At 66.9% G+C, this 703800-nt stretch carries 628 protein-coding genes, 20 tRNA genes, 1 other RNA gene, 4 pseudogenes and 2 riboswitches (1 of these 655 running past the window's edge); of the genes and pseudogenes, 296 read left to right on the plus strand and 357 right to left on the minus strand.

The genetic code is table 11. The annotated features are described in order from the left end of the window. The 4 genes from AC5RV3_RS00740 to AC5RV3_RS00755 all read left to right on the plus strand — a co-directional run. On the plus strand, positions 1 to 56 hold the 3' portion of the coding sequence (locus tag AC5RV3_RS00740) for a riboflavin kinase (RefSeq protein ID WP_494120545.1). Its footprint begins 382 nt before the window's first position; only the last 56 of its 438 coding nucleotides appear in the window; the start codon falls outside the window, past its left edge; the stop codon is at positions 54 to 56. A gap of 131 nt (positions 57 to 187) precedes the next feature. Beyond that, complete coding sequence (locus AC5RV3_RS00745; RefSeq protein ID WP_494109064.1) at positions 188 to 478, plus strand: hypothetical protein; 291 nt, start codon at positions 188 to 190, stop codon at positions 476 to 478. Between the two features lie 205 nt (positions 479 to 683). After that, positions 684 to 3092, plus strand: a complete 2409-nt coding sequence (gene ppsA, locus AC5RV3_RS00750; RefSeq protein WP_494120546.1) for a phosphoenolpyruvate synthase — start codon at positions 684 to 686, stop codon at positions 3090 to 3092. Between the two features lie 9 nt (positions 3093 to 3101). Continuing rightward, positions 3102 to 3938, plus strand: coding sequence for a pyruvate, water dikinase regulatory protein (locus AC5RV3_RS00755; protein ID WP_494120547.1), 837 nt, complete (start codon positions 3102 to 3104; stop codon positions 3936 to 3938). A 625-nt stretch (positions 3939 to 4563) separates the two neighbouring features. Here AC5RV3_RS00755 and AC5RV3_RS00760 read toward each other — a convergent pair. Further along, entirely contained in the window at positions 4564 to 4896 is a 333-nt protein-coding gene (locus tag AC5RV3_RS00760; RefSeq protein WP_494120548.1) for a cupin domain-containing protein, read from the minus strand. Between the two features lie 636 nt (positions 4897 to 5532). Next, complete coding sequence (locus AC5RV3_RS00765) at positions 5533 to 6522, minus strand: LLM class flavin-dependent oxidoreductase (RefSeq protein ID WP_494120549.1); 990 nt, start codon at positions 6520 to 6522, stop codon at positions 5533 to 5535. 256 nt (positions 6523 to 6778) lie between these two features. Here AC5RV3_RS00765 and AC5RV3_RS00770 point away from each other — a divergent pair. Continuing rightward, a pseudogene (locus AC5RV3_RS00770) lies at positions 6779 to 6835 on the plus strand (TetR family transcriptional regulator); the annotation flags it as partial. 54 nt (positions 6836 to 6889) lie between these two features. After that, positions 6890 to 7294: an SbtR family transcriptional regulator gene (locus AC5RV3_RS00775; RefSeq protein WP_494120995.1), complete on the plus strand. Its 405-nt coding sequence runs from the start codon at positions 6890 to 6892 to the stop codon at positions 7292 to 7294. Between the two features lie 298 nt (positions 7295 to 7592). On the opposite strand, the gene AC5RV3_RS00780 is transcribed toward AC5RV3_RS00775, so the two are convergent. Beyond that, on the minus strand, positions 7593 to 8171 hold the full coding sequence (locus tag AC5RV3_RS00780) for a TetR/AcrR family transcriptional regulator (protein WP_494120550.1): 579 nt from the start codon (positions 8169 to 8171) through the stop codon (positions 7593 to 7595). Positions 8172 to 8380: 209 nt separating this feature from the next. Here AC5RV3_RS00780 and AC5RV3_RS00785 point away from each other — a divergent pair, with 209 nt between their 5' ends. From AC5RV3_RS00785 to AC5RV3_RS00800, 4 genes are all read left to right on the plus strand, one after another. Continuing rightward, positions 8381 to 9613: a saccharopine dehydrogenase family protein gene (locus AC5RV3_RS00785; RefSeq protein WP_494120551.1), complete on the plus strand. Its 1233-nt coding sequence runs from the start codon at positions 8381 to 8383 to the stop codon at positions 9611 to 9613. Positions 9614 to 10112: 499 nt separating this feature from the next. Further along, a complete protein-coding gene (locus AC5RV3_RS00790; protein WP_494120996.1) occupies positions 10113 to 10577 on the plus strand; it encodes an ASCH domain-containing protein in 465 nt (154 codons plus the stop codon). A gap of 296 nt (positions 10578 to 10873) precedes the next feature. Further along, the gene (locus AC5RV3_RS00795; protein ID WP_494120552.1) at positions 10874 to 11344 is read left to right on the plus strand and encodes an NUDIX domain-containing protein; all 471 of its coding nucleotides are present in this window, start codon (positions 10874 to 10876) and stop codon (positions 11342 to 11344) included. An 899-nt stretch (positions 11345 to 12243) separates the two neighbouring features. Next, positions 12244 to 12735 carry a DUF2975 domain-containing protein gene (locus AC5RV3_RS00800; RefSeq protein ID WP_494120553.1) on the plus strand — a complete coding sequence of 164 codons (492 nt, stop codon included), beginning with the start codon at positions 12244 to 12246 and terminating at the stop codon, positions 12733 to 12735. On the opposite strand, the gene AC5RV3_RS00805 is transcribed toward AC5RV3_RS00800, so the two are convergent. Both AC5RV3_RS00805 and AC5RV3_RS00810 read right to left on the minus strand, forming a co-directional pair. Beyond that, positions 12704 to 14827: a 3-hydroxyacyl-CoA dehydrogenase NAD-binding domain-containing protein gene (locus AC5RV3_RS00805; protein ID WP_494120554.1), complete on the minus strand. Its 2124-nt coding sequence runs from the start codon at positions 14825 to 14827 to the stop codon at positions 12704 to 12706. The genes AC5RV3_RS00800 and AC5RV3_RS00805 overlap by 32 nt on opposite strands. Further along, positions 14824 to 16110: a thiolase family protein gene (locus AC5RV3_RS00810; protein ID WP_494120997.1), complete on the minus strand. Its 1287-nt coding sequence runs from the start codon at positions 16108 to 16110 to the stop codon at positions 14824 to 14826. The genes AC5RV3_RS00805 and AC5RV3_RS00810 overlap by 4 nt, the downstream gene beginning before the upstream one ends. A 159-nt stretch (positions 16111 to 16269) precedes the next feature. Here AC5RV3_RS00810 and AC5RV3_RS00815 point away from each other — a divergent pair, with 159 nt between their 5' ends. Next, positions 16270 to 17301, plus strand: coding sequence for a DMT family transporter (locus tag AC5RV3_RS00815; RefSeq protein ID WP_494120555.1), 1032 nt, complete (start codon positions 16270 to 16272; stop codon positions 17299 to 17301). Here the strand turns inward: AC5RV3_RS00815 and AC5RV3_RS00820 are convergent. From AC5RV3_RS00820 to AC5RV3_RS00850, 7 genes are all read right to left on the minus strand, one after another. Continuing rightward, the gene (locus AC5RV3_RS00820) at positions 17239 to 18690 is read right to left on the minus strand and encodes an HRDC domain-containing protein (protein WP_494120556.1); all 1452 of its coding nucleotides are present in this window, start codon (positions 18688 to 18690) and stop codon (positions 17239 to 17241) included. The two genes, AC5RV3_RS00815 and AC5RV3_RS00820, sit on opposite strands and share 63 nt — an antisense overlap. 90 nt (positions 18691 to 18780) lie before the next feature. Then, positions 18781 to 19371 (minus strand): DUF3000 domain-containing protein, encoded by a 591-nt coding sequence (locus AC5RV3_RS00825; protein WP_494120998.1) that lies wholly within the window; start codon positions 19369 to 19371, stop codon positions 18781 to 18783. A gap of 114 nt (positions 19372 to 19485) precedes the next feature. Beyond that, positions 19486 to 20553, minus strand: coding sequence for a threonine aldolase family protein (locus AC5RV3_RS00830; RefSeq protein WP_494120557.1), 1068 nt, complete (start codon positions 20551 to 20553; stop codon positions 19486 to 19488). Between the two features lie 49 nt (positions 20554 to 20602). Then, positions 20603 to 21406: an SDR family NAD(P)-dependent oxidoreductase gene (locus AC5RV3_RS00835; RefSeq protein WP_494120558.1), complete on the minus strand. Its 804-nt coding sequence runs from the start codon at positions 21404 to 21406 to the stop codon at positions 20603 to 20605. 1 nt (position 21407) lies between these two features. Next, complete coding sequence (locus AC5RV3_RS00840; protein ID WP_494120559.1) at positions 21408 to 22787, minus strand: DUF6421 family protein; 1380 nt, start codon at positions 22785 to 22787, stop codon at positions 21408 to 21410. A gap of 230 nt (positions 22788 to 23017) precedes the next feature. Next, positions 23018 to 23440, minus strand: a complete 423-nt coding sequence (msrB, locus tag AC5RV3_RS00845) for a peptide-methionine (R)-S-oxide reductase MsrB (RefSeq protein ID WP_494013865.1) — start codon at positions 23438 to 23440, stop codon at positions 23018 to 23020. A gap of 14 nt (positions 23441 to 23454) precedes the next feature. Then, positions 23455 to 23958, minus strand: a complete 504-nt coding sequence (locus tag AC5RV3_RS00850) for a hypothetical protein (protein ID WP_494112571.1) — start codon at positions 23956 to 23958, stop codon at positions 23455 to 23457. A gap of 100 nt (positions 23959 to 24058) precedes the next feature. Between AC5RV3_RS00850 and AC5RV3_RS00855 the strand changes: the two genes are divergently transcribed. Continuing rightward, entirely contained in the window at positions 24059 to 25297 is a 1239-nt protein-coding gene (locus AC5RV3_RS00855; RefSeq protein ID WP_494120560.1) for an alpha/beta hydrolase family protein, read from the plus strand. A gap of 3 nt (positions 25298 to 25300) precedes the next feature. Here the strand turns inward: AC5RV3_RS00855 and ybaK are convergent, their stop codons facing one another. The 3 genes from ybaK to AC5RV3_RS00870 form a co-directional block, all read right to left on the minus strand. Continuing rightward, positions 25301 to 25792: a Cys-tRNA(Pro) deacylase gene (ybaK, locus tag AC5RV3_RS00860; protein WP_494120561.1), complete on the minus strand. Its 492-nt coding sequence runs from the start codon at positions 25790 to 25792 to the stop codon at positions 25301 to 25303. Between the two features lie 2 nt (positions 25793 to 25794). Continuing rightward, the gene (locus AC5RV3_RS00865; protein ID WP_494120562.1) at positions 25795 to 26262 is read right to left on the minus strand and encodes a SufE family protein; all 468 of its coding nucleotides are present in this window, start codon (positions 26260 to 26262) and stop codon (positions 25795 to 25797) included. Between the two features lie 65 nt (positions 26263 to 26327). Continuing rightward, positions 26328 to 27233: a sulfurtransferase gene (locus AC5RV3_RS00870; RefSeq protein WP_494112567.1), complete on the minus strand. Its 906-nt coding sequence runs from the start codon at positions 27231 to 27233 to the stop codon at positions 26328 to 26330. A 281-nt stretch (positions 27234 to 27514) separates the two neighbouring features. On the opposite strand from AC5RV3_RS00870, the gene zapE reads away from it, so the two are divergent. After that, positions 27515 to 28552: a cell division protein ZapE gene (gene zapE, locus AC5RV3_RS00875; protein ID WP_494112566.1), complete on the plus strand. Its 1038-nt coding sequence runs from the start codon at positions 27515 to 27517 to the stop codon at positions 28550 to 28552. 246 nt (positions 28553 to 28798) lie between these two features. Here zapE and AC5RV3_RS00880 read toward each other — a convergent pair whose 3' ends face one another. Both AC5RV3_RS00880 and AC5RV3_RS00885 read right to left on the minus strand, forming a co-directional pair. After that, positions 28799 to 29284 (minus strand): hypothetical protein, encoded by a 486-nt coding sequence (locus AC5RV3_RS00880; RefSeq protein WP_494120563.1) that lies wholly within the window; start codon positions 29282 to 29284, stop codon positions 28799 to 28801. A 145-nt stretch (positions 29285 to 29429) separates the two neighbouring features. Then, entirely contained in the window at positions 29430 to 29744 is a 315-nt protein-coding gene (locus tag AC5RV3_RS00885) for a hypothetical protein (protein WP_494120564.1), read from the minus strand. Positions 29745 to 30406: 662 nt separating this feature from the next. On the opposite strand from AC5RV3_RS00885, the gene AC5RV3_RS00890 reads away from it, so the two are divergent. Both AC5RV3_RS00890 and AC5RV3_RS00895 read left to right on the plus strand, forming a co-directional pair. After that, positions 30407 to 30886 carry a DUF2975 domain-containing protein gene (locus AC5RV3_RS00890; RefSeq protein WP_494120565.1) on the plus strand — a complete coding sequence of 160 codons (480 nt, stop codon included), beginning with the start codon at positions 30407 to 30409 and terminating at the stop codon, positions 30884 to 30886. Positions 30887 to 31068: 182 nt separating this feature from the next. Beyond that, the gene (locus AC5RV3_RS00895) at positions 31069 to 31686 is read left to right on the plus strand and encodes a hypothetical protein (protein WP_494120566.1); all 618 of its coding nucleotides are present in this window, start codon (positions 31069 to 31071) and stop codon (positions 31684 to 31686) included. A 72-nt stretch (positions 31687 to 31758) separates the two neighbouring features. Here AC5RV3_RS00895 and AC5RV3_RS00900 read toward each other — a convergent pair whose 3' ends face one another. From AC5RV3_RS00900 to AC5RV3_RS00930, 7 genes are all read right to left on the minus strand, one after another. Beyond that, entirely contained in the window at positions 31759 to 31956 is a 198-nt protein-coding gene (locus AC5RV3_RS00900; protein ID WP_494120567.1) for a hypothetical protein, read from the minus strand. A gap of 283 nt (positions 31957 to 32239) precedes the next feature. Continuing rightward, positions 32240 to 32488 (minus strand): antitoxin, encoded by a 249-nt coding sequence (locus tag AC5RV3_RS00905; RefSeq protein WP_494120568.1) that lies wholly within the window; start codon positions 32486 to 32488, stop codon positions 32240 to 32242. Positions 32489 to 32611: 123 nt separating this feature from the next. Next, positions 32612 to 32686, minus strand: a tRNA-Val gene (locus tag AC5RV3_RS00910). Between the two features lie 43 nt (positions 32687 to 32729). Next, positions 32730 to 32803, minus strand: a tRNA-Gly gene (locus AC5RV3_RS00915). Between the two features lie 37 nt (positions 32804 to 32840). Continuing rightward, positions 32841 to 32912, minus strand: a tRNA-Val gene (locus AC5RV3_RS00920). 35 nt (positions 32913 to 32947) lie between these two features. Then, positions 32948 to 33018, minus strand: a tRNA-Cys gene (locus AC5RV3_RS00925). Between the two features lie 61 nt (positions 33019 to 33079). Continuing rightward, a tRNA-Gly gene (locus AC5RV3_RS00930) sits at positions 33080 to 33153 on the minus strand. A 234-nt stretch (positions 33154 to 33387) separates the two neighbouring features. Between AC5RV3_RS00930 and AC5RV3_RS00935 the strand changes: the two genes are divergently transcribed. The 15 genes from AC5RV3_RS00935 to hisF all read left to right on the plus strand — a co-directional run bounded on the left by AC5RV3_RS00935 (position 33388) and on the right by hisF (position 45117). Beyond that, a tRNA-Val gene (locus AC5RV3_RS00935) sits at positions 33388 to 33462 on the plus strand. A gap of 132 nt (positions 33463 to 33594) precedes the next feature. Next, positions 33595 to 34467 (plus strand): cytochrome, encoded by an 873-nt coding sequence (locus AC5RV3_RS00940; RefSeq protein ID WP_494120569.1) that lies wholly within the window; start codon positions 33595 to 33597, stop codon positions 34465 to 34467. Positions 34468 to 34525: 58 nt separating this feature from the next. After that, a complete protein-coding gene (gene def, locus AC5RV3_RS00945; RefSeq protein WP_494120570.1) occupies positions 34526 to 35122 on the plus strand; it encodes a peptide deformylase in 597 nt (198 codons plus the stop codon). A gap of 17 nt (positions 35123 to 35139) precedes the next feature. Beyond that, the gene (gene fmt / locus AC5RV3_RS00950) at positions 35140 to 36069 is read left to right on the plus strand and encodes a methionyl-tRNA formyltransferase (RefSeq protein ID WP_494120571.1); all 930 of its coding nucleotides are present in this window, start codon (positions 35140 to 35142) and stop codon (positions 36067 to 36069) included. Then, positions 36066 to 37616 carry an RsmB/NOP family class I SAM-dependent RNA methyltransferase gene (locus tag AC5RV3_RS00955; protein ID WP_494120572.1) on the plus strand — a complete coding sequence of 517 codons (1551 nt, stop codon included), beginning with the start codon at positions 36066 to 36068 and terminating at the stop codon, positions 37614 to 37616. Before fmt ends, AC5RV3_RS00955 begins: the two co-directional genes overlap by 4 nt. Before the next feature lie 59 nt (positions 37617 to 37675). After that, positions 37676 to 38344, plus strand: a complete 669-nt coding sequence (gene rpe, locus AC5RV3_RS00960) for a ribulose-phosphate 3-epimerase (protein ID WP_494112561.1) — start codon at positions 37676 to 37678, stop codon at positions 38342 to 38344. Positions 38345 to 38426: 82 nt separating this feature from the next. Beyond that, positions 38427 to 38571, plus strand: a riboswitch (FMN riboswitch). Between the two features lie 110 nt (positions 38572 to 38681). After that, positions 38682 to 39392: a nicotinamide riboside transporter PnuC gene (gene pnuC / locus AC5RV3_RS00965; RefSeq protein ID WP_494120573.1), complete on the plus strand. Its 711-nt coding sequence runs from the start codon at positions 38682 to 38684 to the stop codon at positions 39390 to 39392. Next, positions 39389 to 40480: a bifunctional diaminohydroxyphosphoribosylaminopyrimidine deaminase/5-amino-6-(5-phosphoribosylamino)uracil reductase RibD gene (gene ribD / locus AC5RV3_RS00970; protein ID WP_494120574.1), complete on the plus strand. Its 1092-nt coding sequence runs from the start codon at positions 39389 to 39391 to the stop codon at positions 40478 to 40480. The genes pnuC and ribD overlap by 4 nt, the downstream gene beginning before the upstream one ends. Then, positions 40481 to 41107, plus strand: coding sequence for a riboflavin synthase (locus tag AC5RV3_RS00975; RefSeq protein WP_494120575.1), 627 nt, complete (start codon positions 40481 to 40483; stop codon positions 41105 to 41107). It abuts the gene before it with no gap. After that, a complete protein-coding gene (ribB, locus tag AC5RV3_RS00980) occupies positions 41104 to 41778 on the plus strand; it encodes a 3,4-dihydroxy-2-butanone-4-phosphate synthase (protein WP_494112557.1) in 675 nt (224 codons plus the stop codon). Before AC5RV3_RS00975 ends, ribB begins: the two co-directional genes overlap by 4 nt. After that, positions 41768 to 42418, plus strand: coding sequence for a GTP cyclohydrolase II (gene ribA, locus AC5RV3_RS00985; protein WP_494112556.1), 651 nt, complete (start codon positions 41768 to 41770; stop codon positions 42416 to 42418). Before ribB ends, ribA begins: the two co-directional genes overlap by 11 nt. Positions 42419 to 42489: 71 nt before the next feature. Beyond that, positions 42490 to 42975: a 6,7-dimethyl-8-ribityllumazine synthase gene (gene ribH, locus AC5RV3_RS00990; protein WP_494108758.1), complete on the plus strand. Its 486-nt coding sequence runs from the start codon at positions 42490 to 42492 to the stop codon at positions 42973 to 42975. 148 nt (positions 42976 to 43123) lie between these two features. Continuing rightward, positions 43124 to 43387 carry a phosphoribosyl-ATP diphosphatase gene (locus tag AC5RV3_RS00995; RefSeq protein WP_493987366.1) on the plus strand — a complete coding sequence of 88 codons (264 nt, stop codon included), beginning with the start codon at positions 43124 to 43126 and terminating at the stop codon, positions 43385 to 43387. A 96-nt stretch (positions 43388 to 43483) separates the two neighbouring features. Then, positions 43484 to 44329, plus strand: coding sequence for an ATP phosphoribosyltransferase (gene hisG / locus AC5RV3_RS01000; protein WP_494112554.1), 846 nt, complete (start codon positions 43484 to 43486; stop codon positions 44327 to 44329). Positions 44330 to 44346: 17 nt separating this feature from the next. After that, complete coding sequence (gene hisF, locus AC5RV3_RS01005) at positions 44347 to 45117, plus strand: imidazole glycerol phosphate synthase subunit HisF (protein WP_494112553.1); 771 nt, start codon at positions 44347 to 44349, stop codon at positions 45115 to 45117. Between the two features lie 24 nt (positions 45118 to 45141). Here the strand turns inward: hisF and AC5RV3_RS01010 are convergent, their stop codons facing one another. Next, on the minus strand, positions 45142 to 45786 hold the full coding sequence (locus AC5RV3_RS01010; RefSeq protein ID WP_494120576.1) for a TIGR03085 family metal-binding protein: 645 nt from the start codon (positions 45784 to 45786) through the stop codon (positions 45142 to 45144). 138 nt (positions 45787 to 45924) lie between these two features. On the opposite strand from AC5RV3_RS01010, the gene hisI reads away from it, so the two are divergent. From hisI to pyk, 11 genes are all read left to right on the plus strand, one after another. Further along, positions 45925 to 46335 carry a phosphoribosyl-AMP cyclohydrolase gene (gene hisI, locus AC5RV3_RS01015; protein ID WP_494120999.1) on the plus strand — a complete coding sequence of 137 codons (411 nt, stop codon included), beginning with the start codon at positions 45925 to 45927 and terminating at the stop codon, positions 46333 to 46335. Positions 46336 to 46389: 54 nt separating this feature from the next. Then, positions 46390 to 47961 carry an anthranilate synthase component I gene (locus tag AC5RV3_RS01020; protein ID WP_494120577.1) on the plus strand — a complete coding sequence of 524 codons (1572 nt, stop codon included), beginning with the start codon at positions 46390 to 46392 and terminating at the stop codon, positions 47959 to 47961. Continuing rightward, positions 47958 to 48602, plus strand: a complete 645-nt coding sequence (locus AC5RV3_RS01025; RefSeq protein WP_494120578.1) for a Trp biosynthesis-associated membrane protein — start codon at positions 47958 to 47960, stop codon at positions 48600 to 48602. Before AC5RV3_RS01020 ends, AC5RV3_RS01025 begins: the two co-directional genes overlap by 4 nt. 121 nt (positions 48603 to 48723) lie before the next feature. Next, positions 48724 to 49005 (plus strand): HGxxPAAW family protein, encoded by a 282-nt coding sequence (locus tag AC5RV3_RS01030; protein WP_494120579.1) that lies wholly within the window; start codon positions 48724 to 48726, stop codon positions 49003 to 49005. A 2-nt stretch (positions 49006 to 49007) separates the two neighbouring features. Then, positions 49008 to 49826: an indole-3-glycerol phosphate synthase TrpC gene (gene trpC / locus AC5RV3_RS01035; RefSeq protein WP_494120580.1), complete on the plus strand. Its 819-nt coding sequence runs from the start codon at positions 49008 to 49010 to the stop codon at positions 49824 to 49826. Positions 49827 to 49919: 93 nt separating this feature from the next. Then, positions 49920 to 51245, plus strand: coding sequence for a tryptophan synthase subunit beta (gene trpB, locus AC5RV3_RS01040; RefSeq protein WP_494120581.1), 1326 nt, complete (start codon positions 49920 to 49922; stop codon positions 51243 to 51245). After that, positions 51242 to 52045: a tryptophan synthase subunit alpha gene (gene trpA / locus AC5RV3_RS01045; RefSeq protein WP_494120582.1), complete on the plus strand. Its 804-nt coding sequence runs from the start codon at positions 51242 to 51244 to the stop codon at positions 52043 to 52045. Before trpB ends, trpA begins: the two co-directional genes overlap by 4 nt. A 73-nt stretch (positions 52046 to 52118) precedes the next feature. Next, positions 52119 to 53333, plus strand: a complete 1215-nt coding sequence (lgt, locus tag AC5RV3_RS01050; RefSeq protein ID WP_494120583.1) for a prolipoprotein diacylglyceryl transferase — start codon at positions 52119 to 52121, stop codon at positions 53331 to 53333. Between the two features lie 498 nt (positions 53334 to 53831). Next, entirely contained in the window at positions 53832 to 58463 is a 4632-nt protein-coding gene (gltB, locus tag AC5RV3_RS01055) for a glutamate synthase large subunit (protein ID WP_494120584.1), read from the plus strand. Continuing rightward, complete coding sequence (locus AC5RV3_RS01060) at positions 58456 to 59916, plus strand: glutamate synthase subunit beta (protein ID WP_494120585.1); 1461 nt, start codon at positions 58456 to 58458, stop codon at positions 59914 to 59916. Before gltB ends, AC5RV3_RS01060 begins: the two co-directional genes overlap by 8 nt. A gap of 46 nt (positions 59917 to 59962) precedes the next feature. Further along, positions 59963 to 61447 (plus strand): pyruvate kinase, encoded by a 1485-nt coding sequence (pyk, locus tag AC5RV3_RS01065; protein ID WP_494120586.1) that lies wholly within the window; start codon positions 59963 to 59965, stop codon positions 61445 to 61447. A 71-nt stretch (positions 61448 to 61518) separates the two neighbouring features. Here pyk and AC5RV3_RS01070 read toward each other — a convergent pair whose 3' ends face one another. Beyond that, on the minus strand, positions 61519 to 62112 hold the full coding sequence (locus tag AC5RV3_RS01070) for an ANTAR domain-containing response regulator (protein ID WP_494120587.1): 594 nt from the start codon (positions 62110 to 62112) through the stop codon (positions 61519 to 61521). A gap of 138 nt (positions 62113 to 62250) precedes the next feature. On the opposite strand from AC5RV3_RS01070, the gene AC5RV3_RS01075 reads away from it, so the two are divergent. Together AC5RV3_RS01075 and AC5RV3_RS01080 are read left to right on the plus strand one after the other, a co-directional pair. Beyond that, positions 62251 to 62331 (plus strand) — tRNA-Leu (locus tag AC5RV3_RS01075). Positions 62332 to 62514: 183 nt separating this feature from the next. Next, the gene (locus AC5RV3_RS01080; protein WP_494120588.1) at positions 62515 to 64692 is read left to right on the plus strand and encodes an elongation factor G-like protein EF-G2; all 2178 of its coding nucleotides are present in this window, start codon (positions 62515 to 62517) and stop codon (positions 64690 to 64692) included. 78 nt (positions 64693 to 64770) lie between these two features. Here AC5RV3_RS01080 and AC5RV3_RS01085 read toward each other — a convergent pair whose 3' ends face one another. Continuing rightward, positions 64771 to 65223 (minus strand): SRPBCC family protein, encoded by a 453-nt coding sequence (locus AC5RV3_RS01085; protein ID WP_494120589.1) that lies wholly within the window; start codon positions 65221 to 65223, stop codon positions 64771 to 64773. Positions 65224 to 65434: 211 nt separating this feature from the next. On the opposite strand from AC5RV3_RS01085, the gene AC5RV3_RS01090 reads away from it, so the two are divergent. Further along, entirely contained in the window at positions 65435 to 65866 is a 432-nt protein-coding gene (locus tag AC5RV3_RS01090) for a YybH family protein (protein WP_494120590.1), read from the plus strand. 18 nt (positions 65867 to 65884) lie between these two features. Here AC5RV3_RS01090 and AC5RV3_RS01095 read toward each other — a convergent pair whose 3' ends face one another. Further along, positions 65885 to 66559 carry an alpha/beta hydrolase family protein gene (locus AC5RV3_RS01095; protein ID WP_494112517.1) on the minus strand — a complete coding sequence of 225 codons (675 nt, stop codon included), beginning with the start codon at positions 66557 to 66559 and terminating at the stop codon, positions 65885 to 65887. Between the two features lie 51 nt (positions 66560 to 66610). Here AC5RV3_RS01095 and ligD point away from each other — a divergent pair, with 51 nt between their 5' ends. Next, positions 66611 to 67633 (plus strand): non-homologous end-joining DNA ligase, encoded by a 1023-nt coding sequence (ligD, locus tag AC5RV3_RS01100; RefSeq protein WP_494120591.1) that lies wholly within the window; start codon positions 66611 to 66613, stop codon positions 67631 to 67633. A 120-nt stretch (positions 67634 to 67753) separates the two neighbouring features. Here ligD and AC5RV3_RS01105 read toward each other — a convergent pair whose 3' ends face one another. Together AC5RV3_RS01105 and AC5RV3_RS01110 are read right to left on the minus strand one after the other, a co-directional pair. Beyond that, positions 67754 to 68374 carry an L-threonylcarbamoyladenylate synthase gene (locus AC5RV3_RS01105; RefSeq protein WP_493987341.1) on the minus strand — a complete coding sequence of 207 codons (621 nt, stop codon included), beginning with the start codon at positions 68372 to 68374 and terminating at the stop codon, positions 67754 to 67756. 65 nt (positions 68375 to 68439) lie between these two features. After that, the gene (locus tag AC5RV3_RS01110) at positions 68440 to 68799 is read right to left on the minus strand and encodes a nuclear transport factor 2 family protein (protein ID WP_494120592.1); all 360 of its coding nucleotides are present in this window, start codon (positions 68797 to 68799) and stop codon (positions 68440 to 68442) included. A gap of 173 nt (positions 68800 to 68972) precedes the next feature. On the opposite strand from AC5RV3_RS01110, the gene AC5RV3_RS01115 reads away from it, so the two are divergent. Together AC5RV3_RS01115 and AC5RV3_RS01120 are read left to right on the plus strand one after the other, a co-directional pair. Continuing rightward, entirely contained in the window at positions 68973 to 69521 is a 549-nt protein-coding gene (locus AC5RV3_RS01115; RefSeq protein ID WP_494120593.1) for a dihydrofolate reductase family protein, read from the plus strand. Positions 69522 to 69896: 375 nt separating this feature from the next. Next, entirely contained in the window at positions 69897 to 71594 is a 1698-nt protein-coding gene (locus AC5RV3_RS01120; RefSeq protein ID WP_494121000.1) for an HNH endonuclease, read from the plus strand. A gap of 58 nt (positions 71595 to 71652) precedes the next feature. Here the strand turns inward: AC5RV3_RS01120 and AC5RV3_RS01125 are convergent, their stop codons facing one another. Further along, positions 71653 to 72162: a hotdog fold thioesterase gene (locus AC5RV3_RS01125; RefSeq protein WP_494120594.1), complete on the minus strand. Its 510-nt coding sequence runs from the start codon at positions 72160 to 72162 to the stop codon at positions 71653 to 71655. On the opposite strand from AC5RV3_RS01125, the gene polA reads away from it, so the two are divergent. The 4 genes from polA to AC5RV3_RS01145 all read left to right on the plus strand — a co-directional run bounded on the left by polA (position 72161) and on the right by AC5RV3_RS01145 (position 78658). Beyond that, entirely contained in the window at positions 72161 to 74935 is a 2775-nt protein-coding gene (gene polA / locus AC5RV3_RS01130) for a DNA polymerase I (protein ID WP_494120595.1), read from the plus strand. The two genes, AC5RV3_RS01125 and polA, sit on opposite strands and share 2 nt — an antisense overlap. A 110-nt stretch (positions 74936 to 75045) precedes the next feature. Next, on the plus strand, positions 75046 to 76356 hold the full coding sequence (locus AC5RV3_RS01135) for a GNAT family N-acetyltransferase (RefSeq protein ID WP_494120596.1): 1311 nt from the start codon (positions 75046 to 75048) through the stop codon (positions 76354 to 76356). A 288-nt stretch (positions 76357 to 76644) separates the two neighbouring features. Next, positions 76645 to 78117, plus strand: a complete 1473-nt coding sequence (rpsA, locus tag AC5RV3_RS01140; protein WP_494112509.1) for a 30S ribosomal protein S1 — start codon at positions 76645 to 76647, stop codon at positions 78115 to 78117. 232 nt (positions 78118 to 78349) lie between these two features. After that, positions 78350 to 78658, plus strand: a complete 309-nt coding sequence (locus AC5RV3_RS01145; protein ID WP_493987326.1) for a PRC-barrel domain-containing protein — start codon at positions 78350 to 78352, stop codon at positions 78656 to 78658. A 54-nt stretch (positions 78659 to 78712) separates the two neighbouring features. On the opposite strand, the gene AC5RV3_RS01150 is transcribed toward AC5RV3_RS01145, so the two are convergent. Together AC5RV3_RS01150 and AC5RV3_RS01155 are read right to left on the minus strand one after the other, a co-directional pair. Next, complete coding sequence (locus AC5RV3_RS01150; RefSeq protein ID WP_494121001.1) at positions 78713 to 79843, minus strand: class I SAM-dependent methyltransferase; 1131 nt, start codon at positions 79841 to 79843, stop codon at positions 78713 to 78715. A gap of 67 nt (positions 79844 to 79910) precedes the next feature. Then, a complete protein-coding gene (locus tag AC5RV3_RS01155; RefSeq protein ID WP_494120597.1) occupies positions 79911 to 80585 on the minus strand; it encodes an IMPACT family protein in 675 nt (224 codons plus the stop codon). 185 nt (positions 80586 to 80770) lie between these two features. Between AC5RV3_RS01155 and AC5RV3_RS01160 the strand changes: the two genes are divergently transcribed. Beyond that, a complete protein-coding gene (locus tag AC5RV3_RS01160) occupies positions 80771 to 81004 on the plus strand; it encodes a DUF6480 family protein (protein ID WP_494112506.1) in 234 nt (77 codons plus the stop codon). A 169-nt stretch (positions 81005 to 81173) separates the two neighbouring features. Continuing rightward, positions 81174 to 82385: a dephospho-CoA kinase gene (gene coaE, locus AC5RV3_RS01165; RefSeq protein WP_494120598.1), complete on the plus strand. Its 1212-nt coding sequence runs from the start codon at positions 81174 to 81176 to the stop codon at positions 82383 to 82385. A 12-nt stretch (positions 82386 to 82397) separates the two neighbouring features. Here the strand turns inward: coaE and AC5RV3_RS01170 are convergent, their stop codons facing one another. Both AC5RV3_RS01170 and AC5RV3_RS01175 read right to left on the minus strand, forming a co-directional pair. After that, a complete protein-coding gene (locus AC5RV3_RS01170) occupies positions 82398 to 82715 on the minus strand; it encodes a VOC family protein (RefSeq protein ID WP_494120599.1) in 318 nt (105 codons plus the stop codon). A 176-nt stretch (positions 82716 to 82891) separates the two neighbouring features. Beyond that, positions 82892 to 83233: a VOC family protein gene (locus AC5RV3_RS01175; protein ID WP_494120600.1), complete on the minus strand. Its 342-nt coding sequence runs from the start codon at positions 83231 to 83233 to the stop codon at positions 82892 to 82894. 163 nt (positions 83234 to 83396) lie between these two features. Here AC5RV3_RS01175 and uvrB point away from each other — a divergent pair, with 163 nt between their 5' ends. The 3 genes from uvrB to AC5RV3_RS01190 all read left to right on the plus strand — a co-directional run bounded on the left by uvrB (position 83397) and on the right by AC5RV3_RS01190 (position 88257). Then, entirely contained in the window at positions 83397 to 85493 is a 2097-nt protein-coding gene (gene uvrB / locus AC5RV3_RS01180; protein ID WP_494120601.1) for an excinuclease ABC subunit UvrB, read from the plus strand. 259 nt (positions 85494 to 85752) lie between these two features. After that, positions 85753 to 86886: a TerC family protein gene (locus tag AC5RV3_RS01185; protein WP_494120602.1), complete on the plus strand. Its 1134-nt coding sequence runs from the start codon at positions 85753 to 85755 to the stop codon at positions 86884 to 86886. A 39-nt stretch (positions 86887 to 86925) separates the two neighbouring features. Beyond that, positions 86926 to 88257 carry an MFS transporter gene (locus AC5RV3_RS01190; RefSeq protein ID WP_494120603.1) on the plus strand — a complete coding sequence of 444 codons (1332 nt, stop codon included), beginning with the start codon at positions 86926 to 86928 and terminating at the stop codon, positions 88255 to 88257. A gap of 296 nt (positions 88258 to 88553) precedes the next feature. Here AC5RV3_RS01190 and AC5RV3_RS01195 read toward each other — a convergent pair whose 3' ends face one another. From AC5RV3_RS01195 to AC5RV3_RS01210, 4 genes are all read right to left on the minus strand, one after another. Beyond that, positions 88554 to 89810, minus strand: coding sequence for an alpha/beta fold hydrolase (locus AC5RV3_RS01195; protein WP_494121002.1), 1257 nt, complete (start codon positions 89808 to 89810; stop codon positions 88554 to 88556). Positions 89811 to 89848: 38 nt separating this feature from the next. After that, a complete protein-coding gene (locus AC5RV3_RS01200; RefSeq protein WP_494120604.1) occupies positions 89849 to 90343 on the minus strand; it encodes a GNAT family N-acetyltransferase in 495 nt (164 codons plus the stop codon). A gap of 29 nt (positions 90344 to 90372) precedes the next feature. Further along, a complete protein-coding gene (locus AC5RV3_RS01205) occupies positions 90373 to 91551 on the minus strand; it encodes a zinc-dependent alcohol dehydrogenase (RefSeq protein WP_494120605.1) in 1179 nt (392 codons plus the stop codon). A gap of 123 nt (positions 91552 to 91674) precedes the next feature. Then, complete coding sequence (locus AC5RV3_RS01210) at positions 91675 to 94230, minus strand: DEAD/DEAH box helicase (protein WP_494120606.1); 2556 nt, start codon at positions 94228 to 94230, stop codon at positions 91675 to 91677. 90 nt (positions 94231 to 94320) lie between these two features. Here AC5RV3_RS01210 and AC5RV3_RS01215 point away from each other — a divergent pair, with 90 nt between their 5' ends. Then, on the plus strand, positions 94321 to 95097 hold the full coding sequence (locus AC5RV3_RS01215) for a trans-aconitate 2-methyltransferase (protein ID WP_494120607.1): 777 nt from the start codon (positions 94321 to 94323) through the stop codon (positions 95095 to 95097). Positions 95098 to 95135: 38 nt separating this feature from the next. Here AC5RV3_RS01215 and AC5RV3_RS01220 read toward each other — a convergent pair whose 3' ends face one another. Continuing rightward, positions 95136 to 96032, minus strand: coding sequence for a glucose 1-dehydrogenase (locus AC5RV3_RS01220; RefSeq protein WP_494120608.1), 897 nt, complete (start codon positions 96030 to 96032; stop codon positions 95136 to 95138). Positions 96033 to 96337: 305 nt separating this feature from the next. On the opposite strand from AC5RV3_RS01220, the gene AC5RV3_RS01225 reads away from it, so the two are divergent. The 6 genes from AC5RV3_RS01225 to AC5RV3_RS01250 all read left to right on the plus strand — a co-directional run bounded on the left by AC5RV3_RS01225 (position 96338) and on the right by AC5RV3_RS01250 (position 99631). Further along, positions 96338 to 96550 (plus strand): CsbD family protein, encoded by a 213-nt coding sequence (locus AC5RV3_RS01225; RefSeq protein ID WP_494120609.1) that lies wholly within the window; start codon positions 96338 to 96340, stop codon positions 96548 to 96550. A 326-nt stretch (positions 96551 to 96876) separates the two neighbouring features. After that, positions 96877 to 97290 (plus strand): CBS domain-containing protein, encoded by a 414-nt coding sequence (locus tag AC5RV3_RS01230; protein ID WP_494112760.1) that lies wholly within the window; start codon positions 96877 to 96879, stop codon positions 97288 to 97290. A 6-nt stretch (positions 97291 to 97296) separates the two neighbouring features. Next, positions 97297 to 97512 carry a hypothetical protein gene (locus AC5RV3_RS01235; protein WP_493987309.1) on the plus strand — a complete coding sequence of 72 codons (216 nt, stop codon included), beginning with the start codon at positions 97297 to 97299 and terminating at the stop codon, positions 97510 to 97512. A gap of 249 nt (positions 97513 to 97761) precedes the next feature. Further along, positions 97762 to 98052, plus strand: coding sequence for a hypothetical protein (locus AC5RV3_RS01240; RefSeq protein WP_494112759.1), 291 nt, complete (start codon positions 97762 to 97764; stop codon positions 98050 to 98052). Between the two features lie 176 nt (positions 98053 to 98228). Then, positions 98229 to 98672, plus strand: a complete 444-nt coding sequence (locus AC5RV3_RS01245; RefSeq protein ID WP_494120610.1) for a hypothetical protein — start codon at positions 98229 to 98231, stop codon at positions 98670 to 98672. 32 nt (positions 98673 to 98704) lie between these two features. Beyond that, positions 98705 to 99631, plus strand: coding sequence for a DNA topoisomerase IB (locus AC5RV3_RS01250; protein WP_494121003.1), 927 nt, complete (start codon positions 98705 to 98707; stop codon positions 99629 to 99631). Between the two features lie 96 nt (positions 99632 to 99727). Here AC5RV3_RS01250 and AC5RV3_RS01255 read toward each other — a convergent pair whose 3' ends face one another. Continuing rightward, entirely contained in the window at positions 99728 to 100372 is a 645-nt protein-coding gene (locus tag AC5RV3_RS01255; protein ID WP_494120611.1) for an MBL fold metallo-hydrolase, read from the minus strand. A gap of 109 nt (positions 100373 to 100481) precedes the next feature. Between AC5RV3_RS01255 and AC5RV3_RS01260 the strand changes: the two genes are divergently transcribed. From AC5RV3_RS01260 to AC5RV3_RS01325, 14 genes are all read left to right on the plus strand, one after another. Further along, a complete protein-coding gene (locus AC5RV3_RS01260) occupies positions 100482 to 100865 on the plus strand; it encodes a GntR family transcriptional regulator (RefSeq protein ID WP_493978542.1) in 384 nt (127 codons plus the stop codon). A gap of 253 nt (positions 100866 to 101118) precedes the next feature. Continuing rightward, complete coding sequence (gene uvrA, locus AC5RV3_RS01265) at positions 101119 to 103965, plus strand: excinuclease ABC subunit UvrA (RefSeq protein ID WP_494112774.1); 2847 nt, start codon at positions 101119 to 101121, stop codon at positions 103963 to 103965. A gap of 77 nt (positions 103966 to 104042) precedes the next feature. Further along, the gene (locus AC5RV3_RS01270; RefSeq protein ID WP_494120612.1) at positions 104043 to 104765 is read left to right on the plus strand and encodes an HAD hydrolase-like protein; all 723 of its coding nucleotides are present in this window, start codon (positions 104043 to 104045) and stop codon (positions 104763 to 104765) included. Continuing rightward, complete coding sequence (locus tag AC5RV3_RS01275) at positions 104762 to 105427, plus strand: lysophospholipid acyltransferase family protein (RefSeq protein ID WP_494120613.1); 666 nt, start codon at positions 104762 to 104764, stop codon at positions 105425 to 105427. Before AC5RV3_RS01270 ends, AC5RV3_RS01275 begins: the two co-directional genes overlap by 4 nt. Positions 105428 to 105474: 47 nt before the next feature. Beyond that, a complete protein-coding gene (gene uvrC / locus AC5RV3_RS01280; RefSeq protein WP_494120614.1) occupies positions 105475 to 107601 on the plus strand; it encodes an excinuclease ABC subunit UvrC in 2127 nt (708 codons plus the stop codon). A gap of 36 nt (positions 107602 to 107637) precedes the next feature. Further along, positions 107638 to 108552: an RNase adapter RapZ gene (gene rapZ, locus AC5RV3_RS01285; RefSeq protein ID WP_493978538.1), complete on the plus strand. Its 915-nt coding sequence runs from the start codon at positions 107638 to 107640 to the stop codon at positions 108550 to 108552. Continuing rightward, positions 108552 to 109592, plus strand: a complete 1041-nt coding sequence (locus AC5RV3_RS01290; protein ID WP_494120615.1) for a gluconeogenesis factor YvcK family protein — start codon at positions 108552 to 108554, stop codon at positions 109590 to 109592. The genes rapZ and AC5RV3_RS01290 overlap by 1 nt, the downstream gene beginning before the upstream one ends. Positions 109593 to 109607: 15 nt before the next feature. Further along, positions 109608 to 110588 carry a DNA-binding protein WhiA gene (gene whiA / locus AC5RV3_RS01295; RefSeq protein WP_493987300.1) on the plus strand — a complete coding sequence of 327 codons (981 nt, stop codon included), beginning with the start codon at positions 109608 to 109610 and terminating at the stop codon, positions 110586 to 110588. 134 nt (positions 110589 to 110722) lie between these two features. Continuing rightward, entirely contained in the window at positions 110723 to 110920 is a 198-nt protein-coding gene (locus AC5RV3_RS01300; RefSeq protein WP_494120616.1) for a hypothetical protein, read from the plus strand. Positions 110921 to 111009: 89 nt separating this feature from the next. Continuing rightward, entirely contained in the window at positions 111010 to 112020 is a 1011-nt protein-coding gene (gene gap, locus AC5RV3_RS01305) for a type I glyceraldehyde-3-phosphate dehydrogenase (protein WP_494112750.1), read from the plus strand. Between the two features lie 35 nt (positions 112021 to 112055). Continuing rightward, a complete protein-coding gene (locus AC5RV3_RS01310; protein WP_494120617.1) occupies positions 112056 to 113294 on the plus strand; it encodes a phosphoglycerate kinase in 1239 nt (412 codons plus the stop codon). A gap of 119 nt (positions 113295 to 113413) precedes the next feature. Continuing rightward, a complete protein-coding gene (gene tpiA / locus AC5RV3_RS01315) occupies positions 113414 to 114229 on the plus strand; it encodes a triose-phosphate isomerase (RefSeq protein ID WP_494120618.1) in 816 nt (271 codons plus the stop codon). Between the two features lie 46 nt (positions 114230 to 114275). After that, positions 114276 to 114527 carry a preprotein translocase subunit SecG gene (gene secG, locus AC5RV3_RS01320; RefSeq protein WP_493938941.1) on the plus strand — a complete coding sequence of 84 codons (252 nt, stop codon included), beginning with the start codon at positions 114276 to 114278 and terminating at the stop codon, positions 114525 to 114527. Positions 114528 to 114678: 151 nt separating this feature from the next. Further along, a complete protein-coding gene (locus tag AC5RV3_RS01325; protein ID WP_493987294.1) occupies positions 114679 to 115065 on the plus strand; it encodes an RNA polymerase-binding protein RbpA in 387 nt (128 codons plus the stop codon). A 44-nt stretch (positions 115066 to 115109) separates the two neighbouring features. On the opposite strand, the gene pgl is transcribed toward AC5RV3_RS01325, so the two are convergent. The 6 genes from pgl to tkt are packed head-to-tail and all read right to left on the minus strand — an operon-like array spanning position 115110 to position 123238. Continuing rightward, a complete protein-coding gene (gene pgl, locus AC5RV3_RS01330) occupies positions 115110 to 115901 on the minus strand; it encodes a 6-phosphogluconolactonase (RefSeq protein ID WP_494120619.1) in 792 nt (263 codons plus the stop codon). Beyond that, entirely contained in the window at positions 115891 to 116775 is an 885-nt protein-coding gene (locus AC5RV3_RS01335) for a glucose-6-phosphate dehydrogenase assembly protein OpcA (protein ID WP_494121004.1), read from the minus strand. Before AC5RV3_RS01335 ends, pgl begins: the two co-directional genes overlap by 11 nt. Before the next feature lie 53 nt (positions 116776 to 116828). Further along, positions 116829 to 118388 (minus strand): glucose-6-phosphate dehydrogenase, encoded by a 1560-nt coding sequence (gene zwf / locus AC5RV3_RS01340; protein WP_494120620.1) that lies wholly within the window; start codon positions 118386 to 118388, stop codon positions 116829 to 116831. Beyond that, positions 118388 to 120001 carry a phosphoglucose isomerase-related protein gene (locus AC5RV3_RS01345; RefSeq protein ID WP_494120621.1) on the minus strand — a complete coding sequence of 538 codons (1614 nt, stop codon included), beginning with the start codon at positions 119999 to 120001 and terminating at the stop codon, positions 118388 to 118390. Before AC5RV3_RS01345 ends, zwf begins: the two co-directional genes overlap by 1 nt. Next, the gene (tal, locus tag AC5RV3_RS01350) at positions 119998 to 121122 is read right to left on the minus strand and encodes a transaldolase (RefSeq protein ID WP_494120622.1); all 1125 of its coding nucleotides are present in this window, start codon (positions 121120 to 121122) and stop codon (positions 119998 to 120000) included. Before tal ends, AC5RV3_RS01345 begins: the two co-directional genes overlap by 4 nt. Positions 121123 to 121132: 10 nt before the next feature. After that, the gene (tkt, locus tag AC5RV3_RS01355) at positions 121133 to 123238 is read right to left on the minus strand and encodes a transketolase (protein WP_494120623.1); all 2106 of its coding nucleotides are present in this window, start codon (positions 123236 to 123238) and stop codon (positions 121133 to 121135) included. A gap of 406 nt (positions 123239 to 123644) precedes the next feature. Here tkt and AC5RV3_RS01360 point away from each other — a divergent pair, with 406 nt between their 5' ends. Both AC5RV3_RS01360 and AC5RV3_RS01365 read left to right on the plus strand, forming a co-directional pair. Then, positions 123645 to 124604 (plus strand): heme o synthase, encoded by a 960-nt coding sequence (locus AC5RV3_RS01360; RefSeq protein WP_493987289.1) that lies wholly within the window; start codon positions 123645 to 123647, stop codon positions 124602 to 124604. An 84-nt stretch (positions 124605 to 124688) separates the two neighbouring features. Beyond that, a complete protein-coding gene (locus AC5RV3_RS01365) occupies positions 124689 to 125627 on the plus strand; it encodes a dihydrodipicolinate synthase family protein (RefSeq protein WP_494120624.1) in 939 nt (312 codons plus the stop codon). Positions 125628 to 125650: 23 nt separating this feature from the next. On the opposite strand, the gene AC5RV3_RS01370 is transcribed toward AC5RV3_RS01365, so the two are convergent. The 3 genes from AC5RV3_RS01370 to AC5RV3_RS01380 are packed head-to-tail and all read right to left on the minus strand — an operon-like array spanning position 125651 to position 128227. Next, on the minus strand, positions 125651 to 126586 hold the full coding sequence (locus AC5RV3_RS01370) for a COX15/CtaA family protein (RefSeq protein WP_493987287.1): 936 nt from the start codon (positions 126584 to 126586) through the stop codon (positions 125651 to 125653). A gap of 4 nt (positions 126587 to 126590) precedes the next feature. Continuing rightward, a complete protein-coding gene (locus AC5RV3_RS01375; protein WP_493987286.1) occupies positions 126591 to 127337 on the minus strand; it encodes an ABC transporter permease in 747 nt (248 codons plus the stop codon). Then, a complete protein-coding gene (locus AC5RV3_RS01380; RefSeq protein WP_494112772.1) occupies positions 127334 to 128227 on the minus strand; it encodes an ABC transporter ATP-binding protein in 894 nt (297 codons plus the stop codon). Before AC5RV3_RS01380 ends, AC5RV3_RS01375 begins: the two co-directional genes overlap by 4 nt. Before the next feature lie 163 nt (positions 128228 to 128390). On the opposite strand from AC5RV3_RS01380, the gene AC5RV3_RS01385 reads away from it, so the two are divergent. The 7 genes from AC5RV3_RS01385 (at position 128391) to AC5RV3_RS01415 (ending at position 134328) form a co-directional block, all read left to right on the plus strand. Next, positions 128391 to 129161, plus strand: coding sequence for a helix-turn-helix transcriptional regulator (locus AC5RV3_RS01385; protein WP_494112739.1), 771 nt, complete (start codon positions 128391 to 128393; stop codon positions 129159 to 129161). Then, entirely contained in the window at positions 129161 to 130645 is a 1485-nt protein-coding gene (gene sufB / locus AC5RV3_RS01390) for a Fe-S cluster assembly protein SufB (protein ID WP_494112738.1), read from the plus strand. The genes AC5RV3_RS01385 and sufB overlap by 1 nt, the downstream gene beginning before the upstream one ends. Beyond that, positions 130645 to 131928 carry a Fe-S cluster assembly protein SufD gene (gene sufD / locus AC5RV3_RS01395; protein ID WP_494112737.1) on the plus strand — a complete coding sequence of 428 codons (1284 nt, stop codon included), beginning with the start codon at positions 130645 to 130647 and terminating at the stop codon, positions 131926 to 131928. The genes sufB and sufD overlap by 1 nt, the downstream gene beginning before the upstream one ends. Continuing rightward, positions 131928 to 132287, plus strand: coding sequence for a non-heme iron oxygenase ferredoxin subunit (locus AC5RV3_RS01400; RefSeq protein ID WP_493987283.1), 360 nt, complete (start codon positions 131928 to 131930; stop codon positions 132285 to 132287). The genes sufD and AC5RV3_RS01400 overlap by 1 nt, the downstream gene beginning before the upstream one ends. Positions 132288 to 132346: 59 nt before the next feature. Beyond that, positions 132347 to 133108 carry a Fe-S cluster assembly ATPase SufC gene (gene sufC / locus AC5RV3_RS01405; protein WP_494120625.1) on the plus strand — a complete coding sequence of 254 codons (762 nt, stop codon included), beginning with the start codon at positions 132347 to 132349 and terminating at the stop codon, positions 133106 to 133108. Between the two features lie 2 nt (positions 133109 to 133110). Next, a complete protein-coding gene (locus AC5RV3_RS01410; RefSeq protein WP_493978517.1) occupies positions 133111 to 133440 on the plus strand; it encodes a metal-sulfur cluster assembly factor in 330 nt (109 codons plus the stop codon). A 90-nt stretch (positions 133441 to 133530) separates the two neighbouring features. Next, the gene (locus tag AC5RV3_RS01415; protein ID WP_494120626.1) at positions 133531 to 134328 is read left to right on the plus strand and encodes a Pr6Pr family membrane protein; all 798 of its coding nucleotides are present in this window, start codon (positions 133531 to 133533) and stop codon (positions 134326 to 134328) included. 15 nt (positions 134329 to 134343) lie between these two features. Here AC5RV3_RS01415 and ypfJ read toward each other — a convergent pair whose 3' ends face one another. Beyond that, a complete protein-coding gene (ypfJ, locus tag AC5RV3_RS01420) occupies positions 134344 to 135243 on the minus strand; it encodes a KPN_02809 family neutral zinc metallopeptidase (protein ID WP_494120627.1) in 900 nt (299 codons plus the stop codon). A gap of 144 nt (positions 135244 to 135387) precedes the next feature. On the opposite strand from ypfJ, the gene AC5RV3_RS01425 reads away from it, so the two are divergent. Further along, positions 135388 to 136986 (plus strand): ABC-F family ATP-binding cassette domain-containing protein, encoded by a 1599-nt coding sequence (locus AC5RV3_RS01425; RefSeq protein WP_494120628.1) that lies wholly within the window; start codon positions 135388 to 135390, stop codon positions 136984 to 136986. A 100-nt stretch (positions 136987 to 137086) separates the two neighbouring features. Here AC5RV3_RS01425 and AC5RV3_RS01430 read toward each other — a convergent pair whose 3' ends face one another. Genes AC5RV3_RS01430 through AC5RV3_RS01440 form a run of 3 tightly spaced genes read right to left on the minus strand, consistent with a single transcriptional unit; the run spans position 137087 to position 138798 of the window. Beyond that, positions 137087 to 137986: an SURF1 family cytochrome oxidase biogenesis protein gene (locus AC5RV3_RS01430; RefSeq protein ID WP_494120629.1), complete on the minus strand. Its 900-nt coding sequence runs from the start codon at positions 137984 to 137986 to the stop codon at positions 137087 to 137089. Next, positions 137987 to 138217 carry a hypothetical protein gene (locus tag AC5RV3_RS01435; protein WP_494112731.1) on the minus strand — a complete coding sequence of 77 codons (231 nt, stop codon included), beginning with the start codon at positions 138215 to 138217 and terminating at the stop codon, positions 137987 to 137989. Beyond that, entirely contained in the window at positions 138214 to 138798 is a 585-nt protein-coding gene (locus AC5RV3_RS01440; RefSeq protein WP_494120630.1) for a DUF3099 domain-containing protein, read from the minus strand. The genes AC5RV3_RS01435 and AC5RV3_RS01440 overlap by 4 nt, the downstream gene beginning before the upstream one ends. Before the next feature lie 117 nt (positions 138799 to 138915). Here AC5RV3_RS01440 and AC5RV3_RS01445 point away from each other — a divergent pair, with 117 nt between their 5' ends. Both AC5RV3_RS01445 and AC5RV3_RS01450 read left to right on the plus strand, forming a co-directional pair. Beyond that, entirely contained in the window at positions 138916 to 139650 is a 735-nt protein-coding gene (locus tag AC5RV3_RS01445) for a beta-ketoacyl-ACP reductase (RefSeq protein ID WP_494108816.1), read from the plus strand. 154 nt (positions 139651 to 139804) lie between these two features. Further along, positions 139805 to 140557 (plus strand): SDR family oxidoreductase, encoded by a 753-nt coding sequence (locus AC5RV3_RS01450; protein ID WP_493987274.1) that lies wholly within the window; start codon positions 139805 to 139807, stop codon positions 140555 to 140557. An 18-nt stretch (positions 140558 to 140575) separates the two neighbouring features. Here AC5RV3_RS01450 and AC5RV3_RS01455 read toward each other — a convergent pair whose 3' ends face one another. Both AC5RV3_RS01455 and serB read right to left on the minus strand, forming a co-directional pair. Next, positions 140576 to 142465, minus strand: coding sequence for a transketolase (locus AC5RV3_RS01455; RefSeq protein WP_494120631.1), 1890 nt, complete (start codon positions 142463 to 142465; stop codon positions 140576 to 140578). Positions 142466 to 142636: 171 nt separating this feature from the next. After that, positions 142637 to 143530, minus strand: a complete 894-nt coding sequence (gene serB / locus AC5RV3_RS01460) for a phosphoserine phosphatase SerB (RefSeq protein ID WP_494120632.1) — start codon at positions 143528 to 143530, stop codon at positions 142637 to 142639. A 106-nt stretch (positions 143531 to 143636) separates the two neighbouring features. On the opposite strand from serB, the gene AC5RV3_RS01465 reads away from it, so the two are divergent. The 7 genes from AC5RV3_RS01465 to AC5RV3_RS01495 all read left to right on the plus strand — a co-directional run bounded on the left by AC5RV3_RS01465 (position 143637) and on the right by AC5RV3_RS01495 (position 147957). Beyond that, entirely contained in the window at positions 143637 to 144425 is a 789-nt protein-coding gene (locus AC5RV3_RS01465; RefSeq protein ID WP_494112726.1) for an ABC transporter ATP-binding protein, read from the plus strand. 14 nt (positions 144426 to 144439) lie between these two features. Continuing rightward, on the plus strand, positions 144440 to 145216 hold the full coding sequence (locus AC5RV3_RS01470) for a sulfite exporter TauE/SafE family protein (RefSeq protein ID WP_494120633.1): 777 nt from the start codon (positions 144440 to 144442) through the stop codon (positions 145214 to 145216). Continuing rightward, positions 145213 to 146025 carry a TrmH family RNA methyltransferase gene (locus AC5RV3_RS01475; RefSeq protein ID WP_494120634.1) on the plus strand — a complete coding sequence of 271 codons (813 nt, stop codon included), beginning with the start codon at positions 145213 to 145215 and terminating at the stop codon, positions 146023 to 146025. Before AC5RV3_RS01470 ends, AC5RV3_RS01475 begins: the two co-directional genes overlap by 4 nt. Before the next feature lie 105 nt (positions 146026 to 146130). After that, complete coding sequence (locus tag AC5RV3_RS01480) at positions 146131 to 146388, plus strand: type B 50S ribosomal protein L31 (protein WP_493978504.1); 258 nt, start codon at positions 146131 to 146133, stop codon at positions 146386 to 146388. 155 nt (positions 146389 to 146543) lie between these two features. After that, the gene (locus AC5RV3_RS01485; RefSeq protein WP_494120635.1) at positions 146544 to 147041 is read left to right on the plus strand and encodes a hypothetical protein; all 498 of its coding nucleotides are present in this window, start codon (positions 146544 to 146546) and stop codon (positions 147039 to 147041) included. A gap of 77 nt (positions 147042 to 147118) precedes the next feature. Next, the gene (locus tag AC5RV3_RS01490; RefSeq protein WP_494120636.1) at positions 147119 to 147376 is read left to right on the plus strand and encodes a hypothetical protein; all 258 of its coding nucleotides are present in this window, start codon (positions 147119 to 147121) and stop codon (positions 147374 to 147376) included. 134 nt (positions 147377 to 147510) lie between these two features. Beyond that, positions 147511 to 147957 (plus strand): hypothetical protein, encoded by a 447-nt coding sequence (locus AC5RV3_RS01495; protein ID WP_494120637.1) that lies wholly within the window; start codon positions 147511 to 147513, stop codon positions 147955 to 147957. 98 nt (positions 147958 to 148055) lie between these two features. Here AC5RV3_RS01495 and AC5RV3_RS01500 read toward each other — a convergent pair whose 3' ends face one another. From AC5RV3_RS01500 to AC5RV3_RS01530, 7 genes are all read right to left on the minus strand, one after another. Next, positions 148056 to 148517, minus strand: coding sequence for a hypothetical protein (locus AC5RV3_RS01500; RefSeq protein WP_494120638.1), 462 nt, complete (start codon positions 148515 to 148517; stop codon positions 148056 to 148058). Positions 148518 to 148607: 90 nt separating this feature from the next. Next, on the minus strand, positions 148608 to 149033 hold the full coding sequence (locus tag AC5RV3_RS01505) for a hypothetical protein (RefSeq protein WP_494120639.1): 426 nt from the start codon (positions 149031 to 149033) through the stop codon (positions 148608 to 148610). Between the two features lie 761 nt (positions 149034 to 149794). After that, complete coding sequence (locus tag AC5RV3_RS01510) at positions 149795 to 150133, minus strand: hypothetical protein (protein ID WP_494120640.1); 339 nt, start codon at positions 150131 to 150133, stop codon at positions 149795 to 149797. A 372-nt stretch (positions 150134 to 150505) separates the two neighbouring features. Further along, a complete protein-coding gene (locus tag AC5RV3_RS01515) occupies positions 150506 to 150871 on the minus strand; it encodes a hypothetical protein (RefSeq protein ID WP_494120641.1) in 366 nt (121 codons plus the stop codon). Next, on the minus strand, positions 150868 to 151296 hold the full coding sequence (locus AC5RV3_RS01520) for an AAA family ATPase (protein ID WP_494120642.1): 429 nt from the start codon (positions 151294 to 151296) through the stop codon (positions 150868 to 150870). Before AC5RV3_RS01520 ends, AC5RV3_RS01515 begins: the two co-directional genes overlap by 4 nt. A gap of 125 nt (positions 151297 to 151421) precedes the next feature. After that, positions 151422 to 151724: a hypothetical protein gene (locus AC5RV3_RS01525; protein WP_494120643.1), complete on the minus strand. Its 303-nt coding sequence runs from the start codon at positions 151722 to 151724 to the stop codon at positions 151422 to 151424. A gap of 113 nt (positions 151725 to 151837) precedes the next feature. Next, positions 151838 to 152092, minus strand: coding sequence for an FDXHR family putative zinc-binding protein (locus AC5RV3_RS01530; protein ID WP_494120644.1), 255 nt, complete (start codon positions 152090 to 152092; stop codon positions 151838 to 151840). Between the two features lie 376 nt (positions 152093 to 152468). Here AC5RV3_RS01530 and AC5RV3_RS01535 point away from each other — a divergent pair, with 376 nt between their 5' ends. Beyond that, complete coding sequence (locus tag AC5RV3_RS01535; RefSeq protein WP_494120645.1) at positions 152469 to 153317, plus strand: HNH endonuclease; 849 nt, start codon at positions 152469 to 152471, stop codon at positions 153315 to 153317. A 700-nt stretch (positions 153318 to 154017) separates the two neighbouring features. Then, a complete protein-coding gene (locus AC5RV3_RS01540; RefSeq protein ID WP_494120646.1) occupies positions 154018 to 154416 on the plus strand; it encodes a hypothetical protein in 399 nt (132 codons plus the stop codon). Positions 154417 to 154512: 96 nt separating this feature from the next. Here the strand turns inward: AC5RV3_RS01540 and AC5RV3_RS01545 are convergent, their stop codons facing one another. Then, positions 154513 to 154797, minus strand: a complete 285-nt coding sequence (locus AC5RV3_RS01545) for a hypothetical protein (RefSeq protein WP_494120647.1) — start codon at positions 154795 to 154797, stop codon at positions 154513 to 154515. Positions 154798 to 155602: 805 nt separating this feature from the next. On the opposite strand from AC5RV3_RS01545, the gene AC5RV3_RS01550 reads away from it, so the two are divergent. Next, positions 155603 to 156100, plus strand: a complete 498-nt coding sequence (locus AC5RV3_RS01550) for a DapH/DapD/GlmU-related protein (protein WP_494120648.1) — start codon at positions 155603 to 155605, stop codon at positions 156098 to 156100. Positions 156101 to 156108: 8 nt separating this feature from the next. Here AC5RV3_RS01550 and AC5RV3_RS01555 read toward each other — a convergent pair whose 3' ends face one another. The 3 genes from AC5RV3_RS01555 to AC5RV3_RS01565 all read right to left on the minus strand — a co-directional run bounded on the left by AC5RV3_RS01555 (position 156109) and on the right by AC5RV3_RS01565 (position 158645). Then, positions 156109 to 156951, minus strand: coding sequence for an HNH endonuclease family protein (locus AC5RV3_RS01555; protein WP_494120649.1), 843 nt, complete (start codon positions 156949 to 156951; stop codon positions 156109 to 156111). A 308-nt stretch (positions 156952 to 157259) separates the two neighbouring features. Continuing rightward, a complete protein-coding gene (locus tag AC5RV3_RS01560; RefSeq protein ID WP_494120650.1) occupies positions 157260 to 157628 on the minus strand; it encodes a hypothetical protein in 369 nt (122 codons plus the stop codon). Positions 157629 to 158090: 462 nt separating this feature from the next. Then, entirely contained in the window at positions 158091 to 158645 is a 555-nt protein-coding gene (locus AC5RV3_RS01565; protein WP_494120651.1) for a mycothiol transferase, read from the minus strand. A gap of 274 nt (positions 158646 to 158919) precedes the next feature. Continuing rightward, positions 158920 to 158985, plus strand: a riboswitch (guanidine-III (ykkC-III) riboswitch). A 10-nt stretch (positions 158986 to 158995) separates the two neighbouring features. Between AC5RV3_RS01565 and AC5RV3_RS01570 the strand changes: the two genes are divergently transcribed. From AC5RV3_RS01570 to lplAB, 3 genes are all read left to right on the plus strand, one after another. Further along, the gene (locus AC5RV3_RS01570) at positions 158996 to 159310 is read left to right on the plus strand and encodes a DMT family transporter (RefSeq protein ID WP_494120652.1); all 315 of its coding nucleotides are present in this window, start codon (positions 158996 to 158998) and stop codon (positions 159308 to 159310) included. Between the two features lie 10 nt (positions 159311 to 159320). Beyond that, positions 159321 to 159656 carry a DMT family transporter gene (locus tag AC5RV3_RS01575; RefSeq protein ID WP_494112716.1) on the plus strand — a complete coding sequence of 112 codons (336 nt, stop codon included), beginning with the start codon at positions 159321 to 159323 and terminating at the stop codon, positions 159654 to 159656. 270 nt (positions 159657 to 159926) lie between these two features. Then, positions 159927 to 160988 carry a lipoate-protein ligase LplAB gene (gene lplAB / locus AC5RV3_RS01580; protein WP_494120653.1) on the plus strand — a complete coding sequence of 354 codons (1062 nt, stop codon included), beginning with the start codon at positions 159927 to 159929 and terminating at the stop codon, positions 160986 to 160988. 26 nt (positions 160989 to 161014) lie between these two features. On the opposite strand, the gene AC5RV3_RS01585 is transcribed toward lplAB, so the two are convergent. The 4 genes and pseudogenes from AC5RV3_RS01585 to glgC all read right to left on the minus strand — a co-directional run bounded on the left by AC5RV3_RS01585 (position 161015) and on the right by glgC (position 166995). Continuing rightward, the gene (locus AC5RV3_RS01585) at positions 161015 to 161668 is read right to left on the minus strand and encodes a dihydrofolate reductase family protein (RefSeq protein ID WP_494120654.1); all 654 of its coding nucleotides are present in this window, start codon (positions 161666 to 161668) and stop codon (positions 161015 to 161017) included. Positions 161669 to 161843: 175 nt separating this feature from the next. Next, positions 161844 to 164458: pseudogene (pepN, locus tag AC5RV3_RS01590) on the minus strand (aminopeptidase N). Between the two features lie 40 nt (positions 164459 to 164498). Then, entirely contained in the window at positions 164499 to 165518 is a 1020-nt protein-coding gene (locus AC5RV3_RS01595) for a YeiH family protein (RefSeq protein WP_494121005.1), read from the minus strand. A gap of 196 nt (positions 165519 to 165714) precedes the next feature. Continuing rightward, the gene (gene glgC / locus AC5RV3_RS01600; protein ID WP_494120655.1) at positions 165715 to 166995 is read right to left on the minus strand and encodes a glucose-1-phosphate adenylyltransferase; all 1281 of its coding nucleotides are present in this window, start codon (positions 166993 to 166995) and stop codon (positions 165715 to 165717) included. Positions 166996 to 167099: 104 nt separating this feature from the next. Between glgC and glgA the strand changes: the two genes are divergently transcribed. Further along, the gene (gene glgA, locus AC5RV3_RS01605; RefSeq protein WP_494120656.1) at positions 167100 to 168296 is read left to right on the plus strand and encodes a glycogen synthase; all 1197 of its coding nucleotides are present in this window, start codon (positions 167100 to 167102) and stop codon (positions 168294 to 168296) included. A 24-nt stretch (positions 168297 to 168320) separates the two neighbouring features. Here glgA and AC5RV3_RS01610 read toward each other — a convergent pair whose 3' ends face one another. Continuing rightward, a complete protein-coding gene (locus AC5RV3_RS01610; RefSeq protein ID WP_494120657.1) occupies positions 168321 to 168758 on the minus strand; it encodes a protein-tyrosine phosphatase family protein in 438 nt (145 codons plus the stop codon). 65 nt (positions 168759 to 168823) lie between these two features. On the opposite strand from AC5RV3_RS01610, the gene AC5RV3_RS01615 reads away from it, so the two are divergent. Further along, a complete protein-coding gene (locus AC5RV3_RS01615) occupies positions 168824 to 169093 on the plus strand; it encodes a DNA gyrase subunit A (protein ID WP_494120658.1) in 270 nt (89 codons plus the stop codon). A gap of 154 nt (positions 169094 to 169247) precedes the next feature. Here AC5RV3_RS01615 and AC5RV3_RS01620 read toward each other — a convergent pair whose 3' ends face one another. The 6 genes from AC5RV3_RS01620 to AC5RV3_RS01645 form a co-directional block, all read right to left on the minus strand. Beyond that, the gene (locus tag AC5RV3_RS01620; RefSeq protein WP_494120659.1) at positions 169248 to 170270 is read right to left on the minus strand and encodes a DUF808 domain-containing protein; all 1023 of its coding nucleotides are present in this window, start codon (positions 170268 to 170270) and stop codon (positions 169248 to 169250) included. 147 nt (positions 170271 to 170417) lie between these two features. Continuing rightward, the gene (locus AC5RV3_RS01625) at positions 170418 to 173744 is read right to left on the minus strand and encodes an ATP-binding protein (protein ID WP_494120660.1); all 3327 of its coding nucleotides are present in this window, start codon (positions 173742 to 173744) and stop codon (positions 170418 to 170420) included. Position 173745: 1 nt separating this feature from the next. Next, positions 173746 to 174546 (minus strand): DUF4194 domain-containing protein, encoded by an 801-nt coding sequence (locus tag AC5RV3_RS01630; protein ID WP_494120661.1) that lies wholly within the window; start codon positions 174544 to 174546, stop codon positions 173746 to 173748. Continuing rightward, a complete protein-coding gene (locus AC5RV3_RS01635) occupies positions 174543 to 176006 on the minus strand; it encodes a DUF3375 domain-containing protein (protein ID WP_494112705.1) in 1464 nt (487 codons plus the stop codon). Before AC5RV3_RS01635 ends, AC5RV3_RS01630 begins: the two co-directional genes overlap by 4 nt. Before the next feature lie 293 nt (positions 176007 to 176299). Next, positions 176300 to 178411 carry an acyl-CoA dehydrogenase family protein gene (locus tag AC5RV3_RS01640; RefSeq protein ID WP_494120662.1) on the minus strand — a complete coding sequence of 704 codons (2112 nt, stop codon included), beginning with the start codon at positions 178409 to 178411 and terminating at the stop codon, positions 176300 to 176302. Beyond that, positions 178368 to 179258 (minus strand): TetR/AcrR family transcriptional regulator, encoded by an 891-nt coding sequence (locus AC5RV3_RS01645; RefSeq protein ID WP_494120663.1) that lies wholly within the window; start codon positions 179256 to 179258, stop codon positions 178368 to 178370. Before AC5RV3_RS01645 ends, AC5RV3_RS01640 begins: the two co-directional genes overlap by 44 nt. Positions 179259 to 179338: 80 nt before the next feature. On the opposite strand from AC5RV3_RS01645, the gene AC5RV3_RS01650 reads away from it, so the two are divergent. Genes AC5RV3_RS01650 through AC5RV3_RS01660 form a run of 3 tightly spaced genes read left to right on the plus strand, consistent with a single transcriptional unit; the run spans position 179339 to position 182909 of the window. Next, positions 179339 to 180676 (plus strand): acetyl-CoA C-acetyltransferase, encoded by a 1338-nt coding sequence (locus AC5RV3_RS01650; RefSeq protein WP_494120664.1) that lies wholly within the window; start codon positions 179339 to 179341, stop codon positions 180674 to 180676. Beyond that, positions 180676 to 182016, plus strand: a complete 1341-nt coding sequence (locus AC5RV3_RS01655; protein ID WP_494120665.1) for a 3-oxoacyl-ACP reductase — start codon at positions 180676 to 180678, stop codon at positions 182014 to 182016. Before AC5RV3_RS01650 ends, AC5RV3_RS01655 begins: the two co-directional genes overlap by 1 nt. Continuing rightward, positions 182013 to 182909, plus strand: a complete 897-nt coding sequence (locus AC5RV3_RS01660; RefSeq protein WP_494112700.1) for a MaoC family dehydratase — start codon at positions 182013 to 182015, stop codon at positions 182907 to 182909. The genes AC5RV3_RS01655 and AC5RV3_RS01660 overlap by 4 nt, the downstream gene beginning before the upstream one ends. 21 nt (positions 182910 to 182930) lie before the next feature. Here the strand turns inward: AC5RV3_RS01660 and AC5RV3_RS01665 are convergent, their stop codons facing one another. Together AC5RV3_RS01665 and AC5RV3_RS01670 are read right to left on the minus strand one after the other, a co-directional pair. Further along, the gene (locus AC5RV3_RS01665) at positions 182931 to 184148 is read right to left on the minus strand and encodes an RNA polymerase sigma factor (RefSeq protein ID WP_494121006.1); all 1218 of its coding nucleotides are present in this window, start codon (positions 184146 to 184148) and stop codon (positions 182931 to 182933) included. 50 nt (positions 184149 to 184198) lie between these two features. Then, positions 184199 to 184642: a YciI family protein gene (locus tag AC5RV3_RS01670; protein WP_494112699.1), complete on the minus strand. Its 444-nt coding sequence runs from the start codon at positions 184640 to 184642 to the stop codon at positions 184199 to 184201. A 154-nt stretch (positions 184643 to 184796) separates the two neighbouring features. Between AC5RV3_RS01670 and AC5RV3_RS01675 the strand changes: the two genes are divergently transcribed. Beyond that, on the plus strand, positions 184797 to 186026 hold the full coding sequence (locus tag AC5RV3_RS01675) for a kynureninase (RefSeq protein WP_494120666.1): 1230 nt from the start codon (positions 184797 to 184799) through the stop codon (positions 186024 to 186026). On the opposite strand, the gene AC5RV3_RS01680 is transcribed toward AC5RV3_RS01675, so the two are convergent. The 5 genes from AC5RV3_RS01680 to AC5RV3_RS01700 all read right to left on the minus strand — a co-directional run bounded on the left by AC5RV3_RS01680 (position 186023) and on the right by AC5RV3_RS01700 (position 191110). Further along, entirely contained in the window at positions 186023 to 186535 is a 513-nt protein-coding gene (locus AC5RV3_RS01680) for a GNAT family N-acetyltransferase (RefSeq protein WP_494120667.1), read from the minus strand. The genes AC5RV3_RS01675 and AC5RV3_RS01680 overlap by 4 nt on opposite strands. A 54-nt stretch (positions 186536 to 186589) precedes the next feature. Then, positions 186590 to 187822, minus strand: coding sequence for a D-inositol-3-phosphate glycosyltransferase (mshA, locus tag AC5RV3_RS01685; protein ID WP_494120668.1), 1233 nt, complete (start codon positions 187820 to 187822; stop codon positions 186590 to 186592). 117 nt (positions 187823 to 187939) lie between these two features. Beyond that, complete coding sequence (locus tag AC5RV3_RS01690; protein ID WP_494120669.1) at positions 187940 to 189199, minus strand: FAD-dependent oxidoreductase; 1260 nt, start codon at positions 189197 to 189199, stop codon at positions 187940 to 187942. Further along, entirely contained in the window at positions 189192 to 189917 is a 726-nt protein-coding gene (locus AC5RV3_RS01695) for a class I SAM-dependent methyltransferase (protein ID WP_494120670.1), read from the minus strand. Before AC5RV3_RS01695 ends, AC5RV3_RS01690 begins: the two co-directional genes overlap by 8 nt. A gap of 17 nt (positions 189918 to 189934) precedes the next feature. Next, positions 189935 to 191110: a type III polyketide synthase gene (locus AC5RV3_RS01700; protein ID WP_494120671.1), complete on the minus strand. Its 1176-nt coding sequence runs from the start codon at positions 191108 to 191110 to the stop codon at positions 189935 to 189937. A 131-nt stretch (positions 191111 to 191241) separates the two neighbouring features. Here AC5RV3_RS01700 and AC5RV3_RS01705 point away from each other — a divergent pair, with 131 nt between their 5' ends. Further along, positions 191242 to 191748, plus strand: a complete 507-nt coding sequence (locus AC5RV3_RS01705; protein WP_494120672.1) for a hypothetical protein — start codon at positions 191242 to 191244, stop codon at positions 191746 to 191748. Positions 191749 to 191813: 65 nt separating this feature from the next. Here AC5RV3_RS01705 and AC5RV3_RS01710 read toward each other — a convergent pair whose 3' ends face one another. Continuing rightward, a complete protein-coding gene (locus AC5RV3_RS01710; RefSeq protein WP_494120673.1) occupies positions 191814 to 192365 on the minus strand; it encodes a flavin reductase family protein in 552 nt (183 codons plus the stop codon). A gap of 122 nt (positions 192366 to 192487) precedes the next feature. Here AC5RV3_RS01710 and AC5RV3_RS01715 point away from each other — a divergent pair, with 122 nt between their 5' ends. Together AC5RV3_RS01715 and AC5RV3_RS01720 are read left to right on the plus strand one after the other, a co-directional pair. Further along, positions 192488 to 194311, plus strand: a complete 1824-nt coding sequence (locus tag AC5RV3_RS01715) for a thiamine pyrophosphate-requiring protein (RefSeq protein WP_494120674.1) — start codon at positions 192488 to 192490, stop codon at positions 194309 to 194311. A gap of 16 nt (positions 194312 to 194327) precedes the next feature. Then, complete coding sequence (locus AC5RV3_RS01720) at positions 194328 to 194954, plus strand: DNA alkylation repair protein (RefSeq protein ID WP_494120675.1); 627 nt, start codon at positions 194328 to 194330, stop codon at positions 194952 to 194954. A 78-nt stretch (positions 194955 to 195032) separates the two neighbouring features. Here AC5RV3_RS01720 and AC5RV3_RS01725 read toward each other — a convergent pair. Continuing rightward, positions 195033 to 195116 (minus strand) — tRNA-Leu (locus AC5RV3_RS01725). Positions 195117 to 195359: 243 nt separating this feature from the next. On the opposite strand from AC5RV3_RS01725, the gene AC5RV3_RS01730 reads away from it, so the two are divergent. Together AC5RV3_RS01730 and AC5RV3_RS01735 are read left to right on the plus strand one after the other, a co-directional pair. Further along, positions 195360 to 196664: a M20/M25/M40 family metallo-hydrolase gene (locus AC5RV3_RS01730; RefSeq protein ID WP_494120676.1), complete on the plus strand. Its 1305-nt coding sequence runs from the start codon at positions 195360 to 195362 to the stop codon at positions 196662 to 196664. A gap of 32 nt (positions 196665 to 196696) precedes the next feature. Further along, positions 196697 to 197854 (plus strand): acyl-CoA dehydrogenase family protein, encoded by a 1158-nt coding sequence (locus tag AC5RV3_RS01735; protein ID WP_494120677.1) that lies wholly within the window; start codon positions 196697 to 196699, stop codon positions 197852 to 197854. 28 nt (positions 197855 to 197882) lie between these two features. On the opposite strand, the gene AC5RV3_RS01740 is transcribed toward AC5RV3_RS01735, so the two are convergent. Next, a complete protein-coding gene (locus tag AC5RV3_RS01740) occupies positions 197883 to 198116 on the minus strand; it encodes a DUF5703 family protein (RefSeq protein ID WP_493978464.1) in 234 nt (77 codons plus the stop codon). Between the two features lie 52 nt (positions 198117 to 198168). Between AC5RV3_RS01740 and AC5RV3_RS01745 the strand changes: the two genes are divergently transcribed. Further along, complete coding sequence (locus tag AC5RV3_RS01745; RefSeq protein WP_493978463.1) at positions 198169 to 198447, plus strand: hypothetical protein; 279 nt, start codon at positions 198169 to 198171, stop codon at positions 198445 to 198447. Between the two features lie 128 nt (positions 198448 to 198575). Here AC5RV3_RS01745 and AC5RV3_RS01750 read toward each other — a convergent pair whose 3' ends face one another. Further along, positions 198576 to 199511, minus strand: coding sequence for an aldo/keto reductase (locus tag AC5RV3_RS01750; protein ID WP_493987222.1), 936 nt, complete (start codon positions 199509 to 199511; stop codon positions 198576 to 198578). 131 nt (positions 199512 to 199642) lie between these two features. On the opposite strand from AC5RV3_RS01750, the gene AC5RV3_RS01755 reads away from it, so the two are divergent. Together AC5RV3_RS01755 and mshC are read left to right on the plus strand one after the other, a co-directional pair. Next, positions 199643 to 200467, plus strand: coding sequence for an undecaprenyl-diphosphate phosphatase (locus AC5RV3_RS01755; RefSeq protein ID WP_494120678.1), 825 nt, complete (start codon positions 199643 to 199645; stop codon positions 200465 to 200467). Between the two features lie 110 nt (positions 200468 to 200577). Then, entirely contained in the window at positions 200578 to 201840 is a 1263-nt protein-coding gene (gene mshC, locus AC5RV3_RS01760) for a cysteine--1-D-myo-inosityl 2-amino-2-deoxy-alpha-D-glucopyranoside ligase (RefSeq protein ID WP_494120679.1), read from the plus strand. 120 nt (positions 201841 to 201960) lie between these two features. On the opposite strand, the gene AC5RV3_RS01765 is transcribed toward mshC, so the two are convergent. Then, complete coding sequence (locus tag AC5RV3_RS01765; RefSeq protein WP_494111344.1) at positions 201961 to 202821, minus strand: PAC2 family protein; 861 nt, start codon at positions 202819 to 202821, stop codon at positions 201961 to 201963. Between the two features lie 211 nt (positions 202822 to 203032). On the opposite strand from AC5RV3_RS01765, the gene AC5RV3_RS01770 reads away from it, so the two are divergent. From AC5RV3_RS01770 to AC5RV3_RS01855, 18 genes are all read left to right on the plus strand, one after another. Continuing rightward, positions 203033 to 203761 (plus strand): HAD family hydrolase, encoded by a 729-nt coding sequence (locus AC5RV3_RS01770; protein WP_494120680.1) that lies wholly within the window; start codon positions 203033 to 203035, stop codon positions 203759 to 203761. Further along, positions 203758 to 204915 carry a site-2 protease family protein gene (locus AC5RV3_RS01775; RefSeq protein ID WP_494120681.1) on the plus strand — a complete coding sequence of 386 codons (1158 nt, stop codon included), beginning with the start codon at positions 203758 to 203760 and terminating at the stop codon, positions 204913 to 204915. Before AC5RV3_RS01770 ends, AC5RV3_RS01775 begins: the two co-directional genes overlap by 4 nt. Before the next feature lie 112 nt (positions 204916 to 205027). After that, positions 205028 to 206068, plus strand: a complete 1041-nt coding sequence (locus AC5RV3_RS01780) for a tRNA (adenine-N1)-methyltransferase (RefSeq protein WP_494111154.1) — start codon at positions 205028 to 205030, stop codon at positions 206066 to 206068. A gap of 208 nt (positions 206069 to 206276) precedes the next feature. Next, on the plus strand, positions 206277 to 207965 hold the full coding sequence (arc, locus tag AC5RV3_RS01785; RefSeq protein ID WP_493987534.1) for a proteasome ATPase: 1689 nt from the start codon (positions 206277 to 206279) through the stop codon (positions 207963 to 207965). Between the two features lie 14 nt (positions 207966 to 207979). Beyond that, positions 207980 to 209578, plus strand: a complete 1599-nt coding sequence (gene dop, locus AC5RV3_RS01790; protein ID WP_494121007.1) for a depupylase/deamidase Dop — start codon at positions 207980 to 207982, stop codon at positions 209576 to 209578. 42 nt (positions 209579 to 209620) lie between these two features. Beyond that, on the plus strand, positions 209621 to 209824 hold the full coding sequence (locus tag AC5RV3_RS01795) for a ubiquitin-like protein Pup (protein WP_493978456.1): 204 nt from the start codon (positions 209621 to 209623) through the stop codon (positions 209822 to 209824). 3 nt (positions 209825 to 209827) lie between these two features. Then, positions 209828 to 210664, plus strand: coding sequence for a proteasome subunit beta (gene prcB / locus AC5RV3_RS01800; protein WP_494121008.1), 837 nt, complete (start codon positions 209828 to 209830; stop codon positions 210662 to 210664). A gap of 2 nt (positions 210665 to 210666) precedes the next feature. Beyond that, positions 210667 to 211398, plus strand: coding sequence for a proteasome subunit alpha (gene prcA, locus AC5RV3_RS01805; protein WP_494111156.1), 732 nt, complete (start codon positions 210667 to 210669; stop codon positions 211396 to 211398). 2 nt (positions 211399 to 211400) lie between these two features. Continuing rightward, positions 211401 to 212762, plus strand: a complete 1362-nt coding sequence (gene pafA, locus AC5RV3_RS01810; RefSeq protein ID WP_494120682.1) for a Pup--protein ligase — start codon at positions 211401 to 211403, stop codon at positions 212760 to 212762. 85 nt (positions 212763 to 212847) lie between these two features. Then, entirely contained in the window at positions 212848 to 213756 is a 909-nt protein-coding gene (locus tag AC5RV3_RS01815; RefSeq protein ID WP_494111158.1) for an FKBP-type peptidyl-prolyl cis-trans isomerase, read from the plus strand. Between the two features lie 73 nt (positions 213757 to 213829). Continuing rightward, on the plus strand, positions 213830 to 214225 hold the full coding sequence (locus AC5RV3_RS01820; RefSeq protein WP_493978452.1) for an FKBP-type peptidyl-prolyl cis-trans isomerase: 396 nt from the start codon (positions 213830 to 213832) through the stop codon (positions 214223 to 214225). Positions 214226 to 214338: 113 nt separating this feature from the next. Further along, positions 214339 to 216336, plus strand: a complete 1998-nt coding sequence (locus tag AC5RV3_RS01825) for a helix-turn-helix transcriptional regulator (protein WP_494120683.1) — start codon at positions 214339 to 214341, stop codon at positions 216334 to 216336. Positions 216337 to 216346: 10 nt separating this feature from the next. Next, positions 216347 to 216682, plus strand: a complete 336-nt coding sequence (locus AC5RV3_RS01830; protein WP_494111160.1) for a hypothetical protein — start codon at positions 216347 to 216349, stop codon at positions 216680 to 216682. A 42-nt stretch (positions 216683 to 216724) separates the two neighbouring features. Further along, positions 216725 to 217009, plus strand: coding sequence for a Sec-independent protein translocase subunit TatA (tatA, locus tag AC5RV3_RS01835; RefSeq protein WP_494111161.1), 285 nt, complete (start codon positions 216725 to 216727; stop codon positions 217007 to 217009). Between the two features lie 47 nt (positions 217010 to 217056). Further along, positions 217057 to 217875, plus strand: a complete 819-nt coding sequence (gene tatC, locus AC5RV3_RS01840; RefSeq protein ID WP_494121009.1) for a twin-arginine translocase subunit TatC — start codon at positions 217057 to 217059, stop codon at positions 217873 to 217875. 65 nt (positions 217876 to 217940) lie between these two features. Further along, a complete protein-coding gene (locus tag AC5RV3_RS01845) occupies positions 217941 to 220760 on the plus strand; it encodes a DEAD/DEAH box helicase (RefSeq protein ID WP_494120684.1) in 2820 nt (939 codons plus the stop codon). Positions 220761 to 220796: 36 nt separating this feature from the next. Beyond that, entirely contained in the window at positions 220797 to 222431 is a 1635-nt protein-coding gene (locus AC5RV3_RS01850) for an amidohydrolase (protein ID WP_494120685.1), read from the plus strand. 507 nt (positions 222432 to 222938) lie between these two features. After that, entirely contained in the window at positions 222939 to 223670 is a 732-nt protein-coding gene (locus AC5RV3_RS01855; RefSeq protein WP_494111164.1) for a polyprenol monophosphomannose synthase, read from the plus strand. Between the two features lie 90 nt (positions 223671 to 223760). Here AC5RV3_RS01855 and AC5RV3_RS01860 read toward each other — a convergent pair whose 3' ends face one another. From AC5RV3_RS01860 to AC5RV3_RS01870, 3 genes are all read right to left on the minus strand, one after another. Continuing rightward, positions 223761 to 224108, minus strand: a complete 348-nt coding sequence (locus tag AC5RV3_RS01860) for an RNA polymerase-binding protein RbpA (protein WP_493987205.1) — start codon at positions 224106 to 224108, stop codon at positions 223761 to 223763. 272 nt (positions 224109 to 224380) lie between these two features. Continuing rightward, entirely contained in the window at positions 224381 to 225313 is a 933-nt protein-coding gene (locus tag AC5RV3_RS01865) for an SPFH domain-containing protein (RefSeq protein ID WP_494111165.1), read from the minus strand. Between the two features lie 61 nt (positions 225314 to 225374). Continuing rightward, positions 225375 to 225848 (minus strand): NfeD family protein, encoded by a 474-nt coding sequence (locus AC5RV3_RS01870; protein WP_494120686.1) that lies wholly within the window; start codon positions 225846 to 225848, stop codon positions 225375 to 225377. A gap of 267 nt (positions 225849 to 226115) precedes the next feature. Here AC5RV3_RS01870 and yczE point away from each other — a divergent pair, with 267 nt between their 5' ends. Beyond that, on the plus strand, positions 226116 to 226760 hold the full coding sequence (gene yczE, locus AC5RV3_RS01875; protein ID WP_494120687.1) for a membrane protein YczE: 645 nt from the start codon (positions 226116 to 226118) through the stop codon (positions 226758 to 226760). On the opposite strand, the gene AC5RV3_RS01880 is transcribed toward yczE, so the two are convergent. Next, positions 226757 to 227668: a putative RNA methyltransferase gene (locus AC5RV3_RS01880; protein ID WP_494120688.1), complete on the minus strand. Its 912-nt coding sequence runs from the start codon at positions 227666 to 227668 to the stop codon at positions 226757 to 226759. The two genes, yczE and AC5RV3_RS01880, sit on opposite strands and share 4 nt — an antisense overlap. A gap of 609 nt (positions 227669 to 228277) precedes the next feature. On the opposite strand from AC5RV3_RS01880, the gene AC5RV3_RS01885 reads away from it, so the two are divergent. After that, a complete protein-coding gene (locus AC5RV3_RS01885) occupies positions 228278 to 229603 on the plus strand; it encodes an alpha/beta hydrolase family protein (protein WP_494120689.1) in 1326 nt (441 codons plus the stop codon). 24 nt (positions 229604 to 229627) lie between these two features. Here AC5RV3_RS01885 and AC5RV3_RS01890 read toward each other — a convergent pair whose 3' ends face one another. Together AC5RV3_RS01890 and AC5RV3_RS01895 are read right to left on the minus strand one after the other, a co-directional pair. Beyond that, positions 229628 to 230260: a peptide deformylase gene (locus tag AC5RV3_RS01890; RefSeq protein WP_494120690.1), complete on the minus strand. Its 633-nt coding sequence runs from the start codon at positions 230258 to 230260 to the stop codon at positions 229628 to 229630. Between the two features lie 38 nt (positions 230261 to 230298). Continuing rightward, positions 230299 to 231201, minus strand: a complete 903-nt coding sequence (locus AC5RV3_RS01895; protein WP_494120691.1) for a fimbrial biogenesis chaperone — start codon at positions 231199 to 231201, stop codon at positions 230299 to 230301. Positions 231202 to 231262: 61 nt separating this feature from the next. On the opposite strand from AC5RV3_RS01895, the gene AC5RV3_RS01900 reads away from it, so the two are divergent. Further along, a complete protein-coding gene (locus tag AC5RV3_RS01900) occupies positions 231263 to 232204 on the plus strand; it encodes a 5'-3' exonuclease (protein ID WP_494120692.1) in 942 nt (313 codons plus the stop codon). Between the two features lie 172 nt (positions 232205 to 232376). Beyond that, positions 232377 to 234764, plus strand: a complete 2388-nt coding sequence (locus tag AC5RV3_RS01905; RefSeq protein WP_494120693.1) for an ATP-binding cassette domain-containing protein — start codon at positions 232377 to 232379, stop codon at positions 234762 to 234764. A gap of 518 nt (positions 234765 to 235282) precedes the next feature. Here the strand turns inward: AC5RV3_RS01905 and AC5RV3_RS01910 are convergent. The 3 genes from AC5RV3_RS01910 to AC5RV3_RS01920 form a co-directional block, all read right to left on the minus strand. Next, the gene (locus AC5RV3_RS01910; protein ID WP_494120694.1) at positions 235283 to 235708 is read right to left on the minus strand and encodes a GNAT family N-acetyltransferase; all 426 of its coding nucleotides are present in this window, start codon (positions 235706 to 235708) and stop codon (positions 235283 to 235285) included. 148 nt (positions 235709 to 235856) lie between these two features. Further along, the gene (locus AC5RV3_RS01915) at positions 235857 to 237041 is read right to left on the minus strand and encodes a cation:proton antiporter (protein ID WP_494120695.1); all 1185 of its coding nucleotides are present in this window, start codon (positions 237039 to 237041) and stop codon (positions 235857 to 235859) included. Between the two features lie 2 nt (positions 237042 to 237043). Next, a complete protein-coding gene (locus tag AC5RV3_RS01920) occupies positions 237044 to 237535 on the minus strand; it encodes a cation:proton antiporter regulatory subunit (protein ID WP_494120696.1) in 492 nt (163 codons plus the stop codon). 309 nt (positions 237536 to 237844) lie between these two features. Here AC5RV3_RS01920 and AC5RV3_RS01925 point away from each other — a divergent pair, with 309 nt between their 5' ends. Further along, entirely contained in the window at positions 237845 to 238984 is a 1140-nt protein-coding gene (locus tag AC5RV3_RS01925; RefSeq protein ID WP_494120697.1) for a glutamate--cysteine ligase, read from the plus strand. Positions 238985 to 239031: 47 nt separating this feature from the next. Here the strand turns inward: AC5RV3_RS01925 and AC5RV3_RS01930 are convergent, their stop codons facing one another. The 5 genes from AC5RV3_RS01930 to AC5RV3_RS01950 form a co-directional block, all read right to left on the minus strand. Then, on the minus strand, positions 239032 to 239508 hold the full coding sequence (locus tag AC5RV3_RS01930; protein ID WP_494120698.1) for a VOC family protein: 477 nt from the start codon (positions 239506 to 239508) through the stop codon (positions 239032 to 239034). Between the two features lie 96 nt (positions 239509 to 239604). Next, positions 239605 to 239931, minus strand: a complete 327-nt coding sequence (locus tag AC5RV3_RS01935) for a hypothetical protein (RefSeq protein WP_494120699.1) — start codon at positions 239929 to 239931, stop codon at positions 239605 to 239607. A gap of 227 nt (positions 239932 to 240158) precedes the next feature. Continuing rightward, on the minus strand, positions 240159 to 240683 hold the full coding sequence (locus AC5RV3_RS01940; RefSeq protein ID WP_494120700.1) for a hypothetical protein: 525 nt from the start codon (positions 240681 to 240683) through the stop codon (positions 240159 to 240161). Further along, on the minus strand, positions 240680 to 241267 hold the full coding sequence (locus AC5RV3_RS01945; RefSeq protein WP_494111179.1) for a sigma factor-like helix-turn-helix DNA-binding protein: 588 nt from the start codon (positions 241265 to 241267) through the stop codon (positions 240680 to 240682). Before AC5RV3_RS01945 ends, AC5RV3_RS01940 begins: the two co-directional genes overlap by 4 nt. A 65-nt stretch (positions 241268 to 241332) precedes the next feature. Beyond that, on the minus strand, positions 241333 to 241704 hold the full coding sequence (locus AC5RV3_RS01950; RefSeq protein WP_494120701.1) for a VOC family protein: 372 nt from the start codon (positions 241702 to 241704) through the stop codon (positions 241333 to 241335). A gap of 120 nt (positions 241705 to 241824) precedes the next feature. On the opposite strand from AC5RV3_RS01950, the gene AC5RV3_RS01955 reads away from it, so the two are divergent. Together AC5RV3_RS01955 and AC5RV3_RS01960 are read left to right on the plus strand one after the other, a co-directional pair. Beyond that, positions 241825 to 242226, plus strand: a complete 402-nt coding sequence (locus tag AC5RV3_RS01955) for a DUF3054 domain-containing protein (protein WP_494120702.1) — start codon at positions 241825 to 241827, stop codon at positions 242224 to 242226. Positions 242227 to 242273: 47 nt separating this feature from the next. Then, complete coding sequence (locus AC5RV3_RS01960; RefSeq protein WP_493978425.1) at positions 242274 to 242555, plus strand: Lrp/AsnC family transcriptional regulator; 282 nt, start codon at positions 242274 to 242276, stop codon at positions 242553 to 242555. 85 nt (positions 242556 to 242640) lie between these two features. Here the strand turns inward: AC5RV3_RS01960 and trpD are convergent, their stop codons facing one another. Then, the gene (trpD, locus tag AC5RV3_RS01965; RefSeq protein WP_494120703.1) at positions 242641 to 243693 is read right to left on the minus strand and encodes an anthranilate phosphoribosyltransferase; all 1053 of its coding nucleotides are present in this window, start codon (positions 243691 to 243693) and stop codon (positions 242641 to 242643) included. A 148-nt stretch (positions 243694 to 243841) separates the two neighbouring features. Between trpD and ctaE the strand changes: the two genes are divergently transcribed. The 4 genes from ctaE to qcrB all read left to right on the plus strand — a co-directional run bounded on the left by ctaE (position 243842) and on the right by qcrB (position 248143). Beyond that, complete coding sequence (gene ctaE / locus AC5RV3_RS01970) at positions 243842 to 244480, plus strand: aa3-type cytochrome oxidase subunit III (protein ID WP_494111183.1); 639 nt, start codon at positions 243842 to 243844, stop codon at positions 244478 to 244480. 82 nt (positions 244481 to 244562) lie between these two features. Further along, on the plus strand, positions 244563 to 245375 hold the full coding sequence (gene qcrC / locus AC5RV3_RS01975) for a cytochrome bc1 complex diheme cytochrome c subunit (protein WP_494111184.1): 813 nt from the start codon (positions 244563 to 244565) through the stop codon (positions 245373 to 245375). Positions 245376 to 245465: 90 nt separating this feature from the next. Continuing rightward, a complete protein-coding gene (gene qcrA / locus AC5RV3_RS01980) occupies positions 245466 to 246494 on the plus strand; it encodes a cytochrome bc1 complex Rieske iron-sulfur subunit (protein WP_494111185.1) in 1029 nt (342 codons plus the stop codon). A 2-nt stretch (positions 246495 to 246496) separates the two neighbouring features. After that, positions 246497 to 248143: a cytochrome bc1 complex cytochrome b subunit gene (gene qcrB / locus AC5RV3_RS01985; RefSeq protein ID WP_494111186.1), complete on the plus strand. Its 1647-nt coding sequence runs from the start codon at positions 246497 to 246499 to the stop codon at positions 248141 to 248143. 313 nt (positions 248144 to 248456) lie between these two features. Here the strand turns inward: qcrB and AC5RV3_RS01990 are convergent, their stop codons facing one another. The 6 genes from AC5RV3_RS01990 to AC5RV3_RS02015 all read right to left on the minus strand — a co-directional run bounded on the left by AC5RV3_RS01990 (position 248457) and on the right by AC5RV3_RS02015 (position 254458). Beyond that, complete coding sequence (locus AC5RV3_RS01990; RefSeq protein ID WP_493987179.1) at positions 248457 to 249242, minus strand: GntR family transcriptional regulator; 786 nt, start codon at positions 249240 to 249242, stop codon at positions 248457 to 248459. 141 nt (positions 249243 to 249383) lie between these two features. Then, a complete protein-coding gene (locus tag AC5RV3_RS01995; protein WP_494111187.1) occupies positions 249384 to 249785 on the minus strand; it encodes a cytochrome c oxidase subunit 4 in 402 nt (133 codons plus the stop codon). Between the two features lie 2 nt (positions 249786 to 249787). Next, the gene (gene ctaD / locus AC5RV3_RS02000) at positions 249788 to 251515 is read right to left on the minus strand and encodes an aa3-type cytochrome oxidase subunit I (protein WP_494120704.1); all 1728 of its coding nucleotides are present in this window, start codon (positions 251513 to 251515) and stop codon (positions 249788 to 249790) included. 17 nt (positions 251516 to 251532) lie between these two features. Next, complete coding sequence (ctaC, locus tag AC5RV3_RS02005; protein ID WP_494120705.1) at positions 251533 to 252378, minus strand: aa3-type cytochrome oxidase subunit II; 846 nt, start codon at positions 252376 to 252378, stop codon at positions 251533 to 251535. A gap of 173 nt (positions 252379 to 252551) precedes the next feature. Then, on the minus strand, positions 252552 to 252938 hold the full coding sequence (locus AC5RV3_RS02010) for a HesB/IscA family protein (protein ID WP_493978415.1): 387 nt from the start codon (positions 252936 to 252938) through the stop codon (positions 252552 to 252554). 140 nt (positions 252939 to 253078) lie between these two features. Then, entirely contained in the window at positions 253079 to 254458 is a 1380-nt protein-coding gene (locus AC5RV3_RS02015; RefSeq protein ID WP_494111189.1) for a M20/M25/M40 family metallo-hydrolase, read from the minus strand. Positions 254459 to 254568: 110 nt separating this feature from the next. On the opposite strand from AC5RV3_RS02015, the gene AC5RV3_RS02020 reads away from it, so the two are divergent. Continuing rightward, positions 254569 to 255153: a DUF3043 domain-containing protein gene (locus AC5RV3_RS02020; RefSeq protein ID WP_494120706.1), complete on the plus strand. Its 585-nt coding sequence runs from the start codon at positions 254569 to 254571 to the stop codon at positions 255151 to 255153. A 108-nt stretch (positions 255154 to 255261) separates the two neighbouring features. Here the strand turns inward: AC5RV3_RS02020 and AC5RV3_RS02025 are convergent, their stop codons facing one another. Next, on the minus strand, positions 255262 to 256329 hold the full coding sequence (locus AC5RV3_RS02025) for a quinone-dependent dihydroorotate dehydrogenase (RefSeq protein WP_494120707.1): 1068 nt from the start codon (positions 256327 to 256329) through the stop codon (positions 255262 to 255264). 99 nt (positions 256330 to 256428) lie between these two features. On the opposite strand from AC5RV3_RS02025, the gene AC5RV3_RS02030 reads away from it, so the two are divergent. After that, the gene (locus tag AC5RV3_RS02030) at positions 256429 to 257439 is read left to right on the plus strand and encodes an alpha/beta hydrolase (RefSeq protein ID WP_494121010.1); all 1011 of its coding nucleotides are present in this window, start codon (positions 256429 to 256431) and stop codon (positions 257437 to 257439) included. A gap of 2 nt (positions 257440 to 257441) precedes the next feature. Here the strand turns inward: AC5RV3_RS02030 and AC5RV3_RS02035 are convergent, their stop codons facing one another. The 3 genes from AC5RV3_RS02035 to leuA form a co-directional block, all read right to left on the minus strand. Next, the gene (locus tag AC5RV3_RS02035; RefSeq protein WP_494111192.1) at positions 257442 to 258242 is read right to left on the minus strand and encodes an isoprenyl transferase; all 801 of its coding nucleotides are present in this window, start codon (positions 258240 to 258242) and stop codon (positions 257442 to 257444) included. Next, positions 258239 to 258991, minus strand: coding sequence for a DNA repair protein RecO (gene recO, locus AC5RV3_RS02040; protein WP_494111193.1), 753 nt, complete (start codon positions 258989 to 258991; stop codon positions 258239 to 258241). The genes AC5RV3_RS02035 and recO overlap by 4 nt, the downstream gene beginning before the upstream one ends. Positions 258992 to 259058: 67 nt before the next feature. Next, on the minus strand, positions 259059 to 260810 hold the full coding sequence (leuA, locus tag AC5RV3_RS02045; protein ID WP_494111194.1) for a 2-isopropylmalate synthase: 1752 nt from the start codon (positions 260808 to 260810) through the stop codon (positions 259059 to 259061). Positions 260811 to 261021: 211 nt separating this feature from the next. Here leuA and AC5RV3_RS02050 point away from each other — a divergent pair. Further along, positions 261022 to 262966: pseudogene (locus tag AC5RV3_RS02050) on the plus strand (M13 family metallopeptidase). A 6-nt stretch (positions 262967 to 262972) separates the two neighbouring features. Here AC5RV3_RS02050 and AC5RV3_RS02055 read toward each other — a convergent pair. The 5 genes from AC5RV3_RS02055 to AC5RV3_RS02075 all read right to left on the minus strand — a co-directional run bounded on the left by AC5RV3_RS02055 (position 262973) and on the right by AC5RV3_RS02075 (position 268658). Next, the gene (locus tag AC5RV3_RS02055) at positions 262973 to 264472 is read right to left on the minus strand and encodes an LCP family protein (RefSeq protein ID WP_494120708.1); all 1500 of its coding nucleotides are present in this window, start codon (positions 264470 to 264472) and stop codon (positions 262973 to 262975) included. A gap of 276 nt (positions 264473 to 264748) precedes the next feature. Beyond that, on the minus strand, positions 264749 to 265696 hold the full coding sequence (gene era, locus AC5RV3_RS02060) for a GTPase Era (protein ID WP_494121011.1): 948 nt from the start codon (positions 265694 to 265696) through the stop codon (positions 264749 to 264751). Between the two features lie 38 nt (positions 265697 to 265734). Further along, positions 265735 to 267072, minus strand: a complete 1338-nt coding sequence (locus AC5RV3_RS02065; RefSeq protein ID WP_494120709.1) for a hemolysin family protein — start codon at positions 267070 to 267072, stop codon at positions 265735 to 265737. A 9-nt stretch (positions 267073 to 267081) separates the two neighbouring features. After that, a complete protein-coding gene (gene ybeY / locus AC5RV3_RS02070; protein ID WP_494120710.1) occupies positions 267082 to 267555 on the minus strand; it encodes an rRNA maturation RNase YbeY in 474 nt (157 codons plus the stop codon). Next, positions 267552 to 268658, minus strand: coding sequence for a PhoH family protein (locus AC5RV3_RS02075; RefSeq protein ID WP_494121012.1), 1107 nt, complete (start codon positions 268656 to 268658; stop codon positions 267552 to 267554). The genes ybeY and AC5RV3_RS02075 overlap by 4 nt, the downstream gene beginning before the upstream one ends. Before the next feature lie 370 nt (positions 268659 to 269028). Between AC5RV3_RS02075 and AC5RV3_RS02080 the strand changes: the two genes are divergently transcribed. Beyond that, positions 269029 to 269940 (plus strand): GerMN domain-containing protein, encoded by a 912-nt coding sequence (locus tag AC5RV3_RS02080; RefSeq protein WP_494120711.1) that lies wholly within the window; start codon positions 269029 to 269031, stop codon positions 269938 to 269940. Positions 269941 to 269959: 19 nt separating this feature from the next. Here AC5RV3_RS02080 and AC5RV3_RS02085 read toward each other — a convergent pair whose 3' ends face one another. The 3 genes from AC5RV3_RS02085 to hrcA all read right to left on the minus strand — a co-directional run bounded on the left by AC5RV3_RS02085 (position 269960) and on the right by hrcA (position 273008). Then, positions 269960 to 270787: a 16S rRNA (uracil(1498)-N(3))-methyltransferase gene (locus AC5RV3_RS02085; protein WP_494120712.1), complete on the minus strand. Its 828-nt coding sequence runs from the start codon at positions 270785 to 270787 to the stop codon at positions 269960 to 269962. A gap of 2 nt (positions 270788 to 270789) precedes the next feature. After that, entirely contained in the window at positions 270790 to 271920 is a 1131-nt protein-coding gene (gene dnaJ / locus AC5RV3_RS02090) for a molecular chaperone DnaJ (protein ID WP_494111201.1), read from the minus strand. A 74-nt stretch (positions 271921 to 271994) separates the two neighbouring features. After that, the gene (hrcA, locus tag AC5RV3_RS02095; RefSeq protein ID WP_494111202.1) at positions 271995 to 273008 is read right to left on the minus strand and encodes a heat-inducible transcriptional repressor HrcA; all 1014 of its coding nucleotides are present in this window, start codon (positions 273006 to 273008) and stop codon (positions 271995 to 271997) included. 146 nt (positions 273009 to 273154) lie between these two features. Here hrcA and AC5RV3_RS02100 point away from each other — a divergent pair, with 146 nt between their 5' ends. Both AC5RV3_RS02100 and AC5RV3_RS02105 read left to right on the plus strand, forming a co-directional pair. Next, positions 273155 to 273997, plus strand: a complete 843-nt coding sequence (locus AC5RV3_RS02100) for a DUF3097 family protein (RefSeq protein WP_494108935.1) — start codon at positions 273155 to 273157, stop codon at positions 273995 to 273997. Positions 273998 to 274107: 110 nt separating this feature from the next. Next, a complete protein-coding gene (locus AC5RV3_RS02105) occupies positions 274108 to 274530 on the plus strand; it encodes a DUF4870 domain-containing protein (RefSeq protein WP_494120713.1) in 423 nt (140 codons plus the stop codon). Between the two features lie 13 nt (positions 274531 to 274543). On the opposite strand, the gene AC5RV3_RS02110 is transcribed toward AC5RV3_RS02105, so the two are convergent. Beyond that, a complete protein-coding gene (locus AC5RV3_RS02110; RefSeq protein WP_494120714.1) occupies positions 274544 to 275029 on the minus strand; it encodes a DUF4188 domain-containing protein in 486 nt (161 codons plus the stop codon). A 55-nt stretch (positions 275030 to 275084) separates the two neighbouring features. Here AC5RV3_RS02110 and AC5RV3_RS02115 point away from each other — a divergent pair, with 55 nt between their 5' ends. After that, entirely contained in the window at positions 275085 to 275711 is a 627-nt protein-coding gene (locus AC5RV3_RS02115; protein WP_494120715.1) for a TetR-like C-terminal domain-containing protein, read from the plus strand. Here the strand turns inward: AC5RV3_RS02115 and hemW are convergent. Further along, positions 275659 to 276888 carry a radical SAM family heme chaperone HemW gene (gene hemW / locus AC5RV3_RS02120; RefSeq protein WP_494120716.1) on the minus strand — a complete coding sequence of 410 codons (1230 nt, stop codon included), beginning with the start codon at positions 276886 to 276888 and terminating at the stop codon, positions 275659 to 275661. The genes AC5RV3_RS02115 and hemW overlap by 53 nt on opposite strands. A 44-nt stretch (positions 276889 to 276932) precedes the next feature. Beyond that, positions 276933 to 278786 (minus strand): translation elongation factor 4, encoded by a 1854-nt coding sequence (lepA, locus tag AC5RV3_RS02125; RefSeq protein ID WP_494111208.1) that lies wholly within the window; start codon positions 278784 to 278786, stop codon positions 276933 to 276935. A 238-nt stretch (positions 278787 to 279024) separates the two neighbouring features. On the opposite strand from lepA, the gene AC5RV3_RS02130 reads away from it, so the two are divergent. From AC5RV3_RS02130 to AC5RV3_RS02140, 3 genes are all read left to right on the plus strand, one after another. Beyond that, positions 279025 to 279603 (plus strand): type II toxin-antitoxin system PemK/MazF family toxin, encoded by a 579-nt coding sequence (locus AC5RV3_RS02130; RefSeq protein ID WP_494120717.1) that lies wholly within the window; start codon positions 279025 to 279027, stop codon positions 279601 to 279603. Positions 279604 to 279832: 229 nt separating this feature from the next. Further along, positions 279833 to 280093 carry a 30S ribosomal protein S20 gene (gene rpsT, locus AC5RV3_RS02135; protein ID WP_493978395.1) on the plus strand — a complete coding sequence of 87 codons (261 nt, stop codon included), beginning with the start codon at positions 279833 to 279835 and terminating at the stop codon, positions 280091 to 280093. Positions 280094 to 280359: 266 nt separating this feature from the next. Next, on the plus strand, positions 280360 to 280863 hold the full coding sequence (locus AC5RV3_RS02140) for a DUF2231 domain-containing protein (RefSeq protein ID WP_494120718.1): 504 nt from the start codon (positions 280360 to 280362) through the stop codon (positions 280861 to 280863). 70 nt (positions 280864 to 280933) lie between these two features. On the opposite strand, the gene holA is transcribed toward AC5RV3_RS02140, so the two are convergent. The 3 genes from holA to AC5RV3_RS02155 form a co-directional block, all read right to left on the minus strand. Continuing rightward, the gene (gene holA / locus AC5RV3_RS02145) at positions 280934 to 281941 is read right to left on the minus strand and encodes a DNA polymerase III subunit delta (RefSeq protein WP_494120719.1); all 1008 of its coding nucleotides are present in this window, start codon (positions 281939 to 281941) and stop codon (positions 280934 to 280936) included. A gap of 171 nt (positions 281942 to 282112) precedes the next feature. Next, entirely contained in the window at positions 282113 to 284812 is a 2700-nt protein-coding gene (locus AC5RV3_RS02150) for a ComEC/Rec2 family competence protein (RefSeq protein ID WP_494120720.1), read from the minus strand. Next, positions 284809 to 285621: a ComEA family DNA-binding protein gene (locus AC5RV3_RS02155; RefSeq protein WP_494120721.1), complete on the minus strand. Its 813-nt coding sequence runs from the start codon at positions 285619 to 285621 to the stop codon at positions 284809 to 284811. The genes AC5RV3_RS02150 and AC5RV3_RS02155 overlap by 4 nt, the downstream gene beginning before the upstream one ends. A gap of 287 nt (positions 285622 to 285908) precedes the next feature. On the opposite strand from AC5RV3_RS02155, the gene AC5RV3_RS02160 reads away from it, so the two are divergent. The 3 genes from AC5RV3_RS02160 to AC5RV3_RS02170 all read left to right on the plus strand — a co-directional run bounded on the left by AC5RV3_RS02160 (position 285909) and on the right by AC5RV3_RS02170 (position 288037). After that, complete coding sequence (locus AC5RV3_RS02160; RefSeq protein ID WP_494120722.1) at positions 285909 to 286466, plus strand: hypothetical protein; 558 nt, start codon at positions 285909 to 285911, stop codon at positions 286464 to 286466. 164 nt (positions 286467 to 286630) lie between these two features. Then, the gene (locus AC5RV3_RS02165; protein ID WP_494120723.1) at positions 286631 to 287197 is read left to right on the plus strand and encodes a phosphoribosyltransferase family protein; all 567 of its coding nucleotides are present in this window, start codon (positions 286631 to 286633) and stop codon (positions 287195 to 287197) included. 129 nt (positions 287198 to 287326) lie between these two features. Continuing rightward, complete coding sequence (locus AC5RV3_RS02170; protein ID WP_494120724.1) at positions 287327 to 288037, plus strand: hypothetical protein; 711 nt, start codon at positions 287327 to 287329, stop codon at positions 288035 to 288037. A 273-nt stretch (positions 288038 to 288310) separates the two neighbouring features. Here AC5RV3_RS02170 and AC5RV3_RS02175 read toward each other — a convergent pair whose 3' ends face one another. The 3 genes from AC5RV3_RS02175 to glpK form a co-directional block, all read right to left on the minus strand. Further along, a complete protein-coding gene (locus AC5RV3_RS02175) occupies positions 288311 to 289264 on the minus strand; it encodes a DegV family protein (RefSeq protein ID WP_494120725.1) in 954 nt (317 codons plus the stop codon). Positions 289265 to 289281: 17 nt separating this feature from the next. Further along, the gene (gene leuS / locus AC5RV3_RS02180; RefSeq protein WP_494120726.1) at positions 289282 to 291771 is read right to left on the minus strand and encodes a leucine--tRNA ligase; all 2490 of its coding nucleotides are present in this window, start codon (positions 291769 to 291771) and stop codon (positions 289282 to 289284) included. A 164-nt stretch (positions 291772 to 291935) separates the two neighbouring features. Further along, complete coding sequence (glpK, locus tag AC5RV3_RS02185; protein WP_494120727.1) at positions 291936 to 293450, minus strand: glycerol kinase GlpK; 1515 nt, start codon at positions 293448 to 293450, stop codon at positions 291936 to 291938. A 432-nt stretch (positions 293451 to 293882) separates the two neighbouring features. Here glpK and AC5RV3_RS02190 point away from each other — a divergent pair, with 432 nt between their 5' ends. The 3 genes from AC5RV3_RS02190 (at position 293883) to AC5RV3_RS02200 (ending at position 298153) form a co-directional block, all read left to right on the plus strand. After that, positions 293883 to 294761: an alpha/beta fold hydrolase gene (locus tag AC5RV3_RS02190; protein ID WP_494120728.1), complete on the plus strand. Its 879-nt coding sequence runs from the start codon at positions 293883 to 293885 to the stop codon at positions 294759 to 294761. Then, positions 294758 to 295843 (plus strand): glycosyltransferase family 4 protein, encoded by a 1086-nt coding sequence (locus AC5RV3_RS02195; protein ID WP_494120729.1) that lies wholly within the window; start codon positions 294758 to 294760, stop codon positions 295841 to 295843. Before AC5RV3_RS02190 ends, AC5RV3_RS02195 begins: the two co-directional genes overlap by 4 nt. Before the next feature lie 780 nt (positions 295844 to 296623). Next, positions 296624 to 298153: an HNH endonuclease gene (locus AC5RV3_RS02200; protein WP_494120730.1), complete on the plus strand. Its 1530-nt coding sequence runs from the start codon at positions 296624 to 296626 to the stop codon at positions 298151 to 298153. Here the strand turns inward: AC5RV3_RS02200 and AC5RV3_RS02205 are convergent. The 26 genes from AC5RV3_RS02205 to AC5RV3_RS02330 form a co-directional block, all read right to left on the minus strand. Next, on the minus strand, positions 298075 to 300219 hold the full coding sequence (locus AC5RV3_RS02205; RefSeq protein WP_494120731.1) for a primosomal protein N': 2145 nt from the start codon (positions 300217 to 300219) through the stop codon (positions 298075 to 298077). The genes AC5RV3_RS02200 and AC5RV3_RS02205 overlap by 79 nt on opposite strands. A 5-nt stretch (positions 300220 to 300224) precedes the next feature. Further along, on the minus strand, positions 300225 to 301430 hold the full coding sequence (gene metK, locus AC5RV3_RS02210) for a methionine adenosyltransferase (RefSeq protein ID WP_494120732.1): 1206 nt from the start codon (positions 301428 to 301430) through the stop codon (positions 300225 to 300227). Between the two features lie 267 nt (positions 301431 to 301697). Beyond that, the gene (locus AC5RV3_RS02215) at positions 301698 to 302981 is read right to left on the minus strand and encodes a bifunctional phosphopantothenoylcysteine decarboxylase/phosphopantothenate synthase (protein WP_494120733.1); all 1284 of its coding nucleotides are present in this window, start codon (positions 302979 to 302981) and stop codon (positions 301698 to 301700) included. A 24-nt stretch (positions 302982 to 303005) separates the two neighbouring features. Then, the gene (rpoZ, locus tag AC5RV3_RS02220; RefSeq protein ID WP_493977538.1) at positions 303006 to 303269 is read right to left on the minus strand and encodes a DNA-directed RNA polymerase subunit omega; all 264 of its coding nucleotides are present in this window, start codon (positions 303267 to 303269) and stop codon (positions 303006 to 303008) included. 41 nt (positions 303270 to 303310) lie between these two features. Beyond that, positions 303311 to 303883, minus strand: coding sequence for a guanylate kinase (gene gmk / locus AC5RV3_RS02225; protein ID WP_494120734.1), 573 nt, complete (start codon positions 303881 to 303883; stop codon positions 303311 to 303313). Between the two features lie 12 nt (positions 303884 to 303895). Next, positions 303896 to 304213 (minus strand): integration host factor, actinobacterial type, encoded by a 318-nt coding sequence (gene mihF / locus AC5RV3_RS02230; protein ID WP_494120735.1) that lies wholly within the window; start codon positions 304211 to 304213, stop codon positions 303896 to 303898. Between the two features lie 136 nt (positions 304214 to 304349). Next, on the minus strand, positions 304350 to 305225 hold the full coding sequence (gene pyrF, locus AC5RV3_RS02235) for an orotidine-5'-phosphate decarboxylase (RefSeq protein WP_494120736.1): 876 nt from the start codon (positions 305223 to 305225) through the stop codon (positions 304350 to 304352). Then, positions 305218 to 308517, minus strand: coding sequence for a carbamoyl-phosphate synthase large subunit (carB, locus tag AC5RV3_RS02240; protein ID WP_494120737.1), 3300 nt, complete (start codon positions 308515 to 308517; stop codon positions 305218 to 305220). Before carB ends, pyrF begins: the two co-directional genes overlap by 8 nt. After that, positions 308517 to 309722: a glutamine-hydrolyzing carbamoyl-phosphate synthase small subunit gene (carA, locus tag AC5RV3_RS02245; protein ID WP_494120738.1), complete on the minus strand. Its 1206-nt coding sequence runs from the start codon at positions 309720 to 309722 to the stop codon at positions 308517 to 308519. Before carA ends, carB begins: the two co-directional genes overlap by 1 nt. Before the next feature lie 8 nt (positions 309723 to 309730). Further along, on the minus strand, positions 309731 to 310231 hold the full coding sequence (locus tag AC5RV3_RS02250) for a PH-like domain-containing protein (RefSeq protein ID WP_494120739.1): 501 nt from the start codon (positions 310229 to 310231) through the stop codon (positions 309731 to 309733). Between the two features lies 1 nt (position 310232). Further along, on the minus strand, positions 310233 to 311561 hold the full coding sequence (locus AC5RV3_RS02255) for a dihydroorotase (RefSeq protein WP_494113502.1): 1329 nt from the start codon (positions 311559 to 311561) through the stop codon (positions 310233 to 310235). Then, positions 311558 to 312562, minus strand: coding sequence for an aspartate carbamoyltransferase catalytic subunit (locus AC5RV3_RS02260; protein ID WP_494120740.1), 1005 nt, complete (start codon positions 312560 to 312562; stop codon positions 311558 to 311560). The genes AC5RV3_RS02255 and AC5RV3_RS02260 overlap by 4 nt, the downstream gene beginning before the upstream one ends. Next, positions 312559 to 313155, minus strand: a complete 597-nt coding sequence (gene pyrR, locus AC5RV3_RS02265; RefSeq protein WP_494120741.1) for a bifunctional pyr operon transcriptional regulator/uracil phosphoribosyltransferase PyrR — start codon at positions 313153 to 313155, stop codon at positions 312559 to 312561. The genes AC5RV3_RS02260 and pyrR overlap by 4 nt, the downstream gene beginning before the upstream one ends. 234 nt (positions 313156 to 313389) lie before the next feature. Further along, entirely contained in the window at positions 313390 to 313809 is a 420-nt protein-coding gene (gene nusB, locus AC5RV3_RS02270; RefSeq protein WP_493987130.1) for a transcription antitermination factor NusB, read from the minus strand. Then, on the minus strand, positions 313809 to 314372 hold the full coding sequence (gene efp / locus AC5RV3_RS02275) for an elongation factor P (protein WP_493987129.1): 564 nt from the start codon (positions 314370 to 314372) through the stop codon (positions 313809 to 313811). The genes nusB and efp overlap by 1 nt, the downstream gene beginning before the upstream one ends. A gap of 122 nt (positions 314373 to 314494) precedes the next feature. Then, the gene (gene aroB, locus AC5RV3_RS02280; protein WP_494120742.1) at positions 314495 to 315592 is read right to left on the minus strand and encodes a 3-dehydroquinate synthase; all 1098 of its coding nucleotides are present in this window, start codon (positions 315590 to 315592) and stop codon (positions 314495 to 314497) included. Next, positions 315589 to 316131 (minus strand): shikimate kinase, encoded by a 543-nt coding sequence (locus AC5RV3_RS02285; protein ID WP_494113499.1) that lies wholly within the window; start codon positions 316129 to 316131, stop codon positions 315589 to 315591. The genes aroB and AC5RV3_RS02285 overlap by 4 nt, the downstream gene beginning before the upstream one ends. Next, a complete protein-coding gene (gene aroC / locus AC5RV3_RS02290) occupies positions 316131 to 317330 on the minus strand; it encodes a chorismate synthase (protein ID WP_494120743.1) in 1200 nt (399 codons plus the stop codon). The genes AC5RV3_RS02285 and aroC overlap by 1 nt, the downstream gene beginning before the upstream one ends. A gap of 32 nt (positions 317331 to 317362) precedes the next feature. Next, positions 317363 to 318277 (minus strand): shikimate dehydrogenase family protein, encoded by a 915-nt coding sequence (locus tag AC5RV3_RS02295; protein ID WP_494121013.1) that lies wholly within the window; start codon positions 318275 to 318277, stop codon positions 317363 to 317365. Continuing rightward, entirely contained in the window at positions 318274 to 319812 is a 1539-nt protein-coding gene (gene mltG / locus AC5RV3_RS02300; RefSeq protein WP_494120744.1) for an endolytic transglycosylase MltG, read from the minus strand. Before mltG ends, AC5RV3_RS02295 begins: the two co-directional genes overlap by 4 nt. Further along, the gene (gene ruvX / locus AC5RV3_RS02305) at positions 319809 to 320381 is read right to left on the minus strand and encodes a Holliday junction resolvase RuvX (RefSeq protein ID WP_494120745.1); all 573 of its coding nucleotides are present in this window, start codon (positions 320379 to 320381) and stop codon (positions 319809 to 319811) included. Before ruvX ends, mltG begins: the two co-directional genes overlap by 4 nt. 8 nt (positions 320382 to 320389) lie before the next feature. Continuing rightward, complete coding sequence (gene alaS, locus AC5RV3_RS02310) at positions 320390 to 323068, minus strand: alanine--tRNA ligase (RefSeq protein WP_494113495.1); 2679 nt, start codon at positions 323066 to 323068, stop codon at positions 320390 to 320392. Positions 323069 to 323144: 76 nt separating this feature from the next. Then, positions 323145 to 323378 carry a DUF6167 family protein gene (locus AC5RV3_RS02315; RefSeq protein WP_493987122.1) on the minus strand — a complete coding sequence of 78 codons (234 nt, stop codon included), beginning with the start codon at positions 323376 to 323378 and terminating at the stop codon, positions 323145 to 323147. A gap of 19 nt (positions 323379 to 323397) precedes the next feature. Beyond that, positions 323398 to 323781 (minus strand): DUF948 domain-containing protein, encoded by a 384-nt coding sequence (locus AC5RV3_RS02320; RefSeq protein WP_494113494.1) that lies wholly within the window; start codon positions 323779 to 323781, stop codon positions 323398 to 323400. 253 nt (positions 323782 to 324034) lie between these two features. Next, positions 324035 to 324661, minus strand: coding sequence for a 30S ribosomal protein S4 (gene rpsD / locus AC5RV3_RS02325; RefSeq protein WP_493967703.1), 627 nt, complete (start codon positions 324659 to 324661; stop codon positions 324035 to 324037). Positions 324662 to 324957: 296 nt separating this feature from the next. Next, positions 324958 to 325383 (minus strand): hypothetical protein, encoded by a 426-nt coding sequence (locus AC5RV3_RS02330; RefSeq protein WP_494120746.1) that lies wholly within the window; start codon positions 325381 to 325383, stop codon positions 324958 to 324960. 278 nt (positions 325384 to 325661) lie between these two features. Here AC5RV3_RS02330 and dtd point away from each other — a divergent pair, with 278 nt between their 5' ends. Continuing rightward, positions 325662 to 326114: a D-aminoacyl-tRNA deacylase gene (gene dtd, locus AC5RV3_RS02335; protein WP_494120747.1), complete on the plus strand. Its 453-nt coding sequence runs from the start codon at positions 325662 to 325664 to the stop codon at positions 326112 to 326114. Between the two features lie 49 nt (positions 326115 to 326163). Here the strand turns inward: dtd and AC5RV3_RS02340 are convergent, their stop codons facing one another. The 3 genes from AC5RV3_RS02340 to aspS all read right to left on the minus strand — a co-directional run bounded on the left by AC5RV3_RS02340 (position 326164) and on the right by aspS (position 330127). Beyond that, positions 326164 to 327582, minus strand: coding sequence for a replication-associated recombination protein A (locus AC5RV3_RS02340; protein ID WP_494120748.1), 1419 nt, complete (start codon positions 327580 to 327582; stop codon positions 326164 to 326166). 48 nt (positions 327583 to 327630) lie between these two features. Next, the gene (locus AC5RV3_RS02345; protein WP_494120749.1) at positions 327631 to 328248 is read right to left on the minus strand and encodes a GNAT family N-acetyltransferase; all 618 of its coding nucleotides are present in this window, start codon (positions 328246 to 328248) and stop codon (positions 327631 to 327633) included. A gap of 82 nt (positions 328249 to 328330) precedes the next feature. After that, on the minus strand, positions 328331 to 330127 hold the full coding sequence (gene aspS / locus AC5RV3_RS02350; protein ID WP_494120750.1) for an aspartate--tRNA ligase: 1797 nt from the start codon (positions 330125 to 330127) through the stop codon (positions 328331 to 328333). A 212-nt stretch (positions 330128 to 330339) separates the two neighbouring features. On the opposite strand from aspS, the gene AC5RV3_RS02355 reads away from it, so the two are divergent. Beyond that, on the plus strand, positions 330340 to 331590 hold the full coding sequence (locus AC5RV3_RS02355) for an APC family permease (protein ID WP_494113488.1): 1251 nt from the start codon (positions 330340 to 330342) through the stop codon (positions 331588 to 331590). A 24-nt stretch (positions 331591 to 331614) separates the two neighbouring features. On the opposite strand, the gene hisS is transcribed toward AC5RV3_RS02355, so the two are convergent. Then, on the minus strand, positions 331615 to 332964 hold the full coding sequence (gene hisS / locus AC5RV3_RS02360) for a histidine--tRNA ligase (RefSeq protein WP_494120751.1): 1350 nt from the start codon (positions 332962 to 332964) through the stop codon (positions 331615 to 331617). A 194-nt stretch (positions 332965 to 333158) separates the two neighbouring features. On the opposite strand from hisS, the gene AC5RV3_RS02365 reads away from it, so the two are divergent. The 3 genes from AC5RV3_RS02365 to AC5RV3_RS02375 all read left to right on the plus strand — a co-directional run bounded on the left by AC5RV3_RS02365 (position 333159) and on the right by AC5RV3_RS02375 (position 336463). Further along, the gene (locus AC5RV3_RS02365; protein WP_494120752.1) at positions 333159 to 333950 is read left to right on the plus strand and encodes a peptidylprolyl isomerase; all 792 of its coding nucleotides are present in this window, start codon (positions 333159 to 333161) and stop codon (positions 333948 to 333950) included. 63 nt (positions 333951 to 334013) lie between these two features. Beyond that, positions 334014 to 335753: a DUF349 domain-containing protein gene (locus AC5RV3_RS02370; protein ID WP_494120753.1), complete on the plus strand. Its 1740-nt coding sequence runs from the start codon at positions 334014 to 334016 to the stop codon at positions 335751 to 335753. 98 nt (positions 335754 to 335851) lie between these two features. After that, positions 335852 to 336463: a type IV toxin-antitoxin system AbiEi family antitoxin gene (locus AC5RV3_RS02375; protein WP_494120754.1), complete on the plus strand. Its 612-nt coding sequence runs from the start codon at positions 335852 to 335854 to the stop codon at positions 336461 to 336463. Positions 336464 to 336517: 54 nt separating this feature from the next. Here AC5RV3_RS02375 and AC5RV3_RS02380 read toward each other — a convergent pair whose 3' ends face one another. The 9 genes from AC5RV3_RS02380 to pdxT all read right to left on the minus strand — a co-directional run bounded on the left by AC5RV3_RS02380 (position 336518) and on the right by pdxT (position 346316). Next, the gene (locus tag AC5RV3_RS02380; protein ID WP_494121014.1) at positions 336518 to 338728 is read right to left on the minus strand and encodes a RelA/SpoT family protein; all 2211 of its coding nucleotides are present in this window, start codon (positions 338726 to 338728) and stop codon (positions 336518 to 336520) included. Between the two features lie 278 nt (positions 338729 to 339006). Then, positions 339007 to 340002 carry a protein translocase subunit SecF gene (gene secF / locus AC5RV3_RS02385; protein WP_494113782.1) on the minus strand — a complete coding sequence of 332 codons (996 nt, stop codon included), beginning with the start codon at positions 340000 to 340002 and terminating at the stop codon, positions 339007 to 339009. Further along, on the minus strand, positions 340003 to 341730 hold the full coding sequence (secD, locus tag AC5RV3_RS02390; RefSeq protein ID WP_494120755.1) for a protein translocase subunit SecD: 1728 nt from the start codon (positions 341728 to 341730) through the stop codon (positions 340003 to 340005). It abuts the gene before it with no gap. 111 nt (positions 341731 to 341841) lie between these two features. Next, entirely contained in the window at positions 341842 to 342285 is a 444-nt protein-coding gene (locus AC5RV3_RS02395) for a preprotein translocase subunit YajC (RefSeq protein WP_494120756.1), read from the minus strand. A gap of 142 nt (positions 342286 to 342427) precedes the next feature. Next, positions 342428 to 343513, minus strand: coding sequence for a Holliday junction branch migration DNA helicase RuvB (gene ruvB / locus AC5RV3_RS02400; protein WP_494120757.1), 1086 nt, complete (start codon positions 343511 to 343513; stop codon positions 342428 to 342430). Between the two features lies 1 nt (position 343514). Further along, positions 343515 to 344150 (minus strand): Holliday junction branch migration protein RuvA, encoded by a 636-nt coding sequence (ruvA, locus tag AC5RV3_RS02405; RefSeq protein ID WP_494113778.1) that lies wholly within the window; start codon positions 344148 to 344150, stop codon positions 343515 to 343517. A gap of 161 nt (positions 344151 to 344311) precedes the next feature. Then, on the minus strand, positions 344312 to 344872 hold the full coding sequence (ruvC, locus tag AC5RV3_RS02410) for a crossover junction endodeoxyribonuclease RuvC (protein ID WP_494113777.1): 561 nt from the start codon (positions 344870 to 344872) through the stop codon (positions 344312 to 344314). Positions 344873 to 344898: 26 nt separating this feature from the next. After that, complete coding sequence (locus AC5RV3_RS02415) at positions 344899 to 345654, minus strand: YebC/PmpR family DNA-binding transcriptional regulator (protein ID WP_494113776.1); 756 nt, start codon at positions 345652 to 345654, stop codon at positions 344899 to 344901. 2 nt (positions 345655 to 345656) lie between these two features. After that, on the minus strand, positions 345657 to 346316 hold the full coding sequence (gene pdxT / locus AC5RV3_RS02420; RefSeq protein WP_494121015.1) for a pyridoxal 5'-phosphate synthase glutaminase subunit PdxT: 660 nt from the start codon (positions 346314 to 346316) through the stop codon (positions 345657 to 345659). Positions 346317 to 346499: 183 nt separating this feature from the next. Between pdxT and AC5RV3_RS02425 the strand changes: the two genes are divergently transcribed. Both AC5RV3_RS02425 and AC5RV3_RS02430 read left to right on the plus strand, forming a co-directional pair. After that, on the plus strand, positions 346500 to 347792 hold the full coding sequence (locus AC5RV3_RS02425; protein WP_494120758.1) for a Mur ligase family protein: 1293 nt from the start codon (positions 346500 to 346502) through the stop codon (positions 347790 to 347792). Beyond that, positions 347792 to 348514, plus strand: a complete 723-nt coding sequence (locus AC5RV3_RS02430; RefSeq protein ID WP_494113774.1) for a type 1 glutamine amidotransferase — start codon at positions 347792 to 347794, stop codon at positions 348512 to 348514. Before AC5RV3_RS02425 ends, AC5RV3_RS02430 begins: the two co-directional genes overlap by 1 nt. Before the next feature lie 45 nt (positions 348515 to 348559). Here the strand turns inward: AC5RV3_RS02430 and AC5RV3_RS02435 are convergent, their stop codons facing one another. Together AC5RV3_RS02435 and AC5RV3_RS02440 are read right to left on the minus strand one after the other, a co-directional pair. After that, on the minus strand, positions 348560 to 349810 hold the full coding sequence (locus AC5RV3_RS02435; RefSeq protein WP_494120759.1) for a CapA family protein: 1251 nt from the start codon (positions 349808 to 349810) through the stop codon (positions 348560 to 348562). 112 nt (positions 349811 to 349922) lie between these two features. Beyond that, the gene (locus AC5RV3_RS02440; protein WP_494120760.1) at positions 349923 to 351233 is read right to left on the minus strand and encodes a CapA family protein; all 1311 of its coding nucleotides are present in this window, start codon (positions 351231 to 351233) and stop codon (positions 349923 to 349925) included. Positions 351234 to 351335: 102 nt separating this feature from the next. On the opposite strand from AC5RV3_RS02440, the gene AC5RV3_RS02445 reads away from it, so the two are divergent. Then, positions 351336 to 353384 (plus strand): M3 family metallopeptidase, encoded by a 2049-nt coding sequence (locus AC5RV3_RS02445; RefSeq protein ID WP_494120761.1) that lies wholly within the window; start codon positions 351336 to 351338, stop codon positions 353382 to 353384. A gap of 77 nt (positions 353385 to 353461) precedes the next feature. On the opposite strand, the gene pdxS is transcribed toward AC5RV3_RS02445, so the two are convergent. The 8 genes from pdxS to AC5RV3_RS02485 all read right to left on the minus strand — a co-directional run bounded on the left by pdxS (position 353462) and on the right by AC5RV3_RS02485 (position 363507). After that, the gene (gene pdxS / locus AC5RV3_RS02450; protein WP_494120762.1) at positions 353462 to 354376 is read right to left on the minus strand and encodes a pyridoxal 5'-phosphate synthase lyase subunit PdxS; all 915 of its coding nucleotides are present in this window, start codon (positions 354374 to 354376) and stop codon (positions 353462 to 353464) included. A gap of 155 nt (positions 354377 to 354531) precedes the next feature. Further along, a complete protein-coding gene (gene pgsA, locus AC5RV3_RS02455; protein WP_493987096.1) occupies positions 354532 to 355143 on the minus strand; it encodes a phosphatidylinositol phosphate synthase in 612 nt (203 codons plus the stop codon). Between the two features lie 7 nt (positions 355144 to 355150). Further along, on the minus strand, positions 355151 to 355729 hold the full coding sequence (locus tag AC5RV3_RS02460) for an HIT family protein (protein WP_494108882.1): 579 nt from the start codon (positions 355727 to 355729) through the stop codon (positions 355151 to 355153). Positions 355730 to 355731: 2 nt separating this feature from the next. Then, on the minus strand, positions 355732 to 357744 hold the full coding sequence (gene thrS / locus AC5RV3_RS02465; protein WP_494120763.1) for a threonine--tRNA ligase: 2013 nt from the start codon (positions 357742 to 357744) through the stop codon (positions 355732 to 355734). 269 nt (positions 357745 to 358013) lie between these two features. After that, entirely contained in the window at positions 358014 to 361607 is a 3594-nt protein-coding gene (locus AC5RV3_RS02470) for a DNA polymerase III subunit alpha (protein WP_494120764.1), read from the minus strand. Positions 361608 to 361705: 98 nt separating this feature from the next. After that, positions 361706 to 362020 (minus strand): DUF6504 family protein, encoded by a 315-nt coding sequence (locus AC5RV3_RS02475; RefSeq protein WP_493977563.1) that lies wholly within the window; start codon positions 362018 to 362020, stop codon positions 361706 to 361708. A gap of 205 nt (positions 362021 to 362225) precedes the next feature. Beyond that, positions 362226 to 362660, minus strand: a complete 435-nt coding sequence (locus tag AC5RV3_RS02480) for an SRPBCC domain-containing protein (RefSeq protein ID WP_494120765.1) — start codon at positions 362658 to 362660, stop codon at positions 362226 to 362228. A gap of 139 nt (positions 362661 to 362799) precedes the next feature. Continuing rightward, positions 362800 to 363507 carry an SOS response-associated peptidase gene (locus tag AC5RV3_RS02485; RefSeq protein ID WP_494120766.1) on the minus strand — a complete coding sequence of 236 codons (708 nt, stop codon included), beginning with the start codon at positions 363505 to 363507 and terminating at the stop codon, positions 362800 to 362802. Between the two features lie 171 nt (positions 363508 to 363678). On the opposite strand from AC5RV3_RS02485, the gene AC5RV3_RS02490 reads away from it, so the two are divergent. The 3 genes from AC5RV3_RS02490 (at position 363679) to AC5RV3_RS02500 (ending at position 365812) form a co-directional block, all read left to right on the plus strand. Then, complete coding sequence (locus AC5RV3_RS02490) at positions 363679 to 363936, plus strand: mycoredoxin (protein ID WP_494120767.1); 258 nt, start codon at positions 363679 to 363681, stop codon at positions 363934 to 363936. A 161-nt stretch (positions 363937 to 364097) separates the two neighbouring features. Further along, complete coding sequence (locus AC5RV3_RS02495) at positions 364098 to 365186, plus strand: S-(hydroxymethyl)mycothiol dehydrogenase (RefSeq protein ID WP_494120768.1); 1089 nt, start codon at positions 364098 to 364100, stop codon at positions 365184 to 365186. After that, positions 365183 to 365812, plus strand: a complete 630-nt coding sequence (locus AC5RV3_RS02500; protein WP_494120769.1) for an MBL fold metallo-hydrolase — start codon at positions 365183 to 365185, stop codon at positions 365810 to 365812. Before AC5RV3_RS02495 ends, AC5RV3_RS02500 begins: the two co-directional genes overlap by 4 nt. 140 nt (positions 365813 to 365952) lie before the next feature. Here the strand turns inward: AC5RV3_RS02500 and moaA are convergent, their stop codons facing one another. Next, positions 365953 to 367062 (minus strand): GTP 3',8-cyclase MoaA, encoded by a 1110-nt coding sequence (moaA, locus tag AC5RV3_RS02505; RefSeq protein WP_494120770.1) that lies wholly within the window; start codon positions 367060 to 367062, stop codon positions 365953 to 365955. 59 nt (positions 367063 to 367121) lie between these two features. Then, positions 367122 to 367901, minus strand: a complete 780-nt coding sequence (locus tag AC5RV3_RS02510) for a lipoate--protein ligase family protein (RefSeq protein WP_494121016.1) — start codon at positions 367899 to 367901, stop codon at positions 367122 to 367124. Positions 367902 to 368053: 152 nt separating this feature from the next. Here AC5RV3_RS02510 and AC5RV3_RS02515 point away from each other — a divergent pair, with 152 nt between their 5' ends. Beyond that, positions 368054 to 368677, plus strand: coding sequence for a uridine kinase family protein (locus AC5RV3_RS02515; RefSeq protein ID WP_494120771.1), 624 nt, complete (start codon positions 368054 to 368056; stop codon positions 368675 to 368677). A gap of 29 nt (positions 368678 to 368706) precedes the next feature. Here AC5RV3_RS02515 and AC5RV3_RS02520 read toward each other — a convergent pair whose 3' ends face one another. Further along, positions 368707 to 369276 (minus strand): DnaJ family domain-containing protein, encoded by a 570-nt coding sequence (locus tag AC5RV3_RS02520; protein WP_494113105.1) that lies wholly within the window; start codon positions 369274 to 369276, stop codon positions 368707 to 368709. Between the two features lie 359 nt (positions 369277 to 369635). On the opposite strand from AC5RV3_RS02520, the gene AC5RV3_RS02525 reads away from it, so the two are divergent. Then, complete coding sequence (locus AC5RV3_RS02525; RefSeq protein WP_494120772.1) at positions 369636 to 370535, plus strand: ribonuclease Z; 900 nt, start codon at positions 369636 to 369638, stop codon at positions 370533 to 370535. 109 nt (positions 370536 to 370644) lie between these two features. Next, the gene (locus AC5RV3_RS02530) at positions 370645 to 370899 is read left to right on the plus strand and encodes a hypothetical protein (RefSeq protein WP_494120773.1); all 255 of its coding nucleotides are present in this window, start codon (positions 370645 to 370647) and stop codon (positions 370897 to 370899) included. Between the two features lie 58 nt (positions 370900 to 370957). Here the strand turns inward: AC5RV3_RS02530 and AC5RV3_RS02535 are convergent, their stop codons facing one another. Then, positions 370958 to 371143, minus strand: a complete 186-nt coding sequence (locus AC5RV3_RS02535) for a hypothetical protein (protein ID WP_494120774.1) — start codon at positions 371141 to 371143, stop codon at positions 370958 to 370960. Between the two features lie 149 nt (positions 371144 to 371292). On the opposite strand from AC5RV3_RS02535, the gene AC5RV3_RS02540 reads away from it, so the two are divergent. Further along, the gene (locus AC5RV3_RS02540) at positions 371293 to 372129 is read left to right on the plus strand and encodes an aldo/keto reductase (RefSeq protein ID WP_494120775.1); all 837 of its coding nucleotides are present in this window, start codon (positions 371293 to 371295) and stop codon (positions 372127 to 372129) included. A gap of 114 nt (positions 372130 to 372243) precedes the next feature. Here the strand turns inward: AC5RV3_RS02540 and pdxR are convergent, their stop codons facing one another. Further along, positions 372244 to 373638, minus strand: coding sequence for a MocR-like pyridoxine biosynthesis transcription factor PdxR (gene pdxR, locus AC5RV3_RS02545; protein WP_494120776.1), 1395 nt, complete (start codon positions 373636 to 373638; stop codon positions 372244 to 372246). Positions 373639 to 373770: 132 nt separating this feature from the next. Between pdxR and AC5RV3_RS02550 the strand changes: the two genes are divergently transcribed. The 4 genes from AC5RV3_RS02550 to AC5RV3_RS02565 all read left to right on the plus strand — a co-directional run bounded on the left by AC5RV3_RS02550 (position 373771) and on the right by AC5RV3_RS02565 (position 377718). Continuing rightward, on the plus strand, positions 373771 to 374658 hold the full coding sequence (locus AC5RV3_RS02550; RefSeq protein ID WP_494120777.1) for a dihydrodipicolinate synthase family protein: 888 nt from the start codon (positions 373771 to 373773) through the stop codon (positions 374656 to 374658). 38 nt (positions 374659 to 374696) lie between these two features. Further along, positions 374697 to 375917, plus strand: coding sequence for an MFS transporter (locus AC5RV3_RS02555; protein WP_494120778.1), 1221 nt, complete (start codon positions 374697 to 374699; stop codon positions 375915 to 375917). 155 nt (positions 375918 to 376072) lie between these two features. Next, positions 376073 to 377146, plus strand: coding sequence for a DNA polymerase IV (locus tag AC5RV3_RS02560; RefSeq protein WP_494120779.1), 1074 nt, complete (start codon positions 376073 to 376075; stop codon positions 377144 to 377146). A 203-nt stretch (positions 377147 to 377349) separates the two neighbouring features. Further along, on the plus strand, positions 377350 to 377718 hold the full coding sequence (locus tag AC5RV3_RS02565) for a cupin domain-containing protein (protein ID WP_493987076.1): 369 nt from the start codon (positions 377350 to 377352) through the stop codon (positions 377716 to 377718). A gap of 182 nt (positions 377719 to 377900) precedes the next feature. On the opposite strand, the gene AC5RV3_RS02570 is transcribed toward AC5RV3_RS02565, so the two are convergent. From AC5RV3_RS02570 to AC5RV3_RS02610, 9 genes are all read right to left on the minus strand, one after another. Further along, positions 377901 to 378521 (minus strand): hypothetical protein, encoded by a 621-nt coding sequence (locus tag AC5RV3_RS02570; RefSeq protein WP_494120780.1) that lies wholly within the window; start codon positions 378519 to 378521, stop codon positions 377901 to 377903. 656 nt (positions 378522 to 379177) lie between these two features. Beyond that, positions 379178 to 379759, minus strand: a complete 582-nt coding sequence (locus AC5RV3_RS02575; RefSeq protein WP_494120781.1) for a dihydrofolate reductase family protein — start codon at positions 379757 to 379759, stop codon at positions 379178 to 379180. A 57-nt stretch (positions 379760 to 379816) separates the two neighbouring features. Beyond that, positions 379817 to 380386: a hypothetical protein gene (locus AC5RV3_RS02580; RefSeq protein WP_494120782.1), complete on the minus strand. Its 570-nt coding sequence runs from the start codon at positions 380384 to 380386 to the stop codon at positions 379817 to 379819. Positions 380387 to 380521: 135 nt separating this feature from the next. Next, positions 380522 to 380881, minus strand: a complete 360-nt coding sequence (locus AC5RV3_RS02585) for an iron chaperone (RefSeq protein ID WP_494120783.1) — start codon at positions 380879 to 380881, stop codon at positions 380522 to 380524. A gap of 334 nt (positions 380882 to 381215) precedes the next feature. Further along, on the minus strand, positions 381216 to 381920 hold the full coding sequence (locus AC5RV3_RS02590) for a sucrase ferredoxin (RefSeq protein ID WP_494120784.1): 705 nt from the start codon (positions 381918 to 381920) through the stop codon (positions 381216 to 381218). Between the two features lie 211 nt (positions 381921 to 382131). Further along, a complete protein-coding gene (locus AC5RV3_RS02595; protein ID WP_494120785.1) occupies positions 382132 to 383337 on the minus strand; it encodes a cupin domain-containing protein in 1206 nt (401 codons plus the stop codon). Then, entirely contained in the window at positions 383318 to 383596 is a 279-nt protein-coding gene (locus tag AC5RV3_RS02600) for a hypothetical protein (protein ID WP_494120786.1), read from the minus strand. The genes AC5RV3_RS02595 and AC5RV3_RS02600 overlap by 20 nt, the downstream gene beginning before the upstream one ends. A gap of 379 nt (positions 383597 to 383975) precedes the next feature. Then, positions 383976 to 384596 (minus strand): hypothetical protein, encoded by a 621-nt coding sequence (locus AC5RV3_RS02605; protein WP_494120787.1) that lies wholly within the window; start codon positions 384594 to 384596, stop codon positions 383976 to 383978. 3388 nt (positions 384597 to 387984) lie between these two features. Next, on the minus strand, positions 387985 to 388431 hold the full coding sequence (locus tag AC5RV3_RS02610; RefSeq protein WP_494120788.1) for a hypothetical protein: 447 nt from the start codon (positions 388429 to 388431) through the stop codon (positions 387985 to 387987). On the opposite strand from AC5RV3_RS02610, the gene AC5RV3_RS02615 reads away from it, so the two are divergent. Both AC5RV3_RS02615 and AC5RV3_RS02620 read left to right on the plus strand, forming a co-directional pair. Next, complete coding sequence (locus AC5RV3_RS02615; protein ID WP_494120789.1) at positions 388409 to 389272, plus strand: hypothetical protein; 864 nt, start codon at positions 388409 to 388411, stop codon at positions 389270 to 389272. The two genes, AC5RV3_RS02610 and AC5RV3_RS02615, sit on opposite strands and share 23 nt — an antisense overlap. Beyond that, positions 389269 to 390063: a hypothetical protein gene (locus tag AC5RV3_RS02620; RefSeq protein WP_494120790.1), complete on the plus strand. Its 795-nt coding sequence runs from the start codon at positions 389269 to 389271 to the stop codon at positions 390061 to 390063. Before AC5RV3_RS02615 ends, AC5RV3_RS02620 begins: the two co-directional genes overlap by 4 nt. A gap of 961 nt (positions 390064 to 391024) precedes the next feature. Here the strand turns inward: AC5RV3_RS02620 and AC5RV3_RS02625 are convergent. The 5 genes from AC5RV3_RS02625 to AC5RV3_RS02645 all read right to left on the minus strand — a co-directional run bounded on the left by AC5RV3_RS02625 (position 391025) and on the right by AC5RV3_RS02645 (position 397355). Next, positions 391025 to 391414 (minus strand): RHS repeat-associated core domain-containing protein, encoded by a 390-nt coding sequence (locus AC5RV3_RS02625; protein WP_494121017.1) that lies wholly within the window; start codon positions 391412 to 391414, stop codon positions 391025 to 391027. A 678-nt stretch (positions 391415 to 392092) separates the two neighbouring features. Beyond that, entirely contained in the window at positions 392093 to 392572 is a 480-nt protein-coding gene (locus AC5RV3_RS02630) for an NUDIX hydrolase (RefSeq protein ID WP_494120791.1), read from the minus strand. A gap of 452 nt (positions 392573 to 393024) precedes the next feature. Further along, positions 393025 to 394458, minus strand: a complete 1434-nt coding sequence (locus tag AC5RV3_RS02635; RefSeq protein ID WP_494120792.1) for an aldehyde dehydrogenase family protein — start codon at positions 394456 to 394458, stop codon at positions 393025 to 393027. A gap of 179 nt (positions 394459 to 394637) precedes the next feature. Continuing rightward, positions 394638 to 396179: a GMC family oxidoreductase gene (locus AC5RV3_RS02640; protein ID WP_494120793.1), complete on the minus strand. Its 1542-nt coding sequence runs from the start codon at positions 396177 to 396179 to the stop codon at positions 394638 to 394640. A 237-nt stretch (positions 396180 to 396416) separates the two neighbouring features. Continuing rightward, positions 396417 to 397355 (minus strand): helix-turn-helix domain-containing protein, encoded by a 939-nt coding sequence (locus AC5RV3_RS02645; protein WP_494120794.1) that lies wholly within the window; start codon positions 397353 to 397355, stop codon positions 396417 to 396419. A gap of 526 nt (positions 397356 to 397881) precedes the next feature. Between AC5RV3_RS02645 and AC5RV3_RS02650 the strand changes: the two genes are divergently transcribed. The 5 genes from AC5RV3_RS02650 to AC5RV3_RS02670 all read left to right on the plus strand — a co-directional run bounded on the left by AC5RV3_RS02650 (position 397882) and on the right by AC5RV3_RS02670 (position 405162). Continuing rightward, positions 397882 to 400239: an alpha/beta fold hydrolase gene (locus tag AC5RV3_RS02650; RefSeq protein WP_494120795.1), complete on the plus strand. Its 2358-nt coding sequence runs from the start codon at positions 397882 to 397884 to the stop codon at positions 400237 to 400239. 88 nt (positions 400240 to 400327) lie between these two features. Further along, a complete protein-coding gene (locus tag AC5RV3_RS02655) occupies positions 400328 to 401860 on the plus strand; it encodes an acyl-CoA synthetase (protein ID WP_494120796.1) in 1533 nt (510 codons plus the stop codon). After that, positions 401857 to 403044 (plus strand): acyl-CoA dehydrogenase family protein, encoded by a 1188-nt coding sequence (locus AC5RV3_RS02660; RefSeq protein WP_494120797.1) that lies wholly within the window; start codon positions 401857 to 401859, stop codon positions 403042 to 403044. The genes AC5RV3_RS02655 and AC5RV3_RS02660 overlap by 4 nt, the downstream gene beginning before the upstream one ends. A 33-nt stretch (positions 403045 to 403077) precedes the next feature. Next, the gene (locus AC5RV3_RS02665) at positions 403078 to 404274 is read left to right on the plus strand and encodes a thiolase family protein (RefSeq protein WP_494120798.1); all 1197 of its coding nucleotides are present in this window, start codon (positions 403078 to 403080) and stop codon (positions 404272 to 404274) included. Positions 404275 to 404313: 39 nt separating this feature from the next. Beyond that, positions 404314 to 405162 carry a 3-hydroxyacyl-CoA dehydrogenase gene (locus tag AC5RV3_RS02670; protein WP_494120799.1) on the plus strand — a complete coding sequence of 283 codons (849 nt, stop codon included), beginning with the start codon at positions 404314 to 404316 and terminating at the stop codon, positions 405160 to 405162. A gap of 202 nt (positions 405163 to 405364) precedes the next feature. On the opposite strand, the gene AC5RV3_RS02675 is transcribed toward AC5RV3_RS02670, so the two are convergent. The 5 genes from AC5RV3_RS02675 to nrdH all read right to left on the minus strand — a co-directional run bounded on the left by AC5RV3_RS02675 (position 405365) and on the right by nrdH (position 410627). Further along, on the minus strand, positions 405365 to 405622 hold the full coding sequence (locus AC5RV3_RS02675; protein ID WP_494120800.1) for a putative endonuclease domain-containing protein: 258 nt from the start codon (positions 405620 to 405622) through the stop codon (positions 405365 to 405367). Between the two features lie 968 nt (positions 405623 to 406590). Further along, complete coding sequence (nrdF, locus tag AC5RV3_RS02680) at positions 406591 to 407568, minus strand: class 1b ribonucleoside-diphosphate reductase subunit beta (RefSeq protein ID WP_494113098.1); 978 nt, start codon at positions 407566 to 407568, stop codon at positions 406591 to 406593. Between the two features lie 164 nt (positions 407569 to 407732). Next, positions 407733 to 409853 (minus strand): class 1b ribonucleoside-diphosphate reductase subunit alpha, encoded by a 2121-nt coding sequence (nrdE, locus tag AC5RV3_RS02685; RefSeq protein WP_494121018.1) that lies wholly within the window; start codon positions 409851 to 409853, stop codon positions 407733 to 407735. Between the two features lie 17 nt (positions 409854 to 409870). Next, positions 409871 to 410338: a class Ib ribonucleoside-diphosphate reductase assembly flavoprotein NrdI gene (gene nrdI, locus AC5RV3_RS02690; protein WP_494113107.1), complete on the minus strand. Its 468-nt coding sequence runs from the start codon at positions 410336 to 410338 to the stop codon at positions 409871 to 409873. A gap of 46 nt (positions 410339 to 410384) precedes the next feature. Further along, the gene (gene nrdH, locus AC5RV3_RS02695; protein WP_127513743.1) at positions 410385 to 410627 is read right to left on the minus strand and encodes a glutaredoxin-like protein NrdH; all 243 of its coding nucleotides are present in this window, start codon (positions 410625 to 410627) and stop codon (positions 410385 to 410387) included. Between the two features lie 741 nt (positions 410628 to 411368). Here nrdH and AC5RV3_RS02700 point away from each other — a divergent pair. Next, complete coding sequence (locus tag AC5RV3_RS02700) at positions 411369 to 412292, plus strand: LysR family transcriptional regulator (protein ID WP_494120801.1); 924 nt, start codon at positions 411369 to 411371, stop codon at positions 412290 to 412292. Positions 412293 to 412385: 93 nt separating this feature from the next. On the opposite strand, the gene AC5RV3_RS02705 is transcribed toward AC5RV3_RS02700, so the two are convergent. The 3 genes from AC5RV3_RS02705 to AC5RV3_RS02715 are packed head-to-tail and all read right to left on the minus strand — an operon-like array spanning position 412386 to position 415532. Then, on the minus strand, positions 412386 to 413300 hold the full coding sequence (locus AC5RV3_RS02705; protein WP_494120802.1) for a glycine betaine ABC transporter substrate-binding protein: 915 nt from the start codon (positions 413298 to 413300) through the stop codon (positions 412386 to 412388). A gap of 55 nt (positions 413301 to 413355) precedes the next feature. Continuing rightward, positions 413356 to 414246: an ABC transporter permease gene (locus AC5RV3_RS02710; RefSeq protein WP_494120803.1), complete on the minus strand. Its 891-nt coding sequence runs from the start codon at positions 414244 to 414246 to the stop codon at positions 413356 to 413358. Beyond that, positions 414243 to 415532 carry a quaternary amine ABC transporter ATP-binding protein gene (locus tag AC5RV3_RS02715; RefSeq protein ID WP_494120804.1) on the minus strand — a complete coding sequence of 430 codons (1290 nt, stop codon included), beginning with the start codon at positions 415530 to 415532 and terminating at the stop codon, positions 414243 to 414245. Before AC5RV3_RS02715 ends, AC5RV3_RS02710 begins: the two co-directional genes overlap by 4 nt. Positions 415533 to 416160: 628 nt before the next feature. Between AC5RV3_RS02715 and AC5RV3_RS02720 the strand changes: the two genes are divergently transcribed. Beyond that, the gene (locus tag AC5RV3_RS02720; RefSeq protein ID WP_494120805.1) at positions 416161 to 416520 is read left to right on the plus strand and encodes a hypothetical protein; all 360 of its coding nucleotides are present in this window, start codon (positions 416161 to 416163) and stop codon (positions 416518 to 416520) included. A 69-nt stretch (positions 416521 to 416589) separates the two neighbouring features. On the opposite strand, the gene AC5RV3_RS02725 is transcribed toward AC5RV3_RS02720, so the two are convergent. The 12 genes and pseudogenes from AC5RV3_RS02725 to AC5RV3_RS02780 all read right to left on the minus strand — a co-directional run bounded on the left by AC5RV3_RS02725 (position 416590) and on the right by AC5RV3_RS02780 (position 428976). Then, a tRNA-Ala gene (locus AC5RV3_RS02725) sits at positions 416590 to 416662 on the minus strand. Between the two features lie 73 nt (positions 416663 to 416735). Continuing rightward, positions 416736 to 416808, minus strand: a tRNA-Ala gene (locus AC5RV3_RS02730). A gap of 151 nt (positions 416809 to 416959) precedes the next feature. Beyond that, positions 416960 to 417346: a ribosome silencing factor gene (rsfS, locus tag AC5RV3_RS02735; RefSeq protein ID WP_494120806.1), complete on the minus strand. Its 387-nt coding sequence runs from the start codon at positions 417344 to 417346 to the stop codon at positions 416960 to 416962. 40 nt (positions 417347 to 417386) lie between these two features. Continuing rightward, a complete protein-coding gene (locus AC5RV3_RS02740; protein WP_494120807.1) occupies positions 417387 to 418850 on the minus strand; it encodes a hypothetical protein in 1464 nt (487 codons plus the stop codon). 34 nt (positions 418851 to 418884) lie between these two features. Continuing rightward, positions 418885 to 419529, minus strand: a complete 645-nt coding sequence (gene nadD / locus AC5RV3_RS02745; RefSeq protein WP_494121019.1) for a nicotinate-nucleotide adenylyltransferase — start codon at positions 419527 to 419529, stop codon at positions 418885 to 418887. 45 nt (positions 419530 to 419574) lie between these two features. Beyond that, positions 419575 to 419808: a hypothetical protein gene (locus tag AC5RV3_RS02750; RefSeq protein WP_494113102.1), complete on the minus strand. Its 234-nt coding sequence runs from the start codon at positions 419806 to 419808 to the stop codon at positions 419575 to 419577. 124 nt (positions 419809 to 419932) lie between these two features. Further along, entirely contained in the window at positions 419933 to 421249 is a 1317-nt protein-coding gene (locus AC5RV3_RS02755; protein WP_494120808.1) for a glutamate-5-semialdehyde dehydrogenase, read from the minus strand. 83 nt (positions 421250 to 421332) lie between these two features. After that, positions 421333 to 422466, minus strand: a complete 1134-nt coding sequence (gene proB / locus AC5RV3_RS02760; protein WP_494121020.1) for a glutamate 5-kinase — start codon at positions 422464 to 422466, stop codon at positions 421333 to 421335. A 25-nt stretch (positions 422467 to 422491) separates the two neighbouring features. Continuing rightward, positions 422492 to 424006, minus strand: a pseudogene (gene obgE, locus AC5RV3_RS02765) (GTPase ObgE); the annotation flags it as partial. 125 nt (positions 424007 to 424131) lie between these two features. Next, complete coding sequence (gene rpmA, locus AC5RV3_RS02770; protein ID WP_136785451.1) at positions 424132 to 424392, minus strand: 50S ribosomal protein L27; 261 nt, start codon at positions 424390 to 424392, stop codon at positions 424132 to 424134. Between the two features lie 54 nt (positions 424393 to 424446). Beyond that, on the minus strand, positions 424447 to 424755 hold the full coding sequence (gene rplU / locus AC5RV3_RS02775; RefSeq protein WP_493977453.1) for a 50S ribosomal protein L21: 309 nt from the start codon (positions 424753 to 424755) through the stop codon (positions 424447 to 424449). A gap of 432 nt (positions 424756 to 425187) precedes the next feature. Next, complete coding sequence (locus tag AC5RV3_RS02780; protein ID WP_494120809.1) at positions 425188 to 428976, minus strand: Rne/Rng family ribonuclease; 3789 nt, start codon at positions 428974 to 428976, stop codon at positions 425188 to 425190. A gap of 394 nt (positions 428977 to 429370) precedes the next feature. On the opposite strand from AC5RV3_RS02780, the gene AC5RV3_RS02785 reads away from it, so the two are divergent. Then, a complete protein-coding gene (locus AC5RV3_RS02785; protein WP_494120810.1) occupies positions 429371 to 430045 on the plus strand; it encodes a vitamin K epoxide reductase family protein in 675 nt (224 codons plus the stop codon). Positions 430046 to 430171: 126 nt separating this feature from the next. Here the strand turns inward: AC5RV3_RS02785 and ndk are convergent, their stop codons facing one another. From ndk to AC5RV3_RS02825, 8 genes are all read right to left on the minus strand, one after another. Next, positions 430172 to 430588: a nucleoside-diphosphate kinase gene (ndk, locus tag AC5RV3_RS02790; RefSeq protein WP_493977451.1), complete on the minus strand. Its 417-nt coding sequence runs from the start codon at positions 430586 to 430588 to the stop codon at positions 430172 to 430174. Between the two features lie 141 nt (positions 430589 to 430729). Next, positions 430730 to 431209 (minus strand): DUF4233 domain-containing protein, encoded by a 480-nt coding sequence (locus AC5RV3_RS02795; protein WP_494120811.1) that lies wholly within the window; start codon positions 431207 to 431209, stop codon positions 430730 to 430732. An 8-nt stretch (positions 431210 to 431217) separates the two neighbouring features. Beyond that, positions 431218 to 432570, minus strand: a complete 1353-nt coding sequence (locus tag AC5RV3_RS02800; protein WP_494120812.1) for a bifunctional folylpolyglutamate synthase/dihydrofolate synthase — start codon at positions 432568 to 432570, stop codon at positions 431218 to 431220. A 14-nt stretch (positions 432571 to 432584) separates the two neighbouring features. After that, a complete protein-coding gene (gene ileS / locus AC5RV3_RS02805; RefSeq protein ID WP_494120813.1) occupies positions 432585 to 435875 on the minus strand; it encodes an isoleucine--tRNA ligase in 3291 nt (1096 codons plus the stop codon). Positions 435876 to 436349: 474 nt separating this feature from the next. Continuing rightward, positions 436350 to 438059 carry an HNH endonuclease gene (locus tag AC5RV3_RS02810; RefSeq protein WP_494120814.1) on the minus strand — a complete coding sequence of 570 codons (1710 nt, stop codon included), beginning with the start codon at positions 438057 to 438059 and terminating at the stop codon, positions 436350 to 436352. Positions 438060 to 438216: 157 nt separating this feature from the next. Next, positions 438217 to 438960 carry an SDR family oxidoreductase gene (locus tag AC5RV3_RS02815; RefSeq protein ID WP_494120815.1) on the minus strand — a complete coding sequence of 248 codons (744 nt, stop codon included), beginning with the start codon at positions 438958 to 438960 and terminating at the stop codon, positions 438217 to 438219. A gap of 95 nt (positions 438961 to 439055) precedes the next feature. Then, positions 439056 to 439367: a hypothetical protein gene (locus AC5RV3_RS02820; protein WP_494120816.1), complete on the minus strand. Its 312-nt coding sequence runs from the start codon at positions 439365 to 439367 to the stop codon at positions 439056 to 439058. Positions 439368 to 439598: 231 nt separating this feature from the next. Further along, positions 439599 to 439967, minus strand: coding sequence for a DUF488 domain-containing protein (locus AC5RV3_RS02825; RefSeq protein ID WP_494120817.1), 369 nt, complete (start codon positions 439965 to 439967; stop codon positions 439599 to 439601). A 137-nt stretch (positions 439968 to 440104) separates the two neighbouring features. Here AC5RV3_RS02825 and valS point away from each other — a divergent pair, with 137 nt between their 5' ends. Continuing rightward, positions 440105 to 442729 (plus strand): valine--tRNA ligase, encoded by a 2625-nt coding sequence (gene valS / locus AC5RV3_RS02830; RefSeq protein WP_494120818.1) that lies wholly within the window; start codon positions 440105 to 440107, stop codon positions 442727 to 442729. A 422-nt stretch (positions 442730 to 443151) separates the two neighbouring features. Here the strand turns inward: valS and AC5RV3_RS02835 are convergent, their stop codons facing one another. The 10 genes from AC5RV3_RS02835 to AC5RV3_RS02880 form a co-directional block, all read right to left on the minus strand. Beyond that, on the minus strand, positions 443152 to 443772 hold the full coding sequence (locus AC5RV3_RS02835; RefSeq protein ID WP_494120819.1) for a mycothiol-dependent nitroreductase Rv2466c family protein: 621 nt from the start codon (positions 443770 to 443772) through the stop codon (positions 443152 to 443154). Positions 443773 to 443907: 135 nt separating this feature from the next. Further along, the gene (gene clpX / locus AC5RV3_RS02840; protein WP_494113658.1) at positions 443908 to 445200 is read right to left on the minus strand and encodes an ATP-dependent Clp protease ATP-binding subunit ClpX; all 1293 of its coding nucleotides are present in this window, start codon (positions 445198 to 445200) and stop codon (positions 443908 to 443910) included. Positions 445201 to 445258: 58 nt separating this feature from the next. After that, the gene (gene clpX / locus AC5RV3_RS02845) at positions 445259 to 446551 is read right to left on the minus strand and encodes an ATP-dependent Clp protease ATP-binding subunit ClpX (RefSeq protein ID WP_493977441.1); all 1293 of its coding nucleotides are present in this window, start codon (positions 446549 to 446551) and stop codon (positions 445259 to 445261) included. 200 nt (positions 446552 to 446751) lie between these two features. After that, positions 446752 to 447423, minus strand: coding sequence for an ATP-dependent Clp protease proteolytic subunit (locus tag AC5RV3_RS02850; protein ID WP_493977440.1), 672 nt, complete (start codon positions 447421 to 447423; stop codon positions 446752 to 446754). 40 nt (positions 447424 to 447463) lie between these two features. Then, on the minus strand, positions 447464 to 448078 hold the full coding sequence (locus tag AC5RV3_RS02855; protein WP_493987525.1) for an ATP-dependent Clp protease proteolytic subunit: 615 nt from the start codon (positions 448076 to 448078) through the stop codon (positions 447464 to 447466). Positions 448079 to 448582: 504 nt separating this feature from the next. Further along, the gene (tig, locus tag AC5RV3_RS02860) at positions 448583 to 450040 is read right to left on the minus strand and encodes a trigger factor (RefSeq protein ID WP_494120820.1); all 1458 of its coding nucleotides are present in this window, start codon (positions 450038 to 450040) and stop codon (positions 448583 to 448585) included. Between the two features lie 54 nt (positions 450041 to 450094). Further along, positions 450095 to 450167 (minus strand) — tRNA-Pro (locus AC5RV3_RS02865). A 138-nt stretch (positions 450168 to 450305) separates the two neighbouring features. Next, a tRNA-Gly gene (locus tag AC5RV3_RS02870) sits at positions 450306 to 450376 on the minus strand. Positions 450377 to 450641: 265 nt separating this feature from the next. Then, positions 450642 to 451541: an Fpg/Nei family DNA glycosylase gene (locus tag AC5RV3_RS02875; RefSeq protein WP_494120821.1), complete on the minus strand. Its 900-nt coding sequence runs from the start codon at positions 451539 to 451541 to the stop codon at positions 450642 to 450644. A gap of 14 nt (positions 451542 to 451555) precedes the next feature. Further along, positions 451556 to 452029, minus strand: a complete 474-nt coding sequence (locus AC5RV3_RS02880; protein ID WP_494120822.1) for a ribose-5-phosphate isomerase — start codon at positions 452027 to 452029, stop codon at positions 451556 to 451558. 151 nt (positions 452030 to 452180) lie between these two features. Between AC5RV3_RS02880 and glsA the strand changes: the two genes are divergently transcribed. The 6 genes from glsA (at position 452181) to AC5RV3_RS02910 (ending at position 462063) form a co-directional block, all read left to right on the plus strand. Continuing rightward, entirely contained in the window at positions 452181 to 453965 is a 1785-nt protein-coding gene (gene glsA, locus AC5RV3_RS02885; RefSeq protein ID WP_494120823.1) for a glutaminase A, read from the plus strand. 188 nt (positions 453966 to 454153) lie between these two features. Then, positions 454154 to 455776 (plus strand): glycosyltransferase, encoded by a 1623-nt coding sequence (locus tag AC5RV3_RS02890; RefSeq protein WP_494120824.1) that lies wholly within the window; start codon positions 454154 to 454156, stop codon positions 455774 to 455776. A 261-nt stretch (positions 455777 to 456037) separates the two neighbouring features. Continuing rightward, complete coding sequence (pepN, locus tag AC5RV3_RS02895; RefSeq protein WP_494121021.1) at positions 456038 to 458590, plus strand: aminopeptidase N; 2553 nt, start codon at positions 456038 to 456040, stop codon at positions 458588 to 458590. Positions 458591 to 458814: 224 nt separating this feature from the next. After that, positions 458815 to 460929, plus strand: a complete 2115-nt coding sequence (locus AC5RV3_RS02900; RefSeq protein WP_494120825.1) for a DUF6541 family protein — start codon at positions 458815 to 458817, stop codon at positions 460927 to 460929. 92 nt (positions 460930 to 461021) lie between these two features. Continuing rightward, positions 461022 to 461495 (plus strand): OsmC family protein, encoded by a 474-nt coding sequence (locus tag AC5RV3_RS02905; RefSeq protein WP_494120826.1) that lies wholly within the window; start codon positions 461022 to 461024, stop codon positions 461493 to 461495. Between the two features lie 40 nt (positions 461496 to 461535). Further along, on the plus strand, positions 461536 to 462063 hold the full coding sequence (locus AC5RV3_RS02910; RefSeq protein WP_494120827.1) for a globin: 528 nt from the start codon (positions 461536 to 461538) through the stop codon (positions 462061 to 462063). Between the two features lie 27 nt (positions 462064 to 462090). Here AC5RV3_RS02910 and AC5RV3_RS02915 read toward each other — a convergent pair whose 3' ends face one another. Together AC5RV3_RS02915 and AC5RV3_RS02920 are read right to left on the minus strand one after the other, a co-directional pair. Continuing rightward, positions 462091 to 462765 (minus strand): DUF8185 domain-containing protein, encoded by a 675-nt coding sequence (locus tag AC5RV3_RS02915; RefSeq protein WP_494120828.1) that lies wholly within the window; start codon positions 462763 to 462765, stop codon positions 462091 to 462093. Next, a complete protein-coding gene (locus AC5RV3_RS02920) occupies positions 462765 to 463295 on the minus strand; it encodes an acyl-CoA thioesterase (protein WP_494120829.1) in 531 nt (176 codons plus the stop codon). Before AC5RV3_RS02920 ends, AC5RV3_RS02915 begins: the two co-directional genes overlap by 1 nt. Positions 463296 to 463449: 154 nt before the next feature. Between AC5RV3_RS02920 and AC5RV3_RS02925 the strand changes: the two genes are divergently transcribed. Then, a complete protein-coding gene (locus AC5RV3_RS02925; protein ID WP_494112067.1) occupies positions 463450 to 464334 on the plus strand; it encodes an acyl-CoA thioesterase in 885 nt (294 codons plus the stop codon). 89 nt (positions 464335 to 464423) lie between these two features. On the opposite strand, the gene ettA is transcribed toward AC5RV3_RS02925, so the two are convergent. Both ettA and AC5RV3_RS02935 read right to left on the minus strand, forming a co-directional pair. Further along, positions 464424 to 466106: an energy-dependent translational throttle protein EttA gene (ettA, locus tag AC5RV3_RS02930; RefSeq protein ID WP_493999891.1), complete on the minus strand. Its 1683-nt coding sequence runs from the start codon at positions 466104 to 466106 to the stop codon at positions 464424 to 464426. Positions 466107 to 466197: 91 nt separating this feature from the next. Then, positions 466198 to 466752 (minus strand): single-stranded DNA-binding protein, encoded by a 555-nt coding sequence (locus AC5RV3_RS02935; protein WP_494120830.1) that lies wholly within the window; start codon positions 466750 to 466752, stop codon positions 466198 to 466200. A 305-nt stretch (positions 466753 to 467057) separates the two neighbouring features. Between AC5RV3_RS02935 and AC5RV3_RS02940 the strand changes: the two genes are divergently transcribed. The 3 genes from AC5RV3_RS02940 (at position 467058) to AC5RV3_RS02950 (ending at position 469113) form a co-directional block, all read left to right on the plus strand. Beyond that, complete coding sequence (locus AC5RV3_RS02940; RefSeq protein WP_494120831.1) at positions 467058 to 467909, plus strand: hypothetical protein; 852 nt, start codon at positions 467058 to 467060, stop codon at positions 467907 to 467909. Between the two features lie 310 nt (positions 467910 to 468219). Continuing rightward, positions 468220 to 468292: transfer RNA gene (locus AC5RV3_RS02945), tRNA-Arg, on the plus strand. Positions 468293 to 468954: 662 nt separating this feature from the next. Next, positions 468955 to 469113 (plus strand): hypothetical protein, encoded by a 159-nt coding sequence (locus AC5RV3_RS02950; protein WP_494120832.1) that lies wholly within the window; start codon positions 468955 to 468957, stop codon positions 469111 to 469113. Between the two features lie 935 nt (positions 469114 to 470048). On the opposite strand, the gene AC5RV3_RS02955 is transcribed toward AC5RV3_RS02950, so the two are convergent. Then, the gene (locus AC5RV3_RS02955; protein WP_494120833.1) at positions 470049 to 471566 is read right to left on the minus strand and encodes a hypothetical protein; all 1518 of its coding nucleotides are present in this window, start codon (positions 471564 to 471566) and stop codon (positions 470049 to 470051) included. A gap of 1271 nt (positions 471567 to 472837) precedes the next feature. Here AC5RV3_RS02955 and AC5RV3_RS02960 point away from each other — a divergent pair. The 4 genes from AC5RV3_RS02960 to AC5RV3_RS02975 all read left to right on the plus strand — a co-directional run bounded on the left by AC5RV3_RS02960 (position 472838) and on the right by AC5RV3_RS02975 (position 480981). Next, the gene (locus AC5RV3_RS02960; RefSeq protein ID WP_494120834.1) at positions 472838 to 474373 is read left to right on the plus strand and encodes an endonuclease/exonuclease/phosphatase family protein; all 1536 of its coding nucleotides are present in this window, start codon (positions 472838 to 472840) and stop codon (positions 474371 to 474373) included. A gap of 336 nt (positions 474374 to 474709) precedes the next feature. Then, the gene (locus AC5RV3_RS02965) at positions 474710 to 476611 is read left to right on the plus strand and encodes a glycosyltransferase (protein WP_494120835.1); all 1902 of its coding nucleotides are present in this window, start codon (positions 474710 to 474712) and stop codon (positions 476609 to 476611) included. Positions 476612 to 476946: 335 nt separating this feature from the next. Then, positions 476947 to 479733, plus strand: coding sequence for a GH25 family lysozyme (locus AC5RV3_RS02970; protein WP_494120836.1), 2787 nt, complete (start codon positions 476947 to 476949; stop codon positions 479731 to 479733). A gap of 42 nt (positions 479734 to 479775) precedes the next feature. Beyond that, complete coding sequence (locus AC5RV3_RS02975) at positions 479776 to 480981, plus strand: CDP-glycerol glycerophosphotransferase family protein (protein WP_494120837.1); 1206 nt, start codon at positions 479776 to 479778, stop codon at positions 480979 to 480981. Here the strand turns inward: AC5RV3_RS02975 and AC5RV3_RS02980 are convergent. Both AC5RV3_RS02980 and AC5RV3_RS02985 read right to left on the minus strand, forming a co-directional pair. Continuing rightward, the gene (locus tag AC5RV3_RS02980) at positions 480978 to 484415 is read right to left on the minus strand and encodes a CDP-glycerol glycerophosphotransferase family protein (protein ID WP_494120838.1); all 3438 of its coding nucleotides are present in this window, start codon (positions 484413 to 484415) and stop codon (positions 480978 to 480980) included. The genes AC5RV3_RS02975 and AC5RV3_RS02980 overlap by 4 nt on opposite strands. Further along, on the minus strand, positions 484412 to 485512 hold the full coding sequence (locus AC5RV3_RS02985) for a stealth family protein (RefSeq protein WP_494120839.1): 1101 nt from the start codon (positions 485510 to 485512) through the stop codon (positions 484412 to 484414). Before AC5RV3_RS02985 ends, AC5RV3_RS02980 begins: the two co-directional genes overlap by 4 nt. A 262-nt stretch (positions 485513 to 485774) precedes the next feature. Here AC5RV3_RS02985 and AC5RV3_RS02990 point away from each other — a divergent pair, with 262 nt between their 5' ends. Then, positions 485775 to 487802, plus strand: coding sequence for an acyltransferase family protein (locus tag AC5RV3_RS02990; RefSeq protein ID WP_494120840.1), 2028 nt, complete (start codon positions 485775 to 485777; stop codon positions 487800 to 487802). An 11-nt stretch (positions 487803 to 487813) separates the two neighbouring features. Here AC5RV3_RS02990 and AC5RV3_RS02995 read toward each other — a convergent pair whose 3' ends face one another. After that, positions 487814 to 489139, minus strand: coding sequence for a glycosyltransferase family 2 protein (locus tag AC5RV3_RS02995; protein WP_494120841.1), 1326 nt, complete (start codon positions 489137 to 489139; stop codon positions 487814 to 487816). A 238-nt stretch (positions 489140 to 489377) separates the two neighbouring features. Between AC5RV3_RS02995 and AC5RV3_RS03000 the strand changes: the two genes are divergently transcribed. Beyond that, a complete protein-coding gene (locus AC5RV3_RS03000) occupies positions 489378 to 490430 on the plus strand; it encodes an acyltransferase family protein (RefSeq protein ID WP_494120842.1) in 1053 nt (350 codons plus the stop codon). On the opposite strand, the gene AC5RV3_RS03005 is transcribed toward AC5RV3_RS03000, so the two are convergent. The 9 genes from AC5RV3_RS03005 to mptB form a co-directional block, all read right to left on the minus strand. Continuing rightward, complete coding sequence (locus AC5RV3_RS03005; RefSeq protein WP_494120843.1) at positions 490427 to 491707, minus strand: polysaccharide pyruvyl transferase family protein; 1281 nt, start codon at positions 491705 to 491707, stop codon at positions 490427 to 490429. The two genes, AC5RV3_RS03000 and AC5RV3_RS03005, sit on opposite strands and share 4 nt — an antisense overlap. A 110-nt stretch (positions 491708 to 491817) precedes the next feature. Beyond that, on the minus strand, positions 491818 to 492279 hold the full coding sequence (locus tag AC5RV3_RS03010; protein ID WP_494120844.1) for an FAD synthase family protein: 462 nt from the start codon (positions 492277 to 492279) through the stop codon (positions 491818 to 491820). A 78-nt stretch (positions 492280 to 492357) separates the two neighbouring features. Beyond that, entirely contained in the window at positions 492358 to 493293 is a 936-nt protein-coding gene (locus AC5RV3_RS03015; protein ID WP_494120845.1) for a glycosyltransferase family 2 protein, read from the minus strand. After that, positions 493290 to 494114 (minus strand): CDP-alcohol phosphatidyltransferase family protein, encoded by an 825-nt coding sequence (locus AC5RV3_RS03020; RefSeq protein ID WP_494120846.1) that lies wholly within the window; start codon positions 494112 to 494114, stop codon positions 493290 to 493292. Before AC5RV3_RS03020 ends, AC5RV3_RS03015 begins: the two co-directional genes overlap by 4 nt. Further along, entirely contained in the window at positions 494111 to 495184 is a 1074-nt protein-coding gene (locus AC5RV3_RS03025; RefSeq protein WP_494120847.1) for a glycosyltransferase family 2 protein, read from the minus strand. The genes AC5RV3_RS03020 and AC5RV3_RS03025 overlap by 4 nt, the downstream gene beginning before the upstream one ends. Next, complete coding sequence (locus AC5RV3_RS03030) at positions 495184 to 495975, minus strand: ABC transporter ATP-binding protein (protein WP_494120848.1); 792 nt, start codon at positions 495973 to 495975, stop codon at positions 495184 to 495186. Before AC5RV3_RS03030 ends, AC5RV3_RS03025 begins: the two co-directional genes overlap by 1 nt. Further along, on the minus strand, positions 495959 to 496807 hold the full coding sequence (locus AC5RV3_RS03035) for an ABC transporter permease (protein WP_494112049.1): 849 nt from the start codon (positions 496805 to 496807) through the stop codon (positions 495959 to 495961). The genes AC5RV3_RS03030 and AC5RV3_RS03035 overlap by 17 nt, the downstream gene beginning before the upstream one ends. An 85-nt stretch (positions 496808 to 496892) precedes the next feature. Further along, positions 496893 to 497321, minus strand: a complete 429-nt coding sequence (locus AC5RV3_RS03040; RefSeq protein ID WP_494112048.1) for a DUF3224 domain-containing protein — start codon at positions 497319 to 497321, stop codon at positions 496893 to 496895. 36 nt (positions 497322 to 497357) lie between these two features. Beyond that, positions 497358 to 498890, minus strand: coding sequence for a polyprenol phosphomannose-dependent alpha 1,6 mannosyltransferase MptB (gene mptB, locus AC5RV3_RS03045; protein ID WP_494120849.1), 1533 nt, complete (start codon positions 498888 to 498890; stop codon positions 497358 to 497360). A 210-nt stretch (positions 498891 to 499100) separates the two neighbouring features. On the opposite strand from mptB, the gene orn reads away from it, so the two are divergent. From orn to def (AC5RV3_RS03060), 3 genes are all read left to right on the plus strand, one after another. Then, positions 499101 to 499715 (plus strand): oligoribonuclease, encoded by a 615-nt coding sequence (orn, locus tag AC5RV3_RS03050; protein WP_494112046.1) that lies wholly within the window; start codon positions 499101 to 499103, stop codon positions 499713 to 499715. Between the two features lie 151 nt (positions 499716 to 499866). Beyond that, a tRNA-His gene (locus AC5RV3_RS03055) sits at positions 499867 to 499939 on the plus strand. A gap of 141 nt (positions 499940 to 500080) precedes the next feature. Continuing rightward, a complete protein-coding gene (gene def, locus AC5RV3_RS03060; RefSeq protein WP_494108443.1) occupies positions 500081 to 500653 on the plus strand; it encodes a peptide deformylase in 573 nt (190 codons plus the stop codon). A gap of 54 nt (positions 500654 to 500707) precedes the next feature. Here def (AC5RV3_RS03060) and AC5RV3_RS03065 read toward each other — a convergent pair whose 3' ends face one another. From AC5RV3_RS03065 to AC5RV3_RS03075, 3 genes are all read right to left on the minus strand, one after another. Next, a complete protein-coding gene (locus AC5RV3_RS03065; protein ID WP_494108444.1) occupies positions 500708 to 500908 on the minus strand; it encodes a hypothetical protein in 201 nt (66 codons plus the stop codon). Positions 500909 to 501097: 189 nt separating this feature from the next. Next, on the minus strand, positions 501098 to 502558 hold the full coding sequence (locus tag AC5RV3_RS03070; RefSeq protein WP_494121022.1) for a glyceraldehyde-3-phosphate dehydrogenase: 1461 nt from the start codon (positions 502556 to 502558) through the stop codon (positions 501098 to 501100). Between the two features lie 356 nt (positions 502559 to 502914). Then, the gene (locus AC5RV3_RS03075) at positions 502915 to 504405 is read right to left on the minus strand and encodes a L,D-transpeptidase family protein (protein ID WP_494120850.1); all 1491 of its coding nucleotides are present in this window, start codon (positions 504403 to 504405) and stop codon (positions 502915 to 502917) included. Between the two features lie 680 nt (positions 504406 to 505085). Between AC5RV3_RS03075 and AC5RV3_RS03080 the strand changes: the two genes are divergently transcribed. Together AC5RV3_RS03080 and AC5RV3_RS03085 are read left to right on the plus strand one after the other, a co-directional pair. Next, a complete protein-coding gene (locus AC5RV3_RS03080; protein ID WP_494121023.1) occupies positions 505086 to 505355 on the plus strand; it encodes a glycerophosphodiester phosphodiesterase family protein in 270 nt (89 codons plus the stop codon). Then, positions 505315 to 505767 carry a glycerophosphodiester phosphodiesterase gene (locus AC5RV3_RS03085; RefSeq protein ID WP_494120851.1) on the plus strand — a complete coding sequence of 151 codons (453 nt, stop codon included), beginning with the start codon at positions 505315 to 505317 and terminating at the stop codon, positions 505765 to 505767. The genes AC5RV3_RS03080 and AC5RV3_RS03085 overlap by 41 nt, the downstream gene beginning before the upstream one ends. A 26-nt stretch (positions 505768 to 505793) precedes the next feature. Here AC5RV3_RS03085 and rnpB read toward each other — a convergent pair. After that, an RNA gene (rnpB, locus tag AC5RV3_RS03090) (RNase P RNA component class A) lies at positions 505794 to 506185 on the minus strand. 130 nt (positions 506186 to 506315) lie between these two features. On the opposite strand from rnpB, the gene AC5RV3_RS03095 reads away from it, so the two are divergent. The 3 genes from AC5RV3_RS03095 (at position 506316) to AC5RV3_RS03105 (ending at position 510815) form a co-directional block, all read left to right on the plus strand. Next, positions 506316 to 507080 carry a YaaA family protein gene (locus AC5RV3_RS03095; RefSeq protein ID WP_494120852.1) on the plus strand — a complete coding sequence of 255 codons (765 nt, stop codon included), beginning with the start codon at positions 506316 to 506318 and terminating at the stop codon, positions 507078 to 507080. Positions 507081 to 507227: 147 nt separating this feature from the next. Further along, positions 507228 to 508985 (plus strand): hypothetical protein, encoded by a 1758-nt coding sequence (locus AC5RV3_RS03100; protein ID WP_494120853.1) that lies wholly within the window; start codon positions 507228 to 507230, stop codon positions 508983 to 508985. 66 nt (positions 508986 to 509051) lie between these two features. Beyond that, positions 509052 to 510815 (plus strand): accessory Sec system protein Asp2, encoded by a 1764-nt coding sequence (locus AC5RV3_RS03105; RefSeq protein ID WP_494120854.1) that lies wholly within the window; start codon positions 509052 to 509054, stop codon positions 510813 to 510815. A gap of 337 nt (positions 510816 to 511152) precedes the next feature. Here AC5RV3_RS03105 and AC5RV3_RS03110 read toward each other — a convergent pair whose 3' ends face one another. Together AC5RV3_RS03110 and AC5RV3_RS03115 are read right to left on the minus strand one after the other, a co-directional pair. Continuing rightward, positions 511153 to 511893, minus strand: coding sequence for a zinc ribbon domain-containing protein (locus AC5RV3_RS03110; RefSeq protein WP_494120855.1), 741 nt, complete (start codon positions 511891 to 511893; stop codon positions 511153 to 511155). A gap of 74 nt (positions 511894 to 511967) precedes the next feature. Further along, entirely contained in the window at positions 511968 to 512996 is a 1029-nt protein-coding gene (locus AC5RV3_RS03115) for a Nif3-like dinuclear metal center hexameric protein (protein ID WP_494120856.1), read from the minus strand. Between the two features lie 97 nt (positions 512997 to 513093). On the opposite strand from AC5RV3_RS03115, the gene msrA reads away from it, so the two are divergent. The 7 genes from msrA to AC5RV3_RS03150 all read left to right on the plus strand — a co-directional run bounded on the left by msrA (position 513094) and on the right by AC5RV3_RS03150 (position 520031). Next, positions 513094 to 513618 (plus strand): peptide-methionine (S)-S-oxide reductase MsrA, encoded by a 525-nt coding sequence (gene msrA, locus AC5RV3_RS03120; RefSeq protein ID WP_494120857.1) that lies wholly within the window; start codon positions 513094 to 513096, stop codon positions 513616 to 513618. Positions 513619 to 513702: 84 nt separating this feature from the next. Further along, entirely contained in the window at positions 513703 to 514638 is a 936-nt protein-coding gene (cysK, locus tag AC5RV3_RS03125; RefSeq protein ID WP_494120858.1) for a cysteine synthase A, read from the plus strand. A gap of 46 nt (positions 514639 to 514684) precedes the next feature. Next, positions 514685 to 515272: a serine O-acetyltransferase EpsC gene (gene epsC, locus AC5RV3_RS03130; protein WP_494112037.1), complete on the plus strand. Its 588-nt coding sequence runs from the start codon at positions 514685 to 514687 to the stop codon at positions 515270 to 515272. A 48-nt stretch (positions 515273 to 515320) separates the two neighbouring features. Then, a complete protein-coding gene (locus AC5RV3_RS03135) occupies positions 515321 to 516307 on the plus strand; it encodes a diaminopimelate dehydrogenase (protein ID WP_494120859.1) in 987 nt (328 codons plus the stop codon). Between the two features lie 397 nt (positions 516308 to 516704). Then, positions 516705 to 517886 (plus strand): hypothetical protein, encoded by a 1182-nt coding sequence (locus AC5RV3_RS03140; RefSeq protein ID WP_494120860.1) that lies wholly within the window; start codon positions 516705 to 516707, stop codon positions 517884 to 517886. A gap of 447 nt (positions 517887 to 518333) precedes the next feature. Next, on the plus strand, positions 518334 to 519074 hold the full coding sequence (locus AC5RV3_RS03145) for a sunset domain-containing protein (RefSeq protein ID WP_494120861.1): 741 nt from the start codon (positions 518334 to 518336) through the stop codon (positions 519072 to 519074). A gap of 345 nt (positions 519075 to 519419) precedes the next feature. After that, a complete protein-coding gene (locus AC5RV3_RS03150; protein WP_494120862.1) occupies positions 519420 to 520031 on the plus strand; it encodes a DUF6308 family protein in 612 nt (203 codons plus the stop codon). Positions 520032 to 520127: 96 nt separating this feature from the next. Here AC5RV3_RS03150 and gnd read toward each other — a convergent pair whose 3' ends face one another. The 6 genes from gnd to AC5RV3_RS03180 form a co-directional block, all read right to left on the minus strand. Beyond that, positions 520128 to 521564 (minus strand): NADP-dependent phosphogluconate dehydrogenase, encoded by a 1437-nt coding sequence (gnd, locus tag AC5RV3_RS03155; protein WP_494120863.1) that lies wholly within the window; start codon positions 521562 to 521564, stop codon positions 520128 to 520130. A gap of 126 nt (positions 521565 to 521690) precedes the next feature. Next, complete coding sequence (locus AC5RV3_RS03160) at positions 521691 to 521876, minus strand: hypothetical protein (protein ID WP_494120864.1); 186 nt, start codon at positions 521874 to 521876, stop codon at positions 521691 to 521693. 1014 nt (positions 521877 to 522890) lie between these two features. Next, a tRNA-Val gene (locus tag AC5RV3_RS03165) sits at positions 522891 to 522963 on the minus strand. Between the two features lie 194 nt (positions 522964 to 523157). Continuing rightward, complete coding sequence (locus AC5RV3_RS03170) at positions 523158 to 523991, minus strand: NAD-dependent protein deacetylase (protein WP_494120865.1); 834 nt, start codon at positions 523989 to 523991, stop codon at positions 523158 to 523160. Between the two features lie 6 nt (positions 523992 to 523997). Further along, on the minus strand, positions 523998 to 524462 hold the full coding sequence (locus AC5RV3_RS03175) for a peroxiredoxin (RefSeq protein WP_494120866.1): 465 nt from the start codon (positions 524460 to 524462) through the stop codon (positions 523998 to 524000). Further along, entirely contained in the window at positions 524459 to 524881 is a 423-nt protein-coding gene (locus AC5RV3_RS03180; RefSeq protein ID WP_493986977.1) for a DUF3052 domain-containing protein, read from the minus strand. The genes AC5RV3_RS03175 and AC5RV3_RS03180 overlap by 4 nt, the downstream gene beginning before the upstream one ends. 385 nt (positions 524882 to 525266) lie before the next feature. Here AC5RV3_RS03180 and aceE point away from each other — a divergent pair, with 385 nt between their 5' ends. The 6 genes from aceE to fabF all read left to right on the plus strand — a co-directional run bounded on the left by aceE (position 525267) and on the right by fabF (position 533289). Further along, complete coding sequence (gene aceE / locus AC5RV3_RS03185; RefSeq protein WP_494120867.1) at positions 525267 to 528008, plus strand: pyruvate dehydrogenase (acetyl-transferring), homodimeric type; 2742 nt, start codon at positions 525267 to 525269, stop codon at positions 528006 to 528008. Between the two features lie 128 nt (positions 528009 to 528136). After that, complete coding sequence (locus AC5RV3_RS03190; RefSeq protein ID WP_494112028.1) at positions 528137 to 529468, plus strand: PucR family transcriptional regulator; 1332 nt, start codon at positions 528137 to 528139, stop codon at positions 529466 to 529468. 95 nt (positions 529469 to 529563) lie between these two features. Beyond that, positions 529564 to 530529: an ACP S-malonyltransferase gene (locus AC5RV3_RS03195; RefSeq protein ID WP_494120868.1), complete on the plus strand. Its 966-nt coding sequence runs from the start codon at positions 529564 to 529566 to the stop codon at positions 530527 to 530529. Then, positions 530526 to 531593, plus strand: coding sequence for a beta-ketoacyl-ACP synthase III (locus tag AC5RV3_RS03200; protein ID WP_494120869.1), 1068 nt, complete (start codon positions 530526 to 530528; stop codon positions 531591 to 531593). Before AC5RV3_RS03195 ends, AC5RV3_RS03200 begins: the two co-directional genes overlap by 4 nt. A gap of 111 nt (positions 531594 to 531704) precedes the next feature. Then, complete coding sequence (locus AC5RV3_RS03205) at positions 531705 to 531950, plus strand: acyl carrier protein (RefSeq protein ID WP_136786952.1); 246 nt, start codon at positions 531705 to 531707, stop codon at positions 531948 to 531950. A 103-nt stretch (positions 531951 to 532053) separates the two neighbouring features. Beyond that, complete coding sequence (fabF, locus tag AC5RV3_RS03210) at positions 532054 to 533289, plus strand: beta-ketoacyl-ACP synthase II (protein ID WP_494120870.1); 1236 nt, start codon at positions 532054 to 532056, stop codon at positions 533287 to 533289. A gap of 123 nt (positions 533290 to 533412) precedes the next feature. Here the strand turns inward: fabF and AC5RV3_RS03215 are convergent, their stop codons facing one another. The 5 genes from AC5RV3_RS03215 to AC5RV3_RS03235 form a co-directional block, all read right to left on the minus strand. After that, positions 533413 to 533916: a DUF3145 domain-containing protein gene (locus AC5RV3_RS03215; RefSeq protein ID WP_493977382.1), complete on the minus strand. Its 504-nt coding sequence runs from the start codon at positions 533914 to 533916 to the stop codon at positions 533413 to 533415. Positions 533917 to 534165: 249 nt separating this feature from the next. Further along, entirely contained in the window at positions 534166 to 535119 is a 954-nt protein-coding gene (locus tag AC5RV3_RS03220; RefSeq protein WP_494120871.1) for a tyrosine recombinase XerC, read from the minus strand. A gap of 89 nt (positions 535120 to 535208) precedes the next feature. After that, positions 535209 to 536414: a DNA-processing protein DprA gene (gene dprA / locus AC5RV3_RS03225; protein WP_494121024.1), complete on the minus strand. Its 1206-nt coding sequence runs from the start codon at positions 536412 to 536414 to the stop codon at positions 535209 to 535211. 38 nt (positions 536415 to 536452) lie between these two features. Beyond that, on the minus strand, positions 536453 to 537991 hold the full coding sequence (locus AC5RV3_RS03230) for a YifB family Mg chelatase-like AAA ATPase (protein WP_494120872.1): 1539 nt from the start codon (positions 537989 to 537991) through the stop codon (positions 536453 to 536455). Next, a complete protein-coding gene (locus AC5RV3_RS03235) occupies positions 537991 to 538347 on the minus strand; it encodes a YraN family protein (RefSeq protein ID WP_494120873.1) in 357 nt (118 codons plus the stop codon). The genes AC5RV3_RS03230 and AC5RV3_RS03235 overlap by 1 nt, the downstream gene beginning before the upstream one ends. A 251-nt stretch (positions 538348 to 538598) precedes the next feature. Here AC5RV3_RS03235 and AC5RV3_RS03240 point away from each other — a divergent pair, with 251 nt between their 5' ends. Continuing rightward, positions 538599 to 539747, plus strand: coding sequence for an NAD(P)/FAD-dependent oxidoreductase (locus AC5RV3_RS03240; RefSeq protein ID WP_494120874.1), 1149 nt, complete (start codon positions 538599 to 538601; stop codon positions 539745 to 539747). 66 nt (positions 539748 to 539813) lie between these two features. Here AC5RV3_RS03240 and AC5RV3_RS03245 read toward each other — a convergent pair whose 3' ends face one another. Then, complete coding sequence (locus AC5RV3_RS03245) at positions 539814 to 542288, minus strand: GcvT family protein (RefSeq protein ID WP_494120875.1); 2475 nt, start codon at positions 542286 to 542288, stop codon at positions 539814 to 539816. Between the two features lie 143 nt (positions 542289 to 542431). Between AC5RV3_RS03245 and AC5RV3_RS03250 the strand changes: the two genes are divergently transcribed. The 8 genes from AC5RV3_RS03250 to AC5RV3_RS03285 all read left to right on the plus strand — a co-directional run bounded on the left by AC5RV3_RS03250 (position 542432) and on the right by AC5RV3_RS03285 (position 549648). Next, positions 542432 to 543052: a TetR/AcrR family transcriptional regulator gene (locus AC5RV3_RS03250; protein WP_494120876.1), complete on the plus strand. Its 621-nt coding sequence runs from the start codon at positions 542432 to 542434 to the stop codon at positions 543050 to 543052. Between the two features lie 166 nt (positions 543053 to 543218). Further along, the gene (locus AC5RV3_RS03255; RefSeq protein WP_494120877.1) at positions 543219 to 543782 is read left to right on the plus strand and encodes a helix-turn-helix domain-containing protein; all 564 of its coding nucleotides are present in this window, start codon (positions 543219 to 543221) and stop codon (positions 543780 to 543782) included. Between the two features lie 68 nt (positions 543783 to 543850). Continuing rightward, entirely contained in the window at positions 543851 to 544972 is a 1122-nt protein-coding gene (locus tag AC5RV3_RS03260) for an ABC transporter substrate-binding protein (protein ID WP_494120878.1), read from the plus strand. Beyond that, entirely contained in the window at positions 544972 to 545898 is a 927-nt protein-coding gene (locus AC5RV3_RS03265; protein ID WP_494120879.1) for an ABC transporter permease, read from the plus strand. Before AC5RV3_RS03260 ends, AC5RV3_RS03265 begins: the two co-directional genes overlap by 1 nt. Continuing rightward, on the plus strand, positions 545895 to 546692 hold the full coding sequence (locus AC5RV3_RS03270; RefSeq protein WP_494120880.1) for an ABC transporter permease: 798 nt from the start codon (positions 545895 to 545897) through the stop codon (positions 546690 to 546692). Before AC5RV3_RS03265 ends, AC5RV3_RS03270 begins: the two co-directional genes overlap by 4 nt. After that, positions 546682 to 547794, plus strand: a complete 1113-nt coding sequence (locus tag AC5RV3_RS03275; RefSeq protein WP_494120881.1) for an ABC transporter ATP-binding protein — start codon at positions 546682 to 546684, stop codon at positions 547792 to 547794. Before AC5RV3_RS03270 ends, AC5RV3_RS03275 begins: the two co-directional genes overlap by 11 nt. Positions 547795 to 547804: 10 nt before the next feature. After that, positions 547805 to 549208 carry an NAD(P)/FAD-dependent oxidoreductase gene (locus AC5RV3_RS03280; RefSeq protein ID WP_494120882.1) on the plus strand — a complete coding sequence of 468 codons (1404 nt, stop codon included), beginning with the start codon at positions 547805 to 547807 and terminating at the stop codon, positions 549206 to 549208. A 77-nt stretch (positions 549209 to 549285) separates the two neighbouring features. Continuing rightward, a complete protein-coding gene (locus AC5RV3_RS03285) occupies positions 549286 to 549648 on the plus strand; it encodes a cupin domain-containing protein (protein ID WP_494120883.1) in 363 nt (120 codons plus the stop codon). A gap of 4 nt (positions 549649 to 549652) precedes the next feature. Here AC5RV3_RS03285 and AC5RV3_RS03290 read toward each other — a convergent pair whose 3' ends face one another. The 15 genes from AC5RV3_RS03290 to ffh form a co-directional block, all read right to left on the minus strand. Further along, positions 549653 to 549976, minus strand: a complete 324-nt coding sequence (locus AC5RV3_RS03290) for a DUF2469 domain-containing protein (RefSeq protein WP_493986958.1) — start codon at positions 549974 to 549976, stop codon at positions 549653 to 549655. 33 nt (positions 549977 to 550009) lie between these two features. Further along, positions 550010 to 550708 carry a ribonuclease HII gene (gene rnhB, locus AC5RV3_RS03295; RefSeq protein WP_494120884.1) on the minus strand — a complete coding sequence of 233 codons (699 nt, stop codon included), beginning with the start codon at positions 550706 to 550708 and terminating at the stop codon, positions 550010 to 550012. After that, a complete protein-coding gene (lepB, locus tag AC5RV3_RS03300) occupies positions 550705 to 551517 on the minus strand; it encodes a signal peptidase I (protein ID WP_494120885.1) in 813 nt (270 codons plus the stop codon). Before lepB (AC5RV3_RS03300) ends, rnhB begins: the two co-directional genes overlap by 4 nt. Positions 551518 to 551522: 5 nt before the next feature. Next, positions 551523 to 552152 (minus strand): signal peptidase I, encoded by a 630-nt coding sequence (gene lepB, locus AC5RV3_RS03305; protein WP_494121025.1) that lies wholly within the window; start codon positions 552150 to 552152, stop codon positions 551523 to 551525. Positions 552153 to 552265: 113 nt separating this feature from the next. Beyond that, positions 552266 to 552625, minus strand: a complete 360-nt coding sequence (gene rplS / locus AC5RV3_RS03310) for a 50S ribosomal protein L19 (RefSeq protein WP_493977364.1) — start codon at positions 552623 to 552625, stop codon at positions 552266 to 552268. 267 nt (positions 552626 to 552892) lie between these two features. Further along, the gene (trmD, locus tag AC5RV3_RS03315; protein WP_494120886.1) at positions 552893 to 553777 is read right to left on the minus strand and encodes a tRNA (guanosine(37)-N1)-methyltransferase TrmD; all 885 of its coding nucleotides are present in this window, start codon (positions 553775 to 553777) and stop codon (positions 552893 to 552895) included. After that, entirely contained in the window at positions 553778 to 554326 is a 549-nt protein-coding gene (gene rimM, locus AC5RV3_RS03320) for a ribosome maturation factor RimM (RefSeq protein ID WP_494120887.1), read from the minus strand. It lies immediately after the preceding gene. A 110-nt stretch (positions 554327 to 554436) separates the two neighbouring features. Continuing rightward, positions 554437 to 554676 carry an RNA-binding protein gene (locus AC5RV3_RS03325; protein WP_493977361.1) on the minus strand — a complete coding sequence of 80 codons (240 nt, stop codon included), beginning with the start codon at positions 554674 to 554676 and terminating at the stop codon, positions 554437 to 554439. Next, a complete protein-coding gene (gene rpsP, locus AC5RV3_RS03330) occupies positions 554676 to 555104 on the minus strand; it encodes a 30S ribosomal protein S16 (RefSeq protein ID WP_493977360.1) in 429 nt (142 codons plus the stop codon). Before rpsP ends, AC5RV3_RS03325 begins: the two co-directional genes overlap by 1 nt. A gap of 227 nt (positions 555105 to 555331) precedes the next feature. Beyond that, positions 555332 to 555817 (minus strand): hypothetical protein, encoded by a 486-nt coding sequence (locus tag AC5RV3_RS03335; protein ID WP_494120888.1) that lies wholly within the window; start codon positions 555815 to 555817, stop codon positions 555332 to 555334. A gap of 69 nt (positions 555818 to 555886) precedes the next feature. Next, a complete protein-coding gene (locus AC5RV3_RS03340; RefSeq protein ID WP_494120889.1) occupies positions 555887 to 556774 on the minus strand; it encodes a VOC family protein in 888 nt (295 codons plus the stop codon). Between the two features lie 65 nt (positions 556775 to 556839). Continuing rightward, positions 556840 to 558081, minus strand: coding sequence for a hypothetical protein (locus AC5RV3_RS03345; RefSeq protein ID WP_494120890.1), 1242 nt, complete (start codon positions 558079 to 558081; stop codon positions 556840 to 556842). A 23-nt stretch (positions 558082 to 558104) separates the two neighbouring features. Further along, complete coding sequence (locus tag AC5RV3_RS03350) at positions 558105 to 558818, minus strand: alpha/beta hydrolase (protein ID WP_494120891.1); 714 nt, start codon at positions 558816 to 558818, stop codon at positions 558105 to 558107. Between the two features lie 10 nt (positions 558819 to 558828). Then, positions 558829 to 559386 carry an NUDIX hydrolase gene (locus tag AC5RV3_RS03355; RefSeq protein WP_494120892.1) on the minus strand — a complete coding sequence of 186 codons (558 nt, stop codon included), beginning with the start codon at positions 559384 to 559386 and terminating at the stop codon, positions 558829 to 558831. A gap of 242 nt (positions 559387 to 559628) precedes the next feature. Then, on the minus strand, positions 559629 to 561215 hold the full coding sequence (ffh, locus tag AC5RV3_RS03360; protein WP_494120893.1) for a signal recognition particle protein: 1587 nt from the start codon (positions 561213 to 561215) through the stop codon (positions 559629 to 559631). A 333-nt stretch (positions 561216 to 561548) separates the two neighbouring features. Here ffh and AC5RV3_RS03365 point away from each other — a divergent pair, with 333 nt between their 5' ends. Continuing rightward, complete coding sequence (locus tag AC5RV3_RS03365) at positions 561549 to 562943, plus strand: glucose-6-phosphate dehydrogenase (RefSeq protein ID WP_494121026.1); 1395 nt, start codon at positions 561549 to 561551, stop codon at positions 562941 to 562943. A gap of 23 nt (positions 562944 to 562966) precedes the next feature. Here AC5RV3_RS03365 and AC5RV3_RS03370 read toward each other — a convergent pair whose 3' ends face one another. The 4 genes from AC5RV3_RS03370 to AC5RV3_RS03385 form a co-directional block, all read right to left on the minus strand. Next, complete coding sequence (locus AC5RV3_RS03370) at positions 562967 to 564862, minus strand: HNH endonuclease signature motif containing protein (protein WP_494120894.1); 1896 nt, start codon at positions 564860 to 564862, stop codon at positions 562967 to 562969. A 150-nt stretch (positions 564863 to 565012) separates the two neighbouring features. After that, positions 565013 to 565444, minus strand: coding sequence for a DUF4383 domain-containing protein (locus tag AC5RV3_RS03375; RefSeq protein ID WP_494120895.1), 432 nt, complete (start codon positions 565442 to 565444; stop codon positions 565013 to 565015). Between the two features lie 304 nt (positions 565445 to 565748). Further along, the gene (locus AC5RV3_RS03380) at positions 565749 to 566087 is read right to left on the minus strand and encodes a P-II family nitrogen regulator (protein WP_494108489.1); all 339 of its coding nucleotides are present in this window, start codon (positions 566085 to 566087) and stop codon (positions 565749 to 565751) included. Continuing rightward, positions 566084 to 567388: an ammonium transporter gene (locus AC5RV3_RS03385; protein ID WP_494120896.1), complete on the minus strand. Its 1305-nt coding sequence runs from the start codon at positions 567386 to 567388 to the stop codon at positions 566084 to 566086. Before AC5RV3_RS03385 ends, AC5RV3_RS03380 begins: the two co-directional genes overlap by 4 nt. 178 nt (positions 567389 to 567566) lie before the next feature. Here AC5RV3_RS03385 and AC5RV3_RS03390 point away from each other — a divergent pair, with 178 nt between their 5' ends. After that, entirely contained in the window at positions 567567 to 568832 is a 1266-nt protein-coding gene (locus AC5RV3_RS03390) for an MFS transporter (protein WP_494120897.1), read from the plus strand. A 79-nt stretch (positions 568833 to 568911) separates the two neighbouring features. Here AC5RV3_RS03390 and ftsY read toward each other — a convergent pair whose 3' ends face one another. Continuing rightward, positions 568912 to 570129 carry a signal recognition particle-docking protein FtsY gene (gene ftsY, locus AC5RV3_RS03395; RefSeq protein ID WP_494120898.1) on the minus strand — a complete coding sequence of 406 codons (1218 nt, stop codon included), beginning with the start codon at positions 570127 to 570129 and terminating at the stop codon, positions 568912 to 568914. A gap of 143 nt (positions 570130 to 570272) precedes the next feature. Here ftsY and AC5RV3_RS03400 point away from each other — a divergent pair, with 143 nt between their 5' ends. Beyond that, a complete protein-coding gene (locus AC5RV3_RS03400) occupies positions 570273 to 571007 on the plus strand; it encodes a glutamine amidotransferase (RefSeq protein WP_494120899.1) in 735 nt (244 codons plus the stop codon). Between the two features lie 30 nt (positions 571008 to 571037). Then, complete coding sequence (locus tag AC5RV3_RS03405; protein WP_494120900.1) at positions 571038 to 571505, plus strand: GatB/YqeY domain-containing protein; 468 nt, start codon at positions 571038 to 571040, stop codon at positions 571503 to 571505. Positions 571506 to 571576: 71 nt separating this feature from the next. Here the strand turns inward: AC5RV3_RS03405 and AC5RV3_RS03410 are convergent, their stop codons facing one another. The 6 genes from AC5RV3_RS03410 to smc all read right to left on the minus strand — a co-directional run bounded on the left by AC5RV3_RS03410 (position 571577) and on the right by smc (position 579325). After that, complete coding sequence (locus AC5RV3_RS03410; RefSeq protein WP_494120901.1) at positions 571577 to 572083, minus strand: flavin reductase family protein; 507 nt, start codon at positions 572081 to 572083, stop codon at positions 571577 to 571579. Between the two features lie 175 nt (positions 572084 to 572258). Next, positions 572259 to 573041 carry a 5'/3'-nucleotidase SurE gene (surE, locus tag AC5RV3_RS03415; protein WP_494120902.1) on the minus strand — a complete coding sequence of 261 codons (783 nt, stop codon included), beginning with the start codon at positions 573039 to 573041 and terminating at the stop codon, positions 572259 to 572261. Beyond that, positions 573038 to 574021 (minus strand): 1-phosphofructokinase family hexose kinase, encoded by a 984-nt coding sequence (locus tag AC5RV3_RS03420; RefSeq protein ID WP_494120903.1) that lies wholly within the window; start codon positions 574019 to 574021, stop codon positions 573038 to 573040. Before AC5RV3_RS03420 ends, surE begins: the two co-directional genes overlap by 4 nt. Positions 574022 to 574220: 199 nt before the next feature. Further along, positions 574221 to 574922 (minus strand): esterase/lipase family protein, encoded by a 702-nt coding sequence (locus AC5RV3_RS03425; RefSeq protein ID WP_494120904.1) that lies wholly within the window; start codon positions 574920 to 574922, stop codon positions 574221 to 574223. After that, entirely contained in the window at positions 574919 to 575665 is a 747-nt protein-coding gene (locus AC5RV3_RS03430; RefSeq protein WP_494120905.1) for an alpha/beta fold hydrolase, read from the minus strand. Before AC5RV3_RS03430 ends, AC5RV3_RS03425 begins: the two co-directional genes overlap by 4 nt. A 48-nt stretch (positions 575666 to 575713) precedes the next feature. Beyond that, the gene (smc, locus tag AC5RV3_RS03435) at positions 575714 to 579325 is read right to left on the minus strand and encodes a chromosome segregation protein SMC (RefSeq protein WP_494120906.1); all 3612 of its coding nucleotides are present in this window, start codon (positions 579323 to 579325) and stop codon (positions 575714 to 575716) included. Between the two features lie 293 nt (positions 579326 to 579618). On the opposite strand from smc, the gene AC5RV3_RS03440 reads away from it, so the two are divergent. The 6 genes from AC5RV3_RS03440 (at position 579619) to AC5RV3_RS03465 (ending at position 587804) form a co-directional block, all read left to right on the plus strand. Further along, on the plus strand, positions 579619 to 580629 hold the full coding sequence (locus tag AC5RV3_RS03440; RefSeq protein WP_494120907.1) for a glycosyltransferase family 2 protein: 1011 nt from the start codon (positions 579619 to 579621) through the stop codon (positions 580627 to 580629). Continuing rightward, entirely contained in the window at positions 580626 to 582113 is a 1488-nt protein-coding gene (locus AC5RV3_RS03445; protein WP_494120908.1) for a hypothetical protein, read from the plus strand. Before AC5RV3_RS03440 ends, AC5RV3_RS03445 begins: the two co-directional genes overlap by 4 nt. A 198-nt stretch (positions 582114 to 582311) precedes the next feature. Beyond that, complete coding sequence (locus AC5RV3_RS03450; RefSeq protein WP_494111328.1) at positions 582312 to 583337, plus strand: 3-oxoacyl-ACP synthase III; 1026 nt, start codon at positions 582312 to 582314, stop codon at positions 583335 to 583337. Then, positions 583331 to 585970: an alpha/beta fold hydrolase gene (locus AC5RV3_RS03455; RefSeq protein ID WP_494120909.1), complete on the plus strand. Its 2640-nt coding sequence runs from the start codon at positions 583331 to 583333 to the stop codon at positions 585968 to 585970. The genes AC5RV3_RS03450 and AC5RV3_RS03455 overlap by 7 nt, the downstream gene beginning before the upstream one ends. Further along, complete coding sequence (locus AC5RV3_RS03460) at positions 585967 to 586980, plus strand: NAD-dependent epimerase/dehydratase family protein (protein WP_494120910.1); 1014 nt, start codon at positions 585967 to 585969, stop codon at positions 586978 to 586980. The genes AC5RV3_RS03455 and AC5RV3_RS03460 overlap by 4 nt, the downstream gene beginning before the upstream one ends. Positions 586981 to 586988: 8 nt before the next feature. Continuing rightward, positions 586989 to 587804 (plus strand): serine hydrolase domain-containing protein, encoded by an 816-nt coding sequence (locus tag AC5RV3_RS03465; protein WP_494120911.1) that lies wholly within the window; start codon positions 586989 to 586991, stop codon positions 587802 to 587804. Between the two features lie 27 nt (positions 587805 to 587831). Here AC5RV3_RS03465 and AC5RV3_RS03470 read toward each other — a convergent pair whose 3' ends face one another. The 8 genes from AC5RV3_RS03470 to AC5RV3_RS03505 form a co-directional block, all read right to left on the minus strand. Then, positions 587832 to 588002: a hypothetical protein gene (locus AC5RV3_RS03470; RefSeq protein WP_494120912.1), complete on the minus strand. Its 171-nt coding sequence runs from the start codon at positions 588000 to 588002 to the stop codon at positions 587832 to 587834. Between the two features lie 70 nt (positions 588003 to 588072). After that, positions 588073 to 590391 (minus strand): hypothetical protein, encoded by a 2319-nt coding sequence (locus AC5RV3_RS03475; RefSeq protein WP_494120913.1) that lies wholly within the window; start codon positions 590389 to 590391, stop codon positions 588073 to 588075. A 542-nt stretch (positions 590392 to 590933) separates the two neighbouring features. Continuing rightward, positions 590934 to 591929 (minus strand): bifunctional DNA-formamidopyrimidine glycosylase/DNA-(apurinic or apyrimidinic site) lyase, encoded by a 996-nt coding sequence (mutM, locus tag AC5RV3_RS03480; protein ID WP_494120914.1) that lies wholly within the window; start codon positions 591927 to 591929, stop codon positions 590934 to 590936. After that, on the minus strand, positions 591922 to 592641 hold the full coding sequence (gene rnc / locus AC5RV3_RS03485) for a ribonuclease III (RefSeq protein WP_494120915.1): 720 nt from the start codon (positions 592639 to 592641) through the stop codon (positions 591922 to 591924). Before rnc ends, mutM begins: the two co-directional genes overlap by 8 nt. 11 nt (positions 592642 to 592652) lie before the next feature. Beyond that, the gene (gene rpmF / locus AC5RV3_RS03490) at positions 592653 to 592856 is read right to left on the minus strand and encodes a 50S ribosomal protein L32 (RefSeq protein WP_127511582.1); all 204 of its coding nucleotides are present in this window, start codon (positions 592854 to 592856) and stop codon (positions 592653 to 592655) included. Positions 592857 to 592858: 2 nt separating this feature from the next. After that, positions 592859 to 593422, minus strand: a complete 564-nt coding sequence (locus AC5RV3_RS03495) for a YceD family protein (RefSeq protein ID WP_494120916.1) — start codon at positions 593420 to 593422, stop codon at positions 592859 to 592861. 120 nt (positions 593423 to 593542) lie between these two features. After that, positions 593543 to 594475, minus strand: coding sequence for a UTP--glucose-1-phosphate uridylyltransferase GalU (gene galU, locus AC5RV3_RS03500; RefSeq protein ID WP_494120917.1), 933 nt, complete (start codon positions 594473 to 594475; stop codon positions 593543 to 593545). Between the two features lie 173 nt (positions 594476 to 594648). Continuing rightward, positions 594649 to 595389, minus strand: a complete 741-nt coding sequence (locus AC5RV3_RS03505) for an alpha/beta fold hydrolase (RefSeq protein ID WP_494120918.1) — start codon at positions 595387 to 595389, stop codon at positions 594649 to 594651. 73 nt (positions 595390 to 595462) lie between these two features. On the opposite strand from AC5RV3_RS03505, the gene AC5RV3_RS03510 reads away from it, so the two are divergent. Then, positions 595463 to 596161, plus strand: a complete 699-nt coding sequence (locus AC5RV3_RS03510; RefSeq protein WP_494120919.1) for a helix-turn-helix transcriptional regulator — start codon at positions 595463 to 595465, stop codon at positions 596159 to 596161. A gap of 31 nt (positions 596162 to 596192) precedes the next feature. On the opposite strand, the gene coaD is transcribed toward AC5RV3_RS03510, so the two are convergent. Then, complete coding sequence (coaD, locus tag AC5RV3_RS03515) at positions 596193 to 596675, minus strand: pantetheine-phosphate adenylyltransferase (RefSeq protein WP_494108511.1); 483 nt, start codon at positions 596673 to 596675, stop codon at positions 596193 to 596195. Positions 596676 to 596737: 62 nt separating this feature from the next. Here coaD and AC5RV3_RS03520 point away from each other — a divergent pair, with 62 nt between their 5' ends. Both AC5RV3_RS03520 and AC5RV3_RS03525 read left to right on the plus strand, forming a co-directional pair. Next, complete coding sequence (locus AC5RV3_RS03520; RefSeq protein ID WP_494120920.1) at positions 596738 to 597979, plus strand: aminotransferase class I/II-fold pyridoxal phosphate-dependent enzyme; 1242 nt, start codon at positions 596738 to 596740, stop codon at positions 597977 to 597979. A 3-nt stretch (positions 597980 to 597982) separates the two neighbouring features. Beyond that, on the plus strand, positions 597983 to 598753 hold the full coding sequence (locus tag AC5RV3_RS03525) for a spermidine synthase (RefSeq protein WP_494120921.1): 771 nt from the start codon (positions 597983 to 597985) through the stop codon (positions 598751 to 598753). On the opposite strand, the gene rsmD is transcribed toward AC5RV3_RS03525, so the two are convergent. The 4 genes from rsmD to AC5RV3_RS03545 all read right to left on the minus strand — a co-directional run bounded on the left by rsmD (position 598736) and on the right by AC5RV3_RS03545 (position 603640). Further along, positions 598736 to 599326 (minus strand): 16S rRNA (guanine(966)-N(2))-methyltransferase RsmD, encoded by a 591-nt coding sequence (gene rsmD / locus AC5RV3_RS03530; protein ID WP_494120922.1) that lies wholly within the window; start codon positions 599324 to 599326, stop codon positions 598736 to 598738. The two genes, AC5RV3_RS03525 and rsmD, sit on opposite strands and share 18 nt — an antisense overlap. Positions 599327 to 599329: 3 nt before the next feature. Continuing rightward, the gene (locus tag AC5RV3_RS03535) at positions 599330 to 601525 is read right to left on the minus strand and encodes an ATP-dependent DNA helicase RecG (RefSeq protein WP_494120923.1); all 2196 of its coding nucleotides are present in this window, start codon (positions 601523 to 601525) and stop codon (positions 599330 to 599332) included. Beyond that, positions 601515 to 602453, minus strand: a complete 939-nt coding sequence (locus tag AC5RV3_RS03540; protein ID WP_494111356.1) for a DAK2 domain-containing protein — start codon at positions 602451 to 602453, stop codon at positions 601515 to 601517. The genes AC5RV3_RS03535 and AC5RV3_RS03540 overlap by 11 nt, the downstream gene beginning before the upstream one ends. A 152-nt stretch (positions 602454 to 602605) precedes the next feature. Beyond that, positions 602606 to 603640: an LCP family protein gene (locus AC5RV3_RS03545; RefSeq protein WP_494120924.1), complete on the minus strand. Its 1035-nt coding sequence runs from the start codon at positions 603638 to 603640 to the stop codon at positions 602606 to 602608. Positions 603641 to 603774: 134 nt separating this feature from the next. On the opposite strand from AC5RV3_RS03545, the gene AC5RV3_RS03550 reads away from it, so the two are divergent. Next, the gene (locus AC5RV3_RS03550; protein ID WP_494120925.1) at positions 603775 to 604254 is read left to right on the plus strand and encodes a DUF3515 domain-containing protein; all 480 of its coding nucleotides are present in this window, start codon (positions 603775 to 603777) and stop codon (positions 604252 to 604254) included. Positions 604255 to 604262: 8 nt separating this feature from the next. Here the strand turns inward: AC5RV3_RS03550 and AC5RV3_RS03555 are convergent, their stop codons facing one another. From AC5RV3_RS03555 to leuC, 6 genes are all read right to left on the minus strand, one after another. Further along, positions 604263 to 605399, minus strand: a complete 1137-nt coding sequence (locus tag AC5RV3_RS03555) for a D-alanine--D-alanine ligase family protein (protein ID WP_494121027.1) — start codon at positions 605397 to 605399, stop codon at positions 604263 to 604265. Positions 605400 to 605410: 11 nt separating this feature from the next. Next, complete coding sequence (locus AC5RV3_RS03560) at positions 605411 to 606445, minus strand: NAD(P)H-dependent glycerol-3-phosphate dehydrogenase (RefSeq protein ID WP_494111312.1); 1035 nt, start codon at positions 606443 to 606445, stop codon at positions 605411 to 605413. After that, entirely contained in the window at positions 606442 to 607227 is a 786-nt protein-coding gene (locus tag AC5RV3_RS03565) for a lysophospholipid acyltransferase family protein (RefSeq protein ID WP_494111311.1), read from the minus strand. The genes AC5RV3_RS03560 and AC5RV3_RS03565 overlap by 4 nt, the downstream gene beginning before the upstream one ends. 6 nt (positions 607228 to 607233) lie before the next feature. Then, on the minus strand, positions 607234 to 608550 hold the full coding sequence (gene murA / locus AC5RV3_RS03570) for a UDP-N-acetylglucosamine 1-carboxyvinyltransferase (RefSeq protein WP_494111310.1): 1317 nt from the start codon (positions 608548 to 608550) through the stop codon (positions 607234 to 607236). A 224-nt stretch (positions 608551 to 608774) separates the two neighbouring features. Next, positions 608775 to 609374 carry a 3-isopropylmalate dehydratase small subunit gene (gene leuD / locus AC5RV3_RS03575; protein WP_494108536.1) on the minus strand — a complete coding sequence of 200 codons (600 nt, stop codon included), beginning with the start codon at positions 609372 to 609374 and terminating at the stop codon, positions 608775 to 608777. Positions 609375 to 609389: 15 nt separating this feature from the next. Then, a complete protein-coding gene (gene leuC / locus AC5RV3_RS03580; RefSeq protein ID WP_494120926.1) occupies positions 609390 to 610856 on the minus strand; it encodes a 3-isopropylmalate dehydratase large subunit in 1467 nt (488 codons plus the stop codon). A gap of 148 nt (positions 610857 to 611004) precedes the next feature. Here leuC and AC5RV3_RS03585 point away from each other — a divergent pair, with 148 nt between their 5' ends. After that, positions 611005 to 611724 (plus strand): IclR family transcriptional regulator, encoded by a 720-nt coding sequence (locus AC5RV3_RS03585; RefSeq protein ID WP_494108538.1) that lies wholly within the window; start codon positions 611005 to 611007, stop codon positions 611722 to 611724. Between the two features lie 4 nt (positions 611725 to 611728). Here AC5RV3_RS03585 and AC5RV3_RS03590 read toward each other — a convergent pair whose 3' ends face one another. From AC5RV3_RS03590 to AC5RV3_RS03635, 10 genes are all read right to left on the minus strand, one after another. After that, positions 611729 to 612748, minus strand: coding sequence for a thiamine-phosphate kinase (locus tag AC5RV3_RS03590; RefSeq protein WP_494120927.1), 1020 nt, complete (start codon positions 612746 to 612748; stop codon positions 611729 to 611731). 45 nt (positions 612749 to 612793) lie between these two features. Beyond that, positions 612794 to 614404, minus strand: coding sequence for a GTPase (locus AC5RV3_RS03595; RefSeq protein ID WP_494120928.1), 1611 nt, complete (start codon positions 614402 to 614404; stop codon positions 612794 to 612796). Beyond that, on the minus strand, positions 614401 to 616128 hold the full coding sequence (locus AC5RV3_RS03600) for a dynamin family protein (protein WP_494121028.1): 1728 nt from the start codon (positions 616126 to 616128) through the stop codon (positions 614401 to 614403). Before AC5RV3_RS03600 ends, AC5RV3_RS03595 begins: the two co-directional genes overlap by 4 nt. Before the next feature lie 171 nt (positions 616129 to 616299). Then, positions 616300 to 616375, minus strand: a tRNA-Glu gene (locus tag AC5RV3_RS03605). Between the two features lie 50 nt (positions 616376 to 616425). Next, positions 616426 to 616498, minus strand: a tRNA-Glu gene (locus AC5RV3_RS03610). 63 nt (positions 616499 to 616561) lie between these two features. Continuing rightward, a tRNA-Gln gene (locus AC5RV3_RS03615) sits at positions 616562 to 616633 on the minus strand. Between the two features lie 143 nt (positions 616634 to 616776). After that, a complete protein-coding gene (gene gltX / locus AC5RV3_RS03620) occupies positions 616777 to 618276 on the minus strand; it encodes a glutamate--tRNA ligase (protein WP_494120929.1) in 1500 nt (499 codons plus the stop codon). Positions 618277 to 618332: 56 nt separating this feature from the next. After that, on the minus strand, positions 618333 to 618533 hold the full coding sequence (locus AC5RV3_RS03625) for a hypothetical protein (RefSeq protein ID WP_494120930.1): 201 nt from the start codon (positions 618531 to 618533) through the stop codon (positions 618333 to 618335). A gap of 4 nt (positions 618534 to 618537) precedes the next feature. Further along, entirely contained in the window at positions 618538 to 619311 is a 774-nt protein-coding gene (locus AC5RV3_RS03630) for a fumarylacetoacetate hydrolase family protein (RefSeq protein WP_494120931.1), read from the minus strand. A gap of 63 nt (positions 619312 to 619374) precedes the next feature. After that, a complete protein-coding gene (locus AC5RV3_RS03635) occupies positions 619375 to 620166 on the minus strand; it encodes an MBL fold metallo-hydrolase (RefSeq protein WP_494120932.1) in 792 nt (263 codons plus the stop codon). Positions 620167 to 620381: 215 nt separating this feature from the next. Here AC5RV3_RS03635 and AC5RV3_RS03640 point away from each other — a divergent pair, with 215 nt between their 5' ends. Together AC5RV3_RS03640 and AC5RV3_RS03645 are read left to right on the plus strand one after the other, a co-directional pair. Continuing rightward, on the plus strand, positions 620382 to 620780 hold the full coding sequence (locus AC5RV3_RS03640) for a DUF7793 family protein (protein ID WP_494120933.1): 399 nt from the start codon (positions 620382 to 620384) through the stop codon (positions 620778 to 620780). 64 nt (positions 620781 to 620844) lie between these two features. After that, entirely contained in the window at positions 620845 to 621465 is a 621-nt protein-coding gene (locus AC5RV3_RS03645; RefSeq protein WP_494120934.1) for a hypothetical protein, read from the plus strand. Positions 621466 to 621521: 56 nt separating this feature from the next. Here AC5RV3_RS03645 and AC5RV3_RS03650 read toward each other — a convergent pair whose 3' ends face one another. The 3 genes from AC5RV3_RS03650 to AC5RV3_RS03660 form a co-directional block, all read right to left on the minus strand. Next, the gene (locus AC5RV3_RS03650) at positions 621522 to 621896 is read right to left on the minus strand and encodes a DUF1304 family protein (protein ID WP_494120935.1); all 375 of its coding nucleotides are present in this window, start codon (positions 621894 to 621896) and stop codon (positions 621522 to 621524) included. A 76-nt stretch (positions 621897 to 621972) separates the two neighbouring features. Next, complete coding sequence (locus AC5RV3_RS03655) at positions 621973 to 623076, minus strand: branched-chain amino acid aminotransferase (protein ID WP_494120936.1); 1104 nt, start codon at positions 623074 to 623076, stop codon at positions 621973 to 621975. A gap of 65 nt (positions 623077 to 623141) precedes the next feature. Continuing rightward, positions 623142 to 624206, minus strand: a complete 1065-nt coding sequence (locus AC5RV3_RS03660) for a 3-isopropylmalate dehydrogenase (RefSeq protein ID WP_494120937.1) — start codon at positions 624204 to 624206, stop codon at positions 623142 to 623144. A 489-nt stretch (positions 624207 to 624695) separates the two neighbouring features. Between AC5RV3_RS03660 and AC5RV3_RS03665 the strand changes: the two genes are divergently transcribed. Next, the gene (locus AC5RV3_RS03665; RefSeq protein ID WP_494120938.1) at positions 624696 to 625556 is read left to right on the plus strand and encodes a DUF2382 domain-containing protein; all 861 of its coding nucleotides are present in this window, start codon (positions 624696 to 624698) and stop codon (positions 625554 to 625556) included. Between the two features lie 209 nt (positions 625557 to 625765). On the opposite strand, the gene AC5RV3_RS03670 is transcribed toward AC5RV3_RS03665, so the two are convergent. Continuing rightward, positions 625766 to 626887, minus strand: a complete 1122-nt coding sequence (locus AC5RV3_RS03670; protein ID WP_494120939.1) for an LCP family protein — start codon at positions 626885 to 626887, stop codon at positions 625766 to 625768. Between the two features lie 180 nt (positions 626888 to 627067). On the opposite strand from AC5RV3_RS03670, the gene AC5RV3_RS03675 reads away from it, so the two are divergent. The 3 genes from AC5RV3_RS03675 to AC5RV3_RS03685 all read left to right on the plus strand — a co-directional run bounded on the left by AC5RV3_RS03675 (position 627068) and on the right by AC5RV3_RS03685 (position 630360). Then, positions 627068 to 627841, plus strand: a complete 774-nt coding sequence (locus AC5RV3_RS03675) for an ABC transporter ATP-binding protein (protein ID WP_494120940.1) — start codon at positions 627068 to 627070, stop codon at positions 627839 to 627841. Positions 627842 to 627844: 3 nt separating this feature from the next. Continuing rightward, positions 627845 to 628156, plus strand: coding sequence for a hypothetical protein (locus tag AC5RV3_RS03680; protein ID WP_494120941.1), 312 nt, complete (start codon positions 627845 to 627847; stop codon positions 628154 to 628156). A gap of 149 nt (positions 628157 to 628305) precedes the next feature. After that, positions 628306 to 630360 (plus strand): ABC transporter permease, encoded by a 2055-nt coding sequence (locus tag AC5RV3_RS03685; protein ID WP_494120942.1) that lies wholly within the window; start codon positions 628306 to 628308, stop codon positions 630358 to 630360. Between the two features lie 132 nt (positions 630361 to 630492). Here AC5RV3_RS03685 and AC5RV3_RS03690 read toward each other — a convergent pair whose 3' ends face one another. After that, positions 630493 to 630819, minus strand: coding sequence for a cupin domain-containing protein (locus tag AC5RV3_RS03690; protein ID WP_494120943.1), 327 nt, complete (start codon positions 630817 to 630819; stop codon positions 630493 to 630495). 181 nt (positions 630820 to 631000) lie between these two features. On the opposite strand from AC5RV3_RS03690, the gene AC5RV3_RS03695 reads away from it, so the two are divergent. Both AC5RV3_RS03695 and AC5RV3_RS03700 read left to right on the plus strand, forming a co-directional pair. Continuing rightward, positions 631001 to 632407, plus strand: a complete 1407-nt coding sequence (locus tag AC5RV3_RS03695; protein ID WP_494120944.1) for an APC family permease — start codon at positions 631001 to 631003, stop codon at positions 632405 to 632407. A gap of 190 nt (positions 632408 to 632597) precedes the next feature. Continuing rightward, the gene (locus AC5RV3_RS03700) at positions 632598 to 633116 is read left to right on the plus strand and encodes a hypothetical protein (RefSeq protein WP_494111289.1); all 519 of its coding nucleotides are present in this window, start codon (positions 632598 to 632600) and stop codon (positions 633114 to 633116) included. Positions 633117 to 633119: 3 nt separating this feature from the next. On the opposite strand, the gene metG is transcribed toward AC5RV3_RS03700, so the two are convergent. After that, positions 633120 to 634679 carry a methionine--tRNA ligase gene (gene metG / locus AC5RV3_RS03705; RefSeq protein ID WP_494120945.1) on the minus strand — a complete coding sequence of 520 codons (1560 nt, stop codon included), beginning with the start codon at positions 634677 to 634679 and terminating at the stop codon, positions 633120 to 633122. A 267-nt stretch (positions 634680 to 634946) separates the two neighbouring features. On the opposite strand from metG, the gene AC5RV3_RS03710 reads away from it, so the two are divergent. After that, positions 634947 to 635843 (plus strand): type IV toxin-antitoxin system AbiEi family antitoxin domain-containing protein, encoded by an 897-nt coding sequence (locus tag AC5RV3_RS03710; protein WP_494120946.1) that lies wholly within the window; start codon positions 634947 to 634949, stop codon positions 635841 to 635843. Positions 635844 to 636001: 158 nt separating this feature from the next. On the opposite strand, the gene AC5RV3_RS03715 is transcribed toward AC5RV3_RS03710, so the two are convergent. The 8 genes from AC5RV3_RS03715 to AC5RV3_RS03750 form a co-directional block, all read right to left on the minus strand. Then, the gene (locus AC5RV3_RS03715) at positions 636002 to 636703 is read right to left on the minus strand and encodes an ABC transporter ATP-binding protein (RefSeq protein WP_494108564.1); all 702 of its coding nucleotides are present in this window, start codon (positions 636701 to 636703) and stop codon (positions 636002 to 636004) included. After that, positions 636700 to 639513 carry an ABC transporter permease gene (locus AC5RV3_RS03720; protein ID WP_494120947.1) on the minus strand — a complete coding sequence of 938 codons (2814 nt, stop codon included), beginning with the start codon at positions 639511 to 639513 and terminating at the stop codon, positions 636700 to 636702. The genes AC5RV3_RS03715 and AC5RV3_RS03720 overlap by 4 nt, the downstream gene beginning before the upstream one ends. Before the next feature lie 167 nt (positions 639514 to 639680). Then, positions 639681 to 641270 carry a phosphoglycerate dehydrogenase gene (gene serA, locus AC5RV3_RS03725; protein WP_494120948.1) on the minus strand — a complete coding sequence of 530 codons (1590 nt, stop codon included), beginning with the start codon at positions 641268 to 641270 and terminating at the stop codon, positions 639681 to 639683. A gap of 300 nt (positions 641271 to 641570) precedes the next feature. After that, a complete protein-coding gene (ilvC, locus tag AC5RV3_RS03730; RefSeq protein ID WP_494120949.1) occupies positions 641571 to 642596 on the minus strand; it encodes a ketol-acid reductoisomerase in 1026 nt (341 codons plus the stop codon). A gap of 35 nt (positions 642597 to 642631) precedes the next feature. After that, positions 642632 to 643144: an acetolactate synthase small subunit gene (gene ilvN, locus AC5RV3_RS03735; protein WP_493979937.1), complete on the minus strand. Its 513-nt coding sequence runs from the start codon at positions 643142 to 643144 to the stop codon at positions 642632 to 642634. Positions 643145 to 643146: 2 nt separating this feature from the next. After that, on the minus strand, positions 643147 to 645048 hold the full coding sequence (locus AC5RV3_RS03740) for an acetolactate synthase large subunit (RefSeq protein WP_494120950.1): 1902 nt from the start codon (positions 645046 to 645048) through the stop codon (positions 643147 to 643149). A gap of 357 nt (positions 645049 to 645405) precedes the next feature. Then, positions 645406 to 647109: a dihydroxy-acid dehydratase gene (gene ilvD, locus AC5RV3_RS03745; RefSeq protein WP_494000034.1), complete on the minus strand. Its 1704-nt coding sequence runs from the start codon at positions 647107 to 647109 to the stop codon at positions 645406 to 645408. Between the two features lie 164 nt (positions 647110 to 647273). Next, positions 647274 to 648191, minus strand: a complete 918-nt coding sequence (locus AC5RV3_RS03750; RefSeq protein ID WP_493986868.1) for a LysR family transcriptional regulator — start codon at positions 648189 to 648191, stop codon at positions 647274 to 647276. A 72-nt stretch (positions 648192 to 648263) separates the two neighbouring features. Here AC5RV3_RS03750 and AC5RV3_RS03755 point away from each other — a divergent pair, with 72 nt between their 5' ends. The 5 genes from AC5RV3_RS03755 to AC5RV3_RS03775 all read left to right on the plus strand — a co-directional run bounded on the left by AC5RV3_RS03755 (position 648264) and on the right by AC5RV3_RS03775 (position 650972). Next, the gene (locus tag AC5RV3_RS03755) at positions 648264 to 648419 is read left to right on the plus strand and encodes a hypothetical protein (protein ID WP_493986867.1); all 156 of its coding nucleotides are present in this window, start codon (positions 648264 to 648266) and stop codon (positions 648417 to 648419) included. Between the two features lie 149 nt (positions 648420 to 648568). Continuing rightward, positions 648569 to 649009 carry a hypothetical protein gene (locus AC5RV3_RS03760; protein WP_494120951.1) on the plus strand — a complete coding sequence of 147 codons (441 nt, stop codon included), beginning with the start codon at positions 648569 to 648571 and terminating at the stop codon, positions 649007 to 649009. Positions 649010 to 649188: 179 nt separating this feature from the next. After that, positions 649189 to 649701 carry a hypothetical protein gene (locus AC5RV3_RS03765; RefSeq protein WP_494120952.1) on the plus strand — a complete coding sequence of 171 codons (513 nt, stop codon included), beginning with the start codon at positions 649189 to 649191 and terminating at the stop codon, positions 649699 to 649701. A gap of 3 nt (positions 649702 to 649704) precedes the next feature. Further along, positions 649705 to 650784 (plus strand): PQQ-dependent sugar dehydrogenase, encoded by a 1080-nt coding sequence (locus tag AC5RV3_RS03770; protein ID WP_494120953.1) that lies wholly within the window; start codon positions 649705 to 649707, stop codon positions 650782 to 650784. Positions 650785 to 650896: 112 nt separating this feature from the next. Then, positions 650897 to 650972, plus strand: a tRNA-Lys gene (locus AC5RV3_RS03775). A 104-nt stretch (positions 650973 to 651076) separates the two neighbouring features. Here the strand turns inward: AC5RV3_RS03775 and AC5RV3_RS03780 are convergent. Next, entirely contained in the window at positions 651077 to 652144 is a 1068-nt protein-coding gene (locus AC5RV3_RS03780) for a Gfo/Idh/MocA family protein (RefSeq protein ID WP_494120954.1), read from the minus strand. 130 nt (positions 652145 to 652274) lie between these two features. On the opposite strand from AC5RV3_RS03780, the gene AC5RV3_RS03785 reads away from it, so the two are divergent. Beyond that, positions 652275 to 653495, plus strand: coding sequence for an ROK family protein (locus tag AC5RV3_RS03785; RefSeq protein WP_494120955.1), 1221 nt, complete (start codon positions 652275 to 652277; stop codon positions 653493 to 653495). A 28-nt stretch (positions 653496 to 653523) separates the two neighbouring features. On the opposite strand, the gene AC5RV3_RS03790 is transcribed toward AC5RV3_RS03785, so the two are convergent. From AC5RV3_RS03790 to xylA, 3 genes are read right to left on the minus strand one after another with little or no spacing between them, the layout of a single operon-like run. Then, the gene (locus tag AC5RV3_RS03790) at positions 653524 to 654567 is read right to left on the minus strand and encodes an aldose epimerase family protein (RefSeq protein ID WP_494120956.1); all 1044 of its coding nucleotides are present in this window, start codon (positions 654565 to 654567) and stop codon (positions 653524 to 653526) included. Next, on the minus strand, positions 654564 to 656003 hold the full coding sequence (locus AC5RV3_RS03795; protein WP_494120957.1) for an FGGY family carbohydrate kinase: 1440 nt from the start codon (positions 656001 to 656003) through the stop codon (positions 654564 to 654566). The genes AC5RV3_RS03790 and AC5RV3_RS03795 overlap by 4 nt, the downstream gene beginning before the upstream one ends. A gap of 50 nt (positions 656004 to 656053) precedes the next feature. Further along, positions 656054 to 657241 (minus strand): xylose isomerase, encoded by a 1188-nt coding sequence (gene xylA, locus AC5RV3_RS03800; protein WP_494120958.1) that lies wholly within the window; start codon positions 657239 to 657241, stop codon positions 656054 to 656056. Positions 657242 to 657540: 299 nt separating this feature from the next. Between xylA and AC5RV3_RS03805 the strand changes: the two genes are divergently transcribed. The 8 genes from AC5RV3_RS03805 to AC5RV3_RS03840 all read left to right on the plus strand — a co-directional run bounded on the left by AC5RV3_RS03805 (position 657541) and on the right by AC5RV3_RS03840 (position 665813). Continuing rightward, positions 657541 to 659121: a sugar ABC transporter ATP-binding protein gene (locus AC5RV3_RS03805; protein WP_494120959.1), complete on the plus strand. Its 1581-nt coding sequence runs from the start codon at positions 657541 to 657543 to the stop codon at positions 659119 to 659121. Then, positions 659121 to 660200: an ABC transporter permease gene (locus AC5RV3_RS03810; RefSeq protein ID WP_494120960.1), complete on the plus strand. Its 1080-nt coding sequence runs from the start codon at positions 659121 to 659123 to the stop codon at positions 660198 to 660200. Before AC5RV3_RS03805 ends, AC5RV3_RS03810 begins: the two co-directional genes overlap by 1 nt. A 3-nt stretch (positions 660201 to 660203) precedes the next feature. Then, the gene (locus tag AC5RV3_RS03815; RefSeq protein WP_494120961.1) at positions 660204 to 661241 is read left to right on the plus strand and encodes an ABC transporter permease; all 1038 of its coding nucleotides are present in this window, start codon (positions 660204 to 660206) and stop codon (positions 661239 to 661241) included. A gap of 64 nt (positions 661242 to 661305) precedes the next feature. Further along, positions 661306 to 662490, plus strand: coding sequence for a sugar ABC transporter substrate-binding protein (locus tag AC5RV3_RS03820; protein ID WP_494111269.1), 1185 nt, complete (start codon positions 661306 to 661308; stop codon positions 662488 to 662490). A 39-nt stretch (positions 662491 to 662529) separates the two neighbouring features. Continuing rightward, a complete protein-coding gene (locus AC5RV3_RS03825) occupies positions 662530 to 663954 on the plus strand; it encodes a GMC family oxidoreductase N-terminal domain-containing protein (RefSeq protein WP_494120962.1) in 1425 nt (474 codons plus the stop codon). Positions 663955 to 663997: 43 nt separating this feature from the next. Next, entirely contained in the window at positions 663998 to 664186 is a 189-nt protein-coding gene (locus AC5RV3_RS03830; protein WP_494120963.1) for a GMC oxidoreductase, read from the plus strand. 54 nt (positions 664187 to 664240) lie between these two features. Next, positions 664241 to 665029: a gluconate 2-dehydrogenase subunit 3 family protein gene (locus tag AC5RV3_RS03835; RefSeq protein WP_494120964.1), complete on the plus strand. Its 789-nt coding sequence runs from the start codon at positions 664241 to 664243 to the stop codon at positions 665027 to 665029. Positions 665030 to 665039: 10 nt separating this feature from the next. Then, a complete protein-coding gene (locus AC5RV3_RS03840) occupies positions 665040 to 665813 on the plus strand; it encodes a cysteine hydrolase family protein (protein WP_494120965.1) in 774 nt (257 codons plus the stop codon). A gap of 271 nt (positions 665814 to 666084) precedes the next feature. Here AC5RV3_RS03840 and AC5RV3_RS03845 read toward each other — a convergent pair whose 3' ends face one another. Further along, positions 666085 to 666543 (minus strand): MarR family winged helix-turn-helix transcriptional regulator, encoded by a 459-nt coding sequence (locus AC5RV3_RS03845; RefSeq protein ID WP_494111265.1) that lies wholly within the window; start codon positions 666541 to 666543, stop codon positions 666085 to 666087. A 114-nt stretch (positions 666544 to 666657) separates the two neighbouring features. On the opposite strand from AC5RV3_RS03845, the gene bcp reads away from it, so the two are divergent. From bcp to AC5RV3_RS03870, 5 genes are all read left to right on the plus strand, one after another. Beyond that, positions 666658 to 667131, plus strand: a complete 474-nt coding sequence (bcp, locus tag AC5RV3_RS03850) for a thioredoxin-dependent thiol peroxidase (protein ID WP_494120966.1) — start codon at positions 666658 to 666660, stop codon at positions 667129 to 667131. An 86-nt stretch (positions 667132 to 667217) separates the two neighbouring features. After that, positions 667218 to 667302 (plus strand) — tRNA-Leu (locus tag AC5RV3_RS03855). A 271-nt stretch (positions 667303 to 667573) separates the two neighbouring features. Continuing rightward, entirely contained in the window at positions 667574 to 669268 is a 1695-nt protein-coding gene (locus AC5RV3_RS03860) for an ABC transporter substrate-binding protein (protein ID WP_494120967.1), read from the plus strand. Positions 669269 to 669418: 150 nt separating this feature from the next. Continuing rightward, entirely contained in the window at positions 669419 to 670420 is a 1002-nt protein-coding gene (locus AC5RV3_RS03865; RefSeq protein ID WP_494111262.1) for an ABC transporter permease, read from the plus strand. Continuing rightward, entirely contained in the window at positions 670420 to 671385 is a 966-nt protein-coding gene (locus AC5RV3_RS03870) for an ABC transporter permease (protein WP_494120968.1), read from the plus strand. Before AC5RV3_RS03865 ends, AC5RV3_RS03870 begins: the two co-directional genes overlap by 1 nt. A 12-nt stretch (positions 671386 to 671397) precedes the next feature. Here the strand turns inward: AC5RV3_RS03870 and AC5RV3_RS03875 are convergent, their stop codons facing one another. Further along, positions 671398 to 671712 (minus strand): hypothetical protein, encoded by a 315-nt coding sequence (locus AC5RV3_RS03875; RefSeq protein ID WP_494120969.1) that lies wholly within the window; start codon positions 671710 to 671712, stop codon positions 671398 to 671400. Continuing rightward, on the minus strand, positions 671702 to 673432 hold the full coding sequence (locus tag AC5RV3_RS03880) for an ABC transporter ATP-binding protein (RefSeq protein WP_494120970.1): 1731 nt from the start codon (positions 673430 to 673432) through the stop codon (positions 671702 to 671704). Before AC5RV3_RS03880 ends, AC5RV3_RS03875 begins: the two co-directional genes overlap by 11 nt. Positions 673433 to 673559: 127 nt before the next feature. On the opposite strand from AC5RV3_RS03880, the gene AC5RV3_RS03885 reads away from it, so the two are divergent. The 8 genes from AC5RV3_RS03885 (at position 673560) to AC5RV3_RS03920 (ending at position 687320) form a co-directional block, all read left to right on the plus strand. Continuing rightward, the gene (locus AC5RV3_RS03885) at positions 673560 to 675239 is read left to right on the plus strand and encodes an ABC transporter substrate-binding protein (RefSeq protein ID WP_494120971.1); all 1680 of its coding nucleotides are present in this window, start codon (positions 673560 to 673562) and stop codon (positions 675237 to 675239) included. A 154-nt stretch (positions 675240 to 675393) separates the two neighbouring features. Beyond that, on the plus strand, positions 675394 to 676887 hold the full coding sequence (locus AC5RV3_RS03890; protein ID WP_494120972.1) for a malate:quinone oxidoreductase: 1494 nt from the start codon (positions 675394 to 675396) through the stop codon (positions 676885 to 676887). Positions 676888 to 676929: 42 nt separating this feature from the next. Further along, a complete protein-coding gene (locus AC5RV3_RS03895) occupies positions 676930 to 680232 on the plus strand; it encodes an efflux RND transporter permease subunit (protein ID WP_494120973.1) in 3303 nt (1100 codons plus the stop codon). Positions 680233 to 680264: 32 nt separating this feature from the next. Then, positions 680265 to 681404 (plus strand): FUSC family protein, encoded by a 1140-nt coding sequence (locus tag AC5RV3_RS03900; RefSeq protein WP_494120974.1) that lies wholly within the window; start codon positions 680265 to 680267, stop codon positions 681402 to 681404. Between the two features lie 298 nt (positions 681405 to 681702). Continuing rightward, positions 681703 to 684105: a family 1 glycosylhydrolase gene (locus AC5RV3_RS03905; RefSeq protein ID WP_494120975.1), complete on the plus strand. Its 2403-nt coding sequence runs from the start codon at positions 681703 to 681705 to the stop codon at positions 684103 to 684105. 301 nt (positions 684106 to 684406) lie between these two features. Beyond that, the gene (gene glf / locus AC5RV3_RS03910) at positions 684407 to 685573 is read left to right on the plus strand and encodes a UDP-galactopyranose mutase (protein ID WP_494120976.1); all 1167 of its coding nucleotides are present in this window, start codon (positions 684407 to 684409) and stop codon (positions 685571 to 685573) included. Positions 685574 to 685765: 192 nt separating this feature from the next. Continuing rightward, positions 685766 to 686875, plus strand: a complete 1110-nt coding sequence (locus tag AC5RV3_RS03915) for an LLM class flavin-dependent oxidoreductase (protein ID WP_494111254.1) — start codon at positions 685766 to 685768, stop codon at positions 686873 to 686875. Then, positions 686868 to 687320, plus strand: a complete 453-nt coding sequence (locus AC5RV3_RS03920) for a MarR family winged helix-turn-helix transcriptional regulator (protein WP_494111253.1) — start codon at positions 686868 to 686870, stop codon at positions 687318 to 687320. The genes AC5RV3_RS03915 and AC5RV3_RS03920 overlap by 8 nt, the downstream gene beginning before the upstream one ends. 108 nt (positions 687321 to 687428) lie before the next feature. On the opposite strand, the gene AC5RV3_RS03925 is transcribed toward AC5RV3_RS03920, so the two are convergent. The 6 genes from AC5RV3_RS03925 to AC5RV3_RS03950 all read right to left on the minus strand — a co-directional run bounded on the left by AC5RV3_RS03925 (position 687429) and on the right by AC5RV3_RS03950 (position 694201). Beyond that, entirely contained in the window at positions 687429 to 688208 is a 780-nt protein-coding gene (locus AC5RV3_RS03925) for a hypothetical protein (protein WP_494120977.1), read from the minus strand. A gap of 105 nt (positions 688209 to 688313) precedes the next feature. Beyond that, the gene (locus AC5RV3_RS03930) at positions 688314 to 689456 is read right to left on the minus strand and encodes a cysteine desulfurase family protein (protein WP_494120978.1); all 1143 of its coding nucleotides are present in this window, start codon (positions 689454 to 689456) and stop codon (positions 688314 to 688316) included. Further along, positions 689453 to 690355, minus strand: a complete 903-nt coding sequence (gene nadC, locus AC5RV3_RS03935) for a carboxylating nicotinate-nucleotide diphosphorylase (protein ID WP_494120979.1) — start codon at positions 690353 to 690355, stop codon at positions 689453 to 689455. The genes AC5RV3_RS03930 and nadC overlap by 4 nt, the downstream gene beginning before the upstream one ends. Further along, positions 690352 to 692046, minus strand: coding sequence for an L-aspartate oxidase (gene nadB, locus AC5RV3_RS03940; protein ID WP_494120980.1), 1695 nt, complete (start codon positions 692044 to 692046; stop codon positions 690352 to 690354). The genes nadC and nadB overlap by 4 nt, the downstream gene beginning before the upstream one ends. Continuing rightward, complete coding sequence (gene nadA, locus AC5RV3_RS03945; RefSeq protein WP_494120981.1) at positions 692043 to 693371, minus strand: quinolinate synthase NadA; 1329 nt, start codon at positions 693369 to 693371, stop codon at positions 692043 to 692045. Before nadA ends, nadB begins: the two co-directional genes overlap by 4 nt. A gap of 122 nt (positions 693372 to 693493) precedes the next feature. Next, complete coding sequence (locus AC5RV3_RS03950; RefSeq protein ID WP_494120982.1) at positions 693494 to 694201, minus strand: NUDIX hydrolase; 708 nt, start codon at positions 694199 to 694201, stop codon at positions 693494 to 693496. Between the two features lie 160 nt (positions 694202 to 694361). Here AC5RV3_RS03950 and AC5RV3_RS03955 point away from each other — a divergent pair, with 160 nt between their 5' ends. Then, positions 694362 to 695231 carry a hypothetical protein gene (locus tag AC5RV3_RS03955; protein WP_494120983.1) on the plus strand — a complete coding sequence of 290 codons (870 nt, stop codon included), beginning with the start codon at positions 694362 to 694364 and terminating at the stop codon, positions 695229 to 695231. Positions 695232 to 695302: 71 nt separating this feature from the next. Then, positions 695303 to 695887 carry a hypothetical protein gene (locus AC5RV3_RS03960; RefSeq protein WP_494120984.1) on the plus strand — a complete coding sequence of 195 codons (585 nt, stop codon included), beginning with the start codon at positions 695303 to 695305 and terminating at the stop codon, positions 695885 to 695887. On the opposite strand, the gene AC5RV3_RS03965 is transcribed toward AC5RV3_RS03960, so the two are convergent. Beyond that, entirely contained in the window at positions 695826 to 696299 is a 474-nt protein-coding gene (locus tag AC5RV3_RS03965; protein ID WP_494120985.1) for an Lrp/AsnC family transcriptional regulator, read from the minus strand. The genes AC5RV3_RS03960 and AC5RV3_RS03965 overlap by 62 nt on opposite strands. Positions 696300 to 696399: 100 nt before the next feature. Between AC5RV3_RS03965 and AC5RV3_RS03970 the strand changes: the two genes are divergently transcribed. From AC5RV3_RS03970 to AC5RV3_RS03995, 6 genes are all read left to right on the plus strand, one after another. Then, positions 696400 to 697806 carry an amino acid permease gene (locus AC5RV3_RS03970; RefSeq protein WP_494120986.1) on the plus strand — a complete coding sequence of 469 codons (1407 nt, stop codon included), beginning with the start codon at positions 696400 to 696402 and terminating at the stop codon, positions 697804 to 697806. Between the two features lie 183 nt (positions 697807 to 697989). Continuing rightward, positions 697990 to 699036: a thiamine pyrophosphate-dependent enzyme gene (locus AC5RV3_RS03975; protein WP_494120987.1), complete on the plus strand. Its 1047-nt coding sequence runs from the start codon at positions 697990 to 697992 to the stop codon at positions 699034 to 699036. A gap of 118 nt (positions 699037 to 699154) precedes the next feature. Further along, positions 699155 to 700129 carry an alpha-ketoacid dehydrogenase subunit beta gene (locus AC5RV3_RS03980; RefSeq protein WP_494121029.1) on the plus strand — a complete coding sequence of 325 codons (975 nt, stop codon included), beginning with the start codon at positions 699155 to 699157 and terminating at the stop codon, positions 700127 to 700129. Next, a complete protein-coding gene (locus AC5RV3_RS03985) occupies positions 700122 to 700454 on the plus strand; it encodes a biotin/lipoyl-containing protein (protein ID WP_493986828.1) in 333 nt (110 codons plus the stop codon). Before AC5RV3_RS03980 ends, AC5RV3_RS03985 begins: the two co-directional genes overlap by 8 nt. Positions 700455 to 700456: 2 nt before the next feature. After that, on the plus strand, positions 700457 to 701263 hold the full coding sequence (locus tag AC5RV3_RS03990; protein WP_494120988.1) for an alpha/beta fold hydrolase: 807 nt from the start codon (positions 700457 to 700459) through the stop codon (positions 701261 to 701263). An 86-nt stretch (positions 701264 to 701349) separates the two neighbouring features. Further along, positions 701350 to 702357: a serine/threonine-protein kinase gene (locus AC5RV3_RS03995; protein WP_494111241.1), complete on the plus strand. Its 1008-nt coding sequence runs from the start codon at positions 701350 to 701352 to the stop codon at positions 702355 to 702357. 199 nt (positions 702358 to 702556) lie between these two features. Here the strand turns inward: AC5RV3_RS03995 and AC5RV3_RS04000 are convergent. Next, a partial coding sequence (locus AC5RV3_RS04000; protein ID WP_494120989.1) for an HNH endonuclease signature motif containing protein occupies positions 702557 to 703800 on the minus strand: 1244 nt, incomplete at its 5' end.

A 703800-nucleotide genomic window follows, 5' to 3' on the forward strand; every position in this document is an offset into this window, starting at 1 on the left:
ACGTGGCGTGCGCACGTAACTGGGCCCTGGGCGCTGGCGAGGAATTTTGGTCGTGAGAGATCACGCGCGGCAACCCGAAGGCACCGCATCGAACCAGCGGTTCACGGCCGCACCTCCTCCTCCCCAGCAATGGCGGCTGCCGGCCCAAACGGGCGCAGCCGCTGCTACCCAAGCCCCCGTAAGCCACGTGACACGCAACCGAGCAACGCCCGGTAAACACCGCGCATGGAGCCTGCTGATCAACGCCCTGGTGGAAATCCGGCACAACGGCCAGATCATCAGAACTGGCTTCGTCGAAGACGCCATGCCTGACTCCTCCGTACTCTGGATCGCCGCGGACACCAATGGCCCGCGCCAAATGTTTGAAGCGTCCCAGGGACACCAGGTGTGGGTCACGCCGCAGGAACTGCCCGACGGCCTCCGCTACCGGATGACTAAGAACCAGATCTGCAGAACCGCATCCGCGCCCAACGCATAAACAACCACCCCAAGCCAAACAGCTGAACCTACAACAGGCAGCTGTGCCGGCAGCCCACCAAAGTAACCGTGAAGGGACCGGCCCTTTATGCGTTGTTGCGTGCATCACGATTGGTTGCCTCCGCAGGGCCACATCGTACAGCCTTGGGCATCAACATGTTTTGTCCACCGCGCTTTTATAAGCGGCCCCACAAGGAGCACCACTTATGACCGACGTCCTTTGGTTTTCCGAACTTGGCCTGAACGACCTTGACCAGGTCGGGGGCAAAAACGCCTCGCTTGGCGAGATGATCCGCAGCCTGAGCAGGGCCGGGGTCAGGGTCCCGGACGGTTTTGCCACGACGGCGGACGCCTACTGGCGCTTCCTGCGTGAGTCCGGCCTTGACAGGCGCATCGCGGGGATCCTCGAGGGCCTGGACAGCGACAACGTAGAAGCCTTGGCGCAGGCAGGGACGCAGATCCGGGACCATATCGTCCAGACCCCGTTCCCGGCCGGTTTCGAGAAGCAGATTCGCACCGCTTTCGCCGCGCTGACCGATAAGCACGGCGGGGATGCAGAGGTTTCCTGGGCGGTGCGCTCCAGCGCCACGGCCGAGGACCTGCCCGACGCCTCCTTCGCCGGCCAGCAGGAGACCTTTTTGAACATCCGGGGTGTGGAGAATGTCCTGCGGGCGATCAAGGACGTCTTTGCCTCGCTCTACAACGACCGGGCCATCGCCTACCGGGTTCACCACGGCTTTACGCACTCCGAGGTCGCCCTTTCGGCGGGTATCCAGCGCATGGTCCGCTCCGACCTCGGCGCCTCCGGCGTCATGTTCACGATGGACACCGAGTCAGGGTTCACCGACGCGGTGTTCATCACCTCCTCCTACGGTCTGGGCGAATCGGTGGTCCAAGGCGCCGTGAATCCGGACGAGTTCTACGTTCACAAGCCTGCCTTGACCGCGGGCCGCCCGGCGATCCTTAAACGCGGGCTGGGCGAGAAGGCCGTGCAGATGACCTACACCGAGTCCCGGGAGGTCGGCCGGACCGTCGATTTTGTGCCCGTGCCCCCGGCGCAGCGATGCCGCTTCAGTCTCACGGACGAGGATGTTCAGCAGCTGGCCCGGCATGCGGTGGCGATCGAGGCCCACTACGGCCGGCCCATGGACATCGAATGGGGCAAGGACGGGGTGGACGGGGAACTATACATCCTGCAGGCCCGGCCCGAGACCGTCGAGTCCCGCAGGGCCACGGGCACCGTCTCCCGCTACACGCTGAACGAGCGCTCGGCGGTCCTAGCCAAGGGCCGGGCCATCGGCCAGCGCATCGGTGCCGGCCAGGTCCGCGTGCTGACCTCGATCGACCAGATGACCTCGTTCCAGCCCGGCGATGTCCTGGTGGCAAACATGACCGATCCGGATTGGGAACCGATCATGAAGAAGGCCGCCGCCATCGTCACCGACCGCGGCGGGCGTACCTGCCATGCGGCCATCATCGCCCGGGAACTGGGCGTCCCGGCCGTAGTAGGCACCGGGAACGCCTCAAAGGTCCTGGCCGACGGTGCGCCGGTGACCGTCTCCTGCGCCGAGGGCGAGGCCGGCTTCGTCTACGAGGGCCTGCTCGATTACTCACTGCAGGAGACCAGCCTGGACACGCTGCCGCCGGCACCGGTGAAGATCATGATGAATGTCGGTACCCCCGAACAGGCTTTCAGCTTTTCCCGGCTCCCGCACAGCGGTGTCGGGCTGGCCCGCTTGGAATTTATCATCAACCGTCAGATCGGCATCCACCCCAACGCGCTGCTGGCCGTCGCCGGCGAGATTGAGCGTCCGGCCACGCTCTCGGACGACACGGTGCAGCAGATCCGGGAAAAGATCGCCGCCTATGACGGGCCGCGGGACTACTACGTGAGGCGCCTGGCCGAGGGCATTGCCACCATCGCCGCGGCCTTCGCCCCGGAACCGGTGATCATCCGGCTCTCGGATTTCAAGTCCAACGAATACGCCAACCTGCTCGGCGGTCCCGCCTTCGAGCCGGCCGAAGAGAACCCCATGATCGGCTACCGGGGAGCCTCCCGGTACCTCTCGGACTCATTCCGACAGGCCTTCGAGCTCGAGTGCGAGGCACTGAAATTCGCCCGCAGCGAGATGGGCCTGACCAACATCAAGCTCATGGTCCCCTTCGTGCGCACCTTGGACGAGGCGCGCGGCGTGACCGAACTGCTCGCCGCCAACGGGCTGAGCCGCGGCGAGGACGGCCTGGAGATCATCATGATGTGCGAGCTGCCCGCCAACGCCCTGCTGGCCGATTCGTTTCTGGAGTACTTCGACGGCTTCTCCATCGGCTCCAACGACCTTACCCAGCTCACCCTCGGTCTGGACCGGGACTCGGCGCTGGTCGCCGGGGCATTCGACGAACGCAACCCGGCGGTCACCAAGCTCCTGGAAATGGCCATCTCCGCCTGCCGCGCCCGCGGCAGGTACGTGGGCATCTGCGGCCAGGGCCCCAGCGACCACCCGGACTTCGCCGAATGGCTGCTGGAGCAGGGCATCAGCTCGATCTCACTCAACCCCGACGCCGTGACCGACACCTGGCTGCGCCTCGCGAAGGCCGGCAACCGCTCCGCGGTCTGAGTGACCGACATGCAGAGGCAGGACACCGCGGGGGCCGGACAGCATCCCGCCCCCGCGGTGTTCTTCCTATCGGACAGCACCGGCATCACCGCCGAGACTCTGGGCAATACCTTGCTGACCCAGTTTCCCGGCCACCGGTTCGAACGCCGCACCATTCCCTTCATCACCTCTGCCGGGGAAGCGGAAAACGTGGTGAAGGCCATCGACGCCGTCGCCGCGGTAGGCAGGCGGCCGATCGTCTTCTCCACGGTGGTAAATCCGGAGATCCGGGCGCTCCTCTCGCAGAACAGCGGGCACTTCATCGACCTGCTCGGCGCCCACATCGCCCAGCTGGAGGACGTCCTGCAGACCACGGCCAGCGCGGAACCTGGCAAGGCCCACGGCCTTGGCGACGCCATCCGCTACCAGTCCCGCATGACCGCTGTCGAGTACGCCATCGAGCACGACGACGGGCAGTCCATCCGCGCCCTGGAACGGGCGGAGCTGATCCTGATCGCCCCCTCGCGGTGCGGCAAAACCCCGACGACAATGTACTTGGCGCTGCAGCACGGCATCCTGGCCGCCAACTTCCCGCTGATCGACGAGGACTTCACCAGCCGGGCCCTGCCGGAACCGCTGCGTGTTTTCGCCCGCAAATGCTTCGGCCTGACCTCCCTGCCGGTCCGGCTGAGCCAAATCCGCCAGGAGCGCCGGCCGGACAGCACCTACTCCTCGTTGTCCCAGTGCAGCTGGGAACTGCGCAACGCCGAGGACCTATACGAGGTCAACCGAATCCCGTACGTGAACTCGGCATCCATGTCAGTCGAGGAAATCTCCGCCACTATCCTCCAACAGATGAAACTGTAAGCATTGGCAATCTATTGTCGGCCGGCCAGGACTACCGGAGCTGTCTCGTGCCGCCCGGGTGGCTCGGTTTCCGCAGAAATGGCAGAGTTACAGCCTGATGAGGCAAACGCCGATAACCGTGAGTATGTCCTGACAGGTGCCTCGATGAAGCATCCTCAAACTTACTCATTAGGGCCTATAAAGAAGGGCGGGCAGCAGGGGCGAGGTCCGATGGGCCTCGCCCCTGCTGCTGTTTAGGGTGCTCTTTCGCCTAGGACGTGGATTCCCGTCCAGCGGCCGATCGGGCGGAGCCGCCGTGGTGTGGGCGGGGGAGCGGCTGGACTTTACCGCCCTGCAGCAACGCTTGAGTACGTCTGCGAAAATGCTCCCCGAGCTTGTACGGAGGGTCCCGTCCCACTTCGTGGCCTTCGACTTGCTCGCCGTGGCCGGACATGACATCCGAGCAGAGCCCCTGCACGTCCGCCGCGAATCCCCTATAACTACGTACTATTTCTCTCTTTTTACGGGGGGGTGTCCAATATCTTTTTCCTTGAGGGATAGAAAATGAGGGACTGTCTCTTCAAGTGAAGATACAATCCCTCATTTTATCTAATAGACGATTCTTTTATGTTCAACGTGCGAAGCCCTAATAATTTTTTGGGCCAGCTACTCCAAGGAAGACGAAGCGATCCTTACCTGTGTTCCTCATCCCACGGGTCTGGCCTGCTTCAGCGAGAATTGCCATCCCTTTAGAAACCTCGACTTCTTTGCCATCTCCAGCAAAGTGAAGGCCGGATTCTCCTTCGAGGCAAATCCAGACAGAATCTTCATTCAGATGCATGTGTACAAATACTTCCTGTCCTGGTTCTAAACACCACATAGCACCAAGAATCTTATCCGATTGATGGACAAGAACCTTCTGTGGCACATTTGCGTCAAACTTTGCGAGTTTTCCCAGATCAAATATTCCTTTTTCCATTTAAAAGCAACTCCTATCTATCAATAGTGTTAGAGCTTGACAGCCCCGGAAAGGTCCTTATTCACCTCGCTCTTCCAAGCGCTCTCACGGATCGCCGCCGACGCCAACCGCGCCGTGGTCCTCCTGCGAACCTGACCGACAGCCCGGACGACAACAAGCAGGAAAGCAACACCAACGGGACAGTGGAATCCCACGCCGAGCCCGACGTCACGGGTCGCTCAAGCATGCCCAACAAGAAAGTTCAGCCGCAATGACCAACCGGATCGCCGCTCAAACGCCAGACGCAATCAGATGAAAAATCGGGGCTAACGGAACACTGCCGAACTCCAACCCGGACAAACCCTATATGGCACGAAGCGACTGTCCAGAAAGCAATGGGCGCGACGAGGTGTCCAATAAGGATGGAGTTGGCTGCGGAAGCCAAACTATTCATGTTGTGGTACTCGCCAAGCCACAGTCTGTTGAACCCAAGGCGATCGAGTAGTTGAGCCGCTTCTAAAGACTGCTCTATCGCCTCACGCCTGGTTTACCCCTCAGACACGCTGACGTGATCGAGCACACTCAAAGGTAGATGTTGTCTCAATTCGTTCCCTAATCTTCATTTTGGTTCTGAGAATCGCGATGGTTTTCTTGCGCTTAGAACCAGGTTTCGGCCAGCAGTTGCAGCGATCGATCTCGCACGGCTGGATCGAACGCGTAGGTAGAGACGATGAGCTCATCGGCACCGGTGCGCTCCACGAATTCTTCCAGCTGTGCTTTTGCCGTTTGTGGTGTGCCAACTGCTTTGATCCGCAGCATGGGGTTGTTGCCTGCGCCGTGTGTGCGAAGTGTCGCGGGGTCCACCGGGGGCTGGAGTTTGCGCCGCCGCCCGGTCATGGCATCGCCAAAAATTTGTTCAACCACCGTGAATTCCCGTGCCGCTTCGGCGTCGGTGTCAGCGACCATGACGTTGATGCCTGCCATCACGTAAGGTTGCTCGATTTGAGCGGTAGGCGCGTCTGCGGTGAAGGATTCCCGGTAGACCTGGATGGCCTGATCGATCTGATCGGGGGCGAAGTGGGAGGCCAGGGAGAACGGCAAACCCAGCCGGCCGGCGATCGATGCTCCGTTGGCGGTGGATCCGAGCACCCAGATGGGCACTTGGGTCCCCTCTGACGCCGCAGAGACAATCGGCACACTGTGCGCGGTGCCGGTATCGCTGAACCAGCCCTGTAGGTCGTAAATACTTTTAGCAAAGGCTTCCGGTTCGGCCGATGACCGGCTCAGCGCCTGAGCGGTCATCCCGTCTGTGCCCGGAGCCCGTCCCAGGCCCAGATCGATCCGGTCCCCATGCAGGTTGGCAAGGGTGCCGTACTGCTCCGCCACCATCAGCGGGGCGTGGTTGGGCAGCATCACTCCGCCCGATCCCACACGGATCCGTTCGGTGACCGACGCGGCTTGAGAGATCAGCAGCGCGGTCGCACTGGAAGCCGTCATCGGCGAGTTATGGTGTTCGGCAAACCAAAGCCGGTGATACCCCAGCCGATCCGCTTGCTGCGCCGATTCCATCGAGGCCGCGATGGCCTCTTGGGCGGTGGACCCATCGGAGATGTTGACAAGATCAAGAATACTCAAAGGTACATTCATGGGGGATTTCCTTACATTCGTGGGATGGTGAAGCTCCAATGCGTACCTTCCCGCCTAAACGGAGCCGCTGTCCGCTTTCCTGTTGGAAGTATAGACGGAGACACTCTCCGGTCAAACTTGCAGGAAGGGACATTGCATGGTGGGTCGAAGCCCCGCCGCGCAGACGCGGTGCGCAACCAGGCAAAGATTATCGAGGTCGCCCTGACCCAATTCTTCAAACAGGGAGTCAAGACCTCGTTAGAGGGCATCTAAGGAAGCCGGCATCGGCGCAGGGACGCTCTACCGGCACTTCCCGACCCGCGATGAACTGATCGCCTCGGCCCTGGCCGCATGTCAAACCGAGCTCCAGTCCGTGCGCCAATCCCTGATGGCATGCGAAGACCCTCTCACCGCGCTGCAGAAATGGCTCCTCATCGTGCCCGATTACGTCAAGACGTTCGAGGGGCTGGCTGTAGCGTTGCTCGACGCACTCAGGGACCCATCCTCCGCAATGTCTCCGACCTGCGTGGAAATGCAAGACATTACCGCTCAATTTCTTCAAAGGGGGGCCCAGCTAGCAGGAACAGCCAGACCAAACATCAGCGCCAAGAACTTATTCACCGCACAACTCGCCCTAGCCTGTGTCGAAGACCTAACCATGGACTTCCGCGAGAGCGCGGAACCACTGGAGGATCTACTCCGTCATGGGTACATCACATCCGACAGCAGCCCCTGGCAGTTGGTTCTCATATTGGTGCGACACGGCAAGGTCCCGGGAGTCAGGGGCCGATGAGTTGAGAACGCGCCAGCCGTCCCGTCCTGGCAAACGGTTGATTTACGAGACGCTCAGGACGGTCTCATTTCTTGGGCGCCAGGACCTGAGGGAGATTCTGCCCATATGAACGGGAGGTGAAGCCTTTTCGAATGCGGTGAAACCTTTCGGGCTTTGCCGAACACTAAACGGCATGGGAGCCAAGAAACCGGGCAAGAGGGGCCATGGCACCAGAATCCCAACCGGCCTGACCATCGTCAAGGCAGCGGACACCGGGCAAAGTCCGGTACCGGCCGGGCAGCCATCTTGATGGTTGCACCTAGCCTGCCGACCAGCCGTGGCGGAGCACCGTGCGCAGGGAGTCCGAGGTGGTACGGTCTGCTGTCAGTACCTCCCCTGCCCATGCCACTGCCAGCGCTGCGAAGTATAGGTCACGGCCGCTCAGTCCCTCCCTGGCCTGGCCGTCCTGCTGGGCCCTGTGCAGGAAGTACTCGGTCGTATCAATGAGGCCCTGGCACGTGGGTGTCAACGGAGACGTGGGCGTCATCCAGGCCGCCCGCAGGGGCTCGGTCAGTCCCTGGTAGACCCTCATCCAGTCGCCGAGTGTCTCCAGCCAACGCTGGAGGGCTTCGCCGGAATCTGCGTCCCCGGCCTCGATCGCCTTGCGCCGGAGGTCGAGCTCGGCGCGCCGGGACTCGAGGAGCGCCGCGACGAGTGCGTCGCGCGTGGGGAAATGCCGGTACAGCGTACCGGGACCCAATCCGGCGCGCTTTGCGATGGCATCCATGGAAACGTCCAGGCCGGAGTCCGAGAAGCACTCCTCGGCCACCGCGAGGATCCGCGCCCGGTTGCGCTGGGCATCAGCGCGCTTTCCACCCGCATTCGCGGTTGCTGTCATGCTTGCGGACCTCCTGTTTGCCTAAGCGGAGAGTAGCTCCATATAGTCGTAAACGTCAAAACGGAGAGCCTCTCCCAATGATCCTGCCCCCGTCCGGCAAACACACGGAACGCGAGCCAGTCTCCCAAGCAGGACCACTCACGGTACCCGAGGACCAAAGTAAGGAGCCGTGTGTCAGCTTGGAGTTGCCGCTGTGAAAGGCTGCAGTTATGGACAACTCATCCCGGGAACATGACCTCGTTCTCTACGGAGCGACGGGTTTCGTTGGCCGACTGATCGCCGGCTACGTCGCGGAGCATGCACCGGCCGGCATGCGAGTCGGACTCGCGGGCCGGTCGAGGTCCAGACTCGAGGCGGTTCGGTCGCAGTTGCCGGTCGCGGCACACGGATGGGCCCTCATCGAAGCCGACTCGGAGGACGCGGACTCGATCGCTGCCCTGGCCGCGGGCACGCGCGTGCTTCTCACAACCGTCGGTCCATACACGAAACACGGATTACCTGTCGTCGACGCCTGCGCACGGGCCTGTACCCACTACGCCGACCTCGCGGGTGAGGTGTCCTTCGTCCGGGAGGCGATCGATCGCTACGACGCTCTGGCCAGGACGAGCGGGGCCCGGATCGTGCACTCCTGCGGCTACGACTCCGTGCCGTCCGACCTCGCTGTATTGCTGCTTCATCAGGCAGCAGAAGCCGATGGCGCTGGCGGTTTGGTCGAGGTCCAACTCGTTGCTACGGCCAAGGGTGGCATCAGCGGAGGCACGCTCGAGTCGATGCGCGGGCAGCTCGACGCGATGCGATCGAGCACCGCCCTGCGGTCATTAGCCGCGGACCCCTACGCTCTGAGCCCCGACCGCACACGGGAGCCGACGACACAACAGCCTCCTGACGCCGGTCCTGTGCGCCGTTCCGATGACGGCACCTGGACCGCGCCTTTCATCATGGCCGCGGTCAACACTCGGATAGTGCGCCGCAGCAACGCATTGCAGGGTTGGGCCTACGGCCGCTCCCTTCAGTACGGCGAGGTGATGGGGGTAGCCCGCGGACCGGCAGGAGCGGTCATCGCCAGGGCAATGGCACTCGGGCTCCGGGCATTCACGGGCGCGATGGCGTTCCCGCCGACCCGGGGAGTGCTCGACTGCTGTCTTCCGGCACCAGGTTCGGGTCCGAGCACCCGCACGCAGCGCGCGGGCTGGTTCCACTCCCAGGTAACCGCCCGCACCGAGAACGGGCACCGATACCAGGCGATTGCTGCTGGCCCCGGCGATCCCGGCTATGCCGCCACCGCCGTGATAGCAGGGGAGACTGCACTCGCTCTTGCCCTCGACGGTGACCGGCTGCCGACTGCGAAAGGGTCGCTAACACCGGCCACTGCACTCGGCAACGTGCTCATGCAGCGACTCCGTGCGGCCGGCCACACTTACCAGGTAACCAAACTCGCCTGAACCCAGATCCTGCAGGTCCCCTGATAACGGGGCAATCATTGACTGGACCAGTCCGACTAGCGGCGCGATGGGATTTCGCCGAGGGAGTATGCCAGGGTCATCTAAAGATCGCGACCAGCGATGCTTCCAAATCGGCTTTTAACCCTGGGCCGCCCCGGCGCGCACCTTCACGCGCTGAGTCCAGACCAGCACTCTGCTCCAGGTCGTGGAGCCCTTGAGCAGCCACTCCCTCTGCCCGTTTTTAAGGGCCGATAACGGTGAGTATGTCCAGACATGCGTCTCAATGCAGAAGCTCAGAAGAGACAGCAATGAACCCGGATGTAGCCCGAACACGTCGCACCGGCGTTATTCAGGCCATTGCATAAACCCTCGCTCATCTTTGTCGCGGTGGGGGACTTTGTCGCGGTGGGGGGACCGGCTTTCGGGCGCCTGCTTCTGACATTATGAGGTGGTGAAACTCGACCCTGTTGGCCCAGCCGACCATGACGCAGGCATTCGGATGTGGCAGGAATACTGTGCTGCTCACCCGGAGACGGTAGCTGCGTCCCCGGAATACACAATTGAACACTTCGGTGATACGCAGCGGTTAGCTGATGAACTTCTCGCTCATGTCCTCAGCGGAAAGAAACGCGCGACGGCGGAGCTCGTTGCGGACTTCATAGCGCGAGGTGACCAGGTGCCCCGGATCGGGTCACACTGGATTGCCTGTGATGGGAACGGCACTCCGAGCATAATCATTCGCACTATTGAACTGCGCATTGGTTCTTTCAAAAGTGCTGATGCTGCTTTCGCCCGCGACGAAGGCGAGGACGATTTGAGCCTAGACAGTTGGCAGCGTGAGCACCGCCGCTACTGGACTCGCGTATCAGCAGCCCAAGGGCGTCAATGGGCAGAAACCGACGAGATCGTCTTCGAACGATTCAGGGTGGTTTGGCCACCTCAATATGCAGATTCGGCGCAATAAGTCAGCCGCACGTTGGCTCGTAGGGGATCCCTTGCCGATAGCCAAGAAATCGTCCGCCCAGGTGGCTCGCGTTTAGCCTTCCCGATGGCGTCAAGCGCCCCGACGTGAAGTCGGCTCTGGTCGAGCAACTTGCCGCGCCTAGCCGTAGTGCCACAGAGAATGCGGTAGCTGACAAGTTCCCCGACGTCATCGGGCCCATAGTCGAGGAGCTTGAGAACTATCGCAGCCAACTGCAACAACCGTCCCCGTGGCGCATCGGCTTACGGACGCTCCTTCGAACTAATAGGCTGGCTAGAATGAACGGTCCACAGCAGCTAATTCCCGTCAGCTATGTCATTTTTAGGCGGGAAGATTTTGTCCTCCTGCAGTTGCGCAAAGGAACTGGATACCTTGATGGCTATTGGGGTACGGCAGCCGCCGGTCATATCGAAGCCAATGAATCTGCTCACGAGGCAGCGTCCCGGGAAGTCCAGGAAGAGCTTGGCATCTCAATCAATGCTGCTGACCTCATGCCTTTGACCGTTATCCACCGTGAGCAAGGACGGGAGGGCGCGCACATGGGAAGAGTGGACTTCTTTTTCCAATGCATACTCTGGCCTTCTGAGCCACGCCTCATGGAGCAAGATAGGGCCGTTGGCCTCAGGTGGTTCCACCTCGATGACTTGCCAACTCCCGTGGTTCCACATGAACTCCACGTCCTTGAGTCCCTGAAGTCCGGAATGCCAGGGATTATCGCGTTCGAATTCTCTTCAAGCTCCGCGGAGTGATATTGCAGAGAATCCGAACGAGTGCGTGTTGACCAAACCTCGCCCGTTACGGGATCGGCGGTCCTCAGGACCGGCGGCACGCCTCGATGTACCGCGGCCCGCGGCGAAGTTAACCTGATGCATTGCACGGTCACGGACGCAGCCCTGCCGGGCCAACCATCCTGTCAACAGCTGACGGTTCGAGTTAAGCCCATTGGTGTCAGGGGCCCTCCGCACAGCACAATACGGGGTGGTTGCAGTTATGTGACTTGCTTGTTGACGGCCGCGCAAAACTCGTCGACGGTCTCAAAAAGCTTCCGGGACTCAGACTCGCCCGTATCCCTGAGAGGGTTCGCTGAAGCTGCAATAATCCCAAGAATTGAAGCGACCCGAAAGATCGTCGTCATGGTCCGATTGGGAGTAACTGACGACTTGTACAATGGGGCCACTCCTGTCGCTTTCGTAGTTTCTTGAAGCTTCATTGCTGAGACACGGCAAGTCTAAGAGAATCGCGGCTATCGGCGTTCGCAGAGGCAGGGACGTAGGGTTGTAAACCCTGTTTGGGGTTCCCAACCTCGACCATTTAGCCTCCAGTCCACAGGGGAATCATGAGCGCAAGCAGCAAGAGCAGCAGCAATGCGCCGAGGCTAGACGGGATCCAGTACCACTGGACATCTGCAGTCCGAACAGTGAGAACACCATGGCACCAGCTACGGCGACAACCACCAGCGCGTTGTCGGTGACGAAAAAGAGGACCAGCGAAGCCAAAAGCACAACCGTCGCCGCCATTGGTCCGGCAGTAGGTCGCCGCGCTGGAGTAACGACTGCCGCCATGGTCTCACCTTTCGTTACTGGCATTATGCCTGTTCACTTGCGCCTAGCGCTTCCGCCAGTCAGTCCACGCAGGTGATGATTGCCCTATGATCAGCCAGCGAGCCACACCCTTCCGCACCATCCTCGGAGCCCTTGCTGTTGGGGCACTGCTGGCTCAGCTGCTGATTGTTCCGCGGGTCGCCGCAGAGTACGCCGGTGCCTACCCCGAGGTTGCGTACCTGGCGCCCCCGTACGTCACGGCAATCGTGATTGCCATCGGCGGTTTCGAGGTGGCCTTGCTGGCGTCCTGGCAGCTGCTTTCGGCCGCGGTGGCGGGCAACGTGTCGACCCGCCGGTCAAAGCGATGGGCCACCGTCATGACGGCTTCGCTATGCTTCATGTCGTTGATCGTTGCAGGCGTTTTTGTCCACGCCGGATCCGTCGCAAACGTCGGCGGGCCGCCCATGTTGTTCGGCCTGCTTGTCTCTCTCGCCCTTGTGCCCGTTGCGTTCAGTGTGAGAGCCAAGGCACTGGGGTTCTTGGTTGCCCCGGCTTCGGCGGCTGCGGTTACCGCTCCGGGTGGAACTTTCGGCCGTTGACCCGTTCGGAGGCGCCGACCCGGTCCAGGTAAGGGGTGATGCCGCCCAAATGCAGCGGCCAGCCCGCACCCATGATCATGCACAGGTCGATGTCTTCCGGGGCGGCCACCACGCCTTCTTCCAGCATGAGCCCGATCTCCTCGGCGAGGGCGTCCTGGGTGCGCCGCAGCAGTTGCTCGGAGCTGCTGGGGGAGTCTCCGAACTCCAGCAGCGCCAGGGTCGACTCGGGAATCACCTGCCGGCCGTCGTCGTCGGTGATCCAGAGGGACGTGATGCCGTTGTCGATGAGCCGCTGCTGGTTGGCGGAGACCCGGAAGCGGTCGCCGAAGGCCGCGTTCAGCGACTCGGTGACATGCTGGGCCACCGGGATGCCGACCATGGCCAGCAGGGTGAACGGGGTCATCGGCAGGCCCATGGGCCTGAGCGCGTTGTCGGCAATGTCGGCGGGCGTGCCCTCGTCGAAGGCGGTGGCCACTTCCCCCATTAGCCGCAGCAGCACGCGGTTCACGACGAAGGCGGCCGCGTCCTGGACCAGCACGGTGGTCTTCTTGAGTGCCTTGCCCAGGACGAAGGCGGTGGAGAGCACGTCGTCGCTGGTCTTTGGCGCCCGGACGATTTCCAGCAGGGGCATGACGGCCACCGGGTTGAAGAAGTGAAAGCCGACCACGCGTTCGGGATGCAGCAGGTCCGCTGCCATCTCCGTGACCGACAGGGATGAGGTGTTGGTGGCGAGGATGCAGTCCTCGGAGACCACTGCCTCGACCTCGGCGAAGACCTGCTTCTTGACCGCCAGTTCTTCGAACACGGCCTCGATCACAAAGTCGGCATCCGAGAACGCTTCCTTGGAGACCGAGCCGGTGACCAGGGCCTTGGTGCGGTTGGCCGCGTCGGCCGAGAGCCGCTTCCTGGCCAGCAGCTTGTCCACTTCGGCGTGGACATACCCCACGCCCTTGTCCACCCGGGCCTGGTCGATGTCCGTCAGGACCACCGGAACTTTCAGCTGGCGGGCGAACAGCAACGCCAGCTGGCTGGCCATCAGGCCCGCGCCGACCACGCCCACCTTGGTGACGGGCCGGGCGAGCTTGGGGTCCGGCGCGCCGGCCGGCCGCTTGGAACGCTTTTGCACCAGCTCCAGGAAGGCGTAAACCGTGTCGCGGAAGTGCGGGCTTTGCATCAATTCCGCCAGCGCTTCGACTTCCAGCCCCGCGGATTCCTGCTGGCTCTTGCCCCGGCCGGCGTCCATCACGTCCAGGACTTTGGCCGGCGCCGGCGCGGCGTTGGACGTCTTGGCTTCCACGAACTTCCGGCCGGCCGCGAGGGCCTTGTCCCAGTCCGCCTCGGTGGCCGCGGAGGTTTCAGCACGGCGGCCGGCGACCAGCCGGCGGGCGTCGTCGTCGGTCAGGATCCGCGCGGCCCAGGCCAGCGACTGCTCCAGGAAATCGGCCGGTTCGAACAGCACATCGGCGATGCCCAACCGGTAGGCGGCCGCACCGTCGAGCGCCTTGTTGTTGCTCAACGGGTTCTCGACCATGACCTGGACGGCATTCTCCGGGCCGATCAGGCGCGGCAGCCGGTAGACCCCGCCCCAGCCGGGGATGAGGCCCAGGAAGGCTTCCGGCAGTGAGATGGCGCCGGCGCCGGTGGAGACGGTGCGGTAGTCGGCGGCGAGCGCGATCTCCAGCCCGCCGCCCATCGCCGCCCCGTTGATGAAGGCGAACGTCGGCACGCCCAGGGAGGCGAGCGTGGCGTAGGCATCGTGGCCCAGCCGGGCCATCGTCCGTCCGTCTTCGGGGCCGGTGAGCCTGCCCACGGCGCCCAGGTCGGCTCCGGCGACCAGGTAGTAAGGCTTGCCGGTGATGGCGACGGCGGAGATCCCGCCCGCCGCGGCCCGCGCCTTGAGCCCTTCGAGTGCCGTGCCGAGTTCCACCAGGCTGTTGGGGCCCAGGGTGGTCGGCTTGCGGTGGTCCAGGTCATTGTCCAGGGTCAGCAGCGCCAGGGTGCCGGCACCGGGCAGTTCCACATCCTGCACGTAGGAGTGGGTGACGGTCTCGTCCGGGAACTTCGCGGCCAGGGCCGTGTAGTCGGGGTTCATGCGTGGTCCTCTCGTGCCTGTGCTGCCGCGGGGGCGGCGGTTCCGACAGTTGCGGCGGCCGTATCGGCGGTGCCGCCCGAATAATCTGCATGGTGCGGGTTCTCCCAGATCACAGTTCCCCCCATGCCCAGCCCGATGCACATCGTGGTCAGTCCGTAGCGCACCGACGGGTCGTCGGCGAACTGGCGGGCCAGCTGCGTCATGAGGCGAACGCCGGAGGCGGCCAGGGGATGGCCGACGGCGATGGCCCCGCCGTACCGGTTGACGCGGGGATCGTCGTCGGCAATTTCGTAGTAGTCCAGGAAGGACAGCACCTGTACGGCGAAGGCCTCGTTGATCTCGAACAAGCCGATGTCCGCGATGTCCAGGCCCGCCATCTTGAGGGCCTTCTCGGTGGCTGGGACGGGCCCGATGCCCATCACCTCGGGCTCAACGCCGGCGAAGGCGTAGGAGACCAGGCGCATCTTCACCGGCAAGCCGAGCTCGCCGGCTGCCTCCGCAGAGGCCAGCAGGGAGACCGTGGCGCCGTCGTTGAGGCCGGCGGCGTTGCCGGCGGTGACCCGGCCGTGCGGGCGGAACGGGGTCCGCAGCCCGGCCAGGTCTTCCACGGTAGTGTCGGGCCGCGGGGGTTCGTCCGCGCTGTGCAGCGACCAGCCTTCACCCGGTTTGCGGCCGGCCACCGGCACCAGGTCGGGCTGGATGCTGCCGTTCCGGTAGGCCGCGGCGAGCTTTGCCTGGCTGGCCGCAGCATAGGCGTCGGCGCGTTCCCTGGTGATCGCGGGGAAGCGGTCATGCAGGTTCTCGGCGGTGTTGCCCATGTTCAGCGCCGCAGGGTCCACCAGGCGCTCGCCGGCGAACCGCGGATTCGGATCCGCCCCCTGGCCCATTGGATGGTTCCCCATGTGTTCCACGCCGCCGGCCACGACCACGTCGTACGCGCCGAAGGCGATGCCGCCGGCCGTCGTCGTCACGGCGGTCATGGCGCCGGCGCACATCCGGTCAATGGCGAAGCCGGGGACGGAGCGGGGCAGGCCGGCAAGAAGCGCGGCGGTGCGGCCGATGGTGAGGCCCTGGTCGCCGGTCTGTGTGGTGGCGGCGATGGCCACGTCGTCGATGCGGCCGGGCGGCAGCGACGGGTTGCGGCGCAAGAGTTCCCGGATGCACTTGACCACCAGGTCGTCGGCCCGGGCGCCAGCGTGGATCCCCTTCTCACCCGCCTTGCCGAACGGGGTGCGCACGCCGTCGACGAAGACGACATCGCGCAGGGCGCGGGGCGGGGACATAGGGCTCACCTGATACCTCCATGAGATGCGGGACACAGTGCTAGGCAAGACGTTACCCGCCGGTAACTTAGCCAGCAAGTACGGCTGCTGGTCCGGTGGAGCGAGTGCCCAGGGTGCGCTGCGGCGGCTACGCTGGGCGCAGACAACCGGCGGGGGGACATGGAAGCAGAAGAGCAGCGGCACCGGGCGGCGGCGGCCTCTGCCGGCGCCTTCCTGGTGCTGGCGGCGTCGGTGCTGTGGGGGACTACCGGAACGGCCGCCACCTTCGCGCCCGGCGTCGGTCCGCTTGCCATCGGCGCGGTGGCCATGGGAGTGGGCGGGCTGTTTCAGGCGCTGACCGCGCTGCGGCCGATGGGGCATGCCCGGCCGCAACTGCGGGTGCGGTGGAAGCTGGTGCTTTTGGGGGCGGTCGCCGTCGCCGTGTACCCGTTGGCCTTTTACAGCTCCATGCACCTGGCCGGCGTTGCCGTCGGCACGGTGGTGAGCATAGGCTCCGCCCCCTTGGCGTCCGCGCTCATTGAACGGGCTGTCGACCGTCACATCCTGGGGGCCCGCTGGGCCGGCGCCGCCGTGCTGGGGCTCTCCGGAACCGCCCTGCTGTGTTTCGCGGCCGCCGGAGGCGGCGGCAACGGTGCCGCGGACGGCGGCGGTGCCGGGGGCGCGGGCGGCACGATTGCCGGCATTGCCCTGGGCCTGTTAGCGGGACTGACCTACGCCCTCTACTCCTGGGCGGCGCATCGGATCATCGGCGGCGGTGTTCCCGCCCGTGCCGCCATGGGTGCCATGTTCGGCCTGGGCGGACTGTTGCTGATGCCGGTGCTGCTGGCCACGGGCGCTCCGCTGCTGGCCTCGTGGGGCAACGCGGCCGTGGGGGCCTACATGGCACTGGTCCCGATGTTCGCCGGCTACGTGTTGTTCGGCCTCGGCCTCGTGCGGGTGCGCGCCAGCACCGCCACAACGCTTTCGCTGGCGGAGCCTGTCGTGGCCGCGGTGCTGGCCGTCCTGGTGGTGGGCGAGCGGCTGGCGCCGGCCGGCTGGATCGGGATCCTTCTGGTCATCGTCAGCCTGGCCGTCCTGACCGTGCCCGGCCGCCGCCCGCGTGGCTCCGCGGCGGGGCAGCAGAGGGAGTCAGGCGGGGGAATGCCGTTCACGCCGGCGCCGCCGGATGGTGCCGGACACCACCCCCGCTGAAGAATCGGCGGGCCCTGCAACGGTTGTGGAGGTCCGCCGGCGCGCGGGGGTGCCCGCCGTGCCGCCGGCGGTGGCGGCCTCGGGCTCAGGGTTCTCCTTGAGTGCCAGCGGCTCCGGGTTGGCGTACGCTTCGGCGAGCAGCCCGGCCGTCAGTTTGCGTTGCCAGGGGCGTGCGCCGAGTTCGGCCAAGGCGGCGTCCACCGACTGTTCCGTGACGGGCTCCGGCGGTCGCCATGCGGTGCGGCGCAGGTAGTCGGGGGTGAGCAGGTTCTCCACCGGCATGTCCAACTGCTCGGCGAGCGATGCCAGCCGGGGGCGGGCGGTCTGCAGCCGGGCCGCGGCGGCCGGGTCCTTGTCCGCCCAGGAGCGCGGCGGCGGGGGAGCGTTGGTGGGCAGGTGCAGGGGAGGCAGGTCCGTCTCGCCCCGGGCCGTGGCGACGCAACGCAGCCAGCGCGGTGCTTCACGCTGCGCGGCCCGGCCGTGGAACCCGTGCGTCTCCAGCAGCTGCGGGACGGTGGCGGGCATGGCCTTGGCCGCGGCGACGATGGCCGAGTCCGGGATCAGCCGGCCCGGTGCAACATCGCGCTTGGCGGCCAGCGCTTCGCGTTCGTTCCAGAGTTCGCGCACGGCGGCCAGCTGCCGGCGGTCGCGGATCTGGTGCAGCCCGGAGGTGCGGCGCCAGGGGTCGACGCGCGGCGGCGACGGCGGGGCGGCGCGCACCGCCTCGAATTCCTCCAGCGCGTATTCGAGCTTGCCGGTGTCGCGCAGCCTGCCGATCAGGGCGTCGCGGAGCTCGATGAGCACCTCGACGTCCAGCGCGGCGTAGCGCAGCCACGGCTCGGGCAGGGGGCGCGTGGACCAGTCCGCCGCGGAGTGCTCCTTGGCCAGCGTGAAGCCGAGCAGGGATTCGATGACGGCTGCCAGGCCCACCCGGGGCAGGCCGGCCAGCCGGGCCGCGAGTTCGGTATCGAACAATTTGTCGGGCCACATGCCCAGCTCGGACAGGCAGGGCAAATCCTGGCTGGCGGCGTGCAGGATCCACTCGACGCCGCGCAGGGAGTCATTGAGCAGCTTCAGGTCCTCAAACGGCTCGGGGTCGATCAGCCAGGTGCCGGCACCCTCACGCCGCAACTGGACCAGGAAGGCCCGCTGCCCGTAGCGAAAGCCCGAGGCCCGCTCGGCGTCGATGGCGACCGGACCGGTGCCGGCCGCCAGCGCAGCGGCGGCCCGCTGCAGCCCCGACTCGGTGGCGATGACCAGCGGAACTCCGTCGCGCGGCGCATCGAGGTGGATCAGCTGTGGGGTCTGCTCCCGGTGTTCTGCGGCGTCGTTGGAAGTGCTCTGGTCAGGGCTGTTGTGCCCGGACGTGTCCGAAGTCAAGGAGCTCATGATCCGTTCAGTTTAGGCCAGCAGCATGCGCCCGGCCGAATGGCAGGACGCGCCGGCACGCGGGGTGCCCTGCAGGCGGGCGTCGGCTGGTCAGTTGCGGCGGCGGTGCGGCAGGGCGGCTACCCCTTCCGGCAGCGGCGGCAGCCCGGCGTAGGTGCACACCATGTCGCTCCACGCCTCCAGGTGGGAGCGGATGTCGGCGGAAGCAGGCGTCCAGGAGGCGCGGAGCTCGATGTCGATCGAGTCCTGCTGCCCGCTCAGCGTGCCGTAGCTTTCGGACAGGATGCGGGTAGCGGTGCCCCCGGCGTTGCGGTACGGGGCGCCGTGGTTCTCCAAGGCTTCCACCAGCCAGTCCCACGCCACGGAGCCGAGCATGGTGTCGTTGCCCATGTCGGCGTCGAGCTCGGCGCGGATGTAGGTGACGATCCGGAAGGTTCCGTCCCAGACCGCCGAACCTTCGGGATCGTGCAGCAGGATGAAGCGGCCGGTGGCCAGCTCCGGGCCGTCGGCGGTCTGCAGGGCCGTGACCACCGGGCCGTGGAGCGGCCGGGGGCCGGGTTCGGCGATAACTTCCGCGCCGAGGGCCACCGCGAAGGGTGCCAGCCGGGAGGGCGCGGGAATTTCCTCCAGCCGCAGTTCATTCCGGCACTGCGCCTGGCGCAGGGCCGACAGCGCGCGCATGAACTCAGGCGGCACTGCTGAGAGATCAATCGCACTCACACAGCCAGATTATGCCCTGGTGCCATAAGACGTCAGGCAGGCGCGCCGTGGAGCGGCGGGCATCCCGGCGCGGGACTAGGAGAGTTCGCTGCGGATGGCCGCCGCGAAGGCGTCGATGTCGTCTTCGGTGGTGTCGAAGGAGCACATCCAGCGGACCTCCCCGCGCGACGAATCCCAGTCGTAGAAGCGGAATTTTTGCCGCAGCCGGTCCGCCACCCCGGGCGGCAGCGCGGCGAACACGGCGTTGGACTGGGTCGGCTGGGTCAGGGACAGCCCCTCGACGCCCTCGACGGCGGCGCGCAACCGGGCGGCCATCGCGTTGGCGTGGGAAGCGGAGCGCAGCCACAGGTCGCCGTCGTACAGGGCGATGAGCTGGGCGGAGATGAACCGCATCTTCGAGGCCAGCTGCATGTTCATCTTGCGCAGGTACTGCAGTCCGTTGGCCGCATCCGGGTTCAGCACCACCACGCATTCGCCGTAGAGCAGGCCGTTCTTGGTGCCGCCGAGCGAGAGGATGTCCACCCCGGCGTCGGTGGTAAAGCTGCGCAGGTCGGTGCCCAGGGAGGCGGCCGCGTTGGACAGCCGTGCCCCGTCCATGTGCAGCTTCATGCCGCGTTCGTGCACGTGGTCGGCGATGGCGCGGATTTCCTCAATGCTGTACAGCGTGCCCAGCTCGGTGCTTTGCGTGATGGACACGGCCAGCGGCTGCGCGCGGTGTTCGTCGCCCCAGCCCCACGCCTCGCGGTCGATCAGGTCCGGGGTGAGCTTGCCGTCGTCGGCCGGCACCGCCAGGAGTTTGATCCCGCCCACGCGTTCGGGGGCACCGTTTTCATCCACGTTGATGTGCGCGGAGGAGGTGCAGATGACGGCGCCCCACCGCGGCAACAGCGACTGCAGCGACAGCACGTTGGCGCCGGTCCCGTTGAACACAGGGAAAGCCTGGGCGGCGTCGCCGAAGTGTCCGGCGATCACCTGTTGCAGCCGCGCAGTATAAGCGTCCTCGCCGTAGGCAACCTGGTGCCCGGTGTTGGCGTGGGCCAGCGCGGTCAGGACCTCCGGATGGACACCGGAGTAATTGTCCGAGGCGAAGCCGCGCAGGTCGGTGTCGTGCAGGGAACCGGCAAGCAGGGGGGAGTCAGTCACGTGTTTCAGTATTCCTTAATGAGTGGGTGCCGTCACAGCCGGGCCCGGGTCAGGCCAGCCGGATGCGTTCCCCGTTGAGGCGGGCGGCGTCCAGCGTGAACAGGGAGGCGGCGGCGCGGCCCAGGTCTGCCACGTCGGTAAAACCGGCGAATGCCTTTTCCGGATCTGCCCGGCGCATGGCGTCGTCGAGCAGGGCCTTGACGGCCAGGACGACGGCGGCGGAGCGCTGGGGGGCGGGATCCTCCTTGCGTCCGGACTGGGCCCGGCGGAAGGCGTCGGCCACCGAGAACATCCAGCTCTCTGCGGCGGCTTTGGCGGCGGCGTAGTTGGCGCCGGACGCGGTGGGGGAATCCGTTGCCGTGCTCGAGACGATGGCCACGCGGCCGGACGCGGAGGCCTCCAGCTGGGAATAGAACGCCCGGGTGGTGTTCCGCAGCGTGCCGATCAGCTGCCGGTGCAGGAAGTCCCAGTCCTCGTCCGACTGTCCGGCCAGGCCCCGGCCGCCGCGCCAGCCGCCCACCAGGTGGATCAGGCCGTCGGCCCCGCCGTGCCCGGCGGCGACGGCGCCGGCCAGCTCTTCCACGGCCCGGCGGTCGGCGAGGTCGCACTGGTAGGAGGCCACGGCGTCGTTCTTCGCGTAGGCGGCGTCGAGCCGGTCCTTGCTGCTGCCGACCGCCAGCACCGTGGCGCCCGCGCCGGTCAGGGCAGCGGTGACGGCCTGGCCGGAGGCGCCGGATGCCCCGGCGACGACCACCGTCAGGCCAGCCAGCCGGCCGGGGCCGGGCGCGGCGGCCAGCAGCCGTTGGGCATCGGGCGACCCGTCGCCGGTGCCCTGGTGTTCGGCGGCGGCCATGTCAGGCCGACTCTCCGGTGATCCCCGAGGTGGATTCGATCACCGGCTTCATCTTCCGCGAGAGGGCCTCGTAGAACATGGACAGCGGGAACTCGTCGTCCATGACCTGGTCGGTGACCTCGCGCGGCAGCCCGGTCAGCGGCAGGGCATCGGGGCCCTTGGCCCAGACCGAGGCCGGGTGCGGGGTCAGCGTCTTGGTCAGCATCTCGTAGGCGGCCAGCCAGTGGGCCACCTTGGGCCGGTCGATGGAGCGCCAGTACAGGTCCTCGATCTCCCCGCCCAGGGCGACGACGGCGTCCGCGACGTTGTCCCAGTCGATGGAGAGCTTGCCGTCCGTCCAGTGCAGCACCCGGTGCTGGTGCAGCCAGGCGAACAGCAACTGGCCGCCCAGGCCGTCGTAGTTGCGCACCCGGTTGCCGGTGATGGCGAAGCGGAAGATCCGGTCGAAGATCACCGCGTACTGCACCAGCCGGGCGTGCCTGCGGACCTCATCGGACGCGGTGGCGTCCTGAACCAGGCGCACCGACTCGCGGAAGGCGGTCAGGTCACAGCGCAGTTCCTCCAACGAGTACAGGAAGTACGGCATCCGCTGCTTGATCATGAACGGATCGAAGGGCAGGTCGCCGCGCATGTGCGTGCGGTCGTGGATCAGGTCCCACATGACAAAGGTTTCCTGCGTCAACTGCTGGTCGTCGAGCAGGGCCGCAGCTTCTTCCGGCAGGTCCAGCGAGGTGATGTCGGCCGCGGCGCGGACCACTTTGCGGAACCGGGCAGCCTCGCGGTCGGCGAAGATGGCGCCCCAGGTGAAGGCGGGGGTTTCCCGCACGGCCACGGTCTCCGGGAAGAGCACGGCCGAGTTGGTGTCGTAGCCGGCCGTGAAGTCCAGGAAGCGGATGGGCACGAACAGCTTGTTGGAGTAGGAGCCCGATTCCAGTTCGCCGATGAAGTCCGGCCAAATGACTTCGATCAGCACGGCTTCGACCAGCCGGTCGCTGCTGCCGTTCTGCGTGTACATCGGGAAGACCACCAGGTGCCGCAGGCCGTTGATCCGGTGCTGCTGAGGCTGGAACGCCAGCAGCGAGTCCAGGAAGTCCGGGACGCCGAAGCCGCCGTCGCGCCAGCGGCGGAAATCCACAACCAGTTTCTCCAGGTAGTCGGCGTCGTGTTCGAACAGCGGGGCCAGCTGGCCGATGGCGTCGATGATCACGTCCGTATGTCCGGCGGCAGCGGGTTTGTTGCCGTCGTCCGGTACCGAGCCGTCGTGGACCTGGAGTCCGCGCAGCGCGGCGGCCGCCTCCTTCAGACGCAGCCAGGCCGGGTGCTGCGCCGGATTGCCGTGCACGGCGGCACTGTGGTTGCTGCGGGTGGGGGTGATGGTCATCGTCGCCTCGCCTTTCCATCGGGCCGGCTCTCCCGGCGCCTGACGTTGGAATATGTAGCGAGCGTAGCAACGCAACAGCCCTACTTACGTCAAAAGCGACCTCACGTAAGGAACTGTAATGCTCGGTGCCGCGGCGGGCGGGAATGATTAAGCCCGGCTCGTGCTGGCCGGGCTCAATCAGATGAAACTTATAAGCGCCGCAGGCGCGGGGGGAGGCGCGGTACGAAAAGCTACTGCGTGTCCTTCAGCGTCAGGGACACCGAGTTGATGCAGTAGCGCTGGTCCGTGGGAGTCCCGTAGCCCTCGCCCTCGAACACGTGCCCGAGGTGCGAGTCGCAGCTGGCGCAGCGGACTTCGATCCGCTCCATCCCCATAGTCGAATCCCGCAGGTAGCGGACGGTTCCCTCGGCCAGCGGCGCCCAGAAGGACGGCCAGCCGCAGTGGGAGTCGAACTTCTCCTTGCTGGTGAACAACTCGGCTCCGCAGGCGCGGCAGCTGTAGACCCCCTCGGTATGGGTGTCCCAGTATTCGCCGGTGTAGGGGCGCTCCGTGCCGGCCTCGCGGAGCACATGGTATTCCTCCGGGCTCAGCTCCTGCCGCCATTCATCGTCGGTCTTGGTCACCGGGAACTGCCCGGCCTCTGTGTTGCTCATATTCTCTCCAACGCTCACGAGTCGCCAATGTATCCCGAGCCCGAGTACAGGTGCAGGACCGGAATGCCCAGCTTGTCCTGCGCCCGGTTGGCCCAGTCGGTATGGAAGGTGTCGGAAATGGAATGCGGCCGGGTGATGACGACCGCCCGGTCTGCAGGATGTTCCCCGACGTACTTGACCAGGGCGGACACTCCGTCGTCCTCAACGATGTCCACCGTGGCGTTGAAGCCCGCTTCCGCCAGCAGCCTGGCGGAGATGCGCCTGGCCTCGTCGGCCTCGTGCCGGGCCTCCTCCGGACTCGGCTGGCCGTGCGCCAGCTCGCGGAACGCGGTGCCGACCTCCAACATGCTCAGCCGCTCGACGAAATCCAGCAGCAGGTTTCGCTTGGTGTCCTCGGGAATCAGCACCCGGAAGGTGGCCTGCTCGCCGGCGGTCTGCTCGCCGGCCAGCCAACCGAAGTTCTTCAGGTCGGCGTCATTAAGCGGTTCCTCGGTCAGCACGACGATGGTTTCGGTCATGCGCCCAGCCTAATCAGCAGCGCAAGCCGGGGACAACAACGCGGCACGCCGACGGCCGCGCCGGTTAGCGGTGGGCACCGGCACCGGCAAGAATGGAGCCATGGCTGTGTTCGAACGCTCATACCGGTCCGGCCGGAACACTTCTGCCGGCGACGGCGAGCTGCCCCGTGCCCGCTGGCTGCTGCTCGGTGCCTTGGCGGGAGCGGGTGCCGGATCCGTACTGGCGGGAGCGACGTCGGGGCTGGCCTCCTATTTCGCCCGCCAGGTGCTCACGCCGGTCCGCGAGCATGTACAGGATCTGGAAATCCTGGCCGTCGTCGGATCCGGCGTGGAGCAGGAAATCATCCTGCCGGCGACCCTGGACACCACCGCGCCGGGCGTCTACAGCGTCTATTTCGACGGCGGACGCTCGGTGGCGCGGGTGGGTGAGGTGACGTCCTACTCGCCGCGGGAAGGCACGGTCCAGCGCAGGGTCGAGCGGGTGTATGCCGGCGACCTCGCCGCCGCCACGCGCGGCTGGTGGGGCGGTGCGGCCTACCCGGACCCGGCCGCCGTCGGGCTGGCCAATGAGGAAGTGGAGATCGAGGTGGAAGGCGGCATCGCGCCGGCCTGGCTGGTCCGCGCCGAGGCGGACGCGAAAACCTGGGCCATCATGGTGCACGGCCGCGGAGCGTCCCGGGCCGAGGGTATCCGCGCCGTCCGGTCGGTCCGCGGCCTGGGCATCTCTTCGCTGCTGATCTCCTACCGGAACGACGGCGAAGCCCCCTCCGCCCCGGACCGCCGCTATGGGCTGGGCATGACCGAATGGCGCGACGTCGAGGCGGCGATCGGGTTCGCCCTGGCGAACGGGGCAGAGGATGTGGTGCTGTTCGGCTGGTCGATGGGCGGGGCAATCAGCCTGCAGGCCGCCGACCAGTCCCGCTACCGGAGCCGGATCCGTGCGCTGGTGCTGGACGCCCCGGTGATTGACTGGACGGATGTGCTGGCCCACCAGGCGAAGCTGAACCGGATTCCGGACGCCGTGGGGCAATTCTCGCAGTGGCTGATCTCGAACAAGGCCGGACGGCTGCTGACCGGCCTGGCCGCGCCGCTGGACCTGAAGATGATGAACTGGGTGGCCCGGGCCGACGAGCTGCGCGTGCCGACGCTGATCGTGCACAGCGAGGACGACGACTTCGTGCCGCACGGCCCGTCGGCGGCGCTGGCCGAAAAGAATCCGCTGGTCACCTTCGAGCGTTTCAGCGGGGCCGGACATACCCGCGAATGGAACGTGGACCCGGAACGCTGGGAGCGCGTCGTCACGTCCTGGTTGAGCCGGGTGCTCCGTCCGGTGGGGTAAGGGCTAATCTGCCTTGAGCGGGGCGAAGGACGCGCCGGTCAGGGCGGCCAGGTCCGCCGGCGCGATTTCGATATCCAGTCCGCGGCGGCCGCCGGAGACCAGGATGGCGCTGAAGTCCCGGGCGGTGGAATCCAGCACGGTGGGGCTGGCGTGTTTCTGTCCCAGCGGCGAAATTCCGCCCAGCACATACCCGGTCCGCCGCCGGGCTACCTCCGGGTCTGCCATGGCCGCGCGCTTCCCGCGCAGGGCCGCGGCCAATTTCTTCAGGTCAAGGCTGGAACTGACCGGCACGACGGCGACCGCCAGCGATTCGTCCACGACGGCCATCAGGGTTTTGAACACGCGGGCGGGATCCATCCCCAGCGCCTCCGCGGCCTCCCGGCCGAAGCTGGGCGCCGCAGGGTCATGGGCATAGGTGTGCAGCACATGCGGAACCCCCGCCCGCTGCAGCAGCGTGGTGGCGGGGGTTCCGGCGGATGGCTTGTGCTTGGCCATCGTCAGGCCGAGGCAGCGCGCAGTCGCCGTGCCTCGGTGATGAGGCGCTTGATGCGGTACAGCATGGCGGACATGCCGCGGATCCGCAGCGGGGTGATGGCGCGGGTCAGGCCCAGGTGCTCGGCGATATCATCGGGAACGGCCAGGATCTGCTCCGCCGGCAGCCCGTTGAGCCCCTCGTGCAGCACGGAGGCGAAGCCGCGCGTGGTGGGAGCCTCCGGCGGGGCCGAGAAGTAGATCTGCACGTCCTGGTCCGGGTCAGCGCCCAGCTCCAGCGTCAGGAAAAGCGGCGACTGGCATTCCACCACCTGCTCCAGCAGCTCCGGATGGCCGGCGAAACGTTCGGGCAGCTCGGGAAGCTCCCGGGAGAACTCCAGCAGCAGCTGCAGCCGCTCGGCCTCGGTGACCGCCTGGAAGTCGTCGATGATTTCTGCCAGCGGTTCGGGAATCGTCTGCTCGGTCACGGTCATACTTGCGCTCTCTCTTGCGGTTTCGGGCTCCCCAACGTCAACGTTGTGTGCCGGTCGGCTATTCCTTAGCGCGCCGAGGCGGGGATCCCGCCGGGCTCGGCGCCCCTGACGATCGGCACGCGGACGGCATTGCCCCATTCGGTCCACGAGCCGTCGTAGTTGCGGACCGTGTCGAAGCCCAGCAGGTACTTGAGCACGAACCAGGTGTGGCTGGACCGCTCGCCGATCCGGCAGTAAGCCACCACATCGTCGCCCGGCTTCAGCCCGGCGTCGTCCAGGTAGATGGCTTCGAGCTCTTCGCGGGAACGGAACGTCCCGTCGTCGGCCGCCGCCCGCGCCCACGGGACGGACGCCGCCGTCGGGATGTGGCCCCCGCGCAGCGCGCCTTCCTCGGGGTAGGCCGGCATGGTGGTGCGCACGCCGGTGTATTCCTCCGGGGAGCGGACGTCCACCAGCGGCTTGCCGAAGTGGTCCAGCACGTCGTTAAGGAAGGCGCGGATGGGTGCGTCGTTGCGCTCGACGACAGGGTAGGTCACCGCGGCGGGCCGCGGCGTCTCGGTGCTCAGTTCGCGGCCCTCCGCGATCCACTTGTCGCGGCCGCCGTCCAACAACCGGACGTCTTCGTGGCCAAACAGGGTGAAGACCCAGAGGGCGTAGGCTGCCCACCAGTTGCTCTTGTCGCCGTAGAGCACCACGGTGGCGTCCCGGCTGATGCCCTTGGAACCCAGCAGCGCGGCGAAGCCCTCGCCGTCCACGTAGTCGCGGGTGTCCGGATCATTCAGGTCGGTGTGCCAGTCAATCTTCACGGCACCCGGAATGTGCCCGGTTTCGTACAGCAGGATGTCTTCGTCGGACTCCACGACCACCAGCCCGTCAGTGCCCAGATTGTCAGCCAGCCACTGCGTGGAGACCAGGCGGTCGGGGTTGGCGTAGGCGGCAAACTTCTCGTTGTGCTCGGTGGCAATGGGCATGGCAACCTTTCCTTGACGTGCAGTTTTCCATAGCGTGCAGACAGCCGTGCAAAACGGCCGGGGACTTCTGTTCAGCCTAACCACTGGAGCGGGCAAAAGCTTCCGGGGCCTCACCCCGCGTCACATCGGGGCCGGGGGGAGAGCCGAGGCCCGCCGGGCGGGCTGTGGCCTGGCTTACACCGGCTGCCGCCGGCGGGCGGGGTAGCGTATCGTTTTGCTGGCGGCATTCCGGCCGCTGTGCATTCTCCGAGCCCATGTCAGGAAGGCAGCGGTTAGCCTACGTGCCCCAGATCGAACAGCTTTCACGCCGGACGCCGAAGGTGTCCGTGGACGAACTGCTGGCGGGCCTGCACCCGTCGCCGCGTTTTGGCGAAGTGTCCTTCGCCAGCTACCGACCGGACCCGGCCCAGCCGTCCCAGAGCGAGGCCGTGAGGGCGCTGCAGCGTTTTGCCGCCGAGGTCGACCGGCCCAAGCCGAAGGGCCTGAAGAAGCTGTTCGGCGGCGGCAAGCCGGAGGGCCACTCCGGCATTTACCTGGACGGCGGGTTCGGTGTCGGCAAGACCCACCTGCTCGCTTCGCTGTGGCACGCTGTGGATGGCCCGAAGGCCTTCGGCACCTTTGTGGAGTACACCAACCTGGTAGGCGCGCTGTCGTTCCGCAAAACCGTGGAAGCGCTGAGCAGTTACCGCCTGGTCTGCATCGACGAGTTTGAACTGGATGATCCCGGCGACACTGTTCTGATGTCGCGGCTGATGCGCGAGCTGGCCGACGCCGGGGTCAAGCTTGCGGCAACCTCCAACACCCTGCCGGGCTCGCTGGGGGAGGGACGCTTTGCCGCCGTCGATTTCCAACGCGAGATCCAGGTGCTGTCCGACCAGTTCGACGTCATCCGGGTGGACGGCGAGGACTACCGGCACCGCGGGCTGCCGGCCGCTCCCCAGCCGCTCAGCGACCACGAACTCAAGCGGCGGCTGCATGATTTCGATGGCAAGGTGGTGGCGGCCGACGAATTCTCGGATCTCGTCAACCACCTGGCCGGGGTGCACCCCAGCCGGTACAAGCAGTTTCTCGACGGCGTGGATGCGGTCGCCTGGCATAACGTGCACACGATCACCGAGCAGGCGGTGGCCCTGCGGTTCGTGGTGCTGGCCGACCGGCTCTATGACAAGGACGTGCCGATCATCGCCAGCGGTGTGCCGTTCGATGAGCTTTTCACCCCGGAAATGATGTCCGGCGGCTACATGAAGAAGTACTACCGCGCGGTGTCCCGCCTGACCGCGCTGGCCCGCGAGGGCCAGGCCGGCGAACCAGCGGTCTAGCTCCCGCAGCCGGGCGCGCACATGCCGCCACGGTGCAGGAGTAATGCCCTGCGCCTGATGACGATACGACCGAGCAACCGACGCGACCGACGCGGTGTTCAACACCGTAATCTGCCTGATACGTTCCCCCACCCATCCCCGCCAAGTTGCTTGGTCAGGTGATCGGGCTGGGAATGCGCGGAAGCATCAGGAGGGTCGCTCCGCTGGCGCTGCTCGACTCCGCTGAATGGCCGAGACTGGGCGCCCCTACTCCGTGATGCCAAGCATGGTGCAGATGTTCGGCATGCTGTTGGCCGTGCACAGCCGGTACGTTCCAGGGCGAATGCTGTCCGGAATGATGAGGGTGTCTGGGCCTGGTCCCCCGACGCCAATATCCTTCCATGTTTGGCCCCTGGGGTCGTTCGCAGGCCACCAAGATGGGGAACCAGAGCCGCCGTCACCATCGGTCGTGGCAATTAGGTAGTAGCGGACATGCCAACTGTTAGCGTCCTGTTCTTCCAGAACCCAGGGGATTCCCCGAGAAGTTTCCTCGGGGAATCGGACCTTGATCGTCTGCCCCGGCTTGGCAGGAGAAGGCGAGACTTCGAGCAGTTCGGGATGCATCTGCGCGTCGGGATCGTTCACCCCTGCCGTGCCGGCTGGTTCTTGGAAGGGGGTTCCTCCGGATGTTGAACTTCCACAGCCGGACAACGCCAGCAGTACGACAACCCCAGTCGTCAGTTTGGCTATCATGCATGACCGCACCTTGTGTGTGATATACAACGGTCTGCGTCACGGTAGCGGCGGAACAGCATGGAGAGGAAGGGTGGGACGTTGCGAAGCAATAACTTCTTGTTGATGCGGCCAGATGACTAGGGTCTGGGCCGCTCTCCCAAAGCTACGCGGCCCCGCTCTGCCCCGGTTCAGGATTTGGGGTGATGATCGCGTCACGGATGACAGCCGCTCGTCCCGCTGTTGCGCAGATTCCCAGCAGGGAGCCGAGACCAATCGGCAGCAGGATTCCAAGGGTGGGAGTGAAGGCCAGTGCGGCTGCGGGCAGTGCGGTGAACAGGGCGTAGAAACTGAGGACGTGCGGCCATTGTCGCCGGACTGGGCGCAGCAGGTAGCCGAGCAGGTAAGCCAACGGGCCCAGCCCGATGGCTACGAAGAAGCTGACGAAAGCAAACATCGGCCACAGACGGGACCACCTCATGCCAATGACGCTGCTGAGCAATACCAGGAAAGAGCGCGACGGCAGGGAACTGTCCCGGGACGACATCGCCCGCGCGCTTGTGTTGATTCCAGAGATGCCGTAGGACGTCAGCGCGTGGGCTGTGCTTAAGGGTCTTCCCATCGGCAGGGCGCAGACAGGAGAGCCGTTTGGGTTCGGGCTGGATGGCCAGCCAGTGCACCGGTATCCGGTTCCAACTTCTTATCCATCGGTTGTGAAGCTGGCGCGGGCCTAAAGATCCCCGCGTCAATAGCCCTGCATCCCAGTAACCACGGGGAAGTTGGCTCAAGAGATACTTTCCAACCCGTCCGCGACAAAACTTTGCAGAGATCGAACGGAAGTTCATCGGTGCGCGGACGGCTGCGGCAATGCAGGAGGAAGCCGCCCAGGGGGAACACATGGGCAGGGCTGCCGGCCTGCCGGTCGAGGTCATGCTGCGGATCCACGGTGACAGCGAGCGCGGTCTATCCTCCGGAAGATTGCGGAAGCTCTGACGGCGGAAAGAATCCCGACTGCTGCGGGCAGGGCGTGGCACGCATCCACCGTCAAGGCTGTGCTGGAGTCGGTCACGCTGCGGCGTGCCCTCCAAGACACAGCTCATCGGGATGGTTGACAGTCACGATAGGCAAGGCGATGATCGCGCTGTGATCACACAGCAAGCTACACCCCTCCGCATTCTCCTCGGAGCGCTTGCTCTTGGCGCCCTGCTGGCTCAACTTGTGGTTGTTCCACGGGTCGCGGCTGAGTACGCCGATGCCTACCCCGAAGTTGCGTATCTGGCGCCCCCGTATGTCACGGCGATCGTGGTTGCAATCGGCGGATTCGAGGTGGCTTTGCTGGCAGCATGGCAACTACTTTCGGCCGCGGCGCGGGGAGGGGTTGTGGCCGCTCGGTCAAAGGGCTGGGCCAACGTCATGGCACTTTCCCTAATCTCCATGGGAGTGATCTTCGCGGGTGTCTGCGTACACGCCGGGTCCTTCGCATCCGTCGGCGGGCCTGCCATGCTATTCGGGGTTCTTGCCTCTCTCGCCCTTGTGCCCGTCGCGTTCGGACTCAGGAACAAGGCAGTGGATTTCTTGCGGACAGAGGATGTGGAGCCGCCGGCGGTTGCCAACCAAGACTAGGGCCGGCTTCTCAACAGCCGGCGCAGGAACGGGACGGGCTGACGCCCGTCCTTCTCCGTATCTGGAGCTTGGTGAGAAGTAGGTGCAGGAGGCTCTGTGCGGTTCTGTGCCGGTCCTATCGTGGGACACTAACCTGACTCGAGCTGGAGCGGACGAGGAATCAAAATCTCGAAAGGGAATTCATGAGATCCAATCAGCCCCTGCCAGATAACCCCTGGCCGCAGGACATGGTCATCTCTGCGAAAGACGCGCCGAACCACCTATCGCTCCTGCTCTTCATCCGTAGCGCTTGGAACATTGCCCCGGATGTCAACATTCCGGAGTTGAACCCGGCACCGAAGCCCGGTGCCTCGCGACCGCCTGCCACTGCAGACAGGACTGAGTGGGGCACCCGTTGGCAGCAGGCTTGGGAACGAGCTTGGGCCTGGTACGACACGGGGGACCAGAAGAACCAGCATCCAACGCCGGAAATCCGCGCCGATCAGGAGATGCACGTGGCCTTCCCCCCGGGCTGGACAACCGAATACGGCTGGGATGGCGTGGACATCGACGCCTTCAACCATTGGCAAATCCAACTGCAGCCCAACCACATGCTCCCTCTTGAACTACACCCCGAACGCCGCTGTCTGCCGGCTCTGATTGCCGCTTGGAAAACAGGCTTGGACACCGTCCTGGTCATGCCTTATCAGGGGGACTACGCCAAGCGCATCAGCCCAAGGCATCTCGTCGTCTCGGCGCAGACCCATAACGATCCCGAGAGCTACACTCGGGCCTTGGCCTCCAGGCTCCCACCCGGTTAGCTATCGTTTGCCGAGCAGGCGGCGCAGGATTGGGACGGGCTGACGCCCGTCCTTCTCTGTCCGAACCCATGGCTATTGCGCTACGTCGTCGGCGATATCCTGGCGCAGGTTTTCCAAGCGGAGTTGATCAACCCGGAGCCTGAGCATGGCGTTCAACAGGAACAAGGTACGCACTGCGATGGCCGCGAGGATCGCCACTGCAAGGGGCGCAAGGGTGGCAGTCCAGGAAAGAGCGGCGGCAATAGTGCCGAGAAATGAAATGTCGTCCACGGTTCAACCCCCATTGATCTCGTGTACCGTAGCCAAACGCCCCTGAGTGATCGGGAGGAAGGCCCCGGCCCCTTACCGGGTTAGAGCCGGTTCCGATGTCGAGCCTTGCGGCAGGGTGTTTCACTGGGGCGAGCACTCCCCAGAATCGAAGGAGTGCCAGCGCCTACGGCGAACCAGCGGTCTAGCTCCCGCAGCCGGGCACGCGCGGCGAATAAGCGGCCTCACGACAAAGGGTGCCGGCTCGCCTCCCGGCGGTCCGGCACCCTCCTTGGCGTGCTTAGGGCTAGGCGGACGGAGTGTTCCCGTCGGACGGTGCCGGGCCATCCCTGTCGCCGAACGTGTCGACGAAACCGGATGCCTTGGCCTGCAGGCCGCCTACCTGCTTGGAATACTTACCGCCGGTCTTGGCGTCGATGTAGTCACCGGCGCTGCCGACGGCACCCTTGATCTTGCCAGAGTGTTCTCCCACGAGACCGGCTGCCTTGTCCTTGAGTCCTCCGGCCCTGCCCTTGAGCTCGTCAAATACAGACACAGCCACCTCCTTTCCGACGGGGGGCCTTTCGCCCCTGCACATCCATCGTAGGCACCGCGCCGCGGGCGCTCAACGGAGTAGACGGCTTAAACAAGGACGGCTCCCGCCAAGGGAGCCGTGGAATGGTGGGCGATACTGGGATCGAACCAGTGACCTCTTCCGTGTCAGGGAAGCGCGCTACCGCTGCGCCAATCGCCCCGGTGTGCCCGAGGCGGGCCGCTGGAGAAAACTCTGAAAAGAGAGCGGACGACGGGATTCGAACCCGCGACATCCACCTTGGCAAGGTGGTGCTCTAGCCAGCTGAGCTACGTCCGCGCGAAACGGTTCCGAATTACTCCGGACTTCGTTCCAGTGGGCGATACTGGGATCGAACCAGTGACCTCTTCCGTGTCAGGGAAGCGCGCTACCGCTGCGCCAATCGCCCGTGATCTTTCACGAGATGTTTGCTCATCACAAACGAGGTGGGGACGGGATTCGAACCCGCGTATACGGCTTTGCAGGCCGCTGCCTCGCCTCTCGGCCACCCCACCGTGCCTATCCGCAGTTGCGCCAGGACCGGCCAGCGACGCTGGCTCGTAACAGTGACTTGCGAGCGGACGACGGGATTCGAACCCGCGACATCCACCTTGGCAAGGTGGTGCTCTAGCCAGCTGAGCTACGTCCGCAGAAGTTTTCCATCACTTTTCCGCGATCCGTTCATCGAACGGCCCGCGGCGTCGCTGTGATTTCCAACGAGTAAAAACTCTATAGGACGATTCCCGCTTCGTCCAATCGGCCCGGTGACGGGGTGAAACGACAACGGCCACAGCCTCGCTCCGACGCGATTTTTGTTTCAGCGGGTCTGTGGGCTAGCATTTCTAGACGTTGCAGGAAGCGCCGGGCGCATCCGCAGCAAACCCGGGCGATTGGCGCAGTGGTAGCGCGCTTCGTTCACACCGAAGAGGTCACTGGTTCGAACCCAGTATCGCCCACCACAGCAAATATCCCGGCCAGGCAGCAGTGCCCGGCCGGGATATTTTCGTTAACGGGCCTTGGGCCCGCCCCCTGTGAACAGGCGCTGTGGCCGGCGGACCGGAACGGTCAGTGGAACCTGAGAAGATTTCCTTATGACTGCACCACTCCTTGCGCATGCCACCGCCAACGGCCGGATGTACGCGCGCTCCACCTCGGAGCCGCCGTCGGTTCCTTCCATCACCACCGTGATCGCGCAGGAGCCGACCACGCTGGACGGCTGGTTCGCCCACATGGCAGCCACCTCCCTGGCCTCCGATGCCAGGCTGGCCGAAGCCGCCGGGGACCCGGGCCGGCTGCGATCGCTGGCGAAGGAAGCGACCCTGGCCGCGGACCGCTACCGGGACGCTGCCGCGCTGCGCGGGGACCGCGTCCACGGCTACTGCGAACAGGTGGCACTCCGGGCGCTGGACAGGGAGCACGACGTTGCGGGTGCCCGGGAGGCGCTCAAGGCCAACGGCGAAGAAGCTTTCGCCGCCAGGTTCGACGAATGGTGGCAACTCTATGGCGTGGAACCGATCGCCCCGGAGATCACCGTCTGGAACCAGGAGGTGGGATACGCCGGCACGCTGGACCTCGTGGCCAGGATCGGGGGGCGGACCTGCCTGATCGACTTCAAGACCAAGGGCACGGACCGCAACGGCCAGGTCAAGGCGCTCAATGACAAGGTGGTCATGCAGTTGGTGGCCGGGATGAAGGCACAGGAGTCCTTGGTCGACGCCGCGACGGGAAGCTGGGAGCCGTGGGCGCACGGTGACGATCCGTTGCTGCTGGGCGTGGCGATCGGTGAGACGGAAGTCCGGCCCATGCGCGCCAACCCGGAAGTGCTTCGATGGCACTGGTACCGCTTCTGCTCGCTGCGACGAGCGTGGGAGACGCATCTGCAGGTAGCCGAGGCGGGCCGGGCGCTGCTGCCGATTGCGCCGCCCTCCGCGGCCCCCCTGCAGGCGGCCCAGCAGGCCCACTAAACTGGACCGGAACCAACGGCAGCGTACTCGAAGCGGCAACAGTGAGGACAAGAACTACATGGCGATCCTGAGCATCCGGATTATCGGCGACCCCGTGCTGCGAACCAAGGCGGAAACGGTCACCGGGTTCGGGCCGGAGCTGGCCAAGCTGGTGGCGGACATGGACGAAACCATGGAGGACGTCGACGGCGCCGGGCTGGCCGCCCCGCAGGTTGGCGTGAGCCTGCGCGTCTTTACCTTCCGCGTGGACGGCAAGCGCGGCCACGTGGTCAACCCGGTGCTCGAACTCAGCGATGACTTCCAGGACGACGTCGCCGAAGGGTGCCTGTCCATCCCCGCGTTGGGCTACCCGGTGCGCCGGCGCCGCTGGACGCGGGTGACCGGCCAGGACATGCACGGCAACCCCGTGGAGTACGAGGGCGAAGGCATGCTGGCCCGCTGTTTCCAGCATGAGGCCGACCACCTGGACGGCATCCTCTACATCGACCACCTCACCGGCGAGGACCGGAAGAACGCGCTGCGGTCCATCCGCAACGCCGGTTACAACGGCGTGGCCGGCGAGACGCAGGCCCAGCGCGCCGCCAACGTCGGCTCCGGCTTCAGCCGGGGACCGGCCGCGGCTGGCGCCGGTTCCTTCGGGCAGCCGCTGGCATGACGGACGGCGGCAGTCGCTTGCGGGTCCTTTTCGCCGGCACTCCCGGCGTGGCAGTGCCGTCCCTCGACCGGCTCGTCGAGGATGGCTTCGAGATCGTGGCCGTGCTCACCCGCGAAGACGCGCCGGTGGGGCGCAAACGTGTCCTGACCGCCTCGCCGGTGGCGGCCCGTGCCGCGGAACTGGGCGTGCCGGTGATCAGGGCCAACCGGATCGGGCAGGCAGCGGCCGATGCCATCCGGGCAACCGCTCCGGATGTGGCGGCCATCGTGGCCTACGGCGGCCTCGTCCCCGAAGCTGCGCTCGGCATACCCGAACATGGCTGGATCAACCTGCACTTCTCGCTCTTGCCCGCCTGGCGCGGCGCCGCGCCGGTGCAGCACGCCGTCATCAACGGTGACGACGTCGTCGGCGCCTCCACCTTCCAACTGGAGAAGGGGCTGGATACGGGCCCAGTGTACGGCACCCTGACCGAGGCGTTGGGCCCTGCGGAGACCAGCGGCGAGGTGCTGGAACGGCTCTCGCGCAGCGGCGCGGTGCTGCTGTCCCAAACGCTGGCAGCCGTTGGCGAAGGCACGGCAGTGGCGGTGGCGCAGTCCGGCGATGTCAGTATTGCGCCCAAGCTGTCCTTGGAGGACGGCCACATCGATTGGCGGCAGCCGGCGCTGGCCATCCGCCGCCGGATCAACGGTGTCACCCCCGAGCCCGGCGCCTGGACCATGCTTGACGGGCAGCGCTTCAAGCTGGGCCCGGTACGCCTGCGGCCGGAGCACCGCGATCTGCCGCCGGGGTCCGTCAGGCTGGCGGGCGGCTCGTCGGCGTCGGCGCTTGTGGGCACCGGTTCCCACGCCGTGGAGCTGGACAGGGTCCAGCCGGCGGGCAAGAAAATGATGGATGCAGCAGATTGGGCCCGCGGGCTTGGGCAGCGTGAGGATGTGCACTTCGAATGAGCGGCCGGAATGAAGGCAGCCGGAACAGCGGACGCCAAGGTGGCGGCGGTCAGGGAGCCGGACGTCGGGATGCTGCGGGGCGGGAGCGCAACCGCGGCGGCACCAGGCAGTACTCCCGGTCGGCTCCGTCGCAGCGGACGAGGACGGCGGATCCGGCACGGCTGGCGGCCTTTGAGGTGCTGCGCGCGGTGGAACGGGACGACGCGTATGCGAACCTGGTGCTGCCGGCGAGCATCCGCAAACACCGGCTGGACAAGCGCGATGCCGGCTTCGCCACCGAGCTGGCCTACGGGGCCCTGCGCGGCCTGGGCACCTACGATGCCATCCTGGCCCGCTGCGTGGACCGGCCGCTGGACCAGCTGGACCCCGCGATCCTCGATGCGCTCCGCCTCGGCGCCCACCAGCTGCTGGCCATGCGGGTGCCGGCCCATGCCGCCCTGGACCAGACGGTCAGCCTGGCCCGCGCGGTGATTGGCGCGGGCCCCGGCTCGCTGATCAACGCCGTCCTGCGCAAGGTCACCGCCCGGGACCTCCAAGGCTGGACCGCCGAGCTGATTGCCGGGGAGACCGATCAGGTCAAGGCGGCGGCGTTGGAACACAGCCATCCGGAATGGGTGGTGCGGGCCCTGCGGCAGTCCTTGGCCGGGCACGGACGCAGCGTGGACGAATTGGAAGACCTGCTGGCGGCCGACAACGCCGCGCCGGTCGTGAACTTGGTGGCGCTGCCGGGGCTGGGCACGCTGGACGAGGCGTTCGACGCCGGCGCCGAGCGGGGGGAACTGGTCGAAGACTCGGCCCTGTATGCCGGCGGCGACCTCGGCCGGCTGGCCAGTGTCCGGGCGGGAACCACCCGCGTCCAGGACGCCGGCTCCCAACTCGTGGCGCGGGCACTGGCCGCCGCCGCGCCGGTAACGCCGGGCGAACGCTGGCTGGATCTCTGCGCCGGCCCCGGCGGCAAGGCCGCCCTGCTGGGCGCGCTGGCCGCCGAACAGGGCGCCACCCTGCTCGCCAACGAGGTGGCCGAACACCGCGCCGAGCTGGTCCGAAAGGCCTTGGCCCCGGTCCCGGCCGACGTGTGGGAGATCCGTACCGGAGACGGCCGCGAGGTGGGCGATCTGTATGCCGGGCAGTTCGACCGGATCATGGTGGACGCGCCCTGCACCGGGTTGGGAGCCCTGCGCCGCCGCCCGGAATCGCGGTGGCGCCGGAAGCCTTCCGACGTGGCCCAGTTGGGTCCCCTGCAGCGCGAACTGCTCGACGCGGCCGTCGCCGCCGCCAGGCCGGGCGGCCTGATCGCCTACGTCACGTGCTCTCCGCATCCGGCGGAGACGACGGCGGTGGTCGCCGACCTGCTGCGCCGGAACCCCGGGCTGGAGCTGCTGGATACGTCCTCCGTCCTCGACGGGGTCAGTCTCCCGGGGCAGCTGGAAGCAGGGCAGCCGGGCGGCGACGCGGTGGGCCGGTCCGGCGGAACGACCGCGCAGTTGTGGCCGCACCGGCATGGCACCGATGCCATGTTCATGGCGCTGCTGCGCCGAACCAAGTAGGTCAACACCGGTTCCGACACCCCTCGACACACACAGACAGACAGGCAGGCAAGCATCCGATGGCACAGTGCTGCATCAACCCCAGCATCCTCTCGGCCGATTTCGTCAACCTCGAAGCCGAACTGCGGCGCATCAGTACCGCAGATGCCGTGCACGTGGACGTGATGGACAACCATTTCGTGCCGAACCTGACCATCGGGCTGCCGGTGGTGCAGCGGATCCGGGAAGTCAGCACCCTGCCCCTGGACGCGCACCTGATGATCGCCGATCCCGACCGCTGGGCGCCGGCCTATGCCGAGTCCGGGATTGAATCGGTGACCTTCCATGTGGAAGCGGCGGCCGCTCCGGTCCGGCTGGCCAGGGAGCTGAGGTCCCGCGGTGCCAAGGCGGGCATGGCGCTGAAGCCGGCCACCGCCGTCGAGCCCTATCTGGATCTGCTCCCGGAGATGGACCTCCTGCTGATCATGACGGTCGAGCCGGGCTTCGGCGGGCAGTCTTTCCTGGACGTCACCCTGCCCAAGATCCGCAAGGCCGCCCACGCGGTGGCGGGTTCCGGGCTGCCGGTGGCGATCCAGGTGGACGGGGGCGTCACCGAAGAAACCATCGTGCGGGCCGCCGAGGCCGGCGCCACCGTCTTCGTGGCCGGATCCGCCGTGTACGGCAAGGCCGATCCGGAGCAGGCCATCGCTTCGCTGCGGGCCGCGGCCAGCCGGCAACCCACCTCCTGAGGCTCCTGTGACCGCTGTTACAGGATGTGACGGGAATGGAACGTGCCAACGGGCAGTTGTGAGAGCATAGTTACGCAAACACAACGTGCTCCGGGGTCGGTGTAAGTCCGAACCGGCGGTTATAGTCCGCGACCCGCTGCCGAGAGTTCCACCCGGAACTTCACGCAGCGGTTGAACCGGTGGAATTCCGGTACCGACAGTTAAAGTCTGGATGGGAGAAGCACGTACAGGTGGCAGCCATGGGGCCACCGGGTACGGTCGATGACCGTTATCCCGTAAAGCCCCGGATCTTCCGCTCTGTCGTTCCCCGGAGCCGCCGCGGCTCGAAAGGAACGGCATGGATTTTCTGCGGTGGCTCTTTGAAGCCCAGATTCCCGTAGCCGGCAGCGCCCTGCTGCTGCGCGAAGTTCTGGGCAACGTCTTCGGCCTGCTCAGCGCGCTCGGCGGTATGCGCCGGAAGGTGTGGGCCTGGCCCATCGGGATCGTCGGCAACGTGCTGCTGCTGACCGTCTTCCTCGGATCGCTCTTCGGGTCCGCCAATACCGCCAACCTGCTGGGCCAGGCCGGACGGCAGGTCATGTTCATCGCCGTGGCCGTGTACGGCTGGAGGCGCTGGCGCTCCGCACGCAGCGGCGACGGCCACGCCATCACACCGCAGTGGGCCAGCGGCAAGGCGCGCCTCGGCCTGGTCGCCGCCTTGCTCCTGGGCACCGTCGCCCTGACCCCGGTGTTCGCGGCCCTCGGCTCCTACGAGCCGGTCTGGGCGGACGCCTGGACCTTCGTCGGTTCGTTGCTGGCCACCTACGGCATGGCCCGCGGTTGGGTCGAGTTCTGGCTGATCTGGGTGGCGGTGGACATCGTGGGTGTACCGCTGCTGTTCAGCGCCGGCTACTACGCCAGCGCCTTCATGTACCTCTTCTACGGCGGATTCACGCTGGTTGGATTCTTCGTCTGGTGGCGTGCCAACGCACAGGCCAAGCCCGGGGTCGAAACTTTGCATCCCGATCCGCGGATCGGGCGCCCCGCCGATGATCAGGTGCAGGCGTGACGGGCCAGGCGGCGGTTGGCACGGCCCGCAATTTTTCGACGGCGGAGCAGCGCGCCATGGAGCTGGCGCTGGACGCCGCGCGGCAGGGCGTGCGCGGAGCAAACCCCCTCGTGGGCGCCGTCATCATCGACCCGCGGGGCGAAGTGGTCAGCATCGGGTACCACCGGGGCGCCGGCACACCCCACGCCGAAGTCGATGCGCTGGCGAACGTGTCCCCGGAGCGCGCCGCGGACCTGGCGGACTGCACCATGCTGGTCACCCTGGAACCGTGCAACCACCGCGGCCGCACCGGCCCCTGCTCAGGTGCCATCCTGGACGCGGGCATCCGTTCGCTGGTCTACGCCACGGCCGACCCCACCGAGGTGGCCGCCGGCGGGGCGCAGCGGCTGGCCGAGGCCGGCGTCGCCGTGCGCACGGGGCTGTTGCGCGAGCAGGCGCTGGACCTGAACCATCGCTGGGTCCAGTCCCGGCGGGAAGCCCGGCCGTTCACCACGCTGCACGTCGCGCAGACGGTGGACGGGCTGATTGCCGCTGCGGACGGCACCAGCCAGTGGATCACGGGGGAGGAGGCCCGGGCGGACAGCCACGGCATCCGCTCCCGCGCGGACGCCATCATCGCCGGCAACGGAACCATCGCCGCCGACAACCCGCGGCTCACCGCCCGCGATCAGGCCGGACACGATACCCCCGGCCAGCCGCTGCGCGTGGTGATGGGGCGCCGGAAGGTCCCTGCAGACGCCGCCGTCCGCGGCACCGATGGCCGCTTCCTGCAACTGGCCACCCACGACCCGGCCGAAGTCTTGGCCGAACTGGCACGGCGCGGCGTCGGCCACGCCATGATCGAGGGCGGAGCCACCGTCGCCTCGGCTTTCCTGCGCGCCGACCTGGTCGACGAACTCGTGCTCTACCTGGCACCCCTGATGCTCGGCGCCGGCACGCGTGCCGTAGCCGATCTCGGCATCGGGACACTGGCGGAGGCCGGCCGCTGGCGTTGGGACACGGCCGGCGGCAGCACCCGAACCTTGGGCGCGGATCTGCGCCTGCACCTAGAACCCCTGCCGTCCCACGGCATCCAGAAAGGCAAATGAATGTTTACCGGAATCATCGCGGAACAAGGACGCGTTGAATCGCTGGACCTGAGTCCAGCCACCGACAGTGCTGTGCTGACCTTCACCGCACCCGGAACGGCCGCCGGCCTCGGACTCGGCGGGTCCATCGCCGTCAACGGCGTGTGCCTGACCGCAGTCGCGCTGGAAGGCAGCCGGGTCAGCGTGGACGTGATGGGGGAGACCCTCACGCGCACCACCACCGGATCGCTGCAGCCGGGGCAGACAGTCAACCTGGAACGCTGCGTCCCGGCCGGCGGACGGCTGGACGGCCACGTGGTCCAGGGGCATGTGGACGGGGTCGGCACGCTGGCCGAACGCGAGAACCTGGGCGACTGGGAGCGGCTGCGTTTCACCGTTCCCGTGGAGCTGGCCCGTTACATCGCGGAGAAGGGATCCATTGCCGTCGACGGCGTCTCGTTGACGGTCACGAACGTCAGCGACGCCGGTGCCGCGACCCAGTTCTTCGAGGTCGGCCTGATTCCCACCACGCTGGCCGACACCGGGCTGGGAGCGAAGCAGCCCGGAGACAGTGTCAACCTGGAAGTGGACGTCCTCGCCAAGTACGCCGAGCGGCTCCTGGCGTTCACCACCGGAGCCAGGGCATGAGCGCCGCGGTGGAGCCGCGGATCGCGCTCGACACGATCGAAGCCGCGGTGGCGGCGGTCGCCGCCGGCCGCCCCGTCGTCGTCGTTGATGACGAGGACCGGGAAAACGAAGGCGACATCATCTTCGCCGCCGACGCCGCCACCCCTGAACTGATGGGCTGGACCATCCGCTATACCTCGGGCGTCATCTGCGTGCCCCTGCCGGCTGCCCGGGCCGACGAGCTGGGGCTGCCGCCCATGGTCGAGGTCAACCAGGACGCCAAGGGGACGGCCTACACGGTGTCCTGCGACGCCGCCGACGGCGTGACCACCGGCATCAGTTCCGCGGACCGTGCGCGCACCGCCGCGGTGCTCGCGGCAGCGGACAGCACCGCCGCCGACCTGACCCGGCCCGGCCATGTCTTCCCGCTGCGGGCGGTCGACGGCGGCGTGCTCGCGCGGCGCGGACATACCGAAGCGGCCGTGGACCTGTGCCGGTTGGGCGGGCGGGCCCCGGTGGGCGTGATCGCCGAACTCGTGCACGATGAAGGGGACATGATGCGATTGCCGGCGCTGCGTGCTTTTGCCGACGAGCACGGCTGCCCGCTGGTGTCGATCGAGGACCTCGCGAACCACCTGGCCGGGCGCCCGGACACCGCCGGCCTGCCGAAGGCGGCGAACCATGGACGGTAAGGACATCCGCGAAAAGACTCCTGCCGCCACGGTCGAGGGCGGGCCCGCGGTCCAGCTGCCCACCGCCTTCGGCAGCTTCACGGCCCAGGCCTGGACCGACGCCGCCACCGGCGTGGAGCACCTGAGCATCACCTCCCAGGTCCGGCCGGCGGCTGCACCGCTGGTCCGGCTGCACTCCGAATGCCTGACCGGCGATGTGTTCGCCTCCTACCGCTGCGACTGCGGCGAGCAATTGGAACAGGCGCTGGCCATGATCGGCGAGCACGGCGGGACGGTCCTGTACCTGCGCGGGCAAGAGGGGCGCGGCATCGGGCTGGCCAACAAGATGCGGGCCTATGCGCTGCAGGAAGCCGGCGCGGATACGGTGGAGGCCAATGAGCAGCTGGGCCTGCCCGTGGACGCGCGGGATTACTCTGCCGCTGCCGCCATCCTGCAGGCGATGGGCATCGGCGCCATCCGGCTGCTGAGCAACAATCCGGCCAAGAGCAGCATGCTGGTGGCGCTGGGAATCGACGTGGTCGAGATGGTGGCCGCCGAAGTTCCCTTCCGGGAGCAGAACCGCCGCTACCTGGAGACCAAGCGGGACCGCATGGACCACCGGCTGGCCGTCCTGCAGACAACACCGGTGCAGCAGAGCTGACGCCTGCGCCCGGCAAGCATCCACCATTAACCACCGACTAACCACCGACGAGAGTTTCACGAGGGAAGAACATGAGCGGACACGGAGCACCCACCATCGACATCACCGGCCTGCAGGCGGAGACCGGCGCCCTAAGGCTCGCGATAGTGGCCGCCAGTTGGCACACCGAGATCATGGACGGGCTGGTCGACGGCGCGCTGCGGGCGGCAACGGAGGCAGGGATCGGGGAACCGGCCCTGGTCCGGGTGCCCGGTGCCTTCGAGCTGCCCGTCGCCGCCGCCCGGCTGGCACCGCACTATGACGCCGTGGTTGCGCTCGGCGTCGTGATCCGCGGCGGAACTCCGCACTTCGAGTACGTCTGCCAGGCCGCCACCGAGGGCCTGACGAGCGTCAGCGTGCAGACCGGGAAGCCGGTGGGCTTCGGGGTGCTCACCTGCGACACGGAGCAACAAGGCCTGGACCGAGCCGGCTTGGCGGGCTCCAGCGAGGACAAGGGCCACGAAGCGGTTACCGCCGCCCTGGCGACCGCGGCCACGCTCCGAGGCCTCGGCGTCTGAGGCCGGACCGTCGGGCGGCGCGGCGTCTGACGTCGGACCGCCGCGCGGCGCCGCGCCTGACCGGACCGCCGGGCGGCGCCGGAGGCATTCGTCACAATGGGAACGGCGGTTTGCCGCGCCCATGCGCTCCTGACGTAGTCTAAAGGGCGTGAAATCCTTCGAATCCCTGTTTGCGGAACTGAGCGAAAAGGCGCAGCGGCGCCCGGAGGGCTCCCGTACGGTAGCCGAGCTGGATTCCGGCATCCACGGAATCGGGAAGAAGGTCGTCGAAGAGGCCGCCGAAGTCTGGATGGCAGCCGAACACGAATCCGACGAAGCAGCCGCCGAGGAGATCTCCCAGCTGCTCTACCACCTGCAGGTCCTGATGATCGCCAAGGGCCTGCGGCTGGAAGACGTCTACAAGCATCTGTAGCGGGACGCCGCCCGAGCCGGCGCCCCGCCCAGACCCAGGCCGATTCCACACTTGCGCGGCCCTGCTGCGGCCGCGACGATTCCAGAAAGACTCCACATGCTGCGTGTAGCTGTTCCCAACAAAGGCTCCCTGTCCGAAGCCGCCTCCGCCATGCTGGGCGAGGCGGGCTATCTCCAGCGCCGCGACAGCCGCGAACTGGTCATGACCGATGCGGACAACGATATTGAGTTCTTCTTCCTGCGTCCGCGCGACATCGCCGTCTACGTAGGCGCCGGCACCCTGGACGTCGGCATCACCGGCCGTGACCTGTTCCTGGATGCACAGGTGGAAGCCGTCGAGCTGATGAACCTGGGCTTCGCGGCGTCCACGTTCCGGTTCGCCGGCCCGGTCGGCGAGTTCAGCAGCGCCGGGCAACTGAACGGCAAGCGCCTGGCCACCAGCTATGACGGGCTGCTGCGCAGCTACCTGGCGGAGCACGGCATCGACGCCTCCGTCGTCCGGCTGGACGGCGCGGTCGAATCCTCCGTGCGCCTCGGCGTGGCCGACGCGATCGCCGACGTCGTGGAGACCGGCAACACGCTCCGGGCCGCCGGCATGGAGATCTTCGGCGATCCCATCCTGAAGTCCGAGGCCGTGTTGATCGGCCGCGCGGGCGAGACCTCGCCCAACGGACTGGACGTGCTGATGCGCCGGCTGCGCGGCGTCATTGTTGCCCGCGAGTACGTCATGATGGACTACGACATCCGCAAGGACCTCGTGGACGCCGCCGCGGCGCTGACCCCGGGGCTGGAGTCACCCACCATCTCGCCGCTGCGCGATACCGGCTGGGTGGCCGTCCGCTCGATGGTCCGCCGCACGCAGACCAACCGCATCATGGACGAGCTCTACGACCTCGGCGCACGGGCCATCCTGGTCAGCACCATCCACGCCTGCCGCATCTGACCGCCCTGGAGTAAGCCATGACTGTTGCCATCCGTGTGATCCCCTGCCTGGACGTCGACGCCGGACGCGTGGTCAAGGGGATTAATTTCGAGGGCCTGCGCGACGCCGGTGACCCGGTGGAATTGGCGCACCGTTACGACCGGGCCGGAGCCGACGAGCTGACCTTCCTGGACGTCACCGCCTCCTCCGGCAACCGCGAAACGACGTTCGACGTCGTGGCCCGCACCGCCGAGGAAGTCTTCATCCCGCTGACCGTGGGCGGCGGCGTGCGCGAGGTCGCCGACGTCGACAAACTGCTGCGTTACGGGGCGGATAAAGCCGCCATCAATACCGCCGCGGTCGCCCGGCCCGATGTGATCGACGAGATCACCCGCCATTTTGGCTCCCAGGTGCTGGTGCTCTCGCTGGACGCACGCCGGACCGAGGACCCCTCGGTGGCTTCCGGATTCGAAGTCACCACGCACGGCGGCCGCAAGGGGACCGGGATCGACGCGGTGCAGTGGGCACGCGAAGCGGCCGACCGCGGAGTGGGGGAGCTGCTGCTCAACTCCATCGATGCCGACGGGACCAAGGACGGGTTCGACCTGGAAATGATCCGGGCGGTACGGGCCGCGGTGAAGGTCCCGCTGATTGCTTCCGGCGGCGCCGGCAAGCCCGCGCATTTCCCGCCGGCCGTCGCCGCGGGGGCCGACGCGGTGCTGGCCGCATCGGTCTTCCACTTCGGGCCCGACGACGCCATCGCCCAGGTCAAGCAGGCGATCCGGGACGCGGGCTACCCGGTCCGTTGAGTCCCGGAGCCGGGAAGCGGAAGCTCAGAGGCCGATTTCGGCGCTGTCCAGCAGGGCCACGGCATCGTCCTGGCCCTCGAAGGTGACCAGGGCATGCTTCGCCCGGCCGGACGCATGCATCAGCAGTTCGCCCGGTTCTCCGACGATCGCCACCGAGACGGGCGCGCGTTTGGCCACGTGCCGCGGACCGTCCGGACGCACCAGCACGATGCCCAGGTCCACTCCGCGGTACAGCAGGGCCGCGCGCCTGATGAGTTCGTCCCACAGCGCCGACGAATAGTCCTCGTCCAGCGCCCGCGGTGCCCAACGATCGGTAGCCCGCCGGACGTCTTCGGTGTGGACGAAGAACTCCACCAGATTGGCAACCCTGTCCACCCCGGGCACCCGGAACGGGGACAGGGCCGGTGGTCCGGCGCGGAAGGCTTCCACCAGCCTGGCATAGCCGGCCGGTTCCCGGGCTTTGTCCGCCACCTTCCGGGTGGCCTGGTCCGAGACCCTGGAGAGGGGCTTGAAGGCCAGGCCGAGGGCGGCACCCACACGGTGCTCCCGGATGTACAGGTGGGCGGCCAGTTCTGCTGTCCTCCACCCCTCGCACAGGGTGGGCGAATCCGGCCCGGCAGCCAGCAAGGTCTCGGCCAGGACTTCACGGGACGGATCTACGAAATGCATCACCATGAACCTAGCACGAAGAAGGCGCCCGCGGGCCGGTAAATGGGTCCGTGCCCGCCGTCCTGGCGCGGGCGGGAGCCGTCGGGACTTGGCACTAGACTTGTAGCGATGCCTTCCGAGTCTGGTTCCCCGAATACAATGCCGTCCGCTGCCGGCGCTACGGCCCTTGACCCCGCCGTTGCCGGGCGGCTCAAGCGCGACTCCGCCGGCCTGGTGGCCGCGGTCGTCCAGCAGTTCGATTCCGGCGAGGTGCTGATGCTGGGCTGGATGGACGACGAGGCGCTGCACCGCACCTTGACCAGCGGCCGCGTGACCTTCTATTCGCGCTCGCGCCGGGAATACTGGCGCAAGGGCGACACCTCCGGCCACGTGCAGTACGTGAAGTCCGTTGCCCTGGACTGCGACGGCGACGCCCTGCTGGTCCGGGTGGACCAGGTCGGCGCCGCCTGCCACACCGGCACCCGCACCTGCTTTGACGGCCGCGGCCTCGACGCTGTCGCCGGCCACGGCGCCGAACCGGGCGGCGACGCAGGAGCGTCCGTCACCTGAACGGAACCCACGACCACCGCAGTATCAGCCACTGAAGCGAAAGACAGATAACGCATGCAGGACCTTGGCGTCATCAGCCCCAGCCTGGAGGAATTCCGCGCGCTTGCGCGCGACCGCAGGGTCATCCCGGTCTCCATCAAGGTGCTCGCCGATGACCAGACTCCCATTTCCATTTACCGCAAGCTGGCGGATTCCCGGCCGGGAACCTTCCTGCTGGAGTCGGCCGCCGTCGGCGGAGTCTGGTCCCGCTATTCCTTCATCGGCGCCAACTCGCGGGCCACGCTGACGACCAGGGACGGACAGGCGCACTGGCTGGGGGAGCCGCCGGTGGGCGTTCCGCGCGCGGGCAACCCGGTGGAGGCGCTGCGCGCGACCGTGGAGGCGCTGCGGACCGAACGGTTCGATTCGCTGCCGCCGTTGACTTCCGGCTTGGTGGGCTTCGTCGGCTGGGAGGCCGTGCGGCACTGGGAGAAGCTGACGTCCCCGCCCGAAGACGACCTGAACCTGCCCGAGCTGGCCATGAACCTGGTCACCGATCTGGCCGTGCACGACAACGCCGAGGGCACAGTCACGTTGATCGCCAATGCCATCAACTTCGACAACCGCGACGAGCGCGTGGACGAGGCGTGGCTGGACGCCGTCAAACGCGCCAAGCACCTGCTGGCCCAACTCGCTGAACCGCTGGCGCAGCAGGTGTCGGTGCTGGAAGACGCCGCGCTGGAAACCGCGGACCTGATGAACAGCGTCACCCACCGCTGGGCCCGTGAGAAGTACCTGGCCGCCGTGGAGCGCGGCAAGGAAGCAATCGTCGACGGCGAAGTGTTCCAAGTCGTGATCTCGCGCCGGTTCGAGGCCGAATGCTCAGCCGAGGCGCTCGACGTCTACCGCGTGCTGCGGAACCTCAATCCCAGCCCCTACATGTACCTGTTCAGCCTGGAAGATTCCGACGGCGTGGGCTACTCGATCGTGGGATCCTCCCCGGAGGCGCTGGTCACGGTGACCGGCGACGAGGTCATTACGCACCCGATCGCCGGCTCCAGGCCCCGCGGGCACAGCGTGGAGCATGACAAGGAACTGGCCGAGGAGTTGCTGGCGGACAAAAAGGAACGCGCCGAGCACCTGATGCTGGTGGACCTGGCCCGCAACGACATCTCCAAGGTCTGCAAACCAGGCAGCGTCGACGTCACGCAGTTCATGGAGGTGGAGAAGTTCAGCCACATCATGCATCTGGTCTCCACCGTGGTTGGCCGGCTGTCTCCGGATAAGACCGCCTACGACGTGCTGGCCGCGACGTTCCCGGCAGGTACGCTCTCCGGCGCACCCAAACCCCGCGCCCTGAAGCTGTTGGACGAACTGGAACCGCACCGCCGGGGCATTTACGGCGGCGTTGTGGGCTACCTAGACTTTGCCGGGGACATGGACATGGCCATCGCCATCCGCTCGGCGCTGCTGCGCGGCGGCGTTGCCTACGTCCAGTCCGGGGGCGGGATAGTGGCCGACTCGCAGCCGGAGGCCGAGGCGTTGGAAACCGTGAACAAGGCGGCGGCGCCGCTGCGGGCAGTGACCCTGGCGGCGAGGCTCCATCGGGCTAATCCGGCACACGTACCGGTCAAGGGGCAGCAATGAGCGACGAGAACACCTCCCCGGCGCGGGACACGGAACCGGAGCGGCGGCCGTCCCCCGCGCGTTGGCAGCGCAAGGGCACCGTGGTGCTTGCCGCCATCGTGATCTCGTTGGCCGCCTTTGGCACCACGACGCAAACCTGGCTCACGGCCCGGTTCCCGGGAACCCGGGTGCAGACCCCCGACGTGAGCGTGGCTGGCAGCGATGCCGCCACCGCCGTGACAGCCCTGGCACTGGTGGCACTGGCCGCCGCGTTGGCCGCTTCCATCGCCGGCCGGATCGCCCGCATCGTGATCGCCGTGCTCCTGGCGGCGGCCGGCATCGGCATCGCCGCCGCCAGCTTCACCGTGGTCGCCAACCCGGCCGGGGCGGCTTCGGCGGCCATCGGCGAGGCGACCGGGCAGATCGGGGGAGAGGCCGCCGTCGACATCACGGTTTTCCCGTACCTGGGGGCCGTTGCCGGTGTCCTGCTTTTGCTGGCGGCTGTCTGGCTGATGGTGGCCGGACGGTCCTGGGCCGCGTCGAAGAAGTATGTGCCGGCGACCGAGCGGCAGGCCGACGGCATGCCATCGGACAGGGCCGGCAGCGTCGACGAAATCGACAGCTGGGACCAGCTCAGCCGGGGCAAGGACCCGACGGACTGAACCGCCGCCAGCGGCCGGCACCGGGAACCGGGGCATTCGGCAGCCGTGTCACACTGGCCTGCCGGTCCCGCAAACAATGGCAGAATGAAGTAGCAGAACCGTTTTTAGAGGGAGATACACCATGGGCAACCAGGCCACCGCCACCGAAACCGCGATGAAGACGGACCCGGCAGGCAGCATCCACGACGAGGTCATCGGCCACGGGAACAGCCCGGCCGCCTGGACCTGCGTGCTCATCATGATCGCGGGCTCCATCGTGGCAGGCATCGGTTTCGCCATGGCCTCGTCCCTGGTCTTCTGGGCCGGCATGGCGGTCGTCTTCATTGGCCTGATCGTCGGCGGAATCATGAAGAAGGTCGGCTACGGCGTGGACGGCAGCAAGATCCAGGGCAGCGGACACTGAGCGTGACCGTTCTCGACGACATCATCGTTGGAGTCCGCGAAGACCTCGAGTCCCGGCGCGCCCAGGTTCCCTTGGCGCAGATCCAGCGGCTGGCGGCCGGCGCGCCGGCCCCGCGTGATGCCTACGCAGCCCTGGGCGGCAACGATTCGCCGCGAACCGCGCTCAAGGTGATCGCCGAGGTTAAGCGCAAGAGCCCCTCCAAAGGCGACCTGGCATCCATCAGCGACCCGGCCCAACTGGCGGCCGGTTACGAACGCGGCGGCGCTGCGGTCATCAGCGTGTTGACGGAGCAGCGTCGGTTCAACGGCTCGCTGGCGGATTTCGACGCCGTGCGCGCCGCGGTGGACGTGCCGCTGCTGCGCAAGGACTTCAACGTCGATGAATACCAGATCTTCGAGGCACGCGCCCACGGCGCGGACCTGGTGCTGCTGATCGTCGCCGCCTTGGACGACGACCGGCTGAAGGCCTTGCTGGCGCTGACGCACGAACTGGGCATGGAGGCCTTGGTGGAGACCCATACCGCCGAGGAGATCGACCGGGCCGTCGCCGTCGACGCACGCATCATCGGCGTGAATGTCCGCAACCTGAAGACCCTCGACGTGGACCGCTCGGTGTTCGCCGGGCTGGCAGGCCGGATTCCCTCCAGTGCCGTGGTGGTGGCCGAGTCGGGAGTCCGCGGAGCGGACGATGTGCGTGACTACGCCAGCCAGGGCGCCAACGCCGTCCTTGTGGGCGAAGCGCTGGTCATCACGGGTGATCCGGAAGCGGCCGTTGCCGAATTTGGCGCGGCGGGCGCCGAGGCCATTGCCGCGCGCCGCTGAGCCCGCGGGCCACACAACTTAAGAATCCTTAGAGGGGCGGACGGGGGCCATCTGCGGCTCCGCGTCCTGCCTCCAGTAACAGACAGGACGGCCATGACGCAGAGCCCCGATACCCCGGCGGAGCCCGGAAACATGCAGGAAGCCGATGCCTTCCTGGCCGGAGACAGCCTCCGCCATGCCCCCGGCCCCTACTTCGGTGCCTTCGGCGGGCGGTGGATGCCGGAATCCCTGATTGCTGCGCTGGACGAACTGGAAGACACCTTCGAAAAGGCCAAGGCGGATCCCGAATTCACCGCCCAGGTCGCCGAGCTGAACAAGAACTATTCGGGCCGGCCCTCGCTGCTGACCGAAGCCAAGCGCTTCTCGCAGCATGCGGGCGGCGCCCGGATTTTCCTCAAGCGCGAGGACCTGAACCACACCGGCTCACACAAGATCAACAATGTGCTGGGACAGGCGCTGCTGGCTCGGCGGATGGGCAAGACCCGCATCATTGCGGAGACCGGTGCCGGCCAGCACGGCGTGGCCAGCGCCACCGCCGCCGCGCTGCTCGGCATGGAATGCGTGGTCTACATGGGCGCCGAAGACACCCGCCGACAGGCCCTGAACGTGGCACGGATGGAACTGCTCGGAGCCACCGTCGTGCCCGTCACCGCCGGGTCGCAGACGCTCAAGGACGCCATCAACGAAGCCCTGCGCGACTGGGTGGCCAACGTGCACAACACCCACTACCTGCTCGGAACCGCTGCCGGCGCCCACCCCTTCCCGGCGCTCGTCCGCTACTTCCATGAAGTCATCGGCGAGGAAGCCCGCGCCCAGATCCTGGACCAGACCGGCCGGCTGCCGGACGCCGTCTGCGCCTGCATTGGAGGCGGTTCGAATGCCATCGGCATCTTCCACGGCTTCCTGGACGACCGGAACGTCGCGCTGTACGGCTTTGAAGCCGGCGGCGACGGCGTCGACACCGGCCGCCATGCCGCCACCATCACGCTGGGCCGGCCCGGAGTCCTGCACGGCGCGCGCTCCTACCTCATGCAGGATGAGGACGGCCAGACCATCGAGTCGCATTCAATATCGGCCGGGCTGGACTACCCCGGCGTCGGACCGGAGCATTCCTACCTGTCGGACATCGGCCGGGCCAGCTACGAACCGGTCACCGACAGCGAAGCGATGGATGCGTTCCGGCTGCTGTGCCGCACCGAGGGCATCATCCCGGCGATCGAATCGTCGCACGCCCTGGCCGGAGCGCTGCGGGTGGGCAAGCGCCTGACCGAGGGACGGGACAATCCGCAGGACGTCATCATCGTCGTCAGCCTTTCGGGCCGGGGCGACAAGGATGTCGCCACCGCCGCCGAGTGGTTCGGCCTGCTTCCGGAGGAATCACCCGAAGCAAGCATCGGTTCCGAAGGAGAGCAGCTGTGAACAACACCGCCACCGTCAGCAAGTCCGCCGCGGCCATCGACAGGGCCCTGGCCGACGGCCGGACCGCACTGGTCGGCTATCTGCCCGCAGGATACCCGGACGTCCAGACCACCATCGACGCCGCCGTCGCGCTGGCGGAGAACGGTGCCGATGTCATTGAAATCGGCATCCCGTACTCGGATCCGGTGATGGACGGCGCGGTCATCCAGGCCGCCACGGTCCAGGCGCTGAAGGACGGTTTCCGGGTCAGCCAGGTGTTCGATATCGTCGCCGGGATCACCGCCCGCTGCGATGCCGCCGTCCTGGTGATGACGTACTGGAATCCGGTCATGCGGATGGGCGTTGACGAGTTCTCCCGCCGGTTGGCCGAGGCCGGCGGCGCCGGGCTCATCACCCCGGACCTGATTCCGGACGAGGCGGCCGAATGGTTCGAGGCTTCGGACAAGTACGGGCTGGACCGCGTGTTCCTGGTCGCCCCGTCGTCCTCTCCGGAGCGGATGGCGATGACGGTCAAGGCCAGCCGCGGTTTTGTCTACGCGGTATCGATCATGGGCGTCACCGGTGCCCGCGAGAGTGTGTCCAGCGCCGCCGAGCGTGTGGTCCGGTCGGCGCATGAGGCCGGAGCCGAACGGGTCTGCGTTGGCCTGGGGGTTTCCAGTCCCGAGCACGTGCGCGAGATCGGCGCGTATGCCGAGGGCGCCATCGTGGGCACCGCGCTGGTGGCCGAACTCGGCAACTCCGGTGTGCCGGCACTCGGCAAGCTCGCGGCGCGGCTGAGCGAAGGCACAGCCCGGGCCTGACAGAATAAGCGGTGGCCAGCGGTCCGCCGCGGCCGCGCCCGACCCGCAAACTCCGGCCAAGAGGACTCACCTGGTGTACAGCACGACTATTGCAACGGCCGTACCGGCATCCATCCCCAGCCCCGGCTGGTCCGGATTCAGCATCGGCCCGCTCACCATCCACGCCTATGCCCTGTGCATCCTGCTGGGCATCGTAGCGGCAATCTGGCTCACGCACCGCCGTTGGAAGGCCCGCGGCGGGCCGGAGGAGTTCATCTGGGACGTGGCCATCTGGGCCATCCCGTTCGGCATTGTCGGCGGCCGCCTGTACCACGTGTTTTCCTCGCCCGATGCCTACTTTGGGCCGAACGGCGACCTCGGCCTGATCCCGCAGATATGGCGCGGCGGGCTGGGAATCTGGGGTGCCGTGGCACTCGGCCTGGTCGGTGCCTGGATTGGCTGCCGCCGGGCCGGCTTCAAGCTGCCGGCCTTCATGGATGCCGCTGCACCAGGGGTACTCCTGGCCCAGGCGATCGGCCGCTGGGGCAACTGGTTCAACCAGGAGCTCTTCGGCGCTCCCACCACGCTGCCCTGGGGGCTGGAGATCGACGCCGACAACCCCAACTTCCCGGCCGACGCGGAACCGGGGACCTTGTTCCACCCCACCTTCCTCTACGAGTCGCTGTGGAACCTGGCCGGGGTGGCCCTGCTGCTGCTCTTGGACAGGCGCTTCAAATTCCGCCGCGGCATGCTGTTCTGGCTGTACGTCGCGTTCTACACCCTCGGCCGGGTTTGGATCGAAATGCTGCGCATCGACGACGCCGAAATGGTCACGCTCTTCGGGATCACCCAGCGGCTGAACGTCTGGACGTCGCTGCTGCTGCTGGTCGCCGCCGTCGTGATCTTCGTTGTGCTGTCCCGCCGCCCGCGCACCGCGGAAACCGACTCCCTGTACCTGCCGGGCCGGGAGCCGTCCGGCGCCGCGGCGGCGGAATCCGGGCAGGCAACGGTCCTGCAGGGGAACGCCTCCAAGCACGACGGCGGTGCGCGAGCCGCGGGAGTCGGATCTTCCGTGATCGCGGGGGAGACGGGGGAAACCCCTGCCGGGACGCCCGACCCGAAGGGCGGGGAGCCTGCCCCACAGGGCGCGGCGCCGGCGGCGCCGGCCGTTGAGCCGGGATCGAAGGACACAAAGCCCACCCCGGACGAAGCGCCGGCAGCCGAGGAAGCAGGGCAGCCTGCGGCGCCCGCCGACGCCGCCGCCGAGAACGACCCGCCCCGGGCGGACAACAACCGCCCCCGGAACTAGTTTCCCCGCGCAGCCGCCGGAACCGTAGCATCCCTACGTTCCGGCGGCTTCGTGCGTTCCGGGCCTCCGATAACAATCCGGAAGGCGGTCGGTAAAAAACCCGAAAAGCCTGTGTCGCGGGGTGCCTGCCGTGCTATCGTCGCTCTACCGCAGAACAGACTCGTTCCGCGGGCCGGTCCCACCCTGACGGGCGGGCCGAACGATCAGTACGCACCTCCCGGACCACCGACCGGGCGCAGGCATGCGGCGTACCGACCACACTGACGTGGATTCTCCGCCGGACAAGGCGCACCACCCAGTGCGGTCCCGGCGGCCGTGGCCGATTGACCGCACAGTTCATCCTGGCGGCCCCCATCCGACCCCTTGGACACCGAATACGCTGTGCGGGGTGAGCTGGCCATAGAATCCCGGTGCATCACCGGCCGGCTTGCCCACAAGCCGCCCGGGCGGGGCCAGCGCCGTCCCCTTCTCACCTACATCCAGGAGAAGGAAGTTCAGATGACTCCTCCGTTCAAGGGGTCCAGCACCCCGCGCAGCCTCGGCGGCGGACACGGGCGCCGGCACACCACAGTGCCCTCGCCGTTCAGTCGTTTCGCCGCCTACCCGGAAAAGTCCGGGCTGTACGACCCCGCCCACGAAAACGACGCCTGCGGCCTCGCCGTGATTGCCACCCTGCGGGGCGAGCCGGGCCACCACATCGTCGACGCGGCGCTGACGGCGCTGCGCAATCTGGAACACCGCGGCGCAGTCGGCGCCGATGAAGGAACCGGCGACGGCGCCGGGTTGCTCACCCAGATCCCCGATGAATTCTTCCGCGCGGTGGTGGGCTTCGAACTTCCGGCGCCCGGCCGGTATGCCGCCGGGACCGCTTTCCTGCCCAGCGACGAGTCTGAAGCGGCGGCGGCGCGGGACGGCGTGGAATCCATCGCCGCTTCCGAAGGCCTGAAGGTCCTCGGCTGGCGCGACGTCCCGGTGGTGGCCGAACTGGTCGGCGCCCTGGCGCGGTCCTGCATGCCCCACTTCGCCCAGGTGTTCCTGGGCCTCGACCCGGCCGATGCCGGCGGCAGCGACGTGGATGCCCGCGTTTTCCGCGTCCGCAAGCGCGCGCAAAACAAGTACGGGGTGTACTTCCCGTCGCTGTCGTCGAAAACCATCGTCTACAAGGGAATGCTCACCACCGCGCAGCTGGAACCCTTCTACCCGGACCTCTCCGACCCCCGCTTCAAGACGCAACTGGGTATTGTCCACTCCCGCTTCTCCACCAACACTTTCCCCTCGTGGCCGCTGGCCCAGCCGTTCCGCACCATTGCGCACAACGGCGAGATCAATACGGTCAAGGGCAACCGCAACTGGATGCGGGCCCGCCAGTCGCAGCTGAAGGGCCCCCTGCTGGGTGAGACGCCGGAAGAGCTCTTCCCGATTTGCACGCCCGGCGCCTCCGACTCCGCCTCTTTTGACGAAGTCGCCGAACTGCTGATGCTCTCAGGCCGCCCGATTACGCACGCGATCATGATGATGATTCCCGAGGCGTGGGAGAACCACGCCACGATGGACCCGGAGCGGCGTGCTTTCTATCAGTACCACTCCATGCTGATGGAGCCGTGGGACGGCCCCGCGGCCGTTTCCTTCACCGACGGCAGGTTCGTTGGCGCGGTGCTCGACCGCAACGGGCTGCGCCCGGCCCGCTACTGGGTCACCGAGGACGGGCTGGTCGTGCTGGCCTCGGAGGTCGGCGTCGTCAACATTGAACCGGCGAAGGTGGTCAGGAAGGGCCGGGTCTCGCCGGGGAAGATGTTCCTGGTGGACACCGAAGCCGGCCGGCTGGTCGAGGACGAGGAGATCAAGGCCGACGTCGCGGCGGCCAACCCGTGGGGCGAATGGCTCAAGGAAAACATGATCCGGCTGGAGGACCTGCCGGAGCGCGAGCACGTGGTGCACACCGCCGCGTCGGTCAACCTCCGCCAGCGGACCTTCGGCTATACGCAGGAAGAGCTGCGGATCCTGCTGGGCCCGATGGCCCGCACCGGCGCCGAGCCGCTGGGGGCCATGGGCACCGACACCCCGATCGCCGTGTTGTCCAAGCGCCCGCGGCTGCTGTTCGACTACTTCGTGCAGTCCTTCGCGCAGGTGACCAACCCTCCGCTGGACGCCATCCGCGAAGAACTGGTGACGTCGCTGCGTTCGTCGATCGGTCCCGACGGCAACCTGCTGGCCACCGGCCAGGTGCGCACCACCCAGGTGTCGCTGAACTTCCCCGTGGTCAACAACGACGAACTGGCCAAGATCGCCGCGATGGCAGACGAGGAAGGCAACCGCCTCACGCTGAAGGTGAGTGGCCTGTACCGGCCCGACGGCGCCGCCGCCGAGTTGGCTGCCCGGCTGCAGGAAATCTGCGAAAAGGTTTCCGGCGCCGTCAACCGCGGCGTGAAGTTCATCGTGCTCTCGGACCGGGACTCGAACGCCCAGTGGGCGCCGATCCCGTCGCTGCTGCTGACCAGTGCCGTGCACCACCACCTGCTCAAGAGCGCCAACCGGACCAAGATCTCGCTGCTGGTGGAAGCCGGCGACGTGCGGGAGGTCCACCACGTCGCCGCTCTCATCGGGTACGGCGCTTCCGCCGTGAATCCGTATCTGGCGATGGAAAGCTGCGAGGAACTGGTGCGCAACGGCGACATCCAGGGCGTCAGCGAAGCCCAGGCCGTGCAGAACCTGATCAAGGGCCTGGGCAAGGGCGTGCTGAAGATCATGTCCAAGATGGGCATCTCCACCGTCGCCTCCTACTGCGGCGCCCAGACGTTCGAAGCCATCGGACTCGCCCAGTCTTTGGTGGACCAGTACTTCGCCGGAACGCAATCGCAGCTCGGCGGCGTGGGCCTGGACGTCATCGCCGCCGAGGCCGCGGCCCGGCACGCCCAGGCCTACCCCTCCGACGGGATCGAAGACCCCCACCGGACCCTCGAGAACGGCGGCGAGTATCAGTGGCGCCGTGAAGGACCGCCGCATCTGTTCAACCCGGAGACGGTGTTCCGGCTGCAGCATGCCACCCGCGAACGGCGCTACGACGTGTTCAAGGCCTACACCCGCGGCGTGGACGACCAGGCCAAGGAGCTCATGACGCTCCGCGGCCTGTTGAAGTTCAAGGCCGGCACCCGCCCGCCCGTGCCGCTGGAGGAGGTTGAACCGGTCTCCAGCATCGTCAAGCGTTTCTCCACCGGGGCCATGAGCTACGGCTCCATCTCGCAGGAGGCGCACGAGACGCTGGCCATCGCCATGAACCGGCTGGGCGGGAAATCGAACACCGGCGAGGGCGGCGAGGACGTCGACCGGCTGCTGGACCCGGTGCGCCGGTCGGCCATCAAGCAGGTGGCGTCCGGCCGGTTCGGCGTCACCAGCCTGTACCTGACCAACGCCGAGGACCTCCAGATCAAGATGGCCCAGGGAGCCAAGCCCGGCGAGGGCGGCCAGCTGATGAGCCAGAAGGTCTACCCGTGGGTGGCCCGGACCCGGCATTCCACACCGGGCGTCGGCCTGATCTCGCCGCCGCCGCACCACGACATCTACTCGATCGAGGACCTGGCGCAGCTGATCTACGACCTGAAGCGTTCCAACCCCTCGGCACGCGTGCACGTGAAGCTGGTGGCCGAAGTCGGGATCGGCACCGTGGCGGCAGGCGTGACCAAGGCGAAGGCCGACGTCGTCCTCGTATCGGGGCACGACGGCGGCACCGGGGCCAGCCCGCTGAACTCGCTCAAGCATGCCGGCGCGCCCTGGGAACTGGGGCTGGCCGAAACGCAGCAGACGCTGATCCTCAACGGCCTACGGGACCGCGTGGTGGTGCAGGTGGACGGGCAGTTGAAGAGCGGCCGCGACGTGATGGTCGCGGCGCTGCTGGGCGGCGAGGAATTCGGCTTCGCGACCGCGCCGCTGGTGGTCTCCGGCTGCATCATGATGCGCGTCTGCCATCTGGACACCTGCCCGGTGGGGGTTGCCACGCAGAACCCGGAACTCCGCCGCCGCTTCACCGGCAAGCCCGAGTTCGTGGTGAACTTCTTCGAGTTCATTGCGGAGGAGGTGCGCGAGCTGCTGGCCGGACTGGGCTTCCGCAGCCTGGCAGAAGCCATTGGCCACGCCGAGCTGCTGGACACCCGCGAAGCGGTCGACCACTGGAAGGCCGACGGCCTGGACCTGGCACCGATCCTGCGCGGCTACGGCACCGACTCCGACGTCCCGCTGCGCAACATGACCACGCAGAACCACGAACTGGACAAGCACTTCGACAACCAGCTGATCGCCATGAGCTCCGACGCGCTGACCCACCGCGAACCGGTGCGGATCAGCCTGGACGTGATCAACACCGACCGGTCCGTGGGAACGATGCTCGGCCACGAAGTGACCAAGCGCTTCGGCATCGAGACCCTGGCGGACGACACCATCGACGTGACCCTCACGGGCCAGGCCGGACAGTCACTGGGCGCCTTCCTGCCCGCCGGCATCACCCTGCGGCTGCTCGGCGACTCGAACGACTACGTCGGCAAGGGACTTTCCGGCGGCCGGATCATCGTCCGGCCGGACCGGGCCAACACGTTCGTGTCCGAACACAACGTGATCGCGGGCAACGTCATTGGTTACGGTGCCACCAGCGGGGAGATGTTCCTGCGCGGCCAGGTGGGCGAGCGGTTCCTGGTGCGCAACTCGGGCGCCACCGCCGTCGTCGAAGGAATCGGCGATCACGGCTGCGAGTACATGACCGGGGGACTGGCCCTGGTCCTGGGCCGGACCGGACGCAACTTCGGCGCCGGCATGTCCGGCGGCGTGGCCTACGTGCTGGACCTGGACCGGAGCCGGCTCAACACGCAGAGCACGGACAACGGCGAATTGCAGCTGCTGCGGCCGGACCCGGTGGACGAAGAAATAATTGCCGCCCTGCTCAAGAAGCACGCGGAGGAAACCGGCTCACGGCTGGGCGCGCGCCTGCTCGAGGACCTCGAAGACACCCTGACCCGCATCACCAAGGTGCTGCCGCGCGACTACGCGGCGGTGCTGCAAGCCCGGGCGAACGCCGAAGCCGAAGGGTTGGACCCCGACGGCGACGTTGTCTGGACCCGAATCCTGGAGGTAACCGGTGGCTGACCCACGCGGATTTATGAAAGTGCGGGAACGCCAGACCCAGCCCCGCCGTCCGGTCCCCGTGCGGATCATGGACTGGAAGGAAGTCTACGAAGCGCAGGAGAAGGGCGTGCTCCGCAGCCAGGCCGGCCGCTGCATGGACTGCGGCATCCCGTTCTGCCACCAGGGCTGCCCGCTGGCCAACCTGATCCCGGAGTGGAACGACCTGACCTGGCGCGGCAAGGACCAGGAAGCGATTGAGCGGCTGCACGCCACCAACAACTTCCCGGAATTCACCGGCCGGTTGTGCCCGGCGCCGTGCGAGGCGGCCTGCGTGCTGGGCATCAACCAGCCGGCGGTGACGATCAAGCAGGTGGAAGTCTCCATTATCGAGGAAGCGTTCGACCAGGGCTGGGTGACTCCGCACGCGCCGGAGCGGTTGACCGGGCACACGATCGCCGTCGTCGGATCCGGTCCCGCTGGGCTGGCGACGGCGCAGCAGCTGACGCGGGCCGGCCATACGGTCGCGGTGTACGAGCGCGACGACAAGGTGGGCGGCTTGCTGCGCTACGGCATTCCCGACTTCAAAATGGAGAAGCACTACCTCGACCGCCGGCTGGAGCAGATGCGTGCCGAGGGCACCCGGTTCCGCACCGGGATCGAGGCCGGCAAGGACATCAGCTGGGACCAGCTGCGCCGCCGCTACGACGCCGTGGTGATCGCGACCGGTGCCACCGAGCCGCGGGACCTGCCGATCCCCGGGCGCGGGCTGTCCGGCGTGCACTTCGCCATGGACTACCTGGTGCAGGCCAACCGGGTGGTGGCCGGCGAGGCGGTCCCGGACCAGATCGACGCCCGGGGCAAGCACGTGGTGATCTTGGGCGGCGGCGACACCGGCGCGGACTGCCTCGGCACGGCGCACCGGCAGCAGGCGGCATCGGTGACCACCCTCGCCATCGGCAAGCAGCCGCCGGCCCAGCGTGCTTCGCACCAGCCCTGGCCGACGTTCCCCACCCTGTTCGAAGTGGCCAGCGCCCACGAGGAAGGCGGCGAGCGGACCTACCTCGCCTCCACCGTGGAGTTCGTGGGCGAGAACGGCGTGCTCACCGCGCTGAAGGTCGCCGAAACCGAGTTCGTGGACGGCCGGCGTGTGCCCAAGCCCGGCACCGAGCGGGAGATCCCGGCGGACCTGGTGTTCCTGTCCCTGGGCTTCACCGGGCCGGAGCAGGCCGGGCTCGGCGCGCAGGTCAACGCGGCCTTCGACGAGCGAGGGAATGTCGCCCGCGACGGCGGCTACATGACCGGCACCAAAGGTATCTTCGTGGCCGGCGACGCCGGGCGCGGACAGTCCTTGATTGTGTGGGCGATCGCCGAAGGGCGCGCCTGCGCGGCCGCCGTCGACCAGTGGTTGACCGGAAGTACGCGGCTGCCGGCCCCGGTGGCCCCGGACGACCGTGCGATCGCGGTGCTGCCCTAGCGGGGCACGCCCTGCGCAATGGCCGCATTCTGATTAGGGTAGGGATATGAGACGCGCAAAAATCGTTGCAACCTTCGGCCCTGCCATCGCCAGTTACGAGAGCACCTTGGCTGTCCTCAAGGCCGGCGTGGACGTGGCCCGGATGAACATGAGCCACGGCGACTACGGCGTGCATCAGCAGACCTACGACAACGTCCGCAAGGCTTCGGCCGAACTGTCCAAGCCGGTGGGCATCTTCGCCGACCTGCAGGGCCCGAAGATCCGCCTGGGACGCTTCGTGAACGGCCCCCACCACCTCGCGGTGGGGGACCGCTTCACGATCACCACCGAAGACGTGGAGGGAACCGCCGAGCAATGCTCGACCACGCACAAGGGCTTGCCGGGCGACGTCAACGTGGGCGACTCCCTGCTGATCGACGACGGCAAGGTGGCGCTCAAGGCCATCGAGGTCGACGACGTCAAGGTGGTGACGGAAGTCACCGTGGCGGGTGCGGTGTCCAATAACAAGGGCATCAACCTGCCCGGCGTGGCGGTCAATGTCCCGGCCCTGAGCGAGAAGGACGAGGAGGATTTGCGCTGGGCGCTCAAGACCGGCGTCGACATGGTGGCCCTGTCCTTCGTACGCAACGCCGCCGACGTCCAGCGGGTCCACGAGATCATGGACGAGGAGGGACGCCGCGCCCCGGTCATCGCCAAGATCGAGAAGCCGCAGGCCGTGGACGCCATCGAAGAGATCATCGACGCGTTTGATGCCATCATGATCGCCCGCGGCGACCTGGGCGTGGAGCTGCCGCTGGAGGACGTGCCGCTGGTGCAGAAGCGCGCCGTCGAACTCGCCCGCCGGTGGGCGAAACCGGTGATCGTTGCCACCCAGGTGCTCGAATCGATGATCGACAACCCGCGGCCCACCCGGGCGGAAGCATCGGACTGCGCCAACGCCGTGCTCGACGGCGCCGACGCGGTCATGCTCTCGGGCGAAACCAGCGTGGGCAAGTACCCGCTGGAGACGGTCCAGACCATGGCCCGGATTATCGAATCCACCGAGCAGCACGGGCTGGACCGCGTGCCGCCGCTGGGCAGCCAGCCGAAGACCCGCGGCGGCGCCATCACCCGGGCGGCCGTGCAGATCGCCGACCAGCTCGACGCCAAGTACATCTGTACCTTTACCCAGTCCGGGGACTCGGCCCGCCGGCTCAGCCGGCTGCGCCCGGCGCGGCCGGTGTTCGCGTTCACCCCGCTCCAGTCCACCCTGAACGTGCTCTCGCTGACCTGGGGCATCCAGCCGCTCGTCGTCGAGTTCGTCGAGCACACGGACCACATGACCGCCCAGGTGGACCGGATCCTCTACGAGCGCGGGCTGGTGGACATCGATGACCTGGTCGTCATCGCCGCCGGTTCGCCCCCGGGCAAGGCCGGTTCCACCAACTCTCTGAAGGTGCACCGCGTGGGCGACCTGGCGGATGCAGGCGAACTGCTGGACGGCCAGTCGCACCCGCGGCCGGAGCGGGTCGGCCCCTGGCCGACGTCGTAGGCGAAGGGCCGGTGTAGGCCACGGACAGAAGAACGGCCTCCGGATCATTCCGGAGGCCGTTCCCGTTTGCCTTAGTTCACCTGGTTGATGATTGTCTCGGCGACTTCGCGCATGCTCAGCCGGCGGTCCATCGACGTCTTCTGGATCCAGCGGAACGCTTCCGGCTCGGTCAGGCCCATTTTGGTTATGAGCAGGCTCTTGGCCCGCTCCACCAGCTTCCGGGTCTCGAACTGCTCCTGGAGGTCGGATACCTCGGACTCCAGGGCGGCGAGCTCCTCGTGGCGGGAGAGCGCGATCTCGATGGCCGGAATCAGGTCCGCCGGAGTGAAGGGCTTCACCACGTACGCCATGGCACCGGCGTCGCGGGCGCGTTCCACCAGCTCTTTCTGGCTGAACGCGGTCAGCAGCACCACCGGGGCAATGCGTGCCTTGACGATCTGCTCCGCCGCCGAGATGCCGTCCATCACGGGCATCTTCACATCCATGAGGACCAGGTCCGGCTTCAGTTCCTGGGCAAGTTCCACTGCCTTTTCGCCGTTGTCGGCTTCGGCAACGACGTCGTAGCGCTCGCCCCTGAGGATTTCGACGATATCCAGGCGGATCAGTGTCTCGTCCTCCGCGACGACGACGCGGCGAGCGGGGACAGACTCGGTTTGTTCAGACACTGGCGCTCCTAGGGTGTTGCGTTGCCATTGATTTGGCGTCGGTTCCGTGAAATAGCCTATCGGCATGTAGAGTAGATTCGCGCACCGGGGAGCATGACGGTTTTCACAGTTGGAGACCGGCTTCGCGACCGGCGCATTGCCCGAGTGGCGGAATGGCAGACGCACCGCACTCAAAATGCGGCGGGTAAAACCGTGTGGGTTCGAATCCCACCTCGGGCACAAAAGGCTCCCTTCGGGGGGGCCTTCTTGTTTTAGCGGTGATGCCCTCGGGCCGGGAATGTGCAGGACTCCGGGAAGACTGCGACGACCACGCCCTTGCCGCTGCCCCCCTTCCGGGTGTCGAATCTGTTAAGAGCAGGTGAGTGCGCAGGACGATGATGCCTACGACGCCAGGAGGCGCTCATGTCGGGGAAATCGGCCAACGGGTTGGCGAAGGGTTCTGGACGGAGCGCCGATCTGCGGCGGGCGGAGGACTCCGCCGCGGCGACGGCGTCCCGGCCGGAGCAAATCCGCAACGTGGTGCTCGTGGGCCACTCCGGTGCCGGGAAGACGATGCTCGCGGAGGCCATGCTGGCGGCGGCGGGAGCCACGAACCGGATGGGTTCCATTGTGGACGGCACCACCGTCAGCGACTCGGACCCCTCGGAGATCCACCAGCAGCGTTCCGTCGTGCTCTCCGTCCTTCCCTTTATGCACGACGACGTCAAGATCAACCTCCTGGACACGCCGGGCTATTCGGACTTCACGGGCGAACTGCGTGCCGGTCTTCGCGCCGCCGACGCGGCCCTGTTCGTGGTGTCCGCCGTGGATGGGGTCGATGCCGCCACCACCGCGCTGTGGGCCGAATGCCAGGGCGTCGGGCTGCCGAGGGCGGTGACCATCAGCCGGCTGGACCACCCGCGGGCCGACTTCGACGCGGCGCTGGACGGCTGCCGCCGCGCCTTCGGCGATTCGGTGCAGCCGCTGTACCTGCCGGTGCGCAACGGGGCGGAGCTGACCGGGTTGCACGGACTGCTGTCCGGGACTGTATCGGACTACAGCGACGGGGAACGCCACCCCGCCTTCCGCCCCGCGGACGCCGGGGAACTGGAGGGCGCCGAGGAAGCGCGCAGCGCCCTGATCGAAGGGATCATTGCCGAGAGCGAGGACGAGTCCCTGATGGACCGCTACTTGGGCGGCGAGGACATCGGCCTCGACGTTCTGCTCTCCGACCTGGAGACCGCCGTCGCGCGCGGATCGTTCTACCCGGTGCTGGCCACCTCCTCGGAGACAGGGCTGGGCATCGCGGAGCTGTTGGACATGCTCAAGCGGGCGTTCCCGTCCCCCCGTGAGCGCCCGTTGCCGGCAGCGGCGGGACTCTACGGTTCGCGGAGCACCACGCTGCGCTGTGATCCCGACGGTCCGCTCGCCGGCGAAGTGATCCGCACGACGACGGACCCGTTCCTGGGCCGGGTCTCCCTGGTTCGGGTTTTCTCGGGCACCCTGCGGGATGACTCCGCCATTCACGTGTCCGGACACGGGCTCGCCGACCGGGGCCATGCCGACCACGACAGCGATGAACGGGTCACGCACCTGCACGCCCCGCTCGCCTCGAGCTTGCGGTCGGTGTCCTATTGCATCGCCGGCGACATCTGCGCGCTGACGAAGATCGGCACCGCCGAGACCGGGGACACGGTGTCGTCGAGGGAACAGCCGATGCTCATCCAACCGTGGGACATGCCGGAACCCCTGTTGCCTGTCGCGGTGGAGGCTGCCACGCGCAACGATGAGGCCGCCTTGGCGAAGAGCCTGGCCAAGGTGGCCGCGGGCGACCCGACCCTGCGGGTAGAGCGCCATGCGGAGACGCACCAACTCATCCTGTGGTGCATGGGCGAATCGCACGCCGAGGTGGTGCTCGACCGGCTGCGCGGGCAGGGCGTGAACGTGCAGACGGTCGACGTCGTCACGCCCCTGCGCGAAACGTTCGCGGCGGCGGCCACCGGACGCGGACGCTACGTCAAGCAGTCCGGCGGGCACGGCCAATTCGCCATCTGCGAGATTGAAGTCGAACCGCTCCCGCGCGGCACCGGGTTTGAATTCGTGGACAAGATCGTCGGCGGTGTCATCCCGGGGCCGTACATCGTGTCCGTCGAGAAAGGGGTCCGGGCGCAGATGGAGAAAGGCGTCTCCGCCGGTTTCCCCGTCGTCGACATCCGCGTGACACTGGTCGGCGGCAAGACCCACAGCGTCGATTCCTCCGACGCGGCCTTCCAATCCGCGGGTGCCCTGGCCTTGCGGGAAGCCGCTGCGGCGGCGCGCATCCAGTTGCTCGAGCCGGTCTCCGCCGTGACGATCACAGTTCCCGACGGCTATGTGGGAGCGGTGATGAGCGACCTGTCCGCCCGGCGCGGACGCCTGACCGGATCGGATTCAGCCGGCGGGGAGCTCACCGAAATCAGCGCGGAAGTCCCGGACCAGGAATTGCTGCGCTACGCCATCGACCTGCGTGCCCTGACCGGCGGCACCGGACGCTTCCGGCGCGCGTACCTGCGGCACGATCCGGTGCCTACGGCAGCGTCGACCGGCGTCGGGCAACGGTAAGGCTGTCGGCCGGGACGGACCGGGTCACCCGCCACCGGGGTCGGGCAACGATAAGGCTGTCGGCCGGGACTGGCCGGGTCACCCGCCGGAGTGGAGAACGCGGGCGAGTTTTGCCAAGGCGTCCGTCCAGCCGGCCCGGTGAAGGCCGAGGCGTTCTTCCGTAGCGAACCCGCCCTGGGAGAGAGCAAGCCGTGTGCGGCCTTTCACGGGTTCGAGGGACAGCGTGACGATGGTTTCGCGGTCATTGGGCACGGGCTCCTCCCACCGGAAGGAGTAGGCGAGGCGGCGCGGAGGGAAGATCTCGAGAAACTCGCCGGCGAGGTGGAAGGGCGGGCCGTCGGGCGGGTTCATGGTCAGCCGGTAGGTGCCGCTTGGCCTTGCGTCGAGCATGACCTCGGGTGGTGTGAAACCTTCCGGGCCCCACCATTTGGCCACCTCGACCGACTCCGTCAGCATCCGGAACACCAGTTCGCACGGCGCGGCCAGGACCATCTCCAGCTCCAGTACGAGACCGCCAGGATGCTCGTTCATCGGACGCGGCCCCTTCCGGCACGGACCTGCAGCTGGGGGCGTGCGGGACCCTGGCCCGACCATCGTAGTCCCGCGGTCCGGCCCCGGCTAGGAGGCCCTGGACCGGAGCCAGCGCGGGTCATGGACATCCTCGGATGCCGGTGGGAGCATGGCTGTATTCGCGCCCCGGCCGCCGGTGCGGCTCCGGCGGGAGGCAGCGGCTGGAGGAAACATGCCAGGATCCGATCTTCATCTGGTTGCCGAGCGTTATCACAGCGCGCTGGACGCGTTCGTGCAGGGAAATCCCGCTTTGGTGAAGGACCTGTTTTCGAGGCAGGAAGAGGTCACGCTTGCCAATCCGCTCGGCCCGCCCGCCCGTGGCTGGGAAGAGGTCGAGGCGGCCATGGACCGGGCGGTATCGCATTTCAGCGAGGGCGAGCCGATCCGGTTTGAGCGTATTTCCACGTACATCGGGACAGACCTGGGCTACATCGTCGAAATAGAGCGGACCCGGGTGAAGGTCAACGTGTCCGACGCGGCGTCCCCGGTCTCGCTGCGCGTCACGACGATATTCCGGCTGGAGGACGGCACCTGGAAGATCATCCACCGTCATGCCGATCCCATAACTTCCCCGCGGCCCATCGACTCCATTGTCGAGCAGTAACAGGCAGGCAGCTGGCGGTCAGGCGCCGCCGACCGCCGAGCGCAGGAATTCGGCGGCAGGGCCGGCGAGCGAGGCCCCGATCTCGGCTGCTCCGCGTTTCCGGCCTTTGACGTCGAAGGAATGGTCGCCGCCTTCCTGCCAGGCGAGCACGGCGTTCGGACCGATGCGTTCGACGACGGACTCGAGCAGTTCCCGGGTTGCGAAGGTATCGCGGGTGCCCTGCAGGAACAGCATGGGCAGCGTGAGGCCATACAGATGCTCGTCCCGAAGCTTGTCCGGTTTCCCCGGCGGGTGCAGCGGATAGCCCAGGTACACGAGACCGGCGGCCGGCATTCCCTCCGCCACGGCCATCGACGCCATGCGGCCGCCGAACGATTTGCCGGCCGCCCACAGCGGTTCGCCGCCGGAGCGTGCGGCCGCTTCCCGCATGGCCGAACGCCACGCCACGATGGCAGCCGGCGGGCGGTCCGGAAACTTCCTGCCGGCCTCCCGGTAGGGGAAGTTGAAGCGCAAGGTGGCCACGCCGTCGTCGTTCAAGGCGCGGGTGAAACCCGACAGGAACGGGTGGTCCATGCCCGCGCCGGCCCCGTGGGCCACCACCAGCGATGCGAAGGGGGACCCGGGACGGGCGTAGACACCGGAGACGGTGGTGTCGCCGACGTCGATGGTCACGGGGGACTCGGTGATAGGCATGCTCCCATCATGCCCTCGCCAGAAGCGACGTGGGTGTGTTTAGGTGTTCCCATGGCCAGCGAACAGACAACGTTGACGGTCGACGGACCGCACGGCGAGCGCGAGGTGCGCATTTCCAGTCCGAGCCGGGTGATGTGGCCCGAACTGGGGATCACCAAACTGGATCTGGCGCGTTACATCGCGGAGGTGGGCGAGGCGTTCGTCCGCGCGAACGGCGATCGCCCGGTGTCGCTGCAACGGTTCTCCGACGGGATCGACGGCGAACAGTTCTTCTCCAAGAATCCGCCCAAGGGCGCGCCCGAGTTCGTGCGGTCGGTGATGGTGGTCTATCCGAGCGCCCGTTCGCACCCGCAACTGGTCCTCGACGAGCCCGCAGCGGCGGTGTGGGCGGTGCAGATGAACACCGTGGTGTTCCACCCGTGGCCGTCGCGCGCGGGGAACTCCGACAACCCGGACCAGTTGCGCATCGATTTGGATCCGCAGCCGGGGACCTCGTTCGACGACGCCATCCCGGTGGCGATCGAACTGAGGTCGGTGCTGGCGGAGGCCGGACTCAACGCGTTCATCAAAACCTCCGGTAACCGCGGGCTGCACATGTTCGCGCCGATCGAGCCGACGCACGAATTCCTGGATGTACGCCATGCCGTCATCGCGGCGGCGCGGGAGATCGAGCGGCGGATGCCCAAGCAGGTGACGACCTCCTGGTGGAAGGAAGAGCGCGGGGAACGGATCTTCGTGGACTTCAACCAGGCCAACCGCGACCGGACCATGGCGGGTGCCTACAGCCCGCGGGCCCTGCCCAACGCGGCGGTGTCCTGCCCGATCGAATGGGACGAACTCGAGACGGCCGACCCGAATAACTTCACGATCGCCACGGTTCCGGACAGGTTGAAGACAACCGGCGACCCGTGGGCCCGCATGCATGATGAGCCGGGCAAGATCGACGTCCTGCTCCAGTGGTGGGAACGCGATCTCGCGGCGGGCCTGGGGGAGATGCCCTTCCCGCCCGACTATCCGAAGATGCCGGGCGAGCCGCCTCGGGTGCAGCCCAGCCGGGCGCGCAAGAAGGACTGACCGCGCGGAACCTGCACGTCCCGCCCTCGGCGCCGCCCCCAACGGCCGGACGGCCGTTAGCTTGGCGTGTCTGCCGGCACGGCGAGCCGTCAGCTTGGCATGTCCGCCGGCCCCATTGGCCTATTCGAAGCGGGACGGGTCGCCGGCACCGTAACGGACTACCTCGGCAGTGCCGCCGGAAAAGTCGACGACGGTGGACGGCTCGGACCCGCAGTCCCCGCCGTCCACAACGGCGTCCACCACATGATCGAGCCGGTCCTTGATCTCCCAGCCCTCGGTCAGCGGCTCCTCCTCGTCCGGCAACAGCAGTGTGCTGGAAAGCAGCGGCTCGCCCAGCTCCGCAAGAATTGCCTGCGCGACGTTGTTCGCCGGAATGCGGACGCCCACGGTCTTTTTCTTCGGATGCAGCAGCCGGCGGGGAACCTCCGCGGTGGCCGGCAGTATGAAGGTGTAGCTGCCCGGAGTCACGGCCTTGATGGCGCGGAAAACGTTGTTGTCGACGTGCACGAACTGGCCCAGCTGGGCAAAGTCCTTGCAGACCAGGGTGAAGTGGTGCTTGTTGTCGAGCCGGCGGATGGTCCGGATCCGTTCCAACGCGTCCTTGTTGCCCAGTTGCGCACCGAAGGCATAGCAAGAGTCGGTCGGGTACACGATCAGCGCGTCGGACCGGACAAGGTCCACAATCTGGCCGATCGATCGCGGCTGGGGATCCTGAGGGTGGACGTCGAAGTATCTCGCCATTCCCTGAGCTTACGACTCAGGGCGCGGTTGATGCAGGAGCGGCGCATCTTGCGCCGGCGTCGGTTTCAGGAAGCGACCGAATGGTCCATCCACCACTCGGTGAAGTGGGTTGCCCGGCCCTCGCCGTTCAACCGGATCAGCCACAGGTTGCTGTAGGTGCGTCCGTCCCGGTAGGCGGTCGTTCCCTCAACCACGGAGACGTGGTCGGTCACCGTGACTTCGGCCCACTCGAATGTCGCGGCACCTGGCTCATCCTTGCGGGCCAGCCACTGCCGGACAATGCTGTCCCGGCCACGCCACGGTTCCGTCCAAGGCTCCGGCCGGTACTCGGCGTCGTCGGTAAACAATGCTCCGATCTGATCCGGGTCATTGGTTTCCCACGCCTGCCGGTAGGCCGTGATCCACGCCGCAGTCTTCGCATCCATCCCACCGTTGTACTGCCGCAGCTGCGGACCGACAACCCCTGCATGTCCTGCGGCAACCGCGGATCGACAACCCTGGCATGTGCTGCGACAACTGCGGACCGACAACCCCCGCATGTCCAGCGGGACGCACGCCAAGCTTCCACTGGTTCGGGCCGCTGGCTAGCATGGGCCGCATGGCCCGGACTATTTACTACGTCGGCAGCTCGGTGGATGGGTATATTGCCGACCGCAGCAACAAGCTCGACTGGCTCACGCAGTTCAATGACGCCGCCGGCGTCCAGGACAGCTTCGCAACCTTCATGCAGCGCATCGGGTCCATCGTCATGGGCTCCGAGACGTATAAGTTCGTGCTGGAGGAGGCACCGGAGGAATGGCCCTACGGCTCAACACCCACCTGGGTGTTCACGCATCACGAACTGCCAGGCATACCCGGAGCGGACATCACGTTTGTGCGAGGCGATGTGGGTATCTTCCACGATGACATCTGCGCCGACGCCGGCGAGAAAGACGTGTGGCTGGTCGGCGGCGGGCAACTTGCCGCACAGTACGCGTCGGCCGGCCTGCTGGACGAACTCATTCTGACGTTGGTGCCGGTGGTGCTGGGCGGCGGACAACCGCTGCTACCGGTTCCCAGCACGACTGCGCCTGCGCGGCTTCGCGGCAGCCGCACCTTGGGCGACTTGGTCGAGATGCATTACGACCTTACGCCGGTGCCGGTGTAACCTCACGCGAACGCGGTACCCCCGGGCGGTCTTCCTACGTGGGCCCGTTTGTACCGTTGGATGTGCGCGGCAGGGGCAGAGCGGTCCTTTTGCATGCCCCGCTTTGGTGGTCTTGCTTAGAAGTTCCTCGTGCGGAAACTATAGGCCGCAATTCGGTCAGGGCCACTCCACCGGTTGCCTTGCTGCAGTCGGTGGCGGTTGCTGCGTCCTCCGAAACTGTCAGTGGCGGCGCATAGTCTGTTTTCAGTAGCAGTTCAGCACCAACGTTGGCCGCCGGGTGTGGGTTTGCCGGCGGCGTCCGCGGATCCGTTCAGGGTTCGCGACCGCTCGTAGTCGAGGCCATGCAGCACGCATGCTGAAGATTGAGACGCTGTGATGTTTGATCCGGCAGTATCCGAACCTCCCGCCGCAGGACCGCCCGCCGCTGCCGCGGGTCCGGTGGGGTCTGCCGCCGTTCGCGCCGCCGCCGCTGCCTTGGAGGGCATCGATCTGGACGCGCCGGGCCCGGAACTGGTCGAAGAGCTCACCGCGCTGGAGGGCCTGAAGGCTGCCGCCGCGGCGGCGCAGGCCAGGGTGCAGGTCGCGCTGGAGAAGTCCGTCCGTGCCCGCCGGGCCGCCGCCGGGATCCCCATAGACCGGCAGGGCGCCGGGGTGGCCGCCCAGATCGGGTTGGCCCGGCGCGAGTCCCCGCACCGGGCCGCGGTCCTGCTGAACCTGTCCCGGACCCTGGTGGGGCAGATGCCGCACACTCTGGCCGCCCTGGCCGCGGGGCACCTGAACGAATACCGGGCCGAGATCCTGGCCCAGGAAACCGTTTGCCTGAGCCCGGAGCACCGGGCCCGGGTGGACCGGGAACTGGCCGGGAACCGGGAGCGGCTGCACGGGCTCGGGAACAGGGCGCTGCGGGCCGAAGCCAAACGCCTCGCCTACCGGCTGGAACCGCGCTCGGTGGTGGACCGGGCAGCGAAGGCCGAAGCGGACCGGCACGTTTCCTCCCGCCCGGAGCCGGACACCATGGTCTCGGTCCGGACCCTGCTGCCGGTGGTCCAGGGCGTGGCGGTGATGGCCGCCCTGCACCGGGAAGCGGACCGGCTGCGCAACAGCGGAGACCCCCGCTCCCGCGGCCAGATGATGGCCGACACCGTGTTCGAACGCGTCACCGGCCGCAGCACCGCCGACCCGGCCCGGCTGGAAATCCAGCTGGTGATGACCGACCGCGCCCTGCTGCACGGCGAGGCCGAACCGGCCTGGCTGACCGGCTACGGCATCGTCCCGGCCCACTACGCCCGCGACCTCACCCGGCCGCCGCACCAACCGCCGGCCACGGCAAACACACCGGACGCCCACACGGAAGCCAGCCCGCCCGGCGGGACCGGGCAGAAGGCGCCGCCGGCCGGGACCGAGCCGGGCTGGAAGACCGCCCGCGAACAGGCCCACCGCACGAAAGTGCTGACACAGGGCAGCGTCGAGGACATCTGGGTCCGCCGCCTCTACACCGCCCCCGGGACCGGGCAACTGCTGGGGATGGACTCGGCCGCCCGGAAGTTCCCCGACGGGATGCGCCGGATGATCCTCGCCCGCGACGCGGTCTGCGGCAGGCCCTGGTGCGACGCCCCGATCCGGCACATTGACCACATCGTGCCCTGGTCACAAGGCGGTAAAACCACCATGGCCAACGGGCAGGGACTGTGCGAGCAATGCAACCAGTCAAAGGAAGCCGAAGGCTGGTCCACCCGCACCCTCGACGGACCACACCACGCGGTCGAGACCACCACCCCCACCGGACACACCTACACCTCCACCCCGCCACCGCTACCAGGCACGCCGCCGCCCGGAGCGTCAGGAGCGGATCAGGCCAGAACCGGGACGGTGCCGGCGGGCATAACGATCCCGGCATTCGGGACGGCTCAGGCAACCCTGTCGAGCGCGGAGATCATTCGCCGCGCTTTGGCCGCTTGGAGGACGAACAGTGATGGAGACGCCGACGACGGCGCCCGCCTGGGCGCGTGCACTGCCGGCGGTTGGGCAGTAGTAAGGATCCCGAGGAACAAGCTCGCTCGGTCCGCCGCCTAAATTTCAGCACAAGGGGCAGTGGCACTAACCAGCGCAGGGGAGTGGCCGTTAATGCTACTTACGCGTTGTCGCGAATCAGATTGGTGATCCGCGCCGTGGAGAGGCGCCGTCCGTCGTCATCGGTCATCACGACTTCGTGGACGGTCAGCGAACGGCCCAACTGGATTGCCGTCGCGGTGCCGGTGACACGTCCCGAGGAGACCGAACGGTGATGACTGGCGCCAACTTCGATGCCGACGGCGTGGCGGCCGGCGCCCGCGTGCAGAGTCGCTGCGAAGGAACCCAGCGTTTCGGCCAGCACTACATGCGCGCCGCCATGCAGGATGCCAGCCACCTGGGTATTACCTTCCACCGGCATGGTTGCCACCATGCGCTGCGGCGTCATCTCGCTGAAAACGATGCCCATCTTCACCACGAGCGCTCCCACACCGGTGTGTATCAGCCACCGGTGCAAGTGTTCCGGGACACCGGCGTCGACGAGTTCGGCGATCGTGGCCACGGCCGAGGCCGGGGGCGAGCCCTGCGAGTGTCCCGCAGCACTGTCGCCGGGTGTGAATTTGTCGCTCATGGGAACTAGGCTGGCAGGTGTGAGTGAAACTAACAAACCGGAAGCAGCGACCGCGATAGTGGAGGCCGAGGGAGCCCCCGTTACCGGCCCGGAGAGCGAAGCTTCGGGGCCAAAGCGCCTGCTGCTGATCGATGGCCATTCGATGGCGTTCCGCGCGTTCTACGCCCTGCCGGTGGAGAACTTTTCCACGGATACCGGCCAGCACACGAATGCTGTTTACGGTTTCACTTCCATGCTGATCAAGATGATCGAGCAGCGCGAACCGACCCACATCGCCGTGGCGTTTGACCTGGACACCCCCACCTTCCGCACTGAGGAGTATTCCGAGTACAAGGGCGGCCGCAACAAGACGCCCGAGGAATTCCACGGCCAGGTGGACCTGATCGTCAAGGTGATGGAGGCGATGCAGATCCCCACCGTCACCCTGGACGGATACGAGGCCGACGACGTCATCGCCACCCTCAGTGCCCGGGCCGAGGCCGCCGGCTGGGAGGTTCTTGTGGTCTCGGGAGACCGCGACGCGTTCCAGCTCATCACGGACAAAGTCACCGTGCTGTACCCGAAGAAGGGCATCAGCGACATCCCGCCAATGGACGGCGACGCGGTGGAAGCCAAGTATTTCGTCCGGCCGGAACGGTATTCGGATCTCGCGGCGCTGGTCGGTGAAACCGCGGACAACCTCCCCGGCGTTCCGGGCGTGGGCCCGAAAACCGCTGCCAAGTGGATCAACCTCTACGGCGGCGTGGAGGGCATCCTGGACAACTTGGATTCGATCGGCGGCAAGGTCGGCGAGGCGCTTCGGGCCAATGTCGATTTGGTCAAGCGCAACCGCCGGCTGAACCATCTGCTGCGGGATCTGGACCTTCCGGTGAAGCTGGAGCACATGGTGCTGCAGTACCCCGACCGCGCCGCCATCGAGGAACTCTTCGATGCGCTGCAGTTCAACACCCTGCGCAAGCGACTCTTCGACCTCTTCGGTGAGGAGGACGCCGTCCGCGAGACGGAGGTCAACGCCCCCGCCCACGCGGTGGTCACCGATGCGGCTGCCCTGAAGGAATGGCTGGAGGAGACCAACCAGCACAACGTCGCCCTGCAGTTGGTGGCCGAAGCGGCGGAAGGCGGGGACGACGCCGTCGGGCTGGCCCTGGTGGCCCACGCACAGGCGGCGTATGTTCCGCTGACTGCCTTGGACGCAGACGCCGAGCAGTTGCTGGCACACTGGCTGTCCGACCTGGACGCACCGAAGATCGTCCACGACTTCAAGTACGCCTACAAGGTTCTCTCGCGGCGCGGGTTCGAGCTGCTGGGCGTAGTCGACGACACCGCCATTTCGGCTTATCTCATCCAGCCTGATCGGCGCAGCTACGAACTGGCGGACCTGGCCCAGTACCACTTGAAGATGTCCGTGGCGGCCCCCGAAGCTGCGGCGAACGGGCAGCTGGAGCTCGGCCTGTCCGAGGACGACAAGGCCGGACCGGCCGTGGTGCAGGCGTTCGCCGCGCTGCAGCTGAGCGAACACTTCGCCGGACAACTGGTGGATCGTGGCGCCAACCAGCTGCTGGGCGGGCTTGACCTGCCCCTGTCGCTGGTACTGGCGCGGATGGAACTGGACGGCATTGCCGTCGACGCCGGCGCGCTGGACCGGCTGGTGGACGATTTCACGGTCACCATCGACGCGGCCAGCTCGGCGGCCTTCGGCATCATCGGCAAGGAAATCAACCTGGGCTCTCCCAAGCAGCTGCAGGCGGTGCTGTTCGAGGAGCTGGGGCTGCCGAAGACCAAGAAGATCAAGACCGGTTATTCGACCGACGCCGACGCGCTGAACGACCTGTTCGCCAAGACGGGCAACGAATTCCTGGTCCAGCTGCTGGCCTATCGCGATGCTTCAAAGCTGCGGCAAACGGTGGAAGGCCTGCGCAAGACCGTGGCGGATGATGGGCGGATCCATACCACCTACGCGCAGACCGTCGCCGCCACCGGCAGGCTTTCCTCCATCAACCCGAACCTGCAGAACATCCCGGTCCGGTCGGAGGCGGGCCGCCGCATCCGCGAGGCGTTCGTCGTCGGCGAGGGCTACGAGCTGCTGCTGACCGCCGACTACTCACAGATCGAAATGCGGATTATGGCACACCTGTCCGGAGACGAAGGCCTGATCCAGGCGTTCCGGGCGGGCGAGGACCTGCACCGGTTCGTCGGTTCGCACATCTTCGGGGTCGCCCCGGAGGATGTCACCAGCGAGATGCGCGCCAAGGTCAAGGCCATGTCCTACGGCCTGGTGTACGGGCTGAGCTCCTTCGGGCTGTCCAAGCAGTTGAACATCTCCGTGGATGAGGCCCGGACACTGATGAAGGAATACTTCTCCCGGTTCGGTGCTGTCCGCGACTACCTGCGCGGCGTGGTGGACAAGGCCAGGGTGGACGGGTTCACCTCGACGATCGAAGGCCGCCGCCGCTACCTGCCGGACCTGGCCAGCGATAACCGCCAGCTGCGCGAGATGTCGGAGCGTGCTGCCCTCAACGCGCCCATCCAGGGGTCGGCCGCGGACATCATCAAGAAAGCCATGCTCGGTGTCTCGGAGGAGCTGCGCCACCAGGGACTGAAGTCCCGGATGCTGCTGCAGGTCCATGACGAACTCGTGCTCGAAGTAGCGGCGGGGGAGCGGGAACAGGTGGAGCAGCTGGTGCGGGCCCAGATGGGCGGCGCCGCGGAACTGACCGTGCCGCTGGACGTGTCGGTGGGCGTGGGCGCCAACTGGCAGGAAGCCGGACACTAGTCCGGTCGCTTGGCCGGGGCGTCGCGGGCACGCAGGGGCGGTGACGGTTCTGTGCGCTGCCTGCGGCTTCCTCTGGCGGACCGAAGGAGGTGCCGCTAGGCTCGAAGACCGTGACCACCCACACACAAGAAACTCGCCAGGACATCCGCATCGACCGGTTTGCCGCCGGGCTCGATGGCGACAAGCCGGACGCCAAGACCCTCGGCTGGTTCGAAGCGGTCAGCTTCGGGTTCCACGACGGTAAACCCGATGCCTCCGACATTGCTGCCTACACCAGGACCTACGGCACCGACCAGCGGATTCTTTGGGGCGCCTACGACGACACGCAGCGCCCGGGCGTGTGGGACCCCGCAGTACCCGTCGCTACCTACGCCACCATGGTCAACACCCTCAATGTGGGCGGCGGGCGGCTGCTGGACACCCACCTGATCACCGCGGTGACGGTCCGGGCGACGCACCGGCGCCGGGGGCTGTTGCGGCGGATGATCACCGACGACTTGAAGCAGGCCGCCGGCCGGGGACTCGCGATGGCGGCGCTTACCGCTTCCGAGGCCACCATCTACGGACGCTTCGGTTTCGGTGCCGCAACGTTCATCCGCGAAGTGGAAATTGATGCCCGCGAGCGGTTCGGTCTGCGGGCCGCGGCCACCGGGACCATGGAGTTGGCCGACCCGGCTTCGCTCCAGGACTTGGCGCCGGAAATATTCAACGGGTTCCACGCCCGGACCCTGGGCTCGATCGGACGCCAGGCCAGTTACGCCTTCCGCGTCTCGGGCCGCTGGAGCCAGGACAAGCCGTCCGAAGACAAGTCGCTGCGAGCGGCTGTACATTGCGACGGCGACGGCCGGCCGGACGGCTATGTCAGCTACCGGTTTGCCGGCTGGGACAGCAAGCCCTACACGGTGAAGGTGGTTGACCTGGTTGCCGCCGGGCAGGATGCGTACCTGGAGTTGTGGCGTTACCTCGGGTCGCTGGATCTGGTTGAGCGGATCAAGTTCCCGCTCGGGCCGGTGGAGGATCCGCTGGCGTGGGGACTGGCGGACAGCCGCGGCTACGAGGTGGCGGCGGTCGAAGACGTGTTGTGGCTGCGCGTGCTGGACCCGGTAGCGGCCCTCCAAGCCAGGCCGTACCTGCACGACGGCTCGTGCACCCTGCGGGTCACCGACCCGCTGGATATCTGCGGCGGCGTCTACCGGCTGACCGTCAGGGACGGCCGGGGTACGGTTGAAGTCCTGCCGGAGGGTGCCGGCGTCGACGCCGTAGTGCCCGTGGATTCGCTCGGGTCGCTCTATCTCGGCGGAGTCCAGGCGCGGACCCTGGCCGCGGCCGGCCACTTCTCCGGTGCCTCAGCGCAAGCCGTCTCCAGCATGGACCGCCTGTTCTCATCGGACACCCCGCCGTACTGCATCACGCATTTCTGACCCTGCCGGGGGCGCGCCGTCGAGGCGCCGCTTCGCCGTAACCCTGCGCCTCGACAAGGCGGGTCGCTTTGCCGGGATTGGCGCGACCAGTTAGACTTATTGGGCGCGTAATGCGTATGGAGAGCCCTTCGGTGAAGGGCAGGCTCCATGAGCTTCACCAAAATACATCAGTCCGTTTCCGTAAACGGCAATGCATCCCTTGTGCAGCAGCGGTCGAATGCTGCTGTGCGCCGGGAAGCAGGGCAGCAGCGGAACTCAGAAAACTATCCACATCGGAGCCCCTACTACATGACCATCACCTCCACCGAGAAGCCCGGTACCCCGCAGGTCGCCATCAACGACATCGGTACCGCTGAAGACTTCCTCGCAGCCGTCGACGCGACCATCAAGTACTTCAATGATGGCGATCTGGTCGAAGGCACTGTCGTCAAGGTTGACCGCGACGAAGTCCTGCTCGACATCGGTTACAAGACCGAAGGTGTCATCCCCTCCCGCGAGCTTTCCATCAAGCACGACGTCGACCCGGGCGAAGTTGTCGCCGTCGGTGACGAGGTCGAAGCCCTGGTGCTGACCAAGGAAGACAAGGAAGGCCGCCTGATCCTGTCCAAGAAGCGTGCTCAGTACGAGCGCGCCTGGGGCGACATCGAGAAGGTCAAGGAAGAGGACGGCGTTGTTACCGGCACCGTCATCGAGGTTGTTAAGGGTGGCCTGATCCTCGACATCGGCCTGCGCGGCTTCCTGCCCGCCTCCCTCGTCGAGATGCGCCGCGTGCGCGACCTGGCTCCGTACATCGGCCAGCAGATCGAAGCGAAGATCATCGAGCTGGACAAGAACCGCAACAACGTTGTGCTGTCCCGCCGTGCATGGCTTGAGCAGACCCAGTCCGAGGTCCGCTCCACCTTCCTCAACAAGCTGGAGAAGGGCCAGGTCCGTCCGGGCGTCGTCTCCTCGATCGTCAACTTCGGTGCCTTCGTGGACCTGGGCGGCGTCGACGGCCTGGTGCACGTCTCCGAGCTGTCCTGGAAGCACATCGACCACCCGTCCGAGGTCGTCGAGGTTGGCCAGGAAGTCACCGTCGAGGTACTCGAGGTGGACCTGGATCGCGAGCGCGTGTCCCTGTCCCTGAAGGCCACCCAGGAAGACCCGTGGCAGACCTTCGCCCGCACCCATGCCCTGGGCCAGATCGTCCCGGGCAAGGTCACCAAGCTGGTTCCGTTCGGTGCGTTCGTCCGCGTCGAAGACGGCATCGAGGGCCTGGTCCACATCTCCGAGCTGGCCGTGCGCCACGTGGAGCTGGCCGAGCAGGTTGTCTCCGTCAACGACGAGGTCTTCGTCAAGGTCATCGACATCGACCTGGAGCGCCGCCGCATCTCCCTGTCCCTGAAGCAGGCCAACGAGGGCGTCGATCCGGAGGGCTCCGAGTTCGACCCGGCCCTGTACGGCATGGCTGCCGAGTACGACGAGCAGGGCAACTACAAGTACCCGGAGGGCTTCGACCCGGAGACCAACGAGTGGCTCGAAGGCTACGAGGCGCAGCGCGCCGCGTGGGAGCAGCAGTACGCCGACGCCCAGGCGCGTTGGGAAGCCCACAAGAAGCAGGTTGCTGCTTCCATGGCAGAGGAAGCCGAGGCTCCGAGCGAGTCCGAGGCCGCCCCGACCAGCTACTCCTCCGACGCCCCGGCGGCTCCGGCCTCCAGCGGCGGCACCCTGGCTTCCGACGAAGCCCTGGCTGCACTGCGCGAGAAGCTGACCGGCCAGTAACAACGGCCCTCAGCGCCGGGGCAACCCGGCATCGCTGGCTGAGGAACCCCCGCACCGTCAGGGTGCGGGGGTTCCGCTGTGTCCGGCGCCTTTCCGGATCGCCGGAACGCCCGTCGCTGCGCGGCCGATGCCCGGTCCGGGGCCGCTGCGGTCCTTGCCGGGCGCAGACGCGGCACTTAGGGTGAGGAACGTAAGCACACCCGCGCAGGCCGTTGGCCGGAACGGAGAGAACATGGCAGATAAAGTCGATATCCACGCCTTGCAGCAATCCACCGTGTGGGACAACGAGCAGCAAAAACTGGGCGCCGTGGGGCAGGTCCATCAGGATCCGGTTACCGGAACCATCACCTGGCTCACCGTAGGCCTCGGCCTGGCCGACAGCCGCGAGAAGTTCGTGCCGATTGCCGGCGCCCGCATCAATTCACGCGACGTGTACGTCGCCTACAGCCACGACACCATTAAGGACTCGCCCTCGCCGGAAGCGTCCGACAGCCTCACTCCGGAGGAAGAGGCCGAGTTGCGCAGGTACTACGGCACCTAGAGGCGTCCATGACCGGGACACGGCAGCGGACGCCTGCCACCCGTGAACCGCTCCTCAGGCCAGGGTGCTGACGGTGACCGTGAACTTGGAGTTCCTTGCCACCTGCCGCGTGGGGCCCACCAGCCGGTTCAGCGCCGGCTTGTAGGCCAGGTGGCTGTTCCAGACCGTCCACAGCTCCCCGGCCGGTCCCAGCACCCGCCCGGCGTCGGCGAAGAGCTTCAGCGCGATGCCCGCGTGCACGGCGTTGCCGATGTGGAACGGCGGGTTGAGCACCACCAGCTGTTCGGATGCCGCCGGCAGCGAGGACAGCGCATCGTCCCGGCGGACCTGCACGCGGTCCGCCACGGCGTTGGCTTCCGCCGTGGCACGTGCCGACGCGACGGCGGAGGCCGACTGGTCGGTGGCCAGTACCCGCATCCCCGGGCGTGCAAGGGCCAGATACGCGGCGATGGAACCGTTGCCGCAGCCGAGGTCGACGGCGCGGTCCGCCTGCCGGGCGCCCGCCAACAAGGGCAGCAGGAACCGGGTCCCGGGATCCAACCTGGGCCCGCCGAAGGTGCCGCCGAAGGCAAGCAGCCGCAACGGAACCGGCAGCCCGACGTCGTGCTCTTCCGCCAGGGGAAAGCGCCCGCCCGACGCCGGCAGCGAACCGGTGGCGGTGAGCACGCGCGCTTTCTGCCGCGCCAGCCCCGCTGTCACGGAGGAGAAGGAGGAGCCGAGCACGGAGTTCATTGCCGTGGTCATGTGCTTCACCCGGCCGCCGGCGAGCACCGTGACGCCGGGCGAGGCGGCCGCCGCGATGCAGCCGGCAATCTCCTCCAGCGCATCGAGCGCACGGGGCAGTTGCAGCAGCACGAGCCGTGCGCCGTCGAACGCCGCCGGTTCCAGCGGGAGATTCCGGTAGCCGGTCAGTCCCATCCGCGTGGCATTGTTGGCCAAGGCCCGCTCGGAACTGAGCGGGTCCTGGACCACGCGCATGCCGTGCTTGCCGGCCGCCGCGAGGGCCAGCGTCAGCGCCCCGTAGTGGTCGTTGACCACCGTGATGTGGCTTCCGTCCACGCCGTCCAGCAGCGGCGCGGCGGTGTCCAGCAGCAACCTGTCCGCCGCGTCGTAGGCGAAGAGGTTGTCAGCCTCCACGTCGGGCCAGCGCCGGAGCGCGGAAAAATCGAACGCGTGCGGCTGCAGAGCGGAGTCCGCTGCCTCCCGTTCGGAGCCCGCTGCGTTCGACGCTTTGGGCGCACCTTCGTGATGCTCAGTCAAGGTCCACCCATTCCGTGCCGAGCGGTTCCGCGCCCGGGCCACCCGACGTCAGCGCGGCGAGCTGCTCCCCGAAGCGCGAGATGACTGCCGGCTGGTCGTCCATTGCCAGGTTGATCCGGACGCCGTCGGCTCCGTACTCACTGCCAAGCACCACGGTGCCCGCGGCCCGCAGCTCATTTTCCAGGCGTCCGGCGTCGGCATGCGCGGCCGGCACCGCGAACAGGCGCATCCGGCGCCGCCGGACCAGCGGCGCGGTCGCCACGGCCTGCGACACCGACTCCGAATAAGCCCGCACCAGTCCTCCGGCTCCCAGCAGGATTCCCCCGAAATAGCGTACGACGACGGCCGCGACGTCGCTGAGGTCCGTCACCCCGGGTGCCGTCTCGCGTTTGAGCAGGGCCTCCAGCATGGGGACCCCGGCAGTACCGGCGGGCTCGCCGTCGTCGTTCGAGCGCTGGACGCCCCGGTCCGGGCCCAGCAGGAAGGCACTGCAGTGGTGCCGGGCGTCGTGGAATTCGCGGCGCAGCTCCGCGACCAGGCCGCGGGCCTCTTCCTCCGTCTCCGACCGTCGCAGCACCGTGATGAACCGCGAGCGTTTGATCTCGATCTCATGCCGGTGCTCGCCGGCGACGGTGGTGTAGCTGCTGTTGGGGGACGGGGAAACCATAGGATCCAGCCTAGTGCGCCCGCCCGTGGTGGCCGGCTCCCGCGGATATGCAGGTCAGCACGGGCGGCGCCCGCCCCTGGTCCCTTGTCCGGGTCCCTTGTCCGGCGGCCCCGGACGTGCCTAGTCTGGGTGGCACAGGGCCGCGCCTGCTTCGGCGGCCGGAGAACGCAACGAACGGCGGAACCATGGCGAAGAACCAGCCGGAATTCGACCCGCGCGTCCAAGGCGGAAAGGGCCACGGCCCGGCCACGCCCGACGGCGGCAATGAAGGCCGGGTCTCGGCCGACCAGGGCGACTCGGCCAACCCTGATCCCGAAAGCCAGAACATCACGGGACTGGAACCCGGCGGTGGCGTCCCGCCCGGAGAAACTCCGCCGGCCGAAGACCAGATGAGCGCAGACCAAGGGCACGAGGAGTAGCGGGCCCAGGCCACCCCTGCCCGCCGGAGGCAGCACGACGGAGGCAGGGCGACGGCGATCGGGGCGGGCGCGGCCGACGCTGGGCTCGCGCGGCGCGGGTCCGGTCCGGCGCGGCCGACGGAACACGCGGTGGCGCGGTGCCGGCCTGCGCGCTGGCTAGACTGAGGCCGTGCTCAGAATCGGACTCACCGGTGGTATCGCCGCCGGAAAATCGCTGGCTGCCCGGCGGCTGGCCGAGCTTGGCGCCACCCTGATCGATGCCGACGCCATCGCCCGGGAAGTGGTAGAGCCCGGCACCGACGGCCTGCGCGCCGTCGTCGACGCGTTCGGCCCCGGGATCCTCACGGCTGACGGCAGGCTTGACCGTCCGGCACTCGGCGCCTTGGTATTCAACGATCCCGCGCAACGCGAGCGCCTGAACGGGATTGTGCATCCGCTGGTCCGCGCCGGCGCCGCGGCCCAGGTAGCCGCGGCAGGCGAGGGCGCCATCCTGGTCCAGGACATCCCGCTGCTGGTGGAAACCGGGCAGAGCCCCTCCTTCCATCTGGTCCTGGTGATCGACGCGCCCGAAGACGAGCGGCTGCGGCGCATGGTTGAGGACCGCGGCATGACCGAAACTGACGCCCGCTCCCGCATGGCCGCCCAAGCCTCCCCGGCAGAACGCAGGGCCGCGGCCGACGTCGTGCTGGAGAACAACGGCACCCGGGAACAATTGTTGGCCGAACTGGACGCGCTCTGGGCGGAACGGCTGGTGCCGTTCAACCAGAATCTGTTGGCCGGTCGGCTGGCTCCGCGCACCGGCCCGCCGGTCCTGCTCAACCCGCAGCCGCACTGGCCCGCGCAGGCATCCCTGCTCGCGAAGCGGATCAGTCGCGCCGACCCGCGCATCCTTGCCGTCGATCACGTTGGTTCGACGGCCGTTCCGGGGCTGCCGGCCAAGGACGTGCTGGACCTGCAGGTGACCGTGCGCAGCCTGGACGACGCCGATTCCGCCGCGGACGCACTGGCCGCGGCCGGATTCCCGCGCTGGCCCGGTACCTGGCGCGACACCCCGAGACCGGAGCATCCGGAGCCGGGGGACTGGCAGAAGAGACTGCACGGCAACGCCGACCCCGGTCGTGCGGTCAACGTCCACATCCGGGCGGCCGGCTCGCCGGGGTGGCGCTATGCCCTGCTGTTCCGGGACTGGCTGCGGGCCGACCCCGGCGCCGCCGAGGCGTATCTAGCCGAGAAACGGCGGCTCGCCGGCTTGCATGCCTCGGACGCTTCCACCGGCCGCTACGCCCGCGCGAAGGAAGACTGGTTCAGCCGGACGGCCGATCCGCAGATGAACCAGTGGGCCCGGGACACCGGGTGGAGGCCGCCGGCCGCCGGCAGCTAGCGACTTCGCCCCTCACCCGAAGGCCGGTGCGAACTGGCTGGCGGTGAAGACGGCGCCAAACGGGTCCCGTATTAGCGCATCCCGCGTCCAGTCGGTGTTGGTTTGGCCAAGCACCGTCCCGCCCAACCGTTCAGCGGCGGCGGCGGTCTCATCGCGGTCGGCGACCGCGAACGCCACGTGCCAGTGTGCCGTCTCGCCGGGCTGCAGGGCGGTGAGCCACCCGATGGCATCCGCGAACCCCGGCGGGACGTTGATGCCCGATTGGCGCTCGTGGATGCCGGGGTCACTGGTCGCCTGCAGATGGTCGCCGTAGCCGGGGACGCGAATCATGCTGCCGAAACCGACGTCGTCGAATCGCCAGCCGAAGACCTTGGCCGTAGAAGGTTGAGGCTGCGGCGGGATCAGCGGCGTGCAGGTCGCTGAAATTCCACGCGCCCGGCATGTTGACTGCCTGGGCGCCCGGCCTGTTCCGGGCCTGCCAGAGTCGGAACGGAACGCTGGCCGGATCAGCACACAGCGTCGCGCGGCCGCCCCCACCGGCACCGGTCGGGCCGGAGAGCACTTGTCCGCCCGCAGAGCGGATCCTGTCCGCCGCCGCCTCCGAATCCACCACCGCTACGTACGTGTTTCCAGGCGGGGTTTGCCGCAGCAATGCCCTCGCCGAGACCGGCGACGTCCCGGCCGTCGAGCTTGGCGATCACATAGCGCGGGGATACGCCCGGCGGGGTAGCCTCGGCGAAGGTCCAGCCAAAGAGTCCGCCGTAGAAGTCCTTGGCCGCCCCAACATCACGGTGTTCGACGTCAATCCACGACGTCACACCCTCGGGATAGGTCCGGACCGCGTCCATGGCGTGCCTTCCGATCGTCGTCGCTGCACCCACAGATGTACCGCACGCAGCGCTACGGGGCAGTGGTCAAGGGGCCATGGCGGGTCGGCCCATCCGCGGCGGGGGTTAGGCCCAGAGCGATTCCGGACCCACACTGACCGCAATCGGGTCTACCGTTAACGGCATGAGTCTTGCGCAGGACATCAAACGCGTTGTAGCGCCCTTCGAGGTGGTCAGTGAATTCCAGCCTGCCGGCGACCAGCCAGCGGCGATCAAGGAGCTGACCGAACGGATCCAGGCCGGGGAGAAGGACGTGGTGCTGCTCGGCGCCACCGGCACCGGCAAGTCCGCCACCACCGCCTGGCTCGTGGAACAGGTCCAGCGGCCCACCCTGGTGATGGTGCAGAACAAAACTCTGGCCGCCCAGCTGGCCAACGAGTTCCGTGAGCTGCTGCCGAACAATGCCGTGGAGTACTTCGTTTCCTACTACGACTACTATCAGCCGGAAGCCTACGTGGCACAGACGGACACTTTCATTGAGAAGGACTCCTCCATCAACGAGGAAGTCGAACGTTTGCGCCACTCTGCCACCAACGCGCTGCTGACCCGGCGCGACGTCATCGTGGTCGCCACCGTGTCCTGCATCTACGGTCTGGGCACGCCTGAGGAATACATCGCGGGCATGGTCACGCTCCGTAAGGGCGCCGAAATGAACCGGGACGACATGCTGCGCCGGTTCGTGGCCATGCAATACGCCCGCAACGACGTCGATTTCCACCGGGGCACCTTCCGGGTCCGTGGCGATACCGTGGAAATCATTCCGATGTACGAGGAACTGGCCGTCCGGATCGAGTTCTTCGGCGACGAGATCGAGCAGATCCAGACGCTGCATCCGGTCACCGGGGAGATCATCCGCGAGGAGACGGAAATGTACGTCTTCCCGGCGTCGCACTATGTGGCCGGCGAGGACCGGATGAGCCGGGCGGTCAGGGACATCGAGGACGAGCTGCGTGACCGGCTGCAGGTGCTCGAGTCGCAGAACAAGCTGGTGGAAGCACAGCGGCTGCGGATGCGCACCACCTATGACCTGGAAATGATGCAGCAGATGGGGTTCTGCAACGGCATCGAGAATTACTCGCGGCATATCGACGGCCGCGGTCCGGGCACGGCGCCGCACTGCCTGCTGGACTACTTCCCGGACGATTTCCTGTTGGTGATCGACGAATCGCACGTCACCGTGCCGCAGATTGGCGCGATGTACGAAGGCGACATGTCCCGCAAGCGCAACCTGGTGGACTACGGTTTCCGGCTGCCGTCCGCGATGGACAACCGGCCGCTGAAGTGGGACGAGTTCCTGGAACGAATTGGGCAGACGGTCTACCTTTCGGCCACGCCGGGCAAGTACGAGCTGTCCAAGTCCGACGGCTATGTCCAGCAGATTATCCGGCCCACGGGCCTGGTGGATCCCGAGGTCATCGTCAAGCCGACCAAGGGCCAGATCGACGACCTGCTGGGCGAGATCAACGCACGGGTGGAGCGGAACGAACGCGTCCTGGTCACCACGCTGACCAAGCGGATGGCCGAGGACCTGACCGATTACCTCAATGAGCACGGTGTGAAGGTCCAGTACCTGCACTCGGACGTGGACACGCTGCGCCGCGTGGAACTGCTCCGTGAACTGCGGATGGGCACCTTCGACGTCCTGGTGGGCATCAACCTGCTGCGCGAGGGCCTGGACCTGCCCGAAGTCTCACTAGTGGCCATCCTGGATGCGGACAAGGAAGGCTTCCTGCGCAGCAGCACCTCGCTGATCCAGACCATCGGCCGTGCCGCCCGCAACGTCTCCGGCCAAGTGCACATGTACGCGGACAAGATCACGGACTCGATGGCCAACGCGATCGAGGAAACCAACCGACGCCGTGAGATCCAGGTGGCGCACAACAAGAAGCACGGCGTGGACCCGCAGCCGCTGCGCAAGCGGATCGCGGACATCACCGACCAGCTGGCCCGCGAAGACGCCGACACCCAGCAGCTGCTGAAAGACTTCGACTACGGCAAGGGCAAGCGAGGGATTTCCGCGGCCGTGTCGAAGGACAAGATCCGCCGCGACGGGCTGGCCGCGGCACCGGCCGAGGATCTGGGCGAGCTGATCGCCCAGATGACGGAGCAGATGCACGCCGCAGCGGCGGAGCTGCAGTTCGAGCTGGCTGCCCGGCTGCGCGACGAGGTCTCGGACCTGAAGAAGGACCTGCGGCAGATGCGCGCCGCGGGCCACGCCTAAGCCCTCGGCGGCTGCGGCACCGGTTTCCGGCGGGCAGATGACGACGGCGGTGCGCACCCGCCGTCGTCAGGCGCACCTGCGCTACACTTGACCGAGCGTAGGGGAGTATCCCGAACACTGTGGACGTCAACACGCGGGGCATCGACGCCCCGCCGGGCGCAGTGGCCTGGCCGCAGAGCGGCAGGCGGAGAGACTTGCGGCGAACACTCGCACCCGCGCACCGCACACGCGCGGCATCTTCTGTGAAAGGCAAGGTTCCGTGTCGGACCAATTATCGCTGCCCTTTGAGGTCATTTCCTTCGTGGTTCTGGGCGCCATCCTGCTGTTCGACCTGCTGTACGTGGTCAAGCGGCCGCACGAGCCGTCCATGAAGGAAGCCGGCCTCTGGGTCGGTTTCTACGTCACACTGGCGCTGATCTTCGCGGGCATGCTGTTCTGGCAGGCCGGCCCCGACTACGGCCAGGAATTCCTGGCGGGCTGGATCACCGAGTACAGCCTCAGCGTGGACAACCTGTTCGTCTTCATCATCATCATGGCCAGGTTCTCCGTGCCGAGGAAGTACCAGCAGGAAGTGCTGATGTTCGGCATCATCATCGCGCTGATCCTGCGGGGCATCTTCATCCTGCTGGGCGCGACGCTGATCGCCCAGTTCAGCTGGGTGTTCTACATCTTCGGGGCGTTCCTGCTCTGGACCGCCTGGAAGCAGGCAACAGACTCGGGCGAGGACGAGGAAGAAGGCTCCGAGTCCGGGCTGATTTCCCGGTTGACCAAGAAGCTGCCGGTCAGCGAGCACTACGACGGCAACAAGCTGCGCACCACCGTCGACGGCAAGCGCCTGTTCACCCCCATGGTCATCGTTTTCATCACCATCGGCATGACCGACCTGCTGTTCGCGGTTGACTCCATCCCGGCGATCTTCGGCCTCACCCAGAGCGCGTTCATTGTTTTCACGGCGAACATCTTCGCGCTGATGGGCCTGCGCCAGCTCTACTTCCTGCTCGGTGGCCTGATGGACCGCCTGGTCTACCTCAAGCACGGGCTGTCGATCATCCTGGCCTTCATCGGCGTGAAGCTGATCTTCCACGCGCTGCACGAGAACGAGGTGCCGTTCATCAACGGCGGCCAGCATGTTGAGTGGATCCCTGTGATCACCACCCAGCTGTCGCTCGGCGTGATCATCGGGACCCTGGTGGTCGCCACGGTGGCCAGCCTGCTCAGCCCTGCCGGCCGTCAGGCAGCCATCGATGCGAGGTTGGCAAAGGACGCCGAACGCGCCAGGGCGGCAAACAGCGAGTCGGACGCCGAGCCAGCCCGGTCGGATGCCGCGCCCGCCCGGTCGGATGCCGGGCCCGTCCAGTCGGACGCCGAGCGCGCCAAGTCCGACACCGAGTAACGGCGGTTCATCCGGTTGCAGGTCGGCTAGGATCGGCGTGTGATCCGGCAACCAGACGCGGCGCTGAACGCAGACCCTCGCACGAGGGCCGTTCAGCGCCGCGTCGTTGTTTCCCTGTCCCTGGCCCAGCTGTTCAGCGGCTTGGGCCATGGCGCGGGGCTGGCCATCGGCTCCCTGCTGGCCGTGGAGCTCACCGGCAGCGAGGCCTTGGCAGGAACGTCCACCATGGCGATAGCCCTGGCCGCCGCGCTGGCGGCGCTGCCTTTGGCCGGTGTCGCCGCCCGTTCCGGACGCCGGCGGGCGCTGGTCACCGGTCTGCTGCTGGCCCTGCTGGGTTCGGCGTTGATGGCGCTGGCACCGGTCACCGGATCCTTTGCGGTGCTGCTGGCAGGCTCCGCCCTCTTGGGGGTCGGCAACGCGGCGAATCTGCAGGCCCGTTTTGCGGCGGTGGACCTGGCCGTGCCACAGCATCGCGGCCGGGATCTGGCCTTCGTGGTTTGGTCCATCACGGTCGGTGCCGTGGCCGGACCCAACCTGATCCGCCCGGGCGCCGATTTGGGCGCCGCGCTCGGACTGCCGGAATCGTCCGGGCCGTTCCTGTTCTCGATGGCAGGCATGGCCATCGGCGCTGCGCTGCTGCTGGTGGGCCTGCGGCCGGACCCACTGGACTATGCGCGTTCACGCGGCGGCGGGGAAGCCCTGCCGGTCAACCGCCGCGGAACCCTGCGAACGGGCGTGGCAGCGGTCCGGCACCATCCCATGGCCGCGCTCGGATTGGCGGCCGTCGTGGGCGCCCAGCTGGTGATGGTAGCGGTCATGTCCATGACGCCCGTGCACCTGCAGGCGCTGGACCATGCCGGCGGGCACCAGCACAGCCAGACAGACACGTTCGCCATCATCGGCTTCACGATCTCGCTGCATCTGGCCGGCATGTACGCCCTCTCGCCGCTGATGGGCTGGCTGACCGACCGCCTGGGACGCACCCGGACCATCGTGGCCGGGCAGTTGGTCCTCCTGGCCGCGACGGCGCTGGCCGGGTTGGGACAGCAGGACACGTGGCTGGTGGGTGCCGGGCTGGTGTTGCTGGGCCTGGGGTGGTCGGCCTCGGTGATTGCCGGCTCCACGCTGTTGGCCGAGTCGGTGCCGGAGTCCGGTCGCGTGCCGGCACAGGGCCTGTCCGACACGCTCATGGGCGCCGCGGGGGCCCTGGGTGCGGCTTTGTCGGGCCCGCTGCTGGCCGCCTTGGGGTTCGCCGGCCTGAACGCGGCGGCCGCCGCCGTTGCCGTCGTCATATTGCTGGCACCGGTTCTTGCCGCCCGCAGCGGGGGCGTCCGGGCAGGAGTTGGTTCCGGCGACAGGAGCCCATCGTGAGCCACCGGCAGGTCTTGGCCGCAGTGACCGTGGTGTCGATCCTTCTCTCGGGCTGCGGTGACGAGGGTGTCCCACGCCGCATTCAGTCAGGGGCAGGAACTGCTGACCGTGGAAGTCGAAGGCCGGTCTTTGGCGATCGGAGGACCGGTATTCTTTGGCGGGGGAACCCTCCGACAGGACCAACTCGACCATCTCTCTGAGAGCGCGCCGGAGGGATGCCTTCGGAACGAAAACTTCTACGTACAGACCATCGGGTAAAGCATTCCTGCGCATTGCCGAGGCTTGAGGGAAGGCAGCTAGACCCGGACCATGCCGAGCAGGCGCTCGAAGACGGCCTCGCCGTCGTCGGCAATGCCGTCATGATGGAACTCACCGGTTTCCCAGACCTGCAGCCCCTTCACCTGCGCGGCCGTTTCCAGCGACAGGCCGCGCTCCACGTAGATATCGTCGCGGTATACGGCGGCGGCGGCGGGCACGTCGTTCCCGGCCAGCCGGTCGGCGTCGTAGAGGGCCGGCCAGTCGGACTTCGCCGCCAGCTGCTCGGCAACCTCGCGCAGCGGCACCAGCGCCGGATCCTGCTCGAAGTACCAGGGATAGACCATCTCGCCGGTTAGCAGCGGCTCGGCCGCCTCCGGGGCGAACTGCGGGAAGTCGCGGAGTACGCGCCATGCCGCCCAGCCGGTCGCTTCGCCCTGGGCATAGATGGATTCGTGCATCAGGGCATAGAGCGGGTTGGCAGCACGGCTCACGAGTACGGCGACCTGCTCCAGGAAGGAATCCGAGAGCCGCTGGCCCGACGGAGTCGGGACAAAGGCGTCCTCCAGCAGGTAGTGCAGGGCGTCGATCCGGGTGTTGCCGCCCAGATACGACCCAACCATCTGGAACCGGCCGGTGGTCAACCGCTCGCCGGACGGCAGGTACTCGGGAACCGATTCCAGGTGTCGTGCGACGGCGGTGACCCGGGCCCGGTCTTCCGGGTAGCGGGCGAAGTATTCCCGGTTGCGGGCTTCCACCCGGGGAAAGGTGGCCCGGTAGACCCGGTCGGCTCCTCCCGCCAGCGGGGCCAGGCCGCCGGTGATCAGCACTTCCCGCAGCCCCTCGGGTGCGAGGGAGAGGTAGGTCAGCGCACAGAAGCCGCCGTAGCTCTGTCCGAAGATGCTCCATGGTCCGCTGCCGAGTTCCTGCCGGATCAGTTCAGCGTCGCGCACGATCGAATCCGCGCGGAAATGTGCCAGGAAGGCCGCCTGTGCCGCGGCGTCGCCGCGCAACGGCAACGTCTGCCGGTTCACGGGGGAGGAGAGGCCGGTGCCGCGCTGGTCCAGCATCAGGATGCGGAAGGTCTTGGCCGCCTCCTTCATCCAGCCGGCCAACGACGTCACCCGGTTGCCCCGGCCGCCGGGCCCGCCCTGCAGGAACAGCAGCCACGGCAGCCGCGCCGCCGCGGCGTCGTCGTGTTCCAGGGAGGAATACTCGCGCGCGAAGATTTCCACGGTCTCGCCGTCCGGGTCCGCGTGGTCGAGCGGGACGTCGAAGAAATACCCGGCCGTCCTCATTCCACGGCTGCGGTGTGTGCCGGTCACCCGGTGTCCCGTCACGCGTGCACCTTGCCCGCTCCCGAGCCGAACGACGCGAGGGCGTCGCCGGCCAGCCGGAACGTTGACCATTCCTCCTGCGGCCGGGCGCCGAGGCTGCGGTAGAAGTCGATGGACGGGCGGTTCCAGTTCAGTACCGCCCATTCCACCCGGGCGTACCCGGACGCCACCGCGTGGCTGGCCAACGTCTGCAGCAGGGCCTTGCCGTACCCCCGTCCGCGGGCCTCAGGCCGGACGTACAGGTCCTCCAAATAGATCCCGTGTACGCCCTCCCAGGTGGAGAAGTTCCGGAACCAGAGAGCGAAGCCCTGCACACCGCCGTCGTCTTCGGCGACATGCGCGAAGACGGACGGCTGAGCGGAAAACAGGGCGTCTTTCAGCTGTTCCGGCGTTGTTTTGACCGCATCCGGTTCCTTCTCGTACACCGCCAGATCGCGGATCAGGTCGAGGATGACGGGGACATCGGCTTCGTCGGCCGGGCGTATCACAGACATGACAAAAGCCTAGCGTCCCGGAGCGGGCGCTACGGCTTGAGCACCACCTTGATGCAGCCGTCGTCCTTCTTCTGGAATTTCTCGTACATCGCCGGCGCGTCATCCAGCCGGGCCGTATGCGTGACCAGGTCGCCGACGCCGAGGGGATCTGCCGGATCGCCCGCCAGCGGCAGCACGTCGTCGATCCATCGCCGGACGTTGCACTGGCCCATCCGCAGCGTGACCTGCTTGTCGAAGAGCGTGAGCATCGGCATGGGGTCGGCCTGGCCGGCGTAGACGCCGGACAGCGAGACGGTGCCGCCGCGGGCCACGGCGTCGATCGCGGCGTGCAGGACGGACAGGCGGTCCAGGCCTGCGGTCGACATCAGCTTTTTGGCCACGGCGTCGGGGAGGAGCCCGACGGCGAACTGTGCGGTGGCCGCAGCCGTCGCGCCGTGTGCTTCCATGCCGACGGCGTCGACCACCGACTCCGGCCCGCGGCCCTGGGTCGCATCACGCAGTTCGTCGGCGATCCTCGGGCCCCACTTCAGGGTCTCGATGCCGTGCCTGCGGGCCATTTCCAGCCGCTCCGGGACAAGGTCGACACCTATGACGCGGTGGCCCAGGTGGCGGCCGATGCGGGCGGCGAACTGGCCGACCGGTCCGAGCCCGAAGACCGCCAGCGTGCCTCCGTCGGGAACCTGGGCATAGGCCACTGCCTGCCAGGCGGTCGGGAGGATGTCGGAGAGGAACAGGTATTGCTCGTCCGGCGCCTGGTTGTCCTCGATCTTGATGGGACCGTAGTCCGCGTGGGGGACGCGCAGGAACTCGGCCTGCCCGCCCGGAACAGAGCCGTAGAGCTCCGTGTAGCCGAACAATGCAGCGCCCGAACCCTTGTCCTTGACCTGCGTGGTTTCGCACTGCGATTGCAGGCCCCGGCTGCACATGTGGCAGCGCCCGCACGCGATATTGAAGGGAACCACCACCCGGTCGCCGGGCTTCAGCCCCGGCACGGCGCTGCCGGTTTCCTCGACGATCCCCATCGGTTCATGACCCAGGACGTCGCCGGGGGACAGGAACGGGCCGAACAGTTCGTAGAGGTGCAGGTCGGACCCGCAGATGGCGGTGGAGGTGACCCTGATGATGGCGTCGGTGGGTTCCCGCAGGACCGGGTCCGGAACCTGCTCGACGCTCAGCTTCCGTTTGCCCTGCCAGGTCAGTGCTTTCACAATCGTCTCCCTGTCGCGTCGCCGGGGGAGCACACACTGCGCCCCATGGAAGGTAAGTGTGCTTTTTACCCTAGGGTCGCTGCCAACCGCCTGCAAGCGGACCCGGGCCCGGCAGCTACGCGATCAGGCCATGCGGCCGGCCGGTCCGACGTCGAGAATCCGGACCGCTGCAGCTCCCGTCTCGTTGCTGGCGGCAAGGTCGACTTCGGCGCTGATGCCCCAGTCACGGTTTCCGGCCGGGTCATCGAAGATCTGCCGCACCTTCCAGACCGCCGGCTGCTCCTCGATGATCAGCAGCGCCGGTCCGCGGGCATCGGGCCCGATGCCGATGTCGTCGTACTCCTCGAAGTAGGCGTCCATGGCGTCCGCCCAACGGTCGGCGTCCCAGCCCGCATCGGCGTCCAGTGCACCCAGTTCCTCTTCCTGCTCGTCGGCGAACAACTCGACCCGGCGGAACAGCTCGTTGCGCACCATGACGCGGAAGGCCCGGATGTTGTCGGTCAGCTTGGGCGGCTCCTGCGTGAAAACCGACTCGGCGGCGTGCTCGGCCGCCAGATCCGCCGCGCCCTTGCCCGCGGCTAGTTCTTCCCATTCGTCCAGCAGGCTCGAGTCGACCTGCCGCACCAGCTCACCCAGCCAGGCGATGATGTCGGCCAGGGCCTCGCGCAGGGCCTCCGCCGGCACGGTCTGCCGCAGCGCCTTGTAGCCGTCGGTCAGATAGCGGAGCACTATGCCCTCGCTGCGGGCCAGCCCGTAGAACTGCACGAATTCGCCGAAATTCATCGCCCGTTCGTACATGTCACGGATTACCGACTTCGGGGCAAGTTCAAAGTCGCCCAGCCAGGGCGCACCGTGCCGGTAGGTCTCGAAGGCGGCCTCGAGCAGCTCGGCCAGCGGCTGCGGGTAGGTCACCTCGTCCAGCAGGGCCATCCGCTGGTCGTATTCGATGCCGTCGGCCTTCATCGCGGCCACGGCTTCGCCGCGTGCCTTCTTCTCCTGCGCGGACAGGATCTGGCGGGGCTTCTCCAGCGTGGCCTCGATGATTGAGACCACGTCCAGTGCGTAGCCGCCGTCCTCGGGGTCCAGCAGGTCCAGACTGGCCACGGCGAACGGGGAAAGCGGCTGGTTCAGCGCGAAATTCGGCTGCAGGTCCACCTTCAGTCGGACGAGGTGCCCGTTCTCATCCGGTGCGTCCAGGCGTTCCACCAAGCCGGAGACCACCAGCTCCCGGTAAATGCCCAGTGCCTTCTTGATCAGCTTCAGCTGCGAGGCGCGTGTTTCGTGGTTGCGCGTCAGCAGCCGCTTGGCGGCGGCGAACGGGTCCCCGGGGCGCTCCAGGATGTTCAGCAGCATCGCGTGGCTGATGGAGAAGCTGGATGTCAGGGGCTCGGGGTCGCTCTCCACCAGCTTGTGGAAGGTCGGTTCGCCCCAGCTCACGAAACCGGTCGGCGGCTTCTTCTTCGCCACCTGGCGAAGTTTTTTCTGGTCGTCGCCGAACTTGGCCACCGCCTTGGCCATCGCCTTGGTGTTCTCCACCACGTGTTCCGGGGCCTGCACGACGACGGTGCCCGCCGTATCGTACCCGGCCCGCCCCGCGCGGCCGGCGATCTGATGGAATTCGCGCGCATTGAGCAGCCGGGTGCGCACGCCGTCGTACTTGCTCAAGGCGGTGAGCAGCACGGTCCGGATGGGCACATTGATGCCCACGCCCAGCGTGTCCGTGCCGCAGATGACCTTCAGCAGCCCGGCCTGGGCCAACTGCTCCACGAGCCGGCGGTACTTGGGCAACATGCCCGCGTGGTGGACACCTATGCCGTGCCGGACCAGGCGGTTAAGGGTCTTGCCGAAGCCGGCCGCGAACCGGAAACCCGAGATCAGCTCGGCAATGCGGTCCTTCTCCTCCCGGGTGCAGACGTTGATGCTCATGAGATTCTGGGCGCGCTCAATGGCTTCCAACTGGCTGAAGTGCACCACATAGACGGGAACCTGCCTGGTGGAGAGCAGTTCCTCCAGAGACTCCTGCACGCTGGTCTGCACATAGTAGTAGTGCAGCGGGATGGGACGCTCCGCCGAGCTTACGGTGACCGTCGTCCTGTCGGTGAGATCGGTGAGCTCCTTCTCGAACCGGGTTACGTCCCCCAGCGTCGCGGACATCAGCAGGAACTGCGCCTGCGGCAGTTCCAGCAGCGGCACCTGCCAGGCCCAACCGCGCTGCGGATCGGAGTAGTAGTGGAACTCGTCCATGACCACCGTGCCGAGGTCCGCGGCGGAGCCCTCCCGCAGCGCGATGTTGGCCAGGATCTCGGCGGTGCAGCAGATGATCGGGGCGTCCTGGTTGACCGCCGAGTCGCCGGTGACCATGCCGACGTTCTCCGGTCCGAAGATGTCGCACAGGGCGAAGAACTTTTCCGATACGAGCGCCTTGATGGGTGCCGTGTAATAGCTGACGGACCCGGTGGACATGGCGTGGAAGTGGGCGGCGATCGCGACCATCGACTTCCCCGACCCGGTGGGGGTGGCCAGGATGACGTTGTTGCCGGTGACCAGCTCCATGACGGCTTCGTCCTGGGCGGGGTAGAGCGACATCCCACGGGATTCGACCCACTCGATGAACCGGGTGTAGACGTCGTCGGGATTTGAGGCAGTGCCGGTGTCCGGCAGGAGCTGGAGGAGATTCATGTTCTTCCCAGCTTAGGCGGTGGCGCCCCCGCGCCATGCGGGCACCCATAATCCTCTGCCGTGGCGGGGGCGTGGCGTAACGTACTGCCCATGCACTGGGACCCGCACAAGTATGTGGAATTCGCCGACTACCGCGACCGGCCGTTCTTTGACCTGACCGGACGGATCGCTGCCGCCGATCCCGCCGTGGTGGTGGATCTGGGCTGCGGTCCCGGCGGCCTGACGGCAGCGCTCGCCGAACGCTGGCCCGGCGCCAGCGTCACCGGAGTGGACTCCTCACCCGAGATGATCCGGCAGGCGCAGCAACGGCACACATCGCCCACGGTGAAATTCGTCGCCGGGGATATCCGTACCTGGACGCCTCCGGCAGGCCTGGACGTACTGGTTTCCAACGCCGCGCTGCAGTGGGTGCCCGGGCACCAGGACATCATGCGTTCCTGGCTGCGCGCCATGAAGCCCGGCGCCTGGCTCGCCGTGCAGGTACCGGGAAACTTTGCCGCTCCGTCGCATGCGCTCATGCGCGCGCTCGCCGGCTCACCGCGATGGCAGCGCCGGCTGGACGGAGTGCTCCGCCACGAGGACGCAGTGTCCGAGCCACAGGACTATTTCGAGCTGCTCTCGGACGAAGGCTGTGAAGCCGACGTCTGGGAAACGACCTACCAGCAGTTGCTCCACGGCGCGGATCCGGTCCTGGAATGGGTCAGGGGAACCGGCCTGCGCCCCGTCCTGGCCGCGCTCCCGGCGGCAGAAGCGGCCAAGTTCGAAGCCGAGTACGCCACGCTGCTGCGCGACGCCTACCCGGCCGGCGAACACGGGACCCTGTTCGGATTCCGGCGGATTTTCGCGGTGGGGCGCAAGCTCGGCTGAACCTGCCCTCTGGTTGCGCTCGGTGGACGGACCCCGCCTCAGGGCGTGGGAGTACCGCCGTTGACGTTCAGCGTCTCGCCGGAAACGTAGCTCGACTCCGGCGAGGCCAGGAAGACGTAGGCCGGGGCGAGTTCGGTGGGCTGCCCCGCGCGGCCCAGGGGCACATTCTTGCCGAACTCCGGCAGTTTGTCCTTCGGCTGGCCCGCGCTGACCTGCAACGGGGTCCAGAACGGGCCGGGGGCCACCGCGTTGACGCGGATGCCGCGGCTGGCCAACTGCTGGGCGAGGCCCTTGGTGAAGTTGTTGATCGCGGCCTTGGTGGAGGCATAGTCAAGCAGGACCGGCGCGGGGTTGTAGGCCTGCACGGACGTGGTGTTGATGATTGTCGAGCCCGGCGGCATGTGCGGCACCGCGGCCTTGGTGATCCAAAACATGGCAAAAACATTCGTGCGGAACGTGTCCTCGAACTGTTCGTCGCTGATGTCTTCGATCTTCTCGACGGCGATCTGGCGCCCTGCGTTGTTGACCAGGACGTCCAGCCCGCCCAGCTGTTCGACGGCATGGGCGACGAGTTCGCGGGAAGCGGCGGCGTCTGAAATGTCGCCCGGCAGCAGTACCGCCTTGCGCCCTTCCTTCTCGATCACCGAAGCGATGTGCTGTGCGTCGGACTCCTCGGCGGGCAGGTAGGACAGGGCGACGTCTGCTCCTTCCCGGGCAAAGCCGACGGCCACGGCGGCGCCGATGCCGGAGTCGGCCCCGGTGATCAGCGCCTTGCGGCCGGTCAGCCTGCCGGTGCCGCGGTACGACTGTTCGCCGCGGTCGGTCTGCGGCTCCAGGTCTTTGTCCAGCCCGGGCTCCGGCTGGCTCTGCTTGGGCGGCGAGATACTGGGAAAACGGTCAACGGGATTCTGGAAGGTGTACTGATCGGACGTCATGTCTGGCTCCCTTCTTGCGGCCGCATCGAAAGCTCCGCCGGCACCCTTGGTGCTGTGCTGGATGGAAAGGCGGGGCCGGGGCGGCCGGCATGGTCAGTATGCTGATCGTTTGCCACCCTACGCTGTCGTGCATCGGTCGTACAGCCGGCAGTTGCCGGCCCTTCTCCGTGAGGATCCGGAACGACGACGTGCACGCTGCCGGCGAACGGCCTAAGGTCAGCAAGCTTTCTACTTGGGCCGCGGCGGGGTAATCTGGGGGCTGGACCTGTAGGAAAACCTGAACCGAAAGAGGTGCTGATATGGGTATGGGCGACAAGTTCGATGCTGCGAAGGACAAGGTGACCGGCAAGGTCAACGAAGCCGTCGGCGAGGCGAGGGACGACAAGTCCCAGCAGCTGAAGGGCAAGGGCCAGCAGGTCGAGGGCGGGGCCAAAGACAAGATCGCCGATGCCAAGGCCCACCTGAACGAGGACGCCGACCGCGTTGCCGACGACACCGAAGGCGGCGCCAGGCGCTAAGCCGGTTCTTTGTCGCAGATCCCCCGTGGGCCACTGGTTCACGGGGGATCTGCCGGTTAAAGCGGTGCTGCGACTACGCAGGTTCCCGGTGTTGGCGTGTTCGGGGGGGGGGGGGGGGTCGGAACTTCCAAGGCATGGCTGCGACTGGCAATCAAAGGGATGGGACAGGAATTTCGCGCCTGCGCCGGGGGAGGCGCCGGCCGCCCTTCAATTCCCACGCAGCCTGTGGTAACTGTAAGTAACCTTATAAATCAGCTTGGCGTGCTCGTCCCTGCTGGCTGGACGGTGCGCGAAGCGGCTCGAACTACCTGAAGGGACTGATATTCGTGACTACCGCAAGGGAAATCATGACCGGTGGTGTTGAATGCATCGGAGAGAACGAGACGCTGGAGCTGGCGGCCCAAAAAATGCGGGACCTCGACGTCGGGTCGTTGCCCATCTGTGGTGAGGACAACAGGCTCAAAGGCATGGTCACGGACCGGGACATTGTGGTGAAGTGCCTGGCCGACGGAAGGGATCCGCGCACGATCAAAGCGGGCGAGCTGGGCCAGGGCAAGCCGGTGACGATCGGGGCCGATGACAGCATCGAAGAGGCCATCAGAACCATGCAGGACCACCAGGTGCGCCGGCTGCCGGTCATCGATGGACACGACCTGGTCGGAATTGTCAGCCAAGCCGATGTCGCCCGCAACTACCCGGAAGACCGCGTGGGTGAACTGGTCGAGTTCATCTCCTACTGATCCCCGGTGGCCATCATGTCGGAGCAGTTGCCGGAGGCGTATGCCAAGTACCTGGCAGGATGTGAACCAACCCAGGCCGACGCCATCCTGCCGGTGCTGAAGCAATCGGCCGCGGACGGCGAGCGCGGTGTGCTGGTGCGGTTCCTCCCCAACGAAGTACAAGCCATGGCGACCGAGGAGGTCCCGTTCGGAACGATCCGGGAAGAACGCTACGACGAATAATTCGCCGGCCCGCCGTTGGCCGGAGGCCCGGGGTGCCGTGAGCATTCCGGGCTGCAGCCTGTCAAGACCCAAGCGTAAAATTAACCGAGCCGGAGCGATATTTTGATGATTCGTTGCCGGACCGGAGAAGCGCTTGTAAGCTCGCACCAGTTGGAGCCGAAACGGCTCTCGGGCTATCTGGAGGCTGCGCATGGACAGGTTCGCTGCCGGTCGGGACGCAGGGTGCTTCGTTGGTTTGGGGCGGAACTGATGCGGCACCGCCATCTGTCACCGGCTGACGAATTTCCGGTTGACCTGGCTCCCCTTGGCGACCCCGAGCTGCTGGCGCTGTACGGCAGGGCCATGCGCCAGCTCGAGCGGGAAAGTATCCAGTACGGCGCGGCCGATCCCGAGACCGAGTTCCGCCTTGAGGAGCTGCGTGTCGAGCTCGACCGGCGGGACAGCAGGGATGCGCTGCAGGCAAGCAGGCGCCGGGTCCGCGGTTTGTATGGCAAGCCGGGGGGCGAGCCGCCGGACTCGCTGTATGACGGCACCAGCTAGGCTCTGTCGCTAGCCTTAACCCGCCGGCGGATCCCGGCGATCCGCGCCGCGGGTGGGCGTACACCCTTCCCGCGTCTGCGCCTCGGCGCTTATGCTGCTCTTCCCTACCCCCGTATGATGGGTTACAAACAGTATGCTTATCAATAGTGGGATGCAGATTGGAAGGGCAGACGATCATGATTGCCAATGACAGTTCAAGTGCCCATGCCGGCCAGGACAAGAACCGGGATCCGGGAAGCGACTTGCCTGATCCCTGGTGCTCCGCGTGCAGCACCGACGAGTACCTGGTGTTCGATGCCGTAACGCTGCTGCCGCCGCAGGCTGGAGCCCCCGCACTGCCGCGATGGGACGTCAGCTACTGGTGCAGCCGCTGCGACGGTTATTACGGGCACGAAACCTTCAAGGTGCCCGCGACGGAATCCGAAAGCGTCGGAATCGATTTCGGCGCCGAGGGCTACATGCACTGCGGGGAGCCGATGCAGCCGGTGGAACGCATCGACCACTCGATCGTTGATCCCGTGGACGCCGGCTCCCCGGAAACCGGCCCGCTCCCGACCGTGCGGGTCGACGTTGAAATCCTTCGCTGCAGCTGCGGATTCAAGATGGAGGTGCCCATCTGAGGCTAAGGCGCAGCAACATCCGTGCACCCGGCATCACCCGCCGGCGCCACGGGTCGGGGTTCTCCTACCGCAGCCCGGACGGTTCGAAGCCTGCCGGTGACGAGCTCCGAAGGATCAAGGCGTTGGCGGTCCCGCCGGCATGGTCGGATGTGTGGATCTGCCCGGCGCCCAATGGGCATATCCAAGCAGCGGGGACGGACGACGCCGGACGGCGGCAATACATCTACCATCCCCGTTGGCGGGAACTGAGGGATCGGGAAAAGTTCGACCGCTCCCTGGCCTTCGGATCCACCCTGACCACCGCGCGCCGCAAGGTGACGCGGCTGCTGAGGTCCGGGGAACAAACCCGACAGGTGGCCTGTGCTGTTGCCTTCCGCTTGCTTGACAGCGCGTCCTTGCGGATCGGCTCCGAAGTCTACGCCGAAGACAACGGATCCTACGGGGTTACTACTCTGTTGGTTCGCCACGTGCAAGTGCGGGAGGATACGGTCCGGCTGCATTTTCCCGGGAAGAGCGGGCTGCAGTGGGACGTGGAACTGAAAGATCCGGATATCGCCGTCCAGCTGGCGACGGTGCAGGGCCTGAAAGCCGACGATCCGGCCATCGGTTACCGCAACGGCACCGGACATTGGTCCGGCCTGTCGGCGTCGGAGTTGAACGAGTTTATCCACGAACTCTGCGGGCAGGAGTTCAGCGCCAAGGACTTCCGGACGTGGCAGGGGACGGTAACGGCCGCCGTGGCACTGGCCGGCTACAACGGCAGACCGAATCTCACCGGCCGGCGCAAGGCCGTGGTCGCGGCCATGCACGCCGTCTCGGAGAGGCTGGGCAATACGCCCGCCATAGCCCGCAAATCGTACGTAGATCCGCGGCTCGTCGACCGCTTCATGGCCGGACAGGTTCCGGACGCTGCAACGTACTCCGCGGCGGAACGCAGCCTGCCATCCTTCCTCGGGTGACAGGGGAGCGAAAGCAGCCCGCGGCGCTAGAATTAGAGGGCCCCGGCAGGCGGGATTCCCCCCAACGTCCACGTCTGTCGGGGTTGACGCGGCCTGCTACCAGCCGCGCGATTTCCACTCGTCCAGATGGGGCCGTTCTGCCCCGAGCGTCGTACCCGCGCCGTGGCCGGGATGGACCACCGTATCGTCCGGCAGGTAGTTGAACACCCGTTCGACCACATCGCTGTAGAGGGACGCAAACCGCTCGGGATCCTTTTGCGTATTGCCCACCCCACCCGGAAACAGCGAATCTCCGGTAAACAGGTGCGGGGGACCGTCGGGTGCGCGGTAAAGCAGCGCCACGGAACCCGGTGTGTGCCCGCGCAGCTTGATGGCTTCCAACGAGAATCCGTCGAACCGGCCGATGTCCTGATGCTCGAGCGCAACGTCAGTCCGCACTTCGATCTCAGGAATATCCTCCGCGCCCGCCGCCGTTCTGGCCCCTGTAGCGGCTACCGCCTCCGGCAAGGCCCGGACATGGTCCCAGTGGCTGTGCGTGGTCACGATAAGGGCGACCTTGGCCGGCTGGTCCGCATCCCCGGCGCCGTCACGCAGCAGTTGCGCAATGGCCGGAAAGTCGTCGGCAGCGTCAATCAACACCTGGGCGCCGGAAGTCTTGGCTGTCAGCAAATAGACGTTGTTGTCCATCTCGGAAACGGAAATGCCGCGGACCGTGACTGCAGGATCTTCGTGAAGCAACATGCTTCCCAGCCTACCGACAGTCGACCCCGACGGCTCAAGATGTCATTCTGGTTGTAGCAGTGGACAGGCAGCGGGATGCTGCGGACACGACGGGGAGTGGGCGCAGGCGATGGAAGCGAGCGAGTTTGACTGGCGGATGAACCGCGACAGCGCCGTGCCGCTCTTCGAGCAGCTGAGGCTGCGGATCATTGAAGCTGCCGACGCCGGGGAACTGCCGGTGGGCACGAAGCTGCCGCCCGTCAGGCGGCTGGCCGATCATTTGGGCGTGGTCCCGAATACCGTGGCGCGCGCCTACCGGGAGCTCGAAACTGCCGGCCGGGTGGAAACACACGGCCGTGCGGGTACCGTGGTCAGCGCCGGAGCAGGCAAGGCTCGCCAACAACTGGGTGACGCCGCCGAAGCGTTTGCCCGCGCCGTTCACGGCCAAGGCATCGGCGGCAAGGAAGCACTCGCCGCCGCCAAGGCGGCGTTGGAGCGCCACGGCATCAAGTAGGCGACGCGGCAGGCGGCCGGTGCCTCGCCGAGGGAGCCCGCGGCCCCCGGCGCACCGCCGTCGTGCCGGCGGCAGCCGAGGCAGGGCGTGCCATCGCGGACAGCAGCTGTCCGCAGAGCCCTCCGGCCGTGACCGATGTAATACAAGTTCGAACGAACTTTCGATTAGAGTAGATAACGTGCTAAAAGCAAGCGAAACGTCCGTCCCGGCGACCGATTCCGAGTCCGCCACCCCCGTTTCCCGCTCCGCGGACATGTCCCGCCTGGTAGTCAAAGGCGCCCGTGAGCATAATCTGCAGAACGTCAGCGTGGACCTGCCCCGCGACGCCATGATCGTCTTCACGGGACTGTCCGGCTCCGGCAAGTCGTCTTTGGCTTTCGATACGATCTTCGCCGAGGGCCAGCGCCGGTACGTGGAATCGCTTTCCTCCTACGCGCGGATGTTCCTGGGGCAGGTGGACAAGCCCGATGTGGACTTCATCGAAGGCTTGTCGCCGGCGGTGTCGATCGACCAGAAATCCACCAGTCGCAACCCGCGCTCTACCGTGGGAACAATCACCGAGATCTACGACTACCTGCGCCTGCTGTGGGCCCGCGTCGGCCGCCCCTTCTGCCCCCAGTGCGGTGAGCCCGTGGAGAAGCAGACCCCGCAGCAAATCGTGGACCAGCTGCAGGAGCTTCCCGATGGGACGCGCTTCCAGATCCTGGCTCCGGTGGTGCGCGGGCGCAAGGGCGAGTTCGTCGACCTGTTCAAGGAACTCAGCACCAAGGGCTTTTCCCGCGCCAAGGTGGACGGCAAGCTGGTGCAGCTGAGCGAACCGCCGAAGCTGGGGAAGCAGTACAAGCACACCATCGAGGTGGTGGTGGACCGGCTGGTCGCCAAAGAAGGCATCCATCAGCGTCTGACCGATTCGGTGGAGACCGCCCTGGCGCTGGCGGAGGGCCGCGTCCTGGCTGATTTCGTGGATGTTGCCGAGGACGAGCCGGGCCGTACGCGGGCCTTCTCGGAACACCTGGCCTGCCCGAACGAACACCCGCTCGCCATCGACGAGATCGAACCGCGCTCGTTTTCGTTCAACAATCCGTTCGGCGCCTGTCCGGCCTGCACCGGTATCGGCAGCAAGCTCGAAGTCGATGTGGACCTGGTGGTCCCGGATCCGGACCGGAGCCTGTCCGAAGGCGCCATCGCCCCGTGGTCACTCGGCAAAGCCACCCAGGAGTACTGGACCCGGCTGCTCGAGGGGCTCTCCCACGAACTGGGGTTCTCCATGGACGAGCCGTGGAAGAACCTGCCGAAAAAGGTTCGGGAAGCCGTACTGCACGGCAAGGACTTCAAGGTCGTGGTGCAGTACCGCAACCGCTTCGGCCGGGAGCGCAAATACAGCACCGGTTTCGAAGGCGCATTCCAGTACATCCACCGAAAGCATGAGGAAACCGAGTCCGAGTGGGCGAGGGACCGTTACAAGGAGTACATGCGCGAGGTGCCTTGCCCGGAGTGCAACGGCGCGCGGCTGAACCCCGCGTCGCTGTCCGTGCTGATCAACGGCAAGTCCATCGCGGAAGTGTCCGCCCTGCCGCTGCGCGAGGCAAGTTCGTTCCTGGCCGGCCTGGAGCTCTCCGCCCGCGAAACCCAGATCGCCCACCAGGTACTCATCGAGATCCAGGCGCGCCTGCGTTTCCTCCTGGACGTCGGCCTGGAGTACCTGAACCTGGAGCGCGCCGCCGGCACGTTGTCCGGCGGGGAAGCCCAGCGCATCCGGCTGGCAACGCAGATCGGCTCCGGTCTGGTCGGCGTGCTCTACGTGTTGGACGAGCCCTCGATCGGCCTGCACCAGCGGGATAACCGGCGGTTGATCGAGACCCTCACGCGGCTGCGCGACCTCGGCAACACCCTGATTGTGGTGGAGCACGACGAGGACACCATCGCCGAGGCCGACTGGATAGTGGACATCGGACCGGGCGCCGGCGAGCACGGCGGCGAAGTGGTCCACTCCGGCTCGCTGCAGGAACTGCTGGACAACACGCGATCCATCACCGGTGACTACCTGTCGGGCCGGCGCCGGATTGAACTGCCGGCCAAGCGCCGGAAGATGGACAAGAAGCGCCAAGTGAAGGTGGTCGGCGCCCGCGAAAACAATCTCCGGGGCATCGATGCGTCGTTCCCGCTGGGTATCTTCACCGCCGTCACCGGCGTCAGCGGCTCCGGAAAATCGACCCTGGTCAACGACATTCTCTACAAGGTGCTGGCCAACAAGCTTAACGGAGCCAAGCATGTTGCCGGCCGGCACACCAGGGTGGAAGGCGTGGACCAGCTGGACAAGGTTATCCACGTCGACCAGAGCCCGATTGGCCGCACGCCCCGGTCCAATCCGGCCACGTACACCGGCGTCTTCGACAACATCCGCAAGCTGTTCGCCGAAACCAACGAGGCGAAGCTCCGCGGCTACCTGCCCGGCAGGTTCTCGTTCAACGTCAAGGGCGGGCGGTGCGAGGCGTGCTCCGGCGACGGCACGCTGAAGATCGAGATGAACTTCCTGCCGGACGTCTACGTACCCTGCGAGGTCTGCCACGGTGCGCGGTACAACCGCGAGACCCTGGAAGTCCATTACAAGGGAAAGACGATCGCTGAAGTCCTGGACATGCCGATCGAGGAAGCCGCGGAATTCTTCGCCGCGTTCACCCCGATCGCGCGCCACTTGCGGACCTTGGTGGACGTCGGGCTCGGCTACGTCCGGCTCGGGCAGCCCGCCACCACGTTGTCCGGCGGTGAAGCCCAGCGCGTCAAGCTCGCCAGCGAACTGCAGCGCCGTTCGAACGGGCGGAGCATCTACGTGCTGGACGAGCCGACCACTGGCCTGCATTTCGAGGACATCCGCAAGCTGCTGCAGGTGTTGCAGGGGCTGGTGGACAAGGGCAACACTGTGATCACCATCGAGCACAACCTTGACGTGATCAAGAGTGCCGACTGGGTTTTGGACCTGGGGCCCGAGGGCGGTTCCGGCGGCGGCCAGATCATCGCCAGCGGCACGCCGGAGCAGGTAGCGGCGGTCGAGGGAAGCCACACCGGCCGTTTCCTGGCGGAGGCGCTCGGCCACAAGTGAGCCTGCCGGACGGAATAAAATATTCCCCGGCAGGAATGGATTCCGGCGGATCCGCGGATCTGTGGGAAAATGCCCGAGTGACTCAATTGCCTGCGCTGGTACTTTTCGACCTCGACGGAACCCTGGTTGACCCCGCAGGCGCTATCACCACCGGAATAGCCGGCGCCCTCGCGGCGGCCGGACTGCCGGTCCCGCCGCAGGAAGGACTCGAGTCCCTGGTGGGGCCGCCGTTGGGTGAGTCCCTGCGCCGCGCCGGCGTGCCGGAGCACCGGCTAGGCGAGGTCATCGCGTTGTACAGGGCCGGCTACCGCCGGTCCGGCATGGCGGCAAGCCGCGTGTACCCGGGCATCACCGGCCTGCTGGAGCGGCTCCTCTCCACCGGCGCGATCCTCGCTGTCGCCACGCAAAAGCCGACCGGACTGGCCCGGGACCTGCTGCGGTCGAAGGGCCTGGAACAGTACTTTGCGGGGATTTACGGAGCCGAGGGCGACGATCCCGCCCCGGCGGCGGAACCAGGACTGGGCAAGGTGCCGATCCTGCAGGCTGCGCTGGACGGCGTCACCGACGCGTTCGGCCCGGTGCTGATGGTGGGCGACCGTCTCTACGACGCTGCCGCGGCGCTCCAGCTCGGCATCCCCGCCATTGGGGTCGGCTGGGGATTCGCCGCCCCCGGGGAACTGGAAGCCGCGGGCGCTGCCGTCGTCGTGCATTCCGCCGACGAACTTGAGGCCGCCATCGGGCGGCTGACCGCCGAGCAGGAGGACGGTGTCCTGTCCGGACCCCGGGGACCGGCCGCATGAGGACGTTCGAAGCGACACGCGCCTCGTTCCGCGCCGGGTTGCGGCTCAGCTGCCGGCCGACGATCGAAGGCATCGGGAACTTTCCTGCGACCGGGCCGGTGATTGTGGCGCCGAACCACCTGTCCTTCTTCGACAGCGTCATCATCCAGGCGATGATGCCGCGCAAGGTGGCCTTCTTCGCCAAAGCCGAATACTTCACCACCCGGGGTCCCAAGGGCGCCGCGATGCGGTGGTTCTTCCACAGCGTCGGCTCGATACCGGTGGAGCGGGGCGAACAGGCGGCCAGCGTGGCTGCTCTGCAGAGCGCCCTGGACGTACTGGAACGCAACCAGGCCTTCGGGATCTATCCTGAAGGGACACGGTCCCGTGACGGCAAGCTGTACCGGGGCCGCACAGGCGTGGGGTGGCTGGCCCTCACCACCGGTGCGCCGGTGCTGCCGGTAGGGCTGATCGGCACCGAACAGCTTCAGCCCGCCGGGAGGATGATGATCCGGCCGAACCACTTCACGGTGCGGATCGGCAAGCCGTTGTACTTCAAGCGGACCGGGCCGGAGCACTCGCTGCCGGCGCGCCGGTCGGCCACCGACCAGATCATGGACGCGATAGCCGACCTGACCGGTCAGGAACGCTCGAACAGCTACAACAAGACACCGTCGGCCTGACCGGCCGGACGGCACCAGGACCCAGGCGAGGAAGGGAGTGACCGGCCATGGCTAATCCTGCTTCCTACCGTCCGCGGACGGGGGAGATCCCGACCAATCCGGGCGTCTACCGCTTCCGGGACGAACACCGCCGCGTCATCTATGTCGGCAAGGCGAAAAACCTGCGGTCACGGCTCAACAGCTACTTCGCCAGCCCCAAGAACCTGCCGCCCAGGACCCATGCAATGGTGCACACCGCGGCTTCGGTGGAGTGGACGATCGTGGGCAGCGAACTGGAGGCCATCCAGCTCGAGTACACGTGGATCAAAGAGTTCACCCCGCGCTTCAACATCATGTTCCGGGACGACAAGTCCTACCCCTACCTCGCCGTGACCATGGGGGAGAAGTTCCCGCGCGTGCAGGTGATGCGCGGCGAGCGGCGCAAGGGCGTCAAGTACTTCGGCCCGTACTACCCGGCAAAAGCGATCCGCGAGACCGTGGACACCCTGCTGCGGGTTTTCCCGGTCCGTACCTGCAGCACCGGCGTCTTCAACCGCGCCCAGCGCACCGGCCGGCCGTGCCTGCTCGGCTACATCGACAAGTGCTCGGCGCCGTGCGTGGGGCGGATCTCTCCCGAGGACCACAAGGCCCTGGCCGCCGAGTTTTGCGCGTTCATGGGCGGGGAAGCCGACCGGTTCATCCGGGCCCTGGAAAAGAAGATGGCCGCGGCAGTGGCGGAACTCGACTACGAGACGGCGGCGCGGCACCGGGACGATATCGCAGCGCTGCGCCGGGTCTTCGAACGCAATGCCGTGGTGCTCAGCGAAGACACGGACGCCGACGTTTTCGCCCTCGCCCAGGACGAACTGGAGGCGGCCGTCCAGGTCTTCCACGTCCGCGGCGGCAGGATCCGCGGCCAGCGCGGCTGGGTGGTGGAAAAGGTCGAGGACCAAAGCACCGCGGACCTGGCCGAACACCTGTTGCAACAGGTCTACGGGGACGCCGACGGGCCGGACCGGATCCCGCGCCAGGTCATGCTGCCGCAGGAACCGGAGAACGCCGCCGAACTGCAGGCCTGGCTCAGCGGACTCCGCGGCAGCAAGGTCCAGATCCACGTGCCGAAACGCGGGGACAAGGCTGCCCTGGTGTCCACCGTGAGGGAGAACGCCGAGCAGGCCCTGGCCCTGCACAAGAGCCGGCGGGCCGGCGACATCACCACGCGCTCGGCCGGCCTCCAGCAGCTGCAGGAAGCCCTGGACTTGCCCGTAGCGCTGCTGCGGATCGAGTGCTACGACATCTCCCACGTGCAGGGCACCAACGTGGTGGCCTCCATGGTGGTGGTGGAAGACGGGCTGCCGAAGAAGTCCGACTACCGCCGCTTCGCGATCACCGGCGAGGCCGCGCGCGACGATACTTCGGCGATGTACGACGTGATCAGCCGGCGGTTCCGAAACTACCTGGCGGAACAAGGTCATCGGACCGTTCCGGCGGCAACCGGTGCAGGCGAAGCCCCCGCCGGCGAGGCGGGCCTCGGCGCCGCAGGAGGAGCCGCCGCGGGGGTGTCCGGAGCCGGGCACCCCGCGCAGCCGCAAGCCGCCGCCAGCGGCGGGGACACCGCGCAGCCGCAAGCCGCCACGGACGGCGGGGACACCGCCGTCGTGCTTGAGGCGACGCTGACTCCCGCGCCCAAGACCAAGTTCGCCTACCCGCCCAACCTCGTGGTGGTGGACGGCGGGCCGCCCCAGGTGGCCGCCGCCTCCCGGGCGCTGGCCGATCTGGGCATTACCGACGTGTTCGTGGTCGGCCTGGCCAAGCGGCTGGAAGAAGTGTGGCTGCCCGACGACGATTTCCCCGTGATCCTGCCGCGCTCGTCCGAGGGGCTGTTCCTGCTGCAGCGCATCCGCGACGAGGCCCACCGGTTCGCGATTGCCTACCACCGGCAGAAGCGCGGCAAGGCCATGACGGTTTCGGTGCTGGACGGCATCCAGGGCCTGGGGCCGGCCAAACGCAAGGCGCTGCTGAAACATTTCGGCTCGGCGAAGAAACTCAAGGCGGCCACCGTCGAGGAACTGCAGCAGGTGCCCGGCATCGGCCCCGCGCTGGCGGCTTCGTTGAAGCGCCAGTTGGCTGCCGGTGCCGCGGAGGAGCCCGCACCGGCGGTGAACATGGCGACCGGCGAAATCATCGAATCTTAGTTAGGCTAGAGCTGGAATCGAGGAGTGGGGGTCGGGATGGATGGAATGACGATGACGGTGGACGAGGACTTGACGCCGGAAAAGCCGGTGGAATCCGAACTCCTGGTGGTCACCGGCATGTCCGGCGCCGGCCGGACCACGGCAGCGCACGCCCTCGAAGACCACGGCTGGTACGTGGTGGACAACCTGCCGCCGCAGATGCTGGGCACGCTGGCCGAACTGGTGTCGCGGATGCCGCAGTCGCTGCCCAAGCTTGCCGTGGTGGTGGACGTTCGCAGCCAGAGCCTGTTCCGCGACATCCGCGAGGCGCTGCATGCCCTGGCGGCGAGCGGTATCCACTACCGGGTGCTCTTCCTGGACGCCTCCGGAGACGTCCTGGTCCGCCGCTTCGAACAGGGCCGGCGGCCGCACCCGCTGCAGGGCGATGGCCGCATTTCCGACGGCATCACCGCGGAACGGGAACTGCTGAGCAGCCTCAAGGACTCCGCCGACCTGGTGGTGGATACCACCGAGATGAATGTCCACGCCCTGGCCACCGCGATCACGGAACTCTTCACCGAATCCGGCCCGATCGTCCTGCGCATCAACGTCGTCAGCTTCGGCTTCAAGTACGGGCTGCCGGTGGACGCCAACTTCGTCGCCGACGCCCGCTTCATTCCCAACCCGCACTGGGTCCCCGCGCTGCGCCCCCATACCGGGCTGGACGAGAAGGTCCGCGACTACGTGCTGGTGGACTCCGGAGCCGATGAGTTCGTCAACCGCTACGTGGACGCCCTGGAGCCCGTGCTGGAGGGCTACCGCCGAGAGAACAAGCACTACGGCACCATCGCCATCGGGTGCACGGGCGGCAAGCACCGGTCCGTCGCGGTCGCCGAGGAAATCGGGAAGCGGCTGGCCCAGTTGCCGAGCGTCAAGGTCACCGTCCAGCACCGGGACCTGGGGCGCGAATAGTGGCGATCCTGACCGGACCGATGCCGCTGGTTCCCGCCCCGGGTGCCTCCCGCAGCCGGACCGGGAAGAACGGCACGCCTCCCTCCGTGGTGGCTTTGGGCGGCGGGCACGGGCTCTCCGCGTCGCTGGGCGCGCTGCGGCTGCTCACCACGGAGTTGACCGCCATCGTCACGGTGGCCGACGACGGCGGATCTTCCGGCCGCCTGCGCGAGGAATTCGGCGTGCTCCCGCCGGGAGACCTGCGGATGGCCCTCGCGGCGCTGTGCGATGACACCGACTGGGGCCGGACCTGGCGCGATGTGATGCAGCATCGCTTCAAGTCATCCCCGGGCGCCGAGCAGTCGCTGGACAACCACGCGCTCGGAAACCTGCTGATCGTCACCCTGTGGGAGCTGCTCGGCGACCCCGTTGCCGGCCTGAAGTGGGCCGGCGCGCTGCTGGGGGCCCGCGGGGAGGTGCTGCCCATGGCCACCGTGCCGCTGACCATCGAGGGCGATGTGCTGGTGGAGGGCGACGACGGACGGCTGCGGACCGCGCTGATCTCCGGCCAGTCGCGGCTGGCAGCGGCCGGCCGGAACAGCCACGTCCACGACGTGCGCCTGCTGCCGGACGACGCCCCGGCCTGCGTCGAGGCGCTGAACGCCGTCGAATATGCCGACTGGGTGATCCTTGGGCCCGGTTCCTGGTATACCTCGGTGCTGCCGCACCTGATGCTGAAGGAGATGCGCGAAGCGCTCTGCGACACCCCGGCGCGCCGCTGCCTGACCATGAACCTGTCGGTGGACACCAAGGAAACGTCCGGGATGACGGCCTCGGACCATCTGGCTGCCGTGAGGCGCTGTGCGCCCGGGATGCGTTTCGACGTGGTGTTGGCCGATCCGACCGTGATTGACGACAAGGGGCGCTTCGAGGATGCCGCGGCAGCGCTTGGTGCACGCGTTGTCTTCGGTAGAGTAGGGAGTTCAGGCGGACGCCCCGTACACGATCCGTTGAGACTGGCGAGTGCCTACCACGACATTTTCGAAGGCCACAAGGATTAGGTAAGGAAAAGGTGCATGGCGCTGACCGCAGCAGTCAAGGATGAGCTCGCTCGCCTTGACATCAAGAAGTCCCAGGTCCGGAAGGCGGAGGTCTCGTCGACGCTCCGTTTCGCCGGCGGGCTTCACATCATTTCCGGCCGCATAGTAATCGAGGCCGAAGTTGATCTGGCTGCGACCGCCCGGCGGCTGCGCACCGCCATCTCGGAAGTGTACGGCCACAGCGGCGACATCATCGTGGTCTCCGGCGGTGCTCTGCGCCGCGGGAACCGGTACGTCGTGCGCGTGGTCAAGGACGGGGAGTCCCTCGCCAGGCAGACCGGCCTGCTGGACGGCCGCGGCCGGCCTGTTCGCGGCCTGCCGTCCGTGGTCGTGAACGGTTCGGCCGCCGACGCCGAGGCCGTCTGGCGCGGCGCCTTCCTGGCGCACGGTTCGCTGACCGAACCCGGCCGCTCTTCGGCCCTGGAAGTCACCTGCCCCGGCCCGGAAGCCGCGCTGGCGCTGGTGGGCGCGGCGCGCCGGCTGGGCATCGCGGCCAAGGCCCGGGAAGTCCGCGGCGTGGACCGGGTCGTCATCCGCGACGGCGACAGCATCGCGGCGCTCTTGACCCGGATGGGCGCCCATGATGCCCTGATGGTGTGGGAAGAACGCCGGATGCGCAAGGAAGTGCGGGCCACCGCAAACCGGCTGGCCAACTTCGACGACGCCAACCTGCGGCGCTCGGCCCAGGCCGCCGTTGCAGCGGGTGCGCGCGTGGAGCGTGCCCTCGAGATCCTCGACGACGAAGTGCCCGAGCACCTGCGGTATGCCGGTGAGCTCCGGGTGGCACACAAGCAGGCCTCCCTGGACGAGCTCGGACGTTTGGCGGACCCGCCGATGACCAAGGACGCCATCGCCGGCCGGATCCGCCGCCTGCTGGCCATGGCCGACAAGCGGGCGCTGGAGCTGCGCATCCCGGGCACCGAAGCCAACGTGACGCCGGAGATGCTGGACGACTAGGCACGGCGGTATGCCGGGCATCGCCCGGTACCGGTCAACGAAGACCGGCCCGGGAGCTGCCGGACGGACAAGCCCGTCCGGCTGGATCATTCGACCCGGCCGCAAACAGCGGTCGGGAGAAGGCGGAGGGAACCATGAGCAAGCACGAACTGCCCGGGCTTAACTTCGCTTATGCGGCCCCGGGGCCGCACCTCCCGGCGGGGATCATGGAGCCGCACCGCTCCAAGCACCACGCCGCCTACGGGACCGGCGCGGACACCGCGCCGGTACCGTCAACGGGGCCGACGTCGCCGCCCGCTTCGTCGCCGTCCGCACCGGCGCTTCCGCGCTGACCACCCCCCGGCCACGCAGGCCAAACAACATGGCACGGACCGGCGGGGGAGCCCCGCCGGCCACGGCCCCATCCACGAGGTAGAGGCTCATGACTACTCGAGTTGGAATTAATGGATTCGGCCGGATCGGCCGCAGCTACTTCCGCGCCGCCCTGGCGCAAAACACGGACCTGGAAATCGTGGCGGTCAACGACCTGACCGATGCCCACACCCTGGCCCACCTGCTCAAATACGACAGCGTCCTGGGCGTGCTGAAGGAAACGGTTGAGGTGGATGCCGGCAACCTGATCGTCGGCGGACGCAAGGTCAGCGTCCTGTCCGAAAAGGAACCGGCCGACCTGCCGTGGAGCGACCTCGGCGTCGACATCGTGATCGAATCGACCGGCAGGTTCAACAAGGGCGGCGGCGCCCGCAAGCACATCGACGCCGGTGCGAAGAAAGTCCTGATCTCGGCCCCGGCCAAGGACGAGGACATCACCATTGTGATGGGCGTCAATGACAGTGAGTACGACGCCGGTTCCCACCACCTGATTTCGAACGCCTCCTGCACCACGAACTGCCTTGCGCCGATGGCGAAGGTGCTGCACGAGACGTTCGGCATCGAGCACGGACTCATGACCACCATCCACGCCTATACCGCCGACCAGAACCTGCAGGACGGGCCGCACCGGGACTTGCGGCGCGCCCGGGCGGCGGCCATCAACCTGGTGCCGACATCAACCGGCGCAGCGAAGGCCATCGGGCAGGTCCTCCCTGAACTGCAGGGCAAGTTGGACGGCTTCGCGGTCCGTGTGCCGGTGCCGACCGGCTCAATGACCGACCTGACCGTTACGGTGTCCCGCGAAACCGATGTGGACGAGGTCAACGCGGCGTTCAAGGCGGCCGCCGGCGACCCGCACTGGGCCGGGATCATCGCGTATACCGAGGACCCCATCGTGTCCTCCGATATCGTCACAGACCCGGCCTCTTCGATCTTCGACTCGGGACTGACTAAGGTTATGGGTAATCAGGTAAAAGTTGTCGGCTGGTACGACAACGAGTGGGGCTACTCCAACCGCCTGGTGGACCTGACGACTCTGATCGCCTCAAAGCTGTCCTAGGTCCCGCCTGTCCCGTCCTCCGCACGAAGGAAGAAATGACTGCACATTCTCTTGATGCCCTGCTGGCCGCCGGGGTCCGCGGACGCCGCGTGTTGGTCCGCTCGGACCTGAACGTCCCCCTGGAGGGTGAAGTCCCGGAGCTGAAGGTGTCCGACGACGGGCGTATCCGGGCGTCCCTGCCGGTCATCACCAAGCTCGCGGAAGCCGGAGCGCGGGTCATCGTGACGGCCCACCTGGGCCGCCCCAAGGGCGCACCCGAGGAGAAGTTCTCGCTGCGCCCCGCGGTCGCCCGGCTGAAGGAACTGGCACCGGTCACGGTCAAGTTCGCCGCGGACACGGTGGGTCCGGCCGCACGGGAGGCGGCCGCCGGCCTGCAGGACGGGGAAGTGCTGGTGGTGGAGAACGTGCGGTTCGATCCTAGGGAAACCAGCAAGGACGACGCCGACCGGGAGGCCTTTGCTGCCGAACTCGCCGCCCTGACCGGTGACGACGGAGCCTACGTGGACGACGCCTTCGGCGCCGTCCACCGCAAGCATGCCTCGGTCTTCGACATCGCCCGCCGGCTTCCGGCCTACCAGGGCGACCTGGTCCGCACGGAGCTGCAGGTCCTGAACAGGCTCACCGAGGCCCCGCAGCGGCCCTATGTGGTGGTCCTGGGCGGTTCCAAGGTCTCGGACAAGCTGGCCGTGATCGAGAACCTGCTGGGCAAGGCCGACTACCTGCTGGTCGGCGGCGGCATGGTTTTCACCTTCCTGGCGGCTCAGGGCTACAAGGTCGGCTCCAGCCTGCTGGAGCAGGACCAACTGGACACCGTCCGCGGCTACCTCGCGCGCGCCAAGGAACTGGGCTGCACGTTCATCCTGCCGACCGACATCGTGGTCGCCGAGAAGTTCGCCGCCGATGCGGCCTGGGAAGTGGTTCCGGCGGACAGCATCGAGTCGGCATCGTTCGGCTCCAGCGGCATCGGCCTGGACATCGGCCCGGAGTCGGCCGAAGCCTTCGCCCACCAGGTCCACTCGGCGAACACCGTCTTCTGGAACGGTCCGATGGGCGTGTTTGAGTTCGCCGCGTTCGCCAACGGCACCCGCACGGTAGCCAAGGCCCTCACCGGGAGCGACGGCTTCACCGTCGTCGGCGGAGGCGATTCCGCCGCCGCCGTGCGTGCCCTCGGTTTTGACGACGGCGCCTTCGGACACATCTCCACCGGCGGCGGTGCCAGCCTCGAATACCTCGAGGGCAAGGAACTGCCCGGCCTGGCAGCACTGGAGGACTGATCGCAGGCACCCCTGCCGCCTCGGGCGGCAGGGGTTGCCGGTACCGCCCAAGCCCGACGGCGCCGCCCCTCAGAGCAGCACGGCGTCCACCGCGACGCCCAGAACAGATGGAGACCTCAGTGACCACCTCGACCAACGGCAAGTTCGACCGCACCCCGCTGATCGCCGGCAACTGGAAAATGAACATGGACCATGTCCAGGGCATCACCCTGTTGCAGAAACTGGCGTGGACGCTGAGCGATGCCCGGCACGACTTTGCCCGGGTCGAGGTCGCCGTCTTCCCTCCGTTCACCGACCTGCGCGGCGTGCAAACGCTGGTCAACGGCGACGACTTGAAGCTTATCTACGGCGCCCAGGACCTCTCGCCGCACGATGCCGGCGCCTACACCGGTGACATCTCCGGACAATTCCTGGCCAAGCTGGGCTGCCGGTATGTGCTGGTCGGGCATTCCGAGCGGCGCGAGATCCACGGCGAGGACGACGCGTTGCTGAACGCGAAGCTGAAGGCGGCCTACCGGCACAAGCTGACCCCGGTGCTGTGCGTGGGCGAGGGCCTCGCCGTGCGCCAGGCCGGGAACCACGTGGAGCACACGCTCGGTCAGCTGCGCGCGGATGTAGCGGGCCTGGATGCCGGGCAGGCGGCGGGGTTGGTCATCGCCTACGAACCGGTGTGGGCGATCGGCACCGGGGAAGTGGCCGGCCCCGAGGATGCCCAGGAGATGTGTGCCGCCATCCGCGCTGAGATGGCCGTCCTCTTCGATGACAGCGTGGCAGCCGGGGTACGTTTGCTCTACGGCGGCTCCGTGAAGGCGGCGAACGCGGCCGCGATCCTGAACGAGCGCGACGTGGACGGCGTGTTGGTCGGCGGCGCCAGCCTGGATGCAGGCGAATTTGCTAATATTGTCAGGTTCGAACACCACCTGCTGACAAAGTGATGTCTGCCCGCCACTGGGATATCCCGACAGCTGACGAAAGGCCACTGTGGAAGCTCTGAAGATCACGCTGCAAATCCTGCTCGGCATCACGAGCCTGCTGCTGACCCTGCTCATCCTGCTCCACAAGGGGCGCGGCGGCGGCATGTCCGACATGTTCGGCGGTGGGATGACCACCAGCCTGGGATCGTCCGGCGTCGCGGAGCGCAACCTCAACCGGTTCACCGTCGTCCTGGGGCTTGTCTGGGGCGCGGTCATCGTGGCCCTCGGCCTCATGATGCGTTTCAGCGCGGAATCCTGACCGACGCTTCCGGCGCCCGTCTCCGCGCCGGGCTCCGCTGTCTGGGTCCGACGGACCGAAGACTTCGGCCAACCCCTTAACCCATCGCTGTTCGACCCGTAGACTGGTGCCCGATGCAGGGGGCATCGATTCTTCTCAGCGGGGAGCAAACATGGTTGATCCGTCGAATTCTTTCCGCGCGGTACGGGTGGGGTCCGAGTCGGGTGCCGGGCTTGCGGGCTGGCAGGCCGTGACCGGGCGGACGGTAGTTCCGGTGACCAAGGTTCCTGTCACGTATTGGTGTCCGAAGGGGCACCAGACCACACCGGTCTTCGCCAATCTCAGCGAAGCCGACATCCCGCCGTCGTGGGACTGCCCGCACTGCGGCCAGACAGCAGCCAGGGAACCGGGCGGGTACACCACCGAAGCCCGCAGCAGCGACGAGCCCTACAAGAGCCACCTGGAGTACGCGAAGGAACGGCGCAGCCCGGACGAGGCGGAGGCCGTGGTGGAACAGGCGCTCGAGAAGTTGCGGCGACGGCGTCGAGAGGCGCGCTAGCGGGCCGAACCCACCGGCAATGCCGGGCGCCGGAGGAACCGCTGTTAGCCGTCGCCTCTTTCGGTCGCGGACAGCAGCGCGTGCGGCAGCTTGGACGCGGCGTCCTGGTCCAGCAGCCACACGGTGCGCTTGCGCCCGCGCGCACCGGCGGCGGGAACCTGCACCGGGTTGGCGCCGGCCAGGGCCAGTCCCACGGCACCGGCCTTGTCCTGGCCGCCCACCACCAACCAGACCTCGTCCGCGGAGTTGATCGCCGGCAGCGTCAGGGACACGCGCTCCGGCGGGGGTTTCGGAGCATCGGTCTCGCCGACCACCGAACGCTCTTCCTCGCGGATGCCGCCCATCTCGGGAAACAGCGATGCGATGTGGGCATCAGGACCGACGCCCAGCAACAGCACGTCGAATCTGGGCACCGGGCCGCTCGTGCCCTCTTCGGCCGCGGCCTGCCGCAACGCGGCGGAATAGGCCGCGGCTGCAGCGTCCGGGTTGGCGTGTTCGCCGGCCGCACCGAAGGGGTGCACCCGGTGCGGGTCCAGGGGGAGCGCGTCCAGCAGCGCTTCGCGGGCTTGCCGTTCGTTGCGGTCCTGGCTGTCCTTGGCGACGAACCGCTCGTCGCCCCACCAGATGTTGACCTTGGACCAATCGAAGCCGGCGGGGGTGTCGACGGCGGCGACCGCCTTCAACGTGTTGATGCCCAGGCTGCCGCCGGTGAGCACCACGGTGGCATCGCCGCGCTCGGCCTGGGCCGCCGCCAGACGCTCCACCAGCCTCCGGGCAGCCGAGCCGGCGACGGCGGCGGTGTCGGAATGGACTACGACGTGTGGGTCAGCGGTCACTGCGGCGCACGCTCCTCAAATTGGTCCGGGGTAATCCATGGATCAGCACCTCGCCGAACACTTCGTCCGGGTCCAGCCGGCGGAGTTCTTCGGCCAGGCATTCCTCCAGCGGACGGCGCGGCAGCGTAATGCGCTGCACCGGCAGTCCGGGCATGATGAGTTCGGCCACGGACGGGCCGGGACGCAGGATCCGGATGTCGCCGGTCGTCCGGGAGATGCGCACGCCCCTGATGCCGGTCCCCGCCGTGTCCTCCACGATGGTCACCGGCGCGTTCAGGGCCAGCGTCAGCCACGCCGCCAAGAGGACGGTGCTGGGGGAGTCGGAGGCGCCCTCCACGGCAACCGAGGTGACCGGAGCGGGTTCCAGCTGGTCAAAGACGGCGGCCAACTGGACGCGCCAACTGGTCAACCGCGTCCAGGCCAGGTCCGTGTCCCCGGCGGTATAAGTCTCGCGCAGGCTGAACAGTGCCTGCTGCGGGTCGGGCTCCCTGTCGGAATCGGTGATGCGGCGGTGCGCAATCCGGCCGATGGACGTGCGCGAAGCATCCTTCGGCATGCCGTGCGGCCACCACGCGACGATCGGGGCATCGGGCAGCAGCAGGGCAGCCACGAGGGACTCGCTTTCGGCTGCCAGCTGGCCGTAGCCGTACAGCACCACCACTTCGGCTGCTCCGGCATCGCCGCCGACCCGGATTTGGGCATCCAGCTTGGTCTTCGCCTCCGACCCCGCATCGACCAGGGCAATGATCCGGCAGGGATGTTCCCGGCTGGCGGCGTTGGCGGCGTAGATTGCTTCTTCTTCGTAGCCCAGCGAGGTCACGACCACCAGGGTCAGCACGCGCCCCAGGGCCACCACGCCGCCTTGCTCCCGCATGGCCACGATTTCCTTCGAGACCTTCGACGTGGTCGTGTCCTTGAGCTCTTTAATCACGGCCTTCTCCAAGTGCGTCCGTCACGGGCCAACAGCTCATCGGCCGACGCAGGTCCCCAGCTGCCAGGGGAGTACGGTTCCGGTCGGGTGCGGCTATTGGCCCAGTACTCCTCGAACGGGTCAAGGATCTTCCAGGACAGTTCGACTTCCTGGTGGCGGGGGAACAGCGGCGGCTCGCCGAGCAGTACGTCCAGGATCAGCCGCTCGTACGCCTCCGGGCTGGACTCGGTGAACGCGTGCCCGTAGCCGAAGTCCATGGTGACGTCCCGGACTTCCATCTGTGTGCCGGGCACCTTGGAACCGAAACGCATGGTGACCCCTTCGTCGGGCTGGACGCGGATCACCACCGCGTTCTGGCCGAAGTCGTCCTCATGATGGTTGGGGAACAACAGGTTGGGCGCGCGTTTGAACACCACCGCTATCTCCGTCACCCGGCGGCCCAGCCGCTTGCCGGCACGCAGGTAGAAGGGCACCCCGGACCAGCGCCTGGTGTGGATGTCCAGCCGCAGCGCCGCATAGGTCTCGGTGACCGAGTCCGGATTGAAGCCTTCTTCCTCCAGGTAGCCGGCGACTCTCTCGCCGCCCTGCCACCCGCCGGTGTACTGGCCGCGGGCGGAATGGGCCGACAGGTCCTCGGGGAGCTTGACGGCGGCCAGCACCTTTTCCTTCTCCGTCCGCAGGTCCTCCGCGTTGAAGGAAATGGGTTCCTCCATGGCCGTCAGGGCCAGCAGTTGGAGCAAGTGGTTCTGGATGACGTCGCGCGCCGCCCCGACGCCGTCGTAATAGCCTGCCCGGCCGCCGATGCCGATGTCTTCCGCCATGGTGATCTGCACGTGGTCCACGTAGTTGGCGTTCCAGAGCGGCTCGAACAGCTGGTTGGCGAAGCGCAGGGCCAGGATGTTCTGGACCGTCTCCTTGCCCAGATAGTGGTCGATCCTGAACACCGCGTCCGGCGGGAAGACCGATTCGACGATGTTGTTCAGTTCACGGGCGGACTGAAGGTCGTGCCCGAAGGGCTTCTCGATGACCACCCGACGCCACGGCATGCCGTCTGCTTGATCGGTTGCCTGGGCCAGGCCGTGCGACGAGAGCATCTTGCACACCTGCTCGAAGGCCTTGGGCGGGATCGAGAGGTAGAAGGCGTGGTTGCCCTGGGTTCCGCGCTGCTCGTCCAGCTCTTCCAAGGTCCCGCGGAGCTGCTCGAAGGCGGCCTCGTCGTCGAAAGCGCCCTGGACGAACCGGATGCCGGCCGCCAGGTGGGTCCAGACGTCCTCGCGGAACGGGGTGCGGGCGTGCCGCTGCACGGATTCCTTCACCTGGGCGGCGAACTCGTCGTCGTCCCAGGGCCTGCGGGCGAAGCCGACCAGCGCGAAGCTGGGCGGCAGCAGCCCGCGGTTGGCCAGATCGTAGACCGCCGGCATGAGCTTCTTGCGGGCCAGGTCTCCGGTGACCCCGAACAGCACCAGGGAGCAGGGGCCTGCAATGCGGTCAAGCCGGCGGTCCCGCGGGTCACGCAGTGGGTTGGCGAGACGCCGTTGTCGTGCGGAAGGGGCCATTACTGCTTTCCAGCCAGTCGGGACACGGCGTCCATCACCTGGCGCACGCCGGCCGCCCGGTCGGCCAGATGCAGGCGCAGGACGGGGCGGCCGCCCTCCACCAGCACGTTGGCGTCGCCGGCGGCCTGGGCATCGATGAGTTCGCCGAAGCTGAACTCGCGTCCGGGGATGGGGATGTCCGTCGCGGCCTCGCCGGTCAGCTGCAGGTAGACACCAATGCCCGGTCCGCCCTTGTGGAACTGACCGGTGGAATGCAGGAACCGCGGGCCCCAGCCGAATGTCACGGGCCGTCCGGTCGCGTCGGCCAGCCGGGGCCGGATGCCTTCCAGCTCGGCCTGGCCGAAGCGGTCGAGGTAGGCCTGGACGCTCACGTAGCCGTCCGGTCCCAGTTTGCCCAGCAGGTCGCGCAGCGCGTCGTCCAGCGACGCGCCCATGGCCAAGCCGCTGCCGCGCACCTGGACGGCGCCGTCGGTGAAATCGGGCAGCGCCGCCGCCGGACGTTCGTCCAGCAGCCCGCGTGCCGCCACCTTCGCCGCCTCCACGTCCGGCTGGTCGAAGGGGTTGATGCCCAGCAGGCGGCCGGCTACCGCCGTGGCGTACTCCCACAGCAGCAGTTGGCTGCCCAGGCTCCCGCCCACGACAACCTCGTCGGCTCCGACTGTCACCTCGTGATCGGGGGAGACCAGCCGGACCACCAGCACATCCTTGGCTCCGGAGACGGTTTCCGGATCGCCGGCGTTGACCACCACCGGCAGCAGTCCGGTCCCCAGCTTGCCGGTGGACTCGGCGACCAACTGCTCGGCCCAGTCGGCGAAGCCGACGATGCCGGAACCTTCGTCGGCGATGGCTACCTTGTTGCGCAGCGGCTCGGTGCCGGCCAGCGCTGCGCCCAGGGCCAGGGCCATGTTGTCCGCGGAATCCTCGGAGAGCACCTCGGCGGCCTCTTCGGCGTCGTCAAGCAGTCTTTCGATGTCCACGCCGGCCAGTCCGGCGGGAACCAGGCCGAAGGCGGTCAGCGCGGAGTACCGCCCGCCGACGTTGGGGTCGGCGTTGAACACCGCCCGGTACCCGGCTTCCCGCGACGCCTCATCCAGCGGGGAGCCGGGGTCGGTGACCACGATGATCCGCGAAGCGGCGTCCAAACCGGCGTCGGCGAAAGCCTGCTCGAAGACACGGCGCTGCGAATCGGTTTCCAGCGTGGATCCGGACTTGGACGACACGATGATGGCCGTGTCGGCAAGCCGTTCTGCCAGCGCGGCACCCACCTGCTGCGGATCCGTGCTGTCGAGGACGGTGAGCTCCACGCCGGCGGTGTTGGCGATCACTTCGGGCGCCAGCGAGGAGCCGCCCATCCCGGCCAGCACAAAGCGCGTCACGCCCTCGGCCGTTAGCGCCTTGCGCAGCTCCAGGATCTCCGGAACCAGCGGCCGGGACAGCGCCGCGGCGTCCACCCAGCCGAGTCGGACGGCCGCCTCGGCTTCTGCCTCCGGGCCCCACAGGGTGTTGTCCTGGGCCGCGATGCGGGACGCGACGCGGTCATCCACCAGGGTGCCGATATGACGGCGGACGGCGGCGAGTGCGGCTCCCGACGCTTCGAAAGCCAGCGAACTCATGACTTCCGGGCTCCGGGCACCGAGTCGAGAGCGTTCTGGACGGTCTCCCGCAACTGCTGCCAGCTGGCCACGAATTTCTCCAGGCCCTCGTCCTCGAGCAGTTCCACCACCTCGTTGTAGGAAACGCCGGCCTGCGCGATGTCGTCGAGCACCTTGTTGGCTTCGGCGTAGGTGCCGGTGATCCGGTCTCCCTCGACCTTGCCGTGGTCGGCGACGGCTTCCAGTGTCTGCTCCGGCATGGTGTTGACCACGTTCGGGGCCACGAGTTCGGTGACGTACAGGGTGTCCGGGTAGTCCGGGTTCTTCACGCCGGTGGAAGCCCACAGGGGCCGCTGCGGCCGGCCGCCGGCGGCCGCCAGCACCTGCCAGCGTTCGGTCGCGAACTGCTCCTCGTAGATCTGGTAGGCCAAGCGTGCGTTGGCGACGCCGGCCTTGCCCTTCAACGCGGCGGCCTCTTCGGTTCCGGCCGAGTCCAGGCGCTTGTCGATCTCGGAATCCACGCGGGAGACGAAGAACGAAGCCACCGAGTGGATGGTCGCCAGGTCCTTGCCGTTTTCCTTGGCCTGCTCCAGCCCCAGCATGAAGGCGTTGATCACTTCGCGGTAGCGCTGCAGCGAGAAGATCAGGGTCACGTTGACGCTGATGCCGAGCGCGAGGGTCTCGGTGATGGCCTCCAAACCTTCGCTGGTGGCCGGGATCTTGATAAAGGCGTTGGTGCGGCCCACGGCCTTGTGCAGATGCTGGGCCTCGGCAACCGTGCCGCGCGCGTCACGGGCCAGCCGGGGGTCCACCTCGATCGACACGCGGCCGTCCACACCTTCGGTATCGGCGGCGAGCGGGGAGAACAGGTCGCAGGCCTCGGCCACGTCGGACGTCGTGATGGCGAAGACCGCCGAATCCACGTCCGCGCCGTCGGCGGCCAGCTGCTGAACCTGTGCCTCGTAGCTGCGGCCGTCCTGCAGGGCCGCCGCGAAGATGGAGGGATTGGTCGTGACGCCCACCACGTTCTTTTCGTCGATCAGGGCCTTCAGGGTCCCGGAGTTGATCCGCTGGCGCGAAAGGTCGTCGAGCCAGATGGAAACGCCGGCATCGGAGAGTGCCTGGGTATTCGCGTTGGACATTGCGTCCTCCTTAGGAATTGGTGGTCTGGGAGAGCGAGTCGCGGGCGGCCTCGACAACAGCCTCGGCCGTGAGTCCGAACTCGCGGAACAGGGTCTTGTAGTCAGCGGAGGCGCCGTAGTGCTCCAGGGACACGCTGCGGCCGGCATCGCCGACCAAACCGTCCCAGCACTGCGCAATGCCTGCTTCCACCGACACGCGGGCCTTGATCCCGGCCGGAAGCACCGACTCGCGGTAGGCGGAGTCCTGCCGGTTGAACCACTCGAGGCAGGGAACGGAAACCACGCGGGTGGCGATGCCGTCGGCCTGCAGGGTTTCGCGGGCCTGGACGGCCAGCTGCACTTCGGAGCCGGTGGCGAGCAGGATCACCTGCGGGGTCGTGTCCGTGCCGCCGGACTGAGCCTCGGCCAGCACGTACGCCCCCTTGGCCACGTTGTCGGCGGAGGCGAAGCCGCCTTCGCCGCGCTCGTAGACCGGCAGGTTCTGCCGGGTGAGCACAATGCCAGCCGGGTTGCTGTGGTTCTCCAGCATCGTCTTCCAGGCCTGCGCCACCTCGTTGGCATCGGCCGGGCGGACGACGTCGAGGCCCGGAATGGCGCGCAGGCTCGCCAGCTGCTCCACAGGCTGGTGGGTGGGTCCGTCTTCACCCAGCCCGATCGAATCGTGCGTCCACACGTAGATGGAGGGGACGCCCATCAGGGCGCCCAGCCGGATGGCCGGCCGCTGGTAGTCGCTGAAGATCAGGAACGTGCCCGAGAAGGCGCGGGTGTTGGAGCTGAGCACAATGCCGTTGACGATGGCGGCGGCGGCGTGCTCGCGGATGCCGAAGTGCAGCACCCTGCCGTACGGCCCGCCGGACCACATGTCGGTCTGGCGCGACTCGGGAACGAAAGACGGGGAGCCCTCGATGGTGGTGTTGTTGGATTCGGCCAGGTCCGCCGAACCGCCCCACAGCTCCGGCAGCACCGGGCCGATGGCGTTGAGCACCTTGCCGGAGGCGGCCCGGGTGGAGACGTCCTTGCCGGCCGGGAACTCGGGCAGCGCCGCCTCCCAGCCTTGCGGCAGCTCGGAAGCCTGCACGCGGTCCAGCAGCGCGGCGTTCTCCGGGTTGGCCTCGCGCCACGCCTGGTAGCCGGTCTCCCAGTCCGCGCGGGCCTGCTTGCCGCGCACGGCTACCTGCCGGGCGTGGTCCAGAACCTCCGGCTCGACGGCGAAATGCTGCTCCGGATCGAAGCCGAGCACCTCCTTGACGGCTGCGACTTCCTCGGCGCCCAGGGCGGAGCCGTGGATCTTGCCGGTGTTCTGCTTCTTGGGGGCAGGCCAGCCGATGACGGTGCGCAGCGAGATGATCGAGGGCCGGGAGGTCTCGGCCTTTGCGGCTTTCAACGCCTCGAACAGGGCCGGGACGTCTTCGACGTACTCGCCGGTCCGGGTCCAGTCCACCCGCTGGGTGTGCCAGCCATACGCTTCGTAGCGCTTGAGCACGTCTTCGGTGAAGGCGATGTCGGTGTCGTCTTCAATGGAGATCTTGTTGTCGTCGTAGAGCACCACCAGGTTGCCCAGCTCCTGGTGGCCGGCCAGGGAGGAGGCCTCCGAGGTGACGCCTTCCTGCAGGTCGCCGTCGGACGCGATCACCCAGACGGTGTGGTCGAACGGGCTTTCGCCGGCGGCAGCATCGGCGTCGTACAGGCCGCGGGTGCGGCGCTGGGCATAGGCGAAGCCGACGGCGGAGGCGAGCCCCTGGCCCAGCGGTCCGGTGGTGATTTCAACGCCCGGGGTGTGCTTGTACTCCGGGTGGCCCGGCGTGAGCGATCCCCAGGTCCGCAGCGCCTTCAGGTCCTCCAGTTCCAGGCCGTAGCCGGACAGGAACAGCTGGATGTACAGCGTCAGCGAGGTGTGGCCGGGGGAGAGGACGAACCGGTCGCGGCCCACCCAGTGCGGATCGGTCGGGTCGTGGCGCATGAACTGCTGGAAGATCAGGTACGCGGCCGGGGCCAGGCTCATGGCGGTGCCGGGGTGGCCGTTGCCGACCTTCTCCACTGCATCGGCGGCGAGGACACGCACCGTGTCCACCGCCCGCTGGTCCAGCGATGTCCAGGACAATTCCTGATCTTCCATGTGTGGCACCGGGTGGGCCCCTTTCTGATACGTCCAGTTGGCAGCCGACGGTCCGGAAAACAGCCGCAGCCGCGGACCGAGTGGACCATTCGCCGTTGATACTGCCTCGAGCTTGCTGCGCCCCATCACCGCGGATTGGCGCTTGTTCCCCACTCTATCCGTTGAGTCTGCAATGCGCAGGACGTGCCGCAGTGCCCGCAGTCACAGGCAGCCATTGATTGACGCCGGCAGGCGCGGGCGGGCCTGCGCAGACGCGGGCGGGCCTGGGCAGGTTTCGGCGAGGGCCGGCGAAACCGGTTTCTACGAGACATAGAAGGAGTATGATGTAGGTGCACCTTGGCCCGTCCTTCAAGGCTGGGCGCTTTCGTGTGTCAGACGAACTCCAGCAGAACTGAGTGGTTTTTCCTTGAATATCCAGACCGTTCCGGACCAGGCGTTGGCCGTTCCGGCCAAGCCCGGCTTCTCGCGCAAGGCCAAGGCCTACATAGCGCTCACGAAGCCCCGCGTGATGGAACTTCTGCTGGTGACCACGCTGCCCACCATGATCTTCGCCCAGGGCGGTTTTCCCGACCTCTGGCTGATGGCTGCCACGATGGTCGGCGGAGCCCTGGCTGCCGGAGCGGCCGGCTCCTTCAACTGCTACATCGACCGGGACATGGACAAGCTCATGCACCGGACCGAGAACCGCCCGCTCGTGACGGGGGAACTGACTCCGCGCGAGGCCCTGGTGTTCTCCTGGGTGCTCGCCGTGGTGGCCGTGGCGCTCCTCTGGTTCGGGGCAAATCCGCTGGCCGGCATGCTGGGCGTCGGCGCGATCTTCTTCTACGTCGTGATCTACACGCTGATCCTTAAGCGCCGCACCTCCCAGAACATCGTCTGGGGCGGCGCCGCCGGGTGCTTCCCGGTGCTCATCGCCTGGGCCGCCGTGACCAACACGGTGGCGTGGCCGGCGGTGATCCTGTTCATGGTCATCTTCCTGTGGACCCCTCCGCACTACTGGCCGCTCTCCATGAAATACAGCGACGACTACAACGCCGCCAACGTGCCGATGCTGGGCGCCATCGCCAGCGCCCGGCAGGTTTCCGTTCAGGTTGTCCTCTACGCCTGGGCCACCCTGGTCTGCTCGCTGCTGCTGGCTCCGGTCGGCGGCGCCGGCTGGGTGTACACGATCGTGGCACTGCTCAGCGGTTCCTGGTTCGTCTACGAATCGCACCGGCTCTACGCGCTGACCAAGCGCGGAACCGAAAGCACCGCCGTCACGAACAAGAGCGCCATGCGGGTGTTCCACGGTTCCATCAGCTACCTGACGGTGCTGTTCCTGGCCCTGGCCCTGGACCCCTTCATCGGCGGTCCGGTCTTCGGTTAGCGCCGCCCGCCCAACGCCGGCTTGATCCCTTCCGGCCGGCCCGGCCGTCAGGCTGTCCTGCCCGCGCTGCCCTAAGATTGCGGCATGAATCCCTTCCGCGGCCTGATTGCCTATCCGGTGACCCCCTTCCATGACGACGGCGGTGTCAACCTTCCGGAGCTGATTCGCCATATCGCCGCGGTGAGCGACGCCCCCGTCGACGCGATAACGGTGCTCGGTAGTTCGGGCAACTTCGCCTATTTGGACCGCGCGGAGCGACGGGATGTCGTCATAGCGGCGGTGGAGTCGGCCAGGGCGGTCCGGCCCGGGCTGCCGGTGTGCGTCGGCGTGAGCGCGGTGGGCACCCGTGAACTCCTGCAGAACATCGACGACGCCAATGCTGCCGGCGCCGACGGCCTCCTGGTCTCCACGGTCTCTTACTATCCCCTGACGGACGAGGAAGTGGCGGCGCAGTGTGTTGCCGCGGCCCGGCAGTCCGGCCTCCCTATCTGCCTGTACAGCAATCCCCGCACCACGCAGTTCAGCTTCAGCCTGGAGCTCGTGGCCGAGCTGGCCGCGGAGCCCCACATCGTGGCCGTGAAGGAATCGGCCCCCGATGCCGAAGTGTTCCGCGAGCGATATGAAGAACTCCGCCGCCTGCTGCCGGTCGAAGCGGGCGATTTCAGCCATGGCATGAGCGGTGACGCGCTGATCGCGGAGGCCGGCTTCGCGGCCGACGCCTGGCATGGCGGGCCGATTGCCGTGCTGCCGGCGCACTACCGGGTGCTGCGCGACGCCTTGCTGGCCGGCGATGAGGATACTGCCGCCGCAGCACGCGCCGCGTTGGCTCCGCTCATGGCCAACTACGGCTCGCTGCGCCCCCTCAGCAATCTCTACGCGTTGGCCAGGGCCGCCGGGATCGACGCCGGTGATCCGCGGTTGCCGCTGCACCCCTTGCCCGGGAGCAGCCGCCGCGAACTCGCCCGCCTCATGGAAGGCATCGAGGCGTTCCGCCCGGCTGATGGGGCACCGGCAGGACAGTAGCGACAGCCCGCCGCTTGATCGGACTACAGCGGGAATTTGCCGGTGGAACGGTCCCAAACATTCGTGGCCGCGACGGTCAGCAGGGCGGAACCGAGCATGTGCAGCAGCACGAGGCCGACCGGCAGCCCGGTGAAGTGCTGCAGGTAACCGATGCCGCCCTGAAGCAGGACCACGGCGGCCAGCCACCAGAGAGCGGTACGGAGTTGCGGGGAGGTGGCGTGGCGGTAGGCGAGCACCAGCGCCAGCACGATGGCCGCGACCAGCAGGTAGACCGGCACCACGTGGATCCGCGTCACCAGGTCCGCGCTGAAGTTGTGCCGCGGGGCACTGGCGTCACCGGCATGCGGGCCGGTGCCGGTCACGATCGTGCCCAGCACGATGGACGCAGCAGAGGTAGCGGCGATGGTCCAGCCCAGGGTTGCCTGGATGCGCGGGACCGGAGCGACGGCCACCGCGGTGCCGCCGCGCAAGTACATACCGGTGCGGTTCACCAGCAGCGTGGCCACGGCGACCAGTGCCGCCGAGGCCAGGAAGTGCAGGCTAACCACCCACGGATTCAGATCGGTCCACACGGTGATGCCGCCGATCAGGGCCTGCACCGGGATGACGCACAGCAGTGCCACCGCCAGGCCGAACAGGGTGCGGTGCGACCGGCGCATCCGCCACAGCGACACGAGCATGGCCACGGCGATGATGACCAGGATGAACGTCAGCGTGCGGTTGCCGAATTCGATCAGCCCGTGGATGCCCATCTCGGGCGTCGGCGTCATGGAACCGGGTACGCAGTTCGGCCACTCCGAGCAACCCAGGCCGGACTTGGTCAGCCGCACGGCGCCGCCGGTGATGATGATGCCCATCTGCGACACCAGCGAGGCAATGGCCAGCCCGTGCACGGTCCTGTTGACCGAGACGGGCAGCCGGTCCTGGAGGCCGCGGGACTTCGGGGTGGCGGTGGTCATTGACTTAGCTCCATTTGAACCAGCGGATGGCGGCAAGGCTGGCCACTACGGTCCAGGCCAGCAGCACGATTGATGCGGTGAGATTGAACTGCGCGTCGATGAGCGCGCTGCGCAGGGCGTCGCCCAAAGCAGTCGAGGGTAGCACGTGGGCGGCCGGCTCGAAAACGTCGGGCCAGCTGGCCACTGGGAAGAGGATACCGCCGGCGGCCGCCAACAGCACCCACAGCAGGTTGGTAATCGCCAGCGTGGCTTCCGGCCGCACGGTCCCGGCGATCAGGAGACCAAGCGAGGTGAAAGCCGCGGCACCGAGCACCAGCTGCGCGGCTGCCGGCGCGATGCCGCCGAGTGCGGGCTGCCAGCCGAGGAACAGGAGGGCAGTCCCGCCCACCACCACGACTTGGATCACCATGATGGCCAGCACGGCGAGAATCTTTCCCAGGATCAGGCCGCCCTGTCCCAACGGAGTGGTGGACAGGAACCGCAGGACGCCATAGCGGCGGTCGAAGCCGGTGGCGATTCCCTGGCCGGTCAAGGCGGTGGACACCGTGCACAGGGCCAGGACGCCAGGGGCCGCCATGGCGATCCGGTTGTCCGTGAAGGTGTCCAGCAGCGGTGTGACGGTCAGGCCGATGAGCGCCAGCAGCGGCAGGATGATCGCAATCAGTAACTGCTCGCCGTTGCGCAGCATGCCCAGGGTCTCGTAGCGGCCCTGGAGGGCGATCCGGCGGATCAAGGGGGCGGGCGCGCTCATCGCAGGTCCTTCCCGGAAATATCGAGGAAGACATCCTCCAGCGAACGCGGTGCCATATGGATGGACGCCGGCATGACATTGTGGGCCGCCCACTCCGCCGCCAACGCGGCCAGCAGTGCGGGGGTGATTTGGCCGGCCACCGTGTAGCGGCCGGGAACGTTCTCGACGGCGGTGAACGGCTCGGGCAGGGCGAAGGACAGGCCCGGGGCGGCATCGAAGGTCAGCAGGCGTTCGACGCCGGCGCTCTCGTCCGTGGCCGCCGTGAGTTCGGCGACCGTGCCGTGCACTACCGTCCTGCCGGCATCGATGATGAAGACGTAGTCGGCCAGCCGCTGGGCGTCGTCCATGAGATGCGTGGTGAGGATGATGCCCAGCCCCTCGGCCCGCAGTTCCTGGATCAGGTCGAACACCACGGCCCGGGACTGTGGGTCCAGTCCGGCGCTTGGTTCGTCCAGGAAAAGGACCTCCGGATCGCCGACCAAGGCGGCGGCCAGGGCCACCCGCTGCTTCTGTCCGCCCGAGAGCCTGCGGATGGGTGTGTTGGCGAATCCGTTGATGCCCAGCCGCTCCGCCAGCTCGTCCACGCTGCGGGGGTCCCGGTACATTCCGGCAACGTGCTGGAGCAGGGCCAGCGGCCGGATGGCCTGCGGCAGGCCGCCTTCCTGCAGCATGACGCCGACCCGGCTCCGGAGTTCCGCTCCCGCCTGGTAGGGATCCTGGCCGAGGAGCCGAACGGTGCCGCCGTTGGGACGCATGAGGCCCTGCGCGCAGGCTAAAGTGGTGGTCTTGCCCGCGCCGTTCGGTCCGAGCAAGGCCGTGACCTGCCCGGGGTAGGCGCGCAGATGGACCCCGTCGATGACGCGGACCATCTTGTTGTCCAGGGCCTCCACCGGTCCCAGATCTTTCACGAGTCCCTGGATATCCAGGCAGGGTTCGGAGGTAGGCACCCGAACATTCTACGGGACGTAGAGCGGTCCACGGAGGGATGCTCCGCTAAGGCCTGCCTTACTGGTAGGGCGGAATAGAATACGTCATGATTGTGTTGTGTATTCCATGACCAGTAGTGCTTCTTTGCGTGCCCAGGCACCGGAGTCCGAGGAGCGGACCCGGGACCGGGTGTTGAATGCCGTTTTGGAACACGGACCCGTCAGCGCCGCCGGGCTCGGCGAGATACTGGGCTTCACCCCCGCGGCCGTGCGGCGCCACCTGGATGCCCTGTCCCGCAAGGGCTTGATCGAGGTCAAGCTCACCGCGAATTCGGCCACCGGAGCAGGCCGACCGGCCCGGAAGTACGTGCTGAGCCGGCAGGGCCAGACACGGCTCGGCAACGACTATCTGGATATTGCCCGTACCGCGTTGGCGGCCTTGGGCGAGGCCGCCGGCCGCGAGGCGGTCGCTGAGTTCGCGCGGAACCGCTACCGGGACATGGAAGAACGCTACCGTCCGGTGGTGGAGGCGGCAGGGCCCGGAATCGAAGAGCGGGCCAAGGCCCTGGCGGAGGCGCTGAGCGCCGACGGCTTCGTTGGCTCCACCAACGTGGTGGGGTCCAAGGCGCCGCACAGCACCATGCTGGCCGTCCAGCTGTGCCAGGGGCACTGCCCGGTGCAGCAGCTGGCAGCAGACTTCCCCGTCTTCTGCGACAGCGAAACTGAAGTTTTCTCCCGGCTGCTAGGGGTGGATGTCAGGCGACTGTCCACGCTGGCCAGCGGGGGACATGTTTGTACGACCCACATCCCGGTGGGTCGAACAAGGTCTGCGGTTCGACCCGTCGAACCGGCGACAGGCACGAGACGAGTATCCATCAATCTGCAAGAGAGGCCGTGATGACGGACCAAGTGGATCAGAGCATGAGGAACGCGGTCGGGACGACCGATGTAGCCGACACCACCATTTCCGAAATCCTGGAAAAGAACCCCGAGCTGCATGGCATCGGGACCTACGAATACGGCTGGTCCGACGCCGACACCGCCGGCGCCAACGCCCGCCGCGGTCTGAATGAAGAAGTGGTCCGCGACATCTCCGCCAAGAAGGGCGAGCCGGAGTGGATGCTGGATCTGCGTTTGAAGGGCTTGAAGTACTTCGACCGCAAGCCGATGCCCACCTGGGGCGCCGACCTGTCCGGCATCGACTTCGACAACATCAAGTACTTCGTCCGTTCCACGGAGAAGCAGGCCAAGACGTGGGAGGACCTGCCCGAGGACATCCGGGTCACCTACGAAAAGCTGGGCATCCCCGAGGCAGAGCGTGAACGCCTGGTTTCCGGCGTCGCCGCCCAGTACGAGTCCGAGGTGGTCTACCACCAGCTCCGCGAAGACCTGGAAGCCCAGGGCGTGATCTTCCTGGACACCGACACCGGCCTGAAGGAACACCCGGAGATCTTCCAGGAGTACTTCGGTTCGGTTATCCCGGTGGGCGACAACAAGTTCGCCTCGCTGAACACGGCCGTCTGGTCCGGCGGGTCCTTCGTCTACGTCCCCAAGGGCGTGCACGTGGATATCCCGCTGCAGGCCTACTTCCGGATCAACACCGAGAACATGGGCCAGTTCGAGCGCACGCTGATCATTGCCGACGAAGACTCCTACGTGCACTACATCGAGGGCTGCACGGCGCCGATCTACAGCTCCGACTCGCTGCACTCCGCCGTCGTTGAAATCATTGTGAAGAAGGGCGCGCGCGTCCGGTACACGACGATCCAGAACTGGTCCAACAACGTGTACAACCTGGTCACCAAGCGGGCCATCGCCCATGAGGGCGCCACCATGGAGTGGGTCGACGGCAACATCGGCTCCAAGGTCACCATGAAGTACCCGGCCGTCTACCTGACCGGCGAGCACGCCAAGGGCGAGACGCTGTCCATCGCCTTCGCCGGTGCCGGCCAGCACCAGGACACGGGCTCGAAGATGGTCCACATCGCGCCGAACACGTCCAGCGCGATCGTGGCCAAGTCCGTGGCCCGCGGCGGCGGCCGCTCGGCCTACCGAGGCCTGGTCCAGGTGCGCGAAGGCGCGAAGAACACCAAGAACAGCGTGGTCTGCGACGCCCTGCTGGTGGACACCATCTCGCGGTCGGACACGTACCCGTACATCGACGTCCGCGAAGACGACGTCACCATGGGCCACGAGGCGACCGTGTCCCGCGTCAGCGAAGAGCAGCTGTTCTACCTGATGACGCGCGGCATGGCCGAAGACGAAGCAATGGCGATGATCGTGCGCGGTTTCATCGAGCCGATCGCCCGCGAGCTGCCGATGGAATACGCCCTCGAGCTGAACCGCTTGATTGAACTGCAGATGGAAGGATCCGTAGGTTAATGACTGAGATCACTGAGAAGGCACGTATCGGTGCTCCGGCCATCGACGGATTCACGGAGGAAGGCGAAAACCTCTCCCCGGCCAACGCTGCCGCAGGCCCGCTGGCCGGGGCCAGCGCGAAAAGCCACAGCCACGGAGGCGGCGTCGGGGTTCCGGACAGCTCCCGCGCCGGCCGCCTGACCTCGTACAAGGCAGAAGACTTCGGCCAGCTCACCGGACGCGAGGAAGACTGGCGGTTCACCCCGCTCAAGCGCCTGCGCGGCCTGCAGAGCGACGCGCTGACCGGTACCGCACCGGCCGTCACCGTCACCGGGCCCGAAGGCGCCGACCTGCCGGCCGGCGTCCTGGTCGAGACCGTGGGCCGGAGCGATGCACGCATCGGCGTTGCGGGCATCCCCGAGGACCGCGTCTCCGCGGCGGCCTGGGAGGCGTTCACCGAAGCGACCGTGGTGACCATTCCGGCCGAAGCCCAGCTGGATTCCGGCGTCGCCGTGGTGGTGGAAGGCAACAGCACCGAGCTGTCCGCGCAGCACCTGGTCATCGTGGCCGAAAAGTTCTCCAAGGCCGTCGTCGTACTGGACCACAAGGGCAGTGCAACGGTCTCGCAGAACGTGGAGATCGACGTGCAGGACGGCGCCGAACTCACCGTCGTCTCGGTGCAGGAATGGGCCGACGACGCCGTTCACGCCTCCTCGCAGCAGGCCCGCGTGGGCCGCGACGCGAAGTTCAAGCATGTGACCGTCAGCCTGGGCGGCGACCTGGTCCGCGTCACGCCGTCCACCCGTTTCACTGCCACCGGCGGCGATGTGGAAATGTTCGGCCTCTACTTCGCCGACGCCGGACAGCACCTTGAGCACCGCCTGTTCGTGGATCACGCGATGCCGAACTGCAAGTCGCGGGTGCTGTACAAGGGCGCCCTGCAGGGCAAGAACGCGCACACCGTCTGGGTGGGCGACGTGCTGATCCGCAAGGAAGCCGAAGGCACCGACAGCTACGAGGCAAACCGGAACCTGGTGCTGACCGACGGCGCGCGCGCCGACTCGGTGCCGAACCTCGAAATCGAGACCGGACTGATCGAAGGTGCCGGCCACGCCAGCACCACCGGCCGCTTCGACGACGAGCACCTGTTCTACCTGATGGCGCGCGGCATCCCCCAAGACGTCGCCCGCCGCCTGGTGGTCCGCGGTTTCCTCAACGAGGTCATTCAGCAGATCCGGGTCCCCGCCCTCGAAGAGCGGCTCAACGCCGCACTGGAACGCGAGCTCGAGGCGGGCAACCTCTGATGAGCGGGACTCCGCGCGGCGAACTGGTGTGCCAGGCCTCTGACGTACAGGTCAATCAGGCAGTGCGCATCCTGATCGATGACTACCCGGTAGCCATCGTCAGGGACTCCGAAGGCGAACTCCACGCCATCGGGGACACCTGTTCGCACGCGGACGTCTCCCTCTCCGAAGGCGACGTCGAAGGCTGCGCGATCGAATGCTGGGGCCACGGCTCCCAGTTCGATCTGCGCACCGGCGAGCCGCTGAGCCTGCCGGCGTTCGAGCCCGTCCCGGTGTTCGCGCTGACGCTCGACGGCGACGGCGTCTACGTGGACGTCACGAACGTCCTCAACGGGGCGCCCGCCCCGGACCTCAACTAAAAACTTCAATCACGTGAACGGCGCCCGCTCCCACCGGGCGCAAAGGAGAAAGCAGACAGATGTCTACTCTTGAAATCAAGGACCTGCACGTCAGCATCGACACCGAGCAGGGCAGCAAGCAGATCCTCAAGGGCGTGTCCCTGACGATCAAAACCGGTGAAATCCACGCCATCATGGGCCCGAACGGTTCCGGCAAGTCCACCTTGGCGGCCACCATCGCCGGGCACCCGCGCTACAACGTCGACTCCGGCTCCATCACCATGGACGGCGAAGATGTGCTGGCCATGAGCGTGGACGAGCGCGCCCGCGCCGGCCTGTTCCTGGCCATGCAGTACCCGGTCGAGGTACCCGGCGTGACCATGACCAACTTCCTGCGCACCGCCAAGACCGCCCTCGACGGCGAGGCCCCGAGCCTGCGTACCTGGACCAAGGACGTCAAGGAAGCGATGGGCCAGCTGCGCATCGACGCCGACTTCGCCCAGCGCAACGTGAACGAAGGCTTCTCCGGCGGCGAGAAGAAGCGCGTGGAGATCCTCCAGCTTGAACTCTTCAAGCCCAAGTTCGCCATCATGGACGAAACCGACTCCGGCCTGGACGTGGATGCGCTCAAGGTGGTCTCCGAAGGCCACAACCGGGTGCATGCCGGGGGCGCGATGGGCACCCTGCTCATCACCCACTACACCCGCATCCTGCGCTACATCAAGCCCGGCTTCGTGCACGTCTTCGTGGATGGCCACATCGCCGAAGAGGGCGGCCCCGAACTGGCCGACCGTCTCGAAGAAGAGGGCTACGACCGCTACCTGACAGCAGCAAAGGCCTGATCATGACAGAAGCCAAAGCCCCGCAGACGTCCCTGGAGGACGTCGAGGAAGCGCTCAAGGACGTCATCGACCCTGAGCTGGGCGTCAACATCGTGGACCTCGGCCTGCTGTACGGGCTGAAGTACGCCGACGACGGTGCCCTGCTCATCGACATGACGCTGACCACCGCCGCCTGCCCGCTCACCGACGTCCTCGAGGAGCAGACCGGCCAGGCGCTGGACGGCGTGGTGGACGAGTGGCGCCTCAACTGGGTGTGGATGCCGCCGTGGGGTCCGGAACGGATCACCGACGACGGCCGCGACCAGATGCGCGCCCTCGGCTTCAATATCTGAGCCCGACGAATCGACGACGGCGGACCGGTCACCTTCGGGTGGCCGGTCCGCTGCTGTGTTGGCACCGGCCCGCGGGGCTAGGATCATGTCATGGGAGTGTCGAGGGCGGCATTAAAGCGGCGGCGGGGACGCTATGACGAGGTCCATGTCGCTGCGGCCTACCACGGCCTGACCGCGCTGCTGGCCGTAGTGGGCCTCGTCGTCGGAATCACCGCCGTGCCGGCGGCGCCCGGCTATGCCGCCGCCGCCGCGCATGCCTGGTGGAACTACGCCAGCGCGCCGGGGGTGCAGGCCGCGCTGCTGGTCTTTGTGGTGAGCCTGACGCTGTTGATGGATTCGACCATGGCCGGGGGACGGCTCTGGCGGGCAGCCCGGACCGCCACCCTGGCGGCCATGCTGCTGGTCTTCCTGGCCCAGTTCACCCGGTTCCGCGGTTTTCCCGAAGCCGCCGGGCTGACCGCGGCAGGGGTGATGGCGGACCGGCTCCTGCATTACGTGCTGCCCGTGGTCGTCCTGACCGGCTGGCTCATCTTTGGTCCGCGGCCCCGCATCGGCGCCGGGGCGGTGATGCTCGGCCTGGCCTTCCCGGGTTTCTGGCTGCTCTGGACGGGGGTCAGGGGTGCCGCGACGGGCTGGCTGCCGTATGGTCTGGGGACGGCGGGGCCGGGGGAGCTGCTGATGACGGGGATCGGCCTGATCCTGGTCTGGCTGGGAGCGGGCATGGTCTTCCTGCTGCTGGACACAACGATGGGCCGCGAGCCCGACGGTTATCTGCCCGGCTTCGGACCCGGCGATCCCGACGGCGGCAGGGCCGGGACCTCCGGGGGCGCACCGCCCTTCGCCGCGGGCATCAGCGAGACCGACCCGGTGGACCCGCGCGACCTGTAGCCTTCACAGCCTGCGTCAGGCGGGGCGGTCGAGGTCCGGGGCGGAGAAAGTGTCGCACCGGCCGGCATCCCCGGTCCGGTAGCCGTGCAGGAACCAGCGCTGCCGTTGCTCGCTGGAGCCGTGGGTCCAGGTGTGGGGGTTGACCTGCCCCGCGGCGGCTTGCTGGATGCGGTCGTCGCCCACGGCGGCCGCGGCGGAGAGGGCGTCTTGCAGGTCCCGCTGGGTCAGCGGCTGCATGAACGGTTCTCCGGTCCTTTCGTCGATCTGCTCTGTGGCATTGCCTGCCCACACGCCGGCATAGCAGTCCGCCTGCAGTTCCACCCTGACTGCACCGGACTCGGGACCTTGGGGATCCTGCCGGGCGTAGCCGATGGCGCCGGTCAGGTTCTGGATGTGGTGCCCAAACTCGTGGGCCACCACATACTCCTCGGCCAGCGGCCCCCCGCTCGCACCAAAGCGGGTGGTCAGCTCGGTGAAAAAGGACGTGTCAAAGTACGCCGTCTGATCGGATGGACAATAAAACGGGCCCACCGCGCTGCTGGCCCTGCCGCAGCCGGTGCTGACGCCGCCGTCGAAAAGGACGGTCTGCGGGGCGGGATACTGCATGTTGTAGCGGGGGAGATAGCCGGCCCAGAAATCGTTGAGGCTGTTGACGGTACCCACGATGCGGCAGTCGGTGCGCTCGTTGGCGTCGGCGCCGGTGCGGCACTCTTCCTGCAGGACGGAACCTCCCGCCTGCTGCTGTTCCTGGCCGCCGCCCACGCCGAAGCCCTCCAGCACTTCGGGCGGAACACCCAGCAGGCTGGCAATGAGGACCAACAGGCCGCCGCCCCCGATCGCGATCTTGCCGCCCAGGCCGCCGCGGCGGTCCTGAACCTGTGACGTATCCAGCCGGGAGCCGCGGGAGAAACTCATTCGCCAAGGATAACCGTCCGATCACGCCGCGGAGGGGTGGGGACGGCTTCGGGTTGCCGGTAGACTGGAAAGGTTGATTTCCGCCCGTCCCGTCTGGACGGCGCCCGGGCATCCCTCTCCGCACCCCTTCGAAAGGCTTCCACTGTGATTACCGTCAACGATCTTGAGCTGCGTGCCGGGGCCCGTCTGCTCATGGAGGCGGTGTCCTTCCGTGTGGACAAGGGCGACAAGGTGGGGCTGGTGGGCCGCAACGGCGCCGGCAAGACCACGCTGACCCGCGTCCTGGCCGGAGAAGGCATGCCTGCCGCCGGGACCGTGGTGCGCACCGGAGAGATCGGTTACCTGCCCCAGGACCCCCGCACCCCCGACATGGAACAGCTGGCCCGCGACCGCATCCTCTCGGTGCGGGGCCTCGACGTGGTGACCCGCAAGCTGAGGGAAACGCAGTCGGAAATGGCCAGCACCGACGCCGACGTCCAGGCCAAGGCGATGCGCCGCTACGACCGGCTGGAGGCCGAGTTCATCTCCGGCGGCGGCTACGCGGCCGAGGCCGAGGCCGCCGCCATTTCCTCCAACCTGGCCCTGCCGGAGCGGATCCTGAACCAGCCCCTGCGGACGCTCTCCGGCGGCCAGCGCCGCCGCGTCGAGCTGGCCCGGATCCTGTATTCCGGTGCCGACACCATGCTGCTCGATGAGCCGACCAACCACCTGGACGCGGACTCGATCAGCTGGCTGCGCGAGTTCCTGAAAAACCACCAGGGCGGCCTGATCGTGATCAGCCACGACACCGGGCTGCTGGAAGCGACCGTCAACAAGGTCTTCCACCTGGACGCCAACCGCGCCACCATCGACATCTACAACATGAACTGGAAGCGCTACCTGTCCCAGCGCGAGACCGACGAGCGGGCCCGCAAACGTGAGCGCGCCAACGCCGAAAAGAAGGCCCAGGTCCTGATGGACCAGGCGAACAAGATGCGCGCCAAGGCCACCAAGGCGGTGGCGGCCCAGAACATGGCCAAGCGTGCCGAACGCCTGCTCAGCGGCTTGGATGAGGTGCGCGCACAGGACAAGGTGGCGGCGCTGCGCTTCCCCGATCCGGCACCCTGCGGCAAGACTCCGCTCACCGCCGAAGGCCTCAGCAAGTCCTATGGCTCATTGGAGATCTTCACGGACGTGGACCTGGCCATCGACCGGGGCTCCCGCGTGGTGATCCTGGGGCTGAACGGCGCGGGCAAGACCACGCTGCTGCGCATGCTGGCCGGGGTGGACACGCCCGACACCGGCGATGTGCTGCCCGGCCACGGACTGAAGATCGGCTACTACGCGCAGGAACACGAGACGCTGGATGTGGACCGGACCGTGCTGGAGAACATGCGCACGGCCGCGCCCGACCTGCAGGACGCCGAGGTGCGGAACATCCTCGGTTCCTTCCTGTTCTCGGGGGACGACGTGAACAAGCCCGCGGGGGTACTCTCCGGTGGCGAAAAGACCCGGCTCGCCCTGGCCACCATCGTCGCGTCATCGGCCAATGTGCTGCTGCTGGATGAGCCGACCAACAACCTTGACCCGGCCAGCCGGGCGGAAATCCTGGGCGCTCTGCGCAACTACAGCGGCGCCGTCGTCATGGTGAGCCACGACGAAGGGGCGGTGGAGGCCCTGAACCCGGAGCGCGTCGTGCTGCTGCCGGACGGCGTCGAAGACCTCTGGAACGAGGACTACCTGGACCTGGTCACCCTGGCCTGATTCCGGGCACAGCGCCGTCGCAATCGAAATTGCCAAGGCGCGCATCGCCGAGCGAGGTGTCTAAGCGCCGTGCAATTGCGGTTATAGACGGCGCTGCAGTTCAGTCGTCGCGGCTGAGCAGGGTGCCGTCGGTGCGGAACCCCTGGGCGTCCAGCAGGGCGTCTTCCTCTTCTTCGGCCGTCGGCCGCTTGCGCCGGCGGTTCGGAGCCGCGGCGCGCGGTGCCGGATTGGCCTGGTGGTAACCGCTCAACGCCTCCTCTTCCTCCGCGTACCGGCTCTGGTGCGCCTGCTGGCGGGCGGCATAGCCGTAGCCGACGAACAGCAGCACGCCGAAGGCGTACCACTGCATGGAGTACGACAGGTGCGGCCCTTCGTCGATGGCCGGCTTGGGGATCTGCACGGGCTGCACGGCAGCAGCGGGAGATTCCGCCGCCATCAGCCCGTAGCTGCCGGTATGGACGGGGTAGCCCAGTTCTGCCGCATAGGCGTCCAGCTGGATGGACGCGAGCTGGCCCTCCGGGGCCCCGCGGCTGACCGGGCCTTCGCCGGGCTTGACGCGGGCGACGACGGTGACGTCGCCGTCCGGGGCGGCGGGAATGGTGTCCGGGTGGCCGGCCTGGTTGTTGCCGATCGGGAGCCAGCCCCGGTTGATCACCACGGCGCTGCCGTCCTGGAGGCGCAACGGGACAAGCACCTCGTAGCCCGGCCGGCCGTTCAGGGGACGGTTCCGCACGATCCGCTGCCCGGCGTCGTCGTACTCGCCGGTGAGGACCACCGGCGTCCATTCCACCGAGTCATCGGCGGTGGCGAAGATGTCCGGCACCTCGCCGAACGGCACCGGATCGGCGTCGTAATTGTTCTCCACCGCCGCGATGACGTCGCGGGCCTGGTCCCGGCGTTCCATCTGCCAGTTGCCCAGCACCACGCACAGCGCGGCCAGCAGGGCAACGATCAGCAGCCAGCCCAGCCACTTGCCGCTGAGCAGGAATCGGTAGGACATTCAGGCACCTTCCAAGGGGAGCGTTTCGCGCCAGAGGCTGCGCTGGATCAGATAGTCCTGCAGCCATTCCCGGTGTGCGCCGCACGCGAGCCAGATTTTGCGGCGCTCGGGGGTATGGATTTTCGGATTGTTCCACAGCAGCTGCCACTGCGCATCCTGGCGGCAGCCCTTCCGCGAACAGACGGGGGAGGCGGCCGCCGCCCCGCCGCCGAGCTGGTCCAAGAGGTTCATGCGGCCGCCTTCCGCCAGCGCCGCTTGGTGACGGGGCTCAGGTTTCCGGTGAATTCGGCCGGCTCGTCGTCCACGTGGGGATCCTCCGGCGGGGTAGCGTCCGCAACGGCGGGCCCGTCGGCCGCTGTCGGTGCCGGGCCCGGCGGCTCCGGCCGGTCGGAGGCGGGGCGGACGGGCGGGGAGGACGCGCCGGGGCTGCCGGCCGCTTCCGGCTCGGCGTCGTCGATAAGTTCCCCGCTGAGGACCTGGTCGGTGTCTGCCCCGGCGTTTGCCGTGCGGGCGGAGGGGGCCTCCAGCTCCGGCTGCGGCGCCTGGTCCAGCAAGGCAGTGCTGTGCTGCAGGTTCGATTTGTCGCTGCCGCCATTGGCGATGATCACGGCGATCCACGGCAGGAAGACGGCGCCGGCCACGAAGAACCAGCGGAACCAGCTGTCGATGAAGAAGAAGAGCAGCAAACAAGCCAACCGGATACCCATGGCGAGCGTGTACTTGACCATGCGCCGGTGCATTTCATCGGTATGGCTTTCAGGGACGTCCGTAATGCTCAGGACTTCCGGCTTCTCGTCAGGCTGCTTGCTCATCACACTCCATCAGGGCTGTATCAATTCTCCCACGCTGGCCGGAATGTCTAAAGCCGCCCGACGATGACCGACCGACGGATATCCCGGGCTAGGATTCCATAGGAAAACAGCAGCTTGATGGAGGTAAGAGTGAGCAACGAACAGCAGTCCGGCCGCAGCGTGCTGGTCACCGGCGGCAACAGGGGAATCGGGCTGGCGATTGCCCGGGCCTTCGAAGCGAACGGCGACAAGGTGGCGATCACTTACCGCAGCGGCGAGGTTCCCGACGGACTCCTGGGCGTGAAGGCCGACGTGACGGATGCCGCGTCGGTGGACGCTGCCTTCACCGAAGTCGAGGCTGCCCACGGTCCGGTGGAGGTCCTGGTCGCCAACGCCGGCGTCACGCGCGACACGCTGCTGCTGCGGATGAGCGAAGAAGACTTCACCAGCGTGGTGGATACCAACCTGTCCGGCGCGTTCCGGGTGATCAAGCGCGCCTCCAAGGGCATGATCCGGCTGCGGAAGGGCCGAGTGGTGCTGATCTCCTCGGTGGTGGGTCTCTACGGGTCGCCGGGCCAGATCAACTATGCCGCGTCCAAGGCCGGCCTGGTGGGCATCGCCCGGTCGCTGACCCGCGAGCTCGGATCCCGCAACATCACCGCCAACGTCGTGGCCCCGGGCTTCGTCAACACGGAGATGACGGCAGTACTGCCGGAAGACACCCAGAAGAACTACCTGGCTTCCATCCCGGCCGGCCGCTTCGCCGAACCCGAAGAAGTTGCGAACGTGGTCCGCTGGATTGCCAGCGACGAAGCCGCCTACATCTCCGGCGCGGTGATTCCGGTGGACGGCGGACTGGGAATGGGCCACTAGGCAGGTCAGGCAGGTGTTCGGACCTGCGTTTTGTGGGCTCTCTACAACGGATAAGGCTTCGGGGACTGGCAAGATGGAACCCGAAGCCTTTTCCGGTTGAGCGTTTCCTACAACGGGCCGACCGGACCACCACTCAGAACCTCGAGGAGCAGCCATGGGCGCACTGGACGGCAAAGCAGCAATCGTAACGGGATCATCGCGCGGCATCGGCGCCGAGGTGGCCAAGCTTCTGGCTGCCGAGGGAGCGTCGGTGGTGGTCAACTACCGCCAGAAGGCACCCCGCGCGAACAAGGTAGTGGCACAGATCGAAGAAGCCGGCGGCCGCGCCGTCGCCGTTGCCGCCGATCTCACCGCGGCAGAGGGCTCGCAGGCACTGGTCGAAGCCGCCCGGCAGAACTTCGGCGGCGTCGATGTGCTGGTGCTCAACGCGTCCGGCGGCATGGAGTCCAGCATGGGCGAGGATTATGCCCTGCGCCTGAACCGCGACGCGCAGGTGAACATGCTCAAGGCGGCGGCCGAGGTGATGCCGGCAGGCTCCCGGGTGGTGTTTGTCACCAGCCACCAGGCCCACTTCATCCGCACCGTGCCGACCATGCCGGAGTATGAGCCGGTGGCCCTGAGCAAGCGCGCCGGCGAAGACGCGCTGCGCGAACTGCTGCCGGAGCTGGACGCCAAGGGCATCTCGCTGGTGGTCGTATCCGGCGACATGATCGAAGGCACCGTGACCGCGACGCTGCTGGACCGTGCCCGCCCCGGCGCGATCGAAGCCCGCCGCGCAGAGGCCGGCAAGCTTTACTCGGTGGAAGAGTTCGGCGCGGAAGTGGCCAAGATGGTCACCGCCGACGTCCCCTCCGGCCACACGGAATACGTGGGCGGGGCCGAGTCCTTCCTGCAGGCGCAGGACTAAGACGCCGCAGGGCCCGGACTACTCCCGAACCAGTCGGCGCGCCGCCTCAACGATATGCCGCGCGGAGATGCCCGCGGCGTCCAGCAGGTCGTGTGGCGCACCGGACGTCGGCAAACCTTCCACGGCCAACCGGACCAGCTTGAGGTCCGGTACCCGCGCCTGGGTCAGCGAACCGGCGACGGCTGACCCGAGCCCGCCTTCGGGATAGTGGTCCTCCACCGTGACGATCCGGCCTCCGGTGGCCCGGCACGCTGCCAGCAGCGTCTCCTGGTCGATGGGCTTGATCGAATACAGGTCAATCACCCGCGCGGCGATGCCTTCGTCGGCGAGTTGGGCGGACGCGGCCAGGCACTCGTGCACGGTGACGCCCGCGCCGACGAGCGCGACGGCGTCGTCGTCGGTGGCCCGGTGCACCTTCGCCCCGCCGATGGGGAACTCTTCGCCGTCCCCGTACAGCACGGGGTAGTCGCCCCGGGTCGCGCGGAGGTAGCAGATGCCGGAAGTGTCAGCCATGGTGCGGACCAACCGCGCGGCCGAGGGTGCGTCGGCGGGGTAGAGCACGGTTGATGTGTGGATCGCCCGCATGGCGGCCAGGTCCTCCAGCGCCATCTGCGAAGGCCCGTCCTGGCCGATCTCGACGCCGGCATGGGTTCCGACCAGGCGGATGTCCACCTGGGAAACCCCTGCCATCCGGATGAAGTCGTAACCGCGGGAGACGAGGAACGCTGCAAAACTGGCGGCGAACGGCACATACCCGCGCACGGAGAGCCCTGCCGCCGCAGCCACCATCTGCTGCTCGGAAATGAACATTTCGAAGAAGCGCTCCGGCGCGGCCTTGCTGAATTCCCCGGCCTTGGTGGAGTTGCCCACCTCGCCATCGAGGACCACCACTTCGGGCCGGGCGGCGAGGGCAGCCACCGCGTCGCCGAAGGCCGTCCGGGTTGCGACGGAATCGCCCACCGTGTAGGCGGGAAGCTCGACGGCGGCCGCGGGGTCGGGCGTGATGGCAGGATCGCCGGGTTCCGGTTCCAGCGTGGCGATCCGGAGGTGCGTGGGGCCGCCCAGCGCCTCGATGGCGGCCCCGGCGACGTCCTCCGGCAGTGCCTTGCCGTGCCAGCCGTCCCTGTCCTCCACCGCGGAAACGCCTTTGCCCTTGACCGTGCGGGCCAGGATGACGCTGGGCCGGTCGGTGGTGGCACGCGCCGTGGCGAAGGCTTCGTGGATGGCTGCCAGGTCGTGGCCGTCGATCGGCAGCGGTTGGGCGCCGAAGGCCCGGATCCTTGCGGAGTACCGGTCCAGATCCCAGCCCAGTGCGGTCGGCCCGTTCTGGCCCAGCCGGTTCACATCCACGATCGCCGTCAGATTTCCCAGCCGGTAGTAGGCGGCCTTGTCCAGCGCCTCCCACATGGACCCTTCGGTCATCTCGCTGTCCCCGCAGAGGACCCACGTCCGGTAGGGGAGCCGGTCCAGGTACTTGCCGGCCATGGCGATGCCGACGGCGACGGGCAGCCCCTGGCCGAGCGAGCCGGTTGCCACGTCCACCCAGGGCAGGGCAGGCGTGGGATGTCCCTGCAGCCGGCCGCCAAACTGCCGGTAGGTGTCGAGCAGTTCCGTTTCGTCGATCACTCCGGCGGCCCGGAACATGGCATAGAGCAGCGGCGAGGCGTGCCCCTTGGAGAAAACCAGATGGTCGTTCGCCGCCAGCTCCGGCCGCTGCCAGTCATAGCGCAGGTGGTTCGCCAAGAGCACCGCCATGAGGTCGGCCGCCGAGAGCGACGAGGTGGCGTGGCCGGAGCCGGCGCGGGTGGTGGTTCGGATGGAGTCCACCCGCAGCTGCGCCGCCAGGCGCCGGCAGGTCTCCGCCACGTCCGGATCCAGGGTTGTGGTCGTTGTGGAGTGCGTGCTCATCGCTGATTCTCCTTCGCGGCAGGTTCCGGGAATCCTGCCCGTAGGCCGGCAGCCGGGACGCTGTCCGGGGGAGGTTCAACCGACCCTACTCCGGCACATGGCCCGGCGGTAGGGGCCTCGTCCGGCGGAAATCAGCACGCCTGGATTGCCGGTCCGGCGGCCGCAGAAGCGTCAGACGCCGGCGAAGTAGCGGGCCACATCCAGGTAGGGAATGTTGATGGCGGCGTCGGCGGCCTCCCGGACGGCAGGCTTGGCGTTGAACGCAACGCCCAGGCCGGCGGCGGCGAGCATGTCCAGGTCGTTGGCGCCGTCGCCGATGGCAATGGTCTGCGCCAGGTCGATTGCCTCCGCCGCCGCCCATTCGCGCAACAATGCCTCTTTCACCGCGCGGTCCACCACGTCGCCGTCCACCTTGCCGGTCAGCATCTCCGCGTCGATGCCCAGCAGGTTGGCGCGGTGGTAGGTCAGCCTGAGCTCGGCGGCCAGCGGATCCAGGATTTGGCTGAAGCCGCCGGAGACCACGGCTACCGCGTGGCCGGCGGCCAGGAAGGCCTCGACCAGTTCCCGGGCCCCGTTCGTCAGCCGCACCGCGGCACGGACGCGGTCGATCACGTCGAGGGGAAGGTCCTTCAGGGTTGCCACCCGGGCGTGCAGGCTCTCGGCGAAGTCCAGTTCGCCGCGCATCGCCGCTTCGGTCACGGCGGCAACCTCGTCCCGCTTGCCGGCATGCTCGGCCAGCAGTTCGATGACCTCCTGCTGGATGAGCGTGGAGTCCACGTCCATCAGCAGCAGCTTGCGCTGCGGCCCGGCCAGCGACGCATCCATCACGGCCGTGCCCAGGTCATCCGTGAGGACGGGGGTCAGCGCCGCCCGCACGGCTGCGACGCCGTCGGGGGCACCGCCGTCGTACTCCACCGTCAGGACGGTGACCTGGAAACGGTCGTTGGCCGCGTTCTCCAGCTCGATGATGCTCCCGCCGGCTCCGGTGACCGCGGCCTGCACGGCGGCGAGATAGGCATCGGGGAGTTCCCGGCCGTAGGAGACGACACGGAGGAGCGAGGGCATAGTGATTCCGTTCTGCGCAAAGCTGGAGGGAGGGCCGGATCCATCATGGCAGGCTCCGGCGTCGCGTTTGGCGAATGCTACGCGTTTTAGCCTACTGTCTACTGATATGAGCGATGTACTTGAATTTGCCGGGGTCACTGTTGTCCGCGGGCGGAAAACCCTGCTCGACGGCATTGACTGGCAGGTCAAGGAGGGGGAGCGCTGGGTAGTCCTCGGCCCCAACGGGGCGGGCAAGACCACGCTGCTGCAGATCGCCGGCGCACGCCTGCACCCCACCCGCGGGATCGCCGGGATCCTGGACGAAACCATGGGCAAGGTCGACGTGTTCGAGCTGCGGCCGCGGATCGGCCTGGCCTCCACCGCGCTGGCGGGCCAAATCCCCGAGCACGAGCAGGTGCTCAACGTGGTGGTCACCGCCGCCTACGGTGTGACCGGCCGCTGGCGCGAACAGTACGACAAGATGGACGAGCGCCGCGCCTTCCGGCTGCTGGATGCCTGGGGCATGTCCACCTTCATGAACCGCACCTTCGCCACGCTGAGCGAGGGCGAACGCAAGCGCGTGCAGATTGCCCGGGCCCTGATGTCCGACCCTGAACTGCTGCTGCTGGATGAGCCGGGCGCCGGCCTGGACCTGGCCGGCCGCGAGGATCTGGTGCGGCGGCTGAGCGAGCTGGCCCAGGACGAGGACGCGCCGGCGCTGGTGCTGGTCACCCACCACCTGGAGGAAGTGCCGCCGGGCTTCACGCACGCCATGCTGCTGCGCGAAGGCGGGGTGGTGGCCCAGGGGCCCATCGCCGAGGTGTTGACCGAAGAGAACCTGAGCGCCGCCTTTGACATGCCGCTGAGCGTCAAGCACGACGGCGGCCGCTACACTGCCGTAGCCAAGCGCGCCTAAGCGGCGCCTGCCTCATGGATGTGCTGAACGCTGCCCTGATCGGGTTGGGTGGCCTGTGGGCCGGGACCATCAACAGCATTGTTGGCTCCGGAACGCTGGTCACGTTCCCCATTCTCGTGGCACTGGGCTATGCGCCGGTGACCGCGACCATTTCGAACGCGATGGGCCTGATTGCCGGCAACGTGGGCGGCGTCTACGGCTACCGGAGGGAACTGGCGGGGCTGCGCCGAACCCTGGCGATCCTGCTGCCGGCCTCGCTGCTGGGCGGGATCACCGGTGCCTGGCTGCTGCTGCACCTGCCGGAGGAAGTCTTTGGCGTGGCGGCGCCGTTCCTGATCGTGGTGGCGCTGCTGTTCGTGGTGTTCCAACCCAAGCTCCAGGCCTGGGTGCGCGACCGCCAGGCCGCGCAGGCCCGCACCCGGCCGCGTCCGTGGCTGCTGCTGGGGCTGGTCTATTTTGCCGGTGTCTACGGCGGCTACTTCGTGGCCGCGCAGGGCGTGCTGCTGGTGGGAATCCTCGGGGTCTTCCTGCACGGCACCCTGCAGCAGGCCAACGCGGTCAAGAACGTGCTGGTGTTGGGCGTGAACATCATCGCCGCCATCTCCTACATGCTCTTCGCGTTCGACCGGATCGAATGGTCGGTGGTGCTGGTCATCGCCATCAGTTCGTTGATCGGCGCGCTGATCGGGTCCGCGGTGGGACGCCGGCTGAAGCCGGTGGTGCTGCGCGGCGTTATTGTCACCCTTGGCCTGGTGGCGTTGTTCGTGCTGGTCAGGAACCTCTTCGCATGAACCTGGTGCGCCTGGACTCCGCCGCCGACCCGCGCGTGGCCGACTACGCGCAGCTGACGGACACCGCGCTGCGCCGGCGCCGCGAGCCCGCCGAGGGCATGTACATCGCGGAAAGCTCCAAGGTGCTGCGCCGGGCCATCGCGGCGGGCCACACCCCTCGGTCGTTCTTCCTGACCGACAAGTGGCTGGACGACCTGCGCGACGTCATCGGCCGGTTCCCCGACGTGCCGGTGTTCGTCGGGACGCCCGAGGTGCTGGAGGCGATCACCGGATTCCACCTGCACCGCGGGGCAATGGCCGCCATGCACCGGCCCGCGCCGCTGCCGGTCGAGGACGTGCTGGCCGGCGCCCGCCGGGTGGCAGTGCTGGAGGACATCGTGGACCACACCAACGTGGGTGCGATCTTCCGGTCCGCTGCCGCCATGGGCATGGACGCGGTGCTGCTCAGTCCACAGTGCGCCGACCCGTTGTACCGGCGCAGCATCCGGGTCTCCATGGGCACGGTCTTCCAGATTCCGTGGGCCCGGCTGCCGGAGTGGCCGGAGGACGTTAACGCGCTGCGCGACGCCGGTTTCACGACGGCGGCGTTGGAGCTGACCGGGGACGCCATCACCTTGGATGAGTTGGAGCGGCGCAGCTACGACAGGCTGGCACTGGTGCTGGGCACCGAGGGCGCCGGCGTGAAACAGCAAACGCTCGACTTGGTGGACCTGACCGTGATGATCCCCATGCGTGCGGGGGTGGACTCGCTGAATGTTGCGGCCGCCAGCGCGGTGGCGTTCTGGGCCTGCCGTGTCACTTCGACGTGAGCCCGCCGAATGCGGTAGAGTTGTTTGCTGGCCCTAATGGGGCTGCCATCTTTCCATCCTTCTAGCCGCTGGCAAAATCCAGGGGCGCGTAGAAAAGGTACAACTATGAAGTCTGATATCCATCCGGCATACGCCCCGGTTGTGTTCCGCGACCTGGCCTCCGGCGTTTCCTTCCTGACCAAGTCCACCGCGACGTCCAAGCGGACGGTGGAGTGGGAAGACGGCAACAGCTACCCGCTGATCGAGGTTGAAATCTCCTCGGAGTCCCACCCGTTCTACACCGGCAAGCAGCGCATCATGGACAGCGCCGGCCGCGTGGAGCGCTTCAACGCACGCTTCAAGGGCTTCGGCGGCAAGAAGTAACCCTTCGGCCGCAAGCCTCCAGCGAAGCCCGCACCGTTTGGTGCGGGCTTCGCCGTTTAATGCGTCGGCTTATCGGTTCGGCTAGGGCGCGGGCGTGGCGCGTCGTGCACCGGTTCCTGACGTCCCCGCGCCGGCCGCGACGTTAGGCTGCTGCCATGGCACCAACTCCACACCGTGAAGCGGTCCGCGCTGGGCGGCACCGGGACCATCGCCGCCCGCGGGTGGTCGGGGGTCCGGTCACGCTGGCTGTTTCCGCCCTTCTGCTCTCGGGATGCGCAGCAGGGCAACAGCAGCTGCCGGCCGAAATCGCCTGCACCACGCAGTACCGTCCGGACTTTGGCAGCAGCGCCGGAGAGGAGGCCGGCCAGTTGCTCCTGCCCAGGGTCGACGGCCCGACGGCAGACCGGCAGGAGTTGATCGCCGGCTCGTTCCGGCTGTCCGGAAGCTATACAGGGGAGGCCCCGGACGGGCGCGCCGTGTCCCTGGCCATCACCGACGAGGCCGGCAACGCGCTGGCGAACATGCTGTACCAACTGGAGGACGGCTCCTCCCTGCAGTCCCGCTTCGCCGGGGGACACGGGTTCACCGGTCTGCACTACATCCGCGACGGAGACGCTGAACTGCAGCTGTTCTGCGCCGCCGCAGACGGGTAGGTTGCCGGGCGGGAGTTGATCGCGCCCGATCCCAACCGGCGGGACCGCGCCCGAACCGGCTAATCCAGGGGCGGGCAGTGGCTGTGCTCGAACTTCATCCGTGTGACATCGCCGCTTTTGGCGGGGTCGAGCACATAGCCCTTCCACACCTGCTCGGGGTCTACGAAATTCATGGCGAAGTACGGATCGGCAACCCAAGTGTCGAGCATGGCAAGAGCTTCAGCCTGGCGGCTCTGCTCATCGTTCTCGAAAGCGTCAAGGAATTCACCCTCCCAGGCGCAATGCCAGTACTGAGAGGCTGCATGGTTGAAACGGATTTGTACCGCCTTTTGTAGCGCCCTCTGCCTTGCGGTTACAGGGAAGTGGAGCCTTCTGTCTTAGGGAACTTTGGGGCCACGGAGGCGGGGGCCGAAGCCCCCGCCCGTCTGACTGCCTAACAGCCATTGCGGCGTTTGTGCCGTGACTCAAGGTGGCAGGCGAACTCGAGTTTACGAGGCGCCTGCTTGTATGCCGCCAGACCCAGCGTTATCATCTCGAAGCGCTCACCCTCGATCTCAGGTGGTTCTCGTATCCCGACCTCACCAGCCGGACGCCGGCGATGGGCGCGCAGATTTGGGTAATGCTCGCCCCCGTCGTGTTTCCGAATCTCGCGAATTGCATCGTCGATCGCGTTGTTCCGTCCATGCGCTCGGCGATGTCGTCCAGCTTCGCCAGGGCCTCGGCGATTGCTGACAATGAGCTGATTGCTCATCAGGTACAGGAGCAGGCTAACGGCCCTTGTCTCCTGCGAGTCACTCAAGGCCGAAGCGGACGCCGTGATCCGGACAGTGTGCTTGGCAGCGAGGCCGGTTCTCCGGCCGACCACAGGTCCGTCAATTGGGCCGACCATCCAACCGCGCTGGGCACTGCGCCGTAGCTGAGCCGCGGGACCAGGGCGCCTTCTCCTGCCTCAACATAGGCCAGCGAAAGTGTCTGCCGCTAGCGCACGCCAAGCTGGAAGAATCCCAGCCTGGCTCACCCGGGGTCCCGCGTCTTCGGCGGGCACGAATATCCCTGACGCGGGTAGCAGTACACCACCCCGGTGCCGAGATCGGCGACCCCGGTCCCGGCCTGCGCTACCCTCGGCGTGACCCCGACCCACTCGGCGACCGGAGTGCCGTCCGAGTTCGTTTCGGTCCACACCGACACCGCCCGCACAAAGTTGTCCGTATGCGGCGAGTCGATCCGCACCTTGGCGCACCCGTCATTGTTCAGGTTCACGTGTCCCACAACGCCCCACACCGCGTTCGGGTCGTTGAACAGATTCCACTGCACCGTGCTTGGCTTCGCCGCCCAGCGCTCGTGCCCCGGACCCGCCATCACAAAGCAGTACTCGATGCCGGTGGCCGCCTGCGCCGGGGGCGCCCCGGCGAACAGCCCCAGTGCGCCCAGTGCCGCCGCCGTACACGCGGCTCCCAGCTTGTTCCTGCGTCCCATGATTTCCACTCCTTGCCCGTCAACCGGGCGGGGCCGTTCCCCCGCGCAGTCCCGCCCGTGTCCTGATAACTCCCCTCATCAAAGTGGGTTTCACGAGCAGGACAGGCCCGGGAACTCGGCGCTCGTGCACTTGACCGGGTGGACCCCCAGATCAACCTCGCCCTGTCCCGGCGTGCCCACGCTTGTTACACCCAGCCACAGGTACTGGGGAATGCCGCCCTCGCCGTTGACGATGTACTGGGTCAGACCGCGCACGTACATGTTCACGTAGTCGCCGGAGAGCGTGAACGCCACGCAGCCCTGCGAGTCCGGCTCCGAGACCGCTACGTTCGTCCAGTTGCCCCGGCTGTTGTCCGGGTTCACCTGCACAGCCGACGGGTGCTCCCACGAACTGTTCGTGCCCTCGTAGACAAAACAGAAGATGCCGCCCGAAGCGGCCTGTGCCGGGGCGGACCCGGCCAGCATGCCCAACGCAACCATTGCGGCGGCGGCACACGCGGCTGCCGTCCTTCTCATGCGTCACATGACTCACTCATCTCCCCTTCTGCTGCCCAAGGGGCACGGGTGCCCGGCGGGCATTCGAAGCCGTTCATCGGCTGGCAGTACACATCGAAGTTGCCCAGACTCTCATGCCCGGTGTTCTCTGAAGGCCGCAAAGCCGGTCTGCGGAATGATGGACTAAGAGGAGGGCCCTTGAAGCCCCGTGCCTGCCGCGCAGGTGTCTTATCCTCCCCGAGACCGGTGGAGGGTGCCCAAAAACCGGCACGCAGCTCCTCTGCCGCCCGCCTGATTTGCAGTCGATTATCCGACCAAACGTTACCGATTGTCAATAGACTCTAAAGTATTGGTAGCGGCCACGGTTCACCGGCCGGACCGCTCCCGGGCGGCGGCTCTTCCGCCGGAACATAAGCACCGTCCGCCCGCCAGCGCGGGGTACTGCCGGCACGGAAAGGTCATCCCCCTTGACCTGCTCTGCAACCTAGAAATGCATTTCCCTCAGCGATAAATGGCAGATTGTCTAGCATCAGAGCCGGCCCCACGATGTACTAATTGTCCCTGCCCTCCGGCAGCCGTTGCTTCTCCAACTGACGCCGCTTCTCTCTCGACACCAGGTTCATATCGGAAGCGTCGGGTACGGCTTTAAATACCCCTCAGAGATGACCTTTGCTACCTATTCGATAATTTCGAGTTCGGTCTTCCAACTCGGCCAGGAGCAACTCATCGTCCATTTGTCCAGCAGCGCACCAGTCAGTATCCACTGCCAATCTTTTGAGATCTCACATAAGGGCAGGCTTTGTTGCCCATGGCTCAGTCAAACGTGTATTGCGCCTGAGCGAATGCCGGGAAGCACCCGCTTCTGCGCCGCATTGGCCCAGATCGACTGCGGCGCTTGCCCCCTGCTGTGCTTCCATGATCTCCTCCTCGGTGATATCCGAGTTGCCGGCGTTGAGGTCCCGGCGCATTGCACGGTCGGCGTCCGGCTGCCTGGGCTGCGGCGGAGCGTTCCCCAGTAGTCTGTTCGGCCTCGGCCAGCTTGACGCGGTCTCCTCGGCCTTGGCCTCGGCTGCTGCGAGGGCGGAGATGGCGGTGGTCTTCGTCGTGGTGGCCCTTGCCATGGTGGGTTTCCTTCCAATTGGGAAATGGGATTGGGTTATAAGTTGGCCGAGGGGCGCCAGCGCCGAGGCCGGGACCAGAGCAAGGTGGAAGCTCTGGGGATCTGGGGCAGGCGGACGCTGGCGGGACCGGGGACAGGATCAGGATGCCCCTGCTAGCTGACTGGGACCGAGGCCGCCAGGCCTCGGGACCGTTTGCCGTGGACAGGGGCAAACATCGGCAGATGTCTACCTGCCCACGGCCTACACTCGGGACTCCGCTTGCGCTCCCTCCCGAATAGCTAGGAAGCCTCTCTTGGGGGGAAGTGGATCGCAAGATTCACTGGGGGGGTTCCTATATAGGTGAGCCAGTGAACGGGTGAATCGAGTGAGCCGCTAGTTCTCGGCCAACATTTCGCCGAGGTAGCCCTTCGGCGTAAGGCGGTTCCGCCAGCTCGTCACGGCTCCGCCGAACTGCGCGCTCAGCTTCTGTGCAGCCTCGGTATTCGTCAGTCCCTGGCAGTTCTCGAGATACCAGTCGAAGTGGTGCCGCCTCTGAGCCTCGATATTGTGGGCCTTCTCCCGCTGCTTCTCGCCTTGTTCCGCGGCTGAGCTCGTGCCTGTCACGGTCAGGTCCGCAGCGGCGGACCCGACATTCAGCGTCAACCGTTCGGCCTGTCGGGCGTTGCCTCGGGCAGAGAGCTTGATCCGGTCACCCTTGCGGTCAACATGGAGGATCCACCTCGCCTTGGCCTCGATCACAGTAGAGCCGAGGGCCTTCTGTGGCGCGTAGCCTTGGCGTTCCTGACGGTCGAGCTGTGAGCCAGGATCACTACGGCGGCGGCACCAGCCGCCGACTGGATTTGCTGGAAGACACGGTTCACGTCCACCTGCGAGTTGTAGTCGCCATCAATGCTGGAGAAGTGGTCGATCACGATTAGGTCGCGGGCAGTGGGCTTGAGCTGGGTGCTTATGGCCTTGAGTACGTCCTCGCTGACACCGGGCGCGGTGTAGACCTGGAGCCGCTGGCCAGCCTCGGGTGTGACTCCGAGTTCCAGTAGCCGGTCCCGGTACTCCATGCGAGCGCCGCCGTCAGTGGCCAGCACAATTGCCCGGTCGACGGCTTCCATAGGCCGGCCGAGGAAGGCTCGGCCCATTAGGGATGAGGCTATGAGGTTCTGGGCCACAGAGGATTAGCCGGACTTCGGCTGTCCTGTCAGCAACGTGATGCTGGAGGACACTAGTCCTTCCACTAACCATGTTGGTTCATCGATTGCCATTAGCTCCTCCAGGTTCAACGGCTCAAAGTGGGTCACGCGGACACGTCGTTAGCTGCAGTCGGAATTGCCAATAGGTCGTAACCCCACCTTCGGCCACTGATCCAGCCCAGTTCCCGCAGCTCAGCTAAGGTGCTGACCACGCGCTTGTCCGAACGCGGGCGTCCGAGGGCGGCATTGATGTCCCGCCATGACATCGGGGAGACGCTTGAGAGCTGGAGGCTGTTGGCCATGATGTCGAGAACAACGTGTTGGTCCTCGGTCACTTCGGTGGCGGCGGCAGCCGCCGCCAGAGCGGTGATGAAGTCATCGCGAAAACGATTTATCGGTCGGGTCAAAATGGGTTCCTTCCTGCTGGCCGCAGTGGCAAATCCGCTGGGACGCATGACGTCCGCGAGTAGTTGGAGGGGTAGCCGGTATCCGGCGGTGAAACGATGGTCCGGTCAGACGATTAGGCGGCATTCCGCCGGTACCGGTTCGGTCTGCCGCTGACCCAGACGCCCGCCTTCAGGGCAGGAGCGCACCCGCTGATGGTCAACTCTGCCGGATCGAGGCAGACGCGCTCGCCGTTCCTGGTGACGCGGTGCGCGTCGGCGATGGTGTGGTTTCCGAACGTTTGATGGCAGACGGGGCAGTGGCTGTGACTGTTCCGATTGGACCAGCTCTTGCCGCAGGCCGGATGCGTAACGGTCGAGGGCCTGCTCATACGGCCTCACCGTCGCCTGGAGTGAGGCGTGCGGCGGCCGCAGCCTCCGCTTTACGGATAATGGTTGCTCTGGTCGTGAGGGCATAACCTCCTGCTGGTCGCCCTGAAGGGCCGGTTAATAAGCGAAAACAAGGGGCGCGAGGGCACAAAAAAAGCCGAGGCGTTGCTTACCTCAGCTGTTTGTTTTTTATCTTGTTATCTCTTATTCAGCAGGTCACGCCCGAGAGCCGGGCTGGTTTGGAGTAGAAGCCAAACCTGAAGAATGACGCAACATGAAGCATTACATCAGATGACTTGACAATTCTCAAATCACGGGTGCGGTGAGGATCTTGTGACCACACCGCTGTCTGTCACACCAACCACGCATAATATGGCCATGTCGCCGAAGCCTACGGATCGTGAACGGTTCTATGCGCAGACTCAGAGAATGGACAATGGCTGCTTGATCTGGACGGCCGGAAAGGTTGGGCGCAACGGCTACGGTGGATTCAAGCTGTTCGGAAAGCTAATAGGGGCTCATCGGGCAGCCGTGATACTTGAGACCGGCGAGGTGCCGGCTCCAGGCTTGCAGGTCATGCATAGCTGCGATACCCCCGCTTGCGTTGAAATCTCTCACCTGCGCCTGGGGACGCGTCAAGAGAATGCTGATGACCGAAAACGCAAGGGCCGAGTGAAGAGCCCGAGGGGCGAAGCGCACCACCGACCGAGGTTTCCCGATGAGGTAGTGGAATGGATACGTCGGAGGGAAGCAGACGGAATGCGCCGCGCCCAAATCGCGGCCGTAGTTGGTTGCAGCTACGGCTATATCGCCGACGTCGTCAACGGCCGCTGCCGCACGAAACCCACGCGGGACTCGGAAAAGACGCAGCTGCTTCTGGATATTCGTGCAAGCTACGAGCGCTCCGATTACCACGCGCGCCGACAGGCGGAGATCTCGAAAGTCGTACATCCGAGCGATGAGATAGATGGAGAGGAGTGGCGGCCGACACCGCATGAACGCTATTGGGTCAGCTCTCTTGGCTGCGTCCGCGGCCAGAGGGGAGCGATACTGCGCCCCTGGTCGCAGAGCACGGGCCACCTCTCAATCGGGCTTGGGGTGGCGGGAAGGGAGCTCGTGCACCGGTTGGTTTGCGAGGCTTGGCATGGGCCGGGCGAGGAGGGCATGTGGGTTGGCCATATCGATGGGAACCCGCAGAACAACACCCCGAGAATCTTCGCTGGGTAACGCCTACTGAGAACGCAGCGGACACCCGCAGGCACGGAAAGACGTTGGCTGCCACGGGGGAGCACTTCAACGCCAAGCTGACCTCAGTTCAAGTACGGGCGATAAGGGCCCAACTGCCCGGCACGAGAGGAACGGTTGCTCGTTTGGCCAGCGAGTACGGAGTAACTAGGGCGACGATAATGGGTATCCGCGACGGGAAAACGTGGAGTCATCTCTTATAGTCCCTGTTAAAGGCAGTCACTTGAGCTCCGGCAGTGTCGGTTGAAGCGCGGTCGTCCGGGCGGGTTTTCTACACCGCGCCGACGATGCACTGTCGCAGGGTTCTTTGAGTAGGGCTGTCGCGGAGGCTGCCCACGCAAACACCAGAAAGACAATGACGGAAACTTATGTGCGGACTAAGATTTAAGAACATGCGGGATGGGGCCACACCGGTCGCTCAGCCGCATAGCGTAGGCGTCTGGAAATGCGCGAATCACCTGCCGGCGGCAGGCATACTCCCAATCTAGTAACGCACCCGATCCCTTCATCGCACCGAGCCACTGAGGTGGGTCTTTAAATTGAGCTCTACGCTGCCCATGCTTGTATGTCTGGTCGGCGAATAGGCATCGGCCGGCACCCTTCCGGACCGGCCGCATCCGAAAGGGTGCCGTTGATCGTTAGTACTAGGGCGAATCACGCCCACCTATTCAAAGGAACGCAGATGTATCGCCATATCGCAGCGGCCTTCTCCGCAGCTGCTCTCGCTGCACTCGGAGTTTCCAGTGGTGCTGATGCCGCGACCGCGGCAGGTGCCGGAGTGTACTGCTTCGATTTCCCCAATGGGCAGCCCTACATGGAACTGCCGACGTTCATAGAAGTCAGTGCCAATGGCGTGGACAGCTGGGTGATCGTGGAGGAAAGAGCCACTGGCAGCTCTGGCTGTGACAGCTTTGTCTTAAGGGATCCCGCACATTGGGACCTGTATGTCAGGGCTGAGGCGTACGCCGTCGATCGCGACGGACGGACCTGGCAGGGTATTACACCACTTATGGGGACTCCCGGTGATCATACCGTTAACCTAGGCATCGGGACCGTCTACTGCACCAGCGGCGGCTGCTGAGTCACCCGCCGCTGCTTCCGGTCGATCGATCGACTGGTCGATTCGTCGATCGCATCCGCCACCCTGGCGCAGGAGGCGCCTGGCTGGCTGCAAAGCCTAAGTATTCTGCCCAGCCAGCAGCGGCAGGGTGCAAATCTTGGTGATGGCGTCGTGGGCGGCCCGCGACGGCTCAGAAGTAGGCAAGTGCATTGCGCCGATGAGCGCGAAGCAGGCAGCGAGGCCGGCGGCGAATCGGACGGCGGTACGGATGATGTGCTGGACGTTCATGATGGGTGCCCCCTCTACTCCTGCCAGATTGTTTGCGTGGACCGTGCACATCCCAGGCAGCCCCGTCGTTTCGCTGGGCCGGCGGGTGGAGAACGGGATTATCGAAACGTCCACGCTGTTCAGCCGCCAAGACGGCCAGCTTGAGGTGAGTCCTTCCGCCAGCCCCGCGGAGGAGAAGTTCGCGCGCGCAGGATATGAAGTTATGCAGCTGTTGGAACCGGTGCCATGACGACGGCGGTGGGACTCCTTGGCGGCGGCTTGCGCGGTGGTTTGCGCACATCCGGCCACGGCGATGAACAGGGCGATTACCGCCGCAACGCTTAGGAATTGAGTGGCTTGTTTCCTTTTGACCCCCGAACGCATTGCGGAGCGAAGGACGGAACTCATTACCTGGTTGGAAAAATTTGATCCGCGGTCTTATCTTCGTAAAGCAGGGCTCAGTCAAGAAGAAATCGCACTCTTGAGAAGTCGATTGCGACCTCAAGGATCATCAGGGGCGTAGCTCTTTCCGTGTTGTCACCAGCTGGATCGAAGCGCCGTCTGCGGTCACGCCGGAGACCAGCAGCCATCCTGCGGCGCGCGACGCCAGACCTGCCGCGGCCCTTCCCATTCGCGTGCGACGTCGGTCAACCAGATCGTAGTATCCGGGTTCCAGCCAGCGATGACGCTTGCCGCGTCTGAATCGATCTTGAGTGCTCGCGCAGCGTTGTTAAGGTATGCCACAACAGTTAGATGGATGGCATCCCATTCGTGGGCGACTCGTTCCCAGTCGGGAATCACCCAACGGCCGGCCCGTCCGGTGGTGCGGTACCAGTCGTGCCGACGGGAGGCGGTAACGTCCAGCGGGAAGGCGCGGCACAGTCGGATCCAGTCATCACCACTGCGGATCATCACGGGGAACTCGCCGTTGCATGGGGGCATGCACCGGGTCAGCCAGGATGCCCTGCGCATTACCGGCGAGCTTGACAACGGCGCCTATCCGGAACCCGCGCGGGGGAGCGAGCTGTTGGCTCAGCTGACCGGCAAGCCGGTTGACGAATCCGTGACGGTTTTCCCGCCCTTCTACGCCGACTTCGGGAAGAGCATCACACTCGGGAAGAGGATTTTCATCAACTCAGGGTGCAAATTTCAGGACCAAGGCGGCGTGGTGATTGGGGACGACTGCCTCATCGGGCACAACTCCGTGATGGCCACACTCAACCACGACCTTGCGCCGAGCCGCCGCGCGGACATGCACCCGGCTCCCATCGTCATCGCCCGCAATGTCTGGATCGGATCGAACGCCACCATTCTGCCCGGCGTGACCATTGGCGAAAATGCTGTCGTGGCGGCTGCCTCCGTAGTTACGAAGGACGTGCCCGAAAATTCCATTGTTGTGGGTTCACCCGCACGAGTGGTGCGCTTCCTTTCCTCCTGAACCCCGAATCAGGCCCGCCAGCGGAGGCGGCTGTCCGTGGAGGACGCCTTGCAGGTGTAGGTCTTGCCATTGGTCTTGCTGATGCCCTTCTTGCCCTTCACGGACGAGGCGCAGAAAGCACCGGGGGAGACCTTTAACGCCGTGGAGGACTTGGCGGCCTTCGTCGGCGTTGCCTTGCCGGCGGGCTTGAGGGCGGCGACCTTCACGGTCTTCTGGCCAGGGCAGGAGGTGAGAACCTTCCTCATGGCGGCCTTCTCGGCGGGAGTGACCGACAGGGCGTACTTCTTTTTGACCGCGATTTGGGTGGCAACGAGGGGACAACGGAAGGACTTGTTCTTGGGCAGCCACGCGCTGGCCTCGCGGTCGCCCTTGGCCCGATTCGCGGAGGCATCCACGGCCAGCAGGTTCAGCGGGTCGTTGGCCAGGGCGGTGCGCTGGGCGGTGGAGAGCTTCTGGGCACCGGACACCCATGCCTGGCCAAGGGCCACGACGTGGTCGATGTCGACCTTGCTGCCGCCACGGACGTAGCTGATGGTCCTGCCGGTGTAGGGATCCTTCAGGTTCCCGGAAACCATGACGCAGTTATAGGTGCCGAGCTTGAACCTGTCCTTGGTGAGGTCGCGCTTGAGGATGTCGTTCCGGGTATCACAGCCGTTGCGATCGATGTCCTTCCACGAGGGGCCGAACTTGTCGCGGGAATAGCCGGTCTTGGCGGCCTTCCCCTTGACCGGCAGGGTGTTCAGCACCGAGGAGGCGCTCGGCCCCGTGGCCTTCGGGCCGAGGGCCTGAGCCGGGGCTGCGGCCGTGAACCCACCAAGCAGCAGGGCTCCGGCGGTAGCGATGGCGGCCATCATTCGGCCCGGATTTTTGCGCAAGTTTTCCCCCAAATGTACCGGCAACAGCCCCGCACGGATTCAGTGCGATTGCCTGCGAATTATCCTGCCATACAAAAGGCCTGCCCCTGTGCTGCGGGCCTTCGTGTCCGCCTTCCTTTCATGCTGGATCAGCATGGTGCGAACTTCGATTCAATGAACGCAGATCCTTCCGACAAAAGCCAATCAGCTAACGGCGCCCAAGGGGAATGAAGGGGCAAATAATCCGAGAACAGGGCAGGGCGCGTCCCGGGAATAATATGATGTGGAGGATCGAAGGTTGGAATTTAGGGGCGGTGCCGTTCGTCAGAGGCGTTGCGGTGTGAGCGTGCGTCTGCCTCCTTGAGGGCCTCGAGGAACTCCAGTCGCTCATCATCATCGATGACCAACTCTGCATGCTTTCCCTGAGGAGGGGCGACGAGTCTGGGGCCTGTGTAGGTGGCGCCTAGGTATAGATCGTTGAGGGCCTCTCCGGGTTCCGTCATCGGTTGGGAGATGCTCTTTTTACCGCCCCATGCAAGCCTGGCTACAAATACCCCGACGGCGATCAGCGACAAACCCTCGATGGCGTTTCCTCCCGACTGGGGGCGTCCAAAGAAGAACAACGCAGCGATGACCAGGATTATGCCGATCACTGAGGCAACCGCGATCTTCAATGTTCTCCGCATTCCCTTCTTCCAGTTTCGGCCTTTAGCGTCAAGGCTTTTCTGATCAGGTTATCCCGACAGGGGATATCATTCGATAGTTCGAGGAAGGGCCGCCGTTTGATGTCTAGGGACTCCACAGCATGCAACGTCAGCGCAGTGAAAGGGGCCAGTAGTATTCATGAAAGAAATCCCCGTTGCGGCAGGCGTCGCATCCGGCATCTCTATGATGTTCCTTGGCCTGGTTTTGGCCTTGTTTACCTGGATCGGTTTCGGGGGAATCAGCGAGGCCGACCAAGGACTGCCTCCTTCCCCTGTCAGGATCGGTTTCGTTCTCACTTTCCTCGGGCTAGGCGCCCTCGGCTTCGTGGTTGCCCTGATATCGGCCCTTCGGGCTGTGTGGCGCCTGGCGAAACGGCGCGCCGGGTAGCCCCATGCCGCGCAGGATCTCCCGCTGGGCACTGCAGGACGTTCTTAACCCGGCGGGTCCTGGCCGACGAGCCCGTCCACCGACTCACGGATGAGATCGGCGTGGCCGTTATGGCGGGCGTACTCCTCGATCATGTTGAGCAGGATGTAGCGCAGATTCGGTAGCTCAACGTCGGGGTTGGAGACGACTGTGCTCCGCCGTCCCGGACCGCCGTCCCTCAGGGCCTCGGCGAACAAGGCACGGGAGCGGGTCACGGCGTCGCGCCACTGTTCATAGAGCTGCTCGGGGAAGTCCTCGTGGGCGGAGCGCCAGTCCCAGTCGTGGTCGGTGTCCCAGTCGACGGCGTTCCATGGCGGGAGTCGGGCACGGCCATGCAGCCACTCGGTGGACATGTCGTCCTCGAAGCGGGCCAGGTGCTTGAGCATGCCGCCCAGCGTCATTGCTGAGGGGTTGAGCTTCTGTTGCAGGCCGGCCGCGTCCAGCCCACCGGTCTTCCAGGCAAAGGTAGCGCGCTGCCGCTCCAGAAAGCCCAGCAGGGTGGCGGTCTCGTCGCCGGCAATCGGCGGCTCGGGGTTGCCCTGGTAGATCTCTTCGTTCACCGGTTGCCTCCTCGTCCTTCAGGGTGACTGGGTTTTTCGAAAGCCCTTCGCGGCCGCCAGGTCTTCGACCGCGACGCCCACGTTCTCGCGCCGTTGCACCGTCTTGCGCACGACGGTAGCAACACGGCTCCCCAGGTTCGATGCCTATAGGGGATTGGTGCGCAGGGAAGCTCCAACAACCGGGAGGGCCATCAACGACGAAGGCCTGACCAAGGGGCTGGTGAGGTTGGCCACCAAAGCTGCGCACCGGCGTCGTACTTTGCTATTTTCTAGTCCAAGACCTGTTCCTTGGGTCTCCGGACGACGGTTCAGTACCCGGTGTGCGACAAGACTGGCCAAAGGAATCACACATGGAATGGCTGATACTTGCTCTGTCCGGCGTCCTGGAAGCAGTCTGGGCCACGGCCCTGGGCGCATCGAGGAATTTCCGCCGGTTCTGGCCCACCATCATTTTCGTAGTATCCATGGCCTTGAGCATGGCCGGCCTGGCCTACGCCATGACTGCCATACCGGTAGGGACCGCCTATGCGGTCTGGGTCGGCATCGGTGCGGTGCTGACCGCGGCCGTTGCCATGGTCACCGGCGCCGAGAAAGCGACGCTGATACGCGTCCTCCTGCTGCTGGGCATCATCGGCTGCGTTGTCGGCCTCAAGGCGATCGGCTAAGGGGGCTGGCATGCATTGGACTGTCTTGTTGATCAGCGCCGTCCTGGAAGCTGTGTGGGCAACAGCGCTGGGGATGTCGGACGGACTGAGCCGCACGGTGCCCGCCGTGGTGTTCTTCGTGGCCCTGACCCTGAGCATGGTGGGCCTGGGCTATGCCATGCGCGGCATCCCCATTGGCACAGCGTATGCGGTGTGGACCGGCGCGGGGGCGGCGTTGACCGTCGGCTACGCCATGGTGTTCGGCGGAGAACCTGCGAGCGTGCTCAAACTGTTGTTCGTTGCCGGGATTATCGCTTGCGTGATCGGGCTGAAACTTGCCGACACGGGAGACGAGAAGAAGGCATGAAAAAGCGCCGGCAGGTATGGAGAGGTTGGGGGAGTTACTCCATACCTGCCGGCGCTTGGACCGGGCACGTCCGGCCCCTCTTTCACTCGCACCGTGATGAGGTGTCTATGACACTACGCACGGGTTCTGGGCGCATCCCCGGCAAGAGCTGGGAGGAACCTGAGTCCCGCGCTGGACGGGCTGCCCGCAGGCCTTGATTAGACTGGGAAAATCTTCGGCCGCACCGCGTGGCGGCCTGTACCCGTCCGCCGGAAAGCAGAAGGAGCGCACATGACCGACCACCGCCACGGAGAGTACAAGGTCCAGGGCGGCAAGCTCGTTGTCGTGGGCTTCGATGTGGCGGACGGACAGATCACGCGGCCGTCGGTCAGCGGTGATTTCTTTCTGGAACCGGATGAAGCACTGGCGGACATCAATGCCGCGCTTGACGGGATGAGCATCGAAAGCACCCACGGACACTATGCCAGCGCGATTAATGCTGCGTTGCGGCCGGACGCGCAAATGTTTGGCTTCTCGGCCGATGCGGTTGCCGTGGCCGTGCGTCGCGCGCTCAACAAGGCCACCGGTTGGCTTGACCATCAATGGCAGGTTATTCCGCCCACCCCGCTGCCGACGCACCTGCATGTCGCGATGGACGAGGTCCTGACCCGCCAGGTGGGGGCCGGGAAGCGCCCGCCGACGCTGAGGTTCTGGGAATGGGAGGCGCCGTCGGTGGTGATCGGCAGCTTCCAGTCGGTCCGCAACGAAGTGGACCCGGAGGGGGTGGAGCGCCACGGCATCACCGTGGTACGCCGGATCAGCGGCGGCGGCGCAATGTTCATGGAACGCGGTAACGCGATCACCTACTCGCTGTACCTGCCGCAGACGCTGGTGGACGGACAGAGCTTCGAGGCGTCCTACGCGTACCTCGACGCCTGGGTCATGGCGTCGCTGGAGAAGGTCGGCATCAAGGCGTTCTACCAGCCGCTCAACGATATCGCCACGCCGGAGGGCAAGATCGGCGGCGCGGCGCAGAAGCGGTTGGCCAATGGCGGAATGCTGCACCACGTGACCATGTCCTACGACATCGACGCGGACAAGATGACCGACGTCCTTCGGATCGGCAAGGAAAAGATCTCCGACAAGGGCATTTTCAGCGCCAAGAAGCGGGTGGATCCGCTGCGCCGGCAGACCGGCCTGACCCGCGAGGAAATCATCGACGTGATGATCCGGACCTTCAAGGACCGCTATGCCGCCGAGGACAGCGTATTCTCCGAGGAAGAGCTGGCCATGGCCCGGGAACTCGTGGACACCAAGTTCGGCACGGAAGAGTGGCTGTACCGCGTGCCGTAGGGTGAGCGGCGGGAGCCGCGGGCCGGCTACCGGTCCGTGCTCCTGACCAGACGGGCGTGTGCCGCGGCGGGCGAGGCGGCGAATTCGACGCATTCGTAGCCGAGAGCGGCGGCGTCCAGGTTGTCGAACACGCGCTCGCCGGAGCCCAGCAAGACGGGCACGATGGCCAGGTGCAGTTCGTCCACGAGCCGCGCTCGCAGGTATTGCCGGACGGCGGATGCGCCGCCGCCGAGCCGGACGTCCTGCCCGGCGGCGGCATCGATGGCCTGCCGCAGGGCGGACTCGATCCCGTCGTCGACAAAGTGGAAGACGGTCCCGCCGGCCATGGTGATGGGCGGCCGCGGGTAGTTCGTCAGCACGAAGACCGGATGATGGAACGGCGGGTCTTCGCCCCACCAGCCCCTCCACTCCACGGAGGGCCACTCGCCGCGGACCGGTCCGAACATGTTCCGGCCCATGATGGTGGCCCCGATGCCCTCCTGCCCGGCCTCGACGAAGTCGTTGTCCACCCCGGTGGAGCCGCCGCCTTCGCCGCCCATGCGCTTGCCGGCAGCGGTGCGGAACACCCACTCATGCAACTGTTCACCGCCGACTCCCAACGGGTCCTCCGCGCGCTGGCGCGGGCCGGCTGCATAGCCGTCGAGCGAGACGGAAAAATTGTGCACTCGCAGCCTGGGCACGAATCCTCCTGCGCCTTAAGCCCGAACGTCCGGGGCGGTCCGGGGCCTTGGAAGACGACAGCCTATTCCAAGGCGGCGGCGCAGGGAACTGTCCAGCGGCTATCGGTCCGCCAACGTTCGCCGATGCGCCCTCAGCCGCTCGTCCGCCGTCTTCCGCTCGGGCGCCCGTATCCGCTTATCCGCGGGCGCCGGCCTGCTGCGCGCGGAGTGCCCGCAGCAGATGGTCGCGCTGTTCAATCACGATGCGGCGCAGCGCCGCCGGCGCCTCGGCGTGGTTGGCCAGCCAGGCATCGGTGCGTACGACGACGGGGTGTTCCGCAGGTGCCTGTCCGGAGACCAGATCCTGCGCGATGGGGTAGAGCCCCCGGACCAGCCTGCCCGCTATCTCGATGCTCTTCACCGACCAGATCCGATCGAGTTCCTCAAAGTACGGTTCCGCGTACCCGGCGTGAAGTTCACGTGGGCCCTGGCAGAATCCATCGATGGTGGCGTCCAGCAGCTCGTTGGACAGCGAATCGGTATGCACCGCGGTGTGCCAGGCCTGGGCCTTCACCTCCGGAACGGGCCGGGCCGTCATGGCCGCCAGGTGGCCAGCACGCGCAGCGGCATTGCGGTCGGATTCCAGGGCCGCATCCAGTTCCGCCGCCGAAGCGTGGCCGGTGGCCGCCAGCGCCTGCCAGAAGCGCCAGCGCAGATCCGTGTCCAGCTTGAGCCCTTCCAACACAGTGGTCTTGTCCAGCAGGCCGCGCAGGAACGGCGCCTGGGCGTCAGCGGCGCGTGCGACCGCTGCCAGCGACCGTGCCCAGGTCAGCTGCCGGTCGCTGCCCGGCCCCGCAGCTTCCACCTGGCGGCGGGCGGCAGCCAAAAAGTCTGTCCGGAGGCCTGCCCGGATGGCCGCCGGCGCGTAGCGGTCCATCGCGGTCTTGGCGCAGTCCAGAACCACCTGCAACACGCTGTTCTCGGTTTCTGCCGGCGCGAAGCGCTGCACAGCCTCCACATAGTCGGCGGCGGGGAGGCGCCCGTCGCGGGCCATGTCCCAGAGGGTTGACCAGCACAGGGCGCGGGCCAGCGGATCGGTGACCTTGTCCAGAGAGGAAAGCACCGTTTCCAGAGAGCGGGTGTCGAAGACGACCTTGGCATAGCTCAAGTCCTCATCGTTGAGCAGCAGCAGGGCGGGAACGTCCCGGCCCGCCAGCGCCGGAAGCTCGGTCCGCGGGCCTGCCACATCCAGCTCCAGCTGGTCCGTTCGGACCAGCCGGCCGGAGTCGTCCGGGTTGTACAAACCCAGCCGCAACCGGTGCGGCCGGAAGGACGGCTCGTGCGTCACCGGATCGACCGCTTCCTGGACGATGGCCGCGGAGGCGATCGCACCGCCGTCGTACTCGAGGTCCACGCCCAGGGTGGAGATGCCGGCGGTCTGCAGCCACTGCCGCGCCCACCGCTCCATGTCCCGGCCGGAAGCCCGCTGAGGGCGGTGAGGAAATCGGCCAGCGACGTATTGCCGTAGGCATGTTCGCGGAAGTACCGGCGGGAGGCGCCGACGAAGGAGTCGAAGCCGGCATAGGCTACCAGCTGTTTGAGCACCGAGGCCCCCTTGGCATAGGTGATGCCGTCGAAGTTCTGCTTGGCGGCTTCCAGGTCCGGGATGTCGGCGACGATGGGGTGGGTGGTGGGCAGTTGGTCCTGGACGTAAGCCCAGCCCTTGCGCCGGTTGGCGAAGGTGATCCAGGCGTTGGTCCATTGCGTGGCCTCCGCGGAAGCCAGGGACCCCATGTAGTCGGCGAACGATTCCTTCAGCCAGAGGTCGTCCCACCACTTCATGGTGACCAGGTCGCCGAACCACATGTGCGCCATCTCGTGCAGGATGGTGTTGGCGCGGGCCTGGTACTGCGCGTCGGTGGCCCGGGAGGAGAACACGTAGGCCTCGGTGAAGGTGACCAGACCGGGGTTCTCCATGGCGCCAAGGTTGTATTCGGGCACGAACGCCTGCTCGTACTTGCCGAACGGGTAGGGGTAGTCGAAGAGATCGTGGAAGAAATCCAGGCCGGCCTTGGTGACGGCGAAGATGTGCTCCGGATCGAAGGAGTCCGCGAGCGAGGCCCGGCAGTAGGCGCCGAGCGGCACACTCAGTTGTCCGCCGTCGGGCAGGATGCCCTCCCAGGTGTCCGTGGCCGCGTGGTAGGGTCCGGCCAGGACGGTGGTGATGTAGGTGGAGATGCGCGGCGTCGGCTCGAAACGGCGGACGGAGTGGCCGGGCGTGGAGCCCATCGGCTCGGTCACGGCCACCGCGGCGTTCGAGGCCACCAGCCAGTGGTCGGGGGCGGCAACATGGAAGCTGAAGCTCGCCTTCAGGTCCGGCTGCTCGAAGTTGGCGAACACCCGGCGCGCGTCGGCCGGTTCGTACTGGGTGTAGAGGTACGTTCTGGCGTCCACCGGATCCACGAACCGGTGGAGCCCTTCGCCGCTGCTGCTGTACAGCGCGGTGCCCGTGATCGTGGCCTGGTTCTCGGCCTCGAGGCCGGCCAGCGTGATCCGGGAACCGTCCACCACGTCGTCCAGGTCCAGGTGCCGGCCGTTGAGCGTGACGGAGTGGACACCGCCGTGGATGAAGTCGGCAAACACCGTGGCGCCAGGTTCGCTGCAGCTGAACGTGACGACGGTACTGGAGACGAAACCCGGCGCGTCGGGATCCTCGGCGTTGCGCAGGTCCAGCGAGACCTCATAGCTGTCCACCTGCAGGATGCTTGACCGTGCGGCCGCTTCGTCGCGGCCGAGGTTCTGGTTCGTCACCCGGCCCATTTAACCATGCGCGGGTCCCGTCGCGGCACCTTCAGCGTCCGCCCATCGCCAGCCAGGCCGCACCGATCCCCAGTCCGGCGATCAGCAGCCAGGAGAGCAAGGCCGTGGAGATGGCCGGCAGCGAGGAGCGGAGCAGTTCCCGCAGGCGGACGGCCGAGCCCAGCCCGAACAAGGCCGCGGCCAGCAGGAGCTCCTGCACGAACGCCAAGCCGTCCAGAACCGGCTGCGGCAGCCATCCCGTGCTGCGCAGCAAGAGGAGGGCAAGGAAACCGAGGACGAAGAGCGGCACCACCGGCGGCTGCTTGCCTAGCGCGCCGGTCCGGTCCGCGTGGACGGCTCTCGCCTTCGCCGCCCGCCGGCTGTGCAAGGCCGCCGCGGCCGTGACGGGTGCCAGCATCACCACGCGCGCGAGCTTGACGACGACGGCGATGGTCAGGGCCGCTGTGCCCGCGCTCTGGGCGGTGGCGACCACCTGTCCGACGTCGTGCACGGAGGCCCCGGTCCAGAAGCCGAACACTTCCGGGGTCATGCCGGTGACAGCCATGACGGCCGGCAGGACGCCGATGGCCAGGGTGCCGCACAGCGTCACCAGGGCGACGGGCATCAGCGTGTCCTGGCTCCGGCTGCCCCGGGCTGCGGCAACGGCACCGATGGCCGAGGCCCCGCAAATGGAGAATCCGGCGGCCAGCAGCACGGGCTGGTCGCCGGGCAAACGGTGCCAGCGCGCCAGCAGATAGGTTCCGCCGAACGCCAGCAGCAGCACCAGAACCACCAGCACCAGCGCGAACCAGCCCAGCTCGGCGAGGTCCGAGAGCGCCAGCCGGGCACCCAGCAGCACAATCCCGGCCCGCATCAACGTCCGGCCGCAGAAAGCCAATCCGGGATGCGCCGCCCCACCCGACCACGATGCAGTGGGCGGCAGGTTCGCCGCGAGGATGCCCAGGACGACGGCGAAACTCATCACCGGGACAGCCGGCGCCAGCCAGTGCAGGCCGTGGGCGGCAACAACCGCGGCCGCCGCAAAGAGCAGCCCCGGTCCGACTCGACGCAGCCAGGGCGTCGCGCGCGTTCCGGGACCGTGCTGCTCCTGGTGCTGTCCGTGCCGGGTAGGGCGGGGCTCCGGTGACTGAGGGTGAGGCACTTCGCTACCGTACCGCCTGCGGTTCACCGATCGGGCTCAGTCGGTACCGTGGCCTCAGGAGAGAGCGCGAGTAGGGTGCTACAAAGCGCTCGCCTTGTGTGCGCTGCTACAAAGAGGCTGCCTTGTGCTGGGCGCTCGCCGTGGGGTCGAGGAGGACGTTCTGGTCCTTGCTCAGGACGGTCAGCCCGGACTCGGTTACCGTGAAGCCCCGCGCGCGGTCCAGTTCCGGGTCGACGCCGATGGTGGCCCCGGCGGGAATGCGGACATTCTTGTCCACTATCGCCTTCCGGACTACGGCTCCTTCGCCCACCGTTACCTTGTCCAACAGCACGCTTCCGTGGATCTGGGCGCCTTCGGCGACGAAGACGTCGGAGGAGAGCACGGACTCGGTGACTTCTGCCCCTGAAACCACCACGCCCTGGGACAGGAGGGAATCGTGCGCCGTGCCGGCGGTGCCGCTGACTCCGCGGACCAGCTTAGCCGGGGGAGACACCGACTGGCGCGTGTAGATCGGCCACCGCAGGTTGTAGAGGTTGAAGGCCGGCAGCGGGCTGATCAGGTCCATGTGGGCTTCGTAGTAGGAATCCAGTGTGCCCACGTCGCGCCAATACTGCTGGTCCGCCCCGGTGGAGCCGGGAATGTCGTTCGCGGTGAAATCGTAGACGGCCGCTTCGCCGCGTTCCACGAAGTAGGGGATGATGTCGCCGCCCATGTCGTGGTTGGTGTCCAGCCGCTCGGCGTCGGCTTCCAGCGCCTGCAGCAGGGCGTCCGTGTTGAAGACGTAGTTTCCCATGGACGCCAGGAAACTGTGCGGGTCATCCGCCAGGCCGGGAGTCGTCGCCGGCTTCTCCACGAAGGCGCGGATTTTGGTGGGGGCATCGGGTTCGGACTCGATCACGCCGAACTGATTGGCCAGCGCGAGCGGCTGGCGCACCGCGGCCACACTGGCTACCGCGCCGGACGCTATGTGCTCCTCCACCATCTGGGAGAAGTCCATCCGGTAGACGTGGTCCGCGCCGACCACCACCACGATGTCCGGCCGGGCGTCGTGGATCAGGTTCAGGGACTGGTAGATGGCATTGGCGCTGCCCAGGAACCAGCTCTTGCCGCGCCGTTGCTGCGCCGGTACCGAAGCCACATAATTGCCCAACTGCGAGGCCATGCGCCAGGTTTCGGAAATGTGCCGGTCCAGGCTGTGCGATTTGTACTGCGTCAGCACCACGATCTCCCGGTACCCGGAGTTAACCAGATTCGACAACGCGAAATCGATCAGCCGGTAGCTGCCGGCAAACGGCACGGCCGGCTTGGCCCGGTCGGCGGTGAGCGGCATCAGGCGCTTTCCCTCGCCGCCGGCGAGTACAACGGCCAGGACCTTCTTCTGTGGCATTGTCTATCCAATCGCATCCGCGGTCCATTGCCGGACCGACATATGACGTCCCCCTTGTCCACACACAGTAGAGGAAGGGTCGGGCGTGCACTACGTTAGGTGTCGTGCGTGTAGACATTGTGACAAAAGAATTCCCGCCTGAGATCTACGGCGGGGCCGGCGTCCACGTGGCCGAGCTCAGCCGGGTGCTGGCCGGCCGGGTGGATCTGCATGTGCATGCCTTCGGGGCCGGGCGGCCGTCGGACTTCCATGGCGCTACGGTGCGCACCTACGGGGTTCCGGCCGGACTGCGGGAAGCCAATGCCGCGGTGCAGACCCTGGGCGTCGACCTTGAGATGCTCGATGGCTTCGCCGGAGCGGACCTCATCCATTCCCATACCTGGTACGCGAACATGGCCGGCCATTTGGGGTCGCTGCTCCACGATGTGCCGCACGTGCTCAGCGCGCATTCGCTGGAGCCGTTGCGGCCGTGGAAGGCCGAGCAGCTGGGCGGGGGCTACCGGCTCTCCTCCTGGGCAGAGCGCACCGCCTATGAGGCGGCCGCCGCCGTCGTTGCCGTGTCAGCCGGGATGCGCAGGGACATTCTGCGCAGCTACCCCGACGTGGATCCGGACCGGGTGCACGTGGTCCACAACGGCGTGGACGTGCAGGAATGGAAACCGGATCTGGGCGACGACGCGGTGCGCGCCTTGGGGATCGACCCGGACCGCCCCAGCGTGGTCTTCGTGGGGCGGATAACCCGGCAGAAGGGTGTGCCGTACCTGCTGCGCGCAGCGGCGTTGCTGCCGCCGGAAGTACAGCTGGTGCTGTGTGCCGGCGCTGCCGACACACCGGAACTGGCAGCCGCGGTGAATGCCCTCGTGGCCGGGCTGCGCGGGACCCGCGACGGCGTCGTGGTGATCGAGCGGATGCTCCCGCGGGCCGAATTGATCCAGGTGCTCAGCCATGCAACCGTCTTCGCGTGCCCGTCGATCTACGAACCGCTGGGCATCGTGAACCTTGAGGCCATGGCCTGCGGCGCCCCGGTTGTGGCAAGCGCCACCGGTGGCATCCCGGAGGTCGTCGACGACGGCGTCACGGGCACGCTGGTGCCCTTGGCGCAGGCGACCGACGGCACAGGAACCCCCTTGGATGAGGAACAGTTCGTCCGCGATTTCGCCGCCGCGCTCAACAAGACGCTGGATGACCCTGCCGCGGCCCGGCGCCAGGGCGAGGCGGGCCGCCGGCGCGCCGAGGAGCACTTCTCCTGGGACTCCATCGCCGAGAAGACCTTGGGCGTCTACCGCAGCGTCGTGGCATAAGAGGCGCAGCCCGCGCAGCCTGCGCTAGGGCCGTGAGGGGAACCGGCGCACGAAGCGTCGCTGCCACGGGGTTTCGACGGCGCCGGGGCGGTAGTGCTCCCGGATATAGCGGACGGCCTCGGCAGGCGGAATGCCGTCCAGGATCGCGATGCAGGCCAAGGCCGTGCCGGTTCGCCCCCGGCCTCCGTAGCAGGCAACCTCCACCCGTTCGTCCCCGGCGCGCAGCCACGCTTCGCGAAATGCCGTCTCGGTATCGGAGAGGTCTTCCGGCAGCCGGAGATCGCGCCAGTGTACCCACCGTTGCTCCCACAGGGTGGACGCCGGCGGCCGGTGCTTCAAGTACAGGGCAAATTCCGGCGCGGGCCCCGGTGGCAGCGGAACACGCAGGGCGCGGCCTCGCACCAGTCGCCCCGACGGCAGCCGCAGCACTCCCGGCAGCCCAGGATCCCACGGTGGTCCCATGGCAGAGAGGATAGCCCCGGACGGAGCGCAGCGTGCGGTTTTTCCCGGCGTGGGAGAATCGCCGCATGAATGAGGAGGAGCAGACGAGCGAACAGTTGATGATCCTCGAGGCGCTGCTGGAGGCAATGGATCGACGCGACGAGGTCTTTCAGGTGATTGAGGATTCAGAGGACATGGACGAAGCAACCCGTCGCGTGGGCCAGCTTTTGGGCGTGGGCCAAGCCCGCAGCCACGCGGTCCTGAACATGCAGGCCAGAAGATTCACCCGAGACCAGCGGCGGGCCATTACTGCCCAGGCAGAAGAACTCAGGTCGAAGTTGCCCGATGGACGCTGAACTGGTCACGTGCGATCCGCTTACTGTTGAGCGTCTGGATGGCTGAATGCGAAAGCGGTCCCGCTCCTCAAGAGTGGGACCGCTTTTGAAAGAGCCGCTATGCGGGGCCAAGGCTGGGATTCGGTGGGGAAGTCCTCTACCCGGCGCGCAGAGACTAAGAGGTGGGATCGGCGTCGCGTCCCGGCGGGCGATAGCCCGCGATGGCGGCGCGGACGTCGCCTTCTTTGTGCCCGCCCTTCTTCTTGCCGAACGGCAGCACTTTTAGCAGCGGGTGCACGATAGCCATGACGACGAGGCCCCAGGCGAGTCCGAGGACGGCCGAGCACAGGGTGTTCACGAGCCAAGCCAGGAAGCCGCCGACTACCGGGATCCCAACGAACGGGGCCTCGAGGACGTGGACCAGGTCGTAGGGAGCGTGCCAGCCGAGGTCGTATGCCCCCTGGAGCATGATGTGGCCACCGACCCAGAGCATGGCGATCGTGCCGACGAGGGTGATCGCGGCCAGCACGGCGGGCATGCCCTTGACGAGCAGCGCGCCGAAGCGCTGCGAGCCCGCGGAGTCCTTGGTGGTCAGGTGCAGGCCGATGTCGTCCATCTTGACGATGAGCCCGACGGCGCCGTACACGAGCACCGTGATCGCAACCGCCACGACGACCAGGATGAGCGCCCGGACCCACAGGGACTCGTCGGCCACCTCGTTCATCGAGATCACCATGATCTCGCAGGACAGGATGAAGTCGGTGGTGATGGCGCCCTTGGTGACCTTGGCCTCAGCCTCCGGTCCTCGTTCGACCGCCGGCGCCTTGTCTGCCGCGTGGTGTCCGCGGAGCTTGTGCCAGACCTTCTCGGCACCCTCGTAGCAGAGGTAGGTGCCGCCCAGCATGAGGATGAACGGAATCACGCCCGGGATGAAGGCGCTGATGAGCAGCAGCGCCGGCAGGATGATCAAAAGCTTGTTCCGGAGCGAGCCCCAGAAGATCCGCTTGATCATCGGCAGTTCGCGGGACGGGTCTGCCCCGGACACGTACTGCGGGGTGACGGCGGCGTCGTCGATCACGACGCCGGCGGCCTTGGCCCCTGCCTTGGCGGCCCCGGCTGCGACGTCATCCACCGAGGCGGCCGCTATGCGCGCCAAGGCTGCGACGTCGTCCAGCAGGGCTACGAGACCGCCGCTCACAGGTCGCCCCCGCACTGCTCGACGGCGGATTGCTGGGCGTAGATTCCACGGTGCAACTGCGTGATCGGCATGCTCAAAAGTATACGGCGGCGGGCCACCCGTCGACGCGAGGGAGTGCATTCACCGAGGTCGGCCAGGGACGACCAATCAGCGCAACACGATGTCCACCGGTCGCGCCAGCGAGCGGCCGCGTTCCAGGATGCCCGACCGGTTGGCGGATTCATCGCGCAGGATTTCGGTGACCGAACCGAGGAAGCGGGCCAGGTCCACCTTGTCCTCCGGGGCGGCCAGCAGCAGCTGGAAACCGAATTCGTGCAGCGCGTTGATACTCGCCTCGGCGAACGCAAGCGATGATTTCACGAAGGCCTCGTCCATCATCACGGTGCCGAAGGTGCTGAAGCCCTGCCCGGCGATGCCCAGTTGGTAGGCCAAGGCCGAGGCCATGATGAACGCGGTGAAGCGCTGGCCCTCGCCGCCGGACATCAGGCTGGCCTGCAGGTTGGTGTAGGCGCGGCCGTCGGCCAGGAGATTGGTGCAGGTGATATCCACGTGCGACCGCACGTCCAGGACCTCGGCGCGCCAGCGACGCTCGTCCTCGGCGGCCAGCTTCTCCACGATCCGCTCCAGGGCAAGGTAGCGGGCGTCCATGTCCTCGGCGGTCTGGCGCTTGCCCATGACCGGCAGCGCGTTCTTCAGGTCCGTGCGGAACTTGTGCGAAGCGTCCGGCACTGCATTGGCGATTTCAATCTGCAGGTGGCTGTCCGCGTGGTAATTCACCCGCCGCAGGATTTGGTTCAGCGGCTGCAGCCGGGAAGCGATGCTGCGGCGTTCTTCGTCCAGCAACTGGAGCAGGTCGCTGAAGCGTTCGTAGGTGCGGTTGTTGAAGTACTCGCGGAACTCCGCCTCCCGCTGCGGCAGCCCTTCGCCCACGATGTCGTGGTAGCGGGCCTCGTAGTCGGCGGCGGCTTCCAGGGACGTGCCGTGGTCTGAGCCCCACTGCCTGCCGTAGGACTCGAAGATCTTTACCAGCTGGTTGCCGGCCTCCAGTTGGGTCCGCTCCAGCACGCCGCGGGAGGTCAGGAGTGCGCGCTCCACCCGGGTGCAGACGTCCCCCAGGAAGGCCAGGTCGGTGATCTCCCCGTACGGGGCAAAGAGGGCGTCCAGCTCGAAGGCCAGTTCGTCCGTCAGCTGTCCGGCGGTTTCGCCGGTGGCGGCCAGGGCGTCGCGGCGCCCGCGCGCGGCATCCAGCTCGGCGGCCAGCCGGGCGGCGTCGCCCTTGAGCACACCGATCTTCTCCGTGGCGGCGGTGAGGTCCAGTTCCGCCGTCTCCAATTCGAACCGCAACTGCTCCAGGTCCGCGTTGGCATCCCGCGCCTGCTCCAGGCGTTCCGCTGCCGCGGCCACGGCGGCGGCGTGTGCTTCGGCGGAAACCTCCTCCCAGTCGCGGGTGTCGGCCGCCACGGCCTTGGCTGCGGCCAGCCGGCGGCCCAGATCCTGCTGCTCGCGGGCGCGTTCGGCGGATTCGGCATCCGCCGTGCCATACGTCTCGCGCAGTTCCAACAACCGCGCGGCGAGGGCGGCAATCTTGTCCCGGTTGTCGAAGCCGAGCAGATAAGCGGACGCCCCGGTGTGCCGGTCGTCCTTCTCCGTGGTGCTGCTGCTGCGCTTTACCGCACCGCCCAGGGTGACGCCGCGGGCGACGTGTGCCAGTTGGTCCGGGTCGTCGACGCAGACGTAGTCGTACTGCGCCGTGATCTTGCGCCGGACCCAGTGCCCCATGGCGGTGTCCTTGGTGACCAGTTTGGTGACCAGGTCGTCGTCGCCGGCTTCGGCCTTTCCGTCCAGCGGGGCGCTGACGTCGATGATCCGCAGGAAGCCACGGATATTGTGCTCGTTCAGGTAGCGGGTGACGGCTTTCATCCGGTCGCCCGGAACCAGCATCGCCGAGGCCAGCGACCGCAGCGCGCGTTCGGCCGCCGGACGCCAGCGGGCCTCGGCGGCGACCATATCGATCAGCTCGCCGGCAAACGGAAGTTCCTCTTCCGCGATGCCCGTGGCGGCACAGATGTGCCGGCGGCGCTCCAAACTCTCGGGACGGATGTTGCTGGTGCGGCGGCGGAAGGACTCGATTTCTTCCTCCAGCGCACGGATCCGGCCCTTGAGGGTCCAGGCCTCGCCCTGGGCGTCGTTGCTGCGTTCGCGGGCCGACTCGGCTTCCTTGGCGAGATCCTTGGCCAGCACGGCGGCACGGCTGCGCGCCGCAGCGAGGCCGGCGGGACTGAAATCGGCCTCGATCCCTGCGGCCGCGATCTCGTCCCGGACGGCATCTTCGACGGACTGGCGGGCCCGCAGCTCGGCCTGGGCCGCGGCGAGCTCGCGTTCCAGGGTGGCGACGGCGGAGCCTCCTTCGCTGCCGTACCGCGACCGCAGCACCCCCGCCTTCTCCCTAAGGCCGTCCCGTGCCGCTTCGGCCGCTGCCAGCGCGGCCGCCGCTGCCGTTGCTTCCGCTTCCAGCCGGTCGATCTGCCGGCCGTGGCAGTCCAGCGCCAGGCGGCGCCGGTAGAGCGGCAGGGCCTGGTCCGCCAACACGCGATTGTGCTCCAGCTCCGACTGCGTCTGCTGCAGCTCCTGATGCAGCTGTGGGACGGGGGCCAGCAGGTCCCGCTGCTGCCGCGCGCGCTCCAGTTGCCGCCTGATGCTGCTGAGGTGGCTGAAGTCTTCCACGGCCTCCTCGGCGGCGGCCAGCGTCCGGGGCGTGTCCAGCACGTGGTTGCGGAAGAAGTCGTTCACGGTGCCGCCCAGGCCCCTGCCGGTCTGCAGCGTCCGCAGCAGGCCGAAGGCCTTGTCCTGGTCGATGCCCAGCGCTTGCCGGAAACGCTCCGCGAACGCCTTGTGCGAATCGAAGACCTGGCTGCCCGGCAGCAGCGCCTCCAGCGACGTCTTGCTGAACCGGCCGAGCATGCCGGCCTCCAGCGCGGAAATGTCCAGCGCCTTGTTGTGCAGCGCGTAGAAGCGGCCCACATTGTGTTCGGTGCCGTTGGCCGGCAGGTCCAGGAGCACGGATAGGCTGGTGGTCTGTCCCAGGGCGTTGTCGAAGGTGAGGCAGACCGCCGACCAGGTGGCGCCGGGACGCTGGTAGAACGTGGCGGTCCGTGAGCCGTCGCCGTCCGCCGGCGTGGCGCCCAGCCGCCCGCGCATGTAGCTGAACGCGGTCCGCCGTTCCTCGGCGGCGCTGCCGGCGCTGGTTTGGGCCGCCTCGTTCATCTTTGGCCGGGCGTCCAGCACCTGGAGCATGCCGTCGAAGATGGTCGACTTGCCAACGCCGGAGCCGCCGGTCAGCAACGTTCCGGCACGGTCCACGCGGATGGTGTGGGCCCCGTCGAAGGTGCCCCAGTTGACCAGTTGCACGCAGCTGAGTCGGTGCTGGCCGGGATTCAGCAGCCCGTCCATGGGAAGGATCGTTTCGATGCTCATGTCAGGCCTCCTCGCCGTCGAAAGCCGACTGGTCCGTCTCCGGTGCCTCGCTGGCCGGCGGGAGAGTGCCGGCCAGCGAGCCGATCACCGCCGGTATGTCGCCGATGTTCTCGAAGGGCAAGGCCAGCGGCAGAGCCGGGGAAATGACCCACACGTCCGGAAGTTCCGTGGCTTCCAGCAGCCGGCGCTCGTTGGACAGCTTGCGGATGGAGGCGTCGGCCAGATCCTCCACGTGCTTGGCATCGCGCTGTTCCGGGTCCACGTAGTCCTGCAGTACGTCGATCACGTCGGCCCGGCTGATCAGCGGCTCCGTCCCGGTGCCGGCATGCCGGTCCTGGATGAGCCGCATGCGCAGCAGCAGCAGAGTCTCTTCGCGCGTCATTTCCCGCTGCCGCTGCAGGGCGTTGGTGTGCGGCTCGGCCATGGGGACCGGCCGCAGCATGGCGACCTTGCGGTCTTCGTCGATGACCAGCTGCAGGAACAACTCGCTGAGCCGGGAGGCGAGGACACGGCGGTGTTCCACCACGGTGTCGTAGACACGGTCGGTGGAGCCGCCGTGCAGGTAGGGGCCGCGCAGCAGCCGGATCAGGGCCTGGCGCAGTTTCAGGGGCAGCTTGCCGGTATCGCCGTCGAAGAGTTCCGGCCCGTCCACGATCTCGTCGTGGGCGGGCTCCTCCCGAGCCTCGTCGGGATCGGCTTCTTCCAGCGGGCCGCGTTCTTCTTCCGGCGCAGCCGCCGCGTCGGGCCCTGCAGGCGCTTCGGGGAATACCTCGGCCACCTCGTCCTCGGTCAACTCGTTCATGAATCTGCAGCTTTCGTGAAGGTAACGGCAGGCAGCACCGCTGTTCGTTCGCTGCCGTCGATTTGGATCAGGGTGACGCTCTCGGTCGCGTCCGAATCGAGCACGCCGCCGGAATTCAAGGCCCGGTGCAGCAGCCAGCGCAGGCTGTTCAGGTGCCGGTGTTCCGGTTCAAGCTGGTCGTAGACCGCCGACAACGGCGCCGGCCCACGGGACTCGACAGCGGTGCGCACCGCACGGGAGAGCACCGCGGCGTCGGCCTGCGGCGTGCGGACCGCGTGGCGGATGTCCGCCTCGGTGAACTCCGGCGGTGGCGGCAACTTGGCCGGCGCCTGGTGATCCTGCGGATCATAGAGCCGGATCATGCTCACCGATTCAAAGCCGGAGCCGTAGAGCTGGGGCGCCGGTACCACCGCCCGCCGGCCAGGCAGGCCGTGACGGGACTTGAAGATGGCTGCCTCGGCCGCCCGAATCGCCTGGCGCAGCTGGACCGATTCGCGGTAGTCGTCCGACTGCACGAAGGTGTGCATGCTCTCCGAGAGCCGCCCGTAGATGCGGTGGATCTCGGCCGATTGGGCCCGCAGCTGGGGCATGAGCTGCTGCAGGGCCTTCCGGTCCTCCGGCTCCAGGCCGTCGGCGAAGTCCCGCTCGAGCACGTCGGCGATGGCCTGCCGGAAGCGCTGCTGCTGGTCTTCGTCGTTCAGGAACGCCGTGAAGCTCTCGTACGTCCGGCCTTCACTGGTGCCGCGCAGCCGCTTGTCCGCGTCGAGCACCTCGCCCATGGTGATGCCCTTGGTGGCATTCGACTCGACGATTTCGGCGCGCAGCGTGTGCAGCATGCGCTCCAGACCGTCGCGCATCCGCTTGAAGTCCGCCGGCAACCCGGCCGCCAACGCCAGGATGTCCCGTGCGGCTTCCGCGGCCGCGGCCTCGGGCAACGACGCCGGCGCGTCGCCGGCTTCCAGCGCGCGAATCTTTTCCTGCCGTTCGGCGATTTCGGCCCGCAGCACACCGATGCGCGCCTCGGGATCCGGATCGGTCTCATGGGCCAGGGCCTCGACCCGGGTGAGCAGCGTGGCCAGGCGGGAGCTGTTCAGGGAGGAGGAGGCCCCGGTTAGGCCGTCCAGGTACTCCAGGAACCGCACTGTTGCTTCGGTGGGCTCGTAAACGAACCGGCCGCCCTCGCGCAGGCGGGACAGGAACCTGCGGGCCACCCAGTCGTCGGCGTACTGGCGGGCGGACCAGTCCTCGCGCAGCGGTGCTCCGGCCCGCCGCAGCTCGGCCAGGAACGAGTCGGTGTTGCGGTGGAACTCCTCCAGCGGCAACTGCGGCCGGGAGCGGGTGAAAGCGGTCCGGAACAGTGCCGGCACCCAGGGGCTGGCGGCGGCGAGCTTGATTCCCGGCGTCGCGGACATAGCCTGCAGCTCCTGCCAGCGGGCAAGGGCATTCTGGGTGAAGGACATGCTGTGCTTTCCGCCCGCGGAAGGGAAGAGCGGGCCCAGAAAATCTTAGCCGCTCCCGCTCCGCTGACCGCGGCGGTGCCCGCCACGGGTGCGCCGTGTCGCCCGGGCCTCACCCGCTGCCGACGGCGGTGGGCCCGCCACGGGTGCGCCGTGTCGCCCGGGCCTCACCCGCTGCCGACGGCGGTGGGCCCGCCACGGGTGCGCCGTGTCGCCCGGGCTTCATCGGCTGTCGACGGCGGTGGGCCCGCCGTGGCGACACGGATCGCCCCGGCTTGGACCCCGCCGTCGTTCTCCTAGCTGTTTGCCGGCAGCTTCCGGCGGTTCCGGGCGAGCTTTTCGGCGGCTTTCCGGCGGGCGACGAGCACCTTCTCGTCCACCGGGGCATCGCCGCTGGCCCGCCGCGACCGGGCATAGGCCATGGCTTCGGCCTGGCGTTCCTGCTCGGCGCCGGTGGCAATCTTCGCGCGCAGATGCTCGGGCCCATAGCCGAAGGCGTCCACCAGGTCGCGGGCGTGCGGGCGCAGCCGGGACAGCAGGCGGTTGATGTACCCGCCCAAAATGCGGGCGCGCTGGGTGGAGAGCCGGCCGTACGTGAGATACCAGCCCAGGTTCTTCTCCACCAGCGACAGGCCGAACAGGTCCCGCAGCCAGGTCAGCACGCGGCGCGTGCCGTCGTCGTCGATCTGCGCGAGTGCGGCGGTGAAGGCTTCCCACTGCAGCAGTTCCGCATGTGCGCGGGCGGCCTCGATCAGCTCATGCTGGTGTTCGTTGAACAGCGCCGCGGCCTCCGCTTGCGGCAGCCTGGTGGCATTGCGGAGCGCGCCGCCGATGCCGGCGACCATGGTAGAGACCCGGTCGGTGAGCAGCTGTCGCTGTGACTCCGCATCCTTGAGGTAGTTGGCGCTCTTGCGCTCCGAACCGGTGTCCGCGAAGGTCTGGGCGACCTGGCGCAGGCCGGTGCGGTGGAAGGTGGCGTCGGCCGCCTGGTGGGCAACCCACCGGGCCATCACGCCGAAGTCCGCGTGGCGGAATTCCCTGGCGTAATCCGCCAGCAGCCGCTTGGCAACCAGTTGCAGCAGCACCGTGTTGTCGCCTTCGAAGGTTGCGTAGATGTCCAGGTCGGCGCGCAGTGCCGCGAAGCGGTTTTCGGCCAGGAAACCCGCCCCGCCGGTGGCCTCGCGGCACTCCTGCAGCGTGTCCAGCGCGTGCCAGGTGCTGAGCGACTTCAGGGCGGCAGCCAGGGTTTCCAGGTCCTGCCGGTCCTCGTCGGTGTCATGGGCGCCTGAGAAGACGTCGTCGAACTTCTCCAGCAGTTGTTCGTGCGCGAAGGACGCCGCGTAGGTGGTGGCCAGCCGGGGCAACAGGCGCCGCTGGTGACGCTGGTAGTCCAGCAATACCTCTTCGGTGGTGTCGGAGGACGCGTTGAACTGCCGGCGTTCGGTGCCATAGCGCACGGCGATGGCCAGGGCTACCTTGCTGGCGGCCACGGCGGCGCCGTCCAGCGAAACGCGGCCCTGCACCAGGGTGCCGAGCATGGTGAAGAAGCGGCGTCCCGGGCTGGCGATGGGGGAGGAGTAGGTGCCGTCCCCGGCCACGTCGCCATACCTGTTCAGCAGGTTGGTGCGCGGGACGCGGACGTGGTCGAAGTGCAGCCGGCCGTTGTCGATGCCGTTGAGGCCGCCCTTGTAGCCGTCGTCTTCGCCGCCGATTCCGGGCAGGAAGTTGTGGTGTTCGTCCCTGATGGGCACATAGAACGCGTGGACGCCGTGATCGACGCCCTGGGTGATGAGGTGGGCGAACACCACGGCGGCCAGGCCGTCGTTGGCGGCGTTGCCCAGGTAGTCCTTCCATGCGGCCCGGAAAGGCGTGTGGATGACGAATTCCTCCGTGGCTGGATCGTAGGTGGCGGTGGTGGCGATGCTGGCCACGTCGGATCCGTGGCCGGTTTCGGTCATGGCGAAGGCGCCGGGAGTCTTCAGGCTCATGATGTCCGGCAGCCACCGGTCATGATGTTCCCGCGTGCCTAGGTGCAGCACCGCCGCGCCGAACAGGCCCCATTGCACACCGGCCTTGATCTGCAGCGAGGGGTCGGCGGTGACGAGTTCCTCGAAACCGGCCACGTTGCCGCCGTGGTTGTCTTCGCCGCCGAGCCGTGCGGGGAAGGCCCGGTGCACGGCGCCCGTGTCCACCAGGTACTTCAGCTGTCCGGAGACCCGCTGCCGGTGCTCCTCCATCGTCAGGCCGTCGATGCGGTGGAGTTCCGGGCGGCCGGCCAGGTCACGGGCCGCCTGGCGAATGTCGGCCCAGCGGCCCAGCAAGAGCCGGCCGAGTTCGGCCACATCAACGGCGGCTCCGTCGTCTTCAACCGGTTCCGGGGTCTCCAGGGCGGGCGGCGTATACGTCATCGGATGTTCCTTCGGTCGTCAGGTGTGAGTCGGGTGGCCGGGCGGCCGGGTGCAGGGCAGGTTCATTCCTTGCCGGTGGTCGTGTCGGTCCGGCCGGGTGGCCGGAGCCCGCTGCGGGGGCGCTGTGGCCCGGGGCGACGCCGCCCAGCAGCCATTGGGTGAGCAGGCCCGTCATCAGCTCGCGGCTCGGTTTGGTCTCGTCGTCGGGGGCCGCCAGCCAGCATTCCCCGGCGGCCCGCACCATGCCGATGGCGGCGCGGGGCCAGTAGGATGCGGCCGCCAGTTCCGCGGCACTGCCCGCTGCCGCGGCCAGATGGCCGCGCAGGGGCGCCTCGATCATGGCGGTGACGTTGGCGAAAAAGTCGTGGAGGACGGCCGAACTTCCGTCCTCGGGTGCGGCGCCCGGCCGGGCCTCCTCAGCGCCGGGCTGCTGCGCAACCGGTGGCTCGGACGGTGCGTTGCGGGTGACGAACGCGTACACGTGCGGCGAGGATTCGGCCATCTGCAGGTAGACAGAAACCATGGCGTGGAGGCCTTCCCGGGCCGTAGTCGCGGTCGCGGCGGCCTCCTGGAGCCGGGCCTGCATCCGGCCGATCACCACCTCGCCCATGGCCTGCTGCAGCCCCGCCTTGTCGCCGAAGTAGCGGTAGAAGACGGGCTTGGACGTCCCGGCCGCTGCCGCGATCTCCTCCATGGAAGCATCGGGGCCAAGCCGGTGCACCGCGTGGCGCGCGGCCCGGATCAGCTCCCGGCGGCGTTCCGCCCGGTGACGGTCCCAGCGGGCGGAGCGGCCGTCCGCCGGCGTCGCCGGATTCGAGGCGGCCTGGCGGCCTGTGGCGGTGTTCACGTAACTCAGCGTATCAGGTACGCTTGGTTACGGTAACTGTCGTTGTTCCGCTCCGCACCCAAACCACGAGGAGAGCCCACATGGCCACTTCACCTGACGCCACCGGCACCCGCTCCGCCAACGGACTGCGCAGGGCAGTAGTCGTCGGCGGCAACCGCATCCCCTTTGCCCGCGCGAACGGAGCCTACACGCAGGCAAGCAACCAGGACATGCTCACCGCGGCCTTGGACGGGCTGGTGGCACGGTTCGGGCTGCAGGACGAGCGCATCGGCGAGGTGGCCGCCGGCGCAGTCCTCAAGCACTCGCGCGACTTCAACCTCGCCCGCGAGGCGGTGCTCGGTTCCGCGCTTTCGCCCGAAACGCCGGCCTACGACCTGCAGCAGGCGTGCGCCACCGGTTTGGAAACCGTGATGGGCCTGACCAACAAGATCAAACTGGGGCAAATCGACTCCGCCATCGCCGGCGGCGTGGACTCTGCCTCCGACGCACCGATCGCGGTCAGCGAAGGACTCCGGGCGGTACTCCTGGAACTGAACCGCGCCAGGAGCATGCAGCAGAAGCTGACCGCCCTCGCCAAGTTGCGTCCCAAGGACCTGGCGCCCAACGCGCCGGGCACGGCCGAGCCGCGGACCGGGCTGTCGATGGGCGAGCACCAGGCGCTGACCACCGCCGCCTGGAACATCACCCGGGACGCGCAGGACGAACTCGCCCTGGCCAGCCACCAGAACCTGGCGGCAGCCTACGAGCGCGGGTTCTTCGATGACCTCATGACGCCCTACCGCGGCCTGGCCAAGGACTCCAACCTGCGCGCCGACACCACCCTGGAGAAGCTGGGCAAGCTGCAGCCGGTGTTTGGCAAGAACCTCGGCGCCGAGGCAACCATGACGGCCGGCAACTCCACGCCGCTGACCGACGGCGCCTCCGCCGTGCTGCTGAGCTCCGAAGAGTACGCCCGGAGCAATGACCTGCCGGTGCTGGCAGAGGTGGTGGACTCCGAAGCCGCGGCCGTGGATTTTGTGCACGGCAAGGAAGGACTGCTGATGGCGCCGGCCTATGCCGTGCCCCGGCTGCTGGCCCGGCAGGCCCTGACCTTCGCCGACTTCGATTTCTTCGAGATCCACGAGGCCTTCGCCGGAACCGTGCTGTGCCACTTGGCGGCGTGGGAAAGCGAGGAGTTCTGCCGCAACAAGCTCGGCCTCGAAAAGCCCCTGGGCGCCATCGACCGCACCCGCCTCAACATCAACGGCTCCTCGCTGGCCACCGGCCACCCGTTTGCGGCGACCGGCGGGCGCCTGGTGGCCAGCCTGGCCAAGATGCTGCGCGAGAAGGCCGACGCCGAGTCCCGCACCACCCGCGGCCTGATTTCCGTCTGCGCCGCGGGCGGCATGGGCGTCGTCGCCATCCTGGAGGCGAACTGATGACCGATCGGTACCTGGATTTGGTTAACGCCGGACCGGTGAAGAGCCTGGCGAAGAAGCTGGGGCTGCCGCAGCCTGCCGTCCTGCGGCGCTACCGCCCCGGTGCCCCGTTGCTGCCCGGACCTGTCCTGGTGCTCGGTGCGGGCGCCGGCGCGGACACTGTGGCCAAGGAAATGCTCGGGTGGGACCTGGACGTGCGCCGGCATGCGGCACCGAAGGAACGCCTCGGCGGCATCGTGCTGGTGCTCGACGAGCTGGCAGCGCCCGAGGACCTTTCGGGGCCGATGCTCGACGCCGGCGCCAGCTTGCGGGATCTGGCGCCGGGCGGCCGCGTCATCACCGTCTCTCGCCCTGCCGACGGCGCCACCCGGCCTGCGCAGGCCGCCGCCCGCCAAGCCGTGGACGGGGCGTTGCGGTCGCTGGCGCATGAGCTGCGCGGCGGTGCCACCGCCAATGGCATCCTCCTCGGGGAAGGCGTGGAAGCCGGTGCGCCGGCCGTCCTCGGGCCCCTGCGTTTCCTGCTCTCGGCCAGGAGCGCCTACGTCAACGGCCAGTTCCTGCTGGTTGGCGCCGACGAGGGCTTGCTCCCCGCGGATCCCGACCGTCCGCTGGCCGGCAAGGTCGCCGTCGTCACCGGCGCCGCGCGCGGCATTGGCGCCGCCATCGCCGAGACCCTGCACCGCGACGGCGCACAGCTCATCGTCGTCGATGTCACCGCGGCCGGGGAACAGCTGGCGCAGGTCGCGAACCGGGTGGGCGGCACCGCCCTGCAGCTGGACATCACCGCGGCCGATGCCGGCGCGAAGATCGCCGCCCACGCCGTGGAGCGGCACCACGGGCTGGACATCGTGATCCACAACGCCGGCATCACCCGGGACAAACTGCTGGCCAACATGGATCAGGCCAAATGGGACTCCGTGATCGGAGTCAACCTCTCGTCCCAGCTGAGGATGAACGGGCAGCTGCTGGCCTCCGGTGCCTTCCGCGGGCGGCCGCGCGTGGTTTCGCTGGCCTCTGTCAGCGGCATTGCAGGCAACCGCGGGCAGACCAATTACGCTGCGTCCAAGGCAGGAATCATCGGCATGGTCCGGGCATCGGCTACCGAACTCGCAGAGGCCGGCGGCAGCATCAACGCCGTCGCGCCGGGCTTTATCGAGACGGACATGACCGCCCGGATGCCGTTCGTGACCCGGGAAGTGGCACGCCGGCTCTCCTCGCTGCAACAGGGCGGACAGCCGCGCGACGTCGCCGAGGCCGTCTCCTTCCTGGCCAGCGATGCTGCGGGCGGCATCAACGGGCAGACCCTGCGGGTCTGCGGGCAAAGCATGGTCGGCGCATGAACGAGGTGATCCTGGGGGAGATGCCCACGCTCTCGCGCCTCTACCTGACGGCCGCGTCGACTGCCGCACGGCACAAGCTGGGCGTCGGCCAGCACGCCGAGGAGGTCCCGCCGGTACGGCATACCCTGGACGGCGTGCAGATCACCCCCGAGCGGATCAGCGGGTTCCAGCAGCTGGTCCACGGCACCGTCCGGGACACCTTGCCCTCCGTGTTCCTGCACTCGGTCGCGTTCCCCGTGGCCATGAGCGTGATGACGCGGCCGGACTTTCCGCTGCCGCTGCTCGGCATGGTCCACCTGGCCAACCGGGTGCGGCATTTGCGGCCGGTCCACTTCGCCGAGCCCCTGACGGTGACCGCCTGGGCCGAGGGCCTCCGCGGCCACCACGCGGGTACGCAGGTCGAACTGCATACCCGGATCGAGGCCGGCGGCGACGCCGTGTGGGAAGGCATCTCGGACTACCTGGCCAAGGCGGTCTACCTGCCCGGGCTGGACAAGGCAGCCCGGCCGGAACGCGTCGATTTCACGCCGCCGCAGCCGACGGCCCGCTGGCGGCTCGGGCCGGAGGCCGGGCGCGAGTACGCGGGGGTCTCCGGTGACTTCAACCCGATCCACCTGAGCGCGGTATCCGCCAAGATGCTGGGGCTCAAGCGGTCCATCGCCCACGGCATGTACCTGGCGTCCCGGGTCCTGACCAGTGTGGAAGCAACGGCCAGCGAACCCTTCAGCTGGCGCATCGACTTCGCGGCTCCGGTCTTCCTGCCCGCCACGGTGGCCGTCAGGATCCATGACACGGAACGCGACGGTTCGTGGGAGGCTTCCGAGTTCACCGGCTGGGGGGAGCGCAGCCACCGGCTGCACTTCACCGGCAGCGTTCATACACTCGCCGGCTGACCGGCGCCTGGCCGGACCGGGTCAGGCGGTGGCGGCCCGGCGTTCGAGTACCTCCCGTTCGCGCTCATTCTTCGCCAGGGCGGCCGCGGCGGCGAACTCGGTGCGGGCCTCGTCGGCCCGGCCGAGCCGGGCCAGCAGCTCGCCGCGGACGCTGGGGAGCAGGTGGGAGCCGCTCAGGGCGCCCGCCGAGACCAGGCGGTCCACGATGGCCAGGGCCGTGGCGGGCCCGGTGGCCATGGACACGGCCACAGCACGGTTGAGCTCCACCACAGGGCTCGGCGCCACCCGCCCAAGCGCCTCGTAGAGCAGCACGATCTGAGCCCAGTCGGTGTCGGCGACGCTTGGTGCGGCCGCATGGCATTCGGCGATGGCTGCCTGCAGTGCGTAGCTGCCCCGGCCCCGGCCCAGCGCGTCGGCACTGGCCAGTGCGGCGCGGCCGCGTTCGATCTGGGCGCGGTCCCAGCGCGTCCGGTCCTGGTCGGCGAGCAAGACCGGACTGCCGTCGGACCGGGTGCGGGCGCCGAAACGCGAGGCCTGGAACTCCATCAGGGCCACCAGCGCGTGCGCTTCGGGCTCCCGGGGCACCAGCGAAACCAGGACGCGTCCGATGCGCAGGGCTTCACCGGCCAGGTCGGGCCGGATCCAGCGGTCCCCGGAGGTCGCCGCGTACCCTTCCGTGAACAGGAGGTAGACCACCCGCAGGACGCCGCCCAGCCGCGGGCCCCACTCATTCGGTTCGGGAACTTCGAAGGGCACCTTCGCCGCAGCCAGGGTCTTCTTGGCCCGGACGATGCGCTGTTGCACCGTGGCGACCGGAATCACGAAGAGCCGGCCGATCTCCTCGGCGGACAGGCCGGCGACGACCCGCAGCGTCAGGCACACCTGCGCTTCCCGCGAGAGCACCGGGTGGCAGGCGGTGAAGACGAGCCGGAGCACGTCGTCGGGTACGGGGTCCCAGTCCACGCCTTCTGCGTCCCGCAGCCCGCGGGCCAGCACCTGGTAACGGTCCTCCAGGCGTTCGGCCCGCCGCCACGCGTCGATCGCCCGGCGCCTGGCCACGGTGGTCAGCCACGCCGCCGGGTTGCGGGGGACCCCGGTGTGCGGCCACTGGACCAGCGCGTCGGCCACGGCTTCCTGCGCGACGTCCTCGGCAAAGCCGACATCCCCGGTGGCACGGGCCAGGGCGGCGACAATCCGGGCGCCTTCGATCCGCCACAACGCATCGATCCGGCGCCGGATTGCCGCTTGGGCTTCGGGCCCCGTCCCCCCGGGCTCCTGCGCCCCGGCGGTCAGGCGTTCTCCGAGCGGAGCTTCGCCTCTTCCTCGCGCCACCCTTCTTCCTTCCGGATGTACTCATTGTCGGCAAAATCCGCGAAATCGGCGGCCTCGGTCACGCGGCGGACCTCAAGCTTCGAGCCCGGTCCCAGCGGGCAGCGGCTGGCCCACTCCGCGGCTTCCTCCTTGGACGCCACCTGGACGATCCAGAAACCGTTGAACAGCTCGTGCGTCTCGCCGTACGGGCCATCGGTCACAATCGGCGGTTCCTCCGAGAAGTCCACGACGAATCCGCTGCCGTCGGAAAGATCCGCCAGGCCTTCTCCGGCCAGCATGACGCCGGCGTTGATCATCGCCTCGTTGTAGGCGCCCATCTTGTTGATCATTTCTTCGAACGGCATGGATTTGGACGCCTCAAGGGCTTCATCCGTGGACCGCATGATGAACATGTACTTCATGGCTTTCTCCTTCTCGGAACGAGGACGCGGGCATGCGCCTTCTACTATGCCGTCGAACGGCGGGGGTGGATATCGACAGGCCCGGAAAACTTTTTCCGGAATCTTCGCGCCGCGGTTCGGCGGGCCCGCGGCCCGCCGCCTCTATGCTTGCCGTATGACCAACGACGATCAGTTGCGTGACCGCGCCCGGATGCTCGACGCCGCAGACCCGCTGGCCGGATACCGTACCCGGTTCGTGGGCCACGACGACGGCTCCGTCGTGGCCTACCTGGACGGCAATTCGCTGGGCCGGCCGCTGGCCGCCAGCGTCGAGCGGGTCCGGGAGGTCATGACGCGGCAGTGGGGCGGCCGGCTGATCCGTGCCTGGGACGAGGCCTGGCTCCAGTTGCCGGAGCAGATCGGCGACGAGCTGGGACGGGTCGTGCTGGGAGCCGCCCCGGGTCAATGCGTGGTGGCGGACTCCACCACGGTGCTGCTGTACAAACTGGCCCGCGCCGCGATCGCCGCCCGCCCGGACCGCCGGCGCATCCTGGTGGACCGGGACAATTTCCCCTCCGACCGCTTCATCGTGGAAGGCATCGCCGCCGAGTGCGGGCTGGAGCTGGACTGGCTCAAGCCCCCGCACGCCGGGGGAGTGACGGCCGAAGCGGTCAGGGCAGCCGTCGGGCCCGACACTGCGCTCGTCCTGCTCAGCCACGTGGCCTACCGTTCCGGCTATGTTGCGGACATCCCGGCCATCACCGCCGCGGCGCACGACGCCGGTGCCCTGGTTTTGTGGGATCTGTGCCATTCCGCCGGGGTGCTGCCCGTCGAACTGGACGGCTGGGGCGTTGACCTGGCCGCCGGCTGCAGCTACAAGTACCTCAACGGCGGGCCCGGCGCCCCGGCCTGGGCCTACGTGCGGACCGAGCACCAGCACCTCAGCCAGCCAATCCAGGGCTGGCTGGGCAGTGCCAAACCCTTCGAGATGGGTCAGGGGTATCAACCGGCCGGCGGCATCCGCCGGTTCACGTCCGGAACTCCGCCGATCATCGGCATGACCGCCCTGCAGGACATGGTCGCCCTGATCGACGAGGCCGGGCTGGCAGCGGTCCGGGAAAAGTCGATCGCCCTGACCGGGTTTGCCGTCGAGGCCGTGCAGGAGGCGTTGGACGGGTTCGGCGTCGCCATCGCCTCGCCGCTCGATCCGGCCGAACGCGGCGGACACGTCACCATCGACCACCCGGACTTTAAGCAGATCACCGGCAGGCTCTGGGAGCAGGGCGTGATACCGGACTTCCGCGAGCCCGACGGCCTCCGGCTGGGGCTCTCGCCGCTGTCCACCAGCTTCCAGGAAGTGTGGCGCGGCATCGCCGCCATTCGCGCCGAGCTGGAACGGATCTAACCGCCCCGCCTGACCATCCGGATCTCGTGCAGGCCCTCCCACAGGCCGGTCAGCGGCTCGCGGCGCCCGTCCGGACTGAATCGGTTCTTGCGGTAAAACGCCTGCGCGCGCGGGTTGTCCTCGAGGACCCAGAGCAGCGCCGGCCCGCCACCGATCGCTGTCTCCAGCAGCCGCTTCCCGAGCCCGGTCCCGTGGGCCTCCGCCAGCACATAGAGCATTTGCAGTTCGTGCGGCACTCCGGCGTCGGCGTCGTCGTCCTGCACGGGGCCGCCGCCCGAACAGCCGATGATCCGCCCGCCGGGATCTTCGGCGACCCACAGCTCCGCCCCCGCCGCCAGCCCGCGCGTCCACCAGTCGATCTGCTGCTCCCGCCGGGCCGCTTCGGCGGCGAAGAAGCTCTCGGGACGCTGGGATGCGTAGGTTTCCCGCCAGGCGGCGAGCTTCATGTCGAGCGTGGCGGGGATGTCGCCGCGGGTGGCGCGGCGGATGCGGAAATCGTGAAGTGGCACCCATGAATCCTAGCCGTGCGGCCCGATCCCGTGTCCCGCCGGCCCCGGCAGGCCTCAGCGGCGGAAGTGGTCGACCGCCAGCTGGTAGCTGTGCGCCGTCAGCGCGGCGGTCTGCTCCCAGCCGAAGGACGAGGCGTGCACCGCCGCATTTGTGCCCAGGCGTTGGCGGAACTCCGGATAGTCATGCAGCTCGCGGAAGGCACCCGCCCACCGGGCCGGGTCGTGCCCATCCACCAGCAGGCCGGTGAGCCCGTGGCTGACCGCCACCGGCAGCCCGCCCACGTTGGTGGCGACGACGGGCGTACCGCACGCCTGCGCTTCCAGGGCGACCAAGCCGAAGGATTCGCTGAAGGACGGCACCGCGACCACATCGGCGCTGCGGAAGGTGGCCGCCAGTTCGCGCGGCTCCACCGGCGGCGAGAGCGACACCATGTCATCCAGCCCCAGTCCCCTGGCCAGCGCCGGCAGGTCCAGCCCCGCCGCTCCGCTGATCTCGCCGATGATGGACACCCGCAGCCGGATGTCGGGCCGCTGGCGGCGCAGTTCGGCCGCGGCGGCCAGCAACACCTGCGGCCCTTTCAGCACCTGGAGGCGGCCGGCGAAGACCAGGTGGAAGGTATCCGGACCGATTCCCGCCGCCTCCCGGTCCGCGCGCCGGCCGTCGGGGCGGAAGGTGTGCAGGTCGACGCCGGGCGGGATCACGTCAACCGTCCCCTCGTCCGCGCCGTAGAGATCGACCAACTCGGCCGCCTCGGTCAGGGTATTGGCGATCAGCCGGCCGGATCCGGAGGCTATGGCTTGTTCCCCGCGGATCCGGGAGTCCGGTTCTGGCGGTTCCCCGGGCTGCAGGTGCAGGTTCTTGACCAGTCCCATCGTGTGCATCGAATGCACCAGCGGAATGTGCCAGTCGTGTTGCAGCCGCAGCCCCACTGCACCCGAGAGCCAATAGTGGGAGTGCAGCACGTCGTACCGTGCGCCGTCCTGCTGCGTGAACTGCCGCAGCGAGGCCTCCAGCGCGTCCAGCCGCTGCGGCAGGTCTTCCTTTGCCACCGTGTCGGCCGGGGCCCCGTCGAGGTGGATCACGCGGACGCCGGCGCGGGGATGTTCCACGGGTTCCTGCCCGTCATGCAGGGAGCGGGTGAAAACGTCGACGGCGGTGCCCAGCGCCGCCTGTTCCCGCGCCAGGGCGCGCACATAGACGTTCATGCCGCCGGCATCGCCTCCCCCGGGGAGGGCCAGCGGCGAGGTATGCAGCGACAGCACGGCGATGCGGTCCGCGCCGACCATGCCCACCTCCATACCGTGTCAGCCGGGACGTCTCCGGCTTGGGGAAATCGACGTGCTGCCGAATTTGTCTAGAGCCACTTTAGCCGTCCGGATAAGCCGCAGCCGCTTGATGACGGATCAGTGCATGGTGAAGCGGCTGGCCACCGTGTCCTGCACGCCGGGCACCCGGGTGAGCGCGCTGAACAGGCGGTTGCGGGCGGCGAGCACCGGCGCCGGCAGCGGCCGGCCCAAGGCCATGTTCAGGTGCGCCTGCCAGATGGCGGTGTTGGCCGCCCGCCGCCGGTCCGCCTCGAACCTGCGCAGCGCCGTGCCGGTCGCTTCGCCCGCCAGGGCTGCGGTCACGATCGGAGCCAAGGCGGCCGCGTCCAGCCAGCCCAGGTTCATGCCCTGCCCGCCGATCGGACTGACTTGGTGTGCTGCGTCGCCGATCAGCGCGATGCGCCCGGCTATCAGCCGCCGCGGCATCCGGGAGCTGACGGAGAAGGCGCTGAGCATGGAGCAGCTGCCGGGGTCCGGCCCGGTGCCGGTCCGCCGCGCGACCAGGGAGGCGAGGCCGCCCGCGGTAGGGTGGCTGACCACGCCGGGCATCCTGGCCACCCAGCGCCGGGTACCGCCGGGGAGCGGAAAGGATTCGACGATTCCGCCCGCCTCCAGATAGAGCACGGCGGTGCTGCCGTCGACGGTGGTGTCGGCGAAGTCTCCCATCAGGTAGGCGTCGGGATACACCCGGGTCCGCACCCCGACGCCGAGTTGATGGCGCAAGGCCGAATATGCGCCGTCGGCCGCCACCACGAGCCTGGCCCGCACCGTGGCCGCACCCGCCGCCGGGTCCGGTCCCGCGCCCGCGCGACGCGCCGGCGCCGTGCCTGCACCCGCTGCCGGGTCCGGTCCGGCGCCCACGCGACAGGACAACGTCACGGCAGCCCCGTCGTCGTGCGCCGCCTCCACCGCCACCGCGCGCCGCAGGGCGCCGGGACGCAGCGCCTCCAGCTGTTCTTCCAGCAGCCGTTCGGTGATGACCTGCGGCACGGCCAGCACATAGGGATGCGCGTCGGGAATGGCATCAAACGACAACGACGCTACTTCCCGGCCGCGGCTGCGGGCCACCCCCCGGCGGATGCGGACGCCGGCCGCCAACAGCTTTGGGCCCACGCCGGCGTCGTCGAGCACGGCCAGGGCCGGCGGATGGATCCCGATCGCCCGGGAGTGGCTGCTGCGGGCCCGGCGCCGCTCCAGGACCGCCACGTCCACTCCGCGCCGGGCCAGCAGGATGCCCATTAACAGTCCCACCGGGCCGCCGCCGACCACGGCGACATCGAGCACGCGGTCCGCAATCGCTTCGTCGGGCCGGCTCCGGGGGAGCGCCGCTTCAGGCATTGGTCTCATGGATCAACAGCTGCCGGAAGCGTGAATCAGGCAGCACCCGCCAGCCGGGCGGGACGGCGGCGCGCAACTCGTCCGGGGTGTAGCTGCGGCGGATGGAGGTCAGGCCGTCCCGCCGGATGAAGGACCGGTGAAAAAACGGCAGCGTCCCGGCGGCGAACAGCACGTACGCCGTCCGGCTGCGGATGATGTCGCTGTGCACTGCGAGGGTGCGGGACAACCGCTGCGAGTCGGCCAGCAACCCGGCCAGCTCGGGGGCGGTCAGGTGGTGGAGCAAGTGGTTGGACACCACGGCGTCGAAGCTGCGTCCTTCGGCGACCAGCTCCGAACTGAAGGCCTGCCGGAACTCCAGGCCGGGCGACTGCGGCCGGGACACGGCAAAGGCATGCGCGCGCGGGTCGGGATCGATGGCCGTGATCCGCAGGTCCAGGCCGTCCCGGGCCGCCAAGCGGGCGAGCAGCCGGGGAACGTCGCCGCCGCCGGAGCCGATATCCAGCAGGGTGGGGGCCTCGATGCCGGCCAGGCGCGGGCGAAGCAGGCGCCGGTAGATGCCGTGCCAACCGGACACCGCCCGGTTGATCAGCGGAAACTGGGCATAGGTGCGCCGCAGCATGGCGGGATCGCAGTCCGGCCTGTCCATTTCCTCCACGGCGTCCGTGGCGCGGCGGGCCAGGAACGTTGAAGCATTGCGTGCCGATGGGCGTGCGGCCACGGCGGTCCGTTCCCGCCCTACACCGCCGCTGCCGCGGGGACCTGGCGGGTCTGGAGGGTCGCGGCCGGCACGGTCTTGGTGAACAGCCCGGTTTCCACTGTCAGGCCCGGGCCGAACGCCATCGAGCAGATCCGCTCCTCGGCGGACCCGGCCGGCTGTTCCAGGATGTGCTTGAGCACAAACATCACGGTGGCGCTGGACATGTTCCCGTACCGCCGCAGCGTTTCCCGGGCCGGCACGAGCTGTTCCCCGGTCAGCTCCAGCTTGGCCTCGACCTTGTCCAGAATGCTGCGGCCGCCCGGGTGGATCGCCCAGTGTTCAATGTCGCGGTACGGTTTGGCGGCCAGGGCCTGTTCACGGGCCAAGAGGGGTTCAAGGGCGCCGACGATGTGATCGTCGATGATGTGCGGCACATAGGTCCCCAGGACCATTTCGAAGCCTTCGTCGCCGATGTTCCAGGCCATGGATTCCTCGCCAACCGGGGTCAGGACGGTTTCGAAGTGGTCCAGCCGGATGGCCGGTCCGGTCTCTGCCAGGCCGCGCGCGGTGATGATCGCGGCCGCCGCCCCGTCCGCGAACAGCGAGGACCCCACGATGGTGTCCGGGTCGTTGGACGTACGCACGTGCAGGGTGCAGAGTTCGGCCGATACCACCATCACCACGGCGTCCGGATCCGCGTCGCAGAACGACTTGGCCGCGCGCAGGGCCGGGAACGCCGCGTAGCAGCCCATGAAGCCAAGGTGGTAGCGCTGGACGGCAGGATTGAGCCCGAGTGCGCGCACGATCTTGTAGTCCGGGCCGGGGTTGAAGAAGCCGGTGCAGGAGACGGTGATGAGATGCGTGATGTCCGCCGGGCCGATCCCCTCGCAGGAGGCCAGCGCCTTGCCGGCGGCCTCGATGAACAGCGGGGTAGCCTTGTCCGCGAAAACGTCGTTCCGCACCTTGGTGCTCGGCGAGAGCAGCCGCCGGGAATCGGCGTCGAAAAACACCGGGTTGTCCGTTCGCCTGGCCATCGTGAGTTCGTCGACGGCGGTGTACCGGGTGTCGATGCCTGACTGGTCGAACGATGTGGTCACCAGGCGCTGCCCCAGGCGCGTCAAGCCCGGCTGCGTGGAAAACACGTCCCGCACCTCCGACTGGATCAAGATGGTATCCGGAACAGCGGTTTCGAGGGACCTCAGCGTGACCGTCATAGTCCATTCATAGAGCAGGCAGCTGGGTAAGACAATGGACCGGCGGCCGGACTCCCGGCTGAACCGCAACGTCGGGCGGACGCGTCTTACCGGGTGATGGGCCATGCCTGGAACACAAGGAGCGGATCCCGGTGGAGTACGAAATCAATTCCCTGCCGCTGCACGTGCTCCTGGTCCACGCCACCGTCGTGTTCGTTCCGCTCGCCGCGCTGTGCGTTGCGCTCACCCTGCTCTGGCCGGCGGCGCGGCGCCGCCTGGGGATTGCCACGCCGCTGATCGCCCTGCTGGCGCTGGTACTGGTGCCGGTCACCCAGCAGGCCGGTCATTGGTTGTTCCTGAGGATCGACCAGACGCCGCAGGCCGTCGAACACATGCGGTTGGGCGACATGATGCTGCCCTGGGTGGCCGGCCTTTTCGCCGCGGCGCTGGGGCTTTGGTTGTGGTTCCGCTACGGAACGGCGGCGGACGCCTCCTCGCGGCGCAAGCTAGGCGTGGGGCACCGCATCATCGCGGCGGTGGTCTCCGTTGCCGTGCTGGCCGTGTGTGCCGGCGCCACGGTGGCGGTGGTGCTGACCGGTGAATCCGGATCGCGGGCCGTCTGGGAAGGCGCCTATTCCGAGCCCCCGGCGCTGCCCTAGCCCGGCGCGGCCGCGGCCGTGGCTCTGGCCTGACCCGCTCCCGCTCTCACGGGGTCGGCCTCCTCCTACCGGCCCAGGCGCTGGTAGGAGGAGGCGAAGTGGATGAGCGGATCGGCGCTTTCCGAACCGGCAGCGTCCCGGCCCATGGCCAGCACCTCGCCCACGATCAGCAGGTGGGTGGCCGCCGGGTGCACCGCCGTTGTCCTCAGCTCAAACCACGCCGGGGCTCCGCCGATCACCGCGGCACCGGTGGCAGGGCCGCGCCGGTACGGCACCTGGTTGAGCAGGCCTTCCACCGGATTGCCCGGGCTCGCCAACCAGTTCGCCGTGCCCTGGTGCTGCGATGCCAGCAGGCTCAGGGCCCAGGTCCCCGAGCTGGCCACGGCGTCGCAAATCCTCGACTCCTCGAAGAGGCTGACCAGCATGGTGGGCGGATCGTAGGACACCGAGAGATAACCGCTGACGGTCGCCGCGTAGTCCCGGTTCCGCCATCGTGTCGACACCACCGCCACACCGGCAGCAATGTCGGCGCTCAGGGTGCGGTACAGGTCGATGTCCCGCTGGACCACCGCACCCTGCTGGATGGGATGGGCCGCCAGTTCTCCGTCCAGTTCCATGCCGCCATCCTTGCATGCCGGCCGCAGGGCGGCGGTACGCTCCGCGAAGGGTTCAAAACGCCGGCAGCGGATGATAGGGATGATAGACAGTAAGCACCCTGACTATTGCGAGTGGAGTGGACATGGCCCAGCGGCTCGTGGCAGACCTTATCGTCGATCGGCTTAACGCCTGGCAAGTCCCGCGGATCTTCGGTTACAGCGGGGACGGCATCAACACGTTCATGGGCGCGTTGCGGCGCGCGGGCACGATCGAATTCATCCAGGCCCGGCATGAGGAAAATGCCGCCTTCATGGCTGTGGGGCACGCCAAGTACACGGGCGGGGTGGGGGTGGTCACTGCCACCCAGGGCCCCGGCGCCGTGCACCTGCTCAACGGCCTGTACGACGCCAAACTGGACAGCGTTCCGGTCGTGGCCATCGTCGGGCAGCAGTCGCGCACCGCGCTCGGCTCCGGGTACATGCAGGAAGTGGATCTGGCCAACCTCACCAAGGACGTCGCCACCTTCGGGCAGCAGGTCAGCACCCCGGAGCAGGTTCCGCTGGTGCTGGACCGGGCCTTCAAGGCGGCACTGTCCGCCCGCGGCCCGGCCGTGGTGATCATTCCGCACGACATCCAGAAACTGCCCGCTCCCGAACTCGAGCACGCCCACGGCGTAGTGGCCACCGCGCCGATCTGGCGCCCCGCGCACGTGGTCCCGGACCCGGACGACCTGCGCGCAGCCGCGGCCGTGCTCAACGCCGGGCAGCGGATTGCCCTGCTGGTGGGACAGGGAGCGCGGGACGCCCGCGGGCAGGTGGTGGCGGTGGCAGAAAAGCTCGGGGCAGGCATTGCCACCAGCCTGTTGGGCAAACCCTATGTGGACGAGTCGCTGCCCTTCGCGGCCGGAACGATGGGGCATCTTGGCACCGCCGCCAGCGGCCAGCTGCTGGCAAACTGCGACACCTTGCTGATCGTTGGCTCCAACGATCCCTGGACAGAGTTCTACCCGCCGCCCGGCGCCGCCCGGGCGGTGCAGGTGGACAACGATTCCGGTGCCATCGGCAACCGGTATCCGGTCGAGGCGGCGCTCACCGGCGACGCCGCGACCACCTTGGAGGCGCTGCTGCCGCTGCTTGAGGACCGCCCGGCGGGCCCGTGGCGGGCGCAGGTGGAGGGCTGGGTCCGGCAGTCGCGCGAGCTGTCGCGGCAGCGGGCGATGACGCCGGCGCAACCCGTCAACCCCGAACGGGTGGTCTTTGAGCTCAGCGAAAGATTTCCTCCGGACGGCCTGCTCGCCGTCGATGTAGGCAGTTCCGTCTACTGGTATGCCCGGCAGCTGCGGCTGCCGGCCGGCGCCCAGGCGCACCTCTCCAGCACGCTGGCGAGCATGGGCTGTTCCTTGCCGTACGGCATTGCCGCCAAGCTGGCCTCCCCGGAACGGGTTGTTGTCGCCCTCACCGGAGACGGGGCCATGCAGATGAGCGGCCTCGCCGAACTGATCACCGTCGGCCGGCTCTGGCAGCAGTGGATGGACCCGCGTTTTGTGGTCTGCGTGCTGAACAACCGGGAACTCGCCGAGGTGACCTGGGAACAGCGGGAGATGGAGGCCGAGCCGCGTTTCGCGGACAGCCAGGCCCTGCCCGATGTCGACTACGCGGGCTATGCACGGCTGCTGGGACTGCACGGGAAGCGGGTCGAGGACCCCGAGCAGCTCGGCGCCGCGTGGGAGGAGGCACTGGCCGCCGACCGGCCGTATCTGATCGAGGTGCTCACCGATCCCGATGTTCCGCTGCTCCCGCCGTTCCCCGCCGGCCGAGAAAACGCCGAAACCATGCAGCGGTCACTGGATCAGGAAGGCTCGGCGGCCGACGGCGCGAAGGACCTCTTGCGCACCTACACCGAACAGGAAGAAGCCGGTAACGACCCGGCCCCCGGGCAGGGGGAGTCCGGCCGGGATGCCGAGTAAATGAAAGAATCGAGGGATGAGTGCGGCGGCAGAATTCATCGACGTCACTCTGCAGCGGGAAGCCTCCTGGGAACGGGCGGAAGCGCAGAATGCAGCCGGCGAAGGATTGCGCTATTACGGTGCGTCGGTGGGCGCGGTCAGGGGCACGGTCCGGGACGCCGGGCGGAAGTTCCGGCCGCTCTCGCACGACGACGTGACCGCGCTCAGCTCCGAACTGTGGGCACCGCCGGTCTTCGAGCGGCGCCTGGCCGCCGTGGTACTGCTGCAGTCGAACCAACGCCTCTTGAGGAGCTCGGACCTGACGCGGCTGGAAGGTTTCCTGCGGGACGCGCGCACGGCGGCCTTGGCGGACCCGCTCGCCGTTGACGTCGTCGGCCCCTTGATTCAGGGGCTGACCGGCCAGCCCCGCGCGCGCGGCGAAGCGATCCTCGATCGCTGGGCGGAAGAAGTGAACCCGTGGCTGCGCCGGGCTGCCCTCCTGGCACCCTTGCGGGCGGTGCGTGCCGGCCGGGGGGATGCCGGCGGTTTTATCCGCCGGGCCCGTGCGGCGGAGGACGACGACAGCGGCATTGTCCGGGAGGCGGTCACCGTAGTGCGCGCCGAATCGGCCGCGATCGGTCAGGAGTGGATGCCGTCTCCGTAGGGACGCCGCGGCGGAGACGGCTCGGCCTTCCGCGCTGCGGGGGCACAAAAAAGCCCCGGAAGTCCGGGGCTTTCTCTGTGCGCAGGAAGGGACTCGAACCCTCACCCTCAATAAGAGGACTAGCACCTCAAGCTAGCGCGTCTACCATTCCGCCACCCGCGCAGGTGGACTTTCGCAGGATCTCCGGAGGCCCTCAGGCGCACCGATTCCGTCGAAAGCAGCGAGAAAAACTCTAACATGTTTTGCCCGAACTGTTGAATCGTGCCCGGCGTCGGTTCGACGGCGCCGGCGGCAGGGCACGGATCCGTCCGCGCGCCCTGCCGCGGCGCCCCGGCGGAACAGCTGCTGCCTTCGGCCGCTCCTGCTCGTTAGGCTGGGGACAGACATCGATTTCGAGGAGCCTTCATGACTGTACCGAGCCCGCACGAAGAAGTGGTCGAGATCTGCCGGCAATTGATCCGGATCGACACCTCCAACTACGGCAGCAACGAGGGGCCGGGGGAGAGGCCGGCCGCCGAGTATGCGGCCGGGCTGCTGGAAGAGGTTGGACTGGCGACTGAACTGTTCGAGTCCGCGCCGGGCCGGGCGTCCGTCGTCACGAGGATGGCCGGCACGGACCCCTCGGCTCCGGCGCTGGTGGTACACGGCCACCTTGACGTGGTGCCGGCACAGGCCGATGACTGGCAGGTGGATCCGTTCAGCGGCGAGGAGCGGGACGGCCTCATCTGGGGCCGGGGCGCCGTGGACATGAAGGACATGGACGCGATGATCCTCTCGGTGGCGCGGCACATGGCCCGCAGCGGCATCCAGCCGCGCCGGGACATCGTCTTCGCGTTCTTCGCCGACGAAGAGGCCGGCGGCACGTACGGGGCGCGCTGGGCGGTGGAAAACCGTCCCGAGCTCTTCGACGGCGCCACCGAAGCCATCTCGGAAGTGGGCGGCTTCTCGGCCACCATTGGCGGCCGCCGCGCCTACCTGCTCCAGACCGCGGAGAAGGGGATCGCGTGGCTGCGGCTCGCAGTCGCCGGCCGGGCGGGGCACGGTTCCCAGATCAACACTGACAACGCGGTGACCACGCTGGCGGCCGCCGTTGCCCGGATTGGAGCCCACCAGTGGCCGATCGAGCTGACGGACACCACCCGCCAATTCCTCGACGGCGTGACCGAGCTGACCGGCGTCGAATTCGATCCGGACAATCCCGACATCCTGCTCAAGGAACTGGGCACCCTGGCCCGCTTTGTGGGCGCCACCCTGCAGAACACGTCCAACCCGACGGTGTTGAAGGCCGGCTACAAAGACAACGTGATTCCCGGCCTGGCCGAGGCGCGGATTGACGCGCGGACGCTGCCCGGACAGGAAGAGCTGGTGCTGGCCACGATCCGTGAACTGGCCGGCCCCGATGTCCAGGTCAGTTACGTGCACCAGGACAGGTCGCTGGAGGTGCCGTTCGCCGGCAACCTGGTGGACGCCATGATCGACTCGCTCGCACATGAGGATCCCGACGCCGTGGTGCTGCCGTACACGCTCTCCGGCGGGACGGACAACAAGGCGCTGGCCCGGCTCGGCATCACCGGCTACGGCTTCGCTCCGCTGCGGCTGCCCGACGACCTGGATTTCACCGGGATGTTCCACGGTGTGGACGAACGGGTTCCGGTGGAGTCGCTGAAGTTCGGCACCCGCGTCCTGCAGCGCCTGCTCACCACCTACTGACTTCTTTGGACGACGACGAAAGGACCACCGGCATGCCCGCCAGTGTTGAAGAACTGCTCCCGGACCACCTGCTCGAGACCATCAGGGGCCGGGCCGCAGGCTACGACGAAGCGAACAGCTTCTTCCACGAAGACTTCGCCGACCTCGTCGAGGCGGGCTACCTGAAAATGTTCGTCCCGGAGGCAGACGGGGGCCTGGGCTACACGCTGGAAGAGGCGGCCAGGGCGCAGATGCGGCTGGCCACGGCAGCGCCGGCCACGGCGCTGGCGGTCAACATGCACCTGGTCTGGACCGGCGTCGCACGGGTCCTCAGGGCCCGCGGCGACGACTCCATGGACTACGTCCTGGCCGAGGCCGGCCGCGGCGAAGTCTTCGGGTTCGGGGTCTCCGAGGCCGGCAACGACCAGGTCCTCTTCGATTCGCGCACCGTCGCCGCACCCCGCGGGGACGGCGGTTATGAGTTCACCGGTACGAAGGTGTTCACCAGCCTCTCGCCCGCCTGGACGCGGCTCGGGGTCTTTGGCCGCGACGACTCCGGCACCGAACCGCAGCTGGTGTGGGGGTTCATCGACCGGGACAAGCCCGGCTACCGGATCAAGGACGACTGGAACACCCTGGGCATGCGCGCCAGCCAGTCCAACACCACGGTGCTGGAAGGCGCGGTTGCCGCGCCGGACAGGGTCTTCCGGAAACTGCCGGTGGGACCCCATCCGGATCCGTTGATCTTCGGCATCTTCGCGTGCTTCGAAATCCTGCTCTCGTCGGTCTACGCAGGGATCGGCACGCGCGCCCTGGACCTTGCGGTGGAAGCCGTGCACCGCCGTCGTTCGCTGAAAACAGGCAAGAGCTACGCGCAGGATCCGGACATCCGCTGGCGGGTGGCCGATGCCGCCCTGGCCATGGACGGGCTGTATCCGCAGTTGGCATCCATTGCCCGCGACGTGGACACTTTGGCCGACCACGGCAAGTTTTGGTTCGCCAAACTGTCCGGCATCAAGATCAGGGCCACCGAAACCGCCAAGGACGTGGTGGAGAAGGCGGTACGCGTCTCCGGCGGCGGCGGCTACTTCCGCGGCCGGGAACTGGAGCGGCTGTACCGCGACGTGCTGGCCGGGCTGTACCACCCCTCGGACGACGAGTCCGCGCACAGCACCGTGGCAACGGCCTGGCTGGGGCCGTTGGAAGACTGACGCGGGCCGCGCACCGCCTGCCTGGGGGTCAGGCGGTGCGTTCGACCTTGAGCACCCTGCGGCGGAGCCAGTACTTGCGGCTGCCGCCCAGGTACAGCCGGGTGCGGACCAGATCCCACTTGCCGTACTCGGCGTGCTCGGTCAGCGCGCGGCGGGCTTCGCCGACGGATTCGTCTTTATTCACGGTCAGGACCAGGTATTCGTACTGCCGGGCGTAGTCGCGTTCGCGGGTGACGGCGGCACCCAGAAATTGTTCTCTCATTGCCCTCCTGTTCTCTTCACTTATTCTCCACATTGCGGCTAACGTCTACAGCATGAGCATTGATCCGCGCGTCGCACTCGAGTCATTGGTTTCCGCCCTCCAGGAGCATCTGGCCGCCGCATCCAGCCGCCGGGGTGATGACGATCCTGCCGTGGAAGCAGCGTTCTCGTCCATCATGGAATCGTTCGAGACCTACGAGGACGCGCTCTACGATGCTTACGGCGAAGTGACGCCGCTGGTCATTTACGACGAGTCGGACGACGAGGGCATGGACGAACCCGACGACGTGGTGGACCCGTTCGACGACGATCTGGAGATCGAAGAAAAGTAGCACGCCCCGGGGCCGCCCGGACCTGATCAAGCGTTTTTGGCGCCGGCGCCGCCGCGCCCGAGTTCCACGTGATCCGTGCGCGGAATTCCCACTGGTTCAGCGCACAGAGCACCCGTTTGGAGCGGGAGTTACGGCGTGGAAATCTCGTCCAGCGCTTGGGCGATCGCGGCTGGCAGGGCGTCCAGCGGAGCCCTCAGGATGTCTTCCAGCTGGGCGGGGGTGCGGGGCCCCACCACTGCCGTGCCGACGGCGGGCCGCTGCAGCACCCAGCTCAGCGCCAGGTCCAGCGGCCGGACGTCCAGGCCGCGCGCAGCGGTGGCCAGCGCATCCACGATCCGGGCCGGCCGGCCGCTCAGGTACGGTTCCACGTAGCGGGCGTGCTGCTCCGAGGCGGCCCGGGAATCGGCAGGTATGCCGGTACGGTACTTGCCGGTCAGGACGCCGCGCCCCAGCGGCGACCAGGCCATCAAACCCGGCCCGAGGGCGCGGGCAGCCGGGATGACCTCGTGTTCGGGCCGGCGGTGCAGCAGCGAATATTCGTTCTGCACCGCTACCAGCGGAACCGGGCTGGTCGAGACCGCGCGGGCCAACTGCCAGCCCGAGTAGTTGGACACTCCCACGTAGCGGGCACGGCCCGACGACACCGCGTACTCGAGGGCCGACAGGGTTTCTTCCAGCGGCGCGCCGCCGTCGTCCCAAAGATGGACCAGCCACAGGTCCAGGTAGTCCGTGCCCAGCCGTGCCAGGCTGGCGTCCAGGCTGCGCAGCATGGCGCCCCGTGACGTGTCCACCTCGCGCCGGCCCTCGCTGCGCGTCACGCCCGCCTTGGAGACCACCAGCACTTCCTGCCGGGGGACCAGTTCGCCCAGGAACGCGCCGAGCATGGCCTCGCTGCGGCCTTCGGCGTAGGGCGCGGCGGTGTCCAGCAGCGTGCCGCCGGCGTCCAGGTAGGCGCGCAGCATGGTGCCCGCGGCCTCCTCGTCCGTTTCCTCTCCCCACGTCATCGTTCCCAGCGACAGCTGCGGGACCTTCAGCCCACTGTGACCCAAGCGATTGTGCTCCATAAAGCCAGCTTATGGCCTGCGGCGCGGTGCCCTTGGCAGCGGCCCGCCGTCCTCATCCCGTGGCCGGATCTTCGCCGCCACGGCTGTGTCCGTTTCCGTTCCGCGGGCCTGCGTGCCATAAGGTCGAGGATGTGAATTGGCTAGAAGCAATCATCCTGGGGCTCGTGCAGGGCCTGACCGAGTTCCTCCCGATCTCGTCCAGCGCCCACCTGCGCATCGTCGGAGAGATCCTGCCCGGTGCCGCCGATCCCGGGGCTGCTTTTACCGCCATCACCCAGCTGGGCACGGAGACCGCCGTCGTCGTCTATTTTTGGCGCGATATCGTCAACATCATCAAGGCCTGGTTCGGCTCGCTCACCGGCAAGGTGCCGCGGAACGACCCGGACGCCCGGATGGGCTGGCTGGTGATCATCGGCTCGATCCCCATCGGCGTGCTCGGGTTGCTGTTCCAGGACCAGATCGAATCCACCTTCCGCAGCCTGTGGATCGTGGCCACCATGTTGATTGTCTTCGGCGTGTTCCTGGCCATCGCCGACTCCATCGGCCGCCAGACGCGCACGCTGGACAAGCTCACCTACAAGCACGGCATCCTCTACGGGCTGGCCCAGGCGCTGGCCCTGGTCCCGGGCGTCTCGCGCTCCGGCGGCACCATCACCGCCGGCCTGTTGATGGGCTACACCCGCGAGGCCGCCGCCCGGTATTCATTCCTGCTGGCGATCCCGGCGGTCTTCGCCTCGGGCTTCTACCAGCTGGCCAAGAGCTTCGGCGAACCCGGGCCGTACGGGCTGGGGGAGACCGCGCTGGCCACGGTGGTGGCCTTCGGCGTGGGCTTCGTGATCATCGGCTGGTTCTTGAAGTACGTGTCCACCCGCAGCTACCGGCTCTTCGTCTGGTACCGGATCGCCCTGGGCGCGCTGTTGTTCGTGCTGCTGGGCTTCGGAGTCATCAACGCCTGACGCCCGGGAATTTATCCGGCTCCTGCATCCTTGAATGTTAGGAGCGTAATTTACGACGGCGGCCCGCCCGCCATCTGCGTCCGTTCGCCTCATCGGAAGGAAACTCAAGAGTGCTTGGTTGGAATGCCCGTGCCGTACCCGAAATCCCGGGCGGCAAAGACGAACTGACCATCCACGACACCTCCGTGGGGTCGCTGGTACGGCTTGAGCCGTCCTCCACGGGAAGCCTGTACGTCTGCGGTATCACCCCGTACGACGCCACCCACATGGGCCATGCCGCCACCTACGTGGCCTTCGACCTGCTCAACCGCTATTGGCGCGACGCCGGCCGCACCGTCAAGTACGTGCAGAATGTAACGGACATCGACGATCCACTGCTGGAACGCGCCGAGGCCACCGGCATGGACTGGCAGCTGCTGGCGAAGGACCAGACCGAGCTGTTCCGCTCGGACATGGAAGAACTCAACGTCATCCCGCCCGAGGAGTACGTGGGAGCCGTGGAATCGATCGAGTGGATCGTTCCGGTGGTGGAAGACCTGCTGGCCCGCGGCCTCGCCTACCGCGTCCCCGGTGCCGGCGGCGAGCCCGACGGCGACGTCTACTTCGACTCGGTTGCCGCCGCAGGACCGGGCTGGCACAACGGCGCCACGTCCAGGCTGACCGAAGGTCAGATGCTGCCGCTCTTCGCCGAGCGCGGCGGCGATCCGGAGCGCCCGGGCAAGAAGCACCCGCTGGACGCACTGTTGTGGCGCGTTGCCCGCGACGGGGAACCCGAGTGGCCCGGCGCCTCCCTCGGCGCCGGCCGCCCCGGCTGGCACATCGAGTGTTCGGTGATCGCGCGCAAATTCCTGCCGGAAACCTTTGACGTCCAGGCCGGCGGCTCGGACCTGAGCTTCCCGCATCACGAAATGAGCGCCGGGCACGCCTACGCGATGACCGGCAAGCCGCTGGCCAAGCACTTCGTGCATGCCGGGATGGTCGGCCTCGACGGCGAAAAGATGAGCAAGTCCAAGGGCAACCTCGTGCTCGTCTCGGCCCTGCGGGAGGCAGGCGTGGAACCGGCCGCGATCCGCACCGTGCTGCTGGGCCAGCATTACCGCAGCGACTGGTTCTGGACCGAGGATCTGCTCCGCCAGGCGCAGGCACGGCTTTCAGCCTGGCGCGGCGCGGCCCCCTGCGTGCAGGCCGAACAGGTACCCGAGCTTGCGCAGCAAATCCGCCGGGCCCTCTCCAATGACCTCCACGCACCCGCGGCCCTGGCCGAAATCGACGGCTTCGCCGAACACTCCCGCCAGCAGGCCGCGGGGCAGGCCCGGGACGGCGCCGAACAGTTCGCGGCGCTGCTCGACGCGCTGCTGGGCATCCGGCTCTAGTTCCGCGGCCGGAGCAGGAACAGCCAGGCCGGCGGGGCGGGCGGCGACCCTCAATGGCCACGAGGTCGGCGCGGGAAGGCCGCCCGCACCGCCGCGCGGTGTGCGGTTCCTGCCCGGCCGTTACTCTTTCCCGCGCTTCTTGAGGTAGCGCTCGAATTCGCGGGCGATGGATTCCCCGGTCGCTTCCGGCAGCTCGGCCGTGTCCTTGGCTTCCTCCAGCTGACGCACATAGGCGGCGACTTCCGGATCCTCGGTGGCCAGTTCGTCCACGCCGCGCTCCCAGGCTTCGGCTTCTTCACTCAGGACCGACACTTCCAGCGGGACCTGCAGGATGTCCTCCAGCCGGTGCAGCAACGCCAGCTCCGCCTTGGGCGACGGCGACTGTCCCACGTAGTGCGGCACCGCGGCCCAGACGGACATCGTGGGGATGCCGGCCAGCGAGGCGACATCGGACAACACCCCGACGATGCCGGTGGGGCCTTCGTATTGGCTGGATTCGGTATTCAGGGCGCGGCGGACGTCGTCGTCGTCGCTGGTGACCGTGACGGGAATGGGGCGCGTGTGCGGCACGTCGGCCAGGAGGGCGCCCACCAGGATGATGCAGTCCACGCCCAGCTCTTCGGCGTGGGCCAACAGCTCCGCGGTGTAGGCACGCCAGCGGTAGGACGGCTCAACGCCGTGGACAAAGATGATGTCGAGCCGCGTGTCCGGGATGCTGCTGCGGGTCAGTTTGGTCGTCGGCCATTTGATCCGGCGTTCCCCGGAGCCGGTGCGGTGCACCACGGGCCGGGTGAACTGGAAATCGTAGTAAAGGTCCGGGTCCACCGTGGCCACCTTGTGGCTGTCCCACAGCCGGCTCAGGTATTTGACGGCGTCCGTGGCGGCTTCGCCGGCATCGTTCCAGCCCTCGAATGCAGCCAGCATCACGGTATAACGCCGCGGTTTCTCGCCGGGCTTCGTCTGCGGAAACAGCAAGTGCAAACCGCGCTGCTCGCCGTCGCCTTCCGTGGGCAGGTCGCCACTGTCCTGAGTACTCACGGTTTCACCCTAATCCTCCCGGCACGGCTTGTCAGTGAGCCAACATTCGATTCGCGCAAAGCATAGCCGCCCGATTCCGGTGCCGTAGCCCATGCCGGGGCCCGTGCCGGCGGCCATGCCGGGGCCGGGCAGGAAGGGCCCGTAGACTGGATGCATGCCCGTAATTGACCCTTCCCCCGCTGCGTCCAGCCATCCGTCGTCCGGCCTGCAGGCCGTTTTCTGGGACATGGACGGAACGCTCGTCGACACCGAGCCATACTGGATCGAAGCCGAATCCGAATTGGTCGCTTCGTTCGGCGGGGTGTGGAACGAAGAGCTGGGCAAGAAGCTGGTGGGCAACGCGCTGGAGACCTCGGCCGCCGTGCTGCAGCAGGCCGGCGTCGACCTGGGTATCCGCGAAATTGTCGACCGGCTGATCGACGCCGTGACCGAACGTGTCCGCGGCCGCATCCCGTGGCGCCCCGGCGCACGGGAGTTGCTCGCGGAGTTGGCCGAGGAACGCATTCCGGCGGTCCTGGTGACCATGAGCGAGACCAAGCTGGCCGCCGAGGTGGTCCGTGCCCTGCCTGAGGGCAGCTTCCGGCACCTTGTCACCGGTGACATGGTCACGCGCGGCAAGCCGGACCCGGAACCGTACCAGCAGGCCTTCGACTGGCTCAGCAGCCAGCTGCCCGGCGTCGACAAGCAGAACGTCGTGGCGCTGGAAGACTCGGTCCCGGGGGTTGCGTCCGCCGAAGCCGCCGGCCTCGTGACCGTGGCCATTCCGCACGTCGTGCCCGTTCCGCCGGCACCGGGGCGCCCGCACTGGGAGAGCCTGTCCGGGAAGGGCCTGAGGGACTTGGAGCGCGTCCTGGTGCGCGCCGCCCAGGAAGCAGGAGTATGAGCACGCAGACACCCCGCCCGCCCGAGGAAAAGGAACGCAGCGAAGGGATTCCCCTGGGACGCATGTTCGGTGTCCCGGTGGTGCTGGCCTGGTCCTGGTTCGTGATCGCCGCCTTCATCGTGCTGATCTTCGGCCCCCAGGTGCAGCGCCTGATGCCGGAAATCGGCGTGGGAGCCTACGCCGTGGCCCTCGGCTACGCGCTGCTGCTGCTGTTCTCCGTGCTGGTGCACGAACTCGCCCACGCCCTGACGGCCCGGACCTTCCGGTGGCCGTCGGCCAAAATCGTGCTCAACCTCTGGGGCGGCCATACGCAATTCGACAACTTCAACGCCACGCCGGGCAAGTCCCTGCTGGTGGCGTTGTCCGGGCCCGTGGCCAACTTCGCACTGGCCGGCCTCGGCATGCTGGTCCTGCCGCTGTTCCGCGGCGAACCGATTCCGTTCCTGCTGACCGACATCTTCATCTGGGCCAACTTCCTGGTGGCCGTTTTCAATATCCTGCCGGGGCTCCCGCTGGACGGCGGACGGCTGGTGGAGACCGCCGTCTGGAAAGCGACCGGCAGCCAGGAAAAGGGAACCGTGGCGGCGGGCTGGGCCGGCCGCATCATCGTAGTGCTGCTGGTGATCGGCGTGATTGGCGTCCCGCTGCTGCGGGGCACAACGCCGGACCTTCAGATGGTGGTGCTCATGGTGCTGGTGTGCGGTTTCCTCTGGATGGGCGCCAGTTCGGCCATCTCGCACGCCCGGATGCGGCTGCGCCTGCCGTCCGTCAGCGCTGGTCAGCTCAAGCATCCGGCCGCGTCGCTGCCCGCCACCGCCACGGTGGACCAGGTGCAGCAGCTGATCCAGGGGCACCCGGGGCTCTCCGTGGTGCTCACCGCCGCGACCGGCCAACCCGAAGCAATAGTGGACCGCGACGCGCTGGGCCAGGTGCCGCCGCCGGCCGCCGCCCGCACGCCTGCCGCGGCCGTCTCCCGGGCCTTGGCGCCGGGGGCGTACGTCCCGGAGGCGGCCGCCGGCCAGGAGCTGGTGCAGTACCTGGCCCGGCTGGCCGGCAGCGAGTATGCCGTGATCGACGGCGAAGGCCGCGTGACCGGGGTGCTCCAGCAAAGCACGGTGGTCCGGGCCATCACCGGCAAGGCCGGCAGGCTCTGAGCCCGGCAGCCGCTGGCGCCGGGTACTTGACCGGCGGCCGGAATACAATCGACGAACCGGCCCGGCACGCACTGCCGCGGCCGCATCAACAACGACCGGAAGTGATCCACGCATGAGCTCCTCCACCAGCGCGCACGGCGCCGACCAGCGACGCGGGCCGTTCCGGCCCGGGGAACGGGTCCAGCTCACGGACGAAAAGGGCCGGATGAACACCATCACCCTGACGCCCGGTGGCGCCTTCCATACGCACAAGGGCTTCCTTCCCCATGACGAGGTGATCGGCCGGCAAGAGGGCACCGTCGTGGCCAACACGGTGGGCCACCGGTACCAGGCACTGCGCCCGCTGCTTTCGGACTTCGTGCTCTCCATGCCGCGCGGTGCCGCCGTGGTCTACCCCAAGGATGCGGCCCAGATCGTGACCATGGCGGACATCTTCCCGGGTGCCCGGGTGGTGGAGGCGGGCGTCGGCTCGGGTGCCCTGAGCATTTCGCTGCTGCGCGCCGTGGGCGACGGCGGACGGCTGCACTCGTTCGAGCGCCGCGAGGAATTTGCCGACGTTGCCCGCGGCAACGTGGAGACGTTCTTCGGCGGACCGCACCCCGCCTGGCAGATCTCGCTGGGTGATTTCCAGGACGAAGTCATCAAGGCCGAGGAACCCGGCAGCGTGGACCGGGTGGTGCTGGACATGCTGGCACCGTGGGAATGCCTCGACGCGGTGGCGACGGTGTTGGCGCCCGGCGGCGTGTGGATCAACTACGTGGCCACCGTTACACAATTGTCACGTACCGCCGAGGCGATCCGCGCCGACGGCCGGTTCACGGAACCTGACGGCTGGGAGTCGATGGTGCGCGGCTGGCACCTGGAGGGCCTGGCCGTCCGGCCCGACCACCGCATGGTGGCGCACACCGGCTTCCTGCTCACGGCCCGCCGGCTCGCCGGCGGGGTGACCGGCCTGACGCCCAAGCGCCGTCCGTCCAAAACCGGCTTCGCGGCCGAGGACGTGCAGGTGTGGACCGGCGACGAGGACGACTGGAATGCCGAGGCACTGGGGGAGCGGACCGTGTCCGACCGCCGGCTTCGCCGTGTCGCCAAGGATGCAGCATCCACCGTGCAGCGCGGAGCGTTCAAGGACCTCAATCCCGAAACCGACTGAGGCCTGACGCGGCCCGCTTCGGTGAGGACATTGGAACAACATGTCTCGGTTTGGCGTTTTCTTTCGTATACAGGTGCAGCCGGCTCGGGTGCCGGTTAGTGTCTAGGGAAGGAACCGATCACGGAAGCAGGTCGCGGTGATGAACGACCACCAGAACCAGAACAACCAACCGGCACCGGCTGAACGGCAGGACGACCAGCGCGACGCGTTGACGGTCGCCCAGCGCCAGATCAACGTACTGCGCGACAAACTGCGCCATTTGGACAAGCAACTGGCAGCAGCCACGCAAAACAATTCCCGGCTGGTCTCCACCCTCGAGACCGCGAAGACCGAGATCGTCCGGCTCAAATCCGCCCTCGAACGCGACGGTGAAACCCCCTTCAGCTTCGCGACCATCACCCAGGTCAACAAGGCACAAAGGCCGCGGCCGGGCACGAGCAACGCCGCCATGGTGCAGGAGAGCGTTGACATTGTGCAGTCCGGGCGCAAGCTGCGCGTTGCGGTCAGTCCCCTGGTCAAGATGGACCACCTCGCTCCCGGCCAGGAAGTCCTGCTCAATGAATCGCTGACGGTGATCGCCGCGCTCGGCTTCGAGCGCTCCGGCGAGTTGGTCACCATCAAGGAAATGCTCGACGGCGACCGCGTGCTGGTGGTCGGACGGGCCGACGAGGAACGGGTCGTCAAGCTGTCCGGCGCCCTGCGGACCGAACGGCTCCGGGTCGGGGACGCAGTGTCCATCGACGCCCGCAGCGGTTACGCCCTGGAAAAGATCCCGCGCAGCGAGGTGGAAAACCTCATCCTCGAGGAGGTGCCGGATATCTCCTACGAGGACATCGGCGGCCTGGGTCCGCAGATCGACCAGATCCGCGACGCCGTCGAGCTTCCCTTCCTGCATCCCGACCTCTACCGCGAGCACGGGCTGAAGGCACCCAAAGGCATCCTGCTCTACGGCCCTCCCGGTTGCGGCAAGACGCTGATCGCCAAGGCCGTGGCCAACTCCCTGGCCGCCAAGGCCATCGAGCGCAACGGCACCGACACCCGCAGCTACTTCCTGAACATCAAGGGACCGGAACTGCTGGACAAGTACGTGGGCGAGACCGAGCGGCACATCCGGCTGATTTTCGCCCGGGCACGCGAGAAGGCGTCCGACGGAAGCCCGGTGGTGGTCTTCTTCGACGAAATGGATTCGCTGTTCCGTACCCGCGGCACCGGTGTCTCCTCCGACGTCGAAACGACCATCGTGCCGCAGCTGCTGTCCGAGATCGACGGCGTGGAGAAGCTGGAGAACGTGATCGTCATCGGCGCCTCCAACCGCGAGGACATGATCGACCCGGCCATCCTGCGCCCCGGGCGGCTGGACGTGAAGATCAAGATCCACCGGCCGGACGCCGAGGCGGCCGCGGACATCTTCGCCAAGTACCTCACCACCAATCTCCCCATCCACGCCGAGGACCTCGCCGAGCACGGGCAGGACCGCAAGGCCACCATCGACGCGATGATCCAGCGCACGGTTGAGGAGATGTACTCCACGGACAAGTCGAACGAGTACCTGGAAGTCACCTACGCCAGCGGCGACACGGAGATGCTCTACTTTAAGGACTTCAATTCCGGTGCCGTCATCCAGAACGTGGTGGACCGGGCCAAGAAGAACGCCATCAAGGACCTGCTGACCAACCAGCAGAAGGGCCTGCGGATCGAACACCTGCTGAGCGCCGTGGTGGACGAATTCCGCGAGCACGAGGACCTTCCTAACACCACCAATCCGGACGACTGGGCGCGGATATCCGGCAAGAAGGGCGAACGGATCACCTACATCCGCACCATCGTGCAGGGCAAGGCCGGGCAGGAGGCCGGCAAGGCCATCGAAACAATGTCGAACACGGGGCAGTACTTGTGAGCGTCTATCGCGTGATGGGTTCGGAGACGGAGTATGGCATCCATGCTCCCGGCGAACCCCTGGCCAATTCCACGGTCCTCTCCTCGCAGGTGATCAACGCGTATGCGGCGACCATGCGGAAGGGCCTGGGGAACCTGGCCGGCACCCGTTGGGATTACACCGACGAGGAGCCGCTGCACGATGCCCGTGGATTCGACCTTTCGCGCGACCAGGCGGACCCGTCACAACTGACCGATGTCCCGCCGATCCTCGACGCCGAGCAGATAGCACTGGCCGGCGGCCGCGCGGCCGGCAATGAGTTCTACACGGACGAAGCCTCCGGCGTGCTCATGAACATGGTGCTCGGCAACGGGGCCCGGCTGTACGTGGACCACGCCCACCCGGAATACTCCTCGCCCGAGGTGACCAACCCGCTGGATGCGGTGCGCTGGGACAAGGCGGGCGACGCCGTCGTGCTGACAGCGATGCGCCGGATTGCCGCCACGCCGGGGTTCTCACCGGTGAACCTGTACAAGAACAACACCGACAACAAATCGGTCTCCTATGGCGCGCATGAGAACTACCTGATGCCGCGCAGCGTGCCGTTCAACCGGATCGTCACGGGTTTGATTCCGTTTTTCGTGTCCCGGCAGGTCGTGTGTGGTGCCGGGCGGGTGGGGCTGGGCAGCAACGGCCGCACCCCGGGCTACCAGGTCAGCCAGCGTGCGGACTTCTTCGAGGCCGAAGTGGGGCTGGAGACCACCATCCGAAGGCCCATCATCAACACCCGTGACGAACCGCATGCGGTCGCAGACAAGTACCGGCGGCTGCACGTGATCATCGGCGACGCGAACCTGAGCGAGGTGTCGATTTTCCTGAAGATGGGCACCACCGCCCTGGTGCTGTCCATGATCGAACACGGGGAAGTGCCGGACCTCCAGCTGGCAGACCCGGTGCAGGCCCTGCAGGCGATCAGCCACGATCCTTCCCTGCAGCAGAAGGTCCCGCTCAAGGACGGCAGCATGGTCACCGGCCTGGACCTGCAGGAGATCTACCTGCAGGCGGCGGTGGAGCACTGCCGCCGCCACGACACCGACAGCGGACAGACCGCGGACGTGCTTCGGCGCTGGGCTGAGGTGCTGGACACACTGCGCCGCGACCCGATGGACGCCGCCGACCAGCTGGACTGGGTGGCCAAGCTCAAGCTGCTGCAGGCGTACCGGGACCGGGACAGCATGGAATGGGGCGACCCGCGCCTGGGCCTGATCGACCTGCAATATGCCGACGTCCGGCCCGAGAAGGGCCTCTACCACCGCCTGGCGGCACGCGGCCGGATCCGGCGGTTGCTCTCGGACGCCCAGATCGAAGCCGCGGTGGGCGAGCCGCCGGAGGACACCCGGGCCTACTTCCGCGGAAAGTGCATCCAGCACTTCCCCCAGGAGGTGGTCGGGGCAAGCTGGGACTCGGTGATTTTCGATCTTCCCGACCGGCGCCGGCTGCAGCGCATCCCCACCCGCGAGCCGTTGCGCGGCAACCGCGAACTCACCGGCAGGCTCTTCGAGCAAGCTTCGTCCGCGGAGGACTTCATCACGGCGTTGCTGGGCCCCGCGAACGAGCCCCACGTGGCAACATAAGCACTAGGACCGAGTCGACCGTCCCACCAGAAGGAGGCCATCATGGCAACCCAGGACCGCAAGAACGTGGACTCGCGCCGCGACGACGAAGAGTACGACGACGAGCCCACGCCCGAGCCTGCCGCCGCACCTGCCGCGCAGGCCGAGACCGAAGGCACCGATGATCTGCTGGACGAGATCGACGGCGTGCTGGAACAGAACGCGGAAGAATTCGTGCGCGGTTTCGTGCAGAAGGGCGGGCAGTAGTTGATGGACATGCCGGCCGGCGGTCCGGGCTCCGTTTTCGCCCAGATTTCCCATTCAGCCACCGCCTCCTTCAGCGAGTACCTGGCGCGCACCGCCCCCGACCTGCTGCCGGGCGCCCGCGGAGCCCAGCAGCTGCCGGCGGGGGCGGCACCGATGGTGCCGCACGCCACCACCATCGTCTCGATGACGTTCGCCGGCGGCGTGCTCATGGCCGGCGACCGACGGGCAACGATGGGCAACCTGATCGCCAGCCGGCACATCGAAAAGGTCTTTCCGGCCGATTCCCATTCGCTGCTGGGCATAGCCGGCACCGCCGGCATCGCCCTGGACATCACGCGGCTCTTCCAGGTGGAACTTGAGCACTACGAGAAGATCGAAGGCACGCTGCTCAGCCTGGACGGCAAGGCGAACCGACTGGGCGCGATGATCCGGTCGAACCTGCCGATGGCGATGCAGGGCCTCGCCGTCATTCCGCTGTTCGCCGGTTTCGATGCCGAGCGCCGGGTGGGCCGGCTGTTCTCCTACGACGTAACGGGCGGACGCTATGAGGAGCAGGAGCACCACAGCGTGGGGTCCGGATCCGTCTTTGCCCGCGGGGCGCTGAAGAAGCTCTGGCAGCCGAATTTGGAGGAGGCGGCAGCGGTCCGCGTGGCCATCGAAGCCCTGTACGACGCCGCCGACGACGACTCGGCGACCGGGGGACCGGATGCCGTCCGGCAGGTGTGGCCCGTGATCTACACGGTCAACGCCGCCGGCGCCCGCCGGATTTCGGAGCGGGAGCTGGCCACCACGTCCGAGGCCGTCATCGGGGCGCGCGCCGTGGCCGGACGGGAGGCCTGAGCATGACGCAGCAGTTCTATGTCTCGCCCGAACAACTGATGAAGGACCGGGCGGACTTCGCCCGGAAAGGCATCGCCCGGGGCCGTTCGGTGGTCGTGCTCAGCTGCTCCGAGGGGATCGCGCTGGTCGCCGAAAACCCCTCGCCGGCGCTGCACAAGATCGGGGAAATCTACGACCGGATCGCCTTCGCCGCGGTCGGCAAATACAACGAATTCGAAAGCCTGCGCCAGGCCGGTGTCCGCTACGCCGACGTGCGCGGCTACTCCTATGACCGGGACGACGTCACCGGCCGCGGCCTCGCCAGCGTCTACGCGCAGAGCCTGGGCGCCGTCTTCACCGCCGACAGCAAGCCGTTCGAGGTGGAGCTCGCCGTCGCCGAGGTCGGCGATACGCCCGCCGAAGACCGGCTGTTCCGGCTGACCTTCGACGGGTCCATCGCCGACGAACGCGGCTTCGTGGTGATGGGTGGCTCGGCCGAGGCGGTGGGCGAGAGGCTGCGCGGCAACTGGGCCAGCGAGCGGGACTTTTCCGGCGCGGTCCGCGCAGCGGTGGCCGCCCTGTCGGGCGGGACCGGCGAGCAGGACGCCGGGCAGGGCAGGGAACTGCGTCCCGAGGGACTGGAAGTCGCCGTCCTGGACCGCGACCCGCTGTCCAACCGGGGGAGCCGGCGTGCCTTCCGCCGGTTGCCAACCGCTGAGCTGACCCGGATTTTAGGCGAGGAAACGGACGGCTAGCCATGGATCGACGCATCTTCGGGATCGAGACCGAATTCGGCATCTCCTATTCGGCGCCGGATTCGCGCCCGCTCTCGCCCGAAGAGGTGGCCCGCTACCTCTTCCGCAAGGTGGTCACGTGGGGCAGGTCATCCAACGTGTTCCTGACCAACGGGTCACGGCTCTATCTGGACGTCGGCTCCCACCCGGAGTACGCGACCGCGGAATGCGACGACGTCGCCCAACTGGTGGCGCAGGACCGGGCGGGTGAATTGATCCTCGAAGACTTAATGAACGAAGCCCAGGAGCGCCTGGCGCGGGAGGGCTTCGGCGGCAGCGTCTACCTGTTCAAGAACAACACCGACTCTGCCGGGAATTCCTACGGCAGCCACGAAAACTACCTGATCCCGCGCAAACTCGAATTCTCCCGGCTCGCCGACATCATGATTCCGTTCCTGGTGACGCGGCAGATCCTGGTCGGGGCCGGCAAGGTGCTCAAGACGCAAAACGGGTCCATCTACGCCTTCTCCCAGCGCGCCGACCACATTTGGGAGGGCGTCTCGTCCGCCACCACCCGTTCACGACCGATCATCAACACGAGGGACGAACCGCACGCAGATGCCGAGTACTACCGGCGCCTGCACGTCATCAACGGCGACTCGAACATGTCCGAGGCCACCACCATGCTCAAGGTCGGGACGGTGGACCTGCTCCTGCGGATGATCGAAGCCGGGGTCATCATGCGCGATCTCCGGCTGGAAAACCCGATCCGCAGCATCCGGGACATCTCGCATGACCTGACCGGCCGCAGGCCGCTGAAACTGGCCAGCGGGCGGGAGATGTCCGCGCTGGCCATGCAGCAGGAATACCTGTCCAAAGCGCGCGTCTTCGTCGAGGCCAACGGGGCACACAACCCGCACGTGGAACGCATCCTCGATTTGTGGGAACGGACCCTGGCGGCAGTCGAATCCGGCGACCACCGCGGCATTGAGCGGGAGATCGACTGGGCCATCAAGAAGCGGCTGATCAACCGGATCATGGACCGCCAGTCCATCGATCTGGATTCGCCGCGCATCGCCCAAGTGGATCTGACCTACCACGACATCTCCAGCCGGCGGGGCCTCTACCACCTGCTGCAGGCCCGCGGGGAGGTGGCACGGGTGGTGGAGGAACAGGACGTCAAGGACGCCGTGGACCGGCCGCCGCAGACCACCCGCGCCAAGCTGCGCGGCGACTTTGTCCGCGCGGCACGGGAAAACGGCCGCGACTTCACGGTCGACTGGGTGCACCTGAAGCTCAACGACCGCTCCCAGCAGACCATCCTCTGCAAGGACCCGTTCAGGAGCGAAGACCCACGGGTCGAGGCACTGCTCGCCACCTTGTGACCGCCACCGCATATTCTAAGCGGACCACCAGATTTCTCTGCGAGAATGTCCCGTGCCCGCAAGTCCCGCGATAAGAAAGTCGATTGTGCGCAAAATACTCTCCATCCTCCTGCCGGCCGCCTTGCTGCTCACCGCGTGCGGCGGTAACGACGCTTCGGGCTCGGACAGCCTGGATGACATCTCCGTGACCTCCGGCGCCGAGGGCGCCGCCCCCACCGTCGACTTCTCCGCGCCGCTGGAGCTGCCCGAATCCCGGGCCGAAGTCATCACCGAAGGCGAGGGGGAGGGTGCTGCCGCGGGCCAGTGGATCCGCTACCGGCTGCTGGCCAAGGACGCGGTCACCGGTGAACAACTGGGCGAAACCTACTCCGGCCTGGCCGACCAGACGGTGGAACTGAGCGAGGGCTTCGAAACCGCCGACCCGGCCCTGTACGAGGCGCTGCTCGGCTCCAACCCGGGCAGCGAGATCGCCTACTACGTCCAGCCGCCGGCAGACGCCGGTGCTTCCGCGCCCGCCCAGAACCCGCAGCTGCTCTTCCTGACGGTGCAGGACGTCAAGGACAAGGGCGTCAAGGCCGATGCGGCCGAGGTCGCCGAACTGGAGAAGGCCGGCAAACTGCCGGAGATCACGCTCGACGACGGCGGCGTCCCCTCGGTCAAGATTCCGGAGGGCAACGACGCACCGGACAACCTCATCGTCAAGGTCATCGAAGAAGGCGACGGCAAGGAAGCCACCGAATCCAGCACCGTGAAGGCGAACTACGCGGGGTGGAACTGGGCCGCGGGCACCGAATTCGATTCCAGCTTCTCCCGCGGAGAAGCGACCGAATTCCCGCTCGACGGCGTCATCGAAGGCTGGACCAAGGGCCTGGCCGGCCTGAAGGAAGGCTCGAAGGTCATGCTGTCCATCCCCACCGAACTGGCCTACGTCCAGGGCCAGGGAGATGCTGTGGGTGACCTCATCTTCTATGTGGAGCTGACGGAAGTCCGGTAAGGGATGCCCCCGCGCGGTACGGTAACGTAGCCGACGGCAGCACCAGATACACGTCAAGCAAGAGAGGTTCAGCATGTCTTTTGGCAAGCGCGAATACGACCGCACCAAACCTGAGATCGACTTCCCCGGGACCGAAACCCCGCAGGACCTGGTGATCGAAGACATCATCGTGGGAGACGGCGCCGAGGCCAAGGCCGGCGACACCGTGTCCACCCACTACGTAGGCGTTGCCTGGTCCACCGGCGAAGAGTTCGACGCATCCTGGAACCGGGGCGCACCGCTGGACTTCCGCGTCGGTGTCGGCCAGGTCATCCAGGGCTGGGACCAGGGCCTGCTGGGCATGAAGGTGGGCGGCCGCCGCCGGCTGGAGATCCCGGCCCACCTCGCATACGGCGACCGCGGCGCGGGGTCCGCCATCGCGCCGGGCGAATCGCTGATCTTCGTGGTGGACCTGCTCGGCGTCCGCTGAGCCTAAGAAACCGAAATGCCAAGGGCGGAGCGACGGAGAACGTTAGTTCATCGTTACTCCGCCCTTCGGTGTTGACTTCACCCCGAAAGCCCGGAGCCAGTAACGTTTCAACTATGTCCGCCTCCAAGACCGAACGACTCCTCAACCTGCTGATCGCGCTCCTGGAACGTCGCCGCGGCTACAGCAAGGAAGAGCTGCGCGCGTTGATCCCGCCGTACCGGGAGGCGAACTCCGACGACGCCTTCAACCGCCTGTTCGAGCGGGACAAAGAGGACCTGCGGGAAATGGGCATCCCGGTGGAGACGTTCCCGGACGACACGCTCTACGAAAACGACAACAGCGGGCTGCGGTACCGGATTGACCGGAACAAGTACCGGCTGCCGGAACTCAACTTCAGCGCCCGGGAGAGCGCCGTGCTCTCGCTGGCCTCGCGCTTGTGGCAGCAGGCCTCGCTGGGGTCCGCAGCCGCCCGGGCCGTGCGCCGGCTGGACGTACAGGGAGCCCTGGCCGAGGGCGATCCACTGATCGGGGTGGAACCGCGCATCCGCACCTCGGAGCCGGCCTTCGAACCGTTGCTCAAGGCGGTGCTGGACCACACGCCCGTCTCCTTCGACTACCGGTCGCCCAAGGACGGCCGGCCGCAGCCGCGGCGGGTCGAGCCCTGGGGGCTGGGCAACCGCTACGGCCACTGGTACCTGGCCGGGCGGGACCTGGACCGGGACGCCCAGCGCACCTTCCGGCTCTCCAGGGTCACCTCCACGGTCAGGAAGCTGCCCGGGACGTACGGCATCCCGGAAGGCTTCGCCATACGTACGGTGCTGGACGGGCTGCAGGCGCCGGAGGACACGGGGACGGCTGTGCTCCTGCTCCGGCAGGACAAAGCCAACTCGCTTCGTGCGGCCGCGGCCGCCGCCGACGGCGTCCGGCCGCCGGCGGGCTGGGACGCGGTGGCACTTGGCTACGGCGACGCGGAGGTGCTGGCCGAGGAAATTGCCTCGCACGGCGCCAACGCCTTGGTACAGGGTCCGGACGAGCTGCGCGGCGCCGTGGTGCGCCGGCTGGAAGCCGCCCTGGCGGCCGCAACCCAAGCACCGCCGTCGTACTCCCTGCTGGAGGACGGCTCACGGCCGTCACGGAAGACGGGGTCCCTGGACCATCTGCCGCGGCTGCTGGACCTTGTCTCCTACGTCACGGCGAACCCGGGCGTGCCGCTGGACGCTACCGCCGAGAAGTTCAAGATCAGCAAGAACCAGCTGATCAAGGACCTGAACCTGCTGTTCGTCTGCGGGACTCCCGGCTACGGCCCCGACCAGCTCATCGAAGCCTTCTGGGAAGACGGCACCATCTCCATCAACAACGCCGACGAGATCGACAAGCCGGTACGCCTGAGCCTGGACGAGGCGCTGTCGCTGGTGGTTGGCCTGCAGGCCCTCGAGACCGTGCCCGGGGTGGGGGAGCAGCCCGCCGTGCGCAGCGCGCTCAGCAAGCTGCTGGCGGCGGCCGGCGGTGTTGCCGCCCGCCATACGGCGATCGCCGCGGATCTGGCGGCGGAGGACAGCACGCCCGAGGTGCTCGCCCTGCAGGAAGCCGCGGCCTCCCGGCAGAGCGTGGACATCGACTACCTCGTGCCGTCGCGGGATGAGATGACGAACCGTCGGATCGATCCGCTCCGGGTCTTCGCCGTGGACGGTCACTGGTACACCGAAGCCTGGTGCCACCGCCAGCAGGCCGTGCGGCAGTTCCGGGTGGACCGCATGCGCTCCCTGGCCGCCACCGGCGAGCACTTTGAGCCGCCGGCCGAGCGGAGCAGCGAATTCCCCGACAGCCTGTTCACCCCGCAGGAGACGGACCAGGTAGTGGTGCTGCGGATCTCCGAGCGCCTGGCCGAACTCGCCGACCGGTACAACGCGCGGCGCCGCGCGGTCCTGGAAGACGGTTCGCTGGCAGCCGAAATCCGGTTGTCCACGACGGCGGTGCTGCCGGGCCTGGTGGCACGCCACGGCGGCGAGGTCGCCGTGCTGGAACCGGCGGAGGCGGCAGGCCAGACCCGGGAATGGCTGCAGCAGGCGCTCGAGGCCTACCGCGCGGCGCCGGCTTCCGCCGGAAGCTAGAGTGGAGAGCATGCCCCTCTGGTTCTGGATCCTGCTCTGGGTTGCCCTCTGCGCGCTGGCCCTGGTGTTCATCGCCCTGCTCGGCTGGCGGATTTTCCGCCAGTTCGTGCGAACTTTGCGTGAATTCGAGGCGGCGGCCGACCGGCTGGGCGCCGGACTCCAGACGGAACAGCAGCCCGCCGAACCGCACAGCCCCCGGCTGGCCCTCTTTGCCGATCCCGCGGTACTCAAGGAGGAATACTCCCTGGGCAAGGAGCGGCGGCGCGAGGAGCGGCGGCAACGCAGGTTTGCCCGGCGCGCGGCCCGCGGACAGCGGCAGTCCCTCCGGGATCTGCGGCTGTCCTGACCCGCAGATGGCATAGGATGGACTAGACGAAAGGAACCACGCATGGGACGACTCTTCGATAACCCCTGGACCATCATTATTCTGGTCATCATTGTGCTGCTGCTCTTTGGCGCACCGAAGCTGCCGGGCCTTGCCCGGAGCCTGGGCCAGTCCATGCGGATCTTCAAGTCCGAGGTGAAGCAGATGAAGGACGACGACACGTCCGCTGCCGGCCCGGAATCGGAACCCGTCGAGGGCCGCGTGGTCAACCCGCCGCGGAACAATACTGACAACCGCGGACAGCAGCCGAATGCGAACGGCGGATCCCCATCGCCGCACCAGCAGTAAGGGCCGTGGCCGGTAAGAAAGGCCGTAAGGCCAACCCTGAGGGGCGGATGCCGCTCAAGGCCCATCTGAAAGAACTCCGCAACCGGCTCATCGTTTCCGGCATTGCCGTCCTGCTCGGCGCAGTCGCCGGCTGGTTCCTGTACGACCCCGTGATGGTCGCGGTCCAGGCGCCGCTGATGGAGATCTCGGCGGAAGAGGGCCGGCGCGCCGAAATCAACTACGGCAGTGTCGGCTCACCGTTCGACCTGAAGATCCAGGTCTCCATCTTCCTGGGGCTGCTGGTCAGTTCCCCGGTGTGGATCTACCAGGTGTGGGCCTTCATCACGCCCGGCCTGAAGACCAAGGAACGCCGTTACACGCTCGGCTTCATGTTCGCCGCGGTGCCGCTGTTCCTGCTCGGTATCTACTTCGGCTGGATCGTGCTCCCGGAGATCGTCAAGGTCCTGACCATGTTCACGCCCGAAGGCGGCGTGAACCAGATCCTGGCCACCGACTACCTGACGTTCGTGATGCGGATGTTCCTCTCGCTCGGCATCGCGTTCCTGCTCCCCGTGGTGCTGGTGGGATTGAATTTCGCCGGCCTGCTGTCCGGCCGGCGGGTCATTAAGAGCTGGCGGATCGTGGTGTTCGTGGTCTGCCTGGTGGCTGCGATGGCCGCCCCCGGCCCGGATGCCATGTCCATGTTCCTCCTGGCTGCCCCCTTGCTGGCGTTGTTCTTCGTGGCAACCGGCATCAGCCTGCTCAACGACAAGCGGCGGGAAAAGCGGCGCAAGATCCGCGAAGCGGACGTCGCCGCCGGTGTTGACCAGGCCACCCCGCTCGAACAGCTCAAGGCCGACGACGGAGAGCAGGACGGGGCCAAATAGGCCGCGGCCGGTCCGGGTCGGCGGCACCCATCGGGCGGGCGGGTTTAAGCGGATAGGCTTTTGATATGAGTTCCCCCTCCGAACGCTACCTGGCGGCCGCCGAACGGGTGGCCTTCTCCAAGACCAGGTTGTACTCGTTCAGCCAGACGCTCGGATTCGAACTCGACCCCTTCCAGCGCGAGGCGTGCGAGGCCTTGGAGCGCGGCCGCGGCGTCCTGGTGGCCGCACCCACCGGCGCCGGCAAGACCGTCGTCGGCGAGTTCGCCGTCTACATGGCCCTGCAGCGGGGACTGAAAGCGTTCTACACGACGCCGATCAAGGCCCTGAGCAACCAGAAGTACAACGAGCTGGTGGCAACCTATGGCGCCGAGCGGGTGGGGCTGCTGACCGGCGACACCTCGGTCAACCCGCACGCGGACGTGGTGGTGATGACCACCGAGGTCTTGCGGAACATGCTGTACGCCAATTCCGACACCCTGCTGGACCTGGCCTATGTGGTGATGGACGAAGTCCACTACCTGGCCGACCGGTTCCGCGGTGCCGTGTGGGAAGAGGTCATCATCCACCTGCCCGACGACGTGCAGCTGGTCTCGCTGTCTGCGACCGTCTCCAATGCGGAGGAGTTCGGCGCCTGGCTCGATACCGTCCGCGGCGACACCGACGTGGTGGTGTCCGAGCACCGTCCCGTTCCGCTGTGGCAGCACGTCATGGTCGGCTCGGACCTGTTCGACCTTTTCGCCGGCGACGTCGCCTTCGATGAGACCGCCAAGGAATCCGGCACCGGCAGCAGCCGCGCCTACGAAGTGAACCCCGAGCTGTTGAAGCTGGCATCTGCCGAGCACCGGCTCAACCGCAGCGCTAATTGGGGCCGTTCAGGCGGCCGGCGCGGGCGGCGCGCACCCGAACCCCCGCGGCAGGCGCTGACCCGGATCCGGCGCGCCAGCAGGCCGCAGGTCATCGCCAAGCTCGACAGCGAGGGACTGCTGCCGGCCATCACGTTCATCTTCTCCCGCAACGGCTGCGACGCCGCCGTCAAGCAGTGCCTGGAATCCGGGTTGCTGCTCACCACGGAGAAGGAACGCGCCGTCATCGTCCGCCGCGTGGACGAGGCAGTGCAGGACATTGCCGAAGAGGACCTGGACGTCCTGGGCTTTTGGACCTGGCGCGAAGGCCTGTCCCGCGGGTTTTCGGCCCACCACGCCGGCATGCTGCCGACGTTCAAGGAAGTGGTCGAAAAGCTCTTCGCCGACAACCTGGTCCGCGCCGTTTTCGCCACGGAGACGCTGGCGCTCGGCGTCAACATGCCGGCGCGGTCCGTGGTGCTGGAGAAACTGGACAAGTTCAACGGCGAGGCACACGTCGACATCACGGCGGGGGAGTACACGCAGCTCACCGGCCGCGCGGGCAGGCGCGGCATCGACGTCGAGGGCCACGCCGTGGTGCTCTGGCAGCCCGGCACCGACCCGGGAGCCGTCGCGGGCCTGGCGTCGCGGCGGACGTATCCGCTGAACTCCAGTTTCCGGCCCACCTACAACATGAGCATCAACCTGATCGCGCAGTTCGGCCGCGGCCCGGCCCGCGAGATTTTGGAAACCTCGTTCGCCCAGTTCCAGGCCGACCGCTCCGTCGTGGGCCTGGCCAAGCAGGTGCGCAACCGGGAAGAATCGCTGGCCGGCTACGAGAAGGCCATGAGCTGCCATCTGGGCGACTTCAACGAATACGCGCGCCTGCGCCGGGACCTGAACGAGGCCGAGAAACGCGCCTCCCGCACCCAGTCCCGGCACCTTCGCTCGGCGGCGGCATCGTCCCTGGACCGCCTGCGCCGCGGCGACATCATTGATATCTCGGCCGGCCGGAACCTCGGCTATGCCGTGGTGCTGGACCGGGACGAATCCGCCCGCGAGCCTCGCCCCACTGTGCTGACCCAGGAAAAGCACATCCGCCGCATCTCCGTGGACGACTTCCAGGGCCCGGTGGAGGTACTCTCGACCATCCGGATCCCCAAGACGTTCAACGCGCGCAGCCCCAAGGAACGCCGCGACCTGGCGTCCTCGCTGCGCAATGCCCTGCACGACAAGCGTCCGCCGCGGCGGGGGAGCGAGCACCGTGACTTCATCGTCCCCGGCGGGACACAGGCCGAGCGGCAGATCAACGACCTGCGCCGCAAACTCAAGGCCCACCCCTGCCACGGCTGCAGCGACCGGGAAGACCATGCCCGCTGGGCCGAGCGCTGGTGGAACCTCCGCAAGGAAACCGACCAGCTGGTGACGCAGATCCAGGGCCGCACGAACACCATAGCCAAGACCTTCGACCGGGTCTGCCAGGTGCTCGACAGCTATGGCTACCTGGAGACCGGCGGCGACGGCGTCGCCATCAGCCCCGCCGGCGAACGGCTCCGGCGGATCTACGGCGACCGCGACCTGCTGGTGGCGCTGTGCCTGGAGCAGGACGCCTTCGATGGGCTGACCGCCGCGGAACTGGCGGCCTTCGTGTCCTGCCTCGTGTACCAGGCCAAGCGGGAAGAGGCCGGCATCCGGCCCAAGATGCCCTCGTCCGCCATGGAAGCGTCAGTCATGATCGCCGTCCGTGAGTGGTCACAGCTGACCGATCTTGAGGAACAGCACCGGCTGCCGCTCACCGGCGAGCCGGAGCTGGGACTGGCCTGGCCGATGTACAAGTGGGCCAGCGGCCGGTCCCTGCAAACCGCCCTCAAGGGCACGGATCTGGCGGCCGGCGACTTTGTCCGGTGGGCCAAGCAGGTGATCGATCTGCTGGACCAGCTGATCAAAGTACCCGCCCTCGATCCCCAGCTCGCGGCCCGCGGCAGGCAAGCCATCGGCTTGGTCCGCCGCGGCGTCGTCGCCTACGCGGCCGTGGCCGAATAGCGCGGCCCCGCGCACCACCATGTTGAAAGGATTTCCATGAGCGACTCTGTCCTGCCCGCCGCCACGGGCCTCACGCTGTACCGCAATGGCAGCGTCTACAGCGCGGCCGACCCGTACGCCACGGCGATGCTCGTCGACGGCGGCACCGTGGCCTGGATCGGCTCGGAGCATGCCGCCACGTCCATCGCCGACAGCAGCATGCAGGTCGTCGACCTCGATGGCCGCCTGGTGGCGCCCGGCTTCGTGGACTCGCACGCCCACGTGACGCAGACGGGGCTCGCGCTGTCCTCGCTCAACCTGACCGGCTGCGCATCGCTGGTGGAACTGCTCGACGCCGTTGCCGCCGCCGCACGGCAGGACGGCGGCCCCGTCGTCGGTCACGGCTGGGACGAAACCCGCTGGCCCGAGAACCGCGCTCCCTCCGCCGCCGAGCTGGACCGCGCGACGGGCGGAGCGGATGTCTTCCTGACGCGGGTGGATGTCCATTCCGCGGCCGTCTCGGCTGCGCTGGCATCCCGTCTGTCGCTCTCGGAGTTGCCGGGCTGGTCGGGCTCCGGAACGGCCAGCGGGCCGGCCCTCGAACGGGTCCGGGCAGCCGTGCAGACCCCTGCGGCCGGCCGGCGTGAAGACCTCCAGCGCCTGGCCCTGCAGCACGCAGCATCCCGCGGTTACGTCGCCCTGGCGGAAATGGCCGCCCCGCAACTGGGGCCCGCCGATGACCTGCTGGGGCTGCTGGCGCTCGGCGATGCCGAGCCTGGACCCAGGATCCTGCCGTACTGGGGCGAGCTGATGACCTCCGCCGAACAGGTCAGGGAAACGGTGCGCTTCTTCTCCGGACGCCTGCGGGGGCTGGCCGGGGACCTGACCATGGACGGGTCCATCGGATCGCATTCGGCGGCCATCAGCGTCGGCTATGCAGACCTCCCCGGGGCACACGGGACGCTCTATCTCGACACCGAGGCTGCCGCGCGGCATGTGGAAGTGACAGCGGAGCAGGGCATCCAAGCGGGCTTCCACGTGATTGGCGACGCAGGGCTGCTGCGGGCGCTCGACGCCCTGGACCTGGCCGCCGAACGGATCGGGCATGCCGCGGTGCGTTCGGCCCGCCCGCGCCTCGAACATGTGGAGATGGTGCCGGAGGGGGCACTGGAGCGGCTGCTTCAACACGGGGTCACCGCCAGCATGCAACCCCTCTTCGACGCCTATTGGGGCGGAGCGGAAGGCATGTACGCCACCCGGCTCGGCGCCGAGGCCGCACTCGCCATGAACGCAGTGGGAACATTGCAGACTGCGGGCGTTCCGGTCGCGATCGGCTCCGACTCCCCGGTTACGGAACAAAGCCCGTGGGCCGCCGTGAAAGCGTGCCTGGAGCACCACAACCGGTCTGAGCAGATCTCCGCCCGGGCAGCGTTCCTGGCGCACACCAGGGCCGGTTGGCGGGCCGCAGGGGAACGAAATCCCATGGAGGGCCAGTTGGCTCCGGGAACTCCCGCGACGTTCGCCGTCTGGGACGCGGACGAACTCTCCATCCAGACCCCCGACTCGCGGGTGTCGGCCTGGAGCACCGACGCACGTGCCGGAACGCCCATGCTGCCTTCCCTCAACAGCGATAGGTTGCCGGAGTGTGTCCGCACGGTGATAAATGGAATAACCATTTTCGATGCGTTCTGAGGCCGGCCCCGTCCGGGCGGAGGCCCGAAAATCTGAACGAAATGCTTGATTTCGGCAACTTTCGGCCGCCGGGAGCCCCGCTCTGACGTGCAGGTATGGACAAAACCGCAGGTCAGAGCGGTATTGACACATCCCTCAGAGCCAGTAGGCTGAACTCTCAATGGGCCGGTATTTCTTCGCGGATTCCGGTCCGTGCCGGGGAGAGAGGCTGCAGGCGGCACCTGCCTGAGTGCAGTTGCGCCCGTTGTCCCTTGACGAACCGGCACTTTCCAGGGTAGGTCCGCACGTCAGTAGAAAACATGTCTGCGTTCCCCCACAGGTTTGCTTTCGTGGCCCGAAGGCGTGCGGACCTACCCTTCCTTTCACCTGACGCCGCGCGGAGGGTTTGCCCGCCGGCCGCCCGTTCAAACTCATGGCCTATACTGGACCGTCGATGCGGAAGCCCCCGGGGTATCTCCTGCACGAGGAAATCTGCGGTTTGCAGCACAACGTTCGAAAGGCCACTGAGTGCGGGTCGTCACCATCATCCCGACGTATAACGAGATTGAGTCCCTCCCGAAGACAGTAGCCCGCCTCCGCTCCGCCGTACCCGGCTCGGACATTCTGGTTGTCGACGACAATTCCCCGGACGGCACCGGAACCTTGGCCGACCGAATGGCGGCCGACGACTCCGCCATCCACGTCCTCCACCGCGAGGGGAAAGCGGGTCTGGGCGCCGCCTACATCGCCGGCTTCCGCTGGGGGCTTGACGCCGGGTACGACGTCCTGGTGGAGATGGACGCCGATGGCTCCCACCAGCCTGAGGAACTGACCCGGTTACTGGGCGCACTCAATGACGGCGCGGATATGGTCAAGGGCTCGCGCTGGATTCCCGGCGGGAAAGTGGTCAACTGGCCCCTCCACCGCAAGGCCATTTCCTTGGGCGGCAGCCTGTACTCCCGCCTCATGCTCGGCGTGGCCATCCGGGACATCACCGGCGGTTTCAACGCCTTCAAGGCCGGGACCCTGCGCACCATCGACCTGGACAGCGTGGAATCGGTCGGCTACTGCTTCCAGATCGACCTCACGTGGCAGACCCTGAAGGCAGGCCTGGCGGTCCGCGAAGTGCCGATCACCTTCGTCGAACGCGAATACGGCGACTCGAAAATGAGCGGCGGCATCGTGCTGGAGTCCATCGCGCTGGTCACCAAGTGGGGGATCGCCGACAAGTGGCGGAAACTCCGCGCCCGGAAACGCTGACCGGCCCGACCGCACACAGGCCCTACCGCACAAAGAGAGGGAGCGCGCCCTGGCGGGTGCGCTCCCTCTCTTGACGGATACAGTCGGACTCTAGGCCGTGCGCCGTTCGCCGCGGCGTTCGCGCAGCTTGGTCAGGCGGTCCTCGAGGATCTGTTCGAGCTCCTCAACGCTGCGGCGTTCCAGCAGCATGTCCCAGTGGGTGCGCACCGGCTTGGCGTTCGGGTCTACGGGCCTTTCCCCGTTGACCAGGAGTGCTTCCTTGCCCGACTTCGAAACCCATACCGGGGGGATCTCTGCTTCTGCGGCAAAGGTCACGAACACCTGCTCGCCGTCCTCGCAACGGTATTCAACGCGCTGGCGCGGAGCCGGCTCGACGCCGGATTCAGTCTCCATGCTCTGCGCTCCGAGGCGCATACCCCGCAGGCTACGATCGCTCATGATCTCTCCCTCTTGTCTTGTGGCGGACCGGCGGATCGACCGCGTCCGCAATGGCTCGCTAACATTCTCAACGTCGGCGGACGGCCGTCTGTTCCCGGCCGTGATGATAACGCCAATCCTGCCAGCGTCAAGGATGGTTGTAGGCGGCAACTTCCCGGCAAACCACCTATTATAGTCCGGGCCGCGGTTCCGGGTAAACCGAAGCCGGGAGCGCGGAGCATCCACAATGGGCGGACGCTTCGGACTCCCGGCCCGTGCTTGCCGCTGCGGCCTCAGCCGCGGGGTTCGCCGACGGTAGTTGAGACCGGCGCGGTCTCGCTGTCCGGCGTAGCCGTTCCCAGCACGCTGCCAATGCTCTTGAGCGCTTCACCGACCTCGCTGGGGATGATCCAGAGCTTGTTCGACTCGCCCTCGGCGATCTTGGGCAGCGTCTGCAGGTACTGGTAGGCCAGCAGCTTCTGCGTGGGGTTGCCCTTGTGGATGGCGTCGAACACCTTCTGGATTGCCTGGGCCTCGCCGTCGGCACGCAGGATCGCCGCCTTGGCGTCGCCTTCGGCCGCGAGGATGGCCGCCTGGCGCTGGCCTTCTGCGGTCAGGATTTGGGACTGTTTGGTGCCTTCGGCGGTCAGGATCGCCGCCCGGCGGTCACGCTCGGCCCGCATCTGCTTTTCCATTGAGTCCTGGATGGAATGGGGCGGATCGATCGCCTTGAGCTCCACTCGGGAGACGCGAATGCCCCAGCGTCCGGTTGCTTCGTCGAGGACGCCGCGGAGCTGGCCGTTGATCTGGTCGCGTGAGGTCAGCGCCTCTTCCAGGTTCAGGCCGCCCACCACGTTGCGCAGCGTGGTGGTGGTCAATTGCTCGACCGCCTGGATGTAGTTGGCGATCTCATAGGTCGCGGCGCGGGCATCGGTCACCTGGAAGTAGACGACGGTGTCGATGGAGACCACCAGGTTGTCCTCGGTGATGACCGGCTGCGGCGGAAAGGACACGACCTGTTCGCGCAGATCCAGCAGCGGCAGCAACCGGTCCACGAAGGGGATCAGGATGGTCAATCCGGGGTTCAGCGTGCGCTGGTACTTGCCCAGCCGTTCCACGACGCCTGCCCGTGCCTGCGGGATGATCCGCACGGCGCGGACCAGCACGATCACGACGAAGATGATCAGGACCAGCAGCACGATCCAGATTCCGATATTGCTATCCATAGTTCCCCTCTAAGAGTGGTGTCGGTGGCTCACGGTGCCGGCACGGTTCCCGGCCCGGGTCTTACTGGGCCGGCAGCGGCCCGTCTGCGCGCTGCGGGGTCACGACGGCGGTTGCACCCTCGATCCGGGCCACCGAAACGCGCTGGCCGGGCGGAATGGCCGACCCATCCGCCGACCGGGCGGACCAGGTGTCGCCGCCGATCTTCACCACGCCGGAATGGTCGGTGACGGATTCGAGGGTCATTGCCGATTCGCCGATCAGCCGGTCCACGTTGGTGGCCAGGTCCCGCGGTCCGCTGCGGAGATGCCGCAGCGCTACCGGTCGGACGAAAAGCACCATCAGCAGCGCGACCACGCAGAAGATGACCACCTGCATCCAGAACGGCAGGCCGAGCAGTGCCCCGAACAGGGCCACGAGTGCACCGGAGGACATCATGATGAAGAACAGGTCCAGCGTCATCATTTCGACGATGGCCAGGATCAGGAACACGGCCAGCCAGAGTACCCAGCTGTTGGCGACGAGCCATTCGATCATCAGTACCCCCTGATGTTGGAGCAGCCGCCGTCTCCCGAGCCTGCCTCGTGCACGCATGCATCAAACCGCGGGCTGCTGGTGCCCTTAATACCTCCATCATGCCCGACGACGGCGCGTGGCGGAGTGAAATCCGCCACTTCCGGGCGGTCGGGAGCGTTTCGTGGCCAAGTTGTGACCAGAAAGGTCCTCCGGCGGGCCCCAGGGCATTGCTGGATAGGATGATCCAGTGCTGAACACCGCGCCCCGCCGCGCCCCCTGGAACCGGACATGCGAACCCTGCTGACCAGCGATCGGCTCTCCCTGCGGACGCTGCGGCTGTTTGCCGGCCTCTTCGCCTACGGGATCGCCATCGCGCTCATGGTCAGGGCCAATCTTGGCTCCGCCCCGTGGGATGTGCTGAGCCAGGGCATCGCCAGGGCCACGGGCATCAGCTTCGGCTGGGCCACGGTGGCGATCAGCGCGGCCGTGCTGCTGTTGTGGATCCCGCTGCGGCAAAAGCCGGGCGCGGGAACGATCGCGAACGCCATCCTCGTCGGCTTTTTCGCGGACTTCGGGCTGCTGCTCATTCCGCTCTGGGATCACCTGGCCGCGCAGGTTCTCTCCTTCGGTGCCGGCCTGGTCCTGCTGGCGGCGGCCAGCGCGTTGTATATCGGGGCAGGCCTCGGTCCCGGTCCCCGGGACGGCTTGATGACCGGCCTGCATGCGGCCACCGGTTGGCAGGTCTGGATCGTCCGCACCGGGATCGAAGCAGGTGCGACCCTGGCCGGGTGGCTGCTCGGCGGCGTCGTGGGTATGGGCACGCTGGTGTTCGTCCTGGCCATCGGACCCTTGATCCAGCTGTTCCTGAAGTGGATGTTCGTCGACCTGAATCCGGCCGTGCGCAAGCAAACGCCGGCCACCCCGCACGGCTAGCGGGCGGGGCGCACGGGCTGCCCGCCGCGGCCGCGGCGCCGGTACGTGCCCACGGTGAAACGCGCGGTGACCCGGAGCGGGCCCCCGGCATCCCCAACGGCCGCGCGCACGGCGTCGGCATCGGTGTGGTGGGCGTTGGGCCCCATCATGACCAGCCGCACGATGTCCTCCGTGCCCAACTGAAGCGGCACCTGCAGCGGATCGGCCGCCAGCTCCTCGAATTCGTCGCCCAACGCCGCACCCAGCCGGTCCGCCTTGTCGGTATCGACGGCCAGCAGCGGGACCACCTCGCGCAGCTCGGCCAGGTGCCCCGGCGCGGCGGTGGCGACCACTAGGTGTCCGTTCGGCTTCAGCACCCGCGCGAATTCGGCCGGGTTGCGGGGGGCAAAGACGTTGAGGATCAGGTCCACGGTCCCGGCCGCCAGCGGCAGCGGCTTCCAGAGGTCCCAGACCAGGCACAAGGCATCCGGTAGCAGCCGGGCCGCGCGCCGGAGGGCGAACTTGGACAGGTCCAGCGCCACGGCCCGCCCGTCGGCCAGTCCCGTCAGGACGGCTCCGAGGTAGTATCCGGTACCGGCGCCGGCATCCAGCACCACGGGACCGGGGGAGCCGGGGGAACCGGGCTGGAGGGCGCGGACCGTCCGGGACAGCTGCTCCGCCAAGGGGGCGTAGTGGCCGGCGCCCAGGAACGCATCCCGCGCGGCGACCATCTCGGCAGTGTCCGGAATGAACCGTGTGCCGCGCCCGGTGAGCATATTGACGTAACCCTGCCGGGCGCCGTCGTACTGGTGGCCTTCCGTGCAGCGGAGCCCCTCGGCAGGGGACTGCCCCGCGGCCACCAGACCTTCCCCGCAGACCGGGCAGAGGAGCAGCGGAATCAGGTCCAGGAAGTGCGGGGCGGAGGGCATGTTCCATCCTAGGCAGAGCCGTGCCGCGCTCGACCGATTGGCTCCGGCCTGCTGGTGAGACTAGGCTCACAGGCGTGCGATCTGAAGACATTGCTTTATTAAATTCCGTGTCCGCCCCCACGCTCCATCCGGACGGCGGCCGCGCCGCGGTATCGGCCACGCATCCCGACTTTTCGTCGGACAGCTACGTGGGGCAACTGTGGGAGGTCCCGCTGGACAGCGGCGGCGCCGCGCCGCGCCGCCTCACGCGCGGTTTCAGGGACACCGCGCCCGCCTACTCGCCCGACGGGCTCTCCCTAGCGTTCCTGCGGGCCGTCGGGCCGGGGGAACGGGCGCAACTGATGGTGGTGGACAGCCGGGGCGGGGAGCCAGTCGCCGTCACCGACCAAAAACTCGGTGTCTCCTCCTTCGTCTGGTCCCCGGACTCACGCCGCCTGGTCTTCGCGGCCCGGGTCCCCGCCGACGGGCGCTACGGCACGACGGACGGCGTCGGTCCCGGCGCCGAGGACGCCCGGCTGGTCACCGGCTACAAGTACCGGCGTCACGCTCTACTTCACCGCCGCCCTCCACGAGGGAGCCGACGAGGACCTGCGCCGGGATGTGTACGCTATGGAGCCCGAGGCCGCCGCCGGCGGCCCGCGGCTGATGTCCAACCTTTCGGGCCCGCTCCTGGCCGCCGCGTCGCCGCAGCCCAGCGCCGACGGCAGCTGGCTGTTCTATCTGGGCAGCCTGATCGGCGGCGGGAGGGACTTCGTCGCCCAAAATGCCGCGCTGTACGCGGCTCCGGTCTCCGCCCCCCACGAGGCGCGTCGCCTGACCGATCCGGAAGCGATGGACCTGGCCGACGGCAAGCTGGTGACCGCCGGTCCGGATGTGGTGCTGGCCCTGAACCGGCACCGCGGCGCCGTGCAGCTGGTGGAGGTCTCGGCAACCGGCAGCATGGCGGTCCTGGTCGACGGGCCGCTGAACGCATCGGCGGCCGCCCGGGCGGCGGGCCGCACCGTTCTCAGTTTCTCCGACGCGTCGACCGCCGGCGACCTGGGGCTCGTGGCCGGCGGCGGACTTACCCGCCTGACGGACTTCTCCGCGGCGCTGCGGGACTCCGGCATCATCCAGCCGCGGGAAGAGACGTTCGCTTCGGCGGACGGGTACCCGGTGCACGGCTGGGTGCTGCTGCCTGAAGGCCAGGGGCCGCATCCCGTGCTGCTGAACATCCACGGCGGGCCGTTCGCGCAGTACGGCTGGGAGCTATTCGACGAGGCACAGGTCTATGCCGAGGCCGGCTACGCCGTCGTCATGTGCAACCCGCGGGGTTCCGCCGGCTACGGGCAGGCCCATGGCCGCGCCGTCAAGGGCGCCATGGGAACCCTCGCCATGGCCGATGTCCTGGCGTTCCTAGAGGGTTCCATCGACAAATACGCCCAGCTGGACGGTGAGCGGCAGGGCATCATGGGCGGATCCTACGGCGGCTACCTGACCGCCTGGACGGTGTCCCGGGACCACCGGTTCACGGCGGCGATCGTGGAGCGGGGCTACCTGGATCCGCCGTCGTTCGTGGGCTCCTCGGACATCGGCTGGTTCTTCTCCGACGAATACACCGGCACGGATCCGGAGCAGGTCCGCGGCCAGAACCCGTTCGCCCAGCTGGATTCCGTCCGCACGCCGGTGTTCGTCGTCCACTCCGAAGACGACCTCCGCTGCCCGCTGGAACAGGCCCAGCGCTACTACGTGGGCCTCAAGCAGCGCGGCGTCCCCACGCAATTGCTGATCTTCCCCGGGGAGAACCATGAGCTGTCCCGCACCGGCACGCCGTGGCACCGGAAGCAGCGCTTCGACGAGATCCTGCGCTGGTGGGCGGCCCACCTTCCCACGGCACGGAACCACGACGGCGAACCCGCCGCAGCCGCAGCGCCGGACGCCGCAGCCCGGGCGTAGTCCGGCTGCCGGCCCGGTGTCGGCCTAAAAGGCCAGGCAGGCGCGTGCCCGGTCAATGGTCGGCTGCGCCCAGTACCGGGTGTACTCGTCATTGCCGCACAGGGACCGGGGATGCATCTTGTCCACATAGATCGTGCCGGAGAGGTGATCGGTTTCGTGCTGCACGATTCTGGCCTGCCAGCCCGAAAACGTCTCGCGTGCCCGGCCGCCGTCGGGCCGTTCGAAGTCGAGGTCGACGCTGCGGGACCGCTCCACCACTGCCTGGTAGCCCGTGAAGGACAGGCACCCCTCATAGAACGCGGCTGTCTCGTCCCCGCGGGCACGGTAGGACGGATTGATGATGGCGAAGTAGGGGAGCGGGGCCCGTTCCCGGGTTGCGGCCACCTCGGGCGCCGCTTCGTACGTATCCTCGAGGACCGCTATGCGCAGCGGGATGCCGATCTGCGGCGCCGCCAGTCCGACGCCGGGCGCTGCGTGCATGGTCCGGCGCAGGAGCGCCAGCAGGGCGTTCAGCTCCGTGTCGTCCAATTGCCCGTCGAACGTCGCGGCGGGCTGCCTCAGCACGGGCTCGCCCACCTGCAGGATCGGGGCAGGGCCGCCGGAGGCGGCCAGCGAATGGACCAGATCGCGCAGGTGTTCTGCAGAGTAATCAGTCACAGCTGCCAGTGTAGGGCGCGCGGACCCTTCCGGCGCCGCTAGCCGCTCCGGTCCGCGGAGGAGCACGCTTCGGTGATAAACCGGTACACCTTCCGGGTGAAATCCTGTCCGCCGTCCAGCCGGAGTACGCCGTGTCCGCCCGTGGTCCTGATGGTCACCGGAATCTTGGTGCCCACCTTGTCTTCGGCCAGGGCATGCGGATCGCAGCGGGTCGGCACGACATGCAGGGCCAGCCGCGACGCCGGGTCCGTTCCGGCCACGTGGATGTTCCCGGGCCACGGGTGGTCGGCGTCTTCGTTGAGCAAGGTGGTGGTCCCGAAGGATTCGATCACCAGCGCCCCATTCCGGCCGGACGGCTGTACATCAATTTCGACGACGGCCGCGTTGCTCCCGGCCAGCACCTCCAGCCCGGGATTGACCCGCAGCTCGGCCACGGAAGCCGCCGCCTGCGCCAGGCAGTCCCCGGAATGGTTGCGGGTGAGCACACCGTGCGGATCGGCGGCGGGGACTTCCACCGTGCCGGGCGCTGGCCCCTCGCCGTCCAGGGTTACCGTAATCCGATGCGCCGCGGCATCCGCGGGGCGACCGTCCGTACACCGGGCGGCCGGCAGGTCCGCCGGCAGGCTCACCGTTGCACCGGCAGCAATCCTGGTCCCGCCGGTGCGCGTCGGCTTCCAGTCCGCGGCGCCGTCGTAAAGGGGTGATTGCAGCGCCGCGGACGTGACGAGCAGGGGCTCCTCGGAGGTGTTGGTGATCATGAGGGTGACCACCCGGTCGGTGTAGTCCGCACGGCTCTGGTCCACGGCAGCAGAGACCGAATCCCGGGCGCTCGGGGAGGCGGGCGTGAGGCTCCCGGGAGCGTCCGAACATGCGGCCAGCACGGCTGCCGACATCAGCAGCAGCACCGGGCCGTTGCGGTACCGCAGGGGACCGGGAGCCATGCCACTAAGGTAGTACCAACTTCAGTGGACGTGATCCTCACCGGCGGCGAAAGGGCAACTTGTGGCCGAACGACTGATGCTCCTCGACACAGCGTCGCTGTACTTCCGGGCCTTCCACGCCCTGCCGGACACGATCAAGGCCAAGGACGGCACGCCCGTGAACGCCGTGCGCGGGCTGCTCGACATCATGGCCAGGCTGATCACCGACTACCGTCCGACCCGGCTGGTGGCCTGCTGGGACAACGACTGGCGCCCTGCCTGGCGGGTGGACCTGATTCCCACCTACAAGAGCCACCGTGTGGCCAGGCTGGTACCGGACGGCCTCGATATCGAGGAGACCCCGCCGGGCCTGGTGGCCCAACTGCCCCTGATCCGCCAGGTGCTCGACGCGCTCAAGGTCACCGTCATCGGAGCCGACCACCATGAGGCCGACGACGTCATCGGCAGTCTCGCGGCCCAGGCCGACGTGCCGGTGGACATCGTCACGGGGGACCGGGACCTGTTCCAGTTGGTGGACGACGACCGCGGGGTGCGGGTGATCTACACGGCACGGGGCATGAGCAACCTCGAGGTCATGACCGACGTTGCGGTGGTGCGCAAGTACAGCGTGTTGCCCAGCCAGTACGCGGACTTCGCCACGTTGCGCGGAGACACGTCCGATGGGTTGCCCGGAGTTGCCGGCATCGGCGACAAGACGGCGGCCGGGCTGCTGAAGGATTACGGCAGCCTCGACGGGATCGTTGCTGCGGCAACAGATCCGGCGGCTTCCATGGCGGCACGGTTGCGGGCGAAGATCACGGAGGCCGCCGATTACCTCAACGTCGCGCCGACCGTCGTCGGCGTCGTCCGCGATCTGGATCTTGGCGCATTCGATGCCGGCCTCCGGCCGCTGGACACCGAACAGGCAGAGCGGCTCGAACAGCTCGCGAAGGACATGAACCTGGGCGGACCGTCCCGCCGCATCCTGCAAGCGCTCCAGGCGGTTGGCGAGCCGGCAGAGTAACCGCCGGTGGGCAACAATGCCAGCGCGGGTTTCGGGCAAGTCCATTAAGGTAAATACGTAATCGACGCCGCGGCGGGGCGAGGGGCGCCCGCAGGGCAGGCACCCCGACACCGATCGGACGGTTCCGGCAGGGTCGGCAGTGCCGGCGAGGCACCCAAGGGATGGAGACACCATGAGCACGGCCACAACCAGGGACCTGCAGCCGCCGTCGCTGCCTTCCGCGGACAGCCATGACCTGATCCGGGTGCAGGGCGCGCGGGTGAACAACCTCAGGGACGTCAATGTCGAGATCCCGAAACGACGGCTCACCGTGTTTACCGGGGTCTCGGGATCGGGCAAGAGTTCGCTCGTGTTCGGCACCATAGCCGCAGAGTCGCAGCGCATGATCAACGAGACCTACAGCGCGTTCGTCCAGGGCTTTATGCCGACCTTGGCCCGGCCCGAGGTTGACTTCCTCGCGGGCCTGACGACCGCCATTATCGTGGACCAGGAGCGGATGGGCGCCAATCCGCGCTCCACCGTCGGCACGGCCACCGACGCCAACGCCATGCTGCGGATCCTCTTCAGCAGGCTGGGGGACCCGTACATCGGGTCGCCCAACGCCTTTTCCTTCAACGTCCCGTCGGTGAAGGCCAGCGGGGCCATCACGGTAGAGCGCGGCGGCAAGACCAAGGCGGAGAAAGCGACCTTCAACCGGCTCGGGGGGATGTGCCCGCGTTGCGAGGGCATGGGCTCGGTCAGCGATTTCGACCTGTCCGCGCTCTACGACGACACGAAGTCGCTCTCCGAAGGCGCGCTGACGGTGCCCGGCTACAGCATGGACGGGTGGTACGGCCGCATCTTCAGCGGCGCCGGCCTGCCCATGGAGAAGCCAATTGCGAAGTTTACGAAGAAGGAGCTCCACCAGCTGCTCTATTCGGAGCCGACCAAGATCAAGGTGGAAGGGATCAATCTCACCTATGAGGGCATGATTCCCAAGATCCAGAAGTCGATGCTCTCCAAGGACCGGGAGGCGATGCAGCCGCACATCCGGGCCTTCGTGGACCGGGCGATCACCTTCGCCACCTGTCCCGAGTGCAACGGAACCCGGCTGGCCCAGGAGGCGCTGTCGTCGAAGATCCGCGGTAAGAACATCGCAGACCTTTGCGAGATGCAGATCAGCGACCTGGCCGACTGGCTCCGCGATCTGGACGAGCCGTCGGTCGCCCCGCTGCTTACCGGCCTGCAGCACCTGCTCGACTCGTTTGCGGAGATCGGGTTGGGTTACCTGTCGCTCGACCGGCCAGCGGGGACGCTGTCCGGGGGAGAGGCACAGCGCACCAAGATGATCCGCCACCTGGGCTCATCGCTCACCGACGTCACCTATGTCTTTGACGAACCAACCATCGGCTTGCACCCCCATGACATCGAGCGGATGAACCAGCTGCTGCTCCAGTTGCGGGACAAGGGCAACACGGTGCTGGTGGTGGAGCACAAGCCCGAGACGATCGCGATTGCCGACCACGTCGTGGATCTCGGGCCGGGCGCCGGCACGACAGGCGGGACGATTTGCTTCGAAGGCAGCGTCGAAGAACTGCGGGGGAGCGACACCACCACCGGCCGCCATCTTGACGACCGGGCGTCCCTCAAGGAGTCGGTCCGCCCGTTCACCGGTGCCCTGGAGGTCCGGGGCGCCTCGACGCATAACCTGCAGGACGTGGACGTCGACGTCCCGCTCGGAGTGCTTGCGGTGATCACCGGCGTCGCCGGTTCGGGCAAGAGCTCGCTGATCCACGGCTCGGTCGCCCGCCGCCCCGGGGTCGTGGTGATAGACCAGGGCGCGATCAAAGGGTCACGACGCAGCAATCCGGCCACCTACACCGGATTGCTTGAACCGATCCGAAAGGCGTTCGCCAAGGCAAACGGTGTCAAGCCGGCTCTTTTCAGCTCCAATTCCGAGGGCGCGTGTCCCGTCTGCAACGGCGCCGGCGTCATCTACACGGAGCTGGGCATCATGGAGACCGTCGAGTCCACCTGCGAGGAATGCGAGGGAAAGCGGTTCCAGGCTGCGGTGCTGGAATACAGGCTTGGCGGCCGGAACATCGCCGAGGTGCTGGCCATGCCGGTCAACGAGGCCGAGGAGTTCTTCAGCACCGGCGACGCGCGCACACCCGCCGCCCACAAGATCCTGGAGCGGCTCGCCGACGTGGGACTGGGCTACATGACGCTCGGCCAACCGCTCACCACGCTGTCCGGCGGCGAGCGGCAGCGGCTCAAGCTGGCGACCCAAATGGGCGAAAAGGGCGACATCTACGTGCTCGATGAGCCAACGACGGGACTGCACCTGGCCGACGTCGAGCAGTTGCTCGGCCTGCTGGACCGCCTCGTTGACTCCGGCAAGTCGGTCATTGTGATCGAGCACCACCAGGCAGTCATGGCGCATGCCGATTGGATCATCGATATCGGCCCCGGAGCCGGGCACGCCGGCGGCCGCATCGTCTTCGAGGGGACGCCGGCCGAGCTCGTCGCCGATCGTTCCACGCTGACCGGTAAGCACCTCGCGGCGTACGTCGGATCCTGAGCGGACGTCGCCGCCGGTGTCCCGAACTCCGGCGGCAACGGGGGTGCAGAGTTATGTCAAGCTAACGCTGTTGAAGGGGCCCACAACCCGGGGGCTTGGCCGCGGCCGCAACGGTTCCTCCAGCCTTCAGCCCGCCGCCCGTTAGTACGTCTCCGGACGGCACGTCGGCTGCCTGCACCCAGCCGACGTGCCGCCGTGAGCCAGTCAGTCAGTCTGCGAACGGATTCGTGAACGGATCAGCTGTAAGCAGCCGGCCAGCCAAAGGAGAATCTTCACCAAGGAAGCTGCGCATGTTGCTTATGGACAGCTTGGTCCAGTGCGCAGCCGACTGCACGAGTGAAAAGGGTTGCGGCAGGCCCAGAACAGTCTCAAATCGGCCCCCGCTCAAGCGTTTCCATAACGCCGATAATCCACATTATGTCAAGTAGTCTCGAGCTGTGGTCCCAACCAACGAAGCCGGCCCGGGCCAGTGCTCCTCCCCGATGCAAGGTTCGCGGGGCCTTTCCGGACGGATGCGCTTAGCGGAAGTGAGCGAAGACCCGAACCGGGCCTGCTTTGAAATCTGATCCCTCGGTCAGTCCCATGGACTGGTAGAAGGCGCGTTGCCGAGGTTCATCATCGGTGATGAGTACCGTTTGCCGAACGTGCTGGTACCGCTCTCTCACCTGATCAAAAAGGGCGCGTCCGACGCCGGTTCCCTGAAACGCCGGGTGCACCAGGATGTCTTGCACATAACAGATGGTTGCATCGTCCGAAATGGTCCGAGCGAGGCCTATCAGCTTGCCGTGCTGAGTCCGAGCCGCTGCTACGAAGGACGAGTTCCTTATCGCACGATAGAGCAGATCCGGGTTGTTGGTATAGGCCGCCCAACCAACAGACTCATAGAGCGAAAGCAGTTCTGCATCGGATACTGGCAGGGCGGTCGATATCGTGAAAGCAGCCACTGACCTAGTGTTGCACTGCGATATCCCTCGGCGTCTGAAGCGGTGGAGTCCCGCGCGCCCCGGTTTCCGGTCGCCGAGCTGGATGCCTGGATGTGCCGCAGTCCCCTGCCTCCTGACAGTTGGTGACCGTTTGCTTCATGAAAGACCTTCACCTCGGCTTGGGAGCCGGTTTCGGCAGGTTCTTACCGTTCGCTGGAGGCATCCAGGCGTCACTGAAGCGGGCGAGAAGAGGGCCTGCGACCGCCAGGATCATCACATATGCTGCAGCGATGGGCCCCACCACTGTGTAGCCTGCCGCAACCGCCAAACCGGCAATGACGACAGAAAACTCACCCCGGGTGACCAGAGCGGCCCCCGCCCGGAGCCGTCCACGCTGCCGCACGCCTTCTTTTCCTGCTGCCCACCAGCCCGTACCCAGTTTCGTAGCAGCGGTCACGACGGACAACAGCAGGGCTGCAGGCAGGATGGGCCACATGTCCGCAGGATCGATGGCCAGGCCAAAGGTCACGAAGAAGATTGCTGCAAAGAGATCGCGCAGCGGGCTCAAAACGCTCCGGGCACGGTCGGCAAAGTGCTGGGGAATCGCTATACCCACCAGGAAGGCGCCCACTGCTGCGCTGGCGCCCATACCCTCGGCCACTCCGGCAACGGCCAATGTAATGCCGAGGAGGCGCAACATGACCTGTTCATTCTGGGGATGAGACAGCAGACGTCCCATCCGGAACCCGGCCTTACGTGCCGCGACCAGGGCGAGCGTTACTGCGCTTGCGGCCAGGGCTACTCCCCCGGCTGCCTGCCAGGCTCCGCCGCCGGCAAGGACCACAACCAGGATTGGAAGGAACAACGCCATGGCGATGTCTTCCAGGACCAATATCGACAGCACCGCCGGCGTCTCCCGGTTACCCAAACGGCCCAAGTCATCCAGCAACCTGGCGATGATGCCGGACGAGGAAATCCAGGTGACTCCCCCAAGCGCCAAAGCCGCCTGCCACGGCAGCTGCAGCACCAGTCCCAGCAGGAACCCGGGGACCGCGTTCAGCAGGAAATCTATCAAGCCCGAGACACGATGCCGCTTGAGGCTGTACATCAGCTCTGCCGCGGAGAACTCGAGTCCCAGCAGGAGCAGCAAAAGGACGATGCCGATCTCCCCCGCGGTTTCCACAAAGGGCCCCGCTGCATGCACCGGCAGCAGTCCGTCCTCTCCGAACGGCAACCCGGAAAGGAGGTAAAACGGGACCGGTGAAAGGCCAAGCCTGTGTGCTAGAAGCCCGAGCCCGGATAGGACGGTGAACAGCACTCCCAGTTCGATCAGGAGGAGCGACAGGTGTGTCACGTTCAGGTGGCGGTCGGCGCATTGATGAGAGCTTCAAGTGCGGCAAGACCATCGGCCGACCCCAGGGCTATCAAGTCATCGTTGGCCAGCAGCTGCTCCTGCGGAGTGGGGCCCGTGATCACGCGGTCTCCGCGGATGATCGCCACGATTGAGCATCCCGTTCGGCTGCGGGCCTTGCTGTCGCCCAGCGGCCGACCGGCATACGGTGAGTTTGGCCGCATGGTGAAGCGGCTGGTTTCCAGTCCCGGGACCTCCCTGGAAAGATCCGCAAAGCGCTGCATGATCCGGGGCGCGCCCAGAAGCTCGGCCAGCTGTAACGCTTCTTCCGGTTCCAGTTGGAGCTTGCTGACTGCCCGGTCCGGATCGTCCTCGTCAAAGGTGAGGATGTCGGCCCCGCCATTCCGATCGATCACCAGGGAAAAACTGACGTTGGTCCTCGTCTTGAGGTCATAGCGCATGCCGACGCCGGGGAGCATGGTTTCGACAATTTCCACAGCACGCTCCTACGTTGAAGGCCGATATAAGCCGACTCACAACGGCACAGACCCGGGAGCTGCACAGCGGCCTTGCCGAGGATCAGGCCGAGGGTTCTGATCGGTTGCGGGCCCGGAGATGCAAGCGTCTCCGTGACGGCAACGGTATCCCGTTTTGCATCCCGGCGGGACCCCTGAATGCAGTCATCCAGCGGGCGAACCTGATCAACCGGGATGGCTTCACGCAAACGTGCCGCACCCGCCCCACGGAATGCCCCGCACGCCGCGACGGTCTTTCGCCAAGCCCGCCTGTGGTGAACACTAAACAGCATGCGAACCTTTGGCGTGGAGGAAGAGCTGCTCCTGGTGGACGCCAAGACCGGCGCCCTGGCGTCCGTCTCGGAACAACTGCTCCGGGATCAGGGAGACTCTGCGACCCTGGATACACCCCGCGATACGGCTTCCCACAGTGGTTACAAGGGCAGCCTGATGTCGGAGGTCAAACAGGAACAGCTCGAAGCAGTGTCGGCCCCGTACAAGGATCTGCAGGACCTGGCCGCGGGCATCAGGGCCGGGCGGGCCGAGGCTGACCGGCAGGCGCGGCGTTTCGGCGCCAGGGCTGCAGCATTGGGCACCTATCCCCTGCCTGCCACTACCAGCATCGTGCCGCGCCCGCGATACCAGGCCATGGAATCCCGGTTTGGGATGACCCTGCGTGAACAACTTACGTGCGGGTTCCACGTACACGTTTCGGTTGCCTCCGATGAGGAAGCCGTGGCCGTGCTTGACCGGATCCGCGTCTGGCTGCCGGTCCTGCTCGCGCTCAGCACCAACTCCCCCTTCTGGCAAGGCGTGGACAGTGGCTACGCCAGCTTCCGGTACCAGGTCTGGAAACGTTGGCCCACCGCCGGGCCGACCGGCATCTTCGGCTCCCCCGATGCCTACCACCACCTGTTGGGGATGCTGCTCGAGTGCGACGTGCTGCTGGATAAGGGGATGATTTATTTCGATGCGCGGCTCGGTCAACGGCATCCCACGGTCGAAATCCGCGTGGCCGATGTCTGCCTCCAAGCGGAACATGCCGCCGCCGTAGCCGCTTTGTGCCGGGGGCTGGTAGAGACGGCGGCCCGCCAATGGAGCGACGGCGGCCCGCCGCCTCCGGTACCGGCGGAGCTGCTGCGCCTTGCTTCCTGGCGGGCCAGCAGGTCAGGACTGGAAGAAGAACTGCTCCACCCCTTGAAGAGCGACCGCACCCCGGCCCGAAACGTGGTCGGCGCCCTGCTCGAACACGTCGGCCCCGTGTTAGCGGAAACGGACGATCTGGAACCCATACAGACCGTCGTCGATGGAATCCTTCGGGACGGGACCGGCGCGGCAAGGCAGCGGGGAGTCCTCGCGCGCCAGCACAGACTCACCGACGTCGTCTTCGATGCCGTCAGGAACACGCACCTTCCGGCCGGCATCCTCTGAGCTCCCGGCTGGCGGAAGCGCCCGCCTGGAAGGGGCAGCCGACGGCGCTATCCGGCGTCGTAAGCGCGCTGCAGTTCGCCGATGTCGATCTTTTTCATCTGCAGCATGGCTTCCATGGCCCGTTGGGCCTTCTGCGGATCCGGCCCGCCAATCAGCTGCGGCAACACGGAGGGAATGATTTGCCAAGACAATCCGTACTTGTCCTTGAGCCATCCGCATTGGCTCTCGGCACCGCCGTCGGCGGTCAACGCGTCCCACAGCCGGTCGACCTCCGCCTGGTCGTCACAGTCCACCTGCAGGGAAACCGCCTCATTGAACGTGAACTGGGCTCCCCCGTTCAGCGCAGTGAAGGACTGGCCGTCCAACTCGAACTCTACGGTCAGCACCTGACCTTCCGATCCGGGACCGCTTTCGCCATAGTGCGTCACGTCGAGGATCTTGGAGTTGTTGAACAGCTGGACGTAGAACTGTGCTGCTTCTTCGGCCTCGCCGTCGAACCACAGGCACGGTGTGATCTTCTGCATGATGGGCTCCTCCCCTGCGTCAGTCGTACCAGCACCACTCCACGGGTGTGTGCACGGAGCGCCCGCCGGCAGTCCAGACCCCGCCGGCCTCCCTGTTCAGCGCGCGGCGGCCAGCGCCAGGGCCGTGGCGTCCGTGTCATCCGGGTCTATCACCTGCAGGCGGCACCCCTCCCCTTTGGGCGCCGCATAGCCGGGAAGCCGCATGCTCTCACTGCAGCGGTGAAGCTCCTCAAGCGCCGCAGCTTCAATCCGTGCATGCTGGAGGTTGATGGTGACACCGCGCCCGGGCGCAAGAGCGCTGGTGCGGCGGACCAGCGAATACAGCGCCACAATGTTTCGGATTGTCACGTGTCCGCGCACTTCGATGTTGGCGGATTCCCTGTCGATATCCAGCCGGACGACCACTCGCAGTTTGGGATCCATACTTTGTCCCCTCAAGAGTTCCCCATGGCCGCTCCTTGACCGGTGATCATCATAAAAGGACGAATGTGGCGTGGGCAACAGACACCGTGGAATATTTCGCGCCACTGAACGCGGGTACGGCGGGGGCGGCGGCGGCACCGGGTGGTCGGGTGCTTCATGTTACGGACCGTGTCCCGCTGGCCGGCCCGCGTCGCTTGGCTTCGCCGAATCGAGAGGCGCGCCTGCGCTCATCGCACGAGCACCGCGATGCCGGTGGCGGCCGCCGCCCACAGGACGCTCGCGAACGTGCCCAGGATAAACCGCTCGGCCGCCCCGGACTGGCCGAGCTCCGAATACCGGCCCAAGCCTTTCACCGCCAGGACAACGGCCAATCCTTCCGGCCAGGCGGCCAGCAGGGTGGCCGCGATGGCCGTCCGCTCGAGCACCCCGATCCAGGCGCCTCCGCGGAGGACCGGAGATGCTTCGGGATCGGTGGTGTTGTCCGGGTGCGAGGCATTGAACGACAACCGCAGGATGGTCACGGTGGCCGGGCCACCGCCGATCGCAGCCGCTGCCAAGCCCAACGCATAGGCTGCCGGGCCGAGACCGCCCGGCCCCAAGACCGCCAGCAATCCCGCGATGCCCAAGAGCAGCAGTGACACGGCGCTGGCTGCATACAGCCAGCGGTTGCCCCGGCCCTGGAACCGCTCGAAGTACATGGGCGCCGCGACCGCCGCCGCCACGCAAAGCGCCACCAGTGCCATGACGCTCATCGGTCGGCTCCTTCCAGCAGCGCTTGTGCCGCCAGCCGCGCTCGGCGCCACTCCTGCCAGAGTCCACTATGCAGCCTGCTTGAGACTGCCTGCTGGGTGATGCCGAGCCGGTCGGCGATTTGCTGCTGGGTGAGTCCTTCGTCACTGAGCACCCCGGCTTCGGTCGCCTGCGTGCTGCGCTTCCGTGCCACGGATACCAGCAACTGCAGCACCGCTTCGGCGTGGCCGGCCTCCGGACGGGCGCCGGAGACGGCGACGTTGCCCGGCGACGTCTTGGCCGCGGTCACCGCTTCGCGTGCCCGCTCGAAGGCCTCGCCGGAGCCCGCCCGCGTAGACTCCGGCAGCGGACTGACGACTCCGCCCACACCTATTCCCACACTCCAGCGGTTGCTGACGGCCAGATCCAGGGCAAGATCCGCCGCCACGGCGGCATCGGCGACCACTGCCTGCATCTCGTCGCCGGCGGTGCGCTCGAAACCGCGCACCAACGGACGGGCCGGGTCATCATTTAAAGTGCCGAGCGCGCCCTCGACGAGGTCCAGCTGGCGGCGGGACCGCCGCTGGTCGACCGTCAACACGAACATACAAACCTGCTTCCTTGTTGCTCCCGCGACAAGTATGCAGGCTTGTAAACCGCGACACAACCTTGCTAGTCCCCCCGGTGGTGGCTCACCAGCCCCAGCAGGTTGCCTTCGGGGTCGCGAATGAAGGCCATCCACTCGTCCATGCCGGCCGGCCCCAAAGCATCATCGGCATGCCGGAAAATGATGTGTGGTTCTTCGACAATCGGTGTTCCAGCGCCGCGCAGCTCCTCGACCCGGTCCCGGACCGACTCGACCTGCAGGTACAACAGGGCGGCCGGCGCGCCTACCTCCAGCAAGAGGCGCACGCCGTCGAGATCGAAGAACACCAGGCCCGGCGGGTCGAACACCCCTGCCGGCGGATAACCGAGCAGGTCGGTGTAAAAAGCGGTTGCACGCTCGAGCTCGTGCACGCCGAGCGCAACCTGTGCCAACTTCATGACTGCCGCCCCTCCCCCTCGGCCGCGGGCTGCGGCCCCTGCCCGACTACGACGAGTTCCAGCCCCAGACCGGCTCGTCCCTCGCATCGTACGCCCGCCCGCGCCCGATAGTGTGGAGGGGTGACTGAAACATCGCCCCGGCTCCGCACCGGCATCCCGCTGGCGGCAGCATCGCTGGACCTGGCCGCCGTCGTCATTTTTGCGGCAGCGGGCCGAAACACGCACGAACACGGACTGGCCCTGGCCGGAATCCTGATCACCGCGAGCCCGTTCCTGGCCGGCGCCCTCGTCGGCTGGCTGGCCTCGCGGGGCTGGCGCCACCCGGGTGCCCTCTGGCCAACCGGAGTCGCCGTCTGGCTGGCCGCAGTGGTCCTGGGACTCGCCCTGCGCGGCCTCGCCGGGGGTGGGCTGGCCCTGTCCTTCCAGATCGTCGCCCTCCTGGTGCTCGGCGCCCTCCTGCTGGGTTGGCGGGCGGCGGCCGCGCTGTTCATCAAACTACGTTTCGCCCGGCGGGTGGAATAACCTCGGTTATAGGGAAGAACACCCAGTTCCAGCAGAAAGGCAGTGCAGTGGCTACAGCATTCGTTCTCATCCGGACCGATGCGACCCGGATTCCGGAGTGCGCCCAGGAGATCTCCGAGATCGAGGGCATCAGCGAGGTCTATTCGGTCACCGGCGAATGGGACTTGATCGCCGTGGCCCGCGTCGCCAAGCACGACGAGCTGGCCGATGTCATTGCCGACCGGCTCTCGAAGGTCCAAGGCGTGCAGGCAACGACGACCCACATCGCCTTCCGCGCCTATTCGAAGCACGACCTGGACGCGGCCTTCTCGCTCGGATTCGAGCACTAGGCTTCACAACCGCGCAGGAGTGCCCCGGACATCCTGTCCGGGGCACTCCTGGTTAAGCTGTCGCGGCCCGAACGAGGGCCCGGAGTCAGCGGGTGGCGTCGATCCAGCGCTGCAGCGCCTCGGCGGCGGCACCGCTGTCGATGGCTTCCTCGGCCCGTCCCACACCGACGGCCAGCCGTTCCAGCAGCGGCGCGTCGGCTGCTGTGTCGTTGGCCACCAGGGCGGCGGCTGCGTTGAGGACGACGGCGTCGCGCACCGGTCCCTTGTCCCCCGCGAGCACGCGGCGCACGACGTCGGCATTTGCGGCGGCGTCGCCGCCGCGAAGGTCGTCCAGCGTGGCCCGGGGGATGCCGAGGTCCAGCGGGTCCAGCTCGTGTTCCGCCACGCCTCCGCCACGCACCTCCCAGACCGACGAGGGGCCCGTGGTGGTAAGCTCATCCAGGCCGTCCCCGCCGCGGAAAACGAGCGCACGGATCCCCCGGGCAGCCAGCACCCCGGCGATCAGCGGTGCCAGCCGGGCATCGGCAACGCCGATGGCGGCCGCCGTGGGATTCGCCGGGTTGGTCATCGGACCCATGAAATTGAAAGCGGTGGCCACACCGAGTTCCGCGCGCACCGCGCCCGCATAGCGCATCGACGGGTGGAACACCTGGGCGAAACAGAACGTGATCCCCGCTTCGACGGCGGTCTGAGCCACCCGTTCCACCGGGAGGTCAAGGCGCACCCCGAGGGCTTCGATCACATCGGCGGAACCGGACGACGACGACGCGGCGCGGTTTCCGTGCTTGACGATTCGGGCCCCGGCCCCCGCGCAGACCAGGGCGGCCATGGACGAGATGTTCACGGTATTCTGCCGGTCCCCGCCGGTACCGACGATGTCCAGCTTCTCCCCCGGAATGTCGATGGGCCGGGCGTTGCCCACCATGGCCTCCACCAAGCCGGTCAGCTCATCGACCGTCTCCCCCTTGGCCCGCAGCGCGACCAGGAAGCCGGCCATCTGCGCGTCGGAGGCCCCGCCGGACATGATGGTGTTCATTGCCCACTGGGTCTGGGCGGTCGTGAGGTCCTGCCGAGAGATCAGGGCCGAGATCAGTTCAGGCCAGGTGGGTGTGTTCTGAGCGTTGGGTTCGGTCGTCACTTCACTAGGTTATCTACGTTTCGTAGAAACTTCCGGATTGTTAACTTCCGCGCCGTTCCGCGGAATCCAGCGGTTCAGGAACCGAAACGCGGCGCCACGCGTTCAAATGCATTGGTGAAGTGGGCAGATTTATAGACATAATGGCCTTGTGACAACTGCAACCCATGCCCCCAGTACCCCGGCGCATCCAACGCTGAACCGCCCCAATCTGGTTTCTGTCGGAACCGTTGTGTGGCTCTCCAGCGAGCTGATGTTCTTCGCCGGCCTTTTCGCTATGTACTTCACGCTCCGAGCCACCTCAGGCGACATGTGGGCGATGGAAACCGAGAAGCTGAATGTTCCGTTTGCGCTGGCCAACACCATCATCCTGGTGTCCAGCTCCTTCACCTGCCAGTACGGCGTCTTCGCCGCAGAGCGCTTGCAGGCCCGCCGCTCCGGCGGGCTCTTCAATGTCGCCAAGTGGGGCATGGTCGAATGGTTCCTGCTGACATTCCTCCTCGGCGCCATCTTCGTCTCCGTCCAGGCCTACGAATACGCGATGCTCGTCTCCGAAGGCGTGTCGCTGTCCTCGAACTCCTACGGTTCGGCGTTCTACATCACCACCGGCTTCCACGGCCTCCACGTCACAGGCGGCCTCATCGCTTTCCTGCTGATCATCGGCCGCGCCTACGTCGCCAAGAAGTTCGGCCATTTCGAAGCCACATCGGCCATTGTCACGTCGTACTACTGGCACTTCGTCGACGTCGTGTGGATCGCTCTCTTCATCATCATCTACTTCCTCAAGTAGACGGCAGAAAGGTCCGCGCCTCGCTGCGGAGCCGGCCGGCCGAACATCTACACACACGCACCGCAAAGTTAGGAACCAACAAGTGAAGGCACTCTCCCAGAGGCGACGACATCCCCTGGCGGCCGTTGCCCTGCTGCTCATGGGACTGCTCGTCACCGGCGGACTGTACGCCGTTGCCGGCAACGTCAACGAGGCCAAGGCCCAGACCACCACCTATTCCGCGCAGGACATCGAAGAGGGCGAGAAGCTCTTCGTGGCCAACTGCGCAACTTGTCACGGAATTGGTGCTGTCGGGGCCCCGGAGGGTGCGCACGGCAATCAGGCCGGCCCGTCGCTGATTGGCGTCGGCGCGGCCTCCGTCGACTTCCAGGTAGGGACCGGCCGCATGCCCATGCAGATGAACGGCCCCCAGGCACTGGAAAAGCCGAACCAGTTCAACGAAGAGCAGACCATGCAACTGGCGGCCTACGTAGCCTCCCTCGGCGCCGGTCCCGCCATTCCGGAAGAAGAATTCCTCGACGTCTCCCAGGGTGATCCCGCCGCAGGCGGCGAGATCTTCCGGGTCAACTGCGCCATGTGCCATAACGCTGCCGCAGCGGGTGGGGCCCTGACGCGCGGCAAGTTCGCGCCGGCGCTGAGCGGCGTCAGCGAAGCACACATCTACGAGGCCATGGCCACCGGCCCGCAGAACATGCCCGTTTTTAGCGACGCGAACATCTCCCCCGAGGAGAAGCGCGACGTCATCGCCTTCCTGAAGACCATCGAAGAGCAGCCATCCCCCGGCGGCTTCGCGCTTGGTGGGCTCGGCCCCGTGTCCGAGGGCCTGCTGATGTGGACGCTCGGGTTGGGCGTGGTCATCGCGTTCACCATCTGGCTGACCCAGCGGTCTTCCTAACCTTCGCTTCCGGCGGCCCCAGCGGGCCGCCGGAGAAGCGCCAACAGTCATTATGAGTTTTGAACTATTTAGAGAAGGATGAGAGGGATCATGGGCGACCATAGTCACGGCAGTCCGAACACCTCGGGCACCGTTGCTACGGCTGGTCAGAGCGACGTGGAGAAGTTTCAGGATCCTGGACTCCCCCCGCACCGCCCGCGCCGTGCCGACAAAGATCCCCGGGCGGAAAAGCGAGCCGAACGCCAGGTTGCGATACTCTTCGTAATCTCCATCATCGGCACCGTGCTTTTCTTCGTCGGGTACTTTGGCATCCGCTTGGATGACACCACCGCAACGCTGCGACTGCAGAATTTCACCCTCGGCATGGGCACCGCCTTTGCCATGCTGGGCATTGGCGTGGGCATTGTCCACTGGGCCAAGACCCTCATGCCGGACCACGAGATTGTGGAAGAACGCCACGAGGTCCGCACCGAGGAAGACCGCAAGGACGCCGAGCAGATCATCGGCCAGGTCTTGGACGAGTCCGGCATCTCCCGCCGTCCGTTGATCCGCAACACCCTGATCGGCGCCGGCGTGCTGGCGATCCTGCCGGCCATCGGCATCTTCCGCGACCTGTCCAAGGACCTCAACCCGGACGTGCTGCGGCACACCATGTGGGACGCAGGTGTCCGGTTGACCCGCGACCCGAGCGGCACCCCGATCAAGGCCTCGGATGTCACCATTGGTTCGGCGTTCCACGTCATCCCCGAGGGGCTCAACGAGGCCGAGCACAAGCTCGAGGAGAAGGCCAAGGCCGTCGTCCTCTTGATGCGCCTGAATCCCGACGAGCTCCAGGTCTCCCCAGGCCGTGAAGACTGGAACTACAATGGCATTGTTGCGTACTCCAAGATCTGTACCCACGTTGGCTGCCCGGTGGCGCTGTACGAACAGCACACGCACCACCTGCTCTGCCCTTGCCACCAGTCGACCTTCGATGCGGCCCAGGAATGCAAGGTTGTGTTCGGCCCCGCCGCGCACGCCCTGCCCCAGCTCCCGATCAGCGTCGACGACGAGGGCTACTTGATCGCCACGAGCGATTTCCATGAACCTGTCGGACCGAGCTACTGGGAGCGTGGCTAAGCATGAGCGCTTCAACTGATACCTACGTACCCAAGACGCGGGCCGGACGGATCACCAACTTCGTCGATACCCGCGTCGGCGGTTCGTCGATCGTCAAGGAATTCGGCCGGAAGATCTTCCCGGATCACTGGTCGTTCATGTTCGGCGAAGTGGCGCTTTACTCCTTCGTCATCCTGCTGCTCACCGGAACGTTCCTGACGTTCTTCTTCGATCCTTCGATGGCTCATACGCACTACGACGGACCGTATGTGCCGCTCAAGGGCGTCGAGATGTCCGTCGCCTACCAGTCCACCCTGGAGATCTCCTTCGAGGTACGCGGCGGCTTGTTCATGCGCCAGCTGCACCACTGGTCTGCGCTGCTGTTCGTCGCCTCGGTGTCCTTCCACATGCTGCGTGTGTTCTTCACCGGTGCGTTCCGCCGCCCGCGTGAGCTGAACTGGGTTGTCGGCTGTGTCCTGTTGATCCTGGCCCTGGCTGCCGGCTTCACCGGCTACTCCCTGCCGGACGACCTGCTCTCCGGCAACGGCCTGCGCATCATCGATGGCGTGATCAAGGCAATCCCGCTGGTCGGTACCTACATTTCGCTGCTGCTCTTCGGCGGCGAGTTCCCCGGTACGGACATCGTGGGTCGCCTGTACGTGCTTCACATCCTGCTGGTCCCGGCCTTGATCCTCCTGATGATCGCCATCCACCTGTTCATGGTTGTCGTGCACAAGCACACCCAGTACCCCGGCCCCGGCCGTTCCGAGACCAACGTCGTCGGCTTCCCGATTGGCCCGGTCTACGCGGCCAAGGCAGGCGGCTTCTTCTTCGTTGTCTTCGGCATCCTGGCCGTCATAGCGGCGAACTTCCAGATCCTGGCGATCTGGGACTACGGACCCTACGACCCCTCCCCCGTTTCGGCCGGTACCCAGCCTGACTGGTACATCGGCTGGGTGGACGGCGCGCTGCGCCTGATGCCTGGTGTCGGCGAGTTCGTGATCTTCGGCCGGACCATTTCGCTCAACGTGCTCCTCCCGGCCCTCGGCCCGGCGGCCCTGCTGTTCACGGTGATGTTCGCATGGCCGTGGATCGAGAGCTGGATCACCAAGGACACCCGCGAGCACCACATCCTGGACCGCCCGCGCAACGTTCCGTTCCGCACCGCCACCGGCGTCGCCGGCATCGTCTTCTACTCGGTGATGTGGGCAGCTGCCAGCTCCGACTTGATCGCCACGCACTTCCACGTGTCGCTCAACGACGTGACGTACTGGCTGCGCGCGCTGTTCTTCCTGGGCCCGATCCTCGGCTTCATGGTCACGCGCCGCATTTGCCTGGCGCTGCAGCGCAAGGACCGCGAGATCGCCCTCCATGGCCGGGAGACCGGACGCATCGTCCGCCTGCCGCATGGAGAGTTCATCGAAGTTCACGAGCCGTTGAATGAGTACAAGCAGTACCGGCTGGTCAGCTACGAGTCGCCCGAAGTGATCCCGGCGCAGCCGAATCGGGCCGGACACATCAAGCGCACCGAGAAACTGCGTGGCGCCCTGTCGCGGTTCTTCTTCGAAGACCGTGTGGCACCAGTTACCCCGGCCGAGCTGGAGGCTGCGCACAGCCACCACGCTGAGGTTGAGGCACCTGCCGAAAAGGCGGAAGTCAGCGCCCGCTAAGGCAACGACTGCCAAAAGAATGGCCCCGGACCTGTTCCGGGGCCATTCTTTTTGCCTCGACCGTCGGCGAGGCCCCTGCCCGGACTGGGCCACGGCAAGGACGGGCAGTTGCGCAGGCCCAATGCTTTCCCGTCCCCGGGCATGCCGGCCAGTCAGCACAACAGCGTTAACGAGCTCTTCCAGCAGGGACCGGACGCGTCCGTGCGGCCTACAGCGGCGCCTTGGCGGCACCATAGCGGCCAGCAGGCGGCCTACAGCGGCGCCTTGGCGGCACCATAGCGGCCAGGCGCCCTGTGGCGGCGGCTTGTCGCTCCTAAAAGCGCTTGACGTTGTAGGAACGCGGTACCCGTCCCCCAGGCCGCTGCAAGGGCACCCAAAGCTTGTAACGGTCCGCGCGATAATAAGAGATCGAGAAGTCAACCATGGTCTTGGAGACGTAGGCATGCCGCTGGATCTTCAGCAGCGGCGATCCAATGTCCACACTCAGGAGCCGCGCGATCGAGGGCTGGGCTGCGGTTGCCTCGATGGTGTCCTCTCCCCACTCCATGATCAGTCCGTAGCGTTCGCTCAGGACGTTGTACAGCGACGACGGCGGCCCCTCGTCGAGGATCCCCGGGACCCGCTGCGCCGGAATGAAGTTCTCGTCCACGCTCATCGGTTCGGCGTCCGCCAGCAGCAGGCGGCGGAAGCGCACGACCGGCTGCCCCTCCTCGATCTGCAGCTCGCGGGCCACCAGCGGAGTCGCGCCGATCTGCTCGAAGCTGAGGACACGGGCATCGGGAACCATGCCGCGGCGTTGCATCTCTTCGCTGTAGGAGGTGAGCTTGACCTGCAGGTCAAGCTTGGGCTGACGCACAAACGTTCCCAGGCCGACGATGCGTTCGAGCACTTGCTCGGCGACGAGCGAGTCGATCGCCTGGCGCACGGTCATCCTCGCCACCCCAAAGCGTTCCGTCAGTTCCCTCTCCGAGGGAAAAGCCGCTCCGGGTTCGCATCGCTCCTGGGCATGCCTCCGCAATATGTCCCTCAGCTGGACGTGTTTCGCGGTCCGGGAGGAGCCATCGAGCTCCCCCTCGATCGCGGCGGCGTTCACGGACATGCGGCCTCCTGCTCAGCCGGTCGAAGTCCTCCCATTCTAGCCGGTCTAGACCAGCCTTTCGGCTCGCGGTCGTCGCGCGGGGACACGAAAGGGTCCGGAACCATTGCGGTTCCGGACCCTTTTCGCTTGCAGCTGCGGGAATTAGTGCGCGTGGTCTCCGCGGCTGTATTCGTAGACCCATCCGATGATGGCCACCGTGGTGAGGCCGGCTGCGATGTAGACGATCCACCAGCCAACCGCCAGGCCCATGAAGCCGGTCGCGGCACCGAGGCCCAGCACGATCGGCCACCAGCTCCACGGGCTGAACATGCCCTGCTCGCCGGCGCCCTCATGAATTTCCGCATCGACCCGGTCCTCAGGACGGGGACCGATGCGCCGCGCCGTGAACCAGAGGTAACCGCCGATCATCACGGACAGTCCGGCCGTCAGATACAGCGCCAGCCAGCCGACGGGCTCTTCCCAGTTGCCCATGTAGCCGTAGACGGTGGCAACCAGGGCGAAGAACGGCGCAAGCGCAATGAATAGCCAGGCTTCAATCTTCACAGTTATGCGTCCTTCTGGTCAGCGGGACCGGCCAACTGGGCCACCGGCGCCGGAGTCGTCGGGGTGTGCCGCGGTGCCAACTCCGGGTGGTGCAGGTCCAGCGCAGGACGCTCGGACCGGATGCGGGGCAGCGAGGTGAAGTTGTGCCGCGGCGGCGGGCAGGAGGTCGCCCACTCAAGCGATCCGCCGAAGCCCCAGGGGTCGTCTACCTCGACCTTCTTGCCGCTGCGCCAGGTGATGTACACGTTCCAGAAGAACGGGATCATCGAGGCGCCGAGCACGAAGGATGCAACGGTGGAGAACTGGTTCATCGCGGTGAACCCGTCTTCCGGCATGTAGTCGGCGTAGCGGCGGGGCATGCCCTCGACGCCGAGCCAGTGCTGGATGAGGAAGGTCCCGTGGAAGCCCAGGAACAGCATCCAGAAATGGATCTTGCCGAGGCGCTCGTTGAGCATCTTGCCGGTCCACTTGGGCCACCAGAAGTAGAAGCCCGCGAACATCGCGAACACGACGGTACCGAAGACCACGTAGTGGAAGTGCGCCACCACGAAGTAGGTGTCCGAGACGTGGAAGTCCAGCGGCGGCGAAGCCAGGATGATGCCGGTCAGGCCGCCGAACAGGAAGGTGGCCAGGAAGCCCAGGCTCCACAGCATTGGCGTCTCGAAGGTGATCGAGCCGCGCCACATGGTGCCGATCCAGTTGAAGAACTTCACGCCGGTGGGCACCGCGATGAGCATCGTCATGAAGGCGAAGAACGGCAGCAGCACGGAGCCGGTGACGTACATGTGGTGGGCCCACACCGTCACGGACAGCGCGGCGATGGCGATGGTGGCGTAGACCAGGCCCTTGTATCCGAAGATCGGCTTGCGGCTGAACACCGGGAAGATCTCGGAGACGATGCCGAAGAACGGCAGGGCAATGATGTAGACCTCAGGATGGCCGAAGAACCAGAACAGGTGCTGCCAGAGGATGGCACCGCCGTTCTCCGGGTTGAAGATGTGCGCACCGAAGCGCCGGTCGGCACCCAGGGCGAACAGCGCGGCGGCCAGGGGCGGGAAAGCCATCATGACGAGGATGGCGGTGACCAGCGTGTTCCAGGTGAAGATGGGCATCCGCCACATGGTCAGGCCGGGAGCGCGCATGGTGATGATCGTGGTGATGAAGTTGACCGAGCCGAGGATTGTGCCAAAGCCGGACAGCGCCAGGCCAAAGACCCACAGGTCCCCGCCGACTCCCGGGGAGAAGGTCGTGTTGGACAACGGCGCATAGGCGAACCAGCCGAAGGATGCTGCGCCCTGCGGGGTGATGAAACCGGCCACGGCAATCATGCTGCCGAACAGGAAGAACCAGAAAGCCAGCGCATTCAGGCGCGGGAACGCTACGTCGGGTGCGCCGATCTGCAGCGGCATGATGACGTTCGCGAAGCCGGCGAACAGCGGCGTGGCGAACATCAGCAGCATGACCGTGCCGTGCATGGTGAACAGCTGGTTGTACTGTTCCTTGGTCTGCAGGATCTGCATTCCGGGCTCGAACAGTTCGGCACGGATGACCAGGGCCATTACGCCGCCGAGGCAGAAGAAGATGAACGACGCGATCAGGTACATGTACCCGATGGTCTTGTGGTCCGTGGAGGTGATCCAGTTGACGACGATGCGCCCCTTGGACACCGGCACGACGCGCGGAGCTACCGTGGTAGCCCGGTCGTCAGCTGTGTATTCGTACGTTGACACTTGTGGCCCTCGCTCCTTTACTCAGACGCTTCAGCGTAGGGGTTGCGGTCGTACTCTTCGCCGAGCTGGCCGTCCTTGAGCCGCGCCATCTGAGCGTCGAATTCAGCCTCGGAGACCACCGCAACACGGAAGAGCATTTCGGAGTGGTACTCGCCACAAAGCTCGGCGCACTTGCCGTCGTAGATGCCCTCACGGGTGGGGGTGAAGTTCAGGAAGTTGGTCTTGCCCGGGATCATGTCCACCTTCTGCAGGAAGGCGGGGACCCAGAACGAGTGGATGACGTCGCGGGAGTTGATCTGCAGCTCCACGCTCTGGTTGACCGGCAGGTACAGCGTAGGCAGCGTCTCCGGGACGCCGGTCTCGCCGGTCAGGTGGGCCTGCACGCCGGCAAAGTACTTGTCCTGCTTGACGTAGTTGAAGTCCCAGGCCCACTGCTTGCCGCGCACGTCGACGACGACGTCGGGGTTGTCCACCCGCTCGGTGATGTTGGAGGTGGTCTTGTCCGTGAAGTAGAAGAAGACCATGACCATGACGACCGGAATCGCCGTGTAGAAGATCTCCAGCGGCAGGTTGTAGCTCAGCTGGCGCGGGTAGCCCGTCTCCCCCTTGCGGCGGCGGTAGGCGACGATGCACCAGAGGATCAAGCCCCAGGTCAGGACACCGACGGCCAGCGCGGCGATCCATCCGTTAACCCACAAATCAATGATTTCGGGCGTGTGGTTGGTAACGTCCCGCTCGGTGGGCAACCAACCCAAACGGACTTCTTCTGAACATCCCGTCAACAACAACGCACCGAGTGCACCCAGACCTGTAGCCTTGGCGATTCTGGCGCGTCGACTGCCGGTTCGAACCTGCGAACTCACAGACGGCCCTTCCTCTTTGTTTCGTGCAAGTGATGCGGCCATGGCAGAGCTGAGCCTGGCCGCATATCCAGTTTTACTACTCACTGTAGAGCTTACCCGCACACATGACTTTCATGTGACAGGCTCCCCCGTGCGTCGGCCGTTCCGGCGGCCGGAGAGCGCCCTGCAGGCCCTTAGTGGAATGAGTCTCCACAGGCGCAGGAGCCACCGGCATTCGGGTTGTCGATGGTGAAGCCCTGCTTGGAAATCGTGTCCTCGAAGTCGATCGAGGCGCCCGAGAGGTAAGGAACGCTCATCTTGTCGACGACGACCTCGACCCCGTCGAAATCACGGACAGCGTCCCCGTCGAGCATCCGCTCGTCAAAGTACAGCTGGTAGATCAGGCCGGAGCATCCGCCCGGCTGTACGGCAACGCGCAGGCGCAGATCGGTTCGGCCTTCCTGTTCCAGGAGGCTGCGGACCTTTCCGGCGGCGACGTCGGTCAAAGCCACTTCATGCGTGGGCAGTTCTGCCGCTTCGGGTGCCGTGGTGGGGGCGGATGAGTTGGTCGTTGCGCTCATTGCACTTCCTTATCTATTTCGGGCCGTCCGGTGACCTGCTGCTATTACTCAGTGGTGCGTCGGGCTTCCCATCCATCGTACGTCTGGTCAGCCGAAATGGGATAACTCTCCCCCGCCTCCGGCCTGGCCCCGAGCAAGCCTCAGAGGCCCTCGTTGTTCAACCGTGCCAGCAGCAGCGCCTGGGCCAGGACCGCGTTGCGGAAGTCCCCCAGGTGCAGCGACTCATTGGCCGAATGCGCCCGAGAGTCAGGGTCTTCGACGCCGGTGATCAGGATCTGGGCCTCCGGATAAATTTCCGTGAGGTCGGCGATGAACGGGATGGACCCGCCCATGCCCGCCTCCACCGGGCGCGTGCCCCAAGCCTGTTCCAGTGCCCACAATGCCGCCTGGGCCGCCGGCGCGGAGGTGTCGGTGGCGAACGCGTGGCCGCGTTCCCCCGGCACGAAGGTGGCGGCGGCGCCAAAGGGCGCGTGGGCGGCCACGTGCGCGGCCACCGCTTCCATCGCCTGGTCCGGGTCCTGTCCCGGCGCCAGCCGCAGGCTGATCTTCGCGCGGGCGGCGGGGACCAGGGTGTTGGACGCGAGTTCAACGCTGGGAGCGTCGAAGCCGATCACCGACAGGGCCGGCTTGTTCCAGAGCCGGTCGGCAATGCTGCCGGTGCCCGCAAGCTGCACGGACTCGAGCACCGACGAATCGCGGCGGAAGTCCCCTTCCGGATAGTCGACTGCGGCAGCCGGAGCCGAAACGAGGCCCTCGATGGCGACGGCCCCGTCGTCGTCATGGAAGGTGGCGATCAGCCGGGAAAGCAGCGTGGGGGCATCCAGCAGCGGCCCGCCGAACATGCCCGAATGGACGGCGTGTTCCAGCACGCGCAACTCCACGATGCCGTCCACCAGGCCCCGCAGGCTGGTGGTCAGTGCCGGGATCCCGACCTTCCAGTTGCTGGAGTCGGCGACGATGATGGCGTCTGCCCGCAGCAGTTCGCGGTGCGTTTCGAGGAACGGACGGAAGCTCGGCGAACCGGCCTCCTCCTCCCCCTCGATGAACAGCGTGATGCCTACCCCGAAATCGTCGCCAACGACCTCCAGCAAGGCCCGCAACGAGGCCAGATGGACCATGATCCCGGCCTTGTCGTCCGCGGTGCCGCGTCCATAGAGGCGGCCGTCGATCTCCGTGGCCTTGAACGGTTCCGTCCGCCAGAGCGCCGGATCCCCCGGCGGCTGCACGTCGTGGTGGGCATACAGCAGGACGGTCGGTTTGCCGGCGGCGGCCGCGCGGCGGGCCACGACCGCGGGACCCCCGGCGGCCTCGCCGTTCGCCACGCTGAGGATCTGCACGTCCTCCAGGCCCAGCTCCCGGACCATGCCGGCAACCGCATCCGCGCTGCGCGCCAGGTCATCCGGATCAAAGGCCGGCCAGGCGATTCCCGGGATGGCAACCAGCTGTTCCAACGAGGAGATGGTGCGCCCCATGCCGACGTCTACCGCGGCCGCAAGTTCGTCTACGTTCACATTGGTCATAGTCGACACCCTATCGCCCGGGCTCCGCCGCGACGATGCCCCGATGGCCGCCCCGGCGGCGCGGGTCCAAACGGGGACAATGGCCGTACGCGGTCCGGTATTCTTGACTGGTGTTCGGACGTAAAAAAGAGGCTCCCACGCCCCAGGAAATCATCGACCAGGCCAACGACGCCCAGCAGCCTCGGTACGGCAAGGGCGCGCCCACGCCCCGGCGCAAGGACCAGGAAGCCGCGCGCAAGCGCCCCCTGGTCCCGAACGACCGCAAGGCCGCCAAGGAGGCCAACCGCACCGCCATGGCGGATCAGCGGCTGAAGATGCGCGAGGCCATGAACACCGGCGACGAACGCTATCTGCCGGTGCGCGACAAGGGGCCGCAGAAGCGCTTCGTCCGCGACTTCGTGGACGCCCGCTGGGTGCTGGGCGAGTTCCTGATCGTCTTCGCCCTGATCTTCGTGGTCCTCAGCTTTGTCCGCGACCTCAACGTCCAGGCCTTCATCCTGGTCGGCTTCTGGGTGCTGTTGGCGCTCGTGGCCATCGACGCCTTCATCCTCGGCCGGCAGCTCAAGAAGCGCCTGGCCGCCAGGTTTGGCGAAGTGGAGCGCGGGGCAGTCTGGTACGGCGTCATGCGCGGGCTGCAGTTGCGCCGGATGCGCCTGCCGAAGCCGCAGGTCAAGCGCGGCGAATACCCCGGCTGATTCCGCCGGGACGGACCGTCCGAAGGGTCGGGAGCAACGCGGCTCCCGACCCTTTTGCGTGCCTGCCGGCCCCGGCCGGGGCTGCACCTGGGGCCCGGGCCGGGCGGTTCAGCGCCGGCGTTTGGCCAGGCCGCGGTTGATGCGGCCGGCCCAAAAGGGTCCCTCGTACAGGAACGCCGTGTAACCCTGCACCAGGGTGGCGCCGGCGTCCAGCCGCCGCTGCACATCGTCGGCCGTCTCGACACCGCCCACCGATACCAGCGCCAGGTCGTCCCCGACCGCGTTCCGCAACCGGCGCAGCACGTCGAGGGAGCGCTCCTTCAACGGGGCGCCGGAGAGGCCGCCTTCACCGCAGGCCGCGATCTTGGTGTCGTCCGAGACCAGGCCGTCGCGGGAAACCGTCGTGTTGGTCGCGATGATGCCGTCCAGGTTCAGTTCCAGCGCCAGCCGGGCGACGTCGTCGATGTCCTCGTCGCTGAGGTCCGGGGCGATCTTCACCAGCAACGGGACGTGGCGGCCGGCCACGGAATCGGCGGTCTCCCCCACTGCCTGCAGCAGCGGACGCAGCGTGTCCACGTTCTGCAGCAGCCGCAGCCCGGGCGTGTTCGGCGACGATACGTTGACGACGAGGTAGTCCGCGGACCGGGCCAACAGCCGGGTGCTCTTCAGGTAATCCTCGGTGGCGTCGTCCAGGTCCACCACCTTGGTCTTGCCGATGTTGACGCCGATGACGGGCCGGAGGGTGCCGTATTTGGCGGCCAGGCCGCGCCGGGCCGCGGCGATCCGGGGCGCGACGGCCGCCGCGCCGTCGTTATTGAAGCCCATCCGGTTGATCACGGCGCGGTCCTCGATCAGGCGGAACAGCCGGGGCTGCGCGTTGCCCGGCTGCGCGCTCCCGGTGATGGTGCCGACCTCCACCGCGCCGAAGCCCAGGTCGGCCAGCGCCTCGATGCCGTGACCTTCCTTGTCGAAGCCGGCCGCCAGGCCGAACGGCGAGGGAAAGGTCAGGCCGAGTGCCTCGGTGGCCAGCGACGGATCCGGCCGGGTGACGCGGCGCAGCACAGCCCCGGCCCCGCACCTGTGCGCGGCGCGGATGAGCTGGAAACCGATTCGGTGTGCACGCTCGGCGTCCATCCAGGAGAACGCGGCGCGGAAGAAGGCTGGGTAGAGGCGCATGGTCCTAGTTTTCCGTGCGGAGCCCGCCGCACCAAACCGTGTCCACCCGGCGATAACATGGGGGCAGCGACCGGGCAGAGAGGAAGGACCACCGTGGCGATGGCAGCCGACTGGCAGGAAGACATGCTCGGTCCGGAGTTCGAGTCCACGGTTTTGCAGGTGCCGGCTCCCGGCGGGCGGGAGCAGCGGGCGACGCTGATCCGCTACCTGCCCCACTCCCCGCAGCGCTCCCCCGGCGGGCACGCCGTCCTGTATGTGCACGGTTGGAGCGACTATTTCTTCAATACGGAACTGGCGGAGTTCTGGCACCGCCAGGGAGTGGCGTTCTTTGCGCTGGACCTGCACCACCACGGACGCAGCCTGCAGGAGGGCGATCCGGCCGGCTTTGTGACCGACCTGCGCCAGTACGAGGACGAGATTTCGCTGGCGCTGGACCTGATCCGTGAGGAACGGGGGCAGTCCGAGACGAAGGTCACGCTGATGGGACACTCCACCGGCGGACTGGTGGCGTCCCTGTGGGCGGCGGAACACCCGGGCGAGCTGCGCGCCCTGGTCCTGAACAGTCCCTGGCTGGAAATGCACGGCAGCTCCCTGGTCCGGCGCGCCGCCGGCGCGGTGCTGGAACCGTTGTCCCGGCTGAAGCCGGAAACCGAGATCAAGTTGCCGGTCCGCGGCTTTTACTTCCGCAGCATCAGCAGCACCGCCGAGGGCGAATGGGACCTGGACCCGAAGCTGCGGCCGCCGGAGGCCTTCCCCGTGCGCGCCGGCTGGCTCAGCGCCATCTGGGAGGGACAGTCGAAGGTGGCCAAGGGCCTCAAGCTGGAGATCCCGGTGCTGGTGATGTCTTCGACGCGCAGCATGAACGGCTCGGTCTGGCACGAGGACATGAGGAGCACGGACGTGGTGCTGGACATCCGCACCATGACCGAGCGGGCGGTCCGGCTGGGATACAGCGTCTCCATCGAGCAGGTGCAGGACGCCCTGCACGATGTGTTCCTGTCCCGGGCCGACGTGCGCCGGGACGCCTACGCCCGGCTGCAGCGCTGGGCCCAGGCCTACGTGTTGCAGGACGACCGGAGCGAGGACCTCACGGGCACTCAGCAACCGTAGGGCTAGGCCCCGCCGACCGCCGCGGCGTCCACCGCGCCCCCGTACCGCCGGTCGCGGCGGGCATAGATGTCGATGGCTTCCCAGAGCGTGCGGCGGTCCACGTCGGGCCAGAGGGTATCCATGAACACCATCTCCGCGTACGCGGACTGCCAGAGCATGAAGTTGGAGAAGCGCTGCTCCCCCGACGTGCGCAGGAACAGGTCGACGTCGGGCAGGTCCGGCTCGTCAAGGTAGCGCTGCACGGTCTTCTCCGAGACCGACGACGCCCGCAGCCGGCCGGCGGCGACGTCGGCGGCAATGGCGGCGGCGGCGTCGGCAATTTCCGCCCTCCCCCCGTAGTTCACGCACATGGTCAGCGTGCAGGTGCCGTTGCCGGCCGTCTGGCGCTCGGCGACCTCCAGCTCGTTGACCACCGACTTCCACAGCCGGGGCCGGCGCCCGGACCAGCGGATGCGCACGCCCCAGGCGTCCAGCTGGTCGCGCTGGCGGCGCAGCACATCCCGGCTGAAGCCCATCAGGAAGCGGACCTCTTCCGGGGACCGCTTCCAGTTCTCGGTGGAAAAGGCGTACACGCTGACGTGTTTGACGCCGATCTCGATCGCACCGGCCATCACGTCCAGCAGCGCCGCTTCCCCGGCACGGTGCCCCTCCGTCCGCGGCAGCCCGCGCTGGTTCGCCCAGCGGCCGTTGCCATCCATCACGATGGCCACGTGTTCCGGGACCAGCGCCGGCGGAAGTGCGGGCGGTTTGGCGCCGGAGGGATGCGGCCATGGCTGCTGCGGATGCCGGGAATCAGGGGTCACACTCGCTCCACGTGCTTGAGGGATTTCAGGGTTCGTTCAAGGTGCCACTGCAGGTAACTGGCCACCAGGCCGGCGGCCTCGCGGCGCGGACCGGCGGCTGAGGCGTCCGCTGCCGGCCAGTCGCCGGAGAGCAGGGCCGCCAGCAACTGCATCGTCTCCGGTGCGGGCGAGGCCGATCCGGGCGGACGGCAGTCGTGGCACACCGCGCCGCCCAGCGGAGCGGCGAAGGCGGTATGCGGGCCCTGCGCACCGCACCGGGCGCACTCGTCGAAGCTGGGGGCCCAGCCCGCCGTCGCCAGGGCCCGCAGCAGGTAGGAATCAAGGATCAGCTCGGGCGCGTGCACGCTGCGGCTGAGCGCTGAGAGCGCGCCGATGACCAGCCCGTACTGCGCTCCTGCTGATTCGCCGTCGACGTCGGTGAGTTTTTCCGCCGTCTCGCAGATGGCGGCGGCGGAGGTGTACTTGGTGTAGTCGGCGGCGATGTCGCGTCCGTACGGCCCGACCATCTGGGCCTGCGTGACGATGTCCAGGCTCCGGCCGGAGACCAACTGCAGATCCGCGACCATGAAGGGTTCCAGCACGGCGCCGAACTTGCTGCTGGTGCGGCGGACGCCCTTGGCAACCGCCCGGATCTGGCCGTGCTGTTTGGTCAGCAGCGTGATGATCCGGTCGGCCTCGCCGAGTTTGTGGGTCCGCAGGATGACGCCCTGGTCCCGGTACGTGCGGGAGGCGAAGGATCTGTTGGACACCGTTCCATTCTCCCACTAAAGCGGGCTTCCCTGCGGCGGTACGGCAGGGAAGCCCGCTGGCCGGTTCCTAGAGCGATCCGGCGCTCTTGGCGCCTTCGTCGCGAATGGCGCGGTTCACCGCCGACACCACGGCTTTCAGCGAGGCCATGGTGGTGTTCGTGTCGATGCCTATGCCCCACAGCACCCGGTCGCCCACGGCGCACTCGACGTAGGCCGCGGCCCGGGCGTTGCCGCCCTCCGAGAGCGCGTGCTCGGTGTAGTCCAGAACCCGGACATCCACGCCGTCCTGCCGGAAGATCTCCAACAGCGCGGCGATCGGGCCGTTGCCTTCGGCCGTGCGGCGGCTCTGGACGCCGTCCACGCCCATGGTGGCGGTCAGCTGGAACGAACCGTCGTCGGCACTGTCGGTCTTGACCGACCCCAGGGTGTAGTGGCCCCACCGGTTGTCCGGGGTCGGCAGGTACTCGTCGTTGAAGGTTTCCCACAGCTGCGCCGGGCTGACCTCGCCGCCCACGGTGTCCGTGCGGCGCTGGATGACGCCCGAGAACTCGATCTGGGCGCGGCGCGGCAGATCCAGGTTGTGCTCGTGCTTGAGCAGGTAGGCCACGCCGCCCTTGCCGGACTGCGAGTTCACCCGGATGACGGCTTCGTAGCTGCGGCCCAGGTCCTTGGGATCGACCGGCAGGTAGGGCACGGCCCAGACCAGGTCGTCCACCGTCTTGCCCTGGGCGGCCGCGTCGGCCTCCATGGCCTCGAAGCCCTTCTTGATGGCGTCCTGGTGGGAGCCGGAGAACGCGGTGAAAACCAGGTCGCCGCCGTACGGGGAGCGTTCGGGCACCGGCAGCTGGTTGCAGTATTCGACGGTGCGGCGCACTTCGTCGATGTTGGAGAAATCGATCATCGGATCGATGCCCTGGCTGAACAGGTTCAGCCCCAGCGTCACCAGGTCCACGTTGCCGGTCCGCTCGCCGTTGCCGAACAGGCAACCCTCGATCCGGTCGGCGCCGGCCAGGTAGCCCAGTTCCGCCGCTGCCACCCCGGTACCGCGGTCGTTGTGCGGGTGCAGCGAGAGGATCACGTTCTCACGATTGTTCAGGTTACGCGACATCCACTCGATGGAATCGGCGTAGACATTCGGGGTGGCCATCTCGACCGTGGCCGGCAGGTTCAAGATGACGTTCCGGTCCGCGGAGATCTCGAAGACGTCGGTGACGGCGTTGCAGATGCGTGCGGCGAATTCCAGCTCCGTGCCGGTGTACGACTCGGGCGAGTATTCGTAGGTGATCTCGGTGCCCTTCAGGCCCTCTTCGTACTTTCGGCACAACCGGGCGCCCTGCAGGGCGATGTCCACGATGCCGTCCTGGTCCTCCCGGAACACCACCCGCCGCTGCAGCACGGAGGTGGAGTTGTACAGGTGCACGATGGCGCGGCCGGCGCCGGCGATGGACTCGTAGGTGCGCTCGATCAGGTGCTCGCGGGACTGCGTGAGGACCTGGATCGTTACATCATCGGGGATCCGGTCGCCCTCGATCAGCTGGCGGACAAAGTCGAAGTCGGTCTGCGACGCGGACGGGAAACCGACTTCGATCTCCTTGTAGCCCATTTTCACCAGCAGGTCGAACATTTTGTGCTTGCGTTCCGGGCTCATCGGATCGATCAGCGCCTGGTTGCCGTCGCGCAGGTCCACGGCGCACCAGCGCGGGGCCTTCGTCATCACTTTGTCCGGCCAGGTGCGGTCGGGCAGTTCTACGGCGATCTGGTCCTGGAAGGGAATGTACTTATGGATGGGCATTCCGGAGGACTTCTGTGCGTTTCGCATTTTGGTGTGTGGCCTTTTCTCATGAGAGCTAATCGAAAAATTTTGGCCGGGCAACACAAACTCCGCAGCGAGGGTTCGGCCTGTCAAACAGAAGTTCGCGTGGCCTCGCCGCGGCAGCTAAGAAGGAGCATTCCTGCGCGCACAATTTCACACTAGCACGGTGCGTAGGATGTGAGGGAAAAGATGAATGCAACTATGAAATGAGGCGCCCATGAGCCGCTCCGGCATCGTGTTGTCCAACGTCGACCCGGCCGTCCGCCCGCAGGACGACCTCTTCCGGCACGTGAACGGGAAGTGGCTTGCGGAGACCGCCATCCCCGACGACCGGGCGCTGGAAGGCTCCTTCACCGCCCTGCGCGACGCCTCCGAAGAATCCGTTCGGGCCATCATCGATCGAAGACGCCGCCACACACCCCGATCCCACCAGTCCGGCGGGAAAGATCGGCGTACTCTACGCCGGTTTCATGGACACCGACGCGGCCGAGGCCAAGGGCTTCTCGCCGCTGGCGGAGCAGTTCGCCGCGATCGCGAAGATCGCCGACCGGAACGGGCTGCGCGAGGTCATCGGAGCCTTCAGCCGCAGCGGCGCCGCGTATCCGCTCGCGTTCTTCGTCAACAACGACGCCGGCGATCCCACCCGCTACTTGATCTACCTGTACCAGTCGGGGCTGGGCCTGCCGGACGAGGCGTACTACCGCGAAGCCGATTTCGGCCCCATCCGCGAGGCCTACCGGGAATACGCCGGGAAGATGCTGCAGCTGGCAGGCTTCGACCCGGCGCAGGCGGACGCCGCGCTGGACCTCGAGCACAAGCTAGCGGCCGGACACCTGGACAAGGTCTCCTGCCGCGATCCGCAGCAGACCTACAACCTGCGCACCGCCGGGCAGGTGGCAACCGTGGCGGACTGGATGCCGGACTGGCTGGCGGCGCTGGGTCCCGAAGCCGGCGGCGCGGCCGAGATGGTGGTCTGCCAGCCCGGGTTCCTCAGCACGCTGGACGCCCTGCTGGAGAGCGAGCCGCTGGAGGCCTGGCAGGCCTGGCTGCGGCTCCAGGTGCTGACGACGGCGGCGCCCTATCTTCACGACGAAGCGGTCCAGACCCACTTCGGCTTCTACGGCCGCACGCTCAGCGGCACCCCGGAACTCAAGGAGCGGTGGAAGCGCGGCGTGGCCCTGGTGGAGGGCGCCCTCGGGGAAGCCATCGGACAGGAATACGTGGCGCGCCACTTTCCGCCGGCGCACAAGGAACGGATGGAGGAACTGGTCGCCAACCTGCTGGCCGCCTACCGGGAAAGCATTTCCGCCCTGCCCTGGCTCAGCAGCGCCACGATCGCGAAAGCCCTGGAGAAGCTGGCCGCGTTCCGCACCAAAATCGGCTACCCGGAGAAGTGGATCGACTACTCCAGCTTCGTGCCCGGGGACGATGTCTGGTCCAACGTCCTCGCCTTCAACGAGTTCGAGGTCCGCCGCAACCTCGCGAAGCTGGGCGGGCCCATCGACGAGGCCGAGTGGCACATGACGCCGCAGACGGTCAACGCCTACTACATGCCGACCATGAACGAGATCGTCTTCCCCGCAGCGATCCTGCAGCCGCCCTTCTTCGACGCCGACGCCGATGCCGCGGCCAATTACGGCGCCATCGGGGCGGTCATCGGCCACGAGATCGGCCACGGCTTCGACGACAAGGGATCGCAGTACGACGGCACCGGTGCGCTGCGGAACTGGTGGTCCGAGGAAGACCGGTCCGCCTTCGAGCAGCTCACCGGCCAACTGGTGGCCCAATACGCCGCGCTCAGCCCCGCGGAGGCTCCCGGCAACACTGTCAACGGCGAACTCACCCTGGGCGAGAACATCGGCGACTTGGGCGGGCTGGCCATCGCGTACCGTGCGTACCAGCTGAGCCTGACGGGCCGGGAAGCCCCGGTGGTCGACGGGCTCAGCGGCAGCCAGCGGTTCTTCTACTCCTGGGCCGAATGCTGGCGACAGAAGATCCGTTCCGAGGAGGCGGCGCGCCGGCTGGCGGTCGACCCGCATGCCCCGAACGAATTCCGCTGCAACCAGGTGGTGCGCAACCTGGACGCGTTCCACGAGGCGTTCGGCACCGCTCCCGGCGACGGGCTGTGGCTCTCCCCTGCCGAGCGCGTCAGGATCTGGTAGCGGCCGCTAGAAGGCGCCGGGCTGCTGGCAGGTGACCTGGTCGGCGGTCTGGCCCTTGAAGCCGCCGGCCACACCGCCGGTCTCCGCCAGCTGCGCGCCGCTGGCGAAGTCCCGGCCGACCGAAAGCGCGACGCCGTAGTGGTCGCCGGAGGCGAGGACGTTGGCCCTAGGGACGTTCAGCTCTTCCGCAAGGGCGAGGGCCACGTGCTCGAAGCCGGCCGAATAGTACAGCTGCGTGGTGGTGCGTTTGGATCCGGCATCGGCCGGGGCCGCCAGCACGTAGCCCAGTGCCTGCAGTTGTTCGGAGAGTTCCTCGTCGCGGCCGGCCGCACCGGAGGCGTTGATCACCTTGACGGGCTGCTCGGCCGGGTCGAAGGACGGCACGCCGGCCGTCGCCCCGCCGTCGTCGGTCTCCTTCGGGGACGATGTCCCGCCGTCTCCGGCGGCGGCCGTGGGTTCCCCGCCGGCTTCTCCGGTGGCCGTCGGGTCGGGCGGCGACCCCGCGGTGTTGACCTCCGGTGCGGTGACGTCGCCGTCTTCGCGCAGGATCTGGAACAGGGCCTGGCCCGGCTCCTCGTCCAGGACCAGGCGGTTCTCGTCCATCGGGGCGCTCTGCGTGGGCAGCGCGACGAACGCGACCTTCCCCAGGTCCACGCCCTTGACGCGGTCCGCCAGGGCCAGCAGCCGGGGAACCTCCGCCAGGCCTTCGTCCACCGTGAGGTTGTTGACCACGGCCTCGGCAATGGAGTATAGGCGGGGCACGTTGGTCAGCGTGCCTTCGGACTGGACCTTGCGGGCCATGGAGGCCAGGAAGCTCTGTTGCGCACGGATCCGGCCGCGGTCTCCGCCGTCGCCGAAGGAGTGCCGGGTGCGCAGGAACGCCAGCGCCTGCTCGCCCTGCACGGTGCTCACGCCGGCCGGCAGCCGCAGCTTCGAGTAACTGTCATTGATGGGCTCGTTGACGCAGACTTCCACCCCGCCGATCACCGTGGAGAGCTCCTTGACCGCGTTGAAGTCGGCCATCATGAAGTGGTCGATCTCCAGGCCGGTCATCTCGTTGACGGCTGCCACGGTGCAGCCGGGGCCGCCATATGTCAGGGCGGCGTTGAGCTGGGCATCCTGCTGCTCCGGATAGACCTCGCCGGTCTCCGGATCGGTGCAGGTGGGGATGGTGGTGAGCAGGTCGCGCGGCAGGCTGACCACGGTGACCCGCTCCCGGTCCGCGGACATGTTCATCAGCATCATCACGTCCGATTTGCCGAAGCCGGCGGAGGGGCCATCCGAGCCGTACCGGCCGTCGCTGCCGGCGCGCGTGTCGGTACCCAGGATCAGGATCTGCACGGGATCGCGGCTCAGGTCCACCGGAAGCCCTTGGGCGCCGCTGCCCAGGTTCAGCGGCGAGGTGGCTATGCTGTCGCGCAGGCCCACGATTTTGAACACGACGATGCCGACACCCGCCGCCAGGGCCAGCGCCAGGGCGCCTGCCACGACCTTCAGCCACAGCAACCTGGGCCCCCGGCCCATGTGCCTCGGGTTCGGTTGCCGCCGCGGCGCTCCGCGTTGCGGCGTGCCCGGACCGGCCGGGGATTGCCCCGCGGGAGCCTGCCCGGCCGGCGGCTGTCCCGTCGGAGCCTGCGGGTCATCACCGAAACTGCCGCGATGAGCCACGGGATACCCCTCTGCACGGTTGTAAGTCAGATGAAAAGACGCGGCCAGCCCAATCACTGGCCGCTAAGTATTCTACGGGTTGCAGCCGGGGAAAGTTCCCTGCTGCCCCGCGGCTCAGAAACCGAGCCGCACCAGTTGCTTGGGGTCGCGTTGCCAGTCCTTGGCGATTTTCACGTGCAGATCCAGGTAGACGCGGGTGCCCAGCAGGCCCTCGATCCCCTTGCGTGCACGGGTGCCGACGTCACGGAGCCGCTCCCCGCCCTTGCCGATGATGATGGCCTTCTGCGACGGACGTTCCACGAAGAGGTTCACCCTGACATCCAGCAGCGGGTTGTCGGCGCTGCGGCCTTCGCGCGGCACGATCTCCTCGACCACCACGGCCAACGAGTGGGGCAGTTCGTCGCGCACGCCCTCCAGCGCCGCTTCCCGGACCAGCTCGGCCACCATGACGGCTTCCGGCTCGTCCGTGAGCTCGCCGCCGGGATAGAGCGGCGGCGACAGCGGCATCTGCTGGACCAGCACATCGGCGACAGTCTGTACCTGATCCCCCTTGGCGGCGGAAACCGGCACAATGTCGGCGAAACCATCCGGGCCGAAAATCTCCTCGCCCAGCGCCGCCACCGCCAGCAACTGCTCGGCCAGCGCCTGCTTGTCCATCAGGTCCGTCTTGGTCACCAGGGCCACCACGGGCTTGCCGGACAGGCCGGCCAACTGGTTGGCGATGAAGCGGTCGCCGGGACCGATCTTCTCGTTGGCCGGCAGGCAGAAGCCGATCGCGTCCACTTCCGAAAGCGTGTCCGCCACCAGGTCGTTCAGCCGTTGCCCCAGCAGGGTCCGGGGCCGGTGCAGGCCCGGCGTGTCCACTAGCACCAGCTGGGCGTCCGGCCGGTGCACGATGCCGCGGATGGTGTGCCGGGTGGTCTGCGGCTTGGCGGAGGTGATGGCCACCTTCTGCCCGACCAGCGCGTTGGTCAGGGTCGACTTGCCCGCGTTCGGGCGGCCGACCAGCGACACGAAACCGGCGCGGTAGTCCTCCGGCCAGCCGCTGGAGGGCATGGCCATGGCCTTGTCGGTGCTGTTTTCGGCATTTTCGGGGTTGGTCATCGTTCCCTCTCCGTCCCGGGCATCCGGGCGGGGTCATCGGCGGCGGCAGCGCCGTCGTCGTCGTTAACGTACTGGTCCCGGGCGGGCGCTTCATACCAGGCCAGGACGTGGCTGACGCGGTTGCGCCGCCCCTCCAGCCGTTCGGCACGCAGATGCAGGCCGTCCAGCACTACTTCGCTGCCGACGATCGGCACCCGGCCGAGGGTCTTCGCCAGCAGCCCGCCGACGGTGTCCACCTCTTCGTCGTCCAGCTCCAGGTTGAACAGCTCGCCGACGTCGTCGATGCCGGTGCGGGCCCTGACCCGGTACAGGCCGTCCGGCAGCGCCTCGATTTCGGGGCGCTCGGTGTCGTATTCGTCGACGATCTCGCCGACAATCTCCTCGATGAGGTCCTCCAGCGTGACCAGGCCGGCGGTGCCGCCGTATTCGTCGATCACGATGGCCACGTGCGTGGACTCGCGCTGCATCTCCTGCAGCAGCTCGCCGACCGACTTGGACTCGGGAACGTAGCGGACCTCGCGGCAGATCTGGTCCACCAGCATGCCGGCGCCGTGGTCGGCCCGGCCGTGGATCCGGGCGGCCACGTCCTTCAGGTAGACGATGCCGCGGATCTGGTCCGCGGTGTCCATGATCACCGGGATTCGCGAATAGCCGGACTGCAGGAACAGCGTCATGGCCTCCTGCAGCGTGGAGCCGGAGTCGATGCTGAGCATGTCCGTGCGCGGCACCATCACCGACCGGACCTTGGTATCGCCCAGCTCGAAGACCGAGTGGATCAGTTCCGCCTCGGTGTCCTCGATCATGTCGGATTCGTTGGCCCGGTCCACCAGCTCGCGGAACTCCTCCTCGGTGAAGAAGGCGGCGTCGGCGCGCGGCGCGTTCGGGGCCACCGCGCTGCCTAACCGGACCAGCCATTGGGGCACCGGACCGAGCACCGAGCACAGCAGCCGGACCGGCAGTGCGGTGGAAAGCACGACGGCGCTGGCGTGCATCCGGCCCAGTTGCCGCGGAGACACCCCGACCAGCACGAACCCGACGGCGGCCATCGTGACGGTGGCCAGCAGGCCGGCCAGCCAGATGTTGCCCAGCAGATCGTGGAACAGCAGCGCAATGGCGACGGCGGCGGCCATCTCGAACCACACGCGCCAGAACCGCAGCCCGTGCATGTGCGCCGCCGGCGAGGCCAGGATGAGGCGCAGGCTGCGGCTCCGCCCGGAACGCAGCAGGTTTTCGGCGTCGTGCCGCGGCAGGTAGGTGAAGGCGGCCTCGGCGGCGGTCAGCACCCCGGCGAAGAGCGTGAAAGCCAGCGTCATGCCGGCCAGTATCCAGAGCATCGCCGGTCTCTACAGGGTGGTTTCGGTGGGCGCTGCCTTGCCCGTGAAGGACGACAGCAGCTGGCGCTGCAGGCCGAACATTTCTTCCTTCTCGGCCGGCTCGGCGTGGTCGAAGCCGAGCAGATGCAGGATGCCGTGCGTGGTCAGCAGCAGCATTTCGTCCAACAGGCCGTGCCCGGCCTTCTGCGCCTGCTCCTGCGCTACCTGCGGGCAGATCACGATGTCGCCCAGCACGCCGGGCGGGCCCGGCTTCATCGCGGTACCGGGACGCAGCTCGTCCATCGGGAAGGACAGCACGTCGGTAGCTCCCGGCTCGTCCATCCACTCAATGTGCAGCCGTTCCATCGCTTCGGTGTCCACCATGATGATGGACAGTTCCGCTTCCGGATGGACGTAGAGCGAATCCAGCACGAACCGTGCCAGCCGCACCAACTCTTCCTCGTTGGCGGGGACGGCTGATTCGTTGTTGACCTCGATGCTCATGCTCCACCCTCCGGGCCGGCTTCGGCTTCCGTCTTCCGCCTGGCCGCGGGCGCGCGGCGCGGCCCACGGCCGGCGTCGCCACGGCCGGCATCGCCCCGGCCGCCATCGCCACGGCGGGACTCGTCCCAGCGGCTGTACGCCGTCACAATGTCGCTGACCAGCCGGTGGCGGACCACGTCCGTGGCATCCAGCTGGGAGAAGCGGACATCGTCGACGCCGTCGAGTATTTCGCTGACGATCTTCAGGCCCGAGCTGGTGCCGCCGGGCAGATCGATCTGCGTCACGTCGCCGGTCACCACCATCTTGGAACCGAAGCCGAGCCGGGTGAGGAACATCTTCATCTGTTCCGGGGTGGTGTTCTGCGCCTCGTCCAGGATGATGAACGCGTCGTTGAGCGTGCGCCCGCGCATGTAGGCCAGCGGCGCCACCTCAATGGTCCCCGCGGCCATCAGGCGCGGAATGGACTCCGGGTCCATCATGTCGTGCAGGGCGTCGTAGAGCGGGCGCAGGTACGGGTCGATCTTGTCGCTGAGCGTGCCCGGCAGGAAGCCCAGCCGCTCCCCCGCCTCGACGGCGGGGCGGGTCAGGATGATGCGGTTGACCTCTTTGTGCTGCAGGGCCTGCACCGCCTTGGCCATCGCCAGGTAGGTCTTGCCGGTACCCGCCGGGCCGATGCCGAACACCACGGTGTGGTTGTCGATGGCTTCGACGTAGTTCTTCTGGTTCAGGGTCTTCGGCCTGATGTTGCGGCCGCGCGAGGAGAGGATGTTCAGCGTCAGGACCTCGGCCGGCCGCTGCGCCGACTGTTCGCCGAGCATGCGCAGCAGCTGGGCGACCACCTGCGCGGTGATCCTCGTATCCTTCGCCGCCAGGGCGCGGATCTCTTCCACCACGTTGAGCGTGAGCCGCACCGCGTCGGCGGGGCCGGAGATGGAAAGTTCGTTGCCGCGTACATGCAGGTCCACATCGCTGATCTCCGACTCGATGACCCGCAGCACCTCGTCGTGGGCACCGAGTGCCCTGACCATGTGTTCCGACGAATCGAAATGGACGGAACGGCTGCTTGATCCCAGCGGATCGACATCCAGGCGTGATTGGGACATAGTCCGGCCGATGTGGCCTTTCATCGCTCCTTCGGTGGGCGCTTGCTAGCGGTAAGCCGGAAAGGGTTCCGGTGCTGACGATACAAGTCCATGCTACGGCACGAGCCGCCGCGCAGTCCTCTGCGGGGGCGAAAAACGCCTTGGTATCGATCCGGCATCAATCGTGCATCAGTCCGGTTGAGCGCTGGTTAAAGCAGCCATCAGCCCCCCTACCGTGTGCCAAGCTAGTGGGGCAGGAAGGGCGGCAGCCGCCCGTTCCCGCCCCACCTCCACCCAGTCATTCCGCACGCCAGAAGGGATCGAAAGCATCACCAGCAACCAGCTCCGGCAGCCTGCAGGCTCGGTCCCAACACGCCGCTTCGGTGCGTGGTTGGCCCTGGTCACTGCCTCGTCGCTGGTGCTGCTCGGATGCTCGCCGCAGGCCGCCGGCGGTGGCGGCGGCGGACAGACCTCCATGCCCAATCCCACCGATCCCGCTTCGGCCAGCAGCCCCCTGGTCTCCAGCGTCCCGGTCGAGACCCTGCGCTCCTCGGAGCTCTCCCCCATCTATTGGCTGGGCACCAACGCCGAGAACGTGTTCCTGTACCGCGAGTACCGCCAGGCGGAAAACCTGGGTGACCCCATTACGACGGCGGTGGCCGCGCTGACGCGGCTGCAGCCCCTTGATCCGGACTACTTCAATCCGCTCAGCCCGGCAAGCAAGGTGGGCGCTTCCATCACCAACGGTTCGGTCATCACGCTGGACATCTCCTCGGACGCCTTTAGCCGCCGCGTGGACGCCGGCATCGCCGAACGTGCCGTGCAGCAACTGGTCTACACCGCCACGGCCGCGGCGGCGAACGCCGGGCTGAGCACGTCGGACAATCCCCTGGAAGTGGTCATCCTCGTGGACGGGCACCACGGGTATAAAGCCTTCGGCCATGTGCCGCTGGGCCAGCCCATGGCCCGGAACAGCAGCCTGGCGGCCCCGGTGTGGATCATCGATCCGACCGAAGGTGCCACCTCCGCCGGACGCGTGGAGGTGTTCGGCCGCGGTGTCGCGTTCGAATCGGAGCTGAGCTGGCAGATCTACCGCATTGCCGACTCCGCGGACACGTCCGAAGGCGAGCTGGTCAAGGACGGCACGGCCCGCGTTGATGCAGACGCCGGCCAGATCGGCGAGTTCAGGTTCAGCCAAAAGCTGGATCCGGGCACCTACCGGCTGTACGTGTTCCAAAAGGACCAGGGCGGACCGACCGAAGAACGGCAGAATGTGGACAGCAAGGTCTTCACCATCACCTAGGGCAGTTCTGCCCGCCCGGTCAGCGCCACCGGCCCAGTAACTCGCTGAGCAAGGTCAAGGCGGCGGGTCCGGCCGTGGAGGAACGCAGGACGTGCGGACCCAGCCGAACGGCCACCGCCCCGGCGTCGAGCATCGCGTCCACTTCGGCCCGGCTCATCCCGCCTTCCGGACCCACAATCATCAGCACGCGCGTAGCGCCGCCGGTACGCCCTTCGGGTGAGGCACCGCCGCCGTCGTTTCCGCCGCGCTCCCCGGGGGATGAGCCCGCACGCAACCCGGCGCCGTCCAGGGCGTCGGCCACGCTGCCCTCGGCGTCCTCATGCAGCAGCAGCGACAACCGGCTCTCCCGGATCAGGGCACAGAGGCCGGCCCGTTCCACCAGCGGCTCCACCTCCGGAACACGCGCACGCCGCGACTGCTTGGCGGCCGCCCGGACCGCCAGCTGCCATTTCGCCGCACCCTTGGCCGCCTTGTCCGCCTTCCAGCGCACGATGCTCCGTTCGGCCTGCCACGGCACCACGGCATCGACGCCCAGTTCGGTGGCTGCCTCGATGGCAAGTTCGTCGCGGTTTCCCTTGGCAAGGGCCTGCACCAGCACCAACTCCGGGTCGGGCCTGGGCTCGTGCAGGACGTGCAGCGCCCGGACGGTGAGCTGGCCGGAGGAGCCGGCGACGGCCTCGCCGACCAGCCGGCGGCCCCGACCGTCGGCCAGATCGACGGCTTCGCCGGGTTCAATCCGCTTGACCGTGACGGCATGGCGGGCCTCGTCGCCGCCCAGGGTGAAGCTGTCGCCCGGGGCGACGGCGTCGAGCTCGCCGGGAGCGGTGAAGAACAGGTGGCTGGTCACGCCTAAAGGTTACCGAGCCGATCCCGCAGGCGGGCGAAGACGCCCGTGCCGGAGGACGCCAGCTTGCCCTCGGTGTATTCCTCGCCGCGGGCCCGGGCCAGCCGGCGCAGCAGGTCCTCCTGCTCCGCATCCAGCTTGCTGGGGGTCTCCACATGCACGTGCACCTGCAGGTCGCCGCGACCGTAGCCGCGCAGGTGGGTCACGCCCAGGCCGCGCAGGGTGAGGGTCTCGCCCGCCTGCGTGCCGGGTTTGATGCTGATTTCCTGTTCACCGTCGAAGGTGTCCAGGGTGAGGTCGGTGCCCAGCGCGGCAGCGGTCATCGGCACCGAGAGAGTGACGTGCAGGTCGTCGCCCTCGCGGAGGAAATTCTTGTCCGGATTCACCCGGATTTCCACATACAGGTCACCCTGCGGTCCGCCCGCCGGTCCGGCTTCGCCCTGTCCGGCCAGCTGGATCCGCGTCCCGGTCCCGACACCCGCCGGGAGCTTGATGGTCAGCGAACGGCGGCTGCGGATGCGGCCCTCACCGTTGCACTCGTTGCAGGGGTCGGGAATGATCGTGCCGAAGCCCTGGCAGCTGCCGCACGCGGCGGTGGTCATGACCTGGCCGAGGATGGACCGCACCGCACGCTGGACCTGGCCGGAGCCGCCACAGATGTCGCAGGTGCGCGGGCTGGTACCGGGGCGGCAGCAGCTGCCGTCGCAGGTGGGGCAGACGACCGCGGTGTCCACCTCGATCTTCTTGTTGACCCCGAAGACCGCGTCCTTGAGGTCGATCCGCACGTTGATCAGGGCGTCCTGGCCCCGGCGGGTCCGGGAGGCCGGGCCGGCGCCGCCTGCTCCGGCGCCGCCGAAGAAGCTTTCGAAGATGTCCTGGAAGGCGAAGCCGCCGCCGAAACCGCCGCCGAAACCGTTGTCGTTGCCGTTCTCGTTGCCGGTGGTGTCGTAGATGCGCCGCTTCTGCGGGTCCGACAGCACCTCGTAGGCGTGGCTGACCTGCTTGAACTGTTCGGCCGCCTCCGGGCCGGGGTTCACGTCCGGGTGCAGTTTGCGGGCCAGCTTGCGGTAGGCCTTCTTGATTTCCTCGGTCGAGGCGTCCTGGCTGACACCGAGGGCGTCGTAGTGGTTACTCACCTTAGTAGTACTTCACTTCCTGGGGATCGGTTCACCGGCGACGACGGCCGGTGGGGACACTGCGCGGCGTGTGGCTAGCCGGCGAGGATCCGTGACAAATAACGTGCGACGGCGCGCACTGCGGCCATGGTGGTGGGATAGTCCATCCGGGTGGGGCCGAGGATGCCGACCTTGGCCGTCGCGCCCGGCCCGTACCCGGTGGCCACCACGGAGGTTTCGGCCAGCGAACCGTAGGGGTTTTCGCTGCCGATGCTCACCGACATGCCCCGGGCGTCCTGGTGCAGCTCGGAGAGCAACTGCAGCAGCACCACCTGTTCTTCGAGGGCCTCGAGGATGGGGCCGATGCTCAGCTGGAAGTCGACCGTGGAACGGGCCAGGTTGGCCGTGCCGGCCATCAGGATCCGCTCCTCGTTCGTGGCCGCGGCGAGCTGTGCAAGCTGCGACGCCAGGGCCTCGGCCGTGCCCGCGGGCGCGGCCTCCGCCGGCACCGGGAAGGTCTTCAGCAGGCCCGGCACTGCCGCCAGCGCTTTCCCGGACAGCGCGGACAGGAACGCGGCGCGCAGCGTGGCCAGCGCATCCTCGGTGACGTCCGCGGGAAGCGCCGCGACATGCTGTTCCACCTTGCCGTTGTCCGCGATCAGCACCACCAGGACCCTGCGCGGACCCAGCAAGATGAACTCGATGTGCCGCACCCTGGCGGCACCCAGTTGCGGATACTGGATCACGGCCACCTGGTTGGTCAGCTGGGACAGCAAACGCACGGTGCGTTCCATGACATCGTCGAGGTCGTCGGCGCCGTCCAGCAGTTTCTGGATGGCGCGGCGCTCGGGGGCAGAGAGCGGCTTGACGTCCGAAATCCGGTCCACGAACAGGCGGTAGCCCTTGTCCGTGGGAATCCGGCCGGCACTGGTGTGCGGGGCAACGATCAACCCGTCTTCTTCCAGCGCCGCCATGTCGTTGCGGATGGTGGCTGACGACACGCCCAGGCTGTGCCGGTCGACCAGTGCCTTGGAGCCCACCGGCTCGCGCGAGTGCACATAGTCTTCGACAATGGCGCGGAGCACTTCCAGCCTCCGGACCTCGCTCACTGCACTCCTCCTGTCTCCAACTCGTCTGCGGACAGACTGTTAGCACTCAACACGTCCAAGTGCTAAGTCTAATACGTCGCCGCCGTTGTTAGCATTGTCGGGCGGCCGTGCCGTGAGGACGACAACCAGCAGAGGACTTAAAGCTTATGAGCAGCTACGGCTGGGGCCCCCAGGATCTCACCGCCCCCAAGGCCCGGGCACTGCGCGAAATCGGCGCCGAACCGGGCCTGGTCCTGGAGGACGCACAGAGCGGCTGGGTCGGCGCCGTCGTTCGGGTGGAGAAGTCCGGCGGTGTGCATCTGGTTTCGCTGGAAGACCGGCGGGGCAAGGTCCGCTCGTTCCCGCTGGGCTTCGGCTTCCTGTTCGAGGGCGAGCCGGTGAAGGTGGTGCCGGCGGCGCCCGCCGCGAAGGCTCCCGTCCGGCAACGGACGGCATCCGGTTCGGTCAAGGTCGAGGGACAGCGGGCCAGGGTGGCGCGGGCCAGCCGGATCTGGGTCGAAGGCAAGCATGACGCCGAGCTCGTCGAAAAGGTCTGGGGAGACGACCTCCGGGTGGAGGGGATCGTGGTCGAACCCCTGCACGGCGTGGACGATTTGGCGGCGGCAGTGGCGGACTTCTCCCCCGGGCCGCAGCGCAGGCTCGGCATCCTGGTGGACCATCTGGTCCCCAATTCCAAGGAGTGGCGGATTGCCGAGGCCGCCATGGCCGTGCCCGCCGCCTCGGGCAACGTACTGATTGTGGGCCACCCCTATGTCGATGTTTGGCAGGCCATCAAACCCTCCGTCATCGGACGGACCCAGTGGCCGGTGGTGCCACGCGGCACCGATTGGAAGACCGGCATCCTCGCCGGTCTCGGCTGGCCGCACCGGACCCAGATCGACATCGCCGACGGCTGGAAGAGGCTGCTGGGCAGCGTCAACACCTACGCCGATCTGGAGCCCAGCCTCCTGGGCCGGGTGGAAGAAGTCATCGATTTCCTGACGGTTTGAGGCGGTTGAGGCCGGCGCCGGCGCCCGCGGAATGCACCGGATGGCGGGGTGGAACGGCTAGGCTAGGAACAGAAGTGAGCCATCAGCAGATTTTTCCGAAGGTAGGTCCAGTGTCCGATAACTCTGCTCGTAAGCAGCAGCCGGAGCGCAAGTCCGCTCCGCGCCAGCAGTACCAGAGCGCGTCGGCGTCCGCCTTGCCCCTGACCCCTTCGGAGGACCGGCAATGGGCCACCATGGCGCATTTCGGCGGCATCCTGGGCTGCTTCCCGTCGCTGGCGATCTACCTGATCTTCAAGGACCGGGGACCGTTTACCGCCCAGGAGTCCAAAGAGGCCCTGAACTTCACCGTGCCGCCCACCGTGGTGGCCATCATTGCGAACCTGCTGATCGTCATTCCGGCGGTCAGCGGACTCTTCGCCGTCATCGCGGCCGCCATCTGGGTCTTCCTGACGGTCAATTCCGTCATTGCCGGCGTCAAGTGCAACCGCGGCGTTCCGTACCGGTACGCCTACAACCTGCGCCTGTTCGGGTAGCGGCACCGCCCTCCTACCCTGCCTGCCGCGACAACCGCTGGCGCGCGGTGTTCATCCCCGCCGCGATCGGCACGTGGCCGGTCGCGGCTGCCAAACCGAAGCGCGGCATGTCGCTGTAGACGCTCTCGCGGCCTCCCGGCACCGTCTCGTAGGTTTCGTGCCACACGCCGACGTCCCCGCTGCCGGCCGATTCCCGCATGAAACGGCGCCAGGGTTCCAGGTGCGGCGCCGCGCGGTCGGACGCAAACCGCTGCAAATGTTCCGGGCTCTTCCAGTAGCTGACCAGGATCGTGGTGCGCCCGAGCCACTGGTGGTAGCCGAGCAGCCCGGCTTCCGGCGCCGCTGCCAGGTGCGCCAGCATCGCCGGCATCGCTGACGCGGTGCGTGCCACCTTGCCGACCTTCCACCATCGGTTGGCGCGCATCCCGATGAGGAAGACGGTGACCCGTTCGCTGCCCGGATCGGCCGTGAACCGTCCTGTGTGTACGTGTTCGAACATGAGCCGATTCCTTTCATAACGTTGTTACAGAACATTGTTATGGAATACTTGGGGCATGGCAAGACCCATAGTCCACGATGATTCGCTGCGCCGCAGGCTCCTCGACACCGCCGCCACCCTGATAGCCCGCGACGGCGCAGCCGCCGTGTCGCTCCGGGCGATCGCGGCGGCGGCCGGGACGTCGACGACGGCGGTGTACTCGCTCTTCGGCGGGAAGGCGGAATTGCTGACCGCCATTCTCGACGACGGCTTTGCCTCCTTTGCGGCCGCCCAGCAGCGGGCCGCTCCCGGTGGGCTGGAACCGCTGGGCAGGGCCTACCGGGCGTGGGCCCTGGAGCATCCCGTCCTGTACGGCCTCATGTTCGGCGGTTCATTGGCCAGCCAGGTGCCGTGCCGGCCAACGCCCGGCGCCGCGGAACCGGCGATCGCGCCGCTGTTTGCCGCCGTCGCCGCCGCCCTTCCCGGGGCATCGGACGACGACGTCGCGTCCATGGTCGGCGTTGTGTGGGGCCAGGTCCACGGGCTCGTCTCGCTGGAACTGGCGGGCGCGCCGGCGGCGGGGTGGAGCTGGGACTCAGCCTACGAGGCGGCGCTCCACCGGGTGGGCCGGTCGCTGGAGGCCGGCGCGGTCAGTCCTCGAGCAACCGCCGCACCACGGCGTCGGCCAGCAGTCGGCCCTTGAGGGTGAGCCGGATGGTGCCGGCGAACGCCGCGGCGGGGTCCACCAGGGCATCGGCGATCAGTCCGGCCACGGCCTTCCGCCCGTTTGGCCCCAGATCCCGGGTGTGCAGCCCGTCGATGATGCGGGTCTGCAGCATTACGTGTTCCAGCTGACGGGTGCCGGTGTCCAGCGTCTCGCGGCCGGCTGCCGGCGAGACCCCCGTTGCCAAACGCTGGGCGTACGCCGCGGGGTGCTTCACGTTCCACCACCGGACGCCACCCATGTGCGAATGGGCGCCGGGACCGGCTCCCCACCAGTCGTCCCCGCGCCAGTAGGCCAGGTTGTGCCGGCAGCGGTCCCCGGGAGTGCGGGCCCAATTGCTGACCTCGTACCATTCGAAACCTGCGGCGCCGAGGCGCGCGTCGGCGATCTCATACTTCGCGGCGTGGTCATCGTCGTCGATGCCGGGCACTTCGCCGCGGCGGATCTGGGCGGCGAGTTTGGTGCCTTCCTCGACGATCAGGGCGTACGCGGAGATATGGTCCGGCGTGCAGCTGATCGCGGAGGCGAGGCTGGCTTCCCAGTCCGCGATGGATTCGCCCGGCGTGCCGTAGATCAGGTCAAGGCTGACGTTCAGCCCGGCGTCGCGTGCCCACTGCACGGCCTGCGCCACGCGTTCCGGGTCGTGCGTACGGTCGAGCACCTGCAGCACGTGCGGCACGGCCGACTGCATGCCGAAGGACACCCGGGTGAAACCGGCGTCGGCCAGGATCTGCAGCGACTGCGGCGTGACCGAGTCCGGGTTGGCTTCGGTGGTGACTTCGGCGCCCGGCTCCAAACCCCACAGGCCCGCCGCCTGGCGCAGCATCGACGCCAGGTCCGCCGCCGGCAGCAGGGTGGGCGTGCCGCCCCCAAAGAAGACAGTGGACAGCGGCCGGTCCGGCACACCGGAACCGCGCAGTACCCGCGCGGCCAGATCCAGCTCCGTGTTCAGCGTGCCCGAGTACTCATCCTGCGACGCCCCCGAACCCAGCTCCTTGGCGGTATAGGTGTTGAAGTCGCAGTAGCCGCAGCGCACCCGGCAGAACGGAATGTGCACATACAGGCAGAACGCGCGGTCTTCCGCACCTTCCGCCGCCTGGGCGGGCAGCAGACCGTCGGCCGGCGCCGGGTCCCCAAGGGGCAGGACGCTAGGCACTGAGGCGGGCCTCCGCCGTCGTTGTTATCACACGCACTGCCGAACTACTTCTTTGCCTTGTCCTTGGAGTCATCCGACGACAGCGCGGCGATGAAGGCCTCCTGCGGGACCTCCACGCGGCCGACCATCTTCATCCTCTTCTTGCCTTCCTTCTGCTTCTCCAGCAGCTTGCGCTTGCGGGAGATGTCGCCGCCGTAGCACTTGGCGAGCACGTCCTTGCGGATGGCGCGGATGTTTTCACGCGCGATGATGCGGGATCCGATGGCGGCCTGGATGGGAACTTCGAACTGCTGGCGCGGGATGAGTTCGCGCAGCTTGGAGGTCATCATCACGCCGTAGCTGTAGGCCTTCTCGCGGTGCGTGATGGCGCTGAACGCGTCGACCTGTTCGCCCTGCAGCAGGATGTCCACCTTGACCAGGTCGGCCACCTGCTCGCCGTCGGCCTTCCAGTCCAGCGAGGCATAGCCGCGGGTGCGCGACTTGAGGTTGTCGAAGAAATCGAAGACGATCTCGGCCAGCGGCAGCCGGTAGCGCAGCTCCACGCGGTCTTCGGAGAGGTAGTCCATCCCCTTCATCTCCCCGCGGCGGGACTGGCAGAGCTCCATGATGGTGCCCACGAACTCGTTGGGCGCGAGGATGGTGGCGGAAACCATCGGCTCGCGGACCTCGGAGACCTTTCCGTCCGGGTATTCGCTCGGGTTGGTTACCGTCGCGACGCTCTTGTCCTCCAGCGTGACTTCGTAGACCACGTTCGGCGCCGTGGAGATCAGGTCCAGGTTAAACTCGGCCTCGAGCCGCTCGCGGGTGATTTCCAGGTGCAGCAGGCCCAGGAAGCCGACGCGGAAGCCGAAGCCGAGGGCCGCGGAGGTCTCCGGCTCGTAGATCAGTGCCGCGTCGTTGAGCTTGAGTTTGTCCAGTGCGTCGCGCAGCACCGGATAGTCCGTGCCGTCAATCGGGTAGAGCCCGGAAAAGACCATGGGCTTGGGGTCTGCGTAGCCGCCCAGGGACTCCGCCGCCGGCTTGGCCAGGTTGGTAACGGTGTCGCCCACCTTGGACTGGCGGACGTCCTTCACGCCGGTGATCAGGTAGCCGACCTCCCCGACGCCCAGGCCGTTGGACGGGGTGGGTTCGGGCGAGCTGACTCCGATTTCGAGCAGTTCGTGGCTGGCCCGGGTGGACATCATCTGGATGCGTTCGCGCGGCGAGAGCTTTCCGTCGACCACCCGCACATAGGTGACCACACCGCGGTAGGTGTCGTAGACCGAGTCAAAGATCATGGCGCGGGCGGGCGCGTCTGCGTTCCCCGTCGGGGCCGGCAGGTCGCGCACGATCTTGTCCAGCAGCGCTTCGACGCCCACGCCGGTCTTGCCGGAGACCTTCAGCACGTCTTCGGGGTCGCCGCCGATCAGGTTCGCCAACTCGGCGGCATACTTTTCCGGCTGCGCGGCCGGCAGGTCGATCTTGTTCAGCACCGGGATGATGGTGAGGTCGTTCTCCATCGCCAGGTAGAGGTTGGCCAGTGTCTGGGCCTCGATGCCCTGGGCCGCGTCCACCAGCAGGATTGCGCCTTCGCAGGCTGCCAGGGACCGCGAAACCTCATAGGTGAAGTCCACGTGGCCGGGGGTGTCGATCATGTTCAGGGCGTAGCTGACGTCGTCCAGCTCCCACGGCATGCGCACGGCCTGGGACTTGATGGTGATGCCGCGTTCCCGCTCGATGTCCATCCGGTCCAGGTACTGGGCCTTCATGTCGCGCGGCTGGACCACGCCGGTGAGCTGGAGCATCCGGTCGGCAAGAGTGGACTTGCCGTGGTCGATGTGGGCGATGATGCAAAAGTTCCTGATGATCGCCGGATCGGTGGCGGCAGGCACCGGCGCGGTGCGGGCCATCGGTGACACAGATGGTTCCTTACTCTCAGACAAGCGGGCTACGGCAATGCGGCCGGTACGACCAGCACGCTGATTTTGCTCAACTATAAGTGTCCCACGCCGGCCCGGGATCCGCGCACCCGCACCGCACCCGTACCTGCCGAGATCGCGCACGCGCCGAAAATCGCGAACCTGCCAATATCGCGCACGCGCCGAATCGACAGACAGCCAAGATCGCACACGTGCCGCCGTTCAGTAGCCTAGGTCCATGGCATTTTCCCAGCGGGGTCTCAACCGTCTCCTTCGCTCCGCCGTTCGGGCGTTCCGTGGCCTGTCCGGTTCCGGACGCTTCGAAGGTTCCACGCAGCGGCGCGGCCCGGTGGCCGGCAGGCAGGGGCAACCTCCCGCAGGCGCCGCCGGCCGCCGGGGCACGGAAGCCGGTGCGGGCACGCCGTATCCGGGCGACTACCGAGGCACCGGGACCATCAGCTACTCCCCCGAAGCCGACGGCGCGCCGGATCCGGGCGAGATCGTCTGGACATGGGTGCCCTACGAAGAGGACTACACGCGGGGCAAGGACCGGCCTGTCCTGGTCATCGGCTACCACCGCGGCCGTTTGCTGGCGCTCATGCTGACCACGCGGGACCGGAACAACGACGGCAGGCGCGACAGCGACTACCTGGACCTGGGCTCCGGCGCCTGGGACGTCCGGGGCCGCCCGAGCGAAGTCAAGCTCGACCGCGTGCTGCAACTGGAGCCGGATCAGGTCCGGCGCGAAGGAGCGGTGCTTCCGCGGGCCTCGTTCGACAAGGTTGCCGGGGCCATGCGCCGCCGCGGCTGGAGCTGATCGGAGGGTCGCGGGCCGCTGCGACCTGAGCCGCGGCCAGGGAGCGGCGTGTCGGCGCCACGCAGGTCCGCCGTCCGGAGCACGGATCTGCTAACATTTATAGCTGTGTGTCCGCGCAGGTCGACGGGCACCTCGGGCCGGTTGCCATTACGGTACCCCACGCCGCTCAGTCAATGACCGGACCGACTGCCCTCAAAAGACCAAGTTCCTCAACAAAGAGAGTTATTTCGTGGCCAATATCAAGTCCCAGAAGAAGCGCATCCTCACCAACGAGAAGGCACGCCAGCGCAACATCTCGGTTCGGTCCGAGCTGAAGACCGCCATCCGCGCCGTGACCGGTGCCGTCCAGTCCGCTGACCAGGACGCCGCCGCCACCGCCCTGGTTGCCGCGAGCCGGAAGCTGGACAAGGCCGTCAGCAAGGGTGTCATCCACAAGAACAACGCCGCGAACCACAAGTCTTCGCTGGCCAAGAAGGTTAACGCGCTCTAGACAGCGCGTTCCGGCCGACAGGCCGAACCAAGCCAAGGCCGGAGGCCGCCACCCGTTCGGGGAGGCGGCCTTCGGCTTTTTCGCGTCTGCTGCAGACGGCGGCCTGCCCGGAGGGTACCTTTGGTTGTGTCCGCTGGGCGGTTGTGTCCCGCGGGGCCTGGGTGCCAGCGCGGGGCGCTGGGCGACGAGCGCGGGCCGGTAGCTTGGGGCGGGATGGGGCGGGGGAAATGAACGGCGCGAATGCTTACTTGCGTTTAGTCGACCGGATGGGGCGTTCACCGGCCCTGGACGGGGCGGTCAAGGTGCTGGGCGGGCTGGGCGCTCCCCTGGTCGGGCCCGCTCTCAGGCGGTTCTTCACTGGGGTGGACACAGCCATCCCGCCGCACGCGATCCTGACCGACGCGCCGTTCGGGGCCTGGTTTATGGCCGTGTTCCTCGACTTGTTTGACGACGACGGCGGAGAGCACCGGGCTGCCCGCCGCTTGGTCGGTTTGGGCGTGCTGGCCGCCCTGCCCACCGCTGTGGCCGGCCTGGCCGAGTGGACCACGGCGGACCCGGCCACGCGGCGCATCGGCGTCTTGCATTCATCCGCGACCACGGCAGCCACGCTGGTGTTCGCCGGCTCGTGGCTGGCCCGCCGGAGGGGCCGCCATGGGCTGGGGATCGGCCTGGCCCGGGCCGGCTCAGCGGTTGCTATTACCGGGGGTTTCCTCGGCGGCTACATGGGCAGCCGGGTCCGGGGTCGCGGCGGACGAGCCAGCGGCGCCTGAGGCCGGGAACCCTGCTGTACCGGCCACCAAGTCCAGGGCGGAGAGTTCCCGGAACCGTTGGCGCCGGCGTTCAGCGGCGGGCGCTGGTGGCGATCAAGGTGACGGCCCGCTCCACGGCGTATTCCGGGTCCCGGCCCTCGCCTTTGACCTGGGCGTCGGTCTCGGCCAAGACCTGGATGCAGCGGGCCAGGGCATCTGATTCCCACAGCCGCGCGTCCCTGCGGGCCTGGTCAAACTGCCACGGCGCCATGCCCAGGTCGCGTGCATTCGCGGACGCGCTCTTGACCTTGGCAATCTGGCGCAGCTTCATGGCCAGCACGGCAACGATCGGCACGGGATCCACACCGGTGGCCAAGGCGTGCCTGAGGGACGACAGCGCGACGGCGCCACGGCCGGAAACGGCCGCATCCGCGACTTTGAATCCGGTGGCCTCGACCCGGCCGCCGTAGTACTTCTCGACCGTCTCTTCGGTGACTGCGCTGTCGGCGTCGGAAATCAACTGGGAGCAGGCGGCGGCCAGGTCCGGGAGCGACGAGCCGACGGCGGCAACCAGGGCCTGGGCCGCGGCGGGTTCGATGGCCCGGCGGGCCGACTTGAACTCCTGCCTGACGAAGTCCAGTTTTTCGGAGTCCTTTTTCATGGCCTGGCAGTCGACCACGGGTGCCCCGGAAGCCTTGACCGCGTCCAGCAGTTTCTTGCCGCGGGTACCGCCCCCATGGTGCAGGACGAGCCAGACGTCCTCGGCCGGTGCCGCCACATAGGCCAGCATGTCCGTGAGGAACTCGTCGGTCATCTGCGCCAGGGACGACGCCTCAATGAGTTTGGCTTCTCCAAAGAGGCTGGGACTGGCCAGCATCGTGAGCTCGCCGGTCGTGTAGGCGGAGGCATCGAGCTGGACCAGCTCGAGGTCGGGTTGCCGGCCACGCAGGAGGCCCCGGATGCGTTCCTTGGCCCGGTGGGCCAAGTACTCTTCCGGACCGCTGACGAGCACGACGGCGGCCGGCTCGACGTCTCGCCAGGAGACGGTGACGGCGCTCTTCTTCGCGGCCGAAGAGCGGGATCCGGGTGGCGGGTTCACGGCAGGTTCCTCCTTGTTCAGGTCAAGAGTTTCACGATCCGGCTCTTTTGCCCAAAGCAGTTGCCCGCTGCCGCCTGGCTCAGGCCCCCTGCTACCCGGCTGGCTCAGGTCATCGCTACCCGGCGGGCTCAGGTCATCGCTACCCGGCGGGCTCAGGTCACGACTACCCGCCTAGCTGTGGGCGCGGACGGACAATTCCCGGTCGCCGACGTCCACGAGGACCGTTCCCAGCTCGTCGGTCCTGAGGACGTGCACGCCGGCCGCTTGGAGCGCCGCCAGGATTTCGTCCGCCGGATGGCCATATTCATTGCCGGCGCCCACGGAGATCAGGGCCGCCGCCGGCCGCAGCGCGGTGATGAGTGCGGTTCCCCCGTTCCGCGCCCCGTGATGGCTGACCTTGAGCACGTCGACCGCGAATTCCGGGCCCAACCGGCGCATCAGGGCCGGCAGCTGCTCCTCCTCCAGGTCGCCGGTCAGCAGCATCCGTGTCGATCCCCCGGCCGGGGAGGGCAGGGTGATGTCGACGACGAGGCTCGCGTCGTTTTCGGACAGGCCGCCGCTGCCCTCCACCGGCCAGTGCACCGCCCAACCAACTGCTCCCGACGAGCCGGACAGGCCCGCAAAGGCGCGCTCTGCCTGCAGCCCCCGGTCCTCAAGCGAGGCCCGCACGGGAGCCGGCGGCGCTGCCCCGGCGCTCGAGTACAGCACCCGCGCCGTCTCCCGTCCCGCCACGGCTCCGTCGAGTCCGCCATAGTGGTCCAGGTGCATGTGGGTCAGCACCAGCAGGTCGATCCGTTCCACGCCGAGTCCGTCAAGGCACCGGTCCATCGCCTCCGGGACGGGTCCGGTATCCACCACGATCGCGCTGCCCTCGCCCGTCCGCACCACCACGCCATCACCCTGCCCGACGTCGCAGGCCGCCACGTCCCACTCCCCCGCCGGCGCCCGCGGCAGCAGCACCCCGGCCAGCGCTCCTCCCGCGAGCCCGGGCAGGGCCGTCCAGCAGGCCAGCTTGAGGAACGCCGCGCGCGTGCCGACAGCGAAGCCGCCGACCCGCAGCGCCGCCGCGCCGTTGTCGTCGGACCCGGGGCGCTGCTCCTGCGAAGCCCGTCGCCTGCCCGCGGCCCGCAGTCCCCAGAGGAGCGCCAAGCCGGCGCCAGCCGCTCCCGCGGCGCCGAGCGGGCCACCTGCCCACGGCAGCGCGGCCATGGGCAGTGCGGAAAACCAACGGGCGACCCCTGCGATCCACAAGGTCATCCAGCCCGCGGCATGCAGCACCGCGGCGCCCGGTTCGGGGAACAGCGGCAGCAGTCCCGTCCCGATCATGCCTGCGACCGTGATGAACGGGACCAGCGGTGCCGCAGCCACATTGGCGGGGATCGAGTACAGGGCCAGTTCGGGCTGAAGCTGGACAATAACCGGGGCGCAGAAGACCTGCGCGGCCAGCGGCATGGCCACCGTGTGGGCCAGCGGGACCGGCAGTAAACGCTGCAGCCGTCGGGAACACACGGTCCCCAGCAGTACGAGGGAGAGGGTCGCCAGCACCGACAGCACGAAGCTGTAGCTGGCCGCCAGCCACGGATCCACGATCAGCAGCACCAGCACCGCCAGGGCCAGGAAGGCCAGCGAAGCCCTGCGCCGTCCGCTGAGCACCGCGACCACCCCCAGCGAGCCCATCACCGCCGCGCGCAGCACGCTGGGCTCCGGCCGGACCAGGAGCACGAATCCGGCGAGACCGGTCAGGCCCGCCACCGCTTTCGCCCACCGTGGCAGCCGGACCGCCGATCCGAGCAGATAGATGAAGGCCAGCACGTACGAGACATTGGCGCCGCTGACCGTGAGAAGGTGCGTCAGCCCGGTACGCCGCATGGCCTCCTCGAGGTCCGCGCCCTGATGTTCCTTGTCCCCCAGCACCATTCCGGGGAGGAGCCCGCGGGCGTCGGCTGGCAATCCGGCCAACGCCGCCACGAACTGGCCGCGCAGGCCCGAAATCCACGCATCCAGGGGTGGCGCCGAGCGCTCCGACGGGGCGGTGGATGCTATCAGCAGGGCGTCGACGGCCTGGCCCGGGTCCGCCCGGACGAGCTTGCCGGAGGTCCGCAGCCGCTCGCCGAACCGCACGTGGGACCACTCCGGCCCGCCGAGGACCAGCACCGGGGTGTCGGCCTCGAACCGCACGCGGTCGGCGGTGGCCTCGACGATGGTGGCCGTCAGGTGGAAACGCGGGCCGCTGCCAAACTGCCGCGGTGCCTTGACTTCCGCTGCGTCACCGGTCACCACCAGGCGGGCCGTGATGGTCTGCTCGCCCGTGATGGCCGACCCGATCGGGCCCGCCAGCCGCTCTGCCTGTTGCAGGCCCACCGTCAGTGCCAGCAACCCGGTGCAACTGCACAACACAACGACGACGGCGATGCCTCCCGCACCGCGGGCGCCGCGCCGCGGCCGGGCACATGGCTGAGGCGGGTTTCCCCGGGGCCGGGCCCGGTGCAGGCGTGCCGGCAACCCCGTTGGCCGAGGCAGCAGCCGGACCTGCCGCGCCGGCAACAGCAAACGGGCGGCCGCTGCAGCGGCGGTTCCCAACAACAGGCCCGCGGACAGCAGGGCCACCCCCGGCGGCGCGTGCGGGAACACGAGGGCACACGCCCAGCACGCGGCCGCCGCCAGCCCCAACCGAAGATCCAGGCGCCGGCTCTCGGCCTCTGCCGCAGCGGCCTCAGCCGCCGCGGGATCGGGTTTGACGTGGCGCAGCAACCGCCGGCCCAGGCCGCTGGGCCGTCTGGGCGGCTGCCGCCCCTCATCCTGGTCCGGCGTCGCGGCAATTGGACGTCGGGCCGCTTCCGCGTACCGCTGCCAGCGCGGCGGCCGGCTCATACCGACACCAGCTCCACCAGCGCCTCCAGCATGACCGGCCCGATGCCGGGCACCGCATCGAGATCCGACGGCTGCCCGTACGGGCCATGCTGCTCACGGAACTCGACAATCCGGGCGGCAAGCACGGGTCCAACACGGGGCAACTCGAGGAGCTCCTCGGCCGTCGCCGTATTGATGTTGATTTTGGCGGCCGGACCGCCCGTGGCGCCGCCCGCGCCGGCTTCCGCGTCGCCGCTGGGAGGGCCGTCGCTAGAGCCTCCGCCGGCTCCGCCGCCGCCTCCCGAACCGGCCGCCGGTTCCGGACCCGGCGTATCCGGTGTGGGCACGTAGACCTGCTGTCCGTCGGTCAACGGCGCCGCCAGGTTCAGCGCCTCGAGCTGCGCCTTCTTCGTGGCACCCCCGGCCGCGTCAATGGCCTCGAACACCCTTGCGCCATCGGCCAGCCGCACGATTCCCGGCGAGGCAACAGCCCCGGCCACATGGACAATGATGCCGGGGCCGCCGCCTGCCGAATCATCCTCGGTTTCCGTACCGTCCCCGCCGGCAGTAGACGGCTCGGCTGGGGGCTTCCCTTCGGTTCCCTCGTCGAGAGCCCGGTCGACAGTCCGGGACGCCAGCGGAATGCTCTCCAGGATGGGAGCAGCCGAGCGGCTCACATCAGCCGTTGCCAGCGAAACAAGTCCGTAGCCCAGGCACAGCCCCGCCACCACGAACGCTGCCCCGAGGGCTATGCGGAAGCGCGGAGTTCGCCTCGGCCGCGACGCAATACCGCCGCGGGCGGTTGCCGGAAGCCAGCGGTGTCGGCCCATGCGGCAACACTAGGTCGGCGGTGCTGCTGCCCGGCCGGCCGGCAAGCACTCGTGGACAACCGCTCCGGCGGCGCAGTCTGTGGAGGGAAAGAACTCTCAGCCCAGGGGTGGCGTCGGCGGCCCGACGACCACCGCGACGACGCATGTCCTGACACCGCCGCCCGCCAGTCTTTGCTTCCCTCCTGTTCGACCGACGAGACAGGGACGTACCTCGTGACGCTTTTTGTCTGGTCGGCAGAGATCAAAAATCCGCATGGACAAATAATCCCTTCGGCAATACTGAGTGCATGGGAAACGACCGCCACCGCCTGAGTGTCGAAGCTGCTACCTCACACTCCACGGATTTTCCCTCGGGAAGAGAGAACCCGCTGGAGTTCCTGGGCTTTCTGGTTGATGGTCGGCCCCTGAAGGACTTGTTGAGAGTTCCAAAAGACGCGGCGCGGCCGGAACAGGAAATTACGGCACTGCGCGACGATTGGCCACCGAAGGCCGCAATGGAGTACTTGGACCGACTGCTGGGACAAATTCCCGGTGACTTCGGCGACGGGCGTATTGCGCTCCTGCTCTGTCCGGTCTGCGGCGATCTATGGTGCGGCGCGGTAAGCATGGAACTGTCGCAGACGCCACAGACAATCACGTGGCAGAGTTTCGGCTGGCAAGCCGCTGACGATGAGCCTTGGATCTTCCCGGGCCAATCCTTTACCTTTGAGCGGACCGAATACGAAAAGCTTCTGCAAGATCTCCGGGAGCACTATGAAGAGCGAGCCGCCTGGCCTACGCCGCTCAGAGGTTTACGGCGCTTATTTGCGCCCCGCACGGACCGAAAATCGGGAGGCGGGAGATGAACGACGATAACACCAGGAATTTGTTCCGGAGACGCCAAGGGACCGCAGAGGCAGGCCAAGCAGCCGGGTTATGCTCAACGCTTTCTTAGTCCCAACTGGCGGCATGGTCCCGGTTAGGGCTCGGGGATGCATGCAAAAAGGTTTTGGATATTAGGATTCAGCCCATGGCCGCGAAACCTAGAGAACTCCGACAGCGTATGGCGGAGACATTCGAGTGGAAAACGACTCGCTCAATCAACCAAAACTACTTCAATCTTTTTAGTTGGTGGCGGGAGCCAGAGGTTTTGGCCGGCATCGGCGAACTGCTCGCCGAACCTTTCCGCGCGGCCGCTCCCACCGTTGTCATTGGCCCGTCCGCCAGCGGGTACCTGACAGGGGCGCTGACTGCGTCGAATCTGGGCGTCGGGTTCTGTCCAGTGCCAAAAGACGCCGCCCCGACCTTCGACAGCGATCCCTGGGTCACAGTCACGAGCCCGCCCGACTACAAGGACCGCCACCTTGAGCTTGGGCTCCCCAAAGGCCTCATCAGATCCGGAGACCGCGTCCTTGCCGTGGATGATTTGATCGATACAGGCGGTCAGCTCCTGGCGCTCCAAAGACTCATGCACGAAATCGGCGCTACCTGGGTTGGAGCATCGGTCCTTATTGACAACCTCAAAGAAAGCCAGCCCCGGCGCCAGTTAAACCTTAAGTCTGTCTTCCACGTCCGAGACTTCTACCGACGTACCTGACACACCCGAAGGCACCCCCACTTACGGGTGAGCGACCGGTGCGAATGCCTATGCTCTGCCGTGATCGTCGGGCAGGCATGAGGGGCAGGTGCGGCGGGCATCTCCCGCCTGCTCTGCAATACTGCAGGCATGGAGACCCTCAGGGATCGGCGCGACTGGCTTGACGATGTAGCGGCACCAGGCCGCCCCTGGGCGGTGGCCGCTGTGGCTGTCGCAGCAATCGGCATCCTGTTGCTCCTCCTTGGGCTGGGGACCCGGCCCGATGCTGAACTGTTGCCCGGGTATGCGATCGTTTACGCGGCGGTTGGGTTGTTCATCTACGGTCCTGGGATCAGGGATGCCATCTGGGGCCGGATCCTGGCATTCGTTCTGCCCGGTTTGTTGATGGTGGCACTGTGGGTGCTGGGCACCGGCTACTGGGGTGGGCTCTGGCTACTGGGCCTGCCGGCCTGGGCCATTATCTGCCTGCGCTGGGACAGTTACAGCAGGACGCAGCGGGTGGCAAAGCTGGCACTGTTCGTGGTGCTCCTGGCCGCATCGTCGCTGTTCTTCGTCGTTTACGGGTTCTACCCGATTCTCGGTCCCGCTCTACTCGCCATGGTGCCGGTAGTACCGCTGGCACACTTCATCGCATGGACTGTTTCCAGGCAGCGGCCCCTGCGAGCCGCCGCCGAGTTCCTGCTGTCCTGCGCGGTCGTTGCCGTGGCGCTGACGCTGCCGGAGTTCGGATGGGCTTCGCCGCAGGGCTTCGCAGGCGCGGCGGTGCTGGCAGGGCTGTTGATGGCAGGGTGGGCCGGTCGGCACTCGGTCGCAGTTAGGCCCGAGCCAAGGTACTCCTGAAGCTGGCATCGCTGAGCAACAGGTTCTCAAGACAGGTTGAACATAAGGGGCAGCCGTCTGACTATTGTCGGATGGATAAACTTGTGAGACTCGGGAGGGCGAGGTGCTCTGGTCCCGGTTTACTCAACTGAAGGATGAGCCATCAGGACCATCCAGACAGCGGGGTCAGGATCCATCGAAGGCCACTTAAAGCCCTCGCTCAGAATCTCGGAACCCAGTACGGAGTGCAAGCTTAGACCTACCTGCGGCGCCGTCTGTGGAGGAGAGGGACGCTCAGCCCAGAGGCGGCGTCGGCGGCCCGACGACCACCGCGACGACGCCCAGGCCCGTGTGGGCGGCCAGGACCGAGGGCACCGGGGTCAACAGCACGTCGTCGCTCAGGTACTGCTGCAGGGTGTCCGCGATTGCCCGGCTCTCGGTTTCGTTGCCGAAGTAGTGCACCGCAACCCGGGGTTCGTAGTCGAGTTCCTCGATCCGGCGCACCACCAGCTGCTGCAGCCGGGCCTGGGCACGCGCGGCGGTCCGTACCTTCTCCAGCGGGAGGATGGCGCCGTCGCGGATGGCCAGCAACGGCTTGATCGCCAGCAGGGAGCCGAGCAGTCCGGAGGCGGCGGAAATCCGGCCGCCGCGGCGCAGCTGGTCCAGGCTGGGCACGTAGAAAAAGACGTCGGAGCACACGGCGGCAGCCTTGGCGCGATCCGTCACGGCCTGGCGGTCGAGACCGCTCTGCGCCGCGACGACGGCGTCAATGACGGCGAATCCTTCACCCAGAGCGGCGCTGCGCGTGTCCACTACTTCCACCGGGATGCCCACGCCGTCGGCGGCCAGGCCTGCCGCTTCGATCGTGCCGGAAAGCTCGGCCGAGAGGTGGATGGAGACGATCGCGTCGAAGCCCAGGTCTTCGAGCTCCCGGTAGGTCCGCTCGAGCAGCCCCGGCGACGGGCGCGACGTCTTGATGTCGCGTCCCTCGGCGAGCCCGACCGCCAGGGCGGACGCGACGTCGTCGACGCCTTCCCCGTAAATCTGCCCGGAGATCATCACCGGCATCGGCACCACCCGCAGCCAGTCGGCCGTGTCCGGCTGGTTGACCCAGTCCGCGGGCAGCGACGCCGCCGAATCCGTCACGACGGCGACCCGGTGCCGCGGCGGCTGCCCCGGCCGGGCAGGCGCCTGCTGCTGCTGCAGCAACTGCTTGGACCGCTGTACGAGGTGCTCGAGCCAATTCATCGGGGCCGGGCCGCCGGTCAGGCCGGCACGATGTTGACCAGCTTCGGCGCGCGCACAATCACCTTGCGCACTCCGCGGCCGTCAAGGGTCCGAATGATCTGCGGCGAGGCCAGGGCGAGCTTCTCCAGCTCGTCCGCGTCCACGTCGGCTGCCACCTCCAACCGGTCGCGCACCTTCCCGGCCACCTGCACCACGGCCGTCACGGTGTCCTGCACCAGCAGGGACTGGTCCACGGCCGGCCAGGACGCCTTGACCACGGACGGTTCGTGGCCCAGCCGGGCCCAGAGGTCCTCCGCGGTGTAGGGGGCAAACAGGCTCAAGATGATGGCCACTGCCTCGGTGGCCTCGCGGACGGCCGGGTCGGCGGCACCGGGTCCGGCGTCGATGGCCTTGCGGGTGGCGTTGACCAGCTCCATCAGCCGGGCGATGACCACGTTGAACTTGCCGGCGTCGAGCAGTTCGGCGGCGTCGGCAACGGTCCGGTGGGTGACCGAGCGCAGGGCGCGGTCGCCGTCGTCGTACTCTGTGCCCGGAGCGGAGGCGACGTCCTGTCCCAGCCGCCAGGCGCGGGCCAGGAACTTGGCCGAGCCGGAGGGGGAAACGTCCGCCCAGTCCACGTCGTCTTCGGGCGGCGAGGCGAAGATCATGGTCAGGCGCACGGCGTCCACGCCGAACTTGTCCAGCTGCTCGCCCAGGTCCACGCCGTTGCCCAGCGACTTGCTCATCGCCTTGCCGCCGTTGAGCACCTGGCCTTGGTTCATCAGCGCACGGAACGGCTCGTCGAAATCGATCAGGCCCATGTCCTTGAGCACCTTGGTGAAGAACCGGCTGTAGAGCAGGTGCAGGATGGCGTGCTCGACGCCGCCGACGTACTGGTCCACCGGCAGCCAGCGGGCCGCGGCGTCCTTCTCGAACGGGCCCTCGGCGTAGTCCGGGGAGGCGAAGCGCAGGTAGTACCAGGACGAATCCACGAAGGTGTCCATGGTGTCGGTGTCCCGGCGGGCGGCCTTGCCGCAGTTCGGGCAGTCGGTGTTGACCCAGTCCGCGGCAGAGGCCAGCGGCGAGGTGCCCTTGGGCGACAGGGCTTCGCCGCGCAGGTCGTCGGGCAGCCGCACGGGCAGCTGGTCATCGGGAACCGGGACCTCGCCGCACTCGTCGCAGTGGACGATCGGGATCGGCGCGCCCCAGAACCGCTGCCGGGACAGCAGCCAGTCGCGCAGCCGGAAGTTCACGGTCTTCTCGCCGGTGCCGGCCGCCTCCACCAGGTCGATGGCGCGGGCGATGGCTTCGGTCTTGGACAGGCCGTCCAGCTCGCCGGAATTGATCAGGGTGCCTTCGCCGCTGGTGGCGATCCCGGTCTCGGCCGGGTCCCCTTCCCCGGTGTCGACGACGGCGCGGACCGGCAGGTCGAAGGCCTTCGCGAAGTCGAGGTCGCGCTGGTCGTGCGCCGGGACGGCCATGATGGCGCCGGTCCCGTAGTCTGCCAGCACGTAGTCGGCAGCCCAGACCGGCAGCTTTTCGCCGTTGAGCGGGTTGATCGCGTAGCGGCCCAGGAACACGCCGGTCTTCTCGCGTTCGGTGGACTGGCGCTCGATGTCGGAGAGTGCCTTGATCTGCTCCCGGTAGGCCATCAGCGCATCGTGGTGCTCCGGGGCCACCAGGTCCAGCGCCAGGTGCGCGTCGGCCGCGACCACGAAGAAGGTGGCGCCGTTCAGGGTGTCGGGGCGGGTGGTGAATACCGTGACGTCCTGGGCCGGGCGTCCGCCCGCTTCCTCCACCGTGAAACGGACGTGCGCGCCCTCGGAGCGGCCGATCCAGTTCCGCTGCATCGCCAGCACGCGCTCCGGCCAGTGGCCCTTGAGCTCGTCCATGTCGTCCAGCAGGCGGTCGGCGTAATCGGTGATCTTGAAGTACCACTGATTCAGGCTCTTCTTGGTCACGGGCGTGCCGCAGCGTTCACATGCCCCGTTGACCACCTGTTCGTTGGCCAGCACGGTCAGGTCCTTCGGGCACCAGTTGACCGGGGAGTTCTTGCGGTAGGCCAGGCCGCGCTCGTAGAACCGCAGGAACAGCCACTGGGTCCAGCGGTAGTACTCCGGGTCGGAGGTGTGCAGCCGGCGCGACCAGTCGGCGCTGATCGCGTAGCGCTTGAAGGACGCCGCCTGGGTGTCGATGTTGGCGTAGGTCCACTCGCTGGGGTGGGCGTTGCGCTTGATTGCGGCGTTCTCGGCCGGCAGGCCGAAGGAGTCCCAGCCGATCGGGTGCAGGACGTCGTAGCCCTTCAGCCGCCAGTAGCGGGCCACCACGTCGCCCATGGCGAAGGCTTCGGCGTGGCCCATGTGCAGGTCGCCGGAGGGGTAGGGGAACATGTCCAGCACGTAGCGGCGTTCTCGGGAACCGTCGTCGGCGGGAGCGAAGACATCAAGTTCCTCCCACACGGCCGGCCACTTGGCCTCCATGGCGGAGAAACTGTACTCGTGCTGTTCCGTTCCCGGCTGCGTACTCACTGTGCTTGCCTCGTCCTCTTGTCTGTACTGCGCACTAACCTGACTCCCCTAGACACACAAAAGCCCCTCGGCATCGGAGGGGCGGGCCGCTGAAGCAGGGCCTGGGCCCCGCGGCAGCGGCTAGCTAAGGAGCAGTGCGAACATGCGACCACTTTACCGCACGTTCACAGGACATCGTCGTCGACCCAGTCGAAGGTCCGGGTGACCGCTTTCTTCCACAAACGCAGCCTGCGTTCCCGCTCTTCCGCGGGCATCTGCGGCTCCCACACCTTGTCCTGCACCCAGTTCCGGGCCAACTGGTCCGTGTCCTCCCAGAATCCGACGGCGAGGCCCGCGGCGTAGGCCGCTCCCAGGGCCGTGGTCTCGGTGACCTGCGGCCGCCTCACGGGAACGCCCAGGATGTCCGCCTGGAACTGCATCAGCGCATCATTGGCGACCATCCCGCCGTCGACCTTTAAACCGGTCAGCGGCACCGCGGCGTCCGCGTTGACCGCGTCCAAAACTTCCCGGGTCTGGAAGGCCGTGGCCTCCAGCGCGGCGCGGGCGATGTGCGCCTTGGTCACAAACCGGGTCAGGCCCACCAGTGCGCCGCGGGCGTCCTGCCGCCAGTACGGGGCGAACAGGCCCGAGAACGCGGGCACGAAGTAGCAGCCGCCGGTGTCCTCGACCGTGCCCGCCAGTTGTTCGGCCTCCTGCGCGGACGACACCAGGCCCAGGTTGTCGCGCAGCCACTGGATCAGCGACCCCGCGACGGCGATCGACCCCTCCAGCACGTAGTGCGGCGCCGCTTTGCCCAGCTGGTAGCCCACGGTCGTCAGCAGTCCGTGCGATGACCTGACGATCTCCTCGCCCGTGTTGACCAGCACGAAGCAGCCCGTGCCGTACGTGTTCTTGGCCTCGCCGGGGTTGAATGCCGCCTGCCCGAACGCGGCCGCCTGCTGGTCGCCGAGGATGCCCGCCACCGGGACGTGACGCAGCAGTTGGGAGCCGTGCACGGTTGCATAGGGCTCGGACGATGAGCGGATCTCCGGCAGCATCACGGTCGGCACGCCGAAGGCATCCAGGATCTCCTGGTCCCACTGCAGCGTGCGCAGGTCCATGAACAGGGTGCGGGAGGCGTTGGTGACGTCGGTGGCGTGCGTGCCGCCGTCAGGCCCGCCGGTCAGGTTCCACAGCACCCAGCTGTCGGTGGTGCCGAACAGCAGCTCGCCGGCCTCGGCCCGTTCCCGCGCCCCGTCCACGTTGCGCAGGATCCAGGCCAGCTTGGTCCCGGAGAAGTAGGGCGCCAGCGGCAGGCCGGTCTGTTCGCGGAAGCGGTCCACGCCGCCGTCGGCCGCCAGTTCGTCGCAGGTCTGCTGCGTGCGCACGTCCTGCCAGACGATCGCGTTGTACACCGGCCGGCCCGTGCTCTTCTCCCACACCACCGTCGTCTCGCGCTGGTTGGTGATGCCGACGGCGGCGATGTCGTGCCGGGTCAGGCTGGCCCGGGACAGCGCCGTGCCCACCACCTCGCGGGTGTTGTCCCAGATTTCCAGCGGGTCGTGTTCCACCCAGCCAGGCTGCGGGAAAATCTGCCGGTGCTCCCGCTGGCCGGTAGAGACCGGTGTGCCTTTGTGGTCGAAAATGATCGCGCGCGTGGAGGTGGTCCCCTGGTCGATCGAAAGCACGAACTCCGCCATCTCAGCCCTCCACGCTCCGGTCCGGGCTTCAGTGCCCGGCTGCTGTTGAACCTAACCGGCGGCGCAGTGCAGCGTCAATCGAGCGACCGCTGCCGGCGACATGCCGTGTGGCCCGCCCCGGTGCCGGACCTCGGTGCGGGCACCCGGTGCTGGCCCGCGGTTCGGGTCCCCCGGTGCCGGCCCGCGGTTCCGGTCCCCCGGTGCCGGCCCGCGGTTCCGGTCCCCCGGTGCCGGCCCGCGGTTCCGGTCCCCCGGTGCCGGCCCGCGGTTCGGGTCCCCCGGTGCCGGCCCGCGGTTCCGGTCCCCCGGTGCCGGCCCGCGGTTCGGGTCCCCCGGTGCTGGACCCCCGCCTGGGCAACATGGGCCGCGCTGCGCGGCAACGCGCCCGCGGGTCGGTAGAGTCGAAGGCATGAAATCAGGAGCGAGCCTGGCGTGACCGCCGTTGCCGACCGCGCGGTGCGCCGCGAAATTCTGCTCGACGGCGCCCGGGTGCGCTACTGGGAATATCCCGCCGACGACGACGGTGCGCCCACCCTGCTGGTCATCCACGGGTTCCGCGGGGATCACCACGGGTTGGAACTGGTGGTCGGACAGCTGCCCGGTTACCGCGTGATCGCCCCCGACCTGCCCGGCTTCGGCGAATCGGAGCCGCTGGCCGCCGGCACCCACGGAATCGAGGGCTACGCCCGGTTTCTGCATGGCCTGGCCGGCGCACTGGAGCTGGGCCCGGACACCTACGTCCTGGGACACTCCTTCGGGTCCATCGTGGTCAGCCACTATTTGGCGGCGCATCCGGGCAGCTTCCGGGCGGCCATCCTGGTCAACCCGATCAGCGAACCCGCGCTGCAGGGTCCCAAAGCTATCCCCTCCCGTCTCGCCGGGTTCTACTACTTCGCCGGGGCAAAGCTGCCCGAGCGGTTGGGCCTCTGGCTACTGCGCAACCCCTTGGTCGTCCGGGGCATGAGCATCATGATGGCGAAGACCCGCGACCCGCAGCTGCGCGCCTACATCCACGGGCAGCACGACGCCTACTTCAGCGCCTTCGCGAACCGGCGGGTGGTGCTGGAGGCCTTCCGGGCGTCCATCTCCGCCGATGTAGCGCAGGTCGCCGGCCTGCTTGACCTGCCGGTCCTCCTGATCGCCGGCGAACGGGACGACATCGGTTCCGTGGCCAGCCAGCGCAGGCTCGCGGCGATGATCCCGGACTCCCGGCTCGAAGTGATCCCCGCCGTCGGGCATTTGATCCATTACGAAACCCCGGCAGCGGCCGCCGCCTTCATCCGGGACTTCATCGACGGAATGAGTGCATGAAACTCCTGATTGACGCCCGGTTCACCCGCACCGACCAGCTGGACGGAATCAGCCGCTACGGCGCCAGCCTCATCGAAGCCACTTCCCGGCTGGCGGACGTGCGCATGCTGATCAGCGACGAGCGGCAGCTGCAGTTCCTGCCCGACGTGCGCTGGGTCAAGATCAACAGTCCGCTCTCCCCCGCCGAACTCTTCGTGGCGCGCCGTGTGAACAAGCTGGGCGCCGACGTCGTCGTTTGCCCGATGCAGACCATGGGCAGTTTCGGCCGCACGTACGGGCTCATCCTGACCCTGCACGACCTGATCTACTACTCGCACCCCAAGCCGCCGGGCTTCCTGCCCAAGCCGGTGCAGTGGCTCTGGCGGCTCTACCACAAGGCCTACTGGCCGCAGCGTCTCCTGTTAAACCGTGCGGACACGGTGGCCACCATCAGCCACACCACGCGGGCGCTGATGGAACGTCACCGGCTCACCCGCAGGCCGATCCGGATTGTTTCCAATGCCGCCCAGCCGCAGGGAGCGCCGCGCAATCCGGCTGGCGGCCGCGACAAGACCCTGCTCTACATGGGCTCGTTCATGCCGTACAAGAACGTGGAAACCATCATTGACGCCATGGCGCTGCTGCCCGACTACGAGCTCCATCTGCTCAGCCCGGTGCGTCCGGACCGGCAGGCCGAGCTGGGGGCCAGGGCCGTCGACCCTCGCCGGCTGGTCTTCCACAACGGGATTTCCGACGCCGGATATCAGCAACTGCTGCAACGGGCCACAGCGCTGGTCACCCTCTCCCGCGACGAGGGCTTCGGCCTGCCGCTGATCGAGGCCATGGCCGCCGGGACGCCCGTGATCGCCAGCGACATTCCGATCTTCCGTGAGGTCGGTGGCGGCGCCGTCACGCTGGTGGACCCGGATGAGCCCGCCGACTTCGCGGCGGCCGTGGCAGCGCTGGACCAGCCCGGTGTCTTCCGCGCGGCGTCGGAGGCCAGCATCCGCCGAGCCGCGGCATATGACTGGAACGAGTCGGCCAAGCAACTGGTCGCCGCCGCCGAGGAAGTGTTGGAACGACGGCGGAGCCGGTCCCGGTAGTTGGTGGCCGGTCCTCAAGGCCGGGGATGTGTGCCCTGCAGTAGGCCAGAACTTTGCCCACAGGCCGGACAGACCCGGTAGATCCGGGGCACTGATGTGGCGGCCTTGCGAGCCGGTGGAGCTGCTGCGGTGGACGTCCGCCTGGCGTGGCCGCCTACGGTCAGGGGCACTCCACCATGGACTTCACCTTGAGGTGGCCGCCTTCGGTCAGGGGCACTCCACCATGGACTTCACCTTGAGGTGGCCGCCTTCGGTCAGGGGCACTCCACCATGGACTTCACCTTGACGTGGCCGCCTTCGGTCAGGGGCACTCCACCATGGACTTCACCTTGACGTGGCCGCCTTCGGTCAGGGCCGCTCCCCCGGTTGCCGTGCTGCTGTAGGTGGCGGTGGCTGCCTCGTCCGAAGTGGTGGTGGCTGCGTCCTCCGAAACTGTCAGTGGCGGCGCATAGTCTGTTTTCAGTACCAGTTCAGCACCAACGTTGGCCGCCGGGTGTGGGTTTGCCGGTGGCGTCCGCGGATCCGTTCAGGGTTCGCGACCGCTCGTATTCGAGGCCATGCAGCACGCATGCTGAAGATTGAGACGCTGAGATGTTTGATCCGGCAGTATCCGAACCTCCCGCCGCAGGACCGCCTGCCCGCGCCAGGCTTGAAGCATCGTCTGCCGCGTCATCGTCTGCCCCGCTACTGCCCGCGTCGCCCGCAACAGGACCGTCTGTCGCAGCACCGGCTGCCGGCAGCGGTTCGAGGCGGGACGCCGGACGCCCGGGCGCGGGTTCGGTGGGGTCTGCCGCCGTTCGCGCCGCCGCCGCTGCCTTGGAGGGCATTGATCTGGACGCGCCGGGCCCGGAACTGGTCGAAGAGCTCACCGCGCTGGAGGGCCTGAAGGCTGCCGCCGCGGCGGCGCAGGCCAGGGTGCAGGTCGCGCTGGAGAAGTCCGTCCGTGCCCGCCGGGCCGCCGCCGGGATCCCCAAAGACCGGCAGGGCGCCGGGGTGGCCGCCCAGATCGGGTTGGCCCGGGGCGAGTCCCCGCACCGGGCCGCGGTCCTGCTGAACCTGTCCCGGACCCTGGTCGGGCAGATGCCGCACACCCTGGCCGCCCTGGCCGCGGGGCACCTGAACGAATACCGGGCCGAGATCCTGGCCCAGGAAACCGTTTGCCTGGCCCCGGAGCACCGCGCCCGGGTGGACCGGGAACTGGCCGGGAACCGGGAGCGGCTGCACGGGCTCGGGAACAGGGCGCTGCGGGCCGAAGCCAAACGCCTCGCCTACCAGCTGGAACCGGGCTCGGTGGTGGACCGGGCAGCGAAGGCCGAAGCGGACCGGCACGTTTCCTCCCGCCCGGAGCCGGACACCATGGTCTCGGTCCGGACCCTGCTGCCGGTGGTCCAGGGCGTGGCGGTGATGGCCGCCCTGCACCGGGAAGCGGACCGGCTGCGCAACAGCGGAGACCCCCGCTCCCGCGGCCAGATGATGGCCGACACCGTGTTCGAACGCGTCACCGGCCGCAGCACCGCAGACCCGGCCCGGCTGGAAATCCAGCTGGTGATGACCGACCGCGCCCTGCTCCGCGGCGAGGCCGAACCGGCCTGGCTGACCGGCTACGGCATCGTCCCGGCCCGCTACGCCCGCGACCTCACCCGGCCGCCGCACCAACCGCCGGCCACGGCACACACACCCGAAGCCGACACCGAAGCCAGCCCGCCCGGCCGGACCGGGCTGAAGGCGCCGCCGGCCGGGACCGAGCCGGGCTGGAAGACCGCCCGCGAACAGGCCCACCGCACCAAAGTGCTGAAACAACACAGTGTGGAGGACATCTGGGTCCGCCGCCTCTACACCGCCCCCGGGACCGGGCAACTGCTGGGGATGGACTCGGCCGCCCGGAAGTTCCCCGACGGGATGCGCCGGATGATCCTCGCCCGCGACGCGGTCTGCGGCAGGCCCTGGTGCGACGCCCCGATCCGGCACATCGACCACATCGTGCCCTGGTCACAAGGCGGTAAAACCACCATGGCCAACGGGCAGGGACTGTGCGAGCAATGCAACCAGTCAAAGGAAGCCGAAGGCTGGTCCTCCCGCACGCTCGAAGGACCACACCACACGGTCGAAACCACCACCCCCACCGGACACACCTACACCTCGACCCCGCCACCACTACCAGGCACGCCGTCACTTGGTTCAGACGCAACCCAAGCGCCCCGCGCCCGGAGCCGGACCGCGCATCCGGAAGGTTACAGCAGGTCAGTCCCGTCGCAGCGCACTTGTACCGGGTCGGGGACGCGCTTGGCGGACAGCGCCGCCTTGCGGTGACGGAGCGCAGCAGTCACGCGGGCGCCATCCTGATAGCTGAAGAACAGCAGCAGGCGGTGCTCACTGATCTCCCCCGATCGGGCCGGCAACTCAACGGGTCCGACGCTGCGAAGGCTGCCGCTGAGCTCAAAACCCGCCATGAAAGCTTCAATGCCTGAGGGCTTCCCTGTCAGGGCGGCGATCCTCACGGCCGGGGGGAGCTGAAGCGCGCGCCGCAGCTGCATCTCCCTGGCTGCGGCGCCGGTGGGGTCCCACCGAACCAAGGGCGCCACAACGGCATCCTGATCGGCGGTGACTACCACCAGCCCCCCTTCCGACGCCGGCTGCACCAGCGATGCCGCGCGGAACCATCGGCGCAGCACGTCTTCGGGTGCGCGAAGGGACTCGCGGCTGAGCATGGCGTTGCCATCCAGCAGCAACGCGGCCGCGTATCCACCGGGCGCCACCGGCTCGGCTCCCGGTGTTGCCACCACCAGGGCTTTCCTTGACTCGACCGCAGACTTGATGTGTTCCCCCGAAGAAGACACGACCGTCGCCCCCGGGAACGCACGTCCCAGTTCTTCTGCGGTACGCAGGGCGCCGACCGCAGAGGCACGGAGCCTGTGGGACCCGCATTCGGGACAGGAATAGTTCGTGGCCAACCGACCGCACCACCGGCAAGCCGGAGCCGCCGCGCGCCCCGGCTGCGCCAGCGGCCCGTTACAGTCGGTGCATCTGGCGGGCGTGCGGCAGTCCTGGCAGGCAAGGGCAGGTGAGAAGCCGGTCCGCGCCACCTGCACGAGCACCGGTCCGCGTTCCAGGCCTTCCTTGGCGGCCCGCCACGCGGCCTGCGGCAGACGGGCATGGCGCAGCATGGGATCGCGTTCCTGTTGGAACGAATCCGCGGTGTTGAGGATGCGCGGAGTCGCCTGGCGCAGGAACGGCCGGGCGGGCGTGAGCGCCGACGCCCAGCCGCTCTCAACCAGCCGCTGTGCTTCGCCGCTCCGCGAGACACCGGCGAACAGGGCCGCGCAGCCGGCCTGCGCCGTGCGCAGCAACAACACCTCGCGGGCATGCTGGTAGGGGGAACGCTGCTCCAGCAGCAGGTCATCGCCGTCGTCCCACATGGCCACCAGGCCCAGATCCTGCACCGGGGCGAAGGCGGCCGAGCGCGTCCCGACGGCCACGGACACCTCGCCATGCAGCAACCGCAGGTAGTTCCGGTAGCGCGGCGTCGGCCCGTCCTCGGCAGTCAGGCGAACAAACTGGTCCGCGCCGAGGACGCGCTCCAATTCGGCTTCCAGCCGCGCCAGGTCTTTGGCGTCCGGAACAACGACGACGGCGCCGCGGCCGCTCTGCCGTACGCTCGCCACGGCGTGCGCTACCTGGGCTGCCCAAGAGGCAGGGCCATAGGACTTGTGGCTGGCCAAAACGGCCCGCGGAGCGGCGCCCGACGCCAGCTGGGCCAGAAAGACGCCGGCGCCGTCATAACCGGCGAAGGCCTGCTCCGCCTCAGCCGTAGCTGCCGGGTCGGCAGTAGCAGCGGTGGCAGCCGAAGGTGCGGCGGTAGCCGCGGCATCCGTGGCGACGGTGGTAGCCGCGTGGGCATCCACGGCCGGCTTGGCCTCCGCTGCCGCAGCGTCGGTCGCCCGGGCGGCGAATTCCTTATCCACTTTGGCGACGCGCGGCGGGATGGCGGCGCGCAGTACGTCGCTGACGTTTCCGGCATATCGCTCGGCCACCGACGTGGCCAGCCGGAGCAGCTCCTCGGTCAGCACCGGCTGCGCGGAAACCACCTTGGCCAACGGGGCCAGCTTGACCCCTTCCGGCACCTCGGACGTGCGGCGGGTGATGTACCCGCTCATTTCCTGGCCGCCGAACCGGGCCTTGACCCGCGCGCCGGGAACAGCGTCGGCGTCCAATTGCTCAGGCACCAGATAATCGAAGATCCGGTCCAGATGCGGCAGCGCCGTTTCGATCAGCACCCGGGCCACCGGATCGGTCGCCGCCGCCGGCGAAGTGCCCGGCGCCTGCTTGGGGGCACCGAAGCCCTGCAGCAGGCTCAGCTGGTGCGGATCAGGGCCCATCAGGCTCAGGCGTTGAAGTAGCTGCGCAGTGCGTCCGCCCGGTCGGTCCGCTCCCAGGTGAAGTCGGCATGTTCACGGCCGAAATGGCCGTGTGCCGCGGTCTGCTTGTAGATGGGCCGCTTGAGCTCCAGGTCGTCGATGATGCCCAGCGGACGCAGGTCGAAGACTTCCTCGATCGCCTGGGCGATGCGCGCCGGATCAACGGTCTCGGTTCCGAACGTTTCCACGTAAATGCCGACAGGCCGCGCCATCCCGATGGCGTACGCGATCTGGATCTCGGCACGACGGGCCAGTCCCGCGGCCACCACGTTCTTGGCTACCCAGCGCATGGCATAGGCGGCGGAACGGTCTACCTTAGACGGATCCTTGCCGGAAAACGCGCCGCCGCCGTGACGGGCCATGCCACCGTAGGTGTCCACGATGATTTTGCGTCCGGTTAGCCCGGCGTCGCCCACCGGCCCGCCGATCACGAAGTCGCCGCCCGGATTGAGGATGTAGCGCACGTTGGTGGCGTCCAGGGAGCTGGTCGCCAGCACCGGCTCGATCACGCGCGAGGCGAGGTCCGCACGCAGATGTTCCAGGTCCACGCCGCCTTCATGCTGGCTGGAAATCACGACCGAGTCGACGGACACCGGCTTGTCGCCGTCATAACCGACGGTCACCTGCGTCTTGCCGTCCGGCCGCAGATACGGCAACGTCCCGTCCTTCCGCACCTCGGTTAAACGCTCGGACAGCCGGTGCGCGAGCCAGATCGGTGCGGGCATCAGGACGTCGGTCTCGTCGCTGGCATAGCCGAACATGATGCCCTGGTCGCCGGCGCCCTGGGCATCGCGCGCGTCGATACCGGTCCCCTCGCGGGTTTCAAAGGAGTTGAAGACCCCTGAGGCGATCTCCGGCGACTGCTGGCCGATGGAAACCGAGACGCCGCAACGCGCGCCGTCAAACCCCTTGTCCGAGGAGTTGTAGCCGATCTCCAGGATGGTATCGCGGACGATCTGCGGGATCTCCACGTAGCCCTGAGTGGTGACCTCGCCGGCCACATGTACCAGACCGGTCGTCGTCAGCGTCTCTACGGCTACCCGCGACTCGGGATCCTCGCGCAGCAGGGCGTCGAGGATGGCGTCGGAAATCTGGTCACAGATCTTGTCCGGATGGCCTTCGGTCACGGACTCGGACGTGAAGAGCCGCAGATTGCTGTCAGAAGAAGTCACAGACATACCTTACTTGCTGGCGGGGACCGCCACGGAACTGTAGACGCGGCCCCGAAGGCCCGGTCATGGAGCGAAACAGTAGTACACAGGGGGTAACGGGTGGTCCGGTTACCGCGGCATGAGGGAGATGAAGAAGACGCGTCTTCCGCTCCCCCCCAAGCGGCACAAGCAGTGGCAGCCCGGAGCCAGTGTCGCCCCTGAGGCAGTGTCAACCCGGAGCCGGCGTCAGCCTGAAGGCAGTGTCAGCCCGGATGCCCGGAAGCAGCGTCAGCCGGAGAGTTCGGCGGTGATGCGCTCGATGACCACGGCCGCCGCACTGTCTTTGCTGCCGCGGTGGGTCTGCGGTTCGACGCCGCTGCGTGCCAGCACCGTGATCTCGGTGTCGTCCTGGCCGAACACCAGGTCGCGGCCCACGCGGTTGAGCACCAGCAGGTCGCAGCCCTTCCGTTCGAGTTTGCTGCGCGCGTAGTCGAGCACGTCGCCGCGGTCGTCGCCGGTCTCCGCCGCGAAACCGACGATCAGCGGCGCCTCGCCGGAGCCGCGCTGCTGCACGACCTCCACCAGGATGTCCGGATTCCGCACCAGCGTGATCACCGGGTCCTCGGCGTCGTCGCGCTTCTTGATCTTGGTGTCGGTCACTTCCGCCGGCCGGAAATCCGCCACGGCGGCTGCCATGATGACGACGTCGGAGCGCGCCGCCGCTTCGAGAGTCGCCTCGCGCAGGTCCAGGGCGGTCTCCACCGAGCTGGACTTGATCCCGTCCGGAATATCCACCTCGAGGTGGGCGGCGATCAGTTCGACCTCCGCTCCCGCAGCCGCGGCGGCGCGGGCCAGTGCCACGCCCTGCTTGCCGGAGGACCGGTTGCCCAGGAAGCGCACGGGGTCCAGCGGTTCGCGGGTGCCGCCAGCAGTGACCAGGACCCGCTTCCCGGCCAGCGGACCGGGTTCCGGAGCCGCGAGCCCGGGCACGGCCGAGTCCTCCGGCGCCCAGCCGGCCTCCGCCGTCGTCCGGGGTTTCAAAGTTCCGTCGGCGAGGCCCGCGGCGATGAAATCGTAAATTTCCGCCGGTTCGGGCAGCCGGCCGGGGCCGGTGTCCTTGCCGGTCAGGCGGCCTACGGCCGGGTCCATCACCGTGGTGCCCCGGCTGCGCAGCATGGCCACGTTCGCCGCGGTGGCCGGATGCTGCCACATTTCGGTGTGCATGGCCGGCACAAAGACCACGGGTGCGGTGGCCACCAGCAGCGTGTTGGTGAGCAGGTCGCCGGCCAGGCCGGCGGCGGCGCGTGCCAGCAGATCCGCGGTGGCCGGGCACACGACTACGAGGTCCGCTTCCTGGCCGAGGCGGACGTGGTTGACCGACTCGACGGCATCGAACACGCTGTTGCTCACCGGGTTGCCGGAAAGGGCTTCCCAGGTGGCACGGCCAACGAACTTTTCGGCGGCGTCGGTCGGGATGACCGTCACGTCGTGGCCGGCTTCCTTAAACAACCGAAGCAGGGATGCCGACTTGTAGGCGGCGATGCCGCCGCCCACGCCCAAAATGATCCGCATGCCTGCCCCGGTGTTAGACGCTGGTTACTCTGCGGCCTTTTCGACGGGCTTGCTGACCAGCAGGCCCTCGTTGATTTCGCGCAGTGCGATGGACAGCGGCTTCTCGTTCAGCTTGGTGTCCACCAGCGGGCCGACGTACTCGAACAGGCCTTCGTGCAGCTGCGAGTAGTAGGCGTTGATCTGGCGGGCACGCTTGGCACCGTAAATCACCAGCGCGTACTTCGAATCCGTTGCTTCCAGCAGGGAGTCGATCGGCGGGTTGATGATGCCTTCGAGGTTGGTCGACACTAAATCTCCAATGGGTTCCGGGACGTGTTCTCTGTACCCGCTCAGCGCGGGTGCGGGACAAGTCCCATCAATGAAACGAGCTCGTCTGCCGCCCGCTGGACATCGTCGTTAACGACGGTGAAATCGAACTCGGGCTCGGCAGCAAGTTCCAGTTTAGCGGTTTCCAGCCGGCGCTGCTGTTCTTCGGGTGTTTCCGTGCCGCGGCCCACCAGTCGGCGGACCATTTCCTCCCAGCTGGGCGGGGCCAAAAACACGAACGTGGCTTCCGGCATGGACTCCTTGACCTGCCGGGCGCCCTGCAGGTCGATCTCCAAAAGCACGGATTTGCCGTCTGCCATGGCCTCCTCCACGGTGCGCCGCAGCGTTCCGTAGCGGTTCCGGCCGTGCACCAAGGCCCACTCGAGCATGTCGCCGGCGGCCACCAGCCGGTCGAACTCTTCGGGGCCGACGAAAAAATAGTGGACGCCGTCCTGCTCACCGGGCCGCGGTTCGCGGGTGGTGGCGGATACCGACAGCCAGACGTCGGGGTAATTGTCGCGGATATAGGTGGAAACGGTGCCCTTGCCGACGGCCGTGGGGCCGGCGAGAACGGTCAGGCGGGGTTTGTCGGACATATCTTCCATCTGTTACTGGGATTTCAAGTGGTCTATCAGGGCTCGCCGCTGATGGATGCCGAGCCCGCGCAGCCGGCGGCTGGGCGCAATGCGGACCGTCTCCATGATGGCGGCGGCGCGGACCGGTCCGATGCCCGGCAACGATTCGAGCAGTTCGGCCACGCGCAGCCGGCCGACCGATTCCATCGACGCGGCCGCCTCGATCACCTCGGCCACGGTCATGGCGCCGGATTTCACTTTGGCCTTGATTTCCGCACGTTCGACCCGGGCGGCCGTCGCTTTCAGCCGGGCGGTGGTGCGTTCGCTCTCCGTCAGCGGTCGAAGACCCACAGCTCCTCCAGACAATCCGGCCCGCGGACAAGATGCCGGGCGGGCACATTGGGCATGAATTGAACTTACCAGAACCGCAACACCGCGGCTCAGGGCAGCCGCCACGCCCGGCTGTCCGGCACTGGAGGCCAGACGGTTAGCCCGCGAGGCCCGACAAACCGGCCAGGGTGCGGTCCGCGGCCCCGCGCAAGGCGGCGGTGTCCGGGCCGGCCTGGAGGATGTCCCGGCTGGAGGTGGCCAGGACATTCCCGACGGCGGAACCGAAGGCCGCCGCGATGTCCGCCCCGGTGGCACCCTGTGCGCCCAGCCCGGGGGCCAGCAGCGGCCCGTTGACCGCCGCCAGGTCCAGCCCGAGCCGTTCCATCACCTCGGCCCGGACCGTGGCGCCGACCACCAGGCCGACGGAGCCCAGCTCGCCGGCGCGGCCGGCCTCCGCGTTGTCGGCCGCCGCCGCCTCCGCGATCCGGGCGGCCACGGACTCGGCGCCGCCGACGTGCTGCACGCTGGCGCCCTCCGGGTTGGACGTCAGCGCCAGCACGAACACTCCGCGGCCGGTTGCCGCCGCCAGGTCCAGCGCCGGCCGCAGCGATCCGTACCCGAGGTAGGGGCTGAGCGTCACGGCGTCGGCCGCCAGCGCCGAGCCGTCGCGCAGCCACGCGTCGGCGTAGGCGGCCATGGTGGAGCCGATGTCGCCGCGCTTGGCGTCGGCAATCGTCAGGGCGCCGGCCTGGGCCGCCGCCGCCAGCAGCTTCTCGAGCACCGCCAGGCCGGCCGAACCGTGCCGTTCGTACAGCGCCACCTGCGGCTTGAGGGCGGCAGCCTGCTCCCCCACCGCGTCCAGCACGGTGAGGGAGAAGCGTTCCAGCCCTCCGGCGTCGTCGTTCAGTCCCCAGGCGGAGAGCAGCGACGGGTGCGGGTCGATGCCCACGCACAGCGGCCCGCGGGCCTCCATCGCTGCCCGCAGCCGCTGCCCGAAGGTGGCTGGCTGCGGCCGGGCGTGCGGCTCAGGCATGGAACGCGGCCTTCAGGTTCTCCGCGTGCTCCTGCAGGCTGGTCACGTCCCACGCGTACTGGCGCATCGCTTCGATGGCCTGGATGGCGGCACCGAACTCGGACACGGTGGTGATGATCGGGGTTCCCACCGACGTCGCCGCAGCGCGGATCTCGTAGCCGTCGCCGCGGGCCTGGCCGCCGGACGGGGTGTTGAGGATCAGCCCGATGCGGCCTTCGGTGATGAGGTCGACGATGGTGCCCTCGCCCTCGTCGGAGCGCCCTTCGGCGATCTTGCGCACGGTGGTGGACTGGATGCCGTTGCGGCGCAGCACTTCGGCCGTGCCGCCGGTGGAGAGGATTTCGAAGCCCAGGTCCACCAGCAGCTTGACCGGCATGATGATGGAGCGCTTGTCGCGGTTGGCCACCGAGACGAACACCTTGCCGGACGTCGGCAGGGCGCTGCCGGCCGCGGCCTGGCTCTTGGCGAAGGCCGTGTCGAAGTACTTGTCGATGCCCATGACCTCGCCGGTGGAGCGCATCTCCGGGCCGAGCAGCGAGTCGACCACGGTGCCTTCGGGCGTGCGGAACCGGCTGAACGGAAGCACCGCCTCCTTCACCGCCACCGGTGCCTCCAGCGGCAGCCGGGAACCGTCACCGGTCTCCGGCAGCACCTTGTAGACGCTGCGCAGCATGGCGATGTCAACGCCGGTACCGATCAGCGCCGCGGCCTTGGCCAGCTGCACGCCGGTGGCCTTGGAGACGAACGGGACGGTGCGCGAGGCGCGCGGGTTGGCCTCAATCACATAGAGCACGTCGGCGGCCAGCGCGAACTGGATGTTGATCAGGCCGCGCACCCCCACGCCCTCGGCGATGGCGGCGGTGGCGTTGCGCACCCGGTCCAGGACGTCGGCGCCCAGGGTGATCGGCGGCAGCACACAGGCGGAGTCGCCGGAGTGGATCCCGGCCTCCTCGATGTGCTCCATGATGCCGCCGACGTAGAGGTCCTTGCCGTCGTAGAGGGCATCGACGTCGATCTCGATCGCGTCTTCCAGGAAGCGGTCCACCAGCACCGGGTGGTCCGGTGTGATCTCGGTGGCGTTAGCGATGTAGCGCGACAGGTTGGCCTCGTCGTAGACGATCTCCATGCCGCGACCGCCCAGCACGTACGACGGGCGGACCAGCACGGGGTAGCCGATCTCGTCGGCGATCTTCTTCGCTTCCTCGAAGGACACGGCGGTGCCGTTCTTCGGGGCGATCAGGCCGGCCGAATCCAGCACGCGCTGGAACGCGCCGCGGTGCTCGGCCAGGTCGATGGCTTCCGGCGAGGTGCCGAGGATAGGGATGCCGGCGTCGGCCAGCGCCTGCGCCAGCTTCAGCGGCGTCTGGCCGCCAAGCTGCACGAACACGCCGAGCACGCCGCCGGTGCGCTCCTCCGCCGCGATGACCTCCAGCACGTCCTCGAGCGTGAGCGGCTCGAAGTACAGGCGGTTGGAGATGTCGTAGTCGGTGGAGACGGTCTCCGGGTTGCAGTTGATCATGACCGTCTCATGCCCGGCCTTGCGCAGCGCCATGGTGGCGTGGACGCAGGAGTAGTCGAACTCGATGCCCTGGCCGATCCGGTTGGGGCCGGAGCCGAGGATGATCACGGACGGCTTCGCGTGCAGCTCGACCTCGTCTTCCTCGTCGTAGGACGAGTAGTGGTACGGGGTGTAGGCGGCGAATTCGGCGGCGCAGGTGTCGACCGTCTTGAACACCGGTCGGATCCCCAGCGCGTGGCGGACCCCGCGAACCACCGCCTCGCTGGTGTGGCTCAGCTTTCCGATCTGTTCATCGGAGAAGCCGTGCCGCTTGGCCAGCCGCAGGATGTCCTCGGTCAGCGCCGGGGCGCGGCGGATTTCGGTGGCCACTTCGTTGATCAGCTGCAGCTGGTCCAGGAACCACGGGTCGATGGCGGTGGCCTCGAAGACCTGCTCGACCGTGGCACCGCCGAGCAGCGCCCGCTGCACCAGCGAGAGGCGCTCGGTGGAACCCACCCTCGCCTTGGCCAGCAGTTCGGGCACGTCATAGTCGTTGACCGGGTCGAACTCGAGCTGCGACCCCTTCTGCTCCAGCGACCGCAGCGCCTTCTGCAGCGCTTCGGTGAAGTTGCGCCCGATGGCCATCGCCTCGCCCACGGACTTCATGGTGGTGGTCAGCGTCGGGTCGGCGGCCGGGAACTTCTCGAACGCGAAACGCGGGACCTTGACGACGACGTAGTCCAGTGTCGGTTCGAAGGCGGCCGGGGTCTGCTGCGTGATGTCGTTGGGGATCTCGTCCAGCGTGTACCCGAGCGACAGCTTGGTGGCGATCTTGGCGATCGCGAAACCGGTGGCCTTGGAAGCCAGCGCCGAGGACCGGGAGACGCGCGGGTTCATTTCGATCACCACGACGCGGCCGGTGTCCGGTTCGATGGCGAACTGGATGTTGCAGCCGCCGGTGTCGACGCCGACCTCGCGGATCACCGCGATGGAGATGTCGCGCAGCTTCTGGAACTCGCGGTCGGTCAGCGTCATGGCCGGGGCCACGGTGATGGAGTCGCCGGTGTGCACGCCCACCGGGTCGAAGTTCTCGATCGAGCACACGACGACGACGTTGTCGTTCTTGTCGCGCATCATCTCGAGCTCGTATTCCTTCCAGCCCAGGATGCTCTCCTCGAGCAGCACCTCGCTGGTGGGGCTGTACTGGATGCCGGCGCCGGCGATCCGGCGCAGGTCCTCCGCGTTGTAGGCCATGCCGGAGCCGAGGCCGCCCATGGTGAAGGACGGGCGCACCACCATCGGGTAGCCCAGTTCCTCGGCGGCGGCAAAGGCTTCGTCCATCGAGTGCACGATCACGGACTTGGCGGATTCGGCGCCGCAGCGCTCCACCACGCCCTTGAACTTCTCCCGGTCTTCGCCGAGTTCGATGGCGGCGATGTTGGCGCCGATGAGTTCCACGTTGTACTTGTCCAGCACGCCGTTCTTGTCCAGGGCTATCGCGGCGTTCAGGGCCGTCTGGCCGCCCAGGGTGGGCAGCAGGGCGTCCGGGCGCTCCTTGGCGATGATCTTTTCGACCACCTCCGGCGTGATCGGCTCCACGTAGGTGGCATCGGCGAACTCGGGGTCCGTCATGATGGTGGCGGGATTCGAGTTGACCAGGATGACCCGCAGGCCCTCCTCCTTCAGCACGCGCAGCGCCTGGGTGCCGGAGTAGTCGAACTCGGCCGCCTGTCCGATCACGATGGGACCGGAACCGATGACCAGGACTGACTTCAGATCTTCTCTCTTGGGCATTACTTGCTTTCCTTCGTCGTCTCGGAAGCGATCCCGGTCTGGGTTTGGCGGGAGTTCATCAGGTCGGTAAAACGGTCGAACAGGGGCGCCGCATCGTGTGGCCCGGCGGCGGCCTCCGGGTGGTACTGGACGGAGAAGGCGGGGATGTCCAGGCAGTTCAGGCCCTCGACGACGTCGTCGTTCAGGCAGACGTGGCTGACTTCGACCCGGCCGAAGCGCTCCTCCGGGGCCAGCGTGGGCCCGTCCAGCGGAGCGTCGACGGCGAAACCGTGGTTCTGCGAGGTGATCTCGACCTTTCCGGTGCGCCGGTCCATCACCGGCACGTTGATGCCGCGATGGCCGTAGCGCAATTTGTAGGTGCCGAAGCCCAGGGCGCGGCCCAGGATCTGGTTGCCGAAGCAGATGCCGAAGAACGGCAGGCCGGCGTCGAGCACCTTGCGCAGCAGCAGCACCTGGCGGTCGGCCGTGGCCGGGTCGCCGGGCCCGTTGGACATGAACATTCCGTCGGGCGAGACGGCCTGGATATCTTCGAAGCTGGCGGTCGCGGGCAGCACGTGCACCCGGATCCCGCGCTCAGCGAACCGGACCGGGGTCATGGCCTTGATGCCCAGGTCGAGGGCGGCGACGGTGAACCGCGACTCCCCTTCCCAGCCGTGATCGGCCGGTTCGACGACGTAGGCTTCCGTGACGCTGACCTCTTCGGCGAGCCGGGCGCCTTCCATCGCCGGCTGCGCGTTGACCTCGGCCAGCAGCTCCGCCGCGGACCGGGCGGCCGCGTCGCCGGAGAAGATGCCGGCCTTCATCGCGCCGCGTTCGCGCAGGTGGCGGGTCAGCGCGCGGGTGTCCACGCCCTGGATGCCCACGATGCCCTGGTTGACCAGTTCGTCGTCCAGGCTGCGCTCGGAGCGCCAGTTGGAGGGCCGGCGGGCCGGGTCGCGGACCACGTAGCCGGCCACCCAGATCTTGCGGGATTCCGCGTCGTCGTCGTTCACCCCGGTGTTGCCGATGTGGGGCGCGGTCTGCACCACCAGTTGGCGGGCGTAGGACGGGTCGGTGATGGTCTCCTGGTAGCCGGTCATGCCGGTGGAAAAGACCGCCTCGCCCAGCGCGGTGCCCTGTGCGCCGTAGCTGCGGCCGCGGAAGGTCCGGCCGTCTTCGAGCACCAGCAGCGCCGGTGCGGAGAGGTAAGTTGTTTCTGCGCTCACGATGTGTCCTAGTCTTCCTGTACGGCGGGTAGGTATGTCTGCAGCTGCGCCAGCAGCGGTTGTTTCTCGGCGGCCTGCCGGGTGCGGAAGGCGGTGTCGACCTCGCGCTCCCCCAGCTTCCACGTGATCACGGCCAGGCCCTCGGACTCCACGAACTTGCCCACCATGCCGCTCTCGGTCCGGACATCGGAGATGCTTTCGGCCGGAATGTAGAGGTCCGTGGAGCCGGGTCGCTCGATCAGCACGCCGTGCGGATAGGTCCGCAGCGCCGCCTTGGTCCGGATGCCGAGGCCGTGAACGGCGACGCGGTCCAGCCAGTCCCCCGCCGTCGTCGTGACCACGTACATGCCTTCGTAGTAGCCGGTCGCGTTGGTGGTGTCCGCCGGGACCTGCGGCAGCGGCGCGATGTCCCGCTGCCGCTTGAGCCGGTTGCGCCAGCCGACGGCCACCAGCAACATGAGCACGAGGGCGACGGCGAGCATCACCAGGCCGGCCTGGATCTGGTCCATGTCAGGCCTCCTCTGCCGGGCGTGCCGGGGTGTTCAGGGCGCCGTCCAGCACGGTGGGGTGCCCGTTGAGGAACGTGGCGACCACGCGCCCGGGCAGCTCCCGGCCGGCGAACGGCGAGTTCCTGCCCTTGGTGGCCATGGCGGAGGGGTCCACCGTCCAGCGCGCCGCGGGGTCCACCAGCGTGATGTTGGCGGCCGATCCGGCGGCCAGCGGTTGGCCCTGCCCGGCCAGCCGGCCGATGCGCGCCGGCATGGCGGAGGTGATCCGGGCGAAGTCGGCCCAGCCGATCAGGCCAGACTCGATCATGGTGTGCTGCACGACGGACAGCGCTGTTTCCAGCCCGGTCATGCCCATGGCTGCCTGGGCCCATTCGCACTCCTTCGCCTCGGAAGGGTGCGGCGCGTGGTCGGTGCCGATGACGTCGATGGTCCCGTCGGCCAGGCCGGCGCGCAGGGCCTGCACGTCCTCGTCCGTGCGCAGCGGCGGGTTGACCTTGTAGACCGGGTCGTAGCTGCGGACCAGTTCGTCGGTCAGCCACAGGTGGTGCGGCGTGACCTCGGCGGTGACCTTGATCCCGCGGGCCTTGGCCCAGCGGATGAGCTCCACCGATCCGGCCGTGGAGACGTGGCAGACGTGCAGGCGGGAGTCCACGTGCTGCGCCAGCAGCACGTCGCGGGCGATGATGCTCTCCTCCGCGACGGCCGGCCATCCGGTCATGCCCAGCACCGCCGACACGGTTCCCTCGTTCATCTGTGCCCCGTCGGTCAGCCGCGGCTCCTGGGCGTGCTGGGCGATCACGCCGTCGAACGCCTTGACGTACTCCAGCGCGCGGCGCATCAGCACCGGGTCCGAAACGCAGATGCCGTCGTCGGAGAAGACCCGGACCCGGGCACGGGAGTCGGCCATCGCGCCGAGTTCGGCGAGCCGTTCGCCGGCCAGGCCCACGGTCACTGCGCCCACCGGGCGGACGTCCGCCCAGCCGGCGGTCCGGCCCAGCGTGTACACCTGCTCGACCACGCCGGCGGTGTCGGCAACCGGCGTCGAGTTGGCCATGGCGTGCACGGCGGTGAAGCCGCCCAGAGCCGCCGCCCGGGTGCCGGTCTCCACCGTCTCCGCGTCCTCGCGGCCCGGCTCCCGCAGATGGGTGTGCAGGTCAACCATGCCCGGCAACGCGATCAGCCCGTCGGCGTCGATTTCGACGGCGCCGGCCGCGCCCAAGGCGGTGCCCGCCTCCACAATGGTCCCGCCGCGGAGCAGCAGGTCGGCACGCTCCCCGCCGGTCAGCGAAGCCCCGCGGATCAGGTAGGTGGTTTCGCTGGACTCGGTCACTTGGCCTCCTGGGTGGCGGTGGGAGCGGGGGTGGCGGATTCGGTGCCGCCGGAGAGCAACAGGTAGAGCGCGGCCATCCGCACGGCGACACCGTTGCGCACCTGGTCCAGCACGGTGGACCGCGGCGAGTCGGCTGCCGCCGATGAGATTTCCAGCCCGCGGTTCATCGGGCCGGGGTGCATGATGATGGTGCCGGCGCGGCCGGAGGCGTCCAGCGCCGCCAGGCGGCGGTCGTCGAACCCCCAGCGGCGCGAATACTCCTGGGTGGAGGGGAAGTAGGCGGCGTTCATCCGCTCCCCCTGCACGCGCAGCATCATGACGGCGTCCGTGCCCTCGGCCAGCGTGGCGTCCAGGTCGTAGCTGATCGTGCACGGCCACTGGCGGCTGCCCACCGGCAGCAGCGTCGGCGGGGCGACCATGGTGACCTCGGCGCCGAGGGTGCGCAGCAGCCACAGGTTGGAGCGGGCCACCCGGGAGTGCAGGATATCCCCGACGATGGCCACCTTCATGCCGGCCAGGTCGCTCCCCGTCGACGGGATGCCCGTGAGTTTGGCCCAGGTGCGCCGCAGGGTGAACGCGTCCAGCAGCGCCTGGGTGGGGTGTTCGTGGGTGCCGTCGCCGGCGTTCACCACGGCGGCGTCGATCCAGCCCGAACCGGCCAGCCGTGCCGGGGCCCCGGAGGCCCAGTGCCGGATGACGACGGCGTCCGCGCCCATCGCTTCCAGGGTCTGGGCGGTGTCCTTGAGCGATTCGCCCTTGGAGACCGACGACCCCTTGGCGGCGAAGTTGATGACGTCGGCCGAGAGCCGCTTGGCGGCCGCCTCGAAGGAGATGCGGGTGCGGGTGGAGTCCTCGAAGAAGAGGTTGACCACGGTGCGGCCGCGCAGCACGGGCAGTTTCTTGACCTCGCGCTGGGAGACGGCTGACATCTCCTCGGCAGTGTCCAGGATCTGCACCGCGTCCTGCTTGGCCAGGTCGGCGGTGGAGAGCAGGTGTTTCATGCGCTGACGTCCTCGATCACTACTTCGTCGGTGGCCGGCGCACCGTTGTTGGTGTCGGTCTCGGCCAGCCGGACCCGGACCTTCTCCTTGGAGGAGGTGGGGAGGTTCTTGCCGACATAGTCGGCGCGGATCGGCAGCTCGCGGTGCCCGCGGTCCACCAGGACGGCCAGCCGTACGATCCTCGGCCGGCCCAGATCCACCAGGGCGTCCAGGGCGGCGCGGATGGTGCGCCCGGAATAGAGTACGTCGTCGACCAGCACCACTACCTTGTCGTCGATGCCGTCCGCAGGCAGCCGGGTGGGCAGCGGGGAACGCGTGGGATGGCGGCGCAGGTCGTCGCGGAACATGGTCACGTCGAGCTGACCGATGATTTCTTCGGCGGCGACGGAGGGGTCGGCGGCGGCAATCTTGGCGGCCAGCCGCCGGGCCAGCGGGTAGCCGCGGCGCGGGATGCCCAGGAGGACAAGGTCCTTGGGGCCTTTGTTCGCCTCGAGGATCTCGTGGGCGATACGGGTCAATGCGCGGTTGATGTCCGCTTCGGCAAGTACAACGCGCGACGATGCCGGCTGCTGCGCCGGGGAGTCCGTGTTCATCTGTTGCCGCCTCCTTCCCCGCCTCACTGGACGGAATTTAAAGGTTGCTTGCGCCCTCAAAATTACCACGGCCGGGTCGGCACGCAGCGTTCGTGACGGCAGTGCGACGGCGATCCGCGGACGATGTGCCCAAGCTCACCCGCGCAGGCAGGGGTAGCCAACGCGCGGCGACGGCGGATGCCGAAGTGGGCACCCGCCGTCGCGCGTGGGGATGGTAACTGTGTGAGACCGGAGTCAGGCCAGGAGCGTGGGCTTGAGCTGCTGCAGCCGGCCCAGGAGTCCGTTGACGAAGGAGGGCGACTCGTCGGTCGACAGCGTCTTGGCCAGCTCCACGGCCTCGCTGACCGCTACGCCGTCGGGGACGTCGTCGTTGTAGAGCAGTTCCCAGGAGCCGACCCGCAGGATGATCCGGTCCACCGCGGGCATCCGCTCCAGCGTCCAGCCCTGGGCATAGGTGGCCAGGAACTCGTCGATGGTCGGCTGCAGCGCGGCGACACCCTCCACGATCTGCGCGGTGTAGGGGTTGATCACCTGGTCGGTCTTGCCCCGCCCGGCCAGCGCCTCGGCGGCGGACACGCCGCGCTGCTCGGCTTCAAAGAGAACGTCGACGGCCCTGCGGCGGGCCTTGCCGCGGGCAGAAGTGGGAGCACTCACTAGTCGTTGACTCGTCCCAGGTAGTCGCCGGTGCGGGTGTCGACCTTGACCTTGGTGCCGGTCTCCAGGAACAGCGGAACCTGGATCTGGTAGCCGGTCTCCACCGTGGCGGGCTTGGTGCCGCCGGTGGAACGGTCGCCCTGCAGGCCGGGCTCGGTGTAGGTGATCTCCATGACCACGGAGGCGGGCAGCTCGATGTAGAGCGGGATGCCGTCGTGCATGGCGATGTTGACCTTGATGTTTTCCAGCAGGAAGCTCTCGTCGTCGCCGACCACGGGACCGGGAACGGTGACCTGGTCGTAGTCCTGCACGTCCATGAAGACGAAGTCGTCGCCGTCCTTGTACAGGTAGGTGTAATCGCGGCGGTCAACCGTGGCGGTTTCGATCTTCAGGCCGGCGTTGAACGTCTTGTCCTGGATCTTGCCGCTGACGACATTCTTGATCTTGGTGCGCACGAACGCACCGCCCTTGCCCGGCTTCACGTGCTGGAACTCAATGACGTTCCACAGCTGGCCGTCCAGCTTCAGCACGGTGCCGTTCTTGATGTCGTTGGTTGTGGCCACAGTTTCACTTTCGTCGATGATGGCGGGCCGCGGGCGGAAAGTCCGCCCGGCCCGGAGCGAAGTCCAGCAGACATTCTACCTGCTGGCGGGTTGCCGCCCGAAGGCGGCCGCGGCGGCCGGGGCTACTCGGCGATCTCCTGGTAGGCGGCGAACAGCAGCGAGGTGTCCGGCACTTCCAGGATCCCGGGCTTGGCCAGGCCGTCCAGCACCACGAACCGCAGCAGGTCCCCGCGGGCCTTCTTGTCCCGCTTCATCCCGTCCAGCAGCGCGGCCCAGCGGTCGCGGCGGTAGGTAACGGGCAGTCCGAGCGACGTCAGGATCGCCTGGTGCCGGTCGGCGGTGGCGTCGTCCAGCCGGCCCACCATCCGGGACAGCTCGGCGGCGAAGGCCAGCCCGATCGAGACGGCCGCGCCGTGGCGCATCTGGTAGCGCTCGGCCAGCTCGATGGCGTGGCCGAGGGTGTGCCCGTAGTTCAGGAACTCGCGGCGTCCGGACTCGCGCAGGTCGGAGGAGACTATGGCGGCCTTGACCCGGATGGACCGTTCGATGATCTCCCGCAACTGCGGCGTGCCGGCGGTGCTCGCGGCCTTGGGATCGGCCTCGATCACCTCCAGGATGGCCGGGTCGGCGATGAACCCGCACTTGACGGCTTCGGCCAGCCCGGTGACCAGTTCGTTGAGCGGCAGTGTCTGCAGCGCGTCCAGGTCGGCCAGCACGGCGGCCGGCGGGTGGAACGCGCCCACCAGGTTCTTGCCCTCGGCGGTGTTGATGCCGGTCTTGCCGCCCACCGCGGCGTCCACCATGCCCAGCAGGCTGGTGGGGATGTGCACCACCTTGACGCCGCGCAGCCAGGTGGCGGCCACGAAGCCGGCCACGTCGGTGACCGCCCCGCCGCCCACGGCCACGATGGCGTCCGAGCGGGTGAAGTCGTTCTGGCCCAGCACCTGCCAGCAGAACGAGGCCACCTGGATGTGCTTGCCCTCCTCGGCGTCCGGAATTTCGGCGGTCAGCGCCTCCAGCCCGTTGGAGGCCAGGTCCTCGCGCACCGCGTCGCCGGTGGCACGCAGCGCCCGAGGGTGGATCACCAGGACCTTCCGGACCCGCTCCCCCAGCACCTGCGGCAGGCGGCCCAGCAGCCCGTGGCCGACGACGACGTCGTACGCTTCCTGGGGCGTGTTCCCGGTGACCGGGATGGTGGTTGCCTCGGCGGTGTTGCTCACTGTTCGTGCCTTTCATCCAGCAGTTGTCTCAGTTCGGCCAGCAGTTGCTGCTGTGTCTTGCCGCGGGTGTCCAGCACCAGGTCGGCCAGGCGCTCGTAGACCGGCCGGCGTTGCCCGAAGGTCTCGATCCAGCGGCCCACGGGGTCGCCGGCCAGCAGCGGCCGGCCGGTGTCCTTGATGATGCGCGGCCGCACGGTGTCCACGTCGATGTCCAGGAAAACCACGGTGCAGTCGGCCAGCAGCTGCTGCGTGCCGGTGTCCAGGATGGCGCCGCCGCCCAGCGACACCACGGCGGGCGGCTTGTTTGCTGCGAGCAGCGCCGCCACTTCGCGGGCCTCGAGCTCGCGGAAGGCGTGCTCGCCCATCGAGGTGAAGATGGCGGTAATCGGCCCGTGCCGTTCGACGAGCCGCTTGTCGCTGTCCGCGAAAGCGAGGCCGTGCCGGCTGGCGAACTGGCTGCCCAGCGTCGACTTGCCGGACGCCATCGGGCCGATCAGGACCAGGTGGCGCCGCAGCTTGAGCGGCTGCCCGGCTGCCACTAGCGGCCGATCGAATCCAGCGACTCCGGGATCGCTGCCAGGTAGGACTGGAGGTTGCGTGCCGTCTCGCTCACGGAGTCGCCGCCGAACTTCTCGGTCACAGCCTCGGCCAGCACCAGGGCCACCATGGCTTCGGCGACGACGCCGGACGCCGGCACCGCGCAGACGTCCGAACGCTGGTGGTGGGCCTTGGCCGGCTCTCCGGTGGTGACATCGATGGTGGACAGCGCACGGGGCACCGTCGCGATCGGCTTCATCGCCGCGCGGACGCGCAGCGTTTCCCCGATGCTCATGCCGCCCTCGATGCCGCCGGCCCGGTTGCTGGCCCGCACGATGGTGCCGTTCTCGTCGCGGACGATTTCGTCATGGGCTTCCGATCCGCGGCGGGCAGCGGTGAGGAAGCCGTCGCCGACCTCCACGCCCTTGATCGCCTGGATCCCCATCAAGGCGGCGGCCAGGCGGGCGTCCAGCCGGCGGTCCCAGTGCACGTAGCTGCCCAGTCCCGGCGGCAGGCCGTAGGCCAGTACCTCGACCACGCCGCCCAGGGTTTCGCCGTCCTTGTGCGCCTGGTCCACTTCCAGCACCATGGCCCCGGACGTCTCCGCGTCGAAGCAGCGCAACGGATCTTCGTCCAGCGCCAGGACATCACCCGGCCCGGGCACCGGGCGGCCTTCCGGAACGGAGACCCGGCCGACCGCGGTGGTGTGGCTGACCAGCCGGATGCCCAGCGCGGCGAGGAATTTCGTGGCCACGGTTCCCAGGGCCACACGCGCCGCCGTCTCCCGGGCGCTGGCACGTTCCAGCACGGGGCGGGCTTCGTCGAAGCCGTACTTCTGCATGCCGGTGAAGTCGGCGTGGCCCGGCCGCGGCCGGGTAAGGGGGGCGTTGCGGGCCAGGTCCTCCAGTGCGGCCGGATCGACCGGATCGGCGGACATCACGGTTTCCCACTTGGGCCATTCGGTATTGGCGACCTCGATCGCCACCGGACCGCCCTGGGTCAGGCCGTGGCGGACGCCGCCCACCAGGGTAACCTCGTCCTTTTCGAACTTCATCCGGGCACCGCGGCCGTAGCCAAGACGCCGCCGGGCCAGGGCATCCTGGACCTCGGCTGCGGTCAGTTCGACGCCGGCAGGGACGCCTTCGATAATTCCTACCAGGGCCGGACCATGGGATTCACCGGCGGTTAACCAACGCAACATGGATTCAATACTGCCATGCATCGGCGGGCTGTTTAGCGCCGCGGTGCACCTACCGCGTCACACATCACATTTGTGACTTCGGCGGCGTTGGTGAAGCGATCGCCGGCGAACAAGCGCACCTGCTCCACGGCCTGGTAGATCAGCATTTCCAAACCATGTACCACCGACCCGCCGTGGCGCTGCCAGACGGCCGCCAGTTCGCTGGGCCAGGGATCGTAGGCGACGTCGAGCAACACGCGGCCGCTCCGGTCCGTTCCGGCCTCCGCCGCCAGCTCCGCGGCCAGGGAATCGGCGGCGCGCGGCGGCAGCGTGCAGACGCCTGTCCCGGCCCGCCGCAGCACGGCGGCCGCCTGGTCCCACCCGGCCACCCGCAGCGGCAGGCCGAAGTGGCGGGCGATGCCTTGCACGCTCCCGGCGCTGGCCGGGTTCCGCAGGCACAGGGTCACCTCGGACGGTTTCAGATCCGCCAGCGCGGCGGCGGCCGCTGCGGCGGTGCCGCCGCCACCGAGGATCACTGCCGGCACGCCTTCTGCGACACCGCCGTGGCGCAGGGCACCGACGATGCCGGCCACGTCGGTGTTGTGACCGGAGAGCGTCACCCGTCCCTCGCCGTCGTACTCGGGAACCACGGTGTTGAGCACTCCCAGCAGGTCCACGAGTTCGCTGACCCGGTCCATCTGGCCTACCATGGCGGCCTTCAGCGGCATGGTCACCGACAGCCCGGCCCAGTCCCGCTCCGCGCGCAGGCCCTGCACGAACTGCGGCACGCGGTCCGCCGTGACATCGATGGCCCGGTAGCTGCAGTCGAAGCCGATCAGCTCATAGGCGGCGCGGTGCAGGGCAGGCGACCGCGAGTGGCCGATCGGATGGCCGAGCACTGCCGCCTGGAGCTGCCGGTCAGCGGGCCGCCTCCCGGCAGGCCCGCCGTCCGCGGGATGGGCGGTCAGCTGCACCGGCCCTCTTCCTGCTCGCTGCACCACTGCTGGTATTCCTTGGTGTACGCGTTGTGCTCTGCCAGCGTCTCGGCGAACTTGGTCTCGCCGGTGTCCAGGTTGACCGTCACCCAGTAGTAGTAGGGCACGTCGGCCGGGTTGGCGGCCGCGTCGATGGCTGGTCCGCCGGGCGAGTTGATCGGCCCGGCCGGCAGCCCCGTGTGCGCGTAGGTGTTGTACGGGTTCGACTTGTCGGCCTTTTCCTCGGGCGTGATGTCGTAGCCCTTCCGGCCCAGCCCGTACGTGACCGTGGCGTCGGACTGGATCAGGCCGTTCGTTTCGGTGTTGTCAGGCTTCAGCCGGTTCTGGATGGCCCCGGCGACCTTGGCGTAGTCGGCCTCGCCGGCCTCGGCTTCGATGATGCTGGCGATGGTCAGCACCCGGAACTGATCCTGCGGGTCGGTGATGCCGTCACTGGTCAGCCGCTTCTTGGTGTTGGCGACCAGTTCGGCGATGATGTCCTCCGCGGTGGCGTCCAGCGGCCAGCGGTACTCTCCGGGGAACAGGTAACCTTCAAGGTTCCGTGCGTCCTCCGGCAACCCGAACTGCTGCGGATTCTTGGCCAGCTCCGCGAACTCGGAGGCCGGGATCTTCGTGCCCTTGCTCAGGGCGTCGAAGACCTCGTCCTGCCGCCAGGTGCGGTTAATGGCAACGTAGGAAACCTTCTCCCCCACGTCCGCGAGCAGGATGGCGGCCGCGTCCGCGGCCGGCAGCTTGTACTGCATCTGGTAGTCGCCGGGCTGGACCTGGCGGCCGTTCGCCTGGCTGGCCAGCTCGCCCAGGAAGATTTCGCTGTTGGAAACGATGTCCTTTTCCACCAGTGAACCGGCGATCGCCAGCGGACCGGCCCCTTGTTCCACGGTGAAGGTCACCTGCCCCTCCCCGGGGCCGGCATAGTCTTCGGGACCGCCGCCCATGCCGAGCAGGTTCTGCAGGAACAGCACCACGCCGACCAGACCGGCGGCGAAGACCGCGAACACGACCAGCATGATCGTGTTGCGCCGGCGGCGCGCCCGCTGCTTGCTGCGGGGCTTGCCCTTCCGGCCGGACGCCGGCTCATCCTCGAAAAAGTCCAGGCGGCCGTCGTGGTAGATCTGTGCGTCGTCCTGGTACGCGCCGGCGTCGTCGGCCACGTCCCAGTCCTGCTCCGTTTCGCCGTCCGCGGCAGGGACCTGCTGGTGGACGACGGTGGCCGGTTCCGGTTCGTCCCAGCCGGCGGCAGCCGGTTCGTCCCGGAGGCCGGCGGCCGGTTCGTCCCAGCCTGCGGCGGCCGGTTCGTCCCGCCCGGGGGGAACCGGGGGCGCGGCTGCGGCGGGGTGGGCGGGCGGCTCGGGCCAGGCCTCGTCCGCGGGCGCTTCCTCCCATTCGGGTACCACGTCGTCGTCCCAGTACGGGGGGACGGTGTCATCGAAGCGCGGGTCAGCGGCCTGGCGGCCGCGCACGGCGCGCCGGGATGGCAGGTTGTTCCAGTCGTCGGGGTGCTTGCTCATGTCCCGGGGTCCCCGCTTCGGTCATGTCCGTGCGAAATCGTCGGCTCCTCATGGCTGGCATCCGGCACATGGCTGCCGGCGGGCGGTGCGACAGGTGTCCCCACGTCCTGCCCTTGGGCCCGTTGCATGTCAATGGCCTGCTGCAGTATACCCACCGCAGCTACCTGATCAACTACTTTACGATGTTGACGCGTATCCATGCCAGCCTCCCGCAGTCCGCGGTGCGCCGCTACGGTAGTCAGGCGCTCGTCGATCAGGTTGACCCGGGCAGCCGACCCCGCCACAGCCAGGGCTGCGGCCAGCTTCCGGGCGTAGCCGCGGGCCATTTCCGTGGAGGCCGAGTCCCCGCCCGACAGCGTCCGCGGAAGCCCGACGAACACCTGCACGGCGTTCCGCTCGGCGGCCTCGCGCACCAGGACCCTGACGTCGCTGTCTTTCTTGGCATCGCGTTTCAGGGTGCGCACCGGGGTGGCCAGGATCCCGTCCGGATCGCAGCTGGCCACGCCCACGCGCACCGCACCGACGTCGACACCGAGTTTGGTGCCGCGCGGATAATCGGGAACAGACACCGGACGCCCTAGCGGTTGGCGACCGCGGCCGTCACGGCGGCCAGTGCCTCGTCGATCTTGGTGGCATCGGACCCGCCGCCCTGGGCAACGTCGTCCTTGCCGCCGCCTCCGCCGCCCAGTACTCCGGCAGCGGTCTTGACCAGGGCGCCGGCCTTGACGCCCGCGGCACGCGCGGCCTCATTGGTGGCCACCAGGATCAGGGGCCGGCCGTTGGCTACTCCCGTCATGGCCACGGTGACCGGGTCGGAGCCCAGCCGCGTCCGCAGGTCCAGGGCCAGACTGCGCAGGTCGTCGGCGCCGCTCAGTTCGCCGGCATTGTGCGCCAGCAGCCGCACTCCTGCCACGTCCTGGGCCTGGGCCACCAGCGAGGCGGCCGAGGCGGCCAGCTGTTCCTTGCGGAGCTTGTCCAGCTCCTTCTCCACGGACTTGAGCTTGGCCAGGGTGGCGGCGATCCGCTCGGGCAGCTGGGCTCCCGGCACCTTGAGCATTTCGGAGAGTTCGTTCACCAGCGCGCGCTCGGCGGCCATGTGGCGGAAGGCCTCCATGCCCACGAAGGCCTCCACGCGCCGGTTGCCCGAACCGACCGATGCCTCGCCCAGCAGGGTCAACGAACCGATCTGCGAGGTGGCCTCGACGTGGGTTCCGCCACAGAGCTCACGCGACCACGCGCCGTCGATCTCCACCACGCGCACGGTGTCCCCGTAGGCCTCGCCGAACAGCGCCATGGCGCCCAGCTCGCGGGCCTGGGCCAGCGGCATGATGCGGGTCTGGACCTCGAAGTTGTTGCGGATGGCCAGGTTCGAGACCTCTTCGACCTCCGACTTGGCGGCGTCGGAGAGTCCCTCGCCCCAGGAGAAGTCGAAGCGCAGGTAGCCGGCCTTGTTAAAGGAACCACGCTGCAGCGCTTCAGGGCCCAGGATTTGGTGCAGGGCCGCATGGATGATGTGCGTGCCGGTGTGCGCCTGCTCGCCGGCCTGGCGGCGCTGGGCGTCGACGGCGGCCTGCACCTTGGCACCGGAGGGCAGTTCGCCCTCGCGCACCACGGCCTTGTGCACGCTCAGGCCCTTGACGGGCTTTTGCACGTCGAGCACCTCGACCACGAACCCATCACCGGTGATCAGTCCGACGTCCGCGGCCTGTCCGCCGGCCTCCGCGTAGAACGGGGTGGCTTCCAGCACCAGTTCGATTTCCTCGCCCTGGCCGGCGAAACCGCGCACTTCGCCGCCGCGGACGATGCCGCGGACCGTGGATTCGGTGTTGAGTTCGTCGTAGCCGGTGAAGACGGTCTCGCCTTCGGCGAGCATCTCGCGGAAGACGGTCACGTCGGCGTGGCCCAGCTTCTTGCCGCGGGCATCGGCCTGGGCGCGCTGGCGCTGTTCGGCCATCAGCGACCGGAATCCGGCCTCGTCCACCTGCAGGCCGGCTTCCTCGGCCATCTCGAGGGTCAGGTCGATCGGGAAGCCGTAGGTGTCGTGCAGGGTGAAGGCGTCCTCGCCGGAGATCGGCTTCGCGGCAGCCTTGGATTCCTTCACGGCCTCTTCAAGCCGTGCGGTGCCGGAGGCAATGGTGCGCAGGAACGCCTTCTCCTCGGCGTAGGCGATCCGGCTGATCCGCTCGAAGTCGTCGGCCACTTCCGGGTAGGTGCCCTTCATCGCGTCCCGGGAAACCGGCAGCAGGTCCGGCAGGCAGGCGCGTTCCACGCCGAGCAGGCGCATGGCGCGCACGGCCCGGCGGATCAGCCGGCGCAGCACATAGCCGCGGCCCTCGTTGGAGGGGGTCACGCCGTCGGAAATCAGCATCAGCGCGGAGCGGATGTGGTCGGCCACCACGCGCAGGCGCACATCGTCGCCGTGGTGCGGGTCGTCGTCGGACTCGGCGCTCGTGTACTCCTTGCCGGAGATCTCCGCGGCCTTGTCCAGCACGGGGCGGACCTGGTCCGTCTCGTACATGTTCTCCACGCCCTGCAGGATCATCGCGAGGCGTTCCATGCCCAGGCCGGTGTCGATGTTCTTCTGCGGCAATTCGCCCAGGATCTCGAAGTCTTCCTTGCCGATGCCCGCACCGCGCTGGTATTGCATGAAGACCAGGTTCCAGATTTCGATGTAGCGGGTCTCGTCGGCGATCGGGCCGCCCTCGATCCCGTACTCCGGGCCGCGGTCGTAGAAGATTTCCGAGCAGGGCCCGGCCGGCCCGGGCTGGCCGGTGGACCAGTAGTTGTCCTTCTTGCCGGACTTCTGGATCCGCTCGGCCGGGACGCCCACCTGGTCGCGCCAGATGGCCAGTGCTTCCTCGTCCTCTTCGTACACGGTGATCCAGAGCTTCTCCGGGGGCAGGCCGTAGCCGCCCTGCTCCACCGGGCTGGTCAGCAGTTCCCAGGCCATCGCGATGGCCCGTTCCTTGAAGTAGTCGCCGAACGAGAAGTTGCCGCACATCTGGAAGAACGTGCCGTGCCGGACGGTCTTGCCGACTTCTTCGATGTCCGCGGTGCGGATGCACTTCTGCACGCTGGTGGCGCGCGGATACGGCGGCGTCTCGCGGGCGGTCAGGTACGGGATGAACGGCACCATGCCGGCCACGGTGAAGAGCAGCGAGGGATCCGGCGACACGAGGGACGCCGAGGGGACCACGGAATGGCCCTTCTTCTCGAAGAAGTCGAGCCAGCGGCGGACAATCTCATGGGATTTCATGGTGCCTGTGTCTTACCTTCCGGGGTGCAAAACGGTTGTGGGGGCCGGGCAGCGGCTTCGGTGACCGTAGAAAAACTTATCGCTTGCGGACGTCGTCGGCGGAATCGATGCCGAGGGCCAGGCGCAGGTCGGTTTCACGTTCCTGCATGCCGTCGCGGACCGCGTCGGCGAAGTTGGCCACGGAGTCGGCCACCTGCGCCAGGGCACGGTTCAGTCCCGCCGGGCCCAACGCGTCACGCGTCTGGGACACCTTGCGCACCGCGAGCACGCCGATCGCCGCACCGGCGGCCATCCAGATCATTCGCTTCATATCGGTTCCTCTTTCCCGTTTAGCGGCCGCGGCGGCGCTTGCCCTCGGGCGCGCCCTTGCCGGCGGCATTGAAGGCGCTGCGCACGCCGTAGGAGAAAGCGGCCACCTTGATCAGAGGCGAGCCCAGGGTCGCGGAGACCAGCGAGGTCAGCGCCGACACGTTGGCGGAGGCGTCCGAGACGTGGTTGGAGATCCCGTCGACCTTCCTGAGCTGTTCGTTGGTGGTGCTCACCGTAGTGGTGACTTCGCCGATCAGCGGCGTGGTGCCGTCGCTGATTTCCCGGATTGCCTGGCGCAGTTCGTCAAACACCTTGCCGAGCTTCCAGACCGGTATGGCCAGAATGGCCACCAGCACCGCGAACACGCCCGCGGCGATCAGACCGGCGATATCTCCACCTGACATGGGCTCAAACGCTCCTATTTGTTGGTTAATGGCGTACTCCGGTTCCGCGCGCAGCGTGGGCGGGCCATCCGCTGCTTAGGTCCGGCTAACGACGGCGGGGCGCACCTTGACGAAGGCACCGTCCCGCCACTGACAACACCTTACCTACTGAACAGCCCGCGGCCGATGCCGCGGGCTGTTCAGCGCCGCCCCCGCGCACGGGGGCGGCATCTCGCAGGTGCGGTCCCGGGGTTTCACGCCCGGGACAACGGGCCTAGCGAGCGTAGTATTCGACCACCAGCTGCTCTTCGCAGGTCACGGGGACCTCGGAGCGCTTGGGGCGGCGGACCAGGCGGGCCTGCAGCTTCTCCAGAGCGACATCCAGGTACGCCGGAACGTTGGGGAGCACGTCGCGGTGAGCGCCGGCAGCTGCCACCTGGAACGGGGGCATCTTCTCGGAGCGCTCGTGCACGTGGATCAGCTGGCCTTCGGAAACGCGGAAGGACGGGCGGTCCACGCGCTTGCCGTCAACCATGATGTGGCGGTGCACCACCAGCTGGCGGGCCTGGGCAATCGTGCGGGCGAAGCCGGCACGCAGCACCAGGGCGTCAAGACGCATTTCCAGCAGCTCGATCAGGTTTTCACCGGTCAGGCCGGCGGTGTTGCGGGCTTCCTCGAAGACACGGGTCATCTGTGCTTCGCGGATGCCGTACTGGGCACGCAGACGCTGCTTCTCGCGCAGACGTACGGCGTAGTCACTGTCCTGCTTGCGGCGGGCGCGTCCGTGCTGGCCGGGGCCGTACGGACGACGCTCCATGTACTTCTCAGCCTTGGGCGTCAGGGCAATGCCAAGGGCACGCGAAATGCGGACCTTGCGGCGGGCTCGTGTGTTGTTAGCCACGATGTCCTTCCAGTTATGTGCGGTGCAATGGTTTGCTGGCCTCCATGTATCGGAGAGCGTTGGTCAACCGCTACCTTCAGCTACAGTCCGTTCGCGGCACGCGTCTGGCCCCACCTCTTATCCGATCCGGGGTTTGACGGCGCTTGAAGAACGGCTTGCCAGTCAGCCAACCATTCTAGCAGCAGCTCGGGTTGCTGCCGCACGCCGCGGGTGGGCACGGTCCGCGGGCTGCCGCCACCCGGTCGACTCCGTCCGCGGGCGGTGCCGCCTTCACCGGCGTGCCGGGGCGCGTGTGGCTATCTGAAAGTCTCAAGTGCTATGCCTACAAAGAACAGGACCCCCACGCACATGTAGAAGAAACCCATGAACCTTACCGTCGGAACATCGGCGAAGGTGAAGCCTTCCTGCGGTATTCCTTTGCTCTCCTTGTACATACGGGACCAAGCATTGGCTGCACCATTGAGATCCCTGAAGATGCAGAGACCAAAGAGAAAGAATGAGAGTCCGGCGGCTGAGAAAACCAGCAGCACCAACCATTCCGGACCCTTGAGTAATGCAACGACGAAGGCGAGGAGGAAGAACCCTAGGAAAGACAGGAAGAGGGCCTTTGCAGGCTGGGGCGTCTCGACGACCTGGCGCTTGATGAGACGGATGGTTCTGATGGCTCCTCCTACAGTTGAGGAAACCGCACGGAGCGCACTCTGCCCCTTCCGAGTCCCCACGTGCCTCGAGAGTACGCCTGGCGCGGCTTCACCACACGCGACATCCTGTGTGTGTTCACCCTTCTATAGGCTTGGCCGTCAGGCCAACGCCTTCGCGACGGCGTAGGCGGCGCTTTTGTTGTATGTTCCGCGCCCGTTCATACCGGCGCGTGGTGCGCGGGTCCGCATGGCCCATGGAGTCTTGGAGGTCGTGCAGTGCGGCGTCCGCGGTTGCACCCGTCGCCGGCTTCCGGCCCCGCCGTTCGTGCGGACCGGCAGCTTTTGCCTAGGCTGGGTCCATGCGAGCCATTTTGCAGCGCGCCAGCCGCGCCAGCGTCAGTGTCGACGGCGCCGTGGTGGGCGCCCTGCCCGGTCCCGGACTGGTGGTGCTGGTCGGCGCCACCCACACCGACACCACGGACGACGCCGTGGCCCTGGCGCAGAAGACCTGGCAGCTGCGGATCCTCGACGGCGAGCAGTCCTGCGCCACGGCAGGCGCCCCGCTGCTGGTCGTCAGCCAGTTCACGCTGTACGCCGATACCCGCCGCGGCCGGCGGCCGTCCTGGTCGGCGGCCGCCCCGGCGGCGGCCGGCGAACCCTTGGTGGAGGACTTCGTGGCGGCGCTGCGGGTGCTCGGCGCGCGGGTGGAAACCGGCGTCTTCGGCGCCATGATGGAGCTGGAGCTGGTGAATTCCGGCCCGTTCACCATCAGCCTGGACACCGAGGACTTCGGCAAGCCGCGCCGAGACTAAGCTGCGCACGGCCGGCACCGCCGTCGTTAGTCGCCGCGCGCCGCCGTCGTCATTCCCCGCGGATGATCTTCCGCAGCCGGTCCACCCGGGGGGAAATTTCCCGTTCCGCGCCGTTGGTGGTCGGTTCGTAGTAGTTCCGGCCCACGAGGTCGTCGGGTGCGTACTGCTGGGTGGCGATCCCGTGCGGGGCATCGTGCGAGTAGATGTAGCCCTTCCCGTGGCCCATGCCCTTGGCACCGGCGTAGTGGGAGTCGCGCAGGTGCACGGGAACTCCCTGACCGCGGCCGGCGCGCACGTCCGCCACGGCCGCGTTGATCGCCGCGTAGCAGGCCGGCGACTTCGGTGCGGTGGCGATGTGGACCACGGCCTGGGCCAGCACCAGCCGGGCCTCGGGCATGCCGATCAGCTGCACGGCCTGCGCGGCGGCGACGGCCGTCTGCAGCGCGGTGGGGTCGGCCATGCCGACGTCCTCGGACGCATGGATGATGATCCGGCGGGCCACGAACCGCGGGTCCTCCCCCGCCTCCAGCATCCGGGCCATGTAGTGCAGCGCCGCGTCCACGTCGGAACCGCGCATCGACTTGATGAAGGCGCTGGTGATGTCGTAGTGCTGGTCGCCGGCGCGGTCGTAGCGCAGCGCGGCGCGGTCCATCGCACGCTCGGCGTGGCCGAGCTCGACGAGGACCGGGGCCCCGTCCTCGCCCGTCCCGCCGGATTCGCCCCAGGCCACTCCCGCGGCGGCCTCCAGCGCGGTCAGGCCGCGGCGCGCGTCGCCGGCGGCCAGCCGCACGAGGTGTTCCAGCGCCTCGTCGCTCAGGGCCACGCGCCCGGCCAGCCCGCGCTCGTCCGCCACGGCCCGCACCAGCAGGGCCTCGATGTCGTCGGCGGTCAACGGCTTCAGCGTCAGCAGCAGCGAGCGGGACAGCAGCGGCGAGACCACGGAGAACGACGGGTTTTCGGTGGTCGCGGCGACCAGCACCACCCAGCGGTTCTCGACGCCGGGCAGCAGCGCGTCCTGCTGCGCCTTGTTGAAGCGGTGGATCTCGTCCAGGAACAGCACGGTGGTGATCCGGTGCAGGTCGCGGGCGGTCAGCGCCTCGTCCATCACCCGGCGCACGTCCTTGACGCCGGCGGTGATGGCGGAGAGCTCCACGAACTTGCGGCCCGGTCCGCGGGCGATCACGTGCGCCAGGGTGGTCTTGCCGGTGCCGGGCGGTCCCCACAGGATCACCGACGACGGCCCCGCCGGTCCGGTGGCCGCCCCGCCGGCGGCCAGAAGCCGCAGCGGCGATCCCGACTGGAGCAGGTGCTGCTGGCCGACTACGTCATCCAGCGTGCGCGGCCGCATCCGGACCGCCAGCGGGCTGCGCGGCCGCCCCGATCCGGCGTCGCCGTCGGACACGGTTTCCCGGCCGTCGCCGTCATAGTCTTCATCGTCGCCCGCGGCCGCACTGAACAAGTCACTCACACGTCAAGGCTATCGTTCCGCCCTGACGCCCCGGGCACCGCCCGGCTCCTACTCCTCGAAGTCGAGCCGCATCACGGCCCGGCGGGGCGTCGGGCGGGTGACCTCGCGGAAACCCGCCGCGCTGAAGATGCTGTGGCTGCCCACGTACAGTTCGCCCCACGTCAGCTGCTGCCCGGGCTTGGGGATGAGCGGGTAGCCCTCGACCGCGCGGGCGCCGTTCTCCTTCGCCCAGTCGGCGGCGGCGGAAGCCAACGCCCGGCTGATGCCGCGGCGCCGGAAGCCGGCCCGGGTGGTGAAGCACACGGCAGCCCACACCGTCCCGTCGTCGGGGTCTTCATCGCGGCCGGCCCACACCACCCTGCTGGTGCGCAGGCGGCGGTAGGCCGTCCGGGGTTCCACCGCGCACCAGCCCGCCGGTTCGCCGTCCAGGTACGCCACCAGGCCGCTGGTGGAACCGGCCGCGGGATCACCGCACCGGGTCTCGGCCCGGAGCCGGAGAGCCCGGTCCTCGACCAGTTCCTCCCGCCATTGAGCCGCCGGCGTCTGGAACCACTGGCATTGGCAACGCGCCGCTTCACCCCGGGCACCGAAGACCGCCTGCAGGTCGTCCCAGGAGGCCCGGTTTGCCGGGACGACGGCGATGCCGGCACCGGTAGCTGTCTGCATGCTCCAAGCAGACAGCACGGCGGGCACGCACCGCAAGAGGTGCGCGCCCGCCGTCGTGCGTCAGGGAGGTTAAAGTGCCCGGCTACTCCGCCTTGGCCCCGGACTCCTTGGCCGCGTCCTTGGGCTGCGGCTTGGCGTCGACGCCCGCTTCCTTGCGCTGCTGCGGAGTGATCGGGGCCGGCGCCGCCGTCAGCGGGTCGTAGCCGCCGCCGGTCTTCGGGAAGGCGATGACCTCGCGGATGGACTCCTCGCCGGCCAGCAGGGCAACCACGCGGTCCCAGCCGAAGGCGATGCCGCCGTGCGGCGGGGCGCCGTACTTGAAGCCCTCCAGCAGGAAGCCGAACTTGGTCTGCGCGGACTCCTTGTCCAGGCCCATCACCTTGAACACGCGTTCCTGCAGGTCCCGCTGGTGGATACGGATGGATCCGCCGCCGATTTCGTTGCCGTTGCAGACGATGTCGTAGGCGTAGGACAGGGCCGACTCCGGGTCGGTGTCGAAGGTGTCCATGAATTCCGGCTTGGGCGAGGTGAAGGCGTGGTGCACGGCCGTCCACTTGCCGCCGCCCACGGCCACGTCGCCCGAGGCGACGGCCGCTTCGGCAGGCTCGAACATGGGCGCGTCGACCACCCAGACGAACGCCCAATCGCCCTCGTTGATCAGGCCGGTGCGGTGGCCGATCTCCACGCGCGCCGCGCCCAGGAGCGCACGGGAGGCTGCACGGTCGCCGGCGGCGAAGAAGATGCAGTCGCCGGGGTTGGCGCCCACGGTGCCCGCGAGGTTCTCGCGCTCAAAGTCGGTGAGGTTCTTGGCCACCGGGCCGGTCAGCTCGCCGTCCTCCTGGACCAGCACGTAGGCAAGGCCCTTGGCGCCGCGCTGCTTGGCCCATTCCTGCCAGGCATCCAGCGTGCGGCGGGCCTGCGAGGCTCCGCCGGGCATCACCACGGCACCCACATAGGGCGCCTGGAAGACGCGGAACGTGGTGTCCTTGAACAACTCGGTCAGCTCGGTCAGCTCCAGCCCGAACCGCAGGTCCGGCTTGTCCGAACCGTACTTGTCCATCGCCTCGGCGTAGGTCATCCGCGGGATCGGCGCGGTGATCTCGACGCCGATCAGCCGCCACAGGGCCTGCACGATCCGCTCGCCGAGGGCGATGATGTCGTCCTGGTCCACGAAGCTGGCCTCGATGTCCAGCTGGGTGAACTCCGGCTGGCGGTCGGCCCGGAAGTCCTCGTCGCGGTAGCAGCGGGCAATCTGGTAGTACTTCTCGAAGCCGCCCACCTGCAGCAGCTGCTTGAACAGCTGCGGGGACTGCGGCAGCGCATACCAGGCCCCCGGGGCCAGGCGCGCCGGGACCAGGAAGTCGCGGGCGCCTTCCGGCGTCGAGCGGGTCAGGGTCGGGGTCTCGATCTCCACGAATCCGTCGCCGTGCAGGAGCTCGCGTGCCACCCGGTTGGCTTCCGAGCGCAGCCGCAGCGCCTTCGAGGGGCCCGGCCGGCGCAGGTCCAGGTAGCGGTGCTTGAGGCGGGCTTCCTCGCCCACCTCCACGTGCTCGTCCACCTGGAACGGCAGCGGATCGGCGGTGTTGAGGACGACGACGTCCTCCGCCATCACCTCCACCTCACCGGTGGCGAGGGCCGGGTTTTCATTGCCCTCCGGGCGCTTCTCCACGGTGCCCTTGATCTGCAGCACGTATTCATTGCGCAGCGAATGGAACACGTCCTCCTCGCGGACCACTACCTGCGCCACACCGGAGGCGTCGCGCAGATCCAGGAACGCCACACCACCGTGGTCGCGGCGGCGGGCCACCCAGCCGGCGAGGGTAACGGTTTGTCCGATGTGCTCGGCCCTGAGGGTGCCGAGGTCGTGTGTGCGCAGCACAACAGTCCTTCCGGTAGAACGATTCGCTCATCTGTTCGCCGCCCGCTGTTTACCTCGTGCGGTGGCGGGGTACGGCTATGGTGAGTGGAGATGTAGACGAGTTTACCGTTGATCAAGCCGCGCCCCGGACCTCGACTACCGCCGTGCGGCAGGAAATGGCCCGGACCGGCCGGTCGGCGCCGGGGCGCAGCGGGCAAGGAGCTGGAGCAACCGTGAGTAGTGAATCGTCGCTGGAACGCCGCCTGGGCGGAGTCGATGCGACCACCGTGGGCGTCGGATCCATGATCGGAGCCGGCGTCTTCGTCGTGTTCGGTCCCGCGGCTGCCGCCGCCGGTCCCTGGCTGCCGCTGGCACTGGCCATCGCAGCGTTTGTGGCCTATTGCAACGCGGCGGCCAGCGCGCAACTGGCCGCCCTCTACCCCACCAGCGGCGGCACGTATATTTACGGACGGAAGCGGTTGGGCGAGTGGCCCGGCTTCCTGGCCGGCTGGAGCTTCGTGACCGGCAAGATTGCCTCCTGCGCGGCCATGGCCCTGACCTTCGGCCTCTACGTTTTCCCGGAGTATGCCACCGCCGCCGCCGTGGCCGCCGTCGTCGTGCTGACCTCGATCAACCTGCTGGGGATCACCCGGACCGCCTGGGTAACCCGGTGGATCGTGGCGTTCGTGGCCGCCGTGCTGGTTTTCGCAATCGTTGTGGCGTTCGACGCCGATCCGGTCGGGGCTCCGGCCGGGCAGATCGCCGCGTCGCCGTACGGCGTGCTGCAGGCCGCGGGGCTGTTCTTCTTCGCGTTCGCCGGCTACGCCAGGATCGCCACGATGGGCGAAGAGATCCGCGAACCGAAGAAGCTGATTCCCGTGGCCATCTTCTCCGCGCTGCTGATTACGTTCGTGCTCTACATGCTGATCGGCCTGGGACTGCTGCGCTACCTGGGACCCGAGCTGCTGGCGGACAGCGATGCTCCGCTGCGCGCCGTGATGGAGGAGGTCGGAGGCGGCGTGGGCACCACGGCCATGGCCATCGCCGCCGCCCTCGCCAGCCTGGGCGCCCTGCTGGCGCTGATCGCCGGCGTCGGCCGGACCACCTTCGCCATGGCTCGGGAAGGCGACCTGCCGCGCGTGTTCGCCACGGTGGGTACCCGTTTCAAGGTTCCGTGGGCGGCGGACCTGGTCGTGGCCGCCGTCGTCATTTTCCTGCTGCTCACCCAGGATGTGCTCGCGGTGGTGGGGCTTTCCAGCTTCGGCGTGCTGATTTACTACAGCGTCACCAACGCGGCCGCCCTGACCCTCGACGAGCGGCCCTGGCACGCGCCGAAGCTGTTGAATGTTGCAGGGCTCGTCGGCTGCCTGCTGCTGGCCTTCACCCTGCCGGTCACGTCCGTGCTGATGATGGTGGCCGTGCTCGGCGCGGGCGTGGTCGGCCGCGCGGCGCTGGCGCCGGTCCGCCGCCGCCCCGGCGCCTGAGCCGGGCCGGCACCGCGGCCGCCGTTAGTGGGTGGCCGCGGTGATCTGCGGGGCCAGGTCCTCCGCTGGAGGGCTCCAGACCGCCGGATCGGCCGCGGCCTGGTCGCCGGAGCGGATGTCCTTGACCTCGTGGCTGAGGCTCCCGTCGTCGGCCAGCGAGGTGAACCAGACGAAGGGGATGCCGCGGCGGTCCGCGTACTTGATCTGCTTGCCGAACTTGTCCGCCTTCGCGGCCACCTCCACGCTGATGCCGCGCGAACGCAGCTCCCCCGCCACGTCCTGGGCCTGCGACCAGCTGTCCTCGTTCGCCAGGGCGACCAGCACCGTCGTGGGCACCTGGCGGGACGCCGCCGCGAGCTCCTGTCCCAGGATCCGCATGACGAGCCGGGTCACGCCGATGGAGAGGCCAACGCCGGGAAAGGTCCGGTTGCCCTTGGCCGCCAGCGCGTCGTAACGGCCTCCGGAGCAGATGGAGCCCAGCTGCTCGTGGCCCACGAGGACGGTTTCATAGACGGTGCCGGTGTAGTAGTCCAGGCCGCGGGCGATGCTCAGGTCGGCCAGCACCTTGCCCGGGGCGCGCCGGTGCGCCTCGCCGATGACTTCCTCCAGCTCGGCCAGACCGGTGTCCAGCAGCTCGTGCCGGACGCCGAGCGCCCGCACCTGGTCCACGAAAGAGGTGTCCTCGGTGCGGATGGACGCCAGCTTCAGCGCCGCCTGCGCCTGTTCGTCGGTGGCGCCGAGTTCTTCCTGGAGCAGTGCGGCGACCTTCTCGGGACCGATCTTCTCCAGCTTGTCGATGCTGCGCAGCACCCCGGCGGTATCGGTCAGGCCGATGCCGCGGTAGAAGCCTTCCGCCAGTTTCCGGTTGTTCACGCGCAGCTTGAACTCCGGGATGGGCAGCGCGCTGAGGGCCTCGACGATGACCAACGCCAGCTCCACGTCGTAGCGGAACGGCAGCTCGCCGTCGCCCACCACGTCGATGTCCGCCTGGGTGAACTCACGGGCCCGGCCCTCCTGCGGGCGCTCGCCCCGCCAGACCTTTTGGATCTGGTAGCGGCGGAACGGGAAGGCCAGGTGGCCGGCGTTCTCCACGACATAGCGGGCGAACGGCACCGTGAGGTCGAAGTGCAGGGCCAGCTTGTCCTCGGCCTTGCCCTCGGAATCGTCGGCCTGCAGGCGGTGCAGGCCGTAAACCTCCTTGTCGATCTCGCCCTTGCGCAGCAGTTGGGCCACGGTTTCGACGGCGCGGGTCTCGATGGAGGAGAAGCCGTGCAGCTCAAACGTCTGGCGCAGGGAATCCAGAACATGCAGCTCCACAAGCCTCTCCTGCGGAAGCCATTCCGGGAAGCCTGACAGGGAGGCCTTGCGTGCCATATGGACGTATCTCCTAGACATGAGGGGTAAGGATGAGGCGGGTGCATCGAAGCCGGCGGCAGTGCGGAGGCACCGGATCGCTAGACTGGCTGCTGGACCAGTTTAAGGCCTGCCACGGCAGCGGAACCAAACGCGCTGCCGGGCGACGCCCCGACGTCGGGCGTAGCCGTTCACCGCAACGACCAGGAGGAGCTTTGGCCCGGAGCCGTCATGACCGCGAAACCCGGCGCCGCATTGCCCGGATGGAGGCCAAGCGCGACCTGCGCCGGCAGCAGGCGGCCCGGCGCAAGCGCGACAACATTATCGGCGGCGCGGCCGTGGCGGCCCTGGTAGCCGGTGGCGTGATCGTCCAGTTGACCGTGTTCGCCTCGAACCCCACTCCGTCGGAGGTGGAACAGGTCCGCCAAGGCCTCGAAGACCCGCAAGGCGTCGCCTCGCCGCAGCCCTCCGCCAACGCGGCAAACATTCCGTCGCCGGAGATCGCCGAGGGAAAGGTTCTCAACGGCACCATCGCCACGAACGAGGGCGACATCGGCGTGGAACTGGACGGCAACGTGGCGCCCCAGGCGGCAGCGGTCTTCAGCACCCTGGCCCGGGACGGTTTCTTCGAGGGCAAGACCTGCCACCGGCTCACCACCGCCGCCAGCATGGGCGTTTTGCAGTGCGGTTCCGTGGACGGGGCGGGCGGCGGCGATCCCGAATACCAGTGGGGCCCGGTGGAGAACACCCCCGAAGACGGCGTGTATCCGGCCGGCACTATTGCCGTCGCCCGCGGTGCGGATACCTACAGCAACGGGACACAGTTCTTCATTGCGTGGAAAGATTCGACGATCCCGCAGGATACCGGCGGCTACACGATTATGGGTAAGGTAACGGAAGGGCTGGACGTCATCGAGCAGATCGCGGCCGGAGGCGTCGAGGATGCCGACAGCCAGGACGGCCCGCCTAAGATACCGGTAACAATAGAGTCGTTCACCCTCCAGTGAGCACCCCACCACGTTGGTGCCGCTGAACAGGCGGCGCCAGGCACAAGCGAAAGAGTTCTAGCGGTGACACCCAGTCAGCAATCCGACGAAGCAGCCCAGACCGCCGTAACCGAACAGACCGCAACCGGTCCGGCAGCGGAACAGGCCCCGATCGAACAAGCCGCAAGCGTTCCGGCAGCCGGACAGGCACCCGCCGAAGAGGCTGCGTACGCGCCGGAGGCGGCACCCGCCGAAGAGGCTGTGCAGGCGCCGGAGGCGGCACCGGCACAACAGGCTGTGCAGGCGCCGGAGGCTGCTGCACCGGCAGAACGGGCGCCGGAGGCCGGCGAGCCCGCCGCCACCGAGCCCCCGGCTGCCGCGGAGCAGCCGGCCACCGAGGAAAGGGCGCCGGCAGCGCCGGGGCCCTTCCCCAGCGCCCCGCAACCGGCGGGCAAACCGGTCCCGAAGCCCACCCCGGGCCCCAAGCCCACGCCGGCGGCCATGCCGGGAAAGATTGCTGCTGCCGCTCCCGCACAACACGTCATCCCCGTTCCGGCGGTCGCCTCCACGCCGCTGTCCGAAGCGTCCAAGTGGGCGCGGGTCACCGACGACGGCCACGTGTTCCTGCTGCTCGACGGACAGGAGCACCCGGTCGGGCAGTACCCGGACGCCAGCAAGGACGAGGCGCTGGCCTACTTCGTGCGCAAGTATGACGACGTCGCGGCCCAGGCTGCGCTGCTGGAACAGCGGGTGGAAGCCAAGGCTCCCTCCAACGACATGCACAAGACCCTTGAGCATCTGAAGGCTCAGGTGGCCGAACGCCACCTGGTGGGCGACGTGCCCGCGCTCGAGTCCCGGCTGGCCGAACTTGGCACTGCCATCGGCGAGCTGCAGAAGGCCGAGAAGGCAAGCCAGGAAGCCCTGCGTGCCGCCGAACTGGCGGCCCGCGAAGCCATCGTCGCCGAAGCCGAGGAAATCGCCGGCAAGGACCCGTCGTCGGTGCAGTGGAAGACCAGCAGCGCCCGGATGAACGAACTCTTCGACGCGTGGAAGTCTGCCCAGAAGAACGGCATCCGGCTGGGGCGCAGCACCGAGGACGCACTGTGGAAACGCTTCCGCTCCGCACGGACGGTCTTCGACCGGCACCGCCGCGCGTTCTTCAGCCAGCTGGACAGTGACAACGCGGCGGCAAAGGCCGCCAAGGAAGCCCTGATCGCCCGGGCCGAAGAGCTTTCGACGTCCACCGACTGGGGCCACACCGCAGCCGAGTACCGGAAGCTGATGGACGACTGGAAGGCTTCCAAGCGCGCCAGCCGCAAGGATGACGACGCGCTGTGGGCGAGGTTCCGGGCGGCGCAGGACAAGTTCTTCGCCGCGCGCCAGGCCGCCAACGAGGCGATCGACCAAGAGTTCGCCGCCAACCTGGTGGTCAAGGAGGCGCTGGTCGCCGAGGCCCAGGCGCTGCTGCCGGTGACCGACCTGTCCGCAGCCAAGAAGGCCCTGCAGTCCATCCGCGACCGTTGGGAAGAAGCCGGCAAGGTCCCGCGCGGTGACATGCAGCGGATCGAGGCGGGCCTGCGCAAGGTTGAGGACGCGGTGAAGGCTGCCGACGACGACCACTGGCGCCGGACGAACCCGGAGACCAAGGCCCGTACCAACAGCGCGCTGTCCCAGCTTGAGTCGGCAATCGTCGGGCTCGAGGATGACCTGGCCCAGGCCGAAAAGGCCGGCGACCAGCGGCGGATCGCCAAGGCCCGCGAGGCCTTGGATGCCCGCCGCCAGTGGCTCGATACGCTGCAGCGCTCTGCGGAGGACTTCTCCTAGCGGGTAAGCCCTACACAGCCGAAGGGCCCCGGAACGCTTTCCACAAAGCGTTCCGGGGCCCTTCGGCTGTCCCGGACCGTTTTGGCATGCTGTCTGGCATGACCCGTCAATCTCCCGCCGCTCCGGCGGCTGCACGTAACGCCCAGGCCCCGCCGGCGGTACTCCGACCGGGGCATCCCTTCAGCCGCAGCGAACTCGAGTGCATGCGCCTGGACGGCCTTCTGGTCAACGTCTATGGTCCGGGGTTCGCCTTGCCGTGGGACCAGATCACACCCCGGCACCGCGCGGCCGCCGCGTACTACAGCCTGCCCGAGCATGTCCGCCGGAAAGTGGTGCTGGGGAGGCTGACGGCGGCATGGGTTTACGGCTGCGCACCGGCCCCGCAGAAACTTTCGGTGCTGCTGGACCACCGGCACCGGACCACGTCGCAGGGCCGGTACCGCCTTGCCCTGATCCACGAAGTAACGCTGGGCCCCCTGGATACCGTGACAATCGGCGGGGTCCCGGTCAGCACACCGCTGCGGACCGCGCTGGACGTGGCCCTGCACGCACCGGACCCGGACGCTGTCCCCGTGTTGAGGGCGCTGGCCGGAACCAGCGGGCTCGGCTGTCCGCTGGACGCCATCCGCCAGGCAATCGAGGCCCGGCCGAGACTGCCGGGCAAGTCCCGGGCGCTGCAGCGCCTGGACTCGGCGATGGGCGCAGCCTGACAGCGGGAACGTTCTGCCGGGGGACGCGGCGGGGCGTCCCCGCCGTCGGGAGGATCAGCGCCGCTGGGATCCCGAGGTGCGGTACACGTCGTACACGCCGTCGATGCGCCGGACCGCGCTGAGCACATGGCTGAGGTACTTCGGGTCGCCCATCTCGAAGGAGAACCGCGAGATCGCCAGCCGGTCGCTCGAGGTGTGCACCGTGGCGGAGAGGATGTTGACATGGTTCTCGGCGAGCACGCGCGTGACATCGGAGAGCAGGCTCTTGCGGTCCAGCGCCTCGACCTGGATCTCCACCAGGAACACGCTGGACTGGGTCGGCGCCCAGGCGACGTCGACGATCCGGTCGGGGCTTTCGCGCAGCTCGGCCACGTTGCGGCAGTCGGAGCGGTGCACCGACACGCCCGAGCCCCGGGTGACGAACCCGACGATGGGATCCGGCGGAACCGGGGTGCAGCACCGGGCCAGCTTGACCCACACGTCGCCGACGCCGACGACGGTGACGCCGGAGTCCGGATGCTTCGGCCGCTTGACCGTCGTCGGGAGGGACGTCTCGGCCTCCTCGACCGCTTCCCGTCCGCCGAGCAGGCCGACCAAGTGCTCGATCACGTTCTGGGCGGACGTGTGGCCGTCGCCCACGGCGGCGTACAGCGCTGACACGTCGGCGTGGTGAAGTTCCTGCGCCACGGACATCAACGCGTCGTGCGTCATCATCTTCTGCAGCGGCAGATTCTGCTTCCGCATGGCGCGGGTGAGCTGGTCCTTGCCCTTTTCGATCGCCTCTTCGCGGCGCTCCTTGGTGAACCACTGGCGGATCTTGTTCCGCGCCCGCGGGCTCTTGACGAAGCCCTGCCAATCCTGGCTGGGGCCGGCGCCCTCGGCTTTGGAGGTGAAGATCTCCACCCAGTCGCCGTGGCTGAGTTCGCTGTTCAGCGGGACCAGCTTGCCGTTGACCCGGGCACCGATGGTGCGGTGGCCAACCTCGGTGTGCACGGCATAGGCGAAGTCCACCGGGGTTGATCCGGCCGGCAGCGCCATGACTTCGCCCTTGGGGGTGAAGACGAAGACTTCCTTGGCGTTGATTTCGAACCGGAGGGAGTCCAGGAACTCGGCGGGGTCGCTGGTCTCCTGCTGCCAGTCAACCAAACTGCGGAGCCAGCCCATGTCACCGCCGTCGGCCGTCCCGCCGCGGGCGATGTCCTTGTACTTCCAGTGGGCCGCGACGCCGTATTCGGCGCGGCGGTGCATTTCATGGGTGCGGATCTGGATTTCCACCGGCTTGCCGCCCGGACCGATCACCGTGGTGTGCAGCGACTGGTACATGTTGAACTTGGGCATGGCGATGTAGTCTTTGAACCGGCCGGGCAGCGGGTTCCAGCGCGCATGCAGGGCCCCGAGCGCCGCGTAGCAGTCGCGGACCGTGTCCACCAGGACCCGGATGCCCATCAGGTCGTGGATGTCGTCGAAGTCCTTACCCCGCACGATCATCTTCTGGTAGATCGAGTAGTAGTGCTTCGGCCTGCCGGTGATCGTGGCCTTGATCTTCACAGCGCGCAGATCGTCGCCGATCTTGGTGCGCAGCGTTGTCAGGTACTTCTCGCGTTCGGGGGTGCGCTCCCCCACCATCCGCACGATCTCCTCATAGACCTTCGGATGCAGGGCTGCGAAGGAGAGATCTTCCAACTCCCATTTGATGGTGTTCATGCCCAGCCGGTGCGCCAGCGGGGCGAAGATCTCCAGGGTCTCGCGGGCCTTCTTCGCCGACGACTCCGGGGAGACAAAGCGCCAGGTCCGGGCGTTGTGCAACCGGTCGGCCAGCTTGATCACCAGGACGCGGATGTCCTTGGCCATCGCCACGACCATCTTGCGCACGGTCTCAGACTGGGCCGCGTCGCCGAACTGCACCTTGTCCAGCTTGGTGACGCCGTCGACCAGCATCGCGATTTCGGGACCGAACTCCGCCTTCAGGTCGGCGAGCGTGTACTCGGTGTCTTCGACGGTGTCGTGCAGCAGGGCGGCAGCCAGCGTGGTGCCGGTCATGCCCAGTTCCGCGAGGATCGTGGCTACGGCCACCGGGTGCGTGATGTACGGGTCGCCGCTCTTGCGTTTCTGCCCGCGGTGGCTGCGCTCGGCCACCACGAAGGCGCGGTGGATCAGGTCGAAGTCCTCGCGCGGGTTGTTGGCCCGGACGGTGCGCAGCAGCGGCTCCAGGATGGGCGAATAGCTGGTGCCGCCCCGTCCGGCCAGCCGGGCAAGCCGGGACATCGTCCGTTCCCGGCGGCCCGGGAAGGCATGGCGGACGGGTGCGGTGCCGGGGACTTCGGCGGCCGCGGGCACGACGGAAGGACCAGGATCCGGCTTCACGCCGGCATCACTGGCCTGGTCCGTCGACCTGAGGTGTTCGGCCAACTTTCCCGCCCTTCCCGATTGGTCCTGGAACGACGCTACAGCCTTTGGTCCGCCGGCGGGCGGCGCACGGCCCAGCACTGTTCCGGAAAAACCATTCTATGCCCGTCCGGCGGCCCCGGCGTCCCGCTGCAGCGTCATACCGCGGGGGCAGCCTCGGTGCGGCGCCGTTCTTCCACCTTCTTGGCCTGCTTGAGCAGCGCCGGTTCCTTGGCCCGGAGCCGCGCGTACATTGGCGCCGCAATGAAGATTGTGGTGGCGGTGCCGATGATGATGCCGATGAACAGCGCCAGCGACACGTCCTTCAACGTGCCGGCGCCGAGCAGGAACGCGCCGATGAACAAGATGGCGGCGACCGGCAGGACGGCGACCACGGAGGTGTTGATGGACCGGACGAGGGTCTGGTTCACGGCGAGATTGACCTCTTCCGCGAAGGTCCTCCGGGTGGACTTGTCCAGGTCCTCCGTGTTCTCGCGGATCTTGTCGAAGACCACCACCGTGTCGTACAGCGAGTACCCCAAGATGGTCAGGAAGCCGATGATCGCCGAGGGCGTCACCTCGAAGTCGCTCAGCGAGTAGATGCCGGCGGTCACGATGAGCACCACCACCAGGCCGCTGAGCGCGGCGACGGACATCTTCCAGGTCCGGAAGTACAGCGCCATCATGATCGCCGCCAGCACAACGAACACCACGAGGCCCCAGATCGCCTGCCGGGTCACGTCGGCGCCCCAGGTAGGACCGACGAAGGAGGACGTCACCTGGTCGGCGTTGACGTCGTAGGCTTCGACCAGGGCGTCGCGCAGTTCCAGGGTCTGGTCGTCGTCCAGCCGCTCGGTCTGGATCCGCATGGTCCCCGGGGCGATGTTGGTCACGCGGGGATCTGCATCCGCGGCGACTTGGGCCACGGCAGCCTCGCCGGGACCGACGTCCGTGTTTTCCACGTTGGAAACGGTGAACTCGGAACCGCCGCGGAAATCGATGCCCAGGTTGAACCCGCCCTTGACGAACGGCACCACGATGGACAGGAGGATCGCGGCGGCGGCAATGCCGAACCAGAGCCTGTACTTGGAGACAAAGTCGTAGGAGCGCTTGCCGGTGTAGAGATCGTTGCCCCACTTAGCAAAGTTGGCCATTTAGTTGCTCTCCTTGTCGGACCCGCGGCCCGCGCCGCTGGTGGCGCGCTGCTTCTCGGCCGCCCGGCGTTCGGCGATGGTCTGGCGGCGGTCGGCTTCGGCGGCCGCCGCGGCGTTCTTGGCCCGCACCGGCGCCTTGCGTTCGCCGGGCTGGCGGATCCGCCCTGCCCCGCGGTACAGCGGCACGGCGTCCAGCAAGCGCGGATCCAGGCCGGAGAACCGGTGTCCCTCGCCGAAGAACTTGGTGCGTGCCAGCAGCTGCATGGTCGGGTGCGTGAACATGAAGACCACCAGGAGGTCGGCCACCGCGGTCAGGCCCAGCGTGAAGGCGAAACCGCGCACGTTGCCCACCGCCACGAAGTAGAGCACGACGGCGGCCAGCAAGTTAACTGCCTTGGAGGCCAGCACGGTTTGCCGTGCACGCTTCCAGCCGTTATCCACGGCCGAGACCAGGCCCCGGCCCTCGCGCAGTTCGTCGCGGATACGTTCGAAGTAGACGATGAACGAGTCGGCGGTCTGGCCGATCGCCACAATCAGGCCGGCGACGCCGGCCAAGGACAGCCGGTAGTTTTCGGTCCAGCCCAGGATGGCGATCGCCAGATAGGTGATGATGCCGGCCACCACCAGCGACGCGATGGTCACGAGGCCGAGCATGCGGTACTGGAAGATCGAGTAGGCGGCGACCAGCGCCAGGCCGATGAGCCCGGCGAACAGGCCCATCCGCAACTGGTCGGCGCCCAAGGTGGCGGAGATCTGCTGTTCGCTCTGGATCTCGAAGCTGATCGGCAGCGCGCCGTACTTCAGCTGTTCGGAGAGGACACGGGCAGATTCTTCCGTGAAGTTGCCGGTGATCTGCGGCTTGCCGTCCGGGATGACGGCGTTGGTTGTCGGGGCGGAAATCACCTCGCCGTCCAACACGATGGCGAACTGGTTCTGGGCGCCGGAGAGCCCGAACAGCCGTTCGGTCACGGCCTTGAAGGTTTCGGTCCCCTCGGCGTTGAACTCGATGTTCACTGCCCACTGGTTCAGCGTCTGTCCCTGGGTGCCGCGCACCTGGCCAAAGCTGGAGTCGGCGATGTCCGTGCCGGGCACCTCCACCGGGCCCAGGATGTACTTCATGCCGGTGTCCGGTTCGCAGGCGACCATCGGCTTGGCCGGGTCGGCAGGCTCGGTCTCCTCGTCCGCTGCAGCCGGATCCAGGCATTCGAGCGCCTCGAACTCCTGGTAGAGCTCCGGGGTGATCCAGTTCATGTCGCTGGCGTTCTCCGGGGCGGCAGCCGGTTCCGGAAGGTCCGCTTCGGGCGTCCGCTCTTCTTCCGGGACGGCGGAACCGGGCGCAACGGTGAGTACCGGGCGGAATTCCATGGCGGCCGAAGCCTGGATCAGTTCGCGGGTCCGCTGGTCCGGAACACCGGGCAGGCTGACCACCACGTTGCGGCCCGACTGCGTGGTGATCTCCGCTTCCGCCACGCCGGAACCATCGACGCGCTGGCGGATGATCTCCACGGCCTGGTTGAGTTGCTCGGCGGTGATCTCGCCCCCGCCGCCCTGGACCTGCGGGGCCAGGATCATCTGGGTGCCGCCCTCGAGGTCGAGCGCCAGCTTGGGCGCCCAGCTCGCCTGGCCAGTGAACACACCGCTGCCCAGGATGACGGTGCCGGCGGCAAGGAGCACACCGAGCCAGATAAGTGTCCGCCGCGCAATGCTGGTGGAACCGGATCGTGCCATGGAAGATCTTTCTCTCATCGGCTCAGTCGGCCGGCGGAACCGGCCGGTACATGGCGAAGTGGCGGGGCATGCCCCGCCACTGCACGCCTATACGGCTAAGCCGTCGCTGGCCTACTTGGTGTCTTTGTTCTGTTCTTCGTTCAGCCGCTTGAGGATGTCCTCGGCGGATTCCTCCGGGCGGGTGGCGGTTTCCGCGGTGAGGGACGAGGCGTCGTCGGGGACCTCGGGGGTCTCCGGCGTCACCAGTTCGTTCACCGCCTGGGTGTGCACGGTGGCGGTGTTGCCCGGCGACAGTTCAAGGACCACCTTGTTGTTGTCGGGGTCGAGGGAAACGACGGTGCCGAAGAGGCCGAACTGCGTCATCACCTCGGTGCCCGGCACCATCTGCTCCTTGATGCGCTCCGCCTTTTCGCGCATCTGGGCCTGGACCTTCTTCTGCTTGCGGAACATGAAGAAGATCAGCAGCGCGAAAACGGCGAACAGGGCGATCGTCATCACGTCGATGCCGCCCGTCTGCTGCTGGGGAGTGGTGCCGGTGAAGAGGTTTACGAACACAGGAAAGTTCCGTCCTAGAAGTCTGGAGCGGACCGGTAGGAAAATCCGGGCCGTGTACGCAGCCTGCCGCGTCCCGCGAGGAACGGCGCACTCCGCACGTTCCTACCATTCTACGCGGTGACGGCCCTTACACGGTCAAGCTTCAGTTTTCGGCGAAATCCGTGTCCGGCTCCAGCAGTTCCGAGAGCAGGTCTTCGGTCTGTCCCGCGGCCAGATGATCCGGCACCGCCAGCCCCAGGTGTTGCCAGGCGGCGGCGGTGGCGATTCGTCCGCGCGGCGTCCGGCCCAGCAGCCCTTCGCGGACCAAATAGGGCTCGGCCACCGTCTCCACCGTCTCGGTTTCCTCGCCGACGGCTATGGCCAGGGTGGACAGGCCCACGGGTCCTCCGCCGAACTTGGTAATCAGTGCGGTCAGCACCGCCCGGTCCAGCCGGTCCAGTCCCCGTTCGTCGACTTCGTACATATCCAGCGCAGCCGCTGCCGCACGCGCATCGATCTCCTCGATCTTGTGCACGAGGGCCCAGTCCCGCACGCGGCGCAGCAACCGGTTGGCGATGCGGGGAGTGCCGCGGGAGCGTCCGGCAATCTCGGCGAAGCCCGCCGAACTCACCTTGAGGTCCAGCAGCATGGCCGAGCGGCGAAGCACCAGTTCAAGCTCCGCGACGGCGTAGAACTCCAAGTGCCCGGTGAAGCCGAAGCGGTCGCGCAGCGGACCCGGCAGCAGCCCGGCCCGGGTTGTGGCCCCGACGAGGGTGAACGGCGGCAGGTCGAGCGGGATGGCGGTGGCGCCGGCGCCCTTGCCCACCACGATGTCCACCCGGAAGTCCTCCATCGCCATGTAGAGCATTTCCTCCGCCGGCCGCGACATCCGGTGGATCTCATCCAGGAAGAAGATCTCCCCTTCGGTCAGCGACGACAGGATCGCCGCCAGGTCGCCCGCGTGCTGAATCGCCGGTCCCGAGCTGATGCGCAGCGGCGCGTTCATTTCCGCGGCAATGATCATGGCCAGCGTGGTCTTGCCCAGCCCGGGCGGGCCGGACAGCAGGACGTGGTCGGCCGTGCGTTCGCGGATCCGGGAAGCTTCCAGCACCAGCGACAGCTGCTGGCGGACCCTGGCCTGGCCCACGAAATCGTCCAGGTTCTTGGGCCGCAGCGCCGACTCGATCGCGCGTTCTTCGGTTTCCGACGTGTTGGAGACCAGCCGGTTGTTCTCGGAATCCTCTGCCACGCTAGTTCACTCCCGCGGTCCGCCGCGCCGAGCCCGTCCGGGCACCGTCCTGGCCCAGCCTGCGCAGGGTCAGGCGCAGCAAATCGCCCACATTGCCCGCTGCCGCCGCCTCCGGATTTTCCTCCGCGGTGATGTCCACCGCCGCGGCGGCGTCCTTCTCCGACCAGCCCAGGCCCGCCAGTGCCTCCTGCACCTGTCCCTTCCAGCCGCCCGTCTGCCGGGGGGCCTGCTCGCCGGTGGGGATCAGCTTCCCGGCCAGCTCCAGCACGATCCGGCCGGCGAGCTTCGGCCCGATGCCCGGAACCTTGGTGAACGCCTTGCTGTCCCCCTCCGCGGCGGCAACCCTCAGGGCTTCGGGCGAGTGCACCGACAGCGCCGCCAGGCCCAGCCTCGGACCGACCCCGCTGACCGAGATGAGGGTTTCGAAAACTTCCCGTTGCGCCGCGTCCTCGAAGCCGAACAGCGTCATGGCGTCTTCGCGGACAATCATGGTGGTGGCCAGTTCGGCCTCCCGCCCCACGAACAGCGTGCCCAGGGTCTGCGGCGTCGCCTGGACGAGCATGCCGAATCCGTTGACGTCGATCACGGCCGATTGCAATCCCACGTGGGCGACGACGCCGCGCAACGAGCTAATCATGAACTCAACTCCCAATTCCGGCCTGCGGCCCGGAGTCCGCCCGCTAGCAGCACGGCGGGCGGATTGTCCGAACATATCTACGAATAGCTTACGGGGCAGCGCAGACATTACCGGCGACCGCCACACCGCGGCACCGTGTGCCTTCAGCCGCAGGCGACAGGTCAGCGGCGGTTCCGCTTGGCCTTTGCTTCGGCCTCCGCCCAGAGCCTCTGGGCCGCCGTCATCCCGCCGCCGGCAGCCGGTTTCGCTGCCCCGCCGCGCCAGGCATGGGTGATTGCCAACGCCAAGGCGTCAGCGGCGTCGGCCGGTCGCGGCGGGGTGTCCAGCCGAAGGATCCGTGTCACCATCTTGGTCACGGCGGCTTTGTCCGCCTGCCCGTTGCCGGTGACCGCCGCTTTCACTTCGGTAGGGGTGTGCAGCGCGACGGCGATCCCCCGCCGTGCTGCCGCCGCTATGACCACGCCGGACGCCTGGGCGGTGCCCATCACCGTGCTGACATTGGTCTGGCTGAAAACGCGTTCGACGGCGAGCACGTCCGGCGTGTGCGCGTCGAGCCATTCGTCGATGGCGTCGGCGATCTTAAGCAGGCGCAGCTCCAGCGGCATGTCCGGGGTGGTCCCGACCACCCCGACGTCGACCAGCGAGGAGCGGCGGTTCGGTTCAATGTCGACCACACCCAGGCCGCAGCGGGTTAGGCCCGGGTCCACTCCCAGCACGCGCATGGCTGGTGCCGCCGGCCGGACCGGTGTCAGTCGTTCTCGATTTCGGCGAGGACATCCGCACTGATGTCGGCGTTGGAGTAGACGTTCTGGACGTCGTCCAGGTCCTCGAGCGCATCCACCAATTTCATAAACTTCCGGGCCGCGTCCGCGTCGAGATCGACGGCCATCGAGGAGACGAACTCGATTTCATCGGTTTCGTACTCGATGCCGGCCTCTTCCAGTGCGGCCACGACGCCGCGAAGGTCCGTGGGATCGGTGTGGACCTCGAAGTTGTCGCCCTGCACTTTGACTTCCTCCGCGCCGGCTTCCAGCACCGCCATCAGGAGGTCGTCTTCCGTGAGCCCGTTCGCGGGCAGGGACACCACGCCCTTGCGGGAGAACATGTAGGACACCGACCCGGGGTCGGCAACGGTGCCGCCGTTGCGGGTGATGGCCAGGCGAACCTCGGAGGCGGCCCGGTTCTTGTTGTCGGTGAGGCACTCGATCAGCACGGCTGAGCCCTGCGGCCCGCGGGCCTCGTAGATGATTTCGCTGTAGTCCACCGTTTCGCCGGTCAGGCCGGCGCCGCGCTTGACCGCGCGGTCGATGTTGTCGTTGGGGACCGAGGTCTTCTTGGCTTTTTGGACGGCCAGTTCCAGCGCGGGGTTGCCGGACATGTCCGCTCCCCCGTTGCGGGCCGCCACTTCGATGTTCTTGATCAGCTTCGCGAACGACTTGGCACGCCTGGCGTCGATCACGGCCTTCTTGTGCTTGGTGGTTGCCCACTTGGAGTGTCCGGCCATGCTTACGCCTCTCCTCTGACGATGCGGATGAAAAGTTCGTGGATGCGGCGCTCCCCCGTAATCTCCGGGTGGAAGGATGTCGCCAGCAAATGCCGCGAACGCACTGCCACTATTCTAGCTGTCCCGTGCAAAGTATCGGTGTGGGAGGCCTCCTCCGGCTCGACGGTGGCCAGGACCTCCACGTCCTTGCCCACGCGTTCCACCCACGGCGCCCGGATGAACACGGCGTGTACCGGCGCCGCGTCCTGGCCGGGAGACGCCGCACTGAACTCCAGGCCGTGGAAGTCCAGGTTGGACTCGAACGATTCACGCTGCCGGCCGAAGGCATTTCGCCGCACCGTAATGTCCAGGCCGCCCAGCGTCTGCTGGGGCTCGCCCTTCAGGTCCGTGGCCGGATCGGCAATCTCCCGGGCGAGCATGATCATGCCCGCGCAGGAACCGTAGACCGGCATTCCCGCCTCGATCCGCCTCTTGAGCGGGTCGGCCAGCTCGAAAATGCGGGTGAGCTTGTCAATCGTGGTGGATTCACCGCCCGGGATGACCAGGCCGTCCACGGCGTCCAATTCCCGCGGCCGGCGCACCGGCACCGCCTGGGCACCGCTGTGTTCCAGGACGGATAGATGTTCGCGGACATCGCCCTGCAGGGCAAGCACACCAATCATGACCACGGTGACGGTTCCTCGAAAGTTCGGCAGCGGGCCGCCCGACGTGGCGGCCGTACGGAAAAACAGTAGTGCCAACCGGTCCGGCAGCGTTAAACGGTGCGCGCCGGCGCTGTGGGACCCGACACCATTAACCGGGAGCCGGCGGTGCCCCGACCCCGGCGGCTTGTATAGTCTCTACTCATGCGACACCTCCTTGCGACCGTTGCCGGAAAGGCCGTAAAGGCGGTAGCCAGGCTCCGCGGCGGCGGTTCCGCACTGCCCGGCCTGGTGGCCGAAAAAATCGATCCGCAGTTCCTGCCGCGCACGCTCGGCACGCTGCCGCGCGGCGTCGTGGTGATCAGCGGAACGAACGGCAAGACCACTACCACCAAGATGGTGGTGGAGCTGCTCCAGGGCCAGGGCCTGAAGGTGTTCACGAACCGCACGGGCAGCAACTTCACCCGCGGCGTGGTTGCGTCCGTGCTGGGCGACTCGGACGCCCGGGGCCGGCTGGACGCGGATATCGCCGTGTTGGAGCTGGACGAGGCCCACGCGGTTCACTTCGTCAAACTGGTGGCCCCGCGCTACAGCCTGCTGCTCAACGTCATGCGCGACCAGTTGGACCGCTTCGGCGAAATCGAAACGACTGCGGGATTCCTCCGGCAGATTGCCGCCGCGACGACTGAGGCGGTGGTACTCAACCGTGAGGACCCGCGCATTGCGGCACTGGCCGGCGCCGTGGCGGCGCCGCGGATCGAATACTTCGGCCTGGCACCCCAGCTGCGCCACATGTTCCCGCACGACGACGAGATGCGGACCGCGTCTGCCGGCCCCTCCGCCGCCACCGCCGCCGAAGGCGACCGGCCGAGCGCCGACGTCGTGCTGTCGGCCTGTGAAGGGGCCGCCGCAACCTTCCAGCTGGACGGACGCGCGATCGAGGTCGAGCTGAAGCTGACCGGCGTCTACAACGTGTTCAATGCCGCCGCGGCGATGGTGCTGGCGCGGACCGTGTTGGGTCCCGCCGTGGACGAGCCGGCGCTGCTGGCCTCGCTGGAGAACGTCACCCCGGCCTTTGGCCGCGGCGAATCGCTGACCGTCAACGGCCAGCCGCTGGACCTGGTGCTGGTGAAGAACCCGGCCGGCTTCCGGCTGGCCTTGAAGTCCTTCCCCGCCGCCGGCTACCGGACCATGATCGCCATCAACGACAACTACGCCGACGGGCGGGACATGTCCTGGCTGTGGGACGTCGACTTCGATTCGCTGCGGGACACCGGCGTGGCCGAGGTCTCCGGGGTCCGGGCGCGCGACATGGGCCTGCGCCTCTTCTATGAGGACGTTCCGGTGGGCCGGGTGGACACGGACCTGAACGCCTCGCTGCAACGGTTCATTGCGGGCGATCCGGATACGCCGAAGCGCATCTACTGCACCTACACCGCCATGCTGGCGCTGCGCCGCGAGCTCGGCAAACTGACCGAAGTGGAAGTGGTCTCCTGATGGACGCCCCTGTTATCGACCTGCTCCAGTTGTACCCGCGGGACATGAACATCTACGGCGACTGGGGCAACGTCCTGGTGCTGCGCAGGCGCCTTCAGCTGCGCGGCTACGACGTCCGGCTGCACGAGTACAACCCCGGCGACGCGTTCCCGGAGCAGGTGGACCTGATCGTGGGCGGCGGCGGCCAGGACTCCGGCCAGAACAAGATCCAGGCCGACCTGCTGGCCCAGGGCGGCCGGCTGCGGGAGCTGGCCGAGGACGGCCTGCCGATGCTGGCCGTCTGCGGCCTGTACCAGCTGTTCGGCCACCGGTTCACCACCCACACCGGCGAGGTCATCACCGGCATCGGGCTGCTGGATGCCGAAACCGTGGGCGGGCCCGTCCGGCTGATCGGCAATACCGTGCTCGAAAGCAGCGAGTTCGGCACCATCATCGGGTACGAGAACCACAGCGGACTGACCACCCTCGGCAGCGACGTCCGGCCGTTCGGACGGGTGGCCAAAGGCCAGGGCAACAACGGCACCGACGGCACCGAGGGGGCCCGCTACCACAACGTCGTTGCCACCTACCTGCACGGTTCGCTGCTGCCCAAGAACCCGGCCGTCGCCGACTACCTGATCCGGCACGCCGCCGAGCGGCGCTACGGCAGCTTCAACGACGTGGCGCTGGACATCCCGCATGAGGCCGAAGCCCGCGCCGACGCAGCCGCCCGCCCGCGCTGACGCAGCCGGCCGGCGCCACGGCGGTTCAGCCGCCGGAAGGCGGCGTCATTCTCCGCTGAGCAGCCACTCGCGGGCGATGTCCGTCGGGGCACCCATCGACTCGACGGTCGCCTTGATCCGTTGCCGGCTGGCCGCGTCCGCCTGTTCGGACACGCACCATTCGCCGGACTTCGCGGCTGCTTCCAGCGCATCGGCGGCCACCGGGCACCAGCGGTGCCCGGGTCCGTCGAACGTGGCCGGCAGCCAGTCCAGCCGCGCCACGTCCCAGGCACCTCCCTCGTCGGCCTGGCTGAACTGGGCCCGGACCATCAAGCCCTCGGTGTTGAGGATGTCCGGCGTTGCATGGGCGGCAATGGTGTTGCCCAGCCCGTAGGCGATCCAGGTGCCGTTGTGGCGCTCCATCGGCTGGACGGAGTGGCTGTGGTGCCCGTACACCAAGGAGAACTCGCCGCTGTCGGCCAGCGCGTGGGCGGCCTCCTGCTGTGCCGGGCTGGCGTAGTCGGTGTATTCGTCCCCGGCATGGACCGCTCCCAGGACGATGTCCGCGCCCAGCGCCCGGGCCTTCCTGGCCTTGGCGATCATGGTCTGGGGATCCAGCATGTCCACCTGCCACGGCCGGTCCGGCACGAGCCCGTTCAGGGAGAACGTGCCGGTGATGACCGCGATCCGTGCGGCCGGGGTGTGCAGGACCAGCACGTCCTCGGCCTCGGCCGCGCTGCGGTACGAGCCGGTGTGTTCCAGGCCGCGCGCGTCCAGCGCGTCCAGGGTCCGGTCCAGGCCGGCGGTGCCGTGGTCGAACGCGTGATTGCTGGCCGTGGTGCAGGCGTCGTAGCCCACGGCGGTGGCGGCGTCGAGGATCTGCGGCGGCGCGTTGAACGCCGGGTAGCCGGAGTACGGTCCGTCGTCCGCGGCCACCGGAGTTTCCAGCTGGCAGACGGCCAGGTCCGCGGTGTCCAGGTACTGCTCCTGGGCGGCCAGCATCGGCTCGAAGTCCAAGGCCCCCTTCCCGGTCTGCCGGGCGTCCGCGCCCGCCTGCTCCCAGAGCGGCTCATGCAGCAGCAGGTCGCCGGTGAGGGCAACGGTTGCGCAGCGGATTCCCGGACAATCCGGGCCCGCTCCGGCTGTCACCGCCGGCTTCGGGGCGGGCGCCGGTGTGGAGGACGACGGAGGAGCCTCCCCCGTGCCACCGCTGCCCGGCAGGCCGGAGACGGAGGGCACCGCCGGCCCCGTTCCGGGCGGGGCGCCCGTCTGCCCTCCCGGGCTGCAGCCGGCCAGGAGCAGGGCCGCGATGGCCACGCCCGCCGCCCCCGTGAGGGGCGTCCTCGTCCCGGCTGGGCGATGGTCCGCCGGGTACGATGCCGGGCGCCCTTCCCGCGGGCCGGCCTCCGCCGACGGGATGCCGGCCACGCTAGTGGTCCCGTTCCCGGGTAATCAGCAGTTCGTGGGCGCCGTGCCCGGCAGCGCCCATCGATTCCACCGTGGTCTTGGTCCGCTTACGCGACGCTGCATCCGCACGCTTCGACGCACAGACGCCCTGCGGCCTGTCCGCGGCCACCGAGCACCAGCGGAACGGGCTGGCGGTGATCAGGCTGGGCGCCCACGCCAGGTCGCTGACCAGCCACCCGCCGTCGATGCCTTCACTGAACTGGGCGCGCAGCAGCAGGCCTTCGTTGTTCACCTCGTACCACGGCGACAGTTCGGTGACGCCGTTGCCCAGGCCATAGGCGATCCACGTGCCGCGGTACTTTTCGATCGGCAGCACCGAGTGGGTGTGGTGGCCGTAGATGAGGGTGAACTCGCCGCTGTCCGCCAGGGCGTGGGCCACCTCTTCCTGCTGCGCGCTGGGGACAGACGCATACTCGTCGCCGGCATGCATGGCGCCCAGCACGATGTCTGCGCCGCGCCCGCGGGCTTCCCTGGCCCTGCCGATCATCGCGTCGGCGTCCAGCATGTCCACCTGCCAGGGGTGTTCGGGCGGCAGCCCGTTGTGCCCGTACGTGCCGGTGATCACGGCGATGTCCGCGCCGTCGGCCGCCAGGATCAGCGGCTCGCCCGCATCCGACCGGTTCCGGTAGGACCCGGTGTGCTCCAGCCCACGGTCGTCCAGGGCCTCCAGCGTGCGCTCCAGCCCGGCCGTCCCCTGGTCGAGGGTGTGGTTGCTGGCCGTGGTGCAGGCGTCGTATCCCACCGCCTTGGCGGCATCCAGGATGTGCGGCGGCACGTTAAAGGACGGATAGCCGGAGTACGGCCCGTTCTCGTGGGCGACCGGTGTCTCCAGGTGGCAGATCGCCAGATCGCTGCGTTCGAGGTACGCGCGCTGTCCCTCGAGCAGGGGTTCGAAGTCCATCGGCCCGTTGCCGGTCTCCGCCGCGTCGGCCGCGGCCTGTTCCCACAGTCCGGCGTGCACCAGCATGTCCCCGGTCACCAGCACCGACGCGCAGCGCAGCGTCGGGCAGCCGGCCGCGGCGCCGTGGGTCGGTTCCTCCGCGGGTGCGGCGGTGGCCGTGGCGGGCCGGCCGGCAGCGTCCCGCGACGGACCCGGCGTGCCCCGGCCGGAGGGCGTGGACTGGCCGGGGGGCACCCCGGACCGGCCCGCGCCGTCGGCCACTACCCCGCAGCCGGTGGCCAGCGCGAGGACCGCGGTTGCCGCCCCCAGCGCAACCGCGGCCCGCCTGGTCCACACCGGGAGCCCCGTCCCCTCGGGCGGCTGCCTGTTCATGCCGCAAGTGTAAGTCCGGACGTGGCGTGGCTCACGGCGGCGCGTCGGCGTGCCCGCGGCCAATACGGCGAAGACGCCGGGCACCCGTGGCACAGTGGTGGCATGGCCAACCCCTTCCTGGAACCCAGTCTCCTCCCCTATGAGCTGCCCGATTTCGCCGCGATCCGCCCGGAACACTATCCGGCGGCGTTCGAGGCCGGCTTCCGCGAGCAGCTGGCGGACATCGAGGCGATCGCGGCCAACCCGGCGCCGGCAACCTTCGAGAACACCGCCGTCGCCTTCGAGCGGTCCGGCCGCATGCTGTACCGGGTGAGCGCCGTGCTGGACAACTTCGCCGCCGCGGACGCCACCGACCACGTGATGGAGGTGCAGCGGCAGATGGCCCCGCAGCGGGCCGCCCACCGGGACAACATCTACCTGCATGCGTCTCTCTACCGGCGGGTCTCGGCGGTCGACGAAACCGCAGAAGGCCTCGAGGGCGAAGACCTGCGCCTGCTCACCGAGCTGCGCAAGAAGTTCCGCCGGGCCGGCGCCCAGCTTCCGCCGGCGGACCAGGAGCGGCTGCGGGCGATGAACGTGGAACTGTCGGAACTGGACGCGGAGTATTCGCGGGAGCTGCTCGCCGCAGGCAATGCCGCCGCCGTGCATGTCACCGACCGCGGGCAACTGGCCGGGCTCGCCGACGACGACCTGGCCGCCGCGGAGCTGGCGGCGCGGGACGCCGGTTACGGGGACGGATGGCTGCTGGCGCTGACCCTGCCAACCGCCCAGCCGTCGCTGGAAACGCTCACCGACCGCTGCACCCGCCGTCGCCTGCACGAGGCATCGGTGGGCCGCAGCGAAGCCGGCAACAGGACGCTGGAGCTGGCGGCCCGCACGGCGGAGCTGCGGGCCGAGCGGGCCGCACTGCTGGGCTACGCCAATCACGCCGAGTATGTGCTGGACGGGCAGACGGCGCCCTCGCTCGCGGCGGTGCAGGACATGCTGGCGCGCCTGGTCCCGCCCGCCGTCGCCAACGCCCGCGCCGAGGCGGAGCTCCTCGCCGAGGCGGCCGGCTACCCCCTCGAACCGTGGGACTGGGCCTTCTATTCGGAGGCGGTGCGCCGCCGCGACTACAGCGTGGACCTGGCCGGGCTGCGGCAGTACTTCGAGCTCGAACGCGTGCTCGCCGACGGCGTCTTCTTCGCCGCGAACCGGTTGTACGGACTGCGGTTCGAAGCACGCCCGGACCTCACCGCCTACCATGAGCAGGCGCGGATCTGGGAAGTGATGGACGACGACGGCGCCCGGCTGGGCCTGTTCATCGGCGACTTCCATACCCGGGACACTAAGAACGGCGGAGCCTGGATGGATTCGCTGGTCGAGCAGTCCCGCTTGCTGGGACAGCGGGCCGTGGTCATGAACAACCTGAACATCCCGCAGCCCGCTCCCGGCGAGCCGGCCCTGCTCAGCTACGACAACGTGGTGACGCTTTTCCACGAATTCGGCCATGCGCTGCACGGCCTGCTCTCCCGCGTGACATACCCCAGCCTCTCGGGCACCAACGTGCCCAGGGACTTCGTGGAATACCCGTCGCAGGTCAACGAGATGTGGATGCTGGAACCGGAGGTTGTCGGCAACTACGCCAGGCACCACCTGACCGGCGAGCCGCTGCCGCGGGAGGCAGTGGACCGCATCAAGGCTGCGCAGCTGTGGGGCGAAGGCTTCGCCACCACCGAGTACCTGGCCGCGTGCGTGCTCGACCTGGCCTGGCACAGCCTGGCCGCCGGGCAGCGGGTCGAGGATCCGCTGGCCTTCGAACGCCAGGCACTGGCCGATGCCGGAATCGACCTGCCCCTGGTCCCGCCGCGCTACCGCACCGGCTACTTCAAGCACATTTTCGCCGGCGGCTACGCGGCGGGCTACTACTCCTACATCTGGAGCGAAATCCTGGACGCCGATACCGTGGCCTGGTTCGCGGAAAACGGCGGGCTGCAGCGCAGCAACGGGGACCGCTTCCGCCGCGAACTGCTCTCGCGGGGCAACAGCATGGATCCACTGCAGGCCTTCCGGAGCTTCCGCGGCCGGGACGCGGACCTGGCGCCGCTGCTGGCCCGGCGCGGGCTCGACCGGGAGAGCAGTGCCCCGGCAGGCCGCGGGGACCTCCGGTAACGGCGGGGACGTCGGTTATCGGCGAACGCCCGGCGCCGCACTTTCGTGCGGGACCGGGCGTTCGCCGTCGTCGGTGTTTACCAGCCGCGCTCGGCGAGGCGGTGCGGCTGCGGGATGTCGTCCACGTTGATGCCGACCATGGCCTCGCCCAGGCCGCGCGAGACCTTGGCGATGACGTCCGGGTCGTCGTGGAAGGTGGTGGCCTTGACGATCGCGGCGGCGCGCTCGGCCGGGTTGCCGGACTTGAAGATGCCCGAGCCGACGAACACTCCGTCGGCTCCCAGCTGCATCATCATCGCGGCGTCGGCCGGGGTGGCGATGCCGCCGGCGGTGAACAGCACCACCGGCAGCTTCCCGGTCGCGGCGATTTCCTTGACCAGTTCGTACGGGGCCTGCAGTTCCTTCGCCGCCACGTACAGCTCGTCTTCGGGCATCGCCGACAGGCGCTTGATCTCGGCGCGGATCTGGCGCATGTGGGTGGTGGCGTTGGAGACGTCGCCGGTGCCGGCTTCGCCCTTGGAGCGGATCATGGCCGCGCCTTCGTTGATGCGGCGCAGGGCCTCGCCCAGGTTGGTGGCGCCGCAGACGAAGGGAACGGTGAAGTTCCACTTGTCGATGTGGTTGGTGTAGTCGGCCGGGGTCAGCACCTCGGACTCGTCGATGTAATCCACGCCGAGGGACTGCAGCACCTGCGCCTCGACGAAGTGGCCGATGCGGGCCTTGGCCATCACCGGGATGGAGACGGCTTCGATGATGCCGTCGACCATGTCCGGATCGCTCATCCGGGACACGCCGCCCTGGGCGCGGATATCCGCCGGAACGCGCTCGAGGGCCATCACGGCCACGGCACCGGCGTCTTCGGCGATGCGGGCTTGTTCGGGGGTCACGACGTCCATGATGACGCCGCCCTTCAACATCTCGGCCATGCCCCGCTTGACCCGGCTGCTGCCGGTTACGGGGGCGTGAGTTGAAGTTTCTTCACTGCTGGACACTAAAAGCCCCTAGGAGTCGGTAGGAAACGTACATCTCATCATACGTCCGGCCCGGCGCGCAGGGTCACCGATGACGTAACCTTCCTGGCCGTCCGGTGCGGGCCGTCGTCCGTCGGGGACCGCGGCGGTCCGGGCGGCCCGCGGCCCCGGGCGGATCAGGCGGTTTGCTGTGTCTGCCGGTATACGGCCAGGATCCGCTGGGCCACGGTCAGCAGGCTGGCGGCGGCCAGCAGCACCAGGACCACCAGCAGGACCACTTCCGGCAGGCCCAGTCCGGTCAGGCCGGTGAAGACCAGGACGGATACAAGGCGTTCGGAGCGTTCGGCCAGGCCCACGGCGGCGGTACAGCCAAGCGATTCCGCCTTGGCCCGCGCGTAGGAGACCAGCGAGCCCAGCAGCAGGCAGACGAGTGCGGAGACGGCGATGGCCAGGTTGTCCCCGCCGGTGAAGAACCAGATGGCCACGCCGGCGAACACCGCGCCGTCGGCCAGCCGGTCGAGGGTGGAGTCCAGGAAGTTGCCCCAGCGGCTGTTGCGCTCCAGCATGCGGGCCATCAGGCCGTCCACCATGTCGGAGAAGACGAACGCCGTGATGAAGACCGTTCCCCAGAACAGCTCCCCGAGCGGGTAGAACACGAGCGCCCCCACGGAGACCCCGAGGGTGCCCACGATGGTGACGGCGTCGGGCGAGACACCCATCCGGATCAGGGCACGGGCCAGCGGCGTGAACAGTTTTCCGAAGAATCCGCGCGCGTACTTGTTGAGCATCGCCGCGCTACCGTGCCGGCCAGGCTTGGGCTACCTGCTTGCGGACCTCATCCAGGGTCTCGGTGATCGCCTTGGTCTGCGCGATGATCGGGAAGAAATTCCCGTCGCCGCCCCACCTGGGCACCACGTGCTGGTGCAGGTGCGCCGCGACCCCTGCGCCCCCGGCCGCACCCTGGTTCATCCCCAGGTTGAAGCCGCTGGGGTTTGCCACCTTCCGCAGGACCCGCATTGCCGTCTGGGTCAGCTCGGCGAACTCGGCTGTCTCCTCCGCGGTGATGTCCGTGTAGTCGGGCACGTGGCGGTACGGGCAGACCAGCAGGTGCCCGGGGTTGTACGGAAACAGGTTGAGCACCACGTAGGCGAACTCGCCGCGGTGGACGATCAGCGATTCCTCGTCCGGGCGGGCCGGAGCCATGCAGAACGGGCACTCGTCCTTGTTCTTGAACTGGCCCTGGCCGCCCTTGACGTACGCCATGCGGTGCGGCGTCCAGAGCCGCTGGAAGGCATCCGGCACGCCGGGCAGCTCAAAGCCGTCCGTCACCTCATCGCCGGTCCGGTCGGTCATGGCTTCGGTCGTCTCGGCCATCGTCAGTTGCCGCGCCTGGCCGCGGCCTGCACGATTCGGGACACTGCCTCGTCCACCGGAATGCCGTTGTCCTGGCTGCCGTCGCGGAAGCGGAAGGAGACGGCTCCGGCTTCGGCGTCCTCCCCGCCGGCGATCAGCACGAACGGAACCTTGTCCTTGCTGGCGGTTCGGATCTTCTTCGGGAAGCGGTCCGAGCCCAGGTCGGCTTCGGCGCGGATGCCCTGGGCCCGCAGCTTGGCCACGATCTCCAGCATGTAGTCGTTGAACGCCTCCGCCACCGGGATGCCGACCACCTGGACCGGCGCCAGCCAGGCCGGGAAGGCGCCGGCGTAGTGCTCGATCAGCAGGCCCATGAAGCGCTCCACCGAGCCGAACAGGGCGCGGTGGATCATCACCGGGCGCTGGCGGCTGCCGTCGGCTGCCTGGTATTCGAGTTCGAACCGCTCGGGCAGGTTGAAGTCCAGCTGGATGGTGGACATCTGCCAGCTCCGGCCGATCGCGTCGCGGGCCTGTACCGAAATCTTGGGGCCGTAGAAGGCCGCTCCGCCCGGGTCCGGCACCAGTTCCAGGCCGGACGCCTCGGCGACCTCGGCCAGGGTGCGGGTGGCCTCGTCCCACACGTCGTCGGAGCCCACGTACTTCTCCGGGTCCTTGGTGGAGAGCTCCAGGAAGAAGTCGTCGAGCCCATAGTCCTTGAGCAGGTCCAGCACGAAGTTGAGCGTGGTGGTCAGCTCGTCCTTCATCTGCTCGCGGGTGCAGTAGATATGCGCGTCGTCCTGGGTCATGCCCCGCACGCGGGTCAGGCCGTGGACAACGCCGGACTTTTCGTAACGGTAGACGGAGCCGAACTCGAACAACCGCAGCGGCAGCTCGCGGTAGGACCTGCCGCGCGAGCGGAAAATCAGGTTGTGCATCGGGCAGTTCATCGGCTTCAGGTAGTAGTCCTGGCCGGGCTTGACGACCTCGTTGGTTTCGGGATCGCGGGTCTCGTCCACATGCATGGGAGGGAACATCCCGTCCCGGTACCAGTCCAGGTGGCCGGAGACCTCGTACAGGTTGCTCTTGGTGATGTGCGGGGTGTAGACGAATTCGTAGCCCGCCTCGGTGTGCCGCTGCCGCGAGTAATCCTCCATCGCCTTGCGGACGATGCCGCCCTTCGGGTGGAAGACGGGCAGGCCGGAGCCGAGTTCATCCGGGAAGGAGAACAGGTCCAGTTCGGCACCCACCCGGCGGTGGTCGCGGCGCTCTGCCTCGGCCAGCCTCTCCTGGTAGGCCTTCAGGTCTTCCTTGGTGGGCCAGGCGGTGCCGTAGATCCGCTGCAGCTGCTTGTTCTTTTCGTTGCCCCGCCAGTAGGCGGCGGCCGAGCGGGTCAGCGCATAGGCGTTGGAGATCAGCTTGGTGTTGGGCAGGTGCGGCCCGCGGCAGAGGTCCTTCCAGACCACTTCGCCGCTCTTGGCGTCCACGTTGTCGTAAATGGTCAGCTCGCCGGCACCCACTTCGATGCTGGCGCCCTCGCCGGCCTCGTCGGAGTGGCCCTTGAGCCCGATCAGCTCCTCCTTGTACGGCTCCCCCGCCATCTCGGCGAGCGCTTCGGTCTCGGAGACGGCGCGGCGGACGAAGCGCTGGTTGGAGTTGACGATCTTGAGCATCATCTTCTCCAGCTGCTTCAGGTCCTCCGGGGTGAAGGGCTCATCGACGTCGAAGTCGAAGTAGAAACCGTCGGTGATGTACGGGCCGATCCCGAGCTTGGAGTCCTTCCGCAGCTGCTGGACGGCCTGGGCCATCACGTGCGCGGTGGAGTGGCGCAGCACGTTGAGTCCGTCGGGAGAGTCGATGGTCACGGCTTCGACCTTGGCCCCGGCCGGGATCGGCTGGTCCAGGTCCTTCAGTTCGCCGTCGACGCGGACGACGACGACCTCCCGCCGGGCGCCGTAAAGGTCGGCTCCCGTCGTGCCCTCGGTCACCTGGTTCTCTTCGCCGTCGACGATGAGGGTGATGTTCTGGGGCGCTGACACAGAGGTCTCCTTATGGTGGATGTAAGCCGTTACTGCAGCGACATACTTGGGCGCTGCAAGCCTCTACGATCGTATCCGCTGACGCGAAGCCCGACCAACACCGGCGCCGCAGGGCCTGGGCGCACGCGGAGGCCGGCCGGCCGCTCCGGCCGCTCCGGCCGGCGGGATCACCTGCGGGTTCACGCTGCTTCCGGCGGGGGGCGCATCACCCGTTGCTTCCGGCCGGCGGCGTCACCCTACCCGGTTCCCGTGGCTTCCGGCCGGCGGCGTCACCCTGCCCGGTTCCCGTGGCTTCCGGCCAGCGGGGACCCGGCCGGGACGCGGTGATCCAGTCCTTCCGCGGCCATGCGGCGGGCAAGTTCGGCAGTTCCAAGCTTTTCCTCGCGGGCGGCGCCCCGGCCAGCCGCCGGCGCTGCCGTCCCCCGCCCTGCCGCCGGCGCTGCCGTCCCGCGTCCTGCCGCGGCTCCGGAAGGAACAGGGCGCCCCGGCAGCGGCAGGCTGGCGGTGTCCGAAAGGTCCCATGCCTCCAGCGCCTGCAGCCCGATTCCCCGGGGGCCGGTCCGCCGGGTGAGGCCGCGGATGAGCAGCATCTCGGTGCCGAACAGCAGCGGGCCGGAGCGTTCCTGGGCTTCCTGGAAGAAGGTGGCGTCCACGCAGCCGGTGCCGTCGTCCACGCTGATGAAAACCACCCGCCGGCCGCCGCGCATGGGCGGGGTCTGGGTGGCAACCCGGATACCGGCCACCATCACTTCGCTCCCGTTGCGCAGGTGCAGCAGGTCCTTGGCCTGGGTGACTCCGAGTTGGGCCAGCAGCGGCGCGTAGCTCTCCATCAGGTGGGAGCTGGCGTCGATCGAGAGCAGGTCCAGTTCGGTGCGCACCTTGTCCACAGTGGTCGGTTCCGGGAAAACCGGGACGAGATGGCGCAACTCCAGGTCCCCCAGCGGCAGGGACAGCTGACCCTCGGTGGGCTGGTAGCGCTGCGGAACCGGGCGTGCGACCGGCTGGTCCAGATGGTAGACGAGATCCGTCCGGCTGGCCGCCCGGCCGCCGCGCTGTCCGGTCCTGCGGTTCAGTTCGTCGAAGGCCCCCAGTTGGGCCAGGCGTTTCAGCGCTGGTTTGCCGACCTTGGCCCGCGCCCGCAGGTCTGCCAGCGATTCGTACGGCTGGCCGGCGACGATGCGTTTGAGCTCGGCCGCCGAGAGCCCGTAGATGCCGGTCAGGCTAAGCCGGATCCCCAGCTTTTCGCCGGAGCCGGAGGGAACGCGTTCCACCTGGTAGCGGTCCGTGCTGCGGTTGATGTCCAGCGGCAGGATCGGGATGCCCAGCCGCCGCGCTTCGGCCACCAGCAGGCGCAGCGGGTACATTCCCGGATCGTGCTGCCACAACCCGGCCAGGAACGCCTCGGGATGGTGGGCCTTCAGCCAGGCCGTCTGGTAGGTGGGCACCGCGAAGGCGGCCCCGTGGGCTTTGCAGAAGCCGAAGCTGCCGAAGGACTTCAGCGTGCCCCACACCGTGTCGACCACCTCCGGCGGATATCCCCGGCCCAGCGAGGCACTGCGGAAGTATTCCTCCACCGCGGGTTCGGCTTCCTCGTTGCCCAGCAGCCGGCGGAATTCGTCCGCCTTGGCCAGGCCGCAGCCGGTGAAGACGTCGAAGGTCCGCAGGACCTGTTCGTGGAAGATCGTGACGCCGTGGGTTTCCTTCAGGACCGGAATCAAATCGGGGTGCGGGAAGCGCTCCGGCGCCCAGCCATGGCGGTGTTCCAGGAACGGCCGAACCATATCCGATTGCATCGGGCCCGGGCGGAACAGCGAAATGTCGATAATCAGGTCGTTGAAGTCCCGCGGGGCCATCTTGCCCACCAGCTCGCGCTGGCCCGGCGATTCGATCTGGAAGCATCCCAGGGTGTGGGTGCTGCGGATCAGCTCGTAGGTCGGCTCGTCGTCCAGCGGGACCTGTTCCAGGTTGATGGTCCCGTCCGCGGCAATGTAGTCGGGCCCGGTTCCGTCCCCGCCCACCGGGTGCCGGCCGGCTGCCGTGACGGCGTCCTTGTCCGGATGGATGCGGGCTATTTCCTTGAGCGCGTAGGCGATGGAACTTTGCATCCGCACGCCCAGCACGTCCAGCTTGAGCATGCCCATCGGGTCCATGTCGTGTTTGTCGAACTGGCTCATCGGCAGCCCCAGCCCGCTTGGCTGGGTAGGGGTGCGGTCCAAGAGCGAGGTGTCGCCCAGGATCACGCCGCAGGGGTGCATGGAGATATGCCGGGGCAGCCGGTCCAGGCGTTCGGTCAGATCCACCAGCAGGTCCAGTTGCTGGTTCTGCTCCACCTGGGCGGAAAACGCGCGCAGCTCCGGCTTCTCCGCCATCGCCTCACGGAACTGGCGCGCGGAGAACCGCCAGAGCTGTTTGGCGATGCCCGAAATCTCCTCCTCCGGCAGGCCCAGCGCCAAGCCGGCGTCGCGGACCGCCCCGCGGGCACGGTAACCGTTCTGCATGCTCATCAGGGTGACCCGCTGGCTGCCGAATCGGTCGAAAATCTTTTGATAGACGTTGTGCCGCTCTGCGCTTTCCACATCGATGTCGATGTCCGGCAGGGTGGAACGGTCCTGGGAGAGGAAGCGCTCGAAGATCAGCCCGTGGTCCAGGGGGTTCACGTGGCTGATGTAGAGCAGGTAGTTCACCAGGCTCGAGGCACCCGAGCCCCGGGCCGCGGCGCGCACGCCCATCCCGGTGATCATGCGCGACACTTCGGCCACCGTCAGGAAGTAGGAGGCGAAGCCCAGCCGCGAGATGATGCCCAGCTCATGGGCCAGCCGGTCCCGCAGTTCCTTCTCCGCCCGTCCGGACATTCCGCCAAACCGTTCCGCGATGCCGGTTTCGCAGCGCTGGACCAGTTCGGCCACGGGATCCCCGTCGATCCCGATGACGGAGGCTTCGGGGACCACCGGGCGCTTGAACCCCATGTCCTCGTAAGGATCCATGCGGCACCGGTCGGCCACCGCTTCCGTCGTCGCCAGCAGGCGGATGACGTCCTTGCTTCCGCCGCCGGCTGCCTGCACGATTTCCCGCGCCAGGGCCTGCATCCGGTCGGGGGATTTCAACCAGCCCTGGGCGCTCGGCTGCAGATCCGGCAGCTTGGACAAGGCTGTCAGCGCCCTCGCCGAGTCCAGCACATCGGCAGTGGCGGCGCCGTCCTCTTCGCAGTAGCGCACGGCGTTGGTCAGCACTGCGGGAAGATTCAGCTCCCCGGCCAGGTTAAGCATCCGCACCGCGTGGGCGGTACTGAGGTTCTCCCCCGGGGCACTGAGGTGGGAGACGATTTCCACTGCCAGCGACCCGGCCGGCAGTCCGCTGCGCCAGCGTCCGGCCCGCCGGCGGGCTTCGGCGTAGCTGCGGCGGCGCAGCGCCTGTCCGACGTCGGAAAAAGGGCCGAGCAGCACCGTCAGGGCAGGTTCGCCGTCCGGAATACCGGCATGCCGGGCGAGTTGATCCACCGTCACGCCGGGCGTCCGGCGGCTGCCGGCACGCCCGCGGGCAGCCGTGCCGGCATGGGCTTCAGAGATCAGGCGGCAGAGCGCATGGTAGCCCCTGCCCTGGTTCCCGCCGTGGGCCAGCACCACAACGCGGCCGGTGTCCCTGCCGCCGCCGTCTTGGACGGCCAGGTCCACGCCGACTATCGGATCCATCCCCGTGGCCAGGCATGCCTTCAGGTGCTTGACCGTCCCGTAGAGGCCGTCCCGGTCGGTGCAGGCCAAGGCGTCGGCTCCGAAGGAAGCGGCCGCTGCGGCCAGTTCCTCCGGCCAGGAGACACCGTAGTGGGCACTGAACGCCGTGGATACATGCAGGTGGGTAAAGCTCATGGACATTCCAAACAACGGTTGGGGCACAGGATGGGTATCCGGCGGACTGCCGCGGGGAACCGGGGCTGGATATAAGCCGGCGGGGAACCGTGGTGCCGTCAGGCGCTCAGCTCCCGGACGGCATCATGGACGCGGATCAGGCGCCAGCGCCCGGTATCCACCTGATGGGAGAGGTCCAGGGTGCGGATTTGTGACCGGCCATTCAACCGCGCCTGCACCCGCCAGATCTCATGGTCCACCAGCCCTGCGCCCCTGCCCCGTTCCGCGCGTAGTTCCTCAGCCCACCATTTGCGGCGTTCATACCAACGCACCGGTTCCGCGACGATCCGGTAGCTCCTGCCCTGCCAGCGCAGCCGGAGCGGCTGTCCGGCAGGGGAACACACAACGTCAACTGCTTCACTGAAAACACCCATGTCCCAGTCGCCTTTCATCTGGACAACGGGTCATAATCCCCGGCGAGCGCCCCTGCCAACACGCCCGCCGAAGAACTTGACCCTCTTATTCTATTCGAATATGTGTTCGAATCCAAGGTAAAGCGTAGGTTCGGGCACTGACAAAATCGGGCCGCCGGCCGACGGGCGGCAAGCGCGCAGCAGTACGGCGGCCCGGGGGCCGGGCCTAGCCGTCGTGCTCGGCGAGGTATTTCACGTCGCCGACCAGCTTGTCCCACATCAGCTTGGAGTGTTCCGCCGCTTCGGCGGTGTCGTTGTTGTCCTGCGACAGCGTGAACTCTGTCCCGCCCGGAACTTCCTCCAGCGTCCAGACGAGACGGTGGTAGTTCTCAGGCTTGTCCTCCCGGCCGGACAGCGGACTGAAGTGCGTGACGACCAGCCGGCGCCCGGGTTCGAACTCCAGCACCTGGCCCTTGTCCTCGTACGCCTTGCCCTCCCACTCACCCCGCCATCGGATGGGCCCGCCGACGCTCCAATCAGTCTGCACATCCGTGCCGAACATGAACCCCCTGATGGCTTCGGGGTCCGTGATCACCGACCAGACACGGTCCGGCGGCGCCGCAATGGTTGCCGTCGAGCTGGCCACGTACTTTCCAGGCATTGGATCCTCCCCCGGGCCCCGCTTGGGCGGGGCGGGTCCGGCTACTCCATACCAGCTTCCAGCAGCCGGGGCCGGCGCACAATCACCGCGGGGATGCGAACCATGGGGCGCACCTCGTTTCCGCACCGCCGGCCGGCACTCATGCCGCCTCGTCGATGAGGTCGGGCCCGTTGTTGCGCACGTTGTTGACCTTCGAACTGACCCGCCGCGGGACAAGATGCGGTTCGGGCATGGCCTCCAGCAGCTGCCGCACGTCGGCTTCGGATGTGGTTTCCGGATCCAGCCAGTCAGCAACGAGGCCGGGCGGAACGATCAGCGGTGTCCGGTCATGGATATGCCCGAGCGCATCGGCCGCCTGGGTGGTGATGATGGTGCAGGTCCGCAGCCACTTCTCCGGGTGGTCTTCGGGCAGGGCAGGGTCCGGCCAGTTCTCGAACAAAGCCGCGAAAGCCAGCGTCTCTTCGTGTTCGCCGTGCAGGTAGGTCGGAATTTTGCCCTCGTCGGTCTTCTGCCATTCAAAATACCCGTCGGCAACGAGCAACCCGCGTTTCCTGGCCGCCGCCTTGCGGAACGAGGGTTTCTCCGTCACGGTCTCCATGCGTGCGTTGATCAGGCGCGCGCCGGACCGGGGGTCCTTGGCCCACGGGGGCACGAGACCCCACCTGGCCATGATGAGTTTTCTCGATATTCCCTCGCCGCCGGCTCCCTTGCGGTCGATGATCAGGGGGACGTCGTCCGTCGGTGCCACGTTGTAGGAGGGCTGGATTTCTTCAACGTAGGACTCGTCGACGTCGAACGAGGCCACCAGGTCGCCGGTGCTCCGGGCCATGACGTATCTGCCGCACATGCCTCCATTATGGTCCAGCCCCGCGCCGGAAGCCCGGCGCCGGCCCGAAAGCCGGTGCCTTCCCGGTACGGGATCCCCCCCCGCCCGGCCGCCGCCACCGCCGGCGCCGGGAATGACCGGGCCGGGCGGGACGTTGACATGAACGCAAGCTTTCACCGAGAAGGAGCCATCTTGGACTACACACCCGCTGACGGAACCGTCACCATGTTCTCGACCACCTGGTGCGGATACTGCCGCCGCCTGAAGACCCAGCTCGATGCCCAGGGCATCGGCTACACGGAGATCAACATCGAAGAGGTCCCGGGCACCGCCGAACTGGTCGAGAAGATCAACGACGGAAACCAGACGGTACCCACCCTGCTCTTCCCGGATGGCAGCAGCGCCACCAACCCGCCGCTGGCGCTGGTCAAAGAGCGCCTGGGCGTCTAGCCAGCACCTCCGCCGGTCGCCTTCCAACCGCGGGTCCAAGGGGCGCCGCAGTTTCCATAACAATCGTTTTGGAAATTGTGGCGCCCCTGTTTTCTTCCTAGGATGGGCAGGACGGCCGACGACGGCCTCGCCAGACTTCGCTAGGAAGGAATCACTCCCGCATGGTTCACAAGGTTCGGGCAGTAGTGGCCCTGGAAAAGAATGCTCCGGTCTCCATCGAAACCATCCTGGTTCCCGATCCGGGCCCGGGCGAGGCGCTGGTGGACATCCTCACCTGCGGCGTCTGCCATACCGATCTGCACTACAAGCAGGGCGGGATCAACGACGACTTCCCCTTCCTGCTCGGCCACGAAGCCACCGGCGTGGTCAGCGCCGTCGGCCCCGACGTGACCAACCTGGCCCCCGGCGACCGCGTCATCCTGAACTGGCGCGCAGTGTGCGGCGAGTGCCGGGCCTGCCGGCGCGGTGAGGCCCAGTACTGCTTCAACACCCACAACGCCACGCAGAAAATGACCCTCGAGGACGGCACCGAACTCTCCCCCGCCCTGGGCATCGGCGCCTTTGCCGAGAAGACCCTGGTGGCCGCCGGCCAGTGCACCAAGGTGGACGACGACGTCGACCCGGCGGCGGTGGGGCTGCTCGGCTGCGGCGTGATGGCAGGCATTGGCGCGGCGATCAACACCGGTGAGGTCAAGCGCGGCGAATCCGTGGCCGTGATCGGTTGCGGCGGCGTGGGCATCGCCGCCATCGCCGGCGCGAAGCTGGCCGGCGCCACCACGATCATCGCCGTCGACATCGACGATAACAAGGTGGAGCTGGCCAAGTCGCTGGGTGCCACGCACGGCATCAACTCCAAGGAACAGGATCCGGTGGAAGCCATCCAGGCGCTCACCGGCGGCAACGGCGCCGACGTCGTGATTGAAGCGGTCGGCCGGCCGGAAACCTACAGGCAGGCCTTCTACGCCCGCGATCTGGCCGGGCGCGTGGTGCTGGTGGGAGTGCCCACGCCGGACATGAAGATTGAACTGCCGTTGCTGGACGTGTTCGGCCGCGGCGGCTCGCTGAAGTCTTCCTGGTACGGCGACTGCCTGCCGTCCCGCGACTTCCCCATGCTGGTCAGCCACTACAAGCAGGGCAACCTGGACCTGGATGCCTTCGTGAGCGAGCGGATCGGGCTGGACCAGGTGGAAGAGGCCTTCCAGAAGATGCACGAAGGCAAGGTCCTGCGTTCGGTGGTGGAAGTAGCATGAGCGTGGCAATCGAAAACCTGGTCACCTCGGGCACGTTCTCGCTGGACGGCGGCACCTGGGACGTGGACAACAACGTCTGGATCGTCGGCGACGGCGACGAGGTCGTCGTCATCGACCCGGCACACGATCCGCAGGCCATTGCCAATGCCGTCGGCTCCCGGACGGTGAAGGCCATCCTGCTCACGCACGGTCACGACGACCACATCCGCGCCGTCGGTGAATTCCGCGACCTGGTGAAGGCGCCGGTCTACCTGCACGACGCAGACCGGATGCTCTGGGACGCCGTCTTCCCGGACAGCGCACCCGACCACGCGATCGAGGACGGCGATACCTTCGAGATCGCGGGGGCGCGGCTGCAGGCCATCCACACCCCCGGCCACTCCCCCGGATCGGTCTGCTTCCACCTGGCATCGGAGAACGTGCTGTTCAGCGGCGACACGTTGTTCAACGGCGGTCCCGGAGCCACCGGCCGCAGCTACTCCAGCTTCGAGACGATCATCGAGTCGATCAAGGGCAGGCTGCTGACGCTGCCGGCCGAGACCACGGTGAACACCGGCCACGGCGATGCCACCAGCATCGGCGCCGAAGCTCCGCAGCTCGACGAATGGATTGCCCGCGGCCACTGAGTAGGTCCGCGCACAGTCCGCCTGCACCGCCCGTGCCCCGCCGGATCCCGGTCGGGGTGCGGGCGGTGTGCTGTCCGGGGCCCGCTCCGCCCCGCCGGCGGCGGCACGGTTCCACGCGCGACGACGGTGCGGCCGTCCGATCAGCCGCCGATGTAGTGCATCTCGACCCTTCGCCCGGGCCAGCCGGTGGCCGGGGGCGCCCCGCGCGGCACCCGACCGGTCCCGTCTTCGGCTGCGGCGCCCTGGGTGGCCGCGCTGCGCAGTTCGGAGTAGCGGTCCGTGCGGCCCCGCCAGACGCCGCACAGCACGCGCCCCAGTTCGTCGTCGTCCGCGCCGCCGCGCAGCAGGGCGCGCAGATCTGTTCCTCCGGTGCCGAACAGGCAGGTGAACAGCTTCCCGTCGGTGCTCAGGCGGGCGCGCGTGCAGCCGTGGCAGAACGCCTGCGTGACGCTGGAGATGGTCCCGATTTCGCCGCCGCCATCGCGGTACCTGAAGCGTGTGGCCGTCTCGCCGGCGTAGCGGGGTGCCAGCGGTTCCAGGGGGAGGTCGGCATCGATCCGCCGCACGATCTCGGCCGACGGGACCACCTGCTCCAGGTTCCAGCCGTTGGTCGAGCCCACATCCATGTACTCGATGAACCTGACGATGTGGGGTGTGCCGTGGAAGTGGCGCGCCATGGCCAGGACGCCGCCGTCGTTCTGGCCGCGCTTGACCACCACGTTGACCTTGACCGGGCCCAGCCCGACGGCGGCCGCGGCCTCGATGGCCTCGAGCACGGCGGCGACGGGATAGTCGACGTCGTTCATGGCGCGGAAGGTGGCGTCGTCAACCGAATCCAGCGAGACGGTCACCCGGGACAGCCCGGCCGCCTTGAGCGCCTCCGCCTTACCGGCGAGCGCCGAGCCGTTGGTCGTCATCGCCAGGTCCAGCGGACGGCCTTCGGGCGTGCGGAGCTCGGCCAGCCCGGCGACCAGGTCTTCGATCCCCCGCCGCAGCAGCGGTTCGCCGCCGGTCAGCCGGAGCTTTTCCACCCCTTCCGCGGCCGCGATCCGGGCCACCCGGACGATTTCGTCGAAGGTCAGCAGCTGGTCCTTGGGCAGGAAAACGAAGTCGCGTCCGAAGACTTCCTTGGGCATGCAGTAGACGCAGCGGAAGTTGCACCGGTCGGTGACGGAGATCCGCAGATCCCGCAGGGGCCGGCTCAGTGCGTCGTTGAGGGTGTGCGGACCGTGCTGCGCTGGCCCGTCCATGGTGTGCCTCCGCTGCCGGGACTCGAGGTCCCCTCCAGACTAGGCTGGCCGGGCGTCGACTACAACGGGGCCGGTTCCGGGACCCGCAGGCGCGCCAGCAGGTCGGGAAACGCGCCGTCCGCCACATCGGCGTAGCCGGCGTACGCCGCCCGCAGCGCCTGCTCCACCGAGTCCACGCCGAGGCCGGGCAGCAGGTCCTCGGCCGCGCCGGCCGTCGCCGGATCCCATTCCAGGCCGAGTGCGTCATAACTGGCCGTGAGCACCTCGCGCAGCGGCGCCGAGTCCTCCACCACCACGACGGAAGAAAACAGCCAGGCGCCGGCGACGACCCGCTGCGCGGTGCCCACCAGCTTGACCCGGCGCAGGGGATCAACCGGGAACGCGCCGTGAACGCTGAACTCGCCCGGGCAGTACTCCCCCGGGATTTCTCCGACGCCTGCCTGCAGCCCGGTTGCCCGCAAACCGCCGGCGATAAGCTCACCGAACCGGCCGAAACGCTGCTTCGCGCCGGCAATGGCGTCTGCCAGCGGCTCCACATGGTCCAGCACCAGGCAGCCGTCGTGGTACGCCGCGGCACGGCCGCCCGCCTTGCGCACCAGCGGCTCGAATCCAAGGTCGCGGCAGCGGCGGGCTGCCTCCTGGAAGCCGGGCAGGTGCGCGTCCCGCTGCCCGAACGCCACCGTGGGTGCCGGACGGTAGACGCGCACGGTAGCGCCGAGCCGTCCCTGCTTGGCCGCGGCCAGCAGTTCCAGTCCAAACTGCAGGTCCGCCTCCGCGCCGAAAGAATCCGGCTGGCGAACCCAGTCAAGCCCGCCAAGGCCCTGCGCCGACTGCTCCAAAGTGATGCCTGCTTCCTGAACCTGCTGATCCGCGCCGCCGGTCCCGGCGGATACCCCTGCCATTTTACGGTCCGGGGCCGTAAAATGCCGTCCGCGCCGAGTCCGGGCATTCGAGGACCTTGCCACGGTGCCGGACACGGAATAATAGCCATGTGACTTCTCCCCAAACCCCGCTCGTGCTGCTAGGCGGCGTCTCCGGTTCCGGTAAGTCCTACCTGGCGGCGCGGTTCGGCCGTCCGCATGTGGAGCTCGACGCGTTTTATCGGGAGATCAGCGAGCACACCGGGGCGTCCCCCATGCCGCTCACCCCGTACGGGGAGATCGACTGGGACCATGCCGACACCTGGAACAGCGGCGCCGCGGCCGGCGCCATAATGGAACTGCTGGAGACCGGCAGCACCCGGATCCCCAACTACTCCATCGCCACCTCCAGCTACAGCGGGCACCGCACCGTGGAACTCGCGGAGGGGCCGGTGATTGCCGAGGGCATCTTCGCCGACGCCGTGCTCGGTCGGCTGCGCGGCCTCGGGGCGGAGGTTGACCCCGTCTTCATCAGGGTCTCCCCCATCACGACGGCGGTGCGCCGCCTGGTGCGCGACCTGCGGGAGCACCGCAAGCCGCTGCCGTTCCTGCTCAAGCGGGGCTGGGCGATCTTCCGTTCCGAGCGCGCCGTGCGCGACCGTTATGTGGCGGCGGGTTTTCGCCCTGTCGCCAAGCGGCAGGTGAAGAGGGAGCTGGCCGCCCTGCGCCGGGCACCGGCCGCCCAGCGGAAGTAGCGCGCCAACCTAGGAAGTAGCGCCCCTGCCTATTCGGTCACGTCCCACATCCGGCGCCACCACGGCCGCTTGGGCTCGGGCTCCGGTGCCTCGCGTGCCGCCTCGGCTGCCCTGGCTGCCCGGCGTTCGCGCCAGCGTTCCAGTTCATACTCCACGTCCCGCGTTTTGGTGATCACCGGCGGACCGCCCTGCAGCTGGCGCCGCGCGTTGACCACCCGGGCGTTAAAGTCCTCCAGGATTTCGCGCACCCGCCGGTCCGAGATCTGCTGGTCCAGCCGTCCGTCCAACTCGGCGTCCTCGGTACGCAGCAGCAGGGCTTCGGGGCCCAGCCCGGTGAGGTTCTCGCGCTCGATCAGCCCCTTGAGCCACCAGTCGGGGTCGTACCCGTTGCCCAGGTTGGGGATCGGCTTGCCGGCGTATTTCAGGTCGTCGAACTCCCCGCGGGCCATGGCCTCCCGGATCAGGTAGTCCGCGCGCCGGGAGGTGTCCAGCTCCCGGATCTTCCGGTGCTTCTCCTCTTCGGCCTCGGCCCGCTCCTCTTCCTCCGCGTCGGCCGGCCCGCGTTCCCGTGAAGCCCGCAACTCCGCGGCGCGTTCCATCCGCCGGCCGTTGTCACCCGCTGCCCTGCTATTCACTCGTCCGACACCGCCTCCAGTACGACCTGCCCGCATGCTCAGCCACCGGGCCGTTCCTGACATTTTCCCAGCCCGGTTACCGGGCAGCAATGCGTCCCCGCCCTTCATGCGGCCGTTCGACGGGTCTGCGGCCGCTGCGCGCCGGTGCGGCCACTCCGCGCCGGTCCAGGCCGGCCCCCTCCACCCGCGCCACTCCGCGCCGGTCCGCGCCGGCCCCCTCCACCCGCGCCACTCCGCGCCGGTCCACGCGGTTCGCGCCGGTCCGTGCCTGCCCCCTTCCCAACGGTGGCCGCCGGAGCCTTCGCAATGGCAGACTCGGCGGCATGCGCGAATTTGTTGTCCTGGGCACCGCCTCGCAGGTTCCGACCCGGACCCGCAACCACAACGGCTACCTGCTGCGGTGGGACGGCGAGGGCATGCTGTTCGACCCGGGTGAGGGAACGCAGCGGCAAATGATCCTGGCCGGGGTTTCGGCCAGCCGGATCACACGCATCTGCCTCACGCATGTGCACGGCGACCACTGCTACGGACTGCCCGGCGTGCTCTCGCGCATGGTTTTGGACGGCGTCGAGCATCCGGTCCACCTGCACTATCCGGCCTCCGGAGGGGACGTGGTCCGGGGTCTGGTCTCGCTTGCCTCCCCGGGACTTGACCTTCGCCTGCACCCGCACGGCGGCGCCGGGGCCATAGCCGACGGCCTCGAGGTGCGTCCGCTGGACCACCGGATCGAGGCCTACGGATACCGGCTGGTCGAACCCGACGACCGCACCCTGCTGCCCGACCGGCTGGCTGCGGTCGGGGTTTCCGGCCCCGACGTCGGCCGCCTGCAGCGGGAAGGAACCTTGCATGGGGTGCGGTTGGAGGAGGTCAGCGTGCCCCGGCCGGGACAGCGCTTCGCCTTCGTGATGGACACCGCGCTCTGCGCCGGCGCGGAGGAACTCGCCGATGGCGCTGACTTGCTCGTGGCGGAGTCCACCTTCAGCGACGACGACGAAGCCCTGGCAGTTCGGCACCGCCACCTCACCGCTGGACAGGCGGGTGAACTCGCTGCCGGCGGCGGCGTGGGCACACTGGTGCTCACCCATTTTTCCTCGCGCTACGCCGACGTGGTCCCGCTTGAGGGGCAGGCGAGGGCCCGCGCCGGAGGGGCAGAGGTGGTTGCGGCCAAGGACCTGGATCTACTCCCGTTTCCCCAACGCCGGCGGACTGGTCCTCGGCGATGACCCGCCGATGTGCCACGTTTTCGGGCTGTGGGCCTGTTTCCCTGTCGGCTCGAACGGGTTACGGTGGCAACCTAGGCGCAACGTGGATCACCGATCGAAGGAGGCTGCAATGAGCGAGCAGAACCGCCCGGAGGACGAACTGAACCTGCCGGATCCCGAACTGAACATTCAGGGTGAGGACCCGGTCATCCCGGATGAGGGCGCCGACGCGGTCCCGCCGGAACTTGTTGACGCCGGGATCGATACGGACTCGGAGCGTCCCGTGGACGAGACGCTGTCCGACCCGCTCGAAGGCGGGATGGCGGACGACCGGCTGGGAGCCCCACTGGAGGATTTCGACCCGGATGAATCGCCGAGCCAGTAGGCGCAAACGAAGCCCCGCAGATTACCTGCGGGGCTTCACTGGTTCCGTACGGTTTCGGCTACGTGGTCCGGTCGCTGGCTGGTTCTTCCACTGTCGACTTGTCGAGGAAGGCAATCACTTCGGAGTCATCAGACTTCGTCCAGGTTTCGCTCCCGGTGTCCTTGTCTTCCCGGCGGGTTTCCGGCGTCTGCACGGTTTCCCTGCGGAAACCCCAACGGGAATCCTTATTCGAGGCGTAGCACATCTCGAACCTCCTTCATATCGGTCCCTTAATCGTCCTCCGGTCGCCGTCGGATGCCAAGGGCCGCTCGCTCGCAGATTCAGGGACGCAGGGTGCGGACTTTCGTCTCTGAACGATCGTTTCTGCGGGCCCCGAAGACTAGAGTCTCGTCCATGGCGGCCGAGCAGAAGACAGCGCTTAACAACGGTGTGTGGATAGACCGGCTCGGCTTCGGCACGGCCAGAATTCCGCCGCCGGAGACCGCCGGGCTTTGCTATCGCGCTTTGCAGGCCGGTTTCCGCCATATCGATACCGCGGCGCTGTATGGCAACGAGCAGGGGGTGGGTGAGGCCGTCCGCAAATACACGGCCAGCGGGCTGGCCTCCCGCGAGGAAATCTTTGTCACCTCCAAGGTTTACAACCATAACCACGGCCATGACCGGGCGCTCCGAGCCTTCGAAGATTCGGCCCGGCAACTGGGGCTCGACTACATCGACCTGTATTTGATCCACTGGCCCCAGCCCAAGCGTGGTCTGTTTGTGGAAACCTACAAGGCGCTCGAGCGCCTCTACCGTGAGGGGCGCGTTCGGGCGGTAGGCGTTTCGAACTTCCTCCCGAAACATCTCGAACGGCTGCTCCACAACACCGACCTCGTCCCGGCGGTCAACCAGATCGAGTTGCACCCGTGGTTCCAACAAGCGGAACTACGGGAATTCAACGCCGCCCTCGGCATCCGCACCGTGGCCTGGAGTCCCCTGGCCCGGGGAGCAGCGTTGAAGGATCCTATCGTGGTGGACCTGGCCCGCGATCTGGGCAAAACTCCTGCCCAGGTGGTCCTGCGCTGGCATCTCCAGCTGGGCAATATTGCCATCCCCAAAGCCACCGGTCCCCGCATTGCGGAGAACTTCCGTGTCTGGGACTTCAGCCTGAACAACACCGCCATGGAGCGCCTGGCCCGCCTCGACCGCCGGGACGGCCGGATCGGCTCCCACCCTGATCAGATCAACTGAGACGAGGAGTTGCTGCCCACGTGCGGGAACGAAAGCGCTCCTTCCCCGTCGCATCAGCTCCAGTCTGGCGTCTCGACGGATAGGTACCGGCCCATGGGATGGCAGCCGCAGCGGTCAGCGCGCACTCAGCAATTCGACGATGACGTCAAGGGCTTTGGTGAGCTGAAGATCGCTGGGGGCGCCGTACCCGATGACGAGCCCGTTCTCGGGCGCGCGGTCGGCATAGTAGGCGGCCAGTGTCACCAGGCGGACTCCGCGGCGAAGGGCCTCGTCGGCCAGTTGAGGGGCGTCCTTTCCCTGGAAACGCAGGACTGCGTGGAGTCCGCCGTCGAGGGCTGCGAGTTGAAGGTCCGAATGGGCCCCAAGCCGATCCAGTAACAGGGCCCTGCGGTGCGCATATTCGCGGCGGGCACGCGAAATGTGTCGTGCCAAACCCCCGGCCCGGATGTAGTAGGCGAGGGCCGTTTGCATGATCCCGGCCACCGGTGTGTCCAGGTCTTCGCGGATGGCCTTCAGCGCGCGGCCCGATTCCCCGCGGACCACGAGGTAGCCGCACCGCAGCCAGGGACTGAGGGACTTGGAAAATGTCCCCAGCAGCGCGACATCGGCAGTGGATGGAAGTGAAGCAACGGCAGGCAAGGGCATCCTGCGGTGGCGGAATTCGCTGTCGTAGTCGTCTTCGAGGACGAGCACACCGTGTTCGGCTGCCCAATTCAAAAGATCCAGCCGTTCCTGCACCGGCATCCGGCCGCCTAGCGGGTACTGGTGGCTCGGGGTGATCAGCACCGCGTCCGGCAGCCGACCAAGGGACGCCAACTGGACGGCTTTGAGTCCGTCGTCGTCGACGGGCACTGTTTCCACCACGGCACCGGCGGCGGCCATGACCCGTCGGGCCGTTGGATACCCCGGATCCTCGACGAGTATGCGGGGATGCTCTCTGCGGCTTCGAAGGGCGGCCACGGCCAGATGCAGGGCGTCGCTGGTTCCGGCGGTAATGATGACGTCATCCGGTTCGACGGCTAGCCCCCTGGATGCGGCCAGGTGCCCGGCGACCTCCTTCCGCAGGGTGGCGGTCCCAAGAGGTGGCGGCAGGTGTGTGGGTCCCTGTTCGGATACCGCCTTGCGCCAGGCAGTGTGCCACTCGCGGTCGCGGAAGGGCGTTGACGAGGGACGTCCCGGCGTGAGGTCGATGATCGGACTGCTGTCCTGAAGGTGCGGGACCGGGCGTTCCTCGTGGGCAGGGTGTTGAACGTCCGGGCGGAGCGCGACCCTGGTTCCACCGGCACCGTGGCTTTCCAGGAATCCCTCACCGGCCAGTTGCTCGAACGCCCGGACCACCACGCCGCGTGAAATGCCGAGCTCGGAGGCCATCCTGCGTGTCGCCGGGAGCGTATGCTCTGGCCCCAGCAGCCCGCTGAGGATGGCCCTGCGGAGTTGGTCGGCCAGTTGGGCGGCGAGTGGAGCCGGAGCATTCCTGTCGAGTGCGAGCGGAAGCTCGGCCTCTCCCATATGGACCTCCTGATTTCCTCTTTCTTGGACCTAGTGTAGGACCAAGGCGCTTGCCACCATGGAAACCGCAACCAGACGCCCCCGCCGCTGCTCCGCTTTTACCCAGCCGAGAGCCGGATGAAAGAAGGACTCATGTTTGACGGACTCTGCGCTTTCCCCCTCACACCAATTGTTGATGACCGCATCGAGGTGAAGGCCGTTGCTCTATTGGTCTCCCGGGCCGCGAGAGCCGGCGTGAACTCCCTTGGCGTGCTCGGCTCCACCGGAAACTACGCGTACTTGTCCCGGGAGGAACGCCGTGCCGTACTTGAAGCCGCTGTCGATGCCGCCGACGGGGTCCCGGTCATCGCCGGAGTGGGTGCGGTGCGTACCCGCGATGTCCTGGCGCATGTTGAAGATGCCCAGGCAGCAGGGGCTTCAGGATTGCTGCTGGCCCCGGTGTCGTACCAACGCCTGACGGAGGCGGAAGTCTTCAGCCTGTACCAGGACGTCTCGGCGGCATCCTCGGTACCCATCGTCGTCTACGACAACCCAGGCACTACCGGGTTCACGTTTTCCGATGCCCTGTATTCGCGCATTGCCGACATCCCGGCGATTGCCTCCATCAAAATCCCCCCTCCCCCACCAGGGCAGGCTCCTGCACGCCTGAGGGAGTTGCGCTCGCTGCTGCCGGAACGCATATCGGTAGGTATCAGCGGCGACTGGTCCGCTGCTGAAGCGCTGCTCGCCGGCTGTGATGTGTGGTATTCGGTGATCGCCGGCGTCCTTCCCGAAACGGCCAAGGTGATGGCGGATCATGCGTTGGCTGGCCGCAGCGACCGGGCCCTGGAAGCGTCGGCGAATCTCGAGCCCCTATGGTCGCTCTTCCGGACGTACGGCAGCCTGCGCGTTACCGCAGCAATTGCAGAGCATCTGGGGCTGATTTCCTCACCTAGCCTGCCGTTGCCGCTTCACGGTCTGGACAGTGAAGGCAGCCTGAAAGCAGCGGACGTCATTCGCCAATGCGGTCTTCAGGCGTGACCAAAGGCCTCCTGATCCTGGTTTAGGCGGCAGATCCAATGAGTCTTCCAAGCCGTAGCGTCCCTGCCCGCACGCGCAGTCGGGGCACCGATGTGCCCGAGGGGCTTGCCCGCTATGTCGTGGCAGCCACCTTGGCCCGCGGCGCCGACGGGGGCGCGGTGGTTGCCATCATCCTTCTCGTGGCGACGAGCGGGGCGCCAGGATGGCTGGCCGGCCTTCTTGGTGCCTGTATTACGGCGCCCCACATGTTTGGTCCCTTCGTCGCCCGATGCCTTGATACTGCCCGCGACGGCCGTTCCGTTATTGCCCTGTCCTGTATAGCCCACGGGGTAACGCTCGCGGCGGCTGTCCTGCTGTATCCGGTGACCTGGCCAGTCATCACCGGGGTGCTGCTGGTCGCTTCCGGATTAGTTGGTCCGCTGCTGACCGGGGGGATCAGCAGTCGGCTGCCGGCCATAGCGGGGCCGGGAAGATCCAGCCAGCGCCGCGCCCAAGGCTGGGACGTGGCCACCTACGGTATTGGCGGCACGATCGGGCCCTCCCTTGTTGCCGCGGTTTCGGCGTGGTCAGGCCCCGCGGTGGCAGCGCTGATCCTGGCCGCGGCCACGTTTGTTGCTGCAGCGGTAATCAGGCTCCTGCCATATTCCCCGCCAGCTGCCGCAGCCTCGGAGGTCCCCCAGCCGGGACGGACACTGGTGATGATGTTCTCGACGGGTCCTCTGCGCAGAACACTCTATATGACGGTTGTCGTCGCCCTGTCGGTTGCGGTGCTGCCCATCACGGCGGTAGCCTCCACCGGCGAACTCGCCGTCGAACCTGCTGCAGCCGGCGTCCTTGCCGCGGCATATGGGCTCGGTGGCCTGGCCGGTTCAGCCGGCGTGATGGTCCGGCCGATGCAGGCCGACGCAGACCGACTGATGACGTGGCTGTCGGCCGGGGTAGGTGTAACCCTGGCCGGGGCGGCATTTGCCGGCAACTTCCCTGCCGCAGTGGCGACCTACTCCTTGGCCGGGATCGCGAACTCGTACTTTTTCGCCGCTACCCTGGCCGCCCGCAGCGAATATGCACCGCCGGAGGCACGAGGCCAAGTGTTCGTGTGGGTCGGAGCCCTGAAGATCACTGCCGGTTCGGCAGGAACTGCTGTGGCCGGTGCCGTCGTTTCGCACGCGACCCAGCTGCCCTTGTTCCTGGCAGTGGCCATCATTACGGCCGCCGTGGGCGCGTCAGTCCTGGACCGCCATGCCAGCGCGAAGGTGTGAACCAAGGCCCGGTCAGCGCACGGCTGCGCCACACTCGGCACACACGTGCGGTGCACGCCGTCGGCGGCGCTGGAAGTCAAAGGGGCGCAAGACTCGGCGGCCAAGCTCGGTGGAGAGCCGATGCTTGCCAGGGACGTATAGGGCAGACTGGTGGCGTGAGCGGAATCCCGTGGGTGCTGCACGTCGATCTCGACCAGTTTATCGCTGCGGTCGAAGTGCTCCGGCGGCCGGAGCTTGCGGGCAAACCGATCATTGTCGGCGGCCGGGGCGACCCCACGGAACGGGCTGTGGTGTCGACCGCATCCTACGAAGCCAGGGCGTTCGGCGTGGGTTCGGGAATGCCCCTACGCACCGCTGCCCGGAAAGTGCCCGATGCTGTCATCCTTCCTGTCGATCACGAGGCGTACCTCGCGGCGTCTGAAACGGTGATGGCTACGCTTCGTGAGCAGCCCGGCGCCACAGTGCAGGTGCTGGGCTGGGATGAAGCCTTTGTCGGCGTCGAGACAGAGAATCCGGAAGCCTACGCCCGGCAGTTGCAGGCCGCTGTCCTGGAGCGAACGCAGTTGCATTGCAGCGTGGGCATCGGCGACACTTTGGTCCGAGCCAAGGTCGCCACGGGTTTCGGCAAGCCGGCCGGCGTCTTCCGTCTCACTGCCGGGAACTGGCTGGACGTCATGGGCGGTCGGCCCACCAAGGACCTGTGGGGCGTCGGAACCAAAGTGTCCGGCCGGCTGGCCAAACTCGGCATTAACACAGTCGCCGAGCTCGCTGCGTCCGACCCCCAGGACCTGGTCCCGGAATTCGGCCCCAAGATGGGTCCTTGGTACGCGGAGCTAGGACGAGGGGACGGCGCCAGCGTCGTGGACGATACCCCGTGGGTTGCCCGCGGGCACAGCCGGGAGACCACCTTCCAGCGGGACCTGACCGAGCCCGCCCAGATCGACGACGCCGTAAGGGAGCTGACAGCGCGTGTCCTTGAGGACGTTGTGGCCGAAGGACGGCCCGTGGTTGGGCTGACCCTCAAGGTTCGATACGCACCGTTCTTCACCAAGACCCACGCCAGGAAAATTCCCGAGACGTTCGACCGGAACGAAATCCTTGCGCGGGCATTGGACCTCGCGGCCGGAATCGAAGCGGGCCGCCCCATCCGGCTCTTAGGCCTGCGGGCCGAAATGGCAATGCCCGACGACGCCCGAAAGGGACATACGCCGACGCGCGGCGGCTGGTGACGGCGGCGCTCGCCTTGTTGGCGACTATTTAGGCGTGAAGACGGCAGCCGTTGCAGCCTCTGGGCTTAGCGACCCCGTTCGAAGCGATCACCGTACTGCCGACAACGATGCAGACGTCCTCGTCAGGCCGGGACGCATTGACCCCGTTCCCGGGGTGCTGCCAAACTTGTGCGCATTGCACGTCTGGTTCAAAGGAGACCCTCATGGCACCCATGATCCGCAAGAGTCTAAACGAGCCCGAAGAAACCCGGCCTTTCGAGGACGGCAAAGGAAAGCTGGATTTGATCAATCTCGAGGCAGGCGCCGTCGGGCGGGCGGTTTTCGAGCCCGGTTGGCAGTGGTCCAAGCACGTGAAACCCATTGCTAAGACGGACAGCTGTCAGGTGGCCCATACCGGCTATGTGTTGTCCGGACGACTCAAGATCGTCATGGACGACGGGGAGGAAAACGAGTTCACCGTCGGCGACTATATGTCCGTCCCGCCAGGTCACGATGCATGGGTCGTAGGAGATGAGCAATGCGTGGTCGTTGATTGGCAAGGATTCAGCGACTACGCCAAGCGACAGGACTAAGAGCGTCATCTCCAGTCGCCGCACCTGGCACGACTAACGGCCGCTCTGGGGTCGCCTCCTTCCGTCGACCACCAGAAGCACAAGACAGGCTAAATCCCCCCGAATACAGGCGTCCTGCTCGCCGCCGCCCAGACACGGTTGAACCTCGGCACCTCCTCCCCGGGCCCAGGGAGGAGGACGTGTTATTCCTCGGCTGCCTCATCGAGCATTTCGCACACATCGTGCACGTGCCGGGTGGTGTTCAGCACGATATCCACCGAGGTTGGCTCGACCATCTCCGGGTCCTCAGAGAATTGGGCATGGAAAGCCAGCCACCCCCGCTCGAAGTACAAGAACTCCGGAAGGCCTTCTTCTTCCAGCGCCGCGGTATCATCGGTGCCCATGGGGTAGATGATCGAGGGACCCTTGAGCGAGTCGACGATGGTTAACTGGTCCGCCGAGAAGTATTGGAAGCCCGGTCCGGAGATGTCGAGTTCGTCGATGAAGGCACCGTCCGAGGCGCGCGTCAGGTCCACGGTGGCGTCGCCCCGGAACTTCACCAGTGTCGACCCGTTCTGCCTAACCCGTGCCTTGTAATGGACTTCCCGGACGTCTCCGGATTCTGAAGTGACCGTGGTGCCGCACGCCTCGAACTCTATAGGAGCGTAGTAATCGTCCGGGACTGGTAGGTACTGCCCCCCAGTGTCCTCGGGCGGCCAAGGGGTGGGGGCTTCTTCCTGGGGCGTTGCAACGGCCGGCGCGGTCCCCGCGACGAGGGCGAGAGCAATGAAAATGGGCAGGCGCAGTGTTTTCTTGATGGACATGATGAGACTCCTGGCGTGGCAGGAGGGCTGGTCGCTCGTCCTGCACGGATATGCGTTGGATGCCGTAGTGGCGACAGGTCCGTTGAGAGAACCACGGTCCCTGCGTTCCTTCCCCCAGCCAGGCGCACAGTGCGCTCAACGTACGTCAGCGGTTTTCCGACTGTCAATGGGTTCGGGCGCAGTACTACTACCCTCTTGAATGGAGGGTGTATTAAAACCGTTCTAGAGGAAATGCACCGTTTCTCCCAGTTGCGAATGGGATATCAGGAGGCAGGCGAAAACGTCACACCTACGGGCGGGAAAAGGGGCGGAAGCAATGTCGATGCCCAGATTAAGGTTATTTCCCGCACCGAATTCCTCCAGTGGTTGGCACGCCGCCGATCGTTGACGGTACGAACCCGCGACTTACCTCTGCCCTCGTCTTTACTTCGCAGATGCATGACATTCTTCGAAGGTCCTGACCGCACAGCGGCATCTAAGGAACGACCCATATGACCGATGCTTAGATAGGTCGTTTATTTTGCTCAGATGCGGGAGTTCCCCCAAAGGAGGATGGCCAAACGGACCAAGACAAGCAAAGTGAACTAGCCTCCAACTGGCAAGCAAATGTAGCTATTCACAGTTGAGGGTTTAATCGCTGACTGGATGTTGATCGATCAACGGCGCACCCGATAGCGCAGGTGAAGCACCCGGTTGCCCTGTATCACCACGTCGGGATCCTCCAACAGGTGCTGTGCGCGGACCGACCCGAAGTAGCGCTTGCCGGACCCGAACACGACGGGTACGACGTCCATGCGGACCTCGTCGACCAGGCCCGCGGCGAGCACCTGGCCACCGACGTCGCCAGCGGCGACCTCGACGATGCGGTCACCTGCGAGCTCCTGCGCCCTGGTCACGGCTGCCTCGACGCCGTCGACAAAGTGAAACGGCGCCTCGGGGTCCCAGCCCTCGGGCTTCGGCCGGTGCGTCACGACGACCACGTGGTCGACCCCGCTTGGAGGCTTCCCGTCCCAGCCGTCCGTCATGTCGAAGACGTGGCGGCCGACGATTGTCGCCCCGATCTGGTCCCAGTACGGCCGGGTGTAGTCGTAGGACGTCTGCGACACCTTCACCTCGCCGCTCTCGTCCAACGGGACGTCACCGCTGGTCAGCCAGTCGAACAGCGGTCCGGGCTGGTCGTTCTCGTCCGCGACGAAGCCGTCCACCGACACCGAACTGTACATGACCACCTTGCCCACGGGGCTCTCCTTTCCTTTACGCCAACTCCGGCACCCACTTGACTCATCCTCTGCGCCTCAGTCAGGCCGCCCGTCAGTGATCTCGTCCCCTGCAGGGAGAGCCGTGCCGACGGAATTCCCTGACGAGATCTGCCGCTTGATCTGCTCGAGCTCATCTTTGAGCAGGTCAACGGTGGCACGGTATTTTTCGAAGTCCGCCTTTCGGCGCTTGGCTACTGCGTAACTGATGCCGGCGGCGAGAATGGCAAGCGGGAATGACACCAGCAGGGCCCAGCCTGACGCGGCCAGGAAGTCCAGCGCTACGGGAAGTGCCTGCTTGAAGGCCAGGAACTCGTTCACCCCACCGACCACTCCGTTCAGAGCGGAGTCCAGCGGGCCCAGAAACTGCCCCACGACAGGCGTCCCGGAAAACGTCGGAGCGGTCAGCGGCGGTTCTCCCCCTGCCGACCAGCGCGAATCACCGAAGTGGTTCAGGACGTAGATCCCGGCGCCCGCATTGAGGGCCGCGAAGAGCAAGACGGAGCCAAGCGCAGTCCAATGAAGCCTGCGCGGACGCCAGACGCCGGCCGCAAGCGCAAAGACGGTGGCTGCAACCCAACAAAAGATGCGGAGTTCGTCGCGGCTCATGCCGCCCCACAGATCCAAGGAATCCCCGCCCCTTACAGTTGGATTCGATGCTGGTTTCGGTCCCAAGCGAGCTTATCCCAGTCGTTCCGGGCATGCTGCTGACACTTCGCAGCTATATGCACCGAGGCGACTGACTCAAACCTTGTCTGAAGGCAGCTGCTGTAGCCGCCAGGCGATTATTTCGCGGATGAGCTCGGTCGGGAGGGGGGCATCATGGCGCAGCTGGATAGAGTGCTCGGTGGTCCCATATGCGGTCAGCTCTGTCGAGAAATGCGCGATCACGTCTGAAGTCGGATAGAACCCAATGTGGCGCTTTGTTCCGGTGAAGAAGAACAACGGCTCGGTGCCGAGTTTGAAGGTCGGCATACGCCAACTGATCGATTCTACGGCTTCATCGGGCACGGCCGACCGGATCAGTTCGTACACGGTCAGCAGCCGATCCCGTACATCACCGTCGTACCGGTCGATGTACTCGATGATCGAACTCGCTGTCATGGTTCTCTCCCTTTCGCCGAAGTCATGTCGGGCGACGGTCGCATCTTGAGCGATCGTGCACGCCCCGGTCATAGTACAGCTGCACCCATAGATTGCCGCCGCCAAAGATCACCGACCGATCCATCACTTTCTGTACGTTGTCCGGCCGGGGGGTCCTCATGCCTCTCGACTGCCGTCGGTCCGGCGTCGCGCTGCTCGGCGGCCAGGGCTTAACGCCTTCAAATCCATGCTGGCGGTGTCGCAATACCCCAGGTCCCCGACCCCAACAGCGTCGACTATATCGGTCATCTCGTAGACGGGTCTGTTGCGAGGGCATGACCCGGCGGCCGCTGGGTCATGCCCTTAGAAAGTGGCGGATCGAAGTGGGTTCGTAGACCGTGACTGAGCTCATCATCGGTCCCCTGCAGGTCAGCTGACACGGCGGAGTACGGTGTGCCTGCAGTTCGACCTCAATACTCCCTGCATGTGGCGGCCGGCCGGTGATGCGAATCCGCCAGTGGTCGCCGTCGCGGACAGCGTCAGTGATCGTGTAGTCATGACGGCTGGCGGGGCCGAAACATTTCAGCGCGGCCGCGACAGCGGCTTGCTGTGGTTGGGCGAGATCTGTGTATCCGCGCAGATGCTTTGCGTGGATACGGCCGGCGAGGTGTTCTTCAATTGTCGCAACGGATGATTTCGCATCTAGACCGCCGTAGTAGACGCCGTCGGGCGCAACGATGACGTTGGCGGCGAACCTGTCACCGCCTACGTGCGTGCATTCCCACACCAGCTCCGGCCAGCGTTCACTCAGTCTTCGTGCCACGGGGCGTCCGCGCGAAGCGCAGCAGGGGTCGTGCCGACCGTGGGTGCACACCAGAATGACGGGCTGCAGGCCGGGCTCACCGGGGGTTTTGAGGGCTAGGGCGATCTGCGCCAGATCCTCATCACGGGTCCACGTTCCCCATTGCTGGCGATGGGCACCGGAGTTCTCGTGGCGCAACACGGCCCAGCGGCCGGGACCCTTGCGGCTTCTGCGGCCGTGTCGTCGTACCAGCAGCACCCGGGCCCGCGCCGCCTGCGCAGCGGAAAATACGAGTGCTTTGGTTTCGGGTTCGAGATCGAGGTCGCTGAAGCCGTTAGTCGGCCACCCGCCTCGGCATTCGATGAGGACTCAGATGAAGCCGCGGGGTGCTGTGCCTGCCAGCGGGTCGCCGCGTGTCCGGGCGCCTTCGGCGCAGAAGAAGCGTTCGGTGGCAGGCATCGTGGTGTCATCACTGTTTCGCAGGAACGACGACGCCGGCTCGCAAGAGCCTTTCGACGAGCTCGACGCCGAGATCGTTCGCAGTGTGAACCTTGCCGTTGAGCAGCCGGGTCACAGACGGCAAGTCCTTTTCGGGGAAGTCGAGCCAACCCACGCGCGTGGTCAGGCGTGAATCCTCCAACCGTGGTTGCAGTGCATCACGCAGCCGCACTTGGGACTCGGGGCCGAGGTGATCGACGGCCGCTAGCTGGTCCAGCAGTCCTAGCGGGGCCGGGCGTCCCTGTCCTCGTCGCGTGCGGTGGAACTGGGGAGTGGAATCGGCCTCAGTGACGGCTATGGCGAGGCGTTCGCGGACGATGTCGAGCTCGCCAGTGGGGCCGTCGACACCCAGTGGCAACGACTTGCGCATCTCTGGATCGTCGCGAAGCAGTTCAAGCGCTGCCTGAGCCAGCTGTTCGGCCAACGCATAGCGGGTCCAGTTGTGGACTCCGAGTGTGAGGTGAATGGATACCTCGCCCTGCGCCTTGGCGGCATGCAACCAGCCGCGCGGCAGATAAAGGGAATCGCCGGGCTTGAGCACCGCGTCGATGTACGCTTCGCCTTCCGCCGCCTCAGCAACTGTGGAGCGGTGATCGGTCCAGGGCTGGTCACGCAGCGGGTCGGGGTGGACGGGTTCGTGGATGATCCAGCGCTTGGTTCCCTCGATTTGCAGGACGAAGACGTCGTGCACGTCGTAATGATCGTCGAATCCTTGGTTCTGGGGTGGGGTGATGTAGGCATTGGCCTGAACCGGGTGTCCTAGCTCCGAGCTCAGCTTGGTGCAGAAGTCTGCCACCGGCTCCCACGTGCGGTGCAGCGCCTGCAGGACGAGTGTGGCACCGTCGGCGAGCCTTCGCCAAAGCATGGTGTCGTCGAGTTGGTCAGGGATGGTGGCGCCAGCCCCGGCGGAAGAAGTGAATGATGAGTCGGGTAGTGTCGAGCCGTCCTTGGCAACACGGAGGAAGGGTGTGCGCAGTCCCCGCCGCGAAGTCAGTTCGTCGACTGCCTCGGCAGAGAACAAATCCGAGAAGTCGCTGGCGTTGCGCGTAAGCAGCGCCGTTCGTCCCCATGCGTGGTGGGCAAACTGGTCGCGTCCTCCGCCAATGAGGCGGGTCTCCAGGATCCCGGGCCTTGGCGCGGCGCCGGGATCCTGAAGGTCAGTTCGAGCGCTGCTCAAGACCGGCTGTCCGACTCTTCGGCACCACCGCCAAGTGCCCCGCCGTCAGCACCGCCATCAGCACCACCGTCGGCCCCGCCATCAGCACCACCGTCGGCCCCGCCATCAGCACCACCGTCGGCGCCACCGTCAGCACCACCGTCAGCGCCACCGTCAGCACCACCGTCAGCGCCACCGTCAGCACCACCGTCAGCGCCACCGTTAGCGCCACCGTTAGCACCACCGTCGTGAACGCCGGGAACACCGGCTGCGCCGCCATCCGCCGGGCCTTCCTGCTCCTCCGGATCCTTCTGGGGGTCAGTCATGCTTCCTCCTGGAATCGAATAGCTGGGATCAGTACCCGTTATCTGTGACTGATCGTTGGGCCCTGCGATCCCTCCTTACACCGCCCGCGATCAACATATCGGCACAGGTTGAGTTTGGGAACACATCCGCGTTGAGGCGACTGATCCAGCACCGGCAACCCGATTCGACCAAAACCATTCGTTAATCACGAATTCTGATCCATACTCGTCACACGGGAAGATTCCGCAGCTTTTCACACCGCACCCGATCACCCGCGGGGCGTCCAAAATGCCCGCAGGCGAACAGTCGTTGCCGGGCCAACGCCTTCAAAGCCTCAGGGGCGGGTGGTGGTGTTACTTCCAGGCCGCCTCATCGAGCATCTCGCACACATCGTGCACGTGCCGGGTGGTGTTCAGCACGATATCCGAAGCGATCGGCTCCATCACCTTCGGGTCCTCAGAGAATTGGCTGTAGAAACCCAACCACCCCCGTGTGTAGTAGGCAAACTCCGGCAAACCTTCTGCGGCCATCATTTCGGCTTCTTCGGGACTCGCTGCTGCCACGATCGAGCGCCCACTGAGGAGTTCCACAACGGTCAGCTCATCGGCTGAGATGTATTGATAGGCCGTTCCGGAAATGTCGAGTTCGTCGATAAAGGCGCCATCCGAGGCACGGGTTAGGTCCACGGTGGCATCTCCTTTGAACTTCAGAATCGTTGATCCGTTCTGCTTCACCCGGGACTTGTAATAAACATCCCGGACGTCTCCGGCTTCCATGGTGACGGTGGTGCCGCACGCCTTGATCTCAATCGGGTCGTAATATTCTTCCGGAACGGGCAGGTACTGGCCTCCTGTGTCCGGGGGAGGCCAGGTGACGGGGGTTTCCTCCGCAGGCGTCGCAACGGTCGGCGCGGCCCCCACGGCGAGGAAGAAAGCAACGAAAACGGGCAGGCGCAGTGCTTTTTTGAGGTTCATGATGGGAGCTCCTGGGCAGCAGGAGGGCTGATCGCTCATCCTGCACGATTATGCGTAAATGCCATAAAGGCGACAGGTCCGTGGAGAGAACGACGGTTCCTGCGTCCCCCCACCGGGCGCATAGTGGCCTCAACATAAGCCCGCGGTTTTCGGGCTGTCAACGGGTTCCGGCGCAATATCTCTACCCTTTGGAAAAAAGGGGAGGGCCGCAGCCTGCAGAAAAAAGGACCTATCCGGGCAAATTGCCCGGATAGGTCGTTTCAGCATTCTGCTCCGCCAGTCAGAGCACGAAGTTGTGTTTATATAAAGAAGAATTCGGAGGAGGAGGAGTGTGAGATGTAGATCTATTTGGAAGTTCTTCCAACAAGGAATCAGCTAGATCCCGCAGGGCACTCATCGGCACATTGGGTCATTGCGGCCTGTCTAGTTGGAAGTTTGTGGTCCCCCTTCCTTAGTTTGTTGCCGAATCGACCTCTGGATCACCGACGATGAGGCCCCGCTGTCGTGGCGCGGAGCGGTGCGGCGGCTGGCCCGCCGCACCGCCGTACGCTCCGTTGCCTAGCCTGAAGTCGCGCTGAACCGCCGGCAGCCGGCAAGTCAGTCGACTATGCGGATTTCGAGAAAGCTGTCACTCCGTGGCGTTGTGGACCGGAGAGTTCGGGTGCGCTGGTCCCGGGAGCTCCCGGGACTGGCTAGGGTCAGCTGCGGCGACAGTCGGGGGGAAGTCATTGCAGCAATGAAGGCGTCGTAGGACGAGGGCTCGTAACCGGGCCGGCTGATCTCAACGACAACACCACATTGCCCGAGCTTCGTCCACGTGTTTGCCGAATTCGGTGTGAGCCTGTTGATGAGCCCGATTCGCCGAAGCATGGCGCTCCGCAGGACATTGAGGTCGGCCTCGCGCTTCGGGTCCTGGCCACCAAACCGCTCCCGGAGCCAAGGACCAAAGTCCCCGTTCGGCCCGGGTCCACCCGGTGGGATCGGACATCGCGGCGCAGCCAACAAGGTTGTGCGGAACGTCGAACCCGGCCGCATGCGCGGCCTCCCACTGGCTGGCCGTGATCCCCCCAACGATGACCTCTCCCTCTAAGTCAGGACGAAACAGGCTCACGCCCAGGTTATGGGTGCGGAAACGGAGACCAGGAATTCCATGAACGTCCGGACTGGGTTCGTCTGGGAACCGCTGGATGACGGGCATTACGCTGAGCACGAACTCCTGGAGTCCGGAGCCGCGCTCGAGCTCGATGACCAGGCGGTTCGGAGCGGGAATCACGCGTTTGATGCCGAAGCTTGGAGATCCGACCATGGACGATGTCCATCGGAGGTCGGCCAGCTTTTCGAAAACAGCTCCCTCCAGCTGTTCCTGCTGGATCGTCGGCTCCGACAGTATCGGGCATCCGGCGGACTTGGCGGATTCGATAGCGCGCCGAGCGATTTGGTGGCTTTCACCCGTGGCGCGACCTCGCAGTTGGGCGAGTCTGGCGATTTTTGAAGCAGGCACGAGATTCCTCCGTATTTTCTGCCGACTCAGAAAAATGGGATGCGTGTCTGTCAAAACGGCACTTCAGGTGGAAACGAGTAAGAGCCGTGCTCCTTCATGACAGCCGTCCTTAGTCGGAGGGCGCCGCCAACGGTTACTCGCAAGCCCGTCTGCGTTCAAATACTACCGCTTCGTGCGAACCGACCCGGGCCAGCCTCGTGTCGGGCGTGTCGCAAGCGATCCCATCTGCCGCATACATCAGGGGTAGATCCAATATTCGCTCCGGGTGCTCGTGCGCGATCAGGCCGCGCCGCCCGCAAAGAAGCTCGGATCCATCTCCGCTCAGCCGGAGTAGGGTCACGCTCATCCCACTCCCGTTCCAGCCGCGGCCGCACCCGGAGCCGCACGTTACTGCCTCGACCGGCGGTCTAGAAGGAGTGCAGTCACCCCCGCCGCAACCGCTGCGACGATCGTGGCGATTAGAAGAAGGGGCAGCAGATCCGACGGCCCGGTCTGTGCCAGGGCCGTCATCGTCAGGACGAAGGCGGCCGCTACCAGAAGAACCACAAGCCGCAGCCTCCTAAGCCGTACCCCCTTCCGACCCAGGCTGGCCTCGGGCTGCGGGTTCCGCCGTCGCAATGACCGTTCGAGAACTAATGCGGTAACTGTAGCCGCAACGCCTACGACGGGGATGACGATGGTCAGAGGCCGAGTTAGTTGCGGCTGCGCGAGTGCCGGAGCAAGCATCGCAAGCATCAGTACGAGGGCGGGAGTGATAACGGCAACTCTTAGTTTCATCACGAGTCCTCATAAGTTGTGTATATCCCAATGCCCACACATACCCAGCCCTCCGACGACTCCCACTACAGGTGCGAGGGTTCCCAGACGGCCATGTTCGAAACCAGGGCCGGTTCGCGTTCGGCGCCCAATTCAACGTTCTCCACGATGCTTGCGTTCGCTGTCGAATAAGAACATAGCCAAAAACATGAGCCCAAGTATGGTTACCACGATGAGTGTCCAATTTGACTCAGTAATCATGAAGTAGATGCCAGCAACCAGCATCAGGACTAGCGGTATGCCCATCATGAGAGTAAGGAATCGCCCTCTTTCACGGTAAGTCCAGACCTGCCCTCTTTTCGGGAACATTGTCACTCCAATCTAACGAAGGGCGTTACCTACCGGAGCTAAGTCTCCGAGGAAGGCAAGATAGTTCAGACCATTTTTTATGCTTGAGCACGGAACTTGACCCAGCCGGTGGTGCGGTCCTGGATGGCTTGCTTGAAGAGGTAGGGGTTTGGGCAACGGCGATGGATGTCTGGAGGGTCACCTTCGTCGAACATTCATTACGTATCCCCAAACTGCAGTCGCGAGCAATACAACAGCGCATAGAAGGATAGCTGCTCTAGGAACGGCTTGATTCGAATCCAAAACGAGCGCGGCGTATAGTGCCGCCAACAGTGCAAAGATCGCCATGGACATATATACAGCGATGTGCTGCCTCTTACGCATGCCCTGCCTCGGTTCCTGTGACCGGGTTCTGTCCGATGTACGCGGTGCCGGTCCCGCGTGTGAGCTGTTCGATCACGGGCAGCCCTTGGACGTGTCTGTCCATGCGTAGGTGTACCGGTCGGTTCCTTTCCGACAGCTCCTGCTATGTTGGCGGACTCCATTGCCTCACCATGTTGCAGCTTATCTTTGCTCCCTGCGAGACATGAAAAACGGCGTGACGCCGCCGAGTCCGGCAAGGGCCATGACAACCCCTGCGATACTACCTCCGGTAGTGTTGGCCGTGAAGGCCAGTCCAACCCCTGCCATGAACATGACTCCCATAGCGACCGCATAGGTGCGGCTCTGCATGAGGTGTACCGTTCCTTTTTACCCAGACCGCCGGAGGCAGCACAGCCTATATTAGAGGGACTCATCCTGGCTCTCCGTGCCGCTCTTCTCCTGGTGATAGGGGAATTTTGAAACCTTAATTTTCCTGACAGTAGTTACCAATCCAAGGATCGAGACGACGACGATTCCCAAGCCGATCAGTAAACTCACAGCATCGTTGCTGACAATCGCGTAGGCGACACCAAGAACCAGGAGGACTGACCAGATCGCCAGTAAAAGCTTCAACGGTTTCCTCCCGTTTCTAGATGCCCCTACAGCTATGGGACATCGCACTAGTTCTGGGTGTAGAAATCGAGCAGTTATTGCAGCAACCCGCAAGTGCGCCGAAGTCCCGACCATACCGCGGGGGAAGCCGCCCACGCCGCTGAAGCATGCTGCAAAAGAACCAGTTACGAGATCGAATTGTAATAGACGAGACGGGCATGAGACGTGGACGATGATGGTGGACTGGTCGGGCATCCGCACCTTCGCACCGCTCCTAAAGGAGAGCGCGAAGAAGGACGCCGATCATATCTTCAAGACGCTCGCGACCTCGGTCGACTGGCGCACCCGCAGCCGAACACGCAAATGTCGCCTGAGCCTGGCGCCCGCGACCTATCAGGCGAAGAAGGAGCCTGCGATGGCGCGTGACATCGCCGCTCAGATGATGCTGGCCGAGTGGCTGTTCGTCGAGACAGTCTCCGACGTGCGACGCCGGAGCGAGGATCCGGGCAGCAGGAGTCGCTACGAACTGCTCGGAATCGCACCATTGCTCCGCAAGCTGCTCCTGGACGGATCCGCCTTGGTCGATACCGTGCGCACCGCTCGGCGGGAAGTTCCGATGGAATTCCGGATCAAGCCCTGGAAGGCACTCGACGAGTCAGGTGATGCCCTCCCCTATTCCATTAGGCTTGGAGACTCCAAACTTGTTGGCGGTCCCGATGGCCTGGCATTGTCGTCAGTAGAAGACTTCGCCAGCGCTAGGGTCGGCTTGGTCGACGGGTCTGATCTAACCGTCCGCCAGGTGGTGCGCTATTACGCGCACGTCGAGGGCGGTGTCCACTTCGGAATACCGAAGGAGGACGGACAGCAGACGCTGAGCAGCATGGCTCCCGTGCTGCTCGGGAACACCACCGGCCAGATCGAGATCCTTGGCCACCTCGGCCAGATCATCGTCGAAGCCCTGACGCCGCTACGCGATTCCATCCTCACGTCGCCCACGATCATCTCGGCGATGCACCAGCTCAACAGTTCCGGTTTCTACGACCACCATTGGACCGCGGAGCACTATGCGAAGCGCCGACCGAAGACGCGTGCATGACGAACCTCGCGAAGAGAGCCGAGCGCATCGCCGCGCATCTGGTCGGCTACGAAACCGGTGCTGCGGTCCTACCCTACGACATAGACGGTCGGCAATCGGCAGTGGACTTTCTCCTCGAGTGGCCCGACGGGCAGTGGGGCGCTCTTGAGGTCACGCTCGTGACCGAGAAGGCGTCTATCGCCTGGCAAGGAATGGCGATGAAGGAGGGCTGGCGTTGGCCGGCGGAGAGCTCGTGGGAGTTCCGCTCTGCCGCTGCGAACTTTCCGTACAAGTCCGTGCGGCGAGCCGCACTGCGGGCAGTCGAGCTCTGCGACGCCCACGGTGTAGACCGGCCCGAGCATCTGCCCTCGGAGCTCCTAGACACCGAGCTGGATCTAGCGCAGTTCCTCGCCGACAAGATCGGCACGCTCCGACGCACTCGCTTCAGTCCCGGTGTGGTGATCTACCAAGCCACGCGCGCGGAGTTCGTCGACAATGCACCCCGCGACTTCGCCCGGGTCGTCGAGACCTGGCATGGAGAACCGCATATGTCGTCGCACATCGATAAGCTCGCGTGCACAAAAGATGTCTCGGAGCGGCACCTGTTTCTGGTTCCAACGGACGACGTACTGCCCGCCCGGTTCTTCACCGATGACTTCGACCTGCCGGCTTCTTCCCCCGCAGGCTTTGACTCGGTCGACGCACTGTGGATCTGGTCCAACTACTGGCACCGGTATCTCGCGTTCCGAAACGGCTCTTGGGCGTGGGTTAGGTTTCCGCCACGCGATGAAGTTCTCGGTCGGAGTCGATAAACATCCGCACTTGCCAAATGCGCAGCCGTCACGCTCTCACTTCGACGAAGACCCTACACTGGGCAGCGGTGTTGGGGCGACGCTAGGTAGCAGCCAAGACGGACACTCAGCAGTCTCTTGGACGGAGGCAGGGTTCTGTGCGCCGACGGCTAACGAAAACGCGATACTCAAGGCAGCAAATAGGAATACGACAAAATACCAGATCAGGGCGAGACGGAAGGCTCTATACTTCTGGGACCAGTTCAAAGCGGCTCCGCCCCTCCTTACTGCTTTGACCCCGCTCACCAAGCGGGATATGCCGGACCTGTTGCTCGGCCGTTACAAGTGCATCCGGCGCGGGGCCATTACAAGACCAGTGGATCCCACCGAGGATGTCGAGGGCCCTAGAAAGCGAGGCCTGGCTCTCCTATGTGCCAGTTTTTGCATTCTGGGCCCGGATAAGTTGGATGACGCCAACGATCGCCAGGATAATGCCAGCGATGATTCCTACCCAGCTGTTAGCGGTGAAGGCCAATACCATGCCGCAAATGATTATCAGCACACTAATCCAGAGCATCAGATTGGATTCCCGTTCTCGTCATAACAGCCTGTGAGAATGCCTGCGGTTGCTGCCCCATGCTGCCATTCTGTCCCGGAATCGCCGATGAAAGACGGTACTCTCATCGCTACGCTTACGCCGCCTGCGATCCCATCAACCACTTAGACCCCCTCGGGATGGCTACGACGAGAGAGATTCTCGCGTGCAGTGCGTCTGCCGTTGGATTCTTTGCCCTGGTGGTTGGTGGGATTATGACTGCACCAGCGGGAGGGCTCGGTCTCGCGTTTGCTGTTGGACTGACACCGATCAAGCCACAGACAGCTATGGCAATGCCCGCGACAAGCAGTTCCGTCGTCTCTGCGGCGACACTTAGCATGACGCCGGCAACGATTAACAACGACATGACGACAATGAATGTTCGGTTCAACTGCATGCCAACACTACTCCTGCGCCTGAAAGGGCACCCCCAGTAATGGTCGTGCTCAAACCAACGATAGCGCCTAGTCCAACCGGTCCCGTTACAGGAATGGAAGCGCCCGCCGCGATAATGCCAATTGCTGCAAGCCCAAGTCCAGCTAAGGCCCCGCCACAAGCGTCAGTAATCAATCCGGTGGGATCACTTAGGTTAATAGGGTCGCAGGCGGCGTAGGCGTAGCGGTTGGCGTTGGCCGGGTCAAGCGGCGCATCGAGGGCATCTTGTTGCGTGAAACGCCCAGTGTCCGGGTCGTAGTAGCGGGCCCCCGATTTTGACCCAGCCGGTGGTGCGGTCCTGGATGCCTTGCTTGAACAGGTAAGGGTTTTGGGCGATGGCAGCGCCGCCGGAGCCTTTGGTCAGGGTCGGTACCCCGTAGGGGTCGTAGGTGTAGGCGAATGCGATGTGTGGCCCGGAGCTGACGAGGGCTGCGGGGTTGCCGGTGCCGTCGTAAATGTAGAGCGCGTCAAGGCCGGCGGCGGTGCGAAGCACGAGCGGCTCTCCGGTGACCGGGTCGTGAACCTCCTACCGGTCTGCACGAGCCGGTCGCCCGACGGAGCCCCCCGCCGGCCTAGCATGGGTCTCAGACGAACCGGCTAGTTGCGACTAAGTCGCGACTACATTTTCAGAAGTCGCGCAAACTCTGCAAAAGTCGCAACTAGCCGTGCACTTCACAAGGAGTGTGAGGTCGGAGGCTAGTTGGCGGTTAGCGCCAGATGCGAATCACCGTGTTTCCGCGGTTTCGGTGGACTACTGCCCATATCGGCTGACTGACCTACTTGGCGAAACTGATAGGCAATGCGAAGTATCACCCTGTTCATGGCTGAAAGGTACACATCTTCGTGGCCACGCCAGCCGAAAGTTTGGCCTGAACCGAAACCGAGCAATGCCTGGATGCCGCGAACCAGCTCAGGTCATCCATCGCCGGGTTGAACAGCACGGCCAGGCTCTACACCGGCGCCATATGCTCGTTACTACTGCCCAGTGCGGAGAACGATGTCGCCTGAAAGCTGACCAGCTCAGGACCCGCCCAGCTTCCCGAGGTACTCGGCAAGGGCATCGAGGATCGGCACCTGCCCCTTCGCCAGTTTGCTGCGCGCCTCCGGCTCTCGGAACCATCTGGCATCGTCGATTTCGGGATACTCCCGCACAACACCGGAACCCTTCGGCCATTCCAGCGGGAACGTGTTGCTGGTGATGTGCTCTGGCTGGAAATCCGATTCGGCGGCAAAGGCGGTGATGACCTTCCCCGAAGGCTGGCGGAAAGCGCCCAGCTCAAGGTAATCCGCCGGAGGCGCCGGCGTCCCGATTTCTTCGGCGAACTCCCGCAGCGCGGCCACCAGAGGGTCCTCCGCGTCGAGGTATATTCCCTTTGGAATTGTCCAGGCGCGGGTGTCCATGCCGGTCCAGTGAGGGCCACCATTATGGGCGATCCAGACCTCCAAGTGCCCTTCCAGGCTCCGCCGGTACAGCAGGATGCCTGCGCTGCGAACTGTCATACGCCCTCCACATCCCTAGGCTATAGAGATTGCCGGTTCTTGTCCTGCGGTGGCGAAAGGGTCCTCGACCGGATCGGGAATCCGGTCTACGACGACAAAGACTACTAGAAGATGTGAGATGTAGATGTACTTGGAAGAACTTCCGACAACCAATCAGCGGTATTGCGTGAGGCAGTGTCTGGCGCGCTGGGTTATAGCGGCCCGCCTAATTGGAAGTTTGTGGCCCCGGTTTCCGGGTTCGGGCTCATTTCCGGGACTTACTTGGCGACCGTGGGTACCCGCACTGTGTCGCGGACCATCAGTGGAGCACATGTCCCGGTCTCTGCGCCCACAATCTTGACCGGAACACCGAAGGCCAGAACCCACCGGTGTCACCTCAGTGATGAGCGAAGCCTGTTCAAAGTAGAAAGGGGCGACGCCAGGTCGCCCCTGACGCCGCCCATTGAGGCGGTTTAGCCGGAGATGACCTGCGGTGCGCCGAGCTGTTTGAGGCCTTCGACGCCGAACTCCAGGCCGTAGCCCGACTGCTTGGCCCCGCCGAACGGGATCCTCGGATCGACGGCGCCGTGCTTATTGATCCAGACCGTGCCGGCCTCGATCCGGGCAGCGACCTCGCGGGCTTTGGCGGGGTCGGAGGACCAGACCGAGGCGCCCAGGCCGACCTCCAGCCCGTTAGCCATGTCCAACGCTTCGTCCACCGTGGAGTACTTGATGATCGGCAGTGCTGGACCGAACTGTTCCTCGACCACCAGCGGGTTGTCGTTGTCGATGTCCGCCACCAGCGTGGCCGGGTAGAAGTAGCCGGCCTGGCCCTCGTCCGGGTTGCCGCCGGTGAGCACGCGGGCGCCGGAATCCTTCGCCGCCTGCACCAGGCGCGCGACGATGTCGTACTGGGCCTTGTTCTGCAGCGGGCCCAGCACGTTGTTCTCGTCCAGCCCGTGACCCATCGGCATCTGCTCGGCGACCTCGGTGAGCGCGGCGCACACGTCGTCGTAAATGTCCTCATGCACATACAGCCGCTTCAGCGCGGCGCAGGTCTGGCCGGTGTTGATGAACGCGCCCCAGAACAGGTCCTGCGCGGCGGCCTTCGGGTCGGTGTCCGGCAGCACGATGCCGGCGTCGTTGCCGCCCAGTTCCAAGGTCAGTCGCTTCACGGTGTCCGCGGACGAGCGGATGATCGCCTTGCCGGCGTCCGTGGAGCCGGTGAACATGACCTTTGCGACGTCCGGGTGTTCGGCGAGGAGACTGCCGACGGTCCTGTTTCCGGAGACGACGTGCAGGACGTCCGCGGGCAGTGCAGTGTTGAGGACCTCAGCCAGGGCCAGCACAGACAGAGGCGTTGAGCTCGAGGGCTTCATGACTACGGTGTTACCCATCCGTAGCGCCGGTGCCAGCTGCCAAACCGAGATCATCATCGGCCAATTCCACGGCCCGATTGCACCCACCACGCCCAGCGGCCGGTAGTGCAGCTCCGCTCGACCGCCTTCGTCGTCGACAATGGTCTCCGGCTCCAGCTTGAACGCCGCTGTCGTGCGCAGCCAGGCGGCGCAGGCGCCGACTTCGAACCGGGCGTTCGGCCCGTTCAGCGGCTTGCCCTGCTCGCGCGAGAGCAGCTCGGCAAGGGCTTCCGCATTGGCTTCCACCGCGTCGGCGGCCCGGTTCAGGTATTCGCTGCGCTCGGCATGCCCGCGGCCCGACCACCCTGGCTGGGCTGCGTTGGCGGCCGCCACGGCCGCTTCGAGGTCCTGCGTGGAATGCTCAGGCGCGCGCCCCACGAGCTCGCCGGTGGCGGGATCGAAGATTTCGCGTCCACCGGTGGCTGGTTGGATGACAGCGAGCAGGTCTGCTGCTGTCTCAAACACGCGTTGCGTCGTTGCATTGGTCATATTGTTCTCCTGTGCTCTCTTAAGTCTCTAGGTCGAAGGGAGTAGGGGCGATTCGGTGTAGCGGTCTGCCCGCCGGTGCAAAGTTCTTCGCTCCGCCAACTCGACGTGGCTTCATCGGACCTCGCAGTGACCGGTCGTGTTCGAAGCCTTCGGCGGTCCTCCGGAGTGTGTTGACTCGGCTACGCGCCGATGTCGACCCGGATGCCTGTAATAAATTCGGCAGCCTTTTCTCCGATGAGGACGGAGGCGGCGTTGGTGTTGCCGGTGGGGACGAGCGGCATGACAGAGGCGTCGGCGATGCGGATGCCTCCGATGCCGCGGACCTTCAGGTTGCGGGGATCGACTACGGCGAGCTCGTCGAGGCCCATCTTGCAAGTGCCGACCTGGTGGTGGTAGGTGACGGCGGTTTCGCGGACGTAGCGCTCGAGGTCTTCAGTGTTGTCCGAGTACTCCGGTCCGGGGTACACCTCTTCGGGTCCCCACTCCTCGAGGGCAGCGGTACGGCCCATCTCGCGGCACTGGCGGACTGAGGCGACCAAGGCCCGGACGTCTTCATCGGCGGTGAGGGCACCGAGGTTAATCTGGATCGGGTCCTCGGTGTTGGGACCGGAAAGAGTGATTTCACCGCGGCTGAGCGGGCGGACGATGCCGCCAATCAATGAGAAGCCGTTCTCCGGGCCCGTCATGGAATCCAGGAAGTACATTGGCAACGAGAAGTGGATCGGCTGTGTGTCCGGCACTGCCAGGTCCGGGCTGCTCTTCCAGAAGTGGTGGGTTTCCGCAGCTCCGACCTGGGAGGGCGGCACCTCCTTCTTCGTTGTCGTGAAGATGACCGGGGAGAGCAAGTGGTCGTGCAGGTTCTTGCCGACGCCGGGCAGGTCCAGTACGGGCTCAATTCCGGCCTCCCGCAGCTCCTCGGCGGGGCCGATGCCGGAGCGCAGCAATAACTCCGGGGAATTAATGGCACCAGCGGCCAGGACTGTCTCCCCCGCGGTGAGGGTGTGCAACCGGCCGTCCTTCTCGTATTCGACGCCAACCACAGTGCCGTCCTCGATAAGCAGCCGGCGCACGTGTGCGTTAGTGATGAGCGTGAGGTTTTCGTGTCCGACGACGGGCTTTAAGTAGGCGTGCCAGGTGTTGAACCGCTTGCCGTCTCGCACGTTGAGCTGCATCTTGGAGACGCCCTCGACGTCGCCCGAGTTGTAGTCCTCGTTGAGCTTCACGCCGATTTCCTGCGCGGCTTCGAGGATGTCGTCTTGGACCGGGTTGCGCGGGAAGTCCTCAACGACGTCGAGGAGGCCGGAACCGCCGCGGGTGTCGGAGGCACCGCCGTCGTAGTTTTCAATGGCCTTGAAGACAGGCAGGACGTCATCCCAGTTCCAGCCCGGGCAGCCCAAATGGGCCCAAGTGTCGTAGTCCTGCATGGCACCGCGGACCCAGATTGTGGCATTCAGGGCGTGGGAGCCTCCGGTGACCTTGCCGCGGGGCAGGTGCAGCTTCCGTCCGGCGCACCCCTCCTGCTCGGTCGTGTAGTAGTCCCAGTCCTCCGCACCATGCCACAGCGCGCCGGCCGCAAAGACGTCGGCGATCACCGGGTTTGTATCCTCACCGCCGGCCTCCAGCACGGCAACCGTCTTGCCCGCGTCGACCAGCCTGCGGGCGAGGACGGAGCCTGCAGAACCGGTGCCAACCACAATGTAGTCCAATTCATTGTTTGCCATCTTTGGCCTCCTTACGCTGCGGTGACGCAGCTCACTCAATGCTTATGCTCCAGTCTTGACTGATGGTGACCCGATGCGCTTGTCAACGAGTGCAGCTGTCATGACAACCAGTGCAATTCGATCTGACTACTTACGTCGATCAGATTGATCGACGTCCCATCTTTGGGCTCGCCAAACGGAAAAGAGTGAAGGGTGGCAGTATCAACTTGGTTGAGGGCTAGCGAGGCTGCTGCAAGACTACTGATTGCTGTGAGGCATAACTGCCGTCGGCGGGACACCGAATGCCTGCTTGAAGACGCGACTAAAGTGGGCCGTGTCGCTGAAGCCCCATCGGAAGGCGACGGCGGTGACCGTCGTGGAGGCCGAAGCGCCGACCAGATCTCGGCGGCATCGCTCCAGCCGCTGCTGACGAATCCATCGCGCTACCGGCGTCCCCGACTCGGAGAAGATGAGGTGCAGAGTCCGCACCGAGATCCAGTGTGCCGCGGCGATGGAACGGACGGACATCTGGCGGTCATCGAGCCTTTCCAGTATGTACTGCTGAATTTCCGCGAGCAGTTCAGCGCGCTGCCCGGATCCTGTCTCTTGAGCGGGGGCGACCGCAGAGTCGATGAGGTCGAGGAGTCCGTTCACTGTCCGGTTCACGGCGTCGTCACTGAGATGGTCCAGCTCGCGGGCGATCCCACGGATCTGGCTTGCGGCGATGGAAAGTGTGCCGGCTCCGGGCCGCGCGGCAAGGGGGCGGCTGCTTCCGAGCATCGACGTGATGGATTGCGGGACGCGCGCCATCGGAACGAGCAACGACACCTGGCGGTGTTGTCCGTCACTGTCGAAGGTGCCCCCTCGATCGCTGTCCCAGACGAAGAGGTCGCCTGGCTTGATCGTGAACCGGTCGTCTCCATAGGTGCACATCAATTGGCCGCTAAGCTGCAGTTGGATACCCATGACATCGGGGGTGTTCACCGAGGGGCTGTGTTGACCCCCGAACGCCGCGCAGCGCACTTCAGCGAGCTTCAAGCTCCCAGTCCCCCGATAACGGATTCTGGCGGCATAGGTATCTTCGACTGGCGAGGATAGGTCCCAGTCCATGTGCAGCGCACGCATCTTCTCCGCCCATGCTTCGAAGCGGAGTTTCTCCGGCAAGAGGTCGGTGGACCAGGTTTGCACCTCTGTCATGGATCGTCTCCCCTCAGCTCCATCACGCACCTTTTTCACGACCTTCACCGTCCCCAAGGTGCGCTTTTTAATCCAACGCCCCTCTCTTGCGCGAACTGGCAAGGCTTCCTGCACGGGCAGTCATGCGAGGCACATCACGGTTGACATGCCGCGTGTCCTAGATCATACGCGGCCTCGCCGACGCAGACGGCGCAGACGGCGCAACGAAGCCTGAATTACGCCTATGGGCCCCTAGACCCTCCTCTGGGTATCCCATAAATCTGATGGCCAACGGACTCTGAGAGCACACCCGTGGATCGTTATGGGACTTCCGGACCACTACCGCCTCGGGTCCGCTTCCCGTCGGAAGCCCCGCTCTGCACAGACTGGCAAGGGCCGTTGCACGGGCAGTCATGCGACCTGCCTCACAACGGACATACCGTGTGTTTTAGATCATACGGAAGCCTAGCCGCGCGCCGACGACGCAAGGAAGCCACGTCAGCGCGCACTAGGAACCGCACCAGCACCTGTTTTTTAAGGAGAGACAATGGCCGAGGCCACAGAGCAAGTAGACGTTGTAATCATCGGTGCCGGCCTGTCCGGCATCGGCGCGGCCGCCCATCTCGTCAGGGAGTGCCCCGGTAAGCGGTACACCGTCCTAGAGTCGCGCGGCGCTATAGGCGGCACTTGGGACCTGTTCCGCTACCCCGGTATCCGCTCCGATTCGGACATGTACACCTTCGGCTACGCCTTCAAGCCGTGGACGGAGCCGAAGGCGATCTCCGACGGGGCGTCGATCAAACGGTACGTTGAAGAGACTGCCGACGAGTACGGAATCACCGGGAACATCAGGTTCCACCACCGGGTCTTGTCCGCGGAGTGGTCTACCGCCGACGGGCGCTGGACGGTCACCGCCGAACGGTCCGATACCGGGGAGTCAGTTGTCTTTACGGCCCTCTGGGTTATCGGCGCCACCGGCTACTACCGCTACGACGAAGGCTATCGGCCGACGTTCGAGGGCGAGGAGCGATTCCGCGGTCAGATCGTGCACCCACAGCATTGGCCCGAAAATCTGGACTATGCAGACAAACTCGTAGTCGTCATCGGCAGCGGCGCCACAGCCGTGACACTTGTACCGAATCTGGCCGAGAAGGCAGCACACGTCACCATGCTGCAACGCACTCCCACGTACATCGCATCGGTGCCGGCTGTCGATCCGCTGGCCGATGTGCTGAGACGCGTGCTGCCGGCCTCCGTGGCATATCCCGCCTTGCGGTGGAAGAACATGCTGAACCTGCACCTGAAGTACACACTGAGCCGCAAAAATCCGGACATGGTTCGCGCCAAGATCCGCAAGGATGCAGTCAAGTTACTCCCCGCCGGTTACGACGTCGACACGCACTTCAACCCGCCCTACAACCCCTGGGACCAGCGTTTGTGCGCGGTCCCGGACGGGGACCTGTTCACGGCACTGCGTGGTGACAAGGCGTCGATTGCAACCGGGCGAATCCGCACTCTTAACAAGGACGGGATCGTACTTGAATCCGGCGAGCACCTGCCCGCCGACATCATCGTGACCGCGACCGGCCTCAATCTTCAGTGGCTGGGCGGCATGACCCTAAGCGTCGACGGCGAGAAGGTCGACGTCGGCGAGCGGTTTGCTTACAAAGGCATGATGATCTCAGGAGTGCCCAACCTGAGCATGGTCACGGGCTACACGAACAACTCCTGGACGCTGAAGGCTGACCTGGTCAGTCGGTATGCGTGCCGCCTCCTGCAGCATCTGGACGCGAACGGTTACGTTTCCGCAACCCCGCTCACCCCCTTGGGCGAGACCCCCCGCCCCTTCCTGGACCTCGACGCCGGCTACATCCGGCGTGGAGTGGACGGGATGGCCAAGCAGGGCACGCAGGTGCCTTGGCGGTTGCACCAGAACTATATGAAGGACATTCGGCTGCTCAGCGGCCGTCAGCTGGAGGACGGGAGCATGAGCTTTCAGCGGCGGCGGGCAGCCGAGGAGGCGTTCTACGCTCCCGCCACGCAAACGGTTGCAGTGAACGGCGGGCAGGTTCGTTACCGCGATGAGGGGGAAGGAACCCCGGTCGTCATGGTGCATGGCATAGGCCGCAGCCTTGAGGACTGGAACGAGCAGCACCAGCTTCTTACTGGTCAGGGGTACCGCCTCATCAGCGTCGACTTGGCAGGCTACGGTGGGTCCGAACCGCTGAGCGAGCCATACTCACTGCCCGCTCTGGCCCGGTTCCTCGGCGCCTTCCTGGACGCGGTGGGCATCACCCAACCCGCCCACATAGTGGGCAACTCTCTGGGCGGTGCCGTCGCCATGCAGCTAGGCGTGGACGCGCCCCAGCGGGTACGCAGCCTCGTACTCGCCGGCAGCGCCGGTTTCGGCAGGGAGGTCGCACTGCCGGTCCGTCTGATGTCAGTCCGGCCGCTAGGCAAGATGCTGCTGAGCAAGCCTAGCCCCGCCTCGTCACGCCGGCTGGAACTCAGCCTCTTCAATGACCCGGCGCTGGTCACCGACGAGCGGGTGCAGCTTGGATACCGTCTGGCCTCCCGACCACACGCGAGCCGCGTGTTCCTGGACACCGCTGCAGCCCTCGGCACGTTCCGCGGTACCAATGAGGCCTGGCGCAAGGAGCTCATGGAAGGCTTGGCCGCCCAGCGTGTGCCGACCCTGGTCGTCTGGGGAGAGCAGGACAATATTTTCCCGTTCGCCCATCTCGCCGCCGCCAGCGAACACCTGCCACACGCTCGCACACACGCCATGCCCAACGTCGGGCACATGCCGCAGATCGAGCGGGCCAAGGAGTTCGCCGACGTGACCACCGGCTTTTGGGCCGATATACCGGCCCGGCTCGCGCCCGCTGGTGAAGGCGTTGCGTAACCGCCTACAGCGCACGCTGGCCTTTCCGTGCCACTGCTCTCTCCTGGGTGCCCGGCGCCCAGTCAGCAAACCGAAAGGAACATACGACATGTCGAGTCTTCAAAATCTGGGGCTCGGATCCTGGCCGCGTCGACGGGCAATGCTCAGTCCAGACCGCGTCGCCTTGGTCTTCGAGGGAACGGAGCTGACATTCGCGCAGTTCGCCGACCGGGTGGAATCACTATCCGCTTGGCTGGTCCATCGGGGCGTCAACCCGGGCGACCGGGTGGCCTACTGGGGGGCCAACAACGTGGCGCTGCTAGAGACCCTGTTCGCCACCACTCGGATCGGTGCAATCTGCGTACTAGTCAACGCCAGACTCGCGCCGACAGAGGCGGAATACATCCTGCAAGACAGCGGTGCCAGTGTGCTGTTCTTCGGCCGAGAGCAGGCAGACGCAGCAGTTGCGATCGCCGAGAGCATCCCCGTCCGTCTGCTGATCGACGTCGACGGAACAGGGGCGGGGGCAGCCTTCGCGCAGTTGTCGGAAGAGGAGGCTGTCCCGGTGCCGGAGGCCCGCCGCGGTCTCGATGACCCGGCCGTCCTGATGTACACCTCCGGCACCACCGGACGCCCCAAGGGCGCCGTGCTGACCCACGGAAACTTGTTCTTCAATGACATCAACGTCCTGATCGAAAACGACATACGCCCAGACGAGGTGTGCTTGGCAGCAGCGCCTCTGTTTCACATCGCCGGACTCAATGGGCTCGTGCTGCCGACATTCCTCAAGGGCGGAACAATCGAGGTGCACCGGCGCGTCGAGCCTGAAGCGATCTTCTCCGCGATCCAGGATCGCGGGGTGAGCAGCCTGTTCGCAGTACCGGCGATGCTCGATGCCTTGGCCCACCACCGCCTGTTCAATCAAACCGACCTGTCCTCGCTGCGCACCATTGTCGTAGGCGGGGCCCCCGTACCGGAACGCATTCTGCGTGCCTGGAGCGAACGAGGCGTGGCCATCCAGCAGGGCTACGGCCTCACCGAAACCGCTCCGGCGGTGCTCAAGCTCTCCTCGGAGGACGGAATCCGCAAGGCCGGGTCCGCCGGCAAACCGCAGTTCCTCGTCGATGTCCGCCTCATAGCGCCGAACGGCAGACCTGCATCCCCCGGGGAAATCGGTGAAATCCAGACGGTGGGCCCCAACGTGATCCGCGAGTACTGGCAACGACCCGAAGCTACCACTGCCGCCTTTTCTTCCGATGGGTGGTTCCGCACCGGCGACGCAGCGATGCAGGACGAAGAGGGCTACTACTGGATCCGGGATAGGTACAAGGACATGTACGTGTCTGGCGGCGAGAACGTGTACCCGGCTGAGGTGGAGTCCGCCCTGCTGAACGTGCCCGGCGTCGCCGAGGCCGCCGTCGTCGGAGTACCGGATGAACAGTGGGGCGAGGTCGGCAAGGCCTTCATCGTGCCCGAAGACGGCTTCGATCTGACGGCCGAAGGCATCCGCGCCGCAGTAGGTCCCGCCCTGTCGCGGTTCAAGATTCCCAAACAGATCGAGTTCATCGACCAGATGCCTCGTACCTCAACCGGCAAGTTGCTGAAGACCGACCTGCGCACGCGCCAAGGAGTTTCCCGATGAGCCTGCCCGCCACGACCACGGCGCAGATCCACGACCTGTTGCTCTTCGCGTCCCTGCTGGATCCCTCGGAGCAGGACGTGCTGGAAGACTTCAGGTGCTATCTGGCGGGTGTGGATGACGCGATGCTGTACCGTGCCTGGGAGAATGCGGAATTCCCATTCGAACTGGTCCAGTCATTGGCCGCATCCGGACAACTGGGCCGGCACCTACGCACCGGCCAGGAACCCAGCCACCTGCTTCGCGGAATGCTCACTGCGGAACTCGCCCGCAAAGACGCCTCTCTGGCCACCTTCGCAGGCGTTAGCGGCTCGTTGTTCGGGCTGTCGGTGCGGCGCTTCGGATCGCCTTCCCAACAGGCCGCCATCCTGCCGGCCGTCGCCTCCGGCGAATTGATTGGCGCATTCGCGCTCACCGAACCGGGCTCGGGCTCCGACATCGCCGGTGGCATGACCACCACTGCCCGCCGGGAGGGAGCCGGCTGGGTGATTAACGGTGTCAAACGGTGGATCGGCAACGCTACATGGGGCCATCAGGCCGTCGTGTGGGCCAAGGAGCAAGGCGCAAACGGGCGCTTCCTGGGTTTTATCGTTCCCACCGACACCCCGGGATGGACGGCCGAAAAGATCGAAGGCAAGTACAGCCTGCGCACGGTGCAAAACGCAAATATCACTCTCACTGATGTCCGTGTTCCGGACACGGCCCGGCTGCCAGGTGTCAACTCTTTCCGCCAAATTTCAGAAGTGCTCAAATTCACGCGCTTGGAGGTTGGATGGACAGCACTGGGCAACGCCGTCGGTGCCTTCGACGCCGCGTTGTCCCACGCCATGGATCATCACCAGTTCGGCCGCCCCTTGGCACGGTTCCAACTCGTGCAAGACCTGCTCGTCCGGTCCGAAATAAACATCACCTCTTCCCTCGGCGCACTCGTCCAAGCCGCACGGCTCGCCGATCGGGACGAACTGAGAGAGGAGCATGCCTCGCTGGTGAAGCTGATGACCGCCTCCCAAGCCCGCCAGACCGTAGCCCACTGCCGAGAAGTACTCGGAGGGAACGGCATCGTGCTGGAGAACAAAGTGATGAAGCACTTTATGGATGCTGAAGCGATCTACACCTTCGAAGGCACTCACCAGATCAACACCTTGATAGTCGGCCGTGCCCTCACCGGCTTTTCCGCCTTCGCCTAAACTCCCGCCGCATAAATCATCAGGAGAACCACCGTGCGTCAAACAGTCCTTGTGTCCTACGCCCGCACCCCGATCGGCCGCGCCTACAAGGGTTCCTTCAACAACACTCCCGCTCAAACGCTGGCTGGCCACGCCATCACGCACGCGGTCCTGCGAGCAGGACTGGCACCCGAGGAAATCGACGATGTGATCCTTGGTGCGGCCCTGCAGCAAGGCAGCCAGGGAATGAACCTGGCTAGGCAGGCAGCCCTTCGCGCCGGGCTACCCGCCGCTGTTCCCGGCATGACGGTTGACCGTCAATGCGCCTCCGGACTGATGGCCATCGTTATGGGAGCCCGCATGATCGAAGGAAGAGACGCCGACATCATCGTCGCTGGCGGCGCCGAGTCGGTGTCCCTGGTGCAGAACCAGCATTTCAACGCTCACCGCGCCCAGGACCCCTGGCTGAAAGCCAATGTTCCGGGCCTGTACAACAGCATGCTCGAGACCGCCGAACTCGTCGCCAGCCGCTATGGCATCTCCCGCGAGGCCCAAGACCAGTACGCCGCCGAATCCCAGCAGCGAACTGCCAGCGCCCAAAAGCGCGGCGCCTTCGACGCTGAAATTGCCCCCCTGTCTCCACACCGGCCCGATCCACAGGACGAGGAATCCGCTGCCGCGATCGGGGTCTTGACCCGTGATGAGGGCAACCGTCCGGACACTACCGTTGAGTCACTGGCAAAACTCGGCCCGGTTCTCGACCGGGACGGGCAGCACTCGGACAAATTCAGCGTCACCGCAGGCAACGCGTCTCAGCTCTCAGACGGGGCAGCCGCGCTTGTCCTCATGGACGAATCCGAGGCATCCCGCCGCGGCCTCGAACCACTCGGCATCTTCCACGGCGTCGCCGTCACCGGCTGCGCGCCCGAGGAGATGGGGATTGGCCCGGTTACCGCAGTGCCGAAACTGCTCGCAAAGCACGGTCTCGGCATTGATGACATCGCCCTGTGGGAGCTCAATGAAGCCTTCGCCTCCCAGACCCTGTACTGCCGCGACACCCTCGGCATTGACCCGGAGCGCTTCAATGTCGACGGCGGAGCCATCTCCATCGGCCACCCTTACGGCATGAGCGGAGCCCGTATGACCGGCCACGCCCTGCACGCCACCAAGGAACGCGGCGGCAAGCACGCAGTGGTGACCATGTGCATCGGCGGCGGCATGGGCGCCGCTGCACTCTTCGAGGCGCTCTAACCCATCCGCAGCCCGCCTACCCACGAGATAGGAGAAACCATGCAAAACCTCACCGTCCTTGGCACTGGTGTCCTCGGATCGCAGATCGCCTTCCAGGCTGCCTATCAAGGCAAAGACGTTGTCGCCTATGATCTCAGCGACGAGATCCTCGCCAAATTGACGGCCCGCTGGGAATACCTCAAGCCGCTCTACCTACGCGACGTGTCCGATGCCACCCCCGAAAAGCTTGAGGCCGCCGTGGGACGTATCCGCACCTCCTGCGACCTGTCAGACGCCCTGAAAGACGCCGAGATCGTGATCGAGGCAGTCCCTGAGGTCCTGCGAATCAAGCGGGACATCTGGGCCAAGGCTGGAGCAGTGGCACCCGAAAACACTGTGTTCGCCACAAATTCCTCGACGCTCCTGCCCAGCGACATTGCAGATGCCACGGGCCGTCCCGAAAAGTTCCTGGCCCTTCACTTCGCAAACGAGGTCTGGCGCTTGAACACGGGCGAGATCATGGGACACGCGGCCACCGCCCCGCAGTATGTCGACGCCGTTGCCAAATTCGCCGAGGAGATCGGCATGATCCCCGTCCAGCTGAAGAAGGAACAGCCCGGGTACATCCTGAACTCGCTACTGGTTCCGTTCCTGACCTCGGCCGCGAAGCTCTACGTGCGGGACGTCGCCGACGTGGCGGACATCGACGCGACCTGGCGCAGGGCGACGGGCGCACCTTTCGGTCCGTTCGAAATCCACGACATCATTGGCATGGAAACGCCCTACAACCTCAACAGCCAAAGCGAGGACCCGGAACTCCGCGAATTCGCGGACATTCTCAAGCGCGACTTTATTGACAAGGGGCGGATGGGACGTGCCACCGGGAGAGGATTTTACGACTACGAGTAACCCGGACGATACGACGGCTTGAGCCTACCTTGTTTGCCAAAGGTAAAGCAGGACACGTGCTAGTTTTTCACCAGCAGACACCTCTGCCGTCCCAGGAGTCGATTGCGGGATGAGTGGGCGATTAAGCTTCATGAATTTTTCGCGAAGAAGCAGATGGCAGTTCAGCCACCTCGACTCGGAGAAACTGTGCTAAGCCGAACCTTCAGAGGCAGGTTTCCTGCATCTGTCTGGTCACAAGCCATGCTGCGGCTTCCGTCATGACAGCTTCCGGGCGCGGAGCCCTGGAATAGACGCGGATCTCCAAATAACCTGAATGGTCGATGCCAAGGGGCGGCAGATCGTCTTCTCTCAGCCGCACCACCACGTAGCCGGCAGCCAGCAGATCCAGACTCTTGGAACGATCGACGAGCGGCTTTGGCTCCGGGCTGTGCCAGTAGGAGCCGTCGTATTCGATGGCCACCTTCGCCCCCTCGTGTTCAGCGAAGATGTCGACTCTAGACCTTGCGTGAGCTGAAGGCCTTGTCTCGGACGTTGGCGCCCGAGCGGACCTTCCCGAAGACAGTCCTGGCTGCCACGAGATGATCCAGTTCGACACGAGACTTTCCGGCTTGGCGGCACTCCGGGCACTCCGATCCGTTGGATCGAGAAGCCAGCGGTGCCTCCCAGATGTGCGACGGATCTACGGAGCATACCCATTTGGGAACGAAGCCAGTCTGCGCATTGGGTCGGACGTGGCATGCGGTGACCGGGTTCTCCACGCTCCATCCTGCTGGGTCGTACCAGGCCAGCGAATCGAGGATAGTGGAGCATTGCGGGCACCGCTGTCGCTTGTACTTATTCCGGCTGACCACCGGCTCCTGCCACTCGTACCCGCAGCAGTCAGCCTTCCACCAATTCTCTGGAGTCCACTTACCGTTGCGGGTTGGATGCCACTGGCCGGCAACCTCGGGTAGCACGTCGGCGAGCATCGGCTTCTGCCGCGCTGCGTGGCCTACCGCGGCATGACGGGCACCCGGACCTGAGGTAAGTATCGGGCGAAATCCGGGGGTGATGCCCGTTCGGGCATTTGAACCGGCGCAGCCTCCAGTAAGGAGACCTTGCTTTCAATCGGGTTGCTCTTATAAAGCGCCAACAGAACCGCAGATTTTCCGGACTCGTTCTTTCCTACGAGGCTGGTCACCCCCCTCTCCACCGCGAATGAACTTCCGTCCTCGATGCTCCTATAGCGTCGTACGGATGCGTTGACAAGCTTCATGATCTGACTCCCATCGATAGGCCACCATTGGGGAGGTGCTGCCGTTGGGCGCCGTTGCATTTCTGATTTCGAACGTAACCGCTGTCCTGCCTATCTGAGCATTGCTCAGATAGGCAGACGATTTTGCTCAGATAGGGCGAAATTGCTCAGGTAGGTCGGGATCTCACAAGGAGCTAAAAGTCCCAGTCCTCGTCTTCGGTGTTGACGGCCTTGCCGATCACGTAGGAGGAGCCGGAGCCGGAGAAGAAGTCGTGGTTCTCGTCCGCGTTGGGGCTGAGGGCGGAGAGGATGGCCGGGTTCACGTCGGTGACGGTGGACGGGAACATGGCCTCGTAGCCCAGGTTCATCAGCGCCTTGTTGGCGTTGTAGTTGAGGAACTTTTTGACGTCCTCGGCCAGGCCAACAGCGTCGTAGAGGTCATGGGTGTACTGCACCTCGTTCTCGTACAGCTCGTAGAGCAGCTCGAAGGTGTAGTCCTTCAGCTCCTGCTTGCGCGCTTCGGACTCGCCTTCGATGCCCTTCTGGAACTTGTAGCCGATGTAGTAGCCGTGCACCGCCTCGTCACGGATGATCAGCCGGATCAGGTCCGCGGTGTTGGTCAGCTTGGCCCTCGAAGACCAGTACATCGGCAGGTAGAAGCCCGAGTAGAAGAGGAAGGACTCCAGCAGCGTGGAAGCAACCTTCCGCTTGAGCGGGTCCTCGCCGTAGTAGTAGCCCTCGATGATGCGGGCCTTCTTCTGCAGGTTCTCGTTTTCGGTGGACCAGCGGAAGGCCTCGTCGATCTCCTTGGTGGAGGCGAGGGTGGAGAAGATCGAGGAGTAGCTCTTGGCGTGCACCGACTCCATGAAGGCGATGTTCGTGTAGACGGCTTCCTCGTGCGGCGTCAGGGCGTCCGGAATCAGCGACACGGCGCCGACGGTGCCCTGGAGCGTGTCCAGCAGGGTCAGGCCGGTGAAGACGCGCATGGTGAGCAGCTTTTCGTCTTCGGTGAGCGTGTTCCAGGACTGCACGTCGTTGGACAGGGGCACCTTCTCGGGCAGCCAGAAGTTGTTGCAGAGCCGGTTCCAGACCTCAACGTCCTTCTCGTCCTGGATCCGGTTCCAGTTGATCGCTTCTACGTGGTGCAGAAGCTTGACCTTCTCGGCTGACATCGCTTCCCCTTCTTCGCAAATCTGTGTTGTTCATGGTGCCCGAATGCCGGCCGTCGCTGCGGCCGGCAGTGGCCCGACGGTTCCGGTGGTTGCCGGCGCCCCGTCGGTGCCCGTACGACGGCGGGCGGGCACCCGCCGTCGTACTTTTCAGTTGCTGTGGGCTGCTAAAGCATGCAGCTGACGCAGCCCTCCACCTCGGTCCCCTCCAGCGCGAGCTGACGGAGCCGGATGTAGTAGATGGTCTTGATGCCCTTGCGCCAAGCGTAGATCTGCGCCTTGTTGATGTCGCGGGTGGTAGCGGTGTCCTTGAAGAAAAGCGTCAGCGACAGGCCCTGGTCCACGTGCTGGGTGGCCGCGGCGTAGGTGTCGATGATCTTCTCGTAGCCGATTTCATACGCGTCCTGGTAGTACTCCAGGTTGTCGTTGGTCAGGTACGGGGCCGGGTAGTACACGCGTCCCAGCTTGCCTTCCTTGCGGATCTCGATCTTGGATGCCACCGGGTGGATCGAGGACGTGGAGTTGTTGATGTAGGAGATCGAACCGGTGGGCGGAACTGCCTGCAGGTTCTGGTTGTAGATCCCGTGCTCCATGACGGAGGCCTTCAGCTCCCGCCAGTCGGCCTGGGTGGGGATCTCCACATGGGCGAAGAGTTCCTTGACCCGGTCGGTCTGCGGCACCCACTCCAGCTCGGTGTACTTGTCGAAGAACTCGCCCGAGGCGTACTTGGACTTCTCGAAGCCGCCGAAGGTCTGGCGGTGTTCAATCGCGAGCTTGTTCGAGGCACGCAGCGCGTGGAACAGCACCGTGTAGAAGTAGATGTTGGTGAAGTCCAGGCCTTCCTCGGAACCGTAATGCACCCGTTCGCGGGCCAAGTAGCCGTGCAGGTTCATCTGGCCCAGGCCGATGGCGTGCGACTGCAGGTTGCCTTCGGCGATCGAGGGAACCGAGTTGATGTAGGACATGTCCGACACCGCGGTGAGCGCCCGGATGGCGGTCTCGATGGAGGTGCCGAAGTCGGGCGAGTCCATGGTCTTGGCGATGTTCATCGAGCCGAGGTTGCAGGATATGTCCTTGCCGATTTCGGCGTAGGTGAGGTCCTCGTTGTACAACGACGGCGAGGAGACCTGCAGGATCTCCGAGCAGAGGTTGGACATGATGACCTTGCCGTGGATCGGGTTGGCGCGGTTCACCGTGTCCTCGAACATGATGTACGGGTAGCCCGATTCGAACTGGATCTCGGCCAACGTCTGGAAGAACTCGCGGGCGCTGATCTTGGTCTTCTTGATCCGGCTGTCGTCGACCATCTCGTAGTACTTCTCCGTGACGGAGATGTCCGAGAAAGGCACACCGTAGACGCGTTCGACGTCGTACGGGGAGAACAGGTACATGTCCTCGTTCTTCTTGGCCAGATCGAACGTGATGTCCGGGACGACAACGCCCAGCGAGAGCGTCTTGATGCGGATCTTTTCGTCGGCGTTCTCGCGCTTGGTGTCCAGGAAGCGGTAGATGTCCGGGTGGTGCGCATGCAGGTACACCGCGCCGGCGCCCTGGCGGGCACCGAGCTGGTTGGCGTAGGAGAAGCTGTCTTCGAGCAGCTTCATGACCGGGATGACGCCGGAGGACTGGTTCTCGATCTGCTTAATCGGCGCGCCGTGCTCACGGATGTTGGTCAGCGACAGCGCCACGCCGCCGCCGCGCTTGGACAGCTGCAGGGCGGAGTTAATGCCGCGGGCGATCGACTCCATGTTGTCTTCGATGCGCAGCAGGAAGCAGGAGACCAGCTCGCCGCGCTGCTTCTTCCCGGCGTTCAGGAACGTGGGCGTGGCCGGCTGGAAGCGACCGTCGATGATCTCGTCCACCAGCCGGTTCGCCAGCTCCTCGTCGCCCCTGGCCAAATGCAGGGCCACCATGCAGACACGGTCTTCGTAGCGCTCCAGGAAACGCTTGCCGTCGAACGTCTTGAGCGTGTAGGACGTATAGAACTTGAACGCGCCCAGGAAGGTCTCGAAACGGAACTTCTTCTTGTAGGCCCGGTCATAGAGCGACCGGACAAAGTTCATCGTGTACTGGTCGAGCGTTTCGCGCTCGTAGTAGTCGTTCTTGATCAGGTAGTCGAGTTTTTCTTCCAGATCATGGAAGAACACCGTGTTGTTGTTAACGTGCTGCAGGAAGTACTGGCGCGCAGCTTCGCGGTCGGCTTCGAACTGGATCTTCCCGTCCGGACCGTAAAGGTTCAGCATGGCATTGAGTTCGTGGTAGCCCAGTCCCTTGAATGCCGCCGGCAGTTCTGCCTTGGCGTCGGCTATGGCCGCGTGTGCAACTGTCGTTTCCAAAAGTGTTCCAATCCTTGCTTGACCCGGTCGACGTCCTCGGACGTGCCCATGAGTTCGAATCGATAGAGAAGCGGCACCTGGCACTTGGCAGCGATTTTCTCCGCCGCCAGGCAGTACGTTGTGCCGAAGTTCGTGTTTCCGGAACCGATCACTCCGCGGAGCAGGCGCCGGTTCTCCTCGCGGTTGAGGAATTTGATGACCTGTGGCGGAATCGAGTTCCTGCCGGATTCCCCGCCGTACGTCGGCAGTACCAGGACGAACGGCCGGAGCGCGTGAAGCGTCTCCTGCTGGGTCCGGAGCGGGATCCGTGCCGCCGGCATCCCCAGCTTCTGCATGAAGCGGTCGGTGTAGCCGGAGGCGGAGGAAAAATAGATCAGGTCCGTGTCGGCGGTCCCGCCGGTTGCCGGACCCGCCTCACGCCTGGCGGCCTCACTCATCAGCAGCTCGGTCATGGCGTTTGGTTCTGGTTCCGAACGAGTCCGCTCAGGCTACTGAGGCAGCGGCTTGGGCCAGCTCCTCGATCTTGTCCGGGCGGAACCCGGACCAGTGGTCCTGCTCGGTGACGACGACGGGCGCCTGCATGTAACCAAGGGAACGGACACGCTCCAGCGCTTCCGGATCCTGGGACAGGTCAACGCTCTGGTAGGCGATGCCCTTCTTGTCCAGAGCCCGGTACGTGGCATTGCACTGCACGCATGCTGGCTTGGTGTAAACCGTTACAGTCATGGTCCTTCTCCCCTAATTCTCGGTACGGCGTTCTGCTGTTTTCTGGCTGTGCGGCTGTCCCTGAGAAGAACCCGCGCTCGCTGCCCGCCAGCGGTTCCAATACTACATCTAGTGCACTCGGCCATTCGGAACCCCAAGATGATGTATTACAAGTATGTCATTCCGTGCCCGCCTTCGTCCACAGCCCATGGGGATATTCTCGGGGGTGAAACAGTTGATATTCCGGCCTTTCCGTCGCCCCATCCACAGCCTGTGGATTGGCTGCCCACAACTTCGGAAAGTCTCGTGTCGCTGATTCCTCGGCGTGTCGCTCGTAGTGCCACGACCACTAGATGTTGTGGTTCCCCGCTTCGGTCGTCTCTCCTGCTGCCGCTCCCGTGATCCGGACTATAGCGGCCGCTTCGGACAATCGGCCGGCCGTTTTCGCCGGCTCCACGCCCCGCAGTCCGATGGCGTTCATCCGGCGGCTGCCTCCGCAGCGTGTCCCGGGCCCGAACGACCCCCTCCCGTGCTGTTGACACTCCTAATACAACACTTCGGATGGACGCGGCATTCCTCTCGCTGGGGCAGCCCCGCGCCCACCCTCAGGCCTGTGCGGGTCCATCCGACCCGTTCCCGGTCAGACGCCTTGCAGTGCCCTTCCAAACCCTGGAGCGGCGTCATCCATCCCTGTATGGTCCGAGGTTCAAGCAGAGCCCAAGGTAGGCTTAGCGCAGGCCGGAACGAGCGACAGGAGAGCTGATGGTCAACACGGTGCATCTGCGCACACTGCTCGAGGTGACCCGGCGAGGGTCGTTTGCCGCGGCGGCAGCCAACCTGGGCTATACGGCCTCGGCGGTTTCCCAGCAGATGTCCGCGTTGGAGCGCGAGACTGGCGCCAAGCTGTTCGAGCGATCGGCGCGCAGCGTGCAGCCGACCGAAACGGCGATCGTGATGTCCCGCCACGCGGCCAAGGTCCTCACGGACATCGATGCCCTGCTGGCTGCCACCGCCCGCAGCCAGGACACCAGCACGCAGGAAGTCAGGCTGGGAATCTTTCCCAGCCTCGCCACCTACGTACTCCCCCGGCTTCTGCAGGCCCCCGGATGGCCGGGCTTGGGGATCAACCTCAAGGTATCCGTCGCCGAGCCGGGACAGACGATCCAGGGGTTGCGGGCCGGCGGCGGCCTCGACGTCGCCCTCGTATTCCAAGTGGGCCAGGGCGGGCTGGCGTGGCCCAATACGGTGAGCCGGCAATGGATCGGCGACGACAATTTCAGGGTGGTGCTGCCCGAATCGTGGGGCATCCGCGCCGGCGCCTCGGTGACGGCCTCGCAGTTGGCCGAGATGCCCTGGATCATGCACCATCCAGGCACGGCGGACGCTACCGTGATCGAGCGCCTCTTCGCCAGCTGCAACCTACACCCCCGGGTGGTCGCCTACTGCGACGACTTCAATGCCAGCCTGGCCATGGCCGCGGCGGGCCTGGGCGCTGCGCTGGTGCCGGAGCTGGCCATGCACAACGGAGCGGACGGCATCGTGGTGCTGGACGTTCCGGAAATCCGGCTGGCGCGGAACATCTTCGCGCTGCTGATCAACGACCGGCAGAACGCCCAGCTGGGCCTGTTCATGGACCAGCTGTCGGTGATCCTGCGGGACATGAGCATCACGACCAGGCGCACTTGAGGGATCGGCAGCGGGCAGGCGCCGCCGGTCGCCGCAGTGGGGCGGGATCCGGCGGCGCCTGCTGGCTGCTGCGATCGGGTACGGCTGTGCGGACTACCCTGCGGTCAGGCCGTCCACGTACTCCCGGTTGTCGCCGATCCACTGTTCCACGATCGGACCGTAGTCGTCGGTGTCGGCCTCATTGAACATGGCGTTCTCCAAGGAGTACAGCGTTTCGGAATCCATCTTGAAGTTCTTCAGCCAACCCGCCAGGGTTGGGAAGTCTGCTTCGAACGTGGTGCTGGCGTAGGTGTAGAGGCCTTCGGCCCCGCCCAGGGTGCCCTCGGGGTCTTCGAGGTCCTTGATCGGGAAGGCGTCGTAAGCCCAGTGCGGACGCCACAGGGTGACCGCGACGTTTTCACCGGCGTCGGTGGCAGACTTCAGCTCGGAGAGCATCGCCGGGGTGGAGGAGGTCAGGTACTCCATGTCCTCCAGGCCGTAGGTCGGAATAACCTGCTCCTTGGTGGCCTCGGTCAGGCCAGCACCGGGCTCGATGCCCACCAGGCGGTTGTCGAACAGGTCGGCGTTGGCCGCCAGTTCGTCGAGGGAATCGATCGGAGCGTCCTCGTTGACCGCGATGGTCAGCTTCGCTTCGTCGTTCCACTGGCCCAGTTCGGTGATCTTGTCGCCGTACTCTTCCAAGTAGCTGGCGTGCGTGACCGGCAGCCAGGTATCCAGCGTCACGTCGTAGTCGCCGGTGGACAGGCCGGAGAAGACGGGGGCCGGGTCAGCATATTCGAGCGTGACGTTGTAGCCCTTCTCCTCGAGGATGGCCTTCCACAGTTCGGACGCGGCGATGCCCTCGTCCCAGCCGTTGAACACCGCGATGGTCACGTCCTGCTGGTCCCCGTTGTCCAGGCCGCCGGTTGCGTCGCCACCCTCCGACCCACCGCCGCTGCCGCTGCCGCAGGCTGTCAGTCCGAGTGCCGCAACGGCGGCTACCGCCGCCAGCTTGCTGTAGTGCTTCATGTTGTTCCTTTCGTTATGCCCCAGGGCACGTTGATTAGTCTTGTCGCATGCGCCGTCATGCACTCTGCATGGTCCGCTTCGCCAGCCGGCCGGCGGGCCGGCGCTGTCCGGGCTGCGAGGCCTTGCCCACGCTGGCGGTCACGCGGTCCAAAAAGATCGCCAGGATGACCACGGCTAGTCCCGCCTCAAACCCGAGGCCGGCGTCGATCCGGTTCAGGCTGGCGACCACTTCGCCGCCCAGCCCGCCGGCACCGACCATGCCGGCGATGACCACCATGGACAGGGCCAGCATGATGACCTGGTTGATGCCGGCCATGATGGTGGGCATGGCCAGCGGCAGTTGGATCTTGCGCAGGATGCTGCCCGGGCTGGAGCCGAAGGCATAGCCGGCCTCCACCACTTCCTTGTCCACCCCGCGGATGCCCAGCTCGGTGAAACGCACGCCCGGTGCCATCGAGAAGATGATGGTGGCGATGATGCCGGGAACCACGCCCACCCGGAACATCACCAGGGCCGGAATCAGGTAGACCATGGCCGGCATGGTCTGCATGAAGTCCAGGATCGGCCGGATGATGGCGGAGGCGGTAGCGGAGCTGGCGGCGAGGATACCGGCGGGGACGCTGATCACAACCGCAACGACGGTGGCCACGATGACCAGCGCGAACGACTCCATGGCGTGCTCCCACTGGTTCACGCCGACGATCAGCAGGAAACCGATCAGGGTGCCCAGTGCAAGCTTCCAGCCTTTGGCTGCGTAGGCAATGGCGGCAAGAATGATGATGATCGCCCAGCTGGGCGGCGTGATCAGCAGCCACTCCAGGCTGTCGTAGGCGCCCAGGAACAGGGTGCGGACGAAGGCAAAGACTGCCGCAAAGGTCGCCAGCAGCCAATCGAGGCCAACGTCCACCCAGTCGCCCAGCGGGATCCGGAACTCGAGGTCCGTCATCGGGCTCCTCCTTGCTCAGAGGTCTTGTTAAGGGTCCGGGTGACTTCCTGTTCGGGGATCGGCGCCGGCACGCTTTCCACGATCGGAATGCCGGTGGTGGTGGACGGCACGTTGCCCAGGGCGGCCAGCAGGGTTACCCGCGGGATCGCTCCCACCAGCCGGCCCTCGTCGTCGACCACCGGCAGCGGCACGGGGCTTTCCACCGCCAGGCCGAACAGCTCCGACAGCGGGGTCTCGGCGCGGACCGGCCCGTTGCCGTTCTGCACGGCGGCGGCCAGATCCTGCGCCCGTGACTCCACCAGGTTCATCACATCGCGGTCGCGCACCGTGCCGAAGAAGGTCCTGCGCCGGTCCACCACAAAGGCTGCGGAGGTCTGCAAATCCCGCATGGTGCGCAGGGCGTTGCGCGGACCGCCGGAGAGATTGACGACGGCGCGGGCCGGCTCCATCACGGATCCTGCGGTCAGCACGCGGGTACGGTCCACGTCCTGGACGAACTGGGCCACGTAGTCGTTGGCCGGGTGGGTCAGGATGTCATCGGGGGTGCCGATTTGCACGATCCGGCCATCACGCATCACCGCGATCCGGTCGCCGAGGAACATTGCCTCGTTCAGATCGTGCGTGATGAACACGATTGTCTTGCCCAGTTCGGCCTGCAGCCCGACCAGCTGTTCCTGCATCTCACGCCGGATCAGCGGGTCCAGAGCCGAGAACGCCTCATCCATCAGCAGGATGTCGGTTTCGGCACACAGTGCGCGGGCAAGGCCAACACGCTGCTGCATGCCGCCGGACAGCTCGGACGGGAACTTGTCCCCCCAGCTGTCCAGGCCCACCAGCTTCAGCACCTTCTCGGCGCGGGACAGTCGTTCGGCCTTGCCTATGCCCTGTACCTCCAGGGCGTAGGCCGCGTTGTCCGCCACGGTGCGGTGCGGCATCAGCGCAAAGTGCTGGAAGACCATGGAAATTTTCTGTTGCCGGACCTTCCGCAGCTCCTTGTCGGAGATTTTGGAGATGTCCGTTCCGCCGACGACGACGTTCCCCGCGGTCTGCGGCTGCAGCCCGTTGAGGGTACGGATCAGTGTCGACTTGCCGGAACCGGAAAGCCCCATGACAACAAAGATCTCGCCGGCCCGGACATCAAACGACGCGTCGATAACGGCGGCTGTGCCCAGAGAGGAAACTTCCTCGCGCGTCTTTCCGGCTTTGAGGCGCTTGACGGCCTCGGCAGGACGCTTGCCGAAGACCTTGTAGACATTCTGTACGCTCAGCGCAACTTGTTCGTTCACTCATGGCCCGTCTACGCTGCGGCACCGCTTGGATGGCGCGGCTTTGCAGCGATTGTGCTTGGTCCTGCGGACAACGGCACGCGTCAAACCCTTAGGCTCCCGGCTGCCGCGATAGCGGCGCAGAGCAAGACGGTCTCGCCAGAGCGATGACGGGAAGCTACCCCCAACCGCCAGTTCGACGTCCAGCGCATTGCGACGGCTCCCCGCCGTCTGCCCCAGGCTTTTCGTATGACTGGTTGTTTCTTCCCAACCGTAACAATGCCTCGTTCGCCCAGAGCTGAATTAGTGGGCGGATCAGCGGCGTTAAGGCAGGCCAGCAGGGATAAAACGCTGATTTTCCGGGGTAGTCAAGGAGTTATCGCATCGTGACCACTGCGGCCGCAACGTACCGTTCACCGCACGTCGACTCGGGATGCGCAACAGGTTTCCACAGGCCCGCTCGGCGCCAGACCCCGGCACCCCGGTCGCTGGGACTGCCAGAGCCGGTCCTCCAGCAGTCCAACAGGAATGGGGTGCATATTTCGTCCCCTCACGCCCCGTTTGGAATGGGGCATGCACCCGATGTCGGGGGGCCCGGCCGTTCCCTAGCGTAGGAGCATCATCCGAACGTTATGGAAGGAGGCGCGACATGGACCTCGATGTCGCCGTGCTCGCCGGCGCGGTATCCACCATCATCTTCGCCTCCAGCGTCATGCCGATGTTGTACAAGGCGTCCAAAACCCGGGACCTGACGTCCTACAGCATGGGAAATTTGTTGCTAAGCAATGTCGGCAACCTCGTGCATTCGGTCTATGTCTACAACCTGCCGGCTGGCCCGATCTGGGTGATGCACTCCTTCTATCTGGTGGCCACCGGTTACATGCTGTGGATGTACCTGCGCCACGGGCGGCCGTCCACGGGATCCCAACCGGCCCAGGTGATGGAACGGGTCGCCGGCGGACGCGCAGCCGAGACAGCAGCGGGACTGGCAAAAGCCAAGAGCGCCTGACAGACCGTCCAGGACCAACGAAAAGGTCCGGCACAAACGCAATCGTTGTGCCGGACCTTCGTTGGTGGGTGGAGCTGAGGGGACTCGAACCCCTGACCCCCTGCATGCCATGCAGGTGCGCTACCAGCTGCGCCACAGCCCCTGGAATGGAAGTGATTCGCCGAACCGGCGTTTATATTCCGCTGCGTGAATATCACCGATGGTGCTTCACGGAGTGGAGCTGAGGGGACTCGAACCCCTGACCCCCTGCATGCCATGCAGGTGCGCTACCAGCTGCGCCACAGCCCCGTTATCCTTGCGGATTCCGTGTCGCTTCCTTCGAAGCAACTTGAATATTCTATGCAGAGACCTTCACGGATTCCAAATCAGCGGATGGATCCTGAGCGGGCCCCAAGGCCGGACAGATTGGTTGCGGCCGGCAAGGGGCTCGCTCGCGCGGCTACTCCGTGCCTGTCGATGCGGGCTTCTCGCCCAACTGCAAATCGATGAACGGGCAGTCCTTCCACAGCCGCTCCAGGGCGTAGAAGACGCGGTCTTCTTGGTGCTGGACGTGGATGACGACGCCCGCGTAGTCGAGCAGTACCCAGCGCCCTTCGGACCGGCCTTCACGGCGGACCGGGCGCAGGTCCTGCTTGTGCAGCTCCTCTTCGATGCCGTCGACGATGGCGTTGACTTGCCGCTCGGTGGGAGCCGAAGCGATGAGGAACACGTCGGTGATGGCCAGCCGCTCGCTGACGTCGATGGCGACGATGTCTTCGGCGATTTTGTCGCTGGCTGCCTTCGCGGCAGTGCGGGCAATGGCGATCGAGCTTTCGGGTGCGGTCATGTGTCTCCTTGGAATATGAACCAGCGTTTGAGCGGCGGCTTTAGCCGCCAAAGACTCCGAGCATCATGGCAATTCCCGCTGCGAACGCAGCGGCGCCAAGCACTAGTGCACCACCGACCGCGAGCCTGATCCGGCGGACCCGGTCGAGCCCTGCCGTCCGGGCGTCGAGGGGATCCAGTCCGTAGGCACTGCTGGCCTTGAGCGGATGGATCGTGGCAGCGCGCCCTTCGGCCAGTGCTTCGGCCTGGGCCAGGATCTTAGACCGAGGCGGTGCCGAAGCGGCCGTGTCGACGGGTCCCGGGGCGGGGTTCCGGTCCTGTCCCGCAGGTGTCCCTGCCACTGCCGGCACAGCTTCCGTTGCCGCCGGCGATTGCGGCTTGGCCGATTCCGGCTGCCGCCGTGCGGGAGCCGGCTGCCGGACGGGCGGCGCCTGCGCCGGAGCCGGCGTCGTCACCACCGGAACGTAGGAAGTCGACGACGGCCGGAGCACGTGCCGGTCGGTCCCCGGGACGGCCACGAATTCCATCGGAGCGGACGCAATGTCCGCCGCCGGCCGGTCCGTGGCCGTGTGCCGGCGCTGTTCGTTTTCGTCACTCAGCCGCTTCTTGTCCGCGGCCCGGCGGTTCAGTACCGCGGCACGCTCGGCGAGGGCTTTTTGCTGGGCCAGCAGTTCCAGGTCCACGTCGTGGGGGTCCTGCTCCTGCCGGGACTCCATCATGGCCACCATGTTCTTGGCCTGGCCCATCAGCAGATCGCGGGCAGCCAGCGCCTGCTCAACGGTCATCTCGCCGGCGTCGACGGCCTCGCGTCCGGCCGCCGAGAGCGACTTCGCTTGCGCGTCGGCCGGCGGCTGAACCGGATGCCGGCCGGTGTTCCCGCCGCGCCGGGCCCGCCGTCCGCCCTCGATCGGCGGACGCTGCGGTTCATACGGGACATCCGCCGGGGCGTCCGACGTCCGGGCGCGGGCGTCCGCGGGGGCGTCCGACGTCCGGGCGCGGGCGTCTGCGGGGGCGTCCGACGCCCGGGCGCGGGTGTCCGCCTCAGCAGCCGGGGCGCCCGGTGCACCTAACGAACGGGCGCGCGTGTCTGTGGGGGCAGCCGGGGCACCCGAAAGCCGGGCACCGCCCTCGGCCGGCGCGCCGGACGTGGGGACGCGGTTCTCGCGCTCCAGCTGCTGTTGGCGCAGCTGGCGCCGGGTCGGCACCTGTTCCTGCTCGGGGGCCGGGATCTTGGGCAGCGCCGCGGTCAGGGTCTTGAGTGCACGGCGCGCTTCACGCTCGCGGGCGCGGGTCTGTGAGGACCGCTCGCCCTGGCGTTCGCGGGATTCTGTTCGGCTCTCGCCGGACGCCTGGGCAACTTCTCCCCCGCCATCGACTGGGGCCGCTGCCTGGGCATCCGGTGCCTGGGAGGCGTTCCCGGAGGCAGCCTCCGGCCCCGTGCCGACGCCGTCGCGCTGCCGCCGGATGTCCCGGCGACTGGGCGGCGGCTGGGATTGATTGCTCATGCTTTGCTGATCACCCAGTAGTAAACGACTGATTTCATTGGCTTGGTTGCAGTTGGCTCAGGGCGACGGCGCCGTCCGGCGCGCGACGGTAGAGACCATACTTGGCTATGTACTGTACTACGCCGTCCGGCACCAGGTACCAGACCGGCTGGTTGTCGGCCACGCGCTCCCGGCAGTCCGTGGAGGATATGGCCATCGCCGGAACCTCCAGCAGGCTCACATCCTTGCGGCCCAGATTGTGGAGCTCGTGGCCCGGCCGGGTCACGCCGACGAAGTGCGCCAGCGACCACAACTCGTCGATGTCCTTCCAGGACATGATCTGCGCCAGCGCGTCCGCCCCCGTGATGAAGAACAGCTCCGCGTCGGGACGCGCCGCGCGCAAGTCCCGCAGAGTGTCTATGGTGTAGGTCAGCCCCGGCCGTTCGATGTCCACCCGGCTGACCGTGAACTGCGGATTCGATGCGGTCGCGATCACGGTCATCAGGTAGCGGTGTTCGGCCCGACTGACCTCGCGTCCGCTTTTCTGCCAAGGCTGGCCGGTGGGCACGAAGACCACCTCGTCAAGGCCGAAGACCGACGCTACCTCGCTGGCCGCCACCAGGTGCCCGTGGTGGATCGGGTCAAACGTTCCGCCCATGACGCCCAGCCGGAGCTTGCGCCCCGGGTAAGTGAGGTGCAGGTCTCCGGCGTGCGGGGCTTTGACGGGCAGCGCGGACACGAACGGCTAGCGGCGCGTGGCCTGGCCGTGATCGTGCTTGTTCGGATGCTGCCGGTGCGGGTCCACGTGCTCCTCGACCGCCGAGTGGCGCTGTCCGACACTGGTGAACGCGATCGTGGCGAACATCATGATCAGGAAGACCGCCATGAAACCGGCGCCGATCACCCAGGCGGGGACCGGTAGTTCTACGTGGGCGGCTTCGCTGGCCACGAGTGCGGCATCGAGGACCTGAGACAGCATGATTCTCCCTTGCGGTTCTTCAGCCCGGCCGCACGCAGGCGGACGGGATATGGCTTCCTACACATGGTACGCGTTCCGGCGGCGGAACCGTGATTCGGGCGTGACGGGCCCGGCCGGCACCTGCTTAGTCGCGGACCTGACCGTCGCCCTGAACGATCCACTTGGTGGTGGTCAGTTCGCGCAGCCCCATCGGTCCGCGGGCGTGCATCTTCTGAGTGGAAATGCCGACCTCTGCGCCCAGCCCAAGCTCCCCGCCGTCGGTGAACCGGGTGGAGGCGTTGACGATCACTGCCGCCGAATCGATTTCGGCTATGAATTTCTCGGCGTTGCGCAGATCGTTGGTGATGATGGCCTCGGTATGGCCGGTCGTCCAGGTGCGGATGTGTTTGACCGCATCGTCCATGGAATCCACCATCGCCACCGCCAGGTCAAGGTCCATGTACTCGCGGCCCCAGTCCTCGTCGGTGGCGGCTTGGGCCTCGACCCCGGAGGGAAGTATGCCGGCCACCCGCTCGTCCACATGCAACCGCACGCCGGCACCGGCAAGCGCCGCGAGGACGTCGGCGGAGGCTGCCGCATCGCGATGCACCAGCAGGGTCTCGACCGTGTTGCAGACCGACGGCCGCTGGGTCTTGGCGTTAAGCAGGATGTCCACGGCCATCTCAGTGCCGGCCGATTCGTCCAGGTAGATGTGGACATTGCCCTCACCGGTCTCGATCACCGGCACCTTCGCGTTGTTCACCACGGACTGGATCAGCTCGCGGCCGCCGCGCGGAATCAGCACGTCCACCAGGCCGCGCGCCTGCATCAGCGCGGTGGCGCCCTCGCGGCCGTAGTCGTCCACGCTCTGCACCGCATCGGAGGGCAGGCCCACCCGGTCCAGCGCGTCGCGGATGATGCCCAGCAGGGCAACGTTGGTGTGCCGCGCCGCGCTGCCACCGCGCAGGATCACGGCGTTGCCGCTCTTGAGCGCAAGGCCGGCAATGTCGACGGTGACGTTCGGGCGCGCCTCGTAAATGGCGGCGACCACGCCCATGGGGACGTGGACCTGGCGCAGCCGCAGGCCGTTCGGCAGGGTCTGTCCGCGCATCACGGTGCCCACCGGGTCCGGCAGCGCGGCCAGGTTCTGCAGGGCAGCGGCCAGCGAGTCGATGCGCTTGGTGTCCAGGGTCAGCCGGTCCAGCAGGGCGGCACTGGTGCCGTTCGACTTGCCCTCGTCCAGGTCCTGGCGGTTGGCCTGCAGCACCAGGTCGCGCCTGGCGATCAGGGATTCGGCGATCTCCTGCAGGGCCTTGTCTTTCCAGGCCCGGTTGGCGCGTGCCATCCGGCGCGCGGCGGTCCGGGACCGTCCGGCGATGGCCTCGACGGCGGCGGTGGCGTCCGGTTTCCGGCCGTCCTGGAGCTCTTCGGCCGTGGACTGGGAAGGGGCTGTCTGGGTCATACCCTTGATTTTAGCCCGTGGGCCCGGCACAGCACGACGACGGAGGTCACGTTACGCTGCCGCCGCCGGCTGACACGGGTGGTTCAGAGCAGGACGAGGTCGTCCACGTGGATGACCTCGCGCTCGTACTGCCGGCCGAGCGACGCGGCGAGTTCCCGGGTTGAGCGGCCCAGCATGCGCGGGAGCTCGTAGGAGGAGAAGTTGACCAGGCCGCGGGCGACCACGCGGCCGTCACCGTCGGCCAGCTCCACCGGATCCCCCGGTTCGAAGTCGCCCTTGACCGACACGATGCCGGCCGGCAGCAGCGACCGATGCTTTTCGCGCACGGCCTGCACGGCGCCGTCGTCCAGCACCAGCCTGCCCTGCACGGAGGCCAGGTGCGCCAGCCAGAGCAGCCGCGGCGGCCGGCGGGTGCCGCTGACAGCGAACCAGGTGCCCACGTCCTCGCCGGCCAGCGCCCGCGCCGCGTTCGGCGTGGACGTGACCAGGGCCGGAATGCCCGACCCTGCGGCGATTCCGGCGGCCTCCACCTTGGTCACCATGCCGCCGGTGCCGACGCCCGCGGCGCCGGTGCGGCCAATGTTCACGCCGTCCAGGTCCTCCGGCCGGGCTACCAGCGGGATCCGGTGTGCGCCGTCCTTGGGCGGACCGTCGTAGAGCGCGTCCACGTCCGAGAGCAACACCAGCGCGTCGGCCTTGACCAGGTGGGCCACCAGGGCGGCCAGCCGGTCGTTGTCGCCGAAGCGGATTTCGTGGGTGGCCACGGTGTCGTTCTCGTTAACCACGGGGACGACGCCGAGGTGCAGCAGCCGGTGCAGCGCGCGGTAGGCATTGGCGTAGTGCTGGCGCCGCATCAGGTCCTCGGCGGTCAGGAGCACCTGGCTGACGGTAATGCCGCGGGCGCCGAAGGCCTGGGTGTAGCGGGCCATCAGCAGGCCTTGGCCCACACTGGCGGCTGCCTGCTGGGTGGCCAGGTCCCGCGGACGGCGGGCCAGACCCAGCGGGGCCAATCCGGCGGAGATGGCGCCCGAGGACACCAGGATGACTTCGGTGCCGGCGTTGCGGCGGGCGGCCAGCACCTCCACCAGGGACAGCAGGGCCCCTTCGGAGATGCCTCCGGCCACCGAGGTCAGCGACGATGAGCCGACCTTGACCACCAGACGCTCGGCCGTGGCCAGCAGCGTCCGGTCAGCCGCCGTGGCCGGCTCAGCGCGCATCGTCGTCGTCACTGTCTTCCCCTGCGGTCCAGATGCCGGACTTGCGCTCGGCCTCGAGTTCGGCGCGGGTGGCGGCCCTGGCTTCCTTCCGCTCCTGGTACTGCTCGCGCTTCTCTTCGCGGGTGGGCCGGATGTACTCCATCAGGCGCAGGTCGGTGCCGCGCGGGGAGGACAGCAGCTCGGCGCCGGCCGCCATGGTGGGCTCCCAGTCGAAGACCACGGCGTCGTCTTCGCCGATTACCACCGTGTCGCCCGGGCGCGCGCCGGACTTGAACAGTTGGTCCTCGACCCCCAGCTTGGCCAGCCGGTCGGAGAGGTAGCCAACGGCCTCGTCGTTGTTGAAGTCGGTTTGCTTGACCCAGCGTTCGGGCTTGTCCCCGAGCACCCGGAACAGCGGTTCCAGGTTCTTTTCCTCGCGCCGAATGATGAAGCCGCGCTCGTTCACGGAGCGCGGGCGCAGGACGGCGGGGGCCACCTTCGGCGGGGCGGCCTTCGCTTCGGCGCGGGCGGCCGCGACGATCCCGGCCATGGCGAAGCCGAGCTGGCGCAGCCCCTCGTGGCTGGAGGCGGAGACCTCGAACACCTTGTAGCCGCGCTTTTCCAGTTCGGGGCGCACGAATTCGGCCATGTCGCGGCCGTCGGGCACGTCCACCTTGTTCAGCGCGACCAGCTTGGGGCGCTGGTTCAGCGGGACCACGTCGCCGTCGGCGCCGGCGTAGCTCATGTCCACCGTGTACTGTTCCAGTTCCCGCTCGATGATCTCGAGGTCGGAGAGGGGGTCACGGTCTGCTTCCAGCGCCGCGCAGTCCAGCACATGGACCAGTGCGGCGCAGCGCTCCACGTGGCGCAGGAAGTTGTGGCCCAGACCCTTGCCTTCGCTGGCGCCCTCGATCAGGCCCGGCACGTCGGCGATGGTGAAGCGGATGTCGCCCGCCTGGACCACGCCCAGGTTCGGCACCAGCGTAGTGAACGGGTACTCGGCGATCTTCGGCCGGGCGGCGGACATGGCGGCAATCAGGCTCGATTTGCCCGCGGACGGGAAGCCGACCAGCGCCACATCGGCGATGGACTTCAGCTCGAGGACGATGTCCCGCTCGTCGCCCGGAATGCCCAGCAAGGCGAATCCGGGTGCCTTGCGCTTGGCCGATGCCAGCGCGGCGTTCCCCAGCCCGCCCTGGCCGCCGGCCGCGGCAACGAACTCGGCGCCCTCGCCTACGAGGTCGGCGAGAACGTCACCGTTCTTGGTCTTGACCACGGTGCCGTCGGGGACGGGCAGCACCAGCGTGGCGCCGTTCTTACCGCCGCGCCAGTCCCCCATCCCCGGGCCGCCGTTGGTGGCGTGACGGTGCGGGGCGTGGTGGTAGTCCAGCAAGGTGGTGGTCTGGGCGTCCACGCGAAGGATCACGTCGCCGCCGTTGCCACCGTTGCCGCCGTCGGGCCCGCCCAGCGGCTTGAACTTTTCGCGCTTGACGGAGACGCAACCGTGGCCACCGGATCCGCCGGATACATGCAGGACTACCCGGTCAACAAATGTTGCCACGTGATCGATCTCCTCTGTGCCGGTGGGCGCGAACCGAAACGGCCCACCAGTGATTCTAGTCTGGTTAAAACACCAGTGAGGCGGACCGACGGCCCGCCTCACTGGAAAGCTGTTAGCTGCTTGGATTACTCCGCAGCGGCAGCAACGATGTTCACAACGCGGCGTCCGCGGCGGGTACCGAACTCAACGGCACCGGCTTCGAGAGCGAACAGCGTGTCGTCGCCGCCACGGCCGACGTTGGCGCCGGGGTGGAAGTGAGTGCCGCGCTGGCGGACGATGATCTCGCCGGCGGAAACTACCTGGCCACCGAAGCGCTTCACGCCAAGGCGCTGTGCGTTGGAATCGCGACCATTGCGAGTGGAGCTCGCACCCTTCTTATGTGCCATCTGATTTGCCTACCTTTGTTTCTGAAGGAACGTTACTATAAGTCAGCGAACCGCTTACGCGATGTCGGTGACCTTGACCTTGGTCAGTGCAGAACGGTAGCCCTGGCGCTTCTTGTAGCCGGTCTTGTTCTTGTACTTCTGGATAACGATCTTCGGGCCGCGGAGATTTTCGACGATCTCGGCGGTGACCTTGACGTTGGCCAAAGCATCGGCAGCAGAGGTGACCTTGTCGCCGTCGACCAGGAGCAGAGCAGGCAGCTCGATGGTGCTACCGGCCTCGCCGGGGACGCGGTCAAGGGTCACGAGGTCTCCAACGGAAACCTTTTCTTGGCGGCCGCCGGCGCGGACAATCGCGTACACCACTTGGGAACTCACTTCTCTAGACGTTTATTACAGTTTTTGCTCGAATACGCAGGCACGACATGACGGCCTGGAAAGCACTGTGCATCCGCGCCTGCGGGTGGAAACCCTTCGAAGGCGTACGCACCGAAGATCTAGATTACGCTATTGCGGCTATCAGCCGCAAACCAGGGGGCTCCGGGGGTGCCGGGACGGGCTCTGGCGTCATCTTCTCCTGGCGCGGGCGGACTGCAATCCGCTCGGGCGCACCACCCAATACTACCGGCCGCGCCGCCCGGGTACGCGCATTTCGCCGCCGCGACACGGCGGGCGCCGCTTCCGCGGCGGGAAACAGGCTGGAGACGGTGTCCTGCCGGGCACCAGACAGGCCTGGCCCGGGCACAGGCAGGCCGCGGAACCGATGCGGTCCGCGGCCTGCCCGGCATGCGACGGCGCCTACAGTTCCGAGGCCGGTACTCCTACACCCAGCACCACCGGAGCCGCAGCTTCGTTCTTGTCCCCTGCCGCTTCGGCCAACGCGGACGGGGCCGGAGCGGTGGCGGCGTGGCGGTGACCGCCGTCGTTCTCCGAAGAAACGGCGGCATCCACCGTCTGGACGGGAGCATCGGCAGCACCCTGCGGGCTACTGGCGGCACGACGGCGGCGCGGCTTGCGGACGGCGGCCGCCGCCGGGGCCTGCGGCTCGGCAGCCGACACGGGCCGGGCGTCGTCGTGCTGAGCCTGCGGCTCGGCAGCGCCGGACGTCCCCGCCGCGGCCGGCTCCGGCTTCTCCGCCGGCGCAGCCTTGGGCTGCGGCTTCTCCACCGGAGCAACCTTGTTGAAGGCCTCGGTGAGGCTCTCCAGGGTCAGCGACGGCTCTTCCGGCGCGGCCACCGGGGTATGCACGGCGCGCGGGATGGCCACCGTTTCGCCGTTGATCTCCAGCACGGCGGCTTCGGGTTCCTTGCCGGCCGATGCCGCGGGGACGGCGGTTGCCACGCCGGGATCGTCCGCGCGGCGCGACCTGCGCTTGCGTCCGGAGCCTGAAGGCTGGCCCGACGCTCCGGCGGACGTACCGGCCGCCGCCGCTTCAGGCTTGCCGGCAACGGCGGCAGCGGCGGCAGCGGCGGGTTCTTCGCCGTCGTGCCGTTTGGCCTTGGCCGTCTCCGGGTGCTCTTCCGCCTCGTGGGCGGCGTGGGCTGCGGCGGCGATGTTAGCCAGTGCGGCACGGGCGGCCTCGGCCTTGGCCCGGCGCTCGGCGTCGTCTTCCTGGCCCACTGCGGCCGGGGCCTCGGCGACAGACTCCTGCCCGCCCTGGCCGCGGTTGCGGCGCTTCTCGCTGCGCGACTGCCGTTCGGAGCGCTTTTCGATGCGGACCTGGTGGTGCTCGGTGGCCGCGGCCGGGCGGCGATGTTCGACCGGCTCGTCGTGGGTGATCACGCCGCGGCCGGCGCAATGCTCGCACTGCTCGCCGAAGACTTCCAGCAGCCCGGTGCCCATGCGCTTGCGGGTCATCTGGACCAGGCCCAGCGAGGTCACCTCGGCCACCTGGTGCTTGGTGCGGTCGCGGCCCAGGCATTCCACCAGCCGGCGCAGCACCAGGTCGCGGTTGGACTCCAGCACCATGTCGATGAAGTCGATGACGATGATGCCGCCGATGTCGCGCAGCCGGAGCTGGCGGACCACTTCTTCGGCCGCTTCCAGGTTGTTCTTGGTGACGGTTTCTTCCAGGTTGCCGCCCGAGCCAGTGAACTTGCCGGTGTTGACGTCCACCACCGTCATGGCCTCGGTACGGTCGATCACGAGGGAACCGCCGGAGGGCAGGAAGACCTTGCGGTCCAGCGCCTTGTGGATCTGCTCGTCGATCCGCTGGGCGGCGAAAATGTCCGTCTCCGACGTCCACTTCTCCAACCGGTCCACCAGGTCCGGGGCCACATAGGTCACGTAGGCCTCGATCGTGTCCCAGGCTTCTTCGCCGGAAACCACCAGCTTGGAGAAGTCCTCGTTGAACACGTCGCGGACCACCTTGATGGTCAGGTCCGGCTCGGCGTAGAGCATCTCCGGTGCCAGCGTCTTGGTGGAACCGGCACGCGATTCAATGCCTTCCCACTGTGCGCGCAGCCGGTTGATGTCGTTCATCAGCTCTTCTTCGCTGGCGCCCTCGGCCGCGGTGCGGACGATCACGCCGGCGCCGTCGGGAACGTGTTCCTTCAGGATCTTCTTCAGCCGGTTGCGTTCCACGTCGGGCAGTTTCCGGGAAATGCCGGTCATGGAGCCGCCGGGTACGTAGACCAGGAAGCGGCCCGGCAGCGAAATCTGGCTGGTCAGGCGGGCGCCCTTGTGGCCCACCGGGTCCTTGGTGACTTGCACCAGGACCGAGTCGCCGGACTTCAGCGCGAGCTCGATGCGGCGCGGCTGTCCGTCCAGGTGGGCGGCGTCCCAGTTGACCTCGCCGGCGTAGAGCACGGCATTGCGGCCGCGGCCGATGTCGATGAAGGCCGCTTCCATGCTGGGCAGCACGTTCTGCACCTTGCCCACGTAGACGTTGCCGATCAACGAGTCCTGCTGGGTCTTGGACACGAAGTGCTCGGCCAGCACACCGTCTTCGAGCACGCCGATCTGGATCCTGTCGTCGCGTTGGCGGACCACCATCTGGCGGTCGACGGATTCGCGGCGGGCCAGGAACTCGGCCTCGGTGATGACCTGGCGGCGGCGGCCCGTCTCGCGCGATTCGCGGCGGCGCTGCTTCTTGGCCTCCAAGCGGGTGGAACCCTTGACCGACGCCACCTTGTTGCTGGGGGCGGTCTCGGTGATGGGCCGCGGGGCCCGCACCCGGGTGACAGTGTTGGGCGGGTCGTCGTCGGCACCGCCGGTGAGTTCAAGGTCGGCATCGCCGCGGCGGCGACGGCGGCGGCGGCGCGAGGTCACGCCGTCCTTCTCCCCCGCCGCACCCTCGTCGGCGGCTTCAACGGTCTCGTCGCTTTCTTCCGTGCTGCCGGCCTCATCGCTGCCGGTTTCGGCCTCGGGGCGGTTGCGGGTGCGGCCGCGGCGGTTCCGCCGGCTGCGGCGGCGTCCGCCGTCTTCGTCGTCCTCGTCCGAGTCGTCGGCCGCGGCCGGTTCCGGCTTGGCGGCGACGGCGGACAGGTCCGGGGCGTGGAAGAGCAGGGATACCGGCGAGGACGGAATGGTGAACGGATCGGTCCCGGCGACCGCTTCTGCAGCGGTTTCTTCGGCCGGGTCTCCCGCGGCGTCGGTCTGCTCCGGTTCGGCGGCCGGGGCCGTCTCCGCGGTGGCGGGGGTCTCCTCGGCAACAGGGGCAGCGGCGGCGGCCGTGGCGGAGCGACGACGGCGGGGCGCCTTCGCGGGCAGCTCCCCTGCCGCATTGTCGGCTGCCGTACTCTCGGCTGCCGTTACCGTTCCGGCGGTGTTTCCGGCCATGGCTTCGGCTGCGTCGCCTGCGTCGGCGGCCACCGGCGCCGTGGCGGGGGCTTGGGCCGTAGCCGTGGCGGGGGCTTCGCCCTCGGCGATGGTGAGTTCGGCGGCTGCTGCCGCGGTGGCCTGGGCCTTGGTGCTGCGGCGGGTGCGGGTGGCGGCGGTGCGACGTCGGCCGGCCGGCTGTTCGGCGGGCTCCGCCGCTCCGTCTGCCTCCGGGCTGGCGTCGGGCTCGACCGGCTCGACGGCAGGCTGTGCGCCGGTCCCGTCCTGCGGAACGGTTTCCGCTGCCGCAGCCTCGGCGGTCTTGCGCGGCCGGCGGGTGCGGGTCTTGACGGGAGCCGTTTCGCCCGGCTGGTCGACGGCGGGTTCACCGGCGGCTGCCGGGGCGGTGCCCGGCTCTACCGCGGCGGCATCTTCCGGCGGCGCGGCCTGGGCGGCCGCGGCTTCGGCGGCCTTCTGGGCGGCGGTCTTGCGCGGCCGGCGGACGCGGGTCGCCACCGGAGCCGCCTCGGCCGGCTGGCCGCCTGCGGGGTCCTGCCCGGCGGCATTCTGACCTGCGGGCTGCTCACCCGCGGGCTGCTCCCCGGCGGCTATCGCGGCGTCGGGCGCTGCGGCGGTCCCGGGGGAAGCGGCGGAGGCATCGCCGTCGTTATTGGTGTCAGTGGCCGGGGCGGCAAGCTGCACGTCCAGCTGGTCCTGCGACGGTGCGGACACGGTGGGCTTGCGGCGGGGCCGCGGCGGTTTCTTGGCCGGTACCTCCGGCACGTCGATCGGAGAGGAGGTAGCGGGAATTACCTGTTCATTGTCCATTTAAAGTTGTGCTCCAACCCTTGCGGCACCGGCCACATCCCGGTGCCCTCGGGGGCATGTAGCCGGGTATCCGGGTGCCTTGGGCTGCCCGACACCGAAAGTCGTCTTGGTATCACCCGAGCTCGCGCCATCACGTGGGGCGCGGCACACCCGGGGACCAGCGGCGCTTTTCCGTCTGCCGTAACCTTCTCTTCACCGGCAGGGCCGTCCGGCGGATTCCCAGCGCCCATCCGGATTGATGGGCTGCTTGTTCGGGAAGCATCGCCGACGGACCTGGAAGCCTGTCGCTGGACCAACAGCAGCATGTGGGGCTGCTATTAGCCACGATCATTCTCTCACACCGGGTGCGATTTGGTGAGTAATGGCCCATCGCCCCGGCGTAGAATCGACCCAAATGCCCCCTAGCCCGAGGATAACGGTGCAGACCCACGCGCAGACCTCCACTTCCCCGGCCGCGACCGCGTCCGGCCAACTCCCGGACAGCGAGGTCCCCGGCGTCGCCCGGGAAAAACCCTTCGCCTGGCTGCTGCTGGCCACCGGCGTTTTCGGCTGGATCATGTCCGGCATCCTGGTCCTGGAACGGCTGGCCACCTACGAGAATCCGGGCCACGTGACCAGCTGCGACATCAACCCGTGGGTTTCCTGCGGCAAGGTGTTCCTGCACTGGCAGGCCGGGCTCTTCGGCTTTCCCAACCCGCTGATCGGGATCGTCGCCTTCGCCGTTCCCATCACGACGGCGGTGGCGATCCTTGCGGGGGCGCGGTTCCGCCGGTGGTACTGGATTGGCCTGCAGATCGGCGTCACGCTGGGCTTCATCTTCGTCGTTTGGCTGTGGAGCCAGGCGCTCTACGACATCCACATCCTGTGCCTGTACTGCATGGGCGTGTGGGCTGCGATGATCCCGCTGATGGTGCACACCACGGCGCGGAACCTGGCGCACGGCGTGATCAAGGCGCCGCCGGCGGTGGCCCGCTTCGCCGGCAGTTGGGCCTGGACCCTGACTGCCCTGCTGTGGATCGTGACCGCCGGGACCATCTTCCTGGCCTTCATCGACGCCTTCCTGGGCTAATTCGGGTAGCTTCCTGGGCTGACCCGAATAGCTTCCCGGGCTGCCCGGGTAGCTTCCTAAGCTGACCCGGATACACCAGAGGCCGCGTCCCCGCCCGGGGCCGCGGCCTCTGCCGGCTTTTAGCGGCTAGGAGAACCAGATCCCGATTTCGCGCGCGGCGGACTCGGGCGAGTCGGAACCGTGCACGAGGTTTTGCTGCACCTTCACGCCCCAGTCGCGGCCGAAGTCGCCGCGGATCGTCCCGGGGGCGGCGGTAGTGGGGTCGGTGGTGCCGGCCAGCGACCGGAAGCCCTCGATCACCCGATGCCCCTCGAACACGGCGGCGGCGACCGGGCCGGAGAGCATGAACTCGACCAGCGGCTCATAGAACGGCTTGCCGACGTGCTCTTCGTAGTGCTGTTCCAGCAGTTCGCGGGTGGCGTTGACCAGCTTCAGTTCGACCAGCGTGTAGCCCTTGGCCTCGATGCGGGCCAGGATGCTGCCGGTGAGACCGCGGGATACGCCGTCGGGCTTGACCAGTACCAGTGTGCGTTCAACGCTCACAATTTCTCCTCATTCGCTTCACTATTAGCTCCGAAAACCCCGTTCAATCCTACGGGACGCGCGCGCAGCGCAGGTCAGCGCCCGGCGTCGTCCGCGGTGCCGACCTGTCAGCGCCCGGCGTCGTCCACGGTGCCGGCCTCGTCAGCGCCCGGCGTCGTCAGCGGTGCCGGCGTCGTCCGCGGTGCCTGCCTCCGGGCCATGCAGTCGTTCCCATTCCGCCTGTTCGGCGTCGCGCTGCGCGTTCTCGCGGTCCAGCCGGCCGCCCGTGCGCACGGCGTACCACCAGGACAGGGCGAAGAGCACGCTGACGACGAACATCACCGGTTCCACGATGCCGGTGGCAATCAGGAGCACCTGCATCGCCCAGCCGATGGCGTAGCCGGCCGGGCGGCGCAGCAGTGCACAGCAGAGCACCAGCAGGACGCTCAAGCCGATCCCCAGGCCGAGGATCAGCGCCGGCGGCACGTCGTCCCGGTAGAGCCCGAACACCACCAGCGTGGCGAAAAAGGCGACGAAGGCTTCCAGCAACAACACGGTGGAGGCGAACATCGTCTTGATCGAGCGCCGCTTCTTCGGCATGTCCGGACGCCACTCGCGCTGGGCTTTGGTCAGTTTGGCCATGGATCTTGTTACTTTCCTAGCAGGATGCGGGCGTCGGCGACCAGGGTGATGGACCCGGTGATCAGCACGCCGCCGGCGAGGTCGTTGTCGGCTTCGGCCCGGCCGACGGCCCATTCGATGGCATCGTCCAGCCGGGGTGCGATGTGCACTGCGTTCTCGGGGAACCCGGCGGCCATGGCATCCTCGGCCAGTTGCTCGGCGGGAATGGCCCGCGGGGAGTTGGACTCGGTGACGCAGATTTCGTCGGTGAGGTCGCTAAGCTGCTCGCGCAGCTGTTCCAGCAGGCCGACGGAGTCCTTCTCCTGCAGCACGCCGACCACCGGGATGAGCTTGCTGAAGTGGAACGCCTCCAGGATGGCCTGCGCACTGGCCTTCATCCCGTCCGGGTTGTGGGCTGCATCCACGATGATGGTCGGCGCGGTGCGGACCACTTCCAGCCGGCCGGGCGAGGTCACTTCAAGGAACGCCTCGCGCAGGACTTCCACGTTGAGCTCCTTTTCGCCGCCGCCGAGGAACGCTTCCAGCGCGGCCACGGCGACCGCGGCATTCTGGGCCTGGTGCGCGCCGTGCAGGGGCAGCATCAGGTCCTGGTAGCGCCCTGCCAACCCGTTGATCGTCAGCTGCTGGCCGCCGACGGCGACCTTGCGGGACTCGACGCCGAACTCGACGCCTTCGAAGCGGAAGGGCACCTGAAGGTCCCGCGCCTGCTCCAGCAGCACCTGGGCGGCGTCCAGTGGCTGGGCCGCGCTGACCAGGTATCCGCCGCGCTTGATGATGCCGGCCTTTTCCCGCGCTATATCCTCGGTGGTGTCGCCGAGGAGGTCGGTGTGGTCCAGCGAGATCGGGGTGATCACCGAGACCTGGCCGTCCACCACGTTCGTGGCGTCGGTGATGCCGCCCAGGCCGACCTCGATCACCGCCACCTCCACCGGCTCGTCGGCGAAGATGGCGATGGCCAGGATGGTCACGCACTCGAAGTAGGTCAGCCGCGGCGCGCCCTCCGCGTTCAGTTCCTGGTCGACGATCTCCAGGTAGGGCCGGATTTCGTCCCAGACCCGCACGAACGTCTCGTCCGCGACGGGCTCGCCGTCGATGCTGATCCGTTCGGTCACCTTGGACAGGTGCGGGCTGGTGTAACGCCCGGTCCGCAGACCGTGCGCCCGCAGCCCGGCCTCGATGATCCGGGCCGTGGACGTCTTCCCGTTCGTGCCGGTCAGGTGGATGCTGGCGAAGGCCTTGTTGGGTTCGCCCAGGATGTCCATCGCCCGGAACAGCGGTTCCATGCGTGGTTCCATCTTGTTTTCCGGGGCGCGGCCCAGCAGTTCCGCGTAGACGCTCTCGACGCCGAATTCATCACTCATGGTTTGGTGCCCCTTCAGGATCCGGCTTTTTCCACGGACACGGCGTCGCCGTCCCCGGCCACCAGGACGAGGTCCACGGTGAGGGTTTCCTGCGAGACCAGCCCCTGGTGCAGGGTCAGCGCGTCCAGGACGGACTGGTCCGCCGTCACCGTGGTGCGGATGCGGTCGCTGACCACCAGGCCGGCGTCCTTGCGTGCCTGCTGGATGGCGCGGACGTAGTCGCGGGCCACGCCCTCGGCCTCCAGTTCGGCGGTCACGGCGGTATCCAGCACCAGGAACCCGCCGCCGGGGAGCATGGTGACGGCGGCGCCGGCCGCTGCGTCCCCGGCCACGACGGTTTCCAGTGAGTACTCCGACGGTTCCAGCAGCAGTCCCCCGGCGGTGACGACACCGGCGTCGTCCACTGACCAGTCACCGGACTTGGCGGCCTTGATGGCCTGCTGCACGTTCTTGCCCAGCCGTGGGCCGGCGGCACGGGCGTTGACCACCAGCCGCTGCGAGATGCCGAACTCTTCCGGGGCGGCGTCGGCGGCGTCGATCAGCCGGACGGACTTGATGTTCAGCTCGTCCTGGATCATCACGGCGTACTGGCCGGAGAGCCGTTCGGCGCCCGGAACCACCACGGTCAGCGAGGCCAGCGGCAGCCGTACGCGCAGGTTCGCGGCCTTGCGCAGGCTCGAGCCGGACGAGCAGATCTGCCGGGTGGTGTCCATCAGCTCCACCAGTTCGGCCAGCTGTGGGAACGCGCCGGCGTCGGGCAGGTCGGTCAGGTGGACCGAACGCCCGCCGGTCAGCCCGCGCCAGATCTCCTCGGTGACCAGCGGCAGCAGCGGTGCGGCCACGCGGCACACCGCCTCCAGCGCCGTGTAGAGCACGTCGAACGCGTCGCGGTCCTCGTCGAAGAACCGCTGGCGGGAACGGCGGATGTACCAGTTGGTCAGCGTGTCCAGGTAGTCGCGCAGCGCGTCGCAGGCGCCGGAGACGTCGTAGGCGTCCAGGGCCGCCGTCATGTCGCGGACGAGGTCCCCGGTGTTGGCCAGGATGAACTGGTCCAGGGACTCCATGGCCTTGATCCGGTCGGTGTCGCCGAGCACGGAGACGGCCTCATGGCCCGCCCCGTTGTTCGCGGAGTTGGTGTAGAGCTTGAAGAAATGCCAGACGTTCCACAGCGGCAGCATCACCTGGCGGACGCCGTCGCGGATGCCCTGTTCGGTGACGATCAGGTTGCCGCCGCGCAGGATCGGGGAGGCCATCAGGAACCAGCGCATGGCGTCGGAGCCGTCGCGGTCCAGGACCTCGGACACGTCCGGGTAATTGCGCAGGCTCTTGGACATCTTCTGCCCGTCGGAGCCGAGCACAATGCCGTGGCTGATCACGTTGCGGAAGGCCGGGCGGTCGAACAGCGCGGTGGCGAGCACGTGCATGGTGTAGAACCAGCCACGGGTCTGGCCGATGTATTCGACGATGAAGTCAGCCGGGTTGTGGCTGTCGAACCAGTCCTTGTTCTCCATCGGGTAGTGCACCTGGGCGTAAGGCATCGAACCGGAGTCGAACCAGACGTCCAGCACGTCCTCCACGCGGCGCATCATGGATTGGCCGGTCGGGTCGTCCGGGTTGGGCCGGACGAGCTCATCGATGAACGGGCGGTGCAGGTCGACCTCGCCGTCGTGGTTGCGCGGCAGGGTGCCGAAGGCTTCCTCCAGTTCGGCCAGCGAGCCGTACACCTCGCGGCGCGGGTACTCCGGGTTGTCCGATTCCCACACCGGGATGGGCGAACCCCAGAAGCGGTTGCGGCTGATGGACCAGTCGCGGGCGTTCTCCAGCCACTTGCCGAACTGGCCGTCCTTCACGTTTTCCGGGATCCAGTTGATCTGCTGGTTCAGCTCGACCATCCGGTCCTTGAACTTGGTCACCTCCACGTACCAGGAGGAGATGGCGCGGTAGATCAGCGGCGTGCGGCAGCGCCAGCAATGCGGGTAGCTGTGCTCGTAGCTGGCCTGGCGGACCAGCCGGCCTTCGGCCTTCAGCACGCGGGTGATCGGCTTGTTCGCCTCGAACACCTGCACACCGGCGATCTCGGCCAGCGGGCCCTCGGCGAAGTAGGGCAGGAACTTGGCGCCCTCGTCCACGGAGACGATCACGGGGATGCCGTTGTCTTCGCAGACCTTCTGGTCGTCTTCGCCGAACGCCGGCGCCTGGTGGACCAGGCCCGTGCCGTCGGTGGTGGTCACGTAGTCGGCCACGACGATCTGCCAGGCGTTCCCGGTGCCCCACTTCCCGGCGTCGGCGTAGTAGTCCCAGAGCGGCTCGTAGCGAAGCCCGGCCAGCTGGGAGCCCAGGTACCGGGCCGACACCGCATCGGTGGCGGCAGCCGCGTCGTCGTACCCCAGGTCCTTGGCGTAGGAGCCGAGCAGGTCCTCCGCCACCAGGAACTTCTCCCCCGCGGCCTGCGTCCCGTTGGGGCCGGCCGGCAGCACCGCATAACTGATCTCCGGCCCGACGGCGAGGGCTGCGTTGGTGGGCAGCGTCCACGGCGTGGTCGTCCAGGCGAGGGCATTGACGCCGGCAAGCTCCGCCGCCAGCGCGTTGTCCGACCCGTCGGCGCGGATCGGGAAGGTGACCGTGACCGTCTGGTCCTGGCGCATCTTGTAGACGTCGTCGTCCATCCGCAGCTCGTGGTTGGACAGCGGCGTCTCGTCCCGCCAGCAGTAAGGCAGCACGCGGAAGCCCTGGTAGGTCAGTCCCTTCTCGTGCAGCTGCTTGAAGGCCCAGAGGACCGACTCCATGTACTCGACGTTGAGCGTCTTGTAGTCGTTCTCGAAATCCACCCAACGTGCCTGGCGGGTGACGTATTCCTGCCATTCGTCGGCGTACTTCATCACAGAGGTGCGGCAGGCGTCATTGAACTTGTCGATGCCCATGGACAGGATCTGCTGCTTGTCCGTCATGCCCAGCTGCTTCATGGCTTCCAGCTCGGCCGGCAGCCCGTGCGTGTCCCAGCCGAAGCGGCGCTCCACCTTGTGGCCGCGCTGCGTCTGGTAACGGGCCACCAGGTCCTTCACGTATCCGGTGAGCAGGTGGCCGTAGTGCGGCAGGCCGTTGGCGAAGGGCGGGCCGTCGTAGAAGACGAACTCGTTGCTGCCGTCGCTGCCGGCATCGCGGGCATCGACGGAGGCCTGGAAGGTATCGTCCTGCTGCCAGTATTTGAGCACCAGCTCCTCGATCTCGGGGAACTTAGGCGAGCTCTCGGCAGCGGCAGCGCCGGCGGTGGAAGCCTTGGGATAGATCTGTGGCATGTTCGTCATCCTGAAAAGACAGCTCGGCAAGTGTGGGTACTTCTGCGAGGACGTGTCCTGCTCCGGTGCCTCCGGTGCGGCTGGAAAGCCACACCGTGCTGCCGGGGCGGAACCCGCGGTACCACCTCACTTGCTGGCCTGATGCGCCGGAACCGGCGCAAAGGGACAGCCACTCATTCGCTGCTGTGACGGGCATACCCGTCCGGTTCTACTGGGCCCAGGATGTTGGCCTGCGCTGTTCTTCCGGAAGCTCACCGGTGATGGCCGGGTCAGTGCTGATGACTCAAGTTTACGGCCACGGCGGCGCGGCTGTCGAAACGCGGCGAAAAGCCGGCATCGTTCCCGGACCGTTTGTTCGTCCGGTGGGTGGCCAACGCGTCCGTGCACCACCTGCCGCTCACTCGTGAAGCGACGTCAGGCCTCCAATCAACGCCAACGTCTGGCCCGAACGTCTGGGCCCAGACGGGTGCTGCTGTGCCGTCCTCAGAAGGGTGGCGGGCTGTCATCCGGGGGTCCCTGTTCTTCCCGGTTCTCTTGCATGTTCTCCTCCCCGGCTTCCTGCGCGTTCGCGGCGGCTTCCTGTCCATTCCCGGTGGCAGCTTCATGCCCGTCCGCGGCGGCGGCTTTGTGTCCGTCCGCAGCGGCAGCTTCATGTCCGTTCACGGCGGCGGCTTCATGTCCGTTCCCGGCGTCCGTGGCGGCTGCTTCATGCCCGTCGGCAGCGGCGGCGTTTCGGCTTCTGGGTATTGTCGGGTCGGTGAGTGACCAACCGTCATCGGGGGTGGTGCTGTGGGTGTGGCCGGAGCGGGTGATGAAGCGCAGCGTCCCGTCGGGGTCCTGGGTGACGGCAGTGCCGCCGTGGTGTTTGGTTTTGTGCCCGGGTCTGCATCTGGCACTGAGGTTTTCGAGGACGGTTTTGCCGCCGTCTTCCCAGGCGATGGTGTGGTCAATGTCGCAGTGGTCGGCGGGGACGGTGCAGCCGTAGTCGCGGCAGTGGCGGTCGCGCAGCCGGACGAAGCGTTTGAGCCATTCGGGCGGGTGGCGCAGGTCTTTCGCGGCGGCGGCTGCCTTGCCGTAGTCGTCGGTGAGCACGATCAGCCAGGACTTGGCCAGCGCCGCAAGGTCGCGGGTTATGCCCGGCGGGATGGGCCCGTAGCCAGTGAGTTCACCGGGTTCTTCGGAGAGCCGCAGCAAGGTTGCAAGGGGCGCAGTCACAGCGACGGACGCGGTGACGTTCCCGGCCCCGCAGATGCACGGCCCGCACATTGCCTGTCTGGCGGCTGGTTCGGCGGTCGCCTCTGCCAATGCCGTTGCGGCAGCGGTGCCGCTCCCTTGGACCGTGGCCCCGGGCTGAAAGGCGTGGTCGGGGTAGCGCAGGAGCATGTCGGTGAAGACATCGGCGCGGAGCTGGCCGAGGGAGCGGGTCTCGTCGACGGTCTGCAGTTTCCTGGCGTGGGCCTGCATCAGGTTGTAGGCCAGCATGGCCTTCTCCGCCGACGTGCGGATGTAGAGTTCGGCCATTCCATCGTCCTGGGGCTGGTACTGCACGGTCCGGTGTTCCATCGCGGCCCGGTGCCGGGTTTCGAGGGGTTCGGGGTGCAGCCGGTCGCGGGCGGTGCGGGCACGGGCCTGAACGGATTCCAGCGTGATGGTCCCGGCGCCGGGAACGACCTTGGCCTCATAGTCGGCCATGACGGTCGGCGTCAGGTCCATGCCTTTCCTGGCAATCGCCACGGCCCTGGACATATCAATTTCTCCAGCGTCCAGGGCAGCGAGGGTGGTGGGCAGGTACGTGCCGATCTGTTGCGCGTCGGCCAGTTCGGCAGCGGCCCGCTCGCGACGCACTGCCAGAATAGGTGCGAGTTCGGCGGCGGCGTGGCGGGAAATCCCGTCCGGCGCCCCGGCATCGGCTCCGGTGGCCGGGCGCAGCAGCGCCATGCGGTGCACGGCTCGCAACCGCCGCGACTGGGTCCACGCCTCATGCTTGCGGACCGCTTTGAGGTACTCCAAGGCTGACCAGTCGTCCAAGGTTCCCGGATCCGTTCCGGTGAGCAGACCGGCCAGTTCCGCCGGACCCAACTCCTGCCAATCCTCCGCCCACAACTCACGGGCGGGGACACCGCCGTCGGGCAGGGCAGGAATGCCGGATTGTTCCTCCGGCTCCTGTGCCTCGTCCAACGGTTCCGCTGCCATTCTTCAACGCTACGCACCGCGCATCACGGGTAGAACGGATCTTCGACGTAAGTGCAAAACTGCCGGCCGCTGCACGCCTGTGGAGGGAGGGTCGGCATGGTTAGAGGACAAGCCGCGCTTCTGGAGAACGAGAGAGGGTTTATCGTTCCCGCTCTTATTACTTCCGGATCAATTTGTGGGCGGCGGCCTGTGCCACCGGACGCATGACGATCTGGTCTAGGTTTATGTGATGCGGCAGGTTGAGCGAGTAGGCCACGACGTCGGCGACGTCCTGGGCCAGCAGCGGTTTCTCCACACCGGCGTAGACGTTGTCGGCCGCCTGCCGGTCACCCCCGAGCCGGTTCAGCGAGAACTCCTCCGTCTGCACCAGGCCCGGGAGGATGTCGATCACGCGCACGTTGTGTTCCGCTTCTTCCAGGCGCAGGGTGCCAGCCACCGAGTGCTGGGCGAACTTGGCGGCCACGTAGCCTCCGCCGCCTCCGTACGCCACCAGCCCGGCCGTCGACGTCAGCAGCACGACCGAGCCTTCACCGTTGTCGCGCAGGGCCGGAAGAAACGCCTGGATCATCCGCAGCGAGCCGAGGACGTTGACCTCGTACATCTTCTGCCAATCGGCCGGCTTTCCTTCGGCTATGGAATCCACCCCAAAGGCGCCACCGGCGATGTTCACCAGCGCGTCGATCCCGCCGTCGGCCAAGACCGTCGTTGCGAGCCGGTCCACTGAAGCCTGGTCCGTCACGTCCGCGGGCACGGCGACGGCGCCGGTCTCCTGGGCGAGGGCGGTCAGCCGGTCGGCGCGGCGGGCGACTGCCACGACGTCCCACCCGGTGTTCCGCAGCGCCCGCACGGTGGCTGCCCCGATACCCGAACTTGCTCCGGTGACTATTGCGCGCCTGGTCATGAATCACAGCGTACCGGCCGGAGGCAGCGGTACTGAGGCAATGCCGGGCTGGCTGGTTTGGTCGCGTTTCGCGGTGTCGGTCGCTCTGTCGCGTTTCAGCGCGTGATGGTGAGCGGCTTCACGGGGATCGCGCAGGCGGCCCTTTCCAGTTGGACGACGGCGACGGTCGCGACCCGGTTGTTCCGGCCGGTGTCATCGCACCAGTCGACGTTGCAAGGCAGCGCCGTCACCGAGGCATTGCCGGCCGCCCCCTTGGAGGGGACCGTAAATGTATAGGTGAAGCCGCCGCCGTCGTTCATCGGAGCGGTTTCGTGAACGACTTCTGCACCGGAAGCATCTGTCACGATCACTTCTATCTGGGCGTCACTGCCGTAGCGCGGGTCACAGTCGGCGTCCGGCGCTGACACCGTTACAGCCTGCCCTGAGATCGCCTCCGCAGGGCTCACCGAGTACTCCGGCGGGAGACACGGCGGTGCAACGAGCCCGGGGAAAATCCCGCAGCCCGCTATGGAACCGCCCAGAAGCGCCGCGCCCACCAGGGCCAGGACGGCACCGCGCCATGTGCCACGGCTCCCGGCTCGAGTCACCCGCACTCGCGGGCCGCCGACACCAGGCAACTCCCCATCCGCCGCGGCATGTCAGCCGGATTCCCCGCCAAGTTCTTCCAGGATCAAGTCCCGCAGCACAGCCGCCTGATTGTGCGTCTCATCCTTGGCGCCGTAGAGAAGGCAAAGCTTTGGATGCTCGCAGGCGAGTTCCACCAGACGCTTCAGCGCCTCGGAACCGTCCAACTCCTTCCGGTACGCCACGGTAAAAGCATCAAATTTCTCCGGCCGGTGGCTGAACTCCTTGCGCAGCTCGGCCGAGGTTCCCGCCTCTTTCAGCCAGAGGTCCACACCGGCGCCGTCCTTCTTGATGCCCCGCGGCCAGATCCGGTCCACCAACACCCGGTAGCCGTCGCCGTCGTCCGCGGGTTCGTAGACGCGCTTGATGTGAACGTTCGCCATGGCCGCATCCTACGCATCGCGCGCCTTGGCGGGTAGGCCGGGCCCCTGCCCGGCTCTCGGGCGGCCGGGGCAACGGGGTGCTGCACCGCCGTCGTGCAGAATCTTCATTCCGTGCCCGGCATGAAAGAATGGCCAGCATGGCAGAACATACCCCGGGCACAGACACGCCCGTTACCGTTAACGTTCCCGACAAGCCCGCCCTCGAAGGCCTTGAGGACGCCCTGACCCGGCGCTGGCGCGAGGAGGGGACCTACAAGTTCAATCCCGAGACCACGCGGGAGCAGGTCTACTCGATCGACACTCCCCCGCCGACGGCTTCGGGCTCGCTGCATGTGGGACACATGTTCTCCTACACCCAGACCGATGTGCTGGCCCGCTACCAGCGGATGCGCGGCAAGAACGTGTTCTATCCCATGGGCTGGGACGACAACGGCCTGCCCACCGAGCGCCGGGTGCAGAACTACTACGGCGTCCGCTGCGACCCGTCGGTGGCATATGACCCGGACTACCAGCCGCCGGCCACGCCCGCGAAAAACCAGCGCGATTTCGACGTCGTCTCGCGCCGGAACTTCATCGAGCTCTGCGAGACCCTGGCTGTGGAGGACGAGAAGGTCTTCGAGAACCTCTTCAGCACCCTGGGCCTGTCCGTGGACTGGGAACTGACCTACCGGACCATCGACGACGTGTCCCGCTCCGTTTCCCAGCGCGCCTTCCTGGCCAACCTGAACTCCGGCGACGCCTACATGGCCGAAGCACCCACGCTCTGGGATGTCACGTTCCGCACCGCCGTGGCGCAGGCCGAGCTCGAGGACCGGGAGATGCCCGGCGCCTACTACCGCTACGCCTTCGAAACCGCCGACGGCGAAAAGGTCCACATCGAGACCACCCGTCCCGAGCTGCTGCCCGCCTGCGTGGCATTGGTGGCCAACCCCGACGACGAGCGCTACCAGAAGCTGTTCGGCACCACCGTGAAGTCCCCGCTGTTCGGCGTGGAGGTGGAGGTCAAGGCGCACCCGCTGGCCAAACCCGACAAGGGCGCCGGCATTGCCATGGTCTGCACCTTCGGCGACCTGACCGACGTGACGTGGTGGCGGGAGCTGCAGCTGCCCACCCGCTCCATCGTGGGCCGCGACGGCCGCATCCTGGCCGACACTCCGGAGTGGATCACCACCGAGGAAGGCAAGGCGAACTACGCCGAGCTGGCCGGCAAGACCGTCTTCTCCGCCAAGGAGAAGATCGTGGAGCTGCTGTCCGAGGCCGGTCAACTGGACGGCGAGCCGCAGAAGATGACCCACCCGGTCAACTTCTACGAAAAGGGCGACAAGCCGCTGGAGGTCGTCACCTCACGGCAGTGGTACATCCGCAACGGCGGCCGGGACGCGGACCGGCGGGAACGGCTGATCAGCCGGGGCCGGGAGATCGAGTTCCACCCGGCGTTCATGCGCTCGCGCTACGAGAACTGGATCGAAGGCCTCAACGGCGACTGGCTCATTTCCCGCCAGCGCTTCTTCGGCGTGCCGATCCCGGTCTGGTACCCGCTGGATGCCTCCGGCAATCCCGACTACGACAACCCGGTGGTGCCCTCCGACGAAATGCTGCCGGTGGACCCGGCCGCGGACCCTGCCCCGGGCTACGAGGAGTCGCAGCGCAACCAGCCCGGCGGCTTCATCGGCGACGCCGATGTGCTCGACACCTGGGCCACCTCGTCGCTGTCGCCGCAGATCGTGGGCAAGTGGAGCCGGGACGAGTCGTTCTTTAACAACGTCTTCCCGTTCGACCTGCGGCCGCAGGGCCACGACATCATCCGCACCTGGCTGTTCTCCACCGTGGTGCGCGGCGACGCGCTGAACAGTTGCGCGCCGTGGAAGCACGCGGCGCTCTCCGGCTGGATCCTGGACCCTGACCGCAAGAAGATGTCCAAGTCCAAGGGCAACGTGGTGGTCCCCACCGACGTGCTGGACCAGTTCGGCGCGGACGCGGTGCGCTACTGGGCGGCTTCCGCGAAGCTGGGCGCGGACACCGCCTACGAGGTCGCGCAGATGAAGATCGGCCGCCGCCTGGCCATCAAGCTGCTGAACGCCTCCAAGTTCGTGCTGAACCTGGGCGCCACCGAGGCTTCGGTGCTTGCAGACGACGACGCCGTGGTCACCAATCCGTTGGACAAGTCGCTGCTGGGCCAGCTGGCCGAGGTGGTGGAGACCGCGACGGCCGCGTTCGAGAAGTACGACCATGCCCGCGCCCTGCAGGTCACCGAAAGCTTCTTCTGGTCCTTCACCGACGACTACGTCGAGCTGATCAAGGACCGTGCCTACGGTGCCTCGGGCGAGGCGGAGCAAGCCTCGGTCCTGGCCACCCTGGCCACCACGCTGGATGCCCTGCTGCGTCTGTTCGCACCGTTCCTGCCCTTCGCCACCGAAGAGGTCTGGAGCTGGTGGCGTGCCGGTTCGGTGCACCGCGCCGAATGGCCGACGACGGCGGGGCTCGCCCCGACTGCCTCCGCCGCCGACACGGGGCTGCTCGGAACGGTCGGCCAGGCGCTGGGCGGCATCCGCAAGGCGAAGTCGGAGGCCAAGGTCAAGCAGCGCACCGAGGTCCTCACCGCGACCATCACCGGGTCGGCCGCCCAGGTGGCCCAGCTTGAGGCCGGGCTCGGTGACCTGAAGGCCGCCGGCAATGCCCGCGAGATCCTGCTGAGCGAGGCCGAGGGTGAACTGACGGTCGCAAAGGTCGAGCTGGCGGCCGCCGAGGCCCCGGCCGAGTAGCCGCGGTTTCCGGCCGGCCGTGTAGCAGGCCTTAGGCCGTTCGCTAGCCGGTACCAGGCCGTTCGGCAACCGGTTCCGGCCCGTTAACGAGGGGAAGCCCCATCAGCGTTTAGCCGTTGGTGGGGCTTCGACTCTTTGATCCAAAGGTGACGCTTTGGGTCTCGCGAACTCCGCCGATCTTCAGGTCTTCCGAGCCTCGTCACAGGCTGGCAGTTTGTGGAACTTGTCCACTACTTGTCACTGAATCTTTGGTGTTCGGTCCCGCATCTTTTGGGGGATGCGTATAGATATTTATACTCCTGCGCAAGCCGACACGCCATAGTTTTGCGAAATTGTTTTCCGCAACCACGGCGTGCCGGCCGGCGGCGTTACGGGTCCCGCGGACGACCTCCGCATGAGGCGCCCGGCCGGACCCATACCGATCAGTCGAACTCGGGGCTGGTCGTCCGGGAGCGCTTGATCTCGTAGAAGTACGGGAAGTCGGCCAGCGCCACGGCGCCGTCGAAGATCTTTCCGGCGGTTTCGCCGCGCGGGATGCGGGTCAGCACCGGGCCGAAGAAGGCCGTGCCGTTGAAGGCCACGACGGGGGTACCGACCTCGTCGCCCACCTTGGAGATGCCTTCTTCGTGGCTGGCGCGCAGCTGCTCGTCATATTCGTCGGAGGTGGCGAAACGAGCAAGATCGGCGGGCAGGCCGACTTCTTCCAGCGCGGCGGCCGTCACGGACTCATAGTCCTTGTTGCCCTCGTTGTGGATGCGAGTGCCCATGGCGTCGTAGAGCTTCCCCACGTAGGCGTCGCCGTGCAGTTCCCGGGCGGCGATGATCACGCGGACCGGGCCCCAGGCCTTCTTCAGGAACTCCTTGTACTCCTCCGGCAGCTCGTCGCGGCCGTCGTTGAGCACGGCCAGGCTCATCACATGCCAGTCGACCTTGACGTCGCGGACCTTCTCCACCTCCAGCATCCAGCGGGAGGTGATCCAGGCGAACGGACAGGCCGGATCGAACCAGAAATCAACGGTCGACGGTGCAGCGCTTTCAGACATACGGCAAAAGCTCCTTCAGAAGGACTGGTTATACGTACTGTTGTGGGTAACCGCCCCGCCGGCGGTTTTGTTCCGCCGACGCGGCAGGCGCCGATGCGGCAGGTACCGTGCAGCGGCGCCCGGATACGGGGACGGTCAGGCGGAATCGCGGCGGCGGATGGCCTCGACGTCGTGCGGGATGAGGGTGGGGTCCGCCCCGGCCAGGACCGTCTCCGCGGTAATCACGGCGGTGGCGATGTCATCGCGGCCGGGCAGGTCGAACATGATCGGTTGCAGCGTTTCCTCCATGATCGCCCGCAGGCCACGCGCGCCGGTGCCGCGTTCCAGGGCCAGGTCGGCCACCGCTTCCAGTGCGTCCTGCTCGAAGGCCAGCTCCACGCCATCCAGCTGGAACATCTTCTGGTACTGGCGGATCAGCGCATTCTTCGGCTCCGTGAGAATACGGATCAGCGCGGGCTTGTCGAGTTCGGCCACGGTGGTGATCACCGGCAGGCGGCCAATGAATTCGGGGATCAGCCCGAACTTGAGCAGGTCTTCGGGCATGACTTCGCCGTAGTTGTCCTGCTGGGCGACGACGTCCTTGAGCGGGGCGCCGAAGCCGATGCCCTTGCGTCCGGCCCGGGAGCCGATGATTTCTTCCAGACCGGCGAAGGCGCCGGCGACGATGAAGAGGATGTTGGTGGTGTCGATCTGGAGGAACTCCTGCTGCGGGTTCTTCCGTCCGCCCTGCGGCGGCACCGAAGCCACGGTCCCTTCCAGGATCTTCAGCAGGGCCTGCTGCACGCCCTCACCGGAGACGTCGCGGGTGATCGAGGGGCCGTCGCTCTTGCGGGTCACCTTGTCGATCTCGTCGATGTAGATGATGCCCTGCTCGGCCTTCTTGATGTCGTTCCCGGCTGCCTGGATCAGCTTGAGCAGGATGTTCTCCACATCCTCGCCCACATAGCCGGCTTCGGTCAGCGACGTGGCGTCCGCCACCGCGAACGGCACATTCAGCTGGCGGGCCAGCGTCTGGGCCAAGTAGGTCTTGCCGCAACCGGTGGGGCCGATGAGCAGGACATTGGATTTGGCGATTTCCACGTCCTGGAGCCCGCCGGCGGCAGTCAGGCCGGCGTTGCCCGGGGCAGCGTGGCCGGAGCGGATGCGCTTGTAGTGGTTGTACACCGCCACCGCCAGTGCACGCTTGGCCGGTTCCTGGCCGATCACGTACTCCTGCAGGAAGCCGAAGATCTCACGGGGTTTGGGCAGCTCCAGCAGTTCGGAGGCAGCACCGGCGCCGAATTCTTCCTCCAGCAGTTCGTTGCACAGCCCGACGCATTCGTCGCAAATGTACACGCCGCCGCCGGCGATGAGCTTCTTCACCTGCTTTTGGCTCTTTCCGCAAAACGAGCAGGTGAGCAGCTCTGCGCTTCCGGCGGTCCGGGCCATAGTGTGTCCCCTTGTCTGGTCCTCGATCGATCGTCCGGTGGTCCGGAACAGTGCAGTGTCAGGCCGACTTGTTCCGGCGCTTGGCGACCACGTCGTGGGAGATCAGCGCCGGTTCCGCCTTGTTCAGCACCACGTCCGCGGTGATCACGACGGAGGCGATGTCCTCGCGGCTGGGCAGGTCGAACATGACCGGCTGCAGCGTCTCTTCGATGATCGCACGCAGCCCGCGGGCCCCGGTGCCCCGTTCCAGCGCGAGGTCCGCCACGGCCTCCAGCGCCTCCTGCTCGAAGCTCAGCTCCACGCCGTCCAACTGGAACATCTTCTGGTACTGGCGCAGCAGGGCGTTCTTCGGTTCGGTCAGGATCTTGATCAGTGCCGGCCGGTCCAGGTTGGACACAGTGGTGATCACCGGCAGGCGGCCGATGAACTCCGGGATCAGGCCAAACTTCAGCAGGTCTTCGGGCATGACCTCGCCGTAGCTGTCTTTCTCCCCCGCCGCGTCCTTGAGCGGGGCGCCGAAGCCGATGCCCTTGCGGCCTGCCCGCGAACCGATGATCTCCTCCAGCCCGGCGAAGGCGCCGGCGACGATGAACAGCACGTTCGTGGTGTCGATCTGGATGAATTCCTGGTGCGGATGCTTCCGGCCGCCCTGCGGCGGCACGGACGCGACCGTGCCCTCGAGGATCTTCAGCAGCGCCTGCTGGACGCCTTCACCTGAGACGTCGCGGGTGATGGAGGGGTTCTCGCTCTTGCGTGAGATCTTGTCGATCTCGTCGATGTAGATGATGCCCTGCTCGGCCTTTTTCACGTCGTAATCGGCGGCCTGGATGAGCTTGAGCAGGATGTTCTCCACGTCTTCGCCCACGTAGCCGGCCTCGGTCAGCGCCGTGGCGTCCGCGACGGCGAACGGGACATTCAACCGGCGGGCCAGCGTCTGGGCCAGGTAGGTCTTGCCGCAGCCGGTGGGGCCGATCAGCAGGATGTTGGACTTGGAGACCTCCACGTCCTCCAGCGGGCTGGCATCGGAGAGGTTGGCCGTTCCCTTGGGCGCATGCCCGGACTGGATCCGCTTGTAGTGGTTGTAGACCGCCACTGCCAGCGCGCGCTTGGCGGGCTCCTGGCCGATCACGTATTCCTGCAGGAAGTCGAAGATCTCCCGCGGCTTGGGCAGTTCGAAGCTGCCCAGGTCCGACACCTCGGCCAGCTCCTCCTCGATGATCTCGTTGCAGAGCTCGATGCATTCGTCGCAGATGTACACGCCGGGGCCGGCGATCAGCTTGCGGACCTGTTTCTGGCTCTTACCGCAGAAAGAGCACTTGAGCAGGTCAGCGCTCTCACCTATGCGAGCCATATCCGTCCCCTTACTTGGTCTACGTCGGCAGCTTGCCGCGGCAGCCGCGCCGCCCGACTATTGCCGGGCAGGCGCTGCGCTGCCGAGGCCAGCTGACAACAACTCTAATTCACTGCGCCGACAGTTTCAGTAACAACACTGCCCGTGGTGCGGTATGACGCGCCACGGGCAGTGCAGGCATTGACACTATTTTACGATACTTACTTGGTGATCGCCGGCTTGTGGATCTTGCGGGAATCGAGCACCTGGTCGATCAGCCCGTATTCCAGGGCGCCCGCGGCCGTGAGGATCTTGTCCCGCTCGATGTCCTTGTTGACCTGCGCGGCGTCCTTGCCCGAATGCATCGCCAGCGCGTCCTCCAGCCACTTGCGCATCCGCATGACCTCGTCGGCCTGGATCTGCAGGTCGGAGGCCTGGCCGTGCTCGCCGCCGCCCAGCGCCGGCTGGTGGATCAGCACGCGGGCGTTCGGCAGGGCCAGCCGCTTGCCCGGCGTCCCCGCTGCCAGCAGCACCGCCGCGGCGCTGGCCGCCTGGCCCAGGCACACGGTCTGGATCTCCGGACGGATGTACTGCATGGTGTCGTAGATCGCGGTCATCGCGGTGAACGACCCGCCGGGCGAGTTGATGTAGATGGTGATGTCGCGGTCCGGGTCGGTCGACTCAAGGACCAGCAGCTGGGCCATAACGTCGTCGGCGGAGGCATCGTCGACCTGGACGCCCAGGAAGATGATGCGGTCCTCGAACAGCTTGGTGTAGGGGTCCTGGCGCTTGAAGCCGTAGGGCGTGCGCTCCTCGAACTGGGGCAGCACATAGCGGTTCTGCGGCATGTTGGCGGCGAAACCGCCGGCAGCGGCACCGAAGTTGTAGTCCATGAGATTCTCCTGCTTGTATTCGGGTCGGTGGCGCGTGGGCTCAGGAATCCTGGGAGGCGGAGCCGCTTTGGGTCCCGCCGCCGCCGGAAACGCCGCCGGCGTGGGCCGAAATCTTGTCGAAGAAGCCGTAGGCCAGGCCTTCCTCGGCCGTGAACCACTTGTCGCGGTCGTTGTCGATCAGGATCTGCTCCACCGACTGGCCGGTCTGCTCCGCGGTCAGCTCGGCCATGACCTGCTTCATGTGCAGGATCAGCTCGGCCTGGATCTTGATGTCAGACGCCGTGCCGCCGATGCCGCCGGACGGCTGGTGCATCAGGATGCGTGCGTGCGGGGTGGCGTAGCGCTTGCCCTTCGTGCCCGAGGAGAGCAGGAACTGGCCCATGGAGGCCGCCAGGCCGGTGGCCACGGTCACCACGTCGTTCGGAATGAACTTCATGGTGTCGTAGATGGCCATGCCGGCGGTCACCGACCCGCCAGGCGAGTTGATGTAGAGGTAGATGTCCTTCTCCGGGTCCTCCGCGGAGAGCAGCAGCAGCTGCGAGCAGATGGCGTTGGCGTTCTCGTCGCGGACCTCGGAGCCCAGCCAGATGATGCGCTCTTTGAGCAGGCGGTTGTAGATGTAGTCTTCGCGGCTGGCCGCATCGACCGAAGCCATTCTCGGAGTGGCGGATTCATTCGACATGCTGAAATACCTCTCGCTTCTTCCCCGGGCACTACCGTCACCGGTGGCCCTAAGGTCGTTTACCTACTTGGACAGTAACGTGTTCCGCTGCCCGATTCCTCCCGCACGGCGCGCTGTTCGCTGACGGCGCATCAGGCCTGTGATGGCGCGGGAAAGCGCTCTGCCTCCAGCAGAAATAACGACGGCGGAGCCCCCTTCGGCGGGCACACCATGCCCGGGCGAGGGCCCGGTTCCACCGGCACGCCCGCCGCCGCTCCTCTTGTGAAAGCGGGCCCGTTTCCTCCGGCACCGTCACCGCCGACTATGGAGGGAAACCCGCGCACCGGAGCCGGGCGCCGGCGTCGTCCGTAGGAGTTAAGTCGTCCCGTGGGAGTTGAAGCGTCAGACCGCTGGTCCCCACCCGTGGAGGTTAAAGCGGCGGACCGCCGGTCCCCCGTGAAGGGGATCCGGCGGTCCGTCCGTGCGGCAGTTTGCTGCCTACTTCTTGTCTGCTTCGGCCGGAGTTTCCTCGGCGGCCTCTTCGGCAGCGTCGGTGTCCTCGATCGACTCGGTGTCGGCAGCGTCCGCTTCGGCTTCTCCGGCCTCGGCGTTGGCGGCTTCGGTCTCGGCGGCCTGGATCATGTCTTCGACGTTGGGCTCTTCTTCGCCGGCGGGGCGGACGAAGTCGCTCAGGTCCACCTCGGCACCGTTGGTGTCGGTGACCTTGGCCAGCTCCAGCACCTTGGCCAGGGCCTTGCGGCGGCGGACCTCGCCCACCATCATGCCGACCTGGCCGGACTGGTCCAGCAACTGCGCGAACTGATTCGGATCCATGCCGTACTGTCCGGCGGAGGACACGATGTAGTCGATGAGCTCGGCCTGGCTGACGCCCAGCTCTTCCTTGTCGGCCACGGCGTCCAGCACGATTTCGTTGCGGAAGGCCTTCTCGGTGTTCTCGCGGACCTCGGCGCGGTGCTCCTCGGTGTCGTGGTCTTCACCGTGGCTGTTCTCCGGGCGGAAGTGCTGTTCCATCTGCTCTTCGACGACGGAGTCCGGAACCGGAACCTCGACCAGTTCCATCAGCTTGTCCAGCACCTTGTCGCGGGCCTCGACGCCCTGCTCCATGACCTTGGCATCGGCGGCCTGCTTGGCCAGGTCTTCCTTCAGCTCGGCAATGGTGTCGAACTCGCTGGCCAGCTGGGCGAAGTCGTCGTCGGCCTCGGGAAGCTCGCGCTCCTTGACGGCCTTGACCTTCACGGTGACCGTGGCGTCCTCGCCGGCGTGCTCGCCGCCGGCCAGCTTGGTCTCGAACGTGGCGTCCTCGCCGGCGCTCAGCGCGGTCACGGCCTCGTCCAGGCCCTCAAGCATGGTGCCGGCGCCGACCTGGTAGGACAGGTCCGCGGCGGAGTCGACCTCTTCGCCGTCCACCGTGGCGGACAGGTCCATGGTGATGAAGTCGTCGGCAACGGCCGGACGGTCAACGGTCTTCAGGGTGCCAAAGCGGCCGCGCAGGTCGTCGAGCGCCTTCTGGATGTCTTCCTCGGAAGCCTCGGTAGCTTCGACGGTGACTTCGAGGCCGGAGTACTCGGGCAGCTCGATTTCGGGGCGGACGTCCACCTCAACGTGGAAGGCGAGCTGGCCCTCGGTGGCGGCCGGGTCGGGAACCTCGGTGATTTCAACCTCGGGGCGGCTCAGCGGGCGGATGCCGGTCTCTTCGATGGCGCCCTGGTAGAAGCCGTTCAGCCCCTCATTAATGGCCGTCTCGATCACGTAGCCGCGGCCCACGCGCTGGTCGATCAGCTTCGCCGGAACCTTGCCCTTGCGGAAGCCTGGAACCTGGATCTGGCTCGCGATGGTCTTGTACGCCGCGTCGATGCTGGGCTTGAGTTCCTCAAAGGGGACCTCAACATTGAGCTTGACCCGGGTAGGGGTGAGGTTTTCGACAGCGCTCTTCACAGCGTTAGAACTCCTGATAGCTATTGGGGTTAAATCTGCACCAAGAATACAGAGTCGGGGCGACAGGACTCGAACCTGCGATCTCCTGCTCCCAAAGCAGGCGCGCTAGCCACTACGCTACGCCCCGTAGTGCACACGCAAGTCTACGGGCATTCGCGGCCTGCTGCACAATCACCGTGCAACCGGACGCCGCTGACACACGTCGCATGACTGCATCGGCTGCGAACAGAAAAGGCGGCCCGTGCTGGGCCGCCTCCCTGACGCGAGGGGATGACGGGAATCGAACCCGCGTAATCAGTTTGGAAGACTGAGGCTCTACCATTGAGCTACATCCCCGAGGACGATGAAACTTTAGCACGAGGGCGGGCCCGTTCGACAAATCGGGCGGGCGCCGCGACGCGGCGACCATGCGCCTCTACCCCGACTCCTCCATGGCAGGGTTAATCGCCGAGGGCAGGGGCTATAGACCCTGCCCTCGCAGATAAACCCTGCCCGCGCCGAAAATTCGGGTGGGCAGCGTGGACGCGCCGCGGCGTAGGCGGGCAGGCTGCGGCACGACGAACCAGGCCTGCAGCAAGCCGGCGGCCTCGGCCCGAACGCTTCAGGCCCGCTGGCAGGCCGGGCACCAGTACAGGTTGCGGGCGGCCATCTCCGTCACGGCGACCGGTGTGCCGCACAACCGGCACGGCATCCCCTGCCGCTTGTACACGTAGTGCGCGTTGTCCGGCCAGACCGGCAGCGACCGGCCGGCGTCGGCATCGCGGTGTTCGGGGCGGGTGGTGATGATCTTGCCGTCGCGGACCCCGTCGCTCATGACCTCCACGATGTCCGCCCACAGCAGCCCCGCCTCCGCCGGCGGGACCTGTTGGCCGGGCAGCCACGGGTTCAGGCCACGGCGGAACAGGGTCTCCGCCCGGTAGACGTTGCCGACCCCGGCCACCACGTTCTGGTCCATCAGCAGCTGTCCCACCGCGGTGCGCTTCGAGGTCAGCCGGCGGACGAATTCGGCACCCCGGTCCGCCACATCCTGCAGCGGGTCCGGTCCCAGCCTGCCGACGACGGCGGACGCCTCCTCGGGCGTGAGCACCTCGCAGGCGGTGGGGCCGCGCAGGTCGGCCCAGCCGTGGTCGGAGACCAGCCGGACGCGCACCTGGCCCACCGGCTCCGGCGGGCCGGCGTAGGCAACCGGAGCACCGTCGTCGTACGTTTCCTGCTCCCCCACCCGGCGCGGCGCCCCAATGCTGGAGGCGCCGCGGAAGGTCTCATCCCCGCCGAAGCTCCACGCCCCGTAGAGGCCCAGATGGACGCGCAGGACGAGGCCGTTGTCGAAGTCCAGGAAGAGCTGCTTGCCGTGCGCGCGGGCGGCCAGCAGCCTCGCCCCGTCGAGCCGGGCGACGCCGGCGGCGAACCGGCCCTGCGGGCTGGAGACGGCCAGCCGCTCGCCGGCGAAAACGTCCTGGAACTGGCGGGCCAGGCGGTGGACTGAATGGCCTTCGGGCATGAGCGGTTCCCGGATCAGGCGGGGACGTCGCCGGTGGTCTCGTAGGACGCGATCTTGCCGATCCGGCGGACGTGGCGCTCGGCGTGGGAGAACGGCTCGGCCAGGAACGCCTCGATGATGGCGGTGGCTTCCTCCACGCTGTGCTGGCGGCCGCCGACGGCGACGACGTTGGCGTCGTTGTGCTCGCGGGCCAGCTTGGCGGTGTCCAGGTTCCAGGCCAGCGCGGCCCGGATGCCCTTGACCTTGTTCGCCGCGATCTGTTCGCCGTTGCCCGAGCCGCCGAGCACGATGCCCAGCGCCTCCACCCCGGCGGACTGGTCTTCGACGACGGCGAGCGCGGCGCGGATGCAGAACGAGGGGTAATCGTCCTCCGGGTCGTACGCGGTGGGACCGTGGTCGACGACGTCGTGGCCCTGGCCGGCCAGGTGCTCGATCAGGTGGTGGCTCAGGTCCAGGCCGGCGTGGTCGGTGGCAATGTGAACGCGCATGTACGGGTCCTTCTGTGGCGTGCGGGGAGGAAGAATGGCGGCTTCCAGCCTACTGGAGCAGGGCCGGTGACGCGTCTTCCCCCGGCCATCCACCGCAGCCCGGCGCGCCGCTCCCCTATCGGGCCGCGCCCGCCGTCGATAGTGTGCCCCTATGGAGCCAGTGATCAGTGACTACCTTGAGTCCGTCCTTGCCGGTCTTGCCGGCAACACCGACGGGTCCCTGGCCGGCGATCCGGAAGAGCTCGGGGTCGAGGATCCCGATCTGCTCGCGCTGAGCATGACCATGGCCGACGGACGCACCTACGAGGCCGGCGATACGCGGTCCGAATTCTCCATCCAGTCGATCTCCAAGCCCTTCACCTACGCCCTGGCGCTGGCCGAGCACGGCTTCGAGGACGTGCGGGAGAAGATCGACGTGGAGCCGTCCGGGGATGCCTACAACGAGATCAGCCTGGAAGCGGATACCGGCCGGCCGCGCAACGCGTTGATCAACGCCGGAGCCATCGCCGCCTCCGCCCTGGTGGTTGACCGCTACGGTGACGAAGCCTTCGAGCGGCTCCGCGCGACCTATTCGGCCTACGCCGGACGCGACCTCGGGATGGACCGGAAGGTGTACGAGTCCGCGCTCCGTACGGGTGACCGCAACCGGGCCATCGCCTACCTGCTGAAGAGCCAGGGCGTGATCGAACACGACACCGAGGCCGCCCTCGACCTGTACTTCCGGCAGAACGCCATCAGCGTCACCTGCCGCGACCTGGGCATCATGGCGGCCACCCTGGCCAACCGAGGGGTCAACCCGATCACGCGCGAGGAGGTCCTGACGCCCCGGATAGCCGAGCACGTGCTCAGCGTGATGACGACCTGCGGCATGTACAACGACGCCGGCGACTGGGTGGCGGGCATCGGGTTGCCGGCCAAGAGCGGGGTCAGCGGCGGCATCCTGGCGGTGCTGCCCGGCCAGCTGGGGCTCGCCGTCTTTTCGCCGCGGCTCGACCAGCACGGCAACAGCGTCCGCGGCACCGAGGCGTGCCGACAACTCTCGGCGGAACTGGGACTGCACTTCATCCATGCCGCCCGCAGCGCCCGGTCCACTATCCGCTCCGACTACGACCTGGCCGGAAAACCGTCGCCACGGGTTCGCCCCGCGCCGGAGCTGGCCGTGTTGGCCGAACACGGGCACACGGTGCGGTTCCTCGAGGTCCACGGCGACATGCTTTTCCCGGAAGCGGAAACAGTCATCCGGATGGCCGCGGACCTGGCCGCGACGCATGAGGTCCTGGTGATCGACATCAGCCGGCTGGACGAGCTCGGCAGCCGCACGAAGACCATGTTCCTGCGGCTGCAGGCAACCTCGGATCCCTGCCTGCTGATCTTCGTGGACCCGTCCCGGTTGCTGTCCGCGGAAGAGGCCGGCACGGGCGACCGGCCGACGGCGTTCCCGTCCCTGGACGCTGCCGCCCAGTGGTGCGAAAACCGCCTCATCGACCGATACGGAGAACAGCCGGCGGCCGGCGGGCGGCTGCAGTTGCAGGATCACCCGGTGGTCGGCTCCCTGCCCGCCGGCGCCCGCGAGACGCTCGCGGGGTATCTGGAGCGGCGGACGTACGACGACGGCGCGGCCATCGTTTCAGCGGGCGAACCAGGGGCAGGCCTGGTCCTGGTCATGGAGGGGCAGGCACGCACGGCCGCCACCGATCCCGGGGACAATCACGCCGCCCGGTATTTCTCGGCCGGAACCAGCTTCGGGGGCCTCGGCGGCACTCCGCCCCGGACCCACGTGCAGGCCGAGGGGAAGGTCATCGTGGAGGTACTCACGCCGGAGGGCTATGCGCGCCTGCGGCAAGACGCCCCGGGCACCGCCCTGCTCTTGGCCGAACGGCTGCTGGAAACCGCGGCGGAGCAACACGACCTCGCCGTGGCGGCCGCCCAGGGCTGACCGGCGGCGCGGCCGAGAGACGCTGACCGGCGGCGCGCGCAGGACTGACCGGCGGCGCGGCGCGCACGAACTGACGGGCGGCGCGGCCGACAGAGACGCTACCGGCGGCCATCCCGCCGTCGTCCGCCCCTTTACTAGCGCCCGGCTGGCCGCAACAATGGCGGCATCCCTGACGACAGGATGCCATCGTGCCGCTCACCGTCCACTTTCCCGTCAACACCCTGGCGCTCAAGCGCGGCGGCCTGGTCAAAGCGGTGCGCACCCGGGCCAACACGCTGGCCAGGAACGGGGCGGCCGAACAGGTCTGGATCGAGGTGTTGGGCCTGCAGCACCGGCTCGCCAGCGACGTGGCCGGCCTCAAGGCGGACGGCCATCTGCATCCGGGTGTGGGGGTCCGCAGCGTCCTGTACGGGTTGGATCCGAGACCCGGGACGGATACCCGCCAACCGGTCCGGCCTCCGCCCGAGGACGACTATGACATCGTGCCGGTGGGCAACTCCGGGCTGGCCTTCGGGTACTTCCGCGACGGAATCCAGGACTGTTACGTGCGGTTCCACCCCGAAGGCACGGTGGCCGCCGTCGAACAGCTTGCCCCCAACCGCGCGCGGCTTCGCCGGGAGGAGATGGACGAACAGGGCCGCCTGGTGCTGGTCCAGCATTTCCAGGAGTCGTCCAAGACGCCCACCGCCCAGCGCCTGATCGGCCGCGACGGCCGCTGCTTCCTGACCATCACGCACCATCCCGGCTCGCCCAAGTGGGGGCGCAGCTACCTGTTCGACGGCGTGGCCCGCGACGACGGCGATGCCCTCACCTTTGCGGACCCGGGCGAACTCTACCGGCACGCCTTCGAACACCTGCTGGCCGGAGAAGACGCGCCGGTACTGACCTCGGAATTCCGCGAGAACCTGAATAACCTGCCCGGCCGGAACCTGGACGATGTGGTCGGCAGCGTCAGGCATCCGAACCTGCGGCGCATCGCCGCCGTGCACAGCAACCACCTGGAGCCGCCGTACGTGGTTGGATCCGGTGTCAGCCGCAACTGGCGCCGGCTGTTGGACAACCTGAACGCCTGGGACGGGGTGGTGCTGCACACCGATGCGCAGCGCGAAGACATCGCCGCCGAGTTCGGCCACGCCGACCGGCTTCACACCATCGGCCAACTGGCGCCGCCGGAGCAGCCGGCGCGGGCGGGACAGCCCGGGCAGCCGGCGCGGGCGGAAGCGCCAGGGCAGCCGGCGCCAGGGCAGCCGGAGCCGGAGCACGCCACCGATCCGAACCGGCTGGTGATGGTGGCCCGGCTGCACCCGAAGAAACGGGTCGACGAGGCGATCCGGGTCTTCGCCCTGGTGCACGCCTCCAACCCCCGGGCGCGGTTGGAGGTCTTTGGCTTCGGTTACGGCGACGAGGAGGAAGGAGCGGTCAAGGCGCTCATCGACGAACTGGGCGTCGGCGCCGCGGTCAGCTTCCCGTCTTTCACCAACAGCCCGGCGGACATCTACGCCACGGCGTGCGCCACGGTGCTGACGTCCGCGTCCGAGGGCTTCCCGCTGATCCTGCTGGAGAGCATGTCCTTCGGCGTGCCGGTTGCCGCCTACGACGCAAACTACGGCCCCCGCGATGTGATCCGACACGGCGAGAACGGCTTCCTGGTGCCCTTCGGCGAGCGGCAGGCGCTGGCCGAAGGCATCCTGGCGCTGATGCGCGACCAGGAACTGCGCTCGCGGTTCTCCCGTTCCAGCCGCGAAACCCTGCAACGCTTCGACGAACCCGGCTATATCTCCGCCTGGACCAAGGTCCTCGCCGGCGGCTGAGCCCTCCCGCGGCGCTTGGCCCCGGCTCCGCGCCACGGACGCCGGACGCCGGCCATGCGTCGGCCCGCGGGCATGCGTCGCCGGCCGCCTCCGCCCGCAACTATTCGCCTTTCTTGGCGCAACTGCTGCGCGCCACCCCGCTGCGGTGAGACAATGGCCACATTGTGCAAGGGTTGTTTCATATCGGCGTCCCGTCACGCACACCGTCCGGTCCCGCCCAGCCGGGACACCTAAGTACTTCTGGAGGCGAACTTGCCAGGTTTGAATCTCACCCGTGACGAAGCGCGCGCCCGCGCCGAACTGCTCCGCGTGGAGTCGTACGACGTCACGCTGGACCTCACCCGCGGCGAGAAGGTCTTCGGCTCGCGCACCGTGGTCACGTTCACCGCCACGCCCGGCGGCTCCACCTTCATCGACGCCGTCACGGACACCGTCCGCTCGGTCACGCTCAACGGCAAGGCACTGGATCCGGCCGAGGTCTCCGACGGCGTGCGCATCCAGCTGCCGGACCTGGCGGAGCACAACGTGCTGGAGATCGACGCCGACGCGCTCTACATGAACACCGGCGAGGGCCTGCACCGGTTCGTGGACCCGGTGGACAACGAGGTCTACCTCTACAGCCAGTTCGAGGTCCCGGATTCGCGCCGCATGTTCGCCGTCTTCGAGCAGCCGGACCTGAAGGCGGCCTTCCGCTTCACCGTCACCGCGCCGTCGCACTGGGACGTCATCTCCAACTCCCCCACCCCGGCGCCCCGGCACGTGGGGTCGACGGACGACGGCGGTGCGGCCGCGACCTGGGCGTTCGAGCCCACCCCGCGGATCTCCTCCTACATCACGGCGCTGATCGCCGGCCCGTACCAGTCCGTGCGCAGCGAGCTGACCAGCTCCGACGGCCGCACCATCCCGCTGGGCGTGTTCGCGCGCAAGTCGCTGATGCAGTACATGGACGCGGAGAACATCTTCACCCTCACCCGGCAGGGCTTCGAGTTCTACGAGCAGCAGTTCGGCACCCCGTACCCCTTCGCCAAGTACGACCAGCTGTTCGTCCCGGAGTTCAACGCCGGCGCCATGGAGAACGCCGGCGCGGTCACGTTCCTGGAGAACTACGTGTTCCGCTCCCGCCCCACGAATGCCATGGTGGAGCGCCGGGCCATCACCGTGCTGCACGAACTGGCGCACATGTGGTTCGGCGACCTGGTGACCATGCGCTGGTGGAACGACCTGTGGCTGAACGAGTCCTTCGCCGAATTCATGTCCACGCTGGCCGCCGCCGAGGCCACCGAGTACAAGGGCGCCTGGACCACGTTCGCGTCGATGGAGAAGTCCTGGGCCTACCGGCAGGACCAGCTGCCCTCCACCCACCCGATCACCGCGGAGATCAAGGACCTGGAGGACGTGCAGGTCAACTTCGACGGCATCACCTACGCCAAGGGCGCCTCCGTGCTGCGCCAGCTGGTGGCCTGGGTGGGCCAGGAGGAGTTCATGGCCGGCGTCCGCGAGTACTTCGGCAAGCACGCCTGGGCCAACACGGAGCTGGCCGACCTGCTGGGCGAACTGGAAACCTCCAGCGGCCGCGACCTGAAGGACTGGTCCGCCAAGTGGCTGGAGACCGCCGGCGTGAACACCCTGCGCGCGGAGATTTCCACCGACGACGACGGCGCCATCACCTCGTTCGCCATCCTGCAGGCCGCGCCGGACGGCTACCCGACCATCCGCCCGCACCGGCTCGCCGTCGGCTTCTACAACCTGGACGACGCCGGCAAGCTGGTGCGCACCCACCGCGAGGAACTCGATGTGGACGGCGAGCGCACCGAGGTGCCGCAGCTGGCCGGGCTGGACCGTCCCGCGCTCGTGCTGCTTAACGACGACGACCTGGCCTACGCCAAGATCCGGCTGGACGAGGTGTCCCTGGCCACCTCCAAGGCCCACGTGAAGGACTTCACCGCTTCGCTGCCGCGCACCCTGGTGCTCGGCTCGGCCTGGGACGCCACCCGCGACGGCGAGACCCCGGCGCGCGAATACGTGGAGCTGGTGCTGAACAACATCGCCTACGAGACGGACTCCTCGGTGGTGCTGGTGCTGCTGCGCCAGCTGGCCACCACGCTGACCTTCTACGTGAACCCGGACGACCGCAAGCGGCTGACCATCGCCGCCGCCGACCGGCTCTGGGAGCTCGCCGGAGAGGCGGCCGAGGGTTCCGACTCGCAGCTGCAGTTCGCCAAGGCCTTCGCCGTGCACGCCCAGACCGCCGGGCAGCTGGACACCGTGGCCGCGCTGCTTTCCGGCGAGCGCACGCTGGAGGGGCTGACCGTGGACGCCGACCTGCGGTGGGAACTGCTCACCTCGCTGGTGGCCGGCGGCCGCTTCGGCCAGGCCGAGATCGACGCCGAACTCGAGCGGGACCAGACCGCCACCGGCCAGCGCGCCGCGGCCCTGGCGCAAGCCGCCATCCCCACCGCCGAGGCGAAGGCGGCAGCCTGGGAGTCCGTCGTCGTCAAGGGCGAACTGCCCAACGCCACCCAGCAGTCGGTCATCGCCGGCTTCACCCGCGTGCATGACACCACGCTGCTGGAGCCCTATGCCGCCAAGTACTTCGACGCCATCGAAGACATCTGGAACACCCGCACGCACGAACTCTCGCAGCAGATTGTCGTCGGCCTGTACCCGTCGCAGCTGTCCACCCAGGCCACCGTGGACGCCACGGACGCGTGGTTGGAGTCCCTGGCGGACCGCTCCCCCGCCCTGCGCCGCCTGGTGCTGGAAAACAAGGACGGCATCGTCCGCGCCCTGAAGGCCCAGGCCGCCGACCGGTAGCCCGAAAAGCCTCGTCTCACACCGACCCGCTGCCCGCCGAAGCACCCGTTTCGGCGGGCAGCCCCGTTTCCGCACGGTGCCCGGACACGAGGGTGCGTTCTCCCGCCGTTCACCGGCACGCCATCTGCCTCCCCTACGGTTCCATGAGCATCCCCGCGAGGTGCTGCGCCTGCACTCCCGCGGATCTACAATTCCACAACGGGTGATGGCGCAAGGGAGTCCTGATGGCAGTTGCCGGGCAGTTGGCTGTCATGCTCGCTGTCTTCTACCTTCCCGGCTTCCTGGCCCTCCGGGCGCTGCGCCAGCCCGCCGTCCGGGCCTTCGTGTTGGCCCCGGCCGCCGGTACGGCGCTGGCCGCGGCCGGCACCATGGTGTGCCTGGCGACCGGGGCGCGCTGGAACCTGCTCTCGGGGACCCTGCTGGCGGCGCTCGGCATCGGCGGGTGCTGGCTCCTCGGGCGGGCCATCGCTCCTCCCCCGGCGGCGCGACTCGACGTGCCGCGCGCGACCGCCTGGCTGCTGGCGGCCGCCCTCGCCCTCGCGGCGCTGATCCTGGGCTCGGTGATGCTGGGGGCCATGGGCTCGATCCACCGCATCTCGCAAGCCTGGGATCCGACCTACCACGTCAACGTCCTGCAATGGATCAAGGACAACGGCCAGGCCAGCCCCTGGAGCATCTGGCCGATCTTCGGCGGGGCACCGCCGTCGTTCTATCCCGCCGGCTGGCATGCGATGGTGTCGCTGGTCCCGGGGGACGTAGTGACGGCGGGGAACCTGGCCTGCCTGGTGATCGGCTGCCTGATGTGGCCGGCCTCCGTGGCCCTGCTGGCCCGGGCGCTGTTCCCCGCCAGGCCGCTCGTGTGGGTCCTCGCGCCGGTGATAGCTTCCTCCATGCTGGCCTTCCCGGTTGTCCAGATGTTCCGTGCCGGGCAGTGGCCTAACGGCTTCGCGGCCGCGCTGCTCCCGGCAATCCTCGCACTCGGCATCGAACTGCAGTACCGGCTGCCCACGGAGGCGAAGACGCATGCCGTTGCCGCCGGCGCCCGGAGCGCAACCGCTGTCCGTCCCGCTCCTCCGGGCGCGGCCGACCCCGGCGCCGAAACCGCTGTCCGTACTGCCGCTCCGGCCTCGGCCGGCGCCGGCGAAGGTCCCCCGTCCCGCAGCGGGCACGGAAGGACGACGGCGGATCTCACCGCCCTGGCGGTGGTCGCCCTGGGCGCGACGTGGATCCACCCTTCCGCCTTCGGCAGCCTGCTCGTGCTCGGAGGAATCTACCTGGCGCGCTTCGTCGTACTCCGCCTGGCCCGGCTCTGGCGAAGCCGCCGCGGGCTTTTCTACGCGGCGGTCGGCCTGCTGGCGGCCGCCGCGGCTGCCGCCGCGTTCGTCCTGGCCACCTCAAACCTCGTGGCCGCCGTCGTATCGTATCCACGCGGCTCCACCGCGGGCTGGGTTGACGCCCTGGCCTGGCTGTTCTTCGACCTGCCGCGCCAGCCGGACAGCGCCGACGCCACCCCGGAGAGCTACGCCGTCGTCGTCGGGCTCCTCATGGCGGCCGGAACGGTGGTGGCCTGCTTCGTCCGCCGCGCCCGACCGGCCGCTGCGGGCATGGCAGCCGCCATCGTGCTCTTCATCCTCGCGGCCGGCCCGGAAGACCGCCCCTTCCGCTGGCTCAGCGGCTTCTGGTACACGGATCCGCCGCGGATCGCGCCGCTGGTCCACACTTTCGGCGTGGTCTTCGCCGCCCTGGCCCTGGAGCGGCTCTGCACGCTGCTGGCCGGGCTTATCCGGACCCGCAAGCAGGCCGGTTCGCGCCGTTCGGTGGCCGCGGCGCTCGCGTTCGCCGCGTTGGCCGCCGTCTTCGTGACTTCCGGCGGCTTCCGGCACGACGTCCGGGTTGAGGCGGCCTCGGTCCGCTACGGCATCACCGAGCAGCACGACGGGCGCGCGCTGCTGGGCGACGAGCAGGAGTTCATCCGCTCCCTGGACCCGTTGTTGCCCGACGACGCCATCGTCATCGGCGATCCCTTCAACGGACTGCCCTACATCTACTCCCTCACCGGCCACCGGACCGTCTATTTCCAAAACGTCAGCAGCGCCGGCAGCGCGGACAAGGACTACCTGCGGCATCATTTCCGCGACATCGTGTCCGACCCGCAGGTCTGCGACGCGCTGCACAGCACCGGTGCCACCCACCTGTACGACGACCAGCCGATCCGCGGCTACCAGCACAGCGAAAAACACCAATGGCCGGGTTTCCACGACATTGACTTCTCCCGCGGCTTCCGCCTCATCGCCTCCCACGGCACGGCGGCGCTCTACGAAATCACCGCCTGCCGCTGAGAGGTCCGGGCCCGGGAAATGTGGGCCCCCTGTGTAAGAACGGACAGGGCCGGGTTGTGCCGGGCGGCAGGAGCACGGGGTTTAATGGCGGCATGAACCTTTCCGAGCACCACTACGCCGTTTCCCTCCACTGGACCGGCAACCGCGGCGAGGGCACCGCCAGCTACCGCGGCTACGGACGGGACCACGTGGTGCGCGCGGCAGGGCTGCCGGAGCTCGCCGGCACCGCCGACCCCACCTTCCACGGCGACAAGGACCGCTGGAACCCGGAACAGCTGCTGCTCACGGCCCTGTCCCAGTGCCACATGCTCTCCTACCTGCACGTCGCGGTGAAGAACGGGATCGTGGTGACGGCCTATGACGACGACGCCGAGGGCACCTTGCGCCTGAACCGTGACGGCAGCGGCGAATTCACGTCCGTGACGCTGCGGCCCCGGGTGTCCATCGCCGATCCGGGCCAGGCCGAACTCGCCCAGCGGCTCCATACGGATGCCAACAAGGTCTGCTTCATTGCGCGCAGCGTGAACTTCCCCGTCCACCACGAACCCCGGGTCGTCGCGGGCTGAGACAATGGTTCCCGACAGCATCAGCGAACAGAGACCACCGATGAGCGAAATACCCCAGACCCCCGAACAGCCCGCCGCGCGCCCCGGTTCGGCGCAGCCAACCGACGGCGCGGCCCTTCCGTCCCGTTTCGGACAGCCGCTGGCCACGCTGACCCCGGCGCCGGCCGCCGCGAACGCGTTCAAGCAGCCCGCGTACACGGACAACTTCTACGACGCCGTCGGCGGGCACGAAACGTTCGTGAAACTGGTGGACGTCTTCTACGACGGGATCGCGGAGGACGACGTGCTGCGTCAGATGTACCCCGAGGAGGACCTCGGGCCCGCCAAGGTCCGGATGCGGATGTTCCTGGAACAGTACTGGGGCGGCCCCGGCACCTACAGCGAACAGCGCGGCCACCCGCGGCTGCGGATGCGGCACCAGCCGTTTAAGGTGGACTTCGACGCACGCGACCGCTGGCTCAAGCACATGCGCCGGGCCGTCGATGCCCTCGAACTGCCGCCGCTGCACGAACAGACGCTCTGGGACTACTTCGAGCGCGCAGCCCACTCCATGGTTAACAGCGCCTGACCTGCTCCTGCGGCGCCGCCCGCTCCGTTACAGCGAGGCGCCGCTGCGCACCAGCACATGGCCGCGGCCGGTGCTGAGCCGCAGCCAGCGGCGGTTCCGGTACACGGCGGCCGGGTTCTCGTCGAGGAAGCCCAGCGTGAGGGCGGCAAACGCCGCCCCGGCCGGGAACTCCGCCGATTCGGGCAGCCCGCCGGCCGCCGGCAGCGGCCGGCTCCAGACGGTGCTGCGCGCGTTGTTGACGATGAGCTGTCCGGGGTTGTCCGGCAGGGCCTCGGATATCTCCCGGATGCCCTCCCGGGCAGCCTCCTCCAACACCTGGGACTGCAGGCTGCCGATGTGTTCCCACCCGGAACGCGGCGGCAGCACACCCGTCCAGGATTCCGTCACGGTCGTGGGCGGGAGGGCCAGGCCCGTTTCCTCGTTCCCCATCCTGGCCAGCCGGTCTCCGACCGATGCCAGCGTGACGGTCTCCTCGACGGCGGCCGGCGCCGACAGCGGCATGACCCGCAGCCCCAGGATCGTCGGCGTCGCCTCGCCCAGAATCCGCGGGCGCATCATGCACACGTAGGCCGCCAGCACGCTGCCGAACGCCTGCAGGTGGATGGCGCCGTCGCCGGCGGCACGGGACCGGCTGACGAACGTCTTCAAGTCCGCCGCAACCTGCACATCGGCCAACTGCAGGACGGGCGTTCCGGTGGACATCACTGTGCGGCCTCCTCGTTCGTGCCGGCAGCATGTGCACTGTTGCGGAACGGAACCGGCGGCCCGGCCCACAGCTGCAAGGCGGCGCGGTACGCGTCCGGCAGCGGCACCGGCCGTCCCGTCTCGGCAGCAACCAGCACCATGGTCGACGCGCCCAGCGCATGCACGGTGGCGGTCTCCCCTGTGACGGCGTCAACGACGGCGTAGCCCAGGTCGAAGCTCGAAGAACCGATCCTCGTCACCCAGACGCCTATGTGCACCGGTTCGGTCCGGTAGTCCAGCGGTACCCGGTACTCGATTTCCTGCCGTCCCACCAGCGTCTGGTTTTCGGCGCCACCGAGTTCACGCAGTGTCGCACCCGGCTTGTGGCCGGCGGTAGCCGGCAGCTCCGGCCGCAGCTGGTGCAGCAGCACCCGGGCCGTCTCCAGATAGCCCAAGTAGGTCACATTGTTCACGTGTCCGTAGGAATCAATGTCGCTGAACCTCAGCTGGATCGGGAACCTTGGGGCATCGTGCGGAACGGTAGGCATGATGCCATCCTCTCAAAGCGCGGGAGCCGCAACTAACCTGCGTGCTGACTCACTGCGTGCTCCCGCACGCGGGACGCCTCGGAGTTGAGCGGTTGAGCGGTGCCAACTACTGTCGGAGGTGTTCGTACCCGCGGGTAACCGGCAAGGAGACTACATGACCGCCATCGAGGAACACGCCGATCCGACGGCGGTGTTGCTGGAGTTGTTGGACCTCTCCGATGCCGACGGCGCGAACACGGACGAGGAGATTTTCGTCGGCGTTTCCGAAAAGCAGCCGCGCGGCCGGGTCTTCGGCGGCCAGGTGCTGGCACAATCCGTCATCGCGGCCGTGCGGACCGTGGAACCGGACCGGCCCATCCACTCCATGCACGGGTACTTCCTGCGCGCCGGCGACGCGGACCTGCCGATTACCTTCGGCGTCGAACGACTGCGCGACGGCCGTTCGTTCTCCGCCCGCCGCACCCATGCCTATCAGAACGGCGTGCCGATCCTGTCCATGATCGCCTCGTTCCAGACCCCGGCCGAGGGGCTCGAACACCAGGAGGACTTCCCCGACGGAATCCCGGACCCGGAGACCTTGCCGAGCACCGCGGATCTGCTCGGCAAGGTGGACCACCCGGTGGCCCGGCACATGGCCTACCACCGCCCGTTCGACGTCCGCCATGTCCAGGACGCCCTCTACGTGCAGGCCAAGGGCGAACGGCAGGCGGTCAACGCCGTCTGGATGAAGACCAAAGGGCCGCTGCCCGACGACCAGGGCCTGCACCGGGCCGCGCTGGCCTTCGGCAGCGACTACACGCTCTTGGAACCCATCCTGCGCCAGCACGGCGTCAGCTGGGTTACTCCGGGCATGAGCGTCGCCAGCCTGGACCACGCCATGTGGTGGCACCGCCCGGTACGGGTCGACGACTGGCTGCTCTACGTGCAGTCCTCCCCCAGTGCCTCCGGTGCCCGCGGACTGGCGGTCGGCAAGATCTTCAACCGGGCCGGCGAACTCGTCGCGACCGTCGCCCAGGAAGGCATGATCCGCATTCCGTAGGCCGGAGTGGCTGGCCTCCCCTGCGCCAGATAGCTGACCAAATGGAACGGCCGGGCTCCCTGTGGGCCCGGCCGTTCCATTCATCTCTACTAGTCGCGGGTCAGGCGGCGGTGCGTCACCCGGTGCGGCTTGGCCGCATCCGGGCCGAGCCGCTCGACCTTGTTCTGCTCGTAGGAGTCGAAGTTGCCCTCGAACCAGTACCAGTTCGCCGGCTCTTCCTCGGTGCCCTCGTAGGCCAGGATGTGCGTGGCCACCCGGTCCAGGAACCAGCGGTCGTGCGAGACCACCACGGCGCAGCCGGGGAATTCCAGCAGCGCGTTTTCTAGGCTGGAGAGCGTTTCGACGTCCAGGTCGTTGGTCGGTTCGTCGAGCAGCAGCAGGTTGCCGCCCTGTTTCAGGGTCAGCGCCAGGTTCAGCCGGTTGCGCTCACCGCCGGAAAGCACGCCGGCCTTCTTCTGCTGGTCCGGACCCTTGAAGCCGAACGCGGAGACGTAGGCACGGGACGGCATTTCGACCTGGCCGACCTGGATGTGGTCGAGCCCGTCGGAGACGACCTCCCAGAGGGTCTTGTTCGGATCGATGCCGCCGCGGGACTGGTCCACGTACGAGATCTTGACGGAATCGCCGATCTTCAGCTCCCCGCCGTCCAGCGGTTCGAGTCCGACGATGGTCTTGAACAGGGTCGTCTTACCGACGCCGTTGGGACCGATCACGCCAACGATGCCGTTGCGCGGCAGCGAGAAGGACAGGTCCTTGATCAGCTCGCGGTCGCCGAAGCCCTTGAACAGGTCCTTGGCCTCGATGACCAGCTGGCCGAGCCGCGGTCCCGGCGGGATCTGAATTTCTTCGAAGTCCAGCTTCCGGGTGCGCTCGGCCTCGGCAGCCATTTCCTCGTAGCGGGCCAGGCGGGCCTTGGACTTGGTCTGGCGCCCCTTGGCGTTGGAGCGGACCCAGTCCAGTTCCTCGGTCAGGCGCTTGGCCTGCTTGGCGTCCTTCTTGCCCTGGATTTCGAGCCGGGCGCGCTTCTTCTCCAGGTAGGTGGAGTAGTTGCCCTCGTAGGGGTAGAGGTGCCCGCGGTCCACTTCGGCGATCCATTCGGCCACATGGTCGAGGAAGTACCGGTCGTGGGTCACGGCGAGGACCGCGCCGGGGTAGGACTTCAGGTGCTGTTCGAGCCAGAGCACGCTTTCGGCGTCGAGGTGGTTGGTGGGCTCGTCGAGCAGCAGCAGGTCGGGCTTCTGCAGGAGCAGCTTGCACAGCGCCACGCGGCGCCGCTCACCGCCCGAGAGCACTGTGACGTCGGCGTCGCCGGGCGGGCAGCGCAGCGCGTCCATGGCCTGCTCGAGCTGGGAGTCGATGTCCCAAGCGTCGGCGGCGTCGATGGCCTCCTGCAGCTTGCCCATTTCCTCGAGCAACGCGTCATAGTCGGCATCCGGGCTGGCCATCTCTTCCGAGATTTCGTTGAAGCGCTGGATCTTGCCGTAGATTTCGCCGACGCCTTCCTGGACGTTGCCCAGGACCGTCTTCTCCTCGTTCAGCGGAGGCTCCTGCAGCAGGATGCCGACCGTGTAGCCGGGGCTGAGCCTGGCTTCGCCGTTGGACGGGGTGTCCAGGCCGGCCATGATTTTCAGGATCGTGGATTTGCCCGCACCGTTGGGGCCGACGACGCCGATCTTGGCGCCGGGGAAGAACGACATGCTTACGTCGTCAAGAATGACTTTGTCGCCAACGGCCTTGCGGGCCTTGGACATCGTGTAAATGAATTCCGCCATGCCCTCAAGGCTAGTCGCTGCGCGGCATGATCACATATTCTGCCGCACCGCATCCCCGTGTCCCGGCAGCCCGCAAGGCTCCACCAGCCGATCAACTCGCCCGGGGCAGCTGCGCCTCCTCCTGCCGGTCCCCGTCGGCGTTGCCGCCGCTGCCGCCCAGGCCTGGCTCGAGGCCGAACTCTCCGTCGGCCCGATTCCCGTCCTCGACGCCGGCACCGGCCAGGGCCATCGCACGGTAGTCGGCGCCGCCCTGCCCAGCGTCCGCGACCTCGCGCATCGCTGCCGGCGCAGCGATTTTGGTGAACGAGGCAGAGCCGCGGCGCAGGTCGTGGCCGACGGTGTCGGCGTCGATCTCCGGAGCAGTGCCGCGCCGCCCGTCCTCGGTTGACCACTGCCGAAGCTTCAGCTTGCCGCTGACCACCACCGGATCGCCCTTGGCCAGGCTGCGCCACAGGTTCTCCGCCAACCCCCGGAAGGCCTGAACGGTGTACCAGTTGGTCTGCCCTTTGACCCACTCGCCGGTCTCCCGGTTAAACCAGTCCCCCGAGCACGCCAGCCGGAACTCCGCCACCGCATCACCGCCGTGCGTGCGCCGCTGCTGCACGTCGGTTCCGACCGTCCCGCGCACCGTAATGTAGTCGCTCATGCTCTTCTCCCGTCCGCTGTAAGCGCCGGCGCCCTGCCGACACCATCGAGCCTCGCCGCTGCGGCACCTGCGGTGAAGCGGTCCGCGCGGCATGTGGACCGCGGCGCCGGACGGTGTCCTTGTGGAGAACGGGTGGGACCACGTGGACACAGCAGCAGACGCATCGTGCCCGGCACACCGGGAACGCCCCTCCCCGCCCCTGTCTGTGAGCAGCGTCTCAAGCAAGCACGGGCCGTGCCGGGAACCGTCCGCGTGCAGGTATCGTTACCTATCCGTAATAATCTCCGACCGAACTAGGTACCAATATGCCTGACGATTCCGCTGCCGACGACAAGCCCAAGCCCTTTCTCGGACTAAGTGGCGCCCAAACTATCGCCTCGGCGCTGGCCGCGGTGACCTCCGCAGTAGTGGGGTCCTTTCTCGGCGTCGCCGGAACGCTGATCGGCGCCGCACTCGGTTCCGTCGTCGCCACCGTGGGCGCCGCGCTCTATGCCCGGACGCTGAGTTCGGCCGCCACTGTGGCCCTGAAGAAAATCCCCAAGGCTCGTGTGGGGGCCCTGCGGGAGGTCGAGAAGGTGGCCGCCAGCGCCCCGTCCGAAGCGATCGAACCGCCCACTAAACCTGCCAGAAAGCCCATCGCCCCGATGACATGGGTCAAGGTCGGACTGGCTAGCGCCGCGGCCTTCGCCATCGCGATGGTCGGCATTACCGCGGTGGAAATCGGCACCAGCCAGCCCATCTCCAGCCTGGTCTCGTCTACCACGGGTATCGACCGTGCCTCGAGCCCCCACACGACGACCCTTGGCACCCTGGGCGGCAACCAGGAGGCCGCGGATCAAACAAACGCGCCGGCCAAAAAGGACGAGGACCCCGCGAAGACCGAAGACGGTGCGGCCGACGACGCTCCGACCACGGACGATCCCGCGGTCGGCGGAAACAGCTCAACCGAAACTGACGAGCCGGAAAATGGCGAATCGAACGGCACCGAACAGCACCCGGCCCCTGCCCCGGAACCGAGCCAGACCACCGAGCCTGCCCCGGAACCGAGCCAGGCACCGGAGCCGAGCCAGGCACCAGCACCGGAAGAGATCCCGGAAGGTTTAGATGGGCAGGACAACGCGGCCGACGGTGGGGCCGACGCCGGAACGGGCCAGTAGCAAGTTCCTTTCGCGGCGGGGTGCCGGACGCCCTGCCGCGGAAGTCTGTCCACGCCCGACGACGCAGGCCGGCCCATGGGCAGCAGAACAGAACGGGTTAGAACCGTACGTCCTTCTTCTTTGTGGCAGTGCGTCGCGGCCCTGGCCGCCGACGGACGGCACGACCGAGTGCCGCCATCGCGCCCCGCCTTGAACGAATTGCTAGACTAAGCACCGGCCGCATTGGCGTACACGAGAGTGGACACTAACTGGACATGTTTGGAGACTCCGGAATTGGAGTGGACAGTCAGTGGACAGCAGTCGGCCATCAGCCTCGGTAGCTCAGCGGATAGAGCAGGAGCCTTCTAATCTCTTGGTCGCAGGTTCGATTCCTGTCCGGGGCGCAACAAAAGCGACTCTGACTGGGCGTTATCTTCAGTCGGAGCCACTGCCGTTGGAGCAGCTTGAGAGTCAATCCACCGCTTACCCACCGGATTCGTTCTACACCTGGTCTCTTCGACGGCTGTGTTGGATGCGACCGCGCAAGTAGGGCAACCGCTGCGGAAGGTGCATCCAGAAGTTTGTCCACCAGTCACGAACGTTGGACCAGACCGAGTCCTTGCGGGCATACCTTTTCCACAACTCGTCTCGAATCTTCTCGTATTCGGCTACATCCCGAGCAAGATCCCCGCACATGATGCTTCCGGTGGTCTCCGCTACTTCCATGGAATCAAGCAGCGTTCCCGTCCAATGTGCCAAATGTTTCGCCGCCGTCGTCTCCCGTGGCTTAGCTGTAAGGCTGAGCAGTCTGACGTGAGCATCCATACGTCGCTTGTTTTCTCGGATGGAGAGCACAGTAGCCGCTGCAATGCTCCGCTCGAAGTCGGATGGAGCTTTCCCGCCGTCGGCATCTTCTGGAATTGCTCGTAAATTTCCGCAGGTGACCTTCGGTGGTTCGGATAGGCCTCGGTCAACCCGCAAGAGGTTCCGGGCCTCAGCTTTCCCTCCTAGGGCACCCTACAATCGAGAACCTTACGTGCGGGCCCGGTTGGAGGACGGAACCACGGTGGACGCGAAGGCTATCGGCTGGACGTCGGAGCACGTGCATTTAAAGTGGCAGGACGCAGAGTACGAGATGCGCACCCGGTGGGTTCCGGCGTCGTCAGTGGAGGGGATCAGCCGGGACGAATCGTCCTGGCGAGACCCCTACGACAACACCGGCTGAAGACAAAAGATCCGATGAGGCACCCAGCGAGAAGAGCAGCCCCGCAGCCCCAATTGGCGCGGGGCTGTTCCCTCATCGTCCGAGCATCTCCCCTACCCTCATGTACAGCCAGCACAGGCGGCACAACGTTACACCGCTGCGACTTCGCCGGGTGGACCTTCACCCTCAGATATTGGGCAGGAGCGACGACGCTCAGCGATGGGGGCCAGCCTTGCTAGCCCGCTGGCAGTCCTCGACTACGGCAGATCGAAGCCCCTAGGGCCCATCCCGACCTTATGGGGGTCACTTAATGCGGCTTGGCGATGAGTACCTGGTTGCTGACGCGTATCCGGTCTTAAAGCCGGTAACGCGAACCTTAAGGCTGCGGGACTTGTCGGCCTTCGTGAGCCTGTAGGACCGGTTGTCCGCACGCTTGATCGCTTTCCCGGACCTGTACCACTGATACTTGAACTTCACCGCTGGGCTCCAAGTCCCCGGTCGGGCAGTGAGGAGACCCCCAACCTGATTCGTGCCCGTTATTGTCGGCTTGGAGGTTGCCAAGGTTCCCTTGGCGATGGCGTAAGTGCCGTCAGTCGACCGGTCATCCGGCTTGTAGCCGTCTTGGGAACCAAAAACGTACACCTGGAAGGTGCGTCCGGCATCGACAGCCTTGAGTGTGTAGGCATTTCCCGTTACACCCTTAATGATGTCGTCGCCCCGATACCAGCGGTAAGTGAATCGCGTGCCTGGCGTAGATTGGCTACCAATAAATAGTTGCCTGGAGACAGAATAACCTATCAGACTTTCGACAAAATTCGTTTTACGCCACCCCTGACAGCAGGCCCTGCCGCAGACCAGACTAAGTTGGTGTCCGCGGCCGCGATTATCAAAAACGGGAAGACCCGAACAGCGTTACGCCGGCTGGGCCTTCCCGTAGTTTAAGTGGACGGTGACCGCTATCGAACGCGGTAGGCCACCGAGTATCTCGACTGGGGGATGTATCCAGTCTTCGCGCCGGTTACCCGCACCTTGATGCTTCGTGACCGGTCGCTCTTGGTGAGCTTGTAAGTTTTGGCTGTAGCACCCTTTATGGCCTTGCCTGACTTGTACCACTGGTACTTAAAGGCTGTCCCAGAAGTCCAGCTGACCGTTCGGGCGGTGAGGGTGCGCCCTACCTTCTTCGTTCCGACGACCGTGGGGGCCGTCGTCTTCAATGTGCCCTTGGCCGTATTGGCAGTGTTATTGGAATGCCGCCAGCTGTTGTAATAGCCGAGTTTAGATCCGTTTACCCGAACCACGAGGTTATACCCGGCGTCAGCCCCCGTTAGTTTGTACGTCTTGCTGGTCGCGCCCTTGATGAGCCGGTGCCCGCCTACAGGGGTCCCTTTTAGGCGGGACCGGTACCACTGGTATGTCAGCGTTGCACCCGGCGTCCAGCCGTCGGCACGGGCGGTCAGGGTATGGCCCACTCTCACCACGCCGGTGATCTTCGGAATTGGGCTAGCCAGTAGGCCTGGACCGACAAGCTTGGTGGCCTCAGTAGTCACCGTCACCGGGTCATATCCGTCTTGTAGCGCGGTGACTTTCGCAGTCAGCGTATGCTTGAAATCTTTATCGGTCACCCGGTAAGAATTGGCGGTTGCTCCGCTGATCGGCGTTCCTGACCGGTACCACTGAATCGTTCGCTGGCCCCTGGCTAAAGCAATGTTCGGCTCCACTGTTGGAAAAATACGCACTACCTCACCCACTGTCGGTGAGCCATAAATGAACGGGACCGGATCGAACTCCTCTATCGGGACGAAAACGGCCGCGGTCGTTTCACTCGCCCATGCGTATCCTCGCTTCACCGCGGTAACTTTGACCGTGTACAGGCTGCCCCCGAGATTTGGACTTAGAGTGAGGCGTGAACCAGCGTGGCCCATCGGTTTGCTGTCCCGGTACCACTCGTACCTGAATCGCTCGGGGGCGGGGTTCCACTGGCCAGGTGCGGCCGTGAGGGTGAAACCGGCACGCGCTGTGCCGGCGATGCTGGGCGGCAGAGTGTTAGTGAGGGTATCTAGAACCGCCCATTGCAAGCTAATCTGGCCCAGTTGGGCGATTTCACCTGGTTCCACCGGCAGCGGGGCCGCCGAGGATCGGTCCGGTTGGTCCTGATACCACTCGGAGGCGAAAGTTCCCGCCGGCCTAATCTGGCCGTCCACGTCACTGAATCGGATCTTGTAGTCCCACTCGCTGTCCACCGACAGGCTAAAACGGCCATCCGCGCCGGTCCGGGCACTGAAGGCGGGAAGGTGGGCGGGGACTGTGGCCGTTTCCGGTATGAACGCGTCGACAGTAATTCCCTGCACCGCTCTGCCACCGGGGTCCGTGACCGTGCCTTGGATAAGGGCTTCCCTTACAACCGCCTGGGCCGGCGGAGCCCCGGCAAGAAGCACGGAGAAGACCATGACCACGGCAATCAGCAAGCTGAACACGGTCAAAGCTTTAGACGAAGAAGACGCAAAAGACACCAAGGTTCCCCCAACCGGGCAGTAACGAGTGTTAGGACACCCGCCCGCATGTCCCAGATCGCAGTCTACTGCCATCGGCCCCTAATATATGACGCCTAATTAAACGTTTCTTTCACCCACTTACGCACTGTCTCTGATGCTTCCCGACACGCATGGCTTTCAGCGATTGCTCGTCACGAACAGCCTTTCCTCTGTACGAGTGTCGAATAAGCAGGTCGTCCATCTCGCCGTCGTAATGCTGTAGCGTCGACGAGACATTCCTCGTGGAACCGCTACGCGAGAGACCGGAGAATCCTGTTTGATACTGCGTCCCCTTTTCATTTCTCGGGCCTCCCTGTTCGCGTTCGTCTTGTTGTTCCTGGTTGTGGCCTTCTACGAGATGCCGACTGGTTCTGTCTGGTCTGGGTCATCAGAGGGGCACGAGGGCGAATTGGCTTTTGCTATTGCCGTATCGATGCTGATGCTGCTGGCTGGCTGGCGAAACTGGCGGTTGGGCGTTCGGGTATCAGCCTCCGAAGTCACAGTGCTCGGATTCTTTAGGGACAGGGCCGTACCCCGGACTGCTGTTCGGAACATAACCTTGCAGGCCCAGCTCGTGTGGGAAGAGGCGGATGGGCAGTTCCGTGTCACGCCTATCACTGCGTTCTCGGATTTGGGAGGACGGCTTGCGGGTTTTGTCGTCCGCCACAACCAGCGAAGCCTGCGGCAGCTGCGGCGGGAGATCCTAACCAACGCCTAGCGGCCAGGCATGACAACTGGGCAGCCGGAGTGCCCCATCACTTCGTTCGCGGCGATTGCGGTGCGCCGCGATAAGTGCCACTATGGCCGGGCACGAGCAGGCTGCCTTGAAGAAAATCCTTCAACGGTGGCAGGACGGGGATGTCCGGTACAGCTGGCGCGCCCAGATATGGTCGAACTCCCAGCGCTGTTCCCAATTCAGGTCAAGGGCAGCTCTTTGTCTTGGGGGGCCTCCATGACAGGGAACGTAGCCCGTGAGGATGACAATGACCAGTCCCTCTAAGCGCCGGCGAGGGGCCGATGCCTGCCGGCCTTTTCCGGGACACCTTTAACCAGCTATTGGTAGGTGATAGCGGCCGGCCTGCCGCGCCGGATTAGGACGGTAAGATGAATGGTTTCGCAATTCCGGAGATGTAGCTCATACTTTTGTGCGGGGAAGGCTTCGGGGTTTCGACGCGTGTCTCCTGTAAGAGACCGTTCACTCGCCCAGGAGCGTCATGAAGACCACTCCCCTGCGCCGCACCGCGGCCGCACTGCTCGCCGCGTCCCTGCTCGGCGGCTTCGTCCCCGGCACCGCGATGGCGGCACCAGCCAGCGTAGAGATCCAGATGGCGGCCAGCCTGGACAGACCGGAACTGGTCTCCGCCGGCCACACCGGCTTCACCCTGGACTGGGATCCCGTGACCGGAGCCAACCGCTACGAGGTCCGCTACTCCACGCGCTCCGACATGGCCGGCGCCCCGGTCATCGAAAAGGTCAACAGCCGCTACCTGGGCGACCTGGATGACGCCACGACCTACTACATCCAGTACCGGGTGCTGTACCGGGAACCGGGCAGCGATCACGGAGAGTACGTCCGCTCGGCCTGGTCGCAGACGCTGAAGGCGACCACCCACGCCAATCACCCCGGCGCGTTCACCACCCTGAAGACTGCCGGCGGCACCGACAGCATCACCGTCTTCTGGAACCGGACCGCGAACACCACCCACTACACAGTAAAGATCGCGGACAACATGGCCATGACTCTGCGGCCGCGCACTTTCTCCAATGTCACGGGCACCAGCCTGAAGATCACCAGGCTCACCCACGGCTCCCGGTCCTCGATGCCCAGCTTCATCCGCGTCTACGCCCACAACAAGACCTACAAGACCCGCACTTCCGCCCGGGTCACCGCCTACCCTGCGGCGCCACCCGTGTCCGGCGCCGAGCCACTGACCGTGGCCAGCCAGAACCTGCTCTGCGCCAGTTGCAAAGTCACCGGCGCCCCGCACTGGAACACCCGCAAGATGACTCACCTGCGGACCATCAAGGCGAAAAACCCGGACGTGCTCCTGCTCCAAGAGGCCCTAAACGTCAATATCCCGGGCACCGCGAACACGAAAGCCATGACCGACTTCCAGCCCCGGCTGAAGTCGCTCGGCTACGCCCTCGACCGCGCCCCGGAAAAGGCCGGCACCAAGCAGTACGTGAACCGCATCGCGTACAAGACGTCCAAGTACACGCTGCTCAAGCGCGGCACCTTCGCCCTGCCCGTCGCCAGGGGCGAAGACCCGCGCGGCGCGGCCTGGGTGCTGCTGAAGTCGAAGAAGACCGGCAAGCAGTTCTACGCGGTGTCCTTCCACGTCTCCCCCAAGCTGCCGCTGCGCGGCACAGTGTCGAAGACCTCCACCATGGAGACCGTCAACCGGAAGATGAACGCGATCAACACCCGCAGGCTCCCGGTCGTCGCCGGCGGCGACATGAACAGCAGCTTTTATCAGCTGCCCTCGAACGCGCCGCACGAGGCCTTCATCAGGGGCGGCTGGACTGACAGCGCCTCCTCGGCCAGGAAGACCGATTTCCTCTACCCCACAACCAACGGCTACAAGAAGCAGCAGAACTCCACCTTCGGGCGGATCGACTACGTGTTCACGAAGAACATTGCCGGCACCGTCTCCTACGAGAACGTGCTCGACATCGACGCCGCCGGCCGGCTGCGCTCCACCCCGGGCTCGGACCACAACATGGTCGTCGCCACGATGAAGCTGAAGTAGGAGGTCGGGTTCCCCGAAACGCCCATGCCGGCTCCCACGCGGGCGGGCGCTAAACAGAACGGGTGCGCAGGTACTTGGCGATCGCGGTATATGAGACGGTCATGCCGCGTTCTTCTGCTTCCAACGCAATGCGGCGGGAGGACCAGCTTTCGGTACGTGAGCGTCCAGGGCCTTACACCCGCAAGCTAGCGGCATATGGGCTATGTTGAGAAACGACCAAAACTAGCAGCCCCTGATCGTTTGGTCGCAGGTTCGATTCCTGTCCGGGGCGCAAACATGTCGGCTCAGCCCTCCTAGGCGGGCCGCTTGATAACGATTGAGGACAACAGTACAGCGATGCAGACACCTGAGCCGATGCCGACCGCGCACTTCCCGGTCAACACGCTGGCGCTGAAGCGCGGGGGTCTGGTCAAGGCCGTGCGGTCCCGCGCCAGCGCCTTGGCAGAGCAGGGCAGTTTCGCCGATGTTTGGATTGAGGTCCTCGCGTTCCAGCCTCGGCTGGAAGCCGACGTAGCCGAGTTGAAGGCGGACGGCCACCTGCACCCCGACGTCAAGGTCCGCAGCGTGCTGGCTTCGTTGGACCCAAGCCCGGAGGCCGAGACCCGGCCCAGCGTCCAGCCGCCGAGCGAGGCCGACTTCGTCCGGTTCCCGGTGGGAACTTCCGGTCTGGCCTTCGCCTACTTCCGCAACGGAGTCCAGGAGCACTACGTCCGGTTCCACGCCAGTGGAATCCCGGCGGCCATCGAGGACCTCGGCCCAGACCGGCTGCGCACCCGCCGCTGGGAATTGGACGAGCACGGCCGCGTGGCAAGAATCCTGGACTACCAGCCGGGCTCCGCCACCCCGGCCGCCCAGCGCTACATCGGCCGCGACGGCCAGTGCTTCCTCACCATCCTGCAAAACCCCGGCGAGAAGCAGTGGCGCAAGGGATACCTCTTCGGCCCCGAGCCACAGACCTTCGCGTCGATGGGCCAGCTGTACAGGTTCGCCTTCGAACGCCTGCTCGCCGGCGAGCAGGCACCGGTTATCACCTCGGAATTCCGGGAAAACCTGCCCAACCTGCCGGCCGAAAACCTCGACGACGTCGTTCATTCGCTGCGTCACCCCAATCTGGGAAAGGTTGCCGCGGTCCACAGCAACCACCTGGAGCACCCCTACACCTTGGGTTCCGGTGTCAGCCCGAGCTGGCGCCGGCTCCTGGGGACCCTTGGCGGATGGGACTCGGTGGCTCTCCTGACCGAAGCCCAGCGGGAAGACATCCGCTCCGAGTTCGGCCACGGCGATCAATTGGCTGTGATCCCCCAGGTGGCGCCACCGGCAAGGGAAGAAGAGAAAGCGGTCGACGCCGACCGGATCGTGCTGGTGGCCCGTACCCACCCGAAGAAGCGCGTGGACGAAGCCATGCGCGTCTTTGCCAAAATTCTCGCTTCCCGTCCCAGCGCCCGCCTGGAGGTGTTCGGCTTCGGCTACCGCGACGACGAGGAGACCCGGGTCCAATCGCTCATCGACGAGCTGGGCATCCGCGCGCACGTCCGTTTCATGCCGTTCGCCGACAACCCGGATGACATCTACGCCGGGGCATGCCTCACGCTCCTGACTTCGCAGTCGGAGGGATTCCCGCTGATCCTGCTGGAGAGCATGTCCTACGGCGTCCCCGTAGCGGCCTACGATGCCAACTACGGCCCCCGGGACGTCATCATCGACGGAGAAAACGGACGTTTGGTCCCCTTCGGTGACAGCGGACTGCTAGCCGACCGGATCCTCGCCCTCATGGAGGACGAGGAGCTTCGCCGGAAGATGGGGGAAAACGCCATCCGGACGCTGGACCGGTTCAACGCCGACACCTTTGTGGAGTCATGGCGGCAGGTTCTGTCGGGGCCTCCGCGCGCCGTCCGCGTCACCGGGAAGACACTGGAACGCCTGTTCGAGCGTGCGTGGTGGGAAGGTGAGGTCCTCCGCCTTGCTTCCCGGCCGGGGATAGCGGAGGCGGCGGAAGTCTTCGTCCGCCGCAGGCGGGACAAGGCGACGACAGCCGCCCACCTTCAAGAAGGAACCTGGCAGCTTCATGTGCCGGAGTCTGCACGGGGCGACATCTTTGACTTCCACGCCCGCCTGGTTGGGAACGACCAAGAACTGCGGCTCGCCTTCAGCACCCTGGAGGTGGAGGCCGGGCCGTTGTACCGGCTCTACGCCACGAAGCATGGTTCGCTCTCGATGAAGCGCGAGCCCCAAGACTGACCCGCCGCCCGCCGCCAAGTTCATGCGCACCGGCTCCCGCCCGCCTGGCGGGCCGTTTGGGAGGCAGCAGCGCGGATTAACAGCCGGCTAACAGTTGTCGACTTCCGTGGAAACGCCCCCTCTGGCTCAGTGTTTCCGCCCGCGCGGCTGATAACGTTTAACCCACCTTGAGCCGACGCTTCGCCATTGCCAACCGGAGGCTGCGGCTCTCTTGACCCGGCCCGTTCGTGCCCTATTGTCCGGAGCAATCTATGCCCAGCTTCCGCAGCCCCGCAGCCTCTCCCAGACGAAACCAGCGAGCCACTGCTCGTCTAGCCAGCGCAACCGCCGTCGTGATGGCGGTCGGCCTGCTGATGGCCCCCGGTGCAACCGCACAGGACCTGCATCAGCCAGCACCGGACTCGCAGCCTGCGTCGACCCCCGACGGTGCCCTGCTGCAGGCACCCGCGGCCACCGGTCTGGGAACGGCACAACCTTCGCCCTCCGATATGGCGTCCGGCGACTCGTCCGGCAATGAACCTCAGATCGACGACGAAACCGGAGTTACGCCGGGCCTCGAACGACCGGGGGATGGCACACAACCTTCCTCCCCGGCCGCTGCCACGGAAGAACCGACGGCCCAGCCCTCCCCTGAAGCCGGCGACCCGACCCCGACAGCAGAAGAATCGGATTCCGTCGAGGTGCCCGTCGAGGAGCTCAGCCAGGAGCAACTCCTTAAGCTCCTGAAGACCCTGCAGGGCGAACACGGCGCCGACATGGGCCAAGGTCTCCAGCAGCGCCGAGAACGTGAGCGGGAACTGGAACAGCCGGAAGTGCTGGCGGAACTCGACGCCCAACTGGAAGTCCTCGACATCGAACGCACCAGTGTTGTGGCACCCGCGGCGCTCCCCTCGTTCAGCCGCACCAAGTGGAAGCCCAGCGGGGTCCAGGGCATGGACGTCAGCAGCCACCAGCCCAACGTCAACTGGGCAACCGAGTGGAACTACGGGGCCCGGTTTGCCTATGTAAAGTCCACCGAGGCCCTGTCGTACAAGAACCCGTTGTTCCCCTCGCAGTACGCCGGTTCCTATAACGTCGGCATGATCCGCGGCGCCTATCACTTCGCCATCCCCAACGTCTCGTCGGGCAAGGCGCAGGCGGACTACATGGTGAACAACGGCGGCGGCTGGTCTGCCGATGGAAAGACCCTGCCGCCCCTGCTGGACATCGAATACAACCCCTATCCGGAACTGGGCAACACCTGCTACAGCATGTCCCCCTCGGCCATGGTCAACTGGATCAAGGACTTCTCGAACACCATTAAGGCCCGCACCGGCCGCCTCCCGGCCATTTACACCACCGCGGACTGGTGGAACACCTGCACCGGCAACAGCACCGCCTTCAAGAATCACCCGCTGCACGTCGCGCACTACACCACCGGCACCCCCTGGCTGCCGGCCGGCTGGAATTCGTACGACATCTGGCAGTACAGTTCCACGGGCCCCTACTCGGGTGACTCGAATGTGTGGCGGGGTTCCTACACCGACTTGCAGAACTTCGCCTACAACCGGACCGTCACGTGGGATCGAGCCCAGCGCTACGCCGCCCCGGGCGACTTGAATCGGGACGGCAACGGCGACCTGCTGTCCCGCCGGACGGACGGCTCGCTTTGGTTCTACCCCGGCAACGGCGCCGGCGGCTACAAGACGCCGTTTCGGATAGGCGGAGGTTGGCAGATCTACAACCTGCTGATCGGCACCGGAGACTATAACAGCGACGGGCTCGGCGACCTGTTGGCGCGGCAGACCGACGGCTCGCTCTGGCTGTACAAGGGCAAGGGCAACGGGACCTTCCAGCAGCGCGTGCGCATCGGCAGCAGCGGCTGGAACGGGTTCACCCACATCATCGGCCCCGGCGACCTCAATCGCGACGGCACCAACGACCTCCTCGCCCGACGGTCCGACGGCACGGTTTGGCTGTACGCGGCTCCCGGCGACGGCAAACCCGGCACCCGCAGCCAGATCGGCAGCGGCTGGGGCAGCTACAACAAGGTTGTAGCGACGCGGGACTTCAACGGCGACCGGCACATGGACGTCGTGGCGTCCAAGGATGACGGCACCCTGTGGCTGCATACGGGAACCGGAAGGACCGGCACCAGCACGTTCGCCGCCGCCCGCAAAATTGGTTGGGGCTGGGGGTCCTTCGCGGACATCCTCGGAGTATGGGACAACGATCGGGACAAGAAAAACGATCTCCTCACGATCAGCCCCGATGGTTCGCTGGGCTTCTACAAGGGCACCCAGATGGTCGATTCCGAGGGTTACAACGCCAGGACGCTGGTCAGCAGCACGTGGAAACAGTTCGACACCGTGGCCACTCCGGGTGACTTCACCGGCGACGGCCGAAGCGACCTGATCGGCCGCAAGCCGGACGGCACCCTCTGGCTGATGCGCGGAACCGGCAAGGGAACCTTCGGCACACCCGAGCGGATCGGGCACGGCTGGCACATCTACAGTTCCATCGTCGGGATCGGAGACTACAACGAGGACGGCAAGAACGACCTCGTGGCCCGTCAGACCAACGGAACCCTCTGGTTCTATGCCGGCACCGGCACGGTCAGCAGTTCCAGCGAAGGCTATAAGCGCCGGGTGAAGATCGGCACCGGCGGGTGGAACCAGTTCGCGACGCTGGTGGGCACGGGCGACGTCAACCGTGACGGCAAGAACGACCTGCTCGGCGTCGGCGCCGACGGAACCGCCTGGCTTTACGCCGGCCCGGGCAACGGCCAGCATGGCTCGCGCACACGTATCGACACGGGCTGGCATTACTCGCAGATAGTCGGCGTCGGCGACTATGACCGCAACGGCACCGTCGACCTGGTGGCCAGCAAGTCCGACGGCACTCTCTGGCTGCGGCAGGGACGCACCGCCAAGACTGCTTCAGGAGCGTGGTTCAACGCCGAGCGGCAGATCGGCAGCGGCGGATGGCAACAGTACAAGCAGATCCTCGGACCCGGTGACACGACCTCGGACAACAAGGTGGACCTGCTGGCCACAACCGGTGCCGGCGCCATGTGGCTCTACCGGGGGAACGCGATGACCAACGACGGCTATGCCAAACGGCGCAACGTGGGGAAGCTCTAAGCTGTTCAGGTAGGTCCACCCCTCCGACGTCAGGATTCACTGTTGCCCATCGCGTCCCGCCTTCAGCCTCTCGCCGCCCGGATCCTCACCGAGGCCAACAGCGTGCTGACGGAACGCCGCGTGCGAACCCGGCTGGCCGACGCCAACAGGGACGCCGGCAACCGGTTCGACTGCGTCCTGTACTTCGCTGACGGCCCGGACAGTGCCTACCAGGTAAGGCAGTGGCTCGCTCCCATGGCGAAGCTGGCGGAGCGCCACCGGGTAGCGGTTCTGGTCCACCGGCCGGCCACGGCCGCGGAACTGCTTCCTGATTCCCCGCTGCCGGTGTTCCTTACCAAGGGCATCGCGGAGGTGGAAACATTCATCCAACGCGCCAGCGTCCGGATGGTGTTCTACGTCAATAACAACCGGGACAACTTCACGGTCCTCCGCCTGCCGGCTCAGGTGCATGTGCATCTGAGCCATGGAGAGAGCGACAAGGTGTCCATGGTCTCCAACCAGCTGAAGGCCTACGACTTCGCCTTCATCGCGGGCCCTGCCTCCCGGGAACGCATTCTGGCCGCCCTGCAGCGGTTTGATGAGTCGCATTTGGTGGAGATTGGACGGCCGCAACTGGACTTCGCCGCTTCTGCCCCGCAAACCAAGAACGACGGCGGACGTCTCACCGTCCTGTACGCCCCCACCTGGGAAGGGGACCGCCCAGCCATGGCGTACGGCTCGCTGGCCAGCCATGGACGGGAGATTGTCGGCTCCCTCCTGGCTGATGCCCGCTACCGATTGGTCTTCCGGCCGCATCCGCGGACCGGCAGCAGGCTCGCCGCCCACGGTGCAGCTCTGCACGAGATTGAAAAGATGATCGTCTCGGCGGAAAAGGCGGAGCCAGCCGGCCACCGGGTGGACACGGCTGCCGACTTCTCAGCCGCCATGGCGGAAGCGGACCTGTGCATCTGCGATATCTCTGCCATGGCCTTGGATTGGCTTCCCACCCGGAAGCCCCTGCTCATGACGAAGCCTTCGGAGCCTGGGGCCCACATCGATGCACAGGGCGTGGCCGCCAAAACCAGGCTCATTGACAAGTCCGAGGCAGCACGGACGCCGGAGCTGCTGGCCGAGGCTGCAGCAACCGGAATCGGCCCCGACCAGCTGCAGCTGATCGCCCGCCATTTCGGCGATACTTCGCCGGGCGCGAGCACCGCGCGGTTCGTCAACGCAGCGGAGAAGATCCTCTCGGAACAGCCGGCACCCTAAGACAGCAAGCGGTCCACCACTCGCCCGGCCGCATTTCCGTCGTCGCGCGGCGCATACTTGGCCACAAACTTCTTCAGTTGAAGCGCGCGCGCCGGGTCGCTCGAACGGCTCTCGCCAATAGCGTCGAACAGTTCGTCTTCAGTTTGTGTCACAGGCCCGGGCAGTTCCGTGCTGTAGTCCAGGTAGAACCCGCGCAGGGTGTCGCGGTAGTTCTCCAGGTCGTAGGCATAGAAGATGATGGGCCGCTGCAGGATGGCGTAGTCGAAGAAGACCGACGAATAATCGGTGATCAGCACGTCGCTGGCCAGGTAGAGTTCTTGGATTTCAGGGAACTTGGAGACGTCGTAGACGCAATCGCCCGCTTCTTCCGGAATCTTCACGGCGTCGCTGACCAGCACATGCATGCGCAGCAGCAGCACGGTGTCGTCGCCGAAGCGGGCTTTGAAGGCTTCCACGTCAAACGGCAGATCGAAACGGAACCGTCCCGTGCCGGTCGACTGGTCGTCCCGGAAGGTCGGAGCGTAAAGGACCACACGCTTGCCCTCAGGGATGCCCAGTTTCCGCCGAACGGCAGCGGAGCGCTGCTCGGCGTCCGGTCGCACAAGGATGTCGTTGCGGGGGTACCCCAGCTCCACAACCTCGCCGGTGTAGCGGAAGGCACTCCTGAAGGCTTCCGTAGCATAGGGGCTAGGTGAAAGCAGAGTGGTCCATTGCTTCACGGCCTCGTCCACGCGGGAAATGTAGCCCGGGTCCCGGCCGTGGACGGTGTCCAGGTCATGGACCATCCTCTTGAGCGGTGTGCCGTGCCAGGTCTGGATGAAGACCCCGTCCTTCCGGCGTCGGAAGTAATGCGGGAAATTCTGATTGTTGATCCAGTACTTGGCTTTGGCCAGATACCAGTAGTAGCTCGGCGAGAGCCGCTTCACAACCTTGGTGTAGGGGTCGGGCGCCGGGAGCTTGCCTTGATAGACCCATACCTTGCGGCGCGTGTCCCCGCGCCGCACCAGTTCTTCGTAGATATAGCGCGGACTGTCGGCGTACTGTTTCCCAAGCCCGGACTCGAACACCATCAGGTCCGTTTCCATGGGCGTCTTCGAGACCAAGGCGAACATCCGTTGCATGGCCGGGAAGTAGAAGCGGCTGCGTCGGAACCTCCCAAACAGCCGTTCGAACAACTCCGGGTCCAAGGTTTTTTTCCACCGGGGTTCGGCGGGGCGGGCTTCCGCTACGGCCTCGAAGATCCGCTGGCAGTTATTGGCGTCCCGGAAGGTCAGGAAGCGGCGGGATCGGGCGACATTCTCTGGCCTAGGGGTGCAGCCGCGCTCCAGCGTGGACTCCAACTGGTCCAGCACGGCGGACCGGGCAAAAGCGATGTCGCCGGGCAATTCCTCATCCAAGTCCAAGTGGGATCCTTGCGGTCCCAGGAAGCGCTCCCGGTCGAACTGGAAGTAGTGCACCGGTTTTTCAAGAAAACTGAAGTCGAAGCCCACGCTCGAGTAGTCGGTCAGTAGGACAGCGCTTTCCTTGAGCAGGAACTGCACGTCCACCTCGCCTTGCGAGATAACACGCGCTGGTGCCCCGGAGAAGTGGTGCCGGAACTGCTGCATGTTCGGATGCAGGCAGAAGATTACCTCGGCCGCGTGCTTTCCAACCAGAGCGCGCAGTCGTTCATCGTGAAGCAGCGCGTTCCACTCCTGGAAGTACTCGGACTCTTCGAACTCGTCCGGATTCTGGAGCCAGTCCCGCCACGTGGGAATGATCAGGATCTGGTTCGGCCGCACCGACACATCGCCGGCGAAGAGCGCGTCAAACCGGGACAAGCCGGTAACCAGCACGTCCTTTGGCGGATAGCCGAAGTCGCTGACAATGTATTCTTTTTCCCGCTCGGAGCTGACCATGAACAGGTCGGTGTCGAATCCGGGTGCTTTTTTGCCGTAGTTCGGGACCATCCACTTGGTGCCCATCACCCCGTGCTGCAGGAACACCTTGACGCCGCCCACTGCCTTGCGGAACTGCGGAAGCCAAGTCGGATACAGAAAGTCGGGATGGTGCGAGCCAATAAACCGTTCGGCCCGCAACGCCAGCTCGAAATGTTCCTTGGAACGGTAATTCACCACATGGTCCAGCCCGTCCAGATTGCGGAGGTCCGGCGACGCAGGGTCGATCACGTAGTAGGCGTCGATTTCAGGGTGCTCCCTCCGCATGTAGCGGAAGAAATGCAGTCCGGTGTCTTGGGCCTTGTAAGGCCGCTCCCCCACAAGCCAGACTGGCTTGCGCCCTGACTGAGCCTCCCGCATCCGCCCCTTCCGGGTCTGCTCCCGCAAGAATTCGAAAGCATCGGTATCCAGGAGTTCAACGTGGAAAGACGTGTTTTTGGCTTTGAAGGTGTAGTAGGGCGTGATGGCCAGCGTTTTGTTTCCCCGCTTTTGCCACCCGGGACGGGTCAGTTTACGGGTAACGTATCGGGTACGTCCCACGCGCGTACGCTGCGGATCGGCTGCACCTACCGCACGGATTTGGAGCCAGGCATCCAAAATTTCGTCGCGCGCCAAGTCTTCGCTCGGGATAGCTCCCAGGTTTAAGCTGACATGAACCTTGTACCGGCGGAGCCCGAATTTGCGGCGGGTCGCCTCGGTATCCAACGCGAATACGGCGGTTGAAGTGTAGCGTGCTCCGCTCTCACGCCCAAGCAGCACCAACTCCACTGCTTCAGCCTCACCGTGGCGGGTGACCAGCGTTGCCCGCAGGTCCACCATTCCCCTGTTCACGGTCAACCGGTGGACGTAGACAGCGTTATAGGGCTTGAGCTGACGGTTTACTGCCAGCGACAACAGTCCGCGCCTGTTGATGTACGGCTCAAATGCGGTTTCTTGAACAGAAACCCGCCGGAGGGAACCCACTTCCGTGTCGGCAAAGCGCCCGAACGACGCCCACGCCGTCAGGGTCTTGTCTCCTGCCAATGTTCCGTCAGCCAATTCAGCCTGAACGTCAGCGAATCTTCTCCCGTCTGCACCGGTCTGCCCAGTGGAGGCTGGTTCGTCGAGGTGGATGTTGGCGCTGAACTTCGGCAGATCTCTGGCGGCAGCCCGGAATTGGACGAACAGTCCCAAAGTTTCGCCGTCTTCGAGGTGTGCGGTTGTCGCTGGCAGCGCATTCGCCAAGTCAACCTGCGCACTGTAGCTTCGGGTATCGCTTCCCGATGTGTCGGGCGTGTGCGTCAAGTCAGCAAGTTTCGTCCAGATGCCTTCGGCGTTCTTGCTCCACAGGGAGAGAAGCTGAAGCCGGGCGGAGACGCTCAACCGTGCATGCAAGACGCTGCCCCGCTGCTGAATGTGCAGGGAGCGGAAGTCCTTTCTCGCCGGTCCGCCGCCTCTGCCGGTGACCCGGCGTGCGCCGGAAAGCGCGCCACGGAGAGCGCCGGTTCGTGATGTCATGACTGTTCCCTTTCAAAGGTGCTGGCGACAGGGAAGTAGGCGTCTAAAAAGCCATGAATCAGCGAGTCCACCCTTCCAGTATCCAATCCGGTGCTGTCTACCTCGTTGAGGCAGAAAATGTCCGCATCTCTACGCCGCAGCAACCGCAATAGCTTGGCCTGAGCTGCCGAGTCATTGATGTCAACGTAGCGGTAAGACAGTTCCCCGGGCACTGCGGCCCCGACGGCGAACCCATAGTAGTGGGCCAGGGAGGACGCCACGGAAAGATCCGCCGGATCCCTGAACCTGCTCCGCTGAGTCCGCAACAGCTCCTGCGGATGTTCCTGCTCCAATCTGGACAAGGTGCTGACCCTCTCGGGGTGGGCTGCGTGCTGGAACTTGCGGTCCACGGTCCGGCCAAAGGCGGCCTCCAACAGAGCACGGTTATTCTTCGCCGCGCTGTCCACGGGCAAATCATTCACAGAGCGTGGCGTGTGACCGACTTTCTGTTCCGACAGGAAGAACCTGGCCAACCCGTTGCCGTGGAAGAACAGTTCCGGATCCACGGGCCGCCCGAAGAACACGTCGTCGTTCATATACAGGAAATGTTCGCTCAGCCCGTCGATGTGGTGAAGCTGGGACTCTATGGCATGGGAGTTGAAAGTTGGAAGCGCGGTGGCGTCGGAAAAGATGTCCCGGTGGTCCACCACGGTGATCCGGCCGTTGGAGGCATTCAGCCAATGCGGCGTCTGTCCCGCCGTTACGAGATACACGTGATGGACCCATGGAGCAAAATAATCCAGCGAACGCAGCGAATAAAGAAGTTCATCGCGCGAAGAGTAACGGGCTTCGTTGGCGGCTGTGGGGTTCCTGTGTACAGGATCGCTGCCGGCCATCGCCTGCGCCTTGCTGCGCTGCCACTGAGGATCGTTGCCGTCAACCCAGGTGTAGACCACATCTATCGGGAAGTTAACGGTCGTCAGAAGCGGAAGGTCCGAGCCTCGCGTGCTTCTGGGAACCGACTGCGGCTGCCTGACTCGGGCGATGACATCGAACACCGCCGGCATCACGTTAGACGGGATGGCCGCTGCCAGGCGGCCCTTGAGTCCGAAGCGCATGGGCTCCTTTCCTGCAACGCTTACGCTGCTACTCCACTGCCACTGGCGCCAGCAACCTTCAGCGCCCGAGACTGCAATAGCTTAGCAACGCTCCCTGTGCTTGGCCCGACGAACCTGCGGCCTGGCATCTCTCCAACGCTACGGGACGGTTCGATAGACTATCCGCTGTCATTCCAAAGCGACCGCCAGGAGCAAGACCATCGCTGTAGCTGCACTGCCTAAGACCACCGTCTCTTTGCCGAAAGCCGGCAGCGGGCTTCGGTTGGACATCCAGGGCCTCCGCGCCATAGCCGTGGCCCTGGTGGTTGCCTACCACTTGTGGCCTGAACGGCTAACGGGCGGATTCATCGGAGTGGACGTCTTCTTCGTCATTTCCGGCTTCCTGATTACCTCGCACTTGGTCAAGCGACCGCCAATGGACTGGCACGGCTTAACCGCGTTTTGGGGGCGCAGGATTCGTCGTCTCCTACCGGCAGCGTTCGTCGTCCTGGCGGCCACCGCCGTTGCGTCGAGGCTGGTGGCCCCGCCCACGCAATGGGGCGCCATCGCCAAGGAGATCATCTCGTCGGCACTCTACGTGCAGAACTGGGTGCTGGCCGGAAGTTCGGTCGATTATCTGGCCGCCGAGAACGCACCTACCCCCACCCAGCATTTCTGGTCCTTATCGGTAGAGGAGCAGTTTTACCTCCTGTGGCCGGTCCTCGTGTTCGTCGTGTTCTGGTTCGCGGGTAAGCGGTCGTTGAACGCGCGGCGCCTGCTTCTGGCGGCGGTTGCCGCCGTCGTGGTCCTCTCCCTTGCCTTTTCCGTTACCGCCACCGCTGCTGAACCCGGCAGCGCTTACTTCATCACGCCCACCCGGATGTGGGAACTGGGTATGGGCGGACTGGTGGCACTGGTGGCGCCGACCGTGGCACATTACCTGCCTGGTGCCGCGCGTGCAGCGCTCGCGTGGGCCGGCATTGCTGCAATCGTCTGGGCAGGCGTGTTCTATACCGGAGCCACGCCGTTCCCCGGCTATACCGCTTTACTGCCGGTTCTGGGCACCGCCTTGGTGATCTTCGCCGCTGCTGAGGGAAGGCTCTCCCCCACCCGGTTTCTGCGGAACCGTCCCGTCCAATGGCTGGGTGAGGTTTCCTACTCCGTGTACCTGTGGCACTGGCCCCTGATCGTTCTTCTGCCGTACGTCAGCGGCGGTGAACTGGGCTGGCTCGACAAGTCGCTGATTCTGGCTGCGACGCTGGTGCTGGCTGGACTCAGCAAGACGTTCGTTGAGGACCGATTCCGGTTTCCCTCCGGCAAGAATGGTCTGGTGCCCACGTACCGATTCGCGGCAGTGGGCATGGTGCTCCTCACAGCAGTGGGCGGCGCGCAATTGGTAGAAGTCAACCACCGCACCTCACAGGCTGAACAACAGCTCACTGCCATGGTGAACAATGGTGATCCCTGTTTTGGTGCCGCTGCCATCGCCAAGGGGTTTGACGAATGCGAACCGGACCCCCAGGCGCCGGTAGTACCCGAGCCATCGCTGGCCAAAGACGACAAATCCGACGCCTACGCCGACGGTTGCTGGTCGAACCAGCCGTTTACCGACCGCCCTGTGTGCACGTACGGGGATGGGCCCACCAAAGTCGCGCTAGTAGGAAACTCGCACGCCGGTCAATGGCTTCCCGCGCTGCAGGTGCTGGCTGAACAGAATGACTGGACGATCTCCACTTACTTGGTTTCCAGGTGCAACCCGACATCGGTGCCACTGCAGTTCGATACCGAGGAAAAGACAGCGAACTGCGCCGCCTACGGCGACTGGGTGCTGGACGAAACCGCCGGCAATGCGTTCGATCTGGTCGTTACTTCCGAACGTCAGTCTGTCCCGGTGCAAGGCGAATCGTGGGAGAGCACCGAAAAACCCGCCGTCAATGGATACCTTGACTACCTGTCCCGCTGGGCGGACAGCGGCGCCAACGTCGTCGTGATCAAGGACCCGCCCTTCCCTGGAAATACCATCCCTTCGATACCGGACTGCCTCGCCGAGAACCCTGGCAACCCTCAACAATGCTCGGGCACGCCTGACGAATGGTATTGGATGGACCCGGTCACCACAGCCGCGATAGAGCTGGACCATCCAAAAATCCGGACGGTGAACATGGACGGCTATTTCTGTGCGGATGGCACCTGCCCGGCTGTCATAGGATCAGTCGTCACCTACTTCGACGCGTCGCACATCACAAGCACATACGCTGAAACGCTCGCACCGTACCTGGAAGGCGCACTCCTGGCGGCGCTGAAAGGCTGAGGGCCTGCCTTTCAGCCGCGCAGGTCTACGCTCACGTTGCCGTGAACAGTGGTGTAAGGACGTTCACCGCCCGGTCCCTTCCCCATCTGCACCTCTGGAACCACACCCACTCGTCGTGGGCTGCCAAGTTGCCCCTGCTCGGACAGTTCGCCGAATACGTCGACGATGTGGCCTCCCAGCGCCTCGAGTACGCTTTGGCCGATAGTGCACTTAAACCGCCCCGGACCAGACGCTGACTGACCGGGCAGCCTCTCTTCGATGCTTCCGTCCCGGGTGCGCAGGAGGATGCTAAGGCTGTCAGCCGGCGAGCTGACGCTCAGCTGCAGGTCCAAACCGCCGGGGCCCCAAGTCGTACTGGTGACTTTAGGGTCGACCTCCAGCGCTTCCTCCGATCTAACCACCTCAAGCATGGCTGCGGCGTCACGGTCACGAATGATGTTGGTCTTGCGCTGCATAGGCTCGGGAAGGCTGGAAGCCAGCTCCGCCGGAATGTGCTTGTCCACGAACTCAGCATGCGCATGGACCCAGCGGCGTTGGATGTCCTCCGACATCTTCAGGTATCGGTGGGGCTCGTAGACGCGGAGGCACTTGCGGCGGTAGAGGTCAAGCACCAACATCCGGGCCAACTCGGGCTCGGGTGCTCCGGTCAGAAGAATCTTGGCGATCTCCCCCACTGACCACGTATAGCCTTCCGGGACGGTGACAGCACTGCTGATATTGGCCCCGTCTGTGCGCGTGCGGATGAAGTAGTAGTCATAGTCCGCCAGAACAGAAATCCGCTTGGCTTTCAAATAGCACTGGGAGATGACCATGCCGTCTTCGAGCCGAACCTTGTCCTCATGGAAGCGAATGCCGTTGCCAAGCAACAGGTCGCGTCTAATCATTTTTTGCGGTGACAGGGACCGAAGGATGGTGCGCAGGTCTACGTCCACGAGTGTTTCCCGATACAGGGCGCTCTGCACGCGGCGGCCGCCAATGCCAACCATCTTGGGAACCAGTACATCCGTACCGTGTGAATCTGCGAACTCCAGCATCCGGCGCAGTGCCTCCGGACCAAGCTTGTCGTCGGCGTCGCAGAAAAATACATAGTCGGCCGTAGTGGCAGCCATGCCTACATTGCGTGGTTTTCCGGGCCACCCGCTGTTCGCCTGGTGAATGACCCGCATATTGCTAAGCCGGGCAGCATAAACATCGAGAATCTCGCCGCTGTAGTCGGTGGAGCCATCATCGACTGTAATGACTTCGAAGAGAGTCGTGGCCAAGTCCTGTGCTTCCAGCGAATTGAGCAGCTCTGTCAGATACGGCATGGCGTTATAGACGGGAACAACAACCGCCACCCGCGCTGTCGAGGCACTAGCCGACGGCCCTGAATCCATGCGTCGGTGCGCTGACGGTTTCGCACGGTCTGCCACCTTTAGCGCTACGTCTGCCCATCTCTTGCCCAGAACCATGTAACCCTCACTTTGACCGATTCAGCTTAGCGACTACAAGAGTATCCGCCGCTGTGACGGAGCGGAACTTTGATGCCCGAGGGGCTACGCTGTAAGCCGTCCAATATTTACGACTGGGAGCGCATTGACACTGACATCCAACTCTCGGACTAGGCAAACGTGGGTCGACCAGGCTCGTTGGGCTGCCATCGTACTCGTCGTCGTAGGCCACGCAATGGGGCAAATCCGCGGGGACAGCGGCGCGGCGCTCGTCGTTTCCAACTTCGTCTACATGTTTCACATTCCGGTTTTTGTCCTCCTCGCAGGGTGGGGCGCAGCTCGAGCGGAGGCAAACGGCGAGAACCTCCGAAAGATCTTCTGGCAGCTTCTCCTTCCGTATATCGTGTTCCAGCTCATCGCCTTCGGCATGAACTACGTCGTGAAGGGCGCGACCCCAAGTTGGTCCTTTACATCCCAAACCTTTGGACTCTGGTTTCTGGTTGCACTCGCCGGATGGCGCCTGCTTGCCCCATGGTTCAGGGGGATTCCTTATGCGGTGCCATTGGCGACGTCTCTGGCCCTGCTCGCCGGACTGAGCGAGCACATTGGCGGATTCCTCTCGCTGTCCCGGATCATGTTCTTCCTGCCGATGTTCCTGCTGGGCCCTTGGCTCGTGGAGAGGATCGCGGCGTGGCGTTTGGACCCTCGTTGGCGCTTTGGCGGCGCGTTGGTGCTGTTGATGGCGGCAATCACGACCGTTTTCCTCCATGAGGACTTTTGGCGCAGACCGTTCCTAGGCAATGCTGGCTACGAGGCCTTGGGGCTCCTCCCAGGCGAAGGGATGCTATGGCGCCTCGGTGCGCTGGTTGTCGGCACCGCCCTTGCCACGTCCTTTATGTTGGTGCTGCCAGGTCAACCAGGGACGCCGACCAAGGCGGGGCGTTGGATCGCCGATGCTGGCCGTTCCACCATGTATCCTTACCTACTTCATCTGCCCGTCCTGACGGTTATCGGGGCAACCTCGTTGACCGAAACCGGACAGCCAACAGTGAGGGCAGGTCTGTTCATTTTCGCGGCGGTGCTGCTGTGCGTAGTTGCTGCGTCCAGGCCCGTAAAGCGGATCGCTGAACCGGCGGTGGAGCCCTTGGCCTTCTTGAAGAGATTCACCTCGCGACCCAAGGTGACCCAACAGTCCTAGCGTGCAGCCAAACGCTTGGCGGCGCGTCGGACCCGCGCCGTCAGGCTCCTGCGGAGCTGTGAACGTCTTAGCCGCCTTCCGAACACGGCGTCGTGAGGGAAAGCATCCCAGAGGCGATCGAGGTCGACCAGTGTTTTCGGCAGCGTAGAATGTCGGGCCGCTGCTCGAAGCGACTCAGCCGAAATCTTATCTGGCGCCAACGCCATTCGATGGACAGCAGACGCATCGAGTGTGGAAAAGAAGTCGTCGAACTTGAATCTGTCACCGGCCAACTCGCTGCCTTTGATTTGCACCCAAGTCCAAGGGACGCCGTAAGCTTGGGCAACGATCAGTCCATGAAGCGAAGTGGCGAGCACATGCGATGCTGACGCGATCTCGTTCACGACCTGTGCCGCCTCCTGCTCGACATCTACGGTGGCAATATCGTCTGATATCTGTTCAGGCAGCAGAGCTTTGTGCTTGTAGTGCGGCAGGAAGATCACGCCGCCCGTAGCGCTTGCAGGCGTTGGTTCGAAAATTCTTGGAAGCAATAGAGCCGGATCACCCAGTACCTCCGGGACCTCCCAACCGAGGCCGGAGACGATCTCCCTGCGGGTGAGGTGGCCTCGGACAGCCGTGATCTGGGTTGGTGTCCGAGCGCGCAGACGCCGTACTTTGGGTGCGTCCAGCGGAGACAGCAAGCCCGATCCCCATATGTGGTAGCCCGGCCTCTCCAACATGTTGATGACCGACCCAACCGACATGATGGCCCCGGGATGAGCCAGTGAGCCGCGGACGTTCACCGGGCGTTTACCGGTCAAAGACGACACCAACCAGGGGCCGATGAGGTCGCCGAAGTTGACCCGCCCGTCCCACCAAAAAGCGGGTACTTCTCCAGGCCCGAGCACCTCGGTCCTGGACTCAATGCTGCGCCACGCTGCGCTTCTGATGAAGCTGTCGATCAGGGCGTTCGCTTCTTTGGCGACCTGGCCATAGTCAGCCGTACTCCAGATTCTGAGCAGATGTTTTTGTCCTTCCCGCTGAAGGCGTCTTCCGCCCGAAGCGACCAAGAATCTAACAAAGGTCCGCGCCGTATGAGTCCGTCCAAACACTGTCAGGCGTATCTCATTCCCCAGCATCATCAAGTCGAAGGCAACACGGTCGCCGTGAATTATTGCATCCAGGGCAACGCAGTCCCGCGAATGCCGCCGGACACGCACACCCTTCGGTACCAACTGCTCAAGCGCACTGGCGATGTCGTCAAGCACAGAAGTTTCGGCACCTACAGTCACAGTCATTCCTCGCACTATCGGTTGTCGGCGATTCTAGGACCCGCGCTCAGACAACCGGTGAGCGACGCGCCGAAGAAGCCGCAGACGGATCCGCGGCCAGCTTGTTTTCCGCGCAGCTAGGACAGCTCTTTGACGATCTGGCTGATGCTGTCGAGGGTTCGCTTGAGCTCGTCTACGTGACGCTCATCAAACGCGCTTAGTACACGCTTCATCTCGGTCGTAGAGATTCCGGACGTCCGAGGCAGGTAGACAACTTCCACCCTGTCTTCCAAGTCATCGAACTTGCCCCTCCAGTCCTCGCCAATGCCGAAGACATCTACGCCGTACTTCTCGATGTCAAGCCGCTTCTGCTCCCAGTTCTCTTCCGGGATCGCTTCGTCCACGTACCTGATCGACCGGACTATCTCGATGCGCTGCTCGAAGGGAACCACCGGCTTCTTGCCCTTGACGGCGTTGAATTCATCCGTGGACACGCCGACAATCAGCCGGTCTCCCAGACCTTTGAGCCGCTTCAAAATGTTCAAGTGACCGATATGGAACAGGTCGAATGTTCCATAGGTCAGCACAGTCTTGCTCACGCGCTTGCCCCTGATTCTTTGCTTGGACGTTGTGTGTCTGCTGGCCAGTGTATCCACCGCCGACGGGTGGGCTGCCGATTAGATGACCGGCCACCGGCCGGCACGCCCCATCCGGACGATAGTCCGCCAGGCCAGCTTCCGCTGCGATTCACCCGGCCCCCAAGGGTCTTGGTGCCAGCCGGCGAGCCACCCGGCGAACCACGGCTTCAGATCCGGCCGGTTTCGTCGGGAGCGGACTATTTGGACCAGCGTCCACGTAGCCACATACGCCCAACTGAACGGCCAGGGCAGGTTGCGCCGTGCCAACCACACCCGGTTGCGGGCGTTAAGGCGGAAGAATTGCTCATGTCGCCGCGGGTCTATGACAGGGTGCCCGGCGCGGAGGTCCCCGGCGTACCACGTTCGGAAGCCGGTGTCCCAAACCCGCCAGGCAAACTCGATTCCCTCATGTGCGTACCAGAACGTCGCGGGCCAACCGCCCGTTAGGTCGAAGACTTCGCGGCGCATCGTGATGGCCATTTCGACGACAGAAAACACGTTTCCGGACCTGTCTGCCGAGCCCTTACGGAGTCGCGGGATCCAGCGCTGCGGCGCATCCGGATTGCTCGGATCCTCGATGCGGGGCTGGATCATGCCGATGTCTGGTTCGGCTTGGAAGAGCCGAACACAGTTCAGGAGGAAGTCGTCGTCTGGCAACCATGCATCGTCGTCCAAGAAGAACAGGTACTCTCCGGTCACATGCGGCACACCGGCGTTTCGGCCAGCCGGTATCCCGAGATTCTCCTCCAGGTACAGCGTTTTAAAGCCAGCCGGTAAATCCCTGGGCTCCCAGCCGTTGCCCACAACGACCACATCCAACGACACTCCCCGCTGGTTCTGCAGCGATGACAATCCCCGCCACAGGTCCTGCGGACGGGTGCCTTGCGTCAGAATAACGACGCCGAACGTCGGCTTCGTGCCGATGTTGACTTCCGCGGTCAGGCTTTCGGAAGTGTTCTGTCTCCTCGCGTTCATCTCCGCAACCTCGGCGAAGCCATGATTGCGACGAAATGTCCGAGGTTCACGAACAGTGCCCCGGGGACCAGGATGTACAGAAGCCAGCGCTCCCCACCGCCGGGAGCAGATGCGAGGAGCGAAACGACAGCTGCAACAAGGATCAATAAACTCATCTCCACGGAGTGCAGGACCCGGTGGAAGGGCAGGAACCTTGCAAGACGCCGCAATTTGCCCACGAGGGTAGCCGACGGTACCGCTTTAGCCTCCGCCGTGTCGGGCAGTTTCTCGAGTCCCGCCAGGGCACGGGAGGCATGGACCATCTCGTTCTGGGCTTTGTTCAGCACTATCAGCAGCGCCAGCGCGGTGCCGAGGAACAGGTGCATATACGCCTGGCCCGGATCGTCTTGGAGAAGGCGGAACTCCCCGATGCAGCGCATACCCAGCGCTATGGGGATCAGCCCTTCCGTCGTGTAGTGGCCTATCTTGTCCAGGAAGATTCCCTTGGGGCCTTGCGTGCCGCGCCAGCGGGCCACTTCGCCGTCGCTGCAGTCGAAGTACAACTGCAGCTGCGAGAAGAAGACCGCCAGCAGAGGTCCCCAGATTCCCGGAATCAGCAGCGAAGCGGAAATCGCCCACCCCGACAGAATCATGAGGCCTGTGACGCCGTTGGCGGAGATCGGTGTGCGGACCAGGACGCTGGTGAGGTAGATGGAGATATGCCGGAGATAGAGCTCGGCTGTCCAGTGTTCAGCGTTTTTTCTGCTTCGGACCTCTGGCGGCTGGGCCACGGACCGGAGCTGCTCCAGCGTAGGACGCGCCGGCCGCTGCACGGGGGTCACGATGTCCTCCGGCTGGTGTCAACTGTGCCTGCTGCTCCGAACAGCCGTCCGCGGAGATACCCCAGCCCCCAGCTGATATGGATTCCTGGCAGCACCGCCAGCAGCCGCATGCGTTCGGGCCTGCCAAGGTCGCCGGCCATGCTGGCTGCTGCGTAAGTGACGCCCGCCGTGTAAAGCGCGGGGACGGAGGCTGCTCCCCCTGCCAGAACCCGCAGGCTTGCTGGCCACGTCTTGGCGGTGCCAGTGGCAAGCAAGCCGGCCGAAGCAACGCCGACGCTCAACGCGGCAACCAGTACTGGCGGCAGGAAGTGTCTCGCGGATTTTCCTTCCTTGTGCCGGTTAGCCAGCTCTGCCCGCCAGATTCCCGCGGCGTAGAACTGACGTACCAGCTTTCCCCAGTGCGCGCGCGGCCAATAGACGACCCTCAGCTCCGGGTCGAACCAGACCGTGTAGCCGGCTTGGCGCAGGCGCAGGCACATGTCCCAGTCCTGGCCCCGCCACAACGTCTCCTCAAAGAATCCGACTTCATCAAAGACCTCGCGTCGGAAGACGCCGAGATAAGCGGATTCCGCCGGACCTTCCGGTGCGCCGCTGTGATACGCCGCACCACCGAGCCCCCAGGGTGAAACATAGGCGGCTGCGACTGCCCGCTGAAAGGGAGTCTTGCCTCGGGCGTCCATGAGCCCACCGACGTCAGCTGCACCGGTCCGCCGGAGCGTTGCCACCCCGCGCTTCGTGTAGTGAGGCTCAAGTTCCGTATGTGCGTCCACCCTGACAACGACCGGATGACTCGAGGCTTGAAGCGCAAGATTCAGTCCGGCCGGGGTACGGCCGGTGGGGCTGTTCACGCTGCGTAACCGCGGTTCCCGCGCCTGCAGGTCCGCCACGATCCGGTTCGTGCCATCCGTTGAAGGCCCCAGCGCCAGAACCACTTCCTTCGGCCCTGCGTATTCCTGATCCAGGATGCTGCGGACCGCGTCCTCAATATGCGCAGCCTCATTGAGGACGGGCATGATGTAGGACACGCCAGGGTACTCCTCCAACGGAGGCAAGACGGATGCAGCAGTCACTATTTCCTGGACTCCTTGTAGGCGTCCACGACTTCTCTGGGGTCGCCGTCCAATTCCAAGACGCCTTTATTAATCCAGATGACCCTGCTGCAGGTATCCAGTATCGATTTCATCGAGTGCGAGACAAGGAAGACGGTGCCGGCGTTCTCGCGGATCTCACGGATGCGGGCCTCGCTCCTCTGCCGGAATCGTTGGTCACCGACCGCAAGTGCTTCATCAACGATGAGGATCTCGTGCTGCTTCGATGCGGCGATGGCGAATTTCAGCCGTGCCTGCATTCCTGACGAATAGGTCCGCATGGGAAGGTCGATGAACTCTTCCAACTCGGCAAACTCGACGATTTCGTCCCGAAGCCCGTTAATCTCCTGCTTGGAGAACCCTAGCGCGAGCCCGCCCAATTGGATGTTCTTTTCCCCGGAGAGATCTGGGATCAAGGCCGCCCCCACGCCCAGCATGTTCGGACGAGAGGACGCGTATACGGCACCCTGCGCTGGAGGGGTAAGCCCGACGAGCGTACGCATCAGCGTGGACTTGCCGGATCCGTTCGAGCCAATGACCCCGATGGATTCATTTTCGTAGGCGGTGAAGGAGATCCCCTTCAAGGCGTGGACTGTACGGAGCCTGCCGGTTCCCCGCTGCAGCAGCGACCGCCCGGTGCCCTTCACCGGCTTGCCGCCGGCATGGACGTAGTACTTCACATGCAGGTCATCGACGACGACGACGGGCTTGCGGGCGGCTCCGGCCGCATCTGTGCCAATCAACGCTTCTCCAGTCTTAGTCGACTCGGCCATACCGCTCCTCAGCTACCCAAAAGAACAAGACTCCGGCAACGAAGACCGCTACGGACCAGACGGAAAAGTAGAGCCAGTAGATCGGATCGTAGTCCATTCCCGGCATGAGGATCCCTCGGGCGATGGAGAGGATTTCATGCAGCGGGTGGAAGTCGAACAGCGCGATGGCCCAAGGATGTGATGCCAGGATGCGGTCGATGGCAAACAGTACGCCGGAGGTGTAGAAGAGAATCCGGGTGACGAGCGGGAGTAACTGGGTCAGGTCTCTGACGTGGACCGTGAGTCTGGCGCCGATGAGGGCTACACCGAGGTTGAAAACCGTGAAGATAGCAACCAACGGAATGATCAGCAGCCATTCCACACTGATCGGCGCACCCAAGATCAGGATGTACACGAACATCACGGCAAGCATTGGCACGAGTGTCATCAACTGCTGGATCACGGTGGAAACAGGCAACGTTATCCGTGGGAAGGCCAGAGACTGCACCAGGGCGCCGTTCCCTGTGATCGATTTGGCGCCGTTGTTCATCGAGGTGGAAAAGAACTCGAAGAGGAACACGCCGATCACCACATACATCGGGAAGTTCTCCGGCCGGTTGGCCCCCTGCAAGATACCGAAGATCGCGCCGTACAGGAGAGCGTTCAGCGTGGGTTTGATGAACACCCAGAGCATGCCCAGTCGGTTGCGCTGGTTGGAAGCCTCGATCTTGTACCTCGCCATAGCGATGGCGAAGTCACGACGGGTCCATGCTTCCGCAAGATATCGGAAGAGCGAGGGTCGGGCACCGACTCGGTGGAGGCGGTTCTCGCTCGCATATTCGGCAAGGCTCATGCCAGGTAGTTTCCCTTACTTACAGGTGTATGGCGGCGTCGCCACCCCTGAGGGACCGGCGGTGCACCTACCGAGTTTAGATGATTCAGTCCCGAACCGTGGATTCGCCCTCCCGGAAGAACACGCGCAGTTCAAGGCTGTGCTGGCCCGCGGCGTCCTGGACGTAGAGGGCTTTCCCCCCGATTCCCTCCAGCGCTCCCGTGCCCGAGCCCGGAATGATGTGACCGTCGCTGGCGGCAGCCTCGCCCTCGGCGAGGCCCCAGTGCTGGATCACCATCGTGCCTTCGCGCCCATCCACGGAGCCGGTGAAGACTTCGGAGGCAACGTATCCGGCACCGGTGCTGTTACCGGCCATTAGCAGTTCTGCGCGGCTGGTGCCTGTGATCAATCCGTCAAATACTTTGGTGACCCGGACCCGGCTCAGGTCCGAACTCGTTCCCTCGACTTCATAGGGTTCCGGCACCCAATCGGTGACGTCGAAGTCGGCGGCGATGATGTGTTCGGCGTCGGTCATGATGCCCTGTTTCTCCTAAGTCGGTTGCCGAGTGCGTCAGAAGAGTCGCTGGTCGTGTGAGTCAGCGTATTTCTTGCGGAAGAGTTTGCGGGTTTTCGGATCCAGAAACACCAGGTAGAGCGCGAAGGCGACGGCCACGATGCAGGCGAGAAGCCGGGCCATGTCGAGGTCGAATTCGATGTAGGGGAAGATGTCCAGCTGGTCTGTGATCGCGTAGATCATCAGGAAGGACGTCACTGCGTAGACAGTCTGTACCTGCCAGTCATTCCGAATCCCTGTGGCCGCAAACAGCGGCAGCAGCCAAACGATGTACCAAGGCTGGATCATCGGGCCGAGCAACACCACGGCGGCAAGCGCCAGCGCGAGCCGCCGAACAATCCGGTCGTAGCTGCCGCGGAACATGGTGTAGAGGACAATCAGCACGGCCACTACCCTGCCGCCCGTATAGACGGCGGACTGCACCATGGCGCCGTCGAGCCCCAATCCGCCGGAAACCAGTCCCAGGAAGATCCCCAGCAGCCCGACCGGGGCGTACCAGATCATCAGGCCGGCTCCTTGCTGGCTGAGGGCCCCCACCCAGCCGAATCCCAGCCCGTTGATCATCCCCAAAATCGCCAGCAGCCCGAAGGAAATTCCTGCAGTCAGGGCCCAGTAGCCGAATTTGCGCGGCCAACTGGCCCCCTTGCCCGCCCATAACAGGCCGACGAATGGCAGGAAGATCAGGGTGATCGGCTTGATGCCAATGGAGAGTGTCACCAGCAAGATGCCCAGCATTACCCGTCGGTTCGCCGCGTAGTAGAGACCGGCAAGGGCGAGCCCCAGCATCAGGGCATCGTTGTGGATGCTGGCGATGAAGGTGGTCAGGAACAACGGATTTGCACAGGCCAGCCACAACGCCCGGTTGGGATTGATGCCGTGCAGTTCCGCAAGTTTCGGTCCATAGTAGACGCACAGCGCGGCACCGCCGATCGCGAGGATCCGGAACATGATGATGGAGTATTCCGGGTGACCGCCGGTGAGCCAGACGATGAACTCCTCCATCCAGAGGAAGATCGGCCCATAAGGCGTTGGGCTGCGTGCCCAGAGGTCGTCGGCGCCGGTCTGCAAATAGTTCTGCAACTGGTCGTACCCATCCACGTAGGGATTGAGGTTGTTGACCATGACTTTGCCTTGAGCGATGTAGGCGTAGACGTCGCGGCTGAACAGCGGGATACACAGTGCCAGAGGGGTGCCCCAGGCAACGATGGCGGTCAGCGTTGCCCGCCGCGCGGACTCGCCCCAGACCGTGAACTGCTGTCCGAGCCGCAGCCAGGCCCGCACCAGGATCATGCCCCCGAGGGCAAGCAGGACCACCGAGAGGATCACACCGACCAGTTCCACCCGCAGGAAGATCAGCAGGGGCCAGCGCCGCAGTTCGGACACCGAGGCCAGCCACCCGACCCCCAGCGACCCCAGGAACATCATGAACGAGCCGATGGCGCCCTCGAGGATGCTCCGGGTAGACCGTTCCTTGACGACGCTTCCGCTGCGTGAGCTGGAAGGTTCAGTCGCGGGTCTTGGGGCAGTCATCTTCTCGGCGGTCCAATCACTCCGGGGTCAGTACACCTGGTCCGGTGCGGCGCGTGCCGCGGGGGTGGTCTGCACGCCTCGGAACGGTCAGTCGAAGGCAGCGTGGGAGGCACGCCTGCTTGAGGTGCTCTCAGCATGTTAGCACCGGGGGCCTCGGCATTCCCTGCTGCCTGTCCGCGCGCCAGCACCCTGACGCGATACATTTGTCGAGTGCCAATCTCTAACGAACATATTGTCTGGATCGACTGCGAAATGACGGGGCTGGACCTCGAAGCCGACGCGCTCATCGAGGTTGCCGTCCTGGTGACCGACTCGGAACTGAACATCCTTGGCGAGGGGGTCGACGTCGTCATCAAGCCCACTGCGGAGGCCCTCGCCCAAATGAACGACTTCGTCCGCACCATGCACACCACGTCCAAACTGCTGGATGAGCTCCCGCACGGCATGACGATGGCCGAGGCCGAAGACAAAGTGATGGAATACATCACGGCATGGGTTCCCGAACCCCGCAAGGCGCAGTTGGCAGGCAATTCCGTTGGCACGGACCGCACCTTCCTGGCCCGCGACATGCCCCGCGTCATTGATCACCTGCACTACCGGATCATCGACGTTTCCACGATCAAGGAGCTCTCGCGCCGCTGGTTTACCCGGGCCTATTTTCAAGCGCCGGCCAAGAGCGGCGGACACCGGGCACTGGGCGACATCAAGGACTCAATCAATGAACTGCGTTACTACCGGCAGGCCGTCTTCGTCCCCTCCCCCGGCCCGGATTCAGCCACCGCCAAGAAGATCGCCGCAAGCATCGGCGCCACTTCCGCGGATTAGGATGTTAGCTGCGCCACTTTCACTGCGGGAATGACCTAAAGTGGCAAAAGCCAGATGAAAAGCATGTAAACTAGTCTGCGTTGCCTTACTGGTTGGAGACCGGCAGAAACCGCTGGAGCGGGGTCTGTCGGGAGGAACAAGAGGGCACTTGGTGGGTATAGCTCAGCTGGCAGAGCGCCTGGTTGTGGTCCAGGAGGTCGCGGGTTCAATCCCCGTTACTCACCCCGAAGGTCCGGCAGCAGCCGGCAGGCAGAGCCGTCCCGAAGCCGGGGCGGCTCTTCGCATGTCCGGCCGCGACGGCGATGCCTCGCGCTGATGGTTGAACAGCGCACGCCCAGGCGAATCATCCTGAGTGAAGGAGAGAAATGACCGTCCGCCCCGTCACTATCACCGGCGAGCCGGTGCTGCACCGCCGTGCAGCCGAGGTTGAGAATTTCGACGACGAGCTCCGCGCGATCATCGATGACATGTTCGAGACGATGGACGAGGCCCACGGCGTCGGGCTGGCGGCTCCGCAGATCGGGGTGGGACTGCGGATCTTCACCTATGAATTCGCCAACGACGACGACGTCCCGCCGCGGGGCGTACTGGTCAATCCGACCCTGGTACTCGGCAAGGTCTCGGGCGCGGAACCCGACCCCGACGAGGAAAACGAGGGCTGCCTGTCCGTGCCAGGACACAGCTACCCCCTGAAGCGGGCCGAGTGGGCCCGCGTCCGAGGGTTCGACGCGGACGGCAGCCCGGTGGATTTCGAAGCGACCGGCTGGTTCGCCCGGGTAATGCAGCACGAGTACGACCATCTGGACGGCAAGCTGTACATTGACCGGCTCAATGACCGGTGGGGCAAGCGCGCCCGCAAGAACATCAAGAGGGAAGGCTGGGGCGTCCCCGGCAACACCTGGCTGCCCGGGGTCGATCCGGACCCGTTCGGCCACTAGCCGTCCGCCGCGCTCGAAGTCCGGAGCTCCCCCTAAAGGGAAGCAAGTTACCGGTCAGCTGTCAGTGAGACTGGACCTATGGTCCTTTTCGCAACGGTGCAGATCTTCCAGCGCGATGTCCCGCAGCCGCTTGAGTTCGTCAACCCGCTTTTCCGTCACATAGCCGCGGGCGTAGGCGTCCTGCGCCGCGTCCAGCAGCCGCTGGGCCTCCTTATGATTGACCTGCGCCCGTTCCCACCGCGTCATCTCTACCATGCGGCCATTGTAGGAATGGCGCCGCCGCAAAGCCATAGCGGCGGCGGCAGTGCGGGCGCCCCGCTACCAGCATGGCCATTCCGATCGCTAACCCACGGGCGTTCCCGAAGCCAGCAGCCTCTTAACGGCAGAAGCCGGCGGCATTCGCATGCCGCCGGCTCCGCCGTCGTTAGTGCCGTCTAAGGGCGATCAGACCGTCTCGGCCACCGGTTCCAGCACGGCCGGGAAGATCTTCGGGTTGACGCCGGCGATCTCCTCGAGCACGCGGACCACCTGGCAGCTGTAGCCGAATTCGTTGTCGTACCAGACGTAGAGCACGGCGTTCTTGCCGCTGGCAATCGTGGCCAGGCCGTCCACGATCCCCGCCCGGCGGGAGCCGACGAAATCGGTGGAGACGACCTCGGGAGAGTCGATGTAGTCGATCTGCTTGCGCAGGTCCGAGTTCAGCGACATGCCGCGCAGGTACTCGTTCAGGCTTTCCTTGGTGGCGTCCTGTTCCAGGTTCAGGTTCAGAATGGCCATGGAAACGTCCGGGGTGGGGACGCGGATGGCGTTGCCGGTGAGCTTGCCTTCCAGCTCCGGCAGGGCCTTGGCCACGGCCTTGGCCGCGCCGGTCTCGGTCAGCACCATGTTCAGCGCGGCGGAGCGGCCGCGGCGGGAACCCTTGTGGAAGTTGTCGATCAGGTTCTGGTCATTGGTGTAGGAGTGCACCGTCTCCACGTGGCCGTGGGCAATGCCGAACTTGTCGTTCAGCGCCTTGAGCACAGGGGTGATGGCGTTGGTGGTGCAGGAGGCGGCGGAGACGATCTTGTCCTCGTCGGTGATGTCTGCGTGGTTCACGCCGTGCACGATGTTCTTCAGGCTGCCCTTGCCCGGTGCGGTGAGGAGCACGCGGGAGACGCCGGGGCACTGCAGGTGCTGGGACAGTCCGGCCTCGTCGCGCCACTTGCCCGTGTTGTCCACCACGATGGCGTCCTTGATGCCGTACTGGGTGTAATCGACGGATGCCGGGTCGTTGGAGTAGATGAACTGGATCAGGGTGCCGTTGGCCTGGATGGTGTTGTTTTTTTCATCCACGGAGATCGTGCCCTCGAAGGGGCCGTGCACCGAGTCGCGGCGCAGCAGGCTGGCGCGCTTGACCAGGTCGTCGTCGCTGCCCTTGCGGACCACGACGGCGCGCAGGCGCAGGCCGTGGCCGCCGCCGGAGTGGCCCACCAGGATCCGGGCCAGCAGGCGGCCGATGCGGCCGAAGCCGTAGAGCACAACGTCGGTGCTGGTGCGCTCGTCTGCGCCGCGCTTGCCGACGATATCCGCCAGCTCGGTGCGCACGAAGTCCTTCAGTTCGGCGCCGTGACCCTCGTTCTTGAACTTCACCAGCAGGCGGGCCAAATCCACGGAACCTGCGCCGAGGTCCAGCTCGCTCATCGCCTGCAGCACGGGGAAGGTCTCTTCCAGCGGCAGTTCGGCGTCGTCAATCTGGCGGGCAAAGCGGTGCGCCTTCAGGATGCCCACCACGGACTGGTTGATCAGGCTGCGCCCGTGGATGGAGGTGACTACGTTGTTTTCGCGGTACAAGCGCCCGATCATCGGGATCATCGCTTCGGCAAGTGCCTCGCGGTTGGTCCACGTATCCAGGGCCGACTCTGACATCTGGTTCACAGAATTACCTTCCTACATCAGCCGGGTTCTCCGTCGAGCCCGGTTGTCACCGCCGTGGATTTTCACGACGACGCCGGTTGGCCGCGACAGTCTGTCCGGCCACCCGGCACGCCACCGCCAAGTGCCGGCGGGAAGCTGTGTGGATCTGCCCGTTCTCGTCGCCGACCCTCGATCGGCGGCGGCTCAACGCCTATCCGCTATCCATTCTAGAGACTACGCGGAGCACGGACGCACCGTTACGGGTGAACTGCCTCACAGAAGAGATGCTGGCCGGACGGATACCCCGGCCTCGCACCGACGGCAATGCTCCTCGCTCAGGAACGCACCGCCGTCGGCAGTCCGAAGGATCAGGCTTTAAAGATGTCCTGCCGGACGCCCATGATGATCCTGTCCCCGGGGTCCGCGGTCTTGAGGTAGCGGACCACGTTATTGAGGTCCAGCGCGATGCAACCCGCCGTCGGCACGGGGTTGGCGTGCAGGAAAATGGCGAATCCCGCGCCCTGCTTGATAGTTTGCCCCGGCCCGCGGTTGTAGTCGATCACAGCGCCTTGGCGGTAGTCCCCGGTCGGGAGACGCATGAAAAACCACATGTTCTCGTCCGGCCACCGTTCGTAACCCACAGAACCGGCTTCGTAGTACTTGTTGTAGGAGGAGCCGAGCGTACCGGACCATCTGGACCGTTTGTTCAGCTTCTTGTACTTGAGGTCCGTGCCGGGGTTACCCTCACCGAATGCCTCGTGGACGGTGAAGCTGCCCTGCGGGGACCATCGGTACTGGGTGTGCCCGGATGCCACTCCCGGGCGTTTGAATCCCTTGAGTCCCACGGTCGCCTTGCCCGTTTTCCATTCCTGCTTGTAGACGGAGCCAACCCGCACGCAGTTGATGAAGCTGGCCTTGGAGGTGCCGTACTTCTCCGCGATGGTGAAGGAGATGCGGTTGGCCCAGTTGTGGGCGTAGCGGGTCTTGTTCGCGCCGATCGCCCAGCACTCATTCTTCGGGTACATCACGGCGCCCACCCGAGCCGCCACCAGGGAGCCGCCCTGAAAAACCTGCGTGGTCTTGCCGCTGCGTTTCACGGCGTCCTGCAGGGGGTAGCCCAACGTGCCATTCTGGCTGCCGCGGGCCTTCCAGCTGTAATTCATCTGTGCAGCCAGGATCTTGGCGCCCGTAGAGGGCGAATACGCGATCGTTCCCTTTTGGAAGCGCTGGACACATCCCTTGGACTTGAGGCCGCACTTCGTGTCAGCCGCCGGGTAGCCCAGAATGCCGCGTTCATATCCTGCCGCCGCGAACTTCTTGTAGATCTGGTGCTGGAGGTCCATGCTCCGCGCACCGGTTTTCGCCGTCCAGTAGATGCCGATCCGCTTGGTGCTCGTGGAGGACGGCTTGTAAGTACGGACGCACCCGTTGTCCACCAGGCGGCAGTTGAAGTCGTTGACGGCAACCAGGTTGTGCAGCTTCGCCTTCGCCTCGATGGCCTTCTTGCCGGCGACGATGTGCGGGGGCGTGTAGCGGATGGTGCCGCCCTGGAATTGCTGCGAGGCGCTCTTGTCGGAGGCAACCTTCATGTCCGCGATGGGATAGCCGTACTTGCCGTTTTCGTACTTGGCCGCCTGGAAAGCCTTGTAGATCGGGTGCTTGAGGTCTATGGCGTAAGCGCCCGTTGCCGTGGACCAATAGATACCAATCTGAGCCGTTCCACCGCTGTCCGTGTACGTGCGGACACAGCCGTTGTCCTTGAGCGTGCAACGGAAGTCATTGACCGGACTGAGCTTCAAGGCGGTGGCCTTCGCTGCGATTGCCTTCTGCCCTGCCGCTACATGCGGTGGCTCTGCCACAGGCTCATCCGTCTCCGGAGCTTCCTGCGGGGCGTTCTGCTGCACGAGCGCTTTTGAACGCTCCCCTGGTGCTTTCTCAGGTTCTGTGGGCAGCACCGACGGCGTCGGGGTCGCGGGAACGACGGGTTCCCCCGACACTCCGCTGGATGGGTCCGCAGGGGTCGAAGGTGAAGAAATGTTGGTTGGTGTCGGCTGGGCTTCCGACGTCGCGTCGCCGGCCGGGGCCTCGGTCGGGACGGGGCTTTCGCCATTCTGCGGCATGCTGTCCGGTGTGGGATCAGCGGGAGCGGGCGCTTGGGAAGAAGGACTGATTGGTGCCGCCTCGCTGGCAGCGAAGGCAGGCAGGGTCGAGGCGAGCAGCGTCGTGAGGACTGCTGTTGTCAGGCCAACGCGCAACATGCCGCGCAGCGAAGTAGGCGAAAGCGAAGGGCGGTTCATAGTTCCCCCGGCGAGAGATACAGGCTGGCGATGGAACCAGCTGAGACTGTATCGACCACTGTCGTCTTAGGCTGGCGAAATGTTAGGCGGCTTGAATGGAATGGCCATTCCGCGGGGCGAGGCTGTTTCATCCATGGGCATAGTCGGACGCACCCTAGACTCATTCGGTGAAACGAGTGATCGCACGTCTCGCAGGTACGCTGCTGGCTTTGACCGCCTGTGCTGCTCCCGAAAGACCCACGATGGTGGCCCATCGCGGCGGGGCTCTGGTATACCCCGAATCCTCATCCGAGGCATTCAAGGCCGTGGCCGACTTTCCTGTCGAGATGGACTTGAGGGTTCTCGGTGATGGAACTCTTGTCCCCCTCCACGACGAAACGGTGGACAGGACCATGAGCGGCATTGCGGGAGAACCGCGGAGCATCAGGCTCGCTGAGTGGCGCCAGGCTGCGATCCATCATCCGGCAGGGGGTGCACGGCACGCCCACTACTTGGGAGCAAATCGCGGATGAGTACGGCGAGAACCACGTTCTTGCACCGGAAATCAAAGTTTTGGGCATTGATGTGGCCGGCTTTGTCGAGTCGATAACCCCGCCGCGGCATAGAACAGAACGTTATCGTTCAATCTTTCGACTACAGCCTCGCGACGCGCATAGCAAACGAGGGACTGAACGTTCTATTCCTCGTTGGCGCGCGAACGCCGAGATCGATCCGGCAACGGTGAAGGAAGACGGAATCTCACACATCGGTTCGCACAAGGACGTCGATAGCACGAGCATCGCTGCCATGAAGGAAGCCGGATTAACAGTGTGGCCGTGGACTGTGAACGATCCGAAACAAGCAGCTTCGCTGCTGGAGGCAGGGGCGGACGGCGTCTTTACGGACGATCCGTGGATGCTGTCTGAGGCACTCGCAACCGAGTGATTCCGCAGATGGCGACATATGAGAAAGGGACGGGTTGGCCTGTAAGCCGGGTTCTGTCACCCTGCGGCAGTTGCCCGCCGCCGGGTGGCGATCATCCATCTAGGAGCACCGTTGCCGGTACCCTCAAGCGGCCTACCCGGACACTCGGGCGAGCAGCCCTCGATCGTGCCCTGTCTGGCCTTGCTCCGGGTGGGGTTTACCTAGCCGTCCCGGTCGCCCGGGGCGCTGGTGGTCTCTTACACCGCCGTTTCACCCTTACCAGGTCCTGCCGAAGCAGTCCTGGCGGTCTGTTTTCTGTGGCACTTGCCTGCGGGTTTCCCCGAGTGGGCGTTACCCACCACCCTGCCCTGTGGAGCCCGGACTTTCCTCGGCGGACTCGTCCTCGCGGATAGCCCGACGCGATCGCCCAGCCAACCCGTCCCGCCTTCAGGATACGGCCTGCTCCCCCGCCACCCGTAATTTCCCACCTCTTCTGCCGCTTCCCATCGGGGACGACGGCGGCCGACCGCCTTTCGTCCGGCAGCGCGGTGCGACGGTAGGCTCTTACGGTGCTGATTCTTCTTCCGCCTTCCGAAGGGAAGACCGCTGCAGCCAAGGGACACACCTTTGAGCTGCAGGAACTGCAGTTTCCGGAACTGAACCCGGCCCGCGAGGAAGTGCTGGCGGCCCTGGCCCACGTCAGCCGGAGCCCCGCAGCTCTCGCCCATCTGGGCGTCGGGGCCTCGCTGGCTGCGGAGGTGGAACGCAACACCCGGCTGCACGACGAACCCTCCGCCCCGGCCCACACCGTCTACTCCGGTGTGCTCTACGACGCCCTCGGCTACCGATCCATGACCGCTGCACAGAAACGCAAGGCGGACGCCGTCGTCGTCGTCATCTCAGCGCTGTGGGGCGCGATCGGTTTTGCAGACAGCATCCCGGCCTACCGGCTGTCCATGTCCGTGAGCCTACCGGAAATAGGGAAGCTCGCCTCCTATTGGAAGAAGCGGCTCCCCCAGGCGCTGGACACCCATGCGGAGGGCCACCTGCTCGTGGACTGCCGCTCGAGCACCTACGCCGCCGCTTGGACTCCTGACCCTGCCCGGACGGTAGTGGTCAACGTTTTCCAGGAGCGGAACGGCAAACGCACCGTGGTCTCGCACTTCGCCAAGCACACACGTGGCGAGCTCGCCCGCCACTTGGTGATGAGGCGCGGCAAAGCGCCCGAGACGCCGGCTGCACTGTTAAAGGCAGCGCAGGAAGTTTGGCAGGCAGAACTTGTCGAAGGCACGGCACGTAAGGCGCACGCGTTGAACATCGTCTTGGCCGCCTAGGGATACGGACCCGGCCCGCCCTGAAGTACGGGTTCCAACGCCGGGTTTCGATGCCGGTGTCGCCGATAGTTTGCCCGACGTTCACCCAGGCCACGTAGATTCGGTCAGTCCAAGAACGTGAAGCATTGATGGAGGCGTTGGGGTCGCATGTCCGAACGGGAACTAGATTTTGTCCACGACGGCGTGCTGGTCCAGTACAAAAGGCGAGCGGCGAAGCTGGACCGGCGCCACCTGATCGTCATGTTCGCCGGGGTCGGGGCGCTGAACAGCTACGAGTTTGACGGCCGGGCCTCACAGGACAGTCAGGCACACTGGCTGTGGATCAAGGACAAGTTCGATGGGCAGCACGCGTACTACCTGTGCCGGAATATGGACTTTTCCATTGAGCAGGCAGTAGTCGCTTTGATCAATGCAGAGCTGGCACGGCTGGGGCTGAGCCGGAATGAATGCACGCTGGCGGGTTTTTCCAAGGGCGGGTTCGCTGCGCTGTACCTGGGAATCAAATACGACTTCGGCAATATCCTCGCGAGCGCCCCCCAGGTGTACGTCGGCACCCATACGCGCGCCAACCGGCCAAAGATCTTCGCGCACCTGACCGGGGGCGGCGGACAGGCCGAGATGCAGAAGCTGGACCGGCTGCTGCCTGACGCGGTGGCTGCCGATGTACAGACGAAGAGGAACATCTATGTGCTCAGCTCCCCGCAGGACCAGTTCCACCTGGCGCAGATTGTGCCCGCGCTGCCGCTGTTCGCCAAGTACACGAACTTCAACTTCATCGAGACAGATTCGGATCTGGTGAACGAGCACACGGATGTGACGCGCTATAACGTACCGCTGATCCTGGCCACGCTCTATGCACTCGCAGAAAACACGCCGCCGCGCTACGGCACGGTGCGCAACGGCAACCGGCTGGAACCGGAGGTACGCGCGGACCTGCTGTCGCGGCAGCGGGAGGGGGGCGACGCCGTCGCCAACTTCAGCGGGGCGCGGCTGGCCGGATCGGTGTTCTTTCCGGAGGGCGTGGGGTTCCTGCGCGGGCATGCCACCGGTCAGTGGACGGACCTGGCCAGCACGCTGGTGCTCGCGGGGGAAGGATCCCGACACGAGTTTGCCCTGGGTGGGAACGAGGACGCAGGCATCTCCTTCAGCTACTTCCAACAGGCCTATTGTGATTACCGACTGGCTAGGTTTTCCTCACGCAAGCACCGGGGAATCGATCTGGGAGGGCTGCCGTCGGGGACGTACGAGGTGTGGCTGCGGCTGGCGGTCGCTGGCCGGGACGCGGAGCTGCCGCTGGCCTCGGGCACACCGCTGGCGGCCGAATCGCAACTGGACGGGCGGCTGTACCGCTTCCGGACGCGGCCCGGCGGCGCCGTGCTGGATGTACGGCCCGTGCTCGGTACCGCTCCGGCGCAGGCGTACTTCCGGCTGCGCACCAGCTGGGCGCGCGGGCCGCGGGTGCATCTGGACGGGGACTACGCCGTGCGCGGTGTGGAAATCCCTCACAATGAAGCCGCCCGCTACTACCTCGTGCTGCACGGGCCAGCCGGCACCCACGCCTTCCCCCTCGCCGCCGGGGGCTTCCGCGGGAACGCGGACGTCTTCGGCGACGCGCTCAGCGACTACTCCGGGGCCCACTTCGGCACCCCCAAGGGCACCGGCGTCGACATCTCGGCGCTGCCGCCGGGAACGTACGAAGTCGCCATCAGCCTCAGCAGCGCCGGAGGGCTCTACACCCTCCCGGCCGGCAAAACCGTACAGATCCGGCACGCCGACGCCGCCGGCACAACCGCCACGATGCACGACACCGTACCCGGACCGGCGTCGTTCCGGAGCGGAATTGTCCGCCTCGCGCCGCCGGCACTCAGGCAGAAGATCAAGCGGAGGCTGGCCCGGCGCAGGTAACCGGCTCCGCACCGCCGTGGTCGGGGGTTTCCCCAGCGTTCACCCGGGCGCAGTAGCTTCGCAGGCATGCCCCAACGCGAACAGGACTTCCTCCACAACGGCGTCCTGGTGGAATACAAGACGCGCGATGCCAAGCAGGACCGACGCCACCTGATCGTCATGTTCACGGGACTCCGCCCGCGTGACACCTACGACTTCGACGGTCAGTCCACCCAGGAAAACCAGGCCAACTGGCTGTGGATAAAGGACAAGTTCGGGCCGCATCCCGCCTACACGCTGTGCCGTGACATGGATTTTGCCGTCGAGGATGCAGTGATGGCGCTGATCGACGCGGAGCTGCTGCGGCTGGGCCTGAGCCGTGACGAATGCACGCTGGCGGGAGTCTCCAAGGGCGGCTTCCCGGCCCTGTATTACGGGATCAAGTACAACTTCCGCAATATCATCGCCTGCGCACCGCAGATCTACGTCGGCACGCACACCCGCCGGAACCGACCCAAGACTTTTGCGCACATGACCGGGGACGGCGGGGACCGGGAGCAGGAAGTGCTCGACGCGCTGATTCCGGACGCCGTGGCGGCAGACCAAGGCACAGGCAAAAACATCTACCTCTTCAGTTCCCTGCAAGACCAGTCCCATGCCGCTCAGACCGGCTGCGCGCTACCCCTGTTCGCCAAGTACCCAAACTTCAACTACATCGAGACCGACTCGGACCTAGTCTGGGACCATGCCGGGGAAATCCGCTACAACCTGCCCCTGATGCTCGCCATCATGGCCGCCGTGGCCGACAACACCCCGCCGCGGTTCGGCACGGTCCGCAACGGCAGCCGGATGCCGGCGCGGCTACGCCACGAGGTGCTGTCGCGGCAGCGGAAGGCGGGCGACGCCGTTGCGAGCCTTACCGGCGTGCGGCTTCGGGGTGCCACCCTCTTCCCGGAAGGCGTGGGATTCCTGCGCGGACACGCCATCCAGCGCCGCTCTTCGCTGGCCGTCACGCTGATTCTGTCCGGCAATGCGATCCGACGTGAGTACGCCCTGGCCGGGGACAGCGATCCGGCGATCTCCTTCAGGTACTACGAGGAAGCGGCCTGCGACTACAAACGGGCGAAGTTCACGTCCGCGGATAAACTCGGCATCGATCTGGGAGGGCTGCCGTCGGGGACGTACGAGGTGTGGCTGCGGCTGGCGGTCGCTGGCCGGGACGCGGAGCTGCCGCTGGCCTCGGGCACACCGCTGGCGGCCGAATCACAACTGGACGGGCGGCTGTACCGCTTCCGGACGCGGCCCGGCGGCGCCGTGCTGGATGTACGGCCCGTGCTCGGTACCGCTCCGGCGCAGGCGTACTTCCGGCTGCGCACCAGCTGGGCGCGAGGGCCCCGGGTGCATCTGGACGGGGACTACGCAGTGCGCGGTGTGGAAATCCCTCACAATGAAGCCGCCCGCTACTACCTCGTGCTGCACGGGCCAGCCGGCACCCACGCCTTCCCCCTGGCCGCCGGGGGCTTCCGCGGGAACGCGGACATCTTCGGCGACGCGCTCAGCGACTACTCCGGGGCCCACTTCGGCACCCCCAAGGGCACCGGCGTCGACATCTCGGCGCTGCCGCCGGGAACGTACGAAGTCGCCATCAGCCTCAGCAGCGCCGGAGGGCTCTACACCCTCCCGGCCGGCAAAACCGTACAGATCCGGCACGCCGACGCCGCCGGCACAACCGCCACAATGCACGACACCGTACCCGGACCGGCGTCGTTCCGGAGCGGGATTGTCTACCTCGCGCCGCCGGCACTCAGGCAGAAGATCAAGCGGAGGCTGGCCCGGCTGATCGTGCGCTGACTAGCCCGGCCTACGCCTTCCGCAGCGCCCTGAACGCTACATTGGGCGTGTCCGCGAACGCGTGCAATCCATCGGTGACATGGGGCAATGGCACTGCTGGCGCGACACTACTGGAGGCACCGTGTCCTCGCTTCAGCACTCCATCCGGCGCCCTGCGAACAGGGTGATGCAACCCTGAACAAAAAGTGCCCGACCGTCCCTGAGTGCGGGACCGCCGCCCGCCTTCTTGGGAAGGACGTCCCGGCCCGCGCATCGTTCTACCCTCAGGATTTCCCCGCCGGAACCGTTCTTATGCTGTAGGAGCTGGCCTCTGGAACGAGTGGAGCGTTGCCAGTGGCTAGTTGCCCCACTCCTCCGAGCGGATCAGGATGCAACCGGAGTCGGGACAGAAGACGATATCGTCCGGGGCGGCCTTGCGGATGTCGGCCAAGTCGCCAGGGCTGAGCTGCATGCCGGAGCCCTCGGACTTGCCGTGGAACAGCCGGGCGGCGCCGATGCCGCGATGCGCAAGGGTCTTTTCGTAGACGGCCAGCAGGGACGCCTCGAAGCTGCCGGCCACTTCCTGGCGTTCCGCGGCGGCGGCGGCACGTTCGCTTTCGATGCCGGCGAGCTCGTCGTCGCGGGCACGCTCCAGGCCGGACAGTTCTTCGCGCAGCTGGTCGTTGGCCTGCTGGTGTTCGGCCTGGCGGGTGCGGAGCCCCTCGAGTCGCTCCATCACTTCCAGCTCCACGTCTTCCAAGTCGCCGCGGCGCTTATTCAGCGACACCAGTTCGTGCTGCAGCGCGGTCAGGTCCTTGGGCGAACCCGCTCCGCTGTCCAGGCGTTTCTGGTCGCGTTCGATCCGCGACTGGACGGTTTCGACGTCGCCTTCGGCGCGCTTCAACTCGCGTTCGGTGTCCGCTATCTCTGTGTTAAGGGCGACCAGCGACGAGTCGGCGGCGGCCAGCTTCTCCACCAGCGCGTCAATGTCGGCGTTCTTGGCGGTGGCTGCAGCGCGGCGGCTCAGTTGGGTGAGCTTGCCGTCCAGTGCCTGCAGGTCGAGCAGCCTCAGTTGCTCGGAAGCCGGTGCCTTCGCCATGTACGTCCTTTCAAAACGCTGCGGAACCGCTGCGGTTCAGCCTCGTCCTAGCCTACAGTCCTGACGAAGCGCTGCTACCCTGGCGTCAGGACGAAATCCCAGGGATCGGTGTTGGTGACGCTGACCTTCACTTCCACCGTGTAGCCCTGGTCGGCCAGCACATTGTCCAGCGCCACCGACGCGGGCGTCAGCCACAGCCACTCGCTGCCGAAATGCGAGACGTCGATGAGGTACGGCCGGCCGTCCACGGCTCCTTCGCGTGCTTCGGACGCCGGGTGGTGGCGCAGGTCGGCCGTGACATAAACGTCCGCCCGCGAGGCCCGGACCTGGTCGAACAGCGAGTCCCCTGCACCGCCGCACACGGCCACGCTGCGGATGATCCCGTTGCGGTCGCCGGCCACCTTCACTCCGCCGGCGACCGCGGGCAGGATGCTAAACACCTGCTCGGCGAACTCGCCCAGTGTCTTGGCTTCGGCCAGCTCCCCCACCCGTCCGATGCCTTCTTCCGGCAAACCGTTGTCCGCGGGCGACAGCGGCCGCACATCCCGCAGCCCGAGCGCATCGGCCAGCACATCCGAAACGCCGCCGACGGCGCTGTCCGCGTTGGTGTGAACCGTGACCAAGGCGCAGCCGCTTTCGATCAGCCGGTGCACGGCGTCTCCCTTGAAGCTGGTGGTTGCGACCGAATTGACCGGCTTCAGCAGCAGCGGGTGGTGCGTGAGCAGCAGGTCGGCACCCCACTCGATGGCCTCGGCGATCACGTCGGTTGTCGGGTCCACGGCAAACATGATCTTCTGCACTTCGGCCGAGGGCCTGCCGACGACGGGGCCCACAGCGTCCCATTGCTCGGCCAGTGATTCGGGCCAGAGCTCCTCGATGGCCAGCAGCACATCGCCCAGGACCGGCGTCTTCGGCCGCGCTTCGTCCTGCACGGAGGTTTCGGTTCCCCCGGCGGCTTCGGTTTCCTCTGCGGTTTCGGTTTTCCCGGTTCCTTCGGTTCCCTCGGAGGCATTGGTTCCCTCGGGGGCTCTGGTTCCCTCGGGGGCTCTGGTTCCCTCGGGGGCTTCGGCATCCCCTGTGCGGAGCTGTTCGTCGTCGACCATGAATCCTTTTCTACCCCATCCGCGGTGGTCCGCCCACCAGCCGCCGCCCGCGTTCGCGGCCCGGGAACATTCGAGGGGTCCGTGACATTGTTAAGCCATGAAGACTTTTGTGCTTGGCGGAGGCTGCTTTTGGTGCCTGGACGCGGTCTACAACAGGACGCGCGGTGTCACGGAGGTGGTTTCCGGCTACACCGGCGGCCACATGAAAAACCCCTCCTACGAGGCGGTTTGCTCCGGAACGACCGGACACGCAGAGGTGGTCGCCGTGACGTTCGACGAAACGGTGGTGCCCGAAGACGTCATCCTGGGGATGTTCTTCGCCTCACACAACCCCACTACACTGAACCGTCAGGGCTACGACGTCGGGACGCAGTATCGCTCGTCAATGTTCTACGTCGACGACGAACAGAAGCAGACCTTCGAAGCCGCCATCGAGCGCGTGCAGGCGGACTGGCAAGACCCCGTCGTGACCGAGGTTGTGCGGCTGCCCGAGTTCTACCCGGCAGAGGAATACCACCAAAACTTCTACGCCAAGCATCCCGACGCCGGCTACTGCCAGGTGATCATCAATCCCAAGCTGGCCAAGGCTCGAAAATATTACGCCGAATGGCTCACCGCTTAGCTCACGGCTCGCCGCGCTGACTAGTGTGGAAGAAGTTTTGTTACTCCCATCTGTAACGGCCCAACGGCCAGAAGGCAGGAAAACATGGCCCCGATTTACGACGACGTCACCCAGGTTGTGGGGCGCACCCCGCTGGTGCGTCTGAACCGGCTCACCGAGGGCCTGGAGGCCCAGGTTGCCGTGAAGCTGGAGTTCTACAACCCCGCCAACTCGGTCAAGGACAGGATTGGCGTGGCCATCGTCGACGCCGCCGAAAAGGCCGGTGCGCTGAAGCCCGGCGGGACCATCGTGGAGGGCACCTCCGGCAACACCGGCATCGCGCTGGCCATGGTCGGTGCAGCCCGCGGCTACAAGGTGATCCTGACCATGCCGGAGACCATGTCCACGGAGCGCCGGGTCATGCTGCGCGCCTTTGGCGCCGAAATCGTGCTGACCCCCGGTTCCGAGGGGATGCGCGGCGCGGTCGAAAAGGCCAAGGAGATCGTGGCCCACACCGAGAACTCCATCTGGGCCCAGCAGTTCGCCAATGAGGCCAACCCGCTGATCCACCGCACCACCACCGGCGAGGAAATCTGGGCCGACACCGATGGCCAGGTCGACATCCTGGTGGCCGGCATCGGCACCGGCGGCACCATCACCGGCGCCGGCGGCCTGCTGAAGGAGCGCAAGCCCGGCGTCCAGATCATCGCCGTCGAGCCGGAAGACTCCCCCATCCTCACCGGCGGCAACCCCGGCCCGCACAAGATCCAGGGCCTGGGCGCCAACTTTGTGCCGGAGGTACTGAACACCAGCGTTTACGACGAGGTGCTCGACGCGCCGACCTCGGCGTCCGTCGCCGTTGCCCGCGACCTGGGCATTAAGGAAGGCATCCTCGGCGGCATCTCCTCGGGTGCGGCCGTCTGGGCGGCGCTGGAAGTGGCGAAGCGCCCGGAGAACGCCGGTAAGCTGATCGTGGCCGTGGTGCCCGACTTCGGTGAGCGCTACATTTCCACGATCCTGTACGACGACATCCGCGGCTAACCAGCTTCCTCGCCGCCGAGCGGCGCTGTTCAATCAGAAAGAGCACATGGGTTTCCTAGCGCGACTGCGTGAAGACCTCGAGGCCGCCCGGTCGCACGACCCGGCGGCCCGGGGCCGCGTGGAGAATTTCCTGGCCTACTCCGGGCTGCACGCCATCTGGATCCACCGGCTGACCCACAGGATGTGGGCCAACCCGTCCCTACGGCTGCCGGCCCGGCTGATCTCGCAGGCGGGACGCTTCCTGACCGGCATCGAGATCCATCCCGGCGCGACCATCGGCCGCCGGTTCTTCATTGACCACGGCATGGGCGTGGTGATCGGCGAGACCGCCGAAATCGGCGACGACGTGATGCTCTACCACGGCGTCACGCTCGGCGGCCGCTCGCTGGACAAGGTCAAGCGCCACCCCACCATTGGCGACCGGGTGGTCATCGGTGCCGGCGCCAAAGTGCTCGGCCCCGTGGTCATCGGCGCGGACAGCGCCGTCGGCGCCAACGCCGTGGTGGTCAAGGACGCTCCGCCGGAATCCATCATCACCGGCATCCCGGCCACCTTCCGGCACCGCGACCCGCAGCGCGAAACGAAACCCGCCGTCGACCCGGCCGAATACATCGACCCGGCGATGTGGATCTAACGTCCACTGCTGCCTGATAAACGTTGAACCTGGACGAGAGGACAAGCCGTGGGTGAATCGATCCGCATCGGCATAGCCGGCTACGGAAACCTGGGCCGCGGCGTGGAGGCCGCGGTAGCCAAAAACCGCGACATGGAACTGGTTGGGGTCTTCACCCGCCGGTCCCCCGCAGACCTTGCCACGCTGCGCAAGGAGACTGCCGTGTACGCGATGGACGACCTCCCCGCCCACGAAGACAGCATCGACGTGCTGATCCTGTGCGGCGGTTCCAAGGAGGACCTCCCGCAGCAGGGACCGGTCATGGCGGCGCGCTTCAACACGGTGGACAGCTTCGACACGCACGCCCGCATCCCGGAATACTTCGACGCCGTTGACGCGCCGGCGCGGGCCTCCAGCAAGACGGCGCTGATTTCCGCCGGGTGGGACCCGGGCATGTTTTCCATCAACCGGGTTTATGGCGAAGCCCTCCTGCCCGACGGCGACACCTACACCTTCTGGGGCCGCGGACTGAGCCAGGGGCACTCCGACGCCGTCCGCCGGGTACCCGGTGTCGCAGCCGGCGTGCAGTACACCTCGCCATCGGAAGCCGCCATCGAGCAGGTGCGCGACGGCAGCCGCCCGCAACTGGAAACGCGGCAGAAGCACACCCGTGAATGCTTCGTCGTGCTGGCAGACGGCGCTGACGCCGACGCAGTCCGCGAGGCCATCGTGACCATGCCGCACTACTTTGACCAGTACGATACTGAGGTCCATTTCATTTCGGCTGAAGAACTGGCCCGCGACCACAGCGCCATGCCGCACGGCGGGATGACCATCCGCAGCGGCAACACCAGTGACGAACACGCACAGGTCATCGAGTACGGGCTCACGCTGGAGAGCAACCCGGAGTTCACCGCCAGCGTCCTGGTGGCCTACGCCCGGGCCGTGCACCGCCTGCACCAGCAGGGCCGGTTCGGCGCCGTCACCGTATTCGACGTACCGCCCGGCCTGCTTTCCCCCAAATCGGCGGCGGCACTGCGCGCTGAGTTGCTGTAGCACCTCGTCACAGTCGACCGATTAGCTCGACCATCAAGCCTAAGAGGCCCCTCTGCATGGAGCAGAGGGGCCTCTCGCTGTCTGTCCGGGTTTCTCGCGCCCCGATGACGCCGTTGACTGCTTACGCCTAATGATTAGGTATTATTCGGATAACTCCTCAACCTGATGAGGAGCTTTCTCTTCCGTCTGCTCTGTTTTCATTCCTGTTGGGGGAAAATCCTTGAAAAGGCTACTTCAGCGCGCCGTTACGGTTTCAATGGCCGCTCTTTTATTCACTGCATCACTAGGACTCGCTCCGGCTCAGGCGAACCCAGTTGCCGTTACCGTCACTTCGACGACAGCGGTATCCACGGCAGTCGCGAAGGCAACGATCACGGGTGCCCCAAAGTCCTCAACCGTGGCCAGCGGCAAAACGCATAGCTTCAAAGTCAAGGCAGTCGGCGGCAAACTCAGGTATCAATGGCAGGTCAAGAAACCTAAGTCCAACAACTGGGTCAAAGCCACCGGCTCTTCTGCCAAAACCCACACTTTCAAGGTCAAGGCCACGACAAGCCTTAATGGAGCACAGTACCGCGTCCTCGTCTCCAACTCGCGCTCAAAAATCACTTCGAGGAGCGCCACGCTCACCGTTGTCACTTCACCTAGGATCACAACTCAGCCCAAGAACGTGACCGCTCCTGCCCAATCGAAGGTGACACTTTCGGTCAAAGCGAGCGGCGGAGCCATGTCATACCAGTGGCAGCGTAAGACAGGATCCAAATGGGTGAACATTTCCAGGGCCACCAAGTCGACCCACTCCTTCACAGCTCCCTCCGGGCAGTCAGTATTTGAGTACCGGGCCATAGCGGGCAACAAGGCCGGAAAAGCGACTTCCAACAGCGTGAAGGTCACGACCGTCGTTAAACCGACGGCGAAGATCCCGCGTTCAATTCAGACCACCACGGGGAACTCCGTCACTATCAAGAGCCAGGCCACGGGCGGATCCCTGTCCTACGCATGGGAACGAGAGGTCGAAGGAACCGACGGCAGGGTCTCTTGGAAGAGAATTTCGGGAGCAACAAGCGCCAACTACACATTTACCGCACGGTCGAAGAACGAACTGGATAGCTACCGGGTCGTAGTAACGAACAAAGCCGGAAAAGCCACGTCTGCTGAAACGGTGCTGTTTGTGCGATCAACGAGGCAAGACCCCTTCGCTATCGACAAGATATTCACATTGCCTGACTGGAACATGGTTTTCATCGAACCAGGTCAGTATCCAAGTGATACAGAACCAGGAAAAGTCGATCTTTATGTAGACCTGTTCCTGGGCAACAGCAGCGACTCGATTCTGGACCCCGCCGACCGGATCGTCGTGGAATACATCGGTGGGGACGGGAACATCTACAACGACTCCGGGTACACGGTAATAGATTCCTATCTCGACATGGGGCCACTGCTTCCCCCGAGGATAGACGTTGATTCCTCCATCGGCTACGGAGTCGTGTTTGCCGATGTCCCGACCGCTGCCGTCAAGGGCGGCGTCTGGCGCATTACCGATTGGTACGACGGATCCGTTGAGTACGTCCAGGGATTTTAAAGAAACACCCATCACTATGCCCTTGATGAAAAATCCATAATCAGAACTTTTTGGGAACGATCTCCCTCCAACATGACTCACACGAGATGGGTTGTTGCGATTCTGCAACAACCCATCTCTCATTCTCGCCGCCGCGGAGCGACCAGATCCCATGCAATCGGCTGCAGGACAGCCTCTGGTGGACGATGACTCTGGGCAAATTGGCCAATGCCTGAGAAATTTGCTCGTACGATTAACCTGTAATCATTTTGGTCCGGGCTCCGCCCGGGAAAGTTGGGGAAATTGAAACTCGCACCTTACGTGCGTGGCGCCGCTGTGTTTGCAGCCGCTGCCTCGCTCTTTCTAGGCTCCGTCACTGCCGCAACTGCGGCTCCGGTCCAGGCCGTTTCAGCGGTCACGGGTACCGCCATTCCTGCGACGGTCCCGACGCCTGCGCCCGAGACGAGTGTGGCGATCGAGAACATCGCCAGTCCTGTTGCTCCAGTCAGGGGCACTGCCACGGTGAAGCCCGCAGTTGCTGCGACTGGCTGGGTCTCCGTGTCAGCCAAGACGATCACGGTCAAGCAAGGCAACAAGACGGTGCTCAAGAACAAGAAGAGCGCAAAGCTCAAGGCCGGGACCTACTCGGTGGCTACGACCGTGAAGTACAAAACCTACACGGTAGAGGACGGTCAGCGGGTCTACTCGAAGGTTAAGACCACCTCGAAGACACAAAAGCTCGTGGTACGCACTGCAGTGGCGCTGAAGACCATTGCGGGCAAGAAGGCTCCCTATAACGGCACGGCGACCATCAAGCCGAATGTTTCGTCTGCCAAGGGCGTGAAAGTCGTGTCCAAGACGCTGACTGTGAAAGCCGGCAGCAAGACCGTAGCTAAGAACAAGCAGTCGGTCTCCTTGCGGGCCGGCAAGTATAAAGTCTCCACGACGGTGAAGTACCGCCTGCCGAAGTCGACATACACCCGCACCGCCACCAAGGCCCAGTGGCTGACTATCAAGGCCGGCATGAAGCCCAGCAGTGTTTCCGGCAACGGATGGGGCTGCCCTTCGGACTACCCAATCAAGGGCAACGCCAGCTCTGGCATCTATCACGTGCCGGGCGGGGCATTTTACAACCGCACTAATCCGGAGGAGTGCTTCGCTAGCCACAGCGCGGCCATTGCTGCCGGTTACCGCCCCTCTAAGCGCTAACCAAACTCTCAGCGTCGGGTGAAGCATCACCCGATGGCCCCGGGGCAGCCGCATCGGTTGTCCCGGGGCCATTTTCATTCCCGAACCTTCCCAGCCGATGTAGCGACGACGTATGTGGCCAATGGGCACGTCGCGTCGGAGTTGCTGCTGAAATGGCGAGTCGTTAGCTGCGACAGGCTGACGGCAGCGTCAACAAAGCAGCCCATACTTGTCTTCCAGGCGACCATGGAACAAAAGACCGAACAAGATATGTCATTCAGCCGATAGTGATGCCGACAGGTTCAGCAGGTGCTTCGGCAGATTCACGCAGCACTTCTGACACAGCCGTTTGACAGGAGGTCACTAATGACCGCGCAATCGTTGTCTGACCATAGATCAACAGCCGAAGAGAAACTGGCTAAGTACACCGACCCGGCTGGGAACTTCGCTTTCTCAACGTACGACCGTCTATGGCACGATGACCAGGACGCTTTGCTGGCACCGTCGGATGTCCTGATGGCCAATCTGCTGAGCCTGAGGCTGGGCTGGCGGGACGTTCTTCCGCTCTACGCCGAAGGTGATGGTCCGGCGCAGCAGCTTCGCACGACACTGGATAAGGCGCTCATCGATCTTAAGGACCAAAAGCCCTTCGAATCGTACGAGAGCGTCGATGCGTTGGAGGAAGCCGTAAGAAGTCTGGCGGCCGCGAATGAGGCTACTGGCCACGTCAAAGGGTGGACGGCGGTGACTGTTTCGAAGGTGCTGCACAGGCGTCGACCTCACATCGTGCCCCTCATCGACTCACGCGTCCGCAGGTTCTATGGAGTCACTAATGCTGCCAAGGTACGCGCTGCGCTCTGGCAGGATATTCGGGACAACGCTGAGTGGTTGGTTCCAATCGCTGAGAGCCAGAGGACTCCCGATGGCCGACCTCTGACCTTGCTTCGGCTTGCCGACATTCTTATCTGGACAGAGTAACCTGCCCAGTACACGCAGATCAGGAGGGCCGGGCTACTGTATGCAGCCCGGCCCTCACCACGCTCAGAGCTTCCCGAGTCGGAACTGCTGGGGTGTTCAGTGCGTGTCGACGGCGGAGACCTCGGACTTGTCGCCGCTCCACAGGGTGTGGAAGGAGCCTTCCGCGTCCGTCCGGCCGTAGGTGTGGGCGCCGAAGAGGTCGCGCAGGCCCTGGGTTAGGGCGGCCGGCAGGCGCTTGCGGCGGAGGCCGTCGTAGTAGGCCAGCGAGGAGGAAAACACCGGCACCGGGATGCCCAGCTGGACGGCGGTGGCCACGACGCGGCGCCAGGCCGGCACGGCCGCGCCAATCGCTTCGGCGAAGGCAGGGGCGAAGAGCAGGTTTTCCGGCTTGGAGTCGCCGGCGTAGGCCTTCATGATGTCGTCCAGCAGTTCGGCGCGGATAATGCAGCCGGCGCGCCAGAGCGAGGCGATCTCGTCCAGCTTCAGGTCCCAGCCGTACTCGCCGGCGGCGGAACCGAGCATGTCGATGCCCTGGGCGTAGCTGACCAGCTTGGAGGCAAACAGCGCCTGGCGGACGTCCTCGACGAAGCCCTGCGGCACCGTGACGTCCTCTTCGTGCCCTGCCAGCACATCCTGGGCGATCGCCCGCTGGCCGCGCTGCGAGGAAAGGCCGCGCGCGAATACCGACTCGGCGATGCCCGAGACCGGCGATCCCAGTTCCAGCGCGGAGACAACGGTCCAGCGGCCGGTGCCCTTCTGTCCGGCCGAGTCCACCACGACGTCGACGAACGGCTTGCCGGTCTTGGCGTCGGTGTGGGCAAGCACCTCGGCGGTGATCTCGATCAGGAAGGACGACAGCTCGGTCTTGTTCCAGGCGGTGAAGATCTCGGCCTGTTGCTGCGGTTCCAGGCCTGCACCGGTGCGGAGCAGGTCGTAGGCCTCGCCGATCACCTGCATGTCCGCGTATTCGATGCCGTTGTGCACCATCTTTACGAAGTGGCCCGCGCCATCGGTGCCCACCCAGCTGCAGCAGGGTTCGCCGTCGTACTTGGCTGAGATCTTTTCAAGCATGGGGCCGAGTGAGTCGTAGGACTGGCGGGAGCCGCCGGGCATGATGGACGGGCCCAGGAGTGCGCCCTCCTCGCCGCCGGAGACGCCGATGCCCACGAAGTGCAGTCCCTTCTCCGCCAGGGCGGCCTCCCGGCGCCGGGTGTCCTCGTAGTGCGAGTTGCCGGCATCGATGACGATGTCGCCCTCTTCCAACAACGGCACCAGTTGCTCGATGACCGAATCGACCGGCTTGCCGGCCTTGACCATGATGAGCACGCGGCGGGGCTTCTGCAGGTTGTCCACCAGCTCCTGCAGCGACTCGGTGCGGATGAATTCGCCCTCGTCGCCGTGGGCGGACAGCAGGGCGTCCGTCTTTTCCAACGAGCGGTTGTGCAGGGCGACCGTGTAGCCGTTGCGGGCGAAGTTCCGTGCCAGGTTGGCGCCCATGACGGCCAGACCTGTCACACCGATGTGTGCGCTCATTGAGTCTCCATGTGTGCGGTCCCCGCGGTCAGGGACGTCAGCGAACAGCCCGAGCGGGCCGAGGTTCCTCATCAAGCCTAATCCCGACCGGCGGCACCGGCTAAGCGGGCAGACGTTAGGTATGACTCATTCGCTGGCGGCAGTCGAGGGGCGGAAGCGCAGCCAGGTGTCGATTTCGTCATCGTCCGCGTCGTCCTCGGCGGGGAAACCCACGCCGGCGGAGGCGTCCGCGCCGGGATCCGGGCGGGGAGTCAAGGAACGAGGCGTTGCCGCGGGCAGGTCGATTTCATCCAGCAGGTCCCGCCCGGACATCCGGCCTGCATCCTCCGACCACGGCCGGCGGTGCGTGCCGCAGCAGGCACAGCGCCGCGCCGAGGCGGTGTGCACAGGGATGAAAGTGCGGCCTGCACTCCGGCAGAACTTCTCCATTGTTGCCCCTCACGAAAACCAGCATGATCGGTACAGCGTTGCAGACCGGAGGCCGGTTGTGGAGGGTTGGCAAGCCACGTTGCTTAACCGTTATTGCATGACGCAGCAGCGGCTTTGTCTTGGCATAAGATCGGCGCAATTGAGGCCCGACAGCACCGTTCAATGGGGCGTGAATGGTAGGGCTGTCGCCGCATTTTGGCCCGGATTTGCTGATAATGACAGACACGTTTAACAGTTCAATCAGGGTGGTTGAGAAATGCCCACGGGTCATGGCAGACTGTGGCTTGGCGGTGGCATTGAACGCCCGGGAGCCCCCATCTCCTGGTTGCTGCACCGCCTATCCCCTGGCAGTTCCGTTGATCCCCCATCTAACGGCTGCCCCGAAAGGCACTGTCCCTCACGGGACAGTGCCTTTCCCTTTGGAGCTGTGAACCGACTGCAATTCCGGGGACGGGGATCGTCGCGACCGACGAATGTGGTGGGCAATTCCTTCCCGCTGTGCCGGAGAGACCACGCGGAAGCGGGGCGGGACGGCGTGTCTGGTGCGGGGGGCTGCGGCAGACACGGGTGCTTTGGTGACGCCTGGATTCACGGGACCGGGTCACGACGCCGGCGGATGCTGCACGCGGACGGATACTTCATCGGGCACCCTGCGGTTCTGAGGAACAGCCCCGCCCATCCCCCAACAGCGGGCGGGGCCGTTTACCTCATCCATCCGGCTCCCCCTGCCCCCATGCAGCGGTCACCGGGAGCCCCACGTTACACCGGCAGCCCCCTGCTGAACCCCAAGATTCGCTCAGGAATCAAGAGATTCGGGTCCCCGCGTCCGGCGGGGCCTGGGAACGAAAAAACCCCGCGCTCCCAGGCTGATTGCCTGACAGTGCGGGGTTTGCCCGGTGGGTCCTACCGGGATCGAACCGATGACATCCACGGTGTAAACGTGGCGCTCTACCAGCTGAGCTAAAGACCCGTTGTAATGTCGAAAGCGGGACCGCGGAGCGTTATCCGCCGCAACATCACGAGGATTCACTCTACCGGAAAAACCGGCGTGAACGCCAACCGAATTTTCGTGCGAATAAACACGATGCAACCTGTAACCTGAGACCCCCCTCACGCGGATCGGTCGGCGCCCGGAAGGGCCCTGCAAGTCCTTTTGGCCGCGTCTCAGGCCGGTTTCGGGAGCCGGCCCGGCAACTCCGCCGCCAGGTGGCCGAGGGCTTCGGAGACGCCCGTTTCCAGCTTCAGGTCGGCCAGTTCGTCGCCGCGGGTGGCCCCGCGGTTGATGATCACCACGGGTTTGCCCTGTTTGGAGGCGTGCCGGACGAACCGCAGGCCGCTCATCACGCTCAGCGAGGACCCGGCGACCAGCAGCGCCTCGCCGTCGTCCACCATGGCGTAGGCCGCCGCCACCCGGTCCTTGGGGACATTCTCGCCGAAGTAGACGAAGTCCGGCTTGAGCATGCCGCCGCAGACCAGGCAGTCGGCCACGACGAAGCGGTTGGTATCGGCGACCTCGGCGTCGGCGTCGGGAGCGACGTCGCCGGCGTCTCCGGTGGCGGCGTAGGCGGGATTGAGTTCCTCCAGCCGCACCGCCAGCGAGGAGCGGCTGGTCACGTCCCCGCAGTTCAGGCAGATCACGCGGTCGAAACGCCCATGCAGGTCGATGACGTTCACGCTGCCGGCGTCCTCATGCAGCCGGTCCACGTTTTGCGTGATCAGGCCGCTGAGCAGGCCGTTCTCCTCCATCGCTGCCAGGGCGTAGTGGCCGGGATTGGGCGCGGCGTGGTGCATGTGCCGCCAGCCGATGTGGTTGCGCGCCCAGTACCGGCGGCGCAGGTCCTCGTCGCCCACGAACTGCTGGTACGTCATCGGAGTGCGCGGAACGGAGGTGGGGCCGCGGTAGTCCGGGATGCCTGAATCGGTGCTGAGGCCCGCGCCGGTCAACACGGCCAGACGGCGTCCAGCCAGGATCTCGAGCGCCGGCCGCAGCAACTCCATGGCAGGTTAGAGCTCTTTCAGCACGCGGTGGTATTCCTGGATGTCGCGTGCCTGGCTGCGCGGATTGCGGATCACGTGCCGCAGGGTGCCTTCGGCGTCGATGATGAAGGTGCCGCGCAGGGCCATGCCGGAGTCGTCGTCGAACACGCCGTAGGCCTTGGCGACGTCGCCGTGCGGCCAGAAGTCGGCCAGCAGGTCGAACTCGTAGCCCTCCTGCTCCGCAAACGCCCGCAGGGCGAACTTATGGTCAACCGAGACGGCCAGGACGCGGGCATTCTCGCTGCGGAAAAGTCCCAGGTCGTCGCGCAGCTCGCACAGCTCGCCGGTGCAGATGCCGGAGAAGGCGAACGGGTAGAACACCAGCACGACGTTCTGGCCGCGCAGGGCAGAGAGCCTGATGGGTTCGCCGAACTGGTTGGCCAGCTCGAAGTCGGGTGCGGGCAGCCCTGTCCGGGGTGCGTCCGCGGTCACTTGTTGGTCCGCTTGCTGACCAGCCGGGTGGCAGCCCAATCGCCGGATACGCCGGCGGAAGTGGTCACGTGCAGGCCGGCAGTCGGCGCCGCTTCCTGGACGTCGGCCGGCGGCACGTAGCCGTCCCGGCCGGACTTCGGCGTCAGCACCCAGACCACTCCGCCCGGCCCGAGGGTTGTCTGCGTGTCGACCAGCGCGTCCACCAGGTCGCCGTCGCCGTCGCGCCACCACAGGATCACCGCGTCAACCACGTCGTGGTCGTCCTCGGTGAGCAGTTCGGAGCCGGTGAGGTCCTCGATGTCGTCACGCAGATCGAAGTCCACGTCCTCGTCATAGCCGAATTCCTGGATCAGGTCCCCGTCTTTGAAACCCAAATTGCCTGCCACATTCTCTACCGCGGCGGCTTCGGCCTCGCCCACTGTGCTCCTCCTGTATGGAACGTATCTGATTCGCCTCACCGATGAGGATGGGCGTGTTGCTAGTTACAAGCCAACACCCTAATCGCCGTCGCTTCAAGCCACCCGCAAGCCGCTGCGGATTTTTGCCGCGCCGCTGGGCCTCTTTACGCCTCTTCTTAAGGGGCGACGGCGTGTGCCTGCCGGGAGCGGCGGCGGTGCGCCTTTCCCGGGTGACGGCGGCGCGGCCTCCGCCGTCGTCGTAACAACTGGCACGGGCGGCTCCGGCTGCGTTGTAATGCCCTGAACAGTTAGAGTGGCACTGAAGAATATCTCCCGGCCGGACCATGCGCCGGGTCGCTATGCCACGTAAGGCGCAGACACAATCTGCACGTATGAGAGGTTGGACGTGAGCGCAGGAGAAGATACCTCGCACATCCTGAGCGGGCTGACAAGCCAGCTGTCGGATCGCGATCCCGAAGAAACCGCCGAATGGATTGAGTCCTTCGACGGTCTGGTGGAGAGCCAGGGCACCGAACGGGCCCAGTTTATTGTCCGCTCCATCCTGCAGCGTGCGGGTGCGCAGAGCGTCGGCGTGCCGATGGTGACCACCACGGACTACGTGAACACCATTCCGGTCGACCAGGAGCCGGAGTTCCCGGGCGACGAGGAGATCGAGCGCCGCTACCGCGCCTGGATGCGCTGGAACGCCGCCATGCTGGTGCACCGGGCACAGCGCCCGGACATCGGCGTGGGCGGACATATCTCCACGTACGCCGGCGCAGCCACCCTCTATGAAGTGGGCTTCAACCATTTCTTCCGCGGCAAGGACCACCCCGGCGGCGGCGACCAGGTCTTCTTCCAGGGCCACGCCTCCCCCGGCATGTATGCGCGCGCCTTCCTCGAAGGCCGGCTCACCGAGGAGGATTTGGACGGTTTCCGGCAGGAGAAGTCCCGCGAGGGCCACGCCCTGCCCTCCTACCCGCACCCGCGCTCCATGCCCGAGTTCTGGGAATTCCCGACCGTTTCCATGGGTATCGGCCCGGCCAACGCCATCTACCAGGCGCAGCTGAACCGCTACCTGCAGAACCGCGGGATCAAGGACACCTCCGACCAGCATGTCTGGGCGTTCCTGGGCGACGGCGAGATGGACGAACCGGAGTCGCGCGGCTTCCTGCAGTTGGCAGCCAACGAAAAGCTGGACAACCTCACCTTCGTGATCAACTGCAACCTGCAGCGCCTCGACGGGCCGGTGCGCGGCAACGGCAAGATCATGCAGGAACTCGAGGCCTTCTTCCGCGGCGCCGGCTGGCATGTCATCAAGGTGACCTGGGGCCGTGAGTGGGACGAACTGCTCGCCAAGGACCAGGACGGCGCGCTGGTGGACATCATGAACTCCACCCTCGACGGCGACTACCAGACCTATAAGGCCGAATCCGGCGGGTTCGTCCGCGAGCACTTCTTCGGCAAGACCCCGCAGACCAAGGAAATGGTCGCGGACATGACCGACGAGCAAATCTGGAACCTCAAGCGCGGCGGCCACGACTACCACAAGGTCTACGCCGCCTACCGGGCCGCCACCGAGTTCAAGGGCAAGCCCACGGTGGTCCTCGCCCAGACGGTCAAGGGCTACGGCCTGGGCACGCACTTCGAGGGCCGCAACGCGACCCACCAGATGAAGAAGCTGACGCTGCAGGACCTGAAGGACTTCCGCGACCACCTGCGCATCCCGATCTCGGACGAGCAGCTCGAAGCCGATCCGTACCGGCCGCCGTACTACAGGCCGGGGCCGGACACCCCGGAGATCAAGTACATGATGGAGCGCCGCGAAGCGCTCGGCGGCGCCGTGCCGGAACGCCGGACCGCGCACCAGCAGCTCCACCTGCCCGAGGACAAAGCCTACGAGGTCGCCAAGCGCGGCTCCGGGAAACAGCAGGCGGCCACCACCATGGCCTTCGTGCGCCTGCTGAAGGACCTGATGCGGGACAAGGAATTCGGCGCCCGCGTGGTCCCGATCATTCCGGACGAGGCGCGGACCTTCGGCATGGACTCGTTCTTCCCGACGGCGAAGATCTACAACCCCAAGGGCCAGAACTACCTCTCCGTGGACCGCGACCTGGTCCTGGCGTACAAGGAGTCTCCGCAGGGCCAGATCCTGCACACCGGCATCAACGAATCCGGCTCCACCGCCGCTTTCACCGCCGTCGGCACCTCCTACGCCACCCACGGCGAGCCGTTGGTGCCGATTTACATCTTCTACTCGATGTTCGGCTTCCAGCGCACCGGCGACTTCTTCTGGGCCGCCGCCGACCAGATGGCCCGCGGCTTCGTGATCGGCGCAACCGCGGGACGGACCACCCTGACCGGCGAGGGCCTGCAGCACGCGGACGGGCACTCCCCGGTCCTGGCCTCCACCAACCCGGCGGTCGTCACCTACGACCCGGCCTACGGGTACGAGATCGGGCACATCATCCGCGCCGGCCTGGATCGCATGTACGGCGGGAACCACCCGGATCCCAACGTGATGTACTACCTGACCGTCTACAACGAGCCGATCGTCCAGCCCGCCGAACCGGAGGAACTGGACGTCGAGGGCCTGGTGAAGGGGATCTACCTGCTGGCTCCGGCCAAGGTCGACGGGCCGCGCACCCAGCTGCTGGCCTCCGGCGTGGCCGTGCCGTGGGCGCTGGAAGCCCAGCAGTTGCTGGCCGATGACTGGGGCGTCTCCGCCGATGTCTGGTCGGTGACCAGCTGGAACGAACTGCGCCGCGACGGCCTGGCTGCCGAGGAGGAGGCGTTCCTGAACCCCGGCTCCGAGCCGCGCAAGCCCTTTGTGGCCCAGCAGCTCGAAGGTGCGACCGGCCCGATCGTGGCGGTCAGCGACTACATGGCCGCCGTACCGGACCAGATCCGGCAGTACCTGCCCAACGAGTTCGCGACCCTGGGCGCCGACGGCTTCGGGTTCTCCGACACCCGGGCCGCGGCCCGGCGCTTCTTCAAGATCGACAGCCACTCGATCGTGGTCCGGGCCCTGCAGATGCTGGCCCGCCGCGGCGAGATCGACCAGAATGTGCCCCGGGATGCGTTCGAAAAGTACCGCCTGATGGACGTCAACGCGGGCACCTCGGGCAACGCCGGCGGCGACTCCTAACCGCGGCAAGCGCGCCACCAGACAGGCGGCGGATCAGGCCTTTTCCGGCCGGGTCCGCCGCCTGTTTTAGTAGGAACCACACAAAAGACGGAATGGAGCTTGCCCGGGCAAGTGCGTATGCTCGTTGCATGCCCCACGCCCGGACCGACCCCGCCAAGACGGCTGCCCCACCGGGCACGACGGCCGCCAAGAAAACCACGGCACGGCAGGCGCCGTCGTCGGCATCAGCCGCCGGCGGGGGCCGCGCCGGGGCCGGACGGAAGGGCGATCGGGCGGCCACCGGCAACCCGGCAACGCTGGAACGGCTGCGGACCAAGATCGGTGCGCTGGCGACGGTGACTCTGAAGCGGCTGGATTCAGACCTGCCCTGGTACCGCGGGCTGCGGCCGGACGAACGCTCCGCGCTGGGCCTGGTGGCGCAGAAGGGCATCGCGTCCTTCGTGACGTGGTACGAACGCCCCACGTCCCCGGCCTGGGTGATGAACGATGTCTTCGGCACCGCCCCCACCGAGCTGACCCGTTCCATCAGCCTGCAGCGCGCCCTGCAGCTGATCCGCGTGGTAGTCGAAGCCGTGGAAGACGAAGTGCCGGACCTTGCCGGCGAAAGCGACGAGGCCCAGCTGCGCGAAGCGGTGCTGCGCTATTCGCGCGAGGTCGCCTTCGCTGCCGCGGACGTGTACGCCCGCGCCGCCGAGACCCGCGGCTCGTGGGACACCCGCCTTGAGGCGCTCGTCGTGGACGCGATCCTGCGCGGCGAAAGCTCCGACGCGCTGCGTTCCCGGATCGCCGCGGTCGGCTGGAAGACCACCGGCCCCATCACGGTGATGGTGGGCGGCTCCCCCGGTGAACCGGGCCCCAGCTTCGTGACCGAGCTGCGCCGCGCCAGCTCACGCTACGCCGCGGACACGCTGGTGGGCATCCAGGGCGAGCGGCTGATCCTGGTGCTCGGCGGCCTGTCGGACCAGGACACCGCCTTCGTGCGGCTGGCCGAGCTCTTCGGACCCGGGCCGGTGGTCTACGGCCCGGAAGCCCGCTCGCTGGTGGATGCCAGCACCTCGGCCCAGGCCGCCTTCGCCGGGCTCAACGCGGCCAGGGCCTGGCCGGCCGCACCGCGTCCCGTCGCGGCCAACGACCTGTGGCCCGAACGGGTGATGTCCGGCGACGACGCCGCGCGCCGCGACCTCTACAAGTACATCTACGTGCCGCTGCTCAATGCCGGCAATGGGCTGGTCGAAACGCTCTCCAGCTACCTGTCTTTGGGGCATTCGCTGGAAGCCACGGCACGGGAACTCTTCGTCCACGCCAACACGGTGCGCTACCGGCTGCGCCGGGTATGCGACGTGACCGGCTGGGATCCGCTGCTGCCGCGGGAGGCCTTCGTGCTCCAGACCGCCCTCGGCGTGGGACGCCTCGTGGCTCCCGCGCGGAGCCCGAAGGACCGCGCGGCGGCTCGGCAGTAGTTGCGGCACCTTGTAGACTTCCTACAAAGCGGTTCGGCGAGCTTCGTGTGCCGAAACACCGTGGAAACCGCCTCCTCTTTGGAAAGCTTGAATACGTGCTTGCAATAGTCTGCCCGGGCCAGGGTTCCCAAACGCCCGGATTCCTCAATCCCTGGCTCGAGGTCCCCGGTGTGCCCGAACACCTCGGACTGCTCAGCGACATCGCCCAGCTGGACCTTCTCACGCACGGCACCGTGTCGGATGAGGAGACCATCAAGGACACCGCCGTCGCCCAGCCGCTGATCGTGGCCGCGGGCCTGCTGGCCGCCCGCGCCCTCACCGCCGATGAGCCCCTCGACCTGTCCGCCGTCGTCGCCGGCCACTCGGTGGGTGAGGTTACGGCCTCCGCCATTGCCGGCGCGCTGACCGAGAACGATGCGATGAACTTCGTGCGCGAGCGGGCCAACGCTATGGCGCGTGCCGCGGCGCAGACCCCGACCGGCATGAGTGCCGTGCTCGGCGGCGACCCGGACGAGGTGCTCGCCGCGATCGAAGCGGCCGGACTCACCCCGGCCAACGCCAACGGCGGCGGCCAGACGGTGGCCGCCGGCACGCTCGAGCAGCTGCAGGCGTTCGCCGCGAATCCGCCGGCCAAGGCACGGGTGATCCCGCTGAAGGTCGCCGGCGCCTTCCACACCGAACACATGGCTCCCGCGGTCAGCGCCCTGGAAACCCTGCGTCCCCAGCTGAAGCCGGCCCTGCCGTCGCTGACCCTGCTCTCCAACTACGACGGCGAACCCGTCTTCGGCGGCGATGAGAACCTGGACAGCCTGATCGCCCAGGTTTCGCGTCCGGTGCGCTGGGACAAGTGCATGGAGAAGCTGGTGTCCGTCGGTGTCACCGGGCTGCTGGAACTGCCGCCGGCCGGCACCCTGGCCGGACTGGCCAAACGCGGCATGAAGGGCGTGGCGACCATGGCCCTGAAGTCGCCGGAAGACCTGGAAGCAGCCCGGGCATTCATCGCCGAGCACACCGAACAGACCCCCGTCATGAACAGCACGTCTGGAGAATCCGAGCAGTGAGCACACCCGTCATCCAGCAGACCCCGCTACGCGACTTCACGCGCATCCTCGGAATCGGAGCGTACCGTCCCGACGTCATCGTCACCAACGACGACGTTTGCCAGTGGATCGACTCCTCCGACGAATGGATCCGCCAGCGGACCGGGATCGTCACCCGCCACCGGGCGGACGCCAACACGTCCGTGCTGGACATGGCCGAAGGCGCCGCCAAGGAAGCGATGGCACAGGCCGGCATCACCGGCGACCAGCTCGGTGCCGTCCTCGTCTCCACCGTCTCCCATCCCTACGCCACGCCGTCGGCCGCCGCTGCCCTGGCCGACCGGATAGGCGCCACCCCGGCTCCCGCCTTCGACATCTCCGCTGCCTGCGCCGGGTACTGCTACGGCATCGCCCAAGCCGATGCCCTGGTGCGCTCCGGCACCGCCGACTACGTGCTGGTGGTCGGGGCGGAAAAGCTGTCCGACGTCATCGACAACACCGAGCGGACGATCTCCTTCCTGCTGGGCGACGGCGCCGGCGCCGTCATCGTGGGCCCGTCCGACACGCCGGGCATCAGCAAGCCGGTCTGGGGCTCCGACGGCAGCAAGTGGGACACCATCAGCATGACCCACTCGCTCAACCACGTCCGCGAGCTCTCGCTGGCCGCAGAGGCCGCCGGCTCGCTCTCGGCCGTCTCGGACACCTTCGATGAGAATGACCACAAGCTCTGGCCCACGCTGCGCCAGGACGGCCCGTCCGTGTTCCGCTGGGCGGTCTGGGAAATGGCCAAGGTGGCCAAGCAGGCGCTGGAGGCGGCCGGCCTCCAGCCGGAAGACCTCGCCGCGTTCGTGCCGCACCAGGCGAACATGCGCATCATCGACGAGATGGTCAAGCAGCTGAAGCTGCCCGAGAGCGTGGTTGTGGCCCGCGACATCGCCGATGCCGGCAACACCTCGGCTGCGTCGATCCCCTTGGCCACGCACCGCCTGTTGCAGGAGAACCCCGGGCTCTCCGGCGGATTCGCCCTGCAGATCGGCTTCGGCGCCGGACTGGTGTTCGGCGCGCAGGTCATCGTCCTGCCGTAGACTGCCTTCCGGTAGTCGGGCCTCCCCCACATTCCAACCAGAACCAGGCCGCAGACCGCGGTTTGACAACCCGTCCGGACACCGTCCGGCAGCACAAGAAAAGGAGCCACCATGGCTAGCAACGAAGAAATCCTGGCCGGTCTGGCCGAGATCGTCAACGAAGAGACCGGCCTGGCCCCGGAGGCTGTTGAGCTGGACAAGTCCTTCACCGATGACCTGGACATCGATTCCATCTCGATGATGACCATCGTGGTCAACGCCGAGGAGAAGTTCGGCGTGCGCATCCCGGACGAAGAGGTCAAGAACCTCAAGACCGTCGGTGACGCCGTCAACTTCATCGTGAACGCCCAGGCTTAGTTTCGCGTCGCCCGGGCCTCCCGGGATCGGCGGCCGGCGGGTGACCCCCGGTCCGGCCGCCGCACTGGATTTATTGCCCAATCACTATTGAGAGAATGAATCAATGGCACGCAAAGTAGTCATCACCGGCCTCGGCGCCACCACCCCGATCGGCGGCGACGTCCCCACGATGTGGCGGAATGCCCTCAAGGGCGTTTCCGGGGCCCATACCCTCGAAGATGATTGGGTGGCCCAGTACGAACTGCCGGTGACGTTCGCCGCCCAGGCCAGCAACCGCCCGGACGAAGTATTGACCCGGGTCGAAGCCAAGCGGATGGACCCCTCCACCCAGTTCGCCGTCGTGGCGGCCCGTGAGGCCTGGAAAGACTCCGGCATCGAAGAGGTGGACCACGACCGCCTGGCCGTAGCTTTCGCCACCGGCATCGGCGGCGTGTGGACGCTGCTGGACGCGTGGGACACCCTGCGCGACCGCGGGCCGCGGCGGGTGCTGCCGATGACCGTACCGATGCTGATGCCGAACGGCCCTGCCGCCGCCGTCAGCATGGATCTGGGTGCCCGCGCCGGCGCCCACACCCCGGTCTCCGCCTGCGCGTCCGGCACTGAAGCCATGTCACTGGGCATCGACCTGATTCGCGCCGGCAAGGCCGACGTGGTCATGACCGGCGGAGCCGAGGCCGCGATCCACCCCATGCCCATCGCCGCGTTCAGCGCGATGCAGGCCCTGTCCAGGCGCAACGACGACCCCGAGCGTGCCTCGCGTCCGTACGACCTGGACCGGGACGGCTTCGTGATGGGCGAAGGCGCCGGTGCCCTGGTGCTCGAGGCCGAGGAACACGCCCTGGCCCGCGGCGCCCGCATCTATGCCGAACTTGCCGGCTCCGGCGTCACCGCCGATGCCTACCACATCACCGCCCCGGATCCCGAAGGACTTGGCGCCACCCGTGCGCTGAAGGCCGCACTGTTCGATGCCCGGGCACAAGCAACCGACGTGGTGCACGTGAACGCCCACGCCACGTCCACCCCTGTTGGCGACAAGCCGGAATACACCGCCCTGAAGGCCGCGCTCGGAGACCACGTCGGCAACGTTGCCGTCTCCGCGACCAAGTCGCAGACCGGCCACCTGCTCGGCGCGTCAGGTGCCGTGGAGTCCGTCATGACCGTGATGGCTGTCTACGAACGCCGCGCTCCGGCCACGATCAACCTGGAAAACCAGGATCCGGAGATCCCGCTGGACGTGGTCACCTCCGCCCGCGACCTGCCCCAGGGCGACATCGTCGCATTGAACAACTCCTTCGGGTTCGGCGGCCACAACGCCGTCGTCGTGTTCCGCAACGTCTAGCAGTTCACCGTTCACCATGTGCCTGCCTCCGGGCAGCACGAAAGGGAGGGCAGCCGGTTATTACCGGTCGCCCTCCCTTTTGCGTGGATGGAGGATGCGGTGTTGCGGGGGCGTTGCGGGGCTTTATCCGACCTGATGCAGCCAGCGTACCGGTGCGCCTTCGGCGGCGTGGCGGAAGGGCTCGAGCTCTTCGTCCCAGGCCTCGCCCAGGGCGAGGGACAATTCGTGGTAGACCGCTGCTGGATCGCCGGCACCGGCTTCGTAGGCGTAGCGGATGCGGTCCTCGCTCACCATGATATTTCCGTGGACGTCGGTCATCGCGTGGAAAATGCCGAGTTCGGGCGTGTGCGACCAGCGGCCGCCGTCCACCCCGGCGCTCGGCTCTTCGGCGACTTCATAGCGCAGGTGGGCCCAGCCGCGCAGGGCGGAAGCCAGCATGGCACCGGTCCCCTGCGCCCCGACCCACGACAGCTCAGCCCGGTACATTCCGGGCGCGGCGGGCTGAGGGGTCCACTCGAGATCCGTTCGCTTGTCCACGACGGATCCGACGGCCCACTCGATATGAGGGCACAGCGCCGAAGGTGCTGAATGCACAAACAGCACTCCACGCGTCATCACAACAGACATCCCATCCTCCATTTGCTGTAGGTACGTCTTCCCCAACGACCTTCAGCCTGTCAACGGATGGAACTTGTCAGTACTGCTGTTTCCGACGCTTCGTTCCTCATTGTGCCGTACGGCAAGGAATTGCGCCAGTGTAACTACCGATGTGTTATGGCGTGTCGCCGATTCCGCCAGTATAGGGTGCTTCGGGGCCCTCGCCTGCCGCGTTCCGGGTAGATGGCTTGGTCCCGACCGCCGCTGCCGTTTTCGCGATCAGGCCCGCGGGTGCGCCTGCTGGTAGCTGCGGCGCAGCCGGTCCACGGAGACGTGGGTGTAGAGCTGGGTGGTGGCCAAGGTGCTGTGGCCCAGGATCTCCTGGACGGCCCGCAGGTCCGCGCCCCCATCCAACAGGTGGGTGGCGGCGCTGTGCCGGAGGGCGTGCGGCCCGGTGGCCGAGGTGTCGCCCAGCAGGCCGAAGAGCCTCGCGGCGACCGAGCGCACCTGGCGCGGGTCTACCCGCCTGCCGCGTTGGCCCAGGAACAGTGCCGGACCGCTTTCCGCGATGGCGAGCCTGGGGCGGCCTCGGCGCAGCCAGTCGTCCATGGCGACGGCGGCAGGCAGGCCGAACGGGACGGTGCGCTCCTTGTTGCCCTTGCCGAGCACGCGGATGGTCCGGCGTTCGCTGTCCACTTCGTCGATGTCCAGGCCTGCGAGCTCGCTGACGCGGACGCCGGTGGCATAGAGCAGCTCGATCATCGCCCGGTCCCGCAGCGGCATCGGCTCCCCATCCGCGGCTGCCTCGGCGAGCGTTCGGAACAGCTCGTCGACCTGGGCCGGGCGAAGCACGGTGGGCAGCGAGCTGTTGCGTTTGGGCGCCTTCAGGCGGAGCGACGAGTCGGTGTCGATGAGCTCCTCCCGCAGCGCCCAGCCCATGAACGTGCGGGCGGTGGCTGTGCGCCGCGCCAGGGTGGATCTGGCCATGCCCGCTTCGTTCATCGCGCCCAGCCAGGACCGCAGGGTCCCGAGGGTAATGTCGGGCAGCTCCTTGGCGCCGGTTTCCGCTGCGTATCCGAGCAGGTGCAGGACGTCGGTCACGTAGGCGCGGATGGTGTGTTCCGAGCGCGCGCGTTCGGCCTTCAGATAGCGGGCGAAGCCTTCCACGGCCGCGCCGAAGGCCTGCGGGAGCGACTCGGTGCCCTGCGGTTCGGGTTGGTCTGCAGAGCTCATCCCCTCACTTTGCTGGCCCGGACCGCCGAACTCAAGGAGGCGCACGGGAAGGGGGCTGAATTGCCGTGGCCTCCTTCCCCTTGTCCGCCTCATTCCTTGCGCCTGCGGCGCCAGCCGGTGCCATCCTGGACGGCCAATCCCGCCGCTTCCAACCGTCCGAGTCCCGCAAGGACGGTGCGGACCGGGATTCCCGCGACGGTGGCGAGCTTGTCTACGGTGCTTCCCCGGCGAACCGGCAGGGCGTCCAGCAGCAGGAGGGTGTCCACACTCAGTCCGTCGTGGTCCGCGAGCACCTCTTGGGCGCCGGGCTCCACTGTTCCCAGCGGGCCCGCAAGTTCGGCCGCTTCTGCGGCGTCCGTAACGGCCGTCGCGCTTCCGTCGCGCAGCAGCCGGTGGGTACCGGCGGAGTTCGCGCTGTAGACGGATCCGGGTACTGCGCCCACGCCGCGGCCAAGACCTGCGGCGTGATGGGCGGTGTTCAGTGCCCCGGAGCGCCAGCGTGCTTCCACGACGATGGTCGCGGTGGCCATGGCTGCGATGATTCTGTTTCTTTGCAGGAATCTCCAACGGGTTGGTGCTGCGCCCGGCGGCACTTCCGCCAGCAGGATCCCCCGGCTGGCGATGGCACGGAGCAGGTCTTCATTTCCGGCCGGGTAGTACCGGTCCAGGCCCCCGGCCATGACCGCCATGGTGGCGACATGTTCGGTCTCCGCCGCCAGGGCCGACCGGTGCGCCTGCGCGTCGATCCCGTAGGCCCCGCCGGAAATCACGCAATAGCCGCGCTGCGCGAGCCCGCTGCTGATGTCGCCGGTTACCTGGTTGCCGTAATTCGTGCTGTCGCGGGAGCCGACTACGGCCACGGTTGACCGGACCTCCGGTATGCCGTGCGTGAACCTTCCCCGCGCCCAGAGGCAGACGGGTTCGCCCAGCCCGAGATCCGCCAACGCCGCCGGCCACACAGCGTCTCCCGGGATGAGCACGGTGCCGCCGAGCCTGCCTATCACGGCAAGGTCGCGTTCCGGCGCAAGGTCCTTGATACGCGGCGCCCATCGGTCGAGGGCGTCGCTTAGCGGCTGGGCGCTGCCGGCGGAGGGCTCGCGGTCAAGGGCGCGCAGCAATTCGGCCTGCAAAGCATGCCCGGCGCTGATCTGGCCGGTGGCTATTCTCAGGGCGTCGTGCGCGCCGGCCGCGGCGACCAGTGCCTGGCCGATCCAGTCAGACGGTTCCATCAGCCGGGACAACGCCGCCCTCGCAAGGCGTTCATCGGTGGACGGCAGTTGCGTCATTCTGGTCATCTCCTCCTGGCCGGTGGCCGCAGATGGGGAAGGCATGGTCACGCCGCCTTGACCTGTTGACGGAAGGCCAGCGCTGTGCTGACGCAGTCCCGGTCCGGTCGGTCCAGGCCATACAGGTCGGAGAGCGTCCAGGCCACGCGCAGGACACGCGAGTAGCCGCGGCCGGTCAGCGCCCCGCTTTCCATGGCCCGATCCAGGTCCCTGGTGATAGTGGCCGGAAGCCGCAGCTTTCCGTTCAACAATTCGCCGCTGACCTCCGAGTTCAACCCGATGCCCCACGGCTCCAGCCTCGCCCGCTGTGCCGCCCGGGCCACCACCACCCGGGCGGCGACGGCCGCGCTGTCCTCCCGGCGCGCGCCCGTGGCCATCATCCCCACCGTCAGCCGTGGCAGAGTCAGCTGGAGATCGATGCGGTCGGTCAACGGGTTGGAGAGCTTGCCAAAGTAGCGGCGCCTTTGGTCGGGCGTGCAGGTGCATTCCAAACCCTTGCCGCCGGAGAGCCCGCACGGGCAGGGGTTCGCCGCCATGACGAGCTGGAAGCGTGCCGGGTAGGCCGCGCTGCCCGCCGCCCGGTGTACCACCAGCCGACCGCTTTCCAACGGCTGGCGCAACGCATCGAGCACTTGTCGGTCGTATTCGGGCGCCTCGTCCATGAACAGCACGCCGCGGTGTGCCAGCGAGGCCGCGCCAGGGCGGGGCATGCCGGAGCCGCCCCCGATGATGGAGACGGCCGTTGCCGTATGGTGCGGGCTCTCATAGGGTGGCCGACGCACCAGCTCGGTCAGTGGGGCCGCCATGGCGCTCAGGGAGTGGATGGCGGTGACCTCCATGGCATGGTGGTCGGGAAGATCGGGTAGGATGCCCGGCAGACGTTCGGCGAGCATCGTCTTGCCTGCACCGGGCGGACCGACAAGCAGCAAATGATGGCCGCCCGCCGCTGCGACTTCCAGCGCCGTCCGGGCTTCATGTTGCCCGGCCACGTCTGCCAGGTCGGGGGCAGGCGCCGGAGGAGCCGTGGCCGGGACAGACGGGGCAGGTTTTTCCGGCGGGGCGATGTTAAGCCTGTCCGCGTCGGCACCGAAGGCCATCAACACCTCAACGAGGTTGCCGAAGCTGCGCACCTGGGCCCCGGGCACCAACGCGGCCTCGGCGGCGTTGGCTTCGGCTACGACAACATGCGGAAACCCGGCCTCGACTGCCGCAATAACCGCCGGCAGTACACCCCTGACCGGCCGGAGCCTCCCATCGAGTCCCATTTCGGCCAGGAAAACGGTACGGCCGCTGGACCGAACGTCTCCCGCCGCCTGAAGCGAGGCCATCAGGATGGCCAGGTCGAAACCCGATCCCTTCTTGGGCAGCGAAGCGGGGACAAGGTTGACGGTAATCTTCCGCCTGCTGAGCGGAGCCCCCGCGTTCTTCGCCGCGGCCTTGATCCGTTCCTTGGCCTCGGTCAGGGCAGCGTCCGGCAGCCCCAGAAGAATGAAGGCCGGGAGGGTTTGGCCGATGTCCGCTTCGACTTCCACGATGTGTCCGTTGAGGCCCACCAGCGCTACCGAGAACGTCCGTCCGAGCCCCATTAGCCGACGTCCCTCATGTGCTCGATCACGGGCCAACGTCCCTGTCCGTAGAGCACAGCGACGGCGTCCACCCTCATCGCCGTACCGGTCATGCCGTGGTCGCGCAGCCACTGGTGTCCCAAGAAGTGGAGACGGCGGATCTTGGCATCGGTGATGGCTTCGAAAGGGTGGCCGTAGTCGGTGCTGCGCCGGGTCTTTACCTCGGAGACCACGATGGACGCCCCGTCCACGGCTACGATGTCCAGTTCGCCGTCCGGGCTGCGCCAGTTCCGGTCGATGACCCGCTGGCCTGCGCCGGAAAGATAGGCCGCGGCCATTTCCTCACCGCGTCGGCCGAGTTCGTCTTTCGCTCTCATGCCCTCCAGCCTGGTGGCGGGCAGCAGAAGGAATCTTCACGAAACCCCAGGATGTGGACAGCCCACCCCAGGCGACAGCCTGTGCAGGACAGGGCGGCAGCCTCAGTTACGCTGGAGAAGTGATGCGCGGCACACCCTGGCCTGCGCTCTATCTCAGCCTCGAGGCGCCGGCAGGCGCGTCGTCTGGTGCGGGCCGCCGACATGCTCGGAGGTCGTGACAGCAACGGTTCAGGGAACAGGAAGGACTCGCAGTGCGGATAACTGTCGTCGGAGCCGGTGCGTGGGGATTGCCGGCAGCGGCCGAGCTGGCCGGCCGGGGCCATCACGTCACATTGATTGACCGCTTCGGCGTATCGAACCCGCTGTCATCCTCTTATGGACCGACCCGCATGTGGCGCATTCCCGATCCGGACCCCGGTCGGGTCCGGCTGTCCAGGTTGGGACTTGAGGCCATGAAGCGGCTCTCGAGCAGGGCCGGGCAGCCCGTTTACCACCAAAAGGGCCTGCTGTGGCGCGACACGTTGTCGCTGCCGCGCCTGCGGTCAACCCTTCTCGCCGAAGAGGTGCCCTTCGAGGAGGTCGACTCAAGCGAAGTTGCACAGTTTCTGCCCGGCTTGAGGCCGGATGGCCGAGATGCCATCTGGCAGCAAGACGCCGGCGTGGTCCTGGCCGATGTGAGCCTGCAAACCCAGTTTCGGCTGTTTTCCGCGGCGGGCGGCTCGTTCCTGCAGGGGGCCACGGTGGCGGAGGTTTCGGCAACTGCAGGGACTGTCAGCGCTTCCCTCTCGGACAGCAAGCGCGTCGATGCGGACGTATTGGTGATTGCGGCCGGCCCGGGGGGCGGCGTCCTGCTCGCACAGCTTGGTTTGCCCGCGCCGCTTCGGCCGTACCTGGAGCAGGTGGTCCACTTCGGTAATGCACATCGGCGGGGCGCCGCCGACAACTATCCCTGCTTCTTCGACGGCCCCACGGACGAAGCGCCGGGCATCTACGCGATGAGCAGCCCCGGCATAGGCTACAAGGTCGGCCTGGACAGTCCGCTGCGACACTACATCGAGGGGGACGTGGACAGATCCCCGGACGAGGTGCGCACCGGCATCATCCGGGAACGGGTGCGCCGCGATATGTTGTCGCTGCAGCCTGATGTGCTGGATGCACAGGTCTGCGTTTGGACCGACACCCCCGACGGCAGGTTCGTCGTGGATTCGCCGCTCCCCGGGGTCGTGGTCGCCTGCGGGGATGCCGGCGAAGGCTTCAAGTATTCGGCTCTGATGGGCATCATTGTCGCCGACCTGGTCGAGGACAAGCAGCCCGAGGCCGACATCAGCCCCTACCGGCTCGGTCGCTTCGAGGCCGCGGAAAGCGCCGACTGGGGCGTTCCGACCGCGCTGGGCCGCTGACCGGGCGGTCGGAACACCGCGGCACAACCGGTCGAACAGGTCATGCCTCGACCGGCAGGCCGGCTGCTAGCCGCGCAGCCGCTCCCCTTTCGGATCGTAGAACGGGCGCCGTGAGACCGTGGCTTCGACGAGCCGGCCCCTGCATTCGACCGTGAATGTTCCGGAGAGGTCCGCATCCCCGGCGACTGAGGCAAGCCCAACAGCGCGTCCCAGCGTGTAGCCGTAGCTACCGCTGGTCATGCGGCCCACCGGCACGCCGTCGCAGAATACGGTCTCGTCGTGCACGAACAGTGGCTCCGGGTCGTCCAGCGCCACGTACACGGTCCGGTACGGGGGCGCCGCCGGGTCCAGCTTCGCCACCGCGTCCCGGCCCACGAAGCCGCCCGGCTTATCCAGCGCCACGGTGAAGCCGAGTCCGGCGGAGTACGGGTCGTCGGCGGGCCCGATGTCATGCCCCAGATGGCGAAAACCCTTCTCGCTGCGCAATGAGTCGAGGGCGTGGTAGCCGGCCAGCCGTACGCCGAGGTCTTGGCCGGCCTCCCACAACGCGTCGAACACATTGACGGCTGTGTCCGCGCCCGGGTACAGCTCGTAGCCGAGTTCGCCGACAAAGCTCACCCGCAGTGCGTAGGCGAAACCGTCTGCAACCTCCACGGTCCGCCCCTCGGTGTAGGGCTGGGCGGCATCCGACCAGTCCTCGGGCGAAACGCGGCTGAGCAGTTCCCGGCTCTTGGGCCCCATGACCCCGATGGTCGCCAGACCGGCCGTCGCATCGAAGACCGCGGCCGCCTTGCCTTGCGCCAGCCGCCGCAGGTACCCCAGTGTCTTGTCTTGGCTGAAGGCAGGCGTCACCACGAGGAACCTGTCGGTGCCGAGCCTGGTCACGGTGCCGTCCAGTTCGATCCCCCCGGCCTCGTTGAGCATCAGGGTGTAGACGGCCTTGTCGACACGGACGTCGACGTCCGCGGTACAGGCCCGCTGGCAGACTTCCAGCGCGTCCGGACCCGCCACTTCGATCTTCGCGAAGGAGCTCAGGTCGAACAGCACCACCCCTTCCCGTGCGCCACGGTGCTCCTCGCCGACGCGGTCGAACCAGTTCTGCCGGCCGTAGCTGTATTCATAGTCCGGCGCGGTCCCGGGGTCGCCATACCAGTTGGCCCGTTCCCAGCCGTTGAGTTCCCCGAAACAGGCGCCGAGCCCGGCGAGCCGGGAGTGCAGCGGCGAGCGCCGGACGTTGCGGGCGGTGGCCGGCTGCAGCTGCGGCCAGTGCATGGCGTAGAGGCGTCCCAGCCCCTCCCGGGTCCGTGCATGAAGGTAGCGTCGGTTGCTCTGGTGCCGCGAGAACCGCCGGACGTCCACCGCGGCTGCGTCGAAGCCGGGCGATCCGGAGATCACCCACTCGGCAAGTTCCCGGCCGGCGCCGGGGGCGAAAATGATGCCCTGGGAGTTGAAGCCGGCCGCAACAAAGAGGTTGCGCACCTCGGACGTCTCCCCGAGCGCGAAGTTGGAATCCGGAGTGAAGCTTTCCGGGGCGTTGAGGAAGCGGTCGTAACGGCTCTGCGCCAGTACCGGCACCGCCGCCTCGGCCTTGCTGCGGATTCCCGCGAAATGCTCCCAGTCGGCCTCGAACTCTGCGAAACCGCCTCGGCCGATCTCGCTCACCGGCCGCGGCAACCCGTCCGGCTCGAAGGCGCCGACCAGCAGCCGCCCGAGCTCATGCCGGATGTAGTAGCTGTTGTCCAGGTCCCGGAAGACAGGCAGCTCGGGCACGGCGCCGTCGATCTCCTCGGTCCTCACGTGCACGTGCTCGGCGGCGTACAGCGGCACATGCGCTCCCGCGGTCGCGGCCAGGTCGCGCGTCCACAGCCCGCAGGCGAGGATCACCCGTTCGCTCTCTATGGTCCCCTGATCCGTGACAACCCCCGTCACCCGGCCCCGAACTTGACGAATGCCGGTGACAGACACGTTTTCGCGGAGGTCGGCGCCGAGCTCGTGGGCGAGTTTGGCGAAGGACAGCGCCGCGTAGCCGGGATTGATGTGCCCATCGCCCGGCAGGTAGAGCGCGCCGAGCACGCCGTCGGTCCGGGCCAGCGGCCACAGCCGGCCCAGGCCGGCCGCATCCAGGATCTCCGCCTCGGTGCCGTTCTGGCGGGCCACGTCGCAGGCGTAGTGCATTTCATCCACCCGGCCTGCGGTCCGCGCCACCATCACCGAGCCGGATTGCTGGAACGAGACGTCGAGCCCGGAGCGTTCTTCAAGCGCGCCGTAGGTCTCGAGGCCGTACCTTGCCAGCTTGGTCATCGCCGTCGTGGTCCTCCCGCCGGTTACCAGGCCTGCCGCGTGCCACGTGGTGCCGCTGCCCAGGACGTTGGCTTCGAGCAGGATGACGTCCGTCTCCCCCGCCGCCGCCAGGTGATAGGCGATGCTGGCCCCTACGATTCCCCCGCCGACGACGACGGTGCGCGCCCGGGCGGGCAGCGGCTGGCGGGCTTCATGGGTGAAAGCGGACGCGCTGATGGTGCGGTCTACGAGCCGGTCCATGGATTTCCTCGCTTTAGTTGAGGGCAGGTCACGGGCCCGCCATGCGGTCGTCCGGCGCCGCAATGGATGAGGCGCTCCGCGCGCTGTCCTTAGCGTTAATAATGAATTATTGTGAACCGTATCACAGCACATCGAAGGGAAACATGAGCCCCGTTGCCGCCCCCGGCCCCGCACTGTCCATCGAGGATCAGCCGCGGCGCCAGCTCATCCTCGAAGCGGCGGAACGCCTGCTGGCGGCCCGCGGATTTGACGGGATCCGCCTGCGGGACATCTCCACGGAAGCCGGGATCTCCATCGGAATGATCCAGCACTACTTCCCCAGCCGGGACACCGTGGTCCGCGAAATGCTGGTCGCCGCGTGTGAGCGCAGGGCGACCGAATGGCAGCTGCCCGCGCAGCGGCAGGAGGACCCCATCGCGAAGGTCCGGGCGCTCCTCGCCGGTGCGGTCACGGATCCGGAGCACTGCACCGTCTGGCTTGAATCCTGCGCGGCCGCCAGCCGGCACCGGGAGGTGCAGCCCGTGGTGCTGCACACCAACATTATGTGGCGGCAGGCGCTGGGGGCAGCCATTGCCGAAGGCACGGACGCCGGCCGCTTCACCCCCGCAATCCCGGTGGAACAGATAGTGGACACCCTGGTCGCACTCATCGACGGCCTGATCATGGCCGTGGCCACGAAAGACCCGAAAATCACGCCGGACTACATCAACTCGCTGCTGCTCTCGGCGGCACGCCTGCAGCTCGGCACCGACCTCGCCGGTTGAATCTTCCACGGGCACGCCCACAGGCTTCCGAGGACCGACCGAGACGCTCCTCACAAAAAGATCGGTGAAACGCTTGTTTCGGCTGCGCCCCCCGGGCTAAGGTCTACTAAACACCGTGATAAGTGACATAAATCACCGTGTTAGGGAGTACTAAAGGAGGTGTTCGATGAGCGGTACAGCGGATAACGAGCAGCCGATCGGCCAGCGCATTCGTGCGGCCCGGGAACTGCGGAGCATCTCGCTGCGCAGCCTGGCTCAGCTGACCGGCGTCAGCTCGGGGTTCCTGAGCCAGCTGGAAAACGCGCACTCGAACGCCAGCGTCGCCACACTCAAGAAAATCGCGGAAGCCCTCGGAACAACGACGGCGGAGCTGATCGACGGCACCAGGCCCGAGGGCCGGGTACTGCGCAAGGCCGACCGGCCTGTTTTCCATGCCGGCGACGGCCTCAACAAGTACCTGCTCACCGGCTCGCCGCAGCGGAATCTGGAGGTCTACGCCGGCGAACTCGACGTGCACGGCGGGACCGGCGAGGAGCTGTACGCGCACGGACATGCGCAGGAGGTCCTCGTCTGCCTGACCGGACGGGTGGAGGTCCGCCTCTCCGAAGAGTCCCATGTCCTGGAAGGCGGGGACAGCGTGGAATACCTCTCGTCCACGCCGCACGGCCTTCGGAACCTGGCCCACGGCACATCCGAGGTCATGTGGATCATCAGCCCTCCAACCATCTAAAGCAGCCGGTCCGCAGTTCGACAGCCGGCGTTTCCGCACTCAGCGTTCCACACGAAAGAGGAGAAATGATGTCAGCAGTTACCACACCCCGCCGCAAGCGGGTCTTGCCGGTCGGCATGGCGGCAGCAGTTGCCCTGCTCCTGTCTGCCTGCGGCGGCGGGGGAAGTGCCGCCTCCGCCGAGATCGACCTGGGCACCGGCCCTGCGGAGGCCGGCACGGTCAAGCCCGGCGCCTTGGAAGGCCTGAACATGACCTTTGCCTCGTACGGCGGGCTGTACCAGGACGGACAGATGGCGGCGGCAGTGACGCCGTTCGCCGAGGAGTCCGGGGCGAACATCCTGTCGGATGGGCCGATGGAGTACGCAAAAATCCAGGCACAGGTGGAGTCGAACAACGTCACGTGGGACGTCGTCGACACCGATTCGAACTGGGCGGCCGGGCAATGCGGGAAGCTCCTGCAGAAGCTGGACTTCTCGATCATCGACAAGTCCAACGTCCCGGAGGGCCTGACCAGCGACTGCTACGTCCCGGCCATGCAGTACGCCACGGTCATGGTGTACAACACCGAGAAGGTCAGCAACGCACCGCAAAGCTGGGCCGATTTCTTTGACACCGAGAAGTTCCCCGGCAAGCGGGCCGTCCAGGGCGCCGACGTCGGAGGCGGCCTCCTGGAGGGCGCCCTGATCGCCGACGGGGTGGCCGAGGAAGACCTGTACCCGCTCGATGTCGAGCGGGCGCTGAAGAAGGTGGACACTATCAAGGACAGCCTCGTGTACTGGACCACGGGTGCCCAGTCGCAGCAGATGCTTGAGGCCGAGGAAGTGGACATGGCCCTGGTCTGGTCCGGCCGCGCCTACGGAGCCGTGGAAAACGGCGCCCCGTTCGAGCCGGTCTGGGAGACCGGCGTCGTAGTCATGGATGTCCTCGCCGTTCCCACGAACGCGAAGAACCCGAAGGCCTCGATGGCCCTGATCAACTACGCGTTGGGCAAGGAACAGCAGGAGAAGCTCACGGAGGAAACGTCGTATTCCCCGGTCCACGTGGACGCCAAGCCGGCGGTGAATGAGAACGGCAAGAAGTTCCTGATCACCGAGCCGGAGATCGCCGACAAGGTCCTGGTCTCCGACTTCGCTTGGTGGGGCGAGAACTACGCCTCGACCCTGGAACGCTGGACGGCCTGGGTCTCCTAATGAGCAATGCAGTCAAAGACCCCGTCCGGCCGGCAGCCTCGGCTGGCCGGACGGGGAATGGCGAGGGTGCGGCGCCGGCGGCCGGCAGGCGCACACGGCTGAGCCCGTTGTTGTTGTTGCTGCCGGCGCTGGCGCTGATGGTCGGCATGTTCGCCTATCCGCTGGCAGAGGCAATGTGGCGCAGCGTAGCGGACCCCGTGCCCGGCCCGCAGAATTACGAGTGGTTTGCCTCCAACGCCGGGAATTGGGCCGTCCTGGGCCGCACGCTGTGGGTGGCACTGCTGTCCGCAGCCATCTGCCTGGTGCTGGCCTACCCGTATGCGTACTTCATGGTGATTTCCGGCCCGAAGGTGCGCGCCGCACTGGTCGTCATCGTCCTCATACCGTTTTGGACGTCGCTGATGATCCGCAGCTTCGCGTGGATCATCTTGCTGCAGGACAACGGCCTGATCAACGGCATGCTCGGGTTCCTGGGACTGGGGCCCTTCGAAATGATCCGCAACACCACCGGCGTCCTGATCGGCATGGTCCAGGTGCTGCTGCCTTTCATGGTGCTGCCGCTGTATGCGTCGATGCGGAACGTGGACCTGCGGCTGATGCAGGCCTCCAGCAGCCTGGGCGCCGTTCCCTTCGTCTCCTTCACCCGCATCTTCATGCCGCTGGCCATGCCCGGCGTGGTGTCCGGCTCTCTGCTGGTCTTCATCCAGGCGCTCGGCTTCTACATCACGCCGGCGCTGCTCGGCTCGCCGTCCGAGATGCTGATCTCGCAATACATCTACGTGCAGGTCAATGGCCAGCTTCAGTGGGGGCGCGGCAGCGTACTGGGCGTCATCCTGTTGGTTGCCACCCTGCTGCTGCTGGCCCTGCTGGCGCTGCTGCTGCGCAAGAGCAAACGTGCCGCCGGCGACGAAGGAGGGCTGCTGTGAAACATTCCGTGCTGACCCGGTCCCTGCTGTTGGTCTATGCGGGACTGGTGGCCGTCATATTGATTGCGCCGACGTCGATCGTGATTCCGCTGAGCTTTACGGACAAGGCCTCGCTGAGCTTCCCGCCGTCGGGCTGGTCGCTGCGCTGGTATGAGAATTTCTTCAGCGACCGGGCGTGGATGTCGGCCCTCGGCAATTCGATCTTGATCGGCGTCATCGTTGCCGTCGCGGCGACGGTCATCGGCACCGCGGCGTCCATGGGCCTGCAAAACTTTGTGCGGCGCCGGGCCGCCAAGACGGTGCAGGCGCTGCTGCTGGCCCCGATTGTGGTGCCTGCGATCATCCTGGCCATCGGCATCTACGCGATCTTCCTGCGGCTGCAGATGCTGGGCACCTTGACCGGTTTCGTGCTGGCCCATACGGTCCTGGCCGTGCCGTTCGTGGTCGTCTCCGTTACGGCGGCCCTCAGCGGTTTCGATCAGCGGTTGGCGACGGCGGCCGCAAGCCTGGGCGCGAACCGGTGGAACACCTTCTTGAGGGTCATCTTGCCGGCCATTCTGCCCGGAGTCGTTTCGGGGGCACTCTTCGCCTTCGTGACCTCGTTCGACGAGGTCGTGTTGTCCATCTTCATCAAAAGTCCGTACTTGGAAACGCTGCCCGTCAAGATGTATTCGTCCGTCACCAGGGACACGGACCCGACCATCGCGGCCGCGGCAACCATGATCATGCTCTTGACGACAATCATCATTGCCGTCGGGCTGCTCAGTATGCGTAGGAGGAAACGTGTCCAGTAAGCTCACCGGGGCCGGCACCCGGATCGAGATCCAGAATGTCACCAAGCGCTATGCCAAATCCACCGCGGTGGACGACGTGTCGCTGACCATCGAGCCCGGTGAATTCATCACGCTGCTGGGCCCGTCCGGCAGCGGCAAGACGACCACGCTGAATCTCGTGGCCGGCTTCACCGACCTGACCAGCGGCTCGATCGAAATCGACGGCCAGCGCGTGGACAACGTGCCGGCGCACAAGCGCGGGCTCGGCGTCGTCTTCCAGCACTACGCGCTGTTCCCGCACATGAGCGTCGCGGAGAACATCGCGTTTCCGCTGCAGCAGCGCAAGACCCCCAAGTCCAAGCAGAAAACGCTGATTGGCGAGGCGTTGAAGACCGTCGGCCTGTCCGGCTATGAGGACCGCTACCCGCGCGAACTCTCCGGCGGCCAACAGCAGCGCGTCGCCTTCGCCCGCGCCATGGTGTTCAATCCCCGGGCGCTGCTCATGGATGAACCGCTGGGCGCCCTGGACAAGAACCTGCGGGAGAAGCTGCAGCTGGAGATCAAGCGGATCCACCAGGAAGTCGGCCGCACCTTCGTCTTCGTCACCCATGACCAAGAGGAAGCCCTGATCCTCAGCGACCGCATCGCCATCTTTAACAACGGCAGGATCGAGCAGGTCGGTACCAGCGCGGAGCTCTACGAGCGCCCCGCCAGCCTGTTCGTGGCCCAGTTTATGGGCGAGTCCACCATTTTCCGTGCCGATGTCGATACATCCGGCCGGGATTGGTCCATGGACTTCCACGGGGCCAGGCTCCGCGGCCCCGCGGGCCGGAGCGTCTCCGGCAAGGGCGCCCTGGTCCTGCGGCCCGAACAGCTGCGCGTCGCACCGAAGGCGGAGGAAGCTCCCGGCGGGGCCGTCACCGTCCCGGTCAAGGTGGTCCAGAACATCTATCTGGGCTCCGGCCACAAATACGAGCTGCAGCTGGCCGACGGTTCCACCGGCATCGTCCGCACCCCGCTGTCCGAAAGCAACGGCCTGAAGCCCGGAGACGATGCCTTTGTCTACTGGTCCGCCCAGGACGGCGTGCTGCTCGAAGACTCCGATCTCGTCTCCACGACCTAGGAACAACACCATGAGCAAAAAGCTAATCACCGAGACGGCCTCGACGGTCAACGGCAATGTCTCCTTCTGGTTTGCCGAGGGCGGGCTGCCCGCACCCCGGCCGGCCTTGGCCGGGGACACGACGGCGGATGTCGCCATCGTCGGCGCCGGCTACACCGGGCTGTGGACGGCGTACTACCTCAAGAAGGCCCGGCCGGAGCTGGACGTCGTCGTGCTCGAGAGCCGCTTTGCCGGCTTCGGTGCCTCGGGCCGCAACGGCGGCTGGTTGACCAACAGCATCACCGGCGGCCGCGGCCAGTACGTCAAGGCGCACGGCCGTGCGCTGGTGGGCCGGTTCCAGACGCTGCTGAACGAGACCGTGGATGAGGTCATCGCCGTCGCCGGCGCGGAGGGCATCGACGCCGGTGTCCGCAAGGGCGGGGAACTGAACGTGGCCCGCAACCCGGCCCAGTTGGCACGGCTCAAGGCCTTTGCCGCAGCCGAAGCCCAGTGGCCCGAGGCGGGCGTTCGCCTGCTGAGCGCGGCGGAAAGCAATGAGCGGGTCCGGATCGCCGGCACGCTCGGCGCCGTTCACCAGCCGCACTGCGCCCGGATCCATCCGTCCAAGCTGGTCCGCGGCCTGGCGGAGCGGGTGGAAGCACTCGGGGTGCGGATCTACGAGGGCACCACCGTCACCGAGATCAGCCCCCGTCTGGCGCGGACGGAGAAAGGTAATGTCCAGGCCGAGTACATCCTGCGGGCGACGGAGGGCTTCACCGCGAACCTGAAGGGGTCGCACCGCGAATGGCTGCCGATGAATTCGTCGATGATCGCCACCGAGCCCCTCGGCGACGACGTCTGGGCCGCAATCGGGTGGAATGAGTTCGACACCGTGGGCGACATGGCGCATGCCTACATGTACGCCCAGCGCACGGCCGATAACAGGATTGCGCTCGGCGGACGCGGCGTCCCCTACCGGTTTGGCTCCAAGACCGACACGGACGGGGCCACCCAGCCCGAAACCATCCAGAACCTGGCCGCGATCCTGCATGACATGTTCCCGGCGGCCCGCGGTGCACGCATCGACCACGCCTGGGCCGGCGTGCTGGGCGTCCCGCGCGACTGGAAGGCCACCGTCGGACTGGACCGGGAGACCGGCATCGGCTGGGCCGGTGGGTACGTCGGCACCGGCGTGACCGCGACGAACCTGGCCGGCCGGACGCTGCGGGACCTGGTCCTGGGCTCGGAGAGCGAACTGACCACCATGCCGTGGGTGAACCGCCGGGTGCGCAAATGGGAAGTGGAACCGCTGCGCTGGATTGCCGTCCAAGCCCTGTACGCGGCGTACTACGCCGCAGACAAGTCGGAAAACTCCGGCCGCACGTCCACATCCCCGATCGCCAAGACCGCAGACCTCATCTCCGGCCGCGCCTGAAGTACCTCCCGCTGGTCGAGCAGCGGAAGCAACGGCTTGCTCGACCAGCGCGGATCATCCCTGAGAAAGGATCAACCATGTCCATCGACACCATCCACCTCCCCTCGGCCCCCCACGCCGTGCTCGGAGCGCCCGCGCCCAAGCCCACGGCGGTCACCGAGGGCCAGCACGAGGCATCCCGGGAGGTCTGGAGCGCGGACAGCCTGAACGTGGGCGTCTGGGAGTGCTCCCCCGGTCTGTTCACCGCGGTGCGGGACGGCTACCACGAGATTTGCCAGATCCTGACCGGGCGGGTAACCATCACCGCGGAGGGGCAGACGCCGGTGGAAGCGCGCGCCGGCGACACCGTTGTCATGCCCGCCGGTTGGAAAGGCACGTGGGACGTCCACGAGACCGTCCGGAAGACCTACATCACCCTGGACGGCGTCGGCGGCCAGTAGCCCGTCAGCTGCCGAGCCCGTCCTTGGGCAGGGTGAGGTCGTCGTTCTTGGCAAGTTCCTCGACGTTGACGTCCTTGAACGTGATCACGCGGACGGATTTAACGAACCGGGCGGAACGGTAGACGTCCCAGACCCACGCGTCCTGCAGGGTCAGGTCGAAGTAGACCTCGCCGTCGGCAGAGCGCGCCTGCAGGTCCACGTGGTTGGCCAGGTAGAAGCGGCGCTCGGTTTCAACGACGTAGCTGAACAGGCCGGCGACATCGCGGTACTCCCGGTAGAGCTGCAGCTCCATGTCGGTCTCGTAGTTCTCAAGGTCTTCGGCGCTCATGTATCCATCCTGCCCCAGATTGCCCGGCGGCGTTTACTCCGCGAGTTCGACGGCGGGCATCAGCGGTTGCTCGGGGGTAAGCCGCCAGCTTCTGCGGTGCAGCTCCGAGGGGCCGATGCCCTGCAGGGCGGCGCGGTGCGCGGGAGTGGCGTAGCCCTTGTTGATGTCCCAGGCGTAGTCCGGATAATCGGAGGCGTAGCCGGTCATCATGGCGTCGCGCTCCACCTTGGCCAGCACGCTGGCGGCCGCCACGCTGAGGCACTGCAGATCCGCCTTGATCCTGGTCCGCACCGGCGCGTCGCACCCGGGCTGCGTGACGTCGTCGAAGAGCGACGGTTCCCCGGCCGACAGCCAGTCGTGGTTGCCGTCGAGGATCACGATGTCCGGGCGCGCGGTGGCCAGCACTTGGCCCCAGGCGCGGGCACCGGCCAGCCGCAGGGCCGCCATCAGGCCCAGCGCATCGATTTCCGCCGCGCTGGCGTGCCCCACCCCGTAGGCGGTCGCCCACTTCTGGATCTTGGGCACCAGGGCCACCCGCTCCGCCGGGCTGAGCAGCTTGCTGTCGCGGACGCCGCGGATCTGTTTGGCCGAGGTCGCGTCGATGGCCACCATCCCTACACTGACCGGTCCGGCCAGGGCTCCGCGGCCCACTTCGTCCGCACCGGCGACCAGCCGATGGCCGGCCTCGATGAAGGACCGCTCAAAGCGCAGCGTGGGAACCCTGCCGGTCACTGTGTCTCGTCCTGCCGGGCCATGGCCGGCTTCTCCGTGCCGGACGCCTCGGACGGTTCCGGGACGCCGTCGAACACTTCCGGATAATTGCCCAGGAAGCCCAGCCGGTCCAGCGGCCAGGCGATGACGCTGGCCTTGCCTTCGACGGACTCGAGGTCCACAAAGCCCTGCGACGCCTCGTCCTGATGTTCGCGCGAGTCCGCGGAATGGTTCCGGTTGTCGCCCATGACCCAGATTTTACCCTCGGGCACAGTCACATCGAAGGGAATCCGGGTGTTGTCCGAGCCCGACGCAAGGTAGGGATCCTCGTCCAGCGGCTCCCCGTTGACCGAGATGCGACCATCGGCGTCGCAACAGACCACCTGGTCGCCGCCAAGGCCAATGACGCGCTTCACCAGGTGCTGCTGGGACGCATCAGGCATCAGCCCGACGAAGGTGAGGATCTGCTGGAACCAGTTGCCGGCGTCGTCCACGCCGTTCGGAGGCAGCCAGCTGAGCTTGTCCTGGAAAACCACCACGTCGCCGCGGCTGAGCTCGAACGGCTGCGGGACCAACAGGTTCACGAAGATCCGGTCGTCCACCTCCAGCGTGTCCTCCATGGAGGTCGACGGAATGAAGAAGGCGCGGAAGAGGAAAGTCTTGATCAGGAAAGAAAGGACGACGGCGACCGCGACGATCGTGGCGATCTCCTTCAGCCACGACAACAGGGAGTTCCGCCCGGCGCTCTTGCGTTCGCTCTGGCGTTCGCGCTTCCGCGGCCCGGAGGCATCCGGCTGGTACCCGCCAGTGTCCTTCGGGTCCTGGTCCATACTCACTATCCTCGATTCTCCGCTGGCTGGGCATCCAACTGTATCCGGTCCAGCCCGGCCATCCGGTCGAGCGGCCAGATGATGCTCAGCGGGCGGCCAATGACGCGCTCGACGGGGACCATGCCGCCGCCCGGCGCGCCAAGGAGGGCCCGCGAATCGGCCGAGGCCGACCGGTGGTCCCCCATTAACCACAATCTATCCTTGGGCACCTGGACGGAGAACTCCATCTCGCTGGGCGCGTCGCCGGGAAAGAGGTAATCCTCCTGGACCGGTTCGCCGTTGACCAGCAGGCGCCCGTCCGGGCCGCAGCATTCGACGGAGTCGCCCGGCAGGCCGATCACGCGTTTCACGTAGATGGTGTCGCTGCCGGCAATTCCGAGCCACTGGCCGGCCTGCTGGAGGGCGTCCACGAACGGGGAATTGCCGCTGTTGAAGGGAGCGAACGAGCCCCTCCCGTCGAAGACCACCAGGTCACCCCGCCGGATCCCGCCGAAGTGGTAGTCGGTGCGGGAAACCAAAACACGGTCGCCGGTCTCCAGCAGCGGCTCCATCGACCCGGACGGGATGTAGTACACGTCCAGCAGCGTGGCGCGCACGACGGCGCTGAGCACCACGGCGCAGGCCACGACGGCCAACACAAAACGCCAGCCCGGAAGTCCGGGCCGGCGTCTTGGTTGTTCCCCCGAAGCTTCGGGGGAACCAGAGAGGTGCTGCACTGCCTAGGTCAAGAAGTTGCCGGTGGGCAACTTTACTTGGCGGTGCCGAAGTCGCGCTTCTCCTTGATGCGGGCTGCCTTGCCGTGGCGCTTGCGCATGTAGTACAGCTTGGCGCGGCGCACGTCGCCCTTGGTCACGACCTCGATGTGGTCGATGATCGGGGAGTGTACCGGGAAGGTACGCTCCACGCCCACGCCGAAGGAAACCTTGCGGACGGTGAAGGTCTCGCGGACACCATGGCCCTGGCGGCCCATGACGTAACCCTGGAAGACCTGGATACGGGCGGTCTTGCCTTCGATGATGTTCACGTGCACCTTGACGGTGTCGCCGGCGCGGAACTCGGGAACGTCGCTGCGCAGGGATGCTGCGTCAACAGAGTCGAGGATATGCATTGCTCACTCCTGGTGAACGCCACAGGTCATTCACTTTGGTCACGGCGCGACGGTCAGGCACATGCCTGCAACAGTCGCTGCCGAAATTCAAGAACCGGCCATCCGGGAATCGGCGGCCGGAGAGTCCGGCTGTTGGCAACGCTCCCCCTGTGGCAGGAACGTGCCCAGCGGACACAATCCTCTATTTTGCCACACGGCACGCCCCAAGCTCTAATTCCGCACGGCCGAAAATTCAGGATGCGCCGAAACCCGGCCCCGCCTGCGAGGTCAGGAGGTATGCGGGGTGTTCTCGACGGCATCCCCTGACCTCGCCGGAACCGACACGACCTGATCGGGTGTGACGGTGTAGCCGAGTTCGGCCAAGGTGGCGCGGTCCTGCTTGTCCAGGGTCTCCGGATCCAGTGCCAGGATCAGGTCCGGGCGGCGCTCGGCGGTGCGGCGCAGCTGTTCGTCGCGGCGGTGCCGGGCGATCTTGGCGTGGTTGCCGCTGAGCAGCACGTCCGGAATGCCGCGGCCGCGCCACTCGGAGGGTTTGGTGTAGACCGGATACTCGAGCAGCCCGTCGGAATGGGACTCCTCCACCAGCGAGTCGGGGTTTCCGACGACGCCGGGAATGAGCCGGCCCACGGCCTCGACCATCGCCAGCACGGCCACCTCTCCCCCGTTGAGCACGTAATCGCCGAGGCTCACCGGGCGAACCCGGAAATGCTCATCCGCCCAGTCGAGGACCCGCTCGTCGATGCCCTCGTAGCGGCCGCAGGCGAACACCAGGTGGTCCTCGGCGGCGAGCTCGTACGCGAGGGCCTGGTTGAAGACCTCTCCGGCCGGGGACGGGACGATCAGGACGGGTCGCGCGGCGGCGGGTTCGGGGACCAGGTCCGCCGCGGGATCCGGGCGGGCCGGCAGGTCTGTGCCGGAGCCCGCGGCAATAACGACCGACTCGAGCGCCTGCGCCCAGGGCTCGGGCTTCATGACCATGCCGGCGCCGCCGCCGTACGGGGTGTCGTCGACGGTGCGGTGGCGGTCGGTGGTGAAGTCGCGCAGGTCGTGGACCTGCAGTTGCAGCAGCCCGTCTTGGCGCGCCTTGCCGATCAGCGACAAATCCAGCGCGGCCAGGTATTCCGGAAAGATGCTGACGACGTCGATGCGCACCTAGCGCTCCCCCTCGCCGTCGTCGGGGGTCTCCTGCGCATCCGGCGAGTTCAGCTCGAACAGCCCGGCCGGCGGCGTGAGCCGGACGAAGCCCGCTTCCACGTCCACTTCCGGCACGATCTCCTCGACGAATGGCACCAGCACTTCCTCGCCGTTCAGGTCCTCCACGATCAGCAGGTCCTGGGCGGGCATGGTGTTCAGTCCGGAAACCTTGCCGACCACGTCTTCCCCGATGCGCACGTCGAGGCCGACGAGCTCGTGTTCGTACCAGGCGTCGTCGTCGTCCTCGACGTCCTCGGTGTCAACGAAGAGCCTGGCGCCGCGGAGTTCTTCGGCACCGTTACGGTCGGCGACTTCATGGAAACCCAGCAGCAGGATGTCTTTGTTCCAGCGGGCACTGCGCACCGTCAGCGGCCCCAGGCCGGCCGGCTCCACGGTCAGCTCGACGTCGGGAACGAAGCGATCGGCCGGAGCGTCCGTCAGCACCTGGACCGTAACCTCGCCCCGAATGCCGTGCGGCTTGCCGATCCGGGCAACTTGTACCTGCATGCAGACTCCTTTGGAAGAAAAACGTCCGGCCCCTGGACCATTATCTGGTACAGGGGCCGGAGGTTATGGAATGGGTGCCCGGCTCGATGCCGGGCGGGCGCCGATCCGGATCAGCGGCGGCGGTCGGTATCGACCACATCCACGCGGACCTGGTCATCGGCCAAGGCGTTCACTACCGTGCGCAGTGCGCGGGCAGTGCGGCCCTGGCGGCCGATGACGCGGCCCAGATCCTCCGGATGAACACGCACCTCGATGATGTCACCGCGGCGGTTGCTCTTCTGCGTGACCTTGACGTCGTCAGGACTGTCGACGATCCCGCGGACCAGATGATCGAGCGCTTCGGCCAGCATTACTCAGCCTTTTCGGCTTCGTCTGCGGCTGCTTCCTCGGCCGGAGCCTCGGCAGCTTCTTCCTTCTTGGCCTTCGGGGTGATGGCCTCGGGGACGATCACGGAATCCTTTTCGGGAGCCACGAAGGCCTCCTTGGCAGCCTTGGTCTTGAGGGTGCCTTCCTGGCCCTCAATGCCCTTGAACTTCTGCCAGTCGCCCGTGATCTTGAGCAGAACTTCGGCCTGCTCGGTCGGCTGGGCGCCGACGCCGAGCCAGTACTGGGCACGCTCGGAGTTGATCTCGATGAACGAGGGCTCTTCGGTCGGGTGGTACTGCCCGATCTCTTCGATGGCACGGCCGTCGCGCTTGGCGCGGGCATCCATGACAACGACGCGGTAGTGGGCAGAGAACTTCTTACCGAAGCGCTTAAGGCGAATCTTTACGGCCACTGTTGTGGTCACTCCTGGTTCTGAAAATGGGCGAACCCGTATGTCTGCTCCCGTGGGGCGGGCCATGGTTGGGGTTCAAAGGACAAGATGCACACGCGGAGAGAGGGGCCGCGCAGATCGAGTACCTGTCTATTATGCCAGATAGGAACCAATCCGCGCGACTTGGCGTCGGCGGCGCGTTGCCATCGGTTTGGCGGCGGGCACCGGGGCCGTTGGGCCCGGGAACGTCAGGCTTCGGCGGTCGTGGACCAGACGTAGAGCTGCCGGCGTTCGGCCTGCTCCGCCTGCGACGCCAGCTGCGCGATCCGGCGCACGTTGTCTTCGGCGATGGCGCCGCTGAACGGCATGTCCTCTTCGGCGGCCCACCGGGAGGCGACCTCCGGGATCAAGGAGGCACCGTCGTCGTCGGTGTAGGTCAGCAGTTCCGCCAGCGACTGGACCATGGCATCCGGGACGACCATCAGGTAGTCGCTGGAGACGTCGGCCATGTCCAGGGCCTCGCCGCCGGCGGCGCCGACGGCCTTGGCAGCCAGGCCGCCGAGGATTTCGATCTCCAGGTCCGTGACCCCGTTGAGGCGAAGACTGGGCGCATCCTCGACCTGGGCCATTGGCCCGCCGGTTTCCCCACGGGAGTCGACGCTGGCCTCGAGCTCGGCGGCGCGCCGGACGGCGACATCGTGGGTGGCGACAAAGATTTCGGTGGTTCCGGACATCTGCAGGTCCTTCCGCGGCTAGACCAAGTGGTTCCTCTTCAGCCTAGCCGCACCGGGCGGAATTCCGCCTCAGCCGACGGCGACGCGCAGCTGGTTGCGCCACGGATCCTCGAAGCGCAGCTCGGCCCCGGTGTGGTGGTTGGCGATGCCGGCGCTGGTGAGGCGATCGGTCAGGGCGCCGACCTCGTCCTCCGTCGGCACGTGGATCAGCACCTCGCCCAGCCCCAGGGTGTCCTTGCGCGGCCCGGCCCCGCGGCTGTTCCAGACGTTCATGGCCATGTGGTGGTGGTAGCCGCCGGCGGCGACGAACAGCGCCTGGCCGTGCCAGCCGGCGGTGCGTTCGAAACCGAGGGTCTTCACGTAGAACTCCTCGGCGACGTTGGTGTCGCCGACCTGCAGGTGCACGTGGCCGATTCCGGCGCCGGCCGCGCGCTGGCTGGAGAGGGACTCCTCGGTCAGGTGGCTCTGCAGGTAGGTCTGGGGGTTGAGGGCCAGGCTGTCCATGTGGACCTCCTTGCCGTCGGCGGTCTCATTCCAGGACCACTGGTCGCGCGGGCGGTCCCAGTAGAGCTCGATGCCATTGCCCTCCGGGTCGGTGAAGTAGAACGCCTCGCTGACCAGGTGGTCGGCGCTGCCGGCGAACCTGGAGGGATCGGTCTGCGCCGCGGTGGCCACGGTGGCGGCCAGGTCCGACTGGTTCTCGAACAGGAAGGCGGTGTGGAACAGCCCGGCCTCGCCACGCGACGGCAGCTGCAGCCCGTTGGCCGGGGCCAGGTGGAGCAGCGGCGTGGTGCCGCGGCCCAGGAAAACCCCGCCCAGTCCCTCCGAGACAGGATCCAGCCCCAGCGCCTGCTGGTAGTAGTTGGTCATGTTCTTCATGTCGCCGACCTTGAGCATCACGGTGCCCATGCTGAGATCGCCGGAGAGCAGGTCCTGGGGATTTACTTGAATGTTCATGCAATCAACAATACTTGAAGCTTCACGTTTATTCCAGTCCGCGGCTCCGGCCGCCGCATCCGGGCTCAGCGGCGGCGCCGGTACGCCAGATAGCTGCCCAGCGCCACGTCTCCGGCCGCCTGCAGCACCAGCCCCAGGGCGCCGGCCCGCAAGAACCGGGAGCTGGCGGGCCGGCGTCCGGCGGCGCGGAACAGCAGGGCGGCGCCGGTGGCGGCCGCGGCGGCACTGCCGGCCAGCAGGCCGGGGCGCGCGACAACGGCGCGCTGCCACGCCGCCAACGGTCCCCTGCCTTCCGCCGGGGTGCTGGCCAGTTCCAGCAGTGCCTTGCCGATCGACTGGACGGGGATCGATTCCATCCCGGGGACCCGGTCGGGCTGCAGCGACCCTTCGGCGAGCCGGGCGGCGACCGCGGGCAGTTGCAGCAGTTGGCCCGCGCGGGCCAGGATCCCGGGCTCGTCCGGGGAGGCCATCAGTTCCTGCAGCCCCTCGACGGCGCCCGGTTCCAGGCCGAGCACATCGCTGAGCCGCTGCGTGTCGGGTCCTTCCGGATGCACAATCCGGCCGAGCAGCCGCAGCGCCTCGGCGTCGGCCCGGGACGCCGAAGGGAACGGCTTGGCCGGTGCCTCCCAGGCATGCCAGAAGCTGGTGTCCGGGTCGCTCCGCGTGCCGGGCAGCCATGCCTCGACCGCGCGGAAGCCGTCCAAGTCCATCAGCGCCACGATCGGTTTGGCCGAGGCCGGCCAGTTGTAGAGCCCGGGCGCCGCCTCCCCATAGACCAACACGATCCGCTGGCCGGGTGCGGCCCCGTCGGTCCGGCCCGCGTCGGGCTCCAGGACATGGAGTTCCACGCCGTTGAGGGCGCCAAACATCATCAGGTCCTCGCGCCGGAACTTGCCCACCAGCACGGTGCGCAGCTCGGCCGCGTCCGGCACTGCGGACTCCTCGGCCTCGTCTGGCTCCGGCACGGCGTCCACTTCCAGCGCAGCATCCGGTGCGGGTGCCTCGTATTCGACGCCGTCAATCTCCACGGCCGCCCCCAGGTCGGCGGAGAGCCCGCGGACCAAGGCCGCGACGTCGGGCCCCGGCACTGCCTGTCCGGCCGGATCCAGGACGGCGGCGCGTTGTTCCCCGTTCACGGCCAGCAGCACAGAGACCACGCTGTCGCCTGCCTGCGGGGCGCCGCCGGCAAAGGCGCCGAGCAGCGAGCGGTCGGTGAGTTGCTGCTGCAGGGCCGCGACGCCGGCTTCGTCCAGCGGCCACGGCCACCACAGCTGTCCTGACGCTGGTTCCCAGCCTGATTCATTCATAGCTCAACGCTAGCAACCAATGATCAGTCCGGCAGTGCTGCCCCGGCCAGGAAGGCCGTCAGCAGGGCATGGCCCCGGTCGGTGTCCTGCGGCCGGTGGTGCCCGCCGGCGTGGCGGTGGACGGCGCCGGTCCCGGCCAGGTATTCGGCCACTTCCTCGTACAGCGGTTCCCAGCCGCCGGTGACCACCAGGGTGGGCAAGCCGGGGACGATGTGCAGCGGCGCATGCCAGGGCGGAGACTGCAGCCGGACGCGCGTCGCCTGGGCCCGGTCGGCCGCGGAGGCCAGCGGCAGCGCCTCGGCGCCGACCACCAGCCGGACGAAGGCGCGCTGGTATTCCTCGTCGGTCAGCTCCCGCCGTGCGTCGAACAACGGCTCCAGCCGTTCGCGGTAGGCACGGGTGGCCGGCAAGTCCGCGGTCAGGGACAGGCAAGCGGGTTCGAACAGCGTGAGCGAGTGCACCCTGGTCGGGTGCTCGACCGCGGCCATCATCGCCGCGACGGCGCCCTGCGCGTGGGCCACGACGTGGGCACCCGGGCCCAGATGCCGGCCGACGATCCGGGCGTCCTCGTCGAAGTCGGTCGGGCGGGGTTCTGTTTGCGGGTCAAACCCATGGCGGCGCAGGAACAGGCAGTCGTAGCGTCCGGCCAGGCGGTGCTGGTGCGGCCAGGCCGCGGCTCCGAAGCTGTCGGTGCCGTGGACAAAGACCACCCGCTCTCCGCTGCCTCTGACTGCCATGGGAGAAATACTAGACGCCGGAACCCACGGTTCCCTTGGAGTCGCCGGCGGCCTCCAGCGCCCAGACGTGGGGCACCAATTCGCGTTCCGGGACGCGCAGCTGCCCGGTCCGGAGCACCTGTCCGTGGCGCAGTTCAATCACGGTGAGCAGTTCGTGGGCCCGGAGCCCCGCGGCCAGCTGGGCGGATTGCGCCGGGTCCAGGACGGCCTCGGCCTGCTCGACGGGCAGGAAGACCGCCTGTCCCCCGGCACCGGCGGCGAGTTCGCCGCCGTCGTACGTTCCGCCGTCGTACACAAAGGTGATGGCTTCCGCGGCTTCGCCGTCCATCGGCTGGTAATCCAGCGCCAGGATGCGTCCGGGTGGTACGAGCAGGGAGGACTCGGCGAGCACGCGGGCCGCTGCCGCCCGCGGGTCCTCGCCGGGCCGGACCGGCGCCGCCGGCAGCGTGGGACCGCCGGGATTGTTCACCAGCACCACGGAACCGCCCACACTGCGCACGATCACCGCGACGGTGTCCCGCCGCGTTCCGGGCCTGCCGCCGTCGGCGCCGCGTGCCTGCTCTGCCACAAAACTCCTTCGCTGCGCTGCCGCGGGTGGGACCGGTGCTCGCCGGGGCGAACAGTGCCGCCCGGCCAACGATCCGCGTGATAACCCGGTCCGTGTCCACGTTGAAACGATTCGACAACCAGCTTACCTTCCGGCGCATGCAAAGTGCCGCGCGGCGCAGGGCAAGCGCCCCCGCCGGCGCATGAAAAGTGCGCCGCCGGATATCGACGGGGCACTTACGTGCAGCGGTACAGTCTTCGCGGCTACTTGCCGAGGAACTTCTCGAAGCCCTTGGGCAGGTTCAGCGCCGACGGGTCGAAGTCCTGCCCGTCCTGCGGGGCGCCGAAGGCACTTCCCGCGGGAATGGAGGCCTTGTTCTTGCGGCGTTCCTCGGCCTCGCGCAGCTCCTGGGCCGCCTTGGCCGGGTTGCCGGAGCGGGCCTTCTTCTTGCCCTTGGCGGTTTGCTGCTTCTTCCGTGCGCCGCCGAAGCCGCCCGGACCGGCGACGCCGGGCATGCCCGGGATGCCGCCGCCCTGAGCCATCTTCTTCATCATCTTCTGCGCCTGGCCGAAGCGCTCCAGCAGGCCGTTGACCTCGGAGACGTGCACGCCGGAGCCCTTGGCGATGCGGGCCCTGCGGGAGCCGTTGATGATCTTCGGGGCAACGCGCTCGTGCGGAGTCATCGACCGGACGATCGCCTCCACGCGGTCGATCTCGCGTTCATCGAAGTTCTCCAGCTGCTGGCGCATGTTGGCGGCGCCCGGCATCATCATGAGCATCTTCTTCATCGAGCCCATTTTGCGGATCTGCTGCATCTGGGCGAGGAAGTCGTCGAGGGTGAAGTCTTCCTGGTCGGCGAACTTCTGCGCCATCCGCTCGGCTTCGCCCTTGTCCCAGGACTTCTCCGCCTGCTCGATCAGGGTGAGCATGTCCCCCATGTCCAGGATGCGGTTGGCCATCCGGTCCGGGTGGAAGATTTCGAAGTCGTCCAGGTTTTCGCCGGTGGAAGCGAACATCACCGGCTTGCCGGTCACCGACGCGACGGAGAGCGCCGCGCCGCCGCGGGCATCGCCGTCGAGCTTGGAGAGGACCACGCCGGTGAAGTTGACGCCTTCGTTAAAGGCCTGCGCGGTGTTGACCGCGTCCTGGCCGATCATCGCGTCAATCACGAAGAGCACTTCGTCCGGGTTGACGGCGGCGCGGATGTCAGCCGCCTGCTGCATCATCTCGGCGTCGACGCCCAGACGGCCGGCGGTGTCCACGATGACGACGTCGTAGAGTTTTTGCCGCGCCTCGGCCACGCCGTCGCGGGCCACGGCCACCGGATCACCGGTAACGGCGTCGAATTCGGACTGCACGCCCGGGTGCGGGGCGTAGACCGGCACGCCGGCGCGCTGGCCGTTGACCTGGAGCTGGGTCACGGCATTGGGGCGCTGCAGGTCGGCGGCCACCAGCAGCGGACTGTGGCCCTGGCCCTTGAGCCACTTGGACAGCTTGCCGGCCAGGGTGGTCTTGCCGGCGCCCTGCAGACCGGCGAGCATGATCACCGTCGGCGGGGTCTTGGCGAGCTTGATGCGCCGGGTCTCGCCGCCCAGGATGTTGACCAGCTCGTCGTTGACGATCTTGACGACCTGCTGCGCGGGGTTCAACGCCGCGGAGACCTCTTCGCTGAGCGCGCGTTCCTTCACGTGGGCCGCGAACTCGCGCACCACGGGCACGGCGACGTCGGCGTCGAGCAGGGCACGCCGGATTTCGCGTACGGTGGCATCGACGTCGGCCTCGGACAGCCGTCCCTTGCCGCGCAGATTCTTGAAGGTTGAGGCCAACCGGTCAGAGAGTGAATTGAACACGCGCCGTGTCTACTTTCGTCGATCTGGTTCACAGTCCCCGGGCCGCGCCGGAGTTCAGCACTTAAGGGTATCAACTGGCCGCGGCAGCAGTCGCGCCGGCCACCCCGGTTGACTCTCGTGCGGACCGAGTGTCCTTGGCCGGCTGGGGAAGGAGGACGCCGCGGGCGGGCAAGGAGTACGCCGGGCTGCCGGGCGCTCATGCTGCCGACAGACCGTTCCCCCCAACGGTACAGCCGTGGCAAGGTGGGAAAGGTGAGCGTTGAACAAACCCAGACACAGGAACAGACCCACACCGAGGCTGTGTCCTCCCCCGCTGCCGACGGGCCGCTGCAGATCCGGACGTTGCTGATTTTGGGGGCTTCCGGCGACCTGACCGGCCGGCTGCTGCTGCCCGGGCTGGGCAAATTGATCGCGCAAGGCAGGACCAGCGGACTGAAAGTGGTGGGCGCTGGCTCGGACGACTGGGACGAGGACAGGTGGCAGGAACGCGTCCGCGGCGCCTTCGGTGCCTGCGCAGGTGCCGCGAACGACGACGGACGGCGGCAACTGATCGACGTCCAGGAAAACACCCGGTACCACTCGGTGGACGTGACTGCGGAAGGTGCCCTGGCGGAATTGCTGGCTGCGCTGGATGGCCCGGTTGCCGTGTTCTTTGCCCTGCCGCCCGCGGTCAGCCAGAAAGCCTGCGAGATACTCCGGCCCGAGGACGTGCCGGAGGGAACCCGGTTGGTGTTGGAAAAGCCGTTCGGCTCCAGCCGCGAATCGGCCGCATCGCTGAACAAGACGCTGTTGAAGCTGGTGCCGGAGGACCATATCCACCGGGTGGACCACTTCCTGGGCAAGGCGACGGTCTTCAACATCCTCGGCCTGCGCTTCGCCAACCGCCTGCTGGAGCCGCTGCTCAGCAATGAACATGTGGCCAAAGTCGAGATTTTCTACGATGAGTCGCTGGCTTTGGAGGGCCGCGCCCGTTACTACGACGGCGCGGGCGCGCTGCGTGACATGATCCAGAGCCACTTGCTGCAGGTGATGGCATTGACCGCCCTGAACGCCCCGGCCACCATCCATGAGCGGGACCTGCGCGACCATATCGGCAGCGTCCTCCGTGCCAGCAGCGTTAACCCGGATTTCGCCAAGAGCACGCGGCGCGCCCGCTACACGACCGGTCGGATCGGCGACCGCGACATCCCGGACTACGCCGCCGAACAGGGCGTGGACCCGGCCAAGAAGACCGAAACCTTGGCCGAAGTTGAAGTTTCGATCAACAACTCGCGATGGTCCGGCGTGCCGTTCATCCTGCGCTCGGGAAAGGCTTTGGGCAAGCCGCAGAAGGAAGTGATCATCACCTTCAAACCGGTCAACCACCTGCCAACGGGCTTCAAGGGCATCGACGCCCCGACGCGGCTGCGGATTGGCCTCGGACCGGAAACCCTCCAATTGGAGATCGACGTGAACGGCCCGGGCGACATCTTCACGCTGGACCGGGCAGTCATGAGCGCCGACCTGCACTCGGCCGACCTGCTGCCCTACGGCGAAGTGTTGGAAGGCGTGCTGCGCGGCGACCCGCTCCTGTCCGTCCGCGGGGATATCGCCGAGGACTGCTGGCGGATAGTCGAGCCTGTGCTGAAGGCCTGGGAAAAGGACGAGGTTCCGCTGGAAGAATACGAAGCCGGCAGCAACGGTCCGGCCGGCTGGGAAACTTCCCGGAGCGACAGGCCGCTCCCCTGACGGAGATCTAGAACGGTGAGTACCTAGAACGGTGGCGGGATGCCGTCCCACAGGTCGTCCGCGTCCGCGGCTCCGTCGCCACCGGTCTCTTCTCGGGGACTGTTTGCCCGGTCGTCCGGGCTTTCTGTGGCAACTCCCTCGTCCGGGCTTTCTGTGGCATCTCCGTCGCCGCCGGTGTTGCCTTGGGAGCTGTTGGCTCCGTCGTGCGGGCTTTCCGTGGCATTTCCTTCGCTGGGTGCCGAGGGGAGCGTGAGTGCCCAGCCGTCGTCGGGGGTGGTGGTGTGGGTGTGGCCGGAGCGGGTGGTGAAGTGGAGGGTGCCGTCCGGGTCCTGGGTGACGGTGGTGCCGGCGTGGTGTTTGGTTTTGTGGTCGGGTTTGCATCTGGCGCTGAGGTTTTCGGGGACGGTTTTGCCGCCGTCTTCCCAGGCGATGGTGTGGTCGATGTCGCAGTGGTCGGCGGGGACGGTGCAGCCGTAGTCGCGGCAGTGGCGGTCGCGCAGCCGGACGAGGCGTTTGAGCCATTCGGGCGGGTGGCGCAGGTCTTTGGCGGCGGCGATGGCTTGGCCGTAATCGTCGGTGAGCACGGTCACCCAGGACTTGGCCAGCGCGGCGAGATCGCGGGTCATTCCGGGCGGGATGGGCCCGTAGCCGGTGAGGTCGCCAGGTTCTTCGGAAAGCCGCAGCAAGGTGGCAAGGGGCGCGGTGACGGCGACGGACGCGGTCACGTTCCCGCCCCCGCAGGTACAGGTCCGCTGTCTTGCGGTCCCGGTGGCTGCGGTCCCTCGGGCGGCGCCTGGCGCGGTCTCGGTGGCGGCCGGGACCTCTGAGCCTGTTTCTTTGGTGGTGCCCTGTACAGTTCCTGCGGCTGCGGCTGCCGTTGCCGATCCGGCTGCCGTTCCGGAATCGGTTGCTGGTCCCGGATCGCTTGCCACTTGGTCGGCGGCTCTTTCGCCATGGCCGGTTGCCGCTTGGTTGGCGACTGCTTCGCCGTTGGCGGCTGCTTCTTGGTTGGCGGTTGTTTCGTCGTTGGCGGTTTCGGTGGTTTTGGTGTCGGTGGCGGGCTGGTAGGCGTGGTCGGGGTATCGGCTAAGCATGTCGGTGAAGACGTCGGCGCGGAGTTGGCCCAGGGTGCGGGTTTCGTCGGCGGTCTGCAGTTTGCGGGCGTGGGCCTGCATGAGGTTGTAGGCGAGCAGGGCCTTGTCCGCGCTGGTGCGGATGTAGAGCTCGGCCATCCCGTCGTCCTGGGGCTGGTACTGGACGGTGCGGCGTTCCATCGCTGCCTGGTGCCGGGTTTCGAGGGGTTCGGGGTGCAGCCGGTCGCGGGCGGTGCGGGCCCGGGCCTGGACGGATTCGAGGGTGATGGTCCCGGCGCCGGGAACGACCTTGGCTTCGTACCCTGCCAAGACCTCGGGCGGCAGGTCGGCGCCTTTGCGGGCGATGGCGGTGGCGCGGTCCAGGTCGAGGTCGCCGTGGTCGAGGGCGGCGAGGGTGGCGGGCAGGCAGGTGGCGATCTGGTGGGCGTCGGCCAGTTCCGCTGCCGCGCGTTGGCGGGGCACGGCCAGGATGGGCGCGAGCTCGTGGGCGGCGTGCCGGCAGATTCCGTCCGGTGCCCCGGCGTCGGCGCCGGTGGCCGGGCGGAGCACCGCCAGGCGGTGCACGGCCCGCAACCGGCGGGACTGGGTCCAGGCCTCGTGTTTGCGCACAGCCTGGAGGTAGTCGAGGGTCGACCAGTCGTCTAACGTAGCCGGATCAGTGCCCGCAAGCAGGCCGGCCAGTTCCGCCGGACCCAGTTCCTGCCAATCCTCCGCCCACCCCTGCCGGCCCGGTACCGAAACCGCGGCGGCACCGTCCTCGGGCAAGGCAGGAATGCCGGAGACTTCCTCCGGCTCCTGCGCCTCGTCCAACGGTTCCGCTGCCATACTTCAACGCTACGCAGCACGGGCCCCGACTAGAACGAAAGTTCGATGTATGGGGATGGCCGCCGGCCGTCCTGGGCTTGTGGAGGACGAGTCGTAGGGCGGGCTGTACCAGCCGGGCCGTTAGGCACCTCGCCATGACATTGGCGGGTGCTACCCGGACCTCGGCCTTCCGATCACCACCGGGCCCCTGAGCAGACCGAGGAAGAACAGCACTGCGCCGAGCACTAGATGGAACCAGTTGTCGCTAACCCCCGCCGGAACCCACGTCTCCGATCCGTATCGGGCGTTGATCAGGCCGTACAGGGCGGCCAACAGGTTGAACAGCCCCAGTGCCATGAACGTGACTTTGGAAGCACCGGCCCGCCTTGCCGAAACCAGGAGCAAGGCCGCGAAAAGCAGCAGCAACACGTTGTGTAGAACCGAGATGGCCAACAGCCCGAAGAGCTGGGCGTCCGGCCCGTTTCCTGTGATACCGAGCTGGTCGTAGTCGGCTGTTATGCCGGGGATGAAGCCAAGGACTGCCAGGACGGCTAGAACAATGGCTGAGATCCGTGCGGCTTTCTGGACTGGTGTGGACTGCATAGGTTTCCTCCCACATGGTGCCTGCCGTGGCGCCCATCCTAGTGGCGCGGCAAGACTCCGGCTATGTCGCCCGGTGCCGTACCGGTGCTGTGGCTAGCCAAACCCCCTGCTGTCGACCTGTGCAGTCCCGGAGCTGTTTTCCCGGTGCCGAGGGCGCCGCGGAGGGCAGAGCCGAGCGGAGGACAGAGGCGAGCGGAGGACAGAGCCAAGCTCCGCCGTCGTTATCAGCAGGACGGACAGAACCCTTCCGGCACCGCCAGGAGATCACGGTGCCGGAAGGGTCCATCACGGTGGGTTCGAAGTCTCAGATGGCCGCCTCGCCGCGTTCGCCGGTGCGGACGCGGACCGCTTCCTGCACATCCACCAGCCAGACCTTGCCGTCGCCCGCCCGGCCGGTGTTGGCGGTGGCCACGAGGACGTCGACGATGTCGTCGGCCAGGTCGTCCGCCACAAGAACCTCGACGCGGACCTTGGGCAGCAGGTCCACGGTGTATTCGGCGCCGCGGTAGACCTCCGTGTGGCCGCGTTGGCGCCCGTACCCGCTGGCCTGGCTGACGGTCAGCCCTTGGACTCCGTAGCTTTCCAAGCTGTTGCGGACTGCGTCCAGCTTTTCCGGCCGGATGATGGCTGTAACGAGTTTCATGCGCTGACCTCTTCCTTGATCGTGCTGCGGGCACTGGGGTCGGTTGCCGGGTGCGGGATGAAGGTTCCGCCGGTGCCCAGGCCGCCGAATTCGTAGGCGGATTCGGCGTGCTGGGCGAGGTCCACGCCGGCGACCTCATCCTCTTCGGTCACCCGGAAGCCAAGGGTCTTGTGGATCGCCAAGCCTATGATCACGGTCAGCACGCCACAGAACAGCATGGACACCGCCGCCGCCACGGCCTGCGCCCCCAATTGGGCGGCACCGCCGCCGTAGAAGAGGCCGCCGCCTGCACCCTCGACCGGCAGGGCGATAAAGCCCAGGGCCAGCGTTCCGACCAGGCCGGCGACCAGGTGGACGCCCACCACATCCAGCGAGTCGTCGTAGCCCAGCCGGTACTTCAGCCCGACCGCCAGCGCGGCCAGCACTCCGGCCACCAGGCCTAGGCCCAGCGCCCCCACGGGGGAAACATTGGCGCAGGCCGGCGTAATCGCCACCAGCCCCGCGACCACGCCCGAAGCCGCCCCGAGGGAGGTGGGACGGCCGTCGCGGAGTCGCTCGGTCACCAGCCAGCCCGCGATGGCGGCTGCCGGGGCGGCCATGGTGTTGACCCAGATCAAGCCGGCTTCCTCCGCCGTGCCAGCCGCTCCCCCGTTGAACCCGAACCAGCCGAACCACAGCAGGGCGGCACCGATCATCACCAGCGGAATGTTGTGCGGGCGCTGTGCCGGGTCCTTGCCGAAGCCCTTGCGCTTGCCCAGGATCAGGGCCAGGATCAGGCCGGCGACACCGGCGTTGATGTGCACCACCGTGCCGCCGGCGAAATCGATCGCCTCTCCGGCCCAGGCACCGACGGCCCCCTCGGCGCCAAGCAATCCACCGCCCCAGACCATGAACGCCAGCGGGCAGTAAACCAAAGTGACCCAGACCGGTACGAAGACCGCCCAGGCACTGAACTTGGCGCGATCGGCGATGGCCCCGGAGATCAGCGCCACCGTGATGATGGCGAACGTGGCACCGTAGCCGGCACTGATCAGGTCCCCGGTGTTGAGCAACCCCTCCAGGCCGAACGCGGCGAACGGATTGCCGAAGAGTTGCGCCACGCCCTCGCCGCCGCTCATTGAGTAACCCCACAGCACCCAGACCACCGCCACCAACGCGACGGCGGAGAAGCTCATCATCATCATGTTCAGGGCCGATTTGGCCCGCGTCATTCCGCCGTAGAAAAATGCCAGTCCCGGCGTCATGAGCAGCACCATGGCCGCCGAAATCATCACCCAGACGTGACCCGCTGACAGATCCATTTTCACGTCCCCTCGTTCGTTGGCGGGCAACTTCCCGCCGATGAACCAAGACTGCCGACGGCGTGTTTCGGCCAACCGGATGCTTCATTGCGGCCCCGTTACAAGAAACCCGCGCAGGTAAAACCGGCTTTTCCGGCGTGTTTCGGCATTGTTTCGGCCCACGGCTACGCTGGTTGACATGCCAGTTTTCCGCCGCACGGCGCGTCAATTTAGCCTGTCCGGCCACCAGCGTCCGGGCAAGCCGGCGCCTACTCCTATTCCGCGCGACATCAAGGTGCTGGTTGCCGCTGCCTTCGTCATCGCCCTGGGGTACGGGCTGGTGGCGCCGGTCCTGCCGCAGTTCGCGGCAAGTTTCGACGTCGGCGTCGCGGCTGCCAGCATCATCGTCAGCGTGTTTGCCCTCGCCCGGCTGGTCTTCGCTCCGGCGGGCGGCGCCCTGGTGGGCCGCTGGGGTGAACGCAGGGTGTACCTGACCGGCCTGCTGATCGTCGCTGCTTCGACCGGCGCCTGCGCGCTGGCGCAGGACTACTGGCAGCTGCTGATTTTCCGCGGCTTGGGCGGGCTCGGCTCCACGATGTTTACGGTCTCGGCCATGGCGCTGATCCTGCGGCTGGCGCCGCCGGACGGCCGCGGTCGGGTTTCCAGCCTCTACGCCGGCACGTTCCTGATGGGCGGCATCCTCGGCCCGGTGGCCGGCGGCCTGCTGGCCGGCTTCGGCCTGCGCATGCCGTTCGTGGTCTATGCCATCGCGCTGCTCGTGGCGGCAGCCGTCGTCGCCGTCATGCTCAAGAAACCCGCAGCCCGGACCGGCAACGACGCCCCGGCTCCCGAGGCGATGGATCTGCGCGAGGCGCTCTCGGACCCGGGGTACCGCGCCGCCGTGGTGTCCGCTTTCGCCAATGGCTGGGCCACCTTCGGGGTCCGGATGGCGCTGATTCCGCTCTTTGCCGCGGCGGTACTGGGTGCCGGTCCGGAGACGGCCGGGCTGGCGTTGGCCGTCTTCGCCGTCGGCAACGCGCTGGCGCTGACCTTCTCCGGCCGTCTCTCGGACACCGCCGGCCGCCGTCCCCTGGTGGTTGCCGGGCTGACCGTGGCCGGGCTGGCGATCGCGGCCATCGGGTTTACCGAGTCCGTCCCGGTGTTCGTGGCTGCCTCGGTCATCGCCGGTTTCGGATCCGGGCTGCTCGGGCCGGCGCAGCAGGCTGCCGTTGCTGACATCATCGGCAACGACCGCAGCGGCGGGAAGGTGCTGGCCGTCTTCCAGATGGGCACCGACGCCGGTGCGATCATCGGCCCGGTCCTGGCCGGAGCGCTGGCCGACCGGCTCAATTATGCCTGGGCCTTCGGTGCCACCGGCGCGATCATGCTGGGCGCCGCGCTCCTCTGGCTGCTCTTCGGCCGCGAGACGCTGGTGAAACCCCTCGAGGAGCCGGCCAGGGGCTGACTTCGGACAGCGGGTGATGGATTTCCGGCGGTTCCCGCGGCCGCCGCGGGAACCGCCAAGCGGACCTGAGCCGCTGACGCTAGTTCAGCAGCGCGTCCACGAAGTCCTCGGTCTCGAAGGGCGCCAGGTCGTCGGCGCCTTCGCCCAGGCCCACCAGTTTTACGGGTACGCCCAGGCTGCGCTGGATCGCGACGACGATGCCGCCCTTGGCGGTGCCGTCCAGCTTGGTCAGCACGATGCCGGTGATGTTGACGACGTCGGCGAACACCTTGGCCTGGTTCAGGCCGTTCTGGCCGGTGGTCGCGTCGAGCACCAGCAGCACCTCGTCCACGGTGGCCTGCTTCTCGATCACGCGCTTGACCTTGCCGAGTTCGTCCATCAGGCCCACCTTGTTTTGCAGGCGCCCGGCGGTGTCGACCATGACCACATCGACTTCCTGCTCGATGCCGGCCTTCACCGCCTCGAAGGCGACGGACGCCGGGTCCGCGCCATCGACGTCGGACTTCACGGTGGGCACGCCCACGCGCGATCCCCAGGTGGCCAACTGCTCGGCCGCGGCCGCGCGGAAGGTATCCGCGGCGCCCAGGATCACGTCCTTGTCCTCGGCTACCAGCACGCGGGCCAGCTTGCCCACCGTGGTGGTCTTGCCCACGCCGTTGACGCCCACCACCATCATCACCGCGGGGCGGTCAGCATGGCGCATCACGGCCAGCGAGCGGTCCATGGACGGGTCCACCAGCTTGATCAGTTCCTCGCGCAACATGGCCTTGACCTGCTCCGGGCTGCGGCTTCCCTCCACCTTCGCCCGGTCCTTGAGGGCGTCCACGAGTTCCATCGTGGGCTCGGTGCCCAGGTCGGCCAGCAGGAGGGTCTCTTCGATCTCGTCCCAGACGTCGTCGTCGATTTTGTCGCTGGCGAGCAGCGCCAGGAGGCCCTTGCCCAGCGCGTTGTTGGACTTGACCAGCCGTGCGCGCAGCCGGGACAGGCGGCCTTGCACCGGTGCCGGCGTCTCGACCGGGATGGTCTCCAGCGCGGCGGCGTCCTCCGGGATTTCGACGTCGGCCGGCGGCAGTTCCTCCTCTGTCGGTGCGCCGAGGGGCGGCGCCGGGGCCGTCGGTCCACGGGGCGCTTCCAGGGTGCCGGTACCGCCCCCGGTAGGCGGCATGGCCGGGTCATTCGCGTCCCGGGTGGTGGTGTACGTGCCGGGCGGGGTCCTGCGTCCCCGCAGCAGCAGCGTTGCCACCAATCCGATGACGACAATGGCGATGACTACGTAAATGATGATGGTTGCGTCCACGGTTCCTAGCCTAGCCGCTGAGCGTTCCGCGTCACGGGTCGGGCGGCGACGGCCGCGGCGTCACCCGGAACGGGGCGGCCGAGGCGGACACCGGCGGCCAGCCCACGTTCCAAGGCCTGCCGCGGCGACTGTACGATCGACGCATGAAGCCCTTCCTGCTGCTGGCCACGCGCGCCGAAGACACCGCAGCCGATGAGGAGTATGCGGCCTTCGCCCGTTTCGGCGGCCTGGAACCGGGCCAGTTGCACCGCGTGCGGCTGGAGGCCGGACCGATGCCGGCCATCGATCTGGACGATTACAGCGGAATCATCCTCGGCGGCAGCCCTTACACCTCCAGCGACGACGACGCGTTCAAGTCCGCCGCCCAGTTGCGCGTCGAAGCCGAGCTGGAGCAGCTGCTGGACACCGTCGTCGCGCACGATTTCCCGTTCCTGGGCGCCTGTTACGGCGTCGGCACGCTGGGCCGGTACGGCGGCGGCGTGGTGGACCGGCAATACGGCGAGCCGATCGGTGAAGCGCAGATTGTGCTGACTGACGACGGCGGTGCCGATCCCCTGCTCGCCGGCCTGCCCCGTGAGTTCGGTGCCTTCGTTGGGCACAAGGAGGCCTGCTCCGTGTTGCCCGCGGGCGCGGTCCGCCTGGCCGGGTCAGCGCACTGCCCCAACCAGATGTTCCGGCTGCAGGAGAACCTTTACGCCACGCAGTTCCACGCCGAACTGGATGTTGACGGCCTGCTGACCCGGATCTGGATCTACCGCGATGCCGGCTACTTCCCGCCGGACCAGGCCGATGCCGTCATGGAACGGGTGCGCGGTCGCACCGTGACGATTCCGCAGCGGATACTCCGCAACTTCGTCGCCCGCTACGCCACCGACTGACACAGCACACCACCGAAACGAGGAAACCGCATGAGTTTGAAAGAGCAGCTGCAGGCCGACGTCGTCGCCCACATGAAGGCGGGCAACAAGACGGCCCTGACCACCGTCCGCAACGTACTGGGCGAAATCGCGACCAAGGAAAAGTCCGGCAAGACGCCGGTGGAGCTGGACGACGCCCAGACCACCGCACTGCTGCAGAAAGAAGCCGCCAAGCGCCGCGACACTGCGCGCATCTACACGGAAGCCGGGGAGCCGGAGCGGGCCGCCGCGGAAACCGCGGAAGCCGAGGTCATCGAGGCGTACCTGCCCAAGCCGCTCACCGAGGCCGAGGTGGCGGAGATCGTCGATGAAACCATCACCGGGCTCAAAGCCGAAGGCGTGGAGCTGTCCATGCGGCAGATGGGAGCGGTGATGAAGCCGGTCACCGAGAAGGTCGCCGGCCGCTTCGACGGCAAGGCCGTCAGCGAGATGGTCCGCGGGCGCCTTGCCCGGCAGTAGCCGAGGAGGTCTCCGTCCTCGCGTGGTCGTGGTGACCGTCCGGGCCGCCCCGCCGGTGTCACCGACGGAATCTAGGCCGGATGGCCGGCGTCGAGATCCTGGACGTCGCTGAAGGTCAGGAGTTCGGCGGCTTCCTCCCCGTGCGTCTCCAGCGGGGACAGCAGGAATCCGGTGTGGTCGCCGAGATCGACCTTTTTCAAGACGCGTCCCACCAGCACGCGCACGGCGTCCGCCAGCAGCGGAACATCCTCCGGTCCGGGCACCCAGTCGCAGTGCGCGAACTTGTCCACGTCGTCGCCGGTTGTGGTGCCGAACAGTTCCGCGAGCGCCCGCTGGCCGCGCTCCAGCACGTGGACCGCCAGGACGCCGGCCTCCAGCGCGACGGGATGGGTGCGGTTCTGCTGCGAGATGCACACCAGGAACAGTGCCGGCTTCAGGCTGCATTGCGTGGCGAAGCCGATCAGGCAGCCGGACCGCTCGCCCCCGGTCCCTGCGGCCGTGACGATGTACATCGGATAGTCGAAGCCCTGCACGAAGCCGCTCATCAGCTCCCCGGACGTTGCCTGTTTCTGCGCCATTCCCACATCATGCCGTATTTCGGTCCCGATGCTGTGCCGGCCGCGCCCGGTCACGCCGAAGGTTCAAGCCGGGAAACCCCTGAGGCCGCGGTCGGCGCTCCGACGCCCGGCGCCGGACAAAAGGGAGGCCAAGGTCCCCGCGGGACCTTGGCCTCCCTTCAGGGGGTTTTACCGACTACCACTGCAACCTGGCCATGGTGGCCGAAAGCTCCGGCAGTTCGCTCTCGGTGACCGGCTGGATTCCGGTAACCGTGGCGAAGCCGGCGGCCAGCAGCGCGAAGTCGCTCTCCGGCGGGGCTTCCTCCTGGCTGTCCGCGATCGCCAGCCGAAGGTCCTCGTCTCCGCGCTCGGCCAACGTGGTTTGCACGATGCCGAATTCGGCCAGTGTCGCGGACCGGTATTCGGGCAGCCGGGCGCCGTCCACATTGGGCACGTTGAGGTTCAGCACGGTGCCGGTCTGCTGGTCCATCAGGTACGGCAGCAGCCCGGTGGCCAGCTGGGCCGCGGTGTCCCAGTTCAGCTGCGCCGGCTCCAACCCGGTGTCCAGCGACACCGCCATCCCGCGGCCGCCGTTCACGCCGGCGGTCAGCGCCGCGCCGACCGTGCCGGAGTGCAGGATCACCCGGCCCACATTCGCGCCGCGGTTCACGCCGGAGAGCACCAGGTCCGGGGCGTCCCCGAAGGCACCGTGCGGCGCAATCATGGCAATGAAACCCGGCGTGCCGTGCACGGCAAACGCCGGCACGGACTCGAGGCCCTGCAGCGTGCGCCGCTCGATCCGGATGCGGCCCTCGTCCTCCCGGGCCGTGATGGACGCGCTGCTGCCGCTTGCCTCGGCAACCGGGGCGGCGATCGTCACGTTCAGCCCGGCCTCCAAAACCCCCGCAGCCAGGGCGTGCAGGCCCGGGGCGTCGATGCCGTCGTCGTTGGTGATCAGGACCATTTTCGGCTTGCTCATTGTTCTTGCACCTTCCGCGCCAGCTCGTCCGGGCTGATTTGCCGGCCTGTTGCCTTCCCGCCGCCGTCGTAGGGCGAGACCGTCACCAGCTTGGTCAGGTTCCGGATGGCGCCCTCTTCCCCGGTGCCCAGGCCGTGGCGGGTCACGTTCAGTGCGCCGGCGGCCGTGCCCAGCACCACCGCCTCGTGGATGGTGCCCCCGCCGGCCAGGGTCGCGGCGACCCCGGCGGTCAGCGAATCCCCCGCCCCGTGGGTGTCCACGCTCTGCATCTCGGGGACCCGGATCTCGCTGAGGGCGCCTTCATGCAGCATCAGGGACGGCAGGTGCGCGCGGGTGACAATCACGGTGCCGGCCCCTTCAGCGTGCAGGCCGCGCATCGCCTCGATGATCGCCTCGGGTTCGTCCGAGGCGGCCCGCCCGCTCTCGGTCAGTTCGTCGTCGGCGATCTTGGCCACGGTTACGCCGCCGGCGAGCGCGGCGGTGAGCCGGTCGCCGGTGAGGTCGGTGATCACCCGGCAGCCGGCGGTGCGCAGGTCGGCGGCAAGCCGGCGGTAGACGTCGTGCGGTACGGCGTCTTCGCGGACCGCGCCGCTGAGGATCGCCGTGCCCGCCTCGATCCCGGCCTGCAGGGTCAGGCCGTAGAGTTCGTCGAGCTCATGGCGGGTCAGTTTCTCCCCGGGGCTCTCGGCGATGACCTCCCTGTCGCCGCCCCGCCGGTCATGGACGTACGCCGCGCTGCTGCCCTCGCCCTTTACCGGGAGGACCTTGACTCCCTCGTCGGCGATCAGATGCCGGATCACGCCGCCAGCCTCGCCGGAGAACGCGGCGCACATCGTGACGGAAGCGCCGAGGGCGGTCAGCATCCGCGCCTGCCAGACGCCTTGGCCACCGGCGTGCAGGTGGATATCGGCGGTGCCCTCGACGTCCTCCACTGTCACCGTGAGAACGGGCGAGGGAGCGAAAATAACTACGGAACCCATCGCGAACCTCCATCGAACCGGTGTCCGGCCATGCCTGCCTCCTTTTGTTGCCCCGGACCGCCGTCACGGCTGCGCGGCTGCCCGGTTTTCCTCTGAAGTGGTCCTTGGTTTCGACACTAACGCCCCTCCGCTGGCCGGACAATGGCCGCCCCCGGCGCCCAAGTCCGCACCGCCCCGTGGGAAACGGGGACCGGGCCGGTCATTCCGGCGTCGCGCCGTCCAGCACCCGGTCGATGATTTCCCGGACGCGGTCCTCGGCGATGATCTTGAAGTGCCCGCTGGTCTCGAGCCGGATGTTGATGGCGCCGTCGAGCCGGCAGCCGCCGGGAATGTGCGGGTCGAACGCGCTGTAGACGGACACGATCCGGTGGTTGACCTCCAGGTTGGCCAGCAACCGGCGCAGGACGCGGTTGTTCGGCGCAAACGCCCGGACCATCGGCGTCACCGCGAAGGACGCGTAGCGGGAACCGGAAAAAGGCGTGCCGATCGCCACCATGCGCTTCACCCGCGCCCCGGACTCCGCGCCCGTCATGACGTATTTGCCGATCAGCCCACCCTTGCTGTGCGCGATGATCGTCACGTTGTCCAGGTCCTGCCCGCGCAGGTAGTCGGCGACAAGCCCGGCCATCCGCTCGACGCTGCCCACGTTGTAGCCCAACGGTTCGATCACGTGCACCGGATGCCCGCGGCCGTGGACGTGCTCGATCAGCGGGCGCATGAACTTCCAGGACTCATAGATGCCCGGAAGCACGACGACGGGGTCCGCCCGGCCGGTTCCGGCCTCCCGGTATCGGGCCGGGCCGGTCCGGTCGAAGAGCCCGCGGACCTGCTGGTAGCCGATGTAGGCGTAGTCCAGCAGCCAGGCCCGGCCCAGCCGCAGTCCCGGGAGCAGGTGGTTCACGACCGGTCTATGAGGGCGGCGTCGTCGAATCCGGCCGTGGCCAGGCACAGCCGGGCCACCGGGCCGGGTGAACGGAACATCATCACGTGCGCCTCGCCCGGGATGCTGTCCACGGTGGCGTCCGGGCAGGCATCGGCCAGTTCGCGGCACCAGTACAGCGGGACGATCGGGTCCCGGTCGCCGCGCACGATGCGCACCGGCACCTGCACGCCGGCAATCCGCTGCTCCAGCTTCTGGTCGAGCATGGCCGGCAGTGTCTTCAGGTACCAGCGCAGCCCGCAGCGCACATAGTCGGTGACCTCGATCATGTCCACGGTCAGCGGTTCCCGGAACCCGTCCTGGAACAGCCGGAGGCCGTGTTGCCAGGCCGTGCGCTCGCGGCGGTTCGCCGTGGGCGCCAGCAGCACCAGTGCGGTGGCGGTATCCGGGTGATGCAGGGCCATCTCGACGACGACCTGGCAGCCCATCGAGTGGCCCACCAGCACCGCGGGGCCTATGCCCAAGCGGCCCACGGCCCCCTCGACCAGCCCGGCGAAGTCCACGAGCCCGAGTGCGCGTTCCGGTTTGGCGGTTCCGCCGTGGCCCGGCAGATCGACCAGGTGTACCCTGCCGTGCCGGGCCAGTTCGGCCGCGAGGGGTTCAAAGTAGCGTCCGGAGACGCCGATGCCGTGTACCAGCACGAAGTCCGTGGGCCCGGAGCCGACGGTCCGGATGCGGACCTCGCATCCGTCGATGGTCTGCATCTGGGCTCTCTCGCCCGGTATTCCCGCCAATTCGCCTGCCTTCCTACGTCAGTCGACCAGTGCCTTTGCATGCTCCAGCCGCTGCGAGATGACGGTGGTTACGCCGTCGCCGCGCATCGTTACACCGTACAGCGCGTCGGCCACTTCCATGGTGCGCTTCTGGTGGGTGATGACGATCAGCTGGCTGGATTCGCGCAGCTCCTCGAAAATGGTGATCAGCCGGCCCAGGTTGGTGTCGTCCAGCGCCGCTTCCACCTCGTCCATCACATAGAACGGGGACGGCCGGGCCTTGAAGATCGCCACCAGCAGGGCCACCGCGGTCAGCGAGCGCTCGCCGCCGGAGAGCAGGGACAGGCGCTTGATCTTCTTGCCGGCCGGCCTGGCTTCCACGTCGATCCCCGTGGTGAGCATGTCCTCCGGGTCGGTGAGCACCAGCCGGCCTTCGCCGCCCGGGAAGAGCCGGCCGAACACCCGCTCGAACTGCACGGCCGTGTCTTGGTAAGCCTCGGTGAAGACCTGTTCCACCCGCTCGTCGACTTCCTTGATGATCTCCAGCAAGTCCTTGCGGGTGGCCTTGAGGTCCTCCAGTTGGGTGCTCAGGAACTGATGGCGTTCCTCCAGCGCGGCGAACTCCTCCAGCGCCAGCGGGTTGACCTTGCCCAGCGCGGCCAGGTCACGTTCGGCTTTTTTGAGCCGCTTCTGCTGCTCCTCGCGCACGAACGGAACACCCTCGACGACGGCGTTGCCTTCCTCGTCTACCGGGGCCCGCAGTGCGGCCCACTTGTCGTTCGCCGCCGCGGTGGCGACCGGCACCGGCTGGTCCGGCCCGTACTCGGCAATCAGATGGTCGGGGGTCAGTCCCAGCTCTTCGATGGAGCGGGTCTGCAGGGCCTCGATCTTCAGCTGCTGCTGGGCCCGTGCCAGCTCGTCGCGGTGGACCGTGTCAGTCAGTTCGCGCAGTTCGGCGGCGAGCGCGTCGGTCGACGAGCGCACCGTGGACAGCTCCGCCTCCCACGCCGCACGCACCTCTTCGGCCTCGTCCCGTTCCCGTTCGGCGAGGTCCACCGAGACGTCCAGCCAGGCCAACGCCTCCTGGGCGCCCTGTGCGACGGCGGCGGCCTTGGCGGCCTGGAGCCGGCGCTTGCGGGCCCGCTCGGCGGCCTGCGCCCGGGCGTGCCGTTCCGTGGCGGCGGCCCGTTCCAGCGAGGCCGCCCGGTTGCCGATGGCCGTCAGCTGTTCCTCGCCCGATCGCAGCGCCAGCCGGGCTTCCATTTCCACCTGGCGTGCCCGGGAGGCCGCCGCGGCGAGCGCGTCCCGCTGTTCGGTGGACGGTTCGGCGTCGGCCGGAGCGTCCTCGGCGGCCTGCGCGGCGGCCAGCCGTGCGGTGATGTCGGCCAGCTTCTGCTGTTCGGTGACGATGTTCGCCTCGGCGGCCTGCACCAGCTTGGCCAGCCGTTCGCTCTCCCCGGTGGCCGAGCGCAGCGCCGAGCCCAGCTGCCCCAGGCGTTCGGCGACGGCGGCCAGCCGGGCGTCGGATTCGTGCAACTGCTCGAGGGCGGCGTCCGCCCGCAGCTTGGCCTCGTCGCGGCGCGAGGTTGCGCCGGCGATCGCGAACTTGGCCCGCTCGGCCCGGGCCGTGGCGGCTTCGAGCCGGTGCATGGTCTCGTCCACGGCCGCCTGCACCTCCAGCAGGCTGGGACCGCCGGCGGATCCGCCGCGCGCCGAGCAGGCGGTGAAAATATCACCTTCCCGAGTGACGGCGGTCAGCGCCGGGTCAATCGCGATGACCCCTGCCGCCATCCGGAGGTCTGCGACGACGACGACGGAGCCCAGCAGCGTGCGCACCGTTCCTTCGACGCCCCGCTTGGCCTGCACCAAGCCAGCCGCGGGGACGGCCCCTTCGGGGAGCTCCGCGTGATCGCCGGCGCTTCCGCCCTCCGCCCCCGGCGCGCCGGCGATGAGGAGGTCCACCTGGCCGGCGTCGTCGGCCTTCATGAGTTCCAGCGCCCGGACGGCGGCGTCGGGGTCGGCGACGGCGACGGCCTCGGCCAGGGGCCCCAGGGCTCCCGCAATCGCCGCTTCGTAGCCGGGCTCCACGGTGATCAGGTCCGCCAGCGGGGCCAGCACGCCCTCGGTGCCCGAGGCCAGCAGCGTCTCGCTGCCGTCCCGCCGGTTAAGCCCGACTTCCAGCGCCTCCTTGCGCGCGGCGAGGGCGTCGCGTTCGCGTTCGGCCTCGCGTTCGTCGGCCCGCAACTGCTCCAGCTCCGCCTCAATGGCGGCAAGTTCGTCGCTGGCATCCTCGTACGCCGCGTCCAGGCCCTCTTCGCCTTGTTCAACCCCGGCCACCTGGGACTCCAGCGCGGTGAACTCGGCCTGCGCCTGGCGTCGTCGTTCTTCTCCCTCGCCGATCGACGCCCGGAGCCGGCCCAGCTCGGCCTCGGCGCTCTCCACCCGGGACCTGGCCGCGCCCACCTGCCCGGCCAGCTTGGCCAGTCCTTCGCGCCGATCGGCGGCGGCACGCAGGATCCCGGTCAGCCGCTTCTCTTCGTCCTCGGCAGCCCGCTCGGCGGCGGAGCGCTCTTCGATCGCGTCGTCGAGTGCGGCCCGGCGGTCCTCCAGCTCAAATTCCAGCTCGGCCTGCTCCTCGCGGACCTCGGCTGCCTGCTGTTCCAGGATCTCCGGATCCCGCCCGCCCTCCGGTTCGTGCTCCGCCGAGCCAAGCAGCCGGCGTCGTTCATTGGCCAGGCTGGCGAGGGCACGGAAACGTTCGCGGGTGGACGAGAGCCGGTACCAGCTGTCGCGCGCGGCGTTCAGCGTCGGCGTGGCTTCGGCCGCCAGCCGCTCCAGCTCGGCCAGGCGCCGGCGCCCGGATTCCAGGGTCTTCTCCACCTCGGCCTGCCGGGTCTTCAGCGCGGCTTCGTCCGCCACTTCCCGGGCCAGGGAGGTGCTCAGTTCCACCAGCTCGTCGGCGAGCAGCCGGGCACGGGCATCGCGGACCTCGAACTGGACCTGCTGGGCCCGGCGCGCCACCTTTGCCTGCTTTCCCAGCGGCGTCAACTGGCGGCGGATCTCGCCGGTGAGGTCGGTCAGCCGCTGCAGGTTGGCCTGCATGGACTCCAGCTTCCGCACCGTTTTTTCCTTGCGGCGGCGGTGCTTGAGGATGCCGGCTGCTTCCTCCACGAACCCCCGGCGGTCCTCCGGCGTCGCGTGCAGGACCTTGTCCAGCTGGCCCTGGCCGACGATCACGTGCATCTCCCGGCCCAGCCCGGAGTCGGAGAGCAGTTCCTGGATGTCCAGCAGCCGGCAGCTGCTGCCGTTGATGGCGTATTCGGACCCGCCCGTGCGGAACAGGGTGCGGGAAATGGTGACCTCGGAGTATTCGATCGGCAGGGCGCCGTCGGAATTGTCGATGGTCAGCGACACGTGCGCGCGGCCAAGCGGCGGGCGGCCCGCCGTCCCGGCAAAGATGACGTCCTCCATCTTGCCGCCGCGCAGCGTTTTGGCGCCCTGCTCCCCCATCACCCAGGCGAGGGCGTCCACCACGTTGGACTTGCCCGACCCGTTGGGACCGACCACGGCGGTGACGCCGGGCTCGAAGTCGAAGGTCGTCGCCGACGCAAAAGACTTAAAGCCCCGCACAGTCAGAGATTTAAGATGCACGTTGTGTCTCCCGCGGCGGACGTTTTCCTTGCATCAATCTACCGTGCCCTCCGCGAATTCCCGGGCAGGACGGGCTTGTCTTGGTGGACAAGCCCGTGTGGAGGCCAGCCTGTGGAGGCCGGGTCATCCTGTCCCGGACGTATATTGCCGGCGCGCGGACGAGGCGTTCGCGATGTTTTGCTGCCCGGCCCCGAAATCAATGACCCCGGACGGTGGGGGTGGCAACCTTGTGTATTGGCCACGGCGAACTACCCTGAAGGCCAGTCAACCTCCGGTTAGGAGTACTTTTGCCCGTGTCAGATCCAGCTGGTTTTCCGGGTCAGCGTATTGCCGCCATTGTCCCGTGTCATAACGAAGAACAGACCGTTGCCACCGTGGTCCGGGACCTGAGACTCGCAGTCCCGGGGATAACGGTCTACGTCTATGACAACAGCAGTTCCGACCGCACCGCCGAGCTGGCGCGCGCAGCCGGCGCCGTCGTCCGGTCCGAGACGCGCAAGGGCAAGGGCAACGTTATCCGGCGGGCGTTTGCCGATATCGATGCCGATATCTATGTCACGATCGACGGCGACGACACGTACGAGGCAGCGGACCTGCCCCGCATGATCGAAACCCTGCTGGACGGCCCGTACGATCAGGTGCTCGGTGTTCGTGCCGATACGGCCGAAACCGGTTCGTACCGCCCGGGGCATGAGATGGGCAACCGGATGTTCAACCGGGTTGTCAGCCTTCTCTTCCGATCCCGGGTTTCGGACATGTTGTCGGGGTATCGCGTGTTTTCCCGCCGCTTCGTCAAGTCATTCCCCGCCGTGTCCAAGGAATTCGAGATCGAGACCGAATTCACGGTGCACCTGACGTCCCTGCGCCTGCCGCAGACCGAGGTCGAGGTCGGATTCCGCGAACGGCCCGAGGGAAGCGAAAGCAAGCTCAATACCTACACGGATGGCTTCAAAATCCTGTCCCTCATCTTTCAGCTCGTCCGCCATGAACGGCCGACGCTCTTCCACGGCATCATCGCCGCGGCGCTGGCACTGGCCTCCCTTGGGTTGGGGGTGCCCGTGGTCGTCGAGTTCTTCGAAACCGGCCTGGTTCCCCGGTTCCCGACCGCGATTCTGGCTGCTGCTTTGATGGGGCTGGCGGTTCTGGTGGGTTGCATCGGCATCATCCTCGACGGCTTAAAGCGAGGACGGCGTGAAGCAGCCCGCTTGGCCTACCTGCGCCTGGAGCCCCCGCAGCAGCAGCAGGATGGACATGCGGTTCCGGCGGACACGGCACAGGTGCGTCCCGACGGGACGAACCAGTGAGCGGTTCATCCGCCCGCTCGGCCCAAAGCCGGACCGGCAGCCCGACCGGTGTGCGCAGAGCATGGACTGCGCCGGACTACTGGTGGCTTTCAGTTTTGGGCGTCGCCGCTTTTCTGGCCACCGCTTTTCTGTGGGTGGCAAACCGGCCGGGACGCATGACGAATGATTCTGCCCATCAGCTCAAGCAGGTCCTCGGCCAGATTCCGCTGGACGACTGGCACCCTGCCATCATGACGGTCAGCTGGACAGGTTTGTACAGGCTGACCGGCGAAGTCAGCTCAATGGTTCTGGTGCAGATCTGCTTGACGTTCGTTGCCGCGCTGCTGCTGGCGATCTACCTTCACGATCTCACCCGCAGCCGGCTCATATCCGCGCTCGCCCTCGCGATTCCGCTGCTGCCGTTCACCATCACGTTCCTGGGTGTGATGTGGAAGGACGTGCTCATGATGATCGCGTTCTTCAGCGCCACCGTCCTCATACTGCTGGCCGAGCGCTTCCCAAGATTCCGATATCCGCTGCTCGCCCTGTCACTGTTGTTCCTGCTGTACGGAGCAATGGTCCGAAAAAATGCGTTCTTTGCCATCCTTCCCCTTGTCTTCCTCCTCTACCGGGCGTGGCGCAACGCGTCACCGGAGCGGCGCAGACGGCTGACGACTGACCGGAAACGCTTTGTGGGCGGATATGCGATGGCCGCCGTGACGTTCCTGGTGTTGTTGCTGGGCGCGGGTGCAGCGTTCAACGCCGCATTTCAGCCCAAGGCCACCGGCCAGCTGTCCCAGGTCTTCCTGGACGACATCATCTTCACCGTGCCTGCCGATGAGATAAGGGATGCGGATATCCCCCAGGGGTTGGAAGACAAGCTGCTGCAAGCCCGCGAAGAATGCCAGGCTGAAGACGCGATTTGGGATGCTTATTGGAAGTGCTATGGCCGCGGGGCAACCGGCAAATCCTTCGAACCGATCGCTTATCAGTCGGAGGTCCGGGACCTCTGGCTGGGCGAAGTCGTCACCCACCCTGTCCGGTATGCCTACTACCGGGCGCAGACCTACGCACGGTTTCTGTTTGTCGGCAAGAGCGAGTACGTGGGTATCACGGCGGGCCGCCATGCGGTCCCCGCCGAGTACCACGTTGAGCCCACCAAAGCCGACAACATCCTGTTCGATTATGTAGTGGAGCTGGGTGCGAAAACGTTCCCGTGGTTCTTCCGGGCCTGGTTCTGGCTTGCCGCCGCGGTGACCATCATCTTGTTACTCCCGAAGGCACGATATATGCGGCCCTACATCGCGGCGCTCGGCTGGTCGTCTTTTCTTTACCTTGCCGGTTACATTCCGATTGTCCCGGCTTCTGATTTCCGGTATAGCTATTGGCCCGCTGTCGCCTGCACACTTGCCGGCGTGCTCTTTCTGGCGGACCGCCGTTTAAACAACAGATTCCGCAAAGTTTCCGCCGCACCTGCAGCTGAATCCGGACCGCCCGTGGGATGACGCTTTGTGGTCCCCGGGTAACGTCAATAGGGCTATCCCGCACACGGAGGAGCAGCCGGGGAGACAATGACCACAGTCCCATGCCATTCTCCGCACGTGCGGAACGCTGCTTCGGGGTGCATAGTTAAGAGTTCGGGTACCCATGCGGGATTCTCCGCGTACAGGTGACCGTCCCGGAAGACGAATAAAGGCTGGATATTGATCGGTAACGCGACGTTTCGACATGACAACACGGCACTGCTGGCCGTCTCGAGCGTGGAGGCCCCGGTAGCCGTCAGTTCCGCCGACTTCGACGACCGGCTGGCACCCAGCCTGAAGCGCCTGAAGCTCTCCCGGAAGCTGCTGGAACGTGTTGCCGGCGTGACCGAACGCCGCTGGTGGTCGCCCGGTTCATCATTCGACGACGCCGCCATCGAAGCCGGGGCCAAGGCCCTTGCCGAAGCCGGCGTGGAGCCGGGCCAGATCGGCCTGCTGATCAACACCTCCGTCACCCGAAGGAATTTGGAGCCGTCCGTCGCGGTGAAAATCCACCACGGGCTGGGCCTGCCGTCGTCGGCCATGAACTTCGACCTGGCGAACGCATGTCTGGGCTTCGTCAACGGCATCACGCTGGCCGCCAACATGATCGATTCCGGGCAGATCAAGTACGCGCTGATCGTCGCCGGCGAGGACGCGCAGCCGACCCAGGAAAACACGTTCGAGCGGCTGAACCACCCGGATTCCACCCGCGCCGACTACCTGCGCGAATTCGCCACGCTGACCTTGGGGTCGGGGGCCGCCGCGGCCGTGATCGGCCCCGCTGACGCCCACCCCGGCTCGCACCGGATCCTCGGCGGTGTCTCCCGCGCCGGCACCGAGCACCACGAGCTGTGCGTCGGCGGTCCCTCGGGCATGTTTACGGACACCAAGGGCCTGTTGGAGAACGGGCTGGAACTGGTGGTCAACGCCTGGCACGAGGCCCACCGCGACGGCTGGAACTGGACCGCCATGGACCGGTACGTCACGCACCAGGTCTCCACCTCGTATACCAACGCGATCATCAAGGCCGTCAACCTGGTCCGCGAACGCGTGCCGATCACCTTCCCGAAGTGGGGCAACGTGGGACCGGCCTCGCTGCCGATGACCCTGGCGCAGGAATCCCAGACACTGGGCAGCGGCGACCGGGTGCTCTGCATGGGCGTGGGCTCCGGGCTGAACACCACCATGATGGAGATTGCGTGGTAGACGCCCCCCTCTGGCCCGGAGTCGACCCGGCCTGGTCCCGCCGCGTCCGCGTCCGCTCCACCGCCGCCGTGGACCCGACCGGCAGCGCACACACCTGGCACCTTCTGGACAACGGGCCGCAACTGGCCGAACGCGGCATCGAGCCGGCCGGCACCCTGCTGTGCGTGCACGGCAACCCCACCTGGTCCTACCTGTGGCGCAGCCTGCTGGCCGCCGCCGGCGACGCCGCGGCGCCGTGGCGCGTGGTCGCCGTCGACCAGCTGGACATGGGTTTCTCCGAACGCACCGGCAGCTTCCGCCGGCTCGAAGACCGGATCACCGATCTGGGCGACCTGACCGCCGAACTGGGCATCACCGGCCCCGTCGTCACCGTCGGACACGACTGGGGCGGCGTGATCTCGCTGGGCTGGGCCACCCGCCACCGCGACCAGCTCGCCGGCGTCGTCCTGACCAACACCGCCGTCCACCCCGCCGGCTTCGGGCTGCCCGCCCCGCTGAAACTGGCGCTGCACCCCGCGGTGCACCAGTGGGGCACGACGACGTCGGCCGCGTTCCTGCGCGTCACGCACGCCTTGGCGCGTCCTCCGCTGACGAAGGACGTCAGGGACGCGTTCATGGCCCCGTACCGGCACGCCGCCCGCCGCACCGGAGTGGGCAACTTCGTGGCCGACATCCCCGCCGACGAGCGCACGCCCAGCTGGGACGCGCTGAACGGGGTGGCCGAAGGCATCCGCACCCTGGACGTTCCGGCGCTGATCCTGTGGGGCCCCAGGGACCCGGTGTTCTCCGACCGCTACCTGCGCGACCTGATGGACCGGCTGCCGCAGGCGGACGTGCACCGCTTCGAGGGCGCCGGACACCTCCTCCCCGAGGACCGCGACATCGCCGCCCCCGTGTTCACCTGGCTCGATGCCGCCGTGGCCGGCGGCGGGCGCGCGGCAGCCGCCGAAGAGCCCCGGGCTGCGGCTCCCTTCCGCTCCATGCTCGCCGAGCTGGACGAACGCCGAAACGACAACTCCCCCGCCGTCGTCGACATGGCCCCGCTGGGCGCTGCGGCGGGAGGAAAGCGGACGCTGTCCTGGGCCGAGCTTGCCGGCCGGGTGGACCTGCTCGCCGACGGCCTCGCCCGGATCGGCGTGAGCGCAGGCGACCGCGTCAACCTGCTGGTTCCGCCCGGCATTGAACTGACCAGCCTGATTTACGCCTGCCTGAAGCTCGGCGCCGTCATCGTGGTGGCCGACGCCGGGTTGGGCCCCGCCGGCCTGAGCCGCGCGATCAAGGGCGCCGGCCCCCGGTTCATCATCGGCGTCGAACGTGCCTTCGCCGCCGCCCGGCTCTTCAACTGGCCGGGACAGCGAATCAGCGTGGCCGGGATGGGCGGGGCCAAGCGCGCGCTCTACGGGGTCGCCCACGCCGTGCCCGAACTGCTCGAAGCCGCCGCCACTGCGGCTGCCCCGGCGGGCAGCCGCGCCGAGCATGCAGGCCCCGATCCCGACGACGACGCCGCCATCCTCTTCACTTCCGGCTCCACCGGCCCGGCCAAGGGCGTTGTCTACACGCACCGCCGGCTGGCCGCCATGCGGGACACCCTCAAGAACACCTACGGGCTGGAAGCCGGCACCTCGCTGGTGGCCGGCTTCGCGCCGTTCGCCCTGCTGGGCCCGGCGCTGGGGGCCACGTCGGTGACCCCGGACATGGACGTCACCGCGCCCAAGACCCTCACCGCCGCGGCCCTGGCCGATGCTGCCGCGGCAGTCGGCGCCACCGCGGTCTTCGCTTCGCCGGCCGCCCTCGCCAACGTGCTCGCCACCGCCGACGGCCTCACGGACGAACACCGGGTGGCACTGGCCGACGTGAAGCTGCTGCTTTCGGCGGGCGCCCCGATCCCCGAGCCGCTGTTGGCCAAGGTGCAGTCGCTGATGCCGTCCGCGGAGCTGCACACCCCCTACGGCATGACCGAGGCGCTGCCGGTCACGGACATCAGCCTGGCGGAGATCCGCGCGGCCGGTTTTGGGAACGGCGTCTGCGTCGGCACCCCGGTGGCAGGGGCGACGGTGGCCATCGCGGCGGTGGCCCCGGACGGCAGCGTGGCGGAGCTCCCAACCACCGACCCCGGCGTCACCGGGGAGATCCTCGTCAGCGCCCCGCACGTCAAGGACCGGTACGACCGGCTCTGGATCACGCAGCGGCACAGCGCGTCAGTGCCCGGCTGGCACCGCACCGGCGATGTGGGCCATCTCGACGCCCACGGCCACCTGTGGGTCGAAGGCCGGCTGGCCCACATCATCACCACGGCGAACGGGGTCGCCACCCCGGTAGCCGCCGAGCAGGCGGCGGAAACGCACGACGGCGTCCGGCTGGCCGCCGTCGTCGGCGTCGGTCCCGCGGGGGCCCAGGTGCCGGTCGCGGTGCTGGAGACCGTGCCGCCGTCGACGTCGCCGGGCACCGCGCCCTACGCCCTCGCCGACGAGGTGCGCACCGCCGTCGCCCGCGCCACCGGTTTGGACCTGGCCGCCGTCCTGGTGCTGCCCGAACTGCCCACCGACATCCGGCATAACTCCAAGATCGACCGCGCCAGGCTGGCGGCGTGGGCCGGCAAGGCGCTGGCCGGCGGACGGATCACCAAACCGTGAGCGCCGCCGAAACCCGGACCGTCCTCGTCACGGGCGCCAGCGGGATGCTCGGCGCAGCCGTGGCCCGGCTGCTGCTGGTGGAGGGCCACGGCGTCCGCACGTTCCAGCGCCGCCCCGCGGCCGGCGTCGGATCCGGTGTCGGGACCGTCCTCGGCTCGCTGACAGACGCCGGCGCCGTCGCCCGGGCGGTCGAAGGCGTCGACGCCGTCATCCATCTGGCGGCGAAAGTTTCCTTCACCGGCGAGTGGAGCGAGTTCGTCGCCACCAACATCGACGGCACGCGGACCCTGCTGGACGCGGCGAAGTCTGCCGGGGTGCGCGATGTCGTGTTCGTGTCCTCCCCTTCGGTCGCGCATTTCGGCGAGGCAATCGCCGGCGCCGGTGCGGGGACGGCCGACCCGGACCGGGCCCGCGGCAACTACGCCCGGTCCAAGGCCGCCGCCGAACTGCTCGCCTTGGCCCAGGACTCCCCCGGCTTCCGGGTGGCCGCCGTCCGCCCCCACATTGTCTGGGGCCCCGGCGACACCCAATTGGTGGAACGTGTGGTTGCGCGGGCCAGGGCGGGCCGGCTGCCGCTGCTGGACAACGGCGCCGCCCTGATCGACACCACCTACATCGACAACGCCGCGGCGGCGATTGTCCGTGCGCTCGAACGGATGGACCAGGCACACGGGCAGGCCCTGGTGGTCACCAACGGACAGCCCCGGCCGGTCGGCGAACTGATCGCGGGCATCTGCGGCGCCGCCGGAGTGGCGGCGCCCGGCTGGTCGGTCCCCGGGTGGCTGGCCCGCGGCGCCGGCGCGGTCATCGAACGGGCCTGGACTGCTGCCGACGCCCGCGGGCTGGTCCACGACGAACCGCCCATGACGCGCTTCCTCGCCGAGCAGCTGTCCACGGCGCACTGGTTCGACCAGCGCCGCACCCACGAGGTGCTGGACTGGGTGCCCGAGGTCAGCATTGAGGAAGGGCTGCGCCGTTTGGCAGCCCACTACGGCGGAACGACGAGGTAGGAGCAAGCATGGAAAGCGCGAAGCTGATCGAATCCTGGCCGGTGGACAACGCGGCCACCGCCGTCGTAGCCGCCGACGGCGCCGTTGTGGCCGCCCATGGGGACCAGCAGCGCCGCTTCCCGCTGGCGTCCGTGACCAAGCTGCTCAGCGCCTACGCGGTGCTGCTGGCCGTCGAAGAAGGCGCGCTGGAACTGGACCAGGCGGCGGGCCCCGAGGGTGCCACCGTCCGCCACCTGCTGGCCCACAGCGCCGGCTACGACTTCGGCGACCGCACCGTCAGGTTCTCCCCCGGCGACCGGCGGCTCTACTCCAACGCCGGTTTCGAGGTGCTCGGCGAGACGCTCGAGGCCGCCACGGGCATCGCCTTCGCCGACTACCTGCGTGAAGGCGTGCTGATTCCCCTCGGCATGAAGGACACCAGCCTGGACGGCTCCCCCGCAGCCGGGGCAACCTCCACGTCCGCTGACCTGTCCCGCTTCGCCGCCGAGCTCCAGCGGCCGTCGTTGCTGGCCCCCGCCACGGTGCAGGAGGCAACGCAGGTCACCTACCCGGGGCTGGCGGGTGTGCTGCCGGGGTTCGGCCGCCAGCAGAACAACGACTGGGGCCTGGGCTTCGAGATCCGCGGCCACAAGGAGCCGCACTGGACCGGCGGCAAGAGCTCACCGAAGACGTTCGGCCACTTCGGCCAGTCCGGCACCTTCCTCTGGGTGGACCCCGACGCCGGCGCCGCGTGCATCGCGCTCACCGACCGCGACTTCGGGACCTGGGCCGCCGACGCGTGGCCCGCCTACACGGACGCCGTGCTGGCGGAACTGCGGCGGTAGAGCTCGGTTACTAGCGGCCGCCTCCGGTCAGTCCCACCGGACGAGGTTGACCAGACCCCACTTGCCTGCATCGGCGTCGTACTGGAACGTCAGCCGGCTCGTGGCGTTCGGCGCCTCGGCCAGTGTCAGAGCGACCGAGGACTTTCGGAACCCTGAAGCCAGCTCCAGGCGACGCTTCCCTGTGCCGTCCTGCTTCACCCGCAGCGCCAGATCCTGCCCATCGTAAGGCAGGCCGGAGGGCAGCTAACTGCAACAGCAGTGCTACGGTCTACCGGCGTATCTTTGCTGTGGATTTCGAGGTCTTCGATACCGTGGCGTAGCCGGTCCTGGACCCCGTGACCTTGACCTTGATGGTTCTGTCGGCGTCGGAACCGGTGAGCTTGTAACTCTTGGCGGTGGCGCCCTTGACGGCATTGCCCGAGCGGTACCACTGGTACTTGAACGTGGTGCCGGTGGTCCAGGTCCCGCTGCTGGCGGTCAGGGTCTTGCCGACCTTCGCCGTGCCGCTGATCGTCGGGGTCTTGCTGGTGAGCGTTCCCTTGGCAATCTTCGCTGTGGACTTCGAGTTCCTGGACAGGGTGGTGTATCCGGTCTTGGCGCCGGTGGCCTTGACCTTGATGGTCTTGCCGGCATCGGCGCCGGTGAGCTTGTAGGTCTTGGCTGTGGCGCCCTTGATCGCCGTGCCGGAGCGGTACCACTGGTACTTGAAGGTGGTCCCAGTGGTCCAGGTCCCGGTGCTGGCGGTCAGGGTTTTACCGACCTTCGCCGTGCCGCTGATCGTCGGGGTCTTGCTGGTGAGCGTTCCCTTGGCAATCTTCGCTGTGGACTTCGAGGTCTTGGACACGGTGGTATAGCCGGCCTTGGACCCGGTGACCTTGACCTTGATGGTCTTACCGACGTCGGAGCCGGTGAGCATGAAGGTCCGGGCTGTGGCGCCTTTTATCGCCGTGCCCGAGCGGTACCACTGGTACTTGAAGGTGGTCCCAGTGGTCCAGGTCCCGGCCGCCGCGGTCAGGGTTTTACCGACCTTGGCATTGCCGCTGATCGTGGGGGTGGTCGCCTGCGGCAAGACCGGGTACGGGGTGGCCGTGAACGTGGCCGTCCACTCGGTCTTGGCATCGGCAGCTATCACATAGTCGGCCTGGGCCTCCGCGGTGACGGTCACAGTGCCGGCGCCCTTGTAGGTGCCCGCGGCCACGGTCTTGCCGCCCACCAGGTAGTCCACGCCCTTAACTGCCGGGATCGTGTAGGTGTCCTCGGCCGTGCCGTCCAGATCCGTAAACGTGACCGCAGCCGGAGTCGCCGCAAAAGGGGCGGCTTTGAAGACGTGGGTCCATTCGGTCGTCGCGCCGGGAGCGATCACGTAGTCGGCCTTGGCCTTCGCGGTGACGGTCACAGTGCTGGCGCCCTTGTAGGTGCCCGCGGCCACGGTCTTGCCGGCAACCAGGTAGTCCACGCCCTTAACTGCCGGGATCGTGTAAGTGTCCTCGGCCGTACCATCGTTGTCCACAAACGTGACCGCAGCCGGGCTGGCGACGTAGGGGGTCGGGTTGCTGCTTTCATCGTTGATGGTGATTGTGGCCAGGGTCTGGAAGAAGGTGGAGTTGTTTCCGAGGGTGTCGTCAAGCGGGTAGAGGAGCACTTCCCACTGTCCGGTAGCCGAGCCCTGGGGAATGGTCATGGACCGTTCCCAGGTGCCATCCTGGACGGTTCCGGAGACCAGCGTCATGCTGCCAAAACCCCGGCTCTGGTCGGTGCCGACGTGACTGAGGGTCACCACCGGGGTCTTCACCCCGGTCTGGTCGGTCAACCGGAGGCTGACCTTTACCGTGGCCGGGCCCTCCTGCAGGTTGAATGTCGTCGGGCTCACCGACTTGCTGACCATCACCGGTCCGGTCGTATCCGACGGCGCTCCGGCAACGGTGATTGTGGCCAGGGTCTGGAAGAAGGTGGAGTTGTTTCCGAGGGTGTCGTCAAGCGGGTAGAGGAGCACTTCCCACTGTCCGGTAGCCGAGCCCTGGGGAATGGTCATGGACCGTTCCCAGGTGCCATCCTGGACGGTTCCGGATACCAGCGTCATGCTGCCAAAACCTTGGCTCTGGTCGGTCCCGACGTGACTGAGGGTCACCACGGGGGTCTTCACCCCGGTCTGGTCGGTCAACCGGAGGCTGACCTTTACCGTGGCCGGGCCCTCCTGCAGGTTGAATGTCGTCGGGCTCACCGACTTGCTGACCATCACCGGTCCGGTCGTATCCGACGGCGCTCCGGCAAGGGTGATTGTGGCCAGGGTCTGGAAGAAGGTGGAGTTGTTTCCGAGGGTGTCGTCAAGCGGGTAGAGGAGCACCTCCCACTGTCCGGTAGCCGAGCCCTGGGGAATGGTCATGGACCGTTCCCAGGTGCCATCCTGGACGGTTCCGGAAACCAGCGTCATGGTGCCAAAGCCCCGGCTCTGGTCGGTGCCGACATGGCTGAGGGTCACCACGGGGGTCTTCACCCCGGTCTGGTCGGTCAACCGGAGGCTGACTTTGACCGTGGCCGGGCCCTCCTGCAGGTTGAATGCCGTCGGGCTCACCGACTTGCTGACCATCACCGGTCCGGCGGTGTCCGATGCTGCGTGGGCCGGACTTCCGAAGAGAAATCCGCACAACAAAAACATTACGACCGTAAGACTCGCCAAAGATCCAACACGGTACGGTACCTGCATAAAAAATCCCCCAACTCATGCGCCGACGAGGCGCAGACAACGGCTGCAAACTACACGCTAAGTGAGGACGAGCCGACATATCGGCCCATCTGCGTCCTCATGAGGCGTGTCCAGCTAAGTGTCACGAATTTGTGACCTTCGAGCTTCAGCATCACACCATTCAAGGCCTCAACTCAAAGTGTGACTGGATGTCTGCACTGTCAACAGGATTCGCAGCGGGTGACCAACCTCTAGAGGTCGATCGCAGCCTTGGACTTCACGTCTGCGACACCGTTTTGTTGCTGGTCTTAACCAGATGACCTTGACCGTCGTGCCTGCAAGGCGAGGGGTGTGTGCTCGGGCCTCTCAGGGCGTCGACTGCTCGCCGCGCCCAAACCGTACTACTGATGCGCTTGATGGCACCTGCTGCAGCATGACCTCGGGCGCTACCAGCGACCGTTCCGAGGCCTCGGCTGGCAGGCGGGGCAGGTGTAGGAGGACCGGTTCATGAAGGTGTCCCGGCGGATCTTCGCGGACAGCCCCAGGTCGCTGCAGCGGTGGCAGGGTTCGCCCTCCCGGCCGTAAGCGTTCAGCGACCGTTCAAAGTATCCGGATGCGCCATTGACGTTCACGTAGAGGGAATCGAAGCTGGTGCCGCCGGCGTCGAGCGCCCTGGTCATGACGTCCCGGCAAGCGTTCAGCAGCCGCTCGGCTTCCTTGCGGCGCAAGGTGTCGGTCGGGCGGGCGTAGTGCAGCTTGGCGGCCCACAGCGCTTCATCGGCGTAGATGTTGCCGATGCCGGAGACCAGGGCCTGGTCCAGGATGGCTCGCTTGATGCCGGTCTTGCGGGCACGCAGGCGCTGGTAGAACGCCTCGAAGGAGAACGCGGGGTCGAGGGGGTCGCGGGCGATGTGCGAGGCCTCGACCGGGATCAGCGGCAGGCCGGTCTCGGACATGCCGCCGGCGTGGCCGTCCGGAGTGGGCATCAGGTCCGCCAGGAACATGCCGCCGAAAATCCGCTGGTCCACGAACCGCAGCTCGGCCGGCATCGGCGGGCCATCGGGCCCGTCGGCCGGACTGAGCGTCAACCGGACCTTCAGGTGCTTCTCGTCGGGCTGCGCGCTGTCTTCGACCAACAGCTGCCCGCTCATGCCGAGGTGTGCCATCAGGGCGAGTTTGGGCTCGTCCTGCCCGGCGTCGTCGGCGGCCGGGCGCGGCGAAGTGTCCGGGGTGGTTTCCAGCAGCGGCATCCAGAGGAATTTTCCCCGCCGGGCGACGTCGGCCACGTGGGCTCCGACCAGGTTGCCGCGCAGGTCGTCGGCTCCGAGGGCGTGGCGACGGATGGAACGCTCGTCCAGGACGTCCACTCCGGTGATGGTCCGTCCGCGGACCCACTGGGCGAGCCCGCGGCGGACAACCTCCACCTCAGGCAGTTCAGGCATCGGAGTCGGCGGTCTCCGTCACCGACACGGGCAGCGAGGCACGCAGCGCCCGCCATGTGGTGGCCGCAGCTTCCTGCTCGGCTTCCTTCTTCGAGTGTCCGGTGCCGCGGCCGTACTCGGTGGTGCCGATCAGCAGCGTGGCCACGAAGGTCCGGGCGTGGTCCGGGCCCGATCCCTCCACCTGGTAGGTCACGTTGCCCATCTTCCGGGCGGCGGCCAGCTCCTGGATGCTGGTCTTCCAGTCCGTGCCGGCGCCCAGGGCGTCGGCGTCCGCCAGGAGCGGCCCGACGAGGCGCATCACCAGCTGGCGTGCCGCTTCGATGCCCTGGCACAGGTAGGCGGCGCCGAAGAGGGCCTCCATCGTGTCGGCCAGAATGGACGACTTGTCGGCCCCGTTGGTGAGCTTTTCTCCTTGGCCGAGCAGCACATGCTGGCCGACGTCCAGGCTGCGCGCGATGCCGGCCAGCGCGCGGGTGGAGACGACGGCGGAGCGCCGCTTGGCCAGTTCGCCCTCGGGCAGGTCCGGGTTGTCCCGGTACAGCGCGTCGGTCACGGAAAAGCCCAGGATCGAGTCGCCGAGGAATTCCAGGCGCTCGTTGGTCGGCAGCCCGCCATGCTCGTAGGCGTAGGAACGGTGGGTTAAAGCAAGACGGAGCGTCTCGGCGTCGATATCAACGCCGAGACGCTCCAAAAGCTCTTCAGTTGAAGGCATGCCGGACGTTGTTACGCGTCGGCTACCTTGCGGCCCTTGTACTCAAGGAACAGCGCAGTGCCTGCCGAGTCGGTGACAACCTTGGCCTGATGCGGCAGGCTGTAGGTGACACGGCCGTTCTCAACGGTCTTGACCAGGTTGGGCGCAGTGGCCTTCCACTGGGACCGGCGTGCGCGCGTATTCGAGCGGGACATCTTCCGCTTGGGAACAGCCACGGCTAACTCTCTTCTCTCTCGTCTGACTCTTTATTTATGGGCGCCTCGTCGGCGGCCGTACCGGCCAACCCGGCAAGGGCTGCCCAGCGAGGATCCACGACCTCATGGTGGTGACCCGGATCCTCTTCAAGGCGCATCCCGCATTCCGGGCACAAGCCTTGGCAGTCTTCCCGGCACACCGGCTGGAACGGCAGGGCGGTCACCACTGCGTCCCGCAGCGCCGGCTCGAGATCGATCAGATCGCGCTCAACCCGCCGCTGTTCGTCCTGTTCTTCTTCCTCGAGGAGTTCAGCATCCTCGTAGTAGAAGAGTTCCTGCACATTGACGTCGAGGTCGTACGCGATGGGATCCAGGCAGCGCCCGCACTCGCCCGTGACAGCCACGGAAACGGTGCCGGAAACCAGGATTCCCTCGTGCACGGCCTCAAGCTTCAGGTCCAACTCCAGATCGGAGCCTTCCTGAACGCCAATGAGTGCTGCCCCGAAATCCTTCGGCGCAGCGATACGTTCTTCAAGAGTCCGCATGCTGCCCGGGCTGCGCCCGAGGTCCTTGACCGCAAGGGTCAAGGTCGAACTTTGATCATGGTTCAAGACCACAGTACTGAGAACTCCTAAAGAACATACGACCGACGTATCATCTTAGCCCGGATCTCCCGCCGGCCCAAACCGGCGGAAGATGCGGGGGTGTCAGTTCCGTTCGGCGGACGCCAACGGCCTCTCTGCCTGGATCTGCGATGCCAGATCGACAATCCAGGAGCGCAACTCGGGTCCCAGGTCTTCGCGTTCCGTCGCCAGCGAGACCACGGCCTTGAGGTAGCTGAGCTTGTCGCCGGTGTCGTAGCGGCGACCCTTGAAGACCACTGCATAAACCCCCCCGCCGTCCTCCTCGGACCCGGCCAGCGCCTGCAGCGCGTCCGTCAACTGTATTTCTCCGCCGCGGCCGGGCGCGGTCTGCTCCAGCACGTCGAACACGGCCGGATGCAGGACGTAGCGGCCGATCACGGCCAGGTTCGACGGCGCCTCCCCGGCGGCGGGCTTCTCCACCAGGCCGTTCACCTTCACGTGCGCCGCGCCGTCGATGCTGCTGATGTCGGCGCAACCGTAGGCGCTTATCGCTTCCGGATCCACTTCCATCAGGGCGATGACCGAACCGCCGGTCGCCTGCTGGACCGCGATCATCTCGGTGAGCAGTTCGTCGCGCTCGTCAATCAGGTCATCGCCCAGCAAGACGGCGAAGGGCTCATTGCCCACATGCTGCCTGGCGCAGAGAACGGCGTGGCCGAGCCCCTTGGGGTCTCCTTGGCGCAGGTAGTGGATGTCGGCCAACTGAGAAGATTCCCGGACCGCGGCCAGCTTGGCGTCGTCGCCCTTGGCCTCCAGGGTTTGCTCGATAAACGGGACCCGGTCGAAGTGGTCCTCCAAGGAACGCTTGTTGCGCCCGGTGATCATCAGCACGTCGTCCAGGCCGGCGCGTGTCGCTTCTTCGACGACATACTGGATGGCCGGCTTGTCGACGACTGGCAGCATTTCCTTCGGCATGGCCTTCGTGGCCGGCAGGAACCTGGTCCCCAATCCGGCGGCAGGCAGAACGGCTTTTCGTACGAATTGAGCTTGAGGCATGCGTCAAACGTTAGCTGAAGCAACGGCTCCGCCGTAATCGCCCACGCAATCCCGGCAGGGCTAGATGTACTGGCCGGACACGTGGCGCAGCGTTGGGGTGTGTCTTGAATTCCCTCGGAGACGGAAAGGGGCCAGCCGGATTCGGTTGACCCCCATCAGGTTGTACGTGCAGTTCAGTTGGTTTGAGAAGCCGCTGACTGAATGGCCTCGGCGAGGTCGCGGGGACGGCTCCACATAGGCCAATGCCCCGTCGGGAGGTCAATGACGTCGAGGTGCTCGATGTTCGCCACTTCGGCAAACATGGCATGGCCTGTGCGGGCCAGCTCCAGCACCTGCGCGCTCGGGATCGAGCAGCACACCAGGGTGGTCCGGACCTTGCGGCGGGCATCGTTCGTGAGCTCGACGGGCTGACGAAGCACGGGCCCGGGCTCAGGGACGGCCCGGGCTTGAAAACGCTCGAGGACCTCTGCGCTCAGGCCTTCGAGGCTCGCCTGCTGGGCGAGGACGTCGACGGGCGGCAGCGGAAGCTCCTCCAGCTCCTCCGGGAGGTCCGGGGCGAAGGCGCTTCCCGTCGCCACAGGGCCGGAGTCGACCCACACCACTCGATGGACAAGCTCAGGGTGGCGGTCAAGGACGAGGCTGACGGGGGCGTTCGCCCCGCTGTGAGCGACGAGAGTTGCGGGCTGATCCTCGGAGACCCCGAGTTGAGTGATGACGTCCAGGACCGCTGCGGCTTGATCGTCGAGAGTCTTCGCCGCACGCTCGGGATCGTCCCCGTCGAGACCGGGCAGTGTCATCGCGATTGCACGAGAGTGGTCGTTTGTCAGGTGTGCCAGGACTTCGTCCCATGCCCAAGCGCCCAGCCAGTGGCCGGCGATGAGAATGATGGTCGAACTGCTTGTAGTGGTTGTCATGTCACTACCCTCGCAGGCACTACGGACAAGGGCATGTCACTATTTATGTCATGAATTTGTCGGGGTCTGAACTGTGAAGCGAGTCGAGCGGCTCCATGCTCTGTCCGAGATGTTGCGCCGCAGCGGCGCGCGGGGGGTTTCCGCCGAACGGTTGGCGAGAGAGTTCGAGGTATCCGTGCGCACCATTAAGAGAGACCTCGATGCGTTAGAGAACAGCGGAGCGCCTATATGGTCTCGCCCAGGTCCGGGGGGTGGCTACGGATTGGCTATAGGCACGTCCCTGCCGCCTGTCAGCCTGTCCCCAGCGCAGGCCGTGGCGCTCATGGCAGCCGTGTCCGCTGCACCCGATGCCCCCTACGCCGATCTGGCAGCAGCAGGTATCCAAAAGATCCTGGACGTCCTCGATCCCAAAACCCGAGCACGAGCCGACGAGCTGGCCCACCGCGTCTGGGTCAACGCGCTTCCCTCCTCTTCGCGCGCAATCAAGTCGGCACTGGAGGAGGCGATGGCCGAGCAGCGAGTGATCCGCATTCGCTACACATCGAGAGACGAGACCACGACCACCCGCGACGTTGAGCCGGTGCTGTTCGCCTCCACGAACGGCCAGTGGTACCTGGTTGGGTGGTGCCGACTGCGCAACGCAATGCGATGGTTCACTGTGTCGCGCATCGAGCGAGCCAACGTAACCAAGACGGCTTGCGGCGGCCATACCATCCACGAGGTCGGAGAACCCCCAGCGAACGCCAGACCGGTGCACGGTCGGGGCGAGTGAGCCACGCAATCAACCTCTCCGGTCAGTACAGCTAACGGACCTGCTCCCCCGCGCGGAAACGGGCCAGCACGGCCTTCGGCACGAACTCCGAGATATCCCCGCCCAGCGAGGCGATCTCCTTGATCAAGGTTGACGACAGGTGCGTGTAGCTGCTTTCCGCGGCGAGGAAAACCGTCTCGATGCCGGCCAGGTGCCGGTTCATGTGCGCCATGGGCAGCTCGTAGTGGTAGTCCTGCGACGAGCGCAGGCCCTTGACGATGACGCCGGCACCATGGCTGCGGCAGTATTCGGCCAGCAGGCCTTCGCCCATGGCTTCAACGCTCACGCCGCGGAGGTAGGACAGCGTCTCGCGGGCCATGGTGAGCCGCTCGTCGAGACTAAAGCGGTACTTCTTGGCGTAGTTGGTCGAGACGGCGACGATGACCTCGTCGTACATGCTGGCGGCACGGGCAATGATTTCCACGTGGCCTTTGTGGAGCGGGTCATAGGATCCTGGGCAGACGGCACGGCGCATAGAGTCGAATCTAGTCGATCCGGCGGGCGGTGCACTACGCTTCGGTGGTAATACTGGGAGTCATGAGCACAGCAATGAGGCAACTCGTCCACGGACGGCGGGCCGATGTTCCGGCACCGTGGCAGCGGACGGCGGCCGGATCGAACCTCCTCGGCGACGACGGCGGCCTCGGTGTCACGATCTTCGAGGAAATGACGACCCTCGCCGCGCGGACCGGCGCCATCAATCTGGGGCAGGGGTTTCCCGACGAGGACGGTCCGGCGGAGATCGCTGCCGCCGCCATCGACGCCATCCGGGGCGGAAAAAACCAATATGCTCCCGGCAAGGGATCACTAACCCTGCGCGGCGCTATTGCCGCCCACCAGGAAAGGTTCTACGGCCTGTCACCGGACCCGGAAACCGAAATCATCGTCACGACCGGAGCCACCGAGGCGCTGGCCGCGACGCTGCTGGCCCTGACCGGACCGGGCGACGAAGTCCTGACGTTCGAGCCCTTTTATGACGCGTACGGAGCGATCATCGGGCTGACCGGAGCCCGGCACACCACGGCTCCCCTCCTCGCCCCCGATTACCAGCCCGACCTGGACGCACTCGAAGCAGCCTTTTCGGAGCGCACCCGCATGGTGCTGGTGAACAACCCGCACAATCCGATGGGCAGCGTTTTTCCCCGCGAGGCGTTGGCGCGCATCGTCGAGTTGGCCGAGCGCTACGGCGCGCTGATCGTCACCGACGAGGTCTACGAGCACCTGACCTTCGATGTACCGCACATCCCCATCGCCACCCTGCCGGGAGCCGCCGAGCGGACACTCACCATCTCGTCGGCAGGCAAGACGTTTTCGTTCACCGGCTGGAAGGTCGGCTGGCTCTGGGGCCCGGCGGACCTCGTCGCAGCCGTGCGTACGGTCAAGCAATTCCTTACGTACAGCTCAGGCGCGCCGTTCCAGGACGCGGTGGCGGTGGGACTGGGGCTGCCGGACTCGTTCTACAGCGACATCGCCGCAGGCCTGAAGGCCAAGCGGGACCTGCTCAGCGAGGGGTTGCGACAGGCCGGCTTCGATGTCTTCACGCCGCAGGGGACGTACTTCGTCAACGTGGACACGGCACCGCTGGGCTTCACCGACTCGCTGGAGCTCGCCCGGCGGATGCCCGGGGAGATCGGTGTGGCCGCCATCCCGGTGCCGGTCTTCTGCCACCCCGACGGCGCCGAGCGGACCCGTTCGCTGCTGCGCTTCGCGTTCTGCAAGAAGACCGAGGTCCTGCAGGACGCCGCGCAACGCCTCGCTTCCCTACCGAACAGGGTCTGAGCCGTGACCGAACGTTACCTGCGAGGCAGCGGCCTCCATGCCAGCATCGACAAGGACGACCGTGTGCCGGGATCCTACGTCCTGGGCATTGGCGGCGCCGAGCAGTCGCACGTCAATCTGAGGCATCCCGACGAGGTGTTCTACGAATACCTGCGCAGGATCGCCAAAGTCGTGGATCTGGCGGGCCCGACAGGGGTCCCGCTGCGTTGCCTTCACTTGGGCGCCGGTGCGCTGACGCTGGCCCGGTATGTGCAGGCCACCCGGCCCGGTTCCCGTCAGGTCGCCGTCGAGCTGGAGCGGGAGCTGCTGGACTTCGTCCTCGAGTACCTTCCCATGCCTGACGGAACCGACCTCGCGGTCCACTTCGGCGATGCGCGGCACGAGCTGGCGTTCGGAGATATCGAGGGCACCTTCGATGTGGTCGTGCTGGATGTTTTCGCCGGCGACGACGCCCCGGAACACTTGACCACGGCGGACTTCTACGAGGAGTTGCTGGAGGTACTTGAGCCGGACGGGGTGGTGCTGGTCAATGTCGGAGACGATCCGCCGCTGACGTTCGCCAAGCGGCAGATCACAGAGCTGGCGTCGGTTGCCGGGTCGGTGGCGGCGCTGGGCGAGGCGGGCATGTTCGGTAGCCGAAGGGCCGGAAACATTGTCCTCGCCGCCCGCAGAGGTGCCTGGCCGCCGGAATGGTCGACAGCCCTGCTGGCGGCAGGCCCGCACCCGGCGGCCGTCCTCACCGGCCCCGAACTGGATTCATTCGCCGGCGGCTGACGCACCCAGGACAGGCTCGGCGAACCAGAGCTGGGTCTCGCCGTACTTCCGGACGGCGAACCGGTTAAGGCCTTCGGGCCACCCGGGTTCGGGAGACCGCGAAGAACGTTCAACGACGACGACGGCGCCGTCGGCGAGGAATCCGGACAGGGATGTGAGGATGCCGCCGAGCGCATCCTCGCCCAAGGGGTACGGCGGGTCCATCAACACCAGGTCCCAGTGTTGTCCCGCCGGCAGGTGCTCGAGGAACCGTTCCGCCTTCATGCGGTGAACTTTGACCGTCTTCCGGCCCAGCTTGCCGTTGACCAGCTCGGCATTGCGGCGGCAAACCCCCGCGGCCTTGTCGGCCGCTTCGACCAGGTCGACAGTTGCGGCACCGCGGCTGGCGGTCTCGACTCCCAGTGCCCCGGAGCCGGCGAAAAGGTCGAGCACCCGTGCGCCGGCCACCACGTCATAGGACTCCAGCCGGGAAAACAGCGCCTCTTTGACCCGGTCCGTCGTGGGCCTCGTGTTCTCCCCCGGCACGCTCGCCAGCGCCAGTCCCCCGGCCACGCCGGCGACGATCCGGCTCAACGGTTACCCGCGTTCAAGGAAGGCCTCCCGCTCGGGATTCAGGTACAACTCGATAGCGTCCGCCAGCTCCGGATACTGGGCGAGGGTGGAGTCACGCTGCAGGATGGCCGTCGCGTCGTCCCGGGCACGGGCGATAACCGCCTCGTCCTTGATCACGCGCAGCAGCTTCAGGGTCGACTTGCCGCCGGATTGGGACGCCCCGAGGATGTCACCTTCGCGACGCAGCTGGAGGTCTGCCTGCGAGAGTTCAAACCCGTCGGTGGTCGCGGCGACCGCCTGCAGCCGCTCCCGGCTGGGGTGCCCCGGCTCCAGCTGCGTGACCAACAGGCAGGTACCCGGGAGACCGCCCCGGCCCACCCGTCCGCGGAGCTGGTGGAGCTGCGAAATGCCAAAGCGGTCGGCGTCCAGGATCACCATCATGGTGGCGTTGTGCACGTCGACGCCGACCTCGATGACCGTGGTGGACACCAGGATGTCCAGCGTGCCGTCGTTGAACGCCGCCATGGCAGCAGCTTTCTGCTCCGGGTCCATCCGGCCGTGCAGCATGCCGACCCGGACTCCGTCCAGGACCGGCAGCCCGCCCAGGTGCTCCACCAGAGCGGCCACCGACGCCATGGGCCGCTGCTGCTCCTGCTGCTCAGACAGTTCGTCCGGCGGATCGGCTTCTTCGAGCTCGTCATCGCCGATCTTGGGACACACAACGTAGACCTGCCGGCCGGCGGCGACCTCCTCGCGGGCGCGTTCCCAGATCCGGCCCTCCCAAGCGGGGTGTTCCTGCAAAGCCACCATGTGGGTGGTGATCGGCGCGCGGCCCGCGGGCAGCTCGGTCAGCACTGACGTTTCCAGGTCCCCGAAGACGGTCATCGCCACCGTCCGGGGAATGGGGGTGGCGGTCATGACCAGCAGGTGCGGAGGCGTGGCCGAACGGCTCCGGAGACGGTCGCGCTGCTCCACGCCAAACCGGTGCTGTTCGTCCACTACCACGAGGCCAAGGTCCAGGAACTGCACCGTGTCGGACAACAGGGCATGGGTGCCGACGACGATGCCTGCCTCTCCGGTCGCCACGTCGAGCAAGGCCCTGCGCTTGGCCGTTCCGGTCATCGACCCGGTCAACAGCACAACCTTGGTGCCGTCGGGGTCGCCGCCCAGCATGCCGCCCTGCGCCAGGGGTCCAAGCGTCCGGGTGATCGAGGCGAAATGCTGGCTTGCCAGTACCTCGGTCGGCGCCAGCAGGACGGCCTGCCCGCCCGAGTCGACCACCTGCAGCATGGCCCGAAGGGCAACCAGGGTCTTCCCCGAACCGACCTCGCCCTGCAGCAACCGGTTCATGGGTGAATCGCCGGCCAGCTCGGACGCGATGGTTGCGCCGACCTCGCGCTGCCCCGAGGTCAGACCGAACGGCAGCCGGGCGTCAAACTTGTCGGCAATACCGCCCTTCCGTCCCGGGCGCGCAGTCGCCTGTTCCGCCGCGGCGATGGCCCGCTTGCGCCCGAGGGCCGCCTGCAAGACCAGCGCTTCCTGATAGCGGAAGCGGTCCCGGGCCGCGTTGGCGGCCTCCATCGTTGGGGGCCGGTGGATCTGTTCGTAGGCCTCGGCCAGCGAGAGCATCCCGTCCCGGACGGCGATGTCAGTCGGGATGGGGTCGCCCAGGCGGCTGAAATCCACGGCATCGAGCAAGAGGTCCACGGCTGCCTTGATCCGCCAGCTGCCCAGCTTTGCCGTTGCCGAATACATGGGCACCGGGCGCAGGGCCTCCTCGGCGTCGAATTCGAAGGCGTCTTCAAGCAACTGGTAGTCGGGGTTGGTCAAGGTCAGGTTTCCGCGGTAGGAGGTCACCTTGCCGGAGAACATGGCGATGGTTCCCGGCCGCAGCTCCCGTTCGGCCTGGTAGCCGTTGAAAAAGGTGAGGCTGATGTCCGAGGAATTGTCGGTCACGACAACCTCGGTCAGCGAACCGCGGCGGGCCCGCATCTTGCGGGAACTGGTGCTGAGCACCCGGGCCACCAGGGTTGCATCCTGGTCGATCGGCAGTTCGGCGATCATGGTCAGCTCCCCGCGCTTCATGTATCGCCGCGGGAAGTAATTGAGCAGTTCCCCGGTGACCGTCATGCCCAGGTGCTTTTCGAGTGCCGAGGCCGAGCGCTTGCCGAGCCGCCGCTCCAGCGGAACGCTCAGCTCATCAGGCAGGTCAGCCGCCATGGGACTGCTCCGGCGGGCCGGCCAGCTCCGTCATGCTGACGTTCATCGGTTCCCCCAGCTCCCGGATGACGTCAAGGGCCGCTTCGCCGTCCGGCACGTGGGCATGGACGCGCCAACGGTACCCGCCCTCGATTTCGGTCACCGCGCTCATGATGACCGAGTCGCCCAGCTCGTCCAGCTTCAGGCGCAGCGTTGCGGCGTCCAGGGGGCTGAGGTTGACGGTGCACATCACCTCGACGCCTTCATCCACGTGGTCCAGGTGCAGGTGCGGATCCTGCACGTTGTAGCCGTGCAGGCCGTCCAGCAATTCCGGCTGCAGTTCCACGCCCAGGGCGCTGGCCCGCAGTGTGTCCATGATGAGCAGGAACCCGACGGCGCCGGCATCGACGATGTGGGCCGATTCCAGTGCGCCGAGCTGGGTCTCGGTCCTGACGACCGCGGCGACGGCCTCTTCCACGACCGATTCCAGCGTTGCCGCCAGCCCGTGGTTGCTGTCGTCGCCGTTCTTTGCCGCATGTACCGCCGACGCCGCCCGCGAGACTGCGGCGATGACGGAGAGCATGGTTCCCTCAACGGGCTCGCTCAACGCCGACCAGCACCGGATTTCGGCACGTTGGAGGGCCGCGGCGAGCAGCGGCCCCGTCAACCGGGTCGTGCCCCGCAAAGGTTCGGCCAGGGCCGCCAGGAAAACGGACAACAAGGTGCCCGAGTTGCCGCGCGCTTCTTCCATCGCGGCCTGGCCGGCTCCGGCCAGGAGTTCGCCGATGTCCGCCGTCCGGTTTTCGGCGGCCGACTTCGCGGCCGCCCGGATGGTCAGGTAGAGGTTGGTCCCCGTGTCGCCGTCGGCCACCGGGAAGATGTTGATGGCGTTCAGGCGGTCGCTGTGATTGCCCAGGACGACCTCGGCCCTGGACAGCCAGCGGCGCAGCGCTTCGGCATTGGCAGCAATCTTGGTCTGCAAAATGGTCCCATCTGCATGCGCCGGCGATGCCCGCCAACGATCGTACTCGGTCCTTCGGCGTTACCTGAGCCTACCGCAGCCGGCTCAGCTCACCGGCGAACGACGGCCACCTCGTGCCCTCACTCAAGGTCCGCGGTACTCAGGTATTCGCGGAGGCTGTCGTTCTGCAGTGCACCGGCAATCTCGGCGATGGCCGCTTCGTCCGGCAGGACGATCGACTGGCCGTCGGCCGAGGTGCCGGTGCCCAGAGTCGGAAGGGTGAACATCTGGACGTCGCTTGAACGCACGTCTCGAAGTGAAAAACTTAGGAACCCTGCGGCCATGGCGTCAAATTCACTGTCAACGCTGACGAACGGGGAAAAATCGTCGACGACCTCGATGATGCGCAGAGGGTTTGTCAGTGTCTCCGCCGTCAGGAGCTCGGACATCAGGGCCCTGACGAAGAGCTGTTGGTTGCGGACGCGTTGATAGTCGCCGTCGCTGAATGCTTTCCGCTCCCGCACAAAGGACAGGGCAGACTCGCCGTCGAGAGTCTGTGTGCCGGCCGGGAAGAACTCCCCGGTCGACCCGGTCGCCGAGAAGGCCGCCGGATTATCGATCTCCACCCCCCCCAAGGCATCGGTCAGTTCCTTGAACCCTGAGAAGTCGATGATCGCGACGTGGTCGATGCGGGCCTCAAACAGCCCTTCGATGGTTTCGACGACGAGCGGTACACCGCCAAAAGCCATGGCGGCGTTGATCTTGTGCGCCCCGTGACCCGGAATGTCCACCCAGGTATCCCGCATGATCGACATGACGTAGACGTTCCCCCGATTCTCAGGGATATGCATCAGCATCATGGTGTCGAACCGGCTGCCACCCAAGGTCTCGGTCAGATTCTGTTCACCGGTGGCCGGGCCATCCGAACCCATCAGAAGAATATTGACCGTCTTATCGTTCGGGTCTTTCTCCGCCCGATTGTCCGGAAAGGCTGATTCAATCGTCTGGGACTTGCTGTTGAAGGAATTAGCCAAGTTGAACAAGTAGCCACCTCCGACGATCGCCGCGACAACAACGATGCCCACCAGGGTGAAGAAGATGGTTCGAAGGGAATTTTTTTTCCGCTCGCGGCGCTGCCGCCGCGGGCGGTAGTCATTGTCGTACTCAGCGGTCAAAGGGGTCACTTCCTAGGGAGAGGCTACCTAAAGGATAAACCCAGGGGCCGTGTCCCCCCCTGCAGGATCCCTCTGGGCGTGGCTGCGGTCACTGCCACACCAGCGTGCCGCAATGACCGGGATACGCTAGCAGTATGACCCGCGCCTACCCCCGACGCCGCCGTTTTGCTGTCCTTTTATCGCTCGGGTTCCTGGGAAGCCTCACGGCGTGCTCGCCGGTTGTTAATGTTGACGCGGCTCCGGACGCGGCAAACCCAGGATGCGCACCGATGATGGTCATCCTCCCGCAGTACGTCGCCGATTTCCCGCGCCGTGAGACGAGCAGCCAGGCGACAGCCGCGTGGGGAGACCCTTCCCAGGTGATCCTGCGGTGCGGGGTGCAGGTTCCCGGTCCTACGACGGACCAATGCGTCTCGGTCGACGACGTCGACTGGGTGCTGCGCGAAGGTGAGAACGGCTACTGGACGGCCACAACCTACGGGCGCACGCCTGCCACGGAACTGATTTTCAAGCCCGACGACGTAGCCGAGAGCAGCGTGTTAATGGACCTCTCGCCGGCTGCGGCTGAGATTCCCCAGGAACGGGAGTGCCTGAGCATTTCCGACGTCCTGTAGCCGGCCGCTTAACGGAGACCTGTCTTGCGGTTGAGCGCCAGGTACAGCAGTTCGTCGATCAACTCGGTGTAAGGCAGCCCGGACTTCGCCCACATCTGCGGGTACATGCTGATGGGCGTAAACCCCGGCATGGTGTTGATCTCATTGATAACGAGCTCGCCGTCCGGCGTGTAGAAGAAGTCAACCCGGGAGAGCCCTTCTCCCCCGAGCGCGTCGAATGCCTGCGCGGCGAGTTCGCGCACCTTCTCCGTGGCGTCAGCGGGCAGATCCGCCGGGCAGCTGAGGGCCGCCGCCGTACCGTCCAGGTATTTCGCTTCGAAATCGTAAAACTGATGCCCGCCGGGCTGGACGGCGATTTCCCCGGGCAGGCTGGTGCGGGTTGGTTCCACTCCCCGGCCCTGCAGCACCGCTACTTCAATTTCGCGGCCGATGATGCCGGCTTCGACAACAACCTTGGGATCGTGTTCCCGGGCAGCCTCCACGGCGGCGCGGAGGCCACCCGGCTCGGCGACCCTGGTGATGCCCATGGAAGAACCGGCCCGGGCCGGCTTGACGAAGACCGGGAACTGAAGCGTGCCCAGGCGTTCGAGCGCCGCTTCCGGGTCCTGCCGCCACTGACGGTCCGTGATGACCTGATAGGGGCCGACGTGGAGGCCGGCAGATTCGAAGACCACTTTCATATAGTGCTTGTCCATGCCGACGGCAGAGGCCAGCACGCCGGCGCCGACGTATCGGACATCGGCCATTTCCAGCAGTCCCTGAAGCGTACCGTCCTCGCCAAACGGCCCATGCAGCAGCGGCAGCACCACGTCCACGTTCCCCAGGCTCTGCGGTACCTGCGCGGCCGGCGCGACCATGAGTTCCGGCGTGTCCCGCCTGCTGGCCAGCATCACAGGTTCGGCGGACGTACTGATCTCCGGCATTTTTCCCGAGGCAAGCGACCATTGGGCCGGATCATCGGCGACCTGGACCCACTGGCCGTTGCGCGCAATCCCGATGGGAACGACGTCGTACTTGTCCTTGTCGATGGCCCCGAGAACGCCGGCCGCGGTGACGCAGCTCACGGAATGTTCGCTGGACCGCCCGCCGAAAAGGACGGCGACGCGGGGTTTGCGGCCCGGAGCCGGAGCCTTCGCGGTGGGCATGGTTTCGTCGTTCACTGGAGTTCACCTTCGGATTTGAGTTCACGGGTCAACAAGCGTGGCGCCAGCGCCTCAACGGAAACCTGCCCCTCCAAGACGGCGACCACTGCCTCGGTGATCGGCATGTCCACGCCCACCTTGGTGGCCAGATCCAGCACGGCGCGGCCGGACTTGATGCCTTCGGCTGTTTGGGTCATTCGTTCCGTCACTTGGTCGAGGGTCAGGCCTTCGCCCAGGAGCCGTCCGGCTGTATGGTTGCGCGACAGCGGCGACGCGCAGGTAGCGACGAGGTCGCCGAGCCCCGCCAGCCCGGCCATCGTCTGGACCTCGCCCCCGAGGGCAAGGGTGAGCCTGGTGGTCTCGGCCAGTCCGCGGGTGATGACCGTGGCCTTGGTGTTGTCGCCCATGCCCTTGCCGTCACAGATTCCCACGCAGAGGGCAATGATGTTCTTGACGATGCCGCCGATCTCCACCCCCGTAACGTCCGAATTCGTGTAGGGGCGGAAATAGCTCGCCGTGCACAGCCGCGCAATCCACTGCGCGGTGTCGTCGTCCGTGCAGGCCACCACCGAGGCCGTCGGCTCCTTGCGCGCAATCTCGAGCGCCAGGTTGGGGCCGGAAATGACGGCTACGTGGTCGTCGGACAGTCCGAGCTCCTCCTTGATGACTTCGCTCATGCGGGCATCGGTACCCCGCTCCAGTCCCTTCATGAGCGAGACAACCACTGCCTCCGGATCGAGCAGCGGCTTCCAGGAAGCCAGTTGCGGCCGGAGGGTCTGGGCGGGAACCGCCAGTACCACCAGCGGCGCGCCATGGAGGACTTTGGCTACGTCTTCCGAAGCGACGATGTTCTCCGGCAGCACGATGTCCTGCAGGTACTTCGCATTCCGGTGCGTGGAATTGATTTCCGCGGCCACTTCGGCGCGCCGGGCCCAAAGCCTGACCTCGACCTCGGGATGGGCGTCCGCGACTACCTTGGCAAAGGTGGTGCCCCAGCTTCCTGCTCCGAGAACTGCGATGTTGGCAGGCAGGTCGGGGCGTGCGGTCACAACTTCTCCTCGGGCGGTAGCTCTTCTGTGTGCACCGGCTCGCCGGACCCAAAGTCCCGGCCAATGGCGCTTTGACCGTGAGCAGAAGGATCCCAGCGGACGGCAGGCGCTTCCTCGCCGCGTACTTCGGCCAGCAGCGCCGTGATGCTGTCCATAATCCTATTCGTTGCGGCCTCGAGAACTGTCCTGGTGATCGGCAAGCCGCTGAATTCGCTCAGGTCCACCGGAGGTCCGGCCGTGACGCGGGCCGTTTTGCGCGGGAAAAGGCTCGGCTTCTTCGCATAGCGGGGCAACAGCTCGTTGGCACCCCAGTGCGCCACCGGAATGATGGGTGCGCCGGTCTGCAGCGCGAGCCTTGCCGCCCCGGTGCGCCCGCGCATCGGCCACAGATCCGGATCCCGCGTCAGCGTCCCCTCGGGGTAGATGATCACGGCACCGCCTTCATCGAGCACCTCGCGCGAGACGTCCAAGGAACGGTTTGCGCCTGAGCTGCTTCGCTCCACCGGTATCTGCCGGGCCGCCGTCAACAGCTGCCCGACGACGGGAATCTTGAACAGCGAGGCCTTCGCCAGGAAATGCGGAAGGGCGCCCTGGTTGTAGACGTAATGGCCGACCACCAGCGGATCGATCTCCGTGTTGTGGTTCGGACAGACGATGAATCCCCGGTCCTTGGGAAAATTCTCCATCCCCGTCCAGTTGCGCCGGAGCGCCAGGTTCAGGAACGGCCGGACAACGCCGGCGAGGACACCGATGACCACCCGCTCTTTGGAGTCTGCTCCCATGGCCGCCTACTCGACGTCGAAATCCGCGCCGAGGCCCTCCAGCTTTGACTGGAAGCGTTCGTATCCACGGTTGATGAGTTCGATGCCGGTGACGCGGGAGGTTCCTGCCGCCGCCAAGGCGGCGATCAGGTGGCTGAATCCGCCGCGCAGGTCGGGGATGTCAATTTCGGCACCGGAAAGCTGGGTGGGTCCCGAGATCACGGCAGAATGGAGGAAGTTCCGCTGCCCGAAGCGGCACGGAATGCTGCCGAGGCATTCGCGGTGCACCTGGATGTTCGCGCCCATTCGAATCAAGGCCTCGGTAAATCCGAACCGGTTTTCGTAGACGGTCTCGTGCACGATCGAGACGCCTTCGGCTTGCGTCAGGGCAACGACCAGGGGCTGCTGCCAGTCCGTCATGAAACCGGGGTGGACGTCGGTCTCGAGCACCAGCGGGGACAAGCTCCCGCCCGGGTGGTAGAAGCGGATGCCGTCGTCGTCGATGTCGAACGCCCCGCCGATCTTGCGGTAGGTGTTCAGGAAGGCGGTGAGATCGCCCTGATGGGCCCCTTCGACGTAGATGTCTCCCTGCGTCACCAGAGCCGCGGAAGCCCATGACGCGGCTTCGTTGCGGTCGGGCAGCGCGCGATGGTTGAAGCCGGCCAGTTCGGTGACGCCCTCGATACGGATGACACGGTCGGTCTGGACTGAAATGATGGCGCCCATCTTCTGCAGCACGGCGATCAGGTCCATGATCTCCGGCTCGATGGCGGCGCCGCTCAGTTCCGTGATGCCTTCGGCGCGGGTTGCGGTCAGGAGAACCTGTTCGGTGGCGCCCACGCTGGGATACGGCAGCGTAAGCTTGGCGCCCTTCAATCCCCTGGGTGCGGAGATGGCAATGCCACCGGGCCGCTTGTCCACGATCGCGCCGAACTGGCGCAGCACGTCGAGATGGTAGTCGATGGGCCGGTCGCCGATCCGGCAACCGCCCAGGTCGGGGATGAAGGCTTCGCCGATCGCGTGGATCAGGGGCCCGCAGAAGAGGATCGGAATGCGGGAATCGCCGGCGTGGGCGTCGATGTCCTTCATGTGGGCTGTCTTGACGTTGGTGGGGTCAAGCGTCAGGTCACCGGTCACCGCGTCCTTGGACACCTCGACGCCGTGCAGGCGGAGCAGGCTGGTGACGATCTCCACGTCCCTGATTTCGGGCACATTCCGCAGGACCGAGGCGTTGCCGCCGAGCAAGGACGCGACCATCGCTTTGGGAACCAGGTTCTTGGCACCGCGGACGGACACCTTCCCCGCCAACGGAACGCCACCACGAATGGTCAAAACACTTGCCATGAATACCTGTTTCCTCAAGCTAGTTTAGCGCCGAACTGCGCCAAGGCCTCAGCTAAGCATATTGGCAATCCGTGACCACTCTGAAATAAACGGGGTGCGAGTCCGGCGCTTTCCCTCCTGCCGGCCGGTGCCTTGCATGATGCAGTCGCAGGTGCAAATCGGCGCCGCCGACGGAGCCGGAACGGTTCCCTCGACGGCGCCGATTCGGGGCAGGGCGCGTGTCCTCAGACTTTGGCCGGCAGGGTCTTCGGCTTCCAGGATGGCCGGGTGGCCTCGTAGGTGGTGATTTCCGCCTCATGCTTCAGGGTCAACCCGATATCGTCCAGACCTTCGAGCAGCCGCCAGCGGGTGTAGTCGTCGATCTCGAACGGGGCGGTGATGGTTCCGCAGATGGCGGTCTTCGACTCCAGGTCCACCGTGATTTCGGTGCCCGGGTGGTTCTCCAGTTCCTTCCAGATCAGCTCGATGTCATCCTGGGCGACTTCGGCAGCCAGCAGGCCCTGCTTGCCGGAGTTTCCCCGGAAGATGTCGGCGAACCGGGAGGAGAGCACAACACGGAACCCGTAGTCCTTCAGCGCCCAGACAGCGTGTTCGCGCGAGGAACCGGTACCGAAATCCGGGCCGGCCACGAGGACGGACCCGCGGTTGAACGGCTCCTGGTTGAGAATGAAGTCCTCGTGCTTGCGCCACGCCGCGAAGAGGGCATCTTCGAAGCCTGTCCGGGTGATCCGTTTGAGGTACACCGCCGGGATGATCTGGTCGGTGTCCACGTTGGATTGCCGCAGCGGGACGCCGATGCCGGTATGAGTGGTGAACTTCTCCATGATTCTTCAGGCTCCTTAAGCAGCAGGCCGCGATACGGCGTCGTTGTTGACCGGTCCCAGGTCCGACGGCGAACTCAGCGTGCCCCGGACTGCGGTGGCCGCCGCCACGACCGGCGATACCAGGTGCGTTCGTCCGCCCTTGCCCTGCCGGCCCTCGAAGTTCCGGTTGGACGTGGACGCGCAGCGCTCCCCCGGTGCCAACTGGTCCGGGTTCATGCCCAGGCACATGGAGCAGCCGGCGAACCGCCACTCGGCGCCGAACTCCTTGAACACCTTGTCCAGACCTTCGGCTTCTGCTTCCAGCCGGACGCGGGCGGATCCGGGGACCACCATCATGCGCACGTTCGGTGCCTTCTGCCGGCCGCGGATGATGTCCGCCGCGATGCGCAGGTCCTCGATCCGGCTGTTGGTGCAGGAGCCCAAAAAGACGGTGTCGACCTGGATGTCCTTCATGCGGGTGCCGGCTTCGAGACCCATGTACGTCAGCGCGCGTTCGGCCGCGGCCTTGGCGTTTTCGTCGGCGAAGTCGTCGGGCGAGGGCACGGCTTCCGACAGGGAAACGCCCTGTCCGGGGTTGGTCCCCCAGGTGACGAACGGCTCCAGCGTGTTGGCGTCCAGGAACACCTCGGCGTCGAATTCGGCGTCGTCGTCGGTCCGCAGGGTCTGCCAGTTTTCGACGGCGGCGTCCCAGTCGGCACCCTCCGGGGCGTGGGGGCGGCCCTTGAGGTAGTCGAAGGTGGTCTGGTCCGGCGCCACCATGCCGGCGCGGGCGCCCGCCTCGATGGACATGTTGCAGATGGTCATCCGGGCTTCCATGCTCAGTGCCCGGATGGCGGAGCCACGGTACTCCAGCACATAGCCCTGGCCGCCGCCGGTTCCGATCTTGGCGATGACCGCCAGGATGATGTCCTTGGCGGTGACGCCGGGGCGCAGCGTGCCCTCGACGTTGATGGCCATCGTCTTGAACGGCTTCAGCGACAGCGTCTGCGTCGCCATGACGTGCTCTACTTCGGAGGTCCCGATGCCGAAAGCCAGCGCCCCGAACGCGCCGTGGGTGGAGGTATGCGAGTCCCCGCACACCACGGTCATGCCCGGCTGGGTGAGTCCCAGCTGGGGACCCACCACGTGCACGATCCCCTGCTCGGCGTCGCCGAGCGAGTGCAGGCGGACCCCGAATTCCCGGCAGTTGGTGCGCAGCGTTTCAATCTGGGTGCGGCTGGTGGGATCGGCGATGGGCTTGTCGATATCCAGCGTCGGGGTGTTGTGGTCCTCGGTCGCGATGGTCAGGTCCGGCCTGCGCAGCCTGCGCCCCGCCAGGCGCAGGCCCTCGAAAGCCTGCGGCGACGTGACCTCGTGCACCAGGTGAAGGTCGATAAAGAGGAGGTCGGGCTGGCGCGCCGCGCCTTCACCTTCGCCGCGGCGCACGACGTGTGCATCCCAGACTTTTTCGGCGAGCGTCTTGCCCGCAGTGTTACCGGCCATGGCCAGATCTCCTCCATCATTACCAACGCAGGCTTATCCTCCCGCCGGGAGGCCCGCACTAAGTGTGTGCTTTAACTCTTCCAGTGCGGCCGCTCTCCCGCCAGTCAATCGACTTGCATCTCACATATTGAGATGGGAGTATCAACTTATGGACAATCCAAGCGGTGTCGGCGTCATCGACAAGGCGGCCATGGTGCTGGACACCCTGGAGGCCGGGCCTACTTCCCTGGCGCAATTGGTTGCCGCCACCGGGCTGGCCCGGCCCACCGTCCACCGCCTCGCCCTGGCGCTGGTCCACCACCGGCTGGTCAGCCGCGACATGCAAGGCAGGTTCGTCCTGGGCAGCAGGCTGGTGGAGTTGGCCGCGGCCGCGGGCGAAGACCGGCTCATAGCCGCTGCCGGCCCGGTGCTCATGAACCTCCGCGATGCCACGGGTGAAAGCGCCCAGGTCTTCCGCCGGCAGGGCGATTCGCGGGTATGCGTCGCCTCGGCCGAACGGCCGATCGGGTTGCGGGACACCATTCCGGTGGGGACGCAGCTTTCGATGAAGGCCGGCTCCGCCGCCCAGGTCCTGCTGGCGTGGGAAGACCACGAGAGGCTGCTCGAAGGGCTCCATGGGGCGCGTTTCACCCCGACGGTCCTCGCCGGCGTGCGCCGCCGCGGCTGGGGCCAGAGCCTGGGCGAACGCGAACCCGGCGTGGCGTCTGTTTCCGCCCCGGTCCGCGGTCCGTCCGGGCGGGTCATTGCCGCCGTGTCCATCTCCGGGCCGATCGAACGGCTCACGCGGCAACCCGGCCGGCTCCATGCCGAGGTGGTCTGCAACGCGGCCGCGCAACTGACCGAAGCCTTAAAGAAGACCAACGACTAGCGGTTCAGCCCCTGAAGTGGTCCCATCCCCGGACCTGTGCGGGGCTGCCGTCGAGGGTCACATGAGCCGACCCGCTGCCGCTGACCACTCCGATGGCGGCGAAGCCCTCCGGCAGGGCTTGTGCGGCGGGGAAGGTACAGAGCAGGCCGTGGTCTTCGCCGCCACCGAGGACCCAGTCCATGGGGTCCACACCCAACAGCGCCGCCGCCTCGTCCAGCGGTGCGCAAAAGTGCCGCAACTGTCCTGAGTCCAGGTCCACCGCGACACGGCTGGCGCGTGCCAACCGGGAGGCATCGCGGAGCAGGCCATCCGAGATGTCCATCATGGCGGTGGCGCCGGATTCTGCCGCAGCCGGGCCGGCGCTCAGCGGAGGCATGGGCCGGGACTGGGTCGCAGCCAGCGCCTGCAGGGAAGCCTGGGCCTTGTCGCTGAAATGCGTGCTTTCGAGCAGGCTTAATCCAGCCGCCGCCCGCCCGAGCGTCCCCGCCACGGCGACGACATCGCCGGGACGCGCACCGCCGCGCAGTACGGGGCGGCGGCCTTCGAGATCCCCGGTAACGGCAGCCGTGACCACCAGCGCCTCGCCGCGCCCAAGATCACCGCCGACGACGGAGCACCGGTCCGCACCCAGTTTGCGTATGGCATCGGCCACGCCGTCGGCCAGGCTCTCGACCCACGCCACCGGCGTCGCCCCGGGCAGGGTCAGGCTGATGACCATGGACGTTGGCACGGCCCCCATGGCGTTGATGTCGGAGAGGTTCTGAGCCACGGATTTCCACCCGACGTCGTAGCCCGTCGTCCGGTAGCCGGAGGGCCACTCAAGCCGGAAGTCCTGATCCTGTACCAACGTGTCGATCGAGATGACGGTCCGGGCATCGGGTGCGTCGATAACGGCAGCATCATCGCCTGGGCCGACCGGGACGTCGGCGGGGCCGAGCCGGGGGAAAATCCTGTCCAGAAGCGACCCTTCGTCCAGATCGTTGACAGTCAGTTCAGCGGCCAATCTTTGCGTTCTCCTTGTCATCGAGTGTGTTGTCGGGGCCGATGGCCCTGCGGCTTCCTGCGGACGTCATTCCCCGGACGCCTTCAGCACTGCCTGTCTGAATTCCCGGTGCCGGGCCACCGCCTCTTCGACAGGACGTACCACCCGCTCTTCCGCCACCCGCGCAACAGCGTCCCGGAGCCGCCGTCGTGCCTTCGAGGCGCGGGCGCGGGCAACGGAACGTGCGACCAGGCCGGATGCCAGCGCCAGCACCACCCCGGCGAGGATCCCGGCGGTCAGCAACAAGGTCGGCACCGGGAATCCTTCGACCGTTGGTGTCTCGGGCACCACGAACTGGAGGTACCCCAGGGCCGCGATGCCCAGGAGCCAGAGCGCTCCGGCCAAGGCGGCCGCGAGGGCGAGCCACTGGAGCAGCCCAAAGACCGGCCACCACCACGACGCACGGTCGGAGCGCAGGTCCGTGCCCACCAGGGCCTGGTCCAAGTCGTCCGGGAGTGTCTCCTCCGAGGACCGTGCTGCCCTCCGGATGGCCGCGCGCCATGGGGCGCCGGCGCCTTCACCGGCGCGGTCCGCGAACTGCCGGATGGCCTTGTCGGCCTGGGCCTGCTGGGCGGGGCCCGGCGCCGGCATCGACGAGCGGTTGAGCAGCGGATTGACGTCCTTGCGGTCCAGGTTGAGCCGCTTGAGCGGATCACGGCGCAGTTTTCCGAGCCAGCGGACCACCGGCCACCCGGTCCGGGCATGCGCCCTCCGCCGGTACGAGGCCCCCACGGCGTCGCTGATCGCATCCACTCCTGACGCCTGGGCCAGCTGCTCGGCCAAGATGCTCCTGGCTGCCTTGCTGACGCCGGCCGGCTCCGCCTCGGGTTCAACGTCCAGGGCCTGGGCTGCCTTTCTGACGTCGGCGAGCAGCCGCTCCGCTGCGGCCTGCCGCTTGTCGGCGAAGGCCGTGATTGCTGCCGTCAGCTCCTCAAGGCCGGTTCCCGTCGTGGCGGAGACGGGATAAACATCCACCCGGCCGAGACCGTCACGCAGCAAAATCTCCCTCAGCGAACCCAAGACCGGTTGCAGCTGTCCCTCGGCCAGCCGGTCCACCTGGTTCAGCACCACCAACGTCACCGCATCGTGGGAGGCCAACGGCCGCAGGAACCCATGGTGCACGGCTGCATCGGCGTACTTCTGCGGGTCCAGCACCCAGACCAGTACGTCGACCTGGCCGACGAACCGTTGCACAATGGCGCGATGCTCGACGGCGGTGGAATCAAAGTCCGGCAGGTCCAGCAGGATCAGGCCGCCGTGCCCGGTGAACGACCCGTCGTCCAAAACGTGCCGGTTGGCCACCTGCAGCCAGTCCAGCAGCGGTTCGCTGCCGGCGGTTCCCCAAATTCCCGCCAACGCTTCCGACGTGGTGGGACGACGTGCCGCCACGGTGGCGTGGTGCGTCCCGGATACGGCGTTGAAGAGGGAGGATTTTCCGCTGCCCGTCGCACCAAAAAACCCCACCACGGTGTGCTCGGCAGACAGGGAGCGGCGGGTGCTGGCCCGTTCCAGGACTTCGTTGATGGGCGCGAGTTCCGCTTCCGGCAGCACGCCCGCGGCGAGCCCGGCGGCTGTGTTTAAGGCATCCAGCCGTGTCTGCAACAGGGACGTTTCGGGCTGCCCCCGGTGGCGGCTCAATCCGACGCTCCCGTGTCCGTCTGGGCTCCCAAGGCCCGCAGCTGCTGTGCCAGTCCGCGCAGGGGCCTTGCCTGCGGCACGTCCGGGATTCGGGACAGGAAGCGCTCCGCTTCGGCGTGCATGAGCCTGCGCGTGCGCTCCTGCAGCTCGGCGCGGGCCTTGCGCGCCAGCCGGCGCACGGCGTCCTCGCCGAAGACCGCTTCCAGCAGCTTCTGGCCCACGACGGCCGTTCCGCCCGCCACGCCGATTTCCAAACCGGTCAGCCCGCCGGTGGCCGCGAAAATTACCACCATCAGGGCCACCCCGAGGCCGTTTACTCCGAAGGAGAGCATCCGTGCGGTGAAGCGCTTGCTTTCGCCCTCGCTGCGGATCAATTCCAGCAGGTCTGCCTGCCACGCCCGGATTTCACGCGCTACTTCATCCGCAAAGCCCGCGCTGGGGGTCGACAGGTCCTCCCGTCCGAGCAGGCCCTGTCCGGCCGGGTCCGCCCGCCAGCGCGTGTCGGCCTCCTCGGCGCCGGCGGCCGCTGCCTCGACGACGACGGCCTGCAGGCCGGACTCGATGGCTTCCTCGACTTCGACGGAGGGAGCGGGTTTGCCGGAAAAGAACGCGCCGATCCGGTCCCGCAGCAGGCCTATCCCGCTCTCGATGCCACGGAAGAATTCGCCGGTGCCGACAAAGTCCTGCCACCGCGCCAATACCTCGCCCCTGAGGAGGGTGCCGTCCTCCGTAGCCGCGAGAGCCCGCGTGGTCGCCGCCTCGTAGGCGTCTTCCACGACCTTGCGCAGTCTCCGGCCGGCGGCATGCTGGTCGTCCGCGGCATCGGCGACCGCCCCGACCGTTGTGGCCAATGAGCGCACCGCCCCGCCGAGGGTGCGGCGGGCAATGTCGGCGCGGCCGGACGCGTCAGCGGCGAGTTCCTGGAGCCACGCCCGGAGGGGATCGACGGCGCCGGCCGGCAGCATGCCCTGGTCGTCCAGCTTGGACTCGAGGATGACAAACAGCCGGGCCGCTGCGAGGCCCTGCCGCTGCAGCAGGCCGGCCAGGTCGGCGCGCACCTCACGCTCAATTTCTTCCGGTACCCGGTCCAGGACGACCGCCACTTCGATGTCCCGTCGCGCGGCGTCCAGGAGCAGCGCCCACGGCACGGCGTCGGCGTACCGGTTGGCGGTGGTGACGAAGATCCACAAATCGGCGGCGGCCAGCAGTTGTCCGGCCAGTCGCCGGTTCTCGTCGGCAATCGAATCGATATCCGGTGCATCGAGCAACGCTATGCCCGCAGGAATGCTGCCGTCGGCGAGCAACACCAGCGAGGTTCCCGCCGGTTCGCCCGCGGGCTCCGGATTGTAGGCTTGCCTGTCGGCAGCGTCCGTCGCCAGTGTTCCGGTGATTCTGCTGAGGCCGGGCAGGATCCGCCGTTCCGCGAACCATGCCCCGTCGCTCGGATGGTGCAGCAGGACGGGTTGGCGCGTGGTGGGCCGAATCGCTCCGGCACGGGTGGCCGGAAAGCCCGCCACCGCGTTCACGAGCGTTGATTTCCCGGCGCCGGTGGATCCTCCCACCACGGCCAACAGCGGCGCTTCCAGGGTGCGGTAGCGGGGCAGAATGTAGTCGTCCAGCTGGGCAATGGCGGCCGCGATTGTTCCGCGGGCTGCGGCTGCACCGGGAACGTCCAGCGGCAACTGGCTCGCTTCAAGCGAGCCGCGGCTTTGTTCCAGGAGCATGACGGCCGCTGCCGCTCCCCTGTCTTCGCCCTCGGGCAACCTGCTCGTCACGTTTTCTATCATGCCAGCAGGAGCCGTCAACCTCGCCAAGGCGGGCCGTAGGCATGACGCATGACGATTCTCCGGGCATGCAAAAAGCCGGTCCTGGACGGGATGTCCGGGACCGGCTGTTGGTGACCCCAGCGGGATTCGAACCCGCGTTACCGCCGTGAGAGGGCGGCGTACTAGGCCGCTATACGATGGGGCCGCATAGCTTGCACAGTTGAAGGCCTGCACTGCCTTGTCCTTGGCGGACCGTGACCCCAGCGGGATTCGAACCCGCGTTACCGCCGTGAGAGGGCGGCGTACTAGGCCGCTATACGATGGGGCCGTAGGTTTGTTTGGAGTTTGCGCTCCGCACAATCCAGTCTCCGCCGTGGCGGAGACTGTAGCGCTGGGATACCAGGACTCGAACCTAGAATGACGGTACCAGAAACCGTTGTGTTGCCAATTACACCATATCCCAATGGCACTTTCGGAGCCGTTGGAAACGGGCTCTCGCCCATTCCTTAGCGCCTCAGCACGAGTAATTACTTTACCGGATGCCTGCTCGAAAGTGCAAAACGAGCAACGCGCGGCGGCTGGACCGTGCGTCGTTCGGGCCCGCGGTCAGCCGCGGAAGGCCTTGATGCGCGCCAGGGAGGAGTCCTTGCCCAGGATCACCATGGATTCGAAAAGCGGCGGCGAAATCCGACGGCCGGAGACGGCGGTGCGCACCGGCCCGAAGGCCAGCCGCGGCTTAAGCCCCAAGCCCTCGACCAAGGCCGACCGCAAGGCTGCCTGGATGTTCTCTGCCGTCCACTCCTGGAGGGGTTCCAGCGCGGCCAGCGCGGCGTCCAAGGCTTCCGTCAGGTTCTCGGGCAGGCCCTTGCGCGCATCGTCGGCGATATCGATCTCGTTGTCGTTCTTGAAGAGGAACGCCACCATCTCGGGCGCCTCGCCCAGCAAGGTGATGCGCTCCTGGATCAGCGGTGCGGCGTCGGCGAGGATCATCTGCTCGCGTTCCGTCAACGACTCCCCGACCAGGCCGGCGTGCTGCAGGTAGGGGATCAACCGGAGCTTGAAGTCGCCGGGTTCAAGCAAGCGCACATGGGTCCCGTTGATCGCCTCGGCCTTCTTCAGGTCGAAGCGCGCCGGGTTGGCCAGGACGTCGTGGATGTCGAAGGCTTCCACCATTTGGTCGATGGTGAAAATGTCCTCGTCGGCGGACAGCGACCAGCCCAACAGGGAGAGATAGTTGAGGAGGCCCTCGCGGATGAAACCGCGTTCCCGGTGCAGGAACAGGTTGGACTCGGGGTCCCGCTTGGAAAGCTTCTTGTTTCCCTGGCCCATCACGTACGGGAGATGGCCGAACAGCGGCATATAGCGGGCCACCCCGACGTCCACCAGCGCCCGGTAGAGCGCGATCTGGCGGGGAGTCGAGGACAGCAGGTCCTCGCCGCGGAGAACGTGGGTGATGCCCATCAGCGCGTCGTCCACGGGGTTGACCAGCGTGTAGAGCGGCTTGCCATTGGCACGGACGACGGCGAAGTCCGGCACGCTGCCGGCCTTGAAGGTGATCTCCCCGCGCACCAGGTCGGTGAAGGTGATGTCCTCGTCCGGCATCCGGACCCGCAGCACCGGTTCGCGTCCTTGGGCCTTGAACGCGGCGATCTGGTCCCGCGTCAGCTCCCGGTCGAAGTTGTCGTAGCCCAGCTTTGCGTCGCGGCCGGCGGCCTTGTGCCGGGCCTCGACTTCTTCCGGGGTGGAATAGGACTCGTAGAGGTGGCCGGCTTCCTTGAGCTTCGTGATGACGTCCTGGTAGATATCGCCGCGCTGGGACTGGCGGTACGGTTCATGCGGTCCGCCGACCTCCACGCCCTCGTCCCACGTGATGCCCAGCCACTTCAGCGCCTCCAGCAACTGCTGGTAGCTTTCCTCGCTGTCGCGGGCGGCATCCGTGTCCTCGATCCGGAACACCATGGTGCCGCCGGTGTGCCGGGCGTAGGCCCAGTTGAACAGGGCAGTCCGGATCAGTCCTACGTGCGGCGTGCCCGTGGGAGACGGGCAGAAGCGCACACGGACAGGAGTTTCGTCGTCGACAGTGGGGATGGCAGCAGCAGTAGTCATGATGTGCTCCAGTTTAGTCTGCCAAGCCACTGCCCCTTGCCGAGCCGGAAGCCCGGCTACTTCTTGCGTGGCTTCTTCCGGCGCCATCCGGCGGTGTATCGGTAGAGGTAATAGAGCGCCAACAGGATGCCTACCGCCAGAAACGTCCCCGCCAGCCAGTCCGGGCCGCCCCAATAGTGGGTGGCCCGGGCTGCTACGGAAAACGTGGTCAGCGATCCGAGCGCAAAGACACCGAAGGAGCGGCGGCGTGCTGGCATGGGATCAGCGGCGGGCCGTGTTGGAGAGCGTGCCGATGCCCTCGATCTCGACCTCGTAGCGCTGGCCGGATTCGATGGTGCCGACGCCGGAGGGGGTGCCGGTCATAATGACGTCGCCCGGGAGCAGGGTGAAGGCCTGGGAGGCGTAGGACACCAGTTCCTTGACGCCCCAGATCATCTGCGAGGTATTGCCGTCCTGCTTCAGTTCGCCGTCGAGCCGGCCGCGGATGGCGAGGCCTTCCGTGTCCAGTTCGGTCTCGATCCACGGACCGAGCGGGGCGGAGCCGTCGAATCCCTTGGCGCGGGCCCACTGGTTGTCCGTGCGCTGCGCATCCCGGGCGGTCAGGTCGTTGCCGCAGGTGTAGCCGAAGATAACCTCGTCCACGCGCTCTACCGGCACGTCCTTGCAGATCCGGCCGATGATCACGCAGAGCTCGGCTTCGTAGGAGACTTCGTCGGAGAATTCGGGCAGGACGAGCGGTTCGTTCGGGCCGATGACCGAGGTGTTGGGCTTGAGGAACATCAGCGGGGCGACCGGCGTCTCGTTGCCCATTTCCTGGATGTGGTCTGCATAGTTGCGGCCGATGCCGATCACCTTGCTGCGCGGAATGATCGGGGCGAGCAGCCGCACGTCCTCGAGCTTGTGCTGGGCACCCGTGGGCTGGATGCCGTTGAAGAACGGGTCGCCGGCGATGACGGTGACCTGTTCGCTCCCCTCCTCGCCTTCGACGATGCCGTACTGGGGGTCGGATTCAAGGACAAACCGGGCTATGCGCATGGGTTTAGCCTACTGGTTTCCGGCCCGTGGATTTCAAACGGGACACGTCCACACCTGCACAACTCAGCCGCGCAGGTAGTCAAGCTGAGCGGCGACGGAGGATTCGGCGGCGAGGCGGACGGCGGGGTCGATGTCGGCGTAGACATGGTCCGTGACCGCATCGATGGTCGCGTCGGCGCCGAGGTGCTCCAGGGCGGCGCGGATCTGGTCCAGGCGCAGGCGGCGGTGGCTGGCGTACTCGCGGCAGATGGCGGACAGATCTGGGAGCGTGCCGCCGTGCGCCGGCAATACCTTCGCCGGACCGAGGCGTTCCAGTCGGGCCAGCGAATCCAGGTACGGGCCAAGCCTGCCGTCCGGGTAGGCGATGATGGTGGTGCCGCGGCCCAGGATGGTGTCGCCGGTGAGCACCGAGCCGTGTGGTCCGTCGTCGGGAAGATGGAAGCTCACCGAATCCGCGGTGTGGCCAGGAGTGGCGAGCACACGGATCTCGACGCCACCCGCCCGAATCACCTCGCCGTCCCCCAGCGGTTCGCCGCCATGACAGAGTGCTTCGTCCAAGGCACGCACCGGGGCGCCGGTCAGCTCATGAAAGCGCTCGCTCGCTTCGGTGTGGTCGATGTGGTGGTGGGTAATCAGGACCAGTTCCACCTCTCCCGCCGCCGCCAGCTCGGCCAGATGCGTCTCGTCCAGCGGCCCGGGATCGACAACGACCGCTCCCCTGTTCCCCGGGGCGGCGATCACGAAGGACTGGGTGCCGTCCAGACTCATCGGACCCGGGTTGGGGGCGAGCCGGTACCGGGTCAGCTCACTGCTGCGGACAAGGGAGGGGTTCTGTTCAGCGGTCACAGGATTCATCCTCGCATTCCCCGCCCGGAGCCGCAGGTCGACGGCGCGGGGCGGCAGGCACCACCGTCGTCATTTCCGCCGGAAGGAAGGCATCCGTTCACATTTGCCGGCCTGTACCGGTGGCTTGACGATGTTGGCTAAGCTAAGGCACCTGCAGTCCGGCCAACGGCGGCCGGACGAGGGTTGGGCGATGCGCACATCTTCCCAGCCGGATGGGGGGATCAGTGCTGGAGAAAGTTGATTCAACATACGACGTGCAACTGGGCGGGGATGGCCTCCTGGTGCTGACTGTCCGAGGCGGCCTCAGCGTCGGTGCAGAGCTCGCGCAGCACGTTGTCGACCACCTCTTCCAAGTGGCCGGAGACCGGCAGGTGTCGGTGCTGTTGAAAATGGCCGGCGTGCGCTGGGTGACTCCGGAGGCGCGGATGATCGCCGATACCTTCACGCCGGCCGTCGCCTTGGCAGTGCTAGGCAACGGGGCGGTGGACCGGGTGCTCGCCAGCTTCTTTGTGCGCATCTTCGCCCACGATGACTTCCCGGCCCGCTATTTCGACGACGAGTCCGAAGCGCGGGCGTGGCTGGCGGCGCATGCCGGACGCACGGCCACCGTGGAGATGGAATAAGTCCGAGCGGCAGTGGGGTTGCCCTTGATGGAACCATTGCAGCTGCACGAAAAGGAAAAACTCCATGGCGGATACCAAGAACACTACGTCTCTGGCCGACTTGCTGGCCGAATACGACATGGCCGAGCACGACCATGCGGTGGCCGAGCGCAACAGCGGGATGCAGCACATCCACAACCACGCCAACGGGGACATCGTGTGGTTCCCCACCTGGCAGAAAAACCGCGAGACCACCGACTGGGAATCCGCCGTCCAGGAGTTCACGGCGGAGCTTGAGGCTGCCGCCGAGGGCGGTGCGGATGCCGCCGCCGCCGCAGCGGCGCTGGCGTCCTCCCGGCTGCAGGCCCTGCTGGAACAGGCGGCGGACGCCCCGGACGCCAACGTGTTCATTCGCGAGAACCTGGCCCGCTTCCTGTCGGAGACCTGGGCGCTCGGCGACGCGTACGCGCTGAAGAGCGGCAAGGAACTCCCGGGGACGGCGTCGCCGTCCTCGATCTTCGCCTCCTTCCCGTACGAGGTCTACGCACGCGACGGCGGAAGCTTCGCCACCGCGCTGTGGAACGATCTGGTGGATGCCCGGAAGAACCGGATTGCCGCCGAAGAGGCCGAGCGCAAGGCGCTGAAGCCGGTCTCCAAGAAGGCCCGAAAGGCCGCCGAACGCAAGGCAGCCGCCCGGAAGCGGTAACCGCGGGGACGGCGGGGCGCCCCGGAAAGGCGGGCCCCCGCCGTCGTAATCCTGGCTCAGAGGAACAACAGGAGCAGGACCACCAGCGGCAGGACCGACTGGGCAAGCGCACTCTGCCACAGGCGGCGTTCAGAGAACCAGAGCACGGCCCCGAGGATCACGTGGGCGGTGCAGGTGAATACGATGATGGTCTCGCCGGTGGCCGGGCTGCCGCCGGCGGTGATCATCACGCCGGCGAGGGCGCCCAGCCCCCAGACCATGTTGTAGAAGCCCACGTTGATGGTCCATAGCCGCACCGCGCCCACGTCCTCGGGCCGGATGAGGAACAATCGGTGGAAGCGCTGGTCGCGGTAGAAGAAGGCCTCCGCCGCGCCAACGGCAATCAACACCACACCGAAGAGCGCCGCCAGGACGTACGCCGCCACCGTCATGGACCCAGTGTGGCCCGGCCGTTGCCGGAACGGAAGCGGCGGTTAGGCCAGGCGGGCGGTCAGGCCAGGCGGGCGGTCAGGCCAGGCGGGTGAGCCAGCCCCGCGAGTCCTCCACGGCGCCGGTCTGGATGCCGAGCAACTCCTGGCGGATGGACATGGACACGTCGCCGGACCCGGCGCTCGGGGAGGCGATGCTCCAGCCGTCGGCCTTCAGCTCGCCGATGGGGGTGATCACGGCGGCCGTGCCGCAGGCGAAGGCCTCGGTGATGTCCCCCGCTGCCACGCCGTCGCGCCATTCGTCGATGGTGATCTTGCGTTCCTGCACGTCCAGGCCGCGGTCCTTGGCCAGCTCGATCACCGAGGAACGGGTGACGCCGTGCAGGATGTGGCCGTTCAGCTCCGGAGTGACCAGGCTGCCGTCCTTGAAGACGAAGAACACGTTCATCCCGCCGAGCTCTTCGATTGCGTTGTCGTTGAACTTGTCCAGGAACAGCACCTGCTGGCAGCCGTTGGCTTCGGCTTCCAGCTGCGCGGCCAGCGACGCGGCGTAGTTGCCGCCGCACTTGGCCTCGCCGGTACCGCCTTCGCCGGCGCGGGAGTAGCGGTCGGAGAGCCAGATGGACACCGGCTTGAGCTCGCCGCCGAAGTAGTTGCCGGCCGGCGAGGCGATCACGCGGTAGGAGACCTCGTGGGCGGGGCGCACGCCCAGGAACGCCTCGGTGGCGATCATGAACGGGCGCAGGTACAGCGCTTCGCCGTCGCCGGAGGGAACCCACGCCTTGTCGGTGGTGACCAGTTGGCGCAGGGACTCGATGAAGGTTTCCTCCGGCAGCTCCGGAAGGGCCAGGCGGCGCGCCGACGTGTTCAACCGGGCGGCGTTGGCCTCGGCCCGGAACGTCCAGACGGATCCGTCTGCGTGCTTGTAGGCCTTCAGGCCCTCGAAAATCTCCTGGCCGTAGTGCAGCACCGCGGCGGCCGGATCCAACATGATGGGCCCGTACGGCTCAATCCGCGCATTCGACCAGCTGCCCTTGCCGTCGGCGCCGACCTTGTAGTCGACGACGGCCGTGTGGTCCGTGAAGTGCTTGCCGAAGCCCGGGTTCGCCAAAATGGCGGCGCGCTCCTCGGCACTCTTCGGACGGTCCGAGAGCTGCTGGGTGAATTCGAGGGTTTCAGTCATGGTTCCTCCGCGGTGAGGGCACGCCCTTGTGCGTCAAATAAATGATTTTGGTTAGTAACCGTTAACTACCCTACTGCCAAAGCGGCGGTGATGGCATCGCCGATTTGGGCAGTCGTGCGGGGGGCACTCCCCCGGGCAGCGACGTCGTGCTCCACCGCCCGCTGCACGCGGGCCGCCTCGTCCGCCAGTCCCAGGTGCTCCAGCAGCAGGGCCACGGACAGGATGGCCGCCGTGGGGTCGGCCTTCTGCTGGCCGGCAATGTCCGGGGCCGAGCCGTGGACCGGCTCGAACATGGACGGCGCGGTGCGGTCCATGTTGATATTGCCCGACGCCGCCAGGCCGATGCCGCCGGTGATCGCGGCAGCCAAATCGGTGATGATGTCGCCGAACAGGTTGTCGGTGACGATCACGTCGAAGCGGGCCGGGTCCGTGACCATGAAGATGGTGGCCGCGTCGATGTGCAGGTAGTCGACGGCGACGTCCGGGAACTCGGCGCCGACCGTCTCCACGGTGCGCCGCCACAGGTGCCCGGCATGGACCAGCACGTTGTGCTTGTGCACCAGGGTGAGTTTCTTGCGGCGTGCCGACGCACGGCGGAAGGCATCCCGGACCACGCGCTCCACGCCGTGGGCGGTGTTGACCGAGACCTCGGTGGCGATTTCGTGCGGGGTGCCCACGCGCAGGGCGCCGCCGTTGCCCACGTAGGGCCCTTCGGTTCCTTCACGGACGACGACGAAGTCCACCTCGCCCGGGTTCGCCAGCGGGCTGGGGACGCCGGGCAGCAGCTTGGCCGGGCGCAGGTTCACATAGTGGTCGAGGGAAAAGCGAAGCTTAAGCAGCATCTCCCGCTCGATGACGCCGGACGGGATCCGGGTGTCGCCGGGGGCAGCGCCGACGGCGCCGAACAGGATCGCGTCATGCTTGCGGAGCCGCTGCAGTGTTTCCTCGGGCAGGGTCTCGCCGGTGGCCAGCCAGTGCTCGGCGCCCAGCGGGTACTCGGTCAGGTCGAAGGTGGCACCGCCGTCGGCAGTGGCCGCCTTGAGGACCTTCACCGCCTCCGCCACGACTTCCGGCCCGATGCCGTCGCCGGGAATGACTGCCAGGGAAAATGCCTTTGCTGCTGCGCTCATGGCTTCAAGTGTAGGAAACCGTTCCACATAATGGGCAAACCGTCCCAAAATGTGAACAAAGCGCGCGGCAACCTCAGACCTGGGCATGACGCGGGAGGCCTCGCCCGGCTTTAGCATCCCCGTCGCCACGGGCCGGTGAGCTTGGGCAACGAGCTGTGGGCTGGGCCGGCAGCTCTCGCGCCGGGGTTGCAAGCTGGGGACGGCACAAACCGGCGGACATTAGCTCCCGAAACGAAAGAACAGGACCGCCGAGCGGACGCGCGTGCCCATCGGGCCGTGCGGCGGGACCGGCCGCGGCCTGCTGCAAAATCCGGCGCCGAAAAGCATCTGCCCCTCGTGTGGCCGCGCTTCCCGGAGGCCTTGCCAAGGATTAATAAGCATGCTTAGGTTAAATCGTTAAGGGCTGCGGGGATCATGCCCAACACGGGCACCGGACCCTCCAAAAACCCGGACGCTCCAGAGACATCGGACGAATCCTAAGGAGACACCATGCTCGCCCAAGAACAAATCGACGGTCTGCTCAACCGCGGCGGAAACGTCGTCACGAACGACGGGGACAAAATAGGCTCCATCGGGCAGATTTATGCCGATGACGACAGTGGCCGGCCCACCTGGGTCACCGCCAAGACCGGCCTGTTCGGCTCCTCGGAATCGTTCGTCCCGCTCGAAGCCGCCCGCATCGAAGGTAACGACATCGTGGTCCCCTACACCAAGGACCAGATCAAGGACGCCCCGCGGGTTGACGTGGACGGCTACCTTGAGCCCGCCGAGGAGGACCGGCTCTACGAGCACTACCAGCTGGGCGGCGGCCGGACTTACACCGACGCCACGACCGGCCGGGACACCGACTACACCACCACCGGCACCGCTACCGGCACCGCCGGACAATACGGCACCGACGATGCCCGCGGCACGTACACCGAGGACGCACCGGGCACGGTGGGCCGGGACACCTCCGGGCCCACTACCGATGACGCCATGACCCGCTCCGAGGAGCGCCTGCATGTCGGCACCGAGCGGCAGGCGACCGGCCGGGCCAGGCTGCGCAAGTACGTCACCACCGAAAATGTCACCACGACCGTTCCGGTCCAGCGCGAGGAAGTGCGCATCGAACGCGAACCGATCACCGACGCCAACCGCGGTGACGCCATGGCGGGCCCCGATCTGAGCGAAGAGGAGCACGAGGTCACGCTCCACGAGGAACGGCCGGTTGTGGAGAAGGAGACCGTCCCGGTGGAACGAGTGCGGCTCGAAAAGGACACCGTCACCGACGAGGTCAGGGTCGACGAAGAGGTCCGTAAGGAAAACATCGAGACCGACGGCACAGACAACGACACCCGTCGTCGCTAGCCCAGGGCTGGCCGACGCGAAAGGCCGGGGCAGGGAGCACTCCCGCCCCGACCTTTCGTTTGCCCGGGCGGGGCGGGCCACACCTGCCGGCGGCAGCCCTTGCCGTAGCACTGCGAGCGCGAGGCGTTCTCATCGCCTCAGGGCTGTCCGGTCAGGAGATCGCTCAGCAACTGTTCCCGTCCGATGCAAAAGTCCGTTCGACGGCGCGCTTACAAATTGCCGTCGGCGAAGGAACCGAAGATCTTGCGGGTCTTGGCATCCATGGGCAGCATGTACTGGCCGTCGGCGCTGTAGCCGAATCCGGGCTCGGGCACTTCGCGCCCAACCTTGGCGGGATCGGTCTTGTAGACCCAGGCGCCCAGCGTCAGCGCCTGCTCCGCGCTCAGGTTGGTCTCGACCAGCGGATTCGCGGCGGAGAGCAGGCCGACCAGCCCGGCCGGGCCGTTCATTTTGGCCAAGGCGGCGAATCCCACCAGCAGGACGCCCTGGTGCGCAGAGCGGCCGAAGTCGCCGTTTTGCAGGGTTTTCCGCTCCCGGGCATAGTCCAGCGCGGTCTCGCCGTCGAGCTTGCTCTTCCCCGCCTTGACGTCAAGCACCGGGATAGGGGCGTTGACGGTGACGCCGCCTATTTTGTCGACCAAACCCTCGAAACCCTTGAAACCGGTGAGGATGTAGCCCTCCACCTTGAGGCCGGTCACGTCCGCCACGACCTTCTGCTGCGCCTTGGGTCCGCCCCGCATCATGGCCGCGTTAATCTTCGCCTGCCCGCCGCCCGGCATGTCCACCCAGAGGTCACGCGGAATGCCCAGGATGCCTCCTCCGCCCTTGCCGTCCACGCCGACCACCTGAAGGGCATCGGCCCGCGCTTCCCGAACCTTCTCGCCCTTACTCTTCTGGGCGTCGGAGCCGATGATCAGGACGTGGCGCTTGCCGCCCAAGACGGTTTTGTCGACGTCGAGCGAGGGCCACCAGCCACCCACCGCCGTCCAGGTTCCGTCCTTGTCGACGGCGAGGGTCACGTCGTCGCCCGAGGTCAGGACGGCCATGTCCTGTCCGTTCCATTCGCCGGTCGCGGCCTTGACAGTGGTTTTGGCTTCGACCGGGGCCCGGTCGGCGAGCGCACCGGCAGTCATCTTGTTGGCCGCGACGTCTCCGCCCTCGTAGATTGCCGTCGCCAGTTTGGCCAGGGCTTCGGGCATGTCGCCCGTCTCCACCATGCTGGGGCTGGGAGTCGCCGAATGCAGCGGGCGGGCCTGCTCGTCCTTCGGCGCGCAGCCGGTCAGGACGAGCAGGGATACGAGCGGGAGCGCGGCGAGGCGGGCAAGTTTCATGGCTTTATGTTCCCGCTTACGCGGCTGCTGCGCAAAGGTTTCACCGAATGACGGCCGTGTCCGGGCCAAGGCAGTCCTTCCCGTCGGACTGCGCTCTCCACCCAGGGTATGAGCGGGCGGCCGGCAGAGACCAGACCTGCGGCCGATCCGCGGAAGGCGCGGCCTCCATAGCGTAAGGGCATGACTACCAGTACTGAGCAATCACCCGCCGGCGCCGCCCCGGGCGGCGCCACCTCGGCCGCCGCGACGCGCGGCCTGAACAAGACCTACGGCACCGGGGATACCCGCGTGCACGCGCTCAAGAACGTGGACGCCAGCTTCGAGGCCGGCAAGTTCACCGCGATCATGGGCCCGTCGGGCTCGGGCAAGTCCACGCTTATGCACTGTCTGGCCGGGCTGGACACCGCCGATTCCGGCAACATCTGGATTGGCGGGACCGAGATCACCTCCCTGAACGACTCCCAGCTGACCAAGCTGCGCCGCGAGCGTGTGGGCTTCGTGTTTCAGGCCTTTAACCTGGTGCCCACGCTGACCGCCGAGCAGAACATCACGCTGCCGATCTCCCTGGCCAACGGCTCGGTGGACCAGGAGTGGTTCCGATATGTCACCTCAACGCTCGGGTTGACGGACCGGCTGGCCCATCGCCCGCACGAGCTCTCCGGCGGTCAACAGCAGCGCGTCGCCGTGGCGCGGGCGCTCCTGACGCGCCCCGACGTCGTATTCGGAGACGAGCCCACCGGCAACCTGGACTCGAAGGTGGGCGCGGAGGTGCTCTCGCTGCTGCGCCGGTCCTGCCAGGAGATGGGCCAGTCCATCATCATGGTCACGCACGACCCGGTGGCCGCCTCCTACGCGGACCGGGTGGTGCTGATGAACGACGGCGCGCTGGTTGGCGAACTCGACCGGCCCGACACCGACGCGATCCTGGCCGCCTTGGCCAAGCTGGGGGCCTGAGCCATGCTACAGGTAGCGCTCGCACAGGTACGGCAGCACGCGCGGCGGTTCATCGCCGTCGGGCTGGCCGTGGTGATGGCGGTGGGATTCCTGACCGCCACGCTGATGGTCAACGCGTCCACCGAAGCCTCGCTGGGCAACAGCATCGGCGCCGGTTTCCGGAACGCCGACCTGGTGGTGTCCGGCCCGCCGGACCGGCCGCTGGACGCGGCGGCCGTTGAGGCGGTGCGGCGCCCAGGGCGCCGGGGAGGTGTACGCGCAAGGGATGGCACCGGTCGCGTTGGGGATCCCCGGCCGACGCGGGGTACGGCGTAGCGCAGAATACTGCCCCCGACGGACTGGACAACCTGGAGCTGCTCGAAGGCGCCCTGCCGGCTGCCGGCGAGGTCGCGGTTGACGCCGGGACTGCCGAGAAGCAGGGTCTGGCAGTCGGCGACACCCTGGAGCTGGCGCCCGCTGCCGGGATGGTCGCCGCCGAGGACATCGCCGCTGCGGGCACCGGCCTGATTGTTTCCGGGATCGTCAAGCCGTCCAAGGACCCGTTCATGATGGGCCAGCCGCAGTTCTTCGCAGGTGACCCCCTGATGCGGCAGCTGGCCGGCGAGGCCGGACCGCAGCTGCACAACATCCAGCTGGATCTGGCCCCGGGCGCCGAGGCGGACGCGGTTCAGGACGCGGTCGCCGCGGCACTGGCGGAGGCCGGCTTCGGCGATTCCACCGTGAACACGGCCGCGGAGCAGACCAAGGCCGTGGTGGCCAGCCTGACCGGCGGCAGCGATCAGCTGACCATCGTGCTGTTGGCGTTCGCGCTGGTGGCCCTGCTGGTTTCGGCACTGGTGGTAGCCAACACCTTCTCGGTCCTCATCGCCCAGCGGACCCGCGAGCTGGCGCTGCTGCGCTGCATCGGCGCGGACCGCGGGCAGATCCGGAACTCGGTGCTGGCGGAGGCGCTGCTGGTCGGGGTCGGAGCCTCCCTGCTGGGCGTGCTGGGCGCGGTGGCCCTGATGGCCGGCGTCATCGCCGTGCTGCAGGGGCAACCTGACACCGAGTTCGCGGCGCTGGCCGTGTCGCCGTCGGCCATCACCGTCGGCCTCGCGGTGGGCATCCTGATGACCGTGCTGGCCGCCCTCGCTCCGGCCCGTGCCGCAACCAGGGTGGCACCGCTGGCCGCCCTGCGGCCGGCCGACGAGGCCCGCGCCGGCAACCGCAAGGGCAAGGTCCGGCTCGCGATCGGCGCCGCCCTCACCGTGGGCGGTGCCGCCCTGCTGGCCTTCGGAGCGCTGTCCGCGAACCTGCTGATCGCCCTGCCCGGCGGCATGCTCTCCTTCATCGGGCTGCTGCTGTGCGCCACCCTGTTCGTGCCGCCGCTGGTCACCGCCGTCGGCGCGCTGGCGAGGCCCGCGGGAGTGCCGGGCAAGCTGGCCGCGGTAAACGCGGTGCGCAACCCGGGACGGACCTCCGCCACGGCCACCGCGCTGCTGATCGGCGTCACGCTGGTGGCGATGATGATGACCGGGGCGCAGACCGCCCGGACCGCGTTCGACGCCCAGCTGGGCGCGGAGTATCCGGTGGACCTGGCGGTCGGAAACCTCACGCTCGGCGGGGAACCGCTGGCCCCCTCCGCCGCGGCCACCGCGGCCGCGTACGACGGCGTCGCTGCCGCCGGCCTGGTCACGAACGGCGGCTTTGCCGACGTGCACGGCCAGCGCACGGGCGTGTACCAGTTGGCGCCGGAGCAGATGGGCTTGCTGCAGGACGGCTCGCTGGAGCTGGACAGGAACACCGTACTGTTGCCGCAGGGCTCGGGCCTGGAGACACTGACCGTGACAGGCAGCCGGGGGTCGAAAGAACTGACCGTGGCGGAGGCCGACAGCCGCACGCTGCCGCCGCTGATCTCCGCTGCCGTGGCCGCCGAGATCGGCGTGCCGGAGCCGCCCGCCGCCGAGTCCCCGGACTACTACTCCGCGCTGCCGCAACTGTGGGTATTCGTGGACCGGGACCTGGACGCGGGGGCGCTCCTGGAACTGCGGACCGAGCTGGCCGCGGGGCTCGACGTGGACGAGTATCAGGTTTCCGGTGCCGCCGTGGAGCGTGCCGCGTTCAACCAGGTGATCGACGTGCTGCTCCTCGTGGTCACCGGGCTGTTGGCGGTGGCGGTGCTGATCGCGCTGGTGGGTGTGGCCAACACGCTCTCGCTCTCGGTGCTGGAGCGCACGCAGGAGTCCTCGCTGCTGCGCGCGCTCGGGCTGACCAAGTCGCAGTTGCGCGGGATGCTGGCGCTCGAGGCCGTGCTGATCGCCGGCGTCGCCGCGCTGATCGGATCGGCGCTCGGCGCGGTCTACGGCTGGCTGGGGGCGCAGTCGGCGCTCGGGGCGTTCGCCAGCGTGGTGCCGGACATCCCGTGGCTGCAGCTGCTCGGGGTGCTGGCCGTGGCCGTGGTGGCCGGGCTGCTCGCCTCCGTGATGCCTGCCCGCCGGGCCGCCCGCCTCTCCCCCGTGGAAGGCCTGGCGACGGTCTAGCCGGGACGCCGCCGTCGTACGCTCATCGCAGGTCAGCGGGTGCCCCTCCCGCCGGACGCGGTTCATCCGCGGAAAGGGCACCTGCTGACTGCTATTCGGCCGCGTACCTCCGGCACGCGCCGGCTGGCGCACCTATTTGGCCCATTCGGTCTGCATCTGGGCGACGGGATGGATGTTCATTATCTTCACCCCGCCCGCGGTGGTGGCCGTGAACTCGTGCCAGGCGTACGCCGGGATGACGATCACGGTTTCCGCGCCCGCATGGCCTGACTGGCCGTCGATCGTGAAGTCGATCTCGCCGTCGAGCAGTACGAAGATTTCCTCGTAGGGATGGCGGTGGCGTTCGGCACCGCGCGAGTTCACGAAGAAGGACGCGTGGGCGCCGTATGCGCTGCCATGGAAGACGGCGGCTCCCGAGGCAGGACGCAGGCTGGCGAGGGACAGGGCCTTGTAGGTCATCGGAGCGGTCTTCCGGTCGACGGGTAGCGGACACTCTACCCACCGCATGCCCGCAGGCCTAGGCGAGAACAATCGGCGGCCCGCTCCCCCGCCGGACACCGCGGCGGAGACATCGGCGGGGCCTGGTGCTACGTTGGCCGGACAGGCCAGTGCAGAGCGCCGTGAGGACGGAGGAAAGGGCATGAGCGGTTCCACCGCAACCGAAAAGCAGCCGGAGCTGAAACGGGCGATAGGACCAAAACTCCTGCTGCTGTTCATTGTGGGTGACATCCTGGGCACGGGTGTCTACGCGCTGACCGGGCAGGTGGCCGGCGAAGTGGGCGGCGCGGCCTGGGCTCCGCTGCTGCTCGCGTTCCTGGTGGCCACCATCACCGCCTTCTCCTATCTGGAGCTGGTCACCAAGTACCCGCAGGCCGCCGGGGCCGCGCTGTACACACACAAGGCCTTCGGCGTCCATTTCCTCACCTTTTTGGTGACGTTCGCCGTGCTCAGTTCCGGCATCACGTCCGCCTCCACCGCCGCCAAGTTCCTGGGCGAGAACTTCATTGCCGGGTTCAATCTGGACTGGAACCAGACCGGCGTGACCTGGGTGGCGATCATCTTCATGGCCGTCCTGGCGGGGATCAACTTCCGCGGCGTCAGCGAGTCCGTGAAATTCAACGTGGTGCTGACGGTGGTGGAGTTCACCGGCCTCCTGATCGTGATCTTCATCGGCTTCTGGGCCATGAGCCAGGGAAACGTGGACTTCAGCCGGGTGATGGTGTTCGAGACCTCGGAGGACAAGGGCGTTTTCCTGGCCATCACCGCCGCCACCTCGCTGGCGTTCTTCTCCTTCGTGGGCTTCGAGGATTCGGTGAACATGGCCGAAGAGACCAAGGATCCCGTCACGACCTTCCCGAAGGTCATGCTGACCGGCTTGGGCATCACCGTGGTCGTGTACGTGCTCGTGTCCATCACCGCGGTGGCCATAGTGCCGATCGGGCAGCTGTCGGAAAGCCCGACGCCGCTGCTCGAAGTCGTGTCGGTCGGTGCGCCGGGCTTCCCGGTGGACGTGATCTACCCGTTCCTGTCCATGTTCGCCGTGGCCAATACGGCGCTGATCAACATGCTGATGGCCAGCCGCCTGCTCTACGGCATGGCGCGCCAGGACGTGCTGCCGCGGTTCCTGGGCAAGGTCCATCCGAACCGCCGCTCCCCCTGGGCCTCGATCATCTTCACCACGCTCATTGCGTTCGTCCTGATCTTCGTGGTCACCAACTTCATGGGGACCGACACCGTCGCCGCACTGGGCGGCACCACTGCCCTGCTGTTGCTGGGTGTCTTCACGATCGTGAACCTGGCGGTGCTGGTCCTGCGCCGGAAACCGGTCGACCGCAAGCACTTCCGAACCCCCACCGTGCTGCCCTACCTCGGCATGGCCACCTGCCTCTTCCTGGTGGGCCCGTGGGCGCAGGATCCCATCGAGTACCAGATTGCCGGCCTGCTGATCGGCCTCGGCCTGTTGCTGTGGCTGCTCACGTGGCTCTGGAACCGCGGCGCATACGGCAGGAAGACGAGGTTCCGCAGCCCAGAGGAACTGGGCGGTTGACGGAACCGGGCTACTGACCGAACCAGCGTGTGACGCAGCGGCCGATGTGACGGAGCCAGGTGATTGACCCGGGGCCTGGCTGGGTAAGGACAGTGAAACAACGACGGCGGAGGCCGTCCGCGGGATGACGACGCCGGCGGCCCGATGGGAACGGCCGCGGGTGTGATGAGAGCCAGCAGAAAGGAAGGCCATGGCCGCTAAAAAACACCGGACAGGGACACTGGACCAGGAGAACCTCGCCGCCTATCTGGACTACCACCTGGTGGGTTCGGCTGCCGGCGTCCAGCTGTTCGACGCCGTCCGCCAGTCGTGGGCGGGAACACCGGAGGAGGCCGAGTTCCGGAAGCTGCGCGACGAGGTGTCTGCAGAGCGCAAGGAACTGAAGGCCTTGCACCGCAGCCTCGGTTACCGGCGCAACAAGCTCAAGCAGCTCGGCTCGATGGCCGGCGCCATCGCCAGCAAGGTGAATCCGCTCAACCCCACGCGCGCTTCGGGCGGGGTGGGCGCCCAGCTGGAACTGGAATCGCTGCTTTCCGCCCTGCGCGGCAAGCAGTGCATGTGGCAGGTCCTGACCGTCCTGGCGCCCAGGGACCACCGGCTGGACGCCACCCGCTTCCAAGAACTCGAAGCCAAGGCGGTGGACCAGCAGAAGCGGGTGGAGCGCATCATGGCCGCGACTGCGGCCCGGCGCTTTCTGCCGGGCGGGTAGGGGTTACCCGGCCGGTTCTTCGTACTTCGGGAAGATCGGCGTGGGCGCCGGCAGCGGGGTGCCCGGCACCAAAGCCGTGCCGATGGCAGCGAAGTCGCGGGCGCCGTCGTCGTCCTGTCCCAGCACGTCCAGCAGTTTGCCGGCCGCGGTGGGCATGACCGGCTGGACCAGGATTGAGACGATGCGCAGCACCTCCAGCGTCACGTAGAGCACCGTGTTCATCCGCTCCACGTCGGTCTTGCGCAGCACCCAGGGAGCCTGCTCCGCGAAGTACGCGTTGGTGTCGCCGAGCACGGTCCAGATGGCCTCGAGCGACCCGTGGAAGTCCTGGACCTCGTAGGCCGCCCGTGACTTCTCGAGGAGGCGCTCGGTGCGGGCCAGCAGTTCGTGGTCCTCGGGGGCGAGCGTCGCGGGTTGCGGCACCTTGCCCTCGCAGTTCTTGGCCACCATGGACAGCGACCGCTGGGCGAGGTTGCCCAGGTTGTTGGCCAAATCGGCGTTCATCCGGCCGACCACGGCGTCATGGTTGTAGGAGCCGTCGGCGCCGAAGGGGACCTCGCGCAGCAGGAAGAAGCGCACCTGGTCCAGGCCGTACTGTGCCACCCATTCGGCGGGGGCGACCACGTTGCCCAGCGACTTGGACATCTTCACGCCGTTGTTGTTCAGGAAGCCGTGGATCATGACGCGCTTGGGCAGTTCCAGCCCGGCCGACATCAGGAAGGCGGGCCAATAGACGGCGTGGAAGCGGGAGATGTCTTTGCCGATCACGTGGACGTCGGCCGGCCAGAACTTTCTGAACGACTCCGACTCCGTGTCCGGGTAGCCGACCCCGGTGAGGTAGTTGGTCAGCGCGTCCACCCAGACGTACATGACGTGCTTGTCGTTGCCCGGGACCGGGACGCCCCAGTCGAAGGTGGTCCGGGAGATCGACAGGTCCTCCAGGCCGCCCTTGACGAAGCTGATGACCTCGTTGAAGCGGCTGCGCGGGGCGCCGAAATCGGGGTGCTCTTCGTAGAGCTTGAGCAGTTTGTCCTGGTAGTTGGAGAGCCGGAAGAAGTAGCTCTCCTCCTCGGTCCAGGTCAGTTCGGTGTCGGTCTGGATGGAGTAGCGCTTGCCGTCTTCACGGAGCTCGGTCTCGTCCTCGGCGTAGTAGGCCTCGTCGCGGACCGAGTACCAGCCCTCGTACTTGCCCAGGTAGATGTCCCCGGCCTCTTCCATCTTCTTCCAGATGGCCTGGGAGGCGGCGTAGTGGTCGGCATCGGTGGTGCGGATGAACCGGTCGTAGGAGATCTCCAAGACCTGGTGGGCCGACTTGTAGGCCGCAGTGTTCCGGTCCACCAATTCCTTGGGGGTGATGCCCTCCTTGGCGGCCGTCTGGGCGATCTTCATGCCGTGCTCGTCCGTGCCCGTCAGGAACATCACGTCGTAGCCGTCCAGGCGTTTGAAACGGGCCATCGCGTCGGTCGCGATGTACTCGTAGGCATGGCCAATATGCGGCACGCCGTTGGGGTACGTGATGGCCGTGGTGATGTAGAACGGGGGCTTGGGCTCGGATGCGGTCACCCTATGAAATTACCCTCTGCGTTCGGCGGTGTCGAAATGCACTACGCGCTCGGTTGGTGGGTGGTAGACCGGTAGGACTCGGTGGGGTGCGGGGCGGCGGGAGCCGACGGCTGACAGCGGCGGTGTCCAACGTGGCGGGGAGCGCCGCCGTCGCGCTTTATCCACAGCTGGGCCGCCGGGATCGACGCCAAGCGGGAGTTGCGGCACGTTGGTGCCATGCCTGCTTCTTCTGCTCCCCGGTTGGTAAATATCCCTCCAGCCCGGTTGATGACCTTTTCAGAGTTGCGTTACTCAAACTACGAGGAAAGCGAGATAGCGGCAGCACTCCGGGTGCGGAACATTGTGAGGGTAAGGCACGGTGTCTATGCGTCGGCAGCGTACTGGCGGACGCTGAAACCGTGGACTCGCGATGTCTGGATGATTCGCGCCCATCATTTGAGTACACGATCAGAACTGGTCTACACCCACGTTTCGGCTGCCCGTCTGTGGGGCATGGATGTCTGGAACGCGACGAATGAGATCCACGTGGCCCAGCGAACGCGGCATGGAGACAATTCCGCCGGCGTGGTACGACACAAGCTGATGGTTGCCGATGATGAAGTGGCGGCGCTGGACGGCCTCCGCTTGACCAGCAAGGAACGCACCGTCGTCGACTGTGCCAAGCTTCTGCCTTTTGAGCTGGCGACGGTCATTGCAGATTCGGCACTGCGCGGCGGCGCCAGCCGTGATGGAATCGCTGCAATCCTCGACAAACAGACCGGCTACGCGAATGTCCGCAAAGCCCGACGAGTGTTGACCGCCGCGAGCGGGATAAGCGAATCCGCAGGCGAAACCAGGCTCCGGCTCAAGGTTATCGAGTGGGGATTCCCGCCGCCGGTTTTGCAGTATGAAATCGGCACAGCCAGCGGAAGGTATCGAGCAGACTTGGCATGGCCAGAGCTGATGCTGATCCTGGAGTTCGACGGCGACACAAAGTACAGCCGGGCGCCGACTGACTCTGTCCTGTTGGAAGAACGGAAACGAGAAACCGCGCTGATGGAATGCGGCTGGAGCTTTGTCCGCGTCCGCTGGCCGGAGCTGGACCACGAGGCGACCCTGAGGAACCGCATCGCCAGGGCGTACAACCGGGCCGTCTACGCATGGGGCCGGCACCCGGCTGCTTGAAGTACTGGGGCGTACCGCAGCCCGCGACAGGGTTTATCGGTCAGGGCAGGTGGTATGGAGCCTGCACTGAAGGATTTACCCTGCACCGGAAGAACAGTTCCGGGAATCCGACCACGTAGGTCGGCGAACGCCCGGGCCGTCAGGATATTGCGGGACCCCTAGTTCATCCGGGTGCTGCTGTCCGCCGCCTTGATGAGTTCCTGGTCGTGGGATGCCACGAGTACGGCAATGCCGTCCTTGGTGGTGTCCTTCAGGATGTGGATGATTTTGTTGGCCTGTTCGCGGTCCAGGTTGGCGGTGGGCTCGTCCACCACCAAAACCTTGGTGCCCAGGATCAGCGCGCGGGCGATGGCCACGCGCTGGCGTTCACCGCCGGAGAGCTGGCCGGGACGGTGGCGCATGCGGCGGCCCAGCCCGACCAGGTCCAGCAGGTCCTTGGCCATCTCGGTGCGCTCTTCCACCTTGCCGTCGGGCACGGCCGGCAGCAGGACGTTCTCCAGCGCGCTCATGCCGTCGATCAGGGCGCCGCCCTGGTCCACGTAGCCGATCAGTGCCCGGCGCCGGTCGGAGATCTCGTCGTCGTCCATGGCGCTGAGGGCATCGCCCTGCCAGAGCACTTCGCCGGAGGTGGGCTGCTGGAGCCCGGCGGCCACGGTGAGGATGCTGGTCTTGCCGGAGCCGCTGCGGCCGGCCAGGCAGTGCATGGTGCCGGCTTCCAGGCCGAGGTCGAAGTCCTCGGCAATCACGAGCGGCTCGGCACCGCCGTCGTACCTGATGGTGATGCCCCGCAATTCCACCGGCATGGCATGGTCGGCGGTGCGCTCCTTGGTGGCTGCGCGGGTCAGGGGTTCTTCAATCATTTCCGGGTCCTTGTCATCAAAACAAACCAGAGGAGCACGGCCGCGATGCCAGCGGCAGCGGCCCACACCGCGGTGTGCGGTGCAATAAACAGGGCGGTCACGACGGCGCCGATGACCGCCAGCGGCAGGGCGACGGCGGCGGTGATGCCGGCCTCGCCGCGGCGGGCCTGCAGCAGCAGGGTAGGCGTCCAGCCCATGGCGCCGAGGATGGCGAACTGTTCGCGCTTGCGGCGCGCTTCGAACCGGGTGGTCATCAGCGCCAGCAGCAGCGCCGTGACCACGCCGAGCAGCGCCAGCGCGATGTTCAGCCCGCTCAGCTGAGTGGCGGCCAGCGAACCGAGCGCCGTGCTGCCGGCCGCCCGCGGGATGTCCACCAGCACCGCCACCAGCGCTCCGGCCGCTGCACCGAGCACCGCGACGCCCAGCGCTATGGCCACGGTGTTGAACCGGTTGGTGCTCAGCTGCCGGGCGGCGAACTGCAGCGGGGTCTTCACCGACGGCACGCCGGCTGCCCCGGACGGTTCGGTGTCCTTCGCCGGGTGCGGCTTGAGCATGGCGGCGGAGATGAAGGCCGCGGCACCGTAAACCACCAGCGCGATCAACGACACCCACAGGGTCACGGCGCTGCGGCTGATGGCACTGGCAACGATGGCCACCACCAGCACGGCCACGCCGCCGACCAGCAGCTCGTTCAGGAACCAGGAGCGGATGCGCCGCCGGTTCCAACCCATGGCCCGCAGCGTCACGGCTTCGGTCCGGCGGGACCGGGTGAAGGCGACGGCGCTGGCGGCCGTCAGCAGCGCCGCGCCGCCCACGGTCAGGGCGAGCAGCGCCGCACTGGAGGCACTCAGGGCGCCCTGGACCTCGCCGGCGGCGCCCTGGCGGACCCAGGACTGCTGCACCGTGCCGAGGTCGCTGACCGTGCCGGCGGCGTCCTTGTAGTAGTCCGGCACGTAGATGGACACGTCTTCGCGGGCCGAGCCGGCCACGACCTGGGTCTGCAGGCCGAGCTCCTCGATCGCGGCGGCAACGGTGTTGATCTGGTCTTCGGCGTCGGCCCAGGAACCGGCGGCATCCACGCGGACGCGCACGGCGTCAATGACCGGCTCCTCGGCGCTGGTGCCGCGGACGGCGGCCAGACCGGCGAAGTCGGTGATGGCACCGGCGGACTGCACGGACAGTCCGGCGCCGCTGAGGCCCGGCTTCATCACGGTGTCGTCGACGTTGTTTCCCTCGGCGTCCTCGGTGATGGTCACCGGCGTCGGGTCATACCCACCCAACGGAAGGTAGTTCACGTCGCCAGCCGCCTCGCGCACGGCGGAAGCATCGAAGGTGCCGTAAACGAACGGCAGCGGAGTAGCGGATTCCGCGCCGGAGTCCACGGTGCTGCGGTAGGACTGCTCTTCCACCGGTTCCCGCTGGCTCTGGTCCGGTTCCAGCTGCCACTGGAGGGTCTTCTCCGGCAGCTTGTTGACCTGGATCCAGCCCTGCGGCGTGGCGGTCTGCTCCGCGCTGCCGTCGCTGGCGGCGTCCCCGGCGGTGAACTCCGGGTTGGACATGAAGTCGGTGGTCCACACCGGCGGCTGGTGCAGGCCGGCGACCATCTGGACGCCGCCGGAGCCCAGAAGGTAGTTGTAGTCCTCGCCGCCGGGCCAGCGCAGCTGGAAGGGCTTGCTGGACGCGAAGGGCAGGTAGCCCTCCCCCAGCTCCTTGCTGACGGTGCCGACCTCCGAGACGGTGTTGCCGGCGTCGTCCAGCTGTTCGATTTTGACCGAGTAGGTCAGGTCCAGGTCGGTGCCGGAACGGACCACCATGGGGATGACCTGGGATTCCTCGTCCAGCGTGCCGGCTTCCACCGCGTTCTGGTACTGGACGAAGAACGGGCTCCAGAACTCAAACGGGTGCCCGTCGATGGCGGCGCCTTCGCCGCCCTCGGAGAACATGCCCATCCCGAACTGCGAGGAGAAGTGCTGGCCCAGTTCCTGGGCGTTGCGGTCGGTGGGTTCCGGCGCCTGCTTGAGCGGGGCCAGGAAATCGCCGGCCTCGCCGAGCAGCGCGGATTCGGCCGCCGGGTCCACGGCAACCACCGTCTCGGTGATCTGCGGGAGCATGGGCAGCGCGATGGTGGTGTCGAAATCGCCGTGCATGCTGCCACCGGCCGGATCCGGGAACTTGATGCCGGTTTCGCCCTTGGGGGCCACGGTGCGCAGGCTGGTGCCGCCGGGGACGTCCAGCTCCTCCAGCTTCGCCTGGCCCAGGGAACCCTCGGCGGCTGTTTCGAAGAGGACGGTGTCCGTTAGGCCGTCGGAGCTGACGGCCTTGGCGGTGATCCGGTAGTTGGTCGGTTCTTCGTTGAACACGGAATCCGGTGCCGGCCATTCTTCCTTCGGCACGGCGTCCTTGATGCCCTGAGCCTTGAGGTACTGCTCAATGTTCGGGTTGTAGCCGACGTAGTCGGTGGCCTTCAGCTGCGGGAACTCGATGTCCTGGACCACCTTGGACACGAGCGAAATCGGGGCGGCGACGGCGACGCCGTCGATCCCCCGGACCTGCTCCAGATCCGACGAGGCAATGCCGCCGTTGCCGGTGAGGAAATCCGGCTGGCGCAGTTCGTCGCCCGCGGTGCCGTCGGGCAGGACCAGGATGTCGTACACGCCGCGGGTGTTGGCATCGACGATCCGGGTCAGCGATGCCTGTGCGCGGCCCTGGACGAAAATGGAAAGGACCATTGCCGCGATCAGGACGGCGACCGTCACCACGAGCGAGCGGCTGCGCATGAAGCGTGACGCAGCGTTGAACCGGATTTCCACAGAATCACTCCATACGGCAGCAAAAAGGCCAGAGGTCGAATTGACCCGGCATTAAGGTTCTCACGAGGTGCGCGCACTCGAGGAATCGACCGGCGTGTATGCGTAAAACCCGCCCCTGCCCCGGGCACGGGGCAAGGACGGGGCGGGCTTTACGGCGCAGCGCGAGGTCAGTCCTGCAGGTCGACTTCGCGGGCCACGACGGCGCCGATCTCCGCGCTGAGCCGGTCCAGCAGGTCCTGCGGGAGGGCGCTGTCCACGGTCAGCACGGCCAGCGCCTGCTTGCTGGCGTCGTTGCGGGCCACCTGCATGCCGGCGATGTTGATGTCCTGCTCGCCCAGCAGCCGGCCCAGGGTGCCGATGACGCCGGGACGGTCCTCGTAGAGGAACACGATCACGTGTTCGCTGATCGGCATTTCCACCTCGTAGCCGTTGATGGCCACGATCTTCTGGATCTGCTTGGGGCCGGTCAGCGTGCCGGCCACGGAGATCTGCGAACCGTCCGAGAGGGCGCCGCGGATGGTGAGCACGTTGCGGTACTCTTCGGACTCCGTGGTGGTGATCAGGCGGGTATTGATGCCGCGCTGCTCGGCCAGCACCGGGGCGTTGACGTAGGAGACCTGTTCGGAGACGACGTCCCTGAACACGCCCTTGAGCGCGGCCAGTTCCAGCGCCTTCACGTCCAGCTCGGCGATTTCGCCGGCCACCTCGACGTCGATCTGGGTCACCGAATCGTGGGTCAGCGCGGTGAAGATCCGGCCAAGCTTTTCGATCAGCGGGATGCCCGGGCGGACGTCCGGGGCGATCACGCCGCCGGCCACGTTCACGGCGTCGGGCACGAGCTCGCCGGCCAGCGCCAGGCGCACGGACTTGGCCACGGAGATGCCGGCCTTCTCCTGGGCTTCCTCGGTGGAGGCGCCGAGGTGCGGGGTGACCACCACGTTCTCCAGTTCAAAGAACGGCAGGTCGGTGCTCGGCTCGTTGACGAAGACGTCGATCGCGGCGCCGGCGATCTGGCCTTCCTTCAGCGCGTCGTAGAGCGCTGCTTCATCGATCAGGCCGCCGCGGGCCACGTTGACCACGCAGGCGGAGGGCTTCATCTTCTCGAACGCGGCGGCACCGATCATGCCCACGGTCTCCGGGGTCTTCGGCATGTGGATGGTGATGAAGTCCGACTGCTCCAGCAGCTCGTCCAGGCTGACCAGCTGCACGCCCAGCTGCGCGGCGCGGGCGCTGGTCACGTACGGGTCGTAGGCGAGGATCTGGGTCTCGAACGCCTGCATGCGCGCGGCGATCAGGGCGCCGATGCGGCCGAGGCCGATGATGCCGATTTTCTTCTCGTAGATCTCGGTGCCGGTGTACTTGGAGCGCTTCCACTCGCCGCCCTTGAGCGAGGCGTTCGCGGCGGGGATGTGGCGGGCCAACGCCAGGATGTGGCCGACGGTCAGTTCAGCGGCGGAAACGATGTTGGAGGTGGGGGCGTTCACCACCATGACGCCGGCCTGCGTGGCGGCCTTGATGTCCACGTTGTCCAGGCCCACGCCGGCGCGCGCGATGACCTTCAGGTTCTTGGCTGCCGCAATGGCTTCGGCGTCCACCTTGGTGGCGGAGCGGACCAGGATGGCGTCGACGTCGGCAATCGCGGCCAGCAGCTGGGACCTGTCGGCTCCATCGGTCTGCCGGATCTCGAAGTCGGGCCCGAGGGCTTCGATGGTCGCTGGGGAGAGTTCCTCCGCAAGGAGGACTACTGGTTTTTCCACAGGGGTGTTCCTTCGCTGCAAGCATGGTGATGGCCGTGCGTATAGATGGGGGTAGGTCCAGTCTAGAACGGCTGCGGCTCTGTCCCCAGTTATTACCGGCGCCGGCCGGCCGGCTTCGCTTGGTGAAACGGCGGGTCAAGGGAAACGTGACGACGGCGGCGCCTCGGAAACGGGACGACGACGGCGGCGCCTCGGAAACGGGACGACGACGACGGCGCCTCGGAAACGGGACGACGACGACGGCGCCTCGGGGAAACGTAACGGCCGGCGCCCGCAATGGGCGCCGGCCGTCGGACTGGCCTAGCGGGCTGCGACGCCCTCGGTGTAGTCGTCGTCGGACTTGATCCAGGAGAACAGCTTGCGCAGTTCGCGGCCGGTGGCCTCGATCGGGTGGTCTTCACCCTTCTGGCGCAGCTCCAGGAACTCCTTGGCGCCGTTGGCCTGGTCGTCCATGAAGCGCTTGGCGAAGGAGCCGTTCTGGATGTCCGCCAGGACGGCTTTCATGTTCTCCTTCACCTCCGGGGTGATCACGCGCGGGCCGGAGACGTAGTCGCCGAACTCGGCGGTGTCGGAGACCGACCAGCGCTGCTTGGCGATGCCGCCTTCGACCATCAGGTCGACGATCAGCTTGAGCTCGTGCAGCACCTCAAAGTAGGCGATCTCCGGCTTGTAGCCGGCCTCGGTCAGGGTCTCGAAACCGTACTGCACCAGCTGCGAGGCGCCGCCGCAGAGCACGGCCTGCTCGCCGAACAGGTCGGTCTCGGTCTCTTCGGTGAAGGTGGTCTCGATGACGCCGGCGCGGGTGCCGCCGATGCCCTTGGCGTAGGAGAGCGCCAGCGCCTTGGCGTTGCCGGTGTAGTCCTGCTCGATGGCGATCAGGTCCGGGACGCCGCGGCCGGCTTCGAATTCGCGGCGCACGATGTGGCCCGGGCCCTTCGGCGCGACCAGGGCGACGTCGACGTTGGCCGGCGGCTGGATGAAGCCGTAGCGGATGTTGAAGCCGTGGCCGAAGAACAGGGCGTTGCCCTCTTCGAGCTTGTCGGCGATGGACTCGGCGTAGACATTGGCCTGGACCTGGTCCGGGGTCAGGATCATGATGACGTCGGCCTCGGCGGCAGCGTCGGCGACGGAGAGGACCTTCAGGCCCTCGGCCTCGGCCTTGGCGCGGGACTTGGAGCCCTCGGCCAGGCCGACGCGGACGTCGACGCCGGAGTCGCGCAGGCTCAGGGCATGGGCATGGCCCTGGCTGCCGTAGCCAATGACAGCGACCTTGCGGCCCTGGATGATCGAAAGGTCGGCGTCGTCGTCGTAATACAGCTCAGTCACTTAGGTTTCTCCTGTTGGGATTGCGTGGAAAGGAATCAGGCGGAACGCAGCGCGCGGTCGCTCATGGAGCGGGAGCCGCGGCCAATGGCCAGCGTTCCGGATTGGACTATTTCGCGGATGCCAAACGGCTCCAGCACTGCAAGCAGGGCCTCGAGCTTATCGGCGGTGCCGGTGGCCTCCAGAACCAACGAGTCGGTGGACACGTCGACCACGGAGGCGCGGAACAAGTCTGCTGCCTGGGTTACCTGCAGCCGTGTTGCGGCATCCGCGCGGACCTTGACCAGGATGTGGTCGCGTTGCACGGAAGTTTCGGGAACCAGCTCGACAATCTTGATGACGTTGATGAGCTTGTTCAGTTGTTTGGTGACCTGCTCCAGCAGGTCGCCCTCGGCCTCGACCACCACGGTGATGCGGGAGAACCCGTCTGCTTCCGTGGGGCCGACGGCCAGAGAATGGATGTTGAACGCCCGGCGGGCGAAGAGGCTGGCGACGCGGGTCAGCACACCCGGGACGTCCTCCACCAGCACTGAAAGGGTATGGCGGGACATTCCTAGTCCTCCTCTTCCCACTCGGGGGTCATGTCGCGGGCAATCTGGATGAGGTCGTTGCTCACGCCGGCGGGGACCATCGGCCACACCATCGCGTTGGGGCTGACCACGAAGTCGATGACCACGGGGCGGTCGTTGATCGCCAGCGCCTGCTGGATCGTGGCGTCGATGTCCTCCGGACGTTCGCAGCGCAGGCCCACGCAGTCGTAGGCGTCGGCCATCTTCACGAAGTCCGGGACGCGCACGGTGTCGTGGCCGGTGTTCAGGTCGGTGTTGGAGTACCGGCCGTCGTAGAACAGGGTCTGCCACTGGCGGACCATGCCCAGCGAGGAGTTGTTGATCACCGCGACCTTGATGGGGATGTTGTTCAGCCGGCAGGTGGCCAGTTCCTGGTTGGTCATCTGGAAGCAGCCGTCGCCGTCGATGGCCCAGACCACGCGGTCCGGGTTGCCCACCTTGGCGCCCATGGCGGCCGGGACCGAGTAGCCCATGGTGCCCAGGCCGCCGGAGTTGAGCCAAGCGTGCGGGCGCTCGTACTTGATGAACTGCGCGCTCCACATTTGGTGCTGGCCCACGCCGGCAACGTAGACGCCTTCCGGTCCGGTCAGCTCGCCGATCCGCTGGATCACCTGCTGCGGGGCCATCAGGCCGTCGTCGGGCTCGGCGAAGCCCAGCGGGTAGGTCTCGCGCAGCCGGTTCAGCATGGCCCACCAGGCGGAGAGGTCCGGCGTGCCTTCGGCGGCGAACCGCTCGCGGCAGGCGTCGGCCAGTTCCGGAATGATCTCCTTGACCGAACCCACGATCGGCACGTCGGCCGTGCGGTTCTTGGAGATCTCCGCGGGGTCGATGTCCGCGTGGATCACCTTGGCGCCCGGGGCGAAGGTGCTCAGCACGCCGGTCACACGGTCGTCGAAGCGGGCGCCGAGCGTGATCAACAGGTCGGCCTGCTGCAGCGCGGTCACCGCGGAGACGGAGCCGTGCATGCCCGGCATCCCCACGTGCTGCGGGTGCGAATCCGGGAACACGCCGCGGGCCATCAGCGTGGTGGCCACCGGGGCACCCACCAGCTCGGCCAGCTCGCGCAGCTCCTGCGACGCGTGGGCCTTGATCACGCCGCCGCCCACATAGAACGCCGGGCGCTCCGCCGCGGCGATCAGCTTGGCGGCCTCGCGGACCTGCTTGGAGTGCCCACGCACCACCGTGCGGTAGCCGGGGATGTCGATCTTCGGCGGCCAGGAGAAGCTCATCATGGACTGCTGGGCGTCCTTGGTGATGTCCACCAGCACCGGGCCGGGGCGGCCCGTGGTGGCGATGTGGAACGCCTCGGCCAGCACGCGGGGAATCTCCTGCGCCTTGGTGACCAGGTAGGAGTGCTTGGTGACCGGCATGGTGATGCCGACGATGTCCGCTTCCTGGAACGCGTCCGAGCCGATCACGGCCGAGGAGACCTGCCCGGTGATCGCCACCATCGGCACCGAGTCCATGTGCGCGTCGGCAATGGCGGTGACCAGGTTGGTGGCACCCGGGCCGGAGGTGACAATGCAGACACCGGCGCGGCCGGTGACCATGGCATAACCCTGTGCGGCGTGGCCTGCACCCTGTTCATGACGGACCAAGACGTGGTTGATCTTGGCCGAATCCATGAGCGGGTCGTAGGTGGGGAGGATGGCCCCGCCCGGCAACCCGAAGACGTCATCGACGCCCAGTTCTTCCAGCGAACGGACAACGGCTTGTGAGCCGGTCATTTCCGTGGGCGGCACGATGTTGTTCGGCCCGACTACCGGGCTGAGGCCGTCCACGACGGAAGAGACAGAGGCAGCTACATCTTTGGTTTTGAAAGCGTCGGCCGAGGCCGGCGCCTTGTTGGCCATCAGCGAGGGGCTGATTGGCGATCCCTTAGTCATCGGATTTCCTTTGCGGATCTTTACGTTCTCTGATGTGCTTGCCGTCCTCCGCGAGCGGAGGACGGCCCTGTTCTCTTCTGCAAATAAAAAAACCCCGTCGAGCCGGTTGGCTCCGATGGGGTTTCGCGCGTGACGTGGTCGGCCAGACGGGCGGTTACGCCACGCGCTTGGTAAGGACGACCACGGATACGCTTTGCATGGCTTCAGTCTCGTGCCACGCAGATATCAGTGTCAACCTGAGACATCGCTGTCTCATTATTTGGGCATCTGAGTCCAAAGGATGGACTCCCCGGATGCCCGTGGCGGGCACGACGGCGGGCGCTTGCCTCGTGGAGGGGCGGCGCCCGCCGTCGTGGTTCAGCTGCAGTAGGCGCCGGTGGACGCGGAGTTCACCAGCTTGACGTACTTGGCCAGCACGCCGGTGGTGAACTTCGGTGCCAGCGGTTCCCAGCCCACCCTGCGGGCTTCCAGCTCGGCCTCGTCGACCAGCAGGTCGAAGCTGCGGGCCGCGATGTCCACGCGGATCAGGTCGCCGTCGCGCACGAAGGCGATCGGGCCGCCGTCGACCGCTTCCGGCGCCACGTGCCCGATGCACAGGCCGGTGGTGCCGCCGGAGAACCGGCCGTCGGTGAGCAGCAGCACGTCCTTGCCGAGCCCGGCGCCCTTGATGGCGCCCGTGATGGCCAGCATCTCGCGCATGCCCGGGCCGCCCTTGGGGCCTTCGTAGCGGATGACCACCACGTCGCCGGCCTTGATCTGGCCGTTGTCCAGCGCATCCAGGGCGCCCTGCTCGCGTTCGAACACGCGGGCGGTGCCCTCGAAGACGTCGGCGTCGAAGCCCGCGGACTTGACCACGGCGCCTTCGGGGGCCAGCGAACCGTGCAGGATGGTCACGCCGCCGGTCTTGTGGATCGGATTGTCCAGGGCGCGCAGGATCTTGCCGTCCGGGTCCGGCGGGTTGATGGCCGCCAGGTTCTCGGCCACGGTCTTGCCGGTCACGGTCAGGCAGTCGCCGTGCAGCAGGCCCGCATCCAGCAGCGCCTTCATGACCACCGGGACGCCGCCGATTTTGTCCAGGTCGAACATCACGTGGCGGCCGAAGGGCTTCATGTCGGCCAGGTGCGGAACCTTGTCGCCGATCCGGTTGAAGTCGTCCAGCGTCAGGTCCACCTCCGCCTCGCGGGCGATCGCCAGCAGGTGCAGCACGGCGTTGGTGGAGCCGCCGAACGCCATGGTGACGGCGATGGCGTTCTCGAAGGCCTTTTTGGTCATGATGTCGCGGGCGCGGATGCCCTTGCGCAGCAGGTTCACCACGGCCTCGCCGGACTTGTGCGCGAAGTTGTCGCGCCGGCGGTCCGCCGAGGGCGGCGCGGCGGAGCCCGGCAGGGACATGCCCATGGCCTCGCCGATGGAGGCCATGGTGTTGGCGGTGTACATGCCGCCGCAGGCGCCTTCGCCCGGGCAGATGGCGCGCTCGATCGAGTCCAGGTCCTTGCGGCTCATCTTGCCCGCGGCGCAGGCACCCACGGCCTCGAAGGCGTCGATCAGGGTGACTTCCTTCTCCGAGCCGTCCTCCATCTTCGCGAAGCCGGGCATGATCGTGCCGGCGTAAAGGAACACCGAGGAGAGGTTCAGGCGGGCGGCGGCCATCAGCATGCCCGGCAGCGACTTGTCGCAGCCGGCCAGCAGCACGGAACCGTCCAGGCGTTCGGCCATCATGACCGTTTCCACCGAGTCCGCGATGACCTCGCGGGAGACCAGCGAGAAGTGCATGCCCTCGTGCCCCATGGAAATGCCGTCGGAGACGGAGATGGTGCCGAACTGCATCGGGAAACCGCCACCGGCGTGGACGCCTTCCTTGGCGCCCTGGGCCAGCCGGTTCAGCGACAGGTTGCAGGGGGTGATTTCGTTCCAAGAGCTCGCGATGCCGATCTGCGGCTTGGCGAAGTCCTCGTCGCCCATCCCTACGGCTCGGAGCATGCCGCGCGCCGGAGCGGCGTGGATGCCATCGGTTACTACCCGGCTACGGGGCTTGATGTCTGGGGTTGCGTCCGCACTCATGGCATCGATTCTATGACCCGCGCCGCCATGGCAGGGCCATATTACGACGGCGGCGCCCACCCGGGCCGGCAACAGCGGCACTCCCGGGCTGCCCGGCGCTGCCGCGGCGGCGCCGACCCGGACCGGCAACCGCGGCACGCCAGGGCTGCCCGGCGCGGCCGCCCTCAGCCCTGCTGGCTGGCGATCGCCGCGGCTTCCTGCTGCAGCATTCCGATCACCCGGTGCACGCTGCTGCGTTCAGCCACGTCGCTGCGGGCCAGCACCACGATGGTCCGGCTGGCGCGGATCCCCTCCAACGGGCGCATCACGAAGCCGCGGGTGGACTGTGCCTTCCGCGAGGTGAACCGCGGCACCACGGCGAGCCCGTGCCCGGCGGCCACCATGGCCTCCATGACGCGCAGGTCGGCGTAGCGCGTGGTCCGCTTGGCCAGCCTGCCGGTGCGTGCTTCGATCTGGCGCAGCACCTGTTCGAACGGAAAGCCCTGCGGGACGCCGATCCACGGGTGGTCCACCACATCCTCCGGCCTGAGGACGTCGAGTTCTGCCAGCGGATGGCCGGCGGGCATGGCCACATCCAGCGGCTCGTCCAGCAACGGCAGCACGGTGATGCCGCTGCGGGCGAAGGCCTCGACGCCCTGCTGGCTGTGTGCCAGCACCAGGTCGTAGTCGGCCGCCAGCGGCAGGAACCCCTCGACGGACGGGTCTTCCAGGCAGGGGTCGAAATGCAGCCCCTCGATGTCCTGCAGCCGGTACATCAGGCCCGGCAGAAACATTTCCGCGGCGCTGGGAAAGAACGCCGCACGGATTTGGTTTTGCCAGCCGCTGCGGTAGCCGTCCACGGTGGCCTGCGCCCTCTCCATCGCCGCGGAGACGTCCGCGGCAGCCGCGGCCATGGCCAGCCCGGCCTCGGTCAGGCGCACTCCCCTGCCGGCTTTCTCCACCAGCGTGACGCCCACCTCCCGCTGCAGCGCCTTCAGCTGCTGCGACACGGCCGAGGCTGTGATCTTCATCGCAGCGGCGGTAGCGACGACGGACCCGCGGTCGCCCAGTTCCCGCAGTATTTGCAGCCGCCTCATGTCCATAAAGCGATACTACATAGTGAGGTAAGTAACGTTAGCTTGAACTTGACGGTTGCCCCGGTTGACAATGGTGGCATGACAGTCTCAGTTGCCCTGACCGTAGTGGGGATGGCCGCCGTCCTCGCGCGCCTCGCCGTCGTTGTCCGCCGCGACCACGGCCCGGTGCCGCGCAGCCACACGTGGGAGACCGATCATGCGGCCATGCCGGTGAAAGCGGTCGACGCCGTCTGACACCCACCCCTTCAACTAAGCGCCGGGCACCACATGGGCCAGGCGCTTTTTTGTGGGTCCGGTTCACTAAACTGGCGGGCAGCGATCCCCGCTTCCGCCGCCGCAGGCTCAAGCTCTCCCAGCCCAATCACGCACATCCGAAGGCCACCATGCCCACCAGCGACATGCCCACCAGCGACGAACTCAAGGACGCGCTCAGCGCCATCTTTGACTCCCAGATTCCCAACTACGGGGACTACAATCTCGTCTTCGCCCGCAGCCGCCAGGACAATGCGCACGCGGCGCAGGGCGGGACCGGAAACTTTTACGTGATCGGTTACCGCTGGCGGCCGCAGGAGCTGGTCATCGCGCCCTTCGACGGCTCCGCGCTGACGCCCGGCGGCACGCCCGTCGCGATCAACATGACCAACATGTCCCATGCGGTCCAGCTGGGCGGCGGGGAATACGAAGTGGGCACCAGCACCGGCAGGACGTTCCGGTTCGGAGTCCAGGCCGAAGGCAAGCTGCCGACCGAGGGCCACACGATCGACCAGTCCGAAGACCAGCCCGACTTCCACAGCTTCATGGCGGAGCTGATCTTCCGGGCCTAGCGCCGTGTCGAGCCGGTCTTCCGGCCCACGGTCCGCCGGCCTCGGGTCCGGCGGGCATCTCCCCAAACCCTGCCGGCTCCGCCTCCCTGATCCGGGTACCGGGGCCTATGGACACTGCCCGGCCCCGCACGTAACGTCGGGACCGGATGCACCACAACCATCAATCGAAGGTGAAGGCCATGGACCGGAGATGGGGAATCAGGATCGCCGTCGCAGCCACCATCGTTACCGCCTTGCTGTGCCGGCTGTTCAGCCGCAAGCCCCGCTCCACGGAGGCCCGTTCCCCGGCCTCCGCGCCAACTAACCTGACCCACGTGCCCTCAGACGCCGCCGGCCGGAACCCGACGCACGCGCCCCCCGACGCCGCCGGCCGGAACCCGACGCACGCGCCCTCCGACGCAGCCGGCCGGAACCCGTCGATCGGCCCGCTGCCGCCGGCCGTCGACGAGGACCTCGTGGTCGAGGAGACAATGCCGGAGTCCCCTGGCGCCACCGGCACGGCAACCGCAGGAGGTGTCGGGGCCGGGGAGCCTGTGCCTGCCGATGTCGAGGACGCGGCAGCGGAGCAGGCGGCCGTCACGGACAAACCGCTCTACGATGAGACCGAATGGCTCGGTTATGCAGGCGAGGCGGTCATCGAACCGTCCGTCCAGGCCGAGGACGGAGACGGAGCGAACCGGAAAAGAGGCTGACGGATGGACGACGAAGCGGATCGGCGCGTCCTGCCGCTTCGGTTTGCTCCCTTGGCCCTGGCCGTGACGCTGTCCACCGTCCTGGCCGGCTGCAGCGGCGACGGCAATGCCCGGCCGGACGGTGGCGGCGGCGCCGGAACCAGCCCGGACGTGGAGACGGCAGCCTCCGGCCTGGCCGAACCATGGTCCATTGCCGTCCTACCCGACGGCAGCGCACTCATCTCCGAGAACGACACCGGCCTGATTAAACATGTGGTCGACGGCGAAACGGTCGCCGCCGTGCCCGTGGAGTCTGCGCTGGAAACCACCGGTGAGGCCGGCCTGCTGGGGCTGGAGCCCAGCCCGGATTTCGACGCCGACGCCCGGCTCTACGTCTACCTCACCTCGCCGGAGGACAACAGGGTTCTCAGCTACCGCTGGGACGACGGCCGGCTGAGCGACGCGCAGGAAATCGTCACCGGCATCCCCAAAGCCGGGATCCACAACGGTGGACGGCTCAAGTTCGGCCCGGACGGCTACCTGTACATCGCCACCGGCGACGCCTCCGATTCCTCCCACTCCCAGGATCTGTCCTCGCTGGGCGGCAAGATCCTGCGGGTCACGCCCGACGGCGAGCCTGCCCCCGGCAACCCCTTCGGCGACAGCCCGGTCTACAGTTTCGGCCACCGCAATGTGCAGGGGCTGGCGTGGGACGCCGACGGCAGGCTCTGGATTACCGAGTTCGGCCCGGACCGGGACGACGAGCTGAACCTGATCGAACCCGGCGGCAACTACGGCTGGCCGGACGTTACGGGAGCCCCCGGCGACGAGCGATTCATCGACGCCAAGGTGGTCTGGCCGTCCACGGCCGAGGCCTCTCCCAGCGGCATGGCCCTGGTGGACGGCACTGCGTGGATCGCTGCACTGCGGGGCCAGCGGCTGTGGCGGGTAGAGCTCGACGGCACGGAGGCCGGAGAGCCCGAGGCCTTCTACGAAGGAGAATACGGCCGGCTGCGTGACGTGGCCGCGGCCCCGGACGGCCGGCTCTGGGTCCTCACCAACGGCACCGACGAGGACCGAATGCTGGCCGTTTCTGTGAAGTAGGCGACAAACGCCGCTTCAATTTCACTTTCGTGGAAATGTCCTGCTAGAGTTACATGTCGTTGCGAGGGAAAAAGCGCCCGGGAAACCGCCGCTGGGACCCGCACCGACAGCTGCACCTCTAGCTCAACTGGCAGAGCAATTGACTCTTAATCAATGGGTTCCGGGTTCGAGTCCCGGGGGGTGCACCAGCGAAACCCCGTCTGACCAGCGCGCTAGCCTGGACAGGCGGGGTTTTTCGTTCTTCGGACGGTGGAGCAGGGCCTGAAGAAGAACTTGGCGCCCGCGGCCTCCCCTAGCCAGGCTTGCCGAGCTGATGAACCCGTTCAATCACCCGGACGACCTCCAAAGCATCCCGGGGATCGACGGGGATGGGCCCGCTTCCCCGAATCGCCTGGGCCGCAGCCCTGTAAAACCCAAGGTAGTCGCCCCTTTCGGTCGGCACTGCAATGGGTGCGGGATAACCTGGCCCTTGGATGCCGATGGTGCCCCACGTGCTTTCGGGCGCGGCGCCGAACCCTGGATCAGTCGGGACTGCACCGGCTGCCAAGGCCGGTTCCTGGCCGTCCAGGCCGTAGCTGACAAAAGCGCTTTCAGTCCCCAGCACGCGGAAGCGGGGTCCGGCTTGTGCCGCCACCCGGCTCATCCAGAGCCGCGAATGCACGCCGTTCGAGTGGAAGAGCTCAACGAGGCTGACGTCGTCGTTGCCGCCCCCTTCACGGACGGTGCGCACGTCGGCGCTGATCTCGGCAACTGCTCCGAACAGCACCAGCGCCTGGTCTATGAGGTGGCTTCCCAGATCAAAAGTGATCCCGCCGGCCAGGCTCGGCGGCGTTGTATCCTGCCAGCGGTCAACGACTTTGGGCGCCCAGTGCTCGAAGCTCGATTCAAACTGATAGACCCGGCCCAGCTGCCCGTCGGCCAGGACCTTCCGCACGGTTCGGAAGTCCCCGTCCCACCGCCGGTTCTGGAAAACAATTAGGGGCTTCCCGACACGTTCCGCCCGTTCGATCAGTTGCTCGCCGGCGGCGACCGTTGGCACGAAGGGCTTGTCCACGATCACGGCCAACCCTGCGTCCAGCGCTGCCAGCGCTTGCTCCAAATGGGTATGGGGAGGACCCGCAAGCACGACCAACTCCAGATCCAGGCCTCCCTCCAGCAATTCGTTGGCGTCTGCAACAATTCTTGCTTCGGGATGATCCTTGGCGGCCTGCAGCTTGCGTTCCGGGTGGGACGTCGCGATGGCGTCCAGGGAGAACTCCGGAAGGGCGCGGAGGAAGGGCCCATGGAAAACTTTGCCGGCCAGCCCATAGCCCACCAAGCCGGTGCGGACGGGCCGCGGAGGGCCATCGGCGTTCAACATACCGGAAGATTACTCTTGTGCCATAATTTGTTCAAGGAATAAACATTTGATGGTCGCGGGGATGGAGTAGCCTGCGGTTGAACGATAAGTTAGGCAGTCGTTCCTTGTCCGCCATCCAGGGAGGTTTAGGTTGAGTTCATCGAACGCGCCGCTGCGCACCGGCCACGGGCGGTTGCTGCCGGCCCAGCGGGTGGGGAACAACCTTGACAGCATTCGCCGGCATAACCTCTCTACCGTTCTTCAGTTCGTGCATCATGCCGGCCCCGTCCCCCGCTCCGAGCTGACGCGGAAAACAGGGCTGAACAGGTCGACAATCGGCGCCTTGGTCGGCGAGCTGATCGAGCTCGGCCTGGTCTTGGAAACCAGCCCGGACTCAAGCAACGGCGTCGGGCGACCGAGTGCGGTCGTGCGCCCAAACCCGGCGACCGTTTCAATCGCAGTCAATCCTGAGATCGACGCGGTTACCGTCGGCGCCGTCAGCTTGGGCGGGGTCGTCCAAAAACGGATCCGCTACGAGACGGACAAGGCTCCCAGCGCCCGGGAAGCAGTCAACATCAGTGCGGCGATCGTTGAAGGCATGAAGTCCAACGGGAACCGAATCGCAGGTATCGGAGTCGCGGTACCTGGCTTGGTGCGGACACAGGACGGGCTCGTGCGGTTGGCCCCGCATCTGGAGTGGACGGATGAACCGATTGCCGAAATGCTGGCCACTGCCACGGGGTATCCCGTGAAAGCCGCCAACGATGCGAGCCTTGGTGCCCTTGCCGAAAGGACCTTCGGGTCCGCCCGACGGGTCAGCGACATGATCTACCTCAATGGCGGGGCGAGCGGCATTGGCGGCGGGATCATCAGCGGAGGCCACGCCCTGACAGGCGTCGCCGGCCATGCCGGGGAGCTGGGCCACACCCGGATCAGAAGCGGCGGAGGGCTTGACACTGCCCACGCCCGGGGCACCCTGGAGTCCGAAGTGACCCGTGACGCTCTGCTTGCCGCCTTGGGATTGGCGTCCGCGGATGTGGACGAACTGGAGGAGGCGCTGCTTTCGTCCACTTCCGCCGAAGTTCGGGCGGTTGTGGACCGGCAGCAGGAGTACCTCGCCATTGCCCTGGGCAATGCAATCAACATACTGAATCCGGAGCTGATCATCTTGGGCGGCTTCTTGGGCTCCCTGCACGCCGCTGATCCGGAGCGGCTGGAGCGGCTCGTTTCCCGGGAATCACTGCCGGTTTCGCGCCAGAGCGTTCACATTTCCCGGCCGCAGCTGGGCGCGAATCTTCTCATGGTCGGCGCGGCTGAACTGGTTTTCGCCGACCTTCTGGCCGACCCCGCGGCCTACGCCTTCGTCGCCTGAAGCGGCCGCGACTCCTAGTGGGTCGGTTTCACTTGGTCGAGAACCGGTAACGGCTGAGGTGCCGGTACTCCGTTCCGGCCGGAAGGACCACCGAAGGAAAGTCGGGGAAACGGCTGGAATCGGTAACCTTCTGGGGTTCAAGGCATATTCCGCTGCCGGGCCCGTACGCGGCACCCCCTCGGCCCGCCAGTGGAGGCAGCCGATTCGCTGTATAAACCTGAAGACAGAATTCGGTGGTAAACAGCTCCAGCATGCGTCCGGTCTCGGGAGAGTAAAGTACTGCCGCCGGCTTGGCGTTGTCCCTGCCGGGATTGAACAGGAACGTATTATCGATGCCCGGCCATGGCTCGGTGCCCGATTCCGGCAGGAAGGCTCCGATCCGCCTCAGCTTGCGGAAGTCGAAAGCCGAGCCGGCGACGGGCAGGTGGCTACCCGTCGGAATGAGTTCCCAATCCGTGGCGAGGATGTAATCCGCGTCAACCATCAGCTGCTGATCGATGACGGGCCTCGCCCCGGCCCCGTCCATATTCCAGTAAGCGTGATTGGTCATATTGACCGGGGTGTCCGCGTCGGCCTTGGCCGTGAAGAGAATCGACAGCTCATTGGCGTCAGACAGCGAGTACCGCACCCGCGCCGAGAGGTTTCCCGGATAGCCTTCTTCGCCTTCGGGGCTGCGGTATTCGAAACTGACGAAGTCGTCCTGCGCCGGTTCCGGGGAGGTGTCCGATCGGGACCACAGGACGCGGTCGAAACTTCGCCTTGGTCCTCCATGAAGATGGTTCCGCCCCTCGTTCGCGGTAACGGGAAAGGTGACCCCTGCTGAGGAGAACCGGCCGCCCGGGATGCGGCCCGCTGTCCGACCGATGGTCGCCCCGATGTAGCAGTTCGCGTGGCGGCGATAGTCGTCAACAGCGTCGAACCCAAGCACCACGTTTTCGTGCTTGCCGCCCCTGTCCGGCAGGAGCAGTTCGACGATCCTGGCTCCGTAGGGATCGAGCGTCAGGCGGGTGCTGCGGGCATTGGCCAGGACCAGTCCCGTGCCCGGCCTGCTGGCGCCTGCCTGCTTCTTCACGCCGCGCCTTCGACGTGACCGCGGAACCACGTCTCTTGCTGTTCGGCATGGCTGCCGTACTGATCCCGGATAAGAGGCCGCGGATCGGGTCGCAGTTGCGCGTCGAATTGTGGCGGCCAGTCAGGGCGTACTCCATTGAGGACCCATGCGGCCTGCACAGCGGCTCCTTCGGCCACGTACTCGCCGGGTGCCGGAACCGAGACCGGCATATCGAAGACCTGCGCGGCAATCGACCGGACTGCCCGGTTCTGTGCGCCCCCGCCGATCAGAAGGACCCGTTCGGGACGTGCGCCGGCCTGACGCAGTGCATCGAGCCCTCGGGCGAGACTGCACAGCATCCCCTCGACGGCGGCCCGCGCAAGGTTGGGCCTTGTCATCGAGGTCAGCGACAGGCCGTGAAGACTGCCCGTCGAATGGGGCAGGTTTGGGGTGCGTTCCCCTTCGAACCAGGGGATCAAGACTGCTCCCCCGGCGCCAGGGGGAGCCTCCAGGGCGAGACGCGAGAGCCCGTCGTTGTCAACGCCCAGCACCTCGGCGACGGACGTCAGGATGCGTGCTGCATTGAGCGTGGTCGCAATCGGGAGGAAAGCGCCTGCGGCGTCTGCAAAGCCGGCGACGGAGCCCGTCCTGTCCCGATGCAGTTCGGCGGATGAGGCGAATACCGTTCCGCTGGTGCCGATCGAAACGATGGCTTCCTCGCGTGAAGCGTTTAGGCCCAGCGCCGCAGCGGCATTGTCTCCGGCTCCCGCACCCAAAATGATCCCCCCGGGCGTCTTGCCCGCCGGCTCATGGGGGCGAAGGACACTGGGAAGGATGGCAGCATGTCCGAGGGCCAAAGTGAACAGATCCAGGTCGTACCGGTTTACCTCCGGATCCCAGTAGCCGGTGCCGCTGGCATCCGACCGGTCCGTCGTGAGTTCTTCAAGGACCGGCCCAAGCGGGCTTGAAGCAGCTGGCCCGTACCCGCGCAGCCGCCAGGTGAGCCAGTCATGGGGAAGCGCGACCGCGGCGACCTTCGCGGCATTGCCGGGTTCTGCGTCACGCAACCACCGCAGTTTGCTGGCGGTGAACGATGCTACCGGAAGCAATCCCGTCCTTTGCACGTATTCATCGGCGCCCACTTCCCTCACAAGGGCAGCGGCAGCGCCCGCGCTTCGAGTGTCGTTCCAGAGCAAAGCCGGCCGGATCACCCGGCCCTCCTTATCGAGGGCCACCATTCCGTGCTGCTGGGCTGCTACGGAAAGGCAGCTGACTGAGCCGAGACCTCCCGCCTGGGCGAGCGCCGCCTGCAGTGCGATCCACCAGGCCTCCGGGTCGACTTCGGTGCCGGCCGGGTGAGCTGCCCGTCCCGCAGAAACGACCCGGCCCGAGCGGGCATCCCGGAACACCGTTTTGCAGCTTTGCGTCGAAGAATCAACACCCGCAACAAGCGTCATGATGCCTCCCGTTACGTTGGCCGAGCCTAAACTTCAACGATTCCCGCGGATCAGCGCGCGCCAAGCAGATGCTCCATGGCCAACTGCTGCAGCCGGACGAACCCGAACCCGCTGCCGTCAAAGTACCCCTCCGGGGCGAAATCCTCGTAAGAGGAACGGTCCTGGAGCAGCTCGGCGTAGGACTCTCCTTCGCCAAGGGTGGGTTGCGCCAGTTCGGTGACGCGGGAAGCGCGCATCGCTTCCTGTACCTCAGGGTCCGAGCGGAAGGCGGCGGCCCGTTCTTTCAGCAACAGGTACATCCGCATGTTCGCCGCAGCCGAATCCCACACTCCCCCGGCGTCCTCGGTCCGCGACGGCTTGTAGTCGAAGTGGCGCGGACCGTCGTAAGCAGGGCCACCGTTCGGGCCGCCGTTTTCCAACAGGTCCACCAGGGAAAAAGCGTTTTGCAGGTCGCCATGGCCAAAGACCAGATCCTGGTCGTACTTGACCCCCCGCTGGCCGTTGAGATCAATATGGAACAGCTTGCCGTGGTACAGCGCCTGGGCAACGCCCGCGGTGAAATTCAGGCCCGCCATTTGTTCATGTCCGACCTCAGGGTTGACGCCGAAGAGTTCGGACCGTTCCAGGGTTTCGATGAAAGCCAGCGCATGGCCGACCGTCGGCAGCAGAATGTCGCCGCGGGGCTCGTTGGGCTTGGGTTCAATCGCGAAATGCAGGTCGTACCCCCGATCGGTCACGAAGCCCCCCAAAACGTCCAGCGTCTCGCGGTACCGCTCCAAGGCTGCCCGGACGTCCTTGGCAGCGTCGTACTCTGCGCCTTCGCGACCTCCCCACATGACAAAAGTCCGGGCGCCGAGTTCTGCGGCCAGCTCAATGTTCCGCAGGACCTTCCGGAGCGCGAACCGGCGGACGGCCCTGTCGTTGGAGGTGAACCCGCCGTCCTTGAAAACGGGGGGGCTGAAGAGGTTCGTCGTGACCATCGGAACCTCAAGGCCCGTGTCCTCGAGTGCACCTTTCAGGCGGTCAATCTGCTTCTGCCGCTCCCCCTCGCTGCTGCCGAAGGCGAATAGGTCGTCGTCGTGGAACGTCAACCCGTAGGCGCCGAGACCTGCAAGCCGTTCGACCACCTCAACAACATCTACGTGCGACCGGGTAGGGCCGCCGAAGGGGTCGGCTCCCGCGTATCCCACCGTCCACAAGCCGAAGGAGAACTTGTCTTCGCGGCTAGGCTGCCTCATTGCCGTCTCCCATCATGAATCAATAGTAGTGAGCAACAACATATTCTCCATCGCGACCCAAAGTCAACGGTATTCAGCGGCCTAGAACTCCATCGCTCCTGACCAGCCCGAGGAGATTCGGACCGGACTCAGCCTCGACGACCGGACAGACGCCGCATCCGCCACCAGCCTTTCCCACTCCGGCAAAGAAAACTGTTGCATTTGTTGCGACTGCTTACTATATTGAGTTTTCACATGATGTTGCTCACAGAGAGCTTCATCTCTCGCCTCAACCTCCAGCGGAGAACAGGAGCGATCCCATGGGGCATCCCACCGAACCGATCGATCATTCGCCGCTGCTGAAAGTAGAAGGCGTGGTGAAGCAGTACCAAGGCGTGACCGCCCTGCGCGGGGTGAGCCTGGACATCCGCCCCGACGAGATCCATGCCCTGCTGGGGGGCAACGGGGCCGGTAAATCCACGCTGATCAATGTGCTCTCGGGCGTGGTCTCCCCGGATGCGGGCACCGTTACGCTGGCCGGGGAAGAGGCACGTTTCCGCCATCCCAGTGATGCGCTCAATGCGGGCATCACGACCATCCATCAGGAGCTTTCGCTCGTTCCGGCGCTCACGGCACTGGACAACATCTTCCTCGGCCGCGAGGTGAATGCCCGTTTTCTCGGCCTGAAGGTCAGGCTTGACCGCAAGGGCATGGAAGAGCGGGTACAGCAGCTGGCCGCCGACTTCGGGCTGACCCGGGAGGACTTGAAGCTTCCCGTCGGGGAATTCGGTGCGTTGAAAAAGCGCGTGGTGGAGATCGTCAAAGCACTGGCCTTCGACCCCCGCGTGCTGATCCTGGACGAGCCGACCTCAGGGCTTGAGGAAGAAGAAAAGCGGCACCTGTTCGAACACATGCGCAAGCTCAGGGCGCGGGGTGTACCACTGCTGTGGGTAACCCACCATCTGGAGGAGCTGTTCGGTCTGGCGGACACCGCCACCGTCTTCCGTGACGGGGCCAACGCCGGGACTGCCGCCATCGCCGAAACGGACGTCGATGAGCTGCTTGGCATGATGTTTGGAGTCGCAGCCGGCGAATTCGGAGCGGCCAGCGGAACGCCGCCGCACACGGCCGCGGACGCCGGCGAGGAAGTGCTGCGACTGGAGAATGTGCACCGCAGCCACGTCCTGAAGGACATTTCGCTGTCGGTCCGCAAGGGCGAGATCCTGGGCATAGCGGGCCTTGCCGGTGCCGGGCGGACCGAGTTGGCCAGGCTCATCATGGGCTTGGACAAGATGAGCAGCGGAACGCTGCACCTCAACGGGCAACCCCTTCGCATCCGGGATTCCAGCTCGGCATACCGCCACGGGCTGGCCATGCTCCCGGAAGACCGCAAGCAGCTGGGCATTCTGCCGGAATTTTCCGTTGCCGAAAACATCTCCATCTCAAGCCTCGGCGGCGTCACGCAACTGGGTTTCCTGGTCAAGAGCCGCGATGAAATGGACCAGGCCGAAAGCTACCGGCAGCGCTTGGCGATCCGTGCCCCAAGCGTCAGGGAAAAAATTCGGAACCTGAGCGGCGGAAATCAGCAGAAGGCCATCGTGGCACGCTGCCTGAACACCAAGCCCTCACTGCTGATCTTCGACGAACCGACCCAGGGTATCGACGTCTCGGCCAAGGTGGAGGTTCACAACCTCATCCGCGATTTCGTCGCCGCCGGCGGGGCCGCCATCGTCATTGCCTCGGAAATTGCCGAACTGCTGGAACTCAGCCACCGTGTGCTGGTCATGAAAAAAGGCCGGCTGGTGGGTTCGGTGACCTCGCTGCAGCAGGAACTGGCCGCCGGAAACTTCGAGGGCGTGAAGAACAGAATTCTGGCGCTATCCGCCGGCAGGAGCGAATGATGAATCTCCAACGGGCCGTATCCCGCACACTTTCGACCAGCGGCGTGCCGATCGCTGTCGCCCTGATCGTCCTGGTCATCGTGTTCCAACTGATGTCGCCTGTCTTCCTGCAACCGGAGAGCCTCACCGACTACATCAACAACGCCATCCCCGTCTTGCTGATTACCGTCGGGGTGGCAATCGTCATCGTGGCCGGCGGGATCGACCTGTCCGTCGGCACGGTCGCCGGGCTGAGCGCCGGAACGACCATGTGGGCTTTGCTCAGCGGTGCGCCGACCCTGGTGGGCGTCCTCGTGGGCGTCGCCACCGGCACGGCATTCGGCCTGTTCAACGGATGGCTCATCACGAAGTTCGGTATCAACGACTTCATCGTCACGCTGGCGACGCTGAACATCGCCAGCGGGCTGCTCATCGTCCTGACAGAACAGGTACCCCTCCAAGGCGTGACGACGCCGGGCTTTTCGGACATCGTCTACGGCCGTTTCCTGGGCATCCCGAGCGCCTTCTGGATCGCCGCAATCCTCCTGGTCATCATGCAGCTTTTCCTGGCCAAGACGGTGTTCGGCCGGCGCATATATGCCATCGGCATTGGCGCCGACGCGTCGAACGTCGCCGGCGTCAACGTCCTCCGCGTCAGGATGGGCACCTTCGTCGTCTCCGGCATGCTCGCAGGAGCCGCCGGCGTCCTCATTGCCTCCCGCCTCGGCGCTGTACAGGCTTTCCTGGGCGGCGGCTACGAATTCATTGCCATCGCCGGCGCCGTTTTGGGAGGCGTTAGCCTTGCCGGTGGCCGCGGTTCAGTCTGGGCCGCCGTCGTCGGTGGCCTTTTGCTGGCAACCCTGCAGCAGGGCCTGCGACTCAACGGCGTCGACCCCGTCTACTTCAGCATCGTCACCGGCCTTTGCATCGTCGCCGGGGTGGTCTTCGACCGCCGCGTCCAGCAATACGCCCTCAATATGGGCAAACGCTCCCGTGGCGACACGCCCCCCAGACACGACACTCCCCCGGCCCCGGCCCAGCAGCAGGAACAGAAACCCGCCGCCCGCCCCCGTCCGTTCGTGACCGAACAGCAGGACTGACCCATGAGCACTTCGACACCTACGCGGAACAACAGCCTGATCGGCCGCATCGTCGACCGGATCCTGCTGGACCCCACCCTCGGCGTGCTCGCCATGCTGGTACTGGCTTGTTTGATCGCGGCGTTCACGTTGCCGGTGTTCCTGGCCCCGTCAAACCTGTTCAACATCCTCAACAGCAGCATCACGGTCATGATCCTGGCCATGGGCATGACCGTCGTCCTGATCGCGGGAGGCATCGATCTCTCGATCGGCGCCGCCATGGCACTCTGCGCAGGGGTAGCAGCCCAGACCATGAAATCAGGAATGCCGCTTTTCGCCGCGATCCTCGCAGCGCTGCTTGCCGGCGCCTTGATCGGAATCGGCAACGGCCTGCTCGTCACCCGGGTCGGGCTGCCCGACTTCATCGCCACCCTCGCAATGCTCGGCTTCGCCGGCGGCATCCTCTACATCTGGACCCAGGGCGTGCCCATCATCGGCTACATGGTCCCCGAGTTCTATGTCATCGGCGGCCTGAGCCCGCTGGCCGGGGCCCTCACCCTGCCCATGGTGATATCCCTCATCGTGGCGCTGCTCCTCGGCGGGATCTTGGGATCGTCCCGCCTTGGGACACACCTTTTCGCTGTCGGCAGCAGCCGGACCGGTGCCGTACAGTCCGGCGTGCGGGTGGGCCGGGTCCGGATCATCGCCTACGTCATCAGCGGGCTATGCGCCGCGATCGCCGGCGTCATCCTGGCCGGCCGAAATACCAACGTCCCGGCCGACCTCGGTGTCGGGTACGAGATCCAGGCCATCGCCGCCGCCGTCATCGGCGGTGCGGCACTCAGTGGCGGCAGGGGCCGCATCTTGGGAGCCGTGCTCGGCGCCATCACGCTGGCCGCGACCATCAACATCATCAACCTCGCCGGCGTTCCGTCCAGCTACCAGAAAATCGTCATCGGCTCGATTCTCATCATCGCTGTTCTGGCCAACCGGATCAGCGCCATCGTCAACGCCCGGGTCCGGCAGCGGCGGGCCGTCATACTCGACGTCGCCCCCGTGTAGCGGAAACCAGCTTCCCCGGTCTCCCCGTTGCTGCGGGGACCACCAAAAAATGAAAGGCAAGACAATGTCCACAACTGACACCACCCGGCCGACAGGCCGCCGTCGGTACGCCCGGACCCGCAGCGCCCTAGCCTCCGGAGCAGTCACGGCAGCCCTCATCCTGACCGGCTGCACCACGGTCGAGACGCCGACCGGCACCGGGGGCGGCGGAGGCGGAGGCGCCGGTGCCGCGGTCAACCCTGACTCGGCCGCCGATGCCGCCATCCGCGAAATAGTGGACGGCCGTGAAATCAAAGTCGGCTTTGCTCCCCCAATCCTCTCCGAGTTCTATACCCAAGTCGAAAAAGCGGCCTTCAACAAGATGAAGGAATACGAGGACCGGTTCGGTGTGAAGTGGACCTGGGAGCGGCAGGGCGCCCTCAACGACGCCCATTCAGGCACTGAAACCCTCGGCATCGTCCAGGGGTATATCGCCCGGGACTTCGACGCGGTCTTCGTCTGCTCCGCCGCCAACGCCGCCACGATGCAGGAACTGTACGGCCGCGGGCAGGAAGAGGGCGTCGACTTCTACCAGTTCAACTCCACGGAAGAGCTGGCCAATCCTTCCCAGGCCGAGGACCCCACCGGTGGCCTCAACACCGTCTCGAACATTGGCTATGACGACCGCTGGCAGTCCGGCTACATCGCCGGAAAGTACATCGGCGACCAGCTCAAAGGCGAAGGCCAGGTCATCCAGATCATGGGTCCCTCCGGATCGGACTGGACCAAGCTGCGCCAGCAGGGCTTCAAGAAAGCCATCTCGGAGTACCCCGGAATCGAGATCGTCGGACAGGCCGACGGCGGCTACGTACGGGACAAAGGGCTCAGGGCCGCGCAGGACCTGCTGACCAAAAACCCCGACGTCAACGCGATATACGGCGAAAATGAAGATATGGCGCTCGGCGCTTCCCAGGCAATCGACGCACGCGGCCTCAAGCATTGGGACGGGCAGGACGGCATCATCACCATCGGTGCTGACGGTCTCATTTCGGGCATGGACTCCATCAAGGCCGGCAAACTCACCGCCACCGTCGACGTGAACAGCGTCGAGATGGGGCACAGCATGATCGAAACCCTCTTCGCGCATGAAGTCCTGGGCATGGAGGTCAACCAGTTCGTCCGCATCCCGACCGATGTCGTCGACAAGTCGAACGTTGAGTGGCACCAGTCCGTCCTGCAGGAAAGCCAGCAGGGCGAGGGAAGCTACTAGGCCTTCCGGAGAACAACCACCGAACTGAGAGGTTCTACTGTGAGCAGCAATCGAAAAATGGACCCGGTGGACGTGGTCGTCGTCGGACTGGGAGGGGGCGGCGGACCGGCCGTCAAGGTCCTCAGCGAAGCCGGCTACAAAGTTGTCGGATTCGACAAGGGGCCGTGGCTTCGCCCGGAGGAACACTACTCCGGCGACGAGTTAAAGTTCCAGAACCGCAGCTACCTGTGGCCGGACGTGAAGCTGATGCCCAGGACGGTGCGCCGGGACGAAAACTCCGAAGCGCGGATCTTCAATTTCTCCCCCGTGCCCTCCAACGTCGGCGGCGGAACGAGCCACATGGCCGGCTGGATGCCCAGGCCGAGGGAGTCGGACTTCATCTTCCACTCCCTCCACGGGGATCTGGAAGGCGCAAGCCTGGCCGACTGGCCGTACCGCTACGAGGACCTGGAACCGTACCTGACCAAGGTTGAATGGAGCTACGGCATCTCGGGCCTGACCGGTGCAGACCGGGGGGAAGGCTTCCGCAGCAAGCCGTACCCCAGCGGGCCGTTGCCTCCGACCAGGTTCGGCAAGAAATTCTATGAAGGCTCCAACAAGCTGGGCATCAATTCCTTCCCGCTGCCCATGTCGCATCTGACCGAAGGCAACGCACTGGGCAGGGCGGCGGTGAACCGGACCAGTTTCTGGAACCAGTACGGCGACCCCACCCAAACCCGGTCCAGCGTGGCGACGACGTACATCCCCCAAGCCCTTGCCACCGGCAACCTGGAGGTGAGGGCCGACAGCTACGTCAGGGAAGTCAAACTGGGCAAGGACGGCCGGGCCACCGGCGTCATCTACATTGACCCCGAAGGCCATGAGGTCGAGCAGGACGCAGCCGTGGTCGTCCTTGCGCTTGGTGCCATCGAGTCGGCACGGCTCATGCTGCTGTCCAAATCGAACCGGTTCCCCGAGGGTCTCGCTAACGAGTCCGGCCTCGTCGGCAGGAACGCCACCTTCCACGAATACATCTTCGCGGTCGGACTGTTCGACAAGGACATCGAGGAGCCGCTGCGCGGCTGGACGGGGAACTACCAAAGCGGCGGTTCCACGCACTTCTACGAGACCGACGAAAGCAGGGGCCACATCGGCGGCGGCATCATCGCCACCACACAGATCGGACAGGCCATCAACGCGATCATGCCCGGCCGGCCGACCTGGGGCCAGGCCATGAAGGACGCCGACCGAAATTACTTCGACTATTCGATGAAGGTCGGATTCATCCTCCAGGACATGCCCCAGGAGACCAACCGGGTCGACCTTGACCCCGACGTCAAAGATGCCTGGGGGCTGCCGGTAGCGCGGATCACGAACAAGCCCCACGCCAACGACATCGCCATGAGCAAATGGCAGATCGACAAGAACGTGGAAATCCTCCAGGCCGCCGGGGCAACGAAAACCACCCCCCGTCTACTTGGGTGATGAATTTACCGGCAACGCCTGCCACCAGCAGGGCACTGTCCGGATGGGAACCGACCCTGGCAAGTCGGTGCTGAACGGATGGGGCCAGGCCCACTCGGTGGACAACCTCTTCGTGCTTGACGGCGCAGCCTTCCCCACCGCCATGGGCGTGAACCCAACACTCACGATCATGGCCCACTCCTGGCGCTGCGCAGACTACATCGCCGGCACCTACCTCAAGGGCCGCAGCTAGCGGCTGAACCTGCCGCCGGTTCCGCCGGTTGGAGATCGTAGAAAGGAAGACAAGATGGTTTCGAAAGCCGACTGGGAAATCGTTCCGATCCACATCGACCCCGACTCGGATGAAAAACTGTTCTTCACCGACCACGAGTGGGAAACCATCGAAGCCGCCGCCGCGCGGGTCATGCCCACCGACCATGATCCCGGGGCACGCGAGGCGAGGGTAATCGTCTTTATCGACCGTTACCTCTCGAGCATCGACTACCTTTACGCGGCAGCCGACGGCTCCGGCTTCCTGTCCCTGGCTGGTCAAGAAGCACGGTCTGCCCGGGCACGCATCGCCGACCTGCAGCGGCTCTACCGCGAAGGGGTCCACGAGCTCGACCGCCGGTCACGCGAGTTGCGGGCAGAGTCCTTTAAGGACGCGACCGAAGAAGTCCAGGACCAGGTGCTCGAGCAGGTCAGCGGCGCTCCCAAACCGGTGCCCGTATCGCTGACCTCCATGGAGGTGTACTACTCGCGGCTTCAGGGAAACACCGATGAAGACAAAAGTTTCTTCGACACCCTGTGCCTGCACGTCCGCCAAGGTTTCTACGCCGACCCGGTTTACGGCGGAAACAAAGACCAGATGGGTTGGAAGATGGTTGGTTTCGACGGGCCAAAAAACCTGCGCGACACCATGGACGGCACCTACAACACGGCCAAGTACTTCATCCAGGAATACGACTGGGAGGAACTGATTCCCGGCTTCAAGCAAGGCCAGGACAACGTGACAGAAGGCCCCGAAGACCCCGCCGGTAACGAAGCAGCCGATACGGCTTCGACACCGGACCGTACAGAGGAATCCAGCAAGTAAAGGGAAGACAATGACCGCCTACGAAGACAAGCTCAACAAGTACGTCGACCGTTCCAACAGCTTCATCCCCGAGACCATTGATCTGAGCAAGACCGTGGTCCACGCGCTCGACATCCAGAATCTCTGCCTCGACCCGGACGGGGCGGACTACATTCAAAGTGTCGGCGGAGCTCCCTCCGGGCAGGAATCCCTCGAACCGGCCAAGAGAATGATCGAACTCGCCCGCGAAAAGGGAATCAAAGTCATCTGGTCCATGTGGGGCATGCACCCCGAAGGTTACGACATCGGCATCTGGGGGCTGAAGTATCCGTCGTGGACAGAGCCAGATTCGCCGTTCAACCACGGGACGTGGAACGGCGCCCTTTGCAACGGATTCGAACCGCAAAAGGGCGAACCCGTCTTCCAAAAGCACCGCAACAGCAGCTTCTACGGGACGGCCTTTAACGAGTACCTGCAGCAGGACGGCGCCGAGTACCTCGTGATCGTCGGCTCTTCGACGGCCAACTGTGTACCGACCACGGCACGCGACGGTTTCGACCGGGGATACAAAGTGATCGTCGTGGCCGATTCCGGCACGGCTATTCCCGTCAACACCCACGGCCGCAACCCCGAGTTCGACCACGAAACCCCTGAGGGCTACGGGCAGTACTGGGAATCCCTGCGCAACATCCAAATCCAGTACGCGGACGTGATGTCCAGCGATGAGTTCGCGGCCCTCGTCGAACGCTCATCGCGGACGGCACAGGAGAGCTCGGTGACCGCAGAGGCAACTGCCGGCGGTTAAAACCCCGGTGGGTTTTACAGGGGGCGGGGCCGGTGGCCGGTACATCCACGGCCGGAAACCTGGGTATTCACCGGGGTGCCGGACCCGTCTCACTCCCGGTGTGCGCCGGAAGGCGGGCATCGACGTCGTCGTACTTCAAAAGCTTAAATCGCTGGGGACGAACTCTTGAGGACGAAGTCGCCGGTTCGTCGCAACTCATCGTCGCCGATCACGGTGACGGGATGCGCACGGGTTCCGATGCCGGACTTGCGACGGCCGGGAAGCCAGCGGATCAGTCGCCGTCCTCGTAACCGTCGATCTCGGCGATGTCGATGGTTTCGACCGAGCCAATGCCGAAGCGGCTGTTGCCCAGCCTGCGGATGATGACCGTCAGCCGTTCCTTGAGCTCATCCATCTGGTCGCCGCTGCCGCTGCTGAGCAGCCGCTCCAGCTCGGCAGCATGCTTGAGGGCCCGCTTGCCCTCGTCGGTGATCTGCACGATTTGCCGCCGGCGGTCAACATCGCTGCGGGCGCGGATGATGTGCCCATGGACTTCCAGCCTGCCCAGGGTCTTGCCCATGGTCTGCGCCTGCACGCGGACACGGGTCGCCAGCTGCGCCTGCGTCATTTCCCCCTCGGCGGCCAGCACCTCGAGGGCAATGACGCCGGCGTGGGTCAAACCGAGGCCGGCCAGCTTGTCGTTCCATTCGTGCTCGACGAGCCGGGCGGCGGTGGAGAGCAACCGTGGCATCGGCCAATTCTTCAAATCCGGCATGCCTTCAAGTATACGTACGTAGTCCGGGCGGCCCGAGTGCCATCTTGGCTATGCTGGTGCTGGAATCCCAGATCGCTAAGGAGCTGCCCCATGGCCGAACGACTGTCGACCGGCGACATCGCGCCGGAATTCACGCTGCAGGACTCGGCGGGCAACACCGTCTCGCTGGCCGATTATCGGGGCCAAAACGTTGTGGTCTACTTCTATCCTGCAGCTTCGACACCGGGCTGCACCAAGCAGGCCTGCGACTTCCGCGACAGTCTCGACTCGCTGAAGGGCGCCGGCTATACGGTGCTGGGAGTCTCCCCCGATCCCCTGCCGAAGCTGGTGAAGTTCGCGGAAAAGGAAGAGCTGAACTTCCCGTTGCTCTCCGACGAAGACCATGCCGTGGCCGAGGCTTATGCGGCCTGGGGCGAAAAGAAGAACTACGGCAAGGTCTACGAGGGCCTGGTCCGTTCCACGATCGTGGTGAATCCCGAGGGCAAGGTGGCGCTGGCCCAGTACAACGTCCGGGCCACCGGCCACGTGGCCAAGCTGCGCCGCGACCTCGGCCTGGACAACTAGGCGACCACAAAGGCACAAGACCCCCGCAAAACGACTGCCGCCATGCCGGTAGACTGATTGCTGTTCCGAAAATGCCCGGAACGCATGCGCGAGTGGCGGAATTGGTAGACGCGCTGGATTTAGGTTCCAGTGTCTTCGGACGTGCGGGTTCAAGTCCCGCCTTGCGCACCATCGACAGGAGCCCCGCAGCGTCACGTTGCGGGGCTCTTGCGCTTCACGGGCCCACTCCCGGCCCGCGGACGGCACGTCCGCCGCCGTCGTCGCGCGGGTCCGCTGGCGGCTGTCACCAAATTGTGATGGTTTTGGCGAACCACCGAACCTGAAACCGATGTTTTCGATCGGACATGTGACTAAGCTCTCATCAAGCGGACGCGTCACCGCGCCTCTGCCGGGTGCCGTACACAAAGTCGGCGTCACACCTCACGTCCCCGAGGAGCAGTCCATGTCATTTACTGACATCTTTTCCGGAGGCCAGCGCCGCGGTCGGCGCGCCGGAGCCGTCGTTGCCGGCCTGGCCGCCGGCGCACTCGTCCTGTCCGGCTGTGCCGAGAGCGAGCGCGGCGGCGGTGCGCAGGGCGAGACGGAGGAGGGTGTTAATTCGACGTTCGTATTCGCTGCGTCGTCTGATCCCAAGTCGCTGGATCCGGCCTTCGCCAGCGACGGCGAGTCCTTCCGCGTCAGCCGCCAGATCTTCGAGGGTTTGGTCGGCGTCAAGGAAGGGACCCCCGACCCTGAACCACTGCTGGCTGAATCCTGGGAGATGTCCGACGACGGGCTCTCCTACACCTTCCAGCTCAAGGAAGGCGTGAAGTTCCACGACGACACCGATTTCAACGCCGAGGCCGTCTGCTTCAACTTCGACCGCTGGTACAACTTCGAGGGGATCCAGCAGTCCCAGTCGGTGAGTTACTACTACGGCTCGCTGTTCCGCGGTTACTCGGACTCCCCCGAAACCGCCGTCTACGACTCCTGCGAGGTGGTCAGCGACACCGAGGTGACGGTGAACCTGGCCCAGCCCTTCGCCGGTTTCGTCGCAGCACTGTCGCTGCCGGCGTTCGCGATGCAGAGCCCCACCGCCCTTGATGAGTTCAACGCGGACGACGTCGGCGGTTCGGAAGAGGCTCCGGAGCTGAGCGAATATGCCATGGGGCACCCGGTTGGCACCGGCCCGTTCAAGTTCGACAGCTGGTCCGTCGGCGAGTCCCTGCAGCTCTCCGCCTTCGACGGCTACTGGGGCGAACAGGGCCAGGTCCAGCAGATCATCTTCCGGATCATCGAAGACCCCAATGCCCGCCGGCAGGCGCTGGAGGCCGGGGACATTGACGGCTACGACCTGGTGGCGCCGGCCGATACGCAGTCGCTGGCCGACGCCGGCTTCAACGTCATTTCGCGCGATCCGTTCACCATTCTGTACCTGGGCATGAACCAAGAGGAGGAAGCGCTGAAGGACCTCAAGGTCCGCCAGGCGATCGCCCACGCGATCGACAAGGAAGCGCTCGTCCGTCAGACGCTGCCCGAGGGCACCAAGGTCGCCACGCAGTTCGTCCCGGACACGGTCAACGGCTACAACGACGACGTCACCACGTACGAGTACGACCCGGAGAAGGCGCGGGCGCTGCTCGAAGAGGCCGGCTACGGCGACGGCCTGGAGCTGATGTTCAACTACCCCACCGGCGTGTCCCGGCCGTACATGCCGACGCCGGAACAGGTGTTCACCAACCTGAGTGCCCAGCTCGAGGAGGTCGGCATCACCATTGAGGCGCAGCCGGACAAGTGGTCCCCGGATTACCTGGACCGCATCCAGGCCAGCGCGGACCACGATATCCACCTGCTCGGATGGACTGGCGACTACAACGACACGGACAACTTCGTCGGGGTTTTCTTCGGCCAGGAGAAGCCGGAGTTCGGCTTCAATAACAAGGAGCTGTTCGACAAGCTGTCCAAGGCGCGCGAGACCAGCAGCGTCGAGGAGGCGACGCCGCTGTACGAGGAGATCAACGAAGACATCGCGCAGTACCTCCCGGCGATCCCGCTGGCGCACCCGGCGCCGTCGCTCGCCTTCGCCCCACGGGTGACCTCCTATCCGGCCAGCCCGGTGAACGACGAGGTGTTCAACGCCATCGAGCTCAGCGAGTAGCCACGTCCTGCCGGGGTCCGCATACCGCGGACCCCGGCAGGCAGGCCCGCCACGGCCAGAACCACCAGCGGGCGGCGCCCGGCCTGCTGCCGACAAGGCAAATTCCACCGCATCCGGCGCGAGGCCGGGACCGGGATCCGGAAGGACGCTGTGCTCAGAGTCATTATCAAGCGCATCGCGCTGCTCATCCCGACGCTCTTCGGGCTTTCCCTGCTGCTGTTCCTGTGGGTTCGCAGCCTGCCCGGCGGGCCGGCCACGGCGCTGCTCGGCGACCGTGCCACGCCCGAGGCAGTGGCACGGATCAACGAGCTCTACGGCTTCGACCGGCCGCTGATCGAGCAGTACTTCGTCTACATGGGCAAGCTGCTCCAGGGTGACTTCGGCACCTCGATCCTCACCGGCCGGCCCGTGCTGACGGAGTTCGCGACCCGCTTCCCGGCGACGGTGGAGCTGACGGTCGTTGCCCTGATCATCGCCGTCGGGATCGGCATCCCGCTCGGCTATCAGGCAGCCAGGTACTACGGCAAGTGGCCCGACCACTCCTCCGTCGTGCTGTCGCTCGTGGGGATCACCGTCCCGGTCTTCTTCCTAGCCTTCATCCTCAAGTGGTTGTTCGCCATCCAGCTGCCTTGGTTCCCTACCGACGGCCGGCAGAACCCCAGGATCAACGCCACGCACGTCACCGACTTTTATGTGCTCGACGGCCTGCTCACCCGCGAATGGGATGCCGCCTGGGATGCGCTGCTGCACCTGGTGCTGCCCGGGATCGCGCTGGGCACCATCCCGCTGGCCATCATCGTGCGCATCACGCGGGCCTCGGTCCTGGAGGTGCAGAACGCGGACTATGTGCGCACCGCGCGTGCCAAGGGGCTGCTGCAGAAGACCATCCGCAACCGGTTCATCCTGCGCAACGCGATGCTGCCGGTCACCACCACCATCGGCCTGCAGCTGGGGCTGCTGATTTCCGGGGCCGTGCTGACCGAGACGGTGTTCGCCTTTAACGGCATCGGGCGGTTCCTGCGCGACGCGATTTTCAACTTGGACTACCCCGTCCTGCAGGGGTTCATCATCTTCATCGCCGTGCTGTATTCGCTGATCAACCTGGTCGTGGATATTTCCTACAGCATCATCGACCCGAGGGTGCGTGTCTAATGAGCACAACACTTCCGCCGCAGTCGGGCGGCGACATCCGGACCACCCCCGAGCCACCGGGCGCCCCCGGCGCTCCCGCCAGCAGCGGGCCCGCGGGCACCAGCCTTTGGAAGGACGCGTTCCGCAGGCTCCGCAGGAATCCGCAGGCCATCGCCGGCGCCATCATCGTGGGCCTGTTCGTGCTGACCGCCGTCCTGGCGCCGGTGCTGGCACCCTACGGCGGCCAGGACCTGCCCGGCCGCACCTATATCACGCCCACTCACATTCCGGGCTTCGGCGAGGTGGAAGGCTTTCCCCTGGGGCTCGACCGTTTCGGCGGGGACCTGCTCAGCAAACTCATCTGGGGTGCACAGGCCTCGCTGTTGATCGGCGTCGTCTCCACCGCCATGGGACTGGCCGGGGGCATGCTGCTGGGCATCCTCGCCGGCGGCTTCGGCGGCTGGATCGACAGCGTGATCATGCGCGGGGTCGACATCCTGCTCTCCGTGCCGAACCTGCTGCTGGCGGTGTCCATCGCGGCCATCCTGGGGCAGGGAGCGTATGCGGTGATGATCGCCATCGGCGTGGCGCAACTGCCGATCTTCGCGCGGCTGCTGCGGTCGTCGATGATCTCCCAGCGCAGCGCGGACTACATGCTGGCAGCGCAGACGCTGGGCCTGAGCCGGGGCACCATCATCATGAACCACCAACTGCCCAACAGCGTGGGCCCGGTCATCGTCCAGGCCACCCTGACGCTGGCCACCGCGGTCATCGACGCCGCGGCGCTCTCCTTCCTGGGCCTGGGCGGCGGGCGCCCGCAGACCGCCGAATGGGGCCGCATGCTCACCTACGCGCAGGCCGAACTGGGCATCGCGCCGCAGTTGGCGTTCCTGCCCGGCCTGTGCATCGCCGTCACCGCGTTGGGCTTCACGCTGCTGGGCGAATCCCTGCGGGAAGCACTGGATCCCAAGACCCGGGCCAAGTAGCAGGAAGCGCTTTCAGCCGGCCGGGGTGGCCGGCGGCGGGGCCCCGCCGTCGTGCCGCCGCCGCTGGCGGGCCATGTGCATCATGGCGGCGAAGCCGGCAATGAACAGCACCTCCAACGCCGCCAGCCACCAGAGGGCGCCCCACCTGCCCTCACCGACGACGATGACCGCCCCGACCGCCAGCATCACGGTGCCGATCACCAGCACGAAGACGGCGAAGCCGATGGCCACCGCGGCGCTGCGCACACCGGTCCGGAAGCCGAAGCCTTCCGGCCGGTGATCGTCAGGCTCCGGGACGGAGCCTGGCCCGGCACCCTCAGGACGCAATCTCGGGATCCTCCGCCTGAATGTCCAGTTCGTTGCCCGGGATGGAAGCCAGCAGGCGCCGCGTGTAGGGGTGCCGCGGGTTGGTGAACACTTCCTCCGAGCTGGCTGCCTCCACCAGTTCGCCGTCCTTCATCACGCAGACGTAGTCGGAGATCAGCCGCACTACGGCCAGGTCGTGGGAGATGAAGAGGTAGCTCAGGCCCAGCTCCGCCTGGAGGTCCCCCAGCAGCTTCAAAATCTGCGCCTGCACCAGCACATCCAGCGCGGAGACCGGCTCGTCGCAGATGATCAGTTCGGGCTTCAGGGCCAGGGCACGGGCAATCGCCACGCGCTGCCGCTGGCCGCCGGAGAGCTCGGACGGGTAGCGCCGCAGCATGTTCTGCGGCAGTGCGACCTCGTCCATCAGCTCGCGCACGCGGACCGAGCGTTCCCTCGCGCTGCCGCGCTTGTAGGTGGACAGCGGCTCTTCGACGATCCGCTCGATGGTGAACATCGGGTTCAGGGACGAATACGGATCCTGGAACACCGGCTGCACCCGCTGGCGGAAGTCCCGCAGCTGCGCCTTGGTCAGGTTCGCCACATCCATTCCGTCGAAGGTCATGGTGCCGCTGGTCGGCTCGATCAGCTTCAGCAGCATGCGGGCGGTGGTGGTCTTGCCGGAGCCCGACTCGCCGACGATGGCGACCGTGTGCCCGCGCGGGATATCCAGCGTCACGTTCTTCGCCGCGTAAAAGTCCTCGGCCTGGCCGCGGATCTTGTACACCTTGGTCAGGTCGCGCAGCTCCACGATGTTGTCCGTCTTCTGAGCCTCGGCGGCCGCGGGAGCTTCGGTGACGTGTTCCTGGAAAACCTTCTCCGCCCGTTCGGCGCGCACAGCCGAGTTGCCGGTGAACGCCCCCGGCATCAGGCGCACGGCCGCGACGCTCGGCGCCGCCTTCACCAGCGCCCGGGTGTAGGGGTGCTGCGGGTCCTCCAGCAACTGCCGCGCCGGGCCGGTCTCCACTACTTTGCCGCGGTGCATCACCACCAGTTCCGACGCCCGTTCGGCCGCCAGGCCCAGGTCGTGGGTAATGAGCAGCACGGCCGTCCCCAGTTCATGGGTCATCGACTCGATCTGGTCCAGGATGGTGCGCTGGACTGTCACATCCAGTGCCGACGTCGGCTCGTCGGCGATCAGCAGCCGCGGCTGGCAGGCCAAGCCGATGGCGATCAGGGCGCGCTGGCGCATCCCGCCGGAAAACTCATGGGGATACTGCTTGGCGCGTTCCTTGGCGTTGGGCAGCCCGGCGGCCTCCAGGACCTCCACGACCTTCCGGTCCACGTCCCGCCTGGTCGCCATGCCGTGAACCAGCAGGGTCTCCGCCACCTGCGAGCCGATCCTGGTGACCGGATTCAGGTTGGACATCGGGTCCTGCGGGACCAAGCCGATCTGGCGGCCCCGGATGGTCCGCATCCGATGCTCCGACAGCCCCACGAGCTCCTGGCCGTCGAAGCGGATGCTCCCGGCGGTAACTCGTCCGTTATCGGGCAGCAGGCCAATCACGGCCATCGCCGTGGTGGACTTCCCGGAACCGGATTCGCCAACAATCGCCAGCGTCTTGCCCTGTTCCAAGCGCAGCGAGGCGCCCTCCACCGCGGAGACTTGCCCGTACGTGGTGCGGAAAGCAACGGCCAGGTCCCGGACCTCGAGTAGGGCGGCGTCGTCGGCATGTTCGGTCATGGTTCCATCCTGCCCCAAACACGCGCGGATGTGGCCTATGTCTCATCGGGATTTCGCCGCGCAGGCTCCGGTACAGGAGTCGATTAGACTTGAAGATCATCCCGCCTGCCCCCAAGGAGCCTGAAGCGTGACACCGCCCCCCGCGCGCCGCACCGTGCTGAAGGCAGGCGCAGCGGCAGCGGCCGTGTTGCTCGCCGGCTGCACCTCGGAGCCGGGCAGGCCCGTCCCGTCCACCGTCTCGCCCAGCGAACAGCCGACCGCCTCGCCCGCGGACACCACCTTCACCATGGGCATTGCCGCCACCCCGGTGACCCTTGACCCGGCGCTGGCACTGGATACCGAGTCCTACCGGGTGACCCGCCAGGTGCTGGAAACCCTGATCGGGGTGGACGCGGCGACCGGCGTCCCGGCGCCGCGGCTGGCAACCGAATGGATCGAATTGGACGAGGGCCGCTCCTACCGCTTCCGGCTGCGCCCAGGGGTCACTTTCCATGACGGCACGGAGTTCGATGCCGAAGCGGTCCGCGCCAACTTCGAACGCTGGTACCGGCTCCCCCGGGACGCCCGGCCGGTGGAAGGCGGGCTGGCGTTCCGGTCGGTCTTCGGCGCGTTCGCCGAGGACGAGGACGAATCGCTCTACCACAGCTGCGAGGTGCTGGGCCCGCTGGAGGTCCAGCTGAACCTGACGCGCCGGTTCACCGGCCTGGTCGCATCGCTGGCCATGCCGGCCTTTGCCATCTCCTCGCCGGCGGCGCTGAAGGCGGGGGCGGCGGACCGGCTGACGGAGGAACGCGGCGGCAACAAGGTATCCCGCTACGGACTGGCCCCGGTGGGGACCGGCCCGTTCACCTTCGCCAACTGGGAGCAGGACCGCGTGGTGCTCTCCGCCTACCAGGGATACTGGGGTGCGGCCGGCGATGTGCGCACGGTGGTGTTCAAGGCGCTCCCGCATCCGACGACACGGCTGCGCGCCCTGGAAGCCGGGGACATCGACGGCTACGACCTGGTCACCCCGGCCACGTACGCGGACCTGGTCCGGGCCGGCATGCAGGTGTTGCAGCGCGACCCGTTCTCCGTGGTCTACCTCGGCATGAACCAGGCAGCCGACGGGCTGGACGACATCACCATGCGCCAGGCCATCGCCCATGCGATCGACCGGCAGGCGCTGATCGACAGCTTCTTCCTGCAGGGCACCAAGGAGGCCATGCAGTTCATCCCGCGCAGCCTGGGCGTGACCAATGAGACCATCCCCTACTACGCGTACAACCCGGAGCGCTCGCGCGAACTGTTGGCCGACGCCCGGTACGACGGCGCGGAACTGACCTTCTACTATCCGCTGGGCGTCACGCGCGCCTACCTGCCCACCCCCGAAAAGGTGTACGCGGAGCTGAGCCGCCAGCTCACCGCCGTCGGGATCAATATCAAGCCGGTGCCCATCCCGTGGGACGAGGGCTACCTGGCCACGATCCAAGGCTCCACCGGCCACGCCCTGCACCTGGCCGGCATGAGCGGCAGCTACCGCGATCCGGACAACTTTGTGGGCCCGCTCTTCGGCAGCAAATCGATGGAGTTCGGCTACGACAGCGCGCAGATCCGCAGCAAGATAGCCCGCGCCAAGACCCTGCCCGAGGGCGAAGACCGCGTGCAGGCCTACCACAGCATCAACGAGCAGCTGGCCCGCGCGGTCCCCGCGGTGCCGCTGGCGTTCCCCATCTCCGCACTGGCCATGGGGCCTCGGGTGGCGAGCTACCCGGCCAGCCCGATGCTCGACGAGGTCTACAACATGATCGAGCTGGGCCGGGGCTGACGCGGCGGCGGTCAACACGGCCGGTGGGCAATTTTAACGCTGCCGCCGCCGCCGCGTCTGTCTATTGGGTCACATCGATAACGGCAGATTTTAGTCTCGCTGGCGCAGCGCGCTAGGCTTTCAACTGCTGGCACAGCTGCTATTGGAGATTGAGTTGACTGCAAACATTCCCTCGGGATCATCCAAGAACGTCGACGTCGCGCTGATTGGCGGCGGCATCATGAGCACCACCCTCGGCTCCTTCATCAAGCAGCTGCAGCCGGACTGGAGCATCAGCCTGTTCGAGAACCTCGACGAGGTGGGCCTGGAAGCCTCGGACCCTTGGAACAACGCGGGCACCGGACATGCCGCGCTCTGCGAGCTGAACTACACCCCCGCCTCGGTGGACGGGTCCGTTCCCACCGCCAAGGCCGTCGGCATCAACGAGAAGTTCCACATCTCGCGCCAGTTCTGGTCGCACATGATCCGCGAGGGCCACATCTCGTCGCCCAGGGAATTCGTTAACCCGCTGCCGCACATGAGCTTTGTCTGGGGCGATGACCACGCGGACTACCTCAAGCGCCGGCATGAAGCGCTAAAGCAAGAACCGCTGTTCGAGCAGATCGAGTTCTCCGAGGACCACGCCGCCATCAACGAGTGGGCGCCGCTGATCATGGGCGGCCGCGATCCGCAGCAGCGCGTGGCCGCATCCCGCGTCGCCGGCGGCACCGATGTGGACTTCGGCTCCCTGACCCGCAAACTGGCCGGCTACCTGACCGCCAACGGCGTCGAGCTGAACTACGGCCACCGCGTGCTGGACGTCTCCCGCAACACCGACGGCCGCTGGACCCTGGAGATCAGGAACAACGCCACCGGCGAAAAAACCAAGGTCAACGCCCGCTTCGTGTTCATCGGAGCCGGCGGCGGCGCCCTGCACCTGCTCCAGCGCTCCGGCATCCCCGAGTCCAAGGGCTACGGCGGGTTCCCGGTGTCCGGACAGTTCCTCCGCTGCACGGACGAGACAGTCATCGCAGCCCACAACGCCAAGGTCTACGGCCAGGCCTCCGTGGGCGCCCCGCCCATGTCGGTGCCCCACCTGGATACCCGCTTCGTCAACGGCAAGCGCTCCCTGCTCTTCGGCCCGTACGGCGGCTTCTCGCCGAAGTTCCTCAAGACCGGCTCGCTGCTGGACCTGCCGCTGTCCGTTCGCCCGACCAACCTGGTCCCCATGCTGGCCGTGGCCAAGGACAACTTCGGCCTGGTGAAGTACCTGGTCACCGAGGTGCTCAAGACCCGCGAAGGCAAGAACGAGGCCCTGCGGGCCTTCCACCCGGAGGTTGCCGGCGACCAGTGGGAGCTGATCACCGCCGGCCAGCGTGTCCAGGTGATCAAGAAGGACCCGAAGAAGGGCGGCGCCCTGCAGTTCGGCACCGAGGTCATCGCATCCGCCGACGGCAGCATCTCGGCCCTGCTCGGTGCCTCCCCCGGCGCTTCCACCGCCGCGCCGATCATGATCAGCCTGCTGGAACGCTGCTTCCCGCTGGAGTTCAAGGGCTGGGAACCCAAGCTGAAGGACATGATCCCCGGCTACGGAGTGAACCTGAACGAGAACCCCTCGATGTTGGCCGAGATCACCGCCGACACCGACCGGGTGCTCGAACTGGCCTGACCCCGGTCCGATCCGACAAGCCGCTGAACTAAGCTTCAAGCCATGCACAAGCTGGCAACGCTGTCCCTGGCGAATCGTGCGTTGATCGCGCTGATTACGGTCTTTGTGGCCGTCTTCGGCGTGATCACCATGGGTTCCCTGAAGCAGGAACTCATTCCCTCGCTCGAGTTCCCGCGGATCACCGTCGTCAGTTCCATGCCCGGCGCGTCGCCGGAAGTCGTGGACAAGCAGGTCAGCGAACCGCTGGAACGCGCGCTCACCGCCGTCGAGGGCCTCGAGTCCTCCTCGGCGGTTTCGCGTACCGGCTTCTCCACCGTCAACCTCACGTTCGTTTACGGCACCAACCTGGACCGGGCGCGCAGCCAGGTGGACCGCGCCATCTCCAACGTCCGCCAGCAGCTGCCCGAGGACGTCTCGCCGCTGTCGCTGGCCGGCAGCATCGATGACTTCCCCATCGTCTTCATGGCGGTCTCCTCCGACCTGACGCTGAGCGAGCTGAGCAACGAGCTGAACCGGCTGACGGTGCCCCGGCTGCAGAACATCCCCGGCGTGCGCGGGGCCGAAGTCTCCGGCGGCCCCGGCCGGCACATCGCCATCCTGCCGGACGGCGATGCCATGGAGGAGGCCGGCGTCGGCGTTTCCGCCATCGTGGACAGCCTGGCAAACAGCGGCGGCCTGGTCCCCGCCGGCGCCGTGCAGCAGGACGGCCAGAGCCTCTCCGTGCAGATCGGCAGCCCGCTGGACAGCCTGGAGGCCATCGAAAACCTGCCGCTCTCCCCCGCTGAAACAACGACGGCGGAGCAGCCTTCCGTGCCTTCCGCACTGGAGGCGGGGCGGGCACCCGGGCAGTTCCCCGGCGAGGGCCAGCCGGCCCCGCCGGGCAGCGGGACAGACCAGGGCCTGGTGCCCGTGCCGGACACCGTGCCCGCCCCGGACCGGCCCGGCCGGCAGCCGGACCCCGCGCCGGCCGACCCTGCCACCATCGGCGAGGTGGCCGACGTCGGCATTGCCGACGACGAGCAGACCTCGATTACCCGGACCAACGGCGAGCTGACGCTGGCCTTGGCCGTCACCAAAACGCCGGAGGGCGATACCGTGGCCATCTCGCACGCCATCGGGGAGATGCTGCCCGAACTGGAGGCCGAACTGGGCGACCGGGCGCAGATCACCACGGTGTTTGACCAGGCCCCGTTCATCGAGACGTCCATCAAGGACCTGACCACCGAGGGCCTGCTGGGGCTGGGCTTCGCGGTGCTGATCATTTTGGTGTTCCTGCTCTCCGTGCGCTCCACGCTGATCACGGCGATTTCCATCCCGCTGTCGCTGCTGGCAACGTTCATCGGCCTGAATGCGCTCGGCTACTCGCTGAACATCCTGACCCTCGGCGCGCTGACGATCGCCATCGGGCGCGTCGTGGATGACTCGATCGTGGTGGTCGAGAACGTCAAACGGCACCTGAACTACGGCGAACCCAAGCGCGACGCCATCCTGGCGGCGGTCCGCGAGGTCGCCGGTGCCATCACCGCTTCCACCCTGACGACCGTTGCGGTGTTCCTGCCGATCGCGTTCGTCGGCGATTTGGCCGGCGAGCTGTTCCGGCCGTTCGCCATCACCACCGCGCTGGCCCTGCTCGCGTCCCTGGCGGTGTCGCTGACCATCGTGCCGGTGCTGGCCTACTGGTTCGTGAAATCCCCCGCGGCACAGCAACACTTGGACGCTTCCGCGGTGCGTGCGGCGGCCTCCGAGAAGGAACGCCGCTCGCTGCTGCAGCGCGGCTACCTGCCGGTGCTCGCCGGCACGCAGCGGCACCCGGTGCTCACCACCATGGCGGCCCTGCTGGTGCTGGCCGGCACCGGCGCCATGGTGCCGCTGATGCAGACCAACCTGCTGGGCGACAGCGGACAGAACAGCTTCAGCCTGCGCCAGCAGATGCCGGCCGGGACCAGCCTGGCGACCACCGACGAGGCAGCCGCCCCGGTCGAGGAGCTGCTGGCCGGGATGGAAGGGATAGAGGCGGTCCAGGTCACCATGGGCAACGCCGGAGGCGGCCTGGGGACGTTCCTCTCCGCGGGGGCTTCGGTGGCCCAGTACACCGTCATCACCGAGGAAGGCATCGACCAGGCCGCGCTGCGCGACCGGGTGCGCTCCGCCGTCGAAAAGCTGCCCGGCGAGGCGACGTTCACGCTGGGCACCCAGGGCGGCGGCTTCGGCACGTCCAGCACCGTGGACGTGGAAATCTCCGCGAGCGGGCCGGAAGAGCTGCGGGACGCCTCCGACCGGCTGGTGGAACTGCTGCGGGAGGTACCCGGGGCCGCGGAGGTGTCCAGCAACCTCTCGGCGGCCGAGCCCGTGGTTCAGGTGTCCGTGGACCGGGCCAAGGCCGTGGCTGCGGGGCTGGACGAGGAGCAGGTCGCGGGCCTCCTGGCGTCCACGATCAGCCCGCTGCCCGGCGGCACCGTGCGGATCGGCACGACCGACTTCCCGGTGCTGATCGGGGAAGGCAGCGATTTCGCCAGCGTCGAGGAACTGCGCGGCGTCGAGGTGCCCACAGCGGCCGGGCCGGTGCCGCTGACCGACCTGGCCACCGTGGAGGAAACCGATGTGCCGACGTCGATCAGCGCCAGCGGCGGCGAACGCACCGCCGTGGTCTCCGTGACCCCGGAGGGAGAAAACCTGGGTGCCCTCAGCGGCGAGGTGGCGGCCGCCCTGGACGGCACCGACCTGCCGGCCGGGGTCACGGCGGATTTGGGCGGCGCGGCCACGCAGCAGGCCGAGTCCTTTGAACAGTTGGGCTGGGCGCTGCTGGCCGCCGTCGCCATTGTCTACGTGATCATGGTGGCCACGTTCAAGTCCCTGGTGCAGCCGCTGATCCTGCTGGTCTCCATTCCGTTCGCGGCCACGGGGGCCATCGGGCTGCTGGTCGTCACACGGATCCCGCTGGGGCTGCCGTCGCTGATCGGCATGCTGATGCTGGTGGGCATCGTGGTGACGAATGCGATCGTGCTGATCGACCTGATCAACCAGTACCGGCGCCCGCACGACGGCCGGCCCGGCATGAACGTGGCGGACGCGATCACCCACGGCGCGAGACGCCGGCTGCGGCCCATCCTGATGACGGCGCTCGCCACGGTTTTTGCGCTCACGCCGATGGCGCTGGGACTGACCGGCGAGGGCGGTTTCATCTCGCAGCCGCTGGCCGTGGTGGTGATCGGCGGCCTGGTGTCCTCCACCGCGCTGACGCTGGTGCTGGTGCCGGTGCTGTACCGGCTGGTCGAAGGCCGGCGCGAGCGCCGGGCGAACGAGCGGCATACACTCGAGGCAGAACTGGTTCCGGCCGGACGCTGACCGGCGTACCCGGAACCCTGGAGGTACCGAACATGCCAGATCCGGAAACCATGCCGGCCGGGCCGGGCCGTCTGGACCGGCTCACGGACCGGCTCCCTGCCCCGCTGCGCAAATATGGGCAGCAGATGGGCGGTTGGCGCCGGGTCCAGCTGGCGTTCAAGACCGCGTTGGCGTGCGCCATCGCGTGGTTCATCGCCCTGCGGCTGCCCGGCGACGTGGACCAGTACCCCTATTACGCCCCGCTGGGCGCCCTGATCAGCATGTATTCCACCGTCGCCGACTCCATCAAGACCTCTTTGGAGACACTGGCCGGGCTGATGCTGGGCATCGGCCTGGCCATGCTCCTGCTGCTGACGGTCGGCCCGCACTTCGTGACGGTGGGCCTGCTGGTGTTCCTGGGGGTTCTGGTCGCGGGGCTGCCGCGGCTCGGGGCCGGCAGGGAGTGGGTTCCCATGGCCGCGCTGTTCGTCCTGCTGGTGGGCGGTTCCAATGCCGGCGACTACTCGCTCGGCTATGCCGTGCAGATGGCGGTGGGAGTGGTCGTCGGCATCACCGTGAACTTCCTGCTGTTCCCGCCGTTGAACTTCAACGTAGTGGGACGCAGCCTGCAGCAGCTGCAATCCGACCTCGCCCGGCAGCTGGAGGACATGGCCGAGGCGCTCCGGGAGAACTGGCCGCCGGAACGCAAGGATTGGGCGTCGAACGGCGAGAGCATCACTCGGCTGGGCAACCAGGTGCGGCAGGCCGTCCAGACCGCCGACCGCAGCCGCAAGGCCAATCCGCGGCGCAGGTTCCATCACCGGGACCTGGAGGCCGATTGGCGGAATCTGCGCACGTTGGAGCGTGCCGCCTTCCATACCCAGGACATGACCGAGGTGCTCAGCGCCGTGATCTGGGACGAGACCATGCATCTCCCCGACCCCGTGCTGGCCCCGATGGCCAACGCACTGGAAGCCACGGCCGAGGCAATCAGAAGCATGACCGCCGAGGACCTGCCGGAGAAGTTGGAGGCCGCGCGCGATGCGCAGCACCGCCTCACCGGAATCGTGGCCGGCACGGTGTCCTCAGAGTCCCCCGCCACGGCGGCAGGATCCGTGGCGGTCAGCCTGGAACGCATACTGGCCGCGCTTGGCCGGCATGTAAAGGACCCCTCTGGCGGCCAGGCCCGTTAGTCAGGCCGCAGGTACCTCGCCCCGGGCCCTCCCTCTCCGACACGGAGGGTCAACCGACGGCGATGGTAGCCGTTCGCCCGTGATGAAAGGTTGAACCAACTTCCCGGGGTTCCCCTTGCCCGGAATATCGGGTTTTATGTACCTACTCGTGTCGAGCAGCTGGCACTAAAATCCTCCGGATCGGGAGAGTGATTTGTCAGATTTGGGCGAGCGCCGCCTATCAGCGCCTGGCCGAGTTGCTGCCGTTCCCTTTGTTGGCGCATTTGAATCGACTTACCTGCCGCGACACGGCCGCGACGTGGCCGAACTGACGGGAAGCTTCGCCGACTGGGGCGGCCACCTGGAGCACATGCGCGCGGCGGGCGTAGGCAGCGTGCGGTTTCCAATTCGATGGCACCGCGTGGAAGCAGAACAAGGCGTGTTCGATTGGTCCGAGACCGACCGGCAACTTCAGTTTTTGCGGGCTCGTGGCATGGAGCCCGTAGTCGACCTGGTGCACCACACGAGCTACCCGCAATGGCTCGACGACGGTTTCAGGGACCGGAGATTTGCACCCGCTTACCTGGAGTACGCGGAGGCCGTGGCGCGGCGCTACCCCTGGTTGACGTCCTACACGTTGTTCAATGAGCCCTTCGCCACCCTTTTCCTCTGCGGCCACGAAGCCTTGTGGCCCCCCTACGACAGTGGAGTCGACGGCTTTGTGCGCCTTGTGCGCAACGTCCTGCCGGCCGTCGCCGAGGCGGCCCGTCGCTGGTCGGAGCTGCTGCCGCAAGCCCGCCATGTCTGGGTGGATACCTGTGAACACCATGACGGGGCAGCGGGCGGACCGGCGGAGTACGCAGCTCTCGCCAACGACCGGCGGCACGTCCTGCTGGATTTGGTGCTCGGACACGAACTGACCGCGGACCGCCCCTTCCTAAGGGAAATCGTCAAGCACGGCGGCGAAGATCTGCTGCAACTGGCCCCCGTGCGCGTGGATGTACTGGGCCTCGACTATTATTGCCACTCCGAGTGGTGGTATGAGGAGTCCCGCGCGCACGCGCCCTCGCCCCACCCGCTGGGCTTTGCCGCACTGGCCGAGCACTACGGCTCCCGCTACGGGCTGCCGATGCTCCTGAGCGAGACCAACATCCGGGGAACCGCCTCCGATCGCGCGTCTTGGTTGCGTTACACCTTGGAACAGTACGAACTGGCGCTATCCCGCGGGATCCGGCTCGAGGGATACTGCTGGTTTCCCTTCGTAGACTCCTGCGACTGGGACTCCATGCTCGCCCGTGCCGCCCGCCGTCCCGACCCGGTCGGCGTCGTCGGCGCCGGCTCGAGGGGAAGCAGGACAGACACCACCTGCTTCACGGACTCCTGGATGGCTGCGGCATCCGGCACCTCCAGCCGCGACCTGCCCGCGTACCGCTTTCAACCGCCGTGCGACAGCCAGCTCCGGGGATTGCTGCCCCAGATGAGCCACTGGCCCTGGCGCGATCCTCCTGAAGAGGCGATCATCCCGCCCGCCCACCACGCCGACGAAGAGGAACACAGAATGAATCCCTCTGAAGACCCTGACCTGGTCGTGCTCTCCCACCTGAGGTGGACCTGGGTCTGGCAACGCCCGCAACACCTTGTTTCCCGGTTTACCGCCGCCCGCACCCGGACCGGTGCCCGAACGTGGTTTCTGGAGGAGCCGATGCCGGCCAAGGTCGAACAACCGGTCCTGCGGCATCAGAACGTGGACGGCATCACCAGGGTCTGGCTTGAACTTCCTGAAGTTGGCGGACAGCCGCCCGTCCTCGGATTCGACGCACCCGGCGCGGAAGAATACGGCGCTCTGTTCCGCGCCTTGCTGGCGGCCCACGCACGGCCGGCCTCACCCGACGTATTGATCTATACGCCGATGGCGCTGGAGATAGCACGCACCCTCGAACCCGGGGTCCTCTGCTATGACGTCATGGACGATTTGGCGTCGTTTCGAAATGCACCCAAAGCCATGCAAACCCGGCAACGCCAGGCGCTGGCCGAGTCCGATGTGGTTTTTGCAGGAGGCGCCTCCTTGCACCGCAGCGTCAGCCGCTTCGTAGGCGATTCCTGCCACCTCTTTCCCAGTGGCGTGGATGCCGCACACTATGAGACCTCCCGGCTTCTCCGCGAGGAGCGGGCGCCCGACAGCCGGAAGGTAGCGGGCTACGTGGGTGTCATCGATGAACGGCTCGACCTTGGTCTGCTGGACGGGCTCGCCGCGATGCTCCCTGACTGGTTGTTTCGGATCGTGGGACCGGTCGCCAAGATAGATCCTGCCACGCTGCCACAGGCTCCGAACATCGAATACACCGGCATGGCCGAGTACGCCGAGCTGCCAGGTGTCATGGCTGAATTCGACGTGGCCTTGATGCCGTTCGCCATGAACGAGGCGACACGCTCGATCAGCCCGACGAAGACGCTCGAGTATTTGGCCGCCGGTCTTCCCGTGGTTTCGACACCGGTTCCGGATGTTGTTGCCGGTTACAGGGGGCTCGTCCACATCCAGGTGGACGCGGCTGGCTTCGCCGACGCCTGCGAAACGGCGCTGAGTGATTCCTCGGCCGAACGGGACCGGCGGATGCGGCCGTTGCAGAGACTCCTCGGCTGGGATGCGATCGCGGTACAGATGCACCGTTTGATCTGCCAGGGAACCGCTGCAGGAGAATTGCCGGACGAGGAAACCGCATGACCTCCGCGGCCGAGGGCAAACGCTTCGATGTGGCGGAGGATTTGGAACGCGCCCATGAACGAGGAGTCGGCGCGGCAATAGCGGGCCTGCAGGACGCCGCGCTGGGCAGGAGACGCCTGACAGGCCCTGCCGTTCCGGCGCTCGCTGAGGCGGCCGTTAGTTCTGCCACGCCGTACCTTCGCGCACCGCTGCTGGCGAGGATTTCTGCCGTCCTCATGCTTCATCCGCCAGCCGGGAACGAACAGGGAGAATGCGCAACCTGCGGCACCCCGGCCCCGTGCATGACGGCTGAGGCGCTGAAATGGTAGCGGCCGGAGACAACGGTCCCGACCTCATTGTCGTCGGCGCAGGCCTCTTCGGACTGACCGTGGCTGAGACGGTAGCACGTCAGTACGGTGCTCGCGTGCTGATACTCGAACGCCGTTCCCACCCCGGCGGCAACGCCTGGTCGGAGGAGGAACCGGAGACCGGCATCGAAGTGCATCGGTACGGCGCACACCTGTTCCACACGTCCAATGAGCGGGTCTGGAACTATGTCAACCGGTTCACATCGTTCACCGGCTACCAGCACCGCGTGTTCACGGTCTTCAAGGGGAATGTGTACCCGATGCCCATCAACCTGGGCACGATCTGCGCCTATTTCGGCCGCCACCTCTCACCGGACCAAGCCAGGGAGTTGATCCGCCAGCAGGCGCAGGAGGTACCGGTTACAGAGGCCGGCAACTTGGAAGAGAAAGCCATCTCGTTGATCGGCCGTCCGTTATACGAGGCCCTGGTGCGTGGCTACACGGCCAAACAATGGCAGACGGACCCGCGGGAACTCAGCCCCGATATCATCACCCGGCTGCCCGTGCGCTACACCTTCGACAACCGCTACTTCACCGACACCTACGAAGGCTTGCCGAGGGAGGGCTACGGCCACTTTCTTTCGAACTTTCTCCGGTCGCCCAGGATCGACCTGCACCTGAATACCGATTTCTTCCACGTCCGTGCGCAACTCCCAACGGGTGTCCCGCTGGTCTACACTGGGCCGCTGGACCGCTACTTCGGATATGCCGCCGGGGCCTTGTCCTGGCGCACCCTGGACTTCGAACAAGAAATCCTGCCGACCGCGGACTTCCAGGGCACACCCGTGATGAACTACGCCGATGAAGACATTCCGTGGACCCGTATCCACGAATTCCGCCATTTCCATCCCGAACGGCAATACCCTAAAGACCGCACCGTGATCGTCCGCGAATACTCCCGGACAGCCGGTCTCAATGACGAACCGTACTACCCGATCAATACCAGCGAGGACAGGGACAAGCTCATCACGTACCGTCAGCTCGCGGGCCAGGAACCGAACGTGTTCTTCGGGGGGCGCCTCGGCACCTACAAGTACCTCGACATGCACATGGCCATAGCGTCCGCGCTGGGTTTGGTCGACAATTCCATCGGCCCCCTCCTCGGCCGCGCGTCGATGTAGGCCTGTGCCTCTGCGCCTTGCCGCGTAAGCCGGCAAGGAGCATCCCGGGTTGAAAGGCATGCCGGGTTACCGGATGGGCTTGGTGACCGATCCCACGACTCCGCCCGGAATGTATCCCGGTGTCGGCCGTTAACAACAGTGAATGCAAATGCATGTAAACTGATGGATAACAAGCACGACGAAAGGTACATTATGGAACTCGGCGTATTCAGCGTCAGCGACGTTACCTTGGACCCGACCACCAACCGCATGCCCACGGAGCGCGAGCGGATCAAGGCGTCGGTGGCCATCGCGAAAAAGGTCGAAGAAATCGGCATGGATGTCTACGCCATCGGCGAGCACCACAACCCGCCGTTCTTCTCCAGCTCCCCCACCACGCTGCTGGCCTACATCGCCGCGCAGACCGAGCGGATCACGCTCTCCACCGCCACCACGCTGATCACCACCAACGATCCGGTGAAGATCGCCGAGGACTTCGCCATGCTCCAGCAGCTGGCCGACGGCCGGGTGGACCTGGTGCTGGGCCGCGGCAACACCGCGCCGGTCTACCCCTGGTTCGGCAAGAACATCCAAGACTCGCTGGAGCTGACGGTGGAGAACTACGCCCTGCTGCGCAAGCTCTGGGACGAAGAAGTCGTGAACTGGCAGGGCAAGCACCGCACCCCGCTGCACAACTACACCTCCACGCCCCAGCCCCTGGACGGCGTCGCACCCTTCGTCTGGCACGGCTCGATCCGCACGCCGCAGATTGCGGAACTGGCGGCCTATTACGGTGACGGCTTCTTTGCCAACAACATCTTCTGGCCGAAGGAGCACTACATGCAGCTCATCGGCCTGTACCGCGAGCGCTACGAGCACTACGGCCACGGCACCGCCGACCAGGCAATCGTGGGCCTGGGCGGACAGTTCTTCATGCGCAAGAACTCCCAGGACGCGGTCAACGAATTCCGGCCCTACTTCGACAACGCGCCCGTCTACGGCCACGGACCGTCCCTGGAGGACTTCACCGCGCAGACCCCGCTGACCGTCGGCAGCCCGGAGCAGGTCATCGAGAAGACCCTGGCCTTCGCGGACTACTTCGGCGACTACCAGCGCCAGTTGTTCCTGATCGACCACGCCGGCCTGCCGCTGAAGACCGTACTGGAGCAACTGGACCTGTTCGGCGAAGAAGTGCTGCCGGTGCTGAAGAGGGAGTTCGCCGCCCGCAAGCCGGCGCATGTACCGGACGCCCCGACCCACGCCAGCCGCAAGGCCGCGCGCGACGCCAAGGAAGCTGCCGGGGAGTCGGTGTCCCATGGCTGATTCAGGCGGTCCTGAGATCAGGACGACGGCGGCGGCCTGGGAATCGCTGTTCCGCACCCAGGTGGCGGTGATGCGCCGGCTGCAGCAGCTTCCCGAGTTCAAGAAGCTTGCCATGCGCGAGTACGACGTCCTCTTCAACCTGAGCCGGTGCCCGGGCGGCTGGAGCCGGCTGAACGAGCTGAACGAGGCGCTGTTGATCAGCCAGCCGAGCCTCAGCCGGATGGTTGACCGCTTGGAGAAGAAAGGCCTGGTTCTCCGGCGCACGGCCCCCAACGACCAGCGGGGCATCGAGATCTCACTGACCGACGAAGGCCGCGCGTTGCAGAAGGAGATCGGCCGGCAGCACGTGAAGCACCTGCATTCCATGCTCGCCCCGCTGCTGTCCGAGGAGGAATTCGGGCAACTGCAGGAGCTGACCGACAAACTGCGGGCAGGCCTGAAGTAACGGCTGAAAAGCCCGGAGGCCGCCGCTTCTGCGCCGGCCTCCGGGCTTTTTGCTGCCCGTTCGCGCCCCGGCCCGCAGGCGCCCGGGTCTGGACGGGTCCGGGCTGGCTCAGGCCGGCGGATCTTCGGCGATCTGCAGGGTCATGATGACCTGCTGCACCGTCTTGAAGTGCTTGGTGGAGACATAGCTCTCCGCCTCCGCGATGAGGCCGTAGGCATCCAGCAGCCCGGTGTCCTCGCCGGGCGCCGGGGTGCCGTGGCGAACGGCGGTGCCGAAGGCGTAGGTGCCTACCGGGTCCGGACCGTTGACGGTGTTTTCCACCATGCAGGCCTGGAAGCCGTCGCCGGCCGTCTTGTCGGTCAGCCCCATCGAGCCGAAGTACTGGTAGCCCAGCAGCGTCCGGTAGACGAACATCGGATCGACCGTGTCGTCGGACGCGACGGCGGGCACCTTCGCCGGCTCGCTGACCAGCACACGCAGTTCGGTGACACCGCCGTCGCAGGTGGCCTTTGGCAGCTTGAGCCGGGTGTGCAGTTCGGCGGCCAACTTGCCGGAAGAGTCCCGGATGTCCAGATGCAGCCCGTCGTCCGAGGGCTGGCTGGGCTTGACCTGCCGCTGCACCACCCAATCACCGGGAACTTCGAAACTGAGCACGCGGTCCGGATCGGTGTAGACCTTCCAGCCGTCGATGGTGGCTTCCCGCACGGGGTCTTTGCCGAGCGGCGGCGCGGGTTGTCCGGCGACACCCCCGCCGGCCGCCCCCGACGGCGACGCACTCGCCCCGGCCGACGCGCCGTCGTCGTCGACGGGCAGCAGGCCGCAGCCGGAAACAAGCACCAAGCACAGTGCCGCGGCGGCACCCCGGCCCGGCAGCGTTCGCGTGCTCATGCTGCACTCCCCTCAGGTCCGTGAGGACTCCACCGTACCCAGCGGGCGGATCAGTCCGGTATAGGGCAACGCGTCGTGTCCCGGAGCGCCGGGCGGCGCTTCGGCTCAGCGCCGCAGCGCCTGGACCTCTTTGACGGCGGCGACGACGGAGCGGGCCGCCAGGGCGATCTCTGCTTCCTTCACGCCGGCCGTGAAGGTTAGCCGCACCGCGGTCTGCGCCACGGCCGGTTCGATTCCCATGGCCAGCAGCACCGCCGACGGCTCGTCCGAGCCGGCGGCGCAGGCCGACCCGCTGGAGCAGACCACCCCGCGGCGTTCGAGTTCCAGCAGCACCGCCTCGCCGGACGTTCCCGGGAAGCAGAAGGAAGCACTTGCGGGCAGCCGTTCGGTGCGGTGACCGGTCAGCACGGTACCGGGCAGTTCCCGCAGGATAGTGTCGATGAGGTAGTCGCGGTAGCCCGTGAGCCGTTCGGCGTCGGCCGCCCGGTCGCCGTCGGCCAGCGACAACGCGGTGGCGACGGCGACCGCGCCGGCAACGTTCTCCGTGCCGGACCGCCTGCCGCGCTCCTGCCCGCCGCCGTGCAGCACCGGCTCCAGCGGAACCCGGCCGGAGACATACAGCAGCCCGCAGCCCTTGGGCGCGCCCAGCTTGTGGCCGGACACGCTGAGTGCCTCCGCCCCAAGCGCCGCGACGTCCAGGTCCAGCCAGCCGGCCGCCTGCACGGCATCCGTATGGAACGGGACCCCGGCGGCCCGGCAGAGCCTGCCGATGCGGCCGACCGGCTGGATGGTGCCCACCTCGTTGTTCGCATACATCACCGTGCACAGCGTGGTGTCATCGCGCAGCGCCGCTTCCAGTTCCTCCACCCGGACCATGCCCGCGGAATCCACCGGCACCCGGGTGACCTCGAAGCCATGGAACCGGGCCAGATAGTCGACGGCCTCAAGCACCGAGGGGTGTTCCACGGCGCTGGTGACGACATGCCTGCCCCGCGGGGAGGCGAGCGCAATGCCCTTGATCGCCAGGTTGTTGGACTCGGTCCCGCCGGACGTGAAGATGATCTCGCCCGGGCGGCAGCCCAGCACCTCGGCGGCCTTGCCCCGGGCATAGTCCAGTGCCCGCAGCGCCGCCTCTCCCACGGTGTGGTGGCTCGAGGGGTTGCCGAAGTCCTGCGTCAGCGCCGGCCACATGGCCTCCAGCACCTCGCGGCGCACCGGGGCGGTCGCCGCGGCGTCCAGATAGATCACGACGGCGATGTCCCTTCAACCGCCTGCCCCGCGGCAATGCGGATGTCCAGGCCCAGGTCCAGCGACCGGACGCTGTGGGTGAGCGCCCCGGACGAGATGACGTCCACCCCGGTCCGGGCAATCCGGCCGACGGTGTCCAACCGCACGTTGCCGCTGGCCTCGACGATGGCCCGGCCGGCCACCTGGGCAACGCCGGCGCGGAGTTCGTCCACGCTGAAGTTGTCCAGCATGATGGTGTCCACGCCGGCGGCCAGCACCGGCTCGATCTGCTCGGCCCTGTCCACCTCCACCTCGAAGTGGACGGTGTGCGGGAGTTTGGCCTTCGCCTCCAGCAGCGCCTCGGTCAGGTCCCGGCTGCCGTCGGCGGTGAGCACGGCCAGGTGGTTGTCCTTGGCCATCACGGCATCGGAGAGCGAATAGCGGTGGTTGTGCCCGCCGCCGCAGCGCACTGCATAGCGCTCCAGCGCCCGCAGGCCGGGCGTGGTCTTGCGGGTATCCACCACCCGGGCCGCCGTGCCGGCAACTTCCCGGACGAAGGCAGCGGTCTGGGTGGCGATGCCGCTCAGCCGCTGCAGCAGGTTCAGGGCCACCCGTTCGCCCAAGAGAATGGAGCGGGCGTTTCCGGTCAGGACGGCCAGCACCTCGCCGGCCTCGAAGGCGGCGCCGTCGTCGGTCTTCAGTTCCACCCGCACGCCCGGATCCACCTGGCGGAAGACCTCGGCCAGCACGGGGCCGCCGGAGAGCACTCCTGGCTCGCGGGCGGCCAACTCCGCCGTGGCAGTGGCGTCGGACGGAATCAGCGCACCGGACGTGACGTCGCCCCACGGCGCGTCCTCGGCGAGCGCCCCGGCGACGATCCGCTCCATTGCTGTTCGGTCGATCGGCTGGATATGGTTCATGGCTGCTCCTGCAGGACTCGCTGGGACATTGGGGAAAAGTTGGCGGAAGCGGAGGCCGCGGCGGCGTTCAGGAAGCCCAGGTGCCGGCGGTGCGCCGGGGCCTGGGGGTAGTCGCCGCGATAGTGGGCGCCGATGCTGTCGCGCCGCGCCTCGGCGGCCGCCACCACCAGCCGCGCCACCGTCAGCAGTGCGGCGTCCTCAGCCGAGGCGGCGTCGGTGACCGGCACATGCCACCGCGCCAGCTGCCGGGCGGCCTCCCGCAGCGTTGGGCCGTCGCGGACCACGCCGGCGGCGGCCGCCATCACCGCCTGGATCTGTTGCCGGGTGCAAGCGGTGGTTCCGGCCGGCGCGTCGGGTTGGCCGGCGCGGGCCTCGGCAGGCATCCGCCGGCCCGGCGGGGCACCGACGTCCAGCGGGACCGCACCGAACACCGGCACGCTCTCGGGTCCGTCCAGCCCCCGCACGGCCCGGCGGGCGAAAACCAGGCCTTCCAGCAGCGAGTTCGAGGCCAGCCGGTTGGCTCCGTGCACTCCGGTGCAGGCGACCTCACCCACTGCCAGCAACCCGGGCACCGAGGTCCTGCCGTCGTGGTCGGTCCGCACGCCGCCCATCCAGTAGTGCGAGGCCGGCCGCACCGGCAGCGGTTCCCGCGTCCAGTCGAAGCCCAGGGACCGGACCGTGGCGTCGATCATCGGGAACCTCGCGGCCAGGAAACCGGCGCCCTTTTTCCGCTCTATCCCGGTGGCGTCCAGGAAGACCTGCGGCACGAGTCCGTTTTCCTCCTGCAGCCGGAGCTGGTTGTGGATGCAGCGCGAGACCACGTCGCGGGGTGCCAGCTCGGCGTCCGGATGCAGCGCCGGCATGAACCGCTCCCCCGCCGCGTCCACCAGCACGGCGCCTTCGCCGCGCACCGCCTCGGAGATCATGAAGGCCCTGCCTCCGGTCGCCGCCGGGTCCAGCAGGGTGGGGTGGAACTGGATGAACTCCAGGTCGGCCAGGACCGCACCGGCTTCCCAGGCCAGCGCCGCACCGTCGCCGGTGGCAGCGGCGGGGTTGGTGGTGGCCGGATACAGCTGCCCTGCGCCGCCGGTCGCGAGGATCACGACGTCGGTGTCCAGATGATCGGGCACGGCACCTGCTCCCAGGGGCATCAGCTCCACACCCGCCACGCGCGCGCCGGCCGTGAGCAGCCGCCGCACCATCGTGTGCTCGAGGATCTCCAGCCGGCCCGCCTCCGCCAGGCCGCGGACCACGCGGATCAGCACTTCGGCGATGCCGGCCCCGGTGCGGTCCCCGCCGGCATGCAGGATCCGCGGCGCCGAGTGGGCTCCTTCCAACCCGAGCGACAATTCACCGTCGTGCCGGTCGAAGGCCACGCCCCACTCTTCCAGGGTGGCGATGTCCGCCGCCGCGCCTGAGCAGAGCAGGCGGACGGCGCCGTCGTCGTTCATGAAGGCACCGGCGGTGAGGGTGTCGGCGATGTGGGCCGCGACGGAATCCCCTGCCGCGACGCCCTGCGCGGTGACCGCGGTGATCCCGCCCTGGGCGTGCCAGGTGTTGGACTCGGCCAGCCCGCCCTTGGTGATCAGGGTGACGGCCGTGTCCAAACGTTCCGCGGCAAGGGCTGCGGCGTAGAGCCCGGCGATGCCGGATCCCACCACCGCCACGCGCCGGGCCGGTTCGCGGTTCACGGCTTGGCTGCCAACATCCGTTCCAGCGCCACGCGGGCGGGGACGGCCACGGAGTCGGGCACGGTGATCCGGTTGAGGACTTCGCCGCCGGGCAGTTGGCCGGTGCCGGCGTAGGCTTCCAGCACCCAGGCCAGATAGCCCGGGTGGATCCGGTACATCGTCGAGCACGGGCAGATCACCGGGTCGAGGCAGAAGATGGTGTGCTGCGGGTACTCGGCGGCCAGCCGGTTGACCATGTTGATCTCGGTGCCGATCGCGAAGACCGTCGGCTCGGTGGCGCCGGCCACGGCCTTGCGGATGTAGTCGGTGGACCCGGATTCGTCCGCGGCGTCCACCACCGGCATGGGGCATTCGGGGTGCACGATCACCCGGACGCCCGGGTAGTCGGCGCGTGCCTTCTCGATCTGGTCCACGGTGAAGCGCTTGTGCACGGAGCAGAAGCCGTGCCAGAGGATCACGCGCGACTCCTGCAGCGCCGCCTCGTCGTTGCCGCCCAGTGGCTGGCGCGGATTCCACATGGGCATCTGCTCCAGCGGCACGCCCATGGCCTTGGCGGTGTTGCGGCCCAGGTGCTGGTCGGGGAAGAAGAGCACCCGGTGGGCGCGCTCGAAGGCCCACTCCAGCACGGTCTCGGCGTTCGACGACGTGCAGACGATCCCGCCGTTCTCTCCGCAGAACCCCTTGAGCGCGGCCGACGAGTTCATGTACGTCACCGGGATGACCGGGACCTTGCCGTCCGCGTCCGGACCGGTGCCGAGCACGCCGGCCAACTGGTCCCAGCAAGCTTGCACCGAGTCGATGTCCGCCATGTCCGCCATGGAGCAGCCGGCGGCCAGGTTTGGCAGAATCACGGCTTGGTCTTCTCCGGAGAGCATGTCGGCGGTTTCCGCCATGAAGTGCACGCCGCAGAACACGATGACTTCCGCCTCCGGCTTTTCCTTGGCGGCCCGAGCCAGCTGGAACGAATCGCCCACGAAATCGGCGTACTTGACCACTTCGTCGCGCTGGTAGAAGTGGCCGAGGATGACCAGCTTGTCGCCCAGCTTTGCCTTGGCGGCCAGGATCCGCTCCTCGAGCTCCTCGTCGCCGGCCAGCCGGTATTCTGCCGGGATTTCGCCCTGCCGCGGAGTCGCGGCCGGCGCCGGGTCGGCCATCGACGCGCCGGGCCCGTAGGAGGGCGCCCAGGCACCGCTCGCCGAGGCGGTGTCGAAGGCCCACGGCCCCTGCGCCAAATCGGGTGTGCAGGTGGAGGCGGCGGGCACGCGGGAGCCGGCAAGGGCTTCCTCGCGGGTGATCAGCTGGAAGGTGCTGTTGACCGATGACATGGTGTTCTCCGTTGTTGGGCAGGGGGTCAGATCGGTAAATCCGGGGTGGGCGGGGGCTAGGGGTGGTGCGTGCGGCGGCGGTGCCGCGGGAGCGGTAGCCGCGGGTTCGGCCGGGGAGTCGGCTAGGCGGGCGGGCTGCCCCTGAGCTGCGCGGCGCTGCCGGTGTAGCGGTAGAGCCGGGGCGGCCGGTGCCGGCCGCCCTGCAGGTACTCGTCGGTTGGTTCGATGTCAGGCGTCGCCCGCAGCTGGCGGCGGAAGTTGGCGGGATCCAACTGCTTGCCCAGCACGGCCTCGTAGACTTCGCGGACCTGGGCCAGAGTGAAGGTGGATCCCAGGAAGGCATACGCGATGGAGCTGTATTCGACCTTGTTGCGCAGCCGCCACAGCGCGTAGTCCACGATCTGGTTGTGGTCGAACGCCAGCTGGCCCAGTTCATTGGCGCGCACCCAGCGGACGTTCTCGGTTTCGCGGGCCAGCGCAGCCTCGTCCGGCTTCACCAGCGCCCAGTAGACGATGGAGACCACCCGCTGCGCCGGTGACCGGTCCAGGCCGCCGAAGGCGTACAGCTGCTCCAGGTAGCTCGGCTGCAGCCCGGTGGTCTCCTCCAGGTTCCGTGCCGCGGCGTCCTGCAGGGATTCGGCGGGGCTCAACGGACCGCCGGGCAGGGCCCACAGGTCCCGGAACGGCTGGCGGGTACGGCGGACCAGCGGCAGCCACAAGGTGGGAGACCCCGTCTCCGGGTCCGGGCGGAGGGCGAAGATGACCGTGGAGATGGCCAGTTCAGGGGGTTGCTGGGCGCGCTCCGACACGTTGGCCGCGTGGATCGGCATGGCTGCCTCCTCCCTGAAGACTAGTAAAAGTCACTTTGACTAGAACTCATTCTAGCGGGTTATGGTCATGTTGACCCAATCACATCCCGAAGTCGGCGAATTGTGACGGCACCGAGATCATGGCGACACCCCGACAAGCCTCCCGCCCTTGTCTCCTCGAATGACTCGCGTGTTCGTACCGCAACTGCCATTCCCCCGCTACCGTGGGAAATCATTGGCAGGTTTCGTTCGAAGGGTTCGGATGCAGACAGCACGGCCGGCGCGGCCCGGGCGCATTAGTCTTTGGCTTTTCGTCGTCGCCCTGCTCGTTGGTTGTTCGGCCTCGCCCACGACCACCTACACAGACACGAGCGATCGTGAAACGACTGTGGACTGGCGTGATTATCCGGGCCACGCCCACATTGCAGCCGAGGAAGTACTTTCTGCGCCTGCCCGAGAGCAGACCGAACCACTGGCGGAAGCCCTTTTGGCCGACGTGGAATCCGCGCTCAGCAGAGAGTACGGGCTGCGCTGGCAGGGCGACGGGAAAGCGGGCTGGTATCCGCAGGAAGGAAACGGGTACGGCGGCAAGTCCGCGTATTCAACCTACAACTCCGCCAACCGCATCAGCGGCTCGGTTCCCCCGGCGCCTCGGGACTGGCAGCGCATCGTTGACATCGTGAACGGGATACTCGCAGACCATGGTTTCGACGCGCTGGTTCTCGATCACCAGTCATCGCCGCACGGCGACGATGAAACCTGGCAGCGGGAACAGCGTGAGCGCTTCGGAACCGATGATCCGGACGGATACTGGGTGTGGAGCGGAGCGGCGCAAGCAGACTCCCAGTGGCTGTCGATCACTTTGCTGGATGTGTCCCGCGACCCGTCCGGCAAAGCAGCCGCAGAAGCGGCGGAGCACGGGTGGGCACCTCGATCGATCACGCTGGGTTACGGCGCAACCGCGCTGTCGGAAAGCCACATCGAGAACTTCCGGCGGGACCTTGCGCCGTTCGCCGGACTGGAAAAGCCGGAGCCGACAACCTCCGACTGACACGACGGATGGATGCACAGCGGCATTTCTACGTGGCCGCGTGGTGCCGTCCCCCGGGTTAGGCTTCAGCCATGCACCCACGGGGACAGCGGCGGCGATTCGTACCGCCGGACAACAACGAAATCCTGAGCCGTAGGTACGGCACGAAGGCCCGGCCGCCGCACCACCGGGTCGTGTTGGGCCGCTACGCCTTCATGAAGGGCTGGCTGGTCGCGGTCGGCGCGTGGTTCGTTATCTCGCTGGTCCTGAGCATCATCGACGAGCTGTCGTCGCCGCACTCCTCCGCCCTGAGCATCTGGGGCCTGGCGCTGATGCTCGGCCTGTTCCTGGCCGCCGTACTGGGCGCTCCGTTCGCGCTGCTGCTGGGCATGCTGCTGCGTCCGGTTCGCCGGCAGTGGGTCCACGTGCTGGCATTTGCCGCAGGGCTGGCCGCACTCACGTGGGGAATTGTCGCCCTGCTGGCCCCTGGCACGGGTGCGCTGCCTGCCGTTTTCGCGGTGATCGCCGGAACCGCTGCCGGGCTCGGCCGGGCGGCGGTGATCCCCGACGTCGACGTCTACGTCTACGACGACAACACAGCCCATCCCGCCGGGATCAGCGGGGATTGGCGGCAGCCTGGACCAACGGAAGGGCCCGCTCCCGGAAGTGGCTGTTGAGCACAATCACGGACGACGAACGCAGCACTGTATTGGTCGCCATGACCTGATCGAGCACCCGCTGCAGATCCGCGTTCGACCGGGCGACGACACATGCCAGCAGGTCGCTTTCACCGGAAACGGTGTGCAGTTCCAACACCTCGGGAATGTCGGCGAGCGCGGCAGCCACGGCGTCGTGACCGGACTCCTGCCGGATCACGAACGAACAGTAGGCACGCACCCCATACCCCAGCGCCTCGGGCGAAAGCCGCGGCCCCCAGCCCACCGTCACGCCGGCGCGTTGCATCTTGTCCAGCCGGGCCTGTACTGTGGCACGCGCTACTTTCAGCACGCGTGAGGCTTCCAGAACGGACATCCGCGGGTCCTCCGTGAACAGCGTGACAATGTCGGCATCGAGAGAGTCGATCTGCATGACGCTCTGCGTCCTTTCAGGTTCGGTGCCGCCAGTTGTGGGACACTGCTAGACAAATTGTCAGCTTACGGGCTGGTTTCGCCAAACAACAGGACAGTCGATGCCGCGTTTTACCGCCACCCACCACCGCGACCCGAGCGCCCCACTGCCCGCCGGACTGGGCCACGGGATGAAGCAGCGCCAGCTGATCATGATGGGACTCGGCAGCGCCATCGGCGCCGGGCTCTTCCTCGGCTCGGGAGCGGGCATTCAGGCCGCGGGCCCGGCGGTGTTGATTTCGTACCTGCTCGCGGGCACGTTGGTGATCATCGTGATGTGGGCGCTGGGTGAAATGGCCGCCGCCAACCCCAGCAGCGGCGCGTTCTCGACGTACGCCGAGAAGGCGCTGGGCCGCACCGCCGGCGCCACCATCGGCTGGCTCTGGTGGTTGCAGCTGGTAGTGGTGATCGCGGCAGAGGCAGTGGGGGCCGCGGGCTTGCTGGCCACGGTCTGGCCGGCGCTGCCTGTCTGGCTGCTCGCGCTCGTGTTCATGGTGGTCTTCACCGTGGTCAATTTGTTCGGGGTGCGCAACTACGGAGAATTCGAGTTCTGGTTCGCCATCTTCAAGGTCATCGCCATCCTGGCCTTCCTCGCCATCGGCGCCGCCTTGCTCTTCGGCTGGCTGCCCAACGTCCCGTCGCCAGGGTTGGGCGTAATCTTCGGCGACGACGGCTTCGCCCCCAACGGCATCGCCGGCATCGGCGCCGGGCTGCTGGTGGTGATCTTCGCCTTCGGCGGGACCGAGATCGTGGCCGTTGCCGCCGCGGAAACGGAAAACCCGGGAGCCAGCGTCGCGAAGGCCATCCGGACCGTTGTCTGGCGCATCCTGGTGTTCTACTTCGGCTCGGTGCTCGTGATCGCGCTGACGGTGCCCTGGGATTCGGAGGCACTGGCATCACCCTTTGCCGCGGTACTCTCGATCGCCCAGATCCCCGGCGCGGATGTGGCCATCACGCTGGTCGCGGCGGTTGCGCTGCTTTCGGCGCTCAACGCCAACCTGTACGGCGCATCCAGGATGATTTTTTCCCTCTCGGAACGCAACGAGGCCCCCGCTTCCTTCAGGAGGCTCAGCCCCCGCCGGGTTCCGGTCAGGGCCGTGCTGGCCTCCGTGGCGTTTGGTTTTGTGGCGGCCGTACTTGAGCTGTTGTTCCCTGAGCGCGTCCTGCCGGTGTTGCTGAACGTCGTGGGGTCAACCTGCCTGGTGGTCTGGGGGATGGTCCTGCTGTCCCAGCTGGTGCTGCGCCGCCGGGCCGACCGCGACGGCACCGAGCTGCCGTTCCGGATGCGCGGCTTCCCGGCCATGACCTATGCGGGCCTTGCCTTGCTGGGCGCGATCCTGGTGCTCGGCTTCTTCTCCCCGGCAACGGGAATCCAGCTGCTCTCGACCCTGGCGCTGATCGCCGCGATAGCCGCGGCGGCAAAACTCGCCGCACGCCGAACACCTGCCGGAAGTTCACCTCGCCGGTAGCAGTCAGCAGTTTGCCTGCAGCTATTGCCAATACGCCCGGCGAACTGTGCACACTGTTCTGTCATTCCGTTGCAGATTGCACACTCCACGTACGGTGACTAGTGTCACCGTAAGCAACTGACGACGTCGTGCTCCTCCCCCGCGGGGACCGCGGCGGCACCAAAACTACGTGGAGGAGCAGGCATGAGCAGCGTTCTTTCCCTGGACCCGTCCGCCCAGCCCGACCTGTCCGCCGAGGAGCTCAAGGAGCTCTACCGGCTGATGGTGTCGGTGCGCCACCTGGACGAATCTGCCATCCGTTGGCAGCGCCAGGGCCTGATTCCCGGCTACGCACCGGAACTCGGACAGGAAGCCGCACAGGTAGGCAGCGGGCACGCGCTGGACATGTCCCGCGACTTCGTCTTCCCGACCTACCGCGAGATGGGCGTGGCCCGGACGGTGGGCGTGGACATGGTCGAGTACATGTCCACCCACAAGGCCAGCTGGCACGGTGGCCTTTACGATCCCCAGGCCACCCGCTTTGCCCCGATCCAAGCCGTGGTGGCGGGCTCCGTGCTGCACGCCGTCGGCTGGGCGCATGGCCAGACGCTTTCCGGCACGCCGGCTGGAGAACTCGGCGTGGCCATCACCTACTTCGGCGACGGCGCCAGCTCGCAGGGCGACGTCCACGAAGCCATGAACTTCGCTGCAGTCATGAAGGCCCCGGTGGTTTTCTTCATCCAGAACAACGGCTTCGCGATCTCCGTCCCGACCGAGCGCCAGGTGGCCGGGGGCTCCGTCGCCGCCCGTGCCGCCGGCTACGGCATGCCGTCCCTCCAGGTGGATGGCAACGACGCCGTCGCGGTCCACCAGGCGACGGCCGCAGCCCTCGCCCATGCACGCGCGGGCAATGGGCCGGCCGTCGTGGAAGCCATGACGTACCGGCGGGGCCCGCACTCCACCAGCGACGACCCCGGCCGCTACCGCACCCTGGCCGAGGAACGCGCCGACGGCGGCGAGGATCCGCTGCTGCGCATGCGCGCCCGGCTGGAAGCCGACGGCGTCGCCGGCGAGGACTTCTTCGCCGAGGTGCTCGAGGCCGCCAAGGCGGAAGAGGAACAGATCCGGGAAGGAGTGGTGGCATTGGGCTCCCGTCCCGGCACGGAGATGTTCGATTTCGTCTACCAGGAACCCACACACGCGTTGAAGGCCCAGGCACGCGCCTGGCGGGAGGAGTCCGAGCATGCCTGAGCACAAGACCCTGAGCGACCTTGAAGCCGCCACCGACAACACCACAGAAACCAGCGCCCAGCAGGAATCCGTGGACGTGGTGGAACATGGCCACGTCACCGCCGTCGAAAACCTCTCCATGCAGCAGGCGCTGAACCGCGCGCTGGCGGAGGTGCTTCAGGACAACCCCAAGGCCTTGGTCTTGGGCGAGGACGTCGGACAGCTCGGCGGCGTCTTCCGCATCACCGACGGCCTGCAGAAGCAGTTCGGCGAGGCACGGGTTTTCGACACCCCGCTGGCCGAATCCGGCATCCTGGGCATGTCCGTGGGCCTGGCCATGGCCGGCTACCACCCAATCCCCGAGGTGCAGTTCGACGGGTTCGCCTACCCGGCGATCAACCAGATTGTGTGCCAGGTGGGCCGGATGAACTACCGCAGCCGCGGCACCATGCCGATGCCGATCACCCTGCGCGTGCCCAGCTTCGGCGGCATCCGCGCTCCCGAGCACCACGGCGAGTCGCTGGAATCGCTGTTCGCCCACGTGCCCGGCCTAAAGGTGGTTTCGCCGTCCAGCCCGAACGAGGCCTATCACCTGCTCAAGCACGCGGCGACGCGGCCGGACCCGGTGATCTTCATGGAGCCGAAGTCCCGCTATTGGCAGAAGGGCCCGGTGGACACCGGCGCCGAACCGGCTGGCTACTCCCCCGAAGGCTCGCGCATCGTCCGCGAAGGCAAGCACCTGACCCTGGTGGCCTGGGGCGCCATGGTGGCCCGCTGCCTGCAGGTCGCCGAGCTCGCCGCCGAAGACGGCATCGAGATTGAGGTGCTGGACCTGCGCTGGCTCAAGCCCATCGACGCCGAAGGCCTGGCCGCATCCGTGGCCAAGACGCGCCGCGCCGTCGTCGTGCATGAAGCACCGCTGACCTCCGGCCTGGGTGCAGAAGTGGCCGCATTGATTACCGAGCGCTGCTTTAACACCCTGCGGGCACCTGTTGAGCGGGTGACCGGATTCGACGTACCGTACCCTTCGGGAGACCTGGAAGACGAGTACGTACCCAACATTGACCGCATCCTGTTCGGGATCCAGCGAGTATTGGAGTATCGCCGTGGCTGAAATTACGTTCCCCCTGCCGGATCTTGGTGAGGGCCTGATCGAGGCAACCGTGCTGGAATGGCTGGTCGCCGAGGGCGAGCAGATCGAGCGCAACCATCCGCTGGTCGAGGTGGAGACCACGAAGTCCGCCGTCGAACTGCCCTCCCCGCAGGCGGGCAAAGTGGTGAAAATCCATGGTGAACCCGGCGACACCATCAAGGTGGGCGAACCGCTGATCGTCTTCGAGGTTCCCGACGACACCGCCGGTATTGTGGGCACAGTACCGAAGGAAGAAGCGCCTAAGCGCCGCGTCCGCCTGACCGCGGCGCTCGACGACGAGGACTGAGCATGGGAAACAACCCGCAGCACACCGTTGAAGGCCTCGACCCGCGCCTGCACGTTCAGGTGCACGAGGCCGCCGAAGGAACTGAAGGCCCCCGCCGTCCGGTGATCCTGCTGCACGGTTTCGCCTCCTCCAGCAAGCTCAACTGGGAGGACGCCGGCTGGATCACGGCGCTGACCCAGGCCGGCCGGCGCGTGGTCACCGTGGACCTTCCCGGCCACGGCGAAAGCGCCGCGCCGGAAGAGATGGATGCCTATGCCCCCAGCCGGATCCGCGCCGACCTGCTGCAGCTGGTCCAGGACGCGAAGGTCCGTCCGCTGAAAGAGAACGACGCCGACACCGGGGTTGACCTGATCGGCTACTCCCTGGGATCGCGGTTGGCGTGGGAGTTCGGCGCCACCCAGCCGGAACTCGTCCGGCGGATGGTGCTGGGCGGACCCGGCAGCAGCGACCCCTTGGCGGACTTCGACCTGCGCGCTGCCCAGCGCTTCCTGGCGGACGGGACGCCCATCGAGGACGTCAACACCGCCGAGCTTTTGCGGATGGCCAAGCTGGTGCCGTCGAACGACATCTTCGCGCTGATGACCATGATTGAGGCGATCAAGAGCGAACCGTTCGTCCCGACCGAGGCCGTGCCGAGAATGCCGGTGCTCCTGGTGGCCGGCGACAAGGATGACCTGGCTGTCACCGCACCGGAGCTAGCTGCGCTCTCCGACGCGGCGGAGCTGATGTGGCTGCCCGCGCGCACGCACGCCAATGCGGTGACCTCCCGGGCGTTCAAGACCGCCGCCATCGAATTCCTCGCTGGTTGACCGTTCGCGCATTTTTCGGTGCCGTGAAGGGCGCTTTTGGTCGGTACAATTACCGAGAGACTAAAATCCTGGGGCGTGGAGGCTTGATGGAGGTATTCCTGGGCGGGCGCTACAGGACACGGGAGCTCATAGGCACCGGCGGGGCAGCGTCCGTGTACCGGGCCGTGGACGAATCTTTGGGCCGCGAGGTGGCGGTCAAGATGTTCGCACCGACGACGCCGGACGATGACGAGTACCGGCGGCAACACACCGAAACCCTGCTGCTGGCCACGCTGAACCACCCCGGTTTGGTGACCTTGCTGGATGCAGGCCTGCACACGGCGGCCGACGGCGCCACCACCAGTTACCTGGTGATGGAACTGATCGAAGGAGCTGACCTCCGGCGCAGATTGCGGAGCGGTCCGCTCTCGTCCGTGGACACAGCCCAAATCGGTGCCGATCTCGCCGATGCACTCAACTACATCCACGATCAGGGTGTCATTCACCGCGACGTAAAGCCGGCCAATATCCTGCTGGCCAACGGCAGCCCGAACGACACCCGGCACCACCCCAAATTGTCCGACTTTGGGATCGCCCGAATGGTCGAATCCAGCATGGCCACGGCCCAGGGTGCGACCATCGGAACGGCGAACTACCTCAGCCCGGAACAGGCCGTCGGCGAGAAAGTTACCGGTGCCAGCGATGTTTACTCCTTGGCCCTGGTGCTCTTCGAGTGCCTCACCCAGCGCAAGGCCTTCCCGGGTACGCCTATGGAGGCAGCGGTCGCACGCCTACTGCGGGACCCGGAGTTTCCCGATTCGCTGGATCCCGAATGGGCGGACCTGCTGACCTGGATGACCCGCCGCGACCCGCAGACTCGTCCGACCGCCCACGAAGTGGCCTTGAGGTTGCGGAACCTGGCAGAAGCGCCGCTGCCCGAGCAGATCGTAGCGACGGCCCCCGTGTTGTCATCCCCTGCGTTGTCGTCACCTGCGCTGTTGACCGGTACGACCGGACCCGATACGGCCGGGGCGATCGAAGAGCGTACCGGCGGGCACATCACCGGAAACGTGGCCATTCCCGCGCCGCCGAACCGCGCTCCCAGCGTGGGCTGAACCGGCGTTCTGCTAACTCTGCCCGCTGGCGGCTTCTTCGTTCGCCGGGGGGGTGTGGGGGCTGCCCGCACGCCTAGGAGTGAGGCTGATCTGCGCCGGTTGATTGCTCCGGCGATCTTTCGCGACGAAATCCGCAGAGCGAGCATCCGCTGGTGACGTCTGATCTGCGCCGGTTGATGATTGATGCCCTGAAAAGGGCCTAAGCCAGTAATGGTGCGGCCTGGATTGGTTGGGGTGGGACGTGGGTTTGCCAGTAGGAGTTGCGCAGCGGTTTGCGGCGCGGGTCGATGTAGTCCGGCGGGGTGAACCAGGGGATGCCGTCGAGGACGTTGATTTCCCAGTTGCCTTGCTCGATCAGGTCGTGGTGGAGCAGGCAGAGGCACACCCCGTTATCGACGGTGGTGCGGCCGCCGGCCCACCACGGGATGATGTGGTGCGCTTCGGTCCAGAACGCGGGCATGCTGCACCCCGGGAAGGCGCAGCCCTTGTCCCGGGCGACCAGGGCCCGGCGGATGGCGCGGTTGAAGAACCGTTGCGACCTGCCCAGGTCCAGGACTTCGCCCTCGGACCCCAGGACGGCCGGGATGATCTCCGCGTCGCACGCCATCCGGCGCACAGTGGTGGCCGAGACCGGTCCGGTGAAGACCGCGCTGCCGCCGCCGGAGAGCAGCCCGGCCAGCTGTTCATACCCGGTAGTGACGATCACCTGTGTCCAGTGCCCGCCGGAGTCCGGAAGCCTGCCGGTGTTCAGCGCGATCCGGCAGGCACTCACCAGGCCCGCCAGCAGCTTCTGCGCCCGGGTGGCACCGTCCATCGCCTCCACCACGGCCGGATCAACAGCGGTGGCCGGGTCCACCGCGGTGGCCGGGTCAACAGCGCTGGGGTCTGCACCGTTGTGACGGGATGCCGAATCGGCGTTGCCTTCCGCGGTTGCCCTGTCCGTCCCGCCCGCACCAGCGGCGCCGGCGCCGCCCCTGCCTGCCTCAGTGGATCCGGTCCCGGCAACATTGCTGTTACCGCCGCCCATGGACGTGCCCGCGTCGGTGTTTGCCGCGCTGCCGGTGTCGGGGCCGGAGGGTCCTGCCGTGTCACCTTCACTACCGCCGTTGGCGGCGGTTTCGATGGCGTCGGGGCGGATCCGCGGGTTCGCGGCGCTGTTCATCACGGTGGCGAGTGCTTCGTACTGGGCATCGGTGGTGTTGATGACGAACTGGTGCAACCCCCGCCGCCGGCCCCGGTAGAACATGCCCTGCCGGGCCCGCAGTTCCTCCTCGGTCGGCTCGGCACCGTCCTGATCGACCGCCGTCTCCCACGTCCTGGCAACCATCACCAGGGTGTCGGCATCGGCCTCTACGGCCTGCCGAACCAGCGACGCTTCCATCGCCTGCAACGCCTCCGGCGTACCGGCGTGCCGAGCCCGGTCCAAGGAATCCACGACCACGG

The sequence above is a fragment of the Arthrobacter sp. Y3221114 genome, assembly GCF_059092625.1.

What these genes read in the sequence shown, in the direction of transcription:
- AC5RV3_RS02615 (WP_494120789.1), top strand. Translation starts at nt 388,409, where the DNA reads ATGATGGTGGACTGGTCGGGCATCCGCACCTTCGCACCGCTCCTAAAG.
- AC5RV3_RS01745 (WP_493978463.1), top strand. Translation starts at nt 198,169, where the DNA reads ATGAGCATTGATCCGCGCGTCGCACTCGAGTCATTGGTTTCCGCCCTC.
- AC5RV3_RS02065 (WP_494120709.1), bottom strand. Translation starts at nt 267,072, where the DNA reads ATGCTCTGGATACTGGCCGGCATGACGCTGGCTTTCACGCTCTTCGCC.
- AC5RV3_RS03675 (WP_494120940.1), top strand. Translation starts at nt 627,068, where the DNA reads ATGACTACCAGTACTGAGCAATCACCCGCCGGCGCCGCCCCGGGCGGC.
- AC5RV3_RS02970 (WP_494120836.1), top strand. Translation starts at nt 476,947, where the DNA reads ATGGCGGTCGGCCTGCTGATGGCCCCCGGTGCAACCGCACAGGACCTG.
- AC5RV3_RS00895 (WP_494120566.1), top strand. Translation starts at nt 31,069, where the DNA reads ATGAGATCCAATCAGCCCCTGCCAGATAACCCCTGGCCGCAGGACATG.
- glsA (WP_494120823.1), top strand. Translation starts at nt 452,181, where the DNA reads ATGGAGCCAGTGATCAGTGACTACCTTGAGTCCGTCCTTGCCGGTCTT.
- AC5RV3_RS01500 (WP_494120638.1), bottom strand. Translation starts at nt 148,517, where the DNA reads ATGGGACGCAGGAACAAGCTGGGAGCCGCGTGTACGGCGGCGGCACTG.
- AC5RV3_RS03080 (WP_494121023.1), top strand. Translation starts at nt 505,086, where the DNA reads ATGGTGGCCCATCGCGGCGGGGCTCTGGTATACCCCGAATCCTCATCC.
- AC5RV3_RS03250 (WP_494120876.1), top strand. Translation starts at nt 542,432, where the DNA reads ATGAGCCCCGTTGCCGCCCCCGGCCCCGCACTGTCCATCGAGGATCAG.
- pyrF (WP_494120736.1), bottom strand. Translation starts at nt 305,225, where the DNA reads ATGCCTGAGCCGCACGCCCGGCCGCAGCCAGCCACCTTCGGGCAGCGG.
- AC5RV3_RS03265 (WP_494120879.1), top strand. Translation starts at nt 544,972, where the DNA reads ATGAGCAATGCAGTCAAAGACCCCGTCCGGCCGGCAGCCTCGGCTGGC.
- sufC (WP_494120625.1), top strand. Translation starts at nt 132,347, where the DNA reads ATGTCTACTCTTGAAATCAAGGACCTGCACGTCAGCATCGACACCGAG.
- AC5RV3_RS00825 (WP_494120998.1), bottom strand. Translation starts at nt 19,371, where the DNA reads ATGCGCGCGCTGTCGGCCCTGCGCCAGGCGCAGTGCCGGAATGAACTG.
- rnc (WP_494120915.1), bottom strand. Translation starts at nt 592,641, where the DNA reads ATGCCTTCAACTGAAGAGCTTTTGGAGCGTCTCGGCGTTGATATCGAC.
- AC5RV3_RS01440 (WP_494120630.1), bottom strand. Translation starts at nt 138,798, where the DNA reads ATGAGCAAGCAGCCTGACGAGAAGCCGGAAGTCCTGAGCATTACGGAC.
- nrdH (WP_127513743.1), bottom strand. Translation starts at nt 410,627, where the DNA reads ATGACTGTAACGGTTTACACCAAGCCAGCATGCGTGCAGTGCAATGCC.
- AC5RV3_RS01430 (WP_494120629.1), bottom strand. Translation starts at nt 137,986, where the DNA reads ATGTCCTACCGATTCCTGCTCAGCGGCAAGTGGCTGGGCTGGCTGCTG.
- AC5RV3_RS02160 (WP_494120722.1), top strand. Translation starts at nt 285,909, where the DNA reads ATGGGAAACGACCGCCACCGCCTGAGTGTCGAAGCTGCTACCTCACAC.
- AC5RV3_RS03760 (WP_494120951.1), top strand. Translation starts at nt 648,569, where the DNA reads ATGCCCACCAGCGACATGCCCACCAGCGACGAACTCAAGGACGCGCTC.
- msrB (WP_494013865.1), bottom strand. Translation starts at nt 23,440, where the DNA reads ATGAGCAACACAGAGGCCGGGCAGTTCCCGGTGACCAAGACCGACGAT.
- leuD (WP_494108536.1), bottom strand. Translation starts at nt 609,374, where the DNA reads ATGGAGAAGTTCACCACTCATACCGGCATCGGCGTCCCGCTGCGGCAA.
- AC5RV3_RS02165 (WP_494120723.1), top strand. Translation starts at nt 286,631, where the DNA reads ATGGCCGCGAAACCTAGAGAACTCCGACAGCGTATGGCGGAGACATTC.
- AC5RV3_RS01735 (WP_494120677.1), top strand. Translation starts at nt 196,697, where the DNA reads ATGCCCGCCAGTGTTGAAGAACTGCTCCCGGACCACCTGCTCGAGACC.
- AC5RV3_RS01990 (WP_493987179.1), bottom strand. Translation starts at nt 249,242, where the DNA reads ATGTCCGTGAACGCCGCCGCGATCGAGGGGGAGCTCGATGGCTCCTCC.
- AC5RV3_RS03410 (WP_494120901.1), bottom strand. Translation starts at nt 572,083, where the DNA reads ATGGCGCAGAAACAGGCAACGTCCGGGGAGCTGATGAGCGGCTTCGTG.
- AC5RV3_RS03695 (WP_494120944.1), top strand. Translation starts at nt 631,001, where the DNA reads ATGAGCGGTTCCACCGCAACCGAAAAGCAGCCGGAGCTGAAACGGGCG.
- ruvA (WP_494113778.1), bottom strand. Translation starts at nt 344,150, where the DNA reads ATGATTAGCTCGTTGCGCGGCGTCGTCGCCCACGTGGGATTGCAATCG.
- AC5RV3_RS01820 (WP_493978452.1), top strand. Translation starts at nt 213,830, where the DNA reads ATGTCTTTTGGCAAGCGCGAATACGACCGCACCAAACCTGAGATCGAC.
- AC5RV3_RS03780 (WP_494120954.1), bottom strand. Translation starts at nt 652,144, where the DNA reads ATGTTGAACGCCGATGGCCCTCCGCGGCCCGTCCGCACCGGCTTGGTG.
- AC5RV3_RS03040 (WP_494112048.1), bottom strand. Translation starts at nt 497,321, where the DNA reads ATGACCGACGCCGAACACATCATCGCCGCCGACTTCGACGTCACCGAT.
- glgC (WP_494120655.1), bottom strand. Translation starts at nt 166,995, where the DNA reads ATGCCACAGAAGAAGGTCCTGGCCGTTGTACTCGCCGGCGGCGAGGGA.
- AC5RV3_RS01615 (WP_494120658.1), top strand. Translation starts at nt 168,824, where the DNA reads ATGAATGAGGAGGAGCAGACGAGCGAACAGTTGATGATCCTCGAGGCG.
- yczE (WP_494120687.1), top strand. Translation starts at nt 226,116, where the DNA reads ATGCGAACCCTGCTGACCAGCGATCGGCTCTCCCTGCGGACGCTGCGG.
- AC5RV3_RS02855 (WP_493987525.1), bottom strand. Translation starts at nt 448,078, where the DNA reads ATGGCTTCGGTCGATGCGGCCAGCCGCGAAGACTACATCTACAACCGC.
- AC5RV3_RS01885 (WP_494120689.1), top strand. Translation starts at nt 228,278, where the DNA reads ATGGAGCCCGAGGCCGCCGCCGGCGGCCCGCGGCTGATGTCCAACCTT.
- ybaK (WP_494120561.1), bottom strand. Translation starts at nt 25,792, where the DNA reads ATGGCCAAGCACAAGCCATCCGCCGGAACCCCCGCCACCACGCTGCTG.
- AC5RV3_RS02815 (WP_494120815.1), bottom strand. Translation starts at nt 438,960, where the DNA reads ATGACCAGGCGCGCAATAGTCACCGGAGCAAGTTCGGGTATCGGGGCA.
- AC5RV3_RS02580 (WP_494120782.1), bottom strand. Translation starts at nt 380,386, where the DNA reads ATGAGCCGCGACGAACTCCGCATCTTTTGTTGGGTTGCAGCCACCGTC.
- AC5RV3_RS00835 (WP_494120558.1), bottom strand. Translation starts at nt 21,406, where the DNA reads ATGGCCGCCGCCGAACACCAGGGCACCGGCGACGGGTCGCCCGATGCC.
- AC5RV3_RS01160 (WP_494112506.1), top strand. Translation starts at nt 80,771, where the DNA reads ATGGCGAAGAACCAGCCGGAATTCGACCCGCGCGTCCAAGGCGGAAAG.
- secD (WP_494120755.1), bottom strand. Translation starts at nt 341,730, where the DNA reads ATGGCACGATCCGGTTCCACCAGCATTGCGCGGCGGACACTTATCTGG.
- AC5RV3_RS01670 (WP_494112699.1), bottom strand. Translation starts at nt 184,642, where the DNA reads ATGAAGTACATGTTCATCATGCGGTCCACGGATGAAGCCCTTGAGGCG.
- AC5RV3_RS03655 (WP_494120936.1), bottom strand. Translation starts at nt 623,076, where the DNA reads ATGACTGAAACCCTCGAATTCACCCAGCAGCTCTCGGACCGTCCGAAG.
- AC5RV3_RS02630 (WP_494120791.1), bottom strand. Translation starts at nt 392,572, where the DNA reads ATGACAGTTCGCAGCGCAGGCATCCTGCTGTACCGGCGGAGCCTGGAA.
- AC5RV3_RS01410 (WP_493978517.1), top strand. Translation starts at nt 133,111, where the DNA reads ATGACAGAAGCCAAAGCCCCGCAGACGTCCCTGGAGGACGTCGAGGAA.
- AC5RV3_RS02380 (WP_494121014.1), bottom strand. Translation starts at nt 338,728, where the DNA reads ATGTCCCGGCTTGCCCGGCTGGCCGGACGGGGCGGCACCAGCTATTCG.
- AC5RV3_RS01115 (WP_494120593.1), top strand. Translation starts at nt 68,973, where the DNA reads ATGGCCCGGACTATTTACTACGTCGGCAGCTCGGTGGATGGGTATATT.
- AC5RV3_RS01510 (WP_494120640.1), bottom strand. Translation starts at nt 150,133, where the DNA reads ATGGCAAGGGCCACCACGACGAAGACCACCGCCATCTCCGCCCTCGCA.
- AC5RV3_RS03765 (WP_494120952.1), top strand. Translation starts at nt 649,189, where the DNA reads ATGGACCGGAGATGGGGAATCAGGATCGCCGTCGCAGCCACCATCGTT.
- AC5RV3_RS02835 (WP_494120819.1), bottom strand. Translation starts at nt 443,772, where the DNA reads ATGTCTGAAAGCGCTGCACCGTCGACCGTTGATTTCTGGTTCGATCCG.
- AC5RV3_RS01345 (WP_494120621.1), bottom strand. Translation starts at nt 120,001, where the DNA reads ATGAGTTCGCTGGCTTTCGAAGCGTCGGGAGCCGCACTCGCCGCCGTC.
- gltX (WP_494120929.1), bottom strand. Translation starts at nt 618,276, where the DNA reads ATGACTACTGCTGCTGCCATCCCCACTGTCGACGACGAAACTCCTGTC.
- AC5RV3_RS03285 (WP_494120883.1), top strand. Translation starts at nt 549,286, where the DNA reads ATGTCCATCGACACCATCCACCTCCCCTCGGCCCCCCACGCCGTGCTC.
- AC5RV3_RS03660 (WP_494120937.1), bottom strand. Translation starts at nt 624,206, where the DNA reads ATGAGCGCAGCAGCAAAGGCATTTTCCCTGGCAGTCATTCCCGGCGAC.
- AC5RV3_RS02250 (WP_494120739.1), bottom strand. Translation starts at nt 310,231, where the DNA reads ATGGACCAGATCCAGGCCGGCCTGGTGATGCTCGCCGTCGCCCTCGTG.
- AC5RV3_RS02205 (WP_494120731.1), bottom strand. Translation starts at nt 300,219, where the DNA reads ATGGGCCCTGATCCGCACCAGCTGAGCCTGCTGCAGGGCTTCGGTGCC.
- AC5RV3_RS03955 (WP_494120983.1), top strand. Translation starts at nt 694,362, where the DNA reads ATGACTCGCGTGTTCGTACCGCAACTGCCATTCCCCCGCTACCGTGGG.
- AC5RV3_RS03600 (WP_494121028.1), bottom strand. Translation starts at nt 616,128, where the DNA reads ATGCTCCTGGAACAAAGCCGCGGCTCGCTTGAAGCGAGCCAGTTGCCG.
- AC5RV3_RS02635 (WP_494120792.1), bottom strand. Translation starts at nt 394,458, where the DNA reads ATGACCAATGCAACGACGCAACGCGTGTTTGAGACAGCAGCAGACCTG.
- AC5RV3_RS01530 (WP_494120644.1), bottom strand. Translation starts at nt 152,092, where the DNA reads ATGAGCAGGCCCTCGACCGTTACGCATCCGGCCTGCGGCAAGAGCTGG.
- AC5RV3_RS03390 (WP_494120897.1), top strand. Translation starts at nt 567,567, where the DNA reads ATGCCAGTTTTCCGCCGCACGGCGCGTCAATTTAGCCTGTCCGGCCAC.
- AC5RV3_RS03430 (WP_494120905.1), bottom strand. Translation starts at nt 575,665, where the DNA reads ATGCAGACCATCGACGGATGCGAGGTCCGCATCCGGACCGTCGGCTCC.
- AC5RV3_RS02940 (WP_494120831.1), top strand. Translation starts at nt 467,058, where the DNA reads ATGCCTGACGATTCCGCTGCCGACGACAAGCCCAAGCCCTTTCTCGGA.
- AC5RV3_RS03260 (WP_494120878.1), top strand. Translation starts at nt 543,851, where the DNA reads ATGTCAGCAGTTACCACACCCCGCCGCAAGCGGGTCTTGCCGGTCGGC.
- AC5RV3_RS01325 (WP_493987294.1), top strand. Translation starts at nt 114,679, where the DNA reads ATGGTTGATCCGTCGAATTCTTTCCGCGCGGTACGGGTGGGGTCCGAG.
- AC5RV3_RS03535 (WP_494120923.1), bottom strand. Translation starts at nt 601,525, where the DNA reads ATGGCGGCTGACCTGCCTGATGAGCTGAGCGTTCCGCTGGAGCGGCGG.
- AC5RV3_RS01310 (WP_494120617.1), top strand. Translation starts at nt 112,056, where the DNA reads ATGACTGCACATTCTCTTGATGCCCTGCTGGCCGCCGGGGTCCGCGGA.
- AC5RV3_RS02150 (WP_494120720.1), bottom strand. Translation starts at nt 284,812, where the DNA reads ATGAGCCGGCCGCCGCGCTGGCAGCGGTACGCGGAAGCGGCCCGACGT.
- AC5RV3_RS01780 (WP_494111154.1), top strand. Translation starts at nt 205,028, where the DNA reads ATGAGCTCCTCCACCAGCGCGCACGGCGCCGACCAGCGACGCGGGCCG.
- AC5RV3_RS01080 (WP_494120588.1), top strand. Translation starts at nt 62,515, where the DNA reads ATGTCGGGGAAATCGGCCAACGGGTTGGCGAAGGGTTCTGGACGGAGC.
- AC5RV3_RS03770 (WP_494120953.1), top strand. Translation starts at nt 649,705, where the DNA reads ATGGACGACGAAGCGGATCGGCGCGTCCTGCCGCTTCGGTTTGCTCCC.
- AC5RV3_RS01435 (WP_494112731.1), bottom strand. Translation starts at nt 138,217, where the DNA reads ATGAACCTCTTGGACCAGCTCGGCGGCGGGGCGGCGGCCGCCTCCCCC.
- lplAB (WP_494120653.1), top strand. Translation starts at nt 159,927, where the DNA reads ATGACCGACCACCGCCACGGAGAGTACAAGGTCCAGGGCGGCAAGCTC.
- AC5RV3_RS02740 (WP_494120807.1), bottom strand. Translation starts at nt 418,850, where the DNA reads ATGAGCAATCAATCCCAGCCGCCGCCCAGTCGCCGGGACATCCGGCGG.
- AC5RV3_RS02980 (WP_494120838.1), bottom strand. Translation starts at nt 484,415, where the DNA reads ATGACATCACGAACCGGCGCTCTCCGTGGCGCGCTTTCCGGCGCACGC.
- AC5RV3_RS02215 (WP_494120733.1), bottom strand. Translation starts at nt 302,981, where the DNA reads ATGCGGATCATTTTGGGCGTGGGCGGCGGCATCGCCGCCTACAAGTCG.
- AC5RV3_RS01655 (WP_494120665.1), top strand. Translation starts at nt 180,676, where the DNA reads ATGACCGATCGGTACCTGGATTTGGTTAACGCCGGACCGGTGAAGAGC.
- AC5RV3_RS03170 (WP_494120865.1), bottom strand. Translation starts at nt 523,991, where the DNA reads ATGGAGTTGCTGCGGCCGGCGCTCGAGATCCTGGCTGGACGCCGTCTG.
- AC5RV3_RS01300 (WP_494120616.1), top strand. Translation starts at nt 110,723, where the DNA reads ATGAGCAAGCACGAACTGCCCGGGCTTAACTTCGCTTATGCGGCCCCG.
- AC5RV3_RS03370 (WP_494120894.1), bottom strand. Translation starts at nt 564,862, where the DNA reads ATGGCAGCGGAACCGTTGGACGAGGCGCAGGAGCCGGAGGAAGTCTCC.
- AC5RV3_RS02750 (WP_494113102.1), bottom strand. Translation starts at nt 419,808, where the DNA reads ATGCTGTCTCAGGTCCTCGATGCCGCACTCGTGGCCAGCGAAGCCGCC.
- AC5RV3_RS03550 (WP_494120925.1), top strand. Translation starts at nt 603,775, where the DNA reads ATGACCCGCGCCTACCCCCGACGCCGCCGTTTTGCTGTCCTTTTATCG.
- AC5RV3_RS01750 (WP_493987222.1), bottom strand. Translation starts at nt 199,511, where the DNA reads ATGGAGCACAATCGCTTGGGTCACAGTGGGCTGAAGGTCCCGCAGCTG.
- AC5RV3_RS02525 (WP_494120772.1), top strand. Translation starts at nt 369,636, where the DNA reads ATGCGCGAATTTGTTGTCCTGGGCACCGCCTCGCAGGTTCCGACCCGG.
- AC5RV3_RS02430 (WP_494113774.1), top strand. Translation starts at nt 347,792, where the DNA reads ATGGACGCCCCTGTTATCGACCTGCTCCAGTTGTACCCGCGGGACATG.
- carB (WP_494120737.1), bottom strand. Translation starts at nt 308,517, where the DNA reads ATGCCCAAGAGAGAAGATCTGAAGTCAGTCCTGGTCATCGGTTCCGGT.
- nrdF (WP_494113098.1), bottom strand. Translation starts at nt 407,568, where the DNA reads ATGTCAGCCGAGAAGGTCAAGCTTCTGCACCACGTAGAAGCGATCAAC.
- AC5RV3_RS01255 (WP_494120611.1), bottom strand. Translation starts at nt 100,372, where the DNA reads ATGTTGCTTCACGAAGATCCTGCAGTCACGGTCCGCGGCATTTCCGTT.
- AC5RV3_RS03220 (WP_494120871.1), bottom strand. Translation starts at nt 535,119, where the DNA reads ATGAGCTCTGCAGACCAACCCGAACCGCAGGGCACCGAGTCGCTCCCG.
- rsfS (WP_494120806.1), bottom strand. Translation starts at nt 417,346, where the DNA reads ATGACCGCACCCGAAAGCTCGATCGCCATTGCCCGCACTGCCGCGAAG.
- AC5RV3_RS02825 (WP_494120817.1), bottom strand. Translation starts at nt 439,967, where the DNA reads ATGGCGAACGTTCACATCAAGCGCGTCTACGAACCCGCGGACGACGGC.
- AC5RV3_RS03715 (WP_494108564.1), bottom strand. Translation starts at nt 636,703, where the DNA reads ATGATTGAAGAACCCCTGACCCGCGCAGCCACCAAGGAGCGCACCGCC.
- AC5RV3_RS03710 (WP_494120946.1), top strand. Translation starts at nt 634,947, where the DNA reads ATGACCTTTTCAGAGTTGCGTTACTCAAACTACGAGGAAAGCGAGATA.
- AC5RV3_RS03590 (WP_494120927.1), bottom strand. Translation starts at nt 612,748, where the DNA reads ATGACAAGGAGAACGCAAAGATTGGCCGCTGAACTGACTGTCAACGAT.
- AC5RV3_RS03900 (WP_494120974.1), top strand. Translation starts at nt 680,265, where the DNA reads ATGCCAGATCCGGAAACCATGCCGGCCGGGCCGGGCCGTCTGGACCGG.
- AC5RV3_RS03635 (WP_494120932.1), bottom strand. Translation starts at nt 620,166, where the DNA reads ATGAATCCTGTGACCGCTGAACAGAACCCCTCCCTTGTCCGCAGCAGT.
- leuA (WP_494111194.1), bottom strand. Translation starts at nt 260,810, where the DNA reads ATGCGAAACGCACAGAAGTCCTCCGGAATGCCCATCCATAAGTACATT.
- serB (WP_494120632.1), bottom strand. Translation starts at nt 143,530, where the DNA reads ATGCCCTCGCTCCTCCGTGTCGTCTCCTACGGCCGGGAACTCCCCGAT.
- AC5RV3_RS02470 (WP_494120764.1), bottom strand. Translation starts at nt 361,607, where the DNA reads ATGAGCTTTACCCACCTGCATGTATCCACGGCGTTCAGTGCCCACTAC.
- AC5RV3_RS01895 (WP_494120691.1), bottom strand. Translation starts at nt 231,201, where the DNA reads ATGGCTCCCGGTCCCCTGCGGTACCGCAACGGCCCGGTGCTGCTGCTG.
- moaA (WP_494120770.1), bottom strand. Translation starts at nt 367,062, where the DNA reads ATGGACGGGCCAGCGCAGCACGGTCCGCACACCCTCAACGACGCACTG.
- AC5RV3_RS02475 (WP_493977563.1), bottom strand. Translation starts at nt 362,020, where the DNA reads ATGGGTGTTTTCAGTGAAGCAGTTGACGTTGTGTGTTCCCCTGCCGGA.
- AC5RV3_RS02640 (WP_494120793.1), bottom strand. Translation starts at nt 396,179, where the DNA reads ATGGCAAACAATGAATTGGACTACATTGTGGTTGGCACCGGTTCTGCA.
- AC5RV3_RS02960 (WP_494120834.1), top strand. Translation starts at nt 472,838, where the DNA reads ATGAAGACCACTCCCCTGCGCCGCACCGCGGCCGCACTGCTCGCCGCG.
- AC5RV3_RS03665 (WP_494120938.1), top strand. Translation starts at nt 624,696, where the DNA reads ATGCTCGCCCAAGAACAAATCGACGGTCTGCTCAACCGCGGCGGAAAC.
- AC5RV3_RS02935 (WP_494120830.1), bottom strand. Translation starts at nt 466,752, where the DNA reads ATGAGCGACTACATTACGGTGCGCGGGACGGTCGGAACCGACGTGCAG.
- ruvC (WP_494113777.1), bottom strand. Translation starts at nt 344,872, where the DNA reads ATGCGCGTGCTGGGAGTGGACCCGGGCCTAACCCGCTGCGGCCTGGGT.
- AC5RV3_RS01030 (WP_494120579.1), top strand. Translation starts at nt 48,724, where the DNA reads ATGGGCAACCAGGCCACCGCCACCGAAACCGCGATGAAGACGGACCCG.
- AC5RV3_RS01375 (WP_493987286.1), bottom strand. Translation starts at nt 127,337, where the DNA reads ATGAGCGCGCCCGCCCCCTTGATCCGCCGGATCGCCCTCCAGGGCCGC.
- gnd (WP_494120863.1), bottom strand. Translation starts at nt 521,564, where the DNA reads ATGAGCGCACACATCGGTGTGACAGGTCTGGCCGTCATGGGCGCCAAC.
- AC5RV3_RS02550 (WP_494120777.1), top strand. Translation starts at nt 373,771, where the DNA reads ATGTTTGACGGACTCTGCGCTTTCCCCCTCACACCAATTGTTGATGAC.
- AC5RV3_RS03115 (WP_494120856.1), bottom strand. Translation starts at nt 512,996, where the DNA reads ATGGTCGACGACGAACAGCTCCGCACAGGGGATGCCGAAGCCCCCGAG.
- sufB (WP_494112738.1), top strand. Translation starts at nt 129,161, where the DNA reads ATGACGGACCAAGTGGATCAGAGCATGAGGAACGCGGTCGGGACGACC.
- AC5RV3_RS03990 (WP_494120988.1), top strand. Translation starts at nt 700,457, where the DNA reads ATGGGAAACAACCCGCAGCACACCGTTGAAGGCCTCGACCCGCGCCTG.
- AC5RV3_RS02460 (WP_494108882.1), bottom strand. Translation starts at nt 355,729, where the DNA reads ATGGCCGAGACGACCGAAGCCATGACCGACCGGACCGGCGATGAGGTG.
- ribH (WP_494108758.1), top strand. Translation starts at nt 42,490, where the DNA reads ATGAGCGGACACGGAGCACCCACCATCGACATCACCGGCCTGCAGGCG.
- AC5RV3_RS01715 (WP_494120674.1), top strand. Translation starts at nt 192,488, where the DNA reads ATGGCCCAGCGGCTCGTGGCAGACCTTATCGTCGATCGGCTTAACGCC.
- AC5RV3_RS01850 (WP_494120685.1), top strand. Translation starts at nt 220,797, where the DNA reads ATGAGCGACTCTGTCCTGCCCGCCGCCACGGGCCTCACGCTGTACCGC.
- AC5RV3_RS03755 (WP_493986867.1), top strand. Translation starts at nt 648,264, where the DNA reads ATGACAGTCTCAGTTGCCCTGACCGTAGTGGGGATGGCCGCCGTCCTC.
- prcB (WP_494121008.1), top strand. Translation starts at nt 209,828, where the DNA reads ATGGACATGCCGGCCGGCGGTCCGGGCTCCGTTTTCGCCCAGATTTCC.
- hisI (WP_494120999.1), top strand. Translation starts at nt 45,925, where the DNA reads ATGCCGTCCGCTGCCGGCGCTACGGCCCTTGACCCCGCCGTTGCCGGG.
- AC5RV3_RS03650 (WP_494120935.1), bottom strand. Translation starts at nt 621,896, where the DNA reads ATGACGGTGGCGGCGTACGTCCTGGCGGCGCTCTTCGGTGTGGTGTTG.
- uvrA (WP_494112774.1), top strand. Translation starts at nt 101,119, where the DNA reads ATGTCCCGCCTGGTAGTCAAAGGCGCCCGTGAGCATAATCTGCAGAAC.
- AC5RV3_RS01400 (WP_493987283.1), top strand. Translation starts at nt 131,928, where the DNA reads ATGAGCGGGACTCCGCGCGGCGAACTGGTGTGCCAGGCCTCTGACGTA.
- AC5RV3_RS03680 (WP_494120941.1), top strand. Translation starts at nt 627,845, where the DNA reads ATGCTACAGGTAGCGCTCGCACAGGTACGGCAGCACGCGCGGCGGTTC.
- AC5RV3_RS02115 (WP_494120715.1), top strand. Translation starts at nt 275,085, where the DNA reads ATGGCAAGACCCATAGTCCACGATGATTCGCTGCGCCGCAGGCTCCTC.
- AC5RV3_RS03215 (WP_493977382.1), bottom strand. Translation starts at nt 533,916, where the DNA reads ATGTCTGTTGTGATGACGCGTGGAGTGCTGTTTGTGCATTCAGCACCT.
- aroC (WP_494120743.1), bottom strand. Translation starts at nt 317,330, where the DNA reads ATGTTGCGTTGGTTAACCGCCGGTGAATCCCATGGTCCGGCCCTGGTA.
- lepB (WP_494120885.1), bottom strand. Translation starts at nt 551,517, where the DNA reads ATGGACCAGGACCCGAAGGACACTGGCGGGTACCAGCCGGATGCCTCC.
- AC5RV3_RS01125 (WP_494120594.1), bottom strand. Translation starts at nt 72,162, where the DNA reads ATGAGCGACAAATTCACACCCGGCGACAGTGCTGCGGGACACTCGCAG.
- AC5RV3_RS03585 (WP_494108538.1), top strand. Translation starts at nt 611,005, where the DNA reads ATGGACAATCCAAGCGGTGTCGGCGTCATCGACAAGGCGGCCATGGTG.
- AC5RV3_RS01690 (WP_494120669.1), bottom strand. Translation starts at nt 189,199, where the DNA reads ATGCCTGAAGCGGCGCTCCCCCGGAGCCGGCCCGACGAAGCGATTGCG.
- AC5RV3_RS02155 (WP_494120721.1), bottom strand. Translation starts at nt 285,621, where the DNA reads ATGGGCCGACACCGCTGGCTTCCGGCAACCGCCCGCGGCGGTATTGCG.
- AC5RV3_RS03820 (WP_494111269.1), top strand. Translation starts at nt 661,306, where the DNA reads ATGTCCACAACTGACACCACCCGGCCGACAGGCCGCCGTCGGTACGCC.
- AC5RV3_RS03065 (WP_494108444.1), bottom strand. Translation starts at nt 500,908, where the DNA reads ATGGTAGAGATGACGCGGTGGGAACGGGCGCAGGTCAATCATAAGGAG.
- AC5RV3_RS01245 (WP_494120610.1), top strand. Translation starts at nt 98,229, where the DNA reads ATGATTGCCAATGACAGTTCAAGTGCCCATGCCGGCCAGGACAAGAAC.
- AC5RV3_RS03630 (WP_494120931.1), bottom strand. Translation starts at nt 619,311, where the DNA reads ATGCGCATAGCCCGGTTTGTCCTTGAATCCGACCCCCAGTACGGCATC.
- AC5RV3_RS03235 (WP_494120873.1), bottom strand. Translation starts at nt 538,347, where the DNA reads ATGAGAGCGAAAGACGAACTCGGCCGACGCGGTGAGGAAATGGCCGCG.
- AC5RV3_RS03565 (WP_494111311.1), bottom strand. Translation starts at nt 607,227, where the DNA reads ATGGGAGCAGACTCCAAAGAGCGGGTGGTCATCGGTGTCCTCGCCGGC.
- AC5RV3_RS00885 (WP_494120564.1), bottom strand. Translation starts at nt 29,744, where the DNA reads ATGAGGTGGTCCCGTCTGTGGCCGATGTTTGCTTTCGTCAGCTTCTTC.
- AC5RV3_RS02570 (WP_494120780.1), bottom strand. Translation starts at nt 378,521, where the DNA reads ATGTCCATCAAGAAAACACTGCGCCTGCCCATTTTCATTGCTCTCGCC.
- AC5RV3_RS02440 (WP_494120760.1), bottom strand. Translation starts at nt 351,233, where the DNA reads ATGAACAGGCAGCCGCCCGAGGGGACGGGGCTCCCGGTGTGGACCAGG.
- AC5RV3_RS03830 (WP_494120963.1), top strand. Translation starts at nt 663,998, where the DNA reads ATGGGAACCGACCCTGGCAAGTCGGTGCTGAACGGATGGGGCCAGGCC.
- AC5RV3_RS02130 (WP_494120717.1), top strand. Translation starts at nt 279,025, where the DNA reads ATGGCATTTTCCCAGCGGGGTCTCAACCGTCTCCTTCGCTCCGCCGTT.
- AC5RV3_RS03685 (WP_494120942.1), top strand. Translation starts at nt 628,306, where the DNA reads ATGGTCGCCGCCGAGGACATCGCCGCTGCGGGCACCGGCCTGATTGTT.
- AC5RV3_RS02670 (WP_494120799.1), top strand. Translation starts at nt 404,314, where the DNA reads ATGCAAAACCTCACCGTCCTTGGCACTGGTGTCCTCGGATCGCAGATC.
- whiA (WP_493987300.1), top strand. Translation starts at nt 109,608, where the DNA reads ATGGCGCTGACCGCAGCAGTCAAGGATGAGCTCGCTCGCCTTGACATC.
- def (WP_494108443.1), top strand. Translation starts at nt 500,081, where the DNA reads ATGACCGTCCGCCCCGTCACTATCACCGGCGAGCCGGTGCTGCACCGC.
- gltB (WP_494120584.1), top strand. Translation starts at nt 53,832, where the DNA reads ATGACTCCTCCGTTCAAGGGGTCCAGCACCCCGCGCAGCCTCGGCGGC.
- AC5RV3_RS03980 (WP_494121029.1), top strand. Translation starts at nt 699,155, where the DNA reads ATGCAGCAGGCGCTGAACCGCGCGCTGGCGGAGGTGCTTCAGGACAAC.
- mutM (WP_494120914.1), bottom strand. Translation starts at nt 591,929, where the DNA reads ATGCCTGAACTGCCTGAGGTGGAGGTTGTCCGCCGCGGGCTCGCCCAG.
- AC5RV3_RS00855 (WP_494120560.1), top strand. Translation starts at nt 24,059, where the DNA reads ATGGCTGTGTTCGAACGCTCATACCGGTCCGGCCGGAACACTTCTGCC.
- nrdI (WP_494113107.1), bottom strand. Translation starts at nt 410,338, where the DNA reads ATGAGTGAGGCCGCCAGGCGTGAGGCGGGTCCGGCAACCGGCGGGACC.
- AC5RV3_RS00760 (WP_494120548.1), bottom strand. Translation starts at nt 4,896, where the DNA reads ATGGAAAAAGGAATATTTGATCTGGGAAAACTCGCAAAGTTTGACGCA.
- AC5RV3_RS01825 (WP_494120683.1), top strand. Translation starts at nt 214,339, where the DNA reads ATGTCCGCCTCCAAGACCGAACGACTCCTCAACCTGCTGATCGCGCTC.
- fabF (WP_494120870.1), top strand. Translation starts at nt 532,054, where the DNA reads ATGGCACGCAAAGTAGTCATCACCGGCCTCGGCGCCACCACCCCGATC.
- AC5RV3_RS02425 (WP_494120758.1), top strand. Translation starts at nt 346,500, where the DNA reads ATGCGACACCTCCTTGCGACCGTTGCCGGAAAGGCCGTAAAGGCGGTA.
- rplS (WP_493977364.1), bottom strand. Translation starts at nt 552,625, where the DNA reads ATGCATATCCTCGACTCTGTTGACGCAGCATCCCTGCGCAGCGACGTT.
- AC5RV3_RS03970 (WP_494120986.1), top strand. Translation starts at nt 696,400, where the DNA reads ATGCCGCGTTTTACCGCCACCCACCACCGCGACCCGAGCGCCCCACTG.
- murA (WP_494111310.1), bottom strand. Translation starts at nt 608,550, where the DNA reads ATGGCAAGTGTTTTGACCATTCGTGGTGGCGTTCCGTTGGCGGGGAAG.
- AC5RV3_RS03920 (WP_494111253.1), top strand. Translation starts at nt 686,868, where the DNA reads ATGGCTGATTCAGGCGGTCCTGAGATCAGGACGACGGCGGCGGCCTGG.
- AC5RV3_RS03325 (WP_493977361.1), bottom strand. Translation starts at nt 554,676, where the DNA reads ATGCTGGCCGAAGCGCTCGATCATCTGGTCCGCGGGATCGTCGACAGT.
- AC5RV3_RS01630 (WP_494120661.1), bottom strand. Translation starts at nt 174,546, where the DNA reads ATGAACGAGTTGACCGAGGACGAGGTGGCCGAGGTATTCCCCGAAGCG.
- AC5RV3_RS02015 (WP_494111189.1), bottom strand. Translation starts at nt 254,458, where the DNA reads ATGACCAATGTGAACGTAGACGAACTTGCGGCCGCGGTAGACGTCGGC.
- AC5RV3_RS03690 (WP_494120943.1), bottom strand. Translation starts at nt 630,819, where the DNA reads ATGACCTACAAGGCCCTGTCCCTCGCCAGCCTGCGTCCTGCCTCGGGA.
- clpX (WP_493977441.1), bottom strand. Translation starts at nt 446,551, where the DNA reads ATGGCTCGCATAGGTGAGAGCGCTGACCTGCTCAAGTGCTCTTTCTGC.
- secF (WP_494113782.1), bottom strand. Translation starts at nt 340,002, where the DNA reads ATGGCCAACTTTGCTAAGTGGGGCAACGATCTCTACACCGGCAAGCGC.
- glpK (WP_494120727.1), bottom strand. Translation starts at nt 293,450, where the DNA reads ATGGCGGAGTTCGTGCTTTCGATCGACCAGGGGACCACCTCCACGCGC.
- AC5RV3_RS01465 (WP_494112726.1), top strand. Translation starts at nt 143,637, where the DNA reads ATGAGCGATGTACTTGAATTTGCCGGGGTCACTGTTGTCCGCGGGCGG.
- AC5RV3_RS00780 (WP_494120550.1), bottom strand. Translation starts at nt 8,171, where the DNA reads ATGACAGCAACCGCGAATGCGGGTGGAAAGCGCGCTGATGCCCAGCGC.
- AC5RV3_RS02880 (WP_494120822.1), bottom strand. Translation starts at nt 452,029, where the DNA reads ATGCGCGTTCACATTGCCACCGACCACGCCGGCCTGGACCTGAGCCAC.
- AC5RV3_RS02480 (WP_494120765.1), bottom strand. Translation starts at nt 362,660, where the DNA reads ATGCCTGGAAAGTACGTGGCCAGCTCGACGGCAACCATTGCGGCGCCG.
- AC5RV3_RS00815 (WP_494120555.1), top strand. Translation starts at nt 16,270, where the DNA reads ATGGAAGCAGAAGAGCAGCGGCACCGGGCGGCGGCGGCCTCTGCCGGC.
- gmk (WP_494120734.1), bottom strand. Translation starts at nt 303,883, where the DNA reads ATGTCCGACAAACCCCGCCTGACCGTTCTCGCCGGCCCCACGGCCGTC.
- AC5RV3_RS03465 (WP_494120911.1), top strand. Translation starts at nt 586,989, where the DNA reads ATGGAAAGCGCGAAGCTGATCGAATCCTGGCCGGTGGACAACGCGGCC.
- tal (WP_494120622.1), bottom strand. Translation starts at nt 121,122, where the DNA reads ATGTCCAACGCGAATACCCAGGCACTCTCCGATGCCGGCGTTTCCATC.
- AC5RV3_RS02810 (WP_494120814.1), bottom strand. Translation starts at nt 438,059, where the DNA reads ATGGCAGCGGAACCGTTGGACGAGGCACAGGAGCCGGAGGAACAATCC.
- AC5RV3_RS01470 (WP_494120633.1), top strand. Translation starts at nt 144,440, where the DNA reads ATGGATGTGCTGAACGCTGCCCTGATCGGGTTGGGTGGCCTGTGGGCC.
- AC5RV3_RS02565 (WP_493987076.1), top strand. Translation starts at nt 377,350, where the DNA reads ATGGCACCCATGATCCGCAAGAGTCTAAACGAGCCCGAAGAAACCCGG.
- AC5RV3_RS02415 (WP_494113776.1), bottom strand. Translation starts at nt 345,654, where the DNA reads ATGGCCGGACACTCCAAGTGGGCAACCACCAAGCACAAGAAGGCCGTG.
- cysK (WP_494120858.1), top strand. Translation starts at nt 513,703, where the DNA reads ATGGCCCCGATTTACGACGACGTCACCCAGGTTGTGGGGCGCACCCCG.
- AC5RV3_RS03030 (WP_494120848.1), bottom strand. Translation starts at nt 495,975, where the DNA reads ATGGCCGAGTCGACTAAGACTGGAGAAGCGTTGATTGGCACAGATGCG.
- AC5RV3_RS01635 (WP_494112705.1), bottom strand. Translation starts at nt 176,006, where the DNA reads ATGTCCTTCACCCAGAATGCCCTTGCCCGCTGGCAGGAGCTGCAGGCT.
- nadA (WP_494120981.1), bottom strand. Translation starts at nt 693,371, where the DNA reads ATGTCATCGGTCAACAGCACCTTCCAGCTGATCACCCGCGAGGAAGCC.
- AC5RV3_RS02965 (WP_494120835.1), top strand. Translation starts at nt 474,710, where the DNA reads ATGCAGACACCTGAGCCGATGCCGACCGCGCACTTCCCGGTCAACACG.
- AC5RV3_RS00765 (WP_494120549.1), bottom strand. Translation starts at nt 6,522, where the DNA reads ATGAATGTACCTTTGAGTATTCTTGATCTTGTCAACATCTCCGATGGG.
- AC5RV3_RS02260 (WP_494120740.1), bottom strand. Translation starts at nt 312,562, where the DNA reads ATGAAACACCTGCTCTCCACCGCCGACCTGGCCAAGCAGGACGCGGTG.
- rapZ (WP_493978538.1), top strand. Translation starts at nt 107,638, where the DNA reads ATGGATGGAATGACGATGACGGTGGACGAGGACTTGACGCCGGAAAAG.
- AC5RV3_RS01260 (WP_493978542.1), top strand. Translation starts at nt 100,482, where the DNA reads ATGGAAGCGAGCGAGTTTGACTGGCGGATGAACCGCGACAGCGCCGTG.
- ilvD (WP_494000034.1), bottom strand. Translation starts at nt 647,109, where the DNA reads ATGAGTGCGGACGCAACCCCAGACATCAAGCCCCGTAGCCGGGTAGTA.
- AC5RV3_RS03290 (WP_493986958.1), bottom strand. Translation starts at nt 549,976, where the DNA reads ATGAGCGCCGAAGACCTTGAGAACTACGAGACCGACATGGAGCTGCAG.
- AC5RV3_RS03385 (WP_494120896.1), bottom strand. Translation starts at nt 567,388, where the DNA reads ATGGATCTGTCAGCGGGTCACGTCTGGGTGATGATTTCGGCGGCCATG.
- AC5RV3_RS01830 (WP_494111160.1), top strand. Translation starts at nt 216,347, where the DNA reads ATGCCCCTCTGGTTCTGGATCCTGCTCTGGGTTGCCCTCTGCGCGCTG.
- gap (WP_494112750.1), top strand. Translation starts at nt 111,010, where the DNA reads ATGACTACTCGAGTTGGAATTAATGGATTCGGCCGGATCGGCCGCAGC.
- AC5RV3_RS03405 (WP_494120900.1), top strand. Translation starts at nt 571,038, where the DNA reads ATGAGTTTGAAAGAGCAGCTGCAGGCCGACGTCGTCGCCCACATGAAG.
- AC5RV3_RS03805 (WP_494120959.1), top strand. Translation starts at nt 657,541, where the DNA reads ATGGGGCATCCCACCGAACCGATCGATCATTCGCCGCTGCTGAAAGTA.
- AC5RV3_RS02170 (WP_494120724.1), top strand. Translation starts at nt 287,327, where the DNA reads ATGGAGACCCTCAGGGATCGGCGCGACTGGCTTGACGATGTAGCGGCA.
- pgsA (WP_493987096.1), bottom strand. Translation starts at nt 355,143, where the DNA reads ATGCTCAACAAGTACGCGCGCGGATTCTTCGGAAAACTGTTCACGCCG.
- ligD (WP_494120591.1), top strand. Translation starts at nt 66,611, where the DNA reads ATGGCCAGCGAACAGACAACGTTGACGGTCGACGGACCGCACGGCGAG.
- AC5RV3_RS01010 (WP_494120576.1), bottom strand. Translation starts at nt 45,786, where the DNA reads ATGCATTTCGTAGATCCGTCCCGTGAAGTCCTGGCCGAGACCTTGCTG.
- AC5RV3_RS03960 (WP_494120984.1), top strand. Translation starts at nt 695,303, where the DNA reads ATGCACCCACGGGGACAGCGGCGGCGATTCGTACCGCCGGACAACAAC.
- AC5RV3_RS00940 (WP_494120569.1), top strand. Translation starts at nt 33,595, where the DNA reads ATGACTGCACCACTCCTTGCGCATGCCACCGCCAACGGCCGGATGTAC.
- AC5RV3_RS03625 (WP_494120930.1), bottom strand. Translation starts at nt 618,533, where the DNA reads ATGCCAGCACGCCGCCGCTCCTTCGGTGTCTTTGCGCTCGGATCGCTG.
- hisF (WP_494112553.1), top strand. Translation starts at nt 44,347, where the DNA reads ATGACTGTTGCCATCCGTGTGATCCCCTGCCTGGACGTCGACGCCGGA.
- AC5RV3_RS01720 (WP_494120675.1), top strand. Translation starts at nt 194,328, where the DNA reads ATGAGTGCGGCGGCAGAATTCATCGACGTCACTCTGCAGCGGGAAGCC.
- coaD (WP_494108511.1), bottom strand. Translation starts at nt 596,675, where the DNA reads ATGCGCCGTGCCGTCTGCCCAGGATCCTATGACCCGCTCCACAAAGGC.
- AC5RV3_RS02500 (WP_494120769.1), top strand. Translation starts at nt 365,183, where the DNA reads ATGAGCGTGGCAATCGAAAACCTGGTCACCTCGGGCACGTTCTCGCTG.
- AC5RV3_RS03190 (WP_494112028.1), top strand. Translation starts at nt 528,137, where the DNA reads ATGCCCCACGCCCGGACCGACCCCGCCAAGACGGCTGCCCCACCGGGC.
- AC5RV3_RS03230 (WP_494120872.1), bottom strand. Translation starts at nt 537,991, where the DNA reads ATGGGGCTCGGACGGACGTTCTCGGTAGCGCTGGTGGGCCTCAACGGA.
- AC5RV3_RS01450 (WP_493987274.1), top strand. Translation starts at nt 139,805, where the DNA reads ATGGGCGCACTGGACGGCAAAGCAGCAATCGTAACGGGATCATCGCGC.
- polA (WP_494120595.1), top strand. Translation starts at nt 72,161, where the DNA reads ATGGGAACTAGGCTGGCAGGTGTGAGTGAAACTAACAAACCGGAAGCA.
- epsC (WP_494112037.1), top strand. Translation starts at nt 514,685, where the DNA reads ATGGGTTTCCTAGCGCGACTGCGTGAAGACCTCGAGGCCGCCCGGTCG.
- AC5RV3_RS03505 (WP_494120918.1), bottom strand. Translation starts at nt 595,389, where the DNA reads ATGACAACCACTACAAGCAGTTCGACCATCATTCTCATCGCCGGCCAC.
- AC5RV3_RS03245 (WP_494120875.1), bottom strand. Translation starts at nt 542,288, where the DNA reads ATGGACCGGCTCGTAGACCGCACCATCAGCGCGTCCGCTTTCACCCAT.
- AC5RV3_RS02540 (WP_494120775.1), top strand. Translation starts at nt 371,293, where the DNA reads ATGGCGGCCGAGCAGAAGACAGCGCTTAACAACGGTGTGTGGATAGAC.
- AC5RV3_RS02345 (WP_494120749.1), bottom strand. Translation starts at nt 328,248, where the DNA reads ATGCAGACAGCTACCGGTGCCGGCATCGCCGTCGTCCCGGCAAACCGG.
- pyk (WP_494120586.1), top strand. Translation starts at nt 59,963, where the DNA reads ATGAGACGCGCAAAAATCGTTGCAACCTTCGGCCCTGCCATCGCCAGT.
- AC5RV3_RS02175 (WP_494120725.1), bottom strand. Translation starts at nt 289,264, where the DNA reads ATGAATTGGCTCGAGCACCTCGTACAGCGGTCCAAGCAGTTGCTGCAG.
- ribA (WP_494112556.1), top strand. Translation starts at nt 41,768, where the DNA reads ATGGACGGTAAGGACATCCGCGAAAAGACTCCTGCCGCCACGGTCGAG.
- AC5RV3_RS01930 (WP_494120698.1), bottom strand. Translation starts at nt 239,508, where the DNA reads ATGCAGAAGATCACACCGTGCCTGTGGTTCGACGGCGAGGCCGAAGAA.
- AC5RV3_RS03860 (WP_494120967.1), top strand. Translation starts at nt 667,574, where the DNA reads ATGTCATTTACTGACATCTTTTCCGGAGGCCAGCGCCGCGGTCGGCGC.
- AC5RV3_RS02780 (WP_494120809.1), bottom strand. Translation starts at nt 428,976, where the DNA reads ATGGACAATGAACAGGTAATTCCCGCTACCTCCTCTCCGATCGACGTG.
- AC5RV3_RS01775 (WP_494120681.1), top strand. Translation starts at nt 203,758, where the DNA reads ATGAGCACGCAGACACCCCGCCCGCCCGAGGAAAAGGAACGCAGCGAA.
- AC5RV3_RS01085 (WP_494120589.1), bottom strand. Translation starts at nt 65,223, where the DNA reads ATGAACGAGCATCCTGGCGGTCTCGTACTGGAGCTGGAGATGGTCCTG.
- AC5RV3_RS03160 (WP_494120864.1), bottom strand. Translation starts at nt 521,876, where the DNA reads ATGTCCGGGCGGGACCTGCTGGATGAAATCGACCTGCCCGCGGCAACG.
- valS (WP_494120818.1), top strand. Translation starts at nt 440,105, where the DNA reads ATGGCAGAACATACCCCGGGCACAGACACGCCCGTTACCGTTAACGTT.
- uvrC (WP_494120614.1), top strand. Translation starts at nt 105,475, where the DNA reads ATGGCTAATCCTGCTTCCTACCGTCCGCGGACGGGGGAGATCCCGACC.
- AC5RV3_RS02010 (WP_493978415.1), bottom strand. Translation starts at nt 252,938, where the DNA reads ATGAGCGCAACGACCAACTCATCCGCCCCCACCACGGCACCCGAAGCG.
- AC5RV3_RS02495 (WP_494120768.1), top strand. Translation starts at nt 364,098, where the DNA reads ATGGTTCACAAGGTTCGGGCAGTAGTGGCCCTGGAAAAGAATGCTCCG.
- AC5RV3_RS01200 (WP_494120604.1), bottom strand. Translation starts at nt 90,343, where the DNA reads ATGTCTGTGATACGCCCGGCCGACGAAGCCGATGTCCCCGTCATCCTC.
- AC5RV3_RS03015 (WP_494120845.1), bottom strand. Translation starts at nt 493,293, where the DNA reads ATGAACGCGAGGAGACAGAACACTTCCGAAAGCCTGACCGCGGAAGTC.
- dop (WP_494121007.1), top strand. Translation starts at nt 207,980, where the DNA reads ATGGGTTCGGAGACGGAGTATGGCATCCATGCTCCCGGCGAACCCCTG.
- AC5RV3_RS02375 (WP_494120754.1), top strand. Translation starts at nt 335,852, where the DNA reads ATGACCCGTCAATCTCCCGCCGCTCCGGCGGCTGCACGTAACGCCCAG.
- AC5RV3_RS03845 (WP_494111265.1), bottom strand. Translation starts at nt 666,543, where the DNA reads ATGCCACGGTTGCTCTCCACCGCCGCCCGGCTCGTCGAGCACGAATGG.
- pdxT (WP_494121015.1), bottom strand. Translation starts at nt 346,316, where the DNA reads ATGATTGGTGTGCTTGCCCTGCAGGGCGATGTCCGCGAACATCTATCC.
- AC5RV3_RS01865 (WP_494111165.1), bottom strand. Translation starts at nt 225,313, where the DNA reads ATGGATAGCAATATCGGAATCTGGATCGTGCTGCTGGTCCTGATCATC.
- AC5RV3_RS02850 (WP_493977440.1), bottom strand. Translation starts at nt 447,423, where the DNA reads ATGGACTACAACTTCGGTGCCGCTGCCGGCGGTTTCGCCGCCAACATG.
- AC5RV3_RS03915 (WP_494111254.1), top strand. Translation starts at nt 685,766, where the DNA reads ATGGAACTCGGCGTATTCAGCGTCAGCGACGTTACCTTGGACCCGACC.
- AC5RV3_RS01415 (WP_494120626.1), top strand. Translation starts at nt 133,531, where the DNA reads ATGGGAGTGTCGAGGGCGGCATTAAAGCGGCGGCGGGGACGCTATGAC.
- AC5RV3_RS03815 (WP_494120961.1), top strand. Translation starts at nt 660,204, where the DNA reads ATGAGCACTTCGACACCTACGCGGAACAACAGCCTGATCGGCCGCATC.
- AC5RV3_RS02795 (WP_494120811.1), bottom strand. Translation starts at nt 431,209, where the DNA reads ATGGCCAAACTGACCAAAGCCCAGCGCGAGTGGCGTCCGGACATGCCG.
- AC5RV3_RS03645 (WP_494120934.1), top strand. Translation starts at nt 620,845, where the DNA reads ATGGCGGATACCAAGAACACTACGTCTCTGGCCGACTTGCTGGCCGAA.
- AC5RV3_RS02905 (WP_494120826.1), top strand. Translation starts at nt 461,022, where the DNA reads ATGAACCTTTCCGAGCACCACTACGCCGTTTCCCTCCACTGGACCGGC.
- ypfJ (WP_494120627.1), bottom strand. Translation starts at nt 135,243, where the DNA reads ATGAGTTTCTCCCGCGGCTCCCGGCTGGATACGTCACAGGTTCAGGAC.
- AC5RV3_RS01485 (WP_494120635.1), top strand. Translation starts at nt 146,544, where the DNA reads ATGGCACCAACTCCACACCGTGAAGCGGTCCGCGCTGGGCGGCACCGG.
- AC5RV3_RS03895 (WP_494120973.1), top strand. Translation starts at nt 676,930, where the DNA reads ATGCACAAGCTGGCAACGCTGTCCCTGGCGAATCGTGCGTTGATCGCG.
- mptB (WP_494120849.1), bottom strand. Translation starts at nt 498,890, where the DNA reads ATGACTGCCCCAAGACCCGCGACTGAACCTTCCAGCTCACGCAGCGGA.
- AC5RV3_RS01095 (WP_494112517.1), bottom strand. Translation starts at nt 66,559, where the DNA reads ATGCCTATCACCGAGTCCCCCGTGACCATCGACGTCGGCGACACCACC.
- AC5RV3_RS01335 (WP_494121004.1), bottom strand. Translation starts at nt 116,775, where the DNA reads ATGCGGGAGCAAGGCGGCGTGGTGGCCCTGGGGCGCGTGCTGACCCTG.
- AC5RV3_RS02655 (WP_494120796.1), top strand. Translation starts at nt 400,328, where the DNA reads ATGTCGAGTCTTCAAAATCTGGGGCTCGGATCCTGGCCGCGTCGACGG.
- pdxR (WP_494120776.1), bottom strand. Translation starts at nt 373,638, where the DNA reads ATGGGAGAGGCCGAGCTTCCGCTCGCACTCGACAGGAATGCTCCGGCT.
- ileS (WP_494120813.1), bottom strand. Translation starts at nt 435,875, where the DNA reads ATGACGAACATGCCACAGATCTATCCCAAGGCTTCCACCGCCGGCGCT.
- AC5RV3_RS01110 (WP_494120592.1), bottom strand. Translation starts at nt 68,799, where the DNA reads ATGGATGCGAAGACTGCGGCGTGGATCACGGCCTACCGGCAGGCGTGG.
- AC5RV3_RS03100 (WP_494120853.1), top strand. Translation starts at nt 507,228, where the DNA reads ATGTCCGAACGGGAACTAGATTTTGTCCACGACGGCGTGCTGGTCCAG.
- AC5RV3_RS02705 (WP_494120802.1), bottom strand. Translation starts at nt 413,300, where the DNA reads ATGAAGCACTACAGCAAGCTGGCGGCGGTAGCCGCCGTTGCGGCACTC.
- AC5RV3_RS02445 (WP_494120761.1), top strand. Translation starts at nt 351,336, where the DNA reads ATGGCCAACCCCTTCCTGGAACCCAGTCTCCTCCCCTATGAGCTGCCC.
- AC5RV3_RS03975 (WP_494120987.1), top strand. Translation starts at nt 697,990, where the DNA reads ATGAGCAGCGTTCTTTCCCTGGACCCGTCCGCCCAGCCCGACCTGTCC.
- tatA (WP_494111161.1), top strand. Translation starts at nt 216,725, where the DNA reads ATGGGACGACTCTTCGATAACCCCTGGACCATCATTATTCTGGTCATC.
- AC5RV3_RS02110 (WP_494120714.1), bottom strand. Translation starts at nt 275,029, where the DNA reads ATGTTCGAACACGTACACACAGGACGGTTCACGGCCGATCCGGGCAGC.
- AC5RV3_RS01640 (WP_494120662.1), bottom strand. Translation starts at nt 178,411, where the DNA reads ATGACGTATACGCCGCCCGCCCTGGAGACCCCGGAACCGGTTGAAGAC.
- AC5RV3_RS02910 (WP_494120827.1), top strand. Translation starts at nt 461,536, where the DNA reads ATGAGCGAAATACCCCAGACCCCCGAACAGCCCGCCGCGCGCCCCGGT.
- glf (WP_494120976.1), top strand. Translation starts at nt 684,407, where the DNA reads ATGGTAGCGGCCGGAGACAACGGTCCCGACCTCATTGTCGTCGGCGCA.
- AC5RV3_RS03340 (WP_494120889.1), bottom strand. Translation starts at nt 556,774, where the DNA reads ATGAACATTCAAGTAAATCCCCAGGACCTGCTCTCCGGCGATCTCAGC.
- AC5RV3_RS03795 (WP_494120957.1), bottom strand. Translation starts at nt 656,003, where the DNA reads ATGACGCTTGTTGCGGGTGTTGATTCTTCGACGCAAAGCTGCAAAACG.
- ettA (WP_493999891.1), bottom strand. Translation starts at nt 466,106, where the DNA reads ATGGCGGAATTCATTTACACGATGTCCAAGGCCCGCAAGGCCGTTGGC.
- AC5RV3_RS00755 (WP_494120547.1), top strand. Translation starts at nt 3,102, where the DNA reads ATGCAGAGGCAGGACACCGCGGGGGCCGGACAGCATCCCGCCCCCGCG.
- AC5RV3_RS03835 (WP_494120964.1), top strand. Translation starts at nt 664,241, where the DNA reads ATGGTTTCGAAAGCCGACTGGGAAATCGTTCCGATCCACATCGACCCC.
- AC5RV3_RS00810 (WP_494120997.1), bottom strand. Translation starts at nt 16,110, where the DNA reads ATGTCCCCGCCCCGCGCCCTGCGCGATGTCGTCTTCGTCGACGGCGTG.
- AC5RV3_RS03925 (WP_494120977.1), bottom strand. Translation starts at nt 688,208, where the DNA reads ATGAGCACGCGAACGCTGCCGGGCCGGGGTGCCGCCGCGGCACTGTGC.
- AC5RV3_RS00800 (WP_494120553.1), top strand. Translation starts at nt 12,244, where the DNA reads ATGATCAGCCAGCGAGCCACACCCTTCCGCACCATCCTCGGAGCCCTT.
- AC5RV3_RS03700 (WP_494111289.1), top strand. Translation starts at nt 632,598, where the DNA reads ATGGCCGCTAAAAAACACCGGACAGGGACACTGGACCAGGAGAACCTC.
- AC5RV3_RS01575 (WP_494112716.1), top strand. Translation starts at nt 159,321, where the DNA reads ATGCATTGGACTGTCTTGTTGATCAGCGCCGTCCTGGAAGCTGTGTGG.
- AC5RV3_RS02195 (WP_494120729.1), top strand. Translation starts at nt 294,758, where the DNA reads ATGAAACTCCTGATTGACGCCCGGTTCACCCGCACCGACCAGCTGGAC.
- AC5RV3_RS01940 (WP_494120700.1), bottom strand. Translation starts at nt 240,683, where the DNA reads ATGAGCGTCATGGCACTGGTGGCGCTTTGCGTGGCGGCGGCGGTCGCG.
- AC5RV3_RS03810 (WP_494120960.1), top strand. Translation starts at nt 659,121, where the DNA reads ATGAATCTCCAACGGGCCGTATCCCGCACACTTTCGACCAGCGGCGTG.
- nadC (WP_494120979.1), bottom strand. Translation starts at nt 690,355, where the DNA reads ATGAACCATATCCAGCCGATCGACCGAACAGCAATGGAGCGGATCGTC.
- AC5RV3_RS01220 (WP_494120608.1), bottom strand. Translation starts at nt 96,032, where the DNA reads ATGACGTCCGATCAGTACACCTTCCAGAATCCCGTTGACCGTTTTCCC.
- AC5RV3_RS02025 (WP_494120707.1), bottom strand. Translation starts at nt 256,329, where the DNA reads ATGCGCCTCTACCCAGCCTTCTTCCGCGCCGCGTTCTCCTGGATGGAC.
- AC5RV3_RS01950 (WP_494120701.1), bottom strand. Translation starts at nt 241,704, where the DNA reads ATGAAGTTGGCACAGGTTGCGCTCGGCGTGCACGAGCTCGAGCGTGCA.
- AC5RV3_RS02535 (WP_494120774.1), bottom strand. Translation starts at nt 371,143, where the DNA reads ATGTGCTACGCCTCGAATAAGGATTCCCGTTGGGGTTTCCGCAGGGAA.
- AC5RV3_RS01795 (WP_493978456.1), top strand. Translation starts at nt 209,621, where the DNA reads ATGGCAACCCAGGACCGCAAGAACGTGGACTCGCGCCGCGACGACGAA.
- AC5RV3_RS02620 (WP_494120790.1), top strand. Translation starts at nt 389,269, where the DNA reads ATGACGAACCTCGCGAAGAGAGCCGAGCGCATCGCCGCGCATCTGGTC.
- AC5RV3_RS02555 (WP_494120778.1), top strand. Translation starts at nt 374,697, where the DNA reads ATGAGTCTTCCAAGCCGTAGCGTCCCTGCCCGCACGCGCAGTCGGGGC.
- AC5RV3_RS00785 (WP_494120551.1), top strand. Translation starts at nt 8,381, where the DNA reads ATGGACAACTCATCCCGGGAACATGACCTCGTTCTCTACGGAGCGACG.
- AC5RV3_RS02875 (WP_494120821.1), bottom strand. Translation starts at nt 451,541, where the DNA reads ATGCCCGAAGGCCATTCAGTCCACCGCCTGGCCCGCCAGTTCCAGGAC.
- rimM (WP_494120887.1), bottom strand. Translation starts at nt 554,326, where the DNA reads ATGCAGGTACAAGTTGCCCGGATCGGCAAGCCGCACGGCATTCGGGGC.
- AC5RV3_RS03740 (WP_494120950.1), bottom strand. Translation starts at nt 645,048, where the DNA reads ATGACTAAGGGATCGCCAATCAGCCCCTCGCTGATGGCCAACAAGGCG.
- xylA (WP_494120958.1), bottom strand. Translation starts at nt 657,241, where the DNA reads ATGAGGCAGCCTAGCCGCGAAGACAAGTTCTCCTTCGGCTTGTGGACG.
- AC5RV3_RS01870 (WP_494120686.1), bottom strand. Translation starts at nt 225,848, where the DNA reads ATGATCGAATGGCTCGTCGCCAACAGCTGGGTACTCTGGCTGGCCGTG.
- AC5RV3_RS03350 (WP_494120891.1), bottom strand. Translation starts at nt 558,818, where the DNA reads ATGGCAGTCAGAGGCAGCGGAGAGCGGGTGGTCTTTGTCCACGGCACC.
- AC5RV3_RS00865 (WP_494120562.1), bottom strand. Translation starts at nt 26,262, where the DNA reads ATGACCGTGACCGAGCAGACGATTCCCGAACCGCTGGCAGAAATCATC.
- AC5RV3_RS02710 (WP_494120803.1), bottom strand. Translation starts at nt 414,246, where the DNA reads ATGACGGACCTCGAGTTCCGGATCCCGCTGGGCGACTGGGTGGACGTT.
- AC5RV3_RS01385 (WP_494112739.1), top strand. Translation starts at nt 128,391, where the DNA reads ATGACCAGTAGTGCTTCTTTGCGTGCCCAGGCACCGGAGTCCGAGGAG.
- hisG (WP_494112554.1), top strand. Translation starts at nt 43,484, where the DNA reads ATGCTGCGTGTAGCTGTTCCCAACAAAGGCTCCCTGTCCGAAGCCGCC.
- AC5RV3_RS01090 (WP_494120590.1), top strand. Translation starts at nt 65,435, where the DNA reads ATGCCAGGATCCGATCTTCATCTGGTTGCCGAGCGTTATCACAGCGCG.
- AC5RV3_RS01730 (WP_494120676.1), top strand. Translation starts at nt 195,360, where the DNA reads ATGACTGTACCGAGCCCGCACGAAGAAGTGGTCGAGATCTGCCGGCAA.
- AC5RV3_RS03555 (WP_494121027.1), bottom strand. Translation starts at nt 605,399, where the DNA reads ATGCCCACCGCGAAGGCTCCGGCTCCGGGCCGCAAACCCCGCGTCGCC.
- AC5RV3_RS01275 (WP_494120613.1), top strand. Translation starts at nt 104,762, where the DNA reads ATGAGGACGTTCGAAGCGACACGCGCCTCGTTCCGCGCCGGGTTGCGG.
- AC5RV3_RS02785 (WP_494120810.1), top strand. Translation starts at nt 429,371, where the DNA reads ATGCCCCCTAGCCCGAGGATAACGGTGCAGACCCACGCGCAGACCTCC.
- AC5RV3_RS01555 (WP_494120649.1), bottom strand. Translation starts at nt 156,951, where the DNA reads ATGGCCGCCATCGCTACCGCCGGAGCCCTGCTGCTTGGTGGGTTCACG.
- AC5RV3_RS01155 (WP_494120597.1), bottom strand. Translation starts at nt 80,585, where the DNA reads ATGGTTTCCCCGTCCCCCAACAGCAGCTACACCACCGTCGCCGGCGAG.
- AC5RV3_RS02520 (WP_494113105.1), bottom strand. Translation starts at nt 369,276, where the DNA reads ATGGAACGCGCCGCGGAGTTGCGGGCTTCACGGGAACGCGGGCCGGCC.
- AC5RV3_RS02485 (WP_494120766.1), bottom strand. Translation starts at nt 363,507, where the DNA reads ATGTGCGGCAGATACGTCATGGCCCGGAGCACCGGCGACCTGGTGGCC.
- rpe (WP_494112561.1), top strand. Translation starts at nt 37,676, where the DNA reads ATGGCACAGTGCTGCATCAACCCCAGCATCCTCTCGGCCGATTTCGTC.
- AC5RV3_RS00850 (WP_494112571.1), bottom strand. Translation starts at nt 23,958, where the DNA reads ATGACCGAAACCATCGTCGTGCTGACCGAGGAACCGCTTAATGACGCC.
- alaS (WP_494113495.1), bottom strand. Translation starts at nt 323,068, where the DNA reads ATGAAATCCCATGAGATTGTCCGCCGCTGGCTCGACTTCTTCGAGAAG.
- AC5RV3_RS01740 (WP_493978464.1), bottom strand. Translation starts at nt 198,116, where the DNA reads ATGAGAGAACAATTTCTGGGTGCCGCCGTCACCCGCGAACGCGACTAC.
- AC5RV3_RS02140 (WP_494120718.1), top strand. Translation starts at nt 280,360, where the DNA reads ATGGGGCGTTCACCGGCCCTGGACGGGGCGGTCAAGGTGCTGGGCGGG.
- dtd (WP_494120747.1), top strand. Translation starts at nt 325,662, where the DNA reads ATGCGAGCCATTTTGCAGCGCGCCAGCCGCGCCAGCGTCAGTGTCGAC.
- AC5RV3_RS00790 (WP_494120996.1), top strand. Translation starts at nt 10,113, where the DNA reads ATGTGGCAGGAATACTGTGCTGCTCACCCGGAGACGGTAGCTGCGTCC.
- AC5RV3_RS03255 (WP_494120877.1), top strand. Translation starts at nt 543,219, where the DNA reads ATGAGCGGTACAGCGGATAACGAGCAGCCGATCGGCCAGCGCATTCGT.
- AC5RV3_RS01145 (WP_493987326.1), top strand. Translation starts at nt 78,350, where the DNA reads ATGGCAGATAAAGTCGATATCCACGCCTTGCAGCAATCCACCGTGTGG.
- AC5RV3_RS03475 (WP_494120913.1), bottom strand. Translation starts at nt 590,391, where the DNA reads ATGGTCAGCAAGTCGGTGAGCCCGACGGCATTCAACCTGCAGGAGGGC.
- AC5RV3_RS01175 (WP_494120600.1), bottom strand. Translation starts at nt 83,233, where the DNA reads ATGGACGCGGTCCGGACCTATCCCGAGGGTGTGACGTCGTGGATTGAC.
- AC5RV3_RS01025 (WP_494120578.1), top strand. Translation starts at nt 47,958, where the DNA reads ATGAGCGACGAGAACACCTCCCCGGCGCGGGACACGGAACCGGAGCGG.
- AC5RV3_RS01455 (WP_494120631.1), bottom strand. Translation starts at nt 142,465, where the DNA reads ATGAGCACGCACTCCACAACGACCACAACCCTGGATCCGGACGTGGCG.
- AC5RV3_RS02320 (WP_494113494.1), bottom strand. Translation starts at nt 323,781, where the DNA reads ATGTCAGGTGGAGATATCGCCGGTCTGATCGCCGCGGGCGTGTTCGCG.
- AC5RV3_RS01120 (WP_494121000.1), top strand. Translation starts at nt 69,897, where the DNA reads ATGTTTGATCCGGCAGTATCCGAACCTCCCGCCGCAGGACCGCCCGCC.
- AC5RV3_RS02985 (WP_494120839.1), bottom strand. Translation starts at nt 485,512, where the DNA reads ATGCGCTTCGGACTCAAGGGCCGCCTGGCAGCGGCCATCCCGTCTAAC.
- AC5RV3_RS00795 (WP_494120552.1), top strand. Translation starts at nt 10,874, where the DNA reads ATGAACGGTCCACAGCAGCTAATTCCCGTCAGCTATGTCATTTTTAGG.
- AC5RV3_RS03375 (WP_494120895.1), bottom strand. Translation starts at nt 565,444, where the DNA reads ATGCAGTCCACACCAGTCCAGAAAGCCGCACGGATCTCAGCCATTGTT.
- proB (WP_494121020.1), bottom strand. Translation starts at nt 422,466, where the DNA reads ATGCGCGCTGAGCCGGCCACGGCGGCTGACCGGACGCTGCTGGCCACG.
- clpX (WP_494113658.1), bottom strand. Translation starts at nt 445,200, where the DNA reads ATGGCCCGGACCGCCGGAAGCGCAGAGCTGCTCACCTGCTCGTTTTGC.
- mltG (WP_494120744.1), bottom strand. Translation starts at nt 319,812, where the DNA reads ATGAGCAAGCACCCCGACGACTGGAACAACCTGCCATCCCGGCGCGCC.
- AC5RV3_RS00955 (WP_494120572.1), top strand. Translation starts at nt 36,066, where the DNA reads ATGAGCGGCCGGAATGAAGGCAGCCGGAACAGCGGACGCCAAGGTGGC.
- AC5RV3_RS00775 (WP_494120995.1), top strand. Translation starts at nt 6,890, where the DNA reads ATGGCATGCGAAGACCCTCTCACCGCGCTGCAGAAATGGCTCCTCATC.
- AC5RV3_RS01365 (WP_494120624.1), top strand. Translation starts at nt 124,689, where the DNA reads ATGAATCCCTTCCGCGGCCTGATTGCCTATCCGGTGACCCCCTTCCAT.
- AC5RV3_RS00805 (WP_494120554.1), bottom strand. Translation starts at nt 14,827, where the DNA reads ATGAACCCCGACTACACGGCCCTGGCCGCGAAGTTCCCGGACGAGACC.
- def (WP_494120570.1), top strand. Translation starts at nt 34,526, where the DNA reads ATGGCGATCCTGAGCATCCGGATTATCGGCGACCCCGTGCTGCGAACC.
- AC5RV3_RS03965 (WP_494120985.1), bottom strand. Translation starts at nt 696,299, where the DNA reads ATGCAGATCGACTCTCTCGATGCCGACATTGTCACGCTGTTCACGGAG.
- surE (WP_494120902.1), bottom strand. Translation starts at nt 573,041, where the DNA reads ATGAGCAAGCCGAAAATGGTCCTGATCACCAACGACGACGGCATCGAC.
- AC5RV3_RS03280 (WP_494120882.1), top strand. Translation starts at nt 547,805, where the DNA reads ATGAGCAAAAAGCTAATCACCGAGACGGCCTCGACGGTCAACGGCAAT.
- AC5RV3_RS03105 (WP_494120854.1), top strand. Translation starts at nt 509,052, where the DNA reads ATGCCCCAACGCGAACAGGACTTCCTCCACAACGGCGTCCTGGTGGAA.
- AC5RV3_RS00880 (WP_494120563.1), bottom strand. Translation starts at nt 29,284, where the DNA reads ATGATAGCCAAACTGACGACTGGGGTTGTCGTACTGCTGGCGTTGTCC.
- AC5RV3_RS03880 (WP_494120970.1), bottom strand. Translation starts at nt 673,432, where the DNA reads ATGACCGAACATGCCGACGACGCCGCCCTACTCGAGGTCCGGGACCTG.
- AC5RV3_RS01660 (WP_494112700.1), top strand. Translation starts at nt 182,013, where the DNA reads ATGAACGAGGTGATCCTGGGGGAGATGCCCACGCTCTCGCGCCTCTAC.
- AC5RV3_RS02315 (WP_493987122.1), bottom strand. Translation starts at nt 323,378, where the DNA reads ATGAAGCGAATGATCTGGATGGCCGCCGGTGCGGCGATCGGCGTGCTC.
- AC5RV3_RS03335 (WP_494120888.1), bottom strand. Translation starts at nt 555,817, where the DNA reads ATGTCCGGAACCACCGAAATCTTTGTCGCCACCCACGATGTCGCCGTC.
- ribB (WP_494112557.1), top strand. Translation starts at nt 41,104, where the DNA reads ATGAGCGCCGCGGTGGAGCCGCGGATCGCGCTCGACACGATCGAAGCC.
- AC5RV3_RS02755 (WP_494120808.1), bottom strand. Translation starts at nt 421,249, where the DNA reads ATGACCCAGACAGCCCCTTCCCAGTCCACGGCCGAAGAGCTCCAGGAC.
- AC5RV3_RS02660 (WP_494120797.1), top strand. Translation starts at nt 401,857, where the DNA reads ATGAGCCTGCCCGCCACGACCACGGCGCAGATCCACGACCTGTTGCTC.
- ppsA (WP_494120546.1), top strand. Translation starts at nt 684, where the DNA reads ATGACCGACGTCCTTTGGTTTTCCGAACTTGGCCTGAACGACCTTGAC.
- AC5RV3_RS03345 (WP_494120890.1), bottom strand. Translation starts at nt 558,081, where the DNA reads ATGAATGAATCAGGCTGGGAACCAGCGTCAGGACAGCTGTGGTGGCCG.
- AC5RV3_RS01195 (WP_494121002.1), bottom strand. Translation starts at nt 89,810, where the DNA reads ATGAGGACGGCCGGGTATTTCTTCGACGTCCCGCTCGACCACGCGGAC.
- AC5RV3_RS02915 (WP_494120828.1), bottom strand. Translation starts at nt 462,765, where the DNA reads ATGTCCACCGGAACGCCCGTCCTGCAGTTGGCCGATGTGCAGGTTGCG.
- AC5RV3_RS03950 (WP_494120982.1), bottom strand. Translation starts at nt 694,201, where the DNA reads ATGCCGATCCACGCGGCCAACGTGTCGGAGCGCGCCCAGCAACCCCCT.
- AC5RV3_RS03670 (WP_494120939.1), bottom strand. Translation starts at nt 626,887, where the DNA reads ATGAAACTTGCCCGCCTCGCCGCGCTCCCGCTCGTATCCCTGCTCGTC.
- AC5RV3_RS01625 (WP_494120660.1), bottom strand. Translation starts at nt 173,744, where the DNA reads ATGAGCATCGAAACGATCCTTCCCATGGACGGGCTGCTGAATCCCGGC.
- AC5RV3_RS03070 (WP_494121022.1), bottom strand. Translation starts at nt 502,558, where the DNA reads ATGTCAGAGTCGGCCCTGGATACGTGGACCAACCGCGAGGCACTTGCC.
- AC5RV3_RS02030 (WP_494121010.1), top strand. Translation starts at nt 256,429, where the DNA reads ATGGCAGCCGACTGGCAGGAAGACATGCTCGGTCCGGAGTTCGAGTCC.
- bcp (WP_494120966.1), top strand. Translation starts at nt 666,658, where the DNA reads ATGGCCGAACGACTGTCGACCGGCGACATCGCGCCGGAATTCACGCTG.
- AC5RV3_RS01700 (WP_494120671.1), bottom strand. Translation starts at nt 191,110, where the DNA reads ATGACGGTCACGCTGAGGTCCCTCGAAACCGCTGTTCCGGATACCATC.
- rpsA (WP_494112509.1), top strand. Translation starts at nt 76,645, where the DNA reads ATGACCATCACCTCCACCGAGAAGCCCGGTACCCCGCAGGTCGCCATC.
- AC5RV3_RS01845 (WP_494120684.1), top strand. Translation starts at nt 217,941, where the DNA reads ATGAGTTCCCCCTCCGAACGCTACCTGGCGGCCGCCGAACGGGTGGCC.
- AC5RV3_RS01210 (WP_494120606.1), bottom strand. Translation starts at nt 94,230, where the DNA reads ATGAATCTCCTCCAGCTCCTGCCGGACACCGGCACTGCCTCAAATCCC.
- pnuC (WP_494120573.1), top strand. Translation starts at nt 38,682, where the DNA reads ATGGATTTTCTGCGGTGGCTCTTTGAAGCCCAGATTCCCGTAGCCGGC.
- AC5RV3_RS03150 (WP_494120862.1), top strand. Translation starts at nt 519,420, where the DNA reads ATGACCGCGCAATCGTTGTCTGACCATAGATCAACAGCCGAAGAGAAA.
- AC5RV3_RS02645 (WP_494120794.1), bottom strand. Translation starts at nt 397,355, where the DNA reads ATGACAGAGGTGCAAACCTGGTCCACCGACCTCTTGCCGGAGAAACTC.
- AC5RV3_RS02925 (WP_494112067.1), top strand. Translation starts at nt 463,450, where the DNA reads ATGACCGCCATCGAGGAACACGCCGATCCGACGGCGGTGTTGCTGGAG.
- AC5RV3_RS01370 (WP_493987287.1), bottom strand. Translation starts at nt 126,586, where the DNA reads ATGACCACCGCCACCCCGAAGTCCCGCGGCCTCCAGGACCGGCTGCCC.
- AC5RV3_RS01240 (WP_494112759.1), top strand. Translation starts at nt 97,762, where the DNA reads ATGCGGCACCGCCATCTGTCACCGGCTGACGAATTTCCGGTTGACCTG.
- AC5RV3_RS00870 (WP_494112567.1), bottom strand. Translation starts at nt 27,233, where the DNA reads ATGCCCATTGCCACCGAGCACAACGAGAAGTTTGCCGCCTACGCCAAC.
- AC5RV3_RS01105 (WP_493987341.1), bottom strand. Translation starts at nt 68,374, where the DNA reads ATGGCGAGATACTTCGACGTCCACCCTCAGGATCCCCAGCCGCGATCG.
- AC5RV3_RS01570 (WP_494120652.1), top strand. Translation starts at nt 158,996, where the DNA reads ATGGAATGGCTGATACTTGCTCTGTCCGGCGTCCTGGAAGCAGTCTGG.
- AC5RV3_RS02600 (WP_494120786.1), bottom strand. Translation starts at nt 383,596, where the DNA reads ATGGCGGCGCAGCCGGTGTTCCCGGCGTTCACGACGGTGGTGCTAACG.
- AC5RV3_RS01945 (WP_494111179.1), bottom strand. Translation starts at nt 241,267, where the DNA reads ATGTTCGTGTTGACGGTCGACCAGCGGCGGTCCCGCCGCCAGCTGGAC.
- AC5RV3_RS02585 (WP_494120783.1), bottom strand. Translation starts at nt 380,881, where the DNA reads ATGACAGCGAGTTCGATCATCGAGTACATCGACCGGTACGACGGTGAT.
- AC5RV3_RS01675 (WP_494120666.1), top strand. Translation starts at nt 184,797, where the DNA reads ATGACCAACGACGATCAGTTGCGTGACCGCGCCCGGATGCTCGACGCC.
- AC5RV3_RS02530 (WP_494120773.1), top strand. Translation starts at nt 370,645, where the DNA reads ATGAGCGAGCAGAACCGCCCGGAGGACGAACTGAACCTGCCGGATCCC.
- AC5RV3_RS01475 (WP_494120634.1), top strand. Translation starts at nt 145,213, where the DNA reads ATGAACCTGGTGCGCCTGGACTCCGCCGCCGACCCGCGCGTGGCCGAC.
- AC5RV3_RS01770 (WP_494120680.1), top strand. Translation starts at nt 203,033, where the DNA reads ATGCCCGTAATTGACCCTTCCCCCGCTGCGTCCAGCCATCCGTCGTCC.
- ybeY (WP_494120710.1), bottom strand. Translation starts at nt 267,555, where the DNA reads ATGAGCATCGAGGTCAACAACGAATCAGCCGTCCCCGCCAACGAGGAA.
- trpB (WP_494120581.1), top strand. Translation starts at nt 49,920, where the DNA reads ATGACGCAGAGCCCCGATACCCCGGCGGAGCCCGGAAACATGCAGGAA.
- AC5RV3_RS00840 (WP_494120559.1), bottom strand. Translation starts at nt 22,787, where the DNA reads ATGACCATCACCCCCACCCGCAGCAACCACAGTGCCGCCGTGCACGGC.
- tkt (WP_494120623.1), bottom strand. Translation starts at nt 123,238, where the DNA reads ATGGAAGATCAGGAATTGTCCTGGACATCGCTGGACCAGCGGGCGGTG.
- qcrA (WP_494111185.1), top strand. Translation starts at nt 245,466, where the DNA reads ATGGGCGACCATAGTCACGGCAGTCCGAACACCTCGGGCACCGTTGCT.
- AC5RV3_RS01480 (WP_493978504.1), top strand. Translation starts at nt 146,131, where the DNA reads ATGAAGTCTGATATCCATCCGGCATACGCCCCGGTTGTGTTCCGCGAC.
- AC5RV3_RS03520 (WP_494120920.1), top strand. Translation starts at nt 596,738, where the DNA reads ATGAGCACAGCAATGAGGCAACTCGTCCACGGACGGCGGGCCGATGTT.
- AC5RV3_RS01925 (WP_494120697.1), top strand. Translation starts at nt 237,845, where the DNA reads ATGCGAACCTTTGGCGTGGAGGAAGAGCTGCTCCTGGTGGACGCCAAG.
- AC5RV3_RS02900 (WP_494120825.1), top strand. Translation starts at nt 458,815, where the DNA reads ATGGCAGTTGCCGGGCAGTTGGCTGTCATGCTCGCTGTCTTCTACCTT.
- AC5RV3_RS03870 (WP_494120968.1), top strand. Translation starts at nt 670,420, where the DNA reads ATGAGCACAACACTTCCGCCGCAGTCGGGCGGCGACATCCGGACCACC.
- AC5RV3_RS01020 (WP_494120577.1), top strand. Translation starts at nt 46,390, where the DNA reads ATGCAGGACCTTGGCGTCATCAGCCCCAGCCTGGAGGAATTCCGCGCG.
- AC5RV3_RS03995 (WP_494111241.1), top strand. Translation starts at nt 701,350, where the DNA reads ATGGAGGTATTCCTGGGCGGGCGCTACAGGACACGGGAGCTCATAGGC.
- prcA (WP_494111156.1), top strand. Translation starts at nt 210,667, where the DNA reads ATGACGCAGCAGTTCTATGTCTCGCCCGAACAACTGATGAAGGACCGG.
- AC5RV3_RS02100 (WP_494108935.1), top strand. Translation starts at nt 273,155, where the DNA reads ATGAGCAGCTACGGCTGGGGCCCCCAGGATCTCACCGCCCCCAAGGCC.
- AC5RV3_RS01540 (WP_494120646.1), top strand. Translation starts at nt 154,018, where the DNA reads ATGTATCGCCATATCGCAGCGGCCTTCTCCGCAGCTGCTCTCGCTGCA.
- AC5RV3_RS03380 (WP_494108489.1), bottom strand. Translation starts at nt 566,087, where the DNA reads ATGAAACTCGTTACAGCCATCATCCGGCCGGAAAAGCTGGACGCAGTC.
- mshA (WP_494120668.1), bottom strand. Translation starts at nt 187,822, where the DNA reads ATGGTCGGCGCGGACCGCATCGCCGTGCTGTCGCTGCATACCTCGCCG.
- AC5RV3_RS02610 (WP_494120788.1), bottom strand. Translation starts at nt 388,431, where the DNA reads ATGCCCGACCAGTCCACCATCATCGTCCACGTCTCATGCCCGTCTCGT.
- uvrB (WP_494120601.1), top strand. Translation starts at nt 83,397, where the DNA reads ATGAGTCTTGCGCAGGACATCAAACGCGTTGTAGCGCCCTTCGAGGTG.
- AC5RV3_RS03110 (WP_494120855.1), bottom strand. Translation starts at nt 511,893, where the DNA reads ATGGCGAAGGCACCGGCTTCCGAGCAACTGAGGCTGCTCGACCTGCAG.
- hisS (WP_494120751.1), bottom strand. Translation starts at nt 332,964, where the DNA reads ATGGCACGCAAGGCCTCCCTGTCAGGCTTCCCGGAATGGCTTCCGCAG.
- galU (WP_494120917.1), bottom strand. Translation starts at nt 594,475, where the DNA reads ATGCCTCAAGCTCAATTCGTACGAAAAGCCGTTCTGCCTGCCGCCGGA.
- AC5RV3_RS02605 (WP_494120787.1), bottom strand. Translation starts at nt 384,596, where the DNA reads ATGAACCTCAAAAAAGCACTGCGCCTGCCCGTTTTCGTTGCTTTCTTC.
- AC5RV3_RS01650 (WP_494120664.1), top strand. Translation starts at nt 179,339, where the DNA reads ATGGCCACTTCACCTGACGCCACCGGCACCCGCTCCGCCAACGGACTG.
- AC5RV3_RS01215 (WP_494120607.1), top strand. Translation starts at nt 94,321, where the DNA reads ATGCACTGGGACCCGCACAAGTATGTGGAATTCGCCGACTACCGCGAC.
- AC5RV3_RS03400 (WP_494120899.1), top strand. Translation starts at nt 570,273, where the DNA reads ATGAAGCCCTTCCTGCTGCTGGCCACGCGCGCCGAAGACACCGCAGCC.
- AC5RV3_RS03750 (WP_493986868.1), bottom strand. Translation starts at nt 648,191, where the DNA reads ATGGACATGAGGCGGCTGCAAATACTGCGGGAACTGGGCGACCGCGGG.
- AC5RV3_RS01860 (WP_493987205.1), bottom strand. Translation starts at nt 224,108, where the DNA reads ATGAGCGATCGTAGCCTGCGGGGTATGCGCCTCGGAGCGCAGAGCATG.
- AC5RV3_RS02800 (WP_494120812.1), bottom strand. Translation starts at nt 432,570, where the DNA reads ATGAGTGATGAATTCGGCGTCGAGAGCGTCTACGCGGAACTGCTGGGC.
- AC5RV3_RS01905 (WP_494120693.1), top strand. Translation starts at nt 232,377, where the DNA reads ATGAGCACGGCCACAACCAGGGACCTGCAGCCGCCGTCGCTGCCTTCC.
- ilvN (WP_493979937.1), bottom strand. Translation starts at nt 643,144, where the DNA reads ATGTCCCGCCATACCCTTTCAGTGCTGGTGGAGGACGTCCCGGGTGTG.
- AC5RV3_RS03840 (WP_494120965.1), top strand. Translation starts at nt 665,040, where the DNA reads ATGACCGCCTACGAAGACAAGCTCAACAAGTACGTCGACCGTTCCAAC.
- AC5RV3_RS01225 (WP_494120609.1), top strand. Translation starts at nt 96,338, where the DNA reads ATGGGCGACAAGTTCGATGCTGCGAAGGACAAGGTGACCGGCAAGGTC.
- AC5RV3_RS03005 (WP_494120843.1), bottom strand. Translation starts at nt 491,707, where the DNA reads ATGACTGTGACTGTAGGTGCCGAAACTTCTGTGCTTGACGACATCGCC.
- rpmA (WP_136785451.1), bottom strand. Translation starts at nt 424,392, where the DNA reads ATGGCACATAAGAAGGGTGCGAGCTCCACTCGCAATGGTCGCGATTCC.
- leuC (WP_494120926.1), bottom strand. Translation starts at nt 610,856, where the DNA reads ATGGCCGGTAACACTGCGGGCAAGACGCTCGCCGAAAAAGTCTGGGAT.
- AC5RV3_RS00975 (WP_494120575.1), top strand. Translation starts at nt 40,481, where the DNA reads ATGTTTACCGGAATCATCGCGGAACAAGGACGCGTTGAATCGCTGGAC.
- AC5RV3_RS01445 (WP_494108816.1), top strand. Translation starts at nt 138,916, where the DNA reads ATGGAGGTAAGAGTGAGCAACGAACAGCAGTCCGGCCGCAGCGTGCTG.
- AC5RV3_RS02920 (WP_494120829.1), bottom strand. Translation starts at nt 463,295, where the DNA reads ATGCCTACCGTTCCGCACGATGCCCCAAGGTTCCCGATCCAGCTGAGG.
- AC5RV3_RS01935 (WP_494120699.1), bottom strand. Translation starts at nt 239,931, where the DNA reads ATGGATCCCAAACTGCGAGTGGTCGTCCGGCTGGATATCGACAGGGAA.
- AC5RV3_RS02720 (WP_494120805.1), top strand. Translation starts at nt 416,161, where the DNA reads ATGGACCTCGATGTCGCCGTGCTCGCCGGCGCGGTATCCACCATCATC.
- AC5RV3_RS01535 (WP_494120645.1), top strand. Translation starts at nt 152,469, where the DNA reads ATGTCGCCGAAGCCTACGGATCGTGAACGGTTCTATGCGCAGACTCAG.
- AC5RV3_RS01710 (WP_494120673.1), bottom strand. Translation starts at nt 192,365, where the DNA reads ATGGAACTGGACGGAGAACTGGCGGCCCATCCCATCCAGCAGGGTGCG.
- sufD (WP_494112737.1), top strand. Translation starts at nt 130,645, where the DNA reads ATGACTGAGATCACTGAGAAGGCACGTATCGGTGCTCCGGCCATCGAC.
- pyrR (WP_494120741.1), bottom strand. Translation starts at nt 313,155, where the DNA reads ATGAACACGGACTCCCCGGCGCAGCAGCCGGCATCGTCGCGCGTTGTA.
- AC5RV3_RS01170 (WP_494120599.1), bottom strand. Translation starts at nt 82,715, where the DNA reads ATGATTCGCGTCCCCGGCTACGGCGACCATCTGCAGGCGACCAGTGAC.
- dprA (WP_494121024.1), bottom strand. Translation starts at nt 536,414, where the DNA reads ATGACCAGAATGACGCAACTGCCGTCCACCGATGAACGCCTTGCGAGG.
- AC5RV3_RS00820 (WP_494120556.1), bottom strand. Translation starts at nt 18,690, where the DNA reads ATGAGCTCCTTGACTTCGGACACGTCCGGGCACAACAGCCCTGACCAG.
- pafA (WP_494120682.1), top strand. Translation starts at nt 211,401, where the DNA reads ATGGATCGACGCATCTTCGGGATCGAGACCGAATTCGGCATCTCCTAT.
- AC5RV3_RS01550 (WP_494120648.1), top strand. Translation starts at nt 155,603, where the DNA reads ATGCACCGGGTCAGCCAGGATGCCCTGCGCATTACCGGCGAGCTTGAC.
- AC5RV3_RS01880 (WP_494120688.1), bottom strand. Translation starts at nt 227,668, where the DNA reads ATGCCCTCCGCCCCGCACTTCCTGGACCTGATTCCGCTGCTCCTCTGC.
- AC5RV3_RS02650 (WP_494120795.1), top strand. Translation starts at nt 397,882, where the DNA reads ATGGCCGAGGCCACAGAGCAAGTAGACGTTGTAATCATCGGTGCCGGC.
- AC5RV3_RS01505 (WP_494120639.1), bottom strand. Translation starts at nt 149,033, where the DNA reads ATGAGAAGGACGGCAGCCGCGTGTGCCGCCGCCGCAATGGTTGCGTTG.
- zwf (WP_494120620.1), bottom strand. Translation starts at nt 118,388, where the DNA reads ATGGCCCCTTCCGCACGACAACGGCGTCTCGCCAACCCACTGCGTGAC.
- tatC (WP_494121009.1), top strand. Translation starts at nt 217,057, where the DNA reads ATGCCGCTCAAGGCCCATCTGAAAGAACTCCGCAACCGGCTCATCGTT.
- AC5RV3_RS03035 (WP_494112049.1), bottom strand. Translation starts at nt 496,807, where the DNA reads ATGAGCCTTGCCGAATATGCGAGCGAGAACCGCCTCCACCGAGTCGGT.
- qcrB (WP_494111186.1), top strand. Translation starts at nt 246,497, where the DNA reads ATGAGCGCTTCAACTGATACCTACGTACCCAAGACGCGGGCCGGACGG.
- AC5RV3_RS01610 (WP_494120657.1), bottom strand. Translation starts at nt 168,758, where the DNA reads ATGGGACCACCGTGGGATCCTGGGCTGCCGGGAGTGCTGCGGCTGCCG.
- msrA (WP_494120857.1), top strand. Translation starts at nt 513,094, where the DNA reads ATGAAGACTTTTGTGCTTGGCGGAGGCTGCTTTTGGTGCCTGGACGCG.
- era (WP_494121011.1), bottom strand. Translation starts at nt 265,696, where the DNA reads ATGGCCATGCCCTCCAGCGGCTGGCCGGAGGACTACCGCGCCGGTTTC.
- AC5RV3_RS03205 (WP_136786952.1), top strand. Translation starts at nt 531,705, where the DNA reads ATGGCTAGCAACGAAGAAATCCTGGCCGGTCTGGCCGAGATCGTCAAC.
- AC5RV3_RS03420 (WP_494120903.1), bottom strand. Translation starts at nt 574,021, where the DNA reads ATGGGTTCCGTAGTTATTTTCGCTCCCTCGCCCGTTCTCACGGTGACA.
- AC5RV3_RS02075 (WP_494121012.1), bottom strand. Translation starts at nt 268,658, where the DNA reads ATGTCCCAATCACGCCTGGATGTCGATCCGCTGGGATCAAGCAGCCGT.
- AC5RV3_RS02700 (WP_494120801.1), top strand. Translation starts at nt 411,369, where the DNA reads ATGGTCAACACGGTGCATCTGCGCACACTGCTCGAGGTGACCCGGCGA.